The organism is Sorangium sp. So ce1335 (assembly GCF_051521615.1).
Lineage (GTDB): Bacteria > Myxococcota_A > Polyangia > Polyangiales > Polyangiaceae > Sorangium.
In genome coordinates this window covers 9,475,888-10,282,500 of the sequence record NZ_CP150363.1, presented here as the reverse complement: position 1 = coordinate 10,282,500, position 806,613 = coordinate 9,475,888, and the positions used below count along the sequence as shown (strand labels likewise).

Below are 806,613 nucleotides of genomic sequence, written 5' to 3'. Positions count from 1 at the left end.
CCGGGCATGGCGTCGGCGTCAGTGCGGGTGCTCGACGGATCGCCTCGGGCCGTAGCTGCGCAGGAGAATGAGGCCGACGAGGACGACAAGCGCGGCGATCCGGAGCGCAACCGGAATCTCCTGGACCCACTCCTCCTCGTCGATCCCGATCGTCGCGAGCATCAGGCCGAGCAGGCCGCCCATGGCCTCGCCCGCTCGGCTGATGGACGTCGCAGGGCCGCTGGCGACCGCCTCGTGCGAGAGCGCGTGCAAGAGGAGGCCCGCCACCGCGGCGAGGACCCAGGGCTCGATGGCCTCGAAGCGCTCCGCGTCCACAAGGCGCGTCGCGAAGGCGCCGATCACCGTGGCGAGCGCGATGCCGGCGAGCGCGGCGCTCATGGCGCCCTTGCCGCCGGTTCCGACCCTCACCTCGAGGACCTGGATGGCCACCACCATCGCGAGCGGCACCGTGTGCGCGGCGAGCGCAAGCACGATCGGCAACGAGAGCTGACCGACCCGCGAGAGCGACGCGACCGCCGCTCCCTCGCCGAACTGATGCGCCAGCACGGCCGCGTAGCCCATCGCGAGCGCCGTTGTCGGCGTGCGATGGGCGCCTGCGTCGCCGAGCACGAGGCGCTCCAGCACCGCCGGCGCGAGGAACCCCGCCGCCGCCGCGAGCAGACCCGGCCAGCCGGTCTCGCCGAGCGCCTCCGGCAGCAGATGAAGCAACGCGATCGAGGCCGCCCCGACGAGCGCGAACGTCCGCAGTACGGACATGGCGCCCTCGTTCCGGTGACGGAACAGCGCCGCGAGGCCGCCCAGCATGACGGCCAAGGCGAGCAACGAAACGCCGAGCGCCAGCGACACAGGCGCCCTCCTAGCACGGATTCAAGAGCGTCGGCGTAGCGCCGAACGACGTGTGTGGCGCACTACGAACGGGGGAGGTTGTGCCGCCCGGCGCGGAGGATCAGGTCGCCCACGAGGGCCGTCCAGCCGGTCTGGTGGGAGGCGCCGAGCCCGGCGCCGGTGTCGCCGTGGAAATACTCGAAGAAAAACAGGCGATCTCGGAACTGGGGATCGCGCTGGAAGAGAGGGTGCTCGCCGTAGACCGGGCGGCGCCCCTCGCGGCCGCGCTCGAAGATCGCGATGAGCCGGCGCGCGAGCTCGTGCGCTCCGTCGCGGAGCGTGCGCGGGCCGCGCCCGCCCGTCGGCGGGATCGCGAGCACGTCGCCGAAGCCGTGATCGAGCCGGAGGAGCGAGCGGTAGAGGAGATAGCCGAGCGGGAACCAGATCGGGCCGCGCCAGTTGGAGTTGCCGCCCTTCATGCGCGTGATCGACTCGCCGGGCTCGTAACCGACCGTGTACTGCGCATCGCAGAGATCCAGCCCGAGGGAGACGGGCGCGGCCGCGTGCTCCTTCGAGAGCGATCGCGGGCCGAAGGGCGAGAGGAACTCGTCCTCGTCGAAGAGGTGCCCGAGCACCCGCTCGAGGCGGCCAGGCGTCACCGCGGAGAGCACCTGCCGCCCGTCCGGACGCACCGTGATCGCCTCGGCCAGCGCGGGGTTCTTGCGGAGGAACCACTCGGTCCGGCGCCGGAAATTCGCGAGCTTGCCGTAGACCTCGGGCTTGATCACGTGGACGGCGCAGAGCGGGATGAGGCCCACCGCCGAGCGGATCTTCACGTGCCGCGGTCTCCCGCCGGCGATGAGGATGTCGAAGTAGAAGCCGTCCTCCTCGGACCAGAGCGGCAGCCGACCGTCTGTCGTGTGGTGGAGCGCGTGGGCGATCCGCAGGAAGTGCTCGAAGAACTTGCTGGCCAGATCCTCGTACGCGGAGTTGTCGAGCGCGAGCTCCAGCGCGATGCGCATGAGGTCGAGGCAGTACATCGCCATCCACGCGGTGGCGTCCGCCTGCTCGAGGCGCATCCCGGGCGCGAGCCGCTCGCTGCGATCGAAGAGCGAGATGTTGTCGAGCCCGAGGAACCCGCCCTCGAAGACGTTGTGCCCCTCGGCGTCGCGCTTGTTGACCCACCAGGCGAAGTTGATGAGCAGCTTGTGGAACACCCGCTCGAGGAAGACCCGATCGCCCTCGCCCCGCTGCTTCCGCTCGCTCTTGTAGATCTGGTACGTCGCCCAGGCGTGCACCGGGGGGTTCAGGTCCGAGAACTCCCACTCGTAGGCGGGGAGCTGCCCGTTCGGGTGCTGGTACCACTCCTTGACCATCATCTTGAGCTGGGCCTTCGCGAGATCGATGTCGAGCGGCGCCAGCGCGACGGCGTGGAACGCGAGATCCCAGGCCGCGAACCAGGGGTACTCCCACGCGTCGGGCATCGAGATGACGTCGGCGACCGAGACGTGCCGCCAGTGGCTGTTGCGGCCCTTCTGGCGCTCGGGCGGAGGCGCCTGCGCGTCGCCTCGGAGCCAGACGTCGACGTCGTAGTTGTAGAACTGCATCGTCCAGAACAGCCCCGCCGACGCCTGCCGCTGGATGGCGCGCCGATCCTCGGAGAGACCAGGGCCCTGGATGGCGAGGTAGTACTCGTCCGCTTCCTGGCGCCGCGTCTCCAGGAGCTCGTCCGCGCCATCGAAGGGCCTCTCCACCGGCTCCGGCGTGAGGCGGAGCAAGAGCCGCCTGCGCTCGCCTGCCGGCACCACGAGGCGGTGCCAGCTCGCGGCCTTCGTGCCGCGCAGCTCGGCGTTCACCCGCGCCGTATCGCCGTGGATGACCCGGTGATGGAACGCGTCCTTGACGTAGGGCGTCTGCGAGGGGGTGCCGTAGAGCCGCTCGTGGTTCGTCTCGTTGTTGGTGAAGAGCAGCTCGGGGCTGCCCTCGATGTACAGGTGATGCGCGCCGTGCTCGGGGTGCGCCGCGCGAAGCATCACGTGGCCTGGGCAGCTATCCATGGCCCGGATCTCGGGGATCACGCCGGGAGGCTCGGTCCAGGACCAGGTGTTGCGGAACCAGAGGTGCGGCAGCACGTGGATCGGCGCGGCGTCCGGGCCGCGGTTCACCACGGTGATCACCATCAGGATGTCGTTCGGGCTCCGCTTCGCGTACTCGACGAAGACGTCGAAGTAACGGTCGCCGTCGAAGGCGCCGAGATCGGGGAGATCGACCTCGCTCTGCGAGAGGCCACCGCGGCGCGCGGCGTCGACGAGGTCCTCGTAAGGAAACGGCCGCTGCGGGTACCGGTAGAGGTAGCGCAGGTAGCTGGAGGTCGGCGTCGCGTCCTCGTAGTAGTAGATCTCCTTGACGTCCTCGCCGTGGTTGCCCTCGGGGCCGGTCAGGCCGAAGGCCCGCTCCTTCAGGATCGGATCGCGCTCGTTCCAGACGGCGACGGCGAGGCACAAGATCTGGTGTCGATCACAGATGCCGCCGAGGCCGTCCTCGTTCCATCGGTAGGCGCGGCTCCGGGCGTGATCGTGCGGGAAATGCGCCCAGGCATCCCCGTTCGCGCTGTAGTCCTCGCGCACCGTCCCCCAGGCCCGCTCGGACAGGTAAGGGCCCCAGTGCTTCCAGCGGAGGAGGCGCTCGCGCTCCTCTTCGAGGCGGCGGTGCTCGGCGGTCTGCGCGGCGCGGACGGTCCTCGTCATGCGCGCACGCTAGGCGACTCCGGCCGGTGCGTCGAGCCCGAGGCCGGCGCGCAGCGGGCCGCTCAGCGGGCCGCGTGACGGGCGCGCGATGGGCGCGCGATGGGCAGCGGACGGCGCTACTCGGTGCGCTGGATGATGTGGAAGCCGAACGGCGTCTCGACGATCTCGCTCACCTCGCCGACCTTCAGGGCGAAGGCGACGTCGGAGAAGCCCTTGACCATCACGCCGCGCTCGAACACCCCGAGATCCCCGCCGCGATCTGCGGCGCCCGGCTCGTCGCTGTACTCCGCGACCGCCTGCTCGAAGCTCGCGCCGCCGCGGATCTTGAGGAGCGCCTCCTGGGCCCGCGCGCGCGCCTCCTCGCGCGTGCGCCGGACGCCCTCGGGCTTGCTCTTCGAGCCGTCGTGCATGACAAGGATGTGCCGCGCGCCGATCTGCTTCGGCTGGCTCGCCACGAGCGCGCGCTCCCGCTCGATCGCCGCGTCCTCCTCGGCCGCGCGGATCGGCGCGGCGACGGCGAGGCCGCCGCCGACCCAGGACGGCGAGGTGGCCAGCGTCCCGCAGGCGGTCGCGCAGAGGAGCGCGAGGGGAGAGCACGCCGAGAGCGCGTGGACGAGCACGGCGCGAACGTCAGGGCTACGCATCGGCGCGGAGACTGCCGCGGGTGGCATGCGCCCGCAACCCCTCGCGCCCGCCGCGCTCAGCGGAGCACCATCACCGGGACGAACGCCCACCCGCCGGCGGCAACGCTCACCCGCGCGCGCCGCACCTCGCCCCGGGCGCCCACGACGACGTCGTGCGTGCCCGCGCGGACGCGGAGCCGCGCGATGGCGATGCGCGCGGGGAGCGTCGACCACCCGCGCGTGTCCGGCGTGTCGAGCACCGTCAGCGTCGCGCTCGTGAGCAGGCCGACGAGCAGGCCGAGCGGCCCAGAGTCCTCCGCGGCGGCCTCGGTCGCGCCCTGCGCGGCCTCGCCCGCGGCGATGCGGGCGACGGTCCGCGTGATGGCCGACAGGACGAGCGTCCCCTCGTTCTTCTTCCAGGAGGAGCGCACCTGCGCCTCGACGTCGAGCGCCTGCTCCAGCGGCTGGGAGCGCCCGTCGATCTTCAGGGTCGGGATCGCGTAGCCGCCCTTGCCCCGGGCGAGCGTCGGGTAATTGACCCACGTCACGAGCCCCTTCGCCGCGAGCTCATCGGCGCGCGCGCGATCCGCGGGGCTGATGTCGTTCGCGACGAGGGTGAGCGCGAGCCCGATCGGCAGGCGCTGCGGCACCTTCTGCGGAATGCGACCGAACCCGACGACGACGACGAGCTCCGCCTCGCCGGCCTCGGCGAGGGGCGGCGGCGGCTCCTCGCCCTCGATGAGGGCGGCGATGCGGGGCGACCGCGGCTCGCCGCGCGTGAGCGCGCGGAGCGGGCGGCGCAGCGAGGGATACGGCCCGTGGCGGAGCGCGTCGTCGTAGTAGAGGAGCGCCTCCTCGGGCTGGCCGCTCTTCTCGAAGGCGAAGCCGGCGAGGTAGCTCCCGAGGCCGAGGAGCGCCGTCTCGCCCTCGTGATCGCGCAGGTATCTCTGCATGACCGCGAGGCGGCGGGCCTCGACCCTGGCCCCGCTGAGATCGCGCTGGGCCAGGTAGTTCATCATGTTGACGGTGTTGATGAGCAGCTTCTCGTAAGCAGGGGCCTTGTACGGGCCCGCGTCGTCCGAGAAGAGGTATTTCCCGAGCTCGTCGGCGGCGCCGCGGGACATGTCGAGCAGATCGATCGACTTGTCCGCGACCCCGAGATCGCGCGCGGACAGCCTGTAGCGGTCCATGCTGAGCAGGACGTTGCCGCGGTCGAGCAGGAGGAGCGCGTTGTCGCCCGCGAGCGCCGGGAGCTGGTCCGCGGTCTCGACCTCCAACTCCTCGTTCAGCGCCGCGACCGCGTCGGCGGGGGCCCCGCGATCGAGCGCGTCGAGCGCGGTGCGCACGCGATCCTCGTGGCCGTTGCAGGCCGCCTGTCCGAGGCCGAGGAGCAGCGCGAGAGGCGAAAGGACCGCGCGCCCGCGCCGCCAGAGGCTCGCGCGCCGCGAGAGCATCACTCCTGGATGAGCGCCTTGGTGAAGGCTGCCTTGTTCTGCCAGACCACCGCGCTCGTGGCGACCTCGATGACCTGCATGAACATGAAGTACTGCACGCGGCGCTCGTCGTCGGTGCGCTCGTCGGAGGTGAAGACCTTGCCGGTGATGTAGTACTTCGCGCCGAGCTGGCGGTTGTACTCGGCGATGTGAGCCGGGTCGAACCCGCCGCCGTGCTGCTTCTCGACCTCCGCGATCATCTGCTGCTGGCGCTCGACGCTCACCACGGTGACGAGACCCGTGTTGACCATGTACGTCTCGATATCGGACAGGAGCGCCTGGAGCTGGCTGTCGATGTGCTCGCTCGTCTGGTTCGACAGCGGGTAGATGGCGAGCGTGGGCCGAGAGCCGTCGTGCGCCCACTCCTTGGCGACCGGAGACGCCATCAGCGACTTCAGGTTCTCGTGAAGGAGCTGCTCGATGTCGCGCTTGTCGATCCCCGTGCTCATCGCCGCGTCGTCGAGCCCCTCGACCTGATTGCCGCGCACGTAGGTCGGTCCGCAGCCGACGGACATCGAGGCGAGCGCGAGCGCCGCGAGCAGCGCGGCCGGACGGATGCTGGGCGAGATGGACATGGAACGGACACTCCGCAGGGGCAGGACGGCCGCATCCTAGCAGGCGAGGTGGGCGCTGGAGCGGTGATCCGGCGGAAATCGTGCTCCGTCACGCGTCCCGCGCGGGCGGAGCGGCCTTGCGGGAGCGCCTCAGCGCGAGCAGCGCGAGCGGCGCGAGCAGCGCGAGCGGCGCGAGCGAGGGGGCCGACCCGGGCTCGACGTCGTCGACGTCGACGGGCGCGGGGCCATGCGCGCACGAGAGCCAGCGCTCGTCGAGAGGCCGGCGCGACGGCAAGCGCTCCGCCGCACCGGACCCGGTGGCCCACCACGGCGCGTCGTAACCGCCGGCTTCGGCGGCGCGCCACGCCTCCGCGACGAGCCAGTCGCGATGGGCGATCAGCCCTCCGTAGATGGGGTCGGAGCAGCCGGCCGGACCGCGCGACGTGACGCCGATGATCCGCCCCGCGACGTCGAGCGCGGGTCCGCCCGAGTCGCCGCTGCAGATGCCGCTCTCCCCGCGCCACTCGCTCCCCGTGACGCGCTCCTGCGTTCCACATCCGTAGCCCACGCACTCGACGTGGAGCCCGTCGCGGCGCCGGCGGGCGCCGCCGTCGCGCGCTCGGCCCTCGGTGTCGCCGAAGCCAACCGCCGAGTAGACCTCGCCCTCCTCGGGCGGCAGGTCGAGGCGGGGCGCGAGGGGCGTGACCTCGCTGCCGCGGACCGGAGACGACAGCACGACCAGCGCGAGATCGCGCCCGCATACGGCGTTGCCGTCGGGCGGGCTGAGCAGCGCGCGCGCGGCGATCCACGGCGAGTCCGCGGCCCACATGGCGCTGCCGAGGGTGGCGTAGACCTGCGAGGCGTCGACCGGCTCGCCGAACGTCGCCGTCCTGCAGGCGATGAGCTTCGGGGCCTCGGCGATGCAGTGCTGCGCCGTGAGCACCAGGTTGGGCGCGATCAGCGTGCTCGAGCAGGTCCGCGCGACCCGGCCGCGCCGATCCGTGATGAGCAGCCCGGCGACAGCGCGATCTCCGGCGTCAGGGTACCCTCCCTTGATCTCCAGCGCGGCCTCGGCCGTGGCTTCCTCGTCGAGGCCAGGCTCCACCGCGCCTGCTGCGCAGCCGGCCAGCGCGGCGGCGGCGAGGAGGCCTGAAGCCCGGATGCTCCACGCGGTGTTCTTCCGGCACACGGCCAGCCGCCGTTGCACGGCACCTGCCAGCCTGGGCTGTGCACCGCCGTAGTGCTCGAAGGAGGAGAGTGACGCTTCCGAGGAAGCCCACGCGCTCGCGGAGCAACGCCGCCGTGCTGTGGTGAGACATGCGCCCGGCGCGCCGGGCGGGCTCACGCGCGCGGCGAGCGCCCGACCTCGGCGCCCGCGCGGCGCAGGGCGTTCGTCGATCGATGCGCTGGCGGTGGGAGGCCGCGCATCGATCGACGAGCGCCGGGAGAAAGCTCCGCGGCGCCGCGCCGAGCGTCCACTCGGGACGGCGCCGCGCCGCGGAGACGCGTTCTCTCCTGGCGACGCCGGAGCGTCGCCAGGGCTCAGCCGACCACGATGTTCACGATCTTCCCGGCGACGTAGATGAACTTCTTGACCTGCTTGCCCGCGGAGAAGGCGGCCACGCCCTCCAGGCCGAGCGCGGCGGCGCGGGCCTCCTCCTCCGATGCCGTCTTCGCCAGCATCACCCGGCCGCGGACCTTGCCGTTCACCTGGACCGGGATCTCCAGGATGTCGTCGACGCAGAGCGCCTCGTCGTACGTGGGCCACGGCTCGTAGCTGAGCGAGCGCTCGTGGCCGGTGAGCCGCCACAGCTCCTCTGCGAGGTGCGGCGCGAAGGGCGACACGAGGAGGATGAGCCGGAGGACCGCCTCGCGCGGCGGCGAGGGCAGCGAGCTCAGGTGGTTGACGAAGACCATCATCGCGGAGATCGCGGTGTTGAACGCCATCGCCTCGATGTCACCGGTCACCTTCTTGATGGTCCTGTGGAGCTGCCGGCTCGTCGCGTCGTCCATCGCGTCCGAGAGCGGCCGCGTACAGGTCGCGAACACGCGATCACGGAACCGAACGACCCCCTGGATCTGCCCTGACTGCCAGGGCTTCACCGCCTCGAGCGGGCCCATGAACATCTCGTAGAGCCGCAGCACGTCGGCGCCGTGGGCGCGCACGATGTCGTCGGGGTTGATCACGTTGCCCCGCGATTTCGACATCTTCTCGTTGTCCTCGCCGAGGATCATCCCCTGGTGGACGAGCTTCACGAACGGCTCCGGGTGCTTCACGCGGCCGAGGTCGTAGAGCACCTTGTGCCAGAAGCGCGCGTAGAGGAGGTGCAGCACGGCGTGCTCTGCGCCGCCGACGTAGAGGTCGACGGGCATCCACGCGTCGTACGAGGCCTCCGAGAACGGCTCCGCGTCGTTGTGCGGGTCGAGGAAGCGCAGGTAGTACCAGCACGAGCCCGCCCACTGCGGCATCGTGTTCGTCTCGCGCGCGTACCACGCGCCGTCCTTCTGGAAGAAGCGCCAGTCCACCGCGCGCGCCAGCGGGCCCGCCGGGTCGTCGCCGGGGCGGAAGTCGGCGAGCGGCGGCAGCTCGAGCGGCAGGCTGGCCTCGTCCACCGGGATCGGCTGGTCGTAGCGGATCGTGTGCGGGTCGCCCTTCCTGGGGTCGCCGTTCGGATCGGCCAGATCGACGGGGAAGTAGATGGGGATCGGCTCGCCCCAGTAGCGCTGGCGCGAGAAGACCCAGTCGCGCAGCTTGTAGTTCACCTCGCGCCGGCCGCGGCCGAGCGCCTCGAGGCGGGCGACGACCGCGCGCTTGCAGTCCTCGGTCTTGAGCCCGTCGAACTCGCCGCTCCGGACCGCGACGCCCGGGTCGACGTAGGCGGCCTCGAGCTTGTCGTGCAGGGCGCCGTCGGGGCTCACGACCTCGACGATGGGGAGCCCGTAGGCGCGGGCGAAGGCGAAGTCGCGCTCGTCGTGGCCTGGCACCGCCATGACGGCGCCGGTGCCGTAGCTGCCGAGCACGTAGTCCGCGACCCAGATCGGCACCTCCGCGCCGGTGATCGGGTGGACGGCGATGAGGCCCGTGTCGACGCCGGTCTTCTCCTTCGCGGCCGCGGCGACCCGCTCGCGATCGCTCTTGCTCGCGGCGGCGGCGACGTAGGCGCGCACCGCCTCGCGGCGCGCGTCGGACGCGCCGCTCTCCGCGCTCGTGAGCCAGGCGGTGAGCGGGTGCTCGGGCGCGAGCACGACGTAGGTGGCACCCATCAGCGTGTCCGGCCGGGTCGTGAACACGCTCAGCGACCCCTTGCTCCACCCCTTGACATCGAACGTGATGAGCGCGCCCTCCGAGCGGCCGATCCAGGCGCGCTGCATGGCCAGCGTCCCCTCGGGCCAGTCGACGAGGCGGAGATCGTCGGCGAGGCGATCGGCGTAGGCGGTGATGCGGAGCATCCACTGCCGGAGCGGCGTCCGGTAGACCGGGTGCGAGCCGCGCTCGCTCTTGCCGTCGATCACCTCCTCGTTCGCGAGGACGGTGCCGAGCGCCGGGCACCAGTTGACGCTCACCTCGTCCTGGTAAGCGAGGCCCTTCTTGAAGAGCTGGAGGAAGATCCACTGCGTCCAGCGCACGTAGCGCGGATCGGTCGTCGACAGCTCGCGCGACCAGTCGTAGCTGAAGCCCAGCATCTTGAGCTGGCGCTTGAAGGTCGCGATGTTCCGCGCCGTCGTCTCGGCCGGATGCGTGCCGGTCTCGATGGCGTGCTGCTCGGCGGGCAGGCCGAAGGCGTCCCAGCCCATGACGTGCAGCACGTCGATGCTGCGCATGCGGTAGTAGCGGGACACGATGTCGGTCGCCGTGTACCCCTCGGGGTGTCCGACGTGCAGCCCGGCCCCCGAGGGGTAGGGGAACATGTCGAGCACGTAACGCTTGCCGCGGACGTCGCCCGCGCTGCGGACGGCGCGGAACGTCTCGCCCTCCTCCCAGGCGCGCTGCCAGCGCGGCTCGACCTCGGCGTGATCGTAGCGCGCGGGCTCGCGCGGCTCGTTGGGGGGAGATTCGGTGGAGGTGCGGGGGCCCATCGTCTCGGCGGCCATATCGCGACGTGCCATAGCACTGTGCTGCCGCCGTCGACAGCCGCCGCGCGGCGACCGGAGCCCGCGTCAGCGCGGGAGCGCCGTCGCCCGTCCGCGGTGCGCGCGCGGGCCATGTCGAGAGTTCCCGGCAAGCGTGGACAGCGCCTCGGTGCGGGCTCTACCGTCCGATGAACCCCGCGCGCGAGATGGCGGAGCGGACGACGCGCGCGGCGCCCCGTCCCCGTGCGCTGGAGGCGGGCACGTTCACGCGGCGCGCGCGCCGTCCGCCATCCCGCGCGCGGCTGGCCGGCACGCTCGCGTGCCCGCTGGCGGTCGCGCGACAGGGCGAGCTCGCGGCCCTGCGCCGTGGTGGGGGCCGGGGTGCTGGGCGCGCTGCACCTTCGTCCGCAACGGGCGTCTGGGTCGGCGTCGCGCTGCGCACCCCGGCGCAGCGCAGCCTCTCGGCGCGGGGCGGCGCGTCATCAGAAGGATGGCCGGACACCAAGACTTGGAGGTAGATTGAAACCGCTGTTCCGCTTCAGTGTGAGGCGGGGGGTCCGCGTGGGCGGTTCCTCCGAGGCGCGCGGATGACCGACAAACACGTTCCATGGGGATCCCCGGAGAGTGAGATGGCGGCGCAGCCAGGCCGGCCGATCTTGCCCGCACACGGCGCGGGGGGCCCCTTCCGGCCGCTGCCGGTGCCGCCGCTCATGGCGCCGGGGGCCCTGCGCCCGCTCTCCACGCAGTACGCGTTGAGCCCTCACGTTCAGCAGCACAGCTCGGCCGGCTACGCCGGGCCAGCGCCCGGCTACGCCGGGCCAGCCCCCTCCGGGACGCCGCTTCCAGGGCCGGCGCCGTCAGCGCCGGCGTTCTCGGGAGCAGCGACCTCTGCGCCGGCGTTCTCGGGAGCAGCGATCTCCGCACCGGCGTTCTCCGCGCCAGCGTCGCCTGGGGCTGCATTTCCCGCACACACGCAGCCGCCCACCTCGAACCTCTCCGCACGCGGCGGCACCCTGCCGCCCGGGTTCGTCTCGCAGCAGGACGTGCTGTCGGCCAGCGGCGTCTTCTCTCCGAGCGCACTGCCGTTCGTCTCGGCGCCGCCGCCGTCGGATCCTGCGCCCCCGAGCCAGATGTCCTTCCTGCCGGCGCCGACCACGGAGCGCATGGGCGCGGGCGCGCCGCAGCCGCCTGCTCCGGCACCTCCGCCGGGGTTCGGGGGACCCGGCTACGGATCTGCCGGCGGGCCCCCTCTGTCCGAGCCTGCGCGCCCGCCGATGGTTTCGCTGCACGCCGGCGTGCCGGAACAGGCAGGGCCGCCATCCGTCGCCGCGCCGGAGTCCGCCATGGGCGCAGCGCCCGGCGCGACGGCGCACGGCGCGCCGCAGATGGCGGGCAGGTGGGACAGCGCGGCGGCGCACGGCGGGCCCCAGACGCCCCCGGCGGCGGGCGGATGGGATGGCGCAGCGACGCACGGCGGGGCGCAGACGCCCCCGGCGGCCGGCGGATGGGACGGCGCAGCGACGCACGGCGGGGCGCAGACGCCCCCGGCGGCCGGCGGATGGGACGGCGCAGCGACGCACGGCGGGGCGCAGATGCCCCCGGCGGCCGGCGGATGGGACGGCGCAGAGAGCCCCTGGGCCACCACGTCGGCGCGGCTCGAGATGCCGGTGCTCCCGTCGACCTTCGTCCAGGAGCGCCCGGAGCCGCAGAAACCCTCGGCCGTCGTGGCGCCGCGGCGCGAGGGCGGCAGGACGCTCATCGTCGTGCTCAGCGTCATCCTGGCCATCGCCCTCCTGGCGCTCGTCGGCATCACCGCGTGGCAGAGCATGCGCGGCGGAGGGCCTATCTCGATCGACTACACCGAGCCTGCCCCGACGACCGCCGAGACGGTGCCCGCGCCGGCCGTGAGCGCGCCGGCGGCCCCCAGCGCGACCGCCGCGCCCCGCCCGGCCGCGCGCCCGCGGCCGAAGACCGACATCTACGACGAGGTCGAGCAGGAAAAGCCGCGACGCTGAGGCGTCGCAACGCCGCGCGAACAGCGGCCGCCGCAGGCGATTCGTTGGCCCGGCGCCCCGTTCCGTGGTGGTGATCGCCCGTCATGGCGACGCCCATCCCGCAGAACCTCGCCCCCTTCACCCTCGACGAGCTGGCGCGCGCGACCGGCGGGCGCGTGCTGCGGACCGGGCCGGACGCGCGGGGCATCTCGACCGACAGCCGCACCATCGCGCCGGGCGCCGTGTTCATCGCGCTCGCCGGCGAGAGCTTCGATGGCCACCGGTTCCTCGACGCCGCCGCGCAGCGCGGGGCGGCCGCGTTCGTCGTCTCCCGCGAGGTCGCCCTGCCGCCGGCAGGAGGCGTGGTGCGCGTGGAGGACGGGCTCGCCGCCCTCGGGGCGCTGGCCAGGGCGCACCGCGAGCGATGGCGGAGGGGCGCCCACCCCGAGGGGCCGCGCGCGATCGTCGCGATCGGCGGCTCCGCCGGCAAGACGACGACGACGCGTACCATCGCGTCGCTGCTCGCGGGCGCGGGTCGCGGCGACGTGCACGCGACGGCGGGCAACCTCAACAACGCCATCGGCCTGCCGATGACGCTGCTCGGGCTCGAGGAGCGCCACCGCTTCGCCGTCGTCGAGATCGGAACGAACCAGCGCGGCGAGGTCGCGGCCCTCGCGCGGATCGCGGGGCCGGATCTCGCGGTGCTCACCTCCATCGGCGTCGAGCACACCGAGGGGCTCGGCACCCTCGAGGACGTCGCCGCGGAGGAAGGCGACCTGCTCGCGGCCCTTCCGGCCGAGGGGATCGCCCTCGGCAACGGCGACGACGCGATGGTGGTCGAGCAGCTCGCCCGCGCCGGCGCCGCGCGGCGGATCACCTACGGCTCCGGCGAGCGCGCGCAGATCCGGATCGCGGGGCGGCGGCCGATCGGGGTCCGCGGCACCGCGGTGAGGATCGAGCGGGGACGCGATGCGCTGGAGATCGTCGTCCCGCTGCTCGGAGAGGCGGGCGCGCTGGCCGCGGCGGCTGCGGTCGCCGCGGTGGAGGCGGCGCTCGGGGAGCGGCTCTCGACGGAGCGGGCGGCCCGGGCCGCGGCGGGGCTCGCGCCGCCGGGGGACGGGCGCCTGTCCGTGCGCGAGCTGCCGGACGGCACCGTGATCATCGACGACAGCTACAACGCGAACCCGCTGTCGATGCGCTCGTCGCTCAGGACCGCCGTCGAGCTGGCCGGCGCGCTCGGGAAGCGTCTGGTCCTGCTGCTCGGCGAGATGCGCGAGCTCGGCGCGCTCGCGGCGGCGGAGCACGACGCGCTCGGGGAGCAGGTCGGGGCCGCGCGCCCCGCCGCGCTGATCGCCGTTGGCGGCGAGGCGTCCCGGATCGCGCGCGCCGCCGAGGCGGCCGGCGTGCCGGCGTGGTTCGCCGCTGACGCGGGCGCCGCCGCGGAGCGCGCGCTCGCGGTCGTCGAGCGCGGCGATCTTGTGCTCGTGAAGGGCTCGCGCGGGATCCGGATGGAGCGGATCGTGGAGGCGCTCGCCGGGCGCGGCGCCGGCGGCGCCGGCTCGCCCGCTCCGTGATGGCGCGTCCGTAGGTCCGTAAGATCACGCGCACACCGCGCACACCGCGCACACCGCGCCGCCGCCACGCGCTGACGCAGATCGCGTCGCACGCGGCGTCGCCGTCACGCGCCGAGCACGGCGACGCCGCGTGCGACGCGGCGTCGCCGTCACGCGCCGAGCACGGCCCGCGCCTCGGCGACCGAGCGGCCGAGCAGCGCCTGCGCCTCCTCGTTGCTGCAGAAGGAGCGCGAGATCATGCGATCCACGTACAGCGTGCCGCGGAGGTGATCCACCTCATGCTGGAGGATCCGGGCGGGCCAGCCGGTCGCCTCCCAGCGGACCTGCCTGCCCTCCTCGTCCACGCCGCTCACCTCGACCGAGAGATCGCGCTCGACGAGCGCCATGTAGCCGGGGACGCTCAGGCAGCCCTCGAAGAATGTCGCCCGCCCTGCGCCGGCCGCGCCGTCGGGCGACGGCGCGACGACCTTCAGCGCCGGGTTGATGATCGCCTTGAGCGGGAAGGGGACGCGGCCGCGCTCGGCGCGCTGGGCCGGCGTGAGGCGGGACATCAGCGCCTCGCTGTCCTCCAGCACGATGATCTGCCGGCCGACGCCGATCTGCGGCGCCGCGAGCCCCACGCCGGGCGCCTTGCGCATGACCGAGACCATCGTCGCGATGAGGTGCTTCAGCTGCCTCGTCCCGATCTCCTCGGGCGGGACGGGCTCGGCGGGCTTCCGCAGGACGGCTCTGCCTGCGAGGACGATCGGGGGGAGCTCCATGCTGCCGGGATGAACCGGGGCCCCCGCGGGCGCAAGGGCGGCCGGCCCACGATCCGCGGCCCGCTGGATGCGCTCGCGGCCAGGCGAGGGTGAGGGTAGAGGAGCGGCGCCGGTCCCCGCCCGGCCTCGCCATGGCAGCGCCCCCTCCGCCCCCGCCGGCCCGCGCAGACGCCCCGCGCCGGCCGCTCCGCCTCGTCGTCGCGCTCGCCCTCGCGGCGCTGACGATCGCCGCCTTCGCCGCCGTGACGCTGCGGCTACGGCTCGAGCCGAACGTCGCCTCGCTCCTGCCCGAGCGCGGAGACGCCGCGGCGCTGCGCCGGTACGTGCGCGGGTTCGGCGGCGGCGACCTCGGCGTCGTGATGGTCAAGGGCGACGACCCGGACGAGAACGCCGCCGTGGCCGCCGAGATCGCGCGGGCCCTCTCGGCGCGCCCGACCGTGCAGCGCGCCGCCGACAGGATCGACGTCGCGCGCGCGCTCGATCCGTGGCTCGCCTTCCGGCACGCGGACGCGCGCGTGCGAGAGCGGCTCGCCGCCGCGCTCTCGCCCGAGGGCATGCGCGATCGCCTCGCCGAGACGCGCGCCATGCTGCTCGCGCCGGGCGGCGGCGCCGCGGCCGAGACGATCGCGGCCGACCCGCTGCGGCTCTCGCAGCTCGTCTTCGAGTCCGCGGACATCGGGTCCGGGGTGCGCACGCAGGCGGACGGCGCCTTCGCGACCGACGACGGCAAGGTGCACCTCGTCCTGGTGCAGCCGGCCGGGCAGGCGCTCCGCGGCGCCGACGCGCGCGCCTTCGTCGCCGACGCGAACGCCGTGCTCGCCCCCATCGGCGCGGCGCACCCGGGCGTCACGCTCGGGCTCACCGGCGGGCACGCCATCGCCGCGGCCACCGAGGAGATGCTCACGCGCGACCTCGCCGTCTCGGGGTCGATCTCGATGCTGCTCGCCTCCGCCGTGTTCGCGCTGCTCTTCCGCCGCATGCGCGCGCTCGCCGCGGTGATGCCGCCGCTCGTGCTCGGCACCGTCTGGACCGCGGGGCTCGCGACGGCGCTCCCGGGCGGGCTCAGCGCCATCGCGGTCGCCTTCATGTCGGTGGTCGTCGGCGTCGGCGTCGACACCGGCGTCCACGTCTACGCAGCGCTGCTCGAGGCGCGCCGCGAGGGCCTCGACCCTCGGGCGGCCGCGCGGGCCGCGAGGGCGCGGTCCTCCCGCGCGGTGCTCGTCGCCGCCGTCACCGCGGCGGCGGCGTTCGGCGCGCTCGCGCTGTCGGACATCAACGCGCTCCGGCAGCTCGGGCTCCTGTGCGCCGCGGGCGAGGTGCTCACGGCGCTCGCGATCGTCGTCGTGACGCCCGCCGTCGGCGCCTGGCTCGAGCGGGGCGCGCCGCCGCCGGAGGCCCCGGCGCGCTGGCCCGACGGCCTCTACCGGCTCACCCGGACGCGCGGCCGCGCGCTCGCCGTCGCGGCGGCCGCGGCGCTCCCCGTCGCGGCCGTGGCCCTCGGCGCGGCGCCGCCGCTCGCCGAGGCGATCGTCGCGATCAGGCCCGCCGAGCTCGAGCCCCTCAAGGTGCAGCAGGCGATCTTCGACGCGTTCGGCGGGCGGCGCGGCCAGTGGGTGGTGCTCCTCGCGGACGGCGATCAGGAGAGCGCCCGCGCCCGGGCCGACCGGATCGCGGAGCGCCTCGCCTCCATGAAGGCCGACGTGGAGGCCGTCGACGCGCTCACCGCGCTCGCGCCCGCCCCCGCGACCCAGGCCGCGCGGTTCGCCGCGCGCGACGCGCTCGACCTGCCAGGGAAGACCGACGAGCTCGCGCGGGCGCTCCGCGACACGGGCTTCGCCCCCGAGCGCTTCTCGGCGGTGCTCGACGGGATGCGCGCGCCGCCGCGGCAGGAGGTGACGCTGGCCGACCTCGAGCGTGGGCCCGCGTCCATCCTGCTCTCGCGCTACCTCGGGGAGGACGCGGGCGAGGCGCTCGTCGCGCTGTACGTGCGGCCTCGCGAGTCCGGCTCGGTCGACCGGATCGAGCGCGCCATCCGCGACGAGGACCCGCGGGCCATGCTCACCGGCTACACCCGGCTCGAGGCGTCGCTCCGCGAGACGCTCGCGCACGACATGCCGCGGATCGCGCTCGTCGCCGGGGGGCTCGTGCTGCTGGCGCTCTCGGCCTCCCTCCGCAGCGCGCGCGACATCGCGCTGGCCGCGCTCGTCGTCGCGTCCGAGATCTCCCTCGTCCTCCTGTTGATCCGGGCGCTCGGCATCCCGCTGCACGCCTACGACGCGCTCGTCATCCCGGTGCTGCTCGGGATCACCGTGGACGAGGGCATGTTCCTGCTCCACCGGGCCCGCGACATCGAGGCGGCGGGCGGCGGCGACGCGGTGATCCGCGAGACGCTGCGCCACGAGGGGCCGGCCATCGCCGCCACGGCCCTGACCACGGCCGCGGGCTTCTCCGCGCTCGCGTTCTGCAGGTTCGACGGCCTCCGGGACCTCGGCCGCGTCGGCGCGCTCGGCAGCGCGGTCGGCCTCGTCGTCGCGCTCCTCGTTGTGCCGGCGGGGCTGCGGCTCTGGCCCCGGCCCCACCGACGCGCGTAACATCACCGCGTTGTCGCCCCCGCGCCTCCTCCTCCTCGCCCTCCTCGCGGTCGCGCCCCCGGCCGCGGCGCAGCCGCCGCCCACCGGCGCCGCGCCGCGCCCGGCCGCCGCCCCGCCGCGCCCGGCCGCCGAGCCGCCGCGCCCGGCCGTCGCGCGCACCGTGGACGCGCTCGCGCGCTCGCTCGGCCCCGTGACCGGCCGCGCGCTCGTCGCCGCCGCGCCGCTCGTCTCCGACGCGGCCGCGCCGCGCGGCGCCCAGCTCGCGGCCGCGCTCGCCGCCCAGCTCGCCGGCAAGCTCGGCGCGGGCGCGCGCGCGCAGAAGGACCCGATCCCGCTGCCGCTCGCGCGCGAGGCCGCGCGCGACGACGCGGCGCTCGTCCACCTCGCCGTCGAGATCGCGGCGGGGCGGCTGCGCGTCACCGCCGACGTGTACCCGGTGCCGCGCACCGTCTGGGCGCGCATCCGCGATCCGGAGCCGGGGCCCATCGCCCACGCCTACGCCGAGGCGCCGATCGACGCCGAGATCCGCAGCTTCCTCGCGCCGATCCCGCTCGTCGCCGCCAGGGTCGACCGCGCGAGGAACTTCGAGGGCGACGTCGTCGCGCTCGCGTGCGGCGATCTCGACGCCGACGGCTCGCTCGAGATCCTGAGCGTGAGCCGCCGGCGCGTGACGACGCTCCGCCTGCGCGGCGGCCGGGTCGTGCCGCTCCAGTCGCGCTCTTGGCCGGACGTCGTCGCCGTGCACCCGTCACCGCTCCGCGAGCCGCTCGCGTTCGCCACGCTCGTCGAGCGCGAGCGGGACGGCGAGCTCCTGCCGCCGTTCGCCGACGTGGGGCTCACCGACCGCGCGCGCAGCGTCCGCTTCGACGGCGAGCTCCAGGCGATCGCCGAGCTCCCCGGGCTCGCGGTCCCGGACGCGGGCGGCTCCGCCTGCACGACCATGTGGGGCCCGCTCCTCACCGGCCCGCTCGGGCCGTGCGCCCCGGCGGATCCGCCTCCTTCGACCGCGGCGCTCGCCGGCCGGTACGACGCGCTCGCGTCGGCGCGGCTCCTGTCCGCGCGGGGCGAGCCCTTCACCGTGTGGGCGACGCGCGAGCGCGGCGCGGTCGAGCTCCGGGACAGCGCGGGCCGCCGCAAGGCCGTGGGCAGCGCCGGGGCGCAGCTCGCGATCGGCGACCTCGATCAGGACGGCGAGCCCGAGCTGCTCGCCGCCCTCGACGTGCTCGATCCGCTGGAGGACGCCGTCGTCGTCTGGTCGTGGCGGCGCCGCGAGGGCGGCCCGGATCGCGCGGCGCTCCAGGAGATCCTGCGCCTGCCGGCGCCGGCGGGGGTGCGCGCCCTCGCGGTCTGTCCGCCCGACGGCCCCGCGCGCGCTCCCTTCGCCGTCGCGACCGCCGACGAGATCTGGGTGGTGCGGTGAGCCGATCGCTCCCGCGCCGCGCCTTCCTCGGCGGCGCCGGCGCGCTGCTCGGCGCGGCCCTCGGCGGCGCCGGCGCGGCGGCCCTCCCGGCGCGCGCCCTCGCCATGGGGCGCACGCCGCTCGGCGGTCGCATCTCGATGCACCTGCCGTGGCCGACGAGCTCGCTCGACCCGCACGACCTGAACGACCCGGCCGCTGCGCTGTTCGCCCCGGCGATCGCCGACAGCCTTTACGGGGCCGACGCGTCCGGCAACCCGTACCCGACGCTGGCGTCCGCGCTGCCGTCGCGCGAGGGCGACGCCGCGGTCGTGCGTCTTCGCGAGGGGCTCCGCACCGCGCGCCTCCTCAAGCTGGACGGTCGCGACATCGTGAGCTCCGTCGAGCGGGCCCGCGCTCGCGGCGCTGCCGCGGCGCTCGCCGACGTCCCGAGGCCCGAGAGGCACCCGAAGGACCCGCTCGCCGCCGTGTTCCCGCGCGCGGACCCGGCCCGCGTCGCCCGCGCGCTCGCGTCGCCGATGGTCGCGCTCCTGCCGCGCAGCTTCGACCCCGCGGCCCCGGACGGCACCGGCGCGTTCCGGGCCGACCTCGGCCCGCGGCAGATCGCGCTGACGCGCAACGACGTCGCCGCGCGCGGCGCCGCCTTTCTCGACGCGATCGACGTGATCCGCTCCGAGGACCTCACGACCTCGCTGCGCGCGTTCGAGGCCGAGCGCGACGACCTCGGCTGGCTCGGCGCGGGGCTGCACACGAACCGCCGCGGCGCGGTCCGCTTCGATCTGGGCGTCGCCGGGTGGATCGTGCTCACCACGGGCCCCGACGCCGGGCCCTTCGGTCAGCCCGGCGTGGCGCAGCGGCTCGTCGACGCGCTGCCGCCCGAGCGCCTCGCGCACCTCGGCCTCGTCGGCCTCCCGAAGGCGCACGGCGACCCCGGGTGGGGCGGTCCCCCGGCGGAGCTCCTCGTGGACGAGTCTGCCGCGCACCTCGTCGAGGTGGCCGAGGCGGTCGCGCCGATCCTGTCGCGGCCCGGGCACGAGGTCACGACAGAGCCCGTGTCGCGCGCCGAGCTCGCGCGCCGCCGCGCCCGTGGAAAGGCGACGCTCACGGTCGAGCTGGTGCGCCCGCTCGGCCCGGGTCCCCTCAACGCGCTGCTCGCGCTCGCGACCGCCGACAACCGCGGCCGTGCCCTCGACCTCGCCCGTCACCCGCCCCGGCTCGCGCCCGGCGCCTCGCCGCGCTCGCTCACCGCGACGCTCCGTCTCGGCGTGGTGGCCGAGGTCCGGATCGCGGGCGGCGTGATGCCGGACGTCGCGCTCGCGCGCGCCGTGAGCGGCGAGGGCTGGGATCTCGGCGCCACGTTCCGCCGCTCCGCCAGGCGTTGACGCAGGCCGACGTGGAGCCGGGCGCAACGGACGCGGCGGAGGCAACGGACACAACAGGCCCAACGGAGAGAGAACAGGCGCAACGGAGAGAAAACAGGCGCAACGGAGAGAAAACAGGCGCAACGGAGGAGAACAGGTGCGACAGGCGCAACGGACGCAGCGGACACGACCGCATCGCCGCTGTTCGGGACGTCCGGGCGAGCTGCGCGACCATGGGGCCTGCTTGGAGCGCTTGCGCCGAGGGGACATTTGGTTACTATCGGCTGGTCACGAACGTCACTGGCACTCGACACGACGCTTCTCTTCTCGGGGATCGCGGATTGATCGCGGACTGGACGACGCAACGTGTGGCGCATCGGGGGCTCCTCCCCAGCGCCGCCCCCCCTCGATCCCCCACGGCTCCATCGGGGCGGCAGGGCAAATGTTCGGCACCGAAGCTGACATCTCGCAGAGCCGTGAAGTGAATCAGTGTCATGGGTACTCGCCTCTACGTTGGTAATCTCCCCTTCTCCGCCACCAAGGCCTCCGTGCAGGCTGCATTCGCCCAGAGCGGCGAGGTGACGGATGTACACATCGTGACCGACCGCGAGAGCGGGCAGTCGCGAGGGTTTGGCTTCGTCACGATGGGCACGCCTGAGCAGGCCCAGCAGGCGATCGAGCAGATGAACGGCGCCCTCATGGACGGCCGTCCGCTTCGTGTGAACGAGGCGGAGGAGCGGGTCCAGCGCGGCGGCGGCGGCGGCGGCGGTGGTTACGGCGGCGGCGGCGGCGGCGGTTACGGCGGCGGCGGCGGCGGCGGTGGTCGCGGCGGCCGTGGCGGTGGCGGCGGCGGTTACGGCGGCGGCGGCGGTGGTCGCGGCGGCCGTGGCGGTCGCGGCGGCGATCGGTACTGATCTCGGCTAGCTAGGTCGACGTTCATGCGGCGGCGCCCCTCCCAAGGGGCGCCGCCGTCTTCGTTTGTGCGCTGCCGCTCCGCGGCGCGTCTCCTCGGGCGTGCCCTGGGCCGGGAGCTTGCTCCTGCGTCGCGCGAGCGTCAGAGACGGTCACGCTGGCCGCCCCTCGCGCTCGGGGCGCGGCAGCCCACCGCCGATGCCACCTTCTTATCCATTGCAGCTCAAACCATCTCCGCGGGCGATCGCGCTCTATTATTTCGGCATCTTCGCCGTCCTCGGCGTCTACCTGCCGCTCTTCCCGAGCTGGCTCGAGGCGCAGCAGGTCCGGGGCATCGCGATGGGGGCGATCGCGGCGACGCTCCCCGCGATGGGCCTCCTCGCGCCGCCGGTGTTCGGCTTCATCGCCGACTCGCTCGGCGTGCGGGTATGGCTGATCCGCGCCGCCTGCGCCGGCGCCCTCGTCGTGTTCGCGCTGCTCTCGCTGTCGTCGGCGCTGGGCGTCGCGCTCGGCTTTGGCGGTCTCTTCGTCGCGGCGCTCGCGTTCGCGTTCTTCCGATCGCCGATGTTCACGATGGCCGACGTGGTCGCCATGGAGGCGTCGCTGAGCTCCGGGATCGCCTACGGCAGGCTCAGGCTCTGGGGATCGCTGAGCTTCGCGCTGATGGCGATCGTCGGCGGCGCGCTCATCGATACGGCGCGGCCCGCGGCGTTCCCCGTCGCGATGACCGCCGCGCTGTTCGCCGCGTTCCTCGTCTCGTGGACGCTGCCGGCGCGCGGCGAGGCGCCCTTCCGGCGGCCCGACCCGCAGCGGGGCGCGCGCGAGCCCGCCGACGCGGCGATCGCGCCGGCCTCCGGCGGCTCCGTGCAGCAGCGCGCACGCGACCTCCTCCAGAGCCGTGATTTCCGTCTGTTCCTCGCTGCGTCGTTCCTGGCCCAGAGCGCGAATTCCTCTTACGACCTCTGCTACACGCTGCACCTGCGCGACGTCGGTTTCCCCGAATCGCTGGTGGGGGTCGCGTGGGCCGTGGGGGTCGCCGGCGAGATCGCGCTCATGGCGTTCTCCGGCCCGCTGCTCCAGCGGTTCGCGCCGCCCGCGCTGCTCGCGTTCGCCTTCGCAGGCGCCGCCCTCCGCTGGGCGCTGCTCTCGACGGTGCGGTGGTGGCCCGCCCTGCTCGCCATCCAGCCGCTCCACGCCGTCTCGTTCGCGATGATGTGGGTCGCCTCGCTCGCGTACACGCGCGATCGCGCCCCGCCCCAGATCCTCGCCACCGCGCAGGGCCTCTTCTCGGCCAGCGCCGGCGCGGGATCCGTCATCGGAATGCTCACATGGGGCGAGCTCTACAGGCGCGGCGGCGGCTCTCTCACGTTCGGTGTCGCCGCGATCACGGCATCGATAGCATTCGTCCTCGCTGTGACCTTTGCGCGGTCGACGCGGCGTTCCTCGTCAGGGAGCTCAGTTTTTTCTGTCAGCTCCCAGTACCAGGAGTAACGTTAGCTGTTCCGCAGCACGCGGTGGCGCGCGCGGGCATTACCTGAACGAGGCGAGCATGTGCGGGATCGTCGGATACGTTGGGTCAAAAAAGGCGGCGCCGATCATCGTCGAAGGGCTGCGCAAGCTGGAGTACCGGGGCTACGACTCGGCCGGCATTGCGATCCATGACGGCAAGGGCATCGAGATCGTCCGGACGCTCGGCAAGCTGGTCAAGCTCAGCGAGGCGCTCGAGAAGCGGACGCTCGACGGCACCACCGGCATCGGCCACACGCGATGGGCGACGCACGGCCGCCCCAGCGAGGTGAACGCTCACCCGCACTCCGCGGGCCCTGTGGCCGTCGTTCACAACGGCATCATCGAGAACCACGTGGCGATCCGGCAGCAGCTCGAGAGCCAGGGGGTCAAGTTCCTCTCCGACACGGACACCGAGATCGTCGCTCATCTCGTCCACCGCGAGCTCCAGAAGGGGGCGAAGACGCTCTTCGAGGCCGTGCGCGGCTCGCTCCGGCAGGTCCACGGCGCTTACGCGATCGCGGTCGTCTCGCGCGACGAGCCCGACGTCATCGTCGCTGCCCGGTACGGCTCGCCGCTCGTCGTCGGCGCCGGTGAGAACGAGATGCTCTGCGGCAGCGACATCCCCGCGCTCCTCTCGCACACCCGCGACATGATCTTCCTCGAGGACGGCGACATGGCCGAGCTGCGCGCGAGCGGCGTGCGCATCGAGACCGTGGCCGGCGAGAGGGTCGAGCGGCGCGTGAAGCGCATCGACTGGAGCCCCGTCCAGGCGGAGCGCGGCGGCTACAAGCACTTCATGCTGAAGGAGATCCACGAGCAGCCCGACGTCGTCGAGGCGACGCTGCGGGGCAGGATCGACCTCGCCGCCGGCGACGTGCACGCGACCGAGATCGGCGTCACGCCCGAGTTCGCGAGGGAGCTGCGCCGGGTCTACATCGTCGCCTGCGGCACGAGCCACCACGCCGGCATCGCCGGGCGCTACTGGATCGAGCAGCTCGCCAGGGTCCCCACGGTGGTCGAGCTCGCGAGCGAGGTCCGCTACCGCGAGCCGATCTTCTTCCCGGACGACCTCGTGATCGCGATCAGCCAGTCGGGCGAGACGGCCGACACGATCGCGGCCCTCAAGGCGGCGAAGGCGCAGGGCGCCAAGGTGCTGGCGCTCTGCAACGTGCTCGACAGCGCGATCCCGCGCCTGTCCGACGGCGCGCTCTACACGCACGCGGGCCCCGAGATCGGCGTCGCCTCGACGAAGGCGTTCACCACGCAGCTCGCCGCGCTGCTCCTGCTCTCGGTCTACCTCGGCCGCCGCCGCGACTCGCTCCCGGCGGATCGCGGGCGCGAGATCCTCCAGGCCCTCTGGGAGATCCCGAGCCACATGCGCGAGGTGCTCGGCGACGCCGACTACGTGCACGCCATCGCGAAGCGCCTCGTCCACGCGAAGGACGTGCTCTTCCTCGGGCGCGGCCTCGGCTTCCCGATCGCGCTCGAGGGCGCGCTCAAGCTGAAGGAGATCTCGTACGCCCACGCCGAGGGCTACGCCGCCGGCGAGATGAAGCACGGGCCGATCGCGCTCATCGACGAGAACCTCCCCGTGATCGTCGTCTGCCCGCGCGACGCGCACTACGACAAGACCTTCTCCAACCTCCAGGAGGTCCGGGCGCGCGAGGGGCAGGTCGTCGCGATCGCCACGAAGGGCGACGAGTCGATCCTGGAGATCGCGCAGCACCACGTCTGGATCCCCAAGGTACCGGACGAGGTGGGGCCGCTCCTCACCGTGCTCCCGCTCCAGCTCATCGCCTATTACGTCGCCAACCTGAAGGGCAACGACGTCGACCAGCCGCGCAACCTGGCGAAGACGGTCACGGTCGAGTAACGGCTCCTGCCGCGGGAGGGCTGCGCCGCCGCTGCGCGCGGCCCTCCCGACCTGCGCGCGCGCGCCCGCGCGCGGTCCGGCGCGCAGCCCGGTCCGGCGCGCGTCTATGCTGCGCGCATGCGCATCCCTGGCAGAACGGAGCGGCGGGTCGCCGCGGCCATCCTCGTGACCGCGCTGATCCCGCTGGTCGCCAGCATCGTCGTCGCCAGGACGGTGATCGCGCGGGTGTCCGCGACCGCGTTCCAGCCCGAGTTCGGCGTCCACATGGACCGGGCGCTCGGCGTGTATGCGGAGCTCGCGGCCGCCATCAAGCAGGGCATGCGCTTCGAGGCCGAGGCGATCGCCGCGGCGGACCCGCTGCGCCGGAGCGCCTTCGACGGGGACCCGGAGCGCCTCGGCGCCGAGCTCGCGCGCGTCGTCGCGGCCCACCCCGCGCTGGTCTCCCTGCGCGTCGAGCGCTGCGGGGGCGAGGTCGTCGGCGCGCGGGAGCGCGGGCGCCCGGTCGATCCGGCGAGCGAGAAGACGCTCACGGTCCGCAGGCCGATCGCGCGCGCGCCCGGCGACCCTGCGCCCGGCGGGCCCGCGTCCGCCGCGTCCGCGTCTGCCGCACCGGCGTCCGCCGCGTCGGCGTCCGCCGAGCCCGCGCACGACGACGGCGCGTGCGACGGCGAGGGCGACGCGCGGACCCTTGTCGCGACGTTCGCGGCGCCGAGCGCCCGCTTCGACGAGCTCCAGGAGGCGCAGGCGTTCGCGCAGGCGTACCGCGCGCTCGAGCGGGAGCACCGCAAGGAGTACCTCGACGAGAGCTACGGCGACGCGTTCGCCGCGCTGCTCGGCGCGACGATCGTCCTCGCCGTCCTCGCCGGCGTGCTCGTTGCGCGCCCCGTCGTCGATCGCATCGCGCGCCTCGCGGCGGCGACGCGGCCGGTCGCGGAGGGCGACCTCTCGGTGCGCGTGGCGCTGCAGGGCGACGACGAGGTCGCCGATCTCGGCCGCGCCTTCGATCGCATGCTCGAGGAGCTCGAGGGCAGCCGCGCGCGGATCGAGTTCCTCAAGCGCATGGGCGAGTGGCAGAAGATGGCGCGGCACCTCGCGCACGAGATCAAGAACCCGCTGACGCCCATCCAGCTCGCCGTCGAGGAGTGCCACCGCCGGTACTCGGGGGACGACCCGGCCTACCAGCGCCTGCTCCAGACGACGCTCGAGGTCGTCGAGGAGGAGGTCGGCACGCTGCGCCGGCTCGTCGGCGAGTTCTCGAGCTTCGCGCGGCTGCCGCAGGCCGAGCTCGAGCCCTCGGATCTCGCGGAGTTCCTGCGCGAGCAGGGCGAGCGCTTCGCGGCGGTCGAGGAGGCGGGGCGCGAGAGCGCCTCGGACGAGGCGCTGCTCGGGCGCGTCGATCTCGAGTTCGACGTGCCGGACGCCCCGATGCCGGCCGCGCTCGATCGGGAGATGCTCCGGCGCGCGCTCGGCAACATCGTGCGCAACGCGGCGCAGGCGCTGCGCGACGCGCAGCGGGCGGCGCCCGGCGGCGCGGCGGCGGAGCGCCCGGGCGTCGTATGGGGCAAGGTCCGCGTCTCGGCGCGGAGCGAGGGGCAGAGCTACCTGATCGCGATCGACGACGACGGCCCGGGCATCGATCCCGCCGTGCGCGACTCGGTGTTCGATCCGTACGTCACGACGCGGTACGACGGCACCGGGCTGGGCCTGAGCATCGTGAAGAAGATCGTCGTCGACCACGGCGGCACCATCGACGTGCTCGAGTCCCGGCTCGGCGGCGCGCGCTTCGTCATCCGGCTCCCGCGCGCGGGCACGCCGGCGGCGCGCGCCGCGCTCCGGGCCGAGGGGGAGGGCGGGCCGCGCGAGCCCGCGCCCGCGGCGGGAGGGCCGGGAAACCCGGCGGCATTCGAGCGCGATCTCGCCTCCGGGGCCGATCGCGGGGGGGCCGCCGGGGAGGCCGCGACGACGAAAGCGCACCGTCGAAGCGGTCGATTGTCAGGAGATGCTTGACCGACCGGCCTCACTTTGCCATGTTCGCCCGCGGAGAGGTGACCGAGAGGCCGAAGGTGCCTGATTCGAAATCAGGTGTACCCGCAAGGGTACCGCGGGTTCGAATCCCGCTCTCTCCGCTACGCTTGGCTGCTCGCCCCAGGTGAACCCGATGGGCTCTGACCGCCCGCTCCGACGTGAGCGGCGCGGATCCGGCAGAAGCGAGGCGCGTCGAAGAAGTATCGGGAGAGGTGACCGAGTGGTCGAAGGTGCACGACTGGAAATCGTGTGTACGGCAACGTACCGCGGGTTCGAATCCCGCCCTCTCCGCCGGACCGAAGAATCCATCGATTCCTTGTCGTGAGCTCCTCCGAGGGGAGCCCGCAGGAACATATGCTGTTGATGCGCCCGCCAGGCAGCGGTGTTCACGTCCCGCGGCGAGCCGCCTGGCCTGGGTCGATGGGGTCGATGCGGATCGACGGGTGCGGAGCGATGCTCGATGCCCGGCTCCTGAGAGCGTCGCCTCGATCCGGCGCCGGCCTGAGACGCGGCTTCGCGGGCCGGGCCACGGCTGGGCCTGTGATCTGCCCCGAGCGGCGCGCAGTGCGGCCCCAGCGTGACGCGGGCGCTGCGGGCCGAGCGAAGCAGGCGGGCCCTGCAAACATGCGAAACGGACACGCCAGGTCGCGGACCGGCGCGCTTGACCAACCTCCCCGGCGGGACCAGCCTCCCCGGCGGGACAATGGTCCATCAGAAACCACAGACGCTTGACAGGCGAGGGGCCGCCTTGTAGATGTGGCGCCCCTTTTTGGCAGGCGCCCTTCCGGAGTTTTTCGCCCAATGAATCCTCAGCCCAAGTCCTTTTCCGCCAAGCCTGCGGAGGCCCGCAACGAGCGCACGTGGTGGGTGATCGACGCGGAAGGCAAGCCCCTCGGCCGCCTTGCCAGCCGCATCGCCATGGTGCTGCGCGGCAAGACCAAGCCCACGTTCACGCCGCACGTCGACACCGGCGACTTCGTGATCGTCGTGAACGCCAAGAAGGTCCTTCTGACGGGTCGCAAGCTCCAGCAGAAGAACTACGTGCGGCACAGCGGCGAGCCGGGCGGCTTCCGTTCCGAGTCGTACGGTCACCTGCTCGAGCGCAAGCCGGAGCTCCCCATCCAGAAGGCCGTGAAGGGGATGCTCCCGAAGAACGTGCTCGGGCGCGAGCTCCTCACCAAGCTCAAGGTCTACGCCGGTCCCGATCACCCCCACGCGGCGCAGAAGCCGCAGCCTCTTAGCTACAGCTGAGCAAAGCCATGACGGAAACGAGAACGTACGCCACTGGGAAGCGTAAGACCGCGGTCGCGCGCGTCTTCCTCTCGCCGGGCACCGGCAACATCAAGGTGAACAAGAGGCCCGCAGACGAGTACTTCGTCCGCGAGACCTCGCGGATGGTGATGAGGCAGTCGCTGGAGCTGCTCGAGCTGCTCGAGCAGTTCGACGTCAACGCGACCGTCGTCGGTGGCGGCCACAGCGCGCAGGCCGAGGCGATGCGGCACGGCATCGCGCGCGCCCTCTGCGAGCTCGATCCGGAGCGCAGGTCGTCGCTCAAGCGCGCTGGCTTCCTCACGCGCGACGCGCGGAAGAAGGAGCGCAAGAAGTACGGTCAGCCGGGCGCCCGCAAGCGCTTCCAGTACTCGAAGCGCTAGCCGCCGCGGCTGCCGCCCCTGGGGCGGACGCCATGGCGAGACACCGAGGACGCGAGGGGAGCTCCCCCGGCGTCCTCGGTGCGTTTTGTTCATCCGTCTGGCGCCCCCCCGACGCCTGCGAGCGGACCTCGCGGCCCGCCCGGCGTCACATCGTCTCCGACGGGTTCTTCAGATCGGGGCCTTCGATCAGCTCGCCCTCGTCGTCCCCCGCGCCTTCCGGCGGCTGCGCTTCGGTCGGTCCACTCGGGCCGACCTGGGGCGCGGTGGAGACCGTGGCGTCGCTGCCGGCGGCCGCGGGCGGCGGGGCGCTCGGCTCCGCGGGCTCCGCGGGCTCCGCGGCCTCGGGCTTCACCGGCTCGGGCGGCGGTTCGGGCAGCGGGATCGCGTCGAGCCGCTTGTCGAGCGCCTCCTTCGCCGCGGCGAACGCCGCGCGATCGACGCCGGGCATCACGCGCTCGCCGTCGAGCTGGAGCGTCTCGGCGTCGAAGTACTTGCCGTCCTTCTTGGCGGTGAAGTGCAGGTGCGGGCCCGTCGAGCGGCCGGTCGATCCCACGTAGCCGACGAGCTGGTGGGTTCCCACCTTCATGCCGCTCTTGATGCCGGGCGCATACCTCGACAGGTGCGCGTAGCCGGTGGTGATGCCGTTCGGGTGCGAGACGGTGACCAGGTTGCCGCTCGGCCCCGCAGGGCCGACCCAGTCGACAACGCCGCGGTACGCCGAGTACACAGGCGTCCCCGTCGGCGCTCCGAAGTCCGTCCCGTTGTGCGGCATGATCTTCTTCAGCACCGGGTGCATCCGCTTCGGGTTGAACTTCGACGTCACGGGCGCGCCCGGGACCGGCGAGCGCCAGCCGCCGGCGTACGGCTGCCGGCCGCGCTCATCGAAGTAGCCGCGGGCCTCTTGCCCCTTGAAATCGTAGATGCGCACCGGCTTCTCGGCCGGATCGGCGGGCCGGTACTCGAGCGCGACGATCTTCTTGTACCGGGAGAACATCCCGAGCGCCGTCTCCTCCATGGCGATCAGCCGGACGGTGCTCCCTTCCTCGAAGCTCTCCGTCGACATGCGCCCGCTGAGCGCGTCGTCGATCACGTCGAGCACGCCGGGCTCCAGACCGCCGGACTGGTACGCGCTCGTCAGATCCTTCCCGACGTAGAAGGCCGCGACGACCTCCTCCTCGGCGATCTTCATGTCGAGCGTCGTGCCCGTGAGCAGGCCGGCCTCGTTCTCCCTCGCCTGGTAGATCTCGCTCGCCGAGACCTCGTACTCGAAGGCGCGGACGCGGCGCGTGGACCGGTCCATGGCGACCGTGAACCGGTCCTTGCGGCCGCACTTGTCGAACTTCCGCAGCCCGTCGAAGGCCTTCATGATCCGGTAGATCTGCGCCTTCGGCACGCCCTTGTCGCCGAGGGCGACGATGAACGACCTGCGGTCCATCACGTCGCTCGCCATGATCACCGACGGATCCTTCGCGAGCTCGGAGACGCGCCACGGCCCAGGCAGCGGGGTGCGCTTCTTGGCCTTCACCTCGGGCGCCGCCGACGAGGCCTTCGCGGCCTCGTCGGTACCCGCGGCAGAGCCCGCCGGGCCCGCCGCGACGAGCGCGCGCTCGTCGCGCACCGGGACGCCCTGGATCAGCAGGGCGATGAGCGAGGTGAGCGTCGCGAGGCCGAAGATGCCGCCGAAGACCGCGGTCATGCGCGGCGAGAGGTGCGGCCCCGCGGACGGACGGCCGAGGCCAGGGGGGAGGCGCGGGCCTTCCACCGAGCCGGGACCGGCGTAGGGGGCGTCGACGAGCGACGGCGTCCGCGGGGGCTGCGCGCGCGGATCGCCGCCGCGCAGCCAGGGCGCGGCCGCGCGCCCGCGAGCAGAAGAAGGAGGAGGGAGCTGCGGCCAGGTCGGCGCCGCGCGCGCGCGCGGATCGCCGCCCCGCGCCCAGGGCGCGGCCGGCGACCTCTCGCCGCGGCGAGGGTTCGACAGCGGCGCGGCGAGCGGCGGCGAGGCGGGACGGCTGGACGCGTCGGGCGCGTCGTCCGTCACGTCCTCGACGGCGCTGCTGCGCTCGATGTCCGCGCGCGGCGCCTGCGGCGAGCCGGCGCCGGGCTGCGCCGCGCTCCCGTCGGCGCCGTTCCGCTCCTCGGAGCGCTCCGCGGCGTCCGGTGCCCCGGATGCCTCGAGCGGGTTCTGGGGTACTGCACTCGGCACGCCGACGTGCGTACCAAGGCATCGCCGGGGTTGCAACCGCGCGAAACCTCGGCCCCCCGCGGGGGTTGCGCGGAAGAGGGACCGCGTCGTACGCCGGTCGCGTAAGCTGGCGGGCCTCATGGACGACCGGCTGAAGCAGCTTCTGGTTCTCGGCAGGGAGCACTACGAGCGGCGCGAGTACGATCTCGCCGAGCATGCTCTGCGGCAGATCCTCGAGAAGACCGACCGCTTCGCCGACGTGTTCAACATGCTCGGTGTCATCCTCCACGAGCGAGGGGACTTCCTCGCGGCCGAGGCCCACTTCGAGCGCGCCGTGCAGTTGAACGAGCACTACACGGAAGCGCTGCTGAACCTCGCCGTCACCTACAACGACCTCGGCAAATACGAGGCCGCGCGACAGGTCTATTCTCGCATCCGCCGCGGGGACGGGGAGAGCGGCGTGCTCGATCCGTTCGTGCGCGGCAAGATCGCCAACATGCACGCCGATCTCGCGAAGGCCTATGCCGACGTGGGGTGCGTGCAGGAGGCGATCGCCGAGCTCAAGCGGGCGGTGGCGCTGTGTCCTACGTTCGCGGATCTCCAGCTGCGCCTCGGGACGATGTACCGCGACGCCGGCAATCTGGCGCTCGCGCGCGAGCACTACACGGCCGCGCGCGACGCGAACCCGAAGTACGCGCGCGCGCGCGTGCTGCTCGGGATCGCGCTGCACTCCCTCGGCGCGCCCGATCAGGCGATCGCCGAGTGGCGCGAGGCGCTCGCGCTCGATCCCGACAACATGACGGCGAAGATGTACCTTCGCATGGTGGAGGCGCGGCGGAACGCGCGGACCGGCGACGCCGCCCCGCGCGAGTCGACGCCCCCGTCCACCGTGAGGGGCGCGAGCTGGGACGCGCTCGACGAGGCGACCCCCACGGAGGTGACCGATCTCCTGTCCAGGACGACATCCGACGCAGCGGATGAACCGGAGCACGCTGCGCGGGAAGGCAGTTCCTGAACGTTGGCGAGATACTCTCCGCTCCGGGAGGAGGCGCGCCGCGCGTGGCGTGAGCTCCGTGGCAGCGAGCTGTCCGCCGGGCGGACGGCCGTGGCGGTGGCGATCGGGCTGTTCATCGGCTCGCAGCCGATCTTCGGTTGCCACACGCCGCTCGTCCTCCTCCTCTGCCTGTGGTTCCGTCTGGATGCGGCGATTGCCTGGGTCGCCGCCAACATCTCCAACCCCTTGTTCGCGCCAGCGCTCCTCACGGCCGAGGTCCAGGTCGGGGCGTACCTCCGCACGGGGAGCTGGCTGCGTCTCCATGAAAAGATGAGCTGGGCGCAAGCGCTGTCCGAGTTCCCCGAGTACATGTTCCTCGGCGCCCCCGTTGTCGGGATCGCGCTCGCCGCCCTCGGTGGCGGCCTGATCTTCGTGGTGGTCGCGCTGAAGCGGCGCCGCGCCCCCTCGCTGCAGAGCAGCACGATCGCGCCGTATCGGCTCCCCGAGAGCGCGCCGCCGTGGGTTCACGCGGTCGAGCGGGTCGCCGCGAGGTACAGCCCGCCTGACGGCGCCACGCCGGCGCAGCGCACCCGGTTTCACTATGTTCGCTTCAAGCTCCTCGGCGACCCGGTCGCGCGGCTGATTGCCGACATCGCCGGCGACCGCCCCGGCGCGCTGGGCGAGGTCCTCGACATCGGGACCGGGGCTGGCCAGCTCCCGATTCTCCTGCTCGAGCTCGGGAGGGCCGCGTGCGTGCGCGGGTTCGACTGGGACCGAGCCAAGATAGAGGACGCGATCCGCGCGAGCGGCGGGGGGCAGGGCGCAGCGCCGCCCGGGTCGCCCGCCTCGTCCGACGAGCGGCGCGCTGCCCACGCGTTGCCCACGGAGTTCTGGTGTGCCGACGCGCGCGAGGCGGAGCTGGGAGAGGCAGACACGGTGCTGCTCATCGACCTGCTCCACTACTTCCGCGTGGAGGAGCAGGACGCGATCCTGCGGCGGGCGGCGGCCGCGGTCCGACCGGGAGGGCGCCTGCTCGTCCGGGAGGCGGACACCGAGCGCGGCCTGAGGAGCTCGATCACACTCCTCGAGGAGCGCATCTTCACCGCGCTCCGGTTCAACCGGGGCGAGCGCGTGCGCTTCCGCCCTGCCCGGGAGATCGTGGCGCTCCTCGAGCAGCTCGGTTTCTCGTGCGAGACCAGGCCGGCCTGGGGGAAAACGCCGTTCTCGAATGTCCTCATCGTCGGGACCCGAGCCCAGGGCTGAACCCGAGTCGCGCCGCCCCGAGCTCTCCTCACCCCGCTCCGGCGCGATGCCTTCAGCGACCGTCGCCCCGAGATCAGGCCAGCGTGCAGACTCTGCCTGGCGAGCTGCCCTGTCCGTCGAGCGCCACGGATGGTCAGAACCTGTCCAGCGCGGCAGCACGTCGGGTCGTGCGTCGTCTCATGACCCGACGAGCCGCTGTATCGATCGAGCGAGCCAGTGATGGCATACGCCATGCTTGGCCATGCGTGGCCATGCGTGGCCATGCGTGGATCGAGCGCTGGCAACGGTCCCGACGGTTCGTGCCCTCCTCGCCATGAACAGAGGCCCGAGAGTCCTCAAGGGCCTCCCTCGGGAACCTGGCAGCCCCCTCTGCTGGGAGACGTTCGGCTCGACGGCATTGGAGACCAGCAACATCCGCCTGGGGCGGCATGTTCAGGTGTCCGCGCAGGTACGATGGACTCCAGGCCGCTGCATGGTGCACAACCTCGCGGGCGTCGACTCGCGCTCGAGGGGGGCGCCGGGTAGCCGCGGCGCGCGCCTGGCGTTCACGGCAGCCACGCGCTCTCCGCGCCGATCGTCCTCTGCCGCGCTGGCATGCGATCGCGCCACGGCGTCACGAGACTAGATATGGTGGTGTCTGGATGTCACCCCACGATAGGTTGGGGGATCCGGGGCATGTGACGCCGCTCGTGTTCCGATCCGAAGACGAAAGGAGCACGGGCAAGGTGGCTGGGCAAGGCAGCGTCCCCGGCGCGAGAACGGAGCTGTGATCCAAGAGACCGTCGTGAGCAGCACGGCGCCCCGTGGCCGTACCCGAGGTGCACGGCAGCGATCGAGAGAGGCCAGCGGGCCGCGCGCGCTGATGTCTCCACCGCGCTATGCGGAGGAGACATTGCTGGAGAAGTCTGCCTGAGGGGTACCCTGAGGCGTGTACGGCAGCGGAGCTTGCTCCGCTCCGATGTGCGACGTATCCGCGGCTGCCTGGAAGGCTCCTGGCTCGCCGCGCTCTCCCCTGCTGGGCGGCGGGGGAGGCTGGACGTCGATCTCGGCTGGCGCGGCCGCACCCGCCCGGAGGGGGGCGACGCCGACTTCAGCGGGAAAAGTACTTGGTCGCCCGCTTCTCTCCTTTCGACGTGATCTTCTTCTCGACGAGCAGCTTCCGAATCGGCAGGGTCAGCTCCTTGGTGGTGGTGCCCAGATCCTTGGCGATCTGCTCCACGCCCTGGCCGCTGTTGGCCCGGATGTGCTCCAGGACCTTCTGCGTCATCGCGGCGAGCTCTTCCTTCGAGCGCTTCTCGCCCTTCTTGCGGGTCGGCTTCGCGGCGCGCGCAGGGCGCCCCGCCGCCTTCTTGACCTCCGCAGGCTGCTGAGGAGCGGCCTTGGCCCGACCCGCTTTGCGCGGCGCGGCGGCGGCGGCGGCCGGCTGGCCCTCGCCCCGCAGGGCGTCGGCGACGGCCTCGAGTGCCGCTTTGCGGACAAGTCCGCTCAGCTGGGAGACAAATGCATCAACGTGGCTTTTGATTTCTTGTTCGACGTTGCTCATTGGATCTCGCGTCCCATGAATAGCTAGAGTTGTCAACTACTGATCAGCGTCTTGCTTGAAAATAATTCGAGAGGTGTCCTCTCAACATGCGTCGGGAACCCGCGCTGGCGAGCGCCCCGTCGGGTCATCGCCTGCTGGGGCGACCGGTCGAGCCGGACTCCAGCCACGTGCCTGTGACCCCGCTCCGTGACGCCAGCCCTGCGGCCATGCCTGGCGCAGCCAGGCTCGGTGGCCAGGCTCGGCGCCTCCAGGCCAGGTGGCTTCGCGCCGCGAAGCCAGGCTCTGCCCAAACCCAGCAGGGGTGCGATGGACAGCGCCGTGCCCCTCTCCGCGCCGCGCCGCGAGCCCCCCATGATGCCGCGCGCCGCGGCCAGCCCCGTAACCGATGGGGGCCAGCGACATTCCCACGAAGATTTGCTTTCCTGTGCTCCGGACACAAGCGCCCCGCCGCGCCCCGGCCGCGCCGCGCGCCTGACCCGAGGGGCCGTGGAGGAGCCTGGCTCCCCCGGCGAGTCGGCCCCCATGAGGAAAGGTGTCATGGCCGAGGTCGCCGTTCCAGTCCACCCCCAGTGGGCCGCGCGGGAGGCTCGCGCCTTTCACTTCTGCATTCCGCCATGCCCCCGCGGCGTATCCGTATGCCCGAGCTTTCGTCTCCAGCCCGAGATGCTCCCCGGGATCGACCGCAACGTGTCGGCCGCCGCGCCGCCCTCCGACGCTGTTCGCGTCATGAGGGCTGCCGCACCCACCTGCCAGGACATCCGCTTGGCGGATCGGCGTGACGGCCCGAGGCGTGCTCGCCCAGGCAATCCACGCCCAGGTAGTCCATGCCCAGGCAGTCCACGCCCAGATAGGTTGCACCCCGCAGGCCACGTCGCCTTGGGCCTGGCTGCATCTTTTTGCGGCTGTGCTGGAGCTGCCCATCCCCTGCCGGTGCCCACCAAAACCCTCGTCGCGCCCGAGCTCCGGCCGCCGCTTCACCAGGTCGGAAGTCGGTCCCCCGGAGCTCGCGAGGCCGCCGCACCTGCTCAGCCGCCGACCCTGATTCAGGCGGTGACACTCCTGCTGGGCACCAGGGTGACGCTCGTCCGCGGCCCGCGCCCCCCGGCGGCCGCAAAGCTCCCCGCCGCCGCCGGAGGCGACATCGATCCCCGGAGCGGGGCGGTGGTGGTGGACGCTGGTGGACAGTTCGTCACTCCTCGGCTGTTCGACGCGCACTCCTACCTCGGGGGCTCCCCGACGCCAGGCACGGTGGCCCACCTGGACGGCAGCGAACGGCAGCGAACGGGAACCAGATACGGGACCGGTGCGCCGCAGGCTCAGTTCGCCGATGCCTTCTGGCCACAGGACCCGGGTATCGAACGGGCAGTCGCTGGTGGTGTTACGACCATACAAGTCCTTTCGGGTTCAGGCAACCTGATTAGACGGTGCGCGGTAACGATGGAGGTCCGGCCGGTTCCCAGGCAGATGCTCGTCACCGTGGCGCCCGGCGGGCTGAAAGTGGCTAGCGGGGAGAACCCGAACCGCAGCTACGGCGAGGACAAGCGGGCACCGGGCGCCGGCACGGGGAACCTCGCTCTCCAGCGGGCGGCCTCTCTCAAGACCAAGAAGCTCCAGACGGACTGGGCGCGATGGCAGCGACGAGGAGTCGCGCCGGATTGCGACCGAGGCGAAGAGGCGGTCGCCCGGGAGGCAACGCGGCGGGAGGAAGCGCGACACGGCAGCCCTGCTCTCGCTGGCACCCGCGTGATCGGGACGGCCTCACCCGAGGCGCGGGCAAGGACAGCTCGCGTCGACCGTCGTGAGCGTGCCCCGGAGCAAACCGCGCATCTGCGGCGTTGCGCCTCGCGGGCGCACCCGCCGGTGGAGCTCGATGATGTCGGCGGCGCGCCTCCCGCGTCGCCCACCGCTGCTCCGACGTTCGCGCGTTCGCGCGTTCGCGCGTTCGCTCGAACGCGCGTCCGAGCCGTTCGCGCCACACCTCGGTGTCGTGTCGAGCGCTGGTCACGAGCGTCGCGCACGCCGACGCGCGGCGCTCGCAACCAGCGCTCGGCGTGAGGGAGGAGTCCAACCTGCGTCCGGTGATCGCCTCGGACGCCGCGATGGCGAGCGAGCTCGCCGGCGGCGAGTCCCGCTCGGCGCGTCTCCGCGTCCGGCGACCCGCTCGATATCTCGACCGGGGCGTTCCGCCTCTGCCCTGGCGACGAGCCGAGCCGCGAGGATGTGCCGAGGGGAGCCCGCGCCGGCCGCGCCTGCCCTCTCCGCCGAAAGGGCCGTGATCGGGGCGCTTGCTGCCGGCGCGCGCGACTTCTAGATCGTTCCGGCCGTGGTCAACCCGAGCGCCAAGCAGGATCCCGAAGCCCTCGTCGCCGCCAAGCTCGCGTCGCTCCCGACGACGCCGGGCTGCTACCTGTTCATCGACAAGACGGGCGCCGTCGTCTACGTCGGCAAGGCGAAGAGCCTGCGCTCCCGCGTCCGCAGCTACTTTCAGGAGAGCGGCAGCGACGCCCGCTACTTCATCCCGATACTCCGGAAAATCGTGGCCGATCTGGAGACGGTGGTGACCGCCACCGAGAAGGAAGCGGCCGTACTTGAGAACGAGCTCGTCAAGCAGCACAAGCCGCGCTTCAACGTCAAGCTGCGCGACGACAAGGACTTCCTCTGCCTCAAGCTCGACACGCAGAAGGAGTGGCCGATGCTCGAGACGGTCCGCCGTCCCGCCCCGGACAAGGCCCGGTATTTCGGCCCGTACCACTCGGCGACGAGCGCGCGGCGGACGCTCCACCTGGTCAACAAGCACTTCCAGCTCCGCACCTGCTCCGATGCCGAGATGGCGTCGCGCCGGCGCCCCTGCCTGCAGTACCAGATCAAGCGTTGCCTCGCGCCCTGCGTGATGGATGTGGACCGGGAGCTCTATACGGAGATGGTCCGCTCGGTCGCGCTCTTCCTCGAAGGGCGCCACGACGAGCTCACGGGCGAGCTCACCGCGCGAATGCGGGACGCGTCGCGGGAGCTCGAGTTCGAGCGCGCCGCCATCTACCGCGATCAGCTCCGCGCGGTCGAGACGGTGCGGGAGGCCCAGCGCGTCGTCTATGTGAAGGACGTCGATCAAGACGTGGTGGGCATCTACCGCGAGGGGACGCTGGTGGAGGTCGAGGTGATCCTCGTGCGCCAGGGGCGCGTGACAGACACGCTGTCCTTCTCGCTCCGCAACATGGAGCTGCCGGACGACGAGGTGCTCGGCGGCTTCCTGAACGAGTACTACGGCGTCGCGTCCACCACGATCCCCGATGAGGTCCTCGTGCCGGTGTTGCCCGACGGCGCAGAGGGGGTCGCGGAGTGGCTCACCGATCGGCGCGGCCGCAAGGTGGCGCTCCTCGTGCCTCAGCGCGGGCCGCGCGTCGATCTGCTCAAGATGGCGAACGAGAACGCAGCTCACGCGTTCCGCGAGAAGCAGAGGAGCTCCGACGATCTCGAGGCCCGCCTCGAGGAGCTCAGGGAGCGCCTCCGTCTCCCGACGCTCCCGCGTCGCATCGAGTGCTGCGACATCTCTCATCTCGGCGGAGGCGACACCGTGGGATCGATCGTGGCGCTCCTCGACGGCCAGCCGGACAAGAAGCGCTACCGCAGCTTCAACGTGAAGAGCGTGTCCGACGGCGACGACTACGCCGCCATGTACGAGGTGCTCGCGCGACGCTTCCGCCGCGGCAAGGCCGCCCGGCCGGCGAGCCCGCAGCCCGCCGCAGACAGCGAGGCCGCCGCGCTCGCCACCTCCGAAGGGGCCGCGAGCGACGAGGGAGCGCGCGCGCAGGCAGATCGCGACACGGCAGAGAGCGAGGCGGAAGAGCGCGACACGACAGCGCGCGACACGCTCGAGCTCGACCAGGCCGAGAGCGATCCGAGAGAGAGCGACGACGCGGAGAGCGACGACGCGGAGAGCGACGAAGCCGTGAGCGACGACGCGGAGAGCGACGAAGCCGTGAGCGACGAAGCCGTGAGCGACGACGCGGAGAGCGACGTGGCCGACGAGGACACTGACATGGTCGCGGCGAAGGGGGCTCCGGTGGAGACTGCGGAGGTGCCCGCGACCGCGGATCGACAGGCCGCCGGGTCAGCGCAGGAGGCGCCGAAGAGCGCGCAGTCCGGCGGGGCCGAGTGGGACCTGCCGGATCTGTTCGTCGTCGACGGCGGCCGCGGGCAGCTCCAGGTCGCGCTGTCGGCGGCGCGCGATCTCGGCCTCCACGGCCTCCCGATCGTGGGCCTCGCGAAGGAGCGGGAGACGCAGGCCGGCGAGAAGCTCGTCGACCGCGTCTACCTGCCTGGCCAGAAGAACGGTATCCCGCTCCGCTCCACGAGCTCCGCCCTCTTCTTCCTCGCGCGCGCGAGAGATGAAGCGCACCGCTTCGCAAACCACGCACGCAAGCGGCTCGGCAAGGCGCGGCGCCTCCGCTCCGAGATCGAGGACATTCCGGGGCTCGGCAGCGCCGTGAGGACGGCGCTCCTCCGGGAGCTCGGATCCATGGAGGCCGTGCGTCGCGCGACCGACGCGCAGATCCTGGCGGTCACAGGGGTCACCAGGCGCCACCTCTCCGCGCTGCGCAAGGTCATCCCGTCTCCCGAGGCCCCGCAGCCCGATGCGCCGGCCGAGGGCGGCGGCGAGCGATCAGCGCCTCGGGGCGCGCGCGGCGAGCGCGAGCGGTCGCGCCGATCCGGGGTGGACCGGTGAAATGTCACGCTGTCACTGAATAGCGTTCCCCGTTGAGCGCCAGGGCGTTCTCTGCGACGATCCAGAGGACGGGCGCCCGGCCGCGAGCCTGGTGCCCGCCGTCGATCTCCGATCAAGAGCATCACCCGGCACACCGAGCGCTTCTCGCGGACCCGACCTCATGAAGGCCACGCTCGGCGGGCTCGATTCCGGGGGGGACTGCCGCCTTCGCCGGGGTTTAGCGGCACGTGAGCACCATGGGAGAAGTACGCGCTGGCCACACGCTCGGTCGCTATGAGCTCCTCGTCCCGATCGCGCTCGGGGGCATGGCCTCGGTGTGGGCCGCTCGGACGAGCGGCCAGCTCCCGAGGATCGTCGCCGTCAAGCTGCTGCGCGCCGAGCTGAGCGACGACCCGGATTTCGAGGCGATGTTCCTGGACGAGGCCACCCTGGTCTCGCAGATCCACCACCCGAACGTCGCCGAGACGATCGATGCGGGCGAGGAGGACGGCGTCCTCTATCAGGTGATGGAGCTCATCGACGGTGAGCCGCTCAACCTGGTTCTGCGGGAGAGCAAGGCGCGCGGCGGCGTGCCGCTCCCTGTCGCGCTGCGCATCGTGGGCGAGGCGGCCCTCGGCCTGCACGCCGCGCACGAGCTGCGCGGCCGCGACGGCAAGCTCGTCGGCCTGGTCCACCGCGACGTCTCGCCGCAAAACATCCTCGTCGGCTACGACGGGACGGTGAAGATCCTCGACTTCGGCGTCGCCAAGGCCGCATCCAACCTGCAGCGCACGAAGGTCGGGCAGGTGAAGGGCAAATTCGCGTACATGTCGCCGGAGCAGGCGGGCAGCGAGCCGATCGATCGCCGCACCGACGTGTTCACGCTCGGGATCGTTTTCTATCAGCTCGTCACGGGCAAGCACCCCTTCCTCGCCGAGAACGAGCCCGCGACGGTGCGCCGCATCTGCGACAGATCCGCGGCTGAACCGGCGCGGACCCTCGTCCCCTCGCTCCCGGAGAGCGTCGACCGCATCCTCATGAGGGCGCTCGCGAAGCCGAGGGACGAGCGCTTCGCCACGATGGCCGACCTGCGCCGCGCCATCGAGCAGCTGTCGCCGGCGACGCCGATGGCCGCGCCCGATGAGCTCGCCGCGCTGATGCAGCAGCTGCTCGGCCCGCGCGGCGAGCGGCGTCGCGTCGCGATCCAGGAGGCCATGCAGATCGCGCGCGAGCGCTCGGCCGACCACGACGAGCCGCCCGCACAGCCGAGCTCGCCGCAGGCGGCCGCCCGTCCCGGGCGCGCCATCGTCGAGCGCGACGCGGGCGCGCCCGAGGGCGCTGCGCTGCCCGTGCTCCGGGCGCGGCGCTGGCTTGTCCCCATCGCCGTGGTCGGCCTCGCGGTGCTCGCGGCGCTCGCGGGCGCAACCCTCCTCGGGTCCTCGCCGCGCCCGGGCGCTCCGCACGAGCGGGGGGCGCTGCACCCGCTCAGGGCAGGCTCGATCAAGGAGCCGCTCCTCAGGGCCGCGCGCGCCGCGGTGGCCGCGTCGAACGCGCCGCGCCGCCCCCGGAACGCGGGCCCGTAGCCGCGCGCCGCCCGCGCCGCACCGCCGCCCGCGCCGCACCGCCGCACCGCCGCCCGCGCCGCACCGCCGCCCGCGCCGCACCGCCGCACCGCCGCCCGCGCCGCACCGCCGCCCGCGGCGGCGTTTGCTTGACGGTTCGGGGAAGGCTTTTCAAGATGGCCGCCCTCCTATGGATCTTCGCCGCTCGCCGGAGCTCTGGCGGTTCGCCGCGCTGGTGGCGATCTTCGTCACGAGCGGCCTCGCCATCACGTACCTCGTGCTGCCGCCGCCGCCGGACGACGGCCCGAAGCCGCCGCCGGTGCTCCGCGTCGCGCAGGTGCCGGTGCCGGCGGCCGGCGACATCGTGGCGAACGCGCTCGACCTCGTGCGCCGCTACGCCACCGGCGAGATCCGGATCGTCCTCCCCGACGGCTCCGCGCGCGCCATCCGCCGCAACGACCTCGGCGTCGAGATCAACCGGGTCCGCCTCGCCGAGTTCGTCCGCGAGGCGCTCCGCCCGGCGAGCGCGCTCCGCCGCGCGCACGAGCGGAAGGACGAGGACGCGCCGCTGGACATCCCGATCCCGCTGCTCCTCGACTCCGAGCGGGCGATCAGCGTGCTGCTCGACCTGAAGGTCGAGCTCGACGCGCCGGCGGTCGACGCCTATGTCGACCTCCAGGCGCGGCAGCTCAAGCCCGAGAAGATCGGGTATCGGCTGGACGTCTACGGCACGCTCGCGCGGATCGACGCCGCCCTGCGCGCGGGCGAGGACACGGCGCTGGCGAGCGTCGAGACGATCGCGCCGAAGCTCGTCGCGGAGCAGCTCGGCAACGTCAAGTTCGATCAGGTGCTCGGCTACTTCGAGACGCGCTACGCGACCGGGGCGAAGTCCAAGGAGCGGACGTACAACCTCAGGCTCGCCGCCTCGAAGCTCGACGGCGTCGTCGTCATGCCGGGCGAGATCTTCGACTTCAACGAGACGGTCGGCCCGCGCGACGAGGCCCACGGATACCGCGTGGCCCCCGTCATCGCCCAGGGAGAGCTCGTCGACGGGCTCGGCGGCGGCACGTGCCAGATCTCGGGCACGCTCCACGGCGCGGCGTTCTTCGCGGGGCTCGAGATCGTCGAGCGTTACCCGCACTCCCGCCCGAGCTACTACATCAAGCTCGGCCTCGACGCGACCGTCGTCTATCCGACGATCAACTACCGCTTCAGGAACCCGTTCGATTTCCCCATCGTGCTCCACGAGACGGTGTCGAACGGCGTCGTTCGCGCCGAGATCCTCGGGCCGTCGCGCAAGCACACGGTCACGTACTTTCGCCGCATCGACGAGGTCATCCCGTTCGAGGAGCTGGAGCGCCCGACGCCGAAGCTGCCTGAGGGCAGACGGGTGCTGGCCCAGCGCGGCATCCCTGGCTTCCGGACGACGAGCTCGCGCGTCGTCCGCGACGGCGCGTATGCGGTGCGGGAGAAGTGGAGCGACAGCTACCCGCCCACGACGCAGATCATCCAGGTTGGCAGCGGCCCGCGCGACCTGGAGGTCAAGGCGGCCGACGACAACCACCCCGAGTACGTGGCAGACGAGTACCTCGTCGTCACGCAGGGCCCGGACATCCGCACGCCCGGCGCGACCGGCCCCGAGCCGGGCGGCGGCACCGTCGAGAGCCGCGAGCCGGGCCTCACGGGCGAGCGCGGCTGGACCGACCGCGCGGGGTTTGGCACCTTCCGCGAAAAGGACGACAAGCGCGCAGAGGACAAGGAAGGCGGCCGCGCCGCGCGCGGCGAGGAAGCCCTGCCCGCCGAGGGCGCCGACATCGTCCAGCGCGCGAGCGAGCCTGCGAGCGAGAGCAAGGCGCGGAGAGAGCCCCGCAGCCAGAAGGATCCGGCGGCCGACGAGACGAAGGACGGCAAGAGCAAGAAGCGGCGCCGCAACAAGGGCGAGGACGGCGGGTAATCCGACGATGACCGCGCGTTGCCTGCGCGCTGGCTGCGCGCGTTGACCGGCGCGGCGCCCGCCTTCATGGCTCGAACGAAGGGCGCGCCGCCGGCGGCCTTCAGCGGGCGCCGATCGCCCGGCGCGTCTCCTGGATCGTCACGCTGGCGATCGCCCGCGCGCGCGCCGCGCCCTCGGCGAGCAGCGCGTCGACGCGCGCCGTGTCGGCCACGAGCTCGGCGTAGCGCCGCCGCGGCTCCTCCAGCGCGCGGTTCAGCGCCTCGAACACGGCCTCTTTCGCCTCGCCCCAGCCGATGCCGCTCTGGTAGCGGCCCCGGAGCGCCTCCGTCTCCTCGGGCGTCGCGAACTCCCGGTAGAGGTGGAAGAGCGGCGAGGCGTCCGGATCTTTCGGCTCGCTCGGCGGCGACGAGTCCGTCTTGTACTTGAAGATCGTCTTGCGCAGCTTCTCCGGCGGCAAGAAGAGCGGGATGACGTTGTCGTAGCTCTTGCTCATCTTGCGGCCGTCGAGGCCCGGGATCACGGCCGTGTCCGCGCTGATGCGCGCCTCCGGCAAGACGAGGGTCGGGCCGTAGATCGCGTTGAACCGCTGCGCGATGTCGCGGGCGATCTCGATGTGCTGGAGCTGGTCCTTGCCCACGGGCACGACATTCGTCTTGAACAGCAGGATGTCGGCCGCCATCAGCACCGGATAGTTGTAGAGGCCCATGTTGATCCCGGCGTCGAGGTCGTCCATGTCCTCGACGCTCACCGCCTTCGAGCCGCTGGCCCGGGACTCCATGTTCCTGGCCACAGCGGCCTTGTAGGCGTGCGCGCGGTTCATGAGCCCCTTCGCGGTGACGCAGGAGAGGATCCAGGTCAGCTCGAAGATCTCCGGGACATCGGATTGCCTGTAGAAGATGACCTTCGCGGGATCGAGGCCGAGCGCGAGCCACGTCGCGGCGACCTCGTGGACCAGGCTCCGCAGCTTTTGCGCGTCGTGGATCGCGTTGAGCGCGTGATAGTCCGCGACGAAGTAGAGCGCGTTCGACGCGCTCTCTGCGAGCGCGAGCGCCGGCTTGATCGCGCCCACGAGGTTGCCGAGGTGCGGCGTTCCGGTGGGCTTGATGCCGGTGAGGACGGTGGGTGCCATCGTTGTCGTGTTCCTCTGAAGGAGCCCCTCTCGAGCTCCGGGCGGATGATGCTAGTGCGGCGCGCCGAAAATCTCGCGGGTTTCTGGCTGCCTTCGCGGCGTCAGCGGCGGGCGCGTCGCGCGCTCGGCGCTAGGTCTTCGCCCGCAGCGCGGCCCCGCGCGGCGTCCGGTAGGGGTTCCCGGCCCTCGGCGCGGGCGTCTCCGGCGCCCAGTAGGCGTGGCATTTGCGGCAGTGCCACCGCTTCTTCATCACGAGGAGCGGCAACCCGAGCAGCGCGAGGATGACGAGGATCTGGCCGAGCGCCCACTCGCGGTAAGCGTAGCGCGCCCCGCACGCCGGGCACTTCGGCCCATCGATCTCGGCCGCCTCGTCCTCTTCGTCGAGCTCGCGATCGTCGTCGACGGCCGGGGGCTTCAGGATCTCGGCCGCCCGCTCCAGGTCCGCGCGCGGCACCTGGAGGCGGATCCCGAGCGATCGGCCGATGTAGTGAGGGGTCAACGTCGCCACGTGCTCATCGGCGATGAAGGCGCGGACGCCGTGAGCGGACAGCGCCGAGCGTGCCATCTGCGCTTCGACGGACTCGCTGTAGGTCGCCACGGTGACGAGCTGCTCGGAGCCCGCCGGGGCGCCGCCGAGGGGCCGAACGGAGGAGCGCACCTCGCGAGGCTAGCATCCGCCCGCGGCGCAGCGTGTACGGCTGCCCGTTTTCGTGCCAGGGTGGGCGCCGGATCCCCGACCCACGTTGGCTCCCGGATCCGCCCGACCCACGTTGGTTCGCGGGTCCCCGACCCACGTTGGCTCCTGCGTCATGTCCGGCCGAACGCCGTCCTCTCCCGCGTCTCCCCCGAGCCCCGCGCCGCCTCCGAGCGCCCCCGCGTCGCCGGCGGCCGGCCTCGCCTTCGCCGGCGGGCGGCCGACCGTCGCGCTCGCCGTCTCCGGTAGCATCGCCGCCTACAAGGCCGCCGAGGTCGCCCGGCTCCTGATCCAGGGCGGCGCGCGCGTGCTGCCGATCATGACGCGCGCCGCGCAGCAGTTCCTTGGGCCCATGACGTTGAGCGGGCTCTGCGGCGAGCCGGTGCGCGACACGATGTGGGACGCGGGGTTCGCCGGCGAGCTCCACGTCGCGCTCGCCGCCGAGGCGGATCTCGTGCTGCTCGTGCCCGCGACCGCCGATCTGCTCGCCCGCCTCGCCGCGGGGCGCGCCGACGACCTCGTGACCGCGCTCGCCCTGTGCGCGAAGGGGCCCGTCCTCGCCGCGCCCGCGATGCACCCCCGCATGTGGGCGCACCCCGCGACAGCGCGGAACGTCGCCGCGCTCGCCGCCGACGGCCGCGTGCAGCTCGTCGGCCCGGTCTTCGGCGAGGTCGCCTCGGGCGAGCGCGGGCTCGGCCGCATGGCCGAGCCCGCGGCGATCGCGGCCGCGGCCTTCGCGCAGCTCGCCCCGCGCGATCTCGCGGGGCTCCGCGTCGTCGTCACGGCGGGGCCGACGCTCGAGGACCTCGACCCCGTGCGCTTCCTCGGCAACCGGTCGACCGGCAAGATGGGCTTCGCCGTGGCGGAGCGCGCGGCGCTTCGTGGCGCGCAGGTCACGCTGATCGCCGGTCCCGTGTCGCTCTCCACGCCGCCGGGCGCGCGGCGCGTCGACGTGCGCGGCGCGCTCTCGATGCGCGCCGCGCTCTGGCAGGCGCTCGGCGACGATCTGCGCGGCGCGGACGCGCTGATCATGACGGCCGCGGTGTCCGACTACCGGCCCGCCGAGCAGCGCGCGACGAAGCTGAAGCGCACCCCCGATCTGGCCACGCTGCCGCTCGTGCCGAACCCCGACCTGCTCGCCGAGGTCGGCGCGGCGCGCGCCGACGTCGTCGACGCGGCGCGCGCCGCGCGACCCGACGGATCGCGGCCGCCGGTGCTCGTCGGGTTCGCCGTCGAGACCGACACGGACGAGGGGGTGGTCGCCTATGCCCGGCACAAGCTCGCGCAGAAGCGCGTCGACATGATCGTCGCCAACCACGCGGCCGACGCGTTCGGCCGCGACGACAACCGCGCGACGCTCGTCACCCGCGACGCCGCCGACGCGCTCGGCGTCCTGCCCAAGCCCGTGCTCGCGGACCGCATCCTCGACCGGGTCGCCCGGATGTGCGCGCGATGAGCCCCATCGACGCCAGCCCCGGCGGCGCCCCGCCCGCGCCGGCCGCCCCTCCGTCCGCGGCCCCGGCCTCGTCGCAGGCGCCGCGGTCGACCGACCCGCGCGAGCCGCCGCGGACCTCTCGTCGCGAGGCCGCGCTCATCGCCGCCTCGGTCACCGCCGTCGTCGCCGTCGCCGTCTCGATCGCGTTCGACCCGGCGCGCGCGGGCGCGCCCGGCATGCTCGCGGCGGTCGGCGCGCCCTACGCCGTCCTCGGCGCGGCCACGGTGATGTGGCTCCGCCGCCGCGGCGAGCTCCGCGCCGCGCTCCGCCCCCTGTCGGGCGATCTCGCGCGCGGCGCGCTCGTCGCGGCGTTGCTCTACGGCGTCGCCATGGCGGTGCAGATGGTGATCGCCCCGCGGGGCTCGCCGCGCGAGGCGTGGCTCCTCCGGCTGTACCTCCAGCTCGGCGACCCGTCGGCCGACGCGCGCGTGTTCGTCGGCGCGCTCGTGTTCGTCGTCGCCGCGCTCGAGGAGCTCGTCTGGCGCGGCCTCGTGATGCGCGCGCTCGAGGGCCCGCTCGGCCAGGTCCCCGCCTGGCTGCTGTCGAGCGCGCTCTTCGCCCTCGCGCACCTCCCCACGCTCTTTCTGCTCGGCGATCCGGTCGCCGGGCCGAACCCGCTGCTCGTCGCGGCGGGCTTCGGCTGCTCGATCGTGTGGGGTCGCGTCGTGCACCGGACCGGGCGCCTGCCGCCGGCGCTCTTCGCCCACGCGTTCTTCTCGTGGGCGATCGTGAGCTTCCCGATCTGGCGCCCGTGAGGGGCCCCGGGGCGGCGACGCGCCCTGGCGCCGCTCGGCGGGCGCCGCCCGGCGCCCGGGTCAGCCCTCGAGCTTCGCGAGCTCCTCGTCGGGGACGTCGAAGTCGGCGTAGACGTTCTGCACGTCGTCGTGGTCGTCGAGCGAGTCGACGAGGTTGAGGCACACCTCGGCGTCGCGGCCCGCGACCTCCTTCTTGTTCTTGGGCACGTAGCCGGCGGCGCTCGACTTCACCGCGATCTTCGCGTCCTCGAGGGCCTTCGAGACCGTCTCCAGCATCTCGACGCTGGAGAGCACCTGCCACTCCTCGCCCTGGTCGCTGTAGTCGTCGGCGCCCGCGCCCACGGCGATCTCCATGAGCTGGTCCTCGTTCGCCGCGTCCTTCGCGAGGAGGATGATCCCCTTCCGCTCGAAGGCCCACTGCGCGGAGCCGCCGGCGCCGAGCTGCCCGTTGTTCTTCTCGAAGATCTTCCGGATCTCGGCGACGGTGCGGTTCCGGTTATCGGTCATCGCCTCGCAGAGGAAGAGCGTGCCGCCGGGGCCGGTGCCCTCGTAGAGGATCTCCTCGTAGTTCGCGCCCTCGATCTCGCCGGTGCCGCGCTGGATGGCGCGCTTGATCGTGTCGGCGGGCATCGCCTGGCCCTTGGCGTCGTTGATCGCCTTGCGGAGGCGCGGGTTGCCGTTCGGGTCCCCGCCGCCCATGCGCGACGCGACGGTGATCTCCTTGATGAGCTTCGTGAAGAGCTTGCCGCGCTTCGCGTCGAGCGCGCCCTTCTTCCGCTTGATGGTGGCCCACTTTGAATGGCCGCTCATGCCTGTCTGCTCCGTGATGACGGGGCGCCCGCGCGCGGCGCGCGCCCAGGGGAAAGGTTCGGCGCAAGCTGGAGCACCGATCGGTTCGAACAGAGAAACCGCCAGGACGCCGAGAGCGCCAAGAGATGTTCGACGTCTCTTGGCGCTTTGGGCGCCCTGGCGGTTCGAACCGACCGTCGCTCTAGCGGTGCGCCCGTGTGGAGGCAACTACGACGGCGCTCCGTCTCGCGCGTGCCCCTCCTTACCAGAAGAGCGAGCCCGTCCGGAGCGCTGGATGACCTGACGACCTGGGGAGCCGTGGTTGCCACCATGGGGAGCCGTGGTTGCCCCTGTGTCGCTACAGCGCGTAGCCGGTCTCGCCGTGCTCGGTGGCGTCGAGGCCCTCGCGCTCGTCGCTCTCGGCCACGCGGAGGCCGATCAGCTTGTCGACGAGCTTCAGGAGCAGGAAGGTCGCGATCGCGGCGTACAGCCCGACGGCCACGATGCCGGCGAGCTGCGGGACCATCTGACCGGGGTTGCCGGCGATCAGGCCGTCGCGGCCGCCCTCGTTCAGGGCCTTCTCGGCGAAGACGCCGGTGAGGACCGCGCCGAGGAGGCCGCCCACGCCGTGGACGCCGAACGCGTCGAGCGAGTCGTCGTAGCGGAGGCGCTCCTTCGAGACGACCGCGAAGTAGCAGACGACGCCCGCGAGCAGGCCGATCACGACCGCGGCCCAGGGCGCGACGAACCCGGCCGCCGGCGTGATGCCGACGAGCCCGGCCACGATGCCGGAGGCGACGCCGAGCGCCGTCGGCTTGCCCCGCTGCGCCCACTCCACGAAGAGCCACGCCGCGCCGCCCGCCGCCGCCGCGAGGTGCGTGTCGAGGATCGCCAGCGCGGCGAGCCCGCCCGCGGTGAGCGCGCTGCCCGCGTTGAAGCCGAACCAGCCGAACCAGAGGATGCCCGTGCCCGTCAGGGTCATCGTCAGGTTGTGCGGCACGTGCCGCTCGTGCGGGTATCCGGTGCGCTTGCCCAGGACGAGCGCGCAGACGAGCGCCGAGATCCCCGCGGCGAGGTGCACGACGGTGCCGCCCGCGAAGTCGAGCGCCCCCATCTCGAACAGCCAGCCCTTCTCGGCCCACACCCAGTGGGCGACCGGGTCATAGACGAGCGTCGACCAGAGAAGGATGAAGACCAGGTACGCCGGGAACCGCATGCGCTCCGCGAACGCCCCGGCGATGAGCGCGGGCGTGATCACCGCGAACATCATCTGGAACGCCGCGAACGCGAGGTGCGGCACGGTCCCACGCTCCACACCCGCGAGCCCGCGCATCCCCACATAATCGAGCCCGCCGATGAGCCCGCCCTGCGACGTGCCGAACGAGAGCGAGTACCCGATGGCCACCCACTGCACCGAGATCACCGCCAGCGCGGCGAACGAGTGCATGAGCGTCGCGAGCACGTTCTTGCGGCGCACCATGCCGCCGTAGAACAGGGCGAGGCCCGGCGTCATGAAAAGGACGAGGGCTGTCGAAGCGAGGAGCCAGGCCGTATCCCCAGTGTCGATCTTCATGGCACGGGGGTAACGTGCCCGATGTTTCAACGAGGTTTCGTGCCCGCAGCCGGACGCATTTGGCAGCGGATAAGGAATTTTCCAGGGGAGCTCAGGAGCTCCCCGAGCGGCTGCAGCCGCGTCAGCTCTCAGGCCTGCGGGGCCCGGACCGTCAGGACCGGGACCTTCGCCGCGCGCACCACGCGCTGCGCGACGCTGCCGATCAGGGCGCGCGCGACGGCCCCGCGCGCGTGCGTCCCGATCACGATCATATCGGCGCCGATCTCCTCCGCGAGCCGGCAGATCTCCGCGTCGGGGACGCCGGCGCGCAGCACGCCCGAGACCTCGACGTCCTGGGCGGCGCGCCGCCGCTCGAGCACTTGGTCGAGGCTCCGCTGCGCTGCCTCGGCGATGCGCGCGGCGTCCTCCGCCGACGGGATCAGCGCCGAGCCCTCCGGGAAGCTGTAGATGGGCACGCTGTAGACGTGCGCCACGACGATCTTCGCGGACAGCTTGCGGGCGAGCTCGATCGCGGTGTCGAGGGCGAGCTCGGACGTCTCATCGAAGTCATGGGCCAGGAGGAGGGTCTTCATCTTGCTCCGCGGTGCTGGTGGGGTCGGGCGGCGGGCTGCCCGGCTTTTTGTTCAGCTTTCGTAGCTCCGGACGCAGCTCCCGGGTAGTGGGCTCGGCGCGCTCTTCCGGGGACGGCAGCGGCGGCTCCTTCGACGCCGGCTTCACGCGCTTGAACAGCGCCATCTTCTTCAGCCGGCTGAGCTCCACGAACTCGCCGCGCTTCACCGCCGCGTTGTGGCGCTCCAGGTCCTTGCCCTTGAGCTCCCCCTCGTCGAGCAGCACGTACTGGGCGAGCGCGGCGCGATCCCCCCCGGGGTAGAAATAGGCTTCCTTCCGGTTCGACACGTGCGGCCCCATCTTGCTCGTCGCGCCGACGACCGCGCCGGGCGGGATCGCCTCGACCTGCTGCCGCACCCACGCGTAGGTCGCCTCCTGCTCGGGCGTGAGCGTGCGCGCGACGCGCGAGAAGCCGCCCCGGAACGACGCGTTCTCCAGGATGCCGCCGAACTTCCACGACACGAGCGCGCTCGCCACGAGCATCGCCGCGAGCAGCGCGCGCGACAGGCGCCGCCCGTCGAGCCCGAAGTAGGCGGCCGGCGCGGAGTCCGCGGCCCGCTTGAGCCCGATCGGCGTCAGCGCGAAGGCGATGGGGAAGAGGATCGACGAGTACTGGAAGTGGATCGAGAAGACCGCGTCGCGCGAGGCGAGCAGGCAGAACAGGAGCCCGTACACGAGCATCCAGCGCCCGGGCCTGGCGAGGAGGGGCAGGAAGCAGAGCGGGACGAAGAGCTGGAGCAAGAAGAGGATCTTCGGCTCCTCCAGCATGACCTTGAGGGCGAAGACGGGGTTCGTGAGGAGCGAGACGAGCAGGCCGCCGAGCCCGCTCCGGTTCGGCATGAGCTCCGCGTAGTAGTAGGCGAACGAGTAGGCGTCCTTGCCCGACATGATGATGCCGGCCGACGTCATGAAGAACAGCTTGACGATGACGAAGTAGACGAGGCTCGTCACGATCGTCACCCAGCCGAGGCGCGTCCTGCCCGCGCGCCGGTCGAAGATGGCGTAGAGGCCGATGAAGCACATCAGCAGGGAGACGTCCTCGCGGCAGAGCAGCAGCGCGCCGAGGGTGACCCAGTACAGCCTGTCCCTGCCTGTCTCGTAGAAGTAGAGGAGCCAGACGACGAGCGGCGAGATCAGCGCGAGCGAGTGGAACTCGTACATGTTCGCGCCGTGCAGGGCCGGGTAGATGGCCCACACGACGGCGAGCAAGAGCGCCTTGCCGCGGTGCTCGAGCTTGTCCTTCGCGAGCAGGTACACGGGGACGACGCCGGCGCCGAGCCACACGGACTGGAGCACGAGGAGCAGCTCCGCCCTCGGGTAGATGAGGTAGAGCGGCGAGAGAAGGACGAGGATCGGGTCGAAGTGCGCGGAGCCGTGGTAGCCGGCCCGGAGCCACGAGCAGCCGAGGGGCCGGCCGTGGATCGACTGGTAGAAGATGTTGTCGTAGTACCCGAGGTCGGGCGTCCGCGTGTGCAGCGCGTGGTGGTTCGTGATCGCCAGCCGGGAGAAGAAGGCGGCGTAGCCCGCCCACAGCGCCCCGAGGGCGAGCGGCACGAGCCATCGCCACGCCCTCGCGAGCGCGCCGGCGCGGCCGCGCGTGTCGCCGAGCCCGCGCGCGTCGTCGCCCCACCGCGCGTCGGCCTCCCCGCGCGCGTCGCCGCCCCCGCGCGCGTCGCCGAGCCCGTGCGCGTCGCTGAACGTGCCGCGCCCCCAGGCGTAGAAGCCCGCGCCGACCGCCGCGGCGGCGAGGGCGGCGTAGAAGATCGCCGTCTTCGGGCTCTCCTTCTCGATGTTCGGGACCTTGAGCGCGGCGACGAACGGGAGCGCGAGCAGCGGGCGCAGCGCGCGGTTGAGGCGGCCCACCGTGTCGACGAACGCCCACGAGGGGGTCAGGGCCCGCCGCGCCAGCATCACGAGGAAGTAGGCGATCCCGACCGCGACGATGGCGGCCACGGCGCCGCCGGCCATCCAGCGGCGTTCCAGCTCGGTCAGCTTGTTCGTGTCGAGCTGGGCGAGGCGGCCCGGGTGGGTGAACGCCCAGGCCGCCACGGCGATGCTCATGCCGTAGAGGATCGGCCACGGCGCCAGGGTCAGGGCGGCGCGCGCATACCGCTCGATGGCGCCGTCGAGCTTCGCGAGCGCGCTGTTCAGCCTGGTGCGGTGGTCGTCTTGCATGGGTGAGGCGGTGTCTCGGCTACTTGAGCCTACCCCCCGCTGTCAAGGAACGGCGCTTGGCCGCGGGAAGGGCAGGGCGCCGCGGGCGGGGCGCGGTAGAATGGCCGCATGTCGCACTACCGGGATCATCTCGATGCGGCTCGCGCGCGCATCGAAACCCTCGAAGCCAAGCTGAAGGAGCGGGACGCGGCCCTGGCCGCCCGGGACGCGGAGATCGCGGAGATCCGCGCGGAGGTCGAGCGCCTGCGCGGCGGGGCGGGCGACGACGGCCCGCTCGACGGGCCGCACGGACGGAGCGGCGGGCAGCGCGCGCTCCTCGTGGCGCTGGCCGTGTGCGGCTTCGCCACCGCGACCGCCTACGCGATGGTGCGCCCCGCGACCTGCCCGAGCCGCGGCGCCGCGTATCCCGCGTTCGTCGAGGCGTCGTCGCTCTCGCGCGACGGGCTCGAGCGGGGGGCGAGCCGGGTCATCTCGGAGCACCTCCGCCTGGCCACGGACGCGGCCACGGCGCTCGAGCGCGGCGGCCTGCGCGCGCAGCGCTGCTGGCAGCCGGATGGCCCGAGCGGCGACGCGACCGTGACCGTGACCTTCCTGCGGAGCGGCAACGCCGCGGTGGAGCTCGACGGCGCGCCCTACGAGGGGACCGCGGTCGGCGACTGCGTCGTCGAGGCCTTCCGCGCGGCCGCCGCGCGGGTGCGGCCGTTCGAGCCGATGACGATGAAGACGCTGTTCTCGATGAACGCCGCCCCGTGAACGCATGGATCTACAGCAACAAACGGGTTGAACCCGCCTGAAACGAGCAGAACTTCGAACCGCCAAGACGCCAAGGCACTGTCTTCTTCTTGGCGTCCTTGGCGTCTTGGCGGTTCATTTCTCGCTCGCTCAACGTGATCGTTGTTCTAGGGCTGCGCGGTCCCGGCCGGCGCGGCCTCGGGGGCGGTCGGCGGCGGGGCGACCTGCCAGCTCACGAAGCCGAGCGCGACGACGACCAGGTAGATGACGGCGAAGACGAGCAGGCCGAAGCTCACGCCGTGCTCGGCGGCGAAGCCGAGCGAGGGGAACACGAGGGAGAAGAAGAGCTCCCGGACGCCGACGCCCGCGATCGAGATCGGCAGCAGGCCGAGCAGGTTCGCGATGGCGAGCAGGCAGGTGACGTCGAACAGCGAGAGCGGGATGCCGAGCGCCCGCGCGATCAGGTAGCCCTGGACGAAGTTGACGACGAACGTCGCCACGGTGACGGGCAGCGTGAAGAGGAGCCCGCGCCCGACGTGGGCGCGCAGGGCGACGAGGAAGCGGCTCGCCGCGCCGGGCTCGCCGGTGTCGGCGGCCTGCGCGGGGTCCTTGACGATCCGGCGCGACACCGCGAGCAAGATCCGCTCGGCGAGCCCCGGGACGAGCAGCACGAGCGGCGCGAGGACCGTGAGCGCGATGCCGCCCCACGTGAGCCACGCCAGCTGGCCCGCGATCACCGCGCTGTAGCGGGCGACGCCGACGGCGACGAACGCGGCGAGCACGTACAGGTCGCACAGCCTGTCCATCACGACGGTGGCGAGCCCCTCGGCGTAGGGCACGCCGAGGTCGTGGCGCAGGTAGCGGATCCGGAGCACGTCGCCGACCCGCCCCGGGGTCAGCATGCCGACGTAGAGCGACGTGAGGTACGCGCTCCACGCGCGGCGGAGCGGGTAGCGGATGTCCCGGGCGCGGAGCAGCGCGTCCCAGCGCACCACCTTGAGGTGGATGTTGAGCACGTTGAGCGCCGCCGCGAGCGCGAGCGGGCCGGCCGAGGCGGCGGCGACGGCGCCGAGCACCGCGTCCCGGTCGTCCATGCGCAGGACGACGACGACGAGCAGGAGCGGCCCGACAAGGCGGATGAGCGCGCGCAGCGCGGTGCGACGCATGACGGCGGGGTCCGCGGCGCGCTCAGCGCGGCGCGGGGCAGGGGGCCGGGTGGGGGGCGATGTCTCCTGGCGCGGCGTGCGCCGAGCGCGCGGCGCGCTCGGCGCGGCCTTCGCGGGGCGCGGGGATCACTCGATCTCCTCGCGGACGGGCAGCTCCTCGGCCTGGTGCCGCCGCTGCTGCATCTGGAAGGTGAGGAACTCGCCGATGAAGCCCATCGAGAAGAACTGGATGCCGAGGAGGATCATCAGCACGCCGAGGAGGAGCAGCGGGCGGTCGCCGATCTTGTGGCCGAGGAACCAGAGCAAGGTCAGGTACGCGTTGATCGTCACCCCGACCGCGGCGAACACGAGGCCGATGAGGCCGAAGAGGTGCATCGGCTTCTTCGAGTAGCGCGTCAGGAACATGACGCTGAGCAGGTCGAAGAAGCCGCGCAGGATGCGCTCGAGGCCGTAGCGGGAGCTGCCGTACTTGCGGGCGTGGTGGCGCACCGGGATCTCGGCGACGCGGAAGCCCTGCCACGCGGCGAGCGCCGGGATGAACCGGAAGAGATCGCCGTAGATGGGGATGGTGCGCAGCACCTCGCTCCGGTAGGCCTTGAAGCCGCAGTTCATGTCGTGGAGCTTCACGCCCGTGACCGAGCGGACCGTCCCGTTGAAGATGCGGGACAGGACGAGGCGGTTCGTCGGGTCGAGCCGGTTGACCTTCCAGCCGACGACGACGTCGAGGCCCTCCTCGATCTTGGCGATGAAGCTCGGCAGATCGGCCGGGTCGTCCTGGAGGTCGGCGTCCATGGTGACGACGATGGCGCCGCGCGCCTTGCGGAAGCCGGCCGTCAGCGCCGCGGCCTTGCCGAAGTTCTTCCGGAGCCGGATGCCCTTCACGACCGGGTTCTCCGCGCGGATCCTGGAGATGACGCCCCAGGTGTCGTCGGTGCTGCCGTCGTCGACGAAGATGAGCTCGTAGGTGAAGCGCCCCTGCAGGGCCTGATCGACGCGCTGCGCGAGCTCGGCGAGGCTCTCCGCCTCGTTCAGCCCCGGGACGACCACGGAGACGTGCGGCGCCGGCTGGGGGGCCGGGGCGATGGAGGGCGCCATCAGGCTCGGGCGAGGCTCGAAGGCGGAGAGCCCGAGCGTGACCCGGTCCTCCGGAGCCACGTGGGGGGCAGGTGTGGGGGGCTGGTCCACAATCACGGCGGCGGAGGATAGCAGAACGTCGCGGTCGCGCGTGGTTCCGTCCCCCGGGAAGCATAGTCGGAGGCTTGCAGGGAGCGCGGGACGTGCTGCCGGTTACCGGCAGGGGTGGAAGAGAAGGGCTGCGGAGAGCCGGCAGGGGTTCAGGGAAGGGCTGCGGAGAGCCGGCAGGGGTTCAGGGAAGGGCTGCGGAGAGCCGGCAGGGGTTCAGGGAAGGGCTGCGGAGAGCCGGCAGGGGTTCAGGGAAGGGCTGCGGAGAGCCGGCAGGGGTTCAGGGAAGGGCTGCGGAGAGCCGGCATGGGTTCGGACAAGGGTTGCGGAGACCCGGCAGGGGTTCAGGGAAGGGCTGCGGAACCCGGCAGGGGGACGGGATCGTTCCCGGATGCCGGCAGCGGTCGACGGCAGGCTTGACATCCCCTGGGTGTCTGCCTGCCGGCTTCATGACGAAGCGGGTGCGGTGTGCGAGACTCTCCGCATGAACGGCTGCGGCACGAAGACGCTCGAGCACCTCGTGCGGCGCTTCGCCAAGGAGATCCTCTTCGGCGCCGTGATGCTCGAGGTGCTCGAAAAGGACGGCTTCGAGCTGACCCATGCTCGCCCGGTTGCGCCGTGGAGCTGGCTGCTCCGCGCGAAGCCGCCGCAGCACATCCAGGAGGGGTTCGGGCTGGCCCCCGAGCTGCTGTTCGTCGCCATCCAGGGCGAGGTCCAGTCGAGGGATCTCCAGCGCGCCGCCGACGAGGTCGTGCGCTCTGGCCTGCGTCTCGACGGCAACCTGGTCATCGTGACGGACGACGGCCACACGTATGACGACGGTCGGCCGCTCAAGGAGCGCCTCGAGCGGATACCCGGCCGGGATCAGCGCGTGGCGTGGGTGTGGAACGAGGATGGGTTCTGGCCGCCGCTCTCCGAGGTGCTCCGTCAGTGCCTGCCCACGTACGACGTCTTCGAAGAACGTGATCCGGTCCGAGGGCACCAGCTCATGGGCCGAGATGCGGAGGTGAAGGACCTCCGAACGCGCGTCCTGCGCGGCGACGCCGTTGGCGTGTTCGGGCTGCGCAAGTCGGGCAAGACCTCGCTGGTTCGCGCGGTCACCGACTGGCTCGATCCGGCGAGCGGAATCAAGACGCCAGACGCGGAGCAGGATGTGTCCCAGGCGTGCGTGCTCTGGGTCGACGCGCAGGGGCTCGATCTGCCGACCGTTGACGGTGTCGCGGACGACATGCTCGCCGCGCTGGGCCGCAGGATGCGCGCGGCCGGCACTTCCTACGAGCCTCCGGCACGGGAGGGCATCGCCGGTTTGAAGGCGGCAGCTCAGGCGATTCTGGATGAGGGGATGCGCCTGTGCTTCGTGATCGACGAGTACGATCTCCTCTTCGAGCGCGAGGGCAACCTCGGCCCGGTACCGGGCATCTCGAGGCTCCTCGGGCTCGTGCGTGCGCTGTCCCAGCAACAGCAGGGGGCCGTCTCGCTCGTGCTGATCGGCCGTGACCCCGAGCACCTGTCCGCTCCGCAGCTCGATGGAGTGCCGAACCCTTTGCTGGCGGGGCTCACGCCGATGTGGCTCGGGCCGATCCGTCCGCCGCACGACACGGAGATGCTCCGCAAGCTGGGGCGCCGCGCGGGCCTCGCCGTGGGTCATGAGACGGCAAAGCTTGCCCGCGCGTGGACCGGAGGGCACCCGCTGCTGCACCGACAGTTCGGCTCGGCGCTCCTCGAAGAGGTCCGGCTCCACACCCCGGGGGGCCTGCAGAAGGAGCCGACGGACCCCTATTGCGACAGCGCAGTCGATCGCTTCCTGGGTCGTCAAGCGGTGCTCGAGGTGGACCGGGAGATCTTCGCGCTGCTCTCGAAGAGGTACTCGGCGGCTTACGCATTGCTCCTCGATCTGATCGAGAGCCATGATGCTGCAGCGGCCGTGAAGCGGGCGGGCGGTCCGTACGGCCCCGGCGCGCGGGTGCTGCGGAACTTCGGCCTCCTTGACGAGGCGACGCTGGCGTTGCCCATGCACCTCCCGTGGTACGTCCGGAACTTGCTCCCCACGCGGACCCAGGTGGCCGTGTGACGAGCCGAGCCAATCCTTACAACTGGCAGCAACACACCCCGCGTCAGTCGGTGCATCGCGGCACCTCGGTGGCAACCATCGCGGGACACCTCCGTCGCGGCGCTGCCGTCAAGGTCATCGGCGGCCGCGGGATGGGGAAGAGCGTGCTGCTCCAGCAGGTCCAGGCGCAGCTTCTCCAGGACGCACCGGGCACGCGTGTCCTGCTCGTCCCGGGTCCGCCCGAGGAGCCGACCGTCGCCGGAGCGGTGCGCGATCTCGCTGCAAGGCTCGGCGTCCGCGATCTCGCCGCGCCGCGGATGGACGACCTTCTCGAGCGCGTGCTCGACGGTGATACGACGCGGCTGGTCGTCCTCTTCGACGAGGCCGACCAGTACGTCACGGCTGGAGAAGGCGAGCGGGGAGCGTTTGCACGGAGCTGGTTCAACAAGCTGGAGGTCACGCGGAAACAGCACGGCGCGTGCTTTGATCTCGTCTTCGCCGGCGGGATCGGCCTCTTCTATCTGGAGAGCGAGGTGGGATCCGGGATCGTGAGCCGCGCCGAGCCCTGTGTGCTCGACCCGTTCGGACCTGCGGAGATCTCGGTCCTCGCGAGACCCTTCGAGGAGGACGGGCGCTCGCTGGACGACATCTGCCTGGACACCCTCCGCGTGATGTCCGGGGGCATCCCGGTGCTCGTGACCTACGGTCTGGAGAACCTGTGGGACGCAACCAGTCCCTCGGTGCAGGCGCTGGAGCAGATCTTCGGCGTCTTTCGCGAGAGGCACGACGGTTTCGTTCGCGCGGCGCGCTCCTCCGTCTCGCAGCACGGGCGGCTCGATGCCCCCCGGCGCGTGCTGAAGGCCGTGCGCGAGCACGCCGGCTCGGTCCCGATGCAGCGGCTCCGCGATGCGTGCGCCTTGCAGGCCGGCGAGCACGTCTCCATCGATCCGGAGCAGGCGCTGAAGCTACTGCGCGCGGCTGGTCTGGTGAGGGTGGAGGGCTCGATGCTCGCCGACCCTGTAGCAGCCTGGCCCATCGCCTCGATCCTGAACCTGCCGGAGATCCCGGCGAGCTCGGGCGACCCTATCGAGCGTCTGATCCAGGACGTCTGCGCGGCGCTGGCGAACCTGCGGCGCGTCGGGCGCGATTTCCACGGCAAGTCCGGGCTGCTGGAAGAGCAGGTGTTCAGCTCCTTCATCGCGGCGGTGTTGGCTGTACTGGGATGGGAGACGGAACGCGAGGCCATCCAGGTGGCGGGTTTCACCGACGTGAAGGTGCGCCTGACGCGGCCGGGCCTCGACGGCCATGCCCTGATCGAGACCAAGATCTGGCGCGGCGCGGCTTACAACCAGGGAATCCAGAAGCAGATCGCCGACTACCGCGTCTCGGACAGCCTTCACGGCATCGCCGTGACGCTGGGCGTGCGTGACGCGTCGGGCTGGCCGGACGAGTATGAGCGGACGTGCCTTGCGGGCTGTAGCGTGGAGCGACTGCCGACGCCGCCGGATCTCGTAGCCCGCTGGCGGGTCCAGCAGACCGACCCGGATGGCAAGGCGTGGCTCACCGACCACCTGGTGGTGCAGCTCCCGAAGCGCAGGTGATCCTGGCTGGAGTGCGCGCTGGAGCGCCGCCCTCGTGGGCGGACCTCGATCAGCGAGCTGGCCTCAGGATAGGGGGCGCGCGCGGCGGGTCAGGCGGCATGAGCCGCCGGCCGGTCGTACTCCGGCCGGCGGACGCGCTCACTCGGGCGCGCTCTCTTCCGCCTCCGGCTCCTCGGCGTCCTCCTCCTCGGCGTCTTCCACCTCCTCTTCCGGCGCGGCGGCCGCCGGGGCGCGCTGCGGGCTGCGCTCGAGCAGGGCGAGGAACGGCGCGTGGAGCGCCTCGAGCAGGTCGCGCTGCTTGCCGCTCGGCGTGTGCGCGACGAGCCAGCCGATGTCGTCGTGGATCGCGTTGAAGGCCTGCGTGCACGCGACCACCGCCTCCCGGATGCGCTTCGACCGCGCGACCGCGCGCTTCTGGCCGGAGCTGCGGCCGAGGCCCTTCGCGAGCGCCTCGGTCGCCTCCTCGACGCGCTTCAGGTACGGCCCGGCGCCGACCTTCTTCACGTCGGCGGCCAGCGGCGCCTTGCCGGCGACCGAGATCTGGTGCCACCCGTAGTCGACCTCGGCGTCGTACGTGTACCGGGTCTGCTCGGTGCCGGCCCCCGCGAGCAACGCGCCGCGGAGCCGGACGGCGGCGTCGCGGTGCGCTGGGTCCTTGCCCTCGGCCGCCGACGCCAGGAACAGGTGCAGCGCCCGCTGGGAAGCGTCCCACTCCGTGTCGAGCTCGGCGAGCGCGGCGGCCGAGGCGACGCCGAGCGCCTCGTCGAGCGCCCGGATGCTCCAGAGCGCGCGCGCCTTCCATATCACCGGCTTCGGCGCTTCGAGGAGCAATGCTGTCGGGACACGGTTCGGGACATCGTACTTGTCGATGGACACGCTCTTCCACGCGCCCTGCTCGAGATCGCGCGCGAACGCGCTGAACGCCTTGTCCGTGACGAAGCTGTATCCATAGCCTGCCATCGATTCCTCCTTGAACCCTCCCCCCGGGGAAACACCGCATCTAACGAGACGCGCGCGCCCCTCCGCAAGCGCGTTCATCCGTGTCGCCCGGTCGGAACCGTGCTTGGGCCGCCGCGCGATCACGTGATCAGGGGCGCGCTTCCGCGACGGCCGGCGCGCCGCGCGCCGCGCGCGGCACGTCCGGTCGCACGTGCGGGGGGCTCGCAGAAAGGGTGAGCACTCCGGCGGGGCCGCCTCGACGAGAGAGCCGACGGCGGCGCTCCGGACAGGCGCTCGCCCGCGAGGCACCCGCTCATGGAGAACACGACACGGATCCCCCACGCCGCCGAGGCGACGGACGTCACGGCGTCCCTGCCCCCCGCGGCGCTGACGGCCACGGAGGAGCTCTCTTCGTTGCCGTCATGGACTAGCGTGGACCCCGGGAAGGAGCGCGACAGCGACGTGAGCGACGCCGGAGAGCCGGTCGAGCGGCAGGTGTTCCAGCCGGGTCAGGTCTTCCACCAGGTGGAGATCGTTCGGTTCATCGGCGCCGGGTACTCCGGCGAGGTGTACGAGGCCCGTCACCGGATCACGGGAGCGCGGTGCGCGCTCAAGATCATGCACCTGCGCGACCGGAAGGACGCGAGGAAGGCGGAGCGGAGCCTGGCAGAGGCCCACGGGACGTTCGGTATCCAGCACGCCAATGTCGTCGAGGTCTTCGACATCGGGTGCGAGGCCGACGGGACGGCCTGGATGCTCATGGAGTTCCTCGACGGGCCGACGCTGGCCACCATCCTGGAGCGCCAGGGGCGGCTCTCGCCGCTCTTCGCGCTGCACGTCGCGCTCGAGGTGGCCTGGGGGCTCGACGCGGCCCACGAGAACCAGATCATCCACCGCGACGTCAAGCCGGACAACATCGCCTTCACCGCGGATGGCTCGGTGAAGGTCGTGGATTTCTCGATCGCGAAGGTCATTCCCTATGAGATGCGCACGACCCAGCGCAACGTGCGCCTCGGGACGTGCGCGTACATGGCGCCCGAGAACCTCGACGGCGCCGAGGCGGACGCGCGCTTCGACATCTACTCGCTGGGCCTCGTGCTCTGGGAGATGATCGCCGGCCGCCACCCGTTCCACGACGCCTTCCACGACAGGACGCTGCTCGTGCGGCGGCAGTTCTTCACGGATCCGGAGCCGCTCTCGGAGGTGACGGGGCTTCCGGACTACGTCGACGAGGTGATCCGGCGCGCCACCGCGAAGCAGGCGGCGGCGCGGTATCTCACGATGGCCGAGATGGCGCAGGCGCTGATCGCGTTGCGCGGCCGCCTCGAGAAGGACGAGGCCGAGGGGCGGATCTCGCTCGTCGTGCCGCCCGGCGAGCCGCCGGTCCCCGGCCGGTCGCGGTCCCGCGCCGTCTACCGGCCGCCGGTGACGGGGCCGACGCTCGAGGTGCCGCGGCCGGAGCCGTCCGCCAGGGTGGTGGTGGCCTCGCCGGCGCCCGCCCTGGGGCCCTGCGGCACGGTGCCGGTCGACCGGGAGAGCATCCGCGCCGCGGCGTTCGGGCCGGGGCCGGGGGAGCGCGAGGGGGACGGCGGCGCGCCGGGCAGCGCCGGGAGGACGGCGCGAGGGACCGAGATCATGCCGGCCGCGGATCGCGCGTCGCTGTCCCGCCCGCCGCCGCCGGGGTCGTCGCGGCCCCCGGCGGCGCGGACGACGAGCCCGATGCTCCGGCAGATCGCCGCGGAGCGCGAGGGGGCGCCGGGCGAGCGGGGGGACGGGGCGCAGGGCCGGCGCGAGGTGCGCATGGCGCCGTGGATGCTGATCGCGCTCGTGCTCTCGTCCTCGGTGGCGAGCGCGCTCGCCGTGCGGTGGATCGCCCCGGCGGGAGGGCCGGCGGGCGACGCTGCGCCGGCGGTGCAGAGCCGCGTCGCGCCGGTGGTGGAGGGCGGCGCGGTGCCGGTGGTGGAGGGCGGCGCGGCGCCGGCGGGCGAGGCGGCGCCGGGGGTGGCCGGCGCGGCGGCAGGGGCGAGCGCCTCGGAGGCAACCTCGGTCGGGGCCGACGCGGCGGTGGCGAGCGCGCCCTCGGAGGCGACCTCGGTCGGGGCCGACGCGGCGGCGGGGGTGGTCGCGGCGCCGCCGGTGAGCCGGCGCTCGCCGGACAGGCCGGCCAGCGGGGCGGCGCGATCCGCCGCGGCCGGTCGTGGCGGAGCCGCGGCGCCGGCAGCATCGGCGGCCGGCCGTGGCGGAGCCGCAGCGGCGGCGGCGTCGGCGACCGCGCGCGGCGGAGCCGGAGCGCCGGCAGCGTCGGCGATCGCACGCGGCGGAGCCGCGGCGCCGGCCCCCTCGCGCGCGGCGCCGGCCCCGGGGCCGCGCCGGACCGCGGCGCCGGCGGCTGCGTCCGCGCCGAAGCGGGGGGAGCCCCGGCCGTTCGGGGACTCGCCGGTCTTCTGAGGGGGCGCGGATGACGGAGATCCAGAGCGCGCGAGCGCGAGAAGGAGCTGGAGATGAAGCAGGCTGAAGAGGACGACGAGGCGCGGCTGCGCGCGTCGCGCGTCGTGGCGGAGACGGTGGAGCGGAGCCTCGCGCCGTACCGCGGGCTCGTGCCGCCGGAGATGCTCGCGCAGATGCGCGAGGCGATCGAGGACGAGCTCGTGAACAACCCGTATTCGGTCGCGCTGCTGCGGCAGCTCATGGCGCGGCCGGCGCCCGCGTCGAGCGGGGAGGTGCCGCGCGAGGGCGCGCCGCCCGGCGGGCGGGGTCACGACCGCAAGGGGGGCGCGGCGGGCGGCGGGAGGGAGGGCGCGTGACCGGTGCGGGCAAGGCGGGCGCGGTGCTGCCGCTGCTCACCCCGAAGCAGCGGGCGCTCGTCGAGCGCGCGCTGCCGAGGGTCGAGGCGCGCGCCCGGTGGCACGCGCGCCGGTACGCGGGGCTCGTCGACCGGGAGCAGCTCGTGGCGGCGGGCGGCGAGGCCGTCGTGGAGGCGGTGCGCCGGTACGACGCGGCGCAGGAGGTCCCGTTCGAGTCCTACGTGAGCGCGCGGATCGACGGCAGCATGCTGGACCTGGTCCGCGCGGAGACGAAGGCGCGGCGTCGCGACGTGGCGATGCGGCGCGCGATGGCGACGCTGTCGGCGCACCACCGGGGCGGGTTCGACGTGCTGCGGGACGGGCCGGAGGAGATCCTGGCGAAGCTGCAGGCGTTCAGCGACGAGCTCGCGACGGTGGCGTTCGTCGCGGGGGCGGAGGCGGCGCGGCGGCCGTCGTCGGACGAGGACGCGGCGGAGCGCGTGGACCACGCGGCGGCGATGCGGGCGCTCGACGAGGCGCTCGCCGAGCTGCCCGAGGACGAGCGGCGGGCGCTCGGGGCGGTGTTCGTGGACGGCATGGACATGCACGAGGCGGCGGCGTTCCTCGGGGTCGCGTACATCACGGTGCGGCGGCGGATCGAGCGGGGTCGGGAGCGGCTCCGGAAGGCGCTGGTGCGGCGGGGGGTGAGGTCGGCGCCGCCGCCGCGGGACGAGCCGGATGTCGCGCCGGTGCTGCGCGGGGTGTGCGGCGAGCCGGCGGCGGGGCGAGGCGCGGGGGAGCGCGGGCGCGGGCGGTAGGGCGCGCGGGTGGCAGGGAGCGAGGCGATGGCGAAGCAGGACGGCGAAGCGCCGGGCGTGCCCCGGGCGATCCAGAGCCAGGGCGAGGACGCGGCGAGGGCGTACGCGGTGGGCGAGGTCGCGCCGAGGCCGCTGCACCCGACGGTGGAGATGGAGCGCGTGCACATCGAGGATCCGCGGCGGGTGCCGCCGCCGCGGGCGGACGCGCGGCGGGGCGGCGGGGCGCGCAACCCGGACCAGCGCGCGCCGCTCGCGGACGTGGGAGCGCCGGGGGTGGCGATGCCGGAGGGGCTGCCGGTGACGAAGCGGCAGCCGATCGTGATCGACAGCGAGATCCTGGCGGAGTGGCACGGCGACGGCGGCGCGCCGGCGGAGAGCGGGGCGGCGGGCGCGGGCGCGACGGGCGCGGGCGCGGGCGCGACGGCGGTCGGAGGCGCGACGGCGGGCGCGGGCGCGGGCGCGACGTCGGGCGCGGGCGCGACGGTGGTCGGAGGCGCGACGGCGGGCGCGGACGCGACGGCGGGCACGGGCGCGACGGGCAAGGTGCCGCGGCTCGCGGAGATCGCGGCGGCGCGGCGCGCGGAGCGTCGGGCGGGCTGGCAGCGCGCGGCGTGGGTGGTGGCGATGGGCGTCCTGCTGGCCATCGGGACGACGGTGGTGCGATCCGGAAGAGGAGCGCGCGACGGCGCGGTGGAGGCGGCCCGCGGCGCAGGCGATGAGGTGGGGAGCGCGGCGGCGTCGGTCCGGCGTGCGGAGGGGACGGCCGCGGAGAGCGCGCCGGCGCCCGTCGCGAGCGGGGCGCCGGTGATTTCGGTCGCGAGCGCGGCATCGGTCGTGAGCGGGGCGGCGGGGGCGAACGCGGCGCCGGGGGCCGCCGCGGCATCGACGCTGCCGGCGCCGCGCTCGCGACCGGCGCCGGCAGCGATGACCGCACAGCAGAGCAGGCCCGGCGCGCCGGCCGCCGCGCGGGGCGCGCCGAGCGCGGGCGGCGCGGCGGCGTCGGCACGGGACGCGCCGAGTCGGCCGGCGGGCGCGGCGACGGCGCAGGAGGGACCGGGCGCGCCGCGGCCGCCGAGCCCCTACGACACACCGAACTTCGATTGAGCCGCCGGGATGGATCGACGATGGACGACGCGATGAAGAACCTGACGATGTACGTGACCGGCGCGGCGCTTTGCGCTGTGTGCGCCTCCGCGCCGGCGCCGGCGTTCGCGCAGGCGTCGCCCCCGGGCGCGGCGGCGGCCGAGGAGGACGAGGCGCGCGGCGACATCGCCCGGGCGACGCAGCTCTACCGTGAGGGGAACGAGGCGTTCAAGCAGAAGCGGTGGTCTGACGCGGAGCTGAAGTACCTGAAGGCGTGGGGGCTCGTGAGGTCGTTCGACATCGCGGCGAACCTCGGGGAGGTGCAGCTCCAGCTGAAGAAGCCGCGGTCGGCGGCGACGTTCCTCGCGTTCGCGCTGAGGACGGCGCCGCCGTCGACGAAGCCGGAGCAGCTCGCGCGGATCCGGCACTTCCTCGGCGAGGCGAAGGCGCAGGTGGGGACGTTGCGTGTGCGCGTGAAGAACGTGGCGGACGCGGAGGTGTACGTGGACGGCGAGCGGGTGCCGGAGGAGGGGGTGAAGCACGAGGTCTACCTGGAGCCCGGGGAGCACGTGGTGGTGCTCCGGCGCGCTGGGTACGAGGACGAGGTGGTGCAGGTGCTCGCGGCGCCCGGGATATCGGAGACGGTCACGCGGGAGCTGAAGGCGAAGGCGGTGACGGCACCGGAGGCGGCGGGGGCGGGGGCGGCGGGGCCGAGGCCTGCGACGGCGGGGACGGGGAGCGCGGCGGGAATGGGGGGCGCGAAGCCGAAGACATCTGCGGCAGGGGCGAGCGGGGAGGACAAGCGGAGCTGGGTGCCGGTGATCGCGCTAGGAGCGGCGAGCGCGGTGGGGCTCGGGGTGGCGGTGGGGTTCACGGCGGCGTCGAACGGGGCGAGCGCGGATGCGCATGCACAACGCGAGGCGATCCTGAGGGACGGGCCAGGATGCGTGAACGCATCGGGCGCGGTCGCCGAGCGATGCGCGCAGTTCAGCCGCACCACGGCGCGCAGCGATCGGTTCCGCGACATGGCTGCGGTGACGTTCATCGCGTCTGGCACGGTCGCGCTAGCCGCCTTGGCTGTCGCGCTGTGGCCACAAAGCGGGCGAACGCAGGTCAGCGCTGTACGCGTGATCCCCGAGTTGCGCGGCGACACTGCCGGTTTGTCGCTCTTCGGTGCGTGGCAATGAGCTCGAACGAGGGAGAGATGGGGCATCGTCCGATTTTCTGGCTGATGGGTGCGGTGGGCATCGCGCTCGTCACTGCGGCATGCAAGGCGCCGTGGAGACACCTCGGGGATGATTGCGAGTTCACGCTCACGTGCGCGCACCACGACTGGCTGAAGCAGGACGGTGGCCCGCCTGCAGGCTGCGTTCCGAGCGAGAGCGAGGGCGCGGTGGACGACGAGTGCGGTGTGTTCGTGTCCGTGTCGGGGAGCGACGGGAACGCCGCGACGAAGGAGGCGCCGTTGAAGACGCTGGGCGAGGCGCTTGCGCTTGCGGAGGAGAGCGGCAAGCGGCGGGTGTACGCGTGCGCGGAGACGTTCGAGGAGGCGGTGGAGGTCACGCGTGGCGTGACGATCTACGGGGGGCTGGACTGCGCGAACGGCTGGGGCTGGGCCGGTGAGGAGAAGAAGACGGTGCTGACGGCGGGGGTTGGAGCGATCCCGCTGGTGGTGCGCGGAGGGGGAGGGGAGGCGAGCGTGCGGGTGGAGGACGTGCACGTGCAGGCGCGCGGGGTCGGACCGGACGAGCAGGTGAGGTTCGCGGGGGTGTCGTCGATCGCGGCGCTGGCGGAAGAGGCGAGCGTGGAGCTAGCGCGGTGCGTGCTGGAGGCGGGCGACGCGGCGGCGGGGGAAGAGGGCGCCGCGTACGGGATCAGCGCGATGGGGGGTGCTGAGGGCAAGCCCGGCGCGGAGGCGTGCTCGGCGGCGATCGTCGTTCCGGGCGGCAATGTTAAGAACGACTGCGGCACGCCGGAGGACGTGAGCGACGACTCGTCGAGTGGCTTGGGCGGCGTAGGGGCAGCGGACAGCGGCGGGCCCGGCGCCAAGGGCTCGCCCGGCACCATGGTGAACGGCGGCATGGGCGAGGAAGGAAGCGCAGAGAGCACGATGTGCACGGAAGGGACCGCGGGAGTCGACGGCGGCGAGGGCGGGCCCGGTGCGGGCGCGACGGGCCTCGGCGAGCTCAGCGCCAGCGGCTACAGCGGCGTTGCCGGCGATGACGGCGTGAACGGCGGCACGGCGCAAGGCGGCGGTGGAGGCGGCGGAGCCAAGGGCGGCGTGGGCGCAGACAAATGCCCGGACGAAGCCTCCGCCGGCGGTGCGAGCGGCGGCTCGGGCGGCGCTGGCGGCTGCGGCGGGGCCGGCGGGCGAGGCGGGGGCGCGGGCGGAGCGAGCATCGCGCTGATCAGCCTGAACGCGACGCTGAGCTTCGACGAGGTGACGCTGAAGACGGGGCGCGGCGGCGCCGGTGGCAAGGGCGGCGCGGGCCAGGAAGGCGGCGACGGCGGAGCGGGCGGCCCCGGAGGGACGAAGCCCGAGGGCGCGACGGCGCTGAACGACGCGTGCGCGGGCGGCCCGGGCGGCAAGGGGGGCGCGGGCGGCGTTGGCGGCGGCGGTCGCGGCGGTCACGCGATCGGGATCGCGTACAAGGGGGCGGCGCCGTCGACGCAAGGCGCGGGGATCGAGCTGGGCGAAGCGGGCCCCGGCGGCGCGGGCGCGGATGCCGCAGGCGAGGGCGCCGCGGGCGTGGCGATCGAGGTGCAGGCGTTCTGAGATAGGCGAGCGGCGCTGCTGCTGCGGCGGAGCCTCCGCCGCAGCAGCAGCGTGGAGCGGGGCGGAGGACACGATGGGCGAGACGGCGCGCCGAGGCCGGCGCGACGAACGGCGGGCGTGCGCGCGCACGCAGCGAGAATCGGCGTGATGAGAGCGCGAGGAGCGAGCGCGTGGAAGGCGGACTTTGCATGGACGAGGGAGCGACCGTGAGACGAGCGCTGCACACGGGGTGGCTGGCGATGTCGCTCGTGCTCGGGAGCACGGCGGCGACGACGAGCGCCCGCGGAGAGGTGCGAGCGAAGCCTGCGCCGAGCGAGGAGAGCGAGCGTGACCGCGCCGTGCGCGACTTCCAGGAAGGCCGGAGGGCGCACATGGCGGGCCGGCTGGAGGAAGCGGAGCTTTTGTACCTCCGGGCGTGGTCGCGGATGAAGTCGTACGACATCGCGACGAACCTCGGGCAGGTGCAGCTCCTGCTGAACAAGCCCGCGTCGGCGGCGAAGCACCTGGCGTTTGCGGTGCGTACGGTGGGGCCGGAGGTCGAGCCGGAGCGGGTCGCGCAGATGCAGGCGCTGCTGGCGGAGGCGAAGGCGCAGGTGGGGACGCTGCGGGTGCGGGGGACGAACGTGCCGGACGCGGAGGTGCTCGTGGACGGCGCGCGCGTGTCTGCGGAGGAGCTGAGGCACCAAGTCTACCTGGAGCCTGGGCAGCACGTGCTGGTGATCCGGCGCGCTGGGTACGAGGAGGCGATGATCCGGGTGGTGGCGGCGGCGGGGTCGCACGAAGAGATCACGACGGAGCTGAGGCCGAAGATGGCGACGGGGCGGGGAGCTGCAAACGCGCCGGGGACGGGGGACGCGAAGCCGAAGACGCTCGCGGCAGGGGCGAGGGTGGAGGAGGAGCGGAGCTGGGTGCCGGTGATCGCGCTGGGAGCGGCGAGCGCGGTGGGGCTCGGGGTGGCGGTGGGGTTCACGGTGGCGTCGAACGCGGCAAGCGCGGATCTGCGCGCGCAGCGGTCAGCGCTCTGGCACGCAGGCAGCGACTGCATCGACGCCTTGGATGAGCGCGCCACCGCATGCAGGGAGCTCCGCAGGACGGCAGCGCGTGTCGACGTTCACGCGAATGCGGCGCGTCTCGCCTACGTGACCTCGGGCGCGCTGGCGGTGGCTGCGTTGACGTACGCGATCTGGCCCGGAGAGCGACCCGCGCGCGCGGTCTCTCTGAGGGCTGGGCCTGGGCTGGATGCGGGCGGAGCAAGCATCGCCGTGGTGGGCTCGTGGTGAGGAGAAGAGGGAGTGGCGCGATGGGAAGAGGGGGAAGGGCTTGGGCGCTCGGTGCTCTGGGGCTCGCCATCACAGCGAGCGGCTGCGAGGCTCTGTGGAGCAACGCGGCGGACGACTGTGAGTTCACGCTCACTTGCGAGCATCACCGCGGGCGATGGGACGAGGCGCCCTTCATGTGCATCCCGAGCGAGAGCACGGGCGCGGTGGACGACGTGTGCGGTGTGTTCGTGTCGTCGTCAGGGAGCGACGGGAACCCCGCGACGAAGGAGGCGCCGGTGAAGACGCTGGGCGAGGCCCTTCTGCGTGCGGAGGAGAGCGGCAAGCGTCGGGTGTACGCGTGCGCGGAGGCGTTCGAGGAGGCGGTGGAGGTCACGCGTGGCGTGACGATCTACGGGGGGCTGGACTGCACGAACGGCTGGGGCTGGGCCGGTGAGGAGAAGAAGACGGTGCTGACGGCGGGGGTTGGAGCGATCCCGCTGGTGGTGCGCGGACGGGGAGGCGAGGCGAGCGTGCGGGTGGAGGACGTGCACGTGCAGGTGCGCGGGGTCGGGCCGGACGAGCAGGTGAGGCTCGCGGGGGTGTCGTCGATCGCGGTGCTGGCGGAGGAGGCGAGCGTGGAACTCGCGCGGTGCGTGCTGGAGGCGGGCGACGCGGCGGCAGGGGAGGCGGGCGACGCGCACGAGGTCAGCGCGATGCGCGGCGCTGACGGGAAGCCCGGCGCGGAGGCGTGCTCGGGGGCCGGTGTGCTGGGCGGGCTGCCGGTCAAGAACGACTGCGGCACGCCGGAGGACGTGAGCGACGACTCGTCGAGTGGCTTGGGCGGCGTAGGGGCAGCGGACAGCGGCGGGCCCGGCGCCAAGGGCTCGCCCGGCACCATGGTGAACGGCGGCATGGGCGAGGAAGGAAGCGCAGAGAGCACGATGTGCACGGAAGGGACCGCGGGAGTCGACGGCGGCGAGGGCGGGCCCGGTGCGGGCGCGACGGGCCTCGGCGAGCTCAGCGCCAGCGGCTACAGCGGCGTTGCCGGCAATGACGGCGTGAAGGGCGGCACGGCGCAAGGCGGCGGCGGAGGCGGAGGCGCGAAGGGCGGCGTGGGCGCAGACAAGTGCCCGGACGAAGCATCCGCTGGCGGTGCGAGCGGCGGCTCGGGCGGCGCGGGCGGTTGTGGCGGTGCCGGTGGGCGAGGCGGTGGCGCGGGCGGAGCGAGCATCGCGTTGATCAGCCTGAACGCGACGGTGAGCTTCGAGGAGGTGACGCTGAAGACCGGTCGTGGCGGCGTCGGAGGCAAGGGCGGCGCCGGCCAGGAAGGCGGCGACGGCGGAGCGGGCGGCCCCGGAGGGACGAAGCCCGAGGGCGCGACGGCGCTGAACGACGCGTGCGCGGGCGGCGCGGGCGGCAAGGGGGGCGCGGGAGGCCTGGGCGGCGGCGGTCGCGGCGGTCACGCGATCGGGATCGCGTACAAGGGCGCGGCGCCGTCGACGCAAGGCGCGACGATCGAGCTGGGCGAAGCGGGCCCCGGCGGTGCAGGCGCGGATGCCGCGGGCGAGGGCGCGGCGGGCGTGCAGATCGAGGTGCAGGCGTTCTGAGATAGGCGAGCGGCGCTGCTGCTGCGGTGGAGGCTCCGCCGCAGCAGCAGCGTGAAGTGGGGCGGAGGAGACGAAGGGCGAGACGGCGCGCCGAGGCCGGCGCGACGGACGGCGGGCGTGTGCGCGCGCGGCGTGATGGCGAGCGCGGCGAGGACGCGAGGAGCGAGCAGGTGGACGGTGGAACTTGCGTGGACGAGGGAGGGACCGTGAGACGAGAGCTGCACGCGGGGTGGCTTGCGATGTCGCTCGTGCTCGGGGGCACGGCGGCGGCGCCGAGCGCTCGCGGAGAGGAGCGGGCGAAGCCTGGATCAAGCGAGGAGAGCGAGCGTGACCGTGGCACCGAGCGCAGCGCCGGCGGTGCCGTTCACCCCGGCACGCCCGGCGAGGGCGGCGCCGCCGCGTCCGGCGATCGGCCGGAGAGCACCGGCGCGCCGGGCAGCACAGGGCGCTGCTGGACTTCTCGACCGGCGAGCGTTGCGGGCAGTGAGGGCCATCATGTCTTTTCGTGACGGTTCTGCCAGACCAGACGTAAGTCATCGTCCCGTCACGGATTCGGGCGCGAGGGCTCTTGGCGAGCCGCCACGTCGACGGCCACATGGGCGTCCTCGGCTCGAGAGGTGCGCCCATGTCGAAGCGTCGGCGGTTCAACAGCAGCGGCGTGCGCCGTTCGGGAAACGTGATCCACGTGAGCCCAATGCTGATGTGGGAGCTGTCGTGGGTGCGGAAGATGGGCCTCGAGGACATCGACTGGGACCCGGAGCGCGACTGCCTGTGCTGCAGAGCGGAGCGCATCGCCCTCGGAGAGCCCGTCGAGGATCTCGCGCCGCCGTCGAAGACGCGGCCCAAGCTCCTGCTGCGGGACGACGTCGAGCTCGCCACGCTGTCCGCCAGCCCGCCACGGAGCCCCAGCGGAAGCGGCGGCATGCTGCGGCACCTGAAGCTCGTGCGACCGCTTCGGCCCGAGCAGGGAACGTCGTGATCGAGGGGCGCCGCCGCAGCAGCGCCCTTTCAGGAGAACACGCGAGCGCCGCGAACACGGCCCGCGTGCGTTGACGACCCGCGGCAGCGCCGCGGCGCGCTGCCCCAGAAGAGGAACCGGCGCCCTGCCGTCGCAGCGCGCCTTGGCTCGGCTCGTCCTGAAGGCGAGCGCGCGAGGAGGACGATCGTGTATCCACGGCTCGCCATCGAGGCGGCAGCGCAGTCGGACGTGGGGCGGCGACGGAGCCACAACGAGGACAGCTTCGCGGCGCTGCCGTGCCTCGGGCTGTTCATGGTGGCCGATGGCCTGGGAGGCAACGCGGCCGGTGAGGTGGCGTCGCGCATGGCGATCGAGGTGGTCAAGAGCTGCTTCGAGGAGGAAGAAGACCTGGAGGACACGTGGCCGTACGGCGCGGCGAGGCCACACGACCGGGACGAGGTGCGGCTGGTGCTGAGCGTGCGGCGGGCCAACAGGGCGATCTACGAGGCGAGCCAGCGGCAGCACGAGATGCGCGGCATGGCGACGACCTTCGCCGGGGTGCTGCTGGGGCCCGGGATGGCGTACATCGCGCACGTGGGCGACTCGCGCGTGTACCGGATGCGCGCAGGGAAGCTGGAGCGGCTGACGCGGGACCACACGGTGCTGGAGGAGCTGCTCCGGGACGGCGACGGCGCGCTGGCGGCGGTCGAGGCGCTGAGCGACCGGGCGAGCGCGGTGACGCGGGCGCTCGGGTGCGACGAGAGCGTGGCGATCGAGTCGCGCGTGGAGCCGACGGCGCCGGGCGACGTCTTCCTCCTCTGCTCGGATGGGCTATGGGGGCCGGTGCCGGAGGAACGGATCGCAGCGGTCCTGCTGGCGCACCAGGAGCTGAGCCTGGCGGCGAGCCTGCTCATCGACCTCGCGAACGAGCACGGCGGGCCGGACAACGTGACGTGCGTGCTGGCGCGCCTCGGAGGCGGGTGATGCGATGGACGACACGGCGGCACGACGCACGGCGACGAGATCGAGAAAAAATCGGCGCCGATGGCAAATGCAAGCGCCGCGCAGATCGCGGGATCCGTGGCCGAAGAAGGATCGACACGCGCCGCGATCGCGCGCTACCTTCCTGGCTGCCGCGGCGACGCGGGTCGGTGGGCTGTCAGGCGCTTGCAACACCGTCACAACATGAATGTGCGCGTGCCAAGGCGCCGGCGGAGAAGCCGATGATCTGCTGATCAGAGCCCTATCCGTACCGGACCTAAAGTCTGGATGTCATCCAAAGGTCGCAGACGGCAGCCCAGCACAGCAGATCCTTCCTCTCTGCGCCGTCGACATAACGCCCGTGGTAGCGGCGGTTCTTCACCGAGCCCCGGAGGCGAGTGACCGACGAACGACACGATCCACCGGCCGGCGACGAGGCGAGCGAGCGCGCGCCGCGCGGCGGCCACCCCGACGACGGGCGGCTGTTCGGCCCCGAGGCGGCGGCGAGGCTGCGCGTCGCGCTCGAGGAGGTGACGTGGCTCCTCGGCCGCGGCTATCCGCTGCGCACCGCGATCCGCACGGTGGGCGACCACCACCAGCTCGCCGCCCGCCAGCGCCTCGCGCTGCAGCGGTCCGCCTGCTCGGAGGCGCAGCGGGCGTCGCGCGTCGCGCGCCGCGCGCCCGCGTCGTCGCTCCGGGGCGCGGAGGCGAACATCGACGGCTTCAACCTGATCATCACCCTGGAGGTGGCGCTCTCGGGCGGCCTGCTCGTGCGCGGCCCCGAGGGGGTCCTGCGCGATCTCGCCGGGCTGCGCGGCAGCTACGCGCCGATCCCGGAGACCGACGCGGCCATCGACCTGCTCGGCGCCGCGCTGTCCGCCGCCGGCGCGGCGCGCGCGCGCTTCCTCCTCGACGCCGCCGTCTCCAGCTCGGGCAAGCTGCGCGCGCGGCTCCTCGAGCGGCTCGGCGGCGCGGCCGTGCCGCCGGGCGGCGCGCGCCTCGCGATCGAGGCGACGCTCGTCCCCGACCCCGACCGGCTCCTCGCGGGCGCGGCGGGCGTCGTCTCGTCCGACAGCGTCGTCCTCGATCGCTGCGCGGGCTGGATCAACCTCGCCGACGAGATCGTGGCCGCGCGCGTGCCTGCGGCGCGCATCGTCGACCTCGGCCACGGCGGCGTCGCGCCTGCGCCGGAGGGCATCGCGCCCGTCGTCTGAGCGCGTCGCGCCCGCACCAGAGGGCGCCGCGCCCGTCGTCTGAGCGCATCGCGCCATCGCCCTCGGACGCCGCGCCCGTCGCCTGAGCGCGCCGCGCTCCCGCTACCGCGGGGCCCCGAGCGCCCTCGACTGCCAGGCCACCTGCGCCGCGAGCCCCTCGCGCAGCGGCACCCGGGGCACGTACCGCAGCGCCGACCGCGCCGCCGCCGTGTCGGCCAGCGTGTGCCGGACGTCCCCGGCCTGCGGCGCTCCCCGCTCCACGCGCACGGGCCCTGCGAGCTCCCCGAGCAGCCGGAGCGCGTCGTTGAGGCTCACCCGCGAGCCGCCGCCGATGTTGAACACGCCGACCGCGGCGCCCTCCATCGCCTCGACGTTGGCCTCCACCGCGTCGGTCACGTAGGTGAAATCGCGCGTCTGCTCGCCGTCGCCGTGCACGCGGACCGCCTCGCCCCTCAGCACCGCCGAGATGAACCGGTGAAACGCCATGTCGGGGCGCTGCCTCGGGCCATACACCGTGAAGTACCGGAGCGAGATCGTGGGCAGACCGAAGTTGCGCCGGTACAGCTCGCAGAGCTGCTCGGCGGCGAGCTTCGTCACCCCGTACGGCGAGTACGGTGCAGTACGGCTGGATTCGTGCATGGGCACCTCGTCGGTGTCGCCGTACACGGACGAGGACGAGGCGTAGACCAGCTTGCGCACCTTCCCGTGCGTCCTCGCCGCCTCCAGCAGCCGCTGCGTCGCGAGCACGTTGTCGTGGAGGTAGCCCTCGAAGCTCTGCCCCCAGCTCGGGCGCACGCCCGCCTGCGCCGCCTGGTGGAAGACGACCTCGCGCCCCGAGAGCAGCGGGCGCAGATCGGCGGTCGCGAGATCGACGGTCGACAGCGAGAAGCGCGGCTCACCGCGCAGCCGGGCCAGGTTCCCCTCCTTGATCTCGCGGGCGTAGTAGTCGGCGAAGCGGTCGACCCCCAGCACCTCGTGCCCGAGCTCGATCAACCGCTCCGCGAGGTGCGAGCCAATGAAGCCCGCAACCCCAGTCACCAGACAACGCATCCGCCTCCCGTCCTGGTCCCGCGCGCGGCGACCCGCGCCCTCGTCCTGCCGTCCAGCGGCCTCCCGTCCCGGCTCCGCCGCATCGCGGCGCGGCGATGCTAGCACCCTGGAGCCATCCATGGGTCGGGCAGCGCCGGCGGCGCGAGGCAGGCGCTCGCCCCGGAGCGAGGCGGAACAAGCAGCGCGGGATCCGCGCTTCTTGCAAATAGACTCACCTTTCCGATGCGTATTTCATGAATCTGGTTGCGCCTACCGGCCCGGCGGGCGACTCTGGGGCGCGCTTGAGCGCCTTGGTTTGTTCTGTCCGGGGCGCGCGCGAGACGGGCAGAAGGCTAGCTGTCGCTTATGGGAATCGTTGTCCAGCAGCTCACGAAGCGGTTCGGCCCGAACAAGGTGGTCGACGACGTCTCGTTCGAGATCGAGAGCGGCGCCCTTGTCGCGCTGCTGGGGCCGAGCGGGGGCGGCAAGAGCACCGTCCTTCGCATCATCGCCGGGCTGGAGAGCCCCGACTCCGGCGACGTGATCCTGAACGGCAAGGTCTCGACGCACACGCGGGTGCAGGACCGGAACATCGGCTTCGTGTTCCAGAGCTACGCCCTGTTCCGGCACATGACCGTGCGCGACAACATCGGCTTCGGCCTGACGATCCGGAAGCGACCCCGGAAGGAGATCGCGGCGATCGTCGACGAGCTGCTCAGCCTGGTGCAGCTCGAGGGGCTCGGGGGCAGGTACCCGCACGAGCTGTCCGGCGGCCAGCGGCAGCGCGTGGCGCTGGCGCGGGCGCTCGCCCCCGGGTCGTCGCTGCTGCTGCTCGACGAGCCGTTCGGGGCGCTCGACGCCAAGGTGCGCCTCGAGCTGCGCGAGTGGATCCGGCGGCTCCACAAGGAGCGGGGGATCACGAGCGTCTTCGTGACCCACGACCAGGAAGAGGCGATGGACCTCGCCGACAGGGTCATCGTGCTGCACAAGGGGCGGGTCGAGCAGATCGGCACGCCCGAGGAGATCTACGACCGGCCGGCGACCGAATTCGTGGCGAGCTTCGTCGGGTCGATCAACGTGCTCAAGGGGGAGGTGCGCGACGGCCAGGCGGCGCTCGGGACGCTCGCGGTGCACGCGCCCCCCGGGACCGGCGACGGCGCGAGCGTGCGCGCCTTCGTGCGGCCGCACGACATCGAGCTCCACGCCCGGGTCGACTCGTCGGACACCCCCGGCTCGGACGACGCCAGCATGGCGCGCGTCGAGCGGCTGTCGCGCGTCGGGTGGATGGTCAAGGCGGAGCTCCGCCTCTCCGACGGCCAGCCGCTCTCCGTCGAGATGACAAAGGACCGCGTCGCCGAGCTCGGCCTGTCCGAGGGGGACAGGGTGCTTGTAAATCTCCGAGACGCGAAGATCTTCGTGCAAGATTACTCCATCTAGCCACCGCGCCGGGCTCCGCCTGGTCGGGGGCCATCACGGAGGGCGGCGAGGTGGGAGCAATCTTCGACAACATCGCGGCGACGATCGGGCGCACGCCCCTCGTTCGCCTGAGCTCTGCGGGCAAGGGGCTGCGCGCTGCGCTGATCGGCAAGGTCGAGAGCCGGAACCCTGGCGGCAGCGTCAAGGACCGCATCGGCCTCGCGATGATCGAGGACGCCGAGCGGCGGGGGAAGCTGACCCGCGGCAGCGTCCTCGTCGAGCCGACGAGCGGCAACACGGGCCTCGCGCTGGCGATGATCGCCGCGGCGAAGGGCTACCGGCTGATCCTCACGATGCCCGAGTCGATGAGCCCCGAGCGGGTCGCGCTGCTCCGGGCGTTCGGGGTGGAGGTGCTGCAGACGCCGGGGTCGCTGATGGTGCAGGCGGTCGCGCGGGCGCGCCAGATCGTGGAGGAGACGCCGGGCGCGGTGATGCTCCAGCAGTTCGAGAACCCGGCGAACCCGGCCGCGCACCGCGCGACGACCGCGCGCGAGATCTGGGAGGACACCGACGGCGCGGTCGACGTCGTCGTCGCCGGCGTGGGGACGGGCGGGACGATCACCGGCGTGGGCGAGGTGCTCAAGGAGAAGAAGCCGGGGGTGAAGATGATCGCGGTCGAGCCGCGGAACGCCGCGGTGCTGAGCGGCGGGCGCGCGGGGGCGCACCTCATCCAGGGGATCGGCGCGGGCTTCGTGCCGAAGATCCTGCGGCGCGAGCTGATCGACGAGGTGGTGCCCGTGTCCGAGGACGAGGCGTTCGAGGCGGCGCGCCGGCTCTCGAAGACCGAGGGCATCCTCGTCGGCATCTCCGGCGGCGCGGCCATGGCGGCGGCGCTCTCGGTCGCGGCGCGCGACGAGATGGAGGGCAAGAACATCGTGGTGATCCTGCCCGACGGCGGGGAGCGGTACGTCACCTCGCCGCTCTTCAGGGAGCTCGTCGGCTGCGCCCGGGGGCCCGCGTCCCGCTAGCCGCGCTGCGAGGGGGGACGCGGACGACGAAGACGAGCAGGACCGGCGCAGGAGGAAGAGCCGCCGCGAGGTGCGGAATGGAGGGGCGCGGCGGCGGTCAGGTCACTCGACGCTGACAGAGACGATGACCTTCATCCATACCCCTTCGGGCGGGATCTTCTTCGTCAGATCGATCTCGCCGCGCCACTCGACATGCACCGTGTAGCCGCCGTTCTCGGGGTCCTCGTAGAAGAACTTCCGGATGTCGTCGTGATAGACGCGATCGAGCGGGACGATGCGCTCCCCGGCGGGCATCTTCGTCTTCCTGGCGACCACGGTCGGGACGTCGTCGACCACGGCCTCGGCGGTGATGTTCTTGATGAAGGTCAGGTCGGGCACGTTGTTGTCGCGCGCCTCGAGCCGGATGAACCTGAGCTTGGCCCCGTCGACGGAGTTCGGATCCTGCGAGACAGAGACCTCGCTCCATCCGGAAAAGGTCGACTGGGTGGTCGGCTTGACGAGGAACTTCGTCTCGGCCTCATGGTCGCCGATCACCGAGGCGCAGGCGCTCGCGCCGAGCGCGAGGGACGCCGTGAGCACCGCGCCGGCGCGCGCTGAGCGGTGGAGCGAGGCGAGCACGTGGCGACAGGTGCGGATAAGCATGTTCATCCGAGAAACATAGCATGGTGGTGTGCGCCGCCGAGCGGGTCGGGCGAGGCGTTCTTGCCATGTGTCCGCGATGCGTCCGGCGGCGCCCCGGCATCGGTGGCCCGTCGACCGCGCGCCGCGCGTCGATGGGCGCCGATCGACGCGCGGCGCGCGGCCGGCTATGGTCGTCGCCCGAGGGCGACCAGATGGCGGCGGAATCAGGCGCGGGTGTTGACGGGAGGCAGGGCTCGGCCCCTGCCTCCTTCGAGGTGAGGCTCGAGCTCGCGCAGCAGACGAGCGCGCGGCTGCGCGAGGCGATCGGGCAGGCCGTCGTCGGCCAGGGCGACGTCATCGAGCAGACGCTCTGGGGCATCATCGCGGGAGGGCACGTCCTGCTCGAGGGGGCGCCCGGGCTGGGCAAGACGCTCCTCGTCAGGACCATCGCCGGGTGCCTCGATCTCCGGTTCTCGCGCATCCAGTTCACCCCGGATCTCATGCCGAGCGACGTGATCGGGACCAACGTGCTCGTCACGGCCGAGGACGGCTCGCGCCGCTTCGCGCTGCACCGGGGGCCGATCTTCGGGCAGGTGATCCTGGCCGACGAGATCAACCGGGCGACGCCGAAGACGCAGAGCGCGCTGCTCGAGGCCATGCAGGAGCACGCGTGCACCATCGCGGGCACGCGGTACGCGATGGAGGAGCCGTTCTTCGTGCTGGCCACCGAGAACCCGATCGAGATGGAGGGGACCTACCCGCTGCCGGAGGCGCAGCTCGATCGGTTCCTGCTCAAGGTGCTCGTGCCGAGCCCGACCGAGGACGAGCTCACCGAGATCCTCGCGCGGACCACGGGCCACGACCGCGGCCCGCCGCCGCGGGTGCTCACCCGCGAGGACGTGCTGTCGCTCCGCGCGCTCTGCCGCGACGTCGCGGTCGCCGAGCCCGTCATGCGGTACGCGTCGCGGCTGACGCGGGCGAGCGACCCTTCCGCCGAGGGGGCGCCCGAGATCGTGCGCAGGGCGCTCCGGTTCGGCGCCGGCGTGCGCGGCGCGCAGTCGCTGGTGCTGGCCGCGAAGGCGGTGGCGCTGCTGCAGGGCAGGGCGCACGTCGCCTTCGCCGACGTGCAGCGGGTCGCCAAGCCGGTGCTCCGCCACCGCATGATCCGCTCGTTCGAGGGCGAGGCGGAGGGGATCACGACCGATCAGGTGATCTCCGCGCTCCTCGACGCCGTCGAGGCGCGGCCCGATCCCGTGGCGCAGGCGATCCGCCGATGAGCCAGGGCGCTGACGCGAGGGGCAGGGCGCCCCGGGTCGCCGCGGCGGCGAGGTGCGCGGCCGGCGCGGCGTGGCTCGCGGCGCTCTCGGCGGCGGGGCCCGCGCTCGGGCAGGCGCCGACGACGCCGGGCGCGCCGGAGCTCGCGGTCGACGCGGCGCCCGTGTTCGGGACGAGCGGCGCGGTGCCCTGGGGGTGGAACCAGGTCGTCGTGCGCATCCAGAACAACGGCGGCAGGGCGGCTCGAGGGGAGGTCGAGGTCTCGTCGACGCGTTACGGCGAGCACCGCGTCTTCGTCGCGACGGCGCCGTACACCGTCGCGGCGGGCGCGTCGGTCCACGTGCGCGTGCCGGTGCAGGTCTCGCCGTTCGCCGACGTCCTGGTGCGGGCGCTCGACGAGCGCGGCGCGCAGGTGTCGTCGCACGCGCTCTCGTCGACGACGCAGCACGGGGTCGTGCTGTTCGACGTCAGCGAGACGTCGCTCGTCCGGGGCGCGCTCCACGAGGCGCCGGTCGCGCCGCTGTACCTGCCGACCGGCCGCGGCCCCGGGTCGTCGTCGAGCCCGGTGCTGTGGGTCGGGCAGCCGCGCTACGACAGCGCGACAGGCGATCCGCTGCTGCCCGACCGGGCGGCCCTGTACAGCGCGGCGGACGCCGTGCTCATGCGCACCGACACGCTCTCGAGGTTGCAAGGCGCCGAGCTCGAGGCGCTCGCCGGCTACGTGCTCTCCGGCGGCACGCTGGCCCTGGCCGTGGCGCGCCCCGAGGATCTGCGGCACCCGACGCTCGCTGCGCTCGTCGGCGGCCAGGTCGCGCGGGCGGGCGTGGCGCCGCCCACGCTCGAGGAGATCGCGCCGCCGGCCGCGCCCAGCGGCTTCGGCAAGCAGGGCAACGTGCTGCTGCCCGCGCCGAGCGCGAGCCCCGCGGTGGCCGAGGCGCTCTCCGGCTGGTCGGGCGGCAACCTGCGCGCGAGCGCGTACGGCAGCTCGGCGTTCTACGGCCTCGGCGAGGTGCACTTGCTCGCGTTCGACCCCACGCGCCCGCCCGCGTCGAGCGACCCATGGGCGAAGATCCGGCTGGCCGATCTGGCGCGCCGCGCCCACGACCGCCGCTCGACGATCGCCTTCCGGCCGGGGGAGGAGGCGATGGGCCTCGACCTCGATCCGGTGCGGCGGGAGCTCGACCCGAACGAGAGCTCGCGCTGGGCGATCGGCGTCTCCGCGGTGCTGCTCTGCGTGTACGCGGTGCTCGCCGGCCCCATCAACTTCGCGCGCGCCGCGCGGCAGGGGAGGCCTTTGCGCGCGCTCCGGCGCCTGCCCGTGTACGCGGCGATCGCGTTCGCGGCGGTGGTCGGCGTGGGCCTCATGGCGAAGGGGGTGCGCGGCAGGGCGCGGCACCTCACGCTGATCGAGGCGGGGGCGGGCATGTCGAAGGGGGCGGTGCGCCGGTTCCGCGGCTTCTTCGTCCCCCGCGCGGAGGAGCTCACCGTGAGGACGACCGACGCGAGCGGCGTCATCAGCACGGCCGTGCTGGCCGAGCTCACGGAGCGGCGCGATCGGCTCGCCGTGGACCGCGACGGGGCGCGGCTGACGAAGGTCGCCGCGCTCCCCTGGCAGACGGTGATCGTCCGCGAGGACGGCGTCGCGCCGCTCGGCGACGGCATCGCGATCGTCGCCGAGCCGAGCGGCGACGTCGCCGTGATCAACCGGAGCGGCCGCGATCTCCGGGGCGGCGTGCTGTGGATCTCGACGGGGGTGGCGCGCTACTTCGCCCGCATCCGGGACGGGGAGCAGGTCTCGTCGCGCGCGGGGGTCGACCTCGCCGCGCGCGGCGAGGGGCGGCGCTGGCTCTCGCACGTGAGCTTCGGGCGGCGGGTCGGGGGCCTGGACGTCCACGATCTCGGCGGCGGGCTGCTGACCGCGCTGCTCGAGCCCGACGCCCCGGGCCTCGGCGCGGCGTGGCTGGCGATCGAGGAGGCGGCGGGCAGCGCGGTCGACTGGTTCCCGGACGGCGTGCCCGTCCTGTTCGGCCAGCTCGACGGCGGCGAGGGGCGCGCGAGCGACTCGGGGCTGCGGATCGAGAGCGATCGCGCGCTCGTGCGGATCGTCGGCTACGGAGGTCGGCCGTGAGCGCCGCGCCGCCCGACGGGCCGCGGATCGAGCGGCCTGCGCCGACGATCCGCGTCCGCCACCTCTCCCACCGGTTCGGCTCGCTCGACGTGCTCCGGGACGTCACCTTCGACGTCGGCCCCGGCGAGATCTTCGGCTTCATCGGGCCGAACGGCGCGGGCAAGACGACGACGATCCGGGTGATGGCCACCTTGCTCGAGCCGATGGCGGGGCGGGTTGAGATCGACGGCGTCGACGTCACGATCGACCCGGCGGCGGTCCGCCGCAGCATCGGGTACATGCCGGATCACGCCGGTGTCTACGACCGGATCACGGTGCGCGAGTACCTCGAGTTCTTCGCGGACGCCTTCCGGGTGCCGTCGCTCGACGTGGTCGACGCGGTCCTGGAGCTGACGGACCTCGGCAAGATCCAGGACCGGATCGTCGCCACGATGTCGAAGGGGATGAAGCAGCGCCTCCAGCTCGGGAGGATCCTGCTGCACGACCCCAAGGTCCTCATCCTGGACGAGCCCGCGAGCGATCTCGATCCGCGCGCGCGCATCGAGATCCGCGATCTTTTGCTCGAGCTCCGGAGCCTGGGGAAGACGATCTTCCTCTCCTCGCACATCCTCACGGAGCTCTCTGACGTGTGCACGTCGATCGGCATCCTCGAGAAGGGGCGCCTCGTCGTCGCCGGCCCGATCGGGGAGATCGCGGCGCGCCTCGAGGCGCTGCGCGCCGCGCAGGCGCACGGGCACGCGTCGCCCCGCCACGCCGGCGCGCCGGGCGCGCACGCGACGCCGCCGGCGCACGCGCACGCCGCGCCGCCGCCGTACAGCCCCGAGGCGGCTCCGCCTGCAGGCGCGCCGGGCGTTCCGGCCGCTGGCGATGCTGCGCCGGCGGTGGGTCCACCGGCCGGGTACGGCCCGCCCCCGCTCCACGGCGGGGCGCCGGCGGGCGCGGCGCCGTACGCGGCGCTGTCATCGCTCTCGCGGCGCAAGGTCAAGGTGCGGGTCCTCGGCGAGCCCGAGGCCGCGGCTCACCTGCTCCGGGGCGGGCCGGGGATCACCGACGTCGAGATCATCGGGGGCGCCGTGCACGTCGGCTACGTGGGCAACGACGTGAAGATCGCCGAGATCGTGCACCACCTCGTGCGGAGCGGGGTCGGCGTGATCGGGGTCGAGCCGGAGCGCAACGAGCTGGAGCGGATCTTCCTGGAGGTCACGCAAGGAGAGGTGCAGTGAGCGTGCAGACTGGCTCCACGCCGCCCGCCGGTCCGGCGTCGCAGCGGCTCGTCGATCGGGCGCGGCACCGCGCGGCGCGCCTCGTGGGCGAGCCGAACCCGATCTGGATCCGCGAGCTCAAGCAGGCGGCGCGCCTCGCCCGCACGCCGGTCATCCTCCTCGTGTTCGCCGTGCTGATGACGTTGCTCATCGCGTCGATCGGCGGCATGGCGTCGAGGGACATCGCGCCCGCGAAGACGGGGGTGATCCTGTTCCAGGTCTTCTTCTCGGTCGCGTACTTCGTCGTGGCGCTGGTCGGGCCGGCGGTCGCCGCGAACAGCATCGCCTCGGAGCGCGAGGGCCGCACCTGGGAGGCGGTGCTCCTGACGGGCATCCCGCCCGGCGAGATCGCGCGCGGCAAGTTCCTCGCCGCCTACACGTCGATCTCGATGTACGTGGTGATGCTCGCGCCGGTCGGGGCGATGCCGTTCCTGTTCGGCGGCATCACCGCGATGGAGGTGGTGATCGCGTTCGCGTTCCTCTTCCTGATCGCGCTGCTCAGCGTCGCCTTTGGGCTCGCGATCAGCTCGACGATGTCGAGCCTCCGCGCGGCGATCCTTGTCACGTTGCTGCTCGCGTTCCCGCTGTCGATCTGCCTGTTCATGGCGGGGGGCGCCGGGCTCTCGTTCGCGGCCCACAGCGCCTGGCCGGAGGTGCCCGAGGGCCCGCCCATCTGGCTCCCGGTCGCCTACCAGCGCGCGCCGTTCGGCCTCGAGTACGCGCTGTTCCTGGTCGTCCTGCCGATCGCGGCGATCGCCGTCCCCGCCTGGTTCCTGTACCAGGTGACCGTCGCGAACCTCACGAGCGAGAGCGACGATCGCTCCTCCGGGCTGAAGACGTGGTTCGCTGTCTGCACGCCGGTGATCGCCGCGGCGGCGGCGGTGCCGGCGTTCTCGGTGGACCCGACCGATCGCCTGCCCGCGACGATGGCGGGCATGTGCGCGATGTTCGCGTACCTGACGTTCTGCGTGTTCCTCTTCGCCGGCGAGCCGATCGGCCCGTCGCGGCGCGTCGAGGTGCACTGGGCGCGGAGCCGCGCCGGCCGGCTGCGTCGCTTCCTCGGCCCCGGCGTGGCGCGCTCGGCGTACCTCCTGCTCGCGGCGGGCGTGCCTGCGGTCGTCGCGCTCTGGGCAGCCGGCCACCGGCTCGTCCTCGGCGTGACCATGGCGTCGCCGGAGATCCAGGCGCGGCAGCTCGAGTACTTCGCCGTCTACGCGCTCGCCTTCTACGTGTTCCTCGTCGGGCTCGGCGCCTTCCTCCGCGCGCGGACCGCCTCGCCCATGATCGCGCGGGTGCTGCTCCTGACGCTGCTCTTCGCGATCGCGGTCGGCCCGTGGATCGTCGCGGCCATCGCCGGCCTCGTCGCGGAGCTCAACACCAGCGACAGGGCGCTCCTCGTCGCGGCGCCCTCGCCGTTCTACGCGTTCGCGATGGTCGCCAAGGCGACGCACGGCGATCCGGGGCCCGTCGTGCTCGTCGGGTACGCGGCCGCTGCCGTCTGGGGCGCCGTCGGACTCGGGTTGCTCGCCGCGGCGCGCTCGCGCTGCGCCGCCGTCATCGCGCAGCGAGAGGCAGCCTTCGCCCAGACGAGCGCGCTCCTCGCGGAGGAGGACGAAGCGGCCCGCGCAGCCGAGCAGGCGGCGCTGGCGCGGGCTGCTGCGCCGGAGAGCGACGCGCCAGGGGGAGCCGCAGGCACCGTCGCGTGATCGCGGCGTGCCCGGTACGCGGTGCTCTGAAATCGGACGCGCTCGCGACGTTGTGTGGAAATTTTGATCCCGATGCGGGAATGCTTCAGGATGCGCCCGCGCGCGGATCTGTCGAAATCTTGAGCGTTCCCGGAGGGCGTGTGAAAAGGGCGCTCGCGCGCTCGAGGTCCGGGAGCGAGGGGGGAGTTCGATCCTCGCGTCGCGTCACGACGGCGGCACCACCTCGGCCCGCGGAGGATGGCTTTGCCTTCGCACGAAGACCGCCGATGCGCGGAGCCCGAGCTGAGCGACACCTTGCTGTACGGCACGCCGTACCGGCCCGTGCGCCGGCTCGGGCGGGGCGGGATGGGCGAGGTGATCGAGGCGGCGCACGTGGGGCTCGACAAGCCGGTGGTGGTGAAGCTGCTGCACCGCGATCTCAACCGCGAGCCGCGCCAGGTGGAGCGGATGCGCGTCGAGGCGCAGTCGCTGGCGCGGCTGGCTCACCCCAACCTGGTGACGGTCACCGACTTCGGGCGGACGGCCGAGGGGCGGACGTTCCTCGTCATGGAGCGGCTCCATGGCCGGACGATGCGCGAGGAGCTGGAGGCGCGCGGCGCGCTGCCAGCGCTGGAGGCGCTCGACCTGGTGACGCAGGCGCTCGCCGGCCTCGCGGCGGCGCACGGCGCGGGCATCGTCCACCGCGACGTGAAGCTCGAGAACCTGTTCGTGTGCGACGCGGACGAGCGGGGGCGGCGCGTGGTGAAGGTGCTCGATTTCGGCATCGCCAAGGTGGTGGCGCCGGGCGGGGATGGCCGGGCGCCGGCGCCGTCGCTCTATCAGACCGAGGAGGGGGTGCTCGTCGGCACGCCGCGCTACCTGTCGCCCGAGCAGGCTTGCGGGCTCGCCGTCGACGCCCGCACCGACGTGTATGCGGCGGGCGTGGTGCTCTACACGCTGCTCGCCGGCCGCGGGCCGTTCGAGCACGTGAGGCCTGTGCACGAGCTGCTCCGCGCGCACGCCAGCGAGGTCCCCGCGCCGCCGTCCCGCCATGCGCCGCGGCCGGTGCCACCGGAGCTCGACCGGGCGGTCATGAGGGCGCTGGAGAAGCACCCGGAGCTTCGCTTCCCGGACGCGACGGCGTTCGCGGTGGAGCTGTCGCGCATCGCCGCGGTGCTGGGCAGCGGCGCGGGGACGGCGCCGCTGGCGCTGCCGGAGTTGCGCTGGCAGCGGACGGCGCCGCTGACGGTGCCGCCGGTGCGCGCGGTGGTCGCACCGACGTTGAGCGCGACCGTGGAGGCGTTCGGCCTCACGACGCCGGGCGGGACGGGGCAGCCCACGGCGCGACCTCCGCAGCCGCGACCCGCGGGGGTTCACGGGACCGGGGGGAGGCGCGCGCGACGACGGCCAGCAGCCGCGGAGCCGAGCCGCGCGGTGATGGCGATGCTGGTGCTGAGCGTGGTGCTTTTCGGATTCGCCCTGGCGTTCCTGGTGAGCGTTGTGGGCTGACCGGGCGGCCATGGCGTCGCAGCGACGGCTGCGGGAATCTCACCCCGCGCGACGAGGGGGCTGCCATGCGAGCGGTGGATGGGCCGGCGGGCGCTCAACCGGCGGGCGCTCAACCTGGGTGGGCGCTCAACCTGGGTGGGCGCTCGATCTTCGGGTGGGCGGACGGCCGGGGAGGGACCCAACCGGGAGGGACCCAACCTGGGTGCGGATGGTTGCCGCTCAACCTGGGTGCGGCGCGGCGTCGCGGCGTGGCGCAGATGGCGGCCGGCTCAACTCAGCGGCCGGCTCAACCTGGGTGGGGGTGCGGCGTGGAGCGGGAAGCGACTCAACCTGGGTGCGGGGGCAGCTTGGCGGCTTCAGGAAGAATGCAAAAAATTGAAACCGCTGCATCCAGGGAGACACGACCTCGCCAGCCATGGACACCCCCGCGTCTTCCAGGACGGCGGCGCGATGGTAGCCGGGGTCAACTGCGTGCTCGGCCGGCCCGCGCGGCCGCGCCGTGCTCGCAGCCCAGGTCCCGCCCGCCGACGCGTCCCGCATCGGATGGCTCTGTCACGCCCCCGACGGCAGCGGGGCCCGATGTCGGTGATTCCTGGCGCCCGCCGTTGTATCGCTGCGGAGGGGTCGTGATGCTTGGGTGCGTGGTGGCGACGGCTGGGTGGGGTATCTTCGGGGCTATGCTGTGGCCCTGCCCCCGAGTGAGCTCCGATGTGTGGCGCGCCGCCCAGCGCACGTTCGACGCTGGCCGGCGGCGTGCTCGCGTTCGCCGGCGCGCGGCCACGGCGCCCGCCGCGCCTGCTGCAGAGCAGCGGTCGATGCAGATCGCCTCGGGAGCGCGCCCATGACACTGCGGGGCCTTGGACCGGTTGCTCGATGCGCTGCTGCCCACGCGGGGCAGCTGCGCGGCTTTTGCGCGTGGCGAGAGGGGCAGGCATGACCAACAGGAACGCGAACAAGAGCTCGCCAGGGCAGCCGGCGGGGCAGGGCGCTGCGAGCGACGCCGCTCCGCAGCCGCATCCGCCGCCGCTGCCGCAGCAGCCGTCGCGCGGGTACGACACGCCGAACTTCGTACCGCAGGAGCACCCTCTGCTCGCGCAGCAGCGCGCGCTCTCGCAGGATCCACGCCGCAGGCCTGACGAGGGGGCGCCCGGCCCCGTCGCAGCGCCGCCTGTCGAGCGGGCGATGCCCTGGGGCGATCCCAGGCCGCGCCGCCGCCAGGACCGCGAGGCGGGGCCGAGCGACAAGCAGGTGTATGTTCCGCCGGTCACCCTGCCCCCGAACCGCGAGCACCAGGCCATGGATCTGCAGAAGATCCAGGTGGCGCCGTCGCTGCTGAAGGGCGTCGACGAGCGGAACCGGCCGACGATGCGCCGGATCCCCGTGCACGGCATGCCCGCCCCGCCGGGCGCCCCCGAGGGGCCGGGCGGCATGCGCCCTGGCGGCGTGCGCACGGCGCGCGTCGGCGTGGGCAGCGGCGTCTGGCCGCCGCCCGAAGAGCCCCGGAAGCAGCGGCCACACGCTGCGCCCGCCGCCCAGCCCGTCGTCGCCGCTCCTCGTCCGGGCATGCCGCCGAACGCCGCGCGGCCCGATCCCGCCGCCGCTGCCGCCGCGGCGGCCCTCGCGTCGCGCCGCCGCGGAGCACCGCTCGGTCTGTTCGCGCTGCTCGTCTTTCTGGGGAGCGCGACCGTCGCGGGGTTCTGGGTGCTGTGGCGCGCCGCCAATCCGCCGGCCGCGCACGACGCGGCGCGCGCCGACGAGGCCCGCGGGCCAGCGCCCGAGCCCAGCGCCGCGACCGCTGCGCCGAGCGCGCCGCCCGATCCGCCGCCCCCGGCCGTCCCACCCCCGGTGGTCACCGTCGAGCAGCCGCCGCCCGTCGCTGAGCAGCCGCCTCCTCCCGCCGCGCCGGACGCTCCGGTGCGATCGGCCACGCCGGCGCCGAGCGCGTCGCACGCGCATTCCGCGCCGGTGGCCGCAACCCGTCCGCCCACGGCGCGTCCTGCGCCGCAGGCCAAGCGCCCCCCGAAGCCTCCGACGACGCCGGAGGACGTCTACGAGCCGACCGCGAACACTCCTCCGAGCTCACCACAGCCCCTGCCGTCTGTGCCCGCTGCGTTGCCTTCAGCGCCCCCGGGGACGACCGCCCCCCCGCGTCCATTCCCCTGAGGAGTCGCCTCTCCGGATTGCAATCCTGCCGGCATCCATCATGCGAAAGTCATTCTTGAAGTTCCCTTCTCTCTTCCTGATGTGCGCCGCGGTTCTCCTCGGGCCGAGCGCCGCGAGCGCGACCGGCAAGGCCCGGCTGATGCCCAGCTCTCCGACCGATGGCGCGCCTGCGACCTCGCGCGCGGGCGAGCGCGCCGCGCAACTCTACCGGGAGGGGAACCTGTTCTACGACGAGGGGCGGTTCGTCGAGGCCGAGGCGCGATACCAGGCGGCCTGGGATCTCCAGCAGAGCTTCGACGTCGCGGGCAACCTCGGGAACGTCGAGCTGGAGGTGAATCAGCCTCGCGAGGCCGCCGCGCACCTCCTGTACGCGCTCGAGACATTTCCGCTCGGCGAGAAGGTCGAGAAGAGGAGCTTCCTGCAGAAGCGGCTCGCCGAGGCCAAGTCTCAGGTCGGTACGCTCCGGATCAGCGTGAACGTCGATGACGCCGAGGTGCTCCTCGACGGCAAGCTCATCGGGCAATCGCCCCTCGATGCCCAGGTGTTCGTCGACCCCGGCAAGCGCACCATCGAGGCGCGCCGCGGGGGCGCGAGGACGTCGACGTCGCTGTTCGTGGCGAGGGGCTCGGATCAGCGCATCGCGCTGAGCCTCGACACGGGCCCGAACATCCCGCTGGTGGTCACGGGGGGGGCGGTCGGGCTGCTCGGGGTCGCCTCGGGGGTGACCTTCGCGATCCTCTCCACGGCGAAGGGCAGGTCCGCGGAAGGGGAGCCGTCCCGCAGTGAGAGGCGCCTGGAGCGGCGCGACTCGCAGACAACGCTCGCCAACATCTCCTTCTGGAGCTTCATCGGCGGCGGCGTGGCGCTCGCCGGGACCGCCGTGTACGCGCTCACCACATCGGGCCGCACGCCGAGCCCGACCGCCGGGCTCGCCCGCTTTCACGCCGCGCCCCTCGTGACCCCCGAGGCCAAGGGCTTGCTTCTCGGCGCGAGCTTCTAGCCGGCGCCGCGCGCGCCGGCGATCGTGCCGAGGTCCACGGCGCCGCCGGCCGTCGCGAGCGGGTCGGTCCTCGGAGCGCAGGGAATGCGCTGTCGCCCGCGTCCCGTGCTGCGGGTCACGCGGCGGGTCACCGTGGTTGGAAGTAGCGTCCTACCTGCTCGCGGTACTCCTCGGGCACATCGCTGCGCTCGACCCCGCCGACCTCCTGGGGACCCACGACGCCGAGCGCTCCCTCGCCCTGGACGTTCGCGGTGTCCCCCGGGCGCCCTGCGGTCCGGCCCATCACGATCCCCGGCATCGGCCGACCCGGGTTGAGCCTGGCGCTGGCGCGTGAGCGCAGCTCGCCCCCGGCAATCGCGCCGGTCTGCCCGTCGTGGTTGCCCCGTCCGCCTCCCTCCGAGTGGCCTGCCTGCCCGGGCCCTTGATTACCGGAGCCGCCCGCAGGCGAGCCCTGCTGTCCGCCCTGACCGGGGTCTCCGCTGCCCGAACCCGAGCGGCCCGACCCGCCGGCGACCGGCGTCGGGAGAGGCGTCCCCCCGAGCTGCCCCTCGGCCTCGTCTGCGCCGCGCTGCGCGTCGTCGAGCGCGCGCTGGCGCTCCGACTCCTCGCTGCTCGGGCCTCCCTCCTGGGCCAGCCGGCGCAGGTGCTCCTCGAGCTGCTGCTGCCCCTCGGGCGTCTCGAGCTGCCGCGCGAGCTGGCGCATCTGCTCCTCCGACGTGGGCTCCCCGCGCGCGTCTCCCGGGGAGCTCGCGAGCTGCTGCTTCAAGCGCTCGGCGAGCTGCTTGCGCTCCTCGGGGCTCAGCTTCTCCAGCGCCTTTTCGAGGCTGTCGGCGAGCCTTCGCGCGTCCTTGTCGCTCCCGGTGCGACCGAGGTTGCCGAGCGCTTCGCGCCCCTCGTCGTCGAGCGCCTCACCGAGCGCTTCGGCCAGCTCTCGCAGCTTGTCGGCCTCCTGGCCCCGCTGATCCAGCAGCTTGCGTTGCTCCTCGAGCGCCTTCGCCACGCCGGGGGCGCCGGCCCGCCTCGCGGCCTCGGCGGCCTCCTCGAGCGTCTTCCTGGCGCGCTCGCGGTCCTCCTTTTCGAGCCTGTTGGCGAGCCGCTCCATCTCCTCGTCGAACGCCACGAGGTCGCGATCGCCGAGCGCCTTCGCCGCGCGCTTCAGCGCGGGCTCCTCTCCTAGCCTGCCGAGCGCCGATTCCATCCCCTGGCGCTGCTCGCCCTCGCCGAGCGAGAGGCGCTCGGCCGTGATCGCGTCGCGGAGCCTGCCGATGTCCGCCTGCGCTTCGCGGCGCTCGACGCCGCTCCGGAGCTTTTGCCGGAGCGCCTTCGCGTCCTCGGCGAGCTTCTTGAGGCGCTCGCGTTGCTCTCCGTCCCGAGCGTCGATCTCGGCGAGCTGGATCACCCGCTCCAGCCCGGCGATCTCGGCGAGGCGCACCTGCTCGGCCCCCGGCGGGGGCGCCGCTGCCGCGGGGGCGGGCGGCAGCGGGAGCCAGCTTAGATAACCGATGAGAACGGCGGCGAGCGGCGCGCCGGCGTGCCAGGGGCGCCACAGCCGCGCGCGGACCTGCTGCGCCGTCGCCCCCTCGAGGGCCGCCGCGGCGTGGGCGAGCACGACGTCGTGCGCCGCCGACGCGGTGCCCCCGGGCCCGCCAACCCCGGTGGGCTCGGCGGCTGCGAGCTCCACGGCCGTCGAGATCGACTCGGAGGAGCCGAGCTTGCCATCGAGGAACAACGCCACGTTCGGGTCAGACCACCGGCGTCGGCGCGCCGCTGCTGCGCCTGCCGCGGCGCCGATCAGCCCGCCGGCCGCCATCCAGGGGCGCAGCGCGCCGTGCCGCGTCTGCCACGCCGTCGCTGCGCCAGCAGCGCCGAGGACCATTCCGGCGGCGGCGCCGGTGAGGACCAGCTCCAGCGCGAGGCGGCGCCGGACGCGGCGAGACCAGCGAGCGAACGCGGCGCTGAACCTACGCCGGGTAGACGTATCCGCCATGCTCTCGATGTGTACCCGCAGGCCGGCGCGGCGGCCAGCACTGCCTCGGGAGCCGCCGTGGCGTCCGGCCAGGCTCGCGCCCGGCCGCGGTGCCTCCCGGTCCGTGACGGGAGCTGGGGCGGCGCTGCTCGCCCTGAGCGACGCCGCGCGGCGCGGGAGCTCACCGCGCGCTCGGGCCCCTCACGGGACGAAGCACCATTTCAAATGGAATGAAGCGAGCTCGAGGCGCGCCGGGACAACGTCCTGGTCACTCTCGAGCAGATGCAGGTCGCAGTCGGCGAAGGAGAAATTGCATTCGTGCGGCTCGCGCTGCGACGTCCGGAGCGTGGCCGGACATGAGCCATAGAAAAGATCATCGTCGACGTACATTCGCATGTTCACGACAGCATCGTCGCCGCCTCTGCGCTTGCTGCTGAGCAGGTGGAGATCGAGGTAGTAGAAGCCCCTCCTGCCCTTCGAGTGGTCGACCAGCTCCAGATTGGTTTCTCCATTGAGGAGAGAGCAGTCAACGTCCCAGCCGTCGTCGAATCTGGGGACAGGCTGCTTGCCGTCATCGCCCGTGTCAAGGACCAACTCCCGCCCGTCCACGGTCACGACCGCCTTGCCGTAGGCCTCGGGGAGCTTCGGGCTGGTGGAGCACCCGATCGGCGAGAGCGAGAGCACAAGGCCTTGGGCGAGGAGGGTTCGGTGCATGGAAGTTCTCCAGCAGCGTGGCGGGCGAGAGCATCGCACGAGATCGACAACCATGAACGCGCGCAATGTGGTTGATCCATGTGCCGTGCCAGATGTCAACCGGAAACGGAGGGCCCTCCATGACGGCATTGTTGGACCTGACCCAGGTTGCCTGAGGACCTGACCTACGTTGCGTACAAATCGGTCACTCCCGTGGGGACGCCACCGCTCCTCCCAGTGTACTCCCCGGGGGGGAGCCGCCGTCCCGGCGTGTATGCTTGCCCGACGAGCCTTCTCGGCAGCGGGGCGTCCAGCGCATCCCGGAGATAGTGCTGGCTCGCCCACCCGCTCAGCGGCCTTGCCTGGCGGAAGTGGCGGATGGGGGTGGCGGCCGCCAGATCCATCGAATCGCCAGGTACGCGAAATCGTTCGCGCGAGGCCCCGGCACGCCCCTGGCATTATTGGCGGCCATGAGCCAGCCTCGCGCCATCGTAGCCGGTGCCACGTATCTCCTGACGCGACGCGCGCTGCGTCGGCATCTGCTCTTCCGACCCGACGCGGCGATCACCCAGTTGATTGTCTATGCTCTCGCCGTGTCGGCGAAGCGCTACGGCATTCGCGTGCACGCTTTATGCGCAATGTCCACGCACCTGCACATCGTCGTCACAGACGTAGAAGGCGCGCTCCCGCATTTCCTGCAGTTCTTTCACCGCCTCGTCGCGCTGGGGACCAAAGCGATTCGAGCCTGGGAGGGCCCGGTATGGGGCCAGGAAGCGACGAGCGTGGTGCGGCTCATGACACGAGCCGCGGTCGTGGAGAAGATCTCCTATACCCTGGCGAATCCGGTGGGGGCGGGGCTCGTGCGACATGCGCGGGAGTGGCCGGGGGCGAAGGTCCTCGTCCGCGAGCTCGGTCGTGGCGTGCTGCGGGCGAAGCGTCCCGACGTCTACTTCGATCCGAGCAACCCAGCATGGCCCGAGGAGGCTGCCATCGCGCTCACGCTTCCGCCCGCCGTCGCGGACGATGACGCGGGCGCCTTCCGGCGCGAGGTGGCTGTAGAGCTCGAGCGACAGGAGGCGGAAGCGCACGCCTCGATGCACTGCAAGGGGCTTCGATTCCTCGGTCCGGACCGTGTGCGCAGGATCTCGCCTGACGAACGCGCGACATCCTTGGAACCGCCACGTGGTTTTAATCCGACGTTCGCAGTAGGAAGAGGACACGCGGACGCAAGAAAAATCGCGGCTGCTGCTGTACGGGCATTTCGCGCGGCGTACCGCGAAGCGCTCGAACAATGGCGCGCGGGTCTGCGTACCGCAGTGTTCCCAGCAGAGACGTGGTGGATGCGCGTGTTCCACGGCGCGTCCGTGCGCGAACCTGTGCTCGTTGTGTAGCGCATTCGAGCAGGCACGTCGCGAGGCGAGAGAACGCCGATATGGAATCGAATGCTGTTCGAGACCCAGTGAATGAGCAGGGCTGCGCTCTGCGGGTGCGCATCATGTATTGGTTTGATCGCGTCTGCGATACGGAGTCGCGTTCGAACGCTCAGAGCGTGAGCGCGACATTCACTCGACCATCCTTCATCGCCCCGGACCCAGGCGCCCTTCATGACCATGGGGCCCACGGGACCGCCGCCGATGACGGCCACCGTCCCTCCACCCTGCATGGCAACCCAGTCGACGGCCGTGCAGACGGTCAGGAGATCCGTCAGGAACAGGGATGCTCGTCCGTTACATCGGCATCGATCTTGCGCGGACCCACGTCCGCGAGCTGTACGCGGGCGTACCCAGCCTGGCCGCCATGATATACCCCATGAAGGTCGGTATATCCGAAGAGCCCACCGCCCTTTGAGCTGATGACGTTCCCTTCCGGCCGTAGCGTCCGGGGTTGGAGCGCTCGGGGTTGGGGCGCTCGCAGTACCCCGGTAGGTCACGTTCGCCGAAGAAGCCACCCCGGCACGCGATGGCGAAGGGCACGGTCACGCGGCCTTCCGGGCGGAGTGTGCTCGCGTCGTTCCCCGCCTCGTCGACGATGCCCATGAGCTTGTGCCCGAGCACGAGCGGCATTCCTTGCGGAATGATCCCGTTGTAGACATGCAGGTCGGAACCGCGGATCGCCGTGCTCGTCACCCGCACGATCGCGTTGGTTGCGCCCGCACCAGAGCCGGTTGTCGACGTTGCCCACGCTGCCACGCTTTGGGCCGTGAAATACCAGAGCCATCATTGGCCCTTCAGGCCTCCACCGTGGTCCAGGGGCGAGCAGCCTGCAACCGGTATGCCCGTACACGCAATCGCTGGCGGCGCGTCCAGTCGAATGGCACGGGAGGCAACAACCCGGGACGAAGGACCGAAGGACCGCCGACTTTCAGGGGGGCCTCGTTCCTCGGGCAGTCGCGCGCCTCGGCTTGATCGGAGCAGGAAACGTCACGACGGAGATGCGTCGCCTCACGGACCAGGGCTGCACGCCGCAGCAGGCGGGCGCAATCAGGGAAACAAGGGCGTGCAGAGCGGATAGAAAGCCGAGAAGTCAGGCCGCTGCAGGAACACCGTGACGACCTCGTCGTAGCGGGTCGTCCTGGACCTGCCCGGCGTCATGGTCGTCGGGGCCTCGCAGCGCCTGTAACCCTCGAGGGAGACGTCCTTGCACACGCTGGTCTTTGAGGCCGTAAGATCTCGACACGGGCCCAGGAAGCGGAGGCTGCAGTCTTCCCTCGACGCGCACGTCCGCTCCGGCACGAAGGCGCTCTCGTCGTCGGCGCACGACATCTGGAGCAAGGCGCCGCCGCACGCGTACATGCGAGAGCCGATGTCGCCAAGCTCGTCACGCTGGCCGAGCGGCTGGAATACGTTGCCGAAGAAGGAGATCTCCTCCTGCTGGAAGGTGCGCCGTTCTGCCGTGTCGGTTGTCAGCGCTGTATGCTGGCCCCGCAGCGAGATGGCCACCTCGACGCCGTACCCGTTCACGTGCGCGAGCAGGCACGCCGTGACCCAGCGCTGGGATTTCTCGGGCAGAGGACCGCTCAGCCAATCGGGCGCAAGGCCGATCCGCCCGTCGAACCGGTACGTCGTGGAGCCCACCGTTCCGACGAGCGACTTCCCCTCGGGAAGCGCGCAGCCGATGGTATAGCGAAGGAGCTCACGACCATCCTCATCCTGCAGCAGGTCTGTCGTGGCCAACTCCCGTCCGTCGGCCGAGAGGCGGCTCATCGACAGACCGTTCATCGAGAGGCGATTCATCGAGAGGCGATTCATCGAAAGGCGGTTCGACGAGAGAACCGCCTCTTCCGACGTGCCCACGGCCTCCTCGGAGGCTGGATCGACGCTGGAAGCACAGCCGAACAGGACAAGGCAGGGAATCGCAAGAGCCATTCGTCGGGCGCTGAGGTTCATGGGGTCGCCTCTCTTTTCGAGTGCCGTGGGGTTTCCCATGATTCTTGCAATCGTCGGGCCACGCCTGACTGCGCCCGCTTCACCTCATCCGTCCCACCCGACCCAGGTTGAGCTCCGGCCGCTCCGCCGGTCCTCAGCGGCCCGTCTGGCCGGGCCGCCCAGCCCGCCGAGATTGCCCGGGTCGATAAGGGTGACCCCGATAAGGGTGACCCGGGTTGCGCCTGCGGAGCCTGGTAACCCGGCTTGAGCCTGCGTCCGGCAAAGCCTGTCAGCACCGAGGTTGAGCTCGGCAAGGTTGAGCTCGGCAAGCTCAGGACGGCAGACAGCAGAGCCTGGCACGGCCGAGGTTGAGCTCGGCAGAGCTCGGCAGGGCCCGTCGGCGCCCCTCCCTCTCTGCTGCTGAGGCAAAATGCCACAGCGTAAGGAGCCCCCGATCGACCCCTCCTCCCATTGCATCGTTTCTTCGCGGATTCTCACCCGCGAACGCCTTCCTGAAGCTTTACGCCGCGACACGCTCTCGCCACGCTGAGGCGATTTGCACCGTCTCCCCGACGCTCACCCGAGCGCAGCTTTCGTCACTCCTGCTGCCTGGGCGCGCCATCCTCGGTCGGTTCGGGCCACCGCGGCAAGAGCGCCGCGACCGCCTCGAAGCGCGGCTGCCACATGCGGCACGCCACCAGCACCGGCCTCGCCCTGGCGAGCGCCGCGGACGCCTCTCGGTGACGCCCCACCGAGGCGGCGGTGCGCGCGTGGAAGTAGAGCACCTCGAGGAGCTCCTCCACCGGCAAGGTGCGCTCCGCGAACTCCGTCAGCGCGTCCCAGCCGTCCTCCAGGTCCTCCGCCGACGGCACGCGGAGCCCCTCCGCCGCGAGCACCAGCTTCAGCATGCGGAACAGCGCAAACGGCGCCGGCGCCGACGCGTCGGGGCGGCACTGGTCGGCGACCCAGGCGACGGCGCGCGCCGCCTCCCGGAGCTCGCCGCGCGCCGCCTGGATGCGCGCGATGAGCAGCGCGTCGTCCGGCGCCGCGCGCTCCCCGAAGCGCTCGTCCAGCACGCGCGAGCGGCGCGCGAGCGCAAGCGCCTCGTCCTCGCGCCCGCACCAGTGCAAGAGCTCGGCAAGGTTGTGCGTCGCCACATGCTCGGGCCCGGGGTTGCCGATCTCCCGCGCGAGCTCCACGGCGCGGCTCAGGTCCTGGAGCCCGCGCTCCGGCGCGCTCAGGGCAGCCCACAGGTACGCGCGGTTCGCGTACGCCGAGCAGAGGTGCAGCCGGTCGTTCATCTCCCGGGAGAGCGCGATCACCTCGCAGAAGCGCGCCTCCGCCTCGCCGAGCCGCCCCGCGATCACCAGCGCCATCGCCAGCAGGAGCAGCGCGATCACCCGCGTCTCCCGGTCGCCCTCCGCCCCGGCCCCGGCCGAGGCGCGATCCAGGAGCTCGATCGCCTCCGCCACCCGCTGCTGCCGCCAGCACGAGCGGCCAAGCGCCATGAGCAGCCGGTTCTCCAGCCTCCGATCGCCGAGGCGCTCGACGATCGCCCGCGCCTCGTCCACGCGCCTCGCCGACGCCGCGTAGTCGGTCGCGTGGTCGAGCGCCGTCGCCTCCTCGAACAGGAGCTCGGCGGTGAGCCGGCCGTCGCCGAGCTCGCGCGCGAGCTCCCGCGCGAGCGCGAGATCCGCGAGCGCCTCGGGGATCCGGTGCAGGCAGTAGCGCGCCTTGCCGCGGCCGGCGAGCGCGTGCGCGCGCCAGCGCGCGTCGCCCTCGTCGAGCAGCGCGAGCGCGGCCGTGTAACGCTGGTCGGCCTCGACGTTGTCGTGGGTCGCCGCCGCCCGATCGCCGAGCGCGAGGTGGGCCGCGGCCGCCGGCGCGCGCTCGCCGCACGCCGCCGCGTGCCGCGCCAGGTGCGCGAGCGCCCGCAGGTCCGACGCGCCGGGGGCCACGCGCCCCCGCCACCACGCGAACGCGTGCGCGTGGATGGCCTGGCGCTGCGCAGGCGCGAGCGCGTCGTAGACCGCATCCCGGAACGTCGCGCTCTCGAACGCGTGGATCCCGCGCTCGCCGCGCACGAGCAGGCCCAGCCCGCACAGCGCGCCCAGGCCGACCCCGGCGTCCATCGGCGTGCTCGCCCCGCCCGCCTCCTCGATCGCGTCCTGGATCGCCTCCACCTCCTCCCGCGTGAAATCGGGCCCGAGCGCGGAGCAGAGCCGCACACACGCCGAGAGCTCGGGCGAGAGCGCGTCGAGCCGGCGCGCGGCGAGCCACTGCCACGCCGGCAGCGGCGGGAGCTGATCGAGCGCGGCCGTCGCCACGTAGAAGGCCCCCGTCGGCCGCTGCTGCACCGCGCCGGCGCGCTTCAGCGCGCGCACGAGCTCCGTCAGGCACGAGGGGTTGTACCCGGACCAGCGCGCGAGCTGCCGGAGCGCGGCCTCGGGCGGGTACTCCGCGGGCAGGAGGAGCGCGGCGGCGAGCCGCATCGCGTCCTGCTCCGAGAGCCGCCCGAGCGCCGCGCGTTCGTGCCGCTCGGCGCGCGCGCCCCAGCTCCGGCGCATGTCCTCGAACCGCGGGTGCGCCGCGACGAGCACCCAGAGGCGGCAGCCCGGCGCGTCGAGCGTCGCGAACTCGAGCGCGTCGAGCGCCGCGTCGTCGGCCCAGTGCGCGTCGTCCAGGATGACCGCGACAGGCGCCTCGCGCGCGCGCCGCTGGAGCCCCTCGGCGATCGCGCGCATCGTGCTCTGCCGCAGCGACAGCGGGGACGCGCCGGCCTGCTCCGGCGGCATCCACCCGAGCGCCGCGGCCACCGCCCTCCACGCCTCCTCGGCGAGCTCGTCGCCGAGCCGCTCCGCGCAGAACGCCCGCGCATCCGCGGGCGGCGCGCCCGCGTCCACCTCGAGCACGCGGGCGAGCAGCTCGCTCGACGCGCGCTCGCCCGCGAGCGGCTGCGCCGCGCGCAGCGCGATGACCTGCGCCCGCTCCTGCATGCGCAGAAAGAGCAGGGCCGCCTCGTCCGCGAGGCGCGATTTGCCGAGGCCCGCCTCGCCGATCAGCGTGAACAGGCCAGGGCTCGCGCCGGACACGCTCGCCTCCATGCTCACCGCGAGCGCGCCGAGGATCTCGTCGCGGCCGACGAGCGGCGCGGCGCTCGCCGGGGTCGGCGGGTGCTGCGACCGCGCGGCGAGCCGGTAGAACCCCGCGCCGGGCGCGCGCGAGAGCGTCGGGTCGCGCGAGGCGCCGCGGAGCTCGCCCTCGGGGAGCGCCCGCACGATGTCCGCGGTGAGCACGACGCCGCCCCAGCTCCCGGGCGGCATCCAGGCGTCCGGCTGCTCGACCGGCGGGCCGTAGACCGCCGGCGGCCCCTGCTCCTTGCGGCGCACGATCAGCCCGGCGATGTGCACGGCCGCGCGCCCCGCGTGCCGCTCCTCGATCTCGCGCGCGACCGCGATCGCGGCGCTCACCGGATCGTCCGCGTCGACGCCCGAGAACACGCACACGAGCCGGCCCCCGCGCTGCCTCGCGACGAACCCCTTGCGCGCGGTCACGGCGCTCATCACGACCGCGGACGCGCTCCTCGCCTCGGCCACGAGCACGACCGCGGGCTGCCGTCCGTCGGTGAGCAGCGCGCCGCGCGCGGGCTGCGCGTTCGGCGCGGGCTGCGCGTCGGTCGGGCACGCCTGCGCGAGCGCGCTCCGCAGCGCGGCGACGTCGCGCGGGCGGCGCTCGGGCTCCTTCGCGAGGCAGGACAGCACGATCCGCTCCAGCTCCTCGGGCACCGCCGCGAACTCGTGGGGGCGAGGGGGACGGAGCGCGAGGTGCCCGTGCTCGATCTCGCCCCGATCGCCGGCGAACGGGAGCCGCAACGTCAGCAGCTCGTAGAGGATCACGCCGAAGGCATAGATGTCCGTGCGCTCGTCCTGGACCGGATCGCCGCGGATCTGCTCCGGCGCCATGTACTCCGGGGTGCCGACGATCGTCCCCCGGGCCGTCAGGCCCTCGCCTCGCTGCGTGCCCTGAGCTCCCTGCGCTTCCTGCGCGCGCGCGTGCTTCGTGAGGCCGAAGTCGAGGAGCGCGAGGCGCTGCCCCCCCTCGGCGACGAAGAGGTTCTCCGGCTTCAGGTCGCGGTGGATCACGCGCTTCGCGTGCGCCGCCTCGAGCGCCTCGAGGAGGGCCGCGGCCGTGGCCACGACGTCGGCGGCGGCGGGCGGGGCCTCGAGGTCCGCGAGCACGTCGGCGAGCGTCCTGCCGCGGAGGAGCTCCATCGCGATGAACGGCCGCCCGTCGGCGAGCGTCCCGTGCTCGTGCATCCGGGGTACGTGCGGCGGCCCCACCTGCTCGAGCGCCTCGGCGTCCCGCCGGAACCGCTCGGCCATGAGCGGGCCCGCCCACCGCCCGACCTTGAGCGCCACCGGCTCGCCGCCCTCCGCCCGCGCCGCCTCCCACACCGTCGCGAAGCCGCCGGCGCCGATGACCCGCCGCGGCGTCAGACCGGGCAACGACGGCGCGGGATCCTGCGCGGCGTCGCGCGGGCGGCTCGGCGGAAGCCACGCGTCGCGCGGGCAGGGCTTCGCGCCGGCGACGCGGCGATGACAGACCGGACAGCGGGGCAATCTGCCTCCTCGGGCCAGAGCTTACCCCGTCCGGCGCCCTGGACGAGCGCCTCGTCCGCCCGGGCGATCTCGATGGAACGGGGTGTGCTTATTCCGCGAGGGTGTGGCAAGAGACGGTTCGCTCGATGGTCCTGACGCAGGGCGGTGCGCCCCTGCAAGCCTCGTCGGACGGGAGCGCCTCGCCCACCACAGCGTGTGACGACACCCTCGGTGGCGCGCTGCGCTGCGTCGAGACCTGTGATGCGCCCGCGTCGTCGGGCCGCCCGCAGATGCTCCCCCGCGGCAGCCGGGTCGGCGACTATGTCGTCGAGCAGAGCATCGCTCACGGCAGCTTCGGCGTCGTCTACCAGGCCGCGCACGCGGAGAGCGGCAAGCGCGCGGCGGTCAAGGTGCTCCACCCGGAGCTCCTGTTCACCCGCGAGGCGGTCGTGCGCTTCGAGCGCGAGATCCAGGCGATCCGGCGGATCGATCACCCCAACGTGATACGCATCCTCGATTGCGGGCAGATGGACGGAGGCCGGCCGTTCTTCGCGATGGAGCTCCTCAGCGGGGTCGATCTCCAGTCGTACATCAGCTCTCGAGGCAGGCTCTCCGCAGAGGACACGCTCGAGATCCTGGAGCCCGTGTGCGAGGCGCTGTCGGCGGTCCACAGGAGCGCGATCGTGCACCGCGATCTCAAGGCGTCGAACGTGTTCATCGCCCAGGAGAACTGTGTGCCGCGCGTGGTCCTGCTCGATTTCGGCGTGGCCAAGGTCCTCGACGACGCGGGGCCGGGCATCACGGCGCCGACTCACCTGCTCGGCACGCCCGCGTGCATGGCGCCCGAGCAGATCCGGGGGCAGCGGGCGGACGCGAGGACAGACGTCTACGCGCTCGGCGCGCTGGCCTATTACATGGTGACAGGCAAGCTCCCGTTCCTCGACGCCACGCTCGCGACGCTCCTGCACATGCACCTCTGGGTGCACCCGCCGAGCCCGAGCCGCGAGGCGCCCGTGGGGCCCGAGGTCGACGAGGTGGTGCTCCGCGCGATGGCGAAGGATCCCGCCCAGCGCTACCAGACGGCGGCGGAGTTCATCGAGGGGCTCCGCGCCGCCGTGGCCGCGGGGCGGACGAGCGTCCTGCCGCTGCCCGGGAGCCCCGAGGAGCGCCGCGTCGGCGCGGTCCACGTCGAGGTGCTCGCCGACTGCGGCGCGATGGAGGACCCCGACGACGCGCTGCTCGCCGACATGGACGACGTCCTGCCGCTCGCGTCGCGCTTCCTGTCCGCGAGGGGCTTCACCGCGGCGCTGGAGACGGGCAATTCCCTGCTGTTCTTCCGGGAGCTCGCCGCCCCCGAGGCCTCGGACCGGGCGTCGCGGCGGGACATCGTCGATACCGCCCTGCTGCTCGAGCGCGAGCTCCGCCACCGCAAGGGGCGCGACGCGCGCGTGCACGTGAACGTCTGCCTGCACGCAGGTCAGGTGCTGATGCGCGCGTCGGAGGTCGTCGGCGGCGAGCTCATGGACGTCGCGGCGTGGGCGCCGGAGATCGAGCTGCCTGGCGTGACCGCGACCCAGGCGATGCTCGACGGCCTCGATCTCGACGCGGAGCTGCTGGAGTGCGCCCCGGCGCTCCGCCGCGTGGCCCGCGGCGCGGGCCGGACGCGCTCGCGCTGAAGCGCCGCCGGACGAGGGCGACGAGACGGCCAGGACGCCTGGGCCGCCCGGACGAGACGGCTCTGAAGTCCCCCGCCTCCCTGGCGGTCTTCTTGATCTTCATCCGGCGCAGCGCGAGCCGCTATTGCGGCAAGGGCAGCGCGATATAGGGCTCGGTGATCCTGCCGACGACGATATCGCGCACCTGCTTCGAGTAATACGTCGAACCGGATACTGCGCTCCAGGAGTATCCCACGATCGAGCCGCTGCCATTCGCGTAGAGGCGCATGACGCCCCTCCCGACGCCCGCGTGCCAGGTGCCGTCGACGTTTCGTCGGGTGTCCGTGAGCCCGTGGCCCGTGGTGCTCGAGTCGAGGACGGGGAGCTCGTACTGGATCGTCCCGGAGACGTACGGACGGGTCGCCGCTCGGGGCGCCGCGGCCCCCGCCGCGATGGCGACGTGCCCGGTGGCCGAGCTCCCCTCCGGATACTCGATCGCCACGATATCGCCCGCCTCGATCTGGTCCACCGTCAGGATCTGCTCGAAGCCCACCTCCTCGACGATGGTGTCGTGGTACCGGATGGCGTTCGGGCTCATGCTGCCGAACCACGTGTTGATGTCGTACGTCGAGAGCTGATAGGCCTGCTTGAGGACGTGCGTCACGAACGACGTGCAGAAGCTGCGGCTCCGGTACTCCGTGGCTCCTCCGATGCCGGCCCAGCTCACGTAGGTCGTGCCGCCTCCATATTCGTTGTCTTCGGGAGCGATGTGGGTCACGAGGGTGTCGGCCCAGTAGAGGTGGCCGGGGCCCTCGGACGACTGGCCCTCTGCCGTGCGCGGCGCGAGCAGGCCGAGCCCTGCGAGCGCGACGGCGGGGAGCGCGTGAACGACGGATCGCGAGCTCATGCGCTTCATTGCATTCATGTTCTCCTCCCGTGTGGAGTCGATGGTTCCGCGTGGGATGGTCACAGTCGGCCGGCGGCCCCGCGGGCGTCGCGGCGGAGCTCCGGCGAAGCGAAGTCGCGCACCAAGCTGCCGAACATACGCCGGTCGTACGAGCTCTACAATCGTCCCGTGACAGCGATACTCCATTTTTGCACGATTCTATTCGAGTATGATTCCCTCCATTTCCACAGGCCGTCTCCTCAGGGCGACATGCGATCACGTCTTCATAGAGGCGCGCGCCGGCGCCCACCGCGAGCGCATGGCGCGGCGAGGGCGAGGTGGTGACGGACGGCAGGGCCACAGCGCGGAGGCCGGAATCGACGTGGGGCCCCGGTGTCGACGGTTGGCGCGGCGGTGTGGTATGGTCGCCGGATGTCGGAAGAACGCGGTCGTCAAAAGCTCCAGGCGCTCGCGAAGACGCTTCAGGAGAAGATCGCCCCGTCGGGGGAGGCGCTCCTGAACCGCCAGGGCCTGAAGATGGTCGAGCGGCTGGCCCGCGATCTCACCGGCGAGAACGCGATGCCCGGCCTGCGCGTCTGGCGCGACAGCGCCGGCAAGTTCCGCCTGCAGCGCCCGCCGCGCAACGCCGAGATCGCGGTCGAGTGGCAGCGCGACATCGGCGCGATGGTGATGACGACGGAGAAGCACGGCCAGCCCCGCACGCTCGTGCGCTACGTGTACGATCAGGCAGCGGGCCACTTCCGGCGGATGGAGGGAGAGGGGGAGCTCTACGACGATCTCGCGGAGGCGCTCGTCGAGCACCTCTACCCGGAGGGCAGGGGGTAGCGGTCTCGCGCGCCGCGCCCGCCGAGGGGCGCCGGCTCGCCGGGGCGGAGTTCCGCCGTTTTGTTGACAGATCTGCGCATTTCGATTGGATGGCCGCGTGCACTCCGCGAAGCGCCTATCGGCCGACCTCCGCCCCGTCCTGACGCTCGGCGACGCGATGGATCACTATGCCTCCTGGCCGAGGCCCACGGTGATCGTCTCCGACGGCGCCTACGGCGTCGCCGGGTTTCCCGGCGATCCGCCGACGCACGAGGGGCTCGCGGCGTGGTACGCGCCCCACGTCGCCGCCTGGTCGGAGCGCGCCCTGCCGTCGGCCACCCTCTGGTTCTGGGGGACGGAGATCGGCTGGGCGACGGTGCACCCGCTGCTGGAGCAGCACGGCTGGGACTACCGGAGCTGCCATGTCTGGGACAAGGGGATCGCCCACGTGGCGGGCAACGCGAACACCCGGACGCTGCGCAAGTTCCCGGTGGTGAGCGAGGTGTGCGTGCAGTACGTGCGCAAGGTCCTCCTGGAGTCCGGCGGCGCGCGGCTGCCCCTCAAGGCCTGGCTGCGGCGCGAGTGGGAGCGATCGGGCCTGCCGCTGCGCCACACGAACGAGGCGTGCGGCGTGAAGAACGCCGCCACGAGGAAGTACTTCACCCAGTGCCACCTCTGGTATTACCCGCCGGCCTCGGCGTTCGAGCAGATCGTCGCGTTCGCGAACGCGCACGGCCGCCCCGAGGGGCGACCCTACTTCTCGATCGACGGCAAGCGGCCGCTGACGGGCCATGAATGGGCGAGCCTGCGGGCGAAGTTCCATTGCGAGGTCGGGGTGACCAACGTGTGGCAAGAGCCCGCGGTCCGCGGCCCGGAGCGCTTCAAGGAGGAGACGCGGGCGGTCCACGGCAACCAGAAGCCGCTCAAGCTGCTCGATCGAATCATCCGGGCGTCGTCCGATCCGGGCGACGTCGTCTGGGAGCCGTTCGGCGGGCTCTGCTCGGTCGCGGTGGCCGCCTTCGCCGCGGGGCGGCGCTGCTTCAGCGCCGAGATCGCGCCCGCATACCACGCGGTCGCGTCGAGCCGCCTCGCGAAGTGCGCGCCGCGCCCGCCCGCCGCGATCTCGGCCGCGTGACGGCCGGTGTCGGCGCCGCTGCTCCGCATGGTAGCCTGCTCCACCATGGCGACGCCGAAGATCGTGACCGTGGGAGGGGGGACGGGCCATTACACGCTCCTCACGGGCCTGCGCCACCTGAGCGCCCGGATCACCGCGATCGTGACCATGATGGACTCGGGCGGGAGCTCCGGCAGGCTCCGGGACGAGTACGGTCTCCTGCCCCCCGGCGATTTCACGCGTTGCCTCGTCGCGCTGTCCGAGCACCCGGAGGCGCTGAAGGAGCTGCTCAGCCACCGCTTCCGCTCGGGGAGCCTCGGCGGGCACACGCTGCGCAACCTGATCTTCACCGCGGTGCAGGAGATCACCGGCTCGGTGCCGCTCACCGTCGAGCGCCTGCACGAGATCTTCTCGGTGAAGAACCGCGTCCTGCCGGTCACGATGGACCACGTCGATCTCGTCATGCACCTCGAGAACGACCGGACCATCCGGGGGGAAGCGTCGATTGACAACCTCTCCGACATGCTCGATGCGCCCGTGCTCTCGGTCTATCTGGATCCGGAGGCGGAGGCTTATCCAGCGGCGCTCGAGGCGATCGCGGAGGCCGATCTCATCATCGTGGGTCCGGGCGATCTTTACACGAGCCTCGTGCCGAACCTGCTCGTGAAAGGGGTGCGCGAGGCGATCGCGGCGAGCCGCGCCCGCGCGCTGTTCGTGTGCAACCTGATGACGAAGGCCAACGAGACGCCCGGCTACACGGTCGAGGATTTCGTGGGGACCATCGCGATGTACCTGGGCGAGGCGCGGCTCGACGCGGTGCTGTTCAACGACGTCTGGCCCTCCGCGAGCCTCCGGGAGTATGCGTCCACCGGCTCCGAGCCGGTCGTGACCTCGCCGGACAGGCCGCTCCCGCCCGACCTCCTCGTCCCGGCCGATCTGCTGTCCGGCGGCAAGCTCATCCGGCACGACCCGCACAAGCTGTCGGCCGCCATCGTGTCGCTCGCGCGGGAGCGGTCGTGGTGGTGAGGCCCTGCCGTCCGCCTCTCCGGCGCCGTCCTCGAGCGCTCGGACGGCGGGTGAGCGCTTCAGGCGGGGGCGCCGGCCTCGCGAGGTAGGTGGGGGCGCAGCGGCGCCCCCGGCGCGACGGTCAAGCTGCCTTCGGCGCGTCGTACAGATAGAAGGGCGTGTTGACGATCACGACGCCGTTCCCGCCCCGGAAGAGCAGGAGCCATTTGAGGATCGACGCCGTGTGGTTGTGGAGCAGGTAATGGTACCAACGTGACTCGACGACCTCCGGCACGACGACCGCCACCTGCCGGTCGGGGTGAGCGTGCGCGACGGTCGTGACGAAGCGGAGCAGCGGCCGGAAGAGCCGCCGGTAGCGGGATCGGACCACCACCAGCCGCGGCGCCGGGACACCCTTGTTCTTCGCGGGCTCCTCCACGAGCTCGCGCCATTCGCCGCTCAGGTCCTCGACGCGGGGATCGTCGAGGAGCACCTGGAGCGCGTAGACCTCGGGCGAGAGCTGGAGCGCGAAGCGGAGCCCCTTCTGCGCCACGAGGTCCCAGCGCCGGATCGGGACCACCACGATCGGCGGCGGCGGCGGGGTGAGGTCGAGCGGCTCGTGGGCGCGGACCGCCTCGTCGAGCTGCGCGTAGTGCCTGCGCACGCCGCGGAAGATGAGGAAGGCCCCGAGCACGAGCAGGGCCGAGACCCACGCCCCCTCGGTGAACTTGGAGATGATGATGACGACGAGCGTGGCGGCCGTGGCCGTGGCGCCGGTGGCGTTGACGGCGAGGTGGAACCGGTAGCGCTTGCCGCGGACCCTGTACCAGTGCGCGATCATCCCCGACTGCGACATCGTGAAGGCGAGGAAGGCCCCCACCGCGAAGAGCGGGATGAGGGCGTCGGTGATCCCCTGGAAGACGACGAGCAGGATCGCCGAGAGCCCGGCGAGGACGCCGATGCCGTAGGAGAAGGCGAGGCGCCGGCCGCGGTGGATGAAGGGCTCGGGCAGGAAGCGATCGATCGCGAGGAGCTGACAGAGCCGGGGGAAGTCGGCGAAGCTCGTGTTCGCGGAGAGGAGCAGCACCGCGACCACGGCGGTCAGGGTCACGTAGTAGAACGTGCCGCGCCCGACGACCGCGCCGATCAGCTGCGAGAGGATGCTCTGATAACCGGTCTGGCCCGGCACCGTGGCGGTGATGCCGTAGGCCTTCGCGAGGATGGCGATCCCGGCGAGCAGGATGCCGAGGGAAGCGACGATGTACGAGAGCGTCCGGCGCGCCTGCACGCTGCTCGGCTTGCGGAACGCAGGGACGCCGTTGCTCACCGCCTCCACGCCGGTCATCGCGGTGCACCCGCTCGCGAAGGCGTGGCAGAGCAGCGCGAGGCTCGCGGTGCCGAGCGAGGCGTGCACCGAGGGCGGCGCGACGACGGGCGCCGGGTGGCCTCCCTGCAGGACCGCCTTGCCGATGCCGATCGCGATCACCGCGAACAGGCAGCCGAGGAACGCGTACGTCGGCGCCATGAACACGAGCCCTGCGGTGCGGAGCCCGCGGAGGTTGGCCGCGGTGAGCAGGACGAGGACGCCGAGGCAGAGGCTCAGCGTATGGGGCAGGAGCGCGGGCACCGCGGAGACGAGCGCGCCCACGCCCGCGGAGACAGCGACCGCCACGTTGAGCACGTAATCGAGGAGCAGCGCCGCCGCGGCGACGAGGCCCGCATTGGTGCCGAGGTTCTCCTTGGCGACGATGTACGATCCGCCTCCGTTCGGGTACGCCTCGATCGTCTGGCGGTACGACACGTAGACGATCGCGAGCAGCGTGATGACGAGGGCGCTGAGCGGCACGATGTAGCGCAGCCCGAGCGCGCCGAGGGGAAGGAGGACGGTGAGCGCGGCCTCGGGCCCGTACGACGCGGATGCCAGCGCGTCGAGCCCGAGGACCGGGATTCCGGAGAACGATCCTATCTGTTCCTTCTCCTCCTCGTCCGAGGCCAGCCGCCGACCGAACAGGATCGCCGTGAGGGACATACGGCTCGAATTTCAGCAAGGCATGTGCCGTGGTGAGATCCATCGAGCGTGCGAGAGCGGAGGCGCGGCGTGGCGTCTGCGCTCGGGTTTCACGAGGAAAAATGCGCATCGCCGAAGCAAAGCGGGTCGAGCAGAGCGCTGCTCCGTGCGAGCGGCCGACACCGGCTGAAGACGGCGCCGGCGATCGCTTCAGCTGCCGTCGGAGCGGATCCCAGCACGCGGCCCGAGCGAGCCTGCGAGCGCAGGCTCGCTCGAAGCGAAGGCACACGCGGACGCGCTCGACGTGCCTCGAGGCGGTCCGCGCAGCAGGCGTGGGCCACCCGCGACGATGGTCCGCCTTCCCGGCCGGCTCCTCAACGCCCTCCGCTTCGCCTTCGCGCCATGTCCCTCGGGCGCCTGCCGGACGACGTCCTTCCCACCACCCCGGTCGTGACAATCGAGAAATTGTTTCGATGATCACAATTCAGAGGCACGCCTCCGGACACGACCGCACCTTTCGGGGCCCCACGTCCTTCGCCGTCGCGCTCGCGCCGACGTCCCTGCGTCCGCCTCGCCGGCGTCCTGCGCGAGCGCGCCGACCGCGGGTGAGCGCGTTGAGGCGGGATCATTTGCCACGGTTGGCCAAGTTGCCTCACGGTACGCGGCCGTCCGCGCGCGGGATCGCATTTCCTGTTCGCGCGCGATGCGGGGGAGATGGCTCCCGGGCGTCCGCGCCGCGATCCTCCCGATTGGTATGTGCTTCGCATGAGGCCGGGAGCTATCGCCATCTCAGAGGCCGATCACTTCAGGACGAGGTAGAGCGCTATGACCACCATCGGTAACGACCAGTACACTTCGGGCGAGTACAAGAACGGGATCTACGAGGGCGGGTCGCAGGAGTCCGGCTCTCAGGAGTCCGGCTCGCAGCAGGCGCAGGGCGGCGAGGGAGGGATGAGCCTCGACATGCTCCTGAAGTTCGCCAAGGACATCCAGGGCAAGGTCAAGGACGTCCCCTACATCGTCCCCATCGCGATCGGCGGAGCGGCGTTTGCGATCGGCGTGCTCGCGAGCTCGAAGATCCTCCGCCAGCTCACCCTCCTCGCCGGCGGCTACGTGGTCAAGTACGCGATCCAGAACGCGCCGAAGGACCAGATCGTCGACTTCGCGAAGAAGGTCGTGACCGATTCGTTCCGGGCGTCGTCGCGGGCCTGAGCCGCGACGAACGGCGCGCACGCAGGGTCGCTTGCCGGGGCCGAGCGGCTTCCGGCGGGGGCAGCCTGACCCGGCCATGCCCCGACCCGGCCACCGTCGCGCCGACGGCGCACGCGCCTCCGTCCTCCGGCATCCCAGAACGGGGGCGCGCGCGTCGCCAGCGCACGGGTCGGGAGGAGCCATGATCGTCGAGGAGAGCATCGAAGTCCGCTGGTTTTTGCCCGCTGACGACGCCAGGGCGCAGCGGCTCACGTCGTGGTTCTCGCGCGCGTCCTCGGAGCCGCGGCGGACCGATCGCTACCTGCGCCTCCAGCGCGCCGACCTCGGGGTCAAGGCGCGCGGCGGCAGCGGGGCGACGAGCCTCGAGACAAAGTTCCGGGTCTGCGCCTTCGGCCCCGTCCACTTCTCTCCCACGATCCTCGGCGAGCTGGAGCGGTGGACGAAGGTCTCTCACGGGTCCACGGACGCCGACGACGGCGGGCGCGGGTGGACGAGCCTCAGGAAAGAGCGCCGGGTGAGGGTGTTCGAGCTGGCCGGCGGCCGCGTCGCCGAGGTGACGGACGGGACGCGCCTCGGGGCCGGCTGCGCCGTGGAGCTGACCCGCGTCGACCTCGTGGAAGGCGGCGGCAACGCCACGCCGGCCGCGTGGACGCTGGGGCTCGAGGCGTTCGGCCCGCCCGAGACCCTCCTCGAGGCGCTCTATGGCGTGGGCCGCGCGGTGTTCGCGGAGCAGCCCGACCTCGGGCTGGAGGCCGCCGCCTCGAAGGGATATCCCGCCTGGCTCGCCGAGCGATCGGCGAGGGGCTGAGCGGCAGGCCTCCTCGCCGCCCGCCGCGCGGCGCGGCTCAGCCGGGCGCTCCGGCGGAGACCGGCGCGGCGGAGAGCCGCCGGGCCGCCGCGCCCGCGGCCCACGAGGCCGCCGCGCAGGCCGCCATGACGCCCGCCATCGGCCGCATGGAGCCGTCGTTCAGGACGCCGACCAGCGACGACGCGCCGGCGGCGGTCGCGAACTGGATCGCGCCGAGCGCCGCCGAGGCGAGCCCCGCCCGCGCGCCCTGGCCCTCCATCGCCAGCGCTGTCGCGTTGGAGCCGATGAAGCCGAGGCTCGCGATGAACGCGAACAGCGACGCGATCACGGCCGCGAGCCCTCCCCGGCCGCTGAGCGCGACAGCGAGGAGCACCGCGCCCACAGCGGTCGTCGCCACGGTCGCCCGCGCGAGGACCCACGCCGGCGATCGGCGCCCGAGCAGCCGATGGTTCACCTGGGCGCCGGCGATGAGGCCGAACGCGTTCGCGCCGAAGATCCAGCCGTAGTGCTGCGGCGAGACGTGGAACAGCTCGATGAGCACGAACGGCGAGCCCGAGATGTACGCGAACATGCCCGCCTGGCCGAAGGCGCCCGTGAACGTGTACGCGACGAAGGCGCGATCCCGCGCGATCTCGCGCAGGCTCGCGCCGATCACCCGGAGGTCGAGCCGCGGCGTCCGCAGGGTCGCCGTCTCGGGGAGCGCGACGGCCATGAGCGCCAGGCAGCCGAGGCCGAGCGCGGCGAGCAGCGCGAAGATGGCCCGCCAGCCCGCGACGAGGAGCATCCAGCCCCCGAGGGTCGGCGCCAGGATGGGCGCTGCCCCCATGACCAGCATGAGCAGCGAGAGGAGCCGCGCGGCCGCGGCCCCGCTGTAGAGGTCGCGGACCACGGCGCGCGTCACGACCTGCCCCGCGGCGCCGCCCGCGGCCTGGAGGAACCGGAGCGCGATGAGCGACTGCACGCTCGGCGCGAGCGCGCACCCGATCGACGCGACCACGTAGAGCGCGAGGCCGGCGTACAGCGGGCGCTTGCGGCCGAACCGGTCGGTCAGCGGGCCGTAGGCGAGCTGGCCCAGCCCGAGCCCCGCAAAGTACACAGCGAGCGTGAGCTGCACGGCGGAGGCGGTGGTGCCGAGCTCCCGCTGCAGCGTGGGCAGGCTCGGCAGGTACATGTCGATCGAGAGCGGACCGAGCGCCGTGAGCGCGCCGAGGATGAGGGCAAGGAAACCGGGGCTCCTGCGTGTGGCGGGCGGGCTCAGCGTCATTATCGGAAGAAGCCCGGCGCGACGGCGAGCCCTCCGGCGTCGAGCGTCCGTCTTCCCTTGCGGGCGCCTGGGCCCGCAACGGCCGCTACCTTGCCATTCTGGATCCCGGCGTCCGCCACGTCATGGGGTTGACCGCTGCCGTCGATGACCGTCCCCCGTGCAATGACGAGATCGAATTCCATCTGGCTCCTGCTGAAGAAAAGAACGAACCGATCCCCGATCGGCCCGGACGTCCGGTGAGGGCGCCGGGAGCGCAGGGAGCATCGCATGTCCTGCGCTGCTCGGCGGCGTACATCCCGCGCGCCGGGGCTGTGCTCGCTTTACCGGTTCCGCTCGTCTGCTCGGCACGATCGCGCGGCGCGAGGGACCTTCCCCCGCGCGCTTCACGCGGGATACCCTCCCGTCCCTTGTTGTTGCCTCCGGGAGATGCTCGCGTGATGGGTGATGCTTCGAACACGCTCTTTGCGGAGTTCTTCGCCTGCTGTCCAGAGATGCTCTTCGTCGCCTCGGCGGAGGGCGAGCTCGTCCATCAGAGCAACGCGCTGCGGGAGGCCCTCGAACTCACGGGCGAGGAGCGCAGCACGCTCACGGAGCTCGCGCACCCGGAGGATCGCGCCGCGCTCCTGAGGGCGTGGTCGGAGCTTCAGCAGACGGGCGGGCACGTCTGCTTCTTTGTTCGCCTTCGCGACGGGAGCGGGGGATACCTGCGCCTGAAGTGCAGCGTACAGCCCTCACCCGATCGCAGCGTGGTGTTCGGGTCGCTGCAGGTCGCCCCCGAGCTCGGGTCGGAGGGGCCGAGGGAGCTCCGGCTGAAGGCGCGTATCCTGGACGCCCTCGCCGAGCACCTCGACGATGTCGCGCTCTGGGCCCTCGATGGCGACGCGACGTGCGTTTATCACGCGGGCAAGGGGCTCGCACGGAGCGGGCTCAAGCCCGGGCAGCTCGTCGGCGCGAACTGGTTCGAGCTCTTCGCGGGCGACCCGGGCTCGGACGGCGCCGAGATTCGCGCATGGTTCGACGGCAAGGTGCGCCGCTTCCCCAACGACTCGCTCGGTGTCTGGTGGGACAACTGGCTCATCCCGATCCGCGGCGAGCAGGGCGAGCCCGCGGGCGGCGTGCTCGGCGTGTCGCTCGACATCTCGAAGTTCAAGGCCATCGAAGAGGAGCTGCGCGAGCAGGTCGAGCAGATCGCGGCGCAGCAGAGGGTGATCCGCGATCTCTCCACGCCGATCATCGAGGTCTGGGACGGCGTGCTCACGCTCCCCATGGTGGGCACGCTCGACAGCGTGCGCACCGCCGACGTCATGGATAGCCTCCTCTCGAAGATCGTCGAGAAGCAGGCGCGCTACGCCATCCTCGACCTCACCGGCGTCGAGGTCGTCGATACCCGGGTCGCGAGCCACCTGATCGAGCTCGTCACCGCGATCCGGCTGCTCGGCGCCGACGGCATCGTCGCCGGCATCAAGCCGAACGTCGCGCACACGATGGTCGCGCTCGGGCTCGACCTCTCGCAGCTCAACACGCAGCGCGACCTCCGCGCTGCGCTCAGCTACGCGATCCGCAACATGACCCGCGCGCAGGGGGCTCCTCGCGCCGGAAATCCTGCCCCCGCCGGGTGACGGCGAGCTGACCGCCGGCACTTGAAAATTGTTGCCATGGCGGTACCGGTGACGGTCGCGGCGCGTGGCGCGCCCTTCATGCGAGGTCGTCGCCGCCGCAGAGCAGCGCGGCGATCTCCCCGGCCCGCTCCGGCGTCGCGAGGTCCTGGGCAGCGACCGTGATCGCGCGGATCTCCTCGGCGCGCCAGCCGCTCCCGCCGCGCGCCCGCGCGGCGGGGGCGGCTGGCGCGGCCTCGATCCGGACGCGCAGGAGCTCCCCGGACGCGACGACGGCGAGCTCCACGCTCCCGCCATCCGGGCCTCCCTCCTCGCGGGAGACGGGCACGACGACGGCGCCGCGCGCCTCGAGCGCCCGCGCGAGCCGCGCCTCCGGCGACCCGGCCGCGCCGGGCGAGCCCCGGGCCGCGCCGCGCGGACGCTCGAGGCGCGGGCCTGCCGCCCCGCCGGGCGGGTAGAGGGCCGTCGCGAGCTCCACCGACGCGACCGCCTCGGCGGCGCGCGTGCCGGCGCTGCGCACGGCGCGCCGCAGCCGCTCCGCGCGCTCGCCGTCGCGGTCGAGCGCGGCGAGGTCGGCCGGGTCGAGCCGCACCACGCAGCGGACCAGCGCGACCCCGCCGCTGCTCGGCACCTGCGCGGCCTCGAGCCCACCGCGGCGGAGCATCGCCGCGCCCCGCGCGTCGCCCGCGGCCTCGAGCAGCGCCGCCGCGCCGCCGAGGACCGCGTCGGGGTGCGGCCGCTCCGCCGCCGCCGGGAGCGCGGCCTCCCGGTACACATGGTTCCACCCGCGCCCCGCGCCCGGCAGGCGCAGCAGCACCGTCAGGTCGGCGAGCTCCGTCTCCGGCGTGCGCACCGCGCTCGCGAACGCGTCCCGCACCGCCGCGAGGCGGGCCGCGTCCGCCGTGAGCGCCGCGAACGCCGGCGCGTCGACGGACAGCGTGAGGCGCGACGCGCTCACCTGGCGCGACCCCAGCGTCCACCGCTCCGGCGGCCCGGCCAGCGAGAGCTCGCCGCCGCCGACGAGCGCAGCCAGCCCGCGCTCGCCGCGCGCCTCGAGCAGCGCCGCGACGGCCGCCTTCAGGGCGGCCAGCGCGGGGACCGGGATCACGCCCCGCCCATGCGCCCGCGCCGCGCGGTCCGCTGCTCCTCGAGCGCGGCGTCCGCCTCGAGCGCCGCCTCGGCCTCGCGCTGCGCCTCGGCGTCGATCGCGTGGTGCCCCTCCTGGAGGCGCGCCGGCTTCGCCTCGGCGGTGGAGGCCGCCTCCGCCATCGCCACCGCCGTGTGCCGCACGTCGTCGTACGGCTTCGCGAGGTCGAAGATCACCTTCGTGTTGCCCTGGCTCAGGTTCGCCAGCGCCTCGAAGCGCCGGAGCTCCATCGCCCCGGGCGATCGCGCGAGGATGCTCGCCGCCTCGGCGAAGTTCTTCGCGCTCTCCACGTCGGCCTCGCTCTTGATGACGACGTAGCGCCGGTCGCGCTCGGCGATCGCCCCCTTCGCGAGCACCTCCTGCATCTGCGGCGGCAGCGCGATGTCCTGGAGCCCGATCATCTCCACGTGCAGGCCCCACGCCGCCGCCACCGCCTCGACCTGCGCGCCCACCTTGGCGGCGACCTCCTCGCGGTGCGACAGGAGCTCGTCGAGCCGCGTCTCGCCCACCACGTCGCGCAGCACGACCTTCGCGCGGTCCTTCATCGCCGTCTCGTAGTTCTCGACGGCCAGCGTGGCCTTCTCCGGATCGACGACGCGGTAGTAGACGACCGCGTCGACCATCGTCGTCACGTTGTCGCGCGTGATCACCATCTGCTGCAGGAGGTCGCGGTTCTTCATCCGCGTGTCGATGCGCCGGAGCTCCTGGATCCCCGGCAGGAACAGCGTCACCCCGGGCGACGCGCGGCCGGTCAGCTTGCCGAGCGTGAAGCGCAGCGCGGCCTCCCACTGGTTGATCTGACGCAGCCCCGACAGGAGATAGACGACCGCGAACACGGCGATCAGGACGAGCACGAGGGACATGGCCTGCGACTCTAGCAGAGGGCTCCGCGGCGTCCGCGGCATCGACGGCGACCGCGGCGCCCGCGAGGACGCGCGCCCGGACGAGCGCGCGCGGGCGTCGCCCCCGGGCTTCGCGCTGGTGTCGCTGGGCGGGCGGTGTACCCTCGCTCCGCGATGGGTGCCGAACAGGGCCAGTCGTTGCGCGATGGGCGCTACGTGATCACGCGCGCCCTGGGCGAAGGGGCTCAGGGGCACACCCTCGAGGCGGTCGACAAGCGGGTCGGCAAGCTCGTCGCGATCAAGCGGCTCCAGATCCGCGGCGCCTCGAGCTGGAAGGGCGTGGAGCTCGCCGAGCGCGAGGCGCGGGTGCTCGCCTCGCTCTCGCATCCCAGCCTGCCCGCCTACCTCGACCATTTCGAGGAGGACGGAGCGCTCTTCCTTGTGATGGAGAAGATCGACGGCGAGAGCCTGGGCGCGATGCGCCGCCGCCGCGCGGTGCTCGGCCGGGACGAGATCGTGCGTTTCCTGCGGGACGCCTCGGGCGTGCTCGACTACCTGCACGGCCGCGCGCCGCCGGTCATCCACCGCGACATCAAGCCGAACAACGTGATCCGCCGGCCCGACGGCTCGTTCGCGATCGTCGACTTCGGCGCCGTGCGCGATCGCCTGCGCCCCGAGGGCGGCAGCACCGTGGTCGGCACGTTCGGGTACATGGCGCCGGAGCAGTTCCAGGGGCGCGCGCTGCCCGCGTCGGACGTCTACGCCGTCGGCGCGACGGCGCTCTGCCTGCTGACCGGCGAGGAGCCCGAGAACCTGCCGCACCGGGGGCTCGCGATCGACGTGCCCGCGGCCCTCGGCGGCCGCGCCGACCCGCGGCTCGTCCGGGCCCTCTCCGCGATGCTGGAGCCCGATCCGGAGCGCCGCGCCGCGCGCATCGCGCCGCTGCTCGCGGGGCTCGACGCGGGCGGGGCGCCGGCCGAGCGGCCGCGCGCCGGCAGCGCCGCCGGGCCCTCCGCGGAGCGCGACGCGCGCGCGGCGTACCGCGACGCGCGCAAGGCCGAGCGCGAGGCGCGCAGGGCGTACCGCGACGCGCGCAAGGCCGAGCGGCGCGCGCGCAAGGAGGAGAAGCGCGCGCGCCGGCGCGAGGGGCCCTCGGCGCCCTGGCGCGGCCTCGACGGCCTGCCGCTCGTGGCCGCGCTCTTCGGGCTCACGGTCGCGCGCATCGCGGTCGGCCTCGCGCTCGGGGTGATCGTCCCGACGGTGCTGACGCTGCTGTCGCTCGTGTTCGGCCGGGTGCTGCGCGAGGAGGCCGCGCCGAGCGTGCGCAAGGCCGGCCGCGTGGCCGAGCTCGCGCTGCTCCGCGCCATGCGCGCCGTCCGTGGACGCCCCGCGGGCCCCGCGCCGGACGGCGCCGCCCAGCAGGGGCAGGGCGCGGGCGACGGCCCCGCGCGCGTGCGCGTCGACGAGCCGGAGGCCCCCGGGCGATCGCGCTTCCACGACGACCTCGACGCGGAGCTCGAGGCGCTCGACGACCTGGAGGCCGACGAGCGGGCGCGCGACGCGTCGCGGCCGCCCCGCGCGGCGAAGCGCTGAGCGCCGCGCGCGCCGGCGCCCGCGGCGAGCCGCGCGCCCGCGACTGCGCCCGCGCGCGCCGCCGGCCGCGCGCCCGGCCCAGCGCCGTCGCGGAGCGCGGCGCTCAGATCCGCCCGAGCGCGGCGTCGAGCCGAAGGCGGAAGACCTCGACGATCGCCTCGGCGAAGATCCGCCGGCTCATCTTCGAGTGGCCGGCGCGCCGGTCGACGAACACGATCGGCACCTCGACGACGCGGAGCCCCTTGCGGAGCGCGCGGTAGGTCGTCTCGATCTGGAAGGCGTAGCCGTTCGAGCGCACGCTGCCGAGGTCGAGCGCGAGGAGCGCGCGCCGCGTGAACGCCTTGTAGCCGGTCGTGAGGTCGCGGACGCCGACGCCCAGGATCGTCCGCGCGTAGAGCGAGCCGCCCTTCGAGAGCACGTGCCGCCCGAGGCCCCAGCCCTCCACGCCGCCCCCCGGCATGTTGCGCGAGCCGAGGACCACGTCGGCGCCCCGCGAGATCGCGTCGAGGAAGGCGGGCAGGTGGCCGGGGTCGTGCGAGAGGTCGGCGTCCATCTCGAACGCCACGTCGTAGCCGCCGTCCAGCGCGCGCTGGAAGCCCTCCAGGTAGGCCGTGCCGAGCCCGAGCTTGGCCGGGCGGTGGAGCACGCGGACGCGCCCGTCGCGCGCGGCGAGCTCGTCGCCGAGCGCGCCCGTCCCGTCCGGCGACGCGTCGTCCACGACGAGCACGTGCGCCTCCGGGACCGCCGCGAGGACGGAGCTCACGAACTCGGCGAGGTTGTCTCGCTCGTTGTACGTCGGCGTGATGATGAGGGTTCGGGGGGCCATCCTGGCTCGGTGCGGCGCGGGCGGACGCCGGCGCGCGTGATCTGCGCTTCGTTGCGCCTCGTGCGGCGCCGCGGGCGTCGGTCTGCGCTCAGGCCTCCGCGTCGTCTGCCGGCATCGGCACCGGATCCATCGAGAGCATCGCCGGCACGTAGACAGAGACGGCGACGGCCTCGGCGGGCGCGCGCTCCTGGCCGTCCGCGGCGCGGTGCGCCCGGTGGAGGATGTACGGCCGCACGAGGCGCTGCTTCCTGGCCGGGAGGAGCTTCCCGAGCAAGTGGCCGTACAGGCTCGCCAGGTCCTCGAGGCCGCGCGGCGCGATCGCGGCGAGGTACATCCCGCCCTCGATGCGCGCGACCGTCACGTCGCCCTCCGGCCTGGCCGCGCCCCGGATCGGGAGCACGGCCTCGTAGTCCCACCGGTGCGGCGGATCCTCGCTGGGATCGCCCTTCAGGCCGAACAGCAGATCCTCGACGATCGCCAGCCGCTGCCGCTCGGCCACCTCGGCCAGCCGCGCGTGGGCGGCGCGCAGCGCGGCGAGCGTGAGCGCGCGCTCGAGCCGCACGACGAGCGCCCTGCCCGTCTGCCGCCACGTCTCCTCGACGTCGTGGCCGTCGGTCATCGTCGTGGGCATCGTCGTGGGCGTCGCCGCGGTCGCCGCGCCAGCGCCGCGGGCCCGCGAGCGCCGGGGGGGCTTCGGGGTGATCTCGTCCGACGACATCCGGGGCGGCCGATCTACCAGAGCGATCGCGCGGGCGGAAGGCTCCGCGCGGCGCACATCCGGCCGCTTGCCGGGGGCATGCGCGCCAGTTACTTTCCTTGCCCGACAGGGCGTTCGCTCTGCATCGGGCCGACTAGCTGGAGCAGCGTCGGTCAACTGTGGGGGCGGGTCACGCGCCCGGCGCGCGAGCGCGCGGCCCTGAGCCTGAACAGCGCGGTACTGACGGAGACAACCATGGCGAGCCAGAACGTCCACACCTTCACCCTGGAGAACTTCGAGTCCGAGGTCCTCCAATCTCCCATCCCCGTGCTCGTCGATTTCACGGCCACCTGGTGCGCGCCCTGCAAGGCGCTCGCGCCGCTCGTCGACAAGCTCGCGGACGAGTTCCAGGGCAAGGTGAAGGTCGGCAAGCTCGACATCGACGCGGCGCCGGATCTCGCCAAGCAGTACGGGGTGCGCTCCATCCCGACCTGCATCCTGTTCAAGGGCGGCATCAACGCGAAGCAGCAGGTCGGGATGGCGACGTACGACAAGCTGACCCAGCTCGTCGCCGCCCAGTAACAGTACGCCCAGCACGACGCCCAGCACGACGCCCAGCACGACCCGCCAGCGAGCGTCGTGATCATCCGCCGGCGTGGCCTTGCTCGCCCGCCCGCCTCACCCTACGGAACGCTTCGCTCGACGGACGCATCACCGCCCATCGAGCGCCTCACCCGACCCGCCGAATCTCGATGCACCGGCGCGCACCACGCGCCGGCGAGAGGCCCCTCTCGTCGCCTGCGGCGCGCGCGCTGAGGCTTTGCTTGACCGTCGCGCGCGAGGTGACTACGTATCGCGCCCGGCCACTTTCCCAGGAGTTCGTGATGGCGACGAAGATCGCAATTAACGGTTTTGGACGCATCGGACGCTGCATTGTCCGCGCGCTCGTCGAGCGCGGCGTGAAGGATCTAGAGCTGGTCGCCATCAACGACCTGACGGATCCGAAGACCCTCGCCCACCTCTTCCAGTACGACTCGATCCACCGCGAGTTCAAGGCGGCGAAGGTCGGTGCCGGCGACAAGCACATCAGCATCGGCGACAAGAAGATCGAGGTCCTCGCGCTGAAGGACCCGGCCGAGCTCCCGTGGAAGAGCCTCGGGGTCGACGTCGTCCTCGAGTGCACGGGCCTCTTCACGGACAAGGCGAAGGCCGCCGGTCACCTGAACGCGGGCGCCAAGCGCGTGATCATCAGCGCGCCGGCCAAGGGCCACGACCTCACGGTCGTCATGGGCGTCAACGACGAGCTCTACGACGCGCAGAAGCACACGGTGATCTCGTGCGGCTCCTGCACGACGAACTGCCTCGCCCCCGTCGCCAAGGTCATGCTCGACAACTTCGGCATCGTCCGCGGCCTGATGACGACGGTCCACTCGTACACGAACGACCAGCACCTGCTCGACATCCCGCACAGGAAGGGCGACCTGCGCCGCGCCCGCGCCGCCGCGGTCAACATGATCCCCTCGAGCACCGGCGCCGCGAAGGCGCTCTCCGAGGTCATCCCGGCCCTCAAGGGCAAGTTCGACGGGCTCGCGATCCGCGTCCCCACGGTCGACGTCTCGCTCGTGGACCTCACCCTCGAGACCGAGAAGCCGATCACCAAGGAGAGCATCCACGCGGCGATGAAGCAGGCCGCCGAGCAGGGTCCGATGAAGGACATCCTGAACTACACCGATCGGGAGCTCGTCTCCGGCGACTTCATCGGCTCGCCCGCGTCCAGCACGTTCGACGCGACCATGACGTCGATCCTCGGCGATCGCTTCGCGAAGATCTTCTCGTGGTACGACAACGAGTGGGGCTTCTCGAACCGCATGATCGACCTCGCTCAGCTCGTGGCGAAGAAGGGCGTGTAGCGCCGTGAAGCTCACCGGAATCCGCTCTGTCGAGGACCTTGCGCAGGCCGGCGGCGCCGCCGGTCTCAGCGGCAAGCGCGTCTTCATCCGCGTCGACTTCAACGTCCCGCTCGACAAGAAGACGGGCAAGATCACGGACGACTCGCGCATCCGCGAGGCGATCCCGACGATCAAGCTCGTCATGGAGGCGGGCGCGAAGGTGATCCTCGCGTCGCACCTCGGCCGCCCGAAGCCGGGCAAGACCGAGGGGCTCTCGCTGGAGCCGTGCGGGGGGCGGCTCAGTGAGCTCACGGGCTACGAGGTCCACCTGCCCGACGACTGTGTCGGCGACTCGCCCAAGAAGGTCATCTACGACCTCCGGGCGGGCCAGATCTGCCTGCTCGAGAACCTCCGCTTCCACCCGGAGGAGGAGCAGGACGACGAGGCCTTCGCGCGCCAGCTCGCCGAGCTGTGCGACGTCTACGTCGACGACGCCTTCGGCGCCGTGCACCGCGCCCACGCGTCGGTGCACGCGCTGCCGCGCCTCATGCGCGAGCGCGCCGCCGGCCTCCTCCTCCAGAAGGAGCTCAAGGCGCTGAGCCGGCTCGTCGATCGCCCGGAGAAGCCGTACGTCGCCGTCCTCGGCGGCGCCAAGGTCTCCGACAAGATCGACGTCGTCGAGGCGCTCCTCAACGTGGTCGACACCCTGTGCATCGGCGGCGCGATGGCGAACACCTTCCTCGCCGCGCAGGGCAAGAACGTGCAGAAGAGCCGGATCGAGGAGGACAAGCTCCCCCTCGCGCGCACGATCATGAGCAAGGCGCGCGACCGCGGCATCCAGCTCCTCCTGCCGGTCGACGTGGTCGTCGCCTCGGGCATCGACGCGACGCAGGGCGAGCCCGCGTCGGTCGACTCGATCCCCGAGGGCACGATGGCGCTCGACATCGGGCCGCGCTCGGTCGAGCTGTTCGGCAAGGCGATCGAGAAGGCGAAGACGGTGTTCTGGAACGGCCCCATGGGCCTCTTCGAGACGCCGGCCTTCTCCAGGGGCACGTTCGACGTCGCGCGCATCATGAGCAACGCGCCCGGCTTCACCGTGGTCGGCGGCGGCGACAGCGCCGCGGCGGTCAAGGTGGCCGGCGAGGAGATCGCCCGCGGCTTCAACCACATCTCGACCGGCGGCGGCGCTTCGCTCGAGCTCATCGAGGGCAAGCGGCTGCCGGGCGTCGAGGCGCTCCGGTCGGCCGAGGTGAGCGAGTGAAGCCCGTGAACGACGGGGGCACGCCCGAAGGCACGGGCGTCGCCCCGCGGGCGGCCTCGCGTCGTCCGCTCATCGCCGGCAACTGGAAGATGAACGCCGGGGGGCAGGACGCCTGTCCCCTGGCGGCGGCCGTCGCCAAGGCGACCCGCGAGCTCACGCGGGCCGAGGTGGTCGTCGCCCCGCCGTTCACGGCGATCGCCGCCGTGGCGCACGAGCTCGCGGAGGCGAAGAGCGAGGTCGGCATCGCGGCGCAGAACATGAGCCCGGAGCTCTCCGGGGCGTTCACCGGCGAGATCTCCTCGGGCATGCTCAAGGACGCCGGCGCGAGCTGGGTGATCCTCGGCCACAGCGAGCGGCGGCAGCTCTTCGCCGAGACGGACGAGTCGGTCGCCCGGAAGGTCGCCTCGGCGATCGCCGCCGAGCTCCGGCCCATCGTCTGCGTCGGCGAGACGCTCGAGCAGCGCGATGCGGGCGAGACGCTCGCCGTCGTCGAGCGCCAGGTCCGGGCCTTCCTCGACGAGCTCGCGAAGCAGCCCGGCTTCGGCGTCATCGCCTACGAGCCGGTCTGGGCGATCGGGACGGGCAAGGTCGCGCGCGCCGAGGACGCCCAGGAGGTGCACGCGTTCATCCGCGGCCTGCTCGCCAAGGCCTCGGAGGACCTCGCGTCCGTCACGCGCATCCTCTACGGCGGCAGCGTCAAGGCGGACAACGCCGAGGGGCTGCTCGGCCAGGACGACATCGACGGCGCGCTCGTCGGCGGGGCCTCGCTCGACGCCGCCGGCTTCGCCAAGATCGTCGAGGCCGCGCACCGACTGGCGGAGCGCGCGGAACAGGGGTAGATCGCGGGCCGCTCCCGCCCGACCGCGGGAGCGCCGGCCTGCCCTCCGTCCCAGGTTGCCCCCGGGCCCGCCGCGCGGGCCGGGATCTCCCAGCAGAAAGACGCCGATGCTTCACACGTTCCTCAACATCCTGCACGTGTTCGTCTGCCTGTTCCTGATCCTCGTCGTGCTCCTCCAGCAGGGGCGCGGGGGCGGGATGGGCTCGGCGATGGGCGGCGCCACGGCGCAGGTGTTCGGCGGCCGCGGCGCGGGCAACTTCATGACCCGCCTCACGGCCGTCTGCGCCGCCGTCTTCATGGCGACGAGCGTGTCGCTCGCCTACCTCTCGTCTGCGGGTGATCGCGAGCTTCGCGAGTTCGAGCGATCCCAGGAAAAGTAGGCCGGCGTGCGACGGCCCGCTCCCGCGCCGGGGAGGGAAGCGGGCGGGGCGCTCGACGCGGGGTCGTCCGTGGGAGGGGCACCCGCCTCTGCCGCCCCCTTCGCGGGCGACCTGGCCCTCGTTGCCCTCGCCAAGGCCGCCGTCTCCGCGCTGGTCCTCGCGCTCGGCTTCCGCGCCGTGAGCGACGACGACTTCGCGCGCGTGGTCCTCGCGCAGGCGTGGGCGCACGCGCCCCGGCTCGACCCGACCGGGACGAGCTGGCTCCCTGTCCCTTTCTGGCTGAACGGCGCGATCTTCCGCGTTCTTGAGAGCGTCTTCGCGCCGAGCCTGGAGGTCGCCCGCGCTGTCGCCTTCGCCCTCGGCGTCGCCTCGGCGGCGCTCGTGTACATCTCCGCCCGGTGGATCACGGGCGACCGCCGCGCCGCGCTCGCCGGCGCGCTGGTCGCCGGCGCTTTCCCGTGGAGCGCGTGCCTCGGCGTGGCGACGGTCCCCGAGCTGCCGACGGCGGCCCTCTCGCTGTTCGCGGTGGCGTCGCTCGCGACGCCGCCCGCCGGGCCCGCGCCGCCCGCCGGGCGCGCCCTGCTCGGCGCGCTCGCGCTCGTGCTCGCGACGCTGTCCCGGTACGAGCCATGGCCCGTCGCCGTCGCCTTCGCCGCGATGGCGCTCCTCGCGGCCGCCCGCCTCGGCCAGGGCCGCGCCGCGCAGGCGAAGCTCGCGCTCGCGGCGCTCGTCGCCCTGGCCGGGCCAGCGGCGTGGATCGCGTGGAACCGCGTTGCCCACGGCGAGGCGTTGCACTTCCTTGCCCGCGTCGCCGCGTACCGCAGCGCCGTCAGCCCCGGCGGCGACGGCACCCTGCTGCGGCTCTTCGCGTACCCCGCCGCGATGGTCCGCGAGGAACCGGAGCTCTTCCTGGCTCCCCTTGCGCTCGCCCTCGTCGCCTGGGGCGCCCGCCGCGGCGCCGTGCGTGGGGAGGGCGCCGTGCGCGGGGAGGAGGCGCGGACGCCCGGCCGCCCGTTCCCGCCGCTCCTCCGCGCGGCGCTCCCCTACGCGCTGCCCGGCGCCGTCGCCGCCTTCCAGATCGCGGCGCTCTCGCTCGCCCTCGTGCGCGACGGCGCCCCCACGCACCACCCCGAGCGCGCCACCCTCCTCGCGCTGCTCCTCCTCGCGCTCGCCGTCGGGGATCTCACCGCGCGCGCCTTCCGGGGCGCATCGACCGGGGCGCGACGCGCGCTCGGCGGCGCGCTGCTGGTGGTTCTCTGCGTCGGGATCTTCTTCCGGCCGCACCTGCGGCGCGAGCACTTCAACCCGCGCACCGACGAGGTCGCCATCGGCCGCGCCGCCGCGGAGCTCACGCCCCCCTCCGCGCCCGTCCTCGTCGAGGTCGTCGACTACGGCCACCTCGCCGCGCTCGCCGCGCTGGGCCGCCCAGGGAGCGCGCACCCGGATCGCTCGATCGACCCCCGCGATCCCCCGGCGCGATCGAGCTTCGACGACCCCGCGTCGCTCGCGCGCCGCGCCGCCGAGGTCGGCGCGGCCTACCTCATCGGGCGCGTCAGGCCGCCCGTCACCGCCCTCGCGGGCCCGCCGCTCGCGACGCGCGGCGCCTGGGGGCTCTGGGCCGCGCCCGCTCCCACGGGCGGCGCGCCGCCGGCCGCGCCGGAGGAGCGCGCCCCGGGCGCCGCGCCCTCCGCCGAGGCGGCGCCGTGAGCCAGCTCGCGAGGCCGTTCTTCGCGCACGCGTCGGCGTGCATCGACGAGCCCTGCGACATCGGGGAGGGGACGAGGATATGGCACTTCTGCCATGTCTCCGCGGGCGCGCGGATCGGCCGCGCCTGCGTCCTCGGGCAGAACGTCTTCGTCGCGGGCAGCGCCGTCATCGGGGACGGCGTCCGGATCCAGAACAACGTGTCGGTCTACGACGGCACCGTCGTCGAGGACGACGTGTTCCTCGGGCCGTCCGCGGTCCTCACCAACGTCATCAACCCGCGCGCGCAGATCGACCGCCGCGCCTTCCTCGACAGGACGCGCATCCGCCGCGGCGCCACGGTGGGCGCGAACGCCACCGTCGTCTGCGGCGTCACGATCGGGCGCCACGCCTTCATCGGCGCCGGCGCCGTCGTCACCCGCGACGTCCCCGACTACGCGCTCGTCACCGGCGTCCCGGCCCGTCGCGCCGGCTGGATGAGCCGCCACGGCCACAAGCTCGTCGCCTCGAGCGACGGCCTGATGCGCTGCCCGGAGAGTGGCTACCGCTACGAGCGCCGCGGCGACGTCGTGCGCTGCCTCGATCTCGACGAGGACGCGCCGCTCCCGGCGCCCCGCGCCGCGGCCGCGCGCCGCTACCGCGAGCTCCCCGCTGCGGAGGACACCGACGAATGACGCCGCCGCCCGTCCCCTTCTTCGATCGCGCCCGCGGCGATCTCGCCATGCAGGAAGAGCTCTCCGCCGCGTTTCAGTCCGTCGTCCAAGGCGGCCAGTACATCCTCGGTCCGGAGGTCGAGGCCTTCGAGTCGGCGTGCGCCGCGTACCTCGGCGTCCGGCACGCCGTCGGCGTCTCGTCCGGCACCGACGCGCTGCTCGTCGCGCTGATGGCGCTCGGCGTCGGCGCGGGCGACGAGGTGGTGTGCCCGGCGTACACGTTCTTCGCGACCGCGGGCGCCATCCACCGCACCGGCGCGCGGCCGGTGTTCGCGGACGTGCTCCCCGGCTCGTTCAACCTGGATCCCGCGTCCCTGGCGGGCGTCCTGACCGAGCGCACCCGGGCCGTCGTCGCGGTCCACCTCTTCGGCGACTGCGCCCCGATGGACGAGCTCCTCGCGGTCGCGGGCGGCCGCGGCCTGCCGGTCATCGAGGACGCGGCCCAGGCCTTCGGCGCCGAGCGCGCCGGCCGCCGCGCGGGCGCGCTCGGCCTCATGGGGTGCTTCTCGTTCTTCCCGACGAAGAACCTCGGCGGCTTCGGCGACGGCGGGCTCGTGACCACCGACCGAGACGATCTGGCCGAGCGCGTCCGGTCGCTGCGCGCCCAGGGGGCACGCAGGAAGCACCACCACACGCTGGTCGGCGGCAATTTCCGGCTCGACGCGCTCCAGGCGGCGCTCCTGCGGCGGAAGCTCCCGCGGCTCGGCGCGCTCCTCGAGCGGCGCCGCGCGCACGCCGCGCGGTACGCGGCGCTCCTCGGCGGGGCGGGCCTGCCCCTGTCGCTGCCCGACGTCGGCTCGGTCGGGCACACGTTCAACCAGTACGTCATCCGCCTGGAGGACGCGTCCCGGCGCGATCCGCTGCGGAGCTTCCTCGCCGAGCGGGGCATCGGCACCGAGGTCTACTACCCGACGCCGCTGCACCTGCAGCCCTGCTTCTCGCCGCTCGGCCCGCCGGCCGGCTCGCTCCCGGTCTCGGAGGCCGCCGCGCGCGAGACGCTCGCGCTCCCGATCTTCCCCGAGCTCACGGACGAGGAGATCGCCCGCGTGGCGGCCGCCGTCTGCGCGTTCTTCGGCTGACCGGCGGCGCCTAGGCGCGCTTCGGCGGGATGGGGTACAGCTCGGCGAGGTCGTCGTTCCGCCGGAACCCGAGCGCCTCCCGGTGGACGCGCAGCTCCCAGAGCGCCTGCTTCGCCGCGTCCCGCTGCCGGTTGAAGGCCGCGACCCGGGCCGCCCGCTCCTCCGGGTCCGCGCCCCTGTGCTGGGCGAGCTCGTCGAGGGCCTTGCCTTGGAGCTCGAGCTCCAGCAGCGCGACGTTGATCTTGTCCTCGGACCTGCCGAGCGCCGAGGCCATCTCCCGGAGGATCTCGCCGGCGAGGTCCGAGGGGCCGGAGGCGGGCAGGCGTTGCCGGAGGCGGTCGAGGTAAGGGCTCCTGTGCCCCTCGCTCTTGAGCTGGTCGACGAGCTTCTTCCAGGTGGGCTCGGCCATGTCGTGGCAGCGTAGCAGCGCCCACGGAACGCACAGCGCAGGCCGGGGTGCGGTGCCGCAACCCGACCGAGGTTGAGCCCGCGACCCGGCGGAGGTTGAGCCCGCGGCGGCGACCCGCCCGAAGTTGGGCAACCTGACCAAGGTTGGACCGACCCAGGTTGAGCCCCGCGGCGCCCGACCCAGGTTGAGCCCCCCGCGCCCGACCCAGGTTGAGCCCCCCGCGCCCGACCCAGGTTGAGCCCCCCGCGCCCGACCCAGGTTGAGCCCCCCACGCCCGACCCAGGTTGAGCCCCGCGGCGCCCCGCGACCGACCCAGGTTGAGCCCCCCGCGCCCGACCCAGGTTGAGCCCCCCGCGACCGACCCAGGTTGAGCCCCGCGGAGCCCCGCGGCGGAGCCCCCGCGGCGCCTCCTGGTCCGCGATCGTGAAGAGGCATCGCGTCGGATGCTGCTGAGACCGTCTGCCAGCTCCCGGGCGGGATCGTGGCCAGCGACGCGCTGCCGCGGCTCTCAGGGATCCCCTTAAGGCAACTGCACTACGTAGCCGGGCCGCGCGGCGTGGCCTGTGCTAGACGTGCGCGCCATGAGCGTCGAGGTCGGCATCGTCGGACTGCCCAACGTGGGCAAGAGCACCCTGTTCAACGCGCTGACGGCCGCCAAGGCCGAGGCGCAGAACTACCCGTTCTGCACGATCGAGCCCAACGTCGGCGCCGTCCCTGTCCCCGACGACCGGCTCGCCACGCTCGCGAAGTACATCAAGAGCGAGAAGATCATCCCGGCCATGGTGCGGGTGGTCGACATCGCCGGGCTCGTGCGCGGCGCGAGCACGGGCGAGGGGCTGGGGAACAAATTCCTGAGTCATATCCGCGAGGTAGACGCCATCCTCCACGTGGTCCGCTGCTTCACCGTCGCCGATGTCGTCCACGTCGATGGCGGCGTCGACCCGATCCGCGACATCGACACGATCGAGACCGAGCTCATGCTGGCCGATCTCGCGTCCCTCGAGGGGATGCTGGAGCGCACGCGCAAGCAGGCGAAGGGCGACAAGGAGCTCCTTCCGAAGATCGCGCTCATGGAGCGCTGCCTCGAGGCGCTCCAGGCCGGTAAGCCTGTCCGCGGGCTCTCCTTCGACGACGAGCAGCGGAAGGTCGTGAAGACGTTCGGCCTGATCACGGCGAAGAAGGTCCTCTACGTGGCGAACGTCGACGAGTCCGACGTCTCCGGCACGGGCCCGCTCGCGTCGAAGGTGCGCGAGCGCGCGGCCTCCGAGGGCAGCGGCGTCGTGCCGGTCTGCAGCAAGCTCGAGTCGGAGCTGAACGAGCTCGCGCCCGACGAGCGCAAGGAGATGCTCGAGAGCCTCGGCATGAAGGAGCCGGCGCTCGCGACGCTCGCGCGCGAGGCCTACCGGCTCCTCGGCCTGCAGAGCTACTACACGGCGGGTCCCAAGGAGATCCGCGCCTGGACGATCCCGGTGGGGTGCACGGCGCCGCAGGCGGCCGGGGTCATCCACAGCGACTTCGAGAAGGGCTTCATCCGGGCGGAGGTCTACAGCGTCGACGACCTCGTCGAGCACAGGACCGAGGCGGCCATCCGCGCGGCCGGCAAGCTGCGCGTCGAGGGCAAGACGTACGTCTTCCAGGACGGCGACGTCACGCACTTCCTCTTCAACGTCTGACGACCGACCGTCGGCGCTGTCCGGCGAGCGCGCCCGCTGCGCGGGTGCGCTGGCATCGCCGTTGCCCCCTCGGCCGCACAGGCCGCGCCCGAACCCCGGTCCCGGTTTTTTGACCCCCCGGATCCGCTCGGCTACCTCCGTCCTCTCACGAGACGAAAGGACGATCGTTTGGGCGCACTCAAAGGATCCATCTCATTCTCGAAGTTCTATGTCCGCGGCGACCTGCCGGACGGGTTCCGGGACAGGTTCGTCGAGCGTATCCGGCTCCGCGCGTTCCGGCCGCTCACGGTCGAGGAGGACGCCGACCAGCGCGCCGGGTGGTGTTCCATCGAGAACCCGCTCGATTGCGAGCTCGATCACGGCAAGATCTTCTTCAACTCCTACCTGAACCTCGGCCTCAGGACCGATCGCTGGCAGGTGCCCTCGGCGCTCTTCAAGGCGCATTTCGCCGAGGCCGAGCGCGAGCACCTCGCGAAGCGCGGGCGCGAGAAGCTCGGTCGCCGCGAGAAGGAGGAGCTCCGCGCGGTCGTGTCGCGCAAGCTCCGCGCGCAGCTCATGCCGGTGATGAAGGTCGTCGACCTCTCCTGGAACCTCGAGGCCGGCGTCGTGCGGTTCTGGAACCAGTCGCCGCGCGCGCACGAGGGGCTCGCCGAGCTCTTCGAGGACACCTTCGAGCTCGATCTCGTGCCCGAGAGCCCCTACACGGCCGCCCGGGAGCTCGGCCTCACGGCCGAGCAGCAGAGCGCCTTCGAGCTCCTCAAGCCCACCGTCTTTCACGCTGATTCCACCGCTGGAGGTGCCCTGTGGGCCTCGCCGAGCTGATCGAGCAGCGCCGCTTCGTCGGCCGTGAATTCCTTGTCTGGCTCTGGTTCGAGAGCGAGCTCTTCGAGGGCCGCTTCTCCCTGGACGCCCTCGGCGCCTGCGAGCTCTGGCTCGAGGGGCAGATCACGCTCGTTCAGGAGAAGGAGCAGAGCCGCCTCAAGGGCGCGGCGCCGAGCAGCGCCCCCGAGGCCCACGAGGCCCTGCGCCAGGGCAAGCTCCCGTCGCAGGCGCGCGTCCGCGTTACCCGCGGCGAGCTCGAGTACGCCTTCCTCTTCAACGCCGACGCGTTCGCGCTCTCCGGCGTCAAGATCCCGAGCGTCGTCAAGGACGCTGCGGACGAGCAGTTCTACGAGCGCATGTACCTCATCGAGGAGCTCGAGACGCTCTTCACCGCGCTCTATGGCGAGTTCCTCGCCCTGCGCTTGTCGACCTCGTGGGAGCCCGCGGTGGCGCCGTTCGTCCGCGCCTGGGTCCGGGGCGAGCCGGTCGACGTGGATGCCTACAAGAAGCTGAAGGCCAGGCTCGCGCCTGTCCGCGGCGCGGCGAGGTCGAGGACGACCCCGCCGCCCGCGGAGGCGCCCCAGCGCGCGGCGCGCGTGGTCGCCTGAGCTCCTCGACGCGCGGGCGCCGGGAGCCCGCGCGCCGCTACTTCCCCTTCACCTTGCCGTGGACCTGCCTCGCCAGCGCGAGGTGCTCCCGCAGCTTCGGGAGCGTCGCGGCGGCGAAGCTCTTCACGTCGGCGTCCTTCGCCTCTTTCGAGGCCTTCTCGAACGCCTTGATGTCGTCCTCGTGGTCGTCGACCATCGCGCTCATGTACGCGCGATCGAACTCCGCCCCTGTCTTCTTGGACAGCTTGTCGACCTCCTCGCGGTGCTCCTGATCGAGCTCCCCGGGCGCGAGCACGCCCTTGCGCTGCGCGAGCTCCGCGAGCTTCTTGTTCACGGCCGAGTGGTCGTCGATCATCCGCTGCCCGAAGCTCTTCACGTCCGGGCTCCCGGCCCGCTGCTGCGCGAGCTGCCCGAGCCGCACCTCCAGGAGCCCATCCAGCGCCGCTTCCTCGACGAACTTCCGATCCTCCTTGCTCAGCGCGGCTTTGCCGGCCTGGGTGGTTTGCCCTCCCGTCGCGTCCTGCCCCTGCGCGGCCGTCGCCGCCGACAGGAACGCTGCAAGCACGGTCGTGAGCAGAACAGGCTTGATCATGTCACTCCCCTCCTTGTCTCGAACGGCCGATCGCGCCGAGCCTCCGTGGAGCCGGGCGATCCAGCGCTGCGGCCCGGCGCTTCGAGCCGGACCGCCCGCGTCGTTTTGTCGTGAGCCCCCGGCGCGCCGGCAAGGGGCGGAGCGCATGAGGCGGACCGACAGCGCTGCGGTCGAGAGCGCGCGCCCGGGCGTCTCACGGGGCGCGCCGAGCCCACCGGGCGGAGCCTCAGCGCGGAAGGCGGCGCCTCGTTGCAAGGCAAAACACCCAAGAACTGGGCCTCTGCCGCGCGCACCCTCTACCCTGGCCGCCTGTGGTCGGCGATTTCTTCAAGCGCCTCACGAACGGCGTCGTGTTCCTCCTCGCCGCCCTGACGTTCTTCCTCGTCCCCATCGGCAGGAAGACGGCCGCGCAGCACCTCGTCGCGATCTTCTCGACGCCGCCCGCACAGGAGGCCGCCTCGGCCTTTGCCCACATCGCTCGCCGCATCACAACGGAGGCGCGATCCGAGCTGGACAAGCTCCGCAACCCGCCGCCCGCGCCGCGCGAGCCGAAGCCACCGACGGCGAAGGCGAGGCCGCCGTCCTAGGCGCGCCGAGCCCGCCGCGCCCACAGCCCGCCCGCCGAGCAGACGGCTCAGCTCTTGCGCGGATCCTTCACGTTCGGGTGCTCGTTGTAGAACGCGTCGAGGCTCTCCCGGGCGATCTCGGCCTCGATCTCGCCGTCTCTCACGATCTTCGCCTGACAGCCGAGGCGGCTGCTCGACCGCACGTCGAAGGCCTTGTCGAGGATGTCCTCCTCGTCCTCCTCGGCCTCGCTGAGGAGCTCGCGCCCCTTCGTGACGTAGACGTGGCAGGTGGAGCACGCGCAGACGCCGCCGCACGCGTCGCCCTCGGGCGCGCCCACCGCCTTCGAGGCCTGGAGGACGGTCGAGCCCACCGGGACCTCGCTCTCCCACGCGCTGCCGTGCGCCAGAAAACGGACCTTGGCCATCAGCTCCTCCTCGCCTCGACGCCCGCGTTGACGTCCACCGATCCCTGGCTCGAGCCGCCCGCCTCGGCCGGCGCGCGGCTCGCTTCGCCCCCTGCGTGCTCGGCCAGGTGCGCGTCCACGCCCTTCGCCGCGGCGACCGTCGCCTCGACGTCCTCGACCTGCTTGCCCGCGATCGCCCGGGCCACGGCGCGGTCCATTCGCCGCCCCGCCCACGCACGCGTCGCCTCGTCGAGCGCCTCCGTGCGCGCCTGGATCAGCCCCGGCTTGTCCCCCCGGATCGCCGCGTCGAGCGCGCTCAGCGCGCCCTCGATCGCCTCGCGCTCGCCCGGCTCGAGCAGGTCCGCGTCGGCGGCGAGCGCCTTGCGCGTCGCCATCGCCACGCGCTCGCCCTCGACCCGCGCCTCGACGAGCCGCCGCTTGAGGAGGTCCTCTTCCCCGTGGTCCAGCGCCGCGAGGAGCATGTCCTCCACCTCCTCGTCCGTCAGCCCGTAGCTCGGCTTGACCTCGACCTTCTGCTCGACCCCGGTCGTCAGCTCGCGCGCCGTCACCCCGAGCAGGCCGTCGGCGTCGACGCGGAACGTCACCTCGAGCCGCGCCATGCCCGCCGGCATCGGCGGGATCCCCTTCAGCACGAAGCGCGCGAGCGACCGGCAGTCGGCGGCGAGCTCCCGCTCGCCCTGGACGATGTGCAGATCGAACCCGGTCTGGTTGTCCGCGTAGGTCGTGAAGACCTGCCGCGCCCCCGCCGGGATCGTCGTGTTCCGCGGCAGGATCTTCTCCGCGACCCCGCCCATCGTCTCGATGCCGAGCGACAGCGGCAGCACGTCGAGCAGCAGCACCTCGTCCGCGCGCTCCATCGAGCCAGCCAGGATGTCGGCCTGGATGGCCGCGCCCAGCGCGACGACCTCCTCCGGATCGATGTCCTTGAGCGGCTCCTTGCCGAACAGCCTCGCCACGTACTCGCGCACGTACGGCACGCGCGTCGCGCCGCCCACGAGGATCACGCCGTCGACGTCCCGCGCCTCGACCCCCGCGTCGCGCAGCGCGCGCCGGCAGGTGGCGCCGGTGCGCTCCAGGAGCGGCGCGATCAGCGCGTTGAGCTCGTCGCGCGTGACGGTGACGACCTTCGACGCCGCGCGCTCGCCCTCGCGCCCGTCTTCACCGGATGACTGCACGGGCAGCTCGATCTCCACCCGCTCCGCGTCGGTCAGCGCGTGCTTGACGCTGCGGGCGGTGTCGAGCGCGAGCCGCACCACCTCCGGCGTCCGCCGCGTCGCGCCCATCTCCTCGAGCAGCCGCTCCGCGAGCGCCCTGTCCATGTCGTCGCCGCCGAGCGCGCTGTCGCCCCCGGTCGACTTCACCTGGAAGACCCCGTCGTCGAGCAGGAGGACGGTGACGTCGAACGTCCCGCCGCCGAGATCGTACACGGCGAAGAGGCCGTTCTGCTGCTTGTCGAGCCCGTACGCGAGCGCCGCGGCCGTCGGCTCGTTGAGCAGGCGCAGCACCTCCAGCCCGGCCAGCCGCCCGGCGTCCTTCGTCGCCTGCCGCTGCGCGTCGTCGAAGTACGCCGGCACCGTGATCACCGCGCCGCCCACGGACCGGAGCTCGCGCTCGGCCGACGTGCGGAGCTCCTTCAGGATCTCCGCCGACACCTCGACGGGCGTCACGACCCGGTCCCGCACCTTGAAGCGCACGCTCTTCGCGTCCTCGGGGCCCTTCGGCTCCGCGAACTCGTACGGCCCGAGCCGCCGCGTCTCCGGGTCGTTCGCGCCGCGCCCCATGAAGCGCTTCACGCTGACGATCGTCTCGCGCGGGGAGCTCTGCGCGAGCCGCCGCGCGCTCTGGCCCACGACGGCGTTGCCGCGCTCGTCGTAGTGCACGACCGACGGCACGAGGCGCTCTCCGTTGCAGTCGTCGATGACCACGGGGCGGCCGTCGCGCACGCGGGCGACGAGCGAGTTCGTCGTCCCGAGATCGATGCCGATCGGGCTCGGCCTGGCCTTGGGGTCGAATATCTCCAGGAGGGTCATTTCTAAACCGTGAGTTCTTCTTCGATTGCGCTCACTTCGTCGAGGAAGCGCCGGATGTAGCGGAGCTCGCTCAGCAGGGCGAGCACGCCGTTCAGCTCCTCCGGGTCGCCCTCCGCCGCGGCGAAGGCGCCCTGGATCGCGGCGAGCGTCGCCTGCTCGCGCGCCCGCATCGCGTCGCCGAGGCGCGCGACCCGCGCGCCGTCGCGCGCCTTCGCCGCCTCGGAGAGCTCCTCGCGCGACTCCATCATCTCCATGAGCAGGGCAGGGGGGGCCTTCTGCCCGGCCTCCTCGCCCCGCGCGATCCCCGCGCGCTGGAGCAGCGCCTCGGCCCGGCGGATCGGATCCCGCAGGACGCGCAGCGCGTCGTTCGCCTCGATCGCGCGCCCGAGCGCCAGCCGTCGCTCGGCCGCGGGCGCGCCCGCGTAGCGATCCGGGTGGAGCGCGCGCGAGAGGTCGCGGTGGCGCTGCTCCAGCGCGCGCAGGTCGAGGTCGAACCGGGGCTCGACGCCCAGGGTATCGAAGGGATCGGTCATGTCGTGCTCGATGGAGGCGCCTCGGCGGCGGGGGCGGGCGCGCGCGGTGGCCGGCTCAGGCCACCGTGAACGAGTGCCCGCAGCCGCAGCGCGTCGCCTCTTGCGGGTTCTTGAACTTGAAGCCCTGGTACATGAGCGTCTTCTCCCAGTCGAGCACCGAGCCGCCCAGGTAGATGATGCTCTTCTTGTCGCAGAGGACGCGCACCGTGGCCTGGCCCGGCTCCGCGAACTCCAGGACGAGATCGCCGGACCGGGGCGGCCTGTCCTCGAACTCGATGACGTAGGAGAACCCGGAGCAGCCGCCGCCGCGGATGCCGACCCGGATGGCGCCCTCGGGCGTGCCGCGCTTGGCGAGCTGCGCCCGGATCGCCTGGACCGCGGCGTCGCTCACCGAGAGCGTCCGCTTCGCCTTGGCCGTCTCGGCCGCCGCGCCATCGCCGTGCGCGTGCGCTGCGTCCGCCGCCGCGGCGGGCGCGGGGTGGCTCCCGCCGTCCGTCGCCGGGGTCCTCGTGGTCGTGCTCGTCTCCTCGCTGCTCTGCATGGCGTTGCTCCTCTCCGGTGCCGTCGGCCGCCTCCGCCCGGAGGACCGGCGCTGTTACTCCGCGCTCGCCGTGGCGGCGCTCTCCTGGCCGCCCGGGGCTACCGGCGCCGTGCCGGAGATCGTCTTCTTCGCCTGCTGCTTGGCCCGGAAGTCGGCGATCGCGCTCTTGATCGCGTCCTCGGCGAGGACCGAGCAATGGATCTTCACCGGCGGCAGGTGGAGCTCCTCGGCGATCATGCTGTTCTTGATCGTCTCCGCCTCGTCGATCGTCTTGCCCTTCAGCCACTCCGTGGCGAGGGACGACGACGCGATGGCCGACCCGCAGCCGAACGTCTTGAACTTCGCGTCCTCGATGACGCCGCCCTCGCCGACCTTGATCTGCAAGCGCATGACGTCGCCGCAGGCCGGAGCGCCGACGAGCCCGGTGCCGACGCGGTCGTCGTTCTTGTCGAGCGTCCCGACGTTCTGCGGGTTCTCGTAGTGCTCGATGACCTTGTTGCTGTATGCCATGGCTCTCTCCTCGACCGTTCCCTTCTTCTCTTGAAACCTTGATCTGACGGTCCGGCGTCTCCGCGCCGTCGTCAGTGGGCCGCCCACTGCACGCTGTTGAGGTCGATCCCCTCTTTGTGCATCTCGTAGAGCGGCGACATATCGCGCAGCTTGTTCACCTTCCGGATCACGAGGTCGGCCACGTAGTCGACCTCCTCCTCGGTGGTGAAGCGCCCGAGCCCGAAGCGGATGGACGAGTGGGCGAGGTCGTCGCCGATCCCCATCGCGTGGAGGACGTACGAGGGCTCCAGGCTGGCGCTCGTGCACGCCGAGCCGCTGGAGACGGCCACGTCCTTGATCGCCATCATCATCGCCTCGCCCTCGACGAAGCTGAACGAGACGTTGAGGTTGCCCGGCAGCCGCCGGTCGGGCGAGCCGTTCAGCTGGATGGCGTCGAGCGCGCTCCAGAGCCGGTTCCTGAGCCGCTCGCGCAGCGACAGGATGCGCGCCGACTCGGCCTCTCCCTCCTGGATGAGGATCTCGGCCGCCCTGGCGAACCCGACGATGCCGGGCACGTTGAGCGTGCCGGACCGCATGCCGAACTCGTGGCCGCCGCCGTCCATCTGCGCGGTGATGCGGACGCGCGGCTTCGACCGGCGCACGTACAGGCAGCCGATCCCCTTCGGGCCATAGATCTTGTGGGCGGTCACCGACGCGAGGTCCACCCCCATCTGCTCGACATTGAAGGGGATCTTGCCCACGCCCTGCACCGCGTCGGTGTGGAAGAGGATACCCTTCGACTTCGTGATCTTGCCGATCTCGGCGATCGGCTGGATCGTGCCGACCTCGTTGTTGGCCAGCATGATCGAGACGAGGATCGTCTTGTCGGTGATCGCCCCGGCGACGTCGTCCGGATCGACCATCCCGTACTTGTCGACCTTGAGGTAGGTGACCTCGTAGCCCTGCTTCTCGAGCCGCTTGCAGGTGTCGAGCACCGCCTTGTGCTCGATGACGCTCGTGATGATGTGGTTGCCCTTGTCCTTGTAGAACTCGGCGACCCCCTTGATCGCGACGTTGTCGCTCTCTGTCGCGCCCGAGGTGAAGACGATCTCCTTCGGGTTCGAGGCGCCGATGAGCCTGGCGAGCGTCTCGCGCGCGTGGGTCACCGCCTCCTCGGCCGTCCACCCGAAGACGTGGCTCCGGCTCGCGGCGTTGCCGAACTTGCTGTTGAAGTACGGCAGCATGGCGTCGAGGACACGCGGATCGACCGGCGTCGTCGCGTGATAGTCCATGTAGATCGGAAGTTGGATACCCATGGTGTTCTCGTTCAGCGGTGATTCGAGCCCTGGCGGCAATGCCCGTTGCCGCCGCGGATCCCGGCGACGAGCTCGGGCTCGGCCTGGCTTTTGTCGTGAAGGTTACAGTTCGTGCAGGCGGCGACGAGCTCTGCCGGGTCGCACGTCTCGCAGGTATCGAGGTAGGCGAGGCTCGCGACGAGCTCGTGTTCCAGCGTCTCGAGGTGGGCGATCTGCTCCCGCACCTCCTCGAGCTTCTGCTGGTAGACGTCGCGGATACGCGACATCGCGCCGGGGGCTGACGAGGACGACTCCCAGGTCGAGACGATCTGCTGGATCTGGCTCAGCGACAGACCGAGGTCGTGGAGCTTGCCGATCCACCGGACCCGGGTGAGGGCGGCGTTGTCGTAGAGCCGGTAGCGCCCCTTGGAGCGCGCGTGCGGCCTGAGCAGCCCGACCTCCTCGTAATGATGGATGGCCCGGACCGTCTTCCCGGTCGCCTTGGCGATGTCCCCCACCTGGAGGAGGCGGTCGTCCTCCTCCGTTGGGTCGGCCTCCAGCCGTCCGTCCGTTCGGGACGTGCTGGACGCGAAGGGTCCTGCGATGCTTTGCTCGCAGGCCTCGTGGGCGACGGGTAGATGGTGCCGGGTTGTCATCGCGTGGACCCTGACCCTTACGTATGCGTGAGGGTTGGGGACCTTGTAGGGCGCCAGGCCAAGCCTGTCAACCGGGTTGTACGGGAGCCTGCGTGGCACAGGGGTAAGGAGGCGGAATCGGGCGCGGCTCGACATGCTGGAAGCGTCGCTTCCGGACGCGAGAACCGCAGAGCTCGGCCGCAAGGACCGAAGGGCTGGCGGCGAGGACCGCAGAGCTCGGCAGCGGTCCCTTCACCCGGCAGGCGTGCGGCGCGCCCGGCGCGCCCGGCGCACCCACCGATTACCACCGTAGGCGAAAGCCGCTGCGCCAGCCGTCTCGCACCTCGCCGCGACCGGAGAACACGATCGCCGCGCGCGGTTGCCGGAAGCAGGGGTGCCATACGCCCGCGCTCCGCTCCGGCGCGAGCTGCGCGCCCTCGATCGATATCGACCGGCGCTGCAAGGCCGCCTCGTCGAGCCTGAGCCGCGAGCACGCGCTCGTGCTGCCGCCCACGATCTCGTCGCGGATCACGAGCTCCCGCTCGGAGAGCTCGAGCGCCCGTCGGTGCAGGGGAGCTCCCGGAAGGAAGCGATATCCGTCGTGCTCGGCCTCCGCCGCGAGGTGCGCGGGGCCCCGGTCGAGCCGGCACACCTGGGCGCGAGCCCGGCGGCCGACGCGAAAGGCGCTCCACACCTCGCTGGAATCCACGCCGCCGAGCTCGATCGTGTTGTGCGCGCGCGTGGCCCGGGTCTCCTCCCGGTCGCGATCCGCGAGGTAGCTGGATACGCCGTAGTCGACGACGGCGCGCTCGCCCTCGATCCACAGCTCGAACGTGAGCGCGTCGGCGTGCACGTGCCCGGGCTGGTAGGCGGCGCCGTCCATCCCCGCGTCGAACGCGAGCCAGGCGCGCTCGCCGGACCGGAGGATCACCCAGCCGGTCGAAGCGAGGTGCACGAGCGCCGTCGTGGCGTCCGCCGTCGCGCCGGCGTCGTGGAGGCCCAGCGCGGCGCCGAGGGCGAGGACCTGATCGAGCTCGGGCGCGGCGTCGAGGGCAGCGTCGTTGAAGAGCGGATAGGTCCCGTCCGGGGCGCGGACGGCGGCGGCCCAGGCCAGCGCCTTCTGCGCCGTGGCCCGCCAGAGCTCGGGCACCTCGCGCCCCGCCACCTGCGCGAGCTCGATGGCCTCGAGCAGCCCTGCGGCGAGCGCGAGGTGGTACGAGGCGGAGAGCTCGAAGTGGCCGCCGTCCTCGAGGAACTGCTCCGGGAGCTGCCACGACAGGATCCTCGAACCGAGCCGCCACCAGGCCTCGGCCTCGATCCCGCGCGCCACCGCGCCGCCGCACACGAGCCCGATCGCATTCTCGAGCAGGTGGTTGCCCAGGAGGTGAAGCTCGAGCCCGAGCGCGACGGCCCGGCACGCGCGCGCCAGCTCGGCCGCGAGCCCGGGGCGGCCGAGCCGCGCCGCGACCGCGAGCCGGCGGGCGCGCACCGCGGCCGGGAACGGGTGCGACGCGACGGGGGCGTCCCACGCCGTCGGGGCAGGGACGGTCGGATCGGCCCCGAGCTCGTAGCCATAGGCGCCCTCGTACGCGTGGAGCAGCGAGCCCTCGGGGATGGCGGCAAGGCGCGCGCGCCCGCGCGCCCGCTCGGCCTCGGCGAAGGCCACGAACGCCGCGCTCGGCGGGGCGAAGTCGGACCGGACGTGCGGAGGCCGCGCCGCGCTCGGTCCCCGGCCGAGCGCGCGCCCGCCCAGCGCGATCGGCCGCGCGAGCACCTGCAGCGGGTGGAGCTGCGCCAGCGTGCGGGCGACCCGCGGCAGGTTCATCTCGCGCTCCCGCCGCCGTCGCCGGCCACGGCCGTGAGGGAATGGGGGCTCGTCGCGATGAGCACGTCGGCACGCGGCAGATCGCGCTGCGCGAGCGTGAGCGCGGACAGGGCGCACGACCCGTACGCGAGCGAGCGACGCACCTTGCCGCGGTTGGCGGCGGCGTAGATCCAGGTGCGGAGGACGCGCACGCCGTGAAAGTCCTCTTCCATGCGGAGCCGACCCCGGTACTCGGGCGGGATTACCCCCGTCGGGTGGTTCGGCATGCCCGTGAGCACCGTGACCTCGTGTCCGGCGCGGCGCCAGGCTCGGGCGATCTCCGACACGCGCGCGGCCGGGGCCCCTGGCTCAGGCGGGAAACAGGGAGAGACGTAGAGCATGCGCATGGGCCGCGTGGCTCGGGAGGAGCCGCTTGGGCCGGCACAATGGCTGGCTGGCGCGCGCAACGTCAACTCCTTTCTTCCCCCGGGAACCATGGTGTTCCCCGGTAAGCACCATGCGCTTCCTTGCGAAACACGGGGCGTTCTCCGGCCTCTTTGCCGCCCTGCAGCCGCTCGCCACGTCCGCGCCGGTGCCCGGCAGCCGGGGCTGCGCAGGACCTCCTGATCGCTGTAGTCGATGATCATCGGCGTGTCCGCGCCGCGATCGACGCGGCGATCGAAGATGAGGAGTTCGCCGGGCGCATGCAGGCGATCACCCGCGTGCGGCCAAGGCCGGCGCGACGCCTGCAGGGCAGATCCCGTCGCCGACCGGCCGAGATGCGCCGCGTGCGGGCCCCCGGCAGGTCCGACGGCCTGCCACAGGCGCCGGATCTGGATCCCGTAGGTGTTGCCAGGCGAGCGTGGGCGCGGGACGAGGTCAGGCGAGCGCCGACGCCGGCTGAGCGAGCGAGGGGACAGCGGAGGGCCTCTCCTCGGGATGGGACAGGTGCGCCTCGGGGACCAGATCCTCCAGCAAGCGCCGAATCTCGGCGTCGTTGCCCGCGCGGGCCGCGCTCGCGAGGTGCTCCAGCGCTCGATCCAGCCGCTCCTTCGGGACCGGCTGGATCCGGCCGACGAGGACCTTGGGGTGCGGGGTCGAGCCGTAGGCCTCGCTGTCGAGCAGCAGCTCCTCGGCGAGCTTCTCTCCCTGGCGGAGACCCGTGAACTCGATCTTGATGTCGTCCGGATCGGGGCACGACAGCTCGATCATGAGCTTCGCGAGATCGACGATCTTCACCGGCTTGCCCATGTCGAGCACGAAGATCTCGCTCCGCGACCCGAGCGCGCCTGCCTGGAGGACGAGCTGCGTCGCCTCCGGGATCGTCATGAAATAGCGCTGCACCTCCGGGTGAGTGACCGTGACAGGGCCGCCATTCCTGATCTGCTCCCGGAAGAGCGGGACCACGCTGCCGTTGCTCCCGAGCACGTTGCCGAAGCGGACCGCGACGTAACGGGTCCTGCTCGTCGCCCCTCGCGCCTGGATCACCATCTCGGCCACGCGCTTGCTGCACCCCATCACCGAGGTCGGATTGACCGCCTTGTCGGTCGAGATGAGCACGAAGGTGTCGGTGCCGAACTCGTGCGCAGCGTCGGCGACCGTGCGGGTCCCGAACACGTTGTTCTTGAGGGCCGCGGCGCTGTTCAGCTCCATCATGTGCACATGCTTGTGCGCCGCGGCGTGGAGCACGACCATGGGCCGATGGTGGCGGAAGATCGACCCGATCCGGTCGCGATCGGTGATGTCGCAGACGAGCGGGACGAGCGACGCACCAGGGAACGCCTGCCGCAGCTCGCGCTCCAGGTAAAAGAGCCCGTTCTCGTTGTGGTCCAGCAGCAGGATCTTGCGCGGATGAAAGCGCATCGCCTGCCGCACGAGCTCGCTCCCGATGCTCCCGGCGGCGCCGGTCACCAGGATAGTCCGGCCCTCGATGAGCTGCTGCACCTGCTTCACGTCGAGCGTCACGGGGTCCCGGCGGAGGAGATCCTCGATGGCGACCTCGCGGATCTGCGAGAACCCGCCCTCCTGGATGTGCTCGGCGACGCTCGGGATCGTCTTCGTCTGCACGTTCAGCTGGCGGCAGATGTTGACGATCTCCTTGATCCGCGAGCCCGGGGCGCTCGGGAGCGCCAGCACGATGAGCTTCACGTCATGGTCCGCGACGGCCTTGCGCAGCGTGGCCTCGTCCGCGGGGCCGAGCACACGAACGTCTCGGATGCGCGCCTGCCACTTCATCGGATCATCGTCGACGAAGCCGCAGACGTTCCACTTGCGGTCGGGCATCCGCTGCAGGCTGCGGAGCAGGCTCTCGCCCGCGTCGCCCGCGCCTACAATGAGTATCTGCGTCGTGTTCGTGCTGTTCGTGGCTCGCTTGAGCTCGCGCATTCCGCGAATCGCGGACCGGAGGCCGCCGGCGAGCACGACGGACAGCAACAGCTCTCCCACGTACACGGAGCGAGGCAGTTGCGCGCGGTGTAGCACGATCTCTGCCACCACGGCGAGCGCCGCCGTGCCGAGGGCGGATGTGCGCAGCAGCTTCCAGAGGTCGGGAAGCCCGGTATACCGCCACAGGCCATGGAACAGCCCGAAGGCATAGAACGTGATTGCGCGGCACACGAGGAGCGTTCCGAGAGCATAGGGCCAGTTGCTCCGGAATGGCTGGTGGATCCCAGCCGGGTCCCCGTCGAAACGAAGGAGTAACGCGCCGCCGAACGCGAGCGACCAAAGCACGAGGTGCGCCAGTACGATGATGCTGCGTCGGACCAGCGTGACGTTCAGTGTGCTCTTTATCATAATTTGAAAGGCTGAGTTCGCCTGTCAGACGAACCGTAGTAAGGCGCGCATCAAGCGCGACGCCATTCTTCTCGAACCTGTCCGCTCGTGCAAGACGAGCAGCGCGCGGCGCGGGCAGGTTTTCCCATGAAGGTGAGCTGGTTTCGCTTGATGTCGCCCCCGTGTCACCCTTTCGTTTCCTGCTCGACGGTCCATTGCTGGGGCGTTGCCTCCGCCTTCCCACCTGCGCGCCTCGGGCCCGTCTCCGGACCGTGAGCGCACTCACCGGACCCGCAGTTAGGTGCGGGGCCGCGCCAGGGCATTCAGATCAGAAAAGCATCGTGAGAATTTTCCAGTAGCACGGATCTGTCGGTGCGTGCTCCCTGACCGCTCGGGCGGCTCACCCCGATCATGGGGCGCACCTCGACCGCGGGGAGATGCGGGGCGTACCCGGCATACCCAACCACGGTGAGTTGGCGGCCGGGTCCCGGGGGGAGACCCCGGGGTGGACCCCAACCACGGTGAGTTGGCGGCCGGGCCCCGGGGGGGAGACCCCGGGGCGGACCCCAACCACGGTGAGGGCTACGCGCCGGGGGCCCCAACCACGGTGAGGTGGCCCCGGGCCGGGGGCCCCCAACCACGGTGAGGCGGCTCCCAGTGACGTGGCTCCGAGCCGGTGGCAACCACCGACGTACCTCAACCACGGTCAGGACGTAATCGGGCGGTACCCGAACCGCACGGGGTCGACGACTGTACCTCAACCTCGGTGAGGCGGGCGGTGAGGCGGGCGACAGGCGGTGACGTTGGAAGGGGCGGTCCCGGCGACCGGGAGGCGCTGCCACGGCCGGGACCTCCTCCGGCACGTTGGCGCAGCAACAGGACAGAACCGTGCTGTAATTATGTCATGGACGCAACTGTCTCGACATGGGTGCCATCCGGGCGATCGTGGTTCGCCCTCCTACTGGTCGCTTGCGCCGATGCTCGCGCACGCTGTTCGCGCAGCGGGACGGATGGCCGCCGCGACCCCGGCGACCCTTGAGGGCCGCTGCGTCCCCGGCGAGCCTTGCTGGAGGAGCAGATTGGCGTCCAGGTGATGGGCTCGCCGCCGAAGGGCGGGAGACCGCAGTCCGCGCGCCGCCTCGACTCGGAGATCCTCAACCCCACGGCGCGGTTTGGTGTATGTTGCCGCCGGGCCGACGTCAGGAACTCGCCCTGTCCTCACGCCGCTGGCGTTATCCGTGGCGTTGGCTTGCTGTCCTCGGAGGCGCGCTGTCCATTGCACATTCTCTACGTGTCGCAGTACTTCCCTCCTGAAGTCGGGGCGCCTCAGGCGCGGGTATCCGAGCTCTCCAGGGCCTGGGCCAAAGCAGGGCACACCGTGCATGTGCTCACAGGAATGCCCAACTATCCCACGGGCAACCTGCCAGAGGAGTACCGCGGCCGCATCCTCGCGCGCGAGGTGTTCGACGCCGTCAACGTGGTCCGTACCTGGATCTACGCGACGCCGAACAAGAAGATCGTCCGCCGGTCGATCGCGTATGTCTCTTATGCCCTCTCGGCCGTCTCGCTCGGTCAATGGTTCGCGCCGGCTCCCGACGTCGTCGTCGCCACGAGCCCGCCCATCCTCGTGGCGCTCGCCGGCTTTCTGATCGCGCGTCTCCGCGGCGCGCCGTTCGTCTTCGAGGTGCGCGATCTCTGGCCGGAGTCGATCGTCGCCGTCGGCGCGCTGCCGGAGGGGCACCGCGCGGTCGCGGCGATGCGCAGCCTCGAGGAGTTCCTGTACCGGGAGGCCGACCGGATCGTCGTCGTGACCGAGAGCTTCCGAGAGCGCCTGCGCGAGCGGGGCGTCCCCGAGGGCAAGATCAGCGTTGTGACGAACGGCGTCGACCTCGCGCGTTTCAGCCCAGCCGCGGAGGGCGGCGCGGCGGACGCCGACGCGGAGCTCCGCGAGGAGCTCGGGTTCGCGCCGGAGCATGTCGTCTGCTCCTACGTCGGGACGCTGGGGATGGCTCACGGTCTGCACGCGGTGCTCGACGTCGCGGCGCGCGCTCGCGCCGCGGAGCCGGCGCTCCGGTTCCTCTTCGTCGGCGAAGGCGCGGAGAAGAGCAAGCTCGAGGCGCGCGCGCGCGAGGAGGGGCTCGATAACGTCGTCTTCCTCGGCCAGCAGCGGCGCGACAGGATGCCGTCGCTCTATCGCATCAGCGATGTCTGCCTGGTCCCGCTGCGCAAGAGCGAGCTCTTCACCACGGTCATCCCGTCGAAGATGTTCGAGATCATGGCCATGGAGAGGCCCCTCGTCATCTCGGTGGACGGGGAGGCGCGGCGGATCGTCGAGCGATCGGGCGGCGGGCTCTTCGCCCCGCCGGAGGACGTGGACGGGATGCTCGAGGCGATCCGCAGCCTCGCGCGCAGCCCGGCGCTTCGCGAGGAGATGGGGCGCGCGGGCCGGAGCTTCGTCGAGCGGGAGTACGACCGCGACGCGCTGGCGGGTCGGTATCTCGGGGTGCTCGCGGAGGTCGCCGGGGCGCCGGCGGTCGTGCGACAAGGAGCGTCCTCTTAGGACGGGAGCGTCGAATCATGTCAACTACGAGCTGCTTGGTCACTGGAGGAACCGGCTTCGTCGGCGCCCGCGTCGTGGAGGCCCTGCTCCGCCGCGGCGACCGCGTCACCGTGCTCGGGCGCAGGCCCGCGGGGGCGGCGGGAGCGGGAGAGGGCGCCGCGCCGGCGTTCGTCCGCGGAGATCTCGAATCGACGGCGCTCGACCTCGGCGGCGAACCCTTCCAGGTCGTCTACCACGTCGCCGGTCTCGCCCACGTCGTCCCGAGGACCGACCCCGAACGCAGGCGGTTTCATGACGTCAACGTCAAGGGGACGGAGCGGCTGCTCGAGGCGCTCGGCCGCGATCGACCGCTGCCCGAGGCCTTCGTCCTCGTCAGCACGGTCGCGGTCTACGGCGCAGACGAGGGGCGGTCGCTGGACGAGGACACGCCCCGCAGGGCGGCCGATCCGTACGGCGTGAGCAAGCGGGAAGCCGAGGACGTCGTGCTCGCGTGGGGCCGGGAGCGCGGCGTCCGCACCGCGATCGCACGCCTGCCGCTCGTCGCCGGCCCCGGCGCCCCCGGCAACCTCGGGGCGATGGTGCGCGCGCTGCGGCGCAAGCGCTACCTCGGCGTGGGCGACGGCGCGGCCCAGCGCAGCATGGTGATGGCGCGCGACGTGGCCGAGATCCTGCCGAAGATGGCCGAGACGGGCGGTATCTACAACCTGACCGACGGCCACCACCCGACGTTCGCCGAGCTCGAGGCGGTGCTCGCCGGAGCGCTGCGCCAGCCGGTGCCCCTCCGGCTGCCGATGTGGCTGGCCGACCTGGGCGCGACCGTCGGCGACCGCCTCCAGCAGCTCCTCGGCCGACCGATCCCGCTGAACCACCGCACGCTCGGGAAGATGACCTCGACGCTCACGTTCGACGATCGCCGCGCGCGGGAGGCGCTCGGGTGGCGCCCGTCGCGGGTCGTCGACTGCGCCGCGGAGCTCGTTGCATGAAGCTCGCCGCCGTATTTCTCATCGCCCTCATGGCGAGCTCGGCCGCCGTCCGCGCGCTCATCCCGTTCCTCCGCAAGACCGGCCTCATGGATGTGCCGAACGCGAGGAGCTCCCACTCCGCCCCGACGCCGCGCGGGGGCGGCGCCGGCCTCCTCGCGGGCGCCGCGGCGGCGGCGGTGGCCGCGGCGCTGCTCGGGCTGCCGGTGGCCAAGGCCGAGCTCTTCATCGCCGTGGCGCTGATGGCCTTCGTCGGGTTCCTCGACGACCGCTCCGGAGGCCTGTCGGTCCGGCTCCGGCTCGGGCTCCAGGTCGTCGCGGCGGGCATCGTGGTGCTGCGCGCAGGAGGGCTCGGCCGCCTGCCGCTCCCGCCGCCCCTCGACGTCGAGACGGGCATCCTCGCCTACCCGATCGCGGTGGTCTGGCTCGTGGGCGTCCTCAACATCTACAACTTCCTCGACGGGATCGACGGGTTCGCCGGCATGCAGGGCGTGATCGCCGCGCTCGCGCTCGCGTCCCTCGGCGGCGGCGCGACCCCGCTGCTCGCGATGGGGCTCGCGGTCGCGGGGGCCTGCGCCGGCTTCCTCGCGCACAACTGGCACCCGGCCAAGGTGTTCATGGGCGACGTCGGGTCCGCGGCGCTCGGGCTGATGCTCGCGGCGCTCCCGTTCGAGATCGAGCCTGCGGCGCGCGGCCCGGCGGTGTTCGCAGCCGCGCTGAGCCTGTGGTTCTTCCTCGCGGACGGCGCGTTCACGATGGGCCGGCGCCTGCTGCGCGGCGAGAAGATCTGGGAAGCGCACCGCTCCCACCTGTACCAGCGCCTGGTGCGGACCGGCCTCACGCACGCCGAGGTGTCGCGGACCGTCGGCGTCGCGGCCGCGCTCGTCGCCGGGGCGGCGTGCGCCGCGCACCGCAGCGGATCGGCGGCCCTGTCCTGGGGCGCGCTGCTGCTCGCGCTCGCGCTCTTCGTCCTCTACGCGAAGTGGACCTCGAGCCGCGAAGCGCGGCTCGGCCAGGCCCTGCGGGCGGTGCGCGGCCAGGACGCGAGCGACTAGGGCGAGCTCGGCATCCACAGCGACCTGCGACGCGCCGTGCTCCAGCCGGCGCACGCCGGCCGTGGCGTAGGCGCCGCTGGCCTGCGCGCGGCGCGGCGATCCGCGGGCGGCTACGGCTGGCGCGGCGCCGGCAGCGCCGGTCCCGCCGCGGACCGGTCGACACGGGCCGGGGGCAAGCGCCGGTCAGATCGCCACGGCGCCGGCTGCCGGGCAACGAGCCACAGGCGGAGGTGCTTGATCACCGAGGTGAGCAGGACAATCCCGATCACGCCGACCCCCAGGGAAACCGTGATCTTGAGCAGCGCCGCGAGCTCGCCCCGAAACTGGTTGTAGGCGAACGCGGCGAGGGTTGCGCTGGACGCCCGGACGAGGGGGGTCGAGTCGCGCGCGCCCGCCACGAGGAGCGGCACCATGAAGAAGAGCCCGCTCATGACCGCGACCTCGATGGCGGCGCCCAGGCGGCCGAGGTTGAGGTAGCCCTCGGCGGCGGCGCTCATCGCGAACGCGGCGCCGCGGCGCGCCAGGTCGGGGGCCTTCCACCACACATACCGGTGTCCCAGGCCGAGTGGCCGCTCGCTCCAGAGCGGCTTGGGGATCAGGATGAGGAACGCGTTGATCCAGCTCTCTCCTGCATAGGTGACGATGGGCGGCCGCTCGTTCACGAGGTTGACGAGGTTGGAGTGGACCGTGCTGAGCTCGCCGATCTCCAGCGGGTTCTCGGTCCGCTCGAGGTGGGTTATCGCCGACGTGACCTGTTCGTCGAACCCGCTGCCCTGGCGGATCCGGGCGCCCTGGATGGCGATTCCGTAGAAGAGGACGCACACCATACCGACGGCAAGCCACAGGCGCTTGATCTGGATCCCGTAGGCGTGCAGGACGAGCGCGACCGCGAGGACGGTCCAGATGAGCGGCCCACGCCGCCCCATGATCGTGTTGAGGAGGACGGTCGCGAGGAAGAATGACCCGGCGATGAGGAGCGCCTTCGGGACGGGCAGGCCTGCCTTGCGGACCGAAGCGAACCTGAGAAACAGATAGGCGACCGCGAGCTTGACCAGATACCAGCCCGAGGTCAGCAGGCCCCTGCCGTCCTCCATGAGGTGGTTCTCGGCGTAGCCCATCGTGAAGAACTTCCCCACGCCGATCGAGGCGATCCACGCCAGGACGAGCCCGAACCCGAGCAGCCCGACGACGATCGCCGCCCAGTCCCGGTCCAGCATCGCCTTCGGCCTGTGCACCGGGAACATCCGCTCCAGGTTCGGGCTCTCCGGCAAGCGGCTCAGCGCAGTGCACGCGAGCGCGCAGCCGATCGCGCCGGCATAGCCCACCTCCATGGCTGCCGCGTCGTAGCTCGACAGGTGGAAGCCCTGCGACGTCAGCATCGCCAGGATGGGCGTATAGCCGACGCTGAGGAAGTAGGCCGCGGGGATGTAGGTCTCCGGGTCCAGCGGATGGAAGCGGGGACCGCCGGCGCGCGCGAGCGACGGCGCCACGAGCAGCAGCAGCAGGCCTATCGTCCACCCTCGCCCGTCGCCCAGCTCCCCTTCCAGGATCGGGCCGACCGTGGCCAGGGTCGCGACGAGGAACACCGCCATGAGCCGGCCCGGCGGCAGCCACGCTCTCCGCTTCGCCGGCGCGACCATGCTGGCGGCGCGCCTGGCGCCTCCCGCGCGGGGGAATCTCGGGGACAGCAACGGCGGAGATCCTCAGTTCGGCAGGGGGGGCGGTGGGGCGTCCCCGTCTCCAGGCGGCGCGACATCGGTCGCCGCGCGGTAGTAGCCGTCCTGCTTGTGGCCGTAGTAGCGGTACGCGCCGTACTCGCGGCGGTTCAGGTCGGCGGCGTTCAGCACGACGCCCACCGTCTTGCCGCCGACGTCGAGCATCGCCCGGATCCCGTGGCGCGCGAAGTCGTGCGTCGTGGCCGACGCGCGCACGACGAGCACGGTGCCGTCCACCAGCGTCGACAGGACGGCGGCGTCGGTGACCGCGCCGATGGGCGGGCTGTCGATGATCACCCGGTCGAAGCGGCCCTGGAGCTTGCGGAGCAGCGCCTTGAAGCGCTCGCTGTGCAGGAGCTCCGCCGGGTTCGGCGGGATGGGACCGGCGGGGATGACATGGAGGTTCTCCACCTCGGTCTTCAGCGCGCTCTCGTCGTCGATCACGGAATCGTCGAGCAGCGCGCTCGTCACGCCGATCTCCGGTCCCTTGTCGAAGATGGCGTGGAGGCGCGGCCTGCGGAGGTCGCAATCGATGAGGACGACCCGCTGCCCGGCCTGCGCCATGGCGACGGCGATGCAGCAGCCCACCGTCGTCTTGCCCTCTGCGGGGCCGGCGCTCGCGATGAGGAGCGTCTTGTAGGGCTGGTCGGGCGACATGAAGAGCAGGTTCGTCCGGATCGCCCGCGCCGCCTCGGCGATCCCGCTCTTCGGCTGCTCGTGGACGATGAGCTCGGGTCGGCCCGACGAGGCAGCGTGCTTGCCCCGGCGGCGCGCCCTGCGGGGGAGGACCTCGGCCTTGTCCTTCCGGTCGAACTCCGGGAGCAAGCCCAGGAAGGGGAGGCCGAGCTCGCGCTCGACCTCGTCCGGCGTCTTCAGCGTGCGATCGAGCATCGCCCGCGCCATCGCCGCGCCGATGCCGAGGAGCAGCCCGGCGACGATGCCGAGGCCGATGTTGAGCGCGACGCGGGGCCGGATCGCCTCGAGCGGGAGGTTCGGCCTGTCGAGGACGCGGATGTTGTTCACCCGCATCATCCGCTGGAGATCGCTCTCCTTGGTGCGCTCCAGGACGAGCTGATAGAGCTTCTCCGTGTTGTCCTTCGTCCTGCGGAGCCGGTCATACTCGATCTTGAGCGAGTTCAGCTCGAACGCCTGCTTCTTGGCGCCCTCGAGCAGCCCCGCGAGGCCTGACTCCTGGCGCTTCACGATGGCGAGATCGCGATTCACCGCGCCCTGAACGTTCTTGATCTCGGCGATCAACGCGTCGACGTTGGCGGCCACCTGCTCGCTCGCGGCGCGGACCTCCGGGTGATTCTCACCCTTGCCGGCGCCGATCAGCGCGTCGCGCTGACGGACGCACTCCTCATGACGAGCGCGCAGCATCTGGAGCACCGGGCTCTGGATGAGCTCGGAGGCGGGGAGCTCGAGAGGGTTGTTCGGATCGACCTTCGCCAGCTCCTGGCTGCGCGCGGCGAACTCCTCGCGCCGCGTGCGCACGGCCGTGAGCGCGTCGTTGATCTGCTTCATCTCCTCGCGGAGGAGGTTCGTCTTGTCCTCGAAATCGATGTCGAGGATGTTGTTGCTCTTCTTGTACTCGTGGAGCGAGGTCTCGCTGGTCTCGAGATCGGCCTTCAGCTTGTCGAGCTGCGTCCGGAGCCAGTCGACGGCCGAGTTCGTCGAGGTGAGCGCGTCGTCGAGGTTCTGCTCGATGTAGACGTCCATCGCCATCGAGAGGATGCGCTGCGCGCGCTCGCGATCGGCGTCGTTGTAGCGGACGATGGCGAGGCGGCTGTCCTTCACCGGCTCCACCGTGAACCGCTCGCGGAGCAGCTCGGCGGCCTCCTCGGGGCTCACGCTCATCGGCGCGGGGGCGGCCGCGTCCCTCGGCAGATCCTTCAGGAAGTACACGTCGTTGTGGAGGTTGAGCTGGGCGACGACCGCCAGCGCCACCCGCATCGACCGCATCACCTTGTACTGCGTCTCGTAGTACTCGCGGTTGTTCCAGTACGCGCCGGAGCCCATGTCGACGACCGCTTCGACGCCGCGGCCGAGGGGCCGCGGGGGGTTCGGGTCGAACTGCAATGTCGCCGTGGACTGGTAAATCTTCTTCTGCCCGAGCGTGTAGAACGTGACGCTGAGGGCGACGAAGAGCATCGTCGTCAACGCGATGGCCCAGTGCTTGCTGACCGTCCGCCAGGTGGCGACGAGGTCGATGGTGCGCTCGCCAGGGGCGTCGGCGTGGGCGGCGGTCGTGGAAGGTGCTCTGAGTTCGTCAGCCATAAGTCGTGCGCTCGAGGCGCCACCATTCAGCTAGAGGTGCGGCGGAGGGCTAAGGTGCCCGCCGAGCCCCCAAAATTCAAGCTGGCCCGCGGAATGAGGGGACGATGTGGTATGGTGTGCGCGGCCTGGGTGGCTGCTCACAGCGCCAGCCGTGGCGCGGCCAGGTGCAGCGGGGTGTGCGCGATGCTACCTCCGTGGCGACCGTGTGCGTTGTCGCCGAGCGGCTGACGGCGCGCGTGCATCGAGAAGAGCAGCATGAAACGATCGTCCTCCGTAACGCGACGTGCGTTAGCGAGCGCGGCTTGCTTCGCGCTGCTGCTCCACGGCTCCCTGGCCGCCGGTGACTGGCCTTCTGCGCGCCACGATCCGCAGCGCACGGGCGCCACGCAGTCGACGAGCAATATCCTCAGGCCGGCGCCCTACTGGCGGGCATACCTCGGCGGCGTGCTCGCGACGGGCAAGGTGCTCGCCGACGACGTGGACCAGGATGGCGAGCTCGACGTGCTCTTCGTGGCCGGCGGCCGCGTGGTGCTGTCCGATCCGCTGGGGTTCGTCCGATGGAGCACCCCGTCCATGGGACTCCGGTCGCTGCACGCCCTCGAGGATCTCGACGGAGACGGGCGGCTCGAGGCGGTCGCGCTCAGCGGGACGGGGGCGGCCATCATCGCCGGCGACAGCGGGGCCGTCCTCTGGCGCGAGGAGGCGTCGGAGCTCGGGACGCTCGACGCCGCCCGCCTCGCCGATCTCGACGGCGACGGCCACCTCGATCTCTTCCTCGACGAGTGCGGCTGCTGCGGCGTGCGCACGGACAGCCCCGGCGTGATCTTCAGCTTCGCGCGCGGGTTCGACGCCGTGGAGCGGCTGCCCGCGCCGCCGCAGCGCACGCACTGCGGCGCCAACGTCAACACGGTGGGCGACTGGGACGGCGACGGCACATCGGACCTCCTTGTCTCCTCTCACGATCGGCTGTTCTTCGTCGACGGGACGGGGAACGTCTTTGCGGAGTCGGCGAGCATCGGCGCGTACCTCGGCCGCACGGTCTGCGAGCCCGTGACCCTGGGCGACCCCTCCGCGCCGCAGCGCGCGCTCTGCTTTCAGAATCGCGTCGTCGTCCAGCAGGGGGCGCGCGAGGTCACCCTGCTCGAGTACAGGCCGGGCGAGATGCCCTCGCTCGCCATCGTGTGGCGCAAGACGCTCGCCCCGAAGGACGGCGGCGACGCCCGCGCCCCGACGCGGCTCGCGTGGGATCTCGACGGCGACGGCGCGCTCGAGGTGCTGGTGAGCAGCAGCACGGGCGGCTCATGGACGTCCTTCGTGCTCGACGCCGCCACGGGCGACGAGCTCGCCGTCATCCCGGACGAGATCGCGCGGGGAGCCGTCCCGTCGCGCTCCGGCGCCGAGCAGTGGATCATCACATCGCGCGAGGATCGCGTGTCGGCCTTCCGGTTCAGCCGCCAGGCGGCCGGAGGGGTCGAGCGGCTCTGGTCGCGCGACGGAGAGCGGGTGCGCACGCGCATGGACTGGGATCGGTCGCGCAGGACGGGGCACGTCTTCTCGCTCGTCACCCCGGATCTCACGGGCGACGGGCGCGACGAGCTCGTGCTCGAGGCGACCTCGGAGCCCGTGACGCTCACCGCCTACGACCTCTTCGAGGCGGGGCCATCGCCGGTCGCCAGCCACACCATCGAGCGCGGCGTCGACGTCGCGGCGCTCGATGTCCTGCCGGGCGCGTCTCCGGCGTCGCCGCGGCTCGTCGTCTCTCGCGACGACGGGTTCGTCACGCTGCTCGACGCCTCGCTCGCGCCCAGGAACCTCGTGCAGGAGGGGCGCGACATCCTGCCCGGGCTGAAGGTCGGCGGCTACAGCACCGGTCCGGGCGCTTACGTCGACTTCGGCCGCGCCCCGATCGCGGCGAAGCTCTCTCCCGGCGACAGGGCCGACAGCGTCGTCGTTGTCGACAGCCGGGGTGACCTCATCCGGGTCGTGGCCGAGGGGGCGAGCAACGTCGCGCCGGCCAAGGTCGCCTGGCGCGCGATGGACGCGTTCGGCGCCTCCATCGCGCCCGCCGAGGGCGGGGCGCCGGCGACCCTCGCATGCTTCAGGCAGCGGCACCCGGTCACGGATCCGGCGAGGTACTCGGTCGCCATGCTCGACGAGGGCGGCAGGCAAACGCTCGAGGTCCCCCTGGAGAAGCCGCCGAGGTGGGACGTGCTGCACGGCGATCTCGACGGCGACGGCGCGCGCGAGCTCGTGGCGGTGACGTCCGACGCCGACCTGCGCACCGAGCTCCTCGCCATCGCGCGGGACGGCGGGGTGCGCTGGAGCCATCGTGTCACCGCCACGGCCGGGACCCAGGCCGCTGCGATCGCGGACTGGAACGGCGACGGGGCGCAGGACGTGGCGCTGGCGATCAACAACGCCCGGGTGCTCTCGGGTCGAGACGGCAGCACCCTCAGCGCCAACGCCGAGGCGATCTCCTACTTCATGCCGATCCTCGCCGACGTGTCGGGCGATCCGCAGCTCGAGATGACGCTGCACGGCGGGGTGTTCCCCGCGCGAACGCTGTCGCACGACCTCCGCGCCACGCTCTGGAAGGGGACGGAGGACATCCGCCCGTACCCGCACGGCGCGATCGCCACCTGCGAGGGCAGGTCGATCCTCGTCGAGGGCTCGTTCATGATGCCGTCGCGCCTCACCTTCACCGAGCTCGACGCCCCCCTGGCCGGGCGGACGAGCTCGATCGTCCTCGCCGGCGACGCCGTGTTCACCGATGAGCAGGCCGCGCGGCAGGCGGACGCCGCCATGGGCCAGCTCGGCGACGTGGCGGTCTCGCGGAGCATCACGGGCGTCCTGTCCGACGGGAGCTCCGTCGTGGTCGGCTCCACCAACGGCTTCCTCTATGCCGTCGACGCGTGCTCACAGCGCCTCCTCTGGTCCTATCATTTCGGCAATCCCGTCGGCGCGCCGATCCTCGCGGACACGGACGGCGACGGTAACGACGACATCGTCGTGAGCGTCGCGGATGGGTATCTCTACAACCTGCGGCACGAGATCCTGCCGGCGCCCGAGTTCGTGTGGGATGTCGACCCGAGCAGCGCCGGCACGGGCGAGGACGTCGACGAGATCATCACCAGAGACACGCTCCACGTGAGATGGTCGAAGGTGCCGTCGGCGACCTCGTATCAGGTGGCGGTCGTGGGCGGCCAGGGGGATTACCTCGACTCGCCGGCATGGCGGGATGTCGGCGACGTCTCCGAGGCCTCGATCGGCGGGCTGCCGCTGCTCGACGGCGCGAAGTATTACGTCGGCGTACGCGCGGTCTCTGCCGCCGGGCTCTCTCCGGATCGCGGGTCGGACGGCGTGATCGTGAACATGCCGCAGGGGGAAGGGGGCGGCGGGGCCGGCGGGACTGGCGGCGAGGCCGGCGGAAGCGGCGGCGGGGGCGCTGGCGGCGGCGGCAGCGGGACCGGTGGAAGCGGCGGCGGGGGCGCTGGCGGCGGCGTCGCCGGCGGCGCGCCGGCGCTGGACGACACGCTCCTCTACGGTCGCGGCTGCGCTTGCTCCGAGGCGCCGGGGCAGCCCGGAGCCCCCTTGCCGACCGGCCTCGGTGGGATCGCCGCCGCGCTCCTCGCGCTGGCGCGCGCCCGCGTCAGGGCGAGCCGTCGTGGCGCGCCGCGCGCGCGCGACGCGCTCCGCTAGACGCCGACGCCCTGTCCCAGCGCCAGCGCGAGCCCGAAGGCCGAGACCAGCAGGAACATGACGGCCAGCGCGTACCGCCGCACGGGCGCGTCGATCACGAAGGCGAGCCGCGCCACGCCGATGAGCGCGGACGGGCCGAACACCCCGAAATGTCGGAGGATGGGCTCGGGCGCCAGCAGCAGGGCGCCGGCCACGCACGCGCTGCTCACCACGCTGCCGACCGGGAGCGCGCGGCGAGACCGCGGGCCGCAGAAATAAATGCAGATGGAGTCCGTGAGGAGCGGAGACATCCCCGAGACCACCATGGTCAGCGTCATGGCGTCGCGCGCGCCGCCGGTGAAGGGGAGCCAGGGGATCGGCACCGCGAAGAGCACGTAGAGGATCGCGGGGAGGACCGAGAACGCCGCCGCCGCGGGCAGCCAGGCGCGCACGGCGCGCGCGTACCAGTCCGCCTCGCCACCCCCCGAGCCGGTCGCGTTCGTCACGGCGCGCGCGGCGAGCGTCTGCGGCACCTGCGAGAGGGCCCCGAAGAACGACCAGTAGAGCACCTGCTGGCCGACGCGGTGATCGCCGAGGAGCGACTGGCCGGCGCTGAGCGCGAGCGGGTACACGGCGACCGTCGAGAAGTTCGCGATGGAATACGGGAACGAGCGCCGGATGACGAGCATCGCGTAGCGCGCCGCGCGCAGGATCGGGACGGGGCGCACGAGGAGCATCGCGGGCGCGGCGCTGGCGAACCCGACCGCGACGGCCACTGCCGCGGGGCTGCCCGCCAGCGCGGCCGCCATCGAGGCGCAAGGCGAGAAGACGACGACCACCGCGAGCGTCTGCAGGAGGCGCCCCTGGAGCTGCCAGATGGGCAGCACGCTCTTCGTCACCGCGGCAAAGAGCATGCACGCGCTGAAGAACGCGGTGATAAGCCCCGTCACGACGCCCAGCCCGGACCAGAGCTCGTGGGCGAGCGTGACGCAGAAGGCGGCGGCGGCGATGAGCGCGATCGCGCCGCCGGCGAGCGCGCGCCCGGCCCTGGTCGCCATGGCGCGCGCCCGGTGCGTCAGGATCGTCGGGAGGCCGCCGGAGACCAGCGCGACGACGACCACGCCTCGGGACACGTAGTTGGCGAGGGCGGCGAGCTCCGCCGGCCCGGCGGCGAGCGCGAGCGTCCACTGGGCAGCGAACGAGGCGGCGCGCGGCAGCATGACGCCGGCCGCGACCCCCGCGCCTCCGTGCGCCAAGGCGCGCAGCAACGACGACAGCTTCACGAACCGATCCGCTCGAGGGGACTGGACGCGCGCACGGGCACGGGGGGCGCAGTCTACCTACGGGGCCAGCGGCGACGCCAGCGCCTTCGCCTTCTCCTCGAGGGCGCGCCTGCGCAGCTCGGGGTCGTTGCCCCCCCGCCGCTGCAGCAGGCGCTCCAGCGCGTTCGACGCCTCGACATGCGCGCCCGCCTGGCTCGCCGTGTCGGCCAGCTTGAGGAGGCGCTCCTCCGTGGGCTCGTCCTGCGCGGCGCGCGCGTAGTAGGTCACGGCCGACTGGTAGTCCTTCCGCGCCACGAGCAGGTCGCCGGCCCAGGTCGCCGCCGCCGCGCACGCGGCGAGCGAGCCGCACGACGCGGAGAGCAGGTCGCGCGCCGCCGCGGGAAACCGCTCGGGAGAGGCCATCCTGGCCGCCGCCTGGACCCGCAGGCGAAGGCAGCCCACCCGGTTGTCCAGCCGCTCGCAGCTCCCCGCGAGGAACTGCTCCGCCTCCGCGCTCTTCCTGTGCAGCAGGAGGAGCCGCGCCCGCAGCTGGACCGCGAGGAACGAGCTCTCCTTCCGCTGCTGGATCGCCGCCGCGTGCGCCTCGATCTGTCGCTCGCAGGCGGCGCGCTTCTCCTCGCCGCCCTCCGGGCCGCCGCAGCGGGGCGACGTGGGATCCTCCAGCATCGCGAACAGCACCTCGCCCGCGGCCCAGCGGGCGACGACGCGGTCGGGGGCGCGCGCGATCGCCTCCTCGGCGCAGCGCAGCCGCAGCTCCAGCGCGTCCCGACGGTCGCCCGCGGTGGCCATCCGCTCGAGCATCTCGGCCCCGGCCTCGCCGTCCGGCACGGCGCGCGCGATCTCGTCGAAGCTGTCGGCCCACTGCCGCGCGAGGGGGGCGGCGGCGCCGGTCACGCCGGGGTCGTCCTCCACCGCGAGCCGGAGGCTCAGGAGCGCTTGCGCCTTCGCCCCGCGCGACGCCAGCACCTCCGCGAGCAGGAGGTGGGCGCGGCCGTGGCGGCGCGAGCGCTCCAGCGTCCGTTGCAGCCACGGGATCGGGCTCTCGCTCCGGCCCTGCAGCGCCACGACCGCGCCGAGCAGCGGGAAGTAGGGCTCTCCCGGGTGGCGGAGCATCGCCGCTCGGAGCTCTGCGCGGAAGCCCGGCCAGCCGGGGCCGGTGGCCGCGCCGGCCTCGCTCAGCGCGCGCAGCGACCGGCGGTCGTGGTCGACGTCGCGCCAGCCGAAGCGCAGCATCAGGGCGACCAGCGCGAGCCCGGACGCCGCGGCGCACGCCGCGTGCAGCCACGCCCGGCGCGCCTCGGCGCCCGAGCCGTCCGGCGCGGCCTCGTCCAGCGGCCGCTCGTGATAGGCCCCGCCCCAGAGCGAGCCCAGCGTCGCCGCGAGCGCGATCGCGACGCCGGGCACCTCGAGCCCGAGGTCGAACAGGTTCTGGACGAGGAGCACCACGCAGCCGGCCCAGGCGCCGACCGCCGCGGTGCTCCCCTTCAGCGCGATCTTGTCGGGCCGGAACGCGACGCCGAGCGCGACGAGCGCCGCAGCAGCCACCGGAATACCCCACTCCGCCGCCCACTGGAGCACGACGTTCTCCGGGTGGGTGAACACGATGTTCCCCGGCGACTGGCGGTAAGCAGGGAACACCGTCTCGAATGCGCCGCGCCCGACGCCGAGCAGCCAGTGGTCCGCGATCATGGGGAGCGTCGAGCGGAACAGCGACAGCTTGTCGAGGTTGTCGTCCGCGAGCTCGGTCATCGTGCGGTCCGTCGTGGCGAGCGCGGCGAGGAGCGCGCCGCCGCCGACCGCGACGGGGAGCAGCCAGGCCGCCGGACCCTGGCTGCGGCCGCCCGGGCGGTGCTTGCCGCGCCGCCACCGCGAGAGCAGCGCGAAGAGGGCGAGGCCGAGCGGCAGCACCAGCAGCCCTGCGCGGGACGACGCGATGATGCTGACGCCCACGATCGTGGCGAGCCCGACGCCGGTGACCCAGGATGGCAGGAGCTGCCTGCTCGTGAGCAGCAAGCCGACGCCCGAGAGGACCCCGAGGTTCAGGTACCCGGCGAGGTTGTTCGGGTTGAGCAGCGGCCCGACGTGCCACGGCGCCACCGAGAACCGCGGCTGATACAGGCCGAAGACCGCCTTCGCGCCGAGCAGCCCGTGGGCGATCGTCGTGAGGGCGGCGAGGAACGCGCTGCAGAAGACGAGGGTGATGACGAGCCTCGCGCCGCGCCGCGCTCCGACGAAGGCCGCCGTGACGAACACGCCGGCGTACGTGAGCCACTTCGTGGCCTCCACCAGCGTGGCCCCGGGGTCGAGCGAGATGCTGGCGTGGCGCGGCGCCGCCTCGCCGAGCGGCATCAGGGCGCGCGACCAGACGTCGGCGCTCGCCGGCGAGAGGCGCTCGAGCCACGCGAGCGGCAGCGGCACGGCCTGCAGCAGCGTGTACGCCGTCAGGCCGAGCAGCGTGAGCGCCGGGAGCGACCTCACATGGGACTCCCGATCCGCGAGCGCGCTGGCGCGGAGGGAGAGCGCGGCGGCGACCGCCGTGACCGAGGACACGAGGGCCAGCGTGGGCGTATGGACCGCGCCGATCGCGAGCACGGACCCGGCGATCGTCGCCGCGAGCAGCCACGGGATCGCGCGCTCGGCGAGCGGCGCGGCCCTCACCGGACGGCTCCGCGCCGCGGCGCCCATCGCGTGACGGCGCTCGCCCGGCGACCTCGGCTTCAGGCGTGTGGTTTCGCGCTCCACGGCGCGCCAGGGTAGTCGATCTCCGCCGCTGCGGGACGGGTGTCTGGCGGACGCCGTCCGCGCGGCGCGCCGGTGGTGTAGAGTGCGCGCGTGCTCACGATCCCGGCACACCCGCTGCTCGACGCCGCCGCCTTCGTCACCACCTTCCCCGCGCCGCTCGGGGAGCTGCCGGCGAGCGAGGCGCTCCGCGGCCTCCTGTCCGACAAGGCCGCGGCCCCGTTCCGCTCGGACGATGCCGTGCGCGCGGCCGTCCGCGACCTCCTCCGGCACGGCGGGTACAAGCCAACGGGCCGCGGCAAGCCGGCCTCCGAGTACCTCATCCGCGCCGCCGCGGACGGCTCGCTCGGGGCCATCAACGCGGCCGTGGACGCGTGCAACGCCGTGTCGCTGCACTCGGGGCTGCCCATCAGCGTCATCGATCTCGACCGCGCGCGCCCGCCGCTGCGCATCGACGTCGCGTCCGCCGGCGCGCGGTATGTGTTCAACGCCTCGGGGCAGGAGATCGACCTCGAGGGCCTCCTCTGCGTCTTCGACGCGGAAGGCCCGTGCGCGAACGCCGTGAAGGACTCGCAGCGGACGAAGACGCACGCCGGGACGACGCGCACGCTCTCGGTGCTGTGGGGCAGCCGCGCGCTGCCGGGCCGCGCCGCCGGGGCGGCCGCCTGGTACAGGGAGCTGCTCGCCGGCGTCGGCGCGGCGACCTCGGACGCGCCGCTCGTCGCCTGACCCGCCCGGCGCGGGCTGCCGCAAGCCCGCCGGCGCGGGCTGCCTCGGCCCGCCGGCGCGGCGCGCCCGCGCTCGTCGTCAGAGCTCCGGGCGATCCTCCACCGTGACGACGCGCACGCCCTCCTCGGTGAGCCACTGCCAGTTGTCGACGAGCCCTGTCGAGTCGAGCTCGTGATCTCCGGCGTCGTACGCTCCCCACCGGATCGTGATCTCCTGGTTCGGCACCACGGGCACCGTCGTGCGCAGCCAGCTCGTCGCGGCGCGGTTCTCGAACCCTGTCCCGAGCAGCTCCAGCGTCCCGCGGTGGCAGTCGTACTGCATCCCGTCCGAGTCGCAGGGCGAGTCGCCCTCGCAGGTACAGACGTCGATGAACGTGTTGTTGATGCTCATCGCGTTGTTCTGGCTGTCGAACAGGATGTGGCCATCGATGAGATCGGGCGGGCGCGGCGAGAGGAGGGCGATGAAGTAATCGTTGAAATCGTTGCACACGTGCGGCCAGTCGAACGTGGCGTAATTGACGTGGAACGAGAAGCCGTGAACGTTCGACGGGACCCGGAGGGTGATCTCGATGGCGGTCGGGTCGGACGGCTTCGCGGGCACGAGGTCGCCGCAGTTTCGCGGGTGCTTCGGGAAGCCCTCGGGGAAATCGCTCTCGTACTCCTTGTCGAAGCCCGTCGGGCTCTCGAAGCCCTCGTCCTGCTGCTGCCGCGCCGTGCCGCTCGAGAGCGCGAGCAGGCGCGCGCCCCCCCTCGGCGTCACGTTGGGCCCGAAGCCGGACAGGAGGCCGTGCCCGAGGTGGAAGTTGGCGCGCAGCGCGGCATCGCTCGGGGGCGGCGAGCCGTCGACCATGACCCATTTCGCGGAGACGACACCCCAGTCGCCGGGGCCGGTCGCCCGCTTGCACAGCTCGACCGCCTTCGCGGCGTTGTACGGGTCGTCGTCGTCGAGCGGGAGCCCGTCGTCGCACGTCTCGGGTACGTAGTCGTCGGGCTCGTCGTTGCAGTCGTCGTCGAAGGGGGGGCCCCCGTCGACCGTCGGGAGGTCGATGGCATTCGGGTTGACCCTTGGGTTGCAGTCGTCGCAGTCGTTCTCGCGCTCCGTGAAGCCGTCGCCGTCCGCGTCGTCGTCCGGCGAGCCGCCGCACGCCACGCTCCCCGTCGACGTGGACGCGTCGATCGTCGTGTGCGCCGTCGTGGGCGGCACGCCGCCGCCGCTGCCGGAGGTGCCGTCCCCGCCGCTGTCCCCGGGGTCCCGGGTGACGAGCTCGAGCACCGGGCCGATGTTCCCGGTGCAGGCCATGCCCAGGCACCCCGCCGCCGTCATGACGCTGAAGAAATTCAACAAAGGTCTCATCGGTGCTCCTCGAGGTCGCATGGAACCAGGGAGGTTCAGATCGAGCCGCGATACGGGAGTGGACGACGATTTTATCAGCAGAAGCGGCGGCGACAGTCAGCTCATCCCGGAGAAGGGCGGTGCTTTTTTGTGAGCCACGCGCCCACATCGTGGCACCGGCTTCCGGTACGGGTGCAGGATGCCCGCGGCGCTCGAGGCGAGGAGCGGCGCGTCGACAAAGCGCAGAGCGCCGGCGCTTCCACAGCGCCGGCGCTCTCGACCCCTCGCGGGGGTGCGTGGCTCCGCCCCGATCGCGTCGGGGCGTTCTGGACGATCAGGCCTCGGCGCCCACTTCCTTCTTGCCCTTGCGCTTCGGCTCCTTCTTGGCGGAGCCGTTCGGCTCCTTCTTGGCGGAGCCGTTCGGCTCCTTCTTGGCGGAGCCGTTCACCTTGGCGGGCACCGCGACGCCCGTCGGGCGCAGCAGGTCGTCGGCCATCTTGGCCGCGCGGTTCGTCTTCTCCCAGCTGAACTCGTCGCGCCCGAAGTGGCCGTACGCGGCCGTCTTGCGGTAGACGGGCTTCAGCAGATCGAGCTGCTCGATGATCGCCTTCGGCCGCATGTCGAAGTTCTGCATGATGTACTTCTCGAGCACCTCGTCGCCTACGCGGCCCGTGCCGAACGTGTTGATGTGCACGCCGACCGGCTGCGCGACGCCGATGGCGTACGCGATCTGCACCTCGCACCGCGCGGCGAGCTTCGACGCGACGACGTTCTTCGCGACGTAGCGCGCGTAGTAGCAGGCGGAGCGATCGACCTTCGTCGGGTCCTTGCCGCTGAAGGCGCCGCCGCCGTGCCGGCCCATGCCGCCGTAGGTGTCGACGATGATCTTGCGGCCGGTGAGGCCGGCGTCGCCGAACGGCCCGCCGACGACGAAGCGCCCGGTGGGGTTCACGTAGATCTTCGTGTTCCGGTCCATCAGCTTGGCCGGGATGGACTTCTCGATGATCATCGTCCGCACCGCGTCGACGATCGTCTTGTGCTTGACCTCGGGGCTGTGCTGCGTCGACACGACGACCGCGCTCACGCGCACGGGCGTGTGCTCCTCGTACTCGATCGTGACCTGGGTCTTGCCGTCGGGGCGGAGCCAATTGAGCTTCTTCGACTTGCGGAGATCGGCGAGCTTGCGCGCGAGGCGGTGGGCGAAGCTGATCGGCGCGGGCATCAGCTCCGGCGTCTCGTCCGTCGCGAAGCCGAACATGAGCCCCTGGTCGCCGGCGCCCTGCTCCTTGAAGAGGCCCTCGCCCTCGGTGACGCCGCGGGAGATATCGGGCGACTGCTTCTCGATCGCCGTGAGCACCGCGCACGTCTCGTAATCGAAGCCCATCGAGGCGTCGGTGTAGCCGATGTCCTTGATCGTGTTGCGCACCACGACCGGCATGTCGACCCACGCCGAGGTCGTGATCTCGCCGGCCACGACGGCCATGCCCGTCTTCACCAGGGTCTCGCAGGCGACGCGGGCCGTCGGGTCCTTCTCGATGATCCCATCGAGGATGGCGTCGGAGATCTGGTCGCACACCTTGTCGGGGTGTCCTTCGGTGACGGACTCGGAAGTGAACTGGTAACGGCGCATGAATCGCTCCTTCGGCGGACTCCTGATACGGGCCCGTACGCATAGTTCGAGCCCGGGGCACCGTCAACGCGAGCCGCGGCCTGTCACGGACAAAAGCGCCGGCCGGACGAGCTGCCCTCTGGAGCATCATCGTCCGCATCCGCGACCGCCGCCGCTCGTCCTGCCTGGCGGGCGGCCTGCGGCGCGACGGCGCGAGGACGGGCGCGCTCCCGGAGGCGCGCCTCCAGCGGCTATGATGCCGCGCCATGACGTTCGACGAGATCAGGGCCTGCCTCGAGCGCGAGGGCTGGGCCGTGGAGGTCGTGTCCAGCGACACGATGCGCAGCGACTTTCAGGGCGCCGAGCGCCTCTTTCCGCTGTTCGTGCGGCTGTCGCCCCCCTTCGTCGTGTTCGCGGTGATCCCGTTCGTCCGGCTCCCGGTGGACCCCGTGGACGGCGAGGCGATCGTGCGGCGCCTCCTCCGGCTGAACCGCGAGATCAACATGGCCAAGCTCTCGGCGGACGAGGAGGGCGACGTGATCCTGAGTGTCGAGTACCGCCTTCAGGACCTCGACCCGAGCGAGGTGCGCGACGCCGTCGACGTGCTCTCGTTCTATGCGAACAAGCACTATGCCGAGCTGCAGGAGCTCGGCGCGCCGTGAGGCGCGCCGCCGCGGCCGGCCCTCAAGGCACGATCCGCTCCTCTCGTGGCTTGATCCCCTCCTGCTCCCTCAGCGCGCCGCGCACGACCCGGACGCGCCGCACGTCGTTCCCGCGGACGACCGTGAGCTCGACGGCGCTGCCGACCGGCCCGCGGAGCCGATCGCGCACCTCGGTCGACGACAGATCCCGGACATAGACGCCATCGATCATGAGGATCTCGTCGCCCGGGACGAGCCCGGCGCGCTCGGCGGCGAGGCCCGGCGGCACGTCGCGCACGTGGAGCGCCTCCGACTCGTTGTCTCGCCCGAGGACGGCCCCGATGGAGCCGACGCTCGCGCTGCAACCGGCGGCCATGAGCAGGAGCGCCGCGCGAAAGGACCTGCTTGCCACGGCGACACCATAGCGCCCCGGGAGCCCGCGCAGGGCGCGAAGCGTCGCTCTCGGCCCCGAGAGCTCGCCGCGAGCTCGCCGCCTGCCGCTCAGTCCGGCGGCGTGCCCGGCGGCTGGAAGGTGCGCATGGAGGAGCCGCTCAATCGCTATTGACGCCGTGGCGGACTGGCTCGGTGTGCTCTCCCTTCATGCCGGCATCTTCTGGCACGTTCATCTCCCCCAGCTCCGTTCTCCAGCGCCGCCATCGACGCCGCGCAGCCGGATCAGCCCCGGGCCGGCGCGGAGCGCCGCCTTGCACGCGAGGCGGAGCTGCGGTGGGGCGCCGATGCGCTCGAGCAGATCGCGCTCGCCGCGCGCAGGCGGCTCGAGGAGCTGCGCGCCCTCGACGACCTCGACGAGGCAGGTGGCGCAGCGCGCGTCGCGGCACGAGAACGCGACCGGCGCGCGCGCGTCGTCGCAGACATCGATGAGCTTGCCGCCGTCGGCCTCGGCGGAGATGGCGGGGCCGAGCGCGCTCGCCTCGAAAACGACCGTGGGCATCGCCGCTCCCTCCTGCGCCCTCGCGCGTACGCTCCCGCCCGGTCGGCGGAGGCGCGTCCGGCGCCGCGCCGGGAGCGCATTTTCTCGGGCGTCTTCACGCATTATACGACGAGGTCATGACGGATCGCTGGGACGCAATCATCCTCGGCGGAGGGCCGGGGGGGTCGACGCTCGCCGCCTCGCTGGCCCGGCTCGGCCGGCGGGCCCTCGTGCTCGAGCGCGAGAGGTTCCCTCGCTTTCACATCGGCGAGTCGTTGCTGCCGCTCTCCCGCGAGGTGTTCGAGCGGCTCGGGCTCGACGAGAAGCTCGACGCGCGTTTCCTCCGCAAATACGGCGCGCGCTTCCTGTGCTCGTCGACGGGGCGGACGCGGACGTACAGCTTCGCCGACGCGTTCGAGCCGCGGTTCGAGTTCGCCTACCAGGTGCAGCGCGACGCCTTCGACGAGCTCTTGCTCCGGCACGCCGCGGAGCTCGGGGCGGAGGTCCGCGAGTCGTGGGAGGCCGTCGAGGTGGTGTTCGAGGGCCCCCGCGCGGTCGGGGTGCGCGCGCGGCCCTGCGCGCGCCCCGGCGCGGGCGACGTCGTCGAGCTCCGCGCGCCGGTGATCGTGGACGCGACGGGGCGGGACACGTTCCTCGCGTCGAGGATGCGGCGCAAGGCGCAGGTCGCCGAGCTCGACAAGACCGCGCTCTTCGCCCACTACGAGGGCGTCGCGCGCGAGGAGGGGATCCAGGAGGGCAACATCCAGGTGGTGATCTTCGATCACGGGTGGTTCTGGTTCATCCCGTTCCGCGGCGGGCTGACGAGCGTCGGCGCGGTGGTCTCGTCGCGCTGGATCCGCGGCCGGAGGAAGGGGGAGAGCCTCGACGATCTCTTCGATCGCACGGTCGCCGAGAGCGGCTGGGCGCGGGAGTTCCTCGCGAGCGCGCGCCGCACGAGGCCGGTGGGGGCGCTCGCCGACTTCTCGTACCGGATCGACCAGCTCGCCGGGGACGGCTGGCTCTTCGTGGGGGACTCCGGCGGCTTCCTCGACCCGCTCTTCTCGACGGGCGCGCACCTCGCCGTCAAGGGCGCGGATCTCGCGGCCACGGCGATCCACCGCGCGCTCGAGGCCGGGGACACCTCGCGCGCCGCGTTCGCGGGCTACGAGGCGGAGATCCGCTACGCGGTCGACCTGTTCCTCGGCGTCGTGCAGGGCTTCTACAAGGGGCACTTTCGCGAGACCCTGTTCGAGGCGAACCAGCGGCCCACGATGCGCAAGCTCATCACGAGCATGCTCGCGGGCGACGTGTTCCATTCCGAGCGGCGGCCGCAGTGGGCGTCGTTCCTGCGGCAGCACTACCCGCCGGAGCTGCCCGCCTTCGCGTGACGCGCGGCCGCGCGCGCCCTCGTCGGCGGGTCAGCCGCGGATCAGCAGGATGGCGTGCTCGTGTCGCGGGCGGCGCTGGAAGGCGCGCGCGGTGGGGCGGTGGAAGTGGGGGCGCGGCTGCGACGCGACCGCGCGGACGGTGAATCGCGCGCCGGGCGTGCTGGCCGCCGCCGCCCGGACCACGTCGACCGCGTAGACCGGCGCGCCGGCCACCACGCTGTCGGCGATGAGCAGCACGAGCGGCGCGCCGCTCCGCAGCGCGCGCGCGAGCGACGTGAGCACGCCGCCGAGCTCCTCGCGCCAGCGCGCGCGGCCGGCCTCCGGGCCGAGCGGATCGAGGTGCCGGCGGGCGCCGATCTCGTCCTGCTCGAAGCGGGCGCTGCGGAGCCGCAGCCAGCGCAGCCTCGCCTCGTGGTGGGCGAGGTAGTCGTAGACGCCCGGGTAGGGCGGCGAGGTGACAGCGAGGTGGACCGAGCCGGGCTCGACGCCGCGGAGCACGCGCGCGTCGCCCTCCTCGACGAGGGCGAGCGGGCTCGCCGAGAGCGGCGCGGCGACCTCGGCGAGCCGCCTGGCGAGCTCCTCGGCCTTGCGGACGAAGAGCCGCGCCGGGTAGCCGGCGGCGATGCGCCGCGGCAGCTCGTGCTCCGACGTGTCGGACGCGCGGCGGCTGAGCTTCGTGAGGATGGCCGAGAGGACGAGCTCGAGGTCCTCGCGCAGCGCGTCCGCGCCGTGGCCCGCGATGCGATCGAGGCCGACGCGGAGCCCGTCGAGCTCGAGGAGCACGTGCGGCTCGAACAGGGCGACGTCCTCCGGCCCGTACCTGTGGCTCGGCCCGGCGCGCGCCTTGCGGCGCTCGTCGGCCGCGGCCGCGACCTCGCGGGCGGCGGCGACGAGCCGCTCGCGCTCGCCCTGGGTGCTGCCCTGCACCTTGAGCCGGGCCAGGCGCACGGCGAGCGGGTTCGCGTCGACGCCGATCGCCGCCCGGCCCGCGAGCCGGGCCTCCACGAGGACGGTGCCGCTGCCGCAGAACGGGTCGAGCACGCGCTCGCCCGGCCGGGAGAGCCCCTCGATGAGGCGGCGGGCCGTATCCGGGTGCATCCGGGCCGGGTAGCTGTGGAACCCGTGCACGTGCGCGCGGGCCGCCTCCTCGGCCGTGCTCGAGCTGGCCACGTCGAGCGCGTGGGCGAGCATCGCGGCGTCGGCCGCGTCGCCCTCGAGCACCGTCGCGCCGCCGACGTTGGTCAGGGCGCGGCGCTCTGGCGGCGCGGCCGCTGCGCGGCGCTCTGGCGGCGCGGCCGCTGCGCGGCGCTCTGGCGGCGCGGCCGCTGCGCGGCGCTCTGGCGGCGCGGCCGCTGCGCGGCGCTCTGGCGGCGCGGCCGCTGCGCGGCGCTCTGGCGGCGCGGCCGCTGCGCGGCGCTCTGGCGGCGCGGCCGCTGCGCGGCGCTCTGGCGGCGCAGGCCGGACCGCGCCCGCCTTCTGCCCCGGACCTTGCGGCGGGAGATCCTGCGGTGGTCGACCCGCTCGCGGTGGACCTTGCCGCGGCGGACCTGGCTTTCGTTTCGGATCAGCGCTTCGTGGGGTCGACATGGGCGGTCCGTTGCGCCAGCGGCTCGGCGGCCTGTCCGGCGGCGAAGGCTTCCTCCTCGGCGGCGAGCGCGCGCGCCGCGGCCTCGGTCTCGCTCGACGGCGCCGGGCCGACGCGCAGCTTCGGCGCGTAGCCGAAGTCGCCCGCGGGGCTCACCGCGCCGCGCACGACGTCGTTCACCTCGAGCAGCGCGAGCAGCTCCTCGGCCTGCGACTCGCCGATGCGGAGGGTGGACGCGAGCGCGCCGGCGGTGAGCGGGCGCTCGGCCTGCCGGGCGACGTCGGACGCGACCGAGACCCAGGCGGCGTCGAGCGCGGGCGCGATGTCCTGGCCCCGCGACTTCGCCCGCCGGAACGCCCAGAGCGCGAACACCGCGACGGGCGTCATGGTCACCAGGCCCGCGGTGAACAGCCCGACGCTCGCGCTGAGGACGAGCAGCAGCACGGCGAACAGGAACAGCTCGAAGCCGAAGAGCGCGCTGGCCGCGATGCCCGCCGCGCGCCAGACCGAGCGCGCCGACGCCGCCGCGCGCGCCTTCTGGAGCAGCGGCACCTCGCGGCCCGACCGCTTGACGCGCGCGTCGGCGACGGGGACGCGCGGGCCGCCGCACACGTCGCACCGGAAGCGCAGCTCCGGGTGCGCGGAGACGCCGGCCACGCCGCTGCAGTGCGGGCACGCTTCCGCGCGCTGGTCCGCGCCGCACTGCGGGCAGCGATCGCTCCCTGGCGTGATCGCCGCGGCGCACACGCGGCAGCGGGGTGCGCCGGACGGCGCCTCGCTCACGGCGCGCTCGCGGCGGCCGACGCCGCGCGGGAGCCGCTCACGGTGCGCAGCACGGCGTCGAACAGGGCGCGCCCGTCCGCGCAGCCCTGGAAGGGCTGGCTCATCCGCTCGGGGTGCGGCATCAGCCCGAGCACGTTCCGCCGGGGTCCGCCGTAGATGCCGGCGATGTCCATGGCCGAGCCGTTGGGGTTCGCGTCGCCGCCGACCACCCCTTCGCGGTCGCAGTACTGGAGGGCGATGGCGCGCTCCTCGACGAGCTTCCGGAGCGTCTCCGGGTCGGCCTGGTACCGCCCCTCGGCGTGGGCGATCGGCAGGCGCAGCACCCGGGGCAGGCCGCTCGTGAACGGCCCGTCCGCGCGCGGGGTCACGAAGATGTCGCGGCACTCGAACCGGAGGTGCGCGTTGCGGGTGAGGGCGCCGGGCAGGAGCCCCGCCTCGGTGAGGATCTGGAACCCGTTGCAGACGCCGATGACGAGGCCGCCGCGCTCCGCGTGCCGGCGGATGGCGGGGACGATCTGGCTCGTGCGCGCGATCGCGCCGCAGCGCAGGTAGTCTCCGTAGGAGAACCCGCCGGGGATCGCGACGAGGTCGGTGCCTGCGGGGAGCTCGGCGTCGCGGTGCCAGGCGGTCGACGTGCGCACCTGCAGCACGTCGCGGAGGGTATGGATCATTTCGGCATCGGCGTTGGAGCCCGGGAAGATGACCACGGTCGCGTGCATGGCCGTCCACGTAGTCCGGTTGTCGGCGCTCGGCCAGGGGTCCTGAGGCTGCGCGCCGCTTCTCCGGGTTCTTTGGGCGTGCCATCATGGGGCATGGCGTCGCGATGGGCGCGGACCGGCCGAACCGACGCGACGTTGCGGGTCGCGTCCGGCTACCTCGTCCTCGCGGCGCTGGCGATCTCGCTGGCCGTGGTCCTGCGGGACGGGTGGCCCTGGATCCACCCGAGCCCGTGGCTGTCCTTGCGCCCGCCGACCGCGCTGCTGGCGAGCGCCGCGCTCGGCCTCGGGCTGGCGGCCGGCGTCGTCGTGACGACGCGCATCGCCGTGGCCCGGTTCGTCTGGGCGCGCCGCCTCCACGCCGAGCTTCGCCCGGTCGCGCGGGATCTGTCGTTCGGCCAGATCCTGCTCCTCGCGGCCCTCTCGAGCCTTGGCGAGGAGCTGCTCTTCCGCGGTCTCCTGACGCCGCTCGCCGGCGTGCTGCCGAGCGCGCTCGTCTTTGGCCTTGTGCACCAGATGCGCGGCCCGAGCCGCTGGGTGTGGGTGGGCTGGGCCGTGGCCGTCGGCGCGGGCCTCGGCGCCATCTTCGCTGCGACGGGCTCGCTCGTCGGCCCGCTCCTCGCGCACGCCCTCGTGAACGCCGTGAACCTGAGCTACCTGCGCGACCACGACCCGAGCGAGATGGAGCAGCAGCCGACGCTCTGAGGGCTCGTCGGGCGAGAGGGGTCGACCCCTGTCCGGGGTGGCCCTCCATCCGGTCAGCTCGCGATCGACCCCCATCCGAGGTGGCCGAGGGGGAGGGGCGAGGGGGGGTCGACCCCCATCCGAGGTGGCCGAGGGGGAGAGGCGAGGGGGGTCGACCCCCATCCGAGGTGGCCGAGGGGGAGGGGCGAGGGGGGGTCGACCCCCATCCGAGGTGGCCGAGGGGGAGGGGCGAGGGGGGTCGACCCCCATCCGAGGTGGCCGAGGGGGAGGGGCGAGGGGGTCGACCCCCATCCGAGGTGGCCGAGGGGGAGGGGCGAGGGGGGGTCGACCCCCATCCGAGGTGGCCGAGGGGGAGGGGCGAGGGGGGGTCGACCCCCATCCGAGGTGGCCGAGGGGGAGGGGCGAGGGGGGGTCGACCCCCATCCGAGGTGGCCGAGGAGGAGGGGCGAGGGGGGTCGACCCCCATCCGAGGTGGCCGAGGAGGAGCGCCTCGCGGTGATCAAGCCCGGTCGCTGCAAGCTGCTCCGCGCGACGGACGTCGCCGAGCTGGAGGACGAGGGCGTTCGCGTGAGCTGCTCGCTCGCCGGCGCCGCTCCATGCATCCAGCTCCGTCTGGTGCCGGAGGACGTGCGGTTCCTGCGCGAGGGGGCATGCGCGGACTTTGCGCTGCTGCTGGCCCGGGGAGACGACGCGTTCGAAGCGCACATCGTCGAGCTCAAGCAGTCCGTCGGGAAGGACACGTGGGAGCACGTCCAGAAGCAGCTCGAGTGGGCCGCCGTTTGGCTCCTGTGGCCACCTTCGACCTCCTCCGCGCGCGACCGCCGCCGCCATCTCGGCCCCCCTGGACGGCGTGAGCGCCGGCGGGGGGCTGTGCGCGGCGGCGGGCGGGCGGGCGCGGCGAGCACCGACCGAGGTGCCATCTGGTCTCAGGGGGCTCCACGTCTCAGGCGCGCCTTGTGTGGCGCGCGACGGAACGTCTCAGGTGGCGTGGCCCGAAGGGAGACATGCCGGGCGGTGTTCTCAGCGCAAGCTCTCCGGCCCCCGTCTTGGCGGATGGCCGAGCGCCCGCCCGCGCGCCGCCGCGCACAGCCCCCCGCCGGCGCGCGCTGCCCGGCTCAGCGCTTCTTCGTATCCGGCCGCGGCGGCCTGGGCGGCACTGGCCGTGGCGACTGTGGAAGGCCGCTCGTCCGCGGCGCGCTCTCCGCGCTTGCCGGCCGGGTCGCTGGCGGGGCGAGGGTCCCGCGGGAGCCCGCGCCTTCTTCGGCGCTCTCCGGCTGCCCCTCGCGGCCGGGCGACGCCGGCGGCGCCGTCGCCCGGCCGGACGGCGGCCGCGAGGCGGTCCGCCCCTGGCCGCGCGGCACCGTGGGCGGCTCGCTCTCCGGCCCGCGCTCCGGCCCGCGCCGGCTCGACGGCGGCTGGGCCATGCGGGCCAGCGATCGCAGCGTCGGCGGCGTCACCGGCGGCGCCGCCTCGAGATCGAAGCTCAGCTCGAGCGACGGCGGCACGCGCGGCACGTCCGCGATGGCGATCGCGCCGTCGGACGCCCTCCGCGGCGCGACGCTCGCCGGTCCGAGGCGCAGGCGCTCCTCGAGCGGCGCGCGCGACGACGGCGGCGCCACGTCGTCCAGGATGGACGACGGCCCCCCGAGCGCCGTCGTCCCCGTCCGGGGCTCGGCGCGGCGCCGCGACGGCGGCAGCTCCAGCTCGACGCGGGTGCTCTCGTCCTCCAGCCGGGTCGCCTCGAGCAGGTAGGCGGCGATGGACTTTCGCTCCGACGGCACCGGCCGGCTGCCCGGGATGAACGCGAACCGCCCGACCTTCCAGCCCAGCATGGTCCGGAGCGCCGCGAGCGCCGAGACGCGCGTGCCCCCCACGGTCCCCTGGACGATGCACCCCTCGGCGATGTCGAGCTGAGCGCGCCGCTTCTTGCTGGTGACCTCGAACACGCCCGACCGTCTTTCCATCTCGAGGACGGTGAGCACGGTCGCGATCGACATCTGGCTGAGGTCGCCCTCGATCGCCGTCTGGTCGACCGCGGCCGGGATCGACATGAGGCTGTCCCGCCGCTGGCGCAGCCGCGACGCCATCTGCACGAGCGCGTCGATCTGGGCGACGACCTCGCCGACCCGGAACGGCTTGGTCATGTAGACGTCGGCGCCCACGTGGAAGCCCTCCAGGCGGGACTGCTGGTCGTCGAGCGCGGAGAGGAACAGGAACGGGGTCACCGACACCCGGGACGGCTGGGTGCGCACGTTGCGCGCCACCCAGTAGCCGTCATGGTCGGGCAGGCCGATGTCGCAGACGATGCACTCGGGCTCCAGGGTGCAGGCGGTCGAGAGCCCGGCCTCCGCGGTGGAGCAGAAGATGACCTCGTACCCCGCCTCGCGGATCGCGGAGGCGAGCAGGTCCGCGACATACTCCTCGTCCTCGATCACGAGCACGACCCCGCTCGGCATCTGGCAGACGGTACACGCGCCCCGCGGGGGTGGCCAAGGGTGAATGGCGGAGAGCCGGTCCGATCATCTGCCTGCTTTGCCGCCGGCGCGACGCCGCCCGCGCGCTCGCCCGCGCTTTCGCCCGCGGCGCCCGACCGCGGCGGGGGATCCACGCTATAAGAACGGAAATGGCAAGTCCTGTCCGAGAGGCCGACGGCACGGTGCGGCCCGGCGAGCGGGCCTCCCCGGGGGCGCGCGTCTTCATCGCGATGAGCGGCGGAGTCGACTCCTCCGTCGCCGCGGCGCGCCTCTGCGACGCGGGCTACGAGGTCGTCGGCGTGACGCTGCACCTCTGGGACTACCCCGACGACGGCAGCGTGAAGAGCCGCTGCTGCGCGCCCGAGGATCAGCACGACGCCCGCAGGGTCGCCGACCACCTCGGGATACCGCACTACACGTTCGATCGCCGCGCCCTGTTCCGCGAGCACGTGGTCGATCCGTTCGTCGACGCCTACCTCGCGGGCGAGACCCCGAGCCCGTGCGTCGCCTGCAACCGCTCGGTCAAGCTCCGGGAGCTGTTCCCGCTGGCCGAGCGGCTGGGCGTCTCGTGGGTCGCGACGGGCCACTACGCGCGGGTCGTCGTCGAGGAGGGCCACGCCCGCCTCTACCGCGGCCGCGACCGGCACAAGGACCAGAGCTATTTCCTCCACATGCTCCGGCCGGACGAGCTGTCGCGGCTCCTGTTCCCGCTCGGCGACTCGACGAAGGAGGAGGTGCGCGCCGAGGCGATCGCCCGCGGGCTCCCGGGCGCCGAGAAGGGGGAGAGCCAGGAGCTCTGCTTCATCCCCTCCGGCCGCTACGCGCCCTTCGTGGCCGAGCGCGCCGCGGACCGGCTCCGGCCCGGCCCCATCGTCGATCGGGACGGCCGCGTCGTCGGCGCGCACGGCGGGGTGCACGGCTTCACGGTGGGCCAGCGCAAGGGCATCGGCGTCGCGCTCGGCCGCCCCGCGTTCGTCGTGGGCCTCGACGCGGCGTCCGGCGCGGTGCGCCTCGGCGACGAGGGCGACCTCTACGCCGCCGGCGCCGAGATCGACGACGCGGTCTGGTGCGACGACGCGGCCTTCCCGCTCGAGGCCGAGATCCGGGTGCGCGCGCGGCACGAGGCGGCGCCCGGCGTCATCGAGCGGCGGCGCGACCCCGCGACGGGCGCGGAGCGCTTCGTTGCCCGGTTCGCCAGCCCCGTGCGCGCCGTCTCCCCCGGCCAGATGGCGGTCGTCTACCGGGGCGACCGCGTGCTCGGCGGCGGCCGCATCAGGGCCGCCCTTCGCCCGGAGGCGCTGTCGTGAGGGCTCACCTCCTCGCGCCGCTCGCCTGCGCCGCCACGCTGGGCTGCTCGCTCGGCCAGGGCGAGGGCGAGGTCTACAGCTCGCTGCTGCGCGCGGCGGACTGCTGGAACGACAGCTACAACATGCGCCCCGACTTCTTCGCCGCGGTGCCCTACCGCAACACCCTCCAGATCCGGGTGCAGCGGGGCAGCGACCTGCAGGAGGTCTCGGACGGCCTCTCGGTCCTGATCGACGACGTCGACGCGATCCGCGGGGACGAGCAGGTGAACAAGCTCGACGTCGATCTGAGCGTCGGGCTCCCGCCCGGCGTCGAGCTGCCGGGTTCGCCGCCGCCGACGCCCAAGCCGGCGGGGCTCGCGCCGCTCGTGCACATGGCGCTTTACCTCCAGCGGTCCTGTCACAACCAGAACGTCGTGCTCTACGCCGTGGACGGGACCATCAAGTTCCAGGCGCTGTTCAGCGGCGATCCGAACGAGACGGACGCGGCCGACAAGTACACGGATGCGACGTTCGACATCTGGGTCGGCGACCCGCGCGACGCTGGTCTCGGCAATCCAGCGGACGCCATCCCACAGGAGCTCCTCTCACGGGTGACCGGTGCGTTCCGCTTTTACTTCGAGCGGGGACAACCCGGTCAGCCGTTCCCTTGATCTCGCCGCGACTCCGTCCTCGGTCTCTGGTGGTGTCCTACCTGTCAGGACAACAACCTTCAGCGACCTTCTGGATTGAAGCTGACCATCTGCCCGGTCACCCGGCCGAGACGACATGGCAAAGCGCCGCGAACTCGCGGTAAAGTAGTGACCGCTCATGCCCCAACCCCCGCCTCGACCCGCATCACGAATGGGCGGACCTCCAAGCCCCGGGTCGACAAATTCATCGCCTGACGCGCGCGCGAAGGAGCCCGAGAAGCAGCAGGGGACCTACTTCCTGGGCCGTTACCGCGTGGTCGACGAGATCGGGGTGGGCGGAATGGCGAGCGTTCACCTCGCTCGCATGGATGGCCCGGGCGGCTTTCAGAAGTGGGTCGCGATCAAGCGGATCCACCCTCATCTGGTCGAGGACGATCAGTTCGTCGACATGTTCCTCGACGAGGCGCGTATCGCCGCTGGCATCAACCACGCCAACGTCGCGCAGGTGTTCGACCTTGGAAAGGACGACAACACTTACTGGATCGCCATGGAGTACCTCCACGGCGAGCCGCTCCGGGAGGTGATGCGCCGCGCGGAGGAACGCCGGCTGCGCATCTCGCCCGAGCTCGCTGCGCGCATCTGCTCCGATGCCGCAGAGGGCCTGCACGCTGCCCACGAGCTGCGTGGGAAGAACGGTCAGCTGCTGGGCCTCGTGCACCGCGACGTGACCCCGCACAACCTGTTCCTCACCTATGACGGCTACACGAAGGTCGTCGATTTCGGCATCGCCAAGGTGGCCGACCGGCTGTCGTCCACCCGCGCAGGGACGCTGAAAGGCAAGTTGGCCTACATGTCTCCCGAGCAGGTGCGCGGCAATGACGTCGATCGCACAACCGACGTGTTCGCGCTCGGGGTCGTCCTCTGGGAGCTCACGACGAACCAGCGTCTCTTCCGGATGGACACGGATCTCGACACCCTCGAGAAGGTCCAGGCCTGCGTGGTCCCGCCGCCTTCGACGATCGTGCCCGACTATCCGATCGAGCTGGAGAGCGTCGTCATGAAGGCGCTCGCGAAGCACAGGCAGGATCGCTTCCAGACGGCGCGCGAGCTCTCCCGGGCCCTGCAGAGCTTCCTGATGAGGAGCGGGGTCTTCGTCGGCTCGGAAGAGGTCGCTCACTTCGTGCAGCAGGTGTTCGCCGACCGCATCCAGAAGCGCGAGGCGCACCTCGCGTGGGCGGCGGAGGTGACGTCCACGATCAACGTCGAGCAGGTGCGCGGGCGCCCCTCGGCGACGGCCACGGACAGCGTCGGGCTCCGCAGCCGCGGCCGGGAGCCCGAGCCGCCGCAGCGGCTCACGCCGCCGCAGCTCTTGCGGCACCGCGCCGCGCCGGCGAGCGGGATCGCGCCGGTCGGGCGCGCGCTGTCGAGGGACGCCGCCGACAAGCAGATGTCGGCCTCGTCGCTGATGGACGACGACGAGGATGTCCCGACCACGGTCGCGACGCGCGAGCACGCCGAGCCGGTGCGGCCTTCGTTGCACGAGCGCCCGACGGTGCGCCCCGCGGCCGGCGCGGCGCCCGGGCTGGCGCCTGCGCCGCCCCCTCAGCTCGCCGCCCAGCCCGGCCTCGTGGCCCGGGCCGACGTCCCGCCGCCTTACCCGAGCCCGCCGCGCGTCCCGGGGGGGCTCGGCCCGCCCTCGCCGCTGTTGCAGTCGCCCCCGTACCCTCCTCCGCTCGACCTCGACTCGGGCGAGCTCGCGCCGCTGCCGCGGCGGGGTCTCCTCGACAGGGAGCTCGACAGCCCGCTCGCGTCCACGCTTGCGCTCCCGCAGCAGCCCGCGCCCGCGGTTGCGCAAGGTCCGCAAGCCGCGCAGGTCCCGCAGTTCTCGCCGGCTCCGCAGCTCCCTCATGCGCCGAGCGAGCCTTCGCGTCGCGCGCAGGCGAACAGGGCAACGGTCTCCGGCGCGTCGCCGCAGCCGCACGCCGCCGCCCCGTACGCGCTTCCGTTCAACGGCCAGGCGCATGCGCCGGCAGCGCCTCCGTTGCCCGGCCGCTCGCCGTCGCCGGCGTTCCCGCCGCTGTCGTCGGCGACCGGGGGGCAGGCTCAGCCGTTCGCGCCCGCCGCGCCGGGGCAGCCCCCGCAGTCACAGATCGAGACGGCGCTGTCGCTGCCGCGCCCCGATCCGGCGGCCATCTGGGCCGCCACGCAGGACGCTGTGTCGAAGGGGAACGGCAGGAACACGCTCGTGCTCGTCGCCGTCATCGCCCTCACCGCGCTGTGCGTCATCGGCATCGGCGCGCTGATCTACATGAAGACGAGGACCGCGGAGCCCTTCCCCGCCCACGGGGGCGACGTGCTCCCCGCGCCGACCGGCCCGGCGGCGACCGGCGCGACCACCCCGGGCGGGCTGCATTCCGGCCTGCGCAGGCAGACCGCGGGGATGTCCCGGCCAGACGAGCCTTCGCGCGTTACGATGCGGTGATGAAGGGTGTTCACCGCCGCTCGAGCGGTGCCAGGGCGCGGCCCCGGACCGGCGAGCGAGCTCATCTACGCATCGACGCGCTGGCCGCGGGTGGCGCGGGCGTCGGCAGGCTCGCGGGCGAGGTCGTGTTCGTGCCGGCGACGGCGCCTGGAGACCTCGTCGAGGTCGAGCTCGACCGGAGCGCGCGCCCGGCGAGGGGCCGGCTGCTCCGCGTCGTCGAGCCGAGCCCCGACCGCGTCGCGCCGCCCTGCCGCTTCGCGGACACGTGCGGCGGCTGCGACTGGATGCACGTCCGCCTCGAGGCCCAGCAGGCCGCGCACGAGCAGATCCTCCGGCAGGCGATCGCGCGGGCGACCTCGCTCGCCGAGGCCGATCTGCCGCCGATCCGCCTCCATCCGGCCCCCCTCGCGCTCGGGTACCGGTCGCGGGCGAGGCTCTTCGCGCGCGCGGAGCGCGGCGAGGTGCGCGTGGGCTACCGCGCGCCGCGGACGCACGCCGTCGTGGCGGTCGATCGCTGCCTGGTGCTCGGCGACGCGATCGCGCCGCTCCCCGGCGAGCTGCCCGCGGTGCTCCGCGGGGCCGTCGGGGAGGGCGACGTCCTCGTCTCGCGCGGCGCGTCGGGCCGCCCGGTGGTCGAGATCCAGTGGCGCGGCCAGCTCCCGCCGGCCGTGTGGAAGCTGCTCGACGAGCGCACGGCGCGCGCCGAGTGGGCCGGCGCCCGCGTCACGCTGGACGGCGCGCGCGAGGCCGCCTCGTTCGGGGATCCGCGGACGACGATCCTCGGCGCGGACGGCTCGCCCTTGCTCCTCCCGCCGGGCGGCTTCGGGCAGCCGTCCGAGGAGGGCGCCGCCGTCCTCGCCCGCCGCGCCGCCGAGCTCGCCCACCTCGACTCCACCCGGCCGCCGCACCTCGTCGAGCTGTTCGCCGGCAGCGGGACGCTCTCCGTGCTCCTCGGGCGCGGCGCGCCGCGCGCTGCCGCGCCCGACGTCCCCGCCGATGCAGCTGCCCCGGCCCCGGGGCTCGCGTCCTTCACGGCGGTGGAGCTCTCGCCCGAGGCGGTCGCCTGCCTGCGCCAGAACCTCGCCGCGCGCGGCCTCGCCGGCAAGGTCATCGAGGCCGACGCCGATCAGCACCCGATCCCGGCGCGCACCGACGTCGTCGTGCTGGATCCGCCGCGCGGCGGGGCGCCCGGCGCGGCGCGCGCGATCGCGGCGTCGGGCGCGCGCGTCGTCGTCTACGTGTCGTGCGACCCGGCCACGCTGGCGCGCGACCTCGGCGTCATCCTCCGCGGCGGCTTCGAGATCACGGACATCGAGGCGGTCGAGCTCTTCCCCCAGACGAGCCACATCGAGTCGATCGTCCGCCTCTCCCGCTCCCGGCGCCCGGCGCGCTGAGCCCCGCCGGGCCCGGCAGGCGCGCCGCGCGCCACCGCCGGAAGCCCCTGCCCGGCGCCTTGCGCTACGCTGCCGGCGATGATTCACCCCCTCGACGACCGTCTCCGCGAGGAGGCGCGGCGTTATCGTCTCGTGTTCGCCTGCCCCGACTGCGCCTCGTTCGATCCGGCCGGGTCTGGCGCTGACGGCGAGGACGGCGAGGACGGCGGGGACGACGAGGGCGACGCGCGCGGCGCCGCGCCCCTCGGCCGCGCGCCGCGCTGCTCGCTCGGTTACCCGGTCGCGCCGCACGTGAGCCGGTCGCTCGACGATCGCGACGAGGTCGTCTTCTGCAAGGCGTTCGAGCTCCGATGAGCCCTCCTCCCGGACCCGCCCCGCCGCCCCGCCGGGGCCGGACGCACCCCCCGTCGCTGATCCGCCTCGCCGAGCGGCTGATCCGGGACGAGCGGCTGCTCGCTCGCGGCGACGTCGTCCTCTGCGCCTGCTCGGGAGGTCCCGACTCGACCGCGCTGCTGCACGTCCTCGCGATGCTCCGGCGCCGGATCGGCCACGAGGTCGTCGCGCACGGCGTCGATCACGGCCTGCGCGCCGCGGCCGCGTCCGAGCTCGCGATGGCGCGCGACGTGGCCGAGCGGCTCGGCGTTCCCTTCTCGACGACGCGGGTGGACGTCGCGCCCGGCGCGAACCTGCAGGCCAGGGCGCGCGCCGCCCGGTTCGCCGCGCTCGCGGCGGCCTCGGCGGCGCACGGCGCCCGCGCGATCGCGACGGGCCATACCGCGGACGACCGGGCCGAGACGCTGCTCCTGCGCCTGCTGCGCGGCGCCGGCCCGCGGGGGCTCGCCGTCCTGCCGCCGCGCGCGCCGCTCCCGCGCGCGGCCGCCGCCGCCGCGCGCAGCGGCGACGCGCCGGACGCGGCGGCGCAGATCGAGCTCATCCGCCCGCTGCTCCTGGCCCGCCGCGCCGATGTCCTGGCCCACCTCGACCGACACCGCCTGGCGTTCGCGGAAGATCCGAGCAACGCCGACCCCCGCTTCACCCGCGTCCGCGTCCGCCGCGAGCTGCTCCCGCTCCTCGAGGACCTGTCGCCGGCGATCGTCGAGCACCTCTGCGCGCTCGCGGACATGCTCGTCGCCGGCCGAGAGCGCCCCTCGGGCGGAGAGCCGGACGTCCTCGACGGCGGCGAGCCGCTGCCGGCTTCGCTGTCGGCCGCGCTGTCGATTCCGCTCGGTCGAGCGCAGCGGTTCGCGATCGAGCGGGCTCGCAAGCTAGGGCGGCCGGTGCGTGTCCTGGTTCGCGGCGGCGGGGAGATCGCCCTGGGCTTTCCAGAGGAGTCCAGCGTGCTTATCGAGGACAGGTCCGCTCGTCGCGGGGCCTGACCGCATGCACCCCCACCCGCGCCCCCTGTCGAGATCCCCTTTTTTCGCTGTGTCACCGCGGCGAGTACCCGCGGTCGACGACCGAGCTGTCGGGTGGCATGCTGACTGGAACACGCGTACAATTTCGGTACACGCCGGCTCGCCGCGCGAGCTTAGAGGGTCCTCGTGAAGCAATCGCACAAGACGCTGCTGCTCTGGGTTCTGCTGATCATGATGTTCCTGGCGATCTGGCAGTTCTTGAGCCCGGATCGTCCGCCCGCCACGCCCGTCGCGTTCAGCGAGTTCATGGCCCAGGTCCAGGTCGAGGCCAAGGACAGGGATCCGCACGTCGAGTCGGTCACGATCAAGGACCGCGAGTACACCTTCTGGGTCAAGGACCCGAAGAGCGGGGCGAAGACGAAGAAGGTCACGATCGGGCCTGACAACGCCGACGAGATCACGAAGACGATCGTCGACAACAAGGTCGCCGTGTACTTCGAGAAGGAGGAGGCGTCGCCCTTCTGGCCGGGGGCGATCATGTACCTCCTGCCGACGATCTTCCTGCTCGTGATGTTCTACCTGTTCATGCGCCAGCTCCAGGCCGGCGGCGGCAAGGCGATGAGCTTCGGGAAGTCGCGCGCGCGGCTGCTCAGCGAGGCGCAGAACAAGGTGACGTTCGCCGACGTCGCGGGCATCGACGAGGCGAAGGACGAGCTCGAGGAGATCATCGCGTTCCTCAAGGACCCGAAGAAGTTCCAGAAGCTCGGCGGCCGCATCCCGAAGGGCGTGCTCATGATGGGCCCCCCCGGGACGGGCAAGACGCTCCTCGCGCGCGCGATCGCCGGCGAGGCGGGCGTGCCGTTCTTCTCGATCTCCGGCTCGGATTTCGTCGAGATGTTCGTCGGCGTCGGCGCGAGCCGGGTGCGCGACCTGTTCGAGCAGGGCAAGAAGCACGCGCCGTGCATCATCTTCATCGACGAGATCGACGCGGTCGGCCGCCACCGCGGCGCGGGCCTCGGCGGCGGTCACGACGAGCGCGAGCAGACGCTGAACCAGCTCCTCGTCGAGATGGACGGCTTCGAGTCGAACGAGGGCGTGATCATCGTCGCCGCGACGAACCGCCCGGACGTCCTCGACCCGGCGATCCTGCGGCCCGGCCGCTTCGACCGCCGCATCGTCGTGAACCGCCCCGACGTGCGCGGCCGCGAGGGCATCCTCCGGGTGCACACGAAGAAGGTCCCGCTCGGCACCGACGTCGACATGGAGGTCCTTGCGCGCGGCACGCCCGGCTTCGTGGGCGCCGACATCGAGAACCTGGTGAACGAAGCGGCCCTGCTCGCGGCGCGCCAGGACAAGGACGTCGTGACGATGATCGACTTCGAGATGGCCAAGGACAAGGTGCTGATGGGCGCCGAGCGCCGCAGCATGGTCATCAGCGACGAGGAGAAGCGGACGACGGCCTACCACGAGGCCGGGCACGCGCTCGTCGCGAAGCTGCTCGAGAAGTTCTCGGATCCGGTCCACAAGGTGACGATCATCCCGCGCGGGCCGGCGCTGGGCCTCACGCAGCAGCTCCCGAAGGAGGACCGGCTCAGCATGTCGCGCGACTTCGCCAAGGCGCGCCTCTCGGTGCTCATGGGCGGCCGCGTGGCGGAGGAGATCGTGTTCGGCCAGTTCACGACGGGCGCGGGCAACGACATCAAGCAGGCGTCGAACCTGGCGCGGCGCATGGTGACCGAGTTCGGCATGAGCGACGTCATCGGGCCGATCTCGTACGGCGCGGACGAGGAGAGCGTGTTCCTCGGCCGCGACTTCACGAGCCGGCGCCGCGACTACTCGGAGACGATCGCCAACCAGATCGACGACGAGGTGCGGCGGTTCATCCTGGACGCGCACGCCGAGGCGCGGCGGCTCCTCACGGAGAACCGCGAGATCCTCGAGCGGCTCGCCACGGCGCTCCTCGAGCGCGAGACGCTGGACGCCGAGGAGGTCGACGCCATCGTCTCCGGCCGCGAGCTGCCGCAGCGCCAGCGCGTCGTGATCCCGAGCTACAGCGATCGCGATCGGGCCGCGAAGGAGAAGCGCCGCGCGGCCAGCATCTTCGGTACCCCGAAGCCCGCCCCCAGCACCTGATCCAGGGCAGCGCGCGGGGGCAGCGCCCGACCTCTCGGGCAGCCCCTGCGCCGCCGGCGCCGCGCCAACGACGGCGCGCGAGACGCTTCGAACCCCCGCAAACATCAGAGCAGCGACCCAGCACGGCGACGCGCGCCTTGCGCGCCCGCGGCTCGCCTCTCGCGTCAGGGCGCGCGCCGCGTCGTCAGGCCACCGACGTTCGCGTCGTGCGCGCCCGCGGCTCGCCTCTCGCGTCAGGGCGCGCGCAGCGTCGCCTGCAGGAACGCCCAGTGCTGCAGGTCGGCGGGGCGGCCCTCCTCGTGCGCGCGGTTCGCCTTCCTGAAGATCGTCTGGGCGCCGTCGCCGAAGAGGAACAGGCCGTAGCCGAGCGCGAAGCGCAGCGGCTCCCACGGCTGAAGCGAGAGCGAGACGTCGATCTCGTGGCCCAGCGTCCGGCTCTCGTTGTCGTCGGCGGCGCCGACGGGGACGAGGCGCGAGGTCACCCACCTGCCCCCGGGCGAGGCGAGGCCGACGAACGCATAGCCGGCGGCGACGGTCATCGTGTCGAACGGGGCGGCGCGGACGCCTCCGCCCGCCTCGATCACGTTGGACCACGCGTAGAGCCCCATGGGGCCATGGTTGGCCTGCGCGTCGGGCAGGATCGGATCGAAGCGGCGCTGCGTCTCGCCCACCTCGAGCGCGCCGTCGTCGCCCGTGGCGTAGGCGCCGCGGGCGCTGAACGTGAGGTGGGCGGGGAGGGCCGTCTCGAGCTCGGCGCGGGCGGCGGCCGCGAACGCGCCGAGCGGGCGATCGGCCGAGAACGTGGCGACGCGGCCGAGCTCGTACGCCCCCTCGACCGCGTAGCGGAAGCCCCTCCGATCGCCGGAGATGCGGGCGTCGAGGACGACGGTGTCCCCGGGCGTCAGCCAGCTCGGGCGCGGCTCCCGCGCGATGCGCGCGAGCGCCGTGGCCTCGAGGTGGAGAAGGGGAGCGACGTGCCAGATCGCGTTCAGGCCGTAGAGCTGGGTCCCCGTCCCGGCGGAGATGGGCTTGCGCGTCCCGGCCACCTCGGGCGGGGCGCCGCCCGGCGCGGCGAGGAGCACGGCGATCGCCTCGAGGTCGACGTTGCCGAGCTGCACCCCCGCGCGCACCCCGTCGAGCGAGCGCCCGGTGAGCGTCTCGTCGTTCGCCCCGATCAGGCGGCCGTCGCCCCACACGATCCGCTGCCGGCCCAGGCGCACGAAGGCGCGGCGCCCGGAGCGCGTGTGCGCATCGATGTAGGCCTCGTGAGGCGCCGTCTCCGGGAGCGCCGGCTCGCCCGTCCCGACGAACAGCGCGTCGTCGCTCCCCCAGAGCCGCGCGTCCTGCAGCGTGAGGACGCCCGTGATGGGGCCGTGATCGACGGCCAGCCCGAGGCGCGCGCGCTGGGCGACGAACCACTGGGTCCTGACGACGTTGCCGGTGTCGAGCAGCGGCGGCAGCGCGCCCCCGAAGCCCTCGGCGAGCACCGCGTTCGAGCTGTAGACGTCGCCGCCCGTGTCCACCGGGTACCGGCGGAACTCGCCGCGCAGCCGGAGCTCCACCGAGGGGCGGAACGTGAACGCGCCGAGGGTCACGCCCTCCGACTGCGGCGACGCCTGCGCCGACGCCGTCCGGGGCGCGAGCGCGACGAGCGCCGATCCCAGAGCGATGGAGGCGAACGGCAGGGATCGGATCATCAGCGGGAGAGCCGGAGCGCGGGGTCGTCGAGCGGCAGGAGTGCGGCAGGGCGCGCGGTGCTGGATCGGGCCGCGCTCCTGGATGCGCTCGCGGAGGATAGGCGTCCGGGCGCTCGTCGGACAAGTGGGGAAGCGGCGCTGCTCTCGTCCGACGGCGCCTGAGCCTGATTGGGCGACCCCTTGCGCGCGCCGGCGCTCAGGGATCGAAATCGTCCCCGTCGTGCGAGGGCGGGGGCGGCGGCTTCGGCGCGTCGCCCGCGGTGCTCCCGCGCTGCGGCGGCGCCTTTGCGCTGCCGGCCGGCCGCCTCGGCGGCGGTCGCTGAGCCGGCGCGCCGCGGCGTGCCGGCCCGGCGACCGTGTCGAGCGCGAGCACCAGGTCGAGCGCGAGCTTTGACGCCCTGCCGGCGTGCCGCTCCGCGAGCGCGCTCGCCTCGGCGAGCACGCGCTCGGCCGCCTCGAGCTCGCGCTTCACCTCGCGGCGCCGCGGGTCGCCCGCCAGCGCCTCGGCCGACGTGGCCGCGAGCGACGCTCGCATCTTCTCGAGCTCCGCGGCGCGCCTCGACAGCTCGCCGAGCTGCTTCGACGCCGCGACGGAGCTCTTCAGCGACGCCTCGAGCGCCTCGATGAGCTTCCTGTCGTCCTCGTCCAGCGAGCGTCCGCCCCGTGCGCTCACGAGCCGGGCCTCTGGCACGAGCTCGACCCGGAGCCGCACGCCCGACGCGCGCAGCTTGGCGGCGCGCGCGCGCGTCGCTTCGAGCGTCGCGTCGCCGCCCGAGCGCGGATCGAGCCCCAGCGCGCGCGCGAGCTCGGCCTGCCCCGCGCCGGCGAGCTCCTCGGCCTTCAGCGACGCCTCGCGGAGCTCCCGCGTGGCCTGGAAGAGCTCGTCGTAGGGTTGCCGGCCCGTGCGGAGGGCCCGCCCCTGCTCGAGCTGCGAGGGCTGCGCGGCGCACGCGGCGAGCAGGGGCGCCTGCGTCGCGACGAGCAGGAGCGCGAGCGCGGCTGCGCGGAGCCGGCCCGCGCGATCCTGGGTGCCTGTCATCCACATTGGAGGATGACCCCCCAGAGCTCGTAGCTCGCGGCGGGCTTCGAGAGGAACACGACGCCCACGTAGCCCGATCGCGGCACGACGCCGAGCACGCCCTGCCCGAAGTTGCCGGCCGGGGGCGAGAGCGCGATCGGATCTCCGATCGGGGCCAGGCTGGACGAGAGCGTCTGCGCGCGCATGGCGCGGCTCCCCGGCGGGCCTTCGGTCCACACGAGGAGCCAGCGGCCATCACCGAGCCCCGCGATGTCCGGCGCGAACGCGTCGCCCCCGGGTCCACCGGACGGGAGCGAGATCACCTGGGTCGAGCTGGGGATGGTGCCCGCAGGGGCCTGGCCCGCGCGGATCTCCCATCGCCCGTCCGCCGGCCGGTCCGCGAAGACGACGGCGAGGTCGCGCTCGTTCCAGCCGAGCGACGGCTTGCCGACAGCGCCTCCGGAGCCCGCCACCCGGGTGAGCTCGCCGGCGGGCTTGCGCTCGGCGTCGAGCCAGCCTGCCCACACGGCCTTTTCGCGGCGGAACGCGACCGCGTGGCCGCGTGAGCCGGCGGCGATCGCGCGCGGCGCCTCGAGCGGCTCGTCGCCCTGCACCGGCCACAGCGTGAGCGGCGCGGCGCCGGGGTTGTCGGCCGCCACGACGGCGCCGTCCGCCAGGCCGACGACGAACGGCGTGGGGCCCGGGACGTTGACCGGAGAGCGGATCGCCTTCTGTGCCGCCGTGAGCACGGTGAAGCTGTCGTCGACGGGCGAGATGCTCACGATGTCGGCGGCCTCTCGGTTCGAGAACCGCTCGTTGCGCTCGCCGGTCGCGGGGTCGACCTCGAGGCCGACGGCTTCCATGGAGCTCTTCGCGTAGCCCACCACGAGCTTGCCGTTCTTCGTCGCCGTGACCTCGAACGGGATGCTCTTCGCCACGAGGGGCGCCCATTGCTGCGGCTGGCGCGCCACCCAGCAGGGCTTCGGCGGCGCGGGGATCGCGGAGCGCGCGATGTCGTTCGCGGCGCCGAGCGCGGCGCGCGCGGTCCCGACCGGCGCGCTCCGGGGAGCCGCCGCGGAGAGGCGGCCCGCGAAGAAGGCGACGACGCTCATGAGCAGCGCCGCCCCGCCGAGGCCGATGAGCGAGGAGACCGGCACGGGGATCGCCGTGGAGGGCGTCCTGCGGTCGCCCTGTGCCAGAGGCCTCGACCCTCCCGCGGGGGCGGGCTGAGCGCGCCCCGCAGCGAGCGCGCGGGGGGCGAGCGCTGGCGGGCCGTTGGTCGAGCCCGCGACGGAGCTGCGCTCGCCTTGCTGGACCGGCGTCGGGGGAGCGTCGGCGCCGGCCGCGCCGCGCTGCGCGCCCTGGAGCCCGGGCAGCACGCCCGGCGATGATCGCGCCGCCGGGCGCCCCTGCGGTGCGCCCGGGCCCATGCCCGCCGAAGGGATCGTCGCGTACTCGCGGCGCCCCTGGGCGCCGTCTCCGGACGCGGGGGCGCCGGGCAGCGGGGAGCGCTTCGTGTCGTCGGGCGCGGGCGCCGCGGCGCGCTCCTTCGTCTCGCCGCTCTGCAGCGTGATCGAGGGCTCCTGGACCTCGCCGCGCGCGCGGCTCGACGACGGGTCCCGCCCCTCGTTCGCCGTCGCGTCGTCGGCGCTGCGGGGCAGGGGAACGTCCGGGGGCGCCGCGGGGCTCGCGGGTCGAGGTCCTGGGGGCGCGAGGGGCGTGGCGGCAGCGCTCGAGACGTGCGCTGCGTCGGCGGAGGTCGCGGAGGCGGCCAGGGGGGCCGGCGCCGCGGGCTGCGGCGTCGCGCGGGGCGCGTCCGCGGGGGGGAGAGGCGGCGGCGCGGGCAGCGATCCGAGGCGGACGAGGGCCTTTGCGCCGGCCGCTGTCTGGGCCGGGGACTCGGGGGCGCGCGCGATCGCGGGCTTCCTTGCGGGGACCGCGGGGAACCGGACCGGAACCGGAGGCGGCGGCACCGAGCGCCCCGCGGCGGGCGCGGGGCGCCTCGTGGCCCCGCTCGAGCTGGACGGCGGCGCCGGGGGGACGGGCTTGCCGGCGCCCTGCTCCGCGCTGCCGCCGGCCGCGCCGTCGCGCCCCGGGGTGCTCGGTGAAGCGCCGGCGGGTGCCGGGTCGCGGCTGGGCGGGCGGGGCGGCGGATGGGGCGGCCTCCCGGCGGCGCGCGAGGCCGAGCTGCCCGCGGCCCTCGGCGGCGCGCCCGGCCTGCTGGGCGCGGCCGTGCCTCTCGTCCGCGTCGGCGCGGCAGGTCCGTCGCTCGTCGCCGCGCCGGCGCCGCCTGCGTCTGCGGCCGGGCGATCACCGGCCGAGGTCTCCTCGCGCTCTTCCGACGCCGAGGGGAGCTTCGGTGCGCGGGGGATCACCGCGGCTTCCACGTCGCCCGCGGACGCGCTGTCGTAGCGGGGGAGCTGCGTGATCGCCCGGGCGACCCCCGCGTCGAACGTCCCTCCGGCCGCCGGCACGACGATCGGCGCGCTCGGCCCGCTGGCCGGCGCGCTCGCCGGCACATCGACCCCCGCGAGCGTCCTCATGGACTCGCGCTTGCGTGGCGGCGGGGGCGGCGGGTGAGGTCGCGACGTCGCCCGGCTCGCCTGCGTGGGCGGCTTCTGCTCGTTCGCCGAGCCGTCCGTGGGCGCTGGGCCGACGCGCTGACCGCCGCGGGCGGGCGCCGGGCCGAGATCCTCGATGAGCTCGATGTCCAGCTCCACGCTGCTCTCGCGCGCGGCGTCCCTGGCAGCGGCGGCCGGCTTCTCGGCAGCGGCGCCCGCCTCGGGTTTGCGTCGGAGCTGCGCGGCGTCGGCGAGCTCCGGCTGCCTGGACGCAGGCGCCCACGCCTCCATTCCTTGGCGCCACACCAGCGTGGAGCCCGGGATGACCCCGGCGGCCAGCGCGCTGCGCAGCTCGGCGGTGCTCACGAGCCGCTGGACGCCGCGCTCATCCGTCCACCTCCACGCGCTCAACGGGGACCCCTCCTCCAACGGCGGGAGCGCCGGAATTTCACGACGTGATCCACGACGCGGCGATCGTACCGCGCGTCGTTTGCAAAGAGATCTTCTTTCGTCCGCTCGCGCGCAACTGTGCCCCCGCTTCCGACGACGATCGCGCTCGTAGCCCATGAACCCTGCCCGCGTCGTCGTCGCCGCAGTCCGCGCCTTGTCCACCGCCGCTGCGCGCGCGCTCAGCCCTCCTTGCTGCGCTGGCTGTGATGTCCCTGTCGCGGGCGCCGCGGTGTTTTGCTCCGACTGCGCGCGGACGGCGGTGCCGTACGCGGAGCGCTCGCCGCGAGGGGTCATGGGGCCTGGCGCCGCCGACGGCGATCTCGTGGCGTTCGCACCGTTCGCCGGGGCGCTGGCGGACGGGATTCGGCGGTTCAAATACGGCGATCGCCCGGATCTCGCGCGTCCTTTCGGCCGGCTGCTGCTCTGCGCGGCGCGCGAGGCGGGGCTGCGCGCGGATCTCGTCGTTCCGGTCCCGCTTCATCCGCGCCGCCTGGCCGAGCGAGGCTACAACCAGGCCGCATTGCTGGCCGCGCAGGTCGCTGACGGGCTCGCGGCGCCGCTCGCTCCGCGGGCCCTCTGTCGTGTTCGTTCCACGGCCCAGCAGGCGCAGCTCCCGCGCAACCTCCGCCTGGAGAACGTGGCGGGGGCGTTCCGCGTTCGCGCGCCGGAGCGCGTCCAGCGGCGGAGCATCGTGCTCGTCGACGACGTGGCCACGACGGGCGCCACGCTCGCGGCGTGCCGTGACGCGCTCGTCGGCGCGGGGGCTGCTTCGGTGATCTCCCTGGTCCTGGCTGCGGCCGAGAGCGGCGAAGGGGAGGAGCTCAGAAGCTCTCCTCCGTCAACGCGCCGCATTTGATCCTCACGCTCCTGCCCTCGGCGAGCCACCGCGTGCCGTTGCGCGTCGGCTCGCCGAGCCGCACGAAGAAGCGCCGCCCGCAGCGCACCTCGATGGGCTGATTGCTGGGTCCCACCGCCACGCCCATCACGTAGACGGTCCCGTTCTGGGGGGAGTTGAGCTTGAGCAGGCCGTAGCCGTTCCGCGGGCGCGGCGGATCGGCGGACGCCACCGGGGCGGCGGGCTGCTGCGATGGGGGCAGAGGAGGGGCAGCGGCGTCGGCGGTCGGCTGTGCTGGAGGGGCGGCTGCCTGGACGAGCGGCTGTGCTGGAAGGGCGGCCTGTGCTGGCTGCGTCGCGTCCTGGGCAGCAGGCGCCGGCGGGGGCTGGGTTGCCGTCCGTACGGAAATGGCCGCTTGCGTCGATGCCGGGGCGGTGAGCGCAGGTCCTGCGGTCGTTGCGGGCGCCGAGGGAGCCGCTCGGCTGGGCGCCGTCAGCCCGGGAAGGGCTGTCTCGACCGTGCGGATCCCCAGCGCAAACACGACGGCGGCCGTCGTGAGCGCAATCGCGATGCTGCCGAGCGGCGAGAGCGGCTTCGACGGTTGGTCCGGCACCGACCCGGGTTGGGGCGGCGGCGGCACCGACCCGGGTTGGGGCGCGCCGTCCGACCCGGGTTGGGGCGGCGGCGGCACCGACCCGGGTTGAGGTGCGTCGTCCGACCCGGGTTGGGGCGGCGGCGGCACCGACCCGGGTTGAGGCGGCGGCACCGACCCGGGTTGAGGCGCGCCGTCCGACCCGGGTTGAGGCGCGCCGTCCGACCCGGGTTGAGGCGCGTCCGCGTCCGTCGAGAACATCGTCCGTCAGTCTAGCGGCATCGTCCGCCACGACGGAGCCGACTCTCCCGCCCGGCGGCCCTCCAGGCGTTCCTGTCGGATCCGCTCTCGAAACAAGCACGCGCGCCATTTGTGTGCTGGAATACACTCGTGCACGTCGTCGCACATCCACGGACATGGACTCGCCGGAGGGCGTCGCTCGGTCGTCGTACGTTGGCCGCCGCCGTGCTCGACACCCTCGGGCTCCTCGACCGATTCCTGTGGCTGCGCGCGAAGCTCCGGCTGCCGGTGCTCTCCGTGTTCACCTACCACCGCATCGCCGAGCCCTCGGACGTGGCCGAGCTCGATCCCGGGGTCGCCGAGGTGAGCGCGCGCGAGTTCGAGGAGCAGCTCGCGGTCATCAAGACGCACGGCACCGTCGTCTCGCTCCGGGACGTGCGGCTCCTCGTGAAAGGACGGAAGCTCCCGCCGAACCCCGTCCTTGTCGCGTTCGACGACGGCTACCGGGACAACCACGACGTCGCGCTGCCCCTCCTGGAGCGCGCAGGCGTCGCCGCCACGTTCTTCATCGCCACCGAATACCCCGGCAGCGGCCGCCTCTACTGGTGGGATCGCGTCGCGCTCCTCATGCACCGGTGCCGGCGCGCGCGCGTCGAGATCGCCTATCCCGCGACGCTCGTGCTCGAGCCCCTGCGCGACCCCATCGCCGCGGCGACCCGCGTCTGCCGGGCCATCAAGCGCACCTCCGGCCTGGACATCGAGCGCCTGTGGGACGAGCTCGAGCGCGCCACCGGAGCGTCGATCGACCGCGCCGAGGAGCGCGCGCTCGCGGCCAGGACGATCATGGACTGGAAGCAGATCGCGGCGCTGCGGCGGGCGGGCATGGACGTGCAGTCGCACTCGCACCGGCACCGCGTCCTCCAGACGCTGTCGCCCGAGGAGGCCACGCGCGATCTCGCGCGCTCCCGCAGCGTGCTCTCCGAGGCGCTGAACCAGGCCGTACACGCGGTCGCGTACCCCGTCGGATACAGCCTGTGCGGCGCGTTCCACCGCGCCGTGAGGGAGGCGGGCTTCGAGCTCGGCTTCACCAACAACTCCGGTCCTTGCGTGCTCTCGTCGTTCGATCCCCTGAATTTCCCGCGCATCGCGATGGACCGCGGGCAGATTGGCGCGCTCTTCAAGCTCAAGCTGCTCGTCGGTTAGCGGTCTGGCCCCGGGCCGCGCGTCGTCGACCGATGACCGAATGACCGAGCAGCGCCGGGCGCGGCGCCCGCCGAGCGCCGCCGCTCGCTCGGCGCCGCCACGGCCGGCGCGCAGTGGCCTGCGCTGTGCACGTGCACCGTCGCTGGGCCGGTTCTGCACGCGCACGGCCTCGATGGGCCCTGAAAACCTGCTTCGCAGCCTGTTCGACGAAGGGAGGCTCTCGTGAAACGCACGACCCGTGGTCCCTGCTCCCGCGCCGCCGCCTCCGCGCTTGGCGCGGCCTCGCTGCTCGCCGCTGCCCTCGCCTCGGGATGCGGCGGATCGCCGCCGCCCGCGGCCTCCGCGACGGCGCCCGCGCGGCCCGCTCCGGAGGCTCGCGGCGGGCGGGCGCGCACGGCGGCCGTCGAGCAGCGCGAGCAACGCGACGCCCAGCGCGCGTGGTGCGTGTACCTCGCGGAGCTCTACGAGCGGGCCACCGAGCGAGCCAGCGCATGGCCGAAGTTCGAGGAGTGCACCCAGCGGACGACGATGGCCTCGCCGGAGATGCTCCGCGCCACATCGGAGTGCTCGCTGGCGGCGCTGCGGCGGTTCGAGGGCGACCCCTTCACCGCGGCCTACGCCGAGGAGGTGAGCCGCTGCGGCGCCGAGGCGATGACGGCCACCTCGCTCCACCGCGCCGATCTCGCGCCGTACATGGCCGTCCTCTGCGGCCGTATCGCGGGGTGCGGCGACCTCGACTACGCCACCTGCCGGCAGAGCCTCGAGGACGGGCTCGGCCCGCAGCTCGAGCGGGCGATCGGCGCGATGAACACCCGCGGCCGGCAAGAGGTCCGCGCCTGCTTCGGCAAGCTCGCGTGCGGCGGCGACCTGGGGCCTCAGATCTCCGCGTGCCTCGAGCCCATCATGGACGACCTGCTCTGGCTGCCGGGGTGAGCGGCCCGCGCGCCCCCGGCGCCTGAGCGGCCGCGCGGCGGGGCGTCGGCCCGGGCGCGGCGGTCAGCGCGAGCTGCCCGGCAGGCGGCAGCGCGCGATCAAGGGGACGTGATCCGACAGCCCGGCGAAGTCGCCCTTGTGCCCGAACGGCTGCGTGCCCGTGAAGTCGAGCCACTGGAGCCGCTCGGACGAGTACACGTGGTCGAGGTGCATGCGCAGGTTCATGAAGCCGGCCGTCGGGAAGGCGCGCGCCTCGCTCTCGGAGAGGCTGCGCACCTTGGCGAACGCGTCCACGAAGCCGATCTCCTCGCGCAGGAAGCGATCGACAGGCGAGCCCGGCAGCGAGTTGAAATCGCCGACCACGACGAAGTTGTCGCTCCGCCGCTCGCGGCGGACGAAGTCGGCGAGCACCCGCGCCTCCTCGAGCTGGTTCGTCCCGAACCCCATCCGCGCCTCGCCGGTCCAGAACTCGCGCGAGAACACGCTCGGCAGGCTGAGGTGCGTGTTGAACACATCGAAGCTCTGCCCGCTCTCGTGCTCGAACGACACGTGCGCGCAGATGCGCGTCTGCTTCAGGCTCTTGACCCTCCGCCGGTGGGTGATGTCGTGCGGGCGCTCCGCGTTGTGGTGCCCGATGCGGAACGTGTCGCGCGCGATCACCGCCAGCCCGGTCGTGTAGATGTTCGTCCGCGATGTGAGCCGGTAGGTGTGCGCGGGGAAGTAGTAGGCGACGTAGCGCTCGCGCCGCTCCCGGTGCGCCAGCGCCGCGTGCAGCTCGGTCATCAGGCGATCGAGCTGCGTCTCCTCGGGGTGCCACCGCGGGTTCATCGTCGACGAGCGCAGCGACTGCGTCTCGACCTCCTGGAGGCACACGAGATCGGGCAGCGGCGACAGCCGCGCCAGCGTCGTCGCGATCCGCGTGATCGCCGCGCTGGTCGACGCGATGCCCCGCGTGCCGTGCCCGAAGTAGCGGACGTTATAGGTGATGATCCTGAGCGGCGCGGGGGCGCCGCCCGGCGGCTCAGCGCTGTCGAGAGCGCCGGACGCCGCGCTCGTGGCGTCGCGTCCCGGCGTCGCATCGTCGGGTGTTGGGCCGCTCGAACCAGGTGGGAGGCGCCGCTCGGTCATGTATCCTCTCGCCCATGGGCAAGAACATCATCGTTTCCGAGGATACCATTCGTGACCTGCTGGAAGCGCATGCCTCCCTCTCCGCCTGGTACTACGAGCTCTGGTCGGCGCTGCGCGTCGCGAAGGCCTCGGCGAGCGCCCCGGATGATGCGGCCCGTGCGGCGTTTGTCGAGCGGATGGCCACGAGCTTCCCGGAGGTCGCGTCGATCGCCCGCTCCATCCGCGTACCACGGATGTTCGTCCCTCCTCCGCCCGCGGTGAGCGTCCCCCCCGCCGCGACCGCAGAGCCCACGGAAGATGCCCCCACCGCCGTCGAGCCCGCTCCCGCCCGGCTCCGGGAGCTCCAGTCGCCCAGGAGCCAGCCTGGCTCGGAGGACCCCGACGTGCCCCCGCCCGCGCCCTCGCAGCCGGCGATCGCGCCTCCACCGATGGTGGTCCCGTCGACGGTGAAATACGACCCATAGGCCCGTACCGGTGCGGCGTGCGGGCTCAGCCATCCACGCCGGTTCGCGAGCCTCTCCCCGCGGTCCCGTCAGCGGGCTGAGCCGAGCGGGCGCTCGCTCCGCGCGAGGAGCTGCGCGGCCTCGGCGGCGCCCGTCATGTCGAAGCCGGGGTTCAGCGCCAGCGCTGCCCGCACGAGCCGCTCACCTTCCTTCAGGTCCCCCAGCGTGATGCGGATCGCGCCCGCGTGGTAGAGCAGGCGCGCGTCCCGGGTGCCGAGCGAAAGTGCCCTGTCGCTCGCGACGCGCGCCTCGGTCAGCCTGCCGGCGCGGTACAGCGCCCAGGCGTGCGCGTCCTCGGTCGTGATGTCGGCGCGGACGGCGCGCTCCGCTTCGGCGAGCCGCAGCGCCTCGTCGCGCTCCAGGTCCTTCGTCGCGTAGTACAGCGCGAGCGTCCGGCGGTCCGACCGGCGCCCGGCGTCGACGACGCTGGCGTAGGCCTGCGCCGCGCCGGCGCGGTCGCCTGCGGCCGTCCTGGCGTCGCCGAGCAGCCACGCGGTCGCCGGCTCCGGGCTCTGCCGGTGGGCCCGCTCGAGGAGATCGACGGCGCGCCCCCACGCGCCGCGCGCCAGCGCGACGCGCGCCCTGCCGGCGAGCGCAGGCGGATACTCGCCCTGCACGGCGAGCGCGCGCGAGAAGACCTGGTCCGCGGCCTCGTTGTCGCCCTCGTGCCAGAGCATCGTCGCCGCCTGCGTGAGCGTCCACGCGAGCGCCTCGGGCTCGCGCGGGTCGCCGGCGTCGATCGCGAGGCGGATGATCCGCTGCGCGGCCACCGCGTCGCCCTGGAGCCAGCGCAGGTGCGCGGCCCGCGCGTAGGACGGCAGGCCGGGCCGCAGATCGACCATCCGCTGCGCCGCCGCGGCCGCCGCCTGGAAGAGGCCGAGCTCGAGCGCGGCGTCGCTGAGCGTGCCGAGCGCGAGCGCGTCGCCCTCGTCCCGCGCGAGGACCTGCTCGGCGGCGTCGCGCGCCTCGGCGAACCGGCGGTCGTGGAGCAGCACGAGGCCGCGCAGGTTGAGCGACGCGCGATCGCCCTCCGAAAGCGCGAGCGCGATGTCCGCGCACGCGCCCGCGCGGGCGTAGAGCGACGCGTCGCCCGAGGCGCGCGCCTTCCGGATCCACGCGTGGCCCAGCGCGCTCCAGAGCTCGGCGCCCCCGGGCGCTCTCTCGAGCCGCCGCGAGAGCGCCGCGATCTCGCGGTCCACGGCGCTCGCGCCCGGCGGGGCCGCGAGCGCGAGCCGGCGCGCCTCGTCGAGGGCCGGGGGCGCCGGCGACTCGTCGGCGCGCGCGGTCGACGCCGGGGCCACGCGCGCGGTCGACGCCGGGGCCGCGGGCGCGGACGGGCCGGCCTCGGCGCGCGATCGTTCCGTGCAGCCGGGGCTTCCGCTCAGGGCAGCGCAGGCGAAGAGGAAACCCGTTCGTCGCAGCATCGGAGCGATGACCTCCTGGCGCGCTGGAGCTCCGCCCGGGGCGCGCCGTGCGCCCCGCCGAGGGGTTGCGTGCGCGATCCGAGCGCGAAAGAGCTTGCCGCGTCGGTCTGCGCCGGCAAGCTCGCCGCTCCAGCGGATCGCTCGAAGAGCAGCGGCGCGCAGCGCGGAGGGGATCGCATTGCCTGTCTCGACGGATGGCACCCGCGTGCGGCGGCTCTGCGCCGCGGCGCTGCTCCTGGAGCTCGGCGCGGCGTGCGCGCGCGCGCAGCGGAGCTCGTCGGACACCGGCGCGACCGCGGCGCCCGGCGGGGACGCCGGCGCGACCGCGGCGCCCGGCGCGACCGCGGCGTCCTCGCCAGCATCCGCCGGCGACGCTCCGGCCGGCGACGCGATCGCCCCGGTCTACCCGAGGGCCGACGGCGCGCCGGAGCCGCTCGCGGCGCGGCTGTGCGAGGCGCTGCACGCGCTGCCCGCGCGGCGCAAGGCGGCGTGCTGCGGCGGCGCCGCCGGCTTTCACGCCGCGGCGGAGTGTGCGCGCGCGCTGAGCTCCGCGGCGCGCGCGAAGGCGGTGACGCTCGCGCCCGAGGACGTCGCCCGGTGCGTCGAGGCGATGGAGAGATCGCTCGAGGGGTGCGACTGGGTCGCCCCGATCGCCGCCCCGGTTCCGCCCGCGTGCGAGGGGATCGTGCGCGGCGCGCTCCCCGAGGGGGCGCGGTGCCGCTCGTCGCTCGAGTGCGTGGACGGGCTGCGCTGCGACGGCGCCGGCCCGACCGACGCCGGGATCTGCCGCGTCCCGCGCGCCACGGGCCCCTGCGGCCTCTCCGTCGACGCGCTGGCCGCGGTCACCCGCCAGACGCGCCACGCCGACGCGCACCCCGAGTGCCGCGGCCACTGCGCCGGGCGCGCGTGCGCGGACGACGTCCCGCTCGGCGGCCGCTGCGAGGCCCACGCCGCCTGCGGGCGGGGCCGCCGCTGCATCGACGGGCGCTGCAGCGACGCGCCGCTCCCTCCCGCCGGCGCCGCCTGCCTCGGCGGGCTCTGCGCACCCGGCGCGCGCTGCGCGGACGGGCGCTGCGCGGCCCTGAAGGCCGAGGGCGAGGCCTGCACGCGCGACGGCGAGTGCCGCGCCGCGTGCGTGCGTCCCGGCGGGCGCGCGGCGGCCCCGGGCGGCGCGGCCGGCGTGTGCGGGAAGCGCTGCGCGGCGCGGTGACCGGCGGACCGCGCGCCGCCGCAGCTCTCCTGCCGCAGCTCTCCTGCCGCAGCTCTCCTGCCGCAGCTCGTCCCGCGTCTCGCCCGCCGGCTCAGGGCCTGAAATGCCCCTGGGTCGCGCCCTCCCAGGCCGTCGCCAGGTAGGGGAAGCCCGGGAGGAACCGCGCGTCGTTCGCCGCGACCCCGTCGCCCGCCGTCGTGCCGGCCGCGCCGGTCAGGATCAGCGTGAGCAGGGCATCGGTGACGTCCGTCTGCTCGCGGTCCGCGCCCGCGATCAGCGCGCGACCGTTCGGAAATCCCGACGGCATGCCCAGATCGATCCGGAGCACGTCGCCCACGGTCTCCAGGTTGTGCCCCCCGAGGCTCGCGGGCTTCAGGTTGAACGTGTCGATGAGGTCCGTCCGGTTCTGCTTCAGCGCCTCGGGATCGAAGGCGGCGAGCGGCTGGCCGGCCCGGTACAGGCCGGCGAACTCGGCGTCGCGCACCAGGATCGGGTTCAGGAAGTAGGGGCCGAAGTTGGCGAGATCGTCGCGCGGGTGCGCCCGGTTGTACTTGTCCTTGTCCTGCAGGCCGATGATCCACGTGTTGATGAGCGGCAGGCCGACGCGCGACACCTGGACCCAGGGACCGAGCCCGTCTTCCGTGCCGTTCGCGCGCAGGATCCGCACCTTGCGGCGGCTCGCCGAGGCCCAGATGCCGAGCGTCTGCTGGTCGCTCGGCCCCGGCGTCGGCTCCGACCCGCCGTTGACCACGGCGAGCGGGATCTCGAGCGCGAGCGTGTGGACGTTGTAGCCCGCGAGGTTGTCGCGCGGGGTGCACGGCGGGTTCGGCGCCGCGAGGAGCGGGCACAGCCCCGCGAGGTCGAACCCGTGGCCGAGGTCCGCGTAGAAGCCGTCGTCGCGCGGCCCGGCCCAGGCGCGCCCCTCGCCGCCGGCCATCTGCTTGAGGAACTTCGACGACGTGGCGAAGGCCGGGTAGCCGCCGCCGGAGATCTGGTACGCGAGCTGGTTCGTCCGCCGCCCGATGTTCGGCGGCGCGACCGGCGCGTCCGCCAGGACGACGGTCGACGCGCCGCCCTCGACCTTCGTGATCGTGTACGTCTGCTCCGCGCCCGAGAGCTGCGAGAAGAACTCGTTGCCGCCGCTCGGCGCCGGGGTGAGCCCGGCCGGATCCGCCGCCCGGTACGGCGTCGTCGAGAACCGGACCTGGTAGGTCAGCGCGTCCTCGAGGCTCGACGGCCCGCGCGCGATGTGCACCTCGTAGAGCACCTCGTCCGAGAAGCCGTGGAAGTTCGGCCCGCCGGCGGGCTCCTCGAGCGGGATGTAGCTCGCGAGGATGACGAGGTTCCCTCCCTGCACCCACGCGTACAGGTCGGTGTTGTCGGCGGCCGGGTCCCTCGCGATGGCCGGCGCTTCGCGGTGGCTCGACGCAGCAGCAAGGCCGGGTGCGCTGAGCGCGACCGACGCCGCGAAGGCGGCGGCGGCGCGCGACGGTCGGTGGATCATGCGTGCGGGTCCTCCCATCGCTCCTCTGCGGCTCACTGGCTGAGCAGGAACACCGAGTCCTGCTCCTTTGCCCCGTGCTCGACGAACGCGAAGACGTCGGCGGCCTTCGCCCGGTGCAGCCCGCCGGGCTCGCCGTGCCCCGCCGCGCCGGTCGCCACCGTCGAGCGCGCCCCGGACGAAAGCTCGATCCGCACCACCTCGGCGGCGCCCCGGGTCGCGTCGCGGGTGAGCACGAGCAGCGCCGCGTCGTCGCGCGTCAGCGAAAGGCCGCACGGGTAGCCGGCGCGGAGCCCGGTCGCGAACGGGCTCACGAAGCCGTCCTCGATCCTGAAGATGGTCGCCGCGCCGTCGGGGCCCGCGAGCGTGTCGCAGACGAAGACGTCGCCCCCGCCCGCGATCGCGACGCCGCTCGGGTCGACGAGCGGGCTCCCCTTCGCGATCGCCCTGGCCTCGCCGCCGCCCGCCGGCAGGAAGAACACGCCGGGCTGGCCGTCCTCGCGATCGCGCCCGGAGAACACGAGCTGCTCCTCGCCGTCCGCGCCGCGCACGACCTCGAGGCCCCGCGCTGCATGCCCCTCGCCGCCGCGGATCGGCGCGAGGGCGCCGCCGGGCAGCTCGATCGCGAAGAGCGCGCCCGCGTCGTCGAGCGCCGAGCTGCCCGCGCCCGGATCGGCCACGAAGACGCGGCCGCCGCCCGCGCTCGCCGCGATCCCGAGCGGCGCGACGAGCGGCGGACCGGCCGCGATCGCGGCGGCGCTCGCCCCGCCGCGCGCGCTGACCCGGAACACGCCCGCCCTGCCGCCCGCGTCGACGCCGGTGAAGTACACGTACGCCGCGCCGGCGTCCGGCGTCGCGTCGAGCGCCATCGCCGGGGCGAGCGGCGCGATCGCATACGGAGCGTCGCCCCCCGCGCCGCCCCCGCCGCCCGTCCCGCTCGCCGCGGTGGCGCCCCCCGTGCCGCCGGCGGAGCTCGCGACGGTCTGTCCAGGCGCGTCCTTCGCGCGGCTGCAACCCGGGTTGCCCGCGGCGGCCGCGAGCGACGCGACAGCGCACAGCACACCGGCGCTCCGCCGGAAGTCCCCCCTGGCTTCCGTCATGCCTGCTCCTCCCCGGCGGCGCCGCTCGCGGCGCGCGCGGCCCGCGCCTCCCGCTCGTCTGGCCGCGCCGCGCCGCGCGGGATCTCGCACGCAGCGCGCGGCCGGACGCGACCCGTTGTGCCATGGCCCTCCCGGATCGAGTAGGCCGCGCCCGCGCCTCGCGCGAAGAAAGCCGCGCGCATCCTGGCTCCCGCGTCCGGCGGCGCCCGCCGGCGATCAGGCCTGGGACCGACGCTGCACGGCCGGGCCGGACACCCATCCCCCGTCGACCGGCCGACTGCCCCGTTTTATAAAGACATCCATGTTCGATGTCGCTCGGTCACTGTACGCACGGGCGCTGGAGGACATCCGCGCGGCGGGGCTCTACAAGGAAGAGCGGATCCTCGCGACGCCCCAGGGGCCGGCGATCCGGACCGAGGGCGGCGCCGAGGTCCTCAACTTCTGCGCGAACAACTACCTCGGCCTCTCGTCGAACCTGGCCGTCATCGCCGCGGCGAAGGAGGCGATCGACTCGCACGGCTTCGGCCTCTCGAGCGTCCGGTTCATCTGCGGGACGCAGGACCTCCACCGGCGGCTCGAGTCCAGGATCGCCCGCTTCTTCGGCGCCGAGGACGCGATCCTCTACTCGTCCTGCTTCGACGCGAACGGAGGCCTCTTCGAGACGCTCCTCGGCGAGGAGGACGCCGTCATCTCGGACGCGCTGAACCACGCGTCGATCATCGACGGCATCCGCCTCTGCAAGGCCGAGCGGCACCGCTACCCGAACGGGGACATGGCCGCGCTCGAGGACCTCCTGCGCAAGACGGCGAGCAAGCGGCTCCGGCTCATCGCCACCGACGGCGTGTTCTCGATGGACGGCTACCTCGCGAAGCTCGACACCATCTGCGACCTCGCCGACAAGTACCGCGCGATGGTGATGGTCGACGACTCGCACGCGACGGGCTTCATCGGCCCGACGGGGCGCGGCACCGCGGAGCTCTGTGGCGTCATGCACCGCGTCGACGTGATCACCTCGACCCTGGGCAAGGCGCTCGGCGGGGCGAGCGGCGGCTTCACGACCGGCCGGCAGGAGATCGTCGACCTGCTCCGGCAGCGATCGCGGCCGTACCTCTTCTCCAACACGCTCGCCCCGGCGATCGCCGGCGCCTCGATCGCCGTGTTCGACCTCATCGACGCGGAGCCCTCGCTGCGCGAGCGGGTGATGGAGAACGCGCGCCGGTTCCGCCAGGGGATGACGCAGGCCGGGTTCACCATCAAGCCGGGCATCCACCCGATCGTGCCGATCATGCTGGGCGAGGCGCGGCTCGCGAACGAGATGGCGAAGGCGCTGCTCGCCGAGGGCATCTACGTGATCGGCTTCTCGTACCCCGTCGTGCCGAAGGGCGAGGCCCGCATCCGGGTCCAGCTCTCCGCCGCGCACGAGCCGGCGCACATCGATCAGGCGATCGATGCCTTCCGCAAGGTCGGCCGGCAGCTCGGCGTCGTGGGCTGACGTGAGCTGATCGGATCAGTACCGGATGATCACCTTCGGGTGGCTCGAGATCGCCTCCTGGAAGGTCGCCGGATCGTAGTCCTCGAAGTCGAACACCGTCCCCTGGCCCCGGTTCAGGATGACCTCCCAGATGAGGTCGTGGATGTTCGGGTCGCGCGACTCGAGCAGGTGGCGCGTGATGTGCCACGTCTCGAAGATGCGGCGACCGATCACGCTGTGGAGGCTGATGCCGTCCACGATGAGGCGGTCGAAGTTCTCGATCACCGCGTCGCCGCTCTTCAGGCCGAAGAGGATGACGTCGCCCCCGCGCCTCGCCGCGTGGATCGCGTTGTTGACGCTGCTGTTCACGCCGCTCATCTCGAGCACGACGTCCACGCCGACGCCGTCGGTCAGCTTCCGCACGCGCTCGGTCAGCTCGGGATCGCTCGCGTGGGGCCGCTCGGGGCTCGCCTTGTGCGGGCGCAGGACCACGTCGGCGCCGAGGCGGCGGGCCATCTCCGCGTTCCGCTCCGCCGGCTCCACGCCGATGATGTAGATGGCCCCCATCGCGCGCGCGATCGCGACGGCGAACAGGCCGATCGTGCCGCAGCCGAAGATGGCCACGCGCTTGCCGCGGAGGTTCACCTTGGTGCACGCGTGCACCGCGTTGCCGAACGGCTCCTGCACCGCGGCGACCTCGGGCCGGATCCGGGCGATGTCGGTGCGCCACAGGTTCTTCGCGGGCAGCTTCACGAGCTCGGCGAAGCAGCCGTCCTCGCTGATGCCGATGATCTTGTCGTCGGCGCACACGTGCGTGTCGCCGATGCGGCACTGATAGCAGGCGCCGCAGGCGATGTGGCTCTCGGTCGAGACGATGTCGCCGACCTCCAGCCCGAAGGTCCGCCGCGCGTCCGTCCCGAGGTCGACGACGCGGCCGAGCAGCTCGTGGCCGATCGTGCGCGTCGCCTTCCGGTCGCGGTCGAGCGACCCGAAGATCATGTCCTTGAAGGCGGTGCGGAACCAGATGCCGCGATCGGAGCCACAGAAGCCCGTCATGATCGGCTTCACGAGGACGCTCGCGCGATCGTGGTAGTCCTTCGCCTCGTTGATGGCTGGGCGCTCGACCTCGTCCCTGGACAGCCCGACGGTGGACTCCCACGGTTGCTTCTCGCGGTTGTACGTCAGCGCCCACATCGTGTCGCTCATGCACCTGGCTCCTGTTCGGGGTTCGAGGCGCGCCGAGCCGGCGCACGGGCGCCTCAGGCGCATGTAGCGTGGCGCGTGAACGAGCGAGCGCCCATCAGAAAATTGCGCTCGGGCTGTTCACTTCTTCAGCTCTATCGGCCTCTTCAGCTCGATCTTGCGCCGCCCCGTGCCACCGTCCGCCGCGCCCGCGTCGGCGCCCGTGCCGGTCGTCCCCGCGTCGGCGCCGGCGCCCGTGCCGGTCGTCCCTGCGTCGGCGCCGGCACCCGCGCCGGTCGTCCCTGCGTCGGCGCCGGCGCCCGCGCCGGTCGTCCCCGCGCCGGTCGTCCCCGCGTCGGCGCCGGTCGCGGCCGCGCCGGTCGGGGCGCCCGCGTCGCCCGTCCTGGCGACCGCAGCGGGCGCCGGGCGCGCCTCGGCGTCGGTCGCTGTCGTCGCGCGGCTGTCGTCGGCCTTGAGCGCGATCCACCCCAGCGCGGGCTGACCTCCGCTCTGGAAGGCGACGAGCATCCAGTCCTGGTAGCTCGCCTTGAGGTCGACGATCGCGCCGTTATCGAGCCGCGCGAGCTCCTTCGACGTGGCGTCCGCCGCCTGGTACACGGGGAACTGCTGCAGCAGGCGCCGGCGCCCCGGCTGGGGCTCCATGGTCGGGTACGTGGCCACGTACCCCGCGAGGTCCGGCGTTGCGGGCGCCACCGGGGGCGCCGTGGCCGAAGCCGCTGCGCTCGTCGTCGAGGCTTCCTCCCTGCTGCACCCCGCTCCGGCGAGCAAGCTGCCCGCGAGCACCAGGCTCCACATCTCGACCGCACGTGCCATCGTCGCCTCCGTCGCCACGGGCCGGGGACTCGCTACATCGGCCGCGAGGCGAGGGCACCGTACACGAGCACCACGGGGAGCGCACCCGGCGTGCGTGCTGGCCAACAAAGGGCCGCAGGTCGACCCGGGGCCGTCGCGCAGCGCGCAGCGGGCTGATCAGCGCTTCGTCGACGCGCGCGCGGGCGCCGGCGGCGGGGTCGTCTCGGAGACGGGCGGCCGCTCGCGCAGGCACTTGTCGAGGCCTTCTTGCAGGGCCGCCTCGTGGGCGCCGGGCAGCTTCGGGCGGCCCATCACGTTCACGAACAGCCGATCGTGCGCGAAGCCGCCGCCCGGCCCGAGGCTCATCCACACGAACATCGCGCGCCCCTTGATGTTCTCGAAGGGCACGCCGGCGCCGAGCTTGCCGCGCCACTCGCGCGAGTCGTGGCTGTTGTCGCGGTTGTCGCCCATCACCCACACCTCGTCCTGGGCCACCTTGAAGGGGCCGCGAGGCAGGCCGCACACGCCGGCGCGACAGCTCAGCGGCAGCGTGCAGTCCTCGCTGTCGACGCACATCGTCTTGTCGGGGTTCGTGTCGTAGAGCGTGAAGTACGACCTGTCCCCGAGGTACTCGAGGAACAGCTCCGCCTGGCGCCCCTCGTAGCGGTACGGGCCGACGTGGCAGTGCGGGACGAGCCAGCCGTTGAGGATGGGCCGGCCGTTGATCACCTCCAGCGTGTCGCCCGGGACGGCGATCACCCGCTTGATGAAGTCCTGCTCCTTGTTCTCGGGGAACTTGAACACCATCACGTCGCCGCGCGCCGGCGGCAGGCGGGAGAAGAGGCGCTGGTCGGTCCACGGGATGAGCGGACCGTAGGTGAACTTGCTGACGAAGATGTGGTCGCCGACCATGAGGGTCGGGATCATCGAGCCGCTCGGGATCTTGAACGCCTCGACGACGAAGGCGCGCAGGATGAGCGCGACGGCGACGGCGATGCCGATCGACTCCGCGTACTCGCGCATCTCGCCCTTGCGCCAGCGGCCGAGGTGCTCGCCGACCGCGCGATCGGCGCGGCTGTGGGCGGCGTCGAACTCGTCGGCGTCGAACGTCTCGGCGCTCATCGCGCGCTCGAGCGCCGCGATCGCCTGCGCCACCTGCTCGCGCTCGCCGCTCGTCAGCTCGCGCTCGACCTCGCGCTTGCGGCTGCGGAGGATGCGGTGGGCCTCCTCCAGGAGCGCGGCGGCGTCCTCGAAGCGGGCGCGCGCCTTCGGCGGGATGTCCCGGCGGCCGCCGACCCCGATCGCCGACGCGAACGGCAGGTCGTGGCGGAACCGCCAGAGGATCATCGCGAAGATCGTGAACAGCACGATGCCGGCCGGGATCTGCTGCTCGCCGACGAAGACGCGGAGCGGCTGGGAGCTCTCCCCGGGGGACGATGGCGTGAGCAGCCAGACGTTCACGACCGCGAGCGCGAAGGGCACGAGGCAGATCCACACGAGGTGGAACAGGAAGCGCAGCAGGCGGCCGTCCCTGCCTCCTGGAGGAGGAGGAGAGCTGCCGGCCGAGCGCGGGTCCGCGCCTCCGGCCGGCTTTGCCGCGCTGACGCGGGGCTCCGGGTTCGCGCTTCCCCTCATCGAGGATCCGAGCTCCGAGCTCGTGGGCCGATTGGCCGCGACCGACGGTACGCTCTGGGGTTGATCATCGGGTCGCGGCGGCAAGAGAGAGCTTATGTATACGTCGACCCCCGCCGCGGCAAGTGCGCACGCGCGGGGGCCGACGCGCGGTCCGTCGCCGGCATCCACATTGTCCACGCAGTCCGCGCAGCCCCGTCACGGCGCGCCCCAGGCGTCGGTCCTCACGGCGCGTCCCCAACCTCGACGGCGTAGCTCACGAGGGCGGCCCGGTCGTCGCGGGCGTACGTCGTCGGCTGCGTCCGCCCCGCGGCGCTCGTGTTGTCGATGACCAGGTAGTACTGCCCCTCGGGCAGCGGCACCGTCCGCCGCCACGGGGCGCCCGAGTACACGGGCTCGTCCAGCAGGGGCGCCGCCGTGAGCGGCGCCGGCGCCGGCTGCGTCAGGTATGCCTGGAGCCACTGCTCCCCGCTGCCCCGCGACACGAGGATCACGTCGACGCCGGGCGCCCCGTCGACGGCGATCGTGAGCGTCATCGCCTCGCCGCTGCCCGTGATCTCCAGCGGGCCGATGTAGTCGCGCTGCTCCTGGTGCACCTCGGTCCGCTCGTTCGCCAGGAGCAGCTTGCCGTTGTCGCGGCGCTCGTACGGGGCGCGGGGCCGCTGCCCCTTCTCGACGATGCCGAGCCCGAACTGCACGGCGCCGTCGTCGTCGCGGATCACCGTGAAGCCGCGGGCGAGCTCGGTCTTCACGAGCTGCGCGCCGAGCGCGTTCGCGTACGCGCTGCCCTGCGCGAGCGACACGCCGCCGAGCGAGATGGCGGCGGGCTGCTCGATGAGCCTCGTCGTGAAGCTCGCCGCCGTGGTCGAGCGCTGACGGAAGTACACGTACATCGTGTCCCCATCCATCAGGAAGTCGTGCTCGTACTCGACGGCGGCGCTCGCGTCGAAGGTCATGCGCTTCGTCAGGTTCGTCCAGATGAAGCCGCTGCCCCCGAACTGGAGGAAGAGGTTACCGTTCGCGAGCTCCTGGGCGACGCACGAGCCCGGGTAGAACCGGCCCGTCACGGGGTCGTCGTCGCGCAGGCGCAGCGGCACGCTCCGCTTGCGCATCTCGCTGCAGAGCTGGCTCGTCGCGAAGGACAGGATGGCCCTGCGGAGGGACAGGTTCCCCGGATCGTTCACGACGCCCGGCATGACGCCGAGCGCGCCCTGGCCGCACGCGCCGCACACCGTCCCGAGCAGGGTGAGGCAGAGCGCGAGGCCGGCCGCGCGCAGCGCGACAGAGCGGAAGAGCATGGGCGCAGCATAATCGAAACACCGGCGGATCGAGCGGCGCGCCGCGTCGCGCCGCGCGGGGCACGTCGCTTTCGGTCCGGCGCGCGGGTGGTGGTAGGGTCGCCGCCATGGCGAACGTCGCGGTGATCGGGGCCGGCGCGTGGGGCACCGCGCTGGCGAAGCTGCTGGCGGACAAGGGCAACCCCACCGCGCTGTGGGCGCACCAGGGGGAGCTCGCCGAGCGCATCGAGGGCGAGCGGCAGAACCACCGGTATCTGCCGGGCGTGTCGCTGCCCGCGAGCCTGCGCGCGACGAGCGACCTCGAGGACGCGCTCCGCGGCGCGGAGCTCGCGCTCCTCGTCGTGCCATCGCACGCGCTGCGCGAGGTGGTCCGCGAGGCCGGCCGCCACGTCCCGCAGGGCGCGCTCGTCTGCAGCGCGACGAAGGGCATCGAGAACGACTCGCTGATGCTGATGAGCGAGGTGCTCGTCGACGAGCTCGGGCGCGACGTCGAGCCGCGGCTCACGTACCTGTCGGGCCCGAGCTTCGCGCGCGAGGTCGCGGCCGGCCAGCCGACCACGGTGGTCGTCGCGGGCAGGAGCGAGCGCGAGACGCACGCGGTGCAGCGGATGCTCGCCACCGACAGGTTCCGGGTCTACTCGTCCGATGACGTCGTGGGCGTGGAGGTGGGCGGCGCCCTCAAGAACGTCGTCGCCATCGCGGCCGGCATCTCCGACGGCCTCGGCCTCGGCCACAACGCGCGCGCCGGCCTCATCACGCGCGGCCTCGCGGAGATGGCCCGCATGGCGGCGGCCAAGGGCGCGAACCTGCTCACGCTGGCGGGGCTCTCCGGGATGGGCGATCTCGTGCTCACGTGCACGGGCGAGCTGTCGCGCAACCGCACCGTCGGGATCGAGATGGGCAGGGGACGGAAGCTCGACGAGATCCTCGCGGGCCTCGGCCACGTCGCCGAGGGGGTGAAGACGGCGAAGAGCGCGTACGAGCTCGCGAACAAGCTGAACGTGAGCGCGCCGATCGCGGTCGAGGTGTACCGGATGCTCTACGAGGGAAAGCCGCCGCAGCAGGCCGTCGTCGACCTGATGACCCGCGCCCTCACGAAGGAGTGAGGCGCGGAGCCCTGTCGGGGGAAGGCGCTTTCTCGCGCGGCGCGCGCGCCGCGCCATGCGCGAGCGTGTAAAGTGGCGGCGCGATGAACACACGACCTCTCGTGAGTCTCCTCTCCGCGCTCCTCGTGTCGAGCGTCGCCTGGACGGCCTCGGCCCAGTACGGCGCGCCGCCCTACGGCGGCCAGCCCGGCGGCGCGTACGGGGGCCAGTACGGCGGCGCGTACGGGGCGCCGTACGGCCAGCCCCCCGGCCCGTACGGCGGCTACGCGTACCCGCAGAAGAAGACGCAGCCGAAGTCGACGCCGCTCGAGGTCGGCTACCTCTACGCCACGTCCGTGGCCTACGGCGTCGGGACCGGCATCTGGTTCGACGCGCTCGTCGGCATCGAGGATCCCGGCTTGCAGTTCATCGCGCCCGCGCTCCTCGGCGTCGCGGCGCCCGTGGGCGTCTACTTCCTCGACTCGCCGCCGATGCCGCGCGGCCTGCCCTCGGCGATCGCCACGGGCATGGTGATCGGCGCGGGCCAGGGGCTCGGCATCGCTTCCTACCAGTACGTCTCCGCGCCGGAGGGCAAGGAGTGGGGTTTCCTCGGGCTCGCGACCGCCGAGGTGATCGGCTCGACCGTCGGCGGCGCGGCGGGCCTCGGGTTCTACTACCTGCTCCGGCCCAAGCCGCAGACCAACATGCTCCTCGCCTCGGCCGCCGTGTGGGGCTCGATCATCGGCAGCGAGTTCGGCGCCGCCGCCAGCAATGGAAGCTGGGGCGAGTCGAACGACAGCATCTCGCTCGGGGGCCTCATCGGGTTCAACGTCGCGACCGCGGGCGCTGTCGGCCTGTCCGCCGCCTGGACGCCCTCGTGGAACCAGCTCGCGTGGATGTGGGGCGGCCTCGGCATCGGCACGGTCGTGTCGTTGCCCATCTACCTCGCGTACATCGGCAGCGACCACGACCCGCGCCGCGGCCTCATCGCCCAGGGCGCGGCGGGCACCCTCGGCATCGTGGCGGGCGCCCTGTTCCTCGGCTCGCCCGACCGCAGCGGCGACGTCGCCGCGGGCGAGGAGGATCGCCGCGACCCGGCGTTCGCGCGCGTGCTCGGCGGCAGCCTCGTGCCCTACCACGGCGGCGTGGCCGCGGTCGTCCTGGGAGAGCTCTGGTAGGCCGCGGTGCGCCGGGCAACACGGCTGCGTGGGGCCGCGGCGCGCCTGCTATGCTCCTGCCGATGCCGACCCTGAAGTATTTTGTCTCCGAGGGCGCGCCACGCCTGTACTGCGTCCACAAGCCCGTCACGACGATCGGCAAGGCGCTCGGAAACGACGTCGCGGTCGCGGGGGCCGGGGTGCTGGAGCATCACGCGCAGATCGTGTTCGACGGGCGCGATTTCGTGCTCGAGGAGTGCGAGCGCGACGGCGAGATCGCGATCAACGGCAAGAAGAAGCGGCGCGCCCGCCTCGTGCACGGCGACCGCCTCCAGCTCGGCGCGGTCGAGATCGGGTTCTCGATGTTCGCCGAGGCGCCGCCCGCCCACGAGCGGCTCCCGGCGGGCGACGACGGGGATGAGCGGACCGCGTCGCCTCAGGTCTCGTCCGAGCTCGCCGGCGTCCGCAAGCTGTTCGCCTTCAGCGAGAAGCTCATCAACCGGCGCAGCGTCGACGAGCTCCTCGAGGCGATGCTCGACGACGTCATCGAGCTGACCCACGCCGACAAGGGGTTCTTGCTGCTGCTGGAGGGCGCGGAGGCGGCGGCCGACACCGCGGTGCGCGGGGGCACGCTGGCGAAGGCGGCGGGCGGCGACCGCAAGCTCGCGGTGCGCGCGTCGCGCAACGTCCGCAAGGAGGCGATCACCGACGCGGCCGGGGGCATCTCGGACAGCATCGTGCGGCAGGTCATCGCCACGGGCCGCCCCGTCATCGTCTCCGACGCGCTCGCCGACACGCTGTTCGGCCGGAGCGACAGCGTCATCGCGATGAAGCTGTCCAGCGTGATGTGCGCGCCGCTCCTGTCGCAGGGCCAGATCATCGGCGCGCTCTACGTCGGCAACGACAAGATCAAGCACCTCTTCGACCGCGCCCAGCTCGACCTGCTCAGCATCTTCGCGTCCCAGGCCTCGCTCATCCTCCAGAACGCGATGCTCCTGAACGCCCTCCGGGCCGACAAGGCGAAGCTCGTCGCGGAGCTGCACGACAAGAAGTTCGGCGAGATCATCGGCGCCTGCCCGTCCATGGTCGAGGTGTTCCGCAAGCTCCAGAAGGTCGCGGCGACCGACATCAGCGTGCTCATCACCGGCGAGACGGGGACGGGCAAGGAGCTCATCGCGCGGGAGCTGCACCGGCGCAGCCAGCGCGAGGGCGGCCCCTTCATCACCATCAACTGCGGCGCGATCCCCGAGAACCTCATCGAGAGCGAGCTCTTCGGCCACGTGAAGGGGGCGTTCACCGGCGCCATCGCGAACCGCCCCGGCAAGTTCCAGATCGCCGACAAGGGCACGCTGTTCCTCGACGAGATCGGCGAGCTCCCGCTGAACCTCCAGGTGAAGCTCCTCCGCGCCCTCCAGGAGCGGGTCGTCTTCCGCGTCGGCGACTCGAAGCCCGAGAAGGTCGACATCCGCATCGTCGCGGCGACGAACCGCAACCTCGAGGAGGAGATCCGCACCGGCAACTTCCGGGAGGACCTCTACTACCGGCTCAACGTCGTGAACCTGTGGCTCCCGCCGCTCCGCGAGCGGGGCGACGACGTGCTGATCATCGCCAAGGTGCTGCTCTCGAAGTACGCGGACGAGCTCGGCAGCCCCGTGCGCGGCTTCAGCCCGGCCGCGCTCGCCGCCATCAAGAAGTACTCGTGGCCCGGCAACATCCGGCAGCTCGAGAACCGCATCAAGAAGGCGCTCGTCCTCTGCGACCAGGCGCTCCTCGGCGTGGAGGACCTCGACCTCGGCCCCGGCGCCGAGACGGCGATCATGCCGCTCGAGAAGGCGAAGGAGGAGTTCCAGCGGCGGTACGTGCTGGAGGCGCTCGAGCGCAACAACGGCAACCGCACGCAGACGGCCCGCGACCTCGGCGTCGACCCGCGCACCATCTTCCGCTACCTCGAGAAGGAGCAGAACCCGATGCCGAGCGGGGCCGGCGGCGTGGCCCGCGATCCAACCGAAGCGTGATGGAATACAACCCCGAAGGGCCCTTCGCAGATCCCTGTCCGACAAAGACCCGCGCCGACCTGGAGTGGGACCGCATCCTCGAGGCGCTCGCCGAGCGCTGCGCGTCGCGCGCCGGCAAGCGGCTCGCCCGGGCCCTGCCGTTCGCGTCCACGCGCGCCGAGGCGCTCACGATGCTCGCGGAGGTGCGCGAGGCGTTCGAGCTCGCCCGGGCCGGGGAGCCGCTGCCGTCGCGCGACGTCGCGGAGCTCGAGGACGCGCTCGACCGGGCGCGCATCGGCGCCTCGCTCGCGAACGAGGAGCTCCGCGCCGTGCTCGGCCTGCTCGAGGCCGCGCGCACGTCGCGCCAGTACCTGCAGAGCCGGCGGCAGATCGCGCCCACGCTCTTCGCCGCGTGCGCGACGAACCCGGAGCTCGACGCCGTCGCGCGCGAGCTCGCGGCGGCCTTCGATCCGGACGGCACGCTCTCGGACCGCGCCTCGCCCCGGCTAGAGGAGCTCCGCGCCGAGCGGCGCGCCGTGCGCGACAGGCTCGTCCGCCGCCTCGAGGACCTCATCCAGAAGCACGAGGACATCCTCCAGGACCGCTACTGGACCGAGCGCGACGGGCGCTACGTGCTCCCGGTCCGCACCGACGCGCACGAGCGCTTCCCGGGCATCGTCCACGCGACCAGCGCGAGCGGCGCCACCGTGTTCGTCGAGCCCCGGGTGCTCGTCGAGACGGGCAACCGGATGAAGATGGTCGACGCCGAGGTCGCGCGCGAGGAGCAGGCCATCTACGCCGCGCTCACCGCCCGCGTCGCCGAGGACATCGAGAGCGTCGCCGCCGCCGCCCGCGCGCTGGCCCACGCCGACGTGCGGGCCGCCGCCGCGCGCCTCGCGCGCGACCTCGACCTCACCTTCCCGGACGTCCCGGAGGACGCCTTCGCCGATCGAGGCGCCTCGGACGGCGCGCCGCGCCCGCCCTCGATCGAGCTCATCGCCGGCCGCCACCCGCTCCTCGCGCTCGACGGCGTGAAGGTGGTCCCGAGCGACGTCTCGATGAGCGCAGGCCGCGCGATGATCGTCTCCGGCCCGAACGCTGGCGGCAAGACCGTGGCCCTGAAGACGCTCGGGCTCGCGGCGCTGATGGTCCGCGCCGGCCTGCCGGTCGCGGCGCGGGAGGGCTCGCGCGTCGCGCTGTTCGACGTCGTGCTGACCGACGTCGGCGACGACCAGAACCTCCACAAGAACCTGTCGACCTTCAGCGCGCACGTGCAGAACCTGGGGCAGATCCTCGCCGAGACGCGCCCCGGGGCCCTCGTCCTGCTCGACGAGCTCGCCGGCGGCACCGATCCGCGCGAGGGAGAGGCGCTCGCCGCGGCCGTGCTCGACTCGCTCTGCGCGCGCGGCGGCACCGTCGTCTGCACCACGCACTACGAGGGCCTGAAGGCGCTCGCGCTCGGCGATCCTCGCTTCGAGAACGCCTCGGTCGGCTTCGATCTCGCTACCATGGCCCCGACCTTCCGGCTCGTCATCGGCGTGCCGGGCGCCTCGAGCGCGCTCGCGGTCGCGCGGCGGTTCGGTATCCCGGCGGCCGTCCTCGAGCGGGCCGAGCGCTTCCTCACGAAGGAGGCGGTCACCTTCGAGCAGATGGTCGAGAAGCTCTCGGCCGAGCGCCGCGCGCTCGAGCTCGCGCGCGAGGACGCGGAGCGCGAGGCGGCCGCCGCCCGCTCGAAGCGGCGCGAGCTCGACAGCGAGATCGGGCGGCTCCGGGAGAAGGAGCGCGGCGTGCTCACGCGCGAGGGCGAGGCGCTGCTCGCCAGCCTGCGGCGCGCGCGCGAGGACCTCAAGGCGGCGCAGTCGCGCCTGCGCGGCAAGCCCTCCGAGGAGGACGTGCGGGCGGCCGCGCGCGTCATGGACGCGGTCGGGCAGAAGACGTCGATCGGCGGCGAGCTCGAGCTTCGCCCGAAGGACGAGCCGCCGGCGCGGCCCGCGGTCGACGCGGCCGCCATCCGCGTCGGCACCCGCGTCTACGTGCCCCGCCTGCGGGCCGAGGCCGAGGTGGTCGAGGTCCTCTCCGGCGGCCAGCTCCGGGTCGCCGCCGGCGCGCTCAAGCTCACGACCTCGATCGCCGAGCTGCGCGGCACCGGCGCGCCGCCGGCCGCCGCGGCGCCGCCGCAGCAGCGCCGCGTCGACCTCGACGCCGCGGCGGATCCGGACGTCCCGATCCAGACGGCGGACAACACGGTCGACCTGCGGGGCCTGCGCGCGCACGAGGCGGTCGCGATGGCCGAGCAGTTCCTCGACCGCTCGCTCGGCGCGGGCCGCCGGGTCACGTTCTTCGTCCACGGGCACGGCACGGGCGCCCTTCGCGACGCCGTCCGCGAGGCGCTGCGATCGAGCCCCTACGTGGCGCGCCTCCGCCCGGGCGGCCCCAGCGAGGGCGGCGACGGCGTCACGGTCGCCTGGCTGAAGTGGTGAGCCCGAGCGCCGCGTGGTGAGCGCGCGGCCGCGGTGAGCGCGCGCCGCGTGTCGCGGCGCTCGGCGCGCTCAGCGATCCCGATCGACGCGGCCGAGGTTCTCGGCGACCCGGTCGAGCACGCCGTTCACGAAGGCGCCGCTCTCCTCGCTGCCGTAGCGCTTGGCGAGCTCGACCGCCTCGTCGAGGATGACCGCGCGCGGCACCTCCGGGTGGTTCATGAGCTCCCACGCGCCGAGCCGGAGGACGTTCCGGTCGACCCGCGCCATCCGCTCCAGGCGCCAGTTCGTGCTCGCCTTGCGGATCGCCTCGTCCACGGCCGCGAGGTCCTTCGCGACGCCGCGCACCACCTCGTCCGCGTAGTCGCGCCCCTCCGGGTCACCCGGGGTCTCGCGCCAGAAGGTCGCGACGACGCGCGACGCCGGGTTCCCGCCAGCTTCCAACGCGAACAGCATCTGCAAGGCCGCTTCGCGGCCGGTCGAGCGCGCACCCATCTCTCACAACCTTCGTCTACAGGCCAGCAGCGTCCAGCGCCGCGCCGAGCGCGAGCATCTCGATCGCGCTGACGGCGGCCTCCCACCCCTTATTGCCATGCTTCGTGCCCGCCCGCTCGATCGCCTGCTCGATCGAGTCGGTCGTCAGGACCCCGAACGTGACGGGCACCCCGGTCTGGAGCGACACCGTCGCGATCCCCTTCGTGACCTCGGCCGCCACATAATCGAAATGCGGCGTGGAGCCCCGGATCACCGCGCCCAGGGTGATGATCGCGTCGACGCTCTTCTTGTGCGCGAGCCGCCCCACGACGGTGGGCATCTCCCACGCGCCCGGGACGCGCACGATCGACGTCCGCTCGAGCGCGCCGCCGTGCCGCGCGATGGCGTCGAGCGCTCCCTCGACCAGGCGGTCGACGATGAAGTGGTTGAAGCGGCTCGCGACGACCGCGAAGCGCGCCCCCGGCGGGACCACCAGGTTGCCTTCGATCACCCTCGCCTGTGCCTGCCCGACCGCCTGCTCTGCCATCCGACGTTCCTCTCTCCTGCCGCGCGGGTGCGCGGTCGCTGGGGTCGCGATCGCGTCCCGGCGTCCTTTACCACGCGCTCACGTGCGCTTGCATGAGCGCATGCGCGCCCGCGCCTCAGGCCTCGCCCTTCATCGAGACGAGCGGCACGCGCTCGGCCACGGTGAGCCCGAACCCGGTGATCCCCGCGATCTTCGGCTGGCTGTTCGTGAGCAGCCGGATCTGGTGCACCCCGAGGTCCGCCAGGACCTGCGCGCCGAGGCCGAACTCCCGCAGCGTCCACGGCTGCTGCGTCTTCACCACGGGGCCCGTGTCGTCGGGGCCCGGGCCCTTCAAGAGCTCCAGCTCGCGGCTCAGGTCCCCTCGCGGGGGGATGTAGATGACCACGCCGACGCCGGCGTGCTCGATCGCGAGGAGCGCCTCGCGCAGGTTCGTGCCGCCGTCGAAGGGCGTCGAGCTGAAGAGGTCCGCGACGGTCGAGCCGGAGTGCACGCGGCAGAGGATCGGCTCCTGCGTCGCGACGACGCCCTTGGTCAGCGCGAGGAACTGCCGTGGCTCGTTGATGACCTCGTAAACGTAGGCGGTCCACTCCGTGCCCGTGAGGTCGAGCCGCAGCGTCCGCTCGCTCACGCGGCGGACCAGCCGCTCGGTCTGGAGCCGGTACTGGATGAGGTCCGCGACCGTCACGATCAGCAGGCCGTGCTTCGCGGCGAACACCTCGAGGTCCGGCATGCGGGCCATGCTGCCGTCGTCGTTCATGATCTCGCAGATCACGCCCGCGGGCCGCAGCCCGGCGAGCCGCGCGAGGTCCACGGACCCCTCGGTCTGCCCCGTCCGCACGAGCACGCCCCCGCGGCGCGCCTTCAGCGGAAAGACGTGCCCCGGCGTCACGAGGTCCTCGGGGCTGGCGTCGCGCGCGCACGCGACCCGGATCGTGTGCGCCCGATCGGCGGCGCTGATCCCGGTCGTCACCCCGGTTCGCGCCTCGATGCTCACGGTGAAGGCGGTGCCGAGCGGCGGCCCGTTCCGCCCCGGCGCCGACATCATCGGCAGCTCGAGGCGCGCGACCTGCTCCTCGTCGAGGGCGAGGCAGATGAGGCCGCGCCCGTGCATCGCCATGAAGTTGATCGCCTCCGGGGTCACCGCCTCCGCCGCCATGCAGAGGTCGCCCTCGTTCTCGCGATCCTCGTCGTCGACGAGGATCACCATCTTGCCGGCGCGGATGTGGTCCAGCGCGGTGTTGACGCGATCGAGCACCGCCTTGTCGATGGTCAGCCGGTGAGGCATCGGACCCCCGGAGGTCATGTCCTGGCCGAGCTTGCCGCTCGAGGCGGACAGGGCCTCACCAGAATCCCCCCGCGCGCAGCTTTGCGAGGAGTCGTTCGTCGTGATCCGCATTCTCTCCCGTATTTCCACGCTCTGCGTCGCGCTGGACAGCGGCGTCGCCGTCGCGTGTCTCTCGGTGCGAGAGGCTCCGCAGGCCAGCGAGCGACGCGACCTCGAGCGTCCGCGCGACGTAGCGCGCGAGCACGTCGACTTCAAGGTTGACGGTCGCGCCGGGTCGGAGCTCGCCGAGGAGCGTCCGCTCGATGGTGTGCGGGACCAGCATCACCTCGAACCACGTCTCCGCCGCGCCCGCCGTGGACACGGCGTTGAGCGTGAGGCTCGCGCCGTCGATGGCGATCGAGCCCTTGGGAGCCAGGAACCGCGCGAGCTCTGTCGGCGCGCTCACCGCGAGGCGGATCGCGTCGCCGGATCGCCCCTGCTCTCTCACGCGGCCGAGCCCGTCGACGTGTCCCAGGACCACGTGACCGCCCATGCGCGCGCCGAGCGGCGTCGCCCGCTCGAGGTGGACGCGCGCGCCGACCGGCAGCCCACCGAGCGTCGTGCGGCCGAGGGTCTCCGAGGACATGTCGCACTCGAACCCGCCGGGCGCGATGCGGTCGACGGTGAGGCAGGCGCCGTTGACGCTCACGGACTCGCCGAGCGTCAGCGGCCCGAGGCTCGCCTCGATGAGCGCGCGGGCCACGGGGCCGCCGCTCCTGCGACGGAGGATCCCGATCGTCTCGACAAGCCCGGTGAACATCGCCGAAGCGCCCTGCCTAGTCCTTCGGGGTGCGGTGCCCCTGGCTCGTCAGGAGCTTGTCGATGAGCCCTTGCGAGTAGCTCGACAGCTCGGTGAAGACGACCCCCATCCCCTGCGGATCGTCGTGCACGCGCACGACCTCGCCGACGCCCTCGATCGTCTCGATGTCATCCATGATCACGGTGAACCGGAGGTTCACCTTCGTCCCGACGGCGAGCGGCGTCTTCGACCGCACGAACACGCCGGTCCGGGAGATGTTCGTCACGTACTCGTTGATGAACGCGTCATACGACTCGAACTCCTTGTTGATGGTGACGCGCTCTTCCCTGCGTCCCGTCTTCAACGACTCGCTCTCGCTGCTCTCCGGAGAACCCTGATCGTCCGCCATGGCGCCTTACCTGCCTTGCAGATCGAACTGCTCGAGGTGGTACTCCTTTCGGGGCACGAGATCGATCCGGCGCTGGAACAGCCGCTCCGCCTCCTGCACGGCGATGCGCTCGTCGTTCTTCAGCAGGTCGATCACCGCCGGATGCGCGTTCACCACGACCGAGTAGCCGGGCAGGTTCATCCGCTCGCGCCGTATCTGCCTCAGGATCTCGTAGGCGACGGTCTGCTTGGACTGGAGCTGGCCCGTCCCGTCGCAGTAGAAGCACGGCTCGAGGATCGTGCGCCCGAGGCTCTCGCGCGTGCGCTTCCGGGTCATCTCGATGAGGCCCAGATCGGAGATCCGGTTCAGCGTGGTCTTCGCCTTGTCCCTGGCGAGCAGCTCCTCGAGGCGGCGCCGCACCTTCTCCCGGTTCTGGGCGCGCTCCATGTCGATGAGGTCGAGGATGATCAGCCCGCCGATGTTGCGGAACCGGAGCTGATAGGCGATCTCCTCGACCGCCTCCAGGTTCGTGGTCAGGATCGTCTCCTCGAGATCCTTCGAGCCCTTGCCGACGAACCGCCCCGTGTTCACGTCGATCGCGGTGAGCGCCTCGGCCTGATCGATGATCAGGTGCCCGCCCGACGGGAGCGGGACCTTGCGCGACAGCGCGCGCTGGATCTCGTCCTCGATCCCGTACGCGTCGAAGATCGGCTCCGTCCCCTCGTAGAGCTCCACCGCGTCGGCGCGCTCGGGCATGAACATCTCGACGAAGCGCCGCAGCCGGATGTACTCCTCGCGGTCGTCGATCACGATCTTCTCGATGTCGTCGGTGAAGAGGTCGCGGGCCGTCTTCAGCACGAGATCGAGCTCGGTGTAGAGCACCGCCGGCGCCCGCACGCCGCTCTCGCGCTTCTTCGCGACCTCGCCCCAGAGGCGCACGAGGTAGCCGACGTCGGCCTTGAGCTGCTTCTTCGTGAGGCCCTCGGCGAGGGTGCGCACGATGAGCCCGCCCTGCGGGGGCTTCATCGCCTCGATCGCCTCCCGCAGCCGGGAGCGCTCCTTCTCCGAGCCGATGCGCTTGGAGATCCCGATGTGATCGACCGTCGGGAGGTACACGACGTAGCGGCCGGGCAGCGAGATGTGGCTCGTGACCCGGGCGCCCTTGGTCCCGATCGGCTCCTTCGAGATCTGGACGATGACCTCCTGCCCCTCGCGGACGACCTCGCGGATCGGGGTCGACTTCGAGATGCGCGGCGGCTCGTTCTGCCAGGTGCGCGCGCCCTGCTGGCCGCGCGCGGCGCCCTTGCCCTTGCCGTCGCGCGGCTGGTCGCGCCCGCGCTCGCGCGCCCGCTGGTCGCGCCCGCCCCGGTCGCGTCCCTCGCGTCCGCCCTGCTGCCCCCGTCCGCCCCGGTCGCGTCCCTCGCGCGGCGTCTCGCGGCCCTCGCGGCCTTCGCGCGGCGTCTCGCGCCCCTCGCGGCCTTCGCGCGGCGTCTCGCGGCCCTCGCGGCCTTCGCGCGGCGTCTCGCGGCCCTCGCGGCCTTCGCGCGGCGTCTCGCGCCCCGCGCGTCCCTCGCGCGGCGTCTCGCGGCCTTCGCGCCCTTCGCGCGGCGTCTCGCGGCCTTCGCGCGGCGTCTCGCGGGCTTCCGCGGGGGACGCCCCCTCCGGCGCGGCGGTCCCGCCATCCAGGTTGGCGCGCCGATCGCGCGTCCGCCCCGACCGGCGCACCCGAGCGTCCCGCCGGCCGCGCGTGCGCCCGCTGCGCGCCCGCGCCGCCGGCGGCACCTCGTCGCCCGCGGCTTCCGGCGCGCCCGCCTCGACGGCCGCCGTTGCGGTCTCCTCGGACCGGGCAGGCCACGCGCCGGCGTGCGCGTCCGACGCGCTTCCCGCATGCGCCTCGGCCGCCTCGCCCTCCGCGGCGTCGCTCGGCGCCTCCGGGCGCTCCGCGGCGGCGCCCCACACGTCGGCGGCTTCCTCCGGCTGCGGCGAGGCAGGCTCGACGTCGTAGGTGGGCGCGTCGAGCTCGTCGTCTTCCTCGGAGCTCGCCACGTCCGGCCCCGCGTCGTCGGCGCTCGCCTCGTCGGCGTCGCTGCCGCCGCCGGGCGCGACGAGCTCCTCGTCGTCGTCGTCCTCCTCCGCGCTGTCCCGCTCGGGCTCGCCGTCGATCTCCGGTTCCAGCTCCGGACCGTCGTCGGCCTCGTCGAGCGCCACCATCGACCCGACGCCGGCGAACGCCTGTCCGGACGGGCTCTCGAGCACGTCGAGCGCCGTGGGCAGGTTGATCGGGACGTCGCTCGTCTCCTCGCCCGCCTCTTCGCTCGTTTCTTCGCCCGAGTCTTCCAGCGAGCCGTCCGCTTCGAGCGCGCCTTCGGCCTCGAACCCTTCCTCGGCCCCGAAGTCCGCGCCCTCGTGCGCCCCGTGGTGCTCGGCGGCTGCGCCTGGGCTCTCGGGCGCGGCCTCCGCGCCGGCGAGCTCGTGCACCTCGCTTTCTTCCGGCCCGGGCGCCTCGCTGGCGCGCGCGGCGCGGCCGCGCGAGGAGGCGCGTTCCTCCTCGGCAGGGCGGCGATGCCCGGCCAGGTACGCCTCGAAGTCGTCGGGCCGGATGAGATCCTCGACGTGCAGGAAGGCGGCTCGCTCGAGCCCCACGTCGATGAACGCGGCCTGCATCCCGGGCAAAACGCGGCTGACCTTGCCGAGGTAGATGTTTCCGAGCGTCCCCTTGGAGCTCTCCCGCTCGAGATGCAGCTCAGCGATGATCCCGTTTTCGATCAGCGCGACGCGTGTCTCGCGGATGTCCACATTGATGACGAGAAGGTTCTTTCCCATGTCGGATGCCGCACATCGGCGGCGCCGCCAAGCGTTACCACGGGTTGCCCGGGCCATGAAGGCGCAACGCGGCGCGCGCTGCGCGATTGAGGGCCCGGGGCAGGAGATCGACGAGCCGGGTCGGCCGCCACCTCGGTGAGCCTCCTTGCGCGTTTGCCGCTCCGCCGCGAGGAACGGCCGTGCCTGCACCGGAGCCTGCCGGGGCTGCCGGGGGCCGCAGCGGGGCAGGGGAGGGCCGCAGCGGGGCAGGGGAGGGGCGCGGCGGGCAGGGGCGCGGCGGGCAGGGGCGCGGCGGGCAGGGCCCACGGCGGGCAGGGCCCACGGCGGGCAGGGCCGCGGCGGAGGAGGGCCGCGGCGGAGGAGGGCCGCGGCGGGGCGGGACAGGGCCGCGGCGGGGCGAGGGCGGCGGGGCCGCGGCGCCCGCTCCTCAGCCTTGCCGACGTCGGCGATCTGCACGGGCACCGCCGAGCGCGCGTGCCCCGGGTGCAGCCACAGCAGATCCCGGTGGGGCGAAGCCGGGGCGATCGCTGTCATGAAAGGGAGCGCACAAAGTGCGAAGGGGGCGATCCTCCGTCGCCCCCTTCCGGCATGACCTGCGGTGGGCTCAGCGCCTCACGGCTGGCACAGCGGCTCATCGGCCGCGCCGCAGCTGTCGGGGCACTCCTGGCAGACAGTGCACTTGGCGATGGCGTCGTAGGCTTCCACCACGTCCGCGTCCACCGTGCGGCACTCTTCGGTGCACGCGGCCGGATCGGCCTTCTCGGAGCAGCCATCGAGGCAGGTCGCCAGCTTGAAACAAGGGCCATCCTTGTCCTTCAGGCAGGCATCGAGGATCTCCTTGCAAGGCCCATCTGTGGCGCACTTGTAGCAGCCCGTATTCGTGTCGCGGCCGCAGGTGTCCTCGGTGTCTTGACAGGTCGGGATCCCCGTCGAGGAAGAGCTCGTGGTGCCCGCGCCTCCTTGGCCTCCTTGGCCTCCTTCGCCGCCGGAACCGCCATTGCCGCTGCCGCCGCTGCCGCCGGTTCCGCCGTTACCGCCGGAGCCGGTGCTCCCGCTGGTGGTGCCGGTCTTCGGCGGGTCGGCGCTGTTGTCACCGCATGCCACGAGGGCGCAACCGGAAATCAAAAACGCAGCGAATACCCAAGATTTCATGCTCAATACCTCCACAGAACCCAACCGACCCTTCATTCGTCAACTCGGCGCCCCCCCAACGCTCGGCATGCCCGCCAAACCACCCGCTTTCCTGCGCCGGCCCCCGGGTGCACCTGTGCAGATCGTTGGTCAGAGAGAAGCATCGCGCGTGGAGAAGAGAAAAAAACAGCCGCGCAAGTGGTTTCTACACGCTCGGGATCGGCCGCGCAACGGCGTCGCTCGCCGTGGCACGCTCCTGCCAGCGCGCTTCAAGCCGCTTTTCTGGTCGATCGCTCGTTGAGCATGATTCACGGGGGCGCGGCGCTGTCCCAAAATTCTACTAAAGCGGGATGTTTCCGTGTTTCTTCGGCGGGTTCTTGTCCCGCTTGTCGCGCAGGAGGTCGAGGGCCCGGGCCAGGCGACTGCGGAGCACGCGAGGGTAGATCACCTCGTCGATGAAGCCGAGCTCGGCCGCCTTGTACGGGGTGGCGAATTTCGCCTTGTAGTCCTCGATGAAGCGTGCGCGGGCGGCGGCCGGGTCGGCCGCTCGCTGGATCTCCCTTCGGTACACGACGTCCACCGCGCCCTCCGGGCCCATGACCGCGATCTCGGCGGTCGGGAAGGCGAGATTGTAATCGGCGCGGATGTGCTTGGACGCCATGACGTCGTAGGCGCCGCCGTACGCCTTGCGGGTGATCACCGTCACCTTCGGCACCGTGGCCTCCGCGAAGGCATAGAGGAGCTTCGCGCCGTGAGCGATGATCCCGCCGTATTCCTGATCGATCCCCGGCAGAAAGCCGGGCACGTCCACGAACGTGACGAGCGGGATATTGAAGCAGTCGCAACAGCGAACGAACCGCGCCGCCTTGATGCTGGCCTTGATGTCCAGGCAGCCGGCGAGCACCCGGGGCTGGTTCGCGACCACCCCGATGGGCGCGCCCCCGATCCGGGCGAAGCCGACCACGATGTTCTGCGCAAAGCGCTCGTGGATCTCGAAGAGGCGGCCGTCGTCGACCACGGCGCGCACGACCTGCTTGATGTCGTAGGACCTCGACGACCCGGCGGGGACCATCGCGTCGAGCTCCGGCACCTCGCGGTCCACGGGATCGCTCGAGGCGCGGCGCGGTGGACCTTCGGTGTTGTTCGAGGGCAGGAACGAGAGGAGCTCACGGAGCTGCGCGAGCGACGTCCGGTCGTCGGGTGCGGCAAGGTGGCATACGCCGCTCCTTTCGGCGTGGATGGCGGCGCCGCCGAGGTCTTCCGTCGTGACGTCCTCGTCGGTGACCGCCTTGATGACCTCGGGGCCGGTGACGAACAGGGTGCTCGTCCGCTCGGTCATCAGGATGAAGTCGGTGATGGCGGGCGAGTAGACGGCCGCGCCGGTGCACGGCCCGAGGATCGCGCTGATCTGGGGGACGACGCCGCTCGCGAGCGTGTTGCGGAGGAAGATGTCGGCGTAGCCGGCGAGCGACTCGACCCCCTCCTGGACGCGCGCGCCGGCCGAGTCGTTCAGCCCGATGATGGGCGCGCCGATCTTCATCGCGAGGTCCATCACCTTGCAGATCTTCGAGGCGTACGCGCCGGAGAGCGAGCCGCCGATCACGGTGAGGTCCTGCGCGAACACCACGACCTTGCGCCCGTCGATGAGCCCCCAGCCGGTCACCACGCCGTCGCCGAGGACCTTCTGCCTGTCCATGCCGAAGTCGGCGCACCGGTGGACGACGAACCGATCGATCTCGACGAACGACCCCGGATCGAGGAGCAGGTCGATGCGCTCCCGCGCGGACAGCTTGCCGGCCTCGTGCTGCCTGGCGAGGCGGTCTCTTCCGCCCCCATCGAGCGCGCGTCGGTTCATGTCGTCGAGCCGGGCGAGCTCCGGACGTCCCGGGGCCGTCGGATCAGCCATGCCCGCGGCCTACCATGCTCCCCCAGCGGATCGAAACCCTGCCGCGGGCGGCGGCGCGATCCCGCGGCAGCGCGATGTCGCCGGCCGGCGGGTACGACAACGAGGACAGCGGGGCGAGGTCAGCGGAGACGTGCGAGGCGAGCGCGGCGCGTCAGCCGCGGGGCGCGCGGCGCGTCAGCCGTGAGACGACGTCGTGCTCCCGGGGCGCGACGAAAAATGACCGCGCTCCGCGGCGGCCTCCACCCTACTCTCTTGCACAGCCGAGGGGACACCACGTACCCTGATCGGCGCTCATTGCCGCTGGTAAATGCAGGAATTTCGGACACGTAGACCCTCTGAAGACCGGGACGCCAGGGCTGCCACCGCCGCCGCAGCCTTGCCGCGCCGCGGCTCCGGCGCGGGCCGCTCGCGCCGGTGTGGCAGCAGCGCGGTCGCCAGCGACGGCACCTGAGGTGTGGCGTCTCGTGAGATGCGCACGGAGCAGCGTCACGGGAAGCCATGGAGCGCTCGCGGGAGCGCTCGCGGGAGCGCTCCGCCCATCCATCTCGCGCGGTCCTGGCCTCGGCGGTCCCGGCGTGGCCTTCCGCCGCGCATCGCAGGGTGAGATCGTTTCGGACGAGAGGTCGCTCGGGTGAAGCTCGCTCAGACGCGTGAGGCTCGTGCCCTGGCCGTCGCCGCCGTGGCTCGAGGGCTCATCGAGCCCAACGCCCTCTGGGACATGGCCTGCCGGTGGACCCTCGGCGGCGCGTCGACGCCCCAGGAGCTCTTCGAGGGGATCCTCACGCCCGAGCAGCTCGCCATGCTGCCGGAGCTGCTCGCGCAGGAGGGGCGCCCCCCGCCCGTCGCGCGCGCCCTCGCGCCGCATCCCATCGAGGATCCGGACGCGCTGCGCTTCGACACGCAGCGCGAGATCGACCTCCCCGAGGAGGAGGTCGTCGCCGATTTCCCGACGCTCGCGAGCTCCGCCACGCGCGCCGTGAGCGCCGGCGGCAGCCGCTACGAGGTCGGCGAGGCGCTCGGCGCGGGCGGCGCGGGCAAGGTGGTGAAGGCGCGCGACCGGGAGATCGGGCGCGTCGTGGCGCTGAAGACCCTGAAGCCCGGGGCCGAGGCGGACTCCGCGGTCGGCAACCGCTTCCTGACGGAGGCGCGCATCACGGCGCAGCTCGAGCACCCGAACATCATCCCGGTCTACGACCTGGGAACGCTGCCGAACGGCCAGCCCTACTACTCGATGCGGGTCGTCAAGCGGCAGAGCCTCCAGAACGTGCTGACGAACCCCGAGCTCCGCCGGCAGTGGCCCCTCGTCCGGCTCATCGGCGCGTTCGTGCAGATCTCGCGGGCGCTGGCCTACGCGCACCGGCGCGGCGTCGTCCACCGGGACATCAAGCCGGAGAACGTGCTGCTCGGCGACTACGGCGAGGTGTACCTGGGCGACTGGGGGAACGCGAAGCTGCTCTCGAGGGTGGAGGTGAGCGAGCCGATCTCCATCGACCCGACCGGGCAGGACTTCGGCCGCAAGCGGCACGAGGCGCTCGCGAGCGCGCTGTCGGGCACGCCGGGGTACATCGCGCCGGAGCAGATCCGGGGGGACCACGCGCGCATCGATCACCGCGCGGACATCTTCGCGCTCGGCGTGGTGCTCTACGAGATCCTCACCGGCGAGCACCCGTTCGACGCGCCGACGGTGCTCGCCGTGATCCTCGCGACGCAGACGCGCGACCCCAAGCCGCCGCGCTCGATCTCGCCGAGCTGCCCGCTCCTGCTCGAGGACCTCTGCCTCGCGATGCTCGCGAAGGATCCGGATCAGCGGCCGCCGACCGCGGACCGCGTCGCGGCGGAGGCGGAGGCGTTCCTCGAGGGCGCCAAGGAGCGGATGCGCCGGCGCGAGGAGGCGATCAAGCTGTGCGAGCTCGCCAAGGCCCCGCTCGAGCGCGATCGGCGGCTCGACGTGGAGCGCGAGCGGCTCGTCGAGGAGGCGCGGCGGCTGCTCAAGGACGTGAAGGAGTACGAGCCGATCGAGCGCAAGCGGGCCGGCTGGCAGCTCGAGGACAGGGCCGCCGGGGTCGAGCGAGAGCAGGCGCGCGCCGCCGCGGAGGCGATCGATCTCTACACCAAGGCGCTGGCGTACGACCCGGATCTGGTCGAGGCGCGCTCCGGGCTCGCGGATCTCTACTGGTCGCGCGCGGTGCGGGCGGACCAGGAGCACCAGCACGCGGCGCGCATCTACCACGAGGCGCTCGTGGCGGAGTTCGACGTGGGGCGCTACGCCGCGCTGCTCACGGCCGACTCGGTCATCTCGGTCGACTCGTCGCCGCCGGGCGCGACCGTCGTCGCGTACCGCTACGTCGAGAAGGATCGCATCCTCGTGGCGGGCGAGGAGCGCTCGCTCGGCCGCACGCCGCTGCGCGAGGTGCACCTCAAGCCGGGCAGCTACCTCTTCGTCCTGAAGCGCGCCGGCTACCGGGACGTGCGCTACCCGCTCTTGCTCAAGCGGGGCACCCACCACCGCGTCGAGGTGAACCTCTACACCGACGCGGAGATCGGCGAGGGGTTCGTCTACATCCCCGGGGGGGCCTTCGTCGCGGGCGGCGACGCGCAGGCCTACGATCCGCTCCGGCGCGCCGAGCTCCACGTCCCCGACTTCGCGATCGCGAAGTTCCCCGTCACCTTCCGCGAGTACTGCGAGTTCTTGAACGAGCTTGAGGCGCGCGATCTCGACCTCGCGCTGAAGCGCGCGCCGCACGGGACGCGCGGCTCCGAGGGCTACGTCGCGCGGCCCGCCAGCAACGGCGGCTGGGAGCCGCTGCCCACCGTCGTCGAAGGCGAGGCGCTGAAGCGGTTTCCCGTGGAGGAGGGGCACCTCTGGAACCTGCCCGTCATCCTCATCGACTGGTTCGACGCCGTGGCCTACTGCCGGTTCCGGAGCGAGCGCGACGGCATCGAGGTCCGGCTCCCCACCGAGCTGGAGTGGGAGAAGGCGGCGCGCGGGACCGACGGCCGGTTCTACCCGTGGGGCGATCATTTCGACCCCACGTTCTGCCTGATGCGCTCGTCGCGCCCGTTCCTGCCGCAGCCGGAGCCGGTCGGGACGTTCCCCATCGACACGTCGCCCTACGGCGTGCGCGACATGGCGGGCGGCGTGCGCGAGTGGGTCGCCGACGTGAACGGCGAGATGTCGTGGGCCGAGACGTCGCGCGAGCGCGAGTCCGCGGCCGACGCCGGCGGCGACGCGCCGCCGTGGCGCATCTCCCGCTCGGGGAGCTGGTCCGCGGACTCGCAGCAGTGCAGGAGCGCGTCGCGCACGCGCTTCTTCGGGATCACGCGCGCCCTGAACCTGTCGTTCCGGATCGCGAAGCCGCTCTCGCGCGGCACGGGCCGCTGAGCCGGCAGCTCAACCACCGCCGGACGGCGGCGGCGGATCGACGTACTCGACCTCGACGCCGCGGTGGGTCCGGAGGACGGTGCGCCCCGGCCGGCGATCGACGACGTAGTCGGGGCCGACGGGCACCTTGCCCATGCCTCCGGGCGTATCCACGATGAGCTTCGGCAGCGCGATGCCGGTGAGCCGGCCCTGCAGCTGCTCCATGAGCGAGATGCCGGCCGCGAGCGGCGTGCGCAGGTGCGCGGTGCCGCGCACCGGGTCCATCTGGAGCAGGTAGTAGGGGCGCACGCGCCAGCGCACGAGCCCCCGGAAGAGCGCGGCCAGCGTGGCCGCGTCGTCGTTGATGCCGCGCAGCAGCACCGTCTGGTTCATGACGGGGAAGCCGTTGTCGACGAGCCGCTTGCACGCGCGCTCGGCGGCGGGCGTGAGCTCCTTCGGGTGATTGAAGTGCGTCATCACCCAGAGCGGGTGGTACGGCTTGAGCGCGCGCACGAGCTCTGCGGTGATCCGCTGCGGCAGCGTGACCGGCACGCGCGTGGCGAGGCGGATCGTCTCGACGCTCGGCACCTGCCGCAGCCGGGCGATGAGCCGCACGATGCGGTCCGTCGACACGGCCAGCGGATCGCCGCCGCTCACGATGACGTCGCGCACCTCGGGGTGCGCCTCGAGGTAGGCCATGGCCGGCGCGAGCCGATCGAGCGCCACCGCGCCGCCGCCGTCGCCGACCATGCGCGAGCGGGTGCAGAAGCGGCAGTAGACGGCGCAGCGATCGGTCGCGAGCAGCAGCGCGCGATCCGGGTAGCGCTGCACCAGGTGCGGCGCGACCTCGTGCGCGACCTCGCCGAGCGGGTCGACGAGATCGCCGGGCACCTCGGCGGCCTCGTCGGCGAGCGGCACGCACTGCCGGCGGATCGGGCACGCCGCATCGCGCTTGTCGCAGAGGCTCAGGTAGTAGGGCGTGACGCGGATGGGCAGCCCGGCCTTCTCGGCGCGCCTGGCGCCTGCGAGCTCCTCCGGCGTGAGCGACAGCGCCCGGTGAAGGTCGTCGGCGCTCGAGAGCGCGTGGCGAAGCTGCCACGTCCAGTCGCGCTTCTGAGTCCTCGCGCGGTCCGGCCGCGCTCCCGGCTGGGCGCCGTCGGCGAGCGGCGCGGGGCGCTCCGGCGGCGCGACAGCGCGGGTCTCCGCGCCCTCCTTGCCGGGCCGCCGGGCGAGCTGCGTGGCGGCGACGAGCTCGCTATTTGCCCGCATCGCTCGACGGTGCCGCCGCATCGCCGGATTTCGCCGGCTGCGCCGCGGGGGGCTTCGCGGGATCGGGCTGCGGCGCGCTCCCGGGGGCCGTGAGCTGCTCCGGCAGCTTCACCGAGGCGAGCGCCGCGTCGTTGATCTCGACGGGAAATTTCTTCCGCAGCTCGTCCTCCAGGGCGCGCTCCTGGTCCTGCATCTTCTGCTGGAGGAGCGCGACGCGAATGGATCGCTCGGCCTCGGCGAGCTCGCGCCGGTGCCCGCCCGTGAGCCCGCTCAGGCGGACGACGTAGAACCGGCCGTCGGCCTCGACGAGCGTGTCGCTGATCGCGCCGACGTTGCCGATCTGGAAGGCGGCCGCGCGGACCGGCTCCGGCACCTGGGGGTGGGCGCCGCGCGGATCGCCGGGGGGGCTGACGATGCCGAGCTCCCCCGCGAGATCGAGCGGCGGGGCCGCGCTCCTGTCCTTGGGCGCGGTCAGCGAGTGCTTGAGGAAGAGCTCCCCCCACGCGCTGCTGCTCCCGGCCTTCTGCGCCTCCTTGAGGACCTTTTCGCCGAGCGCTCTGTCGCCGACCACGATGGCGGCGACGCGCCTCCGCTCGGGCTCCACGAACTTGTCGGCGTTCGCCTCGTAGTACGCGCGCACCTCGGCCGCGGGGATGTCGGCGGGCGCGGGCAGGCCCTTCCGCGCCTGCGCGATCATCGCCTCGCGGAGGATCTGCCGGGTCGCGTCCTCGACGGCGGCGTCCTTGTCCAGGCCCCGGCGCTTGGCCTCCAGCGCGAGCAGCTCCGCGTCGATGATCTCGCTGAGCAGCTCGCGGCGCCGCTCCTTCGTCTGGTACCGGAGCCGGTCGAACTGGTCCATCCGCTCCAGCGTCCTGCCGAAGTCGCCAAGGGTGATCACCCGATCTCCGACCTTCGCGAGCACGCGCGCCGACTGCTCGGCGGTCAGCCCGAACACCGGGTCGCCCGCGTCGGCCGGGACCTGGAGGGCGGGCTCATCGCAGCCGACGACGAGCGCGGCGAGCGAGATGGCGAGCAGGGGTCGGCGCACCGGAGCTCGGGTCATTGCTGGCTCGGGGGTGTAGCACGGTTTCATCGCGGCTCGAGGGCGCGCCGGCCGTGTTCCCGTCGGCGCACCGGCGGATGTCCCGGCGCGCCGAGCGCATCGGCGCGCGGGATCAGTCGACGATCGTGCCGATCTCCTCGCCCCTGCAGACGCGGAGGATGTTGCCGCGGGTCATGAGCTTGAACACCCGGATGGGCATCTTGTTCTCCCGGCAGAGCGTGACCGCCGTCGAGTCCATGACGCCGATCCTGTCCGCGAGGAAGCGGTCGTAGCTCAGGTGCGCGAACATCTGCGCGCCCTCGTGGCGCACCGGATCGCGGTCGTAGATGCCCTCGACCTTGGTCGCCTTGAACAGCGCCTGCGCCTGGATCTCCATGGCCCGCAGCGCCGCCGCCGTGTCGGTCGAGAAGAACGGGTTGCCGGTGCCCGCGGCGAAGATGACGATGCTGCCCTTCTCCAGGTGGCGCATCGCCCGGCGGCGGATGTACGGCTCGGCGACCTGTCGGATCTCGATCGCGGTCATCACGCGCGTCGGAACGCCGGTCTTCTCGAGCGCGTCCTGCAAGGCCAGCGCGTTGATCACGGTGGCGAGCATCCCCATGTAGTCGCTCTGGGAGCGGTCCATCCCCGCGCTCGCGCCCTTCAGCCCGCGGAAGATGTTGCCGCCGCCCACGACGATCGCGATCTGCACCCCCATGCGCTGGAGCTCGGCGATCTCGCCGGCCACGTGGTGGAGCGTCTCGGGACGTATGCCGAACCCCCCTTCTTCGCCGCAGAGCGCCTCGCCGCTCAGCTTCAGCACGATGCGTCGGTACTTCAGCCCGGGGGCCGGGCGGGGGGGAGGGGGTAGGAGGGAGTCCTGCTCAGCGGCCACGGTCGCATCTCGTAGTCGGGACGTGCGCAGAGGGCAATGTGCAACGCGTCATGTCGACCGGATGAACCGGATCGAAGCGGTCGCGCCTTGCCATGCAAGACCGCGCACGGCAGCTCGACGGCTCCGGCGGACAGGCGGCATGTACCTTGCGCTCGCTGGACGAGGGCGCTACTCTCGGCCCCCCTATGGCACGTGTGACTGTGGAAGACTGCCTCGAGCGCGAGGAAAACCGTTTCGCTCTCGTCGTCCTTGCGGCCAACCGGACGCGGCAGCTCATGAAGGGCGCGGACACCCTCGTGAAGACGAAGAACAAGCCTGCCGTGACGAGCCTCCGGGAGATCGCGGCTGGCAAGGTGCATTTCCACCGGAGCTCCCACGAGGTCGTGTCCGAGTGGCTCCAGCAGATGAACGCTGGCGGCCAGCGTTGATGATGCGGCGGGCGCACCGGACGAGCGTGTCCCGGTGAGGCGCGCGCTCCGTGCGCGTCCCGCCGCAGCGCTCGCTCCCATCGCGCGAGCCGTGCGAGCGCCGCGGTTGATCTGTCACCTCGCATGAAAGGGGCAGCCTCGACGAGGTCAAGGCGCGCTCCGAGCTCCGGTCAGCGACGCGATCCGGAGCTCGAGGCGGGGACGTCGGCCCACTACGAGGACCCGGCGTACTACGCGAAGACCTACGCGCGGCGCACGGACGACGTTTGCTATTACGTCGACCTCGCCGTGGCGTCCGCGGGGCCGGTGCTCGAGTACGGCTGCGGAAACGGACGCATCACGCTGCCCATGGCGAGAGCGGGGGTCCGGGTCACGGGCGTGGACCTCTCGGCGCCGATGCTCGGCGATCTGCGCGCGCAGCTCGGCCGGGAGCCGCGCGACGTCTCCTCCCGCGTGAGCCTCCGGCGCGGCGACATGCGCTCGCTGCGGCTGGGGAGCCGCTTTCCGCTCGTGATCTGCCCGTTCAACGCCTTCCTGCACCTCTACACGCGCGCGGACGTGGAGCGCTTTCTCGCGCGGGCACGCGAGCATCTGACGCCGCGGGGCGAGCTCGTCTTCGATGTCTCCATGCCGGAGCCGGCCGAGCTCGCGCGGGATCCGGATCGCGCCTACGCCACGCCGCGCTTCCGGTATCCCACGAAGGACGGCTCCGGCGAGATCGTCCGGTACACGGAGCGGTTCGACTACGACAAGGTCCGCCAGATCCTGTTCGTCTCCATGGAGTTCTCGCCCGTCTCCGGCGGCGAGCGCTGGATGACGCCGCTCGCCCACCGGCAGTTCTACCCTCAGGAGCTGGAGGCGTTGCTTCACTACAACGGCTTCGAGCTCACAGAGCTCCGCAGCGATTTCTCCGCCGCGCCGCCCGACAACCAGACGAGCATGCTGGTCTACCGCTGCCGACCGAGGCGAGCGGCGCGCGTCGATCGCCGCTGAGTCGGCTCGCGGCGCATGGCGCGCCTCGACGGCGCATGGCGCGCCTCGACGGCGCATGGCGCGCCTCGACAAGGACGCGGCCCGCGGAGCACGCCTGCCGCGCGGGCGCTCAGACCCCGATGTAGAGCCGGTGGGCGAAGTTGCGCTCGAGCTTGGCGCGCAGCACCTTCTCGGCCGCCGTCTCGATGTCGTACTCGACGCGCTTGAACTCGAAGCGCTTCGTGTCGCTGTCGTAGATCGTGTAGCTCGCGCGGTTGTCGTAGTCCCGCGGCTGCCCCACCGAGCCGACGCTCACGATGTACTTGCGCCCCTGCTCGAGCTGGAAGTCCACCGCAGGGAGCTCCTCGACGGTGGTCGGCGTGAGCGCGAACACCTTGCAGAGGTGGGAGTGGCCGATCAGCGTGATGTGGCCGAGCTCGTTCCACATCGGGAGGCATTCGCGCGCCTGCTCGGGGGCGAAGATGTACTCGAACTCCTCGAGGCGGACGGGCGAGCCGTGGCAGAGGTCGACGTTGATGTCCGTCAACTTCTCCTGGTACGTCAGGCTCCGGAGCCAGGCCGCGTTCTCGGAGGAGAGCATCGCCGCGTGTGTGTCGAGCGCCTGCCGGGCGGCCTCGTAGTAGTACGAGTAGTCCATCCGGCCCGCGACGGCGGCATCGTGGTTGCCGAGGATCGTCTTCTTGGCGACCTTGCGGACGAGATCGGCGCACTCGTTGGGCGAACCGCCGTAGCCGACCGTGTCCCCGAGGCAGTAGTACACGTCGATGCGTTCATGGCGGTACGACTCGAGAACAGCGCTAAGCGCCTCGTAGTTGGCGTGGGTATCGCTGAAGATCCCGAGTCTCATTTCGACGCGAGGGCGGAGCTTAGCACGAAGGCCTCGACTTCCGTTAGGAATTCAAACCCGAATCCACAGCCGACCGGGCCGGGGCTGGGAGCTTCCGTTCCCGGCTCCTCGGAGCGCATCCGGTGGCCCATACTTCCACTGCGCTCGGGGACCTCGTTCATCTCGCCCGCCAGTCTCGTTGACCTTGCCGAGCTTGCGGACGACGCCGAGATCGCGGAGACGCTCCCAGCACCAACGCAATGATGAGCGGCCACCCGCACCGGAGAAGGATAGCGTGGAGCCCATGAATACCAAACAGAACGGTGCAGGTTCCCCTCCGATTTCTGCGGAGCGGCCGGCCACGTCTGCTCTGTCCGCTGCGGCTGTCCCGCCGCCGCCGCCCGCCGTGGAGGATCTCGCCGAGGGGTGCGTGCGGTTCGTGGAGCGCGCGCTCGGCGTACGGCTTGACTACCGGCCGGAGACCCTGCCCGTGCTCGACCACTACCTGGAGCAGGCCCGTAGGTCGACGTCGGAGAAGGTCGAGGCGCTGGCGGTGGTCGCGCACATGGCGGGCGTCTATTTCGGTGAGGTCATCCGTCGCCGGTACGCGTCGTGGTGGAGGATGGACGGCGAGGACCCGACGTACTGGCAGGTGGAGTTCGCGTCGGTCTACCTCGCGTTCAGCCCCGTGCTCTTCGTTCGGGAGGCGCTCACGCGGGAGCCGGGCGCCGAGCCAGCGCGGGACCCGGCGGAGGATCCCCTGAGCGGCGATCCTGCGGCGCTGGAGCTGGAGGACGAGGACCGCGAGGCGGTCGCGGCCAGGCTCGCCGAGCTGCCGCCGGTCTCGGAGGACGAGTACTACGCGCCGTCGACGCGGCTCGAGGTGATCGACATCGCCGTCGACGCGATCCGCTCGCGCCGGCTCGCCGCCGGCGACGAGACCGACGCCGCGCTCGAGCCGGGCGATTACGAGCGCGGCGACGACTGAGCCGGGGGCTGCCGCGCGTGCCGCGCGCGCCTGTCGGCGGCGCCACGCCGCGCCGCGCGGGGACGTGCTCCGGCGGCGGCGACCGGTGATATCGTCGCGGGCGTGCTGTGGGTTCTCTTCGGGCTGCTGCTCCTCATCTCCTGGGCGGCGTACTTCACGTTCGAGCTGTCCGCGGCGATCCCGATCGCGGCGAGCGTCGTCATCGCGCTCTCCGCGGTCGCGCTCTTCGTGTTCCGCCGCCTCCAGGCGGGCCGCGCCGCGTCCGCGCTCGAGCGGGCGATCGTCCAGCAGGGCGCGCAGCAGGCGCTCAACGCGCGGCCCGAGCGCCGCGCCGAGATCCAGGAGCTCCAGCGGCAGGTCCAGGGCGGCATCAGCGCGCTGAAGACCTCGAAGCTCGGCAAGGGGAAGAAGAACGGCAGCGCGGCGCTGTACTCGCTGCCCTGGTACGTCATCATCGGCCCGCCCGGGGCGGGGAAGACGACCGCGCTGAAGCACTCTGGCCTGGTCTTCCCGTACGCACACCCGAGCAGCGGCGGCGGCGTGCGCGGCGTCGGCGGCACGCGCAACTGCGACTGGTGGTTCACGAACGAGGCGATCCTCCTCGACACCGCCGGGCGCTACACGACCGAGCAGGACGACCACGACGAGTGGCTCGCGTTCCTGCAGATGCTCCTCAAGCACCGCGCTCGGCGCCCGCTCAACGGCATCCTCGTCGCCGTGAGCGTGGCGGATCTCATCGACGCGAGCGAGCAGCACATCGAGCAGATGGGGAAGAAGATCCGGGCGCGCATCGACGAGGTGATGACGCAGCTCCACATGGTGCTGCCGGTTTACCTCCTCTTCACGAAGTGCGATCTCATCGCGGGCTTCTCCGAGTTCTTCGGCGACATGCGCAGGAGCGACCGCGCCCAGGCGTGGGGCGCCACGCTCAAGCTGAGCGCGGACAAGGCCGACCCGGGCAGGCTCTTCGACGCCGAGTTCGACGCCCTCGCGAAGCAGATCCACGGCCGCGCGCTGAAGCGGCTCGTCATGGAGCGAAGCCGGGAGGTGCGCGAGCGCGTCTACCAGTTTCCGCTCGAGTTCGCGGGCATCCGCCGGAACCTGTCCGATCTCGTCTCGACCGTCTTCATGGTCAACGCGTTCCAGGGCACCCCCATCTTCCGCGGCTTCTACTTCACGAGCGGCACGCAGGAGGGCAGGCCGCTCGACCGCGTCCTCCAGCGCATGGGCCACGCGATGGGGATCCGCACGCACGAGGCGGTGGCTCAGCAGAACGCTGAGTCGAAGAGCTACTTCCTCCACGACGTGTTCATGAACGTCGTCTTCCCTGACGGGGACATCGCCGCGAGGAGCGCGAGCGAGATCCGACGCCAGCGGATCATGCGCGGCGCGATCAGCGCGGCGGCCGCGACGCTCGGGGTCATCCTCGCGATCCCGAGCTTCGTGTCGTTCAGCAACAACCGCGAGTTCCTGCGCGACGCCGAGGAAGACGCGCGCGCCGTCAGCGCGATCCGGTGGGAGGACACGCGGCCCATCTCGGACAAGCTCGCGGCGCTGCGGCCTGCGCTCGATCGCCTCCTCGCGATCGACAAGGCGCGAGAGGACGGCCCGCCGGACGGGATGGGCTGGACGATGTTCCAGGGCGAGACGGTCTACCCCCCGCTGGTGCACGTCTATGTCGCGAGCCTGCAGAACGGCTTCGTGATCCCGTGCAAGCAGCGGCTCGAGGACCGCCTCAAGCTCGCAAAAGGAGAGCGCTACCTGCGCGAGCGGAACGAGCTCAAGCTGTACCTGATGCTGAGCGACGTCGAGCACCTCGACGTCGAGTGGGCCACGGACGGGTTCACGTCGCTCTGGGCCGAGGTGCTCCGGCCGACGTCGAACCTCAGCGAGAGCGAGCTGACGAAGCAGCTCGAGCGGCACGTCGCGTACTACCTGACGCTCATCAAGCAGAAGAGGGTCACGCCGGTCCCGCGGAAGGACGACCTCGTCGCGAGCGTGCGCGCGACGCTCCAGGCGGTGCCGGTGCGGAAGCGCTACTACGACTTCTTCGTCAACTCGATCATCGAGGAGAAGTACGACCCGACGGGCGACAACAGCCGCGCGAACCGCAAGTATCCCCCGCACACGCTGGGCGACATGTTCGCCGACCGCCCCGATGTGCTGAAGGTCATCGGCAGCAAGCTGTACGCGAAGGAGAAGCGCTGGAAGGAGGTCGACGGCCCGTACACCGAGAAGGGGCACTACGCCGTGCTCGAGAAGCTCGAGGACGGCGCGGAGAGCTTGCTGGCGGAGCGGTGGGTCGTGGATCTCGCGCCCGGCGAGGAGACGTCGATCAGCAAGAACCTGGACGGTCTCGCTGCCGACTACGACGCCCGCTACATCGCGCAGTGGACCGACTGGATGGCGGATCTCACCGTGCGGACCCCGGCCAACCTGAAGGAGGCGAAGGAGATCTACATGGAGCTCGCCAGGCCGGACTACCCGTACCTCCGCATCATCCGCGCCCTCGAGGACAACACGCAATGGAAGCGGGATCGCAGCGTGCTCGAAGACTCGGGCCTGATGAAGCGCGGGAAGGAGCACCTCGAACGGAAGATCGAGCAGAAGACGAGGGTGAAGGTCCCGCTCAACGTGAAGCTCATCAGGAACCGGCCGAGCTCGGTCCCGGACGAGTTCAAGCGGACCGTCGAGTTCGGCGTCCCGGCGGCGCCGAGCGGCTCGGCGCCGATCACGGACACGCCCCTGGCGAGGTACATCTCGCTGCTCAGCTCCCTGCGCGACGAGATCCAGCGGCTCGAGGACCTGAACCCCAACGTCGACGCGCGCCTCATGGCCGACCGGCTGATCGAGGCGACACGGCAGGCCGACGCGCTCCTCCAGCCCTTCGATGAGCGGGCCAAGACGCTGCTCCGGCCGCTCTTGTTGACCCCGCTGCAGGTCGTGGCGGCGCGGCTGCCGCCGCTGACGGCGGTCTCCCGCTTCTCATCCGCCGCTCCCGCCCCCCGCTGAGCGGCGCGCTCAGACCTCGATACGGATCTCGTCGCGGCCCGGCTGCACGGCCCCGGTCATCGGATCGAGCGTCAGCACCATCTCCACCGCGTCCTCACCGTTGTCGCTGTAGTACCGGGGGCGTACGCCCATCGCCGTGAAGCCGAGCTTCCGGTAGAGCCGGATCGCCGCCCGGTTCGAGCGGCGCACCTCGAGCAGGAGCAATCGCACCTGCTGCTGCTGCGCATACTCGAGCGAGCGGCGCATCAGCGCCGTCGCGAGCCCGCGTCGCCGCGCGCTCGGGCAGGTGGCGACGTTGAGCACGTGCAGCTCGTCGGCCACGTGCCACGCGATGAGGAAGGCGAGCGCGCGCCGGCCCTCGCGCGCCACCCAGCAGCGCGTCCACGGGCGGCGCAGCTCTTCTCGCGCGGAGAACTGCGGCACGTCGAAGGCCGCGGACGCGACCGCGTCGACCTCGTCGAGCGACGCGTCGTCCGCGGCGTCGGCCGTGAGCTGGATCAGCGAGATCGAGCTCGACCCCTCGCGCTTCACCTCGCCACCTCCGTGGGGCAGCCGGACACGATCTGGACCTGGCCCACCCGCCCGCTCTTCAGCCTCTGGCACGCCTCACCCAGCAGCTCGACGACGGCGGGAGACCTCCAGCGCCAGCCGTTGTGAGGGTCGTACGGCACGAGCTGCTCATCGAGGTAGACGTTGGTCTGCCCGTCTTCGGGGGGCGGGTCGACGAGGTCGAACTCGCACGAGACGACGATGCTCGCGATCCTCGAGAGCACGTTCCCCAGCGTGTCGAGATCGTCCACCTTGAAGTAGAAGGGGCTGACGAACTGCGCCGCCCCGCCGGCGAGCGCCATCTCGTCGAGGACGTCGCCGTAGAACTCGCTCCCCGGGATGCCGACGACGTAGACGTCGATGCCGCTCGCCGCGAGCCGCGCGATGGCGCCGACCGTGTCGTCGCGGTCGAGGCACCCACCTGGCCCCGAGGGGCCCAGCGGCGCGCAGCAGTTCTCCTCGGGGCATTGCTGCTCGATGTTGGCGATGCACTCCTCGGCGCCGCACGTGGCGGCGTCGTTGCAGTTCGGACCCCCGTCGGTCGCGAGCACGACGATCGTCTTTCCAGGGAGCTCCACGAGCCTCGGCGTCAGCGCCGTGAGGGTCGCTGCGGTGGGCGTCCCGCCGAGCGGCGCGACGCGCGTTGCCGAGCGGAACCCCGAGGTGGTCGGGCGCTGCTCCTGGCCGTCCGAGAAAGGATCTCCCGGCGTGACAGGGAACACCTCGCCGCCGGGCCTGCACGGCGCTTCGGCGGTCGCGTCCAGCGGGAACACGGCGGCGCCGACGTTGATCAGCGGGCCGAGGTTGCGCACGAGGTCGACCGCGGCCTCGCGCACCCGGTCGTACCGCGTCGCGTTCGACGAGGCCGCGCTGAGCATGCTGCCGGATGCATCGAGGACGAAGTAGATGTTCGGCGCCTCGGCGATCTCCACCTGATGGACCTGGTTGCCGCAGAGCCCACCCGCGTCCACGGGCGGCGGCCCGCTCGAGCCTCCGGGGCCCGGGTTGAACTCGTCTTCCGGCTCCTGCGCTTCCTGGCCGCTCCCGCTGCGCGGGCGCTGCTTCACGCCGTCGTCCGCGCACGCGGACAGCGCCGCGCCCAGCGCGAGCGTGGCCCCGAGGCAGCAGACGAGGCAGCAGAGGATGCCGCAGACGCCGGCCCGCTGCTTCACGGCCGTCTTCATGACGAGCAGCGTACCACGCCGGTCCGCACCGGCGCTGACGGCGAGCGTCGCCCGTACGGGCTCAGGGCTCGCGGTAGAACCTGGGCACGCGGCGCGAGATGCTCGTCAGCACCTCCCAGGCGATCGTCCCCGTGAGCCCGGCGATCTCCTCGGCGCTGATCGTCGCCCGCCCGAGCGGGCCGTCCTGTGTTCCGAGGAACACCACCTCGTCCCCCACGCGCGCTCCCGGGACATCCGTCACGTCGAGCATCGTGAGATCCATCGACACCGTGCCCGCGATCGGCGCGCGCTGGCCGCGCACGAGCCCGGCCCCGCGGTTCGACAGCTGGCGGCTCAGGCCGTCGGCGTACCCCATGGGCACGGTGGCCACGACGCTGTCGCGTGACGCCTGCCAGGTGTGGCCGTAACCGATCCTGTCGCCCTTCGCGATCGTGCGGAGCGCGACGATCTCGCTGCGCACGCGGATGACCGGCTTGAGGTCGGGCGCGAGCCCTGCGCACGGCGAGATGCCGAAGAGCGCGACCCCGGGCCGGACGACGTCGAGCCACGCGGCCGGCAGGCGTAGCATGGCCGCGCTGTTCGAGGCGTGCCGCACCCGCGGCGTGAGGCCGAAGCGCTTCGCCCGCTGCTCGATCTCCTCGAAGCGCTTCATCTGCTCGATCGTCGCGCCGAGGTCGTCGGCGTCCGCGCAGGCGAGGTGGGTCATGAGCCCGTCGAGCCTCACCTCCGGGTGCCTGGCGAGCGTCGCGAGCACCGCGTCGAGCTCGGAGCTCGCCGCGCCGAGCCGCCCCATGCCGGTGTCGACCTTGAGGTGGACGCCGACGCGACCGCGCTGCTCGAGCCGCACCACGTTCGCGAGGCGCTCGATCTGGCCTGCGTCGTAGACGACGGGCACGAGGTCGCGCGCGATGATCTCCTCGAACCCCTCGCGGCGCGGGCCGTAGTAGCCGCCCATGACGAGGATGGGCAGCCGGATGCCGGCGTCCCGCAGCTCGATGGCCTCCTCCAGCAGCGCGACGCACAGCCCGGGGATGCCGGTCCGCTCGAGCGTCCGCGCGACGGCCGGCGCGCCGTGCCCGTAGGCATCGGCCTTGAGAACGCCCCAGATCTGCGGCCTCTGCGCGCCGGTCATCGCGCGCTCGAGCACCCGGAGGTTGTGCCGCAGGTGCGCGAGGTTCACCTCCGCGCGCGTCGGGCGGACCGCGTCCGCCGGCGCCGCTCGTCGTGGCCGCAGCACCCGCACCGGGCCGGCGCTCGAGCCGAGCCCTTCGACGGCTGACGCCGTGCCGTTGCGATCCGAGATCGTGCTGCTGAGCTCAGTGGACGCGTGCGAAGCGGACATCGTGTACGCCGATAGCCCTACGCTCGATCGCGGGTCAAGATTCCGGGCCATCTTGGTACGACAAGGTGAGGCATGTTCGCAGAGCGCGGACCTCGGTCAGAAGCAGCGCCGCATGCACCGCGTGTACTTGTCGGAGCACCCTTTTTCGCACCCGGAGGACTTGCAGTCCTGCCGGCACGCGTCCCAGCTCGTCTGGCACGCCGCGCTGCACGCCGCGCCCGGCGGCGCCGCGTCCTCGGCATCGGCAGGCGGCGCGTCCTGGGCGCCCGCGTCCGTGGCCTCAGCGGGCGTGGGCGCGTCGGCGTTCAGGAGCATGGGCGGCGGCGCGAGCGCGCTCGTCGGCTCCGGCACGGCGGGCGCTCGGCTGCTGGGCGGGGTCCAGTCGCCTTCGTCGAAGTCGCTGGCGCGGCTGAGCTGCCTCTCCCGGAGCGTCGCGTACTCGACGCGGTCGCGCGTCTGGCCGAACGTGTAGAACTGGAGCCACTCGTCCCAGCAAGCGCGCCGCAGCGTCGGCTTGATCTCGGGCATCGAGTCGAGCGCCATGCAGTGCTCGAAGCGTACGTCCCCCTCGTACACGGCGTTGATGCTCGCGCCGCACGCGGTCGCGGTCACCGAGGCGGCGGCCAGGTAGAGGGGGGTTCTGAACCGCACGAGGTACCAACACCGATAGCAGAAAAGCTCGATCCTGGTGCCACCCCCGGCCCCACGGTGCGGGGAGCCCGCCCGGGTGCCCGGTCGAGGTGCTCTCCGGTTGAATTTCGCCGTGCGATGCCGTAGGTTGCCGCCCCTTCGCGCCGGCAGCGGCGGCACGACGCCGCCGCGCCGGGCGCCTCAACGGAGCCTGTCCATGTTCCTCATGCTGTCGAAAGGTCCTCGAAAGACCACGCGCTCCAAGTCGAAGCGCCATCGGGCCAAGCTGAAGGCGAAGAACCGCAACCGGCGGAACCGCATCTACCAGCGCGCCTGATCGCAGGCGGCGAGCGCGACCTCGGTCTCGCTCGCCGCGCCCCTTTCCGCTCCGTGGCTGCCCCTCGAAGCTAGGGGCCGCCCTTCTTCAGCTCGGTCAGCACCAGCTTGGCGACCGCCTTCAGCGTGTCGAACACCCCGACGCCGGTCCGCGCGACGCCCTCGAAGTCGGGGACGTTCGTCGGGTTGAGCAGCGCTCGGAGCTCCTCGACCGTGCCGATCTCCGGCAGATCCCGCTTGTTGTACTGGATGACGTACGGGATCTTGTCGAGCGAGTAGCCCTGCTCGGCCAGGTTCGTGCGGAGGTTCTCCACCGACTCCTGGTTCGCCTCGATGCGGCCGAGCTGCGAGTCCGCCACGAAGACGACGCCGTCGACGCCCTTCAGGATGAGCTTGCGGCTCGCGTCGTAGAAGACCTGCCCCGGCACCGTGTACAGGTGGAACCGCGTCTTGAAGCCGCGGATCTCGCCCAGCGCGAGCGGGAGGAAGTCGAAGAAGAGTGTCCGGTCGGTCTCCGTGGCGAGGGAGATCATCTTCCCCTTCGCGTCCGGATTGGTGCGCTCATAGATGTACTGCAGGTTCGTCGTCTTGCCGCACAGACCCGGCCCGTAATAGACGATCTTGCAGTTGATCTCGCGCGCCATGTAATTGATGAAGCTCATCGACCGCGCTCCTAGTCGTTGAAGAGGTTGTCGATGTCCTCGTCGGTGATCTCGGCGAACGGCGAGTCCGCGCCCGGCTCCTGCACCTTCTTGAGCAGCGCCTCGAAGATGTGGTTGAGCTCCTCGCTCGCCTTTCGCACCCGGAGCCTCACCAACCCGAGGCTCGACTTTGAATCGAAGATCACCACGAGGATGACGCGGTTCCCGACCAGCTGGATGTGGATGTTCGCCTTCTCACCCTCGTGGAACTGAGTGGCGAACTCGTTCTCCTTGAGGAGCTTCGCCATCCCGCCCGTGGCGGCGATGTTGCCTGCCGTCAGGGAGGCGAGCGACGTGGTGTCGAGGTTGTCGACGTCTCCGCTCGCGGCGATCAGTTGCCCGTTCTTGTCAACGATGAAGACGACCTTCGCATTGGCGTCCTTGACGAGGCGATCCACCACGCTCTGGATCTGGTTGAATTCCTCCTCGTACATCACCATCTGAGGGTTGACCATCGTTCCTCCGCCAGCGCTCTCGCGATGGGGCCCTGGGCATTGCGGGCTCTGTAGCCCTTGTCATCACCGGGCGCCGCACGTGCGGTCCCCGACCATCATCATCCAACCGGCTTCCCGCTGTGCGGGCATGCCTTCCACCGGTACCACGTTCGCGGCGCCACGCTCGCTGCCTGGGGGCTTGCATGACCGGTTCGCGGCGCGCAGTGCGGCTGCTCCTCGACCGTGCGCCCGTGCATCTTGGGACGTTTCTATCCGAAGCTGGTGCGGCGGAGCAAGGCGGCCCTTTCTGGAAGTTGGAGGATCGCGCTGCCGGGCCCCCTCCGGCCGCTGCCTGAGCTCGAGGGAAGCCCCTCCCACCTCGGCCCCATGGGCGTCGGCTCCGGTGCTTCGCCAGGCACCTCATCCGCGCCGGTCGGCGGAGAAATCGATCCGTAAACATTTGTAATTGTTGAATATTCGTGGTGTTGATCCCGCTCGGCTACGGCCGGGTCTCCTCGGAGCGCGCTGTTCGCGGAGCGCGGCGCGCATGGACCGCTGTGTACCGGGCAGAAGCTCGACGAAGACCCCGGGATCATCGCGGACGGCGCGGCGGCCTGCTGAAGGGGCTGCTCGGCGAGCGAGGCCGGGGCCGCCTCCCTGGTGCGCGCGCTCCGCTGGCCCTGGTGGCGTCGCCGCTTGACTGGACCGCTGCGGTGCTCTTGCGCGCGTGCCTTGCGCTTGACCGAGCGCTTCGCCCACGGGATAGCGCCTTGGATGCATGACGTGCCCAGCCGGATCGAGCGCCGTGAGGTCGAGCTCAGCCCGGGGACGATGAGGAAGCGGTTCGCCTGCGTGCTCACCGCGGGGGCGGCGGCGTTCGTGTGCGCCACGTCGGTCGGTTCGGATGCCCGTGGCCAGCTCGGCGCCGTTCATCCCGAGGTGGTCTCCGCGCACGCGGCGGTCCGCGCGGCGAGAGGTCCCGAGGTCTACGGCGCGCTTCGAGAGCTCTGGCGCACGTGGGACCGCGCCGATCCGGCGCAGGTCGAGGCGGCGATCGCGGCGATCGCAGAGGGCGGCGCGACGAGCGCGCCTGCCCGGGTCTACGCGGAGCTCCTCTCGGCGTACGCGCGCAGGCGGCGAGGTGATCTCGACGGAGCGATCGCGAAGATCCAGAAGCTCGGGTTCGTCGGCCGCTGGGCGACGATCGGCCCGTTCGACAACGAGAACAAGGCGGGCTTCGATCGGGCGTTCGGGCCCGAGGAGGAGCTCGACCAGCCGATCGTGGCGGGCAGGACGTATGACGGCAAGGCGCGGGCGGTCCGCTGGCGCGTGCCGCCCGAGGCGCCTCAGTACGGGTGGTTCGATTTCGGCGATTTCATCCGTCCGGTCGAGGGCGTCTGCGGCTACGCCACCACGTTCGTCCGCGCGAAGGTCGGGACGCGCGCGCCTCGGCCGATCTCCCTCTGGGTCGGGGCAGACGGCGCGTTCAAGCTGTTCTGGAACGGCGAGAAGGTCCTGGCGGATCCGGGCTATCGCGAGCTCGACATCGATCGGTTCGCCTCGATGGTGTCGCTGAAGCCCGGCTACAACCGGCTGACGATCAAGGTCTGCGGAGGCGCGTCGGCGCCCAAGTTCGCCCTGCGCATCGGCGACGAGAAGGGGGCTCCGGATCTCGATCTGGACGTGACCTCCGACATCGGGACGCAGGTGGCGGCGCCTCAGGGAGGCGCCACCGCGAAGCGCGCGGGCGAGGCGCGGGCTCAGGCCGGGGGGCCAGGCGCAGGCGCGCCTGCCGTCGCGCGCGCGGCTGCCATCGAGGGGCCGATGCAGGCGTTCGAGCGCGCCGCGAGCGTCGACCGACCTTCGCCTGCCGTGCTGGAGGCGTTCGCGCGCTACCTCGTGCTCACCGGCGGCGACGCGGAGGGCGAGCACAGGGCGCGCGATCTCGCGCGCCGCTCCGCGGAGGCCGAGCCGAGCGTGCGTCGCCACGTGCTCGCTGGCCAGCTCTCGGAGGACAGAAACCAGCAGCGCGCCTGGATCGACCGCGCCGCTGCGCTCGCAGGCCGCGGCCGCGAGGACATCGACGTGCTGCTCGCCCAGGCGCGGCTCGCGCAGACGAGCCCGAACTGGCGGGAAGCTGCTCCGATCTACGAGCGAATCCTGGCCTCCGATCCCGATCACGTCACCGCCATCCTGGGCCTCGTCGACCTCTACGTGGAGGCGGGGCTGAAGCGCACCGCCCTCGCCACGCTCGAGCGAGCGCTCTCGCGGCAGCCGAACAGCGTCTCGCTGCTCCGCGCTTCCGCGTCGCAGCTCCGCGCCCTCGGCCGCGACACCGAGGCCGTCGAGATGGAGGCGCGGTACGCGGCGCTGCGCTTCGACGACTCGAGCTTCCTGCACCAGCAGGTCGAGCTCGCGGTGGCGCGCCGCGACCCCGCCGGCGCCGAGCGCTGGCTCGAGCGCTTCCTGCGCAGCGAGCCTGACTCCGTCTGGGCCCGCTCCGTCGCGGCGCGCACGTACCGCGCGCTCGGCCAGGGCGACCGCGCCCTCGCGGCCCACCAGCGCGCGCTCGCCATGGCGCCGGAGGACATCGGCACGCTGCGCGCGCTCTCGGATCTGTACGGCGAGGAGGGCAACCGCGAGGCGCAGCTCGAGATGCTGCAGCAGATCCTCGCGATCAGCCCTCAGGTCAAGGACGTGCGCGAGTACATCGAGCACATCGAGCCCCCGAAGCCGCGCGCTGACGAGGCCTACGCCTGGGCTCCCGACCGCTTCCTCCCGATGCGGCGCAGCGCCGACCGGCAGTATCCCAAGCGCACGCTCCGCAGCCTGACGGTCACCACCGTCTTCCCGAACGGCCTGGCGAGCCGCTTCCGTCAGGTCGTCTTCCAGCCGCTCACGGACGAGGCCGCGGCGAGCGCCCGGCAGTACGCCTTCGAGTACCAGGCCGATCGCCAGACCGTGAGCCTGCGCGCCGCGAAGGTGTACCGGGCGGACGGCAAGGTCGACGGGGCGATCGAGAGCGGCGAGGCGGGCGCGAACAACCCGGCGCTCGCGATGTACACCTCGGCGCGCACGTTCTACGTCAGCTTCCCGCGGCTCAACGCCGGCGACGTCGTCGAGCTGCGGTACCGCGTCGACGACGTCAGCCCGCGCAACGAGATCGGCGATCACTTCGGCGAGATCGAGTACCTCCAGGGCGACGAGCCGATCGCCAGCAGCGAGTACGTGCTGATCACCCCCAAGGCGAAGCAGTTCCACATCTTCGCCTCCAACCTCCCTGGCCTCGTGCGCGAGACGAAGGAGGACGCCGACCGGCGCATCTACCGCTTCTCCGCCGCCTCCGTCCCCCCCGTGGCGCCCGAGCCGGCGATGCCGCCGTGGTCCGAGATCCTCGCGCACGTCCACGTCTCGACCTTCAAGAGCTGGGACGAGGTCGGCTTCTGGTACTGGGGCCTCGCGCGAGAGCAGTTCGACGTCGACGACGAGGTGCGCAAGCGGGTGCGCGAGATCACGAAGAACCTCACCGACGACCTGAGCAAGGTTCGCGCGATCTACAAGTACGCGACTGAGACGCGCTACGTGGCGCTCGAGTTCGGCATCGAGGGCATCCGGCCGAGGAGGTGCGCCCAGACGCTCGCGCGCGGCTGGGGCGACTGCAAGGACAAGGCGACGCTGATCGTCACGATGCTCCGCGAGCTCGGCATCCCCTCGACGATCGTGCTCGTACGCACCCGCATGCGGGGCGGCATCGAGCCGGAGCCCGCGAGCCTTGCGCCCTTCGACCACGCGATCGCGTACGTGCCTTCGCTCGACCTCTACCTCGACGGAACGGCTGAGCACTCGGGGACGACAGAGCTGCCCATCATGGATCGCGGAGCGATGGCGCTTCAGATCAACGAGGGCAAGCCGAAGCTCGTTCGCCTCCCCGAGCCCCCGCCGGAGGCTTCCGTCATGCACCGCGCCGTCGACATCGCGCTCAACGCGGATGGATCAGCCCAGCTCGGGGTGGACGTCCAGGTGGCCGGCGCGTTCGCCCCGGAGTGGCGGACCCGCTACATGGCCGAGGGGACGCGCCGCGACCGGGCAGGCCGGGACCTCGCCGTGGACTTCGGCACGGTCGAGCTGGCTCCTGGCAAGGCGGGGGTCGACGTGAACGACCTCGAGGACATCGAGCAGCCGGTGAAGCTGCGGGCTCGGGGGAAGGCCGTCGCGCTCGCTCGCAAGGAGGGCGACAGCCTGTCGATCCCCGCGGTCCCCACGCAGCGGCTCTCGACCGACTTCGCCTCCCTCTCGACGCGCACGCGCGACGTGATCATCCCCGCGCTCACGACGCGCCGTGACGAGTGGACCATCCGCGTCCCGCAGGGGTGGCGCGTGACCAGGGCGCCGCTTCCCCAGGAGCTGGACACCCCGTTCGGCAAGTTCTCCATCTCGGTGGAGCAGTCCGCCGGGAAGGTCGTCATCCGCAGCCAGATCGCGCTCGCCAGATCCCGGATCAAGCCGTCCGAGTACATGGCCTTCCGGACATTCTGCGAGACGGCGGACCGCGCCTTCGGTCAGCGGGTCGTGCTCGGGAAGTGAGCGAGGGGCCGAGCCCCGCCTCTCCCTCCGACCTTGACAATCCTGCGCTGGATCGCCATAAAGCGCCCCCTCTACGCATCCCTGCGGCAAGGAACAGCCTCTCCGGTGGTTCGGAGGGTGGCCGCCGGGAGCGTAGGCACTCGGATCGAGGGCGTCATGCCGAAGATGAAGACCAACCGCGCCGCGGCCAAGCGGTTCAAGGTGACCGGTTCCGGCCGGATTCGCCGCAGCAAGAGCGGGCTCAACCACTGCATGCAGGAGAAGAGCAAGAAGCGCCTGCGTCGGCTCCGCAAGAACGACATGGTCGACTCCGCGATGGAGAAGCGCGTCAAGCTGCTTCTTCCCTACGGCTGACCCTGGAACCGGTGAGGTAAAGCTCCGATGCCGCGCGTAAAAAGAGGGTTCAAGGCTCGCCGCCGTCGCAACCGCGTCCTCAACCAGACCGAGGGCTACTTCCTCGGCCGAAAGAACCGCTTCCGCCAGGCGGTCGAGGTCCTGCGTCACGCCTGGGAGTACGGCTACATCAGCCGCAAGCTCAAGAAGCGGGATTTCCGTCGTCTCTGGATCACCCGGATCAACGCTGCCGCGCGTCTCAACGGCACGACCTACTCCCGTCTGGTCAGCGGGCTCAAGAAGGCGGGCGTCGCGCTCGACCGGAAGATCCTTTCGGAGATCGCGATCCACGACCCTGCGTCCTTCGGCGCCGTGGCGAAGCTCGTCTCCTCCTCCGCTGCCGCCAAGTGACCGCTTCAGGCGGTCGTCACGACCGGCCGACCATCAGCCTCTCGGCTCGGTGAGCTCGGCCGGCGCCGCCCGGGTATGTGTTCCGGGAATGTGTGCGGCACCAGCGCCCCTACAGAGGGGCCGCGGTGCAAGCGCAGCCATCCAGGTCGTTCGCCGACGACGTGAGCCGGCGCTCCACATCGAGAAACCATCCAGCTGCCTGGTGTGGCGAATAGGTACCGAGCGGATGCACAGTGTGCACTTCCTGCACGCTGGTGCCCGCAGCGGCGATGGCACCCTATGACCCTGGTGCCAGGGTAAATTCCGACCCTCTCCGACGAAGGGCCATCCAGATCCGCCTCCTTTGTGGGGCATAGACGCACATTGGGCGCCTGGCGAGCCTAGGGGCCTTCCTCCCCGGCCTTCAGGGAAATGTCCTTCGCCGCGGCTCCTGCCGAACCTGAGCGAACGGCTGGAATTACCAGCTTTCCACGTGCTCTCTCGCGAAAAATAACCTTCTCCGCCTTCGGCCGTCGGGTGAGGGCTCGACATCGCCGTCAGGAGGCCCAGGTTCAGGAAACATCGAAGCTCACTGAGAGAGCGGCCTCAGCAGTCAGGTTCAGCACCCTAGATGCTGGAAAAACCAGCGAAATCCCTTGCCATTGCCGCGAGGGCGGCCCCACCGAGGCGTTGGGGGCTGGCGGAATCGAGGTGCTCCCAAGGAGGACAGGTTGCCGATGTTGTTGCGTCCCCGAAAGCGTACCCAGCCATGCAGTTCGGCTCGGTTGCAGCGAAAGATTTCGCTCGACACGGCACGGACGGCGCCTCCCGGTCTACATACCGCACCCAGGGCGAGCTCTCAAACGGGAGAACACGGAACGCACGCCAAAAAAGGCACTGTTCTTGCTTCTGGAGTTGGACTGCCACCGGGAGATGGCTCGAGAGCATCGTTCTGCAAGAGCAAGCCCGCCTCTGGCGGGACCTCTGGCGGGAAGAGTTCGACCGGAATCAAAAGAAAGCACCAGCGGTTGCCAGTTTCAACAGGGGCTCCTTCGGTCAGCTCCTGCTCCCTGTTTGGCACGAAATCGTCTCGCCCGCCGTCAAAAGGTGGCGAGGCATTTCAATCTCGCAAGGTCAGCCGTTTAGAAGTGAACGCCGACACAAAGACCAAGATGAGCACGTCGACCGCCCGCCGTCCAGAAACTGCGCGGAGAAACGCCAAAGCCTCCGCTGTGGGTACCTCTGCGCGGCTCGCGGCATCCAAGAGCTCGCAGGGGGCCGAGACAGCATCGGCCCCCCGGCGGGCGGCATCGCAGACCACCGAGTCGGGGGTCCGCGACGTCGAGGAGCTTGGGGACAGCCAGTCGCCGCGCTCGCACTTTCAAGGAGCTACCACCGTGGAGGGAGCCGCCATGAGGTCGACCAAGAGCAACGCCACTGTAGTGAAGGGCGACCCGCTCGCTCAGGGTGGGACGGCCACGCCGGAAATCGCAGCCCTCAGCCTTCTGGAAGATGACCAGGCGGAGGAGACGGTCGTGCGATCCCGCCCGGCGGAGATCCTCGACGAGGATCGAGCGGCTGACTTCATCGACCTGGACCTCGGGCCGCTCGACCGGCTCCCGCAGCCCGAGCGGGCGAGGAACCAGGATCGGGAGCTGAAGGATGTCGAGGACGGAGGCGGCGACTCGATGCTCGCCCGCTACTTCCGCGACATGGCGCTTCACCCCGTCATGGGGCCGGACGAGGAGCTCGACACCGCCCGGGCGGTCGAGCGCACCGAGGTGGAGCACTGGGTGGCTCTGCTCTCGTACCTGCCTGCGGCCGAGCACATCCTGACCGCGCTCGAGGAGGACGTTGCCAAGGCGGGCGAGGATGAGGTGAAGGCACCGCAGCTCGCAGAGCTGCAGAAGCTCGTCCGCGCGGCGAAGAAGCAGAAGGGGAAGCTCCTGCCCGAGCAGGAGAAGCCGTGGACCCAGCTCTCCGAGGAGCTCGCGGCGGCCGTCCGCCTGCCGGACTCGGATCGCCTCTGGATGGCGCGCGCCTTCACCATCGCGCGCGATCTCGTGCGCGAGCCGGACTTCGAGGACGACGTGAGCGATCCGGAGGAGACCCGTCCCACGCGGCCGAGGCTCCCGATGTCGAGCTCTTACCGCCGCTACCTCGATCGGGTCGAGCGGACCTTCCAGGCGCAGCACGACGCGAAGAACCGCTTCGTGAAGGCCAACCTGCGGCTCGTCGTCTCGATCGCGCGCCGGTACAACCGCGGGCGTCTGCCGCTCATCGACTTGATCCAGGAAGGCAACATCGGCCTGATGAAGGCGGTCGAGCGCTTCGATCACAGCCGTGGGTACCGGTTCTCGACGTACGCATCCTGGTGGATCCGGCACGCGATCAGCCGCGCCCTGGCTGACAAGGGGCGGGCGGTTCGCATCCCGGTCCACATGCTCGACACGTACAACCGTGTGGCGCGGGCGACGCAGGCGATCATCGCGCGCACGGGGCACGAGCCGACGATCGAGGAGCTCGAGAAGGAGACGGGCGTCCCGCGCGAGAAGCTCGACAAGGTGAAGGACTTCTACGCGGAGACGCCGTTCTCCCTCGACCGCCCGGTCGGCGACGAGGACGGGCGGAAGTTCATCGACTTCCTCCAGGAGGAGAACGCGCTGTCGCCGTTCGACCACCTGGCGAACAGGAAGTGGAGCGACGAGGTTCGCCGGCTGCTCACCACCCTCACGCCGATCGAGTCGCGGATCATCCGCTGGCGCTTCGGCCTGGACGATGAAGACGAGCTCACGCTGAAGGAGATCGGCGACAAGTACAACCTGTCGCGCGAGCGCATCCGTCAGCTCCAGGAGCAGGCGCTCGGCAAGATCCGCAAGCAGATGCGCGACTACTGAGCGACGAGCACAGCAGACGCGATGATGCGGCCGCGCAGCGCAACGCTGCGCGGCCGCGCTGTTTGGGCCCTCCGAGCAGCGCGCTTTCCCGGGAGCGTGCGCCGGAGCGCATCACCGCGCCGATCATCGACATGAGCTCGCTGGCGCGATCACGGGGAGCGAGCTCCCCTCCAGAGCTCGTCGGCGAGCGCTCCGACGAAGTCATCGATGGCTTTGCGTGCTGGATCGATCTTCCCCGGAATGTCCGAGGCCAGCACCGCGAACGCGATCGGGGACCGGCCGGCCGGCGGGAGGATGTAGCCGGAGAGGGCCGCCACCGAGGCGAGGGTCCCCGTCTTGGCGCGGATGGCGCGCTCCTTCGACCATCCGCGGAAGCGGCCGCGCAAGGTCCCGTCCACGCCGCCGATCGCGAGCTGCGCGATGAAGTCGGCGCCGAGCGCCGGATCGAGGACCGCGGCACGGAGCACCCGGACGATGGCCTCCGGTGACGCGCGGGCCGCGTCGAACAAGCCGGAGCCGTTCCGCATGAGGAGACCCTCCTGGGTAGCGCCGAGCTCGCGGAGGGTCTCTCCGACCAGCTCCGCCGCGGCCTCGGCCGTGCCGGGGCGCCCGCGCCTCTCCGCGGCGATCGTCTTGAAGATCGTCTCTGCGAAGAAGTTGTCGCTGTCCTTGCCGAGCGCAGGGAGCAGCTCGCCCAGAGGCGACGAGCGGTGGGCCACGAGCAACCGCTTCTGATCCGCGCCGCCAAGCCGCACCTGACCGGAGACCTCGACGCCGACCTCCTGCAGCATCTCCCTGAGCGCATACGCCGCGACGAGGCGAGGATCGTCGACGCGCCTCGCCAGGCTCACCGCACGGCCGCCTTCCGGGACGCTCCCGCTGAGGTGCACGAGCAGGCGCTGGCCGCTTGGTTCGAGGCGGATCCCGATCCTCTCCGGCGTGCCGCGCCTCGCGGTGACCACCTTCCCGCGGAGCACCGTCACGCCTGGGGGATCGATCGCGACGGACGCGGCCTCACCCGCCTTCGACGGGCGCACCGTGAAGAGCACCGCGTTCGCGTTCAGCGACGCCGCCGCGACCGGGGCGCGGAAAGCAGCCCACTCTTCCGGCTGCTGCTCGAAGGCCGGGGGCACGTAGCGCCCGTCGAAGTAGCCCTGGTCGACCGCGATCGCCGCGACCTTGCGGACGCCCGTCGCGCGCAGATCGCGCGCCATCTCCCATAGATCGCGTGTCCTGAGCGACGGGTCACCCGAGCCCCGGAGCACGAGCTCCGCGACGGATCCATTCGATGCTTCCCCGTAAAGGCCGGTCAGGTAGCGGTAGCTCGGCCCGAGCAGGCGCAGCGCGGCCGCGGCCGTGAACAGCTTCGCGTTCGACGCGGGGTTGTAGAGGCCGCGCTCATCGAAGGCGGCGAGCGTCGCTCCGCTGGCGACGTCGACCGCGAGCACGCCGATCCGACCGCCCCATCGATGCACGTCCGCCGTGAGCTTCTCGAGCTTCGCCCGCGCGCGGCTCGGGTCGACGCGATGAGGCCCGGGCGCCGCGACGGTCGACGGGGGGGCGCTCGCGCCTCCGGGCGCCTCCTGGGTCGGTGTCGCGGGGCCGGTCCGCTCCGCGGCGCGCGCACCGCCGTCGCTCGGCTGCGAGCCGCCCGGGCGGGCGAGGGTCGACGAGAGCACGAGCGCGACAAGGGAGACGGTCCGGCGGGAGCTGCGGGGCATAACTGCTCTCCGGCTGTACAACGTCTCCGCCGCCGGCGCCTCATCCGGTCGATCGCCCGGCGCAGGCCGGCAGCGCTCCAGGGACGCGCGCTCGGGGTTGTCCTCGCAAAGGAGAGCTTGCTAGGGTGCGCCCAGGCACCATTCACGCTCTGTTCGAAGGGAGGACACCGTGTCCCAGCAGCACTCGACCCGCGCGCTCTTGCCGCTCCTCATCCTCGCGGCGGCGGCATGCTCGGGCGCCAAGCCCAAGCAGGCAGGTGAAGACTACAACTTCGAGCAGGCATACTCCGACGAGCCCGCGCCCGCCGAGACCGGCAGCTCCGACGCGGAGGCGAGCGGGTCGCAGGACAGCGGCGGCGGGCTCAACGACGATCAGAAGAAGCAGATGGAGATCGCGCTGCGGCGCGGCGGAGACAAGGCGTCCAACTGCGCCGAGGTCGTGCCGAACGCGCCGACCGGCGAGGGAGAGGTCAAGGTCGTCTTCGACGGCCAGAAGGGGCGCGTGACCGACGTGCTGGTCGGGCCGCCCTTCGCTGGGACGCCTGCCGAGGCCTGCGTCAAGCGCGCGTTCGTCGGGGAGATCGTGCTGCCGTTCGAGGGCGACCCCCTCGAGGTCCCGTACACCGTGAAGCTGCCGGCCAAGAAGGGCGGCTCCGCGTCGTCCAGCGCGAAGTCGCCATGAAGAGCGCTGCCCTCGCGCTCGCCGCTGCGCTCGCGTTGACCGCGGCTTCCGCCGGCGCGCAGGAGCAGGCGGCTCCTCCGCGGTACCCGCCGTCGTCGGTGCGCGTGAAGCTCATCGTCGGCGGGGTGGCCGTGACGGCGCTCGCCTACGGCGCAGGATTCGCTGCTGCGTCCTCGTGGCCCGAGGTGCCCGGGTCGAGCGAGCTGAAGATCCCGATCGTGGGCCCGTGGATGGCGCTCGCCAAGAACGGCTGCGCCGCCGACGATCCGGACTGCGGCGCGAAGCTGTACGTGCGAGGAGCGCTCACGGTCGTGGGCGGGCTCGCGCAGCTCGCTGGCCTCGCGCTCGTCGGCGAGGGCATCTTCATGACCACGGAGGCGCGCCCGGCACAGCCCTCGAGCGCGTCGGCGCTGTCGGTGCGGGCGGCCCCGGTCATCACGGCGACGGGCATGGGCGTCGGCGTCGTCGGAACCTTCTGAATCCGCCGACGGTGGGCGCCCCCGCCCCTTCACCGTCGACGCCACGGCGACGGTGCGGGCCCGCGGACCGGCTTGCCGCTCAGGCGCCCGATGCGCTCGACCATCAGCTCCACGCTGGCGCCGTAGGGCACGTGCCGGTCAGCGCTCCCGCCGAAGACCCGCCCCGCGCCCACGACGTCGCCGGCGCGCAGCTCGATCTGGTTGCTGATGTACGCGACGGATTCCGCCAGCGAGAAGGTCCACTCGCCGATGCGCGAGCAGGAGCGCGTCTCGGCGTCGACGCGGACCTGGGTCCGCAGCACTTCGACGGGGCCGAGCTCGTCTGGCGTGACGAGCACCGGGCCGAGCTGCGTCGCGAAGTCCTTCGCGTCTGAAGGCGGCAGCCCGCGCGCCAACGATCGCGCTTCCAGGCTGCGTGCGGTCCAGTCGTTCAGCACCGTGTAGCCCGCGATCGCGCGCTCCACTTCCTCCGGGGTGGCACGCCGCAGATCCTCGCAGAGGAGCGCCGCCAGGTTCAGCTCGTAGTCGGGCTCGTCCTCGAGCGGAGGGAAGGGGATCGCTGCGTTGTGCCCGAGCAGCGCGCGGCTGTTGCCGACCCGGTACCAGGGGAGCTCTGCGTCGCGCGCGTAGGGGCCGAGCTGGACGTACGCGGCGCGGTCGATGGCGCAGGGCGGCAGCCACAGGAGCGTGTCTGCGTGGAGCTGCGCCGCGGCGGGGCGATCTCCGCTGAGAAGTCGGTCGTCCAGCGTGTGGAGACCAGCACAACGGAGCGCCACCACGCGCGTATGAAAATCCGCCACGCCGGGGATGTCAGCGAGCTTCGTTCCGAAGTGGCGCTCGAGCTCCGCGACGTCGTAGAGCGTGCCGTCGCGTTCCAGCGCGACGATCGGGGTGGACGTCGCGAGCTGAAGAACGTGGGCGATTCTCATGGCATGGCCAGGTCGCGGGGCGCCGGCGGAGCGTACCATCCCGGCCCGCCGAAGCTCCCGGGCGACGGGGAGGTCCTGCCGGCGGGGCGACGAGGAGGCCCTGCCGGCCGGGCGACGGGGAGGTCCCGCGGCAGAGTGCCGCAGCAGCGGCCCGCGGCCGGTGTCTTGTCCTCCCATGGATCCGCGGGACGGCGCCCGGTGGGAGGATCGGATGGCCCTTTGCATTGACGCGCGGGGAGAGCGGCCTAGAATGCCGGCGGATTCAGAGCGGCATCACGTCGCGCAGGCTTGCCCTGGGCCCCTCCGGTTGCAGACGGGCTCGTACGGCAGGTCAGGTTCTGTTGCCGGTGCGGAAGCCCTCCTCGTGGGGCTTCCTCCGGCTTCGGTCCTGTTGACGGGGCCGTGCGGCTTGTAAGCCGGGCAAGGCATTTGCCGTGGACAGCCGAACCTCGGCGGCCTCACCTCTTGAGCGCCGGCCGAGGAACTGGTTACAGGCGCGCACACGGCGCAGCGGAGCGATGGGTCATGAGCAAGCGGACCAAATTCGTCTTCGTCACAGGCGGAGTCGTATCGTCGATCGGCAAGGGACTGGCCGCGGCCTCGATCGGGGCGTTGATGGAGTCCCGTGGGTTGAAGGTCACCCACCTCAAGCTGGACCCGTACATCAATGTCGATCCCGGCACGATGTCCCCGTACCAGCACGGTGAGGTCTTCGTCACCGACGACGGCGCAGAGACCGACCTGGATCTCGGGCACTACGAGCGCTTCACGCTCGCCCGGATGACGCGGCAGAACAACTTCACGACCGGCCGCGTCTACGAGGCGGTCATCTCGAAGGAGCGCCGCGGCGAGTACCTCGGGGCGACGGTGCAGGTGATCCCGCACGTCACGGACGAGATCAAGCTGCGCATCCGATCGGCCGCAGACGGGGCCGACGTGGCGATCGTCGAGGTCGGCGGCACCGTGGGCGACATCGAGTCGCTCCCGTTCATCGAGGCGATCCGCCAGCTCAAGGTGGAGTCGGGCGCGCAGAACGCGATCTCGGTGCACGTCACGCTCGTGCCGTTCATCGCGACGGCGGGCGAGCTGAAGACGAAGCCCACCCAGCACTCGGTGAAGGAGATGCGCGAGATCGGCATCCAGCCGGACATCCTCCTCTGCCGCTGCGACCGGCCGCTCCCGCGCAGCATGAAGGAGAAGATCTCCCTGTTCTCGAACGTCGCCGTCGACTGCGTCATCGCGGCCGTCGACGTCGACTGCATCTACGAGCTCCCGCTGGCCCTCCACGCCGAGGGGATCGACGAGAAGATCACGGAGCTGCTGAACATCTGGGCGAGGCAGCCGGATCTGTCGCCCTGGCAGCGCATCGTCGAGCGGTTCAAGAAGCCGTCTCGTGGGACCGTGAAGATCGGCGTCGTCGGCAAATACGTGCACCTGCGCGACGCGTACAAGTCGCTCCACGAGGCGCTCGTCCACGGCGGGCTGCACAACGACGTGCGGGTCGAGCTCGAGTACATCGACTCCGAGCAGATCGAGGCGCGAGGCGCGGCCGAGCTGCTGTCGAACCTCGACGCGATCCTGGTGCCCGGCGGCTTCGGCGATCGCGGGACCGAGGGGAAGATCGAGGCCATCCGCTATGCGCGCGAGGAGAAGATCCCGTTCTTCGGGATCTGCCTGGGCATGCAGCTCGCGGTCGTCGAGTTCGCGCGGCATGTGTGCGGCATGGCGGGGGCGAACTCCGTCGAGTTCGATCGCAACGCCGCCTACCCTGTCATCGACCTGATGCCCGACCAGAAGGGCGTCGTCGAGAAGGGCGGAACGATGCGCCTCGGCGCGTACCCGTGCGTGCTGGAGAAGGGGTCGATCGCCGCGGAGGCGTACGGGCAGACGAGCATCAGCGAGCGGCACCGGCACCGGTACGAGGTGGCCAACAAGTACCGCGAGGCGATGACGCAGAAGGGGCTCGTGCTGTCCGGGACGTCGCCCGACCAGCGGCTCGTCGAGATGATCGAGCTGCGCGAGCATCCGTACTTCGTGGGCTGTCAGTTCCATCCTGAGTTCAAGAGCCGGCCCCACAACGCGCACCCGCTCTTCGCGCGCTTCGTGCGCGCCGGCCTGGAGCGCCAGCGCGAGCGCAACAAGGCCGAGAAGCCGAAGCCCGGCGACTCCGCCACTGCCCACAGCCAGCAAGCCGCATCGTCGGTGAACTAGCGTCCCGCGCCAGGGATCCCGAGGGGTTCCTGGCCGCCGCGTCCGCGGCGAGACGGGCGTGGAGCCGTCGCTGGTCGTGGGAGCCCGCAGCAGCCGGGCTGCTGCGGGTCGAGCTGGCTCGCTGCGAGCGCCTGAAGATGAGAGCTGCCCTGCAGCTCCCGTCCGTGGATCATCGCGGCGGAGCGCTGCTGGCCGTCAGACGTCGCCGAGGCTCGGCCGGCCGAGAGGAGGGGCGTCGAGGGGCTCGGCGGGCGCGGCTTGAGGGGCGAGGAGCGGCGAACGCTCGCCGACCTCCTTCACGAGGTTCCGCTGGATGACGTGCGCCGGCGCGGTCCGGAGATCCCAGACCAGGCCGAGCTTCTCCATGCCGCGCAGGATGTAGAAGCTGACGTCGATCTCCCACCAGAAGAAGCCCTGGTTCGCGCTGCTCATGTAGTGGTGGTGGTTGTTGTGCCAGCCCTCGCCGAGGGTGATCAGCGCCAGCCAGAAGTTGTTGCGGCTCGTGTCGGTCGTCGCGTAACGCCGCGAGCCGAACACGTGCGCGAGGGAGTTGATCGTGAACGTGCCGTGCATGAGCGCGCACGTCGAGACGACGTAGCCCCAGAGGAAGGCGTCGTAGCCGCCGAGCGCGAAGAGCAGCGCGATCATCCCGAGCGGCCCGACCACGTGGTAGCGGTCCAGCCACCGGAGCTCGGGGAACCCGGCGAAGTCGGGGATGCGCTTGAGGTCGAGCTCCTCATGCTCCCGCCCGAGCCACCAGCCCATGTGCGCGTACCAGAACCCCTTGCGGAGCGGGCTGTGAACGTCGCGCTCCGTGTCCGAGTACTTGTGATGGACGCGGTGCGTTCCCCCCCACCACAGCGGGCCCTTCTGCGTCGCCGTCGTCCCGAGCAACGCGAGCAGGAACTGGAGGCCGCGGCTCGTCTTGTAGCTCCGGTGCGAGAAGTACCGGTGGTAGACCGCCGTGATCGCGAACATCCGGACGAAGTACGTGGCCACGGCGAGCGCCACGAGCTTCCATGTGGCGCCCCGGACGATGGCGACCACCGTGCCTACGTGGATGGCGGTGATTCCCAGCACGTTGAAGAGCTGACCGAAGCCCGGGCCAGGCTTCGGTACGACGACTCGTGTGGGGCTCGACGGGCGGGCTTGCGTGATGGTTTCCAAGGTGGATGGAGCATCGGGCATGCCCGTCACTGGGGTTCACGACGACCGTCATGATTCCGTCATCCGGCGCAGAGCCCGCCGCGCGGGGGTCAGGTGCGCGCGACGGACGAGCGCGCGACGTCAGGCGCGCAGGGACAGGACGTCGATGGAAGGTCCAGCGGAGATCTGGACCTCGAGCGCCCGGAGGGGATCTCCGTCGAGGATGTAGGGGCCCTCGTCGCGCGAGGCCGCGGCGGTCGAGGCGCCGAACCGGACCGTGAAGTCGCGGACGAGGCCGTCGAAGTGGTCCTTGCCGCCGATCCGGCGGCCCGCGAGGACGAGCGGGGCGCGCGGACCCAGCGAACGAGGCGGCAGGGCGCTCGCGACCAGGTGCGGGCGGTCGAGATCCTCGCCGGCACGGTAAGTGACCTGCATGTGGAGACCGAGGTCGCGCACCGCGGACGAGCAGATCAGCGACCAGGCGCGCGGCGCGAGCTGCCGCCCCTCCACCTCGATCGTGCAAGGCAGCGGGTCGAGGACCCGACGCGCGCAGGCGCCGCCATAAAAGGACTCGGCGAACACCCGCGCCACGATGCGCGCCGCGGCGCCGTATCCGTCTCCTCCGCGCTCGTAGTAGACATCGAAGAAGCTGGCCACGAGGCCCGTGCCGAAGATGAAGCCGATGCGCTCCTCGACGCCGCTGCGCGTCGTCGCGCGAGCGCGCAACGTGGGCCGACGGACCGCTCCTCGGGGGGCGGCGCCGCCGCGAAGATCGCGGTGCTCGCGGACGATGCGCGCGAGGAGCATCGCCGGATCCCCGGCCACTCCCCAGTTCCGCGCGACCGTCGCCACGGTTCCGCCTGGCAACAGGGCAAGCGGCGGCAACGAGCGCTCGCCGAACGCGCGGGCGAGGGCCGTGACGCCCGCCATGAAGCTGCCATCTCCGCCGGAGAGCGCGACGAGATCCGTGCCCCGTTGCGCGATCCGCTCGCAGACCTCCGCGAGCTCCGCGACGCTAGCGGTCGGGTGGAGCTCCGCCGCCCCGGCGCAGGCGGCCGTCATGCGGTCGATGAGCGAAGGCCTGGCCCGGTACCGGCGCGCTGTTGTGTTGACGATGACGTCGATACGCATGGTGCCGGAAGGCGAGCGCCGTATAGAACGGATTCCCCGGGTGGTCGAGCCGAAGGGGCTTCGAGCGCGAACTTCGGCGCGCTAAGAGGTGCCTCATGGTCCGCGTGCTCCCCTGGTCGATCCTCGCCGGCCTCCTCTCGCTCGCCGCGATCGCGGGCTGCGCGAGCTCGGCGTCGGTGCGCGCAGCCGAGGCGGGCAGGTTCGACGAGCTGCGCCGCGCCCTGACCGACGAGCTGCGCCGCGGCGCGCTGGACAGCGACGACGCGCGAGCGATCGCCCGCGCCCTCGCCGAGGGGGAGATCGCGCGGGCGACACCGCCGTCCGGGGTCGAGCGGGTGCGCGAGCTCCGGACCTGCGCGCGCCCGCTGGAAGACGCGCTCGCCGAGCGCGCCACGGGATCGGACGCCGTCGCGACGGCCGCAGCGATGGTCCTCCTCGAGGCAGGCCTCACCGATCCGGAGGGCGCGAAGCGTAACGCACGCGAGGCGGCGCCGGGGAGAGACCCTGGCAGGAACGCAGCGCTCCGCGCGCTGGAGACGCGGGCCCTCGTTGCAGCAGAGGATGGCGCGCTCCGCCGCGCGCGGATGCTGGATGGAGATCAAGAGGTGCGCGTCGCGGCGCTCCGCGCGGCCATCGCGGCAGCAGACCCGAGCGACCGGAGCGCGGTGCTCGAAGCGGCGCGGCTCGATCCATACCCGCTCGCGCGGACGATCGCGATCCGCGCCGCTGGTGCGCTCGGCGGGCGAGAGGTCGCGCTGGCCTTGCGGGATCTCTGGGTCCTCTCGGACGAGCCAGGGCGCGAGGCGATCGCCGAGGCGTGGGCGGCGCCGCGCGCGATCGACGCCGGCGGCCGTGAGCAGCTCCTCTGGGCGATCTCCACCGAGCGCGGCGCGCCCGTGATCGCCGCCGCGCGCGGGCTTGTGCGCGCGGGAGGCGACGGGGCCGGGGAGGCGGTCTCCGTCCTCCTCGACGCCATCCGCACCAGCCAGAGCAGGGATCGCGTCTACGCAATCCGCTCGGCCCCGCTCGAGGATCCAGCGGTGCGTAGCGCGCTCATCGAGGCGCAGGGCGATCCTGATGAGGCGGTGGTGTTCGCCGTGCACGCCCGCCACGTCGACGCCGCGCCGGGCCTTGTCGCCGCGCGCGAGCGCGCGGCCGCGGTCGCATGGCTGATGAAGCTCGCCTCGGGGACCTCGACGCGCGCGGTGCTCGCGCGGGGAGTCCTCGCCCGCGCGGGCGTCCGCGCGGCGGTGCCGCTGCTCGATCGCGATCTCCGGTCCCACGAGATCCCGGTGCGCGAAGCGGCCGGAACGGGCCTGGTCGAGCTCGGCGAGCTCCCACGCGCGGCCGTGCTCCTCGCCGACCCCGATCCCCAGGTCAGGATCTCGCTTGCCTGCGCCATCCTCGGCGCCTCGTGATCGCAGCGCGCCTCCTCGACGTGCTTCCTGTTGCTCAGAACCGCGAGACGAGCTCGATCCGCGCGCCTTCGAACGAGGGGAAGAACCGGCACACGCCGGAGACGCAACGCAACCCCCCGCGGCGCTGGCCGACGAAGAGCTGCACCGTGTCGACGACGTGGTCGAACGTCGTCCTCTTCGACCCGGATTTCCACTGCAGCCCGCCGTTGAAGAAGTGGCAGAACGCGCGGCTCTTGCCGGGCTCGCAACCGGGCTGGGATGAGTACTCGTGGCCGAAAATTGCAGCGACGTGGGGCGACCACTGGAGCGCGAGGTAGGTGTCCCCTTCGAGCCAGGATGATTCGAAGTTATCCGGCCGGTAACGGCGCCGGCTGTTGCCCTGCAGCTGGAGCGAGAACGCGCCGGTGAGGTGCTTCACGACGTCGTAGCGGACGTAGCCCTCGCTGTAGAAGACGTCGCCGGAATCGGCCTCATCCGAGTGCCGGACTCCAGTCCACGCGCGGACGTGCGAGCGGCGGTCGTCGAAATCGATCTCGGTGCCTGCCGCGGTGTCCCAGGTGTCGGTCCGGTACGTATCGTCCGTGCTGCACTCGTGATTTTCCTGACGCTCCGAGAAGCTCACATAGCGGCCGAGCCAGGCGTAGAGGGCGGCACCTCGGTTGAAACGGTAGTCGACCCGCCCGCGCCCGCCTGTCACACAGAAGTTGGGGGCCCCGATCGGCTCGACATAGACGGGCTCTGCCGTCGGAGGCTGGTTGTACGCCACGAGCTCGAACTCCGGCGCGTTGAACCCGGGGTTCGACAGCACCGACGCGTCGATGTTGGCCCACAGGGGGAAGAATCGCCGGTAGTGCTTGCCTTCGAGGGAGACCGCGAGCGCCCCGCTGCGCCCGTTTGCTGCCAGGTAGACCGCATAGCCAGACAGGTCTCTTGTCGGCACGTTGTCCTGGTCGAGGTGACCGCCGCGGAGCTGCTGGCCGGCCACCTCGACGTAGAGGTCACCGTGCTGCGCGATGGATGGGATGCTCACCGAGCCGCTGAACGTCCGGATCGTGTTGTGCTGCCGCGCGGGCCGCGCGCTCACGACGTTGAACTCGGGGAACTCACCGCCGCACAGCCGCCGCGCGGCCTGCAGATCCGCGCCGCCCTCGCTCAAGCATCGGTTGTACTCCTCGGTGTACGATTTGCGCAGCAGCAGCGAGCCGTTCACGGCGAGCTCGACCCCCTTCACGCCGGCCTCCAGGCGCCCGCCGAGCACGGTGTCCTCCAGGTAATTCGGGCGAGCCGCTTCGACGACCGTGCGGGGGCGAGGGTTTCCCTCTGCATCCACCGTCGTCTCGGTCGCGACAAGGTCGTCGGCGCCAGGGAAGCCGAAGAAGAGCGGCGACCCGTCCCCGTGGATCCGCCGGCCGCTCGCGTCGTCCACGCGCAGCGGGTTCATCTGCCCGGCGATGGCGGTGGCCTCGAGGCGGAGCGACCCGAAATCCCTGTCCAGCACGAGCCTGCCGCCTCTCAGGGTCGTGTCGACGGCCAGCTCGTCCATCTTGCGCACGCTGAACACGAGGCCGCGTCCGAGCTGGGCGTAGACGTCCCCCACCGTGGCCTCGATGCCCGGCTGCGTGTAGGTCAGCCAGAGCTTCGCCGGATAGACCGTGGTGAGATACCGCGTGTGGAGCTCCCGCCTGGCGTCTTCCAGCGAGAACGAGACCTCGTCGTTCAGGACCTTTTGCTGGAGCTCGACGCTCGTCGCCGACGGCCTGGCCACATAAAAAGAGGCGTTGAGCCGCGTGCCGAGCTGCAGGCGCCACCAGTTGATCTGCGCGTCCAGCCGGTTGAGGACCTCTCCGTAGTTGTCGTCGAGATACCGGGACGGATAACGGGGGTCGTCGTTGCGGTTGTCGAAGTGGTAGGTGGCGGCCGCGGTGTTCACGACGTCGAGCGAGACCGGTTCACCCCCGACGTTCGGGAGCTCGATCGCCGCCGCTGGGCAGGCCGCCAGGACGAGCGCCGCTGTCAGGGAAGGACGGACGACGTGGAACAGGCTGCGCACCGTCAGGTCCTACCACGGAGCTCCGGGCCGTGGAGCCGCGATCGAGCACAGACCCTCCGGGCGCGAATGCGCGCCGGGCGGTCGCCCCGGTGCTGCTGCGCGGCGCCGACGCCGCCGCGCGGCGCCATCGGCTACTGGGCGAGCGCCTTCTCGACCTGCTCGGTCAGCACGGCCTCATCGCCAGGCTGGTACCCGCTGCGCTTGTGAAGGATCGAGCCGTCTCGGCTGATGAGCACGGCGAACGGGAGCTCGCGCTTCGGGTTGTACTTGGCCGCCACGGTCGTCTCCTCGTCGAGCAGCACCGGGAAGATCATCTCCCTGTCATGGACCGTGCTGCTCACCTGCGCGCGCGACTCCGGCCCGTCGAGCGACACGGCGAGCACGACGAACCCCTTGTCCTTGTGCTTCTTGTAGAGCTCGACGAGGTGAGGCATCTCCGCGAGGCACGGATCGCAGGTGGTCGACCAGAAGTCGATCAATACGACGCTCTTTCCTGCATAGTCCGAGAGCCTGACCGTCTTGCCGTCGAGGGCGGGGAGGGAGAAGTCTGGCGCCGGGCTCGCCGAGGAGCCGCCGGTGGCCGCTCCGCACGAGGTCGCCGCGAGGCCAAGGACAGTGAGCGCCAGCGAGAGCGCGCAGCGGGTGGTTCGGTTCATCAGGGGCTTTCCTAGCGAGTGCGCCGGCCGAGCGGCCGACCGGTACGAGGTCCAACGTCGGGGGCGCCTGTCGCGGCGCCCCAGCAGGGGGTCCACGCGAGCGCATCGTCCGGCGGCTCGACGACGCGTCCACGACGATCCGTTCAGATCTCGCCGTTCATGATCTTCTCGAAGGTCTGCCAGAATCCGCTGCCCTCTTCGGGCACGCCGGCGACGACCTCGACGATGGTCATGTCCTGGGTCCTCACGATCATGTTCGCCGGGAACGCGTCAGCCTGGAAGAGCGCCCCGAGCTTGTACGAAGGGTCGATCGCCGACGGGTACTGCACGTCGTACCGGGTCGTCCAGCGGTGCAGGTCGCGCGCCACCGCCGGGTCACCCGGAGTCGCCCCGTCCGCGAGCTGCACCAGGAACTCGCCACCCAGCGGCTGATACTTCTCGTAGAGCCTGGGCAGGACCGACTCCGCCTCGACCTTGCAGGGGTGACACCACACGGACGAGACGTCGATCAGCAGCACCTTCGGCTTTGGCTCGCCTGCGCCGTACTGCGAGCCCTCGGGAAAAACCTCCGTCCCGGTCGGGTTGTAGAAGTCGGCCAGCTGAATCGGCTGCATCGTATCGTTGTTTGCGGCGGCGTTGGCGTACCCGACGAACTGATAGTTCGCGATCACCCGGCCGGGGTTGATCCCGTAGGGACCTGCCGGGTAGCGAGCAGCGTTGGCGGCAGGTTGCCCCGTCCCCTCAGGAAAATCAGGAGCCGGTATGGGATCCTCTTCTCCTGCGCAGCCGACGAGCCCCAGGGCCGCCACGACGCCAACGGCCATCCCACCGAGAACTGCGTCCATTCGCATGATGCCACCGCCTGAAGTATGGTGTAGGAGTGCTCATTCTTCTGGGCGGCGCGGGGGGCGTCAAGGGCAACCTTGTCGCGCCTGTTTCGCTCGGGGGGTGCTTTCCGCAATCTCCGGCCAGGCCCGCCGTGCCTGCCCCATCCGCGGGCATTTCCCGCGCTGAGGTCCTATGCAGCAGGTTGTCGCCTCTCAGAGCGCCCATCGGCCCCGCTTCCGTCGTATCCACGCGTTCCTGATGCTCGGTAGCCTGGCGATGGGGGCTGCCGGCGCGAGCGGCGCCTGCTCCTCGTCGTCGGACACTCCGCGGGACGAGTGTTTCGGCGGTGTCGTCGTGAACGGCGTCTGCGAGGGCAAGTGCAAGCCCGGGCTCTGCCTGGAGGGCAATACCTGCGTGGACAACCGCTGCGTGCTCAAGTGCGCCAGCCACCTCGAATGCATCCCGGGCCTCCAGGAATGTGTGCCGGCAGAGGAGGACGACACGAACGCCAAGATTTCCGTTTGCAGGTCGAACGGGAAGCCCGGAGGGTTCGGAGCGCCGTGTCCGTTCGGCTCCGAGTGCGGCCAGTTCGGGCGCTGCCCCGATGACACGCCGTGCAACCCGGTGCAGTGCAGCGGCGAGCCCGGCGCGTGCCAGCGCGACACCGAGGCATGCGGTGACGACGCCGCCTGCAACACCGGGAAGTGCCCCGACGGCAGCGCCTGCTTCATTCCGAGCTGCGCTCCCGCCGAGTGCACCTCCCTCGGCCTTGTGTGCCTCGGCAAGGGGGAGGGCGACGCGGAGGCCTACTGCACACAGCCGCATTGCGCGAGCGACGCCGACTGCCCCGGCGGCTACGAGTGCGCGGTGACCCGTGATCCTCACGCGATCTGCGGAACGGACAAGGGAGATAACAGCTACTGCGGTGAGACCGACGAGGAGTGCGTCGACCGCGCCACGTTCGGCGACGGTAACTCCTATCGCGAGGGGCCCTTGTGCCTGCTGCGCACGAACTGCGTCAAGCGCGCCCAGTGCGCGCCGTGCAGCTCCGACCTCGACTGCTCGCTCGCGCCCGGCCAGCGCTGCGTCACGATCGGCGGCGAGAGCCGGTGCGCCCGGACCTGCAGCAAGGACGAGGACTGCGACCTCGACTACCGGTGCGAGGGCGAGGTGTGCACGCCGCGGTTCGGCGCCTGCGTCGGGGAGCGCAACTTCTGCGAGCCGTGCCGCAACGACGCCGACTGCGGCGACGCGGACTCCACCATGGAATGCACCACCACGCTCCGCGGCCAGCGCGCGTGCGTCGACGCGGCGCTCCCCATCCGGTGCACCATGGACGACCCGAACACGTTGCTGAACGAGAGCAACGCAGAGGACGTCTGCCCGAAGGCGCCCAGCGGGCTCGCCGGGTCGTGCGTGTGCGTCGAGACGAACTCGAGCGGGGAGTGTACGGACTCGCGGTGCTACCTGCCGTCGCGCCGGCTCGACCCCAGGGACAAGGACTCCACGGTCGTCACCTGCTGGTGAGGAGACCGCCCGGACGCCAGGCCTTGCATGAGGACGCAAGGCCGGGCGTGGGGCGCGCGGGGACGACCGATGTCGCCCCACGCCCGCCGAAGCGAGCGGCCGCGAGCCGGCCGCGCTCGCCGGTTGACGGGAATCCCGAGCAGTCCTAACTCCTCCGGCCCATGGCCATCACGAAGGACGCCGCGCTCGCCGCGCTGGCAAAGGTCGTCGCTCCGGACCTCCAGCGCCCCCTCACGGAGCTCGGTCGCGTGCGGGATCTCTCGGTCGAGGACGGCGCGGTGTCGCTCACGGTCGAGCTCACCAGCTACTTCAAGCAGCGGCTCGCGGCCGACATCGAGGCGGCCCTCAAGGGCGCCGGCGCGAAGGATGTCCGGATCGCCTGGGAGGTGAACATCCCGACGCGCACCATCCTTCAGGATGATCCGTCGCCGCGCGTGAAGAACATCGTCCTCGTGATGAGCGGCAAGGGCGGCGTCGGCAAGAGCACGGTCGCCGCCAACCTGACCCTGGCGCTCAGCCGCGAGGGCGCGAAGGTCGGCCTGCTCGACGCGGACATGTACGGGCCGAGCGTGCCGACCATGCTCGGCGTGATGGGTCGCCCGACGTCCGCCGACGGACAGAAGTTCCTGCCGCTCGAGCGCTTCGGTGTGAAGCTCATGTCCATCGGCTTCCTGCTGGAAGATCCGAGGTCGGCGGTCGTCTGGCGCGGGCCGATGCTCCAGAACGCCCTGATCCAGTTCATGCGCGATGTGGAATGGGGTGAGCTCGACTACCTCGTGCTCGACCTGCCGCCCGGGACCGGCGACATCGCGCTGACGATCTCCCAGAAGATGAGGACCACGGGGGCGATCGTCGTGACGACGCCGCAGGAGGTGGCCCTCCAGGACGTGTACAAGTCGGTCTCGATGGCCCAGAAAGTCGGGATCGCCCTGCTCGGCGTCGTCGAGAACGAGAGCTACTTCGTGTGCGACGGGTGCAGCAAGCGGCACGAGCTCTTCGGGGCCGGCGGCGGGCAGAAGATCGCCGAGTTCGCCGAGGCGCCGCTGCTCGGGCAGATCCCCATGGACGCCGCCATCCGGGAGTGGGGCGACGCCGGCACCCCGGTCGTTCAGGCTGCCCCGGGCAGCCCGATCGCCCGCGCTTTCCTGGATGTGGCGGAGCGGCTGGCCGCTCAGGTCAGCGCCCACGACCTCGCGAGCGGGGGCGGCCTGCGCATCGACCGGAGCGGCGGGACGAACAAGCACCTGCCCATCATGCGGTAGGCCTCGCGTAAACGTCCCGGGTACGTTATGGTTCCGGCCCCTTCCCCCCCCAATTGAACCGAGGGGGCCGCTGGAGAGAACGCGAGCACGTTTCGCCCCCATCGGCATGCGTTGTCGCGCGAGGCGCGGATGAATACCCACGAAAATACCACCACGCCGGCGGACGCGCCGGCAGCTCCGGCCGACCAGGGCGGCCAGCTCGAGTCGTCGAACGCTGCGCCCGAGCAGGCAGCCCAAGCTCAGGAGGCGGGGTCCACCTCCCCGCCGGAAACGAGCGGCGAATCCGGCGGAGAAACATCGCCGCAAACGAGCTCGACCTCGTCCGAGGCAGCCCCTGCCGCAGCGGCCGCCGCTCCGGCGAGCGCTGCCGATGAGGACGACTGGGAAGAGCAGCCGGGCGACGACATCGGCAACCGCGTCCCGGGCCTGCCGCGGGATGACATCGGCAACCGCAAGCCGGGGGCCCCGCCGGGCAGGCGGACCCCGCCGGCCGGCGGGAAGCCGGCGCAGGCCGGAAAGCCGGCGCCGGGCGGCGAGGCCGGCGCGGCCGCGCAGGCGGAAGGGGGCGCCGGGAAGAAGCGCCGCCGCCGCCGCCGCCGCAAGGGCGCGGAGGAAGCGGGCCAGCCCGGTGCCGAGGCCGCCGAGGCGGCCGGATCCGCGGTCGAGGCGGGCGACGCGGAGCCGTCGGACGCTGCAGAGGACGAGGGCGAAGAGGAACAGGCGGTCGACGAGGCGGGGGGACAGCCCCAGCCCGGCGGCGAGAAGCGCAAGCGGCGCAAGGGGCAAGGCGCCCCGCCGCCGCGCGAGCGCCCGGCCTTCAGCATCGGCGAGGAAGTGTTCGGCAAGGTCAGCAAGATCACCGACCACGCCATCTGGATCGACATTGCCGGGAAGGCCACGGGGCTGTTCGACCGGCGCGAGATCCTCGATGAGGAGCCGCCCGTCGAGGGCGATCAGTTCATCGCGACGGTGGCGAGCACCGGGGTGCGCGGGGGCATGCTCCTCCTGTCGAGGGCGCCGGTGCAGCTCGAGCAGGCGCGCGCGCGGGCCGAGGCAGCGCTCCAGAGCGGCGAGCCGATCGAAGGGTTCGTGACCGGAGCGGTCAAGGGCGGGCTCGAGGTCGACCTCGGCGGCCTCCGCGCGTTCGCGCCGGCGTCGCACGTCGATCTGCGCCACGGGGCCGACCTCAACTACCTCGTGGGCCAGCGGCTCGACTTCATCGTGACGCAGTTCGCGAAGAAGGGGCGCGACATCGTCGTGTCCCGTCGCAAGATGCTCGAGGAGGAGAGCCGGAAGGCGCGCACCGAGGCGCTCACGTCCATCGAGCCCGGGTCGCTTCACAAGGGCGTTGTGCGCAAGGTCGTCGCGTGGGGCGTGTTCGTCGCGCTCCCCGATGCCGGCGGCGTCGAGGGGCTCGTCCACATGAGCGAGGCGAGCCACGACCGCGGCGCCAGGCTGACCGACCTGTTCAAGCCGGGCGCCGAGATCGAGGTGAAGGTCCTGCGCGTCGACGACAAGGGCAAGCTGTGGCTGAGCCGCAAGGCCGCCACGGTCGATCCGTGGGACGCGGTCAAGGACAAGTACGCGGTCGGGACGCGCCACAAGGGCAAGGTCGCTCGCCTGCAGCCGTTCGGTGCGTTCGTCGAGCTCGAGTCGGGCATCGATGGGCTCATCCACACGGCCGACCTGTCGATGAAGCCGATCCAGCACCCGAACGAGGTCGTGAAGGTCGGCGACGACATCGACGTGGTGGTCGCGAGCTGCGACCCCGCGGCCCGGCGGATCGGGCTTCACCCCGCCCCGCCCGAGGGTGAGGAGAGCGAGCCGCGCCAGCGCGTGCAGCAAGGCAGGTCGGTGAAGGTCGCCGTCACGCAGGTGACGGAAGGGGGGCTCGTCGTCCGGGTGCTCGGCACCACGGGGCGGGCGGCCCGCGGCTTCATCCCGGCCGGCCACACCGGCACGCAGCGCGGCACCGACCTCCGCAAGGAGTTCCCCATCGGGACCCAGCTCGACGCGAAGGTCATCGAGGTGGATCCGCGCCGGGGAGAGGCGAAGCTGTCGATCCGCGCCCTCAAGGAGGACGCCGAGAAGCAGGCGTACCAGCAGTACCGCGCCGGCGTCGCGCGCGAGGCCAAGTTCGGCACGTTCGCCGATCTGATGAAGAAGAGCTGAGCCGCCGGGAGGCGCGCGCCGCCCGCGCGGCCGCGCCTCTGCGTCCCCGGGTCGCCGCGGCCCGGGGACGCTCGCGTGCGCGCTCTGGGGAGCGCGCTACTCGCGTCCGAGCGCGTGCACCGGATCCATGCGCGCGGCCCGCCGCGCCGGGAAGAACCCGAAGACGATCCCGATCGCCGTGCTCACCCCGAGCGCGACGCCGAGCGCCACGGGCTCGAGCTTCATCGGCCAGCCGAGGGCGCTCGAAAACCCGAGGATGACGCCGTACCCGAGCGCGCTGCCGACAAGGCCGCCCAGCGTGGCGAGCACGAGCGCCTCGAGCAGGAACTGCAGCAGGATGTCGATCTCCCGGGCGCCGATGGCCATCCGGATGCCGATCTCCCGGGTGCGCTCGGTGACCGACACCAGCATGATGTTCATGACGCCGATGCCGCCGACGACGAGCGACACCGCCGCGATGCTGACGAGCAGCGCGGAGAGCGCCGCGAAGATCGCGTCCTGCATGGCCTGGAACTCCGCCTGGCTCCGGACGGCGAAGTCGTCCTCCTCGCCCTCGCCGATGCGGTGCCGCTGCCGGAGGATCGCCTCGGCCTGCTGCCTGGCGCGCTCGGACGTCTCGGCGGACGTCGAGCTCAGCAAGATCGCGTGGACCTCGCCCGGCCGCGTTGCGACGACGTGCGACCGCATCGTCGTGATGGGCATCAGCACGATGTCGTCCTGGCTCTGCCCGAAGGGCGACGCCCCCTTCTCCTCGAGCACGCCGAGCACGCGGTAGGTCTGGCGGCCGATCCGCACCAGGCGGCCGACAGGGTCGAGCGATCCGAACAGATCCCGCGCGGTCTGCGCGCCGATCACGATCACCTTCTCGGACAGGTTCTCCGAGGCGGGGCTCCACGGCTCCCCCTGGGCCACCTTCCAGCTCCGGATCTCGAAGTAGCTGAGGCGCGTGCCGACGAGCGTCGGGCTCGAGTTCTGGCCCTCGTAGATGACCTGGGCGCTCGACCTGAGGAACGGCGCCGCGAGCCGGATGCTCGTCGACTCGCGCAGGAGCGCCTGGCCGTCGAGCTCCGAGAGCTTCGCGCCCGCGGTGCTGCGGACGCCCGAGGCGCGGGCGGAGCGCGCGAAGACGATGAGCGAGTTGGAGCCGAGGTTCGAGATCTGCGCGTTGACGTTGGCGCGCGCGCCGCTCGCCAGCGCGGTGACGGTGACGACGGCCGCGACGCCGATCGTGATCCCGAGGATCGTGAGCCCCGCGCGGAGCTTGTTCCGGCGGACGGCGCGCAGCGCGATCACGACCGCCGAGAAGACGCGCGTGAGCGCCGCGATCACTCGTGCCTCAGCGCGGTGATGGGGTCCTGCCGCGCGGCGCGGCGCGCCGGGAAGAACCCGAAGACGACCCCGATCGTCGCGCTCGTCCCCACCGCGACGACGACCGCGCTGGCCGGCAGCGTCATGTTCCAGCCGAGCGCCGCGGCGAAGAGCTGGATGAGGCCGAGCCCCGCGCCGAGCCCCATCAGGCCGCCGATGAGCGACAGGGTGATCGCCTCGACGAGGAACTGGACAAGGATGTCGCCCTCCGAGGCGCCGATCGCCATGCGGATGCCGATCTCGCGCGTCCGCTCGGTGACGCTGACCAGCATGATGTTCATGACGCCGATCCCGCCGACGAGGAGCGAGACTGCGGCGATCGAGGACAGGAGCATCGTCAAGGTGTCGATGATCCGCTCCTGGGAGGCCCGGAACTCCGCCTGCGTGCGGATCACGAAATCTGGCTCGTCGTCCGGCGCGAGCCCGCGGCGCTGCCGGAGGATCCGGTCGATCTGCTCCACCGCGCGGTCGACGGTCCGCTCGCTCGTCGCGGCAGCGAGGAGCATCTGCACCCTGCCCGGCGCGCTCGGCACGACGCGCGAGCGGAAGCTGCCGATCGGCATGAGCAGCCGGTCGTCCTGGTCCTCACCGAACGGCGACTGCCCCTTCTTCGCGAGCACCCCGATCACCCGGAACGGGTGCTTGCCGATCCGGATGTACTGCCCCACCGCCTCGCCGGAGCCGAACAGGTTCTCCCGGACGGTCTCGCCGATGACGCAGACCTTCGTCTTGAGCTGCTCGTCGGCCTCGGTCCAGCCGTCGCCCTTGTCGACGCGGTAGGAGAGGATCTCGAGGTAGCTCCGCGTCACGCCCATGACCTGCGTCGCGACGTTGGCCTCACCGGCCACGATCTGCATCGAGGTCGAGCTGAACGGGCTCAGCGCGGCCACGCTGATCGACTCCTTCAGGATCGCGGCCCCGTCGGCCTCCGACATCCGGACGGTGTCGCGGCGCTTCAGTCCCGACGCCTGCGTCGACTGCGGAAAGATGTAGATCGAGCTCGCGCCCAGGCCCGAGATCTCGCCCAGGATGCGGTTGCGCACGCCCGTCCCGAGCGCCACCACGACCACCACGGCCGCGACCCCGATGAGGATGCCGAGCACCGTCAGGGCGGCGCGGAGCTTCGATCGGACGATGGCGCGCAGCGCGATCCGGATGGCGGCGAGATAACCCCTCACGGCGCCTGCTCGTGGGCCTCCGTCTCGGGGCGCGGCAGCGCGGCCAGCGCCTCGGCCGCGTCGACGGGGCGGTCGTTCCTGACATCGCTCCGGATCTCACCGTCGCGCATCGTGATCACGCGGCTCGCGCAGGCGGCGATGTCGGGCTCGTGCGTGACGAGGACGATCGTGATCCCGTCCAGGTTGAGCCGCTGCAGGAGCCCGAGCACCTCGTAGCTCGTGCGGGTGTCGAGGTTGCCCGTGGGCTCGTCGGCGAGGAGCAGCGGCGGGGAGGTGACGAGCGCCCTCGCGATGGCGACGCGCTGCTGCTGGCCGCCGGAGAGCTGGTTCGGCGTGTGGTGCAGGCGCTCGGCCAGCCCCACCGCGCCGAGCGCCTCGAGCGCCCGCCTGCGCCGCTCGGCCGCGCCGATGCCCCGGTAGACGAGCGGCAGCTCCACGTTCTCGAGCGCCGTCGTCCGCGGCAGCAGGTTGAACCCCTGGAAGACGAACCCGATCAGGCGGTTTCTCACGATCGCGCGCGCGTCGTTGCTGCGCCGGGTGACGTCGAGCCCGTCGAGCCGGTACGTGCCCCGGGTCGGCCGGTCCAGGCACCCGATGATGTTCATCAGGGTGCTCTTGCCCGAGCCGCTCTGACCGACGATCGCGACGAAATCGCCGTGCTGGATGGTCAGGTCCACGTGGCGGAGCGCCCTCACGACGACGGCCTCGGTCGTGTAGTCCTTGCCGACGCTCGAGAGCTCGATGAGCGGCTCGTCCCGGAGCACCGCGGCGACGCCCTGGCCGTGCGACAGCATCGCGCCTCAGAACAGCCGGGGGCCGCGCCCCCTGCCGCCCGACGACGGATCATCGTTCTCGTCGGTGACGATCTTCACCGGCCCGAGATCGGTCGCCAGCGCGGTGAAGATGCCGTCGGTGATCCCGATGTCGACGACGCGCGGCTCGATCTTCTCCGCGCCCGGCGTCGCGTCGGTCAGCACGTAGACGCGGCCCTTCTTCGGCGGGAGCGCCTCGAGCGGCGGCCCCTTGATCTCCTTGCCGTCCTTGTCGCGCTCCGGAGCCGGCTTGAACCGGAGCGCCGCGTTCGGCAGCCGCCGCACCCCCCTGGCCTCGGCGGACCGGATGCTCACCGTCGCCGTCATCCCCGGCCGCAGCTTGACGTCGGGGTTGTCGACCTCGACGACCGCCGCGTACGTCACCACGCCGGACTGGTTCATCGGGCTGTAGCGCACCTGGCTCACCGTCCCCCGGAACGTCTCGCCCGGGAAGGCATCGACGCTGACGTCCGCCTCCATGCCCTCGCGGAGCCGCCCGACGTCCGCCTCGTCGATGTCGGCGAGCACGCGCATCTTCCGGAGATCCTGGGCGATCACAAAGAGCGTGGGCGCCTGGAAGCTCGCCGCCACGGTCTGCCCGGGATCGATCGCGCGGCTGATGACCACGCCGTCGATGGGCGAGAAGATGCGCGTGTACTGGAGGTTCGTCGTGGAGGAGCGCAGCACCGCCCTGAGCTGCGCCACCTGCGCCTTCGAGGCCGCGAGGTCGGCGAGCGCCACGTCGTAGGCGCCCTGCGCCGTGTCCAGGTCGGCCTGCGAGCCGACCCCCTCCGCCACCATCTTCTTCGCGCGGTCGAGCCGCTGCTTGGCGGTCCCGAGCGACGCCTCGGCGCGCACGACGCTCGCGTTCGCCGCCTCGAGCTGCGCCTGGTTCGAGTCGATCTGCGCCCCGAACAGCGTCGGATCGATCTCGGCGAGCACGTCACCGGCCTTCACGATGCTGTTGAAGTCCACGTAAACCTTGGTGATTCGCCCGGAGACCTGCGCGCCGACCTGGACCTCGGTGAGCGGCTTGACCTGCCCCGTCGACTGGACCACCTCGACCACGTCCCCCGTGGTGACGTCGCCCGTGACGTAGCGCGGCGGCGGCGGCGGCCTCGTTCGGATGCGCCATACGGCGACCGCCGCGACGAGCGCGGCGATCGCCGCGAGCACGCCGAGCCGCCCGAGCCAGCGCCTCCTGCCCACCCGGGAGAGCTCCTGCTCGAGGTCCTCCCGCCCGCGTCGGAGGGGCGGCGCGCCCTCGCGCGGGCCCCGGGGCGACGCGCTGCCATGGGATGCCTGGGGGGGTGCGCTGGGCGCAGGCGCGGCCGAGGCCGGTCGCGCCCCGCCCGGCGGCGCATCGCTGGGGCGAGCGCGCTTCGCTTCCGGACCGACCTGCGCCGTCGAGTCCGACGCGTCGAGAGGGTCGCGACCGGTCGCCCGAGCCATGGAATCGGCCATCGGACGTCCTCATAGCATGGCGCCTGCGCCGGCGCGGCTCGCTTGAAACCGCGGAACCGCCGTGGCAGACCAACCGCCGCCTATGGAGTCGCTGCCCATCGCAACGGACACGGTCGTCACGCTGTCCTACGTCCTCTTCAACGAGAAAGGCGAGGCGGTCGACCAGGCGTCCGCCGAGGAGCCGCTCATCTACGTCCACGGCTACGCGCAGATCGTGCCCGGCCTGGAGCGCGCCCTCGAGGGGCTGCGCGCCGGCGAGCAGCGCGAGATCACCGTCGCGCCGGAGGACGCCTTCGGCGAGCGCGAGGACGACGGCGTCTTCGAGGTCGACAAGGCCGATTTCCCCGACGCGGGCGAGGTCGAGGTCGGCGACGAGTTCGTCGCCCAGGGACCGGACGGAGAGCCGGTCGCGCTCCGGGTCGTCGACATCCTCCCCGACGGCTTCCGGGTCGACACGAACCACCCCCTGGCGGGTCAGAAGGTCCGCTTTCAGGTCCAGGTCAGCGACGTGCGCGCCGCCAGCGAGGAGGAGATCGCGCAGGCTCAGGCCGAGCTCGAGGAGCGCATCGAGGAGTCGGAGGGCGGCTGCTGCGATCACGACCACGACCATGACCACGATCACAGCCATGACCACGAGCACGGGGAAGTGCTCGTGACGCTCTCGAAGAAGTCGTCATAAGCCCGCCGCGAACAGGCGGGTCGTCCGAGGAGATCACATCATGACCGTGGGTGAGAAGGGCAAGCTGACGGAGCTGCACCTCGACCGCCGGGTGCGCGAGCGCCTGCTGGCGAGCGGGACGCTCGGCGCCGCGACCATCGAGTCGCACCTCGCGAGCTTGCCGGATCTGGAGGAGCACGCCGAGGCGATCGCCATCGATCAGCCGGCGCTCGGCGGGTCAACGCATGCGCCGCGGGTCGAGCCCGAGCTCGACGACGAAGGGTCCGAGTGAGCGACGCGACGGATCAGGAGGACCTCCCTCCGCCCGGGAGCCCCCCGGAGCTGCCGACGCTCGACTTCTCGACGTTCGTGCTGTCGATCATCGGCTCCGCCTACGTGCATCTGGGCGACGCGCCCAACCCGGAGGGCAACGAGGAGCGGAACCTGGTCCTCGCGCATCAGGACATCGACCTGCTCACGTTGCTCCAGGAGAAGACCAAGGGGAACCTCACGGGCGACGAGGAACGGTTGCTCGAAACGGCGCTCTACGATCTGAGGATGCGCTACCTCGAGGTCTCGAAACGGTCGTGACCGCCGGCGCCAGGGCTCTCTCGTGGGTCCTCCTCGCCGGGCTGGTCGCCGCGTGCAGCAAGGCCTCCCCTGGCCACACATCGAGCGCGAGCAGCGCCGCGGTCCCCTCGGGCGCGGTGCCCGTCGTGACCTCCCCGCCGTCTCCCCCCGCGCCGCCATCTCCCCCCATCGTCCGCTCGGAAGGCATGCCCGGCTCGTTCGCGCCGCTCGCGCGGCGGGCCGATCCAGCGGTCGCGACGGTCAAGGCCCGCGTAGAACGGCAGCAGCAGCCGGGCGGCCGTCGGCGCACGGTCGCCGAGGGGCTCGGGACCGCCTTCGTCTACGACCCCGAGGGCTACCTGCTCACGAACAACCACGTCATCGAGGGCGCGACCGACATCCTCGTGAGCTTCGTCGACGGCCGCGACATCAAGGCCGCCGTCGTCGGCCGCGACAAGCACACGGACGTCGCCGTGCTGAAGGTCGACGAGAAGGGGCTCCCGTCGCTCCCCCTTGGCGACTCGGACTTCATCGAGGTCGGCGACTGGGTCGTCGCGATAGGCAACCCCTTCGGCCTTTCCCACACCGTCTCGGCGGGCATCCTCTCCGCCAAGGGCCGCACCCGGGACGACGTGAAGGGGCTCGATCCGAGCGGCTATTTCAATTTTCTTCAGACGGACGCCAGCATCAACCCGGGCAACTCCGGCGGCCCGCTCCTGAACCTCAAGGGCGAGGTGGTCGGCATCAACGCGGCCGTGCGCGCCAACGCCAACAACATCGGCTTTGCGATCCCGATCAACATGGTGCGGCAGCTCCTGCCGATGCTGCTGCGCGATGGGAAGATCCGGCGGAGCCAGGTCGGGGTGATCGTCGACGTCCTCAACTCGATCGAGGCGGGGCGGCTCAAGCGCCCCGATCGCAAGGGGGCGTGGGTGAAGTCGGTGGTGGCCGGTGGGCCCGCGGACCGGGCCGGTATCGCACCGGACGATGTGATCATCGGCTTCGAGGGCAAGCCCATTTCCGACCCGAACGAGCTGCGGTGGATGGCGAGCATCGCCGGCGTGAACAAGAGCATTACGCTCCGCGTCGCCCGGTTCGAGCGGGTCTTCGATGTGCGCCTCACGCTCGGCGAGCTCCCCGAGATCAACGAAGAGCCCGATGAACCGTGATCTGGACGGTCCCTTTCTCCTGTCCGGCGTGTCCGCCGGCCGCCGCGGGTCCCACGAGGCAGCCTGCGTCGCGCCGTTCCTTGTCCCCCGGCCTCCTCAGGTAAGCTGACCCCCGTGGCCTCTGCACCTGCCCCCCCGGACGAGCTTGAGCCGGTCGCGCCCCCCGGCGACCCCGGCGACGACCCGGGAGAACCGGAAGCCGACGACCTGTCCGCGGACGGCGACGGCCGCGACGTGAAGCAGCTCCACCCGCGCCTGAATAGCGCGTCGGCCCGTGCGTCCAATCGCGAGGCACGACGGCGGGAAGCGGAGGAGGATCGTGAGCTCATCGAGCGGGCGCAGCAGGGGGACCAGGCGGCTTTCCGCTCGCTCGTGGAACGGCACCAGCGCAGGGCCTTCGCGATCGCTATGGGGCTCGTGCGCGACGAGAACGACGCGCGCGAGCTGGTGCAGGACGCCTTTCTCCGGGTCTACAAGGGCCTCGGGTCCTTCCAGGGCGGCTCGTCGTTCTTCACCTGGCTCTACCGGATCGTCACCAACCTGGCGATCGACCTCATGCGGAAGCCGGGGCGCCGCGACCTCGAGCTCCAGGACAACCTGGCAGCCGAGGAGCAGACCGATTTCCCGCTGGTCGCTCGGATCGACGGCGCCGACCCCCTCAACGTCGTCCGGCGCCGGGAGATCGCCGGGCGCATCCAGGCGGCGCTTGACGCGCTGCCGCCTTACCACCGGGGCGTGATCCTGATGCGCGAGGTCGAGGGGATGTCTTACGAGGAGATGGCGCAGGCCATGGGGGTCTCGAAGGGGACGATCATGAGCCGCCTGTTCCATGCTCGTCAGAAGCTTCAGCGTGCCCTCGCTGACTGTTATGCGGAGGAAGAGGGCAAGGGCCCCGCAGCGGACCCGGAGGAGATCGCGTGAGTACCGCCAACAGCAGCAAGGCGAACCACGGAGAGGCGAGCGCCCCGCCGACGGATCTGGAGCTGATGCTCTATGTCGACGGCGAGCTCGATGAAGCGCGCCACCGGCAGGTGGAGGCGTACGTGCGCCACGACCCGCGCTGCCGCGCGAAGGTCGCTGGGCTGGTCACCGCGGCCGACATGATCCGGGACGGCGCGCTGGCCTCCAGCGCGGCGGACAGCATCGCCGATGCGGTCATGGCGAAGATCCAGGCGGAGCCGGCGGTGGCCGCGAAGATCCAGGTGGCGCCGGTGGCGGCCGCGAGGGCCGACGGCGGCGCCGCCGCGCAGCCGCGCGCCGCGTCGTCGTCGGGCGAGGCGACGCGCAGCCCGGCGCCCCTCCGCGGATCGCCGGCCAACGACAACGCGCGCGGGATCTTCGCGCTCACGGCGATCGCCGTGGCCGCGGCCGCCGCCCTGATGGTCTGGGGTCGGATGGACGCCGAGGCGCCCAGCGCGTCGCTGCCGGCGCCGACGGTCCCCGAGGTGCTCGCGCCTGCGCCCCTAGCGACGGTGAGCGAGCCCGCCGCCCTGCCGAGCGCCGAGGGCGAGGTCCAGCCCGGCGTCGAGATCGCCACGGTCGACTTCGGGGCGCGCATGGGCACGATCTTCTACGTTCCGCGGGAGGCCGTGGCCTCAGGCCCGACGACCACGGTGGTTTGGCTCTCCGATGACGGTCCGGGAGGACAGTGATGAGATTTCTTGCGAGTGCGATCACCGCGTTGATGGTCCTGGCGCTCGGCGTGAGCCCTTCGCCCGCTGTCGCGCAGGAGAAGGCGCCCGCGCCCGCGGCGCCATCCGAGGCCGCGGTCACGTCCGAGGTCGTGGTCCTCCACGCGACAAACGACGGGACCGGGATCGATCCGAAGATCGGCAAGATGCCCGAGCTCGGGAAGCCGCCGTTCTCGGCCTACAACAGCTACAAGCTCCTCGATCGGCTGAAGATCAGCCTGCAGAAGGGCAAGCCGACCACCACGAAGCTGCCGAACGGCAGCGTCCTCATGGTGTCGCTGAAGGACGTGGTGGACGCGAAGAAGCAGGACGGGCCGAAGCGCTTCGTCATCAGCGCGAGCATCCAGAAGCCCGGCGGCAACACGTTCCTCCCGCTGCTCGAGGTGAACGCCAAGGCCGGCGAGAACTTCTTCGTGGCGGGTCAGCAGCACAAGGGCGGCGTGCTCGTTCTCGGCGTCAAGGTCGCTCCCTGAGGCGACGGGCGACGGGCGCTCAGCGGCGCCCCGAGGGCGGCAGCGCGATCGGCAGATCCAGCGTGAAGACCGTCCCGCGCGGCGCGCGCTGGGCCGCGCGGATGGCGCCGCCGTGCGCAGCGACGATGTTCCGCACGATGCTCAGGCCGAGCCCGGTGCCGGCGCCGTCGGTCTTCGTCGTGAAGAACGGGTCGAAGATCCTCGGCAGATGATCGGCCTGGATCCCGTGCCCCTCGTCCTGGATGGTGACCGTGATGCAGCCGTCGCTCGGTGACATCGCCGTCGCGATGCCGAGGCAGCCGCCGCGCTCGTGCATCGCGTGCGCCGCGTTCGTGAACAGGTTCACGAACACCTGCGTCAGCGGGTCGATGACGCCGTGCACGGGCGGGATCTCGCCGAAGCACTTCTCGACGCTCACGCCCGTCTGATCGAGGAGGTGCTCGCAGAAGACGAGGGCGCGCTCGATGATGTCGTGGAGGGAGACGGCGCCCGGCTTCTCCGTGGACGGCCTCGAGTAGGCGATCAGATCGCGCGTGAAACGGCGGATGCGATCCGCCGCCTCGTTGATCCTCGCGAGCCGCTCGATGTCCGAGGGATCGAAGCCGCTGCGCTCGCCCTTGCGGCGCAGGTACTCGGAGTAGGCGAGGATCGAGGTGAGCGGGTTGTTGAGCTCGTGCACGACCCCGGCGGCCATCTTCCCGAGGGAGGCCAGCTTCTCGGCCTGGATGATCTGGTCGCGCAGCGACTGCTGCGCGCGCGCTTCCCGGATCGTGATCCGCAAGGCGAGCGCGAGCCGGTCGAGCAGCGCCCCGAGCGGCGCGCTGTCGAGGTACCCGGCGTCGTCGGCCGCGACGTGCACGCTCGATCGCCCTTCGGGCTCGATCGCCGCGGCGCGCTCGAACGCGAACTCGGGCAAGAGCCGCGCCGGATCGCGACCCTCGTCGCGGCCGGCGCGCGGCGAGACGCGGACGACCACCGGCGCGCCGGCCGCGCCGAGGATGCAGACGCCGAACCCGCAGTCCGCGAGCGCCTTCCCGGCCGCGCCGAGCAGCGCCGAGGCGCGCTGCTCGATGGAGGCGGAGGGCTCGAGCTCGCTCGCCGCGAGCAGCAGGTTGTCGATCCACTCGAGCGGGACGTCCCGGGTGAGCGGCTTCCGGAGCGAGACGGGGGCGTCGGACAACGGCCGCTCCCCCAGGCGCTCCGCGGTCCTTCCGCTCACCCGATCACCCGGTTCGGGTCGTCGCCGCTCGATCGGTCGAGATCGATGATCTTCGCGGCGCCGACGTAGGACTTCGTCTCGTAGCGGGTGATCTTGCCGATCTTGCGGACGATCTCCGCCATTCGCTCGGCCTCGCTGCGGATCGTGGCCGCGGCGCCCTTGATGGGGGACGCGTCGTCGATCCGACGGCAGATCAGCTCGGCGTAGCCGAGCACGCTGGTGAGGGGCTGGTTCAGCTCGTGCGCGGCCGCGCCCGCGAGCTCGGCGATGAGGGCCTGCTTCTCGCGAGCGCGCAGCTCCTCCTGCGCCTCGGTGAGGCGGGCTTCCATCCGCATCCTCTCGCGCAGGTCCGTGAAGATGCCGACGGAGCCGACAGGGACGCCGTTCTCGAAGATCAGCGCCGCGGAGAGGTGCACCGGGATGCGCGAGCCGTCCTTGGCCAGGACCTCGGTCCGGTAGCCCTCGAGCCGGCCCGGGCCGCCGTGCTCCTTCGCGTGGATGAGCCGCATGATCTGCTCGGCGTTGTGGTCGGGGTACAGCGCTCGGACGTTCATCACGCCGACGACCTCCTTCGCGTCGTAGCCGTAGATCCGCTCGGCGGCGCGGTTGAACAGCAGGACGACCCCCTCCATGTTGGCCGAGACGATCGCGTCGACCGAGCTCTCGATGACGCGCTCGAGGAACTCCTTCGTCTTGGTCAGCTCCGCCTCCGTGGCGCGCTCCGAGGTGACGTCGCGGAAGCTGACCAGGACGGCGCCGCTCTCCTCCCGGAGGACGCTGCTGAAGCTGAAGCTCAGGATGAGCTTCTCTTGCTCTGGCTCGCCGCGCCGCACGGTGAAATCCACCATGTGCGGGAACGATCCCCTCGCGAAGCCGGCCCGGATCTCCTCGAGGAGCGGGAGCTCGCGCGCATCGATGAGGTCGGCCAGGTTGGCCTTCTCGAGGTCCTCGCCCGCGCGACCGGTGATCGCCTGCGCGCGCGGGTTCGAGAAGAGGATGTGGCCGTCGGGATCGACGACGATGATGCCGTCCGCCGTCGAGTGGAAGAAATCGGCGTAGCGCTGGAGCGCCTTCAGCCGGCGCTCCGCCTCGAACCGGGCGAAGGTGCTCTGCTGCGTCTGATCGCGCAGCGATTGCAGGATGCGCGCGTTGCGCAGGGCGATCGCGGTGGCGCTCGCGACCGTGCGGGCGAGCGAGAGCTCGTGCGCGTGGGGGGCCACGGGCTGCCGGCCGCGCAGGAAGAGCACGCCGAGCGGCTTGTCCTCGAACAGGATGGGCAGGAGCGCGAGGGAGCGGAACGCGTTCTCCGGGAGCTCCGCGCGCACGATGTCGAACAGCGGGTGCGCCTTCGCGTCGTCGATCACGAGCACGTCGCCCGTGCGCATGACCCGCTGGATCTCCGGGTATTTGCCGAGGTCGATGGGCAGATCCCGCAGCTCCTTGTCGTCGCTCGCGGCGACCACGTAGCCGACGTCGCCCTGATCGCGCACGAGCACGATGCTGCAGCGGTCGACGCGGGCCACCTCGGCGATGCGCCGGACGACCGTGAAGAGGATGTTCCGGAAGTCGAGCGTCGACGAGAGCGCCTGCGTCAGCTCGAGGACCACCTTCGCGTCGTGCTCCTTGCGCGCGAGCGCGTCGACGTAGTCGCGGATCCGGAGCTGCCCGCGGATGCGGGCGACGAGCTCCGCCGGGCGGAACGGCTTGCGGATGAAGTCGTCCGCGCCGAGCTCGAAGGCGCGGGCGACCTCCTCGTCGGCGTCGAGCGCCGTCAGCACCACGACGGGGATGTCCCGCGTGCGGGGATCGTCCCGCACGGCGCTGAGGACGACGTACCCGTCCGGCGGCGGCATCACGAGATCGAGCAGCACGAGCGCGGGCACGCTCGCCTTGAGCCAGGCGAGCGCCTCGGCGCCCGAGGGGACGGCGATGGTCTCGATGCCCGCGTCGGCCAGCGCATGCAGCAACATCTGCCGGCTGACGGCGTCGTCATCGACGACGAGCACAGGATCGCGGCGAGACACTCCGCAAGCTTATCGATTCCAGGCCGCGTGGATGAGAGAATTTCAGCGACGGCGCGATCGCAACGCAGGCGCAACGCCGCAGCGCATCGGGCGCCTTCGCGTCGGGGCCGCGCAGGGCTACGAGAAGAGATCTCCCTGCTTCGTCGCCGGCGCCGCGAGGCCGAGGTGCTCGTACGCGCGGCGGGTCGCGATCCTGCCCCGCGGCGTGCGGCCGAGGAAGCCCTGCTGCAGCAGGAACGGCTCGTACACGTCCTCGATGGTGTCGCGCGGCTCACTGAGCGCCGCGGCCAGCGTGTCGATGCCCACGGGGCCGCCGTCGTAGTGATCGATGATCACGCGCAGCAGCCTGCGGTCCATCTCGTCGAGGCCGGCCGGGTCGATCTCGAGCCGCTCCGCGGTCTTGCGCGCGATCGCCATCGTGATCGCGCCGTCGCCGAGCACCTCGGCGAAGTCGCGCACGCGGCGCAGGAGGCGGTTGGCGACGCGCGGGGTGCCCCGGGCGCGCGCCGCGATCTCGCGCGCTCCTCCGGCGTCGATCGGCACCTCGAGCAGCCCGGCGCTGCGCTGCACGATGCGCTCGAGCTCCTCGACCGGGTAGAAATCTAGGCGGACGACGTGGCCGAAGCGCGACAGGAGCGGCGCGGTGAGCAGCCCGGTGCGGGTCGTCGCGCCGACCAGCGTGAACGGCTTCAGCGCGAGCTGGATCGTCGTCGCGTACGGGCCGTCGCCGGTCATGATGTCGATCTTGAACGACTCGATCGCGGGGTAGAGGCTCTCCTCGACCGCCGGCGTGAGCCGGTGGATCTCGTCGATGAACAGGACGTCGTTGCGCTCCAGCTTCGTCAGCAGGCCGGCCAGCGCGCCCTTGTGCTCGATCGCGGGGCCGCTCGTGACGTGGAGGGTGACGCCCATCTCGCGGGCGATGATGTGGGCGAGGGTGGTCTTGCCGAGCCCCGGCGGGCCGCAGAAGAGCATGTGATCCAGCGGCTCGCGCCGCCGGCGCGCGGCTTCCACGAAGACCTTGAGGTTCTCCGTGTGCTTGGCCTGGCCGACGTACTCGGCGAGCGAGGCAGGCCGGAAGAGGCGATCGAAGCGATCGTCGTCGCCTGTCTCGGCAGGAGAGAGCGCCCGTTCAGGCATGCCACGGGAGTACCGCGGGAGGATGGCGAAGGGAAGCGACGGGGAGAAGTCGGCGCGTGGATCGCGGGGGGCGCGCGGCGGCCGGCAGGGTCAACCAAGCGCTGGCACCGACGAGAGCCGGGGGCGCCGCGGGGGCGGGACGCGCGGCAGGCGAGCGCGGCAGAGCGGGCGGCCGTCGGGGGCGCCGTCGACCTCGAGCGAGCCGCCGTGGAGCTCGATCACCGAGCGCGCGTGGCTGAGGCCGAGCGTCAGGCCGCGGCCGCGCGCCGTTGTCTGCCGGCTGAACAGGGCCTCGAGCTCCTCCGGGGGCACGTCGCGGCTGCCGTACTCGATGTCGATGCGGACCTCGCTGTTGAACTCGCCGGCCATCGTCGCGGTGAGGCGCACGAGGCGCGCGGACGGGTCGGCCGCGCCCGTCCGGAGCGCGTGCGCCACGATGACGGCGAGCGCCCGCGTCGCGTACGCCTGATCGACCGGGATCAGCGGCAGCGTGTCGCCGACCTCCACGACGACCTCTCCGTCGGCGTCGCTCGCGAGCTCGCGCGCCTTGCGGATCGCGCCCGCGATGAGCGCGCCGACGGACGTCGGCTGCGGCTCGAGCGTGAGCTGCCCGGCCTCGACGCGCGCGGCGTCCAGGATCGACTCGATGAGGCCGAGGAGCTCCCGGCCGCGCGTCGAGATGAGCTCCAGGCTCTCGCGCTGCGCGTCGGTCAGGTCCTCCTGGCCCACGAGCTCGGCGAACCCGAGGATCGCGTTCAGCGGGCTCTTGAGGTCGTGGCTCACGCTCGCGAACAGGAGGCCGCGCATGCGCTGCGCGGCCTCGCGGGCCTCGAGCGCGCGCTCCTGCGCCGCGGCGAAGACGCGGAAGCGCTCGGCGAGGTCCTCGATCGCGTGCCCCAGGCGGGCGACGACGGCGAACCGCGCGGGGCGCGCGATCTGCGTGGCGCCGCGGAGCACGCTGTCCGTGCCGAGCAGGCGCACCTGCTTCGTCGCGTGCACGAGATCCGCGGCGAGGACGCGGCCGAAGAGGTTGCCGAGCGCGCCCGCGACGAGCACCGCGAGCAGCGCGACGAGCGCGCCCCAGATCGCGGCGGACGGCTCGAGATCCGCGGAGAACCGGATGTTGACGCAGCCCCTGTCGAGCGGCGTGATCACCGCGATCTGCCCGTCGGCCTCGCGGCCGGACGAGGGCTCGGCGCCTGCGCAGGCCTGCTCCACGCGCGCGAGGAACCCGAACTCCGCGGCGGCGGCCACGACGTCGTTGCGCTCCGCCTCATCGATGGCCCCGAGCGCCGGATCGAGCGCGGTGCGCGCGATGAGCGTGGCGGTCGCGCGGCGGCTCCGCTCGATGAACGTCTGGAGGTGCGCGTTCGCGATGAGCACCGCCCCGACGCCGACGAGCAGCACCGGCGCGGCGACGGCCAGGAGCAGCTTGTAGGTGACCCGCCGGCGCGGCGTCTGGTACAGCTCGGCCGTCTCGAGCAGCGACCCGATCGCCTCGGCCGGGCTGATCTCGAAGAGGCTGAACGTCGTGGCCCGCGTCAGCACGTAGTGCGGGATCGCGGACGCGCAGAGGATCGTGATCGCGAGGATGAGCAGGCTCACCGCGCGGCCGTCGTCGAGCTTCTCCGGCCTGATCCCCGGGATCATCGTGAGGCTCGAGATCGTCGAGCTCGCCAGCACGAAGCGCAGCGCCAGCGACGGCGGCAGCTCGGCGAAGCGCTCGAGCTCCTCGTGATCGATGTCGCGCGCGCCGATCATGAGCGAGCGCAGCAGGTCCTGGTGGGTGCGCAGCCGGAGCAGGGTCAGCAGGGTGGTCGCGCAGATCGCGGCCAGGGCGATCTTCGCGCCGACCGAGAGCACGCTCGCCGCGACGTCCTGCTCCAGGATGAGCAGCTTCGGCGCGAGCGCCGCGATGGCCCCGAAGGCGGCGACGCCGACCAGCGCCTGGCGGACGAGCACCCGCCGCGCGAAGTGGATCGCGTCGTCCCGCATGCGCTCCTCGGTCACGCGACCCTCCCGCCTGGGCGCCCGCCGCCGCCCGCCTCGCCCGGCGGCGGCGGCGTCGGGGTGTCGGCCGCGGGTTGCGCCGGCCCGGGCGCGCGGTTCGGATCCAGCCAGATCGGCAAGGTGATGGTGAAGGTCGAGCCCCGCCCGAGCTCGCTCTCGAGCTGGATCGTCCCGCCGTGCATCAGCACGAGGCGCTTCGCGATCGAGAGCCCGAGCCCCGTCCCGGCCCGGCGCGAGCGCACGTCGCCGGTCTGCCGGTACTCCTCGAAGACGGCCGTCGTCTCCTCCGGCGGGATGCCGGGGCCGGTGTCCTGGACGGTGATCGCCGCGTAGCGGCCGCGTCCCGCGATGTGGACGGTCACCGAGCCGCGCGCCGTGAACTTGACGGCGTTCGAGACGAGGTTCGTCAGGATCTGCCGCACCCGGCGCGGATCGGCGTGCGCGAGCAGGCCGTGGTCGCCGGTGACCCGCAGCTCCACGGGCTTGTCGCGGGCCGCCGCGGACGCCTCGCGCATCACCTGATCGACGAGGACGCGGAGGTTCACGGCGCGGCGGGAGAGCTGGAGCTTGCCCGTCTCGAGCGCGGAGAGGTCGAGGATGTCGTCGATGAGCGTGCGAAGGTGCTCGCCGCTCTGCCGGATGACCGAGAGCGCCTCGCGCGCGTCCTGGCTGAGCGGCCCGTCGACCTCGCTCTCGAGCACGTGCGCGAAGCCGAGGATGGCGTTGAGGGGCGTTCGCAGCTCGTGGCTGAGCCCCGCGAGGAAGGCCGAGCGCTCGCGGTCCATCACCGACGCCTGCTGGAGGTCCGCCCTGTAGGTGCGCTCCGCCGCGGCGAAGCGCGTGATCAGCAGGTTGAACGCCGCCGTCAGCAGGCCGACCTGATCGAGCGACCGGATCGGCACGGGCTCGGCCTGGATCACGTCCGTCGTCGGCGACGCGCCCGGGCCCTGGCCGCGCGCCATCGCCGTGATGCGCTCGCGCAGGTAGTCGACGTCGTCGCGCGCCGCCTTGGTGAACGAGAGCGCGACCGCGACCGCCACGCCGAGCAGCAGCGTCGTGAGCGCCGCGACGGCGTTGGCGAGGGCGATCGAGTGCGGCGGCGGGCTCGGCGCCGAGACGAACGTGATCACGGACAGGCTGGACAGCGGCGGGTGCAGCGGGCGCGCCGCGAACCGGACGCGGCCGAGCGAGGTCGTCGTCTCGCCCTTGCCCTGCGTGAGCATCTGGAAGATGTCGGCCTTGGCCGGCGCGCCGAAGCTCTCGTTGATCAGCACCTGACCGCTCTGCTCGACGAGCAGGATCTCCGATGTGGCCCGCCTCGCCGCCAGCCCCAAAAACTCCGCCCTCTCGCCCTCCGGCGTCCCGCGGAGCCGCGCCACGAGCGTCGCGGCCAGCACCTCCGCGCGCAGGCTCGCGGCCTGATCGCTCATGCTCGCGAGCTGGCGGATGCCGATCAGCGCGATCGCCACCGCCGTGGCGATCCCCACGGCGATCACGATCGCGGGCGCGAGCGGCACGAGCGGCATCGTGCCGCGAGGCCAGCGGATGAGGCGACGACGGCGAGCCACGGCGAAGATGGCGATGCTAGCGCGCTTCGCGCGGCGCACGGGCGGCATCCCGCGCCCGCCGCGCTCGCCGCGTCCCACGCTCGACGCGGGCGCGCATCACCTGGGATCGGTCGCCAGGAGCGCGAAGACGGAGTGATCGAGCCAGCGGCCGTCGCACCACTCGGCCTGCCGGGCGATGCCCTCGAAGCGGAAGCCGAGCCGGCCGATGACCGCCAGCGACGCGTGGTTGTCCGTCGCGGCCGCAACGCGTACCCGGTGTGCGCCCATGTGGTTGAACGCGAACCCGAGAGCGGCCTTCGCCGCCTCGGTCATGAGCCCGCGTCCGGTCGCCTCCTTGCGCAGCCAGTACCCGAGCTCGCAGGAGCGGTGCAGGTGGACGCACGCCTCGAGCCCGACGACGCCGGCGAGCGAGCGGTGCGCGCGCTCGCGGATGACGAAGCGCAGCGCCCTGCCGTGATCCCAGTCGGCGGCGCACGCCTCGGCGAATCGGACGCTCGCTGCCGGGTCCGTGTGGAACTGCACCCACGGCAGCCACCGCTGGAGGGTCGCGCGCGAGCCGCTGACCGCGAGCCAGAGCTCGGGGCCATCGGACGGATCGATTGGCACGAGGATCAGCCGCTCGGTCTCGATCGGACGGGCGCGGACCTCGCTGCGAGGTGGGAGGATGAGCATGGGGTCACCGGCACTGGATGCGAGCGGCGTAGGGCTCGAGATGACCCGCCTCGTAGTCAAGCCACGCGACATACCATTCTCCGGCCCTCGCGCCGGGGCTGATCGAGGGCGTGGGCTGGTCGCCGCTGACGCGGGCGAACTTCGTTGGCGCGCCGACGCCGTCGCGGTTGATCGACGCGGTGTGGATGCGGCCCTGCTCGAACCAGACGAGCTGGGCCTGGCCGTTCGGCGCGACGGCGACCGACGGGCGGCCACCCTTCTTCGAGAACCGCTTGCGCCAGAGCGGCTGGCCCTTCGCGGGGTCGATGTAGGCCGCCGACGCGCCCCCGATCGGCGGCTCGCCGTGCCACACGACGAAGCAGTTGCCCCCGCCGCACGCGAGCGACGGGCTGTCGCTGCGGGCGCGGTCGCTGTTCACGAGCGACAGCTCGCCGAGCGCGCGGTCGGCGCGCTTGCCTGGGCTGGCCGGCGGGAGCCCCTTGTCGGCGCTCGCGAGCGGCAGGCGCATGTACTGGATGATGCGCGTCGGCTCGCGATCGAAGCGGAAGGCGAGGTGCATCACGTCGTCCAGCACCGCGACGGACGGGAAGCGGGCGCGCGGCTTCGAAGGGCCCGTCGGGGTGACGTCCGTCAACCGGATGAGCTCGCCGAGCGGATCGAGGTTCGGCGAGAGGCGGCGCAGGAAGAGGTCCTCGGAGGTGGCGCTGTCGCCGTCATCCGACCACGCGATCACGAACCCCTCGGCGGTGCGCGCGAGCGACGGCCACGAGTTGCCGCCGCGAGGGAAGCGGGCGACCATCATCGCGGGGCCGTCGATGCGGCCGTCGCCGTCGAGCCAGCGGACCTGCACGCCCGCCTCCGGGCCCTTGCCGTCCCAGTACGTGAGCACCAGCCGCTCGCCGGCGGAGGTGAGCTCGGGCCGACCGATGGCGCGGCCCTCGGGCGTCACGTCGAGCGCCGGCGACGACGGGCGCATCGCGCTGTCGAGCGCCGCCGTGTAGGCGTGCTCGGTGCCCTCGTGCGAGTCGGTCCAGGTGACCACCGCGCCGCGCGGCCCGAGCGCGATCGAGGGCCGGCTGGCCCCGATGGCGCGGCCGCCCTCGCGCACGAGATCGTGCGTGCGCGGCCTGGCGAGGCCGGTGAGCTGGCAGGGCGCCTTGCCGTTCGCGTCCTTCAGGGCGACCTGCACGTGCTCGATCAGCGTCCGCGGCACGGGGTGGTTGCCCTTGTCCTGGGCGTCCTTGAGCAGCCTGAGCGCGGCCTTGAGATCGCCGGCGGCGATCGCCTCCTGCGCCTGCGCGACGAGCGGCGGCCAGGGCAGGCCGGGCGGCTCGACCGGAGCGTCGGCGCGCGCCGGCACGTTGGCTGCCGCGGAGGACGACGGCGCGCTGGCCGACGCCGTCGGCGCGGCGCTCGACGAGACGGGCGGCAGGGCCGTCGGCTTGAGGAACTGGCGGTAGCCGGCGTACGCGCCGCCCGCGGCGAGCGCGAGCACGCCGAAGAGGACGAGCGCGCGGCCCGCGCCGCCGCGCCTCGGGGGCGCGGGCCGCGCGAGCGGATCGGAGAGCGACGCCTCGCCCGAGCCCCCGGAGAACGTGATCTGCTGCCCCGCGCCCTGGCTCACGCGCCCGGCGATCGCTGCGCCCGGCGGCCCGGAGAGATCCAGCCCGCCGAGCGGATCTCCCCCGCGATCCGCCGGGCCCGAGGGCACGGTCCGCCGCGCCTCGTTGGGGGTCACACGGACCACCCCGGGGGGATCGAACGTCACGTCGGCCGGAGGATCGGCGCTCATCGGCAGGAGCCCCGCCTGCGACGGCTCCGCGCCGCGCGGCGGGCTCGGCTGCGCGACGCCGAGCGCGATCGAGAGCTCGTCGGCGAACTCCTTCGCGGTCTGGAAGCGCCGGTCGATCGAGCGATCGAGCGCCTTCTCGAACCACGTGGTGAAGCTCGGCGGCAGGTCCGGGCGGAGCGCCGCGGGCTGCGGCAGCGGCGCGTTCGCGATCTGCGCGAACGTCATCGCGACGCCCTGCTCGGTCTGCCACACGGTGCGGCCGGTGAGGCACTCGTACGTGATGCAGCCGAGCGCCCACAGATCCGCGCGGTGGTCGACCGCCCCCTGGCCGCGCACCTGCTCCGGGCTCATGTACGCCGGCGTCCCGAAGACCGCGCCCTCGCGCGTGAGGCGCGCCTGCGCGTCGCCCCCGTCGACCGGCGCGTAGAACTTCGCGAGGCCGAAATCGAGGATCTTCGCGCAGAGCCGGCCCTCCTCGTCCTTCGTGAGGAAGATGTTCTCCGGCTTGAGATCGCGGTGGACGATCGAGGCCGCGTGCGCCTTGGTGAGCCCTCGGCAGACCTGCGACATCACCGCGACGGTGGTCTCGGGGTCGAGGTACCTGACGACGGTCATGCGCTCGTACAGCGACTCGCCTTCCAGGAGCTCGAGCACCAGGAAGGGCCGCCCGTCGTCGAGCTTGCCCGAGTCGTAGACGTCGCAGATGAAGGGGCTGCGGATCGACGCCGCGGCCCGGGCCTCGCGGAGGAAGCGCTCGACGACGACCGCCGAGGTCGTCAGCTCCTGGGCGAGCACCTTGATCGCCACCCGCTTGCCGATGTCGATGTGCTCGGCCTCGTACACGGCAGCCATGCCGCCGCGCCCGATCTCGCGTGTGATGCGGTATTTTCCGGCGAGGACCGTGCCTACCGGGATCTTCGCTTTGTTCGGCAAAGCCATCAGGCAGGGCTGTCCCGCGACTGGATTCGCCAGCGCAGACTATTCGAGCCGCGTCACAAGGACAAGGCGAGCGCGCCGTGGTCGTCAGGAGAGGCGGCGCGACCCCCTCGATGGCCGGGAGACCGGGCTCTTCTGTACCCGGAGGGACCGGCGGAGCCGGCCGATCCGCTCCCGGGGGCCTGGTGAACGCAAGCCCCACCCCCCGGCGGGGTGGGGAACGCGGACCCCACCCCGCGGTCCATGCATCGGCCACGCGTCGCCACCCGTCACCACCGACCGGTGCGACGACGCGGGAAAAGTAAGCTGGCTCCGCTTTTCGAATCGCGGATCCACTTTTCTCACGGACGCGAGGTGCGCGAAACATTCCGGAAACATGAGCTTGGGTACACCAGCGTTGACCTCCGGACGCTGCGCCAGCGGCCGGGGCGAGGGGTCGCCGATCCGGCTTTGCTGGATGGGTCCCTGAGTCTTGACAGCGTCGGGGCGACGCCCGGTGGACCGGGCGGCCCCCGTCACGGATCGGAGCCGGGTGGAGCCCGGCACATCGACGGGAGGCCGCCGCCGAGGCGTCCCCCCTTTACCGGCTCTGCTCCGGCGGGGCTTTTCGGGTGAGCGTGCGGGTTTTTTACCCCGGCGAGCGCCCGGTCACCACAGGCGTGCGCAATGAAAAAGGTCGAGGCGATCATCAAGCCGTTCAAGCTCGACGAGGTCAAGGACGCCCTCGCCGAGGTCGGGATTCAAGGCATGACGGTGACCGAGGTAAAGGGCTTCGGTCGGACCGGCGGCAAGAAGGAGGTCTATCGGGGGTCGGCGTATGTCGTCGACTTCGTCCCGAAGGTCAAGGTCGACATCGTAGTGCCGGACAGCATGGTCAGCGACGTGATCGACGCCATCGAGAAGAGCGCCAAGACGGGGCGGATCGGCGACGGCAAGATCTTCGTCGTCCCCGTCGAGGAGGCGGTGCGGATCCGCACGGGTGAGCGCGGCGAGGACGCGATCTAGGCGAGCCGCGGGCAGAGCGTCACAGGGCATTCACGGCGGGTCACAGGGGCGGGCACAGGATCGAGAGCCGAGCACACAGCGCGAGCAGGCTGGAGCGAGCACGAGCCCCCGGACCGCCGGATCACATACAGCGAGAGCAGCGAGTCAACGAGGTAGAAAGAAGATCATGAAGCCGAAAGATGTCGTCGCGTTTGCGAAGGAAAACGACGTAAAGTTTGTCGATCTCAAGTTCATCGATCTGCCCGGCATCTGGCAGCACACGACGATCCCGGTGTCCCGCCTCAACGAGGACATCTTCGAGGAGGGGATCGGCTTCGACGGCTCGTCCGTGCGCGGGTGGCAGCCGATCAACGCGAGCGACATGCTGATGACGCCCGACGCGTCGACGGCGAAGCTCGACCCGTTCCACGCCCAGAAGACGCTCAGCATGATCTGCAAGATCAGCGACCCGGTGACCGGCCAGCCCTACGGCCGCGACCCGCGCTACATCGCGCAGAAGGCCGAGAACCACCTCCGCGCGAGCGGCATCGCGGACACGACCTACTTCGGGCCCGAGGCCGAGTTCTTCATCTTCGACTCGGTCCGTTACGAGAGCTCTCCGCGGGGCGCCTTCTACGAGATCGACAGCGAGGAGGCGGTCTGGAACTCCGGCAAGGCCGGCCCGAACCTCGGGCACAAGATCCGGTCGAAGGAGGGCTACTTCCCCGTCGCGCCGACCGACACGCTCGGCGACCTGCGCGCGGACATGATGACGACGCTCATCGAGAGCGGCATCGCGGTCGAGGTCGGTCACCACGAGGTGGCGTCGGCCGGGCAGTGTGAGATCGGCATCAAGTTCTCGACGCTGACCTCGATGGCCGACAACCTGATGTGGTTCAAGTACGTCATCAAGAACGTCGGCCGCAAGCACGGCAAGTCGGTGACGTTCATGCCGAAGCCGCTCTTCGGCGACAACGGCAGCGGCATGCACTGCCACCAGTCGCTCTGGAAGGAGGGCAAGCCGCTCTTCGCCGGCGACGGCTATGCGGGCCTGTCGGACACGGGCCTCTGGTACATCGGCGGCATCCTGAAGCACGCGAAGTCGATCGCCGCGCTCACCAACCCGACGACGAACAGCTACCGCCGGCTCGTCCCGGGCTACGAGGCGCCCGTCAACCTCGCGTACTCGAGCCGCAACCGCTCGGCCTCGATCCGCATCCCGCTGGCGCCAGGCAACAGCCCGAAGAGCCGCCGCATCGAGGTCCGCTTCCCGGACGCGAGCTGCAACCCGTACCTCGCCTTCGCCGCCATGATGATGGCCGGCCTCGACGGCGTGCAGAACCGCATCGACCCGGGTGATCCGCTCGACAAGGACATCTACGCGCTCTCGCCCGAGGAGCTGAAGGAAGTGCCGCACATGCCGGGCTCGCTCGACGAGGCGCTCTCGTCCCTCGAGCGCGACCACGAGTTCCTGCTCCGCGGCGACGTCTTCACCCGCGACATCATCAAGACCTGGATCGACTACAAGCGCGAGCGCGAGGTCGACGCGATCCGGCTCCGCCCGGTCCCGCACGAGTTCTTCCTCTACTACGACGTCTGATCGACCCCACCCGAGCGGCGCAGGGTCCAGCGCACGAGAAAATTGCGCTGTGACCCTCGCGCCCCGTTGCCATCACCCCTCGCTGCCGGGCGCGTGAGGCGCGCGGGCTCGCCGCGCGATACCGCTCGCCGGTGCGCCGGGTTATCCTCCGCCCGCCTCGGGCGTGGGGCGGGGGCAAGGCACCCTCGTCCCACGGTTCCCCGGAGACACCTCGGCGGCAGCAGTGAACCCCGGCGATCTCATCCAGTCTCGCTACCGGCTCGTGAAGCTCCTGGGCCGAGGCGCCAGCGGGGCCGTGTGGGCCGCGAAGAACGAGCTCATCGACCGCGACGTGGCGCTCAAGGTGATGCGCCCCGAGGTGGCCGAGGACGCCGTCGCGCTCCAGCGCTTCTTCAACGAGGCGAAGGCGAGCGGGCGCGTGCGCAGCCCCAGCATCGTCGAGATCCTGGATCTAGGGCAGGCCGAGGACGGCTCGCCGTTCCTCGTGTTCGAGCTGCTCGTCGGCGAGGGGCTCGACGAGTGGCTGCGGCGCGAGCGCACCATCGAGCCGGAGACGCTCGTCGAGATCTTCATCGGCCTCGCGCGGGCGCTCGACATGGCCCATCAGCAGGGGATCATCCACCGCGACCTGAAGCCCGCGAACATCTACGTGCACCGCAACCACCTGGGCGAGCTCGTGGGGAAGATCCTGGACTTCGGGATCAGCAAGGTGCTCGAGAAGGAGCACAACTTCGCGCTGACCCACACGGGGTGCGTCGTCGGCTCGCCGGCCTACATGTCGCCGGAGCAGGCTGCGGGGCGCGAGGATCTCGACGGCCGGGCCGACCTGTGGTCGCTGGGCGTCGTCATGTACGAGGCGCTGACAGGGACGCTGCCGCACCAGGCGCCGAACTACAACGCGCTCATGGTCCGCATCCTGAGCAAGGACTGCGACCCGATCGCCTCGCGCAGGCCGGGGCTGCCGCCGCGCCTCTGCCACATCGTCGACGCCTGCCTCGAGCGCGAGCGCGACGCCCGGATCGCCTCGGCGGGCATCCTCGCGAAGGAGCTCGAGGCCGTGCTGCGCGAGCTGCGCGCCGCGCGCTTCCGGGGGCAGAGGGGGCGCCGCGCCTCGGACGTCGATGTCACCCTCGGCGACAAGCTCCGCCTCGCGCCGGAGAGCTTCGGGCTGCGCGGCGGCTCGGTCGGGGCGCTCGGTCGGCTCGTGCAGCACGGCAGGCGGCTGCCGCCGGCCACGCTCGTCGCGGCGGGGCTCGGGGTGGTGTTCTGGGCGATGGTGCTCGTGCTGCTCGGCAGGTACTGGGGCCGCTGAGCGGGCGGCAGCGGCGAGGCGCGCGGCCGCTGCCGGGACGGCGCTCGGGGACCTCCGGCGTCAGGCGCGCGGCGCGCCGACGCACGCGCCGGGCGCGCGCTGGACACGATCGCCCGGCGCGCCGACGCACGCGCCGGGCGCGCGCTGGACGCGATCGCCCGGCGCGTCGCCTGCGTGCGCGTCGCCTGCGTGCGCGTCGCCTGCGTGCGCGTCGCCTGCGTGCGCGTCGCCTGCGTGCGCGTGCGGTGATGCCTCCGCGGACGCGTCGCCATGGCCTGCCATCTGACCGAACCACGCGCGAGGCCCGAGCCTCGTGAAGCTCGCGAACAGGAGCGCGCCGAGCGCCGCCGCGCAGACCCACTCGATGACCCCATGCTCGCGCGCCGCGAGCGCGTGGAGCTCGGGGACCGAGGCGCCGGGGACGAGGGCGTTCGCGGCGAGGCCCACAACGACGGCGAGGGCGACGCTGGAGAGCGCGAACGCGGCGGCTGCGCGCGCGCCGAGCGCTCGCTTCAGCGCGGCGAGCACCGCGACGTTCGTGGCGGGGCCCGAGAGGAGGAACGCGAGCGCCGCGCCGACCGAGAACCCCTTGTGGATCATCACCGCGGCGAGCGCGGTCGCGCCCTGCGCGCACACGTGGACGGCCACCGCGGCGAGCGCGCTCACCACGACGTCGGCCGGCGCGCCGATCGCGCGCGCCGCGGCCGGCTCGATCGTCGCCTCGAGCACGGCGGCGAGCACGAGGCCCACGAGGTACCAGGCGGCCACCCGATCGAGCGACGGCCCGACGGCCTCGGCGACGGCGGCGCGGAGCCGCGCCCCCGTCGGCGCGGCGGCGGGCGGCTCGCTGGCTCGCGGCGTCGCACCCGTGTCAGGTCCGACGGCGGGCTCCGGCGCGCTCGCCGCCCCGGCGGAGGATGACGACCCGGCGGCCGCCCTGGCGACGAGGAGCGCGACGAGCGCGGCGAGGAGCGCGCTGCCCGCGACGCGCGCCGCGGTGAGCGGCAGGCCGAGCAGCCGCAGCGACAGCAGCGCGCTGCCCACGTCGAGCGCCGACACGAAGGCGGCGAAGGCGGCGATCGCGGCGAGCGACAGCGCGGCGCCGCCGCGCGGCCACCGCGCCAGGCGACCGGGGAGGTACGCGCGCGCGAGCCCCGCCGCGGCGAGACCGGCGAGCACGGCGGGCGCGGTCTCGACGAACAGCGGGCCGAGCGACTCGGCGATCGACAGCTCGGGCGGGTGGGCGTGCGTGAAGACGCTCTCCTCCGGGCTCGGGAGCGCGAGCGCGACGCAGAGACCGGAGGCGAAGGCGACGGCGCTCGCGGTCCGCGCCGCCCGGCCCCGGGGAGCGGGCTCGTGCGTGTGGACCACGATCCGCAGGAGAACGCCGAGTCCGAAGGCGATGAACACCTCGAGCGACCCGTGGGGGAGGCCCTCCAGCAGGCGCTGGCCGAGGAGGGCGCCGAGCAGCGTGAGCAGCCCGAGGAGCCCGAGGCGCGCGGCGAGCTGCCGCCACCCCCACGCGGGCAGGAAGCGCGCGGCGAGCGACAGCCCCTCCGGCAAGCGGTGAACGAGGACGGCGACCGCGAAGAGCGCCACGTCCGCGCCGCCGTCGGCCGCGGCCGCCGCCAGCGCGAGACCGGCGCCGTCGAGCAGGCCGTGGACGGCGATCGCCGAGAACGCGACCTCCCGTCCCAGCGCACCGCCGGCGCCGCGCCGCCGGTGCTCCGTGAGCGAGAGCGCCGCGTAACCGAGCGCCGCCCAGAGGAGCGCCTGCGCCCCGATCTCCTCGACCACGTGCGGCAGGTGGCGCGAGAGGACCAGGGCGGGGACGAGGCCGAGCGTCAGCCCGTCGAGCGCGGACATCGGCAGCGCCCGGCGCTGACCGAGCGCCACGAGGAGCGGCCCGGCGGCGAGGCCGGCGAGCGACAGAGCGACGACGAGCGCGAGCATGGGCGCGGGGGCTATGCCCGAGCGACCGGCCTCAATCAACACCAAATTGAACCTGCAATCAAGATGCAGAGACGGCCGCGCCTCTTGCCCGGCGGCACTTTTCCATGCAGCTCCGTGCAGCCCGACGGCTCCGGGCCGGTGGCTTCGGGGTTGGCCGGCGTCTCTGGGCAGGCCCGCGGCGCAAGGTCGCCGCCGTTCAGGCGGCGTCGTGGTTCAGGGAGCCCCGCGGTTCAGGGAGCCCCGCGGCTCAGGGCTGCCCCGCGGCTCAGGGCTGCCCCGCGCTCAAGGCTGCCCGCGGCTCAGGGCTGCCCCGCGCTCAAGGCTGCCCGCGGCTCAGGGCTGCCCCGCGTTCAGGGCTGCCCCGCGGCTCAGGGCTGCCCCGCGCTCAAGGCTGCCCCGCGGCTCAGGGCTGCCCCGCGGCTCAGGGCTGCACGCACCTGTCGCAGCGGCCCTTGATCTGGATCTGGAGGCCCTTGCGGCGCAGCGCGCGGGGCGCGCCGCGCGCCGCCTTGATCTCGATGCTCTCGTCCGGGAGGCAGAGCACATCACCGCACGTGTCGCACATGAAGTGCGGGTGCTCGTTCGTCGCGTGCTCGCCGGTGCCCTCGCGCAGCTCGAACCGCCAGAGGTGGTCGCCCATGTCGGTGCGGCGCACCAGCCCCGCGTTGGTCAGATCGATGAGGTTCCGGTAGATGGTGGCGCGATCCCACCCCTTCGGGGCGAGCTCTGCCGCGAGCTCCGCGTGGCTGACGGGCGTCCGCGAGCGGCCGAGGCTCTGCAGCACGGCGATCCGCGGCGAGGTGGCCCGCAGGCCGGTCGCCCGGATCTGCTCGCGGAGCTGCTCCGCGGACTGACCTGCTTTGGAACGCGCCATGCGAGACATCTACCGTCGCCCGGACAGTACTGCAATCAGGATGCACGGAGCTCGCCGGACGCCCAGCGCGCCCGGCGGACGACGCCAGGCGCGCCCGCGCGAGTGGGACCGCCCGACCGCCGCCGGGCTCGCGCGCCGCGTACGGCGGGCTGGCCCCGCCGCGCGCTCGGCCGGACAGCGCGATGTCGATCTCCCGCGCGCCTCGCCCTGGGCCCGCCTCCACAGCGCGGCCCGGGGTGATCCACGACAGAAGCCGTCCCGCGCGGCTCGAGCGACGGAGCGCCGAGCGCGCCGGCATACAACGGACAGCGAGAAGATGCCGGTACCGAGAAGGTGGCAGATGGCGAGTTGGATAACCGCCCGCGCGTCGATTCAAGCATGGCTTGAACTCCACACGCCAGGCGGATGGATCACGATCGAACTCATCAGGAACAATCTTAGAAATCTGCAGGAGCCCATCAGGGAGCCTCGGGGATGAGACGCTGAAACATGGAACAGGCGGAACGGTCGGCCCCCGCTCGCCGGCTGGCCTCGAATCGACGGCCGCTCGATCGAATCCCGGGCTCGCCGCGCGCTCCATTATGGAGCGATCGCTCCATGTTGGAGCAGCAACCTTCTCCGCCGCGCGCAGGTCGTTGCGCCGCGTCATCGCGCTCGCGCGCCCGGAGATCCAACCGGCGCTCGATCGAATGGCGCAAGACGACCAAGACGTGGAATCTCACCTTGTCGTCTTGAGCAGAATCGGCCTTTTGGAATTGAACCGATTGTCACGGTGGCTATATATTCCTGCTTCCTTTGCGGGGACTGAACCAAGGAGAATGTCCATGCGAGCTCGGACGTGTGCGGATGTACTTGCCTTAGTCGTGATCGCTGCCTTGAGCGCCGGGTGCACCGGCGACCCCTCGACCCCCGCGGAGGAAGCGCCGGCCGTGGCCGATGTCGATCCTGAGCAGGTGGAGGAGGCGGAGCCGGCTCCCCTGCGGCGGACCTGCGGGACCGTCACGCTGAGCGACACCGAGAAGGAGGAGGTCGAGCTGTTCGTCCGCAGCCGGGTGGCGGCCGGGTTCACCGCGGGCACGCCGGTCGTGATCCCGGTGCACGTCCACGTCATCAACAAGGGGACGCGCCTCGTGGACGGCAACGTCACTGACGAGATGATCGCCAAGCAGATCGATGTGCTCAACGCGGCCTACGCGAGCACCCGCTTCAGCTTCGAGCTGGTCTCGGTCAACCGGCGCACGAACGCGAACTGGTTCCTCATGGGGCAGAACTCCAGGGCCGAGCGGGACGCGAAGAATGCGCTCCGCCAGGGTGAGTCGAACCACCTCAATCTCTACACGGCCAGCCCGGGCGGCGGTCTACTCGGCTGGGCGACGTTCCCCAACGCCTACGCGCAGAGCCCGAAGATGGACGGCGTCGTCGTGCTCTACTCCTCGCTGCCCGGCGGCAGCGCGGCGCCGTACAACGAGGGAGATACGGCGACGCACGAGGTCGGTCACTGGCTCGGCCTCTACCACACGTTCCAGGGGGGCTGCTCCGACCCCGGGGACTACGTCGCCGACACGGCGAGGGAGAAGAGCGCCGCTTACGGCTGCCCGACCGGTCGGGACAGCTGCAGGGCGGCGACTGGGGTCGACCCGATCAAGAACTACATGGATTACACCGACGACTCCTGCATGGACGCGTTCACTGCGGGGCAGATCGATCGCATGTCGGCGCAGTGGGATTCGTATCGCCTGCCTCAGTGAGAGGCGGCTGACCGGGATGGACGGCTGACCGGAACCGGAGATGGCAGCCGGCCGGCGAGCGGCGGGGAGCTCCGCCGCCCGCCGGGGGCGCGTGCGTCAGCGATCGATCACGTCGACTTGATCTGCGCCCGGCCCTCGAAGCTCGGGCGCTCGCCGAGGATGCGGGACACGGGCGCGGCGGGGGACGCCCCCGCGTCGCCCGCGTCCACGTCGGCCTGCGCGAGGCGCCGCTGGCGGCGGGTGCCGGCCTGCACGCCGAAATACACGCCGAGGAACGTCACGAGACCCCAGCCGAGGAGGCCGAGGGCCACGAGGCCGGTCTGGCGCGAGGCGTCGCTCCCGAGGCGGCTCACCTCCTCCATCGGCGCCGACAGCTTGCTGACCTCCTGCATCGGCTCGCGCAGCGTCGCGACCTGCTCCATCGGCTGCTTCAGCCCAGCGACGTCGCGCATCGGGGCGTCCAGGGCGGCCAGGTCGCGCATCGGCGCGTTCAGGGCGGCCACGTCCGCGAGCGGAGCCTGGAGGCTCGCGATGCTCTCGTTCATGGCGGCGATCGTGGCCTTCATCTCGCTCAGCCGATCCATCGACTGCTCGAGGCTCGCGGTCTCCCGCAGGCTCTGCTGCATCGCGTCCATGGAGCCCTTGAGCTCGGCGAGCCGATCCATCGCCGCCTGCATCTCGGCGAGCCGCTCCATCGGCTGGCGCAGCTCGGCGAGGCGATCGAGGCTCCGCTGCGATTCGCGCAGCGTCGCATTCGACTCCTCGATCATCGCGCGCATCCGCCGCATCTCCTCGGTGGTCGCCTGGATGGAGCGCGTGTTCGTGTCCACCATCGTGGCCATGCCGCAGCCCGTCGAGGCGACGACGAGCAGCGCGACCGGCGCAATCTGACGGAACATATCCCAATGCATGTCCGATCGTTGATGCCTCGAAGGCGTCGCGTCAACGCGGATTTGACGCGGTGCGCTGGAATATGACATAGCCGTGTCCGGGGGGTGAGGCGCTGTGGGATGCCGGTGCGCGCCGGCCCGCGATCTGCGCGGTGTGGCCCGTGCTCGCACGGTGTTGTGAACGGCCGGTGTCGATCCGGAGGACGTTGACGCGCGGGCCCCGCAGGACTCGAGGTGTGGAATCGCCGGGGGGCAGACGCGATGATCTCGGCATGTCGCGGGGGCGGAGGGGCGACACGGCGCCGCGGCACCTCGCGAGGAGGCGAGGTTCACCCGTGGTCGCGGCGAGCGACGCGGCGGTGAGGAAGAGGGCGCCGGGGCGGCCGCGCGCGGGCGGCGACGCTCACGGCGCGGGTCGGCCGGGGCGGGGGGCGCCGGCGCGGAGGACGAGCGCGGCGAGCAGCGCGAGCACCGCCGCGGCGAGCCAGGCCGGCGGGCCGAAGGCGCGGGTGCCGGCGGCGAGCGCGCCGTCGATCCACGTGACGTCGAGCAGGGAGCCGCGCAGGCCAGCGCCCGCGAGCGCGGTGAAGCTCGCGTGGGCGGCGACCGCGGCGATCGCGCCGCGGCCGTGGCGGAAGAGCGCCGCGGCGAGCGCGCCGAGCGCGGTGGCGAGGGCGACGCTCGACGCTGTCGCGCCCGGCGCGAGCCCGAGGGCGGCGCCGTGCGCGAGGGCGGAGAACGCGACGGCCCAGCGGCTCGAGAGGCCGGCGCGCGCGGCGGTCGCGAGCGGGATGCCCGAGAGCAGGAGCTCGTCGCGGACGGCGAGGGCGACAGCGCGCACCAGCGCGAAGGCGAAGCTCAACGACGGCGCGCCGGGCTCGACGGTCGCCCAGCCGATGGCCAGAGAGGCGCCGAGCGGGAGCAGCACCGCGAACGCGCCCAGCGCGGCGCCGAGGCCGGCGCGGCGGGCGAGGCGCGCGCGGCGGTCCGGAGCCTCCCGCTCCAGCGGGTCGATCCACTGCACGCCGGCCCGCACCGCGACGAGGTCGGCGACGACGGCGCCGGCGAGCGCCGCGGCGAGCGGGCTCGACGAGAGGAGCAAGGTGACGATCTGCAGGGCCGCGGCGAGGCCGACCAGCCAGGCCGCGCCGAGCGCGAGATCGATCAGGCGGCGCTGCTGCCGCGCGCGATCGGGCAGGGGAGCGCCGCCCCCGGCCGTGCTCAGTGGAGCGTGTGCCACTGGCCGTTGTGCTCCACCTTCGGGACACCCGCGTCGCCGTCCATCTCGCCGCGGTGGCGCGCGCCCAGGGTGGCCACGAGCTTCGCCGTGGACGCGCGCGCGGGCCGGTGGCGCGTCTCCGGCGCGGCGCGGAGGCGCCGGTGGGGGGCGGGGGGCGCCGCCGATCTGCGGGCGCGGAGCCGCTGGACGCCGAGCGCGCCGCCGACGAGCAGGCCGAGGAGGAGGAGCGAGCCGACGAGCACCGCGAGGAAGCCGTAGCGGCGCGCGACGTCGGCGCGCCAGGCGAGCTCGAGCTCGTGGCGGGGCGCGTCGTAGGCGGCCTCGAGCGCGTCCCCGAGCGGCGCGCCGGCGCTCACCGCGTCGAGGGCGCGCGTGAAGCGCTGCCGCCGCTCGCCGTCGACGAGGAAGCGGAGCACGTCGGCCGACTGCGCGTGGGCCACCGACGCGGCCGGATCCGCGGCGCCAGCGAGGCTCGCCTCGAGGTCGTCGAGGGGGAGGAGGTGCCCGCGGAGCGCGGCGACGGAGAGCCGCTGCGCGCGGCGCGCGGCGCGCTCGCCCGCCGCGTGGGCGGCGAACCCCTCGTGGAACCAGCGCGGGAGCGGGGCGCCGCCCGTCGCCTCGTCGAGGGCGAGGTGCGCGAGCGCGTGGCGGAAGGCGCTCTCGAGATCGAGCGCGTCGCCGCCGTGCCCCGGGGAGGCGCTGAGGGCGGCGAGCCGCAGCGCGCCGAACGACGCGGCGGTCGCCGGGCCCGCGAGCTCCCCGGGGACGAGGTTGTCGAGCTCGGCGGGGACCGCGGCGATCCGGACCTTCACGGGGGCGACGAGCGCCGGGCGGCCGAGCAGATCGCTGAGCTCCGCGCGGACATCGCCGGCGTGCGCGATCAGAGGGCGGACGCGATCGCGGGTCGACGGGCGGTAGGCGAACTCGATCCAGCCGAGATCCTCGGTGTGGTACTCCGGCGGGGGCGGCGGGACGGCGAGCGTTGCCTTGCCGTCGAGCGGCGTCGCGGGCGCGTCGTAGACGCGGGGCGCGGCGCCGGCGAGCCGGGGTGCGGCGGCGATCGCGAGGCACAGGAGCGCCGCGAGCCTGTGGCCCAACGCCGCCGGGCTGCGCCGGGTGGGGCGCGTCATGGCGCGATCCGACCGCGGAGGTGAACCATGTCGCCGTCGTTGCCGCCCGTCTGGGCGAGCACGAGCACCGCGATGCCCGTCACGGCGACGCCCGCGAGCGGCCCCCAGAACCAGGGCGAGCTCCACACGGAGCGCGGCCCGGACGGGGCCTTATCGCCGCCCGCGCTCTCCGCGGTCAGGTCGACGCGCGCGCCGTCGCGGCGGGGACCGCTGCGCGGCGGCGCGCCCGCGGGCCGCTGCGCGACGGCGGGCGCGCGCGCCGTCGCGGAGCGACCCGCGACGGCGTCGCCTCGCTCGTCGTCAGCGAGCAGCGCGCGGACGGCCACGGCAGCGCCCGGCCAGTCGAAGGTCGCGGCGGCGGGGGCGGTCGCGCCCTCCGCGGGCCGCTGGACCGTCGCGCCGAGATCGAGCGGCGCGTAGGTCGCGCCGGCGACGCGGAGCACGCGCGCCACGGGGTGGCCCTGCGACGTCGTCACCGCCACGACGAGCGCCGCGCCCGCGCCCGCGCCCAGCGACGCGAGCAGCCCGCGCGCGACCGGCTCGGACTCGGCGCGCCCGGCCGAGCGGCGCACCTCGGCGAGCTCCTTCACGGCGGCGGGCGCGTCCGGCCGCGGGGGATCGCCGGCGAGCGCCTGCGCCGCCGCCTCGTCGATGGGCGGGCGCAGCGCGGGATCGCGGTAGATCGCGCGGGCGAGCGAGCGAGCCGCCTCGGCGCTCGCGTCGTCCACCGCCACGACGACGGCGCCGCGCAGCGACGAGCGGGGCGCGGCGCTGCTCGCGCGCGGGGCGTCCGCCGCGGCGGCGTCGCCGCGGGGAGGCGCTTCGGCCTGCGCGGGAGCGGCCGTCAGGCCGAGCGCTGCCGCGGCGAGGGCCGCGGCTGCCGACGTACAGCGGGACATGCGGTTACGGTACGGAGGCCGCGGGCGAGCGTCAAACGGCGCGCGGCGCGGCGCCACGTCACAGCCAGCCGTGCTCGCGGTACCAGGCGACCGCCCGGCGCGTCCCCTCGGACCAGCTCACCTGGGGCTCCCAGCCGAGCTCCCTGCGCGCCTCGCCCGCGTCGCATACCCAGTGCGACGCGGCGAGCTCGTTCAACTTGTCGCGCGTCAGCATCACGGGCTTGCCTGTGAGCCGGCTCATCCCCTCGCTCGCGAGCGCGGCGCCGCGCATCAGCGCGAAGGGCACGCCGACCCGGACGAACGCCCGCGCGCCGATCGCCGCCTCCACCTCGGCCAGCATGTCGCGCCACACGTACACGCGGCCGTCGTCGATGAAATACGCCCGGCCGCTCGGGACGTCGCTCTCGAGCGCCCGGATGCACGCGGCGGCCGCGTCGGAGGCGTAGATGACGCTCAGCGTGTTGGTGCCGTCGCCGAGCATCGGGAGGAAGCGGCGCGCGACGCTCTGGAAGAACGCGAACGACTCCTGGTCGCGCGGGCCGTAGATCATCGGGGGGCGCAGGACGACCACGGGCAGCGCGTCCTTCTCGGCGACGACCAGCCGCTCCGCCTCGAGCTTCGAGCGCCCGTAGCGCGTCACCGGGGCCGGCCGCGCGTCGGGGGCGACGGGGCGCCCGTCGAGGCTCGGGCCGATGGCCGCGAGGCTCGAGACGAACACGAAGCGCTTCAGGGAGGGCGCCGCCTTCGCCGCGTCGAGCATGTTCCGCGTGCCGCCGACGTTGACCCGGAAGAACTCCGCCTCGTCGCGCGCCTTGACCAGCCCGGCCGAGTGCACGATCGCGTCGACGCCCGCGTCGACCACCGCGCGGCGGACGCTCTCCGCGTCCTCGATGGCGCCGTACGCGAGCTCGACGCCGCGCAGCGACGACAGGAACTTCGTGCTCGACGAGCGCCGCACCAGCGCGACGACGCCGTGCCCCTTCTGCACGAGCTGCTCGGCGACGTGCGAGCCGAGGAACCCGCTCGCGCCCGTGACAAGCACCTTCATCGATCCGCTCCCTCCTCCAGCTCCCCGCTGCGCCGGCCGCGCCCCCTGGCGCCGCCGCCTGCAAGCTTCACGCGAGCGCCCACGTCCGCCGTCGCCTCGCTCAGAGCGCCCGCTCGTAGACCCGGTACCTCTTGCAGATCCGGCCGCCCATCAGCCGGATGCCCGCGTTGATGGCGGCGTTGTCCTCCAGCGTCCAGCCGAGCTCGCCGCCCTTCATGCCGAGCAGGTGCGCCGCCCGGTTCATCTCGACGTAGAGGAACGCGCTGAGCCCGGCGTAGCGCCGCACGTGGCGCCACTTCTTGCGGATGCCGAGCACGACGAGGCGCCCGCTCTTCGGGCCGCGCACGCGCAGCCGCCACAGCAGCTTGAAGACCCCGGCCGGGAGCAGCTTGCCGTGGAAGTCCCGGATCAGATCGTTGAGGTCGGGCAGCCCGAGCGACACGGCGGCCGGCTCGCCGTCGATGAACGTGAGCTTCGTGAGCTCGGGCATCAGGATGAGCCGCACGTCCTTCGCCCACTTGATGAGCTCCTTCTCGGTCATCGGGACGAAGCCCCAGTTCTCGCTCCAGGCGTCGTTGAAGACGTCCATGAGGATCCGGATGTCGCGGAGCAGGTTCTTCGGGTCGCCGCAGCGCGTGTGCACCTCGGGCATGGCCAGGACCTCGGCGTGCGCCTTCAGCGCCCGCGCGGGGACGTCGCCGACCTCGTAGCGCCACGAGTAGAGGTCCTTCACCTTCTCGAGGCCCGCCTGCTCGATGAGCCGGCCCTGGTGCGGCCGGTGGTAAGGCATCATCAGCACCGCCGGGGCCTCGAAGCCCTCGACGAGGCAGCCGACCTCCTCGTTGATCGAGAGCGAGTACGGGCCGCGCAGGCGCTTCATCCCGCGCGCGCGAAGCCAGCCCGCGGCCTCGGCGAGCAGCGCCTCTGCCGTCTCGGGGTCGTCGATCGTGTCGAGGAAGCCGAACAGGCCTGTGTCGTCGCGGTGGCACCTCAGGTGCTCGTGATCGACCTGCGCGGTGATCCGGCCCGCCGGCCGGCCATCCTTGTACGCCACCCACGCCGTCCCCTCGGCGTGCTCGAAGAACGGGTTCTTCTTCTTGTCGAGCCGATCGGCGATGTCCAGGTCGAGCGGACGGATATAGTTGGGCTCCCCCTCGTAGATCGTGTCGACCACGTTCAGGAAGTCTTTGAGGACCTTCCTGTCGCCGTTCTTCAGCTCGCGGAGCTCGATAGCCATAGGGGGCATGCCCGTACCTTCCGGGACGCGGCGCCGCAAGGGGCTCGCGCGGGCGCTGACCATGCGCTGATCGGGAAACGCGGCGCCCGCGGAGCCGGTAAGCTCTCGCGGAGGGCCGCTGTCCGGCGCCCGGCAAATCAGGTGGACGCAGCATGATGACCCCGAAGGAGTTCCAGAGGCAGTTCAAGCGGCTGCTCATGAGCCGCGTTGAAGGCATGGACTGGGAGGACAAGCTCGCCCGGGTCCGCCAGTACCTGCGCCAGCTCGAGGCGCGCCAGAGCCCGGAGGAAGAGTCGGCCGAGCTCTCGCCGTCGCTGGAGCTCATCCCGTTCGAGCCCGGCAAGCGGCCCGTCGACGAGGCGCTCTACCCGGGGCACGGGTGCAGCGAGCGCGTCGGCTGCATCAACACGTCGGGCGACCCCGCGGAGCTCGGCGACGAGGTGTGGCTGCTCTACCGGCTGCGCGACCTCTACGCCTTCGTCGCGCCGTTCGAGCGGCCGTTCGAGGTGACGATGTCGGCGTGGTTCCTCCCCGCGAGCCCCGGCGACGGCGAGCCGTGCCCGGTGCCCGGCCTGCTCGACGTGCCGCTCAGCCCCCAGGTCGTCTCGACGTCGTCCTACCCCGTCCCGATGCTCGAGCCCGCGCCGTGGAACTCGTTCCACCAGACGGTCTACGTCGCCACCATCGCGCCGGCGCGCCAGCTCGTGCCGCACCCGCCCGGCCAGGAGACCGGCGGCGGCTACCACTGGATCGACCTGCCCGCGTCGTTCCGCGAGCGCATCCCGGACGGCGCCGATCCCTTCACGTTCGCGAGCCTGTTCCGGCAGCAGCTCCGGGTCGAGATCCGGCTCAGCGAGGCGGGCAGGACGGTCTGCGCCGAGTCGACGGACGTCGAGATCTTCGACACGGGCCGCTTCGGCTCGCTCTACGCGCGCCTGCTCGACCGGCTCGTCAAGGCGGACACCGAGATCCAGCAGCGGGCGCTCGGGATCGACGAGCTCCACGTCGGCTACCACCCGTGGTTCCCGGTGCTGACCATCGGCATGGACAAGGCCCTCCTGTACCTCCGGGCCATCCACCAGGACCTCGAGCAGCACCGGCGCAACCTGCCCGACCCGCGCTGGCTGGTCCGGGTGGGGCTCTACCTCGAGCTGCTCACGTGCCTCGGCATCTTCGAGGCGGTGAAGCACGAGTACCCGGACATGCTCTCGCCGGAGGAGCGCGAGGCGTTCGAGAACGGCGCGGCGTTCGCGCCCATCCGCGCGGCGATCGACGTCGCCGCGTGGCGGCAGGTCTGGGACATGCGGCACATCGCGCCGCGGGCGGCCGGCTTCTTCGCGGCGGGGCCGGTGAGCCTGACGAACCTGATGCGCAAGCAGAAGGCCACGCTCGCGTTCCTGCACACCCACCACGCCGACCTCCAGCGGGCGATCGAGCTCGCCGGGCCCAACCTGTGGAACGCGCAGGAGACGTGGCACCGGGTGTTCCGCGACGCCGAGCGCGCGGTGCTCAAGAACAGCGCGCTCGCGTTCCCGGAGCTCGCGCACCTCGACCCGCGCTGGCGCGAGTTCGCGCTCTGGCACCAGCGCGGCGACGTGCGGCTGTTCGGGCTCAGCCTCATGCCCGAGGCGCTGACGGCGCTCTTCGGCGACCAGGACGGCATCTTCCCCGCGGCGTGCCGGCAGTACAGGAAGTCGATGAACGACGTCGCCCGGTGGGCCTCCGAGCGGCACCTCATGGACTACACGGGCGACGAGTGCATCCCGCGGAACGCGAGCCTCCTCGAGGCGTACATGGAGAAGAACGCCTCGCTGCTCGCCGCGCTGCAGCGGCGCGACGGCTACGGGGCCGCGCAGTCGATCGATCTCGACGAGCCGAGCAAGGCCCCGCGCGAGGCGAGCACCGAGGACCTCGTGACGCTGCTCCGGCGGACGCCGGTGTTCAAGCCGCTGCTCGATCGTGAGCTCCGCAAGCTCGCCACGAAGGCGCGCCGGGTCGAGTACGGCCCGCTCGACCGGATCGTGCTGCAGGGACAGCGGGACTCGTCGATGTTCCTCGTCGCCTCCGGCGCCGTCGAGGTGCTCGTGCGGCACCCCGACGGGCAGGACTCGACGGTCGCCGCGCTCGAGAAGGGCGCCGTCTTCGGCGAGTTCGCGCTGCTCACGGGCGAGGAGCGCACCGCCACGGTGCGCGCCGTCGACGAGGTGGTGCTCTACGAGATCACGAAGGAGGCGCTCCAGCCGATCATCGAGGCGCGCCCGCAGCTCGTGATCGAGCTCAGCTTGCTCATGGCGTCGCGCCAGGCGCACCTGCGCGACGCGGCCGAGCGCTACAACGAGGCCGAGGAGAAGGTGCGGAGCCTCGCCGGGCGCATCCGCCGGTTCGTGCTCGGCTGAGCGCGCGGCGCGCGGAGGTCGCGGTCGAGCGCGCCGCGCGCGGCCGCGGCCTCCGCGCGGGCCGCGCGGCCGCCCCGCCGGGGAGCGCGCCCGCGCGCTCTCAGCCCTTCAGGAGCCACGCGATCGCGTCGGCCTCCGACGTGAAGAACGAGTACTCGGGCAGCCCCATGGCCGCCGACAGGCGGGAGATCTGCATCTTCGAGAGCGCGCTGTGCACGAGGTTCGCCGCCCTGCGCATGTCGTGCTCGACGGCGTAGGCCATGGTCTGCCCGACGTAGGGGCTCACGTCGGGCCTCTGCGGCGGGAAGTCCGCGATGTCCGCGAGCACGTACCAGGGCCTGCCGAGGTGGAGCAGCGTCGAGGCCTTCTGGCGGAACTCGTCGAGGTACGCCTTGGCCTCCTCGACGTCCCAGAACCCCCAGACCTTCACGTGGAGGATCCCCGTCGTCACGTCGGCCCGGATCAGGAACCGCCGCTGCGAGGTGCGCTCGCGCCGCGAGGTGGACAGCGGATCGGACCTCCTCGACGGCTCGCCCGTGGAGCTCGTCCAGCTGGACGTCTCCGGCGGCGACGGCAGCGACGACGGCCGGGGCCGTGTCTCCGGGGCCTTCGACGTGGGTGGCGGCGGGTCCGGCGGGCGGTGGGACGGGGGCGTCCTCCCCAGCTCCGGGGGCGTCTTGCCCGGATCGGGGGGCGGCTTGCCCGCCCTGGGGGGCGTCCTGCCCGGCTCGGGGGGCGGGCTGAGCACCCCGGAAGGCGCCTTGGCCAGCTCGGGCACCGTGACGGTCGGGATGTCGGCGAAGCCCGGCGGCAGGCCGGGCCGCGAGGGCTGCGTCGGATCGGTCGGGCTCGGGCTGGGCGGGCCGGGCAGCGGCGGGTCCGGCAGCAGCACGACGCGCGACGCCCGCGGGAGCGGCACGCCGAGCGCGTCGGCGAGCGCGCTGACCGCGACCGACGCGCGCTCGAAGCGGTCCTCGGGCTTGAGCGCCGTCGCCTTGAAGAACCACGCGTCGAACGCGGGCGGCAGCGAGGCCGAGCGCCGGCGCGCCGCGCGGGCGCTCGGCGCCTCGGTCGCGCCGCGCAGGAGCTCCGACGCGAGCAGGTAAGGGGACGGGATCGCCTCGGCCTCCTGGGTCCAGTACGTCTCGCCGACGAGGAGCGCGTACGCGACCTGCCCGAGGGCGTAGATGTCGACGCGCGGGCCGATGTTGCGCTCGGCCCGGATCTGCTCGGGCGCCATGTACACGGGCGTGCCGAGCATCTGCCGCGTCAGCGTGGAGGCGTGGTGCTGCTCGATGACCTTGGCGATGCCGAAGTCGAGGATCTTCACGCACGGCGAGCCGTCGTCGCGGACGGTGACGAACAGGTTGTCCGGCTTGAGGTCGCGGTGGACGATGTTCGCGGCGTGCGTCTTGTCGAGCGCGAGCGCCGCCTGGAACAGGTAGATGGTGACGTCCTCGGCGGGGAGGGCGCCGCGCTTCTTGATGAGGCTGCCGAGCTCCTCGCCGCGGAGCAGCTCCATGACGATGAACGGCGTGCCGGTCTCGTCGTCGACGCCGGCGTCCGACGTCCTGACGATGTGGTCGCTCTCGATGATGCCGGTGATGCGGGCCTCGAGGGCGAAGCGGGCGCGCAGCTCCTCGCTGTCGAGGAGGCTGGGCAGCATCACCTTGAGCGCGCGGCGCGTCGCGGTGACGTCGTCCATCACCTCGTAGACGGCGCCCATGCCGCCCGCCTTGATGACGCGCATGACCTGATAGCGGTCGCGGAACCGCGTATTCGGCTGCAGGAGGCCGGGCGAGGAGCTCATCCAGCGGCCCTCGAATGAAGCATGGTCCGGAACACGCTATCTCAGCGGCTTCCCGCGTCGCAAGGCGCTCGGGTGGGGGAGCGTGCTCACGGCCGGATGGCGTCGCTCTCGGCGCCGCCTTCGCGCTCGTCCTTGTCGCGCTCGTCGCTCTGCCCGTGGCCGAGGAGCGGCTCCAGCGCGGCCCAGAGGGCGCGGACGTCCTGGAAGCGCTCCTCGGGGGCGACGGCGAGCGCCCGGGCCACCCAGGCGTCCACCTCGGGCGGCAGGTCGGGCCGGAAGGCGTACAGGCTCGGCCGTGGGCCGCGGGCGGCGGCGATCAGGATGTCGACCCGGCTCGCGCCGGAGAACGGCACGCGCCCCGCGAGCGTGCGGAAGAGCACCGCGCCGAGCGAGTAGATGTCGATGCGGTGATCGATCTCCTGGGGCCGGCCCTTCCAGACCTCGGGCGCGATGTAGCTGGGCGAGCCGGGGATCGCGCCCTCGCGGGTGAGGGGGTCGGCCTGCATGACCTTGACAAGCCCGAAGTCGAGCAAGCGCACGCCCCCGCGCGCCCCCGCGCCGGCGCCAGGCGGCGCGCCGGCGTCCGCGGGGCGCGCCGGCTCGCCCGCGGGGGCGGCGCGCCCCGCGGCGCCCGCGGGAGCGGCGCGCCCCGCGGCGGTCTGCGGCGGCTCGTCGCCGGGGCGAGGCGGCGAGGAGGAGGACGGATCGTCCGCGTCGCTCTCCAGGACGAAGATGTTGGCGGGCTTGAGGTCGCGGTGGACGATGCCGCGCGCGTGCGCGGCGTCGACGGTGTCGACGATCGGACGGAACAGCTCCTGAAGCCGGCCGAGCGGGAGCCGTTGGCCCCGCGCTTCCAGGCGGCGCAGCGTGGTCTCGAGATCGCTGCCCCTCAGGAACTCCATGACGAGGTAGAGGGTGCCGTCGGGCGCCTCGCCGAAGGCGAAGACCTGCGTGGCGCTGGTGCCGGCCAGCGCGCCCATGGCGCCGGCCTCGCGCCGCATGCGGGCCTTGAGGGCGGTGTCGCTGGCGAACTCGGGGTGGAGGCACTTGACGGCGACGTGCCCGCCGGTGTGATTGTCGAGGGCGCGAAAGACCCTGCCGTGGCCTCCCTGACCGACCACCTCGAGCAGCTTGTACCGGCCGTCGATCACGTCGTCGATGTCGTAGGCCATCGGCAAGTCCTCACTGTCCCGAGCGCACTCCGCCGGCGTGTCCGCGCGAGACGCGTCCTGGTTGTAGCCGCTCCGCCGCCTCGGCGGTAGGGACGGGCAGAGGCTGGCTGGGCGAGCGACCGGTGCGCGGGGAGCGCCACGCCCGGAGGGAAGCGCGAGCGGCTGGGAGGGAGGCGAGCGCGGAAGGGGCGAGCCAGCTGGGCGGGCGCGCAGCAAGAGGGGCGGGCCTGCTGGCGCGCGCGGGAAGCGCGGGAAGCGGGAAGCGGGAAGCGGGAAGCGGGAAGCGGGAAGCGGGAAGCGGGAAGCGGGAAGCGGGAAGCGGGAAGCGGGAAGCGGGAAGCGGGAAGCGGGAAGCGGGAAGAAGGAGCGCCCGTCTGCCGGGGAAGGCGGGGGCGCGGGAGAGGGAGAGTGCTGCGGGGAATGCCCAGCGCCGCGTTCAGGCGGCATCCTAGGAGTGACGGAAATTACCTGATTATTGCTCGTAATCGTTACATCGAGATGGCGAATTTGGCTGTGTTGCTCTCCTGGTGATCCAGTGTAGAGTGCCGCGCACCCTGATATGAGATCGGTCCGCCAGAACAGCGACCTTCCCGCGGCGAGCAGCACCGTGCCGATCGCTCTCGACGCGCAGCAGGCCCGGCCCGCGGCGCAGGCGAGGGAGGTGGATGAGGAGGCGTGGAGCTATGAGCTCGCCCACCCCGATGCGCCGTCGGATCTGACGGCCATTGTCGGGGAGAACCTGCGGCGGCTCCGCACGCGGCGCGGGCTCTCGCTGGAGCGGCTCTCGAAGGTATCCGGGGTCAGCCGGGCCATGCTCGGACAGATCGAGCTCGGCCGTAGCGCGCCCACGATCAACGTGGTGTGGAAGATCGCCCGCGCGCTCGACGTGCCGTTCTCGGCGCTCGTCAGCAATCGCGCTTCTGGCGGGCCGATGCTGCTGCGCGGCGACCGCGCGAAGCGGCTGACCTCGCATGACGGAAAGTTCACGTCGCGCGCGCTCTTCCCGTTCGATTCGCCGAGAACGGTCGAGTTCTACGAGCTGCGCCTTGCGCCGCTCGGCATCGAGAACGCGGATCCCCATCCGCCCGGCACATCCGAGAACATCGTTGTGAGCCAGGGGACGGTCGAGATCGGCGTCGACGGACAGCGCTTTCTGCTGGCCACGGGCGACGCGCTCGTGTTTCAGGCGGATGTCCCGCACGTCTACCGCAATCCGGCGAACGTCGACTCGCTGATGTACCTCGTGATGACCTACTCGCTGCCGGCGCCCTGAGGAGGGCGCGCTGCCCCTGCGGGGGGGCAGGGGACACGGAACAGCGGAGTCGAAATGAGAGAACGCCGGCGTTCGCCGGCGTCCTGTCGCCCAGGAAGGCGCTGCGGCGGGCTACTTGGTCATGGCGGGCATGCACATCATCATGGGCGTGCCGCCGCACATCATCATCATCGGCATTCCGGCCGACATCATCTTCGTCATCATCTCGCAGCGCTCCTTGAGCATGTCCATCGACATGCCCTCGGGCGGCATCATCTTGCAGGTCATCCCGTCCTTGGTCATCTCACAGGACATCCTGCACATCATCGGCATGCTCATGCCCATCATGCCGGGCATCATGCCCATGCCCATCATGCCCATCATGTTGGGCATCATCGGCATGCCCATGCTCATCATGCCGGGCATCATGCTCATCATGTTGGGCATCATGCCCATCATGTTGGACATCATCGGCATGCCCATGCCCATCATGTTGGGCATCATCGGCATGCCCATGCTCATCATGTTGGGCATCATCGGCATGCCCATGCCCATCATGCCGGGCATCATTGATCCGCCGGCCGTCATTTCCGGCGTCGACGTCATCGTGTTCATCGTCTGGGGCATCATGGGCATCTGCATCGCGGTGGTCATGGGGGGCCTTCCTGTCTTCGGCGCGCGTCGCGCCCGAAAGCGGTTGTAGCCGGTCCATGTGCGCCAGCAACGCATCCCGATGTGCCGCCGATCGCTTTACTCCAGTCTAGCGGAGGCGCCTCCACGCCCTTGGAGGCGCGGTCGTCCCGAGCGGACGACCGTCCGGCATGGCGGCGGGCCGTCCGGACCGGCCCGGGCTCGCGAGCCGCATCCAGGCGGGGCCGGGGTTGTGCTGCAGCCATGGACGCACGGCCGGCGCCCAGCGAGCGCATGCGGGCGGGCACAGCCGGCGCGGCCTGCTCCAGCACCGGCGACCCTCTTCGCCGGCGTCAACTCGCCGCCGCGGCTGGTCGACCGCCAGCTTGCTCCACAACTGCACAGTCGGCGCCGCAGGGGTAACGAGGTCAGGACCGGAAGACGCTTGGACCCCAGCTCCGAGCCGCTTCTCGGCAGCAGCCGACCTCGCACAGGCGGCCGGTCAGCTCGATGCGGTCATGCGCCACACGCGCTTGCCGCGCGCGAGCACGTCAGTCGCCGCATGAAGCTGCTGCAAGAACTCCGGCCGGTCCACCGGATGCGAAGCTGCCGGAAGCTGCCCTTCCGGCGTCCAGTGGAGGTGCCGTGCGGGGCGATTGGAGGAAAGAACGAGCAGAGCTATTGTGTGTCATGGTTCACCCTTGACGGCTGTGCGTGCCTGGGGCCTCATGTCCCCCCATGCGCAGCGATCCACCCGCTTTCCCCGCCGTTTTTGCCACCCGCGTGTTCGCTCTCGGCGTCCTCCTGGGCTCCGCCTCGTGCGCTCAGGTCCTCGGCCTCGACGAGTTCGAGGACTGCGATGTGGACTCGTGCTCAGGAGCGCTCTGGGCGAAGAGCTTCGAAAGCGGCGACCTGGTTTTCCCTGTCAGCGCTCGCCTCGACTCCAAGGGGGACATCCTTCTGTCAGGGTTCTTTCGAAATACCGTCGATTTTGGCGGACCCCCGTTGATATCGTCTGGCATGGATGTGTTTCTCGCCAAGCTGAAGCCAGACGGTAGCCACGCTTTCAGCCGGCGGCTGTCGGTGAGCAATTCCGACGGCTTATTTGTCTCCTATGTCGCTGTTCTGCCGGATGACAGTGTCGTCTTGTCGGGGCGCTATGAGGATGGCATTGATCTCGGCGATGGAAACCCCCTCATGTCATCCAATCCGGATGGCTATGGCTCTTTCGTGGCCAAGTTCTTGTCCAATGGCGAACTGGACTGGGGGCGCAACCTGTTCACGGGTACGGGGGATGCGTTCGCATTGGATCTGGCGGCTACTCCCGATGGCGATGTGGTTCTGGTAGGGTCTTTTGAAGGCGAGGTGAACCTCGGCTCGTCGGCCCTGAGGACCGCTGCGAGAGACGCCTTCGTCGTGAGGTTGGACGGCGAGACGGGCAACGAGCAGTGGAGCCGGCAGCTCGGAGATCCCGAAGACACCATGACGACGGCGACCATCGCCGCCACCGCCGTGGCGGCGGACCCTGATGGGAACATCGTGGTGGGAGGCCGGTTCAAGGGATCCATTCAGTCCGTCTTCACCCGGCGTCGCTTCGAGAGCCCATCGGGCGCGGGCGCCTTCCTTCTCAAGGCTGTGTCCACCGGGGACACGGACTGGGTCGCATTTCTGCAGGGCGAGGGCGACGCCTCGGTGATCGATCTCGACTTCGACGCGCGAGGCAACGTCGTTGCATCCGGTGTTTTCTCGGGAGCAATCTCGATCGAGGCGCGAGGATCTCTGGGCGCTCATCAGACCAGCGGGACGGCCGATCTGGATCTCCTGCTCGTGAAGCTCTCATCCGCGGGAAACCACATGTGGTCGTTGAAATTTGGGGATGATTCGACCCAGCTGGAGACGGATGCCTGGGACACTTCCAGCAGTGGTCTCGTCGGTGGGCCTCGCGTCGCGGTCGACGCCGCCGGAGACGTTGTGCTCGGCACCGGGATCGCTGGCGCCGTGGACCTCGGGGGCGGACTCCTTGCCGGGAGACAGGATGCGGACTGGGTAGTCGCAAAGCTGAGCGAGCGTGGGGAGCACCTCTGGAGCAGGCGTTTCGGCGACCCTGCGGCGGGGCAAATGGTCTTTGGCATCGATACCGATCCGACGACGAAGAGCCTCGTCGTCGTTGGACTCAATGACGGAACCCTGGATTTTGGCGATGGAGTCACGGTCGCTGCTCCCGGCGTGCTCAGCGCGGTCGTCGCGAAGATCGATCTCGGACGACTCGGGAGATAGCGCCTCGAGCCGCGCGGCGATGGTCAGTTGATCTGCAGGTTCGCCCGTGCCGTGCCGTTCCGCCCCGCGCCAGCGGTGCCGCCGCTCGGGTTCGTGCCGCCTGCTCCGCCGAAGCCGGGCGTACCGGTGGTGCAGCTATTGTCCGCGAACGTGAAATCCACGCTGCCGGACCGCGCCAGGCAGGCGCTCGGGCCGCCCCCGCCGCCCGCGCCGGGACCGCCGGCGCCGCCGTCGCCGCCCTTGCCGCCGCCGCCGCCTCCGCCGGAATCCTCCCGGCCCGGGCCGCCGACGCCCCCGGTTCCTCCGAGCTGGCCCGGAGCACCGTTACCGCCTCGGCCGCCGGTACCGCCCGTGCCGGTGGTGATGGTATTGCCGGAGACGACTACCCGTCCGGCCGCCGCGAAGATACCGAAGCTCCCGCCTCCACCCCGGCCGCCCTGCCCGCCGCGGCCGCCGAGTCCGCCGCACCCGCCGCTGCCGCCTCCGCCGCCGCGATCCGCGTTGCAAAACCAGCAGGTGCCGACATCGTCACACTCGGCGCCGCCGCCGCCACCGCCGCCGCCGCCGCCGCCGCGGCCCATCGCCCCGTTCTGCCCGTTGGTGCCGCTCGCCGGCTGATAGATGCCTGAGGCGATGGCGCCCAGGCTGGCTCCGCCCGCGCCAGGAGTCCCCTGCAATCCAGCAGCGCCCGCCATGCCGGCTCCACCTCCCCCGCCATCGGCAGGGCACGCGCGTGGCGCAGCGCCTCCCGGGCCGCCTGCCGCGCCGCCGCTCCCCGGCGAACCCGCGAGGCCAGCGTAGTTGTCGTATGCGCCCCTGCCGCCGGCTCCGCCGAACTCGGTGCACGTGGTCCGCGCGGCCCCGTTTCCACCGCCGCTGCAGCCGTCACAGCCGGTCTCGCCCGCATTCCCCGCCGGCGCCGTCCCCGTCGAGTGCGCCGTGCCGTGCGCGCCGTCGGCGCCCTTCTGCCCGTCCTCCACATCGATCTGGTTGTACCGGACGAAGAGCTCCGCGCGCCCTCCGCCGAGGCGCACTCCGTACGTGCTCGCCCCCGCCGATGGCGACCTCAGCGCCTCGATCGTGATCCCCTCGATGTGCGTCGGCTGCTCGATCGCGGGCGCATGGAACACCGTCCCTGTCGCGCGCACGGTGGTGGTGACCGCGGGGCTCCTCCGGAACTTGAAGTCGGGGTCGTCGTGATCGAACCCGCCATAGATGCTGATGCCGGACACGACCGTGACGGCCTCGTCGTAGAGCTCGCCGGAGAGGCACACCGCCGGCACCGCGCTCGCCTGCGCCACCTGGATCGCTGTCGCGATCGTCTCCACGGGGGCGTTGCGCGTCCCGGGGTTCGTATCGTCCCCCGTGCTCGCGGAGACGTAAACGCACTGCTCCACGAGCCCGTCGCCGCCGTCACAGTTGTCGTCGGTAAAGTCGCCGTCGATCGGATCCTCGCTCGTCGAGGTCGGCGTGCACGCGTACTCACAGCCGCACTCGCCCGTGAGCGGGTTGCCGTCCACGTCGTGCGTTCCGGGCAGACACCCCATCGCGCAGGGATCGACAACGACCTCCCCACCGCCGCCCCCGTCGCCACTGCCGCCGTCGCCGCTGCCGCCGCTGCCGCCCTCTCCACCCGAGCCGCTGCCGCCCCCGCCCGTGCCGCTCGCGCTGCTCGTGCCGGCCCCGCTGCCGCTCGATGACGCCGTTGTTGCAGCGCTCGAGGACGCCGCGCCGCCCGCTCCGGAGCCGCCCCCGGTGCCCGAGACCGGCCCGTACGGGCCCTCGATCGAGCTGCTCTCGGCGCAGCCGAGCGCGGAGAGCATCGCCAACAGAGAAGCCGTGCCGAGGAAGAATTGCGCGCGCATGATCCGAATTCTGCACCTTCATGCGTTTTGCGGAAAGACTTTGTCTCGCGGCACGTAATCGTCCTGTACGGCACGCCGCGCGCAGCAGCCGCGACAATGACGCCGCGCCGCAGACACGATGACGCCGTGCCGCCGTCATCTCGATGACACCGTGCCGCGCTGCGCTGCTCTGCGCGATCCAGCTCACCATTCTTCGAATCGCTCCTCGCGCCCGCCATCGACTCCGGTAGTCTCCGTCTGCAGCCTTTTCCGCAGCCCTTTTCCCGCAGCCGCGTTTCCCGGCAGCGACCGAGCACGTCCATGCGCCTTCTCTCGCTCCGCCGCCTCTCGCTCGCCTCCCTGCTCGGCCTCTCCGCCACCGCCGGATTCCACGGCGCCTGCGCCCCGGACTCCGGCCTGGGCCCTCTTTCGTCCTCATCGGAAGGAGCCTCCGAGGGAGCGGGCTCAGGCGGGAGCTTCGACCCGGATGGAGGCCTGTTGGGCGACGCACCCATCAATGTCCCCCCCGACCCGGACGCCGCGTGCGGGCTCGTCACGGAGGAGGCGGTCGTCGTCCCGCTCCATCTCTACATCATGATGGATAAATCGTCCTCGATGGACACAGACAACCCGGCGGTGGAAAGCAAGTGGGAGAGCGCGAAGGCCGGCCTGACGGCGTTCGTCAGCAGCGCGCGGTTCGCCGGCGTGCGGGTGGCGCTGCGCTTCTTCCCGGCGGACGGCATGCCGGCGTGCGACCAGAACGCCTACAAGACGCCGCTCGTCCCGTTCGGCCCGCTCCCGCAGAACGCGGGCGCGATCGTCGAGGCGATCGAGGCCGAGGCGCCGGACGGCCTGAGCACGCCCATCTATCCGGCGCTCGGCGGCGCGCTCCTCCAGGGCATCGAGACGGCGCAGAACAACCCCGGCGAGGCGTCCGCGGTGCTGCTCGTCACCGACGGCAAGCCGCAGGGGCCCGCGGCGCAGTGCGGCGGCGCGGACCCGGAGGACCCGGCGGCCCTCGCGGCCCTCGCGGCGGCGGGCGCGCGCTACCGCCCTCCGGTGCGCACCTTCGTGATCGGCCTGCCGGGCGTCGACCAGAGCATCGCCAACCAGATCGCGGCCGCGGGTGGCACCGACGCCGCCGTCCTCGTCGCGTCCACGAACATCGCCCGCGAGTTCGAGAGCGCGCTCGCGAAGGTGACGGGCCAGGCGCTCCCGTGCGAGATCGAGGTCCCCGCCCAGGTGGCCGGCGGGCAGGTCGCGTTCAACGACGTCAACGTCCTGTTCGGGCTCGACGGCGCCCCGCAGGACGTCCTGCCGCAGCGCCCCGCCTGCGACGGCCCGGGCTGGCGCTACGACGACCCGAGCGCCCCGACGGCGCTCGTGCTGTGCCCCGACACGTGCGACGCGGCGCGGGACGCGTCCGTGGCGAGGATCCAGATCCTCCTCGGCTGCGAGACCGTGATCCTCTGACCGCGCCGCACGCGCGGCCAGCGGCTCACCGCACCTCGGGCCACGTGAGTGTAGTGGAGCTCACCTCGCGGGCGACGTGCGGACATCCGGACGTGGAGACGCAGAGCGTCATCGGCGAGGGGCGCCGGCGGGGTGGGGCCCCGGCGCGGCCGGGTGGGGCCTCGGCGCGGCCGGGTGGGGCCTCGGCGCGGCCGGGTGGGGGCCCCGGCGCGGCCGGGTGGGGGCCTCGGCGCGGCGGGCGCGGCCTTGCAAGTCTGCAGTGCGCTTTGTGGACTCCCGGGCGCTCGCGCCGTAAGAGGACGGAACCATGACGAAGGAGTCCTCCCTAGCCGCCGCCGGCTCGCCGCGGCTCGCCGCCCCCGCTGCGCTGCACCCTGCCCTGGTGCTCAGCGCCTACCTCGAGCCGCTCGTGCGCGGCCGGCGGGTCGCGGTGCTGGGTGACGCCACCATCGGCCTCGCCGATCGGCTGCTCCAGCGCGGAGCCCGCCTCGTCCACGCCTACGACCCCGACGCGGCGCGCGTCGCGGAGATGCTCGCGCGGTCGGCGGCGACGCGGCAGCCGCACCCGAGCTTCGCCGTGTTCGACGGCGACCTCGGCGTGCGCGACGGCGCCTTCGACACCCTCGTCATCCCCGACCTGTCGATCTTCGACGAGCCGGCCGAGATCCTCCGGCGCGCCCGCCGCCTCACGGCCGCGAGCGGCGCCGCCGTCATCGCGTCGCCGAACCCCGACGTCGCGCGGGGGCTGCTGCCCGCGGGCGCGCGGCGCGGCGATGCGCCCGGCTACTACGCGCTCTACGACCTCGTGGCGCTCCAGTTCAAGCAGGTGCGGATGATCGGCCAGGCGCCGTTCGTCGGCTACACGGTCGCGGAGTTCGCGCCGAAGGGCGAGCCCGACGTCAGCGTCGACACGTCGATCCTCGACGGGTCCGAGGAGCCGGAGTGGTTCATCGCCGTGGCCGGCGAGCGCCTGCCGCGGCTCGACGCGTTCGCCGTGATCGAGCTGCCGTTCGCCGGCTTCCCGGCGGCGAGCGCGGGCGCATCGCCCGAGGCGCTCAGCGAGGCCGAGGGCCGCGCGGCGCGGCTCGGGGGCGAGCTCGCGGAGCTGCGCACCCGGCACCAGCGCGATCGCGAGGACGCCGGGGCCCGCGCCGAGAGCGCGGTCGCCACGGCCGCGCGCCTCGCCGAGGCCGAGGCCGAGCTCGAGGCGAAGGCGGCGCGGCTGCGGGAGATCGAGGCCCGGGCGGGCGACAGCCACGTCCGCGCCGAGCGCCTGACGCACCAGATCCGCGACATGGAGGAGGAGCTGCGGAGCCAGCGCGACCGCGCGACCCGGCTCGCGAAGCAGCTCGACGACGAGAAGCGGCTGCGGACCAAGGTCGAGCTCGAGCTCGGCATGATCCGCAACCGCCCGGAGATCGCCGGCGCCCGCGATCGCCTCGACGCCGCGACGGCCGAGCTCGACGCCGCGCGCGCGCGCATCGCCGAGCTCGAGGCGCGGCCCGCGGCGGCGGCGCCCGACCCGGCGCTCGCGTCGCGCGTGGAGGAGCTCGAGGCCGCCGTCGCGGCGGCGCGGCGCGACCTGTCGAAGGCGACGGCGGATCGGGACGCCGCGCGGCGGCGTGCGCAGGAGGGCGAGCGCGCGCTGGAGGAGGCGCAGCGCGCGCGGCGCGAGGCGGCGGCGAAGCTCGACGAGCTCGCGCGGGAGCGCGATCGGCTGGAGGAGCGGGCGAGCCGGCTCGATCGGGACAACCGCGCGCTGGAGGCGGAGCGGAGCGCGCTCGACGCGCGCCGGCTGCTGCTCGAGGCGCGGATCGTGGAGCTCGAGCAGAGCGTCGCCGTCCAGGAGCAGCGGATCGCCGAGCTCGAGAAGCGCGACGCGGGCGAGGCGGCGGCCGCGGAGATCGCGAGCCTGGAGGAGGCGCTCCGCGATCGGGGCCACGTCATCGCGACGCTGAAGGCGCAGCTCCTCGAGAGCGAGCGCGTCGGCAAGGAGCTCGTCGACGAGCTCGGGCCGGTCTTCCAGGCGTCCGCCGCCGCGCGGGGCGGCTCGGGCGACGCGGCGGGCGGCGGCGGGCCTGGCGGGATGTTCTCGGGCCCCGGCGGCCAGGGCGACGTCGTGGAGGCGCTGCGGCAGCAGCTCGACGCGCTGGCGCGGAGCGCCGCCTCGAGCGAGGCGGACCTGCGGGCGGCGGGCTGGAAGGTCGCGCAGCTCGAGCGCGAGCTCGCCGACGCGCGCGCCGCGGCCGGCGCGCCGCAGGCGATCCACGACGAGCTCGAGCAGGCGCTCATCGCCGCGCAGGCGGAGATCGCGGCGCTGCGCCGTGCGGCGGAGCGCGCCGCGGAGGCGGCGGCGACGAGCGAGGAGACCGGGGCGGTGCGCGAGGAGGCCGGTGCGGCGCGGGAGGAGGCCGGTGCGGCGCGGGAGGAGGCCGGTGCGGCGCGGGAGGACGCCGGCGCGGCGCGGGAGGACGCCGGCGCGGCGCGGGAGGACGTGCGCGCCGAGGGCGAGCCGGCGGGCGCCGAGGGCGAGCAGGTGAGCGCCGAGCAGGTGAGCGCGGAGGGCGGCGAGCCGGTGAGCGCCGAGGGCGGGCAGCCGAGCGCTGAGGGCGGGCAGCCGAGCGCTGAGGGCGGGCAGCCGAGCGCTGAAGGGGAGCAGGCGGGCGCCGAGGGCGAGCAGGTGAGCGCCGAGGGCGAGCAGGTGAGCGCCGAGGGCCATCCGGTGAGCGCCGAGGGCGAGCAGGTGAGCGCCGCGCGCAAGCACGCGGGCGCGGTTCACGACGACGTGGTGGTGAAGCACCACGACGTGAGCGCGGTACGCGATGACGTGGGCGTGCCGCCCGAGGTGATCGAGCAGGCGGTGCTCCTCCACCAGGTCACCAGCGCCGTCGAAGCCGGCGCCTAAGCCGCGGGCCAGGACCCGGGGGCCGGCGGCCCGCCGACCCGGCCCCGCTCAGGGGGCGATCTGCGCGCGTGAGTGGCCAGCGAAGGTAGTGCGGGACTTCGGGAACCGCCAAAGCGCCAAGGACGCCAAGAAATCTCAATTATTTGGCGTTCTTGGCGTCTTGGCGGTTCGATCCTCTGCGGCGCTGTTTGCGGTAAGTACCGCACCACCCCAGCGAAGGCCTCCGGTCGGTCCTTTGGGGCTCCGATCGCGCGCGCGGAGGGACCATGGCGCCGGAAAATGGCCTTCGCCGTGCGCGTGGAGACCTTCACCGCCGTCCCGAAGGCTTCCGTTGCCGTCCCGAAGGCTTCCGTCGCGCGCCGGAAGCTTCCGTCGCGGGCCGGGATGCGAAATTTGCCTGGAAATCCATCCTCCGCCGCGCGCCGGCCAGCGCCGGGGCGGCGGCCGACGCCGCCAAGTACGCGAAATGTCGTGCTCCCGAGCGCGCCGGAGGGCTTCGTTTTGGTAACGGAAGCTTCCGGAGCGCGACGGAAGCTCTCGGGCGTGCGCCGGAAGCTCTTGTTTGTGTGCCGGATCACTCCAGTGCGGTCGCATCGGTGTCGTCGACCGGCGCGGCGGGCTCCGCGGGCGCGGTGGGCAGCTTGCGCCGGGGTGCCTTGCGGTTCGCCAGGCCGAGGCGGATCAGGTAGCCCCGCTTCTTGACGACCGCGCGCGCCGTGGTCGACCACTCGTCGAACCAGCCGCGCAGTTTCGAGAGCGCCTCGCGCCGGCGGGCGGTCTCCGGGAGCTCGGCTTGATCGAGCAGCGGCGATGTGGGGCCGAGCGCCACGTCGACGAGGCCCTGGAGGCGTTTGCGTTCTGCCTTGTCGAGGCCGCGGGTGGCGAGGAAAGCGACTGCCTTCTTGTCGCTCTGCCTGGTCCCGGCGCGGTCCGGGTCGGCGCCGCTCTCGAGGGCGTCGAGCCGCGTGAGGAAGGTGGCGACTCCCTGGACTGCGGCGGTGCCGGTGGAGGGTGAGAGGTCGTTGAAGATGTAGGCGTGAACGTCGGGGAATCGCCGGCGGAGCGCGGCGCCATGACGGGCGAAGTTCGGCTCGTCCCACTGGTCCAGCTCCGTTGTCGCGGCGCGCTGCGCCCTGGCATCTGCGGTATCGGTCGCCGCGCTGCTCTTCCGGGGAGCGGCGAGGACGTCGAGGAGGAGCGTGCGGCCCTCCAGGATATCGTCGTCGGCCATCCCCGCGTCGGCCATCAACGTGCGAATCGCGGCGACTGCGCCCATTCCCGTCAGGAACTTTGTGGCGCGCACCGGCGTGGCCTCGAGGATTTCATTCGAGTACTCCATGCTGGCTTCCTCCCTGCCGACCGGCATGGCCGGACGGCGGCGATGAGGAGGGAAGGTACAATGGGAATCTGCCAGGCTGGAACTGGCATTCTCGCTCGGCCACCGTCGTGTTTTTGCTGCCTCGCTCAGCGTGAGGCCCGTGTTCGAGGCTGCCGCTGGAGTACCTGTTTTCCCTCCCTCGTTCATCGCCCCCGTCTTCTGTCTCTCGTCTCCCGTCCTTCCGTCTCGGTGTCCGCGTGCTCGTGCGCGTGCGCGTTCCCGTGCTCGTTCCCCGTGCTCCCTCCAATGCAACCCCCGCCGTCTCTTCACCAAGGACGGAACGCCGGGAAGCTCTCCGTGTGTTTCTCGGCCGAGCAATGTCCTACCGCTCTCGTGTGGGCGCTTGCACCCGGGTAATTAGCGGGCGAGCGTGCGCGGGCGAGAAGAATCGCGGGGTGGAGGGAATGTGCATGCGAAGGAGAACGAGGCGGCATGCGGCCCTCTTGGCGGCGGCCGCGGCCGCCCTGGCGCTGGTCGCGACGGCGACAGGGTGCTCGTGGCCGCGCGAGGACCACGCGCCCGGCATGTTCTGCGCGCAAGCGAACACCAGCGTTGTCGAGCGCTGCGTGGACGCGAGCGAGGGCCCGGGCAGCGCGTGGAGCAAGGCCGAGGAGGACGGCGAGCTGCCGATCTCCATGTGGGCGCGGCCGCCGTTCAGCGTGTCCGACGCGTTCGTCGCGAGCGAGGCGGATCTCAGCGCCTGGTTCGACAACCTCGATCGGGCCGTTGCGTACGTGCGCGACGAGGAGAAGCACGCCGAGTCGCTCCGTGCGACCCTCCACGGCGAGCTCCTCGGGCTGCTCCTGACGTACAGACGCCGTCAGGAGGAGATCCTCCAGGAGGAGCCGGTCCGCGCGGCCGACAACTTCACGCGGGCAATGACCGACAAGGCGAGCGCCGAGGAGGAGCCGCTCGCGGCCGACAAGCAGGCGATGGCGGTCGTGCAGGCGGTCTTCGACGAGGCCCGGAGCGATGCCGCGCCGCTCGTGTCCAGGTACGCGGCCGTCGCGGCGCGGTTCGCGGACTACCGCGCGACCGAGGCGGCGGAGACGGCGGCGTACGCGGCGCTCTCGGCGGACGCGTCGCGATCGGGGATCGACGGCCTCGACGGCGTGGAGGAGACGGTGCTCGCGGCGGCGCGCGAGGCGAGCCGCGCGCCGGGCGAGCTCGAGGCGGAGATCATGACGCTATCGGCGGAGATCCAGGCGCTCGCTGTGTCGTTCGAGGAGGCGATCGCGCCGCACAGGGAGGTGCTGGCGACGCACGGCGCGGTGGTGCCGGAGTTGACGTCGGGGGCGCTGCGCTCGCTGGGCGCGATGCTGGGCTATGCGCAACGGCGCGTCGCGCGGAGCGACGTGACAGCGACGGCGCTGCTCGGCGGCATCGCGCTGCGCCGGCAGGCGCTCCGCGTGCTGCAGGGCGATGAGGGGGCGCGCGAGGCGATGGCGCGGTCGCGGAGCGAGCGGGCATCGGAGCGGTTCCGCGAGGGAGCGCGCGCGCGGGCGGTGGCGCTGTCGTCGGCGCCGCCGGTGAGCGAGAGGCTCGGGCTGCCGCTGCTGGCCGAGCGGTACGGGGAGCTCCTTGCGCTCGTGCAGATGCGGCCGCTCTGCGAGGCGGCGGAGGCGTCGTGGCGCGAGGCCGGGTGCGCGGCGCTTCGAGGGAAGCTCGACGCCGCGGAGGCTGAGCTCAGGACGGGCCTGCCGAAGATGATCGCGGCGGGCCTCGCCGCGCTGCGGGAGAAGGGGATGGCCGTGGCGGCGCTCGACGCAGCGCAGGCGCGGCTCGACGCGGGCGACGTGAAGGGCGCTGCGGTCGCGTACGACGCCGCCGTGCGCGGCGCGGAGGGGACATGAGCGGCTCGAAGGAGGTCGCGCCGCGCGGGCCGAGCGTCGCGGTGTTCCAGAAACTCGTCGCGATCGTCACGGTGCTGGCGGTGTTGGCGCCGTCGCTTTCGTGGGCCCGCACGCCGTACACCGTGCTCTGGAGGAGCCATCATGACCCGAGCTCGTGTGCGAACCCCGAGCTGGAGACCGAGGGCTCCGCCATGTTCGAGGTGAATCAGACCCCGCTGCCCACCTACGGGGTTCCCGGCGCGCTTCAGAGCCACGGCGACGGCTCCCAGAGCAACACGCGCGAGGCGGAGTTCGACTCGGTGCTGCTCCGCGTGGGCAGCAACGACTTCCATTTCCGGGTCCACACCGCGAACGGCGGCAACTGGTGTACCCACGCGCATGACGTGGTGCACCTCGTCTCGGAGCCGCTCGGCCTGAACAAGCCCCTCTTCAATGTCCGCCGCGATGGGACCGGCTTCGAGGGCAGCACCGCGGTCGACCTGAGCCTCGCGGAGATCAACCCGGAGCTGGCGCGCGACATCGCGGCGCTGGAGGTCAGGATCGCCCGGCTGATGACGGAGCTCCTCCGCGACGCCGCCAGGGTCGCGGACCTCCGGGAGAAGATGGACCTCTTGCGGCAGCTCGACCTGGAGCTGCACGATCTGGTGCATCGGCCGCTGGACGAGATCTCGCGGACCGACCTCGACGCGATCCTGGACCGGTACGAGGACGTCGTCGACGCGGAGACGCGGGCGGCGATGCAGCAGCTCGTCGACGACCTGAAGAAGAGCGTCAGCGACCTGGAGAGCGAGCTCGCGCGGCTGCTCGACGAGTTCGGCGCGCAGGCCGACGAGGTGGCGGATCTCGCGACGCAGGGCGCCCGCGCCGAGGGGTGGGACCCGGACGACCCGTGGAACTACGCGCTCGGGGAGAGCGAGGTGCCGTGGGTGGAGGTGCCGGACATCGCGGAGGTGGACGGCGCTTTTGACGAGGGGAGGGACCCGTACGCGGCGTACGCGGACACGGTGATCGCGGCGCTGGAGGCGGCCGTGAGCGGCGGGGCGGTGGTCGCGCGGGCGGACTTCGTGGCGAACGTGCGGGCGTGGCGAGAGAACAGCGCGGCGCTGGAGATCGCGCTGCGCGACCGGATGGGGGTGTCGCTCGCGGAGACCAACGCGTTCCTGAAGGCGCAGAACCGGATCACGGCGGTCGTGCGGCGGTACATGGATGCGTCGGACTGGTTCGTGGACTCGCCGGTGCCGGCGGACCTGCGCTTGTACGTGGACACGGTGCTGAAGCCGCGGTTCGATGCGCTCGCCGACCAGATGAAGGACAGCCTGAACCTGTGGACGGGTCCGGCGCTCGACCTGGAGCAGACGCAGCTCTACCAGACGATCAGCGCGTTCGCGGGGGCGATGTCGACGGTGGGGGAAGGCGTCGAGGCGTACGCGGGGGTGATGCAGACGCTGGTGCACGCGACGACGCGCATCGGGGTGGGGTTCGTGCCGGTGGTCGGGCCGGCGCTCGACCTGTGCGAGGCGGTGACGGGGAAGGCGTTCTGCCTGCCGTCGGGGCAGGAGCTCAGCGACGAGGAGCGGATCTTCTCGGGGGTCGGGTTCGGGCTCGGGGCGGTCGGGCCGATGTGGCGCGCGGTCAGTCGCGCCGGCGGGCTCACGCCCGATGCGATTCGGGTTGCCGAGGAGATCGCGCAGATGGGCGAGGAGGTCGCCACGGCCCTGCGCGCACCGCGGCGCACCTGGTACAAGACGCTGCGTGGGGCAGTCACGAGCAAGCCACTCGACGCGATGGAGAAGAAGGCGGCCAAGTTCATGCTGGACGACGGGCGGGCGCTGATCGGCGTCGGCGACGACGGAGTGCGCCGGGTGCTGGACATACCGAAGGAGTCTCCTCCAAGTACGACCTTGGGAAGGGCTCCCGACTTTCTCACCGTGACCAAGGGAAACAAGCTGGCCCTGACCGAGGTGAAGGATATTGACAGTGCCACCGGGAAGGTCGACATCGACCACGCACTCACGCAGCTCGAGAATGCGATGAAGAAACTGAGCGACAAAGGGCTCGCCGGCGACGTAGAGCGGATCGAGTTCATCATCCCCAAGGGCGCGCCGCTCAAGAACGAGAACAAGATCGTCAAGGGCGGCTATCTAGTCGACGCGCTCACGGGTAAGCGCATCAAGCTTGAAGACTTTAGGAACCTGGTCATGGTGGTCCAGTTATGAGTGTATCAGGTCCCTGGCTCTATGCATGGTGTGACGAGACGGATAGGGTTGACGCGTTCGCGGCGGCTCTGTCTGCTCTCGTCATCCCGGGGGGAACGTGCGGCTTCCACATCGAGTCCATCGACCATCCAGATAGCACCTGGCGATGGCGCGATACGGTCACCCTCAGCGAGGCGGTCGCGGCGGTGTGCGCAGGATTCACCGCAGGGACGCATGTATTCGCATCCTTCGGCGTGAAGCTGAACTCCGGCAGCGCAATCGAACTCGCTGTCGAATGCAATGGCGAAGAGTGGGAGCGCCGGTATCCCTCCGGTCCTCTATGCGCACGCCCCGGCGATCGCAGCGATCTACTTCCCTGGAGCCTTCGCATCGCCCTCGGCGGTACCCGCTCTGTCGAGGTCGAGGCGGCGATCCTGGCGATGCAGGTCCAGCAGGATCTCGAAGATCTTATGGTCCGCCTCTGCGCGCCGGATGCGCGTGCGCGCGTGACGGCCGGCGCCTGGACGGAATTCGCGGATTGGGGGCCGCCCACCAAGGCGTGCGCGACCTATCACGCCAGCGCGGCGTTGGTTGCACACGATCTCGCCCTTACGTGGGTAAACCTGCGGGAAGGTGACAAAGTCGTACATTCCGCGGGAATGCCAACGGACGTGTTGCACGCGCGCGTCGACGCCGCGCCGCGCGGAGCGCGCGTCGCTGTTGAGGACGGCGCTGAGCTTTCGCGCGAAGCGGTCCTCAATGCGCTCACGGAGTCACCGGCTGCGCTGCTCGATGCACTCGAAGCGTCCGCGGTGGCAGATGAGGAATGGCGCACCGTCGAATCGGCCGCCCTTGAGACCATCGCAGCGACGAAGGAGGGCGCGCCGACGTGCGAGGTGGACGTGACGTCGCGCAAACACGTCCAATTCATCGAGCGCCATGCTCCCTACCACGTGCGTCGCCTCCCGAGCGGCGGCGTGGTGCTGGCGACGCACCCGTACCGCACGCTCTGGCCGCTCTGGGCCGACGCCCTCTTCTTGCTCGATATCACGTCATGACGTGAAGGATCTATTCGCTCTGCGTCGCGGCCCGCGATATTCCATCGAGGCCGCCGTCAACCATCAGAATCGGGATATGTCGTTTATGAGCAATGACCATGGCGAAAGGATGGGCGAGCTCTCGCGTCTCGTTGGGCTGGTACTCGACGTCGCAACGAGTGCTCTGGAGGGACAGGGAACATTTCTCCCCGGTTCGATCGCGGTCGACGCCGCCGGGAAGTATGCCATCGGTGTGGCGCCGCACGGCGGTGTTGACGGCTGGACGCTTCTCACGACCGCGTTCCGGCAGCGCGCGGCGGCCGAGGAGCTCCGGGCGGTCGCGCTCTATCGAGACGTACGGGTCCGTGAACGAGGTGCATCGGAGGACGTGGACGCCATCCATGCCGTCGTGGAGCTCGCCTCGGGCGAAGCGGTCCAAGTGTTCCAGATCTATCGCAAGAATGACGCGGGGGAGATCGTCTACGACAGACCAGAGATCGAGCATGCACCCTCCGTTATCTTCGGACGGCGCACCCCTCCCTGAGCGCGCGGAGCGCGCGATTTGGTGCGCCCGGCATGGGCGCGGAACTGGAGGTGAAAGTCCTCTTGGGACCCAGACGGAAAGGAACCCAACACCGAAGCGACAAGGGCGAGCCCGCGAGGTCTCGTCTGGTGGAAGTCTAAGGTGCAGTGCCGAACCGAGCGAAAGCGAAGCGCTGACGAGGCGCACGTACCGCGGGGTGAGCCGGCCAACGGCGGCGAAGCCCAAATGTCCGTCGGGCGGCGTGCGTATAGGCGACGGGCTCGGCACGGAGTTTCGCGCTCTTACCCGGGGAGACCTCCCGGCCTCCGCCACGGGCGACCGCGGGCGGTAACCACGGAGAACGAAAGGACAAAGTGGTGAAGGGACGGGAGGAGTCGGATGGTCGCGTAGTACCGGAAGACCGCCGAAAGGCGGCCCCAACCGCGGCGACGCGGGGAGGGAAGGCGACCACGGCCAGTGAACAGGCAGGACAGCTCGAACTGTTCCGAGCGACAGCCGACAGCCCGCGAGGGGCCGACGGCGGGGTGGACACGGGCCGGCCCGTGCCTGCGCCGCGCGCGGTGCCGAAGGCTCGGAACACGAAGGGACCCGCCCTGTCGGCGATGACGATGGAGGAGGTGGCGTCCGAGGACAACCTGATGCGTGCGTTCGAGAAGGTGGCGCAGAACGACGGCGCCCCTGGACCGGATCGGCAGAGCGTGGACGAGGTGCGCGCGCACCTCGGCGACGTGCTGCCGGCGCTGCGCCGCGAGCTGCTGGAAGGGAGCTACCGACCCGGCCTGATCCGCCGGGTGTGGATCCCGAAAGCAGGGGGCGGCCAGCGCGGCCTTGGCATCCCGAACGTGATCGATCGACTCGTCCAGCAGGCGGTGCACCTGGTGCTCAGCCCGCATTACGAGCCGACGTTCCACGAGAGCAGCCATGGCTTCCGGCCGGGGAAGAGCTGCCACACGGCGATCGCGGATGCCGTGCGGCATCTGGAGGAGGGGCACGAGTGGATGGTCGATCTCGATCTGGAGAGCTTCTTCGATCGGGTCCACCACGATCGGTTGCTGGCCAGGCTTGAGCTGCGGGTCAAGGACCGACGGCTCATCGACCTGATCCGAAGGATGCTCAAGGCCAAGGTGATCATGCCGAACGGGGTGGTGGTGAGCACGGAGGAGGGGGCGCCGCAAGGCGGTCCACTTTCGCCGCTGCTCAGCAACATCGTGCTCGACGAGCTCGATTGGGAGCTCGAACGGCGCGGCCACCGCTTCGTCCGCTACGCCGACGACGTGAACATCTACGTCCGAAGCGAGCGGAGCGGCCAGCGTGTGATGGCCAGCGTGGTCCGCTTCATCGAGAGCCGGTTGCGGCTGAAGGTGAACGCGACCAAGAGCGCGGTCGCGCGACCGGAGGAGCGACACTTCGTCGGCTTCAGCCTGCGGCGCGAGCCGGAGGACGGAAGGGTCGAGGTGAGGCTGTCGAAGCGGTCCAAGACCCGCATCGACGAAAAGATCCGCGAGCTGGTGCCGCGCAACTGGGGCAGGTCGCTCCGCGACTGCATCCTGCAGCTCAACGCGTACCTGCTCGGCTGGATCGGCTTCTTCTGGATCTGCACCGAGGCCGCGGCGCGGATGCTATCGAACCTCGACGCGCACATCCGGCGGCGCCTGCGCGCGCTGCTGCTCAAGCAGTGGAAGCGCAAGCGCACGATCGCACGCCGGCTCATCCGGCTCGGCGTGAAGCCCAAGACAGCGTGGAAGGTCTACGAGGGGCATCGCTCCTGGTGGGCGCTCAGCCACAGCTCGCCCGTGGACCGGGGACTGCGTAACGCGTACTTCGCCGAACGCGGGCTCGTTTCGCTGGCGGCCAAGTGGAGGGAACAGCAAGGCCGAGCCATCATCGCCCCGGTGCAGCTTGCGCTGCCGCTGGGATAGCTGCGGGTGGAAACACCGGCGCCGGACGACGAGGGCGACCTCGGACGCCGGCGTCCCGAAGAGCCGGATGTGAGGCCCACAAGTCCGGTTCTGTGAGAGGGGCCCCTGGGCAACCGGGGGCCCCTACTCGACGGAGGGGCGGACCGCGCGCAGGCGCGAAGCGCCGAGCACGGGCCGGGGGTGGGCATCCGCTCTCGCTGGGCCAGCTTCTGCTCACCCGCTTCGCACGCGCTGGCCGCCGCGAACCGGGAGCACGCCTCGACCATGGCGCCGAGCGCACGTCGGCGCCCCACATTCAAGTCTGCGCCCGACGTTCAGGAGGGATCCTGCGCCGGGCCTGACCTCCAGCCGGCGAGGCGAGGAGGTCGTCGCTCCCCACGCCCGGGGAGACCGCGGCCCCCGGTCGACCCGGTGGCCCCGGAAGAGGGGCGCGCGCCACCTGTGCGCACGCGGGCGGCCGCGCTAAGGACCGAGCCGATGCGCGCTCCTCGACCCCTCTCGGCGCTCCTCCGGCTCGCCGGCGCCGCCACCCTGGCCCTCGCGCTCGGCGCGTGCAGCGCGACCACCGCGAACCGCGCGCCCGACCCGATCGCCTCGCTCCGCGACGCCGGCGCGCACTCGACCGACAGCGAGGTGGTCGGCCGCTGGCTGCTCGGAGAGCTCCTCGTCCCCGGCGGCACGCCCGCAGGGGTCAAGGCGGCCCGCAAGCGCCTCGACGGGCTCGGCGCAAAGACGATGCTCGCGTCGCTCGGACGCGCGATCGACGACGAGGAGCACGGCCGCAATGCGCGCGCCGCGGCGGCCTACCTCGAGGCCGTGAACGCCGCGCGGGTGAGCGCGCACCCGGACGCGCCGCTCGTGGGCTGGGTCGCGGCGAACCGCCTGCTCGGGCTGCGATCCAGCGTCGCGGGGCTCTGGAAGAGGTCGCGCGAGGCCGTCCTGCGCGCGATCGACAACCCCGGCAACCTCGGCTGGCGCGCGCGCGGCGAGCTCGTCGAGTGGTGGAGCATCGAGGGCCTGCCCGACGAGGCCGCCGCCGCGGCGCGCGCCGCCGCGGCCGGCAGCGCCGGCGCCGCGCCCGCCGTGCCGCTCATCGACGTCGCGGCGCGACGCTACGGGTGCATCGAGAACGCCCGCTTCGCCGGGCCGTTCGGGCACAACGCGGAGAGCGACCACCGCGTGCGCTACGAGGCCGAGCGCGCCGGACCCTGGCCGCCCGTGTTCCCGCGCGACCCCCGCCGCGCCGACCCGCCCCGCGTGCTCGGCGCCGAACGCCGCGGCTGCCAGCTCTCCGCCGTCGCGCCCGACGGGAGCCCGGGCGCCGCGGCGCGCGGCGGCATCTTCTACGTCGAGACCTTCATCGACCTGCCCGCAGAACGCGAGATGATCCTCGCCGTCCAGGGCGCGTTCGCCATCCTCGTGGACGACGTCGAGGTGCTGACCCGCGACACGAAGCAATGGGGCATCTGGCCCCGCTTCGGCGCGCGCCTGCGCCTCGGCCCCGGCCGGCACCGCATCCTCGCCCGCGTCGGCAGCGGCGACACGTCCATCCGGCTGCTCGCGCCCGACGGCACCCCCCTCGGCGTGACATCGTCCGCCGACCCGACGCCGCCGTACGCGCTCCTCCCGCCCGAGGTCCTCCCCGACCCGAACCCGATCGAGCCGTTCCTCACGGCGCTCGGCGTGCCGCCGCAGCCCGCGCCGACGGTCGCCCGCGCGCGCGGCCTGCACGGCGCGCCGCGCCCCGAGCGCGACGTGAACGACCCGATCGCCAGGTTCCTCGCCGCCCACGTCGCCCACATCGAGGGCCAGGACGACGTGAGCGCGGTGCTGATCGAGCCGCTCGTGGCCGACCCGGCGCGCGCCACCGGCCCCGCGCTCGCGGCGCAGGCGCTCTTCCTCGAGAAGGACCCGATCTTCCCGGCGTCCGACGGGCGCGACCTCGTGAAGGACGTGCGCGCCCGCGCCGCGGAGAAGGACCCGGAGCTCTGGTACCCGCGCTTCTGGCTCGCCCTCGAGGAGGCCGACAAGGCCGGCCTGCCGGAGGTCACCCGCACGATCGAGGCCCTCGCCGGCAGGTTCCGGGAGGTGCCCGACATCCTGAAGACGCTCGCGGCCATGTACGCGCGCCTCGGCTGGCGCGTCGAGCACGTCCGCACCGTGAAGGAGGCCGCCGCGCGCTTCCCGGACGACGTCGAGGTGCTCGGCGCGCTCCTCCGCATCCACGACAGCGACGGGCGCATCGCCGAGGCCGACGCGCTCGCCGCCCGCATCCGGGCGCTCGACCCCGACACGGAGATCGAGCTGGAGAGGGCCATCGACAGGCGCGACTACGCGGCGGCCATCAAGGAGCTCAGGCGGCTCGGCGCCGTCCGGCGCGACCGCAAGGACATCGCGCTGCGCATCGCCGACCTCCTGACCCGCGCCGGGAAGCGCGCCGAGTCGCTCGAGCAGATCGAGCGCGCCCTGGCCAAGGCGCCGGACGACGCGGACGCGCGGCTCGCGCTCGCCGACGCGCGCTTCGCCCGGGGCGAGCGCGACGCGCTCCAGAAGGCGCTCGTCGAGGCGATCCGCACCGGCGCCGACACCTCGGCGCTGCGCGACGCGATCGAGCTGCTCGCGGGCACGACGGAGCTCAGCCCCTACCGGCAGGACTCGAAGAAGGTGATCGCCGAGCACGAGGCGTCGGGCGAGGTGATGCCGGGCACGGCGGCGCGCGTGCTCGACTACGCCGCCATGTGGGTCCACGAGGACGGCTCGGCGCGGATGCTCCAGCACGAGATCATCCGGATCCAGTCGCGCGAGGCGATCCAGGAGCACGCCGAGCAGCGCGTGCCCGAGGGGCTCGTGCTCAAGCTCCGCACCGTCAAGCGCGACGGGTCGATCCACGAGCCGGAGTTCATCGAGGACAAGCCCACGGTCACGATGCCCCACCTCGAGGTGGGCGACTACATCGAGGTCGAGAACCTGTTCGTGCTGCGCGGCGACGGCCAGGGCGGCCTCACGTTCCAGGGGCCGCGGTGGTTCTTCCGCGAGGAGAAGGTCCCCTACTGGCGGAGCGAGTTCATCGTCGTCTCGCCGAAGAGCCGCCCGCTCGACGTGGAGGTCTCCGGGCCGGTCCCCGCGCCGGAGATCGTCGAGTCCGGCGCGCTCGTCACCCGCCGCTACCGCGTCGACAAGAGCCCCGCGCTGCCGGAGGAGCCGGCCAGCGCGCCCGCGGCGGAGTTCCTGCCGAACGTGCGCGTCGGCTGGGGCATCCGCCTGGAGAGCACGATCGCGCGCATGGTCGACGCGGCCGCCGACGAGACGCCGCGCGATCCGCGGCTCGTGCGCATCGCGCGGGCCATCGCGCTCTCGTCGGCGGCGGGCGGCGGCAAGGCGGCGGGCGCCGCCGCGGCCTCGGGCGGCGCGACCGGGGCGGCGGGCGGCGGCAAGGCGGCGGGCGGCGGCAAGGCGGCGGGCGCCGGCGGCGCGGGCGGCGACGACGGCGGGGCCGCGCCGTCGAAGGACGAGCAGGCGCGCCGCATCTACAGGTGGGTGCTCGCCAACGTGGAGGCGGGGCGCGAGAACGACGGCCGCCGCGTCGTCATCGGCAAGAGCGGCAACCGGACCGAGGCGTTCCTCTACCTGTGCCGCCTGCTCGGGATCGACGCCGGCTACGGCGTCGTCAGCGACAGGCTCACCGCGCCGCCGCGCGGGCCGATGAGCGAGGCGGAGACGTTCAACGCGATCGCCGTGCGCCTCGACACGGGCGAGAGGCCTGGCGCGGGCGCGGTCCGCTGGATGTTCGTGCGCGACAAGTTCGCGCCGTACGGCTACCTGCCGAGCTCCCTGCGCGGGCAGCCGGCCATCGTGCTGCGGCCCGGGGCGCCGCGCGAGGTGACGCCCGCGTCCGGCGCGCACGACGGCGTCGTCACCGAGGGCATCGCCGAGGTGGCCAGGGACGGGTCGGCCTCGCTCGCCATCGAGCAGCGCTACGAGGGCAAGCTCGCCATCGCCCTGCGCTCGGCGCTCGAGTCGCTCCCCGACGCGCAGCTCAGGGACGCCGTCGAGTCGCGGCTCCTGCCGCAGATGGTGCCGGGGGCGCGGCTCCAGGAGATCCAGGTGAAGGAGATGGCCGAGATCGACAGGCCGCTCACCCTGAAGATGAAGATCTCGGTCGCGAGCTTCGCGCGCGCGCAGGGCTCGGAGCTCGTCCTCTCGCCGCCCTTCGGCGTCCGCGTGGCGAGCCTCGCCAGCCTGCCCGTCCGGGAGACGCCGCTCTACCTGTCGGAGCAGATCGCGACCCGCTCGGAGGTGCGCCTCCGGATCAAGCTCCCCCAGGGCGCGCGCGTGACGACGAAGCTCGCTCCGTTCAAAGCGGAGAATGATGGCCGCACGGTCCGGGTGAACGATCGCGTCGAGGGGGACGCGCTCCTCCTCGATCGCTTCCTCGACCTGCCCGCGGGGCGTGTGCAGCCCGACGCGTACCCGCGCTTTCAACAGTTCGCGCGCGGGGCGGACGGCGCGCTCGACCGGGACATCGTCGTCTCGCTCGACCGCGGCGGACGCTGATCGCGGCGCCCGGACACCTCCCGGCGCGGCGGCGCGCCAGGGTCTTCGTGTGTGCCAAACTACGCAAGATGGATTACGCTCCCGCTCCCTACCGTGAGCGATCTGGATTCCCAGTACGCGCCGGATGGCGGGCGCCAGGCGTCTGATCCCGCGAAGGCGCGGGTGGCGCGCGCCTTCCGGCTCTCTTCGCTGTTCGCGCAGGCGGACCGGTCGGTGCGCGAGGCGGTCACGGAGGCGGCCGTGCTCGAGGTGGTGGAGTCCGACGCGGCGATCTTCGAGCAGGGCGCGCCCGCGGACTCGCTCGTCGTGCTCGGCCGGGGGCGGGCGCGCGTCGAGCGCGTCAACGCGGCGGGGACGGCGTTCCCGCTCAGCTACCGCGGCACGGGCGACGTGCTCGGCGAGTCGTGCCTCGGCGGGCTGGAGACGCGGACCGAGCGCGCTGTCGCGATGGACGAGGCCGAGGTGGTCCGGGTGCCGCTCGCGCTCATCCGCGAGCTGTGCGCCCAGAACCCGGCGTTCGGGTCGGCGGTGTTCGCGCTGCTCGTCGCGCGGCAGCGGGAGACCGAGGACCGGATCGAGTCGATGCTGTTCAAGAACGTGGGAGGACGGCTCGCCGAGTTCCTCCTGCACGCGGCCGAGCGGTGGGGCGTGCCGACGCCGCGCGGGACGCTGATCTCGGCGCCGATCACGCACGCGGAGATCGCGCAGGTGATCGGCTCGACCCGGGAGACGGTGACGCTGACCCTCGGGGCGCTCCGGAAGGAGGGCCTGCTCGACGTGGCAGGCCGGCGGCTCATCGTGAAGGACCGAGAGGCGCTCGCCCGGAAGCGCTAGCGACGAACGGGTTGAACCCGCCCGAAGCGAGCAGATCATCGAACCGCCAAGACGCCAAGGTGTCCTCTTCTTCTTGGCGTCCTTGGCGTCTTGGCGGTTGATTTCTCGCTCGCTCAAGGTGTTCGTGTTCCAGGGGCGCGCGGGCGAGGCGCAGCGATCGCGGCGCCGCCTGCGCGGACTGCGTGGCGCCGCTATGCGCGGATGGAGTCGGAGGTGGCGTGCGCGGCGCCGGCCCCGGCGGTCGCGCGCGAGGCCGGCCGCCCGCGGCGCCGCAGCGCGCGCCGTTCCCTGTTGACGCGACGGACGGAGCGCCGATACGCCTTTCGCGAGTCGACCCGCAGGAAAGGACCGCTCATGCCGAAGCTCAGCTCCGGAACAGCCATCGCCGTCGCGTTTCTCTTCGGTTGCTCCGCGTCGTACGTCGCGCCGCGCTTCCTCGTGCCGCCGGTGCACGCGAACACCGATCCGCCCCGCTGGGAGCTGCGATGCGTGGACGCCGAGACGGCGCGCGTCGGCGACAGCCAGGCCCTCGAGGTGACGAACGCCACCGGATGGAACCCGGTCCTCAAGCGCTTCGGCCAGGAGGGGTGGGAGCCGGTGCAGTTCCTGCGCAGCGAGATGACCGCGAAGATCGACGCCGTGTGCTTCAAGCGGCCCCTCTGAGGGGCCCGCGGGCGGCCGCCGCAAACCCCCCCCAGCGCGCCGGAGGCGCGCGGTCGTCGGGCCCGGGAGCGCCGGGGGCGCGCGGTCGTCGGGCCCGGGAGCGCCGGAGGCGCGCGGTCGTGGGGCCCGGGAACGCCGCCGCGAGCGGGCGAGCTGGCGGCGCCGCCTCCTTGCGGCGGATGCCGGCCGGAAGGCGTGCTAGGGGGGCGGCGATGGAGTCAGTGATCCAGAGTTACCGGATCCGCCTCGACGGCATCCGCTTTCGCGCCAAGCACGGCGTTTCGCGCGCCGAGCGCGATCTGCCCCAGGACTTCGTCGTGTGCCTGGAGGTGGAGCTCCCGGTCGCCCTGCTGCCCCGCACCGACGCGCGGGCGCGGGTGTTCGACTACGACCGGCTCGCGAGCCTCGTCGTCGAGGCGGGGACGAGCGCCTCGTACAAGCTGCTCGAGACGCTCGCGGAGCGGATCATCGCGCGCGTCCTCGAGGACACGCCGGCCCTCTGCGTCACGGTCCAGGTGAAGAAGTTCGGGCCGCCGACCTCGGTGTCGGTGGACTCGGCGTCGGTCGAGCTCTCGGGCAAGAAGCGCGGCTGAGCCCGGGCTTGCGGGCGCGGGGGGCCGTCGCCATGGTCACGCCATGGCCGACGACGAGCGCGCGAAGCGGACCGAGGCCTACGCGCGGGAGCACCTGGCCAACGAGCGGACGCACCTCGCCTACGTGCGCACGGCGATCGCGCTCCTCAGCTTCGGGATCACGCTCAACCGGTTCAGCCTGTACTTCCTCGAGGCGGAGACCGGGGCGGCGCAGGACGGGCCGCGGTCGGTGCTGCGCGAGGTCGTCGGCCTCGGCGCGGGGATGGTCCTGCTCGGGATGGCGATGATCGCGTGGGCCGCGGTGCGGTACCTGCGCGCGTACAGCGACATCGAGCGGGGGGCTTACCGGCCCGACAGGACGGCGATCCTGGTGTTCACGGCGGCGCTCTTCGTGATCGGCGCGGCGAGCATCGCCTGGCTGTTCGCTTCGTGAGGCGGGAGGTGGCCTGCCGGCGGCGGCCAGGGCTTCCTCCCGACACGCTCGCTCTGGTACGGGGAGCCGCCGCTCGGAGGCATGGCCCCGGAGCGCCCCTTTCAGGTCCGTGGCCCGTCGAGGAACGTGCCGCGCGGCGAGCGAGGGGGGCGCCGGGCCATGTCCGGAGTGAGGCGCCGGGCGGCCTTCGGGCAAGCCTATCGAGCAGGAGGGCGTGGCGCCGCGTCGAATCCCAGCGCACTGGAGTCACGGCGCAGTCAGATTGAACTCTGGGAACCCGAGCCACTCCTCATCAAGCCACGAGAGCCGGCCATCTTCCCTATAGTCGTCGAGCATCACCGGGATCAGGTAGAGCGCGCTGTACAGCGCCTGGAAAGCATCGATGCCGACTCCGTGCGTCTTGTGGTTGTGCCCCGCTCCTGCGACCTCCACGTCAGCAACCCAGCTCCGAAAAAACGGACTGTACTCCGGCGCCCACAGCCGCACTCGGATGCTCTCTCGCGTTCCGTTCGGAAGTGCCAGCTCGATGGTACGTTCCGCGATCACGTCCGGCATGCCCCACCAGCTAGCGCCATCGTCGGCGAGGTCAAGCGCCCTGGTTCAACAGGAGCTCAGGCACTTCTTCTGACCGTTTTTGTCGCGCCTGTCCGCAGATGCTCCTCATGAGGATGGGCGCGCGCTCGTTGCAGTAAAGCTCCCATCGTGTCGACAGTGCGAAGCATGCAGTAGGGCAACCAGAGCGGCACTTCTTGTAACCCGCGGCTCGCCCTTCGTTGCTCTCCGAGTGGCAGTGAGCTGCTTGCGGACGTGCCAAGAACACCCCAGTCGCTGCCCCGCACATGAGACTCCAGATGTCGACGCCCTCGTCTACCGCATCTCGGCACCTTTCTAATGCCGTGAGTGGCTCGCCAGGCTCCAGCGTGTCCTCGTTCGATATGCCGTGTGATCCGGGGGTCGGGTCAATTGCATGAAGGGGTAGCGCAGCAAATGAGAGCGGCGATGATGGTGTTGACTGTTCGCATGCCCGCACTGTTGCGACCGGCGTGCCGGGCTCAAGTGTGCTGCCCCGAGCCGCGCCTCACCTTCTCCGAAATATCCATTTCATGCTCTCCGGCGCTCCTTCTCGTCGCTTGCCTCACGAACGTTCGGTTCGTCAAGCGCTGTGCCGATCGCGGTGGACGTCGGGCGCTACGGCGTGGGGAGCGCTGAGACAACATCGCAACCGCCGTTTCTCCCCGCGCCGTAGCGGCGCCAGGCTGGCAAAGGGCTGGGCGGCGGCGAACCATCCACGAGCACGAGCGGGGTGCGCTGGAGCGGCGTCTGCCAGGCCCCCACCTGCACGGACGGGGTGAAGAGCGGCGACGAGGCCGGCGTCGACGGCGGCGGCGAGGGGTGTGCCACGTCGCAGGGTCATGGGGCCACCCCGTCGCAGGGTCATGGGGCCAGGGGGAGACGACGTGATCGGCCTCGACCATGCCCGAGACCGCGAAGCGTGTCGAGGTCCCCGGAGCCGGGCGCGCAGCGACCGGCGACGTCTCTCTTTTCGCAGGGTCATGGGGCCACCCGGGCCCCCTGAGAGCTCCGGCGCAGGGATCGCGACGCTCAGCAGCAGGAACGTCCACCCCGCCCCCGGCGCCCCTCACGGTCACGTTGACGAGGGTGGGCGAGGCGCGCCGAGTGGAGCGAGGGGGTCAGCGGCGCGGCCCCGGGATCGACGTCCTCGCCGGGGCGGCAGCGGTCATCGCCGTTTGCTGCGTGGATGGCTGGGCGGCTTGCTGCGCGCGGGAACCGGCGCGGCCGTGTTGCTCTCGTCGAGCTTCGGCTTGAGCCGTGGCCTGTACGACTCGCCCTCGACGATGAAGTCGAACGCCGCGTTCTTGAACCGATCGACGGCGCTCTGCGCGAGCAGCACGTCGTCGAACATCGCGAGCCACTCGGCCGTGTCGCGATTGCTCGTGACGATCATCGACGCGTGACCCGTGCGCTCGAGGAAGAGCTGGTAGACGTCGCGGCTCTCTTCCTTGCTCATCGCCTCGAGCGCGAAGTCGTCGAGGATGAGCAGGTCGACGGTCGTGAGCGCGACCATCTCGGCGTCGCGTGAGTTGTCGAGCCTGCTCTGGCGCAGCCTGCGCAGCATCGCGTCGGCGCGCAGGAAACGCACGCTGTAGCCGTGCTGGCACGCGAGGTGTCCGAGCGCGTTCGCGAGGAAGGTCTTGCCCACGCCGACCGAGCCGAGGATGACGATGTGCTTGTGCTCTTCGAGGAAGCGCAGGCTCGTGAACCCACCGAGCAGACGCTTGTCGAAGCTGACCTTCGCGGTCTTGTCCCAGAGCTCCAGGCGCATGTTGGGATCGAGCCCGGCGTCGCGTACGCGGCTCTCCGTCGCGCTCGCCTCGCGGCGCGCGATCTCGTCGGTGAGCAGCATGAGCAACATCTCCTCGTGCCCCATCGACTGCTTCTCGGCCAGCAGCAGCCGCTCACGCAACGTCGCTGCGATGCGGCCGAGGCGCAGGCGCTTGAGCGCCGTGACGAGCGCGGGGTCGACTTCGCTCGAGCTCATCACGCCTCCTCCTTCGTCGCGGCAGCCGCCAGCGTGCGTGTCGCGAAGTGCTCGGTGCTGCGCGCGAACCGCGGCGTGGGGAGCGCAACGACCTTGCGCTCATCCGTGGGCGGTGACGCGGGCGTCTTCGCCGTCTCGAGCATGCGCGTCACGCGCTGCACGTCGACGACATCGAACGCGAGCGCGCTCTGGCAGATCGCCTCGACGCGCCCGTTGCCGAACTTGTTGCACAGCCGCAGCAGCGCATAGACGAGCCGCATGCGCGTCCACGGTAGCGGCACATCGAGCAGCCGCTCGGCGTAGATGCCGACGTGCACGCCGCACTTCTTCGCGCTCGCGATGAGCGAAGCCACATCGCGCTCGGCCGCGATGTCCTTGCCCACGGGGTAGTCGCTCGGGTCGGTGGAGCGCTTGCCCGGCGCAACGCGCGCGTGCACCTTCACGAGCTGCGTGCCGGCGTAGATCCTCACGGACACGCTGTCGGCGCGAACGCGCACCGTGCTGCCGACGTAGCGCGTCGGCACGCTGTAGAGCGACCGGAGGACCTGCACGTGATGGTCGGGGTGCACCTTCGCGTCAGTCCAGTGCGGTACGTCGAACGGCGCTGTCGGCGCCGGCTTCATGGCGCTCCTCTCGCGCGTCTCGAACACCTCGCGCGGCACTTCGCGCGTCGTGCCGTGGACACGCGCACCGGCGACGTCGCGACACCACCGCTCAGCGGACGCGCGCGCCTCGTCGAGGCTGGTGAACGACTCGCCGTCGAACCAGCTCTCGCGCACGTACGCGACCTGATTCTCGACACGCGCCTTGTCTTTTGGCGACCTGACTCGCGCGGCATCCACGAACAGCCCGCGCGTCTGCGTGTAGTCGAGGAACGCCGGCACGAGCACGGGCGCGAGCTCGTCAGCGCGAAGCACGATGGCCTTCGTGTTGTCCGGGAGGATCACGCGCGCCATCGCGCCGAAGAACCTCCACGCCGCATCCAGGCCTGCGCACACCGCCGCGGTGGTCTGCTCGAACGACGGCCACACGAACTGGTAGCGGCTGTACGCGAGCGTCACCACGAGCACCCACAGGTTACGAACCCGCTGTGTCGCTGGGTCGAACAGCTTACCCATCAGGCCGAAGTCGATCTGCGCGACCTCGCCGGGCTCGGTGTCCGCGACGCGAACCGTCGGCATCTTCTTGCGCCACGCGAGCTCCTCCCTGGCGAAACGCCAGAGCGTGTCGTAGCTCGCGGTGACGCCGTAGTCGCGCGTGAGCAGCGTGTGGATCTTCCGCAGCTTCAGCGGGCGAGATTGGGCTAGCCAGGCCTCGATACGTGCTCGATGCGCGTCGACCTGCCTCCACTCATCGCTCGCATCAGGCACCGGGCGCGCCTGCACGCGCTGGGCGATCGCGTGAACCTCCTCGTCCGTCGGCTCGCGGTCGCGTGGCAGTGGCAGGGTCGCTGCGGCCTCGAAGTACCTGCCGACCGTCTTGCGATCGAACCCCGTCTCGCGCGCCACATGACGCGCGCTCTGCCCCGCCGCACGACGGCGGAGCATTTCCTTGATGTCAACCATGATCAGCTCTCGGTAGGGCATCGGCCTCCTTCCGACGGCGACCCGCGCCGTCGTCGGAAGGAGCCCGTCTCAGATCCCGACCGCGGCGTCCCGAGCTGGCCCCATGAGGCTGCGAAAAACCTCGGAAGCTGGCCCCATGACCCTGCGAAAACCGGGTCACGCCCCCGCGCGGGTGGCCCCATCCTCCTGCGATTGGGGTGGCCCCATGACCCTGCGAAAAACGCCGTCAGGTGGCCCCATGAGGCTGCGAACTGGCAAGGGGTGCACCGGGCCGTGTCCGGAGCGAGGCGCCGGGCGTCCTGCTGGCGAGCCCTCCAGCAGGAAGGCGAGGCCGCGGGAGGCGCTTGGCCCGTGCGGCTGGATGGGCGGTGCGCGCGGAGGCTCGGGAGAACCGCGCGTCGGGTCCGGGAATCGGGTTTTCCGGTCCGCGGTACGAGATCGACGTTCGACCGGGCGCTCGTTCAGGTCGCGCCTCCGGAGATGCGGCTCCCGGGATCGCGATCGAGGGGTCCGGAGGTCGCGCGGCGGGGTCGAGGGGTTCTCGAGACCCCGCGCGCGGTTCTCGAGAGCCGGATGTTCGTACTCGGGACCCCTTCGGCGGTTCTCGGGAGGTGATGTCCGGAACCACATCGGCGCCGTCCGCGTTCCGTACACTCGCGCGGCGCATTCCGGACACCCTCATCTACTGAAGCGAATCTGAAGCGCTGGCGACGGCTGGGCGCGAGGCGCATTCACGGGTACACCATGGTCCCGTCATGATGGTCGCAATACGCCGCCGCTCCATCCGCGGTGGTATAAAACCATACCTCCTGTGTTCCGTCGACAGTCGTTCCGATGATGGGATGTGCCGCAATTACACACTTGGCCACCAGCCCGTCGATTGGACAGCGATCCCCGATCTGGTTGACGGCCACGCAGTCGCCGTACGGCCAGCGGCCTATGCAGTAGGAGAACTCGCGCTCGGCATGCGTATATGAACACGCTGGCTTGGATTCAGGGTCTGGACACTCAATTACTATAGAAAACGCCGCTCCGACAGCAGGCTCTAGCCCAGTGGCGCATGCGACATCTGGGCCAGGATCGCCACCCATGCCGCCGCTGCCTGCACCCCCCGTTGCTGTGGCGCTTCCACCGTGACCGCTAACGTCCATGGATCCGCCACCACTCGAAGACGCCGAGGAGACCTGACCCGCTGCGCCTACGACGTCGGACACGTCGGGGGCCTCCGCAGGCTCCGACGTCGAGCATGCAGCCATGATGACGTACGCGAAGCATCCGCTGATCGGTCCGACGTTCTCCAGGATGAGCCGCGCGCGCATGCCGTGAGGCTACCACGGGCCGCGCGCGCCCCGTCAGCGGTCGCGCGTCACGGCGCGAAAGAGCCCTAAACGGGCTGTAAAGCGCACGCTGGCTAGGACATCCACTGTCCGACCAGGCTCAGCAAGAGCGGGCCGCCGCTCGCTCAAGTGGTAGACTAAGGGCCTTAACGAAAGCGCCCGCCCGTAGCTGGTAACTACGGGCGGGCTGCAACACACCCGGTGGTGGCCCACAGAGCGCGCGTCGCAGCCGCATCATGGGCCGGCCCGGAGAGAGAGGCAAGGCCCGGCATGCCCGCACCGCTTCCGATGGACGCGCGCGTCCGCATCGCGTCCGCCCTGGTAGAAGGCAACTCGATTCGCGCCGCCGCGCGCATGGTCGGCGTCGACAAGGGAACCGTCATGGCCCTGGCGCTGCGCCTCGGAGAGGGCTGCATCCGGCTCCACAACCGTAAGGCGCGCAACCTTGCGGCGCATGTGGTCCAGATGGACGAAATGTGGAGCTTTGTGCAGAAGAAACAGGCCCGCGTGACCGCGAAGGATCCAGCCGAGCACGGCGACGCCTATCTCTACGTCGCGCTGGACGCGAACACCAAGCTGGCGATCTCGTTCCACTGCGGCAAGCGCGACGAGGAGAACACCGAGGCGTTCATCAAGGACCTTCGCGGCAGGCTCACGGTTGTTCCGCACGTCACGAGCGACGGCTGGCAGCCTTACATCGCCGCGATGGCCGCGAACTTCCGCGGGTCGGCCGATTACGGCTGTAGATGGCCTCGAAAATCCGCAGGAATCTGACCGCGACAATCCGCGGAAACGTGACCCTCGCGTCCGCAGAGAAATGACCGCGGCGCCCGCGGGAATCTCACCCTGGGCGCCGCGGAAATCTGACCCGATCTCGCCCGGGTCAGCGCCGCTTCGTTGCCGCGGGCGCAGGCGGCTCTGCGGCCTCCGCCCTCGGCCTGGAGCGCGCCTCGCTCATGGCCAGCGACTCCTTCTGCCGCCACGAGTCGGCATCGATGTCGAGGATGTGGCAGTGCTGGACGAAGCGGTCGATCAGCGCCGAGACGCACGCCGCGCCTGGAAACACCGTGCTCCACTGCTTGAATGGCAAGTTCGTCGTCAGCACGAGCGAGCGGCTCTCGTGCCTGCGGCTGATGATGTTGTAGAGCAGGTCGGCGGACTGACGGCTGCACGGCAGGTAGCCGATCTCGTCCAGGATCAGCAGCGACGGGGCCGTGTATTTCCGCAGCCGCCGCTCCAGGGCCGGCAGCGACTCCTGCTTGAGCAGATCGGCGAGCGCGGCCGACAGCGTCGTGAAGCGCACGGTGTAGCCGCGCTGGAGCGCGAGCATGCCGAGGTTCTGGGCGAGCATGGTCTTGCCGACGCCGCTCGGACCTCGGAGCAGGACGTTGTGCCCCTTGGCGATGAAGTCGAGGGTCATCAGCTCCTCGACGAGCTCACGCTGGATCGTGCGCGGGTGGTTCCAGTCGAAGCGTTCAAGGGGCTTGAAGGCGCCGAGGGTCGCCGCCTTGGCGCGCGCGGCGAGGTTGCGCTCCGCGCGCTCGCGGCGGGCGATGGCGGCGAGCTCCTCGAAGGTCTGCACCGGCGACAGGCGCGCCGTGGTGGCGTGCGCGATGAGCGCGAGCAGCGCCTCGCGCGACACGCGTACGCCGAGAGAGCGAATCAGCTCGGCGACGTCATCGTTGGGCATCGTAGGACTCCAGGTCGTGGGGGATCACGTCGCGATCGGGGACGTGGGCTCCGAGATCGATGTCGATGGGGACGGGGCCGTCGGCGGCGCGGCGGCGCTCCTCGCAGAGCACGGCGAGGGCGCCGGGATCGTGGGTGCCGCGGGCGATGGCCTCGCGCGCCGCAGCGCCCAGGATCTCGACGCCGTACAGGTCGAGAAGGCGCAGGGCCTTGGCGGTCATGAAGCCGACGTTGCGACCGGCCTCGACCCAGCGCGCTTGCAGGATCTCGAAGCCGGGGATCGCGGCGCCGAGCCGATCTCGCCCCTTGGCCTCGCGCGCGGCGCGCTTGTGGTCGAGCAGCTCGGCACGATGCTCGGGCGCCTCGATGATCTGGCGTCGTCCCCAGCAGCGCGCGTGCCGCGCTACCTCGGTGCTGCCGTCCGAGAGCCGCACGGTCCTGTCACTGGCGACGAGCGTCAGCGTCTTGCCGTGGTGGATCGACGGCGCCGAATAGCGGTTTCCGTCGAAGTGCACGAAGGCGGTCTTGTCGACGGACACGGGCTCGACGAGGTCGGTCTCCGGCAGCGGGTCGGGCAGCGCGAGCAGCCGCGTCCTTTCCTCCGCGAGCACCTGGTCGACGCGCCGCTCAGGCCACCGCGGGTGCGGGCGCACGTTGGCGATCTCGTCGAGGAAGGCGAGCAGCTCGGCGTTGCCCTGATCGAGGTCACGAATCGTCCGCGCGGCGAAGAAGCGGTCGCGCAGGAAGCGGATCGCTCGCTCAACCTTGCCCTTGTGCTGCGGCTTGCGCACGGCGCAGAGCCGCGGCGCGACGCAGAGCTGCCCGGCGAGCGAGAGCAGGTCCGGGTGGAAGCGCACCGCGTCGCCGTGGCGCTCGATGACAACGGTCTTGGGGTTGTCGAAGAGCCACTGTCTGGTCGCGCCGCCGAAGTAGCAGCACGCGCGCACGAGCGAGCGGCGGAGCGAGCTCGCGGACAGATCGAGCACGAGCTCGCCCCAGATCGCGCGCGAGTACGACAGGACCATGACGAAGGCCCAGAGCTGACGCGTGCCTCCCGCGACGCACAGCTTGCCGATATAGGCCCAGTCGATCTGGGCCTGCTCGGCGATGAGCGGCTCGACGCGGAGGAAGGCCTCGCTCTGAGGCGCCGGGCGCACGAGCCGGACATGCCGTCGCACCGTGCGGATGCTGCCCTCGTAGCCGCGCTCCACCAGCATGTCGTACAGGCGCGTGGCGCGGAGCCGGGGATACTGCGTCAGCGTCTCGATGACGAAGGCCTCGTAGCCGCGCAGCGGCAAAGGCACCTCGCTCATCGCGGCCTCCGCGTCGCGAACGATGGGCAGCGAGCGCGCCCCCTTGCCGAGGCCGAGCACGCGCTCGACGGTGTCGTGGTGCAGACCGAGCTGCGTCGCGATGGTGCCGACCTTCCAGTGCTCGGCGAAGTGCAGGCGGCGGATCTCCGCCTCCTTGGCCTGGTCGATCGTCATCGACCGAGGCTCCTGCGAAGGCGATGCTCGCCACGGAAGTTACCGATCCCCGGCAGCCGTTGACCACGGCGGGGCGGGGCGTCCATGAACAGAGGCTCGACAACGTAGTGAAGCGTCGCGCGCGCGACGCCGAGGCCGTCGCACAAACCCAGGGCGAACAAGACGTCCTCGGACTCCGCAGAAACGACAGCGCGGACCCTCTGATCGTGCCAGAGCGCCATCGACTCGCACAGCATGGGTCCGGCGAACCGATGCGCCGGCGTGGCCACCGACCGCAGCCGGGCCTTCATCACCTCGTCGGGCCCCTGCGTCAGCAACACCCGCGTCTCCCGCGGCGTCGCGGAGATCGTCATCACCAGCTCGTCCATCCCTCGACTCCTGCGGGCCGGCGACGGCCACGTCGTCCCTCGACGTCGGCGCGCCGGCCCGCGGGCACACGCTGGCGGACGGGGGCAAGTTATCGGAACCCGTATCCATCACGCGCCGGCCTTGTCGGGCGCGGTAGGCACGCTGGTGATCGCGGTGATCGAGGCGCCCCTCGGGGGAGCGCTGGTGCCGCAGCCGCGCCGCGCGCTGGGCCCGCTGGCGAGCCGCGTCGCGGCAACCGCTGCCGCAGTACATCTGCCCTCGATCACACCGCCCGCAGACGAAGAAGATGGCGGCGCAGAGCCCACAACGGGCGAGCCGGAAGCTGCCTTGCACGAGTCCCCGGACGAGCGCGCCGAGAAGTTGCCCTCGGCGGCTGGGTCGTGCGAGACAGGCCGAACATCGGTCTGTCGCCGATCCCCGGAAGGCCCTGGTCGCTACCCAGGGCCTTCGTCTTTTCGGCGCGCTGCTTGGGCGCGATCTCTACCGCCGCCCCTCGCGCTGGCGAACTTCCCGGCCGCCGGCGCTCGCCCCAGGCGTAACGACGCGAGGGTCACAAATCTGCGGATCGGGGTGGCCGTCTACAATTACGGCCAATGCGTGAAACACTATGGCCGCAAACCCCGGCGCGACGATCACAGGTACGAGCCGCCGCGCGACCCCTTCATCACCAAGACGCCGGTCTTCGGCGCGCCCAAGGACGAGCTCCTCTCGACGTCCTACGTCGAGCGCTTCAACCTCCAGACGCGCCACACGGTCGGCCGGACGCGGCGCCTCTGCTTGGCGTTCTCGAAGACGTTGCGCGGGCACCGCGCCGCGGTCGGCCTGGGGATCGCCGCCTACAACTGGGTCCGCGTGCACGGCACGCTCGGCACCACGCCGGCCGTCGCGGCGGGTTTGGCCGAGCGCCCGTGGACCATGGCCGAGCTCGTCGAGGCCGCTCTTGGCGAGGAGGAGACGCCGCCGCCCGCGCCGCAACCGCTCAAGCTCCAGCCACGCCCCGGCGAGGCGACGGGGCCAGCGCGGGCGCTCCCGGACGGGAAGGGGTGGCTCCGGCTGGTGTCGGGCGGCAAGGCCGCGCCGTCGGCCCCCGTCACGCCGCGGCCGCCGCCCGTGGCGTCCGTCACGGCGTCCGTCACGGCTGAGCGTGAGCCTGACCCGGAGCCCCCGCCGTCAGAGCCGCCGCCCGCGCCAGGGCCGCGTAGGATGGTGCAGCTGAGCTTGTTCGGCGGGCCGGAATAACCGGCTGCATCAAGTGCTACATCCAAAATTTACTTGTTTATTTATTTAGTCAAATTCCGTTGTCAGTGGACGGACCCGCCAACCGCCGCCGCTCCCTGTGTCACTGCGAAACGAACCCGGCCAAATTTCATCATGGACGGAAATTTTTAGCTGCCAGTGTTTTAGTCTACGGGCTCGCGTAGATTACCTTGTACATTCGTGATAAATAAGTAAATTGTGCAGTTTCTAAGTCAACGTAGGCGTGATTCTCGGAATTTTACTGGCTTAGCAGTCTTGCAGTTCGCTGGCTAGCGGCCTATGTCTCACTGGAGGCACACCGTGAAGCTCGGTCCGGCACGTAGCCACATGGTACTCGTTGGCGCATCGCATCGCGCGGTCCTCAACCATGATGCCGAAGCGAAAGCGATCGCGGGATCTGCCGGGGTTTGGGGACTCGGCGTCGATACAACGCTGCACAACAGCTCAGCCGGAACACGACCATGAAGCAAGTTGTCGAACGCTGCTCTGTGGTGATTGCAGGAGCTTGGAACCAGGCGATCTTTACCCTTGAGTGGGTCCAAGCGGTCTTGCTCGACGGAGCCTCGCCAAGAGTAGAGTTGTTGTTCAACGAGCAAGGACTCGCAACCCAGTTCATTACAGATGAAATAAAGCTTTTGGTGCTCCCAAGCAGGGCACAGGTTCACCTGTCGTCTCTGAGCGATGCTGCGTTATCTCAGCTTGAGGTCGTGCCAGTGCGCCTGCTCAGGCGTCTTCGTGAGACGCCTGTTCATGCTGTGGGCATCAATTTCGGCTTCGATGTTGACGAACCGTCTGAGCAGATAGCTCAACTATTTGAGCTCGAAGACAGAGAGCGGATCATTAAGCTGGGCGGCAGTGTGGATACCGTCACCATTGTGCGCAAGATAGCCCAAGAGCGGCGTGTGATCAATCTCAGCATGGCGAAGTCTACGAATGGTCCGGTGCGGATTGACTTAAATCACCATTATCAGACGTCGATGGCGAATGTGGCGGCTGACGTGATTGAAGGTAACGTAATGGCGTCACTGAACGCATCGCTGGAACTGGTGACTGGTCTCTATGGTCTTCAGCGGGTGAAGGCATGAACAACGCTACCGACGCATCTCTCAGTGATGTTACTGTTGCTCTGTGGACCGAGCGAGCTCCGGTTCGTGTGGAGACGTCCCCTCTACGCATCGAGATCGAAACCGGCGCCAATCCTGACAGAACGGCCACGACTCCGCTCAGGATGGTTCGTCGGGTCTCTATTAGTCCGTATGTGGCTGCGCTTGTCGAAGCTCATGATGTGGATGCGATTGACTCCGCAAGAGCCCAAATACAGTCTCGCCTTCGGGCATACCATGACGAGTCGTTAGCTGCTGAGCTTGATGCATTGGTTCGCGGGCAATTAGGCATCCCGTGCGATGCAGACCAACGAGCTCTCGCCATTGATGCGCTCGCCGGAGCAAAAGTTGCTTTGTTTGAGCCGATGGTCGTCGAGCTCGTCAAGTATATGTGCTCCAGTGGTGATGAGCATCTGCAAGTGGCGGCAATTGCTGCATCTACTCACCTGCGACGGTATCGAAAGGGCGAGCTTCGCCCGTTGATGACACTGTTGTCCTCTGGAGGCTCGGAGCGTGTGCGCCGCGCAGCGAAGGCTTTCTTGCGTGTGGCATCTCTTTGATGAACCGGATCTATCGTGGAAGAGTGGCTCGCGATACGTATTGGGGGTCGTGGCTCCTGGATAGACAAGCCGGATTATTTGAAGTGTGCTTCAGATTTGAAGCCCAGGGAAAAGGAAGATAAGAAATCGGCATGGGCCTATGTGGTAGACAAGCCAATAAGCCCAATGGTGGCAATGAGGCTTGCTTTCCGTGTGGGCAGCATGGGGCGTAGCCTTGGGAACGTTGCCTCGGCCCTTCTGTCCAAGCTCAGTCCTGATGCGACATTAGAGCTGCAGGCTATCGCGCTGCTTCTGTTCTTGATGATGGGGTCACGCAGCGCCAGCCCCCCTGGCCAAGTGTGGATATTGTCGTTCAAGAGAACCCAGGTAGATCCGAAGCTCGTTGCAAACGAAGACGCGCAGCATATCGTGCCAGCGTACGATCATACGCATCGTGGGCTAGATACCGCAAACGTGCAAGTTAGGCAAGCGCTTGCACGTAAGCTTATCGAGGGTAGGTATAGGCACGCATACGATGTTCGTGATTTTACGCTTGACGAGCTTAAGCCTCTGCTGAAGCAGCTTTTGCTGTCGAACTTGATCAGGGACGAGCACGTCGAAAATGCCAAGTTGATGCTTGGGGATTTCTTGTGATGGCCTCGTGCCCAGAGAGTCTCTGGGTAGACGGCTAGGTTGGGAAGAGGTCAGCCCCGCAGCGGAGAGAATGCTGGGGCACACCCGGACCGGCGCGCCTACCCGCCGTTCCCCGCCACCAACGCGAGCACGGCGATCTCCCGCAGGACGGCGCTCGGGGCGCGCCCTTCGTTCTTCGCGATGACCTTGGCCATGGGGACGGTGCGGCGCCTGGGTGAGGGGACGACGGTGCGCCAGGCGAGCGGCGGGATGTAGTAGCTGCTCTCGCCAACCGGAAGGACGCGCGGCGCCTCCCACGCGCCCTGCACGTGCCTCGGCCAGTCCGCCGCAACCGAGTAGAGCGGCTTGTACCCCTTCGCGCGCAGGTAGCGCTCGATCTCCTCGTGCGAGACGTTCCTGCTGACAGGACGGCCCGGGACCGTGACGCGGAGGCGCCTGTCGACCTGGGGCTGCGTGGGCTCGCGGCGGCTCATCGGCTCCTCCGGAGCAGCAGCCCAAGCCTCTCCCTGGCGATGCGCAGGCGGGACGCCACGGTGTGCGGGTTGAGGCCGCGCTGCCGAGCGTACTCGGCGATGGTTTCCGGCGCGTCGACGATGAGCAACGCCTCCAGCAGCCAGGGCTTCAGCTCGGCGAGCGCCTCCAGCACCTCGCGCGCTTCAATCTGCGCGTGCAGGCTCGGGCCGGCCGGATCGCGCAGCAGACCGAGCGGCTCAGGATGGAGCACGGCGCGACGCGCCCACGCGGAGGTCACGTAGTGCGACACCTTCCGCCAAGTGACGCCGAATAGCCAGCCCTGGAGCGCCTTGCGCGGGTCCTCGTCCGGGTCGGGCCGGTACATGCCGCGCTCGACCGAGGACCACGCGCCCATGACGACGTTCTGGAAGACGTCGGCGCGGTCGCGCGCGGGGACGCCGCTCGCGACGATGACGGCCATGATGACCGAGCGCTCCGCCATGATCGCCTCGATGCTCGGCTTCTTCCGGGGATGTCGTGCGGCAGGCGGGCGCTTGGCCCCCTTCCGCGGGCGCCTCATCCAGACCTCCCCCAGACGGGGCAGCAGTTGACCGCGGTCGGCCTGCCGAGCAGGCGATCGACGCTGGTCCCGGCCAGCTTCGCGGCGCGCACCGCGACGCCATACGAGGCGCGCTTGCCGCCGATGACCTTCTGGACGTGCTCTTCGCGCAGACCGAGCATCTCGGCCAGGCATCGCGTTGAGCCAGCCATCGCGCGCAGGGAACGCAGCGCGGCGCGGAGCCGCTGCGCCTCCTCGCCTTCGACGGCCAGGGTGGAACGGGGGCGGACGCCGGGCGGATCTTCGCCTTGCGCTCCGCGGCCGCGGATCGGTACAACCTTCATGTCGGACCTCGGGTACGGGGTTCGGCCACGCGGGGCGGACGCTGGCAGGCGTCGCGCCCCGCACTGATTCCAGCGGAAGCCTACGAACCGATCACGAGGTCACAACAGATATCAGCATTCCGGACACTGCATTTTCAGGTTCCGGACACTCGATCTCGCAAGGTGCCTATTCCGGACACCGCCTCTCGGGACCCCCCTCGGCGGTTCTCGGGACCCCCCTCGGCGGTTCTCGGGACCCCCCTCGGCGGTTCCCGGGACCCCCCTCGGCGGTTCCCGGGACCCCCCTCGGCGGTTCCCGGGAGGCGATTTTTCGTTCACGAGACCGACGGGAACATTCGGCGGACTGATTTTCTCGAGGGCCCGAGCGATTGGCCACCAAGGCGCTCCTCGATCTCGGTGGCTCGCGCCGGACCCGTGCAGGCAGCTATCGCCGGCGCACCGATCCGAGAGGCGCCCTCACCGCAGCCGGTGCTCGCGGAGCACGTCGGCCGGCACCGCCTCGCGCGCGAGCTCGCAGAGCCGCGCGTGGTGCGTGAAGAACAGCACCTGCGTCGTCGCCGTCAGCTCGCCGAGCACCGCGAGCGCCGCGCGGGCGCGGTCGTCGTCGAAGTGGATCAGCAGGTCGTCCAGGATGAGCGGCATCGGCTCGGCCGTACGGGCGTGGTGCTCGAGGCTCGCGAGCCGCAGCGCGAGGTAGAGCTGGTCGCGCGTGCCGTCGCTCAGGCCGCTCACCTCCACCTCGCGCTGCACGGGCGCCTTCGCGGGCTCCGCCGCGGCCTTCGCGGGCTCCGCCGCGGCGCCCTCCGGCGGCGGCGACGGCGCCGGCAAAGCCGCGGCGGCGGCCGGGGCCGCGCGGACGCAGCGGAGGACGGCCTGCTCGCTCTCGTCGTAGCCGACCCGCAGGCCCGCGAAGGCGCCGAGCGTCAGGCGGTGGAAGAGCGCGCTCGCGCGCGCGAGGATCGGGCCCTGGTTGCGCTCGCGGTACCGCTCGATCTCGCGCTCGAGCAGCACCGCGGCCAGGCGCGCCCGCACGTAGCGGCGCACCTCGCCGCGCAGGTGCGACAGGCAGATCTGCGCCTCCACCGCGGCCTCCGCGGCGCCCACCGTCGCGCGGAGGTGCTCGCGCTCCTGCTCGAGGCTCCCGATCGCCCTGTCGATGCGGCGCCGCTCGTCCTCGAGCGCGGCGAGGCGCCCCTCCGTCCGGTCGAGCTCCAGCGCGAGCGCGTCCCGCTCCACCCCCGCCGTCTCCTGCTCCAGCGCGGCGATGCCCGCGCCCTCGCCCGCCTCGAGCAGCTTGCCCTCGTTCTCGACGAGCTCGCGGTCGAGGCGGCGCGCCTCGCGCGAGCGCTCCTCCGCCAGCGAGAGCGCCGCGAGATCGGCCGCGGCGTCGGCCGTGCGCGCGACGCCCGCCGCCTCGAGGAGCTTCGCGAGGCGCGCCTCGGCGGCGGCGCGGCGAGCCTCCTGCTGGTCGAGCTCGCGGCGCTTGTCGGCGAGGCTGCGCGCGATCTCGCCGCGCTCGCGGAGGTCGGCGCGCGCCTTGTGGTGGCGCTTGATGAGCTGATCGGCGGCCTGATCCGCCGGCAGCGCGGCGAGGTCCGGCGCGTGCCGGGACGCGAGCTCCGCGACGTCCGCCGCGAACGAGAGGGCGTCGCGCTCCATCCCGCGCACGCGCCGGCGCTCGTGGGCCGCGCTGTCCGCCTTGCGGAACAGCGCGCCGAGCTCGTCGAGGATCGCCGTCGCCTCGTCCGTGGAGGCGTCGCCGGGCAGTCCGAGCTGCCGCACGCTGTCCTCCCACTCGGCCCGCCACGCCTCGAGCGCGCGCGCGTGCTCGGCCCGCTCGCGCTCGAGGTCCTCGAGCTCGCGCTCGAGCTCCTTGCGCTCGCGGACGAGCTCGCGGCGCTCGCGGGCGGCCAGCTCGATGGCCGCGAGCTCCTGCTCCGCCGCCTCGACGAGCGCCGGCAGGCGCGCCGCCGCGCCGTCGGGCGCGCCGGCGAGGGCGACGCCGCCGCGCGCGTCGGCGAGGGCGAGGCCGCCGCGCGCGTCGGCCGACCCGGCGCGCGCGCCCTGGAGGGCCGCGTGGAGCTCGGCCGCGTGCGCCTGCATCCGCGCCCGCAGCGCCTCGGCCTCGGCCTCCGCGGCGCGCAGGCGGTCGACCGTGGCGGTCAGGCCCGCGTAGCGGCCGAGCCAGCCGCGCATCTCCTCGGGCGAGCGCGGCGTGACCCCCGCGGGGCGCCACAGATCGAGCCACGCGGCCTCGGCCTCCTCGGCGCGGCGCGCGAGCGCGGCGCGCTCGGCGGCGAGCTGCGCCTGGTCCGCCTCGGCCCGCGCCTTGTCGGCGAGCAGCCGCGCGAGGCGCGCGACCCGGTCGGCCTCGCGGCGCAGGCGGTCGGCGAGGGTGTCGGCGACGCGCACGAGCTCGGCGTACTCGTCGGCCTTGCCGCGCGCGGCCGCGGGCGGCTCGCCCGGCGCGGCGAGCGACGGCCGCCGCCCCGCGCCGGCGGAGGCGGGCGCGTCCTTGCCGAGGTCGAAGAGCGAGGCGGTGTGGATGGCCGCCGCCGCGGCGCGGGCGCTGCCCTTCGACTGGAGGGCGCGCAGGAGCGCCTTGAAGGCGGCGTCGCGGCGCTCGCGCGCCTCGGCGAGGTCGGCCTCGGTGGGCACGGCGCCGGCGCGCTGGAGGGCGTCGATCTCGCGGGCGCTCTCGCGCAGGCGCGCCTCGACCTCGGCGGCGCGCTCGGCGAGCCGCTCCCGGTCGCGGGCGAGCGCGGCCCACTGCGCGGCCACCTTGTCGACCGTCTCGGGCAGCGGGACGGGCAGGGCGCTCGCCTCCGCGGCGGAGAGCGGCTGCGGCGCCGGGGAGCCGGTCGCCGCGCCGGCCGCGCCGGCCGCGCCGAGGCCGAGCCGGTCGCGCTGCGCGTCGGCCTCGCGGGCGAGCCGCCCCGCGGCGGCGGTGGCCTCACGAAGGCGCTGCTCGAGGTCGCCCTGCTTCTGCGCGCGCGAGAGCGCGCCCCGCAGCGGGGCCGGGTCCTCGCCCGGCGGCAGCTCGGCCAGCCGGCGCGCGCAGGCGTCGCGCCGGGCGCGGTGCGCCGCGAGCAGCCGCTCGACCTCGCGCGGCTTGGCCTCGACGGCGCCGCGCTCGCGGGCGAGCTTCTTGATGCGCGCCTCGGTCGCGACGTCGACGCGCATCGCCTCGAGCCGCTCGGGCTCGGCGCCGCCCGCGAGCGAGGCGTCGCGCCCGAGGCGCCGCAGGATCGCGCGCGCCTCCTCCTCCAGACCGTGGAGCTCCGCCCGGACGCGCGGCAGGTCGACGGCGGCCTTGCGGTGGCTCCCGAGCCGGGTCACGAGGCCGTCGATCACGCCCGGATCGAGCTCGGCGAGCGACGCGGGGACGTGGAGCGCGGCGTGGCGGGCCTCGAGCTCCGCGATGTCGGCGCGCAGCCGCGCGGCCTGGGCGTCGGCGTCGGCGGCGCGGTCCTGCGCGTCCTCGCGGTCGCGCGCCGCGCCCTCGGGCAAGAGGACGACGTCGCCGAGGCCGGCGCGCCGGCCGAGGATCGCGCGCCGCGCCTCGAGCAGCGGGAGCACGCGGAGCGCGCGCCGCAGGCGCTTGTCGGTCGCGCGGAGCGCGCGCAGCTCGGCGTCGACGCGCTCCTGCTCGGCCCGGGCGTCGTCGATCTCCTGCCGCTTCCGCGTCCAGTCCGCGGGCGGCCGCGCGGCGCTCTTCGCCCGGCTCCGCGCCTCCTCGAACGCCTTGATCGCCTCGTTGAGCGGGCGGGTCCTCGCCTGGGGCGTGAAGATCTCGTCCGCCTCCTGGCGCAGCGTCGTGAGGAGCTGCTGCAGCCCCGGCCCGCCGAGGCCCGCGCCGAACAGGCTCTGGCCGACGTCGCCCTTGCCCTGGAGCAGCGCCTCGGCGCCCTGCCGGAGCGTGTCGTGATCCAGGCCGAACGAGGTGCGGAACAGGTCCTCGGTGACGCCGCCGAGCAGCGGCGCGAGCGCGCCGTCGTCGAGCGGGTTGTCGTCGGGGTCGCGGAGCGTCTTGACGCGGCCCTTGCGGCGGACGAGCGCGAGCGCCGCGTCGCCCCGGCCCGCGAGCCGGCCGCCGACGCGCAGATCGGTGTTGTGGTGGAGGTGGGCGTCCGGGGTGATGTGCGGGATGCCGTAGAGCAGGCCGCGGATCGCGCGGAGCGCCGTGCTCTTGCCGGCCTCGTTCGGGCCGTGGATGACGTGGAGGCCCGGCGACGGGGCGGAGAAGTCCAGCCGGAGATCCGTGAAGGGACCGAACGCGAGGAGGTGGAGCTCTAGGATCTGCACGAGGTCGCCGGCCCAGGGGCGGTGCCCTCCCCTGAACGGATAGCAAGTGCGAAACCTCCGCGCGTTGTCAAGGCGGTGTTCGCGGCGCGACCCCCGTCCGCTCGCTGGAGAGGGCCGGGGCGCGCCGGAGCTGGCAGGCAGGCGGGCGGCGCTGGCAGGCAGGCGGAGGCGGGCGGCGCTGGCAGGCAGGCGGGCGGCGCTGGCAGGCAGGCGGGCGGCGATGGACGTCCGGCCCGGCGGCGCTACGTCGCCGGCGCATGCAGGAAGGCGCTCCACGAGCCGCGGCGCGGCGCCCTGCCGAGCAGCACCTCGGCGAGCGCTTCGCTGATCGGGAGCCCGGGGGTCCGCTCCAGCCAGAAGAACTCGCCGACCGGGTTGACCTCGAGGAAGACGTGGCGGCCGTCCGGCGTGCGCAGGATGTCGAGGGCGCCGTAGTTGAGGCCGAGCTGATCCATGAGCCGGAGCACGCCGGTCTCGACCTCGGGCGGGAGCGCGTCCTTGCGCCACGCGTCGAGGAGCTCGCGCCCCTTCCGCCGCCAGTCGACCTCGGCGCCCGGCGCCGCCTCCGGGTCGATCGAGGCGGCGAACACGCGCTCGCCCACGACCGTCACCCGCAGCTCGCGCGCCTTCGGGATCCTCTCCTGGAAGGTCATCGGGCAGAGCGAGAGCCCCCGCATGTCCGCCAGGTCCTCGTCCCGGAGGGCGTTCGTGAAGACCACGTGCTCCTCGCCGTCGCGGTAGACGGCGAACGACGAGAGCATCTTGGCGACCACCCCGTCCGGGCAGGTCGCGGCGAAGGCCCGCGCCGCGCCCTCGTCGTTGGTGGTGAGCGTGCGCGGCGTGTCGAGCCCGATCTCGCGCGCGATGTCGAGCTGCACCTGCTTGTTCGACGCGAAGCGCACCGCCGGCAAGGGGTCGACCTGCGGGACGCGGAGCGCCGCCAGCATGCCCTCCACGGTCCGCTTCGCCTCCTCGACCGACGCGCTCCGGAGCTGCGGGTCCATCGACGCGGGCAGCGTGCGGCCGTGAGCGACCCGGCGGTACCAGACGGCGGTCACGTCGCCGAGATCGAGCTCGCCGCCCCCGGGGCCGAGCGTGCGCAGCGTGGAGCGGCCCGCCCCGGGCCCCGCGCCCAGCGCGAGCCGCGCCCCCGCGGGGAAGAGGTCGGTGTCGAAGCGGAAGGCCCGGCCGCCCAGCCGCTCGATCGCGGCGGCGACGCGGGCGATGCACTCGTTGTCTTCGCTGTGCGTGATGATGAGGACTGTCACGGGTTCTCCGTCGGAGCGAGGAGCGCCTCCGCCAGCGCGTCGGCGATCGGCAGGCCGAGATCCCGCTCCAGCATGCCCCACTCGCCGCCGGGGTTGATCTCGAGGAAGACGTGCTCCCCGTCGGGCGTGCGGATGAGGTCCACGGCCCCGAAGGCGAGCCCGAGGGCGCGCAGGAGGGCGCCGAGCTGCGCCTCGACGTCGCGCGGGAGCGCGTCCTGCTCCCACGCGATCCCGGCGGCGCAGACGTCCGGGTGGCGCCAGTCGACGGCGAGCGACTCGTAACGGGAGGCGTCGAGCGCGCCGGGGAAGCACCGGCCGCCGACGCAGGCGACGCGCAGCTCGCGCGCCTTGGGGATGCGCTCCTGGAAGACCATGGGGCTCTGGCGCAGGCCCGAGAGGGCGTCGAGATCGGCCGCCGAGACGGCGTGCGTGAAGACGAACGGCGCGCCGCCCGAGAGGCTCATCGAGAAGGGCGTGAGCATCTTGGCGACGACGTTCCCGCCGAGGCGCGCGAAGAAGGCGCGGACCTCGGCGGCGTCGTTCGTGACGAGCGTCTCGGGGACGCGCAGGCCGACCGACGCGGCCGCCGCGAGCTGGCGCTGCTTGTCCTGGGCGCGCTCCTCGGCGGCCGGCTCGTTGATCCACCGCCGCGTCGGGAGCCCGCGCAGCCAGCCGGTCAGCGCCGCCATCGACTCGCGCACGCAGGCGGCGCGGTACTCCTCGGCGATGCCCTCGCCGAGCTTCGGCGCCCAGAGGCGCCGGAGCCAGACGGCGGAGACCTCGTCTCCACCGATCTCGGCCCCGGCGTCCTCCAGGCGGCGGCGTACGCCGCCGGCCCCGAACGCCGTCGAGAGGGTGAGATCGCGAGGAAACCGGTCCACGTTCAGGCGAACGGGGCGGGCGCCGCGCCGTCGCAGCGCGTCCGCCACGCGGTCGATCCCGAACTGGTCCTGTGAATGCGAGACCAGGAGGACGCTCTGGGTCGCGGTCGTCACGTCGGGTTGCCTCTCTCGCACGGGCGCGGGTGGCTCATGCGACGCTCAGAGATCCTCGCCGTCCGTCGGGTACTTCAGCGTGACGGGCGGCACGACGTCTTCATCTCTGTCCGAGGGGTACTTCTTCGTCGCGGAGATCGCGCCCGCTTTGACGCCGGTCCGGACGCGCTTCTGATCCTCCTGGAAGCGGGCGAGGAAGGGCACCGCCTCGGCGTCCTCCGTCTGCTCGGGCTCACGGAGATCGACGTTGTCCATGGAATACCTCCAGAGTGCGACGGCGGTGGCGCCGCCGTCGAGGACAAGAGAGGTAATTAAACGAGCAATCATGCGGGCGCGCAAGTCCGCGGGTGCCCTTGCAACGATGGCTTCGACCGATTCCGCTGCTGCGGTTGTCTTTCAGTCGCGGAGCGATCTGCCGTGTTGGCTATTGTTAAGCCCGTGTTGCGTATCGTTGCGTATCGTTGCGTATCGTTGCCGCTGCGCAGGGGTGCGTGTGGTTGCGCTTGGTCGCGTGTGGTTGCGTGCCGCTTCGATCGCGTGATCCACGGCGCGCAGCCCGCGCCTCACTTCGCGAGGATATCTTCGTCGCTGTCGGAGGGGTACTTGTGGGTCTCGTAGGTGCCGCCACCATCATCCTCCTTGTCCGAGGGGTACTTCATCGTGGTGTAGCCCCCGCCGGCTTTGACGCCGGTGCGGACGCGCTTCTGATCTTCCAGGAAGCGCGCGAAGAAGGGGACCTGCTCGGTCTGCTCGGGATCACGATCGATATCAGCCATGGGAAACCTCCAGATGGATGTGCTGCCATGCGGCGGAGCCGCGCGGACAGGATTCATCCGAATGGCCCGGAGCGCACGTTAAGTTTTGCTATGCTCATCGCCTCACCGGGCGATCGCCGTGACTTCCTGAGCCTGCTTCACCAGTGTAGCTTTGCACAACCACCATGCCCGCCGGGTTCTCACGCTCGATTCACGCGATCGCGACCGACGGCCACCGCGGCTCGATCGCCGGCGCCGCGATCGGGGCGCTCCTGCTCGGCGCCTGGCTCACGTGGTTCTTCCTCGCCCGCGTCGGCCGGTACGAGGCCAGCGTGAGCGCGCGCCTCGAGGTGGGGCAGGCAGCGCACCGCGTCGAGGCGCCGCTCGGCGGAAAGGTCGCCGCGGTCCACCTCGCCCTCGGGGCCGAGGTCGCCGCGGGCGACGTCCTGATCGAGCTCGACGTGGAGCCGCTCCGCCGCGAGATCGACGACAAGCAGGCCCGGATCGAGGCGATCGCGGGGCAGATGGGGCCGCTGCGAGCCGAGATCGCGGCGCGGGCGCGGGCGCTGCGCGACGGGGAGGAGGCGGCGCGCGCGCACGTCGACGAGGCGAAGGCGCGGCTGCGGGAGTCCGAGGCGGGCGCGCGGTTCCAGGAGCTCGAGGCGGAGCGGGCCGTGCGCCTGCGTCAGGACGGGCTCGTGTCGGAGGCCGAGGCGGCGCGGCTCGCGGCCGACGCGCTGTCGAGGCGCTCGGCGACCGAGGCGCTCGACCGCGCCGCCGCGCGCGCCTACGTCGAGCGGCGCGCCGGGCAGAGCGAGCAGCAGGCCGAGCTCGCGCGGCTCGACCGCGAGGCGGCCACGCTGGAGGGGGAGCGGCTCGTGCTCGAGGCGGCGATCAAGGGGCTGCTCGCCGAGATCGAGCGGCGCAAGATCCGCTCGCCGATCGCCGGGCGGGTCGGCGAGATCACCGCGCTGCGGGCCGGCTCCTTCGTGAGCGAAGGGGACGTCGTGGCCGCCGTCGTGCCGCCCGGCGAGCTCCGCGTCGTCGCGGAGTTCCCGCCCGCCTCCGTCGGGCGGATCCGCGCGGGGCAGGAGGGGCGCCTGCGCCTCGATGCGTTCCCGTGGACCGAGTACGGCACCCTGTCCACCACCGTCGAGCGCGTCGCCAGCGAGACGCAGGAGGGCCGTATCCGCGTGGAGCTCGGCGTGCGACCCGATCCGGCGTCGCCGATCCCGATGCAGCACGGGCTGCCCGGGAGCGTCGTCATCGAGACGGAGCGCGTCTCGCCGGCCTCGCTCGTGCTGCGCGCCGCGGGGCAGATCGTGAGGGTCCGCGGCGGAGCGGGCAGGTGAAGGAGGGGACGACGAACGCCGATCCCCGATCCGCGCGGGAGCGATCAGCGAGCGCCGATCCCCGTCGACGAGCGTCGAGCCCGGAGCGGCGGCTCCTCGCGCGCGAGGTCGTGCAGACGTCGGCGATGGATTGCGGGCCGGCCACGCTCAAGTGCGTGCTCGAGGGCTTCGGCATCGGCGTGAGCTACGGGCGCCTGCGCGAGGCCTGCCAGACCGACGTCGACGGCACCTCCATCGACACCCTGGAGGACCTCGCGGGGCAGCTCGGGCTCGTGGCCCAGCAGATCCTCGTCCCGCCGGAGCACGTGCTGCTCGACGAGGCCCAGGCGCTGCCCGCCCTGGCGATCGTGCGGCAATCGGCCGGGCCGCTCCACGTGGTCGTGATCTGGCGCCGGCACGGCGGCCTCGTGCAGGTGATGGACCCGGCCACGGGGCGCCGCTGGGTCACGCGAGGGCAGCTCGAGGGCGAGCTCTACCAGCACGAGCTGCCCATGTCCGCGGCGGACTTCCGCGCGTGGGCGGCGAGCGACGGGTTCACGCGGCCGCTCGGGCGCCGGCTCGCCTGGCTCGGCGCGGGGACGCAGCCGCTCGAGGCGGCGCTCGCGGATCCGGGGTGGCGCGCGCTCGCGGCGCTCGACGCCGGCGCGCGCCTCGTCGCGTCGCTCGTGCGCTCCGGCGGCCTCGGCCGCGGTCGCGACGCCGCGCGCGTGCTGGGCGCGCTGCTCGAGCACGGCCCCGAGGCCGCGTGGGAGGAGATGATCCCGCCCACCTTCTGGACGGCGCGCCCCGGGCCGGTGGGCCCGCGCGGGGAGGAGCTGGTCGTCGCGCGGGGCGCCGTGCTCGTGCGGATCCGCGGGCGGCGCCCGACGGGCCACGCCAGCGCCGCGGCGTCGCGCGATGGCGCGCCGCGGGCGGACGCGCCGCCGCCCCGCGCCGACGAAGCGGCCCCGCGCGCCGAGGCGCGCCTGCCCCCCGACGTCGCCGCCGCCCTCGCGGAGCGCCCGACCAGGCCCGGGCGCGAGCTCCTCCGGATGATCCGCGAGGACGGGCTGCTGGCGCCCGCCGTGCTCGCCGGCGCGCTCGCGCTCAGCGTGGCGACGGTGGTGCTGGAGAGCCTCCTCTTCCGCGGGCTGCTCCAGATCTCCAACGATCTCGCGCTGATCGAGCAGCGCCTCGCCGCCATCGCGGCCCTCGCCGTGTTCCTCGCGGTGGAGCTCGCCATCGATCTCTCGCTGACCACGGGGGTGATCCGGCTCGGGCGCCACCTCGAGGTCCGGCTGCGGGTGGCGTTCCTCGCGAAGATCCCGCGCATCGGCGATCGCTACTTCCACAGCCGTCCGGCCTCGGACATGGCGCAGCGCGGCCACAGCCTGCACGTGCTCCGCGGCCTGCCGGCGTTCGGCGGCCAGATCGCGCGATCGGCGCTCGATCTCGCGGTCACCACGGCCGCGATCGTGTGGATCGATCCCGCGAGCGCGCGCCTCGCCGTGCCGTGCGCCGCGCTCGCGCTGGCGCTGCCGTTCGCCGGGAACCGCGTCCTCATCGAGCGGGACCTGCGCGTCCGCACCCACGCCGGCGCGCTCACGAGCTTCTACCTCGACGCCCTCCTCGGCCTCGTGCCGATCCGGGCGCACGCGGCGGAGCGGGCCGTGCGGCGGCAGCACGCGGGCCTGCTCGGGGAATGGGCGCTCGCCGGCCGCGCGCTGATCCGCGCGGCCCTCGCCGTCGACGGGGCGCAGGCGCTGCTCGGCTTCGCGCTCGCCGCGTGGATCCTCGGCGACTTCCTCGCCCGCGGGGGCGCGCTCTCGCGGGCGCTCCTGCTCTTCTACTGGGCGCTCGCGCTGCCGGCGATCGGGCAGGGGCTCGCGGGCGCGCTGCTCCAGTACCCGGGGCAGCGCAACACGGCGTTGCGCCTGCTCGAGCCGCTCGGCGCGCCCGAGGAGCCGCGCGAAGGCGGCGCGCCCGAGGCGCCGCGCGAAGGCGGCGCGCCCGAGGAGCCGCGCGAAGGCGGCGCGCCCGAGGCGCCGCGCGAAGGCGGCGCGCCCGAGGCGCCGCGCGAAGGCGGCGCGCCCGAGGCGCCGCGCGAAGGCGGCGCGCCCGCCGCGGCCGCGGCGCCGCCGGCGCGGGCCGGCGCCGAGGGCGCGGGCTGCGCGATCGCCTTCGAGCGCGTGCGCATCCAGGCGGCCGGCCACGTGATCCTCGACGAGGTGGATCTCCGGATCGCGGCGGGCAGCCATGTGGCGATCGTGGGGGCCTCGGGCGCCGGCAAGTCGAGCCTCGTCGGGGTCCTGCTCGGATGGCACAGGGCGAGCGAGGGCAGGGTGCTCGTCGACGGCCGCCCGCTCGACGGCGAGCGGCTGCGCGCCCTGCGCGAGGAGACGGCGTGGGTCGACCCGGCGGTCCAGATCTGGAACCGGTCGTTCCTCGACAACCTCCGCTACGGCGCGCCCGACGACGCGGCCGACTTCGGCGCCGTCGTCGAGGAGGCCGAGCTGCGCGAGGTGCTCGAGCGGCTGCCCGAAGGGCAGAAGACCCTGCTCGGCGAGGGCGGAGGGCTCGTCTCCGGCGGCGAGGGGCAGCGCGTGCGCTTCGGCCGGGCGATGTTGCGGAGCGAGGCGCGGCTCGCGATCCTCGACGAGCCGTTTCGCGGCCTCGACCGGGAGCGCCGCCGGGCGCTGCTCGCCCGGGCGCGGCGGCGCTTCCGCCGCGCGACGCTCCTGTGCGTCACCCACGACGTCGGCGAGACGCGCTCGTTCGAGCGCGTGCTCGTCGTGGACGGGGGGCGCGTGGTCGAGGACGGGGCGCCCGCCGAGCTCGCGGCGCGCCCCGGCTCGCGCTACGGCGCGCTGCTGGACGCCGAGGCGGCGGTGCAGCGAGGGCTGTGGTCGAGCGGCGGGTGGCGCAGGCTGAAGGTCGTGCGCGGGCGGATCGCCGGCGCGCCGGCAGAGGGCGCGGGCGCGCCGGCAGAGGGCGCAGGAGCGCCAGCAGAGGGCGCGGGCGCGCCGGCAGAGGGCGCAGGAGCGCCGGCAGAGGGCGCGGGCGCGCCGGCAGAGGGCGAGCGGAGATGACGGCGGAGGCGCAACGCGGCTGGGGCGCCCGGCTGGACGAGGAGGTCGACGCGCTCGGCGCCCTCGAGTGGCCAGCGGAGCGCCTCGGCGACGCGCTCGAGGCGCTCGCGGCGCAAGGTGGCCTCCGCCCGGGCGCGGTCGCGGCGCCCATCCCGACCACCGGGCACCTCCGCAGCGCGGACGCGCTCGGCGCGTGGATCGATCAGGCCGCGAGCTACCTCGGCGTCGAGGCGGAGCCGGTGACGGCGCGCTACGACGAGCTCGACGACGCGCTCCTGCGCGTCGCGCCCGCGCTCGTGTGGCTGCGCGGCGGCGAGGCGCAGCGCTTCCTCGCCGTCGTGGGGCGCAGGGGGCGGGAGCTCGCGGTGCTGCGCGCCGACCGCTCCACGGCGCGCGTGCGGGTCGAGGCGCTCTCCCGCCGCATCGCCCGCCCGCTCGAGGCGCAGCTGCTCCCGGAGGTCGAGCGCATCCTCGCGCGCGCGGGCGTGCGGCCGCGGCGGCGCGCCCGCGCGCAGCAGGCCCTGCTCCGCGAGCGCCTCGGGCCCGTGGTCCTCGACGGCATCTGGAGCCTGCGCCTGCCGCCGGGCGCGTCGTTCGGGCGTCAGATGGCGGCCGCGCGCATCCCGCGCCGCCTCCTCGGCCTGCTCGCCGCCCACGCGTCGGCCTACACGCTCTGGATCCTCGTGTGGATGACCGTGGGGCGCAGCATCCTCGACGACCACCTCGACGAGGGGTGGCTCGCCGCCGGCGCGCTGCTGCTCGCGACCGTGGTTCCGCTGCGCCAGCTCATGGCGTGGCTGTCTGGCGTCGTCGCGATCGACGCGAGCGCGCTGATCAAGCAGCGCCTGCTCGCGGGCGCGCTCGCGCTCGACGCCGAGGAGGTGCGCAGCGAGGGCGCGGGGCGCTTCCTCGGCCGCGTGATCGAGTCCGAGGCGATCGAGGCGCTCGCGATGGGCGGCGGCATCGCGGCCGTGGCGTCGGCGTTCGAGCTCGCCGCGGCGGCGGTCGTGCTCGCCCAGGGCGCGTCCGGCGCGACCCACGCGCTCCTGCTCGTCGCCTGGGCGGTCCTCGTCGTCTGGCTGTGCGCGCGGTTCTACCGGCGGCGCGCGCGCTGGACCGCCGCGCGGCTCGCGATGACCCACGACCTCATCGAGCGCCTCGTCGGGCACCGGACCCGCCTCGCCCAGGAGCGCCACGGCCGCTGGCACCACGGCGAGGACGAGGCGCTCTCCCGGTACCTGCTGCGGTCGCGCGAGCTCGACCGCAGCCAGATCGAGATCGGCGCGCTGATGCCGCGGGGATGGCTCATCGCGGGCATCGTCGGCCTGATGCCGCCGTTCCTCGCGGGCTCCGGCTCCGCCGCGGCGTACGCGGTGGCGCTGGGGGGCGTCCTGCTCGCGAGCCGCGCGCTCCAGGGGCTGTCTACCGGCCTGTCGAGCCTCGCCAGCGCGGCGATCGCGTGGGAGCAGGTCTCCACGCTCTTCCACGCGGCCTCCCGCGGCGGGCCCCCGCCGCCGCCCCTGCCGCCCGACGCGGGGCGGTCGCCGGCCCGCGCGCCGGAGGGCGCGGCCGGCGCGGACAGCGCCGGCGACGCGGAGGTCCGCGCGCCGGTCCTGGAGGCGCACGAGCTGTCCTTCCGGCACAAGGGCAGGGCGCGCCCCGCGGTGGTGGACGCCTCGCTGCGGATCGCGGCGGGCGACCGCATCTTGCTCGAGGGGCCCTCGGGCGGAGGGAAGTCGACGCTGAGCGCCCTGCTCTCGGGGCTGCGCGCGCCCGACGCAGGGCTGCTCCTGCTGAACGGGCTCGACCGCCACATGCTGGGCGCCGCCGCGTGGCGCCGCCGCGTGGCCGCGGCGCCGCAGTTCCACGAGAACCATGTCCTCGCCGGGACGTTCGCGTTCAACCTGCTGATGGGCAGGCGCTGGCCGCCGAGGCCGAGCGACCTCGCCGAGGCAGAGGAGATCTGCCACGAGCTCGGCCTCGGCGAGCTGATCGAGCGGATGCCGGGCGGGCTGCAGCAGGTCGTCGGCGAGACGGGCTGGCAGCTGTCGCACGGCGAGCGCAGCCGGCTCTACATCGCGCGCGCCCTGCTCCAGGGCGCCGAGCTCGTCGTGCTCGACGAGAGCTTCGCGGCGCTCGACCCCGAGACGCTGGCGCGAGCGCTGCGCTGCGTGCTCCGGCGCGCGCGCACGCTCGTGGTCATCGCCCACCCGTAGCCGCTCTTTCAGTCAGTCCACGCCTCGGGGCGCTCATCGATGTGCGGAATCTGCGGAATCGACCGCTCGTCTCCGCGCGGAATCCGCTCGGCGCCGCCAGCACGGCCGGGCCCCGGAGCACATCGAGCTGCGCGCGACTGGCCAGCTCGGCTGCGACGCAAAACAACATCAGTCGATCCCCGATCCATCTCAGGCAACTCCGCAAGGCGCTGTCGAGCTTGCCAGGTGACCAAAGCACTGTCGCGCTTGCCAGGTGACAAGGAGCGCTGCAGAGGAGACCCTCGAGCCCATGGCCACTGGACGTCACCTGCGTTGTGTCTAGAATTCATCCCAATGCGGGAAATCAAGAAGGAGAGACGGTTGCCCGTGGGCGCGGAGGTGCTCGCCGCTCATGGAGTGCATTTTCGCGTCTGGGCGCCGTCCCGGCGACGGGTCGAGGTCGTCCTCGAGGCCGGCCCGGGGAGCGGCGAGTCCGCCGTGCTGCGGCCGGAGGAGGGCGGTTACTTCGCCGGGCTCGTCGCGTCGGCCGCGACCGGCACCCGCTACCGCTTCCGGCTCGACGACGACGAGAAGCTCTATCCCGACCCCGCCTCGCGCTGGCAGCCGGAAGGGCCGCACGGGCCCTCGGAGGTCGTCGACCCGGGCGCGTTCGCGTGGGGCGACGCCGCCTTCAAGGGCGCCCCGCTCAAGGGGCAAGTCGTCTACGAGATGCACATCGGCACCTTCACCCGGGAGGGCACCTGGGCGTCCGCCGCCCGCGAGCTGCCCGAGCTCGCCCGGATAGGCATCTCCCTCATCGAGGTGATGCCGGTGAACGAGGTGCCCGGCCGCTTCAACTGGGGCTACGACGGCGTGAACCTCTTCGCGCCGGCGCGCCACTACGGCAGCCCCGACGATTTCCGCCGCTTCGTCGACGCGGCGCACCGGGTCGGGATCGGCGTGATCCTCGATGTCGTCTACAACCACCTCGGGCCGGACGGCAACTACCTCGGTGCGTTCTCGAAGGACTACTTCACCGATCGGCACAAGACGGACTGGGGCGCCGCCATCAACTTCGACGGCCCGCGATCCGAGGCGGTGAGGGAGTACTTCATCGCCAACGCCGGCTACTGGATCGACGAGTTCCACCTCGACGGGCTCCGGATCGACGCGACGCAGAACATCTACGACAGCTCGAAGGACCACATCCTCGCCGCGATCGCGCGCCGCGTCCGCGAGGCCGCGGGGCGCAAGGCGACGTTCATCGTGGCCGAGAACGAGTCGCAGGAAGAGTGGCTGATCCGCGCGGCCGATCGGAACGGCTACGGGCTCGACGCCATGTGGAACGACGACTTCCACCACACCGCCAAGGTCGCGCTCACCGGGCACAACGAGGCCTACTACACAGATCACCAGGGCTCGCCCCAGGAGCTCATCTCCGCCCTGAAATACGGGTTCCTCTTCCAGGGGCAGCGCTATGACTGGCAGAAGCAGCGGCGAGGGACGCCGGCGCTCGGCGTGGAGCCGGCGCGCTTCGTCCTCTTCCTCGAGAACCACGATCAGGTCGCCAACACGGCGAAGGGGGAGCGGCTCTACCACCTCGCGTCCCACGGCAAGTTCCGGGCGATGACGGCGCTCCTGCTCCTCGCCCCGGGGACACCCATGCTCTTTCAAGGGCAGGAGTTCGGGTCGTCGGCGCCGTTCCTCTTCTTCGCCGACCACAACCCCGAGCTCGCGCCGCTCGTGCGCAAGGGCCGGGCGGAGTTCCTGACCCAGTTCCCTTCGTGCGCCGCGCCCGAGGTGCGCGCGCGCCTCGACGATCCGGCCGACCCGCGGACGTTCGAGCGCTGCAAGCTCGATTTCTCCGAGCGCGAGCGCAACGCCGGGCTCTACGCCCTCCACGAGGACCTCATCGCGCTCCGCCGGCGCGATCCCGTGATCTCGGCCCAGCGCCCGCGCGGCCTCGACGGGGCGGTCCTCTCCGACCAGGCGTTCCTCCTCCGCTACTTCGGCGACGACGGCGACGACCGGCTGCTCCTCGTCAACCTGGGACGGGACATCCATCGAGGATCCCTGCCGGAGCCGCTCTTCGCTCCGCCGCCAGGGCGCCGCTGGGAGACGCTCTGGTCCAGCGAATCGCCACGTTATGGCGGTCAAGGCAGTCCACCCGTGATCACCGAGGATGCCGTGCACATCCCGGGCGACGCGGCGATCCTCCTCCACCCCGTGGTCGGGACGCCCGTGCCCGAGAAGACGAGCGCCAACCCTCGCCCCGAGGAGCCCAAGAAGAATGTACGCTGACGAGATCTGCCGGATGATGGTCTGGTCCCGGGGCACCGCCCCGGCCACGCACGACGACGCGGAGCACGGGTCGGATCCGCTCACGCGAGAGTGGCTCGTCACGAACGGCCTGGGCGGTTATGCGTCAGGCACCATCTCCGGCGCCGTGACCCGTCGGTTCCATGGACTGCTGATCGCCGCGCTGCCCGCCCCGCTGGGGCGCACCATGATGCTCAGCGATCTGAGCATTCGCGTCCTCACGCCGGGCGGCCAGGTGTACCAGGTCGGCGGCCACGAGCCGTGGCTCGACGAGACCGCGGCGGAGGTCATCGAGCTGGCCGAGTTCCGCCTCGAGGCGGGGCTCCCCGTGTGGCGCTACAAGGGCTCGGGGATGCTCATCGAGCGGCGCCTCCTCCTGCCCCACGGGCAGAACACGGTGCACGTCACGTACGCGCTGCTGGAGGGGCCAGGTCCGGTCCAGATCGAGCTCCAGCCGTGGGTGAACTTCCGCCCGCACGAGGGCGCGCTCGATCGGCCGGTGGCGGGGCCCTATGCGCTCACCGTCGTCGAGGATCGCTACGAGCTCGCCTCGCCGAGCGACCTCCCGCCGCTCCGGCTCCAGGTCCAGGGCGCGCGCGCCGAGTTCCGGATCGAGAGCGCCCGGCTGCGCAACGTGCGCTACCGGATCGAGCAGAGCCGCGGCTACGACGCCGTGGGTGAGTTCTACAGCCCTGGCCGCTTCCGCCTCGAGCTCCCGGTCCTCGGCAGCGTGACCCTCGTCGCCTCGACCGAGGCGTGGGAGACGATCAACGCCCTCTCCACGGAGGAGGTGCAGCGCGCCGAGCGCAAGCGCAGGACCCGGCTCCTGCTCGCCGCGGCGCCCGAGGTCCGCTCCGGGCCGCCGGCGGAGCTCATCCTCGGCGCCGACCAGTTCCTCATCACGCCCGCCGGCCGCGTGGAGGACGCCGCCCGCGCCCGGGCCGGCGGCGACGAGGTGCGCACCGTCATCGCGGGCTATCACTGGTTCACCGACTGGGGCCGCGACACGATGATCAGCCTGGAGGGGCTGACGCTCGTCACCGGGCGCCACACCGAGGCGGGCTACATCCTCCGCACGTTCGCCCATTACGTGAAGGACGGGCTCATCCCCAACATGTTCCCCGAGGGCAAGAACGACGGGCTCTATCACACGGCCGACGCCACCCTCTGGTTCTTCCACGCGCTCGATCGCTACCTGACGTACACCGCCGATCGCGAGACGCTCCGGCTGATCTTGCCCACGCTGATCGATATCGTGGAGCACCACACCCGCGGGACGCGCTTCGGCATCGGCGTCGACCCGAAGGACGGCCTCGTCCGCCAGGGCGAGGAGGGCTACCAGCTCACCTGGATGGACGCCAAGGTGGGCGATTACGTCGTCACGCCCCGCCGGGGGAAGGCGGTGGAGATCAACGCGCTCTGGTACAACGCCCTCCGCCTGATGGAGCGCTGGGTGCGCGACGCGGAGGGCGACGGGCCGTCGCGGCGCTACGGCGAGGCGGCCGACAGGGTGAAGGAGTCGTTCAACCAGCGCTTCTGGATCGAGGAGAAGGGCTATCTCTACGACCTGATCGACGGGGAGCAGGGCACGGACGACGCCTTCCGGCCGAACCAGATCTTCTCGATCTCGCTGCCGAATCCGGTGCTCGATCCCGCGCGATGGAAGGGGATCGTCGATCAGGTCAAGGAGCGGCTCTGGACGCCCGTGGGCCTGCGGTCGCTCGCGCCGGGGCACCCGGATTACAAGCCGAAGTACTTCGGCGACCTCCGCGCGCGGGACATGGCCTATCACCAGGGCACCGTGTGGGGGTGGCTCATGGGCCCGTTCGTCGACGCCTGGCTGAAGGTGTACCCTGCCGATCTCGCCGGGGCCCGGGGCCTGCTCGCGGGCTTCCCGCCGCACCTCGACGAGGCCTGCGCCGGGTCGATCAGCGAGATCTTCGACGCGGAGCCGCCGTTCACGCCGCGCGGGTGCGTCGCCCAGGCGTGGAGCGTGGCCGAGGTGCTGCGCGCCTACGCCCGGACGGCCCGCTCGGCGGGCTGAGCGCGGTCGCCCGGGGCGCTCCCCTGCATGATCCGGCGGGCGCTCAGGGCGCCTCGCCGGCGCCGAGCAGCCGCGAGATCAGCGTGTGCTCGACGTCGTCGAGCGCCTCGCGAAGGAACGCGGGGTCGTCGAGGCGGATCGCGTCGTCGCCCTCGCGCGCCTCGGCGGGGAGCTTGTTCTTGAGGCTCCCGAACTCGCGGAGCAGCGAGGAGAGGCTCGCCTCGTCGTCGCGCAGCGCGCGCAGCGACCGCGTGAGCTGGCCGATCGCGTCGTCCCGCTCCTCGAGCGCGCCCACCTCGAGCGGGGCGAGCGTGCGGGAGAGCACGCGCTCGATCCAGAGCCCGCCGCCGAGGTCGTTGGCGATCGCGCGGATCTGCCCTGTCCAGCGCTCGAAATCGGCGCGGAGCGCGGCGTGGGCGGGCGTCGCGCCGCACAGGATCACCCGCGCGGCGAGCGTGCGCCCGTCGGCCTCGGCAAGGCGCTGCTCTAGCTGCTCCCGCGTCAGGTCCACGATGTCGTCGGCGCTCGCGGCCGGGGAGAGATCGACCTCGCAGGCGCACCAGCGCACGACGTCGAGGGCGCGGTGCTCGACCGAGGTGATGCGGCCCTCGTCCACGGAGACGAGCAGGGCGCCCTTCTCGCCCGTCTCGCGGGCGTGGCGGCCCTGGAGGTTGCCGGGAAAGGCGATGTACGGGTCCTCCGAGAGCACCTCGCGGGTGTGCACGTGGCCGAGCGCCCAGTAGTCGTACCGCTTGCCGACCAGCGTGTTCAGGCTGCAAGGAGCGTAGTTGTCGTGGCCCTCGCGGCCGCCGAGGCAGGTGTGGAGCATGCCGATGTTGAAGAGCCCCGTCAGCGCGTCGGGGTAGCCCGCCGCGAGATCGTCGGTGACGGCCTTCGTCGCGAAGCTCTGGCCGTGGACGGCGACGCCCAGCCGGTCGAACACGACCGACTCGGGGCGGCGGGGGTCGAGCCGCCGGGCGTTCTCGGGGAGCTCCAGGTGACGGGTGATGTTGCTCTCGGCGTCGTGGTTTCCGTAGAGGAGCACGACCTCCACCCGGGCGGCGCGCAGCCGGGAGAGCTGCGAGGCGAAGAACAGGCCTGTGCTGTAGTCCTTCCAGTCGCCGTCGTAGATGTCGCCCGCGAGGAGCAGGAGGTCGACCTCCTCGTTGAGGCAGAGGCTCACGAGGTTCTCGAGCGCGCGGCGGGTCGCCCCGCGGATCTGCTCGACGGGGGCGCCGGGGTAACGGTCGAGCCCGCGGAGCGGGCTGTCGATGTGGAGGTCGGCGGCGTGGACGAACTTCATGGCTGGAGCGGCCCGAGCTTAGCCGCTTCTCGCCGGGAGCGCTGCTCATCTGACGAGTACCGCGCGACGCGCCGCGCGCGGTGTCCCGGGGCCGCCGCCGAGGCCGGGCGCCGGGGGCTGTCGGCGTCCGGGCTCGTCCGGGGGCGGTGCGGGCGCCGTGTCGAGCGCGTCCGCGGCGGCCCGCCTCCCGAGGGCCGGTCGCCTTGACGCGCGCGGCGGGCCGTCATGCAGTGATCGCCGATGCAGCGCCCGACGAAACGCCCCGCGCCGCCCGCCGCGCGACGTCCCCGGCGGGGCAGGGCGGTGGCGCGGTGAGCTCGGCGGCCGCGCTGCTCCGGCGGATGTGCGATGTGAGGGAGGGCGAGGTCCCCGCGCTGCTCTGGAGCTTCGCGTACTTCTTCTGCGTCCTGTGCGGCTATTACATGCTGCGGCCGGTCCGCGAGGAGATGGGCATCTCCGGCGGCATGGACAGGCTGCCGTGGCTGTTCACGGCGGTCTTCGCGACGATGCTCGCGGCCGTGCCCGCCTTCTCCGCGCTCGTGGCGCGCATGCCGCGGCGGCGGTTCATCCCTGTCGTCTACCGCTTCTTCGCGTCGAACCTGCTCGTGTTCTTCGGGCTCCTCGCGCTGGGAGCGCCGCGCGCCGAGGTGGGCAAGGTCTTCTATGTCTGGCTGAGCGTCTTCAACCTGTTCGTCGTGTCCGTCTTCTGGGGGTTCATGGCGGATATCTGGCGCAGCGAGCAGGGCAAGCGCCTCTTCGGCTTCATCGCCGCGGGCGGCAGCGCCGGCGCGCTCGCCGGCTCGTTCGTGACGGCGGCGCAGGCCAGGCAGATCGGCACCGCGAACCTCCTCCTCGTGTCGGCGGCGCTGCTCGAGCTCGCCGTGCTGTGCGTCGGCCGGCTGAACCGACTCGCCGGGCGGCACGACGGCGCGGAGGCGCAGGGCGGCGGGGGCGGGGAGGAGCGCATCGGCGGGGGCGCGCTCCGCGGCGTCGAGCTCGTCGCCAAGTCACCGTATTTGCTCGGGATCTGCGCCCAGACGCTCTTCCAGTCCGCCACCGCGACGGTGCTCTATTTCGAGCAGGCGCGCATCGTGTCGCTGGCGTCGATGGATCCCGCGCGGCGGACCGCGATGTTCGCCACCATCGATCTCACCGTGAACGTGCTGACGATCGCGATCCAGGCGCTCGTGACGGGGCGGCTCATCACGCGGGCGGGGCTCGGGGTCGCGCTCGCGGTGGTCCCGGCGCTGACGGGCGTCGGGCTCGTCGCGCTGGCGGTGCGGCCCACGCTCTGGGCGATCACCGCGCTCCAGGGGCTCCGCCGGTCGGTCCACTACGCGGTGGACCGACCGGCGCGCGAGGTCCTGTTCACGGTGGTCGCGCGGGAGGAGAAGTACAAGGCGAAGAGCTTCATCGACACCGTCGTGTTCCGCGGCGGGGACGCCGCGAGCGCGTGGGCGCTGACGGGGCTGTCGGCGCTCGGGCTCACGGCGTCGGGGCTGGCGCTGGCGACGGCGCCGGTCGCCGTCGTGTGGCTCGCGCTGAACCGCTGGCTCGCGAAGCGGCAGGCGGAGCGCGCCCGCAACGAGGCGGGGTGATCCGGCGCGAACGTCGCGGCGCGACGGATACCGGTCCAGCGCTTGCGCCGGAGGCTGTCCCGGGGTTTGTTCTTCGGATGTCCCGCATGAGCTTGCCTGCACCTTACGGACGCACCGTCGCCGCGCTCGCGGCGGCCGGCATCGCCGCGTGGCCTTCGAGCGCGAGCGCCTACTGCGTGACGGAGACGTGCGTCTCCTCCGAGTGCACGGCGGAGGAGATCGGGCAGAAGAAGCCGGAGTGCGTCACGTCGTATTACCGCTGCGATCCGATCGAGACCTGCCCGAGCACCTGCGAATGGGGCCAGACCTGCCCGCTGGCGCCGAGCGACAAGCCGTGCACCCACCCGCCCGAGGCGAAGTGGACGTGCTCGACGATCCGGTGGAATCGCACGTGCATGGGCTACGCCCTTCACGACGTCGGATCGAGGTATTTCGATTTTGACACGATCCGGAGGACGGTGGACGAGGCGTTCGCCACCTGGGCCAGCGTGGAGTGCCCGGGCGGTGGAAAGCCAGGCTTCGCCGTGCAGTACATGGGCGACGTCTCGTGCGGCGACGTGGAGTACAACGTCCGCGCGGGCAACGCGAACGTGTTCACGTTCCGAGACGATCGCTGGCCGCGCGCCCCGCAGCAGATCGCGCTGACGACGCAGATCTTCAACACCCGCGACGGGGAGATCTACAACGCGGACGTCGAGATGAACACGGCGTGCTATCAGCTCAATCCGGCCATCGCGCTCGATCCGGGGAGCGGCGGCGAGGACGACGGGTGCGCCTCCGGCAGCCAGTTGCGTCACGATTTCCTGGCGGTCGTGACGCACGAGATGGGGCACTTTCTCGGGCTGTCGCACACGGCGCAGGGAGGGGCGACGATGGTCACCTCCTTTGGCGCCGACGAGACCGTGTTCCGCTCGATCGAGCAGGATGACATCAACGGCATCTGCGCCCTGTTCCCGCCCGCGGAGGTGGATCCCGTGGCGTGCAACCCGATCCCGAGGCACGGGTTCTCGCCCGAGTGCGGGGCGGAGCAGGTCACGGGTTGCAGCGTCGGCGGGGCGCCCCGCGGCGGGGGCGGCGGCGCGGGATGGCTGGTCGGGCTGAGCGGCGCGGCGATCGCCGCGGCCGCGCGAGGAGGGCGCCGGCGCGGCCGGGCCTAGCGGACGCACGTGCAGGCGGAGTGCCCGTCGTCGGGGGCGTCTTCGCCCTGCTCGCCCTTGTCGACGACCTTCGCGTCCATGCCGAGCTGCTGCAGGAGCTCGGTGACCAGCGCGATGGCCTCCCGCTTGTCCGCCAGCGTGCGCGGGGAGGACCACGCGCCGCTCTTCGCGACGAGCGTCCTCACAAGGGCGTCGATCGGCGCGGGGATGCTCTCGGCGCCGTCGAGGGCAGCCGGCGCGTCGGTCGCTCGCGCGGCCGGCGCCTCGCGGGGCGAGCCGTCCGCTCGGGCGATCTCGGCGCTCGCGGCGGGGGCAGCGGCCGCGGTCTGCGCGCCGGCGTCGCCGTCGCTGGCGGCGCTCTGCGGCCTGTAGCCGGCGAGCTCGTCCGCCGCGTCGTCGCCCGAGAAGAGCTCCTGCCGGTCGAACTCTCTCCGGATCTGCTCGGCCGACAGGACCTTGCCGCCGATGCTCTGAAAGCCTCCGGCGACCTTCGCGAGCTTGTTCACCTCGCTGGGCAGCGGGAAGATGAACTCCGTGCCCTCCTGGACCCGGATGTTCGTCGTCTTGCGGACCGTCCGCTCGCGCTCGTTGACGGGCGTCATCCTGTCGCGGTTGAGCTCGAGGAAGAGGTTCATCAAGGTCGGCGTGAACGTGAAGTTGAACCGCTTGCAGTAGCCGTCGAAGACGAGCGTATACGGCGTTGTGTGCTGCCCCGCGGCTTGCCGGCCGGTCGACGGCCGCGTCCAGCGCAGCACGGCGCGACGCGCCCCTGGACTCCCGGCCTGGTCTCCGTGCGAGGGGCCCGCGTCTTCCGGGCCGGGCACGAGGCGCACCCCCCACGTGCCGAGCGATCTCTGCGCAGGACCGGGATCACCCTCCTCGAAAGCCCTCCTGTCGAGCTCCGAGAGATCGAGGGTCGCGACGAGATCCGTGGGCTCCAGCGGCTGCTGGAGCGGCCGGCCTTCGAGCGCCCTCCGGAGCAGGCGTCGCGCCGCGTCCGCGGGGCCGCGCTCACCGGGCTCCCTGGGCGCTGAGCGGATGTCGGGATACCCGTTCATCCTGGCGATGAGGTCCATGCTCGCCACGCTCAGCGGCATGGCGTCGATCGAGCCGAGATCTCCGAGCCTCGGCAGCGCCAGGCTGAGATCGCGGCCTGTGCTCAGGATCTTCTCGATCTCGGTCTCGCTCGGCGCTTGATTGAACTCGCTGGCCAGGGACTCTGCCAGCTCTTGCTCGGTCGTCGGGGCCACGCCGAACCCGCTGAACACCTGCGCTTGGGCGTCGTCGCGCCCCATGTACATCGCGTTCTCGCCGCTCCAGAAGCCCTCCGGGTGGCGCTTGACGTAGAGCTCGTGGTTCTTGATGTAGTACCAGCCGCCGCGCTTCGCGGGGCGCGAGCTCGGGGCGTTGCGCAGGCCCGCCCCGCCGCGGGTCATCTCCGCCCGCTCCTCCTCGTCCAGCGTCGCGCTCTCGGGCTCGAAGAAGCGCTGGAGCGGGTTCTGGGCGCTGAAGTCGCGCTGGAGCATGAGCCGATTCTCATCCGGGACGTCGTTGTCCTCGCCTCCGAACATCCGGTCGAAGTCCTCGTCCCCGACCGCGCGCAGGATCGTGCGGTAGTTGATCGCCTGCATCGTGGTGCCGCACTCGGCGACCGTGAGGTGCTCCTCGGGGCTGAAGAACCCCCGCAGCGCCTCGCTGGCGCTCACGCCGGGCTTCAGCCGCCAGGTGTAGCTGCTCTGCTTCTCGAAATGGTCCGGGTTGAGGAAGCCGGTCCGGGCATCCGCGAGATCCTCTCTGACGCCGGCGTCTCGCGCGACGCTCGTCAGCTCGTCGAGGTAGTCGCTGGGCACGTTGAACGAGTAATGGACCTTGTTCGACCCGTGGAGCAGGTGCATGCCCTGGACGTTGGTGTGCGCCAGCCGCGCGGGCTCAGGCATCCCCGCGTCGGAGTCCCCGGACTCGAGCTGATCGCGCGCCCACTGGTCGAACTCGTCCCGCGCGCTCTGCGACTCGTCGAGCGCTGGCTGCGAGGCGTGGTGCTGCTGATCGAGATCGAGCGAGCCTGCGTCGGACGCGCCCCCCTCGTCATCGCTGTCCGCGTGCCCCAGCGACTCCAGCTCGGACAGGAGCTCCGATTCCAGCAAATCGGCGTCGGACGGCTCGGATTCCTCGAGCCTCGCCAGGAGATCTCTCAGCCTGTCTGCGTAGTTGATGTTGAAGCGACCCAGCCGGCGCAGCGCGACGGGCGCTCTCTCCGGGTGCTCGTCGTGGAGGCGAAGCAAGAGCCTCGCGGGCTCGGCCGAGAGCGCGCTGATGACGTTGCGCAGCTCCTCGGCGCGCTGGATACCGTAGAGCTCGCCGAGCCACGGGCGCACCGCCTCGTTGAAGCGGCGCCAGTCCGCCACGCTGTCGAAGTCCTGCACGCGGAGCGTCATGCCGGTCAGCACGTCATCGGGGCCGCGGGGGGCCGGCGGTTGCACCTCGGCGATGGCGCTCGTCGACGGCGCCCGCGCCGGGGGGCGCGTTCCGTAGGCGAACGCCGCGAAGATCTTCGGCATGTCCGCCTTGTCGACCCGCACGGGGAACGTCTGCCCCCACGAGTGGATCGGCACGATGAAGGAGTCGCCGTGGGACGTGATCTCGCCGTCGATCGCGACCATGTGCGCGCTGGACGCGTCGATCTCGGCGATCCGCGCGATCGTCCCGGGATCGCGGGGGGTCGAGGGGCTGGCCTTGTGCTCCTCCGCTGCGTCCCGGAGCGCCTTGCCGTTCATCACGGTGGCGAGCGCGAACCCTCCCTGGCCGGTCTGCCGCAGGACCTCGTTGACGCGCGCGATGTCGTACCCTCCGGGGGAGGCGCTCGTCATGATCCGGGCGTCCGCGCCGAGGGCGACGTTCATGAGGGTCGCGGCCGACCTCGCCGAGAGCAGCAGATCGCCTTGCGCGGCGACGACGCCGGGCTGCGCGGCGTCGTCGGTCTGCTTCTCGTGCCGGGCGACGGTGTCCTCTCCGAGCAACTCGACGAGACCCCGGGTGAGCAGGTGGTCGAGGAGGTGGACGTCGAGCTCCTTTCGGGCTGCGTCTTGCCCCTTCAGGCTGTCGCGCTTGGCCCCGGCCGTCTTGAGGCCGTTGACGAGCAGCCGGGTCGGCGCGGGGCCGAGGGGTCGAGGGATCTCGCCCGTGAGCAGGCGCCGGACGAGGTCGAGGCCCTCGCTGAGCGCCACATCGCCCGAGCCCTGCTGTCCGCCGAAGGCGCCGTCCACGGGCGCCTTCGCGAGGTGGCCGAGCCGCGTGCCGGTGAAGAGCGCGACCACCAGGTGCGCGGCCGTGGCGAGATCGTTCTTCAGCGTGGTGTAGAGGACGCTGTGCAGCGCGCAGCTGGCAAAGGCCGATTGCGACAGCGAGGCAGGGTCCTGGAGGAGCGTGCTCAACCGCTCGACGATCGGCGGGCTGACCCCCTGCATCTCGAGCAGCCGGCCGAGCAGCTCGGCGGCCTGCTTCCTGTGCTCGCCGGTCGCCGGGCGGGGCCACGCGCTGCTCTGCTCGCTGATCGTCTGGATCAGCGCATCGAGCGCGCTGTCCTGGGTCTGCGTGCGTTGCTCGGCCTCGGCCGTGCCGTCGGTGGTCGGGGCAGGGGTGCCGAGCGCGCCCTGCGCGGCGGGGAGCGCCGCGGCCAGGGGCTGCGACGGCGTGCGCGCTGGCTCGATCGTCGATCCCGCAGCGCCGTTGTACCCGGCCAGCCTGTCCTCCGCGTTCTGCGCGGGGCCCGGCGGGGGCGGAGGCGGGGGCGGCGGCTGCTGGAGAGCCCCAGGGGGCAGCGCAGGCGGCTGCTGGAAAGGCCCAGGGGGCGGCGGAGGCGGCGGGGGCGGCGGCTGCTGGAGAGCCCCAGGGGGCAGCGCAGGCGGCTGCTGGAAAGGCCCAGGGGGCGGCGGAGGCGGCGGGGGCGGCGGCTGCTGGAGAGCCCCAGGGGGCAGCGCAGGCGGCTGCAGGAAAGTCCCAGGGAGCGGCGGCGGCGGTGGGGGCGGCGGCTGCGGGAAAGCCCCAGAGGGCGGCGGCGGGAACACCCCGGGCGCCGGTGCCACGCCCGGATCGGCGGCCACCGGCGTGGGGATCGCCGTGGAGGATGCCTGGGCGGCGATCAACGACGCCTGCAGACCCGATCCGGACGCGCGTGCGCTCGGGGCCGGCTGCGACGCCGGCGCATCGCGCTCCATCAGCAGCCTGGAGACCTCGTCGAGGAGCTCATCGGTCAGCCGACCGCGGTCGCTCGTCGGCGCGAAGCTTCCGAATGTCTTGAGCTCGATCTCGAGCTCGCGCTGACCCGGGAGCTTCTCGCGCGCGTCCGTCGCGTCGGCGCTCGATGGAGCGGACAGGCGACTCGCCCGGGGCCTGAGGTCGGCGAGGGCCGCGATCCAGGCCGCGCTGAGCTGCCTGCGCATCTCCGGCGTCACGCGAAGGAGCAACCCCGTGCCGAACAGCTCGCGGCTCATCCGGACGAACGCCTTGCGGTCGAGGCTTCGCGTCTTCCTGGGCGAGGTGATGAGGGTGCCCTTCATGTAGTCGTCGCTCTCGCCTCGGAGGGCCAGGAAGCTCAACGAGAGATACGAAGCGAGCACGTGATCGAGGTGCGCGTCGCCTGGCGCGCCGCGCTCGGAGCGCGTGCGGACGATGGAGCGGTACTGCTCGGCGATGTCCGATGCCTCGGGCTTCGGGGCGCTCGGTCGGTGAGGGTCGAACGGGAGCTGCTCGGGGGCCTCATGTCCTTCTCGGTACCGGTCCTTCACCTCCGTCAGGATCGCCTGCATCTGGGAGAGCACGTCGTCGAGGGTGGGGAATCTGGGCGACGTTAGATTCTCCGGTATCAGGTGCCCCGCGGCGAAGAACTTCTCGATGAGGCGCTCCTTCGGCTCCTGGCCGATCGTCACGCGCGTGCCGACGCCGGAGATGCCGAGGAACGTGCTGGTCACGAGCCCGAAGCTGTCGAGCTGCAGCACGTCCAGGTTCTTCAGGTGCTGCTCGATCGAGGCGTCCTTCATCAGGAACGGCAGCCCCCTCCTGTACGGCGCGCCGCCGCCCCTCGGGAACAGCTGCTCCGCGACGAACGCGGCGTTGTCCGACGCGACCCGGATCATCCCGAGCTCATGAGCGCTGGCGTGCTTCAGGACGTGGGTGAAGAACTGCCACTCGTCGCGCGACGTGTTGCCGTCGGTCTCGATGCTCTCGAGGAAAGCGCTGCTCTCCGGAGGGCCGCCTTCCGAGCGGAGCAGGGTGACCGCGCCTCCCATCACCTTCGCGCTGCCGAGGCCCTGGTACTTCTGGTAGCTCCTGGCCAGGAAGATCTGGAGCTTTCCCTTCTCCACCAGGTCGGCGAGCGCACCGACCACATGATCGACGTGGGTGGGATCGCCGGGCGCCTCTGGCTCCGCCTGGATCGTCGTATCGAGGACCAGCGAGACCGTGCTCACGCCGTCCGGCTTCTGGGCCTCGAAGCGCTCGACCCGCTCGCGCACCTCGCGGATGACGTCCTCCGGCGAGGTGGGCTCGCTGAGGGGTGAGCTCGGGTCCAGGGTGGCGAACACGATGCCGGCGTCACGCTCCTTGTCCCGCGCGGCGATGCGGGCTTGCGCGGCGAGGACCTCGGGGACCTCGAAGTAATTCGCCTGCTCGCGGTCGTTGTCCAGCAGGTGGACGCTCTCGCCGCTGCTCCGCCGCGCCGCCTCGAGCGCGGTCACGAGCGCATCCATCCCGCTCCAGGCAGGGCGAATCAGGCGGTTCACGCCCTCGGCCTCGGCGAGCTCCTTCACCTCCCGATTGCGCTGGTCCTGGACAAGCCGCTCGCCCTCGATGATGTCGTCCGGCTCATACGGATGTGCCGCGGCGAGCACGAGGAAGAGCTCGTCGACCAGCAGGTCGTAGTAGGGCATGACGCGCGCGCTGCTGTCCCTGAACACGTAAAAGATCGGGAGGAGGCGCTCGATGTTCGTCAACGCCTCGTGAACGAGCTTCCCGTGACGGAACGCGCCGTCGGGGCGCTCCGCGACGCCGCGGAGACCCTCGAGCAGCGACACCGCGGTCTTGAAGATGAACCGCATCGACGAAAAGGAGTCGGCGATGCTCTGCAGATTCTCGAAATCTTCGCTGTTCAGGATCCGAGCGAGCCTGCCGACGTTATCGATGTTGCTGTCGAGGGCGAGCTCGCCCGCCATGGGCTCCACGTACCTGTACACCTGGTAGGTCGACGGCGTCGCCCCCACGTGTTTCAGGTAGTTCCGGATCCTCTCGGACGGCGCTTCGCCGGGGTCATTGCTGCTCCCGCTGGCGAGGGCGACCTCGAGGACATGGATCCCTGGCGTGCCGGGGATGATCTCGGCAGATGTCAGGACTCCCTGGTCGAGGAGAGGCTGGATGCGTTCGACGGCGCTCCTGGAGTTGACAAGGAAATAGGCCTTGCTGGCGTCGCGCGTCCGCCCCTTGTCCTGAAGGATCTTCTGCGTGGCACGATTGAAGACGCCGAGCGCTCCTCTCTTCTTGGGGTCGTCGTAGGCGTCCCGCAAATACGAGGTGCTGAGCTCGTGCTCGACGGCGATGCCGGGCTGCCAGTCCCGCGGCGTCCAGGTCGAGATCACGCGCATTCCGTAGAGCGCCGCCAGCGGGTGCCTGTCGACGGTCGTCAGCTCGTCTCGCCGGGTCCTTGTGTACGGAGTGTCTTTGTCCCCGCTGGTCTGCTCGGCGACGCGCCGCGCGGTGAGCACGGCCCGGCTGATCACCGCGAGGGCCTCGGTCTGCTGCTGATCGGACCCGTCCTCCCCGCTGTCCGCATCGGGCAGATGCCCTGCCAGCATGTCCTCCGGGGCACCCTCGGGCGGAGCACGCCGCTCGTCGCCCCCCGGCTGCTTCGCTGGACCTCCCGACCGCTGCGCGGCGTCCTGGAGCTCCTGCGGCGGCTGGGTGCGGGGGCCGACGAGCTCGTGGAGCGCCTCCTTCCCTCGTTGCTTCAGTTCTTGCTCGAACCTGTCCGCGCGGTCCTTGAGGGTCTTTGCCCAGTCGCTCCCGAGCTTGCCGAGGTCGACGGTGCGGGCGTTCTTGATCTGCTCGTCGCCGATCTTGTCCTGCTTGAGGCCGCCGACGCTGGAGATGGGGTTGGCGGTCTTCTCGGTGGAGCGCCAGTTGTGGACGTAGCCGACGGTGCTGGGGGCGCCAGGCCCCGTCGTCTCGAGGCCGATCTGGAGCGCGCCGGCCCTGCCCGGCCTGGGCGGGCGGTAGCCGATGAACAGGTGTCCGTGGGCGCCGTCGGGCACGATGACGTCGCCGTTGAAGTCCTTGAGTCCGAGGCCGCCGACGGCGAGGTTGATGCCGTAGAGCTCGGTGTCGTCGAGCTTGGCCAGGATGGCGGCGTACTGCCCGCCCTGCTCCTTGAACTTGCCATCGTCGAGCGCCATGTGGTGCGTCCCGAAGCTGCGCTTGAACACGCCGGGCATGGGGTTGCCCTTGCTGTCGGTGATGCCGAGGTGCTCTGTGAGCGCGTACGGCGCGGTGCCGGCGGGGATCTGGACGTTGACGCGGCCGCCGTGGGACAGGAGCTTGGCGACGGGCACGCCCTCCGGCGGGACATGGCTCTTGGCGCTGTCGTCGTAGATCTCGGCGCCTGCCTGGAGCAAGTGGAAGATGTTCTTGAGCACCGTGAGCGACTGCCCGTGCCGCTCGACGACCTCGTCCTTCGAGAGCTTCTTGCCCTTCTTCTTCGGGTCGAGCACGGCGCCCTTGTCGATGGCGGTGCTCGCATCGTCGTTGGGCTCGGTGTACTCGAGGGTCCTGGACCACTCTTCCACGATGCCCTTGTCGATGAGCTGCTCGAGCTCCCGCTTCCTCGCCGGGTCGGTCGTGTGCTTCGCCTCCATGGACAGGGCAACGGCCGCCGGAGGAGTCCCCTCGAAGCGCTTGCCGGCCTCGCCGCCCTTCATCTGGCGCGAGACGTAGCTGGCGAGCACGACCTTGCTCGCCTTGTGGAGCTGGTGGAAGCCGCGGAACCGCTCGGGGTTGTCGCTCAGGTCGCTCGACAGGTACTGCTCGATCTCGCCGCGCGTGAGCATGCCGGCGGCGTTGAGCCAGCTCTGCCCCTGGGGGGTGGAGGAGAGCTGCTCGAAGGCGCTCCACTCGGCGTCGCTGAGCAGCGTTCCCTTGGGGAAGCGCCCGCCGATCTGCTCCTTCGCCTTCCCTGGATCGCTCGGGAAGCCCCCCGCGCGCAGCTCGTTGGCGATCGCGGGGAGACCGCGCTTCGCCAGCTCGCGCTTCACGAAGCCCGTGTCGGGCCGCCAGATGGTCTTCTTGACGGCCTTGTCGACGATCCAGGTCACCTCCTCGACCGGGGTGGAGGTCGCCGGATCCGGCGCCCTCTCCGACGGCGGCTCCGGCTCCTCCTCGATCGCGTCGGCTTGCGATTGCGGGTCGGCGGCCTCGTCCCCGCCGTCCAGCGGAGGGTTATACCCTGCCTGCGTGTCCGCCAGAGGTTGCTCTCGAGCGGGGGCGGTGGGCGACGGCGCTCGCGGCGGGAGAGCGGTCCCGTAGGTGATCGCCGCAAACACCTTCGGGATATCCTGCTTGTTTACCCGCACGGGGAAGGTGCGCCCCCAGGACTGGATCGGCACGAGGATGGAGTCGCCGTCCTCCGTGATCGGGCCGTCGATCGGGGCATGGTGCGGCGTGGTCGTGGCGGTCACGCCGAGCCGCGGGGCGTCCCCGGGAGCGTGAGGAGCCGTGGAGCTGGCCTCATGCTCCTTCGCCGCGTTCCACAGCGCCTCGCCGTCCACCACGGTGGCGACCGCGAAGCCTGCCTGATCCGTTTGCCGCAGGGCCTCGTTGAGGCGCGCGATGTCGTGACCCCCGGGCGAGCTGTGGGTCATGACGCTGGCGTTCGCGCCGAGCGCCGAGCCGAAGAGGCTCGCGACCGACTTCGCCGAGGCCAGCAGGTCGCCCTGAGCCGCCGCGATGCCGTCCTGCTGGACGCCGTCGGTCTGCTGCTCGAGCTTCGCCACGGCGTCGGGGCCGAGCATCTCGACGAGGCCGCGGGCGAGCAGGTGGTCGAGGAGGTGGCGATCCAGCCGCTGTCGGTCCCTGTCCGTCTTCAGGCTGTCGCTCTTGGCCTTGGCGGTCCGGAGGCCGTTGACGAGCGGCCTCGTGGGGGCCGGGCCGAGCGATTGCGGGACCTCTCCCGTCATCACGCGCCGGATGAGGTCGAGGCCGTCGCTGAGCGGCTTGCCCGCGCCCTGCGGTCCGAACGTGCTGGCCCCAGGGGCGCTGGCGAGCTTGCCGAGCAGCTTGCCCGTGAAGAGCGCGGCGACCAGGTGCGAGGTGGTGGCGAGGTCGTTCTTCAGCGTCGGATAGAGGACGCTGACGAGCGCGCAGTTGGTGAAGGTGGATTGCGACAGCGAGGCGGGGTTCTCGATGAGCTCACGCAGCCTGTCGATGACCGACGGGTGCACGTTCTGCTGCTGGAGCAGCGCGGTCAGGAGCTCTATCGCGTCCTTCTTGCTCTCGTCGGTCGCCGGGTGCGGCCAGGTGCGGCTCTGTTGGTCGAGGGCGCCGAGCAGCTCGTCGAGCGTTTTCCCTTGGTACCGGGCGCTCGGCTCGGCCTGGACAGCGCCTCCGGCGGTGGTCGGGGTCGCGTCCGGCGCGGCGGCTCCGGCGAGCACATCGCCCGACCGGCCGACGCCGTCGTCCTGGAGCGCTTGAGGCGGCTGGGTGCGGGGGCCGAGGAGCTCGTGGAGGGCGTCTTTGCCTTTTTGCTTCAGGTCCTGCTCGAACCTGTCGGCGCGGTCCTTGAGGGTCTTTGCCCAGTCGCTCCCGAGCTTTCCGAGGTCGACGGTGCGGGCGTTCTTGGTGCTCTCGTCGCCGATCTTGTCCAGCTTGAGGCCGCCGACGCTGGTGACGGGGTTGGAGGTCTTCTCGGTGGAGCGCCAGTTGTGGGGATAGGCGACGGTGCTTGGCGCGCCCGGGCCGGTGGTCTCCATGCCGATCTGGAGCGCGCCGGGCCTGCCCGGCTTGGGCGGGCGGTAGCCGAGGAACATGTGGCCGTGGGCGCCGTCGGGCAGGATGACGTCGCCGTTGAAGTCCTTGAGTCCGAGTCCGCCGACGGCGAGGTTGATGCCGTAGAGCTCGGTGTCGTCGAACTTGGTCTTGAGGGCGGCGAGCTGGCCGCCTTGCTCCTTGAGCTTGCCAGCCGGGAACGAGGTGTGGTGGGTGCCGATGAAGCGCTTGAACACGCCGGGCATGGGGTTGCCCTTGCTGTCGGTGATGCCGAGGTGCTCTGTGAGCGCGTAGGGAGCGGTGCCGGCGGGGATCTGGACGTTGACGCGGCCGCCGTGGGACAGGAGCTTGGCGACGGGCACGTCCTCTAGCGGGACATGGCTCTTGGTGGTGCCGTCGTAGATCTCGGCGCCTTCCTGGAGCAGGTGGAAGACGTTCTTGAGCACCGTGAGCGACTGCCCGTGCCGCTTGACGACCTCGTCCTTGGAGAGCTCCTTGCCCTGTGTGAGGGTCAGGGTATTGAGGAGCGTCTTCGGAGCCCGGACGGCGCCCTTGTTGATGGCGGTGGTCGCCGCCTCGTTGGGCTGGGTGTACTCGAGGGTCTTCGACCATTCCTCGATGATGCCCTGGTCGATGAGCCTGTTGAGCTCATCTCGCCTGGCCGGGTCGGTGGTGTGCCTTGCCTCCATGGACAGGGCCAGCGCCGCGGGCGGTGTGCCCTCGTAGCGCTTGCCGGCCTCGCCGCCCTTCATCTGCCGCGAGACGTAGCTGGCGAGGATGACCTTGGTCGCGTTGTGGAGCTTGTGGAAGCCGCGGAACTGCTCGGGGTTGATGCTCTGGTCGTCCGACAGGTACGTCTCGACCTGCTCGTGGGTGAGCATGCCCGAGGCGTTGAGCCAGAGCTGGCCCTGGGGGGTGGAGGAGAGCTGCTCGAAGGCGCTCCACTCGGCGTCGCTGAGCAGCGGTCCCCTGGGGAAGCGGCCTCCGAGCCGCTCCTTGGCCGTCGTGGGGTCGGGGGGGAAGCCGCTGGCGCTCAGCTCGCTCTGGATCGCGGAGAGAGCCTGCTTGGCCCTCTCGCGGCTGAGCAGGCCGGTGTCGGTGCGCCAGATGGTCTTCTTGACGGCCTTGTCGACGATCCAGGTCACCTCCTCGACGGGGGTGGACGTCGCCGGATCCGGCGCCCTCTCCGACGGCGGCTCCGGCTCCTCCTCGATCTGGTCGAGTTGCGATTGCGGGTCGGCTGCCTTCTCCCCGCTGCTCGACCCGGGGTTGTACCCGCCCAGCATGTCCGCCGGGTCGCTGGTCTGGCCGTCACCGAGGCTGCTTGGATCGACGTTCGCGGCAGGGTTGAAGCCGGTGGTGATCGCGCTCTGGCCCGCTGCAGGCGGCCGAGGCCCGGCGTCCTGCTCGGCCCTCCGGATGTTCTCGTTGATGCGTTGCCATCTCTCGCGCCCGCTGCTGACAAGGCCCGGGAGGTCGTTGCCGAAGAAGTCGCGCACCGCCTGGGTCAGCTGCGCCCTCGGCGCGGGGTCGGGGTCGTAGTAGGACGCATACGTCTCCGCGAACCACTCGGCGGGCGTGGAGAACTGGTAGTTGGAGACGGCGTTGTTGCGGGCGTCCCGGCGGTAGCTGACCCAGTTATCGTAATGGTCGACGTGGTAGATGCGGCCGTCGACCTCGAGCTTCGATGCCCCGCCGTCGTCCAGCGTCCACGGCTGGGCCATGGCGAACTTGACGGTGTCGACGGCCTTTTCGAGCTTCTTCTGCAGGTCTCGGTTCTCGGAGGCGGCGTCGGCGGGGAAGTCCTCCAGGGGCGTCATGTCCTCGCGCCGCGAGGGGGCATGGAGGAGGGAAGCGAAGAGCTTGACCAGGGAGGTGCCGTCGGTCTCGCTGTTCGCCTCCTCGTCGGTGATGCCCACCTTGGCGAAGATGGCGCGGGCGACGTCCTCCATGTCCCGCGTGTTGGAGTGCACCCTCCAGCCGCCGAACCGGTCGTCGCCGGCGAAGTTCCCCTTCCAGTCGATCAGCTTGTCGATGGAGTGGGCGATCTCGTGGCGCATGGTCCACTTGATCAGGTTGCCGTTGGCGAGCACGTCGGAGACGCCGCCCATGACGTGGCGGTCTTCGGTGATGCCGAGCGCCCTGTCCTGCTCCCTGGTGACGCCGTCGTAGCCCCGGATGGCGCCGCGATCCATGCGCTTTCGCTGCCAGTCCCAGCGCCGGTTGAGCCGGCTGTAGAGGAAGGTGGGGACCTTCGGGGGATTGACGATGTTGATGGTGTCGGTGAGCTCGTCGTACGCGCTCGCCGCCTGCTCCGAGGAGATGTCGCGGATGATCTTCCGCAGCGTCGGACTGCCGGTGACGTGCTCGGGCGGCAGCGCGCCGAGGGCCTTCTCGACGTGGTCGAGCATCTTGTGCGAGAGGTGCTCGCCGCCGGCGTCCTCGTCCGGTCCGATCTGCAGCGCGTACTGGTCGGCGAGCGCCTGCTCGCGCTCGGCGGCGCCCTTGTTGGAGACCATCCCGGAGAACCCGTGTCCCCCGGTGCCGAGCCTCTTGCCGAGCCACGACACGGACGTGGGCGCTCGCGACGGCGGATCCGCCTCCTGGTCCGCGGCCGCTGCGGCTGCGGCGGAGCTCCCCGCGCCGGCCGCGGGCGGCCTGGACGGCGCCTGCATCCCCGTGGTGATGGCGGTGGCTGGGGTCCCGGGGCGCCGCGCGGACGGGGGCGAGGTCGTCTCTGACGTGGGCTGGCCGGGTCGCTCCGGCGCCTTCCCTCGAGCGTCCGGCGGTTCACCGGGCGGATCACGTCGCTCGTTGTCCCGCGGCTCCTGCTCGGGACCTCCCGACCCGTCCTGGAGCGCTTGCGGCGGCTGGGTGCGGGGGCCGAGGAGCTCGTGGAGGGCGTCTTTGCCTTTTTGCTTCAGCTCTCGCTCGAACCTGTCGGCGCGGTCCTTGAGGGTCTTTGCCCAGTCGCTCCCGAGCTTTCCGAGGTCGACGGTGCGGGCGTTCTTGGTGCTCTCGTCGCCGATCTTGTCCTGCTTGAGGCCGCCGACGCTGGAGATGGGGTTGGCGGTCTTCTCGGTGGAGCGCGCGTTGTGGGAGTAGGCGACGGTGCTGGGCGCGCCGGGGCCGGTGGTCTCCATGCCGATCTGGAGCGCGCCGGGCCTGCCCGGCTTGGGCGGGCGGTAGCCGATGAACATGTGTCCGTGGGCGCCGTCGGGCAGGATGACGTCGCCGTTGAAGTCCTTGAGGCCGAGGCCGCCGACGGCGAGGTTGATGCCGTAGAGCTCGGTGTCATCGAACTTGGTCTTGAGTCCGGCGAGACGGCCGCCCTCCTCCTTGAACTTGCCACCTGGGAACGAGGTGTGGTGGGTGCCGATGAAGCGCTTGAACACGCCGGGCATGGGGTTGCCCTTGCTGTCGGTGATGCCGAGGAGCTCGGTGAGCGCGTAGGGAGCGTTGCCCGCAGGGATCTGGACGTTGACGCGGCCGCCGTGGGACAGGAGCTTGGCGACGGGCACGTCCTCTAGCGGGACATGGCTCTTGGAGGCGCCGTCGTAGATCTCGGCGCCCTCCTGGAGCAGGTGGAAGACGTTCTTGAGCACCTTGAGCGACTGCCCGTGCCGCTTGATGACCTCGTCCTTCGAGAGCTCCTTGCCCTTGGTGAAGGTCAGTCTATTGAGGAGCGTCTTTGGAGCGAGCACGGCGCCCTTGTTGATGGCCGTGGTCGCCGCGTCGTTGAGCTTCGTGTACTCGAGGGTCTTCGACCATTCCTCGATGATGCCCTGATCGATGAGCCTGTTGAGCTCATCTCGCCTGGCCGGGTCTGTCGTGTGCCTGGCCTCCATGGACAGGGCCACTGCGGCCGGCGGGGTGCCCTCGACGCGCTTGCCGGCCTCGCCGCGGTTCATCTGGCGCGAGGCGTAGCTGGCGAGCACGACCTTGCTCGCATTGTAGAGCTTGTGGAAGCCGCGGAACTGCTCGGGGTTGATGCTCAGGTCGCCGGACATGTACTGCTCGACCTGCTCGTGGGTGAGCATGCCCGAGGCGTTGAGCCAGCTCTGCCCCTGGGGGGTGGAGGAGAGCTGCTCGAAGGCGCTCCACTCGGCGTCGCTGAGCAGCGGTCCTCTGGGGAAGCGCCCTCCGAGCTGCTCCCTGGCCGTCGTGGGGTCGGGGGGGAAGCCGCTGGCGCTCAGCTCGCTCTGGATCGCGGAGAGAGCCTGCTTGGCCCTCTCGCGGCTGAGCAGGCCGGTGTCGGTGCGCCAGATGGTCTTCTTGACGGCCTTGTCGACGATCCAGGTCACCTCCTCGACGGGGGTGGACGTCGCCGGATCCGGCGCCCGCTCCGACGGCGGCTCCGGCTCCTCCTCGATCGGATCGAGTTGCGACTGCGGGTCGGCTGCCTTCTCCCCGCTGCCCGACGCGGGGGTGTTTCCTGCCGGCTGGCTCGCCGGGGCGTCCTGGGGTGGGGTTCTAGGCGCGCTGTCCCGCGACGTCTCCCCGGGCGTGAGCCCGCGTCCTCCTGTGCCGAGCGGGTCGCCGCCCCCGGTGGTGAGCCCGCTCCACGCGTCCCTCCCCGGCGCCTGGTCGCTAGGAGCCTCGTTTGCAGCCGGAGCCTGTTGCCGGGCGATGTCGTCCGCAGCCGGCGTCTTGTCGCTGGCGGCGTTGTTCGCAGCCGGCGCTTGCGGCGGCAGGTAGGTTCCGTAGGTGAAGACCGGGAAGAGGGAGGGCAGCAGGTCCTTCTTCACCTTGACGGAGAAGCTCTGCTGCCACGTGTGCAGCGGGACGACGTAATGATCGCCATCCTCGGTGATCTGGCCATCGAGGACGACCTGGTGAGCGCGCGACGTGTCGCTCGTGACCGCCTCGTCGAACGGCCTGGCCGTCGTCGGATCCTTGGCGAACTGCTCCGCGCGCTCGGCGAGCCCGTCGCCGTCGAGGAACGTGGCCACGGCGAAGGGCGCCTGCTCGGGCCTCGCGAGCGTGTCGTTGATGCGGCGGACGTCGTGATTGTCCCCGTCGACCATGGTCTTGGCGTCCCCGCCGAGGATCCGGGTGAACATCGTCACCAGCGAATCGGCCGAGAGCTGCAGATCGCCGAGCTTCTTGGACGGGCCCGTCGCGTCCTTGTCGCGCGTGGCCGCCTTGTCGAGGTAACCGGGGATGACGCCGGCGGTGTACCCGGCATCGGCGTCGTACTGCTCCGGGGCGAGCTTGCTCAGCATCTTGCCGAGGCCCCGCGCCAGGAGGTAATCGAGGACGTGCTTGTCGGACCAGGCGCGCCCCTTGTTCTCGGCGTCGGCGCGCCCGGCGCCGGCCTTCTTGACGCCGTTCTGGAGCAGCTTGTTGCCGATGGGCGCGTCCTTCAGCGGGAGGTCGCCGCGGATGACGCGCTGGATGGGATCGTCGATCGCCTGGGTGCTCGTCGTCGCGCGACGTTCGCCCTGGTCGTCGAGCGAGAAATCGGCGATCTGCTCGCCGTTGCGATCGAAGAGCTTGCCGGTGAACTCGGCCGCGACCACGCGCGCGAACCCGGCCAGGTCGGACGTGAGCTGCGTGCGGAGCACGCTTTGCGGCGCGCAGATGGCGAACTCGTGCTGGGAGATGGAGTCGGGGTCGTCGATGAGCTCTTCGAGCCTGTCGACGAGCGACCTGTCCACGCCCTGAGAGCGCATGATGTCGCCGAGGAGCTTCTTGGCGTCCTGCTTGTCCGCGGCGGTGGCCGGATGAGACCAGGTCTTGCTGGCGTCGATGAGCGTCTGCAAGGCGGCCTGGGAGTTGCCCAGGCCCTCGCGGGCGGCGTCGGTCTCCCGCACCGCGCTGTCGTTGGGTGCGCGCGCGGCGTCACGCGGCGGGCTGTGCTGGGAAGCGCTTGAAGCGTCGCGAGGGGGGCTCGTCTGGGAGCCACCGTTGGCGTCGCGAGGGGGGCTGTCCTGCGGGGCGCTCGTGGCGTCGCGAGGGGGGCTCGTCTGGGAGCCACCGTTGGCGTCGCGAGGGGGGCTGTCCTGCGGGGCGCTCGTGGCGTCGCGAGGGGGGCTCGCCTGGGAGCCACCGCTGGCGTCGCGAGAGGGGCTGTCCTGCGGGGCGCCCGTGGCGTCGCGAGGGGGGCTCGCCTGGGAGCCACCGTTGGCGTCGCGAGAGGGGCTGTCCTGCGGGGCGCCCGTGGCGTCGCGAGGCGGGCTCGCCGCGCGCGAGCCGCCGGACGGGGTTCCGGTCGTGATGTCCCTGGACAGGCCGGCGGTGACCGCGCTGGGGCTCGCTGTGCTGGGGCCGGCTGAGCTCCCGGCGGGCGGCTCCGGCGGCTGGGTCCCGGTGCCCTGCTCGGCCCTCCGGATGTTCTCGTTGATGCGTTGCCATCTCTCCTGCCCGCTGCTGACCAGGCCCGGGAGGTCGTTGCCGAAGAAGTCGCGCACCGCCTGGGTCAGCTGCGCCCTCGGCGCGGGGTCGGGGTCGTAGTAGGACGCATACGTCTCCGCGAACCACTCGGCGGGCGTGGAGAACTGGTAATTGGAGACGGCGTTGTTGCGGGCGTCCTGACGATAGCTGACCCAGTTATCGTAATGGTCGACGTGGTAGATGCGGCCGTCGACCTCGAGCTTCGATGCCCCGCCGTCGTCCAGCGTCCACGGCTGGGCCATGGCGAACTTGACGGTGTCGACGGCCTTTTCGAGCTTCTTCTGCAGGTCTCGGTTCTCGGAGGCGGCGTCGGCGGGAAAGTCCTCCAGGGGCGTCATGTCCTCGCGCCGCGAGGGGGCGTGGAGGAGGGAAGCGAAGAGCTTGACCAGGGAGGTGCCGTCGGTCTCGCGGTTCGCCTCCTCGTCGGTGATGCCCACCTTGTCGAAGATGGCGCGGGCGATGTCCTCCATGTCCCGCGTGTTGGAGTGCACCCTCCAGCCGCCGAACCGGTCGTCGCCGGCGAAGTTCCCCTTCCAGTCGATCAGCTTGTCGATGGAGTGGGCGATCTCGTGGCGCATGGTCCACTTGATCAGGTTGCCGTTGGCGAGCACGTCGGACACGCCGCCCATGACGTGGCGGTCTTCGGTGATGCCGAGCGCCCTGTCCTGCTCCTTGCTGACGCCGTCGAAGTCCCGGATGGCGCCGCGATCCATGCGCTTTCGCTGCCAGTCCCAGCGCCGGTTGAGCCGGCTGTAGAGGAAGGTGGGGATCTTCGGAGGATTGACGATGTTGATGGTGTCGGTGAGCTCGTCGTACGCGCTCGCCGCCTGCTCCGAGGAGATGTCGCGGATGATCTTCCGCAGCGTCGGACTGCCGGTGACGTGCTCGGGCGGCAGCGCGCCGAGGGCCTTCTCGATATGGTCGAGCATCTTGTGCGAGAAGTGCTCGCCGCCGGCGTCTTCGTCCGGTCCAATCTGCAGCGCGTACTGGTCTGCCAGCGCCTGCTCGCGTTCGGCGGCGCCCTTGTTGGAGACCATCCCGGAGAACCCGTGTCCCCCGGTGCCGAGCCTCTTGCCGAGCCACCCGGCTTTGGCGGGCGCGGGCGGCCCGACCGGCGCCTGCATCCCCGTGGTGATCGCGGTGGCCGGGGTCGCGGCGCGCTGCGCGGGCGGCTGCGAGGTCGTCTCCGGCCGGGGCTGGCCAGGTCTCTCTGGCGCCTTCCCTTCGTCGTCGGAGTCGTCTTCGCCTTCGTCGTCGGAGTCGTCGTCGCCTTCGCCTTCGTCGTCGGAGTCGTCGTCGCCTTCGTCGTCGGAGTCGTCGTCGCCTTCGCCTTCGTCGTCGGAGTCGTCGTCGCCTTCGCCTTCGCCTTCGCCTTCGCCTTCGTCGTCGGAGTCGTCGTCGCCTTCGCCTTCGCCTTCGCCTTCGCCTTCGTCGTCGGAGTCGTCGTCGCCTTCGCCTTCGCCTTCGCCTTCGCCTTCGCCTTCGTCGTCGGAGTCGGAGTCGTCGTCGCCTTCGCCTTCGCCTTCGTCGTCGGAGTCGGAGTCGTCGCCTTCGCCTTCGTCGTCGGAGTCGTCGCCTTCGCCGTCGTCATCGGAGTCGTCGTCGCCTTCGCCTTCGTCTTCGTCGTCGGAGTCGTCGTCGCCTTCGCCTTCGTCGTCGGAGTCGTCGTCGCCTTCGCCTTCGTCGTCGGAGTCGTCGTCGCCTTCGCCTTCGCCTTTGCCTTTGCCTTCGTCGTCGGAGTCGTCGTCGCCTTCGTCCTCGGAGCCGTCATCCTCGGAGCCGTCGTCAGCCTGGTCCTCGGCGTCGTCGCGGTCCGAGTCCGCATCGCTGTGGTCGTCGTCGTCGTCGCTGCTCTGGTCCTCGTCGCCCGCGTCCTCCTCGTCTGTGTCCTGCGCATTGTTCCGGAAGAACCTCACGTCGACGCCACGCTGGATGTCTTCGAGGACCGCATCGAGCCCCTCCTGGGCGAACAAGGCTTGCTGCTCCGGAGTGAGCTGCTCGAAGAACGCGTCCCGCTTGGTCCTCGCCTGGTCCTCCATGGCCAGCAGCCCATCCTCGTAGACCCTGGCTTCGTCATCATTGAGCGCCTGCCTGAAGCGCTGCAGGTTGACGATCTCCGACTGGTAGCCAACCACCTCGAGCGCCGCCTTCTGCCGCTCGAACGCGGTCTGATGCAGATCTCGCTCGAGCGGCGGCAGGCGATCGATGTCGGCCTCCCTGCCTTCGAGATCGATGAGGTCGAGGGAGTCGTACTGGTTCGCATGAGAGAGCTCATGGGCGACGGTGAGCGCGACGCGCAGCTCCACGAGCTCCGGCGGCAAGGTGACCGTCACTCCGAAGCCGCCGGCCGGGAAGACGGTGCTCTCGAAGGGCCCCGGGCCGATGTCCGGGTCCTCGCCCGGCTTCGTGAGCCCATCGATGTCGAGATCGCGGTTGAAGGAGGCGTGATCGTCGAACCCCCAGCGGTCGAGGATCCTGTCGATGCCCGCTTGCGACGGCCTGGGGCTCGCGAGGGGGCGCGGCACGTTCTTCGGGTCGAACGTCACCATCGATTCGTGCACGTAGTCGTCGGGAAGCGCGTTCGCGACGAGATCGGAGGTGTCCTCGATGTCCTCCTCGACGCTGCTGTCGTCGCCCGACTGCAGGGGCCCCGGGCTCTTGGGCGCGGAAGCTGCGGCGGAGCCCTGTGCGCTGATCGCGGGCGACCCGGCCGGCGCCTTCACCCCGGGGATGGCCGTGGCCGGGCTCCCGGGGCCCCCCGCGGGCGGCCGCGATGTCGTTTCCGGCAGGCGCGGGCCGGGGCTCACCGGCGCCTTCCCTTCGGAGTCGTCGTCGCCTTCGTCGTCGGAGTCGGAGTCGTCGTCGCCTTCGTCGTCGGAGTCGTCGTCGCCTTCGCCTTCGCCTTCGTCGTCGGAGTCGGAGTCGTCGTCGCCTTCGTCGTCGGAGTCGTCGTCGCCTTCGCCTTCGCCTTCGTCGTCGGAGTCGGAGTCGTCGTCGCCTTCGCCTTCGCCTTCGCCTTCGTCGTCGCCTTCGCCTTCGTCGTCGGAGTCGCCTTCGTCGCCCGACTGCAGGGGCCCCGGGCTCTCGGGCGCGGAAGCTGCGGCGGAGCCCTGTGCGCCGGTCGCGGGCGACTCGGCCGGAGCCTTCACCCCGGGGGAGATGGCCGTGGCCGGGCTCCCGGGGCCCTCCGCGAGCGGCTGCGATGTGGTCTCCGGCAGGCGCGGGCCGGGGCTCTCCGGCGCCTTCCCTGGAGCGCTTTGCGTCGTCCCAGCTTCCGGGCGAGGACTCGAGGCCTCCGGCGCCTTGGCCGTCATCTGCTCCGGCGCGTCACCGGGCGTCTCGCGGGGTTCGTCGCCCTTGGGGGCTTGCTCGACCCCTCGCGTCCGCTGATCCGAGCCGCCCTGCCCGGGATCCTGGGCCCCTCGCTTCGGGTCGGACGCGGCGTCACCCGGCGGATCGCGGCGATCGCCGCGCCGCGAACCTCGCTCGGACCGATCCGACGAGCCGTCCGACTCGTCAGACGACCCATCGGACGATCCATCGGACGGCTCGGCGGTGGCGAGCGGCGCGGTATCCGGGGTGTCGTGCGGCGGAACATCGCGCGGGCCGACGAGGTTCTTGATCGCCTCTGTCGGGTTTTCCCTTACGTCTTGCTCGAACTGGTCCGCTCGGTCCTTGAGGGGCCCTTTCCAGTCGTCCCCGAACTTGCGCAGATCGACGGTGCGGGCGTTCTTGCCCTTCTCGTCGCCGATCTTGTCTTGCTTCAGGCCGCCGACGCTGGAGATGGGGTTGGCGGTCTTCTCGGTGGAGCGCCAGTTGTGGACGTAGCCGACGGTGCTGGGCGCGCCCGGGCCGGTGGTCTCGATGCCGATCTGGAGCGCGCCAAGCCTGCCCGGCTTGGGCGGGCGGTGGCCGATGAAGATGTGCCCGTGGGCGCCGTCCGGCAGGATCACGTCGCCGTTGAAGTCCTTGAGGCCGATCCCGCCGATAGCGAGGTTCATGCCGTAGAGCTCCGTGTCGTCCAGCTTGGACCGGATGGCGGCGTACTGCCCGCCCTGCTCCTTGAACTTCGTCTTGCTGAGCGACATGTGGTGCGTCCCGAAGTCGCGCTTGAACACGCCGGCCTTGGGGTTGCCGTTGCTGTCGGTGATGCCGAGGAACTCTGTCAGCGCGTAGGCCGGGCTGCCCTCGGGGATCCGGATGTTGACGCGGCCGCCGTGCGACAGGAGCTTCGCGACCGGCACGCCCTGGAGCGGGACATGGCTCTTCGTGCTGGCGTCGTAGATCTCGGCGCCGGCCTGGAGCAGGTGGAAGATGTTCTTGAGCACCTCGATCGACTGCCGGTACCGGGCGAGGGCCTCGTCCGTCGAGAGCGGCTTGGGCTCCGTGAACGTCAAGCTATCCTTGAGCGTCTTCGGAGCCAGCACGGCCCCCTGATCCATGGCGTTGATCGCGTCGTCGTTGGGCTCGGTATACTCGAGCGTCTTGGCCCATTCGTTGGCGATGTTCTGATCGATCTGCTTCTTGAGCTCGTCCCTCCTCGCCGGGTCGGTGGTGTGCCGCGCCTCCATGGACAGGGCCACCGCCTCCGGGGGGGTGCCCTCGAAGCGCTTGCCGCCTTCGCCGCTGTTCATCTGGCGCGAGACGTAGCTCGCCATGACGACCTTGCTCGGCTTGTGGAGCAGGTGGAAGCCGCGGAACTTCTCGGGGTTGTCGTCCGAGAGGTACTGCTCGATCTGGCCGTGCGTGAGCATGCCCGAGGCGTTGAGCCAGGTCTGTCCCTCCGGGGTCGAGGAGAGCTCCTTGAAGGCGTCCCACTCGGCATCGCTGAACAGCTGTCCCTTGGGGAAGCGCTTCCCGATCTGCTTCTTCGCTTCCGCGGGGTGGGAGGGGAAGCCGCCTCGGGTCAGCGGGCCGGTGAGCTTCGGGATGGCGCGCTTCGCCTTTTTGCGCATTCCTCTGCCCGTGGAGGTCCGCCACTGGCTCTTCTCGACGGCATTGTCCGTGATCCACGTGACCTTGTTGTCCTGCCCTGGGGCAGTCGTGGTGGACGAGCTGCCCGGCTGCGGTCCCGGGCGTCCACGCCCCGGCTGCCGCGAGCCCTTCCCCGCGGGCGGAGACTTCGGGGCGGAGGGGCTGGTGGGCGTGTTCTGCGCGGCGGAAGCGGGCTTTCCCGTGGCGGCGTCCTTCCCGCTGGTCTCGCCCGTCTTGGGGGAGGTCTGTGACGAGCCGTCCTTGGCGGCGGCTTCCTTCGCGGGCGACTTTCCAGAGGACTCGCCGTCCTTGGGTCCCGTGCTCCCCTGCGTCGTGGCGCTGGTGTTCCCCTGGGGAGCATTCCCCGGGAGCGGGGATGACGGCTTGGGGCGCGGCGTGGAGCCCTGGGGAAGGTCGCCGCTGGAAGGAGCGGCTTGGGGCTTGATGGGAGGCTGTGTGGTCTGCGTCGGAGCGGGCGACCCGGCGGCTTGCGGCTTGATGGGAGGCTGTGTGGTCTGCGTCGGCGCGGGCGACCCGGCGGGTTGCGGCTTGATGGGAGGCTGTGTGGTCTGCGTCGGAGCGGGCCACCCGGCGGGTTGCGGCTTGATGGGAGGCTGTGTGGTCTGCGTCGGAGCGGGCGACCCGGCGGCTTGGGGCTTGATGGGAGGCTGTGTGGTCTGCGTCGGAGCGGGCGACCCGGCGGCTTGGGGCTTGATGGGAGGCTGTGTGGTCTGCGTCGGAGCGGGCGACCCGGCGGATTGCGGCCTGATGGGAGGCTGTGTGGTCTGCGTCGGCGCGGGCGACCCGGCGGATTGCGGCCTGATGGGAGGCTGTGTGGTCTGAGCCGGAGCGGGCGACCCGGCGGATTGCGGCCTGATGGGAGGCTGTGTGGTCTGCGTCGGCGCGGGCGACCCGGCGGATTGCGGCCTGATGGGAGGCTGTGTGGTCTGAGCCGGAGCGGGCGACCCGGCGGATTGCGGCCTGATGGGAGGTTGTGTGGTCTGCGTCGGAGCGGGCGACCCGGCGGATTGCGGCCTGATGGGAGGTTGTGTGGTCTGCGTCGGAGCGGGCGACCCGGCGGATTGCGGCCTGATGGGAGGCTGTGTGGTCTGCGTCGGAGCGGGCGACCCGGCGGATTGCGGCCTGATGGGAGGCTGTGTGGTCTGAGCCGGAGCGGGCGACCCGGCGGATTGCGGCCTGATGGGAGGCTGTGTGGTCTGAGCCGGAGCGGGCGACCCGGCGGATTGCGGCCTGATGGGAGGCTGTGTGGTCTGCGTCGGAACAGGCGACCCGGCGGATTGCGGCCTGATGGGAGGCTGTGTGGTCTGCGTCGGAGCGGGCGACCCGGCGGATTGCGGCCTGATGGGAGGCTGTGTGGTCTGCGTCGGAGCGGGCGACCCGGCGGATTGCGGCCTGACGGGGACCTGCGGGGTCCCAGCGCTGCCAGAGGGCGTTGTCGAGCTGGAGAGCGCGGGAGAGGGCGACCCGCCGTGGCCCGGCGTCCCGCTCTGGCGCGCGGGGAGGTCAACCGGAGAGACCGTCGGCCTGGGCGCTGCGGTGGGCGAGCCAGGTAGATTGGCCGGCGCTCGGCCTACATTGGCGCCATGGTTGCCGGTCGTCGTGCTCCCGGAATGACTCCCTGACGGCGCGGTCGTCGTGCTCGTCGAGCCGGTCGAGCTCGTGTTGCCGATGTTCTTCCGTGTGACGGGATCCCAGCTGGAGAAGGCGCCCGGCTTCGGGGTCGGGCTCTGGGGCGCGGCCTGGTTCACGGCGTTCGGCGCGGTCGTGCTGCTGGACGGGAGGCTGGCGTCGGACGCGGGATGCGCGAAATTGCCCGCGCTCTTCACCTGGGCGCGCAGATCCGAGCGAATCGATCTGGCCGGCGACGTCGAACGGCTCCGTGAGGACCTCATGAGCCATGATTGACGCGAAAATCATGCGTTGCCAAGCGCCTCGGCCCCGCGCCTCGCGGCGGGATATCCCGCGCCATGCCATCCTGCTCCGCCCGCTGCGCATCGCTTCGGAGCTCCCTGCGGATCGGGCCGTGCCACGCGCCTCGGATCCGCAACGGCTCGCCCCATTGCGGCGCTCGCCCGTCGAGACGCCGCCGCGAATCCGGGCATGCGTTCAGGGCGACGTGGCGACAGGCGCTGCGATGGCGATCAGCCCGCGGAGCAGGTGATCTATCTCGCGAGTGCACGCGCCGGCGCGCCCGTCGTGCTGTAATATTGTTGTGTGGGTGAATTGTTGCCCCCCATCACGCGCCGGGCGCATGCCGTGCGTCGGCGCGCTCGGCGCGGCAGGTGTCGGCGCGGTGACCGGCGCGAATCCAGGGTTGAGCCGGCTCGCTTTGCGCCCGCCGCCGAGGCGAGTTGTCTCGCGCGGCGCTCTTGTGTACGAGGTTGAAGCGGCAGCGCTGGCCCATGAAGCCGTCGCGCAGGGCCAGGAGAGCGAGGATCCATGAGCATCACGACCATCGCCGTCACCGACCTCGAGCCTGCGACGGCGCCGCTGCCCGCGTTCGACGAGGAATCGTCGGTGCAGAGCTTGCTCGTCTCCTCTGTCGAGGCGGCCTACCGCCATCGCCTGCCCCTCGTCGGACGCACCGATGTGCACCCGCTCGTCCAGGCGGCAACCATGGCCTTCACCCAGCGGTATCCCCTCGTCCTCTCGCCCGACGTGATCTGGTTCTGCCTGGCCCGGGGGTTCACGCTCCACGTCGCCGCGAGCGAGGAGCAACGGCGCCAGATCCTCCTCGAGGACGGCGACTTCGAGCTGACGATCGATCGGCCGGATTTCACGCTGGGTGAGGTGAACCCGTGGCCCGTCGCGTTCTCGGACTTCTCCGCCCAGGTCGCCGCGCGGGTCGGCAAGCTGCGGGAGCTCGTGACAGCCGGCTTCTCGACGACGGGACCCGTCGAGCGCGTGGCGTCGGAGCTCACGGTGATGACGCCGTTCGTGCCGCACCACGAGTGGCAGCCGCCCTTCCCCGCGGACATGAGCTTTCCGAACCCCGGAATCCCGCGCATCTACCTGCTCGGCACGGCGGACGACTGGCGCTGGGTGCGCCACCGCGCGGCGGCGTTCGGCCCCTTCGGGGCGGAGCGCTGGACTCACGCTCTCCTGCCGGCGCTCGACCAGATCGTCGCGTCGGCGGAGGGCCGTCCGGACCCGGCGTTCTGGCGCGCCTTCTTCCGGTACGAGAACGCCGCGGACGAGCTCACCGGGTGGATCCACGTGCTCTTCCCGTACCTGCGCGCCTGGCCCGCCGACCATTTCATTCCGAATGCGTACCTCGACGGCTGGCTCGATCGCTGGAAGGCCGCGGAGACCCGGCGCAACCCGCTCTCCGCGCTGGCGAAGCCGGAGGGGCCGGGGCTCGCTCGGCTCCCGCCCGGGCTGACCAGCGCGCCCTTGCGCTTCACCGACGCGCAGCGCCGGGAGCACGCCCTGGAGTTCATCAGCGGCCTCATCGGCGTCACGCAGGACCAGCACTCGCTCGCGCTCATCCCGGAGTTCGTGTGGGCGATCGTTCACGGGGAGCCCGGACCCGCGGCCGAGCAGCCCGCCGAGGCGCGCTGACGGGAGCGCGCCTCGAGCGGCAGAGCTGCCCGGACCGCAGCGCGACCCCCGCGCCACCGCCCGCGACAAAGATCTCCCGGTCCCTGCACCCGGGATCTTCCACCGTGCGCGCCGCGATCGGCGCGATCGCCTGCGCGTCGATCACATCCGCTTCAGCGGCCGCGCCCCTCGCCGCGGGTCGAACCCCGCCTCGGCCAGCCAGGCCCGCGACCCGAGGAGCACACGGCGCCGCAGATTCCGGCGCGCGAGGCCAGCGCGCGCCGCCGTCCCGAGGGCGGCGTCGAGCCCCCCGCGAGGGTCGCGGCAACGCCACGTACGCTGGTGACAGCGTGCGTCAAAACAGGCGCGCGCGACGACGCGCAGACAACCGTGCTGCACAATTATGGTGGTGCGGAGCGCTGGAATCTTATACACCGTGAGCTCTCCAGCAGGTGTAGAGTGGCGAGCATGCCGCAAACGCCTCTCTTCATCATGTCTCGCCGCCGCGCGACGCGAGCCGCGCTCTCGATGTTCCTTTCCCTCGCGCCGCTCGCGGGGGCCGCGCCCGTCAGCGCTGCGGTCGAGCAGCTCGACGGCACGCGGCTGCCCACGCCGGTGAGAGAGGCCGAGATCGGCCTTGTGACGGGCCGGGGCTTCCCCGCGAACGCCGTCACGCTCCAGGGGCTCTTCATGTACCGGGGCGAGGACATCGATCCCGTGGCGGACGCGAGCACCGAGCCAGGCGTCTTCTCGCCGCTCTGCGGGTTCACGGGAGAGCTCGTGCTGCGCGGGGGCGGGTGCAAGGTCGCGTTCGGCTGGTACAACGCGACGGCGAGCGGCACGCGCCCGCCGGACAACCAGATCTACGAGCTGATCCCCGACGACCCGTCGGAGGCGTTCCAGTGCGAGGACAACGACTTCTGCCCGCTGGCCACGATGATGACCACGCAGGCGGGGCAGCACGACTGGACGCCGCGGCAGTTCTCGGCGGAGGACATCCGCAACGACTCGCGGTACGAGGGCGGCCTCGTCGGCTTCGCGCTGATCGGCCAGCAGGGGACCTACTGTACCCAGACGAAGTTCTCGCAGCGCGAGCTGAACACCGTCTGCACGAACTGCACGCCGAACGAGCCGTGGGTGACGACGCTCATCTACACGTCGACGGCCAGCCCCGACGCGTTCTATGTCGCCTTCGAGGACCTCCCCGTGACCCCGACGAGCTGGAAGGGGAGCCAGGGCGGGTACGAGAACGACGGCGATTTCAACGACTTCGTCTACTACATCACGGGCGTGACCTGTCAGGGCGGCGGGCAGGTCTGTGACACGGGCGAGGTCGGCGCCTGCGCCGTGGGCAGGACGGGCTGCGCGACCGACGGCGAGACCGAGTGCCTGCCCGTCCTCAAGCCCGGCGAGCAGAGCGAGCGCTGCGACAACATCGACAACGACTGCAACGGCGAGGTCGACGACGGCGAGGGGCTCTGCGAGGACGGCCTCGTGTGCAACCGCGGGGCGTGCGTGCCGTACTGCGGGCGCGGCGAGGTCGTCTGCGATCTCGGCCTCGTCTGCGAGGACGGCCTGTGCGTGGAGCAGGCGTGCGTGGGCGTCGTGTGCGAGGGCGGGCAGGTCTGCGTCGGCGGCACCTGCGTGGGCGGGTGCGACGGCGTCGTCTGCCCCACGAACCAGGAGTGCCAGCTCGGGCGGTGCGTGGATCTCTGCGCCAGCCTGGACTGCGGGGAGGGCACGGTGTGCGAGCGCGGCATCTGCCAGTCGAACTGCGGTTGCCGCACCTGCCCCGACGGCAAGACGTGCGGGGCCGACGGCCGCTGCGTCGATGCCGGCTGCGACGGCGTGACCTGCCCTGCCGGGCAGCTCTGCGTCGGCGGGAGCTGCGCCGACGCGTGCGCGGGCGTCGTCTGCCCGGGCGGCGCCCCGTGCATGGCAGGGGTCTGCGGGGAGCCGCCGGTGCACGGCGGCGCCACGGCGACGACCGGCGGACAGGACGGAGGCGGCCTGTTCCTCGATGAGCCGCCGCCGGATCTGACGAGCTCCGTCGGCGCGGGCGCCGCGGGCAGCGGCGGGAACGGCGGTGGCGCGGGCAAGCCCGACTCGTCCTGCGCGTGCCGCGCCGGCGCGACGTCGGAAGGCTCGCCGGCGAGGCTCGGCGTGCTCGGCCTCGGCCTGCTGCTGCTCGCCGGCCGCAGGCGCCGCGCGCGCGCTGCGCTGTAGTCCTCCCCCAGCCGCAGCCCGCCGCGCGCCCGCGTCACCACGCGGAGCGCGCCGCCATCGCGGCCACGAGGCCCGCCACGACCGCCGCGAGGAACCACGCGAGCTGCGCGCCGGGCGGCTCGCGCGCCGCGGCCCCGGGCAGCGGGAACACGACCGACCGCACCCGCCGCGCCTCCGCGTCGACGAGGAGCACCCCGTCGACGTCGAACGCGAGCCGGTACTCGAGGAGCTGCCGCCGCGTCGCGGGCGTATCGATGCGCGGCGCGAGCCGGCCTGTCTTCACCTCGGCGACATACCGCCTGCGGCCGTACGCCACGAGGTAGTCGGCGCGGAGCCCGACCGTCATCGGCTCGCCGTCGATCTGCACCCCGTAGGAGACCGCGACCTGTCGCCCGAGGATCGTGTACCCGAGCTCCCGGAGGAGCGCCTCGGCCCGCGCCTCCCCGGCGGCGCCCTGCTCCCGGATCCGCTCGATCCGGCGCCGCTGCCGGGCGCTCCGCCACGCGAGCCGGAGCGTCTGGACGACCCCGAAGAAGAGCGCCGCGCCGGCCACGGCCAGGAGAAGCTCGGGCGGTGCGTCGCGGAAATCCACGCATCGCGTGTTTGCGCAAGTTTCCGGAGACCGGGCCAAGTTTTCTGCATCGTTGTGCGCCGTCATGGCCGCGGCGCGGCTGGCGGGCATGTCCACGGGCGTTAGGACAACGAGGAGAGCTCCGGATCAGGCGTCCTTGCGCGCTCTCTCTGCGGGGCGGCGGTGCCGCGCCTGCGACGCGCTCGGCTGCCCCGGTCGAGGATCCTCCTCGTGGTTCGCGAGCAATCCCTCATCCCGTGCCGAGGCTGGTCGGTTTGTGTTTGATCCCGAAAGGCGACGTTTCCGGCAGGTCCGCGCGTTGACCGAGGCCAGCCGCGCGCTCGCGCGGGCGTGCTCCGCCGGGGCGATCCACGAGATCGCCCTCTCCGCGGCGAGGGAGCTGACCGGCGCGAGCAGGGCCGTGCTGCTCCTGAACGACGAGCAGGGACGGCCGGTCGTGCGGTCGGCGCTGGGCATCGACCCGGCGCTGCTCGCCGAGCTGCGGGACGCCCCTCAGGCGAGCTTCGACGAGGGGGTGGCGCGCGCGCTGCACGGGGCGGTCCGCGTCGTCTCCGCGCCGTTGATCGAGGAGGAGCGCGCCACCGGCGTCCTCGCGGTCCCGCGCGCGACCGAGGGCGCCGACGACGAGGCCTGGCTGCTGCCGGCGCTCGCAGACCAGGCGGCCGTCGCGCTGGCGGCCGCGCGCCGCGCGGCGCCCCAGGAGGCCGCGGGGCAAGAGGCGGCATTGCAGCGCGACGCTGGAGCAGAGGGCGCGCGGGGCAGCGCCGAGGAGCGGGCGGCGCGCCTGGAGGCCGACGTGGAGCGCGGGCGCTACCGCCTCCTCGCGCGGGCCACGAAGGAATCGATCTGGGACTGGGACATCCGGGCCGACCAAGTCGAGCGCAACGAGACCTTTTGCGAGCTGTTCCGCTACGCGCCCGAGCAGACGGATCCTTCCGGCTGGTGGTGGCTCGGGCGCATCGTCCCCGAGGATCGCGACCGCGTGGCGCGCGGCATCGAGCAGGTCCTCCACGGCGAGGGCGACAGCTGGTCCGCGCAGTACCGCGTGTACCGCGGCGACGGGTCGATCGCCCGCGTGCTCGATCGCGGCTACGTGCTCCGCGACGCTGCCGGCAAGGCGATCCGCATGGTCGGCTCGACGGTCGACCTGAGCGAGCGATTCCGGATGGAGACCGCGCTCCGCGACCGGGAGGATCGGCTCCGGCTCGCCACGTGGGCGGCGGACGTCGGCACGTGGAGCATCGACCTGGAGACGTGGCACGACACGAGGGACGCGAGCCTGAACCGCATCCTGGGCCTGGAAGAGCGCGAGACGACGCAGCCCATGCAGGACTGGATGAGCCGCGTCCACCCGGACGACCTCGGCGCCGTGCTCGCCATGACCGAGCGGTGCATCCGCGAGCGCTGCGTGTACGACATCGTCCACCGCATCGTCCGCGCCGACGGGGCGGTCCGGTGGGTGCACGACCGCGGGCGCATCGTGCACGACGAGCTGCGCTCCACGAGCTTGCTGACGGGCGCCGTCGTCGACATCACCGGGCTGAAGCACCTCGAGGCGGAGCGCGCCGATCTGCTCCGCCGCGAGCAGCAGGCGCTCGCCCAGTCGGAGAAGGACCGCCTGCGGGCCGAGGACGCGAACCGCATGAAGGACGAGTTCCTCGCGACGGTCTCGCACGAGCTGCGGACGCCGCTCACCGCGATCCTCGGCTGGGCGCGGCTGATCAAGGAGAAGGACCTCGGCCCGGATCGCGTCAAGCAGGGGATCGCGTCGATCGAGCGAAACGCCCACGCGCAGGCGCAGATCGTCGAGGACATCCTCACGGTCTCGCGCATCATCACGGGCAAGCTGCGCCTGAACACGGTCGCCGTGGATCTCGCCGCCGTCATCGGGGCCGCCGTGGACACCCTCGCGCCGACGGCGAGGGCGAAGGAGATCGAGATCTGCGTCGAGCTCAGCGGCGAGCTGGGCCGCCTGAGCGGCGATCCGGATCGCCTCCAGCAGGTGATGTGGAATCTGCTCTCGAACGCGGTGAAGTTCACGCCGAAGCGCGGCCGGGTCGCGGTGCGCGCCGCGCGGGGCGACGCGCAGGTCGAGATCGCGGTCACGGACAACGGGAAGGGCATCGACGGCGCGTTTCTGCCGTATGTCTTCGACCGCTTCCGTCAGGGCGACTCGTCGCCGACGAGGGCGCACGGCGGGCTCGGGCTGGGCCTCGCGATCGTGCGCCACCTGGTCGAGCTGCACGGGGGCACGGTGGAGGCGGAGAGCCCGGGCGAGGGGCGCGGCGCCACGTTCACGGTGACGCTCCCCGTGCAGACGGCGTCCAGCAGCGCCCGCGCGGGCCCGCCGCAGGGGCCGCGGCCTCTCGAGCTCGCGGACGAGGGGGCGACGCCGCTGAGCGGGCTGCACGTGCTGCTCGTCGAGGACGAGCCGGACGCGCGGGAGCTGATCGCGTTCGTGCTGCAGGAGACGGGCGCGGAGGTCACGACGGCCGGCTCCACGGGGGAGGCCATGAGCGTCCTTTCGCGGCTGAGGCCCGACGTGCTCGTCAGCGACATCGGCATGCCGGGGGAGAGCGGCTACTCGCTGATCCAGCAGGTGCGCGCGACGGGGAGGGACGAGATCCGGGGGATCCCCGCCGTGGCGCTGACCGCCTATGCCCGGATCGAGGATCGGAGGCGGGCGCTCATGGCGGGCTTTCAGAAGCACGTCCCGAAGCCGATCGACCCGTCCGGCCTGGTGAAGGTGATCGCCGATCTCGCGGGCCGGCCGTGAGCCGGCGGGGGCTCAGCGGTGGGCGACGTCGTTCGCCATCGGGCGAGGCGCGCCGTGCTGCGCGCCCGTCGAGGCGGTCGCGCCGGTGGTCGCGGTCGAGCCGGTCGTCGTGGTCGTCGTCTCGCTCGGCCGCTTGACGCGGATCTGGTTGTGGACGTCCTCGACGCCGCGGACGTTCTCGGCGAGCTGCTCGATGAGGCGCCGGTGGTGGCGCTCGTCGACGGTGCCTTCCAGCGTCACCTCGCCGTTCTGCACGCGGACGGTCACCTCGCTGACGTCGATGTCGTCGCGGTCCGAGAGCATCTCGCACACGTCCTCGCGGATGCGGTCATCGGAGCGCTTGTAGCCCTTGGGCCCGCGGCCGAACGCGCTGCGCACGCGCTCTCCGAGGGTGTTCAGCGCGCCGCTGACGTTCTGCATCGCGGAGCGGCCCGCGTCGCGGACGGTGCGGACGAACTCGTGGCCCTCGCCGCGGTCCTGTTCGCGTCCCCAGCCGCGGCCCTCGTTCCGGCCGAGGTAGTGGCCGGGGAAGTCGCGGTTGTAGTCGCCGCCGAAGCTGCGGTTGTAGTCTCCGCGGAAGTCGCGGTTGTAGTCGCCGCCGAAGCTGCGGTTGTAATCGCCGCGGTACTCGCGGTTGTAGTCTCCGCGGAGGCTGCGGTTGTAGTCTCCGCGATAGTCGCGGTTATAGTCTCCGCTGAAGCTGCGATTGTCTCCGAAGCTGCGGTTGTAGTCGCTGCCGAAGCTGCGGTTGTAGTCTCCGCGATAGTCGCGGTTGTAGTCGCCGCCGAAGCTGCGGTTGTAGTCGCCGCCGAAGCTGCGGTTGTAATCGCCGCGGTACTCGCGGTTGTAGTCTCCGCGGAAGTCGCGGTTGTAGTCGCGATCGAAGCCGCGGTCGCTCCCGGCAAAGCGGCCCTGGTCGAACGTGCGCTCACCGCCGTAGCCGCGCTGCGTCGTGACCGCGTGGTCACGGTCCTGGTCGTGGCCCGACGTGCGCTGCTGCTCGCGGTTCCAGCTCCGCTCGGGGAGGTTGCTCCGGGACTGCCCGTAGCGCTCGTCCCAGCCGCCGCCTTGTGCCTGGCGTTCGTCCCAGCCGCGCTCGTCGCGTCCGTACTCCGTGTCCCTGTCAAAGTCCCTGTCAAACCGATTTCGCATGGTGGTAACTCCTTCGTCTCGCTGTGAAACAACGTCCCGTGTGTCTCGACCACGCGTCGCGGAGCTGCGCGTCAACGACCGACGCCCAGCTCGCGTCCGGCGCATCGTGTGGGGTCATGACAGTGCGTCTCGGGGCTCCGACTCGCAATCAGGGAGAGCCCTCCGTCGCTCCCCGGGCGATCCCGAAACGAGAGCTCGTGCTCTCGAGGCGGCGATGATTTCGCCAGTGTTCTCGCGCAGATCTCGCCAGCGCGCGCCATCTCACGCCCCGGCGCCGGAGGGCGCGTGCATCATGAACGAGCGGCCCTGGTATGCTTTCGAACAGGCGCCGGCCTCTCATGTTCCCGGCTACCCGGCCGTAGCAGCTCCGGAATAGCTCCGGAGCTGCTCCGGAGCAGCGAGCGAAGCCAACAGCGCACCATGGATGAGCCTGGTGTCGACCCGTCGTGTCGGTCCGCTCACCGCTTTCCCTCCATGGCCCTGTCATGCCGTCGTCGGCCTGCTGTGCTCCATCGCCGCCCGGCGCCGCAAGAGCTCGTCCGCTGACGTGTCGCCGACATACGGCACACCCTGACTGGCCATTCCGCGCATGCCCGGGTGATGGCCGCGATGAGGCGGCCTAGGTTCCTGCGTATCGAGCGTTCAGGGGATCGATGAAGCAGCAGGAGATACGACAAGCTCGGTCCTGGTGAACGGGAGAGGTGAGGGAGGAGGGCGCCATGGATGTCTCGGGCAACCCGGTGCGATCGATGATTCGAGCCAGACCGCATGACGCTGCCCCTGCGGCGGCCATCCTGGCCACGGTGGGGGCGGGGGCGGGTCTACTGGCCGCGCTCGCTCCCGGCCTGGGCCTGCGGCGTCGCGCGCTCGTGCGTGGCGGTGCGGGGCGCTGGGCGCCCCTCCTCGGGGTGCTGGCGGGCGCGCTCGGCGTGGGGCTCGCGGGGTGGGCGCTCGGGCGCCCCGATCGGCCCGGGCTGCTGCGCGGCGCGGCGGCGAGGCTGCTCCGCGGGCTCACCGGTCGCCCGCTCCAGCGCCTCCTCGGCGAGGGCGCCGGGCGGCGGACGCGGCGGACCGTCGACTTCCACAGGACCTTCACGGTGCGCGCGCCCATCGAGGAGGTGTTCTCGTCGTTCATCGACTTCGAGAGCTTCCCCCGGTTCATGCCTCACCTGCGCGACGTGGACCTGCGCGGCGACGGCCGCATGCGCTGGACCGCCATCGGACCGGCGGGCACCACGCTCCGCTGGGACGCCGACATCACCGAGCTCGTCCCGAACGAGGCCATTGCCTGGCGGAGCGTGCCCGGCGAGCGGATCGCGAGCGAGGGGGTCGTGCGCTTCGAGGAGACCCTCGACGGCGGCACCCGCGTCGAGATCACGATGTCCTACCGTTCGCCCGCCGGCGCGCTCGGTCGCGCCATCGCGAGGCTCCTCGGCGCCGATCCGAAGCGCGCGATGACCGAGGATCTCCAGGGTTTCAGGGCGTTCGTCGAGCAGACCGCGCGGCTCGTGGCGAGCCCATGACCCCGTGCGGCCCGCGCGGCCGCCTCAGGCCAGCTCGACGCCGAGCAGCCAGAGCATCAGCGCCTTCTGGACGTGCAGCCGGTTCTCGGCCTGGTCCCACACCCGCGAGCGCGGCCCCTCGAGCGTCTCGTCGTCGATCTCCTCGCCCCGGTGCGCCGGCAGGCAGTGGAGCACGACCGCGTGCGGCGCGGCCTTCGCCATCACGCCCGCGTTCACCGTCCAGCCGGAGAAGGCCGCGCGGCGCCGCTCCGCCTCGCCCTCCTGGCCCATGCTCGCCCACACGTCCGTGTTCACGACGTCCGCGCCCGCCGCGCCCTCGCGCAGGTCGTTCGTGAGCGTCACGTGCCCTGCCGCCCGCGCGACCTCGTCCGCGGGCGGCATGTAGCCCTCGGGCCCCGCGAGCACGAGGTGGAAGCCGAAGAGCGGCGCCGCCTCCAGCCACGAGCGCGCCATGTTGCTCGAGCAGTCGCCGATGAACGCGACGCGCCGGCCGGCGATGCCGCTCCTGTCCCCGGTCGCCGCGAGCGCCTCCTCGATCGTGAAGATGTCGCTGAGCACCTGCACCGGGTGGCCGTCGTCCGAGAGGGCGTTGATCACCGGCACGCTCGCCTCCGCCATCTCGTGCAGCCGCGCCGTCGACGACGTGCGGAACGCGATCGCGTCGCAGTACCGGGCGAGCACGCGCGCCGTGTCCCGGATCGGCTCGCCGCGCGCGAGCTGGCTGCCCTGGGTGCTGAGCACGACCGGATGGGCGCCGAGCTGCGCGATCCCGACCTCGAACGACACCCGCGTGCGCGTGCTCGCCTTCTCCAGGACGACCGCGATCGCGCGGCCGGCGAGCAGCGTGGCGCGGCGCCCCTTCGGCTCTTCCTTCAGGCGCGTCGTGAGCCTGAGCACGCGGTGCGCTTCGGCCAGCGTCATGTCCGTCATCTTGAGGTAATCGCGCTTCGCCATGGTCCCGCCTTCCGCGCCGCTCCGTCCGGGCGCACGCTCCGCGCCGCGGAGCAGCCCGCGACGCCCGAGCGCGCCGTGCGCCCGCCGTCATGTGGCACAACCGGGACGCCGCCGTCAATCCGCCTGGATCCGCCGCCGATCCGCGCGCGCCGCCGCTCTCCGATCCGCGCGCGCCGCCGCTCTCCGATTGGCGCGCGCCGCGCTCAGCGATCCACCTCGATATGCCACGCCTGCTCCGAGACCTGCTCGACCGAGGCGCGGATCCCGAGCAGGTCCCGCAGCAATTGCAGGTGGGTCGTCGTGTGCGACGACGGGCGCACCGTCCGGAACGCGCCGCGCCCCGCGAGGGCGATCGGCAAGAGGAGCTGATCGGCCAGGTGCTCGCCCACCGGCACGCCCGCCGCGAGGTAGTCGCGCGCCTCCTCGGCGGCCTTCGTCGCGACCGTCTCCGCGCGCACGCCCTTCTCGCCGAACCCGGTGAAGACCTCGGTCACGTGCTCGCTCTCGACGGCGATCGTGATCACGTTGCCCGGCCCGTGCCCGCCCGTCAGCACGCTCGGCTTGAAGCACGCCGGCTCCCACCCGAGCACCGCCGCCGCCGCCGTGAGCTCGCGCATCGCCACGGAGCTCGGGAGGTTCGACACGGTGGCCACGGCCCTCCGGCCGCGGATCTCCCCGCGCGACAGCAGCGTGAGCGGCGCGAGCGACGGCGCGGGCGCGACGGAGACCCGGGCCACCCCGCCGCCTGCCGGGTAGAAGCCGGGCTTCACGAGCGTGGCGGTGATGTCCGGCCCCATCTTGCGCACGAGCGGCAGATAGGCGAGCTCCAGGAAGTCGAACGGCGGCGCCATCGGGTTGTGCGTGCCGCCCTCGAGCGTGAGCGTCGACGGCGCGGGCGCGCGCAGCAGCGCGGGCAGGACGGTCTGGAGCACGAGCATCGTGCTCCCCGCGCTGCCGACCCGGAACGTGTGCTCGCCGGGCACGATCGCGGTCGGCCGGAACTCGATCTCCTGCGACCCGATCGCGGCGCCCGACACCTCGGCGCGTCCGACCTGCGCGGCGGCCAGCACCGAGGTGAGGTGCTGCCGCATCAGGCCCGGGCGCGCGCGGCCCTTGCGGATCGAGGTGATCCGGACCGGCGTCTGCGTGATCAGCGAGAGGCTGAGCGTCGTGCGGAGGATCTGGCCCCCTCCCTCTCCGACGGATCCATCGATGGTCAGCATGGCAGTCGACTCTCCCTGGATCAGCGATACCACGACAGCGGGCGTCGGCTCACCCCTTCACGCCCGCGGGCGTCGGCTCACCCCTTCACGCCCGCGGGCGGCGGCTCACCCCTTCACGCAGACGACCTGTCGCAGGGTGTGGACGATCTCGACGAGGTCCTTCTGCGCCCGCATCACGTCGTCGATCGGCTTGTAGGCGGCCGGCGTCTCGTCGATCACGTCCTCGTCCTTGCGGCACTCGACGCCGGCGGTCGCGGCCGCGTGCTCCGCGACGGTGACGCGGCGCCGCGCCTCGGTGCGCGACATCACGCGCCCCGCGCCGTGGCTCGAGCTGCAGAAGCTCTCCGGGTTGCCGAGCCCGCGGACGATGAACGAGCGCGCCCCCATGCTGCCCGGGATGATCCCGAGATCGCCCGCCCGCGCGCGCACCGCGCCCTTGCGCGTCACGAGGACGTCCTTCCCGTAGTGGTGCTCGCGCGCCACGTAGTTGTGGTGGCAGTTCACCGCCTCGACGGTCGCGTCGAACGGCGGCAGCTCGCCCGACGCGCGGAGCGCCTGCACCACCTGCGCCATCATCAGCTCCCGGTTGACCGCCGCGAAGTCCTGCGCCCACGACACGGCCTGCATGTAGTCGTGGAAGTGCTTCGTCCCGTCGGGCAGGTACGCGAGGTTCTCGTCGGGCAGGTTGACGAAGAAGCGCCGCATCTCCTGCTTCGCGAGCTCGATGAAGTAGCTCCCGACGCGGTTGCCGACCCCGCGCGACCCGCTGTGCAGCATCACCCACACGCGGTCTTCCTCGTCGAGGCAGAGCTCGATGAAGTGGTTGCCAGTCCCGAGCGTGCCGAGGTGCTCGATGGCCGAGCCGCGCCCGAGGCGCGGGTGCTTCTCGACGATCTGCTTGTACCGCGGCTCGAGCGCGGCCCACGCGCCGGCCTGGGCCTCGGGCGGCGAGCGCCACGCGCCGCGGTCGTTCTTCCCGCCGTTGTCGGTGCGGCCGTGCGGCACGGCGGCCTCGATGGCGGTGCGGAGCCCGCGCAGCGCGTCCGGCAGATCCGCCGCGCGGAGGCTCGTGCGCGCGGCCATCATCCCGCAGCCGATGTCGACGCCCACGGCGGCCGGGATGACCGCGCCGTGCGTCGCGACGACGCTCCCCACGGTCGCGCCGATGCCCTGGTGCGCGTCGGGCATCACGGCGATCCACTTGTGGACGAACGGCAGCGACGCGAGGTTCTTGAGCTGCTTCTCCGCGCCCGGCTCGAACGGCACGCCGACCGTCCACGCCTTGATGGGCACGCCCGAGTCCGAGGGAATGACGTTGTAGCTTCGCTCCATGGCCGTTCTCCGAGGGGGTCGAGCCGTCCGGCTCGCGCGCGGCGCTCTGCCGCGCTGGGTTGCGCTGGGTTGCGCGGGGTTGCGGTTCGTTCCGGTGTGCCGGGGCGTATCGCACGGCGCGTGCCACGCGAAACCGCGGCGATCTCGGCTGGCTGGTCGCGGGTTTTATCTTGCTGTATAAAGATCCTAGAGATCCATCTATGACCCGCAAACCCACGGTGATCCTCGGCATGCTCGGCCCCACGCTGGACACCGGCAAGACGACGGAGCGCTGGTCGCGCTGGCGTCCGAGCGTGGCGCTCTGCCAGCACGAGGACCTGCTCGTCGACCGGTTCGAGCTGCTCTACCAGCGCCGCTTCGAGGCGCTGGCCGGGACGGTGATGGAGGACGTGCGGCACGTGTCGCCGGAGACGGAGATCCGCGGTCACGTCGTCGAGGTGGACGACCCGTGGGATTTCGAGGCGGTGTACGGCGCGCTGCACGATTTCGCGCGGTCGTACCCGTTCGCGCCGGAAAGGGAAGACTACCTCATCCACATCACGACGGGCACGCACGTCGCGCAGATCTGCCTCTTCCTGCTCACGGAGTCGCGCTACTTCCCCGGGCGGCTCATCCAGACGTCGCCGCCGAAGCGCGACCGGGCGGAGCTCGCGGCCGGGTCGTTCACGGTCATCGATCTCGATCTCTCGAAGTACGACCGCATCGCGTCGCGCTTCCAGAAGGAGCAACGCGAGGGGGTGTCGTTCTTGAAGAGCGGCATCGCCACGAAGAACGCGGCGTACAACAAGCTGATCGAGCGGATAGAGCACGTGGCGATCGCCTCGCGCGCGCCGATCCTGCTCATGGGCCCGACGGGCGCGGGGAAGTCGCAGCTCGCGCGGAAGATCTACGATCTGAAGAAGGGCCGCCGGCAGGTGAGCGGCGACTTCGTGGACCTGAACTGCGCCACGATCCGCGGCGACGGCGCGATGTCGGCGCTGTTCGGGCACGAGAAGGGGTCGTTCACGGGGGCGCTCAAGGACCGCCCGGGGCTCTTGCGCAAGGCGCACGAGGGGGTGCTGTTCCTCGACGAGATCGGCGAGCTCGGCGCGGACGAGCAGGCGATGCTGCTGCGGGCGATCGAGGAGAAGGCGTTTCTGCCGGTCGGGTCGGATCGGGAGGTACGTAGCGAGTTCCAGCTGCTTGCGGGCACGAACCGGGATCTGTCGCTGGAGGTCGCGGCGGGGCGCTTCCGGGAAGACCTGCTGGCGAGGATCAACCTGTGGACCTTCCGGCTGCCGGGGTTGCGCGAGCGGGTCGAGGACATCGAGCCGAACCTCGAGTACGAGCTAGAGGCCTCGGCGCGGCTGCTCGGCGTGCGGATCACGATGAGCCGCGACGCGCGCGCGCGGTTCCTGCGGTTCGCGACGTCGCGGGAGGCGGTGTGGCCGGGGAATTTCAGAGATTTCAACGCGGCGGTGACGCGGATGGCGACGCTCGCGCCGGGGGGGCGCATCGGGGTGGAGATCGTGGAGGAGGAGATAGAGCGGCTGTCCGAGGCCTGGCGGCGGGGGGCGGCGACGGGGAGCGCAGGCGCGGCGGCGGGGGAGGGGAGCGGCGGGGATGGGGAGGATGTCGTGGTCGCGGCGCTCGGAGCGCGGAGGGCCGCGGCGCTCGATCAGTTCGACCGAGCGCAACTCGCCGAGGTGCTGCGGGTGCTCAAGAGCGCGCGGTCGCTGTCGGAGGCGGGGCGCGTGCTGTTCGCGGCGTCGCGGGCGAAGAAGAAGAGCGTGAACGACGCGGACCGGCTGCGGAAGTACCTGGCGCGGTTCGACATCGACTGGAGCGCACTGGTGGGGGACGGGGGATAGGCGGGGAGGAGGGGAAGGGGGCCCGAGCTGCCCGGCCGTGGAGAGGGGGTCGTCGCGCGGGGTGGGGTGTAGATGATCTCGGCGACCCGCGGGAATTCGGTGGAGTTCACCGGTGAAATCCGCAGCCGATGCCGGTGAAGACCACGCCAGACGTAACCGCCCAGCCAACGCCATCGTGATCGTCCGTGCCGCGCCGGCTACCTGTTCCCGTCGCGACGAAGGAGGAAGCGATGGCGACGAGAGCGGAGTGGGCCGAGCGGGTCGAGCGATGGGAGCGGAGCGGGCTGAGCGCCGAGCAGTTCGGTCGGCGCGAGGGCTACAAGCCAAAACAGCTCTACTGGTGGCGCTGGAAGCTGCGGAGCTCCGTGCTTTGCGGGAACGACTCAAAATACTCACCGCCTTGCCTCGTCCTGCGGCGGCGTGCGCGCGTGATCGACATCCTGCCGTTGCTCCGCGCCCGCAAGGTTGGGCAGTAGAGCTCCGCCCGGGCCGAACGTGCGAAGGTCGGCGCCCTGCTCTCGCGCCGATCGAGCAGGTCCGTCTTCAGCTCGTCGTAGGAGAGTTCCAGCTCCCAGCGCTCGTGGTAAAGCGCGACGAGTTCCTTGGAAGAATAAGCCACCGGATCGATCAGGGAGGTCAGCAGCGTACTGGGCTGATGTCCGGGCCGATGGTAGCGGACGGCGCGCATACGCCATGTTTGCGGCAGAGAGGAGTCCTTGCGGCGCGCCTTGGAGCTGACATCCATCTCCACCAGTGCATCATCAGGACCATAGGACTCGACCACGCGCCACTTGTTGTGCGCGCAGGCGCGTGTCAACCAGTGTCGCTCGCTGCCTCTTCTTGTCAGGTCAATGAGAAATAGGGCACCAAAAAAATCCGCGGTCCACAATGGTCAGCGAGCGGTCAGGGATGCTGTCCAGCAAGGGTAACGCGTACTTCAACTCGCTGGTCGAGTATGGCCCGAAGTTGGCGGCCGCGATCTGATGAGACCTCAACACCATCAGGCAGGCCAGGCACACCTGTGGGTAGCCGCTGTTACCGCGTGAGCTGGAAGCGCCGCCGAGCTCGTCGCGGTTGTCGGGCGTGTCGGCGACACGTAGCGTGGTGCCATCGATGCCGTACAGGGACAGGCCGCGGTAACGATGCGCCTCGGCGCTGACCTTCGACCACGTCCGGGCGCTGCGCTCGAACAGCCACTGCATCGGCTCGTCGCCGAGCCGTGCGCGCGCCTGGGGAATGGCGCTGCGCGCGATCGCACCGCTGGCGCCCGGGAGCGCGAGATCCAGCTTGGTGACGACCTCCTCGATAGGACGGTCGCGCATCAGGGCCATGCCCAGCACCAGCCAGATCACCTGCTCGGCAGGCAGACGCCTGCGCCGTAGGGTAGCGGTACCCGTCGCTGCAAGCGCCTGCTCGATCCATTCGATCGGCAGGTGCTTGCAGACGTTGTCGACTTGGGCCGGGCCGATGTGGTCGGCGGCCGTGAGCAGCGCATCGCGGAGAGCCATCGATAACTTATTCCGACGACCGCACCGCTTTTACCGTTGCGCCGGTCATCCGCCGACGACGTCCGTCACTCGGGCGACGGCGTGGTCGGCCGCAACCGGCCCGGCCTTGACGGGTGCTGCCCAGCTCGCAAGGAACGCCGCGCAATCACGCGTGGCGGCATGCTCGGCGATGACACCACTGGCCGCAGAGCTGCTCGCGGAGCTGCCGAACCTGTAAATTCAAGAATTTGCAGAGGTTTTCCCTGACTGACCGGCATTGCTCCTAGCCGCGGGGATGGACGGCGACGAGCAGGTGGATGGCTGCGAGGGTCACCGCGATCGCGGGACGCAGCGCGGCAGGCGCGTCGCGAGCGATGTACGCGCGCTGCCCGCCCGGGGTGACGTCGACTGCCCCGACGATGCTGCCATCGGCCACCACGTAGTAGCCGCCAACGTTGGTCACGCGCGGGTTCTGGTACGCCCACTCGACCAGCAGGACGCGCCCGTCCTCGCTGCGCAGGAGCGCATCCCAGTCCATCGGATCGTGCCACTCCTGCTTGCGTGGCCCGAGCTTGCGTATCGTCTTCAGCCACTCGGGCTCTTGCTCTCGCGGCCAGGTGCTGTTCAGATTGACATCGAACTGCATCGCCCAGGCCCGCGCGCTGTCGTTCAGATGACATCCGAGCTGAAGGGTGCCGAGGCCCGAGCGCTCGTACCTGCCGCGGTGGTTCCAGGGGCCGCTCGGTCCGGCGCAATAGATGCTGCCCGCCGGCATGTCGGGGCCGGTCATGGTGGCGCGGAGCCGCCAGTCGCCGCCAAAGCTCCCCTCCACCGAGCTGACCTTCAGGGCAAAGCTCCCCTCGCGCTCGAAATCGATGGCGGTCACGCGGTACGGGCCGATGCGGATGTACTCGGGGGGAAAGAAGCCCCACGGCGACTCCACCGGCAGCTCTTCCGCCCGGGGGGCGAACTTGGGATCGAGCTGCATGGAGCAGCCCGCGCAGAGCCAGCCCATCAGGAGAGCGCACAGCACAGACGGCATCGCAGGACGTCGCGAGATCGGCGCCCCGCGGGGCGAGCGTTTCACCGGGAAGAATGACACGAAGACGCTCCGGGAATGTGGGTGGTGGCCGGATTTGAACATGAAGGCGGGAAGGCGGGAAGAAAAGATCAATGTTGTTCCCGCCTTCCCGCCTTGGTGTGAATCACTCCGGGGCAAATCAGGCCACCACCGGAATGTGAAGGGCGAAGGACACGCGCCGAGCACGTCCCGCAGCGACGAGCGCTCGTCGTGTGGTGGCCACCACCGGCCACCAAGCAAGCCACGTGCCTCGCGGTCCGGCGCTCGGATCGCCGGCGAAACGCGCGTGCGAGCGCGCAGCGGCAGGTCGGCGTGGCGCCGGGCGCGACCGGGCGGCTGTGACTGTCCGTTCATGGTCCGGACGAGGTGCCGCGCTCCGTGTCCCGCCGTCATGAACAGCACCCGATCCGCGAGCGCCGGCAGCGCCGCCTCGATCCACTCGTGGAGCTCTACCCCGTGCCTTCCTGCATCACGAGGTTGCAGAGCACGGCGTCGAAGTCCGCGTCCAGCCGGAGCAGGTTCACGGACACCTGCGTGAGGCGCCCCTCGGCCCCGCCGACGCGCGAGACCGGGGCGAGCTCGCGCACCACGCGCGCGCGGTGCTTCATCTGGGCATGGACGATGTTGAGCGCGCTCTCGATCACCGCGTTGACGTCCGTCGGCCCGATCGCCTCGTTCGCCTCGCTGCGCGCGAACACCCCGAGATCCCGGACGATGTGCATCACCCGCGCCGCGCCGTGGCGGGTTCCAGTACGGCGGTCCCCGGTTGGGTGAGCGACCAGGAACGTCGGTCGGCTCGCCGAGCGCGGAAAGGAAGCGGACGATGCTGCTTGGCTCGGTCACCATGGCGACGAGCTTCATCCTGCCCTTGCAGGCTGGGCACTCGAGCACATCGAGCGCAAACGTGCGGCGCAGAAGCTCGGCCCACGACCATAGCCGCCGCGCTTGCGTTTCGGATCTGGCTCATCATCCGCCTTCGCAGGCTCTTCTGGCTTCGCAGGGCGCGGTCCGATGCGCTGACGCGCCAACGTGGGCGGCTTGCCGAGGCGAGCACCCCCGCGTACTTCACCGTGTGAAAGCGCGGCGGCGGGACGCTGGCCGCGAGCCGACACAAGAGCGAGAGCGGATCCATGTCCGGTCGTGACGGAGCCGATCGAGATCGCGCTGCCTAACGGCCAGGTGGTCCGCGTTCGGCCGGGCTTCGACCCGGCCACGCTCGAGCGAGTGCTGGCGCTCGCCGCCGAGGAGACGCCATGCTGACGCTGCCGCCGTCGGTGCGCGTCTACGTGCGACTGCTCCCCTGCCGCCAACCACGCAGCAAACGGGATTGTACCGCGAACCTCGGGCTCACGCATGGTTATCGCGCCGGCCCGCAGGGCGCGCCCGATCTCTCCGGGGAGCGGGATCGGGAGGAGGAGCGTGCGCCGGCCCGTCAGCGACCGCCACACGCGCGCGAGCTTCTGGATGTCGGTGACCTCGGGGCCGGCCACGTCGATGCGCCGTCGGCGTGGCGCGCCCTCGGCGACATCGGCTATGGCGCGCGCCACCTCGACGCTCGCCACGGTCTGTAGGGGGACGCGGGGCAGCGGCAGCGCGCCCCAGCGGCTCGCCGAGCCGAGCGTCGCCGCGAGCAACCCGTGAAACTGGTCGCTCGCACGATCGTCCACGGCACGGGGCCTTGCTCCACCACGCGTTCCTGGGCGACCTTGATCTGGACGTAACTCACGTCATCACGCTCGTGCCGAGTGCGGAAGCGCATGGCGCCCGCGCGCCGTGGATCGGGACCCGGGCCGGCGGCCCCGGGCGCATCCGCCACGACGGCTGGTTCGGTTTCATCGACCGCAACGCGGGCGTGCCTGGCTCCGTGCACGGCGTCGCGGAGGCCATGCTCGCCCAGGAGCCGCGCTCTCAGGGCATCGTGCAGGTATAGCTCGCAGCGTCGCTCGCGTCGCCGCTGCCGTTGTACCGCGGATACTCCGGGTAGGTGCAGAGCGGCCGCTCGAATTGCACCGCGCCCGTCGTGTCGACCTTCGAGCTGACGAGGTTCTGGGTCGACGGCGGCCTCCCTTCCTCGACCCAGGTCTCGAGGGCGCTCAGCAGATCGACCGTATCCGCGCCGACGCCGCCGAAGCAGTGCTGCACGCCCGGCTGGAGGAAGAACTCCATGTTCTCGTCCCGCGCGGCCTCGCCGCCCACGGCGTCGGCGACGCCATTCCAGTACTCGATCGACCCCTTGTAGCTGATCGCCCAGTCGTACGTCCCGTGCACGAGGATGACCTTCCCCTCGCGGGCGAAGAACTCCGTCAGGTCGAAGGACGCGTCGACGACCTCGGCCGCCTCCTGGATCTCGGGGAGGTGAGCTTCCGGCTCGAACTGCAGCGTGTCGTAGGCCGGGTCCTTCACGATCCAGTTCCGGATGAACGACTCGGCGAAGAACATCTGCAGTGGCACTGGGAAGTCCGCCGTGTTGCCGATGAGCCAGGCCGGGAAGCCTTCTTCCTCGCCGCCGGGGCCCCAGCCGGGATAGATCGAGGTGCCGTCCTGCAGCGTGAACTCTCCATAGATCGCCTGCGCGGTCTCGAGCTGCCCCTGCGTCAAGCAGGTGTCCGCATCGCCGGCCGTGCAGAGCAAGCTCGCCGGATCGAAGGCGCACGCCTCGACGTGGCTGACCACCCCGTCGTCGACCCCGTCGAGCGCGTCGCACTCCGCGAGCACGGCGCTGGACACCGTGGCCGCCTTGGCCGTGGTGATTTGCCCCCCCGGCGTGCCCAGCTGGTCCTTCATGATGTTGTTGAAGGCCAGGGTGAGCTCGGTGAAGCTGTAGGCAGGCGCCCGCGCCACGACGCCGTCGAAATCCTCGGGCCACCGGGTCGCCTGGATCAGCGCCTCGCGCCCGCCGTTCGAGCAGCCCTCGAAGTACTTTCGCGCGGGCTGCTCGCCATAGCGCTCCTGTACCGTCGCGAGGACGGCGCCGAGGACCTTGTGGATCTGCAGGTAACCGAAATCCTGCTGCACCTCCGGGTTATTGAGGAACACCGCGCCCGTCGGATCGTCGTGCCCGCCGTTGGAGGCCACCATCACGTACTCCCCCGAGGCGTCCCGGGGCGGGCGAAAGAAGATGGGCGAGATGGCTCCGTCCCAGCCGCCTCCGCCGACATAGAGGAGCTTCTTGTTCCATTCGGTTGGCAACTCCACCTCGAACCGGAGGCTCGTGCCGATGAGGCCAGCCACCTTGCAGTGCTCGCCGACCCCGTTGGCTGCCGCGACCAGCGTGGCGCTGCTGAGCGTGGCGTCGCCGAGGGTGACGCCGGAGAGCGCGTCGCAGGCCTCCTGGGGAGTCTTCGCCGGTTGCTCGGTGCCGGGCGGAGATTGCCCGTCACCTTCGTCACCCCCGCAGGCGAGGAGCGACATCGCGAGGGCGCCGAGGAGCGCGTGGTACCCAGCGCGATGCTTGCCCTTCTTCGTGGCTGCCAGCGCAGCGCGGTGAACAGTCCTCATGGATCCTCCTGGGTGGCTCCGAGGGTGCTGAGCCAGGTGGGCGAAGGGATGGCATCTCTTGCCCACGCGAGCAAGCTGGCCCATGCCGAGATCACGGCGTCTCCACCTGGACCACCTGCGCGCGAGTCTCCGGGAGAACCCTCTTACCTCCGGCGGGGTCATGCGTGAAGAATGCGTCAAGAACCGAGCCGAGCGAGCGACGCTTGACGCGCACGCCTTGGGTCGCAGTAGTACTGCGTACCCTGAATCAGGGGCCTATCGGCCCCTGCGCTCCCGATGGTCGCTACCCCTGGCTTCGTCGCACAGCGTCGCGCCAACGGCCCGGGACGAACTCGGGGGACGATGTAGTCATGCTAGTGCTATGACACGATTCTGTTGAACCAGTCGGATCCGAAAATCCGCTCGGCGTCGCGGACGGTGAAGGTCCAGTTGATCTTGCGACGAGCCCGGTCCGCGGCTGCATTCCACTGCCGGACGCGGCGGCGTAGCTCGGCGAGGGTTGGGATGCGGTTGCGACCGAGGCACTCCCTGGACACGAGGCTGGCGTCGATCTCCGCGGCGTTGAGCCAGCTCGCGTGCTTGGGCGTGTGGTGAAACGCGAAGCGCGAGGCGAGCGCACGGCCTCGCTCGGTCCCGAAGGCTTTGATGAGCGAGGCCGGGGTGTGAGTATTCAGATTGTCGAGGACGAGGTGAATGCGGTGCGCCTGTGGGTAGGCACGGGCGATGCGTTCGCCTGCGAGGGCGAACGACGGACGCGTTCGGTCCTCGATGGCCTGGGTAAGGTGGCGTCCGGTCTTCGGCTCCACGATGCAGAAGATGTTGGCCGTTCCCCGACGCACATACTCGTCGTCGATGCGCCTCGGCTTTCCTCGGCGCATCGGCCTGTCTGGCCTCGCGTTGTCGTGCAGGACGACGGGGCGCTCATCGAACGCCACGACCGGTTCGCTCGGGTCGTGGGGCCGAGCGTACAGCTCCAGCACGTCCTTCATCCGCTCGACGAAGGGCTCGTCGATCTCCGGAACGCACCACATTTTTTTCCCGCCAGGGCTTGATGTCCTGGTCGGCGAGGGGCCTTCGTATGGTCTCTCGGCTGACCGAGCGGGCGATTCCTCGCCGCTCGGCTTCGTCGGCGACCACGGCGATGGTCCATCGCGCACCGCCTGTCAGGGGCGCCGTCGCGCAGAGGAGATGAGCGTAGCGAGGCGGCGCCGTCGGCAGTGTCGGAGCGAGGCGCTCGGGACGTGGCGGTTGGGGCGCTGCTGACGATGGTGCATGGCGCGGTCGAGCGCGAGCGGGTGTCGACTGCGCTGGGCGCTGTACTGCCGTGGGCTGATGTTGGATTCGTGTCGGAGGGGATCTCGGTCCGGCATCTTGATCGGCTGCTGGATGGGCTCCTTCTGGCGACGTCGCCTCGCGTCGAATGGGCGAAGCTTTTGCGGCGGACTTACGCAGTAGATGTCCTCGCGTGCCCGCGATGCAGCGGGCGGATGCGACTCATGGCCGCGATCACGGACAAGGCGACGGCGAGGAAGATCTTGAGCCTCCTCGGTCTGTTCGCCGAGCCGCTGGAGTGCCGCGCGCGGTACCCGGCGGACCCCGCGTGACGAAACTGAAAGGGGAGGGACGCTGCTCGACGACGTGGCCGGGGGGAGGTCTGCCCTGAGGTGCGTGCGCCGGCCATCACGACGCGCCGCGAACCGCGACGGCGGCCGTTTGGACGAGCTCAGTAGTGTACAGCTATACGGTAGGATGCCGTCCGCTTGGTGCCAGTAGTGTACAGCTATACGGTAGGATGCCTTCCGCTTGGTGCGACGTCGCGGTAATCGCAGGCGTTTCACGAGTGGAAGGCCTGTCTGATCGCATAAGGCCCGTTCTGTCGATAAGCTCGTACAGCCGGACTGCACGAGCCAGGAACGGCTCCGAGAATCTTGACTTTGCGGAACGCGTTTGCTTGTCCTATCCGCCAAAGCGCTTGACGACGCTGAGCGGCTGGGCGAGGACAGAGTCACCATGAGGCGTTGGCTACTGGCTTTGGGCGTGTGCGTTTCCACCGCGGCGTGTGGTAACGGATCGAATGGGGACGCTGCCGCGAGCGGGGGCGCGGTTGGCACGGACAGCGGTGGGACGGGCAGCGGGGGCACGGCCTCCGGTGGTGCGACGGGCTCTGGGGGAACGGCCGAAAGCGGCGGCGCATCCAGCGGCGGCGCATCCAGTGGTGGGGCTGGCGGCTCGGCGTCGGGCGGCTCGAGTGGGGCCACGGGTGGCGCGGCTTCGGGCGGGCAATCGGGCAGCGGCGGCCAAGGAAATGCCGGAAGCGGCGGCTCGACCGGTAGCGGCGGCTCGGTCGGTAGCTGCGTCGGCGACCCGTTCCCCACGGCCGATCCTACCAAGCCGGGCCCCTTCTCGGTCACCGCAGACAAGAACGTCGGCCCCCTCGCCGGCGTCGTTCCCGATCCGATCTATGGGGACGAGCAACAGCGCTTCAACGTGTACCGCCCGAGCAACATCGCAACCAGCGGCCACTGCCATCCGATCCTGATCTGGGCCAATGGCTACCGGGACAATCCGGAGCAGAAGCCGCCGAAATGCGTCGTCAACGCCGGCAACAATCAGTGGTGCGGACAATACGGGCCGATCGTCAACCATCTCGCGTCCCACGGTTTCGTCGTGGTGGCTTCTCTCAGCACCGCGACCGCCGAAGGCGATCCTCTTCCCACGACCGCGGGCCTGGATTGGATCTTGGAACAAGCCGAGGATGCGAGCAGCCCGTACTATCACGCCCTCGACACCACGAAGATCGGCCAGCTTGGCCATTCCTATGGGGGCATGTCGACTTGCAAGACGGCCTCCGATCCCCGTTTCTCGGCCCTCGGCACGATTTGCGGCACCAGTCCCCTCGAGGGAGTGCACACCCCCATGTTGTTCTTCTGCGGGGGGAACGACTCCGTGGTGAAATGCAGCGGGGTCCACGATGTCTTCAAGACGGTCACCGATCAGCCCGCGTTTTTCCTCAACGAGCTCAACGCGGATCACGGTAGCTGGGTCTATCAGGGCGCAAATGGCGTGTCCCTGTCGTCGGCCGCGGCCTGGTTCCGCGTTCATCTGATGGATGACACAGCGAACAGGAACTTCTTCTACGGCGACAACTGCAAGTTCTGCACCGATGGCCGCGTGCAAGCAGAGCAGAACGCCCTGATGCAGGTCCCCTGAGCGACGGGGCCGATCTGGCCAGGCTTCACTGACTCACGAACGTCGTCACGCTCATGGCTTCGAGGGCCATCGGGAGCGTGGCGTCCGTTACCTCGGTCTGCCAGACTTCCTTGTCGCCCCGAGGCGGGACATCGTCCGGCCAGGGGTAGGCGACCTGCGTGTCAACTTGGTGGGTCCCGAGGATGTCGAAGGCGGCCCACGCGTCCGGGTCGGCGGCGAGCGCGTGCCCATGGTCGTACCCGCCGAAGTCCGTCGTGCAGTGCTCCGCGATGGGATCACCATTGAAGCCTCCGCATTCGAGCGGATCGGAGCTCGGCAGGCCCGAGGGTTCCGAGCAACAGGCCGACTCGTTCGACCAGGGAGGGGCTACGGGAGGGCATCCTCAAGGCCAAGGCGCACGACGTGCTCGCCTTCCTCGAGGCCCGCGGGCTGGGAATCCCCGTCGATGTGCGGCAGCGCGTCCTCGCGAGCACCGATATTGACGCGCTCGACCGCTGGGTCCGCCGTGCCGCGGTCGTCAGCGACGCCCGGGATCTCCTCGCCACGACCGGCGCCTGAGCCCACGCCTCAGGCCCCGCACGTCGCCGAGCCGTCCGGCTCCGGCATGGCGGGCGATGGCTGGCCATCACGTCCCCCGGCCAGCCGGCCACGCGGCGCGTGTCCCCGCGCCATACCGAAGCTCACCTGAAAGCGAAGGGCTACGCGCGTGGTCCCGGGCAGCGCGCGACTGGCCGAAAACCTCGCAGCGCGCAGGGAGATAGCCCCTGACGTCGACGCCCGTGCGACGGGCGCTCTCGTTCTCGCACCCCACCGCGAATCTGTAGCAACTGCGCGCACCGCGCGACGATGGAGTCTATCGCGCAGATACCACCCTGACATCGGCGCCTGCAGAGGCACACGGCGTGACCACTCCACGAGGGTGCCCGGAATTGAACAGAGGGAGGCGGCTGCGCGGCCCGTGCGGGGACCCCTGCACGAGCGGCCGGTGTACGTCACCCAGACGAGGGCGCGGCACCGCTGTCCGACCCGTCTCCTGGTCGTGACGATCCACCCGGCGATGGTGAGGTGGTGCTCGCGCCCGATCGACACGGGCCACCCGGACTGGACGCTGAAGCCGCTGGTGCTCGGCCCCGAGGGCGTCCCGGTCGTCACGGACGCCGAGCAGGCGAGGGCCGCGCCCGAGGTGGCGGTGCTCTCGGCGATGGCGCACGGGCAGGGTGAGGCGGCGGCGGCGATCGGCGCGGCGTTCCTGACGGGGGCCGCCGGGCTCGACGAGGAGCGCCGCACTGTCTACGGAGATCTGGTGCTATCCTCGCTGAGCGCAGCGGCGAAGCGGACGTTGGAGGCGATGATGAAGAGCGGTTACCAGTTCCAGAGCGAATTCGCGCGCAGCTACGTGGCGAAGGGGCGGCAGGAGGGTATCCTCGAAGCCAAGGCGCAGGCCGTGCTCGTCTTCCTCGAGGCCCGCGGGCTGGAGGTCCCCGTCGAGGTGCGGGAGCGCGTGCTCGCGAGCACCGACGTCGACGAGCTCGACCGCTGGGTCCGCCGTGCCGCGGTCGTCAGCGACGCCCGGGAGCTCCTCGCCACGACCGGCTCCTGACGAACCACCGCTAGCCTCCGCAAGCGGTCGAGTCTTTCTGCTCCGGCATCGTGGCGCGTCGCCGCGGTGATCAGCCGATCCCACCACGCCCAAGGCGCTGCCTGAGCAAGTGCTCTGTAATTTTGTCGTGTTGCGCGACGGAGCCCCCGCCGCGCAGCGCTCCCCCCAGCCTCGCCCTCGCCCCGCCGCGCCCTCAACTTTACCGGTTCACATCATCGCCACAATGTCCCAGAGTGCCTCCCCCTGGAGGTCCACGAACATGGCTTTTCGCTCACTTCTTCGATCGGGCTCGCTCGTCCTCGCGCTCGGCACGCTCGCTCTCCTGTCCGCCTGCTCTGACGACGGCGATCCCGCTGACAGCTCCAACGGCACGGGCGGCGGCGCGTCGTCGAGCACCTCGAGCGCCTCGCAGGGCTCGGGCGGCGCGGCCGGCGGCACCGGCGGCGGGGGCGGCGACGCCACCGGCACGGGCGGCGGCGGCACGGGCGGCAGCGGCACCGGCGGCACCGGCGGCGGCCCCGATGCGCCGGGCATCACGCCCAACCCCCTCATCTCCCGCGGCAAGCCCGCCTCGGTCTCGACGGGCGGGGTGGCGGCGATCAACGACGGCAAGTACAAGTCGGCCGGCACCTGGATCGCGGGCAAGCCCACCGAGGCCGCGCCCGCCTGGGCCGCGATCAAGGTGGGCACCGGGTACGAGCGGCTGCTCCTGAGCTGGACGGCCTCGTACAACTACAACTACACGGACGTGCAATACGGCGCGCCGGGCGCTTACCGCGTGGAGACCTCGAGCGACTCCACGGACGGCGGGGACGGCACCTGGAAGACGGTCGCCGAGGTGACCGACAACACGGTCCGCACGCGCGCCCACAGCTTCGATTTCAGCGGCCAGAGCTGGGTGCGGTTCGTCGTGACAGCGGCTCCCGCGACCAGCGACGAGACAGGCGTCCAGATCGATGAGATCGACGTGCACGACATCTCGAACGGCGCCGAGGACACGTGGTTCTTCCTCGGCGACAGCATCACCGCGTTCGCCTACGACCGCGACACCCCGGCCACCCAGCCGAGCTTCGCCGAGAACATCCACGCGGCGCACGAGGCCCACTTCCCCGCGATGATCAACGGCGGCATCGGCGGCGAGCTCACGAAGGCCACGGACACCCGCCCCAGCGCGCTCGATCGCATCGACGACGTGCTGGAGATGAACCCCGACTTCCACTTCTTCGCCATCGGCTACGGCACCAACGACTCCTGGGACCAGACCGATCCGACCGCCTTCAAGGCGAACCTCCAGGAGCTCATCGACAGGATCCAGGACGCGGGCCGCGTCCCGGTGCTCGCACGCATCCCGTTCTCCCCGGACGGCCACCACGAGGCGCTCGACGTGTTCAACCAGGCGATCGACGAGCTGACCCAGGAGAACGACCTCCTCCCGGGGCCGGATCTGTATGCCTATTTCGAGGAGCACCCCGAGCAGCTCGACGACGAGGTCCACCCCGGCGCCGCCGGGCGGGTCGCCATGAACAAGCTCTGGGCCGAGGCCGTGGACGCCCTCTACTCCGGCCAGCGGTAGCGCGCGCTCTCTCTCCCACGATCGCGCCGCAGGAGCCTTGGCCCCTCGCGGTCGCGAGGGCTCCCTGGATCCGGCGCGCGGCGCCGCCGGCGCCTGGCGCGCGGCCTTGCGCGATCTTGCCACGCTGCGCGGGAAGCGACACGATGCGCCTCGCGACCGGGCCGGGCGCCACGTGACGCGGCGGCACGCGGGCGCCGGAGCAAAGCCGTGATGGACGACGATCGCGAAGACGAGGACACGCGGAGGGACATCGCCCCCTACGTGCCGCGCCGCCCCGTGATGGCGGTGATCGGCAACGGCCTCGCGCTGGACGCCGCGACCGAGGCCGTGTGCGTCGAGCTCGGGCGGCGCGCCGTCGAGGCGGGGTTCCGGCTCGTCACCGGCGGGCTCGGGGGCGTCATGGCCGCCGTCTCGCGCGGCGGACGCGAGGCAGCGACCTGGCGCGACGGCGACATCGTCGGGCTCCTGCCGGGGTACGAGGCGTCCGCGGCCAACCCCTACGTGGACATCGTCGTTCCGACCGGCATGCAGATCGGGCGCAACATCCTCGTCGTCGCCGCGGCGGACGTCGTCGTTGTCGTCGGCGGCGGCGCGGGCACGCTGAGCGAGATCGCCGTCGCCTGGCAGCTCGGCAAGCCGCTGCTCGCGCTCGCGGCGAGCGGGGGCTGGGCGAGCCAGCTCGCCGGAGGGCGCGTGGACGACCGGCGCTCGGATCGCATCGTGTCGGTCGCGAGCGCGGAGGAGGCCGTCGCGGCGGCGTGGAAGATCGCCGGCCGCGGCCGCGCCGCGATCAAGGCCCCGTGAAGAGGGCGGAGACATGGATCTTCACCAGCGGATCGGCCGCCTCGGTGTAGACGACCTCGCTGGCCCCGCCGATGTCCCGGCGCACGATGATGTCCTCGAGCAGCCCGGTACCGCCCCCGAATTGAAGCAGGGCGCCGCACCCGTCGAGCTTCGATGTGGCAGCGCTGACCTGGACCGCCCCGGCCGGCAGCGGGGGAAAGGCGCCGAGCCGCTTGGCGGCGCCGCGGCCGTCGATCTCCCAGAGCTCCTGGCTGCTGCCGTCCTCGGTCGGCCGCTCCGACTCGAGAACGAGAAGGAACCTGTCCGGCGCCCTGGCGCGCACGGTGTGGAGCAGCCGGCCTTCCGGCAGGCCGATGATCGGCCGCGACGTCGACGTGGCGAGGTGAACCACGCTCCGCGCGGCCAGCGCGAGATCGCCGTGGCCCAGGTGGAGCAGCGGGGCCTCCGGATCCGCGTAAGCGACACGGCCGCTCTCGTCGTACCACGTGGCGGCGTCCGCACGGCAGCGGTACAGGACGGCGCCCTTCGGCGAGACGAGGAACCCGTCGTGCGGGACGAGCCCGTCCGGGCACGGGGGCGTGAGAAGGACAGGATCGTTGTCGAGCGGCGCTTCCGGGTAGTCGTTGCCGCGGAAGGGGCAGTCGTCGCAGTGGAACGCGCGGAGCAGGTGCTCGAAGACGTTGGTGTAGAGCATGCGCCCGTCGGTGGGGCGGATTCGCGCGCTCCGCTCGTCGACGTGGCAATGGAACCCCACGACGGCGGACTCCGGCGAGCTCCAGTGCGCGACGGCGTCCCGGCCGCAGGCCCCCTCGAGCAGCGTGCCAGCGAGGTAGACCTGATCCGGGTCGAGCACGTCGCCGGTGACCGCCGAGGACGCCCCGCTGCAGTCCGGCGCGCCCACGCCAGCGCCACCCTCGGCCGCGCCAGCGCCTCCTCCGCCGTCGCTGCCGCCTTCCTCAGCGCCGGCGCCCGCGCCACCGCCGCCGCCTTCTTCAGCGCCGGCGCCCGCGCCGCCGTCGCTGCCGCCTTCCTCAGCGCCGGCGCCCGCCGCTCCGCCGCCGTCGCTGCCGCCTTCCTCAGCGCCGGCGCCGGCCCCTCCGCCGCCTTCGTCGCCACCGATGCTTGCGTCCACGACGCTGGCCGCGTCCCCGATGTCGACCGCGCCGCCCGAGCCTTCCGGCCGCGCGCCGCCTGTGCCGCTCGCCGCCTCGTTTGCCGCGCTGCCGCCCGCGCCGGCGGCGTTCACCTCGCCGCCGCCGTCGCCGCTTTCCTGGAGCATGGTTTCTCCCGCAGCGCACGCCGATGACAGGAGGAAGACGGACGCTCTGGCGACAGTGCGCATGACGTGACCTTCTTGGCTATCGCGGCACGCCTCTCATGACATCGGGGCACGGAGCCGTGGTTCACGAGGGTTGAAGAGCGGAGATGGTCAGTGGCGCTGGCATCATGACGTGAGCCGTGGGGCGCGTCGACCTCCGCCCGTCGACACCGGCGCTCTCACGCGACGACGAGCGCGCGAATCTGCCTTGCCGGAAGCGCCGGCGCGTTGCGGCCCTGCGCGCGGGGCGGACGGGCGCGCAGCGCACCCTCGATGTGCCGTGATCGCGGCGCGATGTCCGGCGGGCCCGCGGCGCCGGCGCCGATCGATCCGACCGGCTGGCAGCCCGTGCTAGGCTCCGCGCCGATGTCGGGAGCGGAAGACGAGGAGATCCAGCGGCTGAGGGCCCGCGTCGGGTCGACGGTGCGCGGGAAATGGCGGCTCGACGCGCTGATCGGGGCCGGGGGAATGGCGGCTGTCTACGCGGCCACCCATCACGTCGGGCACCGCGTGGCCATCAAGATCCTGCACCCGGAAGGCGCCGTGTCCCGCGAGCAGCGCGCCCGCTTCGAGCAGGAGGCGATCGCCGCCACGCGGCTCGGGCACCCGGCCGCCGTCCAGGTCCTCGACATCGACGCGACCGAGCACGGCGAGCCGTTCCTCGTCATGGAGCTGCTCGACGGCGAGAGCCTCCGCGAGCGCGCGCTGCGGCTCGGCGGGGTCGCCGTGCCCGAGCTGCTCGCCCACGTGGACACGCTCCTCGAGGTGCTCAGGGCCGCGCACGGCGCCGGGATCGTCCACCGGGACATCAAGCCGGACAACCTCTTCGTGACCCGCGACGGGCGGCTCAAGGTGCTCGATTTCGGGATCGCGCGCATGAAGCAGGGCGGCGCCGGGCTGAAGACGCGGACGGGCGCGCTGCTCGGCACGACGAGCTACATGGCGCCCGAGCAGATCCTGGGCAGGGAAGTGGACGGCAGGGCCGACCTCTACGCGGTGGGCGCGACGATGTTCACCCTCCTGACGAGCCGTCGACTCCACGACGCGCTCACCGAGGGAGAGCTCCTCGTCAAGATGAGCACGACGCCGGCCCCGCCGCTCGCGACCGTCGCGCCCGGCGTGGATCCGCGGGTCGCGCGCGTCGTGGACCGCGCGCTCGCCTTCCAGGTCGAGCAGCGATATCCGGACGCGCAAACGATGCTCGCCGACGTGCGCGCCGTGCGCCGCGGCGAAGAGCCCCCCTTCGCGACGGCCGCGATGGCCGGCGGCGACGCGCGCACGCGCGCGGTCGCCCGGTCGATCCCCGACGGACCACCCATCGTGCCGGCCGTCCCCGCCGCGGCGCTGCCTGGCCAGCCGCCGCCGGGGGTGCGCGCCGCGCCGGGGCCGCGCGCGCCGGGCGCGCCGCCGCAGCTCGCCGTCGTGGTCGGGGCGGCGGTGCTCCTCTTCTGCGTCGGCCTCGGGGCCGCGCTGCTGCTCTGGCGCTCCCGCGACAAGGGCGCCGGCGACGCCGCCGGCAGCGGCGCGCCGACGTCGGTGTCCCTCAAGGACATCCCCCGTGCCGCGAGCTCCGTGGCGCGCGCCACCGACCCCGGCGCCTGCCCGCCCGGCGTGCCGTGCACCTGCGCCCCCGGCACGCCGGGGAACGTGCCCAAGAGCTGCGCGCTCACGTGCGGCGACGCGCCCGGCTGCCAGCCACGCTGCTCCGAGCGCGACGCCTGCGAGACCCGCTGCGCCGACAATTGCCGGTCGTCCTGCGATCACAGCAAGGCGTGCGACACGCGGTGCGCGGACAGCTGCGCCGTCGACTGCCGCCATGTCGAGACGTGCCAGGCGACCTGCGGCGCGGGGTGCTCCTACACCTGCGAGAACGCGGGCAAGTGCGTCGCCGTCGTCGGGGAGGGGAGCGTGGTGAGGTGCAATCAGGTCGGGCTATGCGAGGTGACCTGCACGGGCTCGTGCGCCGTGTCGTGCTCCGCCACCGGGCGAGGTTGTCCGGTCACCTGCAAGGGGCAAGGTTCGGCGAAGCGGTGCAGCGACGGCCGCAGGGCGTGCGGGGACGGCTGCTCGCTGCCGGGGTGAGACGGGGACATCGCGCGGGGCTCCCGCGTGCCGGTGATCATCGCGCTCGTCGCCTCGACCAATCCTCGATCTCGATATCCTTGAATCGAGCGAAATCCTTCGTGTTCGCGGTCACGAGGACGAGCCCGTTCGCGTGCGCGATGGCCGCGATCTGCCCGTCCACGTGGGGCGCAGCCAGCCCGTGCTCCTCGAGGCGCGCGCGCTCGGCGCCATGCCACGCGGCGGCTGCCTCGTCATAGGGCAGGATGGGGAACGACGCGCGCACGACCTCCTCGATGTACGCCTCGAGCGCGGTTCGCCGGCGCCCGCGTGGCAGCCGCCGGTACCCGTACTCGAGCTCATGCCATACGGGCGCTCCGATCGCGCACTCGTGACCGTGCTGTTCGAGGCGACGCACGATCTCCGGGCTCGGCTTGCTCGCCACCGGAGCCGACACGGTGTTCGTGTCCAGGAGAAATCTCAGGGTCACAGCGCTACCTTGCGCCCGGGGCCGGCCGCGCGGAGGGAATCGAAGTAATCGCGATCCACGCCGACCTCCTCCAGCCGGAATCTCTCCAGAAAACGCCGGTAGGCTTCGGTGAAGCGCGGCCGCTCGGAGCGCAAGGCGTCGTACTCCTGGCGCGAGAGCACGACCGCTACCGGCTTGCCCCGGCGCGTGAGCTCGATCGTGCTGCCCGCTGCGACCTCATCGACGAGGGTCGGCAGGTTGGCCCGGGCCTCTGCAATGGAGTAACGCTTCGGCATACCGAAGTGTACATCTACATGTACACCTCGCCAAGCCTCTCCGCGCCTCAGAGCCGCGCCTTGCGCAGCGCGAGCAGCCAGTCGTTGAGCTCGTCCTGGTTGCGCGGCTCCTCCGGCAGCACGGCGCGATCGTGGGCCGCCTCGAGGGTCGTGAAGGCCCGCGAGATCTGCTCTGCCCAGCGGCCGGAGGCCTCGGGGGAGAGCGCCGACCTCTCGCCGGCCCGCTTGGCCTCGACGAGCTCGCGCGCGGCGCCGAAGCCGTAGAGATCGAGCAGCGCGGTCACGTCGGTGACGATCTCGCCTGTCCGGAGCGCGTGGGCGCCGGTCAGCGTGGTCCTGAGGACGTAGAGGAGCTTCTTCGCCGACGTGCGGTTCTCCGCCTCCCAGGCGCGGAGCTGGCTCGTGGCGAAGCCGACGTAGTGGCGGAAGATCCGCCGCGAGAGGGCCGCGGCGACGAGCGGGCGCAGCGGGGCGAGATCGGGATCGACGTGGAGCTGGAGCGGGCCGAGGATCCGCTCGATGTAGTTGCCGTTGCCCTGGAGCACGCCGAGGAGCACGGGGTGGATCTCGTTCGACGAGTAGTCGATCTCGACCCCGTCGATGACCTCCATGCGCGAGGGGCTCGCGCCGCTGCGGAGCAGGCCGAGCAGCCGCTCTGTCGGCTCGACGTGCACCGCCTTGAGGTCGACGTCGCTGTCCGGCGAGGGGAAGCCGTACGCGTGCGCGCCGCTCAGGGCGACGACGAGGTGCTGCCGCTGCGCCTCCTCCTCGGCGATGACGCGCGCGACGACCTCCTGCGGATGTGCCTCGAGCACCTGCGTGTTCATGCCTCGCCCTTTCTCTCGTCGCCGCCGGCGTCATCGTCGGCGCCGGCGTCGTCAACGCCGCGCGCGCGGCCCGCGCCCCCGTCGTCCCAGACGGCGACGGGCGCGGGGGGAGCGTCCTTGCCGAGCGGGCCGGGCGCGCCGGCGACGTGCCGCCTCGCGACCTCCTCGCGGACGCGCCGGAGGAGCGCGTCGGCGCGGGGCACGTCGGGGTGCGGCGGCAGCTTCGTCGCGAGCCGCGCGGCCTCCAGCTCGGGCGTCATCGCCTCGGCGAGCTCGATCGTCCGGTCGAGCGGCCAGGCGCCGGCCTTGATGGCGAGGAGCGTCTCGCGCAGCTCGCCGCCCACGACGAGGTCGACCTCGCCGTCGCGCAGCCAGCGGATGGCGGTCGCGATGAGGCGCACGAGGTTGTAGGCGTTCTTGGGGCGGAGATCGCGGGCCAGGTCGAGCGAGGTCCGGCCCTCGCGGGCGAAGGCGGCGAGCGAGGCGAAGTCGCGCGCGGGCAGGAGGCCCTGGTCGTGGAGCGAGCGGTAGAGCTGCTTGATGTACTCCTTCGCCTGGAGCTCCCGGTCGGCCTCGGTCGGCGCGGCGCGCGGGCTGATGGCGGCGAGCTTCCGGGCGACCTCGTCGAGCGACAGCGCGGGGTCGTCCGCGAGCCAGTCGAGCACGCGCTCTCTGTGCTCGGCGAGCCGGTGCGCCTGCGAGAGCCGCTTGAGCTGCGAGAGCGCGTAGCGGCCGAAGCTGCCGTAGATGGCCGACGACACGAACGCGCCGCGCGCCTCGAGGATCCACGCGCCGATGTCGTCGCGCGCCTCGGCGGTGCGGACGAAGAGCAGCTCGAGGGTGTTCGGATCGGCGCGCAGGGCCTGCCGGATGGCCTTCTCGACCTCCCAGTACGAGGCGCTGCCGTCGGTGCTCACGAGGTCCCGCGGCGGCTCGGCGAGGCCTGTCGTCCAGGGGAAGGGGAGGGCGAAGACGCCGCGCCTGTCGGTGTCGGACCCCTCGTGCGCGAGCCCCCACGCGCGCGAGCCCACGACGGCCTCGAGGACGACGGCGGGCCGGAGCGCGTCCCAGGCGGCGCCGCGCCGCTCCGCGTGCCGCACCTGTCCGGCCTTGCGCGGGACGAGCTCGTCGCGGCGGTAGCGGACGACGCCGACGCCGACGACCATCACGTCGAGCTCCGCGCCCGCCGAGGCGACGACGCGCCCGATGGCGCCCTGCGGGACGCGGCGCTCGCCGAGCACGCGGTCGACGCGGGTGGTCACCTCGGTGCCGTGGGGCAGCGGGACCGCGAGCGGATCGAGGTGGGTGAGGCCGCGCAGGCGGAGCTCCATGAGAGGACGCTACCATGCGCGAGGGCGTGGCCGAGCGGGCTCGTGCGGGACGTACGGCGAGGGCTTCGCGCGCTGCGGAGGTCGCCCGAGGAGGGGTCGGCCGCGGCGTGTGAGGTCGTGACGCGTGGCAGGTCCTGCTGCGCGGGCCGGTGCGCCGGGGGGGAGGCTGCGGTACGGTGTCCGGCGATGATCACGCGGATCGAGGTCGATGGGTTCAAGTCGCTCCGCGGCTTCGCGCTGGACCTGGAGCCGCTGACGGCGATCGTGGGCCCCAACGGCGCGGGCAAGTCGAACTTGCTCGACGCGCTGCACCTCCTGTCGCGGCTCGCGCAGACAAGCGTCATCGAGGCGCTGAAGGGCGGTCGCGGCGCGATCCGGGATCAGTTCTCGCGGCTGCGAGACGGAGCGGCGGAGAGGATCAGCATCTCGGTGGAGATGCTTCTTGATACGAGCAGGGAACCTGCTTGGGGGGATTCATCGGTCACGCGGGTCCTCCACACAACCGAGATCGGACGCGCCGTTCTTTCTTCGGGGATCGAGGACATCACCATCGATGGACAGCGCTTCGTCATCCTCGATGGCCCGGCCGCAGACACATGGATCGCGCGCCATCCTGCGCTGGCGCCGCTGGCTCGTTACGGAGTCTCGGTCTGGGAACACAGGGAGAGTGGTTTCAAGCTGGAGGGAACAAGGCCGGTAACCGGTCCGGACACACGGACCATTCATTGGAACCACTTCGGCATGGAGTGGGCCCCTGATTTCCTCGGAGAGCTTCCGGGCCGCGGCGTTATGGTAGGAGCACGCGCCCAGAGCCTGCTCGGCAAAGTTGCAAAGGAGCTCAGCGAGATTCGCATCATCCACGTCGAGCCTTCCAAGCTGCGCATTTCCAGCGACCGCGCTGCAGGCCCTGCCCTCGCGGCCGACGGCTCCAACCTCCCGACAGCGCTTGCTGCGCTCGCCCCGGAGGCGCGCGCTCAGATCCGGGCCGACCTCGCGGAGCTCATCCCGGGTTTTCGCTCGTTCGAGGTGGTCCCAGCCGACGAGGAGCTCCGGCTGGAGGTGGAGTTCACCGATGGCGGACGCGTACCTGCCCGCATCCTCTCGGACGGCACGCTGCGCCTCATCGCGTTGCTCACGCTCCTGCGTGGCTCGGCGCCGGGCGCACTGATCGCCGTCGAGGAGCCGGAGAACGGCATCTATCCCGGCCGGCTACGCGCCCTCGTCGACAAGCTCGTCGACGCGACCACGCCCCGAGGTGACGTGCTCCCGCCGCAGGTGCTGCTCACGAGCCACTCGCCGGCGATCCTCGCCGCGCTGCACGGAAGACCCGAGTCGCTGGTCTTCGCCGATCTCGTCCGGCGGGGCGACGATCTCCGCTCCACGCGCATGCGCCCTGTGCGCGCCGGCGACGGCGCGGAGCGCGACCCCAGCACCGTCTCCCTGCGTGAAATAGAGCGCATCCTGGACGCCGCCCGCCCGGAGGACGAGGCGTGATCTGGCTGTGCGCAGGCGTTAACGCCGAGGGCCCCACCGATGACCGGTTCCTCTGCAACCTGATCAACCGGATCTTGCCGCCGCTCGCCGTCGAGATCTGCAAGGGCGGCTTCACCATGGATGACGCCCGGCGCATCAGCGAGCCGCGACGGATGCGGGGAGCGAGCCGGGAAGAGCGCATCGCCGCGGCGATCGAGGAGAGCTGGAGCGAGTGCAACCTGTTTGTCGTGCACAGCGATGGCGAGGGCGCGCCCGACGAGGTGCGGCGCCAGCGTATCGAGCCGGGCCTCATCCGCGCGCGGCGCGCGCGCCCAGATCTCGCCGCGGCCGCCTGCGTGCCCGTGCGGGAGACCGAGGCCTGGATGCTGGCCGATCCGGAGGCATTCTGCCGGATCTTCGAGACCGATCGGTCACCCCTGCTGCCTCACGATCCAGAAGCAGAGTCGGATCCGAAGAAGGTCCTGGAGACGGCGCTTGGTGGCCTGGGGGCGCGGATGGGTCGGGGCGTGGAGGAGTACTACGCCGTGCTCGGGGCCGAGGTGCGCCTCGATGCCCTGCGACGTCTCAAGGCATTTCAGTAATTCGACGAAGAGCTTCGGAAGGCGATCGCTGCCATCGCGATTCCTTGCGGCGCATGAGCCGCTCGCCCGTCGACCCGACACGGGCGCGCTGTGGCGCGCCGACCTGCGACCCGACCAAAGTTAAGCAAACGACCCAAGATGGATGGCGGTGTCAGGCCGCGGCCGGCGTGAGCAGGGCTTCGCGGTGCCGCGCAAGGAAGCTCCGCACGTCCTCGGCCGGCTTGCCGGTGAGCTCCTCCACCGCTTTCGTGGCCACATCCAGCGTGCCGCGCGCGATCGCCTCGTCGAACGAGGCGAGCAGGGCGGCTATCCCGGCGGGCATGCCGGCCTGCTGCATGCCCTGCTCCAGCGCCTCGCGCGGGACGGGGACGTAGGCGATCGGCTTGCCCGTGAGCTCCGAGGCGATCCGGGCGAGCTCGCCATGCGACACGGCGGCAGGGCCGGTGATGTCGAGCACGCGCTTGCCGTCGAAGTCGGCCGACAGCGCCGCCGCCGCGGCGCGGGCGCAGTCCTCGCGCGTGACGTAGCCGGCCTTGCCGTCGCCGGCCGCGGCGACGAGCTGTCCCGTCGAGAGCGCGCGCCGCAGCGAGGTCACGAGGAAGTCGGCGTAGAGGTTGTTGCGCAGGACGGTGACGCCGAGCCCGCTCTCCGCGAGCGCGTCCTCGGTGGCCTGGTGGTCGGGCGCGAGCGTGATCGGCGAGCCCGGACCGGGGTTGGTCAGCGACGTGTAGACCACGTGCCGCACGCCCGCCTTCGCCGCGGCGTCGATCGCGCTCCGGTGCTGCGCGATGCGCCGGCCAGGCCGGTCCAGCGCGTCGGTGCTGATGAGCAGCAGCCGCGCCGCGCCGGCGAACGCCTCGGCGAGCGAGGCGGGCGCATCGAAGTCGGCGCGCCGCACCTCGACGCCGCGGGCGCGGAGCTCGCCGAGCCGCTCCGGGTGCCGGGTCGTGACGAGGAGGGGGCCCGCGCCCTGCGCGAGCAGGAGATCGACGACGCGCCGCCCGAGCTGGCCGCCGGCGCCTGTGACGAGGAGAGGCTGAGACATGGTGATGGCTCCTTGCTGAAGAGGTCGAGCGGATGTTGGGTCTGTCCCGGATCTGGTTCAACGGGCGAAAATTGGTCAGTATGTTCCGAAATGGGAACAATGGACCTGAACCACCTCTCCGTCTTCGCGGCCGTGGCCGAGACGGCGAGCTTCACGGCGGCGGCGCGCCGGCTGGGGGTGCCCAAGTCGACGGTCAGCCGGGGCATCGCGTCGCTGGAGGCGTCGCTCGGCGTGCGCCTCTTGCAGCGGACGACGCGCAGCGTGGCGCCGACGACGGCCGGGCAGGCGCTCCTCGATCGGCTCGGCTCACGGCTCAAGGCGCTGACGGAGGCGATCGAGGGGCTGCCGGAGCTCGCGGACGAGCCGTCGGGCTCGCTGCGCCTCACCGCGACGGCGGACTTCGGGACCGAGGTGCTGGCGGAGATCCTGGCCGGCTTCTGCCGTCGTTACCCGCGCATCGCGGTGGAGATGCACCTGACGAGCCGGCCCGTGGATCTCGTGAAGGAGGGCTACGACGCTGCCTTCCGGTTCCTCGGGAAGAAGCTCCGGGACTCGACGCTCGTCGCGCGCAAGGTGGGTGATCTGGAGATGCACCTCTACGCCTCGCCCGCGTACCTGGCGGCGCGGGGGGCGCCGAGGACGCTGGACGATCTCGCGGAGCACGACTGCGTGGCGCTCGCGGGGACGAGCCCGTTCGGGCGCGACGAGGCGCCGCGCGCCCGCGCGCGGCTCCGGGTCCGGCTGCTCGCGGACGACGGGTTCTTCGCGCGCGAGGCGGTGCGCCACGGCGTCGGGATCGGCATGTTCCCCGAGTTCCTGGTGCAGCAGGACGTGCTCAACGGGGCGCTCGTCCGCGTGCTCCCGCGCTGGACGATGCCGATGGGCGGTGTGTTCCTCGTCTTCCCGAGCGGCCGGCACCTGCCGAAGAAGACCGCCGCCCTGCGGGATCACGTGGTGGAGGCGCTGCGCGTGCGGCTGAAGGCACGTGGGGGGCGCGCCGGCGAGGGGTAGCGCCTCGGGCCAGGAACCTTGCCAGGGCTGTGCCTCGAGAGCAGAGAGAGCGAGATTTCAACGCAAAGGCGCAAAGGAGCAAAGACTCAAAACTACAGAGATTTTTGTTATTCGGGAGTTCGGTGCAGACATAAAAATTTTCTTTCTTTTTTGCGCCTTTGCGCCGCCTTTGCATCTTTGCGTTGATTCTCTCTATCTCTGGACCCCTGGCCGGACTCCTGATGCGTGGAGCTCGCTGGCGTTGTGAGCCGGACTCAGGTTGAGCGAGCCGACCCAGGTCAGGATGGCGGTTCGCGCCATGTGGCATCGGTCTCGCATACTCGCATGCGCCCTGCGCACGATTCCGCCCTGGAAGGAGGCCCCATGGATCACGACCGCTTCGTCGAGGAAGTGCAGCGCCGCGCCGGCTTCGAGACCCGCGACGAGGCCGAGCGCGCCATCGCGGTGACCGCGCGGACGCTCGGCGAGCGCCTGCTCGAGGACGAGGCCGCCGCGGTCGCCATCGCATTGCCCGCGCCGGTCGCCGCCGCGCTGCGCAGCGCGACCTACCAGGGCGACTTCGATCGCGACGAGCTCTACGACCGCATCGCCCGCCGCGAGGGCGCGCCGCGCGGCTTCGGCATGGAGCACGCCCAGGCCGTGTGCGCCGTCATCGGCGAGGCGCTGCCCGAGGCCGCGCGCCTGCGGCTCCAGCGGCACCTGCCGGACTGGGCGGACCTCTTCGCCCCGCGCCCCACCGGTGCGCCCCCTCCACGGCCGGTACACGCCGCGGCGCCGCCCGAGCCCGGCCACGGCGCGACGCTCGCGACGGGGCGGCCCGGCAGCCGCCACCCCCTGAGCGATGCGCACCCCGAGACGGCGCACGCGCAGTCGGTCGCCCGGTCGGACGACCCGCACGCGGAAACGAGGCTCTCGAGCAGCCCGGGGCTGACGCAGGAACGCCTCCGCGACACCCTGGCCGAGGGGCGGCCCGGCCCCGAGCGCCCGATCAGCGAGACACAACGCTGACCCCATCAGCGAACCACAGCGAACCACAACGCCGACAGGCGCACACAGTCCTGCGGCAAGATTGCGGTAGCACTGTAGTCAGAACAATCGACATCGACCCGTGCCCAGACCGGGCCCCTCGCGTTCTTTCCAGATCGAAGGGGCCGGCGACGGCGGCCCCATCCCGCGCGCCGTGCTGCGAAACGGCAGGCGCCTCGCCATCCATCCGGAGAGCTCCGGCGACGACCGCCCCACGGCGGCGATGGCACCGCTGCGCGCGTCGCCCTCTCGCGGAGGACTGGCCTGCTCCTTCACCATCGAACCGTCACATCATCCCATCATCCATCGTTGTTTGCTTTCAAGGAGGAATGTCATGCAGCTTCGTTCGATCTTCTCGCTCGCGCTCCCGGTCCTGCTCGCCGCATGCGGCGACTCCCAGGTGGGCTCCGACTATGAGGGCGAGTCTCTCCTGACCGTCAAGGGCACGATCTCCAATGAGCTCGACGAGCCGCCGGCGGGGCCGGTCGACGCCGTGCTGGTCTGGAACACCGAGAAGGACGGCAGCGGTAGCGAGAACCTCCCCGTCCGGGCGACGGCGGTCGGGAGCTTCCCTGCGAGCTTCACGCTGTCGATCCATGAGCCCCCGCCGGAGAGCGGGCTCAACGATTTCAGCCAGTACGGCCTCGAGGCCACCAGGGTCGGCATCGGCATCATCGTGGCAGCGCGTAGCGACGATTATCCCGACTCGGAGCCCAGCTGGCTCGGCGTCGATGAGCACCACGTGATCGTGTACGTCGAGAGCGAGATGGAAGAAGACGGCGCCTGGTCGAATCTCTTCGGCGGGCCGCTCGCCCCCGGGTACCACGTCATGGATGCGGTCCCGCGCGTTCCAGGGAGCGCGGTGGACGCAGAGATGCAAGCGGCCTTCGACGCCTGCGACGCCGCGGCGACGACGGAAGCGGAGCACCTGGCCTGCGGGGGGTATGACGTGAAGCTCAAGATGCGCCCCGCCGCAGGCGGCGCGAACGCGGCGCTCACGGTCCGCATGGCGCCGCAGGAAGATTTGGAGTTCCCGGACTGGCACTGATCGTGGTACACGCTCCGACGTGGATGATCGCGAGGCGCTGGTGTCGCTGATCGAGGCGGCCTACCGGCAGCATGGGCACCTCGTGCTGCGACGGGCGCGGCGGCTCCTCGGGAGCGAGCAGGAGGCGCGGGAGATCCTCCAGGATGTCTTCGCCTCCCTGCTCGGCGAGCCCGGGCAGCTCGACGGGAAGGGCCCGATGGTGGGCTGGCTCTACGGCGCCACGACGCACGCCTGCCTGAACCGCATCCGCGATCGGAAGAACCGGCTGCGCCTCCTCGACACCCACGTTGCGCCCATGCAAGACGAGAGCGTGGCGCCGCGCGCCGAGGCGGCGCTGCTGACACGGGAGCTCCTCGCGCAGCTCCCGGGCGACCTCGCGCAGGTCGCCGTCCACTACTTCTCCGATGAGATGACCCACGAGGAGATCGCGCGCGTGATGGGCTGCTCTCGCCGGCACGTCGGCAACCTGCTGGAGCGGCTCAAGGCCACGATCTCCGAGCAGACGAGGGAAGGGAGCTCGAGTCCATGACGCCAGCGCGACCCGAAGGGTGCCTCTCGGAGCTGAGGCTCGACGAGCTCACGGCGGACCAGCTCGACGACGCCGCCGCGCGGGAGGCGCGCGCGCACGTGGCCGGCTGCGCGCGGTGCTCGGCGCGGCTGTCCGAGATCGAGGCGGCGCGCGCCGCGTTCGCGGCGTCGCCGCCGCCCCTGCGGCTCGATCGCGCCGCCCCGCCGGGCCGCGCCGCCCCGCCGGGCCGCGCCGCCCAGAGGGCGCCCTCGCCGCGGCGATGGCTCGCGCCCGCCGCAGCCAGCGCGCTCGCGGCCGCGGCAGCGGCGCTGCTGCTCTTCCGCGCCGCGCCGGATCCGGCGGGCGGGGCGGCGGGGAGCTCCGGAGAGCGCATCAAGGGGGCGAACCGCATCGGCTTCTACGTGAAGCGCGGCGGGAGCGTCCAGCTCGGCGGGGCAGGCGCGCGGCTCCTGCCCGGCGACGCGATCCAGTTCACGTACTCCGCCGCCGAGGCGCGGTATCTCGTGATCCTGAGCGTCGACGGGGCGTCGCAGGCGAGCGTCTATTATCCGGACGGCCCTGTCGCCGCGCGCATCGAGCCCGGCCGGGACGTCCTCCTCCCGCAGAGCACGGTGCTGGACGCCACGCTCGGCGCCGAGCGCATCCACGGGCTGTTCTGCTCCGAGGCGATCGCGGTCGAGCCGCTCCGGGCCGCGCTGGCGGCCCGACCCGACGCGCCCCCCGCCCCGCCGGGCTGCGACGTCGACACGCTCACGGCGGAGAAGGTCTCGGGCTCGCCGTGATCCTCGGCCGCCCCACCGCGCACGCCGCGCTCGCGGCCGCCGCGTGCGGAGCGGTCCTCGCCCTGGCGGCCCCGGTCGAGGCCCGCGTCGAGCGCTTCGCGGTGCTCATCGGCAACAACGCCGGTGAGAAGAGCGAGGTGGAGCTCCGTTATGCGGAGAGCGACGCCGCCAGGATGTACGATGTCCTCAAGGACCTCGGCGGCTTCCCCCCGGCGAACCTCGTCCTCCTGCGGGGCGAGGGCGCGGACACGGTCCGGCGCACGCTCATCACCATGAACGACCGTGTCCGCGCCGCCGTGTCGAGCCCGGACACCGACGTCCTCTACCTCGTCTATTACTCCGGTCACGCCGACGCCAACGCCCTTCACCTCGGGCCGACGCCGCTCGCGCTGACCGAGTTCGAGCAGCTCGTCCGCGGCTCGGCGGCCTCGGCGCGGCTCCTCATCGTCGACTCGTGCCGATCCGGGGCGCTGACGCGCGTCAAGGGCGGCACGAGCGCGCCGCCGTTCGTCATCACGCTGGATCAGCGGCTCGCCGGGCAGGGGATGGTGACGCTCACGTCGAGCTCCGGGAACGAGGACGCCCAGGAGTCCGATGAGCTCAAGGGCTCGTTCTTCACCCATGCGCTCGTCTCGGGGCTGCTCGGTACGGCCGACGCGGATCGCGACGGCGCCGTGTCCCTCGAGGAGGCGTATCGCCATGCGTACGAGGGCACCTTGCGCGCCACGAGCCGCACGTGGGCCGGCGTGCAACACCCCACCTTCCGTTACGACTTCCGCGGCCAGGGCAAGCTCATCCTGACGGAGCTGCCGGTGAACGCGTCGCTCCGGGGCGTGCTCCGGTTCCCGCGCGGCCGGTCCTACCTTGTGATGCGCGATTCGAACGAGGGCCCGGTGGCGGCCGAGGTGGGGGCGAGCGACGCGACGCGGACCCTCAGCCTGCGCCCCGGTCGCTACTTCGTGCGGGGCCGAGGCCCCGATTTCCTGCTGGAGGGCACCGTCGAGGCCGAGGCCGGACAGACGATCGACGTGGGCGACGAGCGGCTCAGCCGCGTCACGCTCGCGCGGCTCGTGCGCAAGGGCGGCGGGGTCCGCGACATCGCGCACGGACCGGTGGCGGGCTATCAGCTCAGGACCCCGATCCTTCAGGGGAGCTCGCCGTGCCACGGCGGCTTCGTCGGGTACGGGATCGAGCTCCAGCACATGGGCCTCGCGGCCCGGCTCAGCGCGTGTCATGGCACGTTCCAGAACGAGCACCTCACCGCGAGCAACGATGATCTCGGCCTGGACGTGCGCCTGTCCCACGCCTGGGATCTGCCCGTCGTCACGCTCGGCGTCGGCGTGGACGCCGGCCTCGCCGTGATGAGGCAGCGGTTCGAGACGTCCGGAGTCGCGCCCGACCGCCTCGGCCTCGCAGGGGCGTTCGGCGCCGGCGCCGGAGCGAACGTCGATCTGGTGGGAGGCTTTTACCTCGGCATCGAGGGTGCAGCGCAGACGTACGTATTCAAGCAGCGGCGCGCGGGCGGCCAGGAGGGCGAGATCGCCCCTTCCGTGGCGGCGCGGCTCCGGGTGGGCGTCGGCATGAACCTCTGACGTGCGCGTGCGGTGCTCGCTCCAGGGTGTTACACCCCGACGGACGCCACGACAGGCGCATGGGAGCGACGATGAAGGCATTCTATATGACGCGGTTCGGTGGCCCCGAGGTCATGCAGTACGGCGACCTCCCGGAGCCGACGCCCGGCAAGGGCGAAGTGCTCGTGGACGTCAAGGCATCCTCCATCAACCCGGTGGACTGGAAGCTCAGGGGCGGGATGATGAAGCTCATCGCCGGCCGCGGCTTGCCGAAGCCGCTCGGCAGCGATTTCGCGGGGGTCGTCCGGGCGGTGGGCCCCGGCGTCACCGGCTTTGCCGCCGGCGACAGGGGCTATGGCGCCGTGCTCACGATGCTCGGCAAGCCCGGCACGCACGCGGAGCGCGTCGTCGCGCGGGCCAAGGACACCCGCAGGCTGCCCGAGGGCTGGACGTTCGAGCAAGGCGCCGCGCTGCCGGTGGCTGCCCTGACGGCGACAGCGGGCCTGAGGAAGTGCGGTGATCTCTCCGGCAAGACGGTGCTCGTCAACGGCGCCACGGGCGGCGTCGGACACATGGCCTTGCAGATCGCGAAGGTCAGGGGCGCCAGGGTGGTCGCCGTCTGCAGCGCGAGGAACGCCGAGCTGGCGCGCTCGCTGGGCGCTGACGAGGTGCTCGATTACAACGAGGTGGACGTCACCGCGCCGGGCCGCACCTGGGATGTCTTCTTCGACGCCTTCGGCCAGACCGGCTTCTCCAGGGCGGCGCGGGCGCTCGCTGCGAGCGGCGTTTATGTCACCACGCTGCCCCGCCCGGACACGGTGCTCCGGTCCGCGCTCGGCGGGGTGCTGGGGGGCAAGCGGGTCGCGCTCGCCAACATGCGGAGCAAGCCCGAGGACTACGCCGAGCTGGAGCGGCTCATCGAGGGCGGGGTCAAGGTCGTGCTGGAGACGTTCCCGCTGGAGCGCGCCGCCGAGGCCTTCGCGGCGTGCGAGGGCGGCAAGGTGCGGGGGAAGGTGGTGCTCACGGCTCCGTGAGCGGCGCGCGCCGTCGCTTCGCGGCCCGCGGGCGCGTGCCGCGCGCTTCATGGCAGCACCCGGCACGCGGCTCGACCCCGCGGCAACGCCCGCGGATTCCTCCTCGCGTTGAGTCCACCGGCGACGTCATCATCCATCGGGGCGCGGGGCCCCGGCCCCCGGCCTGGCCTGCGGCTTGCACACGGACGGTGCAAGACCATGACCGATCTACCCACTCGCTTGCTCGGACGCACGGGCGTCCGCGTCACCACCCTTGGTTTCGGCGCCATGGAGCTCCGGGGCGCCCCGCGCGGCCCGGAGATCACCGATCAGGAGGCGGAGCGCATCCTGAATGACGTGCTCGATGCCGGGATCAACTTCATCGACACCTCCATCGATTACGGCCGCAGCGAGGAGCGGATCGGCCGCTCCATCGCGCACCGCCGGAGCGAGTATTTCCTCGCGTCGAAGTGCGGCTGCGTCGTCGGGGGGGCGCAGGGCGAGCACGTGCACACGGCGCAGAACATCCGGCACGGCGTGGAGAACAGCCTGCGCCTTCTGAAGACGGACCACCTCGATCTCGTTCAGTTTCACCGGAGCCTCACCCGGCAGGAGTTCGAGCAGGACGGCGCCCTCCAGGAGGCGCTGAAGCTCAAGAGCGAGGGCAAGGTGCGCTTCCTCGGCGTCTCGGGCACGCTGCCCAACCTGGTGGAGCAGATCGAGATGGGCGTCTTCGACGCCTTCCAGATCCCGTACTCCGCGCTCCAGCGCGAGCACGAGGACGTGATCACCAGGGCCGCCGAGGCCGGCGCGGGCACCATCATTCGCGGCGGCGTGGCGCGCGGCGCGCCCACCGACTGGCAGCGCACGAACTACATGCTGCCGGGCACCACCATGCAAGACCGCTGGGAGCGAGCCCGGCTCGACGAGCTGCTCGACGGCCTGAGCCGGATCGAGTTCACCCTGCGCTTCACGCTGTCGCACCCGGGCCTGAGCACCACGATCGTCGGGACGCGGAACCCGAAGCACCTGCGCGACAACCTGGAGTTCGCGAGGAAGGGCCCCCTGCCGGCCGACGTGCTCGCCGAGGCGAAGCGGCGCCTGACCCAGGCGGGCTCGGCGCCGGAGCCCCTGCCCGCCGCGGACACGCGCCCGCGCAGCGCGGCGCAGGCGGCGGCGCCTGCCCGGAGCGCGCTCTGAAGCGGCAGAAACAGCTCCCATGCCGCTGCCTGGCCCGTCGGAGCCGTCGCGCCGCCCGTGAGGCGCACGCTCGGGGATCGGGATCCCGCGGATCGCCGTCTGGCGCAGCGCTGGGGTCCGCATTGCTGCTCTGGCAGCAGGCGGTGGTGATCTGCTGCTCCTCCACGGGCACGACCCGCGTCCGCTCGAGGGCCAGAGACGAGATCTCAGGCGGCGGACAGCCGGCGCGTTGGCGATCGCCTTCGCGCAAGGTTCCGGCGCGAGATCGCCGTTGATCCCGCGGCGGCACATCCTCGAGACTCCCGCCCATGACGTCTCGCCGAGCTCGCTTCCTGTCGGCCTGGCGCGCGCTCGCGCTCGCCTCGCTCGCTGTCCTCGCCGGCTGTGACCGGCGCGCGGCGCCGTGCGCGAACAGCGCTGCGTCGGGCTCCGCGCCCGCGTCGCAGGCCGCGCGCCCTGCGCCGACGGTTCAGGTCGAGTACATCGAGGTGGTCACGGGCGGCGCGGACCCGGCCGAGGCGCTCCCCCTTGTCGTCGCCATTCACGGCCTCGGCGATCGGCCGGAGTCGTTCGCCGGCCTGCTCTCGGGCGCCGACTTCAAGGCGCGCCTCATCGTGCCGCGCGGGTTCTCGGCGTCGCACGGCGGCTATTCGTGGTTCCCGGTGCAATCGACGATCACGAGCGACTTCGTCGGGCGCGGCATCCTGACCGCGGCCGATGCGCTCGCGGCGCTGCTCGATCGGCTCGTCGCCGAGCGCCCCACGCGGGGCAAGCCCATCGTGACCGGCTTCTCCCAGGGCGGCGCGCTCACGTTCGCGCTCGCCCTGCACCACCCGCGCGTCGTCGGCGCCGCCTTCCCCCTGAGCGGCTGGGTGCCGCCCTCGGTGCTGCCCTGCGGCTCCCTGGATCCGGCCACCCCCGCCCTCGTCGCGCTGCACGGCCAGGTCGACGGGTCCGTCCCGATAGGCCCCACCCGCGACGTCATCGACGCGCTCCGCGAGCGCGGCGCGCGGGCGAGCCTGCGCGCCTACCCGGACGTCGATCACAAGCTGGGCGCCGACATGAAGCGCGATCTCGCGCAGCTCGTCCGCGGGGCAATCGACGAGGCGCGCTGATGCCTCGATCCCGGTCGGGCAAGCCTGAGGCTCGAATCCCCGGCCCGCCCGGCGGATCGTACGCGCCCGGTCAGTACTCGGTGTTGTTGGACGTGGTGATCCTCGACGAGGACAGGCCGATGAACAGCGAGTCGCCGATGTCGCTGTACCTTGTGTTCGTCATCGTGACGGTGCTCGTGCTGCTGTCCGTCCTGAAGATCGCCTCGTCCATGCGCGAGATGTCGCAACGGTCGATGAACACGTCGACCTTGAACTTGGTCCCGCCGTTCTGCCGGATGAACTTGCCGGCGTTGGACGCCCGGAAGTTGGAGACCCGGAAGGTGCTCGCCGCGTTGATCTGGAACACCTTGTCGTCGCCGTTCACCGCCGAGCCGCCGTTGAGGACGACGGTGCCGCTCTCCTTGATCGTCAGCGCGTCCTCGCCGATGTCCTCCCAGACGATGTTCTCCAGCGTGACGTTCCCGTAGGTGTGGATGCCGTCCGCGGCCGGGGCGCCGAGGACCACGTTCTTCAGCACCGCGCCGTTCTCGAGCTTGAACACGGGCTTCTGGCTCTCGGACTGGCTGCCGTCGCCGAGCGCGCTTCCGGCGGTGAACCGCCTGCCGCCGCCGTCGTAGGTCTGGCCCGAGCGCACGACGATGGTCGCGTTCACGACCCCGCCGCTCCCGGTGACCGAGCCGCCGCCGCCCGAGCCGCCGCCGCCACCGGAGCCGCCGCTGCCGCCCGAGCCGCCGCTGCCGCCAGAGCCGCTGGACGAGGAGCTCGACGTCGAGCCGCTGCCGCTGCCCGTGGGCACGAGCTCGATGTAGTCGAGCTTGATGTCGTAGTCCGTCGCGCCGGAGCTCTTGCCGTTGCAGACCAGCTTGAACTCGACGTTCCCCGACAGGCTCTTCCGGCCGAGCGTGACCGTCTTCCAGCTATCGCCCGTGGACGACGAATAGCCGTCGAGGTTCCCCACCGAGGCGCCGTTCACCTGGAGCTGGTAGTTCCCGTAGACGTTCCGCTGGGCATAGCGCACGACGACCTGGTACTCGCCCGCGGCCACCGATTTCGAGAACCTGAAGTTGTCGCCGCTCGCGTTCGCCTTGAGCCGCACGGTGCTCGAGCTCGCGTCGAACCCGTCTCCCGACGAGTGGGACCAGGACTGCGACTCGCCCTCCAGCCGCGTGACGCTCGCCGCCTCGCTGGCGTCATCGATATCCATCATGGCTTCCTCTTCCGAGAGGCAGCCGGTCGCGATCATCCCGACGGCGCCGAGCGCCAGCAGCAGGTGACGAGAAAGAGTCGAGTGAAGCATCATTGTTTCAGCCCTCGTTCAAGCAAGTTGTCGCACCGCGAGGTCGCCTCGCGAGCACCCGGGACCCAGGAGGGCGCAGCGCTGTCTCCAGCCCTCTGCGCCCTGTCCGAGATGCTCCTCGATGCGCTGTTCGCAGATCCCTCTCAGCAACACGCAGGCCAGCAGCGGGCGCCCTCGAACGCTGCAAGTGTTCGTTACGATTGGATTTTCTTTCGAGGCGCCGCGGCAAATTCCGCTCTCGGTCCAGCGGCGCATCCGGCGCTGTCACGCTGCGCTGTATACCGTGTCAACCCGCGGTTGACGGCGTGGGCGCGGTCGGACGAGCGCAGCGTTGACGACACAGAGCGCGGCTCGTTCACCTTGTGTGTCCGTCGATGCGCGTCGATGGGGCTGCGCTCCGGGGCTCCGGCCGCGCTCGATGCGCGACCGCGCCGTCCCGGTGCGGCGTTGCGCCGCGTGGTGCGCGTGTTGCTATGTTACGAACCGCGAACCGCTCACCCGTCATCCCACGATGCACGGCAGCGGGCATCCCGAAGGGACGCGCAGCGGCCATGACCAGCACTTCACGTCGGATTCTCTCTCTCCCTCTCCTGCTCGCCGCGCTCGCCCTCTCCGGGTGCGGCGGCGACGACCCGAGCGACGGAGGCTCGACAGGCGCGTCCTCCTCGGGTGGAGCATCGAGCGCGGCGGGCACCTCTGGCGGCTCCGGCGGAGGCCCGGGCCCGGGCGGCTCGTCGTCGGGCGGGGGCGCTGGCGGTGCGAGCAGCTCCACGGGCGCGACACCGGGCGCGGGCGGCTCCGGCGACGGCGGCTCCGGCGACGGCGGCTCCGGCGACGGCGGCTCCGGTGCCGGCGGCTCCGGCGATGACGGGTGGGTGGGAACCGCGACGCGCCCGCAGCTCACGCGCGCGCAGGCCGCGAATCATACCATCGTGAAGCACCTCGAGAAGGCCGGCGATCTCGCGTCAGGTCTCGTGACCGACCGCTGGGACCCCACAGCGGGCGCGGGCGACGTCGGCGGCTTCACGCCCACGTACTCCGTCGCCGCGAGCGGGGGGACGCACAGGACGGTGCAGTCCGCGATCGACGCGGCGGTGGCCTCCGGCGGGCGGAGCCGGGTCTACATCGCGGTCGCGCCGGGGACTTACCGCGAGGTGATCTGCGTGCCGGCGTCGGCCCCGCCGATCACGCTGTACAGCACGAGCGACGACGCCAGCCGGACGGTCATCGCCTACAACAACCACAGCGGCAAGGCCAAGGCGGCGGGCGAGCCGGCCAATCCCTGCAACCCGAGCCTGAGCGCGACGACCTACGGGACGAGCGGCAGCGCGACCTTCGCCGCGTACGCCGCCGAGTTCCGGGCCAAGAACCTCACGATCGCGAACGACACGGACGAGCGCGCCGTGTCCGGCGGCAAGCAGGCCGTCGCGCTGATGACGCAGGCCGACCGGCTGATCTTCGAGAACGTGCGCCTGCTCGGGAACCAGGACACGCTCTACGTGAAGTCTCCCAACGCAGGGACCGTGTCGCGCGCGTACTTCAAGGACTGCCACGTGGAGGGCGACGTGGACTTCATCTTCGGGCGAGGCACCTTCGTGCTCGACGGCTGCACGATCCGGTATCTGACCGCGCGGCAGGGCGCGTCGGGCGGGTACATCGTCGCTCCGAGCACCGACGCGCGCAACGACCACGGCATCCTCATCATCAACAGCGATCTGACCGCCGAGGCGGGCACGCCGGAGGGGCTCGTCCACCTCGGCCGGGCCTGGGACGAGGGGCAGAACGATCTCGCGACGTACGCGGCGAACGTCGCGAGCGGCGTCTACCCGAACGGTCAAGCGCTCATCCGGGACTCCAGGCTTGGCCCTCACATTCGACGGCTGGACCCCTGGCACGCCTCGACCGTCAGCCGCCCCTACAGCGCCACGGCGGGCACGTACCCCGCGAACCGGCTCCACGAGCACGCGAACACCGGTCCGGGCAGCGCGCGGCCCTGAGCGGGCGCGCCGGCGAGCCTCCCGGCGGCCCCTTGCCTGCCCGCAGACGGCGGCGCGCGACGTCGCCTATCCTCGCCCCCCCATGGCGCCGCGCCCGTCCCTGCTCCTCCGCCTCGCCGCCGGGCTGGAGACCCGCCCCGTCAAGCTCGCGCTCTCGCTCCTCATCCTGGTCTCGGTCCTCCCGATCCAGGGCCTCGAGGACGAGCTCCGCCCGTACTTCCTGGGCATCTTCGGCGTCGAGCTCCTCCTCCGGGCCGCCCTCCTGCGCCAGCGCGGGCGCGAGCGATCGCGCCTCGACGTCCTCCTCTTCGCCTTCGACGTCATCGCCTGGCTCAGCTTCCTGCCGCTCGAGCGGCTGCTCGACGCGCACGCCGCCCACGCCCTCCCGGTGCTGCGGCTCTCGCGGCTCTTCCTGCTGCTGCGCTTCACGCGCGAGATCGCGATCGACCTGTACGCGATCCTGACGCGGCGCGAGCTGCTCGAGCAGTTCGGCCTCGTCACGCTGGCCGTCTGGGGCCTCGCGTTCGGCGCCTCCGTCGTGCTCAGCCACCTCGCGGTCCCCCACGACTACGACGGCCGCGGGCCCGTCCCCGACGCCTCGTTCCTCGACCGGATCTGGTGGTCCTTCCGGCAGCTCGAGAGCGCCGACAACCTCGTCTCCAACCTCCACGTCCACCCCCTCGTCGCCCTCATCTCGCTCGGCCTCACCATGGTCGGGGTCTTCGTGACCTCGTTCATCATCGGCATCGGCGCGAGCGTGGTCGAGCAGGTCGTGCGCGCGGCGCGGCGGCGGCCCGTCGGCTACGCGGGCCACGCCCTCGTGATCGGCCCGGTGCACGAGGCGGAGATGCTCGTGCAGGAGTTCGTGCGCCTCTACGAGCGCCACCGCTCGCTCCGCAGCATCCGGCTCTCGGAGCTCTGGCTGTGGCTCCTCCGCCGCGGGCCCGCGCCGACGCGGCACGCGCTCCCGCGCATGGCCCTGCTCGGCACCGAGGACGACCCGCCCGCGTACCTCTACGCCGCGGGCATGCGCTGGGTCGTCTACCGCAAGGGGGACAGCGCGCAGCCCGAGGCGCTCGAGCTCGTCGGCGCCGCCGGCGCGAAGCGGGCGCTGTTCCTCGCGCGGCACGACGCCGGGCCCGACGCCGACGCCGTGACGGCCATGGCGCTCTCCTCGTTCCGCACGCAGAACCGGCGAGGCCACGTGTTCGTCGAGGTGCAGGAGACGAGGAACCGCGATCTCATCCAGGCGGTGGGCGGGCCGGGGACGTTCCCGCTCGACATGCAGCGGTTCCTCGGCCTCTTCCTGTGCCAGCACCTGATCACGCCGGGCGTCGAGTCGCTCTACGCCGACCTCATGACCGCCGACGGCTCCGAGTTCTACACGCACGTCTTCCTCGGCGCCGACGAGGCGCGCGCGGTCGCCCGGCTTGGCGAGGGGCCGGGCGGCGAGATCTCGTTCTCGCGCATGGCGCGCGCCGCGCACGCGCAGGGCGTGATCCTCGCGGGCGTCTTCCTCGGCGACGCGGTGCCGGAGCGCAGGGAGGGCGAGCTCGTGCCGGTGGACGGGCTCGTGCAGTGGCTCAACCCGCTGCTCGATCCGCCCGAGGGCTCGCCCGCGTGGGCGCTCGGCGCGCGGGCGGGCCGGGTGCCGGCGCGGCGGCTCCGGGGGCTCATCGGCGTGTCGGCCACGTACGCGCCGCTCCGGCGCTACGGCCGCGAGCTGCTGATGGGCCGGGGCGTCGCGGCGGCGGCCGACGCGCGCGCGGCGGGCGGCTCCGCGGCGGCGGGCGGCTCCGAGGCGGCGCGGGCGTGGACCGAGGCGTGGGCGGCGACGCTGTCGCGGCGGCGCAGCCACCTCGATCGGGTGCTCGTCGTCGGGTACAGCCCCGCGCTGCCCTCGCTGCTCCACGCGCTCGCGCAGTTCGTCCCGGGGGTCGACGTGACGCTCGTCCTCGGCGAGCGCGGCGACGAGCGGATGCCGCTCGCCGACCGGCTCGCCTCGCTCGGCATGACGCTCGGGCCCGACGGCCCCCCGCCGGGCACGGACGGCGCGTCGCTCTCGCTCCCGCGCGGCGGCCGCGCGACCGTGTTCACGCAGCGCGGGCACGACCTCGCCTCGCTCGCGGTGCGCTGCGCCGCGCGCGGTGCGCCCCCGTCGGCGGCCGTGTTCCTCAGCGAGCCCGAGGGGCTCGACCGCGACGCGCGCACGGCGATGCGGCTCATCCGCTTCGCGCGGGCGCTGGAGAGCAGGGAGCTCGCGCACGGCGGGCGGCTCCACGTGCTCGCGGAGTTCTCGTCGGTGGCCAAGGGCGAGCACGTCCGCAGCCTCCTCGACGCCGGCCGGTGCGGCTTCGCCGGCCCGGATCGGCTGCGGCTCAGCCTCGTGAGCACCGAGCGCATCAAGAACTACTTCATGGTCCACAGCGCCTTCGTCCCTGGGGTAACGACCCTTTACGAAGAGCTCCTCGGCGACGGCGGGCAGGATCTGCTGCGCATCGAGGCGCGGCCGCCCGGCGCGGCGGAGCGGGCGTACGGCGCGATGGGCTTCGATGCGCTCCGCGCGGCGCTCGAGCCGAGGGGCGCGCTCCCTGTGGCGCTGGAGCTCGACGACGGCGCCGTCCTGCTGAACCCGGAGCCCGGGTCGGCGCTGCCGGCGGCGCGGATCCGCGCCGTGTACGCGCTCGCGCGGAGCGAGGATCTCGCGGTGGAGAGCGAGCGGCGGCCGAGCGGGAGCGACGGCGGCGGCGCAGCGCGCGCCGGGGAGGCGCAGCCGATCAGCGCGTGATCGCGGCCGGATCGGGCGGCCGCGCGCTCTTTTGGGCGCCTCGCCGGAAGGATGAACGTCGACCAAACGTCGACCAAACGTCGACGAAACGTCGACGCATGTCGACGCACGTCGACCTCCGCATCGACATGGGTATCCTGGGGGCGTGCCGGAGCGCCCAGACCTGGAGTACATCGTCCCGATCCTCGCGCGCGAGCTCGCGGGCGCGGCAGTGGCTGGGGCCCGGGCCGACAGCCCGGTGGTGCTGCGCGTGCTCTTGCCGGAGCGCATCGACGCGCTCTTGCCGGGCAAGGAGATCCGGCGCGTCGTGCGGCGGGCGCACGCGGTCGTCTTCGAGCTCGGCGGGGCGCGCGCGCTCGATCTCGTGATCGCCCCGATGCTGGCGGGGCGGTTCTCGATCACGCTGCCCGGGGAGACGCGGAGGCCGACCGACCTCGCCTTCTCGCTGATCCTCGCGGACGGGCGCGAGCTCAGGTACCGGGACGAGGTGCAGATGGGCAAGGTCTACGTGCTCGCGCGGGGCGATCTCGACAAGATCCCCGGCCTCGAGCGCGTGGGCCTCGACGTCCTCGATCCGCGGGTGTTCACGCCCGAGGCGTTCCGCGCGGCCGCGCGGGCGCGGGGCGACCTCGCCAAGGACTTCCTGATGGACAAGGCGGCGCTCGACTCCATGGGGAACGCGTACGCCGACGAGGTGCTCTTCGAGGCGCGGATTCACCCGAAGGCGATGGTCAAGGGCCTCTCGGACGAGGACCTCGATCGCCTGCACGGGGCGATCGTCCGGGTGCTCGGCGACGCGACGCGGACGATCGCGCAGCGGGCGCCGGCGCTCGACGAGAAGCTCCGCGACTTCCTGAAGGTCCGCGGGCGCCCGGGCCAGCCGTGCCCGCGCTGCGGCGACAAGCTCCGTCGCGCGAGCGTCCACGGGTATGACGCGATCTTCTGCCCGAGCTGCCAGCCGGAGGATCGGAAGAGCGGCCCGCTGAATCTCCGCCGGGCCAGGCGGGAGCCGGGGTGACGCGGGGCCGGCGGCGACTCCCTATGTCGCTCCCGGCCGAGCTTCGCGAGCTGCCCGCGCACCCCACGGGGGCGTAGCTCGCTCAGGCGCCGCGTCACACCCGGTCGCCCGGCGATGAGGCGAGCAGGCCCGCCCTGGCGGCGGGTCTGGACCCCCTGTCCACCTCAACCCTTGTTTCCCGCTCGCCGCTCGAACCGCAGCCTGAGCACCTCGTCCTCGAGCTCGTTCGCGATCGCCATCGCCCGCCGCCTCGCCTCCGTGCCCTCCTCGCCGCCCACGATTCGCGCCAGCATGTTCAGCCCCATCGCGCGCATCCGCAGGTGCCCGCCGTCCCCCGCGTGCCGGCACGCCTCCCGCGCGAGCGCCGCGCCTTCCTCGGCGAAGCCCTGCTTCCACCGCGCATACGCCAGCCCGTTCGCCCGCCGCGCCCGCGCGAAGGCCGGACCGTCCTCCGGGATGCGCCGGTAAAGCGCCTCCGCAGCCGCCGGATCCGGCGGCTTGCCGCCCCAGGAGCGGTTCCGCTCGAAGGCGCGTTGATCGATCCACCGGGCGAACAGGCAGGCTCGGTCGTGGGCGGGCATCGGCAGCTCGAAGAGCGGCTCGATCTCGTCGAGCAGGCCGGCCACGCGCGCGACGTCATCACGGCTCGCCAGGAAGGCCTCCGTGAGCAGAGCCTCCATCCGCGCCTCGGGCGGGGCCTTTGCGAGCAGCGGCCGGATGCGGGCGAGGTGCGTCTTTCCGGCCTCGCGGTCGTCGCCGCGCAGCGCGCAGGTGGCGTGGGCGAGGGCGAGGAAGACGTGGGAGGTCGGATCCTCGCTCACCGGCGGTCGATCCCAGAGGCGCAAGAGGTCCTGGGCGAGGGGCAGGGGCAGGTCGGTGAACCGCGAGTGATAGGCGCCCATCCAGCGGGCGCGCTCGGTGAGCGCGTCCGGCAAGCCGAAGGCCGCGAGCGCGCGCCCCCCAGGTCCCGCCGTCCCGCTGGCCACGCGTCCGCAGTCGGCGCAGGGCGCGCTCGATCGAGGTGACGTCGTCCTCGTAGCCCCGCAGGGAGGAGAGCCGCTCGGCGACCGCGGTCAAGGAGCCGTGCTGCGCGACGAGCCAGGCGACGTAATCCTCCCAGGAAAAGCCTGCGGGAGCGGCCTGTCCGGTTTCGTGTCCGGGCATGTTCCTCGCGCGGATCGTATCAAGGTCCAGCAGAAACGAGGGCGGACATGGGAAATCAACCTGCGTTTTTTCTGGTGATCGATCTGGAGGCGACGTGCGACGAGGAGGGCCGCATCCCCGAGCGCATCATGGAGATCATCGAGATCGGCGCGGTCCTCGTGGACGGCGCGACGCTCGAGCCCGTGAGCGAGCTCGCCACCTTCGTGCGCCCGGTCATCCGGCCGAAGCTCACGGAGTTCTGCACGAAGCTCACCACGATCACGCAAGCAGACGTCGACGCCGCGCCCACGTTCCCCGAAGCCATCGCGGCGCTCGGGCGCTTCGTCGGCCAGCGGGAGGCGCTCTTCTGCTCGTGGGGCGATTACGACCGCAAGCAGCTCGAGATCGACGCGGCCCGCTGGGGCGTGCCCCTGCCGCTGCAGGGGCACATGAACATCAAGAAGCGCTTCTCCGCGACGCTCGGGGTGACCCAGCGCTACGGCATGGCGAGCGCGCTCGAGCGGCTCGGACTCCCGCTCCACGGGACACACCACCGCGGGATCGACGATGCGCGCAACATCGCGCGAATCCTGCCTTACGCGATCGGCCGTGTGCCCGTCCCGGGTGCAGGGCCCGCGGGGTGAGCCTCGATGGGGTGCTGGGCCGGCCGCGCGCGTGGTCGTCTCAGCGCGCCGGGACGAGCGAGGGAGCGAACCCGAAGTGCTCGGCGTAAGCCGCTTCGAGCGCCGGGCGGTCGAGCTGCTGCTCGGCGCGCGTGCCGTCCGGCGCCGTCAGGACCAGGGCCGAGCCGGTGAGGGTGACGCGGCCTCCATCGGCGAGCTGCCGGGTGCACAGCGGCTTGCGGGTGAAGTGCGATTCGGGCGAGGTCTGATGGTACAGGCACATGGGCTCGAACTCGTCGAGTTGCCGGGCGCGGCCATCCAGCCGGTAGACGGCGCGCCCGTCGCGGTGCAGATCCCACGTCTCGCCGACGTCGGCGCCGGCGGCGCGGCCTTCGTCGCGTTCGGCGGGGCGCAGATCGAAGGCGCCGCTCGGGTCGTCTTGCGGGCCCGCCACGTCGAGGCGCAGGGGGTACCACGCGCTGGCGCCAAAGCCCACGTCGGCCAGGAACCGCTCGCCGCCGAGCGTCACCCGCAGCGCCAGGTGGTCGAACGGCGGTCCCATCGACCCGTCGGCTCTGTACACGCGGGCCTGGAGCAGCTCGACGTGCATGCCGCACCGCTCGAGCAGCCAGGCGAACGCGCTGTTGAGCTCGTAGCAGAACCCGCCGCGCCCCTGCGTCACGAGCTTGTCGAGCACCGCCTGGGGAGCGAGGTCGATGGGTCGCCCGAGGTGGATGTCGAGGTTCTCGAACGGCACATGCACGAGGTGGGCGAGGTGCAGGTCGCGCAGCCCGCGCTCGGTCGGTGGCGGCGGCGCGGCGAGCTGCAGCCGCGACAGGTACCGTTCGAGGAGGTCATTCTCGTTCATGCCCCGCAGGATAGGACGAGCCCGCAGCGGATCCAGGTCAGTCCTCGCGATCAGGACCCGCCTCGCGCTGCCGCTCGTGGTGTTCGCCGAGGTCCCCATCGAGCTCCCGCACCGCGGAGCGTCGATCAGTCCGTCCCGAGGAGGGAGATCGCGACCTCGACGTGCTCGTCGCAGAGGCCCGTGTCGACCTCCGTCTTCACGTCATACGCCGCGGGGAGATCGAGCTTGATGTCGTCGAGGACCGCGAACCGCTCGCCCGCTGATGCGGAGATCCTGGACGACGCTTGGACGAGACTTCACCACCTTCGCGGTACCAGAGCAGCTTCCGGAGAATGGTATCTTCCGGGGCCTTGATGAACAGCTCCTCTCCGCTGGCGCGGACCTTGATTTTTCGCCGACGACTGAACTCGACCTCATCGTACGGGCTCGGCCCGAGAGCGAAGATATCGACCTTCGTCACCATCGGCAGGTAGAAGATGTTCGCGCAGCTTCCGCGGGTCAGGGCGTCGCGAAGCACGTCTTGATCCACCTCGAAGTCCGGGCCGAGCAGCTCCGCGAACGCGCGCACATGACGGGGCATCATCGCGACGACCAGATCGATATCGTTCGTTGCGCGCGGCTCACCTTGGAGGGAGCTCGCGAGGCTGCCGCCGATGAAGTACTCGCAGCCAAGGCTCTCGAGCGCGCCGGCCACGCGCAACGCCACGTCGAGCGCGGAGACTACATCCGTCGAGCTGCTCATGACGTCACGTCGCGTCGGCCGGCACGTGACGGAACAGCCGGCGTGCGCAGTCGTGCCCGTACAGCCTCACCGTAAGGCGAACGCGAAGCTCCTGGTCGTCCGCCCCCGGGTGGCGAGCACGAATGCTCGCGAGGGCGAGCTCACGGACCGCCTGGCTCAGCCGCATCGCAGCCTCGAGCCGCTTTTCCGGAGGCATGCGCCGGAGCAGCTCATGGTAGCGGGCGTCCGCTTGCGGCGAGGTGTCGACCATCGACATACAGCAGGAGTTTAGCAGAAACCGCTCGCACGGGAAGGGCTCGCCGCTGGCCCTCGCGAGGCAGGGTGTCGTTCCGGCGGGGTGCCCTCCCTCGCCCCACGCTCGCTCCCGGCCGACACCCGAGCTCCTTGCCAGATCCAGCGGAGCCGACCTCCCATCCTCCTGCCGCGCAGGAGCGCACGCGTTGCTCGAAGTCGGCCTTGAATTACCCGCGAGCCCGCCGATGATCACGAAATCCACATGCTCACCGCTGAGCGCTTCAACGACGCGCCGAAAGTCGGTGACCATGGGCTGCCTTTGCTTCCTCGATGAACTCCAGTGCCTTCCGCATCCGCTCGACTCTCTCGGTGGGCGTCAAGCGCAGGTTCTCGTCGATGAGCGACGCATCAACGCCGGAGGGGACTCTTTCGAGTATCCGCTGATCCCAGCTCTTCTCGGCGTCGGAGGGGTCAGCCGCTGGTCGTTCGGCCTGGCGATCATGCATCGGCGTCGGGCTCCTGACCCACTGTACCACGGTGGTGATCCCCGGCGACAGCGAGCGAGCATGGCTCCCGAGGCCGGCCGGTTGTCATCACCCTGAGCGCGTACGCCCGTCGCAGTCCTCCCGCCTTGGACGTCGCAGCGGCCGGGTGGCTCGGACCGCCCGACCTCGCGAGCGACTTTCTCGCGCGCCGTCCAGGTGGAGGTCGCACGTCGGGCGCACGGTGCCGGGCCCCGGTGCGCCGGCGGTCGCTGGAGGCGATGCGTGCGTGCGGATCGACCGCTCGGAGCGGTGCTCTGGGTCGGGTCGCGCGGTGGCGCCATGTGCTCCAGCACCTCGTGCCGCCGCCTGCGGCTCGCGGAGCTGCCGGCCGGGGCGACGAGCTGGAGGCTGGATGCACAGGGGCGCAGCGCGCCGGCGGCGGGGCGCTGCGCGCCGCGAGGGCAACATCGTCGACGGCGGCGTAGCGGCCGCTGGGGGTGACGATGACGTGGGCGGTGAGCGGGACGTGCAGCTCGGCCGAGAGGTGGCGCAGCTCCAGGGTCATCGCTTCGTCCTCGTGGGTCGGCGTCGGGTCGCCGCTCGGGTGGTTAGCAGCCCGACCCAGGTTCGGTCGAACCAGACCGGGTTGACACCGGCACCCGCTCGGCGACAGATGGAGCCGTGGCTCGCACCGCTCCCGTGCCCAACATCCCCGCCATTCCAGGCATGAACCCCGGCACCTGGATCATGGGAGGAGGCGGTGGTGGCGGCGGCGGCAACGGGCGAGGCGGTCGCGGACGCGGCGGAAAACAGGGGGCCGGCGGCGGGAATGGCGGCAGCGGCGCGAGCGGCGGCGGCAAGGACGCGGGCTCCTGCGGGCAGGGCAGCGGTGGCGGATGCCCGAACCCGAGCCACGGCGGCCGCGGCACCCAGGCGGGGGACCCCGTCGACCCGATCACCGGACGCGTCTACACCACGGCAGCCGTTGATCTCGCGCTGCCCGGCACCATCCCGCTCATCATCACCCGCAGCTACAGTAGCTCCCTCGCCCACGAGGATCTCGGCCTCGGTTTCGGCTGGACCCACGCGCTCGCCTGGACGATCGACGAGCGCCGCCGCTCGATCCTCGTGATCGAGCCGGGAGCGAACCCGACAGAGGCTCCGCGCCTAGTCGAGGGGGCATCGGTGCGCCTGCCCTGCGGCAAGCTCACCCGACAGCCCTGGGGCTATGTGATCGATCGAAATGGGCTCGCATACCTCTTCGGCGAAGTCGAGGGCTCGCGGTGGAGGCTGTCGCGCATCGTCGACCGGCGCGGCAACGCGATCAGCCTCCATTACGAGCGCGGCAAGCTCGCGACCGTCCTGGACAGCGTGGGAAGGGTGGTCACCGTGCGCAGGCACCCGGACGGACACATCGCCGCTTTCGAGGTCAAGAACGCGAAGGCCCAGGGCCGCCGCGTCTCCTTCCGCACGTACCTGTACAACGACCGAGGCGACCTGGTCGCGGCCGTTGACGGCGAGGGCCAGCCGACGCGCTACGAGTACGACGTCGACCACCGCCTCCTCCGGCGCGCCGAGCCCGGCGGGCTGGTCGCCGAGTTCCGCTATGACCAGGAAGGCCGATGCTACGAGAGCTGGTGTCACCGCGAAGGCAATGACGGACTCGATGCCGCCATTCCCGAGTTCCTCGCCGATCACACCACACGGGCCAAGGGCTTCCTCCACGTGCGCCTCGAGTACGGACCCGACAGCACGGAAGTCGTCACCTCGCGCGGCATCCGGCGCGTACACGGCAACGCGCTCGACCAGCCCACGCTGGTCACCTGGTCACGGGGCGTACACAGCTATACGTACGACGACGCGGGTGAGCCCACCCAGTACATCGACGCGCTTGGCCACGTCACACGCGCCGAGCGGGACAGCGAAGGCCGCCTGCTGCGATCCGTCGATCCCACCGGAGCGGTGACGGATTACGTGCACGACGAGCGCGGAGACGTCGTGGAGATGCGCGACGCGCTGGGTGGCGTCGCCCGGTATGAGCGCGACGCCTGGGGCGACGTGCTCTCCGTGCATGACGAGCTCGGGCTGGTCGTCGCCTTCGCTTACGACCCCCGCGGCCTCCTCGTCACCGCCAGCCTGCCGAACGGCGGCGTTACCCGCATGGAGTACGACACCCTCGCCAACCGGACCTCCGTCGTCGAGCCGCACGGTGCCACACGCCACATCAGGTACGACTACCTGGGCCGCGTGGTGGGCTTCACCGACGAGCGCGGGCTTCAGACGTTCTTCACCTACGACGCCTGCGGTCGCACCCGCAGCATGCGCACCCCCGGGGGCGCTGAGGTCGTCTACGAGTACGACGCAGACGGCAACGTGTCGCGCATCCTGGACGCCGATGGCCGTGCCACCCTGCTCCGCTGGGGAGGCATCGGCGTGGTTACGGAGGTCGTGCGCACCGATGGTCAGATCGTCCGGTATCGCTACGACCGCGAACAGGCTCTCGCACGGATCGTCAACGAGGTAGGTGAAGAACACGTCTATGAGCGCGACACCGAGGGCCGCATCGTTGGCGAGCGCACCTTCGACGGCCGCGCCATCTCCTACCGGCTCGACGCCATGGGACAAATCCTCGCTGTTCGCGAGGACGCCCGTCTGACGGAGCTCAATTACGATCCCTGCGGCCGCCTCGTCGGGCGCAGCTTCTCCGATGGGCGCGTCGAGCGGATCGAGTACGATGCGCTCGGCCGCGTCGTACTCGTCGAGAGCGGCGATAGCGCCTGCGAGTACACCTACGATGCCCGCGGCCGGATCGTGCGTGAGCGCCTCGTCGACCGTGGCGTCACCACCACGGTCGAGACCGCGTACGACGTCATGGGCAAGGCCGTACGCGCGGAGGGCCCGTTCGGCGCCATCGCGGTTGAGCGCGACGTCGCCGGCCGCCCGGTACGGATCCACCACGGCGACATCGCGCCGATACAGCTCCAATACGACCCGACTGGCCGCGTCGTCGAACAGGTATTGCCCGGCGGCGGACGCATCGCTCAGGGCTTCACGCCCGACGGCATGCTCGCCCGCGTGCAGATCCTGAGCCCCAGGGCAACGCCGCACGTCGGGCCGGGCGAGCCGGCGTGGGTCGGCCAGATCCCCCTCGGCGAGACGTTTGCGCGTAGCTACCACTACTCGCCGGCCGGCCTGCTCGCGGCCGTCGACGACTCGAGTGGCGTCCGCGTCGAGCTCCGGCGCGACGCGAATGGGCGTGTCGTCGAGAAGCGTCGTGTTCAGGGAGCGCAGCTCGCGGTCGCCGAGTCGTACGGCTACGGCGCGAGCGGCGATCTCTACGAGCCGGCCGCCCCACGCGAGTACGCCTCCGGAGGCCGCCTCGTCCGGCGGGGAGAAGTCGAGTACACCTACGATGGGCTGGGGCGCGTGTCGCACAAGCGGGCGCCCGACGGGAAAGCCTGGTCGTTCATCTGGGCCGACGACGACCAGCTCATGGCCGTGCGCCTACCCGACGGGCGGACGGTCCGTTTCGCGTACGATCCGTTTGCGCGGCGGACCGAGAAGCGCGTCGAGCGCGCCGGACGCGTCGAGAGCGTGACCCGCTACGCGTGGTACGGCGACGCCCTCGTGCGCGAGATCCATGAGACTGCGCGCGCGGCGGGTGATCCCATCGTCCAGGAGCGGACCTATGTCGTGCTGCCAGGGACGGTGCTGCCACTGGCACAGCGCGAGGCGAGGGCCGGGCAACCGCCGGAGCTGCTGTACTACGTCGAAGGCCCGAACGGCGCGCCCGAGGCGCTCGTTGCGAACGATGGGGCCCTGCTAGAGACCCTCGCGCCTACCCTGTACGGGCGGGTCGACGGCGAGCCCAGGACCCCGCTCCGGTTCCCGGGCCAGTACGCAGACGAGGAGACCGGGCTCCATTACAACCGGAATCGATATTACGATCCCGAGACGGGCTGCTACCTGAGCCCGGAGCCGCTGCGCATCGAGGGCAGCCTCAAGCCCTACGCCTATGTCGACAACATGCCGGGCGAGCACGTCGACATCGACGCGCTCGTTCGCTGCACACTCACGCGCACGGTCGGGGATCCGATCACGAGGAGCAGCGGCGGCAGCCCGAGCCGGCTTCATCCGGCCGTCGAGAGGGCATTGCCGCGGCAGCCGGCCCGGCACCCGATAGAGCCGCAGCCTGCGGAGCAGTGCGCCGAGCCCCACGTGCTGAGCGACCACCTCCGGGAGTGGGAGCAGCGGACCGGCAGGTCGTGCACGCCGGGTCAGCCCGGGTGGCGGCGCAACCTTCGCGCAGCGCTCGGCGAGGTGCAGGGCATGGAGTCCGAGACCGGGACCAGCAACATCCCGGCTTGCCCCAACTGCTCCCAGCTCATCCCTCGGCTGTGGACCATGGCGGGCCGCAAGCCGCCGCGCCCGAGCGAGGTCGGCGGGGCCATGAACCCGCAGAACCCCACGTACCACGATAACCCAAGCAACCGCCTCACACGACCGAACCGCCCGGGAGGCATCCAGAACGTGGGCACCTGGAGGGTGGTGGGCGATCGGTTCCAGAGGGTCACATGACCATGAGCGCTGTCCAGGGATTCTCCGAGGCCCTGTGCGCGCTGGCCGAACGCGCGCCCATCCGCCGCGCCTGTGACCGCCGCACGCTTGCGAAGCTCGCGCCGCCCGGCTGCCCGCCCCGCTGGACCGAGGCGGCGGACCTGCTCCTCGCGCTGACTCAGGACCGAGGCCTGCCCCTCCTCGGCGACTACGACTTCGGCGCCCTCGCCGAGTTCGACTGCAGCTTCCGCCGCCACCGCTCGGGCCCGCCCGACCTGGTGATCGCAAGGCACGCTTCGGGCCGGCGCGTGCTCCTGACGCAGCGAGAGGGCGCTGTGTACCTCGGCCGGTACGAGAAGCGCCTCTGCAGCGATCTGCGCGCGTTCCTGGAACGCCTCGCCGCCGAGCTCTCTCCCACGCCCGCCCTGGCTCCCTTCTCGATCCACTGGCGCGCTGGGGACGAGGCCAGGAAGCTCGCGAACAAGCTCCGCGTCGCGGAGAATGGCGCCGCCTCGGTGCCGCACGACACGTGCTGGTCGGACGACCGCTGGTTCATCGTCCGGGATCGCGCCGCTGCCCGCCGCTTCGAGGACCTCCCCGCGCTGCTCGCGGCCGCCCGCGCCGCCGGCGCGGAGCTTGGCCTGCACGACGGCCGCGCCGAGGCGATGCTCGTCGAGGATCTCCAGCGCGTGCCCAGGGGCGCCCAGCTCCACCAGGCGGTCGGCATCGCGGAGATCTCCATCAAAGTCGCCGAAGGGCGGCGGATCGAGCAGGCCCTCCATTACGGGGACGTCGCCACCGAGCGAGCGGAGTGGGAGGACGGCGAGCTCCTCGTCCAGCGCACGCGCCCGGCGACCGATCTGTTTGCTCCGATCCCCGAGCTGCAGGAATACCTGTTCGCCCGGCGTATCCACCGCCTGGATCGCTTCCGGCGTTCCGAGGAGGACCTGCGCAGGCTCTTCGGCGACGACCTCTGGCCCGTCCTGTCCGCGGTGGAGCGGGACCACGGCGGCGTCATCGCGGAAGATGACTTCGCGCCGTGGAGTCTGCTCGGCGTGGCGCCCCTCATCGCGCCTGGGTACGTCGCGGAGACCGTTGTGGGCGACCAGCGGATCAGGGACATCCAGGGCAAGCCGGTGCGCCAGGTAGGCAAGGTCGACAAGATGCGCTGGCTTTGCATCGACGAGGAGGGGCGCTGTTATGTGACAGGGCGCCTCGGCGACGACCTCGAGCCCGGCGGCGACGACATCGCGTCGACCTTGCTACGCCTCGCGCTCGACTGGAAGCTCCAGCGCTGGCGCACCGAGGCGAGCATGGGCGGGTTCCTCCAGCGCGAAGGCGCCGAGCGCTTGCTCAAGGAGCTGCACGGCGCGGCCGAGCGAAAGCTCGACACCTTCGGGCACACCTATCATGCCGGCCCCGGCTTCATGCTGCGGCACCGCAAGGCGGTCCTGGGACTCGACCCCTACTTCCAGCTCATCGCCACCTCGACCAAGCGCTTCTGCGAGCTCCTGCGCCCGCTGGCCGCCGCGGGTCGCCCTGTGCGCGTCCTGCAGGACACCGAGTCCTTCCCGACCGACGAGGAGCTCGCCGCATGCGCCCACGCAGGGGTGGTCATCTCCGATCACTGAAACCGCAGGTACCCGACCGAGGTCGGGGGAACCAAGCCACGGCCTTTGGGTGCGCGTGCGAGAATACGAATGTGATCGTCGCGTACGCTGTACAACGCACTGTAGGGAAATCGCCGCACGAGCCACCAGCGAACATCGTTCTCCACGGCTCTCCCCGTGAGCGGTGACGCAGCCAGGGCATCGACTGCGCCTTGGACCTCGGCGACGAAGGCGTCACCAAGGCCAGGACGTGCCCGAGCGTCGTAGGCGGCGGTCTCGTTCAGCTCGACCTCAGCCAGCTCGTGAAAGATGACCCGCAGCGTCACCGGAGCCGCGCGCGGGCGTCACGAAAGACGTCCTCGGCCGGTCGCCCCCGGGACGGATCTGCATCAAGCTCTGCGTCCCGGCGCGTCGCTTCCTCGGTCCAGAGGTGCCCGTGCTCCTCCTCGGAGAGCTCATCCAGCTCGGAGAGCTCATCCAGGCTTTCCAGAAGCGTCTCTGCGAGACGTGCGCGCTCCGCGACGGGCAGCTTCAGGGCTTCGGCTCCAGCTCGGGAAGGTTCACGGGGGGATTGTACCGCGCGGCTCGGAGGCTGCCCAGGCGTATCGCGATGAGCCGTTCGAGCGTGATGACGCGTATCGGAATTCCACCGAGATCCAGCTCTTCGCTGTCGGCCAAGAGTTCCTCGTACGACGTCCCTTCCTCGATTGTGCCCAGAAGATCGAGCGTTCCCATGTTGGTCGCCAGCAGCTGGTGCCCTGTGGAGGCCAGATGAGAGGCGGTCGGTGAAAGCCTTCTCTGGAGATGGACCCGGTAGACCGCATCGAGCTCACGCAGCGCACCAAGCAGCCGTTCGACATTGTCCGGGGTGCGAGCGTGTACGACGTCGAGATCGAACGTGTTGATGGGGGCTCCCTGGATCACGGCGGCAACGCCACCGACGACAATGAAGTCGACTTGATGCCGGGCGAGCACTCCGAGGAGCTCAGCGATCTTCGTCGGAGCGGGCATGCGGTTCTCGCGCACGCCTGCTCTCGCGGGCGAGCGTGACGAAGTCGATGTGGGCCTGGAGGGTGGCGACCCGCTCTGCTGGCGTGAGGCTCAGCATCCAGCGGATGAGCGTGAGGTCGACGCCGTCCTCATTGTAGACCGGAGGTACCGCTTCAGGATCGACCATCTTGCGTGGAGCGTATCACGCACGGATGCGACGGACGAGCCCCCGCATCGCGCAACGCCACGTCGAGCGCGGAGACGACCTCCGTCGAGCTGCTCATGCCATCACGCGGCGTCGGCCGGCACGTGGCCGAATAGCCGGCGCGCGCAGTCGTGCCCGTACAGCCTCACCGTGAGGCGCACGCGAAGCTCGTGGTCGTCCGCCCCTGGGTGGCGAGCGCGGATGCTCGCGAGCGCGAGCTCACGGACCGCCTGGCTCAGCCGCATCGCTGCCTCGAGCCGCTTCTCCGGAGGCATGCGCCGGAGCAGCTCGTGGTAGCGTGCGTCCGCTTGCGGCGAGGTGTCGACCATCGATATACAACATGAGTTTGGCAGAAACCGCTCGCACGGGAAGGGCTCGCCGCTGGTCCCTCGCGAGGCGGGGTGTCGTTCCGGCGGGGTGCCCTCCCTCGCCCCACGCTCGCTCCCGGCTGACGTCCGAGCTCCTTGCCAGATCCAGCGGAGCCGGCCTCCCATTCTCCTGCCGCGCAGGAGCGCATGCGTCGCTCGAAGTCGGCCTTGAATTACCCGTGAGCCCAGGGGAATCCCGCTATTGACCTCGCCAGGCAGGCACTATTGACAGCGGCCAGCGATCCTTCATCGGATCCAGATCGCCGCCAGATCGAGCTCCACCGCATCGAACGGCTCGGCCCTCACCTTCGCGTCCTCTTCGTAGGTCTCGAGCAGCACCCACCGTCCGCCCTCGAGCCGGTAGACCTCCAGCGTCCGCAGCAAGGGGCTGAGCAGCCAGACGTGCCCCACGCCTTCGCGCCGGTAGATCCGCATCTTCTTGCCCCGGTCGACGCGCTCGGTACGCGGCGAGATCACCTCGCACACCCAGTCCGGACAAACGTCGTAGTGCGCCGGCGTGTCCTCGTCCCCGAGGGCGTCCGGCATGCGCGCCCGCTTCCAACCGGCGAGATCGGGTACCACCTTGTCGGGTCGCGGCCCGAGGTGGAGCTCGGGTTCATCCAGGAGCACCCAGCCGCCGGGCCCGCCGTCGCCGAGGTCGAAGGCGCTGCCGAGCTTCATCGTGAGGCGCGATGCACTCCGCGTGTGGGGGCGGCCGGGCCGCGGAAAGGTGAAGAGCTCCCCGTCGAGGATCTCTGCCACTTGCTCGGGCGGCACCGCCTCGAACGCTGCCTCGACCTCCGGTGCGTTGCGAGCGGGATCCGGGTTGCGCGGCGGCAGGCCGGTGCTCATGACCGACCCTACCACGAGAGCGTGGTCCCAGCCGGGGCGAGCGCCTGTTCCCGCGCCGTACGAGGTCGTGCGCCTGGCTCACGATGCCGTGCCCCCATGCGGACGCCGGCGCGCCGGCGGTCGCCGGAGGGGGCGCGTGGTGCGGGTCGATATCCAAGCGGTGCCCTCTGGGTCGGGTCCCGCGTGGCTCGACGTGCTCCAGCGCCGCGTGCCGCTGCCCCATGGTCTGCGGAGCTGCCGGCCGGGGCGGTGCGCGGGAGGCTATCGGCTGGATGCGCAGGGGCGGGACGCCCCGCCGCAGGGGGGCAGCGCGCCGCGAGGGGCTACTCGTGGACGGCGGCGTAGCGGCCGCTGGGGGTGACGATGACGTGGGCGGTGAGCGGGACGTGCAACCCCATTGTTCCATGCTGACGCAGCCATCATCGACCTCGAACCCGCCAGGGGGACTCCATGGCCCTCCGAACGACGACGAAGAGCTCGAGCCCCACCAAGGGGCCGAGCAGCACCAGGCCGGCCAGGCCGCCAAACCCCCGCGAGGTGGCCGACATGCTGGGCGTGACGATCTCGCCGCTCAAGCCCGAGCAGATAGCGCGGCTGCACAAGGAGTTGCCCGTCTACGCGGAGTTCCTGGACGACGTGGCGGCGCTGTTCGCCGAGGATGCGGCCGCGCTCGTTCCGCCTGTTCAAACCATCTGCAACCGAGCCTCGACTTCCTTCCTCGCTGCGGGGATGGCATCCTGCCGGGCATGACCGTCGGGGCCGACCGTCGCCGCCACCGCGCCCTCCCTGTAACCGATCGGCTTCGCGTGATCGAGTTGGTCGCGCACGAGGCCGCCAGCGACGTCCCTGCTGCAGATCATCCAGCGCGACGCGAGGGCGTCACCTTGACCGAGCGGCATGGCCTCCTGCTTGTCGACGCTGACGCCACCATGCCCGACCGAGGTTGGGGTGACCAGGCCACGGCCGGTGGCTCCACGTGGTCGTCGTGCGGCTGCCGGAGCTCGCGGAGCTCTCGGCCGAGGCGGCCCGCTGGAGGCTGCCGAGCGGACCGCGGGGAGCATCGATTCCAATATTTTCGCGTACTTGGACCTGAACCACTTCATCACACCCGCGAAGCTGCGGCAGGCAGGGACAGTCCCATGACGACCTGGATGAGCGGAGTCTGCGAAACGAACGGCATCGACGTCCACTACCTCCGAACCGGAGGCGCCAGGCATCCCGTCGTTCTGCTCCATGGATTGATGGGGAGCGGCGCCTGCTGGACCCCCTTGGCGCGGGCGCTCGAAGGTGAATTCGACGTCGTCATGCCCGACGCCAGAGGGCACGGCGGTTCGAGCGCGCCGCACCACGGCTACCGGTACGACGATCACGCGAGCGACGTCGTGGGCCTCATCCGCGGCATGGAGCTCTCTCGTCCGGTTCTGCTTGGCCACTCGATGGGCGGCATGACGGCCGCGGTGGTGGCGAGTCGAGGGGCGGGGGTCATCCGCGGCCTCATCCTGGTCGACCCGACGTTCTTGAGCCCCGAGCGCCAGCGCGAGGTGCGCGACAGCGACGTCGCCGATCAACACCGCCAGGCCCTCGGCTTGCAGAGGTCTGACCTCGTTGCGCAGGCCCGAGCCCGAAACCCGCGTCGCTCGCCCGAGATCGTCGAGCTGCAAGCCGAGGCGAGGCTGAAGACCCGCATGGGCGCGTTCGATTTCAACAACCCGAGCGCCTGGCAGAGGTGGTCCTGTCGTTCTTGCGTGAGCTGGCTTGGCGTGAGCGCCCGACCAAGACGGGCAGCGGCTGCTCGCCGCCCCGTTCAACCCCCGTACATCGCAAACAGCGCCCGGCTGGCCTCGTCCGCGGCCACGTTCACGGGGCCGACCAGGGCCGCGTCCATGCCGAACGTCGTCCGCAGCGGTCGCTGGCCGTGCGGCATCGCGAGGAGCTTCAGCAGCACGTCCGCGAGCTCCGCCGGGTCGGATCCCTTCAGGGTCTTGACCATCTCGACCGTGGCGCGCAGCTGACCGCCGAGCTCCGCGTACTCGGCGACGCGCGCCTCGTCGTCGTTCTGCCAGACGTTGTCGAAGAGCTTCGTCTGGACCACCCCCGGCTCCAGGATCACGACGTCGATCCCGGACGCCCCGAGCTCGCGCTGGTAACCCTCGGCCATCATCTCCATCGCGGCCTTTGCCGCGCAGTAGTGCGACGTCATCGGCATGAGGATGCGCCCTCCCATGCTGGACGTGAAGGCGAGCAGCCCCGTCTTTCGCCGCCGCATGTGCGGCAACACGGCGCGACAGACGCGCTGAGTCCCGAAGACGTGCGTCTCGAAGAGCCGCCTTACCTGATCGATGCTGCTGCACTCGGTCAACCCGATCAGGCTGTTGCCCGCGTTGTTCAGGAGCACGTCGATCTGCCCGGCCTTCTCCACCACCGTCGCGACCGCCGCGTCCACGGAGGCGTCGTCCGTCACGTCGAGGGCGACCGCCTCGATCGGGACGCCGGCGGCCGAAAGGCCGGCCATCTCGTCGCGCGCCGCCCGGTTCTTGCCGTCGGGATCGCGCATGCCCGCGAAGGCCACATAGCCGCTCCGCGCGAGCGTCTCCGCCACGCTCCGGCCGATCCCCGTGCTCGCGCCCGTCACCAGCGCCACTCTCTTCGCCGTCATCGCGCCTCCTCCTCGAGCGCCGGGGACTCACCCGGCGCTGGTAGCGCGGTCGATGGTACCACGCGGCCCGGCGGGTGGATCGAGGTCATCGCGCCACGCGGATAGGCTCGATCTCCCGGCGCGCTGGCCGCGCAGACCGCGCTCGCACGAACACGGCGCCCTGGAGGGTGACGTGGTGGAAGAGGTAAGGGGCCGAGACCTCGCGCGCGAGCTCGGTCGCGTCATGGGCAAGGCGCGTGTCGGGGGCGTGGACTCCGGCGATCTGCGTGGTCATGGGGGCTCCTGTCCGTCGGCCGAGGCCGAGCTGCCGGGAGCGTGCGCGATCGCGCGCCTGGCGCCCTGCCGATCGTGCGTCACTTCCTGCCAGGCGCGCGGACGCTCCTGGCGAAGCGCTCCGGCAGGGGTCCGCCACGCGACGCCCGGCGACGTCGGGCGCGCGTCGCGCGATCGCTCCGCGGCGTTCACCACGCCGTGGTCGTCGTGCTCAGGTAGTGACCGAGAGCGGTGTTCAGGTAGATGCGGTCGTTGGCCAGGGCCGCGGCCCGAGGCGCCGCGTTGACCCCGAGCAGGCGGCTCTCCCATGTATCGCCGCCGTCGCGCGACATGGCGATGCCTTCTCCGAAGGCGAAGACATTGCCCTTCGAGTCGACCAGCACATTCGAGGCGGCGTCGATGACCCTGGTGAAGGAGACGCCCCTGTCGATCGAGCGGAAGATGCCCTTGTAGGTGCCGAGGAACAGGTGGCCGTGTCGCTTCGTTCTCGCAGGTCGACGTCGGTCAGGTTCAGGGGGATCGGCGCGAACGAATCGCAGCGATCTCACCGAGATCGAGCAGATCTTTGGCGCGACCGGCCGCGCGCTTGGCGCGTTCCAGGGCGTCCAGCCCCAGGATTCGAACCGCGGAGCCGTAGAGGTGGATTTCCTCCGACCCCTTCGCAACGTCGTCGAAGCTACCCACTCCGGGCACATCGCCCAGCAGGTCTATGGCGCCAATATCCGTGCTCGGCGTGAAGTTGAGCCCGCTCCATAACGTCTGTTCATCCCAGAAGAAGGGCAACTCGGGAGGAAATCCGCGAAGCGTAGGATGGAACGGGGCAGGGCGCGTGCGAGGCGCCGCAAGTTCTCGCGATCGCGCGAGTAGCACATATCGATGTCGTTGGTCGTGCGGCTCGAACCTTGAATTACCAGCGCGAGCCCGCCGATGATCACGAAAGCGACATGCTCACCGACGAGCGCCTCAACGACGCGCCGAAAGTCGGTGACCATGGGCTGCCTTCGCTTCCTCGATGAACTCCAGTGCCTTCCGCATCCGCTCGACTCTCTCGGTGGGAGTCAAGCGCAGGTTCTCGGCGATGAGCGATGGATCAACGCCAGAGGGGACTCTTTCGAGTATCCGCTGATCCCAGCTCTTCTCGGCGTCGGAGGGTTCAGCCCCTGTTCGTTCGGCTTGACGATCATGCATCGGCGTCGGGCTCCTGACCCACTGTACCACGGTGGTGATCCCCGACGAGTGCGAGCGAGCATGGCTCCCGAGGCCGGCCGGCTGTCGTCGCCCTGAGCGCGTACGCTCGTCGCACTCCTCCCGCCTTGGACGTCGCAGCGGCCGGGCGGGCTCCCACCGCCCGACCTCGCGAGCGCCTTTCTCGCGTGCCATCCAGGTCGAGGTCGCACCTCGGGCGCACGATGCCGGGCCCCCGGGGCGGACGCCGGCGTGCCGGCGGTCGCCGGCGGTCGCCGGCGGTCGCCGGCGGTCGCCGGAGGCGACGCTTGAGTGCGGGTCGACCTCGATACGGTGCCCTGGGTCGGCTCCCGCGGCGGCGCCTCGTGCCGCTGCCGGTCGCGTCGCTGGAGGCTCGCGGAGCTGCCGGCCGGTGCGGTGAGCTGGGGGCTGGAGGGGCGCAGCGCGCCGGCGGCGGGGCGCTGCGCCCTGCGAGGGCAACCTCGTGGACGGCGGCGTAGCGGCTGCTGGGCGTGACGATGACGTGGGCGGTGAGCGGGACGTGCAGCTCTGCCGAGAGGTGGCGCAGCTTCAGGGTCATATCTCCGTCCTCGCGGGTGGGCGTCGGGTCGCCGCTGGGGTGGTTATGGGCCATCACGAAGCTGTGGGCGGCCATGTCGAGCGCCGTGCGCAGGACCGTCGCGCGGTCGATGTAGAGGACGTCGGCGCCACCGCGGGCGAGCAGGCGCGTCTCGCGGACGTGGCCGTGGGTGTCGAGCGCGGCGATCCAGAGCTCCTCGTGGACCAGGGAGGCGAGCCTCGGGCCGAAGTACCGCGCGCCAGCGCTACGCGGGCGGGTGCCAGCCCACCTCGGCCCAGCGCCGGCGTGCGGCGACGATCGTCGCGCGGTTCATCCGGAGCGCGATGACCGTTGCTCTACCCGAGGGCGTCACGCCCTCTACCCTGGTTGCGTCGACGCTCCACGTGAAGTGATCGCTCCAGCGATGGAGGCGCGGATTGAAGAGCGGCACGATCTCTCCCGTCAGCGGGTCGACCGACTCCGTGGCGCCTGCCTTGAACTCGTTGCATGGGCGGCATGCGAGGCATACGTTCTCGAACGAGGTCGGCCCGCCCTTCGAGACCGGCGTGATATGATCGTAAGTCAGGGGAATTCCGCGATTGGCCTCGCTTGTCAGGCAGGTTTGACAGCGGCGCCGATCGGCCTCCTCGATACGAGAGCGGAGCAGTTCGGAGACGTAGGTTGACACCGCAGTCCGTCTTCCATCTCGTGGAGGGCGCGCGCTACGGCGAAGCGACGGCGTGCCCGCGCCATCGCAGGAGCGCCGCAGCGTGGGCCTTGCGGAGCATGAACAGGTCGCTCTCGTGCCGGAGACGCTCAAGCTCGATGCGCTCCGCCGGCGTGAGGAGCCCCTGGGTGTTCCGGTCGAGCAGCTCGTCGTGGCGCGCGAGCTCTGCTTCGGACCTGTGGCTCTTTGCGATTTGCCAGAGCGCCTGGTCGTCCATCTTGTCGAGGCAGGCGAGGTCGACCTGGAACTCCGGGGGCGCGTCGTCCCAGGCGGGAGGGCTGCCGAGGCTCAGCGCGCGTAGCATCACGGCTTCGAGCGGCTGTCGGGTCGCGAGCGCAGTGCCCCGGAGGCGCTGGTAGAGCGCTTCGGGGAGAGCGAGGGTGACGGTGGCGGTCGACATCGCGCTGGGGCGGACGCGGGAGGCAAGCCCGCGTCGCCGTCGAGCCTGGCACGAGGAGCACCCCGGCTCCTCCCCTCCCCGGTCAAGCGCGATGACGAGGGCGAGCGCGCGGCGGGGCTGCCGGCTGGGGCGGTGCGCGGGAGGCTGGCGGCTGGATGCGCAGGGGCGGGACGCCCCGCGAGGAGACCTACTCGTGGACGGCGGCGTAGCGGGCGCTCGGGGTGACGATGACGTGAGCCGTCAGCGGGACGTGCAGCTCCGAGCCGAGGTGGCGCAGCTCCAGGGTCATCTCCTCGTCCTCGGGGGTGGGCGTGGGGTCGCCGCTTGGGTGGTTGTGGGCGAGGACGAAGCTGTGGGCGGCCATGTCCAGCGCCGTGCGCAGGACGGTGGAGCGGCCGACGTAGAGGGCGTCGTCGGAACCGCGGGCGAGCAGGCGCCGAGCCGGACTATTGGCGCCCGCGCCAGTAGAAGGGCCGCCGATTCTGATGTGCAATCGCGAGAATACGAATGTGATCGTCGCGTACCCGGTACAGCACGCTGTAGGGAAATCGCCGCACGAGCCACCAGCGAACCTCGTTCTCCACGGCCCTCCCCGTGAGCGGTGATGCGGCCAGGGCATCGACTGCGCCTTGAACCTCGGCGAGGAAGGCGTCACCAAGGCCAGGACGTGCCCGAGCGTAGTAGGCGGCGGCCTCGTTCAGCTCGACCTCAGCCAGCTCGTGAAAGATGACCGGGAGCGTCACCGGAGCCGCGCGCGGGCGTCACGAAAGACGTCCTCGGCCGGTCGCCCCCGGGACGGATCTGCGTCAAGCTCTGCGTCCCGGCGCGTCGCTTCCTCGGTCCAGAGGCGCCTGTGCTCCTCCTCGGAGAGCTCATCCAGGCTTTCCAGAAGCGTCTCTGCGAGACGTGCGCGCTCCGCGACGGGCAGCTTCAGGGCTTCGGTTTCCAGCTCGGGAAGGTTCACGCAGGGATTGTACCGCGAGGCTCGGAGGCTGCCCAGGCGCGCTGCCCCATCGGTGAGGAAGATGCCGCGCCGACGGCGATGGCCGACGTTGGCTGCCGTGGCGCAGGCACGGAGCGGCCGGAACGAGCTTGGGCTAGAGACTAGCCAAGCTACGGTCGGTTGCTTCACGTGGTCCAGCGCCTCTGCCGCTGCCGGGGCTTGCAGAGCTCCCGGCCGGCGCGGTGCGCGAGAGATGGCGGCCGGATGCGCAGGGGCGCAGCGCGCCGGCGGCGCTGCGCCCCGCGCGGCCTACTCGTGGACGGCGGCGTAGCGGCCGCTGGGGGTGACGATGACGTGGGCCTTGAGCGGGACGTTGAGCTCGGAGGCGAGGTGGCGCAGGGCCAGGGTCATCTCCTCGTCCTCGGGGGTGGGCGTGGGGTCGCCGCTCGGGTGGTTGTGGGCGAGGACGAAGCTGAGGGCGGCCATGTCCAGCGCGGTGCGCAGGACGGTGGCGGCGCCGACGTAGAGGCCGTCGTCGATGCCGCGGGCGAGCAGGCGCGTCTCGCGGACGCGGCCGTGGGTGTCGAGCGCAGCGATCCAGAGCTCCTCGTGGACCAGGGAGGCGAGCCGCGGGCCGAAGTACCGCGCCACGCGGGCGGCGTCGTTGAGGAGCGCGCCCCGGCGCGCCCGGGCGGCGTGGGTGCGGCGGCCGAGCTCGAAGGCGGCGGCGAGCCGGGTGGCGTCGCCGAGCGCGATCTGGGTGCGCTCGGCCAGCGCCGCGGGCGAGAGGCGGCCGAGGGAGGGGAGAGCGGCCGTGCCGAGGAGGCGCGGGCCGACGCCGGGGAGGCCGAGCACCATCTCGAGGAGGGCGGCCTCGGTCGCGGTCGGGAGATCGGCCGCCGTCTCGGCGGGGGCGTCGACGGGGGCGCGGCTCATCGGGCTCATCGGGGCCACCTCCGAGAGCGGGTGAGGGCGCGGGCGAAGATGCGGCGCGCGAGGCGGAGGCGGGTGGCGACCGTGGGGCGCGGGAGCGAGAGGGAGGCGGCGATCTCGAGCGAGGAGAGGCCGGTGGCGGCGAGCGACAGGATCTCGCGCAGCTCGGGGCGGAGACGGTGGAAGGCGCGGAGCAGGCCGCGGGCGACGAGGCGGGCCTCGGGAGAGGGGGCGGCGAAGGCGGAGAGGCGGTCCGGGTCGACCGCGGGGAGCTCGTGGCGGCGGTGGGCCTTGTCGCGGTAGTGCGAGGCCTGCCGCGAGGCGATGCCGGCGAGCCAGCGGCGGAGGGCGTCGGCGGGAGGAAGCGCGGGGGACGGGCGGAAGCGGCCGGAGCGCAGGCTGCGCCAGGCGCCGAGGAGGGTGTCCTGGGTGAGGTCGTCGAGATCGGCGGGGAGAACGCCGCGGGCGTGGAGGGTGCTGCGGATGAGCGGGCGCTGTTCGAAGAGCGCGGTGGGGTCGAGGTGGACGGCGGGGTGCGGTGGCTGCAGACGGAGGGGCTTGGGCGGGCGGGCGAGCCGGTTGAGAGCAGCGGGGCGGGGACGGCGACGGGAGGACGGATCGATCTCTTGGCCCTGGTCAGGGCGTAGACGTACGGTTTCCATGTCGGACCTCGTGGAAGCGGGGTTCGGCCACGCCGCCCGGGGTGTTACCAGCACCCGCGGGCGGCACTTTTTGTGGTCTCGCCACGTTACGGATTGGCAACCGGCAGGTCAAGGAAATCCGATCTGTTGGATCATTATTCTGAACCCCGCGCGGGGGTACGCGAACGGCGTGCGAACGCTCACGCTCGATACCCTCCTGCTCTACATTGCGGCGAACCTGCGGCGTCTACGCCAGCAGCGCGGCATCACGCAGGAGCAGCTCGCGGAAGCGGCCGGGATCGAGCTGCGGACGATGCAGGCGATCGAGGTTGGGCGGCAGAACATGAGCCTCGGCACGCTCGTCAGGCTCGCGAACGCGCTCGATGTGTCGCCCGGGGTTCTTCTCCGCAGTGCAACGATGCCGGAGATCAAGCGAGGCCGACCGCGCAAGCGTCCCGCCGGCACCTGACAACCATCGCCCGGTGTCCGCGCATCGACAGCGCGCGGCCATCCGCGCGCTCCTCCACTCGGTTCGTGGTTGGCTCGTGGGTTGCTGCGGCGTCGGACGCTGTCCCGCCTGGCGGAGCACTCGGCGATCTTCGGCAACTGTACAACGCGGCCGCTGATCGGGCGGACCGTTGCAAGGGCAACTCGTCGCTGCGGAGGGGTAGGGCCTAGAGGGCCGCTCGCGCCTTCGTCTGGCGCAGTGACAGCACGGTCCTGCGCCGGTCCCCTTGACAAGGTGGGGCAGCCTTCGGATACGCTATCTTTCCGGGATGCGTGGGGGCGGCACGAGGGGGTGGGATCGGAGTTCAAGGCAACGCCGTTGCGCCTAGCCTCACCGGCATCGGCTCCGAGAACAAGGTCAAAGACGTTTTTTATAGGTTGCGCGACCTAGGTAAGATCGAACGCGTGCCAGGGCTCAGGGGATCTGCATCGGCCTGGCGAAAAAGCCGCGCAGGCTCTGCCTAACATGCCGTTACAGCAGACGGGCCTTCGGCCCGCTACTGATCGCCTAGTTGGGCGGCCGGGCGTGGTGACATCGTGGGCCGGCCAGAAGCGCTCCCTCCACGAGTCATGTACTCCCCGCCATCGTGGATGTGGACGCTATTTGCGCGTGACGCCGGCTGGTGGCGCGAGTAGGATCCCTATATGGCGATGCTTGGCAAGGTGACCTCGCTATACGATGCGGAAAAGGCTTCAGACCAGTTCGAACTGCTCCTGCGGAACCTCGGCGTGGAGCTCACGAACGGCGGCGCGCTGGAGCGCCTGCACCTCGTCATGAAGCGGCTTGTGGACCTGCACGCAGGACGCGGCACGCAGAGACCGGGGGAAGACCTGCGCAAGGACTTCCGCGACCTCGTGGGCATCACGCAGATCATCGACCTTGCGCTCAAACTCCCTGCAGCAAGCCTGCCGAAGTTCAAGAAGCACTTCGAACTGCTGAACGTCGGGACGCCGCTGCAGAACACGCCTGCACCACGGAACGACCCCTCGGGCGACAAGGTTCTGGAGCTTCTCGTGGGCCTTGCTGCGGTCCGGATGGGAGCAACGGTCGAACTGGACGATCCCGAGAACGCGCAGGGGGATAACCCCGACGTTCTCGCAAGGTTTGCGAACGAGGTGTGGGGCTTCGCTTGCAAGGTGCCGTCCGGCGACGCGCCCGCGACACTCTTCGAGCGGATCGCTGACGGCGTCAAGCAGATCGAGCGTTCGGTGGCCACGCATGGGCTCGTCGTCCTCAACTTTAAGAATCGCTTTGACCACGACTCCGAAATCCCCGTGCTGGGAAAGGACAGCGACGGTGATCTCCGCCTCGGAGTGCATCGGGATCACCAGCAAATCGTAATCGATTTGAAGGAATTTAACGAGACGCGAATCCGGGCCATGGCTGACTATGCAACGCCGCCCGAGGTCGAGAAGCTCTTCGCAGGCAAGAAGGCCCTGCCAGCGCTTATCGTGATCTCGCAGACGACGGCGGGCGTGAGATTGCCACCGCTTGTCGCACCACCGGGCGCTGAAGGCGCTCCGGTGCCGGCACGTGTGGGCTTCGTGCACCTGCTCTCCCTGTCTTCGTCGGCGGACGACGACCAGCGTATCGAGGCAGCAAAACCCATGCTCAGCGCGCTCAATGACGCGCTCGCGGACGTCTAGATAATTTGGATTCGCGAGAACGCGTTGCGGTCACAAACCGTATGAACGGTAGAGGATGAGAGCACCATGGCCTGGGGCGACAATGAGACCTATTACGACGAGATCGAGTGGAACCACATCGATTGGCTCAGAGCAAATCTACCATCATACATAAAATTTCACGCCGAGTCGAAGGGGCATCTGCCAGAGAATTTTGTAGATACAGGGGGGAACCGTCCGTTGGCGAAGGCAGACGCGGTCGCTGGATACATTCGGCGAACGGGCTACTTGAGCTACTCGATCTTCGTCAACGTCCTTCTTGCGAAGGAGGCTTTGGATCTGCCTTCGGAAGGGGAAACGATGCTGCGCGTCTACTCGCGCGTTTCGAGCTTCTTTCTGCGCGCGGGAGCCGTGATCGATATCTCCAAGGAACTCTGGAATACGACACAATGGGATCGCAATACGAAGAAAGTCAAGGGGCTCGCTGGCCCGGCGAAGGTGCTAAAAACCACTTTGGACCCGATTGATGCTTTTAACAACTTTACGAAACACGGAGGGCTTGCGCCGGCTGGGCTCTTGCGCGCCGAGTTTGACGGGAAAGCTGGTCACATCGTTCTTTTGCCCAAAGAACTGAGCCGAAGTGCGCAAGACTGGTCTGAACATCCGGAACCTGATCAGGACGCCGATGCCCTCCTGGCGACGTACTTCAAGAAGCTTGTGTCCGAAATCGACAAGTTCTACGACGCCCTCGTCAAAGACAACGCACGTCGATTGAGGTGCTGGCGGACAACTACTGTCGCAGCTCCGAAGGGAATACGAGACTTCGTTGACGTTCAGGCCGACGGGTACGTGGTGTCCAGCGGCAGCTACGGCAGATGAAGGCAATTTTCCGGTACCGGCCATGCCGCCCAATAAGACAATGCAGCCGACGATGCGTTAGACGTAAGCTCAACAAAGGGATGACCTGAACATGCATAAACTTGCCCCAACGTCCCTCGACTGGGCCCTCGAGCACCTTCGCAGATACAGCGACACCGACAAGTTTCCGCATCCCTTCGAAGTGGATGTCATGGCGCGCCTCTGGGCCTCGTCGCTCCGAACCCAGCTCAGCGATATCGATCTCACCCAGCATCGTTGGACCCGCGAGCGCAAGATGCTCGTGCCAAAAGACGCGGCATCCTTCAGGAACGCTGCTCAACTGGACCCTATAGACGCGGTGCTCCTCGCTGGTTTGATCTATGAGGTTGGTGCGCAGATCGAGCAGAAGCGAAGCCCTGTGGCCGACAAACGCGTCTTCAGCTACAGGTTTGCACCTAGACCAGATGGCACCCTCTTCGGCCCCGATCAGTGGGATAAGTTCTGGGAGACATCGATCTTCCGATCCCTGACGCGACCGGTCGTCTTGATGCTCGACATTACCGATTTTTACAATCAGATCTCACATCATTCCATCGAGAACCAGCTGACGCGGTGTGGGCTGAGCGCACAAGATGTTAAGATCTTGATGAACTTGCTCAAGTCGTCAACGGCATCGGTGTCCAAAGGAATTCCTGTGGGCCCGCACCCGACGCATCTCCTGGCAGAAGCTTCCCTGATCCCCATCGATGAACTGATGACCCAGCGCGGCTTCGATTTTTGCCGCTACGTAGACGACATTCACGTGTTCTGTGATAACGAGGAGACCGCACAGGTTGCACTGTTCGCGATCGCCGGTGCTCTCGATCAATATCACAAGTTGACGCCAAATAGGTCGAAGACTCAGATCGTTCCAGCGGCCAAATTTCAGAAGATCGCTCGTGCGAAGGCCGATGATCAGCCGATTAATTCGATGGAGCAGTCGGTCCTGAGCGTCATCAAGAAGTACTCGACGGGGCCCTACGACGCGACTCCCGTTTCGCGTCTCGACGCCCAGGACCTGGCGCAGCTCTCTCAAAAGGCGCTCGAAGATATCCTGGCGGCGTATCTCGCGTCATCCGAGCGTGACTATGTGCGTCTGCGCTTCCTGCTGCGTCGTCTGGCTCAGGTTGGCGTGCCCGGTGCCGTAGAGTTTCTGGTTCACAATCTTTCTCATCTACTTCCGGCCTTTGCAGAGGTCGCAAGCTATCTGAACGCAGCTACTCCTCATTATGCAGGATCCTGGGCCGTGCTAGGAAATGATCTTCTTCGACTGCTCGATTCGCCGATCGCAAAGGAGAGTGAATACATTCAGCTGGTTATTCTTGGATTATTCGGCAGGATCGTCGGTCTCAATCACATCGACAAGTTGACCGGGCGGTTTTATTCAAGTGGCCCTAGTGCTCAGCGGGAGATCATCCTGGCGGCCGCAAACGCGGGTGCGGACGCGTGGTTGCGGACTTTGAAAGCAGACTTCTCGCGGTACGATCCATGGCTTCGCCGGGCTTTCGCCTATGCAAGCCGCGTCTTCCCTGAGGATGAGTGCAAGTTCTGGATCAAGGAGGTCAAGCCGCTGTGCTCGCCGCTTGAACTGGCGATTCTGAAGGACTCAAGCCCCTGACGGCTTGTACGCTGCTGCCGATAAACGAGCGCGCGATGCGCGCCCGTTCGCTGTAGACCGCAACATTGGATAGGTAGTAGTGGCTCCGACGAATGGATATCGCAATGAATCGAGACATTAAGAGTGCGGACATCGATCCGACATACGAGAACATTGCTGCGACTTGTCCGTCGTGCATGCAGCGCAATGTCTACAATCGTGCGAGCGACATCGGTCATTTTCGCGCGATCTCCAATCACCGCGTCGTGTGCCTCAACAACGAGTGTGGTGCACCCTTCGACGTAGTCGGGGACTTGATCAACCCTGGCCACGAGATGCTTCTTTTGGATAGCTGGTCATTCTTTCGCGAGAAGCGGTACATTCAAGCTGTGCTGAGCGCAGCCACCGCATACGAGCTATTCTTCGCTCATTTTCTGCGTGTAGAGCTTCTGTTTCGTCCAAACCAACGAGATCCCGATTTCTTTGCCGACGAGATACGATGGCTAAACGACCACGCTCAGCTACTGGTTAAGAGAACGCAGCGGCACGGATTTGAGGACATGCGCCGCCTATTTCTTCGTGTCGCGCTTGACAGACACAGCTTGACCAGTCGTGCGGCAGCGGCCAGCTACATCGCCGGTCTGCCCAAGAAACCCAGTGCGGTCAAGCGCGGAGAGATAGAGACGCTCGCTAATCTAGAGCGGCGCAAGCTATTGCTGGATGTTTTTGGCGCTGAGATTGCCCAGCTTCGCAACAAGGTCGTGCACAAGGATGCTCTTCGGCCAAGTCGCGAGAAAACTGAACAGGCAATATCAAATGCGTACAAGACGATTTTTGCCATTGGGGCACACTTTGGGATCGGGGACACCGATTACCACCTAAACGAATCGCGGGAAGATGCTGCGCCTTGAAGAACTGTCCAACCAGTGGCTGAGGCTGACGAGCGTCATCTTTCGTTAGCCCGCTCGCGGTCGTTAGGCCGCAAGAAACACGCTCTCACTCACCACCACCCGTCCTCGGAGCAACCGGTCTGCAGCTGGAGCAAGAATAAAGTACTGGTTCCTGGGTACCACAAGTTTTCCGCAGGGTGATGGCTATTGCGTTTGCGTTATCGACATCGCCGACAGGTTCGCGAGGCTGGCAACACCGGCAGAGGTACCTGCTGGTAGAGTTCTGGCGCGGAGCGGTGACAGCTGGGACGCTATCGGCCCTGATGACCCGCTCGGTCTGCTTTTTGTGGCGCAGCCGCGAGCGGAGTCGTGGACGCTGCAACGTAACCGCCCACCTTCGCCATGGTCGTCGACCGCGGCGAGAGCCGCATGTCGGGCCTGGGGCGCCTGGAGGGGGCGCGGCGGACGGGCAGCCGGAGGCGCCGCGCCGACGGCACCGCGTTCACGCCCCAGCCTGCGGGCCGCCGCCTCGCGATGGCGGCGCGGTCCGCCGGAACCTGAACGAGCGATGCCGCAACGGTTCGTCCGACGGGCCGCTCGTGGCGACTGCGATGGGCTATGGGCTATCTTCGCCCGCACGCTCAGCGCACCACGAGCGCCGCGCCGAAGCACGCCGTCGCGACCAGCATGGTCACGATCGGCGGCGGCGGAAACGCGCGGACGGCGATGGCCAGCAGCGCCAGCGACACCGCCGCGTTCAGCGCCACGACAGCAGCGAGCGCGGCGAGGGCGGGCGCGGCGAGCACGCAGACGGCGCCGTGCAGCGCGAGCACCAGGCCCATGGCCACGCTGAACCCCCTGAAGAGGCCGAGCAGGTCGCGCGACAGCCCCATCATGGTCATCCGGTGCGCTCGCATCGCGTCCAGGACCGCGGTCCCCGCGGCGGGCGTCGCGCGGCGAACGAGCATCAGCGCGGTGAGCGCGAGGTGCCCGATCCCGGTGACGACCCACGCCCACGCGCCCACCTGAAACAGCACCTGTGTACGGCTACTCATGACAGCCCTCGTTTCTTTGCCGCCGGTCCCTGGCGGGTGCGCTCCACATGCTGCCGTTTGGACCTGGAGCACGGCCCTGAAGATTTCAATACGGAACCGGATGGTCTCACCGGCCGACCGCGCCGGGCCGCCGTCGCGTCCGTCCTCCGCGCCGCCGGGCAATCCGTCAGCCCCTATGCCGCCGACGCTCGAGAGCCCGCCGTCCGCCTCGCTGGGGCTCGCCGCCGTCGCCGCCCTGGCCACCGTCGGACGTCTCGATCTCGCTGTCGCGCACGGTCACCCCGGCGTGCAGCGCGACGAGGCCGATGCTCGGGTAGCAGGACGACGGAACGGAAGACGGCGAGCCGGAAGGGAGAAAGGGTTGCGCAGCAACCACAAAGGGCACCCGAGACGGCGACGGGGCTGCGTAGGAGACCACCGGGGCTGCGCAGGAGCCGGACGGTTGTAACAAAGGACACCAATGGAGGCGCCCAGGAGGGGCACGGGGCCGCATAGGACCGCGGCGACTGTTGCATAGGACACCAACGGCGGTGCGCAGGAGGGCGCCGAGGCCGCGCAGGAGGGGCGCCGGGCGGCACAGGAGGCCGTCGAAGCCGCGCAGGAGGGCGCCGGGGGCCGCACAGGAGGGCGCCGGGCCTGCACAGGAGGGCGTCGGGGCCGCCCAGGAGGATGCCGGGGCTTGCGCAGGACGGCCGACGGCGCTGCGCAGGACGGCCGACGCGGCCGCCCCGGGCGGATAGGAAACCCTGGAGTTCTCGCCCATGGCAGGCCCCGCGGGAACGGCGCCGGGCGAGCCGTCTATCGCGCATCAAACACCCGCTGCTCTATTCAATGTGCTCACGGATCCCGCTCACGCGTCGGCGTCAGTGCTCTTGGGCTTGGCGCCGGCGGCCAGCATCTCCTCGCGCATGCGCTTGTGCCTGTAGCTGGCTAGCTTGAGGCTGAGCGCCGGAGACAGGCGATCGAGGTACCAGAATGCCTTCCACCATTTGGGCAGGACGATGATCGCCTCGTTGCGGGCGACGGCGTCGATCGTGCGGCGCGCGAGCTCTTCGGGGGACATTGGGCGCAGGCGCTCCGACATGCGCATGATGGCCTCTTTGGAGACGTTCTCCACGTTGATACGGCCGTACACACCGCCGGTGAGGATGGGTGTGCGGATGGTGCCGGGGCACAGGACGGAGGCGCGGACGCCGTAGCGCTCTGCCTCCACGCGGAGGGCCTTGGTGACGGCGACGACGGCGTGCTTGGTGGCGGTGTAGGCGCCCTCGTTGAAGCCCGCGACGAGGCCTGCGACGGAGGCTGTATTCACAATGTGTCCTGAACCCTGCTTCACCATGATCGGGTAGACTGCCTGGATGCCGTAAACGACGCCGCGCAGGTTGACGTCGATGACGTCGTCCCAGTCCTCTTGCACGTGACTGGCCATCTCGCCCCCGACGACGATGCCGGCGTTGTTGAACAGGTAGTCGATGCGGCCTGAGCGCTGCAGCGTGTCTTTTGCGATGGCCTTGAAGGCCGGCAGGCTGCGCACATCGAGCTCGGCGGCGGTCGCGCGACCTCCGCGGTCGGTGATGCCTTTGGCGACCTCCGCGGCGACGCTGTGCTGGCGATCCGCCAGCACGACCTCGCACCCTCGATGGGCGAGCTCTTCGCCGAGCGCGCGGCCGATGCCGGAGGCGCCTCCGGTGACGATTGCCACCTTGTTTCCAAGCGTTTTCTGGTTGGTGCTCATCGGGCGCGGACGCTATCACGTTCACGCGCCGCCCACGATATGCCCTTCGAGATCGATGCCTCCGGTTGGGCCCAGACGCGCGGCCTTTTCTTCGTGCTCATGTCCTGGACAGGGATCAAACGGGGGCTGCGCCGAGCGCGGGGCCGAAGCATTCGGTGCAATTAGCTTTTTGCACCAGATCTCCTTGCGAGCTCATACGTTTGCGCGGCCCAGACCAGGACTGCGTGCGCCGCGTGGGCGGCTGACATCGTCCTTTGAATGCGGCGGGCTGTGCCGGAACGACGGCGACTGCACGGCGGCGGCGCCGCACTGCCTCCCGCAGACGTTCGGCGCGACGACGATGAACGTGTGCAAGCGCTGAGGTTTCAGGCGCGCACGAGCAGCGCGTAGCCGAGCATCGTGCGCAAGGCCTCTTGCGCGCGGCGCGGCAGCAGCGCCTGGATCGGGCGGAACCAGATCGGCCACGGGACCGGGCGCCCGATCTTCTCGCCCTCGACGACGAGGTGGCGGGGCTCGGTCCAGCGCCAGCCGTGGGCCGCGTAGAACGCGGCGGGGTCCCGCGCGCCGTCGCGGATCGGCGCGTTCTTGAACTTCACGCCGCGCGCGCGCACGGCGCGGTTCAGGAACGGCGCGCTGAAGTCGACGATCCACGACCCGATCGCGGCCTGCGCGTGGACGTCGTCGGCGAGCTTCGCGACGTCCTCGAGCGGCAGGTACGTCAACACGCCCTCGGTGAGGACGATCGCGCGCCGCGCCCGGGCGACGCACTCCGCGAGCGCCGCGCGCCGCGCGTCGTCGACGGACAGGTCGGCGGCGATGCGCGCGAGGCGGCAGCGCGGCGTCTCGCCCGCGAGGCGGTCCTCCTTCAGCGCGACGATCTTCGGCATGTCGACCTCGACCCACGAGAGCGACGCCGGCAGCGTCATCCGGTACGGGCGCGTGTCGAGGCCCGCGCCGAGGTTCACGACGGTGTCCACCCCGCGCGCGATCGCCTCCTGCAGGTAGCGGTCGATCACGACGGTGCGCACCACCGTCAGCACGCGCTTCCCGAAGCGGTCCGCGAACCCGACGACGCCGCCGAGCGCCCACGGTGCGCCCGCATCGCGCCGAGGACCGCGGTCTCCGCGGCGGGCGTCGCGGTGCGACCGAGCAGCAGCGCGGTGATCGCGAGGTGCCCGAGCCCGGTGACGACCCACGCCCACGCGCCCACCTGAAACAGCACCTGTGCACGGCACCTCATGACAGCCCTCGTTTCTTTGCCTGCCGGTCCCTGGCGGGTGCGCTCCACATGCTGCCGTGTGGACCTGGAGCACGGCCCTGAAGATTTCAATACGCCACCGGATGGTCTCCGGTGCGATGGTCGCCGTGACCGACAGCTCAGCCGAATCTTCCGCGGGCGTCGTCTGGCATCAGCTCACACCGCGCGAGCCGGACGAGTTGAGGCGAGGCGGGACGCGATTGATCGATCGCGCGAGCTGATGCACCGCCGCCCAGGTCGGCGCTCCACGGGCTCACCTCGGTGCTCGCGCCCCTGCGCGCGGGCGACGTCATCCCGCAGCATGCGGCGATGCTCGTGCTCCCGCGTCCCGCTCGACGGCGTACACGGTGCGCCAAGCCAGGGGCATCGACACGTGTGCGCACGCGGTCACCCCACGCGGCGCAACCACCTTCCGGCGAGCGCCACCTCCTCTGCGGCCGCAAGCACGGTCTGCTCCCCTCCGGCTCGACGGAAGAGGCCGGCGAGCTGCGCCACGCTCGCCCATCCCTGGAAGACACCGGCCAGCGACGGAGTCCCCGAGGCGTCCAGCAGGCTCGCCGAAAGCAGCCGCGCCGCATCGGCGGGGCTTATCCAGGGGGCGGCCCCGCAGAGATCGCCGAGCGCGTCGGCGTCGTGGCCTCCTGCCTCGAAGGCAAGCACCGCACGCCGTGCCGCCTCGGCGCGCATCGATTCAGGGAGCGCCCCTGCAAGCCGCGCCAGCGCGCCAGTCCGCGCATAGCTCCCGGAGGGCTCGACGCAGCCCTCCGCGATGCGTAAAGCCGCTTCGTCCCCCAGGAGCGCGACCGAAGCGGAAGGGTGCTCCTTGACCCGATGGCACCGCTCCTCCGGGGCGAGCTCCTCGAAGAGTGCCCGCACCTCCTCCACCGGCCGCCGGCCCGGAGGGAGCGCCTCACCAAGGCGAAGCAACGCGTCCGCCCGGTAGCCTGCGCTGCTCCCCGCCCACCGCAGCACGAGCGCGCGCGCCTCGTCCTCTCGCCCGACCGAGACCAGGCGTGCACCGAGAGCATGCACCGGCCAGACCGGGACCTCCTCGAGCGCCCTCTCCAGGAGAGGCTCGGACAGGGTAGGCGTCACGGCCTCGGCTTCCTCCCTGGTCTCGAAGCACCAGGGCGCCCAGCGTCGTTCGATCTCCTGGACAGCACGAGCTCTCGCCTCTGCCGGCAGCGCGGAGAGCAACCGGGCGAGGACGCGGATCCGCTGGGGCGCAGGCAGGGAACGCGAAGCCCGCTCCAGCGCGACGGCGGAAGCTTCGCTCACCCTCGGCCCAGGCACGAGCGCGGGCGGCGCCCCTCCCGCGCGCGCGATGGCCTCTGCCGCGACCTCCTGGGCTTCCTCTTCGGGGAGCAGGCCCGCCGCCGCGACGAGCCCCCAGACCGCATCCCCCTCCTCCGACCGGCGCGCCGCTGCCAGCGCGAAGCGCGCAACCCGGATGCGCCTCTCGCCCTCCGCCGCCTCCGCCACGGCGACCAGCGCCGAGGGGCTTGACCACCCCGCGCCCGTGTTCTCGGCGATCTCGAACGCTCGCTCGAGGACCCCGGCTCGGGCGGACCGCGAGACCTCCGCAGAGAGGGCGAGCAAGGACAGCGCGCGCGCCGCGTCCGCCTCAAGCCATGGAGTCACGAGGTCTGCGTCCGGGGTCGCCCATGGCTCCGCGTCTCCCAGCGTCGCCGCCGCGCCCTGCGCCGCCGCACAGCGGACGAGCGCTGCGGCGAGGGAGGGAGGCATGGAGCCGCAGCGCTCCACCTCCTCTCCGATACGATCGCGCAGGCGGCGGAGATCGAGGAGGGCATCGGCGAGCGCCTCGGCAGAGGCAGCCGCTACCCAGCCCGGCTCGGCACAGGCGAGCATCGAGGCGACGGGAGCGCCGCCGAGCGCGAGGTGCGCGCTCGCATGACGGCGGAAGTAGGCCGGCCGGCGGCGGGAGGTCTCCGCGGTACATCGCGCGATCGCGCCCCGGTAACGCGCCTCGATCGCCTCGTCGCGACCGGCGCTCCGCTGCGCCCACGCGACCCGTAGCGCCTCATGCTGGAACCTCAGCGCGCGCGCCGGCCCATCCCAGCGCAGGATCCGATCGAGGGACGGTAGGACCACGTGCAGGAGACCGCGCGCGGTAAAGTCGTCGATCTCCAGGAGCTCCGCGACATCCTCTGCATCGAGCGGCGAGAGCGCGCGCGCCAGCAGGGAGAGCACCTCGAGCGCGACCTCTCCTCCGTCGAGGCGCCGGAGCTCTCGCTCGACCTCCGCGGCGAGCGCCTCCGGTCCGCCGTCTCCCCCTGCCGCCGCCCAGCTCGGAATGCCTCGGCTCTCCGCCGCCGCGGGGGAAGGTGGTGCAACCTCGACGAGGAGCGCATCCGCGTCCTCCCATCCGAGGCGCTCCCTCCAGGCGTGCGCTTCGCCCTCTCCGCCCGAGATGGAGACCAGACATCGGACGCGCTGTCCTAGCTCCCGGAGCGTCGAGCCCCGAGCGTCGCGAGGCCAGTCGACGCACTCGTCGAGACCATCGAGCACGAGGAGCACCTCGGGCTCGTCCTCGTCCTGGCCATTGGCCAGCCTGTTCCGGAGCTCGGAGCGCAGCTTCAGGACGTCCCGCGGAGGGTGCAGCACGTCCTCGCCGAGCTGCTCCAGGAGCGACGCGAGGATCTCCTGCTCGAAGACGAGGGCGCTCGCCCGTCCTACCTGCACCGCGGCGACACAACCCCGCGTGCGCTCGACCGCCTCGTCAACGAGCCGGGTACACAGCGCCGTCTTGCCGGCTCCCGGAGGGCCGTGCAGCACGCACGCGGGGCCCGGAGCAGCGCGCCATCGCTCGAGCGCTTCACGGGCGCGCTCTTCCCCCTCGGTCCACGAGATGGGCGCGGGAGCTCTTTCCTTTTCCTTTTGACGCATGCGCACCTCGGCGTGGGGCGTTCGCCTCCGCCGTTCTAGGCCCTGTAAACGCCGTATTCGCCCTTCTTGCCCTTCGCCCCGATGACGTGCTCCTGAATGCCGAGCCTCCCGAACATCGCTCCGCATTTCTCGCACGGGTCGACCCGCTTCCGCATCTTCGCGCTGTCGTACGTCTCGATCGAGAGGCCTTCGCCCTGGAACTTCTTCTTGATGCGCCGGTTCACCTCGGCGTCGGTCTGCTCGGGGGTCATGCGATCCTGAACGCGCACCTTTTTCTGCTCTTTCATCACGTCTCTTCGGATGTTGTCCGGCGCCCCCTTGAACGCCGCGCCGCACACGCCGAGCTCGCACCTGCGGCCGCCGCCGCCTCCGCCGCCCTGGCACGGCGTGCCCCGGCCGCCGCCGCCGGCTCAGTCCGCTTCCCAGCCGGCCTCGCTGATGCGCCCGATGCCCTGGCCGGCGGCGCCCACGGTGCCTCGCGGGCCGTAGATACGGCCCGCACGCTCAGCGCACCACGAGCGCCGCGCCGAAGCACGCCGTCGCGACCAGCAGGGTCACGATCGGCGGCGGCGGAAACGCGCGGACGGCGATGGCCAGCAGCGCCAGCGACACCGCCGCGTTCAGCGCCACGACAGCAGGGAGCGCGGCGAGGGCGGGCGCGGCGAGCACGCAGACGGCGCCGTGCAGCGCGAGCACCAGGCCCATGGCCACGCTGAACCCCAGGTGCAGGCCGAGCAGGTCGCGCGACAGCCCCATCAGGGTCATCCGGTGCGCCCGCATCGCGCCGAGGACCGCGGTCTCCGCGGCGGGCGTCGCGCGGCGACCGAGCAGCAGCGCGGTGATCGCGAGGTGCCCGATCCCGGTGACGACCCACGCCCACGCGCCCACCTGAAACAGCACCTGTGCACGGATGCTCATGACAGCCCTCGTTTCTTTGCCGCCGGTGCGCAGGAGGGCGCCCGGGCCGCGCAGGAGGGAGTCGGGGCCGCGCAGGAGGGCGCCAGGCGGCACAGGAGGGCGCCGGCGCTGCGCAGGACGGCCGACGCGGCCGCCCGGGATCCAGCGCGCCGTGGGACTCGCCCTGGACCGGCGTGCGCATGGCAAGCGTTGCCTTCATGGCAAGGCTTGCCAGCCCCCCGGGAGGCAAAAGCGGCAAGGACTGCCATCACGCGCCGATGCCCGCGCCCCGGACGCGACGAGGCGACCGCTCCCGCGCTCCGCCGGGACGGGCGCCCCCTCGTCGCGCCGGAGCGTCACAGGCCAGATCTCCGTGGCACGCTCGTTGCGATATTGCGATGTCGCGATGTCGCGATGTCGATGGGTGTACGCCGAGCGAGGTGAGGGCGCCGCTCCCATCACGGATCGGCCGCTCGCCTCGCATCCACATCCGACCTGCTCCGCGTCGCGCAAGCGTCGCCGGAACTGCGTCGCAGGCGGCGGGTGGCGGCACGCGCCATGGGACCGGGAAAGCTGCCCGGCCACTCGGCACCCTCCGTCCAGGAGTACGAGAAAGCCGCGCGCTGCATTGCCGTACTGAAGAACACTTGTGCGGACTTCCTCGATATCGACCCTCTGTTCGACTCGCACCCCGCGTGCTCCACGGTCTTCGTGGGCAAGATGGCCGATGGCGGCGAATGCACCGATGACAACGATTGCAGCAGCGCGACCTCGATCAGGCAGGATGAAGCTCGTCGCCATGATCACCGAGCCGAGCAGCATCGCCCGCTTCCTCACCGCGCTCGGCGAGCGGACCGACGTTCCAGCTCGCCCACCAGCGCCGACGCGGCGGCCGCCGTACTGGAAGAGCACCGTGCTCCGTCGCAGCGTTCCGAGCCTCCGGACGGATATCCGAAGGACCCAACGTGACGGCGTCAGCCAGTGCCCAGCGCGGCCCCGACGAGGGCAGCTCCTGAGCACGCCTGGATCGTGTGCCTCGCTCACTGAATGACAAGCCAAGGAGATTGCAATGAAACGTGACGTTCGCACCGGTTGGCTCGTGTCGATGATGGCCCTGTCCACGCTGGTGGTGGCGTGCAGTGACAGCGGCGGCGGGCCGATCAGCAACGGTGGCGGCAGCGGCGGCAGCGGCGGCAGCGAAGCGGGAGACCCGAACGCTATGCAGGCGTGCTTGGCTATCTGTGAGTCGCACAAGCTGTACGGCTGCGATCCGCCGGATCTGGACTGCGCCCAGAGCTGTGGCTTGGTGGTCATCCCGCTGTCCCGCCCCGCGTGCGAGGACGAGCTCTTCGCGTACTATTCGTGCTGGCTGCCCGAAGCCTCCACCTGTAAGGAGGGGTTGCCCGCCCACTGCCAGGACGAGAAGGACGCGTACTCCGCGTGCGTCGACGCTCACGGTTGCCGTGACCTGGCGTGCGACTACCCGCACGGCCTGGAGGGCAACGAGTGCGCGTGTTCGTCCACGTGCCTCAGCAAGAAGCACGAGGTCAAGTGCGGGCCGTCCGAGGACGGCACGACGATGTGCTCGTGTCTCGTCGAGGGAGTCGAGGTCGGGACGTGCGAGGGCGCGCCCAGGGAGGTGTGTCACCTCACGCAGGGCTGTTGCCAGGAGTTCTTCGACATCAACTGACCGCATCCTGGAGGCGCGGGAACTCGGGCTTGAAGCCGAGATCTTCGCGGATGCGGCGGCCGTCCAGGAGTACCTCGAAGGCTCGGGCCGCCTCGCCGGCCGAGCCGTCGGGCGGTGCGGCGCCGACGGACGCGAAGAGGGTGGCGATGTCGGGGGCTTCGTCGTCGACCACGTTGTAGATGCGGTGCGAAGGCGATGCGGTGTCGAGCACGCGCGCGACAGCCTGCGCGACGTCGGCGTGATGAATCACGGCCATGCGCTGCGACGGCGGCCAGCCGCGAGGCGGCCGCCGCTCGGTCCGTAGACCAACCCGGTGCTGGTGAAGACGAAGCGCTTCACGCTCGCGGCGCGGGCGGCGGCCGCGAGTCGTTGCGTGCCGAGGTCGTTGACGGTGTGCGCGCCGGCCGTCGAGGCGCTGTTCGCGGACGGCGATGGCCAGCAGCGCCAGCGACACCGCCGCGTTCAGCGCCACGACAGCAGGGAGCGCGATCGTCATCAGACCCATCGAGCCTCCAGACGGCGTGCGGGTCGCGGCATGGGACGACGCGCAGGGAGACGCAAGGGATGGCCTGGCCGGTCGCAGCGAGCCACGCCGCACGGGTCTCACGCCAGCAACGACGTAGCGGCCAGACTCCGTTGCGGATCGGCAGCAGAGGCTGCTGAAGCCGAGCCGAAATTGTGGTAGAGTTCACGTCATGAACTACCGCGATCGCATCGTGCGAGATCCTCTCGTCTGCGGGGGCGAGCCGGTCATCAAGGGGACGCGGGTCACGCTCCGCACGCTGCTCGCCAGCCTGTCGGACGGCGACTCGATCGAGGACATCCTCAGCGACTACCCGACCCTGACCGCGGACGACGTTCGCGCAGTGATCGCGTTCGCCGCGGATTCCGTCCGGGAAGATCTACCGGCGCCCAAGGTCGTCGGGTTCTGATGCGCATCAAACTGGACGAGAATCTGCCGACTTCCCTGGTCGAGGCGCTCGTGCAGCTCGGCCACGACGCGGACTCGGTGCAGCAAGAGGGGCTTCAGGGATCGCCAGACGCCGGCGTGTGGGCGGCGGCTCAGGCGGACAAGCGTTTTCTGATCACGCAGGATCTCGACTTCTCGGATCTGCGGCAGTTCGCCCCTGGAACACACCACGGGCTCCTGCTCGTCCGCCTCGCTGATCCAGGCCGGCGGGTACTCAAGGCCTACATCGAGTGTCTCTTCCAGACAGAGGACGTCGAGCGCTGGGCCGGGTGCTTCGTGGTTGCAACGGACACCAAGATTCGCGTTCGGCAGCCCGAACCGAACCGTTGATCTGACGGCTCTTGGTATGACAGGCCAATGCTGCTGACGTGCGCCCTTCCTCGCTTCGGCGGGCGCCCACAGCAGATCACCCTCATGGCCGCCGCTGCACGCGGGCCTGTGGACGCGCCGGCTTCCACCGACGCGGTTCGCTGGGCGAGCTCGCAAGAGGTAATCCTCGCCAGAAATCCCTCGCCATGAAGGCCGATTCCTGCGCAACCGCGCGGCCGCGCTGGTATCAGGGCCGTCATGACGACGATGCGCGCCAAGCGAACGGTCTCGGCCCCTCGTAGACCCCCCAGCGCGGCCGCTCCAGCGGTCGCCGCTCCGCGTGCGGCGCCGGAGCGAGCCCATGTGCTCGACGTCCCGTTCGCGATGCGCGCCGTCGCGTCCGCGAGCGGCGCGCGCTGGGACGCGGAGCACGGCGTGTTCGTCGCTCGCGCAGAGGCGCTCCCGCCGGCCCTCGCGCCGTTCCGCGCCGCGCCCTACTCGTGGGAGCGACGCATCGAGCGCGAGCTCAACGACGACCCGGCGCCCGCGCCCGCCGCCCCCGCGGGGGCGATCGTCCTCCGCCCGCACCAGCTCGACGGCGTGCGGGCCATCGCCGCCGCGAAGGCCGGAAGGCGCGCCGGGTTCCTCCTCGCCGACGACGTCGGCCTCGGCAAGACGATCACCGCCTGGGCCGCGGTCCTCGGGATGCCGGACGTCGCGACGGTGCTGATCGTTTGCCCGCTCGCCGTCGTCGCGCACTGGCGCCGCACGGTCCAGGCGATGGGCGACGCAGGCAAAGAGATCGTGATCATCAATTATGATCGGCTCGGCAAGCTCTTCGAGGTGACCCCGGAGGCGCGGCGGAGGATCCGATCGAAGAAGGGCCTCGCGCGCGCCGGCAGCGCCGCGGAGTTCGACGTGGTGATCTGGGACGAGAGCCACCGCTGCAAGAATCCGGCGGCGGCGCGCTCCAAGCTCGCGGTGAAGCTCAACGCACGCGCAGGGTTCGTGCTGTGGCTCTCGGCCACCGCGGGGCAGAACCCGCTGGAGCTATCGTATCTCGCGCCGCTCCTGGCGAGCGCGACCGGGAGCCGCTCCGCGGATCTCAAGGACTTCGAGCAGTGGTGCGAAGGCCAGGGGCTCGGGGTCACGCGCGGCGCGTTCGGCAGGTGGGACTGGCGCGGCGATCCGGCGGACTGCGAGAAGGTGCGTGCGCTCCTGTTCGACGGCCGTCCCGCGGTGGGGATGCGGCGTCGCCCGGAGGACGTGGCCGGCTGGCCCGAGATCAACCGCATCCTCACCCCCATCGAGCTCGACGCCTCCGCGCGCGAGCTCTACGCGCAGGCGTGGACCGCGTTCCGCCGGGAGATGGAGCTCGTGCCGAAGGGCGCGAACCCGAGGTCGGCGCTCGCCGCGACGCTGCGCCTGCGGCAGAAGAGCTCGCTCATCCGCGTGGCGGGCACCGTGGAGCTCGTGAATGAGCTGCTCGACAACGGGCATCAGGTCGCGGTCTCCGTCGCCTTCCTGGAGACGCTCGAGGCCGTGCAGGCCGCGCTGGCCCGCGAGCGCGTCCCGTGCGCGCTGATCCACGGCGCGATGCCGGCCGGCGAGAAGGAGGCCGAGCGCCTCCGCTTCCAGCGCGGCGAGCCGCGCGTCGTGCTCTTCACCGTGGAGGAAGGGATCTCGCTCCACCAGGGCGAGCACAACGAGGTTCCGCGCTCGGAGGTGATCCACGATCTGCGGTGGTCGGCGATCCAGATGGCGCAGATCGAGGGCCGCTGTCACCGCGATGGACGGTTTGCGCAGGTCTACTGGGCCTATGCCGACGGTACCGTCGAAGAGAAGATCGCCGCGATCGTGTGCCGCAGGATCCAGTCGATGAAGGCGATGGTCGGCGATGACGTCGAGACGATGCACGAGATCGAGCGGCTGCTCGCCGGAGCCGATTGAGGCGCGTCACGCGCTGAAGCCGTGGTCGACGCGGAGCGCGTCCACCCTCATCTCGGCTCCGCCGGCCTCCCCGCGCCGGCGGCGGGCACGTCGAGCGGCACGGTCGTCGTGCAGGTCCCCGCCGCGACCTCCACCGTGCGCCCGGCGAGCTTCACCGTGGCCGCGTCCCGGCCCCCCGCGCGGCTCAGCCGCACGAGCTCCCGGCCCGTCTTCGCGTGCCCCGGTAGAGCTGCTCGTAGGCGTCGACCCAGCCCCGCGCGACGACGAGCCTCGGCGCGAGGAAGTCGTCTCTGGACGAGGGGGAGGTGGGGCGCGCCCGCGGCACCGCCGATCGGGCGGAGCGATGGACTCTAAATTCCCGATCCTGATTCGGGAACGCCAGCAATTCCAAGCGCTTGAACGGAAAGCTTGCAGGTCGGCCTCTCCGTGCGCTCGTGGCCGCTGTGAACGAACCCACCACGAGGAGGAGAGGCCGATGGGGAGAATGTTCTTCGGCTTCGTTCCCGGCACAAGCGGGTGCTCCAGCAGCGAGCCCGAAAAGCGCGGGACGGGGCCTACCGAATCCGCTGCCTGATTCTGCTGAGGTTGGACGCCGGAGCGACGCCGGCACGCATCGCAGAGGAGCTCCAGGTCGCTCGCTCGACGATCAGCCGGATCCGCTCGCGCTTCCTCGCCGAAGGGCTGGCATGCCTACGCGACCATCGCTCACACAACGGTCAGCGCAAGGTTTCTGCAGCGCACCGGCGGCGACTTGAGCAATTGCTCGACGCGAGCCCGCAGGACTTCGGCTGGGCACGGCCGACGTGGACGCGCGAGCTGCTGGCGCTCCAGCTCGAACGCGACACCGGGCTACGCCTGAGCGTCGGCCACATCGGTCGGCTGCTGCGAGCGATGGGGGCGCGCCGCAAGCGCCCCCGTCCCGTCGTCCGCTGCCCGTGGCCGAAGGCGCGCGAGCGCCGCAGGATCGGAGCGATCCGCAAGCTGATCTGCAGCCTGCCCCGCGACGAGATCGCGTTCTACGTCGACGAGATGGATGTCGATCTCAACCCGCGGCTCGGGCTCGACTGGATGCGGCGCGGTCGGCAGAAGCGTGTGCTCACGCCCGGCAACAACCAGAAGCGCTACGTCGCTGGCGCGCTGACGATCGGCTCGGGCAAGCTGACGTGGGCGTTCGGCGCTCGCAAGAGCAGCGACTTGTTCATCGCGGCGCTGGCCACGCTGCTGCGCCGCTACCGGCGCTACCGGCGGCTGCACGTCATCGTCGACAACTTCGGCATCCACACGAGCAAGAAGACCCGAGCATTCGTCGAGGCCGCGGGAGGCAAGCTCGTGCTGCACTTCCTGCCGCCGTATGCGCCCCAGTACAACCGCATCGAACGTGTCTGGAAGCAGGTCCACGACAACGTCACCCGCAACCATCGGTGCGCGAGCATCGACCAACTCGTCGAGGAGGTGGATGATTGCCTGGAGGCCCTCTCCCCGTACCCGGGGTCGTCCGCGAGCCTGCGGCCTGTGGTCAGCTCGCCCGTTGCCGATTCGGGATCGGCTATTTAGCGCGGCGGGGGCAGGGGCGGTGGCGCGGGCGTGCCGCTCGGTTGCTCCACCGAGGAGGGAGACTCGGCCCCTGGTGCCGCCGCGGGAGCCGGCTGCGCCGCGGCGTCGGAGGCAGGTTGCGGCGCGATCTCGGAGGCGGGCGGCGGGGGCGCGGGGCCGGCCGGCGGCGGGTAGGTGAGGTCGTCGCACGTGGCGCCGAGGCTCCCGACCGCGTCGTTGTAGTAGTTCATCGCGTCGAACGCGTGCCCGTGGGCGTCCTCCTTGCCTCGCCTGGAGAGCGCCCCCAGCACGACGGCGGTCACGGCGACGGCGACGCCCGTGCCGAGGATCGCGCCCATGGCGGCCTCGTTCTCGTCGTGGAAGTAGAGCCCCGAGAGCCCGCCGAGGCTCCCGACGCCGAGCACCACCCCGAGGGTGGAGAGCGTCGTCGCGGTGCTGCCGCTCTGCGACGCCTGGCGCGCGTGCTCGCGCGCCTCGGGGACGCAGCGCACGAACTGCTCCAGGCCGGCGTAATCGTAGCTCTCCGCCACCTTCCGGCCGCCGGCCCACAGCGTGAAGCCGTCGTCGTAGCTGGCCGTGAGCTCGCCCCGGGCCACGACGCGCGGGGTGTACATCGTGTGCCCGCTGGAGCAGCCGAGGAGCGTGGAGCCGAGGACGCACGCGATCAGGGCGGTGGGGGGACGCTTCGCCGGCCTCACGGCAGCTGCCCTCCCGGCGCCGGGAGCGCGCACGGCGAGCCGGGGGTGCGCGCGAGGTCGTTGTAGGCGTTGATCTGGTCGAGCGCGAGGGACGAGTCCTTGTCTCGCTCCGGGCTCCCGACCGAGAGCCCCACCGCGATCGGCGGCAGCGCGACGAGCGCGACGACCGCGAGCGTGGCGAGCACGACCGCGGCCGCGCTGCCAGCGCCGTTGTCGCCGCCGCTGCTGCTGCCGCTCCCGGAGGCCGTCGTGCCGCCGGACTTGCCGCCCTTCGCGGGGGACGCGGGGGTCCGCACCACGTCCGGGCCGTGCCTGTGGAGGTGCGGCGGCGGCGGGGCCACGCCGCGCCGCTCGACGACGATGGGCGGCCCGAAGTAGACAGGCACCCAGAAGGCGCCGCTGACGCGCACGGGGGCGCGCGAGGTCCGCGCTGGGTACGGCGGCAGCGCTTCGCCGGACCCGGGCTCGTCGGAGAGGCACTCCGGGATCGCCCCGGAGAGCTCCATGGCGACCGCGCCGTCGCGGTACACCGGGCGGGCCCGCCCGTCCGGCGGCGGCACGTACTCGGACACGTACGAACCGCAGCCGGACAGCGCGGCGAGGGCGAGGGCGCCGAGGGCGGCGCGCGCGATGCAGAAGCGAGGTCGATGAGGCTTCACGGCAGCGCACGCGAGACTATCCCCCGGAGGCTGCCCTGCCTAGGGGGCCCCGCGCCGCGAGCGTGCTGCGGTGCGAGACCGAAGAGAAATTGAACCACAGAGGCACAGAGGGCACAGAGGGGAGAGAAAGAGAGGGGAGAGAGCGGGAGAATCTTCATCTCTCTCCTCTGTGCCCTCTGTGCCTCTGTGGTTCATATCTCTCTCTCTCTCTCTCTCCTCTGTGCCCTCTGTGCCTCTGTGGTTCATCTCTCTCTCTCCCTCCCACCCGGCACGCAGGGCGAGCGCCGCGCGCCCGACCGGCCGGGCCGAGCCAGCCCCCCCGGGCTCGACCAGCCAGACTCAACAGCTCGCACCGTGGCGCCGCAAAGCGGCCTGTCGGCGCAGGGCGCCAGCCTCATCCGAGCCAGAAAGAGTGGCAATCGGACACCCTGTGGCATTTTGCCATGGTGCAGGTCTGACCATCGCGTCGAAACGCGCGCGAAACGAAGCGGCGCCTGCCTGGCCCGGGCGTTGCGACAGCGGGTGAGTTCCTCCACATGGTCCCCGGTACGAACTTTCCGCGCTTGGTGGCCATCGGCGGTGCCGAGGACAAAGAAGGCGACCGCACCATCCTGCGCGAGTTCGTGCGCCTCGCCGGCGGCCAGGACGCCTGCCTCGTGGTCATCCCCTCGGCCAGCGAGACGCCCGAGGTGGTCGGCGAGCTCTACCAGAGGATCTTCCACGAGCTCGGGGCGTCCGAGGTCGCCGTCCTCACCATCGCTGCCCGCGACGACGCGCGCAACGAGGCGGCCATGCGGCAGATCGAGCGGGCGACTGGCACCTTCTTCACGGGGGGCGATCAGCTCCGGATCATGAACCGGCTCGGCGGCACCGGGGTCGACACGATGCTCCACCGGCGGTGCGAGGAGGGCATGGTCGTCGGGGGCACGAGCGCCGGCGCGGCCGTCATGTCGTCGAACATGATCGTCGAGGGCGAGACGAAATCCCCGCGGGCCGGCGCGGTGCGCACGGGGCCGGGCCTGGAGCTCCTGCCCGGCGTCATCATCGATCAGCACTTCGCCCAGCGCGGCCGCATCGGACGGCTCCTCTCCGTCGTCGGGCTGTTCCCCCACTACCTCGGCGTCGGCATCGACGAGGACACCGCCATCGTCGTCGAGGGACACAAGGCCACCGTCATCGGGAGCGGCGCCGTCACCATCGTCGACGCCGGCGGCGCCTCGTTCAACGACGCGGTGGACACCCCCTCGGGAGGCTGCATCACGCTCTGCGGGGTCACCCTGCACTCGCTCCCTCACGGACGGAGCTTCGATCTGCTCGAGAGAAGACCCATCATCGCTCCTGACTGACACCCACACAGCCGAGCTGGACCATGCGCATCATCACCCTCCGCACGCTTCACGGGCCGAACGTGTTCGCCAACTGGCCAGTCCTCCGCATGACCCTCGACCTCGAGGACCTCAACGAGACGAGCAGCGCAGAGGTGCCAGGCTTCGTCGACCGCCTGCTGGCGCTGCTGCCCGGCCTCGCCGAACACCACTGCTCCCGGGGCAAGCCGGGGGGCTTCGTCGAGCGGCTCCGGGAGGGCACCTACTGGGGCCACATCGTGGAGCACGTCGCCCTCCAGCTCAGCGAGCCGGCGGGGATCGGCGTGACGTACGGCAAGACGGTGTACGCCGGGGCGCCAGGGCTCTACGACGTCGTCGTCGAGTTCGAGAACGAGGCCGCGATGCGCCTGCTGCTCGAGGCCGCCTTCGAGCTCGTCGACGCCGTGCTCCAGGACAGGCCCTATGACGTGGCGGCGAAGGTCGCCGAGGCCGCGCAGGTGGCCGAGGAGACGGCGCTCGGGCCGAGCACGCGGGCCGTCGTCAAGGCGGCCGAGAAGCGGGGAATCCCGTGGTCGCGCCTCAACGACGAGAGCCTCCTCGTGTTCGGCTACGGAAAGCACAGGCGGTTCGTCCAGGCCACCACCTCGTGCAACACGAGCTTTGTGGCCGTCGAGATCGCCGGCAACAAGCAGCTCACCAAGGAGCTGCTCGAGCGGGCCGGGGTGCCGACGCCGCGCGGGGTCGTGGTGATGACGGCCGGCGAGGCGGCGCGGGCGCTCGGCGAGCTGCGCGCGCCCGTCGTGGTCAAGCCCCTCGACGGCAACCAGGGAAAGGGGGTGTCGCTGAACCTCTGGACCGAGGCGCAGGTGCGCGAGGCGTTCGACATCGCCCGCGCGGTCCGCTCCCGGGTCCTCGTCGAGGAGATGGTCAGCGGGCGCAACTACCGCGTGATCGTCGTGAATGGACGCGTCGTCGCCGCGAGCGAGCGGCTGCCGGCCCACGTCGTCGGCGACGGACAGCACACCGTGGCCGAGCTCATCGCGCTGGAGAACCAGAACCCGCTCCGGGCCAGCGGGCACAACGGCGTCCTGACGAGGATCGTCGTCGACGACGTGGTGCGCGCCGGCCTCGCCAAGCAAGGGCGCTCGCTCGACGAGGTGCCGGCGCCCGGAGAGCGGTTCTTCCTGCGCGAGAGCGTCAACCTCTCGACCGGCGGCACCGCGCGCGACGTCACCGACGAAGTCCACCCCGACACGGCCCGCCTGTGCGAGCGCGCGGCGCGGGCCATCGATCTCGACATCTGCGGGATCGACCTCGTGGCCGAGGACATCGCCCGCCCCCTCGGCCGCGGCGCCATCATCGAGCTGAACGCCGCCCCGGGCATCCGCATGCACGAGCACCCGAGCGAGGGAAAGCCGCGGGACGTGGGCGGCGCCATCGTCGAGATGCTCTATCCGCCGGGCACGCCGTCGCGCATCCCCATCGTCTCGATCACGGGCACCAACGGCAAGACCACCACCACGCGCATGGTGGGGCACATCCTCGGGGCGACGGGCGCCACCGTCGGGATGACGACCACCGAGGGGATCTACGTCGGCGGGCGCTGCATCGAGGCGGGCGACACGACCGGCCCCTGCTCGGCGCGCACCATCCTGTTCGACCCCACGGTGGACATCGCGGTGCTCGAGACGGCGCGCGGCGGCATCGTCCGGCGGGGGCTCGGCTACGACTGGTCCGACGTCGCGATCATGACCAACATCGGGCCGGATCACCTGGGCCAGGACGGCATCGAGAGCGTCGACGATCTGCTCTGGATCAAGATGGTCGTCGCCGAGCGGGTGCGGGAGGGCGGGACGCTCGTGCTCAACGCGGACGACCCGCTGCTCGTCTCCGTCCCGCAGCACCGCCGCATGACGAAGCTCTCGCGGAACATCGTGTTCTTCTCGCTCGACCCGTCGAATACCGTGCTGCGCGACCACGTCGCCCGGGGCGGCACGGGCTACACGCTGAGCGACGGCGCCATCGTGGAGCTCAAGCGCGGCGTCGAGCTGCGCATCCTCCAGGCCTCCGATATCCCGGCGACCTTCGGGGGCGCGGCGCTCTTCCAGATCGCCAACGCCATGGCGGCCATCGCCGCCTGCCGCGCGCAGGGGGTGATGGTGGAGACCATCCGGCGCTCGCTCCGGACGTTCGACGCGTGCACGAAGAACAGCGGTCGAATGAACCTTTATCAGCTCGACGACAACTACGTGCTCGTCGATTACGGCCACAACCCCGGCGCCTTCCGCGCGACGTGCGCGCTCGCGGCGCAGTGGGAGGGGCGGAGGATCACGGGCATCGTGAGCCTGCCCGGAGACCGCGCGAACGCGCTGCTCGAGGCGTGCGCCTGCGAGATCGCGGCGGGCGGGTTCCACCGCATCCTCGTCAAGGACGACGGCGACCGGCGGGGTCGCGCGCCCGGCGAGGTCCCGGCCCTCGTGCAGCGGGTCGTGAAGGAGGTGAATCCCGGCCAGCTCTGCCAGGTCGTTCCGGACGAGCGCGAGGCGGTCGAGCACGCGCTCGCCACGGCGGAGCCGGGCGAGGTCATCGTGCTGTTCACCGAGGAGGCGCTCCTGATGGGCGAGATGCTCACCCGGATGGGCGCTGTCGCTGCCAACGAGGTGCCCGAGCTGAAGTCCGGCACCCGGGCCCGCGCGCGGCGCCGCCAGGACTCGATCGTGGCGGTCTGATGTTCGTGCTCATCGAGGGCGGGGAGCTCTTCGCGCCGGAGCCGCTCGGCGCCGCGTCGCTGCTCGTCGCCGGCGACCGGATCGCGAAGGTGGGGCCGGTCGACGGCCGCGCGCTGGCCGCCCTGGGGGTCGAGGTCGAGGTGATCGACGCGCGCGGTTGCGCGGTGATCCCCGGGCTGCTCGACCCGCACGAGCACCTGCTCGGCGGCAGCGGCGAGCGCGGCTTCGCGTCGCAGACGCCCGAGATCGCGCTGGGCGAGGTGGTGACGGCGGGCATCACGACGGTGGTGGGGTGCCTCGGCGTCGACACGACGACCAAGACGATGACGGGCCTCCTGGCGAAGGCGAGGGCGTTCAAGGAAGAGGGGATATCGGCGTACCTCTACTCGGGCGGCTACGACGTGCCCCCCGTCACGCTGACGGGCACGGTGCGCCGCGACATGCTCCTCGTCGAGGAGGTCATCGGGGCCGGCGAGGTGGCGGTCTCCGATGTCCGCAGCACCGAGCCGTCGCTCGCCGAGCTCGCGCGGCTCGCGAGCGACGCCCACGTGGGGGGCATCCTCACCGGCAAGGCGGGGATCACGCACCTTCACATGGGCGATGGGCCGCGGCGGCTCGAGCCGGTGCGCCGGCTCATCGCCGAGCACGACGTCGAGCCCGGCTGGCTCTACCCCACGCACGTCGAGCGCAACGAGGGCCTGATGCGCGAGGCCGTCGCGCTCACGCGGCAGGGGGTGACGGTCGATATCGATACGGTCGAGGAGGACCTCGGCCAATGGCTGCGCTTCTTCTGCGACGAGGGCGGCGATCTCGAACGCCTGACGGTCTCGTCGGACGCGTCGATACCGAGCCCGCGCACGCTCTTCGAGCAGCTCCGCGAGGTGGTGCGCGAGCACGGCTTTCCGCTGGAGCGCGCGCTGCCGCTCGTCACGTCGAACCCGGCGCGGATCCTGAAGCTCCCGCGCAAGGGGGCGTTGCGGGCCGGCCACGACGCGGATGTCGTCGTGCTCGAGCAGGGCTCGCTGGAGATCCGCGAGGTCATCGCGCGGGGGCGGCGGATGGTGAAGGCGGGGCGCCTCGCCGTCACGGAGCGGTTCCTGGAGCGGAGCAATCGAAAGGTCGAGTTGCATGGTCGAAAGCAGAGGCGGAGCTGACGGGTCGGACAGGGATCCTCCGGCGGGCGCGCCGCGCGGCCGTCCGGGCGGCGCGCTGGTGCTGATCGGCGGACACGAGGACAAGGAGGGGGAGCGGGAGATCCTTCGCGAGGTCGTGCGCCGCGCCGGCGGGCGGCCGATCGTCGTGGCGACGCTCGCGAGCGAGGTCGCGGGCGAGCTATGGATCGAGTACGAGCCGGTCTTCCGGGCGCTCGGCGCGGGCGACGTCCGGCACCTCGACATCGCGCAGCGCGATCAGGCCCGGGAGGCGCGCTGGCTGGAGATCCTCGACGACGCGGGGTGCGTGTTCTTCACCGGGGGCGACCAGCTCAAGATCACGAGCAAGCTCGGGGGCAGCCGCCTCGCCGACGCGATCTGCGCCGTGTACCGGCGCGGCGGCACCATCGCGGGCACCTCGGCCGGCGCCTCGGTCATGAGCGAGACGATGCTCGTGGGCGGGGCGGGCGAGGAGTCAGCCAAGGTGCGCGGCGCCGTGCGCATGGCGCCCGGCCTCGGGCTTGTGCGCGACATCCTCGTCGACCAGCACTTCGCCCAGCGCGGCAGGCTCGGCCGCCTGCTCGGCGCGGTCGCCCACAACCCCCGCTTGCTCGGGGTCGGCATCGACGAGGACACGGCCGCCGTGATCGAGCCCGAACGCCGCCTGCGCGCGCTGGGAACAGGCGCAGTCTACATCGTCGACGGGCGGAATCTCAGCCATACGAACATCGGCGAAGAGCAGGGCGACCGCGCGCTCAGCCTCTTTGACGTGCGGCTCCATGTGCTGAGCTCGGGGGACTCGTTCGATCTCGAGACAGGGCGCCCGGCGTGCGGAGCACGGTGACTCACGCGGGCTGATCGCGGCGGGATGGCGCCTCGATGAAGCGCCGGCCAGCGGCTACTCCGCCGTGCGCGCCGCGTCCATGTGGCTCCGGAGCATCGCCCGCAGCCTCCTGATGTCGAAGTCCGCCCCGAGCCGCCGGATCTGCGCGACGAACGGCCGGAGCCGCGGGTCGGTCCGCTCGAGCCGTGCGGCCTCCTCGACGAGCGCCTTCACCCGCCCCCTGTCCGCGAGGTCGATCAGCACCGCGAGCGCCTCCGGCGGCGGCGCCACGAGCGCCTCGGCGCGCGCCGTCGGCTCGGTTTCCCGGGCGCCGGCGGCCGGCGCGTCGTCCGCCGCGACCCGCTCCGCCGCGCCCCTGTCGGCCGCGCCCCGCTCCTGCTCGTAGATCCACGTGATCCCGAGGTGCCGCCGCAGCTTGTCGAGGAGTTCGTCGGCGCGCACCGGCTTGGCAAGGAAATCGTCGCCGCCCGCGCTCAGGCTCCGGTGCTGGTCCGCCTCGAAGACGCTCGCCGACGACACGATGATGACGACCCCGCGCCGCTCCGGCGCCTCCCGGAGGCGCTGCATCAGCTCGATGCCGTCCATCCCCGGCATCAGCAGGTCGGTGATCACGAGGTCCGGCCCCACCTCCGCCGCCCTGGTCAGGCCCTCCCGCCCGTCTTCGGCCGCCGTCATCTCGAACCCGAGCGGCGCGAGCAGATCGACGAGCACGGCGCGGTTCTCGGGGTGATCGTCGATCACGAGGATCTTCTTCCGCGGGCCCTCGTAGCCCGTGACCCGCCCGCGGTCGACCACCGCGGCCGCCCTGGCCCACTCCTCGGCCTCGGGCAGCCGCACGTCGAACCAGAACGTGCTGCCCGCCCCGGGCTCGCTGCGCACCTGGATCGCGCTGCCCATGAGCGCCACGATCCGCGCGCTGATCGCGAGCCCGAGCCCCGTCCCCTCCGCGACCCGCCTGCCGCTCCCGACCTGCTCGAACGGCAGGAACAGCCGCTCCATCTGGGCCGCGGTCATGCCCGTCCCCGTGTCCTCGACCTCGAACCGGAGGGTCCGCAGCGCCCCGGAAGGTCGCTGCGCCTGCGCTTCCGGCGCCCCCTCCTGCGCGCGCTCTCTCTCGTGCTCCTGCGCGCGCTCTCTCTCGCCCTCCTGCGCGCCGTCGAGCGCCAGCACCCGGAACACCACCCGACCGGCGTCGGTGAACTTCACCGCGTTGCCGAGCAGGTTGAAGAGCACCTGCAGCAGGCGCTTCTCGTCCGCCCGGACGCCGGCCGGCAGGTCGCCCGCCTGCTCGTGGACGAACGCGATCCCCTTCTGCTCGGCGCGCACCCGGAAGATCTCGACGAGCCCGTGCACGAACGACTGCACGTGGATCGCCCGCGGGACGAGCTCCATCTTGCGCGCCTCGATCTTGGACAGGTCGAGGATGTCGTTGATGAGCCGCAAGAGGTGCGTCCCGCACTGCTGGATCACCGAGATCCCCTGCGCCTCCTTGTCGCTGAGCGACCGCGAGCGCGCCAGGATCTGCGCGTAGCCAAGGATGCCGTTGAGCGGCGTCCTGAGCTCGTGGCTCATGCTCGCCAGGAACTCGCTCTTGGCCAGGTTGGCCGCGTCCGCGGCCTCCTTGGCGATCTTCAGCTCGGCGGTGCGCTCCTCGACGCGGGTCTCGAGGAGCTGTGTGTGCTCGCGCAGGCGGTTCTCGCTCTCGCGCAGGTCGGCGGTCATCTTCGTTGCCAGCGCCTCGGCCCGGCTGCGCGACGACGCCAGCGACCACGTGATCCAGAAGAGCAGCAGGCTGACCACGGCGCCCAGCGCGAGCACGGTGGCGGGCAGGCGCTGCCCCGAGCCGATGTGGACGCCCGGGCGGGTGCGAAACGCGAGCTTCCAGGTCTGTCCGGCGATGTCGAGGGAGAACTCCCGGGCGTACAGCGGGCGGCGGGGGGGCGACGCCCGCGCGCCGTCGTCGCGCCCGTACATCACCTCGCCGCGGCTCGTGATCGTCAGGTCGAACGTCTGTCGGACGGCGTCGGACAGCGTCTCCTCGACGACGCTCATCACCCGGAAGGGCGCGTAGACGTACCCGCGCAGCGCCGCGCGCCGCTCCTCGACCGTGCGGGTCGGGCGACCGTGCTCGTAGATGGGCAGCGCCACGGTGAGCCCCGGCGTCCGCGCGGCGTCCTGCACCAGGATGATCCGCCCGCTCGCCGCGGCGCGCCCGGTGTCCCGCGCCGTCTCGAGCGCCGCGCGCCGCACCTGCTCGAAGCCGAGGTCGAGGCCGATCGCCTGGCGGTTCTTCGCGAGCGGCTCCAGGTACTCGATGACGAAATACGCGGGGCGATCGCTGGCCGGCGTCACCGCGAAGCGCCCGTACGTCGGCTCGACAGGCCCGATGGCCCGCCGCACCTCGTCCTCGTACGCGGCCTTGCGGTCCGCGGGCACGTACCGGACGAACCCGACCCCGCTGATGCCCGCGTAGTGCCGCGGCAGCTCCAGCGTCTCGACGTAGCGTTTCCACTCTGCGTAGCTCACGTCGCGCATCGCGACGAAGAGCCCCTGCGACGCCCGCAGCCCGGCCAGGTACGTCTGGAACCGGTGCGCGAGGGCGTCCGTCGCCTTGTAGGCCTGATCGTCGAAGTAGGCCCGGGTCTCGTCCTCGACCTTCTGCCGGACGTAGCGGAACACGAGCGCCGTGGCGGTCAGGCCGAGCAGCAGGACGAGGAACGCGACCCGCGTCCTCCGGAGGATGCGCATCAGCCTGGGTCGCCGCGGCATGTCGTCCGCGGAGCATACCCGGCGGCGGCCCCCGAGGAGCCGCGCGGCGCTTTACTCCGCGTCCACCACGGTGAACGAGGCGCCGTCGAGGCAGCCGGCGAACGACGTCATCGTCAGGCCGGTGATCTCTTCCACGGAGCGGATCAGATCGGGCGTGTCGTTGCCGCCCGGCGCGTTCGGCCACGCGTGGCCGGCCTCGATCCGGGAGCCATCCTTGTTGTAGATGACCGTGCTGATGGGGATGCCGGCCGGCGCGTTCACCCTCGACGGCTCGTGGCCGACGAGCACGATCTGCTGGAGCTGAGCCTCCGGGTCGACCGTCACCGTCCACTGCGTGAACGCGTACGAGGAGAGCGCAAGGACCATCGGGGCGGTGCGGGAGACGTGCACCGCGGCCTTGGGCCCGCCCTCGCCGCGCTCGTGGATGCCGATGACGTGGAGCTCCGTCTCGCCCTCCGCGTCGGCGCTGTAGCTCGTGAGATCCTCGCAGGCGGCCTCCACGGGCGCCGGCGTCGCCGGGAGCCCGGCCGGGCCCTCGTCGACGCAATCGCCGCTCTCGTCCTCCTCGAGGTCCTCGGCGAACGCCGAGAAGCCCTCCGGCGCGTCGTGGGCGAACGCGCTCGCGCCGAAGTTCGCTGTCATGACATCGCCGTCGGAGAGATAGAGCACGGGGTAATACGCGCCCGTGCCGGGCACCGCGAGGACCTCGACGCCGCCTTTGCCCGCCTCGGGATCCATCTCGCCGAGCCACGCGCCGTTCTTGCTGAAGTACACGCGCCCGGCGTCGAGATCGAGCGCCACGCCGATGACGTCGCCCGCGGCGAACGGGTCCTCCTGAACGGCGCTGTCCTGGCCATCCCCGATGCGGGTGCTCCCGTCGCCGCCGCTCGAGAGGACGCCGGTCGTGTTGTACAGGGCGCCCATGTAGGCCGTGTCGCCGACCGTGGAGATCACCCCCTCCACGGAGGCCCCGATGTTCTGGGCCCAGAAGTCGCCGCCGATCAGGCTGTCGACGGTGACCTCGTAATACCAGCGCCCCCCGGCATGGCTGGCCGCGGCGCGGGCGATCTGCACCCGACCCGACGAGCTCGCCGTGAGGCCGTCGTTCGAGAGCTCGACGGCCCCGTCTCCGCCGTCCTCGTGGGCCACGAGGCCGAGCTTGCAGCTCACCGGGTTCTCCGGCTCCGGCGGCGGCTCCGTCTCAGGCGGTGCTCCCCCGGTGCCGCTGCCTGTGTTCTTGTCGTCGTTCGCCTCGCCGTGACAGCCGCCGCCGAGGAACGCCGCGAGCAGGCCGAGAGACGCAAGAAAGCGATGGGTCATGAAATCTCCCTGAGTGATTGTGGAAACTTACGCCAAGGGCGTTCTGAAGGAGGGTGCCGCAGAGCGGCTGTCTTGCCCCCGCCACAACGATGGGTCCTGGAGAGCCCCGCCCGAGGCGCGAGACTCGCCCCGGGTCCTGTGAAAATCAAGAGGATCGGCCGGCGCTCCCGTTGTTGCGACGCTGCTCCTCGGCTGCGCGCGCGCCTCGCGCGAGAGGGGTTCGGAGCCGCGGAAGCGCGCGTGAACGACGCAGGCGAAGCGCGCGTGGAGCGATGAAAGGTATCCGCGCTTGCATGGTTCATTTTTCTTATCACGGCATCTGCGCGGACGCGCGAGCCGGCGGAGGCGCGCTGACACGGATCGCATCTTCGCGAGAGGCGCGGTTACGCTGCGCGGCCTTCTGGGCTACGCTGAGCGCCGCAGGAAAACCAGGATGCTTGGCTCATCACATCTTTCTACATGCCGTCTGGCCGGCATCGCCCTCGTGCTGCTGTCCTCCTCGGCTTGTGCCCTCGATGGGAGAGGCACGGCCGAGCCGCGACCGACCGAACAGCAGCAGCCTCGCCCGGAGGAGGAGCTCCCAGGGCAGGGGCCTGCCCCTGGAGCTCCACTTCCGGAGCAGGAGCCAGGCCCGCAGGACGAGCGCCCCCCGCAGGAGCCCGCCCCGGAGGAGGAGCGCCCCGAACAGGAGCCTGATCCGGAGGACGAGCGCCCGGCGGCGCTGTGCGACGCGGCGGATCCGTCGCTCATCGCGTGCTTCGCGTTCGAGGGGGACCCCGGCGACAGCTCGCAGCACGGCTTCAAGCCCGATCGCGCGCGCAAGCTGGAGTACGGGCCCGGAAGGAGCGGCCAGGCGCTCCGCGTGAGTGACGGGAGCCTCCTCCGCTTTCGCCACGACGCCGCGTGGACCGCGCCCGCGATGACGATCGATGTCTGGATCAACCCGGCTTCCCTCCCGGAGCCGGGAAAGGAGCGGTTCACCGTGATCGACAGCAGCGGGAAGCCCTCTCTCTTCCTGCTGCCGGACGGCCGGATCCGCTGCACGATGGGTGTCGAGCGAAACGTGCCTTATCCCGTCGCGCCAGGGGAATGGACGCACATCGCCTGTCTGTCCGATGGCCAGACACAGATCCTGTACGTCAACGGCGTCGAGATCGACCGGAGCCCCTCGGGGCCGGTGCTCGCCGACGGGGAGCAGCCGATCCACATCGGCTCGGAGGAGCCGACGGATGGAGAGGAGTTCGACGGGCTGATCGACAGCCTCCGCGTCTTCGGCCGGACGCTCGCGCCGCAGGAGATCTGCGCCGCCGCCGGCAAGAGCGGCTGCTGAGCGGAAAGGGGCTGCCAGCGACAGCGGGGCTCTGCGCCTGCGCCGGAGAGATGTGCCTGCGCTGCAGGGGTGCGCCTGCGCTGCAGAGATGTACTTGCGCTGCAGAGATGTACTTGCGCTGCAGAGATGTACTTGCGCTGCAGAGATGTACTTCCGCTGCAGAGGTGCGCCTGCGCTGCAGAGGTGTGACTGCGCTGCAAGGGGGGCTGCGCGGCGGGGGATCGAGCCGCCAGGTCGCCAAGAACGCCAGATGATCGAGATTTCTTGGCGTCCTTGGCGCCTTGGCGGTTCCCCAGGTCCCGCACGTTCGGCCAAAGTACCGCACTACCGCACGGCCGAGCACGGCCGGCGCGCCGCGACGCTCAGGTCGAGGGCCGCCAGGTCGACGCGCGCTCGGTGCGCGGAGAATGAGCTGAGGGGGAGGGAAGGAGAGGGAAGAAAAGGAACGCCTCGGACCGGAGCCGATCAGAAGGCGTTGCCGCGGAGCTCGTCCTTGTACTGCTTCTTGTAGAGGTCGTGGCAGGCCTTGCAGCTCGCCTTGGCGCCGTCGATGTCGCCCTTCTTGGCCTTCTCCGCGCCGTCCTTCGAGATGGAGACCCACTTGGCCATCCCCGGCGGCGGCTTCGACGCGACGTACTCCAGCGCCTCCGCGATCTTCGCGCCGTCGCCGCTGTTGGTCGCCGTCTGCATCACCGTCTTCATCCAGCCCTGCATCGGACAGGGCTTCTGTCCTTTTGCACCGCAGCCGAAATCCTTCTTCTCGGCGACGGAGGAGGGGACGTCCCCCGCCCCGCCCGCTGCCCACGCGGCCCCAGCAAACCCAATGCCGACGCCCACCAACACGGCACTCATCCACTTCTTGCTGATCGACATCCGACGTCTCCTGTAGGAAAGGGCAAGCTCAGCGAGACACATCGCAGCTCCGCCGGTGGTTGTCAACTGCCACCTTGAGCGTCGAGCGCGCTCGCGAACGCCACCCGGGCGGAGACGATGTCGGAGGGAAAGACATTCACTCGGTCGGTCGATTTTGCTCCGCCTCCGTCTCCGGCGGTTCCGGCGGTTCCGGCGGTCGCGCGGCCCCCTGCCGCCGCCCGGCGCGCGCGAGGATGTGCGCGCCCACCGGCGCGGTGGTCCCGATGAACAGGAGCGCGAGCAGCGCCTTCGTGACCACCGGCCCCTCGCGCGCGCTCAGCGAGAGCGCGAGCAGGAGAAAGAGCAGCCCGAGCGTCGCCGCCTTCGTGGGCGCGTGGATGCGCTGCGTGAACTCGGGGAGGCGCAGCACGCCCAGCGAAGCCACGAACATGAAGAAAACTCCGATGATAACGGAAGCGAGAACCAGCCCATCAATCAACAAGGTCCCCCTCCACGTAGGCGACGAGCGCGATCGTCCCGATGAAGCCGAGCAGCGTGATCACGAGGACCACGTCGATGAACAGCGCCGTGCCGAGCTCGACGGAAAGGACGAGCACCGCGCCGACCACATCGAGCACCAGGCAGTCGAAGGCGAGCACCTTGTCGAGCAGCGATGGCCCCCGGCAGATGCGGATGACGCAGAGCAGCATCCCGATCCCGAGCACCACGAGCGCGGCGAGGAGCACGGCGGAGGTGGGTGAGGTGGGCAGGTGCCCGGTCACGGGCGCTCCTCGGGCCGGGGAGGCGGCGAGCCCGGCGAGGTGGGTGGGTCCGGCGCGGCCCCAGGCGAGCCCGGCGGGGCCCCGGGCGAGCCCGGCGAGGTGGGTGGGTCCGGCGGTCCCGAGGGGGGCGGCGCGCTGCCCGAGGCGCGCAGGACGAGCTCCGCGAGGGCGCGCAGATCGCTGCGCACCGCCTCGGGGTCCTCGGCGTAGAGGGTGTGCACGAGGAGGGCCGCGCCGTCGTCCTCGGCGTCGACCGTGATGGTGCCCGGCGTGAGCGAGATGAGGTTGCCGAGCAGCACGACCTGCGTGCGCCCGAGATCGGGCACGTCGAGCCGGAGGAGCCGCGGGCGGAAGGGGAGCTCGCGCCGGAGGACGTCGCGCGCGAGCTGGAGGTTGGCGAGCACGAGCTCCCAGAGGAAGCTCCCGAGGAGCCGGAGCGAGCCGCGCACGGCGCGCGTGTAGCGGCGGCCGCGGGGCGCGCGCTGGCCGAAGCAGAGGCCGAGGAAGCCGAGGAGCGCGCCGGTGAGAAGGCCGAGCAGGGAGAAGTCGCCGGTCAGCAGCACCCACGCGAGCGCGAGGAGGAGGTTCTGCGCGAGCGGGCTCACGGGGCGCTCCCCGCCGGGGCGGCGGCGCGGCCGAGCACCGCGTCGCTGTAGGGCGCGGCGTCGAGGAGCTGCGCGGCCGCGCGCTCCGCGTAGGCGTACAGGGGCGGCGCGAGCAGGCCGATCGCGACGGAGAGCGACGCGAGGGCGAGCGTGGCGGCCAGCATGCCCGGGTCGCGGCCGAGCGCGGGCGCGCGCTGGCCCTCGGGCGCGCCCCAGAAGACGGCGACCCAGATCTTCAGCATCGACGCGAGCGTGAGGAAGCTGACGAGCAGCGCGAGCGTGGCGACGGCGCGCGCGCCCGCGCCCCCGCGGTAGCCCTCGACGAGCAGCAGGAGCTTGCCCCAGAAGCCGCTGAACGGCGGCACGCCCGCGAGCGAGAGCGCCGGGACGAAGAACCCGGCGGCCACCCACGGGTGCGTCCGCGCCATGCCCCGCACGTCGCCGAGCGCGCCCGAGCCGCCGACGCGCTCGGCGACGCCGCCCGCGAGGAAGAGCGCCATCTTCGCCGGGATCTGGTGGGCGATGAAGAACAGGCCGGCGGCCAGCGCGCGCGGGGTGAGCAGCGCGAGGCCGAAGGCCATGTACCCGATCTGGCTCACGATGTGGAACGAGAGGACGCCGCGGATCGTGTCGCGCCCGAGCGCGCCGACGACGCCGATCACCATGGTGGCGCCGGCCGCGACGAGCAGCGCGGGCGCGAGCGCGGGCGGAGCGTGCGCGCCGAGGAGGGCGACGGAGCGGAAGAGGGCGTAGACGCCCACCTTGGTGAGGAGCCCGGAGAAGGCGGCGTTCACCGCGATGGGCGCCTCGGGGTACGCGTCGGGGAGCCACGTGAAGACGGGCGCGAGCGCCGCCTTGACGGCGAAGACGACGAGCACGAGCGCCGCCGCGGCCCAGAACGCGCCGGGCAGCTCGCCGGCGGCGGCGCGGCGCGCGAGCTCCGCCATGTTGACCGTGCCCGCGGTGCCGTAGACGGCGCCGACGCCGCCGAGGAAGAGCAGGCTCGCGACGAGGTTGACGATCACGTACGGGAAGGCGCGCTCGAGCTGGATGCCGCGCGCGCCGAGCGCGATCAGCGCGAACGACGCGAGCAGCATGACCTCGAAGAAGACGAAGAGGTTGAAGTAGTCCCCGGTGACGAACGCGCCGTTCACGCCGGTGAGGAGCAGGTGATGGAGCGGGTAGAAGTACCGCGACTCGCCGGGGCCGCGGAGCGACGCGGGCGCGTAGAGGAGCGTCGCGAGCGAGGCGATCGCGGCGAGCACGAGCATGGCGCCGGTGAGCGCGTCCGCGACCCACACGACGCCCACGCGCGGGTCCCAGCCGCCGAGCCGGAGCACGAGGATGTCGCCGCGGGCGGCGCGCGCGGCGATCGCGCCGGAGGCGGCGAGCACGGCGGCGCCGCTCGCCAGCGAGAGCGCGCGCTGGAGCGGCTCGCGGCCGGTGAGGCCGAGCAGGGCGACGCCGGTGAGCAGCGGGGCGATCACCGGGGCGACGAGCGCTGCGCTCATGCGCGGGGCTCCCGGGACGGCGCGTCGCCGGCGGTCTCCGGGGGCGCCGCAGGCGGGGAGGGCGGCGCGTGGGGCGAGGGCGGGGAAGGCGGCGCAGAGGACGCGGGCGGCGCGGCGGGCGCGGGCGGCGCGGCGGGCGCGGGCGGCGCGGGCGCGTTCGCGCGCAGCGACAGGGCGAGCAGGAACGACGACATGCCGAGGCCGATCACGATCGCCGTGAGCAGGAACGCCTGCGCGAGCGGGTCGGCGAAGGGGCCCTGCGGGGCCGGCGCGTCGGCGAGGAGCGGCGGCAGCGCGCCCTCGGGCAGCCCCGCGGAGGCGAGCACGAGGAGGTTCACGCCGTTCGAGAGCAGGATGAAGCCGATCACCGTCTCCTGCGCGCTCGTCGACAGGAGCAGGTAGACCCCCGCCGCGAAGAGCGCGAACGCGGAGATCACCGCGGGGCCGATCACGACGGGACCCCGCGCGCGAAGAGCGACAGCACCGTGGCCGTCATGCCGACGACGACGAGGTACACGCCGGCGTCGAACAGGAGCGTCGTTGTCAGGTGCAGCCACCTGCCGGCGCTCACGCGCACGGCGGCGTGGTAGTGGACGAAGAAGCCGTCGCCGGCCGCCGTCGAGAGGAGGCCCGTGCCGGCCGCGAGCGCGAGCCCGACCCAGGCGGCGGGGCGCAGGGCGCGGGCGAGCCCCGCCTCGGTGCGCATGGCGCCGAACGCGAGCGCCTCGATGACGATGGCCACCGACGTGACGAGCCCTGCGATGAAGCCGCCGCCGGGGTGGTCATGGCCGCGGAGCAGCAGGTAGAGGGCGAACAGCGTGGTGACCGGGAGGAGACCCCGCGCCGCCGTGTCGAGGATCAGCGATCGCACGGCGCCTCCCCGGGCTGCGGCCGCCGCGCGCCGTGCCAGAAGAGCGCGGCCGCGCCGAGGGCCGCGATCGCGAGCACCGCGATCTCGCCCAGCGTGTCGGCGCCGCGGAAATCGACGAGGATCACGTTGACGACGTTCCTGCCGCCCGCCTCCGGCACGGCGAGCGCGATCTGCGCGGCGCCCGCCGGATCGGGCGCGGGGTGGACGCCCGCCGCCCACGCGAGCGCCGACGCGCCCGCGGCCGACGCGATCGCGACCGCCCCGTGCGCGAGGCGCCGGCCGCGCGGGCGGCCGGCGCCGCCGGGCGCGGGGAGCTGGCGGAAGGCGAGGAGGAGGAGCAGCAGCGAGACGGTCTCGACGAGGATCTGCGTGAGCGCGAGGTCGGGCGCGCGGAAGAGCACGTAGAACAGGGCGGTCCCGTACCCGGCGATCGCCATCATGAGCACCTTGGTCACGCGCTCGCGGACCCGGAGCGTGAGGACCGCCCCGGCCACGATCATCGCGACCGGGAGCCAGGCCACCGGGAGCGCGGGGAGGAGGGCAGCGCGTCCGGCTACCGCGCCGGCCGCGCGCGCGTGCGGGACGAGCGGGAGGGCGAGCGCGGCCGTCGCGACGAGCAGCGTCACGGCGGCGTACCGCGGGTGGCCGCCCGCCTGGACGGCGCGGCTCACCCGGCGCGCGCCGGCGAGCGCGGCGCTCACGAGGGGGTCGAGCAGGCCGCCGGGCGGGGGGGACGCGCGGCCGGCCGGGGGCGGCACGCCCTCGGCGGGGAGCGGGGGCGCGCCGGACGGGGCCGCGCGCCGGCGCTGCGCGAGGTGGCATGCGAGGCCGAGCGCGTAGCCGGCGAGGCCGAGCGCGAGGAGGGCGTCGGCGCGGTGCCAGAGGGCGACGCCCGGCGGGATGGCGGTCGCCGCGGCGGGCTCTATCGCGGCGACGGCGAGGGCGGGCGCGAGGCCGCCAGCGAGCTGCGGAAGGAGCAGCAGGGCGGGCGCGACGAGCATCCAGCGGGAGGCCGCGCGCGGTCGTCGCCGCGCGCCGCGCTCCGCCGGCGGCGGCGCGGCCCCGCCGGGGAAGGCGCAGGCGAGCAGCGCGAGCGCGTAGGCCACCGAGAGCGCGCTCCCGGCGACCGCGAGCGCGGCGGCCAGCGGCAGGGCGGCGCCGAGCCGGGGCTGATGGAGCACGGCCTCGTAGAAGATCTCCTTGGCGACGAAGCTCAGCAGGAGCGGGGCGCCGGCGAGCGCGAGGGCGCCGACGCCGACGAGCGCGCAGCCGGCCGGCTCGAGGCGACACCAGCGCTCGCGGCGCAGCGCGCGCACGTCGCGCGTCCCGGTGGTCTTCTCCAGCCACCCGACGAGGAGGAACAGCGCTGATTTGTAGAGGGCGTGGTTCGCTATCGCGACGAGCTCCCCGCGCGCGCCCGTGCCCGCGTGGAGGCCGAGGAGCGCGGTCAGCAGGCCGAGGTACGCGGCGGTGCTGTAGGCGAGGAGCTGCTTGAGGTCCCAGGCGCGCGCCGCCTGGACGCCGGCCACGACGAACGTCGCGAGCCCGACCGCCGTCAGCGCGGGGACCCAGAGCGGCGAGGCGCCGAAGATGGGCGAGAGGCGCACGAGCAGGAACACGCCCGCCTTCACGAGCGTCGCGGAGTGCAGGTAGGCGCTGACGGGCGCCGGGGCGGCCATCGCCCCGGGGAGCCAGGAGTGGAACGGGAACTGCGCCGATTTCGTGAACGCCCCGACGAGCAGGAGCGCGAGGGGCAGCGCGTGCGCCGGGTCCCTCACGAGCTCGGCGCCGCGGGTCTCGAGCTCGGAGAGGCTCGTCGTCCCCGCGAGCCGGCCGAGCAGGATGACGCCGGCGAGCAGCGCGAGCCCGCCGCCGCCCGTGACGAGGAACGCCTGCACGGCGCCGCGCCGCGCGGCGGCGTCCTCGATGTCCATGCCGATGAGGAGCGCGGAGGTGACCGTCGTGAGCTCCCAGAACACGAAGAGGAGGACGAGCGAGTCGGAGAGGACGAGGCCGAGCATCGACCCCATGAACGCGAGAAAGAGCGCCCAGAACCGGCCGTTCCCCTTCTCCTTCAGGTAGTGCCGCGCGTACTGCGCTATCGCGAGGCCGATGCCGCCGATCAGCAGCACGAAGAACGCGCCGGGGTGGTCGAGGCGCAGATCGGCGTTGATCCCGAGCGAGGGGAGCCAGGGGATCGACAGGCGCGATGCGCCGCCCGCGGCTGCAAAGCGCCAGAGCGGCAGCGCGAGCAGCAGGACGGACGCCGGGGCGAGCAGCGCCACCCGCCCCGCCCACCGCGAGGGCAGCGGGAGCACCGCCGCGGCCAGCGCGAACGGGATGAAGGGAATCCAGGGGAGCACGCGCATCGCGAGGCTTCCAATCAGGCGCCGAGGCGACGCGCTCGGCGCAGCGCCGGGTGGGCACGATTGGCCCGAGTGGCCAGTCACGGCACGCCGCCAGGCGAGCCGTCGTCTGTTCTTGAGAAAAGCGTGCCGCTCGGGCGGTGCAATCTGTCTGGACGCGCGCGCCGCGTGGCGAGGGCGTGGTGCGACGGATCTCTTCGCCTCGATCGGCCCAGCCGTCGAGGAGCCAGGACGGCCGCTTTCCCCTGCACCGGTCGAGCGTGCCCGTCCGCTTCGTGTCCAGGCAGCTGCGTGCTACCCTTCGCGCATGACCACGGCAGCGACGGAGCGACCGCCCAGACGACGATACCTGCTGACGCCGCCGGGCGACACCCGGCCGTCGCTGCTCGTCGAGCTCTGTTCCAGCATTGATGACACCGTGCTGCGCGAGGTCCGAGAGGCGATGTTCGGGCTCGGTTGCGGCAACGGCCTCGTGCTCGACGCAGACCAGTGTGTGATCCTGCACGACTCGTTTGCCTCGATGGATCCGGACGCGATCGAGCAGGAGCCGACGAAGCTGGAGACCGCGCGACTCATCGGCACGAACGGGGGACCTATCGAGCAGCGGCTCGAGCGCTGGCTCAACGCGCTCGCGACGAACTGGCAGAGCACCTTGCCGCGCGAGGAATGGTCTGCGCCGCTCCTCACCGACGTCGTGCCCGCGGCCTCCGGATCCGTCGTCCGCAGGGCCATGCACGGAAGCACGCAGTGAAGCACGTCTTCGTCGAGACGAACTTCTTCATCGATGTATTGCGCCCTTTCCCTATCAAGGAGGCCGAAAGGCTGCTGGGCCGTCACGGGACGGACCTACAGCTCTATGTCCCCTGGTGCTCGATCACCGAGGCCAAGAGGACGATCGAGCGGATCATCCGCGAGGACCTCGCGTTCGTGGACGGCGCGGGGAGGTTCTATCGACGGCTCAATGACCAGTATCGCGGCAACGCGAGCCGGCCCGTGGACTTGACGCAGATCCGCGGATTCATCGACATGGCGCGCACGCTGCGCCGCGACGCGCTGTTCAATCTGGTTGCCCAGGTCGATGGGCTCGCCGCGCAGCTCAATGTGATCCCTCCGTCGCCCGCTGTCATACAGCGCACGTTGAGCATCTTTCCCGTCAAGTCGCTCCCTCCTTTCGATGAGATGGTCCTCGGCGCCGTCCTGGAGCACGCGGCGATGCTCCACGCGCGCGGAGAGACGGAGCTCTTCTTTTGCAACCTCAACGCGAAGGATTTTGCGCCGACGGCGGGGAATGAGCTCGGCGCCGCGTACGCGGCGTCCGGGTTACGCTACCTCGACTCCTTCCAGGTGCCCTGACGCGAACGCGATGGACGCGGCGCTGGCGTCGCCCTCTCCGGCCGGCGCTCGGCGCCAGGTGGGAAGGAGATCGGCGCAGCGACCAGGCTGACGCGCGGCTGCACGAAGTGGCCGTGTGCCGCTGTGGGTGCTTGCGGGATGCCGGCGCAGGCCGCACCAGGACGGCAGCGACTCGTCCAGGTAAAACACATCGGGTCCGCTGGATTACACCGGTCTCGGCTCACCCGCGCAGAAGCGTTCTTCCAGCGACGTCTGCCGCGACGCATCGCATCGCATCGCATCGCGCCATCGACTCGATCGCGCCCGCCATCGAGGTGAGCTGCGCATCATCTCAAGCCTGGATTCAGACAGAAGCCCGCGCGCGTGATATCGCTGGATCCACGGCGGCTCATGCGCGCGGGAGAGATCGTCGACGAGCGGTTCGAGATCGAGGGCCTCGCCGGCTCGGGCGGGATGGGACACGTGTACCGGGCGCGCGACCGGCGCACCGGCGACACCGTGGCTCTCAAGGTGCTTCGCCGCGCCGGCAAGAGCGAGCTCCGCCGCTTCTCGTGCGAGGTGCAGGCGCTCTCCGCGCTGCGCATCCCCGGTGTCGTGCGCTACATCGCTCACGGCGTCACCGCGGACGGCAAGCCGTATCTGGTCATGGAGTGGCTCTCCGGCGAGACGCTCGCCGAGCGCATGACCCAGCGCGGGCTCACGCCGGCCGAGAGCGTCGATGTCATCGCGCGCGTCGCGGGGACGCTCGGCGACATCCACCGGCAGGGCGTCGTCCACCGCGATCTCAAGCCGAGCAACCTGATCCTCGTCGAGGGGCGGCTCGATCGGGTGATGGTGCTCGACTTCGGGATCGCGCGCTTCCGGATCGACCAGCAGCTCACGATGCCGGGCACCGTCCTCGGGACCCCGGAGTTCATGGCGCCCGAGCAGGCGCGCGGCGATCGGAGCGTCGACGCCCGCGCGGACGTGTTCGCGCTCGGCTGCGTGCTGTTCAAGTGCCTCACCGGGCGCGCCGCGTTCCAGGGCGTCGGGGCGCTCGCCGTGCTGGTCAAGGTGCTCCTCGACGAGCCGCCGCGCCTCCGCGAGCTCCGCCCCGGGCTGCCCGCGGAGCTCGACGCGCTCGTCGCCAGCATGCTCGCGAAGCAGCCGGGCGAGCGGCCCCGCGACGGCGCGGCCGTCGCCGAGGCGCTCGGCGCGATCGACCTCTCCGGCGTCGACGCGGCGGGCGGCGGCGAGCCCGCCGCGCCGGTGCGCGCGCTGGAGCTCACGAGCAGCGAGCGGCGCGTCACGTGCCTCGTGCTCGCGCACGAGCGCTCGGCGCCCGACGAGGAGACGCGCTCGCAGGAGGAGGAGCAGGCGCGGGCGCTCGAGCGCGCCGAGGAGCTGCGCGCGCTCGCGGCGCGCTACCAGGGGCAGATCGAGCTCGTCGACGCGCGGTCGCCGCTGCTCGTCTTGACCAGCGCCGAGGCGGCCACCGACCTCGCGGCGCAGGCCGCCCGCTGCGCGCTGGCGCTGCGCGCGCTGCTCGGCGGCGCGCCGGTGGCGCTCGTGACCGGGCGGGCCGAGCTCACCTCGCGCATCCCGATGGGCGAGCTCATCGACAGGGCGGTGCAGCTCCTGCCCGCGCGCGGCGAGCCGGCGCCCGCGGCCGCGGTCCGCATCGACGACGTGACGGCGGGGCTGCTCGGCGGCCGGTTCGAGACGAGCTGCGAGGGCGGCGCGCGCTTCCTGCACGGGGCGCGGGACGACCTCAAGGTGGCGACCGCGCCGGCGCTGCTCGGCAAGCCGGTGTCGTGCGTGGGGCGGGAGCGGGAGCTCGCGGTGCTGACCGCGGAGCTCGAGCGGAGCATCGAGGAGTCGACCTCGGGCGCGCTGCTCGTCGTCGCGGCGGCGGGCATGGGCAAGTCGCGGCTGCGGCAGGAGTTCCTCGCGAAGGTGTCCTCCGTCGCCGTGCGCGGCGCGGGCGCCGACGGCGCGAACGGCGGCGGCGGTGTGAACGGCGGCGGCGCGTACGGCGCCGGCGGCGACGGAGCGAACGGCGGCGTCGAGGTGTGGGTCGGCCAGGGCGACCCGATGAGCTCCGGCTCGGCGTTCGGGCTCCTGTCGCGCGCGCTGCGCAGCGCGATGGGCATCGTCGACGGCGAGCCGCTCGAGGAGCGGCGGCGCAAGGTGCGGGCGCGGGTCGAGCGCCACCGGGAGCTCGACGTCGGCCGCGTCAGCGCCTTCCTCGGCGAGCTCGTCGGCGCGCCGTTCCCGGACGACGACATCCAGGTCGGCGCCGCGCGGCGCAACCGCCTGCTGATGGGCGATCAGCTGCGCCTCTCGTGGGAGGACTTCATCCGGGCCGAGTGCGCGAAGCAGCCGGTGCTGCTCGTCCTCGAGGACCTCCAGTGGGGCGACCTGCCCACGGTGACGATGGTCGAGGCGGCGCTCCGGCGCCTGAAGGACCTGCCGTTCCTCGTGCTCGGCCTGGGCCGCCCCGAGGTGCATGACATCTTCCCCGCGCTCGCGCACGGCCGCTTCGGCAACCAGATGATGCTGCCGCCGCTCACGCGCCGGGCGAGCGAGCGGCTCGTGCGCGAGGCGCTCGGCGACGACGTGAGCGCCGCGCTCGTGGCCACGCTCGTCGACCGCGCCGACGGCAACCCGTTCTACCTGGAAGAGCAGGTGCGCGCGGTGGCGGCCGGCCACGGCGCGGATCTGCCGGAGACGGTGCTCGCGATGGTGCAGGCGCGCATCGAGGCGCTCGACGCGGAGGCGCGGCGCGTGCTGCGGGCGGCGAGCGTGTTCGGCCAGGCGTTCTGGCCGAGCGGGGTGAGCGCGCTGCTCGGCGGGGCCGGGGTGACGCGGTGGCTGTCGGAGCTGGAGCGGCGCGAGGTGATCCACCGGCGCGGCCCGGGGCGGCTGCGGGGCGAGGTCGAGTACCGCTTCCGCCACGCGCTCGTGCGCGAGGCGGCGTACGGCATGCTGACCGAGGCGGACCGGCGGCTGGGCCACGCGCTGGCGGGCGACTGGCTGGAGCGCGCGGGCGAGCCCGACGCGATGGCGCTCGCCGAGCACTTCGAGCGCGGCGTCGTGCCCGCGCGCGCCGCGGCGGCGTACCTGCGCGCCGCGCAGCACGCCCTGGAGGGGAACGACCTCGGCGCCGCGATCGCGCGGGCCGAGCGCGGGCTCGCGTGCGCCCCGGAGCCCGCCGTGGTGGGCGCGCTGCGGCTCGTCCAGGCCGAGGCCCACGTCTGGCGGGGCGATCTGGCGCTTGCCGAGGAGCGGGGGACGGAGGCGGCCCGGCACCTCGCGCCCGGCTCGGCGCCGTGGTTCGCGGCCATCGCGCAGGTGGTCGCCGCGGCGAGCAAGCTGGGCGGCTTCGACCGCGTGGAGGCGTGGATGGGCGCCGCGATCGACGCGCCCGCGCTCGGGGGCGCGGAGAGCGCGCGCAGCACGTGCCTCTGCGCGGGCGCCTCGACGCTGGCCTTCGCCGGCCGCCCCGCCGTCGTCGACGCGCTGCTCGCGGCGGTCGAGCGCGCCGTGCGCGACGGGGCGGCGACCGGCGCGGGCGCGGGCGCCGAGGTGGTCGCGGGGCTCCACCAGGCGCGCGCCTTCCGCGCCATGAGCGGGGGCGATCCCGGCGCGTGCGTCACCGGCCTGGAGGCCGCGCTGGCCGCCTTCGAGCAGGTCGGCGACCGGCGCAACGCGTGCATCACCCGGGCGAACCTCGGCTATTCCTACGGCGAGCTCGGCGACTTCGGCGGCGCCGAGGCGGCGCTCCGCTCGGTGCTGGAGGCCGCCGACCGGATGGGCCTCCACGAGGTGGCGGCGGCGGCGCAGGCCAGCCTGGGGCAGGTCCTTGCCTACCGCGGCCGGCTCGCGGAGGCGCGGGCCGTCGAGGAGGCGGCGCTCGCGTCGAGCCAGCGGCTCGGCGACCCGCGCGCCGAGGTCGTCTCGCGCTCGTACCTGGCGAAGATCGCCTTGCTGGCCGGCGACTTCGCGGCCGCGGAGCGCGAGGCGCGCCTCGCCGAGGCGCTGGAGAGCGCGTCGCCGCTGCGGGTGGCGGCCACCGCGATACGGGCGCGGGCGCTGCTCGGCCTCGGGCGCGCGGACGACGCGCTCGCGGCCGCCGGCGAGGCGCTGGCCGCGCTCGAGTCGCTCGGCGGGCTCGAAGAGGGCGAGTCGATGATCCGGCTCGTCCACGCCGAGGCGTTCTCCGCGGTGGGCGACGCCAGGCGGGCGGCCGCGGCCATCGTCTCGGCGCGCGACAAGCTGCTCGCGCGGGCGGCCAGCGTGCGAGATGCCGAGTGGCGCAGGCGCTTTCTCTCCCACGTTCCCGACAACGCGCGCACACTGGAGCTCGCGGCGCAATGGGTCGGGACCGCCGGAACCGCCGGAACCGCCGGAGCTGTCGGAGCCTTCGGGACCACGCGCCACGCAGCGGAGCAAAGCGCCGACAAGGGCGCCGACAGAGCGCCGCTGTCCCACGGGTGAATCCGCACGGGACGTGCAATTAGAGGCTGACAGGACACGTGATTGGCCGTACCCTGTCCATAGACGTGGAGAGTTCCCGGCAGCTGTCGCCCTGAGCGACGCGCCGGAGGGCGTGCTGTGATCGGGGAGCGCCAGCGCTCCTCTTGGCTCGCTACCGAGGTCTCATCACGTGAAAACCAAGGGTGTTCTTGGGTGCGCAGGCATCCTTTTCGTGGCCACCGGCTGCATGGCGCCCGAGCTCGGGCTCGACGCGGATGAAACAGGCGATCTCGGCGCGAGCGCCGAGGCGATCGAGAGCGGGAATGCGCTGAGCTACAACGCGCTCAGCTACAACGCGCTCAGCTACAATGCGCTGAGCTACAACGCGCTCAGCTACAACGCGTTGCGCCCGGAGGCGGCCTCCGCGCTCAAGGATCCCGGCGAGGGGGGCGATCTCTTCCGGACGCTCGTGAAATACACGGTGAGCTGCGCGCTCACCGAGTCCCAGTCGTTCCGCTTCTCCTGGACCGACAGCGCGGGCGCGGTCCATCACGAGGTCTATCACGGGCACCTCGGCCTCGCCGCGCAGTGGGACAGGCGCGCGCTCGACGCGGACGGAAAGCAGATGGTGTCCGCGTGCCTCGCGGCGCACACGAACCGTTATGGCGTGTCGGTCCTCATCTCGATGCGCTCTCACCAGGACCCGCTGCGCCACGAGGTCGGGCGCGACGAGCGGGAGGCGTATCCTCATGTCGAGGGGGCGTTCTGGGGGAACCTGTTCGGGGAGACGCCGTACCTGCGCGCCTGCTACAACGAGGCGAGCGTCGACCTGGCGCGCGCGGCGCGGCGCGACTGCGCTGCGGGGCACGTCGACGGCGAGGGGGATGTCGAGGGGTGCGGGATCATCGAGATCGTCGGAGCCTGCCAGGACCTTTGCAGCAAGCTCCACCCGCCGGGGAAGTATTACAAGGACTGCGTGGATCCGGAGTCGGGCAAGACGCGGTATGTCGTCACGACGGCGCTGCGCTGAACCTGTCCTTCACCTGCGGCTCCGGCCCTCGCGGCAGCGGGGCCTCCACCACCTCAGGCGTACGCGCCGGAACCATAGTCGGCCGAGCCGCAGTCGATTCCAGAGCGTGTTCGGGCTCTGCCCGAGCGCCGCGGCGACCTCCCCGATCGTGTACCCCTGCGCCGTGAGGCCGAGGACGGCTCGAAACCTCGGGTCGATGCGTTTCAGATCGTGGAGCGCTCTCCGGGCCTCGACCTGTTCGAGCGGCCCGGGGGCGTGGTCCTGGCGGAGACGACCCGGGCTCGGCACGAGGACCTCGTACCGCCGGCGGGCGCGCGCCACGTAACGTGACGCGTGCCGCCAGCTGATCCCGACGATCCATCGCTCCAGGGCCACGGCGTCCGGGACCCCCGGCCGCGGCTGGAACCGCCCGGCGCGCATGCTTCGCCACGCCCCGAGCAGCACCTCCTGGACGATGTCGGCGCGATCCCTGCGCGGCACGCGCCAGCGCCGCAACACATCGTGGATGGTCGCCGCGTGCCGGACGATGGAGTCGATGTCCAGCTCGACGGCGATTCGATGGATTCGCACAGAAGGTCAAGCCCGTGACAGAAGGTCATGCTCGTGCCGCCGCGCGCGGCGCGATCAGTCCCGCGCGCCGAGCCGCCCGTGGCGCTCGCAGCGCACCCGCCGGAGGAGCGCGTCGCGCTCCGCGGCGTGCTCTCCGCGACCGCGACGCTCGCGGTGCTCGTGCAGAAGCCGGCACGCCGAGAGCTGCCCCTCGATGGTCCCGAGGTCGAGCATCGCTCGCGCGCGCTCGATCGTCGGATCGATCCGCGCCCGCTCCGCGCCGGTGCGTCCCCGGGACGGCATCGTGACTGCGGCCGACCCCGCGAGGGCTGTCGCGGAGCTGCCCTGAGGGGCGGATACAGCGGCGGCCGTGATGGCCTCTCGCCGATTCGCGCTCTCATGGCCGCCGGGCCCGGTGTCGCGCTGGTCGGCAGGCACCGCCGGGATCTCGGTCACAGGCTGCGCGCGCCCCGAGGCCGCGCGCAGGGGCGCCTCGGCAAGACCAGCCGCCGGGCCGGGCCAGGCGGCGCCCGCCCCGAGCACGAGCCCTGCCATTGCCATTGCATGCAGCCTGAGCCGGCGGAGCCCGCGCAATGCATCGTGGCGCCAGGATCCGGAGAAGCACGGGATGAACGGCACGAAGCACGGCGTCGCGGCCTGCCCGCGCCGGCGCTGCTCCGCCTGCCATCGTGCCCTCTCCTGATCGACCCTGTCCCAGGCGGCCGCGAGCCGCGACTTGACGGTGTTCTCCGAGAGCCCGTGCGCCTCGGCGATCTCGGCGAGCGTCCTGCCCAGCAGCTCGTGCTCGACGAAGACCGTGCGGCGCGCGCCGTCGAGCCTGTCGATGAAGCGCCAGAGGACGGAAGCCCGCTGGCTGGCGATGACCGAGGCTTCCGGACCCGGCCGATCATCGGAAGGTTCCTGATCCAGGAGCGGCGCCACCACCTCTTCCCGGAGGCGCGCTCGCCGCCGGCTCGTGCGCGCCTCGTTTCTGACGATCTGGTCCACGTACGCCGCGGCGTCCCTCGCCACGTCGATGCGCGCGCGGTTCTCCAGGATACGGAGCCACGCCTGCTGGACGACGTCGTCGACGTCCTGCGCCGGCACGCGCATGGCGCGCGCGAGCCGGCGGAAACGATCGGAACCGAGCGGACCAGAGGCTGCGCCGTCCAGGCTCGTCGAGGTGCTCACGTCCATGCACGTCCAGATGATTCAGGCGCCAAACCGGGTGACCGAATCGACCGGCGCGGGGAAGAACGGTGAACGAAGGTGCGTCCAAACAGGGATCGCGGGGATGACGACAGGGCGACGCCTCGCGTGAATCATTACTGGGAGAGCGTCGAATCTGTCATGGAAAGGCTCGACACGCGCCGTGTAGGCGCCGTTGCTGGGCTGGCGGCTCCGGCGGTAGAGTGCGCCGCATGACGCGCTGGTGCTCGATCCTGGGCGGGATCTGCCTTCTCGGCGCGCTGGGCAGCGGCATCGGGCCTGCGCGCGCGGCGCCGGCGCCTCCGGGGGCGGCGGCGAGCGCGACAGCGGTGAGGGCGCGTAAGGAGGCCCAGCGTGCCTTCGGTGCGCGGCGGTGGGCCGAGGCGGAGGCGGGCTTCGAGGCCGCCCTGGCAGCGCCCGACGCTGCCGGCATGACCGCGGCGCAGCGGGCCGAGGTGCTCGGGTATCTCGGGCTCTGCGAGCTGGAGCAGGGCAAGCACCGGGAGGCCGCCGAGCACCTGGGGCAGAGCCTCGAGCACGACGCCGCCTTGAATCAGTCGCTCCTCCGCCGGCTCACGCGCGGCTTCAACAAGGCCGTCGAGCACGTCGGGAGGATCTACGTGGCGGCCGCCCCGTCGGACGCCGAGATCCTCCTGGACGACGAGCCCATCGGCACGGGGGCCTCGGCCCACGAGCTGTTCGTCGCGCCGGGGGCCTACACGCTCCGGGCGCGGCTGTCGGGGCACGGGGAGGCCTCGCAACGCGTGGAGGTCGCCGCCGGGATGACGGTCGGCGCGACGCTGCAGCTCGCGCGCGCGGTCGAGTCGCCTGCGCGTGCGCCGGATCCGGGCGCGACGCGGAGCCGACCGGCCGAGGCGGCGGTCCCGGCCGCGCCCGCGGCGGCGCCGGGGCCGTGGGCGTCGTGGTCGGGGACGCTGCGGCTCGCGGGGGTCGCCGTCACGGCGGCCACCGTGTCGACCGGGGCCGTCCTCATGCTCCGGGCGAGCCGCCTCGACGGGGACCTCGACGAGCGCATCGGCGGCCTCCACCGCGATCCGGCGTGGACCTCGGGCGCGTGCCGCGCAGCGCCGCAGCCCCCGGCGTGCCCGGAGCTCCGCTACATGCGCGAGCAGCGCGATCTGTCCGGCGCCCTCGGGACCGCCCTTGTCGCGACGGGGGCCGTGGTCGGCGCGGTGACCGCCGCGTCGTTCTTCGTGGACCTCTCGTTTCTGCGACCTACGCCAGCGCGGAGCGGGCTGCGTGTCGTCCCTGCGATGGCCGCGCAGCAGGTCGGCGTGGTGGCGCTGGGGGTGTGGTGAGGGCCTGGAGGGCGGGCATGGCGGGCCTGGAGGCGAGCATGCGGTGGGTGAAGGCGGCGCGGAGCGCCTCGGTGTCGCTCGCGATCGGCGCGCTGTGCGCGTGCGGTGCGGGCGCCGTCTCGGGGTGCATGTACCTGGGGGATCACTGCTGGGAGGAGCAGACGTGCGACGAGCCCCCGCCCCCGGCGCCGCCGTCCCAGGCGTCACCGTGCGACGGCGATCCGGGAATGGCGCCGGCGCTGGACGGTTGCGGGGTGTTCGTTCGCGCAAACGGCGATGACCGCAACCCGGGCACGCGGAAGCAGCCCGTGAAGACCTTGCAGCGCGCGATCGTGCTCGCCGCGAGCGGACGGAGCGACCGAGAGGCGCCGACCTGGCGCGTGTACGCGTGCGGCGAGACGTTCGAGGAGGCGGTCGTCCTGCCCTCGGGCGTGGACATCTGGGGAGGGCGACGCTGCGCCGACGGGGACTGGTTGTTCGGGGGGGCCGACCAGCTGACCACCGTCGCCCCGGGGCCAGCGGGGATCCCGGTCCGGGTCCTCGACGGGGGAGGGGCGACATCGACGGTGTTCGGGGTCCGGGTCGTGGCCGCCGAAGGGTCGGCGGGCGACGGGAAGTCGTCGATCGGCATGATCCTGAGCCAGGGGGCGAAGCTCCGGGTCGTGGAGAGCCGGGTTCACGCGGCCGACGGGAAGGACGGGGAGCCGGGGGAAGACGCCCCGCGCCTCCGGGCGAAGGACGGGGAGTACGGGAACGACGGTGCGGACGCATGCACGGAAGACGTCGCGACCGGCGCGCCTCTCGTGGTCACCGAGTGCGACGGGGGTATCGAGTCCATCGGCGGACAGGGAGGCGACGGGTACGTCGAGGAAGGTGGCGATGGCCAGCGGGGCGCGCCTTCCTCGGCGGCGAATCCGATGTCCGGCGAGGGGGGGCTCGGCGCGGGCGGCGGGCGATGCACAGCCGGAACACCGGGCGCGGCCGGTGAGGACGGCTGGCATGGCGCCGGTGCGAGCGGCCTTGGCAGTCTCGACGTGACCGGGTGGGTGGGCGTTCGAGGCGCCGATGGCGGCCCCGGGGGCATCGGCCGGGGCGGCGGGGGCGGCGGCGGGAGCCGATCGAGGATCGACATGATCCAGTGCCGTGCCGGACAACCTCGGGGCGGCGCTGCCGGCGGCTCCGGGGGCAGCGGCGGCTGTGGTGGAAAGGCGGGCCGGGGGAGGGGGCTACGGGGGCTCGAGCATCGGGATCGTGGCCCTGGGGGGCGCCGAGATCACCGTCGAGGCCAGTACGGTGGTGACCGGCCGAGGTGGCAATGGCGGGGCCGGCGGGACAGGCCAGTCGGGTGGCATAGGCTTCCCGGGTGGTTTCGGCGGGCAGCATGGAGTGAACGACGGTTGGAATGCTTGTAGGGGGGGCAAAGGAGGGAATGGCGGCAACGGTGGCAACGGCGGGGGCGGTGTGGGTGGACACTCGATCGGTGTCGCCACCGTCGGTGTCACCAAGGTGAGCTTTGAACGAGGTGCGGATGTCAGGCTCGAGAGTGCTGGCGACGGCGGTCCCGGGGCAGGTGTCCGCGAGGACGAGGGTCGGGGGGGGCAGGGCAAGTCGGAAACCTGGGCCGTGTTCGCTGCGGCGGCCCAGGCCGAGGAGCCACCGCGGTGAAGATTCCCACGCACGGCGCACGACATCGAGAGGCACCATGAGGATGGTTGAAACCCGACGACTGCTTCTGCTGGTGCCGCTCGCGGCGGCGGCGTGCGGGATCGATCTCGGTCCCTATGAGGACGAGGAGCGCCCTCCGCCGTGCGGCGGCGCGACGTCGTGCGCGCCTGCTCCTCCGCCGGAGTCGGTCTGTCGCGCGTACCTCACCGCCGACCAGGCGGAGGCCGGCTGCGGCGTGTTCGTCCACTTTTTCGTGGGCGACGATGCACATCCCGGCACGCGGGACGCGCCGGTGCGGACCCTGCCGCGCGGCATCGAGCTCGCGCGCACGGGGAGCGGGCGCGTGTTCTTCTGCGGCGCGCATGACGGCGAGATCAAGCTGCCCTCCGGCGTCGATATCGTGGGGGGCTTCAACTGCTTGAACGACTGGAAGCGGGGGACCGCGATCCCCGGTACCCGCGACCTCAACGATGCAATCCTCCAGACGACGCGCAACGGGACCATCGCGCTGACCATCGAGCCCGCGAGCCCCGGCGACACAGGGGCCGCCGACGGCGTGTCCACGCTCGCCGACGTCCGATTGGACAGCGGAAGCGAGGTCGGGCTCTTCGTTCGGTCTGGTACCGCCGTGGAGATCGTTCGTGGTGGGATCGAGGGGGATTACAGCTTCAGGACGGAGGGCGGGGAGGACGCGCCGCAGTTTCCGGCAGCGCCCGACGGCGCGGACGGCAATGGCGGTGTGCAGGGCTGCGCCGCGACCCCCGCGGCCGGCGGGGCTCCGGTGACGAGCCCATGCGACGACGGTGCCGTGTCGATGGGCGGCAAGGGAGGCGACGGCGGGATCGCCAGAGGCGGCGACGGCGGCGACGGTGCGCCTGCGCCGAGCCCCGATCCCGAGGATCCCTATCCCCGGGGTGCCGGGGGCATCGGAGACGGCGGCGATGGCCGCTGCGGGGACGGGGAGCAGGGGCGAAGCGGCGCGCCGGGCGTCGACGGGGCGCCGGGCCAGGGCATCGGGCGTCTCGGCGAGGAGGGCTGGATAGGCGCCCGGGCCGGGGATGGACGCAGCGGGGCGCCGGGCCAGGGGGGCGGCGGCGGCGGCGGTCTTCGCGGGAGCGCCGCCCTCTGCGGCGCGGCCTCCCGATCGGGGCCGTCCGGAGGCTCGGGCGGCGGCGGCGGCTGCGGCGGCAAGGGAGGGAAGGGCGGCGGCAACGGCACCCCGAGCATCGGGATCCTCGCGCTCCACGCCAAGGTCACGGTGCGCGACAGCCGGATCTTCACGGCTCCGGCAATGCCCGGTGCGGACGGCGGGGAGCCTCAGAGCGGCGGCCGCGGGGGGCGCGGCGGGGGCGGCGCCTACTCGCCCAATGGGTACGACCGCGCGTGCAACGGCGGCGCCGGCGGCATGGGGGGCCCGGGCGGTTATGGCGGCGGCGGGCGCGGCGGGGATTCCATCGGCATCGCCCACCTCGACGATACCGAGCTCGTGCTGGAGAACGTCACGTTCGAGCTCGGCGAGCCCGGCAAGGGCGGCATCGGCAACCCCGCGGATCCCGCGACCTGGGGGGAAGACGGCATCGCGGTCGAGACGCTCCGCCTTCCCGAGTGAGCCACGTGCGCGCCGGCCGGGCACGGACGCGCTCATGAACGCCTCGATCCCGGCGCACGGCCAGGGGACGCCGGCGCGTCGCTCGTCCCAGGTACGTGATCACCTCGACCTCGAAGAGCTCTGAGCCGTGAAATACTGGCGGAGCCACCGCATCCTCGAGCTCTCGGCCCAGCCCATGGCGGTCATGGCGCGCTCGATGGCGTCGAACTGCGCCTGGTCGACGGGAAGCTCGAGGTCGCCGATCCAGTCGATGACGCACTCCACGCCGAGCCCCCACTCGCCGTGCCGGTGAATGTAGTCGTGCGCGTCGCGAAAGAGCGCTGGGGGAAGAACGTCCTTGAGCGACTCGAGGGCGACAGCGCACAACGCACGGATGGATTCTCTCGTCATCCTGCTCCCAGCCTGCTCATGGGCAGCGCTCCAGGACGGCACGGATCACGTCGCTTCCCCGGAGGGCGTGCCTCGATGGCGCGGTGGTCGCTTCGTTCAGTGCCCATGTGGATCGAAATAGGCCTGCAGGGTGCTTTCCCCCGGTCGTAGCAGGGCCGCTCGCTCGAAGTATCCGCGCGCTTTGCCGCGCTCGTCTGTGTTCATCAGGGCGACGGCCAGGTTGTGGTAGGTGTTCGCGTCGGTGGACCCGAGCGCTTCGGCGCGTCGCAGCGCTACCAGGGCTTCATGGTGCCGCCCCGTGTCTGACAGCACCGCGCCGAGCGACGTCAAGGCGTCGACGCAGCTCGGTTCGGCTTGTAGATGCTCACGCAGCAACTGCTCCGCGCGCCCAAGCGCGACCCCCCACCGGGTTTGATCCCCCCACGCCACCTGATGGAGGTGAGACACCTCTTCAGCCAACGCTGGCGCCATGCGTCTGCTCAAGGTACCGGCGTTCCGTCGCGAGCGCCAGGGCGACGGCGGAGCCGGCGCGACACGCTCGTTCGCTGCGACGTCGTGCCGGGCGGCTCGTCATCCGTTGGCATCCACGAGCTCGCTCCAGAACCGGATCCGGCGCACCTCTTCGCGGGCGGCGTCGGCGTGAGGTGGCCGGTGAAATTCGCGACGCAGGTACGTCGCGAGGTCGCTGCCGTAGCAAATGATGTCGGTCTGGTAGACCGAAAAGACGGGGTTTCCGGCGAGCGCTGGCTCCGCCGGGATGTAGCGGTGACCCCGGATCGGGATCAGGCGCGGCGCCTCTGCGACGGCGGCGCGCGCAATCTGTAACGCCTCTGGCAGCCCGGAGGGCCGGACGCCCCATGCGTCCCACCAGAACGCGTTGTGCTCGATATCGAACGCGATGCCCTCGAAGGGCCAGTCGAGCTGCCGGCGAACCTCCGTCGAGTCTGGAGCCCGCCAGTCGGGAAAGCGCCCGCCGACCGGGAGGCCTTCCGAGAGAAAGGAGCGCAGATCTGGCGGAAACCTGGCGCCGATGGCGGACTCGGCTCGGTCGAGCTCGGTCTCTGTCAAACCGGGCGCAACCGCGACCCCCGCGTCGATCAAGAGCTGGTGTTCCGCTCGCCAACGCATCCGCATCCCCCGCACGTCCCTCCCCGGTTCACAGCGGGTGGGCAGCGTAGCGGGCGCCGATTCTCCTCGTCAACCAACCCGGGGCCCGAGCAGGCCGATTGCGGGGCCACGTCACTGCTGCCGTGGGCGCGTTGAGCGTGCCATCGCGTGGGGAAGCAGTGAGCGGGGGCGAGGGGCTGGATCGACACGTCTGGCCGTGGTGGTCGTCTGCCGCCTGAGCCCGCGTGGGTCGTCTGCCGCCTGAGCCCGCGTGGAAGGAGCGCAGCTGCCGGTGCTGTTCTGGAGCAACAGACGGGTTGAACCCGCCTGAAACGAGCAGAATTTCGAACCGCCAAGACGCCAAGGACGCCAAGACATTGTCTTCTTCTTGGCGTCCTTGGCGCCTTGGCGGTTCATTTCTCGCTCGCTCAACGTGATCGGCGCTCTGGCGGCGAACCGTCGCGCAGGTCGGGCCGCCCCCGCGTGCCCCGCGCCCCGCCGCGTGCTCGCGAAGCGCGCCTCCATGGCCGCGGGCGAGCTGCTGCCCCTCCGTCCGTCCACGGCGCGGCTGCCCAGGGGCTCGACGCGAGCCTTGGACGTCGCGGGCGGCAATGCGACGATGGTGGCGATGATGCCTCGCCGGCGCCTCGCCCGCTTGCTCCCGCTCCTTCTCCCATCGCTGTTCCCGCTGGCTTCCGTGGGCTGCCAGCAGGTCCTGGGCATCCACGATGTGGACCTGGAGGCGGGCGCGGGCCCGTCCCATGGCGCGACGTCGTCCGGCACCGGCGGCCGCCCCGACACGCCGGGCACCGGCGGGGGTGGCACCGGCGGGGACGGCGGCGGGGGCGGCGAGACGGGAGTCCCCGATTTCTCCCTGGCCGTCCTTACCCCCAACATCACGGTCCCCCTCGGCGGCAAGAACATCCTCGAGATCGAGATCCGGCGCACCGGCGGCTTCAGCGGCGATGTGACGGTGGCGCCGGTGAGCCCCCCCGTGGGCCTCGTGATCGACCCCGTGACGGTGCCGGCAGGGCAGACGAGCGCCGAGGTCACGGTGGGCGCGGAGGCACCTCTGGCCCTCGGCAACACGGTCTCCTTCACCCTGTCAGGCACCTCCGGCGCCCGCGAGAAGACCGCCGCCGTGACAGACGCCCTGATCACCGGCCGCCCCGGCGCCCTCGACGCGTCGTTCGGCGCCGCGGCGACAGGCCTTGCCGCCATGAGCTTCGGGGCCGACGACGGCGGCTATCTGACGGACATCGAGGTGGTCGGCGGGAAGATCCTCGCGACGGGGTGGGGCGTCGGCGGGCTCGGCGGATCGGCCATGAAGGTCGCGCGCCTGACCAGCGACGGCGCGATGGACCCCACGTTCTCCGGCGGAGAGCTCGTGTCGGTGCGGTTCAGCAGCTCCTCCGGCTCCAGGGCCGAGGCGCACGCGGTGGGCCACCAGCTCGACGGCAAGATCATCGCGATGGGCTGGCACGAGACCCCGGAGCCGCGCGACATCGCGCTCCTGCGCCTCGGGGCGAACGGGGCGACCGGCGATGCGCTGTTCGGCAACGGCGGCGAGGCGCTCCTCGACGCGGGCGGCAGCGAGACGGTGACGGACGGGCTCGTGCTGTCGAACAACAAGATCCTCGTCGTCGGCGATCGAGGCGGCGAGCCGCTCGTGGCGCGCACCTCCCCGAACGGTCATCCCGACAGCTCCTTCGGCGCGGGGACAGGCCATGTGGTCCTCAGCCCGTCGTTCTCCGCGCAGGCCGTGGCCGTCGACCGCGAGGGGCGGATCCTCGTGGCCGGCCACGTGGATCCGGGCGGCGAGAGCGACATCGTCGTCGCCCGCCTCCTCGCCGACGGACAGCCCGATCCGGCGTTCGGGGCGGGCGGCCAGCGGGTCATCGCCGTGCCGGGAAGCAGCGAGCGGGCCGCGGCGCTCGCCCTCCTCGGGGACGGCCGCATCCTCGTGGCCGGCGACTCGAACCAGAACGGGGACACCGACTTCCAGGTTCGCCGCCTCCTCGACGACGGCGCCGACGACCCGAGCTTCGGCACCGACGGCGTCGTCACGGCGCCGATCACCGACGGCGACGACAGCGCAGAAGACATCGTCCTGCTGCCCGACAGCCGGATACTTGTGGTGGGCAACGCGAGCGGCGGCGCCTCGCCCGGGCCGGTGCTGGCGCGCTACCTGCGCGACGGGAGGATCGACGCAAACTTCGGCACCGGCGGCGCCGTTTCCCTGTACATCGGCGTCGGGAGCGGGATCCACCGCGCCGCGGTTTACTCGGGCCAGAAGGTCGTCGTCTGCGGCGAGAACCAGGGCGGGGTGCCGGGACCCGGGACGTTCGGAATCGTGGCGCGGCTCTGGATGTGAGCGGCGGGCCGCGCGCCCCGACGTGGCGTCAGCGCGCGCGGCCGCGCGTCGAGCGCCGCGAGCCACTCGAACTGCGCCAGGTGCTCCGCCATGTCCCGCTCGCTCGGATCGATCAGGAGGGGCCGCTCGCGATCCAGCCCCTGGATCGCCGCGCCGATACGGCGGCGAGCGCGAAGAGGACGACCGCGATAGCCGGAGCGCGCTGCGCCGGCCGAGCCGGGCTGCCCATCTGACATCCCTTGCCGCCATCGACCTCGCCGTCGCCGCCGCCTGCGCCCGCGGCGCTGTCGCCGCCGCCGCCGGTGTCGCCGCCGCTGCCGGTGTCGCCGCCGCCTGCGCCCGCGGCGCTGTCGCCGCCACTGCCGGTGTCGCCGCCGCTACCGGTGTCGCCGCCGCTACCGGTGTCGCCGCCGCCTGCGCCCGCGGCGCTGTCGCCGCCACTGCCGGTGTCGCCGCCGCCTGCGCCCGCGGCGCTGTCGCCGCCGCTGCCGGTGTCGCCGCCGCCTGCGCCCGCGGCGCTGTCGCCGCCGCCTGCGCCCGCGGCGCTGTCGCCGCCGCCTGCGCCCGCGGCGCTGTCGCCGCCGCCCGCGCCCGCCGCGCTGCCGCCTGCGCCGCCGCCGCCCGCGCCCGCTGCGCTGCCGCCTGCGCCGCCGCCGCCCGCGCCCGCCGCGCTGCCGTCGGCGGGGACGCACTCGCCCGCCAGGCACGTGCCGCTCAGGCAGTCGTCATCCGCGGCGCAGCTCCCGCCGTCGAGGGACGGCAGCGCATGAACATACGCCGCGCCGGCGCGGCTGGGCGCCTCCCCCAGGTAGGGGGCCCCGACGATCGCGCTCCCTCCAGCATAACCCGTGCTCAGGCCGAAGAAATCAAACGCGTGCCCATCCGACGGCACCAGCGTGCGCGCTTCCACCCACGTCGCTCCCAGGCCATGGAAAACCGAGGCGACGCCCTTCTGATCGTTCACGCCGACGAACCCGGCCAGCACGGCGTTGCGCAGGAGCTGCACCCCGGTCGCTGTAGACCCGGTCAGCGCGGGAGTGAGCTTCGCTTGCTGGGTCCACACGCCGTCGTGGCGCGCATAGATGTACACGGCGCTCTTGGCCCCGATCGCCGCGGTGTCGCCCTCGACGGCGACCGACGTGCCGAAGGCCAGGTTCACGCTGCTGTCGGGCGGCACGAGCTTCGCCTGCTGCGTCCACGCGCCGCCCTCGCGCACGAAAATGTACGCGGATCCGGCGCTGTAGCGCCCCTCGGGGTCGTCCTGGGGCGCGCCGAGGATCGCGGTGTCGCCCGAGAGCGCGACCGACCAGCCGAGGCCGCGAGGGCTGTCCTGCGGCACGAGCTCCACGCGCGGCGACCATTCGCCGCCCACCCTGGTGAACGCGAACGCCCGGCCCAGGGCGAGATCGCCATCCTCACAGACATTGCTGGCCACGACCGTGTCGCCGTCCACGTCCACGGCCATCGTCGACAGGCCGCCCGTGATGACCTCCGGGATGGTCAGCAGGGCCTGCTCGGACCAGCCCTCGTCGCCCCGGCCGAACACATAGATGCGCTCCGCGATCGAGCTCGCGTCGTAGTCCGCGCTGGCCATGACCACGGCGGTGTCGCTGTCGATGGCCACCTGACGGCCGAACCGCATGCCGTCCTCGCCGTCACCCGGCTCGAGGGTGGTGGCGAATGTCGCGACCCCTCCGGCCACCGTGTAGACGTGCACCGCACCTCGGCTCAGGCCCCCCTCGCCCGGCGCCCCGATCAGCACCGTGCTCTCGTTCCCGGCGATGGCGAAGCCGAAGAGGCGCAGCGCCTCCGGCGCGGGCTCGGAGAGCCGCTGGTCCTCCTCGACGGTGAGCGCCGCGCGCGCGGTCGCGGTCGGGCCTTCGTCGGACGTCGCCGCGGCGCAGGCGGCAGCCGAGAGCACAGGCGATAGCAGCGCGAGCCAGTAGAGTCGCCGGTCGTCCATGGGTCACCTCGACCTGGAGAGTACTCGACCTGGAGAGTGCTCGACCTGGAGAGTGCTCGACCTGGAGAGTGCTCGACCTGGAGAGTGCTCGACCTGGAGAGTGCTCGACCTGGAGAGTGCTCGACCTGGAGAGTGCAGCGCCGGCAGGTCAGGCGGCGTTCCCCGACGCCCGCCGCCATCGGTCGTCGCGCCGCGCGGCCCGCCCCTCGCGTTCCAGCTTGATCAGGTGCGCCTCGAGGCTCAGCCGCGCGAGCGGCCAGAGCGCCGGCGCCGTGTCCCCGTACGCGACCGGCAGCAGCCCCTCGAGCGCCGCGCCGCCCTCGCCGGCCCCCTCGAGCGCCTCGAGCACCCGCTGCTCCCGCCCCAGCCGGTGCGCGACGTACCGCCGGAACAGCGCCTCGGGCTCGCCGATCGGCTCGCCGTGCGCCGGCAGCGCGACCCGGGCGCCGAGCGCCGCGAGCCGCTCGATCTGCGCGAGGTACACCGCCATGTCGCCCTCGCGCGGGTCGATCAGGATGGTGCCCACGCCGGCCACCATGTCGCCGCAGACGAGGACGCCCTGCGCCTCGTCGACGAAGCAGAGGTGGTCGGGCGCGTGCCCCGGCGTGTGGAGCACGCGGATCTCCATCGGCTCCGGCCCGCCGAGCCGCACGACGTCGCCGTCGGCCAGCCGGCGCGCGATCGGCACGTCGCGGAGGCGCGGGGCCGCCTCGGCGTGCGCCCAGACCGGCACGCCCAGCTCGGCCGCGAAGAAGCGCGCGCCGCCCACGTGGTCGGCGTGGTGGTGGGTCACGGCGATCGCCGCGATCGACCGCCCCTCTGCGGCGAAGCCGCGCGCCCACGCGAGCCACTCGCGCCGCTCGTCCTCGTAAGGCGTGGCCGGCTCGACCAGCAGCACCTCGCGGCCGCCGAGCGCGTAGCTGTTCGTGTGCGTGGCGGGGGGCAAGGTCGGCGTGCGCGCGGCGAAGGCCTCGACATCGCGCACGCCGGGAGCGACCGGGCGCGGCCGGATCACCGCTCGACGACGACGGCCAGCGCCTCGCCGCCGCCGATGCAGAGCGTCGCCAGGCCGCGCTTCGCGCCCTGGTCCTTCATCGTGAAGAGCAGCGTGGTCAGGATGCGGGCGCCGCTCGCGCCGATCGGGTGGCCGAGCGCGACAGCGCCGCCGCGGACGTTCACCTTCTGGGCGTCGATCCCGGCGAGCTTGTTCACGGCGAGCGCCACCACCGCGAACGCCTCGTTCACCTCGAACAGGTCGATCTGCTCCGTGGTGAGCCCGAGCTTCTTCGTCGTGTTCGCGATCGCCGCGGCCGGCGCCGTCGTGAACCACTCGGGCGCCTGCGCGGCGCCGCCGTAGCCGACGATCCGCGCGAGCGGCGTCAGCTTGTGCTCCTTGACCGCCCGCTCGCTCGCCAGGACGAGCGCGCTCGCGCCGTCGTTGATCGACGAGGCGTTGGCCGCGGTGATCGTCCCGTCCTTCTGGAAGGCCGGCCTCAGCGACCCGAACTTCTCGGGCTTGCCGGCGGGCGGGCCCTCGTCGTCCTTCACGACGACGGCGTCGCCCTTCTTCTGCGGCACGGAGACCGGCGCGATCTCCGCGGAGAAGAGCCCCTCGCGCTGCGCCGCGAGCGCCCGGCGGAAGCTCTCCTTCGCATACTCGTCCTGCGCCTCGCGCGAGAAGCCGTGCTCCTTCGCGCACGCCTCGCCCGCGGTGCCCATGTGGAAGTTGCCGTACGGGTCCCACAGGCCGTCGTGGATCATGCCGTCCACGAGCTTGCCGTCGCCCATGCGGTAGCCGGAGCGCGCCTGCGGCAGGTAGTAGGGCACGTTCGACATCGACTCCATGCCGCCGGCGACCACGACGTCCGCGTCGCCGAGCGCCACCGTCTTGGCGCCGAAAATGACGGCCTGGAGGCCCGAGCCGCAGACCTTGCTCACCGTGGTGGCCGGGACCTTGCTCGGGATGCCAGCATAGATGGCGGCCTGCCGGGCAGGGGCCTGCCCGATGCCCGCGGAGAGGACGTTGCCGAGGAAGACCTCCTCGACGGCATCCGGAGCGAGCTTTGCCCGCTCGAGGGCGGCGCGGATGGCGACCTCGCCGAGGCGCGGGGCGGGGAGCGGGGAGAGCGCGCCCTGGAAGGCGCCGATCGGCGTCCGGGCCGCTGCGACGATGTACACGGGGACGGGTAGGGTCATGATTTCCTCCAGCGGCGCCGGCGCCGTCTCATTCGATGACGCACGTCCAGTGCGTCTCACGAACGTGCCTTTGGTACCTCGGTTGACCGGTGGGGGCAAGCCGGCCCGGGGCGCCCCTCCGCCTGCGCGCCCCCTCACAGGCGACGACGGCTCGCGCCGCTCCCGGGGCTCACCGCGATGACCGGAAAGCCATGAATTCCACGTGGCCGGGCTCGTGCAAAGCCGCCCGGCATGGCTGAGTCGGTGTGCTCGGAAGCGTCGGGCCGCGCCGGCGTGGCGCGCCTCACGGCGCTGCTCGCCGAGCTCGACGAGCGGAACATGGACAATGTAACCCGCACGGAGAGCTACCTCGAGCTCTACGCGCTCACCCGCGCACATCCGCCGGATCTGCCCTGGCTGCTCATGGCCCACCTCGTGTCGCGCAACGCGGGCTGCGTGATGACCGAGATCGCGGCCGCCCTCGACCGCGGCGACTGCGCCGTCGCCCCGTCCGCCCTGCGAGAGCTTTTCCTGTTCCTGGAGCGCGCCAATCACCTCATCTTCTTCGACGCCTGGTATCATGTGCTCCACCACCTGCTCGGCCGGAGCGCCGAGCTCGCCCCCGGCCGGTGTCCGCGGTTCGTCCGCGAGGCGTGGGCCCGGCACGAGGGCGCGCGGCGGGCCGGTCAGCCGCACGCCGCGGTCGAGCGCGCGCTCGTGAGCGACCTCGTGACCAACGAGCAGAACCTCATCGAGCGCCGCGTCGTGCACCACCCACGCTTCGCGATCGCGCGGGCGCTCGTCGCGCTCGGCGAGGCGTTCGGGCAGGAGCGCCCGATCGTGCTGCCGTGCACGCAGGCGTCGATCCAGGTCGGCGGCTTCGCGATCCTCGAGCGGCGCATCCGCGCCGGGATGAGCATCTTCGACGCCATGGCCGACGGCGCCGCGCGCGAGGCGATGTACGCGTGGGCGCGGCGGCACCCGCACGACGGCTCGCGGCCGCCGTGCGACGGGGCGCGCGGCCCGGCGCGGCCGCGGCTCCGGGACGCGTGGCCCGCCCAGGCCGTGCGGGCGCTCTGGGACGGAATTCACGCTCCGCCCGACCCGGACCCGGGCTGGCCCTGAACGCGCGCCGCCCTGCCGGGCCGCGGCGCGGCCGACTCGTCGCCTCGGCCCGCGCCGGGCGACGGCTTGTGGTGCGCCGGCGACGCCCCGTGTATCGTGCTCGCCCCGGAGGGGGAGGGGGTCAGTCCTCCGCGCCCTCCGACAGGACAAGGAGCGAGCGAGCGATGTTGAATGCAGGCGACCGTGCCCCGGATTTCTCCCTCGAGAGCGACAGCGGAGACAAGGTGAGCCTCGCCGATTTCCCGGGCAAGACGGTCGTCCTTTACTTCTATCCAAAGGACGACACGCCCGGCTGCACGCGCGAGAACCAGGCCTTCTCCGAGGCCCTTCACGCGTTCACCGAGGCGGGCGCCGTGGTGCTCGGCGTCTCCCGCGACTCGGCCCTGCGCCACCGGAAGTTCAGGGACAAATACGATCTCGGGGTGACGCTGCTCAGCGATCCGGATCTCGCGGCGCACGAGGCCTACGGCGCCTACGGCGAGAAGACGATGTACGGCAAGAAGGTGATGGGCACGATCCGGAGCACCTTCATCATCGGCCCCGACCGCACATTGAAGCATGTCTTCAGCGGCGTGAAGGTCGACGGCCACGCGGACGCGGTGCTCGCGCTCGTGCGCGGCGGCGGCGCGCCCGGGGCCCCGCGCTCCTCGACGTCGAAGGGCGCGTCGGCGCCGAAGGGCGCGGCCGCGAAGGGCGCGCAGGCGCCCTCTGCGACGTCGAAGAGCGCGCCCGCGAAGAGAGCTGCGGTGAAGGCGCCGGCAAAGGCCGCTGCCAAGCCTCGATAACCACCCGCGCGGCCGGCGCACAACACCGCAGCGGACTCGCCGCGCCAGCATGAGCGGCCGAGTCGTGATCGCGGCGCGGCGATCGCCTGATTGAGGCCGTCGTGAGGGCATCCCGCGCGGCCGTCTGCGCCCCCTCCGGGCTGGACGGGCACGGCGCTTCGTGAAAGAATCTTGCACCGTTTCTTGTGGATCGATGAAATTACCACGACACCAGGGCTCATCCCTCGACTCGCCTCACGTCAGGTGGAGCGATGAGCGCTGGAGCGAGGGAGCCAGATCATGATTCTGAAACATCCGATGGTAAGGACCTTTACCTTGCTGAGTTGCCTCGGCGCGAGCGTCGCCTGCGGCGGTGACGACCCGCCGGCGCCCCCGGTGAGCAACGACGGCGGCGGGGGCGGCAGCGGCGGCGCCGGCGGCGCGGGCGGCGCCGGCGGCGAGGAGGTCAAGGTGTGGGAGCTCGACCGCGACAGGCCGCTGCCGGGGGGCGAGCCGGAGTTCACGGAGGCGCCGCACCCGCTCGAGCCGGGCGACGTCCTCAGCGAGCTGGACACCCCGCTCCCGACGAACGCGAACTGGATGAACTTCGCGCTCGGCGACGGCGACCAGCGGATCAACGCCGCGCCGTACGACCTCAAGGCGCTCGGACAGGGGCTGTCGATCTCCCGGCCGCCCGTCGCTGTGGCGAGCACGGCCGTCACGTCGGCCGACGCGTCGCAGCTCGGGCTCACGGTGCGCCAGGCGGTCACGGGCCACACCGTCCGGTCGTCCGACCTGCTCTCCGTCACCGTCGAGTGGGCGGCGCAGGGCGGCACCATGACGGCGCCGATCGTCTACGGCATGCCGTACGTGACGGCCACGTACGACGGGCTCACCCCCTCCGTGCGCGCGGGCGACGGCGTGGCGTTCACCGCGGTGAATGGCGACTCGACGAGCCCCACGAAGGTCACGGGCGATCGATTCGAGATCTCGCTCAACAACGGCCAGACGTGGGTCCTCTACGCGTCTCCCTCCATCACCCTCGAGTGGGACGCCATCGTGATGAACGCGGCCGAGCCCTACGAGGGATCGCTCCGCCTCGCGCTGGTGCCGGGGCCGAACGCCGCGGCCGTGCTCGACGAGCACGCCGGCGTCATCCCGGTCGGCGGCGACATCAAGGCCACGATCATCGAGGACACCGCCACGCTGCGCTTCGTCTGGGAGACGAAGGGCGAGGGCGAGCTCCTCACCATGGCCCTGCCGCACCACCTGGAGCACATCGACAAGGCGCGGACCGCCGACCTCTCGTACCCGACCGTGATCGGCGACATGAGGGCCATCTCCGGAGCGGAGTGGGAGCTCGTGTACCCGCTCAGCGAGATCGGCTGGGACGCGCCGCGCCGCGTCTCGGACCAGTGGGGCGAAGCCGTGGTGACGGCGCTCGAGGACGAGGGGGGGTACACGCCCGACGAGGACGTCGTCGGCACAGACCCCTACCGCGCCGGCAAGCAGCTCGCCAAGCTCGCGCGCCTCGCCCAGATCGCCGAGGTGGTCGGCAAGGCGGACCTCGCGGAGGAGCTCAGGGCGCGGCTCAAGTCGCGCATCAACCGGTGGCTCAACGGGGAGAACGAGAACCCCTTCCTCTACGACTCGACCTGGGGCGGCCTCGTGACGACGAAGGGCCTGGAGAGCAAGGAGGCCGACTTCGGCCAGGGGTACTACAACGATCACCACTTCCACTACGGCTACTTCCTCTACGCGGCGGCCGTCCTCGCGAAGGGCGATGAGACCTGGCGCGACAGCTACGCCGACAAGGTGCTCTGGCTCGTCCGGGACATCGCGAACCCGAGCTCCAAGGACCCGCACTTCACGCCATTCCGTCACATGGACTGGTTCAGGGGCCACTCGTGGGCTTCCGGGCTGTTCCCGTTCGCCGACGGCCGGAATCAGGAGTCCACGTCCGAGGCCGTCAACGCCTGGTACAGCATCAAGCTCCTCGGCGAGGCGCTCGGCGACGAGGACGTGATGAACATCGGCCGGCTGCTCCTCGCGGTGGAGACGGCCTCCGCGCAGACCTACTGGCAGATCCCCGCGAGCAGCACCGTCTATGACGTGCCGTTCAAGGACAACGGCGCTGTCGGCGTCCTCTGGTCCACCAAGGCCGACTTCTCGACCTGGTTCGGCGCCAAGCCCGAGTACATCTATGGCATCCAGATGCTCCCGATCACGCCCATCTCGGAGTCGCTCCTCTCCAAGACGTGGATCGAGGACACGTGGCCCGCGATGTCGGACGCCGCGCAGTCGGCGGAGGACCCCTGGAAGGGCTTCCTGACCGCGGCGCACGCGGTCGTCGACAAGGAGGCGGCCTGGGAGGAGGCGCAGGCGCTGACGGAGCTCGACGAGGGCCTCAGCCGCACGGCGCTCCTCTACTGGATCGCCACGCGGCCCTGAGCGGCCCTCCCGCTCAGTCGATCGGATCCACCCGCACGTCGACCTCGAGGCGCTCTGCCCCGCCCCCCACGTAGATGGTGCCCGAGGTCGGCGTCGCGTCGATGTAGTTGCGCCCCACCGCCACGCGGATGTGCTCGGTCTGGGTGAGGACCCCGTTCGTCGGATCGAAGCCCTTCCACCCGATCTCCGGCAGGTACACCTGCACCCAGGCGTGCGACGCCTCGCTCTGCCGCTGGTTCTCGTGCTTCGGGCCCGTGTAGATGTACCCGCACACGTAGCGCGACGGCACGCCGAGCAGCCGCGTCAGGCAGATGAACAGGTTCGTGAAGTCCTGGCACACGCCGCGGCGGTTCGCGTACACGTCGAACGCCGTCGTGAACACGTTCGTCGCCCCCTGCTTGTACTCGTACTCCTCGAAGATCGACGCGTTGAGGTCGAGCAGCGTGTCGAGCAGGTCGTAGTCGTTCCGCTCGACGAAGGTCATCGCGTACTCGCTGAGCTCCGCGAGCTCGCTCTCCGCGAGCTCCGGCGGCAGGAGGAACGGCTGCAGGATCTGCCGCTGCCACGGCATCCACACGAGCGGGATCGTCGACCGGGCGCGCAGCGGGCGGAAGCTCAGCGGGTCGGTGTCGAGCAGCTCGACCCGCGACCTCGACTCGATGATGAGCTCCTTGAACGGCGTGTCGAGCAGCACCCGCCGCGCGCGGTTGCCGAAGACGTCGTCGTACTCGCGCTGCTGGCCCTCGACCGAGATGTTGATCTCGTTGTGCAGGACCGTCTGCAGCCGGTCGTGCGCCGGCGTCAGCCGCAAGAGGTGCGTGCTGCGCTCCACCGCGGTCGCGTAGTGGTACGCCGTGCGGTGCACCACCTGGAACCGGCGGATCGCGGCGTGCGTCGGCCGGCGGACCGGGCGCGACGACATCGGCGGCGTGGACGGCGACGGCCTGCGCCTGTCGATGTGCGGCGACGCCGTGGCCCGGAGCGCGCCCTGGCGCAGGATGACGAGGTGGCCCGGCGGGACGCGCGCCCAGTGCGCCGGCTGCGCGCCGGCGTGGACCTTCAGCTCCTCCGACGAGACGATGACGCCCTTGCGGCTCTTGACCCCCCGCTTCGTGAGGTCGACCTCGAGGTCGTCGTCCCCGAACGCGAGGCGCTCGTAGGGCGGCAGCACCTCCCAGAGGAACGCGTCCCCCTCGCGATCCCGGTCCGCGTAGACGACGAGGTCGCGGCCGTCGGAGAGGACCGACGTGAGCGGGCCGTGCTCGTTCATCTCGTCGAACCAGTCGCGCAGCACCGCCGGATCGATGTCGCCGATGCTCCGGAGGTCCTCCGACGCCATCCAGCGGAGCAGCTCGCACAGGATGAGCTCCGTGTCCGTCGAGCCCACGGGCTGGAAGAGCGACTTCGGATCGACCTCGATCCGGTCGACGAGGCTGCCGCTGTGCGCGAACAGCCAGTCGCGCCCGCCCCAGCTCCGGCTGAACGGCTGCGTGTTCGCGTCGTTGATGCTCCCCCACGTCGCCGTGCGGATGTGCAGCACGAGCAGCGACGACTCGAGGTGCTCCCACGCCTTCACGAGCTCGCTGCGGATGCTCCCCTGCGGCGGCGCCGGCTCCTTGAGCACCGTGGCGCTCGGCTCGCCCCCCGGGTAGTACCCGATGCCCCAGCCGTCGGGCAGCCTGCCCCCGGGCCGCAGGCAGGTGAGATCGAAGCACGGGGCGAGCTCGCCCTCGAACGACATCGCGAGGAGATTCGGCATGGAGTGGCTTGACGGGTCGGGCTACTGGCTCGTCGCGGGTGGATTGCTGTCGGGCGGCCCGTAACCGAGCAGCTCGCGACCGATACCGTCGCAGATCGTCGCTGTCTCGTCGACCACGTGCGTGAGCGCCGCGTGCACCGACAGGGAGTCGAACGGCTCGGCCGCCCTGTCGGCCACCCACTGGTGCAGGAGGTGCAGCCGCTCCAGGCTCTCGCCCCCGGGGAGCGTCGCGCTCTCCGGCGGGCGGATCTCGCAGAGCCGCGCGAACGCCGCGTGCACGCAGTGCCGGATCGAGCGCGGGAAGCGCGGCTCGAACAGGAGGAACTGTGCGACGGCCTGCGGGCTCACCTGACCCTGGTTGAGCTTCATGAACGGCTCGAACCCCGAGCAGGCGCGGAGGAGCGAGAGCCAGAGCGCCGTCTCCACGACGCGGTGCCGCCGGCGCACGGCGCCCTGCGCCTGGCCGTTCGACTCGGAGGGCGGCGGCTCGAGCTGGGTCAGCGCGTGGTGGTGGACGTCGAGCGTGCGCGCCGTCTGCCCGACGCGCTCGAGCAGCACGCCGAGCCAGATGAAGTCGAGCGGCGTGTCGTGGAGCATCGTGCTCTGGGTGACCCCGAGGCAGAGCTGCGTGATCTGGCGCACGCGCCGGTAGAAGGCGTAGCGGCTCGACCGGAACTCCTCGCGCGCCTCGTCGCTGTTGATCCAGAGGTGGAGCTCATTGACGGTCTCCCACGCCTCGAGGCTGACGACCTCGCGGATCGACCGCGCGTTCCAGCGCGCCGCGGAGCTCGATCGGCAGAGGCTCGTCGGGTTGTCGTCGTCGAGGCTCATGTAGCGCTGCACGAGCTCGCCGTCGGCCGCGGCCTCCTCGCCGTGCCGGGCGGTGAAGTGCTCCTTCTGCCCGGCCACGATGACGACCGGCATCCAGCACTGGTGGGGCGAGAGCTCGGCGTCGAGCGCGAGGTTCTGCGTGACGGCGAGGATCCGGGCCACGCTCTCGGTCCGCTCGAGGTAGCGGCCGAACCAGAAACAGTGGTCAGCGACGCGGGAGATCACAGCGCCTCCGGGGGCTCGGAAGGGGGCGGCGCGCCCTGTGGGTCGCCCGTCGCGGCCCCGGGCGCCAGGTCCGTTGCGCCGATCGACGGGACCCGCTGCGCGCCGTCGGCGGGGCTCTTCAGGACCCAGGTGTCCTTCGAGCCCCCGCCCTGGCTGGAGTTGACGACGTACGAGCCGGCCACGAGCGCGACGCGCGTGAGCCCGCCGGGCAGCACCCACGAGCCGTCGCGGCCCGTGAGCACGTAGGGGCGGAGGTCGAGCCGGCGCGGGACGGCCGCCTTGACGGCCGGGTCCCACGTGGGGCTCGTCGAGAGCTCGACCCGGTGCTGGGCGATGTAGCGGCGCGGCGTCGCCTGGATGCGCGCGCGGAACTCCTCGCGCTGCGCCGCGGTCGACTGCGGCCCCATGAGCATGCCGTAGCCCCCGGCCTCGTCCACCGCCTTGACGACCAGCTCCTCGAGGTGCTCGAGCACGTAGCGGCGGTCGTCGTCGCGCATGCAGAGGTAGGTCGGGACCTGCTCGAGGATCGGCTCCTCGCCGAGGTAGTAGCGGATCATCTCCGGCACGAACGGGTAGACGGCCTTGTCGTCCGCCACGCCGTTGCCGGGCGCGTTCGCGAGCGCGACGTTGCCGGCGGCGTAGGCGCGCATCAGGCCGCGCACGCCGAGCAGGCTGTCGGGCCGGAAGGCCTCGGGGTCGAGGAACGCCTCGTCGATGCGGCGGTAGATCACGTGGACCCGGCGCGGGCCGCGCGTCGTGCGGACGAAGACCTGGTCCTGATCGACGAAGAGATCGGGCGCCTGCACGAGCTCGAGCCCCATCGTGCGCGCGAGGAAGCTGTGCTCGAAGTAGGCGGAGTTGTACGGCCCCGGCGTGAGCACGACGGCGCTCGTGCCGGCCGGGGCCACCGGCGACACGGAGCGCAGCGTCTCGGCGAGCCGGGCGGGGTAGTGGTCGACCCGCTGGACGCGCGCCTTGTCGAGCAGGTGCGGCAGCACGCGCTTGCTGATCAGCCGGTTCTCCAGGACGTAGGAGACGCCGGACGGCGTGCGGAGGTTGTCCTCGAGGACGCGGAAGGTGCCGGCCGGGTCGCGGATGATGTCGACACCCGCGATGTGGATGCGCACGCCGCCCGGGGGCCGCAGGCCGTGGGCCTGCTTCAGGTACTGGCCCGAGCCGAGCACGAGGTCGCGGGGGACGCGCTCGTCCTGGAGGATGCGCTGCTCGCCGTAGACGTCGTCGAGGAACAGGCCGAGCGCGCGGACCCGCTGCTCGAGGCCCCGCTCCATGTGCGCCCAGTCCGCGGCGGAGAGCATCCGGGGGATGAGGCAGAGCGGGAAGATCTTCTCCGCGCCGCGCTGATCCGCGTAGACCGAGAACGTGACGCCCTGGTTGAGCAGGGCGAGCTCCGCGAGCTGCTGCGCGCGCGCGAACTCGTCCGGCGCGAACGCGCCGAGGAGCGTCGCTGTGCGCAGGAACTCGGGTCGAGGGGCGCCGTCTCGGCCGAACAGCTCGTCGTAGGCGCCGGGGAGCGGTGTGTAGCCGGCGAAGAGGCCGGCACCCGGGGTCTCTAACAACACTTGCGCGAAGCTACCGCCTGGAGGGCCCCGAGGTCCATGGGCCAGTTGCGGTGAAGGGCGGCGTTACTCGGCGTCGAGGCTCTGACGGTCGCGACAGCGGGTGAGCTCGTCGACCGCGGCCAGAAACGCGTCGTAGTCGATGGGCTTGGGGAGCACTCGAGCGACACCGAGGCTCGTCGCGTCATGTTTTGAAGACGCGGATGAAACAATGACTGGTATACGCGCCGTCTTCTCGTTGTGCCGGAGCGCCGTGAGCAGGCCCCAGCCGTCCATCACCGGCATCATGATGTCGACGACGAGGAGATCCGGCGGCGCGATCTGGTCGAGGAGCGCGAGCGCCTCCTCGCCGTTCGAGGCGCAGCGCACCTCGTAGCCGCCCTCGCTCTCCAGGATCATGCTCACGACCTCCTGGATGCTGGGCTCGTCGTCGACGACCACCACCAGCTTGGCGCGGCTGTTCGGCGCGCTCGATCGTGTTCGTACCTCTGCGTTGCGCCGCACCGTCCGACCTCCGAGCGTATCGACAAGCATGGACCTCTCCCCTGCGCGCTCACCGGACCGAATTCCAGGGATGAACCAGAGTATCCACCACGCTCCTCGTTCCGTCGCTGCGTGGAATCCAAGATTGGTAGCTCAGGAGACTCCCGAAACCGACGGCGGCGGATCGCTGCTCGTTGCGCCGGGATTGCGCCCGGGATTGCGCCCGGTCATGCGAGGTTGCGCGGAGCGACCGCGATGCGGCGCGGCGCGTGACCGGGACATCCTCGCGCGTGCAATCGTGAAGCACGGGCGGTCGCGGCAGGGGCCGCGTGCGCCGAAAAGTTGCGTTTTCTTTCGGGGAGCTTTCGGGAAACGCGCCGCGTCGGGCGCGGGGATCACCGCGTGCGCCCGCGTGTGCGCGGTTCCGCGCGGTGGCTACTGCGCCGCACCTTCGAGCTGCGCGGTCGCCTCGTGGTAGGCGCGTGTGACCTCGGATTCGTCGAGGAAGCCGACGATCTTGCCGTCCATGTCGGTGACGAGGAGCTCGCGCACGCCGTGCTCCAGCAGCACCTGGAGCGCGGCGTGCAGGTCCTCCGTCTCGCTGACCGAGGCGGGGGTCGTCATCATGTCGTGCGCGATGGCGAGCCCCGAGAGCTCGGGGCTCATCGCGGCGGCGCGGAGGATCTCGGCGTCGATGGTGCCGATGACCTTGCCGTCGTCGGAGAGCACGGGGAAGGTGTCCTGCCACTCGCAGGCCGCGATGCGCTCGACGACGCTCGCGGCGGGCGTCCGCGCGTCGAACGACACGAACGGGCGGCTGCGGATGACGACGTCGGCGACGCGGATGCTGCGGAGCACGTCGACGATGAGCTCGTCCCGGTGCGCCGGCGACTCGCGCTTCGTCGCGACCTGCGCGCGGTAGAGGGTGCTGTGCCGGAGCGCCACGAAGGCGATGCCCTCGCACAGCATGAGCGGCACGAGCAGGTCGTAGCTGCCGGCGAGCTCGCAGACCATGACGAGCGAGGCGATCGGCACGTGCGCGATGCCGCCGTAGAACGTGCCCATCCCGACGAGCGCGAACGCGCCCGGGTCGATGCGCGGGTCGTTGAGCAAGAGCTCCGCCGCGCGCCCGAACGCCCCGCCCGTGAGCGCGCCGAGCACGAGCGACGGGCCGAAGTCGCCCGCGCTGCCGCCCGAGCCCACGGTGAACGAGGTCGCGACGATCTTCGTGGCGAGCAGCACGAGCAGGAGCTGCACCGCCGTCCAGCCGCTCGGCATCCACGAGGCGCCCGTGATCGCGATCTGCGCCGCCCCGTAGCCCGCGCCCAGCATCCCGAAGCCCTGCCCGGGCCGGTCGAAGCGCGGCCCGAGGAGCATGAGCAGCGGCGTCACGAGCGCGCCGAGCGCGAGGCCGCCGAGCGCGGGCTTCGCCCAGATCGGCAGCCGGATCTTGTGCGCCGTGTGCTCGACGGCGTGCATCGTCTGGAGGAACACGGTGGCCACGAGCGAGACGACGAGCGCGAGCGCGGCGTAGAGCGGCAGGTGGCCCGGGATGAACGGGTAGCGCGGGGCGTGCGCGAAGAGCGTCGACTCGCCGAAGAAATAGATGAAGACCGAGTACGAGACGACGCTCGCGAGGATGGACGGGATGAGCGCGTCGGCCTCGAAGTCGTCGCGGTGGAGCACCTCGACGGCGAGGAGCGCGGCCCCGAGCGGCGTGCGGAACACGGCCGACATGCCCGCGGCCGCGCCCGCGATGAGCAGGATCCGCCGCTCGCGCGCGCCGACGCGCAGGGCGCGACCGATGATCGAGCCGATCGCGCCGCCGATCTGCATCGTCGGCCCCTCGCGCCCGCCGGCCCCGCCGCAGCCGAGCGTGAAGATGGAGGCGAGCGCCTTCACCACCGGCACGCGGGCGCGCATCTGGCCGGCCTTGTGGTGGAACGTGCTGATGAAGGCGTCGCTGCCGCCGCCGCGGGTCTCCGGCGCGAGCTTCGCGGTGAGCACCCCGCCGACGAGGGCGCCGAGCGCGGGCACGATGCAGACGAGCCAGGGCCGGAACGATCCGTGGTCCACCCTCGGGAGCACGGCCTCGCCCTTCGCGCGGAGCGGCACGTAGCCGGTGAGCGAGACGAGGAGCTCGTGCTCGGCGAGCTCGAGGGCGGCGAAGAAGAGCGAGCCGACGATGCCGGCCGCCACGCCCACGAGGATCGCGTGGAGGAGCACCCGGCCGACGAGCTGGAACGCGATCGGCCCCTGCGCGCGGGGGACCGGCGCGCGGGGGAGCGGCGTGCGGGCGATCCCCGAGCGGCTGGGGCGTGCGTGGAAGTCCTCCGGGGGCGGCGTCATGTTCTCGGGGCCAGGAGCCCCCGGGGCAGGTAGCTTCCCTGATCTCTCCGCCGGTTGCCGCCTGAAATCGCGGCCAGGGCCCACTTCTTCAGCGCTCCCATCACGGCCCTGGCTTCCGCCCGGCGCTCCTGCGCTCCATGTGCGCGGGAGGAGCCCCGACGCGGGCGCGGTCACCGGGCCCGTTCGAGCGTGGGGGAGGTGGAGGCATGACGAACGATCCGAGCGCCGTCGAGTACGGCACCATCATCACCGAGGACGAGAGCGTCGCGATGGGCGACGCGGCGGTCCAGACGACGGACGAGACCGTCCGGACGACCGACGACGCCGTGTCCACGCCCGTGCTGGCGCTGGACCTGGCGGCCGAGATCCTCGCGGGCACGCTGGGCTCGCTGATCGACGCCGACTACGTGGAGGGCAAGACACGGTTCCGGGACGTGCTCTGCGGCCGGATCGACATCTCGCAGCTCGAGGCGGAAGAGCTCGTCGACGACATGGAGCGATCCGGGCGGATCCGCTTCGTCGGCGCGGAGGAGGGCCGGGGGTGGCATGTCCAGCATGGGCGCTGAGCGCAGGAGGTGCGCGCTCGCGGGGGGCTCGCGCGGGCCGCGTGGCCCGTGCGCCGTGGTGCCGGGGAGAACAATTCCCTTGCCGGCGTACTCGGGTCATGGCCTACCTTGAGCCGCGTATGGAGGACGGTACGAAGCCGCGAAAGGCCGTGGTCCCGAGCGCTCCGCCCATCCCGCTCGTGATCGTCGCCGGCTGTCCTGCCGAGCTCGTCGCCGTGTGCCGGGAGGTCGGGGCCCGGCTCGGGGTCGCCGTGCGCGAGTGCGATCTGCGCTCGCTCCGGTCGGCGATCGCCGCGTCCCAGCCCTACGCCATCATCGTCACGGAGGAGCTGTACCGGTTCGATGCCGGCTCGTTCGACACCGTGATCCGCCAGACGCCCGCCTCGCTGGTGCGCCTCGATCACCGGGAGGCGAGCGACGAGGGGATGCGCCGGCTGATCATCGACGCGATCTTCGAGTCGGCGGCGACCGAGCCGAGCAGCGGGATCCGGTCCATTCTTACCTGAGGCCTCACCCGAGGCGGCCGGGCGCTCTGCGCTGCGGCGGCCGCCTGGCTGGGCGTCAGGGGGCGCGTCAGGGGCGCCGCTTCATGCCGGGGAGGGTGGCCTTCTCGGTCGGCGGCTCGAGGTACTCGATCTGCTCGGCCGACATGATGCCGTACTTCGGGTTGGCGGCCGCGCCGCCCGTCGACTTCGTGAACGTCACGCCGTAGGTGCCGGTGACCTTCACCTTCGCGCCGACGGCGGGGATCGGGTTCGGCAGATCCTGGCCCCAGAACTCGTCGGAGAGCTTCGCCTCGTTCTCCTTGCCGCGCGGAGCCCGGTCGATCGCCTCGATCATGCTGTAGATCTGGGCGAAGTTCGACGCCCAGCCCATCACCTCGATCACGTCCTTCGTCTCGCCCTTCTCGTCGGCGATCGAGAAGCTCGGGACCGGCGCCTTGCAGTCCGGCGGGTCGGCCTTGCCGGTCTTGTGCACGGCGCAGGTCGGGGCCTCCGAGAGGTTCGTCTTGACGATGTAGCCGATGATCGAGAGCTTCTTGCCGTTCACGTCCTCGAAGTGGACGCGGCTCCGGAGGTCGTGCGTGACGCCCCAGACCGTGTAGGCGTCGCCTTGCTTCTTTGCCTTCGCGGGGAGCGTCGGCACGGCGGGCAGGTTCGGCTTGCGGCCGCTGAAGGCGGGCTTGGGCTGGTACGGCTGCTCGTCCGTTCCGCACCCTGAAGTGCCCGCGACGAGGAGGACAGCGGCGGCGAGGGTTCGACCGAATCGGACGTTCATGGCATCTCCAGAGGTCAACGCGACAGGCGCACCAGCAGGAAAGATCCAGCGCTGGAGTAGCCGTCGGACAGCACTGCGCCGCGTGCTGATCAAGCGCCTCTCGCATGCGCGCGCGGCGGCGAAAACGGCTAACACGGCTGCGAGCGGATCGTAAAGAGAAACGGGAACGTCCCCTGCGCTTCATCAAGCGGAGCGCGCGGCGAACGGCCGCCGGGCGGACGGCGCCTTCCGCCGCCCCGCGCCCCGGCGAGGCGCTCCTGGCGGGCCCGGGTCGCGCGGCGGCGGCGGGAAAGCCCGCGCCGCGGGCGCGGCACCTACGCAGAGCGGCGACAATGGCGGAGAATGCGCGGCGGAGGCGTTTCCGCTCTTCGCGCTGGCAACATCGATCGAGTACCCTCTCCGTCCCATGCGCGAGACGACACTGCGCGCCGCTTTCGAAGCGTCGAAGGTTCTTGTGATGATCCTCGCTGGCGGCGAAGGCCGCCGGCTCGGCCCCCTCACGCACGATCGGGCGAAGCCAGCCGTGCCGTTCGGAGGCCGCTACCGGATCATCGACATCGTCCTCTCGAACTTCGTCAACTCCGGCCTGCACCGAATCAAGATCCTCACGCAGTACAAGAGCGCGTCGCTAGACGAGCACATCGCCCGAGCGTGGCGCCTGTCGCCGATGCTCGACAGCTTCATCGAGACCGTCCCCGCGCAGCAGCGCACGGGCAAGAGCTGGTTCAAGGGGTCGGCGGACGCCGTCTACCAGACCCAGCACGTCATCACGGACGAGTCGCCCGAGCACCTCTGCATCTTCGGCGGCGATCACGTCTACAAGATGGACGTGCGCCAGATGCTCCACGAGCACCTGTCGCGCGACGCCGAGGTGACCGTCGCCGCCATCCCCGTGACGAAGGAGGAGGCCCGCGCCTTCGGCGTCATCGAGTGCGACGCCGCGGGGCGCATCATCGCCTTCCACGAGAAGGTGCAGGATCCGCCGAGCATGCCGGGCAGGCCGGGCATGTGCCTCGCCTCGATGGGCAACTACATCTTCAAGACCCCCGCGCTGCTCGACGTGCTCGAGCAGGACGCCGCGACGGAGGACAGCGCGCACGACTTCGGGCGCGACATCATCCCGCGCATGGTCAAGAGCGGCAGCCGCGTCTACGTCTACGATTTCCACGAGAACCTCGTGCCCGGCGAGGACGAGGGCGCGGGGTACTGGCGCGACATCGGGACGATCGACGCGTACTGGGCGGCGCAGATGGATCTCGTCAGCATCCAGCCCGCGTTCAACTTCTACAACCCGCGCTGGCCGATCCGGACGGGCATCAGCCACGATCCGCCCGCCAAGTTCGTGTTCCGCGACGAGGCGAACGCGCGCGTCGGCATCGCGACCGACAGCCTCGTCTCGCTCGGGTGCATCATCTCCGGCGGCCGGATCCACCGGAGCGTGCTCTCGAACCGGGTGCGCGTGAACTCGTTCAGCCACATCGAGGAGTGCGTGCTGTTCGAGGACGTGAAGATCGGGCGCCACGTGAAGCTCCGCCGCTGCATCATCGACAAGGACGTCGAGATCCCGGCGGGCGCCGAGATCGGCTTCAACCTCGAGGAGGACCGCAAGAAGTGGTTCGTCAGCGAGGGCGGGATCGTCGTGATCCCGAAGCGCGCCAAGATCGACTCCCCGTGACGCCCCTGACCGAAGCCCCGGGCGCCGCGCGCCCGGGCGGCGACCGAGCCGCCGCCGGCCGATGAGGCCGGCTGCCCGGCGGCGAACGTCGTTCAAGCTTCCGTAATTCCAGGGAATTTCGCTGTTCGCGCCGCCCGGGCCCGGCCGGGCCTGGGGCCGCGCGGCCGTGCTGCGCGCGGCTGGTCGCGGCCTCGGGGCCCCCTGGACGGGGCGTCCCTGCTACCTTGGGTGTGAGATGCCGCGCACGATCATCATCGGTGACGTTCACGGCTGCCGGGATGAGCTGGCGCGGCTGATCGAGCACGTCGGCTACGCGACGGGCGATCGCGTCGTCATGGTCGGCGATCTGATCGTGCGCGGACCGGATCCGTGCGGAACGCTCGACCTGCTCCGCGAGATCGGCGCGATCTCGGTGCGGGGCAACCACGAGGACCGGCTGCTCCGCTGGCGCGCCGGCCGCAGCGATCCGCGCGGCGAGCCGCTGGGGGAGCTCTCGAAGGAGACGGCGCAGCAGCTCCGCAAGCGCGACTGGGCCTGGCTCGAGACGCTGCCGTACTGGCTGGATCTGCCGGATCACGGGCTGCGCGTCGTTCACGCGGGGCTGATCCCCGGGCTGCCGATCGAGCGGCAGGACCCGCACACGCTGATGTACGTGCGCTGCCTCGGCCGCTACGGCGAGCCGGTCGAGCGCCGCGGGGGCAAGACGCTGTGGGGCCAGACCTACCAGGGCCCGCCGCACGTCGTGTTCGGGCACAACGCGCGGAGCGAGCCGCAGATGCACGCGTGGGCGACCGGGATCGACACGGGCGCGGTGTACGGCGGACGCCTCACGGCGATGGTGCTCCACGACGGCGAGCGCGTGCCGCCGCCGGCGTCGCGCTCCGAGGTGCTCGTCTCGGTCCCGTCGCGGCGCCGCTACGTCGGGCGGTAGCGCGGCGGCGCAGGGGGCGCGATCGCGCGCGGAATTGCTCCGCTTCCTCCAGCGGTTCCGCGCGATCGGCCGCGCCGCCGCGCGCGATCTTCGTTAGGCTCCCGCCCGCGCGCCGCCGCCGCTCTTCAGGCCGGCGGCCCGCCACGGAGCAAGCCAGGTGGAGCCTCGATACCCGTTCGTCGCAGTCGATGTCCCCGAGCCGGAGGCCGATGAGATCGGCGCCGCGCTCTTCGAGCTGGGCGCCACCGGCGTGGAGCAGCGCGACGAGCAGACGCTCGTGCGCGGCGCCGCCTCGGGCCAGGTGACGCTCGTCGCGAGCTTCGAGGATCACGACGAGGCGAACGCCGCCATCGCGGCGCTCGCGGAGCTCGATCCGCCGCTCGCCGCGCGGCTCGAGGAGGTGGTGGGCGACGCCTGGCGCGACGCGTGGAAGGAGCACTTCGCGCCGTTCGCGCTGACGCCCACGATCACGGTCGTGCCGCCGTGGGTCGAGTACGCGCCGCGGGGCGAGGGCGAGCGGGCGCTCCTGCTCGAGCCCGGGCGCGCGTTCGGCACGGGCCTGCACGCGACCACCGCGCTCGTGGCGGAGCTGCTCGACGAGCGCGCGGCCGAGCTGCGCGGCCGCGAGATCCTCGACGTGGGCACGGGCAGCGGCATCCTCGCGCTCGTCGCGCTGCTGCTCGGCGCGGAGCGGGCGGTGGCGATCGACAACGACGACGACGTCATCGAGGTGGTCCGCGAGAACGCGGCGCGCAACGGCCTCGAGGGCCGCGTCGAGGCGAGCGCCGGCGTCGTCGAGTCGGTGACGCGGCGGTTCCCGTGGGTCGTCGCGAACATCGAGGCGCGGGTGCTCCGGCCGATGGCGCCGGAGCTCGCGCGGGTGCTCGAGCCGGGCGGCTGGCTGATCCTCTCGGGCATCCTCGAGAGCGAGCGCGACGATCTCGTGGCGCGGTACGCGTCGCTGCCGCTCGAGCACGTCGCGACGCGGCCGGATCCGGCGTCGCCGCGGGGCGATCGCGGCGCGGCGCGGGCGGCGGGGCGGGGCGACGCGGGCGGCGAGGGGTGGGTGGCGCTCCTGTTCCGCGCTCCTGTGCCGCGCGGCGCGGCGCGCTCGTCGGGATGAGCGGCCCCGGGCTCTTGCGGGTGCCGCTCGGATCGATCGCGGCCGGGGTGATCGCGCTGCCGCCGGAGGCGGCGAGCTACGTGGTGCGGGTGCACCGGCTGCGCGAGGGGGATCGCTTCGTCGTGTTCGATCCGGAGCACGGGGTCGAGGCGGACGCGACGCTCGAGTCGATCGGCAAGCGCAGCGCGGAGGCGCGGATCGAGGCGCCGCGCCCGGCGGCGCTGCGGCCCGGGCGGCGGGTGACGTGGATCCAGGCGGTCGGCAAGGGCGACAAGATGGACGCGGTGGTGCGCGACGCGACCGAGCTCGGGGCGACGCGGATCATCCCGGCGATCTCGGCGCGCAGCGTGGCGCGCCCCGCGGAGGACAGGGCGCAGCGCTGGCGGAGGATCGCGGTGGAGGCGGCGCGCCAGTGCGGCCGCGGGGACGCGCCGCGGGTGGACGCGCCGATGAGCCTCGCGGCGGCGCTCGCGGAGGCGCGCGCGGGCCGGACGGCGGACGGCGGCGCGCTGGGGATGTGCCTGGACCCGTACGCGGAGACGCCGCTCGGCGCGCGGCTCGCGGCGCTGGTGCCGGGCATGGAGGCGGCGTTCGCCGTCGGTCCGGAGGGCGGGTTCACGCCGGAGGAGCTCGGCGTGTGCGCGGCGCTCGGGTTCGAGCGCGTGCGCCTCGGCGCGCTGACGCTGCGCACCGAGACGGTGTGCGCGGCGGCGCTCGGGGCGCTGATCGCGGTGAGCGACGCGCAGGCGGGGTGATGGGGCTGCCGGGGCGTCGACTCGAGGTGCCATGAGCGACGCTGCGTCCCGCAGGTGGAGCGCGCGGCCCGTCGCCGCGGTCGTCGTCGTCCTCTGCGCGTGCGCGTGCAACAGCGCGGCGGACGCCCCGAGGAGCCGGCCCGCGCTGGCGCACGAGGGCGCCGCGCCGGCTCGAGCGGCGCCCGTCGCGGCGACGCCGCCGCCCCCGGCGTCGCCGCCGCCATCGGCTCCGGCCGCGGCGACGAGCGCGGAGGCCGCGCAGGCGCCGTGGCCTCGAGCGCGCCCGCCGCGGGTCGAGACGGACTGGTGCATCGACGGCGTCGACGCGCTCGACGAGGAGACCTGCTACGTGCTGCCCGACGCGCCGACGCGCGAGCTGCTCATCTACCTCCACGGGATCGTCCCGCCGGGGAAGGACAGCCAGCAGAAGACCAACTTCGAGACGGTCGTGTCGCGCGCGTCGCGGCGCGCGGGCGTCGCCGCCCTGATGCCGCGCGGCAAGGTCGGCCTCGCGCCGAAGGGGTACGCGCGCTGGTGGGGCTGGCCCACCGGCGGGCCCGCGTACGAGAAGCACGCCGCCGCGTTCGTGGCGGCGTTCGCGGAGAAGCGGCGGAAGCTCGAGGAGATCGCCGGCGCGCCGTTCGCGCGCGTGTACGTCGCCGGCTCGTCGTCGGGCGCGTTCTTCGCCGCGGCGCTCGCGCTGCGCGGCGGCATCGCCGCCGACGGCTTCGGCGCGATGTCCGGCGGGGGAGGCCAGGCGACGCCCGAGCTCGCGGCGCTCGCTCCGAGGCCGTTCTACATCGGCTTCGGCGCCCACGACTCCGTGGGCCGCTCGGCCCGCGCCCTCGCCGGCGTGCTGCGCGGCGCCGGCTGGCCCGTGCGCGTCGCCGAGCACCCGGTCGGCCACGGCGCGCGGGAGATCTACCTGGAAGAGGCGTTCGCCTTCTGGCGCGAGCACGAGGCGCGGTAGCTCCGCCCACCGGGAGCCCGGCCAGCGAGCCGCGGGCAGACTCGACGCAACGGCGCAGAGACGCCGGGCGCGGAGTAGAGGCCCCGTAGACCTCTCCCGTCACGCCCCCGATCGTGACGGCGACCTGAGGTTTTGCTGACTGATCGGCATGATCCGGTTCAATGGTGGCTGGTACGTCTGCTGTAACCCCTGTTCCAGGCCTCGCTGCTCCGCATCAACATCGGTTCTGTGGGTTGACGAAGACATAGCTGTACCTGTTCCGGCGATGCGCCGGCTGATCGCCGCCGCGGAGGAGCGCAGGACACCGGACAGGGCCGCGCCCGCGCTGAGCCGAGAGGAGATCGTGAAGGCCAAGGAGGCGCAGCTCGCAGCGCTGGAGTCGCGAGGTATGCAGATGAGTTGGAGGCGACGTTGGAGAGGTTGAGGGAGGCGGAGCCGGAGAACGAGCTCACCCGCGAGCTCCGCGACGCCAGGGACGCGATCAGGGCAGAGCTCGGCCTGCCCCCCGCTGGCGGTTCTCGGAGCGCTGGAGCCTGCGCTACCGCAACGCCGTCTCGCTGTTCAACATGAAGACCCCGCAATGGATCGGCGTCATCGACGTGAACCTCGCCCTGCTCGGGATCCACCTGCGCGATCTCACGCTCGAGGTCGGCCCGAGCCTCGACGTGCTCGCCGTGCCGTTCTGCGCCGACACGTGGCGCCAGCGGGAGCACGGCCTGGCGCCGGCGGTCCATCTGGGGGCGATGCTGTCGTCATCGGAGAGCAGGCTCGGCGCCAGAGGTACGGTGCACACGGCGTACATGCCCGGGATCGCGTGGTCCGGGATCTCGATCAGCGCGGCCGTCGAAGGCGTATACCGCTTCTGATGCGGCGCACCGCGCCGGCCTTCACGACCGGCGCGGCCGCCCGCCCTCAGCCCGTCACGGCAGCACCGCGCGCGTCGGGCACTCGCCGTCGCCCTGGAAGTCGCCGAGCGTGCGCGCCTGCGCGACGACGTAGTCGTACGCCGTCTCGATGACGCCGAGGCCGCCGCCGAGGTTGTAGTCCTGGCCGAAGACCTCGGCGACCTTCACCTCCTTGAGCTCGTCGATCGTCGTCTCGCCGTCGCCGTCGAGATCGCAGTCGGCGATGTACTGCGCGTAGCGCTTCGTGATCTCCGCGCCCGCGGTGATGTTGTTGAAGAACCAGTGATCGCCGTGGATGGTCGGCTTCACCGCGATCGTGCCGCCGGTCGGCACGCTGAACCCGAGCAGCTCGTCCTCGGTCGCGCAGTCGTCGAACGACGTCCCGGCCGAGAGGCCCCAGCGGAAGCGCACCTTCTCCGCGGGGACGCACGCCTCGCCGCGCGGGCACGACTCGCCGCCCTCCTTCTCGATGGAGCCCTCGAAGTACACCGAGTAGCCGTTCTCGACCATCAGCGCCACGTCGCCCTCCGCGGTGGGCGACAGCGACTCGACCCCCTCCCGCGCGTTCGGGAGGTCGAACCCGAAGCGATCCCAGCGCACCGCGCTCACGCCCTCGAACTCGGCGATCACGTACCTCGTCGCCGGCGCGTTCTTGAGGTCGAGCACGAACACCGATGGATCGCTCAGCGTCTCCTGCGCGTCCGAGCGCGCCGCGCGCACGTTGCCGATCGTCACGAGGAACTTCTCGTACGTGACCCGCCAGCCGTCGGCGATGTTCTCTTCCCCGGTGCCCGGCTCCAGGCCCTCGGGGATCGTGTCCTCCGGCTCCACGAAGACCTGCACGGTGCCGGTCCCTGACCCGGCGCCGCCGTCCTCACCGCCGCACCCCGCGCCGAGCGCTAGCGCGCACGCCGCGACAAACACCCCTGTCTCTCTCGTTCTCTTCATGATCCTGCTCCTCTGTCGTCGAAGACTCCGGACGAGCGCGCGCCCGCGCGCCGCCCGCCACGTGGGCCGAGCGCAGGCCGGCGCCGTCTCGCGCGCCCCGCGCCCGCATCACCCGCGCAACACCGCAGCTCAGGCCGCGGGGGGAGAGCTCTTCGGCGCCAGGGTCAGCAAAGGAATCGGGCGGACCTCCGGAGAGGGCCGGAGCGCGGCGAGGCGGAGCACCTCGAGCAGGGTGGCCCCGCCCACGCGGTGAACGGGCGCGGCGAGCTGGCCGCGCAGCGCGAACGCGTCGCAGTGATCGTCGTCGAGGTGGGGCAGCGCGTCCTGCGCGGCCACCTGATCCACGGGGGCGGGCGCCCCGCCCTCGGCCTGCTGCGTCGCCGCGGCGGCGGCCGGCAGCGCGGCGCGGGCGGCGTCGGCGCCGTGCCCGGCGTGGACGGCGCCGACCAGCGCGCCGACGTGGACCAGCTCGCCGTGCTCGCAGCGGGCGTGCCGCACGAGCAGCGCGTGCGTCAGGCCGCAGGCCTGCGCGAGCAGCGCGAGCAGCGCGATCCATCGGGCGCTCCAGCCCGCGCGCAGCCCGGCCGCGCGCCCGCGCGCGGGCCGAAGGAGCGGCCGCCGCGGCGCCCGCCCGCGCGCCCCCGCGCCGGCGTCCGCGCCGCGGCGCCCCCTCACGGCGCCTCCGACCAGACGAACTGCGGCGGGCTCTGCGCCGTCATCGCGATCACCAGCGCGTTGTGCGCGCGCGACCCCGGCGCGATCACCGCCTCGGCCGCTTCGCCCTGGCCCGCGGCGCCCTCGAAGACCTCGTCGAAATCGACCCGCGCGAGCCAGGCGCCCACGTCGAAGCGGACAGCGAGGCGCACCGGCTCGGCGCCGATGGTCGCCGCGGCCGCGACGCTCGGGACCGCGCGCTGCCCCTGGAACTGCGGCACCGCGTCGACGTCGGCCACGAACCCGAGCACGTCGTCGCCCCGCGTCGCGCGCCCGCGCAGGTGGGCCGAGTGACCGCCGGGCGCCGCGGACGACCGCGCCGGGGCCGACTCGGTGAGGAACCAGTGGATGCCGTAGTCGAACGACGCGCTCCGGATCTCCCCCTCGAAGCCGCGGACCCGGCCGAGCGGCTGCGGCTCCGCGGCGAGCAGATCGACCCGCGCGATCGAGAGCAGCTCGGCGATCGCGGTGCTGCACAGCGTCGCCGAGCCGGACGCCGCCGCGCAGAACTGGACCGGACCGAACGCCACCGCCGCCTCGTCGAGCGCGACTGTCCAGCCGCCGGCCGCGATCTCCCCGGGCGGCGCGGCCTCGGCGTACGCGAGGTACGAGACCTCGGGCTGGCCGGTGCCGGCGCAGCCGACGAGCGCCGGCGCGCCGACAAGCGCAGGCGCGCGAAGAAACGCGAGCGCGAGCAGGCCGCGCGCGGCGGAGCGGCCTTTGCCATCGTGTCGAGCGCGTCGAGCGCGTCGAGCGCGGCGAGCGCGGCGATCGTTCATAGCGAGAGCGTCACGTTGCCGAGGACCGTGAGCGGCGGCCCCGCGCTGATGTGCCGGGCCGGCAGCGCCGACGGCAACGGCGTTGTCTGCCAGTTCGAGACGAACGAGTACTCGGTGTCCGCGTGCTCCGCGTCGAGCAGGTTCTGCGCCTCCACGCCGACCTCGATCCAGGGGCCCTCCTCGGCGGGGCCGCCGCCCGCCCGGAGGCTCCGCCGGAGCGACAGCGACGCGTCCATCACGAGCAGCGGCGCGGCGCTCTGCGCGTAGGGCAGCGGCCGCGCGGAGAGGAACGTCGCGCCGTAGCCGAGCCGCCCCTCGATCGGCCGGCCCGCGATCGTGACGAGCGGCCGCCTCACCGACAGATCCGCGCGCACGACCACCGGCGGCACGAACGGGAGCTGCTGCCCCTCGACGTAGGGCGGCGTCGGGTTCTCGGGCGTCGGCGGGGGCGGCGCGTCCAGCGTGGCGTGGGCCAGGGTCGCGCTGACGCCCGCGGTGAGCGCCGGGCTCGGCGCCGCCTGCAGGTACACGACCGCGCCGCGCCGGGTCGTCGGGCCGATGCGCGCGAGCCCGCCCTCGGCCGCGTCGAAGGCGAGGTCGTACGAGAGGCGCGTCTCGTAGGCCGCCGCCGTCGCGCTCAGGCCCCCGCCGGGGCGCCACGTCGCGCCGACCTCGTAGCTCCTCACGGTCGCGAACGGCGCGTTCTCGCCCTCCTCGAGCTGCCGCGCCTGCGGGGAGCGGTAGCCGTGGCCGTACGCGGCGGAGAGCCGCAGCGCGGGCAGCGGATCGACCTCCAGGGTCGCCCGCGGGCCGAACGCGACGCCCGCCGCCGTGCGCCGGAACCCCTGGATGTGCGTCTCCTTCTGGAACGCCGGGATGAAGTTGCCGAGGCGGTCGTCCACGTCGAAGGCGAGCACGTCGGCGCGGGCGCCGCCGCGCAGGCGCGCCCAGCGCGACAGCTCGAGCAGCGCGTCGGCGTGCGCGCCGATCCCCGTCAGCCGGATCGACGCGTCGACGCGCCGGTCCCACGTCTCGTTCTGCGGCGGCTGGAGCAGGTTCTGCGCCTGCTCGATGCCGTCGGTCTGCACCTCGGCCCCGACGGCGACCTGGCCGTGGAGCCACGGCGCGAGCGGGATCCGCGGCGTGCGGTAGGCGAGGCCCCCGCCGAGCGCGGCGTCCTCGTTCGACTGCTCGATGAGATCGCCGCGGCCGACCCACGCGGGGCGCTCGCGCGAGCGCTGCGTGTAGCCGGTGAAGTTCATCCGGCTCCGGTAGCCGGACGTCATCGCCCAGAGCCACGCGCTCTTCTGGGAGCCGTCGTCGTCCGACCGCTCCGCGGAGAGCGCGACCTGGAGCCGGGTCGACGCGGCCGACTGCGAGCGGGCCGACGGGTCGCGGTACGCGTCGTGGAAGCCGACGCGCCCCGCCTCGATGTCGTCCCGCCGGAGCACGCCCGCGAGGTTCGCGCGGCTGCCGTGGGCCGCCACGTGGAGCAGCAGCGAGAACTCGTCCGGCAGCGGCAGCCGGTACTGGCCGATCGCGGCGCCCGAGATCGCCCCCCGCGCGCCGTCGCCGAAGCCGTCCGTCGCGCGCACGGCGGCGGCCCCGAACGTGTCCTCCGACTGCGCCTCCGGCGCCCAGATCGCGAGCAGCCGCCGCGTGCCGAACGAGCCGAGCGTCCCCTTGAGCAGGAGCCCGCGATCCTCCACGCCGAGGTCGAAGTACGCGCTGCCCGCGACGGCGAAGTCGCCCTGCTGCGGGTCGTACACGCCCTCGACGACGCGCAGCGACCGCACGACCTCGGGGATGATCACGTTGAGGTCGCCGTAGCCCTGGCCGTGCACGTGCGAGCGCTGGTTCAGCGGGATCGGCCCGACCCGGAGCTCGACGTCCTGGCCGTGCTCGGCGTCGAAGCCGCGCAGGAAGATGCGCTGCGCGACCGCCTCGCCCTCGGGGTGCGCCACGTGGACGCCGGGCGCCGTGCGCAGGAGGTCGGCCGCTGTCGCGTGCGGCGCGGCGGAGAGCGCGGCGCGGCCGATCCGGAAGTCGCTCGAGGCGCGCCGCGGCGGGTTCGGACGGCCCTGCACGTGGATCTCGATCGGCTTGCCGGGCTCGGCCACCGCGTGCGGGCCCGCGACGCCCCCGGCGAACTCGACGGGCTTCGGCGCCGCCGGCGCGGGCGCCGCGGGCGCCGCCGGCTGCTCGGGCGTCGCCGTCGCCGGCGCTGGCTGCGCCTCGTGCGGGCCCGGCGCGAAGTGGAACGGCACGCGGATCCGCGCCCGCACCGGCGCGCCGTCGCGCATCGCCGGCGAGAAGCGCCACCGCCGCGCGGCGTTCAGGGCGGCCTCGTCGAACCCCGCGCCGCCCGACTCGGCGACGACCGCGTCGCTGACGGAGCCGTCCTTCTCGACCGTGACGAACAGCGTGACCGTCGTGTCGACGCCCTCGGCGAGCCGCTCGGGCGGGTACACCGGGTCCACGTGCTCGAGGACGTGCGGCGGCACGGTCGCGCCGTGCTGCGCCGCCGGCTGCGCGAGCGCCGCCGGCGCGGCCAGCGCGGCCAGCGCGGCGACGGCTGACAGGCAGACGACGGACGGCCAGCGGATCCTCGACACGGCAGAGCCCTTCGATGCGCGGACAGCGGCCTCGGCAGCGCGCTCCCGAGCGGGCGTGCGCCGCCCGCCGGTGCGCGGCCTCGCCGCCCTTGCTCCTGGTCCAGATGCGCGCATGGGTGAGAAAGCCCCACGCGACTACCACGGCGCACAACGGCGCCGCAAGCGAAGCGCCCGCGCGCACGAGGGCGTCGCGAGCGAAGCGCCCGCGCGCGCCGCCGAGCATGCCGGCGACGGAAGCGCGCGGCGTCGAAGCGTCGCAGCGGCGTCTCCCCGCGCGCCGCGGGCCCGTGTATCGTCACCGTCATGGCCAATGAGGCGCTCGTCCAGGCGGTCAAGTCCATCGTCACCCTTGCGCGCGGGGGCAACCTCGACGCGGCGTACAAGGGGTACCGCGATCTCTTCCAGAAGCCCGAGTTTCTCAAGCACCGGCCCGAGGACCAGCGGCAGGTGCTGCGGCTCATGATCCTCGCCAAGGGCGTCCCGTCGACGCCGACCGACGCGATGGTCGAGGCCCACCGCGCCGCGGTGCCCGCGCTGACGGAGCTCGTGTCGATCCACGGCGACCCCGGCGACCACGAGCTCCTCGGGCTCTGCCACATGGTCCTCGGCAACCTCGAGAGCGCCGACAAGATCTTCCGCGCCGGCCTCGCCATCGAGCGCGAGCGAAACCCGCAGAGCGATCTTTGCGGCACGCTGATGAAGCGGATCTCGCTGCTGTAGCCCCCGGCGCCCCGGCGCCCGGGCGCCGGCGCGCGGCACGGGTTCCCTGCGGCGTCCGTCCTGTTAGGATGCACCCCGGGCGCCGGGGTGTGCGCCATCAGGGAGTCCATGTACGTCATTGCGCTCGCGAGCCAGAAGGGCGGCGTGGGAAAGACCACGATTTCCCTCAACCTGGGGCTCGCCCTCGCGCGCGCCGGCCACCGCGTGCTGATCCTCGAGGTCGACGCGCAGGGGAGCCTCGGGCTGTCGCTGGGCCTCGCCGACCGCGCGCGGGCGGGCATCGCGGAGCTGCTCACGGGCGCCGAGCGCCTCGAGTCGGTGCTGCTCCGGACGCGCGATCCGCAGCTCCAGGTGCTCACCGTCGGCCGCGTCGACCCGACGACGGTCGCGGGCTTCGAGGACGCGCTCGCGCGCGGGCCGGTGCTGCCCAGCGTGCTCGCGCGGCTCGCGCCGGACTTCGACATCGTCGTCGTCGACTGCCCCGCGGGGCTCGGCAAGGTCACGACCCGCGCCCTCGAGGTGGCGACGCACGCGCTCATGCCGCTCCAGGCCGAGCCGCTGGCGCTCCGCTCGGTCGGCCAGCTCCTCGCGGTGATCGATCGGATCCGCGCCGACAAGAACCCGCGCCTGTCGCTCATCGGCATGGTGCTGTCGATGTTCGACCGGCAGGCGCCCGCGTCGCTCGACGTCGCCGAGGCGCTCTGGACCAGGTTCCCCGACGGGATCATCCTCGATACCGTCATCCCGCGCGACGGCGCGTTCCTCGAGGCGTCGCTGCGCGGGGCGCCGCTCCTGCTCATGCAGAAGCGGCCGCCGCCGCTCGCGCGGGTCTTCGATCAGCTCGCGAACGACGTGCTCGTTCGCCTGGAGCCCTCCTCGCCGGACGATGACGATGGCCCGATCTCGCTCCTCCTTTGACCTCGACGGCGCCGTCGCCACCGCCGCGGCGCTCGTCAAGCGACCGAGGTCCCGCAAGGCGCGGGCGCCGTCGATCGCGCCCGCGGCCGCGCCGCTCGTGTCGTTCGAGTCGCGGCCGCCGCCCACGCGGCCCGAGCCGGAGCCGGTGTCCTCGCCGCCGCTGTCGCCGGCGTTCGAGGAGCTCGCGCCGTCGAGCGATCTCCTGCCCATGTCGAGCGCGGGCGCGAGCGGCGAGATCGGGCTCCGCAGCGCGCTGCCCCCGTCCGCCGACGACGTCGACTCGCGGCGCGGCGCGGCGCTCGACCTGCCGTCGCCCGCCTCGTCGGCCTCGTACGCCGCCGCCTCCAGGCCGCGCGTGGAGCGGCTCGACGACGCGATCGCGGCGCTCGCGGCGGGCCGCGCGCCCCCGCGCTTCCCGGAGCTCTCCGCCGTGGCCGGGCCCGTCGCGCGCTGCGAGCGGGTGATCGAGTGGATCGCCGAGGCGACCGGCGCGACCGACGTGTTCCTCGCGGACGCGGCCGGGCTCCCGTTCGCGGGCGCGATCCGGGACACGGAGGCGCGGCTCGCCGCCTCGGGCCTCGTCGCGTCGGCGATCGGCTCGCTCGTTGCGGCGCTGCCCGGCGCCCCGTCGCAGCGCTTCGAGCTCTGCGCCGGCGACGGGCCGTTCTTCCAGCTCATCGGGTTCCAGGTGCGCTCGGCCGCGTACATCGTCGGCCTGATGCGGCCGAGCCCGCTCATGCCGCGCGAGGCGCACGCCGTCCGGCTCGCGTGCCAGCACGCGCTCGACGCCGCGGTCGGGGTCGTCGGGTGAGCGCGGACCACGGCGAGCCCTCGTTCGATCGCGGGCTCACGGCGGTCGCGGGCGCGCTGGACGACGACGACCCGCTCGCCCCGATCGCGCTCGACAGCATCGGCTACGGCGTCGCCGGCCTCGACGCGATCGTCGTGTTCCACCTCAGCGACGCGCGCGTCCACGCCTCGTTCGTGCGCGAGGGCGCGGCGCTCTCGCCGGCCGACGCGGCCGCCGGGCTCCGCGACGCGTACCTCGGCAGCCGGCTCGCCGCGCAGCGGCTCGCCCCGGAGCGCGAGGGGCAGGCCCGCTCGAGCCGCGCCCGCGGCGCGCGGCTGTCGAGCAAGCCGCCCGGATCGCAGGGCCGCCCCGACGAGCTGCCGGACCCGGTCGTCACGCTGGAGCTGAGCGGCAGGACCGTGATCCTGCGGCGCGTCCGCGCGTGCGTCGTCGCGAGCCTGTTCGACGTCACGATGCCGCTCGGCATGGCGCGGCTCGTCGCGCAGCGGCTCGCCGCCGCGCTCGCGCCCGAGCTGCCGCTCGAGGAGCCGTCCGAGGAGATGCTGAGCGACCCGCCGGGGTTCTTCGAGGATCCGCTGAGCGCCGACACGGTGGACGATCTCGTGCGCGGCGTCGCGCGCTCGGCGCCGCCGCGGGGCTCGTCGAGCAGCATCCCATCGCGCAGGAGCGGCGGGACGCCGCCGCCGGTCGAGCCCCCGTCGGCCGAGGTCGCGCGGACCGAGCGGCTGCTCGCGCTGCTCGAGGCGCGCGCGCCGGAGCCGCACGTGGCGCGGCTGCGGCTCGCGCTGCGGGCCGGGCTGACGCCGCTCGCGCTGGAGCACCCGGACGGGCTCGGCGCGGAGGCGGTCGTGCTCATCGAGACGGCGGTGGCGGACATCCTCGGCCTGGATCGCGCCGCGCTGCGGAGGCTTTTGTGACGGCGCTCCGGCAAGGCCTGCGGGGCCGCATCGACGGCCCGCTCGGCGACCTGCTCGGCCCGATCGAGCCGCACTGCCTGCTCCACGTGGCCGACCAGCTCGTGATCGCGCACTCGCACCACTTCGCGCTGTTCCTCGAGCAGACGATCTTCGACGCGCTGGGCGGCGAGAGCCGCGGCGTGCGCCGGCAGGCGGCGTTCGAGGCGACGCACGCGCTGCTCGGCCCGCTGTACGCGGAGCGCCACGGCGCCTCCCCGCGGGACAAGCTCGAGCTCGCGGCCGAGCTGTTCGCCGCGATGGGGCAGGGCCGGCTGCGGTTCGAGCTGAGCGCGGAGGGCGGCGCTGTGCACGCGGCGTCGCTCTTCCACGGGACGAGCTTCCTCGAGAAGTACGGCGGCCGGATCCAGAACCGGATGGTCATGGACGCGTACGCGTCCGGCTACTGCGCGGCGGCGGCGAGCCTCGCGTTCCCGTCCGACTGGGGTCGGCTCGACGCGGACGAGGTGACGTGCGTCGCGCGGGGCGACGCGGTGTGCACGTTCCTGCTGACGCGGCGGTCCGAGCGGCCGCGCTTCGGCGAGGCGCTGACGCGCAAGCTCGTCGAGTCGGCGCGGGTGAGCTGGGGGCTCGAGGGCCCCGCGGCGCGGTCGCGGCGGACGGGGATCGCGATGCTCGAGGAGCTCGGGGCGCTCCGGGCCGACGAGCGCGGGCTCATCTCGGCGTACGGCGTGAACCTCGCGCTCTTGCCCGTGGGGTACGTGCACCAGAAGACGTTCGACACGGTGCACCTCATCGAGCGGCGGTCTCCGGAGCTGGTCCCTGTGTTCGAGGCGCTCGTGCGGGAGGCGGCGCAGACGGGCGCGTTCCACCTGCTCGGCGGGATGCTCGCGTCCGCGTCGTTCGAGGCGGCGTGCGGCCCGGTGGGCCGGGACCAGCACGAGCGGCTGGAGCAGCTCCTCGGGCTCGCCCGCGCGCTCGGCTGGGGGGCGCTCTCCGCGCCGGAGTTCCAGCCCGGCCGGGTGCTCGTGCTGCGCGCGCCGATGACGCACGAGAGCGCGTATTACGCGATGAAGCACGGCCCCACGACGCGGGGGCGGCTCCTGTTTCAGCAGGGGACGGCGCTCGCGATCATGCAGCTCCTGCACCGGGTGGATTTCGGGACGGAGCGGCCGATCGACGCGGAGACGTACGGCGGGCTGTTCAAGGTCGGGACGCGGTTCCGGGTGCAAGAGACGAAGTCGCCGCTCCGGGGGGACGAGGCGTGCGAGGTGAGGGTGGAGGCGCTCGAGGACCGGTGGTGACGGCGGCGAGCGCGGGTCGCCCGGCGCGCGGCGGTGCAGTACGCTGCGGCGGGAGAGGTTGATCATGGCCGAGCCCGCGCGGAAGCCGACGTTCACCTTCGCCGAGTACCTCGCCCACGAGCATGCGAGCGAGGTGAAGCACGAGCACGTGAACGGCGAGATCTTCGCGATGGCCGGTGGCACGCCGGAGCACGGGCTCATGGCGGTCAACGTGGCCAGCGTGCTCCGCGGCCAGCTCGTCGACCGGCGCTGCCGCGTCTACAACTCCGACGTTCGCGTGCGGGTCCAGGCGACAGGGCTCGCGACGTACCCGGACGTCAGCGTCGTGTGCGGCCGGCTGGAGCGCGATCCCGAGGACGAGAACAGCATCCTGAACCCGGTCGTGCTCGTGGAGGTGCTCTCGCCGACCAGCGAGGCATACGACCGCGGCGAGAAATTCGCCCACTATCAGACGATCCCGTCGCTGCGCGAGTACGTGCTCGTCTCGTACCAGCGGAGGCGCGTGGAGGTCCTGCGCCGCAACGACGATGGCACCTGGACGCTCCACGACGTGCGGGAGGGCGGCGTCGCGGAGCTCGCGTCGGTCGGGTGCAGCCTCCCGCTCGACGAGGTGTATCGGCAGGTCTTCGCGGGGCCGGAGCCGGGAGAAGAGGCGGGCTGAGCGGAGCCGAGACGTCGCGCCTCGGTGGCCGTGCCACACCGTCGGGGACGCGACGCCGCCGCCGCGGATCGTGCCGGCCTGCTCCGCGGCCGACGCGCTTCGGAGGGGGGCCGGCGCGGAGCTCTTCATCTCGCGGGCCGGCTGGCGGCAGGCGGCCTGCCGCGTCCACCGCCTGCGCGCCCGGGCGGAGGCGCTCCGTGGCGACGCGCGGTCGTCGCTGCGCGAGCTCGCGGAGGCGCGGCAGCTCGCGGAGCGGCATGGGTTCATTGCGCTGCTCGTGGATCCGTACCCGACGCCCGTTGCGACCGAGGAATCGGTACTCCCGCTTCGGCTACCTGGAGCCGCCACCGGATGGCTTGATGGGGCCCCGCGAGGCTTGCCTTCGGCCAGTTCGGGGCTGGTTGGACGTATCCTGCTCTGGCTTCGCGCTCCGGGATTGCTCGGGCTCCAGCTTCCCTACACGCTTGCGAGCAGCGGAGGTGTCAGAGAGAGCCGAGGCCGCATCGCGAATCATCTGTATAACATCTGAGGCTATCGTCTCGTCTTCAGGGCGTCCGGTTTTTTGGGCGATATTCATCAAGAAGCGAGATAGCTCGGTGGCGATCTTGATGCGACCCGTCCCGTGGAAGGCAAATATTCTGTGCGCGGTTGACGCCACTACTCCTGGATCGTTCGAATCGAACCGCGATGCGACTCCCTCCAATTGGCCGAGTAGGGCCTCCGTGTCTTGCTCGTCTCCTCGCTTATGTCGAATCACCGCCAGCCAGGAGAGTGCTCCGATCTCGGTGAGCTTCTCATCGGCTCGGCGCGCGACGGTCAGGCTCTTTCTCAGGGCCTCCTCAGCCTCGTCCAGCCTCCCTGCGATCAGCAGCATTTCGCCGAGCTTGTGCAAGGCGCGCGCATGCTCAGGGTACGCTCCTCGCGATAAGAAGATTCCAATGGCCTGTTCGATCTTGCGAATTCCCTCCACGTATCTATTGGCATTGTGCAGTTCTTCCGCCAGCTTGTGCAGCGTGATGGCAAGGCCCAGGGTATCACCTCTCCTCTCCGCTGCCGCGGCCTCCTCCTGGAGAGCTGCAATATCCTTCGGGCGCGATGGCGTGGATGGATCTGTGAGCGGCGGGGTGAGCGGGACCGACTCCTTCAGCCGCCACCGAAGCAGCGTCCCGGTGAGCTGCTCATACGCAAGCACCAGCGGATCCTTCGGATCCACCATGCCCCCTTCGCGCAAGACTTTCTCGTCGAAGCCCCAGCGCGCCCGATGCGGAATTACGTGGGTCCGGATCCCGTCCGGGTGATCTTCCCTGAGCCACAGGCCATCCTGAACACCTTTTTCGAAGACCTGGTTATGATGGCCGAACCACTCGTCGGCAAGGTAGCTCTCCTCTACGAGCGGCACACGGCTCACGGCGAGCCACACGCGAGGCTTCTCGCGTTCCGCCCGCTCCTTCTCCGGTGCCCCGGCAATGGCTCGTGCCACGCGCTCGGTGCCCTCGAATGATTGATGGTTCGGCGCGGTCAACAGCACCACTCCGTCGGGAAGCTGGATGGTGCAAATCCCGCCGATATCTGTCAGGCCGGTGCGGCTGTCGATGAGCACGACGTCAGCGTTCTCGACGAGCTTCTCACGCAGGGTCTCCACCGCCGCGGAGCCTTCGGTCCGGGAATAGAAATCCTGCCAGTGGAACCCCGCGAGACGATCGTCGTAGTCGCTGTCGAGCCGGCCGGCGAGGAGCACCCGGAGCGAGCCGAACCTGGGAGCGTGGTTTTCGTCGGTGATGGGGACAAACCAGTCGAGCACGCGCTCCACCTCGGGCGGCGGCTCGGGATCGTTGCGCGCCACGGCGTCGCGCCAGGCGACGAAGTAGTCGAGGAGCCCGCTGTTGGAGCCCGCTACGTCCGAGGAGATTCCGAAGAATCGGTGCAGTCCCGGCGCTTCCAGATCCCAGTCGACAGCGATGACGTTCAACCCGTGCGTGTTCGCCAGGCGGTAGGCGACGTTGGCGACCGCCATGGTCCGCCCGACGCCTCCCTTGTAGGAGTAGAACGTGATCACCCGGCGGTTGGGCTCGGTGAAGATCATGCTGCTGCCTTGCCCTTGTCATGGAGACGCGGGGGCAGATCCGGCCCCTTCTTGAGTCGTGCCCAGGCTGGTGTCCTGGGCCCCTCGGGGCCGCGGTCGGGCAACCATGCGTCGAGCTCGTTCTCCTCCGCACCGAGCGCCGCAAGCGCGTCGCGGCAGCGCCGGCGCCCTTCGCTCGAAAGGCCGGCCAGCGCGCTGGCGACGACGCCTGGCTTGTAGATCGAATCTGTGGCGAACGCCCAGAGGACGTCCCCCAGTGGGAAGTCATGGTATCGGCGGGCTCGTTCGACGGCTTCGGGGAGGATCCCGAGGGCCCGCTCCGGGGCGGAAATGCGCAGCCCGGCCGTGACCACCGGCCACAGGCGGGGGAGCTCGCGCTGCCAGACGGCGAGCCACTTCGAATAGAGCTCACCCGGCGCCTGGAGCCCTGCGAGCGCGAAGAGGACGAGCTCCTCGGCGTCGGCATCGAGGGCGTCGTCGTGACCGCCAAGTGCGCCGCGCTCCGCGATCTCACGGAGCGTGCTCTCGGCCGCTCGTACCTCCAGCGTATCCACGAGCTCGGCCAGATAGCGAACGGCGCGCGCGTCCGGCCCCCCGCGCAGATTCCCCTGCGCTGCTTCCGCGAGCGCGGCGACTGCGGCCTTCTCCAGGCGTGCGCGGAACGCCTTGTTGCGCGACTGCTCGTGGAGGGTGGCCACATAATCATCCGGGCTCTCCATGTGCAGCTCGGAGACGGGCGGATCCTCCTTTTCCCCACGCATGCGCGCGAGCAGCCAGGCCCGGAGCTCCGCCGCGCTCAGACCCACGATCTTCGGCGCGTCCCTCACGGAAGCCTCCGATGGCTGAGATAGTCGCGCGGCGGCGCAGTCCGGATCCCGCCCACATACCGCGCCTCGCGGTCATCCGCGGCATCGGGCAGCACGATCAGCTCCGGCTCCGACGGCGCGTCGGTGCGGAGGTGTCGCGTCATGCCCCAGGGGTCGTTGTGCCCGGAGTTCGGTCGCCGCCATGCGGGGTGGATCAGGGCGTCCTCGAACCGGGCCGCGGACAGGATATCTCCGGCGCCGGCGACCACCCGGACCGCGCCGTCGTCCACCTTCCAGCCCGCAGGTCCCCCGCCGCGGGCGGTGAAGCCGCGCAGATCCACGCCGTCGAACAGGACCTCTGCGCCCGGCGGCGCCTCCGATGCGATGCACATGGACTGACCTCTCCTGACCAGGGCTCCCTCGTCCCTCGCGACGCTACCACACGCGCCGCCCGGCGCCGCGCGCGGCCGCCTCGCCCCGCGGCGTCTGCGCTCCGCGACTCCGGCCAGCGATGTCCCCGAGGACCGCACGCCTCCCGGGGCCCATGGCCCCTCGATCCTGGCAGATCGTTCCGGCGTTCGTCCCGCTGAGCCCACGGAGCAGGGCGGCACGCGGGCGCGAGTCGACCCGATATGCTAGATACCGCCACTCACCATGTGCCGTGTTATGCCATTGCCGGAGCAGGAGACGATCTCGATGAACATGGCTGTGCCGACGGCATCCTTTCTCCAGGGCTTTGCGCCATCGCTGGCCATCCTCCTCTCGGCGGCCTCGGCGCTCGCGCTCGCCGGGTGTACCGCCACCCCCGAGTTCATCGGCAGAACGAGCGACTCCGCCGGGCTGGGCGGCGATGCCTCCGGAGCGGGCGGCGGCTCCTCCGGGACCGGCATCGGCGGCGACATCGCGCCCGCCGGCGGCGGAGCGGCCCAGGGGGCGTCGTCCTCCTCGGGCGGCGGGAACGACGGCTGCGCGCCGCGGCTCGAAGGGGTGGTGCGCGACTTCAAGGCGTACGGCACGCCCGGAGGGCACCCGGATTTCGAGCGCTTCGCGGGCACGGGCCTGGAGGGCATCGTCGAGCCCGTGCTCGGCCCCGACCAGAAGCCGGTGTACGCCCATGAGGGCGCCACGGAGTACACGTCCGGGCCCGAGTACTTCGATCAATGGTTCCGGGACGTCCTCGGGGTCAACCGCTCGGTCCGGTACTTCGTCCCCCTCGACGTGAGCGATGGCGTGTTTCGTCTCTTCCGCAGCAAGGAGTTCTTCCCCATCGACGGCCAGGGCTGGGGCAACCAGGGCTGGGACCACAACTACGGGTTCACGTTCGAGCTCCACATGCGCTTCAGGTACAGGGGCGAGGACGACTTCATCTTCGGTGGCGACGACGACATCTGGGTGTTCATCAACAACCAGCTGGTGATGGATCTGGGCGGGGTCCACGGATCGATGTTCGACACCATCGATCTCGACGAGATGGCCGAGGAGCTCGGCCTCGAGCTCGGGAAGGACTACCCGCTCGACATCTTCTTTGCGGAGCGCCGCAGCGGCGGATCGAGCTTCATGATCTCGACGCTCCTGTACACGAACTGCGATCCCATCATCCTGTAGCGGCAGAGCGGCGCGGCCTCGGTCCTGCTCGCCGCGACGGGCTCGCCTCCACCCCGTGCGCCGGCGAGGCCGCCGCGTCAGTGCGCCGCCGTGTGCCGCTGCGGCCTCGCGTTCCACACGCGCGTCGCCAGCGCGAAGCCGACGAGGGCGACCGGGAGCATGGCGACGGGCCAGGCGATCCAGTTGCCCGGGTCCCTCGCCGCGTCGCCGGAGGGCAGGATGCTCCCGTAGAGGAACGACTGGGCTGCCGTTCCCAGGTAGACGAAGCCGTCGATGATGCCCGTCGCGACGCCGGCGTTCCTCTTGCCGCCAAAGTCCATGCTCGCGGTCCCGGAGAGCATGCCGTGGACGCCGATCACGCAGAGGGACATGAACACGACGGTCCACCCCGCGATGGGGAGGCTCAGCGTGAAGGTGACGATCGCCGCGCCGATCACGAGCCCTGCGTACAGCACCGACGCCACCGGTCCGCGGCGCGACTCGAAGACGTGATCGGAGATGAAGCCGGCGAAGACGCCGCCGAGGATGCCGGCGATGCAGAGGAGCACGCCCCAGTGCGCCGACACGAAGCCCTCGAGCCCGGTCTTGGCCGCGAAGATGAGGTACCACTTCATCACCGCGTTGCGCAGGAACCCGCTGCAGAACTCGATGGCGACGATGATCCAGATGACCTTTTGCGAGAACATGCGCCGCGCGACCGCGACGGGGCCGAGCGGCTCGCCCGTGTCGCCCGACGAGGCGTCGGCCGTGTCGAAGTCCTTGAACCCCGCCTGGCCCGGCGTGTCGCGGATGAGGAAGAAGTCGAGCGCCACGAACCCGACGAGCAGCAGGGCGGGGACGTGGAAGACCCACGGCATGGGCAGGACCTTGGCGATGAACCGGCTCCAGTCGTAGGCGAAGTAGAGCCCCAGCGAGATCAGGATCCCGAAGACGCCGCCGAGCATCCCGCGCTCGCGGACGTGGAACCACGGCGCGTTCACCTTGACGATGGATACGGCGCCGAAGCTCTGGAAGTACATGTTGCCCGCGAAGAGCACCGTCATCGCGGTGACGGCCGTGTCGTGCCCGAGCTGCCCGTCCTGAGCGAGTCGGACGGCCCCGCCCATGAGCGCGTTCATGACCGCGGACCCGCCTGCAGCGAGGAGGATGGTGGTGCGTCCGCCCCATCGGTCGGTGAGCGGCCCGTTCAGCAGGAAGGCGATCCCGTAGACGGCCGAGCCCCATCCGTCGATGTTCCCGAACTCCTGCTTGCTGACGAGGCCCATCGCGTCGAGCGCCGACGCGTTGGCGGAGAAGTTGTAACGCCCCATGTAGAGGAAGGCGTAGGTGAGCCCGAGCGGAAACCAGTTGAAGAACCGCCGTCGCCGGAATTCCGCCGAGTGTCCGAGGTCGATCTTCGGCAGCCGCCGCGTGACGACCGCGATGGCCGCGAGCAGCAGGAGGATCGGCAGGAGCTGATTGAGCCAGGCAGGCATGGGTCGCCCTCCGGCCGCGGACGATAACGGCCCCCCGCACGAGCGGCTACGCCTTCACGCGCACCCCTGCCCGCCCGCCCGCTTCACCGGCGGCGCGTGCGTCAACGCATCGGCCGCGCGACGCCCTGCGATCGAGACCCCCCCCGAGGACCGCCCCCGCCCCGGTTCACCCCCCGCGCCCGCGGAAGATGGCGTGGCGGAAGTAGTTGATCTGGCTCTTGGCGAACTCCTTGGCCGCGTCCAGCCGGTCCCCGTCCCGCGACGAGCTGCGGATGAGGAGCTCCCCGTTCTCGTAGAGCTCCCGCGTCTTGCTCCGCTGGAGCTTCCCGCTCGACGTCTTCGGCAGCACGCCCATCCCGACCGCCACCACGTCGTCGACCGTGAGCCCCATGGCCTGCTGCACCACGCGGCGCACCTCGCCCTTCAGCCCCTGCCTCTCCTGCTCGTCCGTCGCCGCCGTCTCGAAGGCGATCACCACCCGCTCGCGGTCGTTGTGCGGCTTCATCGTCCCGAACGCGATGACGTTGCCCTTGCGCACCCCGGCGACGCGGCTCGCCTCCCACTCGAGGTCCTGCGGGTAGTAGTTGCGCCCGTTGACGATGATGACCTCCTTCGAGCGCCCGCAGATATAGACCTTGCCCTCCGCGAGGTACCCGAGGTCCCCCGTCCGCAGCCACCCGCCCGCGAACGCCTCCGTCGTCATGTCCGGATCGTTGAAGTAGCCGGCCATCACGCTCGGGCCCCGCAGCCTGAGCTCCCCGACCTCGCGATCGCCGAGCGGCCGCGCGCTCTCCGCGTCGTCCGACGCGAACACCGCGATCTCGTGCCCCTCGAACGCCGACCCGCACTGCACGAGCGCCGACGCCCCTTCGCTCTCGGCCGGCACGGGCACGGCCTTGCCCTCCTTCCAGAGCGTCTCGCCGTCGACCGAGTCCGTCTGCAGCCCGGTCCCGAGCGCGCTGAACGACACCGCCAGCGTGCTCTCGGCCATCCCGTACGAGCAGACGAACGCCTTCTCGTCGAACCCGACCGACGCGAACTTCTCCGCGAACGCGCGCAGGTTGTCCGCCCGGATCGGCTCGGCGCCGCAGCCCGCCACCCGCCACGTCGACAGGTCGAGCCCCGCCATGTCCTGCTCCCGGATCCGCTTCACGCAGAGCGCATAAGCGAAGTTCGGGCCGAACGACACGTTGCCCCGGTGGCGCGTGATCGTCTCCAGCCAGCGCACCGGCCGCTTCAGGAACAGGAGCGGCGGCAGGAACGTGACCGTGTTGACGTAATAGAGCGGCGCGATCACGAAGCCGATGAGCCCCATGTCGTGGTAGAGCGGCAGCCACGACACGCCGGTGTCCACCGACTCGCGCACCCCGAGGCCGAGCTCCACGATCGCCCGCACGTTCGCCGCCAGGTTCGCGTGCGTGAGCACCACGCCCTTCGGGCGCGACGTCGAGCCGCTCGTGAACTGGAGGAAGCACACGTCGTCGAGCTCGACCTTCACCGGCCTGAGCTCCTCGCGGGAGCCCCGGATGCCCTCCACCGCCACGATCTGCTGGAGCTCCGGCGCCTGCGCCTGGATCGTGCCGAGCATGCGCTTGATCTCGGCGCTCGTGAGCAGCACCTTGGCGCCGCTCTTCGCGACGATGTGCAGGGTGTTCTCGAGGTAGCCGGTCAGCTTGCCGAGGCCGGTCGGCGGGTAGATGGGCACCGGGATGACGCCCGCGCGGATCGCGCCCAGGAAGGCGAAGATGAAGTCGGCGTTGTCCGGCAGGATCAACGCGACGCGATCGCCCTTCTGGAGCCCGAGCGCCTGGAGCGCGCCGCCGAGGCGGGCGCTCGCCCGCTCGATGCCGCCGTGGGTGAAGAACGGCTCGTTCTCGCTCGACTCCTCGATGAAGCGATAGCCCGTCTTGGTGCTCGCCGCTGCGTCCTCGATCGCCTGTGCGACCGTCCGCGCTTTCCAAACAGCCGTCATCCCGAGAGCCTTCCTTCGTTCTTGAGCCGGAGCTCGATGGCCTTGACGACGTCGGCGACCGTGTCGACCTCGCGCAACATCTCGTCGGGGATCGAGAGGTCGAACTTGTCCTCCATGTCCGCGACGATCTCCATCACCCCCAGCGAGTCGAGGCTGAGGTCGGCGACCAGATGGCTCGACTCCTCGATCTTCACCTCGCCGGCCGTGTGTCCTTCCAGGAGCTGGATGATCTCTGCTCGCAACGTCTCCCGTGTCCACGTCATCGTACCGTCCTACCCCAACTGCGGCGTGGCGAGGAGGGGGCTTGCTGCGGCGGCGATGCGCTCGATCGCTGCGCCGCCGCGCGCCCCCTGAACAGGCGATCGCGCTGCGTCAGGGACGGGCGGCGTCGATGATCTCGCGCAGCCGATTGAGCCCCTCGAGCGCCCGCGCCCCGTACCACATGAGGTCCTTCCCATCGCACCGGATCACGTGGCCGCGGCGGGCGGCGGGAATATCGAGGGAGCGAAATATTGCCGCGTCGGCGTCGGTGAAGGCGTGCGGCTCGTCGGGCAGGAGCACGATGTCCGGGGCGCGGGCGATCACCTCGTCGAGGGTCACGCGGGGGTAGCGGAGGTCGCGGCCCTGGACGCGCTCGGGCGGGAGCGGCGCCGCCTTGCCCAGGTCGGCCGCGAGCGGGTAGCGCCGGGGCCGATCACCGAAGACGTTCTGCGCGCCGACGAGGTCGAGCATGTCGGAGATGAACGTGTCGCCGTGCACGGTCATCAGCGGATCCATCCAGATCGGGACGAAGACGCGGACCGGCGGGCGCTCGCGGCGCCGCGCCTCGGCCGCGGCGTGGGCGCGGTAGGCGGTCGCGATGAGCTCGCGCGCGGCGGCGGACGCGGCGGGCGACGGCGGCGCGGCCGGGGCGCCGGCCTCTGCCTTCAGGGTCGCGTCGGGGGCGGCGGGGCGCGGGGGCGCCGCGGAGTGGCCGAGCAGGCGCGCCAGCCGGGCGAGGTGCGCCACGCCGTCGGCGACGCGCCTCGGGAACGAGACGAGCACCCGGAGGCCCGCCGCGTCCAGGCGCTCGATGTCGCGCTGGCTGTTCTCCTCCTGGTTGGCGACGACGGCGTCGGGCTCGAGCGCGACGATGCGGTCGACGTCGGCGTCCTTCGTGCCGCCGACGGCCTCGATGCGCTCGACGTCCTCGGCGGGCGCGACGCAGTAGCGCGTGCGGCCGACGAGGCGATCCCTGGCCCCGAGCCGGACCAGCGAGTAGGTGTCGCTCGGGACGAGCGAGACGATCCGCTGCGGCGGGGCGCGCCACTCGTGCTTGCGACCCCGGTCGTCGACGATGCGGATGAACGACCCGGCAAAGGCCGGTCCCCAGCCCACGCTGAACGTCATGCGCCGGATGTAGCCCGTCGCCGCGCGCGCTGCACGCGGTCGGCGCGTGCGCTCCCGTCCGCGCGGCCCCCGGCGCGCCCGGGCCCCCGTCGATCGGGGCGCACGCGGCCGGCGCCGCTCGGGCCGGGGGGTCGGGCAGCCGCTTAGTTGGCCCGTCCGGGCCAGGTCTGCGAGGAGGGCTCGTGCAGATCGATCGCCTCGATGTGCGTCGCGCGGGCACGCTCCCGTACCCGCCTTCCGGCCTGCCGCCGCTCGACGTCGGCCCCGTGCGCGAGGAGCCCGCCCCCCACCGCGCGGCGCGCGGGCCGCGGGTCGGGCGGCTGCTGCCGTGCCGACTCGGCCGCTACACCCTCTTCGACCACATCGGCCAGGGGGGGATGGCCGACCTCTACCTGGCGCGGGTGCGCACCGACCTCGGCGCGGCGCGCCTCGTCGCCATCAAGGAGGTCGCCCCCAGGTTCGCGCACGACCCGCGCTTCGTGGAGATGCTCGCGAGCGAGGCCCGGCTCGCCGCGGGGCTGCGGCACGCGTCCATCGTGCAGGTCGAGGACCTCGGCCGCGAGGACGGCGCGCTGTTCATCGCGATGGAATACGTCGAGGGCTTCGACCTGCGCGAGCTGCTCCGCCGCTGCGCGCGCCAGAAGGTGAAGCTCCCTGTCGCGTTCTCGCTGCTGATCGTCGTCGAGGCGCTCCAGGCGCTCGCCTACGCCCACCGCAACGGCGTCGTGCACCGCGACGTCTCGCCGTCGAACGTGCTGCTGAGCTTCGAGGGCGAGATCAAGCTCTGCGACTTCGGCATCGCCCGCGCGCACGAGCGCGGCGGGGGGGCGCTGGACGAGGCGCTGCAGGGCAAGGCCGGCTACATGAGCCCCGAGCAGGCCCGCGGCGAGCCGCTCGACGCGCGCTCCGACCTCTTCGCGACGGGCATCCTGCTCTGGGAGCTGCTCTCCGGCCGGCGGATGTACAGCCCCGGGGCGTCGCTCTCGAAGGAGGAGGCGCGCGGCGAGCTCCTCGAGCTCGCCCGGCGCGCGGCGATCCCGCCGCTCGTCGAGCGCGGGCTCCCGGAGGAGGCGACGCTCCACGCCATCGTGGCGCGGGCGCTCGCCGTGTCGCCCGACGATCGCTACCCGAGCGCGGCGGCGATGCTGCGGGACGTGACGGGTTACGCGGCGGCCGCCGAGCTGACGGCGAGCCCGCTGCGCTTCGGCGCGTGGCTGCGCGACAACTTCGGCACCGAGATGGTCGCCGCCCGCCGCGCGCGCGAGCGCGCCGTGCGGGCGCTGGAGCTCGGCCCGCCCGCGGTGCTCGAACCGGTCGCGACAGCCGCCGCCACGCCGGCGGCGATGGCGGCGGCCGCGCCGCTGGAGAGGGCGGCGGCGCCGACGGCGGCGGCGCCGATGCGGAGTCCGCCGCCGCAGCGCACGCTCGTGCCGCTGCTCCTCCACAGCGCGCTGCTGCTCGTGCTCGTCGCGCTCTGCATCGCCGGCTGCTACTTCGTGGCGCGGTAGCCCTTCCAGGCCGCCGGGAGGGCCAGGAGCCCTCTCTCCCTGTCTCCTGGCGCCCTGGCGGTCTCTCTCTCCTCGTTCGCCCGCCTTACGCCCGCCGCGCCGACCATTCCCTCACGCGGGCTCGGCGATCGGCGCCTCCGGCACCGGGACCTGCGTCTCCGGCTTTCGCTCGCACGCGTCGTTGCTGACGCCCACGCCGTAGCGGTAGATGAGCTCCCCGCCGAGCCAGCCGCTCGCGCCGGCGAGGCCGAAGCCCGCGGTCGAGAGCGCGATCCCGACGGGTCGCAGCCCGATCGCCCGCGAGGCGAGCGAGGCCCCGTACAGGCCCGCGATCGCCATGTTCATCGCGCCGTGGACGAAGCCGACCCGCTTCGCCGGGCCGAGCGTCGTGCTCCAGTCGGCGAGCCCGGCGACCGCCGCCACGACCGCCCCTGCGAGGCCGATCGCGGCCGTCGCGTCCGCCCCCCGGTGGAGCTTGCGCCCGCGGCGCCCGCGTCCGACGCCGGCGAGGTCGAGCACCAGCGCGCAGGACCAGGCGCCGATGGGGACGGTCACCAGCACCGGGTGCAGCGGGTGCCCGAGGAACTTCCCGTGGAGCACCTTGGCGACCGTGGGCGCTCTCCTCAGGGCGGACTGGATGCCGCGCTGCAGCGGGTCGGCGATCCGGTCGATCCAGTCCTGCGCTTCGATGCCCCCCAAGACTGCGGTTCCGCTCATGTTCCCTCCTCAGAAGCGCGTGCCTGTTGCGCGCATTCACAGCTCCTTGCGCCCGCGCCGCCGACGTCCAGCGGGTGAACCCCTCATCACGCGAGCCCTCGGCGGCCCGCGCGGTCGCCTCGGGCGTTCCCAGCGCAAGGTCCCCGGCGCCCCACGGCACGCCTGAACAGGGCGGCGCACCTCGCTTTGCAGGCGTGGGATGCTGAAATTTCAGATTCGAAATCAGGGACGTAGCATCTGAAGTGAAATACGTTCGGATCGCGAACATCCCGGATGGCACGGACGGTGCTCTATGTCCGGACAGCGCTGCCGGCGCGGCCTTCCCCCCCCCGAGGCCCCGGCGGCGCTTTTTTTTGCCTCGTCTTCTCGGCGAGCGCCCAGGGAGCTCTGGCGATCTCCCGGGGCGCTCTGGCGAGCTCGCTGCGAGGCGCGCCGGCGCGCGCCGTGCGTTCCTCGTCCCGCGCGGCGTTCTCTGGTATCTCGCCCGTGCCGCGCAGCGCGCGGCCCTCCCGGAGCGATGCCCCTCCTCGCCGACGTCGCGGTGCCCGTCCCGCTCTCGCAGGCCTTCACCTACGAGGTCCCCGCCGCGCTCGCCGCCGAGGTGCGGCCCGGGGCGCGGGTGCTCTGCGAATTTCACAGGCGCAAGCTGCTCGGCGTCGTGCTCGCCGTGAGCGAGCGCAGCACGGCCATCGATCCGTCCAGGATCAAGCCGCTCGCGGCGCTCGTCGACGCGCGCCCGGCGCTGCCGGCCGAGCTGCTCTCGTTCCTGCAAGTGCTCGCCGCCTACTACTTCGCGCCGATCGGCGAGGTCCTCCGGCTGGCGCTGCCGGCGATCGAGCGCGACCAGGTGCGCGCGCTGAAGGCCCAGGGCGAGCTCGACGGCGTCCTCGACCTCGGCCGCGCCCGGCAGGTCGGCGGCCGCAAGGTCGCTTACGCGCGGGCGACGGACGCGATCGAGGAGCCCGGCACGCTCCGCGGGCAGGCCGCCGCGCTGCTCGCGCTGCTCCGCGCGAACGGCGAGCAGCCGGTCGCGCGGCTCGAGGAGCGCCACGGCAACGCGCGAAGCGCCCTGAAGAAGCTCGCCGAGCGGGGGCTCGTCGCGCTCGAGGAGCGCGAGCCGCCGCGCGACCCGTTCTTCCGCCTCGCCGAGGCGCGCGACGTGCCCCCGGAGCTCAACGCCGCGCAGGCCGAGGCCGCCGCGCGCATCGACGCGGCGCTCGCGGCCGCGGCCGCGCCCGGGCAAGCGGCCGCGCCCGAGGGAGGCGAGCCGCGCGCCGGCGCCCCGCACGAGCCGCGGCACGCCGGGCCGAGCGCGTTCCTCCTGTTCGGCGTGACCGGCTCCGGCAAGACGGAGGTGTACCTGCGCGCCATCAAGAGCTGCCTCGACCGGGGCCGCGGCGCCCTCGTGATGGTGCCGGAGATCGCCCTCACCCCGCAGCTCGTCGCGCGCTTCCGCGCCCGCTTCGGCGACGAGCTCGCCGTGCTGCACAGCGCCCTCAGCGACGCCGACCGCCACGCGATGTGGTCGAGCCTGCACGGCGGCAAGGTGCGCGTCGCCATCGGGGCGCGCTCCGCCCTGTTCGCGCCGGTGCCGGACCTCGGCCTCATCCTCGTCGACGAGGAGCACGACGGCTCGTTCAAGCAGGAGGAGGGCGTGCGCTACCACGCGCGCGACATGGCGCTGCTGCGCGCCCACCGCGCCGGGGCCGTGTGCGTGCTCGGCTCCGCGACGCCCTCGATCGAGTCGGTCGCGCTGGTGCGCCGCGGCAAGCTCACCGAGCTGCGCCTGCCGGACCGCGCGCACCGCGAGGCGAGCCTCCCCGAGGTCACGCTCGTCGATCTCCGCCGCTTCGGCGCCGGCCCCTCGGGCGACCCGCTGATCTCCTTGCCGCTGCACCGCGCGCTCGAGAAGACGCTCGCCGCGAAGGAGCAGGCGATCCTGTTCCTGAACCGCCGCGGCTTCGCGCCGAGCGTCGTCTGCGGCTCGTGCGGGACGCTGACGACGTGCGAGGCCTGCTCGGTCGCGCTGACGTACCACCGCGGCCGGCGCCGCGACGCGCCCGCGGGCGCCGCGGGCCCCGTGGGCGACGCGGGCCCCGCGGGCGCGCCGGGCGCGCCGCCCCCGCCGGCCGGCGCGCCCGCGGCGGGGCTGCTCGAGGAGCGGCCGCAGGGCGGGCGGCTGCGCTGCCATTACTGCGACTACGCGGGGCCGCTGCCGGAGCGCTGCGGGGCGTGCGGCTCGCGGACGCTCTTGCTGGAGGGCCTCGGCACCGAGCGGCTCGAGGCCACGATCGCCGCGTCGTTCCCCGAGGCGCGCGTGGCGCGGCTCGACCGCGACGTCGCGGGCAAGGACCGGTCGCAGGCGATCCTCGCGCGGATGCGCGAGGGCAAGATCGACATCCTCGTCGGCACGCAGATGGTCACGAAGGGCCACGACCTGCCCAACGTGACGCTCGTGGGCGTGGTGAACGCCGACGCCGCGCTGGGGCTGCCCGACTTCCGGGCGGCCGAGCGCGGCTTCCAGCTCCTCGTCCAGGTGGCGGGGCGCGCGGGCCGGCGCGATCGGCCCGGCCGGGTGCTCATCCAGACGCGCAACCCCGAGCACCCGGCGATCGCGTTCGCCGCGGCGCACAACGTGCCAGGCTTCCTCGAGCGGGAGATCCGTGATCGCGAGGAGGTGGGCTATCCGCCGGCGACGCGCCTCGCGCTGCTCCGGATCGACGCGGTCGACGAGAGCGTGGGCCGCGGCGCCGCGGCGAAGCTCGCGGCCCACGCGCGCACCTGTCCGGAGGGGCTCGCGCGGCGCGTCGAGGTGCTCGGGCCGTCGGCGGCGCCGATCGCCCGCCTGCGCGGGCGGTACCGGTTCCGGGTGCTCCTCCGGGCGCGCGAGCGCGGCCCGCTCCGGGTGACGCTCGCGTCGCTGGCCGGGCTCATGCGGGACGGCCTCGACCGCAATGCGCGGGTGATCATCGACGTGGATCCCGTGGCGATGCTGTGACGCGCGCCGCACGTGCGCGCGGGCGCCGTCCTGGCGCGGCGCGCGCCCTCCGCGCGGGCGCCGTCCTGGCGCGGCGCGCGCCCTCCGCGCGGGCGCCGTCCTGGCGCGGCGCGCGCCCTCCGCGCGGGCGCCGTCCTGGCACGGCGCGCGCCCTCCGCGCGCCCGCTTCGTGGCGAACCGCGGGCGCGCGGCGCGCTACCCGGGCGGGGCGAGCGGCGCGAGCTCGCCGCGCGCTGCGGTCGAGATCCGCTCGAACTCCGCGCCGAGCCAGTCGAGGAACGCCGCGTCCCACGCCGGCCCTCCCGGCAGGCCGGCGACGGCCTCGGCGATCTCGCGGTCCCAGCGCCCGTAAACGTCGCGGAGGAGGGCGTGCGCCTGCCGGCTCTCGGCGGAGGCCGGGTCGACCTGGCCGTCCACGCGCTCGGCGAAGGCGTCCTCGCAGAGGAAGTAGTTGCACGTCGCCGCCCGCCGCTCGGCGGGGACGGTGCAGCCGCGCGGGCCGTGATACACGCACTTCGAGCGCCGCGGCGCCGTGCGCTCCTCCCGCTTCCGCACGCGCCGGAGCTCGAGCCCGCGGCTCACGGGGAGCAGGTTGCCGGCGGCGATCTGCTCGAGCAGCCAGCCGCGACCGCCGAGGGAGACGATGCGACCGATGTCCGTCCAGTCGAGCTCGGGCGGGCTGACGCAGCAGCCCGCGGGACCTTGCGGACACTGGGCGCACAGGGTCGAGTGGAGCCGGGTGTGCTCTCCAGAGAGCTCCAGACGGATCATCGATGCCCTTGTCGTGGCTCGCGGGGTCGAGACATGCCGTCGAGACAGCACACGTCCTGGTTCATGACTCGCCAGGAATGACAAAAGCGTTGCGCTGTTGCAAGGGTGCAAACTGAACGCGGCGCAGACGCAACCAGACGCAACCAGACGCAACCCGACGCAACCCGACGCAAGCCGCCGGAACCCGACGCAACCCGGCGCAACCGAGAACTCGCACTCCCGGGCGCTCGTGGAGGAGCTGAATCAGTTATAGTAAGTAACGCGCGCCGGTGTGCGCGCGCGCCTGCGCGGCGCCGCGCGACGTCGAGAGCGAGGTGCGATCGTCCTTTTCTGGCCGCGGCGGGAGTTGATAGGCTGCGCCGGTCATGGGCGATACGCTTCCCAAGGAGGTCGGTCGGGCCATTCGCGTGCTCCGGCTGCTGCACGGGCTCAGCTACGCCGAATTCGCCGAGAAGGCGCGCCTCTCCGCGACGTACCTCCGGCAGGTCGAGCGCGGCGAGCGCGACCTCGGGCTCGGCGCGCTGGCGCTCATCGCCCAGGGGCTCAACTGCGATGCTCGACTCCTCCTCCCCGGCGACGGGAGGAGCCCGGTCTCCGCGGTCGTCGCCGATCGCTTCGATCGCGCGCCCGAGGCGCTCCAGGAGGCGCTCCTCTTCCTGCTGATCGAGCCGGACGACTCGCCGAAGAAGCAGGCCATCCTCGCGCTCATCAACGATGATCCGGACCGCGGGCGGCCGCGCTCCCGCCCGCGGCCGGACGAGCGCGGGTCGCGGGGCGGGCCGCCCTCGTCGTCCAGCCGGCGCCCCGGGCGGTGATCCGCGGGGCGCTCACGGGCGCGCGGACAGCAGGAGGAGCGGCGCCGCGCTCGGCGCCGTCCGGGCGCCGTTCCGGACCTCGGTCCCGTCCATCGACGCGATCCGCTGCGCGACGAGGAGCTGAAAGGCGCTGAGCGCCCGCGTCCGCCGCTTGTAGGCCGTCGAGAGCGGGATTCCCGACTGGCTCGCGAAGTCGGCCATCGGGATGCCCTCGATGTCGTGGGCCATGAGGACCGCGCCGAGCTCGCCGTCGATCTCCCGCAGGACAGAGAGCGCGAGCAGACGATCGCACTCCGAGATCATCTGCTCCTCTGCTGATGGCTCCTCGAGCTCCGCGTCGAAGTCGTCCGGCAGCGGCTCTTCCACCCGGCGCCGCGCGCGCTCCGCGTAGTGGGACGCCGTGTGGACCGCGATCCTGTTCAGCCAGCGGTCAGGCGGCCCCCGCGCCGGGTCGTAGTTCCCGAAGCTCTCGTGCGCCGCGAGCATCACGTTCTGAGCGACGTCCCGGCGATCCCGGCGCGGCACCCCCAGCAGGCGCAACCAGCGACGCACGAGCACGATCGTTTTCTTGTTGAAGATCCGCCAAAAAGCCTTTTCCCTGTCGTTCGGCGGCTGTGCACCGTCGCTCCCATGCCCCGTGCCCGGCATCGCGTAACGATCGTTATCACAAGAAACGAAACTTGCAAAACGTGGCCGAAGCGATCCCAGGCAGAATTTCGCGTTTTGAGTGAGATGATGTAGGCAAAGGTGGGTGCTGCTGGCGGCATCCCTGTCGGCGCGTTTTACGCGCTTGAAGGCTGAATCGTGGGAGAATGCGCCGTTTGACGATGGTGCTGGCGATGTAACGATCGTTCCCCGTCGGGTCCGGTCCTGTTCGGTCCGGTTCCAGTCGAGGTCGCGGGCGCCTCGCGCGGGCCCGTGCGCGGCGCTCCGGGGCCGGGCGCGCTGGCGCGGATGCGGCCGCTTTCCTCGCTGGACGCCAGGGCATCGCGTCGGTAGACAGGCGGCGCTCGATGCACACGTCATCTCAGAGCGGCGCGGGGGAGTCCGCGGCAGCAGGCGGCGCGGGGGAGTCCGCGGCAGCAGGCGGCGCGGGGGAGTCCGCGGCAGCAGGCGGCGCGGGGGAGTCCGCGGCAGCAGGCGGCGCGGGGGAGTCCGCGGCAGCAGGCGGCGCGGAGGGGCCCGTCGCGCCGCGCCAGCAGGTCGCCTACTTCGGGCGGCCCGGGACGTTCAGCCACGAGGTCGCGTCCCGGCGGTTCGGGCAGAGCGCGGAGCTCGCGCCACGGCGCACCATCTCGGAGGTGTTCGACGCCGTGGCCGGCGGCGCGGCGGCCTACGGCGTCGTGCCGATCGAGAACGCGGTGGGCGGCCCGATCTACGACACCGTGGACCAGCTCATCCGCCGCGAGGGCACGGGCGCCGCGCTTGTCGTGTGCGAGGAGCTCTCGCTCCACGTCACGCTGTCGCTCCTCGGCAGGAAGGGCGTGACGCCGAAGCGCATCTATTCGCACTTCGTCCCGCTCAAGCACTGCGGCGACTGGCTTCGCGCGAACTACCCTGGCGCGCAGATCCTCGAGGCGGAGAGCACCGCCGAGGCCGTCGAGCGCGCGGCGCAGGACGGCGAGGCGTGGGCGATCGGCAACAAGGGCGCGGCGGCGATCTACAAGCTCGAGGTCCTCGTGCCGAAGCTCGGGGTGAAGGGCGAGAACATCACGCGCTTCTTCATCGTCGGCAGGACCGAGGAGCCGCCGCCGTCGGGCGGCCGGACGCTGCTCCTGTTCGGGCTGGACCACCGCCCGGGCGCCCTTGTCGCGGCGCTGTCCGCGCTCGGCAGACACCATATCAACCTCACGCGCATCGTCTCGCGCGCGCTGCCGGACAGCCCGGAGGAGTACCTCTTCCTCGTCGAGTGCGAGGGCAGCACCAGGGAGCCTGCCTTCCAGGAGGCGCTCGCGCTGCTCCAGCAGCACGCGACGGGCGTGCGCTCGCTCGGCTCGTTCCGCGTCAGCCAGAAGTACGAGTAGGGGCCGCGCGCGCCTCCCTCCCGCGCGCTCTTCCTCACCCCGCGCGCGGTTCCCCCGATTCGCTTTCACAGGCGAGCTCCCTTCACACACGACCGCGCGATGACAGCGAGTTCATCGCGGTGGGCGAGGGCCAATCACTCGCCGGGTGGGCGCCCCTACAGGGCGTGTGGAGCAAACGTGGTTGAGAAGGTGGAAATATGATCGCGCGGGGTGGCCTGCGTGACCCTCTGTTCCTTTTTCGATCGCCAATCGCACGTCGCCTGTGACTAGAACGCTCGCTGCGTGCGGTCTCGCACCCCTCGACAGGCAAGGTGACATGGATCGACGATGGCGATGGCTCTTCGTGTTTGTGCCGGCGCTCATGGGCCCTCTGGAAGGGTGTGATGAGGGCCCAGGGATGGCGGGGATCCCGGTCGACAGCACCATGCTCAGCGGCGGGGCGGGCCCGAAGGTCAAGCCGCTCGGGGCGAGCTGCAGCTGCGATGCGGACTGCGACGGCGAGGGGGCCCTCTGCATGCTCGGCATCTGCATGCAGCGCGCGGAGGGGCCGTGTGCGGCGCCGAACAGCGAGGAGGGCTGTGCGCCCGGATCTCGCTGCTTCAACACGGATATCCTGACGGACACGGGGGTGTGTTATCCCGTCTACGATCCCGCGACCTGCGAGGGCGTGGAGAGCCGTCATGGCCTGTGCTCTCCGCGGCGCGGCGGCGGGTGCAACCCGGCGTGCGGCGTGGCGTGCGCGGAGGACACGGTGGGCGCCGGGGACATCGGCGCGGCCTGCGACGCGGCGGAGGACTGCTCGCTGCCCGGCGCGACCTGCCACACCGACGCGAGCGCGACGGAGCCGAACGGCTGGGTCGACGGCTATTGCCTCGCGTTCGACTGCGACAGCGACGACCAGTGCGGCCCGGAGGCGGGCTGCTTCCCCGCGGGCGCGGACGGCGCGTCCGTGTGCATGAACACCTGCGGCAGCGATCTCGACTGCCGGCCTGGTTACGTGTGCCACCTCGTCGACGGCGCGAGCGGGCCCGCCTGCTACGCCGGCTGCGACGCCGCCGCGACCTGCCCGCACGGCACGACCTGCCTCGGGGAGATGTGCGTGTCGGACGAGGTCGCGTGCTCGCCGGACGTCCCCTCCGGGTGGTGTCCTGAGGGCGAGGCGTGCGACGACGGCGTGTGCCGCAACGAGGCGTTCGCGTGCGAGGCCGAGGGCGACCCGCTCGAGCCCAACGATGATCCTGGCGCCTCGGTGAGCGCGCCCGCGGGCGTCACGGAGGAGCTCACCCTGTGCGACGGGGACGAGGACTGGTTCAGGATCGTCGTGCCGGAGGGGACGATCGTCCGCGTGGGCATCGAGCTCCGCCACGCCGCCGGGGACATCGATCTGGTGGCCTATGACGCCGAGGGCCGCCTCGTCGGCTCGCGCTACGGCGCGCAGTACCCGTACTCGTACCGCGATCAGGAGACGAACACCGAGGCGTACGGGTTCTACTCCGAGCGCGGCGGGGCCGAGTATCTCGTGCGGGTCGTCGGCCACGAGGGCGGGCAGAACGCCTACCGGCTGAGCGTGACCTCGTATCCTTACGTCGACGGCTCGAGCTGCGTGGGCGCCGGCTTCTCCTTCGACGAGTGCGCCGGCTTCGGCGAGGGCGGCAGCGGGCTCTTGCCGTTCCCGTTCCCCGACCCGGCCGATTCGGTGGTCGGCGGCGGTTATGTCTGGGAGACCTTCAGCAACTACCGCTTTGCGCGGCGCGAGCTCATCATGCTCGTCCGCGACGCGCTCGCGGCGACGCTGCGGGCGTTCCCTGGCACGACGCCGCTCTCGCTGATCGACGTCTGCCAGATCGACGGCGTGACGCCCGGCTACGACATCGGCGACCCGCGGCACCCCGCGTCGACGCACGATCAGGGCGGCAACATCGACATCGCATATTTCCAGACGGACGGCTCGAACGACGGCGTGATCATCTGCGGAGACGGCTCGAAGCACGAGGACGGGTACTGTTCCTCGGCGGCGAAGCGGAACCACATCGTCGATCTCGAGCGCCAGGCGTTCTTCATGGCCAGGCTGTTCCGCTCGCCCCGCACGCGCGTCATCGGCGTGGACAAGATCATCGCGCCGTTCCTCTCGAAGACCGCGGCGAGGCTGAACGCGCTGCCGGCCCGGGATCCGCGGCGGATCACCGACGCCGAGCTCGCGAGCTTCTCGGACCGGATGGCGTACGGCTCGGGTTGGCCGTATCACCACCACCACATCCACCTCAGCATGGACTGGTGGCCCAGGAGCGCCGCGGCCGAGGCCGGCCCCGCGGCCGCGTCGTTCGCGCCATCTCCCGCCATTCACCGCTCGCCCGCGCTCGCGACGGAGCAGCGGATGGCGTGGCCTCCGCGGCCGTAGCGTGGTGAAGCGGTGAGCGACCAGAAATAGAGAGAAGAGAAAACCACAGAGGGCACAGAGGCACAGAGGAAGAGAGAGAAAAGAGTACTGATTTATATACTCTTCTCTCTCTGTCTCTCTTCCTCTGTGCCCTCTGTGCCTCTGTGGTTCAAATTCTCTTCTCCTCGCGCCGCGTACGTCGATGCGCGTCGCGCTCCCCGGCGCGGCCGTGCGCCGCTCAGGGCACGGCCGTGATCCGGTCGAGCGGGGGAGGGGAGACGGGCGAGCTCGCCGCGAAGTAGTCCCGGAGGGCGTCGAGATCGAGCGCGCCGCCGAGGCGATCGGCGCCGTCGTTGAGCACGGTGAAGCCGTCGCCGCCTGACGCCAGGAAGCTGTTCACCGTCACGCGGTACGTGCGCGCCGGCTCGATCGGGACGCCGCTCATCCGGATCGACGCGATGTCGACCTTCGAGCCGACGGGCGCGCTCTGGCTGTAGGTGTAGGTGAAGCCGTCCGAGACCTGGAGGATCACGCTCCGCGGCGCGCCCATCGCGTCGACCCGGAACTGCTGCTCCAGCAGCGTGTCGATCTGCGCTCCCGTCAACGTCATCACGACAAGGCTGTTGCCGAACGGCTGCACCGAGAACGCCTCGCCGTACGTCACCACCCCATCCAGGGGCTCGGTCGCCGAGGCCGCATAGGCCAGGTCGGCGCGGACGCCGCCCGGGTTCATGAACGCCACGTCGGCCCCGCCGGTGCGCGCGTCGCGCGTCGCGGCGAGCTGGCTGTCGGCGATGACGGCGCCCAGCGTGAACAGACCCGAGCCCGTGGGCGGGACCGCGCGATCGAGCGTCGCGGTGATCGTGCCGATCTGCACGCCGGCCAGCGGCGCCGCGAGGTCCCTGTAGCGCGTCACCAGGGCATCCACCGCGTCGTGGGGGTCCTCGCGCGTCACGATGACGTTGTTCGCCGTCTTCGCCGTCACCTCGCCCGTGCTCCGGCTGATCTCCAGATCGATGTCGGTGACGAGCCGGCCGAACGACGCCGCGCTCGTCACGATCGTCTCGCCGAGGATGCAGTTGTACGCCTGGTGCGTGTGCCCGCTGACGATGACGTCCACGGCGGGGTCGACGTTCGTGGCGATCTCGACGAGGGGGCCGGAGAGGCCCGGGCACTCGTTGTAGTGGCCGGTGGGGAGCCCTCCCTCGTGGAGCACCACCACGATCGCCTCGATGCCCTGCGCCTGGAGCTCCGGGACGATGTCGTTCACCGTGTCGACCTCGTCCATGAACGACAGCCCCGCGACGCCGATGGGCGTCACGATGGACGGCGTGTCCTCGAGCGTCATGCCGATGAAGGCGATCTTCACGCCGTCGAACTCGCGGACGTCGTAGCGCGGGAAGAGCGTCCTGCCGCTCGTCGTGTCCACGACGACGTTGGCGGCGAGGAACTGGAAGCTCGCGCCCGCGAAGAAGGTGCCGTCCGCGCAGCCGTCGACCGGGCTGCACCCGCCGTACTGCATGCGGAGCAGCTCCGCGGTGCCCTTGTCGAACTCGTGGTTTCCGACGCCGTTGATGTCGAGGCCGAGGAGGTTCATGGCCTCGATCGTGGGCTCGTCGTGGAAGAGCGCCGACACGAGCGGGCTCGCGCCGATGAGATCTCCGGCCGAGACCACCACGGTGTTCGGGTTCGTGGCGCGGAGCGCGGCGACGCGCGACGCGAAGTGCGCAACGCCGCCCGCGTCCACCTGCGTCGCGTCGGGCAGGATGATCCTGCCGCTGCTGCCGGCCGGGGGCTCCAGATTGCCGTGGAAGTCGTTGAAGGCGAGGATCTGCACGCTCACGGTGTCGCTGCCGCCGTCGCCGCCCGCGCCGCCCGCGCCGCCTGAGCCGCCTGAGCCACCCTGTCCGCCGGTGCCCGTGCCGGTGGCGCCCGAGCCGGTGCCGGCGATTCCGCCGCTCCCCCCGGTCCCCTCGATGGGGCTCGCGCCGTCGTCGCCGCAGCCCGCGGCGGCGACCGGCGGCACGAACAGCGCGGCGCCGACCAGCGTCGCCCGCCACGCCCGCGCGCTCCGCCCCAGGACCCCGGATGCTCCCGTCGACCTCATCGCTGCTCCTCCGCTCCGCTGCGCTCGTCGTTCCACGCTCTCACATGCTGGGCTCTCGCGGAAACAGCCGCGTGAACGCCCCGCAGCGGCCTCATGGCTGGCCGCGGCCGCGGCTCCAGAACGCCACCACGTCCTCGGGCCGCTCCCGCTCTCGCAGGACGCGGACGTCGCCGCCGTCGACCCCGAGCACCGCGGGGATGCCGCGGCTGCAGTGGCGGGACCACATGCTCAGCGTGTAAGCCCCGGTGTCGCGGATCAGCACGAGATCCCCGGGCGACAGGTCCGGCAGCGGGAGGTCGCGCGCCAGCACGTCGCCGCCGAAGCACAGCGGGCCGCCGAGGGTGCACGGCGAGAGCGGCCCCTCCTTCGGCGCGGCGCCCGGATCGAGCGCCACGAAGTCGTGGTGCCAGTCGTCCGGGTGATAGGCGCGGCGCAGCAAGAAGTCGGCCCCGAGGTGCAGGATCGCGGTGCGCCCGGCCGAGTCCTTCTTCACGTACTCCACGCGCGAGACGGCGAAGCCGCAGCCCGCCTGGACCCAGCGCCCGAGCTCGGTGATGAGCGCGCTCCCCTCCTCGAACAGCGTCGGCACCTCGCGGCGCAGCGCGGCCGCGTAGTCCTCGAGCAGCGGCGGCCGGTCGGTGCTCCGGTATGCGACCGGCAGCCCGCCGCCGATATCCATCGTGCCGGCGGCGCCCGGCCCCAGCGCGCGGCGGATCTCCTGGCGCAGCGCCTCGACGCGGCGGATCCCGTCGACGAGCTGCGAGAGCGCGCACCCCTGCGAGCCGACGTGCACGTGCAGGCCGGCGAGCCACCGGTACCGCGCGAAGGCGGCGCGCACGGCGTCGGCCTGCTCGAGCGGGACCCCGAACCTGGAGCGCCGATCCGCGACGCTGGTGAGGGCGATGCGCGAAGCGCCGACCTGAGGGTTGATCCGCAACCCGATGCGGCCGCCCGCCTCCTCGCCCCGTACGAGCCCGTCGATGCGCTCGAGCTCGTCGAGGTTGTCGGCGTTGATCCGCACGCCCAGGCGGAGGGCCTCCGCGATGTCGTCACGCGTCTTCGCGGGGGAGTCGTAGACGATGCGTCCGGCAGGGCACCCGGCTGCCGCCGCGAGCTTCACCTCCTCGAGCGACGCCGCTTCGAGCCCCGCGCCGCAGTCGACCGCCGCGCGGAGGACCTCCACGAGCGGATTCGCCTTGATCGCGACGGCGTGGAGGGCGCCCGGCGGGAACGCCGCGCTGATCCGCCCGATGCGCGCCCGCATGCGCCCGAGGTCGTGGAACAGGACCGCAGGCTCCACATCCATCCCGCGGCGCCGCGCCTCGCGGAACGCGCGCGCCATGCTCGCCGGCTCCAGCCGATCCGTGTCGCTCATCGACCCTCCCTACCGCAGTCTGGCGTGCCGGAGGCGGATTGTCCGCCCCGCGCGGCACCCCGCGTCGCCGCGCGCGGTGCGGCGAACAGGAGGGTTGCCTTGTTTCCAGGATGTCACGCGATCTTCGGCAGGCCGGCCCGGTGCTTCCTGGGCAGAGCGATGGAGAGCCCGGGTCGGCCTCGGGGGGTGGTGGCGCACGGCCCCGTGCACCGCCGGCAGGCCCGCCCGCTCAGGCGCGGTTGCCAACCACGATGTCGAGAATACCGGTGACGAGCCCGGGGGTGTGCTTCATCTTCGGCATGGCCGGGCTGCCCTGCGGCGGGTTCAGGCTGGACGTCGGGATGTTCGTCGCGCGAGCCCTGTACGCCGCCTCCGACTGGTACACCCGCCGGCTGAACTCGGCATCGAAGTAGAGCTCCGTGGTGATCAGCCGGGTCGTCTCGCCGTTGATGCGAGCGACAAGGTGGACGTGGACGGGGCGCCCCGCGTACCACCCGGGCCAGACGGACGTGAAGCCCACGATCCCGTTCCTGTCGGTGAGCTGGACGCCGCGGCAGAAGCGCTCGAGGCTCTCCGGCGTGCGCGCGAGCGCCCTCGTGTACGGCGTGGAAGGATCCTGCTCGTTGAAGCCGCTGTAGCGGCCGTCCGCGTCGCAGTGCCAGATGTACACCTCCGCGTCGGGGATCGGCTCGTGGTGGTTCCGGCCGTCGAGCAGGCGGAGATAGAGCCGGAACTCGCAGCCGGGGCGACCGTCGCGGAGATCGCTGCGGAACAGGTTGATGTCGTTCGGGATCTCGCTGTCGTCGATGAAGAACGGCGCCTCGACGTCGGTGGTGGTCAGGTCGCAGCTCGCGCCCTCCTCGAAGATCGAGGGGTCTATCGCGTCGGCACACCAAGCCCCCGAGCCGCCGACGCCCGCGCCGCCCGCGCCGCCCGCGCCGCCCGCGCCGCCGACGCCGGCGCCCCCCGCGCCGGCGCCGCCCGCGCCGCCAACGCCGTCCGCGCCGCCGCCCCCGGTGCGCGCGCTGCTGGTGCTCGCGTCGCTGGAGGGCGCACCGCCCGTGCCGGCGACTCGGCCGCCGGTGGCTCGGCCCCAGGGCCCCTCGTCGCGCGACACGATCACGGGCGCGGAGATGGCGAGCGCTCCGAGCCTGAGGAGGCCCTGCCACCGGTCGACGACCTCACCACGCAGCTCACGAGTCACGGTATCTTTCTTGGCACGCATACGACAGTCTCCTCGGGTGGGTCGGTGACCTGCTAGGGAGCGCTGGTGGGGATCGGCGTCCCGTGTTCAAGGACGTCCCTCGTGCGGAAGAGCGTTCGGGGATGAGCTCAACGAGCTATGCCCGGTCCGAGCGGAGATCCACGTCCGCGCGGCCAACGGCGAGCCTGATGGTGACTGGAGAGGTCTCACGCCAGGCTCGCAGCGCGCGCACCGCATCGGGCGGGAGCGCCCAGGCGCGGGGGCCATCGGTCTTGTTCTCGTCGAGAACAACCGCGGAGCGCTCTAGGTCGGGTTCACCGCGATCTGCATCTGGGCGATCACGATGTCTCCCTCCATCCATGCCTTGGCACGAAGGCCGCTGTTGCCCCGCTCGTCGGCCTTGATGGCGCCTGCGTACGCCGTCGCCAGGCTGCCGGTGGTGCGCGCCTTGTACGGCTCGTACTTCGTATGAACGGAGTCGGTGAAGGCGGGATCGAAGTAGAACTGCGTCGTGAAGATGTGGGATCCACCCTGGTAGTTGACGCGGCCCATCGACATCGACCCCTTCTTGAAGCAGACGAAGTGGATGTGAACGTCGCGGCCGTTGTACCAGCCCGGGAAGATGCTCCGGAACGAGACGATACCGTTCGCGTCCGTGGTCTGCACGCCGCGACAGAAGCGCTCGGTGGTGTCGAGGTTGTTCTGATTCGGCCTGCCCGCGTACGGCGAGTCGGGGTTCTGCTCGTTGGCGGTGCCCCTGGCTCCGAAGCCGCTGTAGAACCCCTGCCCGTCCGTGTGCCAGATGTAGACGTCCACGTCGGCCAGGCCCACGCCCATGCCGTCGCAGTTGGGCTTGCTCAGGTCGAGCACGCGCAGGTGGAGGTTCATCTCCACGCCCGGCGCTGCGCTCTCGTTGTAGCGACCACGGATGTCCTGCCGGAACAGGGAGATGTCGTCGTTCTTTTCGAGCTCGTGAATGAAGAAGGGGCCCTGACCGGCGCCGTCCGTCTTGTTGAACGCCGTGCACATCGGCACGTCGTCGAACGGCGGCACGATCATGCTGTCGCCGCTGCCACCGCCTCCCATGCCTCCCATGCCCGGGTCGGTGCCCCCCGCGCCTGCGCCGCCCTCGCCGCCGGTGCCCGCGCTCGCGCTCGCGCTCGTGCTCGCGCTCGTGCTCGCGCTGGTGCTGCTCGCGCTGGTGCTGCTCGCGCCGCTCCCGCCCGTGCCCCCGGACCCGCCGGCGCCTCCGCCGCCTCCGGTCTCCGAGCCGACCGACCCCTCGTCTCCGCACGAGATGATCCCGGGCGCGGTGATGGCGAACGCGCCGAGCTTGATGAGCGCCTGCCGCCGGTCGAGGACCCCGCGGAGCAGATCACGAGTCTCGATATCCTTCTTCGTATTCATAAGACAGTCTCCTTGGATGGATCGCTGACCTGCTAGTGAGCGTTGGTGGGGCTCGGCGCCCCGTCCATGATCCACTGGCGCAGGATCGTCAGCTGGTCGGCCGCAAGCCCAGCGGAGCAAGACGGCATCGATTGCTTGTTACAGGCCGGCCCCTCGGGGCCCTCAGGACGGTCCCCGACATCGGCCTGGCACGCGGTGAGGATCGATGGAACGAGCGCGCCTGCCATGCGCCGCGAGGCACGAGCGTCGACGCCGCCCGACCACAGGCGAACGCGCCCGTCGTCCACGGTGAGACTGTGCTTCAAGGACATGAGCTGCCCTCCGTAAGAAAGCTTCGTGCGGCACGCAGAGGCACACGCAGTCGTGGTGCGTCGGACCGACAACGGGAATACCGTTGCGCGGTTCCATTGTCAAATGGATACGTTGATTCTCGGGGATACAAAAAGCGAAGTGCCCCCGGTGCTGAGACCGCTCCGGTTCATGACAGATCGGTGGGCGCAGAGCCGGATCCCGGCCCTGATTTCATCTATCTTGTCAAGCGTCGGCCGGCGCTCACCGGCCAGGATCGTGGCTCCTGCATGGATGACGCGGACCAGGGGATGATCGGAGTGCTGGCGCGCTCATCGAGCGTGGTGATCGGCACGTGCTCGTCGAGCAAGAATCAGCACGCGAGCGCGGGCTTGTTCATCGTGCCGCAGCCGTGGTCACAGGTGACCCAGCCGAGGAGCTCTGGGTGTCGAGGTGCTCTCAGACCTTCCTTGCGGTCCACACCGACGGGTGCGGTCCGCCGTTTCCGTTGTTGTTCAAACCTTCGCGCATCCCCCCCTGAGCGCTGATCGCGCCGGATGCGACGAGGAGACACGACGCCGTGCGCCCCGCGCCCGAGGGCGCTCGTCCTGTCACGGAAGATGCGCACGCGGCCCCCGAGCCACGGCGGCGCATCGCCGTCGATCTGCCGGAGCGTCTGACCGTCCGGCTCCCCCCCGGCCGCTCGCCAGCTGTCGACGCCGCGGACGCCGAGCCGGCACGGGACCGTGCGGGCGGCGCGCTCGCGATCCGCGCAGCAGTGATGGCGAATAAGTGCAGTACGCCCGTGCGCACAAGGGTCTCCTGGGGGTTTCGGTGAATTCCCGGCCCGGACCGATGTGATCACGCAGGGCGATGGAGGCGGGGTTGCCTAGGCAGGTTTACCCATGGATCAAGCGATCAGAAGGCTGCGCTCGAGTCTGTCTGAGCGGCTGTCGGCAAAGGCTCGTAATCGACGCGCGCGACGCGATCGCTCGTTCGGGATCTCCAGGGGGTCGATCGCGCGCACGGCAGGCGCGGAAAAGGGGAGGCGCAGAGGCGGGGCGGGACGGGGCAGGCGAGCGTGGCGCGGGGCAGGACGGCGCGTGGCGCGGGGCAGGGGGTGTGGCGCGGGGCAGGGGGTGTGGTGCGGGGCAGGTCGGCGCGTGGCACGGCACACCGAGAACGTCCACAGTGTATTCCAGTGCCGGCTTGCCGGAAAATTGGCATCCGCTTCTGCTTTCGCTGTTTCTGTTGTAGTAGGCCCTCCCAGGATCTCCGCCAGGATTCCCGTATGACCCGCATCCTCCTCATCGACGACTCCGCCGCCATGCGAGCGCACATGCGGGCGGCGCTCGAGGGGGCGAAGGAGCTCGGGCCGGCGGTGGAGATCGCCGAGACGGCGAGCGGGTTCGAGGCGCTCCGGCGGATGCACCGGGGCGCTTACGGCGCGGTGATCATCGACATCAACCTGCCGGACATCGACGGGCTGGAGCTCATCCGCTTCATCCGTCAGAGCCGCCACCACCGCGACGTCGCGCTCGTCGTCGTCTCGGCGATGTCCTCGGCGCGCGATCGGGAGCGCGCGTTCCGGCTCGGCGCGCACGCGTTCGTCGCGAAGCCGTTCTCGCCGGACACCCTGGCGTCCGCCGTCCGGCGGGGCCTCGCGTCCAGCCAGCTCGGCCTCCGCATCGCGACGTGAGCGCGGCACAGGCGCGCGCCGCGTCGCCGCGGCGAGGCTTCCGGCGCGCGGCCCCGAGCTGGTAGGGTGCGCCGCCATGAAGCTCCGCCCCCGCCTCCGCCTGGCAGCGTCGCTCGCGCTGGCCGTCGCGACCGCCGCCTGCTCCGCCTCGTCCCCCGCGCCGCCCGCCGAGCCGCCGCCCGCCGCCGCCCCGGCGCCCGCGCCGACGCCGTCCAGCGCCGCGGATAGCCCGACCGGCCTTCTCTCGGAGGAGGACTTCAAGGCCATGCACCAGCTCCGGTCGGACAAGGCGCCGCCCGCGCGCGGCCAGTCGGTCGAGGTGGCCGGGACGCAGGCGTACCTGAGCCTGCCGAAGGACGCGAAGCCGCCGATCCCGGCCGTCGTCGTCATCCACGAGTGGTGGGGCCTGAACGAGCACATCAAGCACTGGACCGACCGCCTCGCCGAGGACGGCTACGCCGCGCTCGCCGTCGACCTGTACGGCGGCAAGGTCGCGACGACGCCGGACGACGCGATGACGGCGATGAAGGCGGTCGACGAGGCGAAGGGGATGGAGACGGTGCGCGCGGCGCATCGCTTCCTCACGACCGACGCGCGCATCTCGGCCCCGCGCACCGGCTCGATCGGGTGGTGCTTCGGCGGCGCCTGGTCGCTCAAGCTCGCGATGAACGAGCCCGAGCTCGACGCCGCGGTCATCTACTACGGCCGGCTCGTCACCGACCCCGCGAAGCTCAAGGCGATCAAGGCGCCGGTGCTCGGCGTGTTCGGCAATCAGGACAAGGGCATCCCGCCCGAGGTCGTGAACGAGTTCGACAAGGCGCTCCACGAGGCAGGCGTCGAGCACGAGGTGCTCCGGTACGACGCCGACCACGCCTTCGCGAACCCGTCGGGGGAGCGGTACGACACGAAGGCCGCGGCCGACGCCTGGGAGAAGGTTCGGCGGTTCCTGGCGGCGAAGCTGAAGGGGCAGTAGTCGGCGAGGCGGGCTCCGGGCGGCGCTCGTCGTCGCACGCGAGCCCCTCGGTCCCGTGGGGTCGCTCGTCGGGGTGTACGAGCACCGTAGCGGTCGGCTTCAGCGGGGCGTGGCGTCGGCGCGCGCGGCGCTCCGCGACCGCCGCGCGTCGACACCGCGCTCCGCTCAGCGGGCCTTGAGCCGCTCGAGCTCCGCGCGCGCCTGTGCGAGCTGCCGCTCGGCCTCCTCGCGGAGGCGCTGCTCCCCTTCGCGGAGGCGCTGCTCCCCTTCGCGGAGGCGCTGCTCCTCCTCGCGGAGGCGCTGCTCCTCCTCGCGGAGGCGCCGCTCCCTGTCGAGTTCGGCGGCCAGCTCCTCGGCCACGCGCTGCGCCTCCTCCTGGTGGGCGATGACCTGATCGAGCATGCCGCCCAGGCGGGCGATCATCTCCTCGGCGTCCTCGAGCGGCGCGTTGCCCGCGAAGAAGCGGAGGCGGGGGCCGTCGAGCAGGAGGTCGAGGCCGAGCACCTCGGAGGCGAACCGGCCAGCCTGGGGCACGATCCGCTGGTAGGCGGGCGGGCGCCAAGCCCCTGAACGATGTCCATCACGCCTGGGCGCCCTTTCTCGTTGCGGTTTTCTCTGCCTCTCTCTCCTCTGCCCGGCGCATCAGGCCACCCCACGCACTGCGGGTCAGGGCGGCCGAGCGCTTTCATCAGCGCCGGGGCCGCCCCATAGCGTCATGGAACAGGCCACCTGCGCAGGACCGGAGTCCGAGCGCCCTGACGAATGACGGTTTCTGAGGAGTCCATCCATCCAAGGAGGGGGCGATGACAGGACTGCTTCCGGGATTCCGGAGGTTCATCGGCTACGTATCCCTTGTTTCCCGGAGGCGGAGGCTCCGCAGGGCGCCGGATCTGCCGGGCGCCCGCTTCCCCGCGACGGTGGTGAGGACGGTCGACGGGGACACGCTCCACGTCCGCGACGAGCGGGGCGTCACCCACGCTGTCCGCATGCTCTCGATCGATACGCCGGAGACGCACTTCCTCGGCGCCTCGCAGGGCTACTGGGCCGAGCGGGCCGCGGCGCGGCTGTCCGAGCTGCTCCCGGAGGGCGCCGACGTCGAGATCCAGACGGACGAGCAGCCGTGCGACGCCTACGGGCGCGTGCTCGGGTACGTCATCTCGGGAGATCGGCTGATCAACCGGGTGCTCCTCGAGGAGGGCCTGGCGATGACCTATATCGTCGCCCCGAACCTGCTCCACGCGCAGGACCTCTCCGAGGCCGCGCAGCGGAGCTTCACCGCGCGGCGCGGCATGCTCGGCGATCCGAGCGTCCTCCTCCCGTACGAGTTCCGGTGGAGCCTGCGGGGCCAGTCGAGCGCGAAGCTCGTCGGCAGCCTCTCCCGAGGCGAGGTGCTCGATCTCTCGGAGCGAGAGCGGATACCCTGCTGGGATCGGGTGTTCTTCTTCGACGTGCGCGACGTCAAGGATCCTTTCGTCCGCGCCGAACCGGCGCGGCGCGGACGCAGAGACGGGTAGCCCTCCCGAGCGACGCGGTCACCCGCCGTCACGTCGCGCTGGCGCGTCACGTGAGCGTCGCCGCCACACGCGTGGCAAATTGCCTCATCTGGCCCCGTGTCCGAAACGGAGCGTCCTCGGCCGGCATCTGCCAGGTTGAGCGAGAACAGAGCAGTTTCTGCGTCTGGCGCTGCGCTGCGCCCCTCGTCCGGAACGACGTGCACGGCGGACGCGACCTTGGCACGGGAGCCGCCTCTGGACGGATCTCGGTGCCTGGCCCGTGTGCCCGGCGAGTCGGCGTGGTGCGTGTGCCGGGCAGGCGCGCCGCATGCCGGAGCGCCGGGGCGCGGGGTCGTTCGTTGTTCCGCATCGACCGTTTCCTCGGGAAGGAGCGCTTGTATGCCTGTGAAGAAGATGGATGTGTCTTGCCTTGTCGCGTGCACCGCGGCGCTCTCGCTCGGCCTCGTGCATTGCGCCTCGGCCCCGGGCCCTGGCCCTGAAGAGCCCACCGGCCCGCGGGAGGCGCTGCCGGCGGTGGCCGGGACGGTCGCGCCGGCGGGGCCGAGGGCGTCCATGAACGCGAACCCCCCGCCCGGCCCAGAGACACCGCGCACGAGCTACCTGCCGGTGGAGGACAAGGAGCCGTTCGCCGAGATGGTCGCCCGGATGAAGGCGGAAAAGCCCGCGGTGATGAAGCGCCATCAGGCCCTGCTCGACGAGCGGTACGATCTCTCGAACCGCCCAGCGCCCGGGGTCACGATGTCGCGCGGGAAGCCCGTTCAGGCCGGCGTCCGGGTGAAGCTCCCGAAGGGGACGACGTGGGAGGCGCTGGCCGGGCTCGCGCCCGACGCCATCCGGGAGCAGGGGCTCTGGCCGAGGGGCTTCCTGCCGCTGCCGCACGCGAACCACCCGGAAGGGGGGATGGTCTTCCCGAAGTTTCACATCGACGAGCTGAAGCGGCAGACGGCGCGCGATCTCACGCGCTTCGATCTGGACTTCGACCTGCCGGACCACCTCATCTCCGAGTTCCCGGCGCCGATCTACCTCACCACGCGCCCTGATCTGGGCGACGTCTCGAAGGGGCAGCTCGTCACGATCGACAACTTCTACGAGCTCTTCAACGGCATCCTGACGCCGAAGCAGCTCGAGGGGCTGCGGCTCCTCGTCACGCCGTTCCCGCAGATGCAGTTCAACGCGACGGCGGACCGGCGCTCGGAGCGGGCGAGCCTCGGCGTCGCCTGCTTCGATTGCCACGCGAACGGGCACACGAACAACGCGTTCCACCTCGTGGGCGACACCCGGCCGCAGGAGTTCCGGCACCGGGTCGACACGCCGACGCTCCGCGGCGTCAACATCCAGCGCCTCTTCGGCTCGCAGCGCGCGCTCAAGACCGTCGAGGACTTCACCGAGTTCGAGCAGCGAGCGGCCTATTTCGACGGCGACATCGTCATCGCCGTGAAGAAGGGGATCAACATCCTGGATCGCGGCCATCAGGTGCATTCGATGTCCGAGTTCCAGGAGATCCTCGACTTCCCCCCGGCGCCGAAGCTCGCCATCGACGGCCGCCTCGACCCGGCGAAGGCCACCCCGGAGGAGCTCCGCGGCGAGCAGGTCTTCCACGGCAAGGGCCGGTGCGGGACGTGCCACGCGCCGCCGTACTACACCGACAACCTGATGCACAACCTGCGGGCCGAGCGCTTCTTCAAGCCCGAGCTCATCAACGGCCGGATGGCCACCGCCGACGGCCCGATCAAGACCTTCCCGCTCCGCGGCATCAAGGACAGCCCGCCCTACCTGCACGACGGGCGCCTGCTCACCCTGGAGGACACGGTGGAGTTCTTCAACCTCGTGCTCGGCACCAGGCTGACCGCGCAGGAGAAGGCCGACCTCACGGCGTTCCTGCGGGTCCTGTAGGTCCCGCGTCGCTCCGGATCACCCCTGATTCATGAGAGATTTGAACCACAGAGGGCACAGAGGGCACAGAGGGCACAGGGGATAAGAAAAGAGATGTTGATCTCTCTCCTCTGTGTCGGCGTCTCTGTGGTTCAAATCTCTTCTCTCTCTCTCTCTTCCTCTGTGCCCTCTGCGCCTCTGTGGTTCAAATCTCTTCTCTCTCTCTCTCTTCGTCTGTGCCCTCTGCGCCTCTGTGGTTCAAATCTCTTCTTTCTTCCTCTGTGCCTTTGTGGTTCAAATCCCCATCACGGAACCTCCGACGCGCTCCGACCCGCGCTGCCGACATGGCGCAGGCCATGGGCCGCCATCTTGCGCTTGAGCGTGTTCCGGTCGATGCCGAGCGCCCGCGCCGCGCGCGAGATGTTGCCCTCATGGACGTCGAGCGCCCGCGCCACCGCGGCGCGCTCCGCCGACGCCACCGCCTCCGCGAGCGTCGCGATCGACGCGTCGCCCGCCGGCGCCCCTCGCCCGGGCCCGCCCGCCCCGCCGCCCGCCGGCCCGGCCGCCGCGGCGATCTCCGGCGCGAGGTCGCCGACGTCGACGGTCGCGTCGCAGAAGACCCCCCACCGGTGCACCTCGGCGCGCAGCTCGCGCACGTTGCCCGGCCAGCGGTGCTGGTGCAGGCGCCGCATCGCCTCGCGCGTCACCTTGAGCCCGCGCCCCTTGCGCCGCGCCCGCACCTCGTCGAGGAACGCGTCGACGAGGATCTCGATGTCTCCCCCCCGGGCGCGCAGCGGCGGGACCTCGATGACCGCGCCGCGCAGCCGGTAGTACAGATCCTCGCGGAACGTCCCCTGCGCGACCATGGCCGCGAGGTCGCGGTGCGTCGCCGCGACGACGCGCACGTCGAGCTCGATCGCCGCCTCGCCGCCCACCCGGCGCAGCGTCCCGTCCTGGAGCACGCGCAGGAGCGACGCCTGCACCCGCGGCGACAGCTCGCCGATCTCGTCGAGGAACAGCGTGCCGCCGTGCGCCTGCTCGAAGACGCCGCGCCGCCGCCCGGCCGCCCCCGTGAAGGCGCCGGCCTCGTGGCCGAACAGCTCGCTCGCGAGCACGCCCTCGGCGAAGACCCCGCAGTTCTCGGCGATGAACGGCCCCCGGCCGCGCGGGCTGTGCTCGTGGATCGCCCTCGCCGCCAGCTCCTTGCCGGTCCCCGTCTCGCCGAGGATCAGCACGGGCACGTCGGTCGCTGCGACCCGGGCGATCCGGGCGCGGAGGAAGCGCATCGGCTCGCTCTCGCCGACGAGCACCGCCTCGCGCGTGCGCGCCTCGGCCCGCAGCCGCACGACCTCCTCGCGCAGCGCGCGGATCTCGGGGAACCCCTCGATGTCGAGCCGGACCTCGCGCACGGCCCGCGGGTGCGGCCTCGGCACGAACGCCGCCGGGATCACCTGGAGCATGCGCGCCGGCAAGAGCCCCGCCTGCACGAGGATGACCCAGAGCGTCTGCGCCTGCGGCGTGCCGGCCGAGAGGAGCACGTCCGTCGCCCAGGCCGCCGGCGGGAAGGCGCGCTTCTGCTTCGCCAGGAGCGGCCCGAGCGCCCGGAAGAGCTTCGCGTGGTCCGACGGATCGTCGACGTCGACGACGCGCAGCTCGGCCCGCGGCGCCCGCCCCCGCGCCCGCTCGACGAGCGCCCGCGACGGCGCCTCGCCCGCCGGGATGGTCAGGACCACGATCGCGTCGTAGCGGCTCTCCTCCTGGTCGAGCAGCCGCAGCACGGGCCCGCGGTCGCTCTCCGGCCGGCGGCCCTGGTGCGCCGGCGCCGGCCCGAGCGTGCCCGCGTCCGACCAGGTGAGGAGGAGGCGCTTCACCGGTGCACCGTACACCACACATGATGCACCACGCACCATCGAATCTGGTGCGCCGTGCACCATCCCGACACGTTTTGCCGGCGCGGGCGCGTCCCGCGCGCTGGCACGGGAGCCGCAAGTCCCCTCCGCGTCCGCCGCGCCGCGCGCGTCGGGCCACGGAGATCCTCGATGAAATCGCCCGCCGACAGCGCCGTTCTCCCCGCCCATGCCCGCCTCGTCGCCCGCGACGACGTCTGGCTCGAGGGCAACGCCGTCCAGCAGTTCGCCCGCGTCGCCGCGCTGCCCGGCTGCGTCCGCGCCGTCGCCATGCCGGACCTGCACGCGGGCCGGGGCATCCCTGTCGGCGCGGCGTTCGCGTTCGCGGACCGCGTCGTCCCGCAGCTCATCGGCGGCGACGCCGGCTGCGGCGTGCGGCTCGTCGCCACGTCGGTCGGCCGGATGGCGCCGGATCTCCTCGAGCGGCGCGCCCGCGAGGCGATGGAGGACGACCCGCTCGCCGGCTGCGACCCGGCGGAGGTGTTCGAGCAGGTGTGGCGCCGCGGCGCGCGCGGCCTCGCGGAGGTGGGCGGCGCGCCCGAGGCGCTCGCGCGGCTCGCGGCGGCGGAGCCGGAGGACGGCCTGCGCCCGAGCGGCGATGCGTCGCCGTACCGCGCGGGGTACGAGGGCGCGCTCGGCTCGGTGGGCGGCGGCAACCACTTCCTCGAGATCGCCCGCGTCGGCGCGCTGCGCGACCCGGCGTCGGCGCGCGCCATCGGCCTCGCGGCCGGCGACCTCGTGGTCCTCGCGCATTCCGGCTCGCGCGGGCTCGGCGGCGCGCTCGGGCAGCGCTGGGGCGGCGCGGTGCTCGAGGGGGACGCGGCCGAGCCGTACCTCGGGGAGCTCTCGGGCGCGCGCCGCTTCGCGCAGGCGAACCGGCTGCTGCTCGCCTACCGGATGCTGCGCGCGCTCGGCGCCACGCGGGCGTCGAAGATCGCGGGCGGGTTCGACATCGTCCACAACGACGTCGCGCGCGAGGCGGTGGACGGCGAGCCCGTGTGGGTGCACAGGAAGGGCGCGGCGCCGGCCCGGGGCGACGATTTCACCATCGTGCTCGGCTCGCGCGGGACGCCGTCGTGGGTGATGCGCTCGCGCGACGCCGAGGCGGGGCTGCGCTCGGTGGCGCACGGCGCGGGGCGCAAGATGGGGCGCGGCGAGGCGCGCGAGAAGATCGCGGCCAGGTACCGGCGGCGCGAGCTCGCGCGCACGGAGCTCGGCGGCCGCGTCGTGTGCGACGACCCGGCGCTGCTGCTCGAGGAGCACCCGGACGCGTACAAGCCGATCGAGCCCGTGGTCGAGAGCCTCGTGGAGGCCGGCCTCGCCACGGCTGTCGCGCCGCTCGTGCCGGTGATCACGGTGAAGCGGTGAGCCGCCGGTCCTGGGTGCAGATCACCGCGGGCCGGGGGCCGCTCGAGGTGCGTCGGTTCGTGGCGCTCCTCGCCGGGCGCATGGAGGCGCTCTGCGAGGAGCGCGGGCTCGCGGTCGTCGACGTCACGGTGCACGGCGACGAGGGCGCGCCGGCGTCTGTCGAGATCCTCGTGGAGGGCGACGCGCGGCGCTGCCTCGGGGGCGAGGTCGGGACGCACGCGCTCGTCGAGCGGAGCCCGGAGCGGGGGCGGGCTGCGCGAAAGCGGTGGTTCGCGGCCGTGGCGGTCCACCCCGCCGAGGCGGGCGCGGGCGCGGGCGCGGGCGCGGGTGTGGACCCGCGCGAGCTCGAGATCTCGGCCTGCCGGGCGGGCGGGCCGGGGGGGCAGCACGTGAACAAGACGATGTCGGCGGTGCGGATCCACCACCGGCCGAGCGGGATCACGGTGCGCGTCGCCGACGAGCGGTCGCAGCGCGCGAACGTCCGACGCGGGGTGGAGCGCATCGCCGAGCGGCTCGCCGAGCGCGCCGCCCGGCGCCTCGCCGAAGGGGAGGCCGCGCGCTGGAGCGAGCACGACCGCATCGTCCGGGGAGAGCCGGTGAGGACGTACCGGGTGGGGCGCAAGGGCGAGCTCGAGGTGGCGCCTTGGCGGCTCCCCAAGTACCGCACGACCCTCTCTCCGGGGCGCCGCACGAGCGCGCGGTAGGCGTGAAGCAGGGGCGCTCCGCTCTGCGCCCGCTCACCATCGTGGCGGAACGCCGATCACCATCGGCACAATCAGGAGCCGCGGAGGGCGGCCGAGCCGACGCTCCGCTAAGAACCGAATGTGAACGTGTTCAACCCGCTGTGAAGCTCGGTCTTGTGGCCGTGTACCAGGGAGGCGCCCGTGCCGCGGCACGGCTGCGATTGGACGTGCTTGAACCTGTCCGGGTGGTGAACACAGAATCCCAGCTCCGAGGGGACCTCCCATCTCCGCGACGCGCCGAAGCTCTCGCCGTAGACCCAGACAGGGCCAGTGTACGAGCCCATGCCGACCTCGACGCAGCGACGATTGCGGTCGTCGAGCACAAACCAGCCCTCGCTGAACCAATAGTCGAAGTCGCCGCGCAACAGCGCGACCATGAGCTGGCTCTCACCTGACTCGTTGCAGAGCCTGAGGCGCGTCTCTTCGCCGGTGAGGGTCCACGTGAAGGTGTCCGAGCCCTGGGTTTTCCATGGATTCGGGATGGATGTGAAGAGGGCTGCCTCCGAAGTGGGGTCTTGACGCGAGCAATCCGCTACCGTGCCGCCCGTCGTGGCGCTGACGAGGTGCGAGAACGAAAATGGCGTGTGCTTGACGCAGAACTTCTTGGCGCCGTTGCCCCACGTGATGAGGTGGCCGTCCCTCTGGACGAAGGCATAGGCGTAGACCTCCTGCACGTTGTTGTTGAGCATGCGGCACTCGTCTCGGCGGATGGCGAACCAGCCGTTCGAGCTCATGCTGCCCACGAGGGTCAGGCCTTCGTCCCACGTCGCGGTTGCGACGTAGATCGTGTCGTATCCTGACTTGTTGCAGACCTGGAAATTCCACGGCTTGGACTCGGTAATCCGCTGCGCGGCCGCCTTGATCGAGTCGTTCTCTCTGACGCTCTTCTCGACCTCTTCCGCTTGCAGCTCCATGTGGTTCTTCTCGTAGCTCATTCCGGCCAAGAACCACCCTTCGAAATAATCGCGCCCGAATTTTGCGAGGTTCTCGCCGCGCTGGACGTATTGCCAGGTGTGTACGAGCTCGTGCGCCAGCACCGTGATCTGCTCCATCGGCGTCAGCTCTTCCTTTCGCGCCCTGATGTAGATGTCGTAACCGAAGGTCTGGGCCCCGGCCTCCACGGCGATCTCGTACCAATCGTAGCCAATGCCGGGCGGCAGCCAGCTGCCCCAGTGGATTCGCACGCGATGGACGAGGTCTGCGAAGTTATAGCCCCAGGCGTTGTAGAGAACATCACGGATCTCCCTGTCCATGATCTCCCATGTCGGGTTCTTCTTGCTGAGATGATCGCTCATGAACTGGTACGCCTGCGCGCCCATCTCGCCAAAGGCCGCCGCTCCCGGGTTGCTGACATCCCAGCACGCCGCTGCCACCGCGGGCACGCACGCCGCGAAGCAGATCGGGTCGACGTTTTTAAGGAAGCCCTTTTCACACTGTGAATCGCAGGGATCGCAGTTGAAGGCGCGCGCCGGTGTGGGCGCGACGAACGCGCTCAAGAGCGCCGCCGAGACGATTGCAAACCTCATGGTGCTCCGCTCCTCTCCGTCGTGGTCTTGGTCGCCGCAGATACGGCCTTCAGGGCGCAGCGTTCGACATCCGTCCAACGCCGCTCGGCCGCAGCGACGGATCGCTGCAACAGGAGGGCCATGTCGTACAATGTAGCCATTGGTACACATTATGGGTGGATGTGTGGAAGATGCTGTGCGCTGCACACCCATGACGTGCTGGCGTGTTGGTGGATCCTGTCCCGTTTTCGTGGACACTCCAGAAGGCCCAAGAAGTCAGGGGTGGCACCCCGGCGCGCGTCGGCGGCTGCGGACGCAAGGGCGTGCCTTCTGGTTTCACCGGATCCAGAGCGTGGTTCCATCGTTGGCGAGGATCGCGATCTGCGAAGCAGATGTGGAGGGAACCGCCAGATCGCGCGCGGCGTTGCCTGGAAGAGGTGCGATACGCGCGGGGGGCCAAGCAGCAGGGCATCTACAACATGCTCAAGGGCCTGCTCGATCAGGGCGTCCCGGTCCACGGCGTCGGGCTGCAATCGCACCTGAACATCGAGCCCCCCACGGTGACGACGAACCAGGCGGTTCACCAGCACGTCGCCAACCTGGAAGAGGCGATCGAGCTCTATTCGTCGCTCGGCCTGGAGGTGCAGGTCACGGAGCTCGATATCTCGCTCTACATCCCCGGTGTGACGTACAACCCCAGCACGTTCTACACGGCCGCGACCTTCACCGACGACCTGAAGGCCACGCAGGCCGCGCGCTACCGGGAGTTCTTCGAGCTGTTCCGGAGGCACAGGTCGGTGATCACCGGCGTCACCTTCTGGGGCATCGCGGACGACAACACATGGCTCTCCGAGTCCAGCTCGGGGCGCAAGGACTTCCCGTTGCTGTTCGACGTCGACCACGACCCGAAGCCGGCCCTCGACGCCGTGATGGATTTCTGAGCGATCTCGAGGGCCACAGGGGCTGGCCGACGCACGGATCAGCGCGCTACCTCTCCTACGCGCGCCGCCGGAGGATGTGCTGGAGTAGCTGGCGCGAGATGTTGAGGAGCTTCGCCGCCATCCGCCGATTTCCTCCGGCGCGCGCGAGCGCCTCGTCGACCATGATGGTGCGCACCTGCTCCTCGACGTCCTGGATCGACGCCCGCCCCACCGCCGCGCGCACCTGCGGCCGGAGATCGGGCGGCCGCGCCAGCGCGTCGTCGATCGTGCGCTCCAGCTCCTCGAGGCGCAGCGGCTTCGCCAGGAACGAGCGCACGCCCATCTGGGCGAGCCGGAACGAGACCGCCGGGCTCGCCGAGCCGCTGATGGCCACGATCGTCGGGGCGACAGCGCAGGTCATGGCCCGCTCCACGACGTCGACGGCGTTCCCGTCCGGGAGCATGACGTCGGCGATGATCCCTTGAAACGCCCCGTCCGCGAGCGCGCGATGCGCCTCGGCCACCGACGCGCAGGCGACGACCTCGGCGCCGCGCACCTCGAGCGCCTCGCGCAGCGCGCGCCTGAGCCGCGCGTCATCCTCCACGATCAGCCAGCGTAGCATGGTGTGGTATCATGCCCCCGGTCCATGGAGGCGCAACGTCTCAACAGGGCGGAGCGGGCCAGCCTCCCGCCGCTGTCGACCGGGGCGCAGCTCGACGCCCTCATCACGCGCGAGGCGCTGCGGGGCGAGCGCACCGCCTCGATCGCGCGGAGCGTCTTCTGCGCGGCGCTCCTCGCGCGGTTCCTCGCCGTCCACACGCCGATGGCGCCCGGCTCGCACGCCCGCGTGTTCATCGAGGTTCCGCTGCTCCTCGGCGCGGTCGCCGCCTCGCTGTACGTGTGGTGGAGGAGCCGGCGCGTCGATGCCTCCCCCCACCTGCTCCTCTTCTCGGTCGGCGTCGACGCGCTTGTGTGCTTCCTGGCGCTGCTGCCGAACGTGCTATGGCCCTGGGAGGGCTACCCGGGAATCTTGCAACTGCCCGATACGGCGGCGCTCCTGATCACGGTGTCCACGAGCGCGTTCCGGCTCGTCCGCCGGGCGGTGCTCCTCGCGACGGCGGCGAACGTGCTCTCCGCGCTCGTGCTCATTGCGCTCGACCGCGCGCTGAACGGCAGCCACGACCACGATCTCTGGATACCAGCGTCCCTGTTCTTCATTCTGCTCCTGACGGCCGCCTGCGCGGCGCTCCTCGTCACGATGCGCACGCTCCGCGTCGTCGAGCTCGGGGCGCGCTCCACGCTGCGCGCGGAGCGGGCGCAGCGGAATCTGAGCGTCATGCTGCACGAGCACCACGACGTGAAGACCTCGCTGTCGGCCGCCCTCATCGACGCCGATCTCCTCCGGCGGGAGCTCCTCCGGGTCGAGTCCGCGAGCGCCGAGCGCATGTCGCGAAAGCTGGAGCAGCTCCGTGAGAGCGTCGAGGAGGTCGCCTCGGCCATGGGGCACATCCGCGAGCGGACGATCCGCGAGCTCGACGCGCTGCGCGCGACCGCCCCCGCCGAGATCGGCGAGGCGACCCGCGGCGCCCTCCGGGTCGTCCGGCGGCGCTATCAGGGGGTGAAGGTCGACGTCACGGATCGCGCGGAGCGCACCGCGGTCCTGTTCGCGGGGGGGCACGACGTGCTGGAGCACGTGCTCCTGAACCTCCTCGTCAACGCGTGCGAGGGGACCGGCGAGCGCGGGGCGTCCAGCGTGACGCTGGACGCGCGGCCGCTGGGCGGCGGACGGGTGGCCATCGAGGTGACGGACGACGGCCCAGGGTTCCACGACACGCCGAGCCCGAAGCCGGGTGGGTCCGGACAGGGGCTCGGCTTCGTGGCCGGCATGGTGGAGTCGAGCGGTGGGCTCGTCCTGCGCGCCAACCTCCCGGAAGGCGGCGCCAAGGTCACGCTCGAGCTGCTCGAAGCGCCGGTGTGACGGCGGAGCGCAGCGGCGAGCGGCGGCAGCCTCGGAGTCGACGGCCCGAGCGCGCGTGAGCGTCACGCTGCCTGCGGGTCGCGCCGGGCCGCCCACGGCGCGAACACAGGCGCCGCACCGGCGCGGCGCGCGACCAGGGGGGCAAAAAGATTTGCCCTTATCGTACCCCTGGGCATGCGGTACGCCTCGGTGCCGAAATGGATGCTCGCGTGGACTCCATGGCCCGCAAACCTCTGAAGGATGACTCGATATGAAGAAAGCCAGCCCGATGACAGGTCCTGTAGTGGCTCCCGTCTTGAGCGCGCTCGCCGCGGCCGCGCTGACGCTCGCGGCCTCCGGCCCGGCGAGCGCGCAGGCGCGGCGCTCGCCGATCTTCGATCCCGCGCTGAACGCTCCCGGCCGACCGCTGCGCGGGTTCGCCGATCTCCACACCCACCCGATGGCGCACCTCGGCTTCGGGGGGCACGTGCTCCACGGCGCTCCTGGCGTCGACGTGCTCATGGCGCCGGGGACCATCTACGATCCCAGCGGTCAAGGCGTGTCTGGCGCCACGTGCAACGGGTCGGCGCGGCGCGCCGCCAGCATCGCGGAGGCGCTGGGAACCAGCTACAGCACGCACCGGGGGCACGATCTTTTCAAGAACAAGTGCGGGAACCACGTCCGCCAGATCGTGCTCGGGGAAATGGCGAAATCCCACGGCATCCGCTCGTTCCAGGTCGAGCGCCCCGTGGGGTACCCGACGTTCGCGCACTTCCCCGCGCACAACGATATCCTGCACCAGCAGATGTGGGTCGACTGGATCCGGCGCGCGAAGGAGGGGGGCCTCCGGGTGATGGTCGCGCTCGCCGTCAACAGCCGCACGCTCGCCCACGGCGTCGAGGCGAACCCGCCCATCGACGACAGGGCGTCTGGCAATCTCCAGATCGACGAGCTCGTCCGCTTCGTCGGCAAGCACGACGCGTGGATGGAGATCGCGCGTTCCTCCGGCGATCTCCGGCGCATCGTGGAGAGGAACAAGCTCGCGGTGATCGTCGGTGTCGAGCTGGACGACATCGGCAACTTCGTGTGGAACAAGACGGCGCCGACGGAGGCCCAGGTGCGCGCCGAGATCCGGCGCCTGCACGGCCTCGGGGTGCGCTACGTGTTCCCGGTCCACCTCACCGACAACCTCTTCGGCGGCGCCGCCGCCTACGAGGACGAGGTAGCGCGCGCCAACCGCTTCCAGACGGGGAAATGGTGGGACCTCGAGTGCTCCCGCGGAGAGGGCATCACGAAGCGGATCCAGTCGGGGAACGATCTCTTCAAGCTGATGAAGCTCGGCGACGCCGGCGGTCACATCCCGCTTCCGAGCTGCAAGCCGGGTGAAGGCCACAAGAACCGCCTGGGGCTCTTGCCCATGGGCCGCGTCGCCATCAACGAGATGATGAAGCTCGGGATGGTCATCGACATCGATCACATGTCCCAGAAGATGGTGGGCGACGTGCTCGCGTTCACCCGCTCGACGCCCGGCGGCGCGTATCCGCTCGTCTCGGGGCACAACGGGCTCCGCGGCTCGAGCGGCAACGAGAACGGCCGGACCGACGCCCAGTACAGGGAGATCGCCGCGCGCGGCGGGCTCGCGGGCGTCGGCTTCGGCGACTCCGACGCGCGGAGCTTCCTGCGGAGCGCGGCCGCCGTGGCGGCCATCGCGCCGGGCGGCAAGCCGCTCCAGATCACCCTCGGCTCGGACATCAACGGGATGGTCGTCATGCCGCGCTCTCCCGAGTGCCAGGCGCCCCGCGACCAGGCGGCGACGGTGCCGGGCGACGCCTGGCGCCACCCGCCCGCGCAGCTCCGGTGCACAGGGGGCGAGATCGACGTGCGCTCCGCGCGCATCGGCTGCCTCGACATCCAGACCAGCGGAAACCTCACGAGCCTCGTCGGCCGCAGCTGCAACGGGAAGACGTCCTGCTCTTACAAGGCTCCGACCCCCGACGAATACAGCCGCGCCGGTGTACGGGCCGCGACGCGCAGCTTCTGTACGCAGGCCATGGAGATCGTGTACCGGTGCGTCGATCCGGCCGCCCGGGCGTGCGTCGATTACTCGAAGTTCCCCAAGGCCCGGATGGGCAGCCGCTCGTGGGATTACAACGAGGAGGGGGTCGCCCATATCGGGCTCTTCCCGGACTTCCTCAAGCACGTCGAGGCGCTCCCGGGCGGAGAGCAGCTCATCGACCGGCTCTACGGCGGCGCCGAAGGCTTCGCGCAGATGTGGGCGAAGGCCGAGGCGGTCGGCCGCTCCGTCCGCTGATCCGTGAACGTCCGCCCCGGAGCTGGGACGCTGCAGAGGACGACGTAGGCGTCGGGGCCGGCCACCGGCCCCGACGTGGGGCCGGTCCAGGTCCCGCCGCTAGCGGTGCTCCCACATCACGATGAACCTTGTCGTGTTCTTCCCCGGGTTGAACATGTTGCCCTCGTGGATGCTCGCCGAGAAATCGATAACTCGGTCCCCGGACTGGGACGCGCTGAACCCGATAGCGCCGTTGTGGCCATCGATGTCCACGACGATCGAGCCGGGGACGATTTTCCCCGGGCTCACGATCCTCTTGACGCAGCCCCGCGAGCCAGGCCAGCCGCTGTTGCAGGTCACGAACGAGTGAGAGGAGAGCGCCTGCTCCGCCTCTCCCACGGCCTCATCGCTCAGGGCCTCATCGCCCAGGGCCTCGTCGCCCTCCTGCGCGATGCAGCCTCCGAGCGCCATGGAAGCGAGAATGGCCATCGCCCCGGTGCACTTCCTGAGGAGCCTCACGCCTCGGCCCCCGCCGCTCGAACGAGCTCGCCGCTCGTCGCTTGGCCGGGCCACGGTGAGGTTCTCCTGGCATTCGGAGAGCGCGTCTTTTCCACCCTTGATGTCGTGTGTCATGTGGTGCCTCTGTTCATGCTTCCGGTGTTTGTCGTTCCAGCGGCGTGGTCGTGGCGAGCGGCGCGTCGGCGTCGCGCGCTGCCTGGGCGCAGGCGCGGAAGCCGACGCGCCGACCCACCACAGAGGGCCGGGGATCCCCGCTGGATCGGCCACGGGCAGTCGTCTCTCTCCTGCAGGTCGGAGCCAGCGCCGGACCTGTGGCGAGATGGCGCTATCCAGGCCGATCTGTCCTTCGGGCGTCGCCGGTCGCGGAGCTCGTGTGAGGACCGCGCCCTGGCAAAGCGGTAGTACCGCGCGGTCCGATGCAGGATAAGGGCAAACTTTCTTGCCCCACCGGGCAAATCTTCTTGCCCCCACGTGCACGCGCGTCGTGCGCCCGAGGGGCGCTCGCGTTCACGGGAACGATGTCCGTCAGCTCCAGAAGCTCGGCGAGCGCGGCCCGCTCACCGATCCTCGCCGCCCGCTCACCGCTTCTCGCCGCGCTTCTCGCCGTTCGCCGGCGCGCCGCCCGCCGGCGCGCCGCCCCCCGGCGTCGCGTCGACGGCGCCCGGCCCGAGCAGCGTCCCGCACATCGTCTTGCACAGGATGTCCGTCGGCCGGCACTCGCACTTGCCCTGCTCCTTCAGCTCGAGCTTGCCGCGCATCTGCTCGATCGTGAACTGCGCGAGCCGCTCGACCCGGTCCATGCTCCACCCCTCCTGGACCTGGCGCGGCGTCCGCGGATCGGTCGCCTTGCCGTCGGGCTCGGCGCAGCAGCGGAAGCTCAGGAAGTAATAATAAAAGCCCTCGTCGTGCGTGTAGATCTTCGGGCGGCACTGGTTGCGCACGCCCTTGTACCAGGGGCCGCCCGTGTGGACGCTGTCGAACTTGCCGCGCCAGCCGCCGGTCGTCTCGCTCGACACCACCTCGTCGGTGTTCGCGGGCAGGTCGGCGACGCCGTAATCGCTGATGCACTCGGGCTGCGACCCGCTCCGCACGCCCTTCCACAGGCGCGCCAGCTCGGCCGGATCGCGCTTCGCCACCTTCTTCATGTCGGGATCGTCCCAGAGGTGGTCGCCGTTGCACTTCGTCGCGTCGCGCGAGTACCCGTAAGGGAACGGCTTGAGCTCGGGGCCCTCGCAGGCGAGCGTCCACTCCGACTCGGTGCAGAGGCGCTTGCCCACGGCGGCGCACTTGACCTGCGCCTGGTGGAATCGATTCATCACCTCGGGCCGCTCCCCCTTCTTGTTCGGCCACTCGTACGTGTCGATGCAATACCGCTTCTTCACCTTCTCGCCGGTGCAGCGGCCGGGGGTGGGCGCGAACTCCTCGCAGACGGTCTTCTTGTTCGACTTGTCGTACCAGCTCCGGAGGCAGGTGTGCTCGACCTCGGTGCAGTACTCGCCCTCCACGAGCTTCATGTCGGCCGGGCACGCCTGCTCCTCGGCGGCGGCGCTCGCCCCGTCGGCCGCGCCGGGCTCGGCGGCGGGCGCGCCGGGCTCGGCGGCCGGGGGCGCCGCGCCCGCGGTGCCGGCGGGGGACGGAGCGGCCGCGGGCGGGCGATCGTCGTGCGCGCGCGGGGGGGCCGGCGTCTGCGCGGGCTCCGGCGGGGCGCCGGAGCAGGCGGCAACGAGCGTCAGGGCGGGGAGGGGCAGCAGGAGGCGTCGCATGGCCGGCGTCATAGCCGAACTCGCGGCGAGGGGAACCCGCCGTCGCGCGCCGCCCTCGCCGCGCGCCCCTCAGCCCTGCTGCTTCGGCGCCCTCATCCGAGCCGGGTCGACCGTCACGTCCCGCGCCACCTTGCCGAACGCGATGACGCTCCGGTCGCCGTTCCGCTCCTCGATCACGACCCGCCGCACCGACCAGAGCTCCGGCCCCGAGGTCATCTCGAGGCTGCGCACGTGCTTCGCGACCTCCTCGGCCCGCGGCCTCGCCGCCAGCGTGATCCCGCCCTCGCGGCTCGGGATCGACAGCTCGTAGCGCGCCCGCAGCTTCTCGAGGTCGCCGCCGAGCAGCACCAGGAGATCCGACAGCACCGCGCCGAAGCGCCCGGCCGCGCCCCGCCCCGCGCCGGCCGCGCCCTTCGGCGTCGCGAAGCCGAACCCCTCGGGCGTGATCCAGTAGGTGATCGCGTCCGGCGGCTTCAGCTCCCAGCGGAGGCGGTCCGGCAGGACGAGCGTCATCTCCCCGTCGCTCTTCACCGCCGTCGCGAGCAGGCCGATGCTCCGCTCCTGCGTGAACGGCGCGACGAGCGTCTTCACCGACGCCCGCGCCCGCGTGATCTCGGCCAGCGCGTCGCCCACCGCGTCGGCGCGGGCGCGGCCGGCGACGCCGCCGACCGAGAGCGCGCCGCCGCACGCCGCGAGGCCCATCAGGAAAGATCGTCGCTGCATCGTGGTCCTCTTACCCCAGTTACCCCAGACGGACCGGCCGCGCGTTGCTTCATCGCGGCCGGCGGACGGGGCGAGCGCGCGGGCAGCCGCGCGGCCCGCCCTCAGGGCGAGCGCGCGGGCAGCCGCGCGGCCCGCCCTCAGTCCGGGATGGGCTTCGGCGTGTTGGGCCCGCTCTCCGGGAGCTCCGGCTTCGCGATGTACTCCTTCGGGAGCTCGCCGGTCAGCGACTTGAGCCAGACGACGATCTGGTCGACCTGCGTGTGGTCCAGGTCCTTGCCGAGCTGGTGCTTGCCCATGAGCCGCACCGCCTCCGGCAGCGACGAGACCGACCCGTCGTGGAAGTACGGCGCCGTCATGGCCACGTTGCGGAGCGTCGGCACCCGGAAGACCATGAAATCAGCCTGCTTCTTCGTGATCTCGAAGACGCCGCGGTCCATCGTGTCGGGCCACGAGCGCACGAGGCCGAGCTTCTGGAACATCGTCGCCCCGACGTGCGGGCCGAAGTGGCACGTCACGCAGCCGACCTCGACGAAGGTGTTGAACCCCTCCTTCTCGGCGTTGGTCAGGGCGTCGGGATCGCCCTCCAGGAACTTGTCCCACCGGCCGCGCGTGAACAGCTTGCGCTCGAACGCGCCGAGCGCCTTCGCCGTGTTGGTGACGGTCACCGGCCACGGATCGTTCGGGAACGCCCGGCCGAACGCCTTCACGTACTCGGGGATCGAGCGCAGCGTCGCCTCGAGCCGCACCGGCGTCATCGCCATCTCGCTCGGGTTCATCATCGGCCCGTTGGCCTGGTCCTCGACGCTGTCGAACCGCCCGTCCCACATCAGCGAGAAGAACCCCGCGGAGTTGTAGACGCTCGGCGTGTTGCGCCGGCCGCTCTGGTGCGCGTGCCCGATCGACACCTTCGCGCCGTCCGCGCCGTAGCGGTCGAGCGGGTGGCACGAGTTGCACGAGAGATCGTGGTTCTTCGACAGCCGCGTGTCGTAGAAGAGCATCCGGCCGAGGCTGATCTTCTCGTCCGAGAGCGGGTTGGCCGACGACGTCACGACCGCCGGCAGCGGGTTGAAGCTGCCGAGCCGCTCCGGGTCGATTTGAACGGCCGGCTCGGTCGCCGCGGGCGCCGCCGCGCCGGGCGCGGCGCCGACAGGGGCCGCCTGCGGGGCGGCCGGGGCCGCGCCGGGCGCCGAGGAGGGCGCGGCCGACGTCGTCTTCTGCACGAGCCACGCGCCGACGCCGGCGCCGGTCGCGGCGACGAGCGCCGCCGCCGCCACGAGCGGCGCCGCCTTGCTGCGGGGGCGCGCCGCGGCGGGGGGCGGCTCGCCCGCCACGATGATCGTCCGCTGGAACGGCACCGAGGTGCCCGCGACCGTCATCGACGCCGGCGGGCCGTCGAGCCTCGGCTCCGACGCGCGGGTCCCGGCGCTGCTCTGCGCGTACGGCAAGCTGCGCTCCTGCCAGCTCCGGGGCGTGGCCACGGGCGTGGGCGGGCGCCGCGTCGACATCTCGGCGAGGTCCTGCCAGCTCCGGGGCGTCCGGGGCGTGGCCACGGGCGTGGGCGGGCGCCGCGTCGCCATGTCGGGGGACTCGGGCCAGTTCACGGCGGTGCCCACGGGCGTGGGCGGGCGCCGCGTCGGGGCCTCGGGGTTCGGGGGCGAGCGCGAGGGCGGCGGCGCGTCGGCCTGCACCGAGTCGGGCAGCGGCTCCAGCATCTCCTCGCGGATCGAGGTGCCGTACGGCAGCAGCGTCCGGACCGCGTCGAGCATCTCCGCCGCGCTCTGGAAGCGCGCGTTCCTGTCGATCTGGAGCGCGCGGTGCACGATCTCGCCGACCTCGTAGGGCACCCAGGGCGCCAGGCTCTGGATGGGCGGCGCCGGGACCGAGCAGATCGCGACGATCAGCTCGCCGAGCCCGCGGGAGTTCCGGTAGGGGGTGCGCCCGGCGAGCATCTTGAAGAGGACGATGCCGAGCGACCAGAGGTCGGTCCGGCCGTCGACGTCCTTCATGTTGCGCGCCTGCTCCGGCGACATGTAGATCGGCGAGCCGATCAGGTTGCTCGTGGCCGTGAGCTCCTGGTGCTTCTCGAAGCTGTCGTCCGCCTGGATCTTGGCGACGCCGAAGTCGAGCAGCTTGACCGAGAGCTCCCCCCCGTCGCGCCGGGCCAGGAACAGGTTGGCCGGCTTGATGTCGCGGTGGAGGACGCGCGCGTCGTGCGCCTTGATGAGGCCCATGCACGCCTGGGCCACGATGCACAGCGCGAGCTCGGGCGGCAGGGGGCCGAGCCGCCGGAGGAGCTGGTCGACGTCCTCGCCGGAGAGCAGCTCCATCACGAGGAAGGGCAGGCCGGTCGCCCTGTCCCTCCCGCTATCGAGCACGCTCGCGATGTGCTCGCTGTCGATGGCGCCCGCCGCCCTCGCCTCGCGCTCGAAGCGGGCCATGACCGCCTCGTCCTGCGCGAGCTTGCTCGTGATCACCTTGACGGCGACGCGACGACCGGTCCCGAGGTGCCGTGCCTCGTAGACTGCCCCCATCCCGCCCTCTCCGAGCAGCCCGAGGATGAGGTACCGTTGATCGAGGGTGGTGTTGATCAGGTTGATGTCCGTCATGGTCCGGTCGACCCGGTCGCCGCTCCGATGCGCCGACCTTGCGCCCCGGATCGCATTCTCGGACGGAAGTTCCCGCTAGGCAATCTCGCGGTAAGGGCGCCCCGGACGAGAGGTGTCCTACCGCCAGTGTACGGGCGTGGGCGAGAGCGGAGAGTGAACCCGGGGCGAAACGGCCTCGCGCCGAGCTCAGGCGGACCGGCGCCCGCGGTCGCGCCCGAGGTTCGGCGCGGTTCGTCACGGTTCCTTATTTAAGGAGCATCACGGCCGCGCCCGCCATCCGGAGAGGACGGATCGACCGCGTCGTTTCCGTGCTCGCTTCCGTGCTCGCTTCCGCGCTCGCCGCCCGGGTGGGGCGAGCCGGCGCGCTCCCAGGCGGCGTACGCGCCGCTCGTGAGCAGCGGGTCCTCGGGCAGGGCCGCGGGCTCGGCGGCGTCCACGGCGGGGTCGAACGCCGGGTCGAGGAGCCGCGCGAGGTCGAAGCGCAGGAAGCGGCCGGCGAGGTGGGGGCCCTCGCTGACCCAGAGCACGCGCGCCGTCGCGTCCATGACGACCGCGTGGGTCGCGATGAGCGCGTCGATCGCGCGCCGGTCGCCGAGCGGCAGCGGCGCGCCGCCGGGCCCGCGCTTGTCGCGCAGGATGTCGACGGCGGCCTCGATGGTGGCGCCCTCGGGCAGGGCGGCGAGCCGCTCGTCGAGGCGGCGGCGCCGGGCGTGGGTCGAGGTCTCGGCCTCGACGCGCCGGTTGCGCGGGTCGCCGGCGAGCGGCCCTTCGAAGTGGTTCGTGAGCGGCACCTTGCCCCGGCCGCGGCGCGCGTGGAGCGGCGCGCCGGGCGCCCGCTCGGCGATCGCGACGTCGCCGGCGGCGTCGACGAGCATCACGAGGTGGGAGACCATCGGCGCGCGCGCCTCGAGGATCGCGAGCGCCTCGCCGACGCCGCCCGCGCGGCCGAGCACCTCGCGCATCGTGTGGACGACCGGCTCGCCGGCGGCGCGCGGCTCGCCGGCCCGCCCGCCGTGGACGACGAGCGCCAGGCCCGCGGCGTTCATCCCGGTCACCGCGCCGACGAGGCCGGGCCAGGACACCGAGGCGTACGGGATCCTGCCCTGCTCGTGGACGAGGAACACCGCCTTGCCCTCGTCGAAGACGGGCCCTGCCTCGAAGTCGAAGTTGCGGGCGAGCACCGCGTGCCCGCCCGCCGACGCCTCGCCCGTGAGCGCGAAGCTCGTGCAGCCGATGAGCGGGGAGTGCTCGAACGAGAGCGCGATGTCGTAGAGCGACTGGAGGAAGACGAAGCGGTGGTACGTGGGGAGGAGGCCGTCGAACGGGTCGGGCGAGAAGGCGCGCGCCTGGGCGGCGATCTCGCGCCGCACGGCGTCCGTCATGCCCTCGTCGACGCCGCGGAACTGGAGGCGCGAGAGGTCCATGAGCAGCCACCGGAGCGGGGCGACGGGCACGTAGTGGCGGAACTGCTCGTGGAGGGTGCCCTCGTTCTTGACCATCTCCGGGTAGAAGAGCCGGCCGTGCTGGTGGCCGATCTCCTCCGGCGTTCCGGCGAGGCGCGCCTCGAGGATCTTGCCGCGGCGGCGGGCGTAGGCGGGGCCGAGCACGCGCAGCCCCGCCGGCCCGGCCGAGGGCTCGCCGGAGGCCGCGGCGAAAGGCGGCGGCTCGATGCGCGTGGCGGCGGCGATGCCGAGGTGCGCGAGGACCGGCGCGGCGAGGAGCGCGGCCGCCGCGATGAGCTTGCGCCGGTGGCGGGCGGCGCGCTTCACCTCAGGGAGGCGCCGCCGACGGCTGCGACGCGCGGGGGTCGATCTCGGCGGCGAGCGGGCTCGCGGCGGGCGGGCTCGCGGCGGCGGGCGGGCTCGCGGCGGCGGGGCGGATCGCGTCGTCGACCGACGCCGGCGCGGCGGGCACGTGGCGGAGCCCGCGGGTGAGCGCGAGGGTGGCCACCACGCGGCGCACGATCCTCGCCGGATCGCGCACGCTGTCGAAGTGGGTGAGCCGCTCGTCCTCGGGCGGGTAGATGACCCGGATCGGCACCTCGACGATGCGGACGCCGGCGGCGACGGCGCGCAGGAGGATCTCGGCCTCGAAGGCGTACCCCTCGTCGCGGGCGCCGAGCGAGAGAGTGCTCCGGAGCGGGTAGCGGCGCAGGCCGCACTGCGTGTCGGCGAAGGGGCGGCCCGCGAAGAGCGAGAGGAAGAAGTTCGAGATGCGGTTCGAGAGCTGGTTCGCGCGCGGCGCGCCGGCCCCGACGAGGTCCCGGATGCCGAGCACGAGCGCGTCGGGGTCGGCGTCGGCCTCGATGAGGCGCCGCGCTTCCTCGGGGGGGTGCTGGCCGTCCGCGTCGATCGTGACCGCCACGTCGAAGCCCGCGGCGAGCGCGAGCTCCATCCCGGTGCGCAGGGCGGCGCCCTTGCCGAGGTTCTCCGGGTGGCTCACCACCGTGGCGCCGGCCGCGCGCGCCCGCTCGGCCGTCCTGTCGGTCGACCCGTCGTCCACGACGAAGACAGCGCCGGCCAGCCCGTCGACCCGCAGCGCCTCCCGGGCGACGTCCCCCACGTTGCGCTCCGCCTGGTAGGCGGGAATGATGGCGCAGATCCGCATGAAGCAGAGCGCGATTACCACGGTGTGCCCTGGATGAACAGCGGCAGGCACGATCTGTCCACCACGTTGTCGGCGGGGCGACATCCGGCCGGGCGCGATGCGGGTGGGCCGGCGCGGGGCGCGCGGCGGACGGCCGCGACCGTGTCGGCCCCGGGTGCTGCGGCGACCGTGTCGGCCCGGGGTGCTGCGGCGACCGTGTCGGCCCGGGGTGCTGCGGCGACCGTGTCGGCCCCGGGTGCTGCGGCGACCGCGTCGGCCCGGGGTGCAGCGGCGACCGTGTCGACCCCGGGTGCGACCGTCTGATCAAGGAGCCTTCCACGTGCATGTCCCCTCGACGCCGGCCGGCGATCGTCGGCCGGGGCCCCGTCCGGGCCTGCTCCGTCGCCGCCCCCATTTCCGTCGCGTCTGGCTGAGCGAGATCGTCTCGCTGCTCGGCGACTGGATGAGCTTCGTCGCCGTGAGCCTGCTCGCGCTGGGCGGCGAGGGGGGCGGCGTCGTGGCGCTCGCGCTCGTCATGGTGGGGCACCACCTGCCGAACGCGCTGTTCGCGCCGGTGGCGGGCGTGCTGGCGGACCGGCTCGATCGCCGGTGGCTGCTCATCGCGACCAGCGCGATCCAGGGCGCGCTCACGGTGGCGATGCTCGTCGCCGCCGTCCTGGGCAGCGTGCCGGCGGTGCAGGTGCTCGTGTTCGCGCGCGCGTCGGTCGGCGCGCTGCGGCTGCCGGCGCAGAGCGCGGTGCTGCGGCACGTCGTCGAGGAGGACGAGCTGCTCGAGGCGAACGCGATCGCGTCGGCGACGTGGAGCGTCATGTTCGCCGTCGGCATGGCGTTCGGGGGCCTCATCGCGGCGCTCGGCCCCGCGGCGGCGCTCGCGCTCGACGCGGCGTCGTTCGGGCTGTCGGTCGTGTTCCTCTGGGGGCTGCCGCGGATGGTCGCCGAGGGGCGGCCCGCCGAGGGCGGCATCGCCGCCGCGCTCGCGTCGGTGCGCGGCGACATGGTGCTCGCCTGGAAGCACGCCTGGGATCGGCCGCCGCTGCTCGACGCCGTGCTCGCGAAGACGCCTGTGCACCTGGCGAACGGCGGGGCGCTCCTGCTGCTCAACGTGCTCGCGGCGCAGCTCCCCTTCGCGGGCACGGCCGCGCTCACGCTCGGGGTGCTCCAGTGCGTCCGGGGCGCGGGGACGGGGGTCGGCCCGCTGCTCGGCGTCGCGCTCGTGCGCCGCGGCCTCCGGGGCGAGGTCGCGGCGATGGGGGCGGCGTGGGTGACGTTCGCGTCGATCGCGGCGTTCTCGGTGACCCGGCACTGGGCGGCGCTGCTCGGGATCGCGCTCGTGTGGGGCCTCGGCAGCGGCGCGAACTGGGTCTTGTCGAGCGCGGAGATCCAGCGGCTCTCGCCGGACCGCTTCGTCGGGCGGCTGTCGGCGATCGACAACCTGATCCTCACGGTCGGGCTGTGCGCCACGTCGATCGGCGGGGCGGTGCTCGTCGAGCGGGTCGGCGTGCCCGGGGTGGCCGCCTGGCTCGGCCTCGGCGCCGGCGTGCTCGCCTGGCTCGGGTCGCAGTGGGTGCTGCGCCGGCGGGCGGCGGCGCTGCGCGGGCGGGCCGCGGCAGAGGCGAGGGCGGAAGCAGAGGCGGGGGCGAGGGCGGGAGCAGAGGCGGAGGCGAGCGCGGAAGCAGAGACGGGGGTGAGGGCGGAAGCAGAGGCGCTTTCCTTGCGGCCCGGGACGGAGCGCAGGTAGCTTGCCGCCTCGATGATCCCGGACGTGTGGGCGCCGCTGCGCGGCCTCTCGGTGCGCCGCTGCGAGGACGAGGGGCTTATCAACGGAACGTGGGTGGCCGGCGCGGCCGGTGAGCCGCCGCTGTACGTGGTGCAGCGGGTGAGCCCGATCTTCGCCCCGGAGGTCCACGACGACATCGAGGCGGTGACAGCGCACCTGGCCCGCCGCGGCGTCCAGACGCCGCGCCTGCTGCGCACGGACGACGGCGCCCTCTTCGCGCGGGACGGCGCGGGCGCGGTCTGGCGGGTCATGGACTTCGTCCCGGGCCGCACGCACCACCGGGTCGGCTCGCCCGCGCTCGCCCGCGCCGCGGGCGCCCTCGTCGCGCGCTTCCACCGGGCGGTGGACGATCTCGAGCACGCGTACCGCCACGTCCGCGCCGGCGCGCACGACACGGCGCTGCACATGGAGCGGCTCGACGGCGCGGCCACGGGCGGCGAGGGGCGCCGGCTGGCGGACGCGATCCTCGACGCGTTCCGCACGTGGCAGGGGCGGCTCGATCTGCCGGCGCGGCACTGCCACGGCGATCTCAAGATCTCGAACGTGCGCTTCTCCGAGGCGGGGGAGGGGATCTGCCTTCTCGACCTCGACACGCTGGCGCTGCAGTCGCTCGACGTGGAGCTCGGCGACGCGTGGCGGTCGTGGTGCAACCCGGTCGGGGAGGACGCGGCCGACGCGCGCTTCGATCTGGAGGTGTTCGCCGCGGCCGTGGCCGGCTACCGCGAGGCGCGGCCGTTCGGTGCGGAGGAGCGGGAGGCGCTCGCGGACGCGGTGGAGCGCATCGCGCTGGAGCTCGCCGCGCGCTTCTGCCGCGACGCGTTCGAGGACCGGTACTTCGGCTGGGACGCGGCGCGCTACCCGACGCGCGTCGCGCACAACCTGCAGCGGGCGGCGGGGCAGCTCGCGCTGGCGCGCTCGGCGCGGCGGCAGCGCGGGGAGATCGCGCGGCTGCTCGCGGGCGCGTGACGCCGGGGCGGCGCGGAGGGCGCCGCTCGTCTGGGCGGGCGAGGGACATGGGCCGAGGCCGGGCCGCGGGTCGTGGGCTACGTCGGCCGATGGTGGGGTATTTGAACCGCCAAGGCGCCACAAGACGCCAAGAAAACACAAGAGTCTTGGCGTCTCATGGCGTCTTGGCGGTTCCATCATTCGGTGGGGTATTTGAACCGCCAAGGCGCCACAAGACGCCAAGAAAACACAAGAGTCTTGGCGTCTCATGGCGTCTTGGCGGTTCCATCATTCGGTGGGGTATCTGGAACCGCCAAGGCGCCGTGAGACGCCAAGAGTGGATGGGGTGAGCTCCCGCTCGTCACAGATCCGCCACGGCATGGGTCATCACCGGCTGCGCGCGGCCCTTGACCGTGATCTCGCTGACGGGACGTGTGTTGAGAACGTCGCGCACGAGGAGGTGTGTGTCCTCGCTGAGGAGCACGCTCACGCCGAGCTCCTTGGTCGCGCTCTCCAGGCGCGAGGCGAGGTTCACGGCGTCGCCGATGACGGTGTATTCCATCCGCGCCTCACTGCCGATGTTGCCGGCGACGACCTCGCCGGTGTGGATCCCGACACCGGTCTTCAGCGCCGGGATGCCCCGCTCGGCGAGGCGCTCGTTGAAGCGCTCGAGCGCGGCGCGCATGCGGACGGCCGCGCGCACGGCGCGCACGGCGTCGTCCGGCCTGGGGACGGGCGCGCCGAACACCGCCATGATCGCGTCGCCGATGTACTTGTCGACGACCCCGCCCTCGTCGAGGATGATGGCCACCATCTCGGTGAAATACTCGTTCAGGAGCCCCACGAGCTCCTGCGCGTTCATCCGCTCGCTGATGGTCGTGAAGCTCCGGATATCGGAGAAGAGGATCGAGACGGTGAGCGTCTCGCCGCCGAGCTGCACCTTGCCGGCGAGCAGGTGCTCGAGCACGGACTCGGTCATGTACTTGCCGAAGGTGCTGCGGAGCTTGTCGCGCTCCTTGAGGCCGTCGACCATCGCGTTGAAGCCGGTCGCGAGATCCTCCAGCTCGTCGCCGGTCTTCAGCGCCTCCACGTGGACGTACCGCTGTTGCTCGAGGTGCTTGAGGGCGACGTTCACGCGGGAGATCGCGCGCGACATCGTGGTCGCGAGGCGCGCGCCGAGGGCCAGCGAGACGAGGGCCGCGAGGGTGAGCACGCCGGCCGCGAACATCAGGTTCTGGCGCACGATCGTCCGGACGTCGCTCACGTCGAGCGCCATGACGATCGAGAAATCGCCGGCTTTACCCCGGAGCGATCGGGGCGCAAAGCCGGAGAGGGCCCACAGCGAGCTCGCGTCCTCGACGATCGTGGGGTGGGTCTCGTCGCCGATGACGGCGCCTCGGAGCAGCTCGGTCGGGAAGCGCGCCGTGCCCGTGATCCTCTTGCCCGACGGATCGACGAGCGCGATCTCCACGCCGAGCTTCGTCGCCACGTCGTCGAAGTACGTGTGATCGATGGGAATGCAGGCGAGCAGCGATCCGGCGTCGCCCCTCGCGCGCTGGGCGATCATGTACGCAGGCGGCGAGCCCTGCTGTCCATCGCAGCCGTGGACGAGCACGTCCCGCAGGTCGTCCATCTCGGCGATGCCCGAGAGGCCCTCGGCGAGCCCGGGGACCTCGTCCGTGCTCGGCGGCGGCGCATCGAGCCCCCTCGCCGCGACCAGATCGCCGAGCTCGTCGAAGGCGGCGATGGCGATGTTGGGATGAGCGGCGATGACGGCCTCGAGCGCCGTCCCCACGGCCGCCTCGTCGCGCAGCCGGAGCCCCTCGACGAGCTCGCGCGTCCGAGACGCCTGGCGCGAGCTCGTCGAGATGGCGCGCTGCTGCTGCCTGAGCTCCAGCCGGAAGTTGCGGATCGCCTGCGGGACGCGCTCGCTGATCTGCGCGATGAGCTGCCGGTGCATCACCCATGACAGCGCCGGGAGGGCCGCGAGGGTCGCGAGCGAAGAGAGCGCGACGAGGACGGTGAGCTTGGCGCGAACGGTGCTGAGGCGGAGCATGAACACGTTCATCAGAGCAAAGTCCGCTCCCGGTGGACAGCTCTTCGTCCCGGTGGGCGGTCACCCCGGCGTGGCTCACACGAGCCGGCGCGAGAATCGTTGAGGAGCGTTGAGGACTCGGCAACGGGCAGGACGAGATGCCATGATGCCGAGTGGGTACAGTCATGCGCCGCCATCAACGACATGGCGGGCATGTCGGGACATGGGTGGGGGTCTGGCCGGGCAGGCGGCGGAGATGTCGCGACATGGGCGGGTGCGTCGCCGAGCAGGCGGCGGAGATGTCGCGACATGGGCTGGTGCGTCGCCGAGCAGGCGGCGGGCATGTCGCGACATGGGCGGGTGCGTCGCCGAGCAGGCGGTGAGCATGTCGCGACATGGGCGGGTGCGTCGCCGAGCAGGCGGTGAGCATGTCGCGACATGGGCAGGAGCCTCGCCGGGCAGGCGGTGGGCATGTCGCGACATGCCCGGGGGCCTTGTCGAGCACGCCCCGGGCATGTCGCGGACGTGGTGCTGACTACAGATCCGCGTCGCCGAGCACTGTACGAGCGGAGCCCCGATGTGAGTGATGGTGTCGTGTGTCCGGCACGCGGGCTGGCCGCGGGACCTGCTACGGCACGACGTCGAACGCCGCCCCACCGCGATAGCGCGCGACGATGCAGCCCGCATCGTCCAGCGCGATGGCCCACGCTGCGTCCAGAGGCGCGAGCGGCGCGTCGGGCGTGAGGACCTTGCCCCGGGCGACGAGCGGGTTCGCCGCGGCGGGCCTGCGAACCGAGCTCCGGAGCGCAGGCAGGGACCAGACGGCGCGGCCGGCGGCCACCCTCGGCTCGCGCGTGACCATCACGCACGGCTCGGCCAGGTGCAGGAGATCGAGCCCATCATTCACGTCGAGGCTCGGGAGGTGATTCCTGCCGTTGTGCAGCGGCGTGACGACCCAGGCGCGCCGCGGGGCGGGCGCCGGCCGCATCAGCGAGAGGTGCATCGCCGCCCAGGAGGCATGGTGAGGAACCTTCAGCCCGGCATGCTCGCCGAGCTCCGGGCGCTGTCGCATCACCAGCTCCCAGCCCGAGGGGATCGGGACCTCCCGCTGTCGGTTCGTCTCTACACGAGGGAGATCCCCGCCGAGGACGACACGCGTGCCTCCCCACTGGATCTCCAGCACCGCGCTGAGCTCGTTGGCGCGCTTGGCCACGTCACTGCCCTGCAGGAGCGGCCGCGCTACCGTCGTGTCGGGCGCTCGGCACACGACGCTCACGGGGGGCGTCCATAGCGACGTCCCGGTGCGCAGCGGCGTCACCGTCCGTTGCGTTCGGGCCTCCCACTGCCGGATCGCGACCGCCGCGGCCCGGACCTGCTTCGCCACCTGACAGTCGCGGCTCGCCGCGGCAGCGAGCGCCGCCTCGACCGCGTCGACGAGGTGCCGCACGGGAGGATCGCCGCCGCTCACCATCACCCGCTCGGGGCGAAGCCTGTCGATGAGATCGGCGAACCCGTCGACGTGATCGTGGTGGGGATGGGTGAGCAGCGCGCCCGCGATGGGCCCCGGGAAGCGCTCGACGAGCGCCTCTTGCGGGAGGACCTCCGAGCCATCCGCTGCCTTGACGCGACAGCAGTCGATGAGCCGCCAGCCGACGTCGGGGAGGCGCACGGCCAGCGCCTCGCCGCGCGTGGGGCCCACCGCGAACAGGTAGAGCCGCCTCGGATCGAGCCGCGTCAGCGCGCCGAGCGGCTCACTCGGCGGAAGCATGCGCCTCAGCCGCCCAGCCGCGCAGATGGCGTAGAGGATCCGGCGACGGCTCGTCGTCCTTCCAGGGCGGCGACGGCTCGTCCTGCGCGAAGACCCGCTGCACACCGCCCTCGTAGTACGCGAGGTAGAGGTAGCCGCGAGCTCGCTCGGCGGGACACCAGGCGTTGGCCGCCTGCCATTCGTCCGCGGTGATCTCCGTACGCACCAGCTCGTGCCGCCCGTCGACCGTCGCGCCGAGCACCAGCGTGACCGCCTCCTCCGTGGCGGCCACGACGCGCGCGGGGAGCGCCTCGACGAGGCGCGCCCCGTCAGGGCCCTGCTCGGCGATCTGCGCGGGCCGCCGCCAGCGCTGGTCCATGCGCACGCCGGGCGGGTGCACGGAGTCGCCGAGACGCTCGGCCTCCTCGGCGTCCTCCAGACGCCACTTCAGCACGCGCAGCACATCGTCCCGGGCGACGACGTCGGGCGGCAGCAGATCGAACGTCCGCCGCGCCCGCCCGACCTCCCCGGCGTCGAGCCACGCGGTCACAACCCAGCCGTGGAAGTCACGGCAGAGCCGGGGATCCTCGTCGACGCCGCTGCCGTCGGGATCGAGCTGGGCGAGCGCAGTTCGCATCGCCTCCTCGGCGTCGGCGTAGCGCGCCTGCTCCACGAGGAAGGTGACCAGGCGGCTGTGCCACCAGCGGTTATCCCCCTCCAGCTCCGCGGCCATGCGAAACGCCTCCTCGGCGCGGAGCGGCTCGACGCCAGCGCGATCCAGGTTGTAGCCGAGGTAATGCCAGGCGTAGGCATCGTCGCGGAACCGCTCGACGCATGCGCGATAGACCTCGGCCGCGAGGCGATGGAGCTGCGCGTCGATGCTGAGGGCACGGCCTCGATCCCAGAACAGCTCGCGCGCGTCGCGGGTTTGCTCTTCCCACCGGGGGCCGGTCTCCGGTCCGCCGTGGGCGAGGTGGTGAACCTTCTCCAGCCAGGCGCGCGCGCGCTCGGCGTCGAGCGCGGCAAGCGAGGGCTGACCGTCGAGCGTCTGGTAGTGCTCCGCCAGCGAGCGGTGCGCCTCGGGCGAGGCGCTGCCCAGCGCCAGACGGACGGCCTCGGGCACACGCAGGGAACCCGCCTCCGGCTGATAGCCGACGCAGTCCCGGAGGAGCGGCTGGTGCTCTGCGGGCAGGCCGGCGAGACGCTCGGCCACATCGAGGGGGAGCTCGCCGCGGGCCGCCAGAGCGGAGGCGAGTCCGGCAGCCACCTCGCGGTGCTCCGGCCGCGCGAGTCGATCGGAGAGCAGCACCAGGAGCGGGCGCAGCGGGGCAGCGGAGGCAAGCGCATGGGTCGCGCTCGCCTCCTCGGCGCCTAACGCCAGGCACCCAACGAGGACGCGGGCGGCGATGGGGGTCGCGCGCGGCGCCGCGCCGAGGAGATCGGCGGCACGGCGCGCGTGGGAGGCATACGTCCCCCACAGCGCCTCGTCCCGCAGCGCGCCGAGGCGCACGGCGGGCGCCGGGAGGTGCTGGACCCGGCCGTGCAGGCCGAGCACACGTTCGAGCGCCTGGTCGATGGCGGTCGCCAGCACCACGAGCCGCAGGCCGGCGGCGTCCCGGAGCCCCTGGAATAGCTCGATGGCGCGGCGGCGGAAGACGAGCTGGTCACGTCCGGACACCGCGTCGAGCCGGCTCCACGAGCTGGGTAGCCGGAGCACGAGCGCCACATCGTCGCGCGCGGAGAGGCGTCGCGCGGCGCCCGCCGCCCGCTCGCGCACGCTCGCGAGCGCCTCGTACGCGTCATCCGCAGCACCGGCGGCGGCCGCGAGCTGGGCCAGCGCATGGAAGACGGCATCCCCGTCGCGCAGCGGCGGCGGCTCCACGACGACGATGCGGACCTTCTCGCGCAGGCGGGCGAGGACGCTGGACTTGCCGGTACCCACCGGGCCGACGATCGCTCCGATACGATCCCCAGTGTCGACCTGCTCGAGCGCCCAGCGGGCCAGGCGCTCGGGCTCGGCGGTCGGCTCGGCGAGGTGCAGGGGGCGCTGCATGTCCATGGCTCGGTTCCTACCATAGCTGCCCTCGGACCGACCGAGGACCCCGGCGCGAGCGCTTGCCCGGGACGTCACCGTACAGCTCCGGCTGTGGGCGGAGCGGGCTGCTACAGCTCCGGCTCGCCGAGCACCACCGGCTCGGCCGGCGCCGACGGGGAGCGGGTGACGGGCGGCACGGGATCGGGAGGCGTCGTCGGGCCCGGCTCCGTCGCCGCGCGCCCGCGCGCGCCGCGCTCGCGGTCGGCGTTCAGCTTGTCGATGTAGGCGAACAGCCGCGCCTCGTGATCCGCAGGCAGCTTGCTTCCCTCTTCCTGGATCTCGTCGCGGAGCGCCTCCCGGAAGCGCCCCAGCAGCCCGACGACGGCGCCGCGGAGCGGGCCGGTGGCCGCGGCGTTCTCGCCCGTCGCGAGGAGCGTCGCGCGCCGGCGCAGCAGCCTGTCGATGTCGTCCCCGGCGGCGACGAACGCCTTGCCCCAGTCGTACAGGGTGCCGCCGCCGGGCGTGGCGACGGCCTTCAGCTCCGCCTTGAGCCGGGTCAGCTCGGGCCGGTTCTCGAGCGCCGCCGACGCCTCGTCCGCGTAGGGGGCGCGGAGCACCTCGAGCTTCGGCACGAACGCCTGCTGCGCGGCGGCCGCCGACGCCTTGAGCTCCGGCGGCAACGCGGGGTGCGCCTCGATGGCCTTGCAGAGGGAGAAGATGGCCGCCCCGAGGCCGTCGTGCCGCACGTCGGCCTCGGAGAGCTCCCGGGCGAGCGGCGCCTGCGTGCCCGCGGCGTCGGGGATGGCGTCGATCTCCTTCTGCTTCGCCCTGAGCCGCGGCTCGTACAGCTTGCCTGTCGCGGACAGGCGCAGCTCGTCGGCCCTCTCGTCGAGCAGGTCGCGCAGGGCGAGCTTCAGGTCTCCTATCGTGAGATTGCGCAAGGTCACCTCCGTGAATCGTACGTGAATCGTATGTAGACGGCGTGAGCGCCCGCCCCCGCGCCGCACCAGCGGCAGCGAGGGCGAGCAGAGGGTGATTGTCGGAACGCAGCACGGCAGCGCAGCGGACGTCAACCGGAGAGCCGCATTTCAATGGTCGTATCGGGCCGGGCGCAGCGTGAGGGCGCTGGAATCGTGCTTTGAATCCGGCGGTCCTGGAGCATTTCACGTCATCGCCGCCTCACCCGCAGTTGTTTGTCGTCGAGGGGGACCCGCTGACCGCCCTGAGCCGGCTCTGGTCCGCGGCGCAGCTCGCGTCGGTGCGCGAGCAGGACAGACGACGGCGTTCAACGCCGGTTACGGCGTGCCGATCAAGATCACGACGCCGTACGTGTGCATCGTCCTCGAGATCGCGGCGCAGCTCGGGCTCTCCGACGGGCGCAGCGAGCTCGGATGGGACGACCTGGACGGCGACGGGACGGTCGATCACGTGCTGAAGCTGATCGACGGGATGCTGCGCGAGAGCGATGCGGCGCTGCGGGCGCGGCTGAACCTGACGCGCAAGACAAACCGCCTTGAGCGCGTCGTCCGGCCGCTTGGCGGCAGCTTCGCGCTGGACTATGCGTGTGAGGGAAACAAGGTGGCCCACGCGAGCGCCCCGGGCGAGCTGAGCGTGGACACGCCCGGCGGCAAGTGCACATCGTCCGCGCGGACGGCGTCGAGGCGCGCGACAGCGCGGGCAGGCTGCTGCGGAAGCGCACGGCGAAGTACGACGAGGCGACCGGTGCGCTGGAGTCGATCACGAACACCGTGATCGGCGGCAAGGATCCGGTGACGGGCGCGCCGTACACCGGTGACGACGCGACGAACCCGACCTGGCAGTTCTTCCCCGACGCATACGGCAACCTGGAAAAGGTGATCGATCCGCGGGAGTTCACGATCACGTACGAGTACGAGGACGTCGCGGAGACGTACGTCGAGCGGGTCGACGACTCGTTCGGTTACTTCTCGGAGACGTCATCGGACTACCGCTACGGCGCGGTCAGCTCGGTCAAGGACGTCAACGGACACGAGGTACATTACGACCATGACGCGTTCGGCCGGCTGCGCGCCGTGTTCGGTCCGAACGATCCGATCGCGGCGGCGGAGGCGACGATCTCCTTCGAGTACGGCCTCCAGCCGGGGGCGAGCCCCGCGCTGCCGGCGTGGGCGCGGACGCGGCACAAGGACGTGCAGCACCCCGGGGATCCGATCGATACGGTCACGTTCGTCGACGGGCTCGACCGGGTGATCCAGACGAAGAAGGACCTGGAGAAGGATCAGGGGCCGGCTGCGGCCCCGATCGTGGGCATGTCGGTGAGCGGGAGGATCGTGTTCGACGAGCGCGGCCGGATCGCGTACCGGGGCCAGCCGGTGTTCGATACGGGCCTGGCGACGGCGTTCGTGGACGTGCCGCTGAAGCACCCGACGGTGTTCGCGTACGACGTTCTCTCGCGGGTGACCGAGACGAGGGAGCCGGACGACGAGGCCGGGGAGGTGGTGACGACGACGACGTACGACATCGAGGCGCTCGACGGCGTGGCGATGTTCGTCGCGACGGAGACGGACCCGAAGGAGAAGGTGCGCAAGGCGTACCAGGACGTGGCCAACGCGATCGTGGCGGTCGAGGAGCGCAATCGACTGCACGGCGCGGAGACGTGGACGACGCTGCTGACGCGGTACGCGTACAACCCCGTCGGCGAGCTCGTGCGCGTGACGGACCCGCTGGACCATGTCACGACGGCGGAGTACGACACGGTGGGTCGGATGGTGGCGCTCACGAGCCCGGACACGGGTCGCACGGAGTGGCGTTACGACCTGTCGGGCAACCTCGGGGCGCGGCAGACGGCGAAGCTGGCGGCGGAAGGTGCGGGCAAGCTGATCCGGTACGAGTACGATTACAACCGGCTGAGGCGCGTGGACTACCCGGATTCGACCGATGTGACGTACGTGTACGGCGGGCCGGGCGAGGCGGGCGACGAGGACGGCAACCGCGCCGGCCGGCTGAAGGAGGAGCGGAGCGAGGCCGGGACGAGGACGTTCGGGTACGACCGGCTCGGGAACGTCAAGACGCTGACGACGGAGTTCCCCCGGCTGCGCGAGCCGCACCGGGGGCCGTACCAGGCGACGATGGAGTATGAGGTCGACGCGTTCGGGCGCCTCTTGTCGATGAAGTTCCCCGGCTCCGGGGCGGAGGTGGTGACCTATGGCTACGACCGGGGCGGGCTTGTCCGGTCGGCCGTCGGAACGAACACGCAGACGAACCCGCAGCACCCGGACGAGCCGGCGGTGACGCAGTACCTGCTGCACATCGGGTACGACGAGTTCGAGCAGCGGGTGCGGGTGGTGCACGGCAACGGGATCGCGACGTCGTACAAGTATTACGAGAAGTCGCGTCGGCTGGAGCAGATCAACGCCGACCACCGCGACCGGTTCCTCGTGGAGCGGGGGCTTCCGGCGAGGCCGTTCCTGCAGATGCGGTACGACTACGACGCGGCGGGCAACCTGGAGCAGGTGCGGAACGAGGCGGCGTACGACCTGAACATGCCGGGGTCGGTGCGGGTCGGGCCGACGACGCACGACTACGGCTACGACGACCTGTACCAGCTCGTGCTGGCCAGCGGGACGTACCAGGACTGGAACGACTGGCAGTTCCGGTACCGGGTGTCGTTCGACTACGACGAGATTGGCAACATCCTTGTCAAGGATCAGGCGAGCCATCGCTACGTGCCGGATACGAGCGCGGACGTGTGCGAGGGGGACTGGTGCGAGCAGCAGCCGATCCGGGAGCAGACGTACCGGTCGGTGTACCGGTACACGGGGCCGCAGCCGCACGCGCCGAGGCAGATCGACGAGCAGCTCGTGGCGGAGTCGGGCCCGTGGGCGCGGGTGATCAGCTACGACGCCAGCGGCAACCAGACCGGCTGGACGTACCCGGGCTCGGGGACGCGCGTGACGGAGTGGAACGAGGAGAACCGCGTCAGCCGGGTGTTCCAGAACGGGCAGGCGAAGTCGCGCGTGCTCTACGACGGAGACGGCGAGCGGCGGGTGCACCTGCACCATATCAGCGGCGAGGAGGAGACGGCCTATCACGACCAGCACCTGACGCTGCGGGACGGTCGGTACATCACGAAGCACATCTACGCGGGGCAGACGCGCATCGCGAGCAAGATGGATCCGGACTGGTTCCGGGACCCGCCGACGATCTACTACCATCCGGACCACCTGGGCAGCACGAGCTTCGCGTCGAACAACGAGCAGACGCTGACGCAGCGGGACGAGTACTTCCCGACGGGGGAGCTGTGGATCGACGCGTCGGACTCGCGGTACGAGCTGCGGCGGGCGTACGTGTTCACGGGGAAGGAGCTGGACCAGGCGACGGGGCTCTACTACTTCGGGGCGCGGTACTACGACCCGCGGATGAGCGTGTGGCTGAGCCCGGATCCGATCCTGGACGAGTACATGCAGGGAGGGCCGGCAGGCGGGGTGTTCAACCCGGGGAACCTGGGGCTGTACAGCTACACGCTGAACAACCCGGTGAACATCGTCGACCCGGATGGGCGGAGCGCGCAAGGGGCGCACCGGAACTTCCCGCCTGGGATGAACGGTTGCCGGCACCCGAGCTGCTTCACCGGGCCGGGGGGGACGAAGTTCCACCAGGAGCAGATGCTGCAGCGGATGAGCGCCGGCTCGGCAGCGGCGGCGACCGGTGGTGCTTCGCGCGGTATCGGGAACGTGATGCGACGGATGCTGTTCCGATGGACCGCGCAGCCGCGACAGGCTGCGCCGCCGCCGGTGCAACCCACGGTCGCGCCGTCACAGCCGCCGCAGGCCGCGCAGCCGGCGAAGCCGCCGCAGCCGGCGCAGGCGGCGAAGCCGCCGCAGTCGGCGGAGGCGGGGAAGGCGCCTGCGAAGCAGCCAGCATCATCTGCAGAAGGCGCAAGGCGAGGAGACAGTACTCTTCGTGGGGCTTCAGACGCGGCCTCCAGGGCAGCAGACGACGTAGGATCCTGGGTACCGAAGAACAAGCACCTCCTCGGCGGTGGTTCGCAGTCGAAGGCACAGTTCTCCACGAACAATCACGGCGAGGTTCGGGGCATTGTCCAGGAAGCACTGCGCTCACCCGACGCTCGGTTCCTGCCGAACCCAAACGTTCCAGATACTTTTCGAGTCGTGACGAACCTCGGCCGCCCGCTCGGCGTGCACGGCCAGCAGGCGGTACGGGTGATTGTTGGCTTCGACGGCAAGGTCATCAACGCCTTCCCCGTTCACGCGAGGTAATCCATGCGGTTCCTGTACGAGATAAAATCATTCCCCGACAAAGTAGAAGGATACAACCTGATAGCGTACACCGAGGGAACGCTTCGGTTGATCGTCGGGTCAACTGCATTCATCGATGCAGATGGGATTCTCCTCGTCGAGTTTGCAGTCGTTCTGAAGAAGTGGCTGCTGAGTATTGGAAACGGGCCAGTCGACCTTTATTACTCGTCCATGGACTTCGATGAAGAGCCAGTCCTTGCGTTGCGTTATAACGCGGTCGCCGACGAGTTCCTGCCGGAGTCTGTATGGGCCAAGTCCGACCCGTTGCCAATCTCTCGTGGAGAGGCAAAATCTGCGGCCGACGCATACTTGGCCGAGCTCGGGGAGGAGCTCCGGACGGAATACGGAGTAGATATAGATGAGGTGCTCGAGAAGGCAGTGAGTTGGTAAGGGAGCCTGACCCAACGCCCCGAGTTCGACCATGAAGTACGAGGTCGACGCGTTCGGGCGCCTCTTGTCGATGAAGTTCCCCGGCTCCGGGGCAGAGGTGGTGACCTATGCCTACGACCGGGGCGGCCTGGTCCGCTCAGCTGTCGGGACGAACACGCAGACGAATCCGCAGCACCCGGACGAGCCGCCGGTGACGCAGTACCTGCTGCACATCGGGTACGACGAGTTCGAGCAGCGGGTGCGGGTGGTGCACGGCAACGGGATCGCGACGTCGTACAAGTATCACGAGAAGTACCGCCGGCCGAGGCTTTGTCCAAGATCCCGAGCTCATGGGGAGCGGGTAATCCAACAAAGAAGGGGATCGGTGTGCGATGGCAAGATCCGAAAAATCAGGGCAACGGCGTCCGAATCGATCGCGGCAATCCAAATAACAGCCAGTCGCTACAACAGGTGGATCATGTCGTAATCAATTCAAACGGGCGGATTGTCGGACCTGATGGAAAGCCTATACCCGGTCCTCTGAGCGAGCATCCGAACGCGCATATTCCGCTGTCGGACTGGTTAAAGTGGAGCAGCTGGAATGCGCCTTGATAGGTGATGTTGATGAATGATGATAAATATTTGCGAGAGCGTGTGCGGGAGGTGCTGACGCTGCTGTCGAGCCCGCAGTTGCAGCGTGCCTACCAAGCACGGGCTCCCGATGTGAACGTGGCAGAAGAGCTGTTTAATCAATGGGACGATTGGTATAGGCCAGAGAGTGCCGAGCATGGATCTCAGTTCTCTGCGGATGAGATCCGCGTGCTCGGGGAGTTCGGCGATGTCATCGATGCCATCGCCGATGAAACGCCTCAGGTGCTTCCTCCACTGGAAGAATTTATGCAGACCGACGCGTGGAAGCGGCTGTGTGCCGAAGCGCAGAAGGCTCTGGGGGCACTGGCTATCCAGTGGCCATCAATTTGATGGTGCTGGCTGGACGGGTCGCGGACGCGGAACAATGTGTCCAATAGTGCGCTTCTGGGGCAGCTGGAGACGGCGAGCGGCGGGTGCACCTGCACCATATCAGCGGCGAGGAGGAGACGGCCTACCACGACCAGCACCTGACGCTGCGGGACGGTCGGTTCATCACGAAGCACATCTACGCGGGGCAGACGCGCATCGCGAGCAAGATGGATCCGGACTGGTTCCGGGACCCGCCGACGATCTACTACCATCCGGACCACCTGGGCAGCACGAGCTTCGCGTCGAACAACGAGCAGACGCTGACGCAGCGGGACGAGTACTTCCCGACGGGGGAGCTGTGGATCGACGCGTCGGACTCGCGGTACGAGCTGCGGCGGGCGTACGTGCTCACGGGCAAGGAGCTGGACCAGGCGACGGGGCTCTACTACTTCGGGGCGCGGTACTACGACCCGCGGATGAGCGTGTGGCTGAGCCCGGATCCGATCCTGGACGAGTACATGCAGGGAGGTTGGGAGCGTGGTTTTGACATGAGCATCGGTAGAAGTGGTCCCGGCAAGGCCTTCGTGCAGGGGCTCCCTATCGACGAAGGCAAGGCTCTGCTACTCGGTGCCGACCTGTTCCGCTCGGTCGCGAGCGAGGAGCGTCCGGCCTGGATCGAAGGAGTACTCGAGTCGGTGCTCGCTGCGACCCAGCTCGACTTCATGGGGTTCGGGCAGACGATGGTGGCGATCTGTCGCGACAAGAGCGCATGGGGCACGGCAGAGGGCCTGTTCCTCGAGCTCAGGCGGGTCAGCTTGAACGCCGAGTACGAAATCTCACCTCTTGAGCGTGCGATGGTGGATCTCCTCGAGACCTCTACCAAGGTCGTCTTCAACGCGAGCGGAGCGCAGCCAGGCTTCGATGCCCACGCTGGAGCACGGGTCCTTCCGCTGGCGTGGCGCATCATGACGCTCGTCGCGGAGGATCCTGGACGAGATGCGGCGCTGCGCCGCGTTGAAGAGGCCCTGTGGCGTCGAGCCGAGAAAGGTCGATGAACCCGAGCTGAACCAGCTACGTCTGGTCGACGCAGCGCCGGAGGACGTGCGCTTCAATCAGGCGCTCTCTCCGACAGCGATCCTCTTCAGGGATGGTACGAGGCAGAACATGACGTCCGAGTGAACGGACCTCGCACCGGCGCCGGCGCCGGCGTCCTCCGGCGCCCGGGCAGCCTCCCCGGCCTCGCCCCGCCCGGCGCGCTACGCGCTCTTCAGCGTCGTCGTGCAGTGCCCGCAGCGCACCGCCTTGATGGGGATGCTCATCGCGCACTCGGGGCAGTCCTTCGTCGTCACCTCGGCCTCCTCCTGCTTCCGGTAGAGCTTGCCCATGAGCCGCATCAGCATGAACACGCAGAAGGCGATGATGAAGAAGCTCACCAGGTTGTTGATGACCTGGCCATACTGGAGGAGCACCGCGCCGTCCTTCAGCATGGCGTCGGGAGTGGGGTGGGGGCCGGGTCCGGCCGGGGCCTTCAGGACGATGTAGTGGCGGCTGAAATCGATGCCGCCCGTCACCAGGCCGATCGGCGGCATGATCAGGTGATCGACGAGCGACTTGACGATGTTGCCGAACGCCGCGCCGATCACGACGCCGACCGCCATGTCGACGACGTTGCCACGGATCGCGAACTTCTTGAAATCTTCCCAGAGCACCATCGAACACCTCCCGGCGGCCACGGCTTGTACTCCGGCTTGCGGCCAGAGATCCACCATCGACTCGTCCCCACCTGGGGCCGCCAGACCGCCGCGTCGCGAGCACGGGCGGCACGGCCGAGCTCATCCGTGGGCTCCCTGCCCGCACCCAGCGAGCTGCCGCTCCGCGCCGCGGCCACGCGCCGAGCGTCGGCGTGACGCCGGGCGTCGGCCTCACGCGCGGCGCCCGCAGCAACCCGGCATCGCGCAAGGCCCGGCATCCGCTCTCTCCACCCCGGCATCCGCCGCCCCGCCCGGCGCCTGCCCCGCCCGCCGCGCCGCGCGCCTCGGAATCCTGGCCGGATTTCCGACGCGCGAGACTACGATGCCCGCCGGAGGACCGACCCAGCCATGGACCCCGAAGCCGAGGCCGCCCTGCGCCACCGCGCGAAGGCCGAGCTGCGCAAGCGCGCCAGGGCGCTCCGCAGCTCCATCCCCGCCGACGCCATCCTCGAGCGGTCGCGCCGCATCCAGCGCGCCCTCGCGGCGCTGCCGGCCCTCGCCGCCGCCCGCCGCGTCGCGCTCTTCTACCCGATCGACGACCGCAACGAGGTCGACCTCCGGGAGCTCGACCCGCTCCTCCGCGGCCGCGGCGTCCAGGTGGCGTACCCCGCCATCGACCCCGAGTCGCGCGTCATGACCTTCCGCTTCGTCGCCGACCCCGAGGCCATGCAGGAGCGCGGCCTCGGCTTCCGCGAGCCGGACCCCGGCGACGAAGAGGCCGCGGCCCTCGACGTCATCGTCGTGCCCGCCCTCCAGATCGACCCCCGGGGGCACCGCATCGGCTACGGCGCCGGCTACTACGACAGCACGCTGCCGCGCTTCTCCCCGCCGGCCCAGACCGTGGGTGTCGCGTTCGACTTCCAGCTCATCGCCGAGGTGCCGACCACCGAGGGCGACGTCCCGCTCGGGACCATCGTGACCGACGCCCGCGTGCTCACGGCCGAGCCCGCCTAGAACACCGATCCATCACGGTCAGCGAGCGAGAAATGAACCGCCAAGGCGCCAGGGACGCCAAGAAGAAGACGAGATCTTGGCGCCTCGGCGGTTCGAGCGTCTGCTCGTTTCAGGCGGGCTCGACCCGTCTGTCGCTCTAGGATGCTTGTGAACCAGGTGGGAGAGGGGAGCGCGAGCGACAGGCACGTCCTCATCGCGGCGATCGCGTCCGGCGCCATGATCGCCCAGCAGGTCGCCGGCCGGGCCACCCGCGACGCCCTCTTCCTCGCCGCCTTCGGCGCCGCGGACGTCCCCAAGGTCATGGCCGCCGGCGCGGCGCTGTCGTTCGCCGCCGTGCTCCTGATCTCGCGCGCCCTGCTCCAGCTCTCCCCGGCGCGCGTCGTCCCCGCCACCTTCGGCGCGAGCGCCGTCCTGCTCGCCCTGGAGTGGGCCCTCGCCCTGCGCGCGCCCGCCGCCGCGGCCCTCGTGTTCTATCTGCACGTCGCCGTCTTCGGCGCGACCCTCATCTCCGCCTTCTGGTCGCTCGTCAACGAGCGCTTCGACCCCCACACGGCCCGCCAGTCCATGGGGCGCATCGCGGGCGGCGGCACGCTCGGCGGCGTGGTCGGCGGCCTCTTCGCCTGGCGCGCCAGCCACCTCATGGAGGCGCCGACCATGCTCCTCGCCCTCGCCGGGACGAGCGGGCTGACCGCCTGGGCCACGTACCTGCTCGGCCGGCACCTCCCGCGCCCGCCGTCCGCCAGCGCGGCCGGCGCCGCCGCTGCCATCGCCGCCGGCGGCGCCATCGCCGCGGGCGAGGAGCCCGGCGCCGGCGCGGGCACCGCGGGCGGCGCGGTAGCGGACGCCGCGGGCGCGGGCGGCGCGGTAGCGGACGCCGCGGGCGCGGGCGCTGACGCCGGTGGCGCCGCCCCCGCCGGCACGAGCGCCGCCCCCGCTGGCAGCGCCGCCCCCGCTGGCAGCGCCGCCCCCGCCGGCGCGAGCGCCAGCCCCGCGGGGCTCGGCGCGCTCCGCGACAACCCCCACCTGCGCGACCTCGCCCTGCTCGTCGGGCTCGGCGCCGTGAGCGGCGCCCTCTTCGACGTCGCCCTCAGCGCCGAGGCCGCCGCCGCGATGCGCGACCGCAACGAGCTGCTCTCGTTCTTCGCCCTCTTCCACCTCTCGGTCAGCCTGCTCTCGTTCCTCGTGCAGTCGCTCGCCGCCACCCTATCGCTCGACAGGCTCGGGCTCGCCGCCACCATGGGCATCCTCCCGGCGGCCGTCCTCGCGAGCTCCCTCTCCATCGTTGTCGCCCCGCGGCTCTGGGCCGCCTCCATCGTCCGCGCCACCGAGGCGGTGCTCCGCAACTCGCTGTTCCGCTCGGGCTACGAGCTGCTCTATACGCCGCTGCCCCCGGACCAGAAGCGGTCGATCAAGACGCTCATCGACGTCGGCTTCGACCGCATCGGCACCGCGGTGGGCAGCGGCCTCGCCATGGCCCTGCTCGCGCTCTCGCCGGGCGGGTCGCTGCCGCTCCTGCTCGGCATCGGCTCGGCCGCCGCGGGCGTCACGCTGCTCTTCACGCCGCGGCTGCACCGGGGCTACGTCGCCGCGCTCGAGGGCAGCCTGCGCTCCGGCGCCGTCTCGCTCGACCCGGCGAACGTCGTCGACGCGACGACCCGCCGCACCCTGAGCGGCACCGTCGACGCGCTCAGCCGCGACAGGGTCCTCGCCGAGCTCGCCGCGCTCCGCAAGGGGGCGGCGGCGCGGCCCGACGCCGGGTACGCCCCGGGCCGCGACGGCGACCGCGCATCGTACGCCGGTCACGCGGGCCCGCCGATCTCGGCGCGCCCGCCCATGTCGGGCCGCGCGCCGGTCTCTGCCGCGCCGGTCTCTGCCGCGCCGTCCGCTGCCGCGTCGGCCGCTGCCGCGTGGACCTCTGCCGCGCCCGTCTCGGCCCGCGCCCCCGCGGCCGGCGCGCGCGCGCGGGCCGACGGCGCAGGCGCCGACGGGCCGCTCTCGGCGCGGGCCGCGTCCGCGGCGCTCGCGGCCGACCCGGTGCTCGCGGCCACGGCCGACCTCCGCTCCGGCGACCCCGCGCGCATCCGCCGCGCGCTCGCCCGGGAGCCGGACCCGACGCTCGTGTCCCATGTGATCCCGCTCCTCGAGCGCGAGGGGCTCCACGTCGAGGCGATCCGCGCGCTCCGCGGCGTCGCCCAGCGCGCGACGGGCCAGCTCCTCGACGTGCTCCTCGACCCGGCCGTGAGCCTCGCCGTCCGGCGCCGCATCCCGCGCGTGCTCCAGGCCTGCCCCACCCAGCGCGCCGCCGACGGCCTGATGCTCGGCCTCGCCGACGACCGCTTCGAGGTGCGGTACCAGTGCGGCGTCGCGCTCGCGCGGCTGCTCCAGCAGCGCGCGCCGATCCACCTGCGGCGCGAGGACGTGATCGAGGCCGCCACCCGCGAGATCGAGATCGACCGCCGCGTGTGGGACGCCCAGCCCCCGAACGCCGCCCCCCCGGGGGAGGCACCGCCGGCCGAGCGCCTGCTCGTCGAGCGCACGAGCCGCAGCCTGGAGCACGTCTTCCGCGTGCTCTCGCTGTGCCTCGAGCGCGAGCCGCTCGAGATCGCCTACCGCGCGCTCCACGCCGACGACGCCCACCTCCGTGGGACCGCGATCGAGTACCTGGAAAACGTCTTGCCGACGCCGATCCGCGAGAGCCTCTGGCCGTACCTCGGCATCGGGACGGCCGCCCCCGCCGCGCCGCGCGCCGCCGAGGCGCCCCGCGCCGCCGAGGACGCCGCGCGCGCCGCCGAGGCGCCCCGCGCCGCCGCGCCGCCGCGCGCGCCGCGCCTCCCCGAGCAGGCGCTCGACGAGCTCCGCCGCTCCGCCGCCAACATCCCGCGGGCCTCGATCACCGCCGCGCGCCGGCGGAAGGCGTCGACCTAGGCGGCGCGACAAAAAGAAAAAGCGTCGCCGGGGCCCGGGGGGGGGAAGGCCGCACCAGCAACGCTGGTCAGGGAATTAGCAGCCCGCGTGCCACGGTCGGAAGAGCGAAATGCAAAGCAATTTCGCGATGATGTCCCGGGCGCACGCCCCGGCGTTGCACTCCTGCGATTTCACCCTTGCAGGCGCGCACTGCGGCGCGGGCGTGCGGCGGCGGCGCGGGCGTGCGGCGGCGCGCGCGGCCCCGCGGGGCGCCGCTCAGTGGAGCGGCTCGCGGCGCCGGGACTTGTCGTCGAGGTGCTCGGCGATGGTGAGCCGGTCGGCGTCGCTCATGACAACGAAGCGGACGGCGAGCAGGTTGTCGCGATCCCACACGGGCCGGGCGCGCAGCCGGATGGGGCGCCCCACCCCGAGGTCGAGCTCGAACGGGGTGACGGCGGGCAGCGCCCGACCCGCGAGCGCCGGCGCGCGCTCGACGACCATGCCCGTGGGCGAGAGATCGATCGCGCGGCACCGGTGCCGGTGGCCGTCGACGAGCGCCGAGACGGGGAAGTCGACCTGCGCGCGCGCGCCCTGTCTTCGATCCATGCGTTCCTCCTGGAGCACCACGTGCCGGCCCCGAGCGTAGGCCGCGCCGCGCGCCCTGGCCAAACATCGGGCAGGCGAGCCCCGCAGCGCCGCCTCCGCGGCGGCGCGATCGCGGCGCGGGTGCGATATGCTGGCCCGGCGAAAGGAAGGTCTGGCGATGCCCACGTGCCGTGAGTGCGACAGCGAGGTCGACGAGCTCAAGACGATCAAGGTCGGAAGCAAGAAGAAGAAAGTCTGCGAGGACTGCGCCGATCGCGCGGCCCAGGAGGGCGCGATCGCCGAGGAGAGCGAGGCCGTCGTCCAGCAGATGATGGGCTTCAAGGGAAGACGCTGAGTCCGACGGCCGCGCACGGCGCCGCGGACTCGGCGGAACACCGCACAAGCGCGGGAGATGCCGGCGCGCCGATGCACGGAAAAGTCCTCGAGATCACGGCGCTCTTTCGTCCCTCGCGGCCTCTGCCGTCCCCGTCGAGCGAACGAGCGAAGCGACGCTGTGGCATGGATTGAAGAGGAAGTCAGGAATCTCCGAAGGAAGTTCAGATGGTCCTCCGGAAACCTGTCGTTATTTCCCGTATTCTTTTCTGTTCCTGACAGCCCGTTCAGTTTTTCCGTCGCGGCCATGAGTTAATTTTTCGTGGCTGGCCGCCCTGCGAACGGCGCGCCCGCCTCGCAGATGCGGCGGATCCTCTCGTGAAGCGCCGACCCGCCGTCCCGCCGGGCGATCTCGCGCCGGATCGCCTCGAGCGCGTCGCTCGGCAGGCTCCGCGCTCGCGCACACGTCCACGTCAATCGGCCTGCTCCGTGCGGCGCCGGGCCTCGCCGTCGCCGGCGTCGTCGACTCCACCTCGATCGCGCGCCGCCTGTGCGCGATCGAGGCGCCCTGCCGCTGCTCTTCGCGCCGTGATCGACGCGCGCGGTGAGCTCGCCGACACCCGCGCATTCGCCGATCGATGACCGCTGAAACAGAGCGTGTGGGGAGCGAAGGATACAGCCTTCATGCGGTCGTGGACATCGCCGCCGATCTCGACGGTGCAGGGGCAGGTAGGCAAAGGTCGTCGAGCGGCCTGGAGATCATGACCACGAGGGGTGTTTCCCAACACTTCCGCGCATTTTTGCCCGTGTAGGAGCAGGCGGGCGGACGCTTCAATTATGTCCATCATAGAAGCGGTCGAACTGCTCATTGCAGTTTTGCAGCGAATTTTTGCAACGTTGATGTGAAAAGCAGCTCAGGTGTGCGACCTAATTGGCTGATGGTTTGGTCTCCGAAAGCATTTCGTCTTGACCCTTCGTGCCGTTCCAGGAATAAGTTGTCTCACGAGAGCGCCGGTATCCGCCCCTTTGGTGCTGAATGGAGTGCACCGATGGTTCGTGGCGTGGAGGCATACAGCGGGAGGCTCCTCTTCTGCCCCCTGTTGCCTTCGGCCGTGACGGTCCTGTTCACCGCAGGGGTTCGACGACGCCGGGGGAGAAAAAGCCATGCATTCGATTTTTCAGGGCTTTGGGTCGCGGTCCTTTGCCGTCGGTAAGTTCATCGCCTCGGTCGCGGCGGTGTCGGCCTTCGGCTTCGGCTGCGCGCCGCTCGACGAGGACGTGACCGCGGAGGATCTCGACGCGGAGGAGCAGGCCGCCGGGACGGTGCACCGGGTAGGCCCGACGCGGACCTTCAAGACGCTCGCCGACGTGGTGGGCCGGCTCGCGCCCGGCGACGTGGTGGAGGTCGACGGCAACGCGACGTACCCGGGCGACGTCTGGCTCAAGAAGGGCGGCACGGCCAGCGCGAAGGTCACGATCCGCGGCGTGCGCGTCAACGGGAAGCGGCCGGTGCTGAAGGGCGGCACCAACACCATCCACCTCAACGGCAACCACGTCGTGATGGAGGGGTTCGAGGTGACGGGCGGCACGTCCCGCTGCATCTTCACCCACGGCCACGACCTCACGATCCGCGACACCGTGGTCCACGACTGCCCCTCGCACGGCATCCTCGGCGCCGACAGCGACTCGGGCTCGCTGACGCTCGAGTACGTCGAGGTGTACAAGTGCGGCGCCGGGGAGACGAAGCACCCGATCTACATCGCCACGGATGAATCGAAGTACCCGGGCGCCGTGTTCCGGATGCAGCACAGCTACATCCACGACGCGAACGGCGGCAACGCGGTGAAGACCCGCGCGGAGCGGAACGAGATCTATTACAACTGGATCGAGGGCGGGTACTGGAAGGAGCTCGAGCTCATCGGGCCCGACGGGCAGGATCCGGGCCTCGCGCGCGAGGACTCCGACGTTGTCGGCAACGTCTTCCGCAAGACGCGCACGCAGTACGTCGTGCGCATCGGCGGCGACGGCACGGGCGAGACGAACGGGCGGTATCGGTTCGTGAACAACACCTTCCTGCTGGCGCAGGGGTCGAAGGCGGCCATCCACCTGCACTTCGGCGTCGAGAGCGTCGAGCTGCACAACAACGTCTTCCACCGCGTCGGCGGCGGGACCCTCGACGTGTTCCGCGACGACGCGGACTGGGCGACGGGCCGCCCGATCTTCAAGGGCGTCAACAACGCCGTCCCGACGGGGGTGAAGGAGAAGTTGCCCTCCGGCTTCACGGGGACGCTGGTCGTGGACGACCCCGGCTTCACGGGCCTCGCCAACCGCGACGTGTCGCTGCTCTCCTCGAGCCCCCTCCGGAACGCGGGCGTCAGCTCGATCCAGGGGATCGCCGGGCGCGAGATCAAGTCGCCGCTCGCGCTGCCGATGTTCCACCCGCCGAAGGCGGTGCTCGCGGCCCCGGGCACCGCGCTCCAGCGGACCGCGGTGGGCGCTGTCGACATCGGCGCCTTCGAGTTCGGCTCGGGGGTGGCGGCGCCGACGCCGACGGAGCCGTCGGAGCCCGAGGAGCCGGAAGAGCCGGCCGAGCCGACGACACCAGGGCAGGGGGCGGCGTGCCCGTCGGTGGACGCGGGCGAGTGGGTGAACACGCCGCTGACGACCCAGTGGGGCACCTTCACGGCGACCTGGGACGTGACGCCGAGCTCGTCGAAGCTCGACGGCGTCGTCGGCCTGTCGAGCGGCGCGGCGGATCAGTGGACCGAGCTCGCGGCCATCGTGATCTTCGACGAGCAGGGGAACGTCCGGGTCCGGAACGGGTCGAGGTACGAGGCGGCGAGGACGTTCCCGTACTCCGCCGGCACGACGTACACGGTCCGGATGGTCGTCGAGACGGCGTCGAAGCGGTACTCGGTGTACATCCGGCCGAAGAACGGCGCCGAGGTGCAGCTCGCCAACCGGTACGCGTTCAGGACCGAGCAGGCGCAGGTCCGGTCGCTCAACAACTGGGCGATGACCCAGACCGTGGGGTCGGCGTCGCTCTCGGCCTGCAACTTCTCGATCCGGTGATGTCCGGGGAGGGCCGGCGAGCGAGCGCCGGCCCCTCTGAAGGCCCGTCCAGTTGGGCCCGGCCCGAGGAGACGGTGCTCTCCGCGCGGCGCGAAGGCCCCGCCGGGCTCGCGTGAGACAGAGCTCCTCCGGCTACGCCGGGGGAGCTCTGCCATCTGGGCTCAGACATCGGCCCTCCCCGCGCCACGTCACCGCACGTTGAAGCCGTGGCGCAGGACCGGGAAGACGCCGAGGTAGAGGCTCTCCGGGGGTGCCCCGACGGTCGGCCAGCCGTGATCGGGGTGCATGGCTTCGAGCTCGGCGACCTGGCCCCGGAGGAAGTGGCGATAGAAGTACACGAAGTTGTGCTCGCCGTTGGAGCCGTCGTGATAGCCGTGGTTCGAGCTGCCGTGCAGCCCGTGGATGCCGTTGTACGAGCGCAGCGTGTTCCGGTTGTAGCCCTCGTAGTTGTGCATCACCTCGTGGAGGAGCACGGCGTTCGGGACGCCGTTCCCATCGCCGGTGTAGGTGGTGGGGATCGCGAGGTACCGGTCTTCCCAGGCCCACGAGAGGTTCGTGACGTCGTGCACCAGGGAGCGGTCGGCCCGGTGCTGCGGGATGAAGAGCACGATCATGTCGTAGTCCGACAGCAGGTGCTCGGTCGGGTACTCGCTCCGGAAGCGCCCGGTGTCCCACCCATCATGGCCCGGCTCGTAGATCGGCACGTCCTCGACAGGGGGCAGCACATCGACCGTCCACCTGGCGAGCCCGTACGACAGCGGTTCGACCCATCGATCGCTCGTCGCTCTCGCCTGCGTCAAGAGATTCTCGATGTCGCCCTCGGAGAGCACGCCCTCGTTCGACGGGTCCGCCCCGCCGAGCGACGCGCTGTAGTTGATGCTCCGCCGGATCGGCAGGATGCCGATGCGCGTGTCCTCCTGGATCCCGAGCGGCGAGCTCGTGGTGATGTCGACGTTCACGGGCGACGCGCCGACGGTCACGCTCTGCTCCCGGTAAGAGCCCGTGTAGTCGTACGGCGGCGACTCGGTGCCGAGCCCGACGCCGATCGTGTAGCTGCCCGGCGGCAGCGAGAGCGTCGTGGGCGTGCTGAGCCCCGTGTAGACATCGTTCACGTACACCTTGCCGGGCTGCGCGCTCGCCGCCGTCACGGTGACAGGCTGGAGCGCGGGCCGGTTGGGGGTGCTCACGTCGACGTTCAAATCCGCCACGATGCCCTGCCGGACCTTCTGGCCGTTGCACAGGGTCGCGGGGCACGCCGCGTTCGCGACGAGCTGGTTGTCGACCCAGACCTCGACGCCGTAGTTCATCGGTCCTCCGGTGCTGAGGGCCTGAATCCGGAGATCGTTGTCGCCGCTCCCGAACCAGTCGCTCACGTCGATGCGCTGGCCGATGCTCGGATCGGCGCTGTGGAACATCCTCCGCTGCAGGCCGTTCACCCAGAGGACGAGCCTGTCGTTCGCGCTGGAGACGCGCAGCTCCACCTTCGAGTGGCCGGCCTGTGTGCCACCGACGAAGCGGAGGTTGTCGATCACGTAATCGGTCGTCGTGTAGGGGACATTCAGGACGATCTTGAACGTCAGATCGCTGTAGGTCTGGCTCAGGGCCTGGACGACGTTCGCCGGAAGGTTGAACGAGATCGGGCTGAACGTGCCCGCGGGCAGCCCCGCGAGGTTCACCTGGCCCAGCCAGACGGTGTGCACGCCTCGTGACGGGATGTTCACGACGAGCTGCGCGTTGCCGAAGGCGGGCGATACAGGCGCCTTGAGGTCGAAGGCGATCGTCGAGGTGACGCCCGACACCGTGGTCAGCGGCGCGGACTGGAGCTCGACGAAGCTGAAGTTCCGCACGGCCAGCGCGGAGCTGCCCTGGGAGTGATCGAGGCTCGCGCTCTTCACGGCGCCCGAGGCCGTCCAGTCGGCCGTGCTCTCGAACCCGAGCACCGACGCTGGGGTCGCGAGGGCCTGCGCCGCCTCATCCACGATCTGCTCTTCCGTGTCGGCACCGTGTGCGCAGGCCGCCAGCACGAGCGCGCACGAGGTCGTCATCATGAAACGTGAGTGTCGCATTCGAAGATCTCCTTGGGATCGGCGGGCCGTTGTTCGCTCCGAAGCGATTTGCGCTCCTGAGCCAGCTCCGCCCTGCGCTGCATCGGTTCGGCCCGCCCCCTCGGGGCGAGCGGCCGTGGCAGCCCGGTTGGTCAGGCGCCATCGCAATCGGCATGCCGCCAGGTCGCGTGAGCGTCCTTCCGGCGAGAGCGGGCGGCGCGACGAGGTGTGCGCGGCGTACGAGCGGCTGGCGCGCCATCGAGCTCGCCCCCTCCGGTCCTGCGCGCGCGTGGCAAGCCTTGCCGCGCTGGCAAAGTTTGCCGGCCCTGAGAGGCAATGGGACGGCAAGGGTTGCCATCGCGCCACACGCCCGCGCTCCGGCCAGGCCAGGGCCACTTCCGAGGCTCCGCGGGGACGGGGCTCCCTGGTCAGCCGACCAGCGCGATCCCGAGCTGAAAAGAGGGGGACGGAGGCGGCCCTTCACCGACGCATTCGTGGCAGGCGTCGTGAGCGTGCGACGCCGGCGCCGGGCGGCCCGGGGGGCCGCCCCGGGGGATCAGGCGAGGCCGCTGCGCTGGAGCAGGGCGTCGAGGGTGGGCTCGCGGCCGCGGAAGCTCCTGTAGAGGTCCATCGGATCCTGGGTGTCGCCGAGCGCGAGGATCTGGCTCCGGAACGCGTCGCCGACCTTGCGGCTGAACAGGCCCTCCTCCTGGAAGCGGGAGAAGGCGTCGGCGTCCAGCACCTCGGCCCACTTGTACGAGTAGTAGCCGGCCGCGTAGCCCACCGGGTTCGAGAAGAGGTGCGAGAAGCCGGCGATCATGGCGTAGCCCTCGGGCAGCGGGACCGGCGAGAAGCGCGAGAGGACCTCGCGCGCGAGCTCGATGACGTCGCCGTGGTCGGGGCCCCAGTCCATGTGGAGCGCGAGGTCGATCTCGGCGAAGCCGAGCTGCCGCATCGTCGCGGCGCCCGCGCGGAACGTGCGGGCCGCGCGCATCCGCTGGAGCAGGTCGTCGGGGATGGGCGCGCCCGTCTCGTGGTGGCGCGCGAACAGGTCGAGCGCCTCGCGCTCCCAGCACCAGTTCTCCATGATCTGCGAGGGCAGCTCGACGAAGTCCCAGGCGACGTTGGTGCCGGCGAGGCTCCGGATCGGCACCCGGCTGGAGGCGTGGTGCATCATGTGGCCGAACTCGTGGAACAGCGTCTCGACCTCGCGGTGGTTGAGCAGCGCGGGGCGGCCGCCGACAGGCGGGGTGAAGCTGCCGGCCAGGACCTCGAGGTGGCGCGGGTCCTCGCCGTCCGCGCGCCCGTCCTCGGGCGGCGCGCCCGTGACGAGGCCGTGCATCCAGGCGCCGTCGCGCTTCTGCTCGCGCGGCAAAAAGTCGAGGTAGAACGCGGCGCTCTGCGCGCCGTCGGCCTCGATGAGCTTGTAGGCGCGGACGCTCGGGTGCCACGTGGGGGCGTCCTGCCAGGGCACGATGCGCACGCCATAAAGGCGGTGGGCGATCTCGAACAGGCCGGAGACGACGCGGTCGAGCGGGAAGTACGGGCGGAGCGCCTCGTCGTCGAAGTCGTAGCGGGCGCGGCGCAGCTTCTCGGCGTAGTAGGAGACGTCCCACGGCGCGAGCGGCGGCGCGCCGGGGCCCTCGAGCTCGCGGCGGAAGGCGGCGAGCTCCTCCTTCTCGCGCGCGAAGACCGGCTCGGTGCGCGCCCGCAGCGTCTCGACGAAGCGGCGCGCCTCGGCGCCCGCCTTGGCCATGCGATCCTCGAGGACCAGATCGGCGAAGGTCCTGTAGCCGAGCAGCTTCGCCTTCTCGCAGCGGAGCTCGAGGATGCGGCGGATGATCGGGCGGTTGTCGTGCTCGCCCTCGGTCGCCCGCGTGTTGTAGGCGCGGTAGAAGCGCTCGCGGATCGCGGCGTCGTCGAGGTGCGTGAGCACGGGGATGTAGCTCGGCGCCTGCAGGGTGAAGCGGTAGCCCTGGATGCCCCGGTCCTGCGCGCTCTGGCGGGCGGTCTCGACGGCGCTCGGCGGCAGGCCGGCGAGGCGGGCAGGGTCCTCGATCACGAGCTCGAAGGCGTTCGTCGCGTCGAGGACGTTCTGCGAGAAGCGCAGGGTGAGCGTCGCGAGCTCGACGTCGATCTCGGAGAGGCGCTTCTTGCCGGCAGGGTCGAGCTCGGCGCCGCTCCTGCGGAAATCGTCGAGGGTCTTCTTGAGGAACCGGCGCCGCGGGCCGGTCAGCGCCTGGGCCTCGGGCGTGGCGGCGTACGCCTTGAGCGCGCCGTAGACGCCCTCGTTCAGGGCGATGCCGCTGAGGAACTCGCTGACCTCGGGCTGGACGGCGTTGTAGGCGGCGCGCAGCGCGGGGGTCGTGGCCGTCGACTCGAGGTGCGAGACGACGTTCATGGCGCGCTCGAGCCGCTCGGTGACGGCCTCGAGCGCGCCAAGGGTGCTGTCGTAGGTGCGGGGGCCGGGCGCCGCGACGAGGGCCTGGAGCCGGGCGCGGGCGTCCTCGAGCAGCGCGCGCACCGCGGGCTCGACGTGCTCGCTCCGGATGCGATCGAACGGGATCTCGAAGCCGAGAGAGAGCAGGGGATTGTCGGTCGCTTCGGTCATATCGCTCCTGGTTGGGCCCCCCCGGGGGGCCGGCGGACGGGGCGTGGCGCCGGCTACGGTCGGCCGGCGCGCAGCCCTCCCTTGGTAAAGGCACCGGCGGGGATTGGCCAGTGCCGGCGTGACGGAGCGCGGGCCGGCCGGCGCGGGCGGCCCGCGGGGGCGGCTAGAGCCCGAGCCACCGCGCGACCACCGTGGCGAGCACGTCCGACGTCCCCGAATGGATGCTGCCGCCCAGCGCGTCGTCCACGGCCGACGGGAGGCCGCTCTCCTCGAGGTAGCCGGCGCCGCCGCGCAGCCGGAGATCGTCCAGCGCGAAAAGGACGGCTGAGTCCGCCACGTGCCACTTGGCCAGCGCGGCCTCGGCCTGGCCGCGCTGGCCCCTGTCGAGCTCCCAGGCGGCGCGGTAGACGAGCAGGCGCGACGTCTCGAGCCGCAGCTTCATCTGCGCGACGCGGTGCGCGACGGCCTGGTGGCGCGCGATCGCCTGGCCGCCGATCTCGCGCTCGCGGACGAAGCGGACGGCCTCGCCGAGGGCGCGCTCCATGGCGCCGAGGCGGAAGGCGAGGATCAACGCGCGCTCGTAGGTCATCGCGATCTGGAAGACGGCGAGGCCGGCGCCGGCGCGGCCGAGGAGCGCGTCGGGGCCGACCTCGCAGCCGCAGAACGACACGGGCGCGAGCCGCGCGCCGCGGAGGCCGGCCGTCGCGAGCGGGGCGCCGACGCGGACGCGCGCCGCGGAGGCCGCCGTGCCGGCGCCGGCGCGCGCCGCGCCGGGCTCGCCTGCGCTCGCGCGGGGGACGAGCAGCGCCGTGAGGCCGCGCGCGGGCGCCTTGCCGGCGTCGCCGCCGCCGTCGCGCGCGACGGCGAAGTAGACGTCGGCCCTGTCGGCCCAGGTCACGTACCGCTTCTCGCCGGTGAGGCTGTAGCCGGCGGCGGTGCGGTCGGCGCGGGCCTCGACCGAGGCGACGTCCGAGCCGGCGCCGGCCTCGGTCGCCGCGACGGTCGCCATGCAGTCGCCGGTCGCCATCCGCGGCAGCCACGCGCGCTGCTGCGCCGGGGTGCCGACCCGGGCGAGCAGCAGCGCCACGCCGAACAGGTGCGCCCCCGCCGCGAGCAGCACGCCGCCGTCGCGCAGCGTCGCGCCGAGGCCCTCGTAGGCGAGCGCCGTCGTGACGAGGTCGAGGCCCTCGCCGCCGAGCTCGCGGGCGATCGGCAGGCCGAGGGCGCCGCCCCGGGCGAGGACGCGCATGCGATCGTCCGGGGCCGCGGCGTCGGCCTCGGCGCCGAGGGCGCGCATGCGGTCGTACACGGCGCGCTGGGCAGGGGTCCAACCGAAGTCCATCGCGGCTGCGATACCAGAGCGGGAGGGGGGCGGGGAGCGCCTGCGCGGCGGAGGGCGCCTGTGCGGCGGCAGCGCGAGGGCGCGGCTCAGTAGGGGCGCTCGCCGATGAAGTTGCCGGGAGGGTCGTAGTTGCACACCCAGAGCTGCCAGGACCCGCCGCCGAACGGCGAGCCGTCCGTGCAATCGGCGACCCCGCAGCCGAGCCGCTCGGAGTCGGCCCAGACCACCTGGGTGTAATGGCCGCAGGTGGAGCTGCAGGCGTTCGTCGCAAGGTCGTAATTCGCCGCCTCGTCGATCCAGGCGGTGACGACGTCCTCGGGCGTCGACGGGCCGCTCGCCGCGAAGAGGTTTTCTCCGTAGCTGGACTCGCTATGACCGAACACGCACCGCTCGGCATAGGCCTGAGCCACCGCCGCGATCTCGGGCGACCACGAGAGCCCGGGCACCGGCGGGTCGGCGGGCGGCTCGACGGCGGAGCGCGCCCTGTTGTGGGCCGCGGTCATCCCGCTCATCCGGGACGGCTCGCCCGCCTGGCCGCCCGTCGACGGCTCGTCGTCGGACGAGCCGCCGCAACCTGCGGCGAGCGCGAGCACGAGGGGCAACCACGCGAGTCGGGCGGATCGGGCGCGCTGGGGGCCGAGCGTCTTCACCGGGGCATTGTCCTACGGCCCGGGCGAGCTCTGCAACGGTTATTCGATGATGGGCTGTGTGAACCCACGACGGGCCGTGTCATGGCGCGTCACCCTCGTTGCCTGGACGGCGCGACGGCCGCGACGCCCGCATCCGGGCGTGGCGCACGGCGGCCAGACAGCCGACAACAGATCTCGTCGTGCATTGCTGGCTTGCTGACGGGCCCCGCCCTAAGGTGGTTTCGAGAGCGGTGACAATTCTGCAGCGTGGCCCTTGTCAGCCGGGGCGATTTATGAGTTATTGGCCCTGCTTCGGCGGCGGCCGCCGAGTTCGCGAGGGAGCGGTCGCCCTCATGACCCTTTGCCGCTCTCCGTGGCGATCCGGCCGCCAGCGGCGCTCCCGACAGACAACCAAGGAGTTTCCTGATGAACATCCGTGTGACGTGGCGAATCGCGACATTCTCTCTGGCGCTGGCGGGGCTCTCCGTCATTCCTGTGATGGGATGTGACAAGGCCTCGGAGCTGCAGAGCGACCTCTGTTGTCGCGACTTCACGCCGGGCGCCGATCTCGCCACGGTCGAATGGGGGCTCGAGGGCGAGGCCGAGCTCAATTATGGTGCGTTCATGCAGTCCGTATCGGACTTCACCGGCGCCGCGGGAGCGATGGTGGCCGACGTGAGCAGCGCCTGTCAGGCGATCGCGCTGGATCTCGGCGCGGACGCGGCGACGATCACGGCCACCAGGCCGAGCGAGCGGGCGACGGCGTGGTGCGAGCTCGCGATCGACGCGATCGGGGACGCGGCGGGCGAGCTGACGTTCTCCTTCCAGCCGCCGAGCTGCACGGTCGACGCGAGCGTGCAGGCGAACTGCGAGGCGCGGTGCAGCGCCAACGTCGATTGCCAGCTCACCCCCGGGGAGATCATCGCGCGCTGCGATCCCGGCCAGCTCTCGGGGCGCTGTGAGGGGCAGTGCACCGGCTCGTGCGAGGGCTCGGCCAACCTCGCCGTCAACTGCGAGGGCACCTGCCAGGGCACCTGCGAGGGCGCTTGCGACGGCGACTGCTCCGCGACGACCGAGGGCGGCGACTGCCGCGGGCAGTGCAACGGCACCTGCACGGGCCAGTGCCGCGGCTCGTGCGAGATCGCGGCCGACGCGAACGTGGAGTGCAACGCCGACTGCTCGGGCTCGTGCGACGTCGAGTTCAAGGCGCCGAAGTGCAGGGCCCAGCTCAAGCCGCCGTCGGCCGAGTGTCAGGGCAGCGCGGAGTGCAGCGGCTCCTGCGAGGCGAGCGCGAGCGCGAGGGCGAGCTGCAAGGAGCCCGCGCTCAGCATCGCGGGCACGACCGACGTCGACGCGGTGATCGCGACGCTCCAGGCGAACCTGCCGCGGCTCCTCGTCGTCGCCCAGGCGCGCGGCCAGCTCCTCCTGTCCAACGCCGAGGCGGTGGTCGAGGCCGCGGGCAACCTCGAGGGCGCGGTCACCGGCAGCGTGAAGGCGGGGGCGTGCATCATCCCGGCCACCAACGCGATCACGCAGGCGGTCGAGAATATCGAGTCGAGCCTCACGGCCAGCGCCAACGTGATGGCCAAGCTCGAGATCGGCGGCCAGTGAGCGCGAGCTCGGCGGCGGCGCAGGCCGCGGCCGGGCCGCACGCTCAGCGCGGCGCGGCGCCCCTCTCGCGGGCGCGGAACGCCTCCGGCGTCTCGCCGGTCCAGCGACGGAACGCCCTGTGGAACGCGCTCGGCTCCGAGTAGCCGAGCAGGTACGCGACCTCCCCGATCGCCATGCCCGCCCCGAGGAGCGCCGCCGCGCGGCCGCGCCGGACCTCGTCGAGGAGCGCCTGCAGCGACGTCCCCTCGTCGCCGAGGCGGCGCTGCAGCGTGCGGGGGCTCATCCGCAGGCGCGCCGCGAGCGCGCCGAGGTCGGCCCCCTCGCGCAGCCGCTCGGCGAGGAGCGCCCGCACGCGGTCCGCGAGCGCCTGCCCGGACGGCGCCGCGCCCGGCAGGCGCGCCGCGAGGGCGCCCACCTGGCGCTCGAGGAACGCCGCGAGCGCCTCGTTCGCGTGCGGCAGCGGACGGCCGAGCGCCTCCGCCGGCAGCACCAGCTCGGTCTCGGGCGCCTCGAACCGGACCGGCGCGCCGAGCCGCCGCGCCTTCTCGTCCGGATCGCCGGCCGGCGCGTGGCGGAAGCGCACCGCGGCCGGCTGGATCGGGGCGCCGCTCATGCGCCCGCCGTTCACGAGCACGTCGAACGCGAACATCTCCGCCACCTGGCCGTGGGCCGGCCGATCGGGCCCGAACGGCGTGAAGCCGACGTGCGCGCGGCCCCCGCGGATCTCCAGCGTGTAGCGCTCCCCCTCGCTCCAGAGCTGCTGGTAGCGGAGCATCCGGCGGAGCGCCTCGCCGAGGTTCGGGCTGCTCATCGCCAGGAAGCCGAGCGCGTCGAGCTGCTCCGGCTGGAAGCGCGCCGCGAAGTCGAGGCCGAGGTGCGGGTCGGCGACAGCGGCCACGACCCTCTCGACGAGCGCATAGAACGCCTCGAGCGGCACGCGGGCGTCGGGGTCGTCGAGGGGGGCGGCCAGCAGGCCCGCGGCGTCGAGCAGCGCCGCGCGATCGGCCCCGCGCTGCGCGGCGTGATCCGCGAGCTGCCCGGCGAGGCGGGCCCAGATCGTCGGCGCGCGCTCCGGCGCCCGGGACGGCTGGCGCCGCATGTCAGCCCTTGTGGCGCGCGCTGTCACTGCCCTCCCGCCGGGCAATCCCCAGGATTGCAGGCGATCGGAGGAGCAGGAGGAGCACCATGCGAAGGGACAGCATCGAGAAAGGGCGCGGCGCGTTCGTCGAGGGCGCCTGGTACATCATCGCGGACGCGTCCGCCGTGGGCAAGCGGCCGGTCACCGTCGAGCGCTTCGGGACGCGCATCGTGCTGTTCCGCGACGAGCGCGGCGCGCTCGTCGCGGCGCGGGCGCGGTGCCCGCACCGGGGCGCGGATCTCGGCCTCGGGCGCGTCGTCGGCGGCGCGATCGAGTGTCCGTACCACGGCTTCCGGTTCGCCGGCGACGGGCGCTGCGTGGCGATCCCGTGCGAGGGGCGCGCGGCGAGGGCGGCGGGCGAGGGCCGCGCGGCGGTCGCGGGCGGCGCGGGCGACGCGCTCGCGCTGACGCGCTTCGAGGTGCGCGAGCACCGCGGCCTCGTGTGGCTCTACTGGGGCGAGCTGCCCGCCGAGCTGCCGCCTCTGCCGTGGTTCGACGACCTGCCGCCCGACCAGCGGCACGCCCACACGGCGACGATGGAGTGGGACGTGCCGTTCGCGCGCGCGATGGAGGGCATGCTCGACATCCACCACCTGCCCTTCGCGCACCGCCCGTGGGCCGTCGGCGTCGGCGCGCTGCTCGACCCGTACGAGGTCCGCGTGGAGGGCGACACCATCCACAGCGAAGGGGTGCTCCGCCACGACGACGGGAAGCCGTGGGACGGGCGCCGGGGGTGGAAATTTGCGCTGGAGGTGCGCTTTCCCGGGGTGCTGCGCCTGTGGTTCGGGGGGCGCATGGTGGGCGTGGCCGCGTGCGCGCCGATCGACGCGGGGCGGACGGCGATCGTTGGGCGGTACTACGTGCCGGTGCCGGTGGTCGGCCGCGCGCTGGCGTGGCTCGGGCTGTCGCTGGAGTTCCTGCTGATCCAGCCGGGCGACGAGCGGATGCTCGCGTCGTCGGAGCCGCGCCACGCGGACCTCGACGGGTGCCGCTTCGTGCGCGCGGACGCGGGGATCCTCGCGTGGCACAAGATGCGTCGGGCGCGGCTGAAGGCGCAGCGCGCGGGGGAGCCGCGCCGGCTGCCTGTCGACGCGGCGTGAGCGACGCCCGTCACTGTCGGCCTCGGCGCGCGGCCGCTCCATTACCTGTCGACGCTCGGGACGGTGACCGAGCGCGCCGATAAGGTCACGGCGTTCGAGTCGGTGCGGCGGGTCCGCTCCGACGTCGCCGAGTACCGCGAGTACGATCCGGATCGCCCGAACGCGACGCTCGTCAGCCGCGACGAGGGCGAGGAGCCCGTGCCCGGCGCCGTCGACCACGCCGCGGAGGCGCTGCGGCGGCTCGTCTCCCGCCGCGCCCTCGAGACGTACGAGCACGACGGGCACTCGAGAACGCGTTCACGTGCGTGCCCGCCCGGGTCACTTACGTTCCGGCTCGCCCGCGCCGGCGCACGGTGCAGGCGCTGATCACGGCGACGGTGGTCGGCCCCGCCGGGGAGGAGGTGCACGTCGACAGCCTCGGCCGCGTCAAGGTGCTGTTCCACTGGGACCGCCGGCGGACGAAGGACGACACGGCGTCCTGCTGGATCCGCGCGGTGCAGCCGTGAGCGGGCGCCGGGTTCGGTCACCAGTTCTTCCCGCGGGTGGGCATGGAGGTCGCCGTGACGTTCGAGGGCGGCGATCCGGACAAGCCCGTCGTGATCGGCGCGCTCTACAACGCCACGCAGCAGCCGCCGTTCCTGCTGCCCGCGAACAAGACGCAGAGCGGGATACGGACGCAATCGGTCCCCGGCGGCCGCGGGCACAACGAGATCTCGTTCGAGGACGCGGCGGGCAAGGAGCGAATCCACATCCACGCGCAGTCGGATCTCGACGAGGTCGTCCGCCGGGATCACACGATGGTCGTTCACGCGGACGAGCGCCTGCGCGTCGCGGGGAGCCGGCAGGACACGGTGGTCAAGAACGCCGTGAGCGAGGTGCTCGGCGACCGCGAGGACATCGTCCGGGGCGACGCCGACGTCCGGCACCTCGGCGCGCGGCGCGATGTCGTCGAGAAGGGCCTCGACCAGCGGGTCGGCGTCGCCCGCGCGATCCGCGTCGACGGGCGCGACGATCTCGAGGTGCGCGGCGCGGCGGAGCGGCGGTATCTCGGGGATCTCACGACGCGGGTCACGGGCCACCACACGGTGATCGTGGGCAAGCACGACGCGAAGCGCGCGATGACGCTGCGGGTCGAGGGGGTGGGGACCCTCTCGGCCGACGACGCGCTGGTGCTCACGGCGGGCGGCGGGATCACGCTCCGCTGCGGGAACACGTCGATCCGGATCGGCGAGGACGGCATCGAGCTGCACGGGCCTGTGGTGCGCGTGGCCGGCGAGAAGGGGAGCGTCGAGGCGAGCAAGGAGGGGATCAAGATCTCGTCCGACGGGGCCTATGCGCACCTCGGCGACAGGCTGCTCGTGAAGACCGAGAAGGCGAGCCTCGCCATGGGGACCGAGGTGAAGGTCGACGGCGAGAAGATCCTGCTGAACTCGCCGGAGCAGGCGACCGAGCAGCCGCCGCCCGAGAGGGAGCCGCCGACGGAGATCGCGCTCGTGGACGACGAGGGGCGCCCGCTCGGACACCAGCGCTTCCTGATCCTCCTCGAGGACGGGTCGCAGCGGACGGGCGTCACCGACAAGGGTGGCAAGGCCGTGATCGATCTGCCGGCGGGCGTGAAGGCGAAGATACGCTTTCCCGAGCTGACCGAGCTGGCCCACGGCTGAGTGGGGCGGGGCGCGGGGGGGCCACGGGGGGCGCGCCCTGTGTTGTGGAGTGGACAGGAGTCGTGGCGTGGACAGGACAAAGGGGCTTTGACGTGGCGAAGCCGTGGGTGCCGTACGTGATCCAGCAGGGAGAGCATCTCCGGAAGCTCGCTTTCCGGTTCGGGATGGACGCCGAGACGCTCTGGCGGCACGACAAGAACCAGGAGCTCGCAAGTCGCCGGAAGAACATGGACCTGCTCCACCCGGGAGACGTGCTCCACGTCCCGGCGGAGCCTGCGCCTGCGCTGGATATTTCCGCTGGCACGATGAACCGGTACAAGGCCAGGGTGCCGACGGTCCCGGTGAAGATCCAGCTCGAGTCCGCGGTGCGGTCGCTGGCGGGGCAGCGGTTCGAGGTGCACGGCATCGGCGAGGGGGCCGAGCCGATCCGCGGCACGACGACGGCGGAGGGGGAGGCGTCCTTCGAGGTGCCCGTGCTGGTGCGCGAGGTGGAGCTGCGGTTGCCGGACGCGGGCCTTGTGATCCCGGTGCTCGTCGGCGATCTCGATCCGATCGACGAGCCGAGCGGGTTGGCGCAGCGCCTGCGCAACCTCGGGTATCTGCCGGCGACAGGGGACGTGGCGGCGGAGGACGTCACGCTGGCGCTGATGGCGTTTCAGCGGGAGCAGGAGCTGCCGGTGACCGGCGCGGCGGACGACGAGACGCGCCGCGCGCTGGAAGAGCGACACCGTATCTGAGCCCGGGACAGGACACGGATCCATGGCGAAGCTACCGTCAGTTCGATACATCTGGACCGCCGAGGACGAGCGGATCGCGCGGGGCGGCGCGCCGGACGTGCAGGGGGCGTATGTGACGCCCTACGGTATCCCGGCGGCCGGAATCCCCCGGTGCGCGACCTTCACGGCGGGGACCGAGGTCGAGGTGGATCTCGAGCGCAGCGGCTGGGGGGAGCCGTGGCGCGCGCGGCGGTTCCACAGCGGCAAGGCGTTCTACGAGTGGCACAAGCCGGCCGAGATCCCCGGCTCGGTCGGCACGCTCGCGGAGCTCTGCAAGTACCTGCGCGAGAGGGATCCGAGCGCGTACCCGGAGACGCTCTACGGGGAGAAGAAGCTCGCGGATCCAGGGCCCGAGAACCCGGCGAAGATGCTCTTCGATTACTGGGAGAACTCCAGGTACCGCTACACGACGGTCAAGGAGGGGTTCGACTGGAAGACGTACGCGAGCAGGCCGGGGAGCCTCGCCGTGCGGAAGGACGGCGTCGCGATCGAGTACGTGCTGCGGAAGCTCACGCCGCTGCCGAAGGCGGTCGCCGCGCCGGGGGCGCAGAAGAGGCTGATCGACGAGCCCGCCCTCGCCGTGGAGCAGTACATCCTGGAGGTCGCTGACGCCACGGCCAATATCCGGAGGCTCCTGGATGTGGCCAACGACGCCATGCTGGCTCGATGCCAGATCATCTACAAGCTCCAGGCGCTGCGGGCGATCGCGGAGGCGTCGGCCAACGCGCCCCAGGGCGGGATGCCCTCGCAGGGTGCCGAGATCGTGCGGATCATCGACACCATTCTCCCGAAGGTCCACCAGGTCCTCATCGCGATGCCCATCCGCGCTGGCGCCGCGGAGCAGGCGCTCGCGGAGATCCTCAATTCACGTCGGCGCTTCACCGTCGACGCCGTGGCGGACATCCGGGCAGAGGAGCGCAGGCTGCGTGAGCTCCTGCTCGGGTCGAGCGCGCATGCGCGGATGCTCAAGACCTGGGCGGCGTCGGTTCACGGTGGCTGGCTACAGGGGCACCCGGCCATCGTGCAGCTCGTCGACCTGTTGACGGTGACGGTCGCGGAAGGTCACCTCGCGCTCGGCGAGTGCGCGGCGCAGGAACACGATGACGTCCTGAAGCAGCTCCTCGACAACATGCCGGCGCGCCACGCCGAGACGCCGGACAGCATCGGGGGCGACTCGCCGACCGAGGTCCTGCTGAGCCTGGTCGGCAAGGGGACGAGCATCACGCTGACGGTCGTGGGGAATCTGGCAGGCCCACCCAGCCTGTCGATCGCGATCCTTCAGGTGTACGCTCTCCGGCAATTCCCGAAGATCGTGCAGGAGTCGTTCAGCGCGCTGAGCAAGGTGCGGGTGGATTTGACGCAGCTGGCCTCGTGGCGCGGCCCGCACCGGGATCTCCTCGATCTCGAGCGCGGGGTCACGGCGCTCAACCGCAAGATGAGCGAGCTCACCGGGTACGTGGTGGGCCATGTCCCAGACGGTGAGTTCAAGCAGAAGCTGAGCGTCGCCCTCATCGACGAAAACCCGGAGACGCTCGCCGGCCTCAGGAGCAAGTACGGCGCGGAAATGTCCGGAGCGGCGCAGAGTACCGTCGCATGGAAGTCGTCGATGGTACTGTTCAACCTGCTCGGTACTGCACTCGCGATCCGCGAAGCTCAAGCAGCCGGTGACAGGCACGCTCTCCTCGTGCTGGCCGACACCACTTCGCAGGGCGTCGGGGGCGCGTCTGTAGTGCTGGGCACCTACGAGACGTTCCTGACCGCAATCGGGCGTCTTGAGCCGGTTTCCGAAGCGCTGTTGCAAGTGGGTAATGTGCTGGGAGGTGTAAGCGGTGTGGCGGGAGCAATTTCAGGGGGATTCGCCTACGCCAAGGCGCTTCGTGAACAAGATTGGTACGGCGCGACGAGCGCGATGTTTGGTGCCGTTGGATCGGGGGGTATGGCCCTCTTCGCTGCGCTCGCGTTATACGGTGTCACGATGCCCGTTCTCAGCGCCGTCTCGCTCGCATGCCTCCTCGCGTCGGGGGCGGTGAGCTTTGTGCAAGTTGTTGAGTCGGGTGACGGCAAGATGTCGAATACCAACAGGATCTGTCACGGAATACTCAGCTCGATACGCGCGGATGTTCTCGGTAAGTACATGGAATCTCGTAACGGTATGATTCTTGTTGAGATGGAAGAGCTCGGGAGGCTCACGAAGGAGGGGTTGTTGCCGAACGCGAAAAATGACTATTGGATTGTCCTCGCACTTGAAAAGGCGGGGCTGTCCAAGGAGCATATTCAGCAGGTAGTTAACTCGTCGGCGCTCGCGACCACCCCGTTCGGGCCAGGCCCCGGCCTGCCTGCATTCAGGTGATTGCATGATCCCTGGGGCGGCGCCCTCATCCATCGGGAGGACGACGGGCGCGCGCTCCGACGGGGGCGTCTAGAATAACGATCACGTTGAGCGAGCGAGAAATGAACCGCTAAGACGCCAAGGACGCCAAGAAGAAGACAATGTCTTGGCGTCTTTGGCGTCTTGGCGGTTCGAAGTTCTGCTCGTTTCAGGCGGGTTCAACCCGTTTGTTGCTCTAGTCTTGGTCGTCAATCAGACTATCGCCTCGGGGTACTCCCCTCCGTGCACGCTCCGCTTCGACGCGCTCGATGTCGTCGACGAGGCTCGTCGACGACACGCTCGCTTCCGATGGCAACTCCAGGGCCTCTCTCAGGCGCTGCTGCAGGAACATCGCCGCTTTTACGCCATGCATCCGGGGCACCAGTGGAACCACCTTGCCAGAGCGCAGGCGGGCGTTGAGGGAGAAGCAAACAAGCTCTCTGTGGCGGCCCGTCACGTCTCTCAAGCAGAATAGTTGAGCGATGTCGTCGGTCTGGAGGGCGATGTCGTTGTTCCATGGGATTCGAGGGCTGTGACGAATCTGCAGTGCGCCGCTCTTGATGGTCAGACGGATCCGGGTCATGAATGCGAGCAGCATGATGTACGCGATGAAGAGGGACAGGGTTGCGCAGAGCGCCGTCGCTCCGAGGATGAGCTCCCATTCAGGACCTCTGTGCTGGAAAGCGGCGTGGGCGGTGTAGCCGGTGAGTGGCCACATTATCGATGCAAATAGCACGCTGGGCCAGCGACGTAGATTTATGTCGTCTACAGGCCAGCTCATCGCGAGCTCGCGTTTCACTTGTGCCCGGTAATCCCGCGGATTCGCATCGGTCGTGCTCACGGTGTACGAGGGTGGCGCAGGGAGCTGACGAGGCGGTCGCAGCCAGGGGTTCTCCTCGCGAACCTCCCGGGTACGCGCGGCAGGGACTTCGAACACGGCACCACAACGCCGGCACACAGCGAAGCCGAATTCCTCGTCCAGCTCCTTCGCCGTCGTGATGCTGGGACAGCGAATGCATGCGATCGTGGGCATGGGCGGATCCTATCTCCGATTGTGGTGTGCGAGAGGCAAACGGGGGAAGCTCATGACGCGGGTACGGGCTACGCCATGGTGACGCGATGAGCGGAATTTCCGGCCAGCGAGCTCGTCCAGATCCTCCGCATGTACGACGCGGTTGCAGTTGACGCACATGACCGAGATCGTGGCTCGATGCTATCAGCAAAAAAGAAGGCGCCTCCCGCGGGAAACGTGCGCCGCATCAGGGCGGCGATCCGCTTCGACAGCAGCCTTCGGAAGCCTTCCGCGGTCCCCGGGCCGGATCGTTTGGGGCAGCGATGCGATCGACCGGATCGGGACCGATCCTCGATCGGCGAGCTGCTCCTCGCCCATCGCGCTCAGCCGCCGACGAAGACCGTCCCGTCAGCCACGACCGTGCCGTTCGGCGCGTCCTGAGGGTCGTTGCAGGTCATCGCCGGATCGCCCATCCGGGCGGCCTGCCTCCCGTCGAAGTAGACCCGCGCGCTCCCCCGGTGAACCGCGGCCTCGTTCGAAGGAGGCCGCTGGAACGGACCCGCCGCGGGCACGTGCGCAGGGGCGTTCATCGTCTTGCTGCCCTGGACCGCCGCGGCCCTGTCGTCGATGAACACCGTGGAGCAGAGCCCGCTCGATAGCTGCCCGGAGAAGGGCATCGGCGTCGGCGTGGGCACCGGGCCCGCGGGCGAGGGGACCATCACCACGTGCGTGTCGATGGCCACGACCCGGTCCCCCTGCTTCGCTCCCGGCGCGCCCATCGCGATCGCGACCCCCTCTCCCGATTCAAGATAACCCGCCTGGCAGCGGCGTTGAAGGTGCTGCGCGATCGTCCCCCGATGCGCGCGGCTCCGGTAAAATCGGCCCGGTGATGAACGCCGCCTCAGCCGGTGGGCCCGCGGACGCCGAGCTCGATCCCGTGCTCCACGACGTCTCGCTCACCCAGTTCGCCGCGGTCAGCGCGGCGCTGGCGGAAGGCTTGGCGCTCCCTGACGTCCTCGCCCACGAGGGCATCGCGCCGGCATCCTGGCCCGGCGCCGAGGCCGCGTGGAAGGTGCGCCTCGTCGACGAGTCCCGGAAGGAAGGCAAAGGCCTCTTCGCCTCGTACGAGAGCAGGCTCGCCGCCGCCGAGGACCGGCTCGGCCGGCGCATCGCGCCGCTCGAGACCGACCTCGCGGCCTGGACCTCGTTCCTGAAGGCGTACTCGAGTCATCCTTCGCCGTTCGAGCTCCTGAGCCGCCTGCGACTCCGCGTGAGCGACGTCGCCCGCCTGGCGCGGCTCTGGGCGCGCCGCATGGCTGGCTCGCCGGAGCTACAGGACCTGGCCGCGGAGCTCGCCGCAGAGGCGACGACCACCGTGCCCGAGCTCCGCGTCGAGCCGGGCGAGCTCTCGCCGTCATCGGCCGAGAACACCCGCGCGGAGCCCGTGGAGACGGCCCCGGTGGACGCAGCGTGGGAGTCGCCGCTCGTCTTGCCGTCGGCCTATTGCCCCGGCGCCAGCAAGGCGCCGACCACGCAAGGTGCGCCCGGCGTGCTCCTCGCGGAACCAGCCTTGCCGCGACCGGCGCCTGTCCCGCCCAGCACCGCGCTGGCCTTCGACGTTCCGCGCGGGTCGGCGCTGCCGTTCGCGCCCGCGGAGCCGGGGCGGCCGTCATCGCTGGCTGCGCCCGATGCCGCGAGGCCGGCGGTCCAGCGCGCGCCCGAAGCGCTCACCGGGACGGCGCCGCTGCCCGAGGGGGCGCCGCGAGGCCCGGCGCTCCCGTTCGTCGGGGCGAGCGCCGGCCGCGGAGAGGCGAGGCCGCCGGTCGTCGAGGCCCCGGCAGCGCTCGCGGGAACCGCGCCGCTGCCGGACGGCGTTCCGCGGGGGCCGGCGCTGCCGTTCGCGCCCGCGGAGCCGGGGCGGCCCTCGCCGATGGCCACGCCAGGGAACGCAAGGCCCACGGTGAACCGCGCGCCCGAGGCGCTCACCGGCACCTCCCTGAGCCTCGCCATCCCGCGTGGGCCGGCGCTCCCGTTCGCGAAGGAGCCTTCCGGCGGGACCGCCGGCAGCGGGGGCGCACCGGCGAGCGCGTCGCCAGGGGGCCCCTCGGCGGCGCTGCCGCAGCTCACGCTCGAACAGCACGCATCGCTCACCCTGGAGCTCGTCGTCGAACCAGGGAGGCAGGACGAGATCCTCCGGCGGTATGGCATCAGCGTGGGTGAAAAATTGCAGCTTGATGCGCATTTCAGGCAACGCCTCGCCGAGGACCGGTCGCTCGTGGAGAGGTGGAACGGGGCGTATCGCGCCCACCATGCCCGCTTCAGGGCCGCGGGGCGCGGCGCTCGCTGAAGGATCGGGCGACACAGCGGCATGGGGGAGCGCAGCCGCGCGGCGCGTCAGCCGCGCATGGAGACGAGGGCCTGGACGACGACGCGCAGGTCGTCGATGTCGAGCGGCTTGTCGAGCACCGCGTCCGCGCCCAGGCGGTAGGCCTCGGCGTGGGTCTCCGGGTCGCCGAAGGCGGTGATGAGGACGACGGGCGTGGACCAGTCGTCCCGGCGCAGCCCGGCCAGGAGCTCGAGGCCGCTCTTGCCGGGCATGCGGACGTCGCTCACCACGATGTCGGGCCGGGCGCCGCTGCTGGACACCAGCGACTCGGCCATGAGCTCGAGGAGCTGGTTGCCGTCGCGCGCCTCCAGGACCTCGTAGCCGTCGCGGCGGAGGGCCGTGGCGAGCAGCTGCCGCAGCTCGCGGTCGTCCTCGGCGAGCAGCACGCGAACGGGCGACTCGTCGAGCTGGGTGGTCGGCACGGGTCCAGGGGACGCATCGAGGAACGAGGGAAAGTCGCGTAACGGCTCGGCGGGCATCGGGCTCTCTCCTTTGGAGGGCCTCGTTGCAGGCAACGTGCCGCCCATGACGGCGGAAACCGACCGAGGTTGGGGGCCGGGAGCGGCCGGAAGCCGACCCAGGTTGGGGCGGCCGTGAGGCAGCCGACCCGGGTTGGGGCAACCGACCCGGGTTGGGGCAACCGACCCGGGTTGGGGCAACCGACCCGGGTTGGGGCAACCGACCCAGGTTGGGGCAACCGACCCGGGTTGGGGCAACCGACCCGGGTTGGGGCAACCGACCCAGGTTGGGGCAGCCGACCCAGGTTGGGGCAGCGGGAGCCGACCCAGGTTGGGGCAGCCGACCCAGGTTGGGGCAGCCGACCCAGGTTGGGGCAGCCGACCCAGGTTGGGGCCGCCGACCCAGGTTGGGGCAGCCGACCCAGGTTGGGGCAGCCGACCCAGGTTGGGGCAGCCGACCCAGGTTGGGGCAGCCGACCCAGGTTGGGGCCGCCGGCGTCCCCGACCCAGGTTGCGCCCCCCGCCGCCCCCCGCCGCCCTCCGCGCCCTCAGCCGCCCTTCGCCGCCCCGCCGGCCGCCGGCTCCCACCGCTCCAGCTTGCGGTGCAGCGTCTTCCGGTCCAGCCCGAGGATCCTCGCCGCCAGCGTCTTGTTCCCGCCCGCCGCCTCGAGCACCCGCAGGATGTACCGGCGCTCCACCTCCTCCAGCGGCACGAGCTCCGACGGATCGTCCCCCGCCACGATGACGTGCGACGGACGGTGCTCCCGGACCTTCGCCGGCAGGTCGTCCACCGTGATCTCCTCGTACCGCGTCAGCGCCACCGCCCGCTCGATGCAGTTCTGGATCTCCCGCACGTTGCCCGGCCACGAGTACGCGAGCAGCCGCTCGGCAGCCGCCGGCGACAGCCCGACCACCTCCTTGCCCGAGCGCGCCGCGCAGTCCTCCAGGAACCGCTGCGCCAGGAGCAGCACGTCGCTCCCCCGCGCCCTCACCGGCGGCAGCTCCACGTGCAGCACGTTGATGCGGTAGTACAGGTCCTCACGGAACCGCCGCTCCTCGACCGCCGCGTCGAGATCGCGGTTCGTCGCCGCCATGATGCGCGCGTCGAACGCCACCTCGGCGCTGCCGCCCACCGGCCGCACCCGGCGCTCCTGCAGCGCGCGCAGCAGCTTCGGCTGCACCGCGAGCGGCAGCTCCCCGATCTCGTCGAGCAGCAGCGTCCCGCCGTTCGCCTCGACGAACAGCCCGGGCCGCGACGCCCGCGCGTCCGTGAACGCCCCCCGCACGTGGCCGAACAGCTCGCTCTCGATCAGCGACTCGGGCACCGCCGCGCAGTTGATCGCCACGAACGGCCCCCCCTTGCGCCGGCTCCGCTCGTGCAGCGCCCGCGCCACCACCTCCTTGCCCGTCCCGCTCTCGCCGGTGATCAGCACCGTCGCCTCCGCGTCGGCGATGCGCTCGATCATGTCCTGCACCCGCCGCATCGCGCCGCTCCGGCCGACCAGGTCCGGGAACGCGCCGGGCCCGGCCACCGCGCGGCGCAGCCGCCGCACCTCGGCCTTGAGCGCGTGGTGCGCGATCGCCCGCTCCAGCGCCAGCGCCAGCGCCTCGATGTCCACCGGCTTCGTCACGTAGTCGTACGCGCCCGCCCGGATCGCCTCCACCGCCGTCTCGATGCTGCCGAACGCGGTGATCACCACCACGGGCACGTCCGGCCGGATCTCGGCCGCCCGGCCGCAGACCTCGATGCCGTTCATGCCGCGCATGTTCAGGTCGGTCAGGATGACGTCGAAGCCCTCGTCCTCCTCGAGCAACGCGAGCGCCTCCGCTGGCGACGTCCGCGTCGTCGCCTCCACGCCGCGCGTGCGGAGGTCGGCCGCGAGCCACGCGCACATGGCCTCGTCGTCGTCGATGATCAGCGCTCGCCTTCTCATGTTCCCTCGCTTCCCCGCGTTCCCTCGCGCCCGCCCTCCGTCAGGCCGCCGCTCCGGCCACCCCCCCGCCTCGCTGCGGCGCAGGCGCGCCCTCGTCCCCGGCCGCCGGACGCGCGGCCTCCTCGCCGCTCGGGGCGAGGTACACCGTGAAGGTCGAGCCCTCGCCGACCTGGCTCTCCACGTCGATCCAGCCGCCGTGCTCGCGCACGATGCCGTACGAGACGCTCAGCCCGAGGCCGGTGCCCTCGCCGACGTCCTTCGTCGTGAAGAACGGCTCGAAGATGCGGTGGACGTTCGCGGGCTCGATCCCTTCGCCGCGGTCGATCACCCGGACGGCGAGGTGCTCGCCCTCGGGGCCGCCGTGATCGGCCGGGGGGCGCACGCGCGCCCGCTCGACGCGCAAGGTGAGCTCGCCGCCCCGCTTCATCGACTGCATGCCATTGATGACGAGGTTCGTGAGCACCTGCTGCATCTGCCCGGCGTCCACCTCGGCGCGCGCCGGCGCCGGGCCCACCTCGTCGAGGCGCAGCGTCACGCCGCGCTTGCGGGCGAGGGGCTCGAGCAGCTGCAGCGTCTGCCGCGCGATCTGCGCGAGGTCGGCCGGCGCCTTCTGCGCGACCCGGCGGCGCGCGAAGTCGAGGAGCTGCCGGATGATCTTCGTCATCCGGTCCGCCTGCTCGGCGATGATGCGCGCGCTGTCCGCCGCCTCCTCCGGCGGCAGGCCGCGGGTGATCATCTTGGCGCGGCCGCCGACCACGTTGAGCGGCGTGCCGAGCTCGTGCGCGAGCCCCGACGCGAGCTTGCCCACGATGCCGAGCCGGTCGGCGTGCCGGAGCTGCTCCATCGCGGCGATGCGCGCGGACGCCTCCTGGGCGGCGCGCTCGCGCGCCTCGGCGAGGTGATCGCACATCGCGTTGATCTCGCGGGCGAGCTGCCCAAGCTCGTCGCGCTGCGGCAGGACCAGCGGGCTGCCGAGGTCGCCCTCCCCGATGCGCCGGGTCTTGTCGACGAGCCGCTGCGTCGGCTGGCCGACGAGGAGCTGCCCGAAGATCATCGCCAGAAGGCCGCTCAGCGCCGCGAGGGCCACGATCGTGGTCACCGTGTTGACCATGCTCGCCTGGACGTACGTCTCCCCCTCCGCGAGCGACTCGGAGATCTCGATCGCGCCGACGCGCGCCGGGTCCACGGCGACGGGCGCGTACGTGTAGAAGCGCCCGTTCCGGTCGCCCTCGCGCTGGAGGCGGAACACCTCGGTGCCCCGGGAGAGCTCTGCGATCTCGGCGGCGGGCAGCGCGGGCGCGAAGCGGTCCCCGGGCGGCGCGTCGAGCCACACCCAGCGGAAGCTCACGCCGTCCTCGCGCTCGCTCGCCTTGCCGAGCACACGGAGCGCCTCGTCCATCCCCTCCCGGCGCCAGATCTCGCCCACCGCGGCGCGCAGGGCGCCGCCGATGAGGTGCTCGTCGCGCCGCATGTCCGCCTCGAACAGCGCCCGCTCGCGTCGGACCGAGAGGTAGCCGTAGAGGCTGAGCACGGCGGACATGACGAGGACGAGGGCGACGGTGAGCTTGCTGGCGAGCCGCATGGAGGACCTTGTGAGGAGGATGCAGGACGCGTGCGCATTCTCAAGGGCCAGCGCGCGGGCACGCGGGCCGATCCAGGGCGGCCCGGATCTCCCCGGGTGGGGCAAAACTCCCCTGGCGGGCCGCGCCTCCGGGCCATGGCGCGCGGCGCGGCTCGCCGGGGCGCGGCCTCGCCGGGGCGCGGCCTCGCGCCACCGCCCCAGGAGGCCGCGGCTCAGGCCGCCGTCGCGCGCTCCACGTCGTCCCACGTTCCGGTCGACGCGAGCTGCGGCGCGGCCACCGGCGCCGACCAGCGCAGCGGCACCGCGTCCTCGATCCAGACGCCCTCGGCAACGTGGAACCGGACGAGCCGCTGGGCGCCGGCGAAGGCCGCGAGCTCCGGGCCGTCCCAGAGGACCTCGGCCTCTCCGGTGAGCGACAGCAGCCCGCCGGAGGCGAAGTCGACGAAGAGCACGCCGGCGCGCGGGTTCAGCGCCAGGTTGCCGAGCGTGTTGAACGAGGAGTTGCCGGCGAAATCCGGCGAGGTCAGGACGGTGCGGCCGTCTTCCTCGGCGACGCGGACGAAGCCGGGCCTGCCGCCCCGGTGGGAGACGTCGGCCCCCTCGATGGCGTCGCCGCCGCGCGCCGCCGGCGCGGCGGTCGCGATGAAGAACGTGTCCGCGCCGCGGACCAGCGCCGCCGCGCCGGCGGACAGGGCCGGCCCCTCGGCCCGCGCCGGACGCGGCGCGGCGGCCTCCGGCGCCCTCACGAACACCGGCTCCCGCGCCTGGATGTACTGCGGGCAGTTGCCGAAGCTCTGCCCGACCTCCACGACGAACCCGCCGTCGCCGGCCTCGACGATCGTGCCGTTCACCCGGTTTCGACGGCGGGTCTCGAGCTGGATGCCGAGGAGCCCGACGGGCGCGCCGGCCACGAGGTGCGCGCCCAGCGGGTCGCCGGCGCCGGGGCGCGCGCTCACCGCGAGCGTCCGCGGATCCGGGGACGCGACGAACCCCGGCCGGCCCGCGAGGATCGAGGCCCAGGGCCGGCGCTGCGCGTCGAGGCCCCCGACGAGCAGGAACGGCAGCCTCGTGAACAGCTCGCGGTGCTGGTCGGGCATGAAGTCCCGGATGACCCGGCGCCCGGCCTTCTCGGCCCGCTCCCGCGCGCCGGCGCGCGCCTGCACGGCCATCTCGCCCGGGTGGTAGGGCGAGCCGCCGCCGGGCCAGCCGGGCAGGGGGGGCACGGGGGACTTCGTCACGGGGGACCTGGACGATGACTCCTGCGTCATGAGATCTCTCCGCGGAGGTGGTCTCGCGATCCACATCGGGCTCTGCTCCACAGCGGTGTCCGCCGGGCCGGATCGCGGCGACCCGGCGGGCTCCCGCGCTCGTCAGGCCGGGACCGGCGTCCGCTGCATGGGCACGAACCCGGGCAGATCCTCGACGCGGGCGAGCCACGCGCGCACGTTGCCGTACGGGTCGAGCGACACGCCGCCCTCGGGCGCGTGCGCCGTGTACGTGTAGATCGCGACGTCCGCGATCGTCGGCGCATCGCCGGCCAGGAAGAGCTGCGTCGCCAGGTGCCTGTCGAGCACGGCGAAGAGCTGGGCCGCGATCCCCTTCGCCTGCTCGTGATCCACCTTGAGGCCGAACACGTTCGCGAGGCGCGCCGTCCCGGGCCCCGAGAAGAGCCGCCCTGCCGCGACCGACAGCCACTGCTCCACGCGCGCCGCGGCCACGGGATCGCGCGGGAGCCAGCGCCCCGACGGGTCGTACCGCAGGGCCAGATAGACGAGGATCGCGTTGCTGTCGGCCAGCGTCACGTCGCCGTCCTCGATCACGGGCACCTGACCGAACGGGTTCTTGCGGAGGAACTCGGGCGTCCTCTGGGCGCCGTTCTTCAGGTCGACGTCGATGCGCTCGAACGGGAGCCGCAGCAGCGAGAGGAACAGCTCAACGCGGTGCGAGTGCCCCGAGAGCGGGTGTCGATAAAGGCGTACAGGGCTGGCAGGGGTGGTCATCGACGTGTCCTTTCGACGGGTGGTCAGAGCGAGGCGGCGCCGGCCGCGTGGGGCCTCCCTCTCGCTCGCCAACCGAAGATGCCCATTCCTGTCGCCAGGGGTAATGGCCGTCCTTGACAAGGGACCGTTGCAAAAACTGAAATAATGGCATGGATCGCCTGGACACCATGCGCGTGTTCGTCGCCGTCGCCGAGGAAGAGGGCTTCGCGCCCGCGGCGCGGAGGCTGTCCATGTCGCCGCCGGCGGTGACGCGGGCCGTCTCGGCGCTCGAGGAGCGGATCGGCACGCGGCTCCTGCACCGCACGACGCGCATCGTCCGCCTGACGGAGGCGGGCGCCCGGTTCCTCGCGGACTGCAAGCGGATCCTCGGCGAGATCGAGGAGGCCGAGGCGTCGGCGGCCGGGTCCCACGCCGAGCTGCGGGGGCAGATCGGGGTGACGGCGCCCGTGATGTTCGGGCGGATGTTCGTCGCGCCGGCCGTCTTCGACTTCCTGGCGCGCCATCCGCAGGTGTCGGCGCGGACGCTGCTCGTCGACCGCGTCGTCGACATGCTCGACGAGGGGCTCGACGTCGCCGTCCGGATAGCCCACCTGCCGGACTCGTCGCTCAGCGCCATCCGCGTCGGCTCGGTCCGGCAGGTGGTCTGCGCGTCGCCGGACTACCTCGCCGCGCGCGGCGCGCCCGAGACCCCGGCCGACCTCGGGCGGCTCGACACGATCGCCTTCTCGCAGGCGGCCTCGCCTGCGGAGTGGTCGTTCCCATCGGGCGCGCGGGTCGAGAAGGTCCTCCCGTCGTCGCAGCTCTTCGTCAACACCGCCGACGTCGCCATCGCGGCGGCCGTGGCCGGGCGGGGGCTCGCGCGGGTGCTCTCCTACCAGGCCGGCCCGGAGCTGCGCGCCGGGCGCCTGCGGATCGTGCTCGCGGCGTTCGAGCCGCCGCCGGTCCCCATCCACGTCGTCCACCCCGAGGGCCGGCGCGCCGCGGCGAGGGTGCGCGCCTTCGTCGATTTCCTTGTCGAGCGGCTCCGATCCGAGACGTGGCTGAGCTGAGCCCGGGGCGCGCTCACCTCCCGTCGGCGCGCGCGATCACCCCTCCCGCTCCGACGGCGGCGCCGGCGCGTCGTCCTCGTCCTCGCGGTGCGCCCGCCGCCTGCGCCGCCGCCGGACGGTCATCCCGCTCGACTGCATGGCGAAGCGGAGCCCCTCGCGCAGGTTCGAGAGCGTCTTGATGTTCGACAGATCCAGCCCGAGCGACACGACCGTCTGCGCCACCTCGGGCCGGATGCCGACGACGATGCCCTGCGCGCCGAGCATCGCGACGGCGTCGATGAGCCTCAGCACGTGATCGGCCGTGGCCGCGTCCACGGCGCTCACGCCGGTCAGATCGATGATCGCGTGACGGCAGCGGGTCCGCGCCACGGCCTCGAGCAGCACCTCCATCATCTGCTGGGAGCGCTGCTCGTCGAGCACGCCGAGCACCGGCATCGTCAGCACCCCCTTCCACACCTCGATGATCGGCGTCGACAGCGCCCGGATCGCCTCCTGCTGCCGCTCGATGATCTCGAGCCGCTCCTCGAGCATCGCCTGCTGCCGCTTCCGCTCGGTGATGTCCATCGCGCCGCCCGCCATCTGGAACGGCACCCCCTTGTCGTCCCACTCGGCCATGCCGCGGGTGAACACGTCGCGGTACGACCCGTCGTCGCGCCGTATCCGGTACTCGACCTCGAACGGCCGCCGCTGCTCCAGGTGCGCCTTGAGCGCGGCCTGCAGGGCGCTCCGGTCGTCGAGGTGCACGCGCTCGAAGAAGCTCATGAACGACCCGCCCCACGCCTCGCGGCGGACGCCCACCAGCTCGAGGAGGCGGTCGCTCCACTCGACCGTGTCCTCGCGGATGTTCCAGAACCAGACCCCCTCGTTCGACGCCTCCGCGAAGAGCCGGTAGCGCGCCTCGCTCCGCCGCAGGGCGGCCTCGGCCTTCCGCACGTCGGCCACGTCGACGCTGCCGCCGATCCAGCGCACGATGTTCCCCGCCCGGTCGCGCTGCGGCAGCGCGCTGGCCACGTGCTCCCGGTAGGTCTGGTCGCGCGCGCGCCACAGGCGAAACTCCGTGTGGTACGGCTGCCCCGTCTCCAGGCTCAGGGTCCACGCCGCGACCGTCTTCTGGACGTCGTCCGGGTGCAGCACCGCGAGCCAGCCCTCGCCGAGCATCTGCGCCTCCGTACGGTCGAAGTAGTCGAGGACGAACCGGTTCACGAAGTCCAGCCGGCCGTCCGGGCGCGCGGTCCACACCTGGAACGGCATGGCGTCCCCGAAGACCCGGAGCTGCGTGTCCAGCTCGCCGGCCAGCGCGCCCTGCGGGGCCGCCTGGTCGGCGGCCAGGCGCACGCGGCTCGGCGGGGGCGCGTCGCGCGCGCCCGGCTCGGCGCCGGCGAGCCCGAGCGCGCGCGCGAGCGGCCCTTCCAGGTCGACGGTGCGCTCGGCGCGGCTGTCGGCGAGCCGGTCGCGCACGAGGCGGAGCAGCTCTCTCCGGACCTCCTCCTCGATGCGGCCGCGCAGGAAGTCCCTCGCGCCTGCCTGCGGCTCCGCGAACAGGATCGACTCCGCGGCCGGCTCCGCGACGTCGAGGAAGATCCCGAGCGGCGCGCACGGCCTCGGCGTGATCCGCAGCGAGACCGTCGCGCCGAGCGCATGCACCGCGACCTCGTCCTCGCCGGCCGTCTCCACCCTGACCGTCAGCGCGAGCTGGATCGCGACGTCGAACGCGCCGCTCGTGCCGCGCGTCACCGCCGCGTCGCCGGGCTGAACCTCCAGCGAGAGGCGCGACACCTTCCCGAGGACCTTGAGCTCCCGCTCCTCGCGGCACGCGACCGGGACGAGGGCCGTCGCCCGGCGGCGGATCAGGTCCTCCGTCATCACGAGATCGACGATGCTCCGGCCTAGCTCCTCGAGCGTGAGCCCTCCGTTCTCCACCTTGTCTCCTTCCCCGATGCTCGCTCACCCTCCTCGCGCCGGGAGGTCAAGATCCGCGAGCCTATCGCGCGGCGCCGCCCGCCGGAAGCCCGCGGCGCTCAGCTCGAGGCCGACGTGTACCGCCCTATCGCCCGTTTCCACACCGCGCGGGCCACGGCGCCGAACGCGAGCGCGCCGAGCGCCGCGGCGGCGGCCGTGCGCGGGGCGATGGTGCCGAGCATCGCCTCCGCCGGGTAGGTGGTCATCAGCGCGAGCGGGACGACGACGGTGAAGGCGACGCGCCAGAAGCCCTTGAACAGGGTGACCGGCCAGCGCGCGAAATCGAACAGGGAGTTGAAGAGGTACGCCAGGTTGTCGAGCCGCACGACCCAGAACGCGGCGGAGATCACGAGGATGCAGATCGAGTACAGCACGAGCGTCGCCGTCACGAGCAGGCCGAGCGAGAGCGCCATGTCGGCGGGCGCGGGGGCGCGGCCCATCTGCGCGAAGGCGTAGACGAAGATCGCCGCCGCGGCGAAGCCGTCCACGACCTTGCGGATCTCGAAGCGGGCGGTGGAGACGAGGAACTGCGCGTCGGCCGGCTTGAGCAGCGTGAAGTCGAGCGTGCCCTTGCGGATCTGGTCGACGACGCTGATGAGCGACGGGTTCACGGCCCCCTCGAGGATGCCCTTGAGCAGCGTGAACCACCCGACGACGACGAGCGCCCGCTCGTACGTCCAGCCCGCGATGGGCGGCCGGCCCACGAGCGCGATGTGGAGCGGGACGAGCCCGACGAGCGTCCAGACCACGGTCATCACCGCGCCGAGCAGGAAATCCCACCGGTACTGCATCCCGAGCGCGATCGACACCCGTAGCTGCGTCGCGAGCAACCGGAGGTACCGCACGCCGCTCACCCGCCGAAGGCCGCGAACCGCCGGACCCCCGCGCGCCACGCGACGAGCGCCGCGGCGGCGGTGCCTGCCGCGAAGGCCCACTGGATGCCGAGCTCGGTGAGCGCGCGGCCCGGGTCGAGGAGGCCCGTGATGAGCTCGACAGGGAAGGCCAGGCTGTACCGGAACGGCAGGGCCCGCGCGATGTCGCCGAGCCACGGGGGGAACAGCTCGATCGGGACGAGATAGCCGGCGAGGATCATGAAGGCCGCGAGGTAGACGTCGAACACGGCGGTCGAGCTCTCGATCACGAACGCCAGCGAGCCGATCAGCGCCATCGTGAAGAAGTTGATCGCCCAGGCGCCGACGAGCGAGGCTGCCCAGATCCCGAGCTCGAAGGCCGTCGGCTGGAACCGCTCGCCCGAGGTCGCGGCGAGCGCGATGATCGCGATCGGCAAGCAGAGCATCGCCCGCAGCGGCAGCGCCGCGAGGTTGTCGGCGGCGTAGGAGACGAGCGGGTGGATCGGCCTGAGCAGGCGCTGGGAGAGCGCGCCGGTCTTGATCTCCATGTTCAGCTCCCAGACGAGCCACGAGCCGGTCATCTGCCGGACGATGAGGATGGCCAGGAAATACGCGGTGAAGTCGCTCGCCCCGAAGCGGCCCACCGGGGCGCTCTCGGCCACCGCCGACCAGAGCGCGAGGCTCACGAGCGGCATCGTCGTCGTGAGCATCCAGATCAGCATCTCGGCCCGGTACGCGAGCGCTGCAGCGACCCCGACGCGGAGCAGCGTCGGGAACGCGCGGGCCGCCCTCGACAGCGCGCTCACGACGCGCCCCCGCCCGCCGGCTCCCCCGCGGCGCCCCCCGCCTCGCCCGCCACCCCGTCGCCCGCGAAGAGCTCGCGCATCACCTCCTCCAGGGGAGGGTCCTCGACCGTGAGATCCGCGATGTCCGTCTGGCCGAGCAGCCACGACATCGCGTCGCGCAGCGCCTCCTGGCGCACCTGCAGCACCGCGCGCCCCGGCTCGAGCAGGACGATCGCGCCGACCCGCTCGAGGACCTCCCTGTCGACGGCGCCCCCGAGGCGCAGCGCGATCCGCTTGTGCGGGCGCACGCTGCGGACGAGCGTGGCGAGGTCGCCGTCGTAGCGCAGCTTACCCTTGTCGATGACGATGACCCGCGGGCAGAGCGCCGCCACGTCGTCCATGTAATGGGACGTGAGCACGATCGTGGCCCGCCGCTGCTCGTTGTAGCGGCGCACGAACTCGCGGACGCTGAGCTGCATCGCCACGTCGAGCCCGATCGTCGGCTCGTCGAGGAACAGGACCTCCGGCCGGTGCAGCAGCGCGGCCGCGAGCTCGCACTTCATGCGCTCGCCGAGCGAGAGCTGCCGCGTCGGCTTGGAGGCGATCGCGGCGATCCCGAGCAGGTCTTCCAGCTCACCCATCGTCTGCCGGAACTCCGCGTCGCCGATCCCGTAGATGGCGCGGTTCAGGGCGAAGGTCTCGGCGGGCGGAAGGTCCCAGAGCAGCTGCTGCTTCTGGCCCATCACGAGGGTGATCCGCTTCAGGAAATCGGCCTCGCGGTGCTGCGGCACGAAGCCGGCCACCCGGACGCGTCCGCCCGACGGGTGGAGCAGGCCGGCGAGCACCTTCAGCGTCGTCGTCTTGCCGGCGCCGTTCGGGCCCAGGAAGCCGACGCGCTCGCCTGGCGCGATCGAGAACGAGAGGTCCTCGACCGCGTGGACGAGCCGGTAGCGGCGCCGGAAGACCGACCGCACCGTGGCGGCGAAGCCGGCGGCGCGTTCGTGGACCTGGTACGTCTTGGAGAGCGACTCCACCGCGATGGCGCTCGACGCCTCTGCCATGGGCGGCGGAGACTAGCACCTCCGCGCCGGTGCTCCCGCGACGAGCGGTGCTCGCCCGGCCGATCCTGCGCTAGCCTCACGAGGGCGGGGGGCGACGGTCGCCCGGGATTCCCCTATGCCGCAGAGCTTCAAGGACGAAACGCTTCAAGACCTCTCGCACGCGGCGAGCGGCACCCGGGAGGTGCTCGAGCCGAGGGACGCGGCGGAGACCGGCCCGCGGCAGGTCCTCGCCGACCGGTACGAGCTCCTCGGGCTCGTCGGCGTCGGCGGCATGGGCAGCGTGTACCGCGCGCGCGACCTGGAGCTCGAGGAGGTCGTCGCGGTCAAGGTGCTGCGCCGCGAGCTCAGCGGCGCCCCCGAGGTGATCGAGCGGTTCCGGCGCGAGGTGCGCCTCTCGCGCAAGGTGACGCACCCGAACGTCGCGCGCGTCTTCGACATCGGCGAGCACGACGGCGACCGGTTCCTCACGATGGAGTTCGTCGACGGCGAGGCGCTCTCCGGGCTGATCGCGCGCGAGCGGCGGCTCGGCGTGAGCCGCGCCCTCGACATCGCCGAGAGCGTCTGCGCCGGGCTCGGGGCCGCGCACAGGGCCGGCGTCATCCACCGCGACCTCAAGCCGGACAACGTGCTGCTCGGGCGCGACGGGCGCGTCGTCCTGACCGACTTCGGCATCGCGCGCGCGCTCGCGTCGAGCGGCGAGGCGGGCAAGACGCTCGGCGCCGTCCTCGGGACGCCGGCGTACATGGCGCCCGAGCAGGTGCAGGGCGCCGCCGACATCGACGCGCGCGCCGACCTCTACGCGCTCGGCGCGATGCTCTACGAGATGCTCACGGGCGAGCGCGCGTGGCAGGGCGACGCGCCGCTCGCCGTCGCCGCCGCGCGGCTCCTCTCCGACCCGCCGGACCCGCGGCACCGGCGCGCCGACCTGCCCGACGCGCTCGCGCGCGTCGTGCTCCGCTGCATGGCGCGCGACCGCAACGACCGGTACGCGTCGGTCGAGCTCGTCGCGCAGGAGCTCGCCTCGCTCACGCGCCCGGCCACGGTCGTCCCCCCGGCGATCACGCCGCCGCACGAGCGGCCGTCGATCTCCGGCGTGCTCTCCGGGACGGGCGAGGGCGGCAAGAGCGTCGCGGTCCTCCCGTTCACGAACCAGGGCTCCCCCGCCGACGCGTACCTGGCCGAGGAGCTGACCGACGACCTCATCGACACGCTCTCGATGACCCCGGGCCTGCGGGTGAGGCCGCGCGTCGCGATGGCGCGGTGGCAGGGCGGCGACGCCGATCCGCGCGAGATCGGGCGCGAGCTCGGCGTGCAGGTGGTCGTCGGCGGCTCGGTGCGGCGGCGCGACGGCACGGTGCGGATCAGCGCGCGGCTGCTCTGCGTCACCGACGGGTTCCAGCTCTGGGCGAAGCGCTTCGACCGCCCCGAGGCCGAGGTCCTGCGGATCAACGACGAGGTGGCCGAGGCGGTGGCCGAGGCGCTCACCCTCGCCGGCGCCGCCCCGAGCCGCGCGGCGCCGAGCGATCAGGTCGCGCTCGACCTGTTCCTGCGCGGCCGCCACGAGTACCGGAGGTTCTGGCCGGAGCACCAGGAGCGCGCGATCGCGCTCTTCGAGCAGGCGCTCGCGCGCGAGCCCGACGACCCGATGATCCTGTCGGCCTACGCGCTCGCGCGCTCCCGCTTCTGGTTCTTCACCGACAAGGGCGGCGACCTCGCCACGCAGGCGGCGGCGCGCGCCGTGTCCGTCGCGCCCGGGCTCCCGGACGCGCGGCTCGCGATGGCGTCGGTGAAGTTCCAGCGCCTCGACGTCGTCGGGGCGATGCGCGAGCTCAAGGCCGCGCTCGCGACGCGCGCCGGGCACGCCGAGGCGGAGGGCCTCATCGGCACCATCCTCCTCGAGTGCGACGCCATCGAGGACGGCGTGCGGCGCGCGCGGTCGGCGCTCTCGCGCGATCCGGACGTGGCGCTCGCGGCGTACGCGCTGGCGCGCGCGTACTCGCTCCTCGGCAGGTGGTCGGAGGCCGAGGACGTGACCCGGGTGCTCCCGTCGACGGGCAGCGGCTCGGGGCGCGCGGTCCTCTACATCCGGCGCGCGCTCTGGCAGCGGGATCCGAGGGTCGTCGAGGAGCTCGCGAACAAGCGCGTGAGCGAGGCGTTCCCGGGCATCTCCGCGCCGTTCGCGCAGATCGCCGCCGAGGTCCTGGACGGCCGGCTCCTCGACGTCGGTCCCGCGCCGCCGTCGGCCCCTGGCGCGCCGCCGGTCACGGCGCTGCGCCGCACGTCGTTCCTGTGGCAGATCCAGGCCGAGTTCGCCGCCTTCCTCGGCAACGCGGAGCTCGCGCTGGCCGCGCTCGAGCGCTCGCTGGCCGACGGCCTCTTCGATCTGAGCTGGCTCGATCGCTGCCCCGCCCTCGAGCCCCTGCGCGGCGACCCGCGCTTCAAGGCCATCCTGGCCGAGGTGGAGCGGCGCGCCGCCGCCGTCGTCGCGGTGTACCACGAGCGCTGACGCGCCCGCCGGCGCGCGGGGCGATCAGCTCGGCGCGCGGGCGGTCAGCTCGCGGGGCGCTCGCGCCTGCGCCGCAGAGGGTCGAACCGCCAGGACACCAAGAACGCCAAGGGCGCAAAATTATTGAGATTTCTTGGCGTCCTTGGCACCTTGGCGGTTCCCCAGGTCCCGCACTACCGGCGGGGCGATCAGCTCGGCGCGCGGAAGAGCGCGAGCACGCCGGTGTAGAGGGCGAGCCGGACCTCGCCCGGCGCCCAGGGGGCGATCTCGAAGCTCGAGTGCATGCCCGCGATCGGCAGGTCGGCGAAGCGCTGGCGCAGGAGGCGCGCCTCCACGTCGGGCGCGCCGTACAGGCCCTGGCCGCGCCCGGCGCAGCTCAGGTAGAGCGCGAACCGCGGCGCCGACCCGAGCGCGCTCCGGGACACCTGCCGCGCGATCCCCTCGAGCCCGGCGCGGGCGGCCGCGGCGTCGCGCACGGCGAAGGCGATCCGCACGCCGGGCCGCGCCTCGTCGCCGATCAGCAGCCCGCGCCGCGACGGATCGATCCCGCGGATCGGCCGCAGCACGTAACGCACGGAAGCGGCGGCCCCGGGCTCCCCCGGCTCCGCGGCCTCGCCGCCCGGCCCCGCGGCGCCGGCGCGCGGCGGATCGGCCAGCGCGGCGAGGACGAGCGGCTGCGCGCTGGCCTGCTCGCCGAGCGTCGCGGTCGCGGCGGAGAGCAGGTCGAGCGCCGTGCGCCCGCCGGCGCGCAGCACGACGCCGCCGCTCGCCTCCTCGACGGGGTGGAAGGCGGAGAGCAGCCTGGCGGCGGGCGAGGCGTCGACGATCGGCGGCGCGAGCCCCGTGATGGCGAGGCCCGCCACGGCGCCCTCGAGCAGCTCGCCCTGCGGCGTGACGCCGACGGCCGACCCGGCCGCCGTCCCGGCCCCGAACAGGCACACGCCCGGCGCGGAGGCGCCGAGCCCCTCGATCACCCCCGGCGCGAGCGCCCCGGGGCGGGCGAACACGATGGCCGTCGCGGAGCGGCCGCCGGCGGAGCGGGCGAGCGCCTCGCGCAGCAGGCGGCCCGGGTCCTCGGCGCGCTCGGGCAGCGCGAACGGCGTGACCCGCCCGCCCGACCAGAGAACGCCGCTCGCGGCGGTGTCCCCCTCGAGCTCGCCGCGCTCGCTGAGCACGCCCGCGGCCGGCACGACGCAGGCCGGGACGCCGCGCCAGGTGCTCCTGATGAGCTCGGCGACGCTCGAGGCGCGCTGGGCGAGCTGGCCGGAGACGAAGACGACGCCGCCGGAGGCCGACGGGACAGCGCTGCGCAGCTCGGCCAGGTGGTGGACCAGGCCATCCGGCCCACAGGTCGCGGAGAAGCTTCGTGCCATGGCTGGCCTGTCCATCCTAACCGAGCCGTCGCCCACTCGACAGGCCCCGCCGAAGAAGTTTATCGTGCGACAGTTGCGCCGACGCCTCGGGACTTTCCCCACGGGGCGGCGATCGAAGGACCGGGCAAGCTCGATGAGGATCCAATCATTTGGCCGCACCGACGTCGGGCGCCACCGGCGCGCCAATGAGGATGCTTTCTTCCGGGACGACGAGCTCCGCCTCTACATCGTCGCGGACGGCATGGGCGGGCACGCGGCCGGCGAGGTCGCGAGCGCCGAGGCGGTCGAGACGATCTACGGCATGGTGAAGCGGGGGCTGCCCGCCATCGGCGATCCCGACGAGCCGCTGACGCAGCCCAAGGCGCGCGCGGTGCTGCGCATCCTCGAGGGGGCGATCCAGGCGGCGACGTACATGGTCTTCGCGATCGCCGAGCTCGATCGCGACAAGAGCGGCATGGGCACGACCATCAGCGCGGCGCTCATCGTCGGCGGCGCGCTCGTGACGGGCCAGGTGGGCGACAGCCGCATCTACCAGGTCCGCAACGGGACCGCGGTGCAGATGACCGAGGATCACACGCTCATCGCCTGGCAGATCAAGAATGGGCTCATCTCCCCGGACGAGGCGAAGAGCTCGCCCCACCGCAACGTGATCACGCGCGCGGTGGGCAACAGGGACTACGTCGAGGTGGACACCTCGATCGTCGCGGTGGAGCCGGGCGATCGATACCTGCTCTGCTCCGACGGGCTGCACGGCTACCTGCACGCCGAGGAGGAGATCGCGAGCATCGCCTCGAAGGGCGGCGACACGGCGGTCGACCTCTTCATCGAGCTCGCGAACCGTCGCGGGGGGCGGGACAACATCACCGCGGTGCTCGTCGAGGTGGGCTGAGCGCCCGCGCCAAAGTCGGCTAGGCTGCCGGCATGGCGTTGAAGGACAAACTGGTCTCCGAGGGGATGAAGCTCGCCGCGAACCCGAACGTGGCGAAGCTGATGCAGGACGAGCGGTTCATGCGGCTGTTCATGACGGCGATGAGCGTGCCGGGCCGGGTCTCGTCGTTCACGGCGGAGCAGAAGGAGACGTTCGCCAAGGCGATGGGCCTGGCGACCGCCGAGGAGGTCCGCGATCTCAAGCGCACGGTGGCCTCGCTCGAGCGCGAGATCGCGCGGCTCCGGCGGGAGGGGTGATCCCCGCGCGGTGACGGCGCGGCCACCCCGCGCCGCGCTGCTGAGAGGCAGGCGGCAGGGAGGGGGCGGCGGTAGGGAGGGGGGAGCGGTAGCGAGGGGCGCGGCGGGGGGCCGCGCCCTGGTTGACGGCGGGGGCGGCGGCTACTTCGTGTCGCCGCGCGCGTAGATGCTGGCCACGTAGTCGAGCACGTCGCGCGCCGAGACCTCGTTGTACCCGAAGTACTTGATCATCCGGGTCTTGATGATGTCGATCTTCTCCTGCGTCTCCTTGTCGATGACGCTCGACACGAGGGTCTGGAGCTTGATCGCGTCCTTCTGGTCCTCGAACAGCTTCAGCTCGAGGGCGCGGCGCAGCCGGTCGTTCGTGTGCCACTCGAACTTCTTGCCGTCGACCGCGAGCGCGCCGATGTAGTTCATGATCTCGCGGCGGAAGTCGTCCTTGCGGTTCTCGGGGATGTCGATCTTCTCCTCGATCGAGCGCATGAGCCGCTCGTCCGGCTCGACGTCCTCGCGGGTGAAGCGGTCCTTCACCTTCTCCTTCAGGGTGTAGGCCTTGATGGAGTCGATGTAGTTCGCCGCGAGCTTCTGGATCGCGTCCTCGTCGGCGCTGATCGCCCGCTGCACCTCGTTCTTGACGATCTCCTCGTACTCGCGCTTCACCATCCCGATGCACTCGCCGTAGCGCTTGCGCTGCTCGTCGTTCGTGATGAGCGAGTGGTGGCGCAGGCCCTTCTCGAGCTCGCTCATGACCATGAAGGGGTTGATCGTCCCCTCGCCGAGGTCGTTCACGAGCGCGTTCGAGATCTTGTCCTGCACGTAGCGGGGGCTGATGCCCTCCATGCCCTCGCGCGACGCCTCCTTGCGGAGCTCCTTCACGGTGTCCTGCGTGTAGCCGGGCAGGACCTTGCCGTCGTAGAGCTTCATCTTCTGCACGAGCGACAGGTTGTGCTTCTTCGGGTCCTCGAGCCGGGTGAGCGTCGCCCACATCGCGGCGACCTCGAGCGTGTGCGGGGCGATGTGCTTGCCGCGGATCTTCTCCTTGTTGAAGTCCTTCTCGTAGATCCGGATCTCCTCCGACACCTTGGTGATGTACGGGATGTCGATCTTGATCGTGCGGTCGCGGAGCGCCTCCATGAACTCGTTGTTCAGGAGCTTCTTGTACTCGGCCTCGTTCGTGTGGCCGATGATCACCTCGTCGATGTCCGTCTGGGCGAACTTCTTCGGCTTGATCTTGTGCTCCTGCGACGCGCCGAGCAGGTCGTAGAGGAAGGCGACGTCGAGCTTCAGGACCTCGATGAACTCGACGATGCCGCGGTTGGCGATGTTGAACTCGCCGTCGAAGTTGAAGGCGCGCGGGTCCGAGTCCGAGCCGTACTCGGCGATCTTGCGGTAGTTGATGTCGCCGGTGAGCTCGGTCGAGTCCTGGTTCTTCTCGTCCTTCGGCTGGAAGGTGCCGATGCCGACGCGGTCCTTCTCGCTGAGCACGAGGCGGCGGACGCGCACGTGCTGCATCACCTTCGACCAGTCGCCGCCGTACTTGTCCATCAGGCGGTTGAAGATGAAGCGGCACGCCGGGTCGAGCTCGCCCTCGACGCGGACCTGGAACTGCGGGCTGGACAGGCTGAGCTCCCGGAAGGCCTTCTCGCGCCAGGACGGCGGGATGAGGCGCAGCGGCTCCTCGTGCATCGGGCACTTGAAGCGGGAGCTCTCCGTCCCGGCCATGCCGACGTCGTCGAGGTTCACCCAGTCGAACGTGTAGAGCGCGCCGTCGGGCGTGGTCGAGTAGTGCTCGATGCCCTTCTTGAGGAGCCGGGCGATCGTCGACTTGGACGAGCCGACCGGGCCGTGCAGCAGGATGACGCGCTTCTCGGGGCCGAACCCCTCGGAGGCCGCCCGGAGCACATGGACCAGGCGCATGAGGGGGATGTCGAGCCCGTACACGGCGTCGGCGCCGCCGTGCATCTCGTCCTTGAAGAAGTTGTACCGGACGAGCTTCTTCTTGTTGTCCGTGTACTCCTCGATGCCGTAGCGGATGATCATGTCGTACGCCCGCTGGAACGCGTTGCGCGTCACCTGCGGGTTCTGGCGCACGACCTGGAGGTACTCTTCGAACGTGCCCTCCCACGCGAGATCGCGGTAGAGCGCGAAGTCCTGAAGCGCCGCGATCTTGTCAACCATCCCTGTCCGCAACTCGCCCATTTCGCACCTTTTTCTCCGGGGCGACCGCGGGGCGGCCATGGCCGCCGGAGGTGCGCGAGCGGCGCTCGGCTCGCCGAGCTCCGCCCTCGTCTTGCGCCGCGCGCCCAGGGGGAAGACAAGCTTAACACCGATCCCAGAACTGCAAGCTCGCCGCGCCCTGGAGCGTCCTCCATCCGGAACGATCGGGAACGGCCGCGCGCTGCGGCGCCTCCCGGGGCTGGCGCGCTGCGGGGCGCGCCGGGGCTGGCGCGCTGCGGGGCGTCCCGGGGCTGGCGCGCTGAGGGCGTTCCGGAGCCGGCGCGCGCTGCGGGGCGTTCCGGAGCCGGCGCGCGCTGCGGGGTGTTTCCGGGATCTCGCGCGCGCTGCGGGGGTTCCGGAGCCGGCGCGCGCTGCGGGGTGTTTCCGGGACCTCTCGCGCGCTGCGGGGCGTCCCGGAGCTGGCGCGCGCCCGCGAGGTGCGCCGGTGGGGTCGGGAGGAGGTGCGAGGGCGCCTGCGGGCGGGCGACGTCAGCGACGGGCGGGCGCGCTGGAGGGCGCTCCGCGGGCACCCGAGGGGAGCGCTCCGCTCTCGACGACGCCGGGCCAGGAGTCGACGTACTCCGAGGGCTCGCCGGGCCTCGAGATGTCGATCCAGAACACGCGGCCGGTGCCGGGCCGGCGCACGTCGACGTGAACGAACTTGCTGTTCGGGTAGAACCCGCAGCCGACGTCGTCGAGCGTGCGACAGAGCTGGAACAGCGCCGCGTTCGGCACCCCCGTGACGAGGATGTCCATGGCGCGCCCCTCGGCGTGCTGGCTGTGGTGGCCGCCCTTGCCGCGCGCCGCCGGCCCTTCGCCGGGCGGGCGCGGCCGGTACCCGCTGAAGATGTGGATGCCGCGGCGCGGGAAGGCGTCGGCGATCTGCTGGAGGACCCAGAGCAGGCGCGGGTGGACGAGGCGGACCTGGGGCACCCACTCGAGCGCCCGCTGCCAGGTGTCGGCGTCGGGCTCATCGGGGAGCACCTCGCCCGGGTCCGGCGCCTCGGGGGGGCGGGCCATGATCGACAGGCGATCGAGCGCGCCGGGCGCGACGGAGCCGTCGCAGCGCACGAGCTCGAAGGCGTCGTGCTGGCCGCCGTACCGGGCGAACGTGACGGGCCCTCGGCGGCAGCGCCAGTCCGGCAGCGGCTTCTTCGGCGGGTCCCAGATCAGGTCGAAGCCGTTCGACGAGAGGCTCGGCCCCGTGGTCGCGAGCAGCGGCGTCCCGGCGATCGGATCGAACGGGCGGAGCCACGCCGGGGGGGCCGGGTCGATGTGGAGGGGGGCGGGCGGCTCGAACGGCTCGAACGGCGAGAAGGGGGAGAAGGGTGCGTGTGCGTTCGCGAAGACCGAGGTCGCGGGGGCTGCGGCGGCGAGCCCGTGTTCGCCGAGCGCGTCCGCGGCGTCCGGGCGCGCGCCGCCCCAGGCGAGCTGCCACCAGGGCTGGTGCTGCCACTTGCCGTAGGCGCTGCTCATGTAGAGCCGGAGCGGGCCGGGGCGCTCGACGGCCGCGTTGCGGAAGGCGCGGAGGAGCGGCAGCTCCGGGGCGACCGTCTCGTCCAGGTTGAAGGTCGCGCGCCGCGGCGGCTCGTCGAGGAGGCTCGCGTCGGCGCCCGGCGCGGCGGCGATGAGCGCGGCGGCGAGGCCGACGGCGGCGGTGAGGCTCTGGACGGCGGCGCGGGACGGTGCCGGCATGGGGTCGACGGAACGGACGAGGCGGACGAGGGGGAAGGTGGCTCACCCGGCGGGCGGGCGACCCTGATTTGCCACAAACCGCCCGTCCGGGGGATGAAAACACACCTCGGCCCGAACGGGGCGCCGTTCGAGGCTGCGTCGAGGCTCCCGATCAGGCGGGCGCGGACGCGCGCGTCAGCCGGTCGCGCACCGCGTCCCAGGCCGGACCCTCGGGGACGGCGGCGATGACGATCACGTCGCAGCCGGCGTCCTCGAGGCGGTGCAGGGCGGCGTAGAGCGCCGCCGCGTAGCCGGCGGGATCCGCCGGGATCAGCTCGGCGTGCGGCCCGGGCGCGGTGCGGCTGCCGTGCTCGATGGCGCCGGCGCGCGACCCGGCCTGCGCGGCGCGCTCGACCTCGTAGCGGACTGCTGCCGCGGGGACGAGCGCGACGCGCGCGCGCGGGGCGTAGTGGCGCGCGTGCGTCCCCGGGGACGGCGCGCGCTCGCCCGGGGCGGTGATCACGCTGGCGGTCGTCTGGAGCGGCACGAGGGCGGCGATCGCGTCGGCGGCCACGTGCCCCGGTCGGAGCAGCCGCGCGGGCGAGCGCGTGACGTCGACGATCGTCGACTCGATGCCGACCGCGGTGGGCCCGCCGTCGACGATCGCGTCGATGCGCCCGCCGAGGCTCTTCTCGACGTGGTCGGCGGTGGTCGGCGAGATCGCGGTGGAGCGGTTGGCGCTCGGCGCGGCGATCGGCAGCCCGACCGCCTCCAGCAGCGCGCGCGCGACCGGGTGCACGGGCACGCGGATCGCGACCGTGGGCCCGCCGGCGGCCACCTCGTCGGCGACGCGGTCGGGGCGGCGCGCGACGATCAGGGTGAGGGGCCCTGGCCACATCGCCTGCGCGAGCCGCTCCGCGTCTGCCGGCCAGCTCGCCGCGAGCGCCCGGGCGGACGCGACGTCGGGCACGTGGACGATCAGCGGGTTGCCTGGCGGTCTGCCCTTCGCCTCGAAGATGCCGCGCGCCGCGCGCGCGTCGTCCGCGCGCGCGCCGAGCCCGTACACCGTCTCGGTGGGGAAGGCGACGAGCCCTCCCCGGCGGAGGATCTCGGCAGCCCGTGCGATGGAGGCCGCGTCCGCGGCGAGCCGCTCGGTTCGCATGCGCCGCGCTCCATGTTGCCCGAGCGCGCGGGAGGCAAACGAAAAGCGATGGGGCGGTCACGGGGCGGTCCGGAGGGCCTCGCCGCGCTGGCGGCGCAGCCGCGCTCGCCGAGCCGCGACGGTGGCCATGAGCCGCGGCGATCGCTGAGCACGCCGGCGAGCGCGGTATCGTCATGCCATGGTCAAGCGAGATCGTCGCGGCGCAGCGGATTTCTGGGCGAGGACTCTGTTTGCCGACCCAATGGTTGACGAACACTCGACCCGAGGGTGTTCCGTTGTCAGCGGACGGTTCGGACTGGCCGTCACAACCGAGCTAGCCGTCCATCATCGAGTACCACCCATGGAGATGACGTCGAATACGCCTCGGTCCCGGCAATCGGCAGGCTTGGTGCATCCGCGAGCCGATCGAGTCCTTCTCGGAGCTTCATGCCACGATCGGTGAGCCGATAGACCAGCGATAGCATCGGGTAGCCATCAGCCGGTTTCGGTCCCGTCGTGCGCTCCACGATCGCACTCGAATCGTGATCTGCCCATTGCTCCAGCCGGCGTGGTAGGAACAGATCGCCCGTGCAGTAGAGGAGCTCCCACAACTCGGCGACCAGCTGCGACTTGTGGCTGCACACGGCCAACGGAGTCTGCCACTCCGTCGACAGAAGAGTCAGTACAATCTCGTCGAATCGACTGAGGCGTAGGGCTCCTCTTGTGCTCCTCCTTGGAAAGAAGGAAGAGAGCAGCGCCCACAATGGGGCGAGCTCTGGAAACCCTTTGACGCCACGTGTGCACCTTTCGACGAAAGGCAACGGATTCGTATCGACGTACCTCTCCCAGAGGCGGACGGCACGATCGTAGCGTTCACGTGGCCAGGGGCGCGCCTTGTCGAGGCGCTCCAGAAGAACCTCGTCAGGATGATCGGACACCGATGCGGAGCAGTCGAACGGAGGCATCGGCTCCTCGGGGATCCGTGAGCGGTGTACTGGATCAAGATCGACGATCAAGACATCATGGCGGGCGATCCCCAGGCGACGCAACCAGCTACAGGCCCTCCAGAGGTTGAGTCGCTCGTGGAGACTCGATGATGCCCACAAGACAACGGGCAGATCCCAGCGGATATCCGATGAATAGAGCCGGTCCCATTCTTCGGACGAAGACCACCATGCCTCGCGCGTCCGGGCATGTTCCATGGTATCCAGCCGACTCGGTCCGATGATAAGGCAGTCGGACGCACGCACCGCATTGCCCGCGCCGAGTCGTGCCAGGCGCTCTGTTGTCGGTGTGTCGAAGGCAACATGCGTTGCGTCCCGAATGATCTGCGGGATCGTCGTGTTCATTCAAAACCACACCGGTAGCACTCGTCGTACGTGTATCGCTTCTTGAGCTGACAATCGCGCCGACAGATCGCGCAAAGAGATTTGCCGCCGTCGATGACGCGCGTGCATGGATAGCCTTTGTCCTCGCAGTCGACGTACATGTCTGTGCATGTCTTGTCTGGCGTGCAACCTGCCATCTCCTCCGTGGCGCCGCTCCCCACGTCGCCACCGTTTCCGAACCGGTCCCCCGTAGCTGCTGACCCCGGTGGGGAGGGTTCTCCGGCCCCTGTGCCTTCCGTCCCCCGAAGATAGCACTCACCCAGGTCGTAGTTGCACGCCCACACCGTGAGGCCGAGAGGAATAAGAACAGGGATCGCCTTCATTTTCAGCCTGTGGTGCATGCCCATCCTCCAAGTCATTCCGATGCGCGGGCGGAGAGGCGGCGCCAAGTGTGGCATGGGATGCCTATTAGGTCCGTGCGGCCATCGTTCCGGGAGCGGGCCCAGTATTGGCCGTCGATGTTCACCTGGCGGGGCCGCGCTGCCGTGCCGGGCGCGCCACGGAGATCGCCGCGCTCACGGCTCGGCAGCGCGGCCGAGGGAGCGCCCGTCGCCGTCGGCGTCGATCCAGAGCAGCGCCGTGGCGAGGTAGCGCCGTGGCGAGGTGGACGCGCTGCTCGCTCGCTCGGCGGAACGATGCCGCCGAGCGGTCTCGACCTCTCCGGCCCATCTCTCGGATGCGCCCCGCGTGGTCTCGACCATCCTCGGAGGCTCGCCAGGAGCCGGTGGACAGGTCGCGACCTCTCCATTCGTATGAAAAGATCCATTTCTTTTGATCGGGACCTCGTCCCCGGCCTGAAAAGATCCCCCTCGGTAGGTCGCGACCTCGCCGCGGCCTCGCGACGAGCGCCCGCGTCGATCGCGACCTCCGGGACAGCATCTTTTCGACGGGCCGGGTTGGTCTCGAGCCGTCGCAAACCGGCGGGTCGCTTGACGGGCTCTGCCGCGTCGCCGTTTCCTGGCCGGGCACGCTGTACCCCGGACAAGGAGGTCTATGCGATGTTGAAGCACCTGATGATCGAAGAGATGGTGGCGCTTGTGTCCCCGTGGGTCGAGAACGCGCAACGGAAGCGGCTGTTCCTCTCGATCCCCGAGATCGCCGGCCTGCACCCGAAGGTCGTCGAGGCCCATGAGTCCGTGCTCGCGGTGCGCCCGAGCAAGTCAGGGCTGTCGGCCGCGATGATCGCCTTGAACGACGAGCTCGGGCGCGTCGACGAGCGCCACGATCACCTCGCCAGGGCCGTTTGCTGGGGCATCGACGCGCACCGCGCGCATTGCCTCGGCGCGGATCCTCCGGACAGGGAGCGCGCCGCGGCCTGCGACCAGGTGCAGCCGAAGCTGTTTCCGAGCGGGCTCAACATCATCAAGGCCTCGCCAACCGCGGAGGCGGGCAACACCGCGCGCGTCGCCCGGCTCCTCGACGAGGAGCCGTCGATAGGCGAGCTCCTGAAGGGGATCCCGGCGCCCGGGAAGACGACGCTGCTCCACACCACGCAGCGGTGGATCAAGACAGGGAAGGAGCTCGAGGCGATCGAGCACCGGCGGGACGAGCTCGCCGCCAAGGAGAAGACGGCGCCGGTGACCAAGGCGACCGTCGCGGCGGCGCGCAGCCAGTGGTTCCGGGTCGTGTCCGCGGTGCTCTCCAACCTGGAGCTCTCCGACGCGCCGGCCGAGGCGATCGAGACGATCCGCGGGCCGGTGCTGAAGGCCTCGGAGCGGGCTCGAAAGCGGTATGCCGGGGCGCCCGCGGGCGAGGCGCCGAGCGTGGAGGAGCCGGAGCAGCCGGCGGTGGAGGAGGAAGAAGCGGTGGATGAAGAAGAAGATCCGGGAGTCCACGGATAGGAGGCATCTGTGATGTCGAACCCCGGGTGTCACCCCCCGATGTCATGACGACGCAGCGCCGACCAGCAATGACCCGATCGGGGGAGACCGCCGTCGCTGTCGTTCGACGGATTCACCGTCGGTCCCCCTCCGTCCGGCTTCATGGCTTCATGGCGTCCGTCACCTCCCTGCCATGATCCGCTTGCGCTCGACGCGCGAGCCAGCACGGCTCGATGAGCATCCTGGCCGGTGCCGGGCGGGGCGTCAGAGGCACTCGACGAGGCCGTCGTAAAGCGACCTGTCTGTTCCGGGGAGCGCCGTGTCGATCGCCCGAGCTCTCGACGCCGAGAGCGCCGCCACGAGGTCGGCCACGGGGGTCTCCGGGGCGACGGGCATCTCGCAGACGAAGGACCTTGCGTCGACCTCCACCTCGCCGGTGGAAGGCAGGATCTCCTCGTTGCTCGCCGCGAAGACCCACACGCAGCTGCCTATCGTCCCGGCGTGCTCCTCGACCGAGCAACGGAATCGAAGCGGCTTGTAATTGCTGTACTCGCCTTCGCAGAAGGTGTCGCCGCACACGACGTCGAAATCGTCGTTCAGCTCGCGGAGCAGCCCGTACCAGGCGTCGATCTCGGCCGAGCTCGTGAAGTACGAATCGGCGTCGACGAAGCGCTTCGCGCCGGTCGAGCCGGCCGGAGCCCCGGTTGTCTCCTGCTGCGGAGCGGCGCTGTCCTCTGACCGCGGGGCGGCGCCGTGCGCGACAGAGCAGCCGAGCGCGAGGACAGGGAGAAGCATGGACACGAAGAGCGTCACAAACAAGGAGCGATGAACCAGCATGGGTGCCTCCATTCGAGCGCGACGCGCGGCGTCGGCTCGAGCCATCACGCCGCCTCCGGGCCTCCGCGCTGCCCCGCAACGGCGAGTCCAGCGCGAGGTCGGACCTCGCGGCGTTTCGGAAGGCACCTTGTGCGAGCGGCGTGCCAGGGGCTTTTTTGCGGGGATCTCGCAGCCCTGCCCCTGTCCGGGCCCTGGCGGCCGCCACGCGCTCCGCCAGATCCGCCACCTCGGAGCGAGCCTGAAGTCGACCCCGCCGGCGAGCATTCATCCCCCGCCGTCGTGGCCGCGCCGCCGCGCCGGGCGCGCCACGGCGCCCGCCGCGCTCACGGCGCGGCGGTGCGGCCGAGGGAGCGGCCGTCGCCGTCGGCGTCGAGCCAGAGCGGCGCCGTCATCGCGAACGGCAGGATCTCGTGCGGCTCGCCGGAGAGCACAGGCTCAAGCGGCCGCTGCCCCCGGACGATCGCGACGACGAAGGTGTCCTCGGCGACCGAGATCGCGCCGTGCGCTCCCTGCCCGGGCCGGCTCGCACCCTGCCCGGGCCGGCTCGCGCCCTGCCCGGGCCGGCTTCCGCCGGGAGCTCCGCCGGCGTGGGCGGCAGGCCGCGACGGTCGCCGCCCGCCGCCGGTGTCGAGGACGACCGGGATCGCGATCTCGTCGACGAGCGCGCCCGCCGGCGTCGTGCGCGCGCCCTCCAGCGGGATGGGCGCGCCGCTCGCGACGCCGCCGACGAGGACGTGGAGCTCGCGCGCGTCGACCCACGGGGCGCGCTCGACGCGGATCGAGAGCGACAGCGGCCCGCCCCGGGACCCGCGTCCGATCGAGGCGACGCCGCCCTGGCGCGCCTCGCCGAGGCGCACCGTCACGAACGGGCCGTTCGTGATCACCACGTCGCGCCGGCGCCGCAGGCCCGCGACGAGGTCGGCCACGTCGAGGCGGCCCGGATCGTCGTCGGCCACGCCGACGTACGTGCGCGGGTAGCCCGGCTCGGCGCCGAGGAGCCCGTGCGTGTCGCTCGTCGCCGTCGGCGTGACCGGGCGGGACGCGCGCAGCAGCCCCCAGAGCTCCTCGAGGGCGCTGTCGCGCGCGGCGACCTCGCGCCCGGTCCAGACCTCGAGGGCGTCGACGCCGGCGCCGTCCCCGACGATCTGCGCGAGCAGCCCCGGGCCCTGCTCGGGCGCGCTCCGCGGCGCGGCCTGCGCGTGCAGGGGCGAGCCGCCGCCGCTCGCGCGGCTCACCTGGACGACGCGCTCCCCGGGCAACGCGCGCACCTCCCCGAGGAGCGCCGCCGCGGTCTGATCGCGCCACCGCAAGGCGCCGCCGTCCAGCGCGGCGCCCCCGCCCGGCGCGGCGCCCCCGCCCGGCGCGGCGCCCCCGCCTGGCGCGGCCGCGCCCGCGTCGAGCGGGAACACGCTGACGCTCCCGAGCCCCGCGCCGCCCCGGGCGCTCGAGAGCTCGGCCCCGGGGATCACCCGCAGCCGCCCCTCGAGCCCGAGCTCGGCCACGGCCGGCGCGAGGTCCGCGACAAGGTCGTGCTCGCTCGCCACCGCGCACTCCACGCCCTCCACCGCGCTGGACGCAGCCCGAGCGGCGGCGGACACCCCCGCGTCGGCGCTCCGCGCGGTGTGCTGCCGGAGGTCGCACGCGACGAAGCCCGACGTGTCGACCACCCGCGCGATCGCGAGCTCGAGCCGCGACGCGCCGCCCTCGGCGATGTCGACCGTCGCCTCGGCGATCGAGAACTCCGGCCCGCGCGAGGCGACGACCCGGAGCTGCCCCGGAGGCAGCGGGATCTCGAGGTCGCCGGAGAGCGTGAACCGCGGCGGCGCCGCCGCCTGGCCGGTCCTCGCGTCGAAGAGGGCGATCTTCGCGGGCGTGGGCCGCCCGGGGGGCGCCGGGCCCGCGGCGGGCGCCGGCCCGACGCGCTCGCGCACCGACAGCGCGAGCCGGCCGGCGCCGGACAGCGCGAGCCGCACCGGGGCGACCTCACCGGCCCGGATCCTCACGCGAGCGCTCTCGAGCGCGCGTCGGCCGCTCCCCTCGAAGCCGACCTCGTAGAGCCCGGGCGGCGCCTCGGCGGCGAGCGGCCCGCCGCCGGCGTTCGTCCGCAGCCACAGGTCGAGCGCGCTGGCCGCCGGCGTGGCGCCCGCGCCCGCGTCCGCGCCCACGCCCACGCCCGCGTCCGCGCCCGCGTCCGCGTCCGCGCCCACGCCCGCGTCCGCGCCCGGCGCGGCGCCTTCCTCGGCGACCCGGGTGAGCGTCGCCTTGCCGGCGAGCGGCGGCAGCGGCGCGCCGCGGGCGTCCACCAGCTCGATCGCGACGCCGCCGGGCGCGCCGCCGCCCAGGAAGAAGAGCTCCGTCGCGACGGCGAGCGGATCGCCGCGCGGCGCGACGGCGAGGATCCGCTGGTACGCGGCGCGCCCGCCCGGCGGCAGCGCGGCGCGCCGCGCGAACGTCGCGTCGCTGAAGCCGGGGCCGCTCCGCGCGCGGAGCGGCGCCCCGTCCGCCGTGGCGAGCGCGTACGCGACGCCCGTCCCCACGCCGGCCACGTACGGCCCCTCGTGCTCGCCGCGCGACCCCGGCGCGATCGGCTCCGCCGCGCCCCAGTGGACGACGTCGCCGAGGTCGAGCCCCTCGACCGGCGCGCTGCCGTCGTTCCGGACCGTCGTCGTGATCACGACCGCCCGGTCGCGCGGCCCCAGCGTGTAGCGGGTCGCGATCGCCAGCGCGCCGCCCGCGCCGTCGCGCCCGCGCACCTCGCCGCGCGCCTCGATCCACGCCGAGCCGTCCTCGCCGGCGCCCGTCGCGATCTCGCGGTAGACCGCCTGCCGCGGCGGCGCGCCGACCCGCGCCACGATCTGCCCGAGCTCGTCGCGCCGCGCCCGCGCGTCCGCCGCGTCGACGATGTGGCCGCCGCTCTCCGCGAGGCCCGCCCCGGGGCCGATCTGATCGACCACCACGGCGATCTCGTCGTTCTCGAGCACGTGGTCGCCGGGCCGCCCCGCCGCGAGCGGCCCCGAGAGCGCGTCCGCGGCCCCCGTGATCCGCCGGACGCGCGCCGGCCGCGCCGCGCCCTCGGCGGTCGGGCAGAGCGCGCCCTGCTCCGCGCCGCCGCGCCCCCACCGGCAGAGCATGCCGAGGCGCTCGGCCGCGCCGGAGGAAACGACGACGCTGCCGTTCTGCGCGGGCGGCGCGCACGTCGCGCAGGCGAGCGCCAGCGCGGCGGCGACGCCGGCGGCGCCCGGAGCGCGGCGCAGCGCGCGCCCCGCGGGCCCCCGTTCGGCGGAGGGGCGCCCCGCGGGCCCCCGTTCGGCGGAGGGGCGCCGCGCGCGCGGCCGTTCGGTGGAGGGGCGCCGCGCGCGCGCCCGGTCGGCGGAGGGAAGGAGCGGCCTCTCGGGCGAGCGGATCATCGGTCCTGTTCCGATGCGCGGGCGGCGGCGCCGCTTGGGTCCGGGGCGCCCGGCCGCGAGGAGGAGCGCGGCGCGCCCTACTCGTCGTCCACCATGTCCGGGTAGTCGCCGGGCGCGAGGTTGTCGAAGCGGGTGCACGACGACGTGAACCGCGTGAGCACCTTGCCCGTCGGCCCGTTGCGCTGCTTGGCGACGATGAGCTCCGCGATGCCCTTCTGGTTCGTCGTCTCCGGGTTGTAGTACTCGTCGCGGTAGATGAAGATGATGTTGTCGGCGTCCTGCTCGATGGCGCCCGACTCGCGAAGATCGGACAGCTGAGGGCGCTTGTCCTTCGTGGTCCGGGTCTCTACCGCGCGGTTCAGCTGCGACAGCGCGATGACCGCCACCTTGAGCTCCTTGGCGAGCTGCTTGAGCCCGCGGGAGATCTCGCTGATCTCCTGCTCGCGGCTGCTCACCCCGTCGCGCCCCTTCATGAGCTGGAGGTAGTCGATGACGACGAGCCCCATGCGCCGCCCCGGGCTGCCGTTCGACGGGGGCCGATCGTACTCGGCCTGGATGCGCCGCACCTTGGCGCGCAGCTCGAGGAGCGTGATCGCCGGCGTGTCGTCGATCCAGACGGGCAGGGTCGACAGGAAGGACGCCGCCTCGGTCAGGCGGCGCCAGTCGTCCGGCTGCAGGAAGCCCTGGCGGAGCTTGCCGACGTCCACGCGGCCCTCGGAGCAGACCATACGTGTCGCGAGCTGCTCGCGCGGCATCTCGAGCGAGAAGACGGCCGCGCCGAAGCCCGGATCGTGCCGCTCGACGCCGTGCCCCATCTCGTCGGGGCCGGGCGAGCTCACCGCGCGCGGCGACGCGACGTTCACGGCGAGGTTGAGGACGAACGACGTCTTGCCCATGCCGGGGCGGGCCGCGACGATCGTCAGGTCGCCGTCGTGAAGGCCGGCCGTCTTCGCGTCGAGCTTCTCGTACCCCGTCGAGATGCCCGTGATCCGGTCGCCGCGCTCGGCGGCCGCGGTGATCTGCTCGAACGCGGCCTTGAGCACCTGCGCGATCGGCTGCGTCGACGTCCCCTGCGGCGTGCGCGCGAGCTGGTAGACGGCCTGCTCCGCGCCGTCGATGAACTCCTGCACGACCCCGACGTCGCCGTACCCCTCGGCCGCGACGCGCTGGCACGTCGCGATGAGCTGGCGCACGCGCCACTTCTCGTACACGACCCGCGCGTGTGCGGCGACGTGCGCGACCGCGGGCGTCGCGTCCGCGAGCTGGGCCAGGTACGCCGCGCCGCCCACCTGGGCGAGCCGCTCGCGGTCGCGGAGCCAGGAGGCCACCGAGACGATGTCGATCGGCGTGCCGGCGGCCGCGAGCTCCTGCGCGCCCTCGTAGATGCGGCTGTTCGCCTCGCTGTAAAAATGTTCCGCCTTCAGGATCTCGAGCACCCGATCGAGCGCGTCGCGGTGCAGCAGGATGGCGGAGAGCACCGCCGCTTCGGCGTCGAGGTCGTGCGGCGGCACGCGCCCGGCGACGATGGGGGGCTCGACCCTCTGAGGCCGCTGGCCGCGGCGCTCCATCATTCTCATCATCCGTGCATCTCCTCCCCACCGATTCCCCCCATCCCGCCCCGAGGTTTTCCACAGGAGCCGAAATGGGCGACGCCCCGGAGGCGCGAGGGGCCTTCGGGGCGTCGGGTGCAGGGTCGGCTTCCGTCTATCAGAACATGGGCGGCCCTGAGAAGGGTTTCTGTTTGCATTGCAGTGAGCGTTCGTGCGGTGAGCATCCGAATGCGCGCTCCACGTCCACGGGACGCCCCTCCCGCCGCAGGGGCGCGGCGCGTCCAGGCGAGGCGCCGGCGGCGGGACATGGAAAGCGCGCAACCCCGGTCGCATCGGCATTTCCCTTCGCGCTTGACTGAGCTGCGATGGCGCTTTGCGCCCGGCCATGGACCATCACGGGGAGCCGCCATTGTGGATCACAAAACGCGTCAAACAAGGAGCGAGCCCGCCGAGGTGGTCTGCGTGGGTGAAGCGCTGTGGGACCTGATCGCGCCGGAGGGCATTCCGCTCGAGCGGGCAAAATTGCTCCGCCGCGTGCCGGGGGGCGGCGCGGTGAACACCGCGACGGCGCTCGCCCGGCTCGGCGTGCCGTCGGGCCTGTGCGCCGCGCTCGGCGACGACGCGCTGGGGCGCGGGCTCCGGGACGAGGTCGCCGCGGCCGGCATCGACGTGAGCCGGCTCGCGCTGGGCGCGGCGCGCACCGGCCTCATGTTCGTCGCGACCGAGCGCGGCGAGGCGCGCTTCCTCGGGTACCGGCAAGGCGAGCCCGAGGCGCGGGCGCTCGCCGCGGCGCTGCCCGGGCGATGGCAGGCCCGGGTCGTCCACTTCACCGGGATCGCGCCGGTGCGCGGCGCGATCGGCGCTGTCGCGCGGGCGGCCGCTGGCGCCCGGCGCGAGGGGTGCGCCGTCTCGATCGACGTCAACGCGCGCCCGCGGATGTGGCCGCGCGCCGAGCGCGCCGCGGGCGAGCCCGGCCCCGGCGTGCGCGGCTGCTTCCGGCTCCTCGGCGAGGCCGACCTCGTGAAGTGCAGCGTCGGCGATCTCGACGTGATGGGGACGACGGCGCGCGCGCTCCGCGAGCGCCTGCGCCCCGAGGCGACGCTCGTCGTCACCGACGGCGCGCGGGCGACGCTCGTGCTCGGCCCCGGCGGCGAGCGCTCGGTCGCGACGCGCCCGGTGCGGCCGCTCGACCCCACGGGCGCGGGCGACGCGTTCTGCGCCGGCATGCTGGCGAGCCTCGTGTGGCAAGAGCGCGCGGGGTGGGGGGACACGACGCTCATGCTGCGCGCGGTGGCGCGGGGGCACGACGTCGCGCGCGCGTGGGTGCGGCGCAAGCGCGGGTGAGGGGAGAAGCGCGGGCGAGCCGCGCTTGGTGGACGCGGAGGAAGCGCGGGCAAGCCGCGCTTGGTGGACGCGGAGGAAGCGCGGGCAAGCCGCGCTTGGTGGACGCGGAGGAAGCGCGGGCAAGCCGCGCTTGGTGGACGCGGAGGAAGCGCGGGCAAGCCGCGCTTGGTGGACGCGGAGGAAGCGCGGGCAAGCCGCGCTTCCGGGCGGGCGCCGCTTACTTGGCGGCGACGGTGACCTCGACCGACGCCGTGATGGACGGGGCGAGGCGGACCGTGACGGAGTGGGCGCCGAGCGACTTGATCGTGTCGGTCTCGATGCGGCGCCGGTCCACGCTGAAGCCCTGCGCGGCGAGCGCCTCCTCGATGTCGCGCGCGGTGACCGAGCCGTACAGCTTGTCGCCCTCGCCGACCGGGCGGCTGATCGTGAGCTTCACCTGGCTGAGCTTGCCCGCGAGCTGCTCCGCCTCGGAGCGCGTCTTGGCGGCGCGCGACTCGGCGACCCGCTTCTCGTGCTCGATCCGGGACACGTTCTCGGCGGTGGCGCCCACCGCGAGGCCGCGCGGGATGAGGTAGTTGCGCGCGAAGCCGGGGCGAACCTTCACGAGCTCGCCGCTCTTGCCGACGTTGTGGAGGTCCTCCGTGAGGACCACATGGATGTGGGTTGCCATGATCGACCTCCTACGCCGTCACGGTGAACGGCAAGAGCGCGATGTTGCGCGCGCGCTTGATGGAGAGGGTCACCTTGCGCTGGTGGCGCGCGCAGTTGCCGCTGATGCGGCGCGGGACGACCTTGCCGCGCTCCGAGATGAAGTACTTGAGCGCCTGCGGGTCCTTGTAGTCGATGACGAGCGCCTTGTCCGCGCAGTAGCGGCAGACGCGCTTCCGGCCCGTGCGGCGGCGCCCGGGGGCGTCCGCGTTCAGGTCGGGCGTGCGCCCGAAGTCGCGATCGTCGAAGTCAGCGCCGCTGCTGCGGCCCATGTCGTTGTTGCGGCCGTTCATTGCTCAGCTCTCCTCTTCGTCGGTGGCGCCTTCCGCCTCGGCCTCTTCGCCGTCCTCGAGATCCGGCGGGGCCGCCTCGGAGGTCCGGTCGACGCGGCGCTCCGGCTCGATCAGGCCGAGCTGACGCTCGCGCGAGTCGTCGCGGTCGTCCTCCAGCGGCGCGAGCTCCAGGCGCTCGAACTTCACGTCCTCGTCGGCGACGCTCAGGCCCTGGACCTCGACGTCGTTGCGCACGAGCACCGTCTGGTACTTCAGCACGCCGTCGGAGAGGCGCAGGTTGCGCTCGATCTCGGAGACGACCTTCCCGCCGCCGAGGTACTTCAGGTACACGTACACGCCGCGGCGGTGCTTCGCGATGTCGTACGCGAGGCGGCGGCGCCCCCACGTCTCGACCTTCGTCAGCCGGCCGGCCTCGCGGCTGACGACCTCGGCGAGGCGCGACCCGATCCGCTCGGCGCCGTCGGCGTCGATGTCGGGTCGAAGGATGTAGATCGTCTCGTACTCTCTGGCGCGCCCGGGCGCCGTTACCTGTCGGCTCATTCCGTCTTCCCTCTCGGACAGTGGCCCCGGGGCGACGCCCCGGAGCGAGGAAAGGAGCAGCGCGCCGCGCGACGCAACGGCGGGCTCGACACGCTGGCTCCGTCGAGGATCAGGGCTTCTGCGTCGGGGGGAGGGATCCCCTCTCTCCCTTCGCAGCGGGGGCCTGGTCTGCCGACCCGTCCCCTTCGCCCTTCTGCCTCTTGCCCGGCTTCTGCCGGGCATTTCGAACATTCATCGCGGCGTCGAAGCCGCGGGCGGCGACTTCTAGCACACTTTGGACAGCTTGCTTCAAGCAGTCGGGCAGCGCCGCGCGCTCGACGGCGTCGAACCCCGACAGAACGTAGTCCGCGACCTCGCCCCGGAAGCCCGCGGGCGGCCGGCCGATCCCGATGCGGACGCGCCCGAAGTTCCCCGTCCCGCAGTGCGCCATGATCGAGCGCAGCCCGTTGTGCCCCGCGTGCCCGCCGCCCACCTTCAGGCGGACCGTGCCGAAGGGCAGGTCGAGCTCGTCGTGGAGCACGATCAGCCCGGACGGCGCGATCTTGAAGAAGGCCATCGCCGGCTGAACGCTCCGCCCCGACTCGTTCATGTAGGTCATGGGCTTGAGCAGGATCGCCGGCTGCCCGGCGATCTCCGCCTTCGCGTGCACGCCCGAGAACTTCTCGCGAAACGGATCGGCCCGCGCCTCGTCGGCGAGCGCATCGACGGCCATGAAGCCGACGTTGTGCCGGTGAGGAGCGTATTCCTTGCCCGGGTTTCCCAGGCCGACCACGAGCAGCATGGCGAGCGGGTTCTGCTGGATCCTGGGACGTGCGCGGGCGAGGCGACGAGGGGTCGGGGTGCGGGGCAGGGCGGGCCGCGCGCGCCTCGCCGCGGGGCGCGCGGCCCCGAAGCGATGAAGCGCGATGAGGCGCGGCCGCTCGCGGGTTACTTCTTGTCCTTCTTGTCGCCCGCAGGGGCGGCGCCGCCCTTCGCGGGCGCCGCGCCGGCCGCCGGAGCGGCGGCCGCGGCGGGCGCGCCGGCAGCCGGCTTCGCCTCTTCCTCGGGGCCGGCCTTCTCCGGAGCGTTGACGACGGCGATCGTCTGGTCGTCCGAGAGCAGCGCCTTCACGCCCTCGGGGAGGTTCAGGCCGCTGGCCTTGTACGACTCGCCCAGGTCGAGCTCGGTCACGTCGATCTCGATGAACGACGGGATCTTCTCGGGCAGGCAGCGCACCGGGATGGTGCGGAAGATCTGCTGGAGCACGCCGCCGGTGACCACGCCCTTCGGCTTGCCCACGCAGCGGAACGGCACGTGGACGTCGACGGGCTGGTCGAGCTTCACCTGGATGAAGTCGGCGTGGACGAGCTCCCGCGAGACGGGGTGGTAGTCGTAGTCGCGCACCATGACGGTGAGCGTCTCGCCGTTCTCGATGGCCAGCTCGACCACGGAGTTCTTGCCGTGGTCGGAGCCGAGCACCTGAAGGAGCGCCTTCGGCGAGACGGCGACCGACAGCGGCGCGAGCTCGCGCCCGTAGGCGATGGCGGGAATCTGTCCGGCGCGGCGCAGGCGGCTCGACGCGCTCTTGCCGCTCTCCTCGCGCCTCGTGGCGTTGAGCTTGATGATCTCCATGACGACGGCTCCAGAAAGTGGTCCGGGGGTCCGCGACGCGCGGTCCGCTCCGGCGTAGGGTGCGGCGCTATAGCAGAACGAAGAAGAGAAAGTCGAGCCTTCGTCGCCGGAGGGCGCGTTTTGTGGCGGGGGCGCGGGGGCGACCTGCGTCGCCTGCGCTCCTGCCACGCCCGAGGCCCCCCGAGGGGGGCCGCCGGGCGCGCTCTGCCGGTCAGACGAAGAGCGAGCTCACCGAGTCCGAGTGGTGGATGCGGCGGATCGCCTCGGCGAGCAGCCGCGCCACCGAGACGACCTTGAACTTGCCGGAGGCCCTCGCCTCCTCGGAGAGCGGGATCGAGTTCGTCACCACCACCTCGGTGAGGGGCGAGGCCTTGATGCGCTCGACGGCCGGTCCGGACAGGACCGGGTGGGTCGCGCAGGCGGCGACGCTCTTCGCGCCCTGCTTCATCAGGGCGTTGGCGGCGTTGACCAGGGTGCCGGCGGTGTCGATGAGGTCGTCGAGGATGAGGCAGTTCTTGCCGGCGACCTCGCCGATGATGTTCATGACCTCGCTCTCGTTCGCGCGCTCGCGGCGCTTGTCGATGATCGCGAGCGTGCCCTGCAGGCGCTTAGAGTAGGCGCGGGCGCGCTCCACGCCGCCGGCGTCCGGCGAGACGATGACGACATCCTTGCCGTAGTTCTCGCGGAGGTGGTGGTCGAGCAGCGCCGGCATCGCGAACAGGTGGTCGAACGGGATGTTGAAGAAGCCCTGGATCTGTCCGGCGTGCAGGTCGAGCGCGACGATGCGGTTCACCCCGGCGGCGACGATGAGATCGGCGACGAGCTTCGAGGTGATCGGCGTGCGCGGCGCGACCTTCCGGTCCTGTCGGGCGTAGCCGTAGTAGGGGATGACCGCCGTGATGGAGCCGGCCGAGGCGCGGCGGAGCGCGTCGACCATGATCAGCAGCTCCATCACGCTGTCGTTCACCGGCGAGCAGGTCGGCTGGACGACGTACGTGTCGACGCCGCGGACGTTCTCCTGGATGACGCAGAACGTCTCCCCGTCGGAGAAGCGCGACACGCGCGACTTCCCCATGGGTTGCTCGAGGACCTGACAGATTTCCTGGGTCAGCGCGAGATTGGCGTTGCCGGAGAAGATACTGACTCTCTTGAACACGGCGCGCCTCCAGCCCATTTCGGGGAGCGCGGCTCTATCAGCCTGCCATGGGCCCGTCAAGCAACTCTGTCCGCCGGGCGCCCGGCTGTACGGGCGTATCGTGTCCGCGGCCTCGTTTCTGGCTCGGTTCCCGTCCGCCTGCTGCCGCGTCCCACCGCGTTCCGTTCGGCGCCGCTTCGGGTTAGGTAGCGGCTGTGGAGCATCTCGCTGCCGCCGCGGGCGGGCAGGGTGGGCGCGCCGCGGCCGGGCCGCGGGGCAGCCTCGTCATCATCGGCAACTTCGACGGCGTTCACCGGGGGCACCAGGCGCTGCTCGCCGACGCGGCGCTCGACGCCGAGCGGCGGGGGCTCGACCCGGTGGCGCTCACGTTCGCGCCGCACCCGGCGAGCGTGCTCGGTCGCACGCCGCCGCCGACGCTCACGGTGCTGCCGCGCAAGATCGAGCTCATCCGGCGCGTGCAGCCGGCGATCCGGGTCGACGTCGTGACGTTCGACCGCGCGTTCGCGGCGCAGACGCCCGAGGAGTTCGTGCAGCGCGTGCTGCTCGACCGGCTCGCGGCGCGCGTCGTGCTCGTCGGCGCGAACTTCCGGTTCGGCCGCGGGCGTGCCGGGGACTTCACGACCCTCGGGCGCCTCGGGGAGGACCTGGGCTTCGAGACGCGGTCGCACCCGCTCGTCGGCGACGCCGAGGGGGCGTGGTCGAGCACCCGCGTGCGCGCGGCGATCGCGCGCGGGGACCTCGGCGCGGCCGAGCACATGCTGTCCCGCCCGCACATGCTGTCCGGCGTCGTCGCGCAGGGGGCCCGGCGGGGCCGGACGATCGGCTTTCCCACGTGCAACCTCGACGAGATCGACGAGGCGCTGCCGCCGTTCGGCGTCTACGCGACGCTGGTCGACCGGGTGACCCCGTCGGGCCGCGCGATCGCGCTCGCCCGCGGCGTGGCGAACCTCGGCGTGCGGCCGACGGTCGAGGCGTCGGGGCAGGCGCGGCCGAACCTCGAGGTGCACCTCTTCGACGTCGACGAGGATCTCTACGGCGCGACGCTGCGCGTGCACCTGATCGCCCGGCTGCGCGAGGAGCGGCGGTTCTCCGGGCTCGCGGAGCTCAAGGAGCAGATCGCGCGCGACGCCGAGGCCGCGCGCGCGCGGCTCGCGCCGCTCGTCGAGGATCCGGCGGCGGAGGGCGCGTTTCGCTGAGCGGCGCGCGGCGGCGGGCGACGGTGGGCGCGCGTCGGATGTGGTAGCGTCCACGCCGATGGAGCGCCGGGAGCTCGACGGGCTGACGCGGGAGGAGCTGATAGCGCGCGCCGAGGGGCTCGGGGTGCCGCGGCCGCGCGTGCTCACGAAGGCCGAGCTCGTGGACGAGATCCTGGCGCGCACGACGCAGAGCGAGCCGGAGCGGGCGCGCCTGCGCGGCTTCCTCGGGCGGGCGCGCGATCTGCTGTCGCGCGTGGTCGAGCGGGGGCTGCACATGCCGGAGACGGCGCGCGCGCTGCGCGGCGAGCCCCCGCCGGAAGATCGGTGGTCGCCGCCGCCGCCGCCGCCGCCGCTGCCCACGACGACGCTCGCCGAGATCTACGCCTCGCAGGGGCACACGGACCGCGCCATCGCGGTGCTCGACGAGATCCTGGCGCGCGCGCCGCAGCACGAGGAGGCGCGGCAGCTCCGCGCGAGGCTGATCGAGAAGGCGCAGCGCGCGCAGGAGGAGGGCGCGGGCGCCGAGGGGGGGAAGGCCACGGAGGACGCGGACGCGGAGGATGCGGACGCGGAGGACGCGGACGCGGAGGACGCGGACGCGGAGGATGCGGGCGCGGAGGACGCGGACGCGGAGGATGCGGACGCGGAGACCGCAGACTCGGGTGCTGGCGCAGAGGTCGCGAAGGATGCCGTCGCGGAAGCCGCAGAAGCAGAGGTGGCAAAGGACGCCGTCGCGGAAGCCGCGGACGTGGAGGTCGCGAAGGATGCCGTCGCGGAAGCCGCGGACGCGGAGGTCGCGAAGGATGCCGTCGCGGAAGCCGCGGACGCGGAGGTCGCGAAGGATGCCGTCGCGGAAGCCGCAGAAGCAGAGGTGGCAAAGGACGCCGTCGCGGAAGCCGCAGAAGCAGGGGTGGCAAAGGACGCCGTCGCGGAAGCCGCAGAAGCAGAGGTGGCAAAGGACGCCGTCGCGGAAGCCGCAGAAGCAGAGGTGGCAAAGGACGCCGTCGCGGAGGCCACAGCCCCGGAGGTAGCGAGGGACGCCGTCGCGGAAGCCGCAGAAGCAGAGGTGGCGAAAGACGCCGTCGCGGAGAGCGCGGACGCCGAGGCCGCGACGGGCGCTGCTCCGGAGACCGCCGGCGTGGAGAGCGCGGAGGCCCCTCGCTCGGGGACGTTGATCGGGGCCCCGACCACGGACGAGCCGACCGGGCAGCCCGAGGCCGTCTCCGAAGCCCCTGACGCCGCGCCGGTGCCGTCGCCGCCGGACCTGCCGCCCGCGGAGGCTCCTGCGCAGGCGCCGCCCGTCGCGGAGGACGCCGGCGCGGGCGCGGCGCTGGCCCTCGCGGCGGTCGTGCAGGACGAGCGGGCGGAGATGCCGGCACGGTACGACGTCGACGAGATCGTCGGCCTCGCTGTCGATCCGGAGACGCTGTACCTCTACTGGGAAGTGCGCCCCAGGACGCTCGCGCGAGCGCGCGCGCGTCGCCCGGAGGGGCAGCTCGTGATCCGCGTCGTCGCGGTGCTGCCGAGCTGGGAGAGGCCCGTTGTCGAGCAGCGCGATCTCGCGATCGACGCGCTCTTCGGGGACATGTTCGTGCGCGACGTGCCGGCCGGCGCGCACCTGCGGATGTGCACGGGATGGCTCGCCGGCGACGTGTTCGAGCCCTTCGCGGTGGGCCTCGAGGTCGCCGCGCCGCGCGCGCTGCCGGTCGCGCCGAGCCCGCCCCCGGCAGAGCCTGTCGGCCCGGAGCCCGAGGCGCTGCACGACGACATTCCCCCCTCGGGCAGCCTCACGGCGACCGACCCGGCGCCACCTGCCGAGGGGTCCGCTGGAGAGGCGTCCTCCCCGGCATCCGGCGCGCTCGGAGCTTCTCCAGCGTCCGTGGACTCCTGGAGCGTCAGCGGTGAGGGCGGGGCGCCTGCCGGCGCGGGGGCGGCGGCGAACGCGGCGTCCGCGAGCGCGCCTGCGCCGGCTGCGAGCGCCCCCGCCGCGCGCGGCGGCGACGCGGCTGCGCAGGTGGTTGCTCCCGTCGCGAGCGGCGATGGCGCCACGGAGGCCGCCGCGCCGGCGCCGGGCAGCGACACAGCGCCCGAGGCCGCCGCGCCCGACGCGCGTCGCGGCGTCCCTGCGGAGGCGACCGCGCCGCCCGCGGGCACCGGCGCGCCCGCGGAGGCAGCCGCGTTCGTTGCGGGCGACGCGCCCACCGCGGCCGCCGCCTCGGCCCCGCGCCACAGCCCCGCGCGCGAGGCGGCCACCTCGGCGCAGAGCGCGCCGAGCGCCGGGGAGGCCGAGACGGCGCGCCTGCCCGCGAGCAAGGAGCCGCCCCGCTTCCCCTCCGGAACGGCGCCGACCCCGGAGGCGATCGCGCAGGCGGTCGCGGCGACCCGCGGTGCGTCGAGCGAGGGGCCACCCCGCTTCCCCTCCGGGACGGTGCCGACCCCGGAGGCGATCGCGCAGGCGGTCGCGGCGACCCGCGGCGGGGCCAGCGAGCTCGGTCGGAAGGGAGGCGGGGGCGCCGCGCTCGGGCGCGGCGGTGCGCCCCACGCCAGCGAGGCGCTCCGGCGCCCCGGCGCCGCGGGGGACCGGTCCCTGGGCGGCGGCAGCGAGCTGCGCGCGAGCGCGGCGTCGGCGGGCCCCCCCGGCGGCGGCAGCGAGCTGCGCGCGAGCGCCGCGTGGGCGCGCCCCCCGGGCGGCGGAACCGAGCTCTGGCGGAGCTTCGCCACCCGCGGACGGCCGCCTTCACGGTCCCGCTGAGCGCACGGAGCTGCCCGCCGCACGCAACTGGCGGCACACGGCGGTCGAACCTGCTCGCGTGCGAACGAACCACCGATCCATCCTCCGCTCCGTCCTCCTCCTCCTCGGCGCGCTCGCGTGCGCGCTGCCCGCGCCGCAGGCGCGCGCGGACCTCCCCTCCGACGACGAGCCCACGGCGCTCGACCCGCGCGTGGATCGGCTCGACGCCGCGCCCCACGAGCTCTGGGCCTCGACGCCGGGCCGCGCGCAGCCGCTCTGGTTCGCGGTCCAGCTCGGGGTCGCTCGGCGCGAGCGCGGCGAGCGCTCCCTCAGCGGCATGCTGCTCGCGAGCATCCCGCTGGAGCGGACGGATCGGACGTCCGATCGCCCGCGCGCGCCCCCGCCTACCCCCTCGGCCGTCGCGGAACCGGAGGCGCCCCGGCTGAAGCCTGCGCCGCCGGCGCCGGGCGCGCCCCGCGCGGCGCCGGCGCCCGAGCTCCCGGAGGCTCCTCCTGCGCCGCCTCCGGCGCAGCCCGCCCAGGCCGAGCCGCCGCTCCCGCTGCCGGTGCGGGTCACGCCGGCGACGGCGCGCGAGGCCGTCGAGGCGGCGCTGCGGCAGGCGCGCCTCGTCGACCCGGGGGCGCGCATCGACGCGCTCGCCGCGCGCGCCCGGACGTCGTCGCTGCTCCCGGAGCTCCGGCTCCGCGTCTCGCGCCTCGTCGACGAGGCGGAGAACCTGGCGCCCACCGAGTACGACCCCGCGCGCAGGACGGCCTCCGGCGGCACGAGCCTCTGGCTCGAGGCGCGCGCGACCTGGCGGCTCGACCGCGTTGTCTTCGTCGACGAGGAGATCGCCCTGGAGCGCCTCCGCCGCGAGCGCGCCGAGCTGCAAGCGAAGCTCACGGCGCGCGTGCTCGACCTGCTCTTCGCGTGGCAGCGCGCCGTCGCGCTCGCGGCCGACCCGGGCCGCAGCCCCGAGGAGCACCGCGCCGCGACGCTCGAGGCGCTCGAAGCCGAGGCGTCGCTCGATCTGCTCACCGGCGGCTGGATGACGCGCTGGCGCGCCGCGCGCGAGTGATCCCGGCCCGCGCGCCCTCGCGCGCCGGCTGGCTCCGCGCGCCGGCTGGCTCCGCGCGCCGGCTGGCTCCGCGCGCCGGCTGGCTCCGCGCGCCGGCTGGCTCCGTGCGCCGGTCGCGCCGGTCGCGCCGGTCGCGCTGGTCGCGCCGCGCTCGGTGTGCCCGCCGGCGGCTACAGGATGGTCTGCGAGAGCGTCACCCTGCGCTTGCCGGTCCCGGTGTCCCCGTCGGCATCGGTGACGGTCACCTCGACGTCCACGACCTTGCCGAGCAGCTCCTCGATCGTCCGCTCCCCGTCCAGCCGGAACCGCAGCCCCGAGAGCTTGCAGAAGCCGCCCTCGTCCTGGTCCAGGGTGAAGATCACCCGGAGCGGCGCGATCGTGTAGTCGAGCTCGGGCACGACGCCGCTCACCACCGTCAGCGAGCCGGACCGGCGGAGGTTCTTGATCCGGACGGCGATGAAGATGTGGTAGCCGCCCTGCGGCCCCGCCTCCACCTGGACCTCGTCGAGCTCCTCGAGCGGGAAGTAGTCGGCCTGCCCCTCGCCGACGACGACCACCGGCGCCCCCGCGGCGCCGTCCGGCTCGCAGAGATCCCGCTCCGCGTCCGCGGCGCTCCACGACGCGCTGTACGGCTCGAGCCGCCGGGGATCCACGTGGGGCGCGCTGCAGCCGCCGGCGACGCAGGTCTGCGGCGCCGGGCACGTGGCGTCACCCGGCGCGACGACGCACTCCCGCTCGAGGCGGAGCGCAAGGAGCAGCGTGCGGCCGCCGACCACCTGGGTCGTCGCGGTCCGGACGAGCACCGGCCGGTCCGGATCCTCGGCCCCGAACGCCTCGAGCGAGATCTCCACCGCCGTCTCGTCGTCCATGTCCTCGAAGGCGAACTCCCGGGGGAAGAAGAGCTGCCCGCTCGGGTGCGTCAGCACGTCGTCGCTCAGCAGCTCGCCGCCCGCGCGCAGGACGACGCGCATCCGGTCGATGTCGAGCCCGGGGCTCAGCTCGCTCGTCACCCCGACGACCACGGTCCCCGTCGGCGGCGAGGGCTCGGCGCTGCAGCCGGCGACGACCATCAGCAAGCAGAGAAGGCAGCGCGCGAGGGCGGCGAGCAGGCTGGGGCGCATGGTGGACGCGCTACTGGATGCCCTCGAGCGCGGCCAGGAACACGTCCGGGCCGACGAAGTCGTTGAAGCGCTTCCGCTCGGCTCCCGTGGAATCATAGATCACCACCGTGGGCAGGCCGACGACCTTGTACTTGCCCATCACCGCGCCGACCTGCGGGTCCTCGTCGTCCGTCGCGTCGACCTTCACCGCGACGAAGTGCGCCGCCTTGGCCATGACGCGGGGATCCGAGAAGGTGTCCTTATCGAGCTGCTTGCAGGCGCCGCACCAGTCCGCGGTGAAGTCCACGAGCAGCGGCCGCTTCTCCGCCTTCGCCTTCGCGGCGGCCACCGCCTCCTCGTGGAGCCACGTGAGCTGCCGCGGCGCGGCCTCGCCGGCCACCGCCGCCGGCACCGGCGAGGCGAGCCGCGGCAGGTCCAGGCTCGCGACGAGCAGGAAGCCGCAGGCCACCGTGAGCGCGATCCCGAGCCCCTTGCGGACCTTCACCCCGAGGCCGCCGTCGTCCCACGACAGGTGCACCGCGCCGAGCGCCAGGCCGACGACGACGAGGCCGGCCATCGCCGCCATGAACTGCGGCGTGGGCCGCGCGAGCGCCGACAGCGCAGGGAACGTCGTCTTCAGGAAATAGAGCGCGACGATCAGCATCACGATCCCGAAGAACGACTTCACCCCGAGCATCCACTTGCCGCCCTTCGGCAGGGCGACGGCGAACGTGCCGACGAGCCAGAACGGCAGGCCGAGCCCGATCGAGAAGGTCGCGCCGACGAGCGCGCCGAGGCCGATGTTCTGGGTCTTGCCGATCCAGAGGATGATGCCGGTGAGGACGGGCCCGGTGCACGGCGCGGCGACGAGGCCGCTCACGAGCCCGAGCAGGAACGCCCCGCCGTAGCCGATGCCGCCGACCTGCGAGAGCCGCTGCATGAGCGCGTCGGGCAGCGTCATGTCGAACGCGCCGAACATGGACAGCGACAGCGCGATGAACACCATCGCGATGCCGACGATGACCCACCGGTTCGCGAGCACGCTGCCGAACAGGCTCCCGGTGAGCGCGGCGACCACGAGCATCGCCGTGAAGAGCACGACGATCCCGAGCACGAAGCTCGTCGAGAGCAGCATCGCCTCGCGCCGGGACTTCGCCTCCCGCGCCCCGAAGATGCTCACCGTGATGGCGATCATCGGGTACACGCACGGCGTGAGGCACGTGAGCAGGCCGCCCGCGAGCGCCGCGAGCCCCGCGAAGAGCGGGCCGGCCTGGAGACCGCGGGTGAACAGATCCGGCTCGTCGGCGGCCAGCGCGAGCCCCGGAGACGCGAGCACCGCGAGCGCGGCGAGCGCGGCGAGCGCGAGGTCCCGCGCGCTGCGTACGCGGCGCGCGCCGCGCTGATGACCCGCCGGCGCGGCGCCGGCGCTTCCCTGGAGACGAGTCGAAGCGGTCATGACGGAGGTTCTATAGCAAAGCGATCGCCGTCGTGCGGCGCGCCCCTGTCCGTTCCGTTCGGCTTCTATTCGGACAGCCGTCAGCGCTTCGCCATCGTCGCCAGCGTCTGACGCGCCGCCTCGATCTCCCCGCCGAGCGCGATCGCGACAGCCGCCCTGCCGGAGGTGCTCCGCTGTACGAAGGCTTCCAGGTATTTCTTTGCCTCGTCCCAGCGACGGTCAAAGTAGGCCATCTGCCCGAGCACGAACCGGCCGTACCCCTGGCCCGCCGGCACCTCGGAGAGCCTGTCGATCAGCGCGCCGAGCCCCTCCACCGGCCTGCCGCTCTCGCACTGCACGACGGCGAGGTGCCCCTGGTAGAGCGGCTTGTCCCGCGTGCCCCAGCGCGCCGCCCGCGTGAGCGCGCCGATCGCCTCGTCGTACCGGCGCGCCAGGTGGTACACGCTGCCCAGCGTCCACCAGTGGAACGCCCTGCGGCTCGCCGGCCCCGTGCGCGCCGCCAGCCGCAGGTGGCCCACCGCCCCCTCGATGTCGCCGAGCGCCTGCCTCGCCCGCGCCGCGTCCTGGTGGGCGACGTCGCTCAGCACGCCGAGCGCCACGATCTGCTCCGCCACCTCGGCCGCCCGCTCGAAGCGGCGCGTCTCGAAGTACGCCAGGTAGAGCTGCCGCAGCAGCATCGCCTGCGTCGTCCGGTCGAGCGGCCCCCGGAGCGACAGGCCCCGCCGGGCCCACAGCGCGCGCGAGCGCGGCGTCTCCGCGCCGAGCGCCCGCCGCAGCATCTCCTCCGGCGTCAGCGCCGCCGCCGGCGCCCGCCGCCGCGGGGCGCTGCTCGGCCGCTTCTTTCGTGGGGCGTCCTGCTGGCCCACCTCACCGCCGCCGGCCACGGCCGCCCCCGCCACCGGCTTCGTGCGCCGCGACGCACCGCCGGAGCCCCCACGGACGGTTCGAGCGCCGCCCACGCTGTCACCGTGCTCGCTCGCCTTGCGCACAGAAGGCAATCCTAACAGACCTGGACAGGCGTTCCAGCAAGACGCGAGCATTTCAGGCTTGACGCGGGGCCGACCCACCGCTCGCCGGACGCGGCTGCGCCCTGTCCCACCCTGGCAGCTACGTCCTGACAGTTGCGCCCCGACAGGCTCGGCGGCATCGTCGCGGCCATGCGTCGCCGCCCTGGCCCCAGTTCGCTTCAGCGGTGTTCCGTCTCCACGGTCTCCGGCAGCCCGGGGCGGGGCGCCGCCCTCGGGCTCGCCTCGTGCCTGGCCCTGCTCGGCGCGCTGCCGCTCGCGTCGGGGTGCGGGCACCCGGCGGGCCGCGAGGAGTGCGAGGCCATCTTCCAGCGGAGCGCGGAGATAGAGCTCCGCGCCCAGAACATCGTGGATCCCAAGGTGATCGAGGAGCGCATCGCGGCGGTGCGGGACGCCCGCAAGGACCTCATCGACCGGTGCGTGGGGCGGCGGATCACGGACGCCGCGATGGCGTGCGTCCGGCAGGCGACCACCCCGGATCAGGTCGATCGGTGCCTGGAGTGACGCGCCCGGCGACGCGCGCCGACGTGCTGGCGACGCTGGCGATCGTGCTGCTCGTTGTCTCGGTCGTCGCCGGGCGCGCTGTATTCCGCGCTCTGGCCCCGCGTCCATCCCCGGACGAGTGCGCCGCGCTCCTCGATCGCTACGTCGAGCTCGTCCTGCGCGCGGCCACGCCTGAGCCCGCCGCGGCCCAGATCGCCGAGCGCAAGGCGCTGGCGCGGGAGGCGGCCGGCGAGCGCGGGTTCGTCCGCTGCGAAGCCGACCTCACGCAGGCGGAGGTGACGTGCGCCCTCCAGGCGGGCAATGCGGACGACCTGGAGCGCTGTCTGCCCTGACGCGACGGGCCCGCGGCCGGCGGACGACCGGCTCCGACATGCGCCCCCGGCGTGAACCCCGCGCGGGACCGGCGCCGGCGGGCGGTCGGCCAGCGCGGACCTTCGCGAAGGATACGACGCGCGCTGCGAATCGTTCCGGGCGCGCCGCGCTGTGATAGTCTCGCCCCTGGCGAACGCGCCCCTCTGGCGCGCTCTCCTCACCTCCCCAACCTCGGATTGCCTGTCGTGAAAGCCCCGTCGCCCTTGCTCGGCTTCAACAACAACGTCCGGCACAAGGGGCGGTTGTTCCATATACAGACCGAGGACTCAGGCATTCGCCATCCTCACATCATCACGCACCTCTTCGCCGACGGCGGCCGCATCCTGAAGACGACGAAGACGTCGTACGCGGAGCACGTCGGCCAGGCCTCGCTGGCCGAGACGGTGCGCGGCATGATGAAGGAGCAGCACAAGGCGATGTTCATCGCCCTGCGCGACGGCCACTTCGACTACCTCTTCGACGACACGGCCGCGCCGCCCACGTCGGCCGCCGCCGCCCCCGCGCCGCCGCCTGCTGCCGAGGCGAGCAAGCCCGCGCGGCCGCCGGCGCCGTCGTCGCCCGAGGGGGCCGGCGCGCTGAAGGCGCCGCCGCCGTCCCGGCCCCTCACGCCCGAGCCGCCGCGCCCGAAGCCGGCCGCGGCGCCCGCCCCCGCGCCGACGCCGCCGCCGCGGCCCGCCGCCCCCGCGCCGCCGCCCGCCGCCAGGCCGGCCGCCGCGCCGCTCGGCGCCGCGCCGCCGCGCGCCCCGGCGGCCGAGCCGGCCCCCGCGGCCCCCGCGTCGGCCAGGTCGCGCCCGCGGCTCGAGCTCGATCCTGTCTCGCTGCAGGCGCTCGGCAACGTCGGCGGCGGGCGCGCGGGAAGCCCGCTCTCGGGCAGGGCGGTGCGCCCGGCGCCCCCGGAGCGGCCCGAGCAGCCGTCGATCGATCTCGATCTCGACGCGCTCGAGCGCGCCGCGGCCGAGGCGCAGACGCCGTTCTTTCAGCAGATCCAGGACCTCCCGCCGCCGCCCGCGTCCGTGATCGGGCGCCGGACGGAGTCCGCGTCCTCGGGCGCCGGGGTGTACAGCAACGTCCACCCGGAGCAGCCCGCGGCGCCGCCCGCGCCGACGGTCGCGGTGGAGCACTACACGGGCGGCCCGGGCTCCGGGCGCTACGCGGCCTCGCGCCCGGCCAGCATCTTCGCGACGAACCGGCCCGCGGAGGGCGCCTCGATCTTCGGTGAGGACCTGATCAGCGAGAAGTCGCTCGACGAGGTGATCCTCAGCTACCTCGCCGAGGATCTCGACAGCCCCCCGGAGAAGAAATAGCCAGGCTGCCGCCTGGCGGGGCGAGCGCGTGGGCAGGCGGGGCGATCCATCGCTGGTGGAGCAGGCGCGCGGGGAAGACGCGCGTGGTCCGTCGCGCTCTCAGCAGGGGCCCCGATGGAGCGGGGAGCTCCCCATGAGCGTCGACCGGACCGCGGCCGACGAGGACGGCCGGCGCCGCCGGGGCGCGGCCGTGGCCCGCATCTGGCTGCGGCCGATGACGTACCCGCTCGGCGTCAGCATGGCGACGCTGGCCGTCGTCTACCTGCTCGATCTCGCGCGGCCCGAGAACGCGGGGCTGCCGTTCTGGCAGGTGTTCGCGCACATGTCGGCGGACGACGCCGAGCACATCATGGGCGGCATCGGCGAGGTCATCGCCGCGATCCTCGGCATCGTGATCACGGTCGCCTCCATCATCGTGCAGCTCGCCGCGAACCGGTACACGCCGCGGATCACCGAGATGTTCTTCCGCGACCGGACGAACATGCTCGTGATGGGCTTCTTCGTCGTGAGCGCGGTGTTCTCGCTGTGGATCAACTTCTCGATCCGCGTCGCCGAGGAGGGCTCGCCCGAGCCCGCGTTCGTCCCGTACTACGGCGTCCTCGTCACCATGGGGCTGCTCACCGTGAGCCTGCTCATGATGGCGCCCTACTTCGGGTACGTGTTCGACTTCGTCGAGCCCGACAACGTCGTCGGGCGCATCAAGCGGAGCGGCGTCGAGCAGGCGCTGCGCCCGGCCGGCGGCGAGAGCGACGACGCGATCGACGAGCGGCGGGTGACGGCGCTCTCGTCGCTGGAGCAGCTCGCGGACGTGGCGCTCAACGCGATCGACCAGAAGGACAAGGGGATCGCGTCGAAGACGGTCGACTCGCTGTCGGAGCTCGTCGTCGCGTACCTGCCCCACAAGGGGACGCTCGACCCGCGCTGGTTCCAGATCCGCGACCGCCTCGCCAAGGACACCGACTTCGTGAGCATGAACGCCGAGGCGCTCGGCAAGCTCTCGACCACGCGGACCTGGCTCGAATACAAGGCGCTCCGCCAGTTCCTGATGGTCTATCGCGAGGCGCTCACCGCGATGCCCGACCTCATCACGCGCATCGCGATCGACACGCGCTACATCGGGCAGACGGCCATCGCGGCCGGCGACCGGGCGGCGGTCGCGGTCGTGGTGAAGTTCTTCAACACCTACATGCGCCGGGCGCTCAACGCGAAGGACATCGCCGCGGCCTACAACAACCTGAACCAGTACCGCTACCTGGCGGAGGAGCTGCTCAGGGCGGGCTGGGGGGATCAGGTCCTCGAGATCGCGCGCTACTTCAAGTACTACGCGCAGACGGCGCACGCGATGGGGCTCGCGTTCCTGACCGAGACGGTCGCGTTCGACCTGTGCGTGCTCAACGAGCGCGCGTACGACGTCCACGCGCCGGCCCGGGACGAGCTGCTCCGGATCTTCCTCGAGGTGGACAAGGAGGCGGAGCTCGACCAGCAGGAGCGCTCGCTCCGCGGCGTCCGCAAGGCGCAGGTCAAGCTCGCGACGTACTACCTGCAGCGGGGGGAGGAGGCGCTCGCGCGCAAGATCTACCGCGACATGCGCGACGAGCGGCCCGACCGGCTGCGCTCGATCCGGGCGGAGCTCCTGGCGGTGACGAGCAACGAGTTCTGGGAGATCAACGACCGGGGCGCCGTGTTCGAGTACATCGAGCCGGAGCGGCGCCAGCTCATCCACCGGTTCTTCGAGTGGTTCCCGTCGACGACCATGCGGGAGCCGATCCGCGAGGAGCACACGCAGGAGTGAGCGCGCCGTGAGCGACGCGCGCCCGAGGTGCGCGGGGGTGGGTGAAGGCGCGGGATGGTGAAGGCGCGGGGGTGGTGAAGGCGCGGGGCGAATCTGCGCCGGGCATGGACGCGGCGATTCCTGCGGCGCGCGGGCGGCGATAGGATCGGGCGATGCCTCCCCTCGACGCTCTCCGCCCGCTGCGGGAAGGCTAGCCTCGACGGACGTCGAGATCGCGCGCTGCAGACCACGAGATGGCCGCCTCACGACCCCGCCTCAAGAACGCCGAGCCCGATCCGCAGCGCGAGCTCTTCGCCGGCAAGTACCGGCTCATCCGGATGCTGGGCAAGGGCGCGATGGGGGAGGTGTGGCTCGCCGAGGAGGACGGCCCCAGCGACCCGAAGCGCCTCGTCGCGCTGAAGCGGCTCGTGCCGAGGTCCGATCTCGGCGCGTACGCGCGCGAGTCGTTCTTCGCCGAGGCGCAGGTGATCGCGCGGCTCGATCATCCGAACGTCGTCCGGCTCGTGGAGCTCGGGAGCTTCGAGGGCTCGGTGTACCTCGCGCTCGACTACATCGACGGCCCGGCGATCGATCGCGTGCTCAGGAAGGTGGGCGCGTTCTCGCCGCGCGCCGTGGCCTACATCGGCCGGGAGATGGCGCGGGCGCTCGAGGCCGTTCACACGCTCTGCGAGGAGGACGGGCGGCGCTACGCTGTCGTCCACCGCGACGTCTCGCCGTCCAACATCCTGATCGGGCGCGACGGCCGCGTGTGCCTGACCGACTTCGGGGTCGCGCGCGTCTCCGGCGTCGCGGGCGAGCAGGCCGACAGCGGCGAGTTCAAGGGCAAGCTCCCGTACATGCCCCCGGAGCAGGCGCGCGGCGAGCCGTTCGACGGGCGCGCGGACGTGTTCTCGCTGGGGATCACGCTGCTGGAGGCGCTGCTCGGCAGCCGGGTGCGCAAGGCCGAGACGCAGACGCAGCTCATCCTGCGGGTCGCGTCGACGCCCATCCCGCGCGCGCGGACGCTGCTGCCCGATCTGGGCGCGCCGCTCGCGGACGCGCTCGACGCGGCGACCGAGTTCTCGGTCGACCGGCGGATCGCGAGCGCCGGCGCGCTGGCGGAGGCGCTGGATCGGGTCCTCGCCGGGATGGGCCCGAACGCCGAGCAGGAGGCGCGGAGCGAGCTGAAGGAGCTCGTCGAGAGCTACCTCGCGCGGGCGCGCTCCACGAGCGGCTCGGGCTGCCACGTCGCGCCGTCGATCCCCCCTGCGAGCGGACCGGGACAGATCGCGCCGGGCCCCTCGCGCAGGGCGGCGCTGGCGGGCGGCGCGCCCGCCGACCGCCCGTCGGTCCGGCCGTCGTCGCCCGAGCCGCGGCGGAGCGCGCCTCCTTCGCGCAGGAGCGGCGCCCCGCGGCCGTCGGGCGCGGCCATGGGCTCGCTCTCGGTGCAGTACCTCGACTTCGACGGCCCGGACGACGCGCCGCCGCGCCCGCGCGCGGTCGCGACGCCGATCACGCCCGATGGCGAGCTGCTGCGGCGGCACGCGGCGGCCGAGGCCGAGCGCGAGGCGGGGCACAAGGCCGGCAAGCCGTCAGCCGCCGACGTGGCCGGCGCGTCCGGCGCGGCACCCGCGGCCGGCGTGCTGCCGGTGGCGCTCGCGGGCGGGGGGGCGGCGCCCGGTGAGGCGGCGCCCGGGGACGAGGCGTGCGAGGCGGGGCTCAGCCCCGAGCAGATGCGGCGCAAGCGGCGGATCTTCTACGCGGGGCTGCTCGTGCTGGGCACGGTCGCGACGATCCGGCTGCTGTTCGTGGCCGGCTGCTAGAACAACGAGCGAAAAATAAACCGCCAAGAACGCCAAGAACGCCAAGAAGAAGACAGGTCTTGGCGTCCTTGGAGTCCTTGGCGGTTCGACGTTCTGCTCGTTTCAGGCGGGTTCAACCCGTCTGTTGCTCCAGGCCCGTTAGCCGAGCTGGATCGCGCGGAGCACGGCCGCCTCGTTGAGCGCGTGACGGCCGCCCTGGATCGACGCGAACCCCGCGCGGACGAGCCCGGCGAGCGCGTGCACGGCGCGCCGGATCTCGACCTGGCTGCGCGAGCCGCCGCGCGCGGCGAGCTCCTCCGCGGTGAGCGCCGCGCCGCTCGCGAGCAGCTTCGCGGCGAGGGCGACGTGCGTCACCGACCGGGGCGATCGCCGCCGCGCGTGGCTCCTCGCGGCGCTCACCATCTGCTTGACGCCGCGCACCTCGAGCACCGCGCCCGCCGGCAGCGCGAGATCCCGCAGCGACGGGGACGCCGGCCGCGCGGCGACGACCCTCACCGCCGCGCCGGCCGGCGCGGGCGGGGGCGCGGGCGCCGCCGGGGTGCGGACCGGCGGCGCGGCGGGGGCGGGCGCGGCCGGCGGGCGCGCGGCGGGGGCGATCGCCGCCGGCGGGCGCGCGGCGTCGGGCTGGCCGACGCGCGTCACGAGCTCGTTCTGGATGACGACCTTCACCACGCCGGCCACCTGCAGCGCGACGCGCAGGCGCTCGGTCTCGGCCTCGGCGGCCCTGCGCGCCTCGTCGGCCTGCTCGAGCTGCTGGCGGAGGCGGCGGATCTCGGCCCGCAGCGCGGCGCTCGGATCGGGCGCCTTCGCGCCGGCGATCTCGTCCGCGAGCGCCTCGCGCAGCTCGTCGATCAGCGTGCTCAGCCTGGAGTCCTCGATGCGCGGCGGGCCGGCGGCACCGCCGGTCCAGCTCGGGGCGTCGCCGCCGTGGGCGGTGTGGCGGGCGCGCCAGCGCTCGAAGCGGCCGGCGGCGGGCAGGAAGAACTCGCCGGCCGGGAGCGCGCGGAACTCCTCGAACGTGTGCCCGTCGACGAGCGCCTTCACCGCGTCGTAGTCGCGCTCGATCTCGAAGCCGCCGATCGCCGGGAAGTTGAGCTGGCTCATGAGCTCCTTCGAGACGGCCTGCGTGCGCTGGCTGGCGACCGCGAGGAGGACGCCGCGCTTGCGGCCCTGCTTGGCGAAGCGGTGCAGGATGTCCGAGGTGAGCGACGCGCCGGACTGGGGCGCGAAGACGTGCACCTCCTCGACGACGAGGGCCGCTGGCGCGCGGCGCTCGGACAGGAGGACCCAGAGCCGCTCGAGGAACGGGAGGGCGGCCTCCTGCTGGGCGCGGTTCGTCGGCTGATCGGAGAGGTCGACGACGAGGCCGAGCCCCTCGTCGAGCACCCGCGCGAGCGCGAGCGCCGCCGCGCGCTCGCCGGACGGCAGCGGCAGATCCGCGTGGGCGCCGCCGAGGACGAGGAGGCGGAAGCGCTCCCGCAGCGTGTAGAGCTCGCCCTCGGGGTCGATGGCGATGACGGGGATGCCGGCCGCGAGCAGCTCCTCGCAGAGGACGCCCACGCCGAAGCTCTTGCCCCGGCCGGACGAGGCCCAGATGCCGACGCGCAGGCCGGTGCGCGCGTAGTCGGAGAGATCGAGTCGGTAGCCGTCGCAGAGGGAGAGGATGGGGCTCAAGGGGGTGCCTCCCGTGGGGGCTCGGGTCGGATCGCGGATGGATTGCGGGCGACGGTGGAATGTAGGCGGGCGCGGCGGCGTGTGCGAACGGAGCAGGGTCGCGTCGCGAGGGAGTTGCCCGGGCGGGGAGGGCACGAAGGCGGCGCGAAGGAGCGGGACGGGGAGCGGGCTCGCGGCCTGGGAGGCGTGGCGGGAGGGGGCGTGTCGCGGGTTGGCCGGATGGCGCGCTCCGGCGGGCCGGGCGGGGGGTGGAACCCCCCTGAGAGCAGGCCGAAGGCCAGGTCGGGCGGGGGTGGAACCCCCTGAGAGCAGGCAGGAGGCCAGGTCGGGCGGGGGTGGAACCCCCTGAGAGCAGGCCGAAGGCCAGGTCGGGCGGGGGTGGAATCCCTCTGAGAGCAGGCCGAAGGCCAGGTTGGGCGGGGGTGGAACCCCCTGAGAGCAGGCCGAAGGCCAGGTCGGGCGGGGGTGGAACCCCCCTGAGAGCAGGCCGAAGGCCAGGTCGGGCGGGGGTGGAACCCCCCTGGGAGCAGGCAGGAGGCCAGGTCGGACGGGGGTGGAATCCGGTGAGAGCAGGCAGGAGACCAGGTTGGGCGGAGGTGGAACCCCCTGAGAGCAGAAGCAGGAGGTCAGGTCGACCGAGGATGGAGCCCCGAGACCCGGTGCGAGGCCAGGTCAGGGCAGCCATCGTGTTGAAATGCCGCAGGAATGAACCAGAAAGAGAACCGCAAGGGGCGCAAGGGAGAGAGGGAGAGGAGCCTGTCTCCCTCTCTCTTCTCTTTCCCTGCGCCCCTCGCGCCCTTGCGGTTCTCCCTCTTCCTTGCGGCATCCACACGCTCCCAGCGCCGACCGAGGATGTCGACTCCGTGCTATCCGCCAACCATTCAACGTTTTCTCGTTGCCGGCCGTCGACTCCCTCCGTGTACATTCCCCCTTTCCCCCGAAGGGAGGATCCCATGGATGGTTCGCTCGAATCGATCTTCAACCTGTATGTCTTCACCACCGGCCGCCGCCTCTTCGCCCTCCGGCAGGTCCGCGCCCTCGCCGAGGAGCAGCGCTTCACGGAGCTCGTGAAGCACTGCGACGCCGCGGTCGAGCACGACCTGGCCACGCGCGCCATGGAGCGCCGCTGGGCCGGCGAGCCCGTGGCCACGGGCACGAACCCCGCCGCTCAGCGCATTGACGCGCTCGTCGACCGCACGCTCGGCGCCATCCGAGATCACGTCGTCGCGCAGACGCAGGGCGCCGCGCCCGACGATCCCATCCACAAGGAGGTGGCGGCGTTCCTGAAGCCGATCTTCCCGGTGAGCGTGCAGGCGATCACGTCGCTCCCTCATATCGATGAGCTCGCGGCGGTCGACGATATCGTCGCCCTGCTGAAGGGAGAGCTCGCGCCGGCCGCGAAGGAGCTCGGCCTCGGCCGCCTGGTCAGCCGCCTCGCGGACCTCGCGGTCCAGTACCGCGAGGCGCTCGAGGCGCCGCCGCCGTCGCTCATCGACTGGGGCCGGGTGCGCGCCGCGCGCGCCGAGGGCCAGGGCCTCTTGCTGGAGACGGTCGCCATCATCCTGGGCAAGCACCACGCGCGCACGCCCGAGGGGACCGCGGCCCGGCTCGCGCTGCTCGCGCCCATCCTCCAGCAGAACGCGGCGATCGGGCAGTACCTGCGCGCGCGGCGCGCCATCGCGGACGTGAACCCGGAGACGGGCGAGGACGAGCCCGCCGCGCCGGCCACGCCCGCCGCGCCGCAGGCGCCGAGCGCGCCTGAACAGCCGCCGATCGCGTGACGGGCAGGACCCACCTGGCCGATCCGCTTCGTCATCCCGTCGCTATCCGTCAGGCCGGCCCCCCACCATTCCCTCGCGAGCCATCGTGATCTGCGCTTCGCTACGTCCCTCGTCGGCGGAGAGCCGACCGTAGTACGCCGCCATCAGGGCCTGGGTCGCCGCACCGTCCACCTGCCGAGACGGGCTCCGTCAGCCTGAAGACCGGCGCGAGGCGAACAGACGTTTGCCCCTCTCCGGTCCAGCTTGACCTCAGGGCGCTGTTCTTTATTGATCCATCATCGGCTCTCCGCGCGCACGAGGGTGCGCCCGCCTCCGCGGAGGGAAAGGAACATGGCAGCGCCACAAGCGACGCCGTCCTGCTCCGCTCCCAGCTTGACCTGCGGGCCCTGCTCTTTATCGATCCATCACGGGCCGTGTGAACGCACGAGCGCGCGCCGGCCATGGAGGAGGGGAGCGAACATGGATCCGACAGGAGCCGCCGCCATCTGCTACGATCGGACGCTGCCGATCGAGCTGGAAGAGGAGGCAAGACGGGTCGCCGCGCAGGAAAACCCGGAGAACGACGTCGATCCCACCATCGACGTCAACGACCCGAACATCGAGCCAGAGAAGCGTATCGCGCTCATCGCGCGCAAGCGGTGGCGCCCCGGCAAGCTCCTGAAGATCCGCTTCCTCGACGGCTCCCCGACGATGCGGGTGAAGGTCGTCCAGTACGCCACCGAGTGGACGCGGCACGCCAACATCCGGTTCGAGTTCGGCGACTCGCCGTATGCGGAGATCCGGATCTCGTTCTACGCCGACCGGGGGTCGTGGTCGGCGCTCGGCACCGACGCCCTGGTGCAACGTACCTTCCCGATCAACCAGCCCACGATGAACTTCGGCTGGCTCCGCGACGATACAAGCGAGGAGGAGTGCTCCCGCGTCGTGCTCCACGAGTTCGGTCACGCCCTCGGCGCCATCCACGAGCACCAGAACCCGCGGGGCGGCATCGTGTGGGACGAGGAGGCCGTCTACAGGTACTTCTCCGGTCCTCCGAATTACTGGAACAGGGAGCAGATCCGCTACAACGTCCTCGAGAAATACTCGGAGGACATCCTGCTCGGCACCGAGTTCGATCCCGAATCGATCATGCTCTATAGCTTCCCCGCCTCGCTCACGCGCGGCGGCCCACGCTTCGTCAAGTCGAACACCAGGCTGTCGCAGAGGGACATCGACTTCATCAAGGTCGCCTATCCCAGGTGACCTCGCGTCGTCGCGCCGGCGCCGCGCGATCCTCGGCGCGCAACGGTCGCGGGCACGTCGCGAGGTGCGCCGCGCACGTTAGCGGGTGACGCACCATCAACCAACGTGCCTGCCGAAGGACCTCCTGTGCTCTGTGTGGCCGGCAGGTGTGGCTGCCCGGCGGGACGGGCGAGTACTCGACCCGCGCGACACCTGCCCACTGCTATCCTGCCCGCATGCCTGACCCGATCTCCGTGCCCGCCGGCCCGCTCGTCGACGTCCCCTGGTTCGCAGCACACGCGGGCGATCCCCGCGTCCGCATCGTCGACTGCCGCTGGTACCTCGGCGGCCGCCGCGGCGCCGACGAGTACGCCCGCGGCCACATCCCGGGCGCCGTGCACCTCGACGTCGACGCCGACCTCTCCGGTCCGGCGCAAGCAGGTCCAGGGCGCCACCCGCTGCCGGACGCGGCGGCGTTCGCGGGCGTGCTCGCGCGGGTCGGGGTCGGCCCGGAGACGCTGGTCGTCGGCTACGACGACGCGGGCGGCGCCATCGCGGCGCGGCTCTGGTGGCTGCTGCGCTACTTCGGCCACGGCGGCGGGCGGGTGCTCGACGGCGGCCTCGGGGCGTGGACCGCGGCGGGGCACCCGCTCTCGACCGAGGTGACCGCGATCGCGCCGGCGCCCGTCCTGGAGCTCGCGTCGGGCGGCGCGCCGGTCGTGGACAGGGCGGCGGTCGACCGGCTGCGCCGCGACCCCGCGGCGGTGATCCTCGATGCGCGCGCGCGGGAGCGCTACGAGGGGCAGAGCGAGCCCGTCGACGCGCGCCCGGGCCACATCCCCGGGGCGCGCTCGGCGCCGTTCGCCGAGAACCTCCGCGCGCCCGGCGGCGCCTTCCGCGAGCGCGCCGAGCTCGAGCGGCGTTACCGCGACCTCGGCGCGCTCGAGGCGACCGCCGTCGTCTGTTACTGCGGCTCCGGCGTCACCGCCTGCCACGATCTGCTGGCGCTGGCGGCGCTCGGTCGCGAGGACGCGATCCTCTACGAGGGGTCGTGGAGCGACTGGGCGCGGGATGCAGCGTTGCCCGCCGCGACCGGGCCCGAGCCCTGAGCGGCCTCAGCCGAGCGCGCGGCCGAGCGTGGCCTCGATCGTCTCGCGCAGGTAGCGCACCGCGAGCGCGAGCGTGCGCGCCGCGCTCTCCGGCGTCGGCTGGAGCGCCGGCGCGACCTCCATGATGTCGCCGCCGATCAGGCCGACCTCGCGGCCGAGGCGGCGGACCAGCGCGACGACGAAATCGGGCGAGAGGCCGTCAGGCTCCGGGGTCCCCGTCGCGTCGGCGTACGCGGCGTCCGTGCCGTCGATGTCGTTCGAGAAATACACGCCCTCCACGCCGGTGCCCTTCACGTGGGCGACGATGGCGTCGAGCGCCGCCTCGGGATCGGCGCGGCACTCGGCCGCCCAGAACTGCCGCACGCCGTAGCGGCTCTCCCAGTGCTCGCGCGGCTTCTGCGAGGCGCGGACCCCCACCTGCGTCAGCCGGCCGCCCCGGCCGACAAGCTCGTTCGCGTGGTACGACCAGGTGGCGAAGCAGTACGCGACGCCGAGCCGCTCCTCGAGGAGATCCGTGTGCGCGTCGGGCTGCACGATGCCCCACGGCCGCCGCTGCGCGCCCCGCACGCGGGCGAGCGCGCGCGCGACCGGCAGGGCCGTCGAGTGATCGCCGCCGAGCACGATGGGCGCGGCGCCCGGGTTGATCGAGAAGACGAGATCCAGCGCGCGCTCGGCGATCGAGAGCGGGGAGACCGGCAGCCGCGACGCCTCCGCCTCGGGCACGCCGGGGTAGAGGGCGCGGCGCGAGGCGGCCTTCTGGGCCTCCGAGAGCATGTCGTCGTGCAGGAGCTGCGGCACGACGAACACGTCGCCGATGTCGACGAGGCCGACGTCGCGCGCCCGCTCGGGGAAATCCGGGCAGGCGTCGAGGAGCGCGGTCCGGATCGCCTGCGGGCCCATGTTCGAGCCGCGGAGGAGCCCCGCGCCGACGTCGGAGGGGATGCCGAGCAGGATGGCGCGCGCGCCGGCGATCCGGTCGAGCGACGCGCGGAACCGGGCGGCGACCTCGTCCTGGGTCGTGGCGCCGTAGAGCCGCCGCTGGACCTCGAGCTGCTGCGCGCGGCCGGTCGAGACGAGGTAGAGGCCCCCAGCCGCCGGGCGCAGCAGGAGCGCGAGCTCTTCGTGCGGGGTCATGCTCGACGAGGGTACGCGCCCCTCAGGGGGCCGCCAGCGAAAGGGCGGGCCCGGGGAGCGGGAAGCGCTCGGGCGCGAGGTGCGGCGCGGGCGCGCTCATCGCCTCGATCCACGACGCGCCGCGGGCGACGACGCGCAGCGCCCGCAGCACCCCCGCGTGTGCCACGAGGACGTGCGGGCCCGCGCCGGACGAGATGGGGGCGACGGCCGCGCCGGACGAGACGGGGGCGACGGCCGCGCCGGACGCGCTGAACGTGCCGGACGTGGCGCCGAGCGCGCTCCAGAACGACCGCACCCGGGCCTCGACCTCGAGCGCCGACTCGCCCCCGGGCGGGCCGACGCGCTCCCAGCCGTCGAGCCACGCGGCGTACGCGATCGGGTCGTCGCGCTCGATGTCCGACCAGGCGCGCCCCTCCCAGGCGCCGTAGGCGATCTCGAGGAGGCGCTCGTCGACGGCGTGCCGCGCCCCGAGGCGCGCCGCGAGCTCGGCCGCAGGGGCGGCGCAGCGGGAGAGCGGCGACGACCAGACGGCGCGCGGGCGCAGGAGGCAGAGGTCGGCGAGCGCGCGCTCGATCGCCGCCGCGGTCGCCTCGGCGGAGAGCTCCGCCGCGACGTCGAGGCGGCCGTAGCAGACGCCGGAGAGCGGGACGGGGGCGTGGCGGAAGGCGATGAGGCCGCAGGGGCGGGGATCCACGCGCGCGCCCCCGGCTCAGCCGCCCCGCGCGACGGCGAGGGCGAGCAGCGCGGCGCAGTCGGCGATCTGCTGCGCGGCGCCGAGGAAATCGCCCGTGATCCCGCCCGCGCGCGCGCGGAAGCGCAGGCCGCAGATCGCCGCGGCGGCGGCGGCCGCGCCGAGCATGGCCGCCGCCTCGGCGGCCGAGATCGCGCCGGCGGCGTGCGCGGCGGCGAGCGCGAGCGCCGGCCAGAGCGAGCCGAGGAGCGCCTGCGGCAGCGCCGCCTGCGCGACCGGCCGGCTGCGCGAGCCGCCCTGGGTGACGTAGGGCAGCGCGACCATCAGCCAGATCGGCGGGGCGCGCGAGAGGCACTGCGTCAGCACGAGCGCCACGGGCGCCGCGGCGTCGAGCCGCGCGAGCAGCGCGATGCGCAGCACGAGGACCACGACGAGCGCCGCGGCGCCGAACGAGCCGATGCGGCTGTCCTTGAGGATCTCGAACATGCGCGCGCGATCGAAGGCGCCGCCGAGCGCGTCGGCCGTGTCCGCGAGGCCGTCCTCGTGGAAGGCCCCGGTGAGCAGCAGCCCCAGCGCGACGACGACGCAGGCGGCGACGAGCGCGCCGCCCCGGTCGACGAGCAGCCACGCCGCGGCCTGGGCGGCGCCGAGGGCGGCGCCGACGAAAGGGAACCAGGCCGAGGCCCAGCGCCAGTCCGCCTCGGCGTAGGGGAAGCCGCCGACCGGGACGCGCGTGAGGAAGGTCGTCGCGGCCCGGGCGCCGCGCAGGACCGGCGGCACCGTCATGAGGGCCCGGGCGGCGCGCGGTCGGGCACGCCCGCGCCCGCGAACGTCGCCATGCCGGCGTGCAGGGCGCAGGCGGCGTCGAGCAGCGGCAGCGCGGCCAGGGCGGCGCTCGCCTCGCCGAGGCGCATGCCGAGGTCGAGCAGCGGGCGCGCGCGGAGCGCCGCGAGGATGCTGGCGTGGCCCCGCTCGGCCGAGCGGTGGGCGAAGAGCATGCCCGCGCGCGCCCGGGGGTCGATCCGGACGAGCGCGAGCGCCGCCGCCGAGACGATGAAGCCGTCGACGAGCACCGCCATCCGGCGCTCGATGGCCCGCGCCGCGGCGCCGACGAGCGCGGCGATCTCCTTGCCGCCGACCGCCCGCACGACGCGGTGCGGGTCGGCGCCCTGGACGCGCCGGACCGCGTCGCGCACGACCTCGATCTTGCGCGACAGCGCCTCGCCCTCGACGCCCGTGCCGGCGCCGACGACGTCCTCGGGGGCGAGCCCGAGGAGCAGCGCCGTCATGGCGGCGGCGGCCGTGGTGTTGCCGATGCCCATCTCGCCGAGGAGGACGACGCGCGTGTCGCCGCCGAGCGCGTCGACCTCGGCCGCGCCGGCGCGGAGCGCGCGCTCGTAGACCGCCTCCGGGAGCGCGTCCTCGACCCGCAGGTCGAAGATCGGATCGTCGGCGACCGGATCGCGCCGCAGCCGCGCGCGCGGGGCGGCGACGTCGAGGACGTCGAGACCGACGCGGTCGGCCGGGTACGGGTGGGCGACGCCGACGTCGACGACCCGCAGCTCGACCCCGAGGTGGCGAGAGAGCACGCTGGCGGCCGCGCCGCCGCGCACGAAGTTCGCGACCATCGCCGCCGTGACCTCGGCCGGGTACGCAGAGACGCCGTGCCGGGCGACGGGGTGATCGGCGGCGAACAGCAGCGCCGCCGCCGGCCGGCTCGCGGGCGGACCGCCCTGGATGCCGGCGAGCGTGACGGCGAGCTCCTCGAGCGCCCCGAGGCTGCCGCGCGGCTTTGTCAGCGTGTCCTGCCGCGCGCGCGCCGCGTCCGCCGCGCGCGCGTCGAGCTCCGGGAACACCCAGGAAGGCGGAGAAGCCATGGCCGGGCTCTGTACTCCCGCGCCGCGGACCGGGGAAGCGCGTTGACCGTCCCGGCGCACCGTGATAGCCGCCCGTCCCGCCGAAGAGGTCCCTCGCGGGAGGCGCGAAGGGAGAGGGGACATGGATCCCCTCCCGGGACAGGCCGAGCGCCGCGAGGCGGGACGCCTCCCGCGGAGCGCGCGCTCGCTCGAACAGGGGTCAGGATGTCGCTGCGTGTCCTCTTCGACGGGTTCCTCCGGGCCGATCGGCTCGCGCGCTCCGTCTGTGCCGTCTGCCTCGGCGCCTCCGCCGCGCTCCTGTCCGGGTGCGGCGGCGTCGACGCGCCCCGGGACGACGGCCCCGGCGAGCCCTCCGCCGCGGAGGGCGGGGGCGGCTCGTGCCTCTCGGGGGGCCAGGGAGGAGCGGCGGGCGCGGGCGAGGCGTCGTGCGCCGGGCCGGGCCCGCGGTTCGCGACGCGCGTCGTGTCCGCCTGCCTCGGAGCGGGGCAGGGGTTCGGCCAGGACCGGTTCCCGGACATCGTGCTCGGCCCGCCGCGCGGCGGAGGTTGCTGCGGCGGCTCGCTCGACGTGCTCTCGCTGGGGGACGGCGGGTCGATCGTCGTCGCCTTCGACGGCAACGCGATCGTCGACGGGCCCGGGGCCGACTTCCTCGTGTTCGAGAACGCCTTCGCGCCCGGCGGCGACGCCGCGAACGTCTTCGCCGAGCTGGCCACGGTCGAGGTGAGCGAGGACGGCGTCGCCTGGTCGGCGTTCCCCTGCGCCGCGGAGCGCGCTCCCTACGACGGCTGCGCCGGGTGGCACCCGGTGCACGCGAACCCGGGGGAGAACGACATCGACCCGCTCGATCCGTCGTCGGCCGGAGGCGATCCGTTCGATCTCGCCGACGTCGGGGTTTCGCTGGCCCGCTTCGTCAGGATCACCGACCGCGCCGGCACGCCCGACGTCTTCGACCTCGACGCGGTGGGCATCGTCCACGCGCTGTGCCCATGACGCGCGCCGGGGCGCTCGCCTGCGCCGCGCTCCTGGCCGCGGGCCTGTCGCCGCGCGCGCGGGCCGACGAGGCGGACGCAGCGCCCGACGAGGCCGCCGCGCCGGAGCCCGCCGCGCCGAAGGCCGCCGCGCCGGAGCCCGCCGCGCCGAAGGCCGCCGCGCCGGCAGGGCCCCCCGGGGCGCGCGGGCCGGCGCTCGAGATCCTCGTCCAGGGGCAGCGCACCTCGACCGCCGCCGCGCGCGATCCCACCGCGGCGTCGTACGTGATCCGCGGCGACGAGCTCCGCGCCCCCGGCGCGACAGCGTCGTCCGTGCTGGCCCGCGTCCCCGGCCTGCAGGTCGTCCGCACCGGCGCCGGCGCCGACCTCGCGACCGCCTCGATCCGCGGCGCGAGCAGCGCCGAGACCCCGGTGTACCTCGCGGGCGTCCGGCTCAACGACGACGTGACGGGGACGGCCGACCTCTCGCTCGTGCCGCTCTGGATGCTCCACCGCGTCGAGGTCTACCGCGGCAACGCGCCCGCCGATGCCGATCGCCTCGGCATCGGCGGCGCCATCTTCTTCGAGCCGGCGCTGCCCCGCGGCACCCGCGTCGGCGCGGGGCTCGGCGCGGGCAGCTTCGGCGAGCTCTCCGCGTCGGCCTCGGCGAGCCTCGGCGACGAGCGCGCCGGCGTCCTGCTCGCGCTCGGCCGGCGCGCGGCCGACAACGATTACCCCTACCTCGACGACGGGGACACGGGGCTCACCACCGCGGACGACCGGATCCGGATCCGGCAGAACGCCGACTTCGAGGCCTACGACCTCTGGAGCGTCGCCCGCTACCGGCTGCCGCGAGGCGGCGGCGTCACCGCCCTCTTCAACGGCTTCGCGCGCGAGCAGGGGCTGAGCGACCTCTCGGCGCGGACCGCGCCGCCGGCGAGCCCCGCGGACGCGGCGCGATCGCGCGTGCAGCGCTGGCTCGGCGCCGTCGCCGCCGTGGTCCCCTGCGCCGGCCCGCGCGCCGGCGGCGTCGAGCGGTGCCGCCTCGAGCTGAAGAGCTCGGCGATCCTCACGCGCCAGAGCCTCCGCGACCCCCTGCAGCGGCACGGCTTCCCCTCGCCGTTCGTCGCGAGCGCCGGCGAGCGCGCCGCGCAGCAGGGCGCCGTCCGCCTCCGCGTCGCCGACGCGCTGACCGCGTGGGCCTCCGCGGCCGTCGAGGTGGAGCGCCTCGGCGTCGATCAGGCGGCCGCGCCGCCGCTCCGCGCCCTCCGCGCGACCTCGCGCGCCTCGGCGAGCGCCTCGTTCACGCCGGCGCCCTGGCTGGAGGCCCACGCGCTCGGCGCCGTGGAGCACCACGCGACGCGCGTCGACGGCGGCGCGCGCGGCCTCGTCGCGCCGAGCGGCCGCCTCGGCGCGCGGCTGCGCCTCGCGGAAGGCGCCGCGCTCTTCGCCAACGTCGGCCGGTACGTGCGCGTCCCGGCGCTCGGCGAGCTCCACGGCATCTCGCCGGTCGTGCGCGGCAACCCGGAGCTCGAGCCCGAGCGGGGCGTCACCGCCGAGCTCGGGGCGCGCGTGGCCGCCGCGATGCCGCGCGCGCGGGCCGAGGCGTCGCTCGAGCTCCTCGGCTTCTCGCGCCTCGCGTCGGCGCTCGTCGCCTACCGCCGCGCGAGCCTCGGCGCCGTGCGGCCGTACAACGTGCGGGGCGCGCGCGTCCTCGGGATCGAGCTGACGGCCGCGGCGTCGGCGCTCGACCACCTGCGCGCGGCGCTCACGCTCACCGCGCTCGACCCGCGGGACGCGTCGCCGGATCGCGGGATCGTGAGCGATCTCCTGCCCTTCCAGTCGCGCCTCGCCGCGGCGCCGTCGCTCGAGGCGTACGCGGAGCCCGCGTGGCTCCGCGGCGGCCGGGCCTCGCTGGGCGCGCGGCTGCTCTACCGGTCCTCGCGCGTCGCCGACCGCGCGGGGCTCCTCGTGCTCCCGGAGCAGGCGGCGGTCGACGTGGAGGCGGCCGTCCTCGCGCTCGACGGGCGCGTGTCGGCGCGCCTCGCGGTCGAGAACGCCACGGGCGCGCGCATGCTCGACGCGGTCGGCTTCCCGCTCCCGGGGCGGAGCGTCCACGCGGCCATGGAGGTGTGGTGGTGATGAGGAGGAGGGTGATGACAGCGTCGTGCGAGCTGCCGTGCGCGTCGTCGTGCGAATCACCGTACGGTCGGGGCCCTCGCCGGCCCGCGCGCTGGTCCCCGCCGTGGGCGGCCCTCGTCGCGGGCGCGGCCGGCGCGCTGCTGCTCGGGTGCAACGCGCCGGCGCCCCCCGAGGACACGGGCGGCACCGACGCGCCCGAGGGGCCGTGCGGGATCGGCGCGGTCGTGATCAGCAGCGACTACCAGTCGACGAGCGTCGGCCTGCTGAGCTGGGAGGGCGCGGTCCTCTCCGCGTCGATCGCGTCGTCGGCCTCGGCGCCCGTCGTGCTCTCGGCGCCGCTCTCCGGCGACATCGTCGCGCCGACGATGCCGCTGCGCGGCGGCCGCGTCGTGCTGATCGATCGCCTCGCCTCCGCGCTCACGTGGCTGGACGCGCGGCGCGGCGAGGTCATCGGCCAGCTCTCCGTGGCGACCGGCTTCGCCGCGAACCCGCAGGACTACGTCGAGGTCTCGCCCGTGAAGGCGTACGTCCCGCGCCTGGAGCCGAACCTCGCCCCGGGCGCCCAGCCGCTCGACGGCGGCAGCGACGTGCTCGTCGTCGATCCCGAGGCCCGCGCCCTCGTCGGCCGCGTCGACCTCGCGCCCGCGATGGCCGGGGAAGATCCGGCGCTCCACCCGCGGCCGAGCCGGGCGGCCCTCGTCGAGGACAGTCTCTACGTGCTGCTCACCGCGTCCACGCTCTCGTTCCTGGACACGGCCGCGTCGCGCCTCGTCGAGATCGACGCGCGCGACGACGCGATCAAGGCGGTCACCCTCCTCGACGGGCTGCACGGCTGCACGGGGCTCGCCGTGTCGCCGAGCGGCGCGCGGCTCGCGATCGCGTGCTCCGGGTCGTTCGGCGGCGACTCCACCGCGAACCTGGCCGAGGCGGGGCTCGTTGTCCTCGCGCGCGGCGAGGGCGGCCTCGTCGAGGAGCGGCGCTGGACGGCGGCCGAGCTCGGCGAGGGGTCGCCCGGCTTCTCCGTCGCGTTCGCGTCCGAGGAGACGCTCCTCTTCACGACGATCGGGCGCGACGGGATCGGCGGCGAGCGCCCTGTCGACGACACCCTGACGGCGGTCGACCTCTCCGGCGGAGAGCCCGGCGTGCTGCTGCGCTCGAAGGAGCTCCCGTTCTCGCTCGGCGAGGTGCGCTGCGCCGCCGCGTGCGGGCGGTGCCTCGTCGCGGACGCCGAGACCGACGGCGGCGTCGTGCACCGCTTCGACGTGGGCGCTGGCGGCGGCAGCCGCGCGCTCGTTCACGCAGGCGCCTTCCACGTCGACCCGCGCGTCGGCCTGCCGCCGCGCTACCTCGGCGCGTTCTGAGCTCCTGGGCGCGGGCTGCTGCGCAGCCCGAGCCGGCGGTCGGACGCCCGCGCCGCGCCCAGCGATGCCGCAGCTGGGCCGCGAGGCCTCGGGCCGCCCGCGCGATGCGCGCTACGACCAGCCTGGGTCGAGCACGCCGGCAGGCGGGCGCGGCGTGCGGGACTCCAGCGGGAGTCCTCTTGTCCTGTCAATGGACGTGTGTGGAAGGTTCAGTGGAGCTGAGGGGGATCGAACCCCTGACCTCATGACTGCCAGTCATGCGCTCTCCCAGCTGAGCTACAGCCCCGTCGTTGGGAGCGGCATATCTACAGCCTCCCGCGCCGCTTGTCTCTATTTTTTTTCAGCGGACGGTTGGTTTCTGGTCCGGGCCTCGCCGGCGGGCTTCACGCGCCTCGCCGGCGGGCTTCACGCGCCTCGCCGGCGGGCTTCACGCGCCTCGCCGGCGGGCTTCACGCGCCTCGCGCGTCTCCCGAGCGCGCCCGCGCTGCGCCCCGCGCGTCGCGCTGGGCGCCGGCAGGAGGCGCGCGGCGGCGGGCGGCTTCAGAAGTTCATCAGCTTCGCCAGGTAATACTTCATCGTCTCGGTCGTCCCGCCGCCGATGCGCAGCAGCCGCTGATCGCGCCAGGCGCGCGCGATGGGGAAGTCCTCGATGTAGCCCCAGCCGCCGTGGAACTGGAGGCAGGTGTCCACCACGTCGTTCGCCACGTCGCCGGCCAGGATCTTCGCCATCGAGATGAGCTTCACCGTGTCGAAGCTGATCGGCACCTTCCGCACGTACCGCTCGTCGTTGTAGTGGTCGACGCACTTGTAGACGAAGGCGCGCGCCGCCTCGCAGCGCGTGTACAGGTCGACGAACCTGTGCTGCCACGACTCGCGCTTGATGATCGGCTTGCCGAACGCGACCCGGTCGCGCCCGTACTCGACCGTGTTGTCGAGCGTCATGAACGAGCTCGCGATCGCGCCCACCGCGGCGATGAGCCGCTCGGTCTGGAAGTTCTGCATCAGGTACGCGAAGCCCTGGTCCTGCTCGCCGAGCAGGTAGCGCCGCGGCACCCGGACGTCGTCGAGGAAGAGCTCCGCCGTGTCCGACGACTTGTTGCCGATCTTCTTCAGCTTCTTCGCGACGCTGAAGCCGCGGAGCGCCGTCGGCACGAGGAAGAACGAGCAGCCGTGGGCCCCCCTGTCCGGCGACGTCTTGGCGAGCAGCGTCACGAAGTCGGCGCGCGTGCCGTTCGTGATGAACGTCTTCTGCCCGCTCAGCACGTAGTCGTCGCCGTCCTTGCGCGCGACCGTCCGGATGCCGGCCACGTCGCTGCCGGCCGCCGGCTCGGAGACGCCGAGCGCGGCGATCTTGTCGCCCGCGAGCGCCGGCCGGAGGAACTCCTCGATCTGCTCCTTCGTCCCGATGTCGCTGATCACCGGGGTCGCCATGTCGCTCTGGACGAGCAGCCCCATGGACACGCCCGCCATCGTGGCGCGCACGAGCTCCTCGGCCTTCGCCGCCGAGAACCAGTAGTCGAGCCCGGCGCCGCCGTGCTCCTCCGGGAAGTGCGCGCCCAGGATCCCCAGCTCGCCGGCGCGCTTGAACACCCAGCTCGGGAAGCACTCCGACGCCTCCCACTCCTCCACGTGAGGCGCGAGCTCCTTCTCTGCGAAGGCCCGCACCGTCTTCCTGAACTGCTGGTGTTCTTCCGTGAACGGCTGCCACATCGCGATCCCCTCCTCGCCACCAGGTTGGAAAAGATTCGTACACGAAACATTTTCCAGCGCAAGCGCCGGGCCTTCTGCGCTTCCGCCCCCGTCGAGCCCGCCCCTGGAAAGGCGGGCAGATGGCGCGGCGCGCGCCATCCGGGAACGGGCGTTACGACGTGACGGGCGCGAGCGCCGCCACGTAAGCCCCGTGAGCGCCCGATGGGCCGCGGGAGGCGGAATCTCGGCCGCGCGTCGATCGTCGCGCGCACCCATCCACGCAGTGTGCGGGCTCTGCTAGCCTCCCGGCCACATGCGATTCCTCGTCCTGTCGCGCAACGCGTCCCTCTACTCGACGAGCCGTATCGTGCTCGCGGGGCGCGCGCGCGGCCACGAAGTCAGCGTCATCGATCCGCTCGATTTCCAGATCGTCGTGTCGCGCGGTCGCCCCTCGTTGCTCGTCGGCGGCTCGGCGGTGCCCCGCTTCGACATCGTGATCCCGCGCATCGGCGCGAGCATCACGAACTACGGCCTGGCCGTCGTTCGCCAGTTCGATCTGATGGGCGTCCCGGTCCTGAACGGCGCGGTCTCGATCGCGCGGAGCCGCGACAAGCTGCGCGCGCTCCAGCTGCTCACGCGCCGCAAGCTCAACGTGCCGATCACCGTGTGCGCCCGGAGCCCGGCCGGCGTCGAGGCGGCGCTCTCGCTCGTCGGCGGCTGTCCCGCGATCGTGAAGCTGCAGCAGGGCACGCAGGGCATCGGCACGATGCTCGCCGAGACGCCGCACGCCGTGCACGCGCTGCTCGAGACGTTCTGGGCCATGGGGCAGGACATCGTGCTCCAGGAGTACGTGCGCGAGTCGAAGGGGCGCGACATCCGGGTCATCGTCGTCGGCGGCCGCGTCGTCGCGTCGATGCGCCGGGTCGCCAAGCCCGGCGAGTTCCGCTCGAACCTCCACCGCGGCGGCAAGGGCGACGGGGTGAAGCTGCCGCGCCTCTACCGCAGCGTCGCGATCCGCGCCGCGAAGGCGATGGGCCTCGAGGTGGCCGGCGTCGACATGCTCGAGGCGCGCTCCGGGCCGAAGATCCTCGAGATCAACAGCTCCCCAGGGCTCGAGGGGATCGAGCGGGCGAGCGGCGTCGACGTCGCGGGCGCCATCATCAGCTACGCCGAGCGGTACGCGGTGGAGCAGAAGGGCCTGAGCCGCCGCGCGCTCGAGGCGCGGATCGCCGAGGTGATCCACGACGAGCGCATGCCCGTCCCGCGCCGGCTCAGCCGCGCGGCGGAGAACGGCGCGGGCGCGGGCGCCGGTCGTCGGAAGGCCGCGATGCTCACGAACGGGAGGGGCGCCCGGAGGGCGCTCTCGTGAACCTCGGGGTCGAGGCGGCCGGCGACGCGGTCGTCCTCACCATCGACCGGCCCGAGTGCCGGAACGCCATCGACAGCGCGTTCGCGCGGCGCCTCGGCGAGGCGATCCGCCTGGCGGGCTCCGATCCGCGCGTGCGCGGCGTCGTGATCGCGGCGACCGGCGACGTCTTCGTGGCGGGCGGCGACATCCGCGAGCTCCACGCGCTCGCCAGCGGCGGCGCGGGGGGCGGCGAGATCCTCGCGCTGTTCGAGGGCCTCGCGGCGATCGAGGAGAGCGAGGTGCCGATCGTCGCGGCGGTCCAGGGCGACGTGCTCGGCGGCGGCTGCGAGCTGCTGCTGCTCTGCGATTTCGTCATCGTCGAGGAGCACGCCGGGCTCTCGTTCCGCCACGTCAAGATGGGCCTGTCGCCGGCCTGGGGCGGGCTGACGCGGCTCTGCGAGCGGGTGGGCCCGCTCCAGGCGGCGCGGCTGCTGCTGACGGCGGAGCGGATCGACGCCGCCGAGGCGCGGAGGATCGGGCTCGTGAGCGAGGTGGTCCCGGCGGGCGCGGCGCGGAGCCGGGCGATCGCGCAGGTGAACCGCATCGCGGACAGCCCGCGCACGTCGGTCGCCGCGATGAAGCGGTCGCTGCGCCGGGTGCGCGAGGCGCTCCGCGCCTCGGCCGTCGAGGTCGAGCGGCAGGCGTTCGCCGAGCAGTGGAACGGCCCCGAGCACCGGCAGGCGATGGATGCGTTCCTGAGCAAGAAGTGACCATGGCGCCGGGCGGGGGGCGCGGAGCGGAGGACCCGGGCGGCGCCGAGCCCGCGCCGAGCGGCGCCGAGCCCGCGTCGAGCGCCGTCGGCTCTGCGCCGAGCGGCGCCGAGCCCGCGTCGAGCGGCGCCGAGCCCGCGTCGAGCGGCGCCGAGCCCGCGTCGAGCGGCGCCGGGCCCGCCGGCGTGGACAGCGCGCTGTTCCCCATCGCGCCGCCGACGATCGAGCACTTCATCGGCCGCCGCGCGCACCTGCGCGCGCTGCACCGCGCCGCCGAGTCGCTCTTCATCGAGCGGCCCGTCTCCGTCCTCGTGCACGGCGGCGCGGGCATGGGGAAGAGCGCGCTCCTCCACCACTTCCTGATGGGGCTCCGCCGCGACAAGGGGCCGGTCGTCCTGCGCGGGCGCTGCGCCCCCGGCGCGACCGAGCCCTACAACGCGTTCGGGGGCCTCATGGAGGCGCTGAGCCGCTTCCTCCGGCGGATCCCGGCGGACGAGGCGCAGCGCCTCCTGCCGCGCGACCTCCGCGCGCTCGCCCGGATCTTCCCGGCGCTCGCGCGCGTGCCCGCCGTCGCCTCGGCGCCGCGCGTGAGCGAGGCGCCCGACGCCCAGGAGCTGCGGCGGCGCACCTTCGCCGCGCTCCGGCAGCTCCTCTGTCGGATCGCCGAGCGCCGGCCGCTCATCGTGGCGATCGAGGACCTCCAGTGGAGCGACACCGACAGCGCGGCCCTCCTGCTCGAGCTCACGCGGCCGCCCGACGCCCCCGCGATGATGTTCCTCGGCAGCTACAGGACCGAGGACGCCGCCGCGAGCGCGCCGCTCCGCGCGCTGCTCGATGGGATGGGTCTCGAGCGCCGCGCCGACGGGGAGGCCTCGCCCGGCGCGCCGGAGGGCGTCGAGCGGCTGCACCGGGACGGCGCGCTGCGCGAGATCGTCGTCGGCCCGCTGTCGCTGATCGAGGCCGAGGAGCTCGCGCTCGCGCTCCTCTTCGCGCGCGACGACGTCACGCGCGCGCGGGCGGACGCCGTCGCGCGCGCGTCGCGGGGCGACCCGCGGCTGCTCCGCGAGCTCGTGCGCGACGCGCAGGCGCCGCCGGGCGAGGGGGAAGCGCCGGACGACGCCGCGCGGGGCGGGGCGCTCGGGGCGCGGCTCCACCGCCTGCCGGAGCCGGCGCGCCGGCTGCTCGAGGCGATCGCGGTCGCCGGGGAGCCGATCGACGCGGCGGTGGCCGCGCGCGCGGTCGAGATCGAGGACGAGGAGCGCGCGCCGGCGCTCTCGCTGCTGCTCGCGGAGGACCTCATCGCCGCGCGGCGCGACGGCGAGGCCGAGCTCGTCGAGCTGTCCCACGACCACGTGCGCGCTCCGGTGGTCGGCCGGCTCGCCCCGGAGCAGCTCGCGGCGCGGCACCGGGGGCTCGGCCTGGCGCTCGAGGCGCTCGGGACGGCGGACGCGGAGACGCTGTCGCGGCACTGGCTGGGCGCGGGCGAGCCGGCGCGGGCGGGGCGGCTCGCGGCGCGCGCGGCCGAGCAGGCGGCGGAGGCGCTCGCGTTCGAGCGCGCCGCGCGGCTGTACGAGCGCGCGCTCGGCCTGCTCTCGCGCGACGCGGGGCTCCCCGAGGCGGAGCTCCGCGCGCTCGAGGTGCGGTGCGCCGACGCGCTCGTCGACGCGGGCGAGGGCGCGGCGGCGGCGCGGATCTACGCGGCGGCGGCGGAGGGGGCGGAGAGCGGTAGGGGGCTCGAGCTCCGCCGCCGGGCCGCGGAGCAGTACCTGCGGAGCGGGCACATCGACGAGGGGCTCGCGCTGATCGGCGCCGTGCTCAGGGCGGTCGGCCTGTCTCTCCCGGAGACGCCCCGGCGCGCGCTCGTGTCGCTGCTGCTGCACCGCGCGGAGCTGCGCCTGCGGGGCCTCCGGTTCCGCGAGCGGCCCGAGCGCGAGGTGCGCCCGGAGGATCTCGCGCGCATCGACGCGTGCTGGACGGTGACGGTGGGGCTCTCCGCCGTCGACATGGTCCGCGCCGCCGAGTTCTCGGCGCGCGCCCTCCTGCTCGCGCTGCGCGCCGGCGAGCCGTACCGCATCGGCCGCGCGCTCGCGTTCGAGGCGTCGTCCGCGTGCATGATGGGGTCGCCGAACCGGGCGCGCGCCGAGGAGCTCGTGTCGGCGGTGCGCGCGTTGGCGGAGCGGCTCGACAGCCCGCACCTGCTCGGCCTGTCGATGATGGTCTCCGGCATGCTCGAGGCGTTCACGGCCGGGCGCTGGAGGGCGGCGTCCGCGTGGTACGAGAAGGCGGACGACCTGCTGCGCGATCGCTGCGCCGGCGTGGCCTGGGAGCTCGTCACGACGCAGCTCATGACGTCGTGGGTGCGGTACTACCGCGGGCAGATCGACGCGCTCGCGCGGGCGATGCCCGCGGTGCTCCGGGCCGCCGAGCAGCGGGGGGATCGCTACGCCGTGGCGATCTTCAGCGCGCAGGCCGCGTGGGTGGCGCTCGCGGCGGACGACGTGGCGGGCGCGCGGGGCGCGATCGCGGGCGCGCTGTCGCGGTGGACGACGTCGGGGTTCCACCTGGAGCACTTCGTCGGGCTGCTCGGCGAGACCTACGTCGACCGGTACGCCGGCCGCGCCGGCGCCGCGATGAGGCGGCTCACCGCGTCCTGGCCGGCGCTCGAGGGCTCGATGCTGTTGATGATGCAGAACAGCCGGGTGATGGCGCACGTGGAGCGCGCGAGCACGGCGCTCGCGGCGGCCGAGAGCGCGGCCGAGCCCGAGCCGCTGATCGAGGCGGCGCTCCGGGACGCCGCGGCGCTCGCCCGCGAGAAGACGGCGTGGTCGGACCCGTTCGTGCCGCTGATCCGCGCGGGCGCGGCGGCGCTGCGGGGCGACCGGGACGCGGCGATCGCGCAGCTCGAGGCGTCGGCGGCCGGGTTCGACGCGGCGGACATGCCGCTCTACGCGGCGGCCGCGCGCCGCCAGGCCGGCGAGCTGCTCGGCGGGGAGAAGGGGCTGCAGCGGCTCCTCGTGGCGGACGCGGTGATGGCGCGGGAGCGGATCAAGAGCCCGGCGCGGTGGGCGGCGATGCTGGCGCCGGGGTTCGGTCGGAGGTAGGGGAGCAACGATCTAGGTTGCCCAGGAGGATTGGCCATCATGACGGCGTGTGTGAGCTTGCCCGAGTCTCCCTCGATCTTCCTGATAACGGGCCTCATGGCGGCCGGGAAGTCGACGGTCGCGCAGGCGCTGGCCGAGCGCCTGCCGAGGAGCGTTCACCTGCGGGGGGACGTGTTCCGTCGCATGATCGTGAGCGGGCGCGCCGAGATGGGGTTCGAGCTCTCCGAGGAGGCAGAGCGGCAGTTGCGGCTCCGCTATCGCATCGCGGCGGCGGCGGCGGACCTCTATTTCCAGGCCGGGTTCACGGTCGTGCACCAGGACATCGTCCTCGGGCAAGGGCTCGCCGAGGTGGCGCAGCACTACGCGGGCCGTCCTCTGCACGTCGTCGTCCTCTGCCCGGATCCCGCCGTGGTGGCGGCGCGCGAGGCGGGTCGAGCGAAGAGCGGATATGGGGATACCGCGGCGGTGGTCGATTTCGATCGCGTGCTGCGCGCGGAGACGCCGCGGCTGGGGCTATGGCTGGACACATCGGATCTCACGGTCGGGGAGACGGTGGATCGGATCCTCGCGCGCCTGAGCGAGGCGCGTGTGGGCGGCGCAGGCGTCCGATAGAGCCGCAGACGAATGACCGCCGGGGCGTCCGGGACGCCGGGAGGGAGGCTGCGCGTTGTCTCTCTCTTCAGTCCGAGCTGCCGCCGGGCAGCGGCCCGAACTGCTTCTCGTACGCCGCGAGCCGGGCGGCGAGCTGCTTGGCCTGGTCCTGGGCGGCGCGGGCCTGGTCCTGGGCGGCGCGGGCTTGCTCTTCGCCGGTCGGCAGCACGTGCCCCTCGGCATCGATCCAGCGCAGCCAGTCGATCTCCAGGCAACGGTAGGTGCCATTGCGGACCCCGAGCCGCAGGCCGAGGCACGCGCTCGCGACGTCGCCGTTCGCCTCGGCCGGCACCCGCGCGTAAGACCGCGTGGCTCGATCGAGCGCATAGGCCTCGAGCGCGCCAGAGAAAGGATCGAACAGGTAATACTCCGGCACGTGCAGGAGCTTCGCGTAGACCCGCATCTTGTCGCCGCGATCGACGGCCTCGGTGCTGTCGGAGAGCAGCTCGATGACGACGTCGGGTGTCCTCCCGTCCTCCTGCCAGACGACCCAGGATTTGCGCTCTCGTCTGTTGGTATCGAGCACGACGAACACGTCCGGACCGCGGAAGTCGTTCTTCTTCGCCTGGAGCTCGCTGAAGTAGATGGCCATGTTGCCGCCGACGTACACGTCGTCGCGGTCGTGCCAGTGCAGCTTCAGGGCCTCGATGAGCAGGTCCATCTGCGCGCGGTGGCGCTCGGACTCCATCGGCTCTCCATCGTCGTACGGGAGCTCGTCCTCGCCGGGCGGGGGGATCGGGACGGGGGAGTTCTCGCTCTGGAAGGGCATGCGTCGCTCCGAGCGGAGCTTACCGCAGTCCGCGCGCGAGCGCAGCCGGCCGGGCGGCGCGTTCTGGTGCATTGTGACGGCCGGTCAGCTCGGATCCCGCCGCTACCCCACCCCGCGCACCGCCAGCACCACCTCGTGCGCCTCCGTCCTCGCCGGGATCTCCCACCGCTCGGCCATCCGCCGGATCACCGCCTCCGGCACCGCCGCCTCCCGCGCCCGGTTCTGCGCGAACAGCACCGCCGCCGGCGCCTCCACGTACACGACGCGGATCCTGGCCCCGTAGTCGGCCGCCATCTGCAGCAAGGGCCCGCGCCGCTGTCGCGACAGGTTCGTCGCGTTCCACACGAACCGCTCGCCGCGCCGGAGGTGCTCCTTCGCCCGCTCGCGCGCCGCCTGGACCACCTGCCCCTGCGCGTCCGTCGGATCGATCTCGAGCTCGCTCCGCAGCGCGTCCAGCGAGACGACCGGCCAGTCGGCGAGGTGCTCGCGAACATAGGTGTCCTTCCCGGCGCCCGGCAGCCCGCTCATCACGACGACCTCGGCGCGCGTGTCGTCGTACACCTCCACGTCAGGGTGCCGCCCGCCGCCGGGCTCGGAGCGGAAATACACGAAGCGCGTGTGATCCGACGCGAACGAGCGCGGCGCCGTGTAACACCCCTCCTCGCGGCAGAACTCGCGAAAGAGCTCGATGTTGTCGACGACGCGCGCCATGTCCGCGCAGACGCGCCCCCGGATGTCGGCCTCGGCCACGAGCGCGAGCAGGTCGCAGCGCGCGTGCAGGCTGACCTCGGCGGCGACGCGCTGCGCGTCGTCGCGCTCGATCAGGTAAAAGGGGATCTGGTGGTAGCGCACGAGCGCGCACACCTGCTCGCGCAGCGCGAACGGCGCGCCGAGCTCCCAGAGCAGCCGGCGCGCGAGGAGCTCCCCGGCGCGCGAGTGGCCCTTCGCCGTGACCCGCCCGTCCTCCACGCGGGTTGTCGCCGGCTTCGCCACGTCGTGGAAGAGGCACGCGAGGTACACGGCCCGCTGCTCCTCCGCGGGCAAGGCCTGCCACGCGGGCAGCCCGAGGAGCGTCTCCAGCACCATGCGGGTGTGAATCCACACGTTGCCCTCGGCGTGGTGGATCGGGTCCTGCGGGCAGGCCTCGAGCGCGCGCACCCAGTCAAAGACCTGGAGATCGTCCCAGGGGACACGCGCCGGATCGGGCGTGAGCAGGTCGAGCAGCGAGGACGAGGAAGACATGGCGAGCACCCCTGGCGAGCGCGCGCCGGACGCGGCGCGGCCCGGAAACGTAGCATGTCCGCGCCGGGGCGGCGGTGCTACGCTGGCGCCGCCATGTCCGCCAAATACCCCCGCTCGTTCCACCTGCCCTGGTCGCCCGGCGGCACGTCCGACGACAAGCGGATGGCGGACGTGTCGGGGCTGCTCGGCGTCGAGATCGTCATCACCGAGAAGTGCGACGGCAGCAACCTCACCTACACGCGGAAGAGCGTCTTCTCGCGCTCTCACTCGGGTCCTCCGTCCCACCCGAGCTTCGATCTCGCAAAGGCCACGCACGCGAGCATCGCGCACCTGCTCTCGGAGGACATATCGATCTTCTGCGAGTATTGCTACGCGGTCCACTCCATCGAATACGACGCGCTGCCGGGCTATTCCCTCGTCTTCGGCGTACGCGACGACGCGCGGGGGCTCTTCTGGGAGTGGGACATGGTCGTCGCCCAGGCGAAGGATCTCTCGCTCCCCACGGTGCCTGTCCTGTTCCGGGGCGTCGTCGAGAGCGAGCGCGAGCTCGAGGCGCTGACGACCGCGCTCGCGCACGAGCCGTCCGCGTTCGGCGGCCCGCGGGAGGGGGTGGTGGCGCGCGTCGCGGGCGAGTTCCCGGACGCGATGTTCCAGCGGTGCCTCGCCAAGTGGGTGCGGCGCGGGCACGTCCAGACGGACGAGCACTGGATGCACCAGGAGATCCGGCCCCAGCGGCTCGCCCCGGCGCCGGCAGAGGGGCTATCGGCGTGAAGCCAGCGCCGCGAGCCGGTCGCAGAGGCGCTCGCGGAGCGGGCCATAGGCCTCGCGGTACGCCTCCCAGTCGAGCCGCTCGTCCGCGGCGATCTCGCGCCAGATCGGGGTCGCCGCGCCGTGGTCGTGGATGGCCCCGGTCTCGGCGATCTGGACCGCGAAGAGCGGCACCCGGAGCGCGTGGAACAGCTTCTTCTTCGAGGCCTCTGGCTGCTCGTCGAAGCGGGCGCCGGCCTTCTTGAAGTCGGACGCGGAGCGGCTCGCGGCCGACGCGGCGAGCTTCTTCCTGTCGAGCTTGAACGGGAAGGGCGGCCTCGGCTCCTTGAGCCGGTGCTCCGGCGGAAGGAACAGGCACTCGAGCGCGAAGACGCTGTGATCGGCGAGGGCGCTGCGGAAGGTGTCGAGCCCGTGGACGACCACGTTGACGCCGGGCGCGAAGGCGAGGTCCTGCCTCGCGTCACGGCGCGCCAGGACGGCGACGAAATCCTCGTCCGACGCCGCGGTCGCGGTGCCGTACACGCGCGATCCGGTGCGGAACACGCTGTGGACCTCGCCGTCGGTGCGGCCGATGACGCGGAGGACCGTGGACAGGCTCATGGAGACCTCGATACGAGAGCGGCCCGCGAGCATCGCGCCGCCGCCGTCGCCGCGCAACAGGGCGGCGTCCGTCCCACGGCTGGCGCCTTCCGTGCTTCCCTGTCGTCCATGTCGTCGCTGCCGTCGGTTCCGTCGCGGCTCCGCGCGAAGGGCTCGACGCGTCCGGGGGCGCGGCGGGAGAATGGCCTCGTGCTCCGCTGTGCCGTCGTCTTGCTTTTCCTTGTCGCCCTCGTGGCCGGCTGCCGTCACGGCGACGGGGCCCTTCGCGACGACGGATTCCGGGGCCGGCTCTCGCGCGGCTGCCGGAGCGAGCCCGACTGCCTCGTGCTGGAGCTCGACGCCCAGGCCCGCGCCGACCGGTGCGCGTCGGACTGCGAGCAGGCCGAGGCCGATCTGCGCGCGTCGAGGGCCCTCGTCGCCCGCTACCGGCAGCAGCGCGAGGCGCGGCAGGCGCAGGTCGCGGCGGAGCGTCAGGCCGACGAGGCCGCGGAGGCCGAGCGCCGCCGCGCCGAGCTCGAGGCCGTCGAGGCGGCGCGCCGGCGAGAGGAGGTGCCCCACGCCGCCGATCTCGAGCTCGCCGCGACCGAGCTCGCCTGCGGCCAGCAGGGTGACGCCGCGGCCTGCGACGCGCTCCTCCGCTACCTCGCCGGCGCTGCCCCGCGCGACGAGCGCGCGGCCCAGGCGCGCGCGTCGCTCGAGAAGGGCCGGCGGCTGATCGCCGAGCGCGAGGCTGAGAGGGCGGCCGAGGAGCAGCGCGAGGCCGAAGGCGCGCCCGCCCCCGCGCGACCGGGCGGCGGGCCGGCTGCGCCGGCGCGTTCGCGGCCGGCGCCCGAGGGCCGCGTGTGCTGCTGCGACGGCACGCTGTCGCCGACCTGCACCTACGTGAAGCGGGGTTGCTGCTCACACCACGGCGGCGTCTGCGCGTGCCCCTAGTCGCAGGGCCATCGGCCCGGCCCCGCGTGCATTCCGCTCATCCCACCCCCGGCTCGGGATCCAGCGCGCGCCCGACCGGCGGACGACGCGCTTCCTTCGAGAACTGCTCGAAGCAGGGTCACGGCGCTGCGACGTTGAGCTTCGTCACGACATTTCCTCCCAATCTGTAGAAAAACGGGGATCCAGTCGCGCCGCTGTCGTCTTCCCCCAAAATGGCGACGTTTCCTCCGGGGTCCACGGCGAGGCTCAGCACGTTGCTGAGCTCGGGGCCGAGGGTTTGGGACCACGAAATATGCCCATCCCCGTCGAGCCGCACGACGAACCTCCGCTCAGCTCCGTCCTCTGCGCCGAGCGCCGTGCCGTCGGCGTCGAGGGTCCCGGTGAAGGTGCCCGCAACGAAGGTGTTCCCGAGAGCGTCGACACCGAGGCTCACTGCTTTGGATGCAGAGCTGCCCGCGATGACTCGGCTCCAGATGTGGCCTCCACGAGCGTCGAATTTCGCCACGAAGGCATTGTCGGATGAACAATCCGCGCCAACCAGCGGTCCGCCGCCGAAATCGAAGTCGCAGTGCGCGCTCCCGGCGAGGAACACGCTTCCGTCGCCGTCCACCGCGATGCCAGCGAGGCCTTGTTGGCTATCCGAGGCTGATTGACGATGGAGAGGAGCTGTCCACTCCTTGCTCCAGAGATCGTTGCCCGAGGCGTCCAGCCGCGCGAGCCTGAGCCGCGCGAATAGGCCTGAACCGTCATCGTAGATGTCCGAGTCGTCGGCCGCGATCACGATATGCCCTGAAGCGTCGACGGCCATGATGCCGCCTGGCGTGTACCTGCCGCTGCCGCTCGGGGAGAACTTGCTCCAGACAAAGTCTCCCATCGCATCGAACTTCGCCGCGTAGCCGCTCGTCGGGTCGTAATCACTCTCTACGAGCGGTAGTAGACCTCCCCCGAGATCGAGGTGCCCGTAGTATCTTCCCACGAGCACCACGCCACCCGTCGTCGGATCCACCGCGATGGATCCGATATACCAATCTGCTTGATACCCGGCGTTGAGGTGCTTGCTCCACAGGGGGGTGCCGGCGCTGTCGAGCTTGTCCAGGAAGATGTCGTATGAGGTCGCGAACATGCGTACGAGGAACATGTTGCAGTCCGCGTCGAAAACGATGTGCTGGCCGGCCTGCGGGCCCGAATCATCGCCGAAGAGCTTGCTGAGGGTGTGGTTGCCCGCGGCATCGTACTTCGCCAGGAGGAGGTCGTCGATTCCCCCGGACCGGAGCACGCCGCCGCCCAAGTCGACGTCCGACGCCGTGTACCCTGTCACGCCGAGGTTGCCGGATGGATCGAAGGCGATGCCCGTGATCGCCAGCGGAAAAGTGCCACCCACTGCCGGCCAGTCGTCCAGGCTGAAGGGACGGGAGGCCACCGGCGTGCTGCACCTGCCCGAGTTGCCCGTGCCGCCGGAACCCGACGAGCCGCCCGTGCCCGAGCCATCGGGGTCGAGATCGCCGATCGGCACGCGAACTATGGCGCACCCAAACGTGGTGGCTGAGAGGGCGACCGGGAACCACAACAAGGAGAGCGCTAGCTGCGAAAGTCTCATGAGCGAGGATCCTCCACCGGCCGGCGATCTCTCGCTCCGCGCTTTTGATCACGGAATCGTGCTTGAACAGCGACCCACCTTGATCATGCGCGGCGCCTGAGCGGAGCGCGGGCTCCGCGCGGCGAAGGCGCACGCGTGCGATGCGGCCTCCGCGATGTGCCCTGCGGCCACGAGGGCGTCGACGCGGAGGACGTCGCGCTCGATGGCGAGGCTACCTCCTGGAAAGCGGGCCGCGTGCTCGGCGGTGAAGCGAAGGGCGAGCGGCGCGTCCCCCCGCGCGAGGGCCGCTCGCGCGGCGTCGATGAGCCGGAGCTCGTCCGAGAGTACGAAGGTGGGTGTCGCAGGGGCCGGCGCGGCCTGCTCACTGCTGGGTTCTCGTGGAAGGGGGTCGACGGCGGGGACCGCCGTCACCGAAGGAGCGGAGGAGGGGACCTGGCGCGCGAGCCCGGTCCCCTGGGGCGCGGGCGCCACGTCCTTGATCGACGCCGCTGCGCGCGGGGCGGGCGACGCCGCTGCGCGCGGAGCGGGCGACGCCGCTGCGAGCGGGGCGGGCTCGGCGGCAGGGGCGACGGCGGGCTCCGCCTTCGCAGGCAGGGCGGGCTGCTCCTGCGTGGCCTCCTGCGTGGGTGAAGCGGCCGCCGGCGCCACCTCGCCGATCTCCGCTGCGCGAGGCGAGGCCGCGCGCGGCGAGCGCACGGGGGCTGCGGACGCGACGGCGTCCGCGTGACGGCTCGCCGCCACGTACGCACCCCCGAGCACGAATGCGACCGACGTGACGCCGATGGACGCGACGAGCACCGCCTTCAGGCCGAACGCGTGAGCGGCCTGCGCCGCGATCCCCCCGCTCGCCTTGGCCGTACCGACGCCGAGCTTCGTCGTTGCGGCCGCGGTCGCCGTCCCCACCGCGGCGGCCGCGAGGGCCTTCGCGCGGAGCGAGGAAGGCGCCTTCGCCGTCCTCCCGGCGCGCAGCAGCGCGCGGTCGAAGTCGTCGTACGAGTCGCTCACGGCCGCCTCCCGCCGCTCACCGGCAGACCCTTCTTCAAGCGCTCCGTCGCTCGCTTCCACGCTTCACGGGCGCGGCGGAGCCGTGACGCCACGGTCCCTGGCGGCAAGTCCAGCAGATGGGCTATGTCCGCCATCGTCTCTTCTTCGATCTCGTGGAGCACGAACACCGCGCGAAGCTCGTCGTCCAGCGCCTCGAGCGACGCATCCAGCAGCCTGCGCGCGCGCGCCTCGTCGAGGCGGCTGTCCGGCTGCTCGCCCGCCGGCGCCGAGGGCTCGCCCGTGAGCTCTTCGTGACGTGCTCGCCGGGTTCGCTCGCGCCGGACCATGTGAACCACGACCGAGACGAGGTACGAGCGCTCCTTGCCGGGAAGGATCGCGTCGAGGCGCGACGCCGCCACCACGAACGCTTCCTGCGCAATGTCCTCGGCCGCCGCCTCACCCACGCCCATCCGGCACGCGAACCGCCACAGGAACTCGAGGTGCGACGCGAGCTCTGCGAGCCGCGCCTCGCGGGCGGCGTCGGTGGTGGACTTGCAGGGGGAACGCGCCTGCGCGTCGACGAGTCCGCCCAGAGGGCGAGCCAAGCGGACGGCGGTGGAACCGGGGGCGTCGTCGGTGGTGGTGATCACGAGGGGCTCGTCCCAGGCGATCCACGAGGTCCCCGGTTTGATCACGGAAAATACGCCCCGATGGAGAGCGCGGCGTCCAGCCGCACGGCGGGCGCTTGATACGCCGTCCCGCCGTTCACGTAGAAGAACTCGTCCCGAACGAGGGGCAGCGCGGGCCCGACCTGCCCATCCACGAAGGACCATGCGCCGAGCAGCGCGCGCACCCGTGCGCCGGCGCCCGCCTCGAGCCACGGGCGCCACCGGCTGTCGACCTTCGGGGCTCCCTCCCCCGAGGCGAGCAACGCGCCCGCATCGAGCATCATGTAAGCGCTCACGAAGACACGATCGCCGAGGGATGCGCCGAGCGGCGCCAGCGAGGCACGAGCGGTGAGCCAGGTGAGGCTCACGGCCGCTCCCCCTCCGAGCACGGTGCGCGGCAACGTCGCCCCCACGCCGAGCTCGGCCCATGGAAAGAGCACTCGATCCGCTGCGAGCCCGCCCGAGAGCCGCGCGCCTGTCGGCCCTACGTAGAGCGGTGTGGCCACGAGACCGAGCGCCGCATACAGCTTCGTCGCGGGCGTGGTCTCGCGAGCCGTGGTTCGCCACGGTCTCGCCGGCGGCGCGGCGAAGGTTGGGCTGATCTCGCGGGCTGTGCCTTGCGACGGTCTCGCCGGCGGCGTCAGGGGGAGAGGCTCGGCGCGGGAAGCTTCGACCCGGGCCTCCTCGTCGTCGCCGGCCATCGTGACGACCAGCCCGAGCGCCGAGGCGGCTTCCGCGCAGGAATCTGCCACGATCGTGCGCGCTTCGATGGCGCCGTGCGCGCCTTCTCCCGAGATCACCAGCGTCACCGCGCTCGGCGGCTCCGCTTCGCGCACGTGGACCCGGAGCCGTACCGTGGAGTCGGCGTCGACGCGCCCTCCGCGCAGCGCGGCCGCCGCACGTACGTCGTCGAGCGTCACGCAGCGCTGCTCATCGAGCTCCACCGCGACCCCGACGCTCGCGGCGTGGACGGCCTCCGCTCGTACCAGAACGAGCCATCCCACCACCGCGATCGCGCCCTGGCGCACGGCGTCGCCCAGCGCGCGCACCCGACGAGCATCGCTCGACGGGGCGGAGACTTTCTGAAGTCGAGGTGCCACGGGCCGGGAGGATAAGACGAACAGTGTCTTTTATCTTGAAGGCAAGGTAGCGATCTGAAACCCATCACGCGCAGTTGGATCCTCTTTCCGGACCCCTGGCCGGCCATCCTGACGGATGGAACCAGGCGCGCCCTCGCACCACGGCGGCATCCGCCCCCCAGCCCCCACGCGCGCCCCGCGGCGGGCTCTGCGCCCGCCCGTGCGTGCCCGCCAACACGCGCGATCGAGGCTCTCCTGTGAACCTGGTGTTTCCTTGATGTTCTAAGTACCGTTCTGGCTCGCCGCCGCGGGGCGGCGTCTCTGCGCTTCGTCTCCGCGCTCTCAGGAGGGGCCATGGCCGTCGCCGACTCGCAGTCCACTCATCCCCAGAAGTCCGATCATCCTCCCGAGGCCGTGGAGCGGCGGGTGGCGGACGCCCTCGCCGCGCTGTCCCTCGAGCAGAAGGTCCGCCTGCTGACGGGCGCCGACGTCTGGAGCACGCATCCCGAGCCCGCGATCGGCCTGCGCCGCATCGTCGTCTCGGACGGCCCCGTCGGCGTGCGCGGCGAGCAGTGGGACGAGCGCGATCCCTCGGTCTGCCTCCCTTCCCCCACCGCCCTCGCCGCCACCTGGGACGAGCCGCTGATGGAGCGCGTCGGCGCCCTGCTCGCGGCGGAGGCGCGGCGCAAGGGCGTCGACGTCGTCCTCGCGCCGACGATCAACCTGCACCGAAGCCCGCTCGGCGGCAGGCACTTCGAGTGCTTCTCCGAGGACCCGCTGCTCACCGGCCGCATCGGCGCGGCCTACGTCCGCGGGCTCCAGGCCAACGGCGTCGGGGCCACCCCCAAGCACTACGTCGCCAACGACGCGGAGACCGAGCGTTTCACCGTCGACGTCCGGGTCGACCAGCGCACGCTCCGCGAGCTCTACCTCGCGCCCTTCGAGCGGGTGGTCGCCGACGCGCGCCCGTGGCTCGTCATGGCCGCCTACAACGCGGTCAACGGCACGACCATGACCGAGAGCCCCCTGCTCGCCTCGCCGCTCGAGGACGACTGGGGCTTCGACGGCGTCGTGGTCTCGGACTGGTCCGCGACCCGCTCCACCGCCGCCGCGGCGCGCGCGCGGCTGGACCTCGCCATGCCGGGCCCGACCGGGCCCTGGGGCGACGCGCTCGTCGCCGCCGTCCGGAGCGGCGAGGTCCCGGAGGCGGCCATCGACGAGAAGGTCCGCCGCCTGCTGCGCCTCGCCGCCCGCGTCGGCGCGCTCGAGGGCGTCGCGCCGGCCGCCCCCGCCCCCCCGCAGCTCTCCGCCGAGGCGGCCGCCGGGCTCGCCCGCGAGACCGCCGCGGCCAGCATGGTGCTCGTCCGCAACCAGGGCGACGCGCTCCCCCTCGACGCCGCCGGCCTGCAGCGCGTCGCCGTCATCGGCGCGAGCGCCGCCGAGGGGCGGATCCAGGGCGGCGGCAGCGCCAGCGTGCACCCGCACTACGCGATCTCGCCGCTCGACGGCCTGCGCGCCGCGCTCGGCCCGCGCGTCGAGGTGCGCCACGCGCTCGGCGCCCGCATCCACGAGGGCCTCGTGCCCGTGGCCGGCGACCAGGTGACCGACCCCGTGACCGGAGAGCACGGCGTGTACGTGCGGCTCCTCGACGCGGAGGGCAACGCGTTCCACGAGGAGCACCGGGCCGTCGGGCGGCTCACGTTCATCGGCGACTTCCGCGCGAACCGGGCCGCGACGATCGAGGTGACGACGCGGCTGCGCGCCGCCGAGGCGGGCCGCTACCGCGTCGGCGTGGCCGGCGTGGGCGCCTACCGGCTCACCGGCGGCGGGCAGGTCCTCTTCGACGAGACGGTCGCGCCGGACAAGGACGACCTCGCCGCGATGCTGCTCGCGCCGCCGCAGCGGGCCGCCGAGCTGGACCTCGCCGCGGGCCAGGAGGTCGACCTCGTCCTCACGCACGCTGTCGCCCCGGACGCGCCGGCGGTGGCGTTCTCGCTCGGCGTCGAGGTCCCCGCGCTCCCCGACGAGGAAGCGCTGGCGCGCGCCGTCGAGCTCGCGCGCACCTCCGACGTCGCCATCGTGGTCGTCGGCACCACGGAGGCGATCGAGAGCGAGGGCTTCGACCGGAGCTCGCTCGCGCTCCCCGGCCGCCAGGACGAGCTGGTCAGCGCGATCGCGGCCGTGAGCCGCCGCACGATCGTGCTCGTGAACGCCGGCGGGCCGGTGCTCATGCCCTGGCGCGACGAGGTCGACGCGGTGCTCCTCACGTGGTTCCCGGGCCAGGAGTTCGGCAACGCCGTCGCCGACGTGCTGCTCGGCGCCGTGGAGCCCGGCGGCCGCCTGCCGACGACCTGGCCGTCGCGCGAGGAGGACGTGCCGGTGCTCTCGACGAAGCCCGAGAACGGCAAGCTCGTCTACGCCGAGGGCCTCCACGTCGGCTACCGGGCCTGGGCCCGCGCCGGCGTCACCCCGGCGTACCCGTTCGGGCACGGCCTCGGCTACACGCGCTGGGAGATCCTCGACGTGGACGCCCCGCAGAGCGTCGCGGCCGGCGCGCCCCTCGAGGTGCGGGTGCGCGTGCGCAACACGGGGCCGCGCCGCGGGCGCCACGTCGTCCAGCTCTACCTCGCGCGGCCGGGCTCCGACGTCGAGCGCCCCGTGCTCTGGCTGGCCGGCTTCGCCCCCGTCGAGGCCGACCCCGACCAGACGGTCGAGGTGGCCGTCACCGTGGCGCCGCGGGCCTTCGCGCACTGGGCGTCGGGCGGCTGGCAGGTGGAGCCCGGCGTCTTCACGCTGCACGCGGGGCACTCGGCCACGGTCCTGACCCGGCAGGCCGCGGTGGCGGTCCTGGAGCCCTGAGGGCGCTCACCCCTCCGCGTCGTCGTCCGCGGCGGGCGCGTCGCTCGCCGTGCGCCGCCCGAGCCAGCGGCGCAGCTGGGTGCGGTGCACGCCGAGCGCCCGGGCCGTGCGCGCCACGTTCCCCTCCTCGCGGCGCAGCGCCTCCTCGATGACCTCGTCGGCGGGCAGCGACGCCGCGCGCCGCGCGCCGCGCTCGTCGCGCGGCGCGCTCGCGGTCGGCGGGCGCGAGCCGCGCTCGGCCGCGGCGGGCTGGGGCTGCTCCGGCGCGCTCGGCCGCGCCGGGGCGAACGCCTGCCCCGCCGACGGCGACAGGTGCCGCGCCTGGACCACCGGGCTCTTCGCGAGCTGCGCTTCCTGCGCCGCCGCGCGGATCTCCGCCATCAGCTCCCGCACGTTGCCGGGCCACGCGCGCAGCAGGCACGCCTCGATCAGCGAGGCGTGGGCCGCCGGGGGCGCGCTCGCGCCCTCCGCGCCGCGCGGGGCGGCTGCGCCGACGTCCCGCAGCGTCGCGTCCACGATCCACGGGATCTCCTCCGGCCGCTCGTACAGCCGCGGCACCCGGACCGCCGGCTGCGCGATGCGGAAGAAGAGATCCTCGCGGAGCTTCCCTGCGGCCACCTGCGCGCGCAGGTCCTTGTGGGTCGCGGACACCAGCGCGAAGTCCACCGGGATGGGCCGCGAGGCGCCGAGCGGCAGCACCTCCCGCGCCTCCAGCGCCCGCAGCAGCTTCGCCTGCACCCCGAGATCGAGCTCGGCCACCTCGTCGAGGAAGAGCACCCCACCCTGGGCGGCCTGCACGTACCCCTCGGCGTCCGCCGTGGAGCCCGAGTACGCCCCCTTGCGCGTGCCGAAGAGCAGCCGCTCGGCCAGGCCGTCGGGGATGGCGGCGCAGTTCACGGGGACGAACGGCCCGGCGCGCCGCGGGCCGAGCGCGTGGAAGGCCCGCGCCGCGTGCTCCTTGCCGGTCCCGCTCTCGCCCGTGATGTGAAGCACCGCCCCGGCGCGCGCCGCCCTGTCGATCGCGTCCCACGCGCGGGCGAGCGTCGGCCCGAGGATCGTGCCCCCGGCCCTCGAGATCCCCGCCCGGAACGGCTCCACGTCGGCCTGGATCACGAACACCGACGAACCCGTCCGCACGACGCGCAGCGCGCCGCCCGCGCGCGTGCCGGTCAGCGGCGCGCCGTCGAGCGACGTCCCGTTGCGGCTGTCGAGGTCCTCGACCTCCCACGTGCCCTGGCGAAAGCGCACGCGCGCGTGCCTGCGCGACATCTTCAGGTCGTCCAGGGACACGCCCCCGACCTCGCCGCGCCCGAGCTCGATCTCGCCGTCCTTCAGCGGCAGGACGTCGCAGCGGGGGCTGTCCACGGAGAAGACGAGCACCAGCCCCGGCGTCGGCTTCCTGGGACGCAGGCGCTCCGAGGCTGTGCCGATCGTTTCGTCCAGGGTTGTCTTCGGCGCAGCGGGCACCACGTCGCCAGCGAGTCTAGCGCGGACCTGCAGAGATGAGGATCCTCCTTACGAACGAGCCGGCCGGACGCGGCGGCGCGCACCGGGACAGGCCGCTCTGGCCACGGCCGCGGAGCGCGCTTTGCTCCTTCGCGAGGGGTCGGTGCGAATTGCCTCAGCGTGACCGATGCGCGCGGACGATCCTCCGCCGCGAGTAACGGCTCTTTCCATTGTGGTCGTGAAGCGGGGCGGAAGAGCGCCGAGCTCGCCATCCATTCCGGCCGCGAGGCGGCGCGCGCCGCCCGTTTTGTCGCGCTGCTGCGGCCGCAGGGCGGGAAACCAGCGGTGGGTGCGCGGTGGACGAGCGATGGTTCGGCGCTTGCTTTCGGGATGGACGACCCATGAAGGACGAGCGTCAGGTCCCCGGCCACAACAGATCGATCGCCAGGAGAGGCGATGCGAGCACGGGCGGTGTCTCGTCCTGCGTCCGCAGGCTGCCGCGGAACGAGCGCGCCGTGGGGGAGATCCTCGCCGGCAAGTACCAGATCGTGGGCCGGCTCGGCGCCGGCGGCATGGGCACGGTGTGGAGGGCGCGCAGCCTGTGGCTCGATGTCGACGTGGCGATCAAGGTGCTCCACGAGGAGCAGTTCGACGCGCACGCCGCCGAGCGCCTGCTCCGCGAGGCGCGCGCGACGGCGAGGCTCGGCCACCCGGCGATCGTGCGCGTGTTCGATTTCGGCGAGACCGACTCGGGCGAGCCGTTCCTCGTGATGGAGCTCCTCGAGGGCACGTCGCTCTCGAACTGGCTGGAGACGAACGGCCCGATGCCGCCGGAGCAGGCGGTCCAGATGCTCTTGCCGGTCGCGTGCGCCCTCGCGGCCGCGCACGCGCAGAGCATCGTCCACCGCGACATCAAGCCGGCGAACATCCTCGTCGTGCCCGACGGCGCGGGCGGCCATGTCCCCAAGGTGGTCGATTTCGGCATCGCCAAGCTGTCCAACGCGGCGAGCCCCTCCATCACGCAGCGCGGGATGATCGTCGGCAGCCCGGAGTACATGTCCCCGGAGCAGGCCGACGGGCAGCCCGAGGTCGGCGAGCAGACCGACGTGTGGGCGTTCAGCGTGGTGCTGTACGAGCTCATCACCGGCCAGCGGCCGTTCAGCGGCGAGACGCTGAGCGCGGTGATCGCGGCGATCTTCAGCAAGGAGCCGGCGCCGACGACCGAGCTCGGCGCCGGCGACGAGGCGCTCTGGGCGATCATCCGGCGCGGGCTGGCCAAGTCGCCCGCCGACCGATGGCCGAACATGCGCGCCCTCGGCCGCGCGCTGGCGGCCTGGGCGGTCGAGCGTGGGATCACGGCGGACGTGGCGGGCACGTCGCTCGAGCACCAGTGGCTGGCGCGCGGGGCGGACTCGCCGAGCACCCAGGAGCGGCCTGCTCCGGCCGTCACGATGGCCAGCGCCGTCTCCGGCCCGCCGGCGGCGCAGCGCCGGAAGGGCGTCGGGGGGACGCTCGTGGCGTCGCCGGCGTTCATGCCTGCGGGGCGCCGGGGCGGCACGATCAAGATGACGGAGGCTCCGAACGGCGCGCCGTTCGGGCTCGCGCCCCCGCTGCGGCTGCAGAAGGCGCTCCTTGTCGGGGTCCTCGCCGCGTTCGTCGCGCCCGTGATCGTCGTGATGGGGCTGAACGCGCGGGGCGGGAGCGCGGGCGCCGCGGCGCCGGCGATCGCGGCGGCTGGCCCCGCGGTCGATCCGGAAGCCGCGCTGGTCCCCAGGGCGGAGGCCACGGCGGCGTCCTCTGCGGCCCTCGCGTCCGCGGACGCGGGGGCGCCGCGCGCGACAGCGCCCGGCGCCGACCTGCGGATCGCGCCGGAGGACGAGCCGCTCGCGCCGCGGCTCGCGCGGCCGGTGTCGCGGACCGACGCGCCCGACCCCGAGTGGCCCTATCCGTGGGGTGACGCGCCCGCAGAGCCGGCCGAGCCGCCCGCCCCGCGGGCCCAGGCGCCCGCGCAGCGTGTCAAGGCGCCCGCTTCACGCGCCGAGCCGCCCGCCCGGCCCGCCCAGCCGCCGTCGCGGTCGAAGCCCGGCACAACGTCGATGCCGCTCCCGGCGGCGCCGGATTTCTGAGGTGGTCATGCGCAAATCTGGGGTGACGTCTCGCTCCGTCCGCGGATCTCGCGATCTGCTCCTCCTCCTCCTCGCGCTCGCCGCGGCGGCGCTCGGGCCGGGGGGTTGCTCGGCGCTGATCGGCGCCGAGCTGTCCGACAAGCCCGATGAGACGGAGGACACCGGGGGTGAGGAGCACGCCGGAGACGGCAGCGGCGGCGGCGATCTCAACAGGATCAGCGCCGGCAGCGGCGGGGGCGAGAGCGCCAGCGGGAGCAGCGGAAGCGCTGGCGGCGAGGGCGCGACGAGCGGCGGCAGCGAGAGCGCGACGAGCGGGAGCGGCGCTGGCGGCGAGAGCGCGATGAGCGGGAGCGGCGCCGGCGGCGCGGGCGCGGCGAGCAGCACGAGCAGCGGGAGCGGCGCGAGCGCCAGCACCAGCGCGAGCAGCGGCGGCGGCGAGGGCGCCAGCACCAGCGCGAGCACCAGCGGGAGCGGCGGCGGGAGCGCGACGAGCGGCGGGAGCGCGACGAGCGGCGGGGGCGAGGGCGCCGGCAGCAGCAGCAGCGCCGGCAGCAGCAGCGCCGGCAGCGGCGGCAGCGAGAGCGCGACCGGCGGCGGGAGCGGCGCCGGCGGCCCGGGCGGCCCCGGCGGCCCGGGCGGCCCCGGCGGCCCCGGCGGCCCCGGCGAGGAGGGCGAAGGCGGGAGCAGCAGCTCTGGCAGCGGCGCGATCTGCCATGGTCATTTCGCCGATTGCGACGGGGATCCCGCGCACCATTGCGAGACGAACCTGCGGAGCAACGACAATCACTGCGGCGCTTGCGGCAACCGGTGCCCGGAAGGCACGGACTGCCAGCATGGAGAGTGTCGGTGATGGCCCGCTCTGCTGCTCGAGCCCGGCCGATGGGCGCCTTCCTCCTCGTGGCGTTGCTCGCGGCCGCGTCCCCCTCCTCCGCCTTCGCGCAGGGTCCGGGCGACGTCGAGTCGGCGCGCGTGCTGTTCGTCCAGGGGGCGAAGCTGGCCAGAGAGGGGCGCTGGGAGGAGGCGCGAGCGCTGTACTCCCGGTCGCTCGAGATCAAGCCCGCGCCCCTCACGCACTACAGCCTCGGCGTCGCGCAGAAGGAGCTCGGGCACCTCGCCGACGCGCTCGCGAGCTTCCGCGCGTTCCTGGCCGAGCCGTCCACGCCGGCGACCGCGCCCTATGTCGGGCCGGCGCGGGAGGCGGTCGCCGCGCTCGAGAGGCGCGTCGGCCGCGCGACGATCGCCGTCCGGCCCGGCAAGGTGGACGGGCTCACGCTGCTCGTCGACGGCAAACCGGTGCGCGGGGCGCCTGGCCGGGCCATCGCGCTGGATCCGGGCGCTCACGAGGTGGTCGCGAGCGCCCCGGGCTTCCGCTCCACCGCCGCCCGGTTCACCGTCGCCGCGGGCGGCGCGGTGGAGGTCCCGATCGCGCTGGTGCGCAGCGCAGCGTCGGCCGCGCGGACACCGGCCGCCGGGGGCGGCCTGTCGGCGGAGGCCGACAGCTCCAGCGCCTCGTCGCGCGGCGCGCTCCCGATCGTCGTCATGGGCGTGGGCGGCGCGTTCTTCACGGGCGGCGCGGTGCTCGGCCTCTCCGGCTTGAAGCAGGCGGGCTCCGCGCCCACGAGCGCCGGCTCGGACGCGAGCGCTGCCCGCGCGAAGGGGATCATCGGCGATGTCCTCGGCGGCGTCGGCCTCGCGACCGTGGGCCTCGGGCTGTACCTGCTGCTCGACGAGCCGGCGCCGAGCGCGCCCCAGACGGGAGGCGTGGGGCCCTGGCTGGGCGCGTCGGGCTCGGGCGTCGAGGTGCGGTTCTGACGGCCTGCGGCGCTGACGGCCGTGGGCGCGAGAAGAGAGACGGGCACGGTCGCGCTTTCCGGCGGCAGCGCGGAAATGGTACTGCGCGCGTATGCGCTCGCTCGCGATGGGGCTGTCCCTGGCCGCGCTCCTCGGCGCGGGCGCGCCCGCCTGGGCCGGGGGCGACGAGGCGAGCGCGCGCCCGGCGGATGCACCCGCAGGCCCGCCGGCGGCACCTGACGCGCCGGCGCCCCCGCAGCCCGCGCCGGCGGCCTCCGACGCGCCGGCGGCGGCCAGGTGGTGCGCGCCCGAGCTCGCGTCGCTGCCCGGCGAGGTGTGCGCCTCCCTGCCGGCGAAGGAAGCGCCGGGCCCGCGCGTGCTCGTGATCTTCCTGCACGGCGTCGTTCAGCCCGATTCCGGGTGGCAGTGGGCGCAGCAGCGGGCCGCGGCGCGCGTCGGCGCCCGGCACGGCGTCGCCGTGATGATGCCGCGCGGACGGCGCGGGATCGGGCCCAGGACGATGGAAGACTGGTGGTGCTGGCCCACGGCCACGGCCGCGCAAGCGGCCCACGAGGACGCGCTGCTCGCCCAGTGGGACGCCGCGCGCGCGGAGCTCGAGCGGCGCGCGGGCGGGCGCTTCGAGCGGGTCTTCGTGTTCGGCTTCTCGAACGGCGCGTATTACGCCACGTCGCTGGCGATGCGCGGTCGGCTCCCGGTCGACGGCTACGCGGCGTTCGCCGGCGGCTCCGGCGCCCGCTACCTGGAGCGCGCCGGCGCGCGGGCGAAGCGGCGCGTGCCCCTGTTCGTCGGCTGGGGCGGCAAGGACCCGGCGCACCGGGATCAGGTGGCGCTCGCCAGGATGCTCCGCAGGCTGAACTGGCCCTCGAAGGCGCTCGGCAAGCCGCGCGCGGGACACGCGATGACCGACGATCAGGTCGATCGAGCGTTCGAGTTCCTCCGCGGGAGGCGAGGCGGCGCGAAGAAGCCCGATCGAGCGGATGCGCCGCGACAGCGATGATGCGCCCCCGGGCGGCGACCGCCGTGGCGGCGATCAGCCGCCGTTTGCTGGCCCGGCGTGCCCCGCGCCGCCGGCCGGCGGGGGTGGCGGCGCGCCGCCGTCCGGCACCTGGAGCATCGCGTAGTTGATGGTGGTCTCGCTGCGCAGCACGGTGAGCACAACCATCTCTCCGGGCGCGTAGGCGGTCAGAGATCCCTCCAGCCCTTCCGTCGAGTGGACGGGCCGCCCGTCGACAGCGAGGATGACGTCGCCTGGCTCCAGCAGCGGCGCCGTGAAGCTGCGGATATCCATGCTCGCGATCCTCACGCCAGGACCCGAGGTCGGCTGGAGCGTGAGGTACCACGGGGCCGGGACAGACGTCATGGGCGTCGCGGGCCCCGGCCGATTTGCTGCGATCGCGGTCTGCGCCGGGCTCGCCGGCGCGGCGGCGCCCTGCGGCGCGGCGGCGCCCTGCGGCGCGGCGGCGCCCTGCGGCGCGGCGGCGCCCTGCGGCGTGGCCTCGGCGCGCGAGCCGTCGCCGCGGCACGCGGCGACCGCCAGGGTGAGCACGCCGGACAGCCGCCGTGCCCACCCGTACGCGCCGCGCGCCCGGAGAGGTTGTATTCGCTGCTGACTGCCTTTCATGGCCCCCCGGCCTCGGCCTGCACAGCTGCAAGATCCCAACCACCGGAGATCCGGGAAGGCGTCCGCGCTCCCGGCGCGCCGTGCTCACCGGCGGGCGAGCCGTGGCGCCGGACGGAAGTGCGCGGGGAACACCCGCTCCAGGAACTCGTTGCGCAGGAGCCCGTCGGGATCGACGAGCTGCTTCAGACGGACGAACTCCGGGAGCGCGTGCGCGTACATCGCCTCGAGTTGCTCCGGCGTCGCGTAGACGTTCTTCACCAGATAGACCCGGCCGCCGAGCTCGAGGGTGTGCGCGCTCAGCTCGCTGAGCCGCAGGCGGATACGGCACACGCTGTCTTCATCCCAGGCCTCGAACGCCAGCGTCACAGCGAACCCGTCGGTCCCGTGGTTTGCCGACAGGAGAAACCGGTCTCCCTGGATGTGGAGCACGTCGACCATGATCGGCGGGATCCCGTCCCGCGCCGCGATCTCGTCGATCTTGCGCAGGAAATCGGCGAGCCGGCGCAGGCTCTCCTCCCGGGCGCCCGCGTCGTACGGGATCATGAAGGACTGCTGCACCGTGAACATGCGCATCCCGAGGCCCTGGGCGATGCGCTTCGCCAGGACGTTGCCGTCCATGAAGAACATGTAGCCCATGAGATCATCGACGTACGGACGCGTGACGTCGAAGATGAAGCGGTCGATGATCGTCCAGACGGCGCGGCTCACGACGGAGGCGCGCATCAGCCACTCGATCGGCACGCGGAGCGGGTGCCGGGGGCGATGGGTCAGCAGCGGGCGCAGCGCGTGCGACGTCCCGGCGACGTACCGCGACCGGAGGACCATGCTCCTGCTCCCCTCGAGGGTCTGGAAGGCGACCGAGAAGAGCGCCTCGGGGATCCACCCGGCCTCCTCGGCGGTGCCTCCCTCCGCCGGCAAGAGCAGCTCGGGCGGCGGCAGGAGCGCCTCGGCGAGCTCCTCGAACGACGCGCAGCGCGTCGCCTGCGTCACCACCCGGATCGGCGTCCCGGGCGGGGCGACGCGCGCGACGCGGTAGGTGATGTCGATCACGGCGCCGAGGTAGCCGAGACCGCCGATCACCGCGTGGAACAGCGCGCTCGTCGGCTCGTCGCGGCTCAACGTGAGGAGCTGCCCGTCGAGCGTGAGGAGCGTCAGCCGCTCGACGTAGCTCCCCTCCTTGCCGGCGGTGCCCGAGAAGCGGGAGAGGCAGCCCCCCGAGACCGTGCCCCCCGCGGTGGCATAGCTCGTCGACACCGCCGTGTACGGCACGAAGCCGTGGGCGGCGAGCTCGCGGGCGATGGCGCCCCACGTGGCGCCCGCGCCCACGGTCACCTGCGCTCGCTCCTCGTCGACCTCGATGGACTCGAAGCGGATCATCGAGATCACGACGTCGTCGTTCAGCGCCTGGCCGTCGAACGACTGGGCCCCGGCGCGGAACGTGACCCTGCGCCCCGTCTGCTTCGCCATGCGGAACAGCGCCCTGAGCTGATCGACCGAGCGCGGGAAGTACAGGTCGCCACACGCATGGTGGAGGCCGCCATAGCCCTGGAGCAGGCAGAGCGGCCTCCGCGCGATCTCGTCGAGGCGCGGCGGGGTCGGGGCGCTTCCGACGTGGGCGAGGCCTGCGCCCGAGCGTCCGCCCCTGCGCGCGGCGCGCGAGCGCCATCCGCCGGTGAATCCAGCGGCCATGTTCAGACCGAGGAGGGAAGGAGCTGTCGGTGGAGGAGGGGGACGCAGCCTGTCGTGCCGGGGACGTCGAGAGCAGGACGCATCCGGTAAGCGTCGCTCGAGCGGGGCGCCGGGGGCAAATTCGCGCCCCGCTCGTCGGTCGGGGCCTACAGGCCGAGGACGTCGACGCGGATGTTCCGCCGCTGCGCTGTCTGCTGGAAGCGCCGGATGAGCTCCGCGACGTCGTGATCGACGTAGGATGCGCCCTGGGCGTCGACGATCACGTGCGAGTCGCTCGGCAGCCGCTCGAAGAGCGAGACGAGCTTGCCCTGGGTGAAGAAGTAGGCCGCCTTGTTGAACCGGATGGTCACGCGCGCCCCCTCGTGGATCACGTCGAACACGCGGGACATCTGCGTCCTCAGCACGAACAGGACGCCGACCGCCAGGCCGATCGCGATGCCCTTCAGGAGATCGGTCAGCACGATGGCCACGATCGTCACGACGAACGGGATGAAGTGGTTCCACCCGAGCTTGTGCATCTCCGCGAAGATCTTGGGCTTGGCGAGCTTGTAGCCGGTCACGAGCAGGATGGTCGCGAGGCACGCGAGCGGGATGTGCGAGAGCAGCCCCGCGGCGAACACGACGGCGAGCAGCAGCAGCGCGCCGTGCGTGAACGCGGAGACCCGCGTCCGCGCGCCGGCGTTCGTGTTGGCGCTGCTGCGGACGATGACCGACGTGACAGGGAGCCCGCCCGCGAACCCGGAGACCATGTTGGCGAGCCCCTGCGCGACGAGCTCCCGGTTGGGCGGCGACTTGCGTTGCCACGGATCGATCCGGTCGACCGCCTCCAGGTTGAGCAGCGTCTCGAGGCTGGCCACGATCGCGAGCGTCACGCCGAGCACCCAGACCTCGGGCCGCGCGATCGCGGACCAGTCCGGGAGCTGGAGGGCGCTGAGCAGGTCGCCCGTGGGCAGCGTCACGAGGTGCTTCTGATCGAGGGCGAGCGACGGGATCGCCACCTTGAACAGCTCGTTGCCGAGCGTCGCGACGAGCACGGCGGCGAGCGGCGCGGGCAGCCAGGAGATCTTCGCGAGGCGCGACTTCTCCCAGCCGACGAGGATGACGAGGCAGATGGCGCTGAGGATGAACGCGCCCCACTCGAGCGCCTGCGGCGCCTGCGCCAGCATCGTGAAGGTGTTGCCGCCCTCGGCCGCGAACGACTCCGAGGCGAAGTTGTCCTTGTCGTAGCCGATGGCGTGGGGGAGCTGCTTCAGGATGAGCAGGACGCCGATGGCCGCGAGCATCCCCTTGATGACCGAGGAGGGGAAGAAGTGGCTGATCGCGCCGGCCTTCAGCAACCCGAGCGCGAGCTGCAGGACGCCGCCGATCACGACGGCCATCGCGAAGGCCTGGAAGCTCTGCAGGCTGGTGATGCCCGCGAGCACGATGGCCGCGAGGCCGGCGGCCGGGCCGCTCACGCTGAGCGGGGCGCGGCTCACGAGCGGGATGACGAGCCCGCCCACGATGCCGGCGACGATGCCCGACAGCAGGGGTGCCCCCGACGCGAGCGCGATGCCGAGGCAGAGCGGCAGCGCGACGAGGAAGACGACGACGCCGGCGGGGATATCGTACTTGAGGTTTGCGGTGAGTCGCGGGTCGAGCGGCGGCGCGCTCTCGGCGGGCGGCGCCCCCGGGACCGCTGTCGCGTTGTTGGGGACGTCCGGGATCTGGGTGCGGGCGTCTGCTTGACCCGGCCCTGTTTGTCCCGGCCCGGTGCCTGGGCTGATCACATTATCGAGTTGCATCGAACGGCTCCTCTTTTCGAGTGAAGTCCTGGGTCAGTGCCTGTCAGGCGCTCCGCCGGAAGGCCGCTGTCTCGGGGAGCGCCGACGGCGGCGCCGCCTCCCCGATCGGCGTGTATTGACCGCTCGATGCCTCGAATTGAAAGACCTGCCCGGTCTCGATCTTGAAGACCCACGCATAGAGGCACAGCTCGCCGCGGGCGAGCCGCGCCCGGACCGTCGGGTGCGTCCTGAGGTTCTCGATCTGGGCGAGGACGTTCTCCTCCACCGTGATCGTCAGCCGATCCTCCCCCTCGATGTGGGGGTAGTTCTCCTGCACGATCCGGCGCGTCAGCTCGGCGTGCTGGAGCCACCCCTTGACCGCCGGCAGCGGCTCGACGCCCGCGGGGTCGAGGAGCCCGCGCATCGCACCGCAGTGCGTGTGACCGCACACGATGATGTGCTTGACCTCGAGGTGCGCGACAGCGAACTCGATCGCCGCCGCCTCGCTGCCGTTGCTCGCGCCGTAAGGGGGCACGATGTTGCCCACGTTGCGGACGATGAAGATGTCGCCCGGCTCCGTCTGCGTGATGAGGTTCGGGTTGATCCGGCTGTCCGAGCACGTGATGAACAGCGCCTCGGGGCGCTGGCCCCGCGCCAGGCTCTTGAAGAGATCCTGATGCGTGCGGCACACCTCGGTGTGGAACTTGTGCAACCCGGTCACTAGCTTCTGCATTGAACAAACCCTCTCCGTTGCCGCGCGCTCGGCGCGGTCATTGCCATGAACACCACCCTTTCCGGCTCCTCCGGGCTCGCAGCGAACGCCGCGATCCCGGAGCTGACCGATCAATTCAGAAAGCGTGGTGGAGGGCGACGGAGAGGAGGGCGAGGGACCGGGGACGCGAGGCGGGCGGGTCGGAGGTCGGCGACGAGGGTGACTCGAGGCAGCACCTCGTTGTCCATCGCCGCCCGCTGTATCGCGCGCGCACGAAAGGTCGCTCCCCGATGCGACGGCTGCAGCACCTCGAGATCGGCGTGATCGATCTCGACGGCCCCGCCTCGAAACGTCCCCGAAACATCGCTGTTCCGCGTTTCAACAACGGTGATGTTCCCCCATGCCACGGTAAGCGGCGCGAGGATCAGCGCGAAGAGCAGCGCAATCCGGGGGAAAAATGACCGAAGGACCATCAGCTTGCGGGGATTGAAGAGTTCGTCGGTCGCTCGAACCAGGAGGGAACGCAGTATATTCCTCAACCTGGCAGGGCCGCTAGTGTGTCCCGCAACAAGATCGGGGCAGACGCGGCTTGTGGCAAAATGCACCATCGAGCAGGGACGCACGGCGGCTGAGTCCGCGGGGCCCAGGCGAGATAACCGCTGTGCACGCGAGAATCAACCAGCGGCCAATGCCGTCACGATGGTGTCACGCACGTCGTGCATCTCCTGCTCACCGGAATATTTGTAACGAGGCCAGAAGAACCCCTTGAGGCCGTCCCTCTGACGGCGCGGGACCACATGGACATGGAGGTGGGGGACGCTCTGGCTCACGCGGTTGTTGATCGCGACGAAGAAGCCGTCTGCAGAGAGCGCCGACTCCACGGCGCGCGCGAGGCGCTGCGCTGTCGTGAAGAGCGGGCCGACCAGCGCGGCCGGCAGATCGGTGAGCACCTCGTGGTGGTCGCGCGGGACGAGGAGGCAGTGGCCGGGGAAGAGCGGGCGGTTGTCGAGAAACGCCATGACATCCGGCGCGTCGAGCACGACGAACGCCGGCGTTTCGCCCCGAACGATGCTGCAGAAGGTGCACGAGCGCGCGGGCACGGGCCACCGATCGATGCGGCGCCTGCCCCGCGACGTCAATGCCGGCCCGCTGCGTCCTTTTGTCGCACGGCCCGCCGCGGACCCACCGGAGCGCCGCCGCCGGAGCGGCCGCGGACCTCACCGCCCCGGCAGCCGGATCAGTGGCTCGCGAGGATGTCGCCGATCGACCGGTGCCCGGTCGGCTCGCGCGTCCAGTAGTCGAGGAGCTGCCCGCCGGCGGTCATCCAGATCCGGTCGTGGCGGCCGTCCTGCGACGTGATCCGCACGAGGTGATCCCCGCCGTGGAACGCCCAGTGGCGGCCCGTGTTGTCGAAGTGGTCGATGAGCGCGCCCTGCCGCGTCTTGACGTGGAGCGCGTCGGCCGGGTCGTCCCAGGACGTGTCGATGATGAGCTCGTAGACCTGCCAGAGGTTGCCGGACGGCAGCACACCCCAGTCCACGTTCAGCCCGGAGTCGTTCGGCAGCCCGAAGACGAGGCAGTGGGGCATGCGCCGCGCCGCGTGCCAGAGATCGCCGTTGCGGCTCGGCTCGTGGTGGAGCGTCACCAGCGTGTTGCGCGCGAGGCCGAACGCGTCGTTGTCGCCCGGGCTGTCCCACACCCGTCGGAAGAGGTGCTGGCAGAGCTGATCTGCCCCGGCGGAGAAGCCGACCGTGAGCAGGCCCCGCTGCCGGCGCTCGTGCAGGATCCGCCCGAACTTGCCGGGCTCGCCGTCGAACTGGGCGCCGAGCTGCTTGTAGCGCCAGAGCCCGGTCGCGCTGTAGCCGCCGCCGAGGATCACCACCTCGGACGTCGCGAGGGTTTGCCAGAGGAGGTCGACGTCCTCCTTGCGCAGGCTGCTCGTCCAGTAGAACGGCACGTGCTCGAGGCCGAACCGCTCGTAGAACTGGAAGAACCAGCGGAAGTTGCCGTACGCGAACTCCTGGCGCTCCAGCTCGTTGCCGTCGCGGGGCGCCTCCGACATCGGCAGGAACAGGATGCGCTTGTTGTCCTGCCCCGCGAGCGCGCGCTGCGCGATGTGGTCGTTGTGGATGACGTTGCAGCGGCTGTGCGAGCTGTAGATCAGCGCGGTCCCTCTCATCAGGGCCGGCATCTGAGCTGCTCGGCGCGCCGCTCGTCAAGGGCGCCGCGCCCCGCCGGGCGAGCGGCCGGCGGGGCGTCACGACGGCGGCGCGATGGAGGCGCTGCACGACAGGGCGCGGCGCGGCAGGCCCCGCCCGGCCGCCGATCAGCCGCGCCTCACCTGCTGCATCTTGCGCGGGACGGCGCCGGAGCGCATCAGCATCTCGAACGCTTCCTTCTCGAGCATCGGGTGGACGCCGCGCGGCGGGACGCCCATGGGGCTCTTCTTCCGCGTCACGAAGCCGCTCAGGTACTGCGGGTTCATCGCGCTCAGGCTCCGCAGCGTGTTCTTCATCTGCTTCGTGTTGTTCGCCCACGCGTAGGCGAACGCCCGCGAGCGGAGCAGCTGCGGCTTGAGCTCGGCGAACGCCTCGTCGTTCGGGTCGAAGGTCTCGAGCAGCTCGACCGCCTTCGTCGCCTGGCCCGTCCGGGCCCACGCCTCGCCGACGATGGCGGCCATCATGGCGCGGATCTTCGGCTCCTTGTGGCGGGTCATGTCGATCTTGTCGACGAGCGCCCGCGCCTCGTCGGTCTCGCTCAGGATGAGGTGGATCATGCCGCGCTGGGCGCGCGCCTCGTCGGCCATCGGGGCCATCACCTTGTCGAGGTTGATGGTCTCCAGCGTCCGGAGCGCGGCCCGCGGGTCCTCCTGCATCTGGAGCTGCGCCTTGGCGAAGGTCGCGGCCGTGTCGTCCTTCTTGAACTCCGTGTCGAGCTTCGCGATCGCGTCCTTGCGGGCCTCGGCGCTGTCGGCGGTCTGCACGATCTGCGCGACGGCGCGCGACCGGGTCGCGAAGCGCAGCGCCCAGAGGAGGACGCCCCCGACGACGACCGTCAGGACGCCCGCGACCACCTTCGGCCAGACCCCCGGGATGGCCAGGGCGATGGCCCAGACGATGAGCGCCGGGATGCCGACGCGGAGGGCGAGCGCGCGCGGCTTGAGCTGGGCGAGCGGGTCGGCCGGCGGCTTTCCGCTGCGGAGCGCCGCGATGGCCTGCTCGCGTTGCTGCTTGGGGCTCTGCTTCTTCGGGGTGGTGGGTTTGCCGGGGGTCTTCATCGAGGTCGTGGATCTGGCGTGGTTTCCCGCTCCGCGGGGCGCCGGGTCTCATAGCCGGCCTGGGAGGGAGCGGCCAGCGCGCGCTCCAGCTCGGCGCAGCGACGCGCGGCCGGCGCCGGCGCTAGCCCGCGGCGGGGCCGGGGTCGCCCGCGCGCGCGCCCGGCTCCCCCCCGGAGCCGGGGATCGGGGTGGACGCCGGCCGCACGGTCTCGAAGCCGTGCAGCGGCGGCAGCGGCTCGATCGACGGCGTGACGAGCGGCGCGCCGCGCTGCGGCGGGACCGAGGCCGTCGGGTCGGAGAGGCCGAGCGTGGACTCGCGGAAGTGGAGGAAGATGGTCTGCGCGATGGCGAGGCACGGCACGGCGAAGAGCGCGCCGGTGATCTGGAAGAAGTGCTCGCCGATGAGCAGCGCGAGCACCACGAGCACCGGGTGGATCTTCGCGGAGTCGCCGATGATCTTCGGGTTCAGGAAGTTCGCCTCGAGCTGGTGGATGCCCACGATCCACGCGAGCACGCCGACCGCCGTGCCGAACGACTGCGTGAGGCCGATGACGACCGCCGGGATCGAGCTCAGGATCGATCCGAAGATCGGGATCAGCGACATCACGCCCGCGATCACCGAGAGGATCGGCCAGTACTTGAGGTCGAAGAGCCAGAAGCCGATCGCGGAGAGGACGCCGTTGACGAGGCAGATGAGCAGCTGCCCGCGGACGACGCCGGAGAGCGCGCGGTCGAGCCGGCGGAGGAAGCGGTCGAACGAGTCGCGCGAGCTCGGGTGCCAGAGCTCGCGGAAGAAGCGCAGGATCTTCTCGTGGGTCAGGATGATGTACCCGCCGAGCATCAGCGTCATGAACAGGTTGAAGATGCCGCGCGAGATGGCCGTCGCGATGGCCTGGCCGATCCTGAGGACCGTGAGCGAGTTCTCCTTCAGGTACTCGGCCGCCTTCTCGTAGGCCTCCTGGAGCATGTTCGCGCTGGAGAGCGGGTGCTTCGGGCGCCCGTGCGCGATCTGCCAGACGCCGTCGCCCGTCTCCCGGACCTCGATGTCGTCGGCGAAGCGCACGTCGAACGAGCCGTCCGGCCCCGGCGTGATGCGGACGGGCGGGCGATCGCCGTCGTCCTCGCGGGGCAGCGCGATGGCCTCGGGCGGCAGCGCGGTGATCTCGTCGGGCTCCCGCGCCGGCTCGGCCTCGGGGGCCGGCGCGAGGTCGTGGCCCGACCAGCGGCGGAGCCGCTCGTCGAGGGCGGGCAGGTGCTCCTCGCGCAGCCGCGCGGCGAGCCGCGGCGCCTCGACGGTCAGCGCCTTCCCCTCGGCGACGAGGCGCGGGACGCTGAGCGCGAAGAAGCTCGCGATCCCCGAGATCGCGACGGCGTAGACGATGAGGATCGCCGCCCACCGCGGGACGCGCGCGCGCTCGAGCCGGACGACCGACGGCGTGAGCACGTAGGCCACGACGAGCCCGAGCACGAACGGGAGCAGCACCGCGTGGGAGACGACGAGCAGCGCCGCCGTGAGGACGGCGCTGACGGTCAGGAACACGGTGCGCCGCGAGACGCCAGCGCTCACGGGGCCTCGCGGCGCCCGGACGCGCCCGCGGCGTCGCCGTCGATGAGCGGCGCGGGGAGGTCGGCGAAGAAGCCCAGCAGGTGGTCGCGCGTCGCCTCGAGCGCCTGCGGGACCACGCGCACGTCGGCGAGCACCGGCATGAAGTTCGTGTCGCCGGGCCAGCGCGGGACGATGTGGACGTGCAGGTGCTCGGCGATGCCGGCGCCCGCCGCGGTGCCGAGGTTGATCCCGACGTTCATGCCCTCGCACCTGAGCGCGGCGCGCAGGCGGGTCGTCGACTCGCGCACGAGGCGGAAGAGCGCCTCGTGGTCGGCCGGTTCGAGCGCGTCGAGCGAGGCGACGTGCGCGTGCGGGACGACGAGCAGGTGCCCGGACGCGAACGGGTAGCGGTTGAGCATGACGAACGCGCGGTCGGTCGCGGCAACGACCAGCCGGTCGCGCTGTTCTTGCTCGGAGGCGCGGGGGATGCCGCAGAAGATGCAGTCGGCCTGGCCCTTCGGCGCAAGGATGTACTCGATGCGCCAGGGCGCCCACAGGGGGTTACCCATGTCGCGGAGACGCTAGCACGGCGGCCGCGCGCGCGGGATCACCGCTCAGAGCGGGAACGGTGTTGCCGCGAGATCGAACCAGACCGAGAGGCCAAGCCCGGCGGTCGTCCCGAGCGCGTCCCAGACGAGGTCGCGGAACGAGGGGGTGCCGTTCCCGGCGGCGTCGTAGGCCTCCTTGGCCAGCCCGGCGCCGAGCGCGATCGCCGCCCCCACCGCGATCCGCGTGCGAATGTCGTCGCTCGCGAGCGCGCCGAGCGCGTACCCGCCGCCGGCGAGCGCGATTGACGCGCAGAGATGGCGCGCCTTGTCATCGCCGAACCACGGATCGACGCCGCGCGTGAGCGGCTGCGCCGCGGACCCGAGCCAGGGCGGCGCGCCGGCGGCGCGGAGGGGCGCTCCAGCGGCGCGGAGGGGCGCACCGGCGGCGCGGAGGGGCGCACCCGTGGCGCGGGGGGGCGCACCGGCGGCGCGGAGGGGCGCACCCGTGGCGCGGAGGGGCGCACCCGTGGCGCGGGGGAGGGGGGCGTCGGCCCGGGCGGGCGGCGCGGCGAGGGCCGCGGCGGCGAGGACCGGCGCCGCGAGGGCGGCGCGTGAAAGGAAGCTCCTCATCGCCGGATCGTCCGCGGCGTCGCTCGAAAAGCAAGAGGCGAGGCCCTGGGGAGGGCCTCGCCTCTTTCACTTCGGTCACATCGGGTCCACACGGCGAGCCGGGGTACCGGGGCGCCCGCGGCCCGCCGCACCTGACGCGGCGGCGTGAGCGCCTGGCGCGCGGCCTTCAGAGGGGCCGCGCGCCGGGCGACGTCACTTCAGGTCCAGCTTCCCGCCGAACTTCTCCTTGATGAGATCGCCGATCGTGCCGGCCACCGGCTTGTCGTCGTCGTCCTTGCGCTTCTGCTGCTGCTGCCGGACCGGCGCGGGGCGCTCCATGCCGATGTTCTTCATCGTCAGGAACAGCCGGCGGTCGACCGTGTCGAGCGAGGAGATCTCGGCCTTCACCTTGTCGCCGACCTTCAGCTTGCCCTCCTCGGGCTCCTGCACGTCGCTCTGCGAGATGAGGCCCTCGACGCCCTCGCGCAGCCGCACGAACACGCCGTAGTCCACGATGCTCACCACCTGGGCGTCGTCGATGACGCGGCCGGGCGGGTACTCCGTCAGCATCGTCGGCCACGGGTCGTCCCAGAGCTGCTTGATGCCGAGGGAGACCTTCTTCTCGTCGTGGTTGATCGAGAGGATGATCGCCTCGACGTCGTCGCCCTTGTGGTACAGGTCGCTCGGGTTGTTGACGCGCACCGACCACGAGAGATCGCTCTTGTGGACCATGCCGTCGACGCCCTCCTCGATCCCGACGAACACGCCGTAGTCGGTGAGGGACCGGACCTTGCCCGCGATCTTGTCGCCGGGGTGGTACTTGTCCGTGAAGAGCATCCACGGATCGGGCTCGAGCTGCTTGAGACCGAGGCTGATGCGCTTCGCGCGCGCGTCGACCTCGAGCACCTGGCACTCGAGCTCCTGGCCCACCTCGAGCAGCTTCGACGGGTGCTTGACCTTCTTGGTCCAGCTCATCTCGCTGACGTGGATGAGGCCCTCGACGCCCGGCTCCAGCTCGACGAACGCGCCGTAGTCGGTGATCGACATGACCTTGCCGCGCACCTTCTTGCCCGCGGGGTACGCCTCCTCGGCGTGGTTCCACGGGTCCTCCTGGGTCTGCTTGAGGCCCAGCGAGACGCGCTCGGTGTCGGCGTTGTACTTGAGGACCTTCACGAGGACCTCGTCGCCGACCTGGAACACCTCGCTCGGGTGGTTCACGCGGCCCCACGACATGTCCGTGATGTGCAGGAGGCCATCGATGCCGCCGAGGTCGACGAAGGCGCCGTACTCGGTGATGTTCTTGATGGTCCCCTTGACGGTCATCCCTTCCGTCAACGTCTCGAGCGTCTTGGCCTTCATCTCGTCGCGCTCGCGCTCGAGGAGCACGCGCCGCGAAAGGACGATGTTGCCGCGCTTCTTGTTGAACTTGATGACCTTGAACTTGTAGGTCTGGCCGATCAGCTTGTCCAAGTTGCGGATCGGGCGGAGATCGACCTGAGAGCCCGGGAGGAAGGCCTTCACGCCGCCGCGGATGGTGACCGAGAGGCCGCCCTTCACGCGCTGGCTGATCGTGCCCTCGATGAGCTCGTCCGCCTCGCAGGCGTTCGAGATCTCATCCCAGACCTTCATCTTGTCGGCCTTCTCCTTCGACAAGGTGACGAGGCCGTCGTCGTTCTCGCGGCTCTCGATGTAGACGTCGACCTTGTCGCCCGCCTTGACGACGGACTGGCCCGCGGCGTCCGCGAACTCGCGGAGCGCGATGACGCCCTCGCTCTTGCCGCCGATGTCGACCACGACGGAGTCGCGGTTCACTGCGACCACGGTGCCGGAGATGATCTCTCCTTCACGCGCGAAATCGCCCCCCTCCACGCTCTGTTCGAAGAGCGCGGCAAAGCTCTCCATGCTCGCCCCGGACGAGCCTGCCTCCATCTGGATGTTACTAGTCATGTTGTTCGTTCTTGTTTCCTTTCCTTCCCTGGGATTCGCCGCTGCGGGCGTAGGCGTGGACCCTTGGTGCCACGCACGAGCGACGGAGGAGCAGGCACACGCGTACCGTTGCACCCGGCCCCTCGGGAGAGGCGAGCCTGTAGTCTGAGGAGGGGCCTCTGTCAATGCAACGACCGAGCCACGGTCGGTTTTTGTCGCTTGCCGTAGAAATGAAGAGCCCGCCGGCTCAAAGCGGCGCGATCCTCAGGGCGCCGCGGGTGGCGCGTTCCCGGCCGCGTCGCGCAGGGCGCGGGCGCGCTGTGCCAGGTCTGCGCAGGCGCGATCGAGGCCCTCGTAGGGCCAGCTCGCGCGGAGCTCGACGCGATCGCCCTGCGCGGCGGCCTGGGCTCCCTCGAGCGCGGCCTTGGCGCCGGCGACGTCGGGGAGCACCGCGAGGGTGAGCTTGAGGCTGCCGAGGAGCGCCTGGGCGTCCGAGGCGAGCGCCGCCGCGGCCTCGCCCGCGGCGGGCGAAAGGCGCATGGCGAGCGCGGGCTCGGCGCCGAGGGTGAGGGTGCCCGAGGCGTGATCGATGCGCCGGAACAGCGCCGCGGCGCGCGGCAGCACGGAGGAGACCGCGCCGGCGGCGCCGGACCAGGCGGCGCCCGTGAGCGCGAACGTGACAGCGCCCTGCTCGGGGAGATCGAGGCGCTGCCACTCGTCCGACGCGGGCAGCGCGGCGTTCACGATCTCGACGTCCGTGCCGAGGACGAGCGTGCCGTCGTCGGCCTGGCCGATCACGGCGCGCGGCCGCGGCCCGTCGGAGAAGACGAGGAGCTCGCCCTCGCGGCGGAGGCCCGTCCAGCCCTCGTCGCGCGCGACCTTCTCCAGGCCGGCGACGAACCGGCCCTTCGGGATGCGCCCGCCCGCGAGCGCGACCCAGCTCGCGGCGTCGGTCGACGCGATCACGATCTCGCGCAGGTCCGAGGGGAAATCGACGCCGGTCGCCGCCTCGATGCGCGCCTTGCGCGACGCGCGCGGCGCGTCCGACGCCGCCTCGTCGAGCAGCGGGAGGAAGTGCTGGCGCACGGGGCCGAAGAGCGCGAGCTCGGCGGCCTCGAGGCGGACGACGATGTTCGCGTCGCCCGGGATGTGGCGCCGGGCCGTCGGCTCGTAGCGCCAGAAGAAGAAGTAGACGCCGAGCGCGGCGCCGGCGAGCAGCGCGAGGAGCGCGATCGCCGCCACGAGGCACGCGGCGGCCTTCGCGCCGCGCGAGCGCGGCGGCGCGGCGGGCGGGCCGTCGCCGGGGGGGCGGTCCCCGGGCTGCCCGGCGCGCGGCGCCGCGGGGCCTTCCGCGGGCGCCGGCGCGGGCGCGGCGGCGTCGTCGGTCACGGTGGGGCGGATCGGCTCGTTGTCTTCGATCAGGGTGTCGGGCATCGGTTCAGCCGGGGGAGCCCCGGGAGAGCAGGGAGAGCACGAGGGGCGCGGGGAGGAGCCAGCGGAGCCGCACGGCGCGCTCCACCTGCTCGATCGAGAGCGCCTTCATGAGGTCGACGTGGCGCGCGTCCGCGACGTTGTCGCGGAGCACCTCGAGGAAGCGGCGCGCGCGCCCGGCGCCGGCCGCGTCGACGCCGACGATCTCCGCGTCGAGGCGCACGCCGTCGTCGTCGAGGGACGCGACGGCGCGGACGCGCTCGACGCCGGCGACGAGCGCGCCGATCGACGGGAAGCGCCGCTCGAGGGCGGGGGGCAGCCGGCGCGCGCGCAGGTCGAGGCTCACGATCCCCTCGGCGGCCGGGTCGCCGCGGCGCGCGTCGGGGCCGTCGCGGAGGACGCGCGCGACGCTGCTCGCCTCGACGGCGGACACGAGCGCGACGGCGCGGCCCTCGAGCGCGACGATCCGCGCCGTGTCCCCGCGCGGGGTCGCGCCGCCGCGGCGGTCGAAGACGGAGACGCCGCCCTGCGCCGAGGGCGCGGGCTCCCAGCGGTCGGGATCGGGCGTGAGCCCGGCCATCGGGCCCTCCACGACGACGACGCGGTCGCCCTCCTCGAGATCGGCGAGCCGCAGGCCGAGCCAGACGACGTCGGCGCGCCGGAGCGCGCTCTCCAGCAGCGCGTCGGGCGCCTCGTCGAGCGCGCGCCGCGCGAGCGCCTCCGCGGCCGCCTGGCCGAGGCCGGCGCGCATGCGGGCGACGTCGACGCGCACCACGAGATCGAGATCGGCCGGGATGAGATCGGCCGGCTCGATGCGCCGGACGATCCGCGGGCCGGCGGGGAGCTTCGCGCCGCGCTCGCCGGCGAGCCCCGGCGCGGCGTCCCCGCACCCCGGGAGCGCGAGCGCGATCAGGGCGAGGCCGGCGAGGGCGGCAGCGGCGACGACGGATGCGCGGACGTCAGCCGCCGCGCGCACGGATCTCCACGAGGGTCGCCATCTCGTCGATGATCTCCTGCGGGCTCCGGTGGCCGGAGTCCACGAGGAGCGCGTCGTCGGCCTTGCGCAGCGGCGCGACGGCGCGCTCGCTGTCGGCCCTGTCGCGGCGGAGCACGTCGGCGAGCGTCGCCTCGAAGCTGACGGCCATGCCGCGCGCGACGAGCTCGTCGTAGCGCCGCTTGGCGCGGATCTCGGCGGGCGCGGTGAGGAAGAACTTCACCTCGGCGTCGGGGAACACGACGGTGCCGATGTCGCGCCCCTCGAGCACGACGCCGCCGACCGCGCCGGCCTGCCGCTGCATGGCGAGCAGCGCCTTGCGCACCGCGGGGACGGCCGAGACGCGGCTCGCGCCGAGGCTGATCTCGGGCGCGCGGATCGCGCTGGAGACGTCCTCGCCGTCGAGCAGCACCCGCATGCCGCTGCCCCCGACGCTCGACTGGGCCGGGGCGTCGACCGGCGGCGGCGCGCTGCTGTCCGGGGAGGCGGGCGCGCCGGGCTCGCACCGCTCCAGCGCGATGCGCCCGCCGCTGGCGAGGTCCTCGGCGAGCGCGCCGATCGCGCCGGTCTCGTCCCACGACAGGCCCACGCGGTGGACCGCGAGCGCGACGGCGCGGTAGAGCGCGCCGGTGTCGACGAGGAGGTAGCCGAGCCGCTCGGCGAGCCCCCGCGCGACGGTGCCCTTGCCGGCGCCGGCCGGCCCGTCGATGGCGACGCGCAGCCGCCGGGGCTCGCCCGCGGCCGCGAGGTGGCGCGGGTCATCGTGTCTCTGCCGTTCCGTCACCTGCGCTCCTCCTCGGTCACCGGATCCCTCGCTCCCTCGCTCGCCCGCGCGCGCTCACGCCGCGCGGGCGCTGTCGATCTCGATGCGCGCGCCCAGGGCGCGCAGCGTCCCGACGAAGAGGGGGAAGCTCGTCGCGATGCAGCCCGCGTCGCGCACGCGCGTCGGCGCGCGCGACGCCAGCCCGAGCACGGCGGCCGTCATCGCGATGCGGTGGTCGCCGAAGCTGTCGACGTCCGCCGCGTCGAGCGGGCCGTCGGGCCTTCCCTCGACGAGGAGCCCGTCGGCGCGCTGCTCGCAGCGCAGGCCGAAGGCGCCGAGCACGGACGCCATGGCCGCGATCCTGTCGGTCTCCTGCGCGCGCAGCTCGCCGGCGTCGAACACCTCGGTGACGCCGCGCGCCCGCGCGCCGAGGGCGAGCAGGACCGGCAGGTCGTCGATGGCGCGCGCGGCGAGCTCGCCGCCGGCGCGCCCGCCGCGGAGGCCGGCGCTGGAGGCGACGTGCAGGTCGCCGGTCGGCTCGCCCAGGGCGTCGCCCTTGATCTCGACGGCGACGGCGCTGTCCATGTCGCGGAGCACCTCCAGGAGGCCGGCGCGGGTCGGGTTGAGGCTCACGCGCCGCGCCGTCACGCGGCTGCCCGGCACGATGTGCGCTGCGGCCAGGAGGAACGCGGCGGCGGAGAGGTCGCCGGGCACGTCGAGGTCGAACGCGGGCAGCGCGCCGGAGAAGCGGAGCGCGTCGAGGCAGACCATCGCGCCGACCGAGCTGACCGGCACGTCGAGCGCGGTGAGCAGGCGCTCCGTGTGGTCGCGCGAGACGATCGGCTCGCGCACGAAGGTGGGGCCGTCGGCGAAGAGGCCGGAGAGCAGGAGGGCGCTCTTCACCTGGTCGCACGGGGCGGGGAGCTCGTATTCGATGGAGGAGAGCACGTGCGGCTCGGGGAGCGGCCCGACGTCGAGCGGGGCGGTGATCTCGCCGATCGTGCGCGGGTCGAGCTGCCCCTCGATGCGCCCGCCGCGGAGCCGGAGCGGCCTCGCGACGCGCTCCATGGGGCGGCGCGAGAGCGACGCGTCGCCGACGAGGCGCGCGTGGAAGCGCTGGGCGGCGAGGATGCCGGACAGGAGCCGCATCGTCGTCCCGGAGTTGCCGCAGTCGATGGGGCCGTCGGGGGCGCGGAGGCCGGAGAGCCCGGCGCCCTCGACGACGAGCTCGCCCGGCGACGGCTCGTCCACGCGGACGCCCAGGGCGCGCAGCGCGCCGATGGTCGATCGGAGGTCGCCGCCCAGCGCGCCGCCCTGGATGCGGCTCCGGCCGGTGGCGAGCCCAGCCACGAGGAGCGCCCGGTGGGCGATGCTCTTGTCCGCAGGGACCGGCACGCTCCCGAGGAGCGGACGCTCGGCCGGATGGACGATCAGGTCGGGCACGCGGTGCCGTTTAGCAGAACGGCGGCGTCGGGCACAGCGAACGGGGCGGGGCGGCGGGTCGTGCGGTACTTTGGCCGAGGGTGCGGTGCTTCGGGGACCGCCAGGGCGCCAGGGACGCCAAGAAAGCATGGCTGCGGGGCGCGCGGCGCGTTCCTGTCCGAGCGTCCGCTCGCGCCGTCATGCTGGCGTCGTGGTACCGTCGGCGCGGGCGGCGGATTCGCAGGAGGCGGCGTGGACGAGGCACTCGACGTGGCGTCGCGCGTGGCGGCGCGGCTCGGCGCGATCCCGGGCGTGACGGCGGTCGCGCTGGGCGGCTCGCGCGCCCGGGGGGAGGGCCACCCCGACTCGGACATCGATCTGGGCATCTACTACGAGCCGGAGCGCCCGCCCGATCTGCCGGCGCTGCGCGCGCTCGCGCGGGAGCTCTGCGCGAGCGGCCCCGCGGACGCCGTGGCGGCGCTCGCGCGGGAGCTCCACGGGGGCGGCCCCGAGGCGGCCGTGACGCCGCTCGGCGCGTGGGGACCGTGGATCAACGGGGGCGCGTGGCTTGAGATCGAGGGGCGCCGGGTCGACTGGCTCTACCGCGATCTCGGCCGCGTGCGCCGCGTGATCGAGGCGTGCCGCGCGGGGCAGGTGGCGTGCGACTACCAGCCCGGGCACCCGCACGGCTTCCTCGGATCCATCTACCTGGCCGAGGTCCACGACGGCCTGCCGCTCGTCGACCCGGAGGGCGCGCTGGCCTCGCTCAAGGCGCTCGTCGTGCCGTACCCGCCGCTGCTGCGGCGGGCGCTGATCGACAGGTTCCTGTGGGAGGCCGGCTTCGCGATCGACACGGCGCGGAAGGCCGCCGGGCGCGGCGACGTGCTCTACGTGAGCGGCTGCCTGTTCCGCGCCGCCGCGTGCCTCGTGCAGGTGCTGTTCGCGCTGAACGAGCGCTACCTCTCGAACGAGAAGGGCTCGCTGCAGAGGACGCGGGCGCTCCCGCGCTGCCCCGAGGGCTTCGCCGACCGGGTGGAGGCGGCGCTCGCCGCCCCCGGCCAGGGCGCGGGGGCGCTGCTCGCGAGCCTCGAGCGGCTCGAGGCGCTCGCGCGCGAGACGCGCGACCTGTGCCGCGGGGACGCGCCGGGCTGTCAGAGCAACCAACGCGTTGAACCCGCCTGAAACGAGCAGAACGTCGAACCGCCAAGGCGCCAAGGACGCCAAGAGGTTGTCTCCTTCTTGGCGTCCTCGGCGCCTTGGCGGTTCATTTCTCGCTCGATCGACGCGATCGTCGTTCTAGCATCGGCCGCGACCGCGGCGGAGGGTGCCGCGGGGGCGGGCCGGGAGGCACGTCGAGCGAGGACGAGGAGCCATGGAGATCAAGCTGGAGCACGGTCCGTCGGAGGAGCAGCTCGCGAAGCTCGGGGCGCGCGGCTGGCCGATCTGGACGAAGGAGGTGTCGACCTTCCCCTGGCACTACGACGAGCCGGAGACCTGCTACGTGCTCGAGGGCGACGTGATCGTGACGCCCGCGGGCGGCGGCGGCGCGCCGGTGCGCATCCAGGCGGGTGACCTCGTGACGTTCCCCGCCGGGCTGAGCTGCACCTGGGAGGTCCGCTCCCCGGTGCGCAAGCACTACCGCTTCGGCTGATCGCCGCCCGGCGGCGTCACGAAGTAAGATGTCTTACTCGGAATCGCCGCCCGGCGGCGCTCGGCGCAAGTCAACTGGCGGAAATCGCCGCCCGGCGGCGGTTCGACGTGAGTGGCCTTACGAGAGATCGCCGGCCGGCGGCGCTTTGATGTAAGTACTCTCACCAGGTATCGCCGGTCGGCGGCGCCTTGGCGTAAGGTTCCTCACGTGGATGGCCTCCCGGCAGCCCTTTCGCGCGAGTGAACCACCGCCCATCGGCCGGCAGGCGGCGATGGAAGGAAGATGCCTTACTTCCGTGGGGTGGAGGGCGGCGGATCGAGCAAGCTGGCTTGCGCCGCGCGCCCGGAGGGTTCCGACATGTCGTCGAGGAACGTCGTCCGGCTTCGGGGATGATCGGGTGGCGGAGGCGGTGTTGGGCTCGGGAGCGCCGGCTCAGGCGCCGTCGAAGGGATCGTCGTCGTCGCCGGCGTCGCCGGGCGGCGCGGCATCGTCGGCCGGCGCGGGGGCGGCCGCGCCTTCGGCGCTGCCCTTGCGACCGCGCCGGTCGGCCCGGGCGGACTCGCGGCGGAGCCGACCCAGGAGGCGCTCGGCGATCTCTCCTGTCGCCGCCTTCTCGAGGGCGAGGTTCGTCTCGACGGCCCGGACCACGCGGATCCAGGCGTTGCGGGCGTTCAGCACCTCGCGCGGCGTGGCCCCGTCGGTGTGCGCCGGGGCGCTCAGCGCGAGCTGCTCGCGCTGCGCCTCCACCTTCTCGATCTCGAGCGCGGCCGCGACCCAGGCCTCCACGACCTGCGCGAGCGGCCCTTCGGGCGTCTTCAGCTTCTTGAGCAGCTTCTCCGAGGCGTCGTCGAGCCGCGACCGGAGCAGCTTGGCGTCGCCCGCCTGATCGCCGTAGCTCCGCGAGATGGCCTTGAGCCCCGACGGCATGAGCCGATCGCGCAGGTCGAGGAGCGCGGCCGCGAACGCGGGGTCGTCGGTCATCTCGGCGAGCGCGCCGAGGTAGTTGTACGCCCCGCGGAGCTTGCGATCGTGGGTCGCGTCGAGCGCGAGGGCCTTCTCCATGAGCGCCTTCAACTGCTGTTGCAGGCTGGAGCCGAGCCGCTGCGTCGTCAGGATCCGGCCGTGCGCCTCCTCGACCGCGGGCAGGAGCGGCGCGAGCAGCGGTAACGACGTGAAGGCCTTTCGGTCCTGCTCCGGATCGAGCCAGGGGCCCGAGATATTGACCATCGCCTGGGGGCTGAGATTGCGATAACCCATGAGATACCCTCCTTCGTCAGGGGCGCCCCGAGTGTCGGTCCTGAGTCGATTGGATGCAACCCGTCGGGCGCCCGGGCGGGCGTCGCGGATTTGCTCGTCGCCGAGCGCCTCGTGACGGGGCACGCTGGCCGGCCAGCGTCCTTCGCCGGCCGGCCGGCACAAGGGCCTTGGGTGGGTCCCGCGCCTCCGGGATGCTCTCTGATGGCGCTGCGTGCCTCCATCCGAGCGGTATCGCTCGCTTCACGCTCCCCTCGTGCGCGGCCCCTGCTCGGCGCCAGCAGCTCACGGCACCTTGAAGTCGGAGAGATACTGAAGTCCGCACGCCGCGTATGCAGCGCCCAGAGCGTTTCCGCTGGTCGGGCCGAAGTCCCTGATGTTCGCATTGCAGAAATAGAGATCCCTCTCCCCATTGTCGAACAGCTCTTGCGCGCGGAAGAGCACGGCGCCGAGGACCATGTTGATGATCTTCGTTGTGATGGTTCGTTTGGCTTCGGAGACCGAGACCCACGGGATATGAAGGATGAAATCGTTGGCGACTCGCTCGAAGAGCGTCGCCGCGTCGCGCACGGGGAACGGTCGAAGCAGGTCCACGAGGAAATTCGTCTTGACGAAGACGTGCTTCACCGCTGGCCTCCTACGATCTGGATCTGCGTGCCGACCGCCGCGGGCACGATGTCATAGACGAGCTCTGCCACTCCTTCTTGGTCTTGCGCAATCGCATGATCCCACGAGGTCGACAGCAAGGCGAGCCATGTCTGGACCTTCTCATCCAAGCTCCCGCCCTGGACCGTGCTGAGCACGTCATCGGTGCGAAGCGTCAGATCGACCTTGATGGACTGTGGGCCGAGGTCCTCGAAGGTGTCGCGAAATACCAGGCACGCTTCGCTGTCCAGGAGAATCCCGTTTGCGCAGCTTCGGCCATACATGTCCGCGCGGAATTCGTCTTGAATCTCTGGCGTGATCCGCTCGTGGGTCTCCACGATGAGAGAGGGCCGGTGCGACGTCGGAGGACTGAGGAGAAATCTCATCGCGTGATGATTACCACGCAGAGCGGGGTGTTCAACGAGCAGGCGGACAGCGCCGCTGGCGAGCGGGCTGCCCGACCCGGCGCACCGAGACGACGAAGCATTGCAGCGGGGCCGACTGGCCGATTCCGGCCGGGCGGCCGGGTCTACCAGAAGATCCGACCCGCCGCCGCGGGCTCCACGCTGACACCGGACCACGCGAGCGTCCTGACGAAGCGGACGCCGCACGTCGCCACGATCGCCACGTGCTGCGTCGACACGTAGGCCGCCCCGGCCTCCACGGCCGGGAAGAAGCCGAGGTACCGCAGGCACAGCCCCCACGCGTTGCACACGGGGATGCGGCCGAAGTCGAGCCGCGCGGTCAGCTCGAGGGAGACGGGCGCACGGAAAGGCGTGACACGGGCTGACGCCGCCGGGCCTCCCAGGAAGCCGAGCCAGCGGGCGTCGCCGCCCAGACCGAAGAGCCCCGCGTCGGCGCCGAGGCCGATGTCCACGGTGTCACGGAGGGGCCATCGGTGCATGCCGGTGACCGACGGCATGATGCCGCCGGTCGCGCGCGCGGCGCTCGCCCCCAGCACGACATAGGCCGCCTTGACGTCGACCTGCCACCGCGGCGGCGCGTCGTCTTCAGCCCGGGCGCCCGTGGACACGAGCCACAGCGCGACGACCGCGGCGCACGGCCCGGTCGGCGCGCTACCTGCCCATCTCCGGCGGACCATCGTCGGCCTGCGCCTTTCTTCGGGCAGCGCGGAGCGCCGCGAGCCAGTGCGCCTGGTCCGGGTCGCCGTCCCACGGCGGGGCTTCGCGGTAGAGCGTGTCCCAGTATTCCCATACCGCCGCCTCGGCCGTCACCAGATCGCTCTCGCCTTCGGGCGCCTCCACGACGCGATCCACGAAAGAGCACCATGGCTCCGAGGCGTGGTGGCTCAGGCTCCGCCACGGTCGAGCGGCCTCCCCGCCAAAGCGTCCATCGCTGCTCTGGAGATAGCCTTCGTAAGCGCTCTGCGCGAGGGCCGTCCGCCAGCGGTAGTTGATCGACATCGTCCATGTGTCGCGGTACATCGCTGCCCAGATGCGGTCCTCCTCCGGGACGTCCTCTCGCCATGCGGTCGCATACAGCGCGCGGAGCTCCTCCTCGCGTGAAACCAGCTCCTCTCGACTGGCCGGCGGCGGCAGGGCCCTGATCGCGCGGTCGCGCGCGGCGCTCGGCCCGGGGAGCTCGGGCGCGTGGCTCCAGCCCGAGGGCGGCTTCAGCATCGGGGGAATGGGTCTCGTCAGCGTTTTCGGTTTTCCGCGGCGCCCGATCCGAAACCCTCTCCGGAAGGCGCGGAGCGCCTGGGCCCGGAGCTCCTCGGTCGTGTCGTCGGACGTCAGCGTCCGCCAGAGATAGGTCCTGTGGAGGCGAGACATCGGGTCCGCTGCAGCAAGCTCGCTTGTGCCGGGGCGCTCCTTCTTGAAGGCCTCGAGCATGACAAAGAACGCGCTCTGGACGGCCTCGAGCAGCATCGGCCAGGGCGGAGCCAGCTGCCCGTCGAAGCGTCCGTGGCGGCTCGGGGGAGCCCCTGCGTTGCCCTGGCCGACGCCCGGGTGTCGCGAATCGTCAATCCACCGCGCGAACTTCTCGCGGTGTCGCTCTGCCCATGCGCGGTCCTCCTCGAGCAGGTCGTCGCGCCACGCTTCGGCGCAATGCCTGCCCAGATTCTCGAGGTCCCACGTCCATGATTCGGGGTCCTTGGTTGTAAAGAGGCCGTGTCCGGCGACCGCTTCGCGCAGTTGGACCCCTCCGGGCGGGAAGCTCGACCACCACTTCACGGCCAATCTCCCGGTTGACCGCCGGTCGGGTCTGTCGGTTGACCACCGGTCGGGTCGGTAGGCGTCGGCGGGCATCCCCAGCCCGGCCCGGCGCCGAGCGGGCAGAGGAGCGGGACGAGCTGAGGAAAGGCCCATCCGGGTGGCGGTGCCGGTAGCGCGATCATGGCGTCGATCATGTCGTCCGTGTCGAACTCGTCGGGGTCCGTCAGCTCGGCCGGCACCTTCTCCGGATCGTAGCGGAAATCCCACACGAACCGGCACTCCACGGTCGCTCCGCCAGGGATCGGCAGGCTGTTCATGAGATCCGTTTTCCTGGCTTGACGCTCAACGGATTCCCATTGGTCCTTGGCCATCTCATAAGTTATCCATAAAGGGGTCGTGATGAGATGGTAGAGCATGTCGGCCACAGTCAAGGGCGGCTCCTGGTCGGCCCAGCTGGTCCACTGACCACCGGCTTGGTAGCGGCATTGGAGCTTGCCGACCTGATCATGCTTGTCCTTGCTGTCGAGCCACCTGATTGCGGCGGCGTTCATGCCCAACCTCTTGAGCTCTGATATCGCTTGCAGTGGCATCGCCGCAATCCGATCTCTGAGCTCGTCGCGGTCGTCGGGGTCCACAATGGAGCAGCCGCAGGCGAGCACGATGAGCAGGGCGCCGCCCAGCCGACAGGTCATCGGTTTTCCCCTCCCCAGGTGACGGCCCCGCGCAGGCGCAGACCGTGGGCGACCCTACCAACATCGCTCCGCGCGGGTCAACACCCGAACACGAGGCTCGATGGATCCGATGATGCTCTCACGCTCGCCAAGCGCGAGCCACGCCTGCAAGCCTCTCGTCCTGGACGTTACTCGCCGGCGGAGCGCCGCGCGTCATCGCACGAATCGTGAACGGAACACGTCGCTCTCGACGAAGCGGACTCGCCCGCTCGCATCACGACCCCTCGCCCCCAGCCGGCCCTTCGCCGCCCGCCGCCACCCCGCCCTCGGCCGCTCCGCCTTCGGCCGCCTCGCGCGCCGGCATGTCCTGCTCGGCCGCCTCGCGCGCGAGCGCGCCGGCGTGGATGGCGCGCACCTCGTCGATGGTGCTGGCGTCGGCGGCGGCCTTGTCCGGGCGATAGCGCTTCAGCCGGGCGAAGCGGAGCGCGAGGCCGCCGGGGTACTGCGGGCTCGCCTGCACGCCGTCGAAGGCGATCTCGACGACGAGCTCCGGCCGCACGTAGACCGTATAGGCGTCGCGCGTGATCTCCAGCTCGAGCAGCCGCTGCGTCTGCCAGGCGAGCACCTCGTCGGTCATGCCCTTGAACGTCTTGCCGAGCATCACGAAGCCGCCGGCGCCAGGGTCGCGGGCGCCGAGGTGAAGGTTGCTGAGCAGCCCGCGGCGCCGGCCGCTCCCCCACTCGACCGCCAGCACGACGAGATCGAGCGTGTGCGCGCGCTTCACCTTGAGCCACGAGCTGCCGCGCCGCCCGGCCTCGTACGGGGCGGCCAGCGACTTGGCCATCACCCCCTCGTGGCCGCGCGCGAGCGCGTCCGCGAAGAACGCCTCGGCCTCGGCCGCCGTCGGGAGCTCGATCCGCGGGACCCGCAGCGACCTGTCGAGCACCTGACGGAGCGCCGCGGCGCGCTCGCTGCCCGACCGGTCGAGCAGATCCTCGCCGTCGAGGTGCAGCACGTCGAAGAACAGGGCCCGCAGCGGCAGCTCGGCCCGCAGCGAGGCCACGTCGAGCGTGCGGCCGAAGCGGCGCATCGTGACCTGGAACGGGTGCGGCGCGCCGTCCGGCCGCAGCGCGATCGCCTCGCCGTCCAGCACGAGCGAGCGGGCCGGGAGCGCGCGCACCGCCTCGACGATCTCCGGGACCGCCTTCGTGACGGGGTTGAGGCTGCGGCTGAAGACGCGCACCTCGTCGCCGGCCTTGTGGACCTGCACGCGCGCGCCGTCGAGCTTCCACTCCAGCGCCATCGCGCGGAGCTCGCCGAGCGCCGCCGTGACGTCGTCGGCGGCCTGCGCCAGCATCGGCTGCACCGGGCGGAGCAGCTGCAGCGAGAAGCGCTGGAGGCCGTGGGCCCCCTCGAGGAGCGCCGCCTTGGCGACCTCGGCCGCGTCGCCGGCCAGCATGACCGCCCGTCGCAGCGACGCCGGAGGGAGCCCCGCGGCGCGCGCCACCGCCTCGATCATGACCGCCTCGAGCGCGCCCTGGCGGAGCTCGCCGACGAGGAGCCGCGCGAAGAAGTCGCGCTCGACCTCGGTCGCCCGCGCGAAGAGCCGGCCGAGCGCCGCGCGGCGCTGCCCCGCGGAGCCAGGGCCCGTGGTGCCCGCGATCTCCGAGAAGACGGCGTCCGCCTCGCCGAGCGTGAGCGCGGGCTCGGCCGCCGCAGGACCGGCGCGGCGCGCCTCGGTGACCATCGACGGACCGAGGCCGATGCGGCCCTGGCGCAGCCGCCCGGCCAGCCAGTCGACCCCGATCTCCACCTCCCCGGGCGACAGCCGGCGCAGGAGGTCGGCGAGGGCAGCGATCTTCTCGAGACGGCTGGACGTTGTGGCGACACGCTCGGAGGTGGCGACGAGATCGGAAACGAGCACGCAGGTATCCTACCCTGGCACCTCCCGAGCGCACGCTCGACGGGTCATGGGATGAGGCCGCCACGGTGTGTCCTCTACAACCGAGCCGAGGAACTCCGCAGGATCGGACCTGACCCACAGGCGCCAAGGGGTCTCCGCATGGGCTGAGCGCGAGCCTACCAAAGGGTGTTAATGACGAGGAGCAGAAAAGCGCGCTTCCACGCTGGATTGTCGGTACGGTCGAGTGCAGCCACTTACGGAGAGCGGAGAGGAATTATCACGGCATCTCTCTGGACTGCCCTTCAGCGCCGGCGGCGCCGCAGCTGACAACGTGGCTCGCAGCCGCCCTGTCCGGCGGATCGCGCTGGATCTGCCGCACGGCCCGCGCCTCCTCACAGCGCCGTGGCGACGCGGGACGCCCACGAGGGCCGCGCCGTGGAGGGGAGTCCAGCGCAGCTCCCTCATGGCGAGCCATGTACCTTCCATGGCGAACCATGCCCCTTCGCGATTCGAACGCTGCGTCTCCGTGGCCTGGCACCCCCGCCGCCCGGCCGGGCGGCAGGCGGCGCCGCGAGAGAACGAACGAGGACCGCACATTCCATGACGGCTCGCGCGTTGCTCCGGTAATTCCTCCGGGGCGCGAAGGGCACGACGCGCCGGCGGCGCCCCGGGGAGCGGAGGGGGAGAGGGAAGCCGCTGGCGCCGCGCGGGGGGAGGGATCTCGCCGCCCCTGTGCCGCGGAACACCCCGCGAGAGGCCCTCCGCCGCGCCCGCCGCCCCGATGGAGGGATCGCTCCGTTTAGTTGACCTCCGCCGCTGGCCTTGATACCGGGTTGGCGGTCAGCGCGCCGTGGGCAGGTGAACACGGCGGGCGGGCGCAGCTTTCCTCAACCACAGCGAAGGAAACCCGCGCCGCCGCGGCAAAGGCCGCCATGAACGGGCCTTGGGAGCCGCTGGCTTGGTTCTTGCGCAGTGTCTGTCCGGCACATTGACTGTACCGGGAGATGCTGGCGTGGTGTTGTTGTTCGCACGGGAAGGCGACGGAGGTTCTTCGATGGTGGAGCGGCAAGTCCGGAGGCGGGTCGGCGTCGTGATGGGCGGCTCGTCGGGTGAGCGCGAAGTGTCCCTGCGCTCGGGCGCGGCCGTCGCCGAGGCGCTCGAGGCGCGCGGGTACGATGTCGTCCGGATCACGCTCGGCGACCGGTTCGGCGCGGAGCTCTGCGCCACGCTGCAGCGCGCGCAGCTCGACGCGGCGTTCCTGGCCCTGCACGGGCGGCTCGGTGAGGACGGGTGTGTGCAGGGCGTCCTGGAGCTCGCCCAGGTCCCGTACACCGGGTCGAGCGTGCTCGCGAGCGCCCTCGCGATGGACAAGCTGAAGGCCAAGGAGATGTTCCGGCTCCACAACGTGCCGACGCCTCCCTACTACACTGTAGGTGCTCATCAGGACCTGGAGGAGCTCGACGCGATCCACGGCTCGTTCGGGTTCCCTGTCATCGTGAAGCCGCGCGGCGAGGGGTCGAGCCTCGGCGTGGCCAAGGCCGGCTCGCTCGAGGAGCTCCGGTCGGCGCTCGCGCTGGCGTTCGAGTTCGACGACGCCGCCATCGTGGAGCGGTTCGTCTCCGGGACCGAGGTCAACGTGGGGATCCTGGACGGGAAGATCCTTGGCGCGATCGAGATCGTCCCGAAGAAGGGGCTTTATGACTACGAGGCCAAGTACACGCCGGGGATGACCGAGTACCACATGCCGGCGCGCCTGCCGCCGACCCGCTACCGCGGGGTCCTCAACCTGGCGGAGCGGGCGGCCCAGGCGCTCGGGTGCACCGGCGCCGTGCGCGTGGACCTGCTCGTGACGGGCGGAGAGAACGAGTACGTGCTCGAGGTGAACACCCTGCCGGGCATGACGCAGACGAGCCTGCTGCCGAAGATCGCGGCGGCGGCGGGCTACGAGTTCGGCGACCTGTGCGAGGCGATCCTCGCGAGCGCCCGGCTGCACCAGCCGGTGCGGCGCCGCGCCCCCGCCGCCTCGGAGCTCCGCCTCAACGAGCGGGGACAGTCCCCGAGCCGGCTGCGGCTCGTGAAGTCGGCCGTCTGAGCCGGCGAGCACCGCTCCGCGGCGCGCTGTGCGTCTCGTGGGAGATGGGTGAAGACGCCGCGGGGCGACGGACAGGCTGAAGCTCCGGCACATCTCAAGGGCGCAAGGGACGCAAGGAAAGGGGGGAATCGACCCCTCTCTGTCCGTGCGCCGCTCGCGCCCTTCCGGCTTTTCCGCGGGCTCGTTGCGCGGCGCAAGGGCGCCGGACCGACAACGACGGTCGAGCAGGGCACGCGGGCGCCCACTAGACCCACGACCATCGGCGAGTAAGCTGACGCGTGGACGTCATGCCGGAGACCAGGCTCCCGCCCACGCGCATCGTCGTGAGTGGCCACGCCCCCAGCGTGGCTGGCGCTCCGATCTGGACGGCCTTCGGCGATCCGGACGATCACCTCCGCCTCATCGTGCTGATGGCGTGCGAATCCGACGCGCAGGCGTCCACGCGGAGCGTGCGCGATGCCGCCGAGCTCTGCCTCGACCCGCGGACGCGCTGGGCCGCGCGGCTCGATGCCGTGGAGTACGTGCTGAGCAGAGGCATTCCCGCCGGCAGAGCGCCCTGGGCGTGCCTCGTCGACATCGATGCGCTCGATCCAGGGCCGGTCCGCGCCGAGACGCTCTGGGACGACCGGGATTTCGTCCGCCAGCGCCGCGAGTTCCTCACCGCCTTGCTCGGCGCGGTGAGGCGGGGCGGCTGGGTGCTCGTGCGCCCGAAGCCCTCTCCCAGCCTGTCGCTGGAGCTGGAGCAGGTTGCCGAGAGCGACGAGCAAGAAGCATCGCCGAGCCCTGCGGCCGAGCCGCAGCTCGAAGCGCTCCTCGAGCTCGTCTCGCCGGAGTGCCGGCCGCTCCTCACCTGGCTCGTGACGAGCGAGACCCTGAGCGTGCGGGAGATCGAGCGGCTCGTCGACGCCGGCGGGCCCGATGGCTTCGAGGAGGATCTGCTGGACGTGGTCTACGAGGCGCTGCCGCCTTCTTCGCAGGAAGCGGCCAAGCGTCTGAGCTGCCTGCGCCAGCCGCAAGCGCTGAACGGCACGCTCGGTCCTTTCCGCCTTGCCCCCCACGCGGACGAGCCATGGCTCCCGCGGGCGTCCGTCAACGCGCTCCGGGCCTGCGGTCTGCTCCAGACGCTCTCCGGCGCGGACGTCCGCATGCCGCGCGCGGTCCGGCATCAGCTCCGCGCGCTCGCGGCCCGCAGCATGCCCGATGCGATCCAGGATCTTCACCGGCGCTGGGGGCGCGCGCCGCTCGATCGGATCCCGCTCGAAGCCCAGCTCGAAGCCCACTTCCACGCGGTCCAGGGGGGGGATCTCGACGACGCGCTCAGCACGGCGCATCACTACGTCTCCGACCTCCGCGGCCTCGCGTTTCGCTGGAGTCGTGAGGAACGCTACGAGGATGCGGCGAAGATCTACCGCACCATCGTGAGCTACGATTCCGAGGACGCCTATGCCTGGGAGTACCTCGGGTACAATCTCGCCCTTGCGTGCGGCGACGAGGAGCCTTCCATCGAGCGGGCGAGCGCGATACTGCAGGCTTACAGCCGGGCGTTCGATCTCGAGCGCAAGAACCCGCTCTACCATGGCCGCCTGCTCGGCTTCCGCGCCCTGCTCGGGGAAGACGTCGAGACCGAGTTCCACCGCGGGATGAAGCGCTACCTCACGGAATACGAGCGCACCGAGGCGCCCAGCTACTTCGCAGAGCCCGTGCTCCGCGGGATGGCGCACGGCAGGTGGGGGCGGCGGCGCTTCGAGGTCATCGCGCGCTGGCGGCCCGCCTTACGTCGGTATCCGCGCCTTCATCCTTACCTGGGGCACGAGGATGGCAGCCGAGCTGGCGGCGAGGAGCTTACCGCGACCCGGCCCAGATGAGATCGGCGTCTATTTCGTCGGTCCAGGCTTCGGCGAGAGCCAGGTGGTGCTCATGCCCGGCGGCCTTTGCGTCGTCGTGGACTCGTGCGTTCACGGCAGCGAGAACCTGACCCTCTCGCTGTTGCAGCAGCTCGCGGTGGAGCACGTCGATCTGCTCGCAGTCACGCACCCTGACCTGGACCATATCCGGGGTCTGCCCCGGCTCCTCGCCGCGTACCCTCCGCGGCGTGTCTGGCGCTATCCTGCGGGAACTATTCGCGATCTGGTCGCCTTCTGGTGCCGGCAGGACCCCGAGGATACACGGATGAAGGAGGTCCATGACGCGCTTCTGGCCATCGACGCGCTGGAGCAGAAGGGCGTCGCGCACGAGGCCCATTTCCAGACCAGGCCGAGGCGGCTCTCGGACGAGTGCGAGGTGTGGTGTCTGGCGCCGACCGGCTGCGATCAACGCCACGCGCGCGCGCAGCTACGCAGGCTGGTGCAGCGCGCCGAAGACGAGCCCGCGTTGTCCGAGGCGCTCCGAGCGTACCTCGTCGGCGAGCGCTCCCTCGGAGATCGGCCGAACACGCTCTCGTTGGCCCTCGTTGTTCGCCATGGCGGGCGGCGGATCCTGCTTGCCGGGGACGTGGAGAACGGACGGTCGCGAGAGGACGCCTCCGGCTGGAAGGGCGTGATCATGTCTCTGCGAGAGGACAACCAGCTCCGGGAGATCCAGGCGCTCGATGTGGTCAAGGTCGCTCATCATGGGTCGGACCGCGCGTTCACTGCGGCGGCGTGGCGCCTCCATGCCAAGGGCGACGGATCGACGGTGGCGATCGTGACGCCCTTCGACCGGAGCGCACCGCCCTTGCCTCGCGAGGGGGTGCTCAAAGATCTGCGGGCTTACGCGGGCGCTCTGGGGATCACCGCGGGCGCCGCCGGTGCCCTCGATCGGGCGCGCTGCTCTGGCTGGGTCGCGCACGCTGCGGCGCAGCTCCCAGCGAACAGCTCCCATCTCGCGATCCTCTTCGGTGCCTCCGGGCCGGCCCGCCTCTACGCGGGGCCGGGCGCCTCATTTTTCCACCGCTGAGCCAGAGCAGGCGCGCGGTACGCTGGAGCGATCTGCCGCCCGATCGAAGCCGCCCGGATCACACGAGCGACGTGCAGATCCCGATCTGGGGATGGTACACGCCGACACGGCGCTTCCCCCGGCTCGTCTCGGGGGTCACGAGGACGACCATGCTCCTGTCGGCAGGGGCGTCGGCGCGGATCCGCACGTGCTCGCCGGCGACGATGACGTGCCAGATCTTCACCGCCCCGAACCTCGTCACGACGACCCCCTCGTAGATCTGCGCGGCCGACGGCGCGCCGCGCAGCGCCAGGCGGCAGGCGGTGTAGCTGCCCAGCGCCTGATACAGGAGCACGAACGGCATGACGACAAGCGAGAAGGCGAGGACCATCTCGACGAACGGGACGTCGCGGTAAAACGAGCCGGCGACGAGCAGCGCGATCCAGAACGCCAGGGCGTACCCCACGCCCGCGAGCTGGCGCCGGGCATACCGCAGCGCCGCCCAGGAGCGCGGGGGAGGGCCGCTGAGCTCCGCCGGCAGCCGGATCGCGTCGAGGGACTGCATCGTGCAGGCTCGACATACCCTCGTTGCCCGCGGAGCTCAATCGCGCAACGCGGGCAGCGCCGCCTCCCCGCGGCCCCGGCCCGAGCAGGCCGCGCGCTCGCCCGGCTCGCCCGGGTCGATGCGCGCCGCCATCCGCTGGAAATCTCGCCCGGGTCGGCCAGGATCGCCGGACCATGACCCCCCTGCGCAACCGCAAGATCGTCCTCGCCGCGCGGCCGGCCGGCGAGCCCAAGACGTCTGACTTCACGCTGATCGAGGAGGAGCTGTCCGACCCGGGCGAGGGGCGCGCGCTGCTGCGCACGCTGTACCTGTCGCTGGACCCCTACATGCGCGGGCGCATGAGCGCCGGCAAGTCGTACGCGCCGCCCGTCGAGATCGGCGACGTGATGGTCGGCGGCGCGGTGAGCGAGGTGCTCCGGTCGAGCGTCGTCGGGCTGTCGCCGGGCGACATCGTGGAGGGGCGGACGGGCTGGCAGGCGTACGCGATCGCGGAGGGAAGCGGGCTGCGGAAGGTGGATCCGGCGCTCGGCCCCGTCTCGACGGCGCTCGGCGTGCTGGGGATGCCGGGCATGACGGCCTACACAGGGCTGCTCAACCTCGGTCAGCCGAAGCCGGGCGAGACCGTGGTCGTCGCGGCGGCCTCGGGGGCGGTGGGCTCGGTCGTGGGGCAGATCGCGAAGATCAAGGGCTGCCGCGCGATCGGCATCGCGGGCGGGCAGCGCAAGTGCGACCACGTTGTGAACGAGCTCGGCTTCGACGCGTGCCTCGACCACCGCAGCCCCGATCTGGCCGACCGCCTGAAGGCGGCCTGTCCGGACGGGATCGACGTGTATTTCGAGAACGTCGGCGGCGCCGTGTTCGATGCGGTGCTGCCGCTCCTGAATCCGTTCGCCCGCGTGCCTGTCTGCGGCCTCATCGCCCACTACAACGACGTCGCGCCGCCCCCCGGGCCGGACCGCCTGCCTGGCCTGATGAGGCTGGTGCTCTCCAACCGCCTGATGCTGCGCGGCTTCATCGTCGGCGACTTCGCCGAGCAGCGCGGCGAGTTCCTGGAGGCGATGAGCCGCTGGATCCGCGAGGGGCGCGTCAAGTACCGCGAGGACATCGTCGAGGGGCTGGAGAAGGCGCCCGAGGCCTTCATCGGGCTGCTCAAGGGCGAGAACTTCGGCAAGCTGCTCGTGCGCGTCGCGTCCTGAGCGGTGGGCGGCAGGGGGATCCGGGAGGGGTCATGAGAAGAGATTTTTGAACCACAGAGGGCACAGAGGGCACAGAGGGGAGAGAAGAGAAAAAGAAGGGATTGTAGGTCCTCTGTCTCTGCGTCTGTGCTCTGTTCTTTCTCTCTCCCTCTGTGCCCTCTGTGCCTCTGTGGTTCAATTCTCTCTCTCCCCCTCTGTGCCCTCTGTGCCTCTGTGGTTCAATTCTCTCTCTCCCCCTCTGTGCCCTCTGTGCCTCTGTGGTTCAATTCTCTTCCTCATGACAGAGCCGCCGATGGCTCGAGGGATCACGGCGCGAAGATCACCGCGCCGCCCGGCGGGATCGTCATCGAGAGCATGCCGGCCGCGGAGACCGTCGCCGTCTGCCCGCTGAGCGCGTCGGTGAGCTCCGCGCCCGCCGGGAGGCCGAGCGCCTCTGCGACCTCGACCGAGATGGGCTGCGCCGTGCCCGCCCGCGTCAGCGCCACGACAGCGGACCTCCCCCCGGCGAGGCGGCGCCCGAAGACGAGCGTGTCCTCCGTGGCGGTCAGGTTCACGTAGGCGCCGCGGCGGAGCGCCGGGATGTCCCGGCGCGCGGCGCCGAGCTGGCGCACGAAATCGAGGGTGTCGCGCTCGGCTTCCGTGAGCTCCACCTCGGAGCGCCACAGGCTGCGGTTGTTCGGGTCGACCCCGCCCCACTCGCCGTACTCGTCGCCGTAATAGAGGAGCGGCGCCCCGGGAAGGCCGAGCAGCCACGCCATCCCGAGCCGCACCCGCCCGTAGACGTCCGAAGACGCCGGCTCCGACGCGGTGTCCGTCCACTGACGGTTCGGGACGTCCCGGTTACGCGCCCCCTGCCCGTCGCGGTAGTCCGCCAACGTCGCGAACCGGGCCGTGTCGTGGCTGCCGAGGTACGGCGTCATGATCGCGCCCTCGGGCCACCGCCGCTGGCCGTCCTCGACCCAGTAGGCGGCGTGCAGCATGCCCGTGTCGCCCCAGGCGAACGTGCGGTACGAGACGCCGTGATAGAGGACGAAATCGAACTGGCCGTCCAGCCCGTGCGGGCCGATGTACTTCGCGATCGTCCCGTAGTTCTCGTCGTTGCACGACGCGCTCTGGCCGCAGTCGCTCCAGCCCATCGCCGTCTCGCCCATCAGGAAGTAACGGGTGCCCGCCGGCTCGAACGCCGCCCGGACCTCCGCGGCGAGGTTGCGCGTCGCGATCTCCTCCACGTGCTTCACGGCGTCCACCCGGAGCCCGTCGAGATCGAACTCGTCGAGCCAGTAGATCGCGTCGTCGACGAAGGCCGCATTGGCCTCGGGCACCGTGTGGTCGACGTCGGGGAGATACCCCGCGAACATGCAGTCGAGCGCGCGCGCCGTCCAGTCGCAGCCGTCCGTGCCGCAGACACACCCCGTCCTGAACCAGTCCGGGTGCGACGCGACGTACTCGTGATCTTCGTGGACGTGGTTCACGACGAAGTCCTGGAGCACCCGGATCCCGTGGCGGTGCGCCTCGGCCACGACCGCGCGGAGCGCGTCTTCGCCGCCGAGCCGCGGATCCACCTCGCGCGCCTTGATGGGCCAGTAGCCGTGATAGCCGGTCACCTGGTGGACTCCATCGCTCGCGGGGTAGGCGCCGGCCGGGTTCTCCTGGAACGGGGTGAGCCAGATGGCCCGCACGCCCAGCGCGTCGAGCGTGCCGTCCGCGATCGCCTGCCGCAGCCCCTCGAGATCCCCGCCGAGCCAGTCGCCCCGCGGATCGGCGCCCGGCGTCGGCGGCGCGTTCAGGTCGGGATCGCCGTCGCGGTAGCGATCCGTGACGACCATGTAGATGAGCGCGTCCTCCCAGGAAAACGGCTCCTCCTCGACCCAGAAGACGAGCCGGAGCGGCTCGCCGACGCGGCCCGTCTGGGTGGCGCCGCGCACGGTCACCCGGTACTTGCCGTCGGCGAGGCCCCCGAGGTCGATCCGCACGTCGCCGCGCGCGTCGACCGAGAGCTCTTGCTCCGTGAGCGGGCGCGCCTCGCCGTCCTGATCCAGCAGCACCGCCTCGAACGCGGTCGCGTCGGGGCCCGCGGCCTCGATGCCGTCCCGGTACACGAGCCGCGCCTCGTAGACGCCCTCGCCGGCCGCAGGCCGCGTCACCTGGCTCGAGGCGACAGAGAACGCCGGAAGGCGGCAGTCAGGGACCTTGATCGCCGAGTTCTCGACGCCGCCGACGTACTTGCGGCGCCCCTCCGCAGGGTCGAACACCCACGCGACCTCGCTGCCGGACCGATAGGCGATCTTGTAGCCGTGGAGCCCCGGCGGCAGGTCGACCGTGGCCACGAGCTCGCCAGGCACGTCGCCCTCGACCATCTCCGGGGCAGCGTCGATGTCGAAGCCGTTCCACTCGCCGGGGACACGGACGTCCGTGGCCCCGGGCGGCGGGACGAACGTGAACGTCGTCGGGCAGAGCACGGCGCCCTGCCCACCACCGCCGACGCCGCCGCCGTGCGCCCCGGCGCCGCCGGTGCCCTTTCCGTGGCCGCCGTCGAGCTCGTGATCGTTTCCGCACGCGAGCGGCACCGCGAGGAGCGCGGCGATGGAGGCAGATGTCATCAAGAATGCAGATCGACGGCGCAACATGGCCTCGAGGAGTATCCGATCGCGAGAGGCCTGTCAGCGCACGCAGCGCCAAAGAAGCGCGCGCGCATCGCGGAGAACAGCGACGCTCCGCCCACGCTGTCGCGCCGCCAACACGAGCAGGTCAGTCGCTCAGCGGCTCCTTGCCGCGCGCGTCCGCGGCGAGGTACTGGCGCAGGTGCCGGCGGAGCGAGACGCGCGTGATCCCGAGCGCGCTCGCCGTGCGGGTCACGTTGCCGCCCTGGGCGGCGTAGACGGCGAGGATGTGGCGGCGCACGGCCTCGCCGAGCGACGCGCTGCCCCGCGCCGGCGGGGACGGCCGCAGCGCGCCGGGCGGGCCCGACCGCGGCGGCGCGCTCGGCGCGCTCGGTCGCACGGGCGCACCGAGCGCGCCGATCTCGGGCGGCAGGTGCTCCAGGTCGAGCGGCGCGCCGTGCGCGAGGAGGGACGCGCGCTCGACGACGCGCCGGAGCTCGCGGACGTTCCCGGGCCAGGGATACGCCTCGAGCTGCGCGAGCGCGCGCGGGGAGACGCCGCCGCCCGCGAGCCCCGCCGCGCCGCGCTGGCGCTCGAGGAAATGCTCGACGAGCCGGCGCACGTCGCCGTCGCGCTCGCGCAGCGGCGGGAGCGAGAGCCCGAGCGCGCCGACGCGCTGGTGAAGATCGGGGTGGAACGAGCGCTCGATGACGCGCGCGCGCAGATCGCGGCTCGTGGCGGCGATGACGCGCACGTCCGCGACGAGCGGCGCCTCGCCGCCGATCCGGCAGAGCGGCGCGCCGTCGAGCAAGCCGACGAGCCGCTGCTGCAGATCGAGCGGCAGCGCGCCGATCTCGTCGAGGAACAGCGTGCCCCCCTGGGCGAGCTCGAACAGCCCGGGGCGCGCCGCGGGGCGGCCGCCCGCGCACGTCTCCACGCCGAACAGCTCCTCGCCGAGGCGCTCGGCCGGGAGGCGCGCCGCGCTCACCGCCACGAAGGGGCCGCCCGCGCGAGGGCTCGCCGCGTGGAGGTGCCGCGCGCAGAGCTCCTTGCCCGTCCCGGGCTCGCCCGCGATGAGCAGCGGCGCGCGATCGTGCGCGGCGAGCCGCCCGAGCTCCTCCATCGCGCGCGCCCAGCGCTCCGAGGCGCCGACGAGGCGCACCTCGCTGTCATCCTCGACGCAGAGGACGCGCGTCATCATCCCGCCGCCGAGGGAGCGGAGGTGCTTCGTGCGCCAGGAAGGGGCTGCGCTGTCTTCCACATCGCATCTCCTCGATTCATGGGCAGACGGCGAGCGCCGAGACTGCCATTTTCATTCGTGAGCAGACGACGCGCGCGCGTCTGCCATGTTCGTTCATCGGCAGACGGCGAGCGCCGCGGCTGCCATTCCCATCCGCGAGCAGACGGCGTGCGTCGCGTCTGCCATTTTCTACATACCGTGCTGTCCCCGGCGCAGGCCGTCATCGGGGTAGACCTCGACGAGCGACGATGGCGGACGGCGCGCGACCGGCGGCGATGACCAACGAGGATGATGGCTGACAGATGCCGGGTGTTGTCCTCCGGTCAGCCACATCCACTCTACCGCGAACGGCGCTCTCGTGGAAGGGAGATCCCGACGGGAGCGGTGCGGACGGCGAGAAACTACGTGCTCAAAATTTGTGCGTGAGCGCGGACCTGGGTTAGTCGACCCGTGCACCCGAAAGGAGACACGACGAGATGAGCTCGAAGCGCAAGACCCCGGCCCGCACGAAGACCACGAAGGTCCCGAGCACGCTCGCTGCCCCGGTCGCCTCGGAGACGCCGAGCGCCGTGCAGCCGAAGGGCGCGGCCTCTGCCCCGGCCGCCGCCCTGGTGCCGTCTCGCGTCGCGGAGCCCGCGGCCGAGCGCGCGCGCGTCGAGGCGCCGAAGGTCGCGCCGCCGCCCGCGCGGCTGTCGCGCGAGGAGCGGCACCGCCTGATCGCGAAGGTGGCCTATGGTTATGCCGAGAGGGCCGGCTTCCGGAACAACCCCGTTGACGACTGGCTCAACGCCGAGCGCGAGGTCGACGCGCGGCTCGAGCGCCTCGCGAGCTGAGGCCCCGGGGCGCCGCCCGGCGCCCGGCCTCTGCCCACGACTCCCCCACGACGCGCCGCTCCCGCCCGGGGGGCTGCGGCGCCGCCCGGCCGGCGCCCTCTGCGGCCCGAGCGCCGCCCGACGTCGTCGAGGCTCGTAGCGGCGCCGCGGGATGGGTATTCTCGCGGTGGGACGCAGGCGACGAGCCCGCGGCCCGCCGTTTCCCTGCCCTGCCCGCGCCTCGGCCCCTGGCCGGCGAGGGTCCGCACCCGGAAGCTTGCGCCATGCACTCAGGTCACGTCATCGCCAACCGCTTCCTGCTGGAGCGCCTCGCGGGCTCCGGCGGGATGGGCGCGGTGTGGCGAGCGCTCGACCTGCAGGGCAGCCAGGCGGTCGCGCTCAAGGTGATCTTCAACCAGGGCCGGGAGCACGTCGTGCGCTTCCAGCGGGAGGCGCGCCTGCTCGCGGAGCTCGAGCACCCCGCGGTCGCCCGCTACATCGACCACGGCGTCACCGCCGACGGGCTCTACTACCTCGCCATGGAGTGGCTCGAGGGCGAGGACCTCGGCGCCCGGCTGTCGCGCGGCCCGCTCGGGATCGAGCACAGCCTGATGCTCGTCGGCCGCGTCGCCGAGGCGCTCGCCGCCGTCCACGCGCGCGGCATCGTCCACCGCGACCTCAAGCCGACGAACGTGTTCCTGCCGGGCGGCGACATCGGGAGCGCCAAGCTCATCGACTTCGGCATCGCGCGCCAGGCCGACGCGACGTACGAGCTCACCCTGACGGGCTCGGCCATCGGTACGCCCGCCTACATGGCGCCGGAGCGCGTCCGCGGCGACCTCGACGTCGACGCGCGCGCGGACCTCTACTCGATCGGGTGCCTGCTGTTCGAGTGCATCACCGGGCGGTCGCCGTTCGTCGCCCAGCACCCGCTGTCGGTGCTCGCCAAGGTGCTCTTCGAGGCCGCGCCGCGCCCGAGCACCTTCTGCCCGAACATCCCGCCGTCGCTCGACCTGCTCGTGACGCGGCTGCTCGCGAAGAACCCCGCGGAGCGCCCCGCGGACGCGGGCGAGATCGCCGCCGAGCTCCGCATGCTGAGCGTCGTCGAGGGCAGCATGTCGACCGGCACGGGCCTGCCGACGCCCGCGCTGACGAAGAGCGAGCGGCGGCTCGTCAGCGTGGTGCTCGCGGCCGAGATGAGCGCGGGCAAGCGCGGCCCGCCGTCGGCCCGCCCGCAGGCCATCGCGGGCCCGCCGCGCGCGAACGACACGATGCTGTCCGGCCACGATCCGACGGTCGTCTCCGGCAGCAAGGACGCGCTGCCGGCCGATCTGCTCGCGGCCGCGCCGCCGGCGCGGCCGCGGCCGGCCCCGCCGCCGACGACGCCGTTCCACGAGGTGCGGCAGGCGGCGCAGTCGCACGGCGCCGTCCTGGAGGTGCTCGCCGACGGCTCGGTCGCGGCCGTCGTCGCCGGCGCGGGCTCGCCGACCGACCTCGCCGGCAACGCCGCCCGCTGCGCCCTCTCGATCCACGCGCTCTTGCCGGGCGCGTGGGTGGCGCTGGCCACGGGCTGGGACGTCATCGCCGGGACGCAGGCGGTGGGGCAGGTCATCGACCGCGCCGGGGCGCTGCTCGACGCGCGCGTGCGCCACGCCTCGGAGGATCCGTCGTCGGGCCGGCCGGTGCTCATCGACCAGATGACGGCCGCGCTCGTCGGCGATCGGTTCGAGATCGCCGCGGGCAGCCAGGGGCCCACGCTGCTCGGCGCGCGCGAGCCGCAGGAGGGCGGGCGCAAGGTGCTCGGCAAGCCGACGACGTTCGTGGGGCGCGAGCGCGAGCTCCGGGCGCTCGAGGACCTGCTCGAGGAGTGCGCCAGCGAGGGGGTGGCGCGCGTGGTGCTCGTCACCGCGGGGGCCGGCGTCGGCAAGTCGCGCCTCGGTCACGAGCTCGTCCGGCGGATCGAGGCGCGGAGCGAGCCGGTCGAGGTGTGGCGCGCGCACGGCGATCCGATGCGCGCCGGGGCGCCGCTCGGGCTGCTCGCGCAGATCGTGCGGCGCGCGGCGGGGATCGCGGAGGACGAGCCGCTCGAGGCGCGGCAGGCGAAGCTCGCGGCGCGGGTCGCGCGGCACGTGGGCGAGGCCGCGCGGGAGCGGGTGGCGGAGCTGCTCGGCGAGGTGATCGGGGCGCCGTTCCCGGAGAGCCCGGCGCTGCGCGCGGCGCGGCAGGACCGGGCGGTGATGGACGAGCAGACGCGGCGGGCGTGGCTCGACTTCCTCCGGGCCGAGTGCGACGCGCACCCGGTGCTGATCGTGCTGGAGGACCTGCACTTCGGCGACCGGAGCACGGTGGAGTACATCGACGCGGCGCTGCGGCTCTTGCGGCAGAGGCCGCTGATGGTGCTGGCGCTCGCGCGCCCCGGGGTGCGCGAGGCGTTCCCGGACCTGTGGGAGGAGCGCGAGGCGACGGAGATGCGGCTCGGCGAGCTGTCGCGCCGCGCGTGCGAGCGGATCGCGCGCGAGGTGCTCGGCGACGCGGTGCCGGCGGACGAGCTCGCGGCCCTGGTCGACCGGTCGGCGGGCAACGCGTTCTTCCTCGAGGAGCTCGTGCGCGCGGCGGTGGAGAAGCGGCCGCGGGGGGTGCCGGAGACGGTGCTGGCGATGATGCAGTCGCGGCTCGCGGCGCTGGAGCCCGAGGCGCGGCGGGTGCTGCGCGCGGCCGCGGTGCTCGGCGAGGTGTTCTGGCGCGGGGGGGTGGAGGCGCTGCTCGGCGGGGGCGGGCAGGTGCCGCAGCTCGAGTCGTGGCTGCTCACGCTGGAGAAGCGCGAGCTCATCGTGCCGCGGCCCGAGTCGATGCTCCGCGGCGAGCCGGAGTACGCGTTCCGCCACGGGCTCGTGCGCGACGCGGCCTACGAGATGCTGACCGACGCGGATCGCGCGCTCGGGCACTGGCTCGCGGCCGAGTGGCTGGGGCGCGTGGGCGGGGACGACCCGGCGGCGCTCGCGCTCGTCGACAGGCACCTCGGCCGCGCGGCGGAGGAGGCGCTCGCGCTCGGCAACACCGACGGGGCGGCGGGGCACCTCGCGCGCGCGGCGCGGGTCCGCGTGCGGGTGGGCCGCTTCGACGAGGCGATCGCCGCGATGACGCGGGCGTTCGAGCTGGCGGACGTGTCGCGGCGCGACCCGGAGGAGCTCGGCCGGTGGGTGGAGACGCTCTCGAAGGCGGTGGGCCACGCGCGCCGCGCGCCGTCGCTGGCGGCGGCCTCGGACCGCATCCTGTCGCGCGTCGATGCGGTCTCGCCGCTCGAGCTGCGGGTGAAGTCGCGCATCGAGCTCGCCCGGGCGTTCGGCGCGACGAACCTGTTCCGGCTGTCGCACGACCTGCTCGACGGCGTCTTCGAGATGGCGCTCGGGCACCGCGAGCTGCTGCGCGAGGCGCTGATGGTGGACCTGGAGGTCGCGTGCCTCCAGGGGCAGTTCGCGCGCGCGCGGCGCGCGGCGCTGGACCTCGACGCGCTCGGGCCGATCGACGATCCGCGGGCGCTCCTGTCGGTCGCCCTGGCGCGGGCGACGTCGGGGGATCGGCCCGGCGCGATGGAGGCGCTGGCGCGCTCGGCGGCGGTGGGGGACGCGGGCGACCGGGCGGCCGAGGCGGTGCGGGCGAAGCTGCTCGTGATGATCGAGCTCTACACGGGGGATTTCCGCGCCGCGGTGCGGGCGTGCGAGCGCGCGCTCGAGCTGGATGGGGCGCTCGGGCTGCGCTTCGACGGGGTGGTGAACCTGCACAACCTCGCGTACGCGTGCGTCCGGCTCGGCGACCACGAGCGGGCGCGGGCGCTCTTCGCGGAGTCGCTGGCGCGGGCGGACGAGGCCGGGTACGAGCGGGTGGCCGCCTCGAACCGGATGTACATCGCGTACCTCGACGGCGTGCAGGGGGCGGGGGACGCGCGCGAGCGGCTGAAGGAGCTCATCGCGCGGGCGGAGGAGCAGGGTTACTGGCACGACGTGCTGCAGGGCCGCTGGGCGGCGGCGATGCTGCTGAAGAACGCGCGGAACGACGCGCTCGCGCGGCGCGAGTTCGAGGACCTGCTCGAGCTGTCGGTGCGGCTCGGGGATCCGCTGCTGGAGAAGGACGCGCGCGCGTGGCTCGAGCACGCCGAGCGGTGAGGCGGCGTCGCCCGGACGAGCGACACGACGTGTGCCCGGACGTTTCCAGGAGGGCATCCGAGAGGACACTACAGGACCAGCCGCCCTGGTCGACGCTGCGGAGGTCACGCGCCGGCGCCGGAGTCGACGTCGGACGCGTGCGCCGCGTCGGCGCTCGCCTTGGGCAGCTCGAACCAAAAGAGGCTCCCCTTGCCCACGACCGTGCGGAGCCCCACGCGGCCGTCGTGCGCCTCGGTCAGGCGTTTGACGGTCGCGAGGCCCAGCCCCAGACCCGGCACTCGAGCGCCTTGCGCTCGGATGTGAGGCTCGAATACCAGCTGCTCGACGGCTGGCGCGATGCCGGGCCCCGTGTCCTCCACCTCGATACGCACAGCGTCTCCGGCGTCGAGCACCCGGACGATGACGCGACAGTCCGCCGAGTCGCCGAGGTATTTGAGCGCGTTGCGGATCAGGTTGGCGAGGATGCTGGTCAGCACGCCGGGGCTCGCGGCCACCGCGCACGGGGCGACGGGCTCGACGCGGAGCTCCGCGCCGAGCTCCACCGCGACAGGGACGAGCTCGACCATGAGGTCGTCGATCACAGCGCGCACCTCGGCGCGCGCGCCCGGCTCCGGCCTCGCGCCCGCGCGAGCGAACTCCAGAAGCCCGTTGGTGATGCGCTTGACCCGCATGACCGCCTGCCGGCCCCGCTCGATCGACCTTCGTGCCGGCTCTCCCTCGCCGCACCGCCGCAGGGCGACGTCCAGCGCGAGCGCGACCGCGCCGAGCGGGCCGAGCACGTCGTGCGCGACCCGGCCAGCGAACTGCTCGAGCTCATCCGCTCGACGCTCCAGGAGCACGCCCTGCTGCCAGAGCAGCCTCACGTTGCGCCGGATCTGCACGGCAGCCGCCGCGCAGGCCAGCAGCGCGAACGCCACGCTCGCCGTGTGGAGCGCCAGCGCGATCCGACGCGAGCGAACGCGGTTGGCCGCGATCTCGATCGCCATGCGACGTACGTGGTGCGCGTTGAGCTCGATGCTCGCCATCACGGCCTCGCTCGTCGCGTCGAAGTCTGCTCGCAGCGCGACGTCCATGAGCTTGGTGGCCTCGTCCGGATGGCCGCTCTCCGCCAGCGCAAGCACCCGGTCGGTGTCCAGGCCGAGCTTGCCGAGCTCCTGCGCGACGGTCTGCCACTGCTTGAGCTCTCCCGGATAGACGGGCAGGACGAGGTAGGCGTCGAGGTTCCGGGATAGATTGTCGCGCGCCCGATCGAGCTCGTGGCGGTCGAGCGGCCGGCTCAGCACGGCGTTGTTGACGAGGTCGCTCAGGAGCGCCTGCGTATGCCTCAGCTCGGCGCGCGCGGCCGCCAGGTACATGACGCTCGGCGCGGCGTTCTCCGCCAAGCTCGTCGCCGCCGCGTCGATCTCGGCGGCTCGGTGCTCTGCGTAGGCGGCCGAGATCACGAAGCTCGCGATAGCCGCGAAGAACGCCGCAAACAGCGACAGCAGGATGGACGGCAGCCGCTCGATCATAAGAGAAGATTTCGGCTTCGCCGGGGCCTGCGGCCGTCGGATCTGCATGCCGGGATCCTGTTGCACCGCCTGCGCGAGCGCAACGCGGGAGGAGCGCCGGAGCCGCGGCGGAGCGCACTCGTCACATCGGCGGATGTCAGTCGGGCTCGTGTCAGGCGCTGACAGCGCGACCGGAGCTCGCTGGTGCATCCCCTCGCGCGCCATTAACCGCTCGGGGCCGAGCTCGAATCGCATCTGCGCCGGCTCAGGAAGACTCGCTTGCTTTGCGCGCCACGAGGAGGCCGGCATCGCCCGAAGCGCTCCGCCCTCGGGTGACGATCGATCGCCCGAGCGAGCGCCTGGCGCCGTGGCGGCCTCTCTCCTCGTCCGCGCGCCGCGCCCATGGATGCTTCGCGCCCTGGCCGTCGTGCGGCGTCGCGCGCGCCGGTCAGCGGGTCACGCTGGTGTCCGGTCCGGCGCCCTTCGGGGGCTCGTAGGGCTCGGGGCTCTTGCCGGCGGTCCTGAGGTTGACGAGCTTGTTGAGCAGGTCGAACCAGAAGGGCGCGCCGAGGGACGCGGCGGCCGCGGTGATGAGGATGCCGGGGCTCACGAGCCGGTCGAGCACCCCGCGGATCCACGCGACGACGCCCTGGCCGAGGATCGCCTCGAGCGCCCCCCAGAGGCGCGGGAAGCTCCTCTCCTCGGGGGGCTTCACGCCCCAGGTGATCTTGAGGTCGAGCCCGGTGAGCCGCTTGTGCGCGCCGCCGCCCTTGGCGAGCGCGGCCATGACGTCCTCGTCCTTGTCCATGCCGCCGTCGAGCGGCGCGTCGCGGGGCTGCTCCTTCGCCATCTCCTGCGCCGCGGTGATCATGGCGGCGCGCACGACGGCGTCGCGCGAGAGGGCGCCCGCGAGCTGGATGCTGTCGGCGTTGAACCCGACGCAGAGGACGAGCGCCGTCGCGCTGATGAGGAGCTGCGCGCGGCGCTTGTAGCGCCCGGCGGCCCGGTCCATCGCGTCGTTGAACCACCGCTCCAGCCGGATGTTGGCCTCGCGCATGTCCCTGACCGTCCAGTCGACGATCGTGGCGAGGGCGCGCCGGAGGTCGCTCTCCCCGGGCATGCGCGCGATGGTGCGCCTCAGCTCGCCGAGCGCCTCGTCGTCGCAGCCCGGCGGCGCGGCCGCGCCGGCCGGCGAGGGCGACGGAGCGGCGGCGCCGGCCGGCGGAGGCGAGGGGGCAGCGGCGCCGGCGGGCGGGGGGGCGGCGGCGCCGGCCTGCGGGGGCGAGGGCTCCGCGGCGCTCGCGGGCGCCTCGGGGGCGGCGCTCGCCGGCGGCGCCGCGGACGCGGCGGCGGTCGCGGACGCCGCGGCGACGGCGGTGCCGGCCTGCGGGAGCGGCGGCGCGGCGCTCCCGGACCAGTCGATGTGCCGCAGGGTGTCCATGAGCGCGGCCACGAACGCGTGCGACGGGATGTAGGACGGCCCCACCCAGCCGTACTTGAGGTCCTTGATCAGCGGGTGCTGCCGGAACGCCGCCGCGAGCGGGCTCGCGGGCGGCCCCGGCATCAGCCGGTCGCGCACGACGTCGGCGGCGCGGCGGACGAGGCGCGTCGTGAGCGGCTCGCGCGGGGCGGCCCCGCGGGCGGCGGCCTCGCGGGCGGCGGCCTCGCGGGCGGCGAGGGACCGGAGGACGTGCGGGTCGAGCGCGCGGTCGGCCAGCATGATCTCGATGCTCTGCGCCAGGTTCAGCGCGCGCAGCCGGAAGACGCCCGCGAGCGCCTCGTAGATGGCCGAGCAGAGGACGCTGAGCAGGAAGAAGACGCTGACGAGGCCGATCGCGATGTCGAGGGTCGTTCCCATGGGCAGCCTGCAGGGCAGGGCGCGCGTCGGCGCGCGGCGCAGGCCGGCGCGCCTCGCGGCGCTCCCCCGGCCAGCGGGACAGGGAGGAAGACGTGGCCTTGCGAGCGCCCGCCCCCCTCCGCGGCAGATCAGCATACGCCACGGCGCGTTCCGGAGCGAGCCGGCTCGATACGCCGGGATCTTGGTCTACCATCCCGCCCCCGTGACGAGCACCACGCCACCCCCCGAGTCGCAGCGCACCACCGAGCCGCCGCTCCGCACCTCCTGGGCCCAGGAGAGGGCCGAGCTCGACCGGGCGCAGCGACCCCGGCGCGACCGGCTCATGCACGAGCCGCCCCCGGCGTCGCCGCCCGGAACGCTCGTCATCGAGGACACGCGGCGGCCGAAGATCGTCGTCATCGATTACGACGCCGACGTCGTGTCCGAGAAGGAGGTCCAGTCGGTGGACGAGTGCATCCCGTACCTCACGGACGACCGGCCCTCCATCACGTGGGTCGATGTCCGAGGGCTCGGACACAAGGCGACCTTCGAGCGGCTTGGCGAGATCTTCCGGGTCCACCCGCTCGCGCTGGAGGACATGGTCAACGTGCCCCAGCGGCCGAAGGCGGACGTCTACGGCGGCGAGCACGTCCTCATCATCTCGCGGATGGCGCAGGTCAACGAGCGCTGCGAGCTGCGCACGGAGCAGCTCGCGATCCTCGTCGGCAAGAGCTTCGTCCTGACGATCCAGGAAGAGGCCGACTGGGACGTGATGGAGGCCGTGCGGGAGCGCCTCCGCGTCGGCCGGAGCGCGGTGCGGCAGCGGGGCGCCGACTACCTGGCCTACGCGTTGCTCGACGCGGTGGTCGACGGCTTCTTTCCGGTGCTCGAGCGGCTCGGCGAGCGCATCGAGGACCTGGAGATCGAGGTCCTGGACGCGAAGCGCTCGATGTCGAAGCCGATCCACGACCTGAAGCGGGACCTGCTCACGCTGCGGCGCGCCATCTGGCCGCAGCGCGACCTTGTCAACGCGCTGCTCCGCGAGGACAACCCGATGATCTCGAAGGAGACGCGGATCTACCTGCGCGACACGTACGATCACTCGGTGCAGCTCATGGACATGGTCGAGACCTACCGCGAGCTGAGCTCGGGCCTCATGGATCTCCACCTCTCCGGGATGTCGAACCGGATGAACGAGATCATGAAGGTGCTCACGATCATCTCGACGATCTTCCTCCCGGTCACCGCGATCGCGGGCATCTACGGGATGAACTTCCACCACGAGAGCTCGCCGTACAATATGCCGGAGCTCGACTGGTATTACGGCTATCCGCTCGTCTGGGGCCTGATGCTGGCGAGCGTCATCGGCCTGCTCACGTACTACCGCCGCAAGGGCTGGCTCGGGAACGGGAAGGACGACGACGGCCGCTGACCGGCGGCAGCGGCGAGGGGAGCGCGTCAGCCTGGCGCCGCGGGCGTGGGGGGGACCGCGCCGCGCCCGCGAGAATGCGCTGCATTGAATTGGTCGAGCCCGCTGGCGGCTGTATACTCTCCCGGTTATCGAGATGAGGAATCGCGGACGCTGGATCGCTTGCATGATCGTCGGTGGAGCGGCGCTCCTCGGCTTCGCCTGCTGGAAGGGGAGCCTCTCCGCCGCGTCGGACGCCGCCGCCGGCCGGGAGGGGACGCCGGGCCGCCTGCGGTTCGAGAAGTCGATCGATGTGTCGGTGTTCCAGCGCGGGAACCTTCACACCCACACGTCGCTGAGCGACGGCGACAGCGAGCCGCGCGAGGTCGTCCGCTGGTACCGCAAGAACGGGTATGCGTTCGTGGCCCTCACGGACCACAACCATCGGGTCGATCCCGCGGTGTTCGAGGAGCTCCAGGCGTCGTCGACGTTCGCCGTCATCCCGGGCGAGGAGGTCACGATGACGGCGGAGGGGCGGCCCGTCCACGTGAACGCGCTCTGCACGCAGGGGACGATCGGCGGCGGGAACTTCCCCACCAAGGGCGAGGCGCTCCGGTGGGCGATCGAGCGCGTGCGGGCCGAGGGGGGCGTGGCGCTCATCAACCACCCGAATTTCGACTGGGCGCTGTCGGCGTCCGACCTCCTGGGGGCGCCTGGGGCGGAGCTGCTGGAGATCCACAGCGGGCACCCGTACGTGCACACGGAGGGCGACGCGACGCGGCCGTCGCACGAGGCGCTGTGGGACATGTTGCTGACGGCCAGGGGGGCGGCCGGCGGGGCGATCGCGGGGGTCGCGGTGGACGACATGCACCAGCTGGTGCCCGCGTCGAGCGCCCCGCCCGCGGGGCCTGGCCGCGGGTTCATCGAGGTGTTCTCCCGCGAGGTGTCGCGCGCCGCGATCTGCAGCGCGCTCGCCTGGGGCCGGCTCTACGCGTCGACGGGGGCGAGGCTGCGGAGGCTCGCGGTCGCCGACGACGCGTTCACGGTGTGGCCGAAGGCGCCGGACGCGACGGTCGAGTTCATCGGGGCCGGCGGGCGCGTGCTGGCGAAGCAGCGGCCGGTGGCGGGGCGGGCGACGTACCGGCTGCGCGGGGGCGAGCGGTACGTGCGGGCGCGGATCACGCGGCCGGACGGGAAGCGAGCGTGGACGCAGGCGTACGCCGCGGTGGAGTAGGGGCGGCGAGGACGGCGCAGCGCGAGGGGCGCATGCCGTGTGGCAGCTGATGCGCAGCCTTACTTGAAGCGCGGCGTGATACGCCCCGGCCGCTGGGCACCGTCAGGGCGTGCGGCGCGCGTCCGCCTCAGGAGTCGCTCAGCACGTCGGCCAGCGTGGCAGCGGTGAGCACGCGTTCAGACAGCCGATCGAGCTCGGTCATGTCGGCGGCGTTCACCCGCGCGACGGCATCGTCCGGCAGCGCGCCGAACCTCGCGCCGAGCTGCTTCAGCAGCATGCGCCGCTGCCCTTCCTGTCGTCCGCGTTCCACCAACATATCGGCTACCGACACGATGTCCTCCTTCCCGTCATCGCCCACCACGGCCAGGAGACGCCGCAGGACCTTGTCCGGTTCGTTGCGCTCGCTCGTGGCGAGAATATACCGCCACATCGCGCGAAGCGCCCGCGTGCCGTCGGGGACCCGGCGCACATCGCGCACCAGGTCCAGCCACTTGCCCAGCCGATCGAGCAGCTCGTCGGGCTCGCGAGCGTGCCGCAAGCACCAGAGCACCAGGCGCGCCAGGGCGCTCATGGTCCGGGCCTTCAGCGCTTCGTCCGCCTCGTGGCTGATGTCATCCAGCACGAACCGGAAGCGAGGCACGTGCTCGCCCATCGCAGCGCGTGCGTCGTCATCGAGGTCGAGCAGATCCTCGAACGACGTCCCCGCCGTCCACCCCGATTCGCTGTGGTGCAACACCACGGGCACGATCGCCGGCAGGCGCATGGCCCCGGCGTGCTCTGCCAGGTAGTGGTCCCAGATCCGCACCATGTACCGCAGCAAACGGAAGGCCATCAGCGGCTCCACCGTGCTCTGGTGCTCGAACAAGAGGTACACGAGCACGCTGGTCTTGCCCAGCGGGGCGGAAAAGAGCAGATCGCTCTGCCGCTCCTTCAGCGCTTCATCCACGAAGCTCCCAGGGCGCAGCTCCAGCGCGGTGAAGTCGATCCGCGCCGACAGCTCGGGCGACAACACGTGCCGCAGCTCCCCCGCGGCGTGCTCGACCTGCGAGAAGGCCGTCTTGAACAGCGCATCATGCGCGTTGGTATGCATCGGTCGGCCAGCACTATGACGTGCTGTTGCGGTGCCGCAAGCGTGTCTTGACAAGCGTCCTTGTGCGCGAGATCGAGTTGCGTCGCGTAATGGGCTCGGTTGCATGATCCGGTGTTGAGAGACGCTATTGCACACGAGAATGAGCCGCTCCCCGCAATGCGCTCCGCCGGTCGCCGCCGCCTCGCGCGCCCGATGTGGCCGGCGGCGACGGGCGCTCCCGGTGTGGCCGGCGGCGGCGGGCGCGTGCTGGAGCCGCAGCGGCGGCGGGCGCGCCCGGTGTGCCCGGCGGCGGCGGGCGCGTGCTGGAGCGGCCAGCGGCTCCTGACCGGCCGCGCGACCGCCCGCGTCCGCGGCGGCGGGCAGTATGTGCGGGCGCGTATCACACAGCCGGATGGAAAGCGGGCGTGGACGCAGGCCCACGGGACCGTGGCGTGACGCAGCTGCCAATTGACTTGGGATCGCCGCAGCAAGTATCTCAGAGTGCGTGCGTCGCTTCACCTCCTGGCTGCTGCCATGTGCCATCGCGATGTCCGTCGCCGGTGTCGGGAATGCGGCGAGCGCGGACGAGCCCTACGCCGATCCGGACGCGCGCGCGGCGTCGATGACGGCGGGGCTGCTGCGCCGCGCCAGGCAGGCGCAGGCGGCCGGGCGGCTGGTGGCGGCCGCGGCGACCTATGAGCGGGCGCTGGAGGCGGCGGAGGGGGCGTGGACGACCGACGCGGAGCGGGCGACCATCGCCGGGGAGCTCGGGCTGGTCGAGCTCGCGCTGGGGCGGCATCGGGACGCGGCGAGCCACCTGGCGCAGTGCCTCCAGCACCGGGGCGTGATCAGCGGATGGCTCCGCGGCCGGGTCGATGATGGCCTCCAGCGCGCCGCGAAGCGCGTGGCGACGGTCTACGTGACGACCAATCCGCCTGGCGCCGAGGTCCTGATCGACGGGCAGGCGCTCTCCCCGCCGGAGCCGGTCCACGAGGTGTTCGTGGAGCCGGGGGAGCACACCGCGCGGGCGCGGCTCGAGGGGCACGAGGAGGCGGTGAGCTCGTTCACCGCCGAGGCTGGCCTGACGCACCCGATCGTCCTCAAGCTGCGGCGCCTTCCGGAGCGCGCCGCGCGCGCGCCGGAGCCGGCCCCTGCCGCGCCGCTCTCGGCGGCTCCAGCTGCGCCTCCGGCGTCGACCTTCCCGCTGGCGGAGCTGCGCATCGGCGGGGTGGCGCTCACGACGGCGACGGTGGCGGCCGGCACGGTGTTCCTCCTGCGGTCCGGCGTCCTCCGCGACGATGTCGCCGAGCGGGAGGCCGCGCTCCGCCGCGGGGGGTGGGACCCGTCCGCGTGCGGGGGGGCGGACGCGCCGCCGGCCTGCGCCGAGCTCCGCGACACAGCCGATTCGCGGGACCTGTTCCGCGAGCTCGGGGTGGGGACGCTGGTGGCGGGCGGCGTCTTCGCGGCCGTGACGGCGGCCGCGTTCCTCACGGATCTGTCGTACCTGGCGAGCGAGCCGGCCCGCCAGGGCGTCCGCGTCGTGCCGGTGATGACGGCAGAGCGGGCGGGGGTCTTCCTTCAGGGCACGTGGTGAAGGTCGAGCCTGAACACGAGTGCTTCGTCCCGTGCTCCGCGTCCTCACGATGGGTGATGTGGTCGCGCGATCGGGCGATGGGGTGCTGTACTTTGACGATGTGATCGCGCACGAGCCCGCGCCGCTCCCCGTGGCGCGCTCCGCGCCCGGCCCCTCAGCCCTCACTCCTCCCGCTTGCCGTCCAGCCGCGCCAGCACCGCGCGCGGCGACATCGTCGCCCGGTACACGTAGATCTCCCCCGCGTCGTCCTCCCCGAGGACCTCCTCGCTCACGCGGAGCTGCTTGCCGACCGCCAGCAGGATCCTCGCCGGAAACCCCTTCCGGATCAGCTCGACGCGCCGCCACACGGCAGCTCGGCTCCAGAAGCCGAACGCCTCGAGATACACCTCCTCGCCGGTCTCCGCGTTCTGGAACACCAGGTCCGGGGCGCACACGACCTCCCCGGGCAACGCGAACAGCCGCTCGTTCTGCGCCACGCTCCACGGGGACCCGAGCTTCCTGAACCCCTCGCAGAACGCCGTCAGCTCGGGCGTCGTCTCCGCGAGCTCCCGCCCGTGGTACACGAGCCCGTCCGCCGGACCGATCTCGACCGCCATCGGCTCCTTGTCGCGGCCCCAGCGCAGGTCGGCGCGCAGCCGGAACGAGGCGCACGAGAGCACCGACGGCAGGAACATCGCGAGCCGCAGCCCGTAGCGCTGGACCGCATCGAACAGGCTGAACGGGCCGTCGAGCGCGATCGTGTAGCCCGACGCCGGATCGCCCTGGACCACGTGAATCAGCCCGTGAAACCGCGCCGCCCGGAAGATCTTCCGGTACCGCGCGGCGCTCTCCCCGTCGACGCGGATCGTCACCTGCGTCGCCCGCAGCAGGATCGACTGCGCCAGCGCCAGGTTGTACCGATCCAGCAGGATCTCCGGCGCGTCCGTCGCCGCGCGCCGGAGGATCTCCGCCCCGCGCAGGTCGGCGTAGAGCCCCGCCTCGATCGCCGCCGGCGTCGTGCCGAGCCGCGCGGCCACCTCGTCGAGCACGGCGGCGCGGTCGAACCGGGCGCGCACGTCGAGCGCGCGGTGCGCCGCCGCCGCCGCGTGGAACACCTCGCGCCGCAGCGCCTCGGGGTCGACGCCCTCCTGCACCTCGTACTCGCAGCCGTCCTCGAGCACCTTCCTGAGCCCCAGCGCGGCGACGCGATCCCGCGCGGGCACCTCCACGGCGTCGAGCGCGGCCTCGACGTCGTCGCGGCGCTCGCCCACGCGCTGCGCCAGGATCTCGAGGTACGCGCGCGCGACAGGGAGCAGGCGCTCGGCCGCCGCGCCGCGGAGGTACTGCGGCACGACAAGCCCGCCCCGCCGGCGGACCCGGACGAGATCACTGGTAAGCAACGTGCTCCCGGCGCTTGTCGCTCACCCGCTGCTCGCTCGTGCCGAGCGCCACGAGCTCGTAGAGGATCGCCGTCTTGTTCTCGCTCCGGCGCAGGATGCGGCCGAGCCGCTGCACGTGCTCCCGCACCGAGCCGCTGCCCGACAGGACGATGGCGACGTTGGCCTCGGGCACGTTCACCCCCTCGTTCAGCACCTTCGACGTGACGACCGCCGACAGCGCGCCGCGGTTGAACGCCTCCAGGATCGCGCTGCGCTCCTTCACCTTGGTCTGGTGCGTGATCGCCGGCAGCAGGAACTGCCGCGAGATCTGGTAGACCGTGGCGTTGTCCTCGGTGAACACGAGCGTCCGATCGGCGCGGTGCGCGTGCAGCAGCCGCGCGAGGACGTCGATCTTGCCGGGCGCGCACAGGGCGAGGCTCCGCTGCCTCCGGTACGCCTCGAAGGCCCGGCGGCCCGCGTCGGACTGCGAGCTCAGCAGGATGAACTGCCCCCACCCCTCGGGCATGCGGATGCCGTTCGCGCGCAAGAACCCGATGTACACGGCGCGCGCGGCCTCGTACGCGGCGCGCTCGCCGTCCGACAGCGGCACCTCGAGCCGGACGACGTCGTAGGCCGCCAGGTACTGCCCGGAGAGCTCGGTGATCTCCCGCCGGAAGACGATCGGACCGATGAGCTCGTCGTAGCCGCGCCCGTCGGCGCGCTCCGGGGTCGCCGTCAGGCCGAGGCGGAAGGGCGCGAGGCACATCTTCGCGGCGAGCGCGTACGAGGGGCTCGGCAGGTGGTGGCACTCGTCGAAGATCACGAGGCCGAAGCGCGCGCCGAGCCGGTCCATGTGCAGGTGCGCGGAGTCGTAGGTGGTCACCGTCAGGTCGAGGACGTCGTTGTACCCGCCGCCGAGCAGGCCGATCGGGACGCCGAACGCGGCGGAGAGGCCGTCGTACCACTGGTTCAGGAGGTCGAGGGTGGGGACGACGACGAGCGTGCTGCGCTGCCGCGCGGCGATCGCGAGCGTCGCGACGAACGTCTTGCCCGCGCCCGTGGGGAGCACGACGACCCCGCGGCTGCGACGGGCGGCCCACGCCTCGAGCGCCTCGCGCTGATAAGGAAACGGGTCGTGCTTGGCGAGCGGCGTGAGCGGGAGCGCCTCGTACCTGCGCGCGCTGTCCGTGAACGGGACGCCGCGGGCGCGCAGCCTCAGGACGAGCTCGGCATAGTCGATCGCCGGCACGCGGTAGACGCGCTCGCGCGCGTCCCACCGGCAGGAGGCCGGCAGGCACGCGGGGTCGAGCGGCTCGCCCACCGCGGACGCGCGCGGGCCGTCGCCGCCGTCGCCGCCGTCGTCACCCTCGTCACCTTCAGGTTCCTCCGCGGAGCGCGCGCCGGCGTCCTCGGCCGCCGGCGCCAGCCCCGGCCGCGGGGCGATGCCCTCGATGCGGAGGGTGCCGCCCTGGAAGGTCAAGACGATCGGCGCTGTGCGGACCGGCTCGGTCATCGGCCGCTCTTTTGCCGCGTACTCGGCGGCGTGCCAAGCGGAGACAGCGGCGGTCAGGCCAGCTCGGCCGGCATGATCGAGGCGCCGCGGATCGGCGCGCGGTACCGTACCCACACGAGGGGGGACTCGTGCAGCGTGATCGTGAGGGCGGTGCCGGCGGTCACCGGGAGCTTGCGGCCGAGCTCGCGGTGGATGTGGCGCGCGATGAGCTCCGGCGTCGAGCGCTTGCCCTCGAACGCGGGGTGCTCGTCGAGGTTTCGGTAATCGATCTCGGCGAGCACGCTGCGCAGGCTGTCTCGGAGCACGCTCGTCTCGATGACCTGGCCCAGGGGCGAGAGCTCCTCGCGGTCCACCTCGACGGTGACCGTGTAGGTCGCGCCGTGCAGGCGCTGCGCAGGGCCGAACTGCTCCCCCTTCAGGCTGTGGGCCACCATGATGTGATCGCGGACGCCGACCGTGTACATGCCCGCACTATACTCGTCGTCACGGCGCCCGCGGGAGATCCCAATCGCCTGTCGCGGCGCGCGGGAGTAAGGTGCGGACGGTCCCCGCAAGCCCACCGCCTGGGCGGGCGGGTCCGTGCGGGACGCAGTGACCGGTTGACCGCTGAGAGGGAGGATCGCGGATGAACAGCGAAGCGAGCGTGCTGGCCCCAGGGTTCCTCATCGCGTCGCCGCCCCTCGGCGATCCGAACTTCGACAAGACGGTGGTGCTGCTGGCGGTGCACAGCGAGGGCGGGGCGCTGGGCTTCGTCGTGAACCGGCCAGCGCCGATGTCGCTCGGCGAGCTCCTGGCGTTCGCGGGGTATGGCAGCGACCTCAAGGACCCTGCGCCCGTCTACCTCGGCGGGCCGGTACAGCCGAGCTCGGGGTGGATCCTGTGCCTCGATCCCGCGCTCGGGGCCGAGGAGTCGGGCGTCATCCCGGTGGGCTCCCGGGTGCGGGTCACGTCGTCGAGGAGCGCGTTCGACGCGCTCGCGGCCGACGCGGTGCGCGGCACGGCCGCCGCCGATCCGCGGCGCAGGACGGTGCTCCTCGGCTACAGCGGGTGGGGGCCCGGCCAGCTCGAGCGGGAGATCGCCGCCGGCGCGTGGCTGCCCGTGCCCCTCGACGAGCGGATCCTGTTCGACGTGGCCGCGGACCGGCGCTGGGAACAGGCGTATGCGCTGCTCGGGCTCAGCCCGATGGAGGTCATGTCGATGCGTACGATCGGCGAGGCGTGACGCGGATTGACGCGGGGACGGCAAGGACGAACCTTGCGGGACGCGTCAAGAACGCGCAGGGCGCCGCGCGGGCCTTCACCTCCGCCGCATACGGCCCATCTGGCCTGGAGCGCACGAGACGAGAGGAGCCATCATGGAGATCAACATCGGAATCGATGCCAAGAACCGCGAGCAGATCGGAACGGGGCTGGGCCGTGTGCTCGCGGACACCTACACATTGTATCTCAAGACGCACAATTTCCACTGGAACGTCACCGGGCCCATGTTCCAGACGCTTCACCTCATGTTCGAGCAGCAGTACAACGAGCTGGCGCTCGCCGTGGACCTCATCGCCGAGCGCATCCGCGCCCTCGGCCTGCCCGCGCCGGGGACGTACAAGCAGTTCGTTGCGCTCTCCTCCATCAAGGAAGAGGACGGCATTCCGAAGGCCACCGACATGATCAGGCGCCTCGTCGAAGGGCACGAGACGGTCGCCCGCACCGCGCGCGAGGTCTTCCCCCTGGCCGAGGCGGCCAACGATCAGCCGACCTGCGACCTGCTCACCCAGCGCCTCCAGCTCCACGAGAAGACCGCGTGGATGCTGCGCAGCCTGCTCGAGTGACTCCCTGCCTCCCGGCCCCGCCGCGCGGCCCCATCACGCGGTAGCCGCGGCGCGCTCAGCCCGGCGGGGCGGGCGCCGCCCTGCGGCTGCGCGGCAGGCGGACCCAGAAGCGGCTGCCCCGTCCCGGGTGGCTCTCGACGCCGACCTCGCCGCCGTGGGCCTCGACGATCTCCCGCACGATCATGAGCCCCAGCCCCGTCCCGCCGACGCTGTGATCGGCGCGCTTGTAGCGCTGGAACAGCGTGGCCGCGATCTCCGGCGCGACGCCGACGCCCGTGTCCTCGAGCGACACCTCCACGTGGCGCGGCGCCACCTCGACCCGCGCCGCGATCGCGCCGCCCGGGGGCGTGAACTTGATGGCGTTGCCGATCAGGTTGGAGAGCACCTGGGCGAGGCGCCGCCGATCGCCGAGCACCGAGGCGCCCTCGCAGCGGGCCGGACCGGAGAAGGCGTGGCCCTTCTTCTCGAGCAGCGGGCGGAAATCCTCGACCGTGTCCGCGATGAGGCGCACGAGATCGACCTCCTCGCGGGCCATGCGGTGCTTCGCGTCCTCGAGGCTCGCGAGCTCGAGGAAATCGTTGATCATGAACACGAGCGATCGCAGGCGGGCGTCGAGCTTCTGGACGTCCTCGAGCAGCGAAGGGCTCTTCGCGAGCTCCTCGCTGTCGAGCATGCTGGTGATCCGCAGCGTCATCGCGTTGAGGGGCGTGCGCAGGTCGTGCGCGATGATGGAGTAGAAGTCGAGCCGCCGCTCGTCGAGGAGGCGCCGCTCCGTGACGTCGCGCAGCGACACCATCGTCCTCGCGGCGCCCTGCCCCGAGAGCACGCGGAGCGTCGGAGAGAAGACCCTGCCGCGGATCTCCACGTCCGGGGTGGGAAACGTGGACTCGCCGGTGAACAGCTCCGGCTCGTTCACGGGGAGGCCGGGGATGAGCTCCGAGATGGGCCGCCCGATCACGGCGCTGGGCGGGACGCCGAGCGCGACGACGGCCGCGTCGTTCACGAAGCCGAGGCGCCCCTCGGCGTCGATGACGAGCAGCGGATCGGGGGCTGTCTCGAGCAGCCTGCGATTCTCCGCCTCGGCCTGCTCCGCGCGCTCGAGCAGCGCCCGCCAGCGGACGAGGGACGCGACGCGCGCGCGCAGCTCCTCGTCCTCGTACGGCTTCGCCAGATAGTCGTTGGCGCCCGCGGAGAGCCCCTCGACGATCTGGTTCGTGTGGCGGCGCGCGGTGAGCAGCAAGATACCGAGCTTCTGGGCCCCCACGGGCTCGGAGCGCAGGAATCGACACACCTCGAGGCCGCTGACGTCCGGCATGATCCAGTCGAGGACCATCACGTCCGGCGCCGCGCAGGACGAGAACCGCTCGAGCGCCGTGGACCCGTCGAGGAGCACCTCCACGTCGTGCTCGGAGGCGAGCACGCGACGCGCCCGCTCGGCGTCGACAGGGCTGTCGTCGACGACCCAGACGCGGCGCCGCGAGGGACCTGTGCTCATCCGGCGCCGATCCTAGTGGGCGAAGGTGGGCAGCGTCAATGCGCTCACCGGCGCTGCGTGCCGCGTCGCCGCCGCGCGCGCGAGCGTGAATGACCGGACGAACACAGCCGACGTCGCGCGAGGGCGGAGGGCAGGCGCCCGGATCAGCGCCGGGAGCACACGACGAAGCCGTCGCGATCGATCGCGACCGCGCGCTCCTTCAGGAGGCGGCCGACGGCGCGCTTGAAGGCCTTCTTGCTCAGGCCGAAGAGCGCCCGGATCTCCTCGGGGCTCGAGCGGTCGCCGACCCGCGGCGCGCCCGGGCGCGACAGGCGCGCCAGGATCTTCTGCGCGTCGCCCTCGACCTCCTCGTGGGCGTGGCCGCGCAGCGACAGCTCGATCTTCCCGTCGGGCAGCACGCTCGTCACGCGGAACCGCGCTGCCTCGCCGCGCGAGAGCGGGTGCGGCTCGTCCGCGGGGACGAGGCCGACGAACCGGCGCTCGACGATGACGAAGAGGCCGAGGTCCGGCTCGTTGCGCCACGCCTCGCCCTCGACCCACTCGTCCAGATCGAACTCGCCCCCGTCGCTCAGCATCTCGCTCACGCGCATCGTGCCGGCGAGGCGCCCGGTCCTGTCCACGATGAGCCCCACCGGGTGCCGCTGGCCGATCTGCAGGTCGCGGGTCTGCTCCGCGCGCGGCACGAGCAGCTCCTTCGGCAGGCCCCAGTCGACGAACGCGCCGAACGGCGCCACGTCGGTCACCTCGAGAAAGGCGACCTCGCCGAGCGTGAGCCGCGGCCGGCGCGCCGTCGCGATGGGGCGATCCTCCGAGTCGAGGTGAACGAACACATCGAGCGCGTCTCCCTCCCTCGCGCCCTCGGGCACCTCGCCGCGCGGCAGGAGGAGCACCGGCGCGTCCGGGCGCAGGTCGTCCGGATCGGGCGACAGGAAGGCGCCCGGCGGGCCGAACCGCCGTATCGGCAAGGTGGCCGTGCGTCCGAGGAGATCGTCGTAGGGCATCGGCGCGCAGTCTTGCACACGCCGGGCGGCGCGTCGCCGCGGTGTTGCGGCGCGGCCCCTCCGCCCGCCCGCATCCTTGCCAGGCACGTGCCCAGATCCTCGCCAGGTACGTGCCCGATACGTGCCCAGATACGTCGACGATGCGTGGGAGTCGGACCTTCACGAGCTGACGAATCCTCCGGGCTGCGCGCCGCGCAGCGCCTCGACCGCCGGCGGGGAGCTTGATAGACAAGGGCGGATGTCCCGGGTGCTCCGCCGGTTCCCGAGGCGCCTCGCGCTCGCCGCCGGCCTCCTCCTCCTCGCGCCGGTCGTCGTGGCGCACGGCCGCGTCTGGCTCGACGACGCGGCGCCCTCGCAGAGCGCCGGCAGCCCGGCGCAGGGCCGCCTCGTGCACGGCCACCCGCTCCCGCCCTCGGGGCCGGGCCACGTGACGTATTCCTACCTGGGCGCGAGCCTCGGCCGCCAGTACGTGCACGGCGCGGTGCGCGACGCGCTGCTCGACGCCTTCGCCGCGGTCGCGGCCGCGAGGCCCGGGCGCCGCTTCGTCGTGGGGGAGACGGGCCACCGGCGGGGAGGCCCGTTCTGGCCGCACCGCACGCACCAGAACGGGCTGAGCGCAGACATCTTCGTCCCGCTGCGCGACGGCGCGGGGCGCCCCGAGGACGTGGCGACGTATCCCTGGAACAAGCTCGGTTATGGCCTCGAGCTCGACGCCCAGGGCCGCCTCGGCGACCTGACCATCGATTTCGACGACCTCGCGCGGCTCCTCTCGGCGCTCGACGAGAAGGCCAGATCGAGGGGGCTCCGCGTCCAGCGCATCCTCGTCGCGCCCGAGTACGTGCCGTTGCTCCTCGCGAGCCCCGCGGGCCGCAAGCTGGGCGCGCTCTCGGGGGCGATCGTCCGCGGCCAGGTCTGGTGGCGCCACGACGAGCACGTGCACATCGACTTCGCGATCCGCGCCCAGCGCTGAGCGGCCAGCCCGCGCTCCCGCCCGGGGCCGCCCCACGGCGGCCGGCGCTGCAGCGCATCCCCGCTTGGCATCGCCCCGCGCCCGCCCCACGCAGCGAAGGCAGCCCGGGAGACCGAGCACCACGCCGGTGCGCGGGCCGGGCTGCGGACACCGCTCCTTGCGGCTCGGGCGAGCTCATGGGAGGCAGCCCGGCGCATGCGAGCCGACCTTCGCGCACACGACCCATGACAGACAGCTCCGGATACCGCATGTACGTCTTCCGCAGCGGCCGCCGCGACGTCCCGGGTCGGCGGCTCGTCGATGAGCTCGCCGCCGACCTGCGGGCGCTCGACGCCCCCGGCGGCGATCTCCGCCGCGCCGTCGTGCTCCGCGCCCTGATCCGCGCCGGCGAGCTCGAGTCGATCCTCGCCGACGCCGGCGCGGCGGGCGCCCCGCTGCTGGCACAGCTCACCGACGATCTCGCCGCGCTGCTCGTCGGCGGCGCGGACGCGATCCCCGACGGTCAGACGTCTGGCCGTCCGTGGTCAGACGTCTGGCCACGGACGGCCAGACGTCTGACCACGCCGGAGACCCTCGCGGCCCTCGCGGCGCTCACGTCCCGCGACGTCCCGGCGACCGTGCCGACCTCGCCGCCCGAGGGGTTCTCGTTCTACGCGCTGCACCCGCTGGATTTCGCCCGCCTCGCCGAGCGGCTCGCCGCCTCGCCGGCGCCGGTCCGGGTCGTCGGCGTCCGCAGCATCGGCACCACCCTGAGCGCGGTGACCGCCGCGGCGCTCCGCCGCCGGGGGATCCGGGCCGACCGCACCACCGTGCGCCCCGCCGGCCACCCTTACGATCGCCGCGTCGAGCTTGCCGCCGGACAGCGCCGCTGGGTCGAGGACGGCATCGCCGAGGGCGCGCAGTTCTGGGTGACGGACGAGGGGCCGGGCCTCAGCGGCTCCTCGTTCCTCTCCACGGGCGACGCGCTGACCGGCGCCGGCGTCCCCCGCGGGAACATCGTTTTCCTCGGCTCCCGTGAGCCCGACCCCGACGCGCTCGTCGCGCCGGACGGCGCCCGCCGCTGGCGGTCGTTCCGCGCGGAGCGCGTCGAGTACGGAAAGCACGTCCCGGCCGACATGGGCGAGTTCATCGGCGGCGGGCAGTGGCGCCGCCGCCTCTATGAGGACGAGTCGCGGTGGCCGCCCTCCTGGACGGCCATGGAGCGCTTCAAGTGCCTTTCCCGTGACGGCAGCCGGATTCTCAAGTTCGAGGGCATGGGGCGTTACGGGGCCGAGTGCCTCGAGCGGGCCCGCGGCGTCTTCCAGGCCGGCTTCGGGCCGGAGCCGCGCGACGAGGGCCAGGGCTTCGTCTCGTATCCGTGGCTCCCCGGCCGGCCGCTCCAGGCAGACGACCTGTCCGCGTCCGTCCTGGAGCGCCTCGCCGACTACTGCGCCTTCCGCGCCTCGGCCTTTCCCCTCCCGGGCAGCCCGAGCTGCGCCGTCGAGGAGCTCATTACGATGGCTCATCACAATTTCTCGACGGAGATGGGAAAAGATCTTCCGGGGACGCTCCACCTGGAGATGGCCTGTCCCGTGCTCGTCGATGGCAAGATGGATCCGCACGAGTGGCTCGGGTCCTCGTCTGGCGAGCTCTTCAAGGTGGACGCGTCCGGGCACGGGGACGATCATTTCCTCCCCGGCCCCGCGGACATCGCCTGGGATCTCGCCGGGGCGATCGTCGAGTGGGGGATGGCGCCCGACGCGCGGCGCGCGTTCATCGACCGCTACCGGCGGCGCTCCGGCGACGACCCCGAGCCGCGGCTCTCGGCCTATCTCCTGGCCTACGCGCTGCTGCGCCTCGGCCACGCCGCGATGGCCGCCGTGTCGCTGCCGGACGACGGTGAGGCGCGGCGCCTCCAGGCCGCGCGACAGCGGTATCGCGCCGCGCTCGAGGACCTTGTCCGCGAAACGCGCACTCCCGTCCTCGGGTAGCGCCGCGGGCGCGCTACGGCCACCACGTCTGGAGATCACTTGTTTCCCGACGCTCCTGTACGGGATTTCCGCGATGGTGCATCGACCCCGGCGGAGATAGGTTCACGGCGCCGTACGTCTGTTCGTCCGCGGCAGCCAACCTCGCGGAAGCCGTTCGCGCTCCACGCCCGTAGCTGACCGAAGAACGCACGCTCATGCTCAAGCGCCTGATCCTCGTTGCCGGCCCAAGTTCGAGCAGCGATGACCCCTCGGTCCGCCGGACACCGCTGCTGTCTCCCGCCGACAGGGCGGAGCTCTCCCGGGAGTTTCCCGGCGTGGAGATCGACGCGCCGTCTCCGCCCGGGGGCGAGCCCCAGGCCGCGATCGACGCCCGCGCGTGGCGCGCCGCGGCGCTCGATCTCTGGGCGCTCGACACCCACCTTCACGCGATCGACGCCCGCGGCCTCTTCGCTCTCCGGATCGAGGGGATCGCGCCGGAGATGGCCGCCCGGACGGCCTACGAGGTGCTCACCCGCTGCCAGCGCTTCATCCGCCGGAGGAACCTCGCCTCCGCGACCGCGGTCTTCGCCCGGGCCCTCGCGCGGCACAGGGAACTTTACGACCTCGACAGGCCGCTCGTCCGGGCGGACCACGATCATGCGATCGACGTGTGGCAATGGATGCTCCGCCTCGACCCGCGCGCCAGCGTCGCGGCCCAGGCGGCGGCGCTCTTCCACGACGTGGAGCGGCTCGTCTCCGAGGCGAACGTCCGGATCGAGCACCGCGCCCCCGATTACCAGGCCTTCAAGGACGAGCACGCGCGGCGCGGGGCGGCCCTCGCGTGCGCCGCGCTCGCCGACGTCGGGCTCGCGCCCGAGGTCCTCGAACGCGTGGGCGTGCTCGTCGGCGCGCACGAGCGGCCGGGGGACGACCCCGAGCTCGCCTTGCTCAACGACGCCGACGCGCTCTCGTTCTTCTCGCTGAACAGCGGCGGGTTCCTCGATTACTACGGGCCCGAGCACACGCGCGCCAAGGTGGCGTACACGCTCCGCCGCCTCCGCCCGGAGGCGAGGGCGCTGTTGCCGCGGATCCGCTGCCGCCCCGAGGTGGAGGCGATGATCCTCGGCGAGCCGAGGAGGACGGCGGCGCCGGCTGCGGCAGAGACGCAGGCATAGAGGAGGTCCCGCGCGTCATGAAGCTCGTCATTTTCGGTCTGACGATCAGCTCGTCCTGGGGCAATGGCCACGCCACGCTGTGGCGCGGCGTCATCTCGGCCCTCGGGCGGGCCGGGCACCGCGTCACCTTCTTCGAGCGCGACGTCCCGTATTACGCCGCGCACCGGGATCTGTCCTCGCTCCCCCACGGCAACGAGCTCCGTCTCTATGCCTCGTTCGAGGACGTCCTTCCCGACGCGCGGCGCGCTGTCGCCGAGGCCGACGCGGCGATGGTGACCTCGTACTGTCCCGACGGCGCCCTCGCGACGGAGGTGGTCCTCGAGTCGCGCGGTCTCAAGGTCTTCTACGATCTCGACACGCCGGTGACGCTGGATCGGATCAACGCCGGGCAGTCGGTGGGTTACATCGGCCCGCGCGGCCTCGTCGATTTCGACTGCGTGCTCAGCTACACCGGCGGCGAGGCGCTCGCGCAGCTCCAGGCGAAGCTCGGCGCCCGGAGGGTGTTCCCGCTGTACGGCAGCGCGGATCCGGAGGTACACCGCCCGGTCGCGCCGCGCGAGGAGCTCCGCGGGGATCTCTCGTACCTGGGCACGTACGCCGCCGACCGCCAGCAGGCGCTCTCCACGCTGTTCCTCGAGGCGGCGAGGCGGCTCCCGGACAGGCGCTTCGTGATCGGCGGCTCGCTGTATCCCGAGGATTTCCCCTGGGCGCCGAACATCTATTACATGCGGCACGTGGCGCCGCCGGATCACCCGGCGTTCTATTGCTCCTCGCCGCTGACGCTCAACGTGACGCGCGGCGCGATGGCGGCGATGGGCTACTGTCCTTCCGGCCGCCTCTTCGAGGCGGCCGCGTGCGGCACGCCGATCCTGAGCGACAGCTGGGAGGGGCTCGACGCGTTCTTCACGCCGGGGAAGGAGATCCTCGTGGCGCGGACGACGGACGAGGCGGTCGAGGCGCTCTCGCTGCCTCCGGGCGAGGTCGCGGCCATCGCGCGCGCGGCGCGGGAGCGGGTGCTCGCGGAGCACAGCGCGGCGCGGCGCGCGGCGGAGCTCGTGGCGATCCTCGAGTCGGTCCCGGCTCGATGAAGGACGCGTGAAGGAAAGGAGAGGACGATGTGGGGAGTGATTCCGGCGGCGGGCCTGGGGAGCAGGATCCAGCCGCTCGCGTTCTCGAAGGAGCTGCTCCCGGTGGGCACGCGCAAGGACGGCGACGTGGAGCGGCCGCGCGCTGTCAGCGAGTACCTCATCGACAGGATGATCCTCGCCGGCGCGGACAAGATCTGCATGGTGATCTCGCCCGGCAAGTCGGATATCGTCGAGTACTACGGCGCGAACGTCGGGCCGGCGCACATCTGCTATGTCGTGCAGCCGGTCGCCGCCGGGCTGTGCGACGCCATCTTCCGGTCATTGCCCTGGATCCAGCCGGAGGAGGAGGTCCTCGTCGGGCTCCCGGACACCGTCTGGTTCCCGGAGCACGGGCTGCGCGCGCTCGACGGCGGGGGCCTCTCGTTCCTGCTCTTTCCCGTGGAGCACCCCGAGTTCTTCGACGCCGTCGTGACCGACGAGCGGGGCAAGGTGCTCGAGATCCAGGTCAAGCAGCGGGACGCGCGGTCGCAGTGGGTCTGGGGCGCCTTCAAGCTGACGGGGGCGGTGATGCGGGAGCTCCACGACCTCTGGTGCGAGCGCGGGCAGCAGGAGCCGTACATCGGGACGCTCGTGAACGAGTACCTCGCGCGCGGCGGCAGCGCGCGGGCGGTGCGGGCCGGCGAGGCGTATGTCGACGTGGGGACGCTGCACGGCTACCGAGAGGCCATGCAGCTCCTCAGCGGCGCTGTCGTGTGAAGCGTGAAGGAGGAGCGATGGAGCGGAGCGTGCGGAGCGTTGATGGCACGGCGAAGTTGACCCGCGAGCAGATCCAGGAGCGCGTGCGCGGGCTCGGGCGGTGGTTCCACAACATCGATCTCGGCGGCGTGAAGACGGCGCCGGACCATTTCCTCGGCGATTACCCCGCGTTCAAGTGGAAGAGCTTCGCCCACGCCATCCCGGCCGATCTCACGGGCAAGACGGTGCTCGACATCGGGTGCAACGCGGGCTTCTACTCGCTCGAGATGAAGCGCCGGGGCGCGGCGCGCGTGCTCGGGATCGACAGCGATGACGACTACCTGGCGCAGGCCCGCTTCGCGGCGGAGGTCTCCGGGGCGGACATCGAGTTCCGGAACCTCTCCGTGTACGACGTGGGCAGCCTGGGAGAGCGGTTCGACATCGTGCTCTTCATGGGCGTCCTGTACCACCTGCGCCATCCGCTCCTCGCGCTCGATCTGCTGCACGAGCACGTCGTGGGGCACACGCTCGTGTTCCAGAGCATGCAGCGCGGGAGCGCCGAGGTGACGCCGCTGGAGCAGGACTATCCGTTCTCCGAGAAGCGGATCTTCGACGAGGCGGGCTATCCCCGGATGCACTTCGTGGAGCACAGCTACTCGCACGACCCGACGAACTGGTGGGTGCCCAACCGGGCCTGCGCGGAGGCGATGCTGCGGAGCGCGGGGTTCGAGATCGTGAACCACCCCGAGCCCGAGGTCTACATCTGCCGGCGCCGCGAGAGGGCGGACGGCGCGCCCGGCGCCGTGGTTCCGGCCAGCCGGGGCGCCACGACGAAGGGAGAGCAGGGATGATCGAAGCCGTGATGCTCTGGAACGAGCCCAACAACAAGTCGCACTGGGATTTCGAGATCGATCCCGAGTGGACGACGTATGGGTCGATGGTGAAGCTCGCCGCGGACGCCATCCGGGCCGAGCGCCCGGGGCTGCCGCGGGTGCTTGGCGGCATCTCGCCGATCGATCCTGCGTTCATCGCGAACATGGGCCGCCAGGGCGTGCTCGATCACGTCGACGTCGTCGCGGTGCACGGCTTCCCCCTCGACTGGAACCACTGGCAGATCCACGAGTGGCCGAGCAAGCTCGAGGAGATCCGCGCGGTGACGGACAGGCCGCTCTGGATCACGGAGATTGGCGTCTCCACGTTCGGCGCCGAGGAGGTGCAGGAGTTCGGCCTCAAGCGGAGCGCCGAGCTCTTGCGGGGCAAGGTCGACCGGGTCCACTGGTACAGCCTCTACGATCTGCCGCGCGCGTGGCCGGCGACGACGCGTCATCGGGAGGCCGAGGGGTCGTCGTACTACCGGCATTTCTACATGGGGCTCCTCCGCGAGGACGGGACGCCGAAGCGCGCGCTGCGGCTCTTCCCCGAGTACACGCCCGATTTCGGCCTGTGCCAGTGGTTCCATTTCGAGGATCACCGGCTCGACGACGCGGTGGAGTGGCTGAAGAAGCTCGGGGTGCGCCACCTCCGCACCGGCCTGAGCTGGGCCGACAGCTTCCGCCCCGGCGCGGAGGCCTGGTTCGACCGGCAGATGAAGGCGATCGAGCCGTTCGACGTGACGCTCACCTACTGTTTCACGCCGGAGCACGCCGGCGTCCGGCCGCACCACACGAGCCCCCCGCAGCGCATCGAGGAGTTCGCGGAGTTCTGCGCCCGGATGACGCGGCGGTACGTGGGATAAACGGCAGCTTTGCTGTCGAACCGGGCGATCCTCGCGATTCAAGACACACAATGGCCTGTCGTCCCGGGGTGCGCGAAGCGCGCGCGGCCGGCTCCTCGGCGCGCGTCGCCGTGGCCTGCGGGCGGTCCTCGAGGCGACGTCCGGACCCGTCCAGGTCGTCTGTCCGCGCTTCCTGCGCGCGTCTGGCGCGCTGCGGCGCGCTTTGGTAGGGTGGAGATCGTCGAGCGTTGCTCCCGGATCACCTGACGTTGCGCACCTGAGGTGGCCCATGTCCCACGTCGCGAGCACCTTGAAGCGAGAGAGGGCCGAGGAACACCGCGGCACCGCGGCGGCGCCGGATCGGCGACTCGAGGCGCACGGCGCGCCGGCGGCAGCCGCAGGGGCATCGCCGTGAACCTCGCGTTGCTGCGTCGCCAGGGCCGCGACACCACGGAGCTCGCGTGGCCGCCGTTCACGTGGCTCTCGTCGGGCCGGGCGCCGCGCTGCCTCGTCGTCCTTGCGCATCCGGACGACGAGACCATCGGGCTCGGCGCGCGGATCGGCCGGCTCGATCCGATCGAGGTGATCCACGTGACCGACGGCGCGCCCCGCGACAGCCGCTTCATGCCGGCGGAGCTCGCGGACCTCGGGCGCGAGCGCTACACGGAGATCCGGCGCGTCGAGGTGACCCGCGCGCTCGCCGTGGCCCACGTTCCCGCGTCGAGGCTGAGGTGCCTCGGCGCGGTCGACCAGGAGGCCATCGAGGAGGCCCCGAGCCTCGCGCGCAAGCTCGTCGAGCTGTTTGCCCGGACGCGGCCCGAGGTGGTGATCACCCACCCGTACGAGGGTGGTCACCCCGATCACGACGCGGCGGCGCTCGCCGTGCACTCGGCCGCGGTGCTCGCCCACGCGAACGGCGTCAAGGCGCCGCTGATCTTCGAGGCGGCCTCGTACAACGCGGCGCGCGGTCACCTCGTCACCGGCGAGTTCCTCCCGTATCCCAATGTCCCCGAGATCGCCCTCCGGCTCTCGGACGAGGAGTCCGCGCAGAAGCGCGCCATGCTGGACTGCTTCGCCAGCCAGAAGGAGACGCTCGCCCCGTTCGGCGCGGAGGTCGAGCGGTTCCGGCCTGCGCCCGCGTACGATTTCCGGCGCCCGCCGCACGAGGGGACGCTCCATTACGAGCGCCTCGGCTTTCCGGTCGACGGCGCGCGCTGGCGGAAGCTCGCCGTCGAGACGCTCACGCTGCTCGGCCTCGGGCGAGAGCGATGTCTCTGACGGTCCTGCACGTCGGTTATCCGCTCGCGCCCGTGGGGCCGGATGCCGTCGGCGGCGCCGAGCAGGTGCTCTCGATGCTCGACGAGGCGCTCTCGCGCGCCGGGCACCGGTCGATCGTCGTCGCGCCGGAGGGCTCCACGTGCGCGGGGACGCTGGTCCCGACGCCCGCGCCGCCGCCTGGCGCGGTCCTCGACGGGGCGGCCAGGGAGCAGGCGTGGCGCCATCACCGGAGCGCCATCGCGCGGGCGCAGGATCGGTATCCGATCGATCTCGTCCACCTGCACGGGGTCGATTTCGATCGTTATCTGCCCGAGCCCGGCGTGCCGGTGCTCGCCACGTTGCACCTGCCGCCGAGCTTCTATTCGCCCTCGGTCTTCCGGCTCGAGCGCTCGAGGACGTTCCTTCATTGCGTCTCCGCGACGCAGCGGCGCGCCTGTCCGCCGGGGGCGCGGCTGTTGCCCGAGGTCCCGAACGGCGTGCGGCTCGAGCATTACCGGCCGCGGCGGCACAAGCGCGGCTTCGCGCTCGCGCTGGGCCGCATCTGCCCGGAGAAGGGGTATCACGTGGCCGTGGAGGCGTCGGTCCGCGCCGGGACACCGCTGCTCATCGCCGGGCAGGCGTTCGGCTACGAGGAGCACACGCGGTACCTGCGGGAGGTGCTCTTGCCGATGCTGGGCGGGGCCGGGCCGGTGCGGCGCTTCATCGGCCCGATCGGCCTCGTCCGGAAGCGCCGCCTGCTCGCGGCGGCCCGGTGCCTGCTGGTGCCGAGCCTTGTCCAGGAGACGAGCTCGCTGGTCGCGATGGAGGCGCTGGCCTCGGGCACGCCGGTGATCGCGCTGCGCGGCGCCGGCGCGCTGCCGGAGATCGTGGAGCACGGCCGGACGGGGTTCCTCGTGGACGGCGCGGCGGAGATGGCCGAGGCGATCGCGCGGGTGGGCGAGCTCGATCCGGCGGCGTGCCGGCGCGCGGCCGAGGAGCGGTTCTCGGCGGCGCGGACGGCGGCGGCGTACGTCGAGACGTACCGCCGGGTCCTGCGCGAGGGGTGAGCGGGAGGGCCGGGGGGCGCGGGGGGGCCTCGCTGTCCCGGGGCGCGGCCCTCGTCGAGCCGGCGCAGCTTCGTCGGGCGGCGATGTGGACACCCGTTCCTATCGTGTGTACACTCGTCCATATGATGAACCCCGACGACCCCCGGTCCATGCGCGAGCGGATGCTCGCCGGCGACCCGTACATCGCGGACGACCCGGAGATCGCCGAGCGGAGCGC

633 protein-coding genes, 3 tRNA genes and 9 pseudogenes (1 of these 645 only partly in view) are annotated in these 806,613 nt (G+C 72.2%); 314 read left to right on the top strand and 331 right to left on the bottom strand.

The window, feature by feature from the left end; all coding sequences use genetic code 11:
- Positions 1 to 18: 18 nt before the first annotated feature.
- The 8 genes from WMF24_RS38445 to WMF24_RS38410 form a co-directional block, all read right to left on the bottom strand.
- A complete protein-coding gene (locus tag WMF24_RS38445; protein WP_437732425.1) occupies positions 19 to 846 on the bottom strand; it encodes a hypothetical protein in 828 nt (275 codons plus the stop codon).
- A gap of 62 nt (positions 847 to 908) precedes the next feature.
- Positions 909 to 3,572, bottom strand: a complete 2,664-nt coding sequence (locus tag WMF24_RS38440) for an MGH1-like glycoside hydrolase domain-containing protein (protein WP_437732424.1) — start codon at positions 3,570 to 3,572, stop codon at positions 909 to 911.
- Between the two features lie 116 nt (positions 3,573 to 3,688).
- A complete protein-coding gene (locus tag WMF24_RS38435) occupies positions 3,689 to 4,216 on the bottom strand; it encodes a peptidylprolyl isomerase (RefSeq protein ID WP_437732423.1) in 528 nt (175 codons plus the stop codon).
- A 56-nt stretch (positions 4,217 to 4,272) separates the two neighbouring features.
- On the bottom strand, positions 4,273 to 5,649 hold the full coding sequence (locus tag WMF24_RS38430; RefSeq protein WP_437732422.1) for a hypothetical protein: 1,377 nt from the start codon (positions 5,647 to 5,649) through the stop codon (positions 4,273 to 4,275).
- Positions 5,649 to 6,263 (bottom strand): penicillin-binding protein activator LpoB, encoded by a 615-nt coding sequence (locus WMF24_RS38425; RefSeq protein ID WP_437732421.1) that lies wholly within the window; start codon positions 6,261 to 6,263, stop codon positions 5,649 to 5,651. The genes WMF24_RS38430 and WMF24_RS38425 overlap by 1 nt, the downstream gene beginning before the upstream one ends.
- Before the next feature lie 88 nt (positions 6,264 to 6,351).
- Positions 6,352 to 7,449, bottom strand: a complete 1,098-nt coding sequence (locus WMF24_RS38420; RefSeq protein WP_437732420.1) for a trypsin-like serine protease — start codon at positions 7,447 to 7,449, stop codon at positions 6,352 to 6,354.
- Positions 7,450 to 7,784: 335 nt separating this feature from the next.
- Positions 7,785 to 10,349: a leucine--tRNA ligase gene (gene leuS, locus WMF24_RS38415; protein ID WP_437732419.1), complete on the bottom strand. Its 2,565-nt coding sequence runs from the start codon at positions 10,347 to 10,349 to the stop codon at positions 7,785 to 7,787.
- A gap of 772 nt (positions 10,350 to 11,121) precedes the next feature.
- Positions 11,122 to 11,478, bottom strand: coding sequence for a hypothetical protein (locus tag WMF24_RS38410; protein WP_437732418.1), 357 nt, complete (start codon positions 11,476 to 11,478; stop codon positions 11,122 to 11,124).
- Between the two features lie 178 nt (positions 11,479 to 11,656).
- Between WMF24_RS38410 and WMF24_RS38405 the strand changes: the two genes are divergently transcribed.
- Positions 11,657 to 12,328, top strand: a complete 672-nt coding sequence (locus tag WMF24_RS38405) for a hypothetical protein (RefSeq protein ID WP_437732417.1) — start codon at positions 11,657 to 11,659, stop codon at positions 12,326 to 12,328.
- An 83-nt stretch (positions 12,329 to 12,411) separates the two neighbouring features.
- Positions 12,412 to 13,881: a UDP-N-acetylmuramoyl-tripeptide--D-alanyl-D-alanine ligase gene (locus WMF24_RS38400; RefSeq protein ID WP_437732416.1), complete on the top strand. Its 1,470-nt coding sequence runs from the start codon at positions 12,412 to 12,414 to the stop codon at positions 13,879 to 13,881.
- A gap of 149 nt (positions 13,882 to 14,030) precedes the next feature.
- Here the strand turns inward: WMF24_RS38400 and WMF24_RS38395 are convergent, their stop codons facing one another.
- Positions 14,031 to 14,642 carry a peptide deformylase gene (locus WMF24_RS38395; RefSeq protein WP_437732415.1) on the bottom strand — a complete coding sequence of 204 codons (612 nt, stop codon included), beginning with the start codon at positions 14,640 to 14,642 and terminating at the stop codon, positions 14,031 to 14,033.
- Positions 14,643 to 14,773: 131 nt separating this feature from the next.
- Between WMF24_RS38395 and WMF24_RS38390 the strand changes: the two genes are divergently transcribed.
- The 11 genes from WMF24_RS38390 (at position 14,774) to rpsI (ending at position 27,982) form a co-directional block, all read left to right on the top strand.
- The gene (locus tag WMF24_RS38390) at positions 14,774 to 17,233 is read left to right on the top strand and encodes an MMPL family transporter (RefSeq protein WP_437732414.1); all 2,460 of its coding nucleotides are present in this window, start codon (positions 14,774 to 14,776) and stop codon (positions 17,231 to 17,233) included.
- A gap of 10 nt (positions 17,234 to 17,243) precedes the next feature.
- Entirely contained in the window at positions 17,244 to 18,653 is a 1,410-nt protein-coding gene (locus tag WMF24_RS38385) for a hypothetical protein (RefSeq protein ID WP_437732413.1), read from the top strand.
- Positions 18,650 to 20,032, top strand: a complete 1,383-nt coding sequence (locus WMF24_RS38380) for a hypothetical protein (RefSeq protein WP_437732412.1) — start codon at positions 18,650 to 18,652, stop codon at positions 20,030 to 20,032. Before WMF24_RS38385 ends, WMF24_RS38380 begins: the two co-directional genes overlap by 4 nt.
- Before the next feature lie 473 nt (positions 20,033 to 20,505).
- Complete coding sequence (locus WMF24_RS38375) at positions 20,506 to 20,925, top strand: RNA recognition motif domain-containing protein (RefSeq protein ID WP_129579465.1); 420 nt, start codon at positions 20,506 to 20,508, stop codon at positions 20,923 to 20,925.
- 214 nt (positions 20,926 to 21,139) lie between these two features.
- Positions 21,140 to 22,414, top strand: a complete 1,275-nt coding sequence (locus WMF24_RS38370) for an MFS transporter (protein WP_437732411.1) — start codon at positions 21,140 to 21,142, stop codon at positions 22,412 to 22,414.
- 58 nt (positions 22,415 to 22,472) lie between these two features.
- Positions 22,473 to 24,305 (top strand): glutamine--fructose-6-phosphate transaminase (isomerizing), encoded by a 1,833-nt coding sequence (glmS, locus tag WMF24_RS38365; protein ID WP_437732410.1) that lies wholly within the window; start codon positions 22,473 to 22,475, stop codon positions 24,303 to 24,305.
- 117 nt (positions 24,306 to 24,422) lie between these two features.
- Positions 24,423 to 26,312, top strand: coding sequence for a sensor histidine kinase (locus WMF24_RS38360; RefSeq protein ID WP_437732409.1), 1,890 nt, complete (start codon positions 24,423 to 24,425; stop codon positions 26,310 to 26,312).
- A 32-nt stretch (positions 26,313 to 26,344) separates the two neighbouring features.
- Positions 26,345 to 26,431: transfer RNA gene (locus WMF24_RS38355), tRNA-Ser, on the top strand.
- 105 nt (positions 26,432 to 26,536) lie between these two features.
- Positions 26,537 to 26,621 (top strand) — tRNA-Ser (locus WMF24_RS38350).
- A 510-nt stretch (positions 26,622 to 27,131) separates the two neighbouring features.
- Positions 27,132 to 27,581 (top strand): 50S ribosomal protein L13, encoded by a 450-nt coding sequence (gene rplM / locus WMF24_RS38345; protein WP_061610066.1) that lies wholly within the window; start codon positions 27,132 to 27,134, stop codon positions 27,579 to 27,581.
- An 8-nt stretch (positions 27,582 to 27,589) separates the two neighbouring features.
- Positions 27,590 to 27,982 carry a 30S ribosomal protein S9 gene (gene rpsI, locus WMF24_RS38340; protein ID WP_020740460.1) on the top strand — a complete coding sequence of 131 codons (393 nt, stop codon included), beginning with the start codon at positions 27,590 to 27,592 and terminating at the stop codon, positions 27,980 to 27,982.
- 145 nt (positions 27,983 to 28,127) lie between these two features.
- On the opposite strand, the gene WMF24_RS38335 is transcribed toward rpsI, so the two are convergent.
- Entirely contained in the window at positions 28,128 to 30,185 is a 2,058-nt protein-coding gene (locus WMF24_RS38335; RefSeq protein ID WP_437732408.1) for a peptidoglycan DD-metalloendopeptidase family protein, read from the bottom strand.
- Between the two features lie 118 nt (positions 30,186 to 30,303).
- On the opposite strand from WMF24_RS38335, the gene WMF24_RS38330 reads away from it, so the two are divergent.
- Both WMF24_RS38330 and WMF24_RS38325 read left to right on the top strand, forming a co-directional pair.
- Positions 30,304 to 31,179 (top strand): tetratricopeptide repeat protein, encoded by an 876-nt coding sequence (locus tag WMF24_RS38330; protein WP_437732407.1) that lies wholly within the window; start codon positions 30,304 to 30,306, stop codon positions 31,177 to 31,179.
- 3 nt (positions 31,180 to 31,182) lie between these two features.
- Entirely contained in the window at positions 31,183 to 32,421 is a 1,239-nt protein-coding gene (locus WMF24_RS38325; RefSeq protein ID WP_437732406.1) for a DUF2062 domain-containing protein, read from the top strand.
- Positions 32,422 to 33,511: 1,090 nt separating this feature from the next.
- Here the strand turns inward: WMF24_RS38325 and WMF24_RS38320 are convergent.
- A complete protein-coding gene (locus WMF24_RS38320; RefSeq protein WP_437732405.1) occupies positions 33,512 to 33,964 on the bottom strand; it encodes a DNA-binding protein in 453 nt (150 codons plus the stop codon).
- Positions 33,965 to 36,287: 2,323 nt separating this feature from the next.
- On the opposite strand from WMF24_RS38320, the gene uvrC reads away from it, so the two are divergent.
- The 3 genes from uvrC to WMF24_RS38305 all read left to right on the top strand — a co-directional run bounded on the left by uvrC (position 36,288) and on the right by WMF24_RS38305 (position 42,182).
- Positions 36,288 to 38,687 carry an excinuclease ABC subunit UvrC gene (gene uvrC, locus WMF24_RS38315; protein ID WP_437732404.1) on the top strand — a complete coding sequence of 800 codons (2,400 nt, stop codon included), beginning with the start codon at positions 36,288 to 36,290 and terminating at the stop codon, positions 38,685 to 38,687.
- Positions 38,688 to 38,923: 236 nt separating this feature from the next.
- Positions 38,924 to 40,249 (top strand): serine/threonine-protein kinase, encoded by a 1,326-nt coding sequence (locus WMF24_RS38310; protein WP_437732403.1) that lies wholly within the window; start codon positions 38,924 to 38,926, stop codon positions 40,247 to 40,249.
- Between the two features lie 169 nt (positions 40,250 to 40,418).
- On the top strand, positions 40,419 to 42,182 hold the full coding sequence (locus WMF24_RS38305) for a VanW family protein (RefSeq protein WP_437732402.1): 1,764 nt from the start codon (positions 40,419 to 40,421) through the stop codon (positions 42,180 to 42,182).
- A 100-nt stretch (positions 42,183 to 42,282) separates the two neighbouring features.
- Here the strand turns inward: WMF24_RS38305 and WMF24_RS38300 are convergent, their stop codons facing one another.
- Together WMF24_RS38300 and WMF24_RS38295 are read right to left on the bottom strand one after the other, a co-directional pair.
- Entirely contained in the window at positions 42,283 to 43,311 is a 1,029-nt protein-coding gene (locus tag WMF24_RS38300; RefSeq protein ID WP_437732401.1) for a tryptophan--tRNA ligase, read from the bottom strand.
- A gap of 130 nt (positions 43,312 to 43,441) precedes the next feature.
- A complete protein-coding gene (locus tag WMF24_RS38295; RefSeq protein WP_437732400.1) occupies positions 43,442 to 43,969 on the bottom strand; it encodes a putative signal transducing protein in 528 nt (175 codons plus the stop codon).
- 151 nt (positions 43,970 to 44,120) lie between these two features.
- Between WMF24_RS38295 and coaBC the strand changes: the two genes are divergently transcribed.
- Entirely contained in the window at positions 44,121 to 45,461 is a 1,341-nt protein-coding gene (gene coaBC, locus WMF24_RS38290) for a bifunctional phosphopantothenoylcysteine decarboxylase/phosphopantothenate--cysteine ligase CoaBC (RefSeq protein ID WP_437732399.1), read from the top strand.
- Positions 45,458 to 46,255 carry a CPBP family intramembrane glutamic endopeptidase gene (locus tag WMF24_RS38285; protein ID WP_437732398.1) on the top strand — a complete coding sequence of 266 codons (798 nt, stop codon included), beginning with the start codon at positions 45,458 to 45,460 and terminating at the stop codon, positions 46,253 to 46,255. The genes coaBC and WMF24_RS38285 overlap by 4 nt, the downstream gene beginning before the upstream one ends.
- A gap of 60 nt (positions 46,256 to 46,315) precedes the next feature.
- Here the strand turns inward: WMF24_RS38285 and WMF24_RS38280 are convergent, their stop codons facing one another.
- The 4 genes from WMF24_RS38280 to WMF24_RS38265 form a co-directional block, all read right to left on the bottom strand.
- The gene (locus WMF24_RS38280) at positions 46,316 to 47,065 is read right to left on the bottom strand and encodes a YebC/PmpR family DNA-binding transcriptional regulator (protein ID WP_437732397.1); all 750 of its coding nucleotides are present in this window, start codon (positions 47,063 to 47,065) and stop codon (positions 46,316 to 46,318) included.
- A 337-nt stretch (positions 47,066 to 47,402) separates the two neighbouring features.
- Positions 47,403 to 48,617 (bottom strand): ammonium transporter, encoded by a 1,215-nt coding sequence (locus WMF24_RS38275; protein ID WP_437732396.1) that lies wholly within the window; start codon positions 48,615 to 48,617, stop codon positions 47,403 to 47,405.
- Positions 48,618 to 48,745: 128 nt separating this feature from the next.
- Positions 48,746 to 49,189 (bottom strand): universal stress protein, encoded by a 444-nt coding sequence (locus WMF24_RS38270; RefSeq protein WP_437732395.1) that lies wholly within the window; start codon positions 49,187 to 49,189, stop codon positions 48,746 to 48,748.
- Positions 49,164 to 51,401 (bottom strand): DUF2079 domain-containing protein, encoded by a 2,238-nt coding sequence (locus WMF24_RS38265; RefSeq protein WP_437732394.1) that lies wholly within the window; start codon positions 51,399 to 51,401, stop codon positions 49,164 to 49,166. Before WMF24_RS38265 ends, WMF24_RS38270 begins: the two co-directional genes overlap by 26 nt.
- A gap of 108 nt (positions 51,402 to 51,509) precedes the next feature.
- Here WMF24_RS38265 and WMF24_RS38260 point away from each other — a divergent pair, with 108 nt between their 5' ends.
- A complete protein-coding gene (locus WMF24_RS38260; protein ID WP_437732393.1) occupies positions 51,510 to 52,154 on the top strand; it encodes a hypothetical protein in 645 nt (214 codons plus the stop codon).
- A 146-nt stretch (positions 52,155 to 52,300) separates the two neighbouring features.
- On the opposite strand, the gene WMF24_RS38255 is transcribed toward WMF24_RS38260, so the two are convergent.
- A complete protein-coding gene (locus tag WMF24_RS38255) occupies positions 52,301 to 53,299 on the bottom strand; it encodes a lysylphosphatidylglycerol synthase transmembrane domain-containing protein (RefSeq protein WP_437732392.1) in 999 nt (332 codons plus the stop codon).
- 126 nt (positions 53,300 to 53,425) lie between these two features.
- Positions 53,426 to 54,490, bottom strand: a complete 1,065-nt coding sequence (locus WMF24_RS38250; RefSeq protein ID WP_437732391.1) for a glycosyltransferase family 2 protein — start codon at positions 54,488 to 54,490, stop codon at positions 53,426 to 53,428.
- Positions 54,491 to 54,965: 475 nt separating this feature from the next.
- Here WMF24_RS38250 and WMF24_RS38245 point away from each other — a divergent pair, with 475 nt between their 5' ends.
- Both WMF24_RS38245 and WMF24_RS38240 read left to right on the top strand, forming a co-directional pair.
- A complete protein-coding gene (locus WMF24_RS38245; RefSeq protein WP_437732390.1) occupies positions 54,966 to 56,552 on the top strand; it encodes an AAA family ATPase in 1,587 nt (528 codons plus the stop codon).
- Positions 56,549 to 58,132 (top strand): AAA family ATPase, encoded by a 1,584-nt coding sequence (locus WMF24_RS38240; RefSeq protein WP_437732389.1) that lies wholly within the window; start codon positions 56,549 to 56,551, stop codon positions 58,130 to 58,132. Before WMF24_RS38245 ends, WMF24_RS38240 begins: the two co-directional genes overlap by 4 nt.
- A gap of 138 nt (positions 58,133 to 58,270) precedes the next feature.
- Here WMF24_RS38240 and WMF24_RS38235 read toward each other — a convergent pair whose 3' ends face one another.
- On the bottom strand, positions 58,271 to 59,092 hold the full coding sequence (locus WMF24_RS38235; RefSeq protein ID WP_437732388.1) for a hypothetical protein: 822 nt from the start codon (positions 59,090 to 59,092) through the stop codon (positions 58,271 to 58,273).
- 294 nt (positions 59,093 to 59,386) lie between these two features.
- Between WMF24_RS38235 and WMF24_RS38230 the strand changes: the two genes are divergently transcribed.
- From WMF24_RS38230 to WMF24_RS38180, 11 genes are all read left to right on the top strand, one after another.
- A complete protein-coding gene (locus tag WMF24_RS38230; RefSeq protein WP_437732387.1) occupies positions 59,387 to 61,519 on the top strand; it encodes a serine/threonine-protein kinase in 2,133 nt (710 codons plus the stop codon).
- 53 nt (positions 61,520 to 61,572) lie between these two features.
- Entirely contained in the window at positions 61,573 to 61,875 is a 303-nt protein-coding gene (locus tag WMF24_RS38225) for a hypothetical protein (protein ID WP_437732386.1), read from the top strand.
- Positions 61,872 to 62,672 (top strand): sigma-70 family RNA polymerase sigma factor, encoded by an 801-nt coding sequence (locus WMF24_RS38220; RefSeq protein ID WP_437732385.1) that lies wholly within the window; start codon positions 61,872 to 61,874, stop codon positions 62,670 to 62,672. The genes WMF24_RS38225 and WMF24_RS38220 overlap by 4 nt, the downstream gene beginning before the upstream one ends.
- Positions 62,673 to 62,699: 27 nt before the next feature.
- A complete protein-coding gene (locus tag WMF24_RS38215) occupies positions 62,700 to 63,776 on the top strand; it encodes a hypothetical protein (RefSeq protein WP_437732384.1) in 1,077 nt (358 codons plus the stop codon).
- A 20-nt stretch (positions 63,777 to 63,796) separates the two neighbouring features.
- Positions 63,797 to 64,942: a PEGA domain-containing protein gene (locus tag WMF24_RS38210; RefSeq protein WP_437732383.1), complete on the top strand. Its 1,146-nt coding sequence runs from the start codon at positions 63,797 to 63,799 to the stop codon at positions 64,940 to 64,942.
- A gap of 17 nt (positions 64,943 to 64,959) precedes the next feature.
- Positions 64,960 to 66,531, top strand: coding sequence for a PGRS family protein (locus tag WMF24_RS38205; protein WP_437732382.1), 1,572 nt, complete (start codon positions 64,960 to 64,962; stop codon positions 66,529 to 66,531).
- Between the two features lie 206 nt (positions 66,532 to 66,737).
- The gene (locus tag WMF24_RS38200) at positions 66,738 to 67,811 is read left to right on the top strand and encodes a hypothetical protein (RefSeq protein WP_437732381.1); all 1,074 of its coding nucleotides are present in this window, start codon (positions 66,738 to 66,740) and stop codon (positions 67,809 to 67,811) included.
- 173 nt (positions 67,812 to 67,984) lie between these two features.
- Positions 67,985 to 69,397, top strand: coding sequence for a PGRS family protein (locus WMF24_RS38195; protein WP_437732380.1), 1,413 nt, complete (start codon positions 67,985 to 67,987; stop codon positions 69,395 to 69,397).
- A 625-nt stretch (positions 69,398 to 70,022) separates the two neighbouring features.
- Positions 70,023 to 70,376, top strand: coding sequence for a hypothetical protein (locus WMF24_RS38190; protein WP_437732379.1), 354 nt, complete (start codon positions 70,023 to 70,025; stop codon positions 70,374 to 70,376).
- A 186-nt stretch (positions 70,377 to 70,562) separates the two neighbouring features.
- Positions 70,563 to 71,339, top strand: a complete 777-nt coding sequence (locus WMF24_RS38185; protein ID WP_437732378.1) for a PP2C family protein-serine/threonine phosphatase — start codon at positions 70,563 to 70,565, stop codon at positions 71,337 to 71,339.
- A 395-nt stretch (positions 71,340 to 71,734) separates the two neighbouring features.
- Positions 71,735 to 72,550 (top strand): DUF434 domain-containing protein, encoded by an 816-nt coding sequence (locus tag WMF24_RS38180; RefSeq protein WP_437732377.1) that lies wholly within the window; start codon positions 71,735 to 71,737, stop codon positions 72,548 to 72,550.
- 102 nt (positions 72,551 to 72,652) lie between these two features.
- On the opposite strand, the gene WMF24_RS38175 is transcribed toward WMF24_RS38180, so the two are convergent.
- Positions 72,653 to 73,600, bottom strand: coding sequence for an NAD-dependent epimerase/dehydratase family protein (locus tag WMF24_RS38175; RefSeq protein ID WP_437732376.1), 948 nt, complete (start codon positions 73,598 to 73,600; stop codon positions 72,653 to 72,655).
- Positions 73,601 to 73,945: 345 nt separating this feature from the next.
- Between WMF24_RS38175 and WMF24_RS38170 the strand changes: the two genes are divergently transcribed.
- Together WMF24_RS38170 and cysK are read left to right on the top strand one after the other, a co-directional pair.
- On the top strand, positions 73,946 to 75,016 hold the full coding sequence (locus tag WMF24_RS38170; protein ID WP_437732375.1) for a sulfate/molybdate ABC transporter ATP-binding protein: 1,071 nt from the start codon (positions 73,946 to 73,948) through the stop codon (positions 75,014 to 75,016).
- Between the two features lie 50 nt (positions 75,017 to 75,066).
- Positions 75,067 to 76,023 carry a cysteine synthase A gene (gene cysK / locus WMF24_RS38165; RefSeq protein WP_437732374.1) on the top strand — a complete coding sequence of 319 codons (957 nt, stop codon included), beginning with the start codon at positions 75,067 to 75,069 and terminating at the stop codon, positions 76,021 to 76,023.
- Between the two features lie 102 nt (positions 76,024 to 76,125).
- Here cysK and WMF24_RS38160 read toward each other — a convergent pair whose 3' ends face one another.
- Positions 76,126 to 76,671: a hypothetical protein gene (locus WMF24_RS38160; RefSeq protein WP_437732373.1), complete on the bottom strand. Its 546-nt coding sequence runs from the start codon at positions 76,669 to 76,671 to the stop codon at positions 76,126 to 76,128.
- A gap of 185 nt (positions 76,672 to 76,856) precedes the next feature.
- Between WMF24_RS38160 and WMF24_RS38155 the strand changes: the two genes are divergently transcribed.
- From WMF24_RS38155 to WMF24_RS38125, 7 genes are all read left to right on the top strand, one after another.
- A complete protein-coding gene (locus WMF24_RS38155; protein WP_437732372.1) occupies positions 76,857 to 77,921 on the top strand; it encodes an AAA family ATPase in 1,065 nt (354 codons plus the stop codon).
- Positions 77,918 to 80,047, top strand: coding sequence for a hypothetical protein (locus WMF24_RS38150; RefSeq protein WP_437732371.1), 2,130 nt, complete (start codon positions 77,918 to 77,920; stop codon positions 80,045 to 80,047). Before WMF24_RS38155 ends, WMF24_RS38150 begins: the two co-directional genes overlap by 4 nt.
- Entirely contained in the window at positions 80,044 to 81,270 is a 1,227-nt protein-coding gene (locus WMF24_RS38145) for an ABC transporter ATP-binding protein (RefSeq protein ID WP_437732370.1), read from the top strand. The genes WMF24_RS38150 and WMF24_RS38145 overlap by 4 nt, the downstream gene beginning before the upstream one ends.
- Complete coding sequence (locus WMF24_RS38140) at positions 81,267 to 83,015, top strand: ABC transporter permease (RefSeq protein WP_437732369.1); 1,749 nt, start codon at positions 81,267 to 81,269, stop codon at positions 83,013 to 83,015. The genes WMF24_RS38145 and WMF24_RS38140 overlap by 4 nt, the downstream gene beginning before the upstream one ends.
- 294 nt (positions 83,016 to 83,309) lie before the next feature.
- The gene (locus WMF24_RS38135) at positions 83,310 to 84,503 is read left to right on the top strand and encodes a serine/threonine-protein kinase (RefSeq protein ID WP_437732368.1); all 1,194 of its coding nucleotides are present in this window, start codon (positions 83,310 to 83,312) and stop codon (positions 84,501 to 84,503) included.
- Positions 84,504 to 85,436: 933 nt separating this feature from the next.
- Entirely contained in the window at positions 85,437 to 86,666 is a 1,230-nt protein-coding gene (locus WMF24_RS38130) for a hypothetical protein (protein ID WP_437732367.1), read from the top strand.
- 55 nt (positions 86,667 to 86,721) lie between these two features.
- A complete protein-coding gene (locus WMF24_RS38125; RefSeq protein ID WP_437732366.1) occupies positions 86,722 to 87,666 on the top strand; it encodes a hypothetical protein in 945 nt (314 codons plus the stop codon).
- A 127-nt stretch (positions 87,667 to 87,793) separates the two neighbouring features.
- Here WMF24_RS38125 and WMF24_RS38120 read toward each other — a convergent pair whose 3' ends face one another.
- Positions 87,794 to 89,653 (bottom strand): hypothetical protein, encoded by a 1,860-nt coding sequence (locus WMF24_RS38120; RefSeq protein ID WP_437732365.1) that lies wholly within the window; start codon positions 89,651 to 89,653, stop codon positions 87,794 to 87,796.
- A gap of 180 nt (positions 89,654 to 89,833) precedes the next feature.
- Positions 89,834 to 90,346: a hypothetical protein gene (locus tag WMF24_RS38115; protein WP_437732364.1), complete on the bottom strand. Its 513-nt coding sequence runs from the start codon at positions 90,344 to 90,346 to the stop codon at positions 89,834 to 89,836.
- 449 nt (positions 90,347 to 90,795) lie between these two features.
- Here WMF24_RS38115 and WMF24_RS38110 point away from each other — a divergent pair, with 449 nt between their 5' ends.
- Positions 90,796 to 91,716 (top strand): transposase, encoded by a 921-nt coding sequence (locus WMF24_RS38110; RefSeq protein WP_437732363.1) that lies wholly within the window; start codon positions 90,796 to 90,798, stop codon positions 91,714 to 91,716.
- Positions 91,717 to 92,052: 336 nt separating this feature from the next.
- Here WMF24_RS38110 and WMF24_RS38105 read toward each other — a convergent pair whose 3' ends face one another.
- The 3 genes from WMF24_RS38105 to WMF24_RS38095 form a co-directional block, all read right to left on the bottom strand.
- The gene (locus tag WMF24_RS38105; protein ID WP_437732362.1) at positions 92,053 to 92,457 is read right to left on the bottom strand and encodes an alcohol dehydrogenase catalytic domain-containing protein; all 405 of its coding nucleotides are present in this window, start codon (positions 92,455 to 92,457) and stop codon (positions 92,053 to 92,055) included.
- Positions 92,458 to 92,805: 348 nt separating this feature from the next.
- Entirely contained in the window at positions 92,806 to 93,711 is a 906-nt protein-coding gene (locus WMF24_RS38100) for a hypothetical protein (RefSeq protein ID WP_437732361.1), read from the bottom strand.
- 575 nt (positions 93,712 to 94,286) lie between these two features.
- A complete protein-coding gene (locus tag WMF24_RS38095; protein ID WP_437732360.1) occupies positions 94,287 to 98,309 on the bottom strand; it encodes a serine/threonine-protein kinase in 4,023 nt (1,340 codons plus the stop codon).
- Positions 98,310 to 98,434: 125 nt separating this feature from the next.
- Here WMF24_RS38095 and WMF24_RS38090 point away from each other — a divergent pair, with 125 nt between their 5' ends.
- Complete coding sequence (locus WMF24_RS38090; protein WP_437732359.1) at positions 98,435 to 99,964, top strand: serine/threonine-protein kinase; 1,530 nt, start codon at positions 98,435 to 98,437, stop codon at positions 99,962 to 99,964.
- Between the two features lie 121 nt (positions 99,965 to 100,085).
- Here the strand turns inward: WMF24_RS38090 and WMF24_RS38085 are convergent, their stop codons facing one another.
- Complete coding sequence (locus WMF24_RS38085; protein ID WP_437732358.1) at positions 100,086 to 100,850, bottom strand: hypothetical protein; 765 nt, start codon at positions 100,848 to 100,850, stop codon at positions 100,086 to 100,088.
- A 411-nt stretch (positions 100,851 to 101,261) separates the two neighbouring features.
- Between WMF24_RS38085 and WMF24_RS38080 the strand changes: the two genes are divergently transcribed.
- The 3 genes from WMF24_RS38080 to WMF24_RS38070 all read left to right on the top strand — a co-directional run bounded on the left by WMF24_RS38080 (position 101,262) and on the right by WMF24_RS38070 (position 103,794).
- Entirely contained in the window at positions 101,262 to 101,675 is a 414-nt protein-coding gene (locus tag WMF24_RS38080; protein ID WP_437732357.1) for a hypothetical protein, read from the top strand.
- Between the two features lie 355 nt (positions 101,676 to 102,030).
- Positions 102,031 to 102,789, top strand: a complete 759-nt coding sequence (locus tag WMF24_RS38075; protein ID WP_437738904.1) for a DNA methyltransferase — start codon at positions 102,031 to 102,033, stop codon at positions 102,787 to 102,789.
- Positions 102,790 to 102,834: 45 nt separating this feature from the next.
- Entirely contained in the window at positions 102,835 to 103,794 is a 960-nt protein-coding gene (locus WMF24_RS38070; RefSeq protein WP_437732356.1) for a gluconeogenesis factor YvcK family protein, read from the top strand.
- Positions 103,795 to 103,915: 121 nt separating this feature from the next.
- Here WMF24_RS38070 and WMF24_RS38065 read toward each other — a convergent pair whose 3' ends face one another.
- Complete coding sequence (locus WMF24_RS38065) at positions 103,916 to 105,802, bottom strand: APC family permease (protein WP_437732355.1); 1,887 nt, start codon at positions 105,800 to 105,802, stop codon at positions 103,916 to 103,918.
- A gap of 804 nt (positions 105,803 to 106,606) precedes the next feature.
- On the opposite strand from WMF24_RS38065, the gene WMF24_RS38060 reads away from it, so the two are divergent.
- On the top strand, positions 106,607 to 106,993 hold the full coding sequence (locus WMF24_RS38060) for a hypothetical protein (RefSeq protein WP_437732354.1): 387 nt from the start codon (positions 106,607 to 106,609) through the stop codon (positions 106,991 to 106,993).
- 181 nt (positions 106,994 to 107,174) lie between these two features.
- Positions 107,175 to 107,801: a hypothetical protein gene (locus WMF24_RS38055; protein WP_437732353.1), complete on the top strand. Its 627-nt coding sequence runs from the start codon at positions 107,175 to 107,177 to the stop codon at positions 107,799 to 107,801.
- A 37-nt stretch (positions 107,802 to 107,838) separates the two neighbouring features.
- Here the strand turns inward: WMF24_RS38055 and WMF24_RS38050 are convergent, their stop codons facing one another.
- Both WMF24_RS38050 and WMF24_RS38045 read right to left on the bottom strand, forming a co-directional pair.
- Entirely contained in the window at positions 107,839 to 109,065 is a 1,227-nt protein-coding gene (locus tag WMF24_RS38050; RefSeq protein ID WP_437732352.1) for a multidrug effflux MFS transporter, read from the bottom strand.
- The gene (locus WMF24_RS38045; protein ID WP_437732351.1) at positions 109,065 to 109,247 is read right to left on the bottom strand and encodes a hypothetical protein; all 183 of its coding nucleotides are present in this window, start codon (positions 109,245 to 109,247) and stop codon (positions 109,065 to 109,067) included. The genes WMF24_RS38050 and WMF24_RS38045 overlap by 1 nt, the downstream gene beginning before the upstream one ends.
- A gap of 255 nt (positions 109,248 to 109,502) precedes the next feature.
- On the opposite strand from WMF24_RS38045, the gene WMF24_RS38040 reads away from it, so the two are divergent.
- Positions 109,503 to 110,684: an STAS domain-containing protein gene (locus tag WMF24_RS38040; protein ID WP_437732350.1), complete on the top strand. Its 1,182-nt coding sequence runs from the start codon at positions 109,503 to 109,505 to the stop codon at positions 110,682 to 110,684.
- A 76-nt stretch (positions 110,685 to 110,760) separates the two neighbouring features.
- On the opposite strand, the gene WMF24_RS38035 is transcribed toward WMF24_RS38040, so the two are convergent.
- Both WMF24_RS38035 and WMF24_RS38030 read right to left on the bottom strand, forming a co-directional pair.
- Positions 110,761 to 111,789, bottom strand: a complete 1,029-nt coding sequence (locus tag WMF24_RS38035) for a hypothetical protein (protein ID WP_437732349.1) — start codon at positions 111,787 to 111,789, stop codon at positions 110,761 to 110,763.
- The gene (locus WMF24_RS38030; protein WP_437732348.1) at positions 111,786 to 112,691 is read right to left on the bottom strand and encodes an SPFH domain-containing protein; all 906 of its coding nucleotides are present in this window, start codon (positions 112,689 to 112,691) and stop codon (positions 111,786 to 111,788) included. Before WMF24_RS38030 ends, WMF24_RS38035 begins: the two co-directional genes overlap by 4 nt.
- A gap of 153 nt (positions 112,692 to 112,844) precedes the next feature.
- Here WMF24_RS38030 and WMF24_RS38025 point away from each other — a divergent pair, with 153 nt between their 5' ends.
- Positions 112,845 to 114,263 carry a serine/threonine protein kinase gene (locus WMF24_RS38025; protein ID WP_437732347.1) on the top strand — a complete coding sequence of 473 codons (1,419 nt, stop codon included), beginning with the start codon at positions 112,845 to 112,847 and terminating at the stop codon, positions 114,261 to 114,263.
- 103 nt (positions 114,264 to 114,366) lie between these two features.
- On the opposite strand, the gene WMF24_RS38020 is transcribed toward WMF24_RS38025, so the two are convergent.
- Together WMF24_RS38020 and WMF24_RS38015 are read right to left on the bottom strand one after the other, a co-directional pair.
- Positions 114,367 to 115,089: a polyprenol monophosphomannose synthase gene (locus tag WMF24_RS38020; protein ID WP_437732346.1), complete on the bottom strand. Its 723-nt coding sequence runs from the start codon at positions 115,087 to 115,089 to the stop codon at positions 114,367 to 114,369.
- Positions 115,090 to 115,177: 88 nt separating this feature from the next.
- The gene (locus tag WMF24_RS38015) at positions 115,178 to 115,807 is read right to left on the bottom strand and encodes a hypothetical protein (RefSeq protein ID WP_437732345.1); all 630 of its coding nucleotides are present in this window, start codon (positions 115,805 to 115,807) and stop codon (positions 115,178 to 115,180) included.
- A 234-nt stretch (positions 115,808 to 116,041) separates the two neighbouring features.
- Here WMF24_RS38015 and trxA point away from each other — a divergent pair, with 234 nt between their 5' ends.
- From trxA to WMF24_RS37975, 8 genes are all read left to right on the top strand, one after another.
- Positions 116,042 to 116,368: a thioredoxin gene (gene trxA / locus WMF24_RS38010; RefSeq protein ID WP_437732344.1), complete on the top strand. Its 327-nt coding sequence runs from the start codon at positions 116,042 to 116,044 to the stop codon at positions 116,366 to 116,368.
- A 302-nt stretch (positions 116,369 to 116,670) separates the two neighbouring features.
- Positions 116,671 to 117,696, top strand: coding sequence for a type I glyceraldehyde-3-phosphate dehydrogenase (gene gap / locus WMF24_RS38005; protein ID WP_437732343.1), 1,026 nt, complete (start codon positions 116,671 to 116,673; stop codon positions 117,694 to 117,696).
- Between the two features lie 4 nt (positions 117,697 to 117,700).
- On the top strand, positions 117,701 to 118,936 hold the full coding sequence (locus WMF24_RS38000) for a phosphoglycerate kinase (protein ID WP_437732342.1): 1,236 nt from the start codon (positions 117,701 to 117,703) through the stop codon (positions 118,934 to 118,936).
- Between the two features lie 5 nt (positions 118,937 to 118,941).
- The gene (gene tpiA, locus WMF24_RS37995; RefSeq protein WP_437738903.1) at positions 118,942 to 119,775 is read left to right on the top strand and encodes a triose-phosphate isomerase; all 834 of its coding nucleotides are present in this window, start codon (positions 118,942 to 118,944) and stop codon (positions 119,773 to 119,775) included.
- Between the two features lie 106 nt (positions 119,776 to 119,881).
- Positions 119,882 to 120,154, top strand: coding sequence for a preprotein translocase subunit SecG (gene secG, locus WMF24_RS37990; RefSeq protein WP_437732341.1), 273 nt, complete (start codon positions 119,882 to 119,884; stop codon positions 120,152 to 120,154).
- A gap of 6 nt (positions 120,155 to 120,160) precedes the next feature.
- Entirely contained in the window at positions 120,161 to 121,861 is a 1,701-nt protein-coding gene (locus WMF24_RS37985; RefSeq protein ID WP_437732340.1) for a hypothetical protein, read from the top strand.
- On the top strand, positions 121,858 to 122,532 hold the full coding sequence (locus WMF24_RS37980) for an acyltransferase (protein ID WP_437732339.1): 675 nt from the start codon (positions 121,858 to 121,860) through the stop codon (positions 122,530 to 122,532). The genes WMF24_RS37985 and WMF24_RS37980 overlap by 4 nt, the downstream gene beginning before the upstream one ends.
- Positions 122,529 to 123,650: a DegT/DnrJ/EryC1/StrS family aminotransferase gene (locus WMF24_RS37975; protein ID WP_437732338.1), complete on the top strand. Its 1,122-nt coding sequence runs from the start codon at positions 122,529 to 122,531 to the stop codon at positions 123,648 to 123,650. Before WMF24_RS37980 ends, WMF24_RS37975 begins: the two co-directional genes overlap by 4 nt.
- Before the next feature lie 10 nt (positions 123,651 to 123,660).
- Here the strand turns inward: WMF24_RS37975 and WMF24_RS37970 are convergent, their stop codons facing one another.
- Entirely contained in the window at positions 123,661 to 124,059 is a 399-nt protein-coding gene (locus WMF24_RS37970) for a hypothetical protein (protein ID WP_437732337.1), read from the bottom strand.
- Between the two features lie 581 nt (positions 124,060 to 124,640).
- Between WMF24_RS37970 and ychF the strand changes: the two genes are divergently transcribed.
- The 3 genes from ychF (at position 124,641) to WMF24_RS37955 (ending at position 127,162) form a co-directional block, all read left to right on the top strand.
- A complete protein-coding gene (gene ychF, locus WMF24_RS37965) occupies positions 124,641 to 125,732 on the top strand; it encodes a redox-regulated ATPase YchF (protein ID WP_437732336.1) in 1,092 nt (363 codons plus the stop codon).
- A 168-nt stretch (positions 125,733 to 125,900) separates the two neighbouring features.
- On the top strand, positions 125,901 to 126,554 hold the full coding sequence (locus WMF24_RS37960) for a hypothetical protein (RefSeq protein WP_437732335.1): 654 nt from the start codon (positions 125,901 to 125,903) through the stop codon (positions 126,552 to 126,554).
- Complete coding sequence (locus tag WMF24_RS37955; protein ID WP_437732334.1) at positions 126,536 to 127,162, top strand: hypothetical protein; 627 nt, start codon at positions 126,536 to 126,538, stop codon at positions 127,160 to 127,162. Before WMF24_RS37960 ends, WMF24_RS37955 begins: the two co-directional genes overlap by 19 nt.
- A 37-nt stretch (positions 127,163 to 127,199) precedes the next feature.
- Here the strand turns inward: WMF24_RS37955 and WMF24_RS37950 are convergent, their stop codons facing one another.
- Positions 127,200 to 127,754 (bottom strand): DUF4142 domain-containing protein, encoded by a 555-nt coding sequence (locus WMF24_RS37950; protein ID WP_437732333.1) that lies wholly within the window; start codon positions 127,752 to 127,754, stop codon positions 127,200 to 127,202.
- 311 nt (positions 127,755 to 128,065) lie between these two features.
- Between WMF24_RS37950 and WMF24_RS37945 the strand changes: the two genes are divergently transcribed.
- The gene (locus WMF24_RS37945) at positions 128,066 to 128,341 is read left to right on the top strand and encodes a hypothetical protein (protein WP_437732332.1); all 276 of its coding nucleotides are present in this window, start codon (positions 128,066 to 128,068) and stop codon (positions 128,339 to 128,341) included.
- 47 nt (positions 128,342 to 128,388) lie between these two features.
- Here WMF24_RS37945 and WMF24_RS37940 read toward each other — a convergent pair whose 3' ends face one another.
- The 10 genes from WMF24_RS37940 to WMF24_RS37895 all read right to left on the bottom strand — a co-directional run bounded on the left by WMF24_RS37940 (position 128,389) and on the right by WMF24_RS37895 (position 138,688).
- The gene (locus WMF24_RS37940) at positions 128,389 to 128,745 is read right to left on the bottom strand and encodes a 2Fe-2S iron-sulfur cluster-binding protein (protein WP_437732331.1); all 357 of its coding nucleotides are present in this window, start codon (positions 128,743 to 128,745) and stop codon (positions 128,389 to 128,391) included.
- Positions 128,745 to 130,775 carry a Fe-S protein assembly chaperone HscA gene (hscA, locus tag WMF24_RS37935; protein ID WP_437732330.1) on the bottom strand — a complete coding sequence of 677 codons (2,031 nt, stop codon included), beginning with the start codon at positions 130,773 to 130,775 and terminating at the stop codon, positions 128,745 to 128,747. Before hscA ends, WMF24_RS37940 begins: the two co-directional genes overlap by 1 nt.
- Positions 130,776 to 130,777: 2 nt before the next feature.
- Positions 130,778 to 131,308 (bottom strand): Fe-S protein assembly co-chaperone HscB, encoded by a 531-nt coding sequence (gene hscB / locus WMF24_RS37930; protein ID WP_437732329.1) that lies wholly within the window; start codon positions 131,306 to 131,308, stop codon positions 130,778 to 130,780.
- 55 nt (positions 131,309 to 131,363) lie between these two features.
- Complete coding sequence (locus tag WMF24_RS37925) at positions 131,364 to 131,849, bottom strand: HesB/IscA family protein (protein WP_437732328.1); 486 nt, start codon at positions 131,847 to 131,849, stop codon at positions 131,364 to 131,366.
- A 54-nt stretch (positions 131,850 to 131,903) separates the two neighbouring features.
- Positions 131,904 to 132,359, bottom strand: coding sequence for a Fe-S cluster assembly scaffold IscU (gene iscU, locus WMF24_RS37920; RefSeq protein ID WP_437732327.1), 456 nt, complete (start codon positions 132,357 to 132,359; stop codon positions 131,904 to 131,906).
- Positions 132,360 to 132,430: 71 nt separating this feature from the next.
- Positions 132,431 to 133,648: an IscS subfamily cysteine desulfurase gene (locus WMF24_RS37915; protein ID WP_437738902.1), complete on the bottom strand. Its 1,218-nt coding sequence runs from the start codon at positions 133,646 to 133,648 to the stop codon at positions 132,431 to 132,433.
- A gap of 17 nt (positions 133,649 to 133,665) precedes the next feature.
- Positions 133,666 to 134,289, bottom strand: a complete 624-nt coding sequence (locus WMF24_RS37910; RefSeq protein ID WP_437732326.1) for a MerR family transcriptional regulator — start codon at positions 134,287 to 134,289, stop codon at positions 133,666 to 133,668.
- 280 nt (positions 134,290 to 134,569) lie between these two features.
- Entirely contained in the window at positions 134,570 to 136,093 is a 1,524-nt protein-coding gene (locus WMF24_RS37905; protein WP_437732325.1) for a heparinase II/III domain-containing protein, read from the bottom strand.
- Positions 136,090 to 136,473: a glycosyltransferase gene (locus WMF24_RS37900; protein WP_437738901.1), complete on the bottom strand. Its 384-nt coding sequence runs from the start codon at positions 136,471 to 136,473 to the stop codon at positions 136,090 to 136,092. Before WMF24_RS37900 ends, WMF24_RS37905 begins: the two co-directional genes overlap by 4 nt.
- A 478-nt stretch (positions 136,474 to 136,951) precedes the next feature.
- Positions 136,952 to 138,688, bottom strand: a complete 1,737-nt coding sequence (locus WMF24_RS37895) for a polysaccharide biosynthesis protein (protein WP_437732324.1) — start codon at positions 138,686 to 138,688, stop codon at positions 136,952 to 136,954.
- Between the two features lie 1,447 nt (positions 138,689 to 140,135).
- On the opposite strand from WMF24_RS37895, the gene WMF24_RS37890 reads away from it, so the two are divergent.
- From WMF24_RS37890 to WMF24_RS37880, 3 genes are read left to right on the top strand one after another with little or no spacing between them, the layout of a single operon-like run.
- Entirely contained in the window at positions 140,136 to 141,404 is a 1,269-nt protein-coding gene (locus WMF24_RS37890) for a glycosyltransferase family 4 protein (RefSeq protein WP_437738900.1), read from the top strand.
- A 35-nt stretch (positions 141,405 to 141,439) separates the two neighbouring features.
- On the top strand, positions 141,440 to 142,387 hold the full coding sequence (locus WMF24_RS37885; RefSeq protein ID WP_437732323.1) for an NAD-dependent epimerase/dehydratase family protein: 948 nt from the start codon (positions 141,440 to 141,442) through the stop codon (positions 142,385 to 142,387).
- Positions 142,384 to 143,439, top strand: a complete 1,056-nt coding sequence (locus tag WMF24_RS37880; protein ID WP_437732322.1) for a glycosyltransferase family 4 protein — start codon at positions 142,384 to 142,386, stop codon at positions 143,437 to 143,439. Before WMF24_RS37885 ends, WMF24_RS37880 begins: the two co-directional genes overlap by 4 nt.
- A 110-nt stretch (positions 143,440 to 143,549) precedes the next feature.
- On the opposite strand, the gene WMF24_RS37875 is transcribed toward WMF24_RS37880, so the two are convergent.
- Complete coding sequence (locus WMF24_RS37875; protein ID WP_437732321.1) at positions 143,550 to 145,130, bottom strand: O-antigen polymerase; 1,581 nt, start codon at positions 145,128 to 145,130, stop codon at positions 143,550 to 143,552.
- 12 nt (positions 145,131 to 145,142) lie between these two features.
- Positions 145,143 to 147,431: a GumC family protein gene (locus tag WMF24_RS37870; protein ID WP_437732320.1), complete on the bottom strand. Its 2,289-nt coding sequence runs from the start codon at positions 147,429 to 147,431 to the stop codon at positions 145,143 to 145,145.
- Positions 147,432 to 147,686: 255 nt separating this feature from the next.
- Between WMF24_RS37870 and WMF24_RS37865 the strand changes: the two genes are divergently transcribed.
- Positions 147,687 to 151,130: a hypothetical protein gene (locus tag WMF24_RS37865; protein ID WP_437732319.1), complete on the top strand. Its 3,444-nt coding sequence runs from the start codon at positions 147,687 to 147,689 to the stop codon at positions 151,128 to 151,130.
- Here the strand turns inward: WMF24_RS37865 and WMF24_RS37860 are convergent.
- Together WMF24_RS37860 and WMF24_RS37855 are read right to left on the bottom strand one after the other, a co-directional pair.
- On the bottom strand, positions 151,127 to 152,392 hold the full coding sequence (locus WMF24_RS37860) for a hypothetical protein (protein ID WP_437732318.1): 1,266 nt from the start codon (positions 152,390 to 152,392) through the stop codon (positions 151,127 to 151,129). The two genes, WMF24_RS37865 and WMF24_RS37860, sit on opposite strands and share 4 nt — an antisense overlap.
- Before the next feature lie 57 nt (positions 152,393 to 152,449).
- Positions 152,450 to 155,134: an O-antigen ligase family protein gene (locus tag WMF24_RS37855; RefSeq protein WP_437732317.1), complete on the bottom strand. Its 2,685-nt coding sequence runs from the start codon at positions 155,132 to 155,134 to the stop codon at positions 152,450 to 152,452.
- A 90-nt stretch (positions 155,135 to 155,224) separates the two neighbouring features.
- Between WMF24_RS37855 and WMF24_RS37850 the strand changes: the two genes are divergently transcribed.
- Entirely contained in the window at positions 155,225 to 155,860 is a 636-nt protein-coding gene (locus tag WMF24_RS37850; protein ID WP_437732316.1) for a phenylalanine--tRNA ligase beta subunit-related protein, read from the top strand.
- A gap of 78 nt (positions 155,861 to 155,938) precedes the next feature.
- Here WMF24_RS37850 and WMF24_RS37845 read toward each other — a convergent pair whose 3' ends face one another.
- Both WMF24_RS37845 and metK read right to left on the bottom strand, forming a co-directional pair.
- Positions 155,939 to 157,213, bottom strand: a complete 1,275-nt coding sequence (locus tag WMF24_RS37845; protein ID WP_437732315.1) for a hypothetical protein — start codon at positions 157,211 to 157,213, stop codon at positions 155,939 to 155,941.
- 313 nt (positions 157,214 to 157,526) lie between these two features.
- Positions 157,527 to 158,822 carry a methionine adenosyltransferase gene (metK, locus tag WMF24_RS37840; protein WP_437732314.1) on the bottom strand — a complete coding sequence of 432 codons (1,296 nt, stop codon included), beginning with the start codon at positions 158,820 to 158,822 and terminating at the stop codon, positions 157,527 to 157,529.
- Positions 158,823 to 159,067: 245 nt separating this feature from the next.
- Between metK and WMF24_RS37835 the strand changes: the two genes are divergently transcribed.
- Positions 159,068 to 159,463 (top strand): YbjN domain-containing protein, encoded by a 396-nt coding sequence (locus WMF24_RS37835; protein ID WP_437732313.1) that lies wholly within the window; start codon positions 159,068 to 159,070, stop codon positions 159,461 to 159,463.
- A gap of 22 nt (positions 159,464 to 159,485) precedes the next feature.
- Here WMF24_RS37835 and WMF24_RS37830 read toward each other — a convergent pair whose 3' ends face one another.
- Both WMF24_RS37830 and WMF24_RS37825 read right to left on the bottom strand, forming a co-directional pair.
- The gene (locus WMF24_RS37830) at positions 159,486 to 159,854 is read right to left on the bottom strand and encodes a PDZ domain-containing protein (protein WP_437732312.1); all 369 of its coding nucleotides are present in this window, start codon (positions 159,852 to 159,854) and stop codon (positions 159,486 to 159,488) included.
- Between the two features lie 210 nt (positions 159,855 to 160,064).
- A complete protein-coding gene (locus WMF24_RS37825) occupies positions 160,065 to 160,394 on the bottom strand; it encodes a 2Fe-2S iron-sulfur cluster-binding protein (protein ID WP_437732311.1) in 330 nt (109 codons plus the stop codon).
- A 116-nt stretch (positions 160,395 to 160,510) separates the two neighbouring features.
- Between WMF24_RS37825 and WMF24_RS37820 the strand changes: the two genes are divergently transcribed.
- A complete protein-coding gene (locus tag WMF24_RS37820; RefSeq protein ID WP_437732310.1) occupies positions 160,511 to 161,761 on the top strand; it encodes an NAD(P)/FAD-dependent oxidoreductase in 1,251 nt (416 codons plus the stop codon).
- A gap of 30 nt (positions 161,762 to 161,791) precedes the next feature.
- Here the strand turns inward: WMF24_RS37820 and WMF24_RS37815 are convergent, their stop codons facing one another.
- The 3 genes from WMF24_RS37815 to purQ all read right to left on the bottom strand — a co-directional run bounded on the left by WMF24_RS37815 (position 161,792) and on the right by purQ (position 164,848).
- The gene (locus WMF24_RS37815) at positions 161,792 to 162,982 is read right to left on the bottom strand and encodes a DNA methyltransferase (protein ID WP_437732309.1); all 1,191 of its coding nucleotides are present in this window, start codon (positions 162,980 to 162,982) and stop codon (positions 161,792 to 161,794) included.
- Between the two features lie 343 nt (positions 162,983 to 163,325).
- Positions 163,326 to 164,129: a zinc ribbon domain-containing protein gene (locus WMF24_RS37810; protein ID WP_437732308.1), complete on the bottom strand. Its 804-nt coding sequence runs from the start codon at positions 164,127 to 164,129 to the stop codon at positions 163,326 to 163,328.
- Complete coding sequence (purQ, locus tag WMF24_RS37805; RefSeq protein ID WP_437732307.1) at positions 164,126 to 164,848, bottom strand: phosphoribosylformylglycinamidine synthase subunit PurQ; 723 nt, start codon at positions 164,846 to 164,848, stop codon at positions 164,126 to 164,128. The genes WMF24_RS37810 and purQ overlap by 4 nt, the downstream gene beginning before the upstream one ends.
- Positions 164,849 to 164,941: 93 nt before the next feature.
- On the opposite strand from purQ, the gene WMF24_RS37800 reads away from it, so the two are divergent.
- Positions 164,942 to 165,550 (top strand): CPBP family intramembrane glutamic endopeptidase, encoded by a 609-nt coding sequence (locus WMF24_RS37800; RefSeq protein ID WP_437732306.1) that lies wholly within the window; start codon positions 164,942 to 164,944, stop codon positions 165,548 to 165,550.
- A gap of 1,115 nt (positions 165,551 to 166,665) precedes the next feature.
- On the opposite strand, the gene WMF24_RS37795 is transcribed toward WMF24_RS37800, so the two are convergent.
- The gene (locus tag WMF24_RS37795; protein ID WP_437732305.1) at positions 166,666 to 168,006 is read right to left on the bottom strand and encodes a response regulator; all 1,341 of its coding nucleotides are present in this window, start codon (positions 168,004 to 168,006) and stop codon (positions 166,666 to 166,668) included.
- A 167-nt stretch (positions 168,007 to 168,173) separates the two neighbouring features.
- Here WMF24_RS37795 and mnmA point away from each other — a divergent pair, with 167 nt between their 5' ends.
- The 7 genes from mnmA (at position 168,174) to ftsH (ending at position 177,324) form a co-directional block, all read left to right on the top strand.
- Positions 168,174 to 169,331 carry a tRNA 2-thiouridine(34) synthase MnmA gene (gene mnmA / locus WMF24_RS37790; RefSeq protein WP_437732304.1) on the top strand — a complete coding sequence of 386 codons (1,158 nt, stop codon included), beginning with the start codon at positions 168,174 to 168,176 and terminating at the stop codon, positions 169,329 to 169,331.
- Complete coding sequence (locus WMF24_RS37785; RefSeq protein WP_437732303.1) at positions 169,328 to 169,981, top strand: hypothetical protein; 654 nt, start codon at positions 169,328 to 169,330, stop codon at positions 169,979 to 169,981. The genes mnmA and WMF24_RS37785 overlap by 4 nt, the downstream gene beginning before the upstream one ends.
- 190 nt (positions 169,982 to 170,171) lie before the next feature.
- Positions 170,172 to 172,442: a protein kinase domain-containing protein gene (locus WMF24_RS37780; RefSeq protein ID WP_437732302.1), complete on the top strand. Its 2,271-nt coding sequence runs from the start codon at positions 170,172 to 170,174 to the stop codon at positions 172,440 to 172,442.
- Positions 172,442 to 173,836 (top strand): class I SAM-dependent RNA methyltransferase, encoded by a 1,395-nt coding sequence (locus tag WMF24_RS37775; protein ID WP_437732301.1) that lies wholly within the window; start codon positions 172,442 to 172,444, stop codon positions 173,834 to 173,836. Before WMF24_RS37780 ends, WMF24_RS37775 begins: the two co-directional genes overlap by 1 nt.
- Before the next feature lie 78 nt (positions 173,837 to 173,914).
- Positions 173,915 to 174,190 (top strand): hypothetical protein, encoded by a 276-nt coding sequence (locus tag WMF24_RS37770; RefSeq protein ID WP_437732300.1) that lies wholly within the window; start codon positions 173,915 to 173,917, stop codon positions 174,188 to 174,190.
- The gene (gene tilS / locus WMF24_RS37765; RefSeq protein WP_437732299.1) at positions 174,187 to 175,212 is read left to right on the top strand and encodes a tRNA lysidine(34) synthetase TilS; all 1,026 of its coding nucleotides are present in this window, start codon (positions 174,187 to 174,189) and stop codon (positions 175,210 to 175,212) included. The genes WMF24_RS37770 and tilS overlap by 4 nt, the downstream gene beginning before the upstream one ends.
- A gap of 165 nt (positions 175,213 to 175,377) precedes the next feature.
- A complete protein-coding gene (ftsH, locus tag WMF24_RS37760; protein ID WP_437732298.1) occupies positions 175,378 to 177,324 on the top strand; it encodes an ATP-dependent zinc metalloprotease FtsH in 1,947 nt (648 codons plus the stop codon).
- 233 nt (positions 177,325 to 177,557) lie between these two features.
- On the opposite strand, the gene WMF24_RS37755 is transcribed toward ftsH, so the two are convergent.
- From WMF24_RS37755 to WMF24_RS37745, 3 genes are all read right to left on the bottom strand, one after another.
- The gene (locus WMF24_RS37755; RefSeq protein WP_437732297.1) at positions 177,558 to 179,021 is read right to left on the bottom strand and encodes an alginate export family protein; all 1,464 of its coding nucleotides are present in this window, start codon (positions 179,019 to 179,021) and stop codon (positions 177,558 to 177,560) included.
- 196 nt (positions 179,022 to 179,217) lie between these two features.
- The gene (locus WMF24_RS37750; protein WP_437732296.1) at positions 179,218 to 180,060 is read right to left on the bottom strand and encodes a hypothetical protein; all 843 of its coding nucleotides are present in this window, start codon (positions 180,058 to 180,060) and stop codon (positions 179,218 to 179,220) included.
- Positions 180,057 to 181,196 carry a hypothetical protein gene (locus WMF24_RS37745; RefSeq protein WP_437738961.1) on the bottom strand — a complete coding sequence of 380 codons (1,140 nt, stop codon included), beginning with the start codon at positions 181,194 to 181,196 and terminating at the stop codon, positions 180,057 to 180,059. Before WMF24_RS37745 ends, WMF24_RS37750 begins: the two co-directional genes overlap by 4 nt.
- Positions 181,197 to 181,467: 271 nt before the next feature.
- On the opposite strand from WMF24_RS37745, the gene WMF24_RS37740 reads away from it, so the two are divergent.
- Together WMF24_RS37740 and WMF24_RS37735 are read left to right on the top strand one after the other, a co-directional pair.
- Positions 181,468 to 182,451, top strand: coding sequence for a hypothetical protein (locus WMF24_RS37740; protein WP_437738960.1), 984 nt, complete (start codon positions 181,468 to 181,470; stop codon positions 182,449 to 182,451).
- Positions 182,452 to 182,463: 12 nt separating this feature from the next.
- Entirely contained in the window at positions 182,464 to 182,619 is a 156-nt protein-coding gene (locus tag WMF24_RS37735; RefSeq protein ID WP_437738959.1) for a hypothetical protein, read from the top strand.
- Positions 182,620 to 182,864: 245 nt separating this feature from the next.
- Here the strand turns inward: WMF24_RS37735 and WMF24_RS37730 are convergent.
- Positions 182,865 to 183,167: pseudogene (locus WMF24_RS37730) on the bottom strand (DUF4339 domain-containing protein); the annotation flags it as partial.
- Here WMF24_RS37730 and WMF24_RS37725 point away from each other — a divergent pair.
- Entirely contained in the window at positions 183,166 to 183,906 is a 741-nt protein-coding gene (locus WMF24_RS37725) for a ComF family protein (protein ID WP_437732295.1), read from the top strand. The pseudogene WMF24_RS37730 and the gene WMF24_RS37725 sit on opposite strands and share 2 nt — an antisense overlap.
- Here WMF24_RS37725 and WMF24_RS37720 read toward each other — a convergent pair.
- Positions 183,872 to 184,117, bottom strand: coding sequence for a hypothetical protein (locus WMF24_RS37720; protein WP_437732294.1), 246 nt, complete (start codon positions 184,115 to 184,117; stop codon positions 183,872 to 183,874). The genes WMF24_RS37725 and WMF24_RS37720 overlap by 35 nt on opposite strands.
- A 286-nt stretch (positions 184,118 to 184,403) precedes the next feature.
- Between WMF24_RS37720 and WMF24_RS37715 the strand changes: the two genes are divergently transcribed.
- The 3 genes from WMF24_RS37715 (at position 184,404) to WMF24_RS37705 (ending at position 186,853) form a co-directional block, all read left to right on the top strand.
- Positions 184,404 to 184,589, top strand: a complete 186-nt coding sequence (locus WMF24_RS37715) for a hypothetical protein (RefSeq protein WP_437732293.1) — start codon at positions 184,404 to 184,406, stop codon at positions 184,587 to 184,589.
- A gap of 353 nt (positions 184,590 to 184,942) precedes the next feature.
- Positions 184,943 to 185,920 carry a polysaccharide deacetylase family protein gene (locus WMF24_RS37710; RefSeq protein WP_437732292.1) on the top strand — a complete coding sequence of 326 codons (978 nt, stop codon included), beginning with the start codon at positions 184,943 to 184,945 and terminating at the stop codon, positions 185,918 to 185,920.
- A gap of 222 nt (positions 185,921 to 186,142) precedes the next feature.
- Positions 186,143 to 186,853: a hypothetical protein gene (locus WMF24_RS37705; protein ID WP_437732291.1), complete on the top strand. Its 711-nt coding sequence runs from the start codon at positions 186,143 to 186,145 to the stop codon at positions 186,851 to 186,853.
- A 63-nt stretch (positions 186,854 to 186,916) separates the two neighbouring features.
- Here WMF24_RS37705 and WMF24_RS37700 read toward each other — a convergent pair whose 3' ends face one another.
- Positions 186,917 to 187,981: an endonuclease/exonuclease/phosphatase family protein gene (locus WMF24_RS37700; protein WP_437732290.1), complete on the bottom strand. Its 1,065-nt coding sequence runs from the start codon at positions 187,979 to 187,981 to the stop codon at positions 186,917 to 186,919.
- Positions 187,982 to 187,995: 14 nt separating this feature from the next.
- Between WMF24_RS37700 and WMF24_RS37695 the strand changes: the two genes are divergently transcribed.
- A complete protein-coding gene (locus WMF24_RS37695) occupies positions 187,996 to 188,445 on the top strand; it encodes a hypothetical protein (RefSeq protein WP_437732289.1) in 450 nt (149 codons plus the stop codon).
- A gap of 68 nt (positions 188,446 to 188,513) precedes the next feature.
- Here the strand turns inward: WMF24_RS37695 and WMF24_RS37690 are convergent, their stop codons facing one another.
- Positions 188,514 to 189,908, bottom strand: coding sequence for a hypothetical protein (locus WMF24_RS37690; protein WP_437732288.1), 1,395 nt, complete (start codon positions 189,906 to 189,908; stop codon positions 188,514 to 188,516).
- A gap of 178 nt (positions 189,909 to 190,086) precedes the next feature.
- Between WMF24_RS37690 and WMF24_RS37685 the strand changes: the two genes are divergently transcribed.
- Positions 190,087 to 191,118, top strand: coding sequence for a hypothetical protein (locus WMF24_RS37685; protein ID WP_437732287.1), 1,032 nt, complete (start codon positions 190,087 to 190,089; stop codon positions 191,116 to 191,118).
- A gap of 91 nt (positions 191,119 to 191,209) precedes the next feature.
- Here the strand turns inward: WMF24_RS37685 and WMF24_RS37680 are convergent, their stop codons facing one another.
- Both WMF24_RS37680 and WMF24_RS37675 read right to left on the bottom strand, forming a co-directional pair.
- The gene (locus WMF24_RS37680; RefSeq protein WP_437732286.1) at positions 191,210 to 192,622 is read right to left on the bottom strand and encodes a DUF4331 domain-containing protein; all 1,413 of its coding nucleotides are present in this window, start codon (positions 192,620 to 192,622) and stop codon (positions 191,210 to 191,212) included.
- 32 nt (positions 192,623 to 192,654) lie between these two features.
- Positions 192,655 to 193,719, bottom strand: coding sequence for a hypothetical protein (locus tag WMF24_RS37675; protein ID WP_437732285.1), 1,065 nt, complete (start codon positions 193,717 to 193,719; stop codon positions 192,655 to 192,657).
- A gap of 301 nt (positions 193,720 to 194,020) precedes the next feature.
- On the opposite strand from WMF24_RS37675, the gene kbl reads away from it, so the two are divergent.
- Positions 194,021 to 195,211 carry a glycine C-acetyltransferase gene (kbl, locus tag WMF24_RS37670; protein ID WP_437732284.1) on the top strand — a complete coding sequence of 397 codons (1,191 nt, stop codon included), beginning with the start codon at positions 194,021 to 194,023 and terminating at the stop codon, positions 195,209 to 195,211.
- A 15-nt stretch (positions 195,212 to 195,226) separates the two neighbouring features.
- Here kbl and WMF24_RS37665 read toward each other — a convergent pair whose 3' ends face one another.
- The 4 genes from WMF24_RS37665 to WMF24_RS37650 all read right to left on the bottom strand — a co-directional run bounded on the left by WMF24_RS37665 (position 195,227) and on the right by WMF24_RS37650 (position 200,115).
- A complete protein-coding gene (locus WMF24_RS37665; RefSeq protein ID WP_437732283.1) occupies positions 195,227 to 196,396 on the bottom strand; it encodes a zinc-binding dehydrogenase in 1,170 nt (389 codons plus the stop codon).
- A 117-nt stretch (positions 196,397 to 196,513) separates the two neighbouring features.
- Positions 196,514 to 197,206 carry a hypothetical protein gene (locus tag WMF24_RS37660; RefSeq protein ID WP_437732282.1) on the bottom strand — a complete coding sequence of 231 codons (693 nt, stop codon included), beginning with the start codon at positions 197,204 to 197,206 and terminating at the stop codon, positions 196,514 to 196,516.
- A 156-nt stretch (positions 197,207 to 197,362) separates the two neighbouring features.
- Positions 197,363 to 198,820: a signal peptidase I gene (lepB, locus tag WMF24_RS37655; RefSeq protein WP_437732281.1), complete on the bottom strand. Its 1,458-nt coding sequence runs from the start codon at positions 198,818 to 198,820 to the stop codon at positions 197,363 to 197,365.
- Between the two features lie 221 nt (positions 198,821 to 199,041).
- Positions 199,042 to 200,115 (bottom strand): hypothetical protein, encoded by a 1,074-nt coding sequence (locus WMF24_RS37650; protein WP_437732280.1) that lies wholly within the window; start codon positions 200,113 to 200,115, stop codon positions 199,042 to 199,044.
- A gap of 107 nt (positions 200,116 to 200,222) precedes the next feature.
- Between WMF24_RS37650 and WMF24_RS37645 the strand changes: the two genes are divergently transcribed.
- From WMF24_RS37645 to WMF24_RS37630, 4 genes are all read left to right on the top strand, one after another.
- Entirely contained in the window at positions 200,223 to 201,221 is a 999-nt protein-coding gene (locus WMF24_RS37645; protein ID WP_437732279.1) for an NAD(P)H-dependent glycerol-3-phosphate dehydrogenase, read from the top strand.
- A gap of 83 nt (positions 201,222 to 201,304) precedes the next feature.
- Positions 201,305 to 202,378 carry a hypothetical protein gene (locus WMF24_RS37640; protein ID WP_437732278.1) on the top strand — a complete coding sequence of 358 codons (1,074 nt, stop codon included), beginning with the start codon at positions 201,305 to 201,307 and terminating at the stop codon, positions 202,376 to 202,378.
- 50 nt (positions 202,379 to 202,428) lie between these two features.
- Complete coding sequence (locus WMF24_RS37635) at positions 202,429 to 204,372, top strand: sigma 54-interacting transcriptional regulator (RefSeq protein WP_437732277.1); 1,944 nt, start codon at positions 202,429 to 202,431, stop codon at positions 204,370 to 204,372.
- Positions 204,372 to 206,831, top strand: a complete 2,460-nt coding sequence (locus WMF24_RS37630) for an endonuclease MutS2 (protein ID WP_437732276.1) — start codon at positions 204,372 to 204,374, stop codon at positions 206,829 to 206,831. The genes WMF24_RS37635 and WMF24_RS37630 overlap by 1 nt, the downstream gene beginning before the upstream one ends.
- Positions 206,832 to 206,900: 69 nt before the next feature.
- Here the strand turns inward: WMF24_RS37630 and nusB are convergent, their stop codons facing one another.
- The 8 genes from nusB to WMF24_RS37590 form a co-directional block, all read right to left on the bottom strand.
- Positions 206,901 to 207,323: a transcription antitermination factor NusB gene (gene nusB, locus WMF24_RS37625; protein ID WP_437732275.1), complete on the bottom strand. Its 423-nt coding sequence runs from the start codon at positions 207,321 to 207,323 to the stop codon at positions 206,901 to 206,903.
- 16 nt (positions 207,324 to 207,339) lie between these two features.
- On the bottom strand, positions 207,340 to 207,849 hold the full coding sequence (gene ribH / locus WMF24_RS37620) for a 6,7-dimethyl-8-ribityllumazine synthase (RefSeq protein ID WP_437732274.1): 510 nt from the start codon (positions 207,847 to 207,849) through the stop codon (positions 207,340 to 207,342).
- 115 nt (positions 207,850 to 207,964) lie between these two features.
- Positions 207,965 to 209,134 (bottom strand): 3,4-dihydroxy-2-butanone-4-phosphate synthase, encoded by a 1,170-nt coding sequence (ribB, locus tag WMF24_RS37615; protein WP_437732273.1) that lies wholly within the window; start codon positions 209,132 to 209,134, stop codon positions 207,965 to 207,967.
- Positions 209,135 to 209,189: 55 nt separating this feature from the next.
- On the bottom strand, positions 209,190 to 209,933 hold the full coding sequence (locus tag WMF24_RS37610; RefSeq protein ID WP_437732272.1) for a riboflavin synthase: 744 nt from the start codon (positions 209,931 to 209,933) through the stop codon (positions 209,190 to 209,192).
- 16 nt (positions 209,934 to 209,949) lie between these two features.
- Complete coding sequence (locus WMF24_RS37605) at positions 209,950 to 210,321, bottom strand: PilZ domain-containing protein (protein WP_437732271.1); 372 nt, start codon at positions 210,319 to 210,321, stop codon at positions 209,950 to 209,952.
- A gap of 6 nt (positions 210,322 to 210,327) precedes the next feature.
- Positions 210,328 to 213,123 (bottom strand): Rne/Rng family ribonuclease, encoded by a 2,796-nt coding sequence (locus WMF24_RS37600; protein ID WP_437732270.1) that lies wholly within the window; start codon positions 213,121 to 213,123, stop codon positions 210,328 to 210,330.
- A gap of 612 nt (positions 213,124 to 213,735) precedes the next feature.
- Entirely contained in the window at positions 213,736 to 214,275 is a 540-nt protein-coding gene (locus WMF24_RS37595; RefSeq protein WP_437732269.1) for a hypothetical protein, read from the bottom strand.
- A gap of 319 nt (positions 214,276 to 214,594) precedes the next feature.
- Positions 214,595 to 216,160, bottom strand: coding sequence for an acyl-CoA carboxylase subunit beta (locus WMF24_RS37590; protein ID WP_437732268.1), 1,566 nt, complete (start codon positions 216,158 to 216,160; stop codon positions 214,595 to 214,597).
- A 631-nt stretch (positions 216,161 to 216,791) separates the two neighbouring features.
- On the opposite strand from WMF24_RS37590, the gene WMF24_RS37585 reads away from it, so the two are divergent.
- A complete protein-coding gene (locus WMF24_RS37585) occupies positions 216,792 to 219,542 on the top strand; it encodes a protein kinase domain-containing protein (RefSeq protein ID WP_437732267.1) in 2,751 nt (916 codons plus the stop codon).
- A 9-nt stretch (positions 219,543 to 219,551) separates the two neighbouring features.
- Here WMF24_RS37585 and WMF24_RS37580 read toward each other — a convergent pair whose 3' ends face one another.
- From WMF24_RS37580 to pyrH, 3 genes are all read right to left on the bottom strand, one after another.
- On the bottom strand, positions 219,552 to 220,790 hold the full coding sequence (locus WMF24_RS37580) for a KamA family radical SAM protein (RefSeq protein WP_437732266.1): 1,239 nt from the start codon (positions 220,788 to 220,790) through the stop codon (positions 219,552 to 219,554).
- Positions 220,777 to 221,853, bottom strand: coding sequence for a peptidylprolyl isomerase (locus WMF24_RS37575; RefSeq protein WP_437732265.1), 1,077 nt, complete (start codon positions 221,851 to 221,853; stop codon positions 220,777 to 220,779). The genes WMF24_RS37580 and WMF24_RS37575 overlap by 14 nt, the downstream gene beginning before the upstream one ends.
- Positions 221,854 to 221,965: 112 nt before the next feature.
- The gene (gene pyrH / locus WMF24_RS37570; RefSeq protein WP_437732264.1) at positions 221,966 to 222,727 is read right to left on the bottom strand and encodes a UMP kinase; all 762 of its coding nucleotides are present in this window, start codon (positions 222,725 to 222,727) and stop codon (positions 221,966 to 221,968) included.
- Between the two features lie 185 nt (positions 222,728 to 222,912).
- On the opposite strand from pyrH, the gene rpoZ reads away from it, so the two are divergent.
- On the top strand, positions 222,913 to 223,155 hold the full coding sequence (gene rpoZ, locus WMF24_RS37565) for a DNA-directed RNA polymerase subunit omega (protein ID WP_061611097.1): 243 nt from the start codon (positions 222,913 to 222,915) through the stop codon (positions 223,153 to 223,155).
- Positions 223,156 to 223,278: 123 nt separating this feature from the next.
- Positions 223,279 to 224,148 carry a class I SAM-dependent methyltransferase gene (locus WMF24_RS37560; protein WP_437732263.1) on the top strand — a complete coding sequence of 290 codons (870 nt, stop codon included), beginning with the start codon at positions 223,279 to 223,281 and terminating at the stop codon, positions 224,146 to 224,148.
- A gap of 109 nt (positions 224,149 to 224,257) precedes the next feature.
- Here the strand turns inward: WMF24_RS37560 and WMF24_RS37555 are convergent, their stop codons facing one another.
- On the bottom strand, positions 224,258 to 224,995 hold the full coding sequence (locus tag WMF24_RS37555; protein WP_437732262.1) for a metallophosphoesterase family protein: 738 nt from the start codon (positions 224,993 to 224,995) through the stop codon (positions 224,258 to 224,260).
- A gap of 385 nt (positions 224,996 to 225,380) precedes the next feature.
- Here WMF24_RS37555 and WMF24_RS37550 point away from each other — a divergent pair, with 385 nt between their 5' ends.
- The gene (locus WMF24_RS37550) at positions 225,381 to 225,962 is read left to right on the top strand and encodes a hypothetical protein (protein ID WP_437732261.1); all 582 of its coding nucleotides are present in this window, start codon (positions 225,381 to 225,383) and stop codon (positions 225,960 to 225,962) included.
- 102 nt (positions 225,963 to 226,064) lie between these two features.
- Positions 226,065 to 228,974 carry a type VI secretion system membrane subunit TssM gene (gene tssM / locus WMF24_RS37545; RefSeq protein WP_437732260.1) on the top strand — a complete coding sequence of 970 codons (2,910 nt, stop codon included), beginning with the start codon at positions 226,065 to 226,067 and terminating at the stop codon, positions 228,972 to 228,974.
- Positions 228,975 to 228,983: 9 nt separating this feature from the next.
- On the opposite strand, the gene rimI is transcribed toward tssM, so the two are convergent.
- From rimI to WMF24_RS37515, 6 genes are all read right to left on the bottom strand, one after another.
- Positions 228,984 to 229,505 (bottom strand): ribosomal protein S18-alanine N-acetyltransferase, encoded by a 522-nt coding sequence (gene rimI / locus WMF24_RS37540; protein WP_437732259.1) that lies wholly within the window; start codon positions 229,503 to 229,505, stop codon positions 228,984 to 228,986.
- Complete coding sequence (locus WMF24_RS37535) at positions 229,502 to 230,707, bottom strand: vWA domain-containing protein (RefSeq protein WP_437732258.1); 1,206 nt, start codon at positions 230,705 to 230,707, stop codon at positions 229,502 to 229,504. Before WMF24_RS37535 ends, rimI begins: the two co-directional genes overlap by 4 nt.
- A 61-nt stretch (positions 230,708 to 230,768) precedes the next feature.
- A complete protein-coding gene (gene alr / locus WMF24_RS37530) occupies positions 230,769 to 232,049 on the bottom strand; it encodes an alanine racemase (RefSeq protein ID WP_437732257.1) in 1,281 nt (426 codons plus the stop codon).
- Positions 232,050 to 232,145: 96 nt separating this feature from the next.
- A complete protein-coding gene (locus WMF24_RS37525) occupies positions 232,146 to 232,700 on the bottom strand; it encodes a hypothetical protein (protein WP_437732256.1) in 555 nt (184 codons plus the stop codon).
- A gap of 386 nt (positions 232,701 to 233,086) precedes the next feature.
- A complete protein-coding gene (locus WMF24_RS37520) occupies positions 233,087 to 233,677 on the bottom strand; it encodes a GTP-binding protein (RefSeq protein ID WP_020740311.1) in 591 nt (196 codons plus the stop codon).
- Positions 233,678 to 233,688: 11 nt separating this feature from the next.
- A complete protein-coding gene (locus WMF24_RS37515) occupies positions 233,689 to 234,171 on the bottom strand; it encodes a roadblock/LC7 domain-containing protein (protein ID WP_012239856.1) in 483 nt (160 codons plus the stop codon).
- A 753-nt stretch (positions 234,172 to 234,924) separates the two neighbouring features.
- Here WMF24_RS37515 and WMF24_RS37510 point away from each other — a divergent pair.
- The 4 genes from WMF24_RS37510 (at position 234,925) to WMF24_RS37495 (ending at position 242,354) form a co-directional block, all read left to right on the top strand.
- A complete protein-coding gene (locus WMF24_RS37510; protein WP_437732255.1) occupies positions 234,925 to 238,734 on the top strand; it encodes a DUF3857 domain-containing protein in 3,810 nt (1,269 codons plus the stop codon).
- Between the two features lie 156 nt (positions 238,735 to 238,890).
- Positions 238,891 to 239,088: a 50S ribosomal protein L35 gene (gene rpmI, locus WMF24_RS37505; RefSeq protein ID WP_020740309.1), complete on the top strand. Its 198-nt coding sequence runs from the start codon at positions 238,891 to 238,893 to the stop codon at positions 239,086 to 239,088.
- 27 nt (positions 239,089 to 239,115) lie between these two features.
- Positions 239,116 to 239,478: a 50S ribosomal protein L20 gene (gene rplT / locus WMF24_RS37500; protein WP_061611106.1), complete on the top strand. Its 363-nt coding sequence runs from the start codon at positions 239,116 to 239,118 to the stop codon at positions 239,476 to 239,478.
- 1,391 nt (positions 239,479 to 240,869) lie between these two features.
- Positions 240,870 to 242,354, top strand: coding sequence for a sigma-70 family RNA polymerase sigma factor (locus WMF24_RS37495; RefSeq protein ID WP_437732254.1), 1,485 nt, complete (start codon positions 240,870 to 240,872; stop codon positions 242,352 to 242,354).
- Positions 242,355 to 242,503: 149 nt separating this feature from the next.
- On the opposite strand, the gene dacB is transcribed toward WMF24_RS37495, so the two are convergent.
- Entirely contained in the window at positions 242,504 to 244,075 is a 1,572-nt protein-coding gene (gene dacB / locus WMF24_RS37490; RefSeq protein ID WP_437732253.1) for a D-alanyl-D-alanine carboxypeptidase/D-alanyl-D-alanine endopeptidase, read from the bottom strand.
- Positions 244,076 to 244,244: 169 nt separating this feature from the next.
- On the opposite strand from dacB, the gene WMF24_RS37485 reads away from it, so the two are divergent.
- Both WMF24_RS37485 and WMF24_RS37480 read left to right on the top strand, forming a co-directional pair.
- A complete protein-coding gene (locus tag WMF24_RS37485) occupies positions 244,245 to 244,757 on the top strand; it encodes a hypothetical protein (protein WP_437732252.1) in 513 nt (170 codons plus the stop codon).
- Positions 244,754 to 245,236 carry a hypothetical protein gene (locus WMF24_RS37480; RefSeq protein ID WP_437732251.1) on the top strand — a complete coding sequence of 161 codons (483 nt, stop codon included), beginning with the start codon at positions 244,754 to 244,756 and terminating at the stop codon, positions 245,234 to 245,236. The genes WMF24_RS37485 and WMF24_RS37480 overlap by 4 nt, the downstream gene beginning before the upstream one ends.
- 29 nt (positions 245,237 to 245,265) lie before the next feature.
- On the opposite strand, the gene WMF24_RS37475 is transcribed toward WMF24_RS37480, so the two are convergent.
- Positions 245,266 to 246,165, bottom strand: coding sequence for a fumarylacetoacetate hydrolase family protein (locus tag WMF24_RS37475; protein WP_437732250.1), 900 nt, complete (start codon positions 246,163 to 246,165; stop codon positions 245,266 to 245,268).
- A gap of 525 nt (positions 246,166 to 246,690) precedes the next feature.
- Here WMF24_RS37475 and WMF24_RS37470 point away from each other — a divergent pair.
- Positions 246,691 to 248,376, top strand: coding sequence for a CTP synthase (locus WMF24_RS37470; protein WP_437732249.1), 1,686 nt, complete (start codon positions 246,691 to 246,693; stop codon positions 248,374 to 248,376).
- Positions 248,377 to 248,571: 195 nt separating this feature from the next.
- Here WMF24_RS37470 and WMF24_RS37465 read toward each other — a convergent pair whose 3' ends face one another.
- Entirely contained in the window at positions 248,572 to 249,456 is an 885-nt protein-coding gene (locus WMF24_RS37465) for an acyl-CoA desaturase (RefSeq protein WP_437732248.1), read from the bottom strand.
- A gap of 207 nt (positions 249,457 to 249,663) precedes the next feature.
- Positions 249,664 to 250,653 carry a diacylglycerol/lipid kinase family protein gene (locus WMF24_RS37460; RefSeq protein WP_437732247.1) on the bottom strand — a complete coding sequence of 330 codons (990 nt, stop codon included), beginning with the start codon at positions 250,651 to 250,653 and terminating at the stop codon, positions 249,664 to 249,666.
- A 95-nt stretch (positions 250,654 to 250,748) separates the two neighbouring features.
- Between WMF24_RS37460 and WMF24_RS37455 the strand changes: the two genes are divergently transcribed.
- Positions 250,749 to 252,071 (top strand): hypothetical protein, encoded by a 1,323-nt coding sequence (locus WMF24_RS37455; RefSeq protein ID WP_437732246.1) that lies wholly within the window; start codon positions 250,749 to 250,751, stop codon positions 252,069 to 252,071.
- 34 nt (positions 252,072 to 252,105) lie between these two features.
- Here WMF24_RS37455 and WMF24_RS37450 read toward each other — a convergent pair whose 3' ends face one another.
- From WMF24_RS37450 to WMF24_RS37440, 3 genes are all read right to left on the bottom strand, one after another.
- On the bottom strand, positions 252,106 to 254,121 hold the full coding sequence (locus tag WMF24_RS37450; protein ID WP_437732245.1) for a DUF6029 family protein: 2,016 nt from the start codon (positions 254,119 to 254,121) through the stop codon (positions 252,106 to 252,108).
- Between the two features lie 131 nt (positions 254,122 to 254,252).
- Positions 254,253 to 254,777: a peroxiredoxin family protein gene (locus WMF24_RS37445; protein WP_437732244.1), complete on the bottom strand. Its 525-nt coding sequence runs from the start codon at positions 254,775 to 254,777 to the stop codon at positions 254,253 to 254,255.
- Positions 254,778 to 254,920: 143 nt separating this feature from the next.
- Complete coding sequence (locus WMF24_RS37440; RefSeq protein ID WP_437732243.1) at positions 254,921 to 255,601, bottom strand: TlpA family protein disulfide reductase; 681 nt, start codon at positions 255,599 to 255,601, stop codon at positions 254,921 to 254,923.
- Between the two features lie 262 nt (positions 255,602 to 255,863).
- On the opposite strand from WMF24_RS37440, the gene WMF24_RS37435 reads away from it, so the two are divergent.
- The 3 genes from WMF24_RS37435 to WMF24_RS37425 all read left to right on the top strand — a co-directional run bounded on the left by WMF24_RS37435 (position 255,864) and on the right by WMF24_RS37425 (position 260,566).
- Positions 255,864 to 257,132 (top strand): hypothetical protein, encoded by a 1,269-nt coding sequence (locus tag WMF24_RS37435; protein ID WP_437732242.1) that lies wholly within the window; start codon positions 255,864 to 255,866, stop codon positions 257,130 to 257,132.
- Positions 257,133 to 257,293: 161 nt separating this feature from the next.
- A complete protein-coding gene (locus WMF24_RS37430) occupies positions 257,294 to 258,394 on the top strand; it encodes a P-loop NTPase (protein WP_437732241.1) in 1,101 nt (366 codons plus the stop codon).
- 129 nt (positions 258,395 to 258,523) lie between these two features.
- Positions 258,524 to 260,566 (top strand): S1 RNA-binding domain-containing protein, encoded by a 2,043-nt coding sequence (locus WMF24_RS37425; protein ID WP_437732240.1) that lies wholly within the window; start codon positions 258,524 to 258,526, stop codon positions 260,564 to 260,566.
- Between the two features lie 96 nt (positions 260,567 to 260,662).
- Here the strand turns inward: WMF24_RS37425 and WMF24_RS37420 are convergent, their stop codons facing one another.
- Genes WMF24_RS37420 through WMF24_RS37405 form a run of 4 tightly spaced genes read right to left on the bottom strand, consistent with a single transcriptional unit; the run spans position 260,663 to position 265,133 of the window.
- Positions 260,663 to 261,895: an ABC transporter permease gene (locus WMF24_RS37420; protein WP_437732239.1), complete on the bottom strand. Its 1,233-nt coding sequence runs from the start codon at positions 261,893 to 261,895 to the stop codon at positions 260,663 to 260,665.
- Positions 261,892 to 263,112, bottom strand: coding sequence for an ABC transporter permease (locus WMF24_RS37415; protein WP_437732238.1), 1,221 nt, complete (start codon positions 263,110 to 263,112; stop codon positions 261,892 to 261,894). Before WMF24_RS37415 ends, WMF24_RS37420 begins: the two co-directional genes overlap by 4 nt.
- Positions 263,109 to 263,906: an ABC transporter ATP-binding protein gene (locus WMF24_RS37410; protein ID WP_437732237.1), complete on the bottom strand. Its 798-nt coding sequence runs from the start codon at positions 263,904 to 263,906 to the stop codon at positions 263,109 to 263,111. The genes WMF24_RS37415 and WMF24_RS37410 overlap by 4 nt, the downstream gene beginning before the upstream one ends.
- 6 nt (positions 263,907 to 263,912) lie before the next feature.
- Positions 263,913 to 265,133 (bottom strand): efflux RND transporter periplasmic adaptor subunit, encoded by a 1,221-nt coding sequence (locus tag WMF24_RS37405; RefSeq protein ID WP_437732236.1) that lies wholly within the window; start codon positions 265,131 to 265,133, stop codon positions 263,913 to 263,915.
- 337 nt (positions 265,134 to 265,470) lie between these two features.
- Between WMF24_RS37405 and WMF24_RS37400 the strand changes: the two genes are divergently transcribed.
- From WMF24_RS37400 to WMF24_RS37370, 7 genes are all read left to right on the top strand, one after another.
- On the top strand, positions 265,471 to 266,067 hold the full coding sequence (locus WMF24_RS37400) for an FKBP-type peptidyl-prolyl cis-trans isomerase (protein ID WP_437732235.1): 597 nt from the start codon (positions 265,471 to 265,473) through the stop codon (positions 266,065 to 266,067).
- Between the two features lie 40 nt (positions 266,068 to 266,107).
- Positions 266,108 to 266,338 (top strand): hypothetical protein, encoded by a 231-nt coding sequence (locus WMF24_RS37395; protein WP_437732234.1) that lies wholly within the window; start codon positions 266,108 to 266,110, stop codon positions 266,336 to 266,338.
- On the top strand, positions 266,335 to 266,637 hold the full coding sequence (locus tag WMF24_RS37390; protein WP_437732233.1) for a DUF1844 domain-containing protein: 303 nt from the start codon (positions 266,335 to 266,337) through the stop codon (positions 266,635 to 266,637). The genes WMF24_RS37395 and WMF24_RS37390 overlap by 4 nt, the downstream gene beginning before the upstream one ends.
- Positions 266,634 to 267,785 carry a S1C family serine protease gene (locus WMF24_RS37385; RefSeq protein ID WP_437732232.1) on the top strand — a complete coding sequence of 384 codons (1,152 nt, stop codon included), beginning with the start codon at positions 266,634 to 266,636 and terminating at the stop codon, positions 267,783 to 267,785. Before WMF24_RS37390 ends, WMF24_RS37385 begins: the two co-directional genes overlap by 4 nt.
- 114 nt (positions 267,786 to 267,899) lie before the next feature.
- Positions 267,900 to 268,706: a sigma-70 family RNA polymerase sigma factor gene (locus tag WMF24_RS37380; RefSeq protein WP_437732231.1), complete on the top strand. Its 807-nt coding sequence runs from the start codon at positions 267,900 to 267,902 to the stop codon at positions 268,704 to 268,706.
- The gene (locus WMF24_RS37375) at positions 268,703 to 269,437 is read left to right on the top strand and encodes an anti-sigma factor family protein (RefSeq protein WP_437732230.1); all 735 of its coding nucleotides are present in this window, start codon (positions 268,703 to 268,705) and stop codon (positions 269,435 to 269,437) included. The genes WMF24_RS37380 and WMF24_RS37375 overlap by 4 nt, the downstream gene beginning before the upstream one ends.
- A complete protein-coding gene (locus WMF24_RS37370; protein ID WP_437732229.1) occupies positions 269,437 to 269,949 on the top strand; it encodes a hypothetical protein in 513 nt (170 codons plus the stop codon). The genes WMF24_RS37375 and WMF24_RS37370 overlap by 1 nt, the downstream gene beginning before the upstream one ends.
- Positions 269,950 to 269,968: 19 nt before the next feature.
- Here WMF24_RS37370 and WMF24_RS37365 read toward each other — a convergent pair whose 3' ends face one another.
- The 7 genes from WMF24_RS37365 to WMF24_RS37335 all read right to left on the bottom strand — a co-directional run bounded on the left by WMF24_RS37365 (position 269,969) and on the right by WMF24_RS37335 (position 281,313).
- Entirely contained in the window at positions 269,969 to 271,129 is a 1,161-nt protein-coding gene (locus WMF24_RS37365; protein WP_437732228.1) for a sensor histidine kinase, read from the bottom strand.
- A gap of 35 nt (positions 271,130 to 271,164) precedes the next feature.
- Entirely contained in the window at positions 271,165 to 273,192 is a 2,028-nt protein-coding gene (locus WMF24_RS37360; RefSeq protein WP_437732227.1) for a PAS domain S-box protein, read from the bottom strand.
- A 117-nt stretch (positions 273,193 to 273,309) separates the two neighbouring features.
- Positions 273,310 to 274,332: a Holliday junction branch migration DNA helicase RuvB gene (ruvB, locus tag WMF24_RS37355; RefSeq protein ID WP_437732226.1), complete on the bottom strand. Its 1,023-nt coding sequence runs from the start codon at positions 274,330 to 274,332 to the stop codon at positions 273,310 to 273,312.
- A 90-nt stretch (positions 274,333 to 274,422) separates the two neighbouring features.
- Entirely contained in the window at positions 274,423 to 276,342 is a 1,920-nt protein-coding gene (locus tag WMF24_RS37350; protein ID WP_437732225.1) for a sensor histidine kinase, read from the bottom strand.
- Entirely contained in the window at positions 276,339 to 277,868 is a 1,530-nt protein-coding gene (locus WMF24_RS37345) for a sensor histidine kinase (RefSeq protein WP_437732224.1), read from the bottom strand. The genes WMF24_RS37350 and WMF24_RS37345 overlap by 4 nt, the downstream gene beginning before the upstream one ends.
- A gap of 138 nt (positions 277,869 to 278,006) precedes the next feature.
- Positions 278,007 to 278,582, bottom strand: a complete 576-nt coding sequence (locus tag WMF24_RS37340) for a GNAT family N-acetyltransferase (protein ID WP_437732223.1) — start codon at positions 278,580 to 278,582, stop codon at positions 278,007 to 278,009.
- A gap of 4 nt (positions 278,583 to 278,586) precedes the next feature.
- Positions 278,587 to 281,313, bottom strand: coding sequence for a serine/threonine protein kinase (locus WMF24_RS37335; RefSeq protein WP_437732222.1), 2,727 nt, complete (start codon positions 281,311 to 281,313; stop codon positions 278,587 to 278,589).
- Between the two features lie 663 nt (positions 281,314 to 281,976).
- Between WMF24_RS37335 and WMF24_RS37330 the strand changes: the two genes are divergently transcribed.
- The 3 genes from WMF24_RS37330 (at position 281,977) to WMF24_RS37320 (ending at position 285,206) form a co-directional block, all read left to right on the top strand.
- Positions 281,977 to 282,315: a P-II family nitrogen regulator gene (locus WMF24_RS37330; RefSeq protein ID WP_012239819.1), complete on the top strand. Its 339-nt coding sequence runs from the start codon at positions 281,977 to 281,979 to the stop codon at positions 282,313 to 282,315.
- A gap of 166 nt (positions 282,316 to 282,481) precedes the next feature.
- Positions 282,482 to 283,894: a type I glutamate--ammonia ligase gene (gene glnA, locus WMF24_RS37325; protein WP_437732221.1), complete on the top strand. Its 1,413-nt coding sequence runs from the start codon at positions 282,482 to 282,484 to the stop codon at positions 283,892 to 283,894.
- 223 nt (positions 283,895 to 284,117) lie between these two features.
- A complete protein-coding gene (locus tag WMF24_RS37320; protein ID WP_437732220.1) occupies positions 284,118 to 285,206 on the top strand; it encodes a serine/threonine-protein kinase in 1,089 nt (362 codons plus the stop codon).
- A gap of 60 nt (positions 285,207 to 285,266) precedes the next feature.
- Here the strand turns inward: WMF24_RS37320 and WMF24_RS37315 are convergent, their stop codons facing one another.
- Positions 285,267 to 287,159, bottom strand: a complete 1,893-nt coding sequence (locus WMF24_RS37315; RefSeq protein WP_437732219.1) for a permease — start codon at positions 287,157 to 287,159, stop codon at positions 285,267 to 285,269.
- 421 nt (positions 287,160 to 287,580) lie between these two features.
- Positions 287,581 to 288,033: a Fur family transcriptional regulator gene (locus WMF24_RS37310; RefSeq protein ID WP_437732218.1), complete on the bottom strand. Its 453-nt coding sequence runs from the start codon at positions 288,031 to 288,033 to the stop codon at positions 287,581 to 287,583.
- Positions 288,034 to 288,896: 863 nt separating this feature from the next.
- On the opposite strand from WMF24_RS37310, the gene WMF24_RS37305 reads away from it, so the two are divergent.
- Positions 288,897 to 289,781: a zinc metalloprotease gene (locus WMF24_RS37305; protein ID WP_437732217.1), complete on the top strand. Its 885-nt coding sequence runs from the start codon at positions 288,897 to 288,899 to the stop codon at positions 289,779 to 289,781.
- Positions 289,782 to 289,888: 107 nt separating this feature from the next.
- On the opposite strand, the gene WMF24_RS37300 is transcribed toward WMF24_RS37305, so the two are convergent.
- The 6 genes from WMF24_RS37300 to WMF24_RS37275 all read right to left on the bottom strand — a co-directional run bounded on the left by WMF24_RS37300 (position 289,889) and on the right by WMF24_RS37275 (position 296,234).
- Entirely contained in the window at positions 289,889 to 290,680 is a 792-nt protein-coding gene (locus WMF24_RS37300) for a hypothetical protein (RefSeq protein ID WP_437732216.1), read from the bottom strand.
- A gap of 394 nt (positions 290,681 to 291,074) precedes the next feature.
- Positions 291,075 to 291,911 carry a type II CAAX prenyl endopeptidase Rce1 family protein gene (locus WMF24_RS37295; protein WP_437732215.1) on the bottom strand — a complete coding sequence of 279 codons (837 nt, stop codon included), beginning with the start codon at positions 291,909 to 291,911 and terminating at the stop codon, positions 291,075 to 291,077.
- Entirely contained in the window at positions 291,893 to 293,041 is a 1,149-nt protein-coding gene (locus WMF24_RS37290; RefSeq protein WP_437732214.1) for a peptidase MA family metallohydrolase, read from the bottom strand. The genes WMF24_RS37295 and WMF24_RS37290 overlap by 19 nt, the downstream gene beginning before the upstream one ends.
- Positions 293,038 to 293,940, bottom strand: coding sequence for a hypothetical protein (locus WMF24_RS37285; RefSeq protein ID WP_437732213.1), 903 nt, complete (start codon positions 293,938 to 293,940; stop codon positions 293,038 to 293,040). Before WMF24_RS37285 ends, WMF24_RS37290 begins: the two co-directional genes overlap by 4 nt.
- Positions 293,941 to 293,998: 58 nt before the next feature.
- Positions 293,999 to 294,988: an NAD-dependent epimerase/dehydratase family protein gene (locus WMF24_RS37280; protein ID WP_437732212.1), complete on the bottom strand. Its 990-nt coding sequence runs from the start codon at positions 294,986 to 294,988 to the stop codon at positions 293,999 to 294,001.
- A gap of 100 nt (positions 294,989 to 295,088) precedes the next feature.
- On the bottom strand, positions 295,089 to 296,234 hold the full coding sequence (locus WMF24_RS37275; RefSeq protein WP_437732211.1) for a hypothetical protein: 1,146 nt from the start codon (positions 296,232 to 296,234) through the stop codon (positions 295,089 to 295,091).
- Positions 296,235 to 296,377: 143 nt separating this feature from the next.
- Here WMF24_RS37275 and WMF24_RS37270 point away from each other — a divergent pair, with 143 nt between their 5' ends.
- Positions 296,378 to 298,621, top strand: coding sequence for a cyclic nucleotide-binding domain-containing protein (locus WMF24_RS37270; RefSeq protein WP_437732210.1), 2,244 nt, complete (start codon positions 296,378 to 296,380; stop codon positions 298,619 to 298,621).
- Between the two features lie 100 nt (positions 298,622 to 298,721).
- Here WMF24_RS37270 and WMF24_RS37265 read toward each other — a convergent pair whose 3' ends face one another.
- A complete protein-coding gene (locus WMF24_RS37265) occupies positions 298,722 to 300,431 on the bottom strand; it encodes a serine/threonine-protein kinase (protein ID WP_437732209.1) in 1,710 nt (569 codons plus the stop codon).
- An 86-nt stretch (positions 300,432 to 300,517) separates the two neighbouring features.
- Complete coding sequence (locus WMF24_RS37260) at positions 300,518 to 301,603, bottom strand: serine/threonine-protein kinase (protein WP_437732208.1); 1,086 nt, start codon at positions 301,601 to 301,603, stop codon at positions 300,518 to 300,520.
- Positions 301,604 to 302,162: 559 nt separating this feature from the next.
- On the opposite strand from WMF24_RS37260, the gene WMF24_RS37255 reads away from it, so the two are divergent.
- The 3 genes from WMF24_RS37255 to WMF24_RS37245 all read left to right on the top strand — a co-directional run bounded on the left by WMF24_RS37255 (position 302,163) and on the right by WMF24_RS37245 (position 305,762).
- Positions 302,163 to 302,876, top strand: a complete 714-nt coding sequence (locus WMF24_RS37255; protein ID WP_437732207.1) for a helix-turn-helix domain-containing protein — start codon at positions 302,163 to 302,165, stop codon at positions 302,874 to 302,876.
- A gap of 130 nt (positions 302,877 to 303,006) precedes the next feature.
- Positions 303,007 to 303,558: a hypothetical protein gene (locus tag WMF24_RS37250; RefSeq protein WP_437732206.1), complete on the top strand. Its 552-nt coding sequence runs from the start codon at positions 303,007 to 303,009 to the stop codon at positions 303,556 to 303,558.
- A 665-nt stretch (positions 303,559 to 304,223) separates the two neighbouring features.
- Positions 304,224 to 305,762 (top strand): hypothetical protein, encoded by a 1,539-nt coding sequence (locus WMF24_RS37245; RefSeq protein WP_437732205.1) that lies wholly within the window; start codon positions 304,224 to 304,226, stop codon positions 305,760 to 305,762.
- Between the two features lie 23 nt (positions 305,763 to 305,785).
- On the opposite strand, the gene WMF24_RS37240 is transcribed toward WMF24_RS37245, so the two are convergent.
- Positions 305,786 to 307,627: a PE-PGRS family protein gene (locus WMF24_RS37240; protein WP_437732204.1), complete on the bottom strand. Its 1,842-nt coding sequence runs from the start codon at positions 307,625 to 307,627 to the stop codon at positions 305,786 to 305,788.
- Between the two features lie 477 nt (positions 307,628 to 308,104).
- Here WMF24_RS37240 and WMF24_RS37235 point away from each other — a divergent pair, with 477 nt between their 5' ends.
- Positions 308,105 to 309,079 carry a vWA domain-containing protein gene (locus WMF24_RS37235; RefSeq protein WP_437732203.1) on the top strand — a complete coding sequence of 325 codons (975 nt, stop codon included), beginning with the start codon at positions 308,105 to 308,107 and terminating at the stop codon, positions 309,077 to 309,079.
- 307 nt (positions 309,080 to 309,386) lie between these two features.
- A complete protein-coding gene (locus WMF24_RS37230) occupies positions 309,387 to 311,984 on the top strand; it encodes a hypothetical protein (protein WP_437732202.1) in 2,598 nt (865 codons plus the stop codon).
- 574 nt (positions 311,985 to 312,558) lie between these two features.
- Here WMF24_RS37230 and WMF24_RS37225 read toward each other — a convergent pair.
- Positions 312,559 to 313,350 (bottom strand): hypothetical protein, encoded by a 792-nt coding sequence (locus tag WMF24_RS37225; protein ID WP_437732201.1) that lies wholly within the window; start codon positions 313,348 to 313,350, stop codon positions 312,559 to 312,561.
- A 422-nt stretch (positions 313,351 to 313,772) separates the two neighbouring features.
- On the opposite strand from WMF24_RS37225, the gene WMF24_RS37220 reads away from it, so the two are divergent.
- From WMF24_RS37220 to WMF24_RS37175, 10 genes are all read left to right on the top strand, one after another.
- Positions 313,773 to 315,215 carry a hypothetical protein gene (locus WMF24_RS37220; RefSeq protein ID WP_437732200.1) on the top strand — a complete coding sequence of 481 codons (1,443 nt, stop codon included), beginning with the start codon at positions 313,773 to 313,775 and terminating at the stop codon, positions 315,213 to 315,215.
- On the top strand, positions 315,212 to 317,431 hold the full coding sequence (locus WMF24_RS37215; protein ID WP_437732199.1) for a hypothetical protein: 2,220 nt from the start codon (positions 315,212 to 315,214) through the stop codon (positions 317,429 to 317,431). The genes WMF24_RS37220 and WMF24_RS37215 overlap by 4 nt, the downstream gene beginning before the upstream one ends.
- 233 nt (positions 317,432 to 317,664) lie before the next feature.
- Positions 317,665 to 318,468, top strand: coding sequence for a hypothetical protein (locus tag WMF24_RS37210; RefSeq protein ID WP_437732198.1), 804 nt, complete (start codon positions 317,665 to 317,667; stop codon positions 318,466 to 318,468).
- 1 nt (position 318,469) lies between these two features.
- Positions 318,470 to 318,991, top strand: a complete 522-nt coding sequence (locus WMF24_RS37205; RefSeq protein ID WP_437732197.1) for a hypothetical protein — start codon at positions 318,470 to 318,472, stop codon at positions 318,989 to 318,991.
- A gap of 356 nt (positions 318,992 to 319,347) precedes the next feature.
- A complete protein-coding gene (ltrA, locus tag WMF24_RS37200) occupies positions 319,348 to 320,910 on the top strand; it encodes a group II intron reverse transcriptase/maturase (protein WP_437732196.1) in 1,563 nt (520 codons plus the stop codon).
- A gap of 477 nt (positions 320,911 to 321,387) precedes the next feature.
- Entirely contained in the window at positions 321,388 to 325,464 is a 4,077-nt protein-coding gene (locus WMF24_RS37195; RefSeq protein WP_437732195.1) for a hypothetical protein, read from the top strand.
- 93 nt (positions 325,465 to 325,557) lie between these two features.
- Entirely contained in the window at positions 325,558 to 326,298 is a 741-nt protein-coding gene (locus WMF24_RS37190) for a Crp/Fnr family transcriptional regulator (protein ID WP_437732194.1), read from the top strand.
- Positions 326,299 to 326,652: 354 nt separating this feature from the next.
- Entirely contained in the window at positions 326,653 to 326,961 is a 309-nt protein-coding gene (locus WMF24_RS37185) for a hypothetical protein (RefSeq protein ID WP_437732193.1), read from the top strand.
- Between the two features lie 212 nt (positions 326,962 to 327,173).
- Entirely contained in the window at positions 327,174 to 327,554 is a 381-nt protein-coding gene (locus WMF24_RS37180) for a dihydroneopterin aldolase (protein ID WP_437732192.1), read from the top strand.
- 43 nt (positions 327,555 to 327,597) lie between these two features.
- Positions 327,598 to 327,987: a YidH family protein gene (locus WMF24_RS37175; protein WP_437732191.1), complete on the top strand. Its 390-nt coding sequence runs from the start codon at positions 327,598 to 327,600 to the stop codon at positions 327,985 to 327,987.
- 246 nt (positions 327,988 to 328,233) lie between these two features.
- Here WMF24_RS37175 and WMF24_RS37170 read toward each other — a convergent pair whose 3' ends face one another.
- From WMF24_RS37170 to istA (WMF24_RS37160), 3 genes are all read right to left on the bottom strand, one after another.
- Positions 328,234 to 328,542: a DUF6968 family protein gene (locus WMF24_RS37170; protein WP_437732190.1), complete on the bottom strand. Its 309-nt coding sequence runs from the start codon at positions 328,540 to 328,542 to the stop codon at positions 328,234 to 328,236.
- A 1,183-nt stretch (positions 328,543 to 329,725) separates the two neighbouring features.
- Entirely contained in the window at positions 329,726 to 330,547 is an 822-nt protein-coding gene (locus tag WMF24_RS37165; protein WP_437730880.1) for an ATP-binding protein, read from the bottom strand.
- A complete protein-coding gene (istA, locus tag WMF24_RS37160; protein ID WP_437730881.1) occupies positions 330,547 to 332,112 on the bottom strand; it encodes an IS21 family transposase in 1,566 nt (521 codons plus the stop codon). The genes WMF24_RS37165 and istA (WMF24_RS37160) overlap by 1 nt, the downstream gene beginning before the upstream one ends.
- 1,607 nt (positions 332,113 to 333,719) lie before the next feature.
- On the opposite strand from istA (WMF24_RS37160), the gene WMF24_RS37155 reads away from it, so the two are divergent.
- Positions 333,720 to 334,223 (top strand): hypothetical protein, encoded by a 504-nt coding sequence (locus WMF24_RS37155; RefSeq protein ID WP_437732189.1) that lies wholly within the window; start codon positions 333,720 to 333,722, stop codon positions 334,221 to 334,223.
- 109 nt (positions 334,224 to 334,332) lie between these two features.
- Here WMF24_RS37155 and istB read toward each other — a convergent pair whose 3' ends face one another.
- The 3 genes from istB to WMF24_RS37140 are packed head-to-tail and all read right to left on the bottom strand — an operon-like array spanning position 334,333 to position 336,993.
- The gene (istB, locus tag WMF24_RS37150; RefSeq protein WP_437730019.1) at positions 334,333 to 335,139 is read right to left on the bottom strand and encodes an IS21-like element helper ATPase IstB; all 807 of its coding nucleotides are present in this window, start codon (positions 335,137 to 335,139) and stop codon (positions 334,333 to 334,335) included.
- On the bottom strand, positions 335,126 to 336,625 hold the full coding sequence (gene istA / locus WMF24_RS37145) for an IS21 family transposase (RefSeq protein ID WP_437730020.1): 1,500 nt from the start codon (positions 336,623 to 336,625) through the stop codon (positions 335,126 to 335,128). The genes istB and istA (WMF24_RS37145) overlap by 14 nt, the downstream gene beginning before the upstream one ends.
- Positions 336,622 to 336,993, bottom strand: coding sequence for a hypothetical protein (locus tag WMF24_RS37140; protein ID WP_437730021.1), 372 nt, complete (start codon positions 336,991 to 336,993; stop codon positions 336,622 to 336,624). Before WMF24_RS37140 ends, istA (WMF24_RS37145) begins: the two co-directional genes overlap by 4 nt.
- Positions 336,994 to 337,576: 583 nt before the next feature.
- On the opposite strand from WMF24_RS37140, the pseudogene WMF24_RS37135 reads away from it, so the two are divergent.
- From WMF24_RS37135 to WMF24_RS37120, 4 genes and pseudogenes are all read left to right on the top strand, one after another.
- A pseudogene (locus WMF24_RS37135) lies at positions 337,577 to 338,233 on the top strand (IS1 family transposase); the annotation flags it as partial.
- Positions 338,234 to 338,712: 479 nt separating this feature from the next.
- Entirely contained in the window at positions 338,713 to 339,336 is a 624-nt protein-coding gene (locus tag WMF24_RS37130) for a hypothetical protein (RefSeq protein WP_437732188.1), read from the top strand.
- A complete protein-coding gene (locus WMF24_RS37125) occupies positions 339,333 to 339,914 on the top strand; it encodes a hypothetical protein (RefSeq protein ID WP_437732187.1) in 582 nt (193 codons plus the stop codon). Before WMF24_RS37130 ends, WMF24_RS37125 begins: the two co-directional genes overlap by 4 nt.
- A 15-nt stretch (positions 339,915 to 339,929) precedes the next feature.
- Positions 339,930 to 340,547 (top strand): hypothetical protein, encoded by a 618-nt coding sequence (locus WMF24_RS37120; protein WP_437732186.1) that lies wholly within the window; start codon positions 339,930 to 339,932, stop codon positions 340,545 to 340,547.
- A 98-nt stretch (positions 340,548 to 340,645) separates the two neighbouring features.
- On the opposite strand, the gene WMF24_RS37115 is transcribed toward WMF24_RS37120, so the two are convergent.
- The 8 genes from WMF24_RS37115 to WMF24_RS37080 all read right to left on the bottom strand — a co-directional run bounded on the left by WMF24_RS37115 (position 340,646) and on the right by WMF24_RS37080 (position 349,247).
- On the bottom strand, positions 340,646 to 341,020 hold the full coding sequence (locus WMF24_RS37115) for a hypothetical protein (protein ID WP_437732185.1): 375 nt from the start codon (positions 341,018 to 341,020) through the stop codon (positions 340,646 to 340,648).
- Positions 341,017 to 341,502 (bottom strand): RNA polymerase sigma factor, encoded by a 486-nt coding sequence (locus WMF24_RS37110; protein ID WP_437732184.1) that lies wholly within the window; start codon positions 341,500 to 341,502, stop codon positions 341,017 to 341,019. The genes WMF24_RS37115 and WMF24_RS37110 overlap by 4 nt, the downstream gene beginning before the upstream one ends.
- Before the next feature lie 74 nt (positions 341,503 to 341,576).
- Entirely contained in the window at positions 341,577 to 341,903 is a 327-nt protein-coding gene (locus WMF24_RS37105; protein ID WP_437732183.1) for a transcriptional regulator, read from the bottom strand.
- Between the two features lie 456 nt (positions 341,904 to 342,359).
- On the bottom strand, positions 342,360 to 346,208 hold the full coding sequence (locus WMF24_RS37100; protein ID WP_437732182.1) for an AAA family ATPase: 3,849 nt from the start codon (positions 346,206 to 346,208) through the stop codon (positions 342,360 to 342,362).
- 242 nt (positions 346,209 to 346,450) lie between these two features.
- Positions 346,451 to 347,476, bottom strand: coding sequence for an MvdD family ATP-grasp ribosomal peptide maturase (locus WMF24_RS37095; protein ID WP_437732181.1), 1,026 nt, complete (start codon positions 347,474 to 347,476; stop codon positions 346,451 to 346,453).
- Complete coding sequence (locus WMF24_RS37090) at positions 347,473 to 348,471, bottom strand: MvdC family ATP-grasp ribosomal peptide maturase (protein WP_437732180.1); 999 nt, start codon at positions 348,469 to 348,471, stop codon at positions 347,473 to 347,475. The genes WMF24_RS37095 and WMF24_RS37090 overlap by 4 nt, the downstream gene beginning before the upstream one ends.
- Positions 348,472 to 348,516: 45 nt before the next feature.
- Positions 348,517 to 348,726, bottom strand: a complete 210-nt coding sequence (locus WMF24_RS37085; RefSeq protein ID WP_437732179.1) for a microviridin/marinostatin family tricyclic proteinase inhibitor — start codon at positions 348,724 to 348,726, stop codon at positions 348,517 to 348,519.
- Positions 348,727 to 349,034: 308 nt separating this feature from the next.
- Positions 349,035 to 349,247, bottom strand: a complete 213-nt coding sequence (locus tag WMF24_RS37080; RefSeq protein ID WP_437732178.1) for a microviridin/marinostatin family tricyclic proteinase inhibitor — start codon at positions 349,245 to 349,247, stop codon at positions 349,035 to 349,037.
- 164 nt (positions 349,248 to 349,411) lie between these two features.
- On the opposite strand from WMF24_RS37080, the gene WMF24_RS37075 reads away from it, so the two are divergent.
- From WMF24_RS37075 to WMF24_RS37055, 5 genes are all read left to right on the top strand, one after another.
- Positions 349,412 to 350,578, top strand: coding sequence for an HlyD family secretion protein (locus tag WMF24_RS37075; protein WP_437732177.1), 1,167 nt, complete (start codon positions 349,412 to 349,414; stop codon positions 350,576 to 350,578).
- Positions 350,575 to 353,646, top strand: coding sequence for an ATP-binding cassette domain-containing protein (locus WMF24_RS37070; protein ID WP_437732176.1), 3,072 nt, complete (start codon positions 350,575 to 350,577; stop codon positions 353,644 to 353,646). The genes WMF24_RS37075 and WMF24_RS37070 overlap by 4 nt, the downstream gene beginning before the upstream one ends.
- A complete protein-coding gene (locus tag WMF24_RS37065) occupies positions 353,643 to 355,862 on the top strand; it encodes an ATP-binding cassette domain-containing protein (RefSeq protein WP_437732175.1) in 2,220 nt (739 codons plus the stop codon). The genes WMF24_RS37070 and WMF24_RS37065 overlap by 4 nt, the downstream gene beginning before the upstream one ends.
- 333 nt (positions 355,863 to 356,195) lie before the next feature.
- On the top strand, positions 356,196 to 358,142 hold the full coding sequence (treZ, locus tag WMF24_RS37060; RefSeq protein ID WP_437732174.1) for a malto-oligosyltrehalose trehalohydrolase: 1,947 nt from the start codon (positions 356,196 to 356,198) through the stop codon (positions 358,140 to 358,142).
- On the top strand, positions 358,132 to 360,204 hold the full coding sequence (locus WMF24_RS37055; RefSeq protein ID WP_437732173.1) for an amylo-alpha-1,6-glucosidase: 2,073 nt from the start codon (positions 358,132 to 358,134) through the stop codon (positions 360,202 to 360,204). The genes treZ and WMF24_RS37055 overlap by 11 nt, the downstream gene beginning before the upstream one ends.
- 43 nt (positions 360,205 to 360,247) lie before the next feature.
- On the opposite strand, the gene WMF24_RS37050 is transcribed toward WMF24_RS37055, so the two are convergent.
- Entirely contained in the window at positions 360,248 to 361,507 is a 1,260-nt protein-coding gene (locus WMF24_RS37050) for a metallophosphoesterase family protein (protein WP_437732172.1), read from the bottom strand.
- A 311-nt stretch (positions 361,508 to 361,818) separates the two neighbouring features.
- Here WMF24_RS37050 and WMF24_RS37045 point away from each other — a divergent pair, with 311 nt between their 5' ends.
- Together WMF24_RS37045 and WMF24_RS37040 are read left to right on the top strand one after the other, a co-directional pair.
- Entirely contained in the window at positions 361,819 to 363,105 is a 1,287-nt protein-coding gene (locus WMF24_RS37045) for an NTP/NDP exchange transporter (RefSeq protein WP_437732171.1), read from the top strand.
- 86 nt (positions 363,106 to 363,191) lie between these two features.
- Positions 363,192 to 364,262 (top strand): matrixin family metalloprotease, encoded by a 1,071-nt coding sequence (locus WMF24_RS37040; protein ID WP_437732170.1) that lies wholly within the window; start codon positions 363,192 to 363,194, stop codon positions 364,260 to 364,262.
- Here WMF24_RS37040 and WMF24_RS37035 read toward each other — a convergent pair.
- Positions 364,259 to 385,636: a hypothetical protein gene (locus WMF24_RS37035; protein WP_437732169.1), complete on the bottom strand. Its 21,378-nt coding sequence runs from the start codon at positions 385,634 to 385,636 to the stop codon at positions 364,259 to 364,261. The genes WMF24_RS37040 and WMF24_RS37035 overlap by 4 nt on opposite strands.
- Positions 385,637 to 387,311: 1,675 nt before the next feature.
- Here WMF24_RS37035 and WMF24_RS37030 point away from each other — a divergent pair.
- The 3 genes from WMF24_RS37030 to WMF24_RS37020 all read left to right on the top strand — a co-directional run bounded on the left by WMF24_RS37030 (position 387,312) and on the right by WMF24_RS37020 (position 391,442).
- A complete protein-coding gene (locus WMF24_RS37030) occupies positions 387,312 to 387,581 on the top strand; it encodes a hypothetical protein (protein WP_437732168.1) in 270 nt (89 codons plus the stop codon).
- Positions 387,582 to 388,115: 534 nt separating this feature from the next.
- Entirely contained in the window at positions 388,116 to 389,237 is a 1,122-nt protein-coding gene (locus WMF24_RS37025) for a DUF4419 domain-containing protein (RefSeq protein ID WP_437732167.1), read from the top strand.
- 447 nt (positions 389,238 to 389,684) lie between these two features.
- Positions 389,685 to 391,442: a hypothetical protein gene (locus WMF24_RS37020; RefSeq protein WP_437732166.1), complete on the top strand. Its 1,758-nt coding sequence runs from the start codon at positions 389,685 to 389,687 to the stop codon at positions 391,440 to 391,442.
- 34 nt (positions 391,443 to 391,476) lie between these two features.
- Here the strand turns inward: WMF24_RS37020 and WMF24_RS37015 are convergent, their stop codons facing one another.
- Entirely contained in the window at positions 391,477 to 392,034 is a 558-nt protein-coding gene (locus tag WMF24_RS37015; protein ID WP_437732165.1) for a hypothetical protein, read from the bottom strand.
- Between the two features lie 298 nt (positions 392,035 to 392,332).
- Between WMF24_RS37015 and WMF24_RS37010 the strand changes: the two genes are divergently transcribed.
- Entirely contained in the window at positions 392,333 to 394,810 is a 2,478-nt protein-coding gene (locus WMF24_RS37010; RefSeq protein ID WP_437732164.1) for a hybrid sensor histidine kinase/response regulator, read from the top strand.
- A gap of 12 nt (positions 394,811 to 394,822) precedes the next feature.
- Here the strand turns inward: WMF24_RS37010 and WMF24_RS37005 are convergent, their stop codons facing one another.
- Positions 394,823 to 395,962 (bottom strand): BON domain-containing protein, encoded by a 1,140-nt coding sequence (locus WMF24_RS37005; RefSeq protein WP_437732163.1) that lies wholly within the window; start codon positions 395,960 to 395,962, stop codon positions 394,823 to 394,825.
- A gap of 719 nt (positions 395,963 to 396,681) precedes the next feature.
- Between WMF24_RS37005 and WMF24_RS37000 the strand changes: the two genes are divergently transcribed.
- Positions 396,682 to 397,485 carry an SRPBCC family protein gene (locus tag WMF24_RS37000; RefSeq protein WP_437732162.1) on the top strand — a complete coding sequence of 268 codons (804 nt, stop codon included), beginning with the start codon at positions 396,682 to 396,684 and terminating at the stop codon, positions 397,483 to 397,485.
- A gap of 24 nt (positions 397,486 to 397,509) precedes the next feature.
- Here the strand turns inward: WMF24_RS37000 and argF are convergent, their stop codons facing one another.
- The 3 genes from argF to WMF24_RS36985 form a co-directional block, all read right to left on the bottom strand.
- Positions 397,510 to 398,439 carry an ornithine carbamoyltransferase gene (gene argF, locus WMF24_RS36995; protein ID WP_437732161.1) on the bottom strand — a complete coding sequence of 310 codons (930 nt, stop codon included), beginning with the start codon at positions 398,437 to 398,439 and terminating at the stop codon, positions 397,510 to 397,512.
- Positions 398,440 to 398,642: 203 nt separating this feature from the next.
- Positions 398,643 to 399,662: an RNA 3'-terminal phosphate cyclase gene (gene rtcA / locus WMF24_RS36990; RefSeq protein ID WP_437732160.1), complete on the bottom strand. Its 1,020-nt coding sequence runs from the start codon at positions 399,660 to 399,662 to the stop codon at positions 398,643 to 398,645.
- Positions 399,663 to 399,767: 105 nt separating this feature from the next.
- A complete protein-coding gene (locus WMF24_RS36985) occupies positions 399,768 to 400,994 on the bottom strand; it encodes an RtcB family protein (RefSeq protein WP_437732159.1) in 1,227 nt (408 codons plus the stop codon).
- A 200-nt stretch (positions 400,995 to 401,194) separates the two neighbouring features.
- Between WMF24_RS36985 and rtcR the strand changes: the two genes are divergently transcribed.
- Complete coding sequence (gene rtcR / locus WMF24_RS36980; RefSeq protein WP_437732158.1) at positions 401,195 to 402,844, top strand: RNA repair transcriptional activator RtcR; 1,650 nt, start codon at positions 401,195 to 401,197, stop codon at positions 402,842 to 402,844.
- Positions 402,845 to 403,074: 230 nt separating this feature from the next.
- Positions 403,075 to 403,149 (top strand): annotated as a pseudogene (locus WMF24_RS36975) (IS66 family insertion sequence element accessory protein TnpA); the annotation flags it as partial.
- Between the two features lie 29 nt (positions 403,150 to 403,178).
- On the opposite strand, the gene WMF24_RS36970 reads toward WMF24_RS36975, so the two are convergent.
- From WMF24_RS36970 to WMF24_RS36955, 4 genes are all read right to left on the bottom strand, one after another.
- Positions 403,179 to 403,628 (bottom strand): hypothetical protein, encoded by a 450-nt coding sequence (locus WMF24_RS36970; protein WP_437732157.1) that lies wholly within the window; start codon positions 403,626 to 403,628, stop codon positions 403,179 to 403,181.
- 64 nt (positions 403,629 to 403,692) lie between these two features.
- A complete protein-coding gene (locus WMF24_RS36965) occupies positions 403,693 to 404,352 on the bottom strand; it encodes an IS4 family transposase (RefSeq protein WP_437732156.1) in 660 nt (219 codons plus the stop codon).
- Between the two features lie 262 nt (positions 404,353 to 404,614).
- Positions 404,615 to 405,373 (bottom strand): hypothetical protein, encoded by a 759-nt coding sequence (locus tag WMF24_RS36960; protein WP_437732155.1) that lies wholly within the window; start codon positions 405,371 to 405,373, stop codon positions 404,615 to 404,617.
- A 488-nt stretch (positions 405,374 to 405,861) separates the two neighbouring features.
- The gene (locus WMF24_RS36955; RefSeq protein WP_437732154.1) at positions 405,862 to 406,134 is read right to left on the bottom strand and encodes a hypothetical protein; all 273 of its coding nucleotides are present in this window, start codon (positions 406,132 to 406,134) and stop codon (positions 405,862 to 405,864) included.
- Positions 406,135 to 406,665: 531 nt separating this feature from the next.
- Here WMF24_RS36955 and WMF24_RS36950 point away from each other — a divergent pair.
- A complete protein-coding gene (locus WMF24_RS36950; RefSeq protein WP_437732153.1) occupies positions 406,666 to 406,983 on the top strand; it encodes a hypothetical protein in 318 nt (105 codons plus the stop codon).
- A 107-nt stretch (positions 406,984 to 407,090) separates the two neighbouring features.
- Complete coding sequence (locus WMF24_RS36945) at positions 407,091 to 407,342, top strand: hypothetical protein (RefSeq protein ID WP_437732152.1); 252 nt, start codon at positions 407,091 to 407,093, stop codon at positions 407,340 to 407,342.
- Here the strand turns inward: WMF24_RS36945 and WMF24_RS36940 are convergent.
- Together WMF24_RS36940 and WMF24_RS36935 are read right to left on the bottom strand one after the other, a co-directional pair.
- Positions 407,321 to 408,910 carry a tannase/feruloyl esterase family alpha/beta hydrolase gene (locus WMF24_RS36940; protein WP_437732151.1) on the bottom strand — a complete coding sequence of 530 codons (1,590 nt, stop codon included), beginning with the start codon at positions 408,908 to 408,910 and terminating at the stop codon, positions 407,321 to 407,323. The genes WMF24_RS36945 and WMF24_RS36940 overlap by 22 nt on opposite strands.
- Before the next feature lie 359 nt (positions 408,911 to 409,269).
- Positions 409,270 to 409,941: an IS630 family transposase gene (locus WMF24_RS36935; protein WP_437732150.1), complete on the bottom strand. Its 672-nt coding sequence runs from the start codon at positions 409,939 to 409,941 to the stop codon at positions 409,270 to 409,272.
- Between the two features lie 979 nt (positions 409,942 to 410,920).
- Between WMF24_RS36935 and WMF24_RS36930 the strand changes: the two genes are divergently transcribed.
- The 5 genes from WMF24_RS36930 (at position 410,921) to WMF24_RS36910 (ending at position 416,097) form a co-directional block, all read left to right on the top strand.
- Positions 410,921 to 412,120: a poly(ethylene terephthalate) hydrolase family protein gene (locus WMF24_RS36930; RefSeq protein WP_437732149.1), complete on the top strand. Its 1,200-nt coding sequence runs from the start codon at positions 410,921 to 410,923 to the stop codon at positions 412,118 to 412,120.
- A gap of 402 nt (positions 412,121 to 412,522) precedes the next feature.
- Positions 412,523 to 412,678, top strand: a complete 156-nt coding sequence (locus WMF24_RS36925) for a hypothetical protein (protein ID WP_437732148.1) — start codon at positions 412,523 to 412,525, stop codon at positions 412,676 to 412,678.
- Positions 412,679 to 413,078: 400 nt separating this feature from the next.
- Positions 413,079 to 413,720 carry a hypothetical protein gene (locus WMF24_RS36920; protein ID WP_437732147.1) on the top strand — a complete coding sequence of 214 codons (642 nt, stop codon included), beginning with the start codon at positions 413,079 to 413,081 and terminating at the stop codon, positions 413,718 to 413,720.
- Positions 413,721 to 413,979: 259 nt separating this feature from the next.
- The gene (locus WMF24_RS36915; protein WP_437732146.1) at positions 413,980 to 415,293 is read left to right on the top strand and encodes a GDSL-type esterase/lipase family protein; all 1,314 of its coding nucleotides are present in this window, start codon (positions 413,980 to 413,982) and stop codon (positions 415,291 to 415,293) included.
- A 210-nt stretch (positions 415,294 to 415,503) separates the two neighbouring features.
- Complete coding sequence (locus tag WMF24_RS36910; RefSeq protein WP_437732145.1) at positions 415,504 to 416,097, top strand: TIGR00725 family protein; 594 nt, start codon at positions 415,504 to 415,506, stop codon at positions 416,095 to 416,097.
- Here WMF24_RS36910 and WMF24_RS36905 read toward each other — a convergent pair.
- Positions 416,084 to 417,376, bottom strand: a complete 1,293-nt coding sequence (locus tag WMF24_RS36905) for a hypothetical protein (RefSeq protein WP_437732144.1) — start codon at positions 417,374 to 417,376, stop codon at positions 416,084 to 416,086. The two genes, WMF24_RS36910 and WMF24_RS36905, sit on opposite strands and share 14 nt — an antisense overlap.
- Before the next feature lie 405 nt (positions 417,377 to 417,781).
- Between WMF24_RS36905 and WMF24_RS36900 the strand changes: the two genes are divergently transcribed.
- Positions 417,782 to 419,497 (top strand): protein kinase domain-containing protein, encoded by a 1,716-nt coding sequence (locus WMF24_RS36900; RefSeq protein WP_437732143.1) that lies wholly within the window; start codon positions 417,782 to 417,784, stop codon positions 419,495 to 419,497.
- Positions 419,498 to 419,534: 37 nt separating this feature from the next.
- Here the strand turns inward: WMF24_RS36900 and WMF24_RS36895 are convergent, their stop codons facing one another.
- Genes WMF24_RS36895 through WMF24_RS36880 form a run of 4 tightly spaced genes read right to left on the bottom strand, consistent with a single transcriptional unit; the run spans position 419,535 to position 422,399 of the window.
- Positions 419,535 to 419,966: a type II toxin-antitoxin system VapC family toxin gene (locus WMF24_RS36895; protein ID WP_437732142.1), complete on the bottom strand. Its 432-nt coding sequence runs from the start codon at positions 419,964 to 419,966 to the stop codon at positions 419,535 to 419,537.
- Positions 419,963 to 420,241, bottom strand: a complete 279-nt coding sequence (locus tag WMF24_RS36890) for a type II toxin-antitoxin system Phd/YefM family antitoxin (RefSeq protein WP_437732141.1) — start codon at positions 420,239 to 420,241, stop codon at positions 419,963 to 419,965. The genes WMF24_RS36895 and WMF24_RS36890 overlap by 4 nt, the downstream gene beginning before the upstream one ends.
- 47 nt (positions 420,242 to 420,288) lie before the next feature.
- Positions 420,289 to 421,068 (bottom strand): nucleotidyltransferase domain-containing protein, encoded by a 780-nt coding sequence (locus tag WMF24_RS36885; RefSeq protein WP_437732140.1) that lies wholly within the window; start codon positions 421,066 to 421,068, stop codon positions 420,289 to 420,291.
- Entirely contained in the window at positions 421,065 to 422,399 is a 1,335-nt protein-coding gene (locus WMF24_RS36880; RefSeq protein ID WP_437732139.1) for a DNA polymerase beta superfamily protein, read from the bottom strand. The genes WMF24_RS36885 and WMF24_RS36880 overlap by 4 nt, the downstream gene beginning before the upstream one ends.
- A gap of 186 nt (positions 422,400 to 422,585) precedes the next feature.
- On the opposite strand from WMF24_RS36880, the gene WMF24_RS36875 reads away from it, so the two are divergent.
- A complete protein-coding gene (locus tag WMF24_RS36875) occupies positions 422,586 to 423,893 on the top strand; it encodes an AAA family ATPase (RefSeq protein WP_437738899.1) in 1,308 nt (435 codons plus the stop codon).
- Positions 423,890 to 424,474, top strand: coding sequence for a hypothetical protein (locus WMF24_RS36870; RefSeq protein WP_437732138.1), 585 nt, complete (start codon positions 423,890 to 423,892; stop codon positions 424,472 to 424,474). Before WMF24_RS36875 ends, WMF24_RS36870 begins: the two co-directional genes overlap by 4 nt.
- A gap of 151 nt (positions 424,475 to 424,625) precedes the next feature.
- On the opposite strand, the gene WMF24_RS36865 is transcribed toward WMF24_RS36870, so the two are convergent.
- Positions 424,626 to 425,519, bottom strand: a complete 894-nt coding sequence (locus WMF24_RS36865) for an SDR family oxidoreductase (RefSeq protein WP_437732137.1) — start codon at positions 425,517 to 425,519, stop codon at positions 424,626 to 424,628.
- 90 nt (positions 425,520 to 425,609) lie between these two features.
- Between WMF24_RS36865 and WMF24_RS36860 the strand changes: the two genes are divergently transcribed.
- From WMF24_RS36860 to WMF24_RS36820, 9 genes are all read left to right on the top strand, one after another.
- The gene (locus WMF24_RS36860) at positions 425,610 to 426,530 is read left to right on the top strand and encodes a LysR substrate-binding domain-containing protein (protein ID WP_437732136.1); all 921 of its coding nucleotides are present in this window, start codon (positions 425,610 to 425,612) and stop codon (positions 426,528 to 426,530) included.
- A 363-nt stretch (positions 426,531 to 426,893) separates the two neighbouring features.
- Complete coding sequence (locus WMF24_RS36855; protein ID WP_437732135.1) at positions 426,894 to 427,538, top strand: DUF2267 domain-containing protein; 645 nt, start codon at positions 426,894 to 426,896, stop codon at positions 427,536 to 427,538.
- Between the two features lie 352 nt (positions 427,539 to 427,890).
- Positions 427,891 to 428,604: a hypothetical protein gene (locus WMF24_RS36850; RefSeq protein WP_437732134.1), complete on the top strand. Its 714-nt coding sequence runs from the start codon at positions 427,891 to 427,893 to the stop codon at positions 428,602 to 428,604.
- Positions 428,605 to 428,623: 19 nt separating this feature from the next.
- Positions 428,624 to 429,133: an RNA polymerase sigma factor gene (locus WMF24_RS36845; protein ID WP_437732133.1), complete on the top strand. Its 510-nt coding sequence runs from the start codon at positions 428,624 to 428,626 to the stop codon at positions 429,131 to 429,133.
- Positions 429,130 to 429,915, top strand: coding sequence for a DUF4384 domain-containing protein (locus tag WMF24_RS36840; RefSeq protein WP_437732132.1), 786 nt, complete (start codon positions 429,130 to 429,132; stop codon positions 429,913 to 429,915). The genes WMF24_RS36845 and WMF24_RS36840 overlap by 4 nt, the downstream gene beginning before the upstream one ends.
- The gene (locus WMF24_RS36835) at positions 429,912 to 431,507 is read left to right on the top strand and encodes a caspase family protein (protein WP_437732131.1); all 1,596 of its coding nucleotides are present in this window, start codon (positions 429,912 to 429,914) and stop codon (positions 431,505 to 431,507) included. The genes WMF24_RS36840 and WMF24_RS36835 overlap by 4 nt, the downstream gene beginning before the upstream one ends.
- Positions 431,508 to 431,578: 71 nt before the next feature.
- Entirely contained in the window at positions 431,579 to 432,520 is a 942-nt protein-coding gene (locus tag WMF24_RS36830) for an NAD(P)-dependent alcohol dehydrogenase (RefSeq protein ID WP_437732130.1), read from the top strand.
- A gap of 198 nt (positions 432,521 to 432,718) precedes the next feature.
- Positions 432,719 to 433,699 (top strand): aldo/keto reductase, encoded by a 981-nt coding sequence (locus tag WMF24_RS36825; protein WP_437732129.1) that lies wholly within the window; start codon positions 432,719 to 432,721, stop codon positions 433,697 to 433,699.
- Between the two features lie 308 nt (positions 433,700 to 434,007).
- Entirely contained in the window at positions 434,008 to 434,814 is an 807-nt protein-coding gene (locus WMF24_RS36820; protein ID WP_437732128.1) for an alpha/beta hydrolase, read from the top strand.
- Between the two features lie 70 nt (positions 434,815 to 434,884).
- Here the strand turns inward: WMF24_RS36820 and WMF24_RS36815 are convergent.
- Positions 434,885 to 435,469 (bottom strand): annotated as a pseudogene (locus WMF24_RS36815) (pectate lyase); the annotation flags it as partial.
- Between the two features lie 1,193 nt (positions 435,470 to 436,662).
- Here WMF24_RS36815 and WMF24_RS36810 point away from each other — a divergent pair.
- The 3 genes from WMF24_RS36810 (at position 436,663) to WMF24_RS36800 (ending at position 441,914) form a co-directional block, all read left to right on the top strand.
- The gene (locus WMF24_RS36810; protein WP_437732127.1) at positions 436,663 to 438,108 is read left to right on the top strand and encodes a pectinesterase family protein; all 1,446 of its coding nucleotides are present in this window, start codon (positions 436,663 to 436,665) and stop codon (positions 438,106 to 438,108) included.
- An 82-nt stretch (positions 438,109 to 438,190) separates the two neighbouring features.
- Positions 438,191 to 440,896, top strand: coding sequence for a hypothetical protein (locus WMF24_RS36805; RefSeq protein WP_437732126.1), 2,706 nt, complete (start codon positions 438,191 to 438,193; stop codon positions 440,894 to 440,896).
- Positions 440,897 to 441,041: 145 nt separating this feature from the next.
- Positions 441,042 to 441,914: a DNA-formamidopyrimidine glycosylase family protein gene (locus tag WMF24_RS36800; RefSeq protein WP_437732125.1), complete on the top strand. Its 873-nt coding sequence runs from the start codon at positions 441,042 to 441,044 to the stop codon at positions 441,912 to 441,914.
- A gap of 164 nt (positions 441,915 to 442,078) precedes the next feature.
- On the opposite strand, the gene WMF24_RS36795 is transcribed toward WMF24_RS36800, so the two are convergent.
- Positions 442,079 to 442,900, bottom strand: coding sequence for a hypothetical protein (locus WMF24_RS36795; RefSeq protein ID WP_437732124.1), 822 nt, complete (start codon positions 442,898 to 442,900; stop codon positions 442,079 to 442,081).
- Between the two features lie 225 nt (positions 442,901 to 443,125).
- On the opposite strand from WMF24_RS36795, the gene WMF24_RS36790 reads away from it, so the two are divergent.
- Complete coding sequence (locus WMF24_RS36790; RefSeq protein ID WP_437732123.1) at positions 443,126 to 443,701, top strand: exonuclease domain-containing protein; 576 nt, start codon at positions 443,126 to 443,128, stop codon at positions 443,699 to 443,701.
- Positions 443,702 to 443,741: 40 nt separating this feature from the next.
- On the opposite strand, the gene WMF24_RS36785 is transcribed toward WMF24_RS36790, so the two are convergent.
- The 5 genes from WMF24_RS36785 to WMF24_RS36765 form a co-directional block, all read right to left on the bottom strand.
- Positions 443,742 to 444,548, bottom strand: coding sequence for an arylamine N-acetyltransferase family protein (locus WMF24_RS36785; protein ID WP_437732122.1), 807 nt, complete (start codon positions 444,546 to 444,548; stop codon positions 443,742 to 443,744).
- A 196-nt stretch (positions 444,549 to 444,744) separates the two neighbouring features.
- Positions 444,745 to 445,290, bottom strand: a complete 546-nt coding sequence (locus WMF24_RS36780) for a hypothetical protein (protein WP_437732121.1) — start codon at positions 445,288 to 445,290, stop codon at positions 444,745 to 444,747.
- 4 nt (positions 445,291 to 445,294) lie between these two features.
- Positions 445,295 to 445,546 (bottom strand): hypothetical protein, encoded by a 252-nt coding sequence (locus WMF24_RS36775; RefSeq protein WP_437732120.1) that lies wholly within the window; start codon positions 445,544 to 445,546, stop codon positions 445,295 to 445,297.
- Positions 445,547 to 445,805: 259 nt separating this feature from the next.
- Positions 445,806 to 446,030, bottom strand: coding sequence for a hypothetical protein (locus WMF24_RS36770; protein WP_437732119.1), 225 nt, complete (start codon positions 446,028 to 446,030; stop codon positions 445,806 to 445,808).
- Positions 446,023 to 446,634, bottom strand: a complete 612-nt coding sequence (locus WMF24_RS36765; protein ID WP_437738898.1) for a JAB domain-containing protein — start codon at positions 446,632 to 446,634, stop codon at positions 446,023 to 446,025. The genes WMF24_RS36770 and WMF24_RS36765 overlap by 8 nt, the downstream gene beginning before the upstream one ends.
- A gap of 74 nt (positions 446,635 to 446,708) precedes the next feature.
- Between WMF24_RS36765 and WMF24_RS36760 the strand changes: the two genes are divergently transcribed.
- Both WMF24_RS36760 and WMF24_RS36755 read left to right on the top strand, forming a co-directional pair.
- Positions 446,709 to 450,587 (top strand): RHS repeat-associated core domain-containing protein, encoded by a 3,879-nt coding sequence (locus tag WMF24_RS36760; protein ID WP_437732118.1) that lies wholly within the window; start codon positions 446,709 to 446,711, stop codon positions 450,585 to 450,587.
- 2 nt (positions 450,588 to 450,589) lie between these two features.
- A complete protein-coding gene (locus WMF24_RS36755) occupies positions 450,590 to 452,197 on the top strand; it encodes a hypothetical protein (RefSeq protein ID WP_437732117.1) in 1,608 nt (535 codons plus the stop codon).
- On the opposite strand, the gene WMF24_RS36750 is transcribed toward WMF24_RS36755, so the two are convergent.
- From WMF24_RS36750 to WMF24_RS36725, 6 genes are all read right to left on the bottom strand, one after another.
- Positions 452,191 to 452,502 (bottom strand): type II toxin-antitoxin system RelE/ParE family toxin, encoded by a 312-nt coding sequence (locus tag WMF24_RS36750; protein WP_437732116.1) that lies wholly within the window; start codon positions 452,500 to 452,502, stop codon positions 452,191 to 452,193. The two genes, WMF24_RS36755 and WMF24_RS36750, sit on opposite strands and share 7 nt — an antisense overlap.
- Positions 452,499 to 452,657, bottom strand: coding sequence for a hypothetical protein (locus WMF24_RS36745; RefSeq protein ID WP_437738897.1), 159 nt, complete (start codon positions 452,655 to 452,657; stop codon positions 452,499 to 452,501). Before WMF24_RS36745 ends, WMF24_RS36750 begins: the two co-directional genes overlap by 4 nt.
- A gap of 50 nt (positions 452,658 to 452,707) precedes the next feature.
- Positions 452,708 to 453,187 carry a hypothetical protein gene (locus WMF24_RS36740; RefSeq protein ID WP_437732115.1) on the bottom strand — a complete coding sequence of 160 codons (480 nt, stop codon included), beginning with the start codon at positions 453,185 to 453,187 and terminating at the stop codon, positions 452,708 to 452,710.
- Positions 453,162 to 453,353 carry a hypothetical protein gene (locus tag WMF24_RS36735; protein WP_437732114.1) on the bottom strand — a complete coding sequence of 64 codons (192 nt, stop codon included), beginning with the start codon at positions 453,351 to 453,353 and terminating at the stop codon, positions 453,162 to 453,164. The genes WMF24_RS36740 and WMF24_RS36735 overlap by 26 nt, the downstream gene beginning before the upstream one ends.
- A 101-nt stretch (positions 453,354 to 453,454) precedes the next feature.
- On the bottom strand, positions 453,455 to 453,700 hold the full coding sequence (locus WMF24_RS36730) for a hypothetical protein (protein WP_242516265.1): 246 nt from the start codon (positions 453,698 to 453,700) through the stop codon (positions 453,455 to 453,457).
- A 285-nt stretch (positions 453,701 to 453,985) separates the two neighbouring features.
- Complete coding sequence (locus WMF24_RS36725) at positions 453,986 to 454,591, bottom strand: Uma2 family endonuclease (protein WP_437732113.1); 606 nt, start codon at positions 454,589 to 454,591, stop codon at positions 453,986 to 453,988.
- 450 nt (positions 454,592 to 455,041) lie between these two features.
- Between WMF24_RS36725 and WMF24_RS36720 the strand changes: the two genes are divergently transcribed.
- Both WMF24_RS36720 and WMF24_RS36715 read left to right on the top strand, forming a co-directional pair.
- Positions 455,042 to 455,341: a hypothetical protein gene (locus tag WMF24_RS36720; RefSeq protein ID WP_437738958.1), complete on the top strand. Its 300-nt coding sequence runs from the start codon at positions 455,042 to 455,044 to the stop codon at positions 455,339 to 455,341.
- Positions 455,338 to 456,291, top strand: a pseudogene (locus WMF24_RS36715) (alpha/beta fold hydrolase); the annotation flags it as partial. The gene WMF24_RS36720 and the pseudogene WMF24_RS36715, both read left to right, overlap by 4 nt.
- 104 nt (positions 456,292 to 456,395) lie before the next feature.
- Here the strand turns inward: WMF24_RS36715 and WMF24_RS36710 are convergent.
- The 13 genes and pseudogenes from WMF24_RS36710 to WMF24_RS36650 all read right to left on the bottom strand — a co-directional run bounded on the left by WMF24_RS36710 (position 456,396) and on the right by WMF24_RS36650 (position 462,929).
- On the bottom strand, positions 456,396 to 457,247 hold the full coding sequence (locus tag WMF24_RS36710; protein ID WP_437732112.1) for an SDR family NAD(P)-dependent oxidoreductase: 852 nt from the start codon (positions 457,245 to 457,247) through the stop codon (positions 456,396 to 456,398).
- Positions 457,248 to 457,332: 85 nt separating this feature from the next.
- On the bottom strand, positions 457,333 to 457,521 hold the full coding sequence (locus tag WMF24_RS36705) for a hypothetical protein (RefSeq protein WP_437732111.1): 189 nt from the start codon (positions 457,519 to 457,521) through the stop codon (positions 457,333 to 457,335).
- 187 nt (positions 457,522 to 457,708) lie between these two features.
- Positions 457,709 to 458,068, bottom strand: coding sequence for a hypothetical protein (locus tag WMF24_RS36700; RefSeq protein ID WP_437732110.1), 360 nt, complete (start codon positions 458,066 to 458,068; stop codon positions 457,709 to 457,711).
- Positions 458,031 to 458,303, bottom strand: coding sequence for a hypothetical protein (locus tag WMF24_RS36695; RefSeq protein WP_437732109.1), 273 nt, complete (start codon positions 458,301 to 458,303; stop codon positions 458,031 to 458,033). Before WMF24_RS36695 ends, WMF24_RS36700 begins: the two co-directional genes overlap by 38 nt.
- A gap of 180 nt (positions 458,304 to 458,483) precedes the next feature.
- On the bottom strand, positions 458,484 to 458,708 hold the full coding sequence (locus WMF24_RS36690) for a hypothetical protein (RefSeq protein WP_437732108.1): 225 nt from the start codon (positions 458,706 to 458,708) through the stop codon (positions 458,484 to 458,486).
- Between the two features lie 478 nt (positions 458,709 to 459,186).
- Positions 459,187 to 459,525 (bottom strand): annotated as a pseudogene (locus tag WMF24_RS36685) (JAB domain-containing protein); the annotation flags it as partial.
- 4 nt (positions 459,526 to 459,529) lie between these two features.
- Entirely contained in the window at positions 459,530 to 459,952 is a 423-nt protein-coding gene (locus WMF24_RS36680) for an HNH endonuclease (RefSeq protein WP_437732107.1), read from the bottom strand.
- Positions 459,953 to 459,986: 34 nt separating this feature from the next.
- Positions 459,987 to 460,391 (bottom strand): hypothetical protein, encoded by a 405-nt coding sequence (locus WMF24_RS36675; protein ID WP_437732106.1) that lies wholly within the window; start codon positions 460,389 to 460,391, stop codon positions 459,987 to 459,989.
- Positions 460,392 to 460,578: 187 nt separating this feature from the next.
- Positions 460,579 to 460,827, bottom strand: a pseudogene (locus WMF24_RS36670) (JAB domain-containing protein); the annotation flags it as partial.
- A 10-nt stretch (positions 460,828 to 460,837) separates the two neighbouring features.
- Entirely contained in the window at positions 460,838 to 461,134 is a 297-nt protein-coding gene (locus tag WMF24_RS36665; RefSeq protein ID WP_437732105.1) for a type II toxin-antitoxin system RelE/ParE family toxin, read from the bottom strand.
- Positions 461,131 to 461,355, bottom strand: a complete 225-nt coding sequence (locus WMF24_RS36660; RefSeq protein WP_104985003.1) for an addiction module protein — start codon at positions 461,353 to 461,355, stop codon at positions 461,131 to 461,133. The genes WMF24_RS36665 and WMF24_RS36660 overlap by 4 nt, the downstream gene beginning before the upstream one ends.
- A gap of 288 nt (positions 461,356 to 461,643) precedes the next feature.
- Positions 461,644 to 462,270 (bottom strand): JAB domain-containing protein, encoded by a 627-nt coding sequence (locus WMF24_RS36655; RefSeq protein ID WP_437738896.1) that lies wholly within the window; start codon positions 462,268 to 462,270, stop codon positions 461,644 to 461,646.
- Positions 462,271 to 462,275: 5 nt separating this feature from the next.
- Positions 462,276 to 462,929, bottom strand: coding sequence for an RNA polymerase sigma factor (locus tag WMF24_RS36650; protein WP_437732104.1), 654 nt, complete (start codon positions 462,927 to 462,929; stop codon positions 462,276 to 462,278).
- Between WMF24_RS36650 and WMF24_RS36645 the strand changes: the two genes are divergently transcribed.
- From WMF24_RS36645 to WMF24_RS36625, 5 genes are all read left to right on the top strand, one after another.
- Positions 462,928 to 463,377: a helix-turn-helix domain-containing protein gene (locus WMF24_RS36645; RefSeq protein WP_437732103.1), complete on the top strand. Its 450-nt coding sequence runs from the start codon at positions 462,928 to 462,930 to the stop codon at positions 463,375 to 463,377. The two genes, WMF24_RS36650 and WMF24_RS36645, sit on opposite strands and share 2 nt — an antisense overlap.
- Before the next feature lie 683 nt (positions 463,378 to 464,060).
- Positions 464,061 to 465,062, top strand: a complete 1,002-nt coding sequence (locus tag WMF24_RS36640) for a hypothetical protein (protein WP_437732102.1) — start codon at positions 464,061 to 464,063, stop codon at positions 465,060 to 465,062.
- 66 nt (positions 465,063 to 465,128) lie between these two features.
- Positions 465,129 to 465,920 carry a hypothetical protein gene (locus WMF24_RS36635; protein ID WP_437732101.1) on the top strand — a complete coding sequence of 264 codons (792 nt, stop codon included), beginning with the start codon at positions 465,129 to 465,131 and terminating at the stop codon, positions 465,918 to 465,920.
- A gap of 91 nt (positions 465,921 to 466,011) precedes the next feature.
- Positions 466,012 to 467,556, top strand: coding sequence for an RNA-directed DNA polymerase (locus WMF24_RS36630; protein WP_437732100.1), 1,545 nt, complete (start codon positions 466,012 to 466,014; stop codon positions 467,554 to 467,556).
- 92 nt (positions 467,557 to 467,648) lie between these two features.
- The gene (locus WMF24_RS36625) at positions 467,649 to 468,446 is read left to right on the top strand and encodes a hypothetical protein (RefSeq protein WP_437732099.1); all 798 of its coding nucleotides are present in this window, start codon (positions 467,649 to 467,651) and stop codon (positions 468,444 to 468,446) included.
- A gap of 620 nt (positions 468,447 to 469,066) precedes the next feature.
- Here the strand turns inward: WMF24_RS36625 and WMF24_RS36620 are convergent.
- The 7 genes from WMF24_RS36620 to WMF24_RS36590 all read right to left on the bottom strand — a co-directional run bounded on the left by WMF24_RS36620 (position 469,067) and on the right by WMF24_RS36590 (position 476,298).
- Positions 469,067 to 469,480, bottom strand: a complete 414-nt coding sequence (locus WMF24_RS36620; RefSeq protein ID WP_437732098.1) for an LIC_13387 family protein — start codon at positions 469,478 to 469,480, stop codon at positions 469,067 to 469,069.
- 850 nt (positions 469,481 to 470,330) lie between these two features.
- Positions 470,331 to 471,215 carry an SDR family NAD(P)-dependent oxidoreductase gene (locus WMF24_RS36615; RefSeq protein ID WP_437732097.1) on the bottom strand — a complete coding sequence of 295 codons (885 nt, stop codon included), beginning with the start codon at positions 471,213 to 471,215 and terminating at the stop codon, positions 470,331 to 470,333.
- Between the two features lie 365 nt (positions 471,216 to 471,580).
- The gene (locus WMF24_RS36610) at positions 471,581 to 472,246 is read right to left on the bottom strand and encodes a class I SAM-dependent methyltransferase (protein ID WP_437732096.1); all 666 of its coding nucleotides are present in this window, start codon (positions 472,244 to 472,246) and stop codon (positions 471,581 to 471,583) included.
- Between the two features lie 2 nt (positions 472,247 to 472,248).
- Entirely contained in the window at positions 472,249 to 472,455 is a 207-nt protein-coding gene (locus WMF24_RS36605) for a hypothetical protein (RefSeq protein WP_437732095.1), read from the bottom strand.
- A gap of 405 nt (positions 472,456 to 472,860) precedes the next feature.
- Positions 472,861 to 475,380, bottom strand: coding sequence for an ATP-binding protein (locus tag WMF24_RS36600; protein ID WP_437732094.1), 2,520 nt, complete (start codon positions 475,378 to 475,380; stop codon positions 472,861 to 472,863).
- Between the two features lie 35 nt (positions 475,381 to 475,415).
- Complete coding sequence (locus tag WMF24_RS36595) at positions 475,416 to 475,667, bottom strand: hypothetical protein (RefSeq protein ID WP_437732093.1); 252 nt, start codon at positions 475,665 to 475,667, stop codon at positions 475,416 to 475,418.
- Positions 475,668 to 475,884: 217 nt separating this feature from the next.
- Positions 475,885 to 476,298: an LIC_13387 family protein gene (locus WMF24_RS36590; RefSeq protein ID WP_437732092.1), complete on the bottom strand. Its 414-nt coding sequence runs from the start codon at positions 476,296 to 476,298 to the stop codon at positions 475,885 to 475,887.
- Between the two features lie 537 nt (positions 476,299 to 476,835).
- Between WMF24_RS36590 and WMF24_RS36585 the strand changes: the two genes are divergently transcribed.
- Both WMF24_RS36585 and WMF24_RS36580 read left to right on the top strand, forming a co-directional pair.
- Positions 476,836 to 477,246: a hypothetical protein gene (locus tag WMF24_RS36585; protein ID WP_437732091.1), complete on the top strand. Its 411-nt coding sequence runs from the start codon at positions 476,836 to 476,838 to the stop codon at positions 477,244 to 477,246.
- Between the two features lie 100 nt (positions 477,247 to 477,346).
- Complete coding sequence (locus WMF24_RS36580) at positions 477,347 to 477,967, top strand: hypothetical protein (RefSeq protein WP_437732090.1); 621 nt, start codon at positions 477,347 to 477,349, stop codon at positions 477,965 to 477,967.
- Here the strand turns inward: WMF24_RS36580 and WMF24_RS36575 are convergent.
- A complete protein-coding gene (locus WMF24_RS36575; protein WP_437732089.1) occupies positions 477,960 to 478,463 on the bottom strand; it encodes a hypothetical protein in 504 nt (167 codons plus the stop codon). The genes WMF24_RS36580 and WMF24_RS36575 overlap by 8 nt on opposite strands.
- A gap of 199 nt (positions 478,464 to 478,662) precedes the next feature.
- Between WMF24_RS36575 and WMF24_RS36570 the strand changes: the two genes are divergently transcribed.
- The 3 genes from WMF24_RS36570 to WMF24_RS36560 all read left to right on the top strand — a co-directional run bounded on the left by WMF24_RS36570 (position 478,663) and on the right by WMF24_RS36560 (position 481,196).
- Positions 478,663 to 478,899 carry a DUF433 domain-containing protein gene (locus tag WMF24_RS36570; protein ID WP_437732088.1) on the top strand — a complete coding sequence of 79 codons (237 nt, stop codon included), beginning with the start codon at positions 478,663 to 478,665 and terminating at the stop codon, positions 478,897 to 478,899.
- Positions 478,899 to 479,267, top strand: coding sequence for a DUF5615 family PIN-like protein (locus WMF24_RS36565; RefSeq protein WP_437732087.1), 369 nt, complete (start codon positions 478,899 to 478,901; stop codon positions 479,265 to 479,267). The genes WMF24_RS36570 and WMF24_RS36565 overlap by 1 nt, the downstream gene beginning before the upstream one ends.
- Before the next feature lie 342 nt (positions 479,268 to 479,609).
- The gene (locus tag WMF24_RS36560) at positions 479,610 to 481,196 is read left to right on the top strand and encodes an SNF2-related protein (protein WP_437732086.1); all 1,587 of its coding nucleotides are present in this window, start codon (positions 479,610 to 479,612) and stop codon (positions 481,194 to 481,196) included.
- A 47-nt stretch (positions 481,197 to 481,243) separates the two neighbouring features.
- Here WMF24_RS36560 and WMF24_RS36555 read toward each other — a convergent pair whose 3' ends face one another.
- Positions 481,244 to 481,390: a hypothetical protein gene (locus tag WMF24_RS36555; RefSeq protein WP_437732085.1), complete on the bottom strand. Its 147-nt coding sequence runs from the start codon at positions 481,388 to 481,390 to the stop codon at positions 481,244 to 481,246.
- A gap of 322 nt (positions 481,391 to 481,712) precedes the next feature.
- Between WMF24_RS36555 and WMF24_RS36550 the strand changes: the two genes are divergently transcribed.
- Entirely contained in the window at positions 481,713 to 482,750 is a 1,038-nt protein-coding gene (locus WMF24_RS36550; protein WP_437732084.1) for an IS630 family transposase, read from the top strand.
- On the opposite strand, the gene WMF24_RS36545 is transcribed toward WMF24_RS36550, so the two are convergent.
- A complete protein-coding gene (locus WMF24_RS36545) occupies positions 482,747 to 483,448 on the bottom strand; it encodes a hypothetical protein (protein ID WP_437732083.1) in 702 nt (233 codons plus the stop codon). The genes WMF24_RS36550 and WMF24_RS36545 overlap by 4 nt on opposite strands.
- The gene (locus WMF24_RS36540; protein ID WP_437732082.1) at positions 483,445 to 484,107 is read right to left on the bottom strand and encodes a hypothetical protein; all 663 of its coding nucleotides are present in this window, start codon (positions 484,105 to 484,107) and stop codon (positions 483,445 to 483,447) included. The genes WMF24_RS36545 and WMF24_RS36540 overlap by 4 nt, the downstream gene beginning before the upstream one ends.
- Before the next feature lie 566 nt (positions 484,108 to 484,673).
- On the opposite strand from WMF24_RS36540, the gene WMF24_RS36535 reads away from it, so the two are divergent.
- The 4 genes from WMF24_RS36535 to WMF24_RS36520 are packed head-to-tail and all read left to right on the top strand — an operon-like array spanning position 484,674 to position 490,156.
- Positions 484,674 to 485,453, top strand: a complete 780-nt coding sequence (locus tag WMF24_RS36535; RefSeq protein ID WP_437732081.1) for a cyanophycinase — start codon at positions 484,674 to 484,676, stop codon at positions 485,451 to 485,453.
- Positions 485,454 to 485,476: 23 nt separating this feature from the next.
- The gene (cphA, locus tag WMF24_RS36530; RefSeq protein WP_437732080.1) at positions 485,477 to 488,161 is read left to right on the top strand and encodes a cyanophycin synthetase; all 2,685 of its coding nucleotides are present in this window, start codon (positions 485,477 to 485,479) and stop codon (positions 488,159 to 488,161) included.
- Positions 488,161 to 489,315, top strand: a complete 1,155-nt coding sequence (gene iadA, locus WMF24_RS36525) for a beta-aspartyl-peptidase (RefSeq protein WP_437732079.1) — start codon at positions 488,161 to 488,163, stop codon at positions 489,313 to 489,315. Before cphA ends, iadA begins: the two co-directional genes overlap by 1 nt.
- The gene (locus WMF24_RS36520) at positions 489,290 to 490,156 is read left to right on the top strand and encodes a cyanophycinase (RefSeq protein WP_437732078.1); all 867 of its coding nucleotides are present in this window, start codon (positions 489,290 to 489,292) and stop codon (positions 490,154 to 490,156) included. The genes iadA and WMF24_RS36520 overlap by 26 nt, the downstream gene beginning before the upstream one ends.
- A 54-nt stretch (positions 490,157 to 490,210) precedes the next feature.
- On the opposite strand, the gene WMF24_RS36515 is transcribed toward WMF24_RS36520, so the two are convergent.
- Positions 490,211 to 492,925 carry a CHASE domain-containing protein gene (locus tag WMF24_RS36515; RefSeq protein ID WP_437732077.1) on the bottom strand — a complete coding sequence of 905 codons (2,715 nt, stop codon included), beginning with the start codon at positions 492,923 to 492,925 and terminating at the stop codon, positions 490,211 to 490,213.
- 51 nt (positions 492,926 to 492,976) lie between these two features.
- Entirely contained in the window at positions 492,977 to 494,245 is a 1,269-nt protein-coding gene (locus tag WMF24_RS36510) for an SPRY domain-containing protein (protein WP_437732076.1), read from the bottom strand.
- A 433-nt stretch (positions 494,246 to 494,678) separates the two neighbouring features.
- On the opposite strand from WMF24_RS36510, the gene WMF24_RS36505 reads away from it, so the two are divergent.
- Complete coding sequence (locus WMF24_RS36505) at positions 494,679 to 495,575, top strand: LamG domain-containing protein (RefSeq protein ID WP_437732075.1); 897 nt, start codon at positions 494,679 to 494,681, stop codon at positions 495,573 to 495,575.
- 465 nt (positions 495,576 to 496,040) lie between these two features.
- Here WMF24_RS36505 and WMF24_RS36500 read toward each other — a convergent pair whose 3' ends face one another.
- From WMF24_RS36500 to mbhE, 8 genes are all read right to left on the bottom strand, one after another.
- On the bottom strand, positions 496,041 to 496,448 hold the full coding sequence (locus tag WMF24_RS36500) for a hypothetical protein (protein WP_437732074.1): 408 nt from the start codon (positions 496,446 to 496,448) through the stop codon (positions 496,041 to 496,043).
- A gap of 136 nt (positions 496,449 to 496,584) precedes the next feature.
- Positions 496,585 to 496,926 carry a monovalent cation/H(+) antiporter subunit G gene (gene mnhG / locus WMF24_RS36495; protein ID WP_437732073.1) on the bottom strand — a complete coding sequence of 114 codons (342 nt, stop codon included), beginning with the start codon at positions 496,924 to 496,926 and terminating at the stop codon, positions 496,585 to 496,587.
- Positions 496,919 to 497,209, bottom strand: coding sequence for a monovalent cation/H+ antiporter complex subunit F (locus WMF24_RS36490; RefSeq protein WP_437732072.1), 291 nt, complete (start codon positions 497,207 to 497,209; stop codon positions 496,919 to 496,921). The genes mnhG and WMF24_RS36490 overlap by 8 nt, the downstream gene beginning before the upstream one ends.
- On the bottom strand, positions 497,206 to 497,814 hold the full coding sequence (locus tag WMF24_RS36485; RefSeq protein WP_437732071.1) for a Na+/H+ antiporter subunit E: 609 nt from the start codon (positions 497,812 to 497,814) through the stop codon (positions 497,206 to 497,208). Before WMF24_RS36485 ends, WMF24_RS36490 begins: the two co-directional genes overlap by 4 nt.
- Positions 497,811 to 499,325, bottom strand: a complete 1,515-nt coding sequence (locus WMF24_RS36480; RefSeq protein ID WP_437732070.1) for a proton-conducting transporter transmembrane domain-containing protein — start codon at positions 499,323 to 499,325, stop codon at positions 497,811 to 497,813. The genes WMF24_RS36485 and WMF24_RS36480 overlap by 4 nt, the downstream gene beginning before the upstream one ends.
- Complete coding sequence (locus WMF24_RS36475) at positions 499,322 to 499,777, bottom strand: sodium:proton antiporter (RefSeq protein WP_437732069.1); 456 nt, start codon at positions 499,775 to 499,777, stop codon at positions 499,322 to 499,324. Before WMF24_RS36475 ends, WMF24_RS36480 begins: the two co-directional genes overlap by 4 nt.
- The gene (locus WMF24_RS36470; protein WP_437732068.1) at positions 499,774 to 500,196 is read right to left on the bottom strand and encodes an MnhB domain-containing protein; all 423 of its coding nucleotides are present in this window, start codon (positions 500,194 to 500,196) and stop codon (positions 499,774 to 499,776) included. The genes WMF24_RS36475 and WMF24_RS36470 overlap by 4 nt, the downstream gene beginning before the upstream one ends.
- On the bottom strand, positions 500,184 to 502,565 hold the full coding sequence (mbhE, locus tag WMF24_RS36465; RefSeq protein ID WP_437732067.1) for a hydrogen gas-evolving membrane-bound hydrogenase subunit E: 2,382 nt from the start codon (positions 502,563 to 502,565) through the stop codon (positions 500,184 to 500,186). Before mbhE ends, WMF24_RS36470 begins: the two co-directional genes overlap by 13 nt.
- 304 nt (positions 502,566 to 502,869) lie before the next feature.
- On the opposite strand from mbhE, the gene WMF24_RS36460 reads away from it, so the two are divergent.
- The 4 genes from WMF24_RS36460 (at position 502,870) to WMF24_RS36445 (ending at position 509,403) form a co-directional block, all read left to right on the top strand.
- On the top strand, positions 502,870 to 503,313 hold the full coding sequence (locus WMF24_RS36460) for a hypothetical protein (protein ID WP_437732066.1): 444 nt from the start codon (positions 502,870 to 502,872) through the stop codon (positions 503,311 to 503,313).
- Complete coding sequence (locus tag WMF24_RS36455; RefSeq protein WP_437732065.1) at positions 503,310 to 503,915, top strand: hypothetical protein; 606 nt, start codon at positions 503,310 to 503,312, stop codon at positions 503,913 to 503,915. The genes WMF24_RS36460 and WMF24_RS36455 overlap by 4 nt, the downstream gene beginning before the upstream one ends.
- Before the next feature lie 390 nt (positions 503,916 to 504,305).
- Positions 504,306 to 508,394 (top strand): serine/threonine-protein kinase, encoded by a 4,089-nt coding sequence (locus tag WMF24_RS36450; RefSeq protein WP_437732064.1) that lies wholly within the window; start codon positions 504,306 to 504,308, stop codon positions 508,392 to 508,394.
- Between the two features lie 211 nt (positions 508,395 to 508,605).
- Positions 508,606 to 509,403, top strand: coding sequence for a hypothetical protein (locus WMF24_RS36445; protein ID WP_437732063.1), 798 nt, complete (start codon positions 508,606 to 508,608; stop codon positions 509,401 to 509,403).
- Between the two features lie 9 nt (positions 509,404 to 509,412).
- On the opposite strand, the gene WMF24_RS36440 is transcribed toward WMF24_RS36445, so the two are convergent.
- Both WMF24_RS36440 and WMF24_RS36435 read right to left on the bottom strand, forming a co-directional pair.
- Positions 509,413 to 509,973 (bottom strand): RNA polymerase sigma factor, encoded by a 561-nt coding sequence (locus WMF24_RS36440; protein WP_437732062.1) that lies wholly within the window; start codon positions 509,971 to 509,973, stop codon positions 509,413 to 509,415.
- 54 nt (positions 509,974 to 510,027) lie between these two features.
- Positions 510,028 to 511,143 (bottom strand): RNA polymerase sigma factor, encoded by a 1,116-nt coding sequence (locus WMF24_RS36435; RefSeq protein ID WP_437732061.1) that lies wholly within the window; start codon positions 511,141 to 511,143, stop codon positions 510,028 to 510,030.
- A 230-nt stretch (positions 511,144 to 511,373) separates the two neighbouring features.
- Here WMF24_RS36435 and WMF24_RS36430 point away from each other — a divergent pair, with 230 nt between their 5' ends.
- The 3 genes from WMF24_RS36430 (at position 511,374) to WMF24_RS36420 (ending at position 515,754) form a co-directional block, all read left to right on the top strand.
- The gene (locus WMF24_RS36430; protein ID WP_437732060.1) at positions 511,374 to 512,480 is read left to right on the top strand and encodes a PEGA domain-containing protein; all 1,107 of its coding nucleotides are present in this window, start codon (positions 511,374 to 511,376) and stop codon (positions 512,478 to 512,480) included.
- Positions 512,481 to 512,497: 17 nt separating this feature from the next.
- Positions 512,498 to 513,892, top strand: a complete 1,395-nt coding sequence (locus WMF24_RS36425) for a DUF1565 domain-containing protein (RefSeq protein WP_437732059.1) — start codon at positions 512,498 to 512,500, stop codon at positions 513,890 to 513,892.
- Between the two features lie 290 nt (positions 513,893 to 514,182).
- Entirely contained in the window at positions 514,183 to 515,754 is a 1,572-nt protein-coding gene (locus WMF24_RS36420) for a hypothetical protein (protein WP_437732058.1), read from the top strand.
- A gap of 99 nt (positions 515,755 to 515,853) precedes the next feature.
- On the opposite strand, the gene WMF24_RS36415 is transcribed toward WMF24_RS36420, so the two are convergent.
- The 3 genes from WMF24_RS36415 to WMF24_RS36405 form a co-directional block, all read right to left on the bottom strand.
- Entirely contained in the window at positions 515,854 to 516,144 is a 291-nt protein-coding gene (locus WMF24_RS36415) for a MafI family immunity protein (protein WP_437732057.1), read from the bottom strand.
- 96 nt (positions 516,145 to 516,240) lie between these two features.
- A complete protein-coding gene (locus WMF24_RS36410; protein WP_437732056.1) occupies positions 516,241 to 516,603 on the bottom strand; it encodes a tetratricopeptide repeat protein in 363 nt (120 codons plus the stop codon).
- Between the two features lie 111 nt (positions 516,604 to 516,714).
- On the bottom strand, positions 516,715 to 517,278 hold the full coding sequence (locus tag WMF24_RS36405) for an SMI1/KNR4 family protein (protein ID WP_437732055.1): 564 nt from the start codon (positions 517,276 to 517,278) through the stop codon (positions 516,715 to 516,717).
- Positions 517,279 to 517,879: 601 nt separating this feature from the next.
- On the opposite strand from WMF24_RS36405, the gene WMF24_RS36400 reads away from it, so the two are divergent.
- The gene (locus tag WMF24_RS36400; protein ID WP_437732054.1) at positions 517,880 to 519,625 is read left to right on the top strand and encodes a hypothetical protein; all 1,746 of its coding nucleotides are present in this window, start codon (positions 517,880 to 517,882) and stop codon (positions 519,623 to 519,625) included.
- A 112-nt stretch (positions 519,626 to 519,737) separates the two neighbouring features.
- Here the strand turns inward: WMF24_RS36400 and WMF24_RS36395 are convergent, their stop codons facing one another.
- The 3 genes from WMF24_RS36395 to WMF24_RS36385 form a co-directional block, all read right to left on the bottom strand.
- Positions 519,738 to 521,588, bottom strand: a complete 1,851-nt coding sequence (locus WMF24_RS36395; RefSeq protein ID WP_437732053.1) for an FG-GAP repeat protein — start codon at positions 521,586 to 521,588, stop codon at positions 519,738 to 519,740.
- Between the two features lie 148 nt (positions 521,589 to 521,736).
- Positions 521,737 to 522,573, bottom strand: coding sequence for an MBL fold metallo-hydrolase (locus WMF24_RS36390; protein ID WP_437732052.1), 837 nt, complete (start codon positions 522,571 to 522,573; stop codon positions 521,737 to 521,739).
- A gap of 26 nt (positions 522,574 to 522,599) precedes the next feature.
- Entirely contained in the window at positions 522,600 to 523,784 is a 1,185-nt protein-coding gene (locus WMF24_RS36385; RefSeq protein WP_437732051.1) for a thiolase family protein, read from the bottom strand.
- A gap of 231 nt (positions 523,785 to 524,015) precedes the next feature.
- Between WMF24_RS36385 and WMF24_RS36380 the strand changes: the two genes are divergently transcribed.
- The 3 genes from WMF24_RS36380 (at position 524,016) to WMF24_RS36370 (ending at position 528,103) form a co-directional block, all read left to right on the top strand.
- Positions 524,016 to 524,888, top strand: coding sequence for a DUF2515 family protein (locus WMF24_RS36380; RefSeq protein ID WP_437732050.1), 873 nt, complete (start codon positions 524,016 to 524,018; stop codon positions 524,886 to 524,888).
- Positions 524,889 to 525,052: 164 nt separating this feature from the next.
- Entirely contained in the window at positions 525,053 to 525,673 is a 621-nt protein-coding gene (locus WMF24_RS36375; RefSeq protein ID WP_437732049.1) for a peroxiredoxin, read from the top strand.
- Between the two features lie 315 nt (positions 525,674 to 525,988).
- Complete coding sequence (locus tag WMF24_RS36370; protein WP_437732048.1) at positions 525,989 to 528,103, top strand: glycosyl hydrolase; 2,115 nt, start codon at positions 525,989 to 525,991, stop codon at positions 528,101 to 528,103.
- A 13-nt stretch (positions 528,104 to 528,116) separates the two neighbouring features.
- Here WMF24_RS36370 and WMF24_RS36365 read toward each other — a convergent pair whose 3' ends face one another.
- The 5 genes from WMF24_RS36365 to WMF24_RS36345 form a co-directional block, all read right to left on the bottom strand.
- Positions 528,117 to 529,862, bottom strand: coding sequence for a class II glutamine amidotransferase (locus WMF24_RS36365; RefSeq protein WP_437732047.1), 1,746 nt, complete (start codon positions 529,860 to 529,862; stop codon positions 528,117 to 528,119).
- A gap of 21 nt (positions 529,863 to 529,883) precedes the next feature.
- Entirely contained in the window at positions 529,884 to 530,918 is a 1,035-nt protein-coding gene (locus WMF24_RS36360) for an alpha-E domain-containing protein (RefSeq protein ID WP_437732046.1), read from the bottom strand.
- Positions 530,915 to 532,498, bottom strand: coding sequence for a circularly permuted type 2 ATP-grasp protein (locus WMF24_RS36355; protein ID WP_437732045.1), 1,584 nt, complete (start codon positions 532,496 to 532,498; stop codon positions 530,915 to 530,917). The genes WMF24_RS36360 and WMF24_RS36355 overlap by 4 nt, the downstream gene beginning before the upstream one ends.
- A 63-nt stretch (positions 532,499 to 532,561) precedes the next feature.
- Positions 532,562 to 533,029 carry a response regulator gene (locus tag WMF24_RS36350; protein ID WP_437732044.1) on the bottom strand — a complete coding sequence of 156 codons (468 nt, stop codon included), beginning with the start codon at positions 533,027 to 533,029 and terminating at the stop codon, positions 532,562 to 532,564.
- 384 nt (positions 533,030 to 533,413) lie between these two features.
- Positions 533,414 to 535,327 (bottom strand): chloride channel protein, encoded by a 1,914-nt coding sequence (locus WMF24_RS36345; RefSeq protein ID WP_437732043.1) that lies wholly within the window; start codon positions 535,325 to 535,327, stop codon positions 533,414 to 533,416.
- Between the two features lie 206 nt (positions 535,328 to 535,533).
- Between WMF24_RS36345 and WMF24_RS36340 the strand changes: the two genes are divergently transcribed.
- Both WMF24_RS36340 and WMF24_RS36335 read left to right on the top strand, forming a co-directional pair.
- Positions 535,534 to 535,893, top strand: a complete 360-nt coding sequence (locus WMF24_RS36340) for a hypothetical protein (protein ID WP_437732042.1) — start codon at positions 535,534 to 535,536, stop codon at positions 535,891 to 535,893.
- Positions 535,894 to 536,012: 119 nt separating this feature from the next.
- Positions 536,013 to 536,399 carry a hypothetical protein gene (locus tag WMF24_RS36335; protein ID WP_437732041.1) on the top strand — a complete coding sequence of 129 codons (387 nt, stop codon included), beginning with the start codon at positions 536,013 to 536,015 and terminating at the stop codon, positions 536,397 to 536,399.
- 67 nt (positions 536,400 to 536,466) lie between these two features.
- On the opposite strand, the gene WMF24_RS36330 is transcribed toward WMF24_RS36335, so the two are convergent.
- On the bottom strand, positions 536,467 to 537,171 hold the full coding sequence (locus WMF24_RS36330; RefSeq protein ID WP_437732040.1) for a hypothetical protein: 705 nt from the start codon (positions 537,169 to 537,171) through the stop codon (positions 536,467 to 536,469).
- A gap of 406 nt (positions 537,172 to 537,577) precedes the next feature.
- Here WMF24_RS36330 and glgC point away from each other — a divergent pair, with 406 nt between their 5' ends.
- From glgC to WMF24_RS36300, 6 genes are all read left to right on the top strand, one after another.
- Positions 537,578 to 538,846, top strand: a complete 1,269-nt coding sequence (gene glgC / locus WMF24_RS36325) for a glucose-1-phosphate adenylyltransferase (protein ID WP_437732039.1) — start codon at positions 537,578 to 537,580, stop codon at positions 538,844 to 538,846.
- A gap of 235 nt (positions 538,847 to 539,081) precedes the next feature.
- Complete coding sequence (locus tag WMF24_RS36320) at positions 539,082 to 539,777, top strand: metallophosphoesterase (protein ID WP_437732038.1); 696 nt, start codon at positions 539,082 to 539,084, stop codon at positions 539,775 to 539,777.
- Positions 539,778 to 539,934: 157 nt separating this feature from the next.
- On the top strand, positions 539,935 to 540,900 hold the full coding sequence (locus WMF24_RS36315) for a 50S ribosomal protein L11 methyltransferase (protein WP_437732037.1): 966 nt from the start codon (positions 539,935 to 539,937) through the stop codon (positions 540,898 to 540,900).
- Complete coding sequence (locus WMF24_RS36310) at positions 540,897 to 541,655, top strand: RsmE family RNA methyltransferase (RefSeq protein WP_437732036.1); 759 nt, start codon at positions 540,897 to 540,899, stop codon at positions 541,653 to 541,655. The genes WMF24_RS36315 and WMF24_RS36310 overlap by 4 nt, the downstream gene beginning before the upstream one ends.
- A gap of 31 nt (positions 541,656 to 541,686) precedes the next feature.
- Positions 541,687 to 542,625: a hypothetical protein gene (locus WMF24_RS36305; protein WP_437732035.1), complete on the top strand. Its 939-nt coding sequence runs from the start codon at positions 541,687 to 541,689 to the stop codon at positions 542,623 to 542,625.
- Between the two features lie 566 nt (positions 542,626 to 543,191).
- The gene (locus WMF24_RS36300; protein ID WP_437732034.1) at positions 543,192 to 543,491 is read left to right on the top strand and encodes a hypothetical protein; all 300 of its coding nucleotides are present in this window, start codon (positions 543,192 to 543,194) and stop codon (positions 543,489 to 543,491) included.
- Positions 543,492 to 543,545: 54 nt separating this feature from the next.
- On the opposite strand, the gene WMF24_RS36295 is transcribed toward WMF24_RS36300, so the two are convergent.
- The 4 genes from WMF24_RS36295 to WMF24_RS36280 form a co-directional block, all read right to left on the bottom strand.
- Positions 543,546 to 544,478 (bottom strand): hypothetical protein, encoded by a 933-nt coding sequence (locus WMF24_RS36295; RefSeq protein ID WP_437732033.1) that lies wholly within the window; start codon positions 544,476 to 544,478, stop codon positions 543,546 to 543,548.
- Positions 544,479 to 544,607: 129 nt separating this feature from the next.
- Positions 544,608 to 545,153, bottom strand: a complete 546-nt coding sequence (locus WMF24_RS36290; RefSeq protein ID WP_437732032.1) for a hypothetical protein — start codon at positions 545,151 to 545,153, stop codon at positions 544,608 to 544,610.
- Positions 545,150 to 545,971 carry a hypothetical protein gene (locus tag WMF24_RS36285; RefSeq protein ID WP_437732031.1) on the bottom strand — a complete coding sequence of 274 codons (822 nt, stop codon included), beginning with the start codon at positions 545,969 to 545,971 and terminating at the stop codon, positions 545,150 to 545,152. The genes WMF24_RS36290 and WMF24_RS36285 overlap by 4 nt, the downstream gene beginning before the upstream one ends.
- A complete protein-coding gene (locus tag WMF24_RS36280; protein ID WP_437732030.1) occupies positions 545,968 to 548,586 on the bottom strand; it encodes a TonB family protein in 2,619 nt (872 codons plus the stop codon). Before WMF24_RS36280 ends, WMF24_RS36285 begins: the two co-directional genes overlap by 4 nt.
- Positions 548,587 to 548,889: 303 nt before the next feature.
- On the opposite strand from WMF24_RS36280, the gene WMF24_RS36275 reads away from it, so the two are divergent.
- The 6 genes from WMF24_RS36275 to WMF24_RS36250 all read left to right on the top strand — a co-directional run bounded on the left by WMF24_RS36275 (position 548,890) and on the right by WMF24_RS36250 (position 553,914).
- Positions 548,890 to 549,306 (top strand): hypothetical protein, encoded by a 417-nt coding sequence (locus tag WMF24_RS36275; protein WP_437732029.1) that lies wholly within the window; start codon positions 548,890 to 548,892, stop codon positions 549,304 to 549,306.
- Between the two features lie 108 nt (positions 549,307 to 549,414).
- On the top strand, positions 549,415 to 550,224 hold the full coding sequence (locus WMF24_RS36270; protein ID WP_437732028.1) for a ParA family protein: 810 nt from the start codon (positions 549,415 to 549,417) through the stop codon (positions 550,222 to 550,224).
- The gene (locus WMF24_RS36265) at positions 550,199 to 551,035 is read left to right on the top strand and encodes a hypothetical protein (protein WP_437732027.1); all 837 of its coding nucleotides are present in this window, start codon (positions 550,199 to 550,201) and stop codon (positions 551,033 to 551,035) included. Before WMF24_RS36270 ends, WMF24_RS36265 begins: the two co-directional genes overlap by 26 nt.
- Entirely contained in the window at positions 551,032 to 551,952 is a 921-nt protein-coding gene (locus WMF24_RS36260) for a hypothetical protein (RefSeq protein ID WP_437732026.1), read from the top strand. The genes WMF24_RS36265 and WMF24_RS36260 overlap by 4 nt, the downstream gene beginning before the upstream one ends.
- Positions 551,949 to 553,253, top strand: a complete 1,305-nt coding sequence (locus WMF24_RS36255; protein ID WP_437732025.1) for a hypothetical protein — start codon at positions 551,949 to 551,951, stop codon at positions 553,251 to 553,253. The genes WMF24_RS36260 and WMF24_RS36255 overlap by 4 nt, the downstream gene beginning before the upstream one ends.
- A gap of 64 nt (positions 553,254 to 553,317) precedes the next feature.
- Entirely contained in the window at positions 553,318 to 553,914 is a 597-nt protein-coding gene (locus WMF24_RS36250) for a Uma2 family endonuclease (RefSeq protein ID WP_437732024.1), read from the top strand.
- A 331-nt stretch (positions 553,915 to 554,245) separates the two neighbouring features.
- Here the strand turns inward: WMF24_RS36250 and WMF24_RS36245 are convergent, their stop codons facing one another.
- From WMF24_RS36245 to WMF24_RS36235, 3 genes are read right to left on the bottom strand one after another with little or no spacing between them, the layout of a single operon-like run.
- The gene (locus WMF24_RS36245; protein WP_437732023.1) at positions 554,246 to 555,997 is read right to left on the bottom strand and encodes a KGGVGR-motif variant AAA ATPase; all 1,752 of its coding nucleotides are present in this window, start codon (positions 555,995 to 555,997) and stop codon (positions 554,246 to 554,248) included.
- A complete protein-coding gene (locus tag WMF24_RS36240) occupies positions 555,994 to 556,824 on the bottom strand; it encodes a hypothetical protein (RefSeq protein ID WP_437732022.1) in 831 nt (276 codons plus the stop codon). Before WMF24_RS36240 ends, WMF24_RS36245 begins: the two co-directional genes overlap by 4 nt.
- Positions 556,821 to 557,195, bottom strand: a complete 375-nt coding sequence (locus tag WMF24_RS36235; RefSeq protein WP_437732021.1) for a family 16 glycoside hydrolase — start codon at positions 557,193 to 557,195, stop codon at positions 556,821 to 556,823. The genes WMF24_RS36240 and WMF24_RS36235 overlap by 4 nt, the downstream gene beginning before the upstream one ends.
- Before the next feature lie 304 nt (positions 557,196 to 557,499).
- Between WMF24_RS36235 and WMF24_RS36230 the strand changes: the two genes are divergently transcribed.
- On the top strand, positions 557,500 to 558,408 hold the full coding sequence (locus WMF24_RS36230) for a fibro-slime domain-containing protein (protein ID WP_437732020.1): 909 nt from the start codon (positions 557,500 to 557,502) through the stop codon (positions 558,406 to 558,408).
- A gap of 77 nt (positions 558,409 to 558,485) precedes the next feature.
- Here WMF24_RS36230 and WMF24_RS36225 read toward each other — a convergent pair whose 3' ends face one another.
- The 4 genes from WMF24_RS36225 to WMF24_RS36210 all read right to left on the bottom strand — a co-directional run bounded on the left by WMF24_RS36225 (position 558,486) and on the right by WMF24_RS36210 (position 563,244).
- On the bottom strand, positions 558,486 to 559,883 hold the full coding sequence (locus tag WMF24_RS36225; RefSeq protein ID WP_437732019.1) for an MFS transporter: 1,398 nt from the start codon (positions 559,881 to 559,883) through the stop codon (positions 558,486 to 558,488).
- Between the two features lie 166 nt (positions 559,884 to 560,049).
- Positions 560,050 to 561,855 (bottom strand): fatty acyl-AMP ligase, encoded by a 1,806-nt coding sequence (locus tag WMF24_RS36220; RefSeq protein WP_437732018.1) that lies wholly within the window; start codon positions 561,853 to 561,855, stop codon positions 560,050 to 560,052.
- On the bottom strand, positions 561,852 to 562,118 hold the full coding sequence (locus WMF24_RS36215; RefSeq protein WP_437732017.1) for an acyl carrier protein: 267 nt from the start codon (positions 562,116 to 562,118) through the stop codon (positions 561,852 to 561,854). Before WMF24_RS36215 ends, WMF24_RS36220 begins: the two co-directional genes overlap by 4 nt.
- Before the next feature lie 109 nt (positions 562,119 to 562,227).
- Complete coding sequence (locus WMF24_RS36210) at positions 562,228 to 563,244, bottom strand: helical backbone metal receptor (protein ID WP_437732016.1); 1,017 nt, start codon at positions 563,242 to 563,244, stop codon at positions 562,228 to 562,230.
- A gap of 182 nt (positions 563,245 to 563,426) precedes the next feature.
- Between WMF24_RS36210 and WMF24_RS36205 the strand changes: the two genes are divergently transcribed.
- Positions 563,427 to 564,752, top strand: coding sequence for a serine/threonine-protein kinase (locus tag WMF24_RS36205; RefSeq protein ID WP_437732015.1), 1,326 nt, complete (start codon positions 563,427 to 563,429; stop codon positions 564,750 to 564,752).
- Between the two features lie 111 nt (positions 564,753 to 564,863).
- Here the strand turns inward: WMF24_RS36205 and WMF24_RS36200 are convergent, their stop codons facing one another.
- Entirely contained in the window at positions 564,864 to 565,469 is a 606-nt protein-coding gene (locus WMF24_RS36200; RefSeq protein WP_437732014.1) for a DUF2231 domain-containing protein, read from the bottom strand.
- A gap of 517 nt (positions 565,470 to 565,986) precedes the next feature.
- On the opposite strand from WMF24_RS36200, the gene priA reads away from it, so the two are divergent.
- Positions 565,987 to 568,467: a replication restart helicase PriA gene (priA, locus tag WMF24_RS36195; RefSeq protein ID WP_437732013.1), complete on the top strand. Its 2,481-nt coding sequence runs from the start codon at positions 565,987 to 565,989 to the stop codon at positions 568,465 to 568,467.
- A gap of 195 nt (positions 568,468 to 568,662) precedes the next feature.
- Here the strand turns inward: priA and WMF24_RS36190 are convergent, their stop codons facing one another.
- The gene (locus WMF24_RS36190; RefSeq protein ID WP_437732012.1) at positions 568,663 to 569,238 is read right to left on the bottom strand and encodes a hypothetical protein; all 576 of its coding nucleotides are present in this window, start codon (positions 569,236 to 569,238) and stop codon (positions 568,663 to 568,665) included.
- 365 nt (positions 569,239 to 569,603) lie between these two features.
- Between WMF24_RS36190 and WMF24_RS36185 the strand changes: the two genes are divergently transcribed.
- Positions 569,604 to 570,053, top strand: coding sequence for a helix-turn-helix domain-containing protein (locus tag WMF24_RS36185; RefSeq protein ID WP_437732011.1), 450 nt, complete (start codon positions 569,604 to 569,606; stop codon positions 570,051 to 570,053).
- Between the two features lie 12 nt (positions 570,054 to 570,065).
- Here WMF24_RS36185 and WMF24_RS36180 read toward each other — a convergent pair whose 3' ends face one another.
- The gene (locus tag WMF24_RS36180) at positions 570,066 to 570,605 is read right to left on the bottom strand and encodes an RNA polymerase sigma factor (RefSeq protein ID WP_437732010.1); all 540 of its coding nucleotides are present in this window, start codon (positions 570,603 to 570,605) and stop codon (positions 570,066 to 570,068) included.
- Between the two features lie 461 nt (positions 570,606 to 571,066).
- Between WMF24_RS36180 and WMF24_RS36175 the strand changes: the two genes are divergently transcribed.
- Together WMF24_RS36175 and WMF24_RS36170 are read left to right on the top strand one after the other, a co-directional pair.
- A complete protein-coding gene (locus WMF24_RS36175) occupies positions 571,067 to 572,077 on the top strand; it encodes a prephenate dehydratase (RefSeq protein ID WP_437732009.1) in 1,011 nt (336 codons plus the stop codon).
- A gap of 397 nt (positions 572,078 to 572,474) precedes the next feature.
- Positions 572,475 to 574,475 carry a hypothetical protein gene (locus tag WMF24_RS36170; RefSeq protein ID WP_437732008.1) on the top strand — a complete coding sequence of 667 codons (2,001 nt, stop codon included), beginning with the start codon at positions 572,475 to 572,477 and terminating at the stop codon, positions 574,473 to 574,475.
- A 217-nt stretch (positions 574,476 to 574,692) separates the two neighbouring features.
- Here the strand turns inward: WMF24_RS36170 and WMF24_RS36165 are convergent, their stop codons facing one another.
- The 5 genes from WMF24_RS36165 to WMF24_RS36145 all read right to left on the bottom strand — a co-directional run bounded on the left by WMF24_RS36165 (position 574,693) and on the right by WMF24_RS36145 (position 580,858).
- Positions 574,693 to 576,561, bottom strand: coding sequence for a bifunctional metallophosphatase/5'-nucleotidase (locus WMF24_RS36165; RefSeq protein ID WP_437732007.1), 1,869 nt, complete (start codon positions 576,559 to 576,561; stop codon positions 574,693 to 574,695).
- 91 nt (positions 576,562 to 576,652) lie between these two features.
- Entirely contained in the window at positions 576,653 to 577,936 is a 1,284-nt protein-coding gene (locus WMF24_RS36160) for a diaminopimelate decarboxylase (RefSeq protein WP_437732006.1), read from the bottom strand.
- Between the two features lie 229 nt (positions 577,937 to 578,165).
- Complete coding sequence (locus WMF24_RS36155; RefSeq protein WP_437732005.1) at positions 578,166 to 579,140, bottom strand: protocatechuate 3,4-dioxygenase; 975 nt, start codon at positions 579,138 to 579,140, stop codon at positions 578,166 to 578,168.
- 303 nt (positions 579,141 to 579,443) lie between these two features.
- A complete protein-coding gene (locus WMF24_RS36150; protein ID WP_437732004.1) occupies positions 579,444 to 580,547 on the bottom strand; it encodes a hypothetical protein in 1,104 nt (367 codons plus the stop codon).
- Positions 580,548 to 580,579: 32 nt separating this feature from the next.
- Positions 580,580 to 580,858 (bottom strand): hypothetical protein, encoded by a 279-nt coding sequence (locus tag WMF24_RS36145; protein ID WP_437732003.1) that lies wholly within the window; start codon positions 580,856 to 580,858, stop codon positions 580,580 to 580,582.
- A 1,268-nt stretch (positions 580,859 to 582,126) separates the two neighbouring features.
- On the opposite strand from WMF24_RS36145, the gene WMF24_RS36140 reads away from it, so the two are divergent.
- Both WMF24_RS36140 and WMF24_RS36135 read left to right on the top strand, forming a co-directional pair.
- Positions 582,127 to 582,534, top strand: a complete 408-nt coding sequence (locus tag WMF24_RS36140; RefSeq protein WP_437732002.1) for a response regulator — start codon at positions 582,127 to 582,129, stop codon at positions 582,532 to 582,534.
- Between the two features lie 76 nt (positions 582,535 to 582,610).
- Positions 582,611 to 583,507: a dienelactone hydrolase family protein gene (locus WMF24_RS36135; protein WP_437732001.1), complete on the top strand. Its 897-nt coding sequence runs from the start codon at positions 582,611 to 582,613 to the stop codon at positions 583,505 to 583,507.
- 165 nt (positions 583,508 to 583,672) lie between these two features.
- On the opposite strand, the gene WMF24_RS36130 is transcribed toward WMF24_RS36135, so the two are convergent.
- Complete coding sequence (locus tag WMF24_RS36130; RefSeq protein WP_437732000.1) at positions 583,673 to 584,041, bottom strand: hypothetical protein; 369 nt, start codon at positions 584,039 to 584,041, stop codon at positions 583,673 to 583,675.
- A gap of 269 nt (positions 584,042 to 584,310) precedes the next feature.
- On the opposite strand from WMF24_RS36130, the gene WMF24_RS36125 reads away from it, so the two are divergent.
- Both WMF24_RS36125 and WMF24_RS36120 read left to right on the top strand, forming a co-directional pair.
- Positions 584,311 to 585,021 (top strand): thermonuclease family protein, encoded by a 711-nt coding sequence (locus WMF24_RS36125; protein ID WP_437731999.1) that lies wholly within the window; start codon positions 584,311 to 584,313, stop codon positions 585,019 to 585,021.
- Positions 585,022 to 585,573: 552 nt separating this feature from the next.
- The gene (locus WMF24_RS36120) at positions 585,574 to 586,914 is read left to right on the top strand and encodes a cytochrome B6 (protein WP_437738895.1); all 1,341 of its coding nucleotides are present in this window, start codon (positions 585,574 to 585,576) and stop codon (positions 586,912 to 586,914) included.
- Between the two features lie 284 nt (positions 586,915 to 587,198).
- On the opposite strand, the gene WMF24_RS36115 is transcribed toward WMF24_RS36120, so the two are convergent.
- The gene (locus WMF24_RS36115) at positions 587,199 to 588,764 is read right to left on the bottom strand and encodes a sigma-54 interaction domain-containing protein (protein WP_437731998.1); all 1,566 of its coding nucleotides are present in this window, start codon (positions 588,762 to 588,764) and stop codon (positions 587,199 to 587,201) included.
- A gap of 168 nt (positions 588,765 to 588,932) precedes the next feature.
- Between WMF24_RS36115 and WMF24_RS36110 the strand changes: the two genes are divergently transcribed.
- A complete protein-coding gene (locus WMF24_RS36110; protein ID WP_437731997.1) occupies positions 588,933 to 590,168 on the top strand; it encodes an RtcB family protein in 1,236 nt (411 codons plus the stop codon).
- Entirely contained in the window at positions 590,165 to 590,872 is a 708-nt protein-coding gene (locus tag WMF24_RS36105; RefSeq protein WP_437731996.1) for a peptide chain release factor-like protein, read from the top strand. Before WMF24_RS36110 ends, WMF24_RS36105 begins: the two co-directional genes overlap by 4 nt.
- A 107-nt stretch (positions 590,873 to 590,979) precedes the next feature.
- Here the strand turns inward: WMF24_RS36105 and WMF24_RS36100 are convergent, their stop codons facing one another.
- A complete protein-coding gene (locus tag WMF24_RS36100) occupies positions 590,980 to 592,437 on the bottom strand; it encodes a DUF1036 domain-containing protein (protein WP_437731995.1) in 1,458 nt (485 codons plus the stop codon).
- A 416-nt stretch (positions 592,438 to 592,853) separates the two neighbouring features.
- On the opposite strand from WMF24_RS36100, the gene WMF24_RS36095 reads away from it, so the two are divergent.
- A complete protein-coding gene (locus tag WMF24_RS36095; RefSeq protein WP_437731994.1) occupies positions 592,854 to 593,357 on the top strand; it encodes an endo-1,4-beta-xylanase in 504 nt (167 codons plus the stop codon).
- A 55-nt stretch (positions 593,358 to 593,412) separates the two neighbouring features.
- Here WMF24_RS36095 and WMF24_RS36090 read toward each other — a convergent pair whose 3' ends face one another.
- Positions 593,413 to 593,958 (bottom strand): response regulator, encoded by a 546-nt coding sequence (locus WMF24_RS36090; protein WP_437731993.1) that lies wholly within the window; start codon positions 593,956 to 593,958, stop codon positions 593,413 to 593,415.
- A gap of 24 nt (positions 593,959 to 593,982) precedes the next feature.
- On the opposite strand from WMF24_RS36090, the gene WMF24_RS36085 reads away from it, so the two are divergent.
- Complete coding sequence (locus tag WMF24_RS36085; protein ID WP_437731992.1) at positions 593,983 to 595,314, top strand: ATP-binding protein; 1,332 nt, start codon at positions 593,983 to 593,985, stop codon at positions 595,312 to 595,314.
- A 283-nt stretch (positions 595,315 to 595,597) separates the two neighbouring features.
- Complete coding sequence (locus WMF24_RS36080) at positions 595,598 to 597,604, top strand: membrane dipeptidase (RefSeq protein WP_437731991.1); 2,007 nt, start codon at positions 595,598 to 595,600, stop codon at positions 597,602 to 597,604.
- A gap of 99 nt (positions 597,605 to 597,703) precedes the next feature.
- Here WMF24_RS36080 and WMF24_RS36075 read toward each other — a convergent pair whose 3' ends face one another.
- From WMF24_RS36075 to WMF24_RS36050, 6 genes are all read right to left on the bottom strand, one after another.
- Positions 597,704 to 598,216, bottom strand: coding sequence for a hypothetical protein (locus tag WMF24_RS36075; protein ID WP_437731990.1), 513 nt, complete (start codon positions 598,214 to 598,216; stop codon positions 597,704 to 597,706).
- Between the two features lie 464 nt (positions 598,217 to 598,680).
- Positions 598,681 to 599,865 (bottom strand): SUMF1/EgtB/PvdO family nonheme iron enzyme, encoded by a 1,185-nt coding sequence (locus WMF24_RS36070; RefSeq protein WP_437731989.1) that lies wholly within the window; start codon positions 599,863 to 599,865, stop codon positions 598,681 to 598,683.
- Between the two features lie 69 nt (positions 599,866 to 599,934).
- Positions 599,935 to 600,588, bottom strand: coding sequence for a LolA family protein (locus tag WMF24_RS36065; protein ID WP_437731988.1), 654 nt, complete (start codon positions 600,586 to 600,588; stop codon positions 599,935 to 599,937).
- Between the two features lie 137 nt (positions 600,589 to 600,725).
- Positions 600,726 to 603,194, bottom strand: a complete 2,469-nt coding sequence (locus WMF24_RS36060) for a cytochrome c peroxidase (protein ID WP_437731987.1) — start codon at positions 603,192 to 603,194, stop codon at positions 600,726 to 600,728.
- Between the two features lie 248 nt (positions 603,195 to 603,442).
- On the bottom strand, positions 603,443 to 604,963 hold the full coding sequence (locus WMF24_RS36055) for a C45 family autoproteolytic acyltransferase/hydolase (protein WP_437731986.1): 1,521 nt from the start codon (positions 604,961 to 604,963) through the stop codon (positions 603,443 to 603,445).
- 1 nt (position 604,964) lies between these two features.
- The gene (locus tag WMF24_RS36050; protein ID WP_437731985.1) at positions 604,965 to 605,822 is read right to left on the bottom strand and encodes a glycosyltransferase family 2 protein; all 858 of its coding nucleotides are present in this window, start codon (positions 605,820 to 605,822) and stop codon (positions 604,965 to 604,967) included.
- A gap of 298 nt (positions 605,823 to 606,120) precedes the next feature.
- Here WMF24_RS36050 and WMF24_RS36045 point away from each other — a divergent pair, with 298 nt between their 5' ends.
- Together WMF24_RS36045 and WMF24_RS36040 are read left to right on the top strand one after the other, a co-directional pair.
- The gene (locus WMF24_RS36045; protein WP_437731984.1) at positions 606,121 to 607,539 is read left to right on the top strand and encodes an MFS transporter; all 1,419 of its coding nucleotides are present in this window, start codon (positions 606,121 to 606,123) and stop codon (positions 607,537 to 607,539) included.
- Positions 607,540 to 607,551: 12 nt separating this feature from the next.
- The gene (locus WMF24_RS36040) at positions 607,552 to 608,544 is read left to right on the top strand and encodes a phosphotransferase enzyme family protein (RefSeq protein ID WP_437731983.1); all 993 of its coding nucleotides are present in this window, start codon (positions 607,552 to 607,554) and stop codon (positions 608,542 to 608,544) included.
- A 340-nt stretch (positions 608,545 to 608,884) separates the two neighbouring features.
- Here the strand turns inward: WMF24_RS36040 and WMF24_RS36035 are convergent, their stop codons facing one another.
- The 4 genes from WMF24_RS36035 to WMF24_RS36020 all read right to left on the bottom strand — a co-directional run bounded on the left by WMF24_RS36035 (position 608,885) and on the right by WMF24_RS36020 (position 615,287).
- Positions 608,885 to 610,591: an adenylate/guanylate cyclase domain-containing protein gene (locus WMF24_RS36035; RefSeq protein ID WP_437731982.1), complete on the bottom strand. Its 1,707-nt coding sequence runs from the start codon at positions 610,589 to 610,591 to the stop codon at positions 608,885 to 608,887.
- 595 nt (positions 610,592 to 611,186) lie between these two features.
- Positions 611,187 to 612,326 (bottom strand): hypothetical protein, encoded by a 1,140-nt coding sequence (locus tag WMF24_RS36030; RefSeq protein ID WP_437731981.1) that lies wholly within the window; start codon positions 612,324 to 612,326, stop codon positions 611,187 to 611,189.
- The gene (locus tag WMF24_RS36025) at positions 612,310 to 614,364 is read right to left on the bottom strand and encodes a hypothetical protein (protein ID WP_437731980.1); all 2,055 of its coding nucleotides are present in this window, start codon (positions 614,362 to 614,364) and stop codon (positions 612,310 to 612,312) included. The genes WMF24_RS36030 and WMF24_RS36025 overlap by 17 nt, the downstream gene beginning before the upstream one ends.
- A 104-nt stretch (positions 614,365 to 614,468) precedes the next feature.
- Positions 614,469 to 615,287, bottom strand: a complete 819-nt coding sequence (locus tag WMF24_RS36020) for a hypothetical protein (protein ID WP_437731979.1) — start codon at positions 615,285 to 615,287, stop codon at positions 614,469 to 614,471.
- A gap of 355 nt (positions 615,288 to 615,642) precedes the next feature.
- Between WMF24_RS36020 and WMF24_RS36015 the strand changes: the two genes are divergently transcribed.
- From WMF24_RS36015 to WMF24_RS35990, 6 genes are all read left to right on the top strand, one after another.
- Positions 615,643 to 616,092, top strand: coding sequence for a hypothetical protein (locus WMF24_RS36015; RefSeq protein ID WP_437731978.1), 450 nt, complete (start codon positions 615,643 to 615,645; stop codon positions 616,090 to 616,092).
- Positions 615,978 to 619,598 (top strand): RHS repeat-associated core domain-containing protein, encoded by a 3,621-nt coding sequence (locus WMF24_RS36010; RefSeq protein WP_437738894.1) that lies wholly within the window; start codon positions 615,978 to 615,980, stop codon positions 619,596 to 619,598. Before WMF24_RS36015 ends, WMF24_RS36010 begins: the two co-directional genes overlap by 115 nt.
- A gap of 3 nt (positions 619,599 to 619,601) precedes the next feature.
- Positions 619,602 to 620,027, top strand: a complete 426-nt coding sequence (locus tag WMF24_RS36005) for a DUF7878 domain-containing protein (RefSeq protein WP_437731977.1) — start codon at positions 619,602 to 619,604, stop codon at positions 620,025 to 620,027.
- A gap of 31 nt (positions 620,028 to 620,058) precedes the next feature.
- Positions 620,059 to 620,493, top strand: a complete 435-nt coding sequence (locus WMF24_RS36000; RefSeq protein WP_437731976.1) for a hypothetical protein — start codon at positions 620,059 to 620,061, stop codon at positions 620,491 to 620,493.
- 137 nt (positions 620,494 to 620,630) lie between these two features.
- Complete coding sequence (locus WMF24_RS35995; protein WP_437731975.1) at positions 620,631 to 620,987, top strand: hypothetical protein; 357 nt, start codon at positions 620,631 to 620,633, stop codon at positions 620,985 to 620,987.
- A gap of 83 nt (positions 620,988 to 621,070) precedes the next feature.
- Positions 621,071 to 622,021, top strand: a complete 951-nt coding sequence (locus tag WMF24_RS35990) for an RHS repeat domain-containing protein (RefSeq protein WP_437731974.1) — start codon at positions 621,071 to 621,073, stop codon at positions 622,019 to 622,021.
- A 201-nt stretch (positions 622,022 to 622,222) separates the two neighbouring features.
- Here the strand turns inward: WMF24_RS35990 and mscL are convergent, their stop codons facing one another.
- On the bottom strand, positions 622,223 to 622,675 hold the full coding sequence (gene mscL / locus WMF24_RS35985) for a large conductance mechanosensitive channel protein MscL (RefSeq protein WP_437738893.1): 453 nt from the start codon (positions 622,673 to 622,675) through the stop codon (positions 622,223 to 622,225).
- 390 nt (positions 622,676 to 623,065) lie between these two features.
- On the opposite strand from mscL, the gene WMF24_RS35980 reads away from it, so the two are divergent.
- Positions 623,066 to 623,671, top strand: a complete 606-nt coding sequence (locus WMF24_RS35980; protein ID WP_437731973.1) for a 5-formyltetrahydrofolate cyclo-ligase — start codon at positions 623,066 to 623,068, stop codon at positions 623,669 to 623,671.
- Between the two features lie 147 nt (positions 623,672 to 623,818).
- Positions 623,819 to 626,596 (top strand): hypothetical protein, encoded by a 2,778-nt coding sequence (locus WMF24_RS35975; RefSeq protein WP_437731972.1) that lies wholly within the window; start codon positions 623,819 to 623,821, stop codon positions 626,594 to 626,596.
- A 255-nt stretch (positions 626,597 to 626,851) separates the two neighbouring features.
- On the opposite strand, the gene WMF24_RS35970 is transcribed toward WMF24_RS35975, so the two are convergent.
- On the bottom strand, positions 626,852 to 627,181 hold the full coding sequence (locus tag WMF24_RS35970; protein ID WP_437731971.1) for a PilZ domain-containing protein: 330 nt from the start codon (positions 627,179 to 627,181) through the stop codon (positions 626,852 to 626,854).
- Between the two features lie 157 nt (positions 627,182 to 627,338).
- Here WMF24_RS35970 and WMF24_RS35965 point away from each other — a divergent pair, with 157 nt between their 5' ends.
- Together WMF24_RS35965 and WMF24_RS35960 are read left to right on the top strand one after the other, a co-directional pair.
- Positions 627,339 to 627,515 carry a hypothetical protein gene (locus WMF24_RS35965; protein WP_159397796.1) on the top strand — a complete coding sequence of 59 codons (177 nt, stop codon included), beginning with the start codon at positions 627,339 to 627,341 and terminating at the stop codon, positions 627,513 to 627,515.
- Positions 627,516 to 628,657: 1,142 nt separating this feature from the next.
- On the top strand, positions 628,658 to 630,565 hold the full coding sequence (locus WMF24_RS35960; RefSeq protein WP_437731970.1) for a right-handed parallel beta-helix repeat-containing protein: 1,908 nt from the start codon (positions 628,658 to 628,660) through the stop codon (positions 630,563 to 630,565).
- Between the two features lie 188 nt (positions 630,566 to 630,753).
- On the opposite strand, the gene WMF24_RS35955 is transcribed toward WMF24_RS35960, so the two are convergent.
- The 4 genes from WMF24_RS35955 to WMF24_RS35940 form a co-directional block, all read right to left on the bottom strand.
- Positions 630,754 to 632,631, bottom strand: a complete 1,878-nt coding sequence (locus WMF24_RS35955) for a hypothetical protein (protein WP_437731969.1) — start codon at positions 632,629 to 632,631, stop codon at positions 630,754 to 630,756.
- Positions 632,632 to 633,166: 535 nt separating this feature from the next.
- Positions 633,167 to 635,221, bottom strand: coding sequence for a M3 family metallopeptidase (locus WMF24_RS35950; protein ID WP_437731968.1), 2,055 nt, complete (start codon positions 635,219 to 635,221; stop codon positions 633,167 to 633,169).
- A 163-nt stretch (positions 635,222 to 635,384) separates the two neighbouring features.
- The gene (locus WMF24_RS35945; RefSeq protein ID WP_437731967.1) at positions 635,385 to 636,563 is read right to left on the bottom strand and encodes an acyl-CoA dehydrogenase family protein; all 1,179 of its coding nucleotides are present in this window, start codon (positions 636,561 to 636,563) and stop codon (positions 635,385 to 635,387) included.
- A gap of 86 nt (positions 636,564 to 636,649) precedes the next feature.
- Positions 636,650 to 637,213, bottom strand: coding sequence for a CAP domain-containing protein (locus tag WMF24_RS35940; RefSeq protein ID WP_437731966.1), 564 nt, complete (start codon positions 637,211 to 637,213; stop codon positions 636,650 to 636,652).
- A 405-nt stretch (positions 637,214 to 637,618) separates the two neighbouring features.
- On the opposite strand from WMF24_RS35940, the gene WMF24_RS35935 reads away from it, so the two are divergent.
- Positions 637,619 to 638,803: a hypothetical protein gene (locus tag WMF24_RS35935; protein WP_437731965.1), complete on the top strand. Its 1,185-nt coding sequence runs from the start codon at positions 637,619 to 637,621 to the stop codon at positions 638,801 to 638,803.
- Positions 638,804 to 638,846: 43 nt separating this feature from the next.
- Here WMF24_RS35935 and WMF24_RS35930 read toward each other — a convergent pair whose 3' ends face one another.
- The gene (locus tag WMF24_RS35930; RefSeq protein WP_437731964.1) at positions 638,847 to 639,902 is read right to left on the bottom strand and encodes an AraC family transcriptional regulator; all 1,056 of its coding nucleotides are present in this window, start codon (positions 639,900 to 639,902) and stop codon (positions 638,847 to 638,849) included.
- Between the two features lie 86 nt (positions 639,903 to 639,988).
- Here WMF24_RS35930 and WMF24_RS35925 point away from each other — a divergent pair, with 86 nt between their 5' ends.
- The 7 genes and pseudogenes from WMF24_RS35925 (at position 639,989) to WMF24_RS35895 (ending at position 645,831) form a co-directional block, all read left to right on the top strand.
- On the top strand, positions 639,989 to 641,041 hold the full coding sequence (locus WMF24_RS35925) for a Rieske 2Fe-2S domain-containing protein (protein WP_437731963.1): 1,053 nt from the start codon (positions 639,989 to 639,991) through the stop codon (positions 641,039 to 641,041).
- Between the two features lie 63 nt (positions 641,042 to 641,104).
- Positions 641,105 to 641,407 (top strand): hypothetical protein, encoded by a 303-nt coding sequence (locus WMF24_RS35920; protein ID WP_437731962.1) that lies wholly within the window; start codon positions 641,105 to 641,107, stop codon positions 641,405 to 641,407.
- Positions 641,395 to 641,547 (top strand): hypothetical protein, encoded by a 153-nt coding sequence (locus WMF24_RS35915; RefSeq protein ID WP_437731961.1) that lies wholly within the window; start codon positions 641,395 to 641,397, stop codon positions 641,545 to 641,547. The genes WMF24_RS35920 and WMF24_RS35915 overlap by 13 nt, the downstream gene beginning before the upstream one ends.
- 12 nt (positions 641,548 to 641,559) lie before the next feature.
- A pseudogene (locus tag WMF24_RS35910) lies at positions 641,560 to 641,643 on the top strand (phage baseplate assembly protein V); the annotation flags it as partial.
- On the top strand, positions 641,638 to 642,705 hold the full coding sequence (locus WMF24_RS35905; RefSeq protein ID WP_437738892.1) for a bacteriophage T4 gp5 trimerisation domain-containing protein: 1,068 nt from the start codon (positions 641,638 to 641,640) through the stop codon (positions 642,703 to 642,705). The pseudogene WMF24_RS35910 and the gene WMF24_RS35905, both read left to right, overlap by 6 nt.
- A 92-nt stretch (positions 642,706 to 642,797) precedes the next feature.
- On the top strand, positions 642,798 to 643,442 hold the full coding sequence (locus WMF24_RS35900) for a peptidoglycan-binding protein (protein ID WP_437731960.1): 645 nt from the start codon (positions 642,798 to 642,800) through the stop codon (positions 643,440 to 643,442).
- A gap of 22 nt (positions 643,443 to 643,464) precedes the next feature.
- The gene (locus WMF24_RS35895) at positions 643,465 to 645,831 is read left to right on the top strand and encodes a hypothetical protein (protein WP_437731959.1); all 2,367 of its coding nucleotides are present in this window, start codon (positions 643,465 to 643,467) and stop codon (positions 645,829 to 645,831) included.
- A 214-nt stretch (positions 645,832 to 646,045) separates the two neighbouring features.
- On the opposite strand, the gene WMF24_RS35890 is transcribed toward WMF24_RS35895, so the two are convergent.
- Together WMF24_RS35890 and WMF24_RS35885 are read right to left on the bottom strand one after the other, a co-directional pair.
- Complete coding sequence (locus WMF24_RS35890) at positions 646,046 to 646,882, bottom strand: hypothetical protein (RefSeq protein ID WP_437731958.1); 837 nt, start codon at positions 646,880 to 646,882, stop codon at positions 646,046 to 646,048.
- Positions 646,883 to 647,244: 362 nt separating this feature from the next.
- Positions 647,245 to 647,640 (bottom strand): PAAR domain-containing protein, encoded by a 396-nt coding sequence (locus WMF24_RS35885; RefSeq protein WP_437731957.1) that lies wholly within the window; start codon positions 647,638 to 647,640, stop codon positions 647,245 to 647,247.
- 110 nt (positions 647,641 to 647,750) lie between these two features.
- Here WMF24_RS35885 and WMF24_RS35880 point away from each other — a divergent pair, with 110 nt between their 5' ends.
- Entirely contained in the window at positions 647,751 to 649,208 is a 1,458-nt protein-coding gene (locus tag WMF24_RS35880; protein WP_437731956.1) for a hypothetical protein, read from the top strand.
- A 47-nt stretch (positions 649,209 to 649,255) separates the two neighbouring features.
- Here the strand turns inward: WMF24_RS35880 and WMF24_RS35875 are convergent, their stop codons facing one another.
- The 5 genes from WMF24_RS35875 to WMF24_RS35855 all read right to left on the bottom strand — a co-directional run bounded on the left by WMF24_RS35875 (position 649,256) and on the right by WMF24_RS35855 (position 655,221).
- Complete coding sequence (locus WMF24_RS35875; RefSeq protein WP_437731955.1) at positions 649,256 to 649,726, bottom strand: response regulator; 471 nt, start codon at positions 649,724 to 649,726, stop codon at positions 649,256 to 649,258.
- A gap of 527 nt (positions 649,727 to 650,253) precedes the next feature.
- The gene (locus WMF24_RS35870; protein ID WP_437731954.1) at positions 650,254 to 651,639 is read right to left on the bottom strand and encodes a sigma-54-dependent transcriptional regulator; all 1,386 of its coding nucleotides are present in this window, start codon (positions 651,637 to 651,639) and stop codon (positions 650,254 to 650,256) included.
- 40 nt (positions 651,640 to 651,679) lie between these two features.
- Positions 651,680 to 653,221, bottom strand: coding sequence for a sensor histidine kinase (locus WMF24_RS35865; protein ID WP_437731953.1), 1,542 nt, complete (start codon positions 653,219 to 653,221; stop codon positions 651,680 to 651,682).
- A gap of 212 nt (positions 653,222 to 653,433) precedes the next feature.
- Positions 653,434 to 654,390 carry a pyridoxamine 5'-phosphate oxidase family protein gene (locus tag WMF24_RS35860; RefSeq protein ID WP_437738891.1) on the bottom strand — a complete coding sequence of 319 codons (957 nt, stop codon included), beginning with the start codon at positions 654,388 to 654,390 and terminating at the stop codon, positions 653,434 to 653,436.
- A 201-nt stretch (positions 654,391 to 654,591) separates the two neighbouring features.
- The gene (locus WMF24_RS35855) at positions 654,592 to 655,221 is read right to left on the bottom strand and encodes a glutathione S-transferase family protein (RefSeq protein ID WP_437731952.1); all 630 of its coding nucleotides are present in this window, start codon (positions 655,219 to 655,221) and stop codon (positions 654,592 to 654,594) included.
- A 149-nt stretch (positions 655,222 to 655,370) separates the two neighbouring features.
- On the opposite strand from WMF24_RS35855, the gene WMF24_RS35850 reads away from it, so the two are divergent.
- Entirely contained in the window at positions 655,371 to 656,270 is a 900-nt protein-coding gene (locus WMF24_RS35850) for a LysR family transcriptional regulator (RefSeq protein ID WP_437731951.1), read from the top strand.
- 36 nt (positions 656,271 to 656,306) lie between these two features.
- On the opposite strand, the gene WMF24_RS35845 is transcribed toward WMF24_RS35850, so the two are convergent.
- The 4 genes and pseudogenes from WMF24_RS35845 to WMF24_RS35830 all read right to left on the bottom strand — a co-directional run.
- The gene (locus WMF24_RS35845; RefSeq protein ID WP_437731950.1) at positions 656,307 to 658,190 is read right to left on the bottom strand and encodes a PAS domain-containing protein; all 1,884 of its coding nucleotides are present in this window, start codon (positions 658,188 to 658,190) and stop codon (positions 656,307 to 656,309) included.
- 98 nt (positions 658,191 to 658,288) lie between these two features.
- Positions 658,289 to 659,074, bottom strand: a complete 786-nt coding sequence (locus WMF24_RS35840) for an ABC transporter permease (protein ID WP_437738890.1) — start codon at positions 659,072 to 659,074, stop codon at positions 658,289 to 658,291.
- 5 nt (positions 659,075 to 659,079) lie between these two features.
- Positions 659,080 to 659,886: an ABC transporter permease gene (locus WMF24_RS35835; protein ID WP_437731949.1), complete on the bottom strand. Its 807-nt coding sequence runs from the start codon at positions 659,884 to 659,886 to the stop codon at positions 659,080 to 659,082.
- Positions 659,883 to 660,785: pseudogene (locus tag WMF24_RS35830) on the bottom strand (ABC transporter ATP-binding protein); the annotation flags it as partial. The gene WMF24_RS35835 and the pseudogene WMF24_RS35830, both read right to left, overlap by 4 nt.
- 256 nt (positions 660,786 to 661,041) lie before the next feature.
- Between WMF24_RS35830 and WMF24_RS35825 the strand changes: the two are divergent.
- On the top strand, positions 661,042 to 663,432 hold the full coding sequence (locus WMF24_RS35825; RefSeq protein ID WP_437731948.1) for a protein kinase domain-containing protein: 2,391 nt from the start codon (positions 661,042 to 661,044) through the stop codon (positions 663,430 to 663,432).
- Between the two features lie 188 nt (positions 663,433 to 663,620).
- Here WMF24_RS35825 and WMF24_RS35820 read toward each other — a convergent pair whose 3' ends face one another.
- Positions 663,621 to 664,805 (bottom strand): FIST C-terminal domain-containing protein, encoded by a 1,185-nt coding sequence (locus WMF24_RS35820; protein WP_437731947.1) that lies wholly within the window; start codon positions 664,803 to 664,805, stop codon positions 663,621 to 663,623.
- A 133-nt stretch (positions 664,806 to 664,938) separates the two neighbouring features.
- Between WMF24_RS35820 and WMF24_RS35815 the strand changes: the two genes are divergently transcribed.
- Complete coding sequence (locus WMF24_RS35815; protein ID WP_437731946.1) at positions 664,939 to 665,694, top strand: PP2C family protein-serine/threonine phosphatase; 756 nt, start codon at positions 664,939 to 664,941, stop codon at positions 665,692 to 665,694.
- Between the two features lie 32 nt (positions 665,695 to 665,726).
- Positions 665,727 to 665,990: a hypothetical protein gene (locus tag WMF24_RS35810; protein ID WP_061607276.1), complete on the top strand. Its 264-nt coding sequence runs from the start codon at positions 665,727 to 665,729 to the stop codon at positions 665,988 to 665,990.
- A 141-nt stretch (positions 665,991 to 666,131) separates the two neighbouring features.
- Here the strand turns inward: WMF24_RS35810 and WMF24_RS35805 are convergent, their stop codons facing one another.
- The 5 genes from WMF24_RS35805 to WMF24_RS35785 form a co-directional block, all read right to left on the bottom strand.
- Positions 666,132 to 668,189, bottom strand: a complete 2,058-nt coding sequence (locus tag WMF24_RS35805; RefSeq protein WP_437731945.1) for a PrkA family serine protein kinase — start codon at positions 668,187 to 668,189, stop codon at positions 666,132 to 666,134.
- A gap of 507 nt (positions 668,190 to 668,696) precedes the next feature.
- Positions 668,697 to 669,902 (bottom strand): YcbK family protein, encoded by a 1,206-nt coding sequence (locus tag WMF24_RS35800; RefSeq protein ID WP_437731944.1) that lies wholly within the window; start codon positions 669,900 to 669,902, stop codon positions 668,697 to 668,699.
- Between the two features lie 151 nt (positions 669,903 to 670,053).
- A complete protein-coding gene (locus tag WMF24_RS35795) occupies positions 670,054 to 671,043 on the bottom strand; it encodes an L-threonylcarbamoyladenylate synthase (protein ID WP_437731943.1) in 990 nt (329 codons plus the stop codon).
- Between the two features lie 302 nt (positions 671,044 to 671,345).
- Positions 671,346 to 672,371 carry a hypothetical protein gene (locus tag WMF24_RS35790; RefSeq protein WP_437731942.1) on the bottom strand — a complete coding sequence of 342 codons (1,026 nt, stop codon included), beginning with the start codon at positions 672,369 to 672,371 and terminating at the stop codon, positions 671,346 to 671,348.
- Positions 672,368 to 672,751: a hypothetical protein gene (locus tag WMF24_RS35785; protein WP_437731941.1), complete on the bottom strand. Its 384-nt coding sequence runs from the start codon at positions 672,749 to 672,751 to the stop codon at positions 672,368 to 672,370. The genes WMF24_RS35790 and WMF24_RS35785 overlap by 4 nt, the downstream gene beginning before the upstream one ends.
- Before the next feature lie 657 nt (positions 672,752 to 673,408).
- Between WMF24_RS35785 and WMF24_RS35780 the strand changes: the two genes are divergently transcribed.
- On the top strand, positions 673,409 to 674,251 hold the full coding sequence (locus WMF24_RS35780) for a hypothetical protein (RefSeq protein ID WP_437731940.1): 843 nt from the start codon (positions 673,409 to 673,411) through the stop codon (positions 674,249 to 674,251).
- Between the two features lie 243 nt (positions 674,252 to 674,494).
- Here WMF24_RS35780 and WMF24_RS35775 read toward each other — a convergent pair whose 3' ends face one another.
- The 3 genes from WMF24_RS35775 to dnaB form a co-directional block, all read right to left on the bottom strand.
- On the bottom strand, positions 674,495 to 675,067 hold the full coding sequence (locus WMF24_RS35775) for a hypothetical protein (protein WP_437731939.1): 573 nt from the start codon (positions 675,065 to 675,067) through the stop codon (positions 674,495 to 674,497).
- Between the two features lie 323 nt (positions 675,068 to 675,390).
- Entirely contained in the window at positions 675,391 to 678,474 is a 3,084-nt protein-coding gene (locus WMF24_RS35770; RefSeq protein ID WP_437731938.1) for a hypothetical protein, read from the bottom strand.
- A 77-nt stretch (positions 678,475 to 678,551) separates the two neighbouring features.
- Positions 678,552 to 680,054 (bottom strand): replicative DNA helicase, encoded by a 1,503-nt coding sequence (gene dnaB / locus WMF24_RS35765; protein WP_437731937.1) that lies wholly within the window; start codon positions 680,052 to 680,054, stop codon positions 678,552 to 678,554.
- A gap of 432 nt (positions 680,055 to 680,486) precedes the next feature.
- On the opposite strand from dnaB, the gene WMF24_RS35760 reads away from it, so the two are divergent.
- Positions 680,487 to 681,368, top strand: coding sequence for a PfkB family carbohydrate kinase (locus WMF24_RS35760; RefSeq protein WP_437731936.1), 882 nt, complete (start codon positions 680,487 to 680,489; stop codon positions 681,366 to 681,368).
- Between the two features lie 217 nt (positions 681,369 to 681,585).
- On the opposite strand, the gene rplI is transcribed toward WMF24_RS35760, so the two are convergent.
- The 6 genes from rplI to WMF24_RS35730 form a co-directional block, all read right to left on the bottom strand.
- On the bottom strand, positions 681,586 to 682,038 hold the full coding sequence (rplI, locus tag WMF24_RS35755) for a 50S ribosomal protein L9 (protein ID WP_437731935.1): 453 nt from the start codon (positions 682,036 to 682,038) through the stop codon (positions 681,586 to 681,588).
- Positions 682,039 to 682,048: 10 nt separating this feature from the next.
- Positions 682,049 to 682,369: a 30S ribosomal protein S18 gene (gene rpsR / locus WMF24_RS35750; protein ID WP_437731934.1), complete on the bottom strand. Its 321-nt coding sequence runs from the start codon at positions 682,367 to 682,369 to the stop codon at positions 682,049 to 682,051.
- A 3-nt stretch (positions 682,370 to 682,372) separates the two neighbouring features.
- The gene (gene rpsF, locus WMF24_RS35745) at positions 682,373 to 682,909 is read right to left on the bottom strand and encodes a 30S ribosomal protein S6 (protein ID WP_437731933.1); all 537 of its coding nucleotides are present in this window, start codon (positions 682,907 to 682,909) and stop codon (positions 682,373 to 682,375) included.
- Between the two features lie 109 nt (positions 682,910 to 683,018).
- Positions 683,019 to 683,690 (bottom strand): aminoacyl-tRNA hydrolase, encoded by a 672-nt coding sequence (pth, locus tag WMF24_RS35740; protein WP_437731932.1) that lies wholly within the window; start codon positions 683,688 to 683,690, stop codon positions 683,019 to 683,021.
- A gap of 146 nt (positions 683,691 to 683,836) precedes the next feature.
- Positions 683,837 to 684,520, bottom strand: coding sequence for a 50S ribosomal protein L25/general stress protein Ctc (locus WMF24_RS35735; protein ID WP_437731931.1), 684 nt, complete (start codon positions 684,518 to 684,520; stop codon positions 683,837 to 683,839).
- Between the two features lie 211 nt (positions 684,521 to 684,731).
- The gene (locus tag WMF24_RS35730) at positions 684,732 to 685,676 is read right to left on the bottom strand and encodes a ribose-phosphate pyrophosphokinase (protein WP_437731930.1); all 945 of its coding nucleotides are present in this window, start codon (positions 685,674 to 685,676) and stop codon (positions 684,732 to 684,734) included.
- A 194-nt stretch (positions 685,677 to 685,870) separates the two neighbouring features.
- Between WMF24_RS35730 and ribF the strand changes: the two genes are divergently transcribed.
- From ribF to WMF24_RS35715, 3 genes are read left to right on the top strand one after another with little or no spacing between them, the layout of a single operon-like run.
- On the top strand, positions 685,871 to 686,872 hold the full coding sequence (gene ribF / locus WMF24_RS35725; RefSeq protein ID WP_437731929.1) for a riboflavin biosynthesis protein RibF: 1,002 nt from the start codon (positions 685,871 to 685,873) through the stop codon (positions 686,870 to 686,872).
- A gap of 58 nt (positions 686,873 to 686,930) precedes the next feature.
- A complete protein-coding gene (locus WMF24_RS35720; RefSeq protein WP_437731928.1) occupies positions 686,931 to 689,624 on the top strand; it encodes a DUF4912 domain-containing protein in 2,694 nt (897 codons plus the stop codon).
- Positions 689,625 to 689,682: 58 nt separating this feature from the next.
- A complete protein-coding gene (locus tag WMF24_RS35715; protein WP_437731927.1) occupies positions 689,683 to 690,681 on the top strand; it encodes a hypothetical protein in 999 nt (332 codons plus the stop codon).
- Between the two features lie 170 nt (positions 690,682 to 690,851).
- Here the strand turns inward: WMF24_RS35715 and WMF24_RS35710 are convergent, their stop codons facing one another.
- The 3 genes from WMF24_RS35710 to WMF24_RS35700 all read right to left on the bottom strand — a co-directional run bounded on the left by WMF24_RS35710 (position 690,852) and on the right by WMF24_RS35700 (position 694,226).
- Complete coding sequence (locus WMF24_RS35710) at positions 690,852 to 691,802, bottom strand: hypothetical protein (RefSeq protein ID WP_437731926.1); 951 nt, start codon at positions 691,800 to 691,802, stop codon at positions 690,852 to 690,854.
- 10 nt (positions 691,803 to 691,812) lie between these two features.
- Positions 691,813 to 693,237, bottom strand: a complete 1,425-nt coding sequence (locus tag WMF24_RS35705; protein ID WP_437731925.1) for a protein-disulfide reductase DsbD family protein — start codon at positions 693,235 to 693,237, stop codon at positions 691,813 to 691,815.
- An 80-nt stretch (positions 693,238 to 693,317) separates the two neighbouring features.
- Positions 693,318 to 694,226, bottom strand: a complete 909-nt coding sequence (locus tag WMF24_RS35700; RefSeq protein WP_437731924.1) for a tetratricopeptide repeat protein — start codon at positions 694,224 to 694,226, stop codon at positions 693,318 to 693,320.
- A gap of 168 nt (positions 694,227 to 694,394) precedes the next feature.
- Between WMF24_RS35700 and WMF24_RS35695 the strand changes: the two genes are divergently transcribed.
- The 5 genes from WMF24_RS35695 (at position 694,395) to WMF24_RS35675 (ending at position 700,036) form a co-directional block, all read left to right on the top strand.
- Positions 694,395 to 694,766 carry a hypothetical protein gene (locus WMF24_RS35695; RefSeq protein WP_437731923.1) on the top strand — a complete coding sequence of 124 codons (372 nt, stop codon included), beginning with the start codon at positions 694,395 to 694,397 and terminating at the stop codon, positions 694,764 to 694,766.
- Positions 694,754 to 695,098 carry a hypothetical protein gene (locus WMF24_RS35690; protein WP_437731922.1) on the top strand — a complete coding sequence of 115 codons (345 nt, stop codon included), beginning with the start codon at positions 694,754 to 694,756 and terminating at the stop codon, positions 695,096 to 695,098. The genes WMF24_RS35695 and WMF24_RS35690 overlap by 13 nt, the downstream gene beginning before the upstream one ends.
- Positions 695,099 to 695,380: 282 nt before the next feature.
- Positions 695,381 to 696,442, top strand: coding sequence for a hypothetical protein (locus WMF24_RS35685; RefSeq protein WP_437731921.1), 1,062 nt, complete (start codon positions 695,381 to 695,383; stop codon positions 696,440 to 696,442).
- A 133-nt stretch (positions 696,443 to 696,575) separates the two neighbouring features.
- Positions 696,576 to 698,234, top strand: a complete 1,659-nt coding sequence (locus WMF24_RS35680; RefSeq protein WP_437731920.1) for a DUF2254 family protein — start codon at positions 696,576 to 696,578, stop codon at positions 698,232 to 698,234.
- A 233-nt stretch (positions 698,235 to 698,467) separates the two neighbouring features.
- Complete coding sequence (locus WMF24_RS35675) at positions 698,468 to 700,036, top strand: serine/threonine protein kinase (protein ID WP_437731919.1); 1,569 nt, start codon at positions 698,468 to 698,470, stop codon at positions 700,034 to 700,036.
- Positions 700,037 to 700,174: 138 nt separating this feature from the next.
- On the opposite strand, the gene WMF24_RS35670 is transcribed toward WMF24_RS35675, so the two are convergent.
- The gene (locus WMF24_RS35670) at positions 700,175 to 701,710 is read right to left on the bottom strand and encodes a helicase HerA domain-containing protein (protein ID WP_437731918.1); all 1,536 of its coding nucleotides are present in this window, start codon (positions 701,708 to 701,710) and stop codon (positions 700,175 to 700,177) included.
- A gap of 953 nt (positions 701,711 to 702,663) precedes the next feature.
- On the opposite strand from WMF24_RS35670, the gene WMF24_RS35665 reads away from it, so the two are divergent.
- The 3 genes from WMF24_RS35665 (at position 702,664) to WMF24_RS35655 (ending at position 705,821) form a co-directional block, all read left to right on the top strand.
- The gene (locus WMF24_RS35665) at positions 702,664 to 703,491 is read left to right on the top strand and encodes a hypothetical protein (protein WP_437731917.1); all 828 of its coding nucleotides are present in this window, start codon (positions 702,664 to 702,666) and stop codon (positions 703,489 to 703,491) included.
- Positions 703,492 to 703,950: 459 nt separating this feature from the next.
- Entirely contained in the window at positions 703,951 to 704,733 is a 783-nt protein-coding gene (locus WMF24_RS35660) for a M12 family metallopeptidase (RefSeq protein WP_437731916.1), read from the top strand.
- Positions 704,734 to 704,948: 215 nt separating this feature from the next.
- A complete protein-coding gene (locus WMF24_RS35655) occupies positions 704,949 to 705,821 on the top strand; it encodes a sulfurtransferase (RefSeq protein WP_437731915.1) in 873 nt (290 codons plus the stop codon).
- Between the two features lie 6 nt (positions 705,822 to 705,827).
- On the opposite strand, the gene WMF24_RS35650 is transcribed toward WMF24_RS35655, so the two are convergent.
- The 4 genes from WMF24_RS35650 to cobT are packed head-to-tail and all read right to left on the bottom strand — an operon-like array spanning position 705,828 to position 709,523.
- Positions 705,828 to 706,955, bottom strand: a complete 1,128-nt coding sequence (locus tag WMF24_RS35650; protein ID WP_437731914.1) for an arginase family protein — start codon at positions 706,953 to 706,955, stop codon at positions 705,828 to 705,830.
- A 22-nt stretch (positions 706,956 to 706,977) separates the two neighbouring features.
- Positions 706,978 to 707,649 (bottom strand): histidine phosphatase family protein, encoded by a 672-nt coding sequence (locus WMF24_RS35645; RefSeq protein ID WP_437731913.1) that lies wholly within the window; start codon positions 707,647 to 707,649, stop codon positions 706,978 to 706,980.
- 15 nt (positions 707,650 to 707,664) lie between these two features.
- Positions 707,665 to 708,432, bottom strand: a complete 768-nt coding sequence (locus WMF24_RS35640) for an adenosylcobinamide-GDP ribazoletransferase (protein WP_437731912.1) — start codon at positions 708,430 to 708,432, stop codon at positions 707,665 to 707,667.
- Positions 708,429 to 709,523: a nicotinate-nucleotide--dimethylbenzimidazole phosphoribosyltransferase gene (cobT, locus tag WMF24_RS35635; RefSeq protein ID WP_437731911.1), complete on the bottom strand. Its 1,095-nt coding sequence runs from the start codon at positions 709,521 to 709,523 to the stop codon at positions 708,429 to 708,431. The genes WMF24_RS35640 and cobT overlap by 4 nt, the downstream gene beginning before the upstream one ends.
- Positions 709,524 to 709,727: 204 nt before the next feature.
- On the opposite strand from cobT, the gene WMF24_RS35630 reads away from it, so the two are divergent.
- Genes WMF24_RS35630 through WMF24_RS35620 form a run of 3 tightly spaced genes read left to right on the top strand, consistent with a single transcriptional unit; the run spans position 709,728 to position 713,994 of the window.
- Positions 709,728 to 710,513: a hypothetical protein gene (locus tag WMF24_RS35630; protein WP_437731910.1), complete on the top strand. Its 786-nt coding sequence runs from the start codon at positions 709,728 to 709,730 to the stop codon at positions 710,511 to 710,513.
- Positions 710,510 to 712,633, top strand: coding sequence for a TonB-dependent receptor (locus tag WMF24_RS35625; protein WP_437731909.1), 2,124 nt, complete (start codon positions 710,510 to 710,512; stop codon positions 712,631 to 712,633). The genes WMF24_RS35630 and WMF24_RS35625 overlap by 4 nt, the downstream gene beginning before the upstream one ends.
- Positions 712,634 to 712,647: 14 nt before the next feature.
- Positions 712,648 to 713,994: a hypothetical protein gene (locus tag WMF24_RS35620; protein WP_437731908.1), complete on the top strand. Its 1,347-nt coding sequence runs from the start codon at positions 712,648 to 712,650 to the stop codon at positions 713,992 to 713,994.
- Between the two features lie 213 nt (positions 713,995 to 714,207).
- Here the strand turns inward: WMF24_RS35620 and WMF24_RS35615 are convergent.
- Positions 714,208 to 714,280: transfer RNA gene (locus WMF24_RS35615), tRNA-Ala, on the bottom strand.
- A gap of 254 nt (positions 714,281 to 714,534) precedes the next feature.
- Positions 714,535 to 715,704 carry an acyl-CoA dehydrogenase family protein gene (locus WMF24_RS35610; protein ID WP_437731907.1) on the bottom strand — a complete coding sequence of 390 codons (1,170 nt, stop codon included), beginning with the start codon at positions 715,702 to 715,704 and terminating at the stop codon, positions 714,535 to 714,537.
- 292 nt (positions 715,705 to 715,996) lie between these two features.
- On the opposite strand from WMF24_RS35610, the gene WMF24_RS35605 reads away from it, so the two are divergent.
- From WMF24_RS35605 to WMF24_RS35590, 4 genes are read left to right on the top strand one after another with little or no spacing between them, the layout of a single operon-like run.
- The gene (locus tag WMF24_RS35605) at positions 715,997 to 717,052 is read left to right on the top strand and encodes a RimK family alpha-L-glutamate ligase (protein WP_437731906.1); all 1,056 of its coding nucleotides are present in this window, start codon (positions 715,997 to 715,999) and stop codon (positions 717,050 to 717,052) included.
- Entirely contained in the window at positions 717,049 to 717,801 is a 753-nt protein-coding gene (locus WMF24_RS35600; RefSeq protein ID WP_437731905.1) for an enoyl-CoA hydratase/isomerase family protein, read from the top strand. The genes WMF24_RS35605 and WMF24_RS35600 overlap by 4 nt, the downstream gene beginning before the upstream one ends.
- Positions 717,802 to 717,803: 2 nt before the next feature.
- Positions 717,804 to 720,902, top strand: coding sequence for an ATP-binding protein (locus WMF24_RS35595; protein WP_437731904.1), 3,099 nt, complete (start codon positions 717,804 to 717,806; stop codon positions 720,900 to 720,902).
- 39 nt (positions 720,903 to 720,941) lie between these two features.
- The gene (locus WMF24_RS35590; RefSeq protein WP_437731903.1) at positions 720,942 to 721,514 is read left to right on the top strand and encodes an AAA family ATPase; all 573 of its coding nucleotides are present in this window, start codon (positions 720,942 to 720,944) and stop codon (positions 721,512 to 721,514) included.
- Positions 721,515 to 721,581: 67 nt separating this feature from the next.
- Here WMF24_RS35590 and WMF24_RS35585 read toward each other — a convergent pair whose 3' ends face one another.
- Together WMF24_RS35585 and WMF24_RS35580 are read right to left on the bottom strand one after the other, a co-directional pair.
- Positions 721,582 to 722,322 carry a Uma2 family endonuclease gene (locus tag WMF24_RS35585; RefSeq protein WP_437731902.1) on the bottom strand — a complete coding sequence of 247 codons (741 nt, stop codon included), beginning with the start codon at positions 722,320 to 722,322 and terminating at the stop codon, positions 721,582 to 721,584.
- A 102-nt stretch (positions 722,323 to 722,424) separates the two neighbouring features.
- Complete coding sequence (locus WMF24_RS35580) at positions 722,425 to 723,564, bottom strand: AAA family ATPase (RefSeq protein ID WP_437731901.1); 1,140 nt, start codon at positions 723,562 to 723,564, stop codon at positions 722,425 to 722,427.
- Between the two features lie 93 nt (positions 723,565 to 723,657).
- Here WMF24_RS35580 and WMF24_RS35575 point away from each other — a divergent pair, with 93 nt between their 5' ends.
- Complete coding sequence (locus WMF24_RS35575; protein ID WP_437731900.1) at positions 723,658 to 724,335, top strand: RNA ligase family protein; 678 nt, start codon at positions 723,658 to 723,660, stop codon at positions 724,333 to 724,335.
- On the opposite strand, the gene WMF24_RS35570 is transcribed toward WMF24_RS35575, so the two are convergent.
- The gene (locus WMF24_RS35570) at positions 724,324 to 724,932 is read right to left on the bottom strand and encodes a hypothetical protein (protein ID WP_437731899.1); all 609 of its coding nucleotides are present in this window, start codon (positions 724,930 to 724,932) and stop codon (positions 724,324 to 724,326) included. The genes WMF24_RS35575 and WMF24_RS35570 overlap by 12 nt on opposite strands.
- A 189-nt stretch (positions 724,933 to 725,121) precedes the next feature.
- Between WMF24_RS35570 and WMF24_RS35565 the strand changes: the two genes are divergently transcribed.
- A complete protein-coding gene (locus tag WMF24_RS35565; RefSeq protein WP_437731898.1) occupies positions 725,122 to 725,865 on the top strand; it encodes a hypothetical protein in 744 nt (247 codons plus the stop codon).
- A gap of 118 nt (positions 725,866 to 725,983) precedes the next feature.
- Here WMF24_RS35565 and WMF24_RS35560 read toward each other — a convergent pair whose 3' ends face one another.
- Genes WMF24_RS35560 through WMF24_RS35545 form a run of 4 tightly spaced genes read right to left on the bottom strand, consistent with a single transcriptional unit; the run spans position 725,984 to position 730,214 of the window.
- Positions 725,984 to 727,462: a hypothetical protein gene (locus WMF24_RS35560; protein ID WP_437731897.1), complete on the bottom strand. Its 1,479-nt coding sequence runs from the start codon at positions 727,460 to 727,462 to the stop codon at positions 725,984 to 725,986.
- 48 nt (positions 727,463 to 727,510) lie between these two features.
- On the bottom strand, positions 727,511 to 728,467 hold the full coding sequence (locus WMF24_RS35555; protein WP_437731896.1) for a hypothetical protein: 957 nt from the start codon (positions 728,465 to 728,467) through the stop codon (positions 727,511 to 727,513).
- Positions 728,464 to 729,141, bottom strand: a complete 678-nt coding sequence (locus WMF24_RS35550) for an RNA polymerase sigma factor (protein ID WP_437731895.1) — start codon at positions 729,139 to 729,141, stop codon at positions 728,464 to 728,466. The genes WMF24_RS35555 and WMF24_RS35550 overlap by 4 nt, the downstream gene beginning before the upstream one ends.
- Positions 729,138 to 730,214, bottom strand: coding sequence for a hypothetical protein (locus WMF24_RS35545; RefSeq protein ID WP_437731894.1), 1,077 nt, complete (start codon positions 730,212 to 730,214; stop codon positions 729,138 to 729,140). The genes WMF24_RS35550 and WMF24_RS35545 overlap by 4 nt, the downstream gene beginning before the upstream one ends.
- A gap of 333 nt (positions 730,215 to 730,547) precedes the next feature.
- Here WMF24_RS35545 and WMF24_RS35540 point away from each other — a divergent pair, with 333 nt between their 5' ends.
- The gene (locus WMF24_RS35540) at positions 730,548 to 733,052 is read left to right on the top strand and encodes a beta-glucosidase (RefSeq protein ID WP_437731893.1); all 2,505 of its coding nucleotides are present in this window, start codon (positions 730,548 to 730,550) and stop codon (positions 733,050 to 733,052) included.
- A 6-nt stretch (positions 733,053 to 733,058) separates the two neighbouring features.
- Here WMF24_RS35540 and WMF24_RS35535 read toward each other — a convergent pair whose 3' ends face one another.
- Positions 733,059 to 734,522 (bottom strand): sigma 54-interacting transcriptional regulator, encoded by a 1,464-nt coding sequence (locus WMF24_RS35535; RefSeq protein WP_437731892.1) that lies wholly within the window; start codon positions 734,520 to 734,522, stop codon positions 733,059 to 733,061.
- Positions 734,523 to 734,899: 377 nt separating this feature from the next.
- Here WMF24_RS35535 and WMF24_RS35530 point away from each other — a divergent pair, with 377 nt between their 5' ends.
- The 4 genes from WMF24_RS35530 (at position 734,900) to WMF24_RS35515 (ending at position 739,433) form a co-directional block, all read left to right on the top strand.
- The gene (locus tag WMF24_RS35530) at positions 734,900 to 736,624 is read left to right on the top strand and encodes a protein kinase domain-containing protein (protein ID WP_437731891.1); all 1,725 of its coding nucleotides are present in this window, start codon (positions 734,900 to 734,902) and stop codon (positions 736,622 to 736,624) included.
- Between the two features lie 7 nt (positions 736,625 to 736,631).
- Positions 736,632 to 737,474 carry a hypothetical protein gene (locus WMF24_RS35525; protein WP_437731890.1) on the top strand — a complete coding sequence of 281 codons (843 nt, stop codon included), beginning with the start codon at positions 736,632 to 736,634 and terminating at the stop codon, positions 737,472 to 737,474.
- 29 nt (positions 737,475 to 737,503) lie between these two features.
- Positions 737,504 to 738,436 carry a tetratricopeptide repeat protein gene (locus WMF24_RS35520; protein WP_437731889.1) on the top strand — a complete coding sequence of 311 codons (933 nt, stop codon included), beginning with the start codon at positions 737,504 to 737,506 and terminating at the stop codon, positions 738,434 to 738,436.
- Positions 738,437 to 738,527: 91 nt separating this feature from the next.
- Positions 738,528 to 739,433 carry an alpha/beta hydrolase gene (locus tag WMF24_RS35515; RefSeq protein ID WP_437731888.1) on the top strand — a complete coding sequence of 302 codons (906 nt, stop codon included), beginning with the start codon at positions 738,528 to 738,530 and terminating at the stop codon, positions 739,431 to 739,433.
- Positions 739,434 to 739,466: 33 nt separating this feature from the next.
- On the opposite strand, the gene WMF24_RS35510 is transcribed toward WMF24_RS35515, so the two are convergent.
- From WMF24_RS35510 to WMF24_RS35495, 4 genes are all read right to left on the bottom strand, one after another.
- A complete protein-coding gene (locus WMF24_RS35510; RefSeq protein WP_437731887.1) occupies positions 739,467 to 739,982 on the bottom strand; it encodes a PDZ domain-containing protein in 516 nt (171 codons plus the stop codon).
- A gap of 159 nt (positions 739,983 to 740,141) precedes the next feature.
- Complete coding sequence (locus WMF24_RS35505; protein WP_437731886.1) at positions 740,142 to 741,746, bottom strand: FAD-binding protein; 1,605 nt, start codon at positions 741,744 to 741,746, stop codon at positions 740,142 to 740,144.
- A gap of 146 nt (positions 741,747 to 741,892) precedes the next feature.
- Positions 741,893 to 743,530, bottom strand: coding sequence for a SulP family inorganic anion transporter (locus WMF24_RS35500; RefSeq protein ID WP_437731885.1), 1,638 nt, complete (start codon positions 743,528 to 743,530; stop codon positions 741,893 to 741,895).
- Positions 743,531 to 743,573: 43 nt separating this feature from the next.
- Positions 743,574 to 744,242, bottom strand: a complete 669-nt coding sequence (locus WMF24_RS35495; RefSeq protein ID WP_437731884.1) for a carbonic anhydrase — start codon at positions 744,240 to 744,242, stop codon at positions 743,574 to 743,576.
- Positions 744,243 to 744,511: 269 nt separating this feature from the next.
- On the opposite strand from WMF24_RS35495, the gene WMF24_RS35490 reads away from it, so the two are divergent.
- Positions 744,512 to 744,682, top strand: coding sequence for a hypothetical protein (locus tag WMF24_RS35490; protein ID WP_437731883.1), 171 nt, complete (start codon positions 744,512 to 744,514; stop codon positions 744,680 to 744,682).
- A gap of 213 nt (positions 744,683 to 744,895) precedes the next feature.
- On the opposite strand, the gene WMF24_RS35485 is transcribed toward WMF24_RS35490, so the two are convergent.
- The 11 genes from WMF24_RS35485 to aroA all read right to left on the bottom strand — a co-directional run bounded on the left by WMF24_RS35485 (position 744,896) and on the right by aroA (position 756,758).
- The gene (locus tag WMF24_RS35485; protein ID WP_437731882.1) at positions 744,896 to 745,321 is read right to left on the bottom strand and encodes an HIT family protein; all 426 of its coding nucleotides are present in this window, start codon (positions 745,319 to 745,321) and stop codon (positions 744,896 to 744,898) included.
- A 137-nt stretch (positions 745,322 to 745,458) separates the two neighbouring features.
- Positions 745,459 to 746,400 carry a hypothetical protein gene (locus tag WMF24_RS35480; RefSeq protein WP_437731881.1) on the bottom strand — a complete coding sequence of 314 codons (942 nt, stop codon included), beginning with the start codon at positions 746,398 to 746,400 and terminating at the stop codon, positions 745,459 to 745,461.
- 147 nt (positions 746,401 to 746,547) lie between these two features.
- Complete coding sequence (locus WMF24_RS35475) at positions 746,548 to 747,498, bottom strand: hypothetical protein (RefSeq protein ID WP_437731880.1); 951 nt, start codon at positions 747,496 to 747,498, stop codon at positions 746,548 to 746,550.
- 121 nt (positions 747,499 to 747,619) lie between these two features.
- Complete coding sequence (locus tag WMF24_RS35470; protein ID WP_437731879.1) at positions 747,620 to 749,065, bottom strand: AI-2E family transporter; 1,446 nt, start codon at positions 749,063 to 749,065, stop codon at positions 747,620 to 747,622.
- The gene (locus WMF24_RS35465; protein WP_437731878.1) at positions 749,062 to 749,613 is read right to left on the bottom strand and encodes an HIT family protein; all 552 of its coding nucleotides are present in this window, start codon (positions 749,611 to 749,613) and stop codon (positions 749,062 to 749,064) included. The genes WMF24_RS35470 and WMF24_RS35465 overlap by 4 nt, the downstream gene beginning before the upstream one ends.
- Before the next feature lie 45 nt (positions 749,614 to 749,658).
- The gene (locus WMF24_RS35460) at positions 749,659 to 750,222 is read right to left on the bottom strand and encodes a hypothetical protein (protein WP_437731877.1); all 564 of its coding nucleotides are present in this window, start codon (positions 750,220 to 750,222) and stop codon (positions 749,659 to 749,661) included.
- A gap of 192 nt (positions 750,223 to 750,414) precedes the next feature.
- Positions 750,415 to 752,262, bottom strand: a complete 1,848-nt coding sequence (locus WMF24_RS35455; RefSeq protein ID WP_437731876.1) for a 30S ribosomal protein S1 — start codon at positions 752,260 to 752,262, stop codon at positions 750,415 to 750,417.
- Positions 752,263 to 752,391: 129 nt separating this feature from the next.
- Positions 752,392 to 753,561 carry a hypothetical protein gene (locus WMF24_RS35450; protein WP_437731875.1) on the bottom strand — a complete coding sequence of 390 codons (1,170 nt, stop codon included), beginning with the start codon at positions 753,559 to 753,561 and terminating at the stop codon, positions 752,392 to 752,394.
- Positions 753,562 to 753,565: 4 nt separating this feature from the next.
- The gene (locus tag WMF24_RS35445; protein ID WP_437731874.1) at positions 753,566 to 754,534 is read right to left on the bottom strand and encodes a hypothetical protein; all 969 of its coding nucleotides are present in this window, start codon (positions 754,532 to 754,534) and stop codon (positions 753,566 to 753,568) included.
- Positions 754,518 to 755,336: a (d)CMP kinase gene (gene cmk, locus WMF24_RS35440; protein ID WP_437731873.1), complete on the bottom strand. Its 819-nt coding sequence runs from the start codon at positions 755,334 to 755,336 to the stop codon at positions 754,518 to 754,520. Before cmk ends, WMF24_RS35445 begins: the two co-directional genes overlap by 17 nt.
- Positions 755,337 to 755,390: 54 nt before the next feature.
- A complete protein-coding gene (gene aroA / locus WMF24_RS35435; protein ID WP_437731872.1) occupies positions 755,391 to 756,758 on the bottom strand; it encodes a 3-phosphoshikimate 1-carboxyvinyltransferase in 1,368 nt (455 codons plus the stop codon).
- A gap of 231 nt (positions 756,759 to 756,989) precedes the next feature.
- On the opposite strand from aroA, the gene WMF24_RS35430 reads away from it, so the two are divergent.
- Both WMF24_RS35430 and WMF24_RS35425 read left to right on the top strand, forming a co-directional pair.
- A complete protein-coding gene (locus WMF24_RS35430) occupies positions 756,990 to 757,919 on the top strand; it encodes a nucleotidyltransferase family protein (RefSeq protein ID WP_437731871.1) in 930 nt (309 codons plus the stop codon).
- 190 nt (positions 757,920 to 758,109) lie between these two features.
- Complete coding sequence (locus tag WMF24_RS35425; protein ID WP_437731870.1) at positions 758,110 to 758,388, top strand: cupin domain-containing protein; 279 nt, start codon at positions 758,110 to 758,112, stop codon at positions 758,386 to 758,388.
- A 432-nt stretch (positions 758,389 to 758,820) separates the two neighbouring features.
- Here the strand turns inward: WMF24_RS35425 and WMF24_RS35420 are convergent, their stop codons facing one another.
- The 7 genes from WMF24_RS35420 to WMF24_RS35390 form a co-directional block, all read right to left on the bottom strand.
- Positions 758,821 to 759,645 (bottom strand): hypothetical protein, encoded by an 825-nt coding sequence (locus WMF24_RS35420; protein WP_437731869.1) that lies wholly within the window; start codon positions 759,643 to 759,645, stop codon positions 758,821 to 758,823.
- 282 nt (positions 759,646 to 759,927) lie between these two features.
- Positions 759,928 to 760,269 (bottom strand): hypothetical protein, encoded by a 342-nt coding sequence (locus WMF24_RS35415; protein WP_437731868.1) that lies wholly within the window; start codon positions 760,267 to 760,269, stop codon positions 759,928 to 759,930.
- Positions 760,266 to 760,625, bottom strand: a complete 360-nt coding sequence (locus WMF24_RS35410; RefSeq protein ID WP_437731867.1) for a hypothetical protein — start codon at positions 760,623 to 760,625, stop codon at positions 760,266 to 760,268. Before WMF24_RS35410 ends, WMF24_RS35415 begins: the two co-directional genes overlap by 4 nt.
- Positions 760,626 to 760,816: 191 nt before the next feature.
- Entirely contained in the window at positions 760,817 to 761,389 is a 573-nt protein-coding gene (locus tag WMF24_RS35405) for a hypothetical protein (RefSeq protein ID WP_437731866.1), read from the bottom strand.
- Positions 761,364 to 762,176 (bottom strand): hypothetical protein, encoded by an 813-nt coding sequence (locus tag WMF24_RS35400; protein WP_437731865.1) that lies wholly within the window; start codon positions 762,174 to 762,176, stop codon positions 761,364 to 761,366. Before WMF24_RS35400 ends, WMF24_RS35405 begins: the two co-directional genes overlap by 26 nt.
- Before the next feature lie 302 nt (positions 762,177 to 762,478).
- Positions 762,479 to 763,156: a hypothetical protein gene (locus WMF24_RS35395; protein WP_437731864.1), complete on the bottom strand. Its 678-nt coding sequence runs from the start codon at positions 763,154 to 763,156 to the stop codon at positions 762,479 to 762,481.
- A gap of 253 nt (positions 763,157 to 763,409) precedes the next feature.
- A complete protein-coding gene (locus WMF24_RS35390) occupies positions 763,410 to 765,059 on the bottom strand; it encodes an ATP-dependent DNA ligase (protein ID WP_437731863.1) in 1,650 nt (549 codons plus the stop codon).
- Positions 765,060 to 766,092: 1,033 nt separating this feature from the next.
- Between WMF24_RS35390 and WMF24_RS35385 the strand changes: the two genes are divergently transcribed.
- From WMF24_RS35385 to WMF24_RS35375, 3 genes are all read left to right on the top strand, one after another.
- Entirely contained in the window at positions 766,093 to 767,130 is a 1,038-nt protein-coding gene (locus WMF24_RS35385; RefSeq protein ID WP_437731862.1) for a D-alanine--D-alanine ligase, read from the top strand.
- A 287-nt stretch (positions 767,131 to 767,417) separates the two neighbouring features.
- Complete coding sequence (locus WMF24_RS35380; protein ID WP_437731861.1) at positions 767,418 to 768,995, top strand: hypothetical protein; 1,578 nt, start codon at positions 767,418 to 767,420, stop codon at positions 768,993 to 768,995.
- Positions 768,946 to 770,064, top strand: a complete 1,119-nt coding sequence (locus WMF24_RS35375) for an MBL fold metallo-hydrolase (RefSeq protein ID WP_437731860.1) — start codon at positions 768,946 to 768,948, stop codon at positions 770,062 to 770,064. The genes WMF24_RS35380 and WMF24_RS35375 overlap by 50 nt, the downstream gene beginning before the upstream one ends.
- 58 nt (positions 770,065 to 770,122) lie before the next feature.
- Here the strand turns inward: WMF24_RS35375 and WMF24_RS35370 are convergent, their stop codons facing one another.
- Positions 770,123 to 770,608 (bottom strand): hypothetical protein, encoded by a 486-nt coding sequence (locus WMF24_RS35370; protein WP_437731859.1) that lies wholly within the window; start codon positions 770,606 to 770,608, stop codon positions 770,123 to 770,125.
- A gap of 173 nt (positions 770,609 to 770,781) precedes the next feature.
- Here WMF24_RS35370 and WMF24_RS35365 point away from each other — a divergent pair, with 173 nt between their 5' ends.
- Positions 770,782 to 771,804 carry an NADP-dependent oxidoreductase gene (locus WMF24_RS35365; protein ID WP_437731858.1) on the top strand — a complete coding sequence of 341 codons (1,023 nt, stop codon included), beginning with the start codon at positions 770,782 to 770,784 and terminating at the stop codon, positions 771,802 to 771,804.
- 305 nt (positions 771,805 to 772,109) lie between these two features.
- Here the strand turns inward: WMF24_RS35365 and WMF24_RS35360 are convergent, their stop codons facing one another.
- Complete coding sequence (locus tag WMF24_RS35360; protein ID WP_437731857.1) at positions 772,110 to 774,404, bottom strand: alpha-amylase family glycosyl hydrolase; 2,295 nt, start codon at positions 774,402 to 774,404, stop codon at positions 772,110 to 772,112.
- 148 nt (positions 774,405 to 774,552) lie between these two features.
- Positions 774,553 to 775,665, bottom strand: a complete 1,113-nt coding sequence (locus WMF24_RS35355) for a sigma 54-interacting transcriptional regulator (RefSeq protein ID WP_437731856.1) — start codon at positions 775,663 to 775,665, stop codon at positions 774,553 to 774,555.
- Positions 775,666 to 776,120: 455 nt separating this feature from the next.
- Between WMF24_RS35355 and WMF24_RS35350 the strand changes: the two genes are divergently transcribed.
- Together WMF24_RS35350 and WMF24_RS35345 are read left to right on the top strand one after the other, a co-directional pair.
- Entirely contained in the window at positions 776,121 to 776,477 is a 357-nt protein-coding gene (locus WMF24_RS35350; RefSeq protein WP_437731855.1) for a DUF2934 domain-containing protein, read from the top strand.
- Between the two features lie 263 nt (positions 776,478 to 776,740).
- Positions 776,741 to 780,619 (top strand): protein kinase domain-containing protein, encoded by a 3,879-nt coding sequence (locus tag WMF24_RS35345; RefSeq protein WP_437731854.1) that lies wholly within the window; start codon positions 776,741 to 776,743, stop codon positions 780,617 to 780,619.
- A 104-nt stretch (positions 780,620 to 780,723) separates the two neighbouring features.
- On the opposite strand, the gene WMF24_RS35340 is transcribed toward WMF24_RS35345, so the two are convergent.
- Both WMF24_RS35340 and WMF24_RS35335 read right to left on the bottom strand, forming a co-directional pair.
- A complete protein-coding gene (locus WMF24_RS35340; RefSeq protein WP_437731853.1) occupies positions 780,724 to 782,178 on the bottom strand; it encodes a sensor histidine kinase in 1,455 nt (484 codons plus the stop codon).
- A 379-nt stretch (positions 782,179 to 782,557) separates the two neighbouring features.
- Positions 782,558 to 783,967: a hypothetical protein gene (locus WMF24_RS35335; protein WP_437731852.1), complete on the bottom strand. Its 1,410-nt coding sequence runs from the start codon at positions 783,965 to 783,967 to the stop codon at positions 782,558 to 782,560.
- Between the two features lie 202 nt (positions 783,968 to 784,169).
- On the opposite strand from WMF24_RS35335, the gene corA reads away from it, so the two are divergent.
- Positions 784,170 to 785,378: a magnesium/cobalt transporter CorA gene (gene corA / locus WMF24_RS35330; RefSeq protein WP_437731851.1), complete on the top strand. Its 1,209-nt coding sequence runs from the start codon at positions 784,170 to 784,172 to the stop codon at positions 785,376 to 785,378.
- Between the two features lie 163 nt (positions 785,379 to 785,541).
- Complete coding sequence (locus WMF24_RS35325) at positions 785,542 to 786,588, top strand: PHP domain-containing protein (RefSeq protein ID WP_437731850.1); 1,047 nt, start codon at positions 785,542 to 785,544, stop codon at positions 786,586 to 786,588.
- A gap of 127 nt (positions 786,589 to 786,715) precedes the next feature.
- On the opposite strand, the gene WMF24_RS35320 is transcribed toward WMF24_RS35325, so the two are convergent.
- The gene (locus WMF24_RS35320) at positions 786,716 to 787,678 is read right to left on the bottom strand and encodes an Rpn family recombination-promoting nuclease/putative transposase (RefSeq protein ID WP_437731849.1); all 963 of its coding nucleotides are present in this window, start codon (positions 787,676 to 787,678) and stop codon (positions 786,716 to 786,718) included.
- A gap of 156 nt (positions 787,679 to 787,834) precedes the next feature.
- Here WMF24_RS35320 and WMF24_RS35315 point away from each other — a divergent pair, with 156 nt between their 5' ends.
- The gene (locus WMF24_RS35315; RefSeq protein WP_437731848.1) at positions 787,835 to 788,113 is read left to right on the top strand and encodes a hypothetical protein; all 279 of its coding nucleotides are present in this window, start codon (positions 787,835 to 787,837) and stop codon (positions 788,111 to 788,113) included.
- 91 nt (positions 788,114 to 788,204) lie between these two features.
- Entirely contained in the window at positions 788,205 to 789,251 is a 1,047-nt protein-coding gene (locus tag WMF24_RS35310) for a PEGA domain-containing protein (RefSeq protein WP_437731847.1), read from the top strand.
- A 161-nt stretch (positions 789,252 to 789,412) separates the two neighbouring features.
- Here WMF24_RS35310 and WMF24_RS35305 read toward each other — a convergent pair whose 3' ends face one another.
- The 3 genes from WMF24_RS35305 to WMF24_RS35295 are packed head-to-tail and all read right to left on the bottom strand — an operon-like array spanning position 789,413 to position 792,586.
- Positions 789,413 to 790,630, bottom strand: a complete 1,218-nt coding sequence (locus tag WMF24_RS35305) for a DUF790 family protein (RefSeq protein WP_437731846.1) — start codon at positions 790,628 to 790,630, stop codon at positions 789,413 to 789,415.
- Positions 790,617 to 792,122, bottom strand: coding sequence for a DEAD/DEAH box helicase (locus WMF24_RS35300; RefSeq protein ID WP_437731845.1), 1,506 nt, complete (start codon positions 792,120 to 792,122; stop codon positions 790,617 to 790,619). Before WMF24_RS35300 ends, WMF24_RS35305 begins: the two co-directional genes overlap by 14 nt.
- A gap of 53 nt (positions 792,123 to 792,175) precedes the next feature.
- Positions 792,176 to 792,586, bottom strand: a complete 411-nt coding sequence (locus tag WMF24_RS35295; protein ID WP_437731844.1) for a 6-pyruvoyl trahydropterin synthase family protein — start codon at positions 792,584 to 792,586, stop codon at positions 792,176 to 792,178.
- Positions 792,587 to 792,747: 161 nt separating this feature from the next.
- Between WMF24_RS35295 and WMF24_RS35290 the strand changes: the two genes are divergently transcribed.
- Positions 792,748 to 793,344 (top strand): YqgE/AlgH family protein, encoded by a 597-nt coding sequence (locus WMF24_RS35290; RefSeq protein ID WP_437731843.1) that lies wholly within the window; start codon positions 792,748 to 792,750, stop codon positions 793,342 to 793,344.
- Positions 793,345 to 793,477: 133 nt separating this feature from the next.
- Complete coding sequence (locus WMF24_RS35285; protein WP_437731842.1) at positions 793,478 to 793,945, top strand: Dps family protein; 468 nt, start codon at positions 793,478 to 793,480, stop codon at positions 793,943 to 793,945.
- 55 nt (positions 793,946 to 794,000) lie between these two features.
- Here the strand turns inward: WMF24_RS35285 and WMF24_RS35280 are convergent, their stop codons facing one another.
- Together WMF24_RS35280 and WMF24_RS35275 are read right to left on the bottom strand one after the other, a co-directional pair.
- Positions 794,001 to 795,440: an ATP-binding response regulator gene (locus WMF24_RS35280; RefSeq protein WP_437731841.1), complete on the bottom strand. Its 1,440-nt coding sequence runs from the start codon at positions 795,438 to 795,440 to the stop codon at positions 794,001 to 794,003.
- A 143-nt stretch (positions 795,441 to 795,583) separates the two neighbouring features.
- Positions 795,584 to 796,441 (bottom strand): CvfB family protein, encoded by an 858-nt coding sequence (locus tag WMF24_RS35275; protein WP_437731840.1) that lies wholly within the window; start codon positions 796,439 to 796,441, stop codon positions 795,584 to 795,586.
- 238 nt (positions 796,442 to 796,679) lie between these two features.
- Between WMF24_RS35275 and WMF24_RS35270 the strand changes: the two genes are divergently transcribed.
- The 10 genes from WMF24_RS35270 to WMF24_RS35225 all read left to right on the top strand — a co-directional run.
- Positions 796,680 to 797,411, top strand: a complete 732-nt coding sequence (locus tag WMF24_RS35270; protein ID WP_437731839.1) for a penicillin-insensitive murein endopeptidase — start codon at positions 796,680 to 796,682, stop codon at positions 797,409 to 797,411.
- A 224-nt stretch (positions 797,412 to 797,635) separates the two neighbouring features.
- Complete coding sequence (locus tag WMF24_RS35265; RefSeq protein ID WP_437731838.1) at positions 797,636 to 799,381, top strand: hypothetical protein; 1,746 nt, start codon at positions 797,636 to 797,638, stop codon at positions 799,379 to 799,381.
- A 194-nt stretch (positions 799,382 to 799,575) separates the two neighbouring features.
- Complete coding sequence (locus WMF24_RS35260; protein WP_437731837.1) at positions 799,576 to 800,535, top strand: DUF4202 family protein; 960 nt, start codon at positions 799,576 to 799,578, stop codon at positions 800,533 to 800,535.
- Between the two features lie 17 nt (positions 800,536 to 800,552).
- Positions 800,553 to 801,623, top strand: coding sequence for a CgeB family protein (locus tag WMF24_RS35255; RefSeq protein WP_437731836.1), 1,071 nt, complete (start codon positions 800,553 to 800,555; stop codon positions 801,621 to 801,623).
- A 27-nt stretch (positions 801,624 to 801,650) separates the two neighbouring features.
- Positions 801,651 to 802,379: a sugar phosphate nucleotidyltransferase gene (locus WMF24_RS35250; protein ID WP_437731835.1), complete on the top strand. Its 729-nt coding sequence runs from the start codon at positions 801,651 to 801,653 to the stop codon at positions 802,377 to 802,379.
- A gap of 17 nt (positions 802,380 to 802,396) precedes the next feature.
- Positions 802,397 to 803,209: a TIGR04290 family methyltransferase gene (locus tag WMF24_RS35245; protein ID WP_437731834.1), complete on the top strand. Its 813-nt coding sequence runs from the start codon at positions 802,397 to 802,399 to the stop codon at positions 803,207 to 803,209.
- The gene (locus WMF24_RS35240; protein ID WP_437731833.1) at positions 803,206 to 804,093 is read left to right on the top strand and encodes a glycosyl hydrolase; all 888 of its coding nucleotides are present in this window, start codon (positions 803,206 to 803,208) and stop codon (positions 804,091 to 804,093) included. Before WMF24_RS35245 ends, WMF24_RS35240 begins: the two co-directional genes overlap by 4 nt.
- Positions 804,094 to 804,483: 390 nt before the next feature.
- Entirely contained in the window at positions 804,484 to 805,350 is an 867-nt protein-coding gene (locus WMF24_RS35235) for a PIG-L deacetylase family protein (RefSeq protein ID WP_437731832.1), read from the top strand.
- The gene (locus tag WMF24_RS35230) at positions 805,341 to 806,396 is read left to right on the top strand and encodes a glycosyltransferase family 4 protein (protein WP_437731831.1); all 1,056 of its coding nucleotides are present in this window, start codon (positions 805,341 to 805,343) and stop codon (positions 806,394 to 806,396) included. Before WMF24_RS35235 ends, WMF24_RS35230 begins: the two co-directional genes overlap by 10 nt.
- 122 nt (positions 806,397 to 806,518) lie before the next feature.
- Positions 806,519 to 806,613 carry the 5' end (the start) of a sugar O-acetyltransferase gene (locus WMF24_RS35225; protein WP_437731830.1) on the top strand. The gene runs 520 nt beyond the window's last position, so only the first 95 of its 615 coding nucleotides appear in the window; the start codon lies at positions 806,519 to 806,521; its stop codon lies off the right edge, out of view.

Coding starts and splice junctions, on each gene's coding strand:
- WMF24_RS38440 (WP_437732424.1), bottom strand. CDS start 3,572: ATGACGAGGACCGTCCGCGCCGCGCAGACCGCCGAGCACCGCCGCCTC.
- WMF24_RS38435 (WP_437732423.1), bottom strand. CDS start 4,216: ATGCGTAGCCCTGACGTTCGCGCCGTGCTCGTCCACGCGCTCTCGGCG.
- WMF24_RS38430 (WP_437732422.1), bottom strand. CDS start 5,649: ATGCTCTCGCGGCGCGCGAGCCTCTGGCGGCGCGGGCGCGCGGTCCTT.
- WMF24_RS38425 (WP_437732421.1), bottom strand. CDS start 6,263: ATGTCCATCTCGCCCAGCATCCGTCCGGCCGCGCTGCTCGCGGCGCTC.
- leuS (WP_437732419.1), bottom strand. CDS start 10,349: ATGGCACGTCGCGATATGGCCGCCGAGACGATGGGCCCCCGCACCTCC.
- WMF24_RS38410 (WP_437732418.1), bottom strand. CDS start 11,478: ATGCGCTCCGTGGTCGGCGCCGGCAGGAAGGACATCTGGCTCGGGGGC.
- WMF24_RS38405 (WP_437732417.1), top strand. CDS start 11,657: ATGGGCGCAGCGCCCGGCGCGACGGCGCACGGCGCGCCGCAGATGGCG.
- WMF24_RS38400 (WP_437732416.1), top strand. CDS start 12,412: ATGGCGACGCCCATCCCGCAGAACCTCGCCCCCTTCACCCTCGACGAG.
- WMF24_RS38395 (WP_437732415.1), bottom strand. CDS start 14,642: ATGGAGCTCCCCCCGATCGTCCTCGCAGGCAGAGCCGTCCTGCGGAAG.
- WMF24_RS38390 (WP_437732414.1), top strand. CDS start 14,774: ATGGCAGCGCCCCCTCCGCCCCCGCCGGCCCGCGCAGACGCCCCGCGC.
- WMF24_RS38375 (WP_129579465.1), top strand. CDS start 20,506: ATGGGTACTCGCCTCTACGTTGGTAATCTCCCCTTCTCCGCCACCAAG.
- glmS (WP_437732410.1), top strand. CDS start 22,473: ATGTGCGGGATCGTCGGATACGTTGGGTCAAAAAAGGCGGCGCCGATC.
- WMF24_RS38360 (WP_437732409.1), top strand. CDS start 24,423: ATGCGCATCCCTGGCAGAACGGAGCGGCGGGTCGCCGCGGCCATCCTC.
- rplM (WP_061610066.1), top strand. CDS start 27,132: ATGAATCCTCAGCCCAAGTCCTTTTCCGCCAAGCCTGCGGAGGCCCGC.
- rpsI (WP_020740460.1), top strand. CDS start 27,590: ATGACGGAAACGAGAACGTACGCCACTGGGAAGCGTAAGACCGCGGTC.
- WMF24_RS38330 (WP_437732407.1), top strand. CDS start 30,304: ATGGACGACCGGCTGAAGCAGCTTCTGGTTCTCGGCAGGGAGCACTAC.
- WMF24_RS38320 (WP_437732405.1), bottom strand. CDS start 33,964: ATGAGCAACGTCGAACAAGAAATCAAAAGCCACGTTGATGCATTTGTC.
- WMF24_RS38310 (WP_437732403.1), top strand. CDS start 38,924: ATGGGAGAAGTACGCGCTGGCCACACGCTCGGTCGCTATGAGCTCCTC.
- WMF24_RS38305 (WP_437732402.1), top strand. CDS start 40,419: ATGGATCTTCGCCGCTCGCCGGAGCTCTGGCGGTTCGCCGCGCTGGTG.
- WMF24_RS38300 (WP_437732401.1), bottom strand. CDS start 43,311: ATGGCACCCACCGTCCTCACCGGCATCAAGCCCACCGGAACGCCGCAC.
- coaBC (WP_437732399.1), top strand. CDS start 44,121: ATGTCCGGCCGAACGCCGTCCTCTCCCGCGTCTCCCCCGAGCCCCGCG.
- WMF24_RS38285 (WP_437732398.1), top strand. CDS start 45,458: ATGAGCCCCATCGACGCCAGCCCCGGCGGCGCCCCGCCCGCGCCGGCC.
- WMF24_RS38280 (WP_437732397.1), bottom strand. CDS start 47,065: ATGAGCGGCCATTCAAAGTGGGCCACCATCAAGCGGAAGAAGGGCGCG.
- WMF24_RS38275 (WP_437732396.1), bottom strand. CDS start 48,617: ATGAAGATCGACACTGGGGATACGGCCTGGCTCCTCGCTTCGACAGCC.
- WMF24_RS38270 (WP_437732395.1), bottom strand. CDS start 49,189: ATGAAGACCCTCCTCCTGGCCCATGACTTCGATGAGACGTCCGAGCTC.
- WMF24_RS38265 (WP_437732394.1), bottom strand. CDS start 51,401: ATGCAAGACGACCACCGCACCAGGCTGAACAGCGCGCTCGCGAAGCTC.
- WMF24_RS38260 (WP_437732393.1), top strand. CDS start 51,510: ATGTCGCACTACCGGGATCATCTCGATGCGGCTCGCGCGCGCATCGAA.
- WMF24_RS38255 (WP_437732392.1), bottom strand. CDS start 53,299: ATGCGTCGCACCGCGCTGCGCGCGCTCATCCGCCTTGTCGGGCCGCTC.
- WMF24_RS38245 (WP_437732390.1), top strand. CDS start 54,966: ATGAACGGCTGCGGCACGAAGACGCTCGAGCACCTCGTGCGGCGCTTC.
- WMF24_RS38235 (WP_437732388.1), bottom strand. CDS start 59,092: ATGGCAGGCTATGGATACAGCTTCGTCACGGACAAGGCGTTCAGCGCG.
- WMF24_RS38230 (WP_437732387.1), top strand. CDS start 59,387: ATGGAGAACACGACACGGATCCCCCACGCCGCCGAGGCGACGGACGTC.
- WMF24_RS38225 (WP_437732386.1), top strand. CDS start 61,573: ATGAAGCAGGCTGAAGAGGACGACGAGGCGCGGCTGCGCGCGTCGCGC.
- WMF24_RS38215 (WP_437732384.1), top strand. CDS start 62,700: ATGGCGAAGCAGGACGGCGAAGCGCCGGGCGTGCCCCGGGCGATCCAG.
- WMF24_RS38210 (WP_437732383.1), top strand. CDS start 63,797: ATGGACGACGCGATGAAGAACCTGACGATGTACGTGACCGGCGCGGCG.
- WMF24_RS38205 (WP_437732382.1), top strand. CDS start 64,960: ATGGGGCATCGTCCGATTTTCTGGCTGATGGGTGCGGTGGGCATCGCG.
- WMF24_RS38195 (WP_437732380.1), top strand. CDS start 67,985: ATGTGCATCCCGAGCGAGAGCACGGGCGCGGTGGACGACGTGTGCGGT.
- WMF24_RS38190 (WP_437732379.1), top strand. CDS start 70,023: ATGTCGAAGCGTCGGCGGTTCAACAGCAGCGGCGTGCGCCGTTCGGGA.
- WMF24_RS38175 (WP_437732376.1), bottom strand. CDS start 73,600: ATGCGTTGTCTGGTGACTGGGGTTGCGGGCTTCATTGGCTCGCACCTC.
- WMF24_RS38170 (WP_437732375.1), top strand. CDS start 73,946: ATGGGAATCGTTGTCCAGCAGCTCACGAAGCGGTTCGGCCCGAACAAG.
- WMF24_RS38160 (WP_437732373.1), bottom strand. CDS start 76,671: ATGAACATGCTTATCCGCACCTGTCGCCACGTGCTCGCCTCGCTCCAC.
- WMF24_RS38155 (WP_437732372.1), top strand. CDS start 76,857: ATGGCGGCGGAATCAGGCGCGGGTGTTGACGGGAGGCAGGGCTCGGCC.
- WMF24_RS38150 (WP_437732371.1), top strand. CDS start 77,918: ATGAGCCAGGGCGCTGACGCGAGGGGCAGGGCGCCCCGGGTCGCCGCG.
- WMF24_RS38130 (WP_437732367.1), top strand. CDS start 85,437: ATGACCAACAGGAACGCGAACAAGAGCTCGCCAGGGCAGCCGGCGGGG.
- WMF24_RS38120 (WP_437732365.1), bottom strand. CDS start 89,653: ATGGCGGATACGTCTACCCGGCGTAGGTTCAGCGCCGCGTTCGCTCGC.
- WMF24_RS38115 (WP_437732364.1), bottom strand. CDS start 90,346: ATGCACCGAACCCTCCTCGCCCAAGGCCTTGTGCTCTCGCTCTCGCCG.
- WMF24_RS38110 (WP_437732363.1), top strand. CDS start 90,796: ATGAGCCAGCCTCGCGCCATCGTAGCCGGTGCCACGTATCTCCTGACG.
- WMF24_RS38100 (WP_437732361.1), bottom strand. CDS start 93,711: ATGAACCTCAGCGCCCGACGAATGGCTCTTGCGATTCCCTGCCTTGTC.
- WMF24_RS38090 (WP_437732359.1), top strand. CDS start 98,435: ATGGTCCTGACGCAGGGCGGTGCGCCCCTGCAAGCCTCGTCGGACGGG.
- WMF24_RS38085 (WP_437732358.1), bottom strand. CDS start 100,850: ATGAGCTCGCGATCCGTCGTTCACGCGCTCCCCGCCGTCGCGCTCGCA.
- WMF24_RS38080 (WP_437732357.1), top strand. CDS start 101,262: ATGTCGGAAGAACGCGGTCGTCAAAAGCTCCAGGCGCTCGCGAAGACG.
- WMF24_RS38070 (WP_437732356.1), top strand. CDS start 102,835: ATGGCGACGCCGAAGATCGTGACCGTGGGAGGGGGGACGGGCCATTAC.
- WMF24_RS38065 (WP_437732355.1), bottom strand. CDS start 105,802: ATGTCCCTCACGGCGATCCTGTTCGGTCGGCGGCTGGCCTCGGACGAG.
- WMF24_RS38060 (WP_437732354.1), top strand. CDS start 106,607: ATGACCACCATCGGTAACGACCAGTACACTTCGGGCGAGTACAAGAAC.
- WMF24_RS38055 (WP_437732353.1), top strand. CDS start 107,175: ATGATCGTCGAGGAGAGCATCGAAGTCCGCTGGTTTTTGCCCGCTGAC.
- WMF24_RS38050 (WP_437732352.1), bottom strand. CDS start 109,065: ATGACGCTGAGCCCGCCCGCCACACGCAGGAGCCCCGGTTTCCTTGCC.
- WMF24_RS38045 (WP_437732351.1), bottom strand. CDS start 109,247: ATGGAATTCGATCTCGTCATTGCACGGGGGACGGTCATCGACGGCAGC.
- WMF24_RS38040 (WP_437732350.1), top strand. CDS start 109,503: ATGGGTGATGCTTCGAACACGCTCTTTGCGGAGTTCTTCGCCTGCTGT.
- WMF24_RS38030 (WP_437732348.1), bottom strand. CDS start 112,691: ATGTCCCTCGTGCTCGTCCTGATCGCCGTGTTCGCGGTCGTCTATCTC.
- WMF24_RS38025 (WP_437732347.1), top strand. CDS start 112,845: ATGGGTGCCGAACAGGGCCAGTCGTTGCGCGATGGGCGCTACGTGATC.
- WMF24_RS38020 (WP_437732346.1), bottom strand. CDS start 115,089: ATGGCCCCCCGAACCCTCATCATCACGCCGACGTACAACGAGCGAGAC.
- WMF24_RS38015 (WP_437732345.1), bottom strand. CDS start 115,807: ATGTCGTCGGACGAGATCACCCCGAAGCCCCCCCGGCGCTCGCGGGCC.
- trxA (WP_437732344.1), top strand. CDS start 116,042: ATGGCGAGCCAGAACGTCCACACCTTCACCCTGGAGAACTTCGAGTCC.
- gap (WP_437732343.1), top strand. CDS start 116,671: ATGGCGACGAAGATCGCAATTAACGGTTTTGGACGCATCGGACGCTGC.
- secG (WP_437732341.1), top strand. CDS start 119,882: ATGCTTCACACGTTCCTCAACATCCTGCACGTGTTCGTCTGCCTGTTC.
- WMF24_RS37975 (WP_437732338.1), top strand. CDS start 122,529: ATGACGCCGCCGCCCGTCCCCTTCTTCGATCGCGCCCGCGGCGATCTC.
- WMF24_RS37970 (WP_437732337.1), bottom strand. CDS start 124,059: ATGGCCGAGCCCACCTGGAAGAAGCTCGTCGACCAGCTCAAGAGCGAG.
- ychF (WP_437732336.1), top strand. CDS start 124,641: ATGAGCGTCGAGGTCGGCATCGTCGGACTGCCCAACGTGGGCAAGAGC.
- WMF24_RS37950 (WP_437732333.1), bottom strand. CDS start 127,754: ATGATCAAGCCTGTTCTGCTCACGACCGTGCTTGCAGCGTTCCTGTCG.
- WMF24_RS37940 (WP_437732331.1), bottom strand. CDS start 128,745: ATGGCCAAGGTCCGTTTTCTGGCGCACGGCAGCGCGTGGGAGAGCGAG.
- hscA (WP_437732330.1), bottom strand. CDS start 130,775: ATGACCCTCCTGGAGATATTCGACCCCAAGGCCAGGCCGAGCCCGATC.
- hscB (WP_437732329.1), bottom strand. CDS start 131,308: ATGACCGATCCCTTCGATACCCTGGGCGTCGAGCCCCGGTTCGACCTC.
- WMF24_RS37925 (WP_437732328.1), bottom strand. CDS start 131,849: ATGCAGAGCAGCGAGGAGACGAGCACGACCACGAGGACCCCGGCGACG.
- iscU (WP_437732327.1), bottom strand. CDS start 132,359: ATGGCATACAGCAACAAGGTCATCGAGCACTACGAGAACCCGCAGAAC.
- WMF24_RS37910 (WP_437732326.1), bottom strand. CDS start 134,289: ATGACAACCCGGCACCATCTACCCGTCGCCCACGAGGCCTGCGAGCAA.
- WMF24_RS37905 (WP_437732325.1), bottom strand. CDS start 136,093: ATGAACCTGCCGCGGGTCGCCCGCACGCTGGCGCAGCTCCACCCGCTG.
- WMF24_RS37900 (WP_437738901.1), bottom strand. CDS start 136,473: ATGCTCTACGTCTCTCCCTGTTTCCCGCCTGAGCCAGGGGCCCCGGCC.
- WMF24_RS37880 (WP_437732322.1), top strand. CDS start 142,384: ATGAAGCTCGCCGCCGTATTTCTCATCGCCCTCATGGCGAGCTCGGCC.
- WMF24_RS37870 (WP_437732320.1), bottom strand. CDS start 147,431: ATGGCTGACGAACTCAGAGCACCTTCCACGACCGCCGCCCACGCCGAC.
- WMF24_RS37865 (WP_437732319.1), top strand. CDS start 147,687: ATGAAACGATCGTCCTCCGTAACGCGACGTGCGTTAGCGAGCGCGGCT.
- WMF24_RS37845 (WP_437732315.1), bottom strand. CDS start 157,213: ATGAGACCTTTGTTGAATTTCTTCAGCGTCATGACGGCGGCGGGGTGC.
- metK (WP_437732314.1), bottom strand. CDS start 158,822: ATGCGCCGTTACCAGTTCACTTCCGAGTCCGTCACCGAAGGACACCCC.
- WMF24_RS37835 (WP_437732313.1), top strand. CDS start 159,068: ATGACGTTCGACGAGATCAGGGCCTGCCTCGAGCGCGAGGGCTGGGCC.
- WMF24_RS37825 (WP_437732311.1), bottom strand. CDS start 160,394: ATGCCCACGGTCGTTTTCGAGGCGAGCGCGCTCGGCCCCGCCATCTCC.
- WMF24_RS37820 (WP_437732310.1), top strand. CDS start 160,511: ATGACGGATCGCTGGGACGCAATCATCCTCGGCGGAGGGCCGGGGGGG.
- purQ (WP_437732307.1), bottom strand. CDS start 164,848: ATGCACGCGACCGTGGTCATCTTCCCGGGCTCCAACGCCGATGCCGAA.
- WMF24_RS37800 (WP_437732306.1), top strand. CDS start 164,942: ATGGCGTCGCGATGGGCGCGGACCGGCCGAACCGACGCGACGTTGCGG.
- WMF24_RS37795 (WP_437732305.1), bottom strand. CDS start 168,006: ATGCCGAGCGGGGTCGTGCTCGTGATCGAGGACGAGGAGTATGTCGCG.
- mnmA (WP_437732304.1), top strand. CDS start 168,174: ATGGCAAGTCCTGTCCGAGAGGCCGACGGCACGGTGCGGCCCGGCGAG.
- WMF24_RS37780 (WP_437732302.1), top strand. CDS start 170,172: ATGGGCGGACCTCCAAGCCCCGGGTCGACAAATTCATCGCCTGACGCG.
- WMF24_RS37775 (WP_437732301.1), top strand. CDS start 172,442: ATGAAGGGTGTTCACCGCCGCTCGAGCGGTGCCAGGGCGCGGCCCCGG.
- WMF24_RS37770 (WP_437732300.1), top strand. CDS start 173,915: ATGATTCACCCCCTCGACGACCGTCTCCGCGAGGAGGCGCGGCGTTAT.
- tilS (WP_437732299.1), top strand. CDS start 174,187: ATGAGCCCTCCTCCCGGACCCGCCCCGCCGCCCCGCCGGGGCCGGACG.
- WMF24_RS37755 (WP_437732297.1), bottom strand. CDS start 179,021: ATGATCCGATCCCTGCCGTTCGCCTCCATCGCTCTGGGATCGGCGCTC.
- WMF24_RS37750 (WP_437732296.1), bottom strand. CDS start 180,060: ATGACAGGCACCCAGGATCGCGCGGGCCGGCTCCGCGCAGCCGCGCTC.
- WMF24_RS37740 (WP_437738960.1), top strand. CDS start 181,468: ATGCCCGCCGAAGGGATCGTCGCGTACTCGCGGCGCCCCTGGGCGCCG.
- WMF24_RS37725 (WP_437732295.1), top strand. CDS start 183,166: ATGAACCCTGCCCGCGTCGTCGTCGCCGCAGTCCGCGCCTTGTCCACC.
- WMF24_RS37700 (WP_437732290.1), bottom strand. CDS start 187,981: ATGACCGAGCGGCGCCTCCCACCTGGTTCGAGCGGCCCAACACCCGAC.
- WMF24_RS37695 (WP_437732289.1), top strand. CDS start 187,996: ATGGGCAAGAACATCATCGTTTCCGAGGATACCATTCGTGACCTGCTG.
- WMF24_RS37690 (WP_437732288.1), bottom strand. CDS start 189,908: ATGCTGCGACGAACGGGTTTCCTCTTCGCCTGCGCTGCCCTGAGCGGA.
- WMF24_RS37680 (WP_437732286.1), bottom strand. CDS start 192,622: ATGATCCACCGACCGTCGCGCGCCGCCGCCGCCTTCGCGGCGTCGGTC.
- WMF24_RS37675 (WP_437732285.1), bottom strand. CDS start 193,719: ATGACGGAAGCCAGGGGGGACTTCCGGCGGAGCGCCGGTGTGCTGTGC.
- kbl (WP_437732284.1), top strand. CDS start 194,021: ATGTTCGATGTCGCTCGGTCACTGTACGCACGGGCGCTGGAGGACATC.
- WMF24_RS37665 (WP_437732283.1), bottom strand. CDS start 196,396: ATGAGCGACACGATGTGGGCGCTGACGTACAACCGCGAGAAGCAACCG.
- WMF24_RS37660 (WP_437732282.1), bottom strand. CDS start 197,206: ATGGCACGTGCGGTCGAGATGTGGAGCCTGGTGCTCGCGGGCAGCTTG.
- lepB (WP_437732281.1), bottom strand. CDS start 198,820: ATGAGGGGAAGCGCGAACCCGGAGCCCCGCGTCAGCGCGGCAAAGCCG.
- WMF24_RS37650 (WP_437732280.1), bottom strand. CDS start 200,115: ATGCTCTTCCGCTCTGTCGCGCTGCGCGCGGCCGGCCTCGCGCTCTGC.
- WMF24_RS37645 (WP_437732279.1), top strand. CDS start 200,223: ATGGCGAACGTCGCGGTGATCGGGGCCGGCGCGTGGGGCACCGCGCTG.
- WMF24_RS37640 (WP_437732278.1), top strand. CDS start 201,305: ATGAACACACGACCTCTCGTGAGTCTCCTCTCCGCGCTCCTCGTGTCG.
- WMF24_RS37635 (WP_437732277.1), top strand. CDS start 202,429: ATGCTCCTGCCGATGCCGACCCTGAAGTATTTTGTCTCCGAGGGCGCG.
- WMF24_RS37630 (WP_437732276.1), top strand. CDS start 204,372: ATGGAATACAACCCCGAAGGGCCCTTCGCAGATCCCTGTCCGACAAAG.
- nusB (WP_437732275.1), bottom strand. CDS start 207,323: ATGGGTGCGCGCTCGACCGGCCGCGAAGCGGCCTTGCAGATGCTGTTC.
- ribH (WP_437732274.1), bottom strand. CDS start 207,849: ATGGCAGAGCAGGCGGTCGGGCAGGCACAGGCGAGGGTGATCGAAGGC.
- ribB (WP_437732273.1), bottom strand. CDS start 209,134: ATGCCTCACCGGCTGACCATCGACAAGGCGGTGCTCGATCGCGTCAAC.
- WMF24_RS37610 (WP_437732272.1), bottom strand. CDS start 209,933: ATGTTCACCGGGCTTGTCGAGACGATCGGGATCCTCCGTCGCAGGAGC.
- WMF24_RS37605 (WP_437732271.1), bottom strand. CDS start 210,321: ATGGCGGACGATCAGGGTTCTCCGGAGAGCAGCGAGAGCGAGTCGTTG.
- WMF24_RS37600 (WP_437732270.1), bottom strand. CDS start 213,123: ATGGGAAAGAACCTTCTCGTCATCAATGTGGACATCCGCGAGACACGC.
- WMF24_RS37595 (WP_437732269.1), bottom strand. CDS start 214,275: ATGAAATCTTGGGTATTCGCTGCGTTTTTGATTTCCGGTTGCGCCCTC.
- WMF24_RS37590 (WP_437732268.1), bottom strand. CDS start 216,160: ATGGCTGATCCGACGGCCCCGGGACGTCCGGAGCTCGCCCGGCTCGAC.
- WMF24_RS37580 (WP_437732266.1), bottom strand. CDS start 220,790: ATGCGGGCAAATAGCGAGCTCGTCGCCGCCACGCAGCTCGCCCGGCGG.
- WMF24_RS37575 (WP_437732265.1), bottom strand. CDS start 221,853: ATGACCCGAGCTCCGGTGCGCCGACCCCTGCTCGCCATCTCGCTCGCC.
- rpoZ (WP_061611097.1), top strand. CDS start 222,913: ATGGCACGTGTGACTGTGGAAGACTGCCTCGAGCGCGAGGAAAACCGT.
- WMF24_RS37560 (WP_437732263.1), top strand. CDS start 223,279: ATGAAAGGGGCAGCCTCGACGAGGTCAAGGCGCGCTCCGAGCTCCGGT.
- WMF24_RS37555 (WP_437732262.1), bottom strand. CDS start 224,995: ATGAGACTCGGGATCTTCAGCGATACCCACGCCAACTACGAGGCGCTT.
- WMF24_RS37535 (WP_437732258.1), bottom strand. CDS start 230,707: ATGAAGACGGCCGTGAAGCAGCGGGCCGGCGTCTGCGGCATCCTCTGC.
- alr (WP_437732257.1), bottom strand. CDS start 232,049: ATGTCCGCTTCGCACGCGTCCACTGAGCTCAGCAGCACGATCTCGGAT.
- WMF24_RS37520 (WP_020740311.1), bottom strand. CDS start 233,677: ATGAGCTTCATCAATTACATGGCGCGCGAGATCAACTGCAAGATCGTC.
- WMF24_RS37515 (WP_012239856.1), bottom strand. CDS start 234,171: ATGGTCAACCCTCAGATGGTGATGTACGAGGAGGAATTCAACCAGATC.
- WMF24_RS37510 (WP_437732255.1), top strand. CDS start 234,925: ATGCATGACGTGCCCAGCCGGATCGAGCGCCGTGAGGTCGAGCTCAGC.
- rpmI (WP_020740309.1), top strand. CDS start 238,891: ATGCCGAAGATGAAGACCAACCGCGCCGCGGCCAAGCGGTTCAAGGTG.
- rplT (WP_061611106.1), top strand. CDS start 239,116: ATGCCGCGCGTAAAAAGAGGGTTCAAGGCTCGCCGCCGTCGCAACCGC.
- WMF24_RS37495 (WP_437732254.1), top strand. CDS start 240,870: ATGAGGTCGACCAAGAGCAACGCCACTGTAGTGAAGGGCGACCCGCTC.
- dacB (WP_437732253.1), bottom strand. CDS start 244,075: ATGCCCCGCAGCTCCCGCCGGACCGTCTCCCTTGTCGCGCTCGTGCTC.
- WMF24_RS37480 (WP_437732251.1), top strand. CDS start 244,754: ATGAAGAGCGCTGCCCTCGCGCTCGCCGCTGCGCTCGCGTTGACCGCG.
- WMF24_RS37475 (WP_437732250.1), bottom strand. CDS start 246,165: ATGAGAATCGCCCACGTTCTTCAGCTCGCGACGTCCACCCCGATCGTC.
- WMF24_RS37470 (WP_437732249.1), top strand. CDS start 246,691: ATGAGCAAGCGGACCAAATTCGTCTTCGTCACAGGCGGAGTCGTATCG.
- WMF24_RS37460 (WP_437732247.1), bottom strand. CDS start 250,653: ATGCGTATCGACGTCATCGTCAACACAACAGCGCGCCGGTACCGGGCC.
- WMF24_RS37455 (WP_437732246.1), top strand. CDS start 250,749: ATGGTCCGCGTGCTCCCCTGGTCGATCCTCGCCGGCCTCCTCTCGCTC.
- WMF24_RS37445 (WP_437732244.1), bottom strand. CDS start 254,777: ATGAACCGAACCACCCGCTGCGCGCTCTCGCTGGCGCTCACTGTCCTT.
- WMF24_RS37440 (WP_437732243.1), bottom strand. CDS start 255,601: ATGGCCGTTGGCGTCGTGGCGGCCCTGGGGCTCGTCGGCTGCGCAGGA.
- WMF24_RS37435 (WP_437732242.1), top strand. CDS start 255,864: ATGCTCGGTAGCCTGGCGATGGGGGCTGCCGGCGCGAGCGGCGCCTGC.
- WMF24_RS37430 (WP_437732241.1), top strand. CDS start 257,294: ATGGCCATCACGAAGGACGCCGCGCTCGCCGCGCTGGCAAAGGTCGTC.
- WMF24_RS37425 (WP_437732240.1), top strand. CDS start 258,524: ATGAATACCCACGAAAATACCACCACGCCGGCGGACGCGCCGGCAGCT.
- WMF24_RS37410 (WP_437732237.1), bottom strand. CDS start 263,906: ATGCTGTCGCACGGCCAGGGCGTCGCCGCGGTGCTCCGGGACGAGCCG.
- WMF24_RS37400 (WP_437732235.1), top strand. CDS start 265,471: ATGGAGTCGCTGCCCATCGCAACGGACACGGTCGTCACGCTGTCCTAC.
- WMF24_RS37395 (WP_437732234.1), top strand. CDS start 266,108: ATGACCGTGGGTGAGAAGGGCAAGCTGACGGAGCTGCACCTCGACCGC.
- WMF24_RS37370 (WP_437732229.1), top strand. CDS start 269,437: ATGAGATTTCTTGCGAGTGCGATCACCGCGTTGATGGTCCTGGCGCTC.
- ruvB (WP_437732226.1), bottom strand. CDS start 274,332: ATGCCTGAACGGGCGCTCTCTCCTGCCGAGACAGGCGACGACGATCGC.
- WMF24_RS37345 (WP_437732224.1), bottom strand. CDS start 277,868: ATGCCGCTCGTGCCGCTCGCGCCCGCGATCGTGATCGCCGTGGGGATC.
- WMF24_RS37340 (WP_437732223.1), bottom strand. CDS start 278,582: ATGCTCATCCTCCCACCTCGCAGCGAGGTCCGCGCCCGTCCGATCGAG.
- WMF24_RS37335 (WP_437732222.1), bottom strand. CDS start 281,313: ATGGCTTTGCCGAACAAAGCGAAGATCCCGGTAGGCACGGTCCTCGCC.
- WMF24_RS37330 (WP_012239819.1), top strand. CDS start 281,977: ATGAAAAAGGTCGAGGCGATCATCAAGCCGTTCAAGCTCGACGAGGTC.
- glnA (WP_437732221.1), top strand. CDS start 282,482: ATGAAGCCGAAAGATGTCGTCGCGTTTGCGAAGGAAAACGACGTAAAG.
- WMF24_RS37315 (WP_437732219.1), bottom strand. CDS start 287,159: ATGCTCGCGCTCGTCGTCGCTCTGTCGCTCGCCGGCCTCGCCGCCGGG.
- WMF24_RS37310 (WP_437732218.1), bottom strand. CDS start 288,033: ATGGCGCGTTCCAAAGCAGGTCAGTCCGCGGAGCAGCTCCGCGAGCAG.
- WMF24_RS37300 (WP_437732216.1), bottom strand. CDS start 290,680: ATGTTCCGTCAGATTGCGCCGGTCGCGCTGCTCGTCGTCGCCTCGACG.
- WMF24_RS37290 (WP_437732214.1), bottom strand. CDS start 293,041: ATGACGCGCCCCACCCGGCGCAGCCCGGCGGCGTTGGGCCACAGGCTC.
- WMF24_RS37285 (WP_437732213.1), bottom strand. CDS start 293,940: ATGTCCCGCTGTACGTCGGCAGCCGCGGCCCTCGCCGCGGCAGCGCTC.
- WMF24_RS37280 (WP_437732212.1), bottom strand. CDS start 294,988: ATGAAGGTGCTTGTCACGGGCGCGAGCGGGTTCCTCGGCTCGCACGTC.
- WMF24_RS37275 (WP_437732211.1), bottom strand. CDS start 296,234: ATGCCCCCTATGGCTATCGAGCTCCGCGAGCTGAAGAACGGCGACAGG.
- WMF24_RS37270 (WP_437732210.1), top strand. CDS start 296,378: ATGATGACCCCGAAGGAGTTCCAGAGGCAGTTCAAGCGGCTGCTCATG.
- WMF24_RS37265 (WP_437732209.1), bottom strand. CDS start 300,431: ATGAGCTCCTCGCCCGGCCTCCTGCAGCCGAATACGCGGTTCCGCGAC.
- WMF24_RS37260 (WP_437732208.1), bottom strand. CDS start 301,603: ATGGCCTACGACATCGACGACGTGATCGACGGCCGGTACAAGCTGCTC.
- WMF24_RS37255 (WP_437732207.1), top strand. CDS start 302,163: ATGAGATCGGTCCGCCAGAACAGCGACCTTCCCGCGGCGAGCAGCACC.
- WMF24_RS37250 (WP_437732206.1), top strand. CDS start 303,007: ATGCACATCATCATGGGCGTGCCGCCGCACATCATCATCATCGGCATT.
- WMF24_RS37245 (WP_437732205.1), top strand. CDS start 304,224: ATGCGCAGCGATCCACCCGCTTTCCCCGCCGTTTTTGCCACCCGCGTG.
- WMF24_RS37240 (WP_437732204.1), bottom strand. CDS start 307,627: ATGCGCGCGCAATTCTTCCTCGGCACGGCTTCTCTGTTGGCGATGCTC.
- WMF24_RS37230 (WP_437732202.1), top strand. CDS start 309,387: ATGACGAAGGAGTCCTCCCTAGCCGCCGCCGGCTCGCCGCGGCTCGCC.
- WMF24_RS37225 (WP_437732201.1), bottom strand. CDS start 313,350: ATGCCGGTCGGCAGGGAGGAAGCCAGCATGGAGTACTCGAATGAAATC.
- WMF24_RS37220 (WP_437732200.1), top strand. CDS start 313,773: ATGCGAAGGAGAACGAGGCGGCATGCGGCCCTCTTGGCGGCGGCCGCG.
- WMF24_RS37215 (WP_437732199.1), top strand. CDS start 315,212: ATGAGCGGCTCGAAGGAGGTCGCGCCGCGCGGGCCGAGCGTCGCGGTG.
- WMF24_RS37195 (WP_437732195.1), top strand. CDS start 321,388: ATGCGCGCTCCTCGACCCCTCTCGGCGCTCCTCCGGCTCGCCGGCGCC.
- WMF24_RS37185 (WP_437732193.1), top strand. CDS start 326,653: ATGCCGAAGCTCAGCTCCGGAACAGCCATCGCCGTCGCGTTTCTCTTC.
- WMF24_RS37180 (WP_437732192.1), top strand. CDS start 327,174: ATGGAGTCAGTGATCCAGAGTTACCGGATCCGCCTCGACGGCATCCGC.
- WMF24_RS37175 (WP_437732191.1), top strand. CDS start 327,598: ATGGCCGACGACGAGCGCGCGAAGCGGACCGAGGCCTACGCGCGGGAG.
- WMF24_RS37170 (WP_437732190.1), bottom strand. CDS start 328,542: ATGCCGGACGTGATCGCGGAACGTACCATCGAGCTGGCACTTCCGAAC.
- WMF24_RS37165 (WP_437730880.1), bottom strand. CDS start 330,547: ATGAGCTCGAGCGAAGTCGACCCCGCGCTCGTCACGGCGCTCAAGCGC.
- istA (WP_437730881.1), bottom strand. CDS start 332,112: ATGGTTGACATCAAGGAAATGCTCCGCCGTCGTGCGGCGGGGCAGAGC.
- WMF24_RS37155 (WP_437732189.1), top strand. CDS start 333,720: ATGCCCGCACCGCTTCCGATGGACGCGCGCGTCCGCATCGCGTCCGCC.
- istB (WP_437730019.1), bottom strand. CDS start 335,139: ATGCCCAACGATGACGTCGCCGAGCTGATTCGCTCTCTCGGCGTACGC.
- istA (WP_437730020.1), bottom strand. CDS start 336,625: ATGACGATCGACCAGGCCAAGGAGGCGGAGATCCGCCGCCTGCACTTC.
- WMF24_RS37140 (WP_437730021.1), bottom strand. CDS start 336,993: ATGGACGAGCTGGTGATGACGATCTCCGCGACGCCGCGGGAGACGCGG.
- WMF24_RS37130 (WP_437732188.1), top strand. CDS start 338,713: ATGAAGCAAGTTGTCGAACGCTGCTCTGTGGTGATTGCAGGAGCTTGG.
- WMF24_RS37125 (WP_437732187.1), top strand. CDS start 339,333: ATGAACAACGCTACCGACGCATCTCTCAGTGATGTTACTGTTGCTCTG.
- WMF24_RS37115 (WP_437732185.1), bottom strand. CDS start 341,020: ATGAGCCGCCGCGAGCCCACGCAGCCCCAGGTCGACAGGCGCCTCCGC.
- WMF24_RS37110 (WP_437732184.1), bottom strand. CDS start 341,502: ATGGCGGAGCGCTCGGTCATCATGGCCGTCATCGTCGCGAGCGGCGTC.
- WMF24_RS37105 (WP_437732183.1), bottom strand. CDS start 341,903: ATGAAGGTTGTACCGATCCGCGGCCGCGGAGCGCAAGGCGAAGATCCG.
- WMF24_RS37085 (WP_437732179.1), bottom strand. CDS start 348,726: ATGGACAACGTCGATCTCCGTGAGCCCGAGCAGACGGAGGACGCCGAG.
- WMF24_RS37080 (WP_437732178.1), bottom strand. CDS start 349,247: ATGGCTGATATCGATCGTGATCCCGAGCAGACCGAGCAGGTCCCCTTC.
- WMF24_RS37075 (WP_437732177.1), top strand. CDS start 349,412: ATGCCCGCCGGGTTCTCACGCTCGATTCACGCGATCGCGACCGACGGC.
- WMF24_RS37065 (WP_437732175.1), top strand. CDS start 353,643: ATGACGGCGGAGGCGCAACGCGGCTGGGGCGCCCGGCTGGACGAGGAG.
- treZ (WP_437732174.1), top strand. CDS start 356,196: ATGCGGGAAATCAAGAAGGAGAGACGGTTGCCCGTGGGCGCGGAGGTG.
- WMF24_RS37055 (WP_437732173.1), top strand. CDS start 358,132: ATGTACGCTGACGAGATCTGCCGGATGATGGTCTGGTCCCGGGGCACC.
- WMF24_RS37050 (WP_437732172.1), bottom strand. CDS start 361,507: ATGAAGTTCGTCCACGCCGCCGACCTCCACATCGACAGCCCGCTCCGC.
- WMF24_RS37040 (WP_437732170.1), top strand. CDS start 363,192: ATGAGCTTGCCTGCACCTTACGGACGCACCGTCGCCGCGCTCGCGGCG.
- WMF24_RS37035 (WP_437732169.1), bottom strand. CDS start 385,636: ATGCGCAAAAAGGCGAAGCGCGCCATCCCGAAGCTCACCGGCCCGCTG.
- WMF24_RS37025 (WP_437732167.1), top strand. CDS start 388,116: ATGAGCATCACGACCATCGCCGTCACCGACCTCGAGCCTGCGACGGCG.
- WMF24_RS37020 (WP_437732166.1), top strand. CDS start 389,685: ATGCCGCAAACGCCTCTCTTCATCATGTCTCGCCGCCGCGCGACGCGA.
- WMF24_RS37005 (WP_437732163.1), bottom strand. CDS start 395,962: ATGCGAAATCGGTTTGACAGGGACTTTGACAGGGACACGGAGTACGGA.
- WMF24_RS37000 (WP_437732162.1), top strand. CDS start 396,682: ATGGATGTCTCGGGCAACCCGGTGCGATCGATGATTCGAGCCAGACCG.
- argF (WP_437732161.1), bottom strand. CDS start 398,439: ATGGCGAAGCGCGATTACCTCAAGATGACGGACATGACGCTGGCCGAA.
- rtcA (WP_437732160.1), bottom strand. CDS start 399,662: ATGCTGACCATCGATGGATCCGTCGGAGAGGGAGGGGGCCAGATCCTC.
- WMF24_RS36985 (WP_437732159.1), bottom strand. CDS start 400,994: ATGGAGCGAAGCTACAACGTCATTCCCTCGGACTCGGGCGTGCCCATC.
- rtcR (WP_437732158.1), top strand. CDS start 401,195: ATGACCCGCAAACCCACGGTGATCCTCGGCATGCTCGGCCCCACGCTG.
- WMF24_RS36965 (WP_437732156.1), bottom strand. CDS start 404,352: ATGGCTCTCCGCGATGCGCTGCTCACGGCCGCCGACCACATCGGCCCG.
- WMF24_RS36960 (WP_437732155.1), bottom strand. CDS start 405,373: ATGCCGTCTGTGCTGTGCGCTCTCCTGATGGGCTGGCTCTGCGCGGGC.
- WMF24_RS36955 (WP_437732154.1), bottom strand. CDS start 406,134: ATGCACATCGTCCGGGATCTCGGGGTGTTCGCGCGCAGCGAGGCGAAC.
- WMF24_RS36950 (WP_437732153.1), top strand. CDS start 406,666: ATGCTGACGCTGCCGCCGTCGGTGCGCGTCTACGTGCGACTGCTCCCC.
- WMF24_RS36940 (WP_437732151.1), bottom strand. CDS start 408,910: ATGAGGACTGTTCACCGCGCTGCGCTGGCAGCCACGAAGAAGGGCAAG.
- WMF24_RS36935 (WP_437732150.1), bottom strand. CDS start 409,941: ATGTGGTGCGTTCCGGAGATCGACGAGCCCTTCGTCGAGCGGATGAAG.
- WMF24_RS36930 (WP_437732149.1), top strand. CDS start 410,921: ATGAGGCGTTGGCTACTGGCTTTGGGCGTGTGCGTTTCCACCGCGGCG.
- WMF24_RS36915 (WP_437732146.1), top strand. CDS start 413,980: ATGGCTTTTCGCTCACTTCTTCGATCGGGCTCGCTCGTCCTCGCGCTC.
- WMF24_RS36910 (WP_437732145.1), top strand. CDS start 415,504: ATGGACGACGATCGCGAAGACGAGGACACGCGGAGGGACATCGCCCCC.
- WMF24_RS36905 (WP_437732144.1), bottom strand. CDS start 417,376: ATGCTCCAGGAAAGCGGCGACGGCGGCGGCGAGGTGAACGCCGCCGGC.
- WMF24_RS36900 (WP_437732143.1), top strand. CDS start 417,782: ATGTCGGGAGCGGAAGACGAGGAGATCCAGCGGCTGAGGGCCCGCGTC.
- WMF24_RS36890 (WP_437732141.1), bottom strand. CDS start 420,241: ATGCCGAAGCGTTACTCCATTGCAGAGGCCCGGGCCAACCTGCCGACC.
- WMF24_RS36885 (WP_437732140.1), bottom strand. CDS start 421,068: ATGAACACGCAGGTGCTCGAGGCACATCCGCAGGAGGTCGTCGCGCGC.
- WMF24_RS36880 (WP_437732139.1), bottom strand. CDS start 422,399: ATGGAGCTCCGCCTGCGCGGCCTCACCCACCTCGATCCGCTCGCGGTC.
- WMF24_RS36875 (WP_437738899.1), top strand. CDS start 422,586: ATGATCACGCGGATCGAGGTCGATGGGTTCAAGTCGCTCCGCGGCTTC.
- WMF24_RS36865 (WP_437732137.1), bottom strand. CDS start 425,519: ATGTCTCAGCCTCTCCTCGTCACAGGCGCCGGCGGCCAGCTCGGGCGG.
- WMF24_RS36860 (WP_437732136.1), top strand. CDS start 425,610: ATGGGAACAATGGACCTGAACCACCTCTCCGTCTTCGCGGCCGTGGCC.
- WMF24_RS36855 (WP_437732135.1), top strand. CDS start 426,894: ATGGATCACGACCGCTTCGTCGAGGAAGTGCAGCGCCGCGCCGGCTTC.
- WMF24_RS36850 (WP_437732134.1), top strand. CDS start 427,891: ATGCAGCTTCGTTCGATCTTCTCGCTCGCGCTCCCGGTCCTGCTCGCC.
- WMF24_RS36840 (WP_437732132.1), top strand. CDS start 429,130: ATGACGCCAGCGCGACCCGAAGGGTGCCTCTCGGAGCTGAGGCTCGAC.
- WMF24_RS36830 (WP_437732130.1), top strand. CDS start 431,579: ATGAAGGCATTCTATATGACGCGGTTCGGTGGCCCCGAGGTCATGCAG.
- WMF24_RS36825 (WP_437732129.1), top strand. CDS start 432,719: ATGACCGATCTACCCACTCGCTTGCTCGGACGCACGGGCGTCCGCGTC.
- WMF24_RS36820 (WP_437732128.1), top strand. CDS start 434,008: ATGACGTCTCGCCGAGCTCGCTTCCTGTCGGCCTGGCGCGCGCTCGCG.
- WMF24_RS36810 (WP_437732127.1), top strand. CDS start 436,663: ATGACCAGCACTTCACGTCGGATTCTCTCTCTCCCTCTCCTGCTCGCC.
- WMF24_RS36805 (WP_437732126.1), top strand. CDS start 438,191: ATGGCGCCGCGCCCGTCCCTGCTCCTCCGCCTCGCCGCCGGGCTGGAG.
- WMF24_RS36790 (WP_437732123.1), top strand. CDS start 443,126: ATGGGAAATCAACCTGCGTTTTTTCTGGTGATCGATCTGGAGGCGACG.
- WMF24_RS36785 (WP_437732122.1), bottom strand. CDS start 444,548: ATGAACGAGAATGACCTCCTCGAACGGTACCTGTCGCGGCTGCAGCTC.
- WMF24_RS36780 (WP_437732121.1), bottom strand. CDS start 445,290: ATGAGCAGCTCGACGGATGTAGTCTCCGCGCTCGACGTGGCGTTGCGC.
- WMF24_RS36775 (WP_437732120.1), bottom strand. CDS start 445,546: ATGTCGATGGTCGACACCTCGCCGCAAGCGGACGCCCGCTACCATGAG.
- WMF24_RS36770 (WP_437732119.1), bottom strand. CDS start 446,030: ATGCATGATCGCCAGGCCGAACGACCAGCGGCTGACCCCTCCGACGCC.
- WMF24_RS36755 (WP_437732117.1), top strand. CDS start 450,590: ATGAGCGCTGTCCAGGGATTCTCCGAGGCCCTGTGCGCGCTGGCCGAA.
- WMF24_RS36740 (WP_437732115.1), bottom strand. CDS start 453,187: ATGCCCGCTCCGACGAAGATCGCTGAGCTCCTCGGAGTGCTCGCCCGG.
- WMF24_RS36735 (WP_437732114.1), bottom strand. CDS start 453,353: ATGGTCGATCCTGAAGCGGTACCTCCGGTCTACAATGAGGACGGCGTC.
- WMF24_RS36730 (WP_242516265.1), bottom strand. CDS start 453,700: ATGGTCGACACCTCGCCGCAAGCGGACGCACGCTACCACGAGCTGCTC.
- WMF24_RS36725 (WP_437732113.1), bottom strand. CDS start 454,591: ATGAGCACCGGCCTGCCGCCGCGCAACCCGGATCCCGCTCGCAACGCA.
- WMF24_RS36720 (WP_437738958.1), top strand. CDS start 455,042: ATGGCCCTCCGAACGACGACGAAGAGCTCGAGCCCCACCAAGGGGCCG.
- WMF24_RS36710 (WP_437732112.1), bottom strand. CDS start 457,247: ATGACGGCGAAGAGAGTGGCGCTGGTGACGGGCGCGAGCACGGGGATC.
- WMF24_RS36705 (WP_437732111.1), bottom strand. CDS start 457,521: ATGACCACGCAGATCGCCGGAGTCCACGCCCCCGACACGCGCCTTGCC.
- WMF24_RS36690 (WP_437732108.1), bottom strand. CDS start 458,708: ATGCATGATCGTCAAGCCGAACGAACAGGGGCTGAACCCTCCGACGCC.
- WMF24_RS36675 (WP_437732106.1), bottom strand. CDS start 460,391: ATGTCGACCGCCACCGTCACCCTCGCTCTCCCCGAAGCGCTCTACCAG.
- WMF24_RS36655 (WP_437738896.1), bottom strand. CDS start 462,270: ATGAGCCGCGCCCCCGTCGACGCCCCCGCCGAGACGGCGGCCGATCTC.
- WMF24_RS36645 (WP_437732103.1), top strand. CDS start 462,928: ATGTCGGACCTCGTGGAAGCGGGGTTCGGCCACGCCGCCCGGGGTGTT.
- WMF24_RS36650 (WP_437732104.1), bottom strand. CDS start 462,929: ATGGAAACCGTACGTCTACGCCCTGACCAGGGCCAAGAGATCGATCCG.
- WMF24_RS36640 (WP_437732102.1), top strand. CDS start 464,061: ATGGCGATGCTTGGCAAGGTGACCTCGCTATACGATGCGGAAAAGGCT.
- WMF24_RS36635 (WP_437732101.1), top strand. CDS start 465,129: ATGGCCTGGGGCGACAATGAGACCTATTACGACGAGATCGAGTGGAAC.
- WMF24_RS36630 (WP_437732100.1), top strand. CDS start 466,012: ATGCATAAACTTGCCCCAACGTCCCTCGACTGGGCCCTCGAGCACCTT.
- WMF24_RS36625 (WP_437732099.1), top strand. CDS start 467,649: ATGGATATCGCAATGAATCGAGACATTAAGAGTGCGGACATCGATCCG.
- WMF24_RS36620 (WP_437732098.1), bottom strand. CDS start 469,480: ATGAGTAGCCGTACACAGGTGCTGTTTCAGGTGGGCGCGTGGGCGTGG.
- WMF24_RS36615 (WP_437732097.1), bottom strand. CDS start 471,215: ATGAGCACCAACCAGAAAACGCTTGGAAACAAGGTGGCAATCGTCACC.
- WMF24_RS36605 (WP_437732095.1), bottom strand. CDS start 472,455: ATGAGGTGCCGTGCACAGGTGCTGTTTCAGGTGGGCGCGTGGGCGTGG.
- WMF24_RS36600 (WP_437732094.1), bottom strand. CDS start 475,380: ATGCGTCAAAAGGAAAAGGAAAGAGCTCCCGCGCCCATCTCGTGGACC.
- WMF24_RS36595 (WP_437732093.1), bottom strand. CDS start 475,667: ATGAAAGAGCAGAAAAAGGTGCGCGTTCAGGATCGCATGACCCCCGAG.
- WMF24_RS36590 (WP_437732092.1), bottom strand. CDS start 476,298: ATGAGCATCCGTGCACAGGTGCTGTTTCAGGTGGGCGCGTGGGCGTGG.
- WMF24_RS36585 (WP_437732091.1), top strand. CDS start 476,836: ATGGGACCGGGAAAGCTGCCCGGCCACTCGGCACCCTCCGTCCAGGAG.
- WMF24_RS36580 (WP_437732090.1), top strand. CDS start 477,347: ATGAAACGTGACGTTCGCACCGGTTGGCTCGTGTCGATGATGGCCCTG.
- WMF24_RS36575 (WP_437732089.1), bottom strand. CDS start 478,463: ATGACGATCGCGCTCCCTGCTGTCGTGGCGCTGAACGCGGCGGTGTCG.
- WMF24_RS36570 (WP_437732088.1), top strand. CDS start 478,663: ATGAACTACCGCGATCGCATCGTGCGAGATCCTCTCGTCTGCGGGGGC.
- WMF24_RS36565 (WP_437732087.1), top strand. CDS start 478,899: ATGCGCATCAAACTGGACGAGAATCTGCCGACTTCCCTGGTCGAGGCG.
- cphA (WP_437732080.1), top strand. CDS start 485,477: ATGCGCATCATCACCCTCCGCACGCTTCACGGGCCGAACGTGTTCGCC.
- iadA (WP_437732079.1), top strand. CDS start 488,161: ATGTTCGTGCTCATCGAGGGCGGGGAGCTCTTCGCGCCGGAGCCGCTC.
- WMF24_RS36520 (WP_437732078.1), top strand. CDS start 489,290: ATGGTCGAAAGCAGAGGCGGAGCTGACGGGTCGGACAGGGATCCTCCG.
- WMF24_RS36515 (WP_437732077.1), bottom strand. CDS start 492,925: ATGCCGCGGCGACCCAGGCTGATGCGCATCCTCCGGAGGACGCGGGTC.
- WMF24_RS36510 (WP_437732076.1), bottom strand. CDS start 494,245: ATGACCCATCGCTTTCTTGCGTCTCTCGGCCTGCTCGCGGCGTTCCTC.
- WMF24_RS36505 (WP_437732075.1), top strand. CDS start 494,679: ATGCTTGGCTCATCACATCTTTCTACATGCCGTCTGGCCGGCATCGCC.
- WMF24_RS36500 (WP_437732074.1), bottom strand. CDS start 496,448: ATGTCGATCAGCAAGAAGTGGATGAGTGCCGTGTTGGTGGGCGTCGGC.
- WMF24_RS36480 (WP_437732070.1), bottom strand. CDS start 499,325: ATGAGCGCAGCGCTCGTCGCCCCGGTGATCGCCCCGCTGCTCACCGGC.
- mbhE (WP_437732067.1), bottom strand. CDS start 502,565: ATGCGCGTGCTCCCCTGGATTCCCTTCATCCCGTTCGCGCTGGCCGCG.
- WMF24_RS36460 (WP_437732066.1), top strand. CDS start 502,870: ATGACCACGGCAGCGACGGAGCGACCGCCCAGACGACGATACCTGCTG.
- WMF24_RS36450 (WP_437732064.1), top strand. CDS start 504,306: ATGCGCGCGGGAGAGATCGTCGACGAGCGGTTCGAGATCGAGGGCCTC.
- WMF24_RS36430 (WP_437732060.1), top strand. CDS start 511,374: ATGACGCGCTGGTGCTCGATCCTGGGCGGGATCTGCCTTCTCGGCGCG.
- WMF24_RS36425 (WP_437732059.1), top strand. CDS start 512,498: ATGGCGGGCCTGGAGGCGAGCATGCGGTGGGTGAAGGCGGCGCGGAGC.
- WMF24_RS36420 (WP_437732058.1), top strand. CDS start 514,183: ATGAGGATGGTTGAAACCCGACGACTGCTTCTGCTGGTGCCGCTCGCG.
- WMF24_RS36415 (WP_437732057.1), bottom strand. CDS start 516,144: ATGACGAGAGAATCCATCCGTGCGTTGTGCGCTGTCGCCCTCGAGTCG.
- WMF24_RS36405 (WP_437732055.1), bottom strand. CDS start 517,278: ATGCGGATGCGTTGGCGAGCGGAACACCAGCTCTTGATCGACGCGGGG.
- WMF24_RS36400 (WP_437732054.1), top strand. CDS start 517,880: ATGATGCCTCGCCGGCGCCTCGCCCGCTTGCTCCCGCTCCTTCTCCCA.
- WMF24_RS36395 (WP_437732053.1), bottom strand. CDS start 521,588: ATGGACGACCGGCGACTCTACTGGCTCGCGCTGCTATCGCCTGTGCTC.
- WMF24_RS36385 (WP_437732051.1), bottom strand. CDS start 523,784: ATGACCCTACCCGTCCCCGTGTACATCGTCGCAGCGGCCCGGACGCCG.
- WMF24_RS36380 (WP_437732050.1), top strand. CDS start 524,016: ATGGCTGAGTCGGTGTGCTCGGAAGCGTCGGGCCGCGCCGGCGTGGCG.
- WMF24_RS36375 (WP_437732049.1), top strand. CDS start 525,053: ATGTTGAATGCAGGCGACCGTGCCCCGGATTTCTCCCTCGAGAGCGAC.
- WMF24_RS36365 (WP_437732047.1), bottom strand. CDS start 529,862: ATGCCGAATCTCCTCGCGATGTCGTTCGAGGGCGAGCTCGCCCCGTGC.
- WMF24_RS36350 (WP_437732044.1), bottom strand. CDS start 533,029: ATGCTTGTCGATACGCTCGGAGGTCGGACGGTGCGGCGCAACGCAGAG.
- WMF24_RS36345 (WP_437732043.1), bottom strand. CDS start 535,327: ATGACGCCGCCCCCGGAGGACTTCCACGCACGCCCCAGCCGCTCGGGG.
- WMF24_RS36340 (WP_437732042.1), top strand. CDS start 535,534: ATGACGAACGATCCGAGCGCCGTCGAGTACGGCACCATCATCACCGAG.
- WMF24_RS36335 (WP_437732041.1), top strand. CDS start 536,013: ATGGAGGACGGTACGAAGCCGCGAAAGGCCGTGGTCCCGAGCGCTCCG.
- WMF24_RS36330 (WP_437732040.1), bottom strand. CDS start 537,171: ATGAACGTCCGATTCGGTCGAACCCTCGCCGCCGCTGTCCTCCTCGTC.
- glgC (WP_437732039.1), top strand. CDS start 537,578: ATGCGCGAGACGACACTGCGCGCCGCTTTCGAAGCGTCGAAGGTTCTT.
- WMF24_RS36320 (WP_437732038.1), top strand. CDS start 539,082: ATGCCGCGCACGATCATCATCGGTGACGTTCACGGCTGCCGGGATGAG.
- WMF24_RS36310 (WP_437732036.1), top strand. CDS start 540,897: ATGAGCGGCCCCGGGCTCTTGCGGGTGCCGCTCGGATCGATCGCGGCC.
- WMF24_RS36305 (WP_437732035.1), top strand. CDS start 541,687: ATGAGCGACGCTGCGTCCCGCAGGTGGAGCGCGCGGCCCGTCGCCGCG.
- WMF24_RS36300 (WP_437732034.1), top strand. CDS start 543,192: ATGAAGACCCCGCAATGGATCGGCGTCATCGACGTGAACCTCGCCCTG.
- WMF24_RS36295 (WP_437732033.1), bottom strand. CDS start 544,478: ATGAAGAGAACGAGAGAGACAGGGGTGTTTGTCGCGGCGTGCGCGCTA.
- WMF24_RS36285 (WP_437732031.1), bottom strand. CDS start 545,971: ATGAACGATCGCCGCGCTCGCCGCGCTCGACGCGCTCGACGCGCTCGA.
- WMF24_RS36275 (WP_437732029.1), top strand. CDS start 548,890: ATGGCCAATGAGGCGCTCGTCCAGGCGGTCAAGTCCATCGTCACCCTT.
- WMF24_RS36270 (WP_437732028.1), top strand. CDS start 549,415: ATGTACGTCATTGCGCTCGCGAGCCAGAAGGGCGGCGTGGGAAAGACC.
- WMF24_RS36265 (WP_437732027.1), top strand. CDS start 550,199: ATGGCCCGATCTCGCTCCTCCTTTGACCTCGACGGCGCCGTCGCCACC.
- WMF24_RS36250 (WP_437732024.1), top strand. CDS start 553,318: ATGGCCGAGCCCGCGCGGAAGCCGACGTTCACCTTCGCCGAGTACCTC.
- WMF24_RS36245 (WP_437732023.1), bottom strand. CDS start 555,997: ATGATCTTCACCGAGCCCAACCGCCGGGTGATCACGTTCTACTCCTAC.
- WMF24_RS36235 (WP_437732021.1), bottom strand. CDS start 557,195: ATGTGCATCGCATCGGAGGCGCCGCCGGGCGCAGAGGTCCTGTTCGAC.
- WMF24_RS36230 (WP_437732020.1), top strand. CDS start 557,500: ATGAACATGGCTGTGCCGACGGCATCCTTTCTCCAGGGCTTTGCGCCA.
- WMF24_RS36225 (WP_437732019.1), bottom strand. CDS start 559,883: ATGCCTGCCTGGCTCAATCAGCTCCTGCCGATCCTCCTGCTGCTCGCG.
- WMF24_RS36220 (WP_437732018.1), bottom strand. CDS start 561,855: ATGACGGCTGTTTGGAAAGCGCGGACGGTCGCACAGGCGATCGAGGAC.
- WMF24_RS36215 (WP_437732017.1), bottom strand. CDS start 562,118: ATGACGTGGACACGGGAGACGTTGCGAGCAGAGATCATCCAGCTCCTG.
- WMF24_RS36210 (WP_437732016.1), bottom strand. CDS start 563,244: ATGACGTTCAGCGTGGGCTGGGGACCGGCCTTTGCCGGGTCGTTCATC.
- WMF24_RS36200 (WP_437732014.1), bottom strand. CDS start 565,469: ATGAGCGGAACCGCAGTCTTGGGGGGCATCGAAGCGCAGGACTGGATC.
- priA (WP_437732013.1), top strand. CDS start 565,987: ATGCCCCTCCTCGCCGACGTCGCGGTGCCCGTCCCGCTCTCGCAGGCC.
- WMF24_RS36190 (WP_437732012.1), bottom strand. CDS start 569,238: ATGATCCGTCTGGAGCTCTCTGGAGAGCACACCCGGCTCCACTCGACC.
- WMF24_RS36185 (WP_437732011.1), top strand. CDS start 569,604: ATGGGCGATACGCTTCCCAAGGAGGTCGGTCGGGCCATTCGCGTGCTC.
- WMF24_RS36175 (WP_437732009.1), top strand. CDS start 571,067: ATGCACACGTCATCTCAGAGCGGCGCGGGGGAGTCCGCGGCAGCAGGC.
- WMF24_RS36170 (WP_437732008.1), top strand. CDS start 572,475: ATGGCGGGGATCCCGGTCGACAGCACCATGCTCAGCGGCGGGGCGGGC.
- WMF24_RS36165 (WP_437732007.1), bottom strand. CDS start 576,561: ATGAGGTCGACGGGAGCATCCGGGGTCCTGGGGCGGAGCGCGCGGGCG.
- WMF24_RS36160 (WP_437732006.1), bottom strand. CDS start 577,936: ATGAGCGACACGGATCGGCTGGAGCCGGCGAGCATGGCGCGCGCGTTC.
- WMF24_RS36150 (WP_437732004.1), bottom strand. CDS start 580,547: ATGAATACGAAGAAGGATATCGAGACTCGTGATCTGCTCCGCGGGGTC.
- WMF24_RS36145 (WP_437732003.1), bottom strand. CDS start 580,858: ATGTCCTTGAAGCACAGTCTCACCGTGGACGACGGGCGCGTTCGCCTG.
- WMF24_RS36140 (WP_437732002.1), top strand. CDS start 582,127: ATGACCCGCATCCTCCTCATCGACGACTCCGCCGCCATGCGAGCGCAC.
- WMF24_RS36135 (WP_437732001.1), top strand. CDS start 582,611: ATGAAGCTCCGCCCCCGCCTCCGCCTGGCAGCGTCGCTCGCGCTGGCC.
- WMF24_RS36125 (WP_437731999.1), top strand. CDS start 584,311: ATGACAGGACTGCTTCCGGGATTCCGGAGGTTCATCGGCTACGTATCC.
- WMF24_RS36120 (WP_437738895.1), top strand. CDS start 585,574: ATGAACGCGAACCCCCCGCCCGGCCCAGAGACACCGCGCACGAGCTAC.
- WMF24_RS36110 (WP_437731997.1), top strand. CDS start 588,933: ATGAAATCGCCCGCCGACAGCGCCGTTCTCCCCGCCCATGCCCGCCTC.
- WMF24_RS36100 (WP_437731995.1), bottom strand. CDS start 592,437: ATGAGGTTTGCAATCGTCTCGGCGGCGCTCTTGAGCGCGTTCGTCGCG.
- WMF24_RS36090 (WP_437731993.1), bottom strand. CDS start 593,958: ATGCTACGCTGGCTGATCGTGGAGGATGACGCGCGGCTCAGGCGCGCG.
- WMF24_RS36085 (WP_437731992.1), top strand. CDS start 593,983: ATGGAGGCGCAACGTCTCAACAGGGCGGAGCGGGCCAGCCTCCCGCCG.
- WMF24_RS36075 (WP_437731990.1), bottom strand. CDS start 598,216: ATGACACACGACATCAAGGGTGGAAAAGACGCGCTCTCCGAATGCCAG.
- WMF24_RS36070 (WP_437731989.1), bottom strand. CDS start 599,865: ATGCGACGCCTCCTGCTGCCCCTCCCCGCCCTGACGCTCGTTGCCGCC.
- WMF24_RS36065 (WP_437731988.1), bottom strand. CDS start 600,588: ATGCAGCGACGATCTTTCCTGATGGGCCTCGCGGCGTGCGGCGGCGCG.
- WMF24_RS36060 (WP_437731987.1), bottom strand. CDS start 603,194: ATGACGGACATCAACCTGATCAACACCACCCTCGATCAACGGTACCTC.
- WMF24_RS36040 (WP_437731983.1), top strand. CDS start 607,552: ATGATCCCGGACGTGTGGGCGCCGCTGCGCGGCCTCTCGGTGCGCCGC.
- WMF24_RS36035 (WP_437731982.1), bottom strand. CDS start 610,591: ATGAACGTGTTCATGCTCCGCCTCAGCACCGTTCGCGCCAAGCTCACC.
- WMF24_RS36030 (WP_437731981.1), bottom strand. CDS start 612,326: ATGCTTCCGCCGAGTGAGCCGCTCGGCGCGCTGACGCGGCTCGATCCG.
- WMF24_RS36025 (WP_437731980.1), bottom strand. CDS start 614,364: ATGGACATGCAGCGCCCCCTGCACCTCGCCGAGCCGACCGCCGAGCCC.
- WMF24_RS36005 (WP_437731977.1), top strand. CDS start 619,602: ATGCGGTTCCTGTACGAGATAAAATCATTCCCCGACAAAGTAGAAGGA.
- WMF24_RS36000 (WP_437731976.1), top strand. CDS start 620,059: ATGAAGTACGAGGTCGACGCGTTCGGGCGCCTCTTGTCGATGAAGTTC.
- WMF24_RS35995 (WP_437731975.1), top strand. CDS start 620,631: ATGAATGATGATAAATATTTGCGAGAGCGTGTGCGGGAGGTGCTGACG.
- WMF24_RS35980 (WP_437731973.1), top strand. CDS start 623,066: ATGGACCCCGAAGCCGAGGCCGCCCTGCGCCACCGCGCGAAGGCCGAG.
- WMF24_RS35970 (WP_437731971.1), bottom strand. CDS start 627,181: ATGGATCGAAGACAGGGCGCGCGCGCGCAGGTCGACTTCCCCGTCTCG.
- WMF24_RS35965 (WP_159397796.1), top strand. CDS start 627,339: ATGCCCACGTGCCGTGAGTGCGACAGCGAGGTCGACGAGCTCAAGACG.
- WMF24_RS35960 (WP_437731970.1), top strand. CDS start 628,658: ATGCATTCGATTTTTCAGGGCTTTGGGTCGCGGTCCTTTGCCGTCGGT.
- WMF24_RS35955 (WP_437731969.1), bottom strand. CDS start 632,631: ATGCGACACTCACGTTTCATGATGACGACCTCGTGCGCGCTCGTGCTG.
- WMF24_RS35950 (WP_437731968.1), bottom strand. CDS start 635,221: ATGACCGAAGCGACCGACAATCCCCTGCTCTCTCTCGGCTTCGAGATC.
- WMF24_RS35945 (WP_437731967.1), bottom strand. CDS start 636,563: ATGGACTTCGGTTGGACCCCTGCCCAGCGCGCCGTGTACGACCGCATG.
- WMF24_RS35935 (WP_437731965.1), top strand. CDS start 637,619: ATGAACATCCGTGTGACGTGGCGAATCGCGACATTCTCTCTGGCGCTG.
- WMF24_RS35930 (WP_437731964.1), bottom strand. CDS start 639,902: ATGCGGCGCCAGCCGTCCCGGGCGCCGGAGCGCGCGCCGACGATCTGG.
- WMF24_RS35925 (WP_437731963.1), top strand. CDS start 639,989: ATGCGAAGGGACAGCATCGAGAAAGGGCGCGGCGCGTTCGTCGAGGGC.
- WMF24_RS35895 (WP_437731959.1), top strand. CDS start 643,465: ATGGCGAAGCTACCGTCAGTTCGATACATCTGGACCGCCGAGGACGAG.
- WMF24_RS35890 (WP_437731958.1), bottom strand. CDS start 646,882: ATGCCCACGATCGCATGCATTCGCTGTCCCAGCATCACGACGGCGAAG.
- WMF24_RS35885 (WP_437731957.1), bottom strand. CDS start 647,640: ATGGGCGCGCCGGGAGCGAAGCAGGGGGACCGGGTCGTGGCCATCGAC.
- WMF24_RS35880 (WP_437731956.1), top strand. CDS start 647,751: ATGAACGCCGCCTCAGCCGGTGGGCCCGCGGACGCCGAGCTCGATCCC.
- WMF24_RS35875 (WP_437731955.1), bottom strand. CDS start 649,726: ATGCCCGCCGAGCCGTTACGCGACTTTCCCTCGTTCCTCGATGCGTCC.
- WMF24_RS35870 (WP_437731954.1), bottom strand. CDS start 651,639: ATGAGAAGGCGAGCGCTGATCATCGACGACGACGAGGCCATGTGCGCG.
- WMF24_RS35865 (WP_437731953.1), bottom strand. CDS start 653,221: ATGCGGCTCGCCAGCAAGCTCACCGTCGCCCTCGTCCTCGTCATGTCC.
- WMF24_RS35860 (WP_437738891.1), bottom strand. CDS start 654,390: ATGGCCGTGCAGGCGCGCGCCGGCGCGCGGGAGCGGGCCGAGAAGGCC.
- WMF24_RS35855 (WP_437731952.1), bottom strand. CDS start 655,221: ATGACCACCCCTGCCAGCCCTGTACGCCTTTATCGACACCCGCTCTCG.
- WMF24_RS35850 (WP_437731951.1), top strand. CDS start 655,371: ATGGATCGCCTGGACACCATGCGCGTGTTCGTCGCCGTCGCCGAGGAA.
- WMF24_RS35825 (WP_437731948.1), top strand. CDS start 661,042: ATGCCGCAGAGCTTCAAGGACGAAACGCTTCAAGACCTCTCGCACGCG.
- WMF24_RS35820 (WP_437731947.1), bottom strand. CDS start 664,805: ATGGCACGAAGCTTCTCCGCGACCTGTGGGCCGGATGGCCTGGTCCAC.
- WMF24_RS35815 (WP_437731946.1), top strand. CDS start 664,939: ATGAGGATCCAATCATTTGGCCGCACCGACGTCGGGCGCCACCGGCGC.
- WMF24_RS35810 (WP_061607276.1), top strand. CDS start 665,727: ATGGCGTTGAAGGACAAACTGGTCTCCGAGGGGATGAAGCTCGCCGCG.
- WMF24_RS35805 (WP_437731945.1), bottom strand. CDS start 668,189: ATGGGCGAGTTGCGGACAGGGATGGTTGACAAGATCGCGGCGCTTCAG.
- WMF24_RS35800 (WP_437731944.1), bottom strand. CDS start 669,902: ATGCCGGCACCGTCCCGCGCCGCCGTCCAGAGCCTCACCGCCGCCGTC.
- WMF24_RS35795 (WP_437731943.1), bottom strand. CDS start 671,043: ATGCGAACCGAGCGGCTCGCCGCGGACGCGGCCTCCATCGCACGGGCT.
- WMF24_RS35790 (WP_437731942.1), bottom strand. CDS start 672,371: ATGAACACGACGATCCCGCAGATCATTCGGGACGCAACGCATGTTGCC.
- WMF24_RS35785 (WP_437731941.1), bottom strand. CDS start 672,751: ATGCACCACAGGCTGAAAATGAAGGCGATCCCTGTTCTTATTCCTCTC.
- WMF24_RS35780 (WP_437731940.1), top strand. CDS start 673,409: ATGTTGAAGCACCTGATGATCGAAGAGATGGTGGCGCTTGTGTCCCCG.
- WMF24_RS35775 (WP_437731939.1), bottom strand. CDS start 675,067: ATGCTGGTTCATCGCTCCTTGTTTGTGACGCTCTTCGTGTCCATGCTT.
- WMF24_RS35770 (WP_437731938.1), bottom strand. CDS start 678,474: ATGATCCGCTCGCCCGAGAGGCCGCTCCTTCCCTCCGCCGACCGGGCG.
- dnaB (WP_437731937.1), bottom strand. CDS start 680,054: ATGATGAGAATGATGGAGCGCCGCGGCCAGCGGCCTCAGAGGGTCGAG.
- rplI (WP_437731935.1), bottom strand. CDS start 682,038: ATGGCAACCCACATCCATGTGGTCCTCACGGAGGACCTCCACAACGTC.
- rpsR (WP_437731934.1), bottom strand. CDS start 682,369: ATGAACGGCCGCAACAACGACATGGGCCGCAGCAGCGGCGCTGACTTC.
- rpsF (WP_437731933.1), bottom strand. CDS start 682,909: ATGAGCCGACAGGTAACGGCGCCCGGGCGCGCCAGAGAGTACGAGACG.
- pth (WP_437731932.1), bottom strand. CDS start 683,690: ATGCTGCTCGTGGTCGGCCTGGGAAACCCGGGCAAGGAATACGCTCCT.
- WMF24_RS35735 (WP_437731931.1), bottom strand. CDS start 684,520: ATGGAGATCATCAAGCTCAACGCCACGAGGCGCGAGGAGAGCGGCAAG.
- WMF24_RS35720 (WP_437731928.1), top strand. CDS start 686,931: ATGGAGCGCCGGGAGCTCGACGGGCTGACGCGGGAGGAGCTGATAGCG.
- WMF24_RS35710 (WP_437731926.1), bottom strand. CDS start 691,802: ATGCGCCCCAGCCTGCTCGCCGCCCTCGCGCGCTGCCTTCTCTGCTTG.
- WMF24_RS35705 (WP_437731925.1), bottom strand. CDS start 693,237: ATGACCGCTTCGACTCGTCTCCAGGGAAGCGCCGGCGCCGCGCCGGCG.
- WMF24_RS35695 (WP_437731923.1), top strand. CDS start 694,395: ATGCGTCGCCGCCCTGGCCCCAGTTCGCTTCAGCGGTGTTCCGTCTCC.
- WMF24_RS35680 (WP_437731920.1), top strand. CDS start 696,576: ATGAGCGTCGACCGGACCGCGGCCGACGAGGACGGCCGGCGCCGCCGG.
- WMF24_RS35675 (WP_437731919.1), top strand. CDS start 698,468: ATGGCCGCCTCACGACCCCGCCTCAAGAACGCCGAGCCCGATCCGCAG.
- WMF24_RS35665 (WP_437731917.1), top strand. CDS start 702,664: ATGGATGGTTCGCTCGAATCGATCTTCAACCTGTATGTCTTCACCACC.
- WMF24_RS35660 (WP_437731916.1), top strand. CDS start 703,951: ATGGATCCGACAGGAGCCGCCGCCATCTGCTACGATCGGACGCTGCCG.
- WMF24_RS35655 (WP_437731915.1), top strand. CDS start 704,949: ATGCCTGACCCGATCTCCGTGCCCGCCGGCCCGCTCGTCGACGTCCCC.
- WMF24_RS35650 (WP_437731914.1), bottom strand. CDS start 706,955: ATGACCCCGCACGAAGAGCTCGCGCTCCTGCTGCGCCCGGCGGCTGGG.
- WMF24_RS35640 (WP_437731912.1), bottom strand. CDS start 708,432: ATGACGGTGCCGCCGGTCCTGCGCGGCGCCCGGGCCGCGACGACCTTC.
- cobT (WP_437731911.1), bottom strand. CDS start 709,523: ATGGCTTCTCCGCCTTCCTGGGTGTTCCCGGAGCTCGACGCGCGCGCG.
- WMF24_RS35630 (WP_437731910.1), top strand. CDS start 709,728: ATGTCGCTGCGTGTCCTCTTCGACGGGTTCCTCCGGGCCGATCGGCTC.
- WMF24_RS35625 (WP_437731909.1), top strand. CDS start 710,510: ATGACGCGCGCCGGGGCGCTCGCCTGCGCCGCGCTCCTGGCCGCGGGC.
- WMF24_RS35620 (WP_437731908.1), top strand. CDS start 712,648: ATGACAGCGTCGTGCGAGCTGCCGTGCGCGTCGTCGTGCGAATCACCG.
- WMF24_RS35610 (WP_437731907.1), bottom strand. CDS start 715,704: ATGTGGCAGCCGTTCACGGAAGAACACCAGCAGTTCAGGAAGACGGTG.
- WMF24_RS35605 (WP_437731906.1), top strand. CDS start 715,997: ATGCGATTCCTCGTCCTGTCGCGCAACGCGTCCCTCTACTCGACGAGC.
- WMF24_RS35595 (WP_437731904.1), top strand. CDS start 717,804: ATGGCGCCGGGCGGGGGGCGCGGAGCGGAGGACCCGGGCGGCGCCGAG.
- WMF24_RS35590 (WP_437731903.1), top strand. CDS start 720,942: ATGACGGCGTGTGTGAGCTTGCCCGAGTCTCCCTCGATCTTCCTGATA.
- WMF24_RS35585 (WP_437731902.1), bottom strand. CDS start 722,322: ATGCCCTTCCAGAGCGAGAACTCCCCCGTCCCGATCCCCCCGCCCGGC.
- WMF24_RS35580 (WP_437731901.1), bottom strand. CDS start 723,564: ATGTCTTCCTCGTCCTCGCTGCTCGACCTGCTCACGCCCGATCCGGCG.
- WMF24_RS35575 (WP_437731900.1), top strand. CDS start 723,658: ATGTCCGCCAAATACCCCCGCTCGTTCCACCTGCCCTGGTCGCCCGGC.
- WMF24_RS35570 (WP_437731899.1), bottom strand. CDS start 724,932: ATGAGCCTGTCCACGGTCCTCCGCGTCATCGGCCGCACCGACGGCGAG.
- WMF24_RS35560 (WP_437731897.1), bottom strand. CDS start 727,462: ATGAGACTTTCGCAGCTAGCGCTCTCCTTGTTGTGGTTCCCGGTCGCC.
- WMF24_RS35540 (WP_437731893.1), top strand. CDS start 730,548: ATGGCCGTCGCCGACTCGCAGTCCACTCATCCCCAGAAGTCCGATCAT.
- WMF24_RS35530 (WP_437731891.1), top strand. CDS start 734,900: ATGAAGGACGAGCGTCAGGTCCCCGGCCACAACAGATCGATCGCCAGG.
- WMF24_RS35525 (WP_437731890.1), top strand. CDS start 736,632: ATGCGCAAATCTGGGGTGACGTCTCGCTCCGTCCGCGGATCTCGCGAT.
- WMF24_RS35520 (WP_437731889.1), top strand. CDS start 737,504: ATGGGCGCCTTCCTCCTCGTGGCGTTGCTCGCGGCCGCGTCCCCCTCC.
- WMF24_RS35515 (WP_437731888.1), top strand. CDS start 738,528: ATGCGCTCGCTCGCGATGGGGCTGTCCCTGGCCGCGCTCCTCGGCGCG.
- WMF24_RS35505 (WP_437731886.1), bottom strand. CDS start 741,746: ATGGCCGCTGGATTCACCGGCGGATGGCGCTCGCGCGCCGCGCGCAGG.
- WMF24_RS35500 (WP_437731885.1), bottom strand. CDS start 743,530: ATGCAACTCGATAATGTGATCAGCCCAGGCACCGGGCCGGGACAAACA.
- WMF24_RS35495 (WP_437731884.1), bottom strand. CDS start 744,242: ATGCAGAAGCTAGTGACCGGGTTGCACAAGTTCCACACCGAGGTGTGC.
- WMF24_RS35490 (WP_437731883.1), top strand. CDS start 744,512: ATGCGACGGCTGCAGCACCTCGAGATCGGCGTGATCGATCTCGACGGC.
- WMF24_RS35480 (WP_437731881.1), bottom strand. CDS start 746,400: ATGAGAGGGACCGCGCTGATCTACAGCTCGCACAGCCGCTGCAACGTC.
- WMF24_RS35475 (WP_437731880.1), bottom strand. CDS start 747,498: ATGAAGACCCCCGGCAAACCCACCACCCCGAAGAAGCAGAGCCCCAAG.
- WMF24_RS35465 (WP_437731878.1), bottom strand. CDS start 749,613: ATGGGTAACCCCCTGTGGGCGCCCTGGCGCATCGAGTACATCCTTGCG.
- WMF24_RS35460 (WP_437731877.1), bottom strand. CDS start 750,222: ATGAGGAGCTTCCTTTCACGCGCCGCCCTCGCGGCGCCGGTCCTCGCC.
- WMF24_RS35450 (WP_437731875.1), bottom strand. CDS start 753,561: ATGCCCGACACCCTGATCGAAGACAACGAGCCGATCCGCCCCACCGTG.
- WMF24_RS35425 (WP_437731870.1), top strand. CDS start 758,110: ATGGAGATCAAGCTGGAGCACGGTCCGTCGGAGGAGCAGCTCGCGAAG.
- WMF24_RS35420 (WP_437731869.1), bottom strand. CDS start 759,645: ATGGGTTATCGCAATCTCAGCCCCCAGGCGATGGTCAATATCTCGGGC.
- WMF24_RS35405 (WP_437731866.1), bottom strand. CDS start 761,389: ATGGTCCGCCGGAGATGGGCAGGTAGCGCGCCGACCGGGCCGTGCGCC.
- WMF24_RS35400 (WP_437731865.1), bottom strand. CDS start 762,176: ATGCTGCTCGAGGCCGTCCAGAGCGCGTTCTTTGTCATGCTCGAGGCC.
- WMF24_RS35395 (WP_437731864.1), bottom strand. CDS start 763,156: ATGACCTGTCGGCTGGGCGGCGCCCTGCTCATCGTGCTCGCCTGCGGC.
- WMF24_RS35385 (WP_437731862.1), top strand. CDS start 766,093: ATGGTGGAGCGGCAAGTCCGGAGGCGGGTCGGCGTCGTGATGGGCGGC.
- WMF24_RS35380 (WP_437731861.1), top strand. CDS start 767,418: ATGCCGGAGACCAGGCTCCCGCCCACGCGCATCGTCGTGAGTGGCCAC.
- WMF24_RS35375 (WP_437731860.1), top strand. CDS start 768,946: ATGGCAGCCGAGCTGGCGGCGAGGAGCTTACCGCGACCCGGCCCAGAT.
- WMF24_RS35370 (WP_437731859.1), bottom strand. CDS start 770,608: ATGCAGTCCCTCGACGCGATCCGGCTGCCGGCGGAGCTCAGCGGCCCT.
- WMF24_RS35365 (WP_437731858.1), top strand. CDS start 770,782: ATGACCCCCCTGCGCAACCGCAAGATCGTCCTCGCCGCGCGGCCGGCC.
- WMF24_RS35360 (WP_437731857.1), bottom strand. CDS start 774,404: ATGACATCTGCCTCCATCGCCGCGCTCCTCGCGGTGCCGCTCGCGTGC.
- WMF24_RS35350 (WP_437731855.1), top strand. CDS start 776,121: ATGAGCTCGAAGCGCAAGACCCCGGCCCGCACGAAGACCACGAAGGTC.
- WMF24_RS35345 (WP_437731854.1), top strand. CDS start 776,741: ATGCACTCAGGTCACGTCATCGCCAACCGCTTCCTGCTGGAGCGCCTC.
- WMF24_RS35340 (WP_437731853.1), bottom strand. CDS start 782,178: ATGCAGATCCGACGGCCGCAGGCCCCGGCGAAGCCGAAATCTTCTCTT.
- WMF24_RS35335 (WP_437731852.1), bottom strand. CDS start 783,967: ATGGGAACGACCCTCGACATCGCGATCGGCCTCGTCAGCGTCTTCTTC.
- WMF24_RS35325 (WP_437731850.1), top strand. CDS start 785,542: ATGATCGTCGGTGGAGCGGCGCTCCTCGGCTTCGCCTGCTGGAAGGGG.
- WMF24_RS35320 (WP_437731849.1), bottom strand. CDS start 787,678: ATGCATACCAACGCGCATGATGCGCTGTTCAAGACGGCCTTCTCGCAG.
- WMF24_RS35315 (WP_437731848.1), top strand. CDS start 787,835: ATGCGCTCCGCCGGTCGCCGCCGCCTCGCGCGCCCGATGTGGCCGGCG.
- WMF24_RS35310 (WP_437731847.1), top strand. CDS start 788,205: ATGTCCGTCGCCGGTGTCGGGAATGCGGCGAGCGCGGACGAGCCCTAC.
- WMF24_RS35300 (WP_437731845.1), bottom strand. CDS start 792,122: ATGACCGAGCCGGTCCGCACAGCGCCGATCGTCTTGACCTTCCAGGGC.
- WMF24_RS35295 (WP_437731844.1), bottom strand. CDS start 792,586: ATGTACACGGTCGGCGTCCGCGATCACATCATGGTGGCCCACAGCCTG.
- WMF24_RS35290 (WP_437731843.1), top strand. CDS start 792,748: ATGAACAGCGAAGCGAGCGTGCTGGCCCCAGGGTTCCTCATCGCGTCG.
- WMF24_RS35285 (WP_437731842.1), top strand. CDS start 793,478: ATGGAGATCAACATCGGAATCGATGCCAAGAACCGCGAGCAGATCGGA.
- WMF24_RS35280 (WP_437731841.1), bottom strand. CDS start 795,440: ATGAGCACAGGTCCCTCGCGGCGCCGCGTCTGGGTCGTCGACGACAGC.
- WMF24_RS35275 (WP_437731840.1), bottom strand. CDS start 796,441: ATGCCCTACGACGATCTCCTCGGACGCACGGCCACCTTGCCGATACGG.
- WMF24_RS35270 (WP_437731839.1), top strand. CDS start 796,680: ATGTCCCGGGTGCTCCGCCGGTTCCCGAGGCGCCTCGCGCTCGCCGCC.
- WMF24_RS35265 (WP_437731838.1), top strand. CDS start 797,636: ATGACAGACAGCTCCGGATACCGCATGTACGTCTTCCGCAGCGGCCGC.
- WMF24_RS35260 (WP_437731837.1), top strand. CDS start 799,576: ATGCTCAAGCGCCTGATCCTCGTTGCCGGCCCAAGTTCGAGCAGCGAT.
- WMF24_RS35255 (WP_437731836.1), top strand. CDS start 800,553: ATGAAGCTCGTCATTTTCGGTCTGACGATCAGCTCGTCCTGGGGCAAT.
- WMF24_RS35250 (WP_437731835.1), top strand. CDS start 801,651: ATGTGGGGAGTGATTCCGGCGGCGGGCCTGGGGAGCAGGATCCAGCCG.
- WMF24_RS35245 (WP_437731834.1), top strand. CDS start 802,397: ATGGAGCGGAGCGTGCGGAGCGTTGATGGCACGGCGAAGTTGACCCGC.
- WMF24_RS35240 (WP_437731833.1), top strand. CDS start 803,206: ATGATCGAAGCCGTGATGCTCTGGAACGAGCCCAACAACAAGTCGCAC.
- WMF24_RS35230 (WP_437731831.1), top strand. CDS start 805,341: ATGTCTCTGACGGTCCTGCACGTCGGTTATCCGCTCGCGCCCGTGGGG.